At 45.1% G+C, this 742,640-nt stretch carries 698 protein-coding genes, 4 tRNA genes, 1 other RNA gene, 6 pseudogenes, 2 riboswitches and 1 other annotated feature (1 of these 712 only partly in view); of the genes and pseudogenes, 553 read left to right on the forward strand and 156 right to left on the reverse strand.

The genetic code is table 11. From position 1 onward, the window contains the following. The 8 genes from BVG16_RS00565 to BVG16_RS00600 form a co-directional block, all read left to right on the forward strand. Positions 1-2,029: the 3' portion of a DNA polymerase III subunit alpha gene (locus BVG16_RS00565; protein ID WP_078496589.1), read on the forward strand. It extends 1,586 nt beyond the left edge of the window; the window shows 2,029 of its 3,615 coding nt (coding positions 1,587-3,615); its start codon lies beyond the left edge, outside the window; it ends in the stop codon at positions 2,027-2,029. A 106-nt stretch (positions 2,030-2,135) separates the two neighbouring features. After that, entirely contained in the window at positions 2,136-2,639 is a 504-nt protein-coding gene (locus BVG16_RS00570; RefSeq protein WP_078496591.1) for a phosphatidylglycerophosphatase A family protein, read from the forward strand. 87 nt (positions 2,640-2,726) lie between these two features. Continuing rightward, positions 2,727-2,915, forward strand: a complete 189-nt coding sequence (locus tag BVG16_RS00575; RefSeq protein WP_078496593.1) for a glutamate decarboxylase — start codon at positions 2,727-2,729, stop codon at positions 2,913-2,915. A gap of 57 nt (positions 2,916-2,972) precedes the next feature. Then, positions 2,973-3,878, forward strand: a complete 906-nt coding sequence (accD, locus tag BVG16_RS00580) for an acetyl-CoA carboxylase, carboxyltransferase subunit beta (RefSeq protein ID WP_078496594.1) — start codon at positions 2,973-2,975, stop codon at positions 3,876-3,878. Beyond that, the gene (locus BVG16_RS00585) at positions 3,868-4,833 is read left to right on the forward strand and encodes an acetyl-CoA carboxylase carboxyltransferase subunit alpha (protein ID WP_078496596.1); all 966 of its coding nucleotides are present in this window, start codon (positions 3,868-3,870) and stop codon (positions 4,831-4,833) included. The genes accD and BVG16_RS00585 overlap by 11 nt, the downstream gene beginning before the upstream one ends. Before the next feature lie 121 nt (positions 4,834-4,954). Then, complete coding sequence (pyk, locus tag BVG16_RS00590) at positions 4,955-6,379, forward strand: pyruvate kinase (RefSeq protein ID WP_078496598.1); 1,425 nt, start codon at positions 4,955-4,957, stop codon at positions 6,377-6,379. Positions 6,380-6,466: 87 nt separating this feature from the next. Continuing rightward, the gene (locus BVG16_RS00595; RefSeq protein ID WP_144027251.1) at positions 6,467-6,961 is read left to right on the forward strand and encodes an acyl-CoA thioesterase; all 495 of its coding nucleotides are present in this window, start codon (positions 6,467-6,469) and stop codon (positions 6,959-6,961) included. Next, positions 6,951-7,346 carry an FxsA family protein gene (locus BVG16_RS00600; protein WP_078496602.1) on the forward strand — a complete coding sequence of 132 codons (396 nt, stop codon included), beginning with the start codon at positions 6,951-6,953 and terminating at the stop codon, positions 7,344-7,346. The genes BVG16_RS00595 and BVG16_RS00600 overlap by 11 nt, the downstream gene beginning before the upstream one ends. Here the strand turns inward: BVG16_RS00600 and ytvI are convergent. After that, positions 7,343-8,464 (reverse strand): sporulation integral membrane protein YtvI, encoded by a 1,122-nt coding sequence (gene ytvI / locus BVG16_RS00605; protein WP_144027252.1) that lies wholly within the window; start codon positions 8,462-8,464, stop codon positions 7,343-7,345. The genes BVG16_RS00600 and ytvI overlap by 4 nt on opposite strands. A gap of 200 nt (positions 8,465-8,664) precedes the next feature. Between ytvI and ppk1 the strand changes: the two genes are divergently transcribed. The 10 genes from ppk1 (at position 8,665) to BVG16_RS00655 (ending at position 19,807) form a co-directional block, all read left to right on the forward strand. Continuing rightward, positions 8,665-10,749, forward strand: coding sequence for a polyphosphate kinase 1 (ppk1, locus tag BVG16_RS00610; RefSeq protein WP_078496604.1), 2,085 nt, complete (start codon positions 8,665-8,667; stop codon positions 10,747-10,749). 362 nt (positions 10,750-11,111) lie between these two features. Beyond that, the gene (locus BVG16_RS00615; RefSeq protein WP_078496606.1) at positions 11,112-11,936 is read left to right on the forward strand and encodes an ABC transporter permease; all 825 of its coding nucleotides are present in this window, start codon (positions 11,112-11,114) and stop codon (positions 11,934-11,936) included. Between the two features lie 15 nt (positions 11,937-11,951). Next, on the forward strand, positions 11,952-12,992 hold the full coding sequence (locus tag BVG16_RS00620) for an ABC transporter ATP-binding protein (protein ID WP_078496608.1): 1,041 nt from the start codon (positions 11,952-11,954) through the stop codon (positions 12,990-12,992). Between the two features lie 27 nt (positions 12,993-13,019). Next, positions 13,020-14,204 (forward strand): extracellular solute-binding protein, encoded by a 1,185-nt coding sequence (locus tag BVG16_RS00625; protein ID WP_078496610.1) that lies wholly within the window; start codon positions 13,020-13,022, stop codon positions 14,202-14,204. A 53-nt stretch (positions 14,205-14,257) separates the two neighbouring features. Then, positions 14,258-15,094, forward strand: coding sequence for an ABC transporter permease (locus tag BVG16_RS00630; protein WP_078497238.1), 837 nt, complete (start codon positions 14,258-14,260; stop codon positions 15,092-15,094). Positions 15,095-15,122: 28 nt separating this feature from the next. Continuing rightward, a complete protein-coding gene (locus BVG16_RS00635) occupies positions 15,123-15,605 on the forward strand; it encodes a hypothetical protein (RefSeq protein ID WP_078496612.1) in 483 nt (160 codons plus the stop codon). Continuing rightward, positions 15,586-16,587 (forward strand): CehA/McbA family metallohydrolase, encoded by a 1,002-nt coding sequence (locus BVG16_RS00640; protein WP_078496613.1) that lies wholly within the window; start codon positions 15,586-15,588, stop codon positions 16,585-16,587. The genes BVG16_RS00635 and BVG16_RS00640 overlap by 20 nt, the downstream gene beginning before the upstream one ends. Before the next feature lie 51 nt (positions 16,588-16,638). Continuing rightward, the gene (locus BVG16_RS00645) at positions 16,639-17,358 is read left to right on the forward strand and encodes a glycerophosphodiester phosphodiesterase (RefSeq protein ID WP_078496614.1); all 720 of its coding nucleotides are present in this window, start codon (positions 16,639-16,641) and stop codon (positions 17,356-17,358) included. 29 nt (positions 17,359-17,387) lie between these two features. After that, the gene (locus tag BVG16_RS00650; protein WP_078496615.1) at positions 17,388-18,431 is read left to right on the forward strand and encodes a LacI family DNA-binding transcriptional regulator; all 1,044 of its coding nucleotides are present in this window, start codon (positions 17,388-17,390) and stop codon (positions 18,429-18,431) included. A 14-nt stretch (positions 18,432-18,445) separates the two neighbouring features. Then, positions 18,446-19,807 carry an MATE family efflux transporter gene (locus tag BVG16_RS00655; protein ID WP_078496616.1) on the forward strand — a complete coding sequence of 454 codons (1,362 nt, stop codon included), beginning with the start codon at positions 18,446-18,448 and terminating at the stop codon, positions 19,805-19,807. 96 nt (positions 19,808-19,903) lie between these two features. On the opposite strand, the gene BVG16_RS00660 is transcribed toward BVG16_RS00655, so the two are convergent. Next, entirely contained in the window at positions 19,904-21,424 is a 1,521-nt protein-coding gene (locus BVG16_RS00660) for a Ppx/GppA phosphatase family protein (RefSeq protein WP_078496617.1), read from the reverse strand. Between the two features lie 273 nt (positions 21,425-21,697). On the opposite strand from BVG16_RS00660, the gene citZ reads away from it, so the two are divergent. From citZ to BVG16_RS00680, 4 genes are all read left to right on the forward strand, one after another. After that, on the forward strand, positions 21,698-22,810 hold the full coding sequence (gene citZ / locus BVG16_RS00665) for a citrate synthase (RefSeq protein WP_078496618.1): 1,113 nt from the start codon (positions 21,698-21,700) through the stop codon (positions 22,808-22,810). Between the two features lie 70 nt (positions 22,811-22,880). Continuing rightward, complete coding sequence (icd, locus tag BVG16_RS00670; protein WP_078496619.1) at positions 22,881-24,173, forward strand: NADP-dependent isocitrate dehydrogenase; 1,293 nt, start codon at positions 22,881-22,883, stop codon at positions 24,171-24,173. Between the two features lie 26 nt (positions 24,174-24,199). Further along, entirely contained in the window at positions 24,200-25,141 is a 942-nt protein-coding gene (mdh, locus tag BVG16_RS00675; RefSeq protein ID WP_078496620.1) for a malate dehydrogenase, read from the forward strand. Between the two features lie 216 nt (positions 25,142-25,357). Next, complete coding sequence (locus BVG16_RS00680) at positions 25,358-26,230, forward strand: SDR family oxidoreductase (RefSeq protein ID WP_078496621.1); 873 nt, start codon at positions 25,358-25,360, stop codon at positions 26,228-26,230. A gap of 705 nt (positions 26,231-26,935) precedes the next feature. Here the strand turns inward: BVG16_RS00680 and yfbR are convergent. Next, positions 26,936-27,529: a 5'-deoxynucleotidase gene (yfbR, locus tag BVG16_RS00685; RefSeq protein WP_078496622.1), complete on the reverse strand. Its 594-nt coding sequence runs from the start codon at positions 27,527-27,529 to the stop codon at positions 26,936-26,938. Positions 27,530-27,686: 157 nt separating this feature from the next. Here yfbR and BVG16_RS00690 point away from each other — a divergent pair, with 157 nt between their 5' ends. The 3 genes from BVG16_RS00690 (at position 27,687) to BVG16_RS00700 (ending at position 32,382) form a co-directional block, all read left to right on the forward strand. Then, a complete protein-coding gene (locus BVG16_RS00690) occupies positions 27,687-29,243 on the forward strand; it encodes a fumarate hydratase (RefSeq protein WP_078497239.1) in 1,557 nt (518 codons plus the stop codon). A 459-nt stretch (positions 29,244-29,702) separates the two neighbouring features. Continuing rightward, positions 29,703-31,511, forward strand: coding sequence for a two-component system histidine kinase PnpS (pnpS, locus tag BVG16_RS00695; protein ID WP_078496623.1), 1,809 nt, complete (start codon positions 29,703-29,705; stop codon positions 31,509-31,511). A 145-nt stretch (positions 31,512-31,656) separates the two neighbouring features. Then, positions 31,657-32,382: a response regulator transcription factor gene (locus BVG16_RS00700; protein WP_078496624.1), complete on the forward strand. Its 726-nt coding sequence runs from the start codon at positions 31,657-31,659 to the stop codon at positions 32,380-32,382. Positions 32,383-32,431: 49 nt separating this feature from the next. Here the strand turns inward: BVG16_RS00700 and cydS are convergent, their stop codons facing one another. From cydS to BVG16_RS33630, 4 genes are read right to left on the reverse strand one after another with little or no spacing between them, the layout of a single operon-like run. Continuing rightward, a complete protein-coding gene (gene cydS, locus BVG16_RS33950) occupies positions 32,432-32,533 on the reverse strand; it encodes a cytochrome bd oxidase small subunit CydS (RefSeq protein WP_408635271.1) in 102 nt (33 codons plus the stop codon). Between the two features lie 22 nt (positions 32,534-32,555). Continuing rightward, complete coding sequence (locus BVG16_RS00705) at positions 32,556-33,578, reverse strand: cytochrome d ubiquinol oxidase subunit II (protein WP_078496625.1); 1,023 nt, start codon at positions 33,576-33,578, stop codon at positions 32,556-32,558. 3 nt (positions 33,579-33,581) lie between these two features. Further along, a complete protein-coding gene (locus tag BVG16_RS00710; protein ID WP_078496626.1) occupies positions 33,582-34,931 on the reverse strand; it encodes a cytochrome ubiquinol oxidase subunit I in 1,350 nt (449 codons plus the stop codon). A gap of 13 nt (positions 34,932-34,944) precedes the next feature. Further along, entirely contained in the window at positions 34,945-35,070 is a 126-nt protein-coding gene (locus BVG16_RS33630) for a hypothetical protein (protein ID WP_269845568.1), read from the reverse strand. 140 nt (positions 35,071-35,210) lie between these two features. Between BVG16_RS33630 and BVG16_RS33635 the strand changes: the two genes are divergently transcribed. From BVG16_RS33635 to BVG16_RS00760, 10 genes are all read left to right on the forward strand, one after another. After that, the gene (locus tag BVG16_RS33635; protein ID WP_078496627.1) at positions 35,211-36,401 is read left to right on the forward strand and encodes a methyl-accepting chemotaxis protein; all 1,191 of its coding nucleotides are present in this window, start codon (positions 35,211-35,213) and stop codon (positions 36,399-36,401) included. 115 nt (positions 36,402-36,516) lie between these two features. Continuing rightward, the gene (locus tag BVG16_RS00720; protein ID WP_078496628.1) at positions 36,517-37,482 is read left to right on the forward strand and encodes a PstS family phosphate ABC transporter substrate-binding protein; all 966 of its coding nucleotides are present in this window, start codon (positions 36,517-36,519) and stop codon (positions 37,480-37,482) included. 40 nt (positions 37,483-37,522) lie between these two features. Beyond that, the gene (gene pstC, locus BVG16_RS00725) at positions 37,523-38,452 is read left to right on the forward strand and encodes a phosphate ABC transporter permease subunit PstC (RefSeq protein WP_078496629.1); all 930 of its coding nucleotides are present in this window, start codon (positions 37,523-37,525) and stop codon (positions 38,450-38,452) included. Positions 38,453-38,455: 3 nt separating this feature from the next. Beyond that, the gene (pstA, locus tag BVG16_RS00730; RefSeq protein WP_078496630.1) at positions 38,456-39,331 is read left to right on the forward strand and encodes a phosphate ABC transporter permease PstA; all 876 of its coding nucleotides are present in this window, start codon (positions 38,456-38,458) and stop codon (positions 39,329-39,331) included. 34 nt (positions 39,332-39,365) lie between these two features. Continuing rightward, complete coding sequence (gene pstB / locus BVG16_RS00735) at positions 39,366-40,121, forward strand: phosphate ABC transporter ATP-binding protein PstB (RefSeq protein WP_078496631.1); 756 nt, start codon at positions 39,366-39,368, stop codon at positions 40,119-40,121. Positions 40,122-40,153: 32 nt separating this feature from the next. Continuing rightward, positions 40,154-40,807, forward strand: coding sequence for a phosphate signaling complex protein PhoU (gene phoU / locus BVG16_RS00740; protein WP_078496632.1), 654 nt, complete (start codon positions 40,154-40,156; stop codon positions 40,805-40,807). A 1,187-nt stretch (positions 40,808-41,994) separates the two neighbouring features. Then, positions 41,995-42,651 (forward strand): hypothetical protein, encoded by a 657-nt coding sequence (locus BVG16_RS00745; protein WP_144027253.1) that lies wholly within the window; start codon positions 41,995-41,997, stop codon positions 42,649-42,651. Positions 42,652-43,267: 616 nt separating this feature from the next. Beyond that, the gene (locus BVG16_RS00750; protein WP_078496634.1) at positions 43,268-44,665 is read left to right on the forward strand and encodes an ABC transporter substrate-binding protein; all 1,398 of its coding nucleotides are present in this window, start codon (positions 43,268-43,270) and stop codon (positions 44,663-44,665) included. Positions 44,666-44,759: 94 nt separating this feature from the next. Continuing rightward, positions 44,760-45,650 (forward strand): carbohydrate ABC transporter permease, encoded by an 891-nt coding sequence (locus BVG16_RS00755; RefSeq protein ID WP_078496635.1) that lies wholly within the window; start codon positions 44,760-44,762, stop codon positions 45,648-45,650. An 18-nt stretch (positions 45,651-45,668) separates the two neighbouring features. Beyond that, complete coding sequence (locus BVG16_RS00760; RefSeq protein ID WP_078496636.1) at positions 45,669-46,502, forward strand: carbohydrate ABC transporter permease; 834 nt, start codon at positions 45,669-45,671, stop codon at positions 46,500-46,502. Positions 46,503-46,576: 74 nt separating this feature from the next. Here the strand turns inward: BVG16_RS00760 and BVG16_RS00765 are convergent, their stop codons facing one another. Further along, positions 46,577-47,728, reverse strand: coding sequence for an ROK family protein (locus tag BVG16_RS00765; RefSeq protein WP_078496637.1), 1,152 nt, complete (start codon positions 47,726-47,728; stop codon positions 46,577-46,579). Positions 47,729-47,942: 214 nt separating this feature from the next. Here BVG16_RS00765 and xylA point away from each other — a divergent pair, with 214 nt between their 5' ends. The 17 genes from xylA (at position 47,943) to BVG16_RS00850 (ending at position 68,418) form a co-directional block, all read left to right on the forward strand. Further along, the gene (xylA, locus tag BVG16_RS00770) at positions 47,943-49,256 is read left to right on the forward strand and encodes a xylose isomerase (RefSeq protein WP_078496638.1); all 1,314 of its coding nucleotides are present in this window, start codon (positions 47,943-47,945) and stop codon (positions 49,254-49,256) included. A 24-nt stretch (positions 49,257-49,280) separates the two neighbouring features. After that, entirely contained in the window at positions 49,281-50,774 is a 1,494-nt protein-coding gene (xylB, locus tag BVG16_RS00775) for a xylulokinase (protein ID WP_078496639.1), read from the forward strand. A 231-nt stretch (positions 50,775-51,005) separates the two neighbouring features. Continuing rightward, positions 51,006-51,980 (forward strand): sugar-binding transcriptional regulator, encoded by a 975-nt coding sequence (locus BVG16_RS00780; protein WP_078496640.1) that lies wholly within the window; start codon positions 51,006-51,008, stop codon positions 51,978-51,980. A gap of 48 nt (positions 51,981-52,028) precedes the next feature. After that, positions 52,029-52,955, forward strand: coding sequence for a sugar ABC transporter substrate-binding protein (locus BVG16_RS00785; RefSeq protein ID WP_078496641.1), 927 nt, complete (start codon positions 52,029-52,031; stop codon positions 52,953-52,955). Between the two features lie 145 nt (positions 52,956-53,100). Further along, positions 53,101-54,597 carry a sugar ABC transporter ATP-binding protein gene (locus BVG16_RS00790; protein ID WP_078496642.1) on the forward strand — a complete coding sequence of 499 codons (1,497 nt, stop codon included), beginning with the start codon at positions 53,101-53,103 and terminating at the stop codon, positions 54,595-54,597. Positions 54,598-54,608: 11 nt separating this feature from the next. Next, the gene (locus BVG16_RS00795) at positions 54,609-55,586 is read left to right on the forward strand and encodes an ABC transporter permease (protein WP_233146854.1); all 978 of its coding nucleotides are present in this window, start codon (positions 54,609-54,611) and stop codon (positions 55,584-55,586) included. Further along, entirely contained in the window at positions 55,583-56,410 is an 828-nt protein-coding gene (gene trpA, locus BVG16_RS00800) for a tryptophan synthase subunit alpha (RefSeq protein WP_078496644.1), read from the forward strand. The genes BVG16_RS00795 and trpA (BVG16_RS00800) overlap by 4 nt, the downstream gene beginning before the upstream one ends. A gap of 2 nt (positions 56,411-56,412) precedes the next feature. Then, entirely contained in the window at positions 56,413-57,921 is a 1,509-nt protein-coding gene (locus BVG16_RS00805; protein WP_078496645.1) for a xylulokinase, read from the forward strand. Positions 57,922-58,247: 326 nt separating this feature from the next. Further along, positions 58,248-59,684 (forward strand): stalk domain-containing protein, encoded by a 1,437-nt coding sequence (locus BVG16_RS00810; RefSeq protein WP_078496646.1) that lies wholly within the window; start codon positions 58,248-58,250, stop codon positions 59,682-59,684. A gap of 44 nt (positions 59,685-59,728) precedes the next feature. Continuing rightward, entirely contained in the window at positions 59,729-60,586 is an 858-nt protein-coding gene (locus BVG16_RS00815) for a phosphate ABC transporter substrate-binding protein (RefSeq protein WP_078496647.1), read from the forward strand. A 73-nt stretch (positions 60,587-60,659) separates the two neighbouring features. Beyond that, entirely contained in the window at positions 60,660-61,610 is a 951-nt protein-coding gene (pstC, locus tag BVG16_RS00820) for a phosphate ABC transporter permease subunit PstC (RefSeq protein ID WP_078496648.1), read from the forward strand. Continuing rightward, complete coding sequence (gene pstA / locus BVG16_RS00825; RefSeq protein WP_078496649.1) at positions 61,607-62,488, forward strand: phosphate ABC transporter permease PstA; 882 nt, start codon at positions 61,607-61,609, stop codon at positions 62,486-62,488. The genes pstC (BVG16_RS00820) and pstA (BVG16_RS00825) overlap by 4 nt, the downstream gene beginning before the upstream one ends. Before the next feature lie 389 nt (positions 62,489-62,877). Continuing rightward, on the forward strand, positions 62,878-65,541 hold the full coding sequence (gene polA / locus BVG16_RS00830) for a DNA polymerase I (protein ID WP_078496650.1): 2,664 nt from the start codon (positions 62,878-62,880) through the stop codon (positions 65,539-65,541). A 57-nt stretch (positions 65,542-65,598) separates the two neighbouring features. After that, a complete protein-coding gene (gene mutM / locus BVG16_RS00835) occupies positions 65,599-66,438 on the forward strand; it encodes a DNA-formamidopyrimidine glycosylase (RefSeq protein WP_078496651.1) in 840 nt (279 codons plus the stop codon). A 98-nt stretch (positions 66,439-66,536) separates the two neighbouring features. Beyond that, positions 66,537-67,235, forward strand: coding sequence for a sporulation membrane protein YtaF (gene ytaF, locus BVG16_RS00840; protein ID WP_198957394.1), 699 nt, complete (start codon positions 66,537-66,539; stop codon positions 67,233-67,235). Between the two features lie 20 nt (positions 67,236-67,255). Continuing rightward, complete coding sequence (gene coaE / locus BVG16_RS00845; RefSeq protein WP_078496652.1) at positions 67,256-67,858, forward strand: dephospho-CoA kinase; 603 nt, start codon at positions 67,256-67,258, stop codon at positions 67,856-67,858. After that, on the forward strand, positions 67,855-68,418 hold the full coding sequence (locus BVG16_RS00850; RefSeq protein ID WP_078496653.1) for a lytic transglycosylase domain-containing protein: 564 nt from the start codon (positions 67,855-67,857) through the stop codon (positions 68,416-68,418). Before coaE ends, BVG16_RS00850 begins: the two co-directional genes overlap by 4 nt. Before the next feature lie 74 nt (positions 68,419-68,492). Here the strand turns inward: BVG16_RS00850 and BVG16_RS00855 are convergent, their stop codons facing one another. Further along, positions 68,493-68,708: an alpha/beta-type small acid-soluble spore protein gene (locus BVG16_RS00855; RefSeq protein WP_078496654.1), complete on the reverse strand. Its 216-nt coding sequence runs from the start codon at positions 68,706-68,708 to the stop codon at positions 68,493-68,495. Between the two features lie 121 nt (positions 68,709-68,829). Here BVG16_RS00855 and nrdR point away from each other — a divergent pair, with 121 nt between their 5' ends. Together nrdR and BVG16_RS00865 are read left to right on the forward strand one after the other, a co-directional pair. Continuing rightward, complete coding sequence (gene nrdR, locus BVG16_RS00860) at positions 68,830-69,300, forward strand: transcriptional regulator NrdR (RefSeq protein WP_078496655.1); 471 nt, start codon at positions 68,830-68,832, stop codon at positions 69,298-69,300. Positions 69,301-69,402: 102 nt separating this feature from the next. After that, positions 69,403-69,478, forward strand: a tRNA-Ala gene (locus BVG16_RS00865). 863 nt (positions 69,479-70,341) lie between these two features. Here the strand turns inward: BVG16_RS00865 and BVG16_RS00870 are convergent. Next, positions 70,342-70,989 carry a transcriptional regulator gene (locus BVG16_RS00870; protein WP_078496656.1) on the reverse strand — a complete coding sequence of 216 codons (648 nt, stop codon included), beginning with the start codon at positions 70,987-70,989 and terminating at the stop codon, positions 70,342-70,344. 668 nt (positions 70,990-71,657) lie between these two features. On the opposite strand from BVG16_RS00870, the gene BVG16_RS00875 reads away from it, so the two are divergent. Both BVG16_RS00875 and BVG16_RS00880 read left to right on the forward strand, forming a co-directional pair. Next, positions 71,658-72,131 carry a MerR family transcriptional regulator gene (locus BVG16_RS00875; protein WP_078496657.1) on the forward strand — a complete coding sequence of 158 codons (474 nt, stop codon included), beginning with the start codon at positions 71,658-71,660 and terminating at the stop codon, positions 72,129-72,131. Continuing rightward, on the forward strand, positions 72,115-72,546 hold the full coding sequence (locus BVG16_RS00880; protein ID WP_198957395.1) for a hypothetical protein: 432 nt from the start codon (positions 72,115-72,117) through the stop codon (positions 72,544-72,546). Before BVG16_RS00875 ends, BVG16_RS00880 begins: the two co-directional genes overlap by 17 nt. Before the next feature lie 559 nt (positions 72,547-73,105). Here the strand turns inward: BVG16_RS00880 and BVG16_RS00885 are convergent. Beyond that, positions 73,106-73,660 carry a TetR/AcrR family transcriptional regulator gene (locus tag BVG16_RS00885; RefSeq protein ID WP_078496658.1) on the reverse strand — a complete coding sequence of 185 codons (555 nt, stop codon included), beginning with the start codon at positions 73,658-73,660 and terminating at the stop codon, positions 73,106-73,108. A 167-nt stretch (positions 73,661-73,827) separates the two neighbouring features. Between BVG16_RS00885 and BVG16_RS00890 the strand changes: the two genes are divergently transcribed. Then, the gene (locus BVG16_RS00890) at positions 73,828-75,273 is read left to right on the forward strand and encodes a DHA2 family efflux MFS transporter permease subunit (protein WP_078496659.1); all 1,446 of its coding nucleotides are present in this window, start codon (positions 73,828-73,830) and stop codon (positions 75,271-75,273) included. A gap of 361 nt (positions 75,274-75,634) precedes the next feature. After that, positions 75,635-75,707: transfer RNA gene (locus BVG16_RS00895), tRNA-Lys, on the forward strand. A gap of 370 nt (positions 75,708-76,077) precedes the next feature. On the opposite strand, the gene BVG16_RS00900 is transcribed toward BVG16_RS00895, so the two are convergent. Continuing rightward, positions 76,078-76,725, reverse strand: a complete 648-nt coding sequence (locus BVG16_RS00900; RefSeq protein WP_078496660.1) for a transcriptional regulator — start codon at positions 76,723-76,725, stop codon at positions 76,078-76,080. 354 nt (positions 76,726-77,079) lie between these two features. Here BVG16_RS00900 and BVG16_RS00905 point away from each other — a divergent pair, with 354 nt between their 5' ends. From BVG16_RS00905 to BVG16_RS00935, 7 genes are all read left to right on the forward strand, one after another. Continuing rightward, positions 77,080-78,483, forward strand: a complete 1,404-nt coding sequence (locus tag BVG16_RS00905; protein WP_078496661.1) for an FAD-dependent oxidoreductase — start codon at positions 77,080-77,082, stop codon at positions 78,481-78,483. 133 nt (positions 78,484-78,616) lie between these two features. Further along, entirely contained in the window at positions 78,617-80,227 is a 1,611-nt protein-coding gene (locus BVG16_RS00910) for a response regulator (protein ID WP_078496662.1), read from the forward strand. Positions 80,228-80,248: 21 nt separating this feature from the next. Beyond that, on the forward strand, positions 80,249-82,054 hold the full coding sequence (locus BVG16_RS00915) for a cache domain-containing sensor histidine kinase (RefSeq protein ID WP_078496663.1): 1,806 nt from the start codon (positions 80,249-80,251) through the stop codon (positions 82,052-82,054). Positions 82,055-82,264: 210 nt separating this feature from the next. After that, positions 82,265-83,188, forward strand: coding sequence for an ABC transporter permease (locus tag BVG16_RS00920; RefSeq protein WP_078497242.1), 924 nt, complete (start codon positions 82,265-82,267; stop codon positions 83,186-83,188). 43 nt (positions 83,189-83,231) lie between these two features. Further along, complete coding sequence (locus BVG16_RS00925; RefSeq protein WP_078496664.1) at positions 83,232-84,107, forward strand: carbohydrate ABC transporter permease; 876 nt, start codon at positions 83,232-83,234, stop codon at positions 84,105-84,107. 93 nt (positions 84,108-84,200) lie between these two features. Beyond that, positions 84,201-85,760 carry an extracellular solute-binding protein gene (locus tag BVG16_RS00930; protein ID WP_078496665.1) on the forward strand — a complete coding sequence of 520 codons (1,560 nt, stop codon included), beginning with the start codon at positions 84,201-84,203 and terminating at the stop codon, positions 85,758-85,760. 103 nt (positions 85,761-85,863) lie between these two features. Then, positions 85,864-91,038 carry an OmpL47-type beta-barrel domain-containing protein gene (locus BVG16_RS00935; protein ID WP_078496666.1) on the forward strand — a complete coding sequence of 1,725 codons (5,175 nt, stop codon included), beginning with the start codon at positions 85,864-85,866 and terminating at the stop codon, positions 91,036-91,038. A gap of 44 nt (positions 91,039-91,082) precedes the next feature. On the opposite strand, the gene BVG16_RS00940 is transcribed toward BVG16_RS00935, so the two are convergent. Then, positions 91,083-92,126, reverse strand: coding sequence for a LacI family DNA-binding transcriptional regulator (locus BVG16_RS00940; protein ID WP_078496667.1), 1,044 nt, complete (start codon positions 92,124-92,126; stop codon positions 91,083-91,085). Positions 92,127-92,264: 138 nt separating this feature from the next. On the opposite strand from BVG16_RS00940, the gene BVG16_RS00945 reads away from it, so the two are divergent. From BVG16_RS00945 to BVG16_RS33035, 9 genes are all read left to right on the forward strand, one after another. Continuing rightward, positions 92,265-92,891 (forward strand): SGNH/GDSL hydrolase family protein, encoded by a 627-nt coding sequence (locus tag BVG16_RS00945; RefSeq protein WP_078496668.1) that lies wholly within the window; start codon positions 92,265-92,267, stop codon positions 92,889-92,891. A 209-nt stretch (positions 92,892-93,100) separates the two neighbouring features. After that, positions 93,101-93,781: a GntR family transcriptional regulator gene (locus BVG16_RS00950; RefSeq protein ID WP_078496669.1), complete on the forward strand. Its 681-nt coding sequence runs from the start codon at positions 93,101-93,103 to the stop codon at positions 93,779-93,781. Between the two features lie 49 nt (positions 93,782-93,830). Beyond that, positions 93,831-94,799: an ABC transporter permease gene (locus tag BVG16_RS00955; protein ID WP_198957396.1), complete on the forward strand. Its 969-nt coding sequence runs from the start codon at positions 93,831-93,833 to the stop codon at positions 94,797-94,799. A 28-nt stretch (positions 94,800-94,827) separates the two neighbouring features. Then, positions 94,828-95,706 (forward strand): carbohydrate ABC transporter permease, encoded by an 879-nt coding sequence (locus BVG16_RS00960; protein WP_078496670.1) that lies wholly within the window; start codon positions 94,828-94,830, stop codon positions 95,704-95,706. A 55-nt stretch (positions 95,707-95,761) separates the two neighbouring features. Next, positions 95,762-97,291: an extracellular solute-binding protein gene (locus BVG16_RS00965; protein WP_078496671.1), complete on the forward strand. Its 1,530-nt coding sequence runs from the start codon at positions 95,762-95,764 to the stop codon at positions 97,289-97,291. A gap of 36 nt (positions 97,292-97,327) precedes the next feature. Further along, positions 97,328-98,488, forward strand: a complete 1,161-nt coding sequence (gene dgoD, locus BVG16_RS00970; protein WP_078496672.1) for a galactonate dehydratase — start codon at positions 97,328-97,330, stop codon at positions 98,486-98,488. A 31-nt stretch (positions 98,489-98,519) separates the two neighbouring features. Beyond that, complete coding sequence (locus tag BVG16_RS00975; RefSeq protein WP_078496673.1) at positions 98,520-99,272, forward strand: SDR family NAD(P)-dependent oxidoreductase; 753 nt, start codon at positions 98,520-98,522, stop codon at positions 99,270-99,272. A gap of 19 nt (positions 99,273-99,291) precedes the next feature. Continuing rightward, a complete protein-coding gene (locus BVG16_RS00980) occupies positions 99,292-101,253 on the forward strand; it encodes a DUF6259 domain-containing protein (RefSeq protein WP_078496674.1) in 1,962 nt (653 codons plus the stop codon). 134 nt (positions 101,254-101,387) lie between these two features. Further along, positions 101,388-105,587 carry an Ig-like domain-containing protein gene (locus tag BVG16_RS33035; RefSeq protein WP_078496675.1) on the forward strand — a complete coding sequence of 1,400 codons (4,200 nt, stop codon included), beginning with the start codon at positions 101,388-101,390 and terminating at the stop codon, positions 105,585-105,587. 106 nt (positions 105,588-105,693) lie between these two features. Here BVG16_RS33035 and BVG16_RS00990 read toward each other — a convergent pair whose 3' ends face one another. After that, on the reverse strand, positions 105,694-106,584 hold the full coding sequence (locus BVG16_RS00990; RefSeq protein ID WP_078496676.1) for an AraC family transcriptional regulator: 891 nt from the start codon (positions 106,582-106,584) through the stop codon (positions 105,694-105,696). 117 nt (positions 106,585-106,701) lie between these two features. On the opposite strand from BVG16_RS00990, the gene BVG16_RS00995 reads away from it, so the two are divergent. The 8 genes from BVG16_RS00995 to BVG16_RS01030 all read left to right on the forward strand — a co-directional run bounded on the left by BVG16_RS00995 (position 106,702) and on the right by BVG16_RS01030 (position 116,895). Next, positions 106,702-108,591, forward strand: a complete 1,890-nt coding sequence (locus BVG16_RS00995) for an ADP-ribosylglycohydrolase family protein (protein ID WP_158081588.1) — start codon at positions 106,702-106,704, stop codon at positions 108,589-108,591. A 3-nt stretch (positions 108,592-108,594) separates the two neighbouring features. Then, positions 108,595-109,425, forward strand: coding sequence for an amidohydrolase family protein (locus BVG16_RS01000; RefSeq protein ID WP_078496678.1), 831 nt, complete (start codon positions 108,595-108,597; stop codon positions 109,423-109,425). Positions 109,426-109,664: 239 nt separating this feature from the next. After that, positions 109,665-111,317 (forward strand): helix-turn-helix domain-containing protein, encoded by a 1,653-nt coding sequence (locus BVG16_RS01005; protein WP_078496679.1) that lies wholly within the window; start codon positions 109,665-109,667, stop codon positions 111,315-111,317. A gap of 138 nt (positions 111,318-111,455) precedes the next feature. Continuing rightward, positions 111,456-112,424 carry an iron-hydroxamate ABC transporter substrate-binding protein gene (locus tag BVG16_RS01010; protein WP_078496680.1) on the forward strand — a complete coding sequence of 323 codons (969 nt, stop codon included), beginning with the start codon at positions 111,456-111,458 and terminating at the stop codon, positions 112,422-112,424. Between the two features lie 12 nt (positions 112,425-112,436). Beyond that, positions 112,437-113,444, forward strand: coding sequence for a FecCD family ABC transporter permease (locus tag BVG16_RS01015; protein ID WP_078496681.1), 1,008 nt, complete (start codon positions 112,437-112,439; stop codon positions 113,442-113,444). Next, complete coding sequence (locus BVG16_RS01020; protein WP_078496682.1) at positions 113,441-114,451, forward strand: FecCD family ABC transporter permease; 1,011 nt, start codon at positions 113,441-113,443, stop codon at positions 114,449-114,451. Before BVG16_RS01015 ends, BVG16_RS01020 begins: the two co-directional genes overlap by 4 nt. A gap of 1,087 nt (positions 114,452-115,538) precedes the next feature. Then, positions 115,539-116,681, forward strand: coding sequence for a beta-ketoacyl-ACP synthase III (locus BVG16_RS01025; protein ID WP_078496683.1), 1,143 nt, complete (start codon positions 115,539-115,541; stop codon positions 116,679-116,681). Between the two features lie 16 nt (positions 116,682-116,697). Continuing rightward, the gene (locus BVG16_RS01030) at positions 116,698-116,895 is read left to right on the forward strand and encodes a hypothetical protein (RefSeq protein WP_078496684.1); all 198 of its coding nucleotides are present in this window, start codon (positions 116,698-116,700) and stop codon (positions 116,893-116,895) included. A 442-nt stretch (positions 116,896-117,337) separates the two neighbouring features. Here BVG16_RS01030 and BVG16_RS01035 read toward each other — a convergent pair whose 3' ends face one another. Beyond that, positions 117,338-118,570 carry an aminopeptidase gene (locus tag BVG16_RS01035; RefSeq protein ID WP_078496685.1) on the reverse strand — a complete coding sequence of 411 codons (1,233 nt, stop codon included), beginning with the start codon at positions 118,568-118,570 and terminating at the stop codon, positions 117,338-117,340. 151 nt (positions 118,571-118,721) lie between these two features. Here BVG16_RS01035 and BVG16_RS01040 point away from each other — a divergent pair, with 151 nt between their 5' ends. From BVG16_RS01040 to BVG16_RS01060, 5 genes are all read left to right on the forward strand, one after another. Further along, positions 118,722-119,744, forward strand: coding sequence for an ATP-binding cassette domain-containing protein (locus tag BVG16_RS01040; RefSeq protein WP_078496686.1), 1,023 nt, complete (start codon positions 118,722-118,724; stop codon positions 119,742-119,744). After that, entirely contained in the window at positions 119,741-120,556 is an 816-nt protein-coding gene (locus tag BVG16_RS01045) for an ABC transporter permease (RefSeq protein ID WP_078496687.1), read from the forward strand. The genes BVG16_RS01040 and BVG16_RS01045 overlap by 4 nt, the downstream gene beginning before the upstream one ends. A 79-nt stretch (positions 120,557-120,635) precedes the next feature. Continuing rightward, a complete protein-coding gene (locus tag BVG16_RS01050) occupies positions 120,636-120,887 on the forward strand; it encodes a DUF6597 domain-containing transcriptional factor (protein ID WP_332888752.1) in 252 nt (83 codons plus the stop codon). A gap of 3 nt (positions 120,888-120,890) precedes the next feature. Continuing rightward, positions 120,891-121,352, forward strand: a complete 462-nt coding sequence (locus BVG16_RS01055; RefSeq protein WP_144027254.1) for a helix-turn-helix transcriptional regulator — start codon at positions 120,891-120,893, stop codon at positions 121,350-121,352. A gap of 92 nt (positions 121,353-121,444) precedes the next feature. Next, the gene (locus BVG16_RS01060) at positions 121,445-121,867 is read left to right on the forward strand and encodes a VOC family protein (RefSeq protein WP_078497244.1); all 423 of its coding nucleotides are present in this window, start codon (positions 121,445-121,447) and stop codon (positions 121,865-121,867) included. Positions 121,868-121,911: 44 nt separating this feature from the next. On the opposite strand, the gene BVG16_RS01065 is transcribed toward BVG16_RS01060, so the two are convergent. Further along, positions 121,912-122,796 (reverse strand): LysR family transcriptional regulator, encoded by an 885-nt coding sequence (locus tag BVG16_RS01065; RefSeq protein ID WP_078496690.1) that lies wholly within the window; start codon positions 122,794-122,796, stop codon positions 121,912-121,914. A gap of 111 nt (positions 122,797-122,907) precedes the next feature. Here BVG16_RS01065 and BVG16_RS01070 point away from each other — a divergent pair. After that, a pseudogene (locus tag BVG16_RS01070) lies at positions 122,908-123,288 on the forward strand (tautomerase family protein); the annotation flags it as partial. Further along, a complete protein-coding gene (locus tag BVG16_RS33040) occupies positions 123,283-123,648 on the forward strand; it encodes a carboxymuconolactone decarboxylase family protein (protein WP_198957413.1) in 366 nt (121 codons plus the stop codon). The pseudogene BVG16_RS01070 and the gene BVG16_RS33040, both read left to right, overlap by 6 nt. A 56-nt stretch (positions 123,649-123,704) precedes the next feature. Here BVG16_RS33040 and BVG16_RS01075 read toward each other — a convergent pair whose 3' ends face one another. Further along, on the reverse strand, positions 123,705-124,232 hold the full coding sequence (locus BVG16_RS01075) for an HPP family protein (protein ID WP_078496691.1): 528 nt from the start codon (positions 124,230-124,232) through the stop codon (positions 123,705-123,707). 230 nt (positions 124,233-124,462) lie between these two features. On the opposite strand from BVG16_RS01075, the gene BVG16_RS01080 reads away from it, so the two are divergent. Continuing rightward, positions 124,463-125,440 (forward strand): GntR family transcriptional regulator, encoded by a 978-nt coding sequence (locus BVG16_RS01080; protein ID WP_158081589.1) that lies wholly within the window; start codon positions 124,463-124,465, stop codon positions 125,438-125,440. Positions 125,441-125,509: 69 nt separating this feature from the next. On the opposite strand, the gene BVG16_RS01085 is transcribed toward BVG16_RS01080, so the two are convergent. The 6 genes from BVG16_RS01085 to BVG16_RS01110 form a co-directional block, all read right to left on the reverse strand. After that, the gene (locus tag BVG16_RS01085) at positions 125,510-127,105 is read right to left on the reverse strand and encodes a response regulator transcription factor (protein ID WP_078496693.1); all 1,596 of its coding nucleotides are present in this window, start codon (positions 127,103-127,105) and stop codon (positions 125,510-125,512) included. Then, complete coding sequence (locus BVG16_RS01090) at positions 127,095-128,882, reverse strand: sensor histidine kinase (protein ID WP_158081590.1); 1,788 nt, start codon at positions 128,880-128,882, stop codon at positions 127,095-127,097. Before BVG16_RS01090 ends, BVG16_RS01085 begins: the two co-directional genes overlap by 11 nt. Positions 128,883-128,972: 90 nt before the next feature. Beyond that, positions 128,973-130,328: an ABC transporter substrate-binding protein gene (locus BVG16_RS01095; RefSeq protein ID WP_158081591.1), complete on the reverse strand. Its 1,356-nt coding sequence runs from the start codon at positions 130,326-130,328 to the stop codon at positions 128,973-128,975. Positions 130,329-130,433: 105 nt separating this feature from the next. Beyond that, positions 130,434-131,267 (reverse strand): carbohydrate ABC transporter permease, encoded by an 834-nt coding sequence (locus BVG16_RS01100; protein WP_078496696.1) that lies wholly within the window; start codon positions 131,265-131,267, stop codon positions 130,434-130,436. A gap of 15 nt (positions 131,268-131,282) precedes the next feature. Further along, positions 131,283-132,206 carry a carbohydrate ABC transporter permease gene (locus tag BVG16_RS01105; protein ID WP_078496697.1) on the reverse strand — a complete coding sequence of 308 codons (924 nt, stop codon included), beginning with the start codon at positions 132,204-132,206 and terminating at the stop codon, positions 131,283-131,285. A 10-nt stretch (positions 132,207-132,216) separates the two neighbouring features. Next, positions 132,217-133,989 carry a glycoside hydrolase family 2 protein gene (locus BVG16_RS01110; RefSeq protein ID WP_078496698.1) on the reverse strand — a complete coding sequence of 591 codons (1,773 nt, stop codon included), beginning with the start codon at positions 133,987-133,989 and terminating at the stop codon, positions 132,217-132,219. 229 nt (positions 133,990-134,218) lie between these two features. On the opposite strand from BVG16_RS01110, the gene BVG16_RS01115 reads away from it, so the two are divergent. Beyond that, complete coding sequence (locus BVG16_RS01115) at positions 134,219-135,118, forward strand: LysR substrate-binding domain-containing protein (RefSeq protein ID WP_078496699.1); 900 nt, start codon at positions 134,219-134,221, stop codon at positions 135,116-135,118. A gap of 8 nt (positions 135,119-135,126) precedes the next feature. Here the strand turns inward: BVG16_RS01115 and BVG16_RS01120 are convergent, their stop codons facing one another. Further along, positions 135,127-136,116: an aldo/keto reductase family protein gene (locus BVG16_RS01120; RefSeq protein ID WP_078496700.1), complete on the reverse strand. Its 990-nt coding sequence runs from the start codon at positions 136,114-136,116 to the stop codon at positions 135,127-135,129. Between the two features lie 201 nt (positions 136,117-136,317). Here BVG16_RS01120 and BVG16_RS01125 point away from each other — a divergent pair, with 201 nt between their 5' ends. The 3 genes from BVG16_RS01125 to BVG16_RS01135 all read left to right on the forward strand — a co-directional run bounded on the left by BVG16_RS01125 (position 136,318) and on the right by BVG16_RS01135 (position 138,983). Continuing rightward, positions 136,318-136,743, forward strand: a complete 426-nt coding sequence (locus tag BVG16_RS01125; RefSeq protein ID WP_078496701.1) for a MarR family winged helix-turn-helix transcriptional regulator — start codon at positions 136,318-136,320, stop codon at positions 136,741-136,743. 149 nt (positions 136,744-136,892) lie between these two features. Then, positions 136,893-138,269 carry an MFS transporter gene (locus tag BVG16_RS01130; protein WP_078496702.1) on the forward strand — a complete coding sequence of 459 codons (1,377 nt, stop codon included), beginning with the start codon at positions 136,893-136,895 and terminating at the stop codon, positions 138,267-138,269. A gap of 87 nt (positions 138,270-138,356) precedes the next feature. Next, complete coding sequence (locus tag BVG16_RS01135) at positions 138,357-138,983, forward strand: hypothetical protein (RefSeq protein WP_078496703.1); 627 nt, start codon at positions 138,357-138,359, stop codon at positions 138,981-138,983. Positions 138,984-139,158: 175 nt separating this feature from the next. Here the strand turns inward: BVG16_RS01135 and BVG16_RS01140 are convergent, their stop codons facing one another. Then, complete coding sequence (locus BVG16_RS01140; protein ID WP_078496704.1) at positions 139,159-140,055, reverse strand: LysR family transcriptional regulator; 897 nt, start codon at positions 140,053-140,055, stop codon at positions 139,159-139,161. Positions 140,056-140,183: 128 nt separating this feature from the next. On the opposite strand from BVG16_RS01140, the gene BVG16_RS01145 reads away from it, so the two are divergent. Continuing rightward, positions 140,184-140,855: an O-methyltransferase gene (locus tag BVG16_RS01145; RefSeq protein WP_078496705.1), complete on the forward strand. Its 672-nt coding sequence runs from the start codon at positions 140,184-140,186 to the stop codon at positions 140,853-140,855. A 48-nt stretch (positions 140,856-140,903) separates the two neighbouring features. On the opposite strand, the gene BVG16_RS01150 is transcribed toward BVG16_RS01145, so the two are convergent. Beyond that, positions 140,904-141,473, reverse strand: a complete 570-nt coding sequence (locus tag BVG16_RS01150) for a TetR/AcrR family transcriptional regulator (protein ID WP_078496706.1) — start codon at positions 141,471-141,473, stop codon at positions 140,904-140,906. 192 nt (positions 141,474-141,665) lie between these two features. On the opposite strand from BVG16_RS01150, the gene lpdA (BVG16_RS01155) reads away from it, so the two are divergent. The 13 genes from lpdA (BVG16_RS01155) to BVG16_RS01215 all read left to right on the forward strand — a co-directional run bounded on the left by lpdA (BVG16_RS01155) (position 141,666) and on the right by BVG16_RS01215 (position 154,256). Beyond that, positions 141,666-143,078, forward strand: a complete 1,413-nt coding sequence (gene lpdA, locus BVG16_RS01155; protein WP_078496707.1) for a dihydrolipoyl dehydrogenase — start codon at positions 141,666-141,668, stop codon at positions 143,076-143,078. Beyond that, entirely contained in the window at positions 143,075-143,707 is a 633-nt protein-coding gene (locus BVG16_RS01160; RefSeq protein ID WP_078496708.1) for an HlyD family efflux transporter periplasmic adaptor subunit, read from the forward strand. Before lpdA (BVG16_RS01155) ends, BVG16_RS01160 begins: the two co-directional genes overlap by 4 nt. Further along, the gene (locus BVG16_RS01165; RefSeq protein WP_078496709.1) at positions 143,691-144,863 is read left to right on the forward strand and encodes an ABC transporter permease; all 1,173 of its coding nucleotides are present in this window, start codon (positions 143,691-143,693) and stop codon (positions 144,861-144,863) included. The genes BVG16_RS01160 and BVG16_RS01165 overlap by 17 nt, the downstream gene beginning before the upstream one ends. 148 nt (positions 144,864-145,011) lie before the next feature. Beyond that, positions 145,012-145,284, forward strand: coding sequence for a hypothetical protein (locus BVG16_RS01170; protein ID WP_078496710.1), 273 nt, complete (start codon positions 145,012-145,014; stop codon positions 145,282-145,284). A 236-nt stretch (positions 145,285-145,520) separates the two neighbouring features. Beyond that, the gene (locus tag BVG16_RS01175; RefSeq protein ID WP_078496711.1) at positions 145,521-146,252 is read left to right on the forward strand and encodes a restriction endonuclease; all 732 of its coding nucleotides are present in this window, start codon (positions 145,521-145,523) and stop codon (positions 146,250-146,252) included. A 71-nt stretch (positions 146,253-146,323) separates the two neighbouring features. Beyond that, complete coding sequence (mraY, locus tag BVG16_RS01180; RefSeq protein WP_078496712.1) at positions 146,324-147,277, forward strand: phospho-N-acetylmuramoyl-pentapeptide-transferase; 954 nt, start codon at positions 146,324-146,326, stop codon at positions 147,275-147,277. Between the two features lie 549 nt (positions 147,278-147,826). Further along, positions 147,827-148,501, forward strand: coding sequence for a Crp/Fnr family transcriptional regulator (locus tag BVG16_RS01185; protein ID WP_078496713.1), 675 nt, complete (start codon positions 147,827-147,829; stop codon positions 148,499-148,501). A 73-nt stretch (positions 148,502-148,574) separates the two neighbouring features. Then, positions 148,575-149,426: a DNA alkylation repair protein gene (locus BVG16_RS01190; protein ID WP_233146855.1), complete on the forward strand. Its 852-nt coding sequence runs from the start codon at positions 148,575-148,577 to the stop codon at positions 149,424-149,426. Between the two features lie 29 nt (positions 149,427-149,455). Further along, complete coding sequence (locus BVG16_RS01195) at positions 149,456-150,781, forward strand: sensor histidine kinase (RefSeq protein ID WP_078496714.1); 1,326 nt, start codon at positions 149,456-149,458, stop codon at positions 150,779-150,781. After that, positions 150,778-151,542, forward strand: a complete 765-nt coding sequence (locus BVG16_RS01200) for a response regulator transcription factor (RefSeq protein WP_078496715.1) — start codon at positions 150,778-150,780, stop codon at positions 151,540-151,542. Before BVG16_RS01195 ends, BVG16_RS01200 begins: the two co-directional genes overlap by 4 nt. A gap of 208 nt (positions 151,543-151,750) precedes the next feature. Continuing rightward, positions 151,751-152,674 (forward strand): ABC transporter ATP-binding protein, encoded by a 924-nt coding sequence (locus tag BVG16_RS01205; RefSeq protein WP_078497246.1) that lies wholly within the window; start codon positions 151,751-151,753, stop codon positions 152,672-152,674. Beyond that, positions 152,667-153,371, forward strand: coding sequence for an ABC transporter permease (locus tag BVG16_RS01210; RefSeq protein WP_078496716.1), 705 nt, complete (start codon positions 152,667-152,669; stop codon positions 153,369-153,371). Before BVG16_RS01205 ends, BVG16_RS01210 begins: the two co-directional genes overlap by 8 nt. 12 nt (positions 153,372-153,383) lie before the next feature. Beyond that, entirely contained in the window at positions 153,384-154,256 is an 873-nt protein-coding gene (locus BVG16_RS01215; RefSeq protein WP_078496717.1) for a DUF4097 family beta strand repeat-containing protein, read from the forward strand. A 79-nt stretch (positions 154,257-154,335) separates the two neighbouring features. Here the strand turns inward: BVG16_RS01215 and guaD are convergent, their stop codons facing one another. Further along, positions 154,336-155,706 carry a guanine deaminase gene (gene guaD, locus BVG16_RS01220; protein WP_078496718.1) on the reverse strand — a complete coding sequence of 457 codons (1,371 nt, stop codon included), beginning with the start codon at positions 155,704-155,706 and terminating at the stop codon, positions 154,336-154,338. Positions 155,707-155,862: 156 nt separating this feature from the next. Here guaD and BVG16_RS01225 point away from each other — a divergent pair, with 156 nt between their 5' ends. Together BVG16_RS01225 and BVG16_RS01230 are read left to right on the forward strand one after the other, a co-directional pair. Further along, complete coding sequence (locus BVG16_RS01225) at positions 155,863-156,960, forward strand: glycosyltransferase family 2 protein (protein ID WP_078496719.1); 1,098 nt, start codon at positions 155,863-155,865, stop codon at positions 156,958-156,960. Continuing rightward, positions 156,957-157,565, forward strand: coding sequence for a glycerol-3-phosphate acyltransferase (locus BVG16_RS01230; RefSeq protein WP_332888755.1), 609 nt, complete (start codon positions 156,957-156,959; stop codon positions 157,563-157,565). The genes BVG16_RS01225 and BVG16_RS01230 overlap by 4 nt, the downstream gene beginning before the upstream one ends. Here the strand turns inward: BVG16_RS01230 and BVG16_RS01235 are convergent. Then, a complete protein-coding gene (locus tag BVG16_RS01235) occupies positions 157,562-157,828 on the reverse strand; it encodes a hypothetical protein (protein WP_078496720.1) in 267 nt (88 codons plus the stop codon). The two genes, BVG16_RS01230 and BVG16_RS01235, sit on opposite strands and share 4 nt — an antisense overlap. Before the next feature lie 41 nt (positions 157,829-157,869). Here BVG16_RS01235 and BVG16_RS01240 point away from each other — a divergent pair, with 41 nt between their 5' ends. From BVG16_RS01240 to BVG16_RS01270, 7 genes are all read left to right on the forward strand, one after another. Next, positions 157,870-158,814 carry an SDR family NAD(P)-dependent oxidoreductase gene (locus BVG16_RS01240; protein ID WP_078496721.1) on the forward strand — a complete coding sequence of 315 codons (945 nt, stop codon included), beginning with the start codon at positions 157,870-157,872 and terminating at the stop codon, positions 158,812-158,814. A gap of 118 nt (positions 158,815-158,932) precedes the next feature. Next, a complete protein-coding gene (locus BVG16_RS01245; RefSeq protein WP_078496722.1) occupies positions 158,933-160,903 on the forward strand; it encodes an ABC transporter substrate-binding protein in 1,971 nt (656 codons plus the stop codon). A gap of 117 nt (positions 160,904-161,020) precedes the next feature. After that, a complete protein-coding gene (locus tag BVG16_RS01250) occupies positions 161,021-162,985 on the forward strand; it encodes an AraC family transcriptional regulator (RefSeq protein ID WP_078496723.1) in 1,965 nt (654 codons plus the stop codon). A 1-nt stretch (position 162,986) separates the two neighbouring features. Continuing rightward, positions 162,987-164,024, forward strand: coding sequence for a FecCD family ABC transporter permease (locus BVG16_RS01255; RefSeq protein WP_078496724.1), 1,038 nt, complete (start codon positions 162,987-162,989; stop codon positions 164,022-164,024). Continuing rightward, positions 164,021-165,076, forward strand: coding sequence for a FecCD family ABC transporter permease (locus BVG16_RS01260; RefSeq protein WP_078496725.1), 1,056 nt, complete (start codon positions 164,021-164,023; stop codon positions 165,074-165,076). The genes BVG16_RS01255 and BVG16_RS01260 overlap by 4 nt, the downstream gene beginning before the upstream one ends. Before the next feature lie 21 nt (positions 165,077-165,097). After that, entirely contained in the window at positions 165,098-166,804 is a 1,707-nt protein-coding gene (locus BVG16_RS01265) for an ABC transporter ATP-binding protein (protein WP_078496726.1), read from the forward strand. 38 nt (positions 166,805-166,842) lie between these two features. Continuing rightward, positions 166,843-167,883, forward strand: coding sequence for an NAD(P)/FAD-dependent oxidoreductase (locus BVG16_RS01270; RefSeq protein WP_078496727.1), 1,041 nt, complete (start codon positions 166,843-166,845; stop codon positions 167,881-167,883). A 674-nt stretch (positions 167,884-168,557) separates the two neighbouring features. Here the strand turns inward: BVG16_RS01270 and BVG16_RS01275 are convergent. Both BVG16_RS01275 and BVG16_RS01280 read right to left on the reverse strand, forming a co-directional pair. After that, positions 168,558-169,361, reverse strand: a complete 804-nt coding sequence (locus tag BVG16_RS01275) for an SDR family NAD(P)-dependent oxidoreductase (protein ID WP_332888756.1) — start codon at positions 169,359-169,361, stop codon at positions 168,558-168,560. A gap of 48 nt (positions 169,362-169,409) precedes the next feature. Further along, entirely contained in the window at positions 169,410-170,204 is a 795-nt protein-coding gene (locus BVG16_RS01280) for a helix-turn-helix domain-containing protein (protein ID WP_078496729.1), read from the reverse strand. Positions 170,205-170,469: 265 nt separating this feature from the next. Between BVG16_RS01280 and BVG16_RS01285 the strand changes: the two genes are divergently transcribed. From BVG16_RS01285 to BVG16_RS01295, 3 genes are all read left to right on the forward strand, one after another. Then, positions 170,470-171,606, forward strand: coding sequence for a response regulator (locus BVG16_RS01285; RefSeq protein ID WP_078496730.1), 1,137 nt, complete (start codon positions 170,470-170,472; stop codon positions 171,604-171,606). 33 nt (positions 171,607-171,639) lie between these two features. Next, positions 171,640-172,299, forward strand: a complete 660-nt coding sequence (locus BVG16_RS01290; protein ID WP_078496731.1) for a class D sortase — start codon at positions 171,640-171,642, stop codon at positions 172,297-172,299. 141 nt (positions 172,300-172,440) lie between these two features. Beyond that, positions 172,441-176,763, forward strand: a complete 4,323-nt coding sequence (locus tag BVG16_RS01295) for a collagen binding domain-containing protein (RefSeq protein ID WP_144027256.1) — start codon at positions 172,441-172,443, stop codon at positions 176,761-176,763. A gap of 58 nt (positions 176,764-176,821) precedes the next feature. Here the strand turns inward: BVG16_RS01295 and BVG16_RS01300 are convergent, their stop codons facing one another. Continuing rightward, positions 176,822-177,439 (reverse strand): LysE/ArgO family amino acid transporter, encoded by a 618-nt coding sequence (locus BVG16_RS01300; protein WP_078496733.1) that lies wholly within the window; start codon positions 177,437-177,439, stop codon positions 176,822-176,824. A 130-nt stretch (positions 177,440-177,569) separates the two neighbouring features. Here BVG16_RS01300 and pdxR point away from each other — a divergent pair, with 130 nt between their 5' ends. The 3 genes from pdxR to BVG16_RS01315 all read left to right on the forward strand — a co-directional run bounded on the left by pdxR (position 177,570) and on the right by BVG16_RS01315 (position 182,013). Continuing rightward, positions 177,570-179,018, forward strand: coding sequence for a MocR-like pyridoxine biosynthesis transcription factor PdxR (gene pdxR / locus BVG16_RS01305; protein ID WP_078496734.1), 1,449 nt, complete (start codon positions 177,570-177,572; stop codon positions 179,016-179,018). A 376-nt stretch (positions 179,019-179,394) separates the two neighbouring features. Continuing rightward, a complete protein-coding gene (locus BVG16_RS01310) occupies positions 179,395-180,648 on the forward strand; it encodes a DUF445 domain-containing protein (protein ID WP_158081592.1) in 1,254 nt (417 codons plus the stop codon). After that, positions 180,649-182,013, forward strand: coding sequence for a DUF445 domain-containing protein (locus tag BVG16_RS01315; RefSeq protein ID WP_078496736.1), 1,365 nt, complete (start codon positions 180,649-180,651; stop codon positions 182,011-182,013). A 49-nt stretch (positions 182,014-182,062) separates the two neighbouring features. On the opposite strand, the gene shc is transcribed toward BVG16_RS01315, so the two are convergent. The 4 genes from shc to BVG16_RS01335 all read right to left on the reverse strand — a co-directional run bounded on the left by shc (position 182,063) and on the right by BVG16_RS01335 (position 190,382). Further along, positions 182,063-183,961: a squalene--hopene cyclase gene (gene shc, locus BVG16_RS01320; RefSeq protein ID WP_078496737.1), complete on the reverse strand. Its 1,899-nt coding sequence runs from the start codon at positions 183,959-183,961 to the stop codon at positions 182,063-182,065. 192 nt (positions 183,962-184,153) lie between these two features. Continuing rightward, complete coding sequence (locus BVG16_RS01325; protein ID WP_078496738.1) at positions 184,154-186,421, reverse strand: beta-glucosidase family protein; 2,268 nt, start codon at positions 186,419-186,421, stop codon at positions 184,154-184,156. A gap of 47 nt (positions 186,422-186,468) precedes the next feature. Further along, positions 186,469-187,689 carry a PTS sugar transporter subunit IIC gene (locus BVG16_RS01330; RefSeq protein WP_078496739.1) on the reverse strand — a complete coding sequence of 407 codons (1,221 nt, stop codon included), beginning with the start codon at positions 187,687-187,689 and terminating at the stop codon, positions 186,469-186,471. Positions 187,690-187,883: 194 nt separating this feature from the next. After that, positions 187,884-190,382, reverse strand: a complete 2,499-nt coding sequence (locus tag BVG16_RS01335) for a GH39 family glycosyl hydrolase (RefSeq protein ID WP_078496740.1) — start codon at positions 190,380-190,382, stop codon at positions 187,884-187,886. A 155-nt stretch (positions 190,383-190,537) separates the two neighbouring features. Here BVG16_RS01335 and BVG16_RS01340 point away from each other — a divergent pair, with 155 nt between their 5' ends. Further along, positions 190,538-192,376, forward strand: coding sequence for a UbiD family decarboxylase (locus BVG16_RS01340; protein WP_078496741.1), 1,839 nt, complete (start codon positions 190,538-190,540; stop codon positions 192,374-192,376). A gap of 59 nt (positions 192,377-192,435) precedes the next feature. Here BVG16_RS01340 and BVG16_RS01345 read toward each other — a convergent pair whose 3' ends face one another. Beyond that, positions 192,436-192,975 carry an NADPH-dependent FMN reductase gene (locus tag BVG16_RS01345; protein ID WP_078496742.1) on the reverse strand — a complete coding sequence of 180 codons (540 nt, stop codon included), beginning with the start codon at positions 192,973-192,975 and terminating at the stop codon, positions 192,436-192,438. A 338-nt stretch (positions 192,976-193,313) separates the two neighbouring features. After that, positions 193,314-194,240, reverse strand: a complete 927-nt coding sequence (locus BVG16_RS01350; RefSeq protein ID WP_078496743.1) for an aldo/keto reductase — start codon at positions 194,238-194,240, stop codon at positions 193,314-193,316. Positions 194,241-194,347: 107 nt separating this feature from the next. Here BVG16_RS01350 and BVG16_RS01355 point away from each other — a divergent pair, with 107 nt between their 5' ends. Then, a complete protein-coding gene (locus BVG16_RS01355) occupies positions 194,348-194,731 on the forward strand; it encodes a MerR family transcriptional regulator (protein ID WP_078496744.1) in 384 nt (127 codons plus the stop codon). A gap of 167 nt (positions 194,732-194,898) precedes the next feature. Here BVG16_RS01355 and BVG16_RS01360 read toward each other — a convergent pair whose 3' ends face one another. Beyond that, the gene (locus BVG16_RS01360) at positions 194,899-195,081 is read right to left on the reverse strand and encodes a hypothetical protein (RefSeq protein WP_078496745.1); all 183 of its coding nucleotides are present in this window, start codon (positions 195,079-195,081) and stop codon (positions 194,899-194,901) included. A gap of 157 nt (positions 195,082-195,238) precedes the next feature. Between BVG16_RS01360 and BVG16_RS01365 the strand changes: the two genes are divergently transcribed. The 3 genes from BVG16_RS01365 to BVG16_RS01380 all read left to right on the forward strand — a co-directional run bounded on the left by BVG16_RS01365 (position 195,239) and on the right by BVG16_RS01380 (position 199,357). After that, positions 195,239-195,670, forward strand: coding sequence for a DUF6526 family protein (locus BVG16_RS01365; protein WP_078496746.1), 432 nt, complete (start codon positions 195,239-195,241; stop codon positions 195,668-195,670). 689 nt (positions 195,671-196,359) lie between these two features. Further along, complete coding sequence (locus BVG16_RS01375; RefSeq protein ID WP_158081593.1) at positions 196,360-198,333, forward strand: stalk domain-containing protein; 1,974 nt, start codon at positions 196,360-196,362, stop codon at positions 198,331-198,333. Positions 198,334-198,556: 223 nt separating this feature from the next. Further along, entirely contained in the window at positions 198,557-199,357 is an 801-nt protein-coding gene (locus BVG16_RS01380) for a TetR/AcrR family transcriptional regulator (RefSeq protein ID WP_144027257.1), read from the forward strand. A gap of 98 nt (positions 199,358-199,455) precedes the next feature. Here the strand turns inward: BVG16_RS01380 and BVG16_RS01385 are convergent, their stop codons facing one another. Both BVG16_RS01385 and BVG16_RS01390 read right to left on the reverse strand, forming a co-directional pair. Next, positions 199,456-200,244, reverse strand: a complete 789-nt coding sequence (locus tag BVG16_RS01385) for an ABC transporter permease (protein ID WP_144027258.1) — start codon at positions 200,242-200,244, stop codon at positions 199,456-199,458. Beyond that, entirely contained in the window at positions 200,241-201,137 is an 897-nt protein-coding gene (locus BVG16_RS01390; protein WP_078496750.1) for an ATP-binding cassette domain-containing protein, read from the reverse strand. Before BVG16_RS01390 ends, BVG16_RS01385 begins: the two co-directional genes overlap by 4 nt. A 205-nt stretch (positions 201,138-201,342) precedes the next feature. Between BVG16_RS01390 and BVG16_RS01395 the strand changes: the two genes are divergently transcribed. The 7 genes and pseudogenes from BVG16_RS01395 to BVG16_RS01430 all read left to right on the forward strand — a co-directional run bounded on the left by BVG16_RS01395 (position 201,343) and on the right by BVG16_RS01430 (position 207,096). Beyond that, on the forward strand, positions 201,343-202,203 hold the full coding sequence (locus BVG16_RS01395; RefSeq protein WP_078496751.1) for a tetratricopeptide repeat protein: 861 nt from the start codon (positions 201,343-201,345) through the stop codon (positions 202,201-202,203). A 19-nt stretch (positions 202,204-202,222) separates the two neighbouring features. Continuing rightward, positions 202,223-202,636, forward strand: coding sequence for a VOC family protein (locus BVG16_RS01400; protein WP_078496752.1), 414 nt, complete (start codon positions 202,223-202,225; stop codon positions 202,634-202,636). Positions 202,637-203,030: 394 nt separating this feature from the next. After that, positions 203,031-203,106 (forward strand) — tRNA-Lys (locus BVG16_RS01405). A 163-nt stretch (positions 203,107-203,269) separates the two neighbouring features. Next, positions 203,270-203,527 (forward strand): DinB family protein, encoded by a 258-nt coding sequence (locus BVG16_RS01410; RefSeq protein ID WP_158081594.1) that lies wholly within the window; start codon positions 203,270-203,272, stop codon positions 203,525-203,527. Positions 203,528-203,917: 390 nt separating this feature from the next. Next, a complete protein-coding gene (locus tag BVG16_RS01415) occupies positions 203,918-204,844 on the forward strand; it encodes an NAD(P)/FAD-dependent oxidoreductase (RefSeq protein ID WP_078496754.1) in 927 nt (308 codons plus the stop codon). Then, a pseudogene (locus BVG16_RS01420) lies at positions 204,825-205,225 on the forward strand (VOC family protein). Before BVG16_RS01415 ends, BVG16_RS01420 begins: the two are co-directional and overlap by 20 nt. Positions 205,226-206,175: 950 nt before the next feature. Next, positions 206,176-207,096, forward strand: a complete 921-nt coding sequence (locus tag BVG16_RS01430; protein ID WP_078496756.1) for a LysR family transcriptional regulator — start codon at positions 206,176-206,178, stop codon at positions 207,094-207,096. Positions 207,097-207,148: 52 nt separating this feature from the next. On the opposite strand, the gene BVG16_RS01435 is transcribed toward BVG16_RS01430, so the two are convergent. From BVG16_RS01435 to BVG16_RS01445, 3 genes are all read right to left on the reverse strand, one after another. After that, the gene (locus BVG16_RS01435) at positions 207,149-207,718 is read right to left on the reverse strand and encodes a superoxide dismutase family protein (protein ID WP_078496757.1); all 570 of its coding nucleotides are present in this window, start codon (positions 207,716-207,718) and stop codon (positions 207,149-207,151) included. A 379-nt stretch (positions 207,719-208,097) separates the two neighbouring features. Continuing rightward, positions 208,098-208,967 (reverse strand): carbohydrate ABC transporter permease, encoded by an 870-nt coding sequence (locus BVG16_RS01440; protein WP_078496758.1) that lies wholly within the window; start codon positions 208,965-208,967, stop codon positions 208,098-208,100. 20 nt (positions 208,968-208,987) lie between these two features. Further along, on the reverse strand, positions 208,988-209,938 hold the full coding sequence (locus tag BVG16_RS01445) for an ABC transporter permease (protein WP_078496759.1): 951 nt from the start codon (positions 209,936-209,938) through the stop codon (positions 208,988-208,990). Between the two features lie 144 nt (positions 209,939-210,082). Here BVG16_RS01445 and BVG16_RS01450 point away from each other — a divergent pair, with 144 nt between their 5' ends. The 4 genes from BVG16_RS01450 (at position 210,083) to BVG16_RS01465 (ending at position 216,125) form a co-directional block, all read left to right on the forward strand. Next, complete coding sequence (locus tag BVG16_RS01450; RefSeq protein WP_233146856.1) at positions 210,083-211,897, forward strand: sensor histidine kinase; 1,815 nt, start codon at positions 210,083-210,085, stop codon at positions 211,895-211,897. 1 nt (position 211,898) lies between these two features. Continuing rightward, on the forward strand, positions 211,899-213,527 hold the full coding sequence (locus BVG16_RS01455) for a response regulator transcription factor (RefSeq protein ID WP_078496761.1): 1,629 nt from the start codon (positions 211,899-211,901) through the stop codon (positions 213,525-213,527). Positions 213,528-213,612: 85 nt separating this feature from the next. Next, positions 213,613-215,292: a type 2 periplasmic-binding domain-containing protein gene (locus BVG16_RS01460; RefSeq protein WP_078496762.1), complete on the forward strand. Its 1,680-nt coding sequence runs from the start codon at positions 213,613-213,615 to the stop codon at positions 215,290-215,292. Between the two features lie 248 nt (positions 215,293-215,540). Then, positions 215,541-216,125 carry a 50S ribosomal protein L25 gene (locus BVG16_RS01465; RefSeq protein WP_078496763.1) on the forward strand — a complete coding sequence of 195 codons (585 nt, stop codon included), beginning with the start codon at positions 215,541-215,543 and terminating at the stop codon, positions 216,123-216,125. A gap of 118 nt (positions 216,126-216,243) precedes the next feature. Here the strand turns inward: BVG16_RS01465 and BVG16_RS01470 are convergent, their stop codons facing one another. The 5 genes from BVG16_RS01470 to BVG16_RS01485 all read right to left on the reverse strand — a co-directional run bounded on the left by BVG16_RS01470 (position 216,244) and on the right by BVG16_RS01485 (position 221,391). After that, positions 216,244-217,245, reverse strand: coding sequence for a LacI family DNA-binding transcriptional regulator (locus BVG16_RS01470; protein WP_078496764.1), 1,002 nt, complete (start codon positions 217,243-217,245; stop codon positions 216,244-216,246). 118 nt (positions 217,246-217,363) lie between these two features. Next, positions 217,364-219,124: an L-fucose isomerase gene (locus tag BVG16_RS01475; RefSeq protein ID WP_078496765.1), complete on the reverse strand. Its 1,761-nt coding sequence runs from the start codon at positions 219,122-219,124 to the stop codon at positions 217,364-217,366. A gap of 6 nt (positions 219,125-219,130) precedes the next feature. Beyond that, entirely contained in the window at positions 219,131-219,760 is a 630-nt protein-coding gene (locus tag BVG16_RS33045; RefSeq protein WP_198957397.1) for an FGGY-family carbohydrate kinase, read from the reverse strand. Positions 219,761-219,778: 18 nt separating this feature from the next. Beyond that, positions 219,779-220,609, reverse strand: coding sequence for a rhamnulokinase (locus BVG16_RS33050; protein ID WP_198957398.1), 831 nt, complete (start codon positions 220,607-220,609; stop codon positions 219,779-219,781). A 95-nt stretch (positions 220,610-220,704) separates the two neighbouring features. Next, positions 220,705-221,391 (reverse strand): class II aldolase/adducin family protein, encoded by a 687-nt coding sequence (locus tag BVG16_RS01485; protein ID WP_233146857.1) that lies wholly within the window; start codon positions 221,389-221,391, stop codon positions 220,705-220,707. Between the two features lie 172 nt (positions 221,392-221,563). Here BVG16_RS01485 and BVG16_RS01490 point away from each other — a divergent pair, with 172 nt between their 5' ends. After that, a complete protein-coding gene (locus tag BVG16_RS01490) occupies positions 221,564-222,319 on the forward strand; it encodes a DeoR/GlpR family DNA-binding transcription regulator (protein WP_078496767.1) in 756 nt (251 codons plus the stop codon). A 106-nt stretch (positions 222,320-222,425) separates the two neighbouring features. Here the strand turns inward: BVG16_RS01490 and nhaC are convergent, their stop codons facing one another. After that, positions 222,426-223,802 carry a Na+/H+ antiporter NhaC gene (gene nhaC / locus BVG16_RS01495; RefSeq protein WP_078496768.1) on the reverse strand — a complete coding sequence of 459 codons (1,377 nt, stop codon included), beginning with the start codon at positions 223,800-223,802 and terminating at the stop codon, positions 222,426-222,428. A 328-nt stretch (positions 223,803-224,130) separates the two neighbouring features. On the opposite strand from nhaC, the gene BVG16_RS01500 reads away from it, so the two are divergent. Then, entirely contained in the window at positions 224,131-224,580 is a 450-nt protein-coding gene (locus BVG16_RS01500) for a hypothetical protein (RefSeq protein WP_078496769.1), read from the forward strand. A 131-nt stretch (positions 224,581-224,711) separates the two neighbouring features. Here the strand turns inward: BVG16_RS01500 and BVG16_RS01505 are convergent, their stop codons facing one another. The 3 genes from BVG16_RS01505 to BVG16_RS01515 all read right to left on the reverse strand — a co-directional run bounded on the left by BVG16_RS01505 (position 224,712) and on the right by BVG16_RS01515 (position 228,593). Further along, a complete protein-coding gene (locus BVG16_RS01505; protein WP_078496770.1) occupies positions 224,712-226,547 on the reverse strand; it encodes an adenine deaminase in 1,836 nt (611 codons plus the stop codon). A 200-nt stretch (positions 226,548-226,747) separates the two neighbouring features. Beyond that, the gene (locus tag BVG16_RS01510; protein WP_078496771.1) at positions 226,748-227,701 is read right to left on the reverse strand and encodes a metallophosphoesterase family protein; all 954 of its coding nucleotides are present in this window, start codon (positions 227,699-227,701) and stop codon (positions 226,748-226,750) included. Positions 227,702-227,747: 46 nt separating this feature from the next. Then, on the reverse strand, positions 227,748-228,593 hold the full coding sequence (locus tag BVG16_RS01515) for an alkaline phosphatase family protein (protein ID WP_078496772.1): 846 nt from the start codon (positions 228,591-228,593) through the stop codon (positions 227,748-227,750). A gap of 308 nt (positions 228,594-228,901) precedes the next feature. On the opposite strand from BVG16_RS01515, the gene BVG16_RS01520 reads away from it, so the two are divergent. The 6 genes from BVG16_RS01520 (at position 228,902) to BVG16_RS01545 (ending at position 236,773) form a co-directional block, all read left to right on the forward strand. Then, positions 228,902-230,689: a cache domain-containing sensor histidine kinase gene (locus BVG16_RS01520; protein ID WP_078496773.1), complete on the forward strand. Its 1,788-nt coding sequence runs from the start codon at positions 228,902-228,904 to the stop codon at positions 230,687-230,689. After that, entirely contained in the window at positions 230,667-232,184 is a 1,518-nt protein-coding gene (locus BVG16_RS01525; RefSeq protein WP_078496774.1) for a response regulator transcription factor, read from the forward strand. Before BVG16_RS01520 ends, BVG16_RS01525 begins: the two co-directional genes overlap by 23 nt. Before the next feature lie 103 nt (positions 232,185-232,287). Continuing rightward, complete coding sequence (locus BVG16_RS01530) at positions 232,288-233,649, forward strand: ABC transporter substrate-binding protein (protein ID WP_078496775.1); 1,362 nt, start codon at positions 232,288-232,290, stop codon at positions 233,647-233,649. 52 nt (positions 233,650-233,701) lie between these two features. Continuing rightward, the gene (locus BVG16_RS01535) at positions 233,702-234,616 is read left to right on the forward strand and encodes a carbohydrate ABC transporter permease (protein ID WP_144027259.1); all 915 of its coding nucleotides are present in this window, start codon (positions 233,702-233,704) and stop codon (positions 234,614-234,616) included. Next, entirely contained in the window at positions 234,613-235,428 is an 816-nt protein-coding gene (locus BVG16_RS01540) for a carbohydrate ABC transporter permease (RefSeq protein WP_078496777.1), read from the forward strand. The genes BVG16_RS01535 and BVG16_RS01540 overlap by 4 nt, the downstream gene beginning before the upstream one ends. A 253-nt stretch (positions 235,429-235,681) precedes the next feature. Next, entirely contained in the window at positions 235,682-236,773 is a 1,092-nt protein-coding gene (locus BVG16_RS01545; RefSeq protein ID WP_078496778.1) for an LLM class flavin-dependent oxidoreductase, read from the forward strand. Between the two features lie 67 nt (positions 236,774-236,840). On the opposite strand, the gene BVG16_RS01550 is transcribed toward BVG16_RS01545, so the two are convergent. The 5 genes from BVG16_RS01550 to BVG16_RS01570 form a co-directional block, all read right to left on the reverse strand. Then, the gene (locus tag BVG16_RS01550; protein WP_078496779.1) at positions 236,841-237,716 is read right to left on the reverse strand and encodes a carbohydrate ABC transporter permease; all 876 of its coding nucleotides are present in this window, start codon (positions 237,714-237,716) and stop codon (positions 236,841-236,843) included. Positions 237,717-237,766: 50 nt separating this feature from the next. After that, the gene (locus BVG16_RS01555) at positions 237,767-238,648 is read right to left on the reverse strand and encodes a carbohydrate ABC transporter permease (RefSeq protein WP_078496780.1); all 882 of its coding nucleotides are present in this window, start codon (positions 238,646-238,648) and stop codon (positions 237,767-237,769) included. A 23-nt stretch (positions 238,649-238,671) separates the two neighbouring features. Beyond that, positions 238,672-240,024, reverse strand: a complete 1,353-nt coding sequence (locus tag BVG16_RS01560; protein WP_078496781.1) for an extracellular solute-binding protein — start codon at positions 240,022-240,024, stop codon at positions 238,672-238,674. A gap of 97 nt (positions 240,025-240,121) precedes the next feature. Continuing rightward, positions 240,122-241,654: a response regulator gene (locus tag BVG16_RS01565; protein WP_078496782.1), complete on the reverse strand. Its 1,533-nt coding sequence runs from the start codon at positions 241,652-241,654 to the stop codon at positions 240,122-240,124. Beyond that, positions 241,651-243,411, reverse strand: a complete 1,761-nt coding sequence (locus BVG16_RS01570; protein WP_078496783.1) for a cache domain-containing sensor histidine kinase — start codon at positions 243,409-243,411, stop codon at positions 241,651-241,653. The genes BVG16_RS01565 and BVG16_RS01570 overlap by 4 nt, the downstream gene beginning before the upstream one ends. Before the next feature lie 272 nt (positions 243,412-243,683). Here BVG16_RS01570 and BVG16_RS01575 point away from each other — a divergent pair, with 272 nt between their 5' ends. Beyond that, positions 243,684-243,977 (forward strand): hypothetical protein, encoded by a 294-nt coding sequence (locus BVG16_RS01575; protein WP_078496784.1) that lies wholly within the window; start codon positions 243,684-243,686, stop codon positions 243,975-243,977. Positions 243,978-244,119: 142 nt separating this feature from the next. Here BVG16_RS01575 and BVG16_RS01580 read toward each other — a convergent pair whose 3' ends face one another. Both BVG16_RS01580 and BVG16_RS01585 read right to left on the reverse strand, forming a co-directional pair. Beyond that, entirely contained in the window at positions 244,120-244,947 is an 828-nt protein-coding gene (locus BVG16_RS01580; RefSeq protein ID WP_078496785.1) for a WYL domain-containing protein, read from the reverse strand. After that, positions 244,922-246,244, reverse strand: coding sequence for a helix-turn-helix transcriptional regulator (locus BVG16_RS01585; RefSeq protein ID WP_078496786.1), 1,323 nt, complete (start codon positions 246,242-246,244; stop codon positions 244,922-244,924). Before BVG16_RS01585 ends, BVG16_RS01580 begins: the two co-directional genes overlap by 26 nt. A 644-nt stretch (positions 246,245-246,888) precedes the next feature. On the opposite strand from BVG16_RS01585, the pseudogene BVG16_RS01590 reads away from it, so the two are divergent. Then, positions 246,889-248,018 (forward strand): annotated as a pseudogene (locus BVG16_RS01590) (slipin family protein). Between the two features lie 145 nt (positions 248,019-248,163). Here BVG16_RS01590 and BVG16_RS01595 read toward each other — a convergent pair. After that, positions 248,164-248,673 (reverse strand): GNAT family N-acetyltransferase, encoded by a 510-nt coding sequence (locus BVG16_RS01595; protein ID WP_078496787.1) that lies wholly within the window; start codon positions 248,671-248,673, stop codon positions 248,164-248,166. A 199-nt stretch (positions 248,674-248,872) separates the two neighbouring features. Here BVG16_RS01595 and BVG16_RS01600 point away from each other — a divergent pair, with 199 nt between their 5' ends. Together BVG16_RS01600 and BVG16_RS33640 are read left to right on the forward strand one after the other, a co-directional pair. Further along, positions 248,873-250,276 (forward strand): protoporphyrinogen oxidase, encoded by a 1,404-nt coding sequence (locus BVG16_RS01600; protein ID WP_078497249.1) that lies wholly within the window; start codon positions 248,873-248,875, stop codon positions 250,274-250,276. Positions 250,277-250,538: 262 nt separating this feature from the next. Further along, complete coding sequence (locus BVG16_RS33640; RefSeq protein ID WP_269845569.1) at positions 250,539-250,670, forward strand: hypothetical protein; 132 nt, start codon at positions 250,539-250,541, stop codon at positions 250,668-250,670. 68 nt (positions 250,671-250,738) lie between these two features. Here the strand turns inward: BVG16_RS33640 and BVG16_RS01605 are convergent, their stop codons facing one another. Beyond that, positions 250,739-251,452 (reverse strand): succinylglutamate desuccinylase/aspartoacylase family protein, encoded by a 714-nt coding sequence (locus tag BVG16_RS01605; RefSeq protein ID WP_078496788.1) that lies wholly within the window; start codon positions 251,450-251,452, stop codon positions 250,739-250,741. Between the two features lie 228 nt (positions 251,453-251,680). Between BVG16_RS01605 and BVG16_RS01610 the strand changes: the two genes are divergently transcribed. From BVG16_RS01610 to ssuE, 3 genes are all read left to right on the forward strand, one after another. Next, positions 251,681-252,769 carry a glycosyltransferase family 4 protein gene (locus BVG16_RS01610; RefSeq protein WP_078497250.1) on the forward strand — a complete coding sequence of 363 codons (1,089 nt, stop codon included), beginning with the start codon at positions 251,681-251,683 and terminating at the stop codon, positions 252,767-252,769. Between the two features lie 16 nt (positions 252,770-252,785). Further along, on the forward strand, positions 252,786-253,517 hold the full coding sequence (locus BVG16_RS01615; RefSeq protein ID WP_078496789.1) for a YheC/YheD family protein: 732 nt from the start codon (positions 252,786-252,788) through the stop codon (positions 253,515-253,517). 251 nt (positions 253,518-253,768) lie between these two features. Further along, positions 253,769-254,326 (forward strand): NADPH-dependent FMN reductase, encoded by a 558-nt coding sequence (gene ssuE / locus BVG16_RS01620; protein WP_078496790.1) that lies wholly within the window; start codon positions 253,769-253,771, stop codon positions 254,324-254,326. A 273-nt stretch (positions 254,327-254,599) separates the two neighbouring features. On the opposite strand, the gene BVG16_RS01630 is transcribed toward ssuE, so the two are convergent. After that, a complete protein-coding gene (locus BVG16_RS01630) occupies positions 254,600-255,376 on the reverse strand; it encodes a Cof-type HAD-IIB family hydrolase (protein WP_078496792.1) in 777 nt (258 codons plus the stop codon). A 201-nt stretch (positions 255,377-255,577) separates the two neighbouring features. Between BVG16_RS01630 and BVG16_RS01635 the strand changes: the two genes are divergently transcribed. The 8 genes from BVG16_RS01635 (at position 255,578) to BVG16_RS01660 (ending at position 264,173) form a co-directional block, all read left to right on the forward strand. Continuing rightward, the gene (locus BVG16_RS01635) at positions 255,578-257,239 is read left to right on the forward strand and encodes a sensor histidine kinase (protein WP_198957399.1); all 1,662 of its coding nucleotides are present in this window, start codon (positions 255,578-255,580) and stop codon (positions 257,237-257,239) included. Next, the gene (locus BVG16_RS01640) at positions 257,236-257,982 is read left to right on the forward strand and encodes a LytR/AlgR family response regulator transcription factor (protein ID WP_078496793.1); all 747 of its coding nucleotides are present in this window, start codon (positions 257,236-257,238) and stop codon (positions 257,980-257,982) included. Before BVG16_RS01635 ends, BVG16_RS01640 begins: the two co-directional genes overlap by 4 nt. Before the next feature lie 162 nt (positions 257,983-258,144). Further along, positions 258,145-259,401 carry an L-lactate MFS transporter gene (locus tag BVG16_RS01645; RefSeq protein ID WP_078496794.1) on the forward strand — a complete coding sequence of 419 codons (1,257 nt, stop codon included), beginning with the start codon at positions 258,145-258,147 and terminating at the stop codon, positions 259,399-259,401. A gap of 738 nt (positions 259,402-260,139) precedes the next feature. Next, the gene (locus tag BVG16_RS01650) at positions 260,140-261,492 is read left to right on the forward strand and encodes a hypothetical protein (protein WP_078496795.1); all 1,353 of its coding nucleotides are present in this window, start codon (positions 260,140-260,142) and stop codon (positions 261,490-261,492) included. Between the two features lie 192 nt (positions 261,493-261,684). Next, entirely contained in the window at positions 261,685-261,828 is a 144-nt protein-coding gene (locus tag BVG16_RS32680; RefSeq protein WP_233146858.1) for a hypothetical protein, read from the forward strand. Positions 261,829-262,156: 328 nt separating this feature from the next. Further along, on the forward strand, positions 262,157-262,306 hold the full coding sequence (locus tag BVG16_RS32685; protein ID WP_158081597.1) for a hypothetical protein: 150 nt from the start codon (positions 262,157-262,159) through the stop codon (positions 262,304-262,306). Between the two features lie 18 nt (positions 262,307-262,324). Beyond that, a complete protein-coding gene (locus BVG16_RS01655; protein WP_233146859.1) occupies positions 262,325-262,660 on the forward strand; it encodes a hypothetical protein in 336 nt (111 codons plus the stop codon). A 97-nt stretch (positions 262,661-262,757) separates the two neighbouring features. Then, positions 262,758-264,173 (forward strand): ATP-binding protein, encoded by a 1,416-nt coding sequence (locus tag BVG16_RS01660; protein ID WP_233146860.1) that lies wholly within the window; start codon positions 262,758-262,760, stop codon positions 264,171-264,173. Here BVG16_RS01660 and BVG16_RS01665 read toward each other — a convergent pair. After that, entirely contained in the window at positions 264,163-264,444 is a 282-nt protein-coding gene (locus tag BVG16_RS01665) for a hypothetical protein (protein WP_078496797.1), read from the reverse strand. The two genes, BVG16_RS01660 and BVG16_RS01665, sit on opposite strands and share 11 nt — an antisense overlap. Positions 264,445-264,659: 215 nt before the next feature. On the opposite strand from BVG16_RS01665, the gene BVG16_RS01670 reads away from it, so the two are divergent. Next, positions 264,660-265,136, forward strand: coding sequence for a helix-turn-helix domain-containing protein (locus tag BVG16_RS01670; protein ID WP_144027260.1), 477 nt, complete (start codon positions 264,660-264,662; stop codon positions 265,134-265,136). A 25-nt stretch (positions 265,137-265,161) separates the two neighbouring features. Continuing rightward, complete coding sequence (locus tag BVG16_RS01675) at positions 265,162-265,554, forward strand: MarR family transcriptional regulator (RefSeq protein WP_078496799.1); 393 nt, start codon at positions 265,162-265,164, stop codon at positions 265,552-265,554. A gap of 80 nt (positions 265,555-265,634) precedes the next feature. On the opposite strand, the gene BVG16_RS33955 is transcribed toward BVG16_RS01675, so the two are convergent. Together BVG16_RS33955 and BVG16_RS01685 are read right to left on the reverse strand one after the other, a co-directional pair. Continuing rightward, entirely contained in the window at positions 265,635-265,850 is a 216-nt protein-coding gene (locus tag BVG16_RS33955; RefSeq protein WP_408635287.1) for a S41 family peptidase, read from the reverse strand. Between the two features lie 272 nt (positions 265,851-266,122). Further along, positions 266,123-266,731 carry an acetate uptake transporter gene (locus BVG16_RS01685; RefSeq protein WP_078496801.1) on the reverse strand — a complete coding sequence of 203 codons (609 nt, stop codon included), beginning with the start codon at positions 266,729-266,731 and terminating at the stop codon, positions 266,123-266,125. A 203-nt stretch (positions 266,732-266,934) separates the two neighbouring features. On the opposite strand from BVG16_RS01685, the gene BVG16_RS01690 reads away from it, so the two are divergent. The 8 genes from BVG16_RS01690 (at position 266,935) to BVG16_RS01725 (ending at position 273,731) form a co-directional block, all read left to right on the forward strand. Then, a complete protein-coding gene (locus tag BVG16_RS01690) occupies positions 266,935-267,798 on the forward strand; it encodes an AraC family transcriptional regulator (protein ID WP_233146861.1) in 864 nt (287 codons plus the stop codon). Positions 267,799-268,020: 222 nt separating this feature from the next. Further along, positions 268,021-268,992 (forward strand): N-acetylglucosamine kinase, encoded by a 972-nt coding sequence (locus BVG16_RS01695; RefSeq protein WP_078496802.1) that lies wholly within the window; start codon positions 268,021-268,023, stop codon positions 268,990-268,992. A 46-nt stretch (positions 268,993-269,038) separates the two neighbouring features. Beyond that, positions 269,039-270,346 (forward strand): 6-phospho-beta-glucosidase, encoded by a 1,308-nt coding sequence (locus BVG16_RS01700; RefSeq protein ID WP_078496803.1) that lies wholly within the window; start codon positions 269,039-269,041, stop codon positions 270,344-270,346. 169 nt (positions 270,347-270,515) lie between these two features. Then, entirely contained in the window at positions 270,516-271,346 is an 831-nt protein-coding gene (locus tag BVG16_RS01705; RefSeq protein ID WP_233146876.1) for an endonuclease/exonuclease/phosphatase family protein, read from the forward strand. Positions 271,347-271,547: 201 nt separating this feature from the next. Further along, positions 271,548-271,916, forward strand: coding sequence for a phage holin family protein (locus BVG16_RS01710; protein WP_198957415.1), 369 nt, complete (start codon positions 271,548-271,550; stop codon positions 271,914-271,916). 128 nt (positions 271,917-272,044) lie between these two features. Then, positions 272,045-272,332, forward strand: a complete 288-nt coding sequence (locus tag BVG16_RS01715; protein ID WP_078496806.1) for a Dabb family protein — start codon at positions 272,045-272,047, stop codon at positions 272,330-272,332. A gap of 165 nt (positions 272,333-272,497) precedes the next feature. Continuing rightward, complete coding sequence (locus tag BVG16_RS01720) at positions 272,498-272,923, forward strand: DUF86 domain-containing protein (protein WP_078496807.1); 426 nt, start codon at positions 272,498-272,500, stop codon at positions 272,921-272,923. Between the two features lie 160 nt (positions 272,924-273,083). Next, complete coding sequence (locus BVG16_RS01725; RefSeq protein WP_078496808.1) at positions 273,084-273,731, forward strand: helix-turn-helix transcriptional regulator; 648 nt, start codon at positions 273,084-273,086, stop codon at positions 273,729-273,731. 38 nt (positions 273,732-273,769) lie between these two features. Here the strand turns inward: BVG16_RS01725 and BVG16_RS01730 are convergent, their stop codons facing one another. Further along, positions 273,770-275,080, reverse strand: coding sequence for an esterase-like activity of phytase family protein (locus BVG16_RS01730; RefSeq protein ID WP_078496809.1), 1,311 nt, complete (start codon positions 275,078-275,080; stop codon positions 273,770-273,772). Positions 275,081-275,241: 161 nt separating this feature from the next. Here BVG16_RS01730 and BVG16_RS01735 point away from each other — a divergent pair, with 161 nt between their 5' ends. From BVG16_RS01735 to BVG16_RS01745, 3 genes are all read left to right on the forward strand, one after another. Further along, on the forward strand, positions 275,242-275,502 hold the full coding sequence (locus BVG16_RS01735) for a YqkE family protein (RefSeq protein ID WP_078496810.1): 261 nt from the start codon (positions 275,242-275,244) through the stop codon (positions 275,500-275,502). Positions 275,503-275,684: 182 nt separating this feature from the next. Further along, positions 275,685-276,149, forward strand: a complete 465-nt coding sequence (locus BVG16_RS01740; protein WP_158081599.1) for a DUF948 domain-containing protein — start codon at positions 275,685-275,687, stop codon at positions 276,147-276,149. Positions 276,150-276,178: 29 nt separating this feature from the next. Beyond that, entirely contained in the window at positions 276,179-276,511 is a 333-nt protein-coding gene (locus tag BVG16_RS01745) for a YtxH domain-containing protein (RefSeq protein WP_144027262.1), read from the forward strand. 71 nt (positions 276,512-276,582) lie between these two features. On the opposite strand, the gene BVG16_RS01750 is transcribed toward BVG16_RS01745, so the two are convergent. From BVG16_RS01750 to BVG16_RS01765, 4 genes are all read right to left on the reverse strand, one after another. Continuing rightward, positions 276,583-276,876, reverse strand: a complete 294-nt coding sequence (locus BVG16_RS01750; protein ID WP_078496812.1) for a hypothetical protein — start codon at positions 276,874-276,876, stop codon at positions 276,583-276,585. A gap of 50 nt (positions 276,877-276,926) precedes the next feature. Beyond that, positions 276,927-279,236 (reverse strand): thiamine pyrophosphate-dependent enzyme, encoded by a 2,310-nt coding sequence (locus BVG16_RS01755; RefSeq protein ID WP_078496813.1) that lies wholly within the window; start codon positions 279,234-279,236, stop codon positions 276,927-276,929. A 32-nt stretch (positions 279,237-279,268) separates the two neighbouring features. Next, positions 279,269-280,270, reverse strand: a complete 1,002-nt coding sequence (locus BVG16_RS01760) for a 2-oxoacid:acceptor oxidoreductase family protein (protein ID WP_078496814.1) — start codon at positions 280,268-280,270, stop codon at positions 279,269-279,271. Between the two features lie 219 nt (positions 280,271-280,489). Further along, complete coding sequence (locus BVG16_RS01765; RefSeq protein WP_144027263.1) at positions 280,490-281,599, reverse strand: phosphodiester glycosidase family protein; 1,110 nt, start codon at positions 281,597-281,599, stop codon at positions 280,490-280,492. A gap of 724 nt (positions 281,600-282,323) precedes the next feature. Here BVG16_RS01765 and racE point away from each other — a divergent pair. From racE to BVG16_RS01800, 7 genes are all read left to right on the forward strand, one after another. Beyond that, positions 282,324-283,133, forward strand: coding sequence for a glutamate racemase (gene racE / locus BVG16_RS01770; RefSeq protein WP_078497256.1), 810 nt, complete (start codon positions 282,324-282,326; stop codon positions 283,131-283,133). Positions 283,134-283,300: 167 nt separating this feature from the next. Further along, positions 283,301-284,503 (forward strand): M14 family metallopeptidase, encoded by a 1,203-nt coding sequence (locus BVG16_RS01775; protein WP_078496815.1) that lies wholly within the window; start codon positions 283,301-283,303, stop codon positions 284,501-284,503. Positions 284,504-284,649: 146 nt separating this feature from the next. Further along, positions 284,650-284,952 carry a HesB/IscA family protein gene (locus BVG16_RS01780; RefSeq protein WP_078496816.1) on the forward strand — a complete coding sequence of 101 codons (303 nt, stop codon included), beginning with the start codon at positions 284,650-284,652 and terminating at the stop codon, positions 284,950-284,952. 15 nt (positions 284,953-284,967) lie between these two features. After that, positions 284,968-285,189: a DUF1450 domain-containing protein gene (locus tag BVG16_RS01785; RefSeq protein ID WP_078496817.1), complete on the forward strand. Its 222-nt coding sequence runs from the start codon at positions 284,968-284,970 to the stop codon at positions 285,187-285,189. Positions 285,190-285,259: 70 nt separating this feature from the next. Beyond that, positions 285,260-285,529 carry a hypothetical protein gene (locus BVG16_RS01790; protein WP_078496818.1) on the forward strand — a complete coding sequence of 90 codons (270 nt, stop codon included), beginning with the start codon at positions 285,260-285,262 and terminating at the stop codon, positions 285,527-285,529. Positions 285,530-285,650: 121 nt separating this feature from the next. Then, positions 285,651-286,502 carry an aldo/keto reductase gene (locus tag BVG16_RS01795; RefSeq protein ID WP_078496819.1) on the forward strand — a complete coding sequence of 284 codons (852 nt, stop codon included), beginning with the start codon at positions 285,651-285,653 and terminating at the stop codon, positions 286,500-286,502. 24 nt (positions 286,503-286,526) lie between these two features. After that, entirely contained in the window at positions 286,527-287,210 is a 684-nt protein-coding gene (locus tag BVG16_RS01800; protein WP_078496820.1) for a metal-dependent hydrolase, read from the forward strand. 6 nt (positions 287,211-287,216) lie between these two features. On the opposite strand, the gene BVG16_RS01805 is transcribed toward BVG16_RS01800, so the two are convergent. The 3 genes from BVG16_RS01805 to BVG16_RS01815 form a co-directional block, all read right to left on the reverse strand. Further along, complete coding sequence (locus BVG16_RS01805) at positions 287,217-287,690, reverse strand: hypothetical protein (RefSeq protein ID WP_144027264.1); 474 nt, start codon at positions 287,688-287,690, stop codon at positions 287,217-287,219. Positions 287,691-287,863: 173 nt separating this feature from the next. Beyond that, the gene (locus BVG16_RS01810) at positions 287,864-289,837 is read right to left on the reverse strand and encodes an LTA synthase family protein (RefSeq protein ID WP_078496822.1); all 1,974 of its coding nucleotides are present in this window, start codon (positions 289,835-289,837) and stop codon (positions 287,864-287,866) included. A gap of 187 nt (positions 289,838-290,024) precedes the next feature. Then, on the reverse strand, positions 290,025-291,173 hold the full coding sequence (locus tag BVG16_RS01815) for a THUMP domain-containing class I SAM-dependent RNA methyltransferase (protein WP_078496823.1): 1,149 nt from the start codon (positions 291,171-291,173) through the stop codon (positions 290,025-290,027). Positions 291,174-291,271: 98 nt separating this feature from the next. Here BVG16_RS01815 and BVG16_RS01820 point away from each other — a divergent pair, with 98 nt between their 5' ends. Both BVG16_RS01820 and map read left to right on the forward strand, forming a co-directional pair. Continuing rightward, positions 291,272-291,910, forward strand: a complete 639-nt coding sequence (locus BVG16_RS01820; protein ID WP_078496824.1) for an O-methyltransferase — start codon at positions 291,272-291,274, stop codon at positions 291,908-291,910. 72 nt (positions 291,911-291,982) lie between these two features. Beyond that, entirely contained in the window at positions 291,983-292,729 is a 747-nt protein-coding gene (map, locus tag BVG16_RS01825) for a type I methionyl aminopeptidase (RefSeq protein ID WP_078496825.1), read from the forward strand. 89 nt (positions 292,730-292,818) lie between these two features. On the opposite strand, the gene BVG16_RS01830 is transcribed toward map, so the two are convergent. Continuing rightward, positions 292,819-294,039 carry an MFS transporter gene (locus tag BVG16_RS01830; protein ID WP_078496826.1) on the reverse strand — a complete coding sequence of 407 codons (1,221 nt, stop codon included), beginning with the start codon at positions 294,037-294,039 and terminating at the stop codon, positions 292,819-292,821. A 178-nt stretch (positions 294,040-294,217) separates the two neighbouring features. Here BVG16_RS01830 and hemE point away from each other — a divergent pair, with 178 nt between their 5' ends. The 7 genes from hemE to BVG16_RS01865 all read left to right on the forward strand — a co-directional run bounded on the left by hemE (position 294,218) and on the right by BVG16_RS01865 (position 301,498). Then, positions 294,218-295,273 carry a uroporphyrinogen decarboxylase gene (gene hemE, locus BVG16_RS01835; RefSeq protein WP_078496827.1) on the forward strand — a complete coding sequence of 352 codons (1,056 nt, stop codon included), beginning with the start codon at positions 294,218-294,220 and terminating at the stop codon, positions 295,271-295,273. 18 nt (positions 295,274-295,291) lie between these two features. Further along, the gene (hemH, locus tag BVG16_RS01840) at positions 295,292-296,239 is read left to right on the forward strand and encodes a ferrochelatase (protein ID WP_078496828.1); all 948 of its coding nucleotides are present in this window, start codon (positions 295,292-295,294) and stop codon (positions 296,237-296,239) included. Between the two features lie 6 nt (positions 296,240-296,245). Then, on the forward strand, positions 296,246-297,706 hold the full coding sequence (hemG, locus tag BVG16_RS01845; RefSeq protein ID WP_078496829.1) for a protoporphyrinogen oxidase: 1,461 nt from the start codon (positions 296,246-296,248) through the stop codon (positions 297,704-297,706). A gap of 123 nt (positions 297,707-297,829) precedes the next feature. Further along, positions 297,830-299,233, forward strand: coding sequence for a CapA family protein (locus BVG16_RS01850; RefSeq protein WP_078496830.1), 1,404 nt, complete (start codon positions 297,830-297,832; stop codon positions 299,231-299,233). 29 nt (positions 299,234-299,262) lie between these two features. Next, complete coding sequence (locus tag BVG16_RS01855; protein ID WP_078496831.1) at positions 299,263-300,009, forward strand: glycerophosphodiester phosphodiesterase; 747 nt, start codon at positions 299,263-299,265, stop codon at positions 300,007-300,009. Positions 300,010-300,013: 4 nt separating this feature from the next. Beyond that, positions 300,014-300,637, forward strand: coding sequence for a fumarylacetoacetate hydrolase family protein (locus BVG16_RS01860; RefSeq protein WP_078496832.1), 624 nt, complete (start codon positions 300,014-300,016; stop codon positions 300,635-300,637). Positions 300,638-300,691: 54 nt separating this feature from the next. Then, positions 300,692-301,498 carry a DUF92 domain-containing protein gene (locus tag BVG16_RS01865; protein ID WP_078496833.1) on the forward strand — a complete coding sequence of 269 codons (807 nt, stop codon included), beginning with the start codon at positions 300,692-300,694 and terminating at the stop codon, positions 301,496-301,498. A 50-nt stretch (positions 301,499-301,548) separates the two neighbouring features. On the opposite strand, the gene coaA is transcribed toward BVG16_RS01865, so the two are convergent. After that, positions 301,549-302,469 (reverse strand): type I pantothenate kinase, encoded by a 921-nt coding sequence (gene coaA / locus BVG16_RS01870; protein ID WP_078496834.1) that lies wholly within the window; start codon positions 302,467-302,469, stop codon positions 301,549-301,551. A gap of 228 nt (positions 302,470-302,697) precedes the next feature. Then, a riboswitch (purine riboswitch) is annotated at positions 302,698-302,797 on the forward strand. A 63-nt stretch (positions 302,798-302,860) separates the two neighbouring features. Here coaA and BVG16_RS01875 point away from each other — a divergent pair. The 4 genes from BVG16_RS01875 to BVG16_RS01890 all read left to right on the forward strand — a co-directional run bounded on the left by BVG16_RS01875 (position 302,861) and on the right by BVG16_RS01890 (position 307,583). After that, positions 302,861-304,288: an NAD(P)/FAD-dependent oxidoreductase gene (locus BVG16_RS01875; protein WP_078496835.1), complete on the forward strand. Its 1,428-nt coding sequence runs from the start codon at positions 302,861-302,863 to the stop codon at positions 304,286-304,288. A 256-nt stretch (positions 304,289-304,544) separates the two neighbouring features. Further along, positions 304,545-304,883, forward strand: coding sequence for a DUF1516 family protein (locus BVG16_RS01880; protein WP_078496836.1), 339 nt, complete (start codon positions 304,545-304,547; stop codon positions 304,881-304,883). A 12-nt stretch (positions 304,884-304,895) separates the two neighbouring features. Then, a complete protein-coding gene (locus tag BVG16_RS01885; RefSeq protein ID WP_078496837.1) occupies positions 304,896-305,507 on the forward strand; it encodes a KinB-signaling pathway activation protein in 612 nt (203 codons plus the stop codon). A 132-nt stretch (positions 305,508-305,639) separates the two neighbouring features. Next, entirely contained in the window at positions 305,640-307,583 is a 1,944-nt protein-coding gene (locus BVG16_RS01890; protein WP_078496838.1) for an ABC-F family ATP-binding cassette domain-containing protein, read from the forward strand. A 29-nt stretch (positions 307,584-307,612) separates the two neighbouring features. Here the strand turns inward: BVG16_RS01890 and BVG16_RS01895 are convergent, their stop codons facing one another. The 6 genes from BVG16_RS01895 to BVG16_RS01920 all read right to left on the reverse strand — a co-directional run bounded on the left by BVG16_RS01895 (position 307,613) and on the right by BVG16_RS01920 (position 312,309). Next, complete coding sequence (locus tag BVG16_RS01895; protein WP_233146862.1) at positions 307,613-308,392, reverse strand: hypothetical protein; 780 nt, start codon at positions 308,390-308,392, stop codon at positions 307,613-307,615. 36 nt (positions 308,393-308,428) lie between these two features. Further along, positions 308,429-309,472, reverse strand: a complete 1,044-nt coding sequence (locus BVG16_RS01900) for a M42 family metallopeptidase (RefSeq protein ID WP_078496840.1) — start codon at positions 309,470-309,472, stop codon at positions 308,429-308,431. Positions 309,473-309,475: 3 nt separating this feature from the next. Beyond that, a complete protein-coding gene (locus tag BVG16_RS01905; RefSeq protein ID WP_078496841.1) occupies positions 309,476-309,802 on the reverse strand; it encodes a LapA family protein in 327 nt (108 codons plus the stop codon). Between the two features lie 84 nt (positions 309,803-309,886). After that, a complete protein-coding gene (pepF, locus tag BVG16_RS01910) occupies positions 309,887-311,683 on the reverse strand; it encodes an oligoendopeptidase F (RefSeq protein ID WP_078496842.1) in 1,797 nt (598 codons plus the stop codon). A gap of 181 nt (positions 311,684-311,864) precedes the next feature. Then, positions 311,865-312,047, reverse strand: coding sequence for a hypothetical protein (locus BVG16_RS01915; protein ID WP_078496843.1), 183 nt, complete (start codon positions 312,045-312,047; stop codon positions 311,865-311,867). Between the two features lie 28 nt (positions 312,048-312,075). Beyond that, entirely contained in the window at positions 312,076-312,309 is a 234-nt protein-coding gene (locus BVG16_RS01920) for a hypothetical protein (protein ID WP_078496844.1), read from the reverse strand. A gap of 197 nt (positions 312,310-312,506) precedes the next feature. Here BVG16_RS01920 and BVG16_RS01925 point away from each other — a divergent pair, with 197 nt between their 5' ends. Both BVG16_RS01925 and BVG16_RS01930 read left to right on the forward strand, forming a co-directional pair. Continuing rightward, positions 312,507-313,211: a class I SAM-dependent methyltransferase gene (locus tag BVG16_RS01925; protein WP_078496845.1), complete on the forward strand. Its 705-nt coding sequence runs from the start codon at positions 312,507-312,509 to the stop codon at positions 313,209-313,211. 69 nt (positions 313,212-313,280) lie between these two features. Further along, positions 313,281-313,478 (forward strand): cold shock domain-containing protein, encoded by a 198-nt coding sequence (locus BVG16_RS01930; protein WP_018755821.1) that lies wholly within the window; start codon positions 313,281-313,283, stop codon positions 313,476-313,478. Positions 313,479-313,634: 156 nt separating this feature from the next. Here BVG16_RS01930 and BVG16_RS01935 read toward each other — a convergent pair whose 3' ends face one another. Then, a complete protein-coding gene (locus tag BVG16_RS01935) occupies positions 313,635-314,282 on the reverse strand; it encodes a nitroreductase family protein (protein ID WP_078496846.1) in 648 nt (215 codons plus the stop codon). Between the two features lie 83 nt (positions 314,283-314,365). After that, positions 314,366-315,532 (reverse strand): MFS transporter, encoded by a 1,167-nt coding sequence (locus BVG16_RS01940; protein ID WP_078496847.1) that lies wholly within the window; start codon positions 315,530-315,532, stop codon positions 314,366-314,368. A gap of 179 nt (positions 315,533-315,711) precedes the next feature. Here BVG16_RS01940 and BVG16_RS01945 point away from each other — a divergent pair, with 179 nt between their 5' ends. From BVG16_RS01945 to BVG16_RS01960, 4 genes are all read left to right on the forward strand, one after another. After that, positions 315,712-316,023, forward strand: coding sequence for a hypothetical protein (locus BVG16_RS01945; RefSeq protein ID WP_078496848.1), 312 nt, complete (start codon positions 315,712-315,714; stop codon positions 316,021-316,023). A gap of 151 nt (positions 316,024-316,174) precedes the next feature. Next, positions 316,175-317,203, forward strand: coding sequence for a tetraprenyl-beta-curcumene synthase family protein (locus BVG16_RS01950; protein ID WP_078497257.1), 1,029 nt, complete (start codon positions 316,175-316,177; stop codon positions 317,201-317,203). Between the two features lie 57 nt (positions 317,204-317,260). Continuing rightward, a complete protein-coding gene (gene pfkA / locus BVG16_RS01955; protein WP_078496849.1) occupies positions 317,261-318,229 on the forward strand; it encodes a 6-phosphofructokinase in 969 nt (322 codons plus the stop codon). Between the two features lie 55 nt (positions 318,230-318,284). Beyond that, positions 318,285-318,497, forward strand: coding sequence for a DUF3906 family protein (locus BVG16_RS01960; protein WP_078496850.1), 213 nt, complete (start codon positions 318,285-318,287; stop codon positions 318,495-318,497). A gap of 70 nt (positions 318,498-318,567) precedes the next feature. On the opposite strand, the gene BVG16_RS01965 is transcribed toward BVG16_RS01960, so the two are convergent. The 3 genes from BVG16_RS01965 to BVG16_RS01975 form a co-directional block, all read right to left on the reverse strand. Continuing rightward, positions 318,568-319,743, reverse strand: a complete 1,176-nt coding sequence (locus BVG16_RS01965; RefSeq protein WP_078496851.1) for a putative glycoside hydrolase — start codon at positions 319,741-319,743, stop codon at positions 318,568-318,570. 131 nt (positions 319,744-319,874) lie between these two features. Then, the gene (locus BVG16_RS01970) at positions 319,875-320,063 is read right to left on the reverse strand and encodes a hypothetical protein (protein ID WP_078497258.1); all 189 of its coding nucleotides are present in this window, start codon (positions 320,061-320,063) and stop codon (positions 319,875-319,877) included. 161 nt (positions 320,064-320,224) lie between these two features. After that, positions 320,225-321,022 carry a YitT family protein gene (locus BVG16_RS01975; RefSeq protein WP_078497259.1) on the reverse strand — a complete coding sequence of 266 codons (798 nt, stop codon included), beginning with the start codon at positions 321,020-321,022 and terminating at the stop codon, positions 320,225-320,227. A gap of 283 nt (positions 321,023-321,305) precedes the next feature. On the opposite strand from BVG16_RS01975, the gene BVG16_RS01980 reads away from it, so the two are divergent. The 4 genes from BVG16_RS01980 (at position 321,306) to BVG16_RS01995 (ending at position 324,588) form a co-directional block, all read left to right on the forward strand. Continuing rightward, entirely contained in the window at positions 321,306-322,937 is a 1,632-nt protein-coding gene (locus BVG16_RS01980) for a DEAD/DEAH box helicase (protein WP_078496852.1), read from the forward strand. Positions 322,938-323,183: 246 nt separating this feature from the next. Continuing rightward, the gene (locus BVG16_RS01985; protein WP_078496853.1) at positions 323,184-323,954 is read left to right on the forward strand and encodes a YesL family protein; all 771 of its coding nucleotides are present in this window, start codon (positions 323,184-323,186) and stop codon (positions 323,952-323,954) included. A 34-nt stretch (positions 323,955-323,988) separates the two neighbouring features. Continuing rightward, positions 323,989-324,173, forward strand: a non-coding RNA gene (ssrS, locus tag BVG16_RS01990) — 6S RNA. A 22-nt stretch (positions 324,174-324,195) separates the two neighbouring features. Further along, positions 324,196-324,588: a DUF1499 domain-containing protein gene (locus BVG16_RS01995; protein WP_078496854.1), complete on the forward strand. Its 393-nt coding sequence runs from the start codon at positions 324,196-324,198 to the stop codon at positions 324,586-324,588. Between the two features lie 96 nt (positions 324,589-324,684). Here BVG16_RS01995 and tpx read toward each other — a convergent pair whose 3' ends face one another. Next, positions 324,685-325,197 (reverse strand): thiol peroxidase, encoded by a 513-nt coding sequence (tpx, locus tag BVG16_RS02000; protein WP_078496855.1) that lies wholly within the window; start codon positions 325,195-325,197, stop codon positions 324,685-324,687. A 109-nt stretch (positions 325,198-325,306) separates the two neighbouring features. Between tpx and BVG16_RS02005 the strand changes: the two genes are divergently transcribed. Together BVG16_RS02005 and BVG16_RS02010 are read left to right on the forward strand one after the other, a co-directional pair. Continuing rightward, the gene (locus BVG16_RS02005) at positions 325,307-325,906 is read left to right on the forward strand and encodes a rhomboid family intramembrane serine protease (RefSeq protein WP_078496856.1); all 600 of its coding nucleotides are present in this window, start codon (positions 325,307-325,309) and stop codon (positions 325,904-325,906) included. Positions 325,907-325,989: 83 nt separating this feature from the next. Beyond that, positions 325,990-326,895, forward strand: a complete 906-nt coding sequence (locus BVG16_RS02010; protein WP_078496857.1) for a LysR family transcriptional regulator — start codon at positions 325,990-325,992, stop codon at positions 326,893-326,895. 84 nt (positions 326,896-326,979) lie between these two features. On the opposite strand, the gene BVG16_RS02015 is transcribed toward BVG16_RS02010, so the two are convergent. Then, complete coding sequence (locus BVG16_RS02015) at positions 326,980-327,663, reverse strand: zinc metallopeptidase (RefSeq protein WP_078496858.1); 684 nt, start codon at positions 327,661-327,663, stop codon at positions 326,980-326,982. Between the two features lie 15 nt (positions 327,664-327,678). Continuing rightward, entirely contained in the window at positions 327,679-328,104 is a 426-nt protein-coding gene (locus tag BVG16_RS02020; RefSeq protein ID WP_078497260.1) for a MerR family transcriptional regulator, read from the reverse strand. A 368-nt stretch (positions 328,105-328,472) separates the two neighbouring features. Here BVG16_RS02020 and BVG16_RS02025 point away from each other — a divergent pair, with 368 nt between their 5' ends. The 4 genes and pseudogenes from BVG16_RS02025 to BVG16_RS02040 all read left to right on the forward strand — a co-directional run bounded on the left by BVG16_RS02025 (position 328,473) and on the right by BVG16_RS02040 (position 331,519). Continuing rightward, on the forward strand, positions 328,473-329,711 hold the full coding sequence (locus BVG16_RS02025; protein WP_078496859.1) for a DUF294 nucleotidyltransferase-like domain-containing protein: 1,239 nt from the start codon (positions 328,473-328,475) through the stop codon (positions 329,709-329,711). Next, positions 329,708-330,451: an exonuclease domain-containing protein gene (locus tag BVG16_RS02030; protein ID WP_078496860.1), complete on the forward strand. Its 744-nt coding sequence runs from the start codon at positions 329,708-329,710 to the stop codon at positions 330,449-330,451. The genes BVG16_RS02025 and BVG16_RS02030 overlap by 4 nt, the downstream gene beginning before the upstream one ends. Before the next feature lie 74 nt (positions 330,452-330,525). Then, positions 330,526-331,148, forward strand: a pseudogene (locus BVG16_RS02035) (cation:proton antiporter); the annotation flags it as partial. Between the two features lie 29 nt (positions 331,149-331,177). Beyond that, positions 331,178-331,519, forward strand: a complete 342-nt coding sequence (locus tag BVG16_RS02040) for a hypothetical protein (protein WP_078496861.1) — start codon at positions 331,178-331,180, stop codon at positions 331,517-331,519. A gap of 7 nt (positions 331,520-331,526) precedes the next feature. Here the strand turns inward: BVG16_RS02040 and BVG16_RS02045 are convergent, their stop codons facing one another. Further along, positions 331,527-332,831: an MFS transporter gene (locus BVG16_RS02045; protein WP_078496862.1), complete on the reverse strand. Its 1,305-nt coding sequence runs from the start codon at positions 332,829-332,831 to the stop codon at positions 331,527-331,529. 159 nt (positions 332,832-332,990) lie between these two features. Here BVG16_RS02045 and BVG16_RS02050 point away from each other — a divergent pair, with 159 nt between their 5' ends. Next, positions 332,991-333,542, forward strand: a complete 552-nt coding sequence (locus tag BVG16_RS02050; RefSeq protein WP_078496863.1) for a TlpA family protein disulfide reductase — start codon at positions 332,991-332,993, stop codon at positions 333,540-333,542. A gap of 80 nt (positions 333,543-333,622) precedes the next feature. Here BVG16_RS02050 and cimA read toward each other — a convergent pair whose 3' ends face one another. Next, the gene (gene cimA, locus BVG16_RS02055; protein ID WP_078496864.1) at positions 333,623-335,239 is read right to left on the reverse strand and encodes a citramalate synthase; all 1,617 of its coding nucleotides are present in this window, start codon (positions 335,237-335,239) and stop codon (positions 333,623-333,625) included. 199 nt (positions 335,240-335,438) lie between these two features. Here cimA and BVG16_RS02060 point away from each other — a divergent pair, with 199 nt between their 5' ends. The 3 genes from BVG16_RS02060 to BVG16_RS02070 all read left to right on the forward strand — a co-directional run bounded on the left by BVG16_RS02060 (position 335,439) and on the right by BVG16_RS02070 (position 338,629). Next, on the forward strand, positions 335,439-336,734 hold the full coding sequence (locus BVG16_RS02060) for a DNA polymerase IV (RefSeq protein WP_078496865.1): 1,296 nt from the start codon (positions 335,439-335,441) through the stop codon (positions 336,732-336,734). Between the two features lie 110 nt (positions 336,735-336,844). Then, positions 336,845-337,078: a ferredoxin gene (locus BVG16_RS02065; RefSeq protein WP_078496866.1), complete on the forward strand. Its 234-nt coding sequence runs from the start codon at positions 336,845-336,847 to the stop codon at positions 337,076-337,078. Positions 337,079-337,222: 144 nt separating this feature from the next. After that, positions 337,223-338,629, forward strand: coding sequence for a L,D-transpeptidase (locus BVG16_RS02070; protein WP_078496867.1), 1,407 nt, complete (start codon positions 337,223-337,225; stop codon positions 338,627-338,629). Positions 338,630-338,644: 15 nt separating this feature from the next. Here BVG16_RS02070 and BVG16_RS33055 read toward each other — a convergent pair whose 3' ends face one another. Next, positions 338,645-338,782, reverse strand: a complete 138-nt coding sequence (locus tag BVG16_RS33055) for a hypothetical protein (RefSeq protein WP_198957401.1) — start codon at positions 338,780-338,782, stop codon at positions 338,645-338,647. 178 nt (positions 338,783-338,960) lie between these two features. Here BVG16_RS33055 and BVG16_RS02075 point away from each other — a divergent pair, with 178 nt between their 5' ends. The 4 genes from BVG16_RS02075 to BVG16_RS02090 are packed head-to-tail and all read left to right on the forward strand — an operon-like array spanning position 338,961 to position 341,971. After that, on the forward strand, positions 338,961-340,058 hold the full coding sequence (locus tag BVG16_RS02075) for a quinone-dependent dihydroorotate dehydrogenase (RefSeq protein ID WP_198957402.1): 1,098 nt from the start codon (positions 338,961-338,963) through the stop codon (positions 340,056-340,058). Positions 340,059-340,090: 32 nt separating this feature from the next. Continuing rightward, a complete protein-coding gene (locus BVG16_RS02080; protein ID WP_078496869.1) occupies positions 340,091-340,909 on the forward strand; it encodes a GTP pyrophosphokinase in 819 nt (272 codons plus the stop codon). Beyond that, a complete protein-coding gene (locus tag BVG16_RS02085; RefSeq protein ID WP_078496870.1) occupies positions 340,899-341,300 on the forward strand; it encodes a DUF309 domain-containing protein in 402 nt (133 codons plus the stop codon). The genes BVG16_RS02080 and BVG16_RS02085 overlap by 11 nt, the downstream gene beginning before the upstream one ends. A 2-nt stretch (positions 341,301-341,302) precedes the next feature. After that, entirely contained in the window at positions 341,303-341,971 is a 669-nt protein-coding gene (locus BVG16_RS02090) for an alpha/beta fold hydrolase (RefSeq protein WP_078496871.1), read from the forward strand. An 84-nt stretch (positions 341,972-342,055) separates the two neighbouring features. Here the strand turns inward: BVG16_RS02090 and BVG16_RS02095 are convergent, their stop codons facing one another. From BVG16_RS02095 to BVG16_RS02115, 5 genes are all read right to left on the reverse strand, one after another. Beyond that, positions 342,056-343,021 carry an ABC transporter ATP-binding protein gene (locus tag BVG16_RS02095; RefSeq protein ID WP_078496872.1) on the reverse strand — a complete coding sequence of 322 codons (966 nt, stop codon included), beginning with the start codon at positions 343,019-343,021 and terminating at the stop codon, positions 342,056-342,058. Continuing rightward, entirely contained in the window at positions 343,018-344,007 is a 990-nt protein-coding gene (locus BVG16_RS02100; RefSeq protein ID WP_078496873.1) for an ABC transporter ATP-binding protein, read from the reverse strand. The genes BVG16_RS02095 and BVG16_RS02100 overlap by 4 nt, the downstream gene beginning before the upstream one ends. 109 nt (positions 344,008-344,116) lie before the next feature. Beyond that, positions 344,117-345,043, reverse strand: coding sequence for an oligopeptide ABC transporter permease (opp4C, locus tag BVG16_RS02105; RefSeq protein ID WP_078496874.1), 927 nt, complete (start codon positions 345,041-345,043; stop codon positions 344,117-344,119). Positions 345,044-345,055: 12 nt separating this feature from the next. Further along, positions 345,056-346,018: an ABC transporter permease gene (locus tag BVG16_RS02110; protein WP_078496875.1), complete on the reverse strand. Its 963-nt coding sequence runs from the start codon at positions 346,016-346,018 to the stop codon at positions 345,056-345,058. A gap of 66 nt (positions 346,019-346,084) precedes the next feature. Further along, positions 346,085-347,863, reverse strand: a complete 1,779-nt coding sequence (locus BVG16_RS02115; protein ID WP_408635277.1) for an ABC transporter substrate-binding protein — start codon at positions 347,861-347,863, stop codon at positions 346,085-346,087. A gap of 1,037 nt (positions 347,864-348,900) precedes the next feature. Here BVG16_RS02115 and BVG16_RS02120 point away from each other — a divergent pair. The 3 genes from BVG16_RS02120 to BVG16_RS02130 are packed head-to-tail and all read left to right on the forward strand — an operon-like array spanning position 348,901 to position 351,983. Then, entirely contained in the window at positions 348,901-350,400 is a 1,500-nt protein-coding gene (locus tag BVG16_RS02120; RefSeq protein ID WP_078496876.1) for an RsmF rRNA methyltransferase first C-terminal domain-containing protein, read from the forward strand. 4 nt (positions 350,401-350,404) lie between these two features. Further along, entirely contained in the window at positions 350,405-351,145 is a 741-nt protein-coding gene (locus tag BVG16_RS02125) for a pseudouridine synthase (protein ID WP_078496877.1), read from the forward strand. A gap of 37 nt (positions 351,146-351,182) precedes the next feature. Further along, positions 351,183-351,983: a Cof-type HAD-IIB family hydrolase gene (locus BVG16_RS02130; RefSeq protein ID WP_078496878.1), complete on the forward strand. Its 801-nt coding sequence runs from the start codon at positions 351,183-351,185 to the stop codon at positions 351,981-351,983. A 98-nt stretch (positions 351,984-352,081) separates the two neighbouring features. Here the strand turns inward: BVG16_RS02130 and BVG16_RS02135 are convergent, their stop codons facing one another. Next, entirely contained in the window at positions 352,082-352,171 is a 90-nt protein-coding gene (locus tag BVG16_RS02135; RefSeq protein ID WP_078496879.1) for a YjcZ family sporulation protein, read from the reverse strand. A 225-nt stretch (positions 352,172-352,396) separates the two neighbouring features. On the opposite strand from BVG16_RS02135, the gene BVG16_RS02140 reads away from it, so the two are divergent. Then, on the forward strand, positions 352,397-353,458 hold the full coding sequence (locus BVG16_RS02140; protein WP_144027265.1) for a hypothetical protein: 1,062 nt from the start codon (positions 352,397-352,399) through the stop codon (positions 353,456-353,458). An 896-nt stretch (positions 353,459-354,354) separates the two neighbouring features. Here the strand turns inward: BVG16_RS02140 and BVG16_RS02145 are convergent. Together BVG16_RS02145 and BVG16_RS02150 are read right to left on the reverse strand one after the other, a co-directional pair. Then, positions 354,355-355,761, reverse strand: a complete 1,407-nt coding sequence (locus BVG16_RS02145; protein WP_233146863.1) for an RsmB/NOP family class I SAM-dependent RNA methyltransferase — start codon at positions 355,759-355,761, stop codon at positions 354,355-354,357. Positions 355,762-355,976: 215 nt separating this feature from the next. Continuing rightward, entirely contained in the window at positions 355,977-357,182 is a 1,206-nt protein-coding gene (locus BVG16_RS02150) for a GGDEF domain-containing protein (RefSeq protein WP_078496882.1), read from the reverse strand. 73 nt (positions 357,183-357,255) lie between these two features. Between BVG16_RS02150 and BVG16_RS02155 the strand changes: the two genes are divergently transcribed. From BVG16_RS02155 to BVG16_RS02165, 3 genes are read left to right on the forward strand one after another with little or no spacing between them, the layout of a single operon-like run. Continuing rightward, positions 357,256-358,392, forward strand: a complete 1,137-nt coding sequence (locus BVG16_RS02155; RefSeq protein WP_078496883.1) for a glycosyltransferase family 4 protein — start codon at positions 357,256-357,258, stop codon at positions 358,390-358,392. Positions 358,393-358,446: 54 nt separating this feature from the next. Then, complete coding sequence (locus BVG16_RS02160; RefSeq protein ID WP_078496884.1) at positions 358,447-359,799, forward strand: metallophosphoesterase family protein; 1,353 nt, start codon at positions 358,447-358,449, stop codon at positions 359,797-359,799. Further along, positions 359,796-363,089, forward strand: a complete 3,294-nt coding sequence (locus BVG16_RS02165; RefSeq protein WP_078496885.1) for an AAA family ATPase — start codon at positions 359,796-359,798, stop codon at positions 363,087-363,089. Before BVG16_RS02160 ends, BVG16_RS02165 begins: the two co-directional genes overlap by 4 nt. 28 nt (positions 363,090-363,117) lie before the next feature. On the opposite strand, the gene BVG16_RS02170 is transcribed toward BVG16_RS02165, so the two are convergent. Next, positions 363,118-364,164, reverse strand: coding sequence for a YkvI family membrane protein (locus tag BVG16_RS02170; protein ID WP_078496886.1), 1,047 nt, complete (start codon positions 364,162-364,164; stop codon positions 363,118-363,120). Between the two features lie 137 nt (positions 364,165-364,301). Here BVG16_RS02170 and BVG16_RS02175 point away from each other — a divergent pair, with 137 nt between their 5' ends. Continuing rightward, a complete protein-coding gene (locus BVG16_RS02175) occupies positions 364,302-364,901 on the forward strand; it encodes a DedA family protein (RefSeq protein WP_078496887.1) in 600 nt (199 codons plus the stop codon). Between the two features lie 9 nt (positions 364,902-364,910). On the opposite strand, the gene BVG16_RS02180 is transcribed toward BVG16_RS02175, so the two are convergent. Continuing rightward, positions 364,911-365,612: a hypothetical protein gene (locus tag BVG16_RS02180; RefSeq protein WP_078496888.1), complete on the reverse strand. Its 702-nt coding sequence runs from the start codon at positions 365,610-365,612 to the stop codon at positions 364,911-364,913. A gap of 154 nt (positions 365,613-365,766) precedes the next feature. Here BVG16_RS02180 and BVG16_RS02185 point away from each other — a divergent pair, with 154 nt between their 5' ends. From BVG16_RS02185 to BVG16_RS02220, 8 genes are all read left to right on the forward strand, one after another. After that, positions 365,767-366,339 (forward strand): xanthine phosphoribosyltransferase, encoded by a 573-nt coding sequence (locus tag BVG16_RS02185; protein ID WP_078496889.1) that lies wholly within the window; start codon positions 365,767-365,769, stop codon positions 366,337-366,339. Positions 366,340-366,446: 107 nt separating this feature from the next. Continuing rightward, positions 366,447-366,776, forward strand: a complete 330-nt coding sequence (locus BVG16_RS02190) for a hypothetical protein (RefSeq protein WP_078496890.1) — start codon at positions 366,447-366,449, stop codon at positions 366,774-366,776. Between the two features lie 63 nt (positions 366,777-366,839). Then, positions 366,840-367,061: a hypothetical protein gene (locus BVG16_RS02195; protein ID WP_078496891.1), complete on the forward strand. Its 222-nt coding sequence runs from the start codon at positions 366,840-366,842 to the stop codon at positions 367,059-367,061. Between the two features lie 98 nt (positions 367,062-367,159). Then, positions 367,160-367,465, forward strand: coding sequence for a TFIIB-type zinc ribbon-containing protein (locus BVG16_RS02200; protein WP_078496892.1), 306 nt, complete (start codon positions 367,160-367,162; stop codon positions 367,463-367,465). A gap of 212 nt (positions 367,466-367,677) precedes the next feature. Further along, positions 367,678-367,953 (forward strand): ACT domain-containing protein, encoded by a 276-nt coding sequence (locus BVG16_RS02205; protein WP_233146864.1) that lies wholly within the window; start codon positions 367,678-367,680, stop codon positions 367,951-367,953. A gap of 24 nt (positions 367,954-367,977) precedes the next feature. Further along, on the forward strand, positions 367,978-369,333 hold the full coding sequence (locus tag BVG16_RS02210; RefSeq protein WP_233146878.1) for a PFL family protein: 1,356 nt from the start codon (positions 367,978-367,980) through the stop codon (positions 369,331-369,333). A 153-nt stretch (positions 369,334-369,486) separates the two neighbouring features. Further along, positions 369,487-370,023 (forward strand): cupin domain-containing protein, encoded by a 537-nt coding sequence (locus tag BVG16_RS02215; RefSeq protein ID WP_078496894.1) that lies wholly within the window; start codon positions 369,487-369,489, stop codon positions 370,021-370,023. A 342-nt stretch (positions 370,024-370,365) separates the two neighbouring features. Further along, positions 370,366-370,449 (forward strand) — tRNA-Leu (locus BVG16_RS02220). A gap of 57 nt (positions 370,450-370,506) precedes the next feature. Here the strand turns inward: BVG16_RS02220 and BVG16_RS02225 are convergent. Continuing rightward, positions 370,507-370,674: a hypothetical protein gene (locus BVG16_RS02225; RefSeq protein WP_198957403.1), complete on the reverse strand. Its 168-nt coding sequence runs from the start codon at positions 370,672-370,674 to the stop codon at positions 370,507-370,509. A 105-nt stretch (positions 370,675-370,779) separates the two neighbouring features. Between BVG16_RS02225 and BVG16_RS02230 the strand changes: the two genes are divergently transcribed. From BVG16_RS02230 to BVG16_RS02250, 5 genes are all read left to right on the forward strand, one after another. Continuing rightward, positions 370,780-371,601 carry an AraC family transcriptional regulator gene (locus BVG16_RS02230; protein ID WP_332888761.1) on the forward strand — a complete coding sequence of 274 codons (822 nt, stop codon included), beginning with the start codon at positions 370,780-370,782 and terminating at the stop codon, positions 371,599-371,601. Positions 371,602-371,839: 238 nt separating this feature from the next. Continuing rightward, positions 371,840-373,144: an NtaA/DmoA family FMN-dependent monooxygenase gene (locus tag BVG16_RS02235; RefSeq protein WP_144027267.1), complete on the forward strand. Its 1,305-nt coding sequence runs from the start codon at positions 371,840-371,842 to the stop codon at positions 373,142-373,144. Between the two features lie 59 nt (positions 373,145-373,203). Beyond that, positions 373,204-374,250: an NAD(P)/FAD-dependent oxidoreductase gene (locus tag BVG16_RS02240; RefSeq protein WP_078496896.1), complete on the forward strand. Its 1,047-nt coding sequence runs from the start codon at positions 373,204-373,206 to the stop codon at positions 374,248-374,250. A gap of 26 nt (positions 374,251-374,276) precedes the next feature. Continuing rightward, positions 374,277-375,296, forward strand: a complete 1,020-nt coding sequence (locus BVG16_RS02245) for an ABC transporter substrate-binding protein (RefSeq protein WP_078496897.1) — start codon at positions 374,277-374,279, stop codon at positions 375,294-375,296. Between the two features lie 421 nt (positions 375,297-375,717). After that, positions 375,718-377,148 (forward strand): DHA2 family efflux MFS transporter permease subunit, encoded by a 1,431-nt coding sequence (locus BVG16_RS02250; RefSeq protein ID WP_078496898.1) that lies wholly within the window; start codon positions 375,718-375,720, stop codon positions 377,146-377,148. A gap of 24 nt (positions 377,149-377,172) precedes the next feature. On the opposite strand, the gene BVG16_RS02255 is transcribed toward BVG16_RS02250, so the two are convergent. Together BVG16_RS02255 and BVG16_RS02260 are read right to left on the reverse strand one after the other, a co-directional pair. Next, positions 377,173-377,964 carry a response regulator transcription factor gene (locus tag BVG16_RS02255; protein ID WP_078496899.1) on the reverse strand — a complete coding sequence of 264 codons (792 nt, stop codon included), beginning with the start codon at positions 377,962-377,964 and terminating at the stop codon, positions 377,173-377,175. After that, positions 377,949-379,553 (reverse strand): sensor histidine kinase, encoded by a 1,605-nt coding sequence (locus BVG16_RS02260; protein ID WP_078496900.1) that lies wholly within the window; start codon positions 379,551-379,553, stop codon positions 377,949-377,951. Before BVG16_RS02260 ends, BVG16_RS02255 begins: the two co-directional genes overlap by 16 nt. A gap of 177 nt (positions 379,554-379,730) precedes the next feature. Here BVG16_RS02260 and BVG16_RS02265 point away from each other — a divergent pair, with 177 nt between their 5' ends. Both BVG16_RS02265 and BVG16_RS02270 read left to right on the forward strand, forming a co-directional pair. Next, positions 379,731-381,512 (forward strand): flavocytochrome c, encoded by a 1,782-nt coding sequence (locus BVG16_RS02265; protein WP_078496901.1) that lies wholly within the window; start codon positions 379,731-379,733, stop codon positions 381,510-381,512. 113 nt (positions 381,513-381,625) lie between these two features. Further along, on the forward strand, positions 381,626-382,459 hold the full coding sequence (locus BVG16_RS02270; protein WP_078496902.1) for a divergent polysaccharide deacetylase family protein: 834 nt from the start codon (positions 381,626-381,628) through the stop codon (positions 382,457-382,459). On the opposite strand, the gene BVG16_RS02275 is transcribed toward BVG16_RS02270, so the two are convergent. After that, on the reverse strand, positions 382,441-383,148 hold the full coding sequence (locus tag BVG16_RS02275; protein ID WP_078496903.1) for an N-acetylmuramoyl-L-alanine amidase family protein: 708 nt from the start codon (positions 383,146-383,148) through the stop codon (positions 382,441-382,443). The genes BVG16_RS02270 and BVG16_RS02275 overlap by 19 nt on opposite strands. 130 nt (positions 383,149-383,278) lie before the next feature. Between BVG16_RS02275 and BVG16_RS02280 the strand changes: the two genes are divergently transcribed. Then, entirely contained in the window at positions 383,279-383,503 is a 225-nt protein-coding gene (locus BVG16_RS02280; protein ID WP_078496904.1) for a YqzE family protein, read from the forward strand. Positions 383,504-383,602: 99 nt separating this feature from the next. Further along, positions 383,603-384,142, forward strand: a complete 540-nt coding sequence (locus tag BVG16_RS02285) for a DUF402 domain-containing protein (RefSeq protein ID WP_233146880.1) — start codon at positions 383,603-383,605, stop codon at positions 384,140-384,142. Between the two features lie 90 nt (positions 384,143-384,232). Here BVG16_RS02285 and BVG16_RS02290 read toward each other — a convergent pair whose 3' ends face one another. From BVG16_RS02290 to BVG16_RS02300, 3 genes are all read right to left on the reverse strand, one after another. Beyond that, complete coding sequence (locus BVG16_RS02290) at positions 384,233-385,195, reverse strand: hypothetical protein (RefSeq protein WP_078496906.1); 963 nt, start codon at positions 385,193-385,195, stop codon at positions 384,233-384,235. 136 nt (positions 385,196-385,331) lie between these two features. Beyond that, positions 385,332-386,213, reverse strand: a complete 882-nt coding sequence (locus BVG16_RS02295; RefSeq protein WP_078496907.1) for a YqhG family protein — start codon at positions 386,211-386,213, stop codon at positions 385,332-385,334. Further along, a complete protein-coding gene (locus tag BVG16_RS02300; protein WP_078496908.1) occupies positions 386,213-387,961 on the reverse strand; it encodes a DEAD/DEAH box helicase in 1,749 nt (582 codons plus the stop codon). The genes BVG16_RS02295 and BVG16_RS02300 overlap by 1 nt, the downstream gene beginning before the upstream one ends. 357 nt (positions 387,962-388,318) lie before the next feature. Here BVG16_RS02300 and BVG16_RS02305 point away from each other — a divergent pair, with 357 nt between their 5' ends. The 10 genes and pseudogenes from BVG16_RS02305 to BVG16_RS02345 all read left to right on the forward strand — a co-directional run bounded on the left by BVG16_RS02305 (position 388,319) and on the right by BVG16_RS02345 (position 408,682). After that, on the forward strand, positions 388,319-390,925 hold the full coding sequence (locus BVG16_RS02305) for an adenosylcobalamin-dependent ribonucleoside-diphosphate reductase (protein ID WP_078497264.1): 2,607 nt from the start codon (positions 388,319-388,321) through the stop codon (positions 390,923-390,925). A 307-nt stretch (positions 390,926-391,232) separates the two neighbouring features. Next, on the forward strand, positions 391,233-391,706 hold the full coding sequence (locus BVG16_RS02310; RefSeq protein ID WP_078496909.1) for a hypothetical protein: 474 nt from the start codon (positions 391,233-391,235) through the stop codon (positions 391,704-391,706). Between the two features lie 75 nt (positions 391,707-391,781). Next, positions 391,782-391,943, forward strand: a pseudogene (locus BVG16_RS34170) (TSCPD domain-containing protein); the annotation flags it as partial. Positions 391,944-392,261: 318 nt separating this feature from the next. After that, positions 392,262-393,041, forward strand: a complete 780-nt coding sequence (locus tag BVG16_RS02315) for an amino acid ABC transporter substrate-binding protein (protein ID WP_078496910.1) — start codon at positions 392,262-392,264, stop codon at positions 393,039-393,041. Positions 393,042-393,114: 73 nt separating this feature from the next. Continuing rightward, positions 393,115-393,780 carry an amino acid ABC transporter permease gene (locus BVG16_RS02320; protein ID WP_078496911.1) on the forward strand — a complete coding sequence of 222 codons (666 nt, stop codon included), beginning with the start codon at positions 393,115-393,117 and terminating at the stop codon, positions 393,778-393,780. Then, a complete protein-coding gene (locus BVG16_RS02325; protein WP_408635278.1) occupies positions 393,780-394,529 on the forward strand; it encodes an amino acid ABC transporter ATP-binding protein in 750 nt (249 codons plus the stop codon). Before BVG16_RS02320 ends, BVG16_RS02325 begins: the two co-directional genes overlap by 1 nt. A gap of 432 nt (positions 394,530-394,961) precedes the next feature. Further along, entirely contained in the window at positions 394,962-395,702 is a 741-nt protein-coding gene (locus tag BVG16_RS02330) for a LytR/AlgR family response regulator transcription factor (protein WP_078496913.1), read from the forward strand. 8 nt (positions 395,703-395,710) lie between these two features. Further along, positions 395,711-397,033 (forward strand): sensor histidine kinase, encoded by a 1,323-nt coding sequence (locus tag BVG16_RS02335; RefSeq protein WP_078496914.1) that lies wholly within the window; start codon positions 395,711-395,713, stop codon positions 397,031-397,033. Between the two features lie 202 nt (positions 397,034-397,235). After that, entirely contained in the window at positions 397,236-399,101 is a 1,866-nt protein-coding gene (locus BVG16_RS02340) for an EAL domain-containing protein (RefSeq protein WP_078496915.1), read from the forward strand. 110 nt (positions 399,102-399,211) lie between these two features. Then, complete coding sequence (locus BVG16_RS02345; RefSeq protein WP_078496916.1) at positions 399,212-408,682, forward strand: S-layer homology domain-containing protein; 9,471 nt, start codon at positions 399,212-399,214, stop codon at positions 408,680-408,682. Positions 408,683-408,794: 112 nt separating this feature from the next. Here the strand turns inward: BVG16_RS02345 and modB are convergent, their stop codons facing one another. Both modB and modA read right to left on the reverse strand, forming a co-directional pair. Beyond that, a complete protein-coding gene (modB, locus tag BVG16_RS02350) occupies positions 408,795-409,469 on the reverse strand; it encodes a molybdate ABC transporter permease subunit (RefSeq protein WP_078496917.1) in 675 nt (224 codons plus the stop codon). Further along, the gene (gene modA / locus BVG16_RS02355; protein ID WP_078496918.1) at positions 409,466-410,275 is read right to left on the reverse strand and encodes a molybdate ABC transporter substrate-binding protein; all 810 of its coding nucleotides are present in this window, start codon (positions 410,273-410,275) and stop codon (positions 409,466-409,468) included. Before modA ends, modB begins: the two co-directional genes overlap by 4 nt. A gap of 169 nt (positions 410,276-410,444) precedes the next feature. Here modA and BVG16_RS02360 point away from each other — a divergent pair, with 169 nt between their 5' ends. From BVG16_RS02360 to BVG16_RS02370, 3 genes are all read left to right on the forward strand, one after another. After that, positions 410,445-411,377 (forward strand): helix-turn-helix transcriptional regulator, encoded by a 933-nt coding sequence (locus BVG16_RS02360; RefSeq protein WP_078496919.1) that lies wholly within the window; start codon positions 410,445-410,447, stop codon positions 411,375-411,377. A 23-nt stretch (positions 411,378-411,400) separates the two neighbouring features. Next, positions 411,401-412,168, forward strand: coding sequence for an HAD-IIB family hydrolase (locus tag BVG16_RS02365; protein ID WP_078496920.1), 768 nt, complete (start codon positions 411,401-411,403; stop codon positions 412,166-412,168). Positions 412,169-412,323: 155 nt separating this feature from the next. Next, positions 412,324-412,620, forward strand: a complete 297-nt coding sequence (locus tag BVG16_RS02370; protein WP_078496921.1) for a DUF2277 domain-containing protein — start codon at positions 412,324-412,326, stop codon at positions 412,618-412,620. A 15-nt stretch (positions 412,621-412,635) separates the two neighbouring features. Here the strand turns inward: BVG16_RS02370 and BVG16_RS02375 are convergent, their stop codons facing one another. Then, entirely contained in the window at positions 412,636-413,505 is an 870-nt protein-coding gene (locus BVG16_RS02375; RefSeq protein WP_144027268.1) for a hypothetical protein, read from the reverse strand. 209 nt (positions 413,506-413,714) lie between these two features. Here BVG16_RS02375 and BVG16_RS02380 point away from each other — a divergent pair, with 209 nt between their 5' ends. From BVG16_RS02380 to BVG16_RS02435, 13 genes are all read left to right on the forward strand, one after another. Then, positions 413,715-414,968, forward strand: a complete 1,254-nt coding sequence (locus BVG16_RS02380) for an alpha-L-fucosidase (protein ID WP_078496923.1) — start codon at positions 413,715-413,717, stop codon at positions 414,966-414,968. 3 nt (positions 414,969-414,971) lie between these two features. Continuing rightward, on the forward strand, positions 414,972-415,631 hold the full coding sequence (locus BVG16_RS02385) for a metallophosphoesterase (RefSeq protein ID WP_332888758.1): 660 nt from the start codon (positions 414,972-414,974) through the stop codon (positions 415,629-415,631). Then, positions 415,628-415,873, forward strand: coding sequence for a metallophosphoesterase family protein (locus tag BVG16_RS33820; protein ID WP_332888759.1), 246 nt, complete (start codon positions 415,628-415,630; stop codon positions 415,871-415,873). The genes BVG16_RS02385 and BVG16_RS33820 overlap by 4 nt, the downstream gene beginning before the upstream one ends. Before the next feature lie 172 nt (positions 415,874-416,045). Further along, the gene (locus BVG16_RS02390) at positions 416,046-416,885 is read left to right on the forward strand and encodes a helix-turn-helix transcriptional regulator (RefSeq protein ID WP_158081602.1); all 840 of its coding nucleotides are present in this window, start codon (positions 416,046-416,048) and stop codon (positions 416,883-416,885) included. A 135-nt stretch (positions 416,886-417,020) separates the two neighbouring features. Continuing rightward, positions 417,021-417,749 (forward strand): ThuA domain-containing protein, encoded by a 729-nt coding sequence (locus tag BVG16_RS02395; protein WP_078496925.1) that lies wholly within the window; start codon positions 417,021-417,023, stop codon positions 417,747-417,749. A 12-nt stretch (positions 417,750-417,761) separates the two neighbouring features. Then, entirely contained in the window at positions 417,762-418,865 is a 1,104-nt protein-coding gene (locus BVG16_RS02400; RefSeq protein ID WP_078496926.1) for a Gfo/Idh/MocA family protein, read from the forward strand. A gap of 190 nt (positions 418,866-419,055) precedes the next feature. After that, the gene (locus BVG16_RS02405; protein ID WP_078496927.1) at positions 419,056-420,036 is read left to right on the forward strand and encodes an ABC transporter permease; all 981 of its coding nucleotides are present in this window, start codon (positions 419,056-419,058) and stop codon (positions 420,034-420,036) included. Between the two features lie 14 nt (positions 420,037-420,050). Further along, the gene (locus BVG16_RS02410; RefSeq protein ID WP_078496928.1) at positions 420,051-420,950 is read left to right on the forward strand and encodes a carbohydrate ABC transporter permease; all 900 of its coding nucleotides are present in this window, start codon (positions 420,051-420,053) and stop codon (positions 420,948-420,950) included. Between the two features lie 105 nt (positions 420,951-421,055). Further along, positions 421,056-422,582 carry an ABC transporter substrate-binding protein gene (locus BVG16_RS02415; protein ID WP_078496929.1) on the forward strand — a complete coding sequence of 509 codons (1,527 nt, stop codon included), beginning with the start codon at positions 421,056-421,058 and terminating at the stop codon, positions 422,580-422,582. 139 nt (positions 422,583-422,721) lie between these two features. Continuing rightward, entirely contained in the window at positions 422,722-424,464 is a 1,743-nt protein-coding gene (locus BVG16_RS02420) for a sensor histidine kinase (protein ID WP_078496930.1), read from the forward strand. Positions 424,465-424,484: 20 nt separating this feature from the next. Continuing rightward, positions 424,485-426,074 (forward strand): response regulator, encoded by a 1,590-nt coding sequence (locus BVG16_RS02425; protein WP_078496931.1) that lies wholly within the window; start codon positions 424,485-424,487, stop codon positions 426,072-426,074. 236 nt (positions 426,075-426,310) lie between these two features. Beyond that, a complete protein-coding gene (locus tag BVG16_RS02430; protein ID WP_078496932.1) occupies positions 426,311-426,511 on the forward strand; it encodes a cold-shock protein in 201 nt (66 codons plus the stop codon). Between the two features lie 73 nt (positions 426,512-426,584). Further along, complete coding sequence (locus BVG16_RS02435) at positions 426,585-426,824, forward strand: cold-shock protein (RefSeq protein ID WP_078496933.1); 240 nt, start codon at positions 426,585-426,587, stop codon at positions 426,822-426,824. Positions 426,825-426,933: 109 nt separating this feature from the next. Here BVG16_RS02435 and BVG16_RS02440 read toward each other — a convergent pair whose 3' ends face one another. Next, the gene (locus tag BVG16_RS02440; RefSeq protein ID WP_078496934.1) at positions 426,934-429,123 is read right to left on the reverse strand and encodes an alpha-galactosidase; all 2,190 of its coding nucleotides are present in this window, start codon (positions 429,121-429,123) and stop codon (positions 426,934-426,936) included. Positions 429,124-429,152: 29 nt separating this feature from the next. Next, positions 429,153-430,178, reverse strand: coding sequence for a LacI family DNA-binding transcriptional regulator (locus tag BVG16_RS02445; RefSeq protein WP_078496935.1), 1,026 nt, complete (start codon positions 430,176-430,178; stop codon positions 429,153-429,155). 265 nt (positions 430,179-430,443) lie between these two features. Between BVG16_RS02445 and BVG16_RS02450 the strand changes: the two genes are divergently transcribed. The 11 genes from BVG16_RS02450 to BVG16_RS02500 all read left to right on the forward strand — a co-directional run bounded on the left by BVG16_RS02450 (position 430,444) and on the right by BVG16_RS02500 (position 441,886). Then, positions 430,444-430,788, forward strand: coding sequence for a DUF4234 domain-containing protein (locus tag BVG16_RS02450; protein WP_078496936.1), 345 nt, complete (start codon positions 430,444-430,446; stop codon positions 430,786-430,788). A 2-nt stretch (positions 430,789-430,790) separates the two neighbouring features. Continuing rightward, on the forward strand, positions 430,791-431,213 hold the full coding sequence (locus tag BVG16_RS02455) for a DUF2752 domain-containing protein (protein WP_078496937.1): 423 nt from the start codon (positions 430,791-430,793) through the stop codon (positions 431,211-431,213). A 564-nt stretch (positions 431,214-431,777) separates the two neighbouring features. Beyond that, a complete protein-coding gene (gene gnd / locus BVG16_RS02460) occupies positions 431,778-432,680 on the forward strand; it encodes a phosphogluconate dehydrogenase (NAD(+)-dependent, decarboxylating) (RefSeq protein ID WP_078496938.1) in 903 nt (300 codons plus the stop codon). 103 nt (positions 432,681-432,783) lie between these two features. Beyond that, a complete protein-coding gene (locus tag BVG16_RS02465; protein ID WP_078497265.1) occupies positions 432,784-433,455 on the forward strand; it encodes a GntR family transcriptional regulator in 672 nt (223 codons plus the stop codon). An 89-nt stretch (positions 433,456-433,544) separates the two neighbouring features. Continuing rightward, on the forward strand, positions 433,545-434,906 hold the full coding sequence (locus tag BVG16_RS02470) for a GntP family permease (RefSeq protein WP_078496939.1): 1,362 nt from the start codon (positions 433,545-433,547) through the stop codon (positions 434,904-434,906). 49 nt (positions 434,907-434,955) lie between these two features. Further along, positions 434,956-436,503, forward strand: a complete 1,548-nt coding sequence (gene gntK / locus BVG16_RS02475; RefSeq protein WP_078496940.1) for a gluconokinase — start codon at positions 434,956-434,958, stop codon at positions 436,501-436,503. 112 nt (positions 436,504-436,615) lie between these two features. Beyond that, entirely contained in the window at positions 436,616-437,959 is a 1,344-nt protein-coding gene (locus tag BVG16_RS02480) for an MFS transporter (RefSeq protein ID WP_078496941.1), read from the forward strand. A 179-nt stretch (positions 437,960-438,138) separates the two neighbouring features. Further along, positions 438,139-439,320, forward strand: coding sequence for a cation:proton antiporter (locus tag BVG16_RS02485; protein WP_078496942.1), 1,182 nt, complete (start codon positions 438,139-438,141; stop codon positions 439,318-439,320). Positions 439,321-439,426: 106 nt separating this feature from the next. Further along, a complete protein-coding gene (locus BVG16_RS02490) occupies positions 439,427-440,125 on the forward strand; it encodes an ABC transporter ATP-binding protein (RefSeq protein ID WP_078496943.1) in 699 nt (232 codons plus the stop codon). Between the two features lie 13 nt (positions 440,126-440,138). Beyond that, positions 440,139-441,365 (forward strand): ABC transporter permease, encoded by a 1,227-nt coding sequence (locus BVG16_RS02495; protein ID WP_078496944.1) that lies wholly within the window; start codon positions 440,139-440,141, stop codon positions 441,363-441,365. Positions 441,366-441,481: 116 nt separating this feature from the next. Then, a complete protein-coding gene (locus BVG16_RS02500) occupies positions 441,482-441,886 on the forward strand; it encodes a DUF2871 domain-containing protein (RefSeq protein WP_078496945.1) in 405 nt (134 codons plus the stop codon). Here the strand turns inward: BVG16_RS02500 and BVG16_RS02505 are convergent. Continuing rightward, positions 441,876-443,111 (reverse strand): helix-turn-helix domain-containing protein, encoded by a 1,236-nt coding sequence (locus BVG16_RS02505; RefSeq protein ID WP_233146881.1) that lies wholly within the window; start codon positions 443,109-443,111, stop codon positions 441,876-441,878. The two genes, BVG16_RS02500 and BVG16_RS02505, sit on opposite strands and share 11 nt — an antisense overlap. Positions 443,112-443,238: 127 nt before the next feature. Here BVG16_RS02505 and BVG16_RS02510 point away from each other — a divergent pair, with 127 nt between their 5' ends. Together BVG16_RS02510 and BVG16_RS02515 are read left to right on the forward strand one after the other, a co-directional pair. Then, positions 443,239-445,500 (forward strand): glycoside hydrolase family 3 C-terminal domain-containing protein, encoded by a 2,262-nt coding sequence (locus BVG16_RS02510; RefSeq protein ID WP_078496947.1) that lies wholly within the window; start codon positions 443,239-443,241, stop codon positions 445,498-445,500. Between the two features lie 80 nt (positions 445,501-445,580). Beyond that, positions 445,581-446,177: a nitroreductase family protein gene (locus BVG16_RS02515; RefSeq protein WP_078496948.1), complete on the forward strand. Its 597-nt coding sequence runs from the start codon at positions 445,581-445,583 to the stop codon at positions 446,175-446,177. Positions 446,178-446,310: 133 nt separating this feature from the next. Here BVG16_RS02515 and BVG16_RS02520 read toward each other — a convergent pair whose 3' ends face one another. After that, on the reverse strand, positions 446,311-446,877 hold the full coding sequence (locus tag BVG16_RS02520) for a VanZ family protein (protein ID WP_198957404.1): 567 nt from the start codon (positions 446,875-446,877) through the stop codon (positions 446,311-446,313). Positions 446,878-446,952: 75 nt separating this feature from the next. On the opposite strand from BVG16_RS02520, the gene BVG16_RS32690 reads away from it, so the two are divergent. The 8 genes and pseudogenes from BVG16_RS32690 (at position 446,953) to BVG16_RS02555 (ending at position 453,039) form a co-directional block, all read left to right on the forward strand. Next, positions 446,953-447,099, forward strand: coding sequence for a hypothetical protein (locus BVG16_RS32690; RefSeq protein WP_158081604.1), 147 nt, complete (start codon positions 446,953-446,955; stop codon positions 447,097-447,099). Beyond that, positions 447,051-447,440: pseudogene (locus BVG16_RS02525) on the forward strand (transposase); the annotation flags it as partial. The gene BVG16_RS32690 and the pseudogene BVG16_RS02525, both read left to right, overlap by 49 nt. A gap of 312 nt (positions 447,441-447,752) precedes the next feature. Continuing rightward, entirely contained in the window at positions 447,753-448,268 is a 516-nt protein-coding gene (locus BVG16_RS02530) for a cohesin domain-containing protein (protein ID WP_078496949.1), read from the forward strand. Positions 448,269-448,385: 117 nt separating this feature from the next. Next, positions 448,386-450,293 (forward strand): DUF5050 domain-containing protein, encoded by a 1,908-nt coding sequence (locus BVG16_RS02535; protein ID WP_158081605.1) that lies wholly within the window; start codon positions 448,386-448,388, stop codon positions 450,291-450,293. Positions 450,294-450,326: 33 nt separating this feature from the next. Then, the gene (locus tag BVG16_RS02540) at positions 450,327-451,055 is read left to right on the forward strand and encodes an SDR family NAD(P)-dependent oxidoreductase (protein ID WP_078496951.1); all 729 of its coding nucleotides are present in this window, start codon (positions 450,327-450,329) and stop codon (positions 451,053-451,055) included. Positions 451,056-451,211: 156 nt separating this feature from the next. Next, positions 451,212-451,817, forward strand: coding sequence for a TetR/AcrR family transcriptional regulator (locus tag BVG16_RS02545; RefSeq protein ID WP_078496952.1), 606 nt, complete (start codon positions 451,212-451,214; stop codon positions 451,815-451,817). Between the two features lie 97 nt (positions 451,818-451,914). Then, positions 451,915-452,376, forward strand: coding sequence for a GNAT family N-acetyltransferase (locus BVG16_RS02550; protein WP_078496953.1), 462 nt, complete (start codon positions 451,915-451,917; stop codon positions 452,374-452,376). A gap of 3 nt (positions 452,377-452,379) precedes the next feature. After that, positions 452,380-453,039, forward strand: coding sequence for an HAD family hydrolase (locus BVG16_RS02555; RefSeq protein ID WP_078496954.1), 660 nt, complete (start codon positions 452,380-452,382; stop codon positions 453,037-453,039). A gap of 2 nt (positions 453,040-453,041) precedes the next feature. Here the strand turns inward: BVG16_RS02555 and BVG16_RS02560 are convergent, their stop codons facing one another. Next, positions 453,042-454,229 (reverse strand): ROK family transcriptional regulator, encoded by a 1,188-nt coding sequence (locus tag BVG16_RS02560; protein ID WP_078496955.1) that lies wholly within the window; start codon positions 454,227-454,229, stop codon positions 453,042-453,044. Between the two features lie 273 nt (positions 454,230-454,502). Here BVG16_RS02560 and BVG16_RS02565 point away from each other — a divergent pair, with 273 nt between their 5' ends. From BVG16_RS02565 to BVG16_RS02575, 3 genes are all read left to right on the forward strand, one after another. Further along, entirely contained in the window at positions 454,503-455,141 is a 639-nt protein-coding gene (locus BVG16_RS02565) for a chromate transporter (RefSeq protein ID WP_078496956.1), read from the forward strand. A 14-nt stretch (positions 455,142-455,155) separates the two neighbouring features. After that, on the forward strand, positions 455,156-455,689 hold the full coding sequence (locus BVG16_RS02570) for a chromate transporter (protein ID WP_078496957.1): 534 nt from the start codon (positions 455,156-455,158) through the stop codon (positions 455,687-455,689). A 625-nt stretch (positions 455,690-456,314) separates the two neighbouring features. After that, positions 456,315-457,106 (forward strand): DUF2935 domain-containing protein, encoded by a 792-nt coding sequence (locus tag BVG16_RS02575; protein WP_078496958.1) that lies wholly within the window; start codon positions 456,315-456,317, stop codon positions 457,104-457,106. Between the two features lie 163 nt (positions 457,107-457,269). Here the strand turns inward: BVG16_RS02575 and BVG16_RS02580 are convergent, their stop codons facing one another. Continuing rightward, positions 457,270-462,354, reverse strand: a complete 5,085-nt coding sequence (locus BVG16_RS02580) for a choice-of-anchor I family protein (protein WP_233146865.1) — start codon at positions 462,352-462,354, stop codon at positions 457,270-457,272. A 241-nt stretch (positions 462,355-462,595) separates the two neighbouring features. On the opposite strand from BVG16_RS02580, the gene BVG16_RS02585 reads away from it, so the two are divergent. The 4 genes from BVG16_RS02585 to BVG16_RS02600 all read left to right on the forward strand — a co-directional run bounded on the left by BVG16_RS02585 (position 462,596) and on the right by BVG16_RS02600 (position 466,120). Further along, positions 462,596-463,429: a sugar phosphate isomerase/epimerase family protein gene (locus tag BVG16_RS02585; protein ID WP_078496959.1), complete on the forward strand. Its 834-nt coding sequence runs from the start codon at positions 462,596-462,598 to the stop codon at positions 463,427-463,429. Positions 463,430-463,558: 129 nt separating this feature from the next. Further along, the gene (locus tag BVG16_RS02590; RefSeq protein ID WP_144027269.1) at positions 463,559-464,662 is read left to right on the forward strand and encodes a GIY-YIG nuclease family protein; all 1,104 of its coding nucleotides are present in this window, start codon (positions 463,559-463,561) and stop codon (positions 464,660-464,662) included. Positions 464,663-464,782: 120 nt separating this feature from the next. Continuing rightward, a complete protein-coding gene (locus tag BVG16_RS02595; protein ID WP_078496960.1) occupies positions 464,783-465,367 on the forward strand; it encodes a YdeI/OmpD-associated family protein in 585 nt (194 codons plus the stop codon). Between the two features lie 33 nt (positions 465,368-465,400). Next, positions 465,401-466,120, forward strand: a complete 720-nt coding sequence (locus BVG16_RS02600) for an AAA family ATPase (RefSeq protein ID WP_078496961.1) — start codon at positions 465,401-465,403, stop codon at positions 466,118-466,120. On the opposite strand, the gene BVG16_RS02605 is transcribed toward BVG16_RS02600, so the two are convergent. Beyond that, complete coding sequence (locus BVG16_RS02605) at positions 466,112-467,134, reverse strand: CobW family GTP-binding protein (protein WP_078496962.1); 1,023 nt, start codon at positions 467,132-467,134, stop codon at positions 466,112-466,114. The two genes, BVG16_RS02600 and BVG16_RS02605, sit on opposite strands and share 9 nt — an antisense overlap. Before the next feature lie 201 nt (positions 467,135-467,335). Between BVG16_RS02605 and BVG16_RS02610 the strand changes: the two genes are divergently transcribed. The 10 genes from BVG16_RS02610 to BVG16_RS02655 all read left to right on the forward strand — a co-directional run bounded on the left by BVG16_RS02610 (position 467,336) and on the right by BVG16_RS02655 (position 475,242). After that, positions 467,336-468,256: a permease gene (locus tag BVG16_RS02610; protein ID WP_233146866.1), complete on the forward strand. Its 921-nt coding sequence runs from the start codon at positions 467,336-467,338 to the stop codon at positions 468,254-468,256. 58 nt (positions 468,257-468,314) lie between these two features. Further along, on the forward strand, positions 468,315-468,629 hold the full coding sequence (locus BVG16_RS02615) for a DUF1980 domain-containing protein (protein WP_078496963.1): 315 nt from the start codon (positions 468,315-468,317) through the stop codon (positions 468,627-468,629). A 120-nt stretch (positions 468,630-468,749) separates the two neighbouring features. Then, positions 468,750-469,955 carry a GTP-binding protein gene (locus BVG16_RS02620; RefSeq protein WP_078496964.1) on the forward strand — a complete coding sequence of 402 codons (1,206 nt, stop codon included), beginning with the start codon at positions 468,750-468,752 and terminating at the stop codon, positions 469,953-469,955. 115 nt (positions 469,956-470,070) lie between these two features. Further along, entirely contained in the window at positions 470,071-470,802 is a 732-nt protein-coding gene (locus BVG16_RS33250; protein ID WP_078496965.1) for a metal ABC transporter ATP-binding protein, read from the forward strand. Further along, positions 470,724-471,578: a metal ABC transporter permease gene (locus BVG16_RS02630; RefSeq protein WP_078496966.1), complete on the forward strand. Its 855-nt coding sequence runs from the start codon at positions 470,724-470,726 to the stop codon at positions 471,576-471,578. The genes BVG16_RS33250 and BVG16_RS02630 overlap by 79 nt, the downstream gene beginning before the upstream one ends. 25 nt (positions 471,579-471,603) lie before the next feature. Further along, positions 471,604-472,644 carry a metal ABC transporter substrate-binding protein gene (locus BVG16_RS02635; RefSeq protein WP_078496967.1) on the forward strand — a complete coding sequence of 347 codons (1,041 nt, stop codon included), beginning with the start codon at positions 471,604-471,606 and terminating at the stop codon, positions 472,642-472,644. Positions 472,645-472,831: 187 nt separating this feature from the next. Beyond that, the gene (locus tag BVG16_RS02640) at positions 472,832-473,419 is read left to right on the forward strand and encodes a GNAT family N-acetyltransferase (RefSeq protein ID WP_078496968.1); all 588 of its coding nucleotides are present in this window, start codon (positions 472,832-472,834) and stop codon (positions 473,417-473,419) included. Then, complete coding sequence (locus tag BVG16_RS02645) at positions 473,416-473,901, forward strand: 8-oxo-dGTP diphosphatase (RefSeq protein ID WP_078496969.1); 486 nt, start codon at positions 473,416-473,418, stop codon at positions 473,899-473,901. The genes BVG16_RS02640 and BVG16_RS02645 overlap by 4 nt, the downstream gene beginning before the upstream one ends. 23 nt (positions 473,902-473,924) lie before the next feature. Continuing rightward, positions 473,925-474,737, forward strand: a complete 813-nt coding sequence (locus tag BVG16_RS02650) for a GNAT family N-acetyltransferase (RefSeq protein WP_078496970.1) — start codon at positions 473,925-473,927, stop codon at positions 474,735-474,737. A 25-nt stretch (positions 474,738-474,762) separates the two neighbouring features. Beyond that, complete coding sequence (locus BVG16_RS02655; RefSeq protein WP_233146867.1) at positions 474,763-475,242, forward strand: GNAT family N-acetyltransferase; 480 nt, start codon at positions 474,763-474,765, stop codon at positions 475,240-475,242. Positions 475,243-475,244: 2 nt separating this feature from the next. On the opposite strand, the gene BVG16_RS02660 is transcribed toward BVG16_RS02655, so the two are convergent. Beyond that, a complete protein-coding gene (locus BVG16_RS02660; protein ID WP_078496971.1) occupies positions 475,245-475,559 on the reverse strand; it encodes a VOC family protein in 315 nt (104 codons plus the stop codon). Positions 475,560-475,684: 125 nt separating this feature from the next. Between BVG16_RS02660 and fosB the strand changes: the two genes are divergently transcribed. The 5 genes from fosB to BVG16_RS02685 all read left to right on the forward strand — a co-directional run bounded on the left by fosB (position 475,685) and on the right by BVG16_RS02685 (position 478,840). Further along, the gene (fosB, locus tag BVG16_RS02665; protein ID WP_078496972.1) at positions 475,685-476,125 is read left to right on the forward strand and encodes a metallothiol transferase FosB; all 441 of its coding nucleotides are present in this window, start codon (positions 475,685-475,687) and stop codon (positions 476,123-476,125) included. A gap of 114 nt (positions 476,126-476,239) precedes the next feature. Beyond that, entirely contained in the window at positions 476,240-476,818 is a 579-nt protein-coding gene (locus BVG16_RS02670; RefSeq protein WP_078496973.1) for a histidine phosphatase family protein, read from the forward strand. A gap of 12 nt (positions 476,819-476,830) precedes the next feature. Beyond that, the gene (locus tag BVG16_RS02675) at positions 476,831-477,610 is read left to right on the forward strand and encodes a 5'-nucleotidase (protein ID WP_078496974.1); all 780 of its coding nucleotides are present in this window, start codon (positions 476,831-476,833) and stop codon (positions 477,608-477,610) included. A 230-nt stretch (positions 477,611-477,840) separates the two neighbouring features. Continuing rightward, positions 477,841-478,305 carry a GNAT family N-acetyltransferase gene (locus tag BVG16_RS02680; protein WP_078496975.1) on the forward strand — a complete coding sequence of 155 codons (465 nt, stop codon included), beginning with the start codon at positions 477,841-477,843 and terminating at the stop codon, positions 478,303-478,305. Between the two features lie 97 nt (positions 478,306-478,402). After that, entirely contained in the window at positions 478,403-478,840 is a 438-nt protein-coding gene (locus BVG16_RS02685) for an HIT family protein (protein WP_078496976.1), read from the forward strand. 49 nt (positions 478,841-478,889) lie between these two features. Here BVG16_RS02685 and BVG16_RS02690 read toward each other — a convergent pair whose 3' ends face one another. The 5 genes from BVG16_RS02690 to BVG16_RS02710 form a co-directional block, all read right to left on the reverse strand. Beyond that, the gene (locus tag BVG16_RS02690) at positions 478,890-479,186 is read right to left on the reverse strand and encodes a hypothetical protein (RefSeq protein ID WP_078496977.1); all 297 of its coding nucleotides are present in this window, start codon (positions 479,184-479,186) and stop codon (positions 478,890-478,892) included. 147 nt (positions 479,187-479,333) lie between these two features. Further along, the gene (locus BVG16_RS02695; protein ID WP_078496978.1) at positions 479,334-480,581 is read right to left on the reverse strand and encodes a purple acid phosphatase family protein; all 1,248 of its coding nucleotides are present in this window, start codon (positions 480,579-480,581) and stop codon (positions 479,334-479,336) included. 72 nt (positions 480,582-480,653) lie between these two features. Next, positions 480,654-482,399, reverse strand: a complete 1,746-nt coding sequence (locus BVG16_RS02700; RefSeq protein ID WP_078496979.1) for a CotH kinase family protein — start codon at positions 482,397-482,399, stop codon at positions 480,654-480,656. Positions 482,400-482,418: 19 nt separating this feature from the next. Beyond that, positions 482,419-483,120, reverse strand: a complete 702-nt coding sequence (locus BVG16_RS02705; protein ID WP_078496980.1) for a DUF4956 domain-containing protein — start codon at positions 483,118-483,120, stop codon at positions 482,419-482,421. A gap of 3 nt (positions 483,121-483,123) precedes the next feature. Continuing rightward, on the reverse strand, positions 483,124-483,837 hold the full coding sequence (locus BVG16_RS02710) for a polyphosphate polymerase domain-containing protein (RefSeq protein WP_078496981.1): 714 nt from the start codon (positions 483,835-483,837) through the stop codon (positions 483,124-483,126). A gap of 242 nt (positions 483,838-484,079) precedes the next feature. On the opposite strand from BVG16_RS02710, the gene BVG16_RS02715 reads away from it, so the two are divergent. The 6 genes from BVG16_RS02715 to BVG16_RS02740 all read left to right on the forward strand — a co-directional run bounded on the left by BVG16_RS02715 (position 484,080) and on the right by BVG16_RS02740 (position 488,822). Continuing rightward, a complete protein-coding gene (locus BVG16_RS02715) occupies positions 484,080-484,958 on the forward strand; it encodes a radical SAM/SPASM domain-containing protein (RefSeq protein WP_078496982.1) in 879 nt (292 codons plus the stop codon). A gap of 21 nt (positions 484,959-484,979) precedes the next feature. Further along, positions 484,980-485,687: a DNA alkylation repair protein gene (locus tag BVG16_RS02720; protein WP_078496983.1), complete on the forward strand. Its 708-nt coding sequence runs from the start codon at positions 484,980-484,982 to the stop codon at positions 485,685-485,687. A 202-nt stretch (positions 485,688-485,889) separates the two neighbouring features. Beyond that, positions 485,890-486,453, forward strand: coding sequence for a class I SAM-dependent methyltransferase (locus BVG16_RS02725; RefSeq protein WP_078497271.1), 564 nt, complete (start codon positions 485,890-485,892; stop codon positions 486,451-486,453). Beyond that, a complete protein-coding gene (locus tag BVG16_RS02730) occupies positions 486,453-487,046 on the forward strand; it encodes a DedA family protein (RefSeq protein WP_078496984.1) in 594 nt (197 codons plus the stop codon). Before BVG16_RS02725 ends, BVG16_RS02730 begins: the two co-directional genes overlap by 1 nt. Further along, positions 487,043-487,729: a response regulator transcription factor gene (locus BVG16_RS02735; protein WP_078496985.1), complete on the forward strand. Its 687-nt coding sequence runs from the start codon at positions 487,043-487,045 to the stop codon at positions 487,727-487,729. The genes BVG16_RS02730 and BVG16_RS02735 overlap by 4 nt, the downstream gene beginning before the upstream one ends. After that, on the forward strand, positions 487,719-488,822 hold the full coding sequence (locus BVG16_RS02740) for a sensor histidine kinase (RefSeq protein ID WP_078496986.1): 1,104 nt from the start codon (positions 487,719-487,721) through the stop codon (positions 488,820-488,822). Before BVG16_RS02735 ends, BVG16_RS02740 begins: the two co-directional genes overlap by 11 nt. Here the strand turns inward: BVG16_RS02740 and BVG16_RS02745 are convergent. Beyond that, positions 488,767-489,630, reverse strand: a complete 864-nt coding sequence (locus tag BVG16_RS02745) for a helix-turn-helix transcriptional regulator (protein ID WP_078496987.1) — start codon at positions 489,628-489,630, stop codon at positions 488,767-488,769. The two genes, BVG16_RS02740 and BVG16_RS02745, sit on opposite strands and share 56 nt — an antisense overlap. A 162-nt stretch (positions 489,631-489,792) precedes the next feature. Between BVG16_RS02745 and fabF the strand changes: the two genes are divergently transcribed. Further along, positions 489,793-491,031 (forward strand): beta-ketoacyl-ACP synthase II, encoded by a 1,239-nt coding sequence (gene fabF / locus BVG16_RS02750; protein WP_078496988.1) that lies wholly within the window; start codon positions 489,793-489,795, stop codon positions 491,029-491,031. Positions 491,032-491,116: 85 nt separating this feature from the next. Then, on the forward strand, positions 491,117-492,079 hold the full coding sequence (locus BVG16_RS02755) for an acetylxylan esterase (RefSeq protein ID WP_078496989.1): 963 nt from the start codon (positions 491,117-491,119) through the stop codon (positions 492,077-492,079). 731 nt (positions 492,080-492,810) lie between these two features. Here the strand turns inward: BVG16_RS02755 and BVG16_RS02760 are convergent. The 3 genes from BVG16_RS02760 to BVG16_RS02770 all read right to left on the reverse strand — a co-directional run bounded on the left by BVG16_RS02760 (position 492,811) and on the right by BVG16_RS02770 (position 495,638). Then, complete coding sequence (locus BVG16_RS02760) at positions 492,811-493,605, reverse strand: ABC transporter ATP-binding protein (protein WP_078496990.1); 795 nt, start codon at positions 493,603-493,605, stop codon at positions 492,811-492,813. Continuing rightward, positions 493,589-494,518 (reverse strand): ABC transporter permease, encoded by a 930-nt coding sequence (locus BVG16_RS02765; protein ID WP_078496991.1) that lies wholly within the window; start codon positions 494,516-494,518, stop codon positions 493,589-493,591. The genes BVG16_RS02760 and BVG16_RS02765 overlap by 17 nt, the downstream gene beginning before the upstream one ends. Positions 494,519-494,588: 70 nt before the next feature. Beyond that, positions 494,589-495,638, reverse strand: a complete 1,050-nt coding sequence (locus tag BVG16_RS02770; RefSeq protein WP_078496992.1) for an ABC transporter substrate-binding protein — start codon at positions 495,636-495,638, stop codon at positions 494,589-494,591. A gap of 259 nt (positions 495,639-495,897) precedes the next feature. Between BVG16_RS02770 and BVG16_RS02775 the strand changes: the two genes are divergently transcribed. The 8 genes from BVG16_RS02775 to BVG16_RS02810 all read left to right on the forward strand — a co-directional run bounded on the left by BVG16_RS02775 (position 495,898) and on the right by BVG16_RS02810 (position 504,187). Further along, the gene (locus BVG16_RS02775; RefSeq protein WP_078496993.1) at positions 495,898-497,592 is read left to right on the forward strand and encodes a M3 family oligoendopeptidase; all 1,695 of its coding nucleotides are present in this window, start codon (positions 495,898-495,900) and stop codon (positions 497,590-497,592) included. A gap of 389 nt (positions 497,593-497,981) precedes the next feature. Then, positions 497,982-498,806, forward strand: coding sequence for a hydroxyethylthiazole kinase (thiM, locus tag BVG16_RS02780; protein WP_078496994.1), 825 nt, complete (start codon positions 497,982-497,984; stop codon positions 498,804-498,806). A 14-nt stretch (positions 498,807-498,820) separates the two neighbouring features. Next, on the forward strand, positions 498,821-499,627 hold the full coding sequence (gene thiD / locus BVG16_RS02785) for a bifunctional hydroxymethylpyrimidine kinase/phosphomethylpyrimidine kinase (protein WP_078496995.1): 807 nt from the start codon (positions 498,821-498,823) through the stop codon (positions 499,625-499,627). Further along, positions 499,624-500,304, forward strand: a complete 681-nt coding sequence (gene thiE, locus BVG16_RS02790) for a thiamine phosphate synthase (RefSeq protein WP_078496996.1) — start codon at positions 499,624-499,626, stop codon at positions 500,302-500,304. Before thiD ends, thiE begins: the two co-directional genes overlap by 4 nt. Beyond that, positions 500,305-501,651: a solute carrier family 23 protein gene (locus BVG16_RS02795; RefSeq protein ID WP_233146869.1), complete on the forward strand. Its 1,347-nt coding sequence runs from the start codon at positions 500,305-500,307 to the stop codon at positions 501,649-501,651. 21 nt (positions 501,652-501,672) lie between these two features. Beyond that, positions 501,673-502,188: a DUF2179 domain-containing protein gene (locus tag BVG16_RS02800; RefSeq protein WP_078496997.1), complete on the forward strand. Its 516-nt coding sequence runs from the start codon at positions 501,673-501,675 to the stop codon at positions 502,186-502,188. 185 nt (positions 502,189-502,373) lie between these two features. Further along, positions 502,374-503,801, forward strand: a complete 1,428-nt coding sequence (gene aspA, locus BVG16_RS02805; protein ID WP_078496998.1) for an aspartate ammonia-lyase — start codon at positions 502,374-502,376, stop codon at positions 503,799-503,801. A gap of 116 nt (positions 503,802-503,917) precedes the next feature. Further along, on the forward strand, positions 503,918-504,187 hold the full coding sequence (locus BVG16_RS02810) for a hypothetical protein (protein ID WP_233146870.1): 270 nt from the start codon (positions 503,918-503,920) through the stop codon (positions 504,185-504,187). Positions 504,188-504,241: 54 nt separating this feature from the next. Here BVG16_RS02810 and BVG16_RS02815 read toward each other — a convergent pair whose 3' ends face one another. Further along, complete coding sequence (locus BVG16_RS02815; RefSeq protein WP_144027270.1) at positions 504,242-505,123, reverse strand: AraC family transcriptional regulator; 882 nt, start codon at positions 505,121-505,123, stop codon at positions 504,242-504,244. A gap of 179 nt (positions 505,124-505,302) precedes the next feature. On the opposite strand from BVG16_RS02815, the gene cdr reads away from it, so the two are divergent. The 3 genes from cdr to melA all read left to right on the forward strand — a co-directional run bounded on the left by cdr (position 505,303) and on the right by melA (position 509,580). Beyond that, entirely contained in the window at positions 505,303-507,834 is a 2,532-nt protein-coding gene (cdr, locus tag BVG16_RS02820) for a CoA-disulfide reductase (RefSeq protein WP_078496999.1), read from the forward strand. Positions 507,835-507,886: 52 nt separating this feature from the next. Then, entirely contained in the window at positions 507,887-508,147 is a 261-nt protein-coding gene (locus BVG16_RS02825; RefSeq protein ID WP_078497000.1) for a metal-sensitive transcriptional regulator, read from the forward strand. 134 nt (positions 508,148-508,281) lie between these two features. Continuing rightward, positions 508,282-509,580, forward strand: a complete 1,299-nt coding sequence (gene melA, locus BVG16_RS02830) for an alpha-glucosidase/alpha-galactosidase (RefSeq protein ID WP_078497001.1) — start codon at positions 508,282-508,284, stop codon at positions 509,578-509,580. Here melA and BVG16_RS02835 read toward each other — a convergent pair. Then, positions 509,567-510,514 carry an L-lactate dehydrogenase gene (locus tag BVG16_RS02835; RefSeq protein WP_078497002.1) on the reverse strand — a complete coding sequence of 316 codons (948 nt, stop codon included), beginning with the start codon at positions 510,512-510,514 and terminating at the stop codon, positions 509,567-509,569. The genes melA and BVG16_RS02835 overlap by 14 nt on opposite strands. A gap of 165 nt (positions 510,515-510,679) precedes the next feature. Here BVG16_RS02835 and BVG16_RS02840 point away from each other — a divergent pair, with 165 nt between their 5' ends. Then, entirely contained in the window at positions 510,680-510,961 is a 282-nt protein-coding gene (locus BVG16_RS02840) for a HesB/YadR/YfhF family protein (RefSeq protein WP_078497003.1), read from the forward strand. Positions 510,962-511,023: 62 nt separating this feature from the next. Here BVG16_RS02840 and msrA read toward each other — a convergent pair whose 3' ends face one another. Continuing rightward, positions 511,024-511,998: a peptide-methionine (S)-S-oxide reductase MsrA gene (msrA, locus tag BVG16_RS02845; protein WP_078497004.1), complete on the reverse strand. Its 975-nt coding sequence runs from the start codon at positions 511,996-511,998 to the stop codon at positions 511,024-511,026. 206 nt (positions 511,999-512,204) lie between these two features. Between msrA and BVG16_RS02850 the strand changes: the two genes are divergently transcribed. The 9 genes from BVG16_RS02850 (at position 512,205) to BVG16_RS02890 (ending at position 523,488) form a co-directional block, all read left to right on the forward strand. Continuing rightward, positions 512,205-513,422: a peptidylprolyl isomerase gene (locus BVG16_RS02850; protein ID WP_078497275.1), complete on the forward strand. Its 1,218-nt coding sequence runs from the start codon at positions 512,205-512,207 to the stop codon at positions 513,420-513,422. Positions 513,423-513,583: 161 nt separating this feature from the next. After that, positions 513,584-515,653, forward strand: a complete 2,070-nt coding sequence (locus BVG16_RS02855; protein WP_078497005.1) for a bifunctional aldolase/short-chain dehydrogenase — start codon at positions 513,584-513,586, stop codon at positions 515,651-515,653. Between the two features lie 28 nt (positions 515,654-515,681). Next, positions 515,682-516,899 (forward strand): L-rhamnose isomerase, encoded by a 1,218-nt coding sequence (rhaI, locus tag BVG16_RS02860; protein ID WP_078497276.1) that lies wholly within the window; start codon positions 515,682-515,684, stop codon positions 516,897-516,899. After that, positions 516,899-518,365: a rhamnulokinase gene (locus tag BVG16_RS02865; RefSeq protein ID WP_078497006.1), complete on the forward strand. Its 1,467-nt coding sequence runs from the start codon at positions 516,899-516,901 to the stop codon at positions 518,363-518,365. The genes rhaI and BVG16_RS02865 overlap by 1 nt, the downstream gene beginning before the upstream one ends. A 155-nt stretch (positions 518,366-518,520) precedes the next feature. Next, positions 518,521-519,981, forward strand: a complete 1,461-nt coding sequence (locus BVG16_RS02870; RefSeq protein ID WP_078497277.1) for a circularly permuted type 2 ATP-grasp protein — start codon at positions 518,521-518,523, stop codon at positions 519,979-519,981. A 14-nt stretch (positions 519,982-519,995) separates the two neighbouring features. After that, complete coding sequence (locus BVG16_RS02875) at positions 519,996-520,994, forward strand: alpha-E domain-containing protein (protein WP_078497278.1); 999 nt, start codon at positions 519,996-519,998, stop codon at positions 520,992-520,994. Continuing rightward, positions 520,991-521,878, forward strand: coding sequence for a transglutaminase family protein (locus BVG16_RS02880; protein ID WP_078497007.1), 888 nt, complete (start codon positions 520,991-520,993; stop codon positions 521,876-521,878). Before BVG16_RS02875 ends, BVG16_RS02880 begins: the two co-directional genes overlap by 4 nt. Positions 521,879-522,193: 315 nt before the next feature. Further along, complete coding sequence (locus BVG16_RS02885) at positions 522,194-522,985, forward strand: lipid II flippase Amj family protein (protein WP_078497008.1); 792 nt, start codon at positions 522,194-522,196, stop codon at positions 522,983-522,985. 41 nt (positions 522,986-523,026) lie between these two features. Next, complete coding sequence (locus tag BVG16_RS02890; RefSeq protein WP_078497009.1) at positions 523,027-523,488, forward strand: GNAT family N-acetyltransferase; 462 nt, start codon at positions 523,027-523,029, stop codon at positions 523,486-523,488. An 11-nt stretch (positions 523,489-523,499) separates the two neighbouring features. Here BVG16_RS02890 and BVG16_RS02895 read toward each other — a convergent pair whose 3' ends face one another. After that, entirely contained in the window at positions 523,500-524,243 is a 744-nt protein-coding gene (locus BVG16_RS02895) for an MOSC domain-containing protein (RefSeq protein ID WP_158081606.1), read from the reverse strand. Between the two features lie 111 nt (positions 524,244-524,354). Between BVG16_RS02895 and BVG16_RS02900 the strand changes: the two genes are divergently transcribed. From BVG16_RS02900 to BVG16_RS02910, 3 genes are all read left to right on the forward strand, one after another. Continuing rightward, the gene (locus BVG16_RS02900) at positions 524,355-524,780 is read left to right on the forward strand and encodes a GNAT family N-acetyltransferase (protein WP_078497011.1); all 426 of its coding nucleotides are present in this window, start codon (positions 524,355-524,357) and stop codon (positions 524,778-524,780) included. A gap of 18 nt (positions 524,781-524,798) precedes the next feature. After that, a complete protein-coding gene (locus BVG16_RS02905) occupies positions 524,799-525,323 on the forward strand; it encodes a YfiT family bacillithiol transferase (RefSeq protein ID WP_078497012.1) in 525 nt (174 codons plus the stop codon). Positions 525,324-525,669: 346 nt separating this feature from the next. Beyond that, complete coding sequence (locus BVG16_RS02910; protein ID WP_078497013.1) at positions 525,670-526,602, forward strand: phosphotransferase family protein; 933 nt, start codon at positions 525,670-525,672, stop codon at positions 526,600-526,602. Here the strand turns inward: BVG16_RS02910 and BVG16_RS02915 are convergent. After that, positions 526,599-527,093: a flavin reductase family protein gene (locus BVG16_RS02915; RefSeq protein WP_078497014.1), complete on the reverse strand. Its 495-nt coding sequence runs from the start codon at positions 527,091-527,093 to the stop codon at positions 526,599-526,601. The two genes, BVG16_RS02910 and BVG16_RS02915, sit on opposite strands and share 4 nt — an antisense overlap. 172 nt (positions 527,094-527,265) lie before the next feature. Here BVG16_RS02915 and BVG16_RS32695 point away from each other — a divergent pair, with 172 nt between their 5' ends. The 14 genes from BVG16_RS32695 to BVG16_RS02990 all read left to right on the forward strand — a co-directional run bounded on the left by BVG16_RS32695 (position 527,266) and on the right by BVG16_RS02990 (position 539,481). Continuing rightward, positions 527,266-528,357 (forward strand): nucleotidyltransferase family protein, encoded by a 1,092-nt coding sequence (locus BVG16_RS32695; protein ID WP_158081607.1) that lies wholly within the window; start codon positions 527,266-527,268, stop codon positions 528,355-528,357. 27 nt (positions 528,358-528,384) lie between these two features. Next, positions 528,385-529,068 carry an HAD family hydrolase gene (locus BVG16_RS02925; protein WP_078497015.1) on the forward strand — a complete coding sequence of 228 codons (684 nt, stop codon included), beginning with the start codon at positions 528,385-528,387 and terminating at the stop codon, positions 529,066-529,068. A gap of 19 nt (positions 529,069-529,087) precedes the next feature. Further along, on the forward strand, positions 529,088-529,894 hold the full coding sequence (locus BVG16_RS02930) for a GNAT family N-acetyltransferase (protein ID WP_078497016.1): 807 nt from the start codon (positions 529,088-529,090) through the stop codon (positions 529,892-529,894). A gap of 18 nt (positions 529,895-529,912) precedes the next feature. Beyond that, on the forward strand, positions 529,913-530,488 hold the full coding sequence (locus BVG16_RS02935) for a GNAT family N-acetyltransferase (RefSeq protein WP_332888760.1): 576 nt from the start codon (positions 529,913-529,915) through the stop codon (positions 530,486-530,488). Beyond that, a complete protein-coding gene (locus BVG16_RS02940) occupies positions 530,482-531,309 on the forward strand; it encodes an inositol monophosphatase family protein (RefSeq protein ID WP_078497017.1) in 828 nt (275 codons plus the stop codon). Before BVG16_RS02935 ends, BVG16_RS02940 begins: the two co-directional genes overlap by 7 nt. Continuing rightward, positions 531,293-532,030, forward strand: coding sequence for a GNAT family N-acetyltransferase (locus BVG16_RS02945; RefSeq protein WP_158081608.1), 738 nt, complete (start codon positions 531,293-531,295; stop codon positions 532,028-532,030). The genes BVG16_RS02940 and BVG16_RS02945 overlap by 17 nt, the downstream gene beginning before the upstream one ends. A gap of 77 nt (positions 532,031-532,107) precedes the next feature. Next, positions 532,108-532,671 (forward strand): FAD-dependent oxidoreductase, encoded by a 564-nt coding sequence (locus tag BVG16_RS02950; RefSeq protein ID WP_078497019.1) that lies wholly within the window; start codon positions 532,108-532,110, stop codon positions 532,669-532,671. Positions 532,672-532,845: 174 nt separating this feature from the next. Next, positions 532,846-533,172, forward strand: coding sequence for an antibiotic biosynthesis monooxygenase (locus BVG16_RS02955; RefSeq protein ID WP_078497020.1), 327 nt, complete (start codon positions 532,846-532,848; stop codon positions 533,170-533,172). A gap of 89 nt (positions 533,173-533,261) precedes the next feature. After that, positions 533,262-534,104 (forward strand): DegV family protein, encoded by an 843-nt coding sequence (locus tag BVG16_RS02960; protein WP_078497021.1) that lies wholly within the window; start codon positions 533,262-533,264, stop codon positions 534,102-534,104. 174 nt (positions 534,105-534,278) lie between these two features. After that, positions 534,279-536,297 (forward strand): copper-translocating P-type ATPase, encoded by a 2,019-nt coding sequence (locus BVG16_RS02970; RefSeq protein ID WP_078497023.1) that lies wholly within the window; start codon positions 534,279-534,281, stop codon positions 536,295-536,297. A gap of 110 nt (positions 536,298-536,407) precedes the next feature. Next, a complete protein-coding gene (locus tag BVG16_RS02975) occupies positions 536,408-536,839 on the forward strand; it encodes a hypothetical protein (protein ID WP_078497024.1) in 432 nt (143 codons plus the stop codon). Positions 536,840-536,986: 147 nt separating this feature from the next. After that, complete coding sequence (locus BVG16_RS02980) at positions 536,987-537,370, forward strand: hypothetical protein (protein ID WP_078497025.1); 384 nt, start codon at positions 536,987-536,989, stop codon at positions 537,368-537,370. A 102-nt stretch (positions 537,371-537,472) separates the two neighbouring features. Then, a complete protein-coding gene (locus BVG16_RS02985; RefSeq protein WP_078497026.1) occupies positions 537,473-538,171 on the forward strand; it encodes a response regulator transcription factor in 699 nt (232 codons plus the stop codon). Continuing rightward, positions 538,171-539,481, forward strand: coding sequence for a sensor histidine kinase (locus BVG16_RS02990; protein WP_078497027.1), 1,311 nt, complete (start codon positions 538,171-538,173; stop codon positions 539,479-539,481). The genes BVG16_RS02985 and BVG16_RS02990 overlap by 1 nt, the downstream gene beginning before the upstream one ends. A 69-nt stretch (positions 539,482-539,550) precedes the next feature. On the opposite strand, the gene BVG16_RS02995 is transcribed toward BVG16_RS02990, so the two are convergent. Then, positions 539,551-540,270 carry a Crp/Fnr family transcriptional regulator gene (locus BVG16_RS02995; protein WP_078497028.1) on the reverse strand — a complete coding sequence of 240 codons (720 nt, stop codon included), beginning with the start codon at positions 540,268-540,270 and terminating at the stop codon, positions 539,551-539,553. Positions 540,271-540,591: 321 nt separating this feature from the next. Here BVG16_RS02995 and adhE point away from each other — a divergent pair, with 321 nt between their 5' ends. The 26 genes from adhE (at position 540,592) to BVG16_RS03125 (ending at position 573,465) form a co-directional block, all read left to right on the forward strand. Further along, positions 540,592-543,207, forward strand: a complete 2,616-nt coding sequence (gene adhE / locus BVG16_RS03000; RefSeq protein WP_078497029.1) for a bifunctional acetaldehyde-CoA/alcohol dehydrogenase — start codon at positions 540,592-540,594, stop codon at positions 543,205-543,207. Positions 543,208-543,382: 175 nt separating this feature from the next. Beyond that, the gene (gene pflB / locus BVG16_RS03005) at positions 543,383-545,650 is read left to right on the forward strand and encodes a formate C-acetyltransferase (protein WP_078497030.1); all 2,268 of its coding nucleotides are present in this window, start codon (positions 543,383-543,385) and stop codon (positions 545,648-545,650) included. Between the two features lie 60 nt (positions 545,651-545,710). Then, positions 545,711-546,448 carry a pyruvate formate-lyase-activating protein gene (pflA, locus tag BVG16_RS03010; protein WP_078497031.1) on the forward strand — a complete coding sequence of 246 codons (738 nt, stop codon included), beginning with the start codon at positions 545,711-545,713 and terminating at the stop codon, positions 546,446-546,448. Positions 546,449-546,643: 195 nt separating this feature from the next. Beyond that, entirely contained in the window at positions 546,644-547,399 is a 756-nt protein-coding gene (locus BVG16_RS03015) for a LytR/AlgR family response regulator transcription factor (RefSeq protein ID WP_078497032.1), read from the forward strand. A 344-nt stretch (positions 547,400-547,743) separates the two neighbouring features. Further along, the gene (locus BVG16_RS03020) at positions 547,744-548,274 is read left to right on the forward strand and encodes a MauE/DoxX family redox-associated membrane protein (RefSeq protein WP_078497033.1); all 531 of its coding nucleotides are present in this window, start codon (positions 547,744-547,746) and stop codon (positions 548,272-548,274) included. A 40-nt stretch (positions 548,275-548,314) separates the two neighbouring features. Next, complete coding sequence (locus tag BVG16_RS03025; RefSeq protein ID WP_078497034.1) at positions 548,315-548,935, forward strand: hypothetical protein; 621 nt, start codon at positions 548,315-548,317, stop codon at positions 548,933-548,935. A gap of 250 nt (positions 548,936-549,185) precedes the next feature. Next, entirely contained in the window at positions 549,186-551,021 is a 1,836-nt protein-coding gene (locus BVG16_RS03030; RefSeq protein WP_078497035.1) for an ABC transporter ATP-binding protein, read from the forward strand. A gap of 183 nt (positions 551,022-551,204) precedes the next feature. Beyond that, a complete protein-coding gene (locus tag BVG16_RS03035) occupies positions 551,205-552,572 on the forward strand; it encodes an extracellular solute-binding protein (RefSeq protein ID WP_078497036.1) in 1,368 nt (455 codons plus the stop codon). A 73-nt stretch (positions 552,573-552,645) separates the two neighbouring features. Beyond that, complete coding sequence (locus tag BVG16_RS03040) at positions 552,646-553,530, forward strand: carbohydrate ABC transporter permease (protein WP_078497037.1); 885 nt, start codon at positions 552,646-552,648, stop codon at positions 553,528-553,530. After that, positions 553,530-554,360 carry a carbohydrate ABC transporter permease gene (locus BVG16_RS03045; RefSeq protein WP_198957405.1) on the forward strand — a complete coding sequence of 277 codons (831 nt, stop codon included), beginning with the start codon at positions 553,530-553,532 and terminating at the stop codon, positions 554,358-554,360. Before BVG16_RS03040 ends, BVG16_RS03045 begins: the two co-directional genes overlap by 1 nt. Before the next feature lie 25 nt (positions 554,361-554,385). Beyond that, positions 554,386-556,212: a cache domain-containing sensor histidine kinase gene (locus BVG16_RS03050; protein WP_078497038.1), complete on the forward strand. Its 1,827-nt coding sequence runs from the start codon at positions 554,386-554,388 to the stop codon at positions 556,210-556,212. After that, positions 556,184-557,785: a response regulator transcription factor gene (locus BVG16_RS03055; RefSeq protein ID WP_078497039.1), complete on the forward strand. Its 1,602-nt coding sequence runs from the start codon at positions 556,184-556,186 to the stop codon at positions 557,783-557,785. Before BVG16_RS03050 ends, BVG16_RS03055 begins: the two co-directional genes overlap by 29 nt. After that, positions 557,782-559,404: a glycoside hydrolase family 3 protein gene (locus BVG16_RS03060; protein ID WP_078497040.1), complete on the forward strand. Its 1,623-nt coding sequence runs from the start codon at positions 557,782-557,784 to the stop codon at positions 559,402-559,404. The genes BVG16_RS03055 and BVG16_RS03060 overlap by 4 nt, the downstream gene beginning before the upstream one ends. 163 nt (positions 559,405-559,567) lie before the next feature. Further along, positions 559,568-561,802 carry a copper amine oxidase N-terminal domain-containing protein gene (locus tag BVG16_RS03065; protein ID WP_158081609.1) on the forward strand — a complete coding sequence of 745 codons (2,235 nt, stop codon included), beginning with the start codon at positions 559,568-559,570 and terminating at the stop codon, positions 561,800-561,802. A 158-nt stretch (positions 561,803-561,960) separates the two neighbouring features. After that, the gene (locus BVG16_RS03070; protein WP_078497042.1) at positions 561,961-562,938 is read left to right on the forward strand and encodes an ABC transporter substrate-binding protein; all 978 of its coding nucleotides are present in this window, start codon (positions 561,961-561,963) and stop codon (positions 562,936-562,938) included. Positions 562,939-563,061: 123 nt separating this feature from the next. After that, a complete protein-coding gene (locus BVG16_RS03075; RefSeq protein WP_078497043.1) occupies positions 563,062-563,529 on the forward strand; it encodes a Fur family transcriptional regulator in 468 nt (155 codons plus the stop codon). Between the two features lie 5 nt (positions 563,530-563,534). Continuing rightward, entirely contained in the window at positions 563,535-563,762 is a 228-nt protein-coding gene (gene yidD, locus BVG16_RS03080; protein WP_078497281.1) for a membrane protein insertion efficiency factor YidD, read from the forward strand. Positions 563,763-563,812: 50 nt separating this feature from the next. Continuing rightward, on the forward strand, positions 563,813-564,052 hold the full coding sequence (locus tag BVG16_RS03085) for a hypothetical protein (protein WP_144027273.1): 240 nt from the start codon (positions 563,813-563,815) through the stop codon (positions 564,050-564,052). A 66-nt stretch (positions 564,053-564,118) separates the two neighbouring features. Continuing rightward, a complete protein-coding gene (gene metG, locus BVG16_RS03090) occupies positions 564,119-566,095 on the forward strand; it encodes a methionine--tRNA ligase (RefSeq protein WP_078497045.1) in 1,977 nt (658 codons plus the stop codon). 234 nt (positions 566,096-566,329) lie between these two features. Continuing rightward, positions 566,330-567,298, forward strand: coding sequence for a metal ABC transporter solute-binding protein, Zn/Mn family (locus BVG16_RS03095; protein ID WP_078497046.1), 969 nt, complete (start codon positions 566,330-566,332; stop codon positions 567,296-567,298). 29 nt (positions 567,299-567,327) lie between these two features. Then, positions 567,328-568,107, forward strand: a complete 780-nt coding sequence (locus tag BVG16_RS03100; RefSeq protein ID WP_078497047.1) for a metal ABC transporter ATP-binding protein — start codon at positions 567,328-567,330, stop codon at positions 568,105-568,107. A gap of 20 nt (positions 568,108-568,127) precedes the next feature. Beyond that, entirely contained in the window at positions 568,128-568,937 is an 810-nt protein-coding gene (locus BVG16_RS03105; protein ID WP_078497282.1) for a metal ABC transporter permease, read from the forward strand. 16 nt (positions 568,938-568,953) lie between these two features. Beyond that, positions 568,954-569,658, forward strand: coding sequence for a cytochrome c biogenesis CcdA family protein (locus BVG16_RS03110; protein WP_078497048.1), 705 nt, complete (start codon positions 568,954-568,956; stop codon positions 569,656-569,658). Between the two features lie 98 nt (positions 569,659-569,756). After that, positions 569,757-570,185 (forward strand): transcriptional regulator MntR, encoded by a 429-nt coding sequence (mntR, locus tag BVG16_RS03115; protein WP_078497049.1) that lies wholly within the window; start codon positions 569,757-569,759, stop codon positions 570,183-570,185. Positions 570,186-570,856: 671 nt separating this feature from the next. Beyond that, on the forward strand, positions 570,857-572,413 hold the full coding sequence (locus BVG16_RS03120) for a family 10 glycosylhydrolase (RefSeq protein ID WP_078497050.1): 1,557 nt from the start codon (positions 570,857-570,859) through the stop codon (positions 572,411-572,413). Positions 572,414-572,487: 74 nt separating this feature from the next. Further along, positions 572,488-573,465, forward strand: a complete 978-nt coding sequence (locus BVG16_RS03125) for a patatin-like phospholipase family protein (RefSeq protein WP_078497051.1) — start codon at positions 572,488-572,490, stop codon at positions 573,463-573,465. Positions 573,466-573,572: 107 nt separating this feature from the next. Here the strand turns inward: BVG16_RS03125 and BVG16_RS03130 are convergent, their stop codons facing one another. Then, positions 573,573-573,881 (reverse strand): hypothetical protein, encoded by a 309-nt coding sequence (locus BVG16_RS03130; protein WP_078497052.1) that lies wholly within the window; start codon positions 573,879-573,881, stop codon positions 573,573-573,575. A gap of 27 nt (positions 573,882-573,908) precedes the next feature. Beyond that, positions 573,909-574,799, reverse strand: coding sequence for a DUF1385 domain-containing protein (locus BVG16_RS03135; protein WP_144027287.1), 891 nt, complete (start codon positions 574,797-574,799; stop codon positions 573,909-573,911). A 225-nt stretch (positions 574,800-575,024) separates the two neighbouring features. On the opposite strand from BVG16_RS03135, the gene BVG16_RS03140 reads away from it, so the two are divergent. From BVG16_RS03140 to efp, 4 genes are all read left to right on the forward strand, one after another. Continuing rightward, a complete protein-coding gene (locus tag BVG16_RS03140) occupies positions 575,025-575,564 on the forward strand; it encodes a YqhR family membrane protein (RefSeq protein WP_078497054.1) in 540 nt (179 codons plus the stop codon). Positions 575,565-575,651: 87 nt separating this feature from the next. Further along, entirely contained in the window at positions 575,652-576,089 is a 438-nt protein-coding gene (gene aroQ, locus BVG16_RS03145; RefSeq protein WP_078497055.1) for a type II 3-dehydroquinate dehydratase, read from the forward strand. 47 nt (positions 576,090-576,136) lie between these two features. Further along, a complete protein-coding gene (locus BVG16_RS03150) occupies positions 576,137-577,213 on the forward strand; it encodes a M24 family metallopeptidase (RefSeq protein ID WP_078497056.1) in 1,077 nt (358 codons plus the stop codon). Positions 577,214-577,255: 42 nt separating this feature from the next. Continuing rightward, the gene (efp, locus tag BVG16_RS03155; protein ID WP_078497057.1) at positions 577,256-577,813 is read left to right on the forward strand and encodes an elongation factor P; all 558 of its coding nucleotides are present in this window, start codon (positions 577,256-577,258) and stop codon (positions 577,811-577,813) included. 90 nt (positions 577,814-577,903) lie between these two features. Here efp and BVG16_RS03160 read toward each other — a convergent pair whose 3' ends face one another. Beyond that, positions 577,904-578,134, reverse strand: a complete 231-nt coding sequence (locus BVG16_RS03160) for a 3-dehydroquinate dehydratase (protein ID WP_078497058.1) — start codon at positions 578,132-578,134, stop codon at positions 577,904-577,906. Positions 578,135-578,337: 203 nt separating this feature from the next. On the opposite strand from BVG16_RS03160, the gene BVG16_RS03165 reads away from it, so the two are divergent. Continuing rightward, complete coding sequence (locus tag BVG16_RS03165) at positions 578,338-579,591, forward strand: aspartate kinase (protein ID WP_078497283.1); 1,254 nt, start codon at positions 578,338-578,340, stop codon at positions 579,589-579,591. Between the two features lie 3 nt (positions 579,592-579,594). Here BVG16_RS03165 and BVG16_RS03170 read toward each other — a convergent pair whose 3' ends face one another. The 3 genes from BVG16_RS03170 to comA all read right to left on the reverse strand — a co-directional run bounded on the left by BVG16_RS03170 (position 579,595) and on the right by comA (position 581,753). Beyond that, positions 579,595-580,059 carry a DUF441 domain-containing protein gene (locus BVG16_RS03170; RefSeq protein WP_078497059.1) on the reverse strand — a complete coding sequence of 155 codons (465 nt, stop codon included), beginning with the start codon at positions 580,057-580,059 and terminating at the stop codon, positions 579,595-579,597. 75 nt (positions 580,060-580,134) lie between these two features. Beyond that, positions 580,135-580,884, reverse strand: a complete 750-nt coding sequence (locus BVG16_RS03175) for a 2-phosphosulfolactate phosphatase (protein ID WP_078497060.1) — start codon at positions 580,882-580,884, stop codon at positions 580,135-580,137. A gap of 50 nt (positions 580,885-580,934) precedes the next feature. Beyond that, the gene (gene comA, locus BVG16_RS03180; protein WP_078497061.1) at positions 580,935-581,753 is read right to left on the reverse strand and encodes a phosphosulfolactate synthase; all 819 of its coding nucleotides are present in this window, start codon (positions 581,751-581,753) and stop codon (positions 580,935-580,937) included. A gap of 146 nt (positions 581,754-581,899) precedes the next feature. Between comA and BVG16_RS03185 the strand changes: the two genes are divergently transcribed. From BVG16_RS03185 to BVG16_RS03340, 32 genes are all read left to right on the forward strand, one after another. Next, positions 581,900-582,166 carry a YqhV family protein gene (locus BVG16_RS03185; RefSeq protein ID WP_078497062.1) on the forward strand — a complete coding sequence of 89 codons (267 nt, stop codon included), beginning with the start codon at positions 581,900-581,902 and terminating at the stop codon, positions 582,164-582,166. A gap of 75 nt (positions 582,167-582,241) precedes the next feature. Next, entirely contained in the window at positions 582,242-583,243 is a 1,002-nt protein-coding gene (gene spoIIIAA, locus BVG16_RS03190; RefSeq protein ID WP_078497063.1) for a stage III sporulation protein AA, read from the forward strand. Next, the gene (gene spoIIIAB / locus BVG16_RS03195; RefSeq protein WP_078497064.1) at positions 583,236-583,754 is read left to right on the forward strand and encodes a stage III sporulation protein SpoIIIAB; all 519 of its coding nucleotides are present in this window, start codon (positions 583,236-583,238) and stop codon (positions 583,752-583,754) included. Before spoIIIAA ends, spoIIIAB begins: the two co-directional genes overlap by 8 nt. A gap of 54 nt (positions 583,755-583,808) precedes the next feature. Then, positions 583,809-584,012 carry a stage III sporulation protein AC gene (gene spoIIIAC, locus BVG16_RS03200; RefSeq protein ID WP_078497065.1) on the forward strand — a complete coding sequence of 68 codons (204 nt, stop codon included), beginning with the start codon at positions 583,809-583,811 and terminating at the stop codon, positions 584,010-584,012. A gap of 10 nt (positions 584,013-584,022) precedes the next feature. After that, complete coding sequence (gene spoIIIAD / locus BVG16_RS03205; RefSeq protein WP_078497066.1) at positions 584,023-584,412, forward strand: stage III sporulation protein AD; 390 nt, start codon at positions 584,023-584,025, stop codon at positions 584,410-584,412. A gap of 18 nt (positions 584,413-584,430) precedes the next feature. Further along, positions 584,431-585,624 (forward strand): stage III sporulation protein AE, encoded by a 1,194-nt coding sequence (gene spoIIIAE / locus BVG16_RS03210; RefSeq protein ID WP_078497067.1) that lies wholly within the window; start codon positions 584,431-584,433, stop codon positions 585,622-585,624. 34 nt (positions 585,625-585,658) lie between these two features. Further along, entirely contained in the window at positions 585,659-586,423 is a 765-nt protein-coding gene (gene spoIIIAF / locus BVG16_RS03215; protein WP_078497068.1) for a stage III sporulation protein AF, read from the forward strand. A gap of 39 nt (positions 586,424-586,462) precedes the next feature. After that, positions 586,463-587,107, forward strand: a complete 645-nt coding sequence (gene spoIIIAG / locus BVG16_RS03220) for a stage III sporulation protein AG (protein WP_078497069.1) — start codon at positions 586,463-586,465, stop codon at positions 587,105-587,107. Between the two features lie 49 nt (positions 587,108-587,156). Next, positions 587,157-587,948, forward strand: coding sequence for a SpoIIIAH-like family protein (locus tag BVG16_RS03225; protein WP_078497070.1), 792 nt, complete (start codon positions 587,157-587,159; stop codon positions 587,946-587,948). A 149-nt stretch (positions 587,949-588,097) separates the two neighbouring features. Next, the gene (gene accB, locus BVG16_RS03230; RefSeq protein WP_078497071.1) at positions 588,098-588,589 is read left to right on the forward strand and encodes an acetyl-CoA carboxylase biotin carboxyl carrier protein; all 492 of its coding nucleotides are present in this window, start codon (positions 588,098-588,100) and stop codon (positions 588,587-588,589) included. A gap of 16 nt (positions 588,590-588,605) precedes the next feature. Further along, positions 588,606-589,949 (forward strand): acetyl-CoA carboxylase biotin carboxylase subunit, encoded by a 1,344-nt coding sequence (gene accC, locus BVG16_RS03235; protein ID WP_078497072.1) that lies wholly within the window; start codon positions 588,606-588,608, stop codon positions 589,947-589,949. A gap of 141 nt (positions 589,950-590,090) precedes the next feature. Next, on the forward strand, positions 590,091-590,498 hold the full coding sequence (locus BVG16_RS03240; protein WP_078497073.1) for an Asp23/Gls24 family envelope stress response protein: 408 nt from the start codon (positions 590,091-590,093) through the stop codon (positions 590,496-590,498). A gap of 107 nt (positions 590,499-590,605) precedes the next feature. Further along, positions 590,606-591,145 carry an alkaline shock response membrane anchor protein AmaP gene (gene amaP, locus BVG16_RS03245; protein WP_078497074.1) on the forward strand — a complete coding sequence of 180 codons (540 nt, stop codon included), beginning with the start codon at positions 590,606-590,608 and terminating at the stop codon, positions 591,143-591,145. Between the two features lie 13 nt (positions 591,146-591,158). Beyond that, complete coding sequence (locus BVG16_RS03250) at positions 591,159-591,389, forward strand: DUF2273 domain-containing protein (RefSeq protein ID WP_078497075.1); 231 nt, start codon at positions 591,159-591,161, stop codon at positions 591,387-591,389. 149 nt (positions 591,390-591,538) lie between these two features. Beyond that, a complete protein-coding gene (nusB, locus tag BVG16_RS03255) occupies positions 591,539-591,985 on the forward strand; it encodes a transcription antitermination factor NusB (protein ID WP_078497076.1) in 447 nt (148 codons plus the stop codon). Between the two features lie 98 nt (positions 591,986-592,083). Continuing rightward, a complete protein-coding gene (gene folD, locus BVG16_RS03260; protein WP_078497077.1) occupies positions 592,084-592,941 on the forward strand; it encodes a bifunctional methylenetetrahydrofolate dehydrogenase/methenyltetrahydrofolate cyclohydrolase FolD in 858 nt (285 codons plus the stop codon). A 13-nt stretch (positions 592,942-592,954) separates the two neighbouring features. Beyond that, positions 592,955-594,313, forward strand: a complete 1,359-nt coding sequence (gene xseA, locus BVG16_RS03265; RefSeq protein ID WP_078497078.1) for an exodeoxyribonuclease VII large subunit — start codon at positions 592,955-592,957, stop codon at positions 594,311-594,313. Next, complete coding sequence (gene xseB, locus BVG16_RS03270; RefSeq protein ID WP_078497079.1) at positions 594,306-594,575, forward strand: exodeoxyribonuclease VII small subunit; 270 nt, start codon at positions 594,306-594,308, stop codon at positions 594,573-594,575. The genes xseA and xseB overlap by 8 nt, the downstream gene beginning before the upstream one ends. Then, a complete protein-coding gene (locus tag BVG16_RS03275; protein WP_078497080.1) occupies positions 594,550-595,479 on the forward strand; it encodes a polyprenyl synthetase family protein in 930 nt (309 codons plus the stop codon). The genes xseB and BVG16_RS03275 overlap by 26 nt, the downstream gene beginning before the upstream one ends. A gap of 350 nt (positions 595,480-595,829) precedes the next feature. Continuing rightward, entirely contained in the window at positions 595,830-597,740 is a 1,911-nt protein-coding gene (gene dxs / locus BVG16_RS03280; protein ID WP_078497081.1) for a 1-deoxy-D-xylulose-5-phosphate synthase, read from the forward strand. Between the two features lie 14 nt (positions 597,741-597,754). Beyond that, positions 597,755-598,603: a TlyA family RNA methyltransferase gene (locus BVG16_RS03285; RefSeq protein ID WP_078497082.1), complete on the forward strand. Its 849-nt coding sequence runs from the start codon at positions 597,755-597,757 to the stop codon at positions 598,601-598,603. 66 nt (positions 598,604-598,669) lie between these two features. Then, positions 598,670-599,125, forward strand: coding sequence for a hypothetical protein (locus BVG16_RS03290; RefSeq protein ID WP_144027274.1), 456 nt, complete (start codon positions 598,670-598,672; stop codon positions 599,123-599,125). 8 nt (positions 599,126-599,133) lie between these two features. Further along, positions 599,134-599,583 (forward strand): transcriptional regulator AhrC/ArgR, encoded by a 450-nt coding sequence (gene ahrC / locus BVG16_RS03295; protein WP_078497084.1) that lies wholly within the window; start codon positions 599,134-599,136, stop codon positions 599,581-599,583. A gap of 24 nt (positions 599,584-599,607) precedes the next feature. Continuing rightward, complete coding sequence (recN, locus tag BVG16_RS03300; RefSeq protein ID WP_078497085.1) at positions 599,608-601,329, forward strand: DNA repair protein RecN; 1,722 nt, start codon at positions 599,608-599,610, stop codon at positions 601,327-601,329. 105 nt (positions 601,330-601,434) lie between these two features. Next, positions 601,435-602,763: a SpoIVB peptidase gene (spoIVB, locus tag BVG16_RS03305; RefSeq protein WP_078497086.1), complete on the forward strand. Its 1,329-nt coding sequence runs from the start codon at positions 601,435-601,437 to the stop codon at positions 602,761-602,763. Positions 602,764-602,965: 202 nt separating this feature from the next. Continuing rightward, a complete protein-coding gene (spo0A, locus tag BVG16_RS03310; protein WP_078497087.1) occupies positions 602,966-603,781 on the forward strand; it encodes a sporulation transcription factor Spo0A in 816 nt (271 codons plus the stop codon). A 212-nt stretch (positions 603,782-603,993) separates the two neighbouring features. Further along, the gene (locus BVG16_RS03315; RefSeq protein ID WP_158081610.1) at positions 603,994-604,446 is read left to right on the forward strand and encodes a YgiT-type zinc finger protein; all 453 of its coding nucleotides are present in this window, start codon (positions 603,994-603,996) and stop codon (positions 604,444-604,446) included. Positions 604,447-604,664: 218 nt separating this feature from the next. Continuing rightward, entirely contained in the window at positions 604,665-605,408 is a 744-nt protein-coding gene (locus tag BVG16_RS03320; protein WP_078497284.1) for a GTP cyclohydrolase II, read from the forward strand. Between the two features lie 338 nt (positions 605,409-605,746). Continuing rightward, positions 605,747-606,868 (forward strand): C40 family peptidase, encoded by a 1,122-nt coding sequence (locus tag BVG16_RS03325; protein ID WP_078497089.1) that lies wholly within the window; start codon positions 605,747-605,749, stop codon positions 606,866-606,868. Between the two features lie 128 nt (positions 606,869-606,996). Then, the gene (locus BVG16_RS03330) at positions 606,997-607,305 is read left to right on the forward strand and encodes a DivIVA domain-containing protein (RefSeq protein ID WP_078497090.1); all 309 of its coding nucleotides are present in this window, start codon (positions 606,997-606,999) and stop codon (positions 607,303-607,305) included. 254 nt (positions 607,306-607,559) lie between these two features. After that, positions 607,560-608,618, forward strand: coding sequence for a C40 family peptidase (locus BVG16_RS03335; protein WP_233146871.1), 1,059 nt, complete (start codon positions 607,560-607,562; stop codon positions 608,616-608,618). Positions 608,619-608,690: 72 nt separating this feature from the next. After that, positions 608,691-609,071 carry a hypothetical protein gene (locus tag BVG16_RS03340; protein WP_078497092.1) on the forward strand — a complete coding sequence of 127 codons (381 nt, stop codon included), beginning with the start codon at positions 608,691-608,693 and terminating at the stop codon, positions 609,069-609,071. Between the two features lie 46 nt (positions 609,072-609,117). Here BVG16_RS03340 and BVG16_RS03345 read toward each other — a convergent pair whose 3' ends face one another. After that, on the reverse strand, positions 609,118-609,945 hold the full coding sequence (locus BVG16_RS03345) for an alkaline phosphatase family protein (RefSeq protein ID WP_078497093.1): 828 nt from the start codon (positions 609,943-609,945) through the stop codon (positions 609,118-609,120). A gap of 25 nt (positions 609,946-609,970) precedes the next feature. Next, the gene (locus BVG16_RS03350; protein ID WP_078497094.1) at positions 609,971-610,846 is read right to left on the reverse strand and encodes an SMR family transporter; all 876 of its coding nucleotides are present in this window, start codon (positions 610,844-610,846) and stop codon (positions 609,971-609,973) included. A 223-nt stretch (positions 610,847-611,069) separates the two neighbouring features. Here BVG16_RS03350 and BVG16_RS03355 point away from each other — a divergent pair, with 223 nt between their 5' ends. Next, on the forward strand, positions 611,070-611,882 hold the full coding sequence (locus tag BVG16_RS03355; protein ID WP_158081611.1) for a DeoR/GlpR family DNA-binding transcription regulator: 813 nt from the start codon (positions 611,070-611,072) through the stop codon (positions 611,880-611,882). 88 nt (positions 611,883-611,970) lie between these two features. Here the strand turns inward: BVG16_RS03355 and BVG16_RS03360 are convergent, their stop codons facing one another. After that, positions 611,971-612,252 carry a DUF2627 domain-containing protein gene (locus tag BVG16_RS03360; protein WP_078497096.1) on the reverse strand — a complete coding sequence of 94 codons (282 nt, stop codon included), beginning with the start codon at positions 612,250-612,252 and terminating at the stop codon, positions 611,971-611,973. Positions 612,253-612,422: 170 nt separating this feature from the next. Between BVG16_RS03360 and lpdA (BVG16_RS03365) the strand changes: the two genes are divergently transcribed. The 5 genes from lpdA (BVG16_RS03365) to lipB all read left to right on the forward strand — a co-directional run bounded on the left by lpdA (BVG16_RS03365) (position 612,423) and on the right by lipB (position 618,089). Beyond that, a complete protein-coding gene (lpdA, locus tag BVG16_RS03365; RefSeq protein ID WP_078497097.1) occupies positions 612,423-613,844 on the forward strand; it encodes a dihydrolipoyl dehydrogenase in 1,422 nt (473 codons plus the stop codon). A gap of 117 nt (positions 613,845-613,961) precedes the next feature. Continuing rightward, positions 613,962-614,990 carry a thiamine pyrophosphate-dependent dehydrogenase E1 component subunit alpha gene (locus BVG16_RS03370; protein WP_078497098.1) on the forward strand — a complete coding sequence of 343 codons (1,029 nt, stop codon included), beginning with the start codon at positions 613,962-613,964 and terminating at the stop codon, positions 614,988-614,990. Further along, positions 614,990-615,973 carry an alpha-ketoacid dehydrogenase subunit beta gene (locus tag BVG16_RS03375; protein WP_078497099.1) on the forward strand — a complete coding sequence of 328 codons (984 nt, stop codon included), beginning with the start codon at positions 614,990-614,992 and terminating at the stop codon, positions 615,971-615,973. The genes BVG16_RS03370 and BVG16_RS03375 overlap by 1 nt, the downstream gene beginning before the upstream one ends. A gap of 45 nt (positions 615,974-616,018) precedes the next feature. Continuing rightward, positions 616,019-617,374, forward strand: coding sequence for a dihydrolipoamide acetyltransferase family protein (locus tag BVG16_RS03380; RefSeq protein WP_078497100.1), 1,356 nt, complete (start codon positions 616,019-616,021; stop codon positions 617,372-617,374). 28 nt (positions 617,375-617,402) lie between these two features. Then, complete coding sequence (lipB, locus tag BVG16_RS03385) at positions 617,403-618,089, forward strand: lipoyl(octanoyl) transferase LipB (protein WP_078497101.1); 687 nt, start codon at positions 617,403-617,405, stop codon at positions 618,087-618,089. Here the strand turns inward: lipB and prli42 are convergent. Beyond that, positions 618,081-618,182, reverse strand: a complete 102-nt coding sequence (gene prli42, locus BVG16_RS32335) for a stressosome-associated protein Prli42 (RefSeq protein ID WP_408635281.1) — start codon at positions 618,180-618,182, stop codon at positions 618,081-618,083. The two genes, lipB and prli42, sit on opposite strands and share 9 nt — an antisense overlap. A 72-nt stretch (positions 618,183-618,254) precedes the next feature. Here prli42 and BVG16_RS03390 point away from each other — a divergent pair, with 72 nt between their 5' ends. Continuing rightward, on the forward strand, positions 618,255-619,379 hold the full coding sequence (locus BVG16_RS03390) for a tripeptidase T (RefSeq protein ID WP_078497102.1): 1,125 nt from the start codon (positions 618,255-618,257) through the stop codon (positions 619,377-619,379). 74 nt (positions 619,380-619,453) lie between these two features. Here BVG16_RS03390 and mciZ read toward each other — a convergent pair whose 3' ends face one another. Beyond that, the gene (gene mciZ, locus BVG16_RS03395; protein WP_078497103.1) at positions 619,454-619,615 is read right to left on the reverse strand and encodes a Z-ring formation inhibitor MciZ; all 162 of its coding nucleotides are present in this window, start codon (positions 619,613-619,615) and stop codon (positions 619,454-619,456) included. A 101-nt stretch (positions 619,616-619,716) separates the two neighbouring features. On the opposite strand from mciZ, the gene BVG16_RS03400 reads away from it, so the two are divergent. The 4 genes from BVG16_RS03400 to fur all read left to right on the forward strand — a co-directional run bounded on the left by BVG16_RS03400 (position 619,717) and on the right by fur (position 622,767). Then, a complete protein-coding gene (locus tag BVG16_RS03400; protein ID WP_408635282.1) occupies positions 619,717-620,277 on the forward strand; it encodes an NUDIX hydrolase in 561 nt (186 codons plus the stop codon). After that, positions 620,274-621,485, forward strand: coding sequence for an endonuclease Q family protein (locus BVG16_RS03405; protein ID WP_078497105.1), 1,212 nt, complete (start codon positions 620,274-620,276; stop codon positions 621,483-621,485). Before BVG16_RS03400 ends, BVG16_RS03405 begins: the two co-directional genes overlap by 4 nt. 85 nt (positions 621,486-621,570) lie before the next feature. Then, complete coding sequence (spoIIM, locus tag BVG16_RS03410) at positions 621,571-622,212, forward strand: stage II sporulation protein M (protein WP_078497285.1); 642 nt, start codon at positions 621,571-621,573, stop codon at positions 622,210-622,212. 90 nt (positions 622,213-622,302) lie between these two features. Beyond that, positions 622,303-622,767: a ferric iron uptake transcriptional regulator gene (gene fur, locus BVG16_RS03415; protein ID WP_078497106.1), complete on the forward strand. Its 465-nt coding sequence runs from the start codon at positions 622,303-622,305 to the stop codon at positions 622,765-622,767. Between the two features lie 70 nt (positions 622,768-622,837). On the opposite strand, the gene BVG16_RS03420 is transcribed toward fur, so the two are convergent. Next, positions 622,838-623,992 (reverse strand): S8 family peptidase, encoded by a 1,155-nt coding sequence (locus tag BVG16_RS03420; protein ID WP_078497107.1) that lies wholly within the window; start codon positions 623,990-623,992, stop codon positions 622,838-622,840. A 132-nt stretch (positions 623,993-624,124) separates the two neighbouring features. Here BVG16_RS03420 and ald point away from each other — a divergent pair, with 132 nt between their 5' ends. From ald to BVG16_RS03445, 5 genes are all read left to right on the forward strand, one after another. Beyond that, complete coding sequence (gene ald, locus BVG16_RS03425; RefSeq protein ID WP_078497108.1) at positions 624,125-625,231, forward strand: alanine dehydrogenase; 1,107 nt, start codon at positions 624,125-624,127, stop codon at positions 625,229-625,231. Positions 625,232-625,333: 102 nt separating this feature from the next. Then, complete coding sequence (locus BVG16_RS03430; protein WP_078497109.1) at positions 625,334-625,570, forward strand: DUF4227 family protein; 237 nt, start codon at positions 625,334-625,336, stop codon at positions 625,568-625,570. Between the two features lie 77 nt (positions 625,571-625,647). Continuing rightward, entirely contained in the window at positions 625,648-626,550 is a 903-nt protein-coding gene (gene xerD / locus BVG16_RS03435; RefSeq protein WP_078497110.1) for a site-specific tyrosine recombinase XerD, read from the forward strand. Between the two features lie 18 nt (positions 626,551-626,568). Then, positions 626,569-627,765, forward strand: a complete 1,197-nt coding sequence (gene deoB / locus BVG16_RS03440; protein ID WP_078497111.1) for a phosphopentomutase — start codon at positions 626,569-626,571, stop codon at positions 627,763-627,765. A gap of 42 nt (positions 627,766-627,807) precedes the next feature. Beyond that, positions 627,808-628,635, forward strand: coding sequence for a purine-nucleoside phosphorylase (locus BVG16_RS03445; RefSeq protein WP_078497112.1), 828 nt, complete (start codon positions 627,808-627,810; stop codon positions 628,633-628,635). 124 nt (positions 628,636-628,759) lie between these two features. Here the strand turns inward: BVG16_RS03445 and BVG16_RS32700 are convergent, their stop codons facing one another. Then, positions 628,760-628,933, reverse strand: coding sequence for a hypothetical protein (locus BVG16_RS32700; protein WP_158081612.1), 174 nt, complete (start codon positions 628,931-628,933; stop codon positions 628,760-628,762). Positions 628,934-629,070: 137 nt separating this feature from the next. Here BVG16_RS32700 and BVG16_RS03450 point away from each other — a divergent pair, with 137 nt between their 5' ends. The 7 genes from BVG16_RS03450 to sigF all read left to right on the forward strand — a co-directional run bounded on the left by BVG16_RS03450 (position 629,071) and on the right by sigF (position 635,958). Then, positions 629,071-630,402: a pyrimidine-nucleoside phosphorylase gene (locus tag BVG16_RS03450; RefSeq protein WP_078497113.1), complete on the forward strand. Its 1,332-nt coding sequence runs from the start codon at positions 629,071-629,073 to the stop codon at positions 630,400-630,402. Positions 630,403-630,514: 112 nt separating this feature from the next. Then, positions 630,515-632,104 carry an MDR family MFS transporter gene (locus BVG16_RS03455; protein ID WP_078497114.1) on the forward strand — a complete coding sequence of 530 codons (1,590 nt, stop codon included), beginning with the start codon at positions 630,515-630,517 and terminating at the stop codon, positions 632,102-632,104. Continuing rightward, complete coding sequence (locus BVG16_RS03460) at positions 632,046-632,618, forward strand: PadR family transcriptional regulator (protein ID WP_078497115.1); 573 nt, start codon at positions 632,046-632,048, stop codon at positions 632,616-632,618. The genes BVG16_RS03455 and BVG16_RS03460 overlap by 59 nt, the downstream gene beginning before the upstream one ends. Positions 632,619-633,066: 448 nt before the next feature. Further along, positions 633,067-634,263 (forward strand): D-alanyl-D-alanine carboxypeptidase family protein, encoded by a 1,197-nt coding sequence (locus BVG16_RS03465; RefSeq protein ID WP_078497116.1) that lies wholly within the window; start codon positions 633,067-633,069, stop codon positions 634,261-634,263. A gap of 101 nt (positions 634,264-634,364) precedes the next feature. After that, positions 634,365-634,718: an anti-sigma F factor antagonist gene (gene spoIIAA / locus BVG16_RS03470; RefSeq protein ID WP_078497117.1), complete on the forward strand. Its 354-nt coding sequence runs from the start codon at positions 634,365-634,367 to the stop codon at positions 634,716-634,718. Then, positions 634,718-635,191, forward strand: a complete 474-nt coding sequence (spoIIAB, locus tag BVG16_RS03475) for an anti-sigma F factor (protein ID WP_078497118.1) — start codon at positions 634,718-634,720, stop codon at positions 635,189-635,191. The genes spoIIAA and spoIIAB overlap by 1 nt, the downstream gene beginning before the upstream one ends. 11 nt (positions 635,192-635,202) lie before the next feature. Then, positions 635,203-635,958 carry an RNA polymerase sporulation sigma factor SigF gene (sigF, locus tag BVG16_RS03480; RefSeq protein ID WP_078497119.1) on the forward strand — a complete coding sequence of 252 codons (756 nt, stop codon included), beginning with the start codon at positions 635,203-635,205 and terminating at the stop codon, positions 635,956-635,958. 66 nt (positions 635,959-636,024) lie between these two features. Here the strand turns inward: sigF and BVG16_RS03485 are convergent, their stop codons facing one another. Further along, a complete protein-coding gene (locus BVG16_RS03485; protein WP_078497120.1) occupies positions 636,025-638,229 on the reverse strand; it encodes a heavy metal translocating P-type ATPase in 2,205 nt (734 codons plus the stop codon). Between the two features lie 24 nt (positions 638,230-638,253). After that, a complete protein-coding gene (locus BVG16_RS03490; RefSeq protein WP_078497121.1) occupies positions 638,254-638,601 on the reverse strand; it encodes an ArsR/SmtB family transcription factor in 348 nt (115 codons plus the stop codon). Positions 638,602-638,759: 158 nt separating this feature from the next. Between BVG16_RS03490 and BVG16_RS03495 the strand changes: the two genes are divergently transcribed. The 24 genes from BVG16_RS03495 (at position 638,760) to BVG16_RS03610 (ending at position 661,250) form a co-directional block, all read left to right on the forward strand. After that, complete coding sequence (locus BVG16_RS03495; protein WP_078497122.1) at positions 638,760-639,398, forward strand: stage V sporulation protein AA; 639 nt, start codon at positions 638,760-638,762, stop codon at positions 639,396-639,398. Next, positions 639,358-639,822, forward strand: a complete 465-nt coding sequence (locus tag BVG16_RS03500) for a stage V sporulation protein AB (RefSeq protein WP_078497123.1) — start codon at positions 639,358-639,360, stop codon at positions 639,820-639,822. The genes BVG16_RS03495 and BVG16_RS03500 overlap by 41 nt, the downstream gene beginning before the upstream one ends. Before the next feature lie 129 nt (positions 639,823-639,951). Beyond that, complete coding sequence (locus BVG16_RS03505) at positions 639,952-641,595, forward strand: spore germination protein (RefSeq protein WP_078497286.1); 1,644 nt, start codon at positions 639,952-639,954, stop codon at positions 641,593-641,595. Positions 641,596-641,723: 128 nt separating this feature from the next. Further along, on the forward strand, positions 641,724-643,055 hold the full coding sequence (gene lysA / locus BVG16_RS03510; protein WP_078497124.1) for a diaminopimelate decarboxylase: 1,332 nt from the start codon (positions 641,724-641,726) through the stop codon (positions 643,053-643,055). 173 nt (positions 643,056-643,228) lie between these two features. Then, positions 643,229-643,660 carry a peptidylprolyl isomerase gene (locus tag BVG16_RS03515; protein ID WP_078497125.1) on the forward strand — a complete coding sequence of 144 codons (432 nt, stop codon included), beginning with the start codon at positions 643,229-643,231 and terminating at the stop codon, positions 643,658-643,660. Positions 643,661-643,842: 182 nt separating this feature from the next. After that, positions 643,843-644,000: riboswitch (FMN riboswitch) on the forward strand. Positions 644,001-644,211: 211 nt separating this feature from the next. Next, positions 644,212-645,312 (forward strand): bifunctional diaminohydroxyphosphoribosylaminopyrimidine deaminase/5-amino-6-(5-phosphoribosylamino)uracil reductase RibD, encoded by a 1,101-nt coding sequence (ribD, locus tag BVG16_RS03520; protein WP_078497126.1) that lies wholly within the window; start codon positions 644,212-644,214, stop codon positions 645,310-645,312. A 43-nt stretch (positions 645,313-645,355) separates the two neighbouring features. After that, complete coding sequence (locus BVG16_RS03525; protein WP_078497127.1) at positions 645,356-646,024, forward strand: riboflavin synthase; 669 nt, start codon at positions 645,356-645,358, stop codon at positions 646,022-646,024. Between the two features lie 34 nt (positions 646,025-646,058). Next, entirely contained in the window at positions 646,059-647,276 is a 1,218-nt protein-coding gene (locus tag BVG16_RS03530) for a bifunctional 3,4-dihydroxy-2-butanone-4-phosphate synthase/GTP cyclohydrolase II (protein ID WP_078497128.1), read from the forward strand. Between the two features lie 58 nt (positions 647,277-647,334). Next, positions 647,335-647,802, forward strand: coding sequence for a 6,7-dimethyl-8-ribityllumazine synthase (gene ribH, locus BVG16_RS03535; RefSeq protein WP_078497129.1), 468 nt, complete (start codon positions 647,335-647,337; stop codon positions 647,800-647,802). Between the two features lie 41 nt (positions 647,803-647,843). Further along, complete coding sequence (locus BVG16_RS03540) at positions 647,844-648,641, forward strand: segregation and condensation protein A (protein WP_078497130.1); 798 nt, start codon at positions 647,844-647,846, stop codon at positions 648,639-648,641. Then, positions 648,610-649,215, forward strand: coding sequence for an SMC-Scp complex subunit ScpB (scpB, locus tag BVG16_RS03545; protein WP_078497131.1), 606 nt, complete (start codon positions 648,610-648,612; stop codon positions 649,213-649,215). Before BVG16_RS03540 ends, scpB begins: the two co-directional genes overlap by 32 nt. Positions 649,216-649,356: 141 nt before the next feature. After that, positions 649,357-650,274: a helix-turn-helix transcriptional regulator gene (locus BVG16_RS03550; RefSeq protein ID WP_078497132.1), complete on the forward strand. Its 918-nt coding sequence runs from the start codon at positions 649,357-649,359 to the stop codon at positions 650,272-650,274. 129 nt (positions 650,275-650,403) lie between these two features. Next, on the forward strand, positions 650,404-651,081 hold the full coding sequence (locus tag BVG16_RS03555; protein ID WP_233146882.1) for a DUF2953 domain-containing protein: 678 nt from the start codon (positions 650,404-650,406) through the stop codon (positions 651,079-651,081). After that, positions 651,054-651,560 carry a GerW family sporulation protein gene (gene ytfJ, locus BVG16_RS03560; protein ID WP_078497134.1) on the forward strand — a complete coding sequence of 169 codons (507 nt, stop codon included), beginning with the start codon at positions 651,054-651,056 and terminating at the stop codon, positions 651,558-651,560. The genes BVG16_RS03555 and ytfJ overlap by 28 nt, the downstream gene beginning before the upstream one ends. A 259-nt stretch (positions 651,561-651,819) precedes the next feature. Beyond that, entirely contained in the window at positions 651,820-652,959 is a 1,140-nt protein-coding gene (locus BVG16_RS03565) for a D-alanyl-D-alanine carboxypeptidase family protein (RefSeq protein WP_233146883.1), read from the forward strand. A 19-nt stretch (positions 652,960-652,978) separates the two neighbouring features. Next, positions 652,979-653,620: a nucleoside recognition domain-containing protein gene (locus BVG16_RS03570; RefSeq protein ID WP_078497136.1), complete on the forward strand. Its 642-nt coding sequence runs from the start codon at positions 652,979-652,981 to the stop codon at positions 653,618-653,620. A 19-nt stretch (positions 653,621-653,639) separates the two neighbouring features. Further along, positions 653,640-654,173 carry a spore maturation protein gene (locus BVG16_RS03575; protein ID WP_078497137.1) on the forward strand — a complete coding sequence of 178 codons (534 nt, stop codon included), beginning with the start codon at positions 653,640-653,642 and terminating at the stop codon, positions 654,171-654,173. Positions 654,174-654,254: 81 nt separating this feature from the next. After that, the gene (locus tag BVG16_RS03580) at positions 654,255-654,605 is read left to right on the forward strand and encodes a peptidoglycan recognition protein family protein (protein ID WP_078497138.1); all 351 of its coding nucleotides are present in this window, start codon (positions 654,255-654,257) and stop codon (positions 654,603-654,605) included. Between the two features lie 20 nt (positions 654,606-654,625). Beyond that, positions 654,626-655,375, forward strand: coding sequence for a pseudouridine synthase (locus BVG16_RS03585; RefSeq protein ID WP_078497139.1), 750 nt, complete (start codon positions 654,626-654,628; stop codon positions 655,373-655,375). Positions 655,376-655,500: 125 nt separating this feature from the next. Beyond that, positions 655,501-656,019, forward strand: coding sequence for a thiol-disulfide oxidoreductase ResA (gene resA / locus BVG16_RS03590; RefSeq protein WP_078497140.1), 519 nt, complete (start codon positions 655,501-655,503; stop codon positions 656,017-656,019). 77 nt (positions 656,020-656,096) lie between these two features. Next, complete coding sequence (gene resB, locus BVG16_RS03595) at positions 656,097-657,773, forward strand: cytochrome c biogenesis protein ResB (protein WP_078497141.1); 1,677 nt, start codon at positions 656,097-656,099, stop codon at positions 657,771-657,773. Then, a complete protein-coding gene (gene ccsA, locus BVG16_RS03600) occupies positions 657,770-659,029 on the forward strand; it encodes a cytochrome c biogenesis protein CcsA (protein WP_078497142.1) in 1,260 nt (419 codons plus the stop codon). The genes resB and ccsA overlap by 4 nt, the downstream gene beginning before the upstream one ends. Before the next feature lie 72 nt (positions 659,030-659,101). After that, entirely contained in the window at positions 659,102-659,818 is a 717-nt protein-coding gene (locus BVG16_RS03605) for a response regulator transcription factor (protein ID WP_078497143.1), read from the forward strand. Between the two features lies 1 nt (position 659,819). Further along, positions 659,820-661,250, forward strand: coding sequence for a HAMP domain-containing sensor histidine kinase (locus BVG16_RS03610; protein ID WP_198957407.1), 1,431 nt, complete (start codon positions 659,820-659,822; stop codon positions 661,248-661,250). A gap of 146 nt (positions 661,251-661,396) precedes the next feature. Here the strand turns inward: BVG16_RS03610 and serA are convergent, their stop codons facing one another. Both serA and BVG16_RS03620 read right to left on the reverse strand, forming a co-directional pair. Continuing rightward, complete coding sequence (serA, locus tag BVG16_RS03615) at positions 661,397-662,986, reverse strand: phosphoglycerate dehydrogenase (RefSeq protein WP_078497144.1); 1,590 nt, start codon at positions 662,984-662,986, stop codon at positions 661,397-661,399. A 66-nt stretch (positions 662,987-663,052) separates the two neighbouring features. Further along, positions 663,053-663,281: a binding site (T-box leader), on the reverse strand. Between the two features lie 187 nt (positions 663,282-663,468). After that, positions 663,469-664,383 (reverse strand): hypothetical protein, encoded by a 915-nt coding sequence (locus BVG16_RS03620; RefSeq protein WP_078497145.1) that lies wholly within the window; start codon positions 664,381-664,383, stop codon positions 663,469-663,471. 68 nt (positions 664,384-664,451) lie between these two features. Between BVG16_RS03620 and BVG16_RS03625 the strand changes: the two genes are divergently transcribed. Then, positions 664,452-665,042, forward strand: coding sequence for a type II CAAX endopeptidase family protein (locus tag BVG16_RS03625; protein WP_078497146.1), 591 nt, complete (start codon positions 664,452-664,454; stop codon positions 665,040-665,042). A 276-nt stretch (positions 665,043-665,318) separates the two neighbouring features. After that, positions 665,319-666,170: a metallophosphoesterase gene (locus BVG16_RS03635; RefSeq protein WP_078497148.1), complete on the forward strand. Its 852-nt coding sequence runs from the start codon at positions 665,319-665,321 to the stop codon at positions 666,168-666,170. Positions 666,171-666,194: 24 nt separating this feature from the next. Here the strand turns inward: BVG16_RS03635 and BVG16_RS03640 are convergent, their stop codons facing one another. Then, entirely contained in the window at positions 666,195-667,064 is an 870-nt protein-coding gene (locus tag BVG16_RS03640; protein ID WP_078497149.1) for a polysaccharide deacetylase family protein, read from the reverse strand. A gap of 94 nt (positions 667,065-667,158) precedes the next feature. Here BVG16_RS03640 and BVG16_RS03645 point away from each other — a divergent pair, with 94 nt between their 5' ends. The 60 genes from BVG16_RS03645 (at position 667,159) to BVG16_RS03935 (ending at position 718,621) form a co-directional block, all read left to right on the forward strand. Next, a complete protein-coding gene (locus BVG16_RS03645; RefSeq protein ID WP_078497150.1) occupies positions 667,159-667,608 on the forward strand; it encodes a hypothetical protein in 450 nt (149 codons plus the stop codon). A gap of 185 nt (positions 667,609-667,793) precedes the next feature. After that, positions 667,794-668,813, forward strand: coding sequence for a FecCD family ABC transporter permease (locus tag BVG16_RS03650; RefSeq protein ID WP_078497288.1), 1,020 nt, complete (start codon positions 667,794-667,796; stop codon positions 668,811-668,813). After that, positions 668,813-669,835: a FecCD family ABC transporter permease gene (locus BVG16_RS03655; RefSeq protein ID WP_078497151.1), complete on the forward strand. Its 1,023-nt coding sequence runs from the start codon at positions 668,813-668,815 to the stop codon at positions 669,833-669,835. Before BVG16_RS03650 ends, BVG16_RS03655 begins: the two co-directional genes overlap by 1 nt. A gap of 205 nt (positions 669,836-670,040) precedes the next feature. Continuing rightward, positions 670,041-670,655, forward strand: a complete 615-nt coding sequence (locus BVG16_RS03660) for a genetic competence negative regulator (protein ID WP_078497152.1) — start codon at positions 670,041-670,043, stop codon at positions 670,653-670,655. A 65-nt stretch (positions 670,656-670,720) separates the two neighbouring features. Continuing rightward, entirely contained in the window at positions 670,721-671,413 is a 693-nt protein-coding gene (gene prsW, locus BVG16_RS03665; RefSeq protein ID WP_078497153.1) for a glutamic-type intramembrane protease PrsW, read from the forward strand. A 44-nt stretch (positions 671,414-671,457) separates the two neighbouring features. Next, on the forward strand, positions 671,458-671,607 hold the full coding sequence (locus BVG16_RS33060; RefSeq protein ID WP_198957408.1) for a hypothetical protein: 150 nt from the start codon (positions 671,458-671,460) through the stop codon (positions 671,605-671,607). Positions 671,608-671,690: 83 nt separating this feature from the next. Then, a complete protein-coding gene (gene ypeB / locus BVG16_RS03670) occupies positions 671,691-673,052 on the forward strand; it encodes a germination protein YpeB (protein ID WP_078497154.1) in 1,362 nt (453 codons plus the stop codon). A gap of 165 nt (positions 673,053-673,217) precedes the next feature. Beyond that, entirely contained in the window at positions 673,218-673,871 is a 654-nt protein-coding gene (locus tag BVG16_RS03675; RefSeq protein ID WP_078497155.1) for a flagellar brake protein, read from the forward strand. A 395-nt stretch (positions 673,872-674,266) separates the two neighbouring features. After that, the gene (cmk, locus tag BVG16_RS03685; RefSeq protein ID WP_408635285.1) at positions 674,267-674,968 is read left to right on the forward strand and encodes a (d)CMP kinase; all 702 of its coding nucleotides are present in this window, start codon (positions 674,267-674,269) and stop codon (positions 674,966-674,968) included. Positions 674,969-674,971: 3 nt separating this feature from the next. Next, positions 674,972-675,544: a lysophospholipid acyltransferase family protein gene (locus BVG16_RS03690; protein ID WP_078497158.1), complete on the forward strand. Its 573-nt coding sequence runs from the start codon at positions 674,972-674,974 to the stop codon at positions 675,542-675,544. Positions 675,545-675,652: 108 nt separating this feature from the next. After that, positions 675,653-676,885, forward strand: a complete 1,233-nt coding sequence (gene rpsA, locus BVG16_RS03695; RefSeq protein ID WP_078497159.1) for a 30S ribosomal protein S1 — start codon at positions 675,653-675,655, stop codon at positions 676,883-676,885. 29 nt (positions 676,886-676,914) lie between these two features. Continuing rightward, positions 676,915-677,961, forward strand: a complete 1,047-nt coding sequence (gene fni / locus BVG16_RS03700; protein WP_078497160.1) for a type 2 isopentenyl-diphosphate Delta-isomerase — start codon at positions 676,915-676,917, stop codon at positions 677,959-677,961. 42 nt (positions 677,962-678,003) lie between these two features. Beyond that, entirely contained in the window at positions 678,004-678,642 is a 639-nt protein-coding gene (locus BVG16_RS03705; RefSeq protein WP_078497161.1) for a YphA family membrane protein, read from the forward strand. Positions 678,643-678,680: 38 nt separating this feature from the next. Then, positions 678,681-680,003, forward strand: coding sequence for a ribosome biogenesis GTPase Der (gene der / locus BVG16_RS03710; RefSeq protein ID WP_078497162.1), 1,323 nt, complete (start codon positions 678,681-678,683; stop codon positions 680,001-680,003). 26 nt (positions 680,004-680,029) lie between these two features. Next, positions 680,030-680,644: a glycerol-3-phosphate 1-O-acyltransferase PlsY gene (gene plsY / locus BVG16_RS03715; protein WP_078497163.1), complete on the forward strand. Its 615-nt coding sequence runs from the start codon at positions 680,030-680,032 to the stop codon at positions 680,642-680,644. Next, the gene (locus BVG16_RS03720) at positions 680,637-681,680 is read left to right on the forward strand and encodes an NAD(P)H-dependent glycerol-3-phosphate dehydrogenase (protein ID WP_078497164.1); all 1,044 of its coding nucleotides are present in this window, start codon (positions 680,637-680,639) and stop codon (positions 681,678-681,680) included. Before plsY ends, BVG16_RS03720 begins: the two co-directional genes overlap by 8 nt. Positions 681,681-681,759: 79 nt before the next feature. Continuing rightward, positions 681,760-682,038, forward strand: a complete 279-nt coding sequence (locus BVG16_RS03725) for a stage VI sporulation protein F (RefSeq protein ID WP_078497165.1) — start codon at positions 681,760-681,762, stop codon at positions 682,036-682,038. A gap of 134 nt (positions 682,039-682,172) precedes the next feature. Beyond that, positions 682,173-682,475 carry a 2Fe-2S iron-sulfur cluster-binding protein gene (locus BVG16_RS03730; protein ID WP_078497166.1) on the forward strand — a complete coding sequence of 101 codons (303 nt, stop codon included), beginning with the start codon at positions 682,173-682,175 and terminating at the stop codon, positions 682,473-682,475. 21 nt (positions 682,476-682,496) lie between these two features. Then, positions 682,497-682,844 (forward strand): 2Fe-2S iron-sulfur cluster-binding protein, encoded by a 348-nt coding sequence (locus tag BVG16_RS03735; protein ID WP_078497167.1) that lies wholly within the window; start codon positions 682,497-682,499, stop codon positions 682,842-682,844. Positions 682,845-682,849: 5 nt separating this feature from the next. Continuing rightward, entirely contained in the window at positions 682,850-683,611 is a 762-nt protein-coding gene (locus tag BVG16_RS03740; RefSeq protein ID WP_233146884.1) for a hypothetical protein, read from the forward strand. Positions 683,612-683,634: 23 nt separating this feature from the next. After that, positions 683,635-684,381 (forward strand): DsbA family protein, encoded by a 747-nt coding sequence (locus BVG16_RS03745; RefSeq protein WP_158081613.1) that lies wholly within the window; start codon positions 683,635-683,637, stop codon positions 684,379-684,381. Between the two features lie 12 nt (positions 684,382-684,393). Beyond that, positions 684,394-684,831 (forward strand): disulfide oxidoreductase, encoded by a 438-nt coding sequence (locus tag BVG16_RS03750; RefSeq protein WP_078497170.1) that lies wholly within the window; start codon positions 684,394-684,396, stop codon positions 684,829-684,831. 381 nt (positions 684,832-685,212) lie between these two features. Beyond that, positions 685,213-686,691, forward strand: coding sequence for a stage IV sporulation protein A (gene spoIVA / locus BVG16_RS03755; protein ID WP_078497171.1), 1,479 nt, complete (start codon positions 685,213-685,215; stop codon positions 686,689-686,691). 202 nt (positions 686,692-686,893) lie between these two features. Then, positions 686,894-688,000 (forward strand): sugar ABC transporter substrate-binding protein, encoded by a 1,107-nt coding sequence (locus tag BVG16_RS03760; protein ID WP_078497172.1) that lies wholly within the window; start codon positions 686,894-686,896, stop codon positions 687,998-688,000. A gap of 16 nt (positions 688,001-688,016) precedes the next feature. Further along, on the forward strand, positions 688,017-689,534 hold the full coding sequence (locus BVG16_RS03765) for a sugar ABC transporter ATP-binding protein (RefSeq protein ID WP_078497173.1): 1,518 nt from the start codon (positions 688,017-688,019) through the stop codon (positions 689,532-689,534). Continuing rightward, positions 689,531-690,526 (forward strand): ABC transporter permease, encoded by a 996-nt coding sequence (locus BVG16_RS03770; protein ID WP_078497174.1) that lies wholly within the window; start codon positions 689,531-689,533, stop codon positions 690,524-690,526. Before BVG16_RS03765 ends, BVG16_RS03770 begins: the two co-directional genes overlap by 4 nt. Positions 690,527-690,740: 214 nt before the next feature. Next, a complete protein-coding gene (locus tag BVG16_RS03775) occupies positions 690,741-691,013 on the forward strand; it encodes an HU family DNA-binding protein (RefSeq protein WP_078497175.1) in 273 nt (90 codons plus the stop codon). Between the two features lie 116 nt (positions 691,014-691,129). Further along, complete coding sequence (mtrB, locus tag BVG16_RS03780) at positions 691,130-691,363, forward strand: trp RNA-binding attenuation protein MtrB (RefSeq protein WP_408635286.1); 234 nt, start codon at positions 691,130-691,132, stop codon at positions 691,361-691,363. Between the two features lie 93 nt (positions 691,364-691,456). After that, on the forward strand, positions 691,457-691,996 hold the full coding sequence (locus BVG16_RS03785; RefSeq protein WP_144027276.1) for a hypothetical protein: 540 nt from the start codon (positions 691,457-691,459) through the stop codon (positions 691,994-691,996). Between the two features lie 122 nt (positions 691,997-692,118). Then, on the forward strand, positions 692,119-692,985 hold the full coding sequence (locus BVG16_RS03790; RefSeq protein WP_158081614.1) for a heptaprenyl diphosphate synthase component 1: 867 nt from the start codon (positions 692,119-692,121) through the stop codon (positions 692,983-692,985). A 9-nt stretch (positions 692,986-692,994) separates the two neighbouring features. Then, complete coding sequence (locus BVG16_RS03795) at positions 692,995-693,714, forward strand: demethylmenaquinone methyltransferase (protein ID WP_078497178.1); 720 nt, start codon at positions 692,995-692,997, stop codon at positions 693,712-693,714. A 1-nt stretch (position 693,715) separates the two neighbouring features. Continuing rightward, positions 693,716-694,585 (forward strand): UbiA-like polyprenyltransferase, encoded by an 870-nt coding sequence (locus BVG16_RS03800; RefSeq protein ID WP_078497179.1) that lies wholly within the window; start codon positions 693,716-693,718, stop codon positions 694,583-694,585. Position 694,586: 1 nt separating this feature from the next. Further along, positions 694,587-695,237 carry a UbiX family flavin prenyltransferase gene (locus BVG16_RS03805; RefSeq protein ID WP_078497180.1) on the forward strand — a complete coding sequence of 217 codons (651 nt, stop codon included), beginning with the start codon at positions 694,587-694,589 and terminating at the stop codon, positions 695,235-695,237. Then, positions 695,194-696,060, forward strand: a complete 867-nt coding sequence (locus BVG16_RS03810; protein ID WP_078497181.1) for a menaquinone biosynthesis protein — start codon at positions 695,194-695,196, stop codon at positions 696,058-696,060. Before BVG16_RS03805 ends, BVG16_RS03810 begins: the two co-directional genes overlap by 44 nt. Further along, entirely contained in the window at positions 696,057-697,031 is a 975-nt protein-coding gene (locus tag BVG16_RS03815) for a polyprenyl synthetase family protein (RefSeq protein ID WP_078497182.1), read from the forward strand. The genes BVG16_RS03810 and BVG16_RS03815 overlap by 4 nt, the downstream gene beginning before the upstream one ends. A 57-nt stretch (positions 697,032-697,088) precedes the next feature. Next, a complete protein-coding gene (gene ndk, locus BVG16_RS03820) occupies positions 697,089-697,532 on the forward strand; it encodes a nucleoside-diphosphate kinase (RefSeq protein ID WP_078497183.1) in 444 nt (147 codons plus the stop codon). Between the two features lie 28 nt (positions 697,533-697,560). After that, a complete protein-coding gene (locus tag BVG16_RS03825; protein ID WP_144027291.1) occupies positions 697,561-698,340 on the forward strand; it encodes a CheR family methyltransferase in 780 nt (259 codons plus the stop codon). Between the two features lie 72 nt (positions 698,341-698,412). Continuing rightward, entirely contained in the window at positions 698,413-698,577 is a 165-nt protein-coding gene (locus tag BVG16_RS33065; protein ID WP_198957409.1) for a hypothetical protein, read from the forward strand. A gap of 180 nt (positions 698,578-698,757) precedes the next feature. Next, positions 698,758-699,927 carry a chorismate synthase gene (gene aroC, locus BVG16_RS03830; RefSeq protein ID WP_078497185.1) on the forward strand — a complete coding sequence of 390 codons (1,170 nt, stop codon included), beginning with the start codon at positions 698,758-698,760 and terminating at the stop codon, positions 699,925-699,927. A 1-nt stretch (position 699,928) separates the two neighbouring features. Continuing rightward, positions 699,929-701,023, forward strand: coding sequence for a 3-dehydroquinate synthase (aroB, locus tag BVG16_RS03835; RefSeq protein WP_078497186.1), 1,095 nt, complete (start codon positions 699,929-699,931; stop codon positions 701,021-701,023). Then, the gene (aroH, locus tag BVG16_RS03840) at positions 701,024-701,389 is read left to right on the forward strand and encodes a chorismate mutase (protein WP_078497187.1); all 366 of its coding nucleotides are present in this window, start codon (positions 701,024-701,026) and stop codon (positions 701,387-701,389) included. It abuts the gene before it with no gap. Positions 701,390-701,862: 473 nt separating this feature from the next. Next, a complete protein-coding gene (gene trpE / locus BVG16_RS03845) occupies positions 701,863-703,410 on the forward strand; it encodes an anthranilate synthase component I (RefSeq protein ID WP_078497188.1) in 1,548 nt (515 codons plus the stop codon). A 32-nt stretch (positions 703,411-703,442) separates the two neighbouring features. Continuing rightward, entirely contained in the window at positions 703,443-704,486 is a 1,044-nt protein-coding gene (gene trpD, locus BVG16_RS03850; RefSeq protein WP_078497189.1) for an anthranilate phosphoribosyltransferase, read from the forward strand. Further along, a complete protein-coding gene (gene trpC / locus BVG16_RS03855) occupies positions 704,476-705,285 on the forward strand; it encodes an indole-3-glycerol phosphate synthase TrpC (protein ID WP_078497190.1) in 810 nt (269 codons plus the stop codon). The genes trpD and trpC overlap by 11 nt, the downstream gene beginning before the upstream one ends. Then, on the forward strand, positions 705,282-705,968 hold the full coding sequence (locus BVG16_RS03860; protein WP_078497191.1) for a phosphoribosylanthranilate isomerase: 687 nt from the start codon (positions 705,282-705,284) through the stop codon (positions 705,966-705,968). The genes trpC and BVG16_RS03860 overlap by 4 nt, the downstream gene beginning before the upstream one ends. After that, positions 705,965-707,176 (forward strand): tryptophan synthase subunit beta, encoded by a 1,212-nt coding sequence (gene trpB / locus BVG16_RS03865; protein ID WP_078497192.1) that lies wholly within the window; start codon positions 705,965-705,967, stop codon positions 707,174-707,176. Before BVG16_RS03860 ends, trpB begins: the two co-directional genes overlap by 4 nt. After that, positions 707,157-707,969 carry a tryptophan synthase subunit alpha gene (gene trpA / locus BVG16_RS03870; RefSeq protein WP_078497193.1) on the forward strand — a complete coding sequence of 271 codons (813 nt, stop codon included), beginning with the start codon at positions 707,157-707,159 and terminating at the stop codon, positions 707,967-707,969. Before trpB ends, trpA (BVG16_RS03870) begins: the two co-directional genes overlap by 20 nt. A 23-nt stretch (positions 707,970-707,992) precedes the next feature. Further along, positions 707,993-709,096 carry a histidinol-phosphate transaminase gene (hisC, locus tag BVG16_RS03875; RefSeq protein ID WP_078497194.1) on the forward strand — a complete coding sequence of 368 codons (1,104 nt, stop codon included), beginning with the start codon at positions 707,993-707,995 and terminating at the stop codon, positions 709,094-709,096. Between the two features lies 1 nt (position 709,097). After that, positions 709,098-710,192, forward strand: a complete 1,095-nt coding sequence (locus tag BVG16_RS03880; RefSeq protein WP_198957410.1) for a prephenate dehydrogenase — start codon at positions 709,098-709,100, stop codon at positions 710,190-710,192. Between the two features lie 448 nt (positions 710,193-710,640). After that, positions 710,641-711,234 (forward strand): RNA polymerase sigma factor, encoded by a 594-nt coding sequence (locus BVG16_RS03885; RefSeq protein WP_078497195.1) that lies wholly within the window; start codon positions 710,641-710,643, stop codon positions 711,232-711,234. Continuing rightward, complete coding sequence (locus tag BVG16_RS03890) at positions 711,231-711,821, forward strand: anti-sigma factor family protein (RefSeq protein ID WP_078497196.1); 591 nt, start codon at positions 711,231-711,233, stop codon at positions 711,819-711,821. Before BVG16_RS03885 ends, BVG16_RS03890 begins: the two co-directional genes overlap by 4 nt. 13 nt (positions 711,822-711,834) lie before the next feature. Beyond that, positions 711,835-712,422, forward strand: a complete 588-nt coding sequence (locus BVG16_RS03895) for a histidine phosphatase family protein (RefSeq protein WP_078497197.1) — start codon at positions 711,835-711,837, stop codon at positions 712,420-712,422. 130 nt (positions 712,423-712,552) lie between these two features. Continuing rightward, entirely contained in the window at positions 712,553-713,674 is a 1,122-nt protein-coding gene (locus BVG16_RS03900) for a hypothetical protein (RefSeq protein ID WP_078497198.1), read from the forward strand. A gap of 279 nt (positions 713,675-713,953) precedes the next feature. Then, positions 713,954-714,133 (forward strand): IDEAL domain-containing protein, encoded by a 180-nt coding sequence (locus tag BVG16_RS03905; protein ID WP_078497199.1) that lies wholly within the window; start codon positions 713,954-713,956, stop codon positions 714,131-714,133. Between the two features lie 117 nt (positions 714,134-714,250). Beyond that, the gene (locus BVG16_RS03910) at positions 714,251-714,676 is read left to right on the forward strand and encodes a DUF2487 family protein (protein ID WP_078497200.1); all 426 of its coding nucleotides are present in this window, start codon (positions 714,251-714,253) and stop codon (positions 714,674-714,676) included. Between the two features lie 179 nt (positions 714,677-714,855). Beyond that, on the forward strand, positions 714,856-715,389 hold the full coding sequence (locus BVG16_RS03915) for a ubiquinol-cytochrome c reductase iron-sulfur subunit (RefSeq protein WP_078497201.1): 534 nt from the start codon (positions 714,856-714,858) through the stop codon (positions 715,387-715,389). Positions 715,390-715,405: 16 nt separating this feature from the next. Next, positions 715,406-716,077, forward strand: a complete 672-nt coding sequence (qcrB, locus tag BVG16_RS03920) for a menaquinol-cytochrome c reductase cytochrome b subunit (RefSeq protein ID WP_078497202.1) — start codon at positions 715,406-715,408, stop codon at positions 716,075-716,077. Between the two features lie 16 nt (positions 716,078-716,093). Continuing rightward, positions 716,094-716,984 carry a menaquinol-cytochrome c reductase cytochrome b/c subunit gene (locus tag BVG16_RS03925; protein WP_078497203.1) on the forward strand — a complete coding sequence of 297 codons (891 nt, stop codon included), beginning with the start codon at positions 716,094-716,096 and terminating at the stop codon, positions 716,982-716,984. A gap of 65 nt (positions 716,985-717,049) precedes the next feature. Then, a complete protein-coding gene (locus BVG16_RS03930; RefSeq protein ID WP_144027277.1) occupies positions 717,050-717,688 on the forward strand; it encodes a DUF1405 domain-containing protein in 639 nt (212 codons plus the stop codon). Positions 717,689-717,736: 48 nt separating this feature from the next. After that, positions 717,737-718,621, forward strand: coding sequence for a sporulation protein YpjB (locus BVG16_RS03935; RefSeq protein ID WP_158081615.1), 885 nt, complete (start codon positions 717,737-717,739; stop codon positions 718,619-718,621). 58 nt (positions 718,622-718,679) lie between these two features. Here the strand turns inward: BVG16_RS03935 and BVG16_RS03940 are convergent, their stop codons facing one another. Then, on the reverse strand, positions 718,680-719,549 hold the full coding sequence (locus BVG16_RS03940) for a YitT family protein (RefSeq protein ID WP_078497205.1): 870 nt from the start codon (positions 719,547-719,549) through the stop codon (positions 718,680-718,682). 156 nt (positions 719,550-719,705) lie between these two features. Between BVG16_RS03940 and BVG16_RS03945 the strand changes: the two genes are divergently transcribed. The 22 genes from BVG16_RS03945 (at position 719,706) to BVG16_RS04050 (ending at position 741,156) form a co-directional block, all read left to right on the forward strand. Continuing rightward, entirely contained in the window at positions 719,706-720,053 is a 348-nt protein-coding gene (locus BVG16_RS03945) for a nucleotide pyrophosphohydrolase (RefSeq protein ID WP_078497206.1), read from the forward strand. A 71-nt stretch (positions 720,054-720,124) separates the two neighbouring features. Further along, positions 720,125-720,640, forward strand: coding sequence for a tetratricopeptide repeat protein (locus BVG16_RS03950; RefSeq protein ID WP_078497207.1), 516 nt, complete (start codon positions 720,125-720,127; stop codon positions 720,638-720,640). 13 nt (positions 720,641-720,653) lie between these two features. Continuing rightward, positions 720,654-721,457 carry a 4-hydroxy-tetrahydrodipicolinate reductase gene (gene dapB, locus BVG16_RS03955; RefSeq protein ID WP_078497208.1) on the forward strand — a complete coding sequence of 268 codons (804 nt, stop codon included), beginning with the start codon at positions 720,654-720,656 and terminating at the stop codon, positions 721,455-721,457. A gap of 43 nt (positions 721,458-721,500) precedes the next feature. Next, positions 721,501-721,923: a methylglyoxal synthase gene (locus BVG16_RS03960; RefSeq protein ID WP_078497209.1), complete on the forward strand. Its 423-nt coding sequence runs from the start codon at positions 721,501-721,503 to the stop codon at positions 721,921-721,923. Continuing rightward, positions 721,920-722,618, forward strand: coding sequence for a bacillithiol biosynthesis deacetylase BshB1 (gene bshB1, locus BVG16_RS03965; RefSeq protein WP_078497210.1), 699 nt, complete (start codon positions 721,920-721,922; stop codon positions 722,616-722,618). The genes BVG16_RS03960 and bshB1 overlap by 4 nt, the downstream gene beginning before the upstream one ends. A gap of 61 nt (positions 722,619-722,679) precedes the next feature. Beyond that, on the forward strand, positions 722,680-723,849 hold the full coding sequence (bshA, locus tag BVG16_RS03970) for an N-acetyl-alpha-D-glucosaminyl L-malate synthase BshA (protein WP_078497211.1): 1,170 nt from the start codon (positions 722,680-722,682) through the stop codon (positions 723,847-723,849). Then, positions 723,849-725,174: a CCA tRNA nucleotidyltransferase gene (locus BVG16_RS03975; protein ID WP_078497212.1), complete on the forward strand. Its 1,326-nt coding sequence runs from the start codon at positions 723,849-723,851 to the stop codon at positions 725,172-725,174. The genes bshA and BVG16_RS03975 overlap by 1 nt, the downstream gene beginning before the upstream one ends. After that, positions 725,167-726,138 (forward strand): biotin--[acetyl-CoA-carboxylase] ligase, encoded by a 972-nt coding sequence (locus BVG16_RS03980; protein ID WP_078497213.1) that lies wholly within the window; start codon positions 725,167-725,169, stop codon positions 726,136-726,138. The genes BVG16_RS03975 and BVG16_RS03980 overlap by 8 nt, the downstream gene beginning before the upstream one ends. 272 nt (positions 726,139-726,410) lie before the next feature. Further along, positions 726,411-727,301 (forward strand): 3-methyl-2-oxobutanoate hydroxymethyltransferase, encoded by an 891-nt coding sequence (gene panB, locus BVG16_RS03985; RefSeq protein WP_078497292.1) that lies wholly within the window; start codon positions 726,411-726,413, stop codon positions 727,299-727,301. Next, positions 727,298-728,176: a pantoate--beta-alanine ligase gene (gene panC / locus BVG16_RS03990; protein WP_078497214.1), complete on the forward strand. Its 879-nt coding sequence runs from the start codon at positions 727,298-727,300 to the stop codon at positions 728,174-728,176. The genes panB and panC overlap by 4 nt, the downstream gene beginning before the upstream one ends. A gap of 15 nt (positions 728,177-728,191) precedes the next feature. After that, positions 728,192-728,575, forward strand: coding sequence for an aspartate 1-decarboxylase (panD, locus tag BVG16_RS03995; protein WP_078497215.1), 384 nt, complete (start codon positions 728,192-728,194; stop codon positions 728,573-728,575). Positions 728,576-728,668: 93 nt separating this feature from the next. Further along, positions 728,669-729,298, forward strand: a complete 630-nt coding sequence (locus BVG16_RS04000; protein ID WP_078497216.1) for a tetratricopeptide repeat protein — start codon at positions 728,669-728,671, stop codon at positions 729,296-729,298. A gap of 71 nt (positions 729,299-729,369) precedes the next feature. Beyond that, positions 729,370-732,264 carry an ATP-dependent DNA helicase DinG gene (dinG, locus tag BVG16_RS04005; protein WP_078497217.1) on the forward strand — a complete coding sequence of 965 codons (2,895 nt, stop codon included), beginning with the start codon at positions 729,370-729,372 and terminating at the stop codon, positions 732,262-732,264. Next, complete coding sequence (locus tag BVG16_RS04010; RefSeq protein ID WP_078497218.1) at positions 732,242-732,907, forward strand: redox-sensing transcriptional repressor Rex; 666 nt, start codon at positions 732,242-732,244, stop codon at positions 732,905-732,907. Before dinG ends, BVG16_RS04010 begins: the two co-directional genes overlap by 23 nt. Continuing rightward, complete coding sequence (locus BVG16_RS04015; protein ID WP_078497219.1) at positions 732,882-734,195, forward strand: amidohydrolase; 1,314 nt, start codon at positions 732,882-732,884, stop codon at positions 734,193-734,195. Before BVG16_RS04010 ends, BVG16_RS04015 begins: the two co-directional genes overlap by 26 nt. Before the next feature lie 17 nt (positions 734,196-734,212). Next, positions 734,213-734,707 (forward strand): cell wall elongation regulator TseB-like domain-containing protein, encoded by a 495-nt coding sequence (locus tag BVG16_RS04020; protein ID WP_078497220.1) that lies wholly within the window; start codon positions 734,213-734,215, stop codon positions 734,705-734,707. 141 nt (positions 734,708-734,848) lie between these two features. Continuing rightward, complete coding sequence (locus tag BVG16_RS04025) at positions 734,849-735,394, forward strand: Asp23/Gls24 family envelope stress response protein (RefSeq protein WP_078497221.1); 546 nt, start codon at positions 734,849-734,851, stop codon at positions 735,392-735,394. Continuing rightward, complete coding sequence (locus BVG16_RS04030; RefSeq protein ID WP_078497293.1) at positions 735,387-736,892, forward strand: AAA family ATPase; 1,506 nt, start codon at positions 735,387-735,389, stop codon at positions 736,890-736,892. Before BVG16_RS04025 ends, BVG16_RS04030 begins: the two co-directional genes overlap by 8 nt. Positions 736,893-736,996: 104 nt before the next feature. Next, positions 736,997-737,869, forward strand: coding sequence for a 3-hydroxyacyl-CoA dehydrogenase family protein (locus BVG16_RS04035; protein ID WP_078497222.1), 873 nt, complete (start codon positions 736,997-736,999; stop codon positions 737,867-737,869). Continuing rightward, on the forward strand, positions 737,866-739,074 hold the full coding sequence (locus BVG16_RS04040; RefSeq protein WP_078497223.1) for an acetate/propionate family kinase: 1,209 nt from the start codon (positions 737,866-737,868) through the stop codon (positions 739,072-739,074). Before BVG16_RS04035 ends, BVG16_RS04040 begins: the two co-directional genes overlap by 4 nt. Before the next feature lie 33 nt (positions 739,075-739,107). Continuing rightward, positions 739,108-740,403, forward strand: a complete 1,296-nt coding sequence (asnS, locus tag BVG16_RS04045) for an asparagine--tRNA ligase (protein WP_078497224.1) — start codon at positions 739,108-739,110, stop codon at positions 740,401-740,403. Positions 740,404-740,445: 42 nt separating this feature from the next. Beyond that, positions 740,446-741,156: a DnaD domain-containing protein gene (locus BVG16_RS04050; protein WP_078497225.1), complete on the forward strand. Its 711-nt coding sequence runs from the start codon at positions 740,446-740,448 to the stop codon at positions 741,154-741,156. Positions 741,157-741,370: 214 nt separating this feature from the next. Here the strand turns inward: BVG16_RS04050 and BVG16_RS04055 are convergent, their stop codons facing one another. After that, on the reverse strand, positions 741,371-742,309 hold the full coding sequence (locus BVG16_RS04055; RefSeq protein ID WP_144027278.1) for an IS3 family transposase: 939 nt from the start codon (positions 742,307-742,309) through the stop codon (positions 741,371-741,373). Next, positions 742,246-742,563 (reverse strand): transposase, encoded by a 318-nt coding sequence (locus BVG16_RS04060; protein WP_078497227.1) that lies wholly within the window; start codon positions 742,561-742,563, stop codon positions 742,246-742,248. The genes BVG16_RS04055 and BVG16_RS04060 overlap by 64 nt, the downstream gene beginning before the upstream one ends. Positions 742,564-742,640 lie beyond the last annotated feature (77 nt).

The raw sequence follows: 742,640 nt of genomic DNA on the forward strand, positions 1-742,640 counted from the left end.
TTATGTCCCATTGCAGGAAGGCTCGGAATCCACAGCACTGACGCAGTATTCGATGGAGAATTTAGAAGCGATCGGCCTGCTCAAAATGGACTTTCTCGGCTTGCGCACGCTATCGATTATTGAACGTACGTTAGCCTGGGTGGAGGAACAGCACGGCTTATCGATCGATTTCCATCAGATCTCTGATGACGATCCATTAACGTATGAGATGCTGAGCCATGGCAATACAACCGGGGTATTTCAGCTCGAGTCTTCAGGGGTGCGACGTGTTTTGAAGGATCTTAAACCTTCAGTATTCGAGGATATTGTCTCGGTTGTGGCTTTATATCGTCCCGGTCCGATGGATTTTATTCCGAAGTACATTCAAGTGAAGCATGGCGAGATTGAAGCCGAATATCCGCATCCAACCTTGATTCCGATCCTGGAAGATACGTACGGCATTATCGTCTATCAAGAGCAAATTATGCAGATCGCATCGCAAATGGCTGGCTTTTCGCTTGGTGAAGCAGACCTGTTGCGACGCGCAGTTTCGAAGAAGAAGCGGGAAGTGCTCGACGAAGAGCGCGAACATTTCGTGAACGGCAGCGTTGGCCAAGGGTTCTCGCCAGAGGAAGCCAACCATGTGTATGATATGATCGTTCGGTTCGCGGATTACGGTTTTCCGCGCGCGCATGCTGCAGCTTACGGAGTGTTAGCTTTTCAGACGGCCTATTTGAAGGCGCACTATCCGGTTCAATTTATGTCTTCCATGTTAGCCTCCGTCATGGGCAATCATCGCAAAGTGGCGGAATATGTTGATGCCAGCCGCCGGATGGGCATTGAGGTGCTGCCGCCGGATGTGAATGAGAGCGGTGTATTATTCACGCCGGTTGTCAAAGATGATGGTATGCGCGCCATTCGTTTCGGGCTTGCTGCGATGAAAAATGTCGGTACGCAAGCGATCGAGAGCATTATGAAGGTGCGGGAGGAACGTCCTTACGACAGCCTGCTGGACTTCTGCCGGCGTGTAGACCTTCGGGTATGCAATAAGCGAGTTCTGGAGTCCTTGATCCAAGGAGGGGCCTTAGATTCGCTCCCAGGCCATCGTGCACAGTTGATTGCGATGTTGGATGAGACGGTAGAAGCAGCTGTAAAGTGGCGTAAAGAACGCGAGGATTTGCAGATTCAATTGTTCGGATTTGTCGAAGTCAACAATTGGTCGATTGAATATCCAGATATTCGACCTTATACCACAACACAGCAACTGGAATTTGAGCGAGAACTATTAGGATTATATATTTCGGGGCATCCGTTGGATGATCAGGAAGAATTGCTCTCTTCCCTGGAGCTGGACCGGTTCGTCGATTTGACGGAAGCGCCGGATGAGAGTGAAGTGACGGTGGCGGGCATGGTCGTCTCCGTCAAACCTATCTCGACGAAGAAAGGGCAAATGATGGGCTTCATGGAGCTGGAGGATCGAGTAGACCGTACCGAGGTCGTGCTGTTTCCGAAGACATGGGAACGTTATAACGCATTTGTCGAGAAGGGCGCGCTGCTCGTGGTACGCGCGAAGCTGCAGCAGCAAGACGAAGACTTCAAGCTGCTCGCAGACGACATCGCGCCGCTGGAAGCCGGCGCGGTCCAAGCCCTGCTGCGGCGGCGCAAGCCGCAGCCGCAGCCACGGCGCGAGCCTCCTGCCCGTACGGCAGGAGGCAGCACCACGCCACGCGCGGGCGCCTCGGCAGGCGCTGCGCAGGCGCCTAGCGCAGCACCGCCGCCTCGACCGGCGGCGGGCGGCGCTGCAGTGCGGAACACGCGTGCCGGGCAGCGCGTGTACATCAAGATCAGCGCCGATCGCGAGACGGCGCTGGTGCTGGAGCAGCTCAAATCGCTGCTCCAAGAGCATGGCGGACCGATGCAGACGGTCCTCTTCTACGAGCGCGAGCAGAAAGCGATCGCGCTGAGCGAAGGCTTCAACATCAAGCCTTCGCCGGTGTTGTTCCGACAAGTTGAAGCGCTGCTCGGGCCTGAGACCATGAAGGTTAAATAATGCTTGCAGTATCTAATGTTTAAAAAATAAATTTTTTCTCATCTACGAACATTTCCACCTCGCTCCGCATACATTTAGGTACATTCAAAGGACAGGTGGAGATCTTATGTCATATGAAATCGTCGTAGAAATGCTGGATCGTCGCGGGGTCACCATTCATTCCATTGCAGAAATTGTGTATAAGCTGCAAATCCCCTATAATGCCAGCCTAACCCTCGAACTTTGCGAGGAAAGCGTGATGGCCGTGTTGCGGAAAAGGGAAGTCCAATATACATTATATACGGGCATAGCTTTGGATGAGTTAGCGGAACAAAAGAAGCTTCCACAGCCGCTGCAGGCGATTATGGAAGCGGACGAGTCGCTATATGGCGTAGACGAAACGTTAGCTTTAGGAATTACGAATGTATACGGAATGATCGGGTTGACAAGCTTCGGTTATTTGGACAAAGAAAAGATAGGCATCATTCATCAATTGAACCAAAAAGGGAAGCATATCCACGTTTTTCTGGATGATCTTGTGGCTGGGCTTGCAGCGGCGGCATCTGCTCGAATTGCGCATGCAGACCCTAAAGCGATCTTATATCCCTTACATCCGCCGGCCTCCAAATAAATCGTTTCCTTGATGTTAAATTGGGAGTTATGTTATCATTATTGCATTAATTGGGCCAATTTGTGTGGTTGAGGAGGACAAAAGCGAATGTGGACGGTTATTTATATTGCTCCTACAGAGAAAATTGCTGACAGACTTAAGTCTAAACTGTCCGAAGAAGGTTTTTTGGTGCAGGTTCGCCCTATTAATCTATCGAAGCAACAGTTTGAAATTTTAGTGCCTTCCGGAGAGCTGGAAGAGGTACAAGAAGTACTTAATTCGATTTTACATCCGTAATATATCGTAATTTGAAGCAGAACTTGAGAAAAAATTAAGCTCTTGTGAGGTGTGGTTGTGTTAAAAGACTTATTCGGTAAAAAAAGAAAATACGCTACCATTCCTTCCGAACGTGCGGCGCGTACCGGTTCTGTCGAAGAAGGGGAGCGCCCAAAACGGGAAATTCCGGAAGGGCTCATGAATAAGTGCTCGAAATGCGGCACGATTCATTTTAGCAAGGAACTTGAGAAAAATTTGATGGTGTGCTCTGGCTGCGGATACCATATGCGTTTGAACGCAATGGACCGCATTCATCTAACAGTGGATGAAGGCCGTTTCTTTGAATATGATGCCAATATGATTTCAGAGGATCCATTAGCCTTCGCAGGTTATACGTCCAAGCTGGAACAACAGAAGTCCAACTCTGGTCTTCTGGATGCTGTAATTACGGGTGAGGGAACGATCGGAGGTTATCCGGTCGTCCTTGCCGTTATGAGCTTTGATTTCTTCAGCGGCAGTATGGGCAGCGTGGTGGGCGAGAAGGTCACGCGTGCCATTGAGACTGCGATGCAGAAGAAATATCCGCTGATTATTTTTTCAACATCAGGCGGAGCTCGGATGCAAGAAGGAATCCTGAGTTTGATGCAAATGGCGAAGACGAGTGCAGCGCTTGCCAAGTTTAACGAAGCAGGTGGTTTTTACATTTCTGTTAACACGGATCCAACGTTTGGCGGCGTTTCGGCGAGTTTTGCGATGCTTGGCGACGTTATTTTGGCCGAGCCAGGCGCGAGTACAGGGTTCGCGGGTCGTATCGTTATTGAACAGACGATTCGTCAGAAGCTGCCGGATAATTTCCAGACGTCCGAATTTAACTTGAAGCATGGTCAATTGGACTTGGTTGTCCATCGTAAGGACATGCGGGCAACGTTAACGAAGCTGCTAGATTTTCATACGGTGAAGGAGGATGTTTCTCATGGCGAATGAATTGCCTTTTGAAACGGCTCTCGTCGAAATGCGCAAAAAAATTGATGAGCTGAAGCAATTTGGCTCGGAAAAAGGCATCGATTTTACCGATGAAATTGCGCGCCTCGAAGAGCGCTATACCAGATTGGAAGAAGAAGTCTACACGAGTATTTCTCCTTCACAAAAAATGCATCTTGCTCGTCATCAACAACGCCCGACATCGCTTGATTTCATTCAAGCGATTTTTACCGACTTCATGGAGCTCCACGGCGATCGGTTATACGGAGATGACATGGCGATTGTTGGGGGTCTTGCCAAATTGAACGGTGTCCCAGTCACGGTAGTTGGACATCAGCGCGGTAAAGATATGAAAGATAATATCGCGCGCTTTTTCGGTAGTCCTCATCCTGAAGGATTCCGTAAAGCGCTTCGGCTTATGCAGCAAGCGGACAAGTTCAAGCGCCCTATTATTACATTCATCGATACGAAAGGTGCTTATCCCGGAAATACAGCGGAAGAACGCGGACAATCGGAAGCGATCGCACGTAATTTACGGGATATGATGCTGTTTAACGTACCGATCATTTGTGTGGTTATCGGGGAAGGCGGAAGTGGCGGTGCGTTAGGATTAGGCGTGGGCAATCGCGTCTTGATGCTAGAAAATGCGATCTACTCCGTGATTTCACCGAATGGTGCAGCATCGATTCTTTGGAAAGATGCAAGCAAGGCCGATCAGGCCGCAGAAGCTATGAAAATTACAGCAGATGATTTGCTAGGCATGGAGATCATTGAAGAGATTATTCCCGAGCCGCGCGGAGGAGCACACAAGGATTTAACAATGCAAGCGGACTTGATCAAAGCAGCCTTACAAAAGCACTTGGAAGAGTTAAAAGAGTTAAGTCCCGAGCAATTGCGCGAGGATCGTTATCATAAATTCCGGAAAATTGGTAAGTTTACATTTGAAGAGAATTTATGATATCTTTCGCGCTAGATGGAGAGACTGAAATTGTTCGTATGACAATTCTCATGTACAAAACTTCAATTTTGTTGTAAATTTATTTGTTGTGAAGAGAAGTTCTAAAATGGAGGAAACCATAATGCGCAAAACAAAAATTGTATGTACGATCGGCCCTTCCAGCGAATCATTGGAAAATACAAAGAAATTGATTCAAGCTGGAATGAATGTAGCACGCTTAAATTTTTCCCACGGTGACTTTGATGAGCATGGTAACCGTATCAAGACGATTCGCCAAGCATGTCAAGAATTGAACAAAACAGTTGCAATTCTGCTTGATACGAAAGGTCCTGAAATCCGTACAGGTAAATTGGCTGTTGAGCCGATTGAATTGGTACAGGATGAATTCATCACATTAACTACGGAAGAAATTCTTGGAGATAAAGATCGTATTTCAGTTACATATGATCAATTGCCTCAAGACGTTGAAGTCGGTTCTACGATTTTGATCGATGACGGCCTTATTGGTCTAACGGTAGTTGAAGTTCAAGGAACTGAAATTAAATGTAAGATTGTTAACGGCGGTACGATCAAGAGCAAGAAAGGCGTTAACGTACCAGGCGTGAAAATTTCTTTGCCGGGAATTACTGAAAAAGATGCGAATGATATCCGTTTCGGTATCGAACAAGGCGTCGATTTCATCGCGGCATCTTTTGTGCGTAAAGCTAGCGACGTTTTAGAAATCCGTCAATTGTTAGATCAACACAATGCAGGACACATTCAAATTATCTCCAAAATCGAGAACCAACAAGGTGTCGACAATTTGGATGAAATTTTAGAAGTATCCGACGGCTTAATGGTTGCTCGTGGTGACTTGGGCGTAGAAATTCCTGCTGAGGAAGTTCCATTAGCACAAAAATTAATGATCGAAAAATGTAACCGTTTGGGTAAACCGGTTATCACGGCGACTCAAATGTTAGATTCCATGCAACGCAACCCGCGCCCAACTCGCGCTGAAGCAAGTGACGTGGCGAACGCCATTTTCGATGGCACGGATGCAATCATGTTATCCGGCGAAACAGCTGCTGGTAAATACCCAGTAGAATCCGTATTAACAATGGCTCGTATTGCTGAACGTGCAGAATCTGCACTTCAACATCGTGAATTGTTCTTCAAACAACGTTTGGCACAAAAAGCTTCCGTAACTGAAGCTATTAGCCAAGCTGTTGCAAGCTCTGCGCTTGATTTGGATGCAAAAGCGATCATCAGCTCGACACAAACTGGTTATACAGCACGTATGGTATCTAAATACCGTCCGAAAGCTCCAATCATCGCTGTAACACCGGACGAGCAAGTGATGCGCCGCCTCGCTTTAACTTGGGGTGTTATCCCGGTTAAAGGTGAAGTTGCTACTTCTACAGACGAAATGTTCGATAGCGCAATTCAAGGCGGATTCAACTCCGGTCTTGTGGCAGAAGATGATTTGATCGTGCTTACAGCAGGCGTTCCAGCTGGACGTTCTGGTTCCACGAACTTGATCAAAGTTTTGTATGCGAAAAAGCGTTAATATACAATATAGATAGAGAACTACGAAGAGCAATGGGTTCATCCATTGCTCTTTTCTCATACCTAGACCTAACGGAGGTGATTGCAATTGCGATATAGTCGCTGGTTTTATACGCATATTCGGGTAAGATATCAGGAGACGGATCAAATGGGCGTGGTCTACCATGCCAATTATTTGAATTGGTTCGAAATTGGGCGTACGGAGTTAATTCGTGAGTTAGGCATCGATTATCGTGAGATTGAGCAGCATGGATTGTTATTGCCTGTAACAGAAATAAATACGCAATTTCATACACCGGCGCGTTATGATGATAGGGTGACGATTTGTACGCGGATTGCTGATTTTAGCGCATTGAAATTACATTTTGAATCCCAGGTTCGTCTGTTGACAGAAGAGGAGCGCTTGGCTCTCCACACCACAAATGATAAGATAGAGCCAACAGGTAAATTGCTGGTATCAGGCGCTACGCATCACGTATGGGTGAACCGTGATTTTCGGCCCGTCCGCATGGCAAGGGAGACGCCAGAGCTATTCGCCTTATTAGAGAAGGCTACAGAAAGGACGGACAGCGATGTTACTTAGAAATATGATGTTTATTTTTTTCGGCATCATCGTGGTTGAGGTGTTCGGCATTACACTCGTCAGCAGCTGGATCGGCGGCTGGAATACACTCTTGCTGATTGTCATTACGTCTTTGCTCGGGATTGCCGTTGCTCGCTTTGAAGGGATGAAAGTTCTTGAGGATGCGAAGCAGCAGATGAGAGAAGGCAAAGTACCGGGCCGAACGTTTATCGACGGGATCTGTATATTAATTGGCGGTTGGTTATTGATCATTCCGGGCTTTATTACGGATATTATTGGTTTTACACTAGCGTTCCCGTTAACACGGCCTTTGTATCGCTCGCTGATCCTGATGTGGATCATGAAGAAAATGAAGGACGGACGTTTTACCATTTATCGGCGTTAAGTATGCCGTCCCCCTCGAAAGATATAATTCCAAACATCTCGAAGTACATTGGCACGTTGTATGGCTGAGGCCAATACAAGGGTTGCTGGTCCGATAATCATCCCGAGAATGCCGAAGAGCTGCAATCCAACGAACATCGCGATTAACGTAGGAAGCGGTTGAAGTCCCACGCTGGTCGCGAGTACCTTCGGTTCGATAATCTGGCGGGCAATCAGAATGATGCCGTACAGAATGCTAAGTCCAATCCCTTGGGCTTGATCCCCACTCATGAACGAATAGGCGATCCATGGAACCATCGCGATCCCTACCCCCATATAAGGCAATAAATCTAATATTCCAATGAGTAAGCCGATCGTAATGGCATATTCCACATCTAAGATTAATAGACCAATAATCACCAGGACAGCCGTTAACGAGATTACGATGAATTGTGCACGTAAATAGCCAAATAATGCTTTTTGCAGGTCGACCCAAATAAGGGAGATCGGCTGCTGAACATGTACAGGCAGCCATTGCTTGACCCATTGAATTAATTCAACCCAATCTTTACTAATGAAGAAGACAGCGAGCAGAACGACGATGAGGATTGTAGCGATGTTCGGTAGGGACGAGAGAATGATAAGCACGCTGTTTAATAGCATACTAATGAAATTTGAGAGCGCATCTGTAATGGTCTGAGCCGTATGATTCATGTTGTTATTAATCGTGTCTTGTACATTGCGGTTATTCTGATAGAGTGAACTGATTTGGGTCACAAATCGATTCAAATTCTCATTTCCAAGAAGGTTCATCAGCATATTTTTCAGGTCATGAATACTGCCTTCCAAGGTTTGGGATAGGTTGAAGATTTCAATAATGATGCGCGTAATTACAGCGGATACGACTGTTAACATGGCACCTACGAACACGAAGATGGATAGGGTCACGGCCAGCCAACGGGGCATACGGGCTCCATGCTGCAAGAGATTGACAATGGGATTTAAGAAATAAGCAATGAGCCATGCCAGGATAAACGGATAAATCAGAGGTGTTATCCAGTAGAGCGCGTAGATGATGATCAAACATATGAGGAGTACCCAGCAGCCGCGTAGTATTTTTTTGATCATAAGTGGATCCAAGGGAGATCACTCCTTTAACTTACGTTCCGATTTGGACACGTCTACTGATACCTATGCTTGTTCATCTGAAATCACGACTGGTTTTTTCTGTTTACATTGCGTTTACAAATTATGATAACTGTCCAAACATTCGTGCTGGATAATGGTACCAAGAGTGAACAAGGGGATGGCCTCTTGGTACAGAAAGGATTCGGACACGGATGATATCTGCAAAATATGTGAACCGCGATCTGAGCTGGTTGGAATTTAATCGCCGTGTGTTAGAAGAGGCGCAAGATCCTGAGACACCGCTGCTGGAACGGGTGAAGTTTCTATCGATCGTATCGAGTAACTTGGACGAATTCATGAGCGTACGTGTTGCAGGGATATTGGATCAGATTCGACTGGGATATAACAAGAAGGATTTTACAGGGTATACCCCTTCGGGTTTACTGAAAAGATTAATGAAGCGAACGAGCAAAGCGGTGACGGATCAATATCGGACATACCGCGAGTTAATCCGGAGTTTGAGTAAAGAAGGCATAGTATTTACGTCGTTTGACGAATTGAATAGTACGCAGCAGAAGGCTATGCAGGTTTATTTTGATGAAATTGTTTTTCCGGTGTTAACGCCGATGGCCGTCGATCAGAGCCGTCCATTCCCGCTTGTGCATACGAATGAGCTGTATCTAGCTGTCGTACTGCAACGGAGATTAGAGGGGGCGGAAGGATGGCAGGAACCTGATCAAGAGCCATTCTTTGCCGTCGTACAGGTCCCTTCGATCCTTCCGAGGTATATTCAAGTTCCGAACCGGATGAACAGCAAGAAACAGGAATTTATACGGTTAGAAGATTTGATTAAAGTACATATCGATATGCTCTTTAGCGGATATATCCCTGTTGCGGTGCATGGGTTCCGAACAACTCGAAATGCGGATTTGACGCTGAATGAAGAAGGCGCGGAAGATTTGCTGGAAGAGATCGAGAAAGAGCTAAGACGACGGCGTTGGGGCGTTCCTGTCCGACTTGAAATTGAATCGGGGATGCATCCCTATGCACTTCAGCTGCTTCAGGAAGAATTCGAAATCATGGAGCATGTCTTCACGATTGACGGTCCTATTGACTTAAGCTTCTTGATGAAGTTCGCGGTGTCGCTGCAGAATGTGGATCATCTGCGATTCCCTAAGCTGGATCCAGTGTATCCGGAAGAGCTAGCAGATGCAGATGATTTGTTCAGTGTGCTGCGCACGAAGGATGTACTTATGTATCATCCCTACGAATCTTTTGATGCAGTGAATGATTTCATATGCCAAGCTGCTGACGACCCTGATGTGTTAGCGATCAAAATGACGTTATACCGCGTCTCAGGCAACTCTGTTCTTGTTCAAGCGCTGGCGAGAGCTGCGGAATCCGGGAAGCAAGTGACCGTCGTCGTGGAACTGAAGGCAAGGTTCGACGAAGAGCGGAATATCGCATGGGCACGTCAGCTTGAGAAAGCAGGCTGTCACGTCGTATATGGACTCGTGGGCTTAAAGACACATGCGAAGATAACGCTTGTTGTAAGGCGCGAACAGTCGATGCTGCGTCGGTATGTCCACGTGGGGACAGGCAATTACAACGAAAATACAGCCAAGCTTTATACAGATGCAGGTCTGTTCACATCGAATCCAGTGATCGGCGAAGACGCGTCGATTCTGTTCAATGAGGTGACGGGGTATTCCGCACCGCATGATTGGCAGGCGTTCGGCGTTGCGCCAACCGAATTGAAGGACAAGCTGATTTCAAAGATTGAACGTGAAATGAAATGGGCTGCAGAAGGGAAAGAAGCGCATATTATCGCGCAAGTTAATTCATTGTCCAATCAAGAAATGATCGATCAGCTCTATGCTGCTTCACAGATTGGCGTTCGGATTGATCTTATCGTGCGAGGTGTGTGTTGCTTGAGACCTGGCGTGCCTGGCTTGAGTGAGAACATTCGCGTGATTAGCATCGTAGATCGTTTCTTGGAGCATTCACGGATTATATACTTTAAGAACGGCGGAGAGGAAGAAGTGTATTTATCGAGTGCAGATTGGATGACAAGGAATTTGACACGTCGGATCGAGCTGATGTGTCCCGTGTTCGATAAGGCGCTCTGTAAATCATTGATTCAAATGCTTCATTTGAAGTTAAGAGACAATGCAAAGGCAAGGGAATTGCAATTGAATGGAACATACATGCGCGTGAGACAGGAAAACCAACCTTGCCGCAGTCAGTTCGAAGCGATGCATATCGAAGCATGGAAGGCTGTGCCTGTCCGAGTATGATCGGAGTCTCTCCATACCCCGATAGACTTACAGCGAGCAGGAATTAAAACAGTTTGTTATATTGTGAGGATTTGGTACCAAAGGAGTCGGCTTCTGAAGCGGCTCCTTTTTGCTGTGCATTTACAAAATCGATAAAAAAAAGCGAACTGCAATTAACAAAACAACCAAATAGATTTTACATTCGCCATTTAAGCTAGAAGAGTACTAGCAAAGCAAGGAGGCGAGAATGACAGATAACATCTTTGGATTGCAAAATTGGTATCGATACCAATTTTTAACTCCTTGTACAATTCGCTGAAGAAGAAAATGATGGTTTGTAAGAATTGGTATCGATACCAATATGAATGTGGAGGTGAATACGGGTGAGTTGGTATTTTAAAAGTTTAGGAAAAAGAAAAATCATCGAGTTTATCATTTTTGCGTTATTTATCTTCTTTTTTCTGGGGCCGTTGATAAATTTAGCGTTGCTAGCTTTTTCAGGAAAATGGCAGTTCCCAGCGGCGCTGCCGCAGAGCTGGTCTTTTACCTGGTGGAAATTTGTACTTTCCCAGCCTGAGATTTTGAAGTCGATTGGATTGTCATTTCTGATCGCCATTGTCGTAACGGTGCTCTCCATTGTGGTCTGTGTCCCAGCGGCATATGCCTTTGCACGTATTCGATTTCCGCTCAGCAAGTGGTTCTTATTCTCGTTCTTGTTGACGAACGCTTTTCCAAAAATGGGCTTATACGTAGCGATTGCAGTGCTTTTCTTCAAGGTGGGTCTGATGAATACGTTCATGGGTGTTGTTCTGATTCATGTGGTTAACACGCTGATGTATATGACATGGATTCCCGCAGCTTCCTTCAAGAATGTGCACAAAGCGCAGGAAGAAGCGGCGAGGGATGCAGGAGCGGGGCCGTTCCGCGTGTTCTGGAACGTGACGCTGCCGATGTCTCTGCCGGGCATCATTGTCGCTTCGATCTTTACGTTCCTTTCTTCGCTGGATGAAGCGCAGGGAACCTTCATGGTCGGAATGCCTGACTTCAAGACGATGCCGCTTATCATGTACGGCGCTGTTCAAGATTATCCGGCAACGGCCGGGGCAGTCTTCTCGATTTTGTTGACACTGCCGACCATTATTTTATTGTTCGTATCCCGCCGATTCGTTAGCGCGGATGTAATGTCCAGCGGCTTCACCATGAAATAGCAAGGAGGCAGAGGAATGACTGCACAAGTACAATTATCAATCCAGAAATTAACGAAACGTTATAAGACGGGCGAAGGTGTCACCGGGATATCACTTGATATCAAGCAAGGGGAACTCGTTACACTATTAGGTCCTTCCGGCTGCGGCAAAACAACCGTGCTTCGCTCGGTCGGCGGTTTTCTGGAACCCGATTCAGGAGATATTCAAATTGCCGGCAAAAGTGTGCTCCATCTCCCCCCGGAGAAACGCCCGACCGCGATGGTGTTCCAAAGCTATAATCTATGGCCTCATATGACAGTATACGAGAATCTAGCCTTCGGCCTGAAAATTCGCAAAATGCGGAAAGAGCAAATTCGTGATGCGGTTGAACGGGCACTTCAGCTCGTTCGCTTACCCGGCGCGGAACAGAAGCGGCCTACAGAGCTGTCAGGCGGACAACAGCAGCGTGTCGCGGTTGCGCGTGCTCTGTTATTGGAGCCGGCAGTCCTACTGCTGGACGAGCCCTTCTCGGCGCTGGATGCCAAGCTGCGCAACGAATTGCGAGAGGAACTACGGGAAATTCAATTGTCCACGAAGTTGACGATGATGTTCGTTACGCATGATCAGGAAGAAGCATTGTCGCTATCCGATCGTATCATCGTCATGAACCGCGGCAATATTGAGCAGTCCGATTCACCGCAGCAAATCTATGATACGCCGAAGAGCTTGTTCGTCGCGAATTTTATCGGGCGCATGAATATGCTGGACGGAATCGCGGAGAATGGCAGCATCCAGATTCAGAATTGGGAGCTGCATGCATCGCCGGATATTAGCGGAAAAGTCGTCGTTGCCGTTCGTCCGGAAGATGTCAGATGGAAAGACGCATCGAACCCAGGGCTTGCAGCTACGGTGAAGCAAGTGATGGTGCTTGGGCATTATGCGGAAATAACATTGCTCACGGAAGCAGGCATTATCCGTATGTTTCTGCCGCGTGAGGAAGCTCTTGTGCTATCCAGCGGACAATCCGTGTCGCTTACTTTTGCCAAACATGCTGTCTATCCCCAGTCATCCGTTTAACAAACATACTATTAGGAGGGTTCACCCATGCGTATTATTAGCGGATTTAAACAAAAAGGAAAATTGCTTCTTCTCACATCACTTGCAGCTTTTACGCTTCTAGCAGGATGCTCGTCGAATGCGGGAAATGGAGATGGCTCGGCTTCCTCAAAGGATGCATCTGCAACGGGTAACGGTTCGACGGAAATCGCCTTCTACTTTAGTGGATCGCAGAATGTTCAGGAGTTGTGGGGACATCTAAAAGAAATGTACGAGAAGAAACAGGACAAAGTGAAGGTCAAGCTTGTATATATTCCATCTGGACAAGGGGAGCAAGCGACGATGAATCGTATCGTAGCTGCGAAACGAGCAGGTAAAGATACAGTTGATGTTGATCTTTACGAAGCGAACGGCGGACCCGATTTGATTGCTGACAAAAAGGATAGTGTATTCGAAGCACTAAATGAGCAGCAGATTCCGAATCTTAGCTTGATGAATCCTGCGAATATGGAGGATGTGGGCCACAAAGCGGTTCCTTACCGTTCATCATCGGTCCTTCTCGCATATAACAGTGCCAAAGTATCTGCGCCACCGAAAACATTGGATGAATTGTATGACTGGATTCATCAGCATCCGGGCCGCTTCGCTTACAATGATCCTTCGACAGGAGGTTCTGGCTCATCGTTCGTGATGACAACATTGTACAAATCGCTCCCTGAAGAAGCTATTCATAGTCAGGATGAGAGTATTGTACAGCAATGGGATCCAGGTTTCGCGAAGTTGAAGGAATTGTCCAAAGACATGTATCAGCAAGGGGTTTATCCGAAAAAAAATCAAGGTACACTGGATTTACTCGCGAACGGCGAAGTCGATATGATTCCGGCTTGGTCTGACATGGCGCTAGAACAATTGAACAAAAAATTACTGCCAGATACAACAAAGCTTGCTCAAATCGAGCCTGCATTCACTGGCGGCCCTGGACTTCTAGCGGTGCCAACGATGTCCCAGCATAAAGAAGCTGCATACGACTTTATCAATTTCGTGCTAAGTCCTGAAGCGCAGGCAGAAGTCGTCAATCAAATTTATGGTTTCCCTGGTATTGAATGGACGCATATGCCTGAAGAATTGAAGAAAAAGTTCGATAATGTATCCGTTGACTATCGTTCCTTCAATATCGGAGAATTGGGGGCTATTGCCAATAAGCGTTGGCAAAGCGAAGTAGCAAGCCAATGAACGGGCAAAGTGTAACACCATCGCTTCCTACCGGGAAATCGCTGAAACCTTCCATGTTCAGTCGCGGAGCAAGACGCTCCGCGCTTGGACTGGTCATGGTACTGCCTTCTTTCTTCCTATTGCTTTTTATGATTGTTGTCCCGATCTTTACATCGATACAAGAAAGTCTGAAAGGGAACGATGGAAACTTCACGTGGGATAACTATAAATATTTGTTCACCGATCCGGCGATGTCTAGCAGTATCAAGTATACGATCCACCTGACGGTGGTCTCGTCGATCATGGTTCTGGTCATTGCCTATCTGCTTGCCGTATTTTTGCGCTTCAGCACAGGCCGGCTGGCGAAGTGGATTGAGCGTCTATATTATATTCCAATGTTCATTCCGTCGGTCATTGCCACATACGGCATGATTAACATGTACGGCAATCACGGATGGCTCGCCCGGATCATGCTTTTATTTACGAATGAGCCATTTATGCGAATCATATATGATTACAAAGGGCTGTTGCTAGCGAATTTATGGTTCAATATTCCGTTCGCTACGATGCTGTTAAGCTCCGCACTATCTAGCATCCCCAATTCGGCCATTGAAGGTGCGAAGGATGTGGGCGCGGGGAAAATTCAAATTTTCATTCGGATTATTCTTCCATTATCGTTCAAATCCATGCTCGTTGCGGCAACGTTTGTCGTGATGGGGGTGATCGGAAGCTTTACGGCTCCGTTCCTGATTGGACCGAATGCGCCGCAAGTACTTGGCGTAGCCATGCAGCAGCAATTTTCAGTCTATTTTGAGACGGGCATCGCTAGCGCTTGCGCGGTATTCATGTTCGCGATCTGTTCCTTAGTCGGTTACTTCTATATCCGCAGCATGATGAAGGAAGAAAGATAGAAGCCAGAAGAAAGGCGGAATTGAAAGTATGAAAGATCTGTTAATCGTGGAAGGAACCTTAACGCCGCTTAGCTCCAAAACGCATATCACTTATCAATTCAACATTCCGGGACCTGCGGAAAGTCTTCGAATTGATTTTAGCTACAGTCCGAAAGTATTGGACGATAAAGAGCAGGCACGCGTGCTGATTGAAGAAGCGTTAGACAAGTATGTTGATCCCTCTTTACAAGCCGTATATAAGGAGCAATGGGAAAAATTCGCTCCGTTGAAAAACCTGCTAACGCTGTCCATCGACGATCCCGAAGGGTTTCGAGGGTCGGCACACCGCCACCCAAACCATCAGCACCACGTCCTATCGCCTCACGAGAGTTCGCCGGGATTTTTTGCTGGACCGATTCACGAAGGTGTGTGGCGGGTAACGATTAGCGTTCACTGTGTTGTAACATCGGAGTGCCGCTACCAACTGCATATCCGGGAAGGAGAGATAGATCATGAAGTGGCTTCCATTTGAATTACACACCCATACCCCTCATAGTGACGGCATCCATACCTTGCTGGAGATGTGTAGGAAGGCTGCGGAGCTTGGGTTTCGGGGCATCGCACTGACCGATCATAATACGACTTCGGGGATGGCGGATGCGGCACAGGTAACAGAAGAGACAGGCGTTGCGATTATTCCGGGGCTTGAATGGACGACCTTCTACGGACATATGCTGACGCTCGGCGTCCCGTATTGCGAGTGGCGGGATCTCGGGCCGAAGGACATTCATAAAGGAATTGATCGCGTGCACCGTCAGGGGGGCGTGGTGGGCATCGCTCACCCATTCAGCTTGGGAAGTCCCATCTGTACAGGCTGCCACTGGGAATATGAAATTCAGGACTGGAACCAGGTTGACTATATGGAAGTGTGGCATGAAACCTTGCCCCCGATGCGGAACCATAACGCACCTGCATTCGAGCAATGGACGAATCTATTGAATCAGGGCTATCGCATCGCGGGAACGGCCGGCCGGGACTGGCATCATTCGAATGACGAGAGCGATCCGCCCGCATACACGTATTTAGGAATCGTGGGTGATACGGACGCTTTGACTAAAGAACAAGCGGTGGATGCGATCCGAACTGGCCGAATATGCATAAGTATGGGTCCGCTTGTGACGATTGAACTGCAGGCTGACGGACAAAGCTACCACACAGGTGATGTGATTCGTCGATCCGATTGCGCGAACGTCGAGACCGTTGAATTGACGGTTCGTATTGATCATCCATCGATAGCAAGCCGCCGCCAAATGGTGCAGGAAGAGGGTCTGACGGTCATCGTTGAATCCAATTTGGGCGAATGTTGCCGCAGCGCCTTAGCCGATGGTGCGACCGTGTTCCAACATTCGATTCGTCCAGAAAAGCTGCTGTGGCTCCGAGTACGCCTGTATGGCATGCTTAGCGGCGTTTTGTCGACGATTGCATTTACGAATCCGATTTATTTTGAAGATTAAATTGGGAAGGCGAAATCTTAGAGAAAGCAAACTTAGGGAGGAGTGGACAACATGCATTTACCTCAAATTATTGCGCATACCGGTTGTGAAGGGAAACCTGACAATACATTGGGATCCAGCCTAGCTGGGCGGGATGCTGGCGCGGAAGTGCTGGAAGTTGACGTGAGATCGACGAAGGATGGAATTTGTGTACTGTACCATGACGATGATTCTTTCATTTCTGAGCTTACTTATGAAGAACTGCTGGCAAAGAACCCCATGAATCTCCCAGCTGGCTGCGTGCTTGAACGACTTGAGACGGTCCTTCTGGCGTTTAAGGGACAGACGGTTTCCTTTAATTTAGACCTTAAAGAGGAAGCCGCAACATTTCCGACCATTGAACTGGTGAACAGACTGGATATGTGGGACCAAGTTTATTTTACTGGCGCTACAAATACAATGGCACAAACACCGTATCGTGGTAGAGTCATATGGAATACACCGGAAAATTTACGCGAAATGAGCACGGACAGCTATGAAATCATGGCGCAGAATATGTGCGAGATGGCCGCACGTGAGGGATATGCAGGAATCAACATGGATTATCCGTCATGCCGGGAATATATGGTGCATTGTGCGCATGCCCAAGGGCTCCGAGTTTGGATCTATACCGTGCAAGACATCGGGTTGTTCCAGACCTATGCAGAGATGAAGGTGGACGCTGTCTCGACGCTCCATGTATCTGCAATGGCGACCCTTCGGGCGCAGCTGAATGTCCTTTCATCTTCCTGAATTTTGATTAGAAGTGAGGATTGCCAGGTATGGGTGTGAAAATTAAGGATGTAGCACGTGTGGCAGGCGTGTCCGTCACGAGCGTATCCCGCGTCTTGAACAAAGGCGAGCATGTTAGCGAGAAGCTGGAGAAGAAGGTTCTCCGAGCGATTGAGGAACTCAACTATTCGCCCAGTCTAATCGCCAAGAGCCTGAAGCGGAATAAGACGAATTTGATCGGGGTGATCATCCCGGATATTACGTCTCATTTTCAGGCAACGATTCTTAGCAGTATTGAGGAGACGGCCGGGAAAAAGGGCTATAACCTGCTCGTATCCAACATTGTGGAAGATACCGAAAAAGTTGTAAAGTATCTGAATGTGTTCCAAGACATGCGTGTTGATGGCATCGTTCTGATGCATGCGAAGATGAATGACGATATCCGGCACTTTCTGACGAAAACGCAAATTCCGCTCGTGGTCCATGCCGACCTGGGCATGAATCTGCCAACGGTCATCATTGACGATTACAAGGCCGGTTACGATGCAACATCTTACCTCATTCAGGAAGGTCATCAGCGCATTGCGATGATCGCGGGAGACATGCGGGACTTAAGCGCGGGCAGAAAGCGGTATGAAGGCTACCTAGCTGCATGCAAGGATCATGGTTTGACAGTGGATGAATCTATTATCCGTTTTGGCGATTATAAGCTGGCAACCGGTTACAAACTTATGAACGAGCTCCTTACAGAAGCCGGCGGCTCCTTTACCTCTGTATTCGCGGCGAGCGACGATATGGCGGTTGGCGCTATGAACTGTATTCAGGATCACCAATTGCATATTCCGGGCGATATTTCCGTCATGGGCTTCGACGGCAGCCAGATCGCTGATGTCGTCAGGCCAAGACTTACGACAATCAAGCAGCCTGTGGACCAAATCGGGCAAATGACGATCGATCTGCTCCTGAACCTCATTGAACAGAGTGCTGCTCCGTCAAGCTTACAACCGATGAGGAAGGTTATTCTGGCACATGAGCTGATTGCGAAGGGAAGCTGCCGCAACATATCAGGAAAGATTGGCCCTTTAATTCAGTAGAGAAGGCGTGCGAAATGAACAAACAACAAGATAAACCTTTGACATTATTCGGATTGACTTGGCCCATCTTTCTGGAACAGTTTTTGCAGACGATCATCTTGAACATTGACACGCTGATGCTTAGTAAGTATTCAGATCGAGCTGTAGCCGCCGTAGGTGTGTCCAGCCAGATCTTAACCGTGGCGTATCTGATGTTCGGATTCGTTACGGTAGGGCTCAGCGTATTTATATCTCAACTGCTGGGCGCAGGCAAAGAACAGGAGGCTTCCAAGGTGGGCTCCATTTCTATGGGCTTAAATTTAATCTTTGGCGTCGCAGTAAGCTTAATTTTGGTAGTTTTCGCTAAACCGCTGCTGGTGATGATGAAGCTGCCGCCGGAATTGATGGAGGAAGGCTACACATTTTTATTCACGATGGGATGGTTCTCTTTTATCGTCGCCATCATGAATACGGCGAACGCGATTTTGCGGATGCACGGTTTTGTGAGACAGATGCTTTTATTATCCTTTGCTGTCATCGTATTGAATGTGATTGGGAATTATCTCTTCATTTACGGGCCTTTGGGCATTCCAGTGCTTGGCGTGAAGGGGGTTGCACTGGCGACGGGCATGAGCCGGATCATCGGGTTAGCGATAGTGTTGTATATGCTTATGAAGTACATGCGTCACCCGCTATCTTATAAGCAAATGTTCCGTTTCCCTATCGACTACGTCAAAGAGATCATGAAGATCGGCATTCCGTCAGCAGGCGAGAATATCTCTTATATGGCATCACAAGTTTTTATTACGTATTTTGTTGCGATTCTGGGTACTGCTGCACTGACGACCAAAATATATACTCAGAACATCACAACCTTCGTATTCTTGTTCTCGGTGTCGATCGGACAAGCTACGTCGATGATCATCGGGCGATTGATTGGAGCAGCCAAATATGATGATGCTTATCGGCAATGTTATCGGAGTTTAAAAATCGGTCTGCTGATTACCTTCGGCATTGGATGCTTGCTGAATGTGTTCTCTAGGCCGCTGATTAGCTTATTCACCAGTGATGAGGAAGTTATCCATCTGGGGCAGATGCTGATGCTGCTCTCGCTTGTACTCGAGGCCGCAAGGGCATGCAATGTGATCGTCATTGCCGCACTTAACGCTGCAGGGGAAGTGAAATATCCTGTTTTTATGGGGCTTATTTCCATGTGGGGTGTCAGCATTCCGCTTGCCTATCTGTTTGGTATCGTATTTCATTTAGGCATACCCGGCATATGGATCGCTTTTATTGTGGATGAATGGCTGCGCGGTGCGCTCATGCTGCTGCGGTGGCGCACGCGCAAATGGCAGCAAATCCGGTTTAACCTGATTAGCAGGGCAAAAGAAATGTAACAGAAACAGGGTACTCTCGCGACTTTTGATCGTTTCTGAGAATACCCTGTTTTTTGGTGTGTAGGAAAGCAGAACAAGACATGGTGTCGTTCTAAGCTAGCTAGTTAGCACAGGGGTTAGATCCCACGCTTTATGAAACTCTTTTGCTGCACCTTGCACTTCCATCTCTTCAAAGGTGATTCCGCGATGCTGCAAGGCTTGAATTCGTAAACTGTTTTTCTTAACCTGAACATCTATTTCTTCAATGGATTGGGTTTCACTTTTGTCGAGTGCAATGGCAAGCTGCAGCAATGACCCAAGTTTGTATATTCGCGAATAGTCATGCTCATCAAGTATTTCTTTGTACTCGACAGCCATTTGACGGGCACGACTTTTGGTCGTATATGAGGCGATGATGGCGCTTAGTACAAGCTCACGATGGGTTATGCCGTATAACCGCGCATGCATGATCATATAGAAGGTGTGTTGGTTATATCCATAATAATCAATGTTCGTACCGATCCGGTAGAGTAATGATGCAATATGCAAATAACGAGCGTCCTCTTCAGGCAGACCTTTATATTCACGGAGCCCTGCAAATAACAATCCGCCTAATCGATCCACTTGGCGAGTATGTTCTTGCGGTAAGGATGACAAATGCAGAGCAATGAGATTATGTAAACTGTATTCCAGTACATCAGGAACGAGTGGAGCGTCAGGTTGAATCATTTCATAGAACAAGCCGTCACGAATTCCAGAAGCGCTCATGATATAGTGACTGCAACCGCAGTGCTGGAATAAGGTTTGAAGAATAACAATCCCGGGGCAGATAATATCCGCACGATCCTTGGATAAGCCTGGAACATTTTTACGCTTGGATAAGGGAAGCGCACGCAACTTCTGCAGCATTTGGGATACACTTTCGTCTTCCATTTGGTAATGATGGATCCGGTTCAAAGGATACTTCGTACGAAGCTGTTCGATCTTGGCAATCGTGCGCACGGCTCCGCCTAACCCGATCATGGGTAAGCCTGGAGCTTCAGCTAACCAAGGTTCTTCTAGCATGGCTTGTCTCACCATATCTTGAATTCTTCGCATATCTGAGTCAGATAGCGGATCGCTTTGTCCATAGGTTTTGGAAGTGTTTACGCAACCGAAAGGGAACGAGATGCTCTTAACGATTTTCCGGTGACGAAACAAAGATATTTCCGAACTTCCACCCCCAATATCGATCAGAAATCCATCTGTCACATTCAAACTATTGGCCATTCCGATGAAGCCGTAGTATGCTTCCTGTTCCCCGGACAATACGTCGATTTGTAATCCCGTCATGCTATTTAAATAGGAAATGATCTCATCCCGATTGGATGCGTTTCGAATGGCTGCCGTAGCGGCTATTCGAATTGTGTCTACATAGTGAATGTCACAAATACGCTTGAAATGATTTAATTTATCAACCATGGGTTGAAGTTGAAGGATATCGATTCGATGATCTGAGTCGACGAGTTCGCTTAACCTTGCCGTATATTTACTTTCATCAATGACTTGGAAGGCCCCGTTCTCTGAACGGCCGTAGACCACGAGCCGAATGGAATTGGATCCGATGTCGATGATGCCTATACGTTGTGTATTATGCATGCGGATGCCCCTTTTCTACTATGATTTCTGCTATTGTATCATCATTTCAAGATCCTATGAAAGCTGTTACAAAAAACCTTGATGGGTGTGATAAAGCAATTCTATCCCTTATTTCTAGGTTTCATGTTCACATAACAGTCGAAGTCTTATATTATTAGTATAGCAAGAAGTATTGACAAATAGAGGGAATCGGATTTTTTTTACAGTTTACTTCGCTAAACTTATCATTTTCTATCGTTATATTCGCGGCAAACATGCAAAGGAGAGAGGTTTATGACAGCGACAAAAGGCTTAGAAGGAATTGTTGCAACAACTTCATCGATCAGTTCGATAATTGACGGTGTGCTTACGTATCGTGGCTATAACATTGATGATCTTGCAATAAATGCAACTTTTGAAGAAGTAATCTATTTACTTTGGTTCGGAAGACTTCCGTTGCAATCAGAGTTGGATCAATTGTTGAGTGAGCTGAGTGCTGCTTCTACAATTCCTCCTCAAGTGATTGAGCAAATTAGATTATACCCTAAAGACACCAATACGATGGCTGCATTGCGATCAGCTGTCTCTGCACTTGCTTTGTATGACGAAACAGCGAATGATATGACTCCCGAAGCAAACACACAGAAAGCGATTAAATTGCAGGCGCAATTACCTACGATTGTAGCCGCATTATCCCGTATTCGCTCTGGCTTAGAGCCCATTGCTCCCAAGTCCGGCGTTACTATTGCACATAACTTCTTATACATGTTGAACGGTGAAGAACCAAGCGACTTGGCTGTGCAAGCCTTGAATCAAGCGCTTGTATTACATGCGGATCATGAGTTGAACGCTTCCACGTTCGCAGCTCGTGTAACCGTAGCCACGTTATCCGATATTTACTCGGGCGTGACCTCTGCGATCGGTGCATTGAAGGGGCCTCTTCATGGCGGAGCGAACGAAGCGGTTATGGTCATGTTGGAGGAAATCGGATCCTTTGATCAAGTGGAAGATTTCATTCAGACAAAGTTAGATAACAGAGAGAAGATCATGGGCTTTGGCCATCGTGTATATAAGAACGGGGATCCTCGCGCCAAACATTTGCAGAAGATGTCGCAAGATTTGAGTCAATTGCAAGGGAACTCTGAATTATATGAAATGTCCGTTCGAATCGAAGAGATGGTTACCGGCCAAAAAGGCTTGAAGCCTAATGTAGATTTCTATTCCGCTTCTGTATATACGATTCTTGGCATTCCAAGAGAGTTATTTACCCTCATCTTTGCGATTAGCCGTGTATCCGGATGGACAGCGCATATCTTGGAGCAATATGAGAACAATCGTATCATTCGTCCACGCGCAGAATATACAGGCCTTACCAATCAAAAATATGTTCCGATTCAAAATCGTTAAACTTTCAGGTATGATCATAGAAGAAGTAGTTTCATAGATTTCGCAAGTAGATGAAGGAGGACTTTATTTTATGCAACTCGAGAAATTCGCATTACCAACCGAAGGTGACAAAATTACAATTGATAACGGGAAATTACAAGTACCTAATCAGCCCATCATTCCATTTATTGAAGGCGATGGCACAGGTCGCGACATTTGGAAAGCTTCCAAGCGCGTACTGGATGCAGCGGTTGCCAAAGCGTACAATGGCGAGAAACAAATCGCGTGGTACGAAGTATTCGCAGGAGAGAAAGCGTTTAATGCGTATGGCGAATGGTTGCCTAACGATACATTAACAGCGATCCGTGAATATATTGTAGCTATCAAAGGACCTTTGACTACGCCGATCGGCGGCGGTATTCGTTCTTTGAACGTTGCGCTTCGTCAAGAGCTGGATTTGTATGTATGTTTGCGCCCGGTTCGTTATTTCGATGGCGTACCTTCACCTGTCAAACGTCCTGAGCTTGTGGATATGGTTATTTTCCGCGAGAACACAGAAGACATCTATGCAGGTATTGAATATGCTTCTGGATCTGAAGAAGTGAAGAAAGTACTAGAATTCTTGCAACAAGAGATGGGCGTGAACAAAATTCGCTTCCCTGAGACTTCCGGTATCGGTATCAAACCTGTATCTGAAGATGGTTCGAAACGTCTCGTTCGCGCTGCTGTTGAATATGCTATAGAACATGAACGTAAGAGTGTAACGCTTGTTCATAAAGGGAACATCATGAAATACACCGAAGGCGCATTCAAGAACTGGGGATACGAAGTGGCTGAGCAAGAGTTCGGCGATAAAGTATTCACATGGGATCAATACGACCGTATCAAAGCGGCTGAAGGCTTAGACGCTGCGAACAAAGCTCAAGCTGATGCGCTTGCAGCAGGTGCGATTCTAGTCAAAGACGCGATTGCAGATATCGCATTGCAACAAGTATTGACTCGTCCAACGGATTTCGATGTGATTGCGACATTGAACTTGAATGGCGACTATTTGTCCGATGCCCTTGCAGCGCAAGTAGGCGGAATCGGTATCGCTCCAGGAGCGAACATCAACTATGTAACAGGACACGCAATTTTTGAAGCAACACATGGTACAGCACCGAAATATGCGGATCTTGACGTTGTAAATCCGGGTTCCGTTATTCTTTCCGGCGTGATGTTGCTTGAGCACTTAGGCTGGCAAGAAGCTGCGGATTTAATCTATAAAGGGATGGCTACTTCCATTAACAACAAAACCGTTACTTACGACTTTGCACGTCTAATGGAAGGCGCTACAGAAGTGAAATGTTCTGCATTTGCAGACGAAATTATTAAAAACATGTAGTTCACATGAAGGAGGCAATCGTAATCATGGCGATTCAACGTAAAAAAATTACTGTTGTAGGTGCTGGGTTTACAGGTGCAACCACTGCCCTTATGTTAGCTCAAAAAGAACTTGGAGATGTCGTATTGCTCGATATTCCCCAACTTGAGAACCCAACGAAGGGGAAAGCGCTAGATATGCTTGAAGCGAGTCCTGTTCAAGGTTTTGATAGCAGCATTATCGGTACATCCAATTATGAAGATACTGCGGATTCCGATATCGTGATCATTACTGCGGGTATTGCGCGTAAACCTGGTATGAGCCGTGATGATTTGGTGAGTACGAATGCTGGAATCGTGAGATCGGTCTGCGAAAATATTAAAAAATATTGCCCAGAATCGATTGTCATTATCCTTAGCAACCCTGTTGATGCGATGACATACGCGGCCTATGAAGCGCTTGGCTTCCCTAAAAACCGCGTGATCGGTCAATCCGGCGTCTTGGATACAGCTCGTTACTGTACATTTATTGCCCAAGAATTGAATGTTTCCGTGGAAGATGTTCGCGGGTTCGTGCTTGGCGGTCATGGGGATGATATGGTTCCTTTGGTTCGTTACTCCAATGTTGGCGGGATTCCAATTGAGAAATTAATTTCTGCTGAGCGGATCGAAGCCATCGTACAACGCACACGTGTTGGCGGCGGCGAAATCGTAAACTTGTTGGGTAACGGCAGTGCATACTATGCGCCAGCAGCATCTCTTGTCCAGATGGCTGAAGCGATTATCAAAGATAAGAAACGTATTATTCCAGTTATTGCCTTGCTTGAAGGCGAATATGGCTATAATAACTTATTCTTAGGTGTTCCAACGATTCTTGGCGGCAATGGCATCGAGAAAATATTCGAACTCGAGCTGACGCCAGAAGAAAAGGCAGCACTAGATAAATCAGCTGAATCCGTGCGGAACGTCATTCAAGTTGTCTCCGTCTAATGAACTCATAACGATAGGTATGAAACCTGAGCGGCCATAGGTATTGGCCCTCAGGTTTTTTTATTGCAGATTTTATAAAAAGTACCTCCAACCTAAGTAAGCAAGCCTTCCTCGACTTTTTCGTCCGGATGAGCTTTGCTATTCCCGCAGACTGATAGATTGAGCCTCGTAAGGGTATCCTACCTATGCATAATACATTGAATAGGAGGCTCATACATGCCACAAAGTCAATCCAAGCAACAACCCATTCAACCCCCGCAGCATCAGAACCAGCAGCCCGGAATAGAATCTCAAATGAATCCTCGTCCTCTATTTGAGGGGAAGAATTATAAACCGGCAGGGAAGCTGACAGGGAAAGTCGCAATCATCTCAGGGGGAGATAGCGGGATCGGAAGAGCCGTATCAGTTGCCTTTGCGAAGGAAGGCGCAGATGTTGCCATTCTGTATCTTAACGAAGATGCCGATGCGGCGGAGACGAGAACATGTATTGAACAGCTAGGACGCAAATGTCTGATCATTCCTGGCGATATCGGGGACGAGAACTTCTCAAAAGACGCAGTGAAGCAAGTTGTAGCTGCGTGGGGGAAAATTGATATTGTCGTGAACAATGCTGCCGAGCAGCATCCGCAGAAATCCTTGGCTGATATTACGGCAGAACAGCTGCAGCGTACGTTCAAGACGAACATATTCGGGGCATTTTATTTAACGAAGATGGCGCTTCCGTATTTAACGCAAGGGAGTGTGATCATTAACACCGCCTCGATCACGGCTTATAAAGGGAGTCAAGATTTACTGGATTATTCGGCAACAAAAGGAGCCATGGTAGCCTTCACACGATCTCTAGCAGGCTCCTTAGTGGGACAAGGGATTCGTGTCAACGGTGTTGCACCGGGTCCGATCTGGACGCCATTAATTCCCGCAAGCTTCGACGAACAGCAGGTAAGCACCTTCGGATCGGATACACCTATGGGACGTCCGGGGCAACCCGAAGAATTAGCTGCAAGCTATGTTTTTCTTGCGAGCCAAGATTCGACGTATATGACAGGACAGATGATCCATGTGAATGGCGGCGAAATCGTGAATGGATAATCGGAGTCCCGGAATGTCCTAGGCCAATTTGTATCGATTTGATGTCGGCTAACGAATGTAAATAGCAGCAGCTCAATAGGCAGGAATGGACAAGAACCGTAGAACGCGTGCTCAGGGCATACGCTGCGGTTCTTTTATTAAACCTATATCTAACCTTTATCGTTCTTCTTCGAATGGCTTCGATAGTGGTTTTTCTCACCACATCAGAAAGTATGAAATTTGGAGAGGTGGCCGACATCAATTCAGAGTGCAGGAAACGGGATGAGGAATGAACGGACACAGGAGCCCTTATTATGCAAAAAGCGTTCAAAATGCAGGTTGATCGGACACAGGAGCCCTTATTCTACTATAAATAGGGTATATACTCATTATTGGTATAGAATAAGGGCATCTGTGTCCGCAAAATCGGCTAATCTGTGAGTATAGCAAAGAATAAGGTCTCTCGTGTCCGCCTTTGCTCCCGGATTTCTACGACAGTTGGTTTGAAACACCAACACACCTCTCCTATCGACCAACGTATAGGTTTACACAATAAAGAACCGTCGGGTGATCTTCACTGACGGTTTTTCTCATGGTAAAAAGCACTCAAATTGCAGTGTGAGCGGACACAGGAGCGCTTATCATGCTAAACATAAGTTATATACTCAGGATTAGTATAGAATAAGGGCATCCGTGTCCGCAAAAGCGGATAATCTTCATTTTTCACTATTCCGTCTCCGATAACTCATCGAGTGTTTTCTCGAAACTCGGCGCAAGATACTGTAGAAAATATTCGACTTCGGGCATATCAAATGCTTGTAATTTTGCAATCGTCTGTTTCTTCGCTTCTGCAAACTCCCGGTTCCCTGCCGTTAATTCCGTTACGCATTTCAGATAGGCATCTAATAGATCCGCTGCTTTCACATATTTGTGTAATTCGGGATGTTCTGATGATTTACTATCCAGCAAGGGAGAATAGGCAGCGAGTAAGCTTGGCGGCACCATACTTACCAAACGTTCGGAAGCTATACTTTCAATTTCACGGAAGTTAGCTAAGATTCGTGGATTGTGATGTTTTACGGGCGTCGGGATATCTCCTGTGAACACTTCTGTCGCGTCGTGAAATAAAGCTAACGTGATCGCATGGTTCGTATCAACATGTCTTCCAAATTCGATATTCCCGATCGTACAGAGCATGTGGGTGAGTAGAGCGACATGAAAGGAGTGCTCAGCGACATTTTCAGGCATCACATTTCGCATGAGACTCCAACGTTCAATATACCGAAGCCTATACATATAGGCTGAAAAATGCTTCTCCATTTTCTTCGAATCCTCCATCCCATTGACTTGAATCCATGATACCACAGACGCAGCGCAACTTCTTAAAAATGGGTTATTTTTAATTTCTACTATGTTATTATAGAGTGGATGGGTAAAATAGGAACTTCGTGAATCAGGAGAGGGGCTAATGGCTAACATGCAGCATTTTGAAGAGAGTGTGTACCAGTTAATTGTTGAAACTTCGACGAATTTGCCAGCTGATGTGCGCCGTGCGGTGAAGGCAGCGCGTGAGGCGGAAGATCAAGCAACTCGTGCAGGAATCGCTTTATCGACGATTGCTCAGAATATCGAGATGGCCGAATGTAATGTATCGCCGATTTGCCAAGATACGGGCATGCCGACATTTATCGTGCATACCCCCGTTGGAGCGAACCAAATCGTTATGAAACAGCAAATTAAAAGTGCGATTCAACGTGCTACGAAAAATGGTAAGCTGCGCCCCAATTCCGTGGATTCCTTAACGGGGGCCAACTCCGGAGATAATATTGGACCGGGTGTGCCTGTGATTCATTTTGAACAATGGGAGAAAGATATCATCGATATTCGTCTTATTCTCAAAGGCGGCGGTTGTGAGAATAAGAATATTCAATATAGCTTGCCTGCGGAGATCGAAGGATTAGGCAAAGCAGGTCGGGATCTCGACGGGATCCGCAAGTGTATTATGCATGCGGTATACCAAGCGCAAGGCCAAGGCTGCAGCGCGGGATTCATTGGCGTAGGAATTGGCGGAGATCGCACAACGGGGTACGAGCTGGCTAAACATCAATTATTCCGCAAGGTGAATGATGTGAACCCGAATGAAGATTTAGCGAAGTTAGAAGCGTATATTGTGGAGAATGCGAATAAGCTAGGCATCGGAACGATGGGCTTTGGAGGACAGGTTACCCTGCTGGGGTGTAAAGTCGGAGCCATGGATCGTCTTCCAGCGAGTTTCTTCGTATCCGTTGCGTACAACTGCTGGGCATACCGTCGTCAAGGTGTGTTAATACAAGCAGATACAGGCGAGATTCAAGAATGGATATATGAGCAAGGTACGGATGAGGCCATGCAAGATTCTTCAACAGGAGCCGTGGAAGCTGCAGCAGGCGAAGCAGAGCAAGCGAATAGCGAACGTCGTGAAGTTATTCTGACCACACCGATTACGGAAGAACAAATTCGTTCACTCCGTGTAGGCGATGTCGTTGTCATTAACGGTGAAATGCATACCGGTCGCGATGCGCTGCACAAATATTTAATGGATCATGATGCTCCTGTCGATTTGAATGGTGCTGTCATCTACCACTGCGGACCCGTGATGTTAAAGGATGAAGAAGGCTGGCATGTCAAGGCGGCAGGTCCTACGACGAGTATTCGCGAGGAGCCTTACCAAAGCGATATCATTAAAAAATTCGGTATTCGTGCGGTCATTGGTAAAGGCGGCATGGGACCGAAGACGTTAGCAGGATTGAAAGAACATGGTGCGGTCTACTTGAATGCCATCGGCGGTGCTGCTCAATATTATGCAGCGTGCTTGAACAAAGTGAATGGCGTCGATTTCATGGAGTTCGGCATTCCAGAAGCGATGTGGCATTTGCAGGTGGAGGGCTTTGCGGCGATCGTGACGATGGATTCCCATGGCAACAGCTTACATGCAGATGTCGAACAGGATTCACTGACAAAGTTATCCCAGTTCAAGGATCCGGTGTTCAAATAATATGCCATCGTTCGGTATTCAATTGAATCATATCACCTAAGAAGTATATGTCTCTGATTATCCCCGGCTCTTTGCTGCTGGGGTTTCTTTTTGCGCCATGGCTTTCAAGTGGTGTAGGTACTATTCCGTACTCTTCGGATTTTCAACGTTCGTGATGGGCATGGGATGTGGATTGGAACATTAAAAGTGGGTATTTCCTGCGTCAAAGGTTACTTTTATCGCCGTGGTCATGCTCAATGCCTCCGCGATTGCACCTTACGTGAAAGAATTTTGTCCATGGATATGTTGAAGTTAATCCCGATGGTTATTCTATTCGTAGCGATGTGTTATCTATTCTCATTCAGCAGCCGATGGTCACTTGTTTTCATGCTGTTTACAAAAAATTAACATGGGCGCGGGTAGTCAAAGAAGACGAGTCTAGGTACGATAAGATGTAGACTCTAACAAAGGATGAGATCCATGAAGAAATTTAAAGTACGCCTTACGATTATTTTTATCGTACTCATCGGATTATCGATGACCATTTCCGGGTTATATATGGCTCAAATGTTCCAAAAGACGCATATTACAGCCTTGGAAGAAAATATGACCCGGGAAATAAATATTATCAATGATACATTATCTTGGGATCAAGTTGGCACACGAGAAGAAGATGAAATGCAGTTTCTTTCGAATGAAGCGTCCCTCCTGAGTAAATCGTCGGGTGCTCGCGTTACATTTATTCGTCAAGACGGAAAAGTATTGGGCGATTCGGACCACACGCCGAACACGATGGACAATCATTTGAATCGTCTGGAAATTGTGAAGGCGAAAGAAAAGGGTCTAGGAAGTGAAATCCGCTACAGTAATACCTTGCATGAAAATATGCTCTATGTTGCCGTGCCGATCTCCAATACGCCGCATTTTGAAGGGTATATTCGGTTAGCCATGAGCATTTCCAAGGTGGAGCATAGTATCCGTTCACTGTGGTTTGTGTTGACCATGGGGTTATTGGTGCTGTTCGTCATCGCAGGGATCATTAGCTATCGTATTGCTCATAATTTAACGCGTCCATTGGAAAAAATAACGAGAGTTGCGAATCAAATTTCTCATATGAATTATCGGTCTCGCGTAGATATTAAAAATAAAGATGAAATCGGACAATTGGGTATTGCAATAAATACGATGGCAGATAGCCTGCAAGTTCAAATGAATCAAATTCATGAGAATGAAAACCGGTTAAAAAATGTGTTGGAGCATATGATAAATGGGATTATTATGGTAGATCCTTCTGGCCGTATTGTTCTCGTGAATAAAATGGCAGAGAATATTCTTGGCATTGAGACCAAGCATTTGCTCAGTCGTCAGTTTTCCGACGTAAAACAACAATATGAAATGATTAAGCTCATCAAGGAAGGCTTGGATAAGAAAGAATTACTGCGGGATGAGGTCACCATCTATTTCCCAGAGGAACGATTGTTAGAAGTGAATGTTGTGCCGATGTTCTGGGAAGAGGAAGAAGAGGATTTCGGCGGTATTCTGGTACTGATGCAGGATCTATCTGCGATTCGTCGCCTGGAACGAATGCGCAGCGAATTTGTTGCGAACGTGTCGCATGAGCTGAAGACGCCGATCGCCGCGGTGAAGGGATTTGCTGAGACCCTGTTAAGCGGTGCGGTGAGTGATCCCAATACGGCCAATTCGTTCCTCCAAATTATTTATGATGAGAGTGAGCGCCTCAACCGTCTGATTGGGGACATTCTGGAATTGTCCAAAATCGAGTCCAAGCGGGTTCCACTTCAATTCTCGCCGGTTGAGCTTCATAGCTTTGTGGGATCTACGGTGGACGTACTTCGAACAGAGGCTGGGAAGAAGCAGATCGATCTGCAAGTGTCTGTCCCAGAGCAGTTATATGCGGAAGCGGATGAAGATCGGCTTCGTCAGATTATCCTGAACCTCGTCTCGAACGGAATCAACTATACGCCAGATGGCGGACTTGTAAAAGTCATCTTGGAGCCCATGGACATGACGGATGACGGTGATTACGAGAAAATTCGCCTGATCATATCGGATACCGGGATTGGAATACCCAAAGCGGATTTACCGCGGATTTTTGAACGGTTCTATCGCGTCGATAAAGCAAGATCAAGAAGTTCAGGCGGCACTGGGTTGGGATTATCCATTGTAAAGCATCTGGTTGATTCCCATGAGGGAACGATTCGCGTGGAGAGTGAAATTGGCGTGGGTACGCGGTTTATCATTGAAATTCCTGTGGTTCATGAGCAATAACATATAGATTTGAGGTGTAATATGGAAATGGTTAAATTTTTTCACGCCTATTTACAAAATATTTACACCAAGTTTACAATCTAGTGGTATGATTAGTTTGTTATTTGAGATCGGACTGTGCTTTTAAGGGAGGTTATGCATATACATGTCGCAAAAAATATTAATTATAGAGGACGAGCCCACATTAGCTCGATTGTTGTCATATAACTTGTCGCAAGATAGCTATGAAGTGACGGTTGTTGATCATGGCACGGAGGGACTACAGGCTGCCTTACAGAAAATTTTTGACCTGATTATTTTGGATATCATGCTTCCTGGAATGAACGGATTTGAAATTCTAACGAAAATTCGCCAAGCAGGGATACGTACACCCATTGTAATTCTTACAGCGCGTAATGCGGAGGAAGAAGTCGTTCAAGGCTTGAAGCATGGTGCCGATGATTATATTACAAAACCATTTGGTGTCGCTGAACTTCTAGCTCGGGTATCTGCCGTGCTTCGGCGCACGTCTAGCGATGATGCTTCATTGACGCAATCCAACACCAAGGAAAATGTCATAACGGCAGGCGAGCTGCTTATTTATCCGGAGAAATATGAAGTGGTACTGCATGGGGAAGTGATTCCGCTTCGACCGAAGGAATTTGAAGTACTTCTCTATCTTGTACAGCGTCCGGGCATGGTCATTACAAGGGACGATCTTATGAATGTCGTCTGGGGCTTTGATTATATCGGCGGTCAGCGTACGGTAGATGTGCATGTCAGCTCACTTCGCAAGAAGTTGGAGATGAACCAGCAATCCGTCCAGATTGACTCGATCCGAGGTGTAGGCTACAAACTCGTTCTTAATAAAAAACTGAGTGTTCAACGTTAATTCTGAATATAAAAACAAGCCCAACGCCTGTGCGTTGGGCTTGTTTGTTTTAGGTGTGATCTTCTTTGGCAATCGTTCCCCACCAGAACAAGACAAAGATCGCACAAAAGAGAATCAAAAAAGGCGCACAGAAGAGAAGGAAAATCTCCATGGCTCAAATACCTCCGAATACGTCATTTTTTGCTGTACTTTCCGCGAACATATTGTGCATCGAATAGAAATAAACGCAAGAGAAGATAGAGGGAAGGTACCAATACGACGAGTCCCAAGAGAAAGACGATGATCAGCGCAAGCGCCATCGCGTGATTGGTGAAGTGATCGTGCACCGTCAAATAGGGGACGAGAAGATAAGGCAGATGCGACTTCCCATAGCCAAAGAAAGCAAAGAAATACTGCAACATCACGAAGAGGAACGAAAATCGCAGTTTACCCGGCTTCCATACGAGATATACGGCAATGGCATAACAAATGAACGAAGCAATGAAGAACCAGGCATTGTCCACCATCTTATTGAAATGCTCCAAGTTATGCTGCCGAATGGCGAAGAATACCCATAAGCTGCTTAGGATGGTCGGAATTGCCCAGAAGAGCGCATAACGCCGCAATATATGCAGGGCACCTTCATCCTGAGCTTTGCCTGCATAATACGATAAGAACATCGCGGATATGTACAACACGCTGACAATGGCGAGGACAACGACAGACCAAGAATATCCGCTGGTAAATAGCTTATGATAGTCCAGCGACACGACGCCGTTGGTCTCTGTGATGTACCCGCCTTCTGACAGCGTAAGTACGGTGGATAGCGAAGCGGGGATTAACAGTCCGCTTACACCATACAAGAACATGTAGAATTTGTTGTTGCGATTCCCGTATTGGCTGAAGACATAGTAGACGCCGCGTACCGCTAACAGAATGATCGCAATACTTCCCGGGACGAGAAGCGACGTACCGTAGTAATAGGCGGTTTCTGGGAAGAATCCGATAATCCCCACGAAGAAGAAGACGAGAAAAACATTGGTCACTTCCCACACGGGGGTAAGATACCGTTCAATGATCGGATGTATTTTATGCCGCTTGCCCGTCAATACGCTAAAGAAGCTGTAGAATCCGGCTCCAAAATCCACGGAAGCAACGATTAAGTACCCGTATAAAAAAATCCACAGCACCGTAATCCCTAAAATTTCATAGCTCATATCTTACACCCCCTTTAGGCTTTTTAATTCTTCTTCCGCTGGATTGTTCTTGAACATTCTGCGCAGAATGAGCGCGCTGCTGAGTCCAAGTACGAAGTATAAGGCGACAAAGAGCCACAGCATGATGTCGACTTGACCTGACTTGGTTGCTCCTTCAGCCGTTTTCATAAAACCAACAAGAATCCAGGGCTGCCGACCAACCTCGGTATATATCCAGCCTGCTTCGATGGAGAGGACCGAGAGCGGTGCACCAACAATGATCAAGGATAGTAAATATTTATTGAGCGGTTTTACATCCCCGCTAGCTCGTTTGCGTTTACGGACCGCGATAACGAACCATACACCAATCACGAAGAGCAGCATCCCGATGGATACCATGAGATCGAACATATAGTGAATCCACAGCGGCGGCTGAAGTTCTTTGGGTGTCTCATTGAGCCCAATGACTTCGGAATTCGGCAGGCCGTGAGCCAGAATACTGAGCGCAAACGGAATACGCAGGGCATAACGGATGTTGTGTTCACGATCGATCACACCGCCTACAATTAACGGCGCTTGACGTTCTGTCTCAAAGTGCCATTCCCCAGCAGCAAGCTTTTCCGGCTGATATGCAGCCAGATATTTTCCCGATAAGTCACCGATTAATATGGTTGCAAGCGAGAAGATAAGCCCTGCGACCATCGTGACTTTGAGCGCTTTTTTGTAATACACATGGTTACGTCCCTTCAACAAGGCCATAGCTGACATTGCGCCAAGAATGAAGGCAGCTGTGACATATGCGGTTACGAGCACATGGGCGACTTTCGTCGGCATGGATGCGGTAAACATCGCGACGAGCGGTTGAATATCTGTCAGCTTACCATTTTCAGCAATGTTGAATCCTCTTGGGGTATTCATGAAGGCATTCACACATGTAATGAAAAACGCGGAACCCGATGAACCGATAACCACGGGAATGAGCAGCAGGAAGTGCTGCATCGGATTTTTGAATCGATTCCAGGTGTACAAGTAAATACCTAAGAAGATCGCCTCGATAAAAAAAGCGAAGGTCTCCATGAATAGCGGCAACGCGATCGATTGCCCTGCCACTTGCATGAAGCTTGGCCACAATAAGCTCAATTGAAGCCCGATGGCTGTACCTGTAACAACCCCTACAGCAACCGTGATCGTATACCCCCGGGCCCATCGACGGGCCATTAACAAATAGTGAGGATCCTTACGCTTAATTCCCATCCACTCTGCGAGTGCAATAAACATAGGGATACCTACGCCAATTGTGGCAAAAATAATGTGGAATGCGAGTGTAATCGCTGTAAGCATACGACTATAAATGACCGGATCATAATGATTCATCACAAAACCTCCTTTACATCAACCATTTCATCACCATGCGAGCTAAGGCAAGCAGCATAATCGCAGCCACAACTATACAGAGTTTTATGAGCCGTTGTTCTTGTTTTTGGATCGAACTTGTCGATTTTTGTTGCGTCATAGTACACCTCTTACAAAATTAGGAATTTCATACGGTCGTAATATGCCCAAAGTTTACATTTTTAGTACATAACACAGACATTCATTTAATAGTGGGGTGCTATACTTCGAGTCAAACGCGAAAGAATGTGAGGAATCCTTATGTCTACCATTACATTAGTCCCTCAAGAAGCTGAAGCAACGACGGGGCCACATCGTTCCGAATCCAGCGTTGTCAGCCTGCCTAGTCCAAGTCCACTCGTACAGTCAGGTCATGTATCCATACGAAAATTCATCGTCGTACCTACCGTGCTGACACCAACACATACATGTAGAGAAGTTGTGCAAATGATTAGCCGCGGCATGGAAGGCGAGTGCCTTGTTGTCTGTGATGATACGACAAAGCAGCCGCTCGGGCTGCTGATGAAAGACCGTTTTTATCGATTTCTCGGCAAAAAATACGGCGCTGATTTGTATTATGAGAAGTCAATTATGAAACTGATGGACACAAAACCGTTGATTGTCGATATTCATCTGTCACCACAAGAAATGATCGACCGTGCACTGAATCGAGATGAGTTGAACATATACGATTGCGTGATCGTGACTGAACAAGGACGATTTATAGGCATTCTTACTGTAGGCGTTTTGTTAAAAATATCGCGTATCCTTCAACAGCAAGCAGCTCAGACCCAGTTGAAAACGGCGCGGGGAATGGAGGGGATGATCGATCAAATCCATATATCGGTACAGCAAGTGGCGGAAGCCTCGAATCACGGAATGATGCAGTCCGAACATATGGTGGATCTTACATTACAAGGTAAAAATGAGTTGGACCAAGTGTCCATTCTCTTTCAGAACATTGCCGAGCAGGCAACCAAACAAGAAAAGCATATTGTAGAGCTTCAGCAGAAGACAAGCTCTGTATCGGATATCACGCAATTTATTCGGGATATGGCGGAGCAGAGTAATTTACTGGCGGTCAATGCGACGATTGAAGCGGCAAGAGCCGGTGAGCATGGGAAAGGGTTCGCTGTCGTAGCAACGGAGATTCGCAAGCTAGCCGATGAGACGAAGCGTTCTGCCCAAGCGATTACGGAGATGATTGCCGAGATTGATACGGCGGTGAAAAGAACGGTACGTTATGTGCAAAGCGGACGCGCCGAGACAGGAAATAGCGCCGTGCTGGTCACAGAGGCGAAGGAACGATTCCAAGAGCTGTTCTATGCGGCGGGGGATCATCGGAAGCAAGTCTACGAAATTCATAATCATGCGAAGGTTGCCGATCATAAGACCAATGAAGTAACACAGTCGATTTCCCACATCGTGGAGCAGTTAAATAAACCCATCTGATTTACAAAAAATCAAAATTTACATTCCGTTAACAAATTCAATCAACAAGCTTAACATTCAAACCTTATGATTCAACTATAAACATTAACAACACAACCAGAGGAGATGTTATTACATGCTTACAAATAAAAAAAGAAATTTGATGATGATGCTCGTTTTGATATTAGCCGTTGCTTTAACTGCTTGCGGTGGAAAAAAAGATACATCAACTGGTGAAACATCCACAGGAACAGGTACTGAATTATCAGGGACGATCGAGATTGATGGATCAAGTACAGTATTCCCATTAACAGAAGCAGCAGCTGAAGAATTTGGCAAAGAAAATTCTAAAGTACGCGTATCTGTCGGCACAGCAGGAACAGGCGGCGGATTCAAACGTTTTGTCAAAGGTGAGCTTGCAATGGCGAACGCTTCTCGCGAAATCAAAGACAGTGAAGCAGAGGCAGCAAAGGCAGCAGGCATTGACTATACCGTGTTAGAGGTTGCTTATGATGGATTGTCCGTTGTTGTGAATAAAGACAACACTTGGGTAGACAAATTAACACTGGATGAGTTGAAGAAAATTTACGGTCCAGGTTCCACAGCGAAGACTTGGGCAGACGTTCGTGCAGGATGGCCAGCTGAAGAAATCAAAATCTACTCTCCAGGTTCTGAACATGGAACATTCGATTACTTTACAGAAGCTATTAACGGAAAAGCACAAGAAAGCCGCAATGACAAGCAAATCACATTCGCAGCAGATACGAATTCCATCGTATCCGGTGTAGAAGGCGATAAGAACGCGATCGGTTACTTCGGATTCTCTTTCTATGAAGAGAACAAAGATAAAATGAAAATTGTCCCAATCGATAACGGTACAAGTGTTGTAACACCATCGGCAGAAACGATCAAAGATAAATCTTATGCACCATTATCTCGTGCGCTATATGTCTATGCGAGCAATAAAGATTTGGCACGTCCTGAAGTGAAGGCATTTACTGAGTTTTACTTGAAAAATGTAGGCAGCTTCGCATCAGAAGTAGGGTTCATTGCACTTCCGCAAGAAATGTACGATGAGCAAATTGCTAAATTGAATAAATAAGTTATACCAGACCCAATTGTAAAGAAATGAGGCAGACACCATGAAGCAGGCGGAGGTACGCCAAGAAAAGACAAGCATCTCCTTCAAAAACAAAAAATCATACATCTTAGATCGCGTGATGCCCATCCTTTTGTTCCTATGTGCTGCGGTCTCGATCGTTACGACGATCGGGATCGTGTACACGTTGATGTCAGAGACGATCGGATTCTTCCGTAAAATACCGGTCTTTGATTTCCTATTCGGAACAAAATGGAGCCCGCTTATTGCACCGAAATCGTTCGGGATCCTTCCGCTCCTGAGCGGTACGATGTTAATAACGGTGATTGCTTGTGTATTTGCCATTCCAGTAGGTCTGGCGTGTGCAATTTACTTAAGTGAATATGCGCCAACGAAAGTTCGTAAGATTGTGAAGCCGATTTTGGAAGTGCTGGCAGGCGTACCTACAATTGTTTATGGTTACTTTGCACTTACGTTTGTAACACCGATGATTCGTATGATTTTCCCGTCAACTGGTGTGTTTAATGCACTCAGCGCAGGACTCGTCGTAGGGATTATGATTATTCCGATGGTATCTTCACTGAGTGAAGATGCGATGCAGGCTGTACCGAAGAGCCTTCGTAACGGGGCTTTCGCACTTGGCGCGACAAGATTTGAAGTCGCCTTGAAAGTGGTTGTACCTGCAGCATTCTCAGGTATCGTATCCTCCTCTGTACTGGCTTTCTCCAGAGCGATTGGAGAGACGATGATCGTCGCGGTAGCCGCGGGTGCTACACCGAAGTTATCCTTTAATCCGCTGGAAAGCATCCAGACGATGACGGGGTATATTGTACAAGTGAGTCTTGGGGATACACCGCACGGCTCCATTGAGTACGGAACGATTTATGCCGTAGGGATGACATTGTTCGTCATTACCTTATTGTTGAATATATTAGCCCTTTATGTCGCAAGACGATTCAGGGAGGAGTATTAGCATATGAGTATTTTACAAGATGCCAACCGACAACAGATTAGTAAACGCCGTAAAATAGATTTCATTCTGCACATCCTCTTTATCGCTGCGACAGCTATCGGGATTGTAGCCCTTATGGCCTTATTGGTGAACATTATGGTCGATGGTCTATCACGGTTATCACCCGAATTGTTTACGAATTACCCATCACGGATTGCTTCCAAAGCAGGTCTGAAATCCGCGATTGTGGGATCGATTTACATGGTACTGATCATGGCGCCGATCTCGTTCATTCTCGGTGTGGGCGCTGCCATTTATTTGGAAGAATACGCGAACAAAAATAAATTCACGCGGTTAATTCAATTGAACATCAGCACGTTAGCGGGTGTTCCATCGATTGTATACGGAATTTTGGGATTAACTTTGTTCGTACGCGGATTGGGATTAGGACGCAGTTTATTATCCGGTTCGTTGATTATGACGCTCTTGATTCTTCCGATCATTATCGTATCTTCGCAAGAAGCCTTACGTGCGGTCCCGAGACAACGTCGTGATGCCTCATTCGCACTTGGTGCGACGCGTTGGCAGACGGTTGCTGGATCCGTGCTTCCATCGGCAATGCCGGGGGTCCTTACCGGGGTTATTCTAGCGTTATCCCGTGCCATCGGAGAGACGGCTCCACTCGTTATGGTTGGTGCGTTAACCTTTGTTGCGTTCTTGCCAAGTGGGATTATGGATTCCTTTACGGTCATGCCGATTCAGATTTTCAACTGGATTTCAAGACCGCAGGAAGCCTTCCATGAGCTTGCGGCAGCAGGTATCATCCTCTTGCTAGCTTTGCTATTAATCATGAACTTTGCAGCGATTTTACTTCGCAATAAATACCAGAAAAATCTTTAATTATTTCCGAGGCATTGAAGGAGAGTAGAAACGTATGAATACGTTGATCGACATTAAAAACTTAAACTTGTACTACGGTACGTATCACGCACTGAAAGATGTATCCCTCACGATTCCGGAAAAAGCAGTTACGGCCTTTATCGGACCTTCAGGTTGCGGGAAATCAACACTGCTTCGCACCTTGAACCGGATGAACGACATGATTGCAGGTACGAAGATTGACGGTCGCGTGGAGATTACAGGCACAGACATTTACAGCAATGAAGTCGATGTCGAGACACTGCGTAAAAAAGTCGGAATGGTATTCCAGCAACCGAATCCTTTTCCAAAATCGATCTACGATAATATTGCGTACGGCCCGAGATTGCACGGAATTCGCAACAAACAGAAGCTGGATGAGATCGTGGAGCAAAGCTTGCGCCAAGCGGTGTTGTGGGAAGAGGTCAAAGATTTCCTGAAGCGTTCGGCATTCAGTTTGTCCGGCGGACAACAACAACGTCTATGCATTGCGCGTGCTTTGGCGGTTAACCCGGATATTCTCTTGATGGATGAAGCAACATCCGCATTGGACCCGATTTCAACCTTGAAAATTGAGGAGCTTGTTCAAGAGCTGAAAGATCGTTATACGATCGTGATGGTAACGCACAACATGCATCAAGCTGCACGTGTATCTGACCAGACGGTGTTCTTCTTGAACGGAGAAGTGGTAGAGTTCTCCGAAACGGAACAGTTATTCTCGAATCCAACCGATCAACGGACAGAAGATTATATCACAGGACGTTTTGGATAAAAATAAATCAAAAGATTTGTGGAGGAGAGACAATGCCAAGAAAAGAGTTTGACGCTGGACTAGGTGAACTTACCAAGCTGCTTGAAGGCATGGGCAATGCGACTGAGCAGATGTTGAAGGAGTCCATTGACGCCTTATTGCAGATTGACGTGAATAAAGCGCGCGAATTGATTCAAAGAGACGCTGAAATCAACAATATGGAAGAGCGGATTCTGGATGTGGGCTCCAAGTTGATTTTGACGCAGCAACCTGTAGCCAAGGATTTGCGCCGTATTCTGGTAGCCTTTAAAATCTCGAGCGACCTCGAGCGTATGGCTGACCTCGCTGTTGATGTCGCGAAAGTCGTCCTTCGTCTGGAAGGGCAGAAATTAGTGAAGCCGTTAATTGATATTCCTCGGATGGGCGAGACGGTTCAGCAAATGATCTTTGAATCCATTCGTTCCTATTTGGAAGAGAATGTGGATCTGGCTTATAAAATGTCCAAAGACGATGACATCGTGGACCAATTGTACAGTCAGATTGTCCGTGAATTGTTCACGCTGATGGTAGAAGATCCGAAGACGGTATCGCAAGCGATGCTGCTCACGTTCGTGGGACGTTACATTGAACGGATTGCCGATCATGCGACGAATATCGGAGAGAGCGTTGTGTTCCTCGTAACGGGGAAACGGCCGGAGCTCAATTAAGATGGAATCCCCTTGCCGCTTGTTGGTGAGGGGGTTTTTGCATGCACAGGGTAGGTGAAAATCTGATGTACTATTGCCGGTGGGGGGTATCCGATTCCGTCGCTGTTGAAATCAGGATCTTTGAATGGATGGTAGAGGTATGTTCCTGATTTCAAAGGCGATCGCTCCGCTCTCCATCGGACACCCCCCATCCTACTAGGGGATCAGATTTTCACAAGTGGATGAAAGTAACCCCCCTTGCCAAAGAGCGGCAAGGGGAAATGCGGGAAGGAAAGGAAAATCTGATGTAGTATTGTTGATGGGGAGTAGCCGACTCCGTCGCTGTTGAAATCAGGATCTTTGAATGGATGGTAGAGGTATGTTCCTGATTTCAAAGGCGATCGCTCCGCTCTCCATCGGACACCCCCCATCCTACTAGGGGATCAGATTTTCACAAGTGGATGAAAGTAAATCCCCTTGCCAAAGAGCGGCAAGGGGAATAGCGGGAAGGAAAGGAAAATCTGATCTAGTATTGTTGGTGGAGAGTACCCGATTCCGTCGCTGTTGAAATCAGGAACTTTGAATGGATGGTAGAGGTATGTTCCTGATTTCAAAGGCGATCGCTCCGCTCTCCATCGGGCACCCCCCATCCTTGCTATGTTGGATAAATCCAATAACTTTAACGGATTTGCCTACGTTTAAGCGTCTATATTGGATATTTCCAATAGAAAAGGATGAAAAATCCCAATAATGCTCAATTCTTGGCTCTTATCCTGGATAAACCCAACATAGATGAGTAACAATGCTCATCCGGACGTCCTATAATGCATAAATCCAACATAGCATCAAGGGGAGAAAAAACTGTTTGGTCGAATGATCGAGGGCACTGTACAACATATATTTTTAAGTACTATGATGTTTCCAATTAAAGAGGCGACTATTCGTTCGATTTTGAATGAAAAGTTGGCTCACTTTGTATCTATTCTGACTTAGATTCCTTCATCAAGGTCATTATTCGTTTGAGATTGACAGCGAATACTGCCATGGTATCTTGCTTTTGCATGCTTCCTTAGGTGGGCTCATCAAAACAACGAAGTACAAGATAGAAACCCCTTGCCAAAGAGCACAAGGGGATATCTATATAATCGTCATTCAATCTTCTGGTTATTATTGGTATAATAGGTTTGTTCATGGCAGGATTCAGCATCATGATACATTTTCCAGGTTGGGAGGGGATCCTGTTGAGGCGGGGTGCGATTTGTCTTTGTATGACGTTGGTAGCATTGCTATTGGTCGCTAGAAATCATCTGGGTCACACCATAGGTGATTGGCTATTTCGTTCCATAGGGCTGTCACCTTGGTCCAGAGGGGAGCAAGGGTTGCATTATCCCAATATCATCGGCATTATACTGCTGATCATAGGTATTACAGGAGCTGTGATCTATATTCGACCTTACTACCCAAAGATTCGTAGTCGGATGATTCTAGGTTCAATCGCGTTTTTGTTTCTTGCCCCCGTAGCTAGCGAGAAAGTCATGTTTTTGATCAAGCATGATGCTGCAAACGAATCCTCTTTCATCTATCAACAATTAGAGGGCAGAGATTGCCACATCGATCAGAATGAGGAAAACGTTAGCCGTGCAGAGTGCAAATTCACCTATTATAATTACGGGAAGGCAAGCGAGATTACGCTGAAACCTGTATTCGTATTGAATAAATTAGGTCTTGAGTTTGAACCGACGACATTGCATGTATCCCCGCACAGTAAGGGTAATGCTTCTGTTCTCTTCTATGAACCTAAATGGACGGAATCCGATCTTCAAACCTATGAAGAAATGAAGTTGGAGGTCCTAAAAGTGAAATAAATAAAGCTAGTAAAAAGCAGATGAAGGAGTGATAGCTCTTTTCTCATCTGTTTTTTTAGCATTCTAGAATGTATAACTTTTCGAGAGATTGCTGAAATCAAATTAGGGTGCAGGGAACGGATCGAGAAATGAACGGACACAGGAGACCTTAATGATGCCAAAAGCACTCAAAATGCAGGGTGAACGGACACAGCAGCTCTTATTATGCTAAACATAAGCTATATACCCATGATTCGAATGGAATAAGGGCATCTGTGTCCGCAACAACGGCTAATCTATGAGCATAGCAAACAATAAGGTCTCTCATGTCCGTTACACACAAAGAGCTTCTATAATTTGTCAAGATTTCGTATCTACGACAGCTGAAGCGCAAAACACCAACCCATCTCTCCTATCCACCAACGTATAGGTTCACACATTAAAGGACCGTCAGGTGATCCCCTGACGGTTTTTCTTATGCGTTGGCTATCAATTCACCCAAGTGAATTATATTTTATAAGAGAATATACGAATAAATAGATTGTGTTAAAAATATGTATATAGTAGATCTCCAATGTAAACGCTTGCGTAGGGGTAAGCCGAATGGAGCCGCAGTCCTATATGAGGAGGGTTAAAAATGACGAGCCGTACAAGAAAATTGTTATCGCTCTCAACCGCAGTATTATGTGCTTTTATGTTGTTTGGTTGTTCGAGCACGAAGGAAAATGCCGGGGAATCAGGCAACCAAGGTGACGGCGGTTCCAAGGCAAAGAAGACGATCACGATCACGTATCGGGATGACGGAACGGGGTCGAACGGGACGCTGTTCAAATGGATTACGGATGTAGCATCGCGATATCCGAATAAAGATGTAGAGGTGAAACCTACGCCGATTCAAGCTTCGGAAGGCGATTATTTTGCCAAAATTGCCTTAGCGCTCAAATCGAAGGATACCGCGCCGGACATCGTGACGGAAGATACCTTTATTCTGAATGCGGATGCCAGCGCAGGATACCTGGAGCCTTTGGACGACAAAGTGAAGGCTTGGGAAGATTGGAGTAACGGTTCTTTTATCGAAGCCATGAAAAAAGGGGTTACGGCAAGCGACGGCAAGATATATGGCGTACCTTACAATACGGACTCTCGTGGACTCTGGTACAACAAACAGATCTTTAAGCAGGTAGGTCTGCCTGAAGAATGGCAACCGAAGAATTGGGATGAGGTCTTAAGCGCAGCAAGAACCATTAAAGAAAAAGCAGGCAGCGACGTCGTTCCGATCTGGATGAACATGGGCAAAGCGACAGGTGAAGCGACATCCATGCAGACCTATGAAATGCTGTTATACGGAACGGGCGAACGCCTGTATGATGATGCAAGCGGCAAATGGATTACGAAAAGCCAAGGCATCACGGATGCGCTTAGCTTTATCGAAACGATTAATAAAGAGAAGCTTGGTCCGCCATTATCCAAAGTCTTGAACGGTCAAGCGGGCAATAACTCCACACGCGAATATCTGCCAAAAGGGAAGCTTGGAATTTCACTCGATGGTTCCTGGATTACAGGCAACTATTTGGAAGGCGGAGCGGCACCATGGCCAGAGTATAAGGATGTATTAGGCTTCGCGCCGATGCCGACGAACAAAGGGCAAGCGCCTGGGTCGATCACACTTGCTGGTGGATGGGCTTTATCGATTCCAAGCAATGCACAGCATAAAGATGAAGCATGGGATTTCATCAAGTTCGCGCTGAATAAAGAGAATACCCAGAAGCTTGTAGTCTCCTCAGGCAATATCACGGTCCGTGCGGATGTCGCGAAGGATCCAGGCTATAGCGGGATGCCATTCTACCAAATTGCGACCGATTATTTGAAAAATGCTGAATTTAGACCTGCACAGGATAAGTATCCTGAGGTATCCACACAAATTCAAACGATGGTGGAATCGGTCGCAACCGGCATGTCTCCTGCAGACGCGATGAACAAATATGCGACAGATGTCACTCGAATCGTAGGTCAGGATCATATTCTAGAGAAGTAAGGGTTCTTCGCTTGCTCAGGTCTATCCTGTCATAAGGGACACCTGAGCAAGCATTTTTTCTCCAGAGGTTCTGCATGGGAAAGGAGATTGATGCATGAGCAGTCTAGCCGTTGCACCCGCTCATAAGAAGCGAAGTACATACACGTGGCTTTTTTATTTATTGCCGTCGATTGCGATTATGCTTGTGTTCTTTATTTACCCGATCCTGTTAACCTTCTTCTATTCCTTTACGAATTTAGCGTTAACGGGGGAAGCAGCGAAAGCGTTGAAGTTCATAGGAATCGATAACTATGTTCGCATGTTCCAAGATCCAACGGTTCGAATCAGTATCTGGAACACGTTAGTCTTCCTCATCGGTTCGGCGGTCATTGGACAGCAGGTGCTCGGGTTTCTGATCGCGCTCCTCATGAAGCATAAGAACAAAATGTTCCGACGGGTCGTTGGCACCATTGTCTTAGCAGGTTGGGTTACACCGGAAATCGTGTGCGCATTATGTTTGTACAGTTTCTTTGGGGATGAAGGAACCTTAAATGCGATCATTTCGTTCTTCGGGATTCCGGAAGTTACGTGGTTATTCACAGTACCCATGTTGACCGTCATTATCGCAAATATATGGCATGGAACTGCGTTCTCGATGCTCGTATTCCAAGCTGCACTAGATGACGTACCGACAGAAATCGAAGAGGCAGCCGTAGTCGATGGCGCATCGAAGTGGCAGATCCTCTTTCGGATTACGATTCCATACATTAGAGAAACGATCACCACAAATATGATGCTTGTGACCTTGCAGACCTTAGGCGTATTCGGTTTAATCTATGCGATGACAGGCGGCGGACCGGGGACATCCACGACAACGATGCCGATTTTTATGTACAACCAAGCTTTTGTCAACTACCAGCTAGGGTATGGTACCGCTATTTCATTGTTATTGCTGTTGATTGGAATCGTGCTCAGTCTGTTCTACATTCGATCGATGAAAGAGTAAAGAATAAGGAGCGTTCGTATGAATCAGAAGCAACGCAAAATCTTATTTCGAATCTTACCGTATACGATTCTAACCTTTATCGGTATTTGTTTTTTGCTGCCGTTATTATGGGTGATGGTCGCTTCCGTAGATCCGAATGCGATGCAGTCGCTTAAGCTGCCGAAGCAAATCACGGGGTTAAACTACGTTGATGTTATCACGGATACAGCCAATCAACGGGCATTTGTGATCGGTTTACTCATGTCGCTCGGCCAAGCTGTATTGGTCGTTATTTTAGCAATTCTAGCAGCTTATCCGTTATCACGTTATCAATTAAAGTATAAGAAGCCTTTTATGCTGACGATTCTATTCATGACTTCGTTGCCGATTACAGCGGTGATGGTTCCGGTCTACCAATTATTCCTGACGTTAAAACTGTACGACAACATTTTTGGCGTTGTACTGTTCTATGTCGCGTCTTCGATGCCTTATGGCATCTGGATGCTCAAAAATTTCATGGATTCCGTCCCAGGCGACTTGGAAGAAGCAGCATGGGTTGACGGGGCTTCCGTATTCGTAGGCATTCGAAAAGTCGTCGCACCGTTGATGATTCCCGGGATTTGTACGGTTGCGATATTTACCTTCTCTGGAAGCTGGGGGAACTTTTTTGTTCCCTATATTCTGTTGCAGAACCCGGAAAAATTCCCGGCATCGCTCAAGCTGTATCAGTTCTTCGGACAATACGGGATGGTGGATTACGGCAGGTTAGCCGCCTTTTCAGTCATGTATGCATGCCCCTCCATCGTCTTGTACATTCTGTCGCAGAAATTCATGTCGAAAGGGTTTGGATTGCAAGGCGGAACGAAGGGGTAAGGGGTTGAAAAGAAAAAAGCAGTGGAAGGGAGAAGTAGAATCCCTTTTCACTGCTTTTTCTAAAAGATGTGGAATTACATCGTTTCTGCGAGAGATGCGCGATCCTTGGAGAAAAATCCAGATATCGCATAATAAGCTGCCCCGAGCAAGGTAGAGCGGGTCTCCAGCTGTGCGAATCGTATCGAGGAATGCTTCCGATGATAGGATAAGGAACGCGTAGCAACGGTCTGTTGAATCGCGCTCGTAATCCAGCGTTCCGCACGCATCATCTGGTTCCCGATAATGATAAGCTCGGGATTAAAGGTATTGATAATCGTGCTAATGCCGATCCCTAAATATTCGCCCATTTCGTAAAATCCGCGAATGCCGTCGGCTTCACCGGACGCGGACATTTGAACCAGCGTGTCGAAGTCGTATTGCGGATGGGAACTGGTGGATGCATAGAGCTCCCAGCAGCCTTTGTTGCCGCAGCGGCATTTGCGACCGTTCGCTTCGATCGTCATATGTCCCATTTCGCCGGATAATCCGGCAGCGCCGCGGAAGAGTTCCCGTCCGAAAATAATGCCGGTACCGATCCCTTCGCTGACGGAAATATAGACGATATTCGCCGCATCGCGACCTGCACCGTACTGCTGCTCGCCTACCGCACCTGCATTCGCTTCGTTATCTATGGTGACCGGAAGCTGGAAATGCTCGGAGATGAGTGCATTCAGATCCATGTTCTCCCATTGAAGATTTGGCGCGAACAAGATACGGCCTGTCTCATCTACGATTCCAGGCACCCCAATACCAATGCCAACGATGCCGTATCGGGAAGGGGGTGTAAGGTCAATCATGGATTGGATCGCAGCGAATAGCTCTTGCGTGACATATTCGATCTCTGTTCTCGCGAGCTTGCGAGACGCTTCTTCGACCATTTCACCGTTCAGGTTGGTAAGGATCGTGCGAATTTTGGCAACGCCCAGCTCAACGCCGATCGCATACCCTGCCGTTTCATGGAAGAGGAGCATGACGGGTTTGCGCCCGCCGCTCGACTTGCCTGTGCCAATTTCCAGTACAAATTCATTGTTTATTAATTCTGCGACAAGACTGGATACAGTTCCTTTATTTAATCCGGTCATTTTGGAAACGGCAGCACGCGAGATGGGAGATTGGTCCCGAATCGTATCGAGAACAATCGACTTATTGATTTTTTTAACGAGAAATTGATCGCCTGTCGTCTTCATAGAACCTCCAGTTAGTTTAACCAACGAATAATTAATATCGATGTAATATAGAATAAATGAGGTTGGAATAGAAAGCAACGCCATAGTTCATCCAGCTTGAAAAGCGGCTTGAAAGGTTTTCAATGATTTACTTAGTTTAATCAATAGACAAACTAAGTTTCGATATGTATACTAAAGCCATGAGAACGACAAATTTATTTGCGGAGGTCATGACATGGCATATTTTGAAGGCATTCATAACATTGCATTTGAAGGTAGAAGCTCTAAAAACCCACTTGCATTTAAACACTATAATCCTAAAGAAGTGGTTGCAGGCAAAACGATGGAAGAGCATTTACGGTTTGCAGTAGCTTACTGGCATACGCTAACAGCTGATGGTACAGACCAGTTCGGTAAAGGCACGATGGTTCGTAATTGGGACCGATACTCCGGCATGGATCTTGCTAAAGCACGCGCGGAAGCATCCTTCGAGTTCATTACGAAATTAGGCGTGCCATTCTTCGCATTCCATGACCGCGATATTGCGCCTGAAGGCGAAACATTGCAAGAGACGAACAAAAACTTGGATATCATCGTGGATATGATGAAGCAATTCATGAAAGATTCCGGCGTGAAATTGCTATGGAATACACAAAATATGTTTACGAACCCACGCTTCGTACACGGCGCAGGTACAACTTCGAATGCGGAGGTCTATGCCTATGCTGCGGCCCAAGTGAAGAAAAGCCTTGAAATCGGGAAAGAGCTTGGCGCAGAAAACTATGTGTTCTGGGGCGGACGTGAAGGTTACGAAACATTGTTGAATACAGATATGAAATTAGAGTTGGATAACTTGGCGCGTTTGTACTGGATGTCCATTGATTATGCCAAAGAGATCAGCTTTAACGCACAATTCTTGATCGAACCCAAACCAAAAGAGCCTACCAAACACCAATACGATTTCGATGCCGCAACAACCATGAACTTCTTAAGAACGTACGGCTTGCAGGATCACTTCAAATTGAACTTGGAAGCGAACCATGCAACGCTAGCGGGTCACACTTTCGAGCATGAAATCCGTGTTGCTAGTATTAACGGCATGTTAGGATCCCTGGATGCGAACCAAGGCGACATGCTTCTGGGCTGGGATACCGATGAATTCCCGCAAGATTTGACGTCCACCACATTAACGATGTATGAAGTCTTGAAAAACGGTGGCATTGGCCGTGGCGGCGTGAACTTTGACGCGAAAGTACGCCGTGCTTCCTTCGATCACGAAGACTTGTTCTTCGCTCATATTGCAGGGATGGATGCATATGCGAAAGGCTTGAAAGTAGCTGCGAAATTGATCGAAGATCGTGTGCTTGAGGATGTTGTAGCAAACCGTTACCGTTCATTCAACGATGGCATCGGTGCCGATATTGTTGCCGACAAAACCACATTGAAATCGCTTGAAGAATACGCATTCCAAAACAACCCGATTCGTAATGAATCCGGTCGTCAAGAGCAAATTAAAGCTGCCGTGAACGAATACTTGTTGTCCGAGTAGGCTTTACCTTGGGGAGAGATGACCATGAAATATGTGATCGGGATTGACTTAGGCACAAGCTCTGTCAAGACAATGCTTGTAGATAAGCTTGGTAACGTCGTGCACGAGGCGAGTGAGAACTACCCATTATTCCATGAAAAATCAGGCTGGTGCGAACAGCGTCCAGAGGATTGGGTAACTGGCACCGTAACATCGCTTCAGAAGCTGCTATCCGGTTCGAAAGTGTCAGCGGAGGATATCGAAGGGATATCCTTCTCCGGCCAAATGCACGGACTTGTCCTTTTGGATGCAAATCATAAAGTGTTGCGCAATGCGATTCTATGGAATGATACGCGTACGACAGCGCAATGCCGCTCTATTGAGGAAGCATTGGGAACGAAGCTGCTCGGGATTGCCAAGAACGCAGCCTTGGAAGGCTTTACGCTTCCTAAGCTGTTATGGGTGAAAGAATTTGAACCTGAAGTTTATGCGAAGGCGGAAGTATTCCTCCTGCCCAAAGACTATTTGCGTTACCGGATGACAGGGCATATTGCGCAAGAGTATTCGGATGCCGCGGGTACGTTATTGCTGGATATGATCGGCAAGCAATGGAGCACCGAGATCTGCCAGGCCGTCGGCATCGAGGAACGCATTTGTCCTCCCATCGTGGAATCGCATGCCTGTGTAGGGAATGTCACGGCAGAATTCGCGGCACAATCGGGATTAACCGTGAATACCAAAGTTTTCGCTGGCGGTGCAGATAATGCATGCGGAGCGATTGGTTCCGGAATTCTATCCGAAGGTCGTACGTTATGTTCTGTAGGCACTTCCGGTGTGATCCTTGCCTATGAGGAGAACAAGGAACTCGACGTCGCGGGGAAGGTACACTTCTTTAACCATGCGAAGCAAGACGCATTTTATGCGATGGGCGTAACCCTAGCTGCAGGGTATTCCTTGCAATGGTTCCATGATACTTTCTGTAAAGAATTATCGTTCCCTGATATGCTAGGCGGGTTGGAAGCTGCCGGTGTAGGCGCGAAAGGCTTATTGTTCACACCCTATTTGGTAGGCGAGCGCACGCCGCATCCGGATGCGGACATTCGTGGCGCATTTATCGGCATGGATGGATCGCACACACGTGATCATTTTGCTCGCGCCGTGGTCGAAGGGATTACGTTCTCACTTCGGGAGTCGTTAGAAATTCTTCGTGCAGCAGGCAAGACCATTCCATCGATCATTTCGATCGGCGGCGGTGCGAAGAACGAAACTTGGCTGCAAATTCAAGCCGACGTCTTCCAAGTTGAGGTTGTCCGGCTAGAGAGCGAGCAAGGTCCAGGCATGGGCGCAGCGATGCTTGCGGCTTATGGCTGCGGCTGGTTTCAGTCTCTTGAAGCTTGTGCCGATGTATTCTTAAAACCAGCGCAAACCTATCAACCGATTTCAGCGAATGTGGAGAAATACAACGAGCTCTATCGTTTGTACCAGCAAGTTTATCATCAGACGAAGGAACTATCCCAAGCTTTGGGGAGCTTCCGATAACACCTGTTAGTTCTATAGCCTCAGCCTTAGATCATCTAAGGCTGAGGTTTTTGTCGTTTCAGGGTGAAAAGCTGTGAAAAACTATGAAAATCGTCCCGATTCTTGTTGTATTTTGACTAATGAAACCCAATATATACCTTGTCAAAAATATGAAACCCATTTAAAATGAGGAAGGGAATAGAACAATATTTCCATTTTGAACAATTGTGCTAGGAAGGGGATTTTAGAGGCATGACTGATATCGCAGAAGAAAGAACGAGATTACTCGTCAAAGTAAGCCATTTGTACTATATCGATGGTTTGAACCAACAAGAAATTGCGGAGAGACTCGGAATTTCCAGACCGCAGATCAGTCGTATGCTGAGCGCTGCCAAGGCGCAGGGAATCGTTCAGATTTCGATTCGGAATCCTTACTCTGAAGAACAAATCTATGAAAGGGTGATCGCTGAAACCTTCGGAATCCATGATGTGATGATCATTCAGATGCCAGAAGAAGAACAGCATTTGGTCGATTTGAAGCTTGCGAGAGCAGGAGCCGCCCTTTTAGAATCCGTACTGAAAGATTACGACACCGTAGGGGTTATGGCAGGGAGAACTGTTTCAGAGTTGAGTAAGGAGCTGAATTACTTCAGTCGCAAACAGATGCAAATCGTTCCGCTGATTGGAGGCTGGGGCGCCGATGGAGCGACATGGCATGCGAATTCCAATGCACGTATGATTGGCGAGAAGCTTAAAGCCAAGTATATGCAATTGAATGCGCCGGCTATTGTAGCAACAGAAGAAGTGCGCGATACGATTGTGAACGAACCGGAGATTTCCAAAGTCGTAGACATGTGGGATCAGGTGAACGTGGCTATCGTCGGAATTAGCCAAATCACAGATGATGCATCGATTGTGAAGTTTGGATATTTCGGATCGAAGGAAATGGATGAAATTCGTTCCTTGGGCGCGGTAGGCGGTGTTTGTACTTCTTTTCTGGACGAGCAAGGCCAGGTGATTTCATATCCATCCGAGCCAAGATTGATCGGCATGTCCGCAGAGCATTTGCGTCGCATTCCGAATGTGATTGCAACCGCAAGCGGTCTGGACAAAGTACCGGCAATTTGTTCGGTTCTCCGCGGGAAATGGGTGAATGTGTTAGTAACCGATATGGTTACGGCGAAAGCGGTGCTCGAGTGGCATCAATCGCATCCTGTAACATCATAGTGAGATAGACAAAAGTCTTAACAACAGAACCTACTAGGGGGAAGAATAATGAAAAAAGCACTTTCCGTATTACTATCCATCGTATTCATTGTTAGTTTGGCAGCATGTTCCGGCGGCTCTTCAAGTAAAGACGGCGCGAAGAACATTTCCATTCTTACACCGTTCTTATCTTCCGTAACAACGAATGAAATGGTTGAAGCGTTGAAGAAGCAAGCAGAGGATCATGGTTGGAAAGCGAATGTGATTGATACCAAAGGGGATGTCGGACAATTAGCAAGCCGCATGGAAGATGTCATCGCTAGCAAAACCGACGCGATTGTCATTGTAAGTACAGACCCGAACCAATTGAAAGCACAAATCCAATCTGCAAAAGATAAAGGCATCCCGGTTCTGGGTTGTGACTCCGGTTATATCGATGGCATGACAATGAACGCAACAAGCGACAATACGGAAATGTCCAAGATGGTAACAACGCACTTATTCGATTCGCTTGGTAAAAAAGGTAACTTGGTCGTATTGACATACCGTGCGCATCCAGGTGTATTGAAACGTACATTGTTACTTGATGAGATGCTGCAACAAAATCCTGATGTGAAGAAAGTAACGGAAATGCAAGTCGAAGTACCAGGACCCATCGAAAGTGCACGTAAAGAAATGGAAAGCTTGCTTCTTGCGAACAAAGCAGAAGGCTCCATCACAGCAGTATGGACAGGATGGGATGAGCCAGCAATTGGCGCAGCTCAAGCGATTGAAGCTTCAGGTCGCAAAGATATTGTCGTTATCGGTATTGACGGTAACAGCCAAGCGGTTGATATGATCAAAAAAGGATCTCCATTGGTTGCAACGGTAAAACAAAACTTCCCTGGTATGGCTGAAATCGTAGCACAACAATTGGAGAACGTATTCCAAGGCAAAGAAGTAGAAGGCACAGAGTTGTATGCACCAGCTAGCTTAATTACAAAAGATAACGCGTAATACAGGCAACTAATCATACGGTGGTATGAACGTCAAGTGAGCGGCTGGTTTCCAGCCGCTCTCATTCTAAAAAACGAAGAAAACATAAGTTGCAAGGATACTTTGGAAGCAGAACAAGTTCCTGTTCGATGTGGAGGATGATCAGATGTCTTTGTTGGAAGTGAAGCAGCTAGATAAAAGGTTCGGTCTGCATCATGCGTTATCCCAAATATCATTGTCGATCGAAGCGGGCAAAGTGCTTGGCTTGGTCGGTGAAAACGGAGCAGGCAAATCAACATTTATTAAAATCATTACCGGCGTGTACGCGCCAGATGGCGGAAGCATCTATTGGAATGGACAGCTTGAGACGATCACCTCACCACGAGACGCGCATCGGTTGGGCATTCATGTGCTGCATCAAGACCGTCACTTAATTCCGGCCTTCTCCGGCTACGAGAATTTATATCTGGGGACAGATATACCACAGGTTAAATTCGGTCTTCGTATTCGTTGGCATGAGATGAAACGACGTGCGGAAGCTTTAAAGAAAGAATTAGGCATGGAGCTAGATCTGGATAAGACCGCGGAAGAAATGTCTCCACCAGAGCGTACCTTGCTGGAATTAATGCGTGTGATGATGCAGGATTGCAAGCTATTAATCCTGGACGAGCCCACGGCTTCTTTAACCGATCAAGAGACCGAAATTCTATTCCGTCTGATTCAGCAATTAACTGCGCAAGGCACAGCGATTTTATATGTGTCCCACCGGATGGAAGAGATCTTCAAGTTGTCAGATCATATTGCCGTCTTCCGGAATGGGAAGAATGCAGGGACATTGCAGCGGGAAGAGGCGAACTTGAACAAAGTCATTTCCATGATGACAGATACGGATTATCAAGCCGCTGCTACCCATGAACGGCAGGATGCGAGCATGAATCCCGTCTTATTGTCGGTGAACCAGCTGTCTACTGTCGACGGCCGTGTGAAGCCTTCCAGCTTGCAAGTCCACGCGGGTGAAGTGGTAGGGATATTCGGATTAGCCGGCGCGGGCCGCACGGAATTGCTTGAAGCTATCTATGGAACGCGCTCGATCCAGGAGGGTGAGGTTGTCATCTCAGGCAAGTCGCATCGTCGGATGTCACCGCAAAAGGCGCTGGAAGCCGGGATGGTATTTATTCCGGAGGATCGTAGATCCGAAGGGTTAGTGATGGGGATGACGATTCGTGAGAATATGACACTCCCTCGATTACAGCATTTCTCGTCAGGTCTCTATGTGAAGCAACGGAAAGAGAAACATGCCGTGAGACAATGGATGGAGAATATGAATGTAAAAGCTGTGGGCTCGGAGCAGACGGTAAGCGAGTTAAGCGGAGGAAATCAGCAGAAAGTCGTGTTCGCCAAAGCCTTGATGCATGAGCCGATTCTCTTCTTATGTGATGAAGCGACCCAAGCTGTCGACGTGATGACACGTGAAGAGATTCACCGTCTGTTACGAGAGCAAGCGAATCAAAATCGTGGTGTTCTGTATGTGACATCAGATATTCACGAAATATTAGATGTATGTGATCGAATTTATGTGTTGCGTGAAGGGTCAATCGTGTCGGAAATTGCCGGCGGCGAAGCTACTTCCGAACAACTCTTGCAAATTTGCTACAATCGATGAAAGGAAGAAACATGATGGAGACCACTAAAATAACAAAAACGTCCTCTTCTGTGCAATGGAGCAAATTGTTTCGGTCCTACGGCACCGTCATTGCTGGCATACTTATTATCATAATGTTTAGCGTTCTGAATCCAGGATCCTTTGCTACGCTGGATAATGCGATTAATATTAGCCGCCAAATTTCCTTCTTGGTTATTATTGGGATCGGGGCAACGATCGTCATGTCCGTCAGTGAATTTGATTTGTCCATTGGCGCGATGGCCAGTCTGGGCGGCGTTATCGCAGCTAAAATTATCGCAAGCGGCGGGCCGTTATGGATCGCATTTGTCGTACCTGTTCTTGTCGCATTGATCATTGGATTTATTAATGGTTGGATTGTTACGCAGTTCCGCGTATTATCCTTCATTACGACATTAGCCATGAGTACGGTACTTGGAGGATTTACATTCTGGTTAACAGGCGGGGCAACGATCTTTGAGAATATTCCCGACAGCTTCCGTTATATTGGTCAGAAAAGCTTAGGCAGTATTCCGATGTTATCGATCGTGATGCTGCTGGTTACAATCTTGTTCTGGTATGTGATGACCCAGACGGCTTTTGGCAGACGCCTATATGCCATTGGCGGGAACGAATCCGCATCGAGAATTGCGGGATTACGCGTGAAATGGAACAAAAATGCGGCTTTTGCGCTTGGCGCGGCGCTTGCTGCCTTAACCGGTGTATTAATGGCATCTCGTTTGGGATCGGCACACCCGACCGCGGGTAATGGACTATTCCTTCAAGCTTACGCTGCAGCATATCTCGGCATGACCTCCTTTAAAGAGGGCGTACCGAATATTTGGGGGACGTTCGTTGGTGCAGCTATTATCGGGGTACTTGCGAATGGGTTAACGATTATGGAAGTGCCGACATTTATGCAGGATGTTATTACTGGGGTGATCGTGATCGCAGCGGTGATCATGCAGCGCTTAGGGCGGAATGCGCAATGACAACATTCTTTTACAGCAAGAGGAATTTACAGTCGTGGCAGCGTATTGGTGAAGAGAAAGAAGCTTTATTGATTGGATATTTTGTTGCAGGAGACCCCGATATGGAGAAATCCATTGAAATTGCGCGAGACTCGGTAACGGCTGGGATTGATATTCTAGAGATCGGTATTCCGAGCGAAAATCCGTTCTTGGATGGCGCAGTGATTCAGCGTGGACATGCTAGGGTACAGCATTTAAGTGATGAAGCTCATGATCATGGGTGGTTGCTGACTTATATGCGACGCCTTCGGCAGGAAGTCGATCGACCGATCTGGGCGATGGGATATAAGAAGGAGCTTCTGGAAGAAGGGATTGCTTACCAGCTTGCGGAAGAGGGATTGATCGACGGCTTAGTGATGCCGGATACGAACATCGAAGAACAAAAGAAGGTACAAGCGAAGGTTGCTCCATTCGGCGTTGATATTGTCGGATTTGTCAACAATGCGATCTCGGATGAAGATATGGAGACGGTATGTCAGAGCTTAAATATTCTCTATGCACAGCTCTATACGGGGGCGACGGGAAATCCACTGGCAAGCTCCAGCAATAACTTGGCTGATTTGTATGACAAAGCCAGAACCTTTACCGATTCGGCGATGATTGTGGCAGGATTCGGGCTTCGTTCGCCGGAACGCGTGAAGTACGTCATAGATAGCGGATTTGAGGGAGCTGTCGTAGGTTCTGTGCTTGTAGCGCGCTGCGAGAACGGTGAACAGGATTATTTGTACCGATTAATCGCTGACATGAAGCAGAATACGGCCATCGAAGAGCTGGGGAGGGAATAACCGTGGGCTATATCGCTGCGTTTGATATCGGAACCACGAATGCGAAGGGCGTGCTCGTTCGTCATGACGGTACGATGTCGCACGAACAGAATGTCCCCTTACATACACTGCATCGCGAGGGAACAGTGGAACAAGATCCCGAGCAATGGCTAGATGCGATTCGGACCATTGCGGATGCGTGGTGGACAGCAGGTGTTCCTTCGGACGAAGTGGAGCTGTTGTCGTTCAGTGGACAGATGCAGGATTGTATTCCGATTCGTGCAAATGGACAGCCTGTTCGCCCAGCCATTCTCTACTCGGATGGACGAGGTTTCGCGCAAGCGGAGCGGGTGAAGCAGGAATTGGGTTCGGAGCATATCTTTGAAGTTACAGGAAATGCGATGGACGGCACATTGACCTTTCCCAAGATCTTGTGGATGAAGCAGCATGAGCCAGAACTTGAAGCGCAAACCTCATGGTTTCTGATTAGCTCCAAAGACTATATTGTATTCCATTTGACAGGTGTAGCAGTGTCAGATCCGACTTCGGCAGCAACCGCTGGCATGATGAATCTACGTACACGACAGTGGGAGACAAGCTGGCTCGATCGATATGGGGTGGAAGTAACGAAACTTCCACCGCTGCTAGCAACAGACGAGATCGCGGGGACAGTTCACGCGGAAGCAGCAAGAATAACTGGATTTGCAGTCAGAACACCTGTGTTGTGCGGTATTGGGGATGCTGGGGCAACAACGATCGGTGCGGGTGTAACGGGCGATGGCGAAATGTACGGCTATTTAGGTACAACAGGCTGGGTCGGCATGACCGCATCGGAGAAGCTGCCAGCAGAGAATCATGTCTTTCATCTTGCGCATCCGGCTTCAGAATTGATCATCGCTGTAGCGCCATTATTGAATGCTGGCAATGCTCATCAATGGGCGGTTAAGACCTTTGGTGACATGGGGCTGAAAGATGGGGCTCCGACGAATGAGACATATCAAGCGTTCGAAGAAGCGTTGTCCAACGAGGATCGATCACAGAACCAGGTGTTATTTCTTCCGTATTTGAATGGCGAACGAACGCCTGTACAAGATCAAGCGGCGACAGGCTGTTTCATTGGATTACAGCAGACGACGACCAAGGCGATGATGGGCTGTGCGGTATTGGAAGGCGTGGCCTTTGCGATGAAGCAAGTTCAACAGCTCTTGGTTAAGCCTAGCGGAGATGACAAGCCATTGATATTCATTGGCGGCGGGAGCAAGAGTGCCGTCTGGTGTCAGATGCTTGCCGATATCTTTGGGGTAGAGGTTCGCGTTCCGGAAGAGTCCCAGTTTCTCCCGGCCCTAGGTGCCGCAGCGGCAGGATTTATTCGTTTAGGGTGGGTGCAGAGTTATTCTGAATTTGCTGATCGATATATCTTATCGTTCTCATCGAAGAAATATCTTCCGAATTCATCCCTCTACATGCACTATCAAAAGAAATATGAACGCTATGTAAACATCTATCCCTCGGTTAAATATTTGTTTACATGATCTTTAGATCGAAGAACCAGATTTCTCGCCAAAGCGGCATGAAATCTGGTTTTTTTTGTTTATCGAAAACCTTGTTAGGTCTTATGTCGTGTTTCCATAGGGAGCTGGATTCAAGCGGCTTTATAACGTAAATCCGTTGTAAGGTCTTTTTAACTATGCATTTTCATGATTTTTCATATTCCTTCACAATTCCTTTATTGAATATTAATATTCGGCAAACATTTCCATGGAAATGACTTAACAATCCTATGTGAAAATCAATATAGAAACAAAAACAACGCAAGTGACTGATTCGCACTATAAATTCTAAAGATTGGGTGAAAACAATGAAACAAAAAATGTTGAGCATGGTCGTAGCATCCGCACTCGTAACGGCGGCAGTAGCAACAGCAACAGCAAGTGCAGCACCGGTTGAGAAACAACCAACGAAGGTATCCGCAATTACCGATGTTCGTAATGTTCTAGCAAATCCGATCGTCAATGCAACGCTTGTCGTAGATGGCACCAGCAGCACGGTGAAATCGATCAAAGACGGCAGCAACGTACTATACGCGGCGGCAGACCTTGCAAATGCATTAGGTGCAAGCTACATAAACAATGGAAATGCAGTAACGTTGTTGAATGAATTCCATGCAGTTGAGCTAACGGCTGGTAGCGTTGCTTACAAGTTGAATGGCCAGGATGCAGACTTCACGGTCGCTCCGAAAGAACTGAATGGCTCGGTGTTCGTGGAACTCTCCGAAGTGGTTGACGCATTGGGCGGTCAAATCGAAGGCAGTAATCAAATTCATACCATCAAAGTACTTTCCGGCGTTTTCTCCGCACCTCGTTTCGTGAACAATACAACGGTCATCGTGAATAAAGATGATGCAGAAACAACCGAAGTATATAAACTACGCACAGCAAATAACAAGAATGAAGTGTTCTCAATTGTGGATGAAGCATCGACATTAGTCGTATCGCCAGACGGCAAATACGGCGTATACACGAATGAAAATGCGCAATTGATCTTGGTGAACACCGCAACAGGTACTTCCCAATTATGGAGCAGCGACAGTTCTGTAAAAACAGATATTACGTGGACGGCAGACAGTCAAAAAATCTATTTTGCACAAGGTGACAAGCAAGAGAAAATCGGTACAGCGACAGTAGATAGCACGGCAGTGAAAACAGTTCTTGCTGATAAAGTAGAGAACAAAGCAGATGTTCACGTGTCTGCAGACGGCAAAAAATTGCTGTATACGGTGAATGTAACGGGTGTAGCGAATAGTGACAAAGACAGCACAGAAGCATCGTTAACGATTGACTATTCCAAAGCAGGTTCGCAGCTATTTTCTCTCGATTTAACGAAAAAAGATGCAAAGGCTGTTCAGTTAACCAAAGCGTTGGATAACAAATTGTACGGCAGCGTATTGAATGATGGTCGCGTGGTTTACATCAGCGCAGACTCCGAAGGCAAAGTAGAGAACGATGTATTGAAAGTGATCTCCGCGGACGCGAAGAACATGACAGATTTAGTCGCAGATGCGAACGTGATCTGGGATGGGGTTACCGTAAATGATGAGTTGATCGTTGCAACCCAAAATGCAGCAGGTACGAAAGTATTTGCCTTAGCGAATGACGGATCGAAAAAAGAACTTTACAGCACAACCCAAGACGTAACGGAAATCGCTATTTCCGGTGACGGTACTCAAATCGCACTGATCGCAGATGGCAAGGTCGTCGTGGTAAGTGGCGGGGAAGCCGTAACTTTAACGAAGTAATCCCTAATAAATAGCTTTCTAAAAACGAGAGGAGCATTTCAATCATGAAATTATTCAGAAGATTTTCCATTCTTACATTAGCAACGATGTTCGTATTAACCTCTGCTGTTGCAGGTTCCGCATCTGCGGCTAGCAGCTTGAAAGGTAAAATTACCATTAACGGTTCGACAGCACTTCTACCATTAACACTTCAAGCAGCCAAAGAATTCCAAAAATTGAACCCGAAGGTTTCCTTCGCAGCTTCCGGTAAAGGTTCCGTAACTGGCCCTCAAGCGGTAAGCAAAGGGATTGCTGATATCGGCGCTTGTGACTGGGATGCAAGCACAGACGTACCTGGATTCAAAGCATTCGATGGGCAAGTTGCGAACAAAGTGGCAGTCATTCCTTTTGCAACAGTTGTTAACAACAATGTGAAAGTGGATAGCTTAACAACGGAGCAATTGAAAGGCATCTACTCTGGTAAAATTACGAACTGGAAAGATGTTGGTGGTGACGATGCGGACATCGTAGTCATCACACGTGCATTCGGTTCCGGTACACGCGTTAACTATCAAGCCAAAGCACTTGGCGGCGGCGATATCGTGAAGAAAAGCAAGAACTACAAAGAAGTAGCTTCCAGCGGAGACATGAAAACAGCTGTATCTACAACGCCAAATGCGATTGGTTACATCGACTTGGTCTATGTAAACAGCGATTTGAAAGCATTGAAATTCAATGGTGTAGCTGCAACAACAGATAACGTGATCAACGGTAAATATAAAATTTGGTCTTATGGTTACTACATGACAAAAGGCCAACCAACTGGCGCTACAAAAGCATTCATTGAGTATGTTCAAAGCTCGAAATTCCAAACTACAACGGTGAAGAAAATGAAGTTCATCCCGTTGTCTGCAATGAAATAAGAAACGAATAGATCACAACCAAGTGACCAGCCTCGAGCGATAGAGGGGCTGGTTCCTTTATGGGAGGAACCAAATGAGTACGCCAGTTCATGAACTGACCAAGCAACAATCCATTCTTGTGAATTCGACAACCACATCAAAGTTTAACCGTATGGCACGCGTTCGGTTGACCAACCGACTGTTCAAAGGATACTTCTTATTCAGTATTCTGGCGCTGTGCTTCGTGTTAGCCTTAGTCATCATCTTTATTGGTAAGACGGGATTTCTTACCTTTAATACCCTATCGTTCTCAGAGTTCTTCTTGTCGATGAACTGGGCACCGGAAGAGGATCATTTCGGGGCAGGATTATTCATCATCAATACGATGATTTTAACCGGTCTAACCCTTCTGATCTCTGTCCCGATCTCGATTGCAATAGCTGTCTTTAATGCAGAGATTGCGCCGAATTGGTTCAAAAGCTTTATTCGTCCGGTGCTTGATCTGCTCGTCGGGATTCCATCGATTGTGTATGGTTATTTGGGCATGACAGTACTCATTCCTTTCATCCGTGATTTGACAGGTGAGAGCTTAGGCGACGGGATGTTAGCGGCAGCCCTCGTATTATCCCTTATGATTTTACCGACGATTAGCCGGATTAGTGATGATGCGATAACAGCTGTTCCGAAGAAATACCGTGAAGCAGCCTATGCATTAGGTTCCACGCGTTTACAGGTGATCTTCAAAATCGTAATACCGGCAGCAAGCCGCGGCATTGTCACGGCTATTATTCTGGGGATGACACGTGCGATCGGGGAGACGATGGCGGTGGTCATGGTTATCGGGAATACGGCGCAGCTTGCAACGACACTCTTCACGCCTTCATCTGTTCTCACGAGCAATATCGTGATGCAGATTTCAAACGTTGAATTTGATTCAACTTGGAACTATGCATTACATATGATGGCGTTCTTGCTTCTAGCCATTTCCGTATTATTAATTTTGATTATCCGTTTCCTTCGGGCGAAAGGAGTGAAAGAGGCATGAGTAGTTTTTCAGCTACAAAACGGAATACGCGTGCACGCTTCTTCGATCGGACAGCGACTGCGTTATTCTGGGGAATCGGTATACTCATTCTTTTGGTTATCTTCTGGCTGCTCTATACGATCATGCATAAAGGCTTACCGAATATCACCCCGCAATTCCTTGTGAAGCTTCCAGAGGAAATCGATGCTGGCGGCGGTATCGGACCGATGTTGTTCAATTCCTTCTACGTTCTCTTCCTGTCATTAATCTTCTCCGTACCGATCGGGATCGGTGCAGGGATCTATATGGCAGAATATGCACCGGCGAACAAATTTACAGAAATTTTGCGAATTTGCGTGGAAGCTCTGTCTTCTGTACCGTCGATCGTATTCGGGATGTTGGGACTTGCCATTTTTGCAGAGTATTTTGGAATCGGATTAACGATTCTGGGCGGTTCGATCAGCTTAGCATTCTTGAACTTACCGATGCTGACACGGGTTACGGAAGAAGCGATTCACGCGGTCCCAGCAGATTTGCGCAATGCATCTTATGCGCTTGGCACGACCAAGTTCCAATGTATTCGTACGGTGGTGCTTCCGGTCGCGTTGAATGCCATCGTAACAGGTGTCTGTCTCGTGGCAGGTCGTGCTTTCGGGGAATCGGCCGTCATTATTCTGACAGCAGGCTTAAGCACGTCGGGCGAAATGTGGGATTTCAGTCTGTTCGCACCGGGTGAGACGTTAGCCGTGCATTTGTGGTATGTCCAATCCGAAGCGATCGTGGAGGATGCGCGTCAGATTGCAGATAAAGCTGCAGCGGTACTCGTGTTCGTCGTTCTCTTCATTAATATGGTGTTCCGGATTCCACTCTGGTTCAACAATCGTAAACTAAAGCGATGAAAATCGCGCGCAGCCTGCGCACTTGTAAGCTTCTCCATTGAACGGTGTTTTTCACCGGTTGGGGAAGCTTTTTCTGCATTTTTATGTCCACGTTTCCTATGGTATGATAGAGGGAAGAAATAAGCGTATTTCATTCTTTAAAAGGGTTAAATGGACTTCTTTTGAGAAATTTGGTGAATGTAGCGGAGTAGCTGAAATCGTTCTATAGAAGCGTCAGCGTTCGCCTTTGTACTCGGATTTCAACCCTTTCTGGGGTTATCAAATCAAGAAATCGGAGTACAAGAGCGATCGGAAGAATGATTCAGATGTGCAGCGACCGTTCATCATATTCCCATATGGATGATTTAACTTGTTTAACCCAATGAAATCACTTAATTAGAGGTGTATTTATGGAAAAATTGATCGTGATTGATGGAAATAGTATCGCGAACCGTGCGTTCTATGCGATGCCGCCATTAACCAATTCTAGCGGTTTACATACGAACGCTGTGTTTGGCTTTACAACGATGCTGCTTAAACTTATTGAAGAAGAGAAACCAACGCATTTGCTTGTAGCATTTGATGCAGGGAAGGTGACGTTCCGTCATGCTGAATACGAGCAATACAAAGGCGGACGTGCGAAGACACCATCCGAATTATCCGAGCAATTTCCGTTACTGCGTGAATTATTGACAGCGTGCGGGATTTCCCACTTCGAATTGAACGGCTATGAGGCGGATGATATTATCGGTACCTTGACGCGCATAGCGGATGAACAGAAGAAACAGGTCATGGTCGTGTCGGGAGACAAAGATATGCTGCAGCTTGCATCCGATCAAGTCACGATTGCGTTGACTCGCAAAGGGGTTACCGAGATCGAAGCTTATGATCCTGCGCAAATCCAGGAGAAGTATGGACTCTCTCCAGAGCAGATTATTGATCTCAAAGGGTTGATGGGAGATACGTCCGATAATATCCCTGGGGTTCCTGGTGTCGGGGAAAAGACAGCTCTGAAGCTCTTGCATCAGTACGGTACGGTTGAAAATGTACTGGCGAGCGTCGGCGAGCTGAAAGGTAAAATGAAAGAAAATATGGAGACCCATGCAGATTCCGCACGCATGAGTAAAGAATTGGCGACGATTTTCCGTGAAGTGCCATTGGAGCAAAGCTGGGATGACTTGAAATTCGAAGGCATTTCGACCGGACAAGCGTTACCTTTTTTCCGGAAGATGGAGTTCAAGTCCTTAATCGATCGCGTGGCTGCGATGGATCCTTCCGGTGGAGCGGGCAGTGAGGTCGATATGGAGCCAGCCGCGCCTTTGAATCTCGTCGTTGTAGAAGCCGGAAATGTATCTGAGTTGGACGCGAAGCTGTCGGAGGTAGAAGTGTTCCACGTCGAGGTCGTAGGAGAGAATCCACATCAATCTGACGTGATCGGCGTGGTGTTCCGTACATTTGACACGAGTTACTATGTACCGTTCGAGCTCTTGAAGTCCGAGGAAGCAGCAGCGCTTCGCAGCTGGATTGCGGATGGCGAAGTGCCCAAACGCGGTTATGATCTGCATAAGATTGATCTCGCTTTGCATTGGAAAGGCGTTGCTTTTGAAGGGGCCGCCTTCGATGTCTCCTTATCAGCGTATTTGTTGGATCCTACGGATTCGAACATGAGCCTAGACGGGCTAGCTGCTAAGTATGGCTTGTCGAGCGTGAAAAGCGATGATGAGGTATACGGTAAAGGTGCCAAGTTCAAAGTGCCGGCATTGAGTATGCTAAGTGAACATGTGGGCCGCAAGGCGATGGCGATTCAAGAAATTATGAAGAAGCAGCAGGCTGAGCTGGAAGACGTGGAAATGCATCAGTTGTATTATGAGCTGGAGCTTCCGTTGTCCAAAGTATTGGCCGATATGGAGAAGCAAGGGATCGCCGTGAATGTGGGTGATTTGCGAGATCTGGGTAAAGAGTTCGAAGCGATTATCAATACGTTGGTGACGAATATCTATCAACTTGCAGGGACGGAATTCAATATCAATTCTCCGAAGCAATTGGGTGAAATCCTGTTCGATAAATTAGGATTGCCTGTCATGAAGAAGACGAAGACGGGATATTCGACAGATGCCGAGGTATTGGAAAAGTTGGAGCCGTATCATGATATCGTGAAGCAAATCCTCCATTATCGTTCCATTGCGAAGCTGCAATCCACATATGTCGAAGGATTATTGAAGGAAGTTCGCCAAGAGACAGGGAAGGTTCATACCTACTATCGTCAGACGATTGCAGCGACGGGCCGATTAAGCAGTCAGTTCCCGAACCTGCAGAATATTCCGATCCGGTTGGAAGAAGGACGTAAAATCCGTAAAGTGTTCGTGCCATCAGAACCAGGATGGTCCATTCTTGCGGCAGACTACTCCCAAATCGAGTTGCGTGTATTAGCGCATATTTCACAGGATGAAAAGTTGATTGAAGCGTTCGTCCATAACATGGACATTCATACGAAGACAGCTATGGACGTGTTCGGTGTGCCGGCCGAAGCGGTGGATGCGAATATGCGCCGCCAAGCGAAGGCGGTCAACTTCGGAATTGTCTATGGGATCAGTGATTACGGATTATCCCAGAACTTGAACATTACACGGAAAGATGCGGCGAAGTTCATCGAGCAATATTTTGCCGTATTCCAGGGCGTGCGCAAGTATATGGATGACATTGTCAAGGAAGCGCGCAAGAACGGTTATGTAACGACATTGCTGGAGCGTCGCCGTTATTTACCGGAAATTAATGCTTCGAATTTCAATCTCCGTTCGTTCGCAGAGCGGACCGCGATGAATACGCCGATTCAAGGGACGGCTGCAGATATTATTAAGCTCGCGATGGTAAAGATGGAGGAACGTCTGCAAACCGAGCAATTGAAGAGCCGTATGCTTCTCCAGGTACACGATGAATTGGTCTTTGAAGTACCGGAAGATGAGTTAGAGATCATGAAGGAGCTCGTTCCTGAAGTCATGGCTGCCGCTTTGAAGCTGGATGTACCGCTGCAAGCTGATGTGAGCTATGGCGCGAATTGGTACGAAGCAAAATAAACCATAACAACATGTAACCTCTCCTTTTCTGTATAATTGAAGATGAGGTGAATGCATATGCCGGAATTACCGGAAGTCGAAACAGTCAAAAGAACATTAAATCAATTGATCGTCGGCAAGACGATTGAACGGGTAACCGTCTCTTTGCCGCGCATTATACAACGCCCTGATGATGCATTGCAGTTCGAGCATGTCTTAGCAGGGCATACCTTTCAACGTGTAGAACGTCGAGGGAAATTTCTACGCATGATCTTGGACGGGCTTGTGCTTGTCTCGCATTTGCGGATGGAAGGACGTTATGGGGTATTCCGTCAGGATGAGCCTGTTGAGAAGCACACCCATGTCATTTTCCATTTTACAGATCAGACAGAGCTTCGTTACAAGGATGTCCGCCAATTTGGCACGATGCATTTGTTCCAACCGGGTGAGGATCTGCAGCTGCCGCCATTAAATAAGTTGGGGATAGAACCTTTGGATGAGCAGTTTACGTTAGATCGTTTTAAGTCTGTGATTGCGAAGCGCTCCACGGCCATCAAACCGACTTTGCTAAATCAAGCATATGTGGTCGGCATCGGGAATATTTATGTGGATGAGTCCTTATTCCGTGCGGGTGTTCATCCGGAGACGAAGGCGAACACGTTAAGTGATCAGCAATTGGAAGACATCTACCACGCGGTCATTGCGACGCTAAGCGAAGCGGTTGATGCTGGAGGTTCCTCGATTAAATCTTATGTGAATGGACAAGGTGAGATGGGGATGTTCCAACAGCAGCTTCAAATTTATGGACGTAAGGACGAACCTTGCGTACAATGTGGAGCTATGATCATGAAAAGCGTGGTTGGAGGCCGTGGGACACACTATTGTCCGCGCTGCCAGCAAGAACCTCTTATGAAATAGGCACTTATCTCTTCTCCCGCCCATATGATGTGGAAGACAATGCGGCAATGAGCTACAAAGATCGTTGTTGACGGAAGCCACGAGCGGGAGGGAACAAGATGCTGTTGCATACCTTTTCATTGGTCTTGTTAGCATTTGCGCTGAGTTTGGATGGATTTGGCGTGGGGGTAACGTATGGATTGCGGAAGATCCGAATCCCTTTGTTATCGATCTTTATTATTTCCGCATGCTCAGGAATTATTATTTATCTTTCCATGCAAATCGGCGTATGGATCGCTCAGTATGTGTCGCCGGATTATAGTAAGTGGATTGGGGCCATCATTCTGATTGGCATCGGGAGCTGGGCACTGATTCAACTGTTCATGTCCAAGTCATCCCGTGAGGATAACGATCATTCAAGAACAGATCATATCCCTGCAGCAACCATAGAAGCAGATGCCCAAGCAGGTGTGAAGAAAACCGTTTTTTTATTCGAGATTAAGGCATTTGGTCTTGTCATTCAAATACTTAAAACCCCATCGGTCGCTGACGTGGATCGTTCGGGTTCGATTTCCGCCTCGGAAGCCGCATTATTAGGTGTTGCGCTTTCGCTGGATGCGTTTGGAGCAGGTCTTGGCGCAGCGTTATTAGGATTTTCGCCGCTGTGGACGTGTATATCGATAGCCATTGCTAGTGGAACCTTTCTCTATCTAGGAACACGTGTAGGATTTATGTTCGCAGGAATGCGTTGGATACGCAAGTTGTCCATTATTCCAGGCATCATGTTGATCATTATGGGCATATTAAGATTTTTCTAAAAGCGGTATGAGGTGACGTTATGAATATTGGGTTAACCGGAGGGATTGCGACGGGCAAGAGCACAGTCTCGTCGCTCCTGGTTGCGCGGGGTGCCTTACTTATAGATGCAGATCAGATCGCCAGGGAGATTATGCTCCCTGGTCATCCTATTTTGAGCCAAGTTGCTGAGCACTTTGGACAAGCCATTCTACAAGAGGATGGTTCATTGAACCGGAAAGCGTTAGGAAATATCATCTTCACGAATCCTGAGGAACGAAAAGTACTCGAGAGCATTACCCATCCTGCCATTCGAAGAATCATTCGAGAACGAATGGTGGATTATGAGGCACAATATCCGAATAAACTCGTCGTCGCAGATATTCCGTTGTTGTATGAATCGGGATCTGCTTATGAAGATTTTTTCGATGAGATTATGGTGGTCTATATACCTCGTGAACTGCAATTGGAGCGGTTAATGAAGCGGGACGGGATTAACGAAGAGCAAGCGGAGAATCGACTGAGAGCACAGCAAGATATTGAGTGGAAAAAAGAACGAGCCGACATTGTTATCGATAACCGATTCGGACCCGAGGAGACCGAACAGCAAATCGAACAATTCTGGCGCAGAAAGGGGCTCGGATGAACTTACTGCGTAAGAAGAGAGTGCTGCTTGTCATATTTATTGCATTTGTAACCGTGTTATTCTTTAGATCCGCATGGATGGGCACCTGGCTTTATCCTATCCCTTATAAAGATGTTATTGAGAAGCATGCGAAGAACTATGAAGTCGATCCCTTGTTAGTAGCAGCCATTATACGCGTTGAGAGCAATTATAAGCCAAGCCAGGAGTCGAGAAAAGGGGCGCTGGGGATGATGCAGGTGATGCCGAATACGGCAAGCTGGATTATCGAGCAGGCGAAGTTCGATGCGGTGACGTTGGAGGATTTGAAGCATGAACCCGAACCCAATATCCAAATCGGGACGTGGTACATTGCTTCGTTATTGACGAGATTCGATCAGAATAAGTATGCTGCCTTAGCCGCGTATAATGCAGGACCAACGGTTGTCGCGAAGTGGCTGCAGAATGAAACTTGGGATGGAAGCATAGAACAAGTGAAAAAGATTCCGTACGGTGAGACGAAAAACTATGTACAGCGTGTCGTTTATTATTATAATAAGTATAATGACATATATGGTCATTGATTTTGGGGCATAACAGAGAGAAGCGATGGACAAGCTGAGTACAGCTCATCCAACGCTTCCCTTGTACTTCTTTATTAGTATCTACCAGCAAGTTGTTGCTCAGCGATAGTTACTAGGCGTCTGGTGATATTACCACCAATCGAACCTGTGTCACGTGTAACCATGTTACCGTAGTAACCGTCTTGAGGGATAGCAATCCCTAACTCTTGAGCTACTTCATATTTAAGTTGATCAAGAGCAGCAGTTGCTTGAGGGACTACAAGATTGTTGCTAGAACGATTTTGGCTCATCTGCTTGTTTCACCTCCTTGCGGTTGGTAAATGTATTATGTGCTGAATTCGGATAGTTATTACACATATGTATTGGTATTTTTTATGGAAAGTTTAGTTAGTGAGATGGAGGAACTTATTTATGAAATGTCCGCATTGCGATTACTCGGGCACCAAGGTACTCGATTCGCGCCCTGCGAACGAGAATAGATCGATACGTCGACGTCGGGAATGTGAACGATGCAGCCGTCGATTCACAACATTCGAGATGATCGAAGAGACACCGTTGATCGTTATCAAAAAAGAAGGCAATCGCGAGGAGTTCAGCCGCGATAAAATTCTGCGCGGTCTTATCCGTGCGTGCGAGAAAAGACCCGTGCCGATGGAGCGTCTTGAGATGATCGTCTCTGAGGTCGAGAAAGCACTGCGTAATACAGCGAACCCTGAGGTGGAGAGCCGTGCGATTGGCGAGCTTGTCATGGAGCAGCTCTATCCGGTAGATGAAGTTGCTTATGTACGTTTTGCATCCGTATATCGTCAGTTCAAGGACATTAATATGTTCATGAAAGAGCTGAACAACTTGTTGTCGAAGCATACGGTGGATGAACATTGAAGGGACCGCATGATCCCAAGGTAATATAGCGTAGTATACACAGATTGTGTGGACATCCTATTGACAGTTTTTTCTGCCTTGTGATATGATTTCTATGCAATCGGGGCCATAGCTCAGCTGGGAGAGCGCTTCGCTGGCAGCGAAGAGGTCAGGGGTTCGAACCCCCTTGGCTCCACCATATAATAATAATCAACGTAGCCATTCGGCTGCGTTTTTTTATTGTGAGATGGAACCCCAAGGGGGTGAGAACCAGGGGTTCAGTCCGCGCGCAGGAAGCGAAGCGTACGAGCACGGCGTCTCATTCTACCGCTAAGGTTAGCCTCGTCGAATTCACTACGTCAGCAAGTTAAATCAGGAATGGGACATCCCATTGAAAGGGATAGCGAGTTGTACGAGAGGTACCCCCTTGGCTCCACCAAATAAGTCATTTAACGCAACCTAATAAGGGTTGCGTTTTTTATTTGGTGGAACACCAAGGGGGTGAGAACCAGGTTCGCCCGCGCGGACGAAATGGATGAAAAAGCATCGAAGAAAAGACATCGAAGATCTCGGGGTCCCCGCAAAGTATTCGGAATAAGCTTCAGAGCAATTCGTCACTTTGTGGGGTAAGAAAACGGCGTCTCATTCTACCGCTAAGGTTAGCCTCGTCGAATTCACTACGTCAGCAAGTTAAATCAGGAATGGGACATCCCATTGAAAGGGATAGCGAGTTGTACGAGCGGTACCCCCTTGGCTCCACCATAAACCACGTCACTGAAGTGGTTTATGGTGGAAAGCCTCAATACGTAGGGGTTCTATTGTTCATGGCACATTATTGTGTGGATGCGTGAGGACTGACGTTCCGCTATTTCTCCAGTATTACCGTTTTGACTGTGTACGCGGACAGGAGATACGCTATTATCTTATCAAACGTATGAATATAAGGTTTAATGAGCAAATAACGGAACCTCAGTCCGCGAACATCACAATTGTTAGCTGATTCTTACAAATAACGGATTCTCAGTCCGCCAGGTTTTCCGTGGCTTCTGCCCCGTGCCTAGGTTACAATCGAAGTTTATAAGTTCGAGCTCGCTGTTGACCGCTTTCGACTTCCATTATTTGCGGATTAACCAGTTCATGTAATATGCGTCTTGCCTGCCGATCGCTGACCCTAAGATGATTAGCGAGTTCTAAAGGTGTTATTGGACGTAACAGTCGGCGCGCAAACCTAACAGTTTCGGCTTCTAACCAAGATAAGGAGGAAGGTACGTCGGAGGCGACGAACTTCCCGATAAAAGAGAGGACCAACTGTTGACACTTTTTTGGCTCATCAACAATAGAAGGGTAGGCAATCGGAAGGAATGTCCACCCATCTAGTGATAACAAGCAGTGGCGTAAGCATAAATCTTTAAATCGTCTTACATCAAGATCTCTGGCATGAGGTCCATATCCCTGAATCTCAATTCCCCCTTTTGCACCAGCAGGCATGTAAGCTAAATCAAGATAACGATAGCCATTACTGAAGTCGTGAACCTCCCACTCAGGATGCAGATGATTCATATTTCCGACTACAGGAAACCATATCGATCGAAGAAATTCTACAGTTCCATGACCAAGTCCTTTTGTAAGTAGCTCTCGTCTTCTAGGGTTTTTCTCCATATCTAAGTTCTCCTGTAACCAATTCTCGTAGTGCTGATCAAATCGTGCCATTGTGCTTATTCTCCCTTCCGTCAAAAATAAAATCTTGGGAATGGTCTTAATCTCAATAAGAAAACAAAAGCCACCTCTATACAATTCTTCCTGATTACGGTATCAGGATAGTCATTGTATGGAAGCGGCGTGTTCTTCACGACCTTTACCTTTGCTATTATATCGCATGTTCTTCAGATCAACTATGAGTTGTTGCATACAAGTAGATGAGGTGTATTTTATCACTTGTAATAGGAACAGGGGTTACTTGTTGAATGCAAATATGCACGATTCGGGCTAAATGGGACAACCCATTGAAAGATGAAGCGAGTTCGACGAGCGGAATCCCCTTGGCTCCACCAAATAAAACAACGCAGCCTAACAAAGGTTGCGTTGTTTTATTTGGTGGAACCCCAAGGGGCTGTTCACATCGTCCGCACGTTGGCACAGGATGGTTAGGGTCTTTTCCGCTCAAGGCTGCAATTTAATTCGATAACAACGACGATCTTCTTGCATACGAATTCGTTTCGAAAACTTTTTTGCGCACCAATTTATTAATGATCGCTCTGCAGGTCGCCTTAAATAGCCAGGAGAATTCGCAACACGATTCAGAGATTGCTTCAATACGCATCGAGAAAAAATAAAAAATGTCTTGACATTGGAGTCAACTCCAATGTTATTCTGAATTCATGGAAAAACTTTATTCTATACAAGAGGTTTCGCGGATACTTGGGATAACGAAGGATACGCTTCGGTATTATGACCGGATTGGGATCGTCTCGCCATCCCGGAAAGACAATCGGTACCGCAGGTATTCGAAGGACGACCTCATAGACTTGATGAATATTCAGATCATGCAGTATGCGGACTTTTCTCTTGACGAAATCAGAGGGACGCTTAGTATCCGCAAGATGGAAAATATCGACCCCGTTTACTACGAAGAGGTTTCTGCGTTTCTCGATGCCAAAAACGCAGAAACGCGCAAGAAGATTGCCCATCTGGAAAAGGTCAGCCAGCTGCTCAACATAGCAGCCGAAACGTTAAGGAACTTTAATATCGAAAGCGACCAACGGTTGACAAAGATCGTCCGCGAAATTTACAAGGATATCCGAGGGGACGAACCAGAAAATTTCAAGGAAGGTTGTGATGACCATCAAGGTTAGGAATTATTATTATTTGATTGCAGGAGTTCTTGCGGTGCTGTTTGCCTTCACTCACGCATGGAACGGGCAATCCGCTGTGCTGCCGACACTCGACATTAGTCTGATTTCTATGGATACACAGACGGTTTTCACGTATGTCTGGCACATTATCACAGCGGAAAATCTGGTCTTCGGCATCGCATTCATTTTCATGTCATTCCAAAGTGAGCGATCGAAGATCCGGTTTGCCGCATGGATGATCGCGGCGATCCTGATCGTCCGGCTGATGGTCATTCTTGGCGTAACGGCAGTGGTTGACGTTTCGGGGCTTATGAATACGTTTATTGATTCTATTGCAATCGTAATCTATGTCGCAATTATCATACTGGGCACAAGAATGAAGGAAAAACAGTCCGTTGGTCAGCAGCTACAGTAACAGAGATGTTCGAGTTGTCTTCTAGCTCTGCAGACTCGCTCAAAGCAAGTAAGCAATCTCTGATCTCTGGTCATTCTAGATCAAACATGGTTATGATCAAAGTCGCACATTCAAAGTCGTGTTGTTATCGAGTATTTGGGCAGTGAAACTAACCAATCTGGGAGAGCGCTTCGCTGGCAGCGAAGAGGTCAGGGGTTCGAGCCCCCTTGGCTCCACCAAATAAGTCATTTAACGCAACCTAATAAGGGTTGCGTTTTTTATTTGGTGGAACACCAAGGGGGTGAGAACCAGGTTCGCCCGCGCGGACGAAATGGATGAAAAAGCATCGAAGAAAAGACATCGATGTTCTCGGGGTCCCCGCAAAGTAATCGAAATAAGCTCCAAAGCAATCGTCATTTTGTGGGATAAGAAAATGGCGTCTGAATCTACCGCTAAGAGCATCGAGGGATAGGCTTCGTCAGCAAGTTAAATCAGGAATGGGACATCCCATTGAAAGGAAAAGCGAGTTAGACGAGCGGTAACCCCCATGGATCCACCATTATAAAGATGACTGTATATCTTACATCGGTCTTTTTTTGTACATTGAGGTAATTTGCCCTGCAATATATTCAGAACTAAATTGGATACCGTCCTTAATCCACCACATAATAATCCCCAGTAGTGATGCTGCCATAATATCAGTAGAAACAGTATTCTTCGTTGATTCAATGCTTCTCGCGTTTCTTCGCATTGCTACCGTATTTTTTAATAATTTAAACAAGTTATCTTTGAATCCTTTATGCTCAAAGAATATGACGAAAAACTTCCGGTACTCATAAATATAATCTAGAAATGTAATCAATTGCTCCTGCTCATTGCTGCTCTGCGTTTTTAATAACGGGTCAATTTTTATCGACAGGTCGTCAAACATTTCGTGTGAAATTTGGCGTAACAGGTCGTTAATATCCTGATAATGTAAATAAAACGTTGCGCGATTTAGTTCTGCACGATTCGCAATTTTTTGAACGGTTAACTGAGATATATCCGGATTTTCAGCTAATAAGGAATAAACGGCATTCTTAAGCATCTTTTTTGAGCGAATTGCACGTGGATCTTCTTTTTTATGTGTAGACATTTGACCCCTCTATTATCGATTATTTTTTACTTCATCAACTCATAAACCAATTTTGTCGATTAGTTGACATTTTTAGAGAAATTGTAAATAGGCATTTTTATTAAAGGCTGTTATGATTTATTTTATTGACTATATGTCGATAAAGCAATGAAAAGAGGTCATAATATATGCCGCAAGAGAATAAGGAAGTAAATAAAGGAATACTATTAACCATATTAATTGTTGGCTGTTTCTTATCGACATTAAATCAAACATTATTAAATGTCGCTTTAAGTAATTTAATGAATGTGTTTGATGTCTCAACAACAACTGTACAATGGATTTCAACAGGTTTTATGCTTGTTAACGGGGTACTGATTCCGATTACAGCGTTTTTAATGAAACGTTTTACAACGCGTCAATTATTCATTAGCGCCATGCTGTTTTTATTAATCGGGTCCATTATTTGTGCATCGGCACCCGTATTTAGTATGTTACTAGTCGGACGTATGATTCAGGCGGCTGGTGCTGGGATTATTATGCCGCTGATGATGAGTGTCATTTTGGTCGTTTTCCCAGTAGAAAAACGAGGCAGTGCCATGGGGTTAATTGGATTAGCGATGATTTTCGCCCCTGCAATTGGCCCGACACTTGCTGGATTTGTTATAGAATACCACTCATGGCGTTGGTTATTTATCGGTATATCAATCCTTGTCGTTTTCGTCATTATATTGGCGATGAAATATTTAATGAATGTATCAAAAACATCGAAGGCAAAGCTGGATGTGCTAAGTGTTATTTTATCAACCGTTGGATTTGGCCTTATTTTATACGGCTTCAGTACCGCTGGTAGCAAAGGCTGGGGATCTACAGTCGTTGTGCTTTCATTAGCGATAGGTATAATCGTTACAGCTCTATTTTGTATTCGACAAATTAGATCAGCGGACCCCCTATTAAATTTATCTGTTTTTAAAAATAAAGTATTTACGCTTACCTCTCTTATTAATGTACTAGTAACGATGATGATGTACGCGGATATGATTTTATTGCCAATCTATTTGCAGAATGGTCGCGGTTTTACGGCATTTGATGCCGGACTTTTATTATTACCAGGTGCGCTTGTGAATGCCTTTATGTCACCAGTTACAGGTAAATTATATGACCGCTTTGGTGCGAAACCGGTATTTATTATTGGATTGGTGTTTATTATTCCATCGATGTGGGCTGTAACGGATTTAACGGAATCGACAACATATATGTTTTTAATGATTCGAATCATTTTCCTTCGGATTGGTCTGAGCTTCATAACCATGCCACTGAATACGGCGGGACTTAACGCCTTGCCAAAACATCTTGGTACACACGGTTCAGCGGTTAATAATACAGTTCGCCAAATTGCTGGTGCGATCGGTACGGCTATCGTGATTACGGTTTATACAGCGCAGGTAACTAGCCATGCAGGAACAATTGCGCAAGCAAATCCATCTGCCAATGCGGACAAAATTAAATCGCTTGCTTCAATTTTAGGTTCAAGTGATGCCTATTACTTCATGACATTTTTAGCAATTATCGCACTTGTTATGACTTTATTTATGCCAAAGAAAAAGAAGAAAATGATTGAAGAAACATCCTAAGTCGTTGTCAGTAATGAACAGCCTCTATTAACCGTTCAGCAAGCGAGTTCTCAGCAACCTATTCGATCCTATAGGTATGAAGAGGAAATTCGAGGCAATCTAGCATGAATAGGGCGACCTTGGAACAGGCTCAAACTCAAGGACACGACTGAAACCAGTCGTGTCTTTGTTTATGCGGATTGTATCTTTCTTGAACTTCATAGGGAAAAAGCAGTACGAATCTTTCTTGTAAAAATTCATCAACGTAATGCTCTTGCAACATTTAATGGTAGTGAAACAGGTAATGGCGGGAGAGCGCTTCGCTGGCAGCGATGAGGTCAGGGGTTCTCCCCCCCTTGGCTCCACCATAATTTCACATCATGGATTGTTAGCTCAGTTGGTAGAGCATCTGACTCTTAATCAGGCGGTCCAAGGTTCGAGTCCCTGACAATCCATACATTTAAGAAAACGGCAGAAATGCCGTTTTTTTGGTGTTTATTGAGTTTAATGTTCGAGTGAGTGGGGCGGGAGTCGGCTGGAGGGAATGAACTTTGGATATCCCACTGAGGCTCCCTCTAGATACAGTACTTTTCATGGCTTAAACCATAGTACTCTTGACGTTGCGGACCGTATTGCAGTTATTTTCGTATGTTAGCTCATTTATCTCGGTTTGCGGACCGTATAGCCCTTATTGTCCTCAATCGAAACCAATAGGAGGAATTTTGGGTAAATAGCTGCATTTGAGTCCGCAAGCCTCGCGAAACACTATGCTTTTCTACAAATAAGGGCTCCTCGGTCCGTTGCATCTTGGTTAATTCATATTTTTTATCTTTTGAGTTGGTAAGTTCGGTTGCGCTGTTGGCCACTAACAATATCCAGTAGCTGCAGTTCCACCAACTCGTGCAAAATGCGTCTGGCATGGCGATTGGTTACTTTTAGATGATTTGTGAGTTCGACAGGGGTAAAGGGACGCAGAAGACGTCTTGCGTAACGCAGAGTTTCAGCTTCCAGCCAAGTTAACGTAGAAGTAACATCGGTCGTGATGAATTTTCCAATAAAAGCGAGCACTAGCTGTTGGCATTGCTTCGGTTCTTCCACGATCGAAGGATAAGCAATCGGAAGAAAGGTCCAACTATCGAGCGCCAGCAAACAATGGCGTCTGCATAAATCCTTGAACCGCCTGACATCAAGATCTCTGGCGTGTGGCCCATAGCCCTGGATTTCAATTCCGCCCTTGGCATCCCCCGGCATATAAGCCAAATCCAAATAGCGGTAGCCATTGTTGAAATCACGCACCTCCCATTCAGGAAACAGGTGATCCAAATTTCCAACTGCCGGGAACCATATCGTGCGCAGGAACTCGACAGTTCCGTGTCCCAGGCCCTTACTAAGTAGTTCCTTTCTTCTATGATTGCTCTCATTGTTTATATGGTCTAATAACCATTCCTCATACTGCTGGTTAAAGCGTGACATTGCGTTCCCCTCCTTAAGTCATAAACCCAAGCACAATTTATCCCACAAAAAAACCGCTCCCATCAATTCCCCCGGAATCATGATTCAGGATGGGCATTGTATGAAAGCGGCGTGTTCTTCACAACCTACGGCTTTTATTATATCGCGAACAATGTAATGAAACAATTTTTTCATTACTAAAGTGTAAATATCAAGTGTAATCTTATCCGACACCTGTAAAAGAAAATCTGGTGAACAAACAGGAATGCCATCTGCTAACGATAAAAGGCGGATTTTAGATGAAACTAAAGTTAAACTAGTTCCTCTGCTATGACGGATTATAATGGGAATAACACAGAGGAGGTAGATTTAATCATGGTTAACCAAGTGCAAGCCAGTATTCAACTTTCATCTAAGCTTCCTGTTTCCTATACACCAGATGTGGTTGTGGTGGGAGGTGGAGCATCGGGTGTTGCAGCAGCTATGGCTGCCGCCCGTAACGGAGCTGAAACCTTATTGATCGAGCAACGAGGGTATTTAGGCGGAATGGGAACAGCAGCGCTGGTACCCGCGTTCTGTCCTTATACGGATGGTGAGAAACCTATCATACGGGGGATCGGCCTGGAGCTGTTGGAGAAGATGAAGCTTGCTGCCGGTGAAGCCTTCTACAGCCGTAATAAGGATAGATTAGATTGGGTAGCTATTGATGTTGAGATCCTAAAGTGTGTATATGACCAGGAAGTATTGGACAGCGGCGCTAAAATTTTATTTCACACCTTTGCCGATCAGGTTCTGTTGGAGGGAGATCGCATCAGCGGTCTTGTGATCAGTAATAAATCCGGACGATCGGTCGTTCAAGCTAAGCTGTATATCGATGCCACGGGGGATGCGGATCTCGCAGCGCTTGCCGGCGTGTCATTCCAGACCGGGGGAGAGCATGGTGAATTGCAGCCAGGCACGATGTGTTATGTAGTCACAGGAGCGAACAAAGCTCGCTTTGATCAATTTCTAATCGATTCGGGACAAAATATAGCCTTGGAGAATACCGTCATAGAGGCACAGCGAAATGGGGATCTTCCACAAGGACGTAAGCGTATTTCAGGCATTGCTTGGATTACGGATACGGTTGCTGGCTTTAACTTTGGACATATATTTGGAATTGATGGCACAAAAGCGGAGGATTTAACCCGAGCAGCCATCGAAGGACGGCAATTAATTCAAGTGCAAATCCAATTTTTGCGTAAATATGTGCCGGGGTTTGAGGATATCCATCTCGTCCATTCCGGTGATCAAATTGGTATTCGTGAAACACGGCGGATCGCAGGTGACTATACACTGGTCGTGGAGGATTACATGTCGATGCGATCGTTTGAGGATGATATCGCGCGCAACGCCTACTTCATTGATATTCATCTCGCAAATGCCAGCAGCACAATGACGATCAAGTATTTGCCAAAAGGAAAATCACATGGTGTCCCTTATCGCTGTATGCTGCCGCAAGGTAAATCCAATCTGATTGTAGCTGGACGCTCCGTCTCATCCGATCGTCCGGTGCAGGGCTCGCTTCGTGTCATGCCGAATTGCTTTGCGATGGGGCAAGCCGCAGGTACGGCAGCGGCCATGGCGAGTGTGGATGGAGGAGGATTCCGCGAAATATCCGTATCCGGGCTTCAGCGTAAGCTGATCGAGCAAGGCGCTTGGCTTGGGGAGCGGCCGGGTTATGCAGAGCATGATCAAACTGCTGTTTCCAGTCATATTGAATTTGAAGAGGAATGTTAGGCTGCCGCTAATAATAATAAAGGTCGACCTCCTGTTAGGCTAGGCAGGGGAGTCGATCCTTTTGTTTTTCTATAGGTTGATACTGTATTTCCAGTTATACTAAATGAGCAAGGGATAGGAGGTCAATGGTCTTATGTATCGATTAGTTATTGTAGACGATGAAGCTGCCGTTCGCTTTGGACTAAGCACCTATTTTGACTGGAGTCGGTATGGTATTGAGGTTGTAGGTGAGGCTGATGATGGGGATGTGGCCTTAGAGGTCATCGAGCGGGTCAGGCCGAATATTGTGCTTACGGATGTTCGTATGCCCCATATGGATGGAATTCGTTTATCCATGGAAATTAAGGAGAGGCTTCCGACCACCCAAATTGTATTTGTCAGTGGTCATGATGATGTTGATTATCTTAAGTCTGCGTTGAAGGTCAATGCGGTTGATTATATATTCAAGCCAGTGAATATGCAGGAGCTGACCACAGTTATTGAGCGCGTAGTGGCTGTGTTGCAAGATGCGGAGCAAGAACGCACATATATTGTAGATATGCAGGTTAAGCTTACGCAGAGCATGCCTTTACTGCGCGAGAAGTTCCTCATGTCCTTGATTCGCGATGGGGTAACACATCCGGAGCGTATTAAGTATAAGCTTGATTTCCTTGGACTTGATCTGCCGATGGCAGCTGATTACTGGACCATCCTAGTGAACATCGATGATAGCGCAGTCGTCGTCTTAACTCGCTCCGAGCGGGATCAGCAGTTGCTTTCCTATTCTGTTCTGAATATTATACAGGAATTAATCAATCGGAATATGCATGGATACATGTTTGAGAATAGAAATGGTGAGTTCGTAGGTATTCTGAGAATGGGAAAAGGGGATAACCAAGAGGAGCAATTGTTCCGTTTAGCAGAGGAGATTCGCGATAATCTCCAGCGATGGCTAAAGATAAGTGTTACGATCGGCGTTGGCGAGCGCATCTCATCCCTGACTTCATTGCCTCAATCGTATACGCAGGCACGTGAAGCTGCTGAACAGAGATGGTTTTTAGGCAAAAATCATATCCTATCGATCGATAATTTACAGCAGGATAAGAACACTTTCTATCGATTCGATCTTGCTCAGGGAGAACGTATCTTGTCTATGGTGAAAGCAGCGGATAAGGATAAGCTGCTATCAGAGCTAGATAAGGTTTTTGAACCGTTGGCACGCAGCCGCAAGGAAGGACTTGTTACCTGTCGCCATGTCAGCTTGCAATTGATTTTACTAACAAGCCGTCTTATGCTGGAATTAAATATGCTGACACCGGAAATAGCAGACAAGGAGACGCTTCTCTGGGAGCAGGTTTTTAAGCAAGAAACGATGCTTGATTTAAGAGCTATTGTAGAAGCTCATATGCTAGAGGTGTGTGAACGTGTTGGTGAGAAGCGAAATGGAAAGCCCAAAAATGTGATAGAGAGAATCCATCTCTTGATCGACCAACGTTATGCGGAAAATTTACAGGTAGGCGATATCGCCAAGGAGGTCTTTTTATCTCCAACCTACTTATGTCTCTTATTTAAACAGGAAACGGGAGAAACGATTAATGAATACATCACAAGGGCCAGGATCGAGAAGGCGAAGGAGCTGCTAAGAGATCCACGTAATAAGTTCTACGAGGTCTGCTATAGGGTAGGTTACTCTGATCCTAGCTATTTCAGCAAGCTATTTAAGAAGATTACAGGTCTCACACCGAGTGCCTTTCGTGATCAATAGATGTGAAGGCGGTGAAGCAGGGTGAAGAGCCTTCTGAAGAGAAGTTGGGACTACGGCTTGCTGATCTTGAAGGGAGTTATGGCGGTTAAGTCATGGCTGTTGGCCTATATTGTCTTCATTCTGATTCCTGCATCGATTCTGATGTATGCATATACGCAGAAATCATCGCAGATTCTGGAAGAAGAGGTAACCTATTCGATGTTGCAAACGCTTAAACAAGCCAGTATTAATCTGGATTATCAGTTTGACTCTGTACGAGATACATCCAATATTATTTTCATGAACCCCAAGTTGCATCAATATTTAAGCAGCACGGCAACCGTTGGTCAGCAGCTGGATTCGCTCAAGGAGCTGCGATATTTGGTTGACAATGCCCAGACGAATCCAAATGTATTCCGAGTGCGATTGTTTGTGAATGGCAATCGATTGTATGCTGGTGAAAAAATCAATTTTTTTACGTTGGATACCTTGAAGGATAGACCTTGGTTTCGACAAGTTAGGGAAGCAGGAGGTACTATACTGTGGACAGGCGCCTATTTAGAATCTTATATAGACACTGAATCCACCTATGTGTTCTCGGGTGCCAGAATTCTGAGGGACCCTGACGATTACGAACAGATTTCAGGGTATTTATTGATTGATGTAGCTGAGAAAACGATTGAGCATATTTTGTCCAAAATGAAGCTGACCCAGGAAGGCCATATTTATTTGGCAGCTCCCGATGGTACGATTAAATCTAGTAACGAAAGGGAATCGCTGGGGACCACCATGAAATCAGCTGAAGTGTTGGAGGCATTAGGGCAAAGGGACGAAGGAATTGTTCCCCTGATGAAGGATAAGAACCCTCGATATGTAATTTACACGAACGTTCTTTCAACAGGCTGGCGGCTAGTGGCAGAGGTACCTAAAACGGAGATAACCTCTCGTGTGATTGCGTTGAATCAGTTTTCAGGCGTAGCGACTTTATTTGGTGTAACCATTCTATTTTTGCTGCTTGTATTCATATTGCTCGCTGTGATTGTACGTGGGATGAACCGCAGGATACAGACGGTCATCATGACGATTAAGCGGGAAGGCATTGACAGCTTGGACGATCGGATCGGAACCTCCGATGCACTGCTCGAGAATAGTGTGGATCATTTGATACATAGAGTTCATGATTTGATGGAGGAGACCTATCGATCCAAGGTACAGGAGCGGGAAGCTCAGCTGCGTGCTTTGCAGGCACAGATCAATCCACACTTCTTATACAATACGCTGGATACCATTAATTGGATTGCGATTGGACGTAATGCTCATGATATTAGCCAGATGATTGATGGCTTGGCCAAATATTTCCGGCTTAGCTTGAATAAAGGCAGAGACTTAGTAAGCATAAGTGATGAGCTAAATTTGGCCAAGGTTTACTTGGAAATTCAGCAAACACGATTTCCTAAGAGTTTCACCTTTTATTTTGAAATAGAAGAAGACCTGGATCATTATGAAATGCCCAAGCTGACGCTGCAACCCCTAGTCGAAAACGCACTTCTGCATGGGATACGTAAATCAAAGGGGAAATCTGGAATAATCCAAATTCGGGCTTGCCGGGATGGTGAAGATCTGGTTCTATCCGTTACGGACAACGGGATTGGCATGGAGCAAGAGCTTGCAGACAGTTTGTTGACCGAGCCACAGCTGGACCTGCGTTCTGACGGGGAGGGCAGCTCTTATGGCTTATATAATGTAAATGAGAGAATTAAATTGTTTGCAGGAGAAGCTTATGGTTTGAGTATTCGTTCAAAGCTTGGTGAGGGTACGACAGTTTCGGTTCGTTTTAAAATAGCATAGCATGGCGAAAAGGAGGCTGTCCCAGCAGTAGATTTTCTACTTGTGGGGCTGCCTTTTTATATTGTGTAAATACCTTAAGATACTACCCGAAACCAAAGCATTACCATCTACAAATAGATCGTGCCACTCTTTATAATACGAATATAAGAACACGGAGGTGAGCCGAACTTGAGTATGATACGGGCAGAGCTTGAACAGCAAACAGCTCACATGAAGAGGAAATCAATACATAAGAGCCGCTGGAAGCTATTTCGAAATAATTACGATCTGTATTTATTATTGATTCCTGGCTTGATATTTTTGCTTCTATTCAAATATGCACCGATGTATGGGATCATCATTGCTTTTCAGGATTTCAACATTTTTGATGGGTTTATCGGAAGCAAGTGGGTTGGACTGGGTCAATTCGCGAAGCTTATTCATTCGGACGAGTTCTATCAGGTATTCAACAATACGCTGTTAATCAGTTTTTACAAAATAATTTTGCTCTTCCCCGTACCGATCATCATCGCTCTTTTCTTGAATGAGGTGCGCAGGGCTGTATTTAAGAAGACGATCCAGACGATTATATTTCTTCCGCATTTCTTGTCATGGGTCATTATTTCCGGGTTATTCATGAATATCCTTTCTCCGTCCGGTGGGTTGGTGAATCATGTCATCGAATGGCTGGGAGGGACGCCGATCTCCTTTTTCCTCGATAATCACTTTTTTCGAAGTGTTGTTGTTTTTACGGCAGGCTGGAAGGAATCCGGGTGGAATGCCATCATCTTTATTGCAGCGATTGCGGGAATTGAACAAGAGCAATATGAGGCAGCCTCCATCGATGGCGCAGGACGGATCAGACAGATGATTAACATTACACTTCCAGGTATACTGCCAACGATCATTCTAATCTTTATTTTGCGTCTAGGCTACTTACTCGAAGCTGGGACTGAACAAATATTAACGATGTATAATTCGGTCGTGTATTCATCAGGCGATGTGATTGGTACCTTCGTATACCGCCAGGGACTAGGTCAGCAGGATTATAGCTTTAGCACGGCAGTAGGCTTATTCAACTCGGTTGTTGGTTTGATCTTGATCGTATCTGGTAATGAGCTTAGTAAAAAATTAATTAAACGAAGTATATGGTAGGTAAAGCTTATGGACTACGAAAAACTTTAAGGAGGTATACATATTGCATAAAAAAACGATAAGAGACCGATCCTTGGATCTATTAATCTACCTATTTCTCCTTCTTGTGGGAGTAATAACCCTGCTGCCTATAGCCAATGTGCTGTCCAAAGCGGTGAGTGATGAATCGGCTGTCATTTCCGGCAAGGTGGGGATTTTACCGGTAGGCTTTCAATTGCAAACGATGAAATACGTTATATCCTCCAGTCAATTTATTACTTCCATAGGTATTTCTATGCTGGTTATGATTGTAGGAACCGTGCTTGCGATTGCATTAACAGCCTTGACGGCCTATCCCTTATCGAAAAGAAATTTGCCGGGCATTTCCTTTATTATGCTGCTGTTTATATTCACTATGCTCTTTAATGGCGGGATTATTCCTAACTATCTGTTGATGAAGGAGCTTCATCTGATCAATAGTCTATGGTCCTTAATTCTTCCAGCTTTAATTAGCGTATTCAATATGCTAGTCATTAAAAGTTACTATGAATCACTTCCGGAATCATTAGAAGAGTCTGCCAAGATAGATGGAGCCAGCAACTTTACGATCTTGTTCCGTATCGTTATTCCTTTGAGTGGTCCCGTTCTGGCAACTATCGCTCTTTTTTATGCCGTATATTACTGGAACGATTATTTTAATCCGATGCTTTACATTAACGATGCAGGCTTAAAGCCACTGCAGTTGTACCTGCGCGACATTGTTATGGATGCAGATAGCTCCTCCGCTATGAATAAGAGCGCCGACGATATGATGAATGTCTCTCCGGAGGGTGTTCGCTCTGCGACGGTTATCGCTTCGATCATACCGATGCTTCTCGTCTATCCTTATTTGCAAAAGCACTTTGTCAAAGGCGTGCTGATTGGCTCTGTTAAAGGTTGATGATCCGAATTGCCTTACTTTATTGCATTAATGCCCCCGATGTGCATCGTGGGATTAATGATATAGTACACAAATGAATAGGGAGGTCTACCCATGGCAATGAACTATAAAAAATGGATGATGGCAACACTCGTAGGAGGATTATCTGTAACATCTCTGGTCGCTTGTTCCTCTACCGGAACACCAGGAGCTAGCAGCATAACCCCAGCTAGTAAGCCATCAGCAGAGGTCTCAAAAGCAACGACAGAACCCAAGTCTGACTTGAAAACACTCCAAATCTGGCAGAAGGATGATTATAATACGTATCCGGTAGCCAAATATTTGGAGCAGAAGACGGGTTATAAGGTTCAGTATGATATGCTGCCGCAAGACAAGCCCGAGGACAAGTTAAATATATTGATTGCTTCCGGTGAGCCTTATGATGCGATTACAATATATGGAAGTACTGATTTCAAAGCGCTATACTCCGACTATGCCAAAAAAGGTGCCTTAATTGAATTGGGACCGTTGATCGACAAATTTGGACCCAACATTAAAGCAGTCATAGATCCGGAAGCTTTGGAAGCTGCCAAGGTGGATGGAAAGCTGTATGCGATCCCCACCAAAAGCATCTCGAATGTAAACACAAGCTTATACATTCGCCAAGACTGGCTTGAAAAGGTAAATATGAAGTCGCCTACTACATTAGATGAGCTTACAGCGGTTCTGAAAGCTTTCAAAGAGAAGGATCCTGGCGGTAATGGAGACAAAAATATACCTTTAACCGTAAAAGGTGAGGCTCCCTTCATTGATAATATTGCTGGCGCATTTGGAATTCCAAATTTCTGGAATAATGTAAACGGCAAGATGACACCCCGTATTTTAGACCCTGCGTATCCGGAGTATGTGAATTATGTTGCCGACCTTTTCAAACAAGGACTGTTGGATAAAGAGTATGCAGCCAACAAAGATGCTACGGCTAAAGAAAAATTTACAAGTGGAAAAGCAGGCATGATCCTGTTGAACTGGTCTGACGTTCCCACGATTGCCGATGCTTTAACGAAAAATATTCCCACGGCGAAAGCGAGCTATATTTCGGCATTGAAAGGTGAGGATGGAAAAGCGGGACTTGCTGCATTCAGGGGCTTTGACCGACTTACTTTTATTCCTAAAGCTTCCAAGCATCCGGAAGATGCGATGAAGTGGATAAATGCTAAGCTTGAAAAAGAAACGTTTATTAACATGACCATTGGTGAAGAAAATAAGCACTATACATTGAAGGATGGCACTTATACGCCTATTCAACCTATCTTTTCCGAGGAGCGCAATGCGGCCAATAATTTCTTAACGGGCTCCGACGACACGAACTATCCGATCTACTGGCAGGCACGTGTTCGCAAGGATATGCGTTTGTTCGAAGCATGGGAATTTATGAACAAAAAAGAGCCAGCCAATACGAAAGTAGAAGATCCATTAGGTTTTGCTCCGTATCTGCCTGAATTCTCGAAAAGCTTTCAGCAATTGAACACGATGGTGGGGGATTATACGATGAAGCTGGTTTTCGGTGCTGAGCAATTGAGCGGTCTAGATGCTTTCATCGCCAAATTCAAATCCTCAGGTGGAGAAGCAAGTTATAAAGAAGTGAATGATTGGTACACTGCGGCTAAGAAGTAGCAGAGTAACACGATACAACAAAAGCTAAGAGTGGAAGAAGACACAACAGCGTGTCTTCTTCCACTCTCAACTTTACTTAAGTAAATGGAAAGGGGAATATAATATGGTAAAAAATAAATGTATTAAACAAATTGTAAGCGCATTCATATCTCTAACTCTACTGTCGGCAATGTTCATAGATCAACGAAATCCCGTTCATGCCGCGGACTATACGGCCACAATAAATATCGATACGAATGTTGAATCGAGCTTAAGTGAAAACTTCGGGGGATATAATGGGGATTTTCAAACTTATGGCATCTTATACACGGATCAGACGGCCATCGATTTGGCAAATGGATTGAATGGTCGTGTGTTCCGTTTTCCCTCCGGGACGGATAGTGACTATTTTGACATGAGGAGAGGGGATGACGATGACGAGTGGGTATCCCAATTTTTCGGAAAAATGCCCACATTCCATGCGGCCGTTAACGACGGGCAAATCTTGAGAGCCAAGCCTGACAAACATCAACTTCAGGGTTGGAAATATTTTCTCGACCACGTGCAGGGAGAAACCATGATTATTATCAATGGATTCACCGATACGCCAGAAACGGCAATGGCGATTGCGAAATATTGCAAGGATAATCAGATTAAGGTTAGCGCCTACGAGCTGAGCAACGAAGCTTTTTTATTCAGTAAATTTTTTCCGACGGCAACGGATTATGCGGATAAAATGAAACCGTATTATGATGCAATCAAATCCGTAGATTCGAAAGCACAGGTAAACGTCATGTTTTCTCAAGGTGAAAAACCCGAATGGGATAAAGAACTGGCTGCTTATCCAAACAAATATTGGGATGGCGTATCCTATCATTTTTATCGGGGCGGTGATCGGTATTCAACGTTCGACCAAGCGCGCAAAGACCTGAATTCCGCCTTGGCCGAGCGTACCAATTCGTATATTGATTCCTATTACCTTGCGAAAGGTAGACCTGATATGCCTGTAACGATAAGCGAGTTTAATACAACTCCTTCAACGATGACCAATTTGTCCACATCTGGGATGATAAAAACGCTTTATAATGGCATATTCGCCGCTGAATATACGACCAGATTGTCCAGCCATCCCAATGTGAAACATGTGCTTCTGCATGCAATGATGCAGTTTGGCACACAGCCCACCAATAGCTATGCTGTCGCGATGCGAGATGCATATGAAAAAAAGACGACATTAGATACAACGGGTTACGATTTTGGTATTTATAAAAGCGGTGCTGCTTTAGGGTTGCAAATCACCTATGAAGCGATCAACAACAGCTCCCACTTATGGAAAACAACCACTTTGGGAGGGGCAGAGGTTAACAAGTATTCGGGCAGCAACATGCCTGCTTTATATTCGCAGGCATATAAGGGGAAAAATAATAAAAACTATGTCATGATCACAAACAAATCGGACAGTGCTCATACCGCAACAATCAACATGAACGGAGCTCCCGTAGCATCCAATATGACGAAAACATATATCTCATCAACAGACCCTGAAATAAAAAATACAGTGGCTGACCCCAATGCTATCGCCATTCAAACGGAAGATACACGCAATCCGGTAACGATTCCGCCATACAGCGTGATGAGAGTAGAATGGGATGCTTCCGGAGGACAACTGCCGCAGCCTACTCGTATTGTTCAATCTATTGTTGGTAATAGTCAGGTTGAGCTAACTTGGCTTGATTCACTGCTTGCAACTGGATATCTCGTGAAGTACGGGACGACAGCTGGCGTTTATACAAATACGATAGATGCAGGCCAGTCAAAGAACTATACCGTGACGGGCTTATCCAACGGAACAACCTATTACTTTGCGGTAAGTGCTAAGAATAATACAGGCTCAAGCGTTAATTCGAATGAAGTCGTTGCCAAGCTTGTAAAGCCAAGCGCTCCATTGCTGGAAAGTCCGAAAGCAAAGGAAGGTTCCGTCGTACTTCATTGGAATAGTTCACCCAATGCTTCTGGATATTATGTGAAGGTTGGAACAGGATCCGGCAACTATACAACGGTTATAGATGTTGGCAATTCTATAGGCTACGAAGTGACCGGATTAACTAATGATACGGCTTATTATCTTACGGTATCCGCGTATAACGGTATGGGAGAAGGCTTAAACTCCAGCGAATATAGCGCGGTTCCGAAGGTGAATTTACCCTATTCCCCTCACACAGTTCAAGCAATAGCAACTGGAACGGGAGTTGATTTAACCTGGAGCCCCTCGTATTCAGAGAAATTTTATGAAAACTTTGAACTTGGAGACGGTTTATGGACGGTATTAAACGGTGAATGGGGGACTGTTCATAGTACGGAAGGCGGTCTTGGCAGTACCAACGTGTACCGAAGCAGCAATTCTGCCGGTTATGGTATGAGCGTTGCCGGAGACAGCACTTGGAAAGACTATGTTGTTGAAGCTGGAATCGTAGCGCTCGATTCTGTTACGGGAAACTATGGCGTGGCCGCAAGATATGTGGACACGAATAATTACTATTATGCGTATTACGATTCTCAGGAGAAAAATTATAAAATTGTTAAGCGATTTCAAGGGACAGAGGCGGTTTTGGCTTCATCCGAGCCCATAGCGGATCCCTATTTTATTCTTGGAGCAAATACGAATAATAAATTCAGATTTGAGGTATCGGGCGATAGGTTGACCCTGTATAGGGACGCAAATGTAATAGCTTCAGTGACAGATGGAAGTCATCCCCTTCTTTCCGGGAAAATAGGTCTTTACACGAACAACCAGCAGGCGGATTTCGACCGTGTGTCTGTGAGATTGGATAATGCGAGCGGTTATGCCATCAAAAGAAGTACGAGTCTAAATGGCGTTTATACGACTGTAGTGAGCGGAGTAACAGGAAGTACCTACAAAGATACCAGCGCAAATCCGGCACTCCATAATTATTATGCAATTACAGCGTTAAATGACAGTGGAGAGAGCACATATACTTCTCCGCTATCGATTGCTTATCCAATGGAACCGTTAATCAATATCGCGCCAAGCGCTATATTATCCGTTGATTCCACCAATGGTTCGTTCAGTGCGAATAAGGCGGTAGATGGAATAAAGAATGACAACGGCAGCAGATGGCTTTCTTTAAGCGGAGAGCCGCATTATTTTCAGATGGAATGGCCAACGGACAAATGGATCAGCAGTATTCAAGTTTGGAGCGGACTCATCGGAGGATATGGGTTCCAAATCAAAGATTATTCGATTCAGTACTGGGACGGAGAAGAGTGGAGGACAGCGGCTGCTGTTACCGATAATAAAAATGATGTGAATGTTCGTTCCTACAACATACTAGAATTGGATCATCCGATTATTACCAAAAAATTAAGAATGAACATAACGAAAGCCTCTGGCGCAGCCGGTTATACGGATGCCAGATTGTTAGAAATCGAAGTATTCGGTACGGATCGATATAAAAATATAGCGCCAAGCGCTGTGTTAGCTGTTGATTCGACGAATGGTTCATACAGTGCAAATAAGGCAGTAGATGGAATTAAAAATGACAATAGCAGCAGATGGCTTTCTTTAAGCGGCGAACCGCATTACTTTCAGATGGATTGGCCGGAGGAAAAGTTAATTAAAGGCATCAACGTCTGGAGTGGGCTGATCGGGGGCAACGGATATCAAATCAAAGACTATACCATACAATATTGGGATGGGGCCAATTGGACAACCGCAGCGACTGTAACCGATAACACCTACGATGCCAACATGGGTTTGTACAATTCTCTGAAGTGGAGCACTCCCATTCCCACCAAGAAAATAAAAATGAACATAACGAAAGCCTCTGGCGCAGCGGGCTATACGGACGCAAGATTGTTGGAAATTGAAGTGATTGGAGCAGATTTACCCGCTACGACGGCGAATTTATCGCCTTCACAGCCGGATGGACCCAATGGGCGGTACATGAATCCGGTTACCGTTACATTGTCCGCCCCGCATACATTATGGGGGGTTACACAGTCCGTATATAGTCTGGATAGTGGGAATACGTGGCTGGCATACACTGGGCCGATCACGTTTGAGCAGGATGGCGTCTACCCTATCCGTTATAGATCGGTGGATCATGAAGGCAATTCAGGGAGCATTCAGACGGTTTCATTCATCATCGAAAGGAATTCTGACACGGTGGCACCTGTAACGACGGCGGCATTGTCTGCTGCTCCGAATGGCGAGGGCTGGTTTAAAGAAGATGTGACGGTTACCTTGACGGCTGTAGATGAATCAGCGGGTGCGGTGGGGACCGAATACAGTATCAATGGCGGGACTACAACTGCTTACGTGGCACCATTTGTCATTCAAAACGAAGGAACGAATACGATTGGATATTTCTCTACAGATGCCGCAGGGAATGTGGAAGCGGCGAAATCTTTGCAGGTAAAATTAGATAAAACAGCGCCGGAGGCTATATTAACACAGTCCGGGCATGCAGTTACGGATGTGACATATGCGGATACGCTGAGATTTGATTTGATCAGTACAGATGCACTCTCGGGTGTGGCAACTCAGACGTTGACTTTGGATGGCGCTGTAATTAACAGCGGTCAAACCATTGCTGCAGGTAGTCTAGCATTAGGTGCACATACAGTGCAATACAGTGTAGTGGATGCAGCGGGCAATTTGGTGCAGTCGACACAAACATTCAACGTGAATGCGGGGGTTGGGGCACCTGGTAAACCAGTTTTGTCAGATAATAACGGTCAAGCAACTGGATTAAAAGATGGTAACTATACAGTCACGATGAACATGTGGTGGGGGAATAACGGCTCGGTGTTCAAGTTGTACGAAAATGGCGTACTTATTCGTACGAATACTTTGACAGATGCGTCCCCGGCAGCACAAATGGCTAAAGTAGATGTGAAAGGCAAAGCGAACGGTACCTACACCTATACAAGTGAACTTATTAATTCTTTCGGAACGACAACCAGCAACCCACTTGTGGTCATTATTACGGACGCTTCCCCAGGTAAACCGGTACTATCTCAAGATAATTGGGATGGAGATGGAAACTACAAGATAACGATGAACATGTGGTGGGGCACCAACGCTTCCGAATATCGCCTATACGAAAATGGCATTCTGATCGAAACGAAGAGCTTGAATGCAGCTTCTCCAAGTGCTCAAAGCGCCGTGACGACGATTGCTGGCAGAGCGATTGGTGTGTATGAGTACCGTTGTGAATGGGTCAATGCGGGTGGCGTTACCTCGAGTGATATGATTACAGTAAAAGTAACGAAATAAGAGGCAACCTATCCCCGCAATGACAATTGACTATCGAAAAGGAATCATTTTAGCTGATGAGCAGCCGTAGTGCTCCCAATGAATAATTCGCCTTGAATACGGATGTGCTCATAGGGAAGGGCAGGATTAGCGATACGCCATAACATCCGATCAGCTGCCCGGTATCCGGCTTCTCGGATTGACAGTAGAGGTCGGGTAAATAACGGCAGCTGCTCCGGTTGTTCATTCAGGATCCCTATCAAGGAAATATCTTGAGGAATGTTAAGTTGGAGCTCGGTACATAGCTGGTATACGGTGGCAACCTCTTCATTGACTCCGCAGATGATAGCTGTGGGGGCATAGTGAATCAGCTTATTACGCAGCTCATCAAGCCACTCGGGATGCGTATTCCGCTGGCTAATCGAATGGACATCCGGATCAACCTCGATATGGAATTCATTCATAGCATGAAGGAAAGCCTGCCAGCGTAAAATAAAGCCTCGTTGGTAATGCGTATCACCCACATACATAATGCGGTGATGACCGATAGATCGCAGGTAGGCAACAGCTTGATAGGTGGCTTCATAGATGTCCCAAATCACACTGTCTACTTTGGTCCCGAGAGGCGGAAAGCTTAACAGAATCTTCGGAATCGATAGACGAAAAAGTGCAGGCTCCCATGCCTTGGGGACGATGCTCGGGGCGATGAATAAGCCATCGGCAAATTCTAATCCGTGCTCTTCCAACCAGTCAGACATCTCGGTTTCCCGAATAGAAGTAGGGAGCATACAGGTTTCAATTTGATGGCCGAAGGAGGCGAATCGTTCATATAAGCCCTCAAATAATAGACGGTTGTAACTAACGGATTGTTCGGTTTGTACAAGTAAGAACCGCTTGCGTTCAATTGGATAGGAGATGATGCGTTCCGCCCTTAGGCTGCGAATCTGGTCTTTCGTGAAGTAACCTAGCTTTTCCGCAGTTTCGACAATAAGCTGCCGGGTCGTCTCAGACATGCCCGGTTTTCCTTTTAAAGCTTTATTGACCGTTTGTACGGTTAGTCCTAGCTCCTTGGCAATAGTCTTTAGTGTAACCGGCTTACGAATGGGCATGGAAGTGTACCTCTATTTTTCTGGATTCATACACCTATCGTATCATGTACTCATTATTGATTAAACTAAAATTAAACTTTATCATCGATTGCTACACTTTATAATGGGAGAGACGGATGATTAGGGGGAAGAAGAAACATGGAGCTTATAAATGATGAACGACGATGGTATGGAAAAAGCTGGTGTACACTGGGTGATAGTATTACAGCAGCTAATGGCTATCAACCTTTGGTAGGTGCGGCATTAGGCTTCTCCGTTATTACGAATGCAGGACAAAGCGGATGCCCGCTTACTGCAGGCGGTGACCGGGATTATGGCGCAACCGTGCATATAGGACGCAAGATGGAGCTCGGTTATGATTGTGTTACGATCTTCGCGGGTACCAATGATTTTCGTCTGGACAAACCGATAGGACGGAAGGAAGATCGAGATATTCATACGTTCTATGGGGCATATATCGAATTAGTGGAGGATATTCTTACGAAAAATCCCGCATGCCGTCTGAGCTTATGGACGCCTCTACAGCGTGATAAGGACGGCTTTGACATACACTCCGTCAACCAAGCTGGCCATCGGCTGATTGATTATGTCGAGGTCATTCAGGCCATAGGCCTTGAATATGCTCTGCCTGTGCTGAACTTATATGCTGAGAGTGGGTTCAACCGCTTCACACTTTCCGTTCTCACTTCAGATCGTTTGCATCCTAATGAGCAGGGCTATGCGCGTATTGCTTCGATGGCAAGCAGCTTTTTGGCGCGACTCTAGCACCTTGGTTTCCCTTGTCACTCAACCACTTGAAAATCACTAAAATCTCGGAACCTACGCCGCGTTGGCTGGGTTCCTTTTTTTGTGGCAAGCGTAGCCCTGTTAAAAATTATTTGATATTTGATCAAATATCAAATAAAGCGTTTACAAGGGTATCCAGATATGATATTGTATCAAATATCAAATAAAAAGATCATAGAGGAGATAACATGATGAATGTAACACCGGAATCAGCCTTAAATGAAACGACCTACTCTCGGGTTCGGGATAAATTGCGCCAAGATATTTTATCAGGTGAATTTAAACCTGGCGTACGCTTGCGGATCGTCGATTTGTCCAATCGTTACGGCGTCAGTCAGATGCCGATTCGGGAAGCTCTCCAGCAGCTTCAAGGAGAAGGGCTCGTTAGCCTGCTGCCTCATAAAGGAGCAAGCGTACGGGAAGTGAATGAGAAGTTTGTATCTGACATGTACGATATCCGTATGGCGATTGAAACGATGTTAGTTCGCAATGGCGTACCTTACATGAAGGATAGCGATTACAACAGACTTGTCACCATCGAAGAGCAATATGAGAAGGCGGCTGAGGAAGGGGATATGTTGTTATGTTTGAAGCTTAATGAGAGCTTTCACAAAATCATCAATAATCTGGCGCAAAATGAAGAGGCGATTCGCATTATTGACCGACATTGGGGACTGATTGACAGCATGCGCCAAATTTTTGGCTCGAACCGAGGAAACGATATTGTGAACGATCATCGGATGCTGCTGGAGGCTTTGAAAAGTCGAGATGCAGAAGCTGCTACAAGCATTACCAGAGATCATGTCATCAAAGCCAAAGAGGATTTGATTGCCAGAATCAAAGAAACGGGAAAATCATCTAAAGCCTAGATGTTTTTCGCTCTAATAATAAAGCGCTTACAAGAGAAGGGGGATGGGCGTGTTGTACGATCAAACGGTGACAAACCTCAAAGAGCCTGGAAAGTCACTGCAACGGAGAAGAAAGTGGTCCCAAATCCGAAAAGACAAGCTATTATATTTCATGGCTGTGCCAGGGGTTTTGTTCTTTCTTGTGTTCCATTACATACCGATGTACGGCATTTTGCTCGCATTTAAAAAATACAACATCTATCAAGGCTTTTTCGCCAGCGAATGGATTGGGCTGGATAATTTCAGAACGCTGTTTGGCATGTATGGATTCGACAGAGCTTTGAAAAACACCATTATCATTTCTATATACCAACTGGTGTTTGCGTTTCCAGTCCCGATTATTTTGTCTATTTTGCTGAATGAAATGCGGCATAAATTGTATAAGAAATTCGTACAAACGTCGATTTACTTGCCTCATTTTGTGTCATGGATTATTATTTCAGGCATTTTGTTTGCTATCTTTTCTCCATCCACCGGAGTCATAAAAGAAATCGCTGGTTTTTTCGGGCATGAAGGTGTGACCTTCAACCTGCTGAGCAGCAAGGAATATTTTCGTGGCCTGCTTGTTGTATCTAATATTTGGAAGGAAGCAGGCTTCGGTACGGTCCTTTATCTCGCTACCATTGCTACGATTGATCAGCAGATGTACGAGGCGGCTAAAGTGGATGGCGCGAAGAAATGGCAGCAAATTTGGCATGTTACGCTGCCGGGTTTGCGGACGACGATTGTCATATTACTCATATTTCGTGTAGGGAGCATGCTCAATACCGGCCTGGATCAAGTGTTTGCCCTCTACAACCCCCAGGTTTATGAGGTTAGTGAAATTTTGGATACGTATATCTACAAACTGGCTTTTCAGGAAGCAAAATATGATTTGGCTACGGCATCGGGTTTGTTTAAATCGGTCATTAGTCTAGTTCTTGTTTTATTTACAAATTTTATTGCGAAAAAAATTGATTCGGAAAGCGGGTTACTGTAACTGGTTTCGTACAGAGGAGGAACGTCTAGTGAAAGAATCGTTTGGGGAACGTGTAGGGCAATTCGTTTTGAATGTCGGTATGCTCCTGTTATCTATCGTTACCTTGTATCCCTTTTGGCATGTGCTGATGTATTCGCTGAGTGATCCGAAGCTGGCAATGGGTGGAGGGCTATTTTTTTGGCCGAAGGGTTTTTCTCTAACTTCCTATGAACTGCTGCTTCAAAGTAAAGGGATTTTTATTGCTTATGGAAACTCCATTTTCCGCTTAGTTGTAGGAACCGCGATCAATATTGTGTTCACCGCCATCTTGGCTTATCCCCTATCCATTCGAAGATTTAGGGGAAGAAACGCCATTACGCTCATGATTTTTTTCACGATGTTGTTCAGCGGTGGTATGATCCCGACTTACCTGATTGTCAAAGAACTCGGTATGATCGATTCCATTTGGTCGCTCATTATTCCAACCGCTATTAGTGCATGGAACCTGATTATCCTGAAAAATTACTTTCAGAGCATACCTGCCGAGCTCGAAGAATCGGCAAACATTGATGGAGCCGCTCCGTTGCGCATTTTATTTTCGATCATCCTGCCCGTATCGGGTCCTGTTATCGCCGCAATCGCTTTATTTTACGGAGTAGCCCATTGGAACTCGTATTTTGATGCTATTCTTTACATCAACTCTGATGCGAAACAAGTACTTCAAGTGTTTTTACGAACGATGCTGCAGAGCAGCTCGTTACAGCAGGTTCAAGGGACGGATAACTTTGCAGCCACAATCGGATTGGTCACCGAAGAATCGGTCAAAATGGCTACTGTTGTTGCTTCCGTGATTCCGATGCTGATCGTGTATCCACTTTTACAAAAATATTATGTCAAAGGCGTCATGGTGGGATCCATCAAAGGTTAGATTTTGAAGAGCGCTAGTAAGCTCTCGAAATAGATATTACTTAGGGGGGACATATATGGTGAAGTTGAAGAAGGCAGTCATTTTAAGTTTAATTGCATTGATGACGATGAGTACGGTAGCTTGCTCTTCTGGAGGGACCACAGGGGGTAAAGAAGGCGAAAAAACAGGTGAAAGCAGCAATTCTGGAGCACCGGTAACGGTACGAATTTTGATCGACAAGACGACTAACTTTCCTGAAGATAACACGGTAGTCCAGGAAATCCGCAAAAGAACGGGTGTTAATGTCCAGTTTTTGGCTGTGGATTCTCCAGACTTGGAAACGAAATTAAATACGATGATCGCGTCAAATGATGTGCCCGATGCATTCCTGAACCCGAATAAAGCGAAAATCAAAGATCTGGTTAGTAATCAAGTGATTATTCCTATGGATGATTTATTGAAGACAAATGGGAAAAACGTTACGGACAACAAGGGTTCCATATTAAAAGGCGCTGCTCAAGTGGATGGTAAAGTGTACGGCATTCCGCGTGGTTGGGGCTTTGGAAGCGCTCTGGCCGTTCGTAAAGACTGGTTGGACAAATTGAAGCTGCCCGTTCCGAAGACGATCGATGAATACTATACGGTGTTAAAAGCATTTGCCAATAATGATCCTGACGGCAACGGTCAAAAGGATACGATTGGATTGGGGGCTTACTTCGGAGGAGGAAGTGGATACCAGACGTTTCACCATATCTTTGCGGCTTACGGCGTTCCGCTCGGAAGGGGCAAAATGATTGACGGGAAAGTGATTCCATGGATATTGCAGCCCGGATTTATGGATGGTATCAAATTCCTGAACAAATTGTATAAAGAAGGCTTGTTGGATCCCGAGTTTGCTACGATTTCCAATTTGAAGGAATTTGAGAAGCTGTGGAACGGCAAGATGGGGGCATTCGATTTCACCCCGAACGGGACAACGCAAAACTGGCTGACTCGTTATGTTGAAGATCCAAAGCCAGAATTTGAGTATACCGTTATTAAAGGACCAAACAATCAAGGTGGAGCCCTGCGTTTATACCTCGAGGATTCCGGCCCGTGGATGCACATCAGCAAATCTTCCAAACATCCTGCAGAGGTCATGAAGGTATTGGATTTCTTGATTAGTGAAGAAGGTGATAAATTGACCTGGGCAGGTATTGAGGGCAAGCATTACAAGATGGAGAACGGCAATTTAACGTGGATCAAACCCTATGACGATGCAACCAGCTTGCGTAATGAGGGAGGATACGCCTACAACGGCGTGATGAATCGAGTGAATGGTTTTTCGGTTCAATTACTGAACGACAAAACAAAAGCCGGATTGAAGCTTGCTGCTGATAACGCGATCGACGATGCCTACCTTTACGATATTCCTGCCATTGATTTAGAGCAAAAGAAAGTGATGGATGACATTATTAATGAAGCCTTCATTACTTTGATTATATCGAATGGCGATCTCGATAAAGAATACGAGTCGTATAAGACAAAATATTTGGACGCTGGCGGTCAGAAGTGGATCGAACAAGCTACGGAAATTTATAAAAAGGAACATCCAGAGAAGAAATAGCGTGGATTATAATACAAGTTTCATAGGGGTGTGCAGATGAAAATAACTGGTGTGAATACGTTTGTTGTCGATTGTTACCGTACGAACTTTGTATTCGTCAAAATTTACACAGATGAAGGGATTTCAGGGGTTGGAGAAGCAACGCTGGAGTATAAAGAGAACGCTGTAACTGGGGCAATAGAAGATTTAAAACGTTACCTCATTGGTAAAAGCCCGCTTGATATCGAAGCGCATTATCACAATATATATCGTGATGCCTACTGGCGGGGCGGGCCCGTTCTGATGTCTGCGCTTAGTGCAGTGGAAATGGCGTTGTGGGATATTAACGGCAAATCACTAGGTGTTCCTGTTCACAGGTTGCTTGGGGGAAAAGTTAATGAAAAGGTGAAGGTTTATGCCAATGGGTGGTTTGCCGGCGCCACCTGCGTAGAGGATTTTGGTATAAAAGCCAAGGAAGCGAAGAAGCGCGGATTCAAGGGATTGAAGTGGGATCCGTTCGGCAAAGCGTATATGACCCTCTCGAACGAGGAATTGGATAAGGCCCTAGAATGTATTGGCGTTGTGAGAGATGCCGTCGGTTATGACATGGATCTATTCATTGAGGGGCATGGTCGGTTTAATGTACCTACAGCGATCAAGATCGCGCAGGAGATTCAGGCTTTCAAGCCGGTGTGGTTCGAAGAACCGGTTCCGCCAGATAGTTTGGACGCCATGCTGGATGTAAGGCGGAAATCTCCGGTCGCCATCGCAGGCGGGGAAAGATTATTTACTCGACAAGCGTTCAGCGAAGTGTTCAAAAGAAAGGCACTGGACTATGTTCAGCCGGATATCAGCCATGCCGGAGGCATTATGGAATGCCGCAAAATCGCTGCAATGGCAGAGGCGAACTATATTCCATTCGCCCCTCATAACCCGAGCGGTCCAGTAGCCAACGCTGCTACCTTGCAATTGGCCGCATGTACGCCTAACTTTTTTTATCTGGAAATTATGGCAAGCGATGTGCCTTGGCGGAAAGAGATTACGAATGAACAGCTGCATTTCGAGGATGGATATATGACGATCCCGGATAAACCGGGGTTAGGCATAGAACTGCATGAAGACGCAGCAATTCAGCATCCTTATGTTCCGCATGATTTGCGGCATTATAACGGGCAACTCATTCAAATCAGACCGCCGGCTGCCGAGTTCTATTTTTAAGCCATATCCGAAACCGAGGTGAAGAATCGTTATGTTTGATTTATCTGGAAAAGTGGTCCTGGTTACGGGGTCATCGCAAGGTCTCGGACGCGGGATGATCTTAGGCATGGCTGAGGCCGGAGCTAATGTAATTATTAATGCACTAGATGTGACGGACAGCACACTTCATCTTGTTGAGCAGGTCAAGGCGATAGGGCGAGAGGCCATTGCGATTCAAGCTGACGTCAGCCAAGAAGAGGATGTCCAAAGATTGTTTCATAAGGCGGTAGAGAAGTATGGCCGCCTTGATATCATGGTCAACAATGCTGGTACTTCCAGAGCGGAAACGATCGACGAAACGTCGCTGCAAAGTTGGAATGAAATTATGAACAACAATTTGACGAGCACGTTCTTATGCTCGAAGTATGCCATGGACATCATGATGCCGCAAAAAAGCGGAAGAATTATTTCCATAAGTTCGGTCGTTGGACATCAGGGTGCATTGTATGGTCATGTTCATTACGCTGCTAGTAAAAGCGGACAGATCGGCTTCACGAAAACACTCGCCCGAACGGCCGCTCCTTATGGCATTACCGTAAATGCGATCGCACCGGGCATTATCGAAACTGAATTATTGCTTCAAACGCATGGGGATGAGAAGCTGAACAAGTTAACCGAATCCGTACCTCTAGGCTTAGGGAAGCTTGAAGATGTTGCGGCTGCGGCGGTATTCCTGGCCAGCGATGAAGCCAGGTACATTACCGGAGTTACGCTGGATGTGAACGGCGGTCTTTATTTAAGATAAAGAAAGGACAGATCGGGAAATGACTCTTTCAATTAAGGCAGGACAATTACAGTTTGCTGTAGATCCGCAGGGACGGTTCGTACGTTGGTCGGCGGAGGGACTTCTATTACAAGAGAGTGCAGGAGCGGATTTCTGGAGAATTCAACTGGACGACGGCGAGTTTCGCGACATGTCCGTTCGATCAAGCCTTCAGAGCGGGATCGTAACCGAAATTGAGGGTGGATTGGCTATCCAATATAATCAGCTCGAAGCAGAGGACGGTAATACCTATCCAGTCTTGTTTCGCGTTCAGATTCTCGTAGTTGGAGAACAATTGCACTTCTCATACAAGGTAACCAATCAAAGCGAGGTACGAGTCAATGAGGTCAAACTTCCATTCGTAGATGTATCCGTTGTTGCGGATGAACAGCGCTTTCGCGATGTTCTGTACCGCAGTGAGGGGCATGGACACCGACTTGCAGATCCTTGGACAGCAATTGACAAGGCTCACAGTGAATACATGTCCAGCGATAACCATGAGATTTGGCTCGACATGACCTATCCGAGTTTCGGCAGCATGGCTTGGTTCGGTGTGCAGAGCGGTTCGCATTTCCTCTATGTAGGTCGGCATGATGATAACTTCACTACTTGTGTGTTGGCCGCAGGGATAGGTCCGCGTAACAGCGATCCGCGTCTCGTTCTAGCCGTTTCTCAGTTCCCCTTGGTGCAAGGCGGAGAAGAAGTTTCATCTCCCACATCTGTCGTAGCGTTCGTTCCCGGGGATTGGCGGCAGGGCTCGGCCATTTACAGACAATGGGCGGATGGTTGGTTCAGTGAACCGCAGAAACCTGACTGGGTACAAGAGCTTCGAGGATGGCAGCGAATCATCATGAAGCATCAGTTCGGTAAAATCTATTTCCGTTATGAAGATTTACCACGAGTCTATGAGGAAGGCAAGGCGGTCGGGGTGGAAATGATTCTGCTCTTCGGTTGGTGGAAGGGCGGCTTCGATAACGGTTATCCCGTATATGAGCCGGATCCTGCCCTTGGCGGAGAAGAAGGGCTAAAAGCAGCGATTGCGGAAGTGCAGCGTCGGGGGGGACGTGTTGCTCTTTACACAAATGGCGTACTGATCGATGTAAACTCAGACTATTACAAGGAAACCGGACACCGGATTTGCCGCAAAAATATTGATGGTATGGAGTACAGGGAGCATTATAAATTCAACAATGACGGCATGCTGCTGCGAAATTTTGGCTACAAAAGCTTTGTGTCTGCCTGTCAGGCTACTGATGAATGGAATAAGCAGCTTATCCAGATCGGTCAACAAAAATTGAGCTACAATCCGGACTCCATTTTCTACGATCAGATCGCTGGACATTTTCCTCATCTCTGTTTCGATGCCACACATGATCATGGAAACCGTGGGGATAACGAGACGATTTGGCGTCGGCGCAATTTGCAGCAATTGCGTGAATTATGCAAGGAGGACAAAGCTTTCGGCTCTGAATTCGTTGTCGATTGTTATGCGCCGCTTCTGGATTTCCATCATAGCTGCGGGTATGCCAGCTTCAAGGACGATGACTCGTTCCCCGAACTTTATCGGCAGACGTTCCCAGAGACGATTATGTCCAATCGGTTCATTCATGATGAGAGAAGTGATTTTAGGCGACAGCTTAACTTCGCATTTGTGTACGGGTATCGTTTTGACATCGCGATTTTCCGCAGCCGGGCAACCGTGACTGCGGCTGAGGCCTATGCAAGCTATGTTAAGGAATTGATCGCTATACGCGACCGTTACGCCGAATTTTTCTATCACGGCACCTTTTCACTGGATACTGATATGGAACTGCCTGAGGGAATGATCAAAACAGAATACGTTCATCATGCGAGAAGACTTTTCGTATTCTGGAATGATTCTGCAGTGGAGAAACAGATTTCTTTCCAAAACCGAATAATTCGTTTGGAAGCCAATGAATTTCGATGTGAAATTGTGGAATAAGTAGTGTGGTAAAAGGGGCAGCAAGGTTGCTATGTGTTCAAGTCGGCACGGATCAATCTTGTTGTTTTCGCTTAGTTATAAATCGAAGCGCTTACAATACATGCTTGTTAATCATAAGGGAGGCTGTTTACAGTATGTATAAAAAAATAGTATCGGGTGTGGTTTTTTGTGTGTTTTTAGCTGCGCTGCTATTCCCAGGGTCGGCAAGTCTGGCTGTTGGCGCTGGAGATACCGGCGTACTACAATTTCAAGACGATTTTAGCGAGGGCATGTCGTTATGGAAGGGGGTAAAAGGATCATGGGTTGTTGATAACGGGGCTCTTCGGGTTACCTCGTCCAGTACGAACGAAATAGAGCCGAAGGGATCGAATTCCGTTTGGCAGGATCAAATTGTCGATTTTCGCATCCAAATCGTGGGAGCGCCAGGAGGCGGTTTTACAAGAGTCTTTACCAGGTTTGTGAGCAACACCAGCAATTTGGGATTGCTGATCAGACCTTCGGGATTAAGCTATACCATAAATGGAGCTGCAGAGTCGTACCTTTCCAGTTATACATTTACCGTGGGTACGAACTATGACGTAAAGATGATCCTTTCAGGAAGTACGGCAACCATCTATGCCAAAACGGAAGCGGCATCCGATTACACGAGCGTAGGGACGATTTCAGGCTTGCCCGTACAGAACGGAAAGCTGAAATTCCAAACATCCAATGACAAGGTGCTGTTGGATAATGTCAAAGTATCTAATATGCAATCTTCCGCTTTTATGGTAAATGGACGCGTATTGTCTTCATTAAATCTGGGAAGTCCATCTGCTTTGCAGCTAATCAATACAACCGGAAAAACCGTTGTCTGGACTTCTAGTGACACGACGAGGGCAACCGTAGATGGAAATGGTGTGGTAACTGCTGTAAGCAGGGGCCTGGTAACGATTACGGCTGCTACGGCTGATAATCTGGAACAAGCCAGATTTGATATCTATGTGAAGGACCCGGTCGATCCCGCAGGGATATTGCAGTTCCAGGACGATTTCAGCAATGGCATGAGTTTGTGGAATGCCGTATCCGGAGCATGGGGAATCGATCATTCGCAGCTTATTTCCCCGGCCGCCTCATCCTCTTTGCTTGAGCCTAAAGGGACCGATACCAAGTGGAGGAATATGACGGTATCAATGAGGTTTAACCGACTCGCCACCAGCTCTAACGATAACTTTATTTCGATCAAATTAAGGTACGTCAACGAAGCCGATTATACACGTTTGCTGATCAGAGGTACCGGATTAAGTTATATCCAAGCAGGTGGACCGGAGCAGTCTTTTTATGCAACGACATTCAACATGGGGACGGATTATGATATCAAATTGGTTGCGCTGGATGATTTGGTGCAAGTGTATGTAAAAAAAGCAGCCGATCCTGATTACATTATTGCGGGTGCGATTTCCAATGCTTCCTACAACTTCGGCAAAGTACAACTGACAACTTACAATGTAAAGGCTTCTTTAGATGACATTCAAATATGGAACCATGAAAGCTCACCGTTTATTTTGGGTGAAAAATTAAGTGCTTTCGACACGGGCTTGGACGAATCGCTGCAATTGAAGAATATAACCGGGAAAAGTGTGGTGTGGGGTTCAAGCGACAACCAGGTGGCGACAGTAGATCAGACGGGAGCTGTTACAGCGCTCGCGCGAGGACAGGCGGTCATTACCGCAGCAACCTATGACGGACTCTATCAGGATAAGGGTGAAATCGTGGTCAAGGATCCGATTAATCCTACCGGAGTATTGCAGTTCCAGGACGATTTCAGCCATGGCATGAGTGCGTGGAAAGCTGTATACGGGACGTGGACGGTTGATCATTCCCGGCTTTCTTCGACCTCAACGGCGTCCTCCTTGATCGAATTGAAAGGGACGGAAACAACGTGGAGGAACCAAACGATTTCTATGAGGTTTAACCGAGGCGAAGACCTGGCAGGCAACTTTATTTCTGTGAAGTTCAGGTATGTCAGTGAAGCCGACTATACACGTTTGCTGATCAGAAGCACCGGATTAAGTTACATCAAAGCAGGAGGCACAGAGCAGTCGATGTATGCAACGACATTTAACACGGGGGAGGATTACGATATTAAATTGGTTGCGCTGGATAATTGGGTTCAGGTTTATGTGAAAAGCGTAACCGATCCTGACTATACGTATGCGGGTGCCATTTCCAATGTTTCCTATGTATTCGGCAAGGTGCAGCTGACGACGTATAATGTAAAGACTACGGTAGATGACATACAAATATGGAACCATGAAAGCTCGCCCTTTGTCTTGAACGCCAAACTTACTGCAATCGCAAGTGGATCTAGCGAACCGCTGCAACTGACCCATACGACAGGGGAAAATGTGGTGTGGACTTCAAGCAATACGCAGGTGGCGACCGTAGACCAGACGGGAGTGGTTACAGCCATTGCGAAAGGTCAGACAGTCGTTACCGCTGCAACGTATGACGCTTCCTTTCAGGATAAGAGCGATATCGTCGTATATGTCCGGCCTACAGGAATTGCCCTCAACAAATCGGTTGCATCGCTCTACGTTGGTGAAGCTGAGGAACTTACAGCTTCGGTTAGTCCGGAGGATGCCGATAATCCGTTTACCATATGGACTTCCAGTGATCCTTCTGTAGTAAGCTTGGTTGGAGGCTCCAGTACATCCAGAGCCATTAAAGCCCTGTCTGCAGGGACAGCGGTAATCACCGTTACTACCGTAGACGGCGGATTCTCGGATTCGACCCAAGTTGTTGTGAATCCTGTGCCGGAACCAACCGTATCCATGGCTGAATTCGCGATTGATCCGACTCCGAATGCCCTGCCGCCCCATTTCTTAGGAGCACATAACGAACAATTGGTGAAGGTTGGAAGGGTAACGGACTTTCAATTGGCAAGCTTTGATAACCTGGGCATGGATCTCAAGCTTCAAAATGTTCGTGGACCCGATGGAACGGGTGCAAATTATTACTTGTACAACGAAGGCACGGTCATGAATTCAAAGGATCCGCGTTATCAGCAATTCTATGGGAATCGAACCGTTGGGGCGGTAGAGAGTGTGAATCTGCAGCCCGGGTACCCGGGATTATATCTGGCGGATTCCTATCATCTCTCCAATACATTAGAGGTTCCTTATATCTATGTTTTGAATGTAAGCTCTCAGTCCGTGGACGAAATCGTGGCACAAGTTCAGCAGATGAAGCAGCAAACCACACAACCCATCTATGTGGAACTGGGGAACGAGCTTTATTCCATCTTGAATGATGCAAGCTTCCCGTCAGTCACTGAATATATCGCCAAATGCAAATTAATCTATCAGGGAATTAAAGGCATAGATCCAACCATTAAGATCGGGATTGTGGCTGTCGCAAAAGATTTGGAAGACCGAATAGCGGCTGATCCCAATAATCAGCCAGACCCTAATGTGGATTGGGGAGCTACGCAGGGAGGACGCGTTGCCCTATGGAATCAGACTCTCATGACAGACAGCAGTTTCTATGACGCCATCATCGTCCATGTGTATTCGCCCATTCCCAATTTATTTGATGTAACGAACAGCAAAATGATGAAATACTTGTATACGTATAATCAAAGTGCATTGGAAGGTCTAGTCTTTCAGAAAAACCAATTCTCTGGCAAGGAAATATGGGTGACCGAATGGTCTTCTCTTCCAACCGTCATTTTTGGCGAGAAAGACCCTAACGAAAAGGCACGCAAGCAATTTATGAAAACTCCGGCATTTGCGATGCACAATATGGAACGCATGCTGCAAATGATCGAGTCGGGTGCAGTGACGATTTCGGACGTACATGCGATGGTAGATCCCCAAGGGTTTGGAATCGTGCAGCAAACCGCGGGTGGAGATCTCGCTGCATTACCGAATTATTATGTATTTAAAGCTTTGGGAGATTTGCTCAACTCCAATAGCAGCTATTACAAGCTCAATCTTGTACACGGTAATGTTCAAAATGAAAAGCTGCGGTTCATAGCAACGGATGTCTATTATAACGTTGCGGATGTTGGTGCATGGGGGTTCGGTGATGCGGGCGGCATTAAGAAGGTCATTTTTGCCAATCGGACGATGAACCCTGCCAACGTTTCCATACCCGGATGGGATCTTAAAACAAAATGGGTATATGGGGGCTCCAATCCTTTACCCGAGTTCCTGACGAACCCGAATGCGAGTTGGTTAGACGCGCCGCAAGCGAATCCATTACCGGAGACGCCATCTCCCATGTTCACCGGAGAGATTCAATTGAAGCCTTACTCCATGACGATTGTGGATGTCATTGCACCTGTCAATCCATAACTGTCGTTCAAGATTAGAAGCAAGTGGCTGTCCTCAAGTAGATTTATCTACTTCTAGGACAGCCATTTTTTTCGGTAGATGGAATCGCTGCGTTCATGCGCTACTTCTACCCCAGCGGTTCTTTATTCCGATAATGCTGAGGTGCGACGCCTTCGATCTTTTTAAACATCCGGCTGAAGTAAAAAGGATCTGGATATCCGACTTCATTGGCAATCTCCTGAACACTTTTATCCGTACTGCGCAGCAGATGTTTGGCACGTTGGGTTTTAAGCTGGTGGATGTAGTTGTGGATGTTCGTTCCAGCATATTTTTTAAACACCTGACAAAGATATTCGTATTTTCGATCCAGCAACCGCTCTAGCGTTTCTTTGGAAATGTCCGAATCGTAAAAATTGTTCAAATGATTGACTAGTTTGCGGAATGTGAGGTATGAAGCGGGGAAAGCCGTGTCCAAATCGCTTTGCTTCAAAAAATCACTCGCCATAAGCCGGAGTATTTCGCCAAGCAATAAGGTGGCATGAAAACGAAAATAGCCCTTGGGTTGTTTCATTGTCTCCACCAGATCTTCAAACAAGCCGAGCAGCTTATAACGCTGTAAGGAATGAAACTGACGCGGGACGACAAGCAAATCCTCATGAAGGATATCCGTGGTTCTTAGCTCCGTCCGTTCGGCATGGACAATATTAAGCTCGGATGCCCGATCCAGCACGAATTCATTGAGGCAGGGATCACAGGAAAATTGCACCCAAAAAAATTGACCCTGTTTTTCATGGGCATTCCATCCGGAATGTGTCTCCCAAGGCATCATAAGCAGCGACTCCCCAGCTTGCAAGGTCATACGCGCTTCGCCAGTCTGCAAATGTACCGTTCCGTCGGCAATGACGATTAGTTCGTAATGTGGATTGTGATGCTGGCCGAAGAAATGGAGGTTATTTGCATCGAAAAGATCCGCCCATTTGACGTCTAGCGTAGATAATCGAGAAAGAGAGTAGTACATGGCATGACATCCCCCGATATTTATTCTTATGAAAACAAAACTATGTACATGGCACTACAAAAGAACCGCTCCTATACTAAAATCATCACTATTATATCAAACAACGGAGGTTCTCACATGAATACAAGTATTTTAAACGAACAAGATTACTATCGGATCGTTTACGGGGGATGGCTGGGGAAAAATATCGGGGGAACGCTTGGAGCGCCTGTCGAAGGCGAGAAAAAACTGCTTGAATTGAGCTTTTATCCAGAGCTGCCAGACGGTCCGCTAGAGAACGATGACTTGGACCTGCAATTGGTGTGGCTGCACGCCTTGGAGCAGTATGGTCCGGGATTGACCGCCCGCGAGCTTGGGCAAGAATGGTTGGAGCATATCTTTTTCCCGTTTGATGAATACGGTTATGCCCTGACGAATCTGCGAAGAGGTCTACTCGCGCCGGTTGTAGGTTGGTTCAACAATCCTTTCAACAACTGTATGGGCTCACCTATTCGTTCCGAAATTTGGGCAATGGCGGCACCCGGGGCGCCGGAAACTGCGGCTCACTATGCGTATCAGGATGCGATTGTAGACCATGCCGGCGGGGAAGGGGTATATGGTGAAATGTTTTTTGCCGCTTTGGAAAGCGCTATTTTCTTTGAGAAAGACCGGGATCGGTTGATTGAGATTGGAATGAGCTATATTCCTGAGGATTGCCGTACCGCCAAAGCGCTGAAAGATCTGCTCCGTTGGCATCAGGAAGGGAAGAGCTGGACCGAATCGCGCTTGCTTATTCTAGAGCACCATGGCAGCGACAACTTCACAGATGCTCCGCAAAATATTGCATTTACGATCCTTGGATGGTTGTATGGTGAAGATTTTGAAGATGCGATATTGAAAGCCGTCAATTGCGGTTACGATACGGATTGTACCGCAGCAACGCTGGGTGCGATCCTGGGAATGCTGCTTGGACCGGAAGGCTTGCCTGCCAAATGGGTGAAGCCGGTTGGTGACCGAGTCGTTGTCAGTCCTCCAATCAAAGGATTCCCAGCGCCTAAGAACTTGGATGAGCTGACCCGCCGCACGATCCGCATAGGCAAACAGATTCTCGCCGCTTGGGATACCGGGATTATCGTGCATCCTGACTTTCCGACATCTTGGAACCGATTGGAGGCTGCGGGAGAAACGGATAAAAGGATAAGGGAGCTTTGGGAGAGAAAGGTGACGTCCAATCTTTACTTGCTGCCGCAGGGAACGAAAAGCTGTCCTGACGCCGAGTTATTCATCGACTTCGGAACGGATGGCCCAGCCATCGGAGTGGGTCAAAGGAAGGTACTGCAGTTTACGCTGACAAACCGTTCACTTACTCCAATCTATGGCAACATTGCTTTGGAGCTGCCTTCAGGATGGGAGGGGCCGACACCGCTTGAGATTAGCCTGCAGCCAGACGAATCCTTCCAGTGGGACACGGAAATCTTGGCTGGGGCGGCAGCAGCCGCAAGCCATGAGCTTGCTTTTCGCTGGACGCGAAGTCATGACCACGCGGTATGGGCTGTTCAGAAAGTGACTTTCGCATTAGTCAGCTCATCCAGATGGATCGTCTGGGGTCCAGATGGCGGAGCGGAAAAAGAGATATATGTCCCAGGGAATCGAGTGGAGTGGGAGAAGGCTCTTGGGTTAAACTCTGCTCAATTGCCAGCAGACGGAGTTTACCGGGCGCAAACGACGCTCACTAACCCGATCGAACGGAAGCTTCGACTGATTGCAGCTGCGAATAGTCCTGTAACGTTGAAGTTGAACGGACAGATCGTGATTGAGTGCAATGAAACGTTGGAATTCATGCCGGCGTATCATCGTGCGCCTCAAGAACAATGGGTGGAGTTAACGTTAGAAGCCGGAAGCCATCAGGTAGAAGTAGAAGCTATCAGAAATGGCTGTCCTCCGGAGGTGTACATCTTGCCGGTAGCGCTTCAGGACACAACATCACCTGGTTCTTACTATTACTATACGGATATTCTGCTGGGGTAAAACATGAGAATCGATGCGCATCAGCATTATTGGAAAACAGAGCGTGGAGACTACGGTTGGCTGACGCCGGAACAGGGTATTTTATATGCGGACTATTTGCCGGAGCAGCTGCATGAGACACTGGAAGTTTATCGCTTTGAACGAACGATTGTAGTGCAAGCTGCTCCCACGCTGGAGGAAACGGAATTCATGCTTTCATTATATGAAAAGTATGACAGTATTGCCGGGGTAGTCGGCTGGCTGGATCTGGCTTCGCCGGAATTTGGAGAGCAATACGCCAAATTCCGCAAACATAAAGGCTTTGTCGGGTTTCGGCCGATGCTGCAGGATTTACCTGACCCATGGATCCTTCAGACTCAGGTCATGACAAATTTGGAGTTGGCAGTCCGAGATGAATGTCCGATTGATTTACAGCTTCGGCCTCGTCATCTCCCTTATATGCTGGAGGCGCTGCGGGTTTTTCCAACCCTCAGGGGAGTGATCGACCACGCGGCCAAGCCTTTTATCGCAGAGAAATCCATGGACCCTTGGAAGATGCAAATGACCGAAATGGCTGCCTACCCTAATGTGATGTGCAAGCTGTCCGGTCTGGTCACGGAAGCGAACCAACAAGCATGGAGCTGGGAGGACTTCGTCCCCTATGTGCATCATGTCGTAGAAGTGTTTGGTTCAGATCGGATCATGTTCGGGAGCGATTGGCCTGTTTGTTTAGCGACTTGCAGTTACAAAGAGGTTTATGACACTTTGCTTAGGGCTCTCCCTTCTAACTTGTCCCAGTACGATGATGATGCCTTCTTTGGGGGCAATGCCAAGCGATTTTATGATTTGCATTAATTGCAGACCGGTAACCGAGGGTGCCATGATGATGAGATGGATAGCCGCGGAAACATCCAGAAAACAGGGAATCCAGCCAAGTTGGCTGGGTTCCTTTTTTTGTGCAGGGCAATTTTGTAATGCAGTTCCTCATTCAGTTTCCCAAACCTTCGTATAGATGATATTATCCATATGGTTGTACAATATAAGCAGAACGTTGTTCTATAGTTTTTATTTCTATTCAAATGGAGGCTTTCGTTGTGAAAGATATTGTTTCGGAATGGGCGGAGTCCCATTTTCCATTATATACGGCAGACAGCATTCTATCGATTTACAGCAGCTCGAATTTCCCGATGTATAAAATAAATGAGAGTTTACCTGTGCTGATTGCGATTGTCAGAGGCAAGGGCAATCTTAAAGCGGATGAAGAGATGTACGAGCTTCTGGAAGGGAGCGTTATCTTTATCCCGGCAAATACCGAGGTCGTTTTAAATGCGGATTCCCTACATCCACTTCATGTATATAAGCTGGTCATTGATGCCCGCGAGCAGGGGAAGTCTTTGCCAACAGGTGCAATGATGCGAAAAAGCGACATAAATACTAACTCCGTTATTCAATTCTTTTCTAATGAACCTTCGCTTGTATCAAATATGGAGGAGCTTTATATCCATCGATTACCAGGTAATGAATTCCGTCATGTGCAAAATCAAATCATATTTCACCAAATCATTCTCCAATTGCTTGAGCGGCAAGAGGACAAGTACGCTGCTGGCGAACAACCCTCTATGGAACGCAGTATTGCTTACTTGGAGTTACATTATAGCGATAAGATAACGCGTGAGCGATTAGCCGAGATTGCCGGTGTAAGTCCATCTCACTATTCGATTCTCTTTAAGCAGATGACCGGTTTCTCACCCAGCGAATACTTGTCGAGGCTTCGCGTTCACCGGGCTAAGGAACTATTGATTAGCGGATCGGCCACACTCAGGGAGATAGCGCAGCAGGTCGGTTACAAGGATGAGTTTTATCTTAGCCGTCGGTTTAAGCAGCAGACGGGAGCAGCGCCTTCCGGCTACAATCGGGAATCCTTTCAGCGTGTAGCCGTATTCCTTACGCCTTACGCGAGTCATCTGCTTTTGCTTGGCCTGGAGCCAGCTGTCATTATCTCGGATAGCAGCGAATATTTGCATACATCGGGTTTGCAGCTGCCGCAAAAGATGTTGTTTATCAACGCGAACTCTTCCGCAGAACAGATAAAATCGGTACTGCTCGAAAATAAGATTGAGTTGATTATTGCAGCTAACCAGCATTTGTACCAATATGGTCTGAGTGTAGAACAGTTGCGGTCCGTCGCGCCTCTTGCAGAAATTTCATGGATGGAAGTTGGTTGGAAAGAGCATTTTCGTCTTATCGCTCAGCTTATACAAAGAAAGGATCGGGCAGAGCAATGGTTGGCTGATTTTGAGATTGAGGAACAGGAAGCCCGTACATGGGTACAACAGAGTGAAGCCGCCAAGGAAGTAATCACGATTCTGGTTATTAAACCGGAGAGTCTGTTCGTTTATGGAGCGCGAAATGTCGGCTGTGTTATCTATCAATCGTTGGGACTTCAAGCACCACCAAGGATACAGGAGGAGATTGTGAAGCTTGGGGATCAATTTCATTCCGTGCCGATTGAGTTATCGGAACTCGCAGACTATGCAGGGGATCGAATATTGGTAATTGTTTTTCCCGACGTGAAAGGTTCAACCGTGCATTCAGATACCGTATTCAATTCGGTATATTGGAACAGTCTATCAGCAGTACAGCGGAATGATGTACATTTGCTTGATCTGGATGAGTGGATTCCTTACAATCCGGTTTCTATTCGCTTGCAGCTGCAACGCGCTGTATCTTTATTTTCAGGCAACTAATAGTCCAAGTCAATTATCAAACATAAAGGCATGGCTCGGAGCAATGCATATCCATATAATAGTTTTCATGGTATTGAAAATGATTATTATTTTCAATTAGAAAACAATGTGTTAAAACAAAAGGGAGAGAGTCATCTGATGAAAAAGATATTAATTCCGTTCGTTCTGCTCATCGTTGTTATGCTTAGCGCTTGTGGAGGCAATAAGACGGATCAAGTAAAGAGTCCATCTACGGAGTCTTCTAATGCCCAAGCGTCAAGTGAGGCATCAACGCCCGCCGCCAAGGATTCGGACACTTTTACGTATCAATCCGAAAATGGACCCGTGGAGGTACCGACCCATCCACAGCGTGTCGTTGTAATTACTCGTTTCTTGACAGGCAATGTTATGGCGCTTGGTGTGCCGCTTGTCGGCGTCGATGAAATGTCCAAAACTAACCCGAATTTTGCAGAAAAGCTTGCCGGTGTTGAGGCGGTTACGGATGAGAGTCTGGAGAAGATCATCGAACTGAACCCAGACCTTATTATCGGGCTATCGGATATCAAAAACATCGATAAACTAAAGCAAATCGCACCAACGGTTACGTATACGTATGGAAAAGTAGATTTCTTAACGCAGCAGCTTGAAATTGGCAAGCTTTTGAATAAAGAGCAGGAAGCTCAGGATTGGGTCAAAGATTTTGATGCTCGAAGCAAAAAAACAGGGGAAGAAATCAAGGCGAAAATAGGTGCGGATACGACGGTTTCGGTCATTGAGACGTTCAATAAACAGCTATATGTTTACGGATATAAATTTGGCCGCGGAACTGAAATACTCTATGATCAGTTCGGGTTAGGAATGCCTGAGAAAGTGAAGGAAGCGACGAAGCAAGACAGTTTCTTCGCCGTGTCGACAGAAGTATTGAAGGATTATAGCGGCGACTATATTATTTTCAGCAAAGATGCAGATGAAAACAATTCGTTCCAAGAAACAGAGACCTATAAAAATATTCCTGCTGTCAAGAATCAACATGTTTTCGAGGTGGATGCGAAGGCTTTCTATTTTAACGATCCATTAAGCATGGAATACCAATTAGAATTTTTCACTCAACATTTTCTCGGCAAATAAGGAAAGTAACCCATGAAGAGAAAAAAACATGCAGTCCCGATTTCAATAAAGCTTCTTGTCTGCTTACTCTTGCTCATTCTCAGCTTTGTCCTCTCCATACGATTGGGGGCAGCGGATACGACGTTTCGTGATCTGTGGTTTGTGCTAACTTCAGATTTGAGGGACGATAATATTATTATGCTGCACGAAATTAGGCTTCCTCGTGAGCTGGCTGCGATTCTGATAGGTGCCGCGTTCGCCGTATCCGGGGCTATTATGCAGGGAGTCACCCGGAATCCGCTGGCTGATCCCGGCTTGTTGGGTTTAACTTCCGGTGCCAACATGGCGCTAGCACTGGCTTACGTATTGATTCCAGGAATTAGCTATTACGGGATCATGGTGGCTTGTTTCCTCGGTGCCGCTCTTGGAGCGGGTCTAGTCATCGCCCTTGGCTCGACGCGAAGGGGAAACCTTTCTCCTATTCGAATTATTCTTGCCGGAGCGGCTGTTTCCGCTTTTTTGTTTGGCATTTCGGATGGCATCAGCATCGTTTTTAAGTTATCCAAGGATGTAACGATGTGGACCGCAGGAGGCTTGATTGGAACAACATGGGTGCAGATTCAGACCATAGCGCCGGTCATCCTTCTTGGCATTGCTATGGCCCTTATGTTATCCAATCAAGTGAGTATTCTTAGCTTGAGCGAAGAAGTGGCCATTGGACTCGGACAAAAGCTATTTATTATGAAAGCCGTCCTGTTCGTTCTTGTCATTGTACTTACAGGAGCATCGGTCGCGCTCGTCGGCAATATGGCATTCTTAGGTCTAATGATTCCGCATATCGTCCGTAAATTCGTAGGCCAGGATTATCGTCATATCCTACCCATCTCGGCGTTGATCGGAGCAACGTTCATGTTACTGGCTGATACGCTGGGACGTACCATTAACGCACCTTATGAGACACCGGTGGTAGCCATTGTAGCCATGGTGGGCTTGCCTTTCTTCCTGTTTGTTGTGCGTAGAGGAGGCAAAAATTTCTCATGAATCTGTCTGCTCTTATTCGTAAACAACGCCTAATCCTGCTTGTCAGTTTAGGTCTGATCGCTTTAACGGCGATCGTTAGTATGGGTATAGGGTATTCCTCATTATCGTTTGACAGACTGATTCCAGTCTTGTTCGGCCAGGGTACCTTCAAAGAAGATTTCGTTTTGTTTTCTGTTCGACTCCCGCGTATTGTCATTACACTGCTGTCAGGTATGGCGCTTGCGCTCGCGGGTTCCATTTTGCAGAGCGTCACTCGTAACGATTTGGCTGACCCAGGGATCATCGGTATTAATTCAGGAGCGGGCGTGGCGATTACCGTTTTCTTCCTTTATGCTCCGATTGAGGTTGGATCGCTCGTTTACGTTTTGCCGCTTGTCGCCTTTATTGGCGCTTTGGTGACGGCTGGACTAATTTATATTTTCTCGTACAGTCGGTCACGAGGGCTTGATCCCGTTCGGCTCGTACTGGTAGGGGTCGGCTTCTCCATGGCACTGTCTGGGCTTATGATCGTGATCATTTCCTCGGCAGAACGCTCAAAGGTCGATTTTATTTCCAAATGGATTGCCGGAAGCATATGGGGGGCGGATTGGCCGTTAATTTGGGCTTTGATTCCTTGGTTGCTCTTTCTAATCCCGTTTACCTTATTCAAATCGAATCGACTCAATATTCTTGCTTTAAGCGAAGAATCGGCGGTTGGCGTCGGTCTGAAGCTTGAAAGGGAGCGCATGGTGTTGATTTTGACTGCGGTCGCCGCATCTGCGTCTGCGGTATCTGTCACAGGAGGAATCGCATTTATCGGATTGATGGCTCCGCATATCGCTAAGACGCTAGTGGGACCGCGTAATCAGCTGTTCATTCCTGTAGCGGTTCTGCTCGGCGGATGGCTGCTGTTAATCGCAGACACCATTGGCCGTAATCTTGTCGATCCTGACGGTATCCCCGCAGGTATCATGGTGTCTTTGATCGGCGGGCCTTATTTTGCATATTTACTGCTTAAAAAGAAATAGCTGTGGCTTCATATCGCTAGAAGATTGTGTGTCACCTGGGGCGAGTCTATACCCGTCATATCTTCTTTAATAGTTACAGTAATCGTAATATGACCAACGCATGTCTCCATAAACGAAGCTGAGCCACGTCACCACGTCCAAAGGACGTGGTTTTTGTTCGATGGAATCCCTGACATTCCATACATTTATGAAAACGGCAGAAATGCCGTTTTTTTGTTGTTCATTGAGTTCCATGAGCGGGTGAGAGGGGTGGGAGACGGCCGGAGGGAATGAATTTTGGATATCCCACTGAAGCTCCCTGAGCTACAGTACTTTTCATGGCTTAAACCATAATACTCTTGACGTTGCGGACCGTATTGCAGTTATTTTCGCTTGTTAGCTCATTTATCTCGGTTTGCGGACCGTATAGCCCTTATTGTCCTCAATCGAAACCAATAGGAGGAATTTTGGGTAAATAGCTGCATTTGAGTCCGCAAGCCTCGCGAAACACTATGCTTTTCTACAAATAAGGGCTCCTCGGTCCGTTGCATCTTGGTTAATTCATATTTTTTATCTTTTGAGTTGGTAAGTTCGGTTGCGCTGTTGGCCACTAACAATATCCAGTAGCTGCAGTTCCACCAATTCGTGCAAAATGCGTCTAGCATGGCGAAAGGTTACTTTAAGATGATTCGTGAGTTCGACAGGGATAAAGGGAGGCGGCTTAATGTGAAGTTGATGTGAAAGCTCAACAATGGATTCTAATTGAAGAGTATTAAGTAAAATTGAGATAAAGAAGACGCTTGATTTGGGTTATCCAGGCGTCTTTTTGTCTGTCATTTTATTAGCTAATGAGAACAGATTATTGAATTTGTCCGTAGATCTGAGGGCATGTACATATTCATAGTCGTTGTGCTGCTGCCGTGATTAAGTCCACCCTTGTAGTGATTCACATGAAAGCTACGAAATTGCTCCTCCTTAGAATCCCACGGATACCGAGGGTGTCAGCTTGCTCCTTCAGGGGAGGAAGTATCTATACTAATCCAATACTTTACATTTAGTATAAAATCTATAATAATTAACAATTATACTATAATTTGTGAGGTGCTCTATGAATTCAGTCTACATTACAAGTATTGGTAAATTCCTCCCCGGCTCTCCGGTTAGTAATGATGAAATTGAGGATTATCTCGGCAAAATTGGCGGCAAGTCTTCCAAAACCAAGCGAATCATTCTTGAGAAAAATCAAATTCAGTATCGCTATTATGCGATGGATAAAGAACAAAAGAGTCTATACACGAACGCAGAGATGGCGGCCCTCGCTATTCGCGACGCATTAGAACGAAATGAGAATGTAGCAGCTCATGATATTGGGTTCCTTGCGACAGGCACGACGAGAGCTGACCTACTTCTACCTGGCTTTGCCAGTATGGTACATGCAGAGGCCGATCTACCTGTTATGGAAATTGCATCGCACTCTGGATTATGTGCTAGTGGCATGCAAGCACTTAAGAGTGCTTATTTACATATAAAATCTGGTGAACATGATGCAGCGATCTCTTGTGCCAGTGAGTTTCTGAGCCGTGAATTTAAACATACAAAATTTGAAGCGCAGGGTGTTTGTAGCAACAGTCGAGTACCATTCGACACCGATTTCTTACGATTTATGCTTTCAGATGGAGCTGGTGCTGCGATATTGCAGAAAACGCCTTCCGCTAAGGGTCTATCGCTGCGTATTGAATGGATTGATAACAAGTCGTATGCGAATCAATACGATGTCTGTATGTATTCAGGAATGAGCAAGGAAGATGGAATTCATTCCTGGCTTGATTATGCATCCATTCATGAAGCGGCGGATCATGGAGCCCTGAATCTTAAGCAAGATGTAAGGCTTGTTAATGAAATAACAAAGGTAGGATCTAATCGATTTTTGGAACTTGTGGAGGAAGGCAGGATTGACCCTAAGGCGGTTGATTGGTTGGTCTGTCATTATTCATCGCATTTTTTCAAGGAAGAAATATTACGGTTATTGGAACTTGGTGGCGTGACGATCCCGGAAGAGAAATGGTTCACGAATTTATACACGAAGGGGAATACGGCTTCGGCTTCGATTTATATTATGCTGGAGGAACTGCTGAATTCAGGCCATCTCTCTCTGGGTGAGCAAGTGTTGTGTATCGTTCCTGAAAGCGGCAGATTTCAAACCTCTATTATGCTGTTGACCGTCGTAGGATCTTCATCTGAAGTGCATTAAAAAATTGCATTAGTCGATGGTGAACGGCTTCGGGATCACCGAAGATTACCGCAGGCTGGATTATCTGAGCGTCTATATCCGCACGCCCAAGCTGGACCGGTATACGCTCATACTGTCCCGCGCCCGCGATTCTTTCACGGTAAATCGGGATTACGGTCTGGATGAAACCCTGAGCAGCAAGGCGGCGGAAAAGCTGTATCTGCTGTCCGATTGAAGGAATCTAAGTAAGAATAAATACAGAGAGAGACTGAACTTTTTTCTCCCCTTGATGCTATGTTGGATTCATGTAGGATAGGACGTACGTATGAGCTTTCTTACTCATCTATATTGGATTTATGTAGGATAGGAGCCATGAATTGAGTGTTACTGGCGTTCTTCATCCGTTTCTGTTGGAAATATCCAATATAGACACTTAAATATAGGCAAATCCGTTAAAGTTATTGGATTTATACAACATAGCAATCTTCATCATGATCTGCATCATCGTTATTGTTACCACAATAGAAGAATGAACCGAGGGTAGAGGTTTTTCTCAAAACACAAATTTTTCAGCGCCCTCGAATTCGTTAGAAGTCATCTTTTTTGGCTTCACTAACATCTTTAAGAAGCGGCAGAGATGCCGTTTTTATTTTTGCATTTTAATAGCATCCAGCAGATCAGAACGCCCAATTCCCTGCGCGAAAAACAGGTTCGATGGAGCCGTCCGGCAGGATGCCATCAATGTCCATGTCAGCGGAGCCGATCATGAAATCGACGTGAGCAAGGCTATCATTCAGGCCACGCTCGCCCAGTTCGTCCGGACTCATCTCTTTGCCGCCTTCGAGGCAGAATGGGTAGGATTGGCCGATGGCTAGATGACTCGCAGCATTTTCGTCGAACAAGGTTTTGTAGAAAATGAGGTTCGTATCCGAGATTGGAGATCGGTGCGGTACAAGCGCGACTTCGCCAAGGAAATGAGAGCCTTCATCGGTATCGATCAATCCTTGCAGCGTGTCATAGCCTTTCTCGGCCGTAAAGTCCACAATCTTGCCGTCCTTGAATGTCAGGCTGAAGTTATCAATCAGATTGCCGGTATAGCTTAACGGCTTAGTGCTAGAGACGATACCGTTGACACCCGTTTTGAGAGGTGCGGTATACACTTCTTCCACGGGCAAGTTGGAGATGAATGGAGTTCCTTTGTCATTAACGCTTGTTACGTTGATCCATAGATGGCCTTGAAGCAATTCCACTGTGAGATCGGTACCCGGAGCACGGAAATGAAGCGCCTTATATTGGCGTGTGTTTAATCGCGTCGTATAGGTATCAAGTGCATCGGCGTGATCCTTCCATGCTTGGACCGGGTCTTCCATGTTGATCCGTGTGGCCGCGAAGATGGCTTCCCACAGGGCTTCGATCCGACGATCCGACTCAAGCGAAGGAAAAACCTTGTCTGCCCAAGCTTGAGAAGGTACGGCGACAATGGACCAACTGATCTTATCGGACATGCCATAGCTTCGGAAGGTGGTCAGAGCCTGTTGTTTTGCCTTCTTCGCATCTTGGATTCGCTGAGGAGCGATTCCGTTCAGCAAATCCGGGTCATTCGCATCAATATACAGGAAGGCCGCGTTATTCTCGGCCATCTCTTCCCAGCCTTTAGCTTTCCATAACGGATATTCACGAAATGCTTCATCCGGCGCCAACTCGTATTGGAGACGCGTAATTTGATCATCGCTCCAGTCTACGAGGACATGCTTAGCCCCAACTTGATAGGCTCGTTTGACGATTTTCCTGACAAAGTCCGCCGCCGTGATCGGCGCGGTCACCACAAGCGTCTGCCCGGGTTGAACGTTAACGCCAATCTCAACTGCGAGCGAGGCATATTTGTCCAATTTTTCCTCGAATTTGTTCATGTCGATCCTCCCTGGTCTAAAGTATACAGATATTCATATTCTAAGATTGTTGTTCTTTTCCTTTATTTTCTGACGCATAATTTTCGTTTACATTCAGTTTAAAAAGAGGTGTTAACATCACTTTATAATTAGTTGTACTGGAGGAATTGCAATGGATCATACAAAAATAGAGCCCAACAATGGCGATTGGGCCGTCGAAGCACACGGACTCGTCAAAACGTTTGGCGACAATCGTGCAGTGGATGGGGTGAATTTGAAAGTACGCGCCGGTACGATCTATGGCGTGCTTGGACCGAATGGGGCAGGCAAGACTACCACAATCAGAATGTTGGCGACCTTACTTCGACCTGATGCGGGTTCGGCACGAATCTTCGGGCATGATGTGTTGAAGGAGTCGCAAATTGTCCGTCAATTGATCGGGGTAACCGGCCAGTACGCATCGGTCGATGAGTCGCTCAGCGCTACCGAGAACCTCATCATCTTCTCCCGGCTGCTTGGGCTAGGGCGTGCAGAGGCAAGGTATAAGGCAAAGGAATTGCTTGAGGAATTTGGTTTGTCGGAAGCCGCAAGACGGCCGTTGAAAAATTTCTCCGGCGGTATGCGGCGCCGGCTGGATCTGGCGGCGAGTCTCATTGCACAGCCACCGCTCATCTTTCTGGATGAACCGACTACGGGGTTGGACCCGCGCACGCGTTCACAGATGTGGGATACGATCCGTCGTCTGGTTAACACGGGGTCAACCGTACTGCTAACCACGCAATACCTTGAAGAAGCAGATCAACTGGCGGATCGAATCGCGGTTATCGATCATGGCCGAGTCGTCGCCGAGGGCACAGCGGATGAACTGAAAGCGTCAGTGGGTACCTCGTCATTGCAACTGAAAGTCCAAAATTCACAGGACATGGAGAGTGCCCGTCAAACCGTTGAACAGGTGCTCAAGGTGCAGTCTAATGTGTCATCGGAAGCCGGAATGATTACTGCGCCGATGGCGAATGCCGATCTGGTTACCGACCTGCTTATTGCCCTCCGTGCGAAAGGGATTCACTTGGCCGAGGTGAGCGTGCAGAAACCGAGCCTCGACGAGGTGTTTCTAAGCATTACTGGCCCTAAGGTGAAGGAGGACGCGTCAACGCCGTCCTATGAATCGAACAAAGCGGAGGAGGTAAGCGTATGAGCAGTACTTCAATAAAGCATGGTGCGGATCGCCAATTGAAAAACTACACGAGCTTTGGCCAGTCGGTTCGCCACTCGTTGACAATGGCTTATCGAGGTCTGCTGAAGATTCGGCGTACACCAGAGCAATTATTCGACGTTACATTCCAGCCCATCATTTTTACCTTGATGTTTACCTACATCTTTGGTGGGGCCATCTCCGGTGACGTCGTGAGCTATTTGCCCGTCATCATTCCTGGAATCCTCGTGCAGACCGTGATTACGACCTCTATTGTTACTGGTGTCCAACTGCGTGAGGACATGGATAAAGGCGTGTTTGACCGATTCAAGTCACTGCCTATCGCGCGGATTGCACCATTGGCAGGAGCCCTGTTGGCAGATACCGTTCGGTACACCATTGCGACAGTGCTTACTTTTACCATGGGATATATTATGGGTTATCGGCCTGAAGGTGGTCTGGCGAACGTAGCCATCGCTGCGGTGCTTGTTATACTCTGCTCCTGGGCAGTCAGTTGGATCTTTGCCTTCTTCGGCGTGATTGCGCGTACCGCTTCAAGCGTGCAGGGGATATCGATGATTGTGCTGTTTCCGCTCACATTTCTATCGAACGCGTTCGTGCCGGTCAATACGATGCCAGGCTGGCTCCAGTGGTTTGTTAACATCAATCCGATCTCGCATCTCGTTAGTGCCGTTCGAGATCTTGCCAACGCTGGAACCGTAGGTATGGATCTCATGATCTCCCTCATTGGTGCTGCTGTTATTGTGGCGATCTTTGCACCGATTACGGTTCGTGCTTATATGCGTCGGACATAAATGCAGCAAAAAGCAGCCGCAAGGCTGTTTTTTTACATGTCAAATGCTGCGGCGTCAACAATTGTTCTCATAGGGCCGATTGGAGCCTTATATCGCTTGTTATTGGACCGTGGAGTTCAAGTTGTTGGATCATGGCAAGCTGCATCGTGTCATACCGGATGGATGCGTTGATATTATTTTTGATCTACGATCCACATCCTTTTCCCAAGGCGCCTTTGTAACGGGACTCATGACTTCATTTGAGACCATGAGCTTAACGCGAAATTACTCTTTATTCGGCATTCGCTTCTTCGCGGATCAAGTCCGCCAATTTATTGAAAATCCGGTCTAAGAGTTGAACGGAAATCGTGTGCTGCTCGAAGACCTATGGGGAAACGAAGCGAAATGGATCGTGGAGGAAGTTCAATCTGCACATGATGTAACGCAAATGATTGAAGTAGTTGAGCATCGATTATTACAACTATTGCATCGCAGCGAGATTTATTCCGATCAACGATTACAATGGAGCATGCAGTACATCATGGCAAGCCAAGGTCTGCTGTCCGTCCGCGATCTAGCGGGTCAACTTAGTTACAATGAAAGAAATGTACGGAGAATCTTTCAGAAGGAACAGGGGGTTAGTCCGAAAGAGCTGCTAAGCATCATTCAATTTCAGAATCTGCTGCAGGGACTGTATAAAGGGAACTTAACCCGTTTCACGGATATGGATGTCCAATATGGATACTACGATCAATCGCATTTTATTCACCATTTCAAACGCTTTTACGGGTTGGCTCCGAATCAAGTGTTTAAATAAACATGTCCGTTTTTTACAATACCTAAAGAATAGAATAGGCGAAAATGAAAGCGAGCATGAAATTAAATCGTTCGTGGAGGTGAAATGAAATGATGAAACCACGCATTACTGTACTCACCTTGGGTGTAGATGATCTGGAAAGATCATTAACTTTCTATCGGGATGGATTGGGGTTTCCGACACAAGGGATAATCGGGAGAGAGTTCGAACATGGAGCGGTTGCATTCTTCGACTTGCAGGCGGGGTTGAAGCTTGCGATCTGGAATCGCCAGGATCTGGCGCATGAGACGAAAGTTCCACTAACGCCGGCCAGCTCGACTGAAATGACGATTGGTCATAATGTTAGCAGCAAAGAAGAAGTGGATCGGGTCATGGGACTCGCTCAACAGGCAGGTGCGATCATCACGGACCCTGCACATGTTGCCTTCTGGGGAGGATACTCGGGCCATTTCCAAGATCCAGATGGTCACTTATGGGAAATTGTTTGGAATCCGGCATGGGAGATCGAGGAATAGATTCCATGCGCAAATGACGGAAGCCACCTTTGGGTGGCTTTTTTCTATGATGGATAGAAAGCCTGAATTTCGTCCTTGATGATCTCCATGAGGAGTGTTTGCGAAGTCGAGATAAACGCATGATTACGCAGTTGTAGAAGACCGACGGGTATCGTATGGTCTGTCCATTCGACGGTTAATTTGGTCAGGCCTGGCGGTAAAGGTGTTGAATCCAGAACAGCCCCAACCATGGGCAGCTGCTGGACGAAATTCGGGATGGCCGAAATCTGACTCACCGTATGCATGAGCGGCGTTGTCGAGTAGCGAGATAACTGGCTGCTTAATCGTCTATGATATAGGCAAGTGCGACCTCCAACGATCAATGGATATACCATCAAATCTGGAAAAGCTATACCGGAATGGAACGCTAAAGGATGATCTTCATGGACGATAAAAGTGATTTGTTCGTGAAATAGGGGCTCAAAATAAAAAGCAGCAGATTCCATAGGTTCTCCGCAGATGGCAAAATGGAGTTGATCCTGAAGCAAGGCGTTCGATAGCGTGTCCGTATTCGCAATGACCATTTGGCAGGAGACCAGCGGCTTATGCTCCTGGAAGCGGCGTAATGAATTCGGCAGTACCTGGCTTGCTAGTAATTCTATGGCTCCGATCGCTATCGTACCAATCTCTTCTTTCTGCAGCGCTTTGGCTTGCTCTGTCACGTAATTCCAATGTTGAATGAGCTTATCGATTTCCGCAGCGAACAATCGTCCCGAATCCGTCAGCTCCGCCTCCCAACCCCGCTTGAAAAGCTGAATTCCTAATTCCTTCTCCAAGCGTTGAATTTGATTCGTTATGGTAGATTGCGCATAATTCAATTTCTGAGCGGCTTTTGAAAAAGTTCCTTCTTGGATGATGGTCTGGAATGACGTGAGTTCCTTTAAGTCCATGATGATGCACCTCTATCGAGAATATTGAATTTATTTATCATTTAATTCAATTATATAGATAAAGGCATTCGGAGTACAATGAGGACATTCCAACAAGAGGAGTGGTGAATCATGCCGTTTGTTCGCGTGAGTTATTTAGAAAATCAATACGAATCGGGTCAATTAAAACTTATTAGCTGCGAGATTATGAATGCTCTTATTGCGCATTTCCGTGTGCCCGAAGAGGATTATTTTCAAGTTTTCCATGCCCATCATGGCAATGAGTTTTATTATAGCCCGAATTACTTGGGTGTAGAGCGCAGCGATGGGTTACTCTATATTCAAATCACACTTAAATCGGGAAGAAGTACAACGCAGAAAACAAGCTTCTATCATAACTTAGCGACACGATTGTCGGATACGGTCCATATCAGAACAGAAGATGTATTTGTCATACTGGTGGATACGGAATTGGAGGACTGGACATTCGGCAATGGCATTGCACAAATGATCCAACCTATTGAAACAGACCCCGCAGAGCCAAAAGCTGAAACGAAGCATCGTACAATTCATTCCAAAGCCAGGGAGGTGTTCGGAGATATTGCGCCTGCCTTTGTTCGTTACTCTGAAGAGGTGCTATTTGAGGATGTATGGAGACGATCGCAGCTATCGCTTCGCGAACGCAGTCTCATTACCATCGCCGCTTTGGTTGCCGAAGGGCACACAGAACAGCTCCCTTATCATCTCAAGCTCGCACAAGAAAATGGGCTCACGCAAGAGGAAATTATTGAAGCGATGACCCATCTCGCTTTTTACGCCGGGTGGCCGCGTGCCGCTTCAGCCATGCAAGTCGTGAAGAATCTCGGGAGCTAAGCTAACGCAGCCAATCGGCTGCGTTTTTTATTATGAGGTGGAACTCCAAGGGGGTACTATACCCAAAATTTCGGATACTGACGCTGCTCGTCAAGGTTATTCACCACAAGTGCGATCACAACAATGACCAAAGAGCCTATAAGAACGGGATTGATCAAAAACGTCCATGGACTGCCCGCCATAATAACGACGATTGGATTGGCCCCTGCAGGCGGGTGGGTAGTTCGTGTTATGTGCATGAAAGCAATGGCCAGTCCTACGCCGAGCGCTATCACCCAAAACGCGTTGCCAAATAAATGAAAGAGCAGCAAACCAACCGCAGCAGATATCATATGCCCTCCGATAATATTTCGAGGTTGAGATAGAGGAGCGTCCCACACGCCGAAGGCTAAGACACAGCTAGCTCCAAATGGGGCCATAAGCCATACGGCTGATGTCAGGTCAGTCAAAAAAGCCAACATACCGATGGCTATGAATCCACCAATGAATCCTAATAGCGCCGTTTTGGAGGAAACTTTCAATGGGCTTTTACCGGATCCCGACATTTTTGAAAAAAATCGATGCCATACATATTTCGTCTCCATAAGAAATCACTTCCTTTGCGAATTAAATAACTAAATTACTAGTTAACTGGTTATTTGTTGATTATATTACGGCAGAGATAAAGGAATGTCAATTTTTATTTTCATAATGGCCTTTCTTGCGTTGCTGCGGATAATACAGTACATTAGTAAATATCCAGTTAAATAGTATTTTAGTAATATAACAACCATAAAATAAGACCGTTTTTCTATGAAATGGAGAAATGATGCGAATGAATAAAGAGTTATTGTTAAAGGTGGATTCGGCATTAAATTTCAGTGTAAATACACAAATAAAAGAACAATTAAAATGGCTAATTGGTCTCGGTGAGATTGTACCAGGCGACATGCTTCCGTCAGCAAATCAAATGGCTGATATTTTAGGATTAAACCGAAATACGGTCAATTTGGTCTATACCCAATTGCGCGATGAAGGATTTTTTGCAATGCAAAAAGGGCGGGGAACGCAAGTCCTGGATAGTTCCAAAGTTGAGGTGTTGAAGAAGGGTCGCCAACCGATGCATCAACTCGTAACGAGGACGATAGAGGAGGCCGCTGCACAAGGCATTCCCCTGGTTGATTTCTTTATATCCGGTTTGGCTTATACTTTACTGCAGCAATCGGATGCAGCCGTACATCTGCAGATTCTTTTTATTGAATGTAAAGGGCATGATCATCTCTTTTATCGCCAAGAAATTGAGCGCGTTACAAAAGCTGAAGTTAAAACCATCTTCTTGGAGGACCTTGCAATAACGGATAGCACGATGATTGAAGCGCTTGAATCTTCAAATGTGATCATTACGACATTAAATCATTCCGCAGAGGTGAAGAAATTATTTTCCCGTTATGAGAAGAAAATGTATGTAATTGGAGCAACGACTGAAATGTCCTTACTTCTAGGTATTGCTAGGATCAAGCCTGAAAGCCATGTGGGTTTCGTATGTCTCGGGAAAGAAGGCGGACAATGGATGGCTAACAGCATTCGCGACGCAGGCATTACGCAGATCCATTCGCATGCCTTGGGAATAGATGATCGGGAGAAATTGCTTGGAGGTATCAAAAAGTTAGACAAAGTCTACGCGTCTCCTGCTGTATTTAAGGAGTTAAAAACGATCGATCCCGATAAAGTGGAATTATATCCTATGGCTTTAGAAAAGAGCAGTGAAAATCTATTGATAGATTTATCTGATGATTTCATGAAACAGATATAACAAATAAAACAAGCAAAACAAGCAATCTAGAATGAATTTCATTATTCTAGATTGCTCGTTTTTACACCATTATACGAATTTACTAGGAACGACACCAAAATGCTGTTTAAAAAGCTTAACAAAATAACTTTTATTATCATATCCGAGCAATTGAGATATCGAATCAATTGTTTTTTCTGAATGGTTTAGCAGTTCCTTGGCTTTCTCCATTTTCATTCTTGTAACATACTCAATGAAATTTTCATTGGTTTCTTTCTTGTACAAGCGGCTAAAATAGCTCGGATTTAAATGTAAATGATTAGCGACCTCATCCAGCGTTATTTTTTGATCCAAGTTGAGTAATACATATTTTTGGGCATTAATAATTTCGATTTTTTTACTTTGTTTAGAAATGTCCTCCATGGTACGAACTGCTTCTTCTATAAAGTGGATGAGCCATTTTTGCAGTTCGCCGATATTACTGATTTGAATCAGCTGTCGTTGTATTTTCTCATTGGCATATTGTTGATTGATTTTCAATTTGAGCATGATATCGAGTACAAGTTTATTAACAAATTGCTTTACTTTATTTGGAGCATACTTTTTATCGATAATAAATTGAATAAAGGGATTCAAGGCATCCTCGACATCGATATTTCCCTCTAGAATCACTCGGTTGATCTGCTCCGAAAATTCTACATAATGATTCAGTAGATCTTCTTTATGAAAATGATAATCCTCTAAATTTTTCATTTTTATGATTTGAGGTTCTGAATAGTAGAACATTTTCTCTGTGTCTTGCAGCAGAAGATGCAGCTGTTGTTTGATCCCCGGATAATCATTCTCTAAATCTCCGACGAGGATCGAGACAGGGAGCTTAAGCAGCTTCATTAACTTATATTGTATTTCCTTGCATCGATTAGAAATATATTCACGAGGATTTATTTTTAAAGTATTCTCGCAATTATATAAAAGGAAGAATTGATAAGACGTGTAACTAAAAAATAATAAATCTGGAATCTCTAGCAATAGCTCTTCCACAGCGTTTTCAATAATAAATTTCAAGGTATGCTCGTCTTCATATCGAATGAATGCATCACTCGTTCGATGGATGCAAGCAACAGCAGGAATAAAGAAGGGGTGGTGTCGAGACAAGCCGAATTTCCCCAATTGTTCCTTCCAAAGATAGCTCTTTGAAACAGGTGCGGATAGAACATCATTTATCCATTTTTCTTTTAAAATGGATTTATTCTGATGTGCTTGAATGTTCAGCTTCTGAAATTCATCTAGATGTTGTTTTTCTTCATCCATCTTTATTTTTAATTTTGAGAGAAGATCTATAATATCAGGTATATCCAGAGATTCTTTCAGAATATAGTCTTGTACACCGATTTGAACCGCTTGTTTCGCATAGCTAAATTCGTCATGACAGGATAAAATAACGAATCTTGGTTGATGTTGATTGATTTTTTTAATGGATTTAATTAATTCGATCCCGTTCATTCCAGGCATACCGATGTCGGTCACAATGAGATCAGGGAGTTCCTTGTGACAGTGCTCTAAAGCCTCTTCAGCATTTGTACTTCGATGGGGCATTGTATAACCAAATGTATTCCAAGGAATCATTGTACATAAAAAATTTAATACGGCTACATCGTCATCCACTACCAATACTTTATACATCATCCTTCATCTCCTCATACTTTGATAATGGGAAAGACAAAGTTATTTTTAGTCCCATATCTTTAGAGCTTATCAAATGAATCGTAAATTCATCTCCATAAATCATGGAAAGACGTTCATTTACATTTTTTAAACCGATTCCATTCATGGAGGTTGAAGCGTTTTCACCTCGCATACTCGTTTCGGATAACATGTGAGTAAGGGAGGCTAGTTTCTCCTGTTCTATGCCAACACCATTGTCTTGAACTGAAATATACAGCAAATGATCTTTTTTCCATGAAGATATGGTTATCTTGCCTTGTTTTTGCATAAGTCCATGGATATATGCATTCTCAATTAATGGTTGAAGCGTAAGTCTGGGAATGGACGCCAAAAGGGTGTCAGATGCAAGATTGGTTATCAATTGAACATCCTCTTCGTGCCTGAATTTCATTAATTTCACATATTGCTGGGCGATATCGATCTCTTCGTGCAACGTTAAAAATTCGTTATTTCGATTTATTGTCATTCTTAATAAGGTTGATAAAGAACCAATGACACCACCAATTTCTTTCTCTCCTTTCATGATGACTTGAAGTCGAATCGAGTTTAACGTATTAAATAAAAAATGCGGGTTAACCTGAGCCTGTAACAATTCTAGCTCCGCTTTTCTTTTACGGGCCTGTTCCATTTGAATTTCATGAATCATTTCTTCGATTCGATCTAACATACGATCAAAGGAAAGACCCAAATAGCCAATCTCATCATTCCCTGTTACTTTAGAACGGATATTTAAATTTCCCATTTCTACGGATTTAGCTGTTTTTGCTAACTTTATGATAGGTCTGATATAGTAACGCAATATAAAGTACATTACGATAGAAAACAGAATAAGAGAGAGTATTTGAAAAATAACAATTTCGTTAAAAAACTTCCCGTAGCTCCCTGTTACGACTTGATAAGGTGTCAAACTTAGCATACTTAACCCAGCAAAGCTTAACGGTTTATTAACGGAGATATATTCTTTATCATTCCAGACTACTCGGTTCTCATGATCTGATGAATTTGAGAACGGAACGGTTGTACCAATTAAACGTTCGTCTGTCTGAGATTGGATCGTTCCTTTATGATCAAGCAGCATCATCGTTTGATCTGATGCGTATTTATCGAAAATTTCATGGAATTCTGCTTCAGGTTTACTTAACACGATGATAGCGTTTGGTGCATTGGCATAGAGTTTAAAACTATGAGCAATGGTAATCAGATGAGGATAACGATCGGCATCTGCCGGAACATTGTTGTCTAAAACTCCGATCCAACTTGTCATATTGGTGGGTTGCTTTGACATAGATAAGAGCCAAGGCTCTTGATACATATAAGATAAATCGTTTGGATAGACGGAATAATTGGAAAAGTAAAGCCCATTTGGCAGAAATATGGTCACATAGCATTTCCCACTGAAATACATTAATTCATTTAATTTTTCTGTAACAAGCTTATTGGCGAAAAAATCAGTTTTATTTTCTTTACTCTTGTAGCTATTCCAAGCTAATCGTAGGTTGGATATCATTTCACTATCATATTGAATCGAGTTAAACGCATGAATCATATTATTGATGATATTGGATACATAAAGCTCAGCAACTTCTAAGGATTGCTCAGACTTCGTAGATGCATTATTCATTAACATGTTATTTGTATAAATACCCGTTAATCCCATGCTAATCGCAGAGGGGATCAAGAGACATAACAAGGCGGTAGCGATCAATTTTTTCCTCCAACTCATGGATGCTCTGCTCATCACATTCTCCTGTATGTTCATTAATATGAGATTATTGGAAAAGAGGATGACCTAATGGCATCCTCTTGGTAACTGTTATTATGTTACGAATTATTGGTTAGCATCTATGATTTTTTGCAAATTCTCTTTAATATTTTTCATCGTCGTGTCGATATCCGAGTTGCCTAGTATATATTTCTCAGCCTCAGCAATATATGCTTTCTCTAAATCGGCGCTATAAGAAACGGCAGTCGGGGGATTCGGAAGCTTGGAAACAGAAAGTGTGTTCATTAAAGAACTTTTGTCGATCATTTCAGGAGACATGGTCGATGAAATGATTGCGTCGACTTCTTGATTCAAGTCGGCGTTTTTCCATGCAGAAAGCTGTTTCGTCAATGACATTCCTTCAGTGGATAGGAAACGAAGGAATTCATAGGATTCTTGCTTATGTTTCGAACGAGAAGAGATAACTAGTGAATCTGCTAAGCCAAATGAATAATTTTCATCAGATGCGTTATTTTTAGGCCAAGGAGCAAACGCAGAATGGAACGTCGCCGGTATCTTGTCTGTTCCACCTGCTTCAGAAATCATCCAAGGTCCTGTTGGAATCATACTTGCTTTACCTTGGAAATAAGCATCGCGATATGGAATTTTTTGCGATACAACATCTTGGTACGGTGTTGCGGAATGATCGGCATATTCCATATTATAGCGTAGTTCCAGCGATTCTTTCATTAAAGGATTGTCATTATTCAGTTTAGTACCATCATCCGTCATAATACCTTGATTTTCAGGAGAACTATATAGACGGAGTAGGAAATAATCTTTCCACGTATGGAAGAAGGTACCGTAACGTTTGTTAGGACCTTCACCCTTCGTTAGTTTCTTCGAATAATCACGGAACTCATCCCATGTCCAACTTGTTGGAACACTCAACCCAGCTTCATCGAGTTGATCTTTATTCATGAGAATGAACCATGGTCCAAATTTACCGGGAAGTGAATACCGCTTGTTTTCATATTTCATTTGTTCCGCTTTATATACATCCTCATATTGAACTCCCTCAGCTTTTAAATAATCATCCAAGGGTTCAAGCATATCATTAGAAGCTCTTTGACTGAAGTTAGGTGTTGAATTAAGGGAGAAGACGTCAAAATCTTCATCTGAAGCATACATAATATCAATTTTTTTCAAAGTTTCGTTCGAGTCATTTTCTACTATGGGAATATATTTGACCTTGATATTCGGAAATTTTTTCTCAAATGCATCGATGGCTGGTTGATAAACCGCTGGTTTTTCCCAATTGAGAAACTTAATCGTAACGGGACTCTGATCTGTACTGTTTGTGCCTTTGTCGGAAGATGTGGATGACTGTCCTTGATTACTACCACTACTTCCGGAACAACCTGCAAGTAGGCTTGCTAGCATAATGATGGTTGTCATTATGCATAACACTTTCTTCTTCATCTTTGTTAACCTCCCTGGAATAAAAGCGTTTTCATTACACATAAACACAATAATACAATAGCATCGTACAACAAAGTTTCGATTTTTACCTTTTTCAAAATTTCTTTACCCTTTAACCCCGCCCATTGCAATTCCTTCCATGACTTGCTTTTGACCAAGGATAAAGATAAGGAGTAGAGGGATAATGGCTGAAACCGTACCTGCCATGATTAAGGAATAATAAGCTCCACTCTCACTGGAAAATTTTTGAATACCGATTTGAATCGTAGAAAGATGATCACTTCTTAAGAAAATAAGTGGGTTTTGATAGTCGTTCCATGTCCAGATAAAACGCAAAATGGCATAGGTAGCGATCGCTGGACGAACGAGGGGAACTGCGACTTTTGTAAATAAGATACGCTGTCCAGCACCATCCATTCTTGCAGCATCGAGAAATTCATTATGCAGACCCATAAAGAACTGTCTCAACATAAAGGTACCTAAAGCACTAAACGAGCCAACAAGAATAAGTCCAAGATGACTATCAAACAAGTGTAACCATCTAAAAATGATAAATTGAGGTACGATGATGGATGAGCTTGGGATCATAAAGGTCATGAGCACAAGAATAAATAGCACATTTTTACCTATAAATTCTAATTTAGCAAATGCATAAGCGGCCATACAGGATACCGTAACGGAAATGATCGTTGTCAGTACGCTGATTTTAATAGAGTTCCAATAATATAATCCAAAAGGATGCTCACCAAACCAGACTTCGGTATAGTTCTGAACGGCTTGCCAATTCTTAGGTATCCATTCAATTGGGTATTTGAACACATCGACCTCCGGTTTAAAGGAAGCGGATAACATCCATATAAACGGTAAAAGGAAAGCTATTCCGAGAATAAGCATAAGGATGGTTATGGTGACTTTCCATAACTTACTTTTATTTTCCATAATGTTCCTCCATAATCAATAATTAACCCATTTTTTCTGACCATACAGTTGAAAAACGGTAATGAGAAGGACGCATCCGAACAATGCCCAAGCCATCGATGAAGCGTAACCGGTTTTTAAGTTTTCAAATGCTGTCGTGTATAAATAATAGGTGACAACAGAGGTCGAGTAAGATGGACCTCCCTCAGTTAAAACTTTAATGATATCAAAAGATTTAAAAGAACTAATGAGACCCGTTACAAGTAAGAAGAACGTTGTGGGTGATACAAGAGGCAATGTGATTCTTCTGAATCTTGTCCAGGGACCTGCGCCGTCCATATCAGCAGATTCATAGAGATCCTTAGGAATCGATTGCAAAGCTGCCATATAGACGATGAGACAGAAACCGATACCTACCCAAGTCATAATAATCATGACGGAAGGAAGTGCATAATGGATGTCTGCCAACCATTTTGGTGGATTGTCCATTCCGATGGATCTTAAAAATTGATTGATCGGTCCATGAGAAGGTTGGAACAATAATTGAAATACGATTGAAACCGCAACGATACTAGAGATATAGGGCATAAAGAAGACGACTTTAAAGAAATTTTTGAAATATACGCTTTTATTAATGATGACTGCCAATACCAACGAAAGGATTAATTGAACCGGAACAACCAGTAATAGGATGAGGTTATTTTTGAAAGAGGTGATAAAAACCGGATCATCAACTAACTGTGTATAGTTACGGAATCCTACAAATTTCATTTTGTCGAGTCCTGCGATAAAACTCCATTCTGTAAAACTAAATATTAAAGATAAGATGGCAGGAATAATGGTGAGGATCGTCAATCCAATTAGCATAGGACCGACAAACACATATCCCGCAAGATTCTCTCTTTTTTCTTTTAACATCAAACGATGCGCGTTTTTCTCTTTATTTTTTTTGAACCGCATGCTCATCACCTCATCTATTCTTATAAAATTGTTGCATGACATAAAACGCAGGTTTTTTATAAGATTTATCCTCAGACAGAAGACCTTTGGTATTATAATAATTTTGCGTTACCGGATGAAGTCTGCGAGGACAACGGAAGTCGTATAAGATCCATGAGCTTAGTCCTTTAACATATGAGATTTGTCCGAGCACTTGTATTTGCTTTTTGTAAATATGTGATTGACAATCTTCTGTTCCTTTATCATCTACACAGCCCCGATGACCTGCCTTGGCATCCGCTCCGAATTCGGTAATGATTACAGGCTTCGCAGGTTTACTATTCTCGAACAGCTTGATTAGATTATTGAAATCCGTTTGATACCAACCGTAATATTGATTCGCACCGATGATATCTAAATGTTCAGCTAATCGATCTTTAATCACATGGTTTGCGTGATCCAACAAGCATGCTGCGGAGACAAGTTTTGTCTCGTCTAAAGCTTTTGCCCGTTTGGCAAGCGAACTCATAAATTGCAATCGTTCTTCTGTATCTGCATTTTCATTCCCTACGGACCATACAATAACGCTTGCTCGATTATAGTCTCTGATAATAAGCTCCGAGAGTTGATTTTCTGCATCTCGATAAGTATCGGGGTTATGGAATTCAATCGCCCAATATACCGGAATTTCCTCCCATAGCAGAATCCCCATTTCATCTGCAATCCGTGCAGCTTGTTCGGTATGCGGATAATGAGCAAGACGCATATAATTGCAGTTCATTTCCTTAGCAAGCTTGAAATTCTCGATAATTTCAGCATCTGTTATCGCTTTTCCATGGAGGACGCTTTCTTCATGAGCTGCGATCCCTTTCAAATAGATGGGCTTGCCGTTGAGGATAATGTCATGACCTTGCACACGGATTTCCCGGAAACCGATTCGTTCTTGAATGGTATCCTCCATATACGTTACGGTAATGTCATATAGCTTTGGATTTTCTGGAGACCATAGCTCCGGTTTCGCTTTTATCGTACATTGACCTTTACCATGACGTATTTGAATGGTTTCATGAATGTTGAGTTCGTTAATATCTATGTTTGCCTGACCGTCAAGAGCTGCACCATCGATTTCGACGGAGATTTGAATATTTGAGAATGTTCCATCGGGCTTGAGAGATAGTTGGCAATTTTTAATGAAAGTCCCTGGCAAGCGAATGAATTCAACATCACGATAGATACCTCCGTAGTTAAACCAATCTGTGTTCTTGCACGGGACGTTGCTCGCTTTGCGTGTGTTGTTTGCCACGACGAGAATACGGTTCATAGCTTTCAATTCGTTGGTGACTTCGATATAAAATGGCGTTGATCCGCCTTTATGGCAGCCAAGAAATTGTTTGTTGAGAAAGACTTTCGCATCGTAATTTACAGCACCAAATTTGAGGAAAACACGTTCTTCTCCGTGATTCTCATACTGGAAGGTGCGTGTAAATATCATGCTTCCTTCATAATAAAAATATTGTTCACGTTGCACATTCCAACAGGAAGGGATCGTCATTCGCTCCCATTCATCGAAGCTAAAGTCCATAGGATTATGCAAACCATCATTGTCCACGTAATTTTCCTCGTACCATTTGGCACGAAGGCAAGTATCATACTGATCGACACCAAAATTCCAAAAACCATTCAGCGATTCTTTATTGCGACCATGATCAGTGATCATTGATTCATGTGTAATAGGTTTGGTTAAAAATAGATCTTCGTATGCCTCATTGTGAAGTTGATCAACATAATTTTTTGCGTGATCCATTGCAATCACTCCTCTTTCTCTGATGTATATAATTTGATTGATCTTCTTCTATTTAATCGTGTTTCGCAAATCTTAATAAGAAAAATTATTGACTTATATTGAAAAAAATTGACCATCTATTTTACTAGAGGTAAGCGATAGGATTTGCCGCGATTTCCCTTTTATTCTGCTTTGGAAATCCCTATACTTATCAGATGAAAGTATCATTAGAGCGAAGGAAGTAAAAAGGATGGATATACGCAAATTACATTACTTTATCGCGGTAGCGGAAGCACTTCATTTCAGCCGTGCTGCGGAAAAATTGAATATGACACAGCCACCCCTAAGTCAGCAAATTCAAGATTTGGAAGCAGAACTTGGCGTGAAACTGTTGGAACGCAATAAGAGGCAAGTTCGTCTTACACCTGCGGGGAACGTTTTCCTGGAGGAAGCAAAAATGATATTAGCTCAATTGGATCGATCCATTAAAACGACGCAACTGGCCAGCCAAGGAATCATCGGACATTTAATCGTTGGATTTGTAGATTCAGCTGCGGGAGATATCATGGTAGATATTTTGAAAGTATTTCGGGAACGGTTCCCGCACATACAGCTAACATTATGCGAGATGACTTCCGCCCAGCAATGGCAGGCATTACATGACGGAACGATTCATGTCGGGTTTGTGCGTTTCATCGAATCGGCCAAGCATATCGACTATCGTACCTTTACCAACGAATCGCTTGTTGCCGTATTGCCCGAACAGCATCCGTTAGCCAGATTATCTTCAATTTCTGTCCGCTCTTTGGAACTCGAATCGTTCATTTTGTTTCCGCGTCATCTCGGCGTTTCATTTCATGATCTTATTCTTGGTTTTTGCGCACAACATGGCGTTTACCCGAAGATTGTACAGGAAGCCATTCAGATGTATACCATTGTCAACTTGGTAGCAGCCAATTTGGGCGTTTCCATCGTACCTTCTTCAGTTGCCGTTTTTCAGCGGAGTGGCGTCGTATTTCGGCCCTTTGAGGAAAGTGTGCCGCCGGTTCCCCTGTATACTGCTTGGAGAACCGACGTGAATAAAGCAGTCTTATCAGCATTTCTAAAGACCGTGGAAGAAGTGAGTTCAATAGCCATTGGTAACAGATAATACGGGAGTTAACCGGTTTTAGCTGGATCGCGTTCAATTAGCCCATCTAATGTCGTATCAATTTGACGCATCACCTCAGGGTCAAGACGAACCCCTGCAGCTTTGACGTTTTCTTGTACTTGCTCTGGTTTGGATGCCCCAATGATGGCGGCTGACACCTGTGGATTTTGCAGCACCCATGCGATTGCAAGCTGAGGTAATGTTAACCCGGCTTCACTCGCGATAGAGGAGAGCTTAGATACGGCCTGCAATACTTCGGATCGCAGCCATTGACCAGCTAATCGTTCGAAAAATGGAGCTCCCGCTGAAGTCGAAGCACGTGACCCTTGCGGCAACGGTTTGTCCGGCGCATACTTCCCGGATAGAATTCCTTGTGCAAGAGGCGACCAGACCACTTGTCCGATTCCTTCTCGTTCACATGCGTGAACGACTTCCGTTTCGATGACACGCCATAACATCGAATATTGCGGCTGACTCGCCACCAGGGGAACCTTCAGCTCTCGCGCTAATGCAGCACCTTTGGTAATCTGGTCTGCCGTCCATTCACTGATCCCGACATATAGAACTTTTCCTTGCCGAACTAGATCCGAAAAGGCCAGAAAAGTTTCTTCGAGGGATACGGTCGAATCAAAACGGTGGGCGTAATAGACATCGACGTAATCCGTCTGTAATCTGCTTAGTGAAGCGTGGCAGGCTTCCATGATATGTTTTCGGGAAAGACCTCTGTCGTTGTGTCCTGTTCCTGTCGGATGGTATACCTTGGTGCATAATTCCAAGCTCTCCCGACGCAATCCTCGCAAGGCTTGACCTAACACGGTCTCTGCCCTCGTTTCCGAGTACGCATCCGCCGTATCAAATGTCGTAATCCCGGCATCCAGTGCTGCATGAACACAGGCATAGGCCGTCTCATTGTCCACTTGAGCGCCGTGGGTAATCCAGTTTCCGTAAGCGATCTGACTTATTGCTAAACCGCTGGTTCCTAGTTTTTGATAGATCATGTTTATTCCTCCTTTAGATAACAATTCGATCGTAGCAAACCTCTATTCATAGGTGAAATATTCTTTTCTGTACGTTTTGATTCGAAAAACATATAACTGGATCGGGGGTCTTCACCTCGGAACTGGGATTGACTCTGGCTAGTCCCGAAATTATAATGGTCATAGCAACTATAATCATGTCATATAATAAGGAGACTCCCTTTGGAATTAGAAAAGTATATAGGTGTTGTCGTACACCGGGCAGATTTGAAGCTTAACAATTTTTATCAGAAAGTGGTAAACCCTTTTGATATTACAGTAGATCAATGGGAGATATTAGTCATTCTTTGGGAAAAAGAAGGTATCACCCAAAAAGACCTTGCGGAAAGACTGTATAAAGATCAGACGAACATTGCTCGGATGTTGTTCAAGCTTGAAAAAAAGGGCTTTGTTCATCGTGTAACCCATGAGACGGACCGCAGATCGTTGCGTGTTTACTTAACGGCAAAAGGCAGGGACATTAAAGAGGAGATCCTTGCTCCGTCGATTGAGGCCTATAAGAAAACGATCGAAGGATTATCCGAGCATGAAGTTGAAACATTTAGAAGAATACTAGCAGTGATGTATAACAACGTGAAGGACCTGTAGAAATTCAGGTCCCAACGTTTTAAAATATATTACGGTCTTATAGATGCTATGGCAACTATAATCAAGACCATTATTTATCGTGTCTGAATTTATATTATATACTTGTCAAGACAACTACCGCTTTGGCAAGTAAATGGAGAGGTGCGAGCATGGAAAAGAGTGAAAGCAAAACAGGAATTTTTGACGTCCGTTATAGAGCTTTGACAATCGGCATCATTTTGGCTGTTAGTACCGTAGCGTTCGAGGGTTTAGCTATAACAACGATTGCTCCCAATCTGGCACAGCATCTAGACGGTATTCACTTATATGGCTGGATATTTAGCGCCTTTCTGTTGTCGCAAATATTAGGCACGATGGTCGTCGGCCAGCAAATCGGCAAAATAGGCGTGTATCGTTCATTTTCCTGGTCTATTGTTATTTTTGTGGTAGGTATTGTGATAGCGGCTACCTCCATGAATATGTCGATGATCATCGGGGGAAGAGTGTTCCAAGGTTTTGGCGCTGGGGCGATTGTAACATGTGTATACTACAGTATTACATTAAGCTATCCCGATGCACTTAGAACGAAAATTTTGGCTGCTTTCTCTAGCGCTTATATTTTGCCTGCTTTGATCGGGCCTTATATTGCTGGGTTGCTGGCGGAATATGTATCGTGGAGATTCGTGTTCTGGCTTGTATTGCCATTGATCGGATTGGCCGTATTCCTGACGCTTCCTTCATTTCGCAAGCTGCAAGCGGATAACATGCCGGTTAGAAAAAGTAGTCGTAAAGAAGGCTACGCTATAATGCTAACGATAGGCACGGGGCTGCTGCTGTCCGGATTGGGGTATATATCCGATTGGAAAGGTATTGTACTTTCATGTTTAGGGTTGATCATCATGGTCTGGCCTCTGCAAAAGCTGCTCCCCGAAGGCACGTTCATCGTCAAGAAAGGGCTTCCGGCAACGATCGTATCAAGGGGGTTGTATGTTGCGTGCTACGTTGCTACCGAAAGCTACGTTGTATTGGCATTAACGAAAGTGAGAGGATTGTCAGCAGACCTTGCCGGGTTGATTGTCGCTGCGGGTGCCTTAAGCTGGTCCACGGCAGCTTGGCTGCAATCTAAACTGGACGAGAGGGATCGCGGTCGTGGTAGAAAAAGACGGATTATAATCGGTATCGGGTTCATGATCGTGGGGGTTTCGCTGGTCATTACGGCTGTAAGGTTTGAGAGCGGCGGAGTAGTATTTGCCGTGATTTCACAAATATTTACGGGCTTCGGCATTGGCTTGGCAAACCCGACCACTGGAGCCATTGCGCTGAAACATGCTAAGCCAGGCGAGGAAGGCGAAATTTCCGCCTATCTTCAATTTGTTGACGCTTTTTGTCCGGGATTAAGCATCGGAATAGGCGGAGCATTGATTGCTGTAAGCGAACATTTTAACGGAGGTATCTTTACGGGGATAATGTTGGCCTTATGTACTCAGTTGCTTTTCGTCCTTTTGAGCTTTATCGTGTCTTTCCGTATTGCAGAGAGGAGCGATTAGAAAGGATATTGTTGGTGGTAGAGTTTCGTTGCGGCGGACTAGACGCTCCAAGTCATCGAATGATATGATGAACAATGGGTGAAGAAAATGACAAATGAAACTATGAACAATGAAACATCGAACAGCAGCAATGAAGAAACCGTTTCAGAAGAGAAATGGACTGAACTGATTCAAGCTGTACATCATAATGGTCTCGTTGCTTTGGAAAGATACTACAATGATGTCCAAGGACAGGTGTTGAACCACGAAGTTTACGGCCCTATTTTTATTTATCAAGTGAAAGATGATTCGGATAGCGGATATGTATGCGGATTTTTCCTTCGCGAATTGATCGAGAAGTTCCAATCGGCCAATAAACCGGAGGAATGGATGGCATCCTTTTTCGTGGAGTTGATGAAGAACAAGGGTGGTAAATTGCTGCCGAAATCTCCAGAGAACGAAGAAGAAGCCAAGGCACTCATTGATCAAGTGCTCATCCCGCAGTGTATTGCGACGGTTCAAGAAGAGTTTCCTGAGCAAGTTCATGCAGGTTTGGATTGGAATGAAGAGCATGGTCCCGTGTTTGAGGCGGGATTTCCAGTGATCAGCGAAGGGAATAACACCTGCGCATTTCCTGTCCACTTTTTGCTGATGCAGTTACTGTTGAATCGGGATCCTGCCGATTTGATTCTTCAAGGGTTATACAAAATTCAGGAAGAACATGGTCTTACGTAATAAGGAGATCACAAGAAGCCTTGTCCCACAAGGCTTTTTTTCTTGCTATCGATTAAGATTCCTCGAAGTACCCCTCAAGTAACGATTCGAACATTTCTCGGCTTTTCTAGAATCCATCCATCATTTTGTTATCCATTGTTCCTTACTCTAGTGATCTCATTTCTGACCGCACGGTCTATTTCGTATATGGATTCTGCCGAATCATCTGAATCAGGTTTTTTGCAGCAGCTGACAGCTCTTCGTCTTTACGTGTACAGATGGCAATCGTATTTTGAAGATGGATGCCGTCAACATACACTCGGCATAACTCACCGCGCTCGACATAATCGCGTACAACTAACGAAGACACGAAGTTTGCTCCATAACCTGCAATAACCGCTGTGATCGCCTCGTGCAATCCATTGAATTGCAATGTGATTCTGGGCGCTGGCGTGCTGTATGTTCGACATAACGCGAGTAATCTTTCACGTGTCGAACTCCCTTTTTCTCGCATGACAAAAGGTTCCCTCATCATTTCGAGCAGCGAAACATGCTGGTTTGCACATCGGTGATTCGGCGCAACGACAAACCATAGCTCATCTTGAAACAACTCCTCGGTCTGAATCGTATCCGGATATTCTTCCGGTAAACCTCCATAAATCGCTAAATCGACATCCACATTCAAAAGCTGCTTCAGCGCATCATTTGAATTGGTTGTGGTAATTGTCATTTCGACTTGTTCATATTGCTGCTTAAACTTTGCAATCCACGTGGGTATCAGAAAATGTGCAGGCAAATACGTCGCGGCTAATCGAATATGTCCGTTAGTGCCATTCTGGTAGTCCTGCGAAAATTGTTCGATTTGCTGTTCAACGGCAAAAAGTCTCTTTGCGAGCAGAGCCATTTTTTTACCGGCTTCCGTCAGAGCAATCCCTCTTCCTTGAGGTTTAAGCAGGGAGATGGATAGTTCTTTTTCGAATTTTTTAACCTGCGCCGTAATAGATGGTTGACTTATATTTAATATTTCTGAAGTCCGCGTTACACTTCCTGTTGAGGCGATCACATGAAACAATCGTAATGCATGCAGATTCATACCCAAGTCTCCTATCGCTAAAATTATATAATTATTATATAAGTATCGCTAAAACATATATTATATTTATCATTTTAATTCATTTACAATAAAACCTGAAGTTAATAATAACGAGGAGCGTGATCGCCATGCGTCAATCGAATACGTGGGAGATAGTCGATCAGTATATTACGGAGTGTCTCATTCCCTATGATTCTGTTCTTGAAGAGGTATTGCTTGCGAATAAACAAGCAGGACTGCCTCCAATTGATGTAGCACCGAACCAAGGGAAATTATTGAACATTTGGGTTCAAATGAAGCAGGCCAAACGTGTTCTGGAAATCGGTACGTTAGGGGGATACAGCACGATTTGGATGGCTAGAGCGCTGCCTGCGGATGGACATTTGGTGACGCTAGAATTGGAGCCGCGGCATGCTGAGGTGGCGCAAGCGAATTTCGTCCATGCGGGGGTGGATCATCGCATTGAGCTTCGCGTGGGAAATGCGCTGGATCAATTGGCGAAGCTAGAACAAGAGAATACCGAACCATTCGATTTGATCTTCATCGATGCGGATAAACCGAACAATCCGCATTACCTCAAATGGGCATTGCAGTTCTCCCGCCCTGGCACGGTTATTATTGGCGATAATGTCGTACGCGCCGGCGAGGTGGTTGACGTGCACAGTACCGATCCCCGCATTCATGGCGTCAGAGCCTTTTACGATATGCTGGCGGCGGAGCCGAGCATCGACGCGACAGCGATTCAGACGGTCGGCAGCAAAGGGTATGATGGATTCGCCATCGGGATCGTGCGGGGATAAATACGAGCAAGTGAAAAAAGCAGCCGTGATGAGGCTGCTTTTTTTCGTTTATGAAGTCTTAATCAGCTCTTTGGCATGCTGCTTCCCTGCCGTGAGGAGGTTGTCGCTTAGCGTGGAATCACTAACAGATCGTGCCAGCAATAGCGTTCCAACCATGGAGCTGAGCAAGGCACTGGCTGTAGATTTATCGACTTCCGCCAGATCGGCGAGAAAATCAATCATACGCTCTACCTCTTGGGTGAAGATGTTCCGAACCTCCTCCGAGGATCGGGATATTTCACTGGAAAGGGCAGGGAGAATGCAGCCCATCTCTGTTCTGTCACGGTGCTGCTGGCTGAGATAATAATGGATGACCGCGTTGATTTTGGGTTCTTGCTTCTCCTGGTTAGCGGCTTCTTGCAGAAGTGCAATCGTATCGCTTATAGCATACTGGCAGGCTTCGGCGACCAGCTGTTCTTTGTTGTCAAAATGTGAATAGAACCCACCATGGGTTAGACCTGCTCCTTTCATAATGACAGGAACGCTGATGTCGCGAATCCCATTCATACGGAAAGCTTGGGCAGCACTTTCAATGATCCTGCCTCGAACTTTTATCTTATGGCCTTCAGGATAAGGCATCACAATCACTCCGTTACTCATAATACGTCTTTAAAATATTATAGTTATCATAATTAAGCGTGTCAATTTCCCTCGTGCAACCGTTATGTTCCAGGCAAGTGAATGGTCTGAGCTATTGACGGTTTTAAAATATGATGATTATAATATATTACGGTCATCATATTTTAAAAGTGATTTTAGGAGGTACTAGGTATGAATCATCTGGAAACAGTAGATACACTGGTTATTGGATCAGGTCCGGGAGGTTATGTGGCAGCGCTGCGATCCGCTCAGCTTGGAATGAAGACGGCAATCGTTGAACGTGGTCAGCTTGGTGGTGTCTGCACCCATGTGGGCTGCATTCCATCCAAAGCATTGATTGCAGAAGCACATCGTTATCAATTGCTTCGTCAGTGGAATAAGGGGGTCACCTCGGGTTCCTTCGAGGAGGCTCAGGCTTTCAAGCAATTGGTCGTGAACAAGCAAGCTGGCGGCGTTCATTATCTGCTAAAAGCGGCTGGGGTAACGATTCTGGAAGGCGAAGCAGGCTTGGTTGATGAGCATACAGCGAAGATAGAACAACAAGGGACAGAACAAATGATTTCGTTCAAAAATGCAATCCTGGCAACGGGTTCTCGTCCAATTGAACTGCAGGCATTTCCGTTTGGTGGACGTATCTTATCCTCGACAGAAGCGCTGTCGCTGTCAGAGATCCCAACGAGCTTGTTAATTATCGGTGGTGGATATATCGGCGTTGAGCTGGGGCAAATGTATGCCAAATTCGGCACGAAGGTGACGATCCTGGAGGGAGGAGGACAAGTGCTGCCGGGGTTTGAGGCGGAGCTTGCGGCTCCTGTTATTCGGCAGTTGAACGCGGATGGCGTCACCATCATCACAGGAGCCACAGCGGTCAAAGCGGAACAGGATGAAGATACGCTTATACTCCACTATTTGAAAAATCAAGAACAACAATTTGTACGAGCGGAGTATGCATTAGTGACTGTCGGAAGAAAACCGAATACAGATGGAAGCTTAGGTCTGGAGCGGATCGGCTTGCAAGTAACGAGCAGGGGGCTGATCGAAACAGACGAACAGTGCCGCACGAGTATCTCTCATATTTACGCGATTGGAGATATTACGTCGGGTCCGGCGCTTGCCCATAAAGCTTCCTATGAAGCGAAGGTTGCAGCCGAAGCCATTGCAGGTCAACCTTCTGTCGTGGATTACAAAGCGATCCCGCTTGTCGTTTTTTCTGAGCCGGAATTGGCTAGCGTTGGCCTCAGTGAGACAGAAGCCAAGGCAAAAGCCATTCCAGTTGTCATTGGCAAATCCGCATTCGGGATTAACGGCAGAGCATTGGCGCTGCAGTCAGCGGAAGGTTTTGTCAAAATCATCGCGGATCAGGCATCAGGCATCGTAGTAGGTGCGCAGATTGTAGGCGTCGAGGCATCCTCCCTTATATCCGAGCTTGCCTTAGCGATCGAGATGGGAGCGACCGTAGAGGATTTGGCGATGACCATCCATCCCCATCCTACATTGGGAGAAGTGATCATGGAGGCTGCTGAGAACGCCGTTCGGAAAATGATGCTTGGAAACGCTCGGAGAGAGGGAGAGTTAGCACAATGAAATTCAAAATGGGTGTGTATATTGGCATGTCGGTGATTCTTATTGCAGGAGGATCGCTTCTGATTGCGAAAGGGAAAGATGCAGTCAGCCAAGCTGAGAGCCGTAAACAAGGTATCCTCGAGGCAGAACAGAAGACCATCATGTATGACAAAAGCCCCGGGACGGTCGTTCTGGTCAACAAAGGAATTGGCGATGCTGTTCAAAAGGGAGAGGTTCTAATCAAGGTGAAACCCGCTGAAGGAGCCGAAGCGGATGTGCTTGCGCCGGACACGGGACAGATTAGCAAAATCGTTGTAAAGCCGGGGGATCAGATTGCGCAAGGGGTGCCGGTTGCGATTGTGCAAAAGTCAGCCTATTACACGGACCTCTATATCCAAGAAGGTGAAATTCAGAAACTTGCGGTCCATCAAAGCGTTAAAGTTCATTTTCCGTATCTGGATCGTCCTGACCAAGTCAATGGTGTTGTCGCTTCGGTTGCAGCCGCTCCGCAATTTGCCAGCCTCCGTATGTCACGGGAGAGAGGGCAAGCCGATTTAAGCATGTTCCTTGTCCGAATATCTGTAGATGCAAGTTCAGATCTGCTTCCGGGTATGACAGCGGAGGTGAACCTTGATGAACTCGCTGATTGAGGAGTGGAAATACGTAAAGGCCAGCAAATTTCTTAAGGGTATCTTTATCGGTCCGCTTGTTGCGGTATTGTTTTTCGGTTTGATGTTCTCACATAACCAAATCAACAAATCGCCGGTGGTTGTGATTGACGAGGACCACAGCGCTTATTCCCGGGAACTGATTTCGGAACTGAATGCGTCCCAATATATGCATGTCGTGAATGTATTCGCGAGCCGCATGGATCCCGAGGCCTTGCTGGCCAACGAGCAAGCTGTAGCGGTCATCATGCTTCCGAACCAATTGGAGCTGCGTCGGCTGCAGGGTTTATCCTCGAACATTGGGATTTTAATGGATAACACGATGCCCTCAGGACTAACCGGGATCCGAACCGCAATTCAAGAGATCATCACCACGGAAAATATAACGCTTTCCATGACCCGTCTGGCTCAGAGCGGAATGGATGCTGAAACATCGAAAGGGCTGGTATCTCCGTTATCCCTTCAACAGCGCATGCTGTTTAATCCGACCACGAGCTATGTTGGCTTCATGGTGCTAGGATTTGTTAACATCGTCGTGTTAATGATAACCACGACTGCGGCGGGATCGATTGCACCGCGTCTAAGACAGGAGGGGAAGCTGTTAGCAAAGGGCGCATCGCCTGCACAGTTCTGGATTCGCAGTGTACCTTATGCTGTTCTGAGCGCGATCTCGCTACTTCTATGTTATGGTTTGCTCAAGCAAGTGGGAAATATGCGGTTTGAAGCGGAGCCTTATCTTTTTGTGATTCCATTGCTCATTTATACATTTGCCTTGTCCCTCATGGGGATGCTGATTGGTTATTCTGCCAAAGATTCATCGAAGGTAAGTCTGCGAACCAGCTTTGTATTGTACCCGTCATTTCTCGCCACGGGAATTCAGTTGACTCCGCTTGCGTTTCCGTTATTTTTTCAAATCATGGCATGGCCGCTGCCGATGAACTGGCTGAACCGACTTCTAAGAGGAATGGCATTTCGGAGTGGAGGTCTGACAGCCTACGGTCGGGAGATGGGGGCACTTCTAATTATCATTGGCGTTGTGTCTTTGATCATCGGATTACTGATGGTACGAGAAGCGCGTAAAGCGAATTTTTCCCAGGAGAAGCTAGTAAATTCGGACGTCTTATCGGTCAGTAATTAAGTATAAGCAGTTCAACGCAACCTGAAAAGGTTGCGTTTTTTCTTGGAGCATTGGGCGGCGAAGTTCAGATCCTTTTGGCAATGCTTATAATATAGCCGTCGTCAGTGACGCGCGCGAGTTTGCCGTACAATTTTTGTGCGAGCTAACCATGCATTGGAACGGTGCAATCGTGGTTGAACGAACCGTGCGTAGATTGGCTTCCGAAGCGGCAGCGCATTTCAAGAAAACGGCAGCTGCACTGGTCGAAATGCGTGAGATGTTCCCTTTTCCACAAGGTGGACAGCCAGACGAACCAACGGCAGCCAATCGTGCGGTTGAACTGCTGCGTGCTGCGAGGGAAGCTGAGGAGCAAGGGATTCAAGTATTGGAGGGTCTCCTTGATTTTATGAAGGCCTATTGGTCTGAGCAGTGGGTGAACTGATTTCTTGGTGATATGGCGATATGCGAGGAGCAAGTCGAACGGTATTTGATGCTGTTCATCCTTCGTATCAACGAATGGTTGGTACAGGAGGTATGAATTAAGTCCTGACTTGTGACCCTTTTCTTAGAAGGGGTCTTTTTTTTAGGCTTAGGGGATATTTCGCTTTATTTACATGATTACGCAGGAAAATAAATCCAATTGTCGAAATTTAATACAAATGGTTAGGGGGTTATCTTTTGGCGAGAAGAAAAAGTAAAGCAAAGCAACAGGAAGAATTCATTCAAAGTTTATTAGGCCTCATTGTACTAGGATCCATTTTTGGTACGTTTTATTTTACAGACTCTTTGACAGCATCTGTGATCGTATGCCTCTTGTCGGTCAGTGTGTATATTGGGGTTATGATCCGTATAGGGGTGAAGAAGGCAGAGCGTTTGAAACGATCTGGCATTGCTGACATCGATAACATGGACGGCGTGCAATTTGAGAAATATCTTGGATATTTATTTCAAGCACACGGATATAAAACGGAAGTGACGAAAACGATAGGAGATTATGGCGCGGATCTGATCCTTCAAAAGGAAGGCAAAAAGATTGTTGTTCAGGCCAAGCGATACAGTAAGAACGTAGGCATCAAAGCGGTGCAAGAAGCACAAGCGTCCATCGCTTATTACGCAGCATCTGAAGCATGGGTCATATCGAACAGTGATTATACTGCAGCTGCATATGATTTAGCGAAATCGAATAAAGTCCGTCTCATACACCGTGAGGAGCTTATTGAAATGATATTGGCGCTAAATCCAGGAACGGCACCCGTGGCAAGCGAAGTCATTGAAGATCATCCGACACGAGAGATTCCTTGTCCGAGGTGTGGCGCTAATCTAGTCCTTCGTAGCGGGTCTCGAGGTCAATTCTACGGATGTAGAAGTTTTCCCAAATGTCGCCATACGCAGCAAGTCGAGTTCACCTAAAACATCGGAATATTTGTCCACCTACGGGAAGTATAATGAACGGAACGATATTGTTAAGGGAGAATCAATCCATGGAGACTTCATTACTTCGCGCATTAGGTATTTCGTTTCTACTGGTTACGATGCTAACGCCAATTTTAATATGGGGATTACGTAGCTTGAAGTTAACGCAGCCGATCAGGATAGAATTGCCCCCAGACCATCAAGCCAAACGCGGTACTCCACTGATGGCGGGTATAATCCTGCTTATCGGGGTAATCACTTCAACATACTTCCATCCAAAGCCACTCGTACTCTTCCTTGGAGCAGCGTTTGTGTTATTTAGCTTCGTAGGTTTCATGGACGATTTTAAAAAGGCTGCTTTTCAAGATCCCTCTGGCATATCTGGTAAAACGAAGCTGATCTTTCAATTTGTTTTTACAGGCGCATTATTATTCGTATTGCTATACCAATTCAACTTAAGTTCAGATATTACCCTGTTGAAAGGCGTTACGTTCCACCTTCCAATCATCGTATATCTAATCATCATGATGTTATTTATTGTAGGATCAGCCAACGCTATTAATTTTACAGATGGACTGGACGGCCTCCTGATTAACGTGGCAATACCGACGTTCTTTTTCTTCTTTGTGATTTCGGAACGAATAGAAGTAAAGACATTTTCATTAGTGATGATTGGATGCTTATTAGGGTTATTTATCTACAATATCTATCCGGCAAAAGCTTTTATGGGCGATACGGGTTCCTTAGCCCTTGGGGGTTCTCTCACCTTCTTGGCTGTCATTGAAAAGGTTGAGATCTTGATCCCGATTCTATTTTCCGTCTATATAGCAGAGCAATTATCTGTCATCCTACAAGTCTGGTTTTATAAGAAAACCAAAATAAGAATCTTTCGAATGGCTCCGATTCATTATCACTTTAGTCTCAAATATGGCTGGAGCGAGAATAAAATCGTGATGATTTTCGGATTTATCTCTTGGTTATCCGTATTCATTTCTTGGGTGATTTGGAAGTACCTATTATAACGCGATAACATTATGGTGAATGAGCTTTTCACGCGTATCTGGCTGCAACGAGTAAGACCACTGAGGCATCAAGCTTCCGTGGTTCTTTTTTACCACAATAAAATATATAACTTTTCGAGAGATTGCCGAAATCAAATTAGGGTGCAGGGAACGGAGCGAAATGAACGGACACAGGAGACCTTATTTATGCCAAAAGCACTCAAAATGCAGGGTGAACGGACACAGCAGCTCTTATCATGCCAAACCTAAGCTATATACTCATGATTCGAATGGAATAAGGGCATCTAGGTCCGCAATAACGGCTAATCTATGAGCATAGCAAACAATAAGGTCTCTCATGTCCGTTATGCACAAAGAGCTTATTTAATTTGTCAAAATTTCGTATCTACGACAGCTGAAACTGAAACACCAATCCATCCCTCCTATCCATAAACGTATAGGTTCACAGAATAAAGGACCGTCGAGTGACCCCCTGACGGTTTTTTCATGTTTTTCTCAAATTTCTGTCATGTATAATGAATAATATGGCACGGCTAACAAGGGGGAGACATGGATAACATTCAATACTTATCTCAATTTAATCTATTAAAGTCGTTATCTATAGAAGATTTAATCGAAATGGATCAATTAACTTCCATCACCATCATGCCGAAAAATACATATATTCAAACGCCTGATTCCTTTAAGGAAGGTCTTTACTTTGTGAAACAAGGGAAGGTGCGTTTGTTTAAGCTGAATGCAGAAGGGAAACAATTCACATCGGACATCCTTTGTGAAGGAAATGTGTTTGGTGAGATGAATATGATTTCACTCGGCACACGGGATCATTATATTGAAACGATCGAAGATAGCCATATTTGCTTGATGAACAAGGATAGATTTGAAAGTTTTATTATGCAGCGGCCTCGATTTATGATGAATTTAATGAAAGTATTGAGTGATCGCATTAACGGGATGAGTCATTTAACGCAAAATCTGGCGCTTGGAAATCTACATGAAAAAATTTTATATGTGTTAAGGAAGCTGTCTGATCAATTTGGATATACAAGTGATGAGGACTATTACCGATTGAATTACGCGCTTTCACATCAAGAAATCGCCAATCTAGTCGGGGCAACCCGAGAAGCAGTGACTGTCGCCTTGCAAGAGCTCGTGAAAGAGAAAGTCATTCAAACGGGATTTAAAACGGTCTATCTTCATCGAGATCAACTTGCAAAGTTGTAATCCACCCTACATCTTTTCTTGATGGGAAAGAAGTACCCTATATATAAAACATATGAAAATGAGGAAGAGATCCATGAATGATAAACAGGAGCTTTCGGTTTCTGACGCGATTCTGTCGAGAAAAGGTGCTAGGAAAGTAGCGGATATTCCGAGTGAAGTCATGAGTCTGCTGCAAAAAGGACAACTTCAGACGGTGAATTTGACCGAATGGCTGGCAGTTGACCATATAACTCTGCTGCAGCATATTCTCGTGGAATTTGGATTGCACCAAGAGGTGAATCCCATGATACAGCGGCTTCATCTTACGAATGAAACGAAGATTATGAAAATCATTCCTGCGATCGCGCGCGAGTGGCTTGGCTTGTTCGATCGAATGTCTCCACAGGAAAGCACCCAGATCTTCGATTCTTTGGCTGTCCACCATTCAGATAGCGTTCGCTGTTGGGCGGCTTATGTGATTGGGCTGGATGAACGATTAAGCATTGAAGCGAAATTGACAGGTATTCGTCCGTTCGCTGCAGATGCTCATTTTGGCGTGCGCGAGATTTCATGGATGGCGTTGAGGGAATCGATCTCGAAGGAATTGGAGAAATCGATAGCGCTTATGACCGATTGGGTGCATGATCAAGATACGAATATTCGGAGGTTTGCGATTGAATCGACGCGTCCACAAGGGGTTTGGGCTAAACATATACACGAGTTAAAAGCAAATCCAGGCATGGCGCTTTCGCTGCTCGAAGTCGTGAAGTCCGACCCGGCCAAATATGTTCAGGACTCTGTAGGGAATTGGTTAAATGATGCGAGTAAGACGAATCCGGAATGGGTTATTCAGACTTGTGATCAGTGGCTGAAGGCTTCGGCTACCAAGGAGACGCAACGAATCGTGACGAAGGCCCAACGAAGCTTGGTGAATAAACCGAAATAAGAAGTGACAGGATTCTGGTGGTGTAAAGTATGTTTTATCTCATTATGGCGATTCAAATATGCAGTTTCTTTTTTATTTTTCAATCTATTTCACGCTATCGATTTACCATCAAAGAAATAACGATGTGGTTAGTGTCATTTTTATCGATTGGCTGGGTTTCCACCTATTTTATCGGGGTATGGGGGGCCGTCACGCTTTTGGGTTGTTTTATGGGCATATCCTATTACAAAAATCATATGACGTTGACCGCTTTAGGTGTGTTTTACGGCGCCTACGCTTTGGTCATGAATTCTTTTTTAGGGTATATTGCAGCAGATCCAATTGCCTGGCTTGTACACTTCATCTTTAGACAATCATCTGCGAATCTTGAATATCTTCCGTATCTTTTTACGGCGATGGCACCGCCTATTATGAATGAAATCGGGCTTCGCGTTGTGCGTCACTATGTGCCGCAGCTTAACAAGGATCTCCTACAGGAATCCAGCAAAGTCATTCTTTTTCCAGTGATTGTGCTATTCATAATCATTATCGCTTCGGTCTATCCGATTCTATCTATTGGCAATCAAACGGGGGAATATAGTTCCTACCATCGCACAATAATTTTAGGCATGTGGCTGCTATTCATTATAGCTTTGGTATATATGCAGTTTCAGTACAATCATATTCGAAAAAGGGAAATAGAAAAGGTCAAACGCGAACAATTCGAGCAATTAAAGGATTACGCAGCACAGCTCGAAAAAATCTATGATGAATTTAGAGGTTTTCGTCATGACTATGCGAATATTCTATTGACGCTGGAGGATGGGATTTATAGGGAAGATTGGGATCAGGTCAAACACGTCTATGAAAATACAGTTAAGCCGACGGGGCAAATGATGCGGAAAAATGAATACAGCTTTGTGAAACTGCGGAACCTTCATGTCCCCGAGGTTAAAAGTATTTTGGCAGCTAAAATCATGATGGCGCAACAAATGAAAATCGATGTTACGTTAGAAATCGAAGAACCGATTCATACGATTCAGATGGATTTGATTTCGTTTACCCGGGTTCTGTCCATTTTATTAGATAATGCGATTGAAGCCGCGGTGAAGACGGAGGAACGCAAGCTTTGGATCGTGTTATTGGAAGATGCTATAGTTCAACGAATTATAGTAGAAAACAGTAATGGAGAGAAAGTCAATTTACGGAGGCTGGAGGAACGCGGATACTCTTCTAAAGGCAAGGGACGTGGCCTAGGTTTATATAATGTACAGCAAATCTTAAAAGATAATAAATATGCTTCACTAGAAACAGAGGCCCACGCGCATCTATTCTCTCAAACGCTAATCTTAAGAAAGACTGGAGAACGGGAATGAATATTTTTATATTAGAGGATAACCTTATCCAGCAGCAACGTTTAGAACGAATCATTAAAGCATTGACGTTAAAGCATCAGATTCGGTACCGAAATCTAATTTCGACCGCCAAACCTGATTATTTAATATCACAAGTGGAACAAGCAGCCAATCATCAATTGTATTTTCTAGACTTAGAGATCAAAAACGAGAAGCATACGGGGCTCGCTGTCGCGAAGGAGATCCGAAAAAAAGATCCCTATGGCACGATTGTTTTTGTCACCACACATTCCGAGTTAGCCCCCAAAACCTTTGCCTATCGGGTGGCTGCGCTAGATTTTATTGAAAAGGATTTACCAGAAGAAGAATTTATTCAAAAAGTTGAAGCATGTCTGTTGATTGCTGATGAGCGCCGAACCATTCCGGTAAGTCTCGACCTTTTTTCTTTTGAGAATAAATACACCAGCTTTCAAATTCCTTTTTCAGATATTCTGTATTTCGAGACCATTGATATCGCACATAAAATAAGATTAATTACGACATCTAAAGTACTTGATTTTTATGCCGAATTGCATGAAATTGCGGAATCTGATGAACGCCTCTTCCGTTGCCATCGGGCCTTTGTTGTGAATTTAGCCAATATTAGATCCATCGATAAAAAGAACAAGCTTGTCTTGTTCGACCATGATGAAAGCTGTTCCGTGTCAAGAAGATTGCAAAAGGAAACGATTGAAAGAATGGAAGCATTCAGACGAAAAGAGTTTTCGAATGATGGTTCCTGAGCATTTAGGGTATCCATGTTACATATGAAGTGCTAGTCGCTATGTCTTCCATAGCTGCTGGTGCTTCTTTTTTTTGGCTCAAAAAAGTACCGTTTATGAAGGTTAAAGGACAGTTGGCGATATAGCTATCTGGAATCTAGCACAAAAGCTTTATGCTAGGAATGCAGCAAGAACAAGACCAGATAAGGAGCGAACAATCATGGAACCCATGGAAACAATGATCCACATCCATCAATTATCCAAAGCCTATAAAGGCACGGAAATCGTGTCAAATGTCACCATGCATATTGAAAAAGGGGAGATTTACGGGTTCTTAGGACCGAATGGTGCTGGGAAGACCACCATCATGAAGATGATTCTGAATTTGGTGAAACCCACATCAGGCGAGATTCGGATCAGCAATCAACTCGTGACGCCATCGTCTTATCAATATTTAGCTCAGATCGGCAGCATTATTGAATACCCCGTTTTTTATGACCGTCTGACTGCCGTTCAAAACTTAAAGCTTCATTGCAAATACGTTGGGTATCCAGAGGAACATCGAATTCAAGAAGTCTTAGAAACCGTTGGCTTAAACGACGTGGAACATAAAAAAGTGCATGAATTTTCGTTAGGTATGAAGCAACGATTGGGGATTGCCAGAGCCATGATGACCAAGCCGTCCTTGTTGATTTTGGATGAACCGATTAATGGGTTAGACCCGGTGGGCATTAAAGATATTCGGATGCTGCTGCTGAAGCTGAAAAATGAGTACGGCATGACGATTTTAGTCTCCAGCCACATTGTTTCGGAGATTGAATCGATTGCGGATACGATCGGCATTATCCATCATGGAACTTTATTGAAGGAAGTGAAGATGGCTGACATCCGAAAAGAAAACGTGGAATACCTAGAAATAAATGTGGCGGATTCGAAGCAAGCTTCACGGCTGCTGGAAGAAAAATTACACATTCACGACTATCAGGTGATGGACCTAGAGACGATTAGGGTCTACCAACAAGATGTAACGCAATCCGTCATTAATAAAGAGCTGGTTCTGAATGACATCGTCGTCAATCGTATGGACACGCAACAAAGTAATTTAGAAGAGTACTTCCTAAATCTGATTCACGGAGGCAGACAACATGTCTAAACTTATAACCATTGAATGGCAGAAAAACAATCTAGCAGGATATGGGATCCGGGCCGTGATTTGCATGTTTATTATTTTCGGTATGGTGGGGGGCATGGCGCTTATGTCCAACGCTCAGAATGAACCCATGTTTTTGGACTTTGCTGCCTTCATGTCACTAGCTAATATCTTTGTTCGCATCACCTTTGTCGTATTTTCAGGCATCCTGATTTCGAGATTAGTTATTGAAGAATACCGGAGTAAAACCATGCAATTGCTATTTACGTATCCCTTACAGCGCAAAAAAGTGATTCAAGCCAAGCTAATGATCGTCGTTATTTTTTGTTTCATCTGGGTCCTGATGTCTACCTTAATCATTGAAGGATTGACCATCGCTTTGAATCCGACCGTTCATTTTTTTGAAACACCGGTAACGATGGGAGCATTGTTGGATACCATGCCTTCCGTCATACTCGCTTCAGCGATGACCGCCGGTTTAAGTCTAATTCCTTTATCTTTTGGCATGCGTAAAAAGTCTACGGCCACAACCATTACGAGTTCAGTGATCATCGGAACATTGCTAAATGCGATGGTGTCGGATGGAAGCGGCAGTTCTGTATCGATGTTTCAATGGATCGGCGTACCCATCATGTTCTGTGTGTTTGGTGTAGCCGTCGCTTATCTATCGTATCGTAAAATTGACAGAATAGATGTATAAGAGAGGTATATCATGAAATTAAATAAGTGGATAGGGCTGTGTATCGCCGTTGTTTTGGTAGGCGTACTTTTTATGACTACGCAAGTAGGGTCTCAAAAGATAGAAATCACGGAAGACATCCCATCGGAAGAAGTTCAGAGCATTGACATCAAGAATGATTCGTGGGATCTGGTCGTGAAGGAATCCAATGACAATCAAGTTCATGTAGACATCCAAGGGAAGCAGAAGAATAAGAAGAAAGCTCCTGTTCGTGTGATGCATCAAGATAAACAGTTAATCATTCAGCAAGATCAACAAATGGGCGGGGCCTTCTCGGCGTTTACATTTGAGAAAGAAGGAACCATTACAGTAAGCATTCCCCCCAATACCATAGAACAAGTTAAATTGGTGAATCAGGAAGGGGATCTCCATATTCAAGCGTTAGCCACCCGAAAGATAGTCGTTGAAAATGAAGCGGGTAATGTCAAATTTAATGAAGTAAAAGCTGATGTAGGGGTATTTAATTTCATTGCAGGAGACTTCACCGTAAACAATAGCTCCATAGATAAACTTAGCGTTGTGGCGAAGGGAACGAATCTCTATTTAAAAAATATGACGAGTTCCTTACTGAATGTGTATTCGAAAACAGGCGAAATCGTTCTAACGGGAGTAGATGGGCAAAGTGAAATGAACATGGAGACCGAAACAGGCGATATTCAAGTAGCATATCAAGCTGCGCCATCCAATTTGAAAGTGGCCGTGGAAAATGCGAAAGGAGAAATAGCCGTTAACTTGGCGAATCTCGCAACGACGACGAATACGGACGAAGAAGTTAATGGAACGATTGGCGCTGGAGCATATTTATTGCATGTCAAAAGTTATTCAGGGAGCATTGGAATCAAGTAACGACTAAAAAAGACCCTTGAGATCGTGATCTCAAGAGGTCTTTTGCCATGTAAAAGAATATCCAAATTTGATGTGTATACTATGACATTCTGGAATGAACTTTTTTGCCTTGTACCCAAACTTCGCGGATGTTTTCTGGTCGCGCCAGATACATGATCTTCTGGAAGACATCATGTAAATCCTCATCTGCTTGATAGATAGGCAGTTTGGCAGAGGTTATTGTCGTATCGATGATTTGTGCATCCCATGCGTAGTCTGCTTCCAAGCGGCCGATCGGCAAGCTAAGGCTTTCGCCGCCTCCGGCTGTAGCCAAATAGAACGCCTCGTTAATGGTGATGCGCGAATTCGGAACACCGCGCTCTTCCGCAGGAAGCGTCGTATTCACGCCGTCTTCCAGCATTCTGGAGGAGATGACGGCTTGTCTAGCATTATCGAACAGACTCGGTGAGAAACCGCCAGAGATGTCGGAGCCTAACCCAATCTCAACCTCTTTGGCATGCAAATGCGCAATAGGAATCACGCTGTTGGCGAAATAGGCATTCGAGATAGGACAATGGCAAACCGCCGTGCCTGTCTTAACGAATAAATCGGCATCGTCGTCATTGATGAAATTGCAATGCGCCATGACGGACTTTTCACGCAGCAGACCAAAATCATGCAGCGCAAACGCATCATTTTTGTTGAAGCGATCTTGAACATAGCCATGCGCCCAATCACTTTCACTGCAGTGCGACTGCACATAGGTATCATACTTTGCAGCTAATGCGCCTAGACCCTGTAATCCTTCATCGGTACAGCTTGGAATGAAGCGCGGTGTGACGACGGGGTAGACCCCCTGCTTTGTTGATTTTGCTAATTCCTTGACCGCAATAATAAATTCCTCGGTGTCCGCTAATGCCGTTTGCGTATCCCTGTCACGATAATATTCGGGGTTATTCTCAGGATGATCCATCACCACTTTCCCTACTAAACCACGTTGTCCTTGTTCAGCACAGATCTCAGCTAGCAAGATACTTGCTTCTTTATGAACCGTGGCAAAATAAAGGGCTGTCGTGGTTCCGTTCGCGAGTAGGGTGCTAACGACATCTTGGTAGACTTCTTGGGCAAACTTCATATCCGAGAATTTCGACTCTAGCGGGAATGTATATGTGTTCAACCAATCATAGAGCGGGATATCTAAAGCCGTTCCGGATTGTGCCCATTGCGGCGCATGCACATGCAAATCGACAAAACCAGGCAAGAAATACTGGCCTTCCGTTAAACGGTGGAAGTTATCTTGGTCTTGATAAGCCTCTAACAACGTTGGATAGTCAGCGTCTTCCGGAGCAACGATTTGTTCGATCATCCCGTTCGTATTAATGAAGAACAGATAATCCTTTAAAATTTGTATTTCTTTGGGTGACTTGGCTGAAAAAGCCGTTCCTTGGAAAATTTGCGAATATTTTTTCATCAATTACACCTTAATGTTCGTATTTTTGTAGAATGATATTGATATTATAGGGGATTTAAAATATTTAGTCTATTATCAAAATTTAAAACATGCGGCCGAATATAATACATGTCACGCCCTCATATATATAGAACCAGAAAGGGCGGGGATCAGGAGATGTGGATTTTAATTCTAATGTTAGCGGGCTGTCTCTCTGGATTTGTTCTGTTCCGAAAAAATACATTGCCTCTCTATCATGAGCTCGATCCGGGTCAACAGAAACTGTCCGTAATCATTCCCGCTAGAAATGAAGAATGTAATTTGCCCTATCTGCTCGATTCCCTCATGTCGCAAACCATGCCGCCTTTCGAAATTATTGTGGTGGATGATTTCTCGAGTGACAGGACGAGAGAAATTGCAGAGCGCTACGCGGGTGTTAAGGTAATTGCGGGCAGTCCTCTCCCACAGGGATGGACAGGGAAGAGCTGGGCGGTATGGAGTGGCTATTTACAGGCTACCGGCGATCTCTTTGCCTTTTTGGATGCGGATATCAGACTGGCGCCCCATGCGTTGGCATCCTTGATCAAAGCACGGGAACGATCAAAGGGAGTTATTTCGGTGGTTCCTTTTCATCATACGGAAAAGTTGTATGAGAAACTTGCCCTGGTCATGAACATGCTGGGCATATTTACGTTTATGTCGGTTTTTGAAAAAGGAAACCCGAAGAAAGGACTATACGGCTCTTGCATATTGGCTTTGCGGGAAGATTATGAAAAAATCAAGGGTCATGAAAGCGTCAAATCTGAGGTGCTGGATGACTTGTTAATCGGATCGAAATTCGTAGAAGCGGGTATTCCCGTCACTAATTTTATTGGATATGGCATGGTTTCGTTCCGTATGTACCCGCAAGGCCTCCGCAGTGAAATCGAAGGCTTTAGCAAAGGGGCGATCTTAAGCACCTCAACACTCAGTCCGTGGACGATTGTCCCTATTGCCATTTGGGTACTTGGACTCCTTGTGTCGGATGCCGCCTTTATTTTGGCGAATACTTCATGGGCTCTGCCTTTGTTCATTGGTTATGTCATGTATATGGTTCAATTATTTTATTTTATGAAATATGTAGGTGTTTTTGGAATCCTGATGCCCGTGATGCATGTGTTTGCCTCCTTATTTTTCTTGGTTATTATGCTGTATTCGTTGTATCAGGTCGTTGTTCTGGGGCAGGTGCGATGGAAGGGAAGGTATGTCCAAGTGGGGGGCAGGCGAAACCGATGATGATGGTGTTGTTGATTGCATGCGCTTTTTTATCGGGCTCCCTCATGTTCTCGTATTGGTTGGGTCTAGCAGGCAAAAAAAATCTAAAGGCCGTTGGCGACGGAAATCCAGGGGCTTTGAACCTGTGGAAGGCTCATGGGTATAAATTCGGCATTGCCGGTGTTTTGCTGGACTTTGCGAAAGGTTATCTACCGCTCATATGGATGCTCGGAAGTGAGTATGTTCAAGGCTATTTCATCGTTCTGCTTGCACTAGCTCCCATTGCGGGGCATGCTTTTTCGCCGTTTCTTAAAGGCAGAGGTGGAAAAGCGATTGCGGTTACCTTTGGCGTGTGGAGTGCGTTGACGGGGTTTGAGGTTTCATTGGTATATGCCGTGATTTTGGCGTTCATGGCGGTCGTGAGTTACTGGATATACAAAAACAAGCCGAAATCCGCCGAGGCAGATGGCTTGCAGGTTGTAAGCGGTATGCTGCTTCTTTCGGTCTATTTGTATCTAAGAATGTTCTCTGCTGTGATCCTGCTGGTGTGGCTTGGAAACTTCGCAATCCTCGTCTATACCCATCGAATTGAATTGGCCTCGTTGTTGAAGAAGAACATCAACTAACAAGATTTTAAATAACTGATGGACCGCTGCACATCGCAGGCCCATATGCGGTCAGGATAGTTCTGTATCCAGTCTATGGGGTTAATCCCGCAAACATAGGTCCAAGCTGTATCCAAGTATAAGCCGACGGAGCGGTCTGAATATTCGATTACGGTTGATCCGCCAATGGAGGACAAGGTATGGGCAATCGGCATGAAGGTCTCTTCGATGTTCAGCAGCTTATACCATTCTCGCCAGCCAAATAGATTAGAAGAGATTTTCATACGGATCCCATACTTTTATAATATGACTTGGGAGGGGCAATATGGTGGATAAAATCGTGATGATTACGGGAGCAAATTCAGGGATCGGGAAAGCAGCAGCACTAAAATTCGCGATGGAAGGCTATCGTGTGATCATGGCTTGCCGTAACATGCGCATCAGTAAAGCCGTGCAGCAAGAAGTGGCGGAGGCTTCAGACAATGCGAGCGTAGATCTGATGGAACTGGATGTGTCTTCTTTTCAGTCTATCCGAAGTTTTTGTGCGGAGTTCAAGCAGAAGTACCCGCGACTCGATATCTTGATACATAATGCCGCTTATTTAAATCATGGCGAAAAAGAATATCGATTAAGCCCCGAACAGATCGAGTTGTCATTTGCGACGAATGTATTTGGACCTTTATTTATGACGAATTTATTAGCAGACCATCTTGAAAAATCGCAAGACGCTAGAATTCTTCACGCTTGTACGACAAATATCAAAAACTTCTTCGATCCGAAACGGAAAATTGACTTCGATAATTTGCGCGGCGAATTCCGGAACTCGCGACGTTATAGCGCATATAAGATGTACGGTGACTCGAAGATGGCGTTATTGATCTTAACCTTTAGATTGGCGGAGGAATTAAAAGGCCGGGGGATTAAGGTTAATGCGCTTCAGATCAATCGTGTCAAACTATCGAAAGCAACGATCGACAAGCTAAGTCCTTTTTGGAGAGTGCTCGCATGGGCTCAAAATTTGACCAATCCGTTACCCTCTGGCATGGCAGATAACTATTATTATATTTGCACTTCAGAGGAATTCCGCCATGTTACAGGTCGACTTATCAACCATAACAGGGAGATTATCCAGCCATCTACCAGCGAAAAAGGCATTGAGCAATTGAAGAACATCTTCGGTTCGGGAAGTTACCCTCAATATGCGAACGATCACCAACATGCTGAAACCTTATGGGATTTAGGCATTGAGTTAGCGAAATACGCGCCTTAATCGGCGTGTTTTTTTATATCCAAAAATTCAATTAAGAATGATATTCATTATCAATTATAGTATATTGGAATATAATCAGTACTACGAAATGATGCAGAATAGGAGGCTTAGCGGTTGAATGAATCTGAACGATCATCTATATATGTGGAACCATGCGTTTATTCAGGTGATGGATATCCGGCACGTTACGATGAAACATGGGGAGGAGTTACAAGCATATCTGTTGCCAGCCAGTGCATTCCTCTATACCGTACGCGGAAATGCGAAGGTTTGTCTTAACCATAAACTTTATGAAGTCAAACGGTTCCATCTTTTTCATGGCGGAAAAGGGATGTGGCTTCATATTGAGGCCGTGGAGGAGCTGGCATATTACTTGATTTTATACAAAGCGACACTAAGTTTGCCTTACCGCCAAGATAAGGTACGTTTATTGGAGGAAGAAAACCCATTTCAATCCCAATATGCGTTCCGCCCCCACTATCCATTAACTTTGTTCGATAAGGTTGAACGGCTCGACTTAGAGTGGAAGGAAGCATCCGCGTGGGGGAAAATGCAGGTTCGATCCATATTCTATCAATTTGTTTGCGAACTGCTCTGGCAATTGGAACAGCAAGGCATACGGCCGATCAAAGCGGATCTTGCCGCTATGGCTACAGATTATATACACGAGCATTTCAGAGAGCCTCTTACGCTCGATTCGATTGCAGAAGTGCTAGAATGCAGTGCAGGACATCTATCCAGATTATTCAAGAGCAAAATGAATAAGAGCCCAATCTATTATCTGGGGGAGATACGAGTAGATCGGACGGCCCAGCTTCTTGCGACGACAGACGCCACCCTGCAGGAAATTGCTGAAAGGGTAGGATTCTCGGATGCCCATTCCTTAAGCCGAACGTTTAAAAAATACAAAGGAATATCTCCGGCTCGGTTTAGAAGAGTGCAAGCCCATCTGCAAGAGGATCAAGAATTGCCCCATTCCATGCGGGAAATTGCCGTTTTTAAAAGTAATTCGAACCGATATACTGATATTGAAAATCATTATCAATACAGAGTAAGGGGAGAATTATTCATGTTTAACAAAAATAAGGTAGCGATCATGACGGTGTTCATGTGCTTGTCGCTCATGCTCAGCGCTTGCTCGAGTCTCGCTCAGACGAATACGAGCGTAAATAACCAAGCTTCTGACCAGCAAACAACCGAAGGCCAACAGACGGCAGCGGAAGTGAAAACGAGAACGGTGTCTACGCCTCGAGGAGACGTGGAAGTACCGCTTGAGCCGAAACGCGTGGCTGCTGATCAATATATGGGCTATTTACTCAAACTAGGTATTATCCCCGTCGGCGTCAGGACCCTTATGCTGAATGAAAGCTGGATTAAGCAATCAGGCATACCGGAGGAGACATTGAAGGGCATTGCGGATTTAGGCGACAATTTCCCGATGAACTTGGAAAAGCTGGTTGATTTGGAGCCCGATTTAATTATTGGATCGGTTGCTGAACATATTGAGCAATATGAGAAAATTGGTACGACCGTCTTATTGCCTTATTGGGTAGAAAAGTCGACAGCGGGACCGCTAGACAAATTTAGAAGCATCAGCGAGATATTCGGGAAGCAGGAAGAAGCTGAGAAGTGGATTGCAGCGTATCAACAGAAAGTAGAGAAAGCTCGCGACCAAATCAAGGGCGTTATCAAAGAAGGTGAAACAGTTTCCGTGGTGCAAATCGCAGAGAAATCAGTTTATGTCTTAGCAGCAAAAGGCGGAAACTATGGATCCACGACAATCTATGAAATGCTGCAGCTTCCGCCAACCCAAAGTGCATTAGACATGAAAGAAGGATTCGCTTCCATCTCCATGGAGTCTTTGCCTGACTATCTTGGGGACCACGTATTTGTGTACAACTCATCACCAGAAGCAACGGATGGATTCTTAAAAAGCGCATTATGGAAGGCCACCACAGCGGCGAAAAAAGATCAGGTCTACATCTACGGCAATATGTTTAATGATGAATTCGTGATGGAGGACCCCTACTCTTTAGAGCTTCAGCTTAGCACGATCGTTGATCTTTTATTGTCGAAGCAAAAGAAATAATAATTAAAGGTTTCCGTTGAGCCTGCATATTTTAATTGAAATGATCTTCCTCCTTTGATTGAGAATGATTATCATTTATAATGGGTGATAAGTCGCGTAATTAGGAGAGAGATTACTATGAAGTTGGACGATCATATCGCCATATGGAATCACAGCGCTGTGAAAATATTCGATATTAGACATACCGTCCTGCATGCGGGGGAATGGCTACATGATTATCGTTTTCCCGCCAGCGGATTTATTTACGGGGTACGTGGATCGGCGAATCTTCTGTTGGGCGGCAACGTTTATCAGACGAGACGATATTATCTTTTGCACGGGGCAAAGGGAATGAGATTGGAAATCGAGGCGAAGGATGAATTCGAGTTCTATATTCTATTCTATCGAGCGAAGCTCGCCTTCTCTGGCTGGATTGAGATGAGGCATATGCTGGAACGCAGAAGTCCATTTGAGATGCAGTACGGATTCGAGCCTAGTGAACCTTTGGTAATGCAGGGTTTGATGTCATCGATGGAACAGATACTTATGCAATCCGGCAGCCGCGGCAGTGTGCAAATTAAGGGATTGTTCTATCAATTTATCCACGAAGTATTGCGAGATTTAGAGTTGGATAAGTCCGAGATTGACAATCTGGATCTCGTGACGAGGGCGATCCGTTACCTTCATGAGCATTATCAAGAGGGGATCTCGCTGGATTCACTTTCGAATCAGTTGAACTATAGTCCTCGGTATCTGTCCATGAGATTCAAGGAACAGACTGGAATGAGCCCGATCGATTATTTAATCCGGTTCCGCGTAGAACATGCCAAAAAGCTGTTGCGGGAGACGGGTGCAAGTTTAAGAGATATCGCGGCACATGTTGGCTACGCAGATGAGTATTATTTCAATCGACTGTTCAAAAAGCAGACAGGTTACACCCCAGGGCGTTATCAGGCTATGGAACGAGAAAAGGGCATATCGGAAGATCGTCCAGTTATGATTTCCGGATTGTCCATTGGAGTCCCAAGCGCTAGACGCTATAGTATTGATTATGATAATCATTATCAATATATTACTGGGGGATTCATGGATATGAAAAGAAATAAAAAATCTGCATTCATGCTGGGCATGTTGCTCAGTTTTACATTGTTGCTTGGTGCTTGCTCAGGAGCGGGGGTAAATGCCGGGACGAACGCAACTTCTTCCACAAATGATTCAAAAGTAACGTCAACGGCAGCAACAGATTCCGAACAAGGAAGCGAAGCGAAGACTCGAACGGTATCTACAGTGAAAGGGGATGTGGTCGTTCCGGCAGAACCGAAGCGCGTCGTCGTGCTGTATCTTCTAGGTGATGCGGTCGCCCTTGGTGTGAAGCCGATCGGGATATCCGAAGTATATGATGGTGCGGCTTTCGCCGAGGAATTGAAAGGCGTTAAAGGCTTGGGCCATTGGTTCGAGGCGAATCCGGAAGACGTCATGGCACTTGATCCGGACCTGATTATCGTTGCCTCTGAGGATAACTACAAGAATATGAAAGATATTGCACCAACGGTGCTTATTCCCTTCGATCAAATGACGACGGAGGAACAACTTCATAAGCTCGGCGAGGTCTTTGGTAAGGAAAAAGAGGCTCAGACGATACTGAATAACTTCAATGACAAGGTAGAGACGAGCAAGGAGAAGCTTCGGTCAGCCGGGTTATTGGATAAGACAGTCACGATCATCGAAGGCGACAAGAAAGAAATGAACGTCATCGAAAGCGAGCAATATGGGCGCGGCTCCCAAGTTATCTACGAGTATTTGGGCATGAAGGCTCCGGAGGTCGTTCAGAGAAAGATCGACACGTCAAAAGCAGCAGGGTCTGAAGTGGTATCCATGGAAGTGCTGCCTCAGTATGTCGGGGATTTCCTCTTACGTTCCTCCTATGAAGGAATGGAGGATCTGTCAGGGAATAAGGTTTGGGCCAGCATTCCCGCAGTCAAGGCAGGGAACATGATCGAGATTGAATTTGGATTGTTTTACTACAGTGATATTTACTCTCTGAACACCCAATTGGACGTCATCACAGACAAGTTGCTGGCGACCGTAAAGGACAATTCATGAGATGGCTATCCTGAAAATTAAGCGTTCTGCCCCGATGATACGGGGTAGAACCTTCTTCGTCCTATTCCTTCTAGTCGGATTACTATTGCTCCTGTTAGCAGGAGCCGCCTCCATTTCCTTCGGTGCGGCGCGGATGGATATATCCACGGCCTGGTCCGCAATATTCGCTTTCAATCCGGAAGTGCCTGAACATCAAATTATTCAAACGCTTCGATTCCCTCGAACAATTGCTGACATTGTCGTAGGTATAAGCCTATCGGTAGCAGGGGCGATCATGCAAGGGACAACGAGAAATCCGTTGGCCGATTCGGGTTTGATGGGAGTAAACTCGGGCGCTGCTTTTACGATGGTGCTTGTTCTTGCATTTATGCCTGGAATTGGCTACACGGAATCATTGCTCATGTGTTTCTTGGGAGCAGGGCTTGGAGCGGGCATGACCTATCTGGTTGCATCCCTGAACAAGCGAGGCATGACGCCACAGCGGCTTGTACTCGCGGGGATGTCGATCTCGATGCTTTTTGGTGCGCTGGGCACCTTTTTCTCCATACAATATAATCTCGGACAAGCTCTTTATTATTGGACGTCGGGAAGTGTGGCCGGGGCATCCTGGAGTGAGCTTGCATTCGTTGCTCCTTGGTTCGTGGGCGGGTTGGGGCTTGCGATTGCGTTGTCTCCATCCATTGCCATATTAAACCTGGGAGATGAAATCGCCAAGGGCTTCGGGCAGCGTACCGTACGCGTCAAATTATTGTCTACGATCGCTGTCTTACTGCTATCCGGACTATCGGCTGCATTGGTCGGCCCCGTGGGGTTCGTCGGGTTGATCGTTCCTCACATCATGCGGTTTATGATAGGTGTGGATTACCGGTATATTATCCCGGCATCCGCCGTATACGGGGGCGTATTCATGTTGGCCGCGGATCTGATCGGACGTCTTGTGAATCGTCCGAATGAGATGGCGCTTGGCATTGTGTTCGCCATCTTAGGCGTTCCCTTGTTCCTGATCATTTCAAATCGGATGAGGAGGGGACTTGAATGAATGTGACACAACGGCACTCGGAACCAATCAAACCCTCTACTCTTTACGATCAGCAGATCCAGCGTAGACGTCTACTGATCGTTATCGCTTTGTTCGTTGTCCTTATTGCAGGTGCCATATGCAGCATGAATTTGGGCCGAATGTCACTTGGTCCGTTGGATGTGATCCGAACGTTGTTTGGGTATGGAACGGACAAGAACCATCTGGTTGTATTTGATTTCCGATTACCGCGTATTGTCCTCGCGATGCTGGTTGGCATGGGGATGGCAGCATCAGGGACGGTGCTGCAGGGGATCTTGCGCAATGATCTTGCAGATCCGGGAATGCTTGGTATTAGTGCGGGGTCTGGTCTTGCCGTTATGCTCTTTGTTTCCATTTTCGGGCTTGCTGGTTTATCTTCGGCTATTTTGCTGCCATTGCTTGCCTTTGGAGGGGGGATGGTATCTGCGTTATTGATATATGTCTTGTCCTATCGAAGGGGGAGTGCCCCGTCCCCTACCCGGCTGATTTTGACGGGGGTTGCGATCAACGTAGGACTAGGCGCTTTGACGTTATTCTTGACGTTGAAGCTGGATAATGATCAGTTTGTATTTGCTCAAAAATGGCAGGCTGGCTACTTATGGGGAGATGAGTGGATTTATATTGCTATTCTTGCTCCTTGGGTTCTACTCTTATGCGCTTATGTATGGTATCGATCGTCCGTATTGAATACGTTGGGTCTAGGGTTTACGGTTGCGACAGGAGTCGGTGTTAACGTAAGCAAGTCATTCCTGGGCTTAGCATTGGCTGCGGTTGCGTTAGCCTCAGGCAGCGTTGCGCTAGGTGGTTCGATCTTCTTCATTGGGTTGATTAGTCCGCATGTGGCCCGCAAACTGGTGGGTCCGAATCATAAGCTTCTTTTACCGGCATCGGGAATTATCGGAGGGATCATCCTCTTGGCTGCGGATACGATTGTACGGACGATTCAATTCGGTGCCGATCAGCCTGCAGGAATTTTTGTAACGATGTTAAGCGTTCCTTATTTTATATATTTGTTGATGAAGTCTACTTAATGGATGGAAGGAGTACACGACATGCTTCGTCGCTTTTTTGACTATTACCGTCCTTACAAAGGGCTATTTATTCTAGACTTCACATGTGCGATACTTGCTGCGCTCTTGGAGCTGGTTTTCCCGCTTGCGCTGAACCGTGTCGTGGATGATCTGCTGCCGAGCGGGAATTGGAAATGGATTTTATATGCCTGTCTTGGCTTGCTCGGCATCTATGTGATCAGCGCCTTCCTTCACTATGTCGTGACCTATTGGGGACATAAGCTGGGAATTAACATCGAGTCGGATATGCGGAAGAAGCTCTTTGATCGAATTCAGAAGTTAAGCTTTGGCTTTTTCGACAATAACAAAACAGGTCATTTAGTGTCTCGGATGACGAACGATCTGATGGATATTGGCGAAATCGCCCATCATGGCCCAGAGGATTTGTTCATCGCTGTCATGACGCTGACCGGGGCATTTGGCATTATGCTCAGTATTAACTGGGAGCTGGCGGTGCTGACCTTCATCATCGTACCGATCATCATTTATTTGTCCTTATATTTCAGCCGTAAAATGTCCCGAGCTTTCGATCGGTTGTTCGCGAACATTGCGGAGTACAACGCACGGGTAGAAAACAATGTCAGCGGCATTCGTGTTGTTCAAGCATTCTCGAACGAGAAGCATGAGATGGAACGCTTCGCCGTACAGAACGAACGTTTTCGAATGGACAAGCTGGTGACCTACCGGATCATGGCATGGAATTCATCCCTGAGCTTTATCCTCATGAAGCTGGTATCGCTATTCGTGCTTGTCATCGGCACATGGTTCGTGATAACGAAGCGAATGACTTATGGGGAGTTCATTGCATTCGTGATGCTCTCGAGCGTCTTTCTTCAGCCGATTCAACAAATTAATTCGGTCATTGAGACCTTTCCGAAGGGGATGGCCGGGTTCAAAAGATATCTGGAGCTGCTCGAAACGGAGCCGGATATTGCCGATGCCTCGGATGCAGTTGCTATCCACCATGTAAAAGGGGACATCGCGTTTAATGGTGTAAGCTTTGGTTATGAGGATCGTCCGAATGTGCTCAAGGAGGTTCATCTATCGATTGAAGCGGGAGAGACGGTAGCGTTGGTCGGTCCGTCAGGCGCGGGGAAGACAACCCTGTGCAGTCTGTTACCCCGTTTCTATGAAGTGACAGGTGGAGCAATTACGATCGACGGCGTGGATATTCGCCACATGACCTTAGAGTCTCTCCGTTCGCATATAGGCATTGTGCAGCAGGATGTATTCCTGTTCGACGGAACGATTCGTGACAATATTACTTACGGCAAGTTGGGTGCTTCAGAGGAACAGATCCTAGAAGCGGCCCGGCGCGCGCAGCTTGAGGAGCTTATCGCATCCCAGCCGAATGGGCTGGATACGATCATTGGGGAACGGGGCGTAAAGCTGTCCGGAGGGCAAAAGCAACGCTTGTCCATCGCCAGGATGTTTCTTAAGAATCCTTCCATCCTCATTCTGGATGAAGCGACTTCAGCACTGGATACAGAGACTGAAGCTGCGATCCAGTTGGCTCTATCGGAGCTGTCGACTGGACGGACGACACTAATAATCGCGCATCGACTAGAGACCATTAAGAATGCTGACCGCATTATTGTCATTGCCGATCAAGGGATCGCGGAGCAAGGCAAACATGAAGAGCTGCTTCGTATTGGCGGTGTTTACAGCCGTCTGCATCGCGTATCGTAAGGATTTTCATCATAAGCACGTTTAAGGGAGGAAATGAAATGAGCGAGACTATGGATATGTATGACGTAACCATCATCGGTGGCGGACCTGCGGGGATGTACACCGCCTTTTATAGCGGGATGCGTGATTTGAAGACGAAATTAATAGAGGCTAGTGATCAATTGGGCGGAAGAATGCTCTATTATCCAGAGAAAATGGTCTGGGATGTCAGAGGCGTAACGCCGATTCGATGTGAAATGCTTATCCGCCAATTGGAACAACAAGCAAGAACATTTGATCCGACGATTGTGTTCGGACAGGAAATCGCCGGTATGGAGCGGTTATCGGATGGGACCTTCTTGTTAACGGCTGTAACAGGAGAACAGCATTATACACGAACGATCATTTTGGCAGTAGGTTACGGAATTTACAAGCCGGTGAAGCTCGACATTGAAGGAGCGGACCGTTATGAAGTGAGCAATTTGCATTACACGGTGCAGGAATTAAGTATTTTCCGCGGTAAACATGTGCTTATATCTGGCGGCGGAGATTCGGCAGTAGATTGGGCTAACGAGCTTGAGCCAATAGCAGCCAGTGTAACGGTGGTCCATCGTCGCGAGGAGTTCGGCGGACTTGAGAAAAATATTGCACGCATGAAGCAATCATCGGTAACGATCGCTACACCTTTTATCGTCAAAGCGCTGCACAGCAGCAATGGGTCGGAAATCGAGAAGGTCGAGATCATGCATTCGGAGACCGGTGAAACCAAGCTGGTTGAGGTGGACGCTGTCATCGTTAACCATGGCATTGGGAGAGACTTCGGTCAGCTTCATGAATGGGGAATTAACATCGGGGACTGGGAAATCGAGGTTGGCGCGAAGATGGAGACGAATGTTCCTGGTATCTATGCGGCCGGAGATTTCGTCACCTACGATAGCAAAGTGAAATTAATTGCCGGCGCATTCATTGATGGCGTGTTAGCCTTAAATAGCGCGAAGTTGTACCTTGATCCTACAGCACCGAAAGTAGCGTATGTATCCTCACATAACGAGCGGTTCAAAGCGAAAAATAAGGCGCTTGGCGTCATAGACGAGGAATAGTGCTCAGCCAGTGCATTTCTCCGTGCTCTACCTTCTAAAAATGTGCTATCCGAGGCTTTTTTTGCTGAAAGCGAACGAAAATATGTGTGAATAAAATGACTCAAACCACGTCAATTAGACGTGGTCAGAGTGTCGATAAAGTCCAGAGGGCTTTTCGGCACTTTATTTTTTTTGGTGATCTTGTTTCGTAGATGAAAAATCAATATAAAATGATCTATAACAATGATGAAGATAAATGAAGTTTGCTATGTTGTTTAAAATCCAGTACAGGTGGGGAAAAAGTGTTTGTGGTGGTGCTATATTGGATAAATCCACTAACTTCGCCGTCTTCAGTGCGATTTCGCACTCTATACTGGATAAATCCAATAGAATGTGCTGAAAATGCCTCTAAAATGCTGATTTGCCCCCTCTATATTGGAAACGTCCAGTATAGGCGCGCGTTTTCGTGCTGGTGGTGTAGCTAAGTTGGATAAATCCATGATAGGTCTAAACATCGATTGACTGACGGTCAGTCAAATGGATGTTTATAAATCTCCTGCCCATGAATAACAATGGTTTCTTATCACCTTGGTTTACCAACAAAAATAGTAAACGTCATCTATCAGTCGAGTGGGAAGTGAAAAGGGCATCCATGCAGGATGCCCTTTCGTCGTCTTTTTTGCGATTAGGAGTAACTAATCCAAAATAAAGCCGGAAGTCAAGTTGGCCACCGTTCCCGTCATTGCACCGGCTTGTTCCGAAGCCATAAAAACGGCTGTGTTCGAGACGTCGGCAAGCGTCGGCAGCCGGTTCAGCGGAGTACCACTCGCTGCGCCTGCCAGCATTTCCTCAAGTGAAATACCTGCAAGCTCGGCGTTACGATGGAACATGTCCCGACTGTGGGAATCTAACGCCGCCGCCTCGGGGATCATATGGGACCTGAGACAGATCACGCGGATACCGTTCTTTCCGAGCTCGCCTGCCAAATGCCGCGACATCGCTTCAATCCCCGCGCAGGCGACACAGTGTCCCATGAATCCAGGTCCCGTCATTCGCGACACTGGGGTCGAGAGCGTAAGTATAACGCCCGATCCTTTCTTCACCATATGTCGGGACACAGCCTTCGCCGTGATGTAATTCGTCCGTATGTAGCTGGCAACCGGGTACTCGAAGTCTTTTAAGGTTAGCTCAGCGAAAGGTATTCCTTGTACATGGAAAAATCCGACAGCGTTCAATACGATGTCGATGCCGCCTGCCTTCGATGCCACGGCATCGACATGCTTTTCGACTGACTTCTCATCAAGCGCATCGACTTGAGCGGTCTCGACCGATCTCCCTGTAGCGGAGATATCCCCGGCGACCGCGTCAAGCTTGGCGAGTGTGCGACCTGCTAGGAAGATGTTGGCTCCTTCTCTGGCGAAAGCGCGGGCAACAGCACCGCCGATCGCACCTCCTCCTCCATAAATTACAGCATTTTTATTTTCAAGTAACATAATCATAAACCCTCCTTTTATTTGATGGTAGCATGTAACCGATAAGATGGTTTCTTATCGATTGCTATTTTGGATAGCCCGAAGAAGAAAATTATTCATTAATAACGGAAGGGAAATCAGGATCGGAGGATCGTCCAAACGGGGTACGCGGAGCATTATTTCTTGATGAGGGACGAAAGAAGCGGGTCCAACGATTATTGGACTTTTCGATCGGCTGCGTAAGGTGGTGCTCGGAAGGAGAACATCTCTGGCCTGCATCCCCCAGGAGATCGAAGTCGCCATCAAATAATAGGTTCCTGGTTTGACGCCTGTAAAACAAAAATCACCTAACGAAGTTAGCAATGTTCCATATAAAGGAAGTCCTTCTGGGATTGGTTTGGTAAACAAGCCAATCAGGATGACACCCTCAAAAGGAACTTCGGAGTGGACGGTCCCTTGGATTCTGTCATGCGGACTCGAGCCGAGAAGTAACGGGTATCGTTGGGTAAGCTTTTGCAATGAGCGTAAATGAATGTCCGCTTTTAGGGCTGAATTGCGAAAGACGAGTGGCGTCACGCCTACTCTTTCGGTAAACCGGGTGGTGAAGGTTCCAAGACTTTGTTGTCCGATCTCCAGCGCAATATCACGAATACTCCAATTGGTGCTCAACAATAATTCTTTTGCCTTTTGTAAACGGAGAGACGAAACATAATATAGAGGAGGGAGGCCGACTCTATCTTTAAAGATTCGTGTGAAATGATACGTGCTGTAAGCAACATGGCCGGCTAGTCGGGAAAGCGGGAGCGGTTCATCGATGTGTTCCTGAATGTATGCGAGTATCTCGTCTATTTCTGTTAAGCGACCTGTCATCGTAACCCTTCCTCCCGATGGATAGATTTGATTCAAATATAGTTTTTTCTTACAAAAATGTCCATATTTTTCTATGTCTAATGTTATGTTTGAGTTCCTCAGAACCTTCAAATCACCCATATTCAGTTATTATTCAGCGCCTTATGCTTTAATAGTAGGGCTCTTAGTCATCTTCATTGGTTAAGCAAGACATTCACATTCGGGCTTTCAATTGATGCAATGAAATGATACAGTGGTAAGCGACATTGATTGAGGTGGAACATTCATGAAGACATTGATTGTTGATGATGAACTACTTGCATTGCGAAGAATGGAAAAATTGCTACAGGATCAATCCGAATTTGAATGGAATATCGATGTGGCGGGGGCTTATTCAAATCCGACGGAAGCTATCGAAATGGCTCATCGTGAACCGTTACAGCTTGCTTTTTTAGATATTGAAATGCCAGAAATGAATGGGTTTGAGCTAGCTGAACAATTATTAGCGATCCAACCGCATCTACATATTGTTTTTGTTACAGCGTATAAAGATCACGCGATCAAAGCATTTGAGTTGAATGCGCTCGACTATTTATTAAAGCCGGTACATACCCAACGTTTGACACGGACGCTGCAACGAATCACGAATACCACATACGAAACCCTCGTGAACCAAGTCAGTAGGGGCCCCATGATGCTCTGTTGTTTTCAAAGCCTACATTATATGGATACCCATAAAATAGTCCAGTCTTTTACTTGGAAAACATTGAAAGCACCCGAGTTGTTTGCTTATCTGATCCTTCATCGAGATCGCACCATCAGCAAACAAATATTGATTGATCTGTTATGGCCTGAATATGATACAACACGTGCGATGACACAGCTGCATACGGCAATCTACCAAATACGAAAAGTGTTGAAGATGGTAGAGTTGGATTTAATCATTAAATATGAGAATGAGGGCTACCGTCTCGTATGGGGCCATATGATGCTTGATGTCGAAGAATGGGAAAATAAAGTTCGTCATGCGCAAGCTGTGACCCCTCAGAATCTGGACAAGCATGTAGAGATTATGGGGTTGTATACGGGAGATTTGTTGGAGGAGCATCGCTATTTATGGGCGGAGCCTCGTCGGGAACAAATCCAGATGATCTGGTTGAATCATGCCAAAGAAATGGCTGCTTGTTATATATCGATCGGAAAATATTCAGATGCCATTATACTATATCAAAAAATTTGCTATAAGTTCCCGGACATGGAAGAAGGATATTGGGGTCTCATGAAAATTCATTCCCTGCTAAATCATCGCAATGAGGTCAAGAAACAGTATCAACTGGTTACCAATAAATTCAAAGAGGAATTTGATCTGACATTGAGCAAAGAACTAACGGATTGGTATAACAAGTGGAGCAAAGAAGGATAAGAACTATCGCGCAACGTGAAGGATGATCCCAGGATGAAATATAAAATGATGTCCGTGCTTCTCATTGTCATTGGAATCATCGTGTTCAGTTACCCCAAGCTTTCCGAATGGGTGGATGATTGGCAGCAGCAGCGATTGCTTACAGCGTGGCACAATAGTCTGCGAAATATCGATGCTGGTGACGATGTTCCAGGAGCGAATGAAACGAATGGACGGGATGAGCTTCCGAATGAACAAACGATTCTGGATCGTGCAACGATGCAAGCATCTACGGAATCTAAGCTTGCTAACCAACAACAGAATATAGAGGGTATCTTGATCATCGATAAGATTGATTTGAAGCTGCCGATTTTGTACGGGGCAACCAACAAAAATATGAAAACTTCTGTGGCCCAAATCGAAAAGACAGGAAAGCCTGGAGAGGTTGGAAACCTAGCCATTGCAGGTCATCGAAACCGAACCTATGGTCGAAATTTTAACCGGCTGGACGAAATGGAAAAGGGCGATACCATCGAGGTTGAGACGGAGAATCAGCAGTTTCAATATGTGGTAACAGAAAAATTCACCGTGAAGCCGGATGAAGTATGGGTGCTTGAACCCCAAGGCCATGGCCAGGAAATAACGCTTGTAACCTGTGAACCGATGGTGAACCCTACACATCGATTAATTATTAAAGGGAAAATTCTTGAGTAGAAGCCGAAGTGTCTCTCACAAGGGATACGATAGCTTCTTTTTCTTTTTCATATTCAGAAAATATTCAATGTCGTCTGTTAAATTGATCATGTCGCTTGTCTTAAAAACATGAATGGTGAATAAAAGAAGAGGTGAACCTTGTTGAAAACGAAAGAAATGAAGAAAGTGATGTCATTATTTTTTGTCATCGCATTATTATTGAATTTAATCACGCCGATGACATTTGCTGCCGAGAGTTCTAATGAGGGGATTGGAGCGGATACTTCAGGGAAAAGTGTGACGGAAGCCGTCTATGATATTCCAGAGAATATCATCACAAATGTAAGAATGACCGTCGGGGAAGAGGGGCACGAACAAGATATTTCGGAGATCAGACCGGATACGGGAGAGCGTGTTAGGATTTATTTTGATTGGCAGCTTCCTGCAAACCATGGGTACAAAGCGAACTCCAGCTTTACCTTTGATCTGCCGGATAAATTTACGCTCAGCCAACAATTAACAGGGGATTTGTCGGGTGGAGTAGGATCATACACCGTTAGTCCCGAAGGCAAAGTGACGTTGTTATTTAATGAAAATATTGAAAATGACCAGGAATTAGACGGTTATTTTTTTGTGTGGAGAAAATTTGATTCATCGAAGTTGGATGAGGGAACGGAGCAAAAAATCCTGTTTCCATTCAAAGATGAAGTTAGAGATGTAACGGTGCATTTTAAGAATAACGGTACGAAAATGGACAAGTCCGGTATAGCGGATAAAGGATTTAATCCAAGTAAGATCGACTGGATCGTCGACATCAATAAAGATGAGAATCTCATTCAGAAGCCTCGCTTTGAAGATATCATCCCTGAGGGTCTCGTGTTGGATCAAAGTTCCATTAAGGTTGAAGAATTGCAGGTCCATTTGAATGGGACGGTCAGTGTAACGAATAACGTGTATCATAATTATACGCATGAGATAACCACGGTGGGCAGTACGAAGCAGCAAAAGCTCTCGCTAAAGTTTGACAACAGCATAGACCGCGCTTATCGCGTGAGCTATTCAACTCAAATAACCAAGACCGATAATGCTACATATACCAATCATGCCGCTCTGTATGACGGGTACGACGATCAAGGCCAAAAGCTTATATCGGAAAGTTCCGGGAAGGTTTCTGTTCAGTTCAGCCAGCCGTTAACGAAAAAGGCAGGGAAATATGATCCTGTGGCGCAAACGGTGGAGTGGGAGATCGAATACAATTATAATGAACAGTTGATCAAGAAGGATGACGCTTGGCTTGTTGATACGTATGATCAGCCTGCACAGGAACTTGAAGCCAATTCCTTTGAGGTTTACAAGGTCAGCATAGATCAGAATGGCCAAGCGGTAAAGGACTCGAAACCTCTTCAGAAAAATGTGGATTACACATTGGATGAACAAAAAGCGAATTTCACTTTCAAATTAAGTTTTAAATATGATATTCATGAAGGTTATTTGATTCGTTACAAAACGAAATTGAACGATCGTGTAACCACGAACGGAACAGCCGATAATTCTGTTGTCATGCATGACGGAACGGAAAGCCATGCTTCCCAGGTTACTAGTGAATATATTCTATCGAAATTCGGAAAAATTACGAGCTATAAAAATAAAGAAATCCAATGGACCATTCATCTAAATGATGACTTGAAGACGATGAACCATGTGGTTCTAAAGGATACATTTGCGAATCAAGGCTTAGAATTTGATGAAAATAGCCTCAAAATTGACGGTCTTGAACCAGATCAGAAATATACAGTGACTTCAGATCAGGATTATACACAAGGATTTTTAATAACCTTTGAAAAACCTGTAAAAAAGAAATATACAATCACATATACGACAACCTTTGATCCCGTATTTTTTGATACGAATAAGCTCGGGAAATATAAAAATAACGTACATTTGACTTGGGATGATGAATCGAATATCTCTCATATCATAGACAAGCCAGCGGAAGTAATACCAAATTCCAACACGCAAAATAACGGTGAAAAAACAGGTGTGTATAACGCTAAAGATAAGACGATCGCCTGGACGATTGACGTGAACTACAATCGACATCATATCGAGAATGCCGTCTTAACGGATAAACTGACGGGGCCTCAAACCTTTGTGGAAGATTCTCTGGTTATCAACAAAACTTCGATTGATGACCAAGGCAATATCGTCGTTGGGGAGCAAGTGGATCAAAAACAATATGTTGTTGAACTCACCAAATCAAAGGAGAATACAATCGAAGGATTTAAGATCTCGTTCCATCATCCATTAGATGACTCTTATCGAATCACCTATAAAACAAGCTTGAAATCATTGCCTGTTGAAGCCGAATACTCCAATCATGCAACGCTGTATGGTGACGGTGAATCGGGAACCAAAATCTTTGAACAATCGAAAACCGTTAAGCCTTCATATGGCGGCGAGTACATTGATAAGCAAGGGCATCAAGGTACAGACCCTAACGATATGGACAATGCGCATTGGAGCATATATATCAATCGCAGTCAGTCCTATATCGCTGAAAATGCAGTATTAGAAGATACCATGTCAACCAACCAAATCCCGATGAAAGATACGTTTACATTGTATTCGTTGAAAGTGGATGAAAATGGTAACTTGAGTAAAAAAGGAGAAGCTGATCCGAATGACTATACATTAGCATTTCATGATGGAGCAGCTGAAGGCACACCAACATTTACGATTACGTTTCATAAAGCGTTCGAAAATGCGTATTTATTAGAATATCAGACCTATCTGAATGCCGTGCATCAGGAAAAAGTAACGAATAGCGTTTCGTTTGCCGGGAAAACTGCTGGCGAATTGGGTGGTTCTTCCAACCAAGAATTCGAAGCTAATTTTTCAGGTGCCGGCGGTGGAGCCATCAATGCGGTGAAAGGGAATATCTCGATTGTGAAAGATGATTTCTCAGATCCGAATATCAAGCTGGCAGGTGCAGTATTCGAACTTTATAATGCGGCTGGAGATAAGCTCCTTGCGACTTCAAAACCAACGGGTAAAGATGGAAAAGTAACATTCGAGGGGTTCAAGTCAGGCGAATACAAGATAAAGGAAATCATCGCTCCAACGGGGTATGTTGCTGATAAGCAGTTGATCTCCATTAAGTTTGATGCGAAGAATACAACGCAAACGTTTGTGATAAAAAACAAAAAAATTAAGCAAGCGTTCATTCTGACGAAAGTTGCAAAAGAAGATCCAACGCTAACCTTAGAAGGTGCGATCTTCAAATTGGAGAAAAAAGAAGCAGATGGCTATCATACCGTTCATGGCATGGAAGCCGTGACATCCGATGCAAAGGGCCAAGTAATATTAGCTAATCTGGATGCGGGTGACTATCAGCTTACAGAGATCAAGGCACCGAAAGGATATAAATTGGATTCGACACCGATTCCATTTACGATTGATCAGAACCAAACGATTATCAAAGAACACACTATGGTGAACAGCGTCGTGGATAATGGCTCTATTGAATTGACGAAGGTCGATGGATACGATGATAAGCCACTTCAAGGCGTAGAGTTCGAGCTTCAAGATGCCTATGGCCATCCTGTGAAGTCCAATCTCTTCACCGATCAAGACGGTAAAATTACCGTCAATGATCTTCCGGCAGGACGTTATCAATTCGTAGAGATTACACCTTTAGCTGATTATTATCCGCTTGCGAATCCTGAAGCCTTTGAAATTACGAGTGAGGATCAGGTGAAAGTGAGTATCGAAAACAACAAAATTCCTGGGTCTGTGAAGCTAACCAAAGTAGCAGCGGGCAACTCGGATCTAAAATTGAAAGATGCGGAATTTAAGCTGCTGGATGCAGACAAGAAACCGATGCTGGATAAGGACGGCAAGGAATTGAGTCTGTTCGTAACGGATGGCAATGGTGAATTGAAAGTTTCGAATTTAAGACCAGGGACGTATTATTTGGAAGAAACGAAAGCACCAATTGGTTATTACATGAAGGACCGTTACACAGAAATCCATATCGTCACAGGTCAAGAAACCGAGGTCGTTGTAGCGAACTATCGTTACACAAGCGGTGGAGGTAACGGAGGTACCGTGGATCCGACCCCTCCTGTGACTCCAGATCCGACGAAACCTGTTGATCCAGCGAAACCTGTAGATCCTACAAAACCGGTAGATCCTTCCGAGCCAGGTAACCCCGATCACCCATCTGGAGGCAACGAAGGCAAGCCTGGTGATGGTTCGAACACAGGGTCAACTGACAATGGGGGAACCAACAAACAACCGCCTGCAACCAAAGAAGAGGAACACGGTCATCAAGTACCAGGTAACAAGGGCAATGGCCAAACAAATGGCCAAGTACTTCCGAAGACTGGCGAGGACAGCCATCTTCCTATGCAACTTGCGGGACTGAGTATTATGCTTCTCGGTATTGCCTTACTTGCGTTCAGGAAGAAACTTGTGAAGTCGTAATACTAGAAATACAGAAAGAGCCTGCTGATTCATTCAGCGGGCTCTTTTTTCATGGAAGCTATGAATAGATTAGGCTATATCCCAAATAAACCGCGGTTCCCCACATGATAATCGCTGAGATGGTATTCACCATCGATAGCAGCCTGCCGGATGTATCCAGTCGTCCTACCGTTCTCCCGGCAATACCCAAGCCAAAGAACCACAGCCAGGATACCGCGATACAGACCGCCGCGAATGCAACCTTTTCCAGTCCGGTATATTTCAAAGAACTTGTACCTACGACGCCAACCGTATCCAGTATCGCATGCGGATTTAATAACGATACCGACATGGCAAAGGCAATTTGCTTCTTTGGCGAAAAGGAATGAGCTGCGGTCTGCTTTTGTTCGCCGGGTTTGCTGTTCCAAGTAACCCAACCCATGTAGGCCAGGAAACAGATGCCGAGCGAGAAAAGCAATATTCGGATCCAATCATATTCAAGAACAATGACGGAGACCCCCAGAATCGCTAAAGAAATCAGTAGCGTATCGCATAATGCCGCGGTGATGATTGAGGGTAATGCCCGGACGAAACGGGGGTGTACGGCGCCTTGATTAAACACGAATAAATTTTGCACGCCGAGCGGAAGGATCAGTCCTAGTGCCAAGATAAAGCCATGAAGTATTGCTGCGATCATATCTTGCCTCCTGCGTTGTTTTTCACTATTCTATGGGAAGATGTCGCTAGGGTCTCCATCCAATGCAGTGTCCGTTTACTCAACCAATTTGGTATAATGGGACCAACAATTCATGGAAAGATGGTTATACATGTCAGAAGAATGGGAATTAAACAAGTCATCGTCGGTACCGCTGCACCAGCAGATTTACGATTATATGAAGCGCAGAATCATGAACGGGGAATGGCCGGTTGGAACGAGAATTCCCGCACAACGAGAGCTTGCTGCCAAATTTCAGGTTAACCGCAGCACGGTTGTCTATGCGCTTGGCGAGCTGTCTGCTGATGGACTCATTGATTCGAAGGTGGGACAAGGTACGGTCGTGGCCAACAATACATGGAGCTTGCTGGCAGCGGCTTCACCTCCCGACTGGAATCGTTACGTGAAATCTGGTTCCTATCAACCGAACATCCAGATGATCCAGCAAATCAATCAAGCAGAAATGAATTCGAACATGGTTCGTTTAGGAACGGGAGAGTTGTCTCCGGCATTGCTCCCAACCGATAAAATGAAAGAGATGTTCCACGGCAGCCTCGAAAATAAATTCACTTTAGGTTACTCGGAACCAAAAGGCAGCCTTTACTTAAGAGAACGGATAAGTCGTTATTTACATACAAAAGGGATTCAGGCTTCTCCCTCATCGATATTGATCGTCTCTGGCGGCCTACAAGGTCTTCAGCTCATCTCATTAGGTTTATTGCACTCGGGATCCATGATTTTCGTGGAGAATCCCACCTACTTAAATTCCATTCACGTGTTTCAGTCCGCTGGTATGGAGTTATTCGGCATTCCTATGGACCATGAGGGGTTGCGGACGGAGTCGATTGGAAGATTGAAACGACAGCATCACGCGGCGTTGCTCTACACGATTCCGTCTTTTCACAATCCTACCGGGGGCTTGATGTCATCGCAGCGGCGAGCAGAGCTGCTCACGGTATGCACGCAAGAACGGTTGCCCGTCATCGAGGATGATGTTTACGGGGATCTATGGTTCGACACACCGCCTCCGAGTCCGCTGAAAGCTCAGGACCGTCAAGGACTTGTTCTCTACATGGGAAGCATGTCCAAGACGTTAGGACCGGGACTGCGCATCGGATGGATCGTAGGGCCTGAACCGGTGATTGATCGACTTTCAGATATCAAGATGCAGACCGATTATGGGTCCAGCTCCTTATCGCAGCACGCTGTTGCGGAATGGTTATCCAGCGGATTGTATGAAGAGCATCTTGCACGTATTCGAACGGAATTGAAGTACCGAAGAGATTATACAATAGCGATCCTGGTGCAGCATTATCATGAGTTCGCTGAGTGGAATATGCCGCAAGGCGGGTTCTACATTTGGCTCCACATACTCCGACCGATCTCAATGCGCAAGCTGTTCGAACGAGCGCTTAAAGAAGGCATTCTCCTGAACCCTGGAAATATCTATGACCGTCATGATCAGCAGCATCTGCGCCTGTCTTACGCATACGCCTCTCTGGATCAATTGGAGAATGGGCTGATCAGGCTCGCTGAGCTTATTCGTCAGAACTTGCAATAAGAAGAGGAGCTTGGCACTTGATGATATGGCTTATTCAGGTCAAGGGAGCGGATGTCAAATCAAGCAAGCATTATGCAGCAATGGATGAGTAAATCGCACGCATAGGATCCCCCCAATATTAAGAAGAAGCGACCGCGTCTCGGTTTTCCGCCGGAGAGCGGTCGTTTTGCATGTTCTTCAAATTGTATCGGTTGCTAAAAGCATGTTAATATTATTGTTTTACAGACAAGACATGAATTAAACTGCACTTGCTGCAGGAGGGAACAAAACTTCAGCGGTAAGTAGATATTGCTCAAGTAAGTTATAATATAGAAAATGAATAAGCTGCAGACCGCTAGATTTAGGTTTCTGTATGAGGGAGCAAGGTGTTATAACAATGCGTATACATAAAATTGTGAATATGAGTATAATCGGTTCCGCCTTTGGAATCCTTGTAACTTTTCCATTTCAAGATACCTGGTGGGGTGGGTTATTGTTCACTGCTTGCAGTGCGGCTACGATCGGCGGGTTGGCGGACACGTTTGCCGTGAAGGCGCTATTCGGTGATCCCCTGGGGTTTAGATGGCCTAGATTTATGGGCACGAGAATTATTCAAAGGAAGAGAGAAGAGCTTATTGGCGAGCTGGTGAATATGGTTCAGAATGAGCTGCTGACGATCTCTAGCATTGAAGCGAAGCTAAATGAATATAACATCGCTGACGTAATCATGACCTATGTGAAACAACACGGCGGAAGAGAAGCCATCCATGACCTTGTGCAGGGGCTGCTTGAGCATATCGTTAATCATATGGATCGTGAAGATCTAGCAAGAAACATTCAAGCTTTTGTGTTCAATCATGCGGATCATGTACAAGTCTCGGATCTTGTAGCGGATCTTGGGGACTGGGCGATTCGTCATCAGTATGATGAAAAAGTCATTCAATTCATCCTGGACGAGATCATGAAAATGGTTCATACAAGAGAGTTCCGTTCCGTCGTGGAGAAGCTCGTTCAATCGGTGCTTCTGTCGTACGAGGGAGATAAAGTACACAGGAAAAAGTTTAATGCGCTGCTTAAATTAGACGCTTCTAAAATAGAACACTTATTAATCTCCTACATAGAACGGCTAGCTGCTTCTGACCATCCTCTTCGTAAACAGCTGAAGGCATTCATTGAGCAAGGAGTACAGAGAATCAGAGTGGACGAGCAGCTCCGGCATCGGATCGAGGCAGGTAAAATGACATTCATCCGATCGATTGAACCCTATGTTCATTTCGATGTCTTGATGAACGAATATTTTGCAACACATCAACAGACAGCGGTAGCCGATGAGACGGGGAATGTCGTGCTTTTCCCGTGGTTATCTAAAAAGATAGATGATGAGATTTCTAAATTGGAGCATAGCGATGATAGGCTGAATCAACTCGATGCGGCTATCAAAACAGGCTTGATCCAGTGGATCGAACAAAAACAATCCTATATTGGTCGCGTCGTAGAGGAAAAATTAAACGCATATTCCGAGGAGGATCTGATTGATTTACTGCAGGAAAAGGCGGATCATGATCTTCAATATATCCGGTTGAACGGGACGCTGATCGGTGCAATTGTTGGCGGGTTGCTCTACATCACGACATTTTGGATAGGAAGGTAGATGGCAGCCATGAAGCAAATGAAAAGAAAAGCGAACCTAAGTCTACTCTTTGTCGTCCTCTTGTTTATGGGCTCGGTGACAGCTATTTTGATGTTCCCTGAGGCATGGTGGCCGCGCTTTTTATTGTATACCGCGGAAGCGGGATTAGTTGGCGCGCTTGCCGATTTGTTCGCGGTTACTGCGTTATTCCGACATCCGCTAGGTTGGAAATGGATACCGCATACGGCGATTATTCCGAACAACCGTGACAAACTTGTAAATGGTGTCGTAGACATGGTTGAGCAACAACTGTTAAGCAAAGACATGTTAAAGCAAAAAGTTAGAGAGGTCCGCTTGGTGGACAGGGCCATTTCATGGGTTGAGGATAAATCGGATGAGCGTATGATATTTGAACAGGGCAGGGATGTTTTATCCAAAATCCTTGCTGACGTTGATTTGACGAAGATGTCCGGTAAATTGGATATTCAAATACGTGAGACCCTATTGAAGATGAACGTATCTCCTTATGCAGGGAAAGGGTTAAAGTGGGTACTGGATGAAGGCAGTCTTCAAGCGTGGATCAGTCGAATTGTCGAATATGCCGTCGCGCATACGCCTGAAATTGAAACCAAACGATGGATCCGAGACATGCTGGAGGACAGCATATACAGGGAAACCCATCGTGGTAACAAAATGAGCAACTTGATTAAAAAGACGGGGCTTTGGATTGCGGAAGCAACGGATTCCTTCAATATCGACGATGCGGTAGAAGCGCTGTATGGTCGTCTGCAAGATTTCTTGTTGGAGCTTCGTAATCCGCATCATGAGCTTCGCCTGCTGATTGAAGAGATGTTGTACGAGCTAGCTGAAAATTTAGAACATCGCACAGATGTATATGCAACGATTAATGATTGGAAAGTCAGGGCCCTGGAGCGGATTTCATTCCTGCCGTCCGTTCAGGCGCTGCTCGAGTCCTTAAGACAGCTGTTGACCGATGATAATCGACTGGAATCTTTCGTCCAAGGGCAGCCCTTGGTTCAACGTCAAGAGATGAAATTATGGATGGGGCAATTCATACAAAAATATTGGGATCAGTTCAAAGCGGATCATCATCTGTTGGATTGGCTAGAACAGCATTTACAAACATTTGTTCAAAAAGTCATTGAAACAGAGCATGCACTGATTGGGCACATTGTACGCGAGACGTTAGAGGATTACACAGATGCAAAATTGGCAGCGTTCATCGAAAGCAAAGTTGGCGAAGATTTACAGCGAATCCGTATTAACGGGGCTTTCATTGGCGGAATGATTGGAGCGGGCATCTATGGATTCCTCCACGGTATTTATCAGCCTTTGCTAGATAGTGCATCACGTTTTTTGGGGTAGGATGAACGCTGTGTAAACCTTCCAAGATATCCACGAATACACCACGTTCCTAGAGGGCGTGATCCCCATATTTCTTTCGATAATGACTTAACGCAACGAGCGGCCAGATGTACCGGTAACTATGGTAATGAATATAGAACATCCCCGGAAGACCAGCACCTGTCGGATATGAAGTCATCCAATTATCTTCGTGCAATAAAGCGATAAGCCTACGGATTCCTTGATCTATTTCATCTGTTGGCTGAGAATGAACGGCGATGAGGGCATCGAGGGCCCACGCGGTTTGAGAGGGAGTGCTTGCTCCCAATGGTATATAACGTCGAAGCCGATCGCTTCTGCAGGATTCTCCCCATCCTCCATCAGCGTTTTGAATGCTGGCCAGCCACTGGGCTCCTTTTTGGATGGATGTATGATGGGGAGAGACGCCAGTGGCCGTTAATCCGGTTAACGCAGCCCATGTGCCGTAGATGTAACAAACCCCCCATCTTCCATACCAGGAGCCGTCTTGCTCCTGATGATTCATCAGCCACTCGGTTCCGCGTTGGATGAAGTCATGCCGAACGTGAAGTCCGGCGAAGTTGCCAAGATACTCCAGGGCACGCCCTGTCAGGTCCGCTTCCGAGGGATCAATCGCCGCGGATTTGGCGCCATCTATGGCGAGCCATGTAAGGATTTCTTTGTTCGTGTTTTTTTCGAAAGCTGGCCATCCGCCGTCTTTATTTTGCATAGATATTACCCAAAGAAGTCCGCGATTCCACGAATCCAGGTAGGAAGCATTCGTCGTGGAAAAGTTTTTCATCGCCCTTAGAGCCGCCGTTGTGTCATCCACATCCGGATTGATGGTATTGGTCTCCGAGAATCCCCAACCTCCAGGCAAGGTATGAGGATTATGAATGCTCCAATCCCCCGATTTATGTTGCTGTCTTTCAGATAGATAGGCAGCGGCCCGCTGAATCGTCTTATGGTTCTCGGCTATTCCGGATTCCTGCATGGCGTAAGCAATCAATGCCGTGTCCCACACGGTCGAGGGGGAGTTCTGAATCGTTGTTGTCCGATCCGTGCGCCATTGCATCGCGATGAGGCCTTGAACCGCATGTGTGATGAGGGGATCCTGTCGATCATATCCGAGGGCAAGCAGGGCGAATATCATCAATATCGTACTGCTCGCATAGCTGTAAAGGGTTCCATCGGATTCAATCCGCGCTTGCATGAATTGTTCGGCTTTTGTGATGGCGGCATCATGGAGATAACGAGGTGTGCCCATCAGTTGATTCAATCCGTTTTGCATATAGATGAGCATATCCTGAAATTCACGAGAAGGGGGCTCACCGGTGTCCGTACGATCCAATTGAAGATCTGTGAGCACAGGCGTATGCTCGGTCTGGATCGAGAACTTTCGATCCGCCATGATCAGCAGCGGGACAAGATGGACTCGAGAATACCCCGAGAAATCAAACAAGTTAATGGGGAACGAAGTGGGGAGAAGGAGAATCTCAAGTGGAATAGATGAGATCGAAGCGGGCCATTTTGCTTGTCCTGTAGCTGCCAAGATGACCCTCGTCAAGATACTCGTCGCTTTGCCGAGTCCCCCCTTGGATTGGATATAGCTTTTTGCTCGTAGCATGTGGGCATCCGACGTGTGACTGTATCCGGAATAGAGCAGTGCATAATAGGCATCAATCGAAGTAGATAGATGTCCTTCCTGTTCATCGTAAAATAATTTCCAATGGCCTTCAGGTTGCTGTTCAGCAAGGATTCGGTCATGTAATTGATGTATAAGTGCTTCGTTCGCAACGTTTAGTGTTCGAAGAAGGATGATCACGAAGGCATCGACGGATGTGCCGTTCTCAAAACAAAAATGCCATGAGCCGTCATGCTTCTGCTGTTGAATAAGCGTTGTGGTCAGTTGATGGATTTCCGGACCTATTTCACTTAAAACATTGTGCATTCCATGGGTACCTCCGAAGTCATTTTCTCTAATGTATGATGGTCTGCCTAGAGAAGTGAGAATCAAGCGATACCGTGAAGGATAAATACTTATTTCAAGTGAGTGGGTTCGATGCTTAGGGGGATGTGGCAGCTTAACTAGAAATAAGGCTCCAATCCCTGAATATCCAAGGACTGGAGCCTGTTGTATGCTCTATGATTCCTGTTCAAACTTCGCAATTAATTGTGCGATCACATCGTCTGGCGACTTGTCCGTTAGCCAGCTTTGGCCGAACATTTGAATGATCTTGATGGCAGGGAAGTCCCCCCAGAAGCCAACGAAACCATCGTCGAGTACAACTTGATCGGTAACATGTTGGTTCATCTCCGCGAAGCAGCTCTCTAAGATGGCTTTTGCTTTGGCGTCGCTAAGCCAGTCCGTTAATAGACTAAATTTGTGAAGTGTTATTTCTCCATGCTCAAACGTGCAGAATAGCTTCTCTTGCAATCGGATATCGCGTGAAGAACTGCCGATGATGATTTTGAAGTCGCCGCTTTCTGCAACCCAACGATTCCATTTCGTATTGTAATAGGCGAAATCGCGTTCTTCTAGGACGAAGCGAACTTCTTTCTTTTCACCGGGTTGAAGCGCCACTTTTGCAAATGCTTTTAGCTCTTTTTCCGGGCGAACCCATTTGCATTCTTCATCATGAACGTACAATTGAACGACTTCTTTCCCGAAGCGATCCCCCGTATTTTCAACCATACAAGAGACGTGCACTTGATTGCCTTGTTGTGCAACTTTTAAATCGGAATAGGCAAAGGATGTGTACGATAAGCCATGTCCAAATGCAAATTGCGGTATGAGCTCCTTACTGTCATAATAACGATACCCGACGAACAGTCCTTCACGGTAGAATAGCTTGCCATTCTCGCCACGGATCCGCTTATGCGATGGGTTATCGGACAGCTTGGCAGGGAACGTCTCCGATAGTTTGCCGGATGGATTAACACGACCAAACAAAATATCAACAATCGCTTGTCCACTTCCTTGTCCCGACAGCCATGCATGAATAATTCCTGATACCTGATGTGCCCAAGTGCTCATTGCTAATGCTGTACCGCTGCTTGTCACGACGATACAGTTCGGCTGGACCGCTGCCACAGCTTCAATCAGCTTCACCTGATGTAACGGCAGCTCAATGTCCTTGAGATCATGCATTTCGGACTCTGCATAGTCGGGTTGCCCGACGAAGAGCACCGCCATATCGGATTTCGCGGCTATAGCCACACTCTCTAGGATCAGCGCTTCATCGACACGATCATCTGAAGGATAACCGTCCGCATAAGATAATTTAATCTCATCATTTGTGATGTGTTGCAGGTGTTCCCAAGGTGTATCGATGCGCGTTGGCGTGACCTCCGCACTACCAGCACCTTGAATTCTCGGTTTTTTCGCGAATGTACCAATCACAGCCATCGAATCTATCTTTGTCTTATCGATCGGAAGCATGTGATGGTCATTTTTGAGGAGCACCATACTCTCGGAAGCTGCTTTTCTAGCCAGTTCGTGATAATCGATTTTTTGGATATTTTCGAAGTTCCGCGTCTCCACCGTCTTGCGAACTAATTCTAGAATACGCGTCACGGATTGATCCAACACGGCTTCATCCAAGCGATTCTCCTGCACGGCCTTCACAATCGCCTTCGTATTATATTCCGCAGGTCCTGGCATCTCGATATCGAGTCCGGCCTTTAGCCCGCGAATGCGATCATTTACCGCAGTCCAGTCGGACAACATGACACCTTCGTAACCCCACTCTTCTCGCAAAATATCATGCAGCAGGTGTTCATTCTCACTCGCATAGGATCCGTTCACGAGATTGTAGGAGCACATCATCGTCCATGGGTTCGCTTTTTTGACAATCCGTTCGAAAGCGCTCAGGTAAATCTCGCGTAATGTGCGCTCATCTACTTCAGAGCTTGTCACCATCTTCTCGTATTCTTGATTGTTACAAGCAAAATGCTTTACCGAAGCCCCGACACCTTGGTTCTGCAAGCCGTTCACGAAGGCCGCTCCTAGTTCGCCGGTCAGCACCGGATCCTCCGAATAATATTCGAAATTCCGTCCGCCGAGCGGTGTACGCTTCATATTGACGCCAGGACCGAGAAGTAGGCGAACGCCCATTTCCTGCCCCTCGACCCCAAGCGCTACCCCAATTTCATGCAGCAGATCCACATCCCAGGATGAACCGATGGCTGAACCCGTCGGGTAGCAGGTTGCCGGAATATTTTGCCCGGAAATTCCGATTTCCTCATCACTATTCGTCTTACGAATTCCATTCGTGCCGTCATACATATGAATGGAAGGAATGCCGTGGTGCTCATAACCTTTGGTCATCCACATATTCAAGCCCGCGCATAGCGCTGCTTTTTCCTCTAGTGTCATAGCTTTTAATATCGCTTCTGTTGTTTGTTTCATGATCTCGTCCTCCTATCGCGTATAACCAATTACATTATGGTTTATTGCTACTCTTTTTTGAGCTCTTGCATATCGTAGGCTCTAAAGAATGGAAGCCATACGATGAAAATAATCAATAAAACAACAGCGAGTAGAATTAATCCTTTTACTCCCGTTAATATGAAAGTCGACAAACCAATTGGCGTGTACCATAGCTGGAATACTTTGCTTGGAATATCCACCCACCCTGCATCGAGAACCAAGTAGACGATGATGGGGGATATTAGCCCATTGATCCACATCGGAACCATCAAAAGCGGATTGAAGGCAACTGGTGCCCCATAGATGACGGGTTCATTAATGTTGAATAATGAAGGGACAATCGTCGCACGGCCGATGGATTTAAGCTTCTTGGATTTGGCGAACAAGAACCATATCACGAGCGGTAACGTTGCACCCAGCCCCCCGACGCCGACCCAACCAGAGAAGAAGGTCTCAAATGTATTGATGTTCACGGGGTCCAAGCCTTGCGCTACAAGAGCAGCATTTTCCTCAATCGCTGGAATCCAAATCGAGTAGAAGATCGGCGTCATAACCCACGGGCTTACACCGAAGGAATAGAGCACAACACCGATGAAATTAAACAAGACAAATCCTGTGAGCGTCTGACTAATCGTATTTAACGGTTTAAATATATTTACGATCATTTCAAAAATATCGAATTGCAATTGAAAGGTTAGAATCCATCCTGCAGTGAGAATGAACGCAATCGGTACAAGGTAATCGAACCAATCGACGATAAATTCAGGCAGTGTCGTATCTTTTTTAAAGAAAGAAAATTTCTTGAACACATTGAGCACGACCGATACGGTAACACCAACGAGTAAAGCGGTAATCATCCCCGAGGGACCAAATCGATCCAGCATAAATTGTATCGTTCCATCTTCATGAAATGTTGGTTTTAACAACATGAGGTATAAGGAAAGACCTGTCGCACCTGCAATCAGTTTAATCTTGTCCCGATTTTTCTTCTGCATCACCATATACGGTGTCAGGAAGGCGATAAACATGCCCAACAGTCCGAAGCTGAAGGTCGTGATAGGGGATAAGTCCGGCATCGAAGGGATAAAATCCTTCAGAATAGAGACGAGTGTCACTAACGATCCGATGAAAATCATCGGCAGAGTTACCATGATCGCTTCTTGTATCGAGTCCACCCACACATTTTTGGTGAAAGCTTCAAGACGTGGCGCGAACTTCTCCGTCATCCACTTCATTAATCGATCCATTTCATTCATTCCTCCATTATTAAGGATTGGCTTTCATTGTGTACATGTACAGTATAATTTCAAATGAATACGCTTTCTTGTTCTTCCTTGTCGAAGTGAGGGGCGTTTTTTGCCGTTTCTATGCCTTCATATTAGCCTTGATTCAAAAGTAAGATTCCATACAGCAAAAAACACCTCTTGGAGATCAGAGGTGTTCAATATTGCTTCGTTAGTGTGATGAGCTGCAGGCCATGCGGCGGAACGATAAAGGTTTGCTCGAACGATTGGAGTTCTTCCAACCATGATATCCTCATTTCTGGTGTGCTTCGCTGCTGTAAATAGTCGAGTTCCTCTTCTGTTGGATTTGTAGGCGCACCCATCGCAATCCACTCGTCAAATACAGAGCCTTGCGTTCGATCCAGTCGATAGCTCATCATTTTGTAGCTGCCTTGCAGGCCATCGATCTTCACATGATAGGCTTTATTCCCTTTTTCTTCAAAAACGGAATAGCGGCTTGTCTCCGTTAATCCAGACCAGTCGCCGCTTGCAAATAACGGATCCACATGCGTGTAGTGGTACATTAAGATTTGAAGGCTTCCATCTGCTTGCTTCGTGACGACATATCCATCCCCTTGATCGATGATGTGGTCTCCAAGCTTCTTCAGGAACTCGAATGCATAATAACTTGGTTTCTTCAGGCCGTTCCGATTCATGAGACCGAATCCGCCGTAGAAGATGGATGCGGGGAGCTGGCTTTCCTCGAAAACATCTGTAAAAGACCAAAAGGCCATGGATGTCATCGTACCTAGGGTTTGCATCGCATGATAGACAACAAAAGAAGCCATGAACATCGTATCGTGGATAAAGTTCCGATCATAGAGCGAAAAATTCCACTCTGTCATATGAATTTCGAGTTCTTGCAGGTGATGTGCCGCGAGTTTCGCTTGTAACCGGTTTACACTATCCAAGTAGAAGGATGGGGGCATGATGCGGGTAAGCATTCCGGCTTCATCTTTCTGATTCGGATATTCGGAATAGACATGGAACGAAAAGAAATCCATCGGAACTTGTTCATTTAAGCAATAGGACATGAAGTCATCTGCCCAGCTATCATTCCAGAGTGATCCATAGCCGAGGGCGGGACCGCCTACTTTGAGTACTGACGAAATGGATTTAATGGTGCGAACCGTCGAAGCATAAAAAGCAAAATACTCTTCTTTCGAACCGGCCCAGCATACACCGGATAGATCGGGCTCATTCCATACCTCGAAGTACCATTGCTTGACTTCCTCTAAGCCGTACCGATTCAAGCAATGGCGAACGAATTCATGAACTAAGGCATTCCATTTACGCAAATCCGCAGGAGGTGAAATATTTCCCTTCCACCAGAAAATAGTTTCGTTGGAACGTCTCAGCTTTGTGGGCATGAAGCTTAATTCCACAAAAGGTCGGATCCCCGTTTTTAATAAGAAATCGTACAGTTTGTCGACATATGACCAATTATAGATCGGCTCGCCTGTTTCTGTTTCGTCATAGATCATCATTTCGTCATTAAATATGCCGTGAAAACGAATATGTGAAAAGGAGAGTGATCTTTGGAGTTCGATGAACTGCTGCTGCCAATCCGCACGGAGACCTTCAATCGCGCGGCCGGCGGATGTTAGCCGGTTCCAATGACGTTCATAACGGCTTCCGGCTTGATTGGAATGTACGTAAATATCGACTTGATCGTAGACCACGTTGTTCGTGTGAAAGGCAGTCGAGCCGATTTCTTGCCATTCCAAGTAATGATAGAGCGACTCCATCGCCTGGATGGTATCCATCTCGTAATAATCACCGCTTGACGACTCATCGTTGGTCAAAGGCTTTCTTGAAGGATCTGTCGCGACCCTTTTCGCCGCAAATTCCTCTCGGTACTGGCCCGGTGTACTTTCAAACTTCTCTTTAAAATATTTATTAAATAACTTCACGTTCGCAAATCCACAATCCAGCGAAATCTGGGTGATGCTCTGTTCCGTTTCGATGAGTTGAATGAGAGCTTTATCGAGCCGTACGGAAGTTAAATATTTTTGAAAGGGAATGCCGATTTTGTCACTAAAAAAATGAGAGAAATAATGCATGCTAAGATGCTCCTGATCGGCGATGCTCTGCAGTGTAATTTTCTGACTGAAATGCCGGTCAATATATTGAAGCACCCGATTAAGTCTCTGATAATCGTAATCCTTCACATCTTTATGGTGTGAGTCTTTCATGATCACGGTAAAATGGCGTAATAGGTGTCCTGTTAATAATTGCAAGATACCTGACGAATAATTGTAATACCCGGGTGCTTTTTTACTCGACTCCCAAGTCATCTGTGCAAGAAAGAACCGAATACGATCGTAGTGCTCGTGATTATCGGCCGTCTGATGCAAGGAATTACATGAAATCAGGGTTTGATCATCGATCAATTCAGGGCTGAATTGCAATGTCAACAGAACATTATCCTGACTTGTTCGCTCGATTTGATGGACAGACATCCGATTGATGACGATTAAATCGTCCTGATGTAAAACATACTGCTGTTGGTCCACATGTATCGAAACAGAGCCTTGCAGCACATATAATACTTCGAATTCCTTATGCCAATGAAATGGAATATGTCTGACACTATTCACGAATAGACGAATGGGCAGATCTTCCTGGTGCTTGATGAACTCATAGAAGTAACTCATGATCCGATCATTCCCCCTTAAGTTTCTAGTATGTGTCGAATAGGTCTCCGAAAAACTTGTTACGGAAGATTTACAGTTGGCATTTGACCTGCGTTCCTACCTCATTGATAATATAGGGTACATGTTTATTATTTTCAAGAGATTGGAGTCATCCCATGAAATATCGCAATTTGGAAGAATGTATTGTCGATTTAGAAAAGCATGGACATTTGGTTCGTATTCATGAAGAAGTGGATCCGCATCTTGAAATGGCTGCCATACATATGAAAGTCTATGCGGCGGGCGGACCGGCGTTATTATTTGAAAAGGTAAAAGGTTCGAAGTATCGGGCAGTATCGAACCTGTTCGGCACCATTGAACGGAGTAAATTTATTTTTCGCGATACGTGGGATTCGACGCAGAACGTCATTGCACTGCGCAACAATCCTGCGAAAGCGCTCAAAAATCCATTTAAATACATCGGGACCGGATTAGCGGCAAGAAGAGTTCTGCCGATAAAGTCCGTCAGCGGTCAACCTTCTGGATTTGAAGAGATCCAAATTTCAGACCTTCCGCTGATCAAGCATTGGCAAGGCGATGGGGGAGCTTTCGTTACCCTGCCGCAAGTGTATTCAGAGGATCCGGAGAAACCAGGCATTATGAATTCCAATCTAGGCATGTACCGTGTTCAGTTAAGCGGCAACGACTATGAATTGAACAAAGAAGTTGGTATTCATTATCAGATCCATCGCGGTATCGGGATCCACCAAGCGAAAGCGAATAAGCTAGGCAAGCCGTTAAAGGTGAGTATTTTTATTGGAGGTCCCCCGGCGCATACGTTATCCGCCGTTATGCCTTTGCCTGAGGGCATGAGCGAATTGATCTTTGCGGGACTGCTCACAGGGCGCCATTTTCGCTACAGCTATGTTGATGGCTACTGTATCAGCAATGATGCGGACTTTGTGATTACGGGCGAAATCTATCCGGAAGAGACGAAGCCGGAAGGACCTTTTGGCGATCATTTAGGTTATTATAGCTTGATTCATGAGTTTCCTATGATGCGGGTGCATAAAGTGTATGCTCGTAAAAATGCAATCTACCCGTTTACCGTCGTTGGGCGACCGCCTCAAGAGGACACGGCTTTTGGTGAATTGATTCATGAATTGACAGGTGGAGCGATTCAACAAGAAATTCGCGGGGTTAAAGAGGTTCACGCCGTTGATGCGGCAGGTGTACATCCTTTGCTGTTTGCTATCGGGAGCGAGCGGTATACGCCATATCAAAAAGTGAAGCAGCCTGCGGAAATACTGACGCAAGCCAATCATATTCTTGGAACAGGTCAGCTCAGCTTAGCCAAGTTTTTATTTATTACGGCAGAAGAGAACAGACCTGTCAGCACGCATCATATCGAGGATTTCCTCACTTATATATTGGAGCGGATCGATCTCCATCGGGATATTCATTTTCAAACGAACACGACGATCGATACATTGGATTATTCTGGGACAGGATTAAACACGGGGAGCAAGGTGATTTTCTCGGCGGTTGGCGATCAGCGAAGAGAGCTCTGCACAGAGGTTCCAGCATTGCTCAAAGGAATAACAGGGTTCGAAAAGGTTCAGATGATTATGCCGGGAATCGTTGTCATGCAAGCACCTGAATTTGTTAGCTACGGGGATGCCCAGAGGGAAATCGACGGATTGTGCGACGCGATTCGTGAACGTGGTTCATTCGCATCTTGTCCGATGATCATCTTAAGTGATGACAGTGAATTCCTCAGTGCAGCGATTGATAACTTCCTGTGGGTGACATTCACTCGCAGCAATCCATCTCATGATATCTACGGTGTGAACAGCTACTATGAACATAAGCATTGGGCTTGCGATAATGTCATTATTGATGCCCGTGCGAAACCGCATCAAGCGCCGCCGTTAATACCAGATCCAACCGTTGCGAACAATATTGAGCGATTTTTCGTTAAAGGCGCGAGTTTAGGTAGAATTCAAACATCTTAATGGGCTGAAAATAAAAAAAGAACCTCATCTCTTGGTAAACGAGATGAGGTTCTTTGCGATTAACGCAATGTTTTTAAAGCACCGCTCCAAGCAATGACTTGATCTAACATGCCATTCACATTGGTCAGGTGAAGATCAGCTGGTTTGAAAACCGACCCGTTCTCGAAATCCGTGAATAGGGATAACGCAGGATGCACACGAACGTCTGCGACAGACAATTCGCCCAAGATTCCACGCAAATGTTCAGCTGCACGAGCGCCACCTACAGAACCGTAGCTTACAATACCTGCTGCTTTGTTATTCCAAGCTTCGCGGGCATAATCGAGTGCATTTTTTAATGCGCCAGTAATACTGTGGTTGTATTCTTGAACGATGAACACAAAACCGTCCAACGTAGCAAGCTTCGTATTCCAAGCGGTTGCTTGTTCTGTAGCATCTTCTTCGCCGAGAAGCGGAAGCTTAAAGTCCGCGATATCAATAATTTCATAGTTCGCATCCCCGCGTTGATCTGCAATGCTTTTTACCCATTCTCCGACTTGTGGACTTAAACGGCCTTGACGCGTACTTCCCAAAATAATACCGATATTCAGTTTTGCCATTGTTTTTTCCTCCTCGATTGGGGTTCTACCAAATAATTTATCTAAAAATCCCATGTTCTACACCACCAATTTCAAATTAACCATCTCACAATTGCGAATTCGCTCAACTTCATCTTCGATGCGTTCATTTGAAGTTGTTGATCATGGGATGATAATATCATATTAAATAAATAAAAACAAGATACTTACAATAAGTTTGTTTATTAAAATATAATTAATTTTAGAGGGATATATGATTTCATCAATATATAAAAAGCTGCCGAGCAAAGCCCGACAGCCGAAATGCTTGTATTCTGTTATGCCTGACTACTGTGTCGAGCTAGAACCGCTGAATCGGTCTATGGTATGATGTTGCCAGCAGCTTCGTAGATTTGATACCACTCTTGGCGGGTCAAAGGAATCTCGGATCCTTGGCACGCGTCTTTCAAGCGCTGAACGTTCGTTGTGCCTAGCACGACTTGAATGTTGGCAGGATGTCTCGTAATCCAGGCCACGGCGATAGCGGTGTTCGTAACGCCATATTGAAGAGCAAGGTTGTCAATGACGCTGTTCAATTTCGGATAATGCTCGAGATCACCTAGGAATGGACCGTTAAAGAACCCTTTTTGGAACGGAGACCAAGCTTGGATCGTGATATCATTCAGGCGGCAATAATCCAGAATGCTGCTATCACGGTTGACGGATTGATCTAATTTCATATTAAGCGCGATCGCGGAATCGATCATCGGCGTATGTGCAATGCTGAATTGAAGCTGATTGACCACAAGCTTATGCGGAATGTATTTTTGCAGCAGCTCTGTTTGCATCGGATTATGGTTGGATACGCCGAAATAACGCACTTTACCACTCTTATGAAGCTCTTCGAACGCTTCGGCGACCTCAGCAGGCTCCATCAGTGTATCTGGGCGATGCAGCAAAAGAATATCGAGATATTCCGTATTTAACCGTTTGAGAATTCCGTCTGTGGATTCAATAATATGCGCTTTGGAGAAGTCAAAAAAGCCTTTTCTGATACCGCATTTGCTCTGCAGGACCATTTGTTCACGCAGGTTCGCGTTCATTTGGATCGCTTCGGCAAAATAGGACTCGCATTCGCCGTAAGAAGGTCCGTAAATATCAGCGTGGTCGAAGAAATTGATTTTTTCTTCCATGGCTGTACGAATCAATTTTTCAGCCTCGGGCAATGGAAGCTGCTTCAACCGCATATTTCCCATAATCAAATTAGAAACCTTCAAATCTGTGTTGGCGATATTGATATTTTTCATATTAGTTAGTAACTCCCTTCATTATCTTTACAATTAGAAGATAACCGATAGAGTTCACTCTATGTCAACACTTCATTCGAAAATAAATGGTAGGAGAGTAATGCGTGATGAACTATACGATTTCGCAAGTGGCACAAAAGACAAATTTGTCGATCTATACCATTCGATATTATGATAAAGAAGGATTGCTTCCATTCATTACGCGTGAGAACGGAACGAGAGTATTTCATGAGCAGGATATCGATTGGATCGATTTGATCTGCTGTTTGAAGAATACGGGCATGCCGATCAAAGAGATTCGCACCTTTATTGAATACTGCACAGATCATGATGCTGTCGTTGAGAAGGGACTCGAAATTCTTCTCAAGCATAAACAGCATGTGGAGCAGCAAATGATAGACACACAAAGAAATCTTGCAACGATTGAATATAAAATCAAGCATTTGCCGGAAATGTATAAGAAAAAGTTCTCAGTGGGGGAGCATTCCTGATCCTTTTTCTCTCATATCAAATAGATAGCAGATTAGAGCCTTGCGGCATGAAAAACGCAAGAAACCAAAAGCCTCGGAGAAATCCGAGGCTTTATTCTGCACCCTTGGCCTACTGCCGTGATGGAATCAGCAGGGAGGGCTCGATTCATTTATCCGTTGCAAATGGATTATTCATTCTCGGATACGATAATATCATCCAATTCCGTATCATGTTGATTAGCTGCCGCCAACACTTCTTGATCCAGCTCGCTTGCGCCTTGAATCTCTGCTGCGGCTTGTGCTTGATTGTTCAACTGTTTTTCCGTCTGTCCTATGCCGTGTGCGCCTTGGTGTCCTCTGCTAGTGGGCATGTCAGTACCTCCTGCCTTGGATTTGAAATATCAGCGTTAGTATGGCTGAAAGCCTGAAAAATAATGCAACTAATATATACAAAAAAAGGAATGTACACCTTCTTATTGAATAGAATTGAAGAGGTCCGAAGTAGTCCAAACGTATAGGAGGTAGAAAATGAGTCAAATCAAGCCGCAAAGTTATGATCGTCATAAAAAGTTTGCCCCCTTGTACCATTTTATGTTGACTCCACTCACACTAATTCTTTTTATTGCGTCTATTGTGTATCTGATCAGAGAGGACTTCAGCTATTCTTCTTTATTGATTTTTGGTTTGTCATGTTGTGTGGTCATCTTGGTGGTACTTGTTCGGCTATTTGCAACCCAACTACAAGATCGTTTGATTCGACAAGAGGAGAACTTTCGGCATGTTCAGCTGACGGGCAAGCCGCTAGATTCGAGACTTAGCTTGCAGCAGATTATCGCACTTCGTTTCGCGGAAGATGAATCTTTTCTACGATTATGTGAAGAGGCTGCCAAGACGGGGATGGAGCCGCAGAAGATCAAGCAAGCAATACCGCATTGGAGAGCGGACAACCATCGCGTGTAAGGAACAGGCAGATCTTCTTGGAGCGTTATGGAAATAGATGACTTACTAAATGGCGGAGGCAATCTCAATGGAGATTGTCAGAGTGTCGATAAAGTCCAGAGGACTTTTCGGCACTTTATTTTTTTGGGTGATCTCGTTTCGTAGAAGAAAAATCAATGTAAAACGATCTATAACAATGATGAAGATGAATGTAGTTTGCTATGTTGTTTTAAATCCAGTACAGGTGGGGAAAAGTGTTTGTGGTGGTGCTATATTGGATAAATCCACTAACTTCGCCGTTTTCAGTACGATTTCGCACTCTATACTGGATAAATCCAATAGAATGTGCTGAAAATGCCTCTAAAATGCTGATTTCCCCCCTCTATAATGGAAACGTCCAGTATAGGTGCGCGTTTTAGTGCTGGTAGTGAAGCTATGTTGGATAAATCCATTTTAGGTACGCGAATTCCCATTATAGATGAATAACAAGACTCATCTGTTATGAAAACAATCGAGGAAAACTTGCTTGTTTAGGGTGAAGGCACTTTTTTACGTGCCCTCCAAAAAAACGGGGGTTTCTCGACAGCCTGGCAATCTCAATGGAGATTGCCTTCTTTTTTATATGGGAATGTCAGGAAGGGGAATGTTGTTTTTTGTCGAAATAATAAGAATTCATGAAAGAATACGGGGAAGAGAAAGGAGTCTTACAATTGAAAAAGGTATTCCGCACGGTCCTCTCAATCTGTTTGTTTTTTGGCTTCGGCGTGCATAGTTGGGCAGCTGATATTGCTCATGCTACTGCTGCTGCTGCTTCGGATGATAAATCCCAAATTAGGGATATGATCGGAGAGAGCACGTTATTAATGAACGATGGTTCAATGTGGACGTTGATGAATGATGAACAGTTCGTACACATCGTCGGTAAAATTACTCAAATTACCGGTACTGATCATAAAGGCTTGGGTGTAACCCAGGATGGTAAGTTACTCTCATGGGGTGTTGGCGAGGTTCCTCATTTGGTAGAAGGTCAAGTTGGTGTGACTCAAGCAGCCGGTGCTCATTGGCTGAAGGAAGATGGAACAGTCTGGACAAACAACGGTAAAGTAAAGAATCTTAGCGATATTAGATTGATTGGCAATGGTGACAAGGATTTAGCTGCTTTGTCTGATAAAGGGGAATTGTTCTATGAAGATCGTTATAATGCAGATTCCTTCAAAAAGCTAGGCACCATTACGGGCGCAGCTTCAGTCACAGCCATGGCAGTTAATGATGGCCGTGTTGCCTTACTGTACGACAGTGGCAAAGTTATCGTGTATGAAACCTCCAACTTGGATAGAAACAGTCAAATCATTCCGGTAACGATCGTGGAAGACGCCGTACATATCGCATATATGTCAGAGAGAATAACGAATAAATTATTAGTTACTCGTAAGGACGGTACTGTGTGGACCACGGGGACTGAGCGAGATCGTTGGAAGTTAACGAATCAAGTATCAGAGTTAAGTCAAATTGTTAAAACCGCCGTTCCTACAAGTTCCAATCATTTTTTTGCGAAGCGTAGCGATGGTAATTGGTTGTTGGTCGAAGATGGGGAGGTGACTCCTATTGACGGCCCACGTATGAATGACATCAAAGTGTCGATTTCTGATCTGAAACCATTTGTAGGCGATAATTTGAATATCGATATTTTAGAAATATATACGAATGATGCTGTCATGAGAGCGGAACCCGGTAAAGCGGACATTGTGGTACAAAAACCGCATTTACTTCAACTTCAACCAGATCAAACCCTGAAAGTTCTCGGGGTAGGCGAGACACAAGTCACGGTGACGTTAAATGGATTGTCCAAGACCGTAACGGTTTCTTCCAGCTTACGTAATAATCTTAAAAATTCTAAATTAGTGGATGGTGTCGTATTTCTCCCCGCGAAGTCTGTGTTTCAAGCATTGGGAGGCGTCGTGACTTCATCTGCCGGAGGATTAGACGTGAAGGTCGGGGATACAACGTTGTTATTTCAAGCGAAAGATCTGAAGGCAACACGAAATGGCAAGAGCATTCAATTAAAAGCTGCTCCTTGGATAGATAAAGGGGAACTGTTCATTCCAGCTTCGTTGTTAACAGATGCATTAGGCGCTAAAGTCACATGGAATGGAAAGTGGAAGCAAGCAGAAATCTCACTAGGTGATGCTCGCATGACAATCGTCTCATCCGAGACGGCTGCACTGGTGAAAAAAGCCGCGCAAGGTAGTCTTGCTAAATACATTGGTAAAACCTACTGGGTGAATCATTTATTAGTAACAGATCGTTTCACGAAGGTTACGATAACGGATATTGTGCCGGACGATACAGGCTTTTTCGTTATCGTATTTAAATCGAATACAGGTCAAACGTTGAAGAGTTTTTCCATGCCTTCTTCTCAAGTACCCGAAGTACTAGCTGACGAATCGAACTTCTATCATGAGGATCCTTACAAAAAATATTCATGGTCATCGGCCGTTTGGAAACAGCTTAAAGATGAGCAAGTTACTGTAGGGATGACGAAGGAACAAGTCCGAGTATCATGGGGTGCTCCATCCAGCAAAACTACCGCAACGTCAAACGGCAAAGTGATAGAAGTGTGGATGTATTCCAATTACAAGAGCGTTTCATTTGTTAACGATAAAGTCTCATTAATTATTCAGTAATGTTAAGATCCCTTGTCAGCATTTGATAAGGGATCTTTTCTCATTAAAGATGTTATTAGTTGATGATGAAGTGTGCAAGTCATAGCATGTCATTGATCTTGTCATTCGTTTCAGCCGCTCTCCTATGATATACTGTGTATAGAATAAACACTTATTTAAAGGCCGATTATTTCATAACAAGGAACATGTAATGTGTGTTGACGATTGGAGGAACGATGGAATCATGAACGATCATCCCGAGGATCTTGATGTGTTTAAGGACTTACCGAATGGGGCCAAAATCAGTTGGGGGTTGAACAAACAACCGACAAGAGGGCCGAAAGGAGAACTGAGTATTTCTAAAATCGTGGAGGCAGCCATCGAAATCGCTGACAAGGATGGGCTCGCAGCGGTCTCCATGAACCGGCTTGCCGGATCTCTGGGATTTACGACGATGTCCCTGTATCGATATATATCCAGCAAGGATGACTTACTGTTCCTGATGCAAGACGCAGTCTGTGAAATCCCCATTCCACCGGATGGAGAGGCGGAGACGGATTGGCGTGAAGAGATGCGAGCTTATGTCAGGGCTTGCGTCCAGGTTTTTCGGGAACATCCATGGTTTGGCGATATTCCGATCACGAGTGTTCCGATCGCACCCAATAACCTTCAAGTCATCGACTGGGCGCTTCGATCCATGCGTCATTTCCCACTGAATCATTTTGAAAAAATGTCGTTCATCCTCCTGTTAAGTAGTTATTCCCGTTCTGTCGGCATACTGCATCGGGATATGGATCGGTCTATTCTGGCAGGAAACAGTCCGGAGACGTTCAGCGGGATGAACTACGGCGCGGCGCTAAAACAGTTGGTTCAGCCGGATCGTTATCCAGACCTTTATCCGATCATCGAATCTGGCGCATATACGGAGGAGAATGAACAAGAAAATACGGTTGGCAATGATTTCGATTTTGGCTTGGAGCGGATTCTCGATGGTATTGCGCATTACCTTGCTGTCAAGACGTCTGGACCGCTAGACCCGAAGTGAAATAATGAAGATCATACACAACAAAGAAAGAACAGGAGAACGATAATTATCGATCTCCTGTTCTTTCTTTGTAGCAGGTTGATACGAGCATTGATCGGTTAGCGGCGTCCCGCTTTTCTGCGAAACGCAATGACACTCCATAGAATGGATGCGAGGAGAATAGCCAGACACCAGCCGATCGCTAGCCACACGTTCGTAGGCGTTGAAGTACCGTTAAGCAGGCCGCGAATGGCTTCGATGACAGGTGTAATGGGTTGGTTGTTCGCCACCCCGCGCAACCAAGAGGGCATGGTTTCAATGGGCACAAAAGCACTCGATAGGTAGGGGAGAAACAGTAAGATAAATCCGTACCCTGAGGCCGATGACGGACTACCGGTAACTAATCCGATTGCAGCGAATAACCAAGTGAAGGCAAAAATGAACAGGACGATGATCCCTAGTGCCCCTAACCATGCCAATAGATTTGCGGATGGACGAAAACCAACAAGTAACGCAACAGCAATGACCACGCCGGTTGCGAACAAATTACGAGCAAGGCTTGCAACGACATGACCGGTAACGACGCTTAAGCAGCGGATAGGCATCGTTCGGAAACGATCTATAATCCCGTTGGTCATGTCTTCAGCAACAACAACGGCCGTACTGGAAGACCCAAAACCAGCGCACAACAAAATGATTCCCGGGACAACGTAATTCACATAGTTTCCGCTAGGATCGATGGCCCCGCCAAAAACATACGTAAATAGCAGCATGAGCATGACAGGCAGCATGATCGCCATGATTAAAGCTTCAACATTTCTTAGACTGAGCCGAATCCCCCGTCCAATGAAGACGGCATTCGTAACCCAAACGGAAGCAGGTTTGGTCGAAGTAAGGGGCGTCATCATGATGAAATCCCCTCCAATTCTTTGATTGTCGTGGTGGTTAAAGCCAGGAATACGTCATCCATACTTGGTTTGCGAATGCTCACGCGCGTGTCCTTAGGGACCGTGTGGGATAATTCATGAAGCGTCTGGCCCATATCGTGAACCGTGCCGCTAGTTGGTATAGTACGAATGACTTCGTCCTTCAAGTTACGGAGTTCAATGACTTCCTCGCCGACGCGTGATTTTAACTCTTCTGGCGTTCCCGTGGCAACGACGCGGCCGTCGGTAATCACGGCTACTGTATCTGCAAGCTGATCTGCTTCTTCCAAGTATTGTGTCGTGAGAAAAATGGTGATCCCCTGGTTTCTCAGCTGCAGGATAATATCCCATAAGGCGCGTCGGCTAATCGTATCGAGCCCCGTCGTCGGTTCATCCAAGAACAAGATCGATCGGCTCGTGACCAGGCTAATGGCAAGATCCAGTCGCCGACGCATGCCACCTGAATAAGTCTTAACCCGCTTGCGTCCTGATGCAGTGAGGTCAAAATGATGCAGCAATTGGCTGCTTCGAACGCGAGATTCCGCGGTCGTAAGCCCTGAGAGCCTGCAAATCATGCGCAGATTTTCCTCTCCCGTTAACATTTCGTCGACGGCGGCGAATTGTCCCGTAAGGCTAATGGCATGCTTCACCAGGTTTTTCTCAGTACGAATATCGTAACCTGATACATGCACAGAGCCTTCATCTGGAGCCACCAAGGTGGATAGGATGTGGATTAGCGTCGTTTTTCCCGCGCCATTTGGACCGAGTAACGCATAAATCGTACCTTGAGGTACTTTTAGATCGATGCCGTTCAGAACAATCTGGTTGCCGAATTTTTTGCGTAGACCTTTCACTTCAATGGCATATTGACCCATGGTAGGTCTCCCTTCTATTGGTTAACTAAATTGTGTATTGTATAATCAGTATATGATATACACAATTAAATGTGCAAGTGTTATTTTCCAGCATTTGATGAATCGAACCCATTGAATCGGCTTGCAGGGCATCTTTAATATTTACAGCACGATCAAGCCCACGTATGATAAAAAAGGAAATATATTCTAGGGTGGAGCGTGAGGTATGAGGGATTTTGATCAATTATGGGATTATCATCATCCGAACGAAACGGAACAGCGGTTCAATCGCCTATTAGCAGAGGTTGAGCATGTTCAAGATCCGTGCTACATCGCCGAGCTGTTGACGCAAATTGCACGTACGCAAGGATTGCAGATGAAATTTTCGGAAGCTCACGACACATTAAATCGGGTGGAAACTTTATTGACAGAGGACATGCCTGCGGCAAAGATCAGATATTTCCTGGAACGTGGTCGCGTGTACAATTCTTCATCACAGCAAGCTGCGGCGATACCGTATTTTCTACAAGCTTGGGAGCTGGGTGTTCAGACCGGTGAGGAGGATTATGCCGTGGACGCGGCCCATATGTTAGGCATTGCAGAGGCGACTCCGGAACAGCGGATGGCGTGGAATCTAAAGGCTCTTGCACTTGCAGAACGAAGTCTGAAGGCTAATCGATGGCTTGGATCTTTGTATAACAATATTGGCTGGGCACAGGTTGATGCGGGGAATTTGGACGAGGCTCTGAATTTGTTTGAGCGCGCATTCGAATTTCGGAAGTCCCAAGGAAAGCCTGAACCTATATTCATCGCGAAGTGGAGTATTGCCAAAGTGCTGCGGCTCATGCATCGGACACAGGAGTCGCTTGAGATCCAAATGGATCTTCTTCGTGAATCCGAACAAATTGCGAACCCCGACGGGTATGTAAATGAAGAAATTGGTGAATGCCTATTACTATTACATAGAAACATGGAAGCTCAGCCGTATTTCTCCCGTGCTTACGAACTATTATCGCTAGATTCATGGCTTATCAAAAACGAACCAGATCGTATGGTGCGTTTGAAGGAATTGGCTGGGCTATCCTAAAGGTGAAGGAGAATAGACGATGACCAAAGAACTATGGATTAATCTTCCTGTAGAAGATCTTACAAGATCAAAAGAATTTTTCGCGAAACTGGGTTTTACGTTCCATCCTAGACATCTGAACAGTGAAGATGCTGCCGGTCTAGTGATCGGAGACAAAAACTTCATGGTGATGCTGTTTCCAGCGTCTACGTTCAAGAAGTTTACGGGGAATGAAATAGCAGATACTAAAAACGGTACAGAAGTGTTGCTGTCCATAGATGCAGAGAGCAAGGAAGAAGTGGATGAAATGATACAGAAGGCAAGCGAGGCAGGAGGCACTATTTTTTCCAAACCCCAGGGTCAAGGCTGGATGTATGGTGCTGGATTTACGGATTTGGATGGTCATCGGTGGAATGTGCTGTATATGGATTCGAGCAAGATGCCTGAAGTATAGGGCAGAACAAGAGATCTATATACAACTACATTCGATCATGCCAATGAAATTTTATAAAAAAAGTGATTTGCATGAACATAGATTCTCCGTCTGGCATCGCGTTGCCAGATCTTTCGAGAGGCGCATTACTTTCTTCCAAAGTAACCAAAGTAACCAAAGTTACCAAAGCACAAGAGTTGCTTTTGCTGTGATCATCCCTCTAAGACAAGGGATAGAGGATCATGATAGAGAAATATTGCGTAATGTTAACTGAGGAACCTGTGTACTTCGGATAGTCCTGTGTAATCGTAGGATGAGCCCTTTTTTGGTAGGATAATCGACTTGATCTTGTTGTGTATGAAGCGTATAGTTAGAACATAAACAATTTGATTGCACTTGACGCATGATACAGTTCGGGTTCTTAGCTCAGTCGGTAGAGCAGTTGACTCTTAATCATCAGGTCGAGGGTTCGAACCCCTCAGAACCCACCATATATCCTACAAATGAAACGGCAGAGATGCCGTTTTTTTAATTGTATATGCAAGCTAAAGGAGTGGTACCTGTGGGGACGAACATCGTCGCTAACTTGGAAGCCTTGTTACAATCTGTCCCTCAACGATTTCGAGCATTCAAGCTCAGTCTCAGACTGAATCCTTGCGCATAACTCCGTATAATCAAGATATCTGGGTTGAAACGCAGCAATACGTCGTTGCTCCCCCGGAAGATGTGATTGGACTATGGATTAGCTTGAATCAATCGATCGTTCGCGTGGTTTCGAACCTGCCAGCAGCCAGTCTGTCACGTGATTGCCAGCTTCCTGACGGGACTAGGGTTACTCTTGAATGGTTGATTCAGGACTACGTTGAACATATGGAACATCACTTGGAGCAGATTTTTGCAGATGTAGCGTAAAGGATGGTGCCTGCACCATCCTTTTTTTATTCTATCGTGGAAAAAAGATGGGGGCGTATCCGTGCATCTTCATTTTCTTGCCGCGTCAGCATTGTGACGGCATCATTTAGCTTCTCCTGCAGGGAGATCACATCTGCAATAAACCACCTTCGAAGGATCGACCCGATACCCTTGATGACGCCGAACGGCATCTAAGTTCTGCCAGGCAACGTGTTGGAACGACACGAGCGGATCAAGATGGGAGGAGACGAATACGGTGGGGCGATCAGTGGACAACTGGGGGTTGTTTTCGTGCTTTTGTGTGGGATACGCATAAGTGAGGAGAGACAAGGCATATTACTAGATAGCATTGCGTCCTGAAATTTCCAAAATCAAGGAGATCCAGCCATCATGATGGATATGAATACGTTAGTAGATGTGATAATTGTCGGCGGAGGACCCGCGGGTCTTAGTGCTGCACTTCTGTTAGGCCGCTCTTGCCGTCGTGTCGTAGTCATCGACGAGGGGAAAGCAAGGAATCGTCTAACCTACGAATCGCATGGGTATTTAACAAGAGACGGGATTAAACCCTCCGAGTTCCGTCAAATTGCGATATCGCAAATGAAGCCGTATTCCAACGTACGTATCGAACAAGATCTTGTTGAGCACGTACAGCAGGATCAGGGGATTTTTCATACGTTAACCCAGAAGGGGCGATTGTTCAGGTCTAGAAAAATAATTTTTGCGACAGGCATGCAAGATCATCTTCCGCTTATTCCGGGATTAAAGGAGGTCTATGGCATTTCTGTATTCCCATGCCCCTATTGCGATGGTTGGGAACGCAGGAATGAACCTTTAGCCATATTTGGACAGGGTGAAAAATTCTTTCACTACGTCAAGACGCTGTATAGTTGGAGCAAAGATTTGGTGGTGCTTACGAATGGAGCTTCCGCCGTCACGGAGCAGGAAAGAGAAGAGTTGGAAGCTCGGCGGATCGGACTCATCGAAACCGAGATTCGTGACCTGCAGTCTCATGAAGGGATGCTCCATCGGATTGTGTTCCAGGATGGTCAGTCTCTTCATCGCAAAGGTGGGTTTCTACTCAATACAGGGGCTAGGCAGGCTTCGCGTATCCCCGGAACATTAGGCATTCCCCTGCACGACTCAGGCGGCTACGTAACAACGAGTGATTACGGTCATACCACCATCGAAGGCGTCTATATTATTGGTGATGCGAAAAACGCTTTTACGGGATTAATTGGTGCCGCGCGCGATGGGTATTACATCGGAGAATTGATTAATAAAGATCTGATTGAAGATGACTGGGAGCAGATATAAACCTAGGAACCAATCGATCGATTTTTTTACGAAGATAGGCTTTGAATTCATTGCCCAATTCACCGATGAGGATGCAACATGTATGGTCATTAGTGACAGCATTTTTGTAATGTTGCTCGTGGAAGGCTATTTTAGAACGTTTACCAATAAAGAGATTTCTGATACATCGAAGAGTACTGAATTCATTTTGGCGCTTTCCCCCGACAGCAGAGAACAGGTGGATGAGATCGTAAATCGGGCTTTTGCGGCTGGCGGCCAGGCGTCCAGATGTCCAACGGTCCGGTAGATCACGGCTTTATGTACGGATGGAGCTTTCAGGATATCGATGGTCATCTATGGGAAGTCATGTACATGGATGAAAGTGCAGTGAATCCAGTGTAAGAGATCACGGGAACGCTTGAGTAATCAAGCGTTTTTTTAGCATAATCGAATAGTGAATTTTATCGTCAGGTCCGGAAACGGCGAGACGAAAAAAAGGCAATCATGGCAAACAGCCCACCTTATGCTGCGTATGGTTTATGCAGTGATGAGAGACAAAACCGAATACAAAGAAATAGACGTGCATAGTGGTACGTCTCAAGAAAAACAACTCAAGTATTACTTAAAGCAAATACAGGCAATGGATTTTGGGTTTTGATATTTAGATTAGCAACCAAGAAGTCGGCGAATTTTAAAAAAAAGAATTAGCTGGACCAAGGGAGGGTAGAGTGCAGGGAACCGAGCGAGAAATGAACGGACACAGGAGACCTTAATGAGGCCAAAAGCACTCAAAATGCAGGGTGAACGGACACAGATGCACTTATCATGCTAAACATAAGCTATATACTCATGATTCGAATGGAATAAGGGCATCTGTGTCCGCAACAACGGCTAATCTATAAGCATAGTAAACAATAAGGTCTCTCGTGTCCGTTATACAAAGAGCTTGTATAATTTGCCAAGATTTCGTATCTAAGACAGCTGGAACTGAAACATCAACCCATCGCTCCTATCCACCAACGTATAGGTTCACACAATAAAGGACCGTCGGGCGATCCCCATCTTTCTAGCACCAGTATAGTCAAATTAAGTTGCTTTTATTTTCGTAAAAACTACCTTGCTTTCGAAGTGAGTTTTGCAAACAAAACTTGTAGGTCGCTCATTTTCGGATGGACCGAGGCTAGAGGCCGTTTCATTTCCAGCGAACGCTATATGTATTTTTCGGAAGAAATGAACTAGCACCATCTGCTTGCTCTTCCTGTTATACTTGTGAATAGGATGAATTTTTCGCTAACTGGAGGGGCAAGGAGCATGGATACTCCGGTGAATATATAGAGAAGGGATCAAACCTAGTGACTCTGCAACAATTGAAATATGTCATTGAGATTGCGAATCGCGGCTCGATGAACGAAGCGGCCAAACGGTTGTTTATTTCGCAACCGAGTCTCTCGAACGCGATCCGGGATTTGGAGGAAGAACTTCGGATCACGATTTTTGAACGCACGAATAAAGGAATCACACTGACGACAGAAGGGGCAGAGTTTCTAGGCTACGCCCGTCAGGTCGTCGAACAGGCTGAATTGCTTGAGAATCGGTACTTGGATGCCCCGCCATCACCGCAGCATTTCGCTGTCTCGACGCAGCATTATGCATTTGCAGTGAACGCCTTTGTGCAGCTCGTTCGCGAGTATGGTCAGGATGAATATGAGTTCGCGTTGCACGAAACGAAGACTTACGAAATTATCGAGGATGTTAAAAGTTTGCGAAGCGAAATCGGGATTTTATACCTGAACGAATTCAATTCCAAAGTGATCAATAAGTTATTAAAAGCTGCTAACTTGCAGTTCCACAGCTTATTTACCGCCAAACCGCATATCTTCATCAGTATTCATAACCCGCTGGCTAAGCAATCGATCGTGACGATTGACCAGCTGCATCACTATCCTTACCTCTCCTTTGAGCAAGGTGAATATAATTCATTTCACTTTTCCGAGGAAATTCTAAGCACCTTGTCGCATCCTAAAAGCATTCGTGTAAATGATCGGGCAACGCTCTTTAATCTGTTGATCGGACTGAATGGATATACGATATCCACCGGGGTGCTTAGCGCGGATTTGAACGGCAATGAAATTATCCCTGTTCCGCTGGATTGTGATGAAACCATCAATGTTGGATGGATCAATCAGAAGAATGCGACCCTCTCCAAGCTTGCTTCGGCGTATATTGAAGCCCTTCAGCAGGCGACGGCGAATAAGGAATTGGATTTAGGGTAACAAACATCAACACAAAAACTGGCATAACGAGTTTCGTTATGCCAGTTTTTGTTCATTTAATGACGGCGCAGCCAATTCGGTTACCGGAGTTCCCGGACGGATTTGTGTGCATATCATCTGGATCTTCGTGGATCACGAGCGCCGTTCCTCCTTCTTTTAGGAGGGAGTTGGACACACCTTTTTGCAAGGTCACCGTTGTAAGGACGAATTGTGCTTCCGCTTTTCCATTGGGTCCAGCAACAAGGTTCGAGAGATCACCAGCGTGCTCCCCATTGACGTTGTCGTATCCATGCTCTTTGCCCGACGGATTGAAATGTGCCCCTGCAGTTTTGAAATCGGGTGCTTCACATAACCCGGTTTCATGGACATGGATGCCATGCAATCCTGGTTTGAGCCCCGTAGCGACCACATCGATCTGGACACCTTTGGCAAGCTGCGTGAACTTGGCTGTGCCCATTTTGGTTCCTTTACCGTTGATAATATCACTAGTAATCGGTTGATGAGTAGTTAAGGAAGATTCATTTGCTGCGGATACGGATACGGGGAGAGCTTTATCTTCACACCCCAACACGATCATGAACAACAACGGTACGACAAATAGAGAAATACTTCGTAAATTCATGGTTACCCTCCAATTCATAAGCCCTATTGGCTTATACTTATTTATTCCCAATATTCCACGATGCAATCATTTCTTCTCTAGTATTTGTGAATAAGATGAACCAACTCTCGTATAGGCCATGACACCTTGTATTTGCACGCGAATGAGACTCGAGGAAGATGCTGCATCATACCCGTGTCTGCGCATTAGTTCAACAGCGAGCTTTTCCTCGAAAAAATCGAGGAAGTCTCGCATATTTAGGTTGAATGTACTTTAAATGTACTTTATCGGGCCCCTCGATTTTTGTCTGGATGCTTTTCTCATCGAAAGAAGCTTCAGCATATGTCGAGACCACGGTAAATAAAAAGCCCTTCGTGCTTAGCACGAAGGGCTTTGAGTTCTATTCTTTTACTGCGCCGATGACAATTCCTTTGACGAAGAAACGCTGAAGGAATGGATAGACGAGTAGAATCGGTAAGGCACCGATAAAGATCTGCGAAGCACGGAGGGTTCGTTCCGATTTAGCAACAAAAGACGGATCGAACTTCGTCATATCGTGTTGCACGATAATGGTCTGCATAAAGCTGGCAAGCGGCAGTCTCTCTGCGTCTTTGATATAGATCAGACCGTCGAAATAGGCATTCCAGTGACCTACCATGATAAAGAGAGAGACCGTAGCGATCGCAGGTAATGAAATCGGTAGAAAAATTTTGACAAAGGTTCGTAAATATCCGGCACCATCGATAAAGGCTGCTTCTTCGAGCTCTTTCGGAACAGCGCGGAAGAAGTTCAACAGCAGGATGATGTTATACACCCCAACCAACCCCGGAAGAATGAGCGCCAAGAGCGTATTCATGAGTCCGAGCTTCAGGATCAGGATATAACCTGGAATGAGTCCGCCGCTGAATAACATCGTGATGACAAAATACCAAAGGTAGATGTTGCGCGCACGAAATACGCGAGCTTCTTTAGATAGCGCATAGGCAGCAACCGTATTGACGATCATGGCGAGTGCCGTTCCCAGTACGGTTCGTTCGACAGAGACCCATAGGGAGGAAAGAAAATTGGTATTGTCAAACGTCTTCGCGTAGGCTTCTAATGTAAACCCGATAGGCCAGAAGGTCACAAGCCCTGCGTTGGCAGGAGCGGAGGAGCTTAAGGATACCATCAATAGATGCACCATCGGCAGCAGGCAAAGGATCGAGATGACACTTAACAGGACATAGTTGAAAATCGAAAAAATTCGATAGGGTATTGTTTTGTGATACATGTGAAGTCATCCTTTCCTTTCTAGAAAATCCGATATCCGGCGAATCGATAGGCGAGACGATAGGATATGACGATTAAGATTAAGCTGATCGCTGATTTGAATAAGCCAACAGCTGTTGCGAAGCTGAATTGTCCCGTCAATAGCCCTTCACGATAGACGAAGGTGTCGATAATATCGCCTTGCTGATAAATGAGCGGGTTATATAAGTTGAAGATCTGGTCAAAATTCGCGTTCAACACATTACCTAGCGCCAAAGTTGCGACGACGATCGCCATAGGGACGAGCGCAGGGATTGTGATGTGTGTCGTCTGCTTCCATCGAGATGCACCGTCCACTTCAGCGGCTTCATACAAAGAAGGATTAATACCGGCCAGAGCCGCCAAAAAGATGATCGTATTAAATCCGAATTCTTTCCAGACATCACTGACGATGATCGTAATCCGGAACCAAGTCCCGTCGCCCAAGAAGAAAATGGGTTTGATGCCGAACAAATTTGTGAGGAGCTGGTTAATGATCCCGGTCTGGGCGAGCATATCAATCAGAATCCCTGCAAGCGTGACCCAGGATAGAAAATGCGGCAAGTAGACTAGCGTTTGAATGGAACGCTTGAAGCCCATGTTGCGAACCTCATTCAACAGTAAGGCAAATATGAATGGGATGATTAAGTTCATGACGATCTTGGTACACGCGAAGAAGAGGGTATTCAAAGTGATTTTTATGAAATATTCATTCTCAGCCATGTAGCGAAAATGCTTCAGCCCGACCCAAGGAGATCCCGTGATTCCAAGTCCAGCCTTATAATCTTGAAAGGCCATGACGATACCCGTCATGGGAACATAAGAAAAAATAAATACCAGAATTGCCGCCGGCAGCACCATCAAATGAAGCATCCAAGGGGATCGTTTGCTTTTTTTTCGGTTGGGTTGCTGGCTGGTAGGGAGGGTTACTTGTTGTCCCGTATTTGCGTCCATAAATCTCACCCGTTTCATAAAATTGAATTGTGGAATATAATTATCTCTGCTATATATAGTAGCAAGCAGGACTACTGCGGGACTATATGACATTGTTAGGATGGATAGGGTTTTGTTAGGAAACATCCGTTGGGGGAATAAAAGATGGAGATAAGTAGAGGAATCGAGTTCATCAGAAGGAGGGTGAAATCCAAGTCGAGCCTGTTCACGAAGATGAATGGATTGATTATCATTCTGTTCATTCCGATCATCTTGATGTATTCCTATTCGAATGACGTGGCATTCAATGCGGTTAGCAAAGAGCTCCAGAAGTCGAATACGAGGCAGCTCGCTTTTTTATCCAGCCAGATTGATTCGCGGATAAATCAGATGATGGATTTTACGTTCACGTTCTCAAAAGACCCGAATGTCCAGAAATTTAACGGATTGCACATTTGGGAAGATCGCTATGACCGAATGCAGACCCGATACAATGTGCAGGAGAAGATGGTGCTGCAGTCCGGAGTCAATAACATATGGCCAGTTAGGTATACCGTGTTCTCGCAGCAGAACAAAGAACAGATCTCGAATTTCAATAACTTGAATGCATACAATGAGGCGTATTTGACGAAAAATGTGAGCGCACAATGGGAATACCGCTATGGGCAATCGACGAATTCCGATGTGAAGAAAGCTTTCTACTGGGTCTACACGGACTCTTTCGGTCAACAAGGGAAGCTGCGCGGGAGCAACCTGGTGATTGAAGCCAGCTTCAGTCAGGAGAACATTCAGAATATGCTGGATACGTATAAAGGCGGGGGGCAAGGAGAGCCGTTCTTTTACCATAAGGGTGAGGCGCCTATTCTCAATCGCAGCGCGTCAACCAAGTTAACGAACGAAATAATTCATTATTTGGACAAGGAGATACTGGATGATTCAACAGAACAGGTTGTTCGATTGGCGGGTAAAGAGTATTTAGTGAGTTCCATCAAGTCACCGCTTCTGGATTGGCATTTGGTTGATGTTGTACCGTTGGGGCAGGTACTTGGACCGATATCATATAGCCGTAATTTGTTCTACTTCACGATGGTCTTGCTGTTTGTCGTCGGGTTATCAGCCTCCATATTGCTCTATCGGAACGTTCAGCGTCCAATCAAGAAGTTGATTCAAGGATTGCAGCGTGTGAAGCGAGGCGATTTCTCAGCACGGATTAACTCTAACGAGAACAACGAGTTTTCGTTCCTATTCCGTCGATTTAATGACATGTCCATCCAAATTCAGGATTTAATCGAAAACGTTTACAATGAGAAGCTGCGAGCACGCGAAGCTACATTGAAACAGCTGCAGGCGCAGATTAATCCGCACTTTCTTTATAATTGTCTCGGATATATCATTAACATGGCCCAGATGAAAGAGCAGGAAGCCGTTGTATCGATGGCTTATAATCTCAGCGCCTATTATCGTTATACAACGAGGATGGAGCGGGAAATCGCAACGCTTCGGGAAGAACTTCAACTGCTTATTAATTATCTTGATATTCAGAAGCTGCGTAACGGCAGAATCGATTACCATATTGATATTCCCGAAGACATGATGAATCATCAAGTCCCTCGATTGTTATTGCAGCCTATTGTAGAGAATGCCGTCATTCACGGGGTTGGGAAGTCCTATACATCGGGGGAAATACGAATCAGCGGAAAGATGTATAATGACTATTGTCAGATATTCGTAGATGACGATGGTCCTGGCTTGAGTCCGGAAGGGCAAGAAGCATTGAACCGGAAAATGAAGGATCCGCTGCAGGAAGAAATGGGCTGCGGTCTGTGGAATACCAACCAGCGTGTCATTCACCAGTTCGGCGAGAACTCCTATATATGCTTCAAGAAATCCCCGCTAGGCGGATTTAGGACCGAAATATTATGGCAGATACCGCGGGGAGAGCAAGGCGCACAAGATTTCAAGACGCAAGGAGAGACATAACATGCAAATGATCATCGTTGATGACGAAGCCCATTGGGTCGACAATTTATCCATGCACAAGCCTTGGGATACACTCGGTATTGAGCAAGTGCATCGAGCATACTCAGCTCATGAGGCCCTTCAAATCATAGAGACCCAACCGATCGATATCGTGATCTCAGATATTATTATGCCTGAAATGACTGGAATTGAGCTGATCGAGCGCATACGAGTTTATGACAAAAAAATTAAATGTATCTTTTTATCGGGTCATTCTGATTTTGAATTTACGAAAAAGGCAGTTCAGCATCAAGCCGTTGATTATCTGCTCAAACCGCCAACTGACGATGAGTTATTCGGTGCTGTGAAGGCTGCGATCGAACAACTGAATCAGGAATGGGAGCAGATCAGCTCGATGGATCGCACACAGCAAACCTTACGGGAGAACCTTCCGCTTTTGCGCGGACAGCTGCTGCTTGACGCATTACGAGGACAGCGATTGTCGGCAGACGAATGGAACCGGCGACTAGAGAATTACAGTTTGCCGTTTCATGAAGGAGACGGTGCGATGATGCTGATTCGGCTTGAAGAGGAATTTGGGCAGTTTAAGAATAATGGTCAACAGCTGCTTGAGTACGCCATTTTGAATATGGCGGAGGAGATTTTCGGTGAATATATGGAGGTCTGGGGCGTGAAGGAGGAGCACGGCTATCTTGTATTGCTGATGCAATACAAGGGCGTCGCGCCGGCAAAAGGGAAAGATACGATCCTTGAAAAGCTAGCTTTAAAACTGCAGTATAAGGTCAAACAATTTTTGAAGGGCTCCCTCTCCATTGTGATGACGGAATGGTTTGCGTTTCCGGAGAAGCTAGCGGATAAGTACCGGCAGGCTTCAGCGTACTTTCGGCAAATTGTGGGGGATGAGCGGGATTTTGTCATGCGGGTCGACGATCTGGAGCAACGGGTTTCTAACGGGCCATTAGATGCACTTTATATGCCGCCATCACTGATGAATCTGTTGGAGGCAGGGCGATGGGAAGCAGCAGAGGAGAAGTTAATTTCGGTATGCGCTGAACTAGATGATCGATGGTCTGATTCGTGGGAGCATTGTATGGAGGCAGGGTTTTCGATTACTTCGTCATTTACCTATCTTGCGCACCGGAATGGGAACACCTTGGAGAAAATTCTTGGTGATGACATGGACATGCTGCAGAGCGGAGAGGCCTTTACCTCAATTAGTAAGCTGCGGAAATGGTCTTTGGGGGTCTTAGAAAAGCTCAAGGAAGACACATCCAATGACATTAAAGACATACGTTCCTCGTATGTGACCAAGCTTCAAGATTATGTGGAAAAAAATCTGCATAACGATGTGTCCTTGCGTGCGCTTGCAGATCACGTGAATCTGCATCCTACGCACTTGTCCAAAATTTATAAAATCGAAACCGGTGAAGGCATCAGTGATTATGTATTCCGTCTACGAATGGAACGGGCGAGCCACAAACTCATGACAACCGACAAAAAGGTGTATGAAATCAGCATGGAGATCGGATATTTGGACCCAGCCTATTTTATTAAAGTGTTCAAACGCCAATTCGGAGTCACACCGCAAGAATATCGAGATCGCAGTGATTCGCATAATAGAGTCCTATGAAAACTAAAATTGTCCTATAGATGTCTTCCCTCATCCATTGGTAAAGTTACACATGTAAGGAACATACACAGTAGGGGGAAAGCAAATGGGTAAATTCAGAAAATCATTGCTACTGGTTCTCGTCTCCGCTCTTCTGGTGATTTCGGCTTGCAGCAGCAAGACGAATGAAACTACGAATACAGCAGAGCCGCAAAAGAATACGGAAGGTAAGTCAGCAGCAGATACCGCATTCGAAAAAGGAAAATATGACCCGCCGATTGAAATCAGCTCGGTACTTATGCCGAGAGAGTATAAGAAAGGGGACACGAAGGAGAACAATGTCCACGACCGTTGGATGCTCGAGACGTTCGGGATCAAGCATAAAGATACGTGGTATCCTGCAGGTGAAAGCCAATACCGTCAGAAGCTTCAACTTGCCATCTCTTCAGGCGAGAAACTTCCTGACTTCGTATACGTGCCAACTGACCCTGTCTTGACGAATCAACTTATTGATTCAGGACAATTTATTCCGATTGATGAGTTGTTCGAGAAGTACGCGAACAAGACTTGGAAAGATCATACGACACAACATCCGGAATTATGGTATCCATTCACGCGTGACGGCAAGAAATACAATTTACCGATTCTTGAATATACGGACAATGATGATACGCTTCTCTGGCTTCGGGAAGATTGGATGGAGAAGCTGAATTTGCAAGCGCCTAAGACGATTGCTGACCTTGAGAACATTATGGATAAGTTCAAGAATCAGAATCCGGACGGATTAGCGCCGAATAAAGTCTATCCACTAGCGATTTCGTTAAAGAGTAATACAAATACATGGATGGGCTCATTGGATTGGTTATTTGGAGCATACGGTACCATTGAGGAACAATGGAATAAAGATGCAAATGGCAACCTGGAATACGGCTCCGTTAATCCAGGTGCAAAGCAAGCACTCGCGAAATTGAATGAGTGGATGGACAAAGGTTATATTCATGCGGATGCTGCCTTATGGGATGAAGGTAAATCGGCTGAGATTTGGACGAGAGGGGAAGCAGGCGTTCTGCCAGGGGCGAACTGGGTTCCAGACTGGCCAGCTCCGGATTTGTTGAAGAACGTCAAAGGTGCGAAATACAAAGCTTATCCTGTACCTGCTGGTCCTGACGGCAAGATGGGAACGAAATGGCAGAATTCCGGCGTGAATAGCAGTATTATGATTAATAAAGATGCGAAACATCCGGAAGCGATTTTCGTGTACTATAACTACCTGTTAGACAACGTGGCGAACCCAACTGCTGGCAGTCCATATGAATATGGCTTCGCCAAAGGATATGATTGGGATGTGATCGACGGTCAACCTACGAATGATAAAGAAAAGATCAAGGATTTCTTTGATAATTTTCCTTATTTGAGCGGGCGGGCTCGAATCCCTGAGCTTTATATGAAAACGTTAGTGAAGCTTGCTGACGGCAATAAACCGGAAACACCTTACGAAAAACAAATGGCAACATTCCGCAAGCCAGAGAACTGGTATGCAGCGAAAATTGTAATGTCTCAATTGGACATCCGTAAGCAAAACTACTTCACCGGAGCGGCAACGCCGACGATGATCACGAAATGGACTCTTCTGCACCAGTCCGAATTGGAAACGTTCAATAAAATCATTTACGGCAAATTGCCGGTTGATGCGTATGACCAATTCGTTACAAGCTGGAAAGCGAACGGCGGCGACCAGATCACGAAAGAAGTTAATGACTGGTTCAAGTCTGTAACAGCCCAATAAGATTGATCGAGATGAAAAGATAGAAATGTGCAATAGATTTCGATGTGTGCTATAGTAGTAACCAGAAGGCATTTCGCTCGGATTGAGCGAAGTGCCTTCGTGTATATATGTGGCATTTTACATTTAATGGACATGTCATACGATAAGGTGGTGATGCTATGTTTCCCGTTTTGACCCTCTATCGAGGGAGTATGCTGGCACGTTATTAGCGTATCGTATATGAAATCAAACGATGGGAGATTTGTTCAATGAATATGTCAATTCAAGCTAAAAATAGGTCACAAGTAAACCGTTCTGGTCTTCGTCAATTACGAGCAGAAGGCCGAATTCCATGCATTGTATATGGGAAGCATATCGATGCTAGAATGATTCATATCTCGAATCGTGAGCTTCAACAATGGCTTAAACAAGGTGATTCCGGTGTCTTAGAGTTGGATATGCCTGATCAAGGGAAGATTCCGGTTCTTCTCGAAGATGTTCAGCGAGATCCCGTGACGCAGAATGTACTGCATGCCGATTTTCAACATGTAAAAATGGATGAGCTCGTACGGACAAAAATTTCGGTAGAGTTCAGCGGCAAGGCGGCAGGCGTAAAGGTGGGTGGCGTTATGCAAATCCAAGGATCTCAAATCGAAGTTGAGGGGCTGCCTGGACACTTGCCTGCGTTCATCACAGCGGATGTCAGCCATTTAGGCATTGGGGATACGCTCTTGGTGGAACACTTGAATTTGCCTAAGGAGATCCATGTCATTTCATCGTCCGAAGAGCTGCTCGTGTCGATTGTAGCTCCTAGATTGGAACAACTGGATGAGAATGCAGAAGCATTGGTTTAATTCTTTTGAATAAGTGACGATTGATTATATAGATAGATGATAGAACCTGAAAATATTACACAAGCGACTCTATCCTATTTCAGATGGGAGAGGGTCGCTTTTTAGTTTGATAAGGAATTTATCGTACTGCGCACGATTGGCGCACCACGAGCTTAGGGGGCAGCACAATGGTCCGCGATTGCTGTGCATTGGCTTGCAAGCGGTCATGGAGCATCTGCACACTTAATGTTCCGAATTCATAGGCTTGTTGTGCCGCCACAGTCATGAACGGATCGAGGAGATACGTCGGCTCCAAGTCGTTGAAGCATACGACGGATAGGTCTGTCGGTACGTCGAATCCTCTCTTACGCAAGGCTCGAATCGCAGTAGCTGCAATGCGATAATTAGCTGCAAGGATAGCGGTCGGACGTGGATCGAGCTGAAGTAAATGTTCAACCGTCTGCTCACATGCCCTGTCGAGGTCTTTCATATCCATACGGATTGGGGCGAGCTGTTCTATTCCATGCAGCAGAAGTGTCTCAGTGTATCCCCGTTCTAACAAACGTGAGGTCGAACGATCTACTGTACTGTTAAGCAATGCGATATGTTGATGACCTTGTTGAATAAGATAATTTATCAGCAGACGTGATCCTTCAGCGGGGTCTCCAAGCACAGCGTCAGCGTCCATCCCGGGCACGTCATGGTCTACAACCACGACGGGAATGTTGTGAATCTTCAGCAATTCAAGATGCCGAATCGACGAGTCTCCTGCGGGTACCATAATAACACCGTCCACCCGCGCGGATAAGATGCTTCGGATTGCGCTTCGCTCCTTCTCATCGGATTCGTCCGTATTGGAGATCATGACTCGGTACCCCAGTCGGGATGCGGTATCTTCTGCGCCTCGAGCGAGCAGCGCTCCGAAGGGAGTTGTTATATCAGGGACGAAGATGGACAACATTTTCGTTTCTTGCAGCGTCAGACACCGGGCATGGGCATTCGGGACATAATGCATTTCCTCCATAATGGCTTTGACACGCTTTCGCGTTGCATCGCTTATCCGTCCCGTATTATTGATCACGCGAGAGACTGTCATGGCGGAGCAGTTGGCTTTCTTAGCAATGTCATGAATCGTAACCATACAAGAACCTCTTTCTGTTGGGGTTTCCATCAATTGCTATATTGGCATGAGATAGAAGTAAAAGGAGAGATTCCACCCTAGGAACCTCTCCTTTGTCTATCTGCATCGAAAGAACGTGTTATTTGTACAGCGGTCCATATGTTTCACAAGCTTTATAATCGGCGCCTTCCAGATCTTTGGTTCCGAAAGCTCCCCACGCATGAGGACGATAAAGATCTTCGTCCCCTACATTGTGAAGTGATACCGGAATACGCAGCATACTTGCAAGCGTAATGAGCTCTTTCCCAATATGTCCATAGGCGAAAGCCCCGTGGTTCGCACCCCATCTTGCCATGATCGAATATACATCTTTGAAGGAATCCTCACCTGTAAGACGAGGAACAAACCAAGTTGTTGGCCATGTTTTATCCGTCCGATCATCCAACGCCTTGTGTACATCATCCGGTAAGGTGACCGTATGGCCTTCTGCGATTTGCAAGACAGGACCGATGCCGTGAATAAGGTTCAATCTTGCCAAGGTAACCGGCATTTCGGCCTGCGTTCTGAAGTGGGAGGAGAAGCCGCCGCCTCGGAAATATCCTAAGTTCGCATGACACCAGTCTGTAGCTTCGGTCATAGCTGCAATATCCTCATCCGTCACATCCCACCATTTCTTAATCAAGGGGTTGCCGTTGTGATCTTTGGAAAGACCTGTACCATCCAGAGCTGCAGCGCCGGAGTTGATCAGATGAATAAACCCATGTTCTGCGATACCTGTCGGTTTCATACCGGTAATGCGTTCAACGGATTCAGGGCTCCAATACGTACGAACATCGGCAAACACGCTGGTGGATCCGGTCAATAGTTTGAGGAAAAGCATGGTGATGCCGTTTAATCCATCATTTTCAGTGGCCAGAACGACAGGCTCGCGCTTGCCATTCCAGTCGAAGCTGGAATTGAGAATGGCTTCGGAGAAGTCGCCGTTCGGAAGCCAATCCGTCCACATCCGTTGTCCTTGGAAGCCGCCTGCAATAGCATTTCTTCCTAAGGCTTCTTCATGCCAGCCAATATCGTTCAGCTTGTCATTGCCCATGAGAATATCGCGAATGACAAGGGTCATTTTGACGACAAAGGCCCATTGCTCCGCTTTTTGTTCATCTGTATGTGGTTTTTCGTTGACATCAATGCCTTCTATGCAATGCTGCTTCGTCCAAGCATGTGCTTTTTCATATTCCTCGCGATCGAAGATGTTCAAGTGGATGCGACGCAGAACCTCGGTCATATCGACCCATTCCGCTCGGATACCCAAATATTTTTGCAAGAAATCCGCATCGATATTGGAGCCTGCAATCCCCATGGACACAGAACCGATGCCAACATAAGCTTTGTTGCGCATGAGTCCTACAGCAATCGCACATTTGGCAAAACGAAGGATTTTCGCTTGAACGTCTGCGGGAATTTCCGTATCCGTCAGATCCTGTACATCGTGCCCATAGATGGAGAACGCGGGGAGACCCCGTTGTGCATGACCAGACATGACGGCGGCAAGATATACGGCACCGGGGCGCTCGGTTCCATTAAAACCCCAGACTGCTTTGGTGGTTAGCGGATCAAGGTCCATCGTCTCGCTACCGTAACACCAGCAAGGCGTCACCGTAAGTGTACCGGTTACATTCTGAGTAGCGAAGAAGTCTGCACACTTCGCCGACTCTGCGCCGCCGCCAATGGTTGAAGGGGCAATAACACACTTTACGGGAGATCCGTCCGGGTAGGTTAGGTGGGATTCGATAAGTGCTTTGGCTGCACGTGCCATCCCCATCGTCTGTTCTTCTAAGCCTTCGCGGATACCTCCCCAGCGTCCGTCAATGGTGGGGCGAATACCTAGCTTTGGATAATTCATTCTACGTCACTCCTCGTCAATATATTGTTTAAAGACTTGAAAGGCTGCATTCCAACTGTCTGTTTCTTGAGGTGCATAATGGATCGGTTCCTGAGATTTGGCGATGACATCCCTTGCGTGCCGGATATCTTGGATCCCCTTGGCTGCAATGAGCTGTGATGCGATGTTTCCTAAGATGGTCGCTTCGATCGGACCCGCAATCACGTTGCAATGGCAGGAATTTGCGGTCATTTGACATAACAACTGGCTCTGAATTCCGCCGCCGACCATATGAATGGTATCGTATATTTGCTCGGTGCAGTCTTGAATTTGTTCAAAGGCATACCGGTATTTCAACGCAAGACTTTCGTTAATACACCGTACGATTTCACCGACAGTCTGAGGGACAGGTTGATGCGTTCGCCGGCAGTATTCTTGAATACGCTGCGGCAGATTGCCTTGCGGCGTAAATTCGGGTGCATCGGGATCAATGAAACATTGGAACGGTGCAGCTTCCCGTGCCAAGGCTTCAAGTTCTGAGAAGCTGTACTGCATGCCTTCACGCTGCCATTGCCTGCGGCTTTCTTGGATGATCCACAGCCCGACAATATTTTTCATAAAGGTGGCCGTACCCATGTAACCGCCTTCATTTGTCATGTTATATCGTGCTGATTTTTAGTTCATGAGCGGTTGTTCGAGTTCGGTACCGATTAAGGACCATGTGCCGCAGCTGATGAACACAAAATCTTTGTCTTTCGTCGGTACAGCCATGACTGCGCTCTGCGTATCATGGGATGCGACGGATATGACAGGTACCGGAGGGATACCCAGTTCGGAAGCTATGGAATCTGATAGGGTCCCTATGATCGTATTCGGCTGCACGATGTCCGTAAAGAGCCGATCCGGAATCTCTAAAGCTTCGATTACAGGCTGCGACCAGATCCGCTCATGAGCATCCATGAGTTGTGTCGTCGATGCGATGGTATACTCCGTTTGCATCTCCCCTGTAAGCAAATAATTGAATAAGTCGGGCATGAGCAGCAGCTTGTGAGCACGTTCCAGTAGATGCGGTCTTTGTTCGACAAGAGATCGAAGCTGATAAGCTGTATTAATCTCCATGAACTGGTTGCCTGTAATCGCATAAAATTGATCATTTGAGATCCAGTCCGAGCAGCGCTGCAGAAGTCCGTTCGTCCGTTGATCCCGATAATGGATCGGGTTCTCCAATAAGCAGCCGTGTTCATCAATCAACCCGAAGTCGACGCCCCATGTATCGATGCCTATGCTATCAAACCCGCCTTGATGGTGAGCGAGCAGCATGCCTTGCTTGATTTCATGAAAAAGTCTTAGCACATCCCAATAAAGGGTACCGTTGATACGAACGGGATCGTTGGAAAAACGATGAACTTCTTCAAGCGTTATCCGTTCACCGTCAAAGGTGCCAAGGATGGCTCGTCCGCTTGATGCTCCAAAATCAAAAGCTAACACACGGTTTGTTCGTTTCATCACGTCACCTGCCTTGTCCTTAATATATCAGCGTGTGCTATCCTATCGGTGTGATAAATAACATGGTGCTCACGATGGTGCATGCTGCAAAGGAGTTACGCGTTGTTGTATTTTTTATATCCAGGGTGTCTGCCCGTTACTTTATAGTTCTCGCGCATGGAAATCAGGCGATCAATATTTTCTCTAGGCAGCTCTTTGGCGCCGCCTAACAGATGCGCGTTGAGATTGATCTTAGCCGTGAGTTCTAGAGTTTCCATGCGATAGTAGGCCGTAAGAAGATCGGAGCCGATGGTAAGAGCACCGTGATTCGCGAGCAATAAGGCATCATGTTCTTTCAAATAAGGCGTGATGGCATCCGGAACTTCATAGGTCGATGGTGTGCCATAAGAAGTTACGGGAACGGAACCGAGTGCAATGATAGACTCTACCATCGTGTATTCGTCCATATGCACATGGGCGACCGCAAATCCGGTGGCTACAGGGGGATGCGCATGTACAACGGCGTTGACATCTTCCCGTTCCTCATAACAACGCAGATGCATTTTGATTTCAGAGGATGGGCGGTAAGGGGGAAGACCTTCGATCACTTCACCCTTTGCATTTATTTTCACAATCTTCTCCGGCGTAATAAAGCTCTTGCTTATTCCCGTAGGGGTAGCGAAGAACGTATCGTCGTCTAGCTTCACGGAAACGTTCCCGTCATTGGCTGCGACCCAACCCAATTGCCACATTTTCTGACATACATCACAGATCTGTTCTTTTATCTGTTGTTCATTCATCATGTTTGGCTCCTTTTATTATTGATTAAATTTGATTGATTTATTGCTTTCCTTGAGTGAATCATAGCTCTGCATAACTATACTGTCTACAACTGGCGGGAATGTTGATATAATGAACAAGAAACAATAATGAATTAGTCAGTATTAATCATATTTGATCAACCGGAGGGATAGGATGTTATCCTTTGAACGGCAACAACAGATTCTGGATATTTTAAAAGAACATAAATGTGTCCATGTTGACTTCTTGTGCAAGAAACTGTTTGCTAGCGGAGCGACGATACGACGGGATCTATCGGAAATGCATGAGAAGGGACTCATTACGCGGGTAAGAGGAGGAGCAGCGCTGATTGAAGGAACCAATCAAGATGCGCCATTGCTCGTGCGATCCAACGAGAACAGAGCGAAGAAGGAGTACATTGCACAGCTTGCGTTACGATATGTCCATGATTCGGCGACGATCTTCATGGATTCGAGTTCAACCGTTACGTTTCTTGCCGATAAACTGGAAGGTTTCCGGGACTTGAGTATCGTAACCAATGGCATTGCAACGATGAATTCATTAAATGAATATACAACGGCAAAAGTATTCTCAAGCGGCGGTCTGATCCGTAACAATTCATCATTCGTTGGACAAATTGCGATGGATAGCATTTACAATTTTCGAGCAGATATGTTCTTCTTTTCTTGCTGCGGACTTTCGATAGAGGGAGGTTGTACGGAAGCGGACGAGGACAACGCAGCGATCAAAAAACAAATGTGGAAAAATGCAAAAAAACGGATTCTTCTCTGCGACAGTACAAAAGTGAACCACGATTTTTTCTGTAAAGTATGTGATATTCAAGATATGGATGTGATATTGATGGATCAGCCTCAAGATCAATCATCCATCGAAGATCTTATCGGAACGGGAATCATTGTGAATAAATGAGCAACTCTAATTGGGCGAACATGTCCATCATGCTCATTGAGGGAAAATAGCCTTGCACCCTAAAAATTTAGGAGACAAGGCCATTGGATACAGCTATTTTCTGAAATCACCGATCTATACCCAGCGAATTCCGCTGTAATTTTGGTATCAGGGCATAAGCAAACGTGAATAGGGGGCATAACCACAGGAAGGTTGCATAAGGTACATATTCGATAACAGGTACCCCCAATGTAACTGCGAAAAATGCGCCGCTGACGCCCCATGGAATCAGGGGGTTGACGAGCGTGCCGCAGTCCTCTAGCGTACGGGACAGTGTCTTTGCCGGTATCCCTCGGCGTGTATACTCATCTTTGAACATTTGACCAGGCAAAAGGATCGAGAGATATTGCTCGCCGGTCATGCCATTCACAGCGATAGATGATGCTCCTGTCATGAGTACAATGCTGCTTTTACGTTTTAGGGGTTGAATGACTTTGCGGAAGAAGGCTTCGATGACCCCGCAATGCTGCAGCAATCCTCCTAATGATAAAGCGATGAGGATCAGAGATACGGACCACATCATGGATTGCAAGCCTCCGCGGTTGACGATGGAAGCGACCGTTTCGTTCGCGATCGAGCTTTTGTAACCACTCTGCATGACACTGAACCAGACATCGACCGCCGTCTGCTGTTGAATCACAGCTGTGACTACAAGGCCCGTGACAATGCCAACGATGAGCGTTGGGAGAATCGGAAGCCGCTTAATAGAGCAAGCAATTACAGCGAGCGGCGATATCAATGTAAGCCAGTGAATATGGAATCCGTCATGCAATGCAAGCTTGATTTGCTCTATCGATGACAGATCGACGATATCGGGCTTTGGCGCAAGCAGGAAAAATACCGTTGTCACGGCAAGCGCGGGAACCGTTGTATATAACATGTTGCGAATATGCGTGAATATGGAAACGCCTGTCACCGCAGGAGCAAAATTCGTCGTATCGGATAATGGAGACATTTTATCGCCAAAACAAGCACCGGAGATGATTGCTCCAGCAGCCAAAGTTGGCGAAACCCCCGTCATGACAGCGACTCCCATAAAGGCGACGCCGACCGTGCTGACAGTCGTGAACGAACTTCCTGTGAACATGGAGACGATGATCGTGATATATAACGCGCTGACAGCAAAATAATGCGGTTTAATGTAATCCATTCCATAATACAAAATGGTTGGGACCGTGCCGCTCATCATCCATACGGCTATCAGAATACCGATGAGCGAAAGGATAAGAATCGGCATAATGGCTGTTTGAATGCCTTGGATTATGGCGGATTCTAGCTTCGCCCAAGAAAATCCAAATAAGCGTAATAAGGTAGCTACGCCAATGGTTGTAACGAGAAGCGGAATATGCGGTTCTGCTTTTAAGAGAAAGATGGAAATAAATAGAGTTGCTAGGATAAAGGCGATCAGTATCATGCTTTTTGAGAAATTAAGCTGTCTGTTCATGGTGATGGTGCTCCTTAATTCAATTCTTTTTTACTTTGATGCGTTTATTCTTTTATGCATTGAAGTATAGAGGTAATATTAACTTTAAGTATAAATAGAGTCAATGTTATGAACAGACAAAGCAGGATTTTCCAGCATTTAACGATGTAAGTGTGAAGAAGTCTTAGTCTGCGCATATCAATGGAACTAGCAGGAGATTCACTCTCTGCTAGTTTTTTTATCATTTGATTTTTTTGGATGGTTGAGTAACGGGAGGGGGAGGTTTGAAATGCAACTTTAAGTTTGTCCAAACCGTTTAAGGTGATAACAAATATTGTTGGGGGCATTTATGCGAAATAAAATATTTGGTATATACTTGCTATTGTTTATGCTAATTTTCTCAGCATGTACTAATGTCGAAACTCATCAGGCGCAGAAGGGACTAACGGTTTCAACAAACCAATCTGATCAAATTGATACACATGCCCAAATTCTGGAGGTATATACGGATTTAACGAAGGAATCGGGATGGTGGATTGTTCCAAAAGGCGTTAGTAAGATGACTATTCATGTGAGAGCTAAAAATACAGACACAGTCCTATTTTGGTTAGTCCCGTCAGGAACAGAAACTTGGAGTGAAAGAAAACTCATTGGTTATGACAAAAATGGAAGTGACGACTGGTCTTTAAAATGGGAGTTCGGTAATCGGACACTACACGACCATATTTATGTTCAGGCGTTGGGAAGTGATGGTTTAACAATGGATAACAAGACTATCAATGTAACGTCAGTAGAATAATAACGTTGGTATACTAACGTAGTACCAATAATTCTATTGTTGCAGTTGAATAACAGCGGGGGGGAGCTGCCTAATTACATAAGAACAGCGGAGGCAGGCGCCTCCGCTGTGCGTTCAATCTTATTTATCGATTAAGCTTCATCAACGAATAAAGAAACTTTCTCGAAACCTGCTTCAGATACGCGGATTAATCCTGTATCGGAAATATGCAAGGTAGGAATAACGACCAATGCGATGAGCGAAAGCGTCATGAACGCATAATTCATCGTACATCCAGCTTGGATGAGTGCATGGCTAATCGCTGTCGATTGCTCCACTACGGTCTCGTAAGGTTCGGTGGACATAAGTCCAGCAAGACGGAGTGGCAGCGTCACGAGCTCGCGATCCTGCGCAGCTACAGCAATCCCGCCTTGCATGCCAATGACAGCATTCGCAGCCTGGGCCATCAACGTATCATCGTTACCGATAACGAGTACGTTATGGCTATCATGCGCAACTGTCATCGCGATGGCTGCAGGTTGATTGAAGCCAACGTTGCCAACGATCCCGATCGCCGAGCCGCCGGTTCTTCCGTGGCGTTCGAAGATCGCCATTTTGCATAAAGTGCTCTCAGGCGTGATCTTAAGCTTGCCGTCCTGCACAGGGACATCGACGAATACTTCGTACGTCTCGACGTGATTCTCGCGAACTTCGGCAACACGCGTCTTGATCGTACCCGATGTCTTCGGCGTCTTAATAATAAAGTCTTCTGCAGTCAATTCTCTGGTTAACTTCACAGAGTTTACAGCGTAATCCGGATAATCAAACGGAGCGAGTTGGATCGTCATCTTGCCATGCTCAGCAACCACTTCGCCACGAGCAATGGTCATCACAACGTTCACGTCCGCAAGATTGCCATCCAAGAGAATGATATCTGCAATGGTACCTGGCGTTACGGACCCTACATCTCGGGCTACGCCAAAACGTTCTGCTGTATTTAAGGTCGCCATTTGGAAGGCAGTAACCGGTTTAACCCCTTGTTGAATCGCGTGTCTTACAATAAAGTTCATATGACCTTCTTCGCTCAATGAATCACAGATGCGGTCATCAGAGACAAGCATCATCCGGCGCGAATCAAGCCCCATTTCGGTATGCGCTTTAATCGTTGCTTCAACATCATGCCATGCGGAGCCGCGGCGCATTTTGGCATAGATCCCCAGTCTGACACGTTCTGCAACGTCTTCTTTCTTGGTGCTCTCATGGCATCCGGATACGCCGGCAGCGGCATAAGCGGAAAGTCTGGCATCGTTCGAAGGCCAAGTATAGTGACCATCGACGACTTTCCCTGCACGCAAGGTTGCCTGAATCTCGCCAATCATTTTCGGATCGCCATAGACGACGCCCGGGAAGTTCATGACTTCGCCGAGTGCGATCATATCAGGTCCCCAGCTGAGGGCTTCTGCCACTTCCTCAGGACCAAATTCCGCCCCGGAAGTTTCGAATTCTGGATTCGTAGCCGGAACGCAGGACGCGACTTGCATATATGCGGCCATCGGGGTTTGACGAGCTTCATCAAGCATAATGCGAAGCCCTGGCAGACCCAGTACATTCGAAATTTCATGAGGATCGAAGAAACCGCCTGTCGTCCCGAGAGGGAGCACGGCATTGGCGAATTGGGTGACGGATAGTAAGCTGCTCTCAATATGGCAATGCCCGTCCAACAAGCCAGGAGCAATGTATTTTCCTTCGGCATCAATAACTCGGGTTGTTTCATCAATCATGCCTTCGACATAGGGACCAACATAGGCGATACGCGTTCCAACGACGGCAACGGAGATGTTAGACAGAATTTCGCCAGAGACGACATTCACTAACGTACCGTTTTGGATGAATAGCGTTGCTTTTTTTTCGCCTCTAGCGAAAGAGACCAGGTCAGGAATACAATCTGCCAGATGTGGTCTTGCAAATAGAGAAGATACTTGTGTCATTCGATATTCCACCTCTTTTGTAATATGTATAGTTTCATATTACACGTATGAGCGGCAAGAAACCAGTTCCAGCCGTGAAGTCGTGCTATTTCTGAAGCTGACGAAGGAGGGAATATTAGAATCGACACAATTTGAAAAAGGGAGAAGAACGAGACCGTTCTCCTCCCTCTCCGCAAGGATAGATTCACCGATGTATTGAGCTATTCGACCGGTTGTCGGCCTTCAGGCTGGTGCGCAGGTTGGTCTTTCACAATGGAGCCGTCCTCAAGATGCAGCCAAGTATCGAATTCCCGCTGTCCTTCCTTGAGTTGGATCACTCTTGCGCCGGTCATAAAAGGACGTTTCAAGTAAGCATTGCGTGTCGTACGGCCATAACAGAGACGAATGCCGTGCATCGTTCCAAAGTAATCGTTGCCATGATCATGACCGACAAAAGTCCCCATGACATCGCCCATTTCAACCATTGCGGCCAGAAATCCCGTATTGATCCAAGGGGCGCAGCAGATGTCCTGCTTGTGTCCATAACATATTGTGAAATCCCAAATATCGTTATACTCCGGAAGCGGGATATGGAAGAAGGCCAGGGACGGCAGGGGCTCGCCGCCGTTCTCGGAGGTTAAGCGATAGGATTGCTCCGTATACCATTGAATTTGACTTCTGCGTATCCAATCATAGAAGCCGACCCGGGAATATTCCAGCGGCGAGTAGCTGCCGGAATCCAGGAAATAGAGTGAAGCAGCGTTGGCGTGATCTTTTCCTTGAATCGTAAGTACAAAATTGCCTACGCCTTCCACGTTCGGAGGGTCTGGTTTGGCATAGCAGAAGCGATGCGTTAATTGGAGCGCGTGCAGCTGTTCCCGTGACATATTCGGTGCTTCAGCATCATGATTCCCGAATACGGCTGCCCAGGGAATGCCCATCTGTTCAGGCGCCGATACGGCATGCCGGAATGATTCCGCGATGTCTTCGCAGCCGCCGCTTGCAATGACATCTCCCGTATAAACGACAAGATCAGGTTGTTCAGTTGCTAGGATGCGCTGCATCATAGCCATCATCCTCTGTTCATCTTCGCTCTCTGGATTGTTGCATTCCACATCCGTGAACTGCACGATTTTGAACGTGTCATCGTCTCGGAAACGTAATTGTTTTCTCATCAGGAAATCACCTCATGTTCATGGGTTGCAGTGTTCATCGGTTTAATTACCCTTTCTTTAGGGAGGTTGGAAGAAGCGGTTCCGGGATTTCCGCATCCCAAGACGGCGGTGCAACAAGGCCCAACGCATAGGCTGCGATCGCCGCCGTATCTTTTATCGATATCGCCGCGATTTCGGTTCCAGCGTCAATGCCGGGTCCCACACAACCCCAGAATACATTTTTGTCCATCGGGTGATCGCTGCCATGACTATGGCTGTCCGCCCCACCACCGCCATGATCCGTTAACAGAATGACAAGACTGTCCTCAAGGAGGCCTAGCCGCTCAATCGTCCCTAATATTTCGCCCAGCTGACGGTCACAGGCGGTGATGGCTTGCAGATATTCTGGAGAATTCGGACCGTATCCGTACGAATGTCCAGCTCCATCGGGCTGATCCAACTGCATGAATAAGAGCTTCACATCGGGGTGGTTCTCAATATATTGACAGATGGATGAGACAAGCAGCTGACCCGAGAGTGATTCTTTATGAATGTTCAAGCCTTTTTCCACGATGCCTTTATTAATAGGGGACCATTCGGTAAATGAAGCCAACTTTGCTGCCGGCCATGCTTCTCTAGCCAAGCGGAAGATCGACGGGTATGGAGAGTCAGGTGCGAATGTTTCGGTATTCGCCATGTCATTCGTTAATTGATGTTTGTGAGGAAGGACGCCATGCAGCACGGAGCCCCAGCATTCAGCGCTTATGGTCGGCGATTCTGCTTGAGCATTCAAGGTGAAGGCACCCTGTTGAAGAAAACTGTCGATCACCGGTGTGTCTGTGTGTTGAATGAAATTGCCTGCGCCATCGAGCCCAAGGATAAACACGCGTTGAACGGAATTGAACTGAATCATATGAACCCTCCTATGTAGGATGAATGATGAGTTTCCTATAATGATGATATTTCGCTAATAGCATAATGAGTACGATATGGACTGTCAATATGTGGGGCGGCAGATGGCAGAATGAGTCACCATCGTGTTAGTACGAAGTCATTTTTGTAGTAGTGAGGGAATCGGTCCTCTTCATATTCATATCGTTTCCGCTATGAACATAAGTCCGTGTCATGCTGCCGTAAGCAACCGTCATGGGCTTTTTTCAATATCGTGGGTAGACTTGGACGAATGAAACAGCAGCATACGAATATGGTAGGTAATAGGCAATGCGTATATGGTACAGAGAGGGCGTCACTTTTATGGTTCTTACGATGCGTTCGAAATTAATCATTCTGTATATGCTGACGGTGGCGGTGCCCATTGTGAGTATTGTATATATCCTGCCGCACTACTATGATGGCTTGTTCACGCGGCAGACGATGTTGTTGTCGAAAGGTTCTCTTGCATCTTTGACTTCGAATATCGAGATGTATCTCGATGATCTCGAGCGGTTAACGATAACCCCTTATCTGAACGATGATGTCATGATTGGACTGAAGTTGAAGGCGAGTCCCCATTATCCAGAAGCAAGCGATTATTCCAAGTATATGGCAGAGAGAGCCATTCGTTATATGCTGCCGATGCAGCTTCGGAATACAAGACAGAACATATTAGGTACGATCATCTTGCCGATGGATGGTTCAGTCTATCAAATCAATGCGATGGACAGGTCTCCGCTCGTCCCGGATTTCCCTTATAGTCAGCAAGACTGGTATGCCAAAGCCTTCGAAAAGGATGGCAGCGTAGCTTATATTAGCAGTCACCCACAGAACTACTTGGATATGGATGCTTCGAAACAGGTCTTCTCGGTTGCGAGACTCTTGAAAGATCCTGATTCCGGACGGCCGCTGGGTGTGATTATGACGGATGTAGCGAATGTTGTCCTGGCGAATATTATTCGGGAGAATTCATTTAATACGACGACGATCGTAGCGATGTTCGATGAGGATCATAAGCTGCTCTATACCAACCACCCGTTAAAGCCTGAACTTATAAGTCAATTTTTTGCCGGCAAAACAACCGTGTCCGGGGATGGCGATTCTTATCGTGCCGTGATGAAGACCATGCCCAAATCAGGCTGGAGCATGGTTGTTCTTTTCTCGGACCAAGAATTTCAATCGCAATTGAAATGGATCTACCGGATGGGCGCGTTATTTGCCGCAGGCGGGATCCTTGTTACCATGTTTCTGAATATTTCATTAACGAATTGGATCGTGAAACCCTTCCGAAAAATGGTTCATGTGATGAAGAAGGTGCAGCGCGGGGACTTGGATCAAAGATTAACAATCCATGGCAAGGATGAAATTGCACAGCTCGGGATGACGCTCAATACGATGATATCTCAGCTCCAAGAGCTGATAGACCGTGAGTTCCGCGCGGTGTTAGGCCAGAGAAATGCGGAGTATCGGGCGCTGCAATCGCAAATTCAACCTCATTTTTTATACAATACGCTGAATGGATTCGTAGGATTAAACCGTTCGGGACAACATCGTCTGTTGGAAAAATGTATTCTATCACTCAGCAGCATGCTGCGGTACACCTTGGAACATGGCGATATGACAACCTTGCGGGAGGAAATGAATTTTTTAGAGCAATATTGCGAGCTTCAGCGCTTGCGTTTTCAGGATCGCTTAACGGTAGACATCGGTTATGATTCCGATATGGGGGAAATCCGACTGCCTAAGCTGCTTCTTCAACCTTTAGTTGAGAATGCGATCATTCATGGGATTGAGCCTCAGTCCGGAGCCGGGAAAGTAGAAATCATGGCACGACGTGTGAGAAGCGAGTCCTTAGAAGCCGATAGGATCTTAATCCGAATTCTAGATAATGGCGTTGGGTTTAAGTCCGACGATGCACTTCAAGGGGTAGGATTACATAATGTGCGTGAGCGACTCGCGCTTTTCTCCAAAGAAGCACAGCTTCACATGCATAGCGCAATAGGCGTAGGATCTGAAATTGAGATCAGAATTCCGATAAAGGACGTGAGTTCAAGTGAATATTGTGATCGCGGATGATGAACCTTGGGTACGGACAAGCCTTGTCAGTATGATCTATGAGATGGAAGCATCCTGGGAGATCGTAGGGGAAGCATCGCATGGCCGTGAATTGGTGGATGCCATTGCACAATGGAAGCCAGAGGTTGCTGTTGTTGACATTCGGATGCCCGAGATGGATGGTCTGGAAGCTATTCGGGTATGTAGAGAGCTCTCGCCGCATACGCGGTGGATCATCGTATCGGGGTTCTCCGATTTCCAGTATGCACAACAGGCAGTAAAGCTAGGGGTGACCGAATATTTACTGAAGCCGATTCATCCGGAAGAACTTGAGAAGGCGATTAATACGATAGCCCTTCATCATGAAGAATATGCCCTGCTGCTCAATCGCCAATTCGAGAACGAGCTGTTTTCTTTAACCCATGGGTTGACTGCGCTTGAGACAGAGTCCATCTATAGCCCCTTGCGGCAAGGTGCATTTCTCGCGGCGATCTACTATTTTGACGGGGTCGCACGGAATGATGAGTTGGAGAACATGCATGGGGAATTTACCAGCAGAGTACGCAAATTGTTCCCATCTTATTTAGGCCACGGTGTGAATTTATCGGTATATACATGGACAGGGGCAGAATGTATCGCAGTTGGTGTCTATGATCCAACACGACGAGAAGCGGTAAAATCGGTCTCATCCTTTTTGAAGCATACGGAAGAGGTTGCAGCGTTCTTTCGACAGGATAACTTGGCGATGACGTGCGTGAGGTCTGAGGTGTGCCTGAATTATAAAGCGTATGTACAGCATTTTCAGCAGATCCAGACCATAGCTTGTACGCGTGTGGTATTTGGCGTGAATCGTGCCTGGCCATTTCGGGATATGAACTTACGAGCACAAGAGGAAAAGGAACTCCGCTTAAGCAAGATGATCCTACGGCTCGCACAGGATTATAAGAATAAGCTGTATCTGAGCTATCAGAATACATTGGCCGAGCTGGAAGCGCATGTGACCGCGATGAACACGACACCATTTTCGGATCGTCTCCGAAGGGAGATAGAAGATTTTGTTCGTATCGTATTCGGATTCACCTTGCAGGGTCCTGTTGGAGAAGGGTGGATTCGGCAATGGAAGGATCAAGGAGAATCGCTGCTTCGATCTGGTCGTGAACCGGTGTCACAAGATCTGATTAATCAAGTGTTGTCATATATTGACCTGCATTACAAGAGTAATATCGGTTTAAGCCAAATGGCTAGTGAAATGAATGTCACGACAAGTTATCTAAGTACGTTATTTCATAAAAAAACAGGAACAACCTTTATCAAGTATCTGACACGGCTGCGCATTCTCCAAGCCAAAGAGCTATTGTGCCACACGAATATGCAAATTCAGCAGGTCGCAGAACATGTCGGCTATTATAGCGCTCGGCATTTTACCAAATTATTTGTAGATATGGTCGGCGTCTATCCTTCTGAATTCAAGAAAAGAATCTGCCAACCTGATCAGGATCCTTCACGTGAAAAATGAGCGCTTCCACCTAAAATTCAGTACATATGTAAGCGCAATCATTCGTGTTAGCATGAAGATATCACCTGTTAGAGCGAGGTGAAATGAAGAGGGGGATCGAAGCATGAGAAAATCAGCAACAATGCTGTTGATTGCAATGCTCACCATCATGTTCGTTATGGCAGGTTGTTCGCAGCGTGAAAGCTCAAGTAATACGACAACGCCGAAAGCTAGCGAATCTAAACCTACAGACACAAAAACCGATACGAAGGAGACTACGGACACCACGAAACCTGCGACAAATGACGCGAATACCGGAGGGGAACTGAAAAAAGTTACGGTCTATAGCACAACGAACGATAAGCCCGTGCAGGATGTTTACAAGGAAATTGCGGAACAATTTATGTTGGCGAATCCGAATATTCAAGTCGATCTTCAATTTCCAGGATCAGAGTATGAGAACATCTTGAAGGTTAAGATGGCAGCGAATGATCTGCCAGATATATGGGATACCCACGGTTGGGCAGTCATCCGATACGGCAAATATTTGGCCGACTTAAGAGACGAATCTTGGACGGGGCAACTGACAGATACCATCAAAAATGTCGTCACAGATAAAGAAGGGAAGGTTCATGCCCTCGTCCTTAGTGAGGCGAAGGATGGACTGACGTACAATGCAGACTTGCTTGCCAAATACAACATTGAGCCGCCAAGTACATTTGATGAGTTGATGGCCGCAGCGGATAAATTGAAAAAAGAAAGCAACGGCGAGATTACACCGTTCTACTTCTCCGGGATAGATGACTGGATGATCGGACAGTTTTTTGATTATTTTGCGACATCCTTATTAATTAGTCCACAGCAGAATGAAGCGCAGAACCTCCTTGATAACAAGATGGATTGGAGCAAGTGGGACGTATTGCCGCAGAAGTTCCTCGAGATCTATAAGAAAGGTTATATGAATAAAGACGTGCTCACGGCCAAATACAGTGATTTGTCTTCACTGTTCGCTCAAGGGAAGATTGCGTTCTCCTTGCTGGGTCCTTCGTTCGCCGATGAAGTACACAAGATCAAACCGGATTTGAAAATTGGGTTTATGCCCGTCCCATCCATGGTTGCAGGGGATACGCCTAACTTCTCGGGCGGCGAACGACTGACGATGGGTGCTTGGAAAGATAGCAAGAATCTGCCTGAAGCGAAGAAGGTTATTGAATACTTTGCGAAGCCGGAGAATATGACGAAGTTCGCGAATGTCACGAAGCTTCCTCCTGGATTAAAAGGGGTCACGGCGAACCACGAATTTACGGAGTACTATGACAAATATGCTTCGATCCGAGTATTCCCATACTTTGACCGCGTCTATTTGCCGAACGGCATGTGGGATGTTATGTGTAAGACAGGTACGGCACTGCTTGCCAACCAAGTTACGCCACAGCAATTCTCAGCCAAGATGAAGCAAGAAGTCGAGCGATTGCTGAACAAGTAATGCAGCGGGGAGGCTATTGGTCTCCCCTTTTTCCAGATTGGAGGAGAGGTACTTGTCCCATGTGAAAAAGACATTCCAGCCGCGTTCATCCCGCAGTTTAAGTTCATCAGCTTGGATCAATGTGCTGTATGTTCCCGCACTATTGTTGTTTGTTGTGTTTATTTTCTATCCTTTCTATAAAGGAATTCAAGTTTCATTCACCAACTGGGATGGATACTCACAGGAATCGAAATGGCTTGGACTTGATAATTATCGGCGATTATTCACGGATCCCGATATATCGAACGTGATTAAAAACACGTTCATTTATGGACTCGGGAGTGCGTTATTGCAGAATATCATTGGCCTAGCATATGCCTTATTCCTCAACCAGCATATAAAAATGAAAGGGCTCACGAGAACCATTATCTATATGCCGGCCATCATAAGTCCTCTGATTATGGGATATATCTGGTACTTCTTCTTTCAATATAATGGAGGTGCCATTAATGATATCGTACTGTTATTCGCGAAGGATCCTGTGAATCTATTGGGGAGTCCAGGCGTCAATGTCTGGATTATTACGTTCGTCAATACGTATCAATATTTGGGGATTGCGATGGTTATCTTTCTCGCCGGCTTGCAGGTAATTCCAAAAGATTACTATGAAGCAGCCAAAATCGATGGCGCCCACGCATTCAGCCGGTTTCAACATATTACATGGCCATTGCTTGCGCCTGCCGTCACCATCAGTATTGTGCTTAATGTGATTGGCGGGTTGAAACTGTTCGACGTCATTACAGCGATGACCAATAGCGGCCCTGGGTATGCATCGGCTTCGCTTTCTACGTTAATGTATCAGCTGTATTTTGGCAGACAAGATGCAGGGTATGCGGCTGCGGTCGGGAACTTGATGTTTGTCATTATTTCCGTGATCAGTCTGGCCGTGCTGTTCTATCTTCGCAGAAGGGAGGTTGAACCTTCATGAAGAACCGGTTGGGGTGGAAGGAAGGGGCAGCCGTCGTCTTCTGCCTGATTCATATTATCCCCTTTTATATTTTATTTACTTCTTCATTTAAGGCAATTGACGACTTCTCCTCCAAGTGGATGGCACCCGGTTATTTCTATCTGGATAACTTCGTGAATGCATGGAAAGAGGCTCAACTCGGCCGCGCGCTAATGAATAATGTCTTGATCACGGTATGTGCAGGGATATTGATTGTCTTGCTCGGTTCGATTGCTTCCTATCCGCTTTCACGGCGCAAGACCGCGTTGAATAGAACGGTATATTCCATCTTCGTCTCCGCCCTCATCGTACCGCCTTTAACGATCTTAGTCCCTTTGTATAAATTTATGGTTGAAATTGGAGGGATGAATCAGTATTGGGGAATCATTTTGCTGCATGTCACGTTTAGTTTGCCGATGACTATTTTTCTATATACGGGGTTCATTAGCTCGATTCCGCAGGAGCTTGATGAGGCTGCCATGATGGATGGAGCGGGACGTTTTGTGCTGTTCTATAAAATACTGCTGCCGTTATTGAAGCCAGCTACCGCTACGGTGATCATTCTGACATGTGTGAATATATGGAACGATTACCAGTTCTCCGTATTCTTCCTGCAGAAGCCTGAAATCCGAACGATTACCGTTGCGTTGTCCGGATTTTTTAGCCAGTACAATAACAATATTGGTTGGGTGGCGGCAGGTTCCTTCATGGCTGCGATCCCGATTACGCTGGTGTATTTATTCTTACAACGGTACTTTATTCAAGGGTTATCCGCAGGTGCTGTCAAAGGGTAAGTATCATCGTGCACGAATGAAGGACCGTTCCATCTCTTCTTGTTGAGGGAGATGGGCGGTTCTGTTTGTTACTTTGGAAAGGTTAGAAACTTGACAAAAACAATTTACTAATATATACTAACTTACATAAAGTAACTGAAAAATAAGCAAGATGTGGCAGTATTTTTGTGACCAAGCATACAGGAAATGCTCCGTATTGTGAGCATACTTTATAGTGTGGAGTTTGAGGCTTGGATGAAGGGAGCATCTTAGGATGGACAGACGAACGAACCGTAACACATTTGAGTTTGGATTGTATACTTTAGGGGATTTGCCAGCAGATTTACACACGGGGAAGATGATTAGTCCGCATCAACGCCTGAAAGAGATTGTCGAGGCGGCGAAAATAGCCGATGAGGCCGGCATCGATGTGTTCGGCGTGGGAGAACATCATCGATTGGATTTTGCCGTATCTTCTCCACCCGTTGTACTGGCTGCAATCGCTCAGGCAACGAAGCGAATTCGATTAACAAGTGCGACAACGGTCTTGAGTACAGCGGATCCTGTCCGTGTGTTTGAGGATTTTGCTACTTTAGATTTGCTCTCGGATGGACGGGCTGAAATTATATCGGGGCGCGGTGCTTTCTTGGAATCATTTCCGCTCTTTGGGTATGAATTAGAGCACTATCATGCTTTATTTTTAGAGAATATGAAGTTGTTGCAAGAATTGAATGCGAATGAACGGGTAACTTGGAACGGGGACTTCCGTTCGGCGTTGAACAATGCGGAAATTGCTCCTCGCCCGATGCAATCCAAGCTTCCATTATGGGTTGGCGTAGGAGGGACGACAGCGAGTGCTGCATTAGCAGGATCGCTGGGCACAAACATGGCTATTGCGATTCTTGGCGGAGACCCTGCCCGATTCCAGCCGTTGGTCAATGCCTATAAGCAAGCAGGCATGGAAGCTGGGTACCAAGCGAAGGACTTAAGCGTCGGAATTACGAGCCATGGTTACATTGCTCCAACTTCACAGCAAGCGTTAGAGGAATTCTATCCGTACTATGCGAACTATGCCTCTGAATTTAACGGGAATAAGGCCGAGTCCAATAAATTATCGAAGGATCAATTCAAGATCATGACGGGGCCGAAGACAGGACTAGCCGTTGGCAGTCCGGAGCAAATTGCAGAGAAAATTCTGGCGCAGCATGCGATGTTCGGCCATTCACGGTATATGCTGCAATTAGACATTGGCGGCGTTCCTCTGTCTAAGATTGCCAAGGCGATTGAATTGTTAGCGACAGAAGTAGCGCCGATGGTGCGCCGTGAATTAAGTAAACGCACGGATCAAGCGATTGTGAAATCATAACATACGATCATGATAAACAGCCTAACAACCCGCCACCCCAACAGGGGTGAGCGGGTTGTTTATTTCGTTAACCTTTGACAGATCCGGCTAACATGCCTTTCATAATTTGCTCTTGGAAGACGAGATAAATGATGATGGTCGGGATAACCGACATGGCTAAGGCAGCGAGCGTTAGACTATAGTCTGTCCCGTAGCCATCGGCAAATACCGAAAGGCTAAGCGGCAACGTCTTTAAAGATGGTTTACTGATGAAGACGAGCGGGAAGGCGAAGTCATTCCAGAACCGCAGGAACGCAAGCACGGCAATTGTCGATAAAGCAGGTAAAGATAACGGCATGATGATGCGAAGGAACATCGTCCAATATCCTGAGCCGTCGATATGTGCAGCGTCTTCAAGTTCTTTGGGAAATGAAGTCATATACGCGCTGAGGATGAAGATCCCGATCGGTAATTCGAATGCCACATAAGGCAAGATAAGAGCGGCATAGGTATCCAGGATCGACATTTCTTTCATCATAATGAATAGCGGTACGAGCGTACTGTGCACCGGGATGAGCATACCGATCAGGAAGAGCCCCATGATAAGCGGCTTATACCTGAACGTAAACCGGGATAGAACGAACGCTGCCAGGGCACTAATGAATAAAGTAAGTACAAGTGAAATCGATGTGACGATCAAGGAATTGAGAAAAGCAACATCCATGTTCGCCACCGTCCATGCCCGCGAGAAATTCGTGAATTGCCATGAGCTGGGCAAGCTGAACGGATTCGAGAAAAATTGCTCATTGGTCTTAAAAGCACTAATAAATAACCACAGCAGCGGATAGAGTGTCAGCAATGCATACAGGGTAAGACCTGTTGTGATGATGCCGCTGATCCATTTCCGCCACCCAAAGCTGCCTCGCTGAGCGGAGGAAGCCGGTGACATAGCTAGTTGACGCATTAGGTTCCCTCCTTCATAGAGCGACGTCCAAGCCGTCTGTTCCTGTCCGCTCAGAGTGCATTTTTGTTCCGATTCATGAGCAATTGGCTTCCTAGAATCAGGAGCAGGCTGAGGATGACAATGGATGTGGATACCGCACTCCCGTAGCCATATCGGAAAATATTAAATGTATTGTTGTACATGTAGGTGGCGAGAAGCTCTGTTGAATTCGCGGGACCGCCGCGAGTCATAATAAAGATCAAATCAAATGCTTTCAAGCTGCCGGAGATACATAAGATGACAGCGACTTTTATCGTCCCCCAGATGATCGGGAGCGTAATTCGCATAAGCTTCCGAAAGCCTTCTGCTCCATCCATTTTCGCTGCATCATTCACCTCGCCGGGGATATTCTGCAGAGCCGCAATAAACAAGATGAGATAAGGACCAATGTTGCTCCAAATGATCGGAGGACCGATGGAGAACATGGCAACCTTCGGATCTGACAGCCAACCCGCCTTCCATGAAGATAACCCGACGGAATCGAGCAGGAAGTTCAGAATACCAATCTGCGGATGATAGATATACCCCCAGATAAGTCCGATGACAACCGAGGATAACACCATCGGCATGAAGATGGAGGCACGCAGAAATTTCTGAATCCAGGAGTTGCGCGTAAGCAGGATGGCAAGAACTAATGCAATCGGCACTTGACCGAAGATCGAATAAGCTACGATATACAAATTGTTCTTAAATGAGTTCCAGAAGATCGGATCTCGTAGGACTTCCACATAATTGCCCAAGCCAATATACTTGGGTTCCCCAATACCTTTCCAGCTGAAGAACCCGTAATAAGATGACCATATGACCGGGACGACAACGAAGATGAGATAGAGGAGTAACGCAGGGAGCAAGCCTATGAGGATGAATGCTCTTGCGCGAGCTGCTGTTGTCATATCCACCGTTCCTTTTCGTTAGACTATTCTTTTAGGCCTTGTTCTTGCGCATCTTGAATTTTCTTCGCAATTTCCTCTGGCTTCGCACCTAAGAGAAGCTCTTGCAATCCGTTGTTCACGGTTTCCGTAGCTGCGGATGTCAGCTTCGAATCATATACAGGCGTACGCTTCACGCTGTTCACAAGGCTATAGAGATCTGCGAATAACGGTTCAACTTTGCTTTTATCTAAATCTACTTTAAAGCTCACGAGCTGGTTAGCCTCTAGGGTTGTTTTTTGAGCTTCAGGTCCTGCTAAAGCAAGGATAAGCTGATTGGCGATGTCTTTCTTTGCACCTTCAACTTTACTGCTAAGCGCCGGTCCTACGCCGGTCGCTCCCGATACCGAGTTCGGATCCCCTTTGCCATTTGGGATGGAAGGCAATACCGCTACTCCTGTTGCTGCTAATACATCCTTTGGTGCCGTAGCTACGAGATTCGTAACGGCCCATCCGCCTTCGATGATCATGGCTGCTTTGCCTTGCGCATACAATTGTTCCATTTGCGTGGTGTCGATCGCATTGAAGCCTTCCTGGAATGCGCCTGTCGTACCTAATTGCTGCAAGTAGGTTAAGGCTTGAACAAATTCAGGGTCCGTAAATTTCGCTCCATCCTGGGCGACGGCCTTGTCGAACCATTCGGTACCGGTGACTCGGTCTGCTAACGAGCTAAGAATACTGGATTGCGCTAACCAAGGTGCTTTGTTCCCAAGTGCGATCGGAATGATATTTTTTTCTTTTAGCACCTTCACGGCATTTAAGAGTTCGTCCCATGTTTTCGGAACGGTTAGCCCATTTTCGGTCAGGATGGTTTTGTTATAGTAAAGAATGGATGTCGGCGATAAACCCATCGGTGCGCTGTAAGTCTTGCCGTCAAAGGTGAAATCATCGAAGGAGTTCGGCAAGTACCCATCCTTCCACGCGGGATTGCTATCAAGCAGATCATTCAAGGGTTGAACGAGCCCGGCGGATGAGAATTCCTTGGCGATCGTTCCCGGATGCATAATGAACACGTCAGGCAATTCATTCGCAGCTGCGACGGTTTTCAGGCGCTGACGATAGCCGTCAGGCGGAATCGCTTGAATATCGAGCTGTACATTGGCGTGATCTTTCTGGAACTGATCGATAATGCCCCGCATGGCTTTGGCGCGAAGGTCTTCACCCGTAAAGTTATGCCAGAGCGATAGCTTGACTTTCTCTTTAGGTTGTTCCTCGTTCTTCGTTTCTGTCGTTGCAGGTGAGGATTCTTCCTTCGCAGGCGTACTGCTGCTGCCGCATCCCGCCAACGCCACGCTAAACATCATCAATAGCAATAGAGCATGAACGAATCTCTTTTTCATGATTGCAACCCCTCCTGATATATGTGATCTACTTCAGTATAGAATCTGCTCTGCGTGCTCAACAGGGGACATCATTCAGGAGCAGGGTAGATAGAATTCAGTTTCTTTCGCGATATTCCGAAGGCGTTCTCCCCGTATGTTTCTTGAATAACTGACTAAAATACTTCATGTCTTCATAGCCGACGGCCTTGGCAACTTGACTGATCTTTGTCTCCGACTCCGCTAGAATTTCCATCGCGCGGTTCATGCGCTCACGTGTAATAAATTCAATGTAGTTCAATCCTGTCTCCCGTTTGAACACTTCACTGAAATGATTCGGATTCAAATGCACCTGTCTCGCCACTTGCTGCAACGTGATACTCGTGTGCAGATGCTCCCGAATATAGACCATCGCGCGTCCAATGTAGGAATTCCCTCGATGTTCCACGCTAGATTCCCGGTATGTATCCATGATGGAGCAGCATGTTCGGTATAAGGCTTCTTCAGGATGATCATTGAGTTGGATGGTTTCCTGCGGGTTGCCGTCTAAAGGGTTGTCCTCCTTGCACGCTACCGGATTTACACGTTCTAACCATCGATACCCCGAGATAAGCACGGATTGGAGATACGCGAGCAAGGAAGCAGGTGTCGCTTGGTCATCTTGGATTTGCTCGGCAATACGATCACGGATCCATACATGCAGTTCCGCACGGTTCCCTTTCACCAGAATGGAGGATAGGGCCGCCTCTTCTTCACGAGAGCATACGGACCTTCCTCCCTTGCGATGTTGAATATGTTCATAGGAGAGTGTTTCTTGCCCCCCAGAGATATATCGATATGCCAGCGTATGTTCAGCTTCGCGGTAAGAATCTTTCCATCCGGTATACGAAGATACATAGGCGCCTAAGGCCGCAAAGATGGAGCATTTTAATAAGGCTTCGATCCTCGTGATGATACGGGCAATGTCGCTGGATGGATCCATAGGGCGATGATCGAAGCGTAAAAGAATAAGGAGCGAATCGGGACGCAGAATCGTCTCGCAGCTGAATGATTCGCACATCATATTTTCAATGGCAAATAAGAGAAGCGCAGACTCGTCCCAACCCGAGGCGGTAATCAGCATGACTTGATAGGCGAACGGAGGCGGGACGAGATCGAAATGCTCTTGTGCGGACAACCGCATGTCTTCGCTGACGACGCCTTCTGTGATCAACTGCTCGAGCAGCTGCGTCCGGTAAGCCTGATGGTGGCGTGATTCCCGTTTCTCTTCCGCCCATCGATCTTGAATCCGCTGCTGGGCTTTGACCATCGTCTTGATAATCTCTTCCGGTCGGCTGGTTTTGAGCAGATAATCGCTTACGCCTTCACGCAAGGCTTGTTGTGCATAGGAGAATTCGTCGTATCCCGACAAGATGACCACTTCAATATCGGGGTAATGCGTGCGAAGATGAGCTGCCAACTCCAGTCCGTTCATGCCCGCCATTCGAATGTCCGTAAGGACCAACTGCGGTTGTTCTATCGGCAATCGTTCCAGCGCTTCCTCTGCGGATGCCGCAGGGGGCAGAACTTGAATGCCTAAGCCGTGCCAGTCGATAACTTGACTGATTCCCGTACGGATAATGACTTCATCGTCAACAATAAGTAACTTCAAATTAAATCCTCCTTGTAAGGAATGCTGAATGAGACTTGTGTCCCATGACCAGCAATACTCTCGATGGTTAATCCTGTATCTTGTCCGTAATGAAGCTGCAGGCGTTGATGTACATTCCGAAGACCGTAACTTCCTTGGGGTCCTGCATGTTGGTCCATTGGGGCCTCCAGCTGCTGGCGAATCAACTGCAATTGCTCGGTCGTAAGTCCTTTTCCAGAATCTTCGACGGAGAAATGCATCCACCCCTCATTCAACGGCTGTGCACGAACGGAGATATATCCGTTATCCTGCTGTTGCATGATGCCATGAATGATGGCGTTTTCAATAAGCGGTTGAAGAAGAAGCTTCAACATCCATTTGGACTCGATCGCTGCATCGATGATAAATTCAATTTCAAATTGATTTGGATAGCGAATGTTCTGAATGCTGGCATAATGCCGTGCATGTTCCATCTCTTGCTTGACGTGGCAATATTCATGGCCCCGGTTCAGGCTAAATCGCAGAAAGTCGCTTAAGGAGCCTACCATTTCAGCGATCTTCGAATCTCGGTTCATGAGCGCCATCCAATGGATGGAAGCCAGCGTATTGTATAGAAAATGCGGATTGATTTGCGCTTGGAGCGCTTGCATATCAGCTTCTTTCTTCAGCGCTTCATTGCGCTGGACTTGATTCATTAACCGTTGAATCCGCTCGCCTAGCTTGTTATAGCTATGAATGAGCAGACCGACCTCATCGGACGAGGTCACGCGAATCGCGACGACATCATCATCCGGCTGAAAGTCTTTCAACGAATGAGCTAACGATTGCAGCGGCTTGGTCACGCGTTGGACGAAAAAGAGCACAAATGCCGCGATAATCAGCATGGCAAGTCCGACAGCTAGAGCTGTTATGGATAGTACATACCGGTTCTGGGCTTGATATTGCTCGAAAGGGATGACGGCCATAAGCGTCCAATTCACGTTCGGAACCTTATAGTAGACGATCGTTTTTTTGGCTGCACCCGATCCGTAATTCATGAAGCCACGCGGATCATCCATGGCGCTCAGGTTAGGAAATAGCTTCGTAACGGGCTGTGTAAGGTAATCGCGTTGGCCCCCGGAGATGATCTTGCCTTCTTGATCCAGGAGCAGGACATAGCCGTCCCCATCAATACCGGGCTTTAAAATAAAGTCCGCAATGGCGGATTCATGGATGCTAATGGATAGGACTCCTTTGGACCGATAGGTCGTCATGCTGCCAATCGGACGAAGGAGTGAGATCACTTTTTCTTCTCCTGTGGTTGTTACGTTCTCATACAACGAGGTCCACCATTTGGTACCGGGTTGCGTGTTCACGGGATGGGTCGGTGTTAAGGACAAGCCGTTCTGAAAGATCGTGGTGTTGGATAAGGAATGATTGCGATTGTTCGGATAGATGGAGATATCTGAAATATACTTTTTGGAAAATACGAGATTGGATAAGAAGCCCATGATCTTAATCTGCAGCGAGCCGTTCTGATTCGGCTTGGCCAGATACTGCTGAATATCTTCTTGTCCGATCAGGAAGATGGACATATTCTCGACATCTTGAATAATAAACTCCAGATTCGTGTCAATCTGACGAAGAATGCTCATGCTGGATTGTTTGGCTTTCTCTTCCGCTTCGAGGGCTGCGATCGTGTAGAGCACATATCCGAGCGATAACAGCGGTACGAGAATCGAACCGAGCAGAATCACCGACAGTTTACGTTTCAAAGACTTGCCTAACCAACGTTGCATCGTGATGGGACACTCCTTTTGAGGGTGAAGTATGTACGTTGCTAGAATTATACAGTACCTTATGTGGGTTGGGGAGGGAGATATTTGGCTAGTGCGGAAGTGATCGCGAGATTCAAAGATCTCTGCCGTAGAATGTTAACTAATGCATAAATAAGTCATGCGAGGAGGAAAAAAAGTCTTTCAGGGGCAAATTAATGGACGTAATAAGCAACAATTATTATGGTATACTCGTCTAAATTAATGAATGTAAGTTAAAATTTAGGAGGTATGATATGAAGAAGAAAACGATGATTATATCAACTTTAGCGATGGTGATGGTTTTATGTGGGACTATATATTTCATTCAATCCCCTGTTAAATTAAATACAAATATGGCTAAAGGAACTGAAACTAAACTAGACGAATCACAGCTTATCTCAAAAGAAGAATATACAGAAATGAGTAAAATTATTATCGATTACAATAAAGGTTTGATTCCCGAGTCTGAACTTGCAAAGGCCGAAAAATTACTTAAAAAGCATCCGGAACTAAAATCTAAAAATCCCGTTCCTTATAAGCAGAAATAAAAAATCAAGAGACTGGGTGCTGATTGTTGCTTGCCTATGACGATGGTTATTATCGCGCGGCTGCAGCTCATGTTCTTAGAAGACGTCCTAGGGGGAGTATAGGGGGAAAGAGAATAAGCTGACCGTTATCAAAAGAAAAGGATCAGCTTGTTGGATTGGCTTCGGAGGTTGTCGTTTCATCATATCGGGCTAAGGCCCGCGTCGCAGATTCGTACATCCGCTGCTTAAAGTGCTCGCTCTCGATCACCTTGACGCGCATCCCAAGAAACCGAAGCTTCGATAGTATATATTCGCTTTCATCCTGTAGGAAAGTTAGCTGGATCGTATAGCTATCCTGAGCTTCATCATAGTTGATGTCTTTTTCGAAACAGGAAAAGGCGTATAAGATACGAGAAAGCTCGCGGTTATATCTTCGAAGCACGAGAATCGTTGCCTGACGTTGATTGGCGGCGTGACGGCTTTCGATCTCCGATTGAATATGCTCTATTTGCGTCGGAGTTATCGACGATTCAGCGACATCCACGATCTGCTGAAGCCGTGTATGCATCAAGGTCCGTCGTCGTAGGTTGTACCACAAGAGGTACCATTCTCGCTTTACCATCGAATATTCCAGCTTATAGGCATACCCTGCTTCCTCATGATAGATCCGACCATCCTTGATCTTGTAAGTTAATTGAACCCCAGTTTGCCGAAGGATTAGCCGCCGCAGGGTTCGGAGATGCGGATGATAAACATGCTTATCCTTGCTTCCCGCTTTTTCCAACAGTGCCGTGGAGACGTCGAATGTTGCGTCTTGGCGAAGCAGCGTCTGAAGTTTGTCTAAAGTCACAGGCGAGAAAGCTTCATGCGCGGAAGGATGCTGCAGCATGGTTTTGAGCCATGTCCGCTCTTGCGATGTGATCATGAAGGCGCCTTGTTCCTCTATTCGTGATAAAAGTTGGTAGTTAAATATTTTCTCGAACAGCTGCATAGTAATCTCGAATCTCCTTCCATTCTGCCATCATTTCTTCCCGCAGAGAACGCGGTTCGAGCACTTCGCAGCTAGAACCGAAGCTTCGAATCCAAGGTTTGATTTCCAACGTGCCATTCACGGTGATCTCGAAGATGAAGGATTCATTCGTCGTGTTCGAAACCATACCCCATTGTCCTTGCAGAAGTACTCGCTCATGAATGAAATTCGGTATCGGGGGTTCGGGCGTGAAGAATCGAATCCTTATGTTGACGGGATGCCCTGTATCGACGAGCCAGCTATGTTGTATTTTGTGCTCCAGTTCGCTTCTCTTCGCTTGAAATAGCGCTTCTTCAACGGGTTCATCTTCCACTAATTGTGTGATTCCTTCCATACGAAACTTTCGGATTCCATACCTAGAGCTGTACCCGATCAGATAATATCTCCCATACTGATGATCATAAATGATCGCAAGCGGGAGTGTCTGCTCCTGCTTTCCTTCAAGATCCCGTTCATAGAGCGGATTCGTGTTCTGTGACGTATAGGTTTGGGGACTTTTCGGCGAAAAATACGTAAATCTCACCTTCCGACGGGCATGGATAGCTTGCAGCAATGTGAACAGATGCGCTTCGTCCAGAATACGGGAAGGATAGTGGTATTTATAGAGAAAAGGCTCCGTAAACGCCGGGATCGCTTCATGACGTTGGATGAATTTCAGTAATCCTTCGCGGAGCAAGTACCCTTGTACGGAGGGGATCTGTGTATTCGCCATGATATCGACGAAATCATATAAATCGATGAGTTCATCCGATGTTAGTTGTTGCACAAGATCGTTATCGATTCGGTACCGATAGGGACGAGGTCCTGATTCTTTGCGAATGACACCGACCTGCTCCAAATACTTCACGTCTGCCCGAATCGTCTTCTCATCCGGAAGCGCAGCATCAGAAGGGAGCGTGTTACCGCAGATCTCTAAGAGCTCCATCGCGGTATAGGCACGTTCGTTCATGGCCGCGACCAGTGTGGAGATGCGCTGACTCTCTGATTCTTTGAGTGATTTCGCTCGGAAAAGAAACAAGAGGATGGGGCTTGTCGTATCGTAATATCGATATCGGAGTGTCTCCGTGAATTCCTTCTCGGTTATCGAACGTTCTGGATGAATCGTTCCTACAATATCTTTGAGACGGCGAAGGGTCTTATCAATCGAATGTACAGATAATCCTAACCGATCGGCAAGCTGCTGACGATTGTATGCGCCGCTCGTAAGCATGAACAAGCGTAATAATTGGATTTCTTTATCGAAGCTTTCTTTGGCCATGCTCGCGTCCTCCTTGTTCGATCGCACTTCTTTCATTGTATCAGGCCGTAGAAGGGGATAAAATGGAAACTTTTTTAGCGTCGTAATACTTTCGCCATGTTCGTGATGGATGAAATGAGCGATGATAGGGCAAGAACAGCACGATGATGCACGTCATTGGACGTTATCATAGATCGATTCATGGATGGGTGACTGTACCTGGGCTTGGACTTCAAAGGTTCGGCAGTGCGCGCATATCCTATATGCATGTATGCTGTACAGCTCTTTCCCGGCATGTATCCACCAACAGGGGTTCGATTCCCCACATCGATAGGGCCGATGAACTGGTAGTGTACTCGACTTTCAATCGAGAATTACAAATTATTCGACTGAAGCAGAGAGATGCTCAGTGGCTAAGGCAGCACACTGCGCTGAAGCTCAGTAATCCGCAGATACCGACTAGGGCAAGTCTCTATTGGCGCTGAATCATCCGGTGAATTCGAAATGGATTGCCGTTGAATCTTTGGGTAATTCATCTGGATGAACGGTTAGCGAAGAGAATTTCTCTTTTCTTAAGCGAGATTCCGCGGATGCCGCAGGAGGATCTCTCAAGCAAGGTCAACCATGGAACAGCAGTGATGAGGCTGCTGAAGGAGGCAACAATCATGTTTACATTCAAAAAAACGACGATACATACCGATGAGCGCGGTCTGCTATTCCGCACGGAAGCTTTGCCAAATTGTTAACGCCAGGAACCTATCGGTTTTCACCTTTTTCAGATGATACGGTTATAGTTATGAATGTGATGAAACCATTTGTGGTGGAAGGTAAGGAGTTGCATATCTTCATGCAAAATGACCTGCTGTTACAAGAACTGGAGATAATCGAAGTGCAGGATTATGAATACGTGCTTCATTACGTGGACGGCAAGTTCGCCGGTCTGCTCAAATCAGGCCGATATGCATTTTGGAACGTATTCCAACAGCACACGACGATACGCATCGACCTTCGGCATCCTGAATTATCGCTAGACGTAGAGAGAGCGATCTTGCCGAAAATCGCTGCTTATATTCAATCTTTTGAAGTGATGAGCCACGAGTCGGGCGTGCTCTTCTACAACAATGAGATGTTGCGTGAACTTAAGCCAGGCAAGTACTACTTCTGGAAGAGTCCCGTTTCGGTTGCCGTAAAAACCGTCGACCTGCGTCAACAGCAGCTGGATATGACAGGTCAAGAAATGATGACAGAAGACAAAGTCACGTTACGGTTAAATTTCGTCTGTCAGTATCGCATTCTTAATCCTTTAAAGGCGCTGGAAATCAAGTCCTTCGAGGAGCAGATGTATGTGCAGTTGCAGCTTCTTCTGCGAGAATATGTCGGGACGATGAAGCTGGATGACTTGCTTCGCATGAAGCAGGAAATCGGGATGTTCGTATTGACTCGTTTAAATGAGAAGCTTATCGAGGAAGGCGTACAATTTCTATCCGCAGGGGTGAAGGATATCATTCTGCCAGGGGAAATCAAGGATATTCTGAATACCGTGCTGCTTGCTGAGAAAAGGGCACAAGCCAACCTCATCACACGTCGGGAAGAGACGGCTTCGACCCGCAGCCTGTTGAATACCGCGAAGCTGATGGATGAGAACCAGACGCTGTACCGATTGAAGGAGCTTGAATTCTTGGAGAAAATTTGCGAGAAAATCGGCACCATATCCTTGACCGGGGGAGGGAATTTGCTGGAGAAGCTGAATTCCTTAGTAGGAGATAAAACGACTGGCAAAGGAGATGCGCGATGAATCGACTTATGAATCGAATCCAAAGATCGTCTTCAGGATATATCCGCTCGCATGGTTGAATTACGAGGTCACAGGAGCTAGATAAATAGATAATAGAACCCCCAATTCACCTCAGGTGCAACGGGGGTTCTTGATGTTTTGAACGTTACATGGATTCGGTCATGGACTGCGGCTTGATTCTCGTTATATCGGCTTCTTCTTGTAGATTTAACACAGGCAGCCGATAGATACTGCGATGCTTACCCGGTCCGTAATAATCCGTCTCGTCATGGCTCCATTGAAAGCCAAAGGCTTGAAGAGCCTTGATTGATGCGCTATTCGTGTCATTGACGGTAACCCAAATATTTTGTAGATGGGGGAACGAGCGAAGAGCAGACAATCTGGCTTCAATCAGTCGTTTGCCAATGCCTTGTCCTTGAAAGTCAGGAGCCACGTTGCTGAATAACATCCACCCTGATCGCTGTGTCATATCGATCCCTGCGCAACTAAACCCGACAAGCCGGCCCTCATGGGTTGCTTTGAAGATTAGGTTGGGAAACAATTCGAAGTATTTTTTTAATTCATGTTTGTTCATCCGGTCTGGCAGCGTTAAATCGGCTAACGTAATCATGTCCGAATAATCTTCTCGCTGTACAAGTTCAATTTGGATATTCATGGTGAACAGCCTCCCTGGGGTGGAATGGTATCGATGGATACGTCCAGCATAACAGAGGCTTGTTAAGCGAGTTCACAACTTATATAAAGTTTTTGTATAATGATGCCGGAATGAGATCAAACGAATGGCATTCAATAATGGATTGCGTTATGATGAATGGTATTGTAAAGAAGATATAAAATATCGAGGTGGATCTACGTTGAAAACAGTCGTCGTTGTAGGTGGAGGAATTACAGGCTTATCCACGGTGTACTATTTACAAAAACAGGCCAAAGCACATCAATTAGATATCAAGCTTGTTCTGCTTGAGGAGAACGAAATGCTTGGCGGCAAAATTAACACGGTCCATCATGGTGATTTCTATATGGAGGTCGGTGCGGATTCCATTGTTGCGCGTAAGCCCAATGTCGCCCCTCTGATGGAAGAATTGAACATACAAGATCAAGTCGTGTATAACGCGACAGGAACTTCTTTTATCTATACGGAAGGCCAATTGAAGAAGATCCCCGAGGACGCTGTATTCGGTATTCCGCTTAGCATTGAGTCGCTTGCAACGAGTGAACTGATCTCTGCGGAAGGGAAGGTTGAGGCGCTGAAAGACTTGTATACGCCGAACGATTCCTTTACCAAACATGATTCGATCGGATTGTTCCTGGAAGCTTGCTTCGGACGAGAAATGGTAGAGAAGCAGATTGCTCCCGTCTTATCGGGTGTATATTCAGGCAAACTGAACGAATTAACGATCGCGTCGACGCTGCCTTATTTACTGGAGTATAAGAAAGAATACGGAAGTATTATTAAAGGGTTATCCGCGAATCGGCAGAAATTTAAAGGTGCCAGCGATAAAAAGTTCCTTTCGTTTACCCAAGGAATGAATGTATTGATCGAAGCCATGGAAAATCAATTGTCAGACGTGGACATCCAAAAAGGGGTACAGGTCCAGCAGATTGTGAAGGATCAAGAACAATATAGGATCTCGATGTCTAATCAGTCGGACATCTTGGCGGATTTTGTGGTGATGACTACGCCGAATGCCGTAACACATGCGTTACTTCAAGCCAAGGAACTGGATGATGAGTTCAATCAACTACAGAACAGTTCGATGATTAGTGTATACCTTGGTTTTGACGTGCAAGACAGTGTATTGCCTCAGGACGGGACGGGCTTTATTGTAGCTGATAGTCGTGATTTGCGTTGTAATGCATGTACGTGGACAAGCCGGAAGTGGGAGCATACCTCCGCGCGTCATCAACTGCTCGTCAGATTATTTTATAAAAGTTCAAATCCTGCCTTCGCTGCATTACACCAGATGACGGAAGAAGAAGTTATGAACGAAGCATTAAAAGATATCGAGTTGAGCTTGGGTATCACGGATCAACCTGTCTCCTATGAGGTTACGAAATGGATGAATTCCATGCCATATTATCACATCAAACACCATCAAATCGTTGAAGCGCTGGAACAGAAGTTAGCTGCCCTGTACCCTCGTGTGCTGTTGGCTGGATGTTCGTATTATGGCGTCGGTATACCGGATTGCATCGCGAACGGGGAACGAACAGCTGAAACTATTGTGGAACAGATCGAAGCGGGCATGCGGGTCTAGCCGATAAAACGTGAATTAAAAATAAATGGGAAGAGTCGCTAGTATCGAGAGACTCTTCTTTTTTTTAACTACAAGAATAAGAATCTGATAATGCTCAACGTCGAAGGTTTTCCAAATGGAGGGTCTTTTTCATAAATCAATGGACGGTTACAATCCGGTTCGAATCCTCTATGATGGTACCATATCAAGTGGAAACCTGAGGTCGTCATAATTATCATCTTATGTCTGGTTTAGGGACACACATGGTAAAGGAGGGGACGAAATGGACGTACCTGCTGGGGTATGGATCGTGGGCGGCATTATTATCATTATTTTGTCTTGGATAACATTCTGGGTGACGAATAAAGCTTACTCGAAGAAATGGGAAAATGATGAACAGGATTTTATCAAATAAGTAAAACTCCATATAAATGTTTAACCACCTCGACAAATGGTTAATGAAAAACAAGAAGACGCTCTAGTCTATACTAGGGCGTCTTTTCGTGCATGAACCTCATGCAGCTTGATGCCGATATGGTCTAAGAAATGACGGACAATTTTGGTCTGGTACGCTTTTCGTAAGGAGAGGGGGAGCTCCCAAGAGGTTTCGACGGTGACGGCTTTCGCTTTGAATAACGTGACAGCCGCAAATCTGGCCGATCCAGGTAAATGCCGAAGACGTAAGTTGAATTTTCGCTTTTTGGAGGAGATATCGCGATTCAATTTATGGATGATTTTTCGGGAAAGGGTTGCCGATGCACTCCAGTGATTAGTTATTAACGACTGGCCAAGGTATTTTCGACTCACATTGGAGAACCCATTAGCTTCGTGTAGATCTAATACCCAGGATGGACGATAGCGATTAGCAACTCGAATAATAGCAGCGGATAGCGGATGTCTTGCTGATTGTCCTTTTGCTTTGGGAAAAGTACGATTGAGATCCGGTAGGCCTCGAATACGCAGGCCATATGCGCTTTGATTCACAATCGGAATAATGACCAGTGTACCAGTATCGAAGCGAAGCTGCCCTCGCTGCAAGCGATGAATCAGACTTGTCGCAGCGGCGATGCTTCCGACTTCATTCCCGTGAATCCCTGCCGTGATCATCACGACGGGACCGTGTTGTTCGCCGCGAGCCACATAGTACGCTGTCTTGAATTTCGTTTTTCTGGCCAATGTAAGTTTCTCGATTCGCAAGTTCCATCACCTCGAAGTTAATATACTAAAAATCTGTACGAATGGTTCGTATCCCCTTCCTCAGATCATGGTGATGATGGAATACGAGATCAATGAGGTGTGTTAAATATATGGGGTATATGCGCGTATTTTGGGTGGTGTATGGAAGACAGGGGCCTATCAACATCCGAAAGCGGGGTGAATAGTGTATAGTGTCGTGTCATTTTAGGGCATAGGTGGATGATTGAAGTGAAATTGTTGATTATTGCTCCAGAACAAAATCCAGTTCCCCCTCCTGTCGGCGGGTCTGTTGAGAATTGTATTTTTCAAATATCGAAGCAAATATCGAATCGGCATCAAGTGACGATCGTCAGCTTGCAGCGGAAAGGGCTCCCAAAGAAGACGAAGATGGGTCATGTCACCATCCTGCGGGTACGAGGGGGTTCGAAAAAAACGTACTTGTCCCATGTGATGAAAAAAGTTAAAGGAGGGCATTTCGATCTTATTCAGATCGATAATCGACCGAGTTTTGTTCGAGTCGTACGTCGAGCATTTCCCACAACACCGATTTCTGTATTTCTGCACTCCGTCACGTTCGTGACATCTCCAATGACAACGAGACGACAAGCTGCAATCGATTTACGTGAAGCGGATCTGATCATTGGTAATAGCGGCTCCCTAAAGAGAACTTTGCAGCACATGTTCCCTCAACATAAGAAAAAGATAAAATACGTGCATCTTGGGGTTGATTTGACGCAATTTCATCCCGGTAAGCAAATCTCTCAGGGTCGATTCCGGGTTCTATTCGCCGGAAGATTGATCCCGAGAAAAGGGATTCCCGTCCTCATGAAAGCGATCCATATCGCCCGTAAAACTGCACCGGCTGTTCATCTCACAGTAGCGGGAGGAACACATCATGCTGCGTATAAAAAACATCTGAAGAAATTGGCATCCTCATTGCGTCTACCTGTCACATTCATAGGCAATGTCTCTCGAAGCCGAATGCCTGCATTCTATCGGTCTGGAAATTGCTTCGTGTGTCCCTCGCAAAAGCTGGAAGCCTTTGGTCTCGTGAATGTTGAAGCCATGGCCTCAGGATTGCCTGTCATCGCATCCCATAATGGAGGCATCCCTGAGATTGTGAAGCATGAATCCAATGGTCTCCTCGTCAAGTCTTATCGTCATCCGGAGGCGTTCGCCAAACATATTGTGTATCTTGCAAAACATCCTGAAGTGGTGAGACGACTCGGAAAGCAGGCCAGAAAAGATGTAGAAACCCATTTCAGTTGGAAAAAAACAGCGAAGAATCTCATGCAGATCTATCAGTCAGCTATTTAACGTGGAGGGATGAGCGGTGGGTCGATATGTGGTGAGCAAATGGAAGAAAACAAAAGCGCTCGAGGAATATGAAAGCTTGAAGCAGGTCATTCCAGATACCGTCCGGATGACGAAAACCAGCTTACAGAATCACCTGAAAGAATATGAAATGGTCTATATTAAGCCTGATTCCGGAACGTTTGGCAATGGTGTCATGCGTGTCAAAAAAACGAAAAACGGCTACCGTTATCAGCTGGGTGTAAAAATCCGTGATTTCGCATCCTATTCACCCATGTATAAGTCGATTCTAAGACATACCAAAGGAAAGCGGTACTTGGTGCAACAGGGTATTCATCTACTCAAACATCATGGCAGATCCTTTGATCTTCGGGTTATGGTCCAGCGCTCACCGAAGAAATCATGGGAAACGACGGGGATTATCGGGCGTGTAGCGGCTCCGCGTAAAATCGTGACCAATTATCATAGCGGTGGAACGCTCGTCGTAGCGGAGAAGCTGCTTGGCCAACATACAAAAAATTTAAAAACGCAGCTCCAATCCTTAGATAAGCTTGGGGTTAAGGTTGGCGAGGCGATGGGTAAAAAATTCCCCGGCGTATGCGCGTTAGGTTTGGATGTGGCTATGGATGAAAGCCTGACACCGTGGATTCTCGAAGTGAACACGAGTCCAGATCCTTTCATTTTCCGCAAACTGCCGGATCCATCGATTTTCAGAAAAATCCGCCGATATTCGAGGTTATGTAAGAAGTAATGTTCACCCCCGGCCGCATAGAACCAATCTACGGATCGAATATCTCGCCAGTTCAAGCAGTCACGAAACAGCCTGTTTCCTGTTACATGGAGGGCTGTTTTTTATTGTCTGTTATTACTGTGAAAATGGCTGTGTATGGGACGGATTGAACTGGAAATGATTCGCACATAAAAGGAATCCTGTGTTAAGCTAAGACGTAAGCGATTATTTCGTTGGTTCAGATCTTGATCTCGTAAAGGAGCGTTATTCTCATGGCAAAAGTCGTTATTATCTCGGGAAGTCCGACACCGACTTCTCGTCTGAATGCATTAATGGAGCGGAGTCAGTCGTATTTGCAGCAGCAGGGCTTCGAAGTAAATACCATCACGGTAGCCTCGCTGCCTGCGGAGGATTTAATCAAAGCCAATTGGAATAGTGAAGAAATTCAAGCGGCGATCAAGCTTGTGGATGAAGCAGAGGGAGTTATCTTGGCAAGCCCAGTTTACAAAGCAGCTTATACCGGCGTATTGAAAGTATTCCTGGACTTGTTACCCCAGAAGGGACTCGAAGGGAAGCTGGTACTGCCATTGTTCGTGGGCGGATCCATGGCGCATTTATTATCGATAGATTATGCGTTGAAGCCGATCGTGTCTGCATTAAGTGGGAAGCATATTTTGAGCGGCGTGTATGCCGTGGATGCGTGGATTCAGCGTTTAGAAGAAGGCGGGTATTCGATGTCTGAGGAGTTAGAAGAGCGACTGGCTCGAACGTTGAAGGAATTCGAAACCGTATTGGCGTGGAGAAAGACTCTGCCGAAAGAACTGGTCTAATTATTATTACATACCATTACATTTCCATAAAGAGGCGCCTCCTTGGATGCGTCTTTTTTGTGTTGAATAAGCTTTCTTGGAAAGCGGAGTGGTAAAAGATTGTCTGACGACGAGTTTTGGCTTTTTCCCCCGACATCTATGTTTTGGATCAAATAAGAGGGGGAAAAAACAAGATGTTTGAGTAAAAGGAGGACAACTTTTTCCGGGAAGCGAGACAAGAGCTTATTCAGCCGCATAGAAAAAGACGCATCCACCGATGCGCCTTTATTCTCCTTACCCGATCAGCTGAGCATATTTCAGTCCATTCACAATCCCGCCTTCATCAACATGCGTCGTAATGTAGTTCGCATAGGGCTTCAAGTCCTCGTGGGAGTTGCCCATCGCGATCCCTAATCCGACAACCTCAAGCATTTCCTTGTCGTTCAAGCCATCCCCGAAAGCTATAGCTTCCTCTGGCTTAATATTTAAGAGTTGAAGCATCGCGTTAATGCCTTCCGCTTTGGAAGCATCGCTTGGCAGCACATCCATCGCTGTCTGATGCCAGCGAATATAGCGAAGTCCAGGAACTGCGTCCAGATAGAAATGCTCATGATCTGCTTCATTATGCAGGAATACTTGATAGATATCTTCATTACGCCAGAATTCGGGGTCCAAGCCGGGTAAATCGACTTTCAACGAGTTAACGGCATCTAACATAAACGTATCGTCCACGTTATTCGTGAAGAACGATGTATCGCCTTCAAATACGAGCGTATGGTTATATTGAGCTGCGTGTTGTACGAGACCTTCGACTTGTTCGCGCGGAATCGGACGCTTATATATCGGTTTGCCTTGATAGACCACATACCCGCCGTTTAAGCTGACATAGGAATCAATCCCGAGCTGCTCTGCCAGCGGTTTGAAGAAATAGGGTGCGCGACCTGTTGCGATAACGGCTTCGATACCGCGGCTTTTCAATTCAGCGATCGCTTCTATTGTATCTTGCGGAATTTGTTTCTCTTCATTCACTAACGTCCCATCAATATCAAAAAATGCTATTTTATACGTCATGTGTCGGATCTCCCATCCATGTGTTTATCTCTATTCTATATATATGGATGTAATATACCACCCGTTCGACTTTTCTTGCAAGTTTCATAGATTTCCATACGAAGTGTATGTGGAACATTTGTATGGATTTGGAACATGAAAATAGAGCAAACTTTGGTAAAATAGATAAACGACATCTTGTGATAACGGGAGGGAGTTCCCATGAACGAAAATTTCACGATGCTGCTCCAGCTCTTTGAGCGGGCAGCATTATTGCTAATTATTTTATTTTTCTTAACTCGTATTTCAAGCTTTAAGCAGATTCTGCAAAAAGAATCGCAGACACCGAAGGAGTTCGCCGTCGTTACGATCCTGTTCTGTACCTTTGCGCTATTCGGTACCTACGCAGGCATCGATGTGGAAGGCTCGCTCGTCAACGTACGGATCATCGTGATTATGGCGGGAGGTATCTTATTCGGACCCTGGGTCGGTCTTGTCGTCGGGGTGGTGTCCGGAATCCATCGTTTTTTGATCGATATCGGCGGGGTAACCTCGATTCCATGTCTCATCACGAGCATTATTGCAGGGCTGGTATCCGGCTATATTCATCTTCGAACGCCAAAAGCGAAACGTTGGTTTGTCGGGATTCTTGCCGGAATGGCCTGCGAGGCATTAACGATGCTGTTGATTATATTCATGGCGCAGCCTGCAACACTGGGAATCGATATTGTATCCAAAATTGCCACACCGATGATTCTAGGGCAATTAAATGTGGGATTGATCATTTTGTTAATTCAGAATGTGGAAAGTGAGCGGGAAGGAATCGCTGCTCAGCAAGCGAAGTTAGCTTTGGACATTGCGAATAAGACATTACCCTATTTTCGCTCCATCAATACCGAATCATTACACAAGATCTGTTCCATTATTAAAGAGGATATTCAAGCCGATGCGGTGGCGATTACGGATGCGTCGAATGTGCTCGCTTACGTCGGTTTTGGGGAAGACCGCTATCAATTCCGGCATGAGATCATAAGTGATATGACCAAAGAGACGATACGAAGCGGGGAGTTCATGATCAGCAACCATGCGTTGGACGATGCGCTGCCCGGCATTCAATCCTTATTAATTATTCCGCTGAAAGAGCGCGAAGAAGTCACCGGGACCTTGAAGATTTATTATCGGAAAGCGCATAAAATTACCTATCCGCTTCAGACTATGGCCGTCGGTTTATCCCAGATCATCTCGACATTAATGGAAGTTTCCCGTGTAGAAGAGATTAAGGAGATGGCGAATAAAGCCGAGCTCAAAGCCCTGCAGAGAACGATTCAGCCTCACTTTTTGTTCAATGCGTTGAACGCGATTGGCTCCTCAATTCGGACAAGACCGGATCAAGCGAGGGAGCTGATCGTCAATTTATCGGGATATTTACGTTATAATTTGGAGCTTACGGACGAATTGATTGATATCCATAAGGAGCTCGAGCAGGTTCGGAATTACGTGGAAATTGAGAAAGCACGCTTTGGAAATCGATTAAACGTTGTTTATGATGTAGATGAAGTCACCGTGAAGATTCCCAGTCTCATCATTCAGCCGTTAGTGGAGAATGCGATTGTCCACGGGATATTGAAGGAGAAAGGACCCGGAACGGTCACCATCTATGTCAAAGATTCAGAGGATCACATTCGGATTGGCGTGCAGGATACAGGCGTGGGTATCCGTGAAGATATGATTGAACAGGTGTTGGAGGAGCGTGTTCCACCGAATCATATTGGTCTTTTTAATGTGCATAAACGCGTGAAGCTCATTTTCGGGCATGGTGTTACGATGGAGCGACTAGATCAAGGAACTAATATCTTTTTTGACATACAGAAGGAGATACGATGAGAGCGATAATTGTTGAAGATGAAGTATTAGCCCGTGAAGAGCTGGAGTATCTAATTACAGAACATAGCCGTATTGAAATCGTGGAACAATTCGAGGATGGCCTTGATGTGCTTAGATTTCTGCAAGACAAGGAAGTCGATGCGATCTTTCTGGATATCAATATTCCATCCCTGGACGGGATGCTGCTAGCTGCAAATATCAGTAAGTTCGCGCGAAAACCGTATGTTATTTTTACAACGGCGTATAAGGAACATGCTGCCCAAGCTTTTGAACTGGAAGCATTCGATTATATCTTGAAGCCCTATGACGAGAACCGGATTGCAACGATGTTACGGAAGCTAGAGACCGCCTTTGAACGGGATCAGCAGCAAGTAGGAGGTCCAACTCCTGTGGACAGCAGGCAAAGATCTGAGGGAAAACGCATTAATCTGCTGAAAAATGACAAGTATATCGTGACGGATAGCGATGACATCTACTATGCGGAAGCACAAGAGAAGGTGACGAACGTATTCACGAAGAGCGGTACCTATATGATGCCGATGAGTATTTCGGACTTTCATGCCATGCTGCCTCAAGATCAATTCTATCGTTGTCATCGTTCCTATACCGTCAATTTGTCCCAAATCCATGAAATCGTTCCGTGGTTCAACAATACCTACCTGCTGCGTCTACGTGATATGGATGCCGAAGTGCCTGTCAGTCGAAGTAAAGTCAAAGAATTTAGGCAGTTGATGCATATATAAATGCAGTTCATTCCGTAATCCCGTCATTTCATGTCGCTTTTGGCTCAAGAAAGCGTTTTATCTTGTAAGATAAGAGTGTGGAAGCAAGACGTAAGAGGCTTTCACTTCCCTACAGATAACGCATACAACTTGATCCTAGCAGAATGAAAGAGGGGATTTATCATGAGAACACATCAAGCAACTGGGCCGCATGTAAATCGGTGGATGATCGTACTTGGAACAATTATTGTACAAATGGGATTAGGCACGATTTATACGTGGAGTTTGTTTAATCAGCCGTTAGCTGACAAATTTGGATGGGAGCTTAGCTCCGTATCGATTACGTTCTCCATCACCAGTTTTGCACTGGCTTTTGCGACACTGTTCGCCGGTAAAATTCAGGATCGTATCGGAATTCGCCGTTTGACGATGATCGCAGGTGCTGTTCTCGGTGCAGGACTAATCGCTAGCTCGCAGGCTTCATCGTTGTGGATGTTATATTTACTTGCTGGTGTGGTTGTTGGTTTTGCGGATGGTACAGCATATATCACATCGCTATCGAATTTAATTAAATGGTTTCCTGAACGCAAAGGGCTAATCTCGGGGATCTCGGTGGGAGCTTTTGGGACAGGCAGCTTGGTTTTTAAATATATCAATGCGAATTTCATTAATACCATGGGGGTCTCCCAAGCTTTTCTGGTCTGGGGATTGATCGTGATGGTGATGGTGATTGCCGGCTCATTCTTAATCAAAGAGGCTGTAGTTGCAGAAACACCTGCGAACGCAAATACCAAATCGCACAGTCAACGGAACTATACGGTCAAAGAAATGCTGCGTACAAAAGAAGCGTATATGCTCTTCATTATTCTGTTCACAGCTTGTATGAGCGGGTTGTATCTGATCGGTATCGTTAAAGACATCGGTGTACAGCTTGCTGGTCTTGATATCAGCACAGCAGCGAATGCTGTAGCTATGGTGGCGATTTTCAATACGGCCGGCCGGATCATTCTCGGTGCATTGTCCGATAAAGTAGGACGAATGAAAGTTGTAGCTGGCGCGCTTTTCGCAACGGCAGTGTCAGTCATGACTTTAAGCTTCGTACCGTTGAACCTGGGCATCTTCTTCACATGTGTTGCGGTGATCGCATTCTGTTTTGGCGGTAACATCACGGTCTTCCCAGCGATTGTAGCCGACTATTTCGGCTTGAAGAATCAAAGCAAGAACTACGGAATCATATATCAAGGATTCGGCTTAGGTGCCTTGGCCGGTTCGTTCCTTAGTGCTTTGTTCGGTGGTTTCCACATTACCTTTACAGTCATCGCGGTCTTGTGTGTGATCTCTTTCTTGATCGCGATCTTTATCTCAGTACCTGGCCAACGTAATAAGTCGAACAAGAACCAAGAAGAAGTTGTGCTAAAACCGCATTACAATGTGGGGTAATGGCAATGGGACCTCCTATCGACTGATAGGGGCACTGAAAAATTTATGTTTTTAATTTCTATGATAGTTCTAATTTAAGAGGCGACTATTTGTTCGATTTTGAACGAATAGTCGTCTCTCTCTGTATCTATTCTTATTTAGATTCCTACATCAAGGTCATAAATCGGTGTCGAGCATACGAATTGGAGGCACTCCATTATGGGCTATATTGGATATATGCAGGATAGGACGTCCGAATGAGCTTTGCTACTCATCTATATTGGATTTATGTAGGATAGGAGCCATGAATTGACTGTTACTGGCGTTTTTCATCCTTGTATGTTGGAAATATACACTATAGACGCTTAAATATAGGCAAATCCGTTAAAGTTATTGGATTTATCCAACATAGCAATCTTCATCTTTAACTGCATCATCGTTATTGTTCCCACAATAGAATTTATAAGAGTATCGATGTATCGAAACTAAAAATTCTATTTGGCGATAAAAAACTACCTCTAAACGCGGTCGCTCATCTGTGAACGAACCTCGACAGAGTTTTTTCTCATAACACAAATTTTTCAGTCCCTATAGATCGGATAGGTTTTTTTGTGATTTTGACAAAAAAACAACAAGTTCTTGCAACCTTTGTCGCAACCTCTGCGTTTAGGGTTATGAAGTTCGATAAATTGGAACAAGATGGCTCCAATTCGTCTATCTTCGAAGTAGATGATCTTACATACACAGGAGGAAAATGACATGAGCAAATTCTACAAAGTACTCGCAACAGCAACTATTCTGGCGATGGCGGCCATGCCTATGGCAGCAAGTGCCCACCAAGCATCCCTCACATCCGTGAATAAATCCTGGGAAGCTAAAGATCATAAAAATGATAAGCACGACAACAAAAATGATAAGCACGACAACAAAAATGATAAGCACGACAACAATGATAAACAAGGAAACAATGATAAGCACGACAATAATAAATGTGACGATAACAAAAAAGAAGAACAATCTATGCTAGCTACGTTGGGTCAAATCACGAACTTTACGAATGATAAATCAGGTAAATTCATCACCGTCACAGGTCGAGGTGTTACGGCACAAGGACAGGATGAGATTATTCTGTCGATTACAAAGGACACGAAGATCGTAAATTCGAAGGGGAAAAAAGTGAATTTAAACGATGTTGTCAATAGCCATCAAGTCGTGAAGGCTGTCTATAGTGCAAAGTTGACGAAGAGCATGCCTGCACGGGGCACCGCATCCAAAATCATCGTTCAAGATCAAGAACAACAATTCACAGCGATCCAAGGAAAAGTAACCGAAGTTAAGAATGGCAAACTGTTGGTTACAGGCAAAAATATCTATACATCCGCACAAGAAACAATGGTGTTAAATCTTACGGGCAAAACACAAATCGTGAATCATGAAGGTAAAAAAATCAGCCTATCGGATGTTCAAGTAGGCATGGAGGTCAAAGCGTTCTACGGACCGCAAGTAGCCATGAGCTTGCCAGCCCAATCAAATGCGAGCTATATCATTGTGGATACGAAGGAACCAGTGAAAGAGGTACTGGGAACGGAAGGCGTCATTACAAGAACGAATGGCTCTCAGTTGACAGTTGCGGGTAAAGGATTGGGCACCTATGGTCAACAGCAAGTGATCTTGAATATCACGGACGATACTCGAATTGAAGATCTTAATGGGGTTAAGCTAAGCAAAGATGCATTGAAGGAGAATGTGCTTGTTGAAGCATCTTATGGTCCTATGATGACATTTAGCATCCCTCCAATGACGAATGCCACGAAAATCGTCGTGAAAGATACCTTAGTGAAGGTCGAAGGTACGATTAAGAAAATGGATAACGACAAGAAGTCCATGATTTATGTTGACGTAGCTTCAGATAATGCCGTAGAAAATGATATCATTCTGAATATTACGGATCAGACCAAGATTGTATCGCAATTGGGGGAGAAAGAACAGCTTGCAGCAGGAACCAAAGTGGTTGCGTACCATTCCCTGCTTATGACAAGATCCTTGCCGCCGATCTCGAATGCGGAAGTGATTCTTACCGGTTCTGATGCACTAGGACTAACATTGAAATAAAATGAACTCGCAGCCCTTCCAAATTATTGGAGGGGCTGTTGCTTTTTATGAAATGGATCTCTTTTTTAACATTATAAAATTTATAAATTTCTGGAGTAGGAGCAGGGTTTCTTCGCCGGTTTTGTTTTTGGTAAAGTAAGCTTATGGAGACAAACGTGGTGAAACGAATTTTCTATGATGAGCATGCTTAACGTGGTTCGAAGCTTTGATATGATGGACGATGGAGACATGGAAGTTACGCCGCAGTTTGCCTGTGAGGCCTGTGGAGTAGAGATGTATCCGGAAAATATTACAAGGGTGTACATGGATATGCATACCGCATCAGCGATCGGTTAAGAAAAAAAGAAGTAGAAGGCAGTAAAAAGTAGAACAGAAGAGGGAATGGGTATGGGATGGAAAAGCGAAAGCGTCCGCCTTTGAAATCGTGTTATTACCGCATAAATAAATTCAAACAACACGATTTTAACAGCGGTTGGAACCCCATATCCATCCCTCCCCCATGCGGGAAACGTATGGGTTTAGCAAGGACCTGGCCATCGGCTAGGTTTTTCTCATTAAATCGAGCGAAATCTAACGCTTTATAGGAACATCCTGTTCTGGGCACAATAACCTTAATTCGAAAACCCACGATGCTGGAGGGTTAGATGATTGAGGAGGCTATGTGATGAAAGACGAAGAGAAAGACATGATGAGCAAGTCGTATTACACTAGCGTGAAGAAAAACCCGATATTTCGTAATCGAATTATCATTCCGTATCTCGTGTTAATTGCAGTATTTCTTGCGGCCTGTATTTATTACGGAATGAAGTCCTAATATGATGTGGAGGATGGGATGATGGCTAAAAGCACGTATTACGTATCCGTTCAATCCGGTTCAATACTGAAAGATCAAGGTGCAGCAGCGTATGAATTTGAAATTATGGCAGACCAACGGGAAGCGGATGATTTACAGCATTTGTTAGAGATGAAAATGAACGCGGATGATCGCACGTATTATCGTGCGCATATTCCGGGCATCCCGTATCACATTGATCCCGAGAATGATCTGTATGACCATTACTTGCAACAAATTTATCAACTCATCTACGAGCTAGGTACGGAGGAAACGAAGCAAGCCATGGCTCAGATGCATGTTCTAGAAAATCTTGAAGGAATTGGGGATTTGTGATGGAAATATGGTTGAAGGAATTTGGGAACGAATGGTACTATGGGTGTAGCCAATTTCGTACAATCTCATCAATCTAGATTCATGAGAGGGGATTTATGTGTTTCTCCAAGCCAATCAATCCGTGGACTTTACCTTTGAACATGCGATTCTAGGTATGGCGTATGTATCGCTGGAAGGTCAGTATTTGAAGATTAATCAAGCATTATGTGAACTATTCGGTTATCGGATGGACGACGAGTTATTGATGATGGCGATACCTGAGATTTCAGTCCAAGAGATGATCAACCGTGGTGAATGGGAAGCTCGGATAGAGCGACAAATCGTTCATAAGTCAGGCGCACCCGTATGGGTGTCGATACATATTCGTGTGTTGCGAAATGATCATGGAGACCCTTCCGTCGTGCTCGTGCAATTTCATGATCTCACGCCGCATCACCAATTGACGGAGCAACTTCAGAAGTCGCAGCTTAGACATCAAGAAAATGAAGGCTATTTTATCGATTTCATGGAAGACTTACAGCTCGCCGTCTTAGTCACGCGTAGTGGCATATGTCAATATGCGAATACCGCAGCACTTCGGCTGGTCGAAATTCCAACGTTAGAGGAAGCTATTGGACGATCTACGTCAGATATCGTACATGTATCGAATCATGGTGAGTTGGAAGCCAGAGGGCGGAGATATCGTCAGAATCAGAAGATCGGAACCACGCGTTACCGTATTCATAGCTTAACAGGGCAATTGAAGGATGTTGAGGGGTTTTCGATTCCGTTTATTTTCAGAGGAGAGCGCGTCGTCCTTGGGGTATTCGAAGATGTTTCACTGCGTAAGCGTGAAGAAGATCGGCTGATACATTCGGAGAAACTCGCGGTTGTGGGCCAACTGGCGGCAGGCATTGCACATGAGATTCGCAACCCGTTAACCTCGATTAATGGATTTATGAAGCTGATTCAATCGGGCAAATCGGAAAAGCAGGAATATTACGATATTATGGAATCCGAATTGAAGCGTATCGAATTTATCGTGAATGAACTATTAATCCTTGCGCGTCCGAATATGAGGAATAGTCAGAATGTCGACATTCGAACCATCTTAGAACACGTGATTTCACTAATGAATGTTCAAGCAACATTAAAGAATATCCAAATGGATGTGCAGTCGATGCCGGATTTGATCTGGATTTATGGTGAAATCAATCAATTGAAGCAAGTGTTCATCAATCTGTTCAAGAATGCGATGGATGCGATGCAGCATGGCGGTACGATTGCGATCACGGCACACATCCACCACCAACAAATCCATATTTCCGTCAAAGATGAAGGAATCGGGATTTCGAAAGATAGGTTGAATTCCATCGGACAGCCTTTCTATACGACCAAAGAATCGGGCACAGGCCTGGGTTTGATGATTTGTTATAATATTATTGAAAATCACGGGGGCAGCATTACAGTTCAAAGTGAGCCTTTTCAGGGTACGACCTTTACGGTAAGTCTTCCATTGCTGATTACTTCTTGAACCCGAGCAACATCCGATAGGGAATATAGAGTCCCAGATACGCGCCGGGAAACAACAGCCACGGATTTAATAATATATCATGCACATTCGTCGTGAATGTTGTTCCGTGTGAGTTCGTGTTGTATACTGCAACCGCAAGGACCACACCCACACTATAGAAACTTAAGAAAGCAAGTGCATGGAATACTTTTCTTAAAGGTTTGACATAATTGGCCGCTAGAAACATGACAAATGGCAGAACGATGAAAGAACAAATGATCCATTGCTTCATGATGAACACCTCCTGCTCTTACCATCACCGTTTGACACCTATGCTATACCTGCTTTTCATAAAACTTGATCCCCATCCTGTGAGAATAACCGATAATTTCAAGTTGTATGTTGCACTTAATTATAAGATACTGAAATAGGTGAAAAAAATGGCTGTTTTAGGTTGTCATTTCTATTTTTTTTCAACAAGTTTATGCAGAGTAAGGAATGATAAGCATGGCAAATGAAGCAATGTCGATGAGACGGCTTAGGCAATGGAGAAGAGAGCAAGGGCTATGCGCCCAATGCGGCAACCATCAGAGTGAAAAGTATTTGTGTGTGCGATGCGAAGAACGAAGAATGATGAATCGATGGACGATTGAGCAACAGCGGGAAGAGCGCGGTGAGTGTACAAAATGCGGCAAACCTTTAAACGGGAATGTGAGTTGTCCCGATTGTTACAGCAAGTATCCCCTCCGAAAATTAAAAACTTGGCGTGTCATGAATAAGCGTCTATATGAGTCGTTAGATCAGGCCAAAATTTCAATTCCGGAATTAGCCGACGCCCTTGGGTTTCAGGCACGTACCGTCGAACGCTGGATATTTGAAGGAAGTACGCCGAATCGAGCGAATGCACAAAAGGTGGCCCAATTCTTTGAAAAGCCTGCGAATTATTTTTTCAAAGAGTATGCCGACCATGGGAATGAAAATTAAACTATAGAAACCGAGATGAGAATTGATGTGGGATGGACAAGCATCGGTGATGAATTGGAACGATTTGCTCCAACAGTATCGAACGTTAATCTATATTTTACTAGAGAAAAGAAATGAAGCGGGAATTAGTCACGTCACGGTTACGGAACTAAGCAAAGTGCTGCGGTTATCCCATGCGGATATTTCCTCACAGATGCAGAAATGTATCGACCTTGGTTTGATCGAAGTGGCGGATCCTAGCGGATTTCACGTTATCCATGCGGATTTGACGAATTCGCCCATTGGGCATATGTCACAGCTGCTAAAAGTCATTCAGCAACTGCCGGATTCGTCATTCGAGCAGCAAGCAGAACAACTTGGGTTTACGTTGAAAGAGCTGGAAGCTGTATATGGCTATTTTATTTACTTACTCTTATAATCAACTAGTTCATCTATGTGTGCAACAAGCGAGGGGCTATCTCCAAAACCATAAAATGGCGGTGGGAAGGCCCCTGTTTTTTATTCATCGTCGCAGAAACCATCCTCTGTAAGACCCATCATTAGCTGTATGCGGACTAAAAAACCACTGTTTGGTAGTGCAGCTAACGCCCCTTCCCAGCCAATCCCATTACCGCCTGTCTTTTCACCTACCAAGGTGGCCCAACCTGTCTGTTTTGCAAAATTTGCCCACATCTCATTAGAGGAATAGACATTCTTATCCAGTAATAAATAAATTTACCTTGGTAATAAATGGAGTCTTTGGGCTCAATCTTCTTTGCAACTTTACTAAATTTCTTAATTTCGGTAAAAGCTTCTGGAGATCGAATACATGAGGCGCGGATCTGAAGCTCTAAGCAGGTTTTGAGCCACCAAGCCGGCAATTTGGACAGCCCCTTGCTCTTGTTCAAAAAACAGAGAAATTGCACGTTAAGCAGCGAGAAGAGGCGCTTGATGAGCAAAAACCCCCTGCGGACTTTCCGTAGAGGGTTTGGGTTGGTGCATTGTTATTATTTTTTGAAAATTTGAAATGGCTTCCCAACAGGCAGGAATGTACGCCCGAAGTGAACATTCAATACGGAAGCAGCTGATCCATAGAAGGAGAAAATGGCAATCATGAATTCAGCGATTGCTGCTACTTTATGCATAACATGCGCTGCAATGTCGAACGCATCAAATGTGAGCCCTAAGAAAAGAAAATCAATACAGACGAAGATGATGAATAAGACTTTATGCGTTTCCATCGCACCGATGGTCATATATAAAGAGAAAATAAGGTATCCAAGAAATGCAAACCCAAGCTGTTTGCCGTCCGCTTGCGATGCGATGATCTCGCCAAAGGCCCCCATTTTGAACAGCCATGCAAGCGCGACGGAGAACCAGAAGAAGGCGAAACCGCCAAACGCTGTTGCCCCAAAGGTGTTATTCTTTTTCGCATCATGAATGCAAGCGAAGAGTTGAGCAAATGCTCCCAGGAAAATAGCCCAAGGAATGATCAGGGATAACCCGTCTGTCCATCCGAGCTTTTGTGAAGAGGCGACGAGCGTGACCATGGCGAGTCCGAATAATCCAAGACCGCTAGGATCAGCTGTAGTCATTTTGACTTGTTGTGTTTGCATGAGAAATCAAGTTGCTCCTTTTGAAATATTGTCATGCCCTATCAGATCTATGGAAAAAGGCATACTTATCTATTTTACATAAATCTATCACGCTGTATAGTATTTTTGTCACAAAATCAGATTGTAGAATATGGAAATGGCCTGCTCGGAATTATGATATACTGGATAAGAATCTAACGAAGAATTTGTGTGAAGAAAGCGGGATGGCTATGCTAAAACATCATCAGTCGATCAAGAGCGACACGATACATCTTCCACCTTCTTTTCCGATCCGGATCACCGAAACCTCTGGCGTGTCACCCTCCTTTCAGCGGCTGCATCTTCATGTCGAGATGGAAATTAACCTGATCGTAAAAGGTACTGGATATTATATAATTAACGGGAACAAGTACCCTTTTCGGCAAGGTGACATTATTCTAATCAACTCGAATGAGCTGCATCGTGCGTTTGAAACGGAAGATTTGATCATGATGGTTATCATGTTCGATCCAGGCTGGCTAGCTGTAGAGCAGCGGTATGACGCAGAATTGCTAGCTCCTTTCCGTAAGGTGGGGGAGCGATTCTCGAATTTGTTAGATGCCAACCATGAAGCAATCACAACATTACAGAACATTCTGAACGACATGAAGCGGGAGTTCGATCAAGCATCTGATTCCTATGTCTCGGTCATCCGAGCGCAGCTCATCCGGTTTCTAGCTTATATTAACCGATATTTCAAGCTTCCAGGGGCTCCGAGACATCAGGCGAAATTACAAGGAATCGAGACCATACGTGAAGTGGTTCAGCATATGGAGGAGCATGTGACAGAGGCTTGGACATTGCAGAACTTGGCGAATTTAGCTCATTTAAGCCCATCTCGGTTCAGTTATTTGTTCAGTCAGATCGTGGGAACATCACCGATGGATTATCTGATTCAACTCCGATTGTCGCATGCCGTTCATCTTCTAGAGACCACAGAAATGAAAATTATAGAAGTTAGTACCATTTGCGGGTTTCGTAATTTATCGAATTTCAATCGATTATTCCGCCTGTATATTGGCAAATCTCCCTCGGAGCTGCGGAAGTAGCTCTGTGGGATCACCAGGATTGAACCTACCTCTTAAGATAGAATCTCTTTTCATATACAACCCTACATAAAACAGTAAGATTATATCAGTTCATAATAGGTTAGTAGTAGCTGTGACCCCCGAAATCATGTAGATTTACAGTATAAGCAGTAAGTTACACCTTGTTCCCGTTGGATAGCAAAATAAGATAGTACACGAAGTCATGAGCTAAGGAGGGTTTCGATGAAAAGATTTCTTGGCGTAGATGCAGGAGGCACCAAAGTCCACGCCCTCATCGTCGATGAGACCGGGAAGGTGCTTGGACAAGGAATTGTACTCGGCAACGGTAATCATCAATGCGGTAAAGAAGCGGCAGAGCGTAACATTCGAACAGCCTGTGAACAAGCGTTAGCAGATGCATCGCTAACCAAAGATGAGATAGAATTCGCATGCTTCGGACTGGCAGGAGCTGATCGTCAACCAGACTATGAGATCTTGAATCCGATGATTTCTGCCCTAAAGTTTAAGCGCTTTAAGATTGTGTGTGATACGATGATCGCCATGCGTGCGGGTACGAAGCAATCCTCTGGCGTCGTCATCATCAGCGGTACCGGCTGGAACAGTGCAGCACGAAATTCCAAGAATGAAGAACAGGATTACGGTGGTTTCGGCTACTTGTTCGGCGATGCTCACGGTTCCGGTACGGACCTGAACACCCATGCTTTCCGATCCGTTGTCCGTGCTTTCGATGGTCGTGGACCGAGTACTTTGTTAACAAAGATGGTATTGGATATGACAGGATACGAAGCCGTTGAACCGTTATACGAGGACGTATTATACGGGCGTTACCAGCTGCCTAAGGATCTGGGGAAATTGATCTTTGAAGCTGCGACAGAAGGAGATGCCGTTGCGGTTCAAATTCTCGAGCAAGAAGGTACAGAATTCGGAAACGCTGCGAATGCGTTAATTCGTCGCTTGCATATGGAGCAGGATACGTTTGATGTCGTGCTTGGCGGCAGTGTGTTCTCAAAGAGTAAAAGCTTGCATATGATTGAGGCGATTGAGCGTGAAGTTCGCAAGGTAGCGCCTTATGCTAGCTTTGTACGTGTGGAGATGGATCCGGTCGTCGGTGCTGTTATGAGTGCGATGGACTTCGCTGACCATCTTATTGATGACGTAACCTATAACAATCTACATGAAATTAAATTCCTATAAATAGTATTCGTTATTGCTACACACTTGAGATGAGGAGGAAATGTTCATGAGTAATCAACAAGGATTGAAAGTAGCTGTCATTGGCGGAGGTTCTTCCTATACGCCGGAGATTGTGGAAGGTTTTATTCAGAAGTACAATGAAATGCCGATCCGTGAATTATGGCTCGTCGATATTGAAGAAGGTAAACATAAATTGGAAATCGTCGGTGAATTGGCGAAACGGATGGTCAAGAAGGCCGGTATTCCTACGGAAGTTCATTTAACGTTGAACCGTCGTGAAGCGATCAAGGATGCCGACTTCGTTACGACTCAAATTCGTGTGGGTCTGCTGGAAGCCCGTAAACGTGATGAGCATATCCCGATTAAATATGGTGTGATTGGTCAAGAAACAACAGGCCCAGGGGGCATGTTGAAAGCTCTTCGTACAGTACCTGTCATTCTTGACATTTGTCGTGATATCGAAGAATTGGCACCGAACGCCTGGATGCTTAATTTCACGAACCCAGCGGGGATTGTGACGGAAGCTGTAGCGAAGCATACGACAGTGAAATCCATCGGGTTATGTAATTCTCCCATTAACTTTCAGAAGTTCTTGGCGAAGCAATACGGCGTGAGTCAGAGCGAAGCATTGCCAGAGTTCGTCGGGATCAACCACTTGCACTGGGTTACCGCGGCTTATGTGAATGGGGAAGACAAGTTGAATGAACTCATTGACGGCGGAAAAGAATATACCGCTTCGAACGTCACAGCGATGGGCTGGGATTATGATTTCTTAAGCTCCCTAGGTGCAGTACCCACGTATTACTTGAAATATTTCTACATGATGACAGAAATGTTCGAAGATATCAAAGCTTCGTATGAGAAAAACGGAACACGTGCAGAAGTCGTGAGCCGGGTGGAAGCTGAATTGTTCGAGCTCTATAAAGATGAGAACTTGCAAGAAAAGCCGAAGCAATTGGAGCAGCGCGGCGGTGCTTTTTACTCTGAAGCGGCTGTAAACTTAATGTATTCCTTGCACAATAACAAGCAAGACATTCAGACCGTAAACGTCTCGAACGGCAATATCTATGATTTCTTACCAGCGGATGCAAGTATTGAGGTCAACTGTGTAATTACGTCCCACGGTCCGATTCCGCTTCCTCCGCAGCGTGTGCCAAGTCATGTGAAAGGCTTACTGAAAGCTGTGAAAACGTATGAAGAACTTACGATTGAAGCAGCGATCACGGGCGATCGCGGGATTGCATTGCAAGCACTGGCGCATCATCCGCTTGTACCTTCGGTAACGGTAGCCAAAGACATGTTAAATGAGATGTTAGAAGCGAATCGCAAATACTTGCCGAATTTCTTTAAATAATCGAATGGCTTGCCATGAAGAACTCCGTTGAACCGGGGTTCTTTTTTTGTAATATATGGTGCATAGGAATGGTGTGGTCGTCGAGAGATAAGGTATACTAAATAACAGGAATCCATCGTTTGGATCACAGATTATGTTGAGCATATGGGAGGCTTTGTCATTGCGTCGAATGATTTCATATCGTTGCATGCTAATCATGTTTATGTTATTTATACCAACGCAGGTCGTTGTCGCGAAGAAAGGGGAAATCAACGTGGGACCGATCATTCAACAGGAGCGTTCTCATGCTACGATACGTGTACTTACTTACAATATTCATCATGGCGAAGGAATGGATGGCAAAGTGGATTTGTCGCGTATTGCCTCCGTCATGAAGAGACTAAAACCGGATATTATTGCCTTACAAGAGGTAGATCGCTACGTGCCTCGAAGCGGTAACGTGGATCAAGCCGCTGAACTTGCGGAATTGATGGGCATGCATGTGGCTTTTGGCAAAGCGATTTCTTTGGCTGGTGGGGAGTACGGAGTGGCTACGCTGTCTCGTTATCCAATCCTTTCATCGAAAACCACATTATTGCCGATGGCACGGGGCGGAGAGCAGAGAGTGTTATTAACATCACAAATTGCGCCAGCACGGGATATACCGCCGATAACCTTTACGGGTACCCATTTGGAGGTGGATCCGAAAAGTATCCAGGCTGCCCAAGTGGACGTCATTATGGAGCTATACGGAACGAGCGACCCTTACATTTTGGCGGGAGATCTGAATGCAACGCCTAATTCGAATACGATCAAGACGTTACGATCGAAGTGGGTCGATGCGACGGCAGAGATTACGGATTGGACGAATGAAGAGGACGGGAAGATCGATTATGTCATGTATGGCGCCAGAGAATCATGGCACCTTGCTTCGACTCGTATATTGAAGGAAGATGTAGCTTCGGATCATAGACCGGTACTGGCGGTGCTGGAATGGCGAGGAAACGGTTCAGAGAAATGAAAGAGTAATGATCGATTCAATTCATAAGATAGGCATATATCGTAACGCTTAAGAACTCCGAACCTGCGGGGTTCTTTTTGCGCTATTTGTACATATCATCGCGTAGATTCGTCGTTTCCAACCGCATACCTTGTACATATTGTATGATATAAACCACCGCAAAGGAGATCAATACTCGTGAACCAAACCTTTTTCAATACGATGAGTGGTGTTATTGGTGCAATCATAACTTTTGCATTTGGGGAGTGGAGCCAATCGCTTACTTTTTTCCTGTTCGCCATAACGGTTGATTATATTACGGGTATTGCTGCTTCGCTGAAAGAAGGACAAGGCTTGAACAGTCATATCGGCTTTTGGGGGATCGCTCGAAAGGCGTTTATGCTGTTGATTATTATGCTGGGTCATCAGATGGATCTTTTGTTTCAGACCAATATGATCATGGCCGGAGCTGTATACTTTTATTTAGCGAATGAACTCATATCCATCACTGAAAATTATGGCCGTATCGGACTTCCGCTGCCACAGAAAATTAAGGATATCATACAGATTCTCAAGCAAAAAGAAAAATGAATCTCATTTATGCCAACGGCGGTCTTGCTTCATGGGGGAAGGTCGTTTTTTTTCGTGTTTACGGAAAAAGAATATAGTATAATAAGGTGGATTCCAAAACTTAACATGGGTTAAAGGAGCGTAATTTCATGATTCGTCATATTGTACTCTTTAAATTAAAAGACCGTTCAGCGGAAAGCGTTGCGCGTACAGCAGATGTGTTAAAAGCCATGGAAGGTCAAATCTCGGTATTGAAAAGCATTGAAGTCGGCGTGGATGTCATTCACTCAGATCGTTCTTACGATATTGCATTAGTTACAACCTTTGAATCTCTAGATGCACTTAACGAATACCAAGTCCATCCTGTACATCAAAAAGTCATCGAACATATGTCGCAAGTTCGCGATAGCTCGGTGAGCCTTGATTACGAAGTATAAGAAAGTAGGGGACATGGCATGAGCGATTTAAAAGATGTAATGGAAGCCTTCGCCGTTGTGCTAGAAATCCTAGGCGCATTCGTTGTGCTGTTTTTCTGGCTCAAATGGAAAGCGAAACGCAAAAAGCAATCTCAATAACGGATACGAGGATAGGAGGCACTTGCGGTGTACTATGTGAATCGTGAACAACTTGAACTGCGGCTGCAGTGTATTCCGTCGATCGCTCAGGTGATGCGTGAAATTCAAGCCAGCTGGGATCATAAGATGGTTCAGGGGCTCGCCCAAGAACGCGCATTGCATTTGGCTATAGAGACGGTGACAGACGTTGGAAGTTATTTGATTGATGGATTTATCATGAGGGATGCCAGCAGCTATGAGGATATTATTGAGATCAATGCGCAAGAACAGGTATTTCCAAAGGAGCTTACTCCTGTATTGCTAGATCTCGTTCGCCTACGCAGACCGCTTGTTCAAGAATATTTTCAATGGACAAGCCGTGAGCTTCATCCGATGTTGGCCATTCTACCGGACGTTCTCGAGCAATTTGACGTATCGGTTCGACAATATTTAGTACAAGAATTAGGTGCATAATCCTTCAATCGAGGGCTGCACCATCTCGGGGCTATTTTTGAAACATACATGTTTACTAATTTACTTATGTTCAGAAATGCGATACAATGTCGATACCAAGCTGATTCATTGCAGATTGTACGTAGTCAAGCTTGATTGAATACGCTCGAGGTGGTACGAAATGTTAAGAGCAGAACAAGATACATCGACGAGACGCGTTGTTCTTACCTTACTCAAGACGAGAGGCGCTTTACTTGTGAGTGAGATGGCCAAATCGTTGCAGATTACGGAAATGGCCGTTAGGCGGCATTTAAATACATTAGAACGGGACGGATTGATTCGAAGTACGCTAGTCCGACAAGCTGTAGGTCGCCCAAGTTTAATCTATGAACTTACGGAACAAGCTGACAATCATTTTCCGAAGAATTATCAGAACCTGATGCTGGATTTACTTCATGAACTGGATGAAATCGATGCGCAAGCAGCAACAGGCACCCTATCCACCGTGGATACGTTATTCGAAGGGCGTAAGCAGAAAATGCTGATGAAATACGCTCCCCGGATGAAAGGGAAGAACTTGGCTGAACGTGTTGCAGAGCTCGCAGAGATTCAGAATTCGAATGGTTATATGGCAAAAGTCGAGGAAGATGCTTCAGGTCATTATGTGATGCATGAACACAATTGTCCTATTACGGAAGTTGCTCATGCCTATCAACAAGCATGTCATTGTGAGCTGGCGTTATTCCAAGAATTGCTAGGCACGGATGTTGAACGAACAGAATGTCTGGCCAAGGGCGGGCAACGTTGCACATATCGCATTAAATCATAATATTTAGGAGGGGGCCTGTACGGCCCCCTTTTTTGTGCTTATTTTAAGGTAGTAGGAAGATCGAAGGTCCAGAGCTGCGTGCCATTCTCCGCCGAAGTGCTTCCTACCCCAAAGTCATTATCGTTAATCATGACGAGCGTTCGGCCATGGAGCAATGTAATTCCCTCGATTTTCTCGTAAGGGTATTTGAAACTCACCGCATCCAATACAGAACGTTTCGTCGGTATAGAGATGCCTTGTTGCGCGAACTCGGTCATATCCATTTGTTCCAGCGTTTTCTCGAATTTATCCGGCGTATCATAACTTCCTAAAATATTGGTAGCCGCGGAAAGATCCGTCGCGTAAATTTGTTTAATTTGAGCTTTAGTCCCTGCGTTTTTATCCCGCTCATCGATCAATAACATGTGGTCATTGATGGCGAACAGATCTGAGATCACAATATCGGATTGCTTCAAATCTTTGAATTGCGAGGCATTCTCCGTAACATATACAAATTCAGCAACGGGTTTTAACGTCGCCATATCGATTTTCAAGATGCGCAAATTTCTAGAATTGTCGACGGATTTATCGGGATTACGAAGCGGGCTTTGCATCGCCGCGAACATCCATTTTCCATCCGGTGTGATACTAATCGCTTCCATGCCGCGATTCTGGCGACGGTTCAAATAAGAGGCCGGAAGCACTTCTTTCAGTGGAACCGCCGGGGAATTTAACATTGCGCTCATCCCCTGCGGAACTAGACGTTGGAGGATGGTCCCATCCTTCTTCACTTGTACAATACTTGGACCGTATTCTTCAGATAGCCAGAACGTTCCATCCTTCGGATTGTAGGCTAGTCCTTCAAGATCCAAGCCATAGGGATCATAGGAAATAACTTTAGTCGCTGTCGCATCATAAGGGACTTCATCATGTTTGATGACATTCGGTAGACCCGTGATTTTGGAGGTTCCTGTGACAGGATCTTTGCCTTTGACTTGTAAAGGGATCGACGATAGCACTGAAATTTTACCTTTTTCTATTTTGATTTTATAGATGGAAGGCGTATATTTCGGTAACGGGAACGTACGTCTTGTTTCGCCGTCGATTTCAACCTCGCCGTTCGGTCCACGGTCACCGCTTGTGTAGAATACATTGTCAGGATCGCCAGGCAGATGCACAAGTGAGGATCCAAATCCCATCTTGACGCCTTTGGCTAAATCAGGGGCTTGAAGTACATACTTCCCGGTGAGCTTGGGTTGAGACGTAACGGAGGTGCTTTCAGCGTGGGCTTGTGGACTTGCTATCATCACCGTCCCCGTTCCAATAGATGCTACAGCTAACATAGATAAGAGGAAATTCTTCGCGTTCATGAATGTTATTGCTCCTTTCGAGAACCGTTACCTTATTATGGCAATGGCTTGTTCGCGCGAGATTAACAGATTGTAATTGGGGTGTAAATATTTTTTTGTCACAAACCCTGCTATAATAGAAGGGAGATCATGATCATACGAGTTGGGTAGAGGTGACGAATATGGCGAAGAAAAATAAACAAACAAAACCGGCACCCGTGGCCGTCAAAGATACGCCGGCAACGTTGAAGGATTTATTAAATCCGGACGTGTTGGAGAAGTTAAAAGCACAAGCTGATGCCTTGAAGCAGGATGAAGTGAACCGTAAATTGGAACAACGAAAAGCAGAGGAAGACGCACGGAAGGCTGAACAGAAGCGTCGAGATAATGATTTTGAATACTTGTTGGAGAACACGAAGATGGATTGGAAGAAGTTCAAGTAATTTAACGTTTCCATGTCGTGAGCAAAACCGGAAGAGCGCTGGCTTCTTCCGGTTTTTTGATGTCTCTAAAATTTTTTTGTGAAATTTAGTCTGTCCGCTGTGTCAAGACGAGCCCAGTCTTCTTATACTGTCATTAGAAAATGGGCATTCGTCTAGAGCAGATCAAACGAGGTGAGAGCAAAATGATCGAATGGAGTGTTGTTGCCATCGCTGTTACTTTTGCAATACTGGTTATCGTGGCGATTGTCGTATTGCTTACGGTGAATACAACCGTGAAACAAGCAAGAATATCGCTGCTTCAGCTGCAGAAGGAAACCGACGCATTGCGCAAGGAATTGACTGCATTTCTTCAAGATTTCAAGAAAACGGCCAATATCCTAGAACGTCAACTGTCAGCCATAGAGCCATTCTGCAGTTCCATTCGTGAAGCCGGAGAGACCGTACAATATGTAACTTCCTCCATCACTTCCGTAACGAATGCGTTAACGGAGTCAGCCGTTACTCACGTAAATCGAGCTCATGCGAATAATACAGACCGCATAGGAGATGTGTTCGATTTGGTGGATATCGGATTAGGGTTATGGGAGAAATGGCAGATCGTTCGCCATCCTGTTGATCCGCGTTCTACGAAACCCAACGAGAGTTAAGAAGGATAATGAATGAAGGAGCGATGAACATGTCGGACAAAAGAAAAAGCTTTTTAATAGGTGCCTTGGTAGGTGCTGCGGTAGGTTCGGTGACAGCATTATTGTTAGCGCCAAAATCGGGTCGTGAATTGCGTCAAGATATTAAGGAAGGTGCTCAACAAGTTGGAGAGAAAACCCAAACTGCCATCAAGCAAGTGGGCGAAACAACATCCAATTTAGTTGATGCGGCAAAAGGTAAAGTGAATGATTTACGCGCTTGGCGTCAATCGAGACGTCATCAAGACGATGATGCGATAGCCCAAGTTTCGGCGACAGAAGACTGCCAAGTATTTGAAGAAGAGTTCGAGGAAGTCGCCAAATAATCTGTCTCCTAAAGAGACTTCACATAAAAAAGCGCAGCGATCATCTGGTGATCTGCTGCGCTTTCTCCATGTTATGATGAATCCCGTGTAGCATAAGGACGGCCGCTCGCATCGAGGAAGATTAGATAATGCGAGTCATTTTTGGCTTTGACATTACACAATTTGAGGATATGTTCCTCCAACTCAATGAGCTTCCAAGGGTTGTCCATGTCGATATGTTGCGCGATGAGGAAGGAGGGAAGCTCGGCGTTTGCCGTATCTTCATCCTCCCAAGACTTCACACCGTAATAAGGAAGATCATAACCATTGATTAATGAGCAGCTAAAGATTTGATTCGACTCCGCATGTTGTAAGACAAACGGCACGGGTACGACCTCCTTCACAGCATGACTCTACGTGATCTAATTCGATTCTTTTACAGGTAAGGATTCTCGTGTTTGGCTTTAATCATATTCCAGCGTCGTTCTACTTCCTGTTCGAAGGATTGAAGCGCATCGACATGTTCGGGTTTGGTCATATGTTTGGTTTTACCCATCGTTTTGAGCCAATCCACGAGCGGAACTTTTTTGTTCTTCTCTTCCGGGTTGTAGGTAATTGACGTGATCCCACGCTCTACTTCATAGAGAGGGAAGAAGCAAGAATCTACGGCTGCATTCACGATATCCGTACCCATCTCATCCTCGGACAACCAGTTTAACGGACAAGCAATAAGAATTTTGCCATAGACAAGTCCTTCGTTCTGCGCGTAATACTGGGCTTTCGCCGCTTTCTTCACCAAGTCTTGCGGGAACGCTTCAGAGCCTGTGAACACATAGGGAATATGTGTCGCGGCCATGATTTGAGCTGTGTCTTTATGATGGAATACCTTACCTGCACGGACCGAACCTACATTAGAAGTCGATGTCCGATGGCCGATTGGTGTGGAGTATGAGAGCTGAGCTCCAGTATTCATGTATCCTTCATTATCGTACTCGAGAATAATCATCTTATGATTGCGAAGCGCTGCACCGATGGCTGGCCCCATACCAATATCCATACCGCCGTCACCTGTGATCATGACGAATGTGAAATCGTCCGGTAAATTCAAATGATCCAGTTCGCCTCTGCGCTTCCGTTCCCAGAACATTTCTACGACACCGGATAGGGTTGCTGCGCCATTCTGGAATAAATTATGAATGTACGTCGCCTTGTGCGAGGAGTACGGATAGCCCGTTGTAACAACCATGGCACAACCGGTGTGGAATAAGGCCACGATGTCGCCTTCAATCCCCTTGAAGAATAACTCTAGGCCTGAGAAAATACCGCATCCTGGACATGCGCCATGGCCTGGAGCAATGCGCTTCGGCTTCTTCGTTAGAGAGCGAAGCGGAGGAATGCGCACGCTTAATTTGCCTGTTTCTTCGTCTTTTTTTACAGTAATGAGGCCTGTCTTTAAATCTTCGAAATTCATAGGCTTGAGCACGCGTTTAGGCGCTTTGGCAGCATCGCCTGGCGTATGCCCGTAATAGTCGAAAGGAACGTCGACTTTCCCTTTGTTCATTGCGTCAATTGCGAATTGGAAGAGATTATGACCGTCTTCCGCGTAGAAGTCCTTGCCGCCGAGGCCATAAATCCGGCTGATGACTAACGTATCCCGGTTGCCGTGCGTGAAGAGCGCAGCCTTGACCTCATTTACCATATTGCCGCCATGACCGCCATAAGAATCGGCTCGGTCACCTACCGTAACCGCCTTGACGTTCTTTAAGGCTTCAGCAATCGCTTGCTGCGGGAATGGACGAATCATATTCGGGGCAATGGATCCGGCTTTGATGCCTTGACTGCGAAGCTGGTCGACGACATCTTTGATCAATTCGGATGCAGAGTTCATTAAGAACACGGCCACTTCGGCATCTTCCATCCGGTATAGATCCAGAATCGGGTAATCTCGGCCTGTTAAGTCGGCATATTCCTTACGGATTCGATCATATACATGCTCCGCGTTATACATAGCAACAGATTGCTGGTAGCAGTTGTTGATGTAATCCGGTTCATTCATATAAGGACCAACTGTAATCGGATTGTTGCGATCCAGCGTATGTGGATAACCTGCGGGCGGTTGAGCGCCGACGAAATCATGAACATCTTCACGCTTCGCGAAGGTTTGCACTTTACGTTTTTGATGGGATGTAAAATATCCATCGGATGCCACGAGCACGGGCAAGCGGACTTCGCTATCTTCAGCGAGCTTCAATGCCATAATATTCATATCATAGACAGCTTGTGGATCACGGCACATTAGAATAGGCCATCCCGTATTTAAGGCATAATAGAGATCAGAATGATCCCCATGGATGTCGAGAGGACCCGACACTGAGCGGCAGACGAGGTTCATGACCATCGGGAAGCGAGTACCTGATTGTACGGGCATTTGCTCGATCATGTAGAGATAACCGTTCGCACTGGTTGCGTTAAATACGCGCCCTCCCGCTGTGGAAGCACCATAACATACCCCAGCCGAGCCATGCTCTCCGTCCGCAGGGATAAGTACGATATCATGCTGCCCGTTGGACTTCATTAAATCGAGGAACTGAGCCACTTCTGTCGAAGGGGAGATTGGGAAGTAACCCATGATGTGATAATTGATCTGGTGTGCAGCATATGCCGCCATTTCATTCCCGGATTCATAGACGACACGCTGTTCTATTTTGGCTTGCCCTATTTGTTCTTTTTTGATATCAATCGCCAATGTCGATTCCACCTTTCAGCTTTGTAATAGATTTACGCAAGTTCAAAACGATGGGGTGTACGGTGCTCATCTGCATAACCGTCTTCTTCTCTGGCACTGCTCAAAGCATCTGTAGGGCATGCTCTCACACATTTGAGGCAGCCTTTACAGTATTGATAGTCAATCCCTTGCAAGAACATTTGCGGGCGGCCTTTCTTATCCGGCTGCTCTTCCCATACAAAACAAAAATCAGGACATACATTATCGCACGCGGCGCAATGGATGCATTTATCGTCTGCGAAGTGCGGCATCATTCCAGCACGCGAAATACTTAAGTCTTTCAGAATACTGTTACCTGGGTTGGTAATGACACCGCCCATAGGTTGGGTTGCATAGCCCAGCACAGGGGTATCTTGGCGCACGAAAGTGGGCATCTGTTGCCCCTCAGGCAACCCGAAGGTTTGGAAAGTCACTTCGTTATATCCACGCTCAAACGTCTTGAGTGCAGGTGCAACCGCTTGGGGATATTTCTTCTCCAAGGACTTGCGAATGACGCTTTTCATGGATTCGGGATCCAAGAAGTCACAGAGGCGGAACAAAGCGCCGAGCATGGCCATATTCGTACGGTTTTTCTCTTCCAGTGAAATCCCTGTTGCGTCGACGACCGCCATGGTACCGCCAAGTAATTTCATTTTCTCTTTTAATTCTTCTGGTGTTTTATTCGAATTTACAAGTACTAGACTGTCCTCGTAGATGCCACTGATAACGTTTACGGTTTTAGATAAGGATTCATGGAAAATACCAACGACATGCGGTCGTTCCACGGGGGAGTTATCTCGAATATTTGTTTCATTGTCGCAGAACCGGATGTGGGCTTTAACTGGTGAGCCTTTCTTTTCTGATCCATAGGATGAGAAGCTTACGCCGTTGAGACCGACGCCTGTAACTCCGGCTTCCGCCAGCATTTTCCCAGCCAAGTTCGCGCCGAGACCGCCAATGGATTCTAGCCTGATTTCAAAAAATCCTAGATCATTTAATTTGGGTAAAGTAACCATCCTATTACTCCCTTCAAGAATAAGATTTTCATTTCTAATTTTACCAGTTATTTTCAGGTGAGCAACATGTTTTCATGTTAAACCGACTGGTATTTACACAAAATGCCCTCCAATCGATGTACGTTTGGAGGGCACCGTTAATCTAGTATATTAATGATTCCTGCGGATGTTGTCTGTAAATTATCACATTGACAATTTAATCTTTTATTGCATCGTGTTTTACCGTTTAGATGGGTCGATCTTGTTAGGATCAAGTCCTTTCCAAATGTTCGGAATTTGAACGGCCTCCGGATCGTTAAATACAAGGAAAGCGGTTGGTAAATATCGCTCACCACTTTTACTAGCCGGGGAATTCACGATCTGATGATCCTTGACGAGCACCGTCGAGGAACCGCCATCCAAATTCGCGGCGATCACAGCGCCGTTCTCTAGCATAATGTTCTGACAGTCATAGAGGTTGGCTCCGATACTATGGGTCTGGCGTCCATCAATGACAAGGAACAGGATGGCGCCATCTGCGCGTTGACCCATCACGGTACGAGGAGCAATTCCCCAACCGTCTGCCGCATTTTTTACCAGCCCTTTTCCATTCACGATAATTCGCGGTTGGAACGTTACGGCTTCTCTTACACCCATTTCTTTAAGCTGGGGAATGGTATAGTTCCCCGCGACCATCTTACCCGTCTTATCAAGCCCAACAATTTGCGTTTTTTTCTTGTTGTTGATGCCGCCGTCATAATAGATTTCACCATTCGCGATGACGAGACCTATCGGTTGGAACCCGTTACCTTGCCAATTCGGGTCAGCGAAACCGCCTGCGTTAACGCCGGCAATCGCCCCAGTCCGTTCGACCATGCTGGAGACTCGCTCACCGCGTCCGACATGATTCGGAACGCCGATCCGTATTTTTGAAGGATCATTAACAATCATCAGATAACCACTGAAGCCTGCACCGCTTACCGGTTTGATCTCCACGAGATCTTTCGCTTTCTCCGATGGTGCTGTGATTTGGTGGTTATCCTTCTCATCGCCGTAAGAATTGAACTTCTGGTTATATTCAGCGATACGCTGCTTGAGCGCTTCTTCTCCGATAATATATTTGGCCCATACGCGATGCTGCGTCGTAATTAGTGTATCGGCAAGGAGCATGCGGACATTCGTTCCAGACGGTGTTAGATAGAGCCATCCTCCACCTGCTAACAAGACGATGAATAGGAGAATGATAATATTTTTAATGGCTCGGCCAAAGGTTTTGCGTTTACGCGTTGGTTGCCGACGTGCTCTACGGCTGGCAAGCTGCGCTTGAGACATCGATGTTGATTCTCTCATGGTGCGTGAGCCCCTTTCTTGTGCATAAAATAATAGAACTTTAACAATAGACGTTGCAGCAGATGAAAAGTTTCACGCGAATTTCAAATTTGAACGGTTTAAATTTTACCAACCTGATTCGCAGGATACAGAAATGGCGATCTTCTCCCAGAACGAGAACGATATATTTGGAATGGGCGCAAAGGAAATGCCGCGATGCAGGAATTGGAGGGTCATGGGGTCCTTCTTCGTGTCCATTGCGTTCAGAATTTTTCGGAAACGATGGGTTTATCGTGCTGCAATCAAATGTTCAAGCGTTAGAGACTGAAGGAATAGAGCCGAATCGATCAAGAACACATCGTCATAGTCAGCATGACGTGCATAAGATAATATCTCATCAGTAAATCTCGCAATTTTCCATATTAACGAGTTAGTCCAGTGATGGGTATACATCTTTATCATAATCCATCGGTTCCGTGGATTCAACTAAACGTACGTTTCGCCCAATTCTGTTCTTTTCTTCAAGATAGGCGAACCGGTGGAGCAATTCACTAGACCAAGGATTGAAACAAGCTAAATCCGCGGGGTTATATCGTAATGGGAAATGTTAGGGATTGGCACCGCGATCTTGAACCCCTCCGAAAATTCAGTTAAGATTTATTAGTTCTTAAAGTGGTACGTTTTGGCCGCTAGATTCATATTCTATTAGTAGAACTGACATTCTACAAGAAGGAAGCGTGTGTTCGTGCAGCAAGCAATCGCTATACTAGATTCAGGTGTGGGAGGATTAACGGTAGTTAAAGAAGTTATGAGGCAGCTTCCACGGGAGAAAATTATATATTTCGGAGACACTGCCCGCGCACCTTATGGACCGCGTTCGTCGGAAGAAGTTACGTTGTTTACCCAGCAAATCGTGGAATATTTAATTCAATTTCAACCTAAAATGATCGTTATTGCTTGTAATACGGCAACGGCAGTTGCGCTTGAGGACATTCGTGCGATGGTTAACGTGCCTGTTGTCGGTGTCATTCATCCTGGAGCCAGAGCCGCGATTAATGCTACAGAAACCGGGTTTATCGGCGTTATTGGTACCGAAGGTACGATACGGAGCGGTGCGTATCCGCAAGCGCTGAGAGAAATATCACCTCATATTGAAGTGATTAGTGAGGCATGCCCTCAATTTGTGCCTTTAGTCGAAAAAGGGATGTTCCGCGATGAAATTACGCGGGATACGGTTCGCGAGACGCTAAGGCATTTGCGCTCGAAACCGATTGATTGCTTGATTCTTGGGTGTACACATTATCCGTTCTTAATGGATCCGATATCGGAAGTTATGGGACCGCGAGTGAAGCTGATCAGCTCGGCGGATGAGACCGCCCGGGAGATTAGCACCATTCTTCATCAATACGGGCAACTCGCCAAAGCTGACGAAGAACCTGTACATCATTTTTTTTGCAGCGGAGAACCGCGGATTTTCCAACAGATTGCACAGGATTGGCTGAAAGAACATTTAGCATCTGCGCCAGTTGTTTGGCAAGTGCCGAGTTTCCTGTAATTATAGGATCGTACAACATACAAGAAATGAAACAACCAGAGACAGGCTCCCCTAACGGAGATGGTTCTGGTTTTTCTATATAGGGGCTGCTGAAGGACATAATAAGCATAAATCTATCATATACATAGAGTTAGGTTATCTATAGAGATATGCTAGGAGGATGGGCAATGGCTTTTCCGTATGTAGTCCAGCAGGGCGATACATGGCTGCGTATTGCAGCTCGATATGGCATTCATGCGTCATCGCTTCACATGGCAAATCCACAGATTCAAGAGGCACCTTATTTAATTGCTGGACAAGTGATTTATATTCCGTATCGTCCGGATCACGTGTATATGATTCAAGAAGGAGATACATTCTATGAAATTGCCAGACGATTCAACGTTCCGATCCAAATTCTGTTGAATGCGAATCCGTCCGTGGATCCCCGCAGTCTCAAAATCGCACAGAGCCTTGTCATTCCGCTGACGACAAGCGGTGAAATTGTGCGAACGGATGCAGAGTATGGGCCTGTTCAATTAATGGAGGACGCCGAAAGGCTATGTGAACGGTATCCATTCATTCGACAATACATTATTGGTTACAGCGTCATGGGCAAACCTATTATTGCGCTGCGCATCGGTACAGGTGAGCGTGAAATTCACTTTAATGGTGCTGTGCACGCCAATGAGTGGATTACCTCCCCGATTCTCATGAAATATATGGAGCAATACGCGAAGGCATATCGTTCTGGAACTTCATGGAATGGGATGGATCCACAGGATTGTTATAATTGCAATTCGCTCTGGGTTGTGCCCATGGTGAATCCTGACGGGGTAGAGCTTGCCCAAGAAGGAATTTCCCCAAGGCATCCGTATTACCGATTGTTATTGCAATGGAATGGTGGTTCCTTTCAATTTGCTCGTTGGAAGGCGAACATTCGGGGCGTAGACTTGAATGATCAATTTCCAGCCCATTGGGAGGAAGAGCGAGAACGTCGGGGGAAGAAGGGACCAGGGCCACGAGATTACTCGTCGGAAGCCCCGCTGACAGAACCCGAGGCGGCAACTTTGGCGGAATTTACCCGCGCGCACAATTTTGATATGGTCGTTTCCTTGCATTCCCAAGGGGAAGAGATCTACTGGAATTATCGGGATTATGAACCCTCTGTTTCCGAAGAAATCGCACGTCGATTCGCACAAGCGAGTGGTTACCGTTCAGTGAAACTCTCTGGCAGTGACGCAGGGTATAAGGATTGGTTCATTCAAGAATTTCGGAAACCGGGGTTCACGATTGAAGTAGGTCAAGGCCGGAATCCATTACCGCTGCAGGATTTTCGTGAGATATATCAAGACGTTGCAGGTCTATTAACGGAAGCATTACGGAGTTAGAGTTAGATGCAATTAGATCGGAGCCAAAAGCCGCTGGGAGTCACTGCCTGCGGCTTTTCTATATGTAACATCGCTAGGTGTTGATTTACCCGAATTGATTCTTTACAATAAAGGGATAACATTTCAACGATATAGGAGTGAAGGCAATGAACTGCAAAATTACACGCAATGCTGCGAAAAAAATAAAAGAAGAACTGCAAAAAGAAAATAAACCGGAGCTTATGCTGCGCGTATTTGTTACGCATTCTCATGGGTCGCATGCTCACTATGGCATGGATTTGGACAAGCCCAAAGAAACAGATACGGTTGTAGAAACCGACAAAGAAATCTCGGTCATTTTGCAATCAGACGAACCGATGTTAGATGGCGTAAAGATCGATTATTTATATTTTCCTGAAGAAGGGTTTATCATAACCAATCCATCTAAAGGCAATCACGGGGATCACTAGAAAGAGGAATGAATAATGGCGAACGACATTCGCATTTGTGATAAATGCAAGCACACAAAGCTCAAGACCTTTTTACCGAAAGTTCAAAATTTAGATCCAAACGCGGAGATCAAAGTGGGCTGCAAGTCTTATTGCGGTCCTTGCGGAAAACGGGTATTTATTTTTATTAATGGTCGATATATAACCGCGCCTACCGAAGAAGAAGCACTAGAAAAGGCAAGTAAATATGTGAAGTAATGAAAGGTGCGGATAGTTCCGCATCTTTTCGTTTATCCTAAGGTCGATATGTCATCAAGGAGGACTGAGGATGTCACGTAAAGATTCTTCAATGAACGAGCAAACCCCGCTGACGCAAGCCCAGAATTCGATCGATAAGCTTCGCCATGCGGTTTCCCAAGCGCTAAGTCATCCGACGGATCAGTCGGTTGAACAGGCGCATACGGCGTTAGAGCGTGCGCAAAATGCCGTAGATACAGCCGTTCTTAATGAAACAGGTGCCAATCAACAACCTGTGGAGTTCGCTCAAGAGCTGCTTGGTGAAGAGATGTCGCGTCTGAACAAATTATCTGCTGATTAATGATGTTGTAGGTCACGAACCACTTGATCGCAAGGGTCTCCCTTGATCAGGTGGTTTATTTTTGTGCGCGTATCATTTGTGCTATGATGAAGGTATCGCTTACTGACATTGTAAGTTGAACATGAAATCAAGGGAGGATCTAAGTGTGAAGCACATTGCGGATCGAGTGAAGCTCAATAATGGCGTGGAAATGCCATGGCTAGGACTAGGTGTATGGAAGGCAGAAGACGGACAAGAAGTTGCGTCAGCTGTGAAGAGTGCCATCGAATTAGGCTATCGCAGCATTGATACGGCAGCTGTATACAAGAATGAAGCTGGCGTTGGGCAAGGGATTGCAGAGAGCGGAATTGCAAGAGAAGAACTATTCGTAACGACGAAGGTATGGAACAGCGATCAAGGCTACGAATCTACATTGCAAGCTTTTGAAGAAAGCCGTAATAAGCTAGGCTTGGATTACATTGATTTATATTTGATACATTGGCCTGTAAAAGGTAAATACATAGATACGTGGCGAGCTCTTGAGAAGCTGTACAGTGATGGACGTGTTCGTGCTATCGGGGTAAGCAACTTCCACATCCATCATTTGAACGATATTCTTGAATCCGGAAGTGTTGTTCCTGTTGTAAACCAAGTGGAGTATCATCCATTGCTGGCTCAACGTGAACTGCTTGCATTCTGTAAGAGTCATCAGATCGTCATGGAAGCATGGAGCCCATTGATGCAAGGTAAATTATTTGAGGATCCAACATTGAATGATATCGCTGCGAAATATGGCAAATCGGTCTCCCAGGTGATTCTGCGTTGGGATCTTCAGCATGGTGTCATTACCATTCCGAAGTCGGTTAATCGGGAGCGCATAGCACAAAATGGAGATATCTTTGATTTTGAGCTTTCTGTCGAGGATATGCAGCGTATTGACGCGATGAACAAGGATCAACGTGTTGGTCCAGATCCAGATCATATTAACTTCTAGGTAGCAGGAGGGATCGTTCAAATTATGGAACTCCAGTTTATAGGTCATTCTTGCTTCATCGTATCTTCAGATCATTACAAAGTTATTATTGATCCTTTCATCCATGGCAACCCGCTTGCCAACGTGGATGTTTGTGATATTCAAGTGGACGCTGTGTTGCTAACGCACGGACATTCGGATCATACCGCGGATGCCTTAGAAATCGCTTTACAGAACGATTGTCCGATCATTGCGAATTTCGAAATTTGTCAATATTTTGGAAGTCAGGGTGCTAAGGTATTTGCGATGAACACGGGTGGGAGTCACACTTTCCCGTTTGGTACTGTAAAATTCACGCAAGCTATGCATAGTTCTAGTCTGGAAACCGATAACGGTGTAATTTATGGAGGTTTGGCTGGGGGGATCTTACTCACGATGAACGGTAAAACGTTCTATCATGCAGGAGATACTGCGCTTTTCAGTGACCTGAAGCTTATTGGTGAGCATCGCATTGATGTGGCAGCTGTCCCGATCGGGGATGTATTTACGATGGGGCCACAGGAAGCACTCCTTGCAGCTGAGTGGATTGGGGCCAAAGCCGTCATCCCCGTTCATTACGATACCTTTCCAGCTATCGAGCAAGATGCCAAGGCATGGGTGATGGAAGCGACGAATGAAGGGCTTCACGGCATTTTCCTTCGGCCTTCAGCAAGTTATGTGGTTGAATAACATCGATTACAAATGATGTAATTGGCCCGGATCTACCGATATTTTCTTCGGTGGGTTCGGGCTTTTTGGTTCTTCGGCGCCAGAGAGCATCGACATGTAGTAGGTTAACTGGTCGGTAAACCGTGATTTGAGTTTCTCATATTGGTCATCCGTAATTTTGCTTGCATCACGTAATGACTCCAACCGATCAACGAATTTAGCCACTTGCGAATCAATGACTTGCTGTAAATTGATATGATGATTGTGAGCAAGCTCGTTGATGCTCTGCCCTTGTTGAAGAGCAGCAGCTATATCATCAGCGTCAATGCCGAGCAGCGCGGATAGCGCAGAAAGATCCAGATTAATGCCGCCATCAATCTCATGAATACGATTTGCTGAAGGCTGCTCGGAATATGTGTTCGTAGCATAGGTTGTCATAGGTATTGCAATCGCACAGAATAATACGAATGTAACGATCCATTTGGTTCTGCGAGTCATCATGTCAGCCCCCTCGTTGAGATAAAGATGTTATGGGTAATCGTATAACAAGAACCTTAAAGGAACATAAAATGCAGTTAAAAAGCAAATAAAGAATCGACATATCAAAATCCCCTTGCAAGAATGGATGCTGGAGTAAGGAGTCCAGACCAATCTAACAAGGGGATTTGGTGTCGTTATGGGGTTTCTCTAAATTTGCGAATTAAATCGTAGGTGATGGTTTTGTCAGATATTTCAAGCTGCTTCTTTGCTTGATCCGCTTTGGCCTGACACAAAGAGACATTCTGTTTCTCTCCGGTTGCGGCATCATAGCATGTTCCATTCTTGAACAACCCATCAGCTGAAGGAATATAATAGACTTTGCCGTCAGTGAACGCACCGCTGCGCAGCACAACGAGCTTCTCATCCTCCGTAAATAAATTGTTCCCCATCATATAACTCGTATCCGTTGGTATGCCGAGCAGATACAACAGGGAAGGCGTCATGTCCAGTTGTCCGCCAACGCGATCTATTGTTGCTGCATGTTTGCCATCCGGTAGATGAATCAGCATAGGAACTTGATTCATGATTTGTTCGAATTTCAAATCGTTTATGGGGGTTCCCAGGAACTGCTCCATCACGGCTTTATCTCGAATCGAATTATCATGATCGCCATAGAACGCAAGGATCGTATTGTCCCATAGACCATCCGCTATCATCTGCTCAATCATGGTTCCAAGCGATGCATCCACGTAATGGACGGATTCCAGATAATCTCCGAAAATCGTCCCCTTGAATTCACCCACATCAAGCTTCTGATAGCTTGCAGGGAGTTGATAAGGATGGTGGCTGGACAGCGTGATCAAAAACGAATAGAACGGCTGTGCCGTCTTCTCCATATATGCTAACGATTGACGGAAGAAAGACGTATCTCCGAGCGACCAGCCGAGAGGCTCGTCTATGGTGAAATCTTTCTTGCTGTAGAACTTATCATAGCCCATATGATTATACATGATATAGCGATTCCAGAAGCTAGCGTCATAGGCGTGGTAGACACCTGTCGCATAACCGTTATCCTTTAAGATCTGTGGCAGCATATCATACGTATGATTGGGATAGCGGATAAATACAGAACCGGTAGGCAAGGGGTGCAGCGAAGAATGGGATGAGAAATCGGCATCCGATGTACGTCCCTGACCGGTCTGATGATAAAAGTTGCTGAAATACATGCTTTCTTGGATCAGCTTGTTCAGATTCGGCGTAATTTCCACACCGTTAATCTTCTGATGTATCATGAAATTCTGAAAGGCTTCCGCCTGGATGACGATGATGTTTTTCCCTTTATAGGCACCGAACAGATCATTTTTGGTATCCGTTTGTTGATGCTTCGCATCGAACCATTGTTTCACTTCAGCTTCTTCTTCCGCAGAAAGCATGTTGTTGGAGAACCAGTTCTCTTGTGCGTATCGGTTGATATCATACCCGTGAAACCCAATTAGTCCTGTCACATTATAGAGCGAGACATTCCACCAGTTCCCGGCGAAAATGCCTTTTGCCCACGTATTTGTTGCTTGCTTAATAGGCATGAACGTGAGAACACAGCCCAACGTGAATATCATCGCACTGAGCAGAATGCGAAGGATGGCTTTCCTCCAACGAACACCATGCTGCCGCTCCAGCGGGCGAAGGCGTTGCTTCTGTCGACCTACGCGTATCCATACGAGTATCGTAATCGGCATCAGGAGAAGAAGATCCACGAAGAAGAGGATGTCCTTCCAGGTGATTAAGGATGCGATGCTGTCTCCCAAGGAGCTAACTTGTCCGGCTTGAAGAAGAACAGGGATCGAAATGAAATCCTGGAAATAGCGATAATAGACTAAATCGGCGTAGAAGACCGTACTTAGCAATAGATTGAGAAGGAATAAGCTGACCCATCGGCCACGTTTGGGCAAAAGCCACACCCAGAATGAACAGAGCATAATCGAACCTATGCCAATGACATAATCCCATTTGTCCATATGTACAAGCGGGACGGCTATAAATCGATCAAATAAATATAATTTATATACAATTAAGACGATAAACAGCATACATTCGGCATAGGGAAGACGTGATATCAGATGAAGGGGAATCCTTTTGACTCGAGGAGCCGTAGGAAAAGGTGTATTCATAACATGAGACAGCTCCTTTCATACAAGTTTATGAATAAAATGTAAACCCAATTGCACCTTTATCATTATAAACGTAAACAGGGGCATTTCAACCGTTGTAAACATCTGGATTTCATCATTTTATTGAAAAAAAACCGCCTTCACGTGCTTTAAGAACAAGCACATGAAGGCGGTATAGGATGTATCTTTATTCAGAACGCGGTTTACGCGGCGGAAGCTGTCCAAGATATTGATAATACTGGCATTCGATTCGACCATTGAACAGCTTGCGACGTTTGTCTGCTGGACGTCCGAAATAATGTTCGAACTGTTTGTTCGGACAAATCGCAAAGAAGGACCAATTCGGTAATTTGCGAGACACAAAGCCGAGCTGTCGCATGACTTTCTCGGCATCATCACGTTCGCCGAGCCGCTCCCCGTAAGGAGGGTTGGTAATAATGCAGCCATAATCACCTTGCGGATCTATTTTGGCAACTGGCAAGGTACGGAATTCGATTTCTTTGCCTAATCCAGCCGCTTTCGCTGATCCGTAAGCAATATCAATGGCTTCACGATCGTTATCCGAGCCCATGATCTGGAGTGGGACATCATCGCGCAATAAATCGAAGGCTTCCTCTCTAGCTTCCTGCCAGAGATCCTCCGAAATGACAGGCCAACCCTCGGAGTTGAACGTGCGGCGTAACCCTGGTGCAATGTTCCAACCGATCATTGCGGCTTCGATTGGAATGGTCCCCGAACCGCAGAATGGATCGTAGAGCGGGCGTTCAACATTCCAACGGCTTAAGAGCACCAGTGCGGCAGCCATCGTCTCTTTGAGCGGCGCTTCTGTCGCAACTTTGCGATATCCGCGTTTGTGCAGGCCTGGTCCCGTTGTATCTAAGGTAAGAAGCGCGATATCATTTAGCAAGATCACTTCAATGACATAACGAGGTCCGTCTTCATGAAACCATTCGGTACCGTATTCCATTTTCATTTTCTCAACGACGGCCTTCTTCACGATGCCCTGGCAAGCTGGTACGCTGCTTAATTGCGATTTATGGGAACGTCCCTCAACCGGGAACTCACCGTCTTCCGGAATCCATTCTGGCCAATCTAATGCTTTTGTTCCTTCGAATAATTCATCAAAGGTTGTCGCTTTGAATTCACCCATCTTGATCAGCACGCGATCGCTTGTCCGAAGCCAAAGATTGGTGCGGCATATATCGATAAGGTCGCCCTGGAAGAGGACACGTCCGTTCTCCACCTTTACATCATCATAGCCTAAATCTTTTAATTCCCTTGCAACGACCGCTTCAAGACCCATCGGTGCCGTTGCGATTAACTGGTACTGACGCATTGTTCATTCACACCCTATAGCATTTTCTGATACAATTCAGTATAGGCTAAAATAACCATCGTTACAAACGAGAAATCGGGTTGGGATACATAGGAGGTATGGAATTGATTCAATCAGATGAACAATATATGGATGCACTTTATCGCGAAGATCCGATGCTTGAGCAAGTGATGGCAGGAATACGAGAAGCGGGGATGCCTGAAATTTCAATTGCGCCGGGATATGGAAGGCTGCTGACGATCCTCGTTAAGACCAGCCGGGCGAAGCGGATTCTAGAAATAGGGGCATTAGGCGGATACAGCGGCATATGCTTAGCGCGTGGACTTGATTCGGATGGAGAGCTGGTTTCCCTCGAGCTGAAGGAAGAATTTGCAGCCATAGCGGAACGCCATGTTCAAGTTGCAGGTTACGGCGAACAAGTTACGTATCGTATTGGGGATGCCATGGATAGCTTGAAGCAGTTGGAAGAAGAAGGGCAGAAATTTGATTTCTTCTTTATAGATGCGGATAAAGGTAATTATCTCAATTACTTAGAATATGCCATCACCTTATCGAATCCAGGAGCATTAATCGTAGGAGACAATACCTTGCTGCGAGGCAGAACGACAGACCCGAGTAAGAACGGCCCTTCTGTTCAGGCGGTGCGCTTATTTAATGAGAAAATTGCACAAGATCCAAGGCTTATGAGCACGATGCTTCCGGCATATGACGGTCTGGCGATCGCTATGGTTAAGTAAGCGTGGGCTGCAGGTTCATTTGCTAAACGAACGCTTTTTCAATACACTATATAGAGACAGGAGGCGCGTGAGATGATTACAATTAAGACAAAAGAACAAATTGCGAAGATGCAGGCGGCAGGAGAAATCTTGGCAGCATGTCATCGCGAGATCGCCAAAATGATTCGCCCAGGCATTACATCGCAAGAAATTGATCAATTTGCAGAAAAATTTATCCGAGACCATGGGGCTACGCCTGAGCAGAAGGGATATAACGGTTATCCTTATGCGACATGTGCTTCGGTGAATGATGTGATCTGTCATGGATTTCCTAAACCCGAGCCGTTGAAAGACGGAGATATCGTGACCATAGATATGGTTGTTAATTTGGACGGATGGCTGGCGGATTCCGCATGGTCTTATGGCGTGGGAACGGTTTCGGAGGAAGCGGACAAGCTTATGCGTGTAACCAAAGAATCCCTCTATAAAGGCATTGAGCAATCCGTGATTGGCAATCGCTTAGGGGATATTGCCAACGCCATTCAGACTCATGCAGAAGCAGCGAATTTAGCAGTTGTTCGTGAATTTATCGGGCACGGCATAGGTCAGATCATGCATGAAGAGCCACAAGTTCTTCACTATGGACCAGCCGGTCGCGGTACGCGGTTAAAAGAAGGTATGGTGTTCACGATCGAGCCAATGTTGAACATCGGAGACTGGAGAAGCAAGCTGGATTCGGATGGTTGGACAGCGCGCACGAGAGACGGCAGCTTATCTGCTCAGTACGAGCATACGATTGCGATTACCGCAGATGGCCCTATTATCTTAACCAAACAATAATATCTTGAAATCGAAAGGCTATCCTGAACGTCAATCTTGTTGACTGACGAGGGATAGCCTTTTTGTTCATGGATATACTTCGATTTGGTTCATGTTGTCGATGAAGTCTTCGAACCTCGCGATTTGCGATAAAGCGTGGTCCACACCCATAACACATTAAAGAGGAGCAGGATGCCCGAGACGATAAAGATCCCTTGGATGCCGATATTGCCGGATAGTGCACCAGCCACAATGGGTCCTAGCATATTCCCTAGCGCGAGCGTACTGCTATTGAAGCTGTATGCCCGACTCTCCATCCCGTCCGGTGTGAACTTCCGGATCAGCGAGTTGACGGAAGGCAAAAGTCCGCCCATGAACATGCCGAGTAAAAAGCGGAAGACGATCAATTGCCATACGGTGCTGACAAATGCTTGCGGAATCAGCATAACAGCTGCCCCTAATAAGCAGACGAGCAGGATGCCGTTGGAGCCGATCCGGTCGCTAAGCTTCCCAAGCAGCGGTGAGGCAACCATATTCGAGATCCCCGTAATGGAGCTGACAAACCCTGCCCAGAAGGCGAGATTGACGGTCGAACCGTGTAGTTCCTGAACATATAAAGGCATAAGCGGCATGGGCCCCATCATCGCAAATTGCAGTAAGAAGGTAACTGTGAATAGCGCCATGAGGGGTTTGAATTTGCTTAATTGGATAAAACCAGCGATGACGGAAATATCCGGTTTCTTATTCGCTTCTTCCCGATTAAAGTTTTCTTTAATCAAGAATGTTGCGAAGAGCGAGGCGAGAAAGAGCAGTGCCCCGGTTATGTAAAAGATGGGACGATACCCGACACTGTCGGCAAGAAGTCCGCCAATAAAGGGACCTAGGATGGTTCCTGCTACTTGTCCCGATTGCAGTGTCCCCATAGCGAATCCTATGCTCTTCTTCGGTGTCGCCGAAGCTGCTAGCGATATGGCTGCGGGATTGAACCCTGAAATCGTACCGTTCAGCAAGCGAAGAAGCAAGAGCTGGAGCGGGGTTTGAGCAAAGCCCATGAGGACCATCACGATGGCCATCCCGAAGCCGGATCTGAGAAGCATCATTTTCCGTCCGTATTTGTCGGCGAATTTACCCCAAATCGGTTGGAAGATAAATGAGGTTAAGAAGTTGGCTGCAAAAATAAGTCCAGCCCATACACCAATCTTGTGTGTATCTGTGAGTCCTAAATCTTGTTTGAGATATAACGACAAAAAGGGAATAATCATAGTCATGCCGGCGTTCACGAAGAATTGCCCGATCCATAGCACAACGATGTTTATTTTCCACTGCTGCATTGCACCTGACACTCCTTTCATGCTGTACATGTAAATTATAGCACACGGGGTATTTCGAATTCGGGTATGTAACTTTTGTCATTGAATTGTCATTGAAAGGGAACACCACAGGTTGAGACCCCTTATGAAAAAGGGCATAATAAAAGTATTGAATTTTCGATAGAATGGAGCATCATGGATGATAAAGAATGATCGGTTTTTACGGGCAAGTCGCAAGCAAGAGGTAGATCAATTGCCCGTGTGGTACATGCGTCAAGCAGGACGTTATGATCCGGAGTACCGTAAAATTAAAGAAAACTATAGCCTGCTCGAAATCTGCAAACAGCCTGAGTTGGCTGCAGAAGTCACATTGATGCCTGTTCGGAAGTTGGGCGTAGATGCTGCCATTCTATATTCGGACATTATGAATCCCGTCGCTTCTATTGGTATTGATTTTGATATTGTAGCCAATGTCGGTCCTGTCATACATAACCCGATTCGTTCATCGGAAGATGTAGCGAAATTGCGTCCCATCGATGTCGAAGGGGACTTGTCGCATGTCTTGGAGACGATTCGCATTCTTGATCGTGAGCTTGAAGTGCCGCTGATTACCTTTGCCGGTGCACCGTTTACGATTGCTAGCTATTTAATTGAAGGCCGTCCTTCTAGGAACTATCGTCTAACCAAACAAATGATGTACAGCGCTCCGGACGTATGGTTCGCGTTAATGGACAAGCTGGGCGATATGGTGATAACCTATTTAAAGGCTCATGTCGCGAACGGAGCGAAAGCGTTTCAAGTGTTTGACAGCTGGGTCGGGGCACTGGCTCCGCAAGATTTCAAGAAATATGTGCTGCCGACGATTCAACGTATTTTTGCTGAATTACAATCAGTAGATGTTCCTAAAATCTATTTCCCAGGCGTAAGCTCGGGTGAATTGTTACCTACTTTGCAGCATTTGCAAGCCGATGTGATCGGTCTGGATTGGCGCGTCTCCATTACAGAAGGAAGACGTCGTATTGGCGATAAATTTGCGGTTCAAGGAAACTTGGATCCATTCCTGCTGACGGCCCCATTGCCTTTACTTGAAGAGCGTGCAAGACAATTGATTGATGAGGGGATTGAACAACCCGGCTATATCTTTAACTTGGGCCATGGATTATTCCCAGAGGCATCCCTGGATACTTTGAAGCATTTAACGGACTATATTCATATGTACTCGCGGGATGCAATTCAAGCGAGAAGAACGCGGTAGAAAAGAGGAATATTGAACATGTCGAAGTCAAAAATCGGCGTATTGGTGATGTCTTATGGTACGCCTGAAAGTTTAGATCAAGTGGAAGCTTATTATACACATATTCGGCGGGGACACCCGCCAACAGCGGAACAGCTTGAGGAGTTGACGTCCCGCTATGAACAAATCGTAGGGGGATTCTTCCCGCTGCGCGAGAATACGAACCGTCAAGTAGCAGCGCTGGAAGAGACATTAAACCGTCAATATGGCCATGACGAACTTGAGTTTGTCTGTTATCAAGGGTTGAAGCATGCCCACCCTTTAATTGAAGAAGGCGTTGAGCAGATGGCGAAGGATGGAATATCACAAGCGATTGGCGTCGTACTTGCCCCACATTATTCAGTGATGAGCGTCGGCGGTTACATACAACGGGCGCAAGCGAAGGCAGATGAGCTTGACTTGTCGATGTCTTTTGTGAAGGATTATCACGTACATCCGAAGTTGATTGAAGCCCTTGTGAACCGAGTTCAGGACGCATTGTCGAAATTTGGACCGATTGAAACGGTACGAGACCAAGTCCGTGTCCTTTTCAGTGCGCATAGTTTGCCAGCTCGAATATTAGAATTAAACGATCCCTATCCAGACCAATTGCTCGAAACATCCCGTGCAATCGCTGACCGTGTAGGCTTAAGCCAGTGGCAATTTTCATGGCAGAGCGCAGGACAGACATCGGTTCCTTGGTTAGGTCCGGATATTTTGGATACATTACGTACAGTAGTGGCTGAAGAACAAGTGAAGCAGGTGCTTGTCGCACCCGTTGGCTTTGTATCCGATCATTTGGAAGTACTCTATGATTTGGATATTGAAGCGCAAGCGTTAGCACGTGAGTTAGATATACATTTGGAACGTACAGCATCGCTGAATACCGATCCGCTCTATATCGATACCCTTGCGGATGTGGTAAATCAACAACTTGAAAGGAAGTGACCACCCATGGTGGACACAGCGTCTCGTCACGTTGTTGTCATTGGTGGAGGCATAAGCGGACTTAGTTCCGCTTTTTATTTGCATAAATTTAGTGTTGAGCAAGGGATGGACCTGACGATTTCGGTTATTGAACGAGATCAACATTTTGGCGGACAATTCATGACATTACATAAAGACGGCTTTGTTATCGAGAAAGGTCCTGACTCTTTCCATGCCCCAAATGAATCGATGATGGAGCTTATTTCGGATTTGGATCTAGAAGACGAGCTAGTCGCCGCAAGTTCAGACCTCGATCGCACGTATATTTTGCATCGTGGGGAACTTCAAAAGTTACCCCAAGGAATCTCGCTCGGGATCCCGACACATATCAAGCCGTTATTCAAGACAAATCTGTTATCTTTTCCGGGGAAATTGCGAGCTGGCATGGATCTCTTCATCCCCAAGCGGATGGATGATTATGATGAATCTGTTGGGTCATTTCTAGAACGCAGACTCGGTCAAGAGGTGTTGGAAAATATTGCGGAACCGCTGCTTACGGGCATCTATGCCGGTGATACGTACAAGCTTAGTCTTCAGGCAACCTTCCCGCAATTCGGTGAGATCGAGAAGACGCATGGCAGCCTAATCCGTGGGATGAAATCAATAGCAGGGACAAGAGGTCCTTTGGATTTATCCGGTCCGTCAGATGACGTTCAGACTAGCAAAAGGCTAACCTTTCGCCAAGGCATGCAATCGATAGCTCATTCGTTAGTGCATTACCTGCATCCCCAAGTGAATTTGATACAAAATACTTGTGTAACTGCCATTGAACGTGTCGAAAAGTCACTAGAGGATGCAGAAGCACGCAATACGTATCAAATCGTGTTAGATAGCGGTAAAGTGTTGTCAGCAGCAGCGGTGATCTTGACGACTCCGACGTACGTTGCTTCTCCATGGTTAGAACCTTATGTTAGTACACGGATGTTGGATCATGTGCATTATATTTCGGTGGCGAACATCGTGATGGGGTTCGATGCGGCTGACATCCCTCAACCGCTGGAAGGCTCAGGATTTCTGGTCCCACGGAAAGAGAAACGAAATATTACGGCCTGTACGTGGACATCTAACAAGTGGCCTCATACGACACCGGAGGGGAAAGTTATGCTTCGCCTCTATGTCGGACGTGAGGGTGACGAGCACAATGTGGATTTGCCAGATGAACAGATGATAGAATTGGTTCGTAAAGATTTAAGGGAAGTATTAGGAATTGAGGCTGCGCCCGTATTGACGGAAATTACAAGATTAAAGGATTCCATGCCTCAATATCCTGTGGGTCACTTGAATGCGCTTGAGCGCTTAAGGGAAGAGATGGCTGTGGAGCTGCCGGGAATTGAAGTTGCAGGTTCGGGGTATGAGGGGGTTGAGGTCCCTGATTGTGTTCGCCAAGGGCGGAATGCTGCTGCGAAGATCATTCAATTTATACAGTAACGTTATACGTTAGCTTATTCCTCACTTGTTGTGCGAAAGAGTACTATTTCATTCCACATTATTGATATAATGAGAAAAGGTACATGGTACTTACCCTAAAAAATACCATTGTGAGGAGCAAGTATGTATATAACGCGAAGCGATGCCCATCGGGCCAAAAAAACAAGAAAAAAACGAAAAATACGCATGTTGCTGACTGTCAATCTAATTATGCTTGCCATCATTATTGGGCTTGGTGGACTCTATCTGGCTAATCAACGGAGCGAGAGTCCGCAAGAAGCCAATGCGGTTCAAGATACGAATGCGGGTACAGTTGCCAAGCCAGATGATTCACCCGAAGGGGATGGAGCGGATCAGACAGGTACGGAAGAGACCGTGGAGCCAGAAGATGCTGCTACCAATCATCCTGCGGAGGATACGGAGACAGGCACAACGTCCCCTGCGACGAATGAAGGAGCTGGGGCAAATAAGGAGCAGCCTTCATCGGATAAGAACGGGGACGGACAAGATCATCCCGCCGTCACTAAGAAACCGGTAACGGATAACAAGATCCAAGCGGTATTGCCCGAAGGAGACGGACTTTTATTTTCATTTGTCGGAGATATTCAAATGTCAGGTAAAGTGGATGAAATCATGCGGAAGAATGGTTATGATTTTCCTTTTCAGTATGCGAAGTCGCTTTTCCAGAAGGATGATTTGACGGTAGCCAATTTAGAGACACCGATTACCGTAGGTGGACTGGCCGAGACGGACAAACAATTCGTCTTTAAATCGTCACCTGACTCTGCCGCTGCGCTGCATAACGCAGGCATTGATGTCGTTACATTAGCCAATAACCATGTGTTAGATCAAGGGGTTAGCGGCTTAAAGGATACGATCCAACACTTGGATAGCGCGAATGTTCAACACGTGGGAGCAGGGAATAATGACGACGAAGCTTATACGATAAAATATGTGGAGCGCAAAGGAAAGCGTGTTGCCATCCTTGGGTTTTCCCGGGTTGTGCCAAAGGCAAGTTGGAAGGCGGGTCCGAAGAATGCTGGGGTAGCGGAAACCTATAATTCGACCAAGGCTGTGGCTCAAATTAAAGAAGCTCGCAAACAAGCCGATATTGTCATCGTTATGGTGCACTGGGGCATTGAAAAGGCAGAGACGCCGAATCAGATCCAGAAGCAGCTTGCACATGAATATGTGGATGCCGGTGCTGATTTGGTGATTGGCAGTCATCCTCACGTTCTGCAAGGGATGGAACAATATAAAGGAAAGTGGATTGCATATAGTCTAGGCAACTTTATCTTTACACGATCAACGAACCCGATGACATGGGAGACTGCGGTGCTTCAGGTTACCTATAATTCCGACGGTAGTTACGCATTGAAATTGATTCCTTATCATGCGAATCTCGGGCAAGCTGTCCCGATGGATGAAGCGAACGGCTCGAAGCTCCTGCAGCGAGTTTCAGGCTTATCGCAAAGCATGGGCGCAGGAATTCGCAATGACGGGCTTGTCGGTACGATAACTCGATGATTCGATGATTCGATAGGAGGGGATCACGCATGGGATGGAATGAAAATTATTGTGTTGCTCATCGCGGCTGGTCAGCCAAAGCGCCTGAGAATACGCTCGCTGCGATACGACTCGCAATGTCAGAACCCTATGTGCAATGGCTTGAAGTCGATGTTCAATTATCGAAGGACGGCGTACCCGTCATTATTCATGATTTTTCGTTGGAGCGTACAACCAATGGACGTGGACTCGTACGGGAGAAAACCTTCGCGGAGCTGAGAGAATTGGATGCGGGCTCTTGGTTCTCCAAGACATATGCCGGAGAGTCGATTCCTACGTTGGAAGAAGTATTGAATGCAACAGTAGGGCGCCTTCGGCTGAATATCGAGCTCAAAACCGTGGGAGACATGTATCCAGGCCTTGAAGAAAAGGTGATCGATCATGTGTACCGTTATACATTGCAGCATGATGTGTGCTTGACTTCCTTTGAGCCAAAGGTGGTTCAGCGGCTGAAGAAGTTAGCGCCTCAGCTTCGCGTAGGTCTGATCTATGAATCGCCAAGTGAAGATTATGTCGGCATTTGCCGGGCATTAGGGGCAGATTTCTTATCTCTTGATTATAAGTGGTTCAATCAACGGAATACGGCAGAATTGTATCATCACGGCATCGGTATGATGGCGTGGACATGTAATCATACGAAAGATATTATACATACGGCATCACTGCATCCAGATTTAATGATCTGTACCAATTATCCAGACCGATGGCGAGAAGCATTAGGAGAGGGGAAATCGTAATCATATGAACTCGAAAATTAGAAACGTATATTGTGTCGGGCGGAATTATCGTCTGCATGCAGCCGAAATGGGCAATGAAGTGCCGAAGGAGCCTATGATTTTCTTGAAGCCGACACATGCCGTTGTGGCGATGAATGGCGGCGGGATCGCCTTGCCGCACGATCAAGGCGAGGTACACTACGAAGCAGAACTCGTGATTCGCGTAGGTCGCGATTATACGCCAGGCATACATGTCGATGAATTAATTGATGTGATGTCGTTGGGATTGGATTTTACCTTGCGGGATGTACAGTCGGTGTGCAAACAAAAAGGACAACCCTGGACTCCAGCGAAGGGCTTCAAAAATTCAGCTCCGATGACGCCTTATGTAGCCTTTCCCGGCGCAGCCGCTTTGGCGGAACAGGATTTCTCGCTGCGAAAGAACGATGTGGAGGTCCAGCGGGGGAATGTAACAGAGATGATCTTTGATCTCCAGACGATTGTTGATTATATTGCTGAGCACTACGGTCTTGGCGAAGGCGACCTCATTTTCACGGGTACGCCGGCAGGTGTGGGCCGTGTGGAACAAGGCGACAGATTCGAGCTTGTGCTTGCTGAGCAGCGCCTCGATTATTGCGTGATTGACTAGAAAAAGAGTAGAAGAGCCTACTAACGTCTTCAATGAAGGAGAGTGGAGAGCATCATGGATTGGCTCATCGGGCTAGGTTGCAGTTCGGTGGTAGCGTATCTCGCTTATCGGAAGCAGTCGTTGTCACAATCCGGCATGTGGGCAGCCATTGTAATGGGGACGATTTTTTATGCTGCAGGGAGCCTTGTGTGGTACGGGACACTCCTTGCTTTTTTTGTATCCTCAACGGTGTTGTCCAAAGTGAAGAAGAAGGCGAAAGCCAAATATGAAGAAGCCTATGAGAAAACAGGGCGTCGGGATGCAGGACAGGTGATGGCCAATGGCGGCATTGGTATGGTGCTCTGTCTCCTGTATGCGATATGGCCGAATCCCATGCTATTCTGGGCATTTATGGGTGTCATGGCGACGGTCACCTCAGATACGTGGGCAACAGAGATTGGCAGCTTAAGCCGCAAGCAGCCACGTTCTGTCTTAACATGGAAGTCTATCCCTGCAGGAACTTCAGGTGGTGTCTCTGTGCTAGGAACGACTGCAGCTGTTGCAGGGGGACTGTTCATTGGCAGCGGAATCGTTGTTTTTGAATGGTTGAGCGGTACCGCTCTTGGGAGTGATGTCTTCGTATATCCTCTCGTCGGATTGATTGCGGGAACGGTAGGTGCCTTTACGGATTCGATCCTCGGAGCCACATGTCAAGTGATGTACCGATGCCCCCATTGCGGCAAAATTGTCGAACGGAAAGACCACTGCGGATTCCAGACCAAGCAAATTCGCGGTTTGCGCTGGATGAATAATGATGCCGTGAATTTCATCAGTTCCTGTGCAGGAGGGCTTGCTGCCATCCTTGTCGCGTTAGTGCTATAACGATGAGGGAAAATTTAAACCGCCTAAATGCTAGGCGGTTTTGTTGTTTTTTATTTGCGCAGATGAATGGACTGCACTTTATGCTGCGGCCCCTTCGCTAAGATCAATTTCGCACGCGCTTTGGTCGGTAGAATGTTATCAGTCAAATTGATCTGATTAATATCTTTCCAGATATTCTTAGCAAACGTAACCGCTTCGTCTTCTGTTAAATCAATATATCGATGGAAGTATGAGTCCGCATTCTGGAATGCTGTTCCCCGCAAAATAAGGAATCTCTCCAAATACCATTGCTCCAAATCGGTTTCAGTGGCGTCTACAAAAATCGAATAATCAAAAAAATCACTTACAAATACCGATGCCGCTCGGCTAACCTGTAATACATTAATTCCTTCAACGATAAGGATATCGGGCGTGCGAACTGTTTGTACCTCGTCTTGCACAATGTCATAGACCAGATGGGAATAGATCGGAGCCGTTACCTCAGGTACGCCTGCTTTGACATCGGATAAGAATTGAATGAGTTTTCGAATATCATAACTCTGCGGAAATCCCTTCTGATGCATCATGCCGCGATCCTGGAGAACCTGGTTCGGATATAAGAACCCATCTGTTGTTACAATATCTACAGTAGGATGATTATCGTATTCAGACAATAAAGTTTGAAGAAGTCTTGCCGTTGTGCTCTTCCCAGCTGCAACACTCCCGGCGATCCCGATAATATAGGGAACTTTCGCGGTCGGCTTCTTCAGAAATGCCCCTTCGCATTTTCGAAGCTGCTGTGCTGCCGTGACTTGGATATTCATGAATTCCGCGAGAGGAAGATAAACATCCGATAGCTCATCCATGGTGATTTGATCGTTGACTCCTTTTAATTGTTCAAATTGCTCGGGCGTGATCGATAGGATTCGTTGGTCGAATAATTGAGCCCAATCTTTACGTTCGATTGTAATATGAGAACTTCCATTGTACATAGATTAACCTCTTTATCGGTAGATTTTCTGTATACGTAATATCATAACAGACGAAGATGCATTTGAATATTCTGTGAAAATTCTGATAATTATCATTCGGAAAATAGCTTATATATCAAGGGTTACGGGGTTTTGTAATTTATTTTATTGGCAAAATCCGAACATTAATGAGATTTGACCATTGACACATTCGTTAACATTCGATAACATAGCAATGTCAGCGAGAATAAATATAAGATGAATGAGATTCGTATATCCTCGACAATATGGGTTGAGGGTTTCTACAAGGAGCCGTAAATTCCTGTCTACGAATGGGGCATTGCTATACCCCATTTGCGGACAGTTTTTTTGTTGTTATACAACCAAGACGAAGGTACATTAGGAGGATGAAATGAGTAATCAATATGATGTAATTGTTGTCGGTGCAGGACCTGCTGGGATTTTTACATGTTATGAACTTACGTTAAAAGCACCACAGCTTCGCGTGCTGTTGATCGATAAAGGCCATGATATTTACCGCCGCCGTTGTCCCATTCTGGAGGAGAAGATTCAATTGTGCCCACCGGCTGCAGGGAAAAAGGATTTTGCAGGATGCTTGCCAGCTTGTTCGATTACAAGTGGATTCGGCGGGGCTGGCGCTTATAGCGATGGGAAATTTAATGTGACGACAGAGTTCGGCGGTTGGATGACGGATTACCTCAGTCCTTCTAAAGTATTGGATTTAATCAAATATGTGGATCATATCAATTTGGAGCATGGTGCTACAGAGAGCATTACGGACCCAACGACGGACGTCATTCGTCAAATCGAGCAGCGTGGATACGCGGCAGGGCTTAAATTGCTCCGCGCACAAGTGAGACATCTCGGGACAGAACAGAACCTTGAGATTTTGAAAGCCATTTTCGAATATTTAAAAGATCGTGTCGACATGCAGTTCAAGACAGAAGTAGATGATATCCTGACGGATAAAGAGACTCAACAGGTTCGTGGTGTCGTCTTGAAGAACGGTACAGAGTATAAAGCGGATTCCGTGGTTATTGTCCCAGGCCGGGACGGATCTGCTTGGTTAACGGAAATATTGAAGAAGCGCAAGCTGAAGATGTTCAATAACCAAGTGGATGTCGGTGTTCGCGTGGAAACTTCAGACGTTGTGATGCGAGAAATCAATGAACATCTCTATGAAGGGAAATTTATTTACAATACATCGGTAGGTACACGCGTGAGAACATTCTGCTCGAATCCGTCAGGTCACGTGGTGGTTGAGAACCATAGTGGTGTCATGGCAGCGAATGGCCACTCTTATAAGGATCCGGCGCTCGGATCCATGAATACGAACTTCGCGCTTCTCGTATCGCATCGATTTACAGAACCGTTCGATAAACCGAACGAGTATGCGCGTGAAATCTGTAAACGAGCCAATGACCTTTCGAACGGTGGGGTTATCGTCCAGAAGTATGGCGATATTCTTCGCGGTAGACGTTCCACAGAGAATCGGATCCGTGAAGGCTTCCTGGAGCCAACCTTAAAAGAAGCGGTTCCAGGCGATTTAGGCTTGGTGCTGCCGTACAATACGATGAAGAGCTTAGTGGAGATGGTGCAAGCCTTGGATCACATCACACCGGGTCTAGCTTCCGAACACACGCTGTTCTACGGGGTTGAGGCGAAATTCTACTCTGCGCGTCCGAAACTGTCGGAGTCCTTCGAGACGGAGATTCCAGGTCTGTACTGCGGCGGAGATGGAGCAGGGATTACACGCGGCTTGGCACAAGCAGGTGCAGCGGGCGTCTGGATTGCAAGAAATATTATTGGGCAAGCATAAGCCGAAAGCGATATAAAAGAGGGGGCGTTCATTTTTAAGAAATGGACGCCTTTTTTGTTGCCAAGCCACCGCGTCTATGACATATATCTCAGTTTGGAGGGGATGGTTTCCGAAAATCGCCGTTCCTTTGTGAACAAAATCGCTCATTTTCACATTATGAATTGCTTTTCATCAGAATCGAACGTACAATTTAGTTGATGTGGCAAACTATACATAATTTTTCATTTCAACTGAATATGAAACGGGAGGATTTGTTATGAACTTTAACATGTTGTATCAATCCCATGCGGGGTCATGGGCAATTCTTATTCTTCTATTTGTAGCAAGCGTGATTTTTAAACGTCAGAAAGTAACACCAATGATCACACGTCTTTTCTACTTAATTATGCTCGGATCTGGGATTGGGATGCTCATCGAGTGGAATTTCCCGCTCATGTACGTGATCAAAGGGATCTTAGCCGTCTTCATGATCGGTATGATGGAAATGATCATGGGCCGCGTGCGTCGGAACCAGCCAACAGGCATGTTCTGGATTATCTTCGTTATTTTGTTGGCGCTCATCGTATGTATGGGATACGGCGTCATCAAGTTCTAAGGAGATACGCAAATGCTGAAGAGAATGTTCTATTTGTGCTGGACGACGACCTTAATCGGTGTTGTGACGGGCATTGCCACGTGGGCTGTACTACGGTTCTTGGACCCAGGGTTTATATTTATTGATGACAAGTTTAGCAAATACGAATTATCTTCCCTTCTCTTAGGCATTTTCTCCATTGCGTTCACAAGTATTATCGGGTTTATTGCGTTTTTGTTCGGACGCTTCTATATTCTTGGGATCTTGCGCAATCGAGTCAACGTATGGACGGGAGTTCAGATTTTCTTTATCGCTTTAACGCTATTTGATTTATTTTTTGTTCGGTTCAAGAAGTTCGCAGGAGAGGGCGATCGAGCGCTTGGATATCTGGGCCTTCCGCTCTTGATCCTGGTCGTGGGCATTGCGATTACCTTATGGAAAGTGAAGCTCACGAATCGACATGCGATCGTGCCGACGTTGTTCTTTATGATTGTGATTACGGTGTTAGAGTTACTGCCTTCCCTGTCGGTCAATAGGATGGAGTACATTCTGTACATGCTGATTCCGCTTGTGGTGTGCAACGCATGGCAAATTCTAACCCTACATAAGCTCGTTGGGCCGCAGAACCGCGCGGTACAAGGATAACTGTTCCAGTTTAGTCTCGATCAGGTGGATAACACTTGATCGAGGCTTTTTGTATAGAAGCGAGTTTTCTCAAGTGATTGAATCTATGGTAAAATACGAAGGTAAAGAATACGAGCGAAGTAGGGACGAGGCATGAATTTACTAACGATTGAAAATATATCGAAAAGCTACGGGGAAAAGATTTTGTTCAAGGACGTGTCCTTTGGTATTTCCGAGGGAGAGAAAATTGGGATTATTGGTGTGAATGGAACGGGGAAATCAACCTTTCTACGAGTCATTGCTGGGATGGAACCGCCGGATGAGGGGCAGGTTTCGATGGGAAATCGAGTGCGGATTCAATACTTAGCTCAGAACCCGCCTTATGATGCCAATGCAACGGTATTAGAACAGGTATTCCGCGGCGAATCTCCAGAAATGCAGACCGTTCGCGCTTATACGGAGACGATGCAGTGGATGGAAATGAACCCTTCCGACGAGAAGCTGCAAGCCAAGTTGATTCATTGGAGCCATGAGATGGATCGTCTGAATGTGTGGCAGCTGGAGAGTGAAGCCAAGACCGTCTTGTCCAAACTAGGCATTACACAATTTGAAGCGAAAGTAGGCACTTTGTCTGGAGGGCAGCGGAAACGGGTGGCGATGGCTGCTGCACTGATTCAACCTTCTGACTTATTAATTCTGGATGAGCCGACGAACCATATTGATAATGCCTCCGTGATCTGGCTGGAGCAATATCTTCAGAAGCGCAGAGGCGCATTGTTGATGATTACGCATGATCGCTATTTCTTGGATCGCGTCGCAAATCGCATGCTGGAATTGGATCATGGAAGAATGTTCAGCTATGAAGCGAATTATTCGCGTTTCTTGGAACTGAAGGCCGATCGTGAAGAACGGGAGCACGCTTCCGAACAGAAGCGTCAAAATTTGCTGCGGAATGAGCTGGCGTGGATTCGCCGAGGTGCCAAGGCTCGGACAACCAAGCAGAAGGCAAGAATCGATCGCTTCGATAAACTGCAAGAGCAGGATGGACCTTACCGGAATGACAATGTCGATGTATCGGTTGCTTCAACGCGATTAGGGAAAAAAATTCTAGAAATCGAACATTTGTCGAAGCAAATAGAAGGTAAGCAGCTGATTCAGGATTTCGATTACATTGCCGTACGTGATGATCGTGTTGGAATTATTGGCCCGAACGGCAGCGGGAAATCTACGTTATTGAATATGATTGCCGGTCGGATTGAACCGGATGGCGGAAGTATTGAGATGGGGCCTACTGTGAAGTTAGGTTACTTCTCCCAAGAACATAAAGATATGGATGAAAATTTACGCGTGATTGAACTCATCAAAGAAGTAGCTGAGGTTGTGCATACGGCTGACGGCAGCGCGATTACCGCGACACAGATGCTAGAGCGGTTCTTGTTCACGCCTACGATGCAGTGGACACCGATTGCCAAGCTGTCCGGCGGTGAGAAACGCAGATTGTATTTATTAAGCGTGTTGATGAGCGCGCCGAACGTATTGCTGCTCGATGAGCCGACGAATGATCTGGATATTCAGACATTGTCTGTATTAGAGGACTATTTAGACGAGTTCGCTGGCGTTGTCTTTGTCGTCTCGCATGATCGCTTCTTCTTGGATCGAACCGTTGATAAGATCATTGCCTTCGAAGGCGAAGGTGAAATTCGCCATCATGTCGGTAATTTTTCAGAATATGAAGAATACATGATGAAGTATGGATCGAAGACCGGAAATGGAGCAAACGCATCAACGCAAGCATCATCGACCACATCAGGAGATGGGCTCGAATCGGGTGAGCCTCGACGTGAGAAGCAAGAGCGATTGAAGTTCAGTTATAAAGAACAGAAGGAATTCGATGAAATTGATAGCGTCATTGAGCAGACAGAACAGAAGATTGCGTTGGTAGCGAAGCAGATGGAAGAAGCATTCAGTGACTCCGCAAGATTACAAGAACTGCTCGTCGAACAAGCGGATCTAGAAGCGAAGTTAGAGCATTTGATGGAACGTTGGACCTATCTGAATGAATTAGCCGATAAAATAGCGCAGAGCAAGTCATCATGACTTGCTCTTTTGCATGTTAAGAGGTGAGATTATTTCAATGCAATCATCTGAACGACTTTGCGATGGTCTCCTGGAAGAGAAATTCTCTTCGTATATAATTGGGAAGAGCCATCCCCATCTAAGAAGATGCCTTCTTTAAAGTGATCCGTTGCGATCTGCTCTTGAATGGCAGCGCGGAACTGACTGGCCGTGCACAAGGTGGGGGAGACGATCATGAAGATGCGATTCATATCGTCATAGACAAGTCCGGATCGCATTCGATTTTCATCTTTTGCAGGAAGGGCTTGGTAATAGGCAAGCAGTCCCCAAATGTTGTCATCCGCTAAATTCATGCTGATGCCGCCTTGCGCCCAGTAATTATCGCGATCAAAGATATCCAGTTCATCAACCGATTTGACCGACTGAACTGAAAATTCCTTTTGTGTGCCATCCCATACGAGTGTACCACGATTATATTTGGCATTGAACCATCCTGAGCCATATTTGCGAGGTGTGCCCATGACGGGGACATGATTCTGAACTGCGATCGATAATGCATCTTGATTGTAGAAGAAACCGCCGTTTATCCCGGTTTTTTTGGTATCTACAACATTCTCATTAATGGCAAGAAGCTGTATCTGATCCGGTGTGGATTCGAGAATATGTAATTGCACACCATTCGTCGCAATGGCTTCGCGGTAGTTGTATTTGGCTTTGGAGTGTAAGGCGAAATAGACATTGATCGTTACAAGAATAGCAAGCGCAAGCACAAGAACTCGAATCTTCATCTGCGTATTCCATGTAGGTCGTCGAATGAGAAATTTCATCATTACCCCCGCTAATTCCGAATTGGAATACTAGATCATTTAGTCTTTCATAGTAACATAAGCAGCCAGTAATCTCGCCGTATTCATGACAGCTTGAATGTGTGTGCGTTCCATACCATGAGAGGCATGGACACCTGGACCGATCAACGCTGCCTTGATATTGTTGCCACCCCGGAGCGCTGCGGATGCATCAGAGCCATAATACGGATAAATATCTACGACATGCTGTAGGTTATCCCGTTCTGCAAGTTCGATGAATTTGCTCACCATGCCGTAATCATAAGGGCCAGAGGAATCCTTCGCACAGATGGATACGTCAAGCTCTGTACAAGCAAGATCATCTCCCATGGCACCCATATCTACAGCAATCAGCTCATCGATTTCCGGTGGAATATAAGAGCCGCCATGTCCAATTTCTTCGTAATTGGTAATGATTAGCTTCAAATTATGTACAGGTGTCCAGCGATCGCGATGGATGGATTCCAGAATTCCGAACAAGGCTGCGACGCTGGCTTTATCATCCAGATGACGAGATTTGATATATCCGTTATCAAGAACAACCGCACGAGGATCAAAGGAAATAAAGTCACCAGTACGAATGCCTAACTTCTGGACATCTTCTTTGGAACGAACATTCTCATCAATTCGAATCTCCATATTGGCTTCATCCCGCTTGAAGTCACGTGCATCGGAATACACATGTACCGAGGGATGCGTGGTGAGAATCGTTCCGCTATACAGGCGGCCATCGCGTGTATGTATGGTACAGTATTCATTTTCAATCGCATTCATCATGTAACCGCCGACAGGGGTGATTCGTAAGGTTCCAGAGGCATGAATAGAACGAACCATGGCACCGAGCGTGTCCACATGAGCGGTTAAGCCTATCGTGCGAGATGGATCATTCCCGGGTACGGAGATGATGCCGCAGCCCTTGTGCGTAAGTTCGAAATGAAATCCAAGCGCATCGGCTTCTGCTTCAATACGCTTCATAATCTGATGCGTGTATCCGGTCGGGCTCGGGATATTCAAGATTTCTTCAAGAAAGTCCAGTACGTAATCTTGGTCAAAAGGTATCTTCATGATTTATATCTCCTTATGTTGGGTAGAGTCTTGCTGAGCTTGTTCGGTGGTATTGGCTTCAGGGAATACATACCCCGTTGCGTCCTGAACTTGCTTCAATTGCGCTTGAGCAAGCTTTAGTTTGCGTTGTAAGCGGTATTGAAGGTAAATGCCATAAGAACCTACAATCAGGCCCCCAAGCAGCGTAGAACCTAAAATAAGCAGGATAAGAGGGACGTTCACGACTCCGAATATTAAATTGACTTCGACTGCATTGACGTTAATGACAGCAAAAATGGCTGTAATTAATGCGAATACGAGTCCCAAAATTAACGACCATTGTATTTTCATCATATTCCTCCAATGTATTTATCACATGTTGATTCTCATACACAGTATAAAATCCCTTGCCATGTTACGGCAAGGGATTTATTGTCATTTGCTTGTCAGTTGTTCCATATCTTCGATTAATTTCTTGAAGACATCCATCGCTTCTCTTATTGGCTGCGGAGAGGACATATCAACTCCAGCTTTTTTCAAGATGTTAATGGAGTAATCGCTGCCCCCGCTCTTTAGGAAGCCAAGGTAGCGATCCACGGCAGGTGCTCCTTCTTCAAGGATTTGCTTCGAGAAGCTCGTCGCTGCCGAGAAGCCGGTTGCATATTTGTAGACATAGAAGCTGGTATAGAAGTGAGGAATACGTGCCCATTCCATCTCAATTTCTTTATCGATGACCATATCTTTTCCATAATATTGAACGTTCAGATCATAATAAATTTTGGATAACTCTTGTGGCGTAAGAGCGTCACCTTGCTCAGCGCGTTCATGAATGATTTTCTCGAATTCAGCGAACATGGTCTGACGGAATACGGTCGTCCGGAACTGATCTGCATAATACGTTAACAGATACATTTTCATCTTCGGATCGTTTTCGGCTTTCTTCAGCATGTAATTCATGAGTAAAGCTTCATTCAGCGTGGAAGCCACTTCCGCCAAGAAGATCGTATATTGCGCATCACGATATTCCAAGTTCGTATCTGAGTAAAAGGAGTGAAGTGCGTGCCCCATTTCGTGCGCTAAGGTGAACATGCTATTCAAGTTTTCTTTATGGTTCAACAAGACGTAAGGGTGTGTTCCATAAGCGCCCCAGCTGTAAGCACCGCTGCGTTTTCCTTCATTCTCATGGACATCAATCCAGCCGTCATCGAATCCATTCTTCAAGTTGTTGAGATAGTCATCACCCAAAGGATGCAAGCTTTCTAAGACCATTTTTTTGGCTTCATCGTACGTGATGTCCATTTTGAACTCATCTACGAGCGGCGCGAAAAGATCATACATATGCAGCTCATCCACTTTTAACAGCTTCTTGCGCAAGTTCATGTATCGATGCATTAAAGGCAAATGCTCATGAATGGTATCGATGAGATTCGAATAGACTTCTTTCGGGATGTTATCGCCATACAGGGACATTTCTAATACAGAAGGATATTTGCGTGCGCGCGCATAAAAGATATTTTTCGTAACGTTAGCGCTTAACGTGGCAGCAATCGTATTCTTCTGTTTCCCATAGGTCTCATAGACTGCTTTAAAAGCATTTCGGCGAACCTCAGCATTATCGCTCTCAAGGAAGGTGATATAACTGCCATGTGTCAGCTCGCGTTCTACGCCTTTCTCGTCTTTAACTTTCGGGAACTTCATATCAGCGTTGTTAATCATACCGTAGATCGTATTCGGAGCTTGTGAAATGTTGCCTACTTGGGCGAGAAGAGCTTCTTCCGCCTTAGATAGCACATGCGCCTTTTCTCGTTTCATTTCCGTCAACGTGAACTTATATTTGCTAAGCTCAGGGTCGTTAATGAATTGATCCAATTGCGCATCCGAAAGTGATAATATTTCCGGGGTAATAAATGACAATGTTTCGTTCACATCGACGCTTAATTTTTTGGATTTCTCGGATAAAGCTTGATATGTAGGTTCAGCAGTATCTTCATGATGGCGCATATTCGCGTATACATAAAGGCGTTCGGTATGTAGAGAAATCTCATCTTCTAAGGAAAAACATGCTTTCACGGAAGCAGCATCCGTTAACTTCCCATGGTAGGCCGAGACTTTGCCTAATTGATCTTTTACAGTCTGGTATTCTTGATCCCATGCTTGCTGCGAAGCGAATAAATCTTCTAACTTCCATTGTTGATCTTTGGGTACATCTTGACGTTTCACGACATCACTCATTGGAATCCTCCTCGGTTTAAAAGAGTTGACTTGCGCGGCCGGATGACTGACCGCAACTGGAATAACGGCTTGCTGTAAAAGACATGTAATAAATAAAAGACAAATTCGTCGTTTCACAAGATCCCTCCTGCGGCGCAAAATTTGTCAATAGTATGACCCGGTTGTCAGTGGATTATCAGTTTTAGGTGGTGCCAAGATGAAATGAACTGTACACGATCAGGAAAAAAGCAAAAGCAACCAATAGAATGGTTATAATGGCCATAGCACGTCGCATGGATGAAGGGATCGAGTCTTTCTTCATAATGAGGATCGCACCGAGCGAAAAGGCTAAAACAATAAAAATAAGAATCGTTGTTGTATCCATGATATCACCTCGTCTAAGCTGCTGCTGACTAGACTTGTTTGAAAGCTGTCATTAGCTCATGCCATTCTTCCAAGTTATCTGTGTATTCCGATTTCGGAAAGCGATTATTTACCCAGTTCATCAGCGCGGGTCTGCTTAAGAAGGTGTGACATTCTTCTCCCCATTGATCGGAAATTTCACGAAGGACGATATATTTGCCTTGAACTTCGACGGTAATCATATTCCATTTGTCTTTTTTGTATATTACATGTTTTTTTATCATAAAAAAGCTCCGTTCTTTAGATGGGTTCTTGTTACTTGTTTTGTGTAAAATGATAACGTACAGCGCGTTATAAAGCAAATGTAAAGTCACAAAAACGTCTTGTAAAGCATGCGCGTACGTGATAATTTTAATAAAGGAATATTATCCCAAACGATTGAGCTGAGATGAGTCGAGTAGAGTTGAGGAGAGTGGAGTTCATGAGTCAATTAGAAGCCTACGAGCAATTGGGCATAGCGATGACATGTCGTTCGTACGAAGAGTATCTACGAATGTTCGCGCTAACAGAGGATGATTTATCGAAAGGGTCAACGCTGGATGTTGCTGGAGGAGGATCGTCCTTTACGGCAGAAGCAGATGCGAGAGGGTACACGGCCATCGCGGCGGATCCCTTGTTCTCCAAGGACACCGATTTCTTAACGCAACATGTTTACGATGAGATTGAGTTGTCTACGGGCAAGATCACGAAGCTTCAAGAAAACTATGACTGGTCGTTCTATGGATCGCCAGATCTGCATAGAGTGAGAAGACTTCGTTCGGCAGAACAATTTATTCAGCATTATAAGACATCTCCTGCCTCCTATGTCGGAGCGCAATTACCTGAGCTGCCATTTGCGAATGATACGTTTCATCACGTGTTATGCAGTCATTTTTTATTTTTATACGCAGATCAATTCGATCATGCATTTCATCTTCATGCCGTCCGCGAGCTGATTCGTGTATGCAAGGTCGGGGGGCGTGTGTTGATATATCCCTTAAAATCATTACGTTGGGTTCCTTATCCGACGCTGGATGAATTGCTCCAGCATATCACAGAGGAGGGTCATCGAGTAAGCTTCCGGCTTAGTCAATTGCCCTTTATTCCTGGCTCGTTCGAGATGCTGTGTATCGAAAAGATGGATTGAACAATTTTATGAATTCGTATATAATGTAAATAATCGCCAATGATGGTGACATATTAGGAGGTTGTTCATTTGAAAGGAACAGTAAAATGGTTTAATGCAGAAAAAGGCTACGGTTTTATTCAAGTTGAAGGCGGCGACGATGTATTCGTTCACTTCTCCGCAATTCAAGGCGAAGGCTTCAAAACTTTAGAAGAAGGCCAATCGGTTGAGTTCGAAATTACGCAAGGCAACCGCGGACCTCAAGCTGCTAGCGTCACGAAATTATAATTTCATTGTAATTATACATGGTGCCATGCACATTAATGATGCAGATTTCAGTCTAGACTGAAATCTGCTTTTTTTGTGTGGAAACCCCATATAAAAACCCCTGTAAACGCAATAATGAAATGCGCTGCAGGGGCTTCTTGAAGTAAGTAAATCTTATTATTCAATAATTTTTAGAATTTCGCTAACGTCTTTGCGAGGTAATTGCTTCGGTTGATCTGCCGGGTGACCCAGGGCGATGACCATATTGATTTGACGATCTGCCGGAATCTCAAGCAGTGACTTGAGTTGATGTTCAGCCAATAGAACTGGACCGGTCATCGGACAAGTTGCAAGTCCCTTTGCATGTGCTGCGAGCATCAGGTTCTGCGTCGCTAGGCAGCTGCTTTTAATGCCTTCTTCGGCCCATACCGCGTCAGGAGCCAATTGAATGGGATCGAAGATCTTTTCGCGAAATTTCGAGTTATACGGTGTAGCAAGGCAGACGATAAGTGCGGGAGCATTCGAGAAAGCCGTTGCATAAGGGCCGAATGATTTCACCAGTAGGCGTGCTTCCCGAGATAATCCTTTCTCTTCGGATTGAGCAGCGAATTGATGCAATTGATCCCACGTGATTTGCTCGATCTGTTGAATGAGATCTTTATTCGTGATGACGATAAACTCCCATGTTTGCGAATTGGTATCGCTTGGTGCATAACGCGCGCAATCAATTAAATCTTCGATATCTGAGATCGTAACGGCTTGATCGGTGTAATTGCGGACGCTTCGACGCCCGTGAATAATCGCTTTTAGTTGTTCGAAATCCATGAGTTCCCCGCCTTTATTACTTGGTCCTAAATCCTTTACTCATTATAGCTTTACTATTGGAAAATGCAAGATATTTTGCTGGATCATGCGTTCTTGGAGACGAGATGCCGCGTCATAAATCCAATCGATCCGATGAAGGCAAGCGCCATCGCCATCATGTAGAAAACCTCTTTGTTGATGTCGAGCAGGCTGCCGCCCAGCGTACCGCTGATAAGTCCCGCGATGCTTGACCAGACGATGGTAAAGAGGGCAAGTCCTGTGGCCCGATATTCTTCCGGGATAATTTGCGTAACATAACGTATCGCTGTAAAGTAGTAAATCCCGAATGAAACACTGTGCATGGCTTGAATCGCGATAACCCACGTTGGATCAGTGACAAGGCTCATGAGCAAAAAACGAATGCCGTACATAAAGCTGGCAATCGCCAGTAATGGCAATTCTTTGAGATTCGATCCATAGCGGCTTAATAAGAAAAACACTGGCATTTCGCTAATGGATGAAGCTGCGAGCGCCCAGCCCACCGTATTTTCGTTGGCACCCATTTGACGAAGAACCGGGGAGAGAAAAGCATCATTGAATCGATGAGCAACCGCCACGAACAACACAAAGATAAAAAACCAAATGACTTCCCGTTTCTTGAGCACTTCGAGCAGCCCGCCGAATTCCATTTTTTTCACAGAACCTGATTTATCGGTTAAGAATAGCGCGATGATCATGGCCATTCCAGTCAGGATAAGACACACCCATAACGTAATGTGCGCACCGTTCTGCTTCAGGATAAATCCGATGACAAGCGAAGAGACCGCGAAGCCAAGGGATCCGAAGATGCGGACGGTCATGAAGTTCTTGCCACGCTCCTGCATCGTCATAATCGCTAATGTATCGGCGAGAGGGTTTAAGGGAAAATAAAAGAAATTAAATAGAATCATCATGACGCAGATTACCGCAAAGGACGTTGTCTGTGTTAATAGCAGGGTCATAATCAACTGACCGATGAGAAGGATAAGCAGTACTTTCTTAATGGTTCGATACTTATCACTGATGATCCCCCATAATAAATTGGAAAAGATCGATACCAGGGGTCCGATCGAATAAATGAAACCGATTTGTACATTTGAAAATCCAATTACGCTAAAATAGAGTGGAAAGAATCCCGCAACCAGAGAGATAATGGTATACAAGGAGAACACATACATACGGAGTATGTTATAGTCCTGCACACGGATTGCAGTTTTTTTGCTGAATAGCATGTGAGAAGGCTCCAATCTGTGAAAAATGATGATATGATATCGAGTTAGACCTAAGTATAGCACTTCTTGGCGGGTTCGAGACATCGAACTTCCATTGTGCAGAATATTATAGTTTTCTCGTGATGGCAATGGTACATTATCGAAAAAATATCAAGGACTTGGATGGAGTGTGGAGAATCATGACAAACTTTGAACTAGATGAGCGGTTAGGTATACATGTTCCGGCATTGCAACAAGAGTGGGATCAATTCAGCACGCAAGAACGGGAACGTATTCTGTATAAATGGGAAGAAATCCGAGGAACGATACCGAATCGAATCTTTGACTTGGAACAAATGATTAATTACAAGCAAGATCAATTATTCGACGAGGATGACTTTGAGAAAAGCTGCCAGTTAAACGCCGAAATTGCAGAACTCGCCAGCCAAATCAATGATCTGCATATATGGTATCGCGTGAATCAGGATGTTCGAAGTAAGGTGCATAGCTAGTCGAGTACGGAAGGTATTCGTTTGTGCATTAAGTAGTATCGTAATATAATAAGAAGATGGTTTACTTGAAAAAAAAGCAATCTGGAGGCACCTCGCATTGAATTTGATACAGCATCGTCCAATATCGGCACCACTTAATCCAATAAAGCTTATGTATCGTGTCTACAATTACATCCTACCTGGCGTAAGTGATGCTCTTGGACATTGGAAGCGGCAAGCCGAATCCATCACCGATGAAGAATTGCGCAAGCAAGCCTTGGCTAGCATTGCAACCAAGCAATTTCATTGTCAGGGAGGCGCGGTATATGCTGCGATTGATTTGTCACAGCGGGATGTGCTTATTCCGCTGATTGTTGCGTTTCAGACGATTAGTGATTACTTGGATAATTTGTGTGATCGAAGTACCTCCATGGATCCTGTCGATTTTCGCCAACTTCATCAATCCATGCTGGATGCGATTGATCCCGAAGCACCGCTTCGGAATTATTACCAGTATCACCCAGAGCATGAAGACGACGGGTATTTGCATGAATTAGTTTCTACTTGCCAATCTTGCATTAAGCAGTTACCATCATATTTGATTGTAATGCCTTTTGTTGAAGAGTTGGTTGGATTATATGTTGATTTACAGGTCTATAAGCATATACGACATGAGCTTCGTGAACCGGAATTAACGGCATGGTGGGAAGAGAATCGGAATAAATCACCTCACCTGTATTGGAATGAATTCGCGGCGGCGACAGGCTCGACATTAGGGATGTTCATGCTGTTCGCAGCAGCATCTAAGCCGAACTTGGATCGCAGCGAAGCGATAAGTATTCGTGAAGCCTACTTTCCGCATGTGTGTGGTCTGCATATCTTGTTGGATTATTTAATTGACCAAGAGGAAGACCGGCAAGGCGGAGATTTGAACTTCTGCAACTATTATGAGGAGCAGGAGATGTTATGTCAGCGCATTCTAATGGTCGTTGAAGGGGCGCGCAAGGATGTTCGCACGCTGCCGCACGCGAAGTTTCACAGTATGGTGATTGAAGGGCTAATCGCATTATACCTTTCGGATCCGAAGGTGGCTGATCAACAACAGGTGAAATCCGTTTCCAAACGACTGATGCGGAAAAGTCCGATGACAAGGTTATTTTTCTGGGCCAACAGTCTCTGGATACGTAAACATAAATCATAGATAAAAAGAAAAAGAAAAAGAAACGAATTTTGGATTTTGTTGAGGAGGACAAGGATTATGTCAGCAGTTAAAAAAATCGCCGTACTTACAAGTGGTGGAGATTCTCAAGGGATGAACGCGGCTGTTCGTGCTGTCGTTCGCAGTGGTTTATATTATGGTCTGGAAGTATTCGGTGTTCAACGCGGTTATCAAGGCTTATTGAACAATGATATTCGTCCGATGGATCTTCGTAGTGTTGGGGATATCATTCAACGCGGAGGTACGGTCCTGCAATCCGCGCGTTGTAAGGAGTTCGTTACACCAGAAGGCCAACAAAAAGGTGCAGATATTCTTCGTGAGAACGGGATTGACGGCCTTGTTGTTATTGGGGGAGACGGTTCCTACCAAGGCGCGAACAAATTGAGCAAATTGGGCATCAAAACCATGTGTCTGCCTGGAACCATCGATAACGATATTTCCTTTACAGATTTCACGATTGGATTCGATACAGCCGTGAGTATTGTAGTGGATGCTGTAAATAAATTAAGAGATACCATGAGCTCCCATGAGCGTTCTTCGATCGTTGAGGTAATGGGACGTCATTGCGGTGATATCGCCTTGTATGCGGGCCTTGCAAGCGGAGCGGAGACGATTCTTGTTCCAGAAGTACCTTTTACAATTGATGAAGTGGCTAACCGTATGAGACAGAATTTCGAACATGGCAAACGCCATAGCATCGTTATTGTCGCTGAAGGTGTAGGCCGTGGTGATGATATTGCAAAAGGTATCAGCGAACGCGTAGATGTAGATGCCCGTGTTACTGTCCTAGGACATATTCAACGCGGTGGGTGCCCTACACATAATGACCGTGTACTTGGAAGCCGTCTCGGCGATTTTGCCGTTCGTAAGCTGATCGAAGGCGAGTCAGGCAAAGCTTGCGGCATCATTAAAAATGAACTTGTGTTAACCGACATTGATACGGTTGTAAATACCAAAAAAGGCTTTAATAAAGAATTGTACGATCTTGCATCACGCTTGTCCCAATAAGATGATTATTGTACAATCAGGGGAATAGAAACGTAAACGCAGGGGAGAGACGCGGATGTTCTTATACAAGATTGAAATTGAATTGCAGGACCAGCTCTTGTATCTTATTGTCGCAGCTGAGTCTGAGGAAAAAGCGTTCTCTTACGTCGATTCCCATATGGATCGTCACTTTCTCAAATCCCCGGATAAGCAAGAAGTCAGCATTGTTGAGAAGAAAAGGTTAGATCAAGGCGCAGGTTACGTGATTGAAACACATGCCCTCGGATAATGGAACGAGTGAAAAGCAAAAGCCCCGGATCGGATATCGATTCGGGGCTTTTTATCATTTGTACATTGAACTATGTATTGTAATTGACATTTTCTGTATAGCGATTTCCGGCATTCCATAGCAAAAATTCGTCGATACCGGTATCCTTAAGGGCGCGAATTTGTTCTTCCACTTCATGCTTGCCATATTTGGTATAGTGACCTTTGCCAAGCCAGCTTGCGGTGAAGTCTTGGATCCAAGGACGAATGATCGGTTTCTTCTCCGCGATGGGATCAAGTTTCTTGTGCGTGTCAACCATGGAGCCTTTGATGGTCTGATAAGGCGTATTATCGGGGTTATTTGACCCGAACCAACCCGTCGTATAATGACTCGGGTAGACCATGGGACTGATGACATCGACGTTCTCTGAGATTTTCACGAAATCTTGTCCGATGCCCTCGGCGGCTGGAACGGAAGCGGCATACCCAAAAATATCAACAGATACGCGAACGCCAAGCGGTGCGAGCTGTTGTTTGGCGTATTGTACGAAATCCGTTACAATCTGTACACGTGACTTGTCATTCGTCGTGTATTTCAGCGATTTGGCTTTATTTTCGAAGCCTTCCGGGAAGCGCACATAATCGAACTGAATTTCTTTGAATCCCAGCTTCGCGGCTTCTTTTGCGATCTCAACGTTATAATCCCATACTTCTTTCATATACGGATTTACGAAGCTGTCCTTTTTGCCATTCGCCCAGACCGATCCGTCAGCCCGTAGATAGGAGAGATCCGGGCGGTTTTTGGCGAGTACCGTATCCTTAAATACGACAATTCTCGCGATGGGATAGACCTTGTGCTGTTGAAGCGTGTCCATGAATTGATGGATATTTTTGATAAAAGGTTTCGGTGTCCCTAACTTTTTTAATAAATCGTTATCGGTCTTATAGGTGATATAACCCGAATCATCCTTGATATCGACGACCATCGCATTTAGCTCTGTCGTATCTAGTAAATTTAACAACGATTGCAGACGTTCACCGCCAGCGCTGTATGCCGTCGTGTATATTCCCTTCACTTTAGGTGCATTTTGTTGCGGATGAAGCAGCGCTATAAAAGGATTGGTGCCTTGCCCGTCTTGAGACGATTCTAAAGCAATCGCTTGAATAGCAGCTTTCATGAATGGTGTGAGACTGGGGTCCTGCTGCGGTTGATGATGTCCGTTCATTGAGCTGAATGCCATGAGTAATAGGGACCAAATGATGTTCATTACTGAAATCTCTCCTTCTATAGCTCTATTAACTAGATTATAGCGAAAAAGAGAGAAACGATATAGAAGGAATTTGCAAAATATTGGTGAAAAATGAAACCCCAACAGGTTTAGGCCCATTGGGGTTTCTTTCAATGAATATAACCGTTTTTCTGATTATCACAGATGCTGTAATGAATAATCTCCATCGCATCCCCAGGACTCAAGATTTGCATTCCGTCTCGCAGAACAATGCTGCGCTCTAACTCAGTTTTACGTAGGAACGGAATGAGATCAGGGTACCATTTTAACACAATCTCGGACAGTTTTACCGTTTCCATTTCCACAGCGATCACCCTTTCGTCGAAATCATACAATACGATTCGGAAAAGCTGTACATCGTGAAACAAAGGGTAAAAATTCTGAAAACTATGCCAAATGATTCATTTCATTTACATTGATTTGATTATAACACATTATTTCACAGAAATGTAGCGACACATTAAGCTTTACGCTTGCGAAATGAGCCCATTACGCCGACCGTCTCCACGATATTAACGAAAGCTTTTTTATCAACGGACTTGATAATATTTTGAAGCTCCGCCAACTCATAACGTGTGGTAACCGTCATTAGCATATCTTTTTCCACCTCAGAATATGCGCCTCTTGTTTTGATGATGGTAACGCCCCGAGGGAGACATAGTAATTTTTCCAGCATTTTCTCGGTCTCATTGGTAATAATGAAAGCCGTTACTTTAATGTGGCTAATATGGATGACATCCATTACCTTCCCCGTAATAAATACGGATAACATCGAGTACAAAGCTAAATCCCAGTTGTCTTTCATGTACCCTAAGGCAACAATGATGAAGCCGTTCAGGCCTACAATCATCGTGCCGAGCTGGATATCACGATATCTGGAAACGATGGAAGCCACGATATCGAAGCCACCGGAAGAACCGCCAAAGCGTAAAGAAATCCCGGCACCGATCCCGATTAGACAACCGCCGAAGACCGCACCCAGAATGGGCGTGTCATTAAATTGAAAGACTGGAAACACTTGCATCAACCATGTAACGGCCAAAACGGACACAATACTATTGAATATAAATCGTTTCCCAAGGATGAACCACCCTGCAACCAAGATTGGCGCATTATAGATTAAATACAGCATACCGATATTCCAATCGGTAAAATATCCCGTAATCATGGCCAGACCGCTGACGCCTGTACTCAAGATCTGATGGGGGATAAGGAAGAAATTAGAACCAGCCGCAATAAATACCGCTCCGATAATCATCGCAACGATTTCCCATGCTCTTTTCAAAACTAAATCACCTCATATGTAGTATTCGTTAGATCGTGGCTGGTATTCTTCACTTATTTTGTGATATAATAAATTAGATGTTCTTGAGTAGGGATTATTTTCCAACTGTGATGGTGATTGCAGTTGGATTTGTGCATTATATATGCAATATAATAAGAACCTTGGGATCGCATTTAAAATGTTTTTCGCTACTTAAGGATACAGTTTAGGATGGGGAAAGTCCACCATCGACATAAAAGAAGGAGTTTGAATAATATTGATGAACTTTACAGATTTTGGCTTGGACGTAAAATTGCTCCAGGCAATCACGGAACTTGGGTTTGAAGAATCCACACCGATTCAATCCAAATCCATTCCTTTCGCCATGGAAGGTAAAGATTTAATTGGACAGGCACAGACGGGAACAGGGAAGACAGCGGCTTTTGGTATTCCGTTGATTAACAAGATCCCAACTTCGGAAGAACGCATTGTAGCGCTCATCATGACACCAACACGTGAGTTAGCCATCCAAGTATCAGAAGAAATTGCAAAGCTTGCACGTTTCAAAGGTACTCGTTCCCTACCGATTTATGGAGGACAAGATATTGTTCGCCAAATCCGCGCTTTAAAGAAAAAGCCTCAGATCATTATTGGTACACCTGGTCGTTTGTTAGATCACATTAATCGTAAAACCATTAAATTGGATGATGTGCAAACCGTAATTTTGGATGAAGCAGATGAAATGCTGGATATGGGCTTCATGGAAGACATTCAATCCATTCTCAAATTAGTTCCAGATGAGCGTCAAACGATGTTGTTCTCCGCAACTATGCCGCCGAACATTCAGAAGCTTGCACAGCAATTCTTGAGAAACCCTGAGCATGTTTCGGTTATTCCTAAACAAGTTAGTGCTCCGTTAATCGATCAAGCGTACATTGAAGTTCACGAGCGCCAGAAATTTGAAGCAATAAGCCGCTTGTTGGATATGGAGTCGCCTGAACTTGCTATCGTATTCGGACGTACGAAACGTCGGGTTGATGAACTGTCTGAAGCTTTGCAAAAACGCGGTTATTCTGCTGACGGCCTACATGGTGACTTATCACAGAACCAACGTGATACGGTTATGCGTAAATTCCGTGACGGAAGCATTGATGTTCTCGTAGCAACAGACGTTGCAGCTCGCGGACTTGATGTGAGCGGTGTAACTCATGTCGTAAACTTTGACCTTCCACAAGATCCTGAGAGCTATGTTCACCGTATTGGTCGTACAGGTCGTGCAGGTAAAGAAGGTACAGCTTGGTCTTTCGTAACGCCTCGTGAAATCGATCATTTGCATTTCATTGAGAAAGTAACAAGACACAAGATTGCACGTAAGCCGTTACCGAGTCTTGCTGAGGCAATTGAAGGCAAACAACGTCTTACAGCTGAGCGTCTTCTTGATATCGTTCAAAATGAAGAGTATAACGAATTCAAAGCGATTTCGATTCAATTACTCGAACAATATGATTCCGTACAATTGCTATCTGCGGCTATGAAATTGCTCACAGGTGAGAAAAAAGATTCTGTGATCGAATTGACACCGGAAGAGCCAATCCGTGCAAAACGCCGCAAACCGGACATTCGTACGAGTGGACGTCGTCCTTCCGGCAGCTACGGCTATAACCGTCAAGGTAGTGGCGGCAGCAGAGAAGGCGGTTCATCTTATCGCGGAAATCGTGAAGGAAGCCGTGAAGGTAGTCGTGATGGCAACCGCGGTGGATACTCCAAAGGCGGCTACGGCAGCAGAGAAGGCGGTTATTCACGTGGAGAGGGCGGATACCGTGGTAATAACAGCGGAGATCGTAAACCTCGTACAGGCAGCAATGAGAGCCGCAGACCGACAAAACGTCCAGAGAGCAGTGACGTTTAGAATATGTCCAAAAGACGAAGCCTATGCTTCGTCTTTTTTTTGTTGTACGACATTAACCGTGTAGTCTCACGGGATTTAGATGAATGCACAACTAAATTGGGGATTACCGTATATCCTATGGCGATAGGTTCAAGCCATTTAGACTTTTACCTAGGTGATCAAAAATAGGCGGTAGCAAATGGTGGGCCATTTGTATTATAGTTATACTATACAAGCTTTGACGATGTTGCTGAGGAGGTAATTTGGTTGGAATTTAAAGGTGTTATGGGTGGGTTGTACCGTATATCCGAATGGATTATGCGTTTATCGGCCATCAATCTGTTGTGGGTGCTGTGTTCATCCCCGTTTTTGTTTTTTGCATTTACGAAATTGTTGGTTGTACAGCAGAACTTAATGAATGAGTCTCTTACCATGAACTGGGCTATGGGGATTGTCGCTCCATTTACGTTGTTTCCAGCGACGGCTGCAATGTTTACGGTTGCAAGAAAGTGGGTTACAGGAGAGACAGATGTGAAATTGTTCTCCACTTTCTTTAAAGGGTACAAGCAGAACTATGTTCAAAGCATGATCGGCGGTATTTTCTACACATTACTTGCTGTCATTATGTATGTGGATTTGAAAGTATACATGACACAATTAAAAGGATTCCAGTTCGTTGGTATCGTCATGGTTGCCTTGCTGGTTATCCTATTAGTGTCGATGTTTAACTTCTTCTCCATGGTCGTACACTATCATATGAAAACGTTCCAATTACTTAAAAATGCTGTGCTCTTGACCGTGATTCGTCCCATTCGTTCCGTAACTACGGTACTTGGAGCGGGAATTCTCGGCTACTTCAGCTTGAAATATCCTTTCTTGCTGGTCTTCTTTACAGGCAGTGTCATTGCAGCATTTGCATTCTACAACTTTCACTTAATTTATTTGAAAATGCAGACGCAATTGGAGAAAGAAGCACTTGAAAAAGCAGAAAAAGAAGAGCTTGAAGCAGCAGAGAATGATGACAAAGCATCCGTTTAGTTTACATTTTTCTAGCGAAGGTCTATAATAAGTGTACATCCTGCGATGTTCGTTTCGATTCCTCGTTGTTTTGAACCAATGATGGTTTCTAGGGAGTTCAATATCGAGATGCGGCTGACATGCCCTCACCACGAGGGACCTCAAAAGCAACTCTGCGGACACCCACCTGCGAGAGTAGGTTCAGAAACATAAGAATCGGACGGCATCGGCGGGTTTTTGTACATATAAGGGAGGAAATACGTTGTCACTCAAAAGAGCTTTAATCGGCATCTTGCGCAGTTATGAAGCAACTGGAGATCGCGCTAAAGACCCTAAACTAAAATCGCATTATTATAACTTATCTAAAGACCGCGCATGGGAAGAAGTTGTATCCACGCTAAAGAAAATTCCTGGATATAAAGTTCTTCACGAAGTGCATTCCGTTGGGGAAATTACCCTGGAGAAAAGAACGATGACAGGAAGAACGATGGATATTACCGTATCGGTCATATCTGTTGGTCCAATGAAGTCGGCAGTTGATATCTTCTCGGCATCGCGTGGAGGTATGGGGGATCTTGGATCGAACTACCGTGTGATTATGGATTTGTATGCTATCTTAGATAAGAAGCTTTCAACTTATAAAACCGTGAGCTAATTGTTTCGGATTATCCGAATATTATATAGGAACAAGAAAAAAGCGAGGAAGGGGAAACCTTCGCTCGCTTTTTACGTAATGTGTAGTATGTTCGAATTACAGAAGTGCTTGAACAGCAGCAATAGCTCCCTCATAGTTCGGGTGCTCTGTCATTTCTTCAAGGACTTGTACGTATGTAATCGTATCATTTGCATCGAGAACGAACACAGCACGCATGTCAAGACGGAATTCTTTGATTAGAACGCCGTAAGCTTCGCCGAAGCTATTCGATTTGTAATCGGACAATGTGATTACTTTATCGATGCCGGCAGCTCCGCACCAACGAGCTTGTGCAAATGGAAGATCAGCACTCACAGTTAGGATTACAACATTCTCACCAAGCTTGCTTGCTTCTTCGTTGAAGCGGCGAGTTTGAGCGTCACATACGCCTGTATCGAGGGAAGGGACTACGCTAATTAATTTGATTTTGCCTGCGTAATCGTTAAGGGATACTTCTTCAAGCAAGTTTTTGTTCAATGTAAAGTCAGGAGCTTTGTCACCTGCTTTAAGTTCTGGACCGATAAGTGTGATCGGGTTTCCTTTGAATGCTACAGTACGTTCTTGTGCCATGATTGTTGCCTCCTTTAATTTCTTGTAACTTCCATAAATTATTATAGACTGTTTGATTCCGAGTTGTCTAATTGATTTACATATTTTTTTCTAGTAAAGGGTGTTGTGTGTGATTTTTATTCGGTATGAGAGCTTTCGAAAGTATCTTAAGTTTTACCCAGTCACTTCGTTGCTGCTGTTAGCAAATATCGTCATGTTCATCATTATGAGTTTTGATGGGGGTTCGACGAACGGAGCAACGTTAGTGAAATACGGGGCGATGTATAATGACTACCAATTTGCTACAGAATATTGGCGATATTTCACGGCGATGTTCCTCCATATCGGGTTTGAACACTTGCTGTTCAATTGTTTTGCCCTCTTTGTCTTCGCACCGCCATTAGAACGTTTGTTAGGTTCTTGGCAATACGGGATCTTCTATCTCGTGAGCGGCCTGTTCGGCAATGTAATTAGTGAACTGATGGCAAGTGAGACACATTTGTCTGCAGGGGCCTCAGGAGCCATCTACGGGATTTATGGTGCGTATCTATTCATTGTATTGCTGCAGCGCTCACTGCTGGATCCTCCATCGCGTCAGACGATCTATATGCTTCTGGTGATGGGACTTGTATACTCGTTCGTTGTGACAGGGATTAACATATGGGCGCATCTTGGCGGGTTATTGGCTGGATTTGTATTGTATGGGTTTATCCGTAAATTAAGGTTGTGACATTTCTCTCAAAGTTTTCATTGAAAGCACAATGACGGCATGGTACATTAGCTGTATTGACGTCAAGAACGGAGTGTCCATCAGTGGAATTAAGGCAGTTGTATTATTTTGTGAAAGTAGCAAAAAAGGAGCATGTCACGCAAGCGGCTGAAGAGCTGCATGTTGCACAGTCGGCAGTAAGCCGGCAGATTCATCAGCTGGAGGAAGAACTCGGTGTCAAATTATTTCTGCAAAAAGGCCGTAATCTTCAACTAACTCCGGTAGGACAATTGTTATATAAGCGTGTTGAAGCGGTTTTGAAAGACTTGGAACGAACCGTACAAGAGATTCATGAATTCCATGATCCCGAATGCGGCGAAATTCGATTAGGCTTTCCGCACAGCTTGGGGATTCATTTAATGCCTGAAGTGGTATCGGGTTTCCGTAAGAAACATCCGAATGTCAAATTTCGGTTGAAGCAAGGGAATTATGCTTCGATCGTCAAGGATGTCGTGTCTGGAGAGACGGATCTTGCGTTTATTTCTCCGTTTCCGGAGGGACATGAGCAAGTGACAGGAGATATCCTGCTAACGGAAGAATTATCTGCGATCCTTCCTCCCAATCATCCGCTTGCGGGCGAGGAATCGATCAAGCTTGAACAGCTAAAGAATGAAATGTTCGTTCTGTTCAGTAACGGATATTCCTTACGACCTATTGTATTGGATGCTTGTGAGAAGGCTGGATTTGAACCGAAAATCAGCTTTGAAAGTGAAGAGACGGATACCATTCGCGGGCTTGTTGCTGCAGGGATGGGGGTTAGCTTGCTTCCTGACATGGCCCTGTTTCAGACCAAACAACTTCAACCTGCACGTGTGCGCATTCGCGATCCGAAGGTTCTGCGGCAGATTGGATTGATACGTCGAGCCGATCATAAGTTATCGCCTGTTGCGACAGTCTTCTATAACTTTCTCATACAGTACTTCGATACGTATAACCATAAACAATCATAATTAATGTATACATGAATGCCAAAACACCCAACGAGTTCATAAGGACTGTTGGGTGTTTTTTTGGTTTGTCATGCATTCACGTGATTAATCGCGATTGCTCGTGAAAATTAAAATGTAACGCAATAGCTCCATGATGGATAGTAAAGCAGCAGCAACATAAGTGAGAGCAGCGGCATTCAATACTTTTGCAACACCACGTTCTTCGTCATTTGTAATAAAACCTTCAGATACCATAATATCTCTTGCGCGATTACTTGCGTTAAATTCGACTGGCAGTGTAACGACTTGGAACGCAACCGCAGCAGAGAAGAAGATGATCCCTAATCCGATTAAGTTGAGTGCACCAAAGATGAAACCAGCAATCAATAAGAATGGTGCGACGCCGGAAGCGAAGTTCACGAACGGGAACATCCGATGGCGAAGCATGAGCATGGAGTAGGATTGTTGATGCTGAATGGCATGACCTACTTCGTGGCATGCAACGGAAACGGCGGAAATTGAATTTTCGTAGTATACCGGTTCAGACAATCGAACAACACGATGAATCGGATCGTAATGATCGGTTAATGCTCCGCGAACAGGCTCGATGGGAACATCGTGTAATCCGTTCGCATCCAACATTCTTCTTGCTGCTTCATAACCTGTCATTCTACTTTGCGTAGGAACTTCTGAAAAACGACTAAATGTACCCTTAACCCGAAATTGCGCCCATATCGTAAGAGCAAAGGCTAGCAAGATCGGAATGTACATAAAAGTTGATAAAGACATATGAATAGCCTCCTTTTACATGAATGAATTTTTGCCCAAGAGTAGAAGCAATGCTTCGATGACAGCTGCACTTTGGGGTGTTAAGTTTTTGAACAAGTTTTTGGCTTGGCGAGGCTTCAGTTGTTCTATAACCGGGCTCAATTCTTTCACTTCACGTTCAAGCTGCTCCATATGCATTTGCAATGCAGTCAGTCGTTGGGAGACTTCCTCTTCGTGGGTGACTTTACTCCACTCGGTTAAATACTGCTTGATCTCTTCCAAGGTATACTTCTCTTGCTTCATCTGATTAATACGTTCTAAACGTATTAAGGTTTCATCGCTGTATAGACGATAGTTGCTGCTGGAACGCTGTTCAGGTTCAATCAATCCAAGCGTGGTGTAATAGTCGATCGTTCGTTGGCTAACATTCGCTGCTTTGGCTAATTCGCTGATGCGATACATTTTCACTGTTCCCAATGTTCAACACCTCGCTTTACTTTCTTATGTGTAGTTCTATGATACTAGAATTTAAACTATACAGTCAAACGTGATGGTTTTGTGAATCATGCGGCCAAGCATAAAGTGAATATAAATAACATCATATGTAATGCATAAGTCGGATATTCACATTTATTAACAACAATCTATTGTAATTTGGGAATATCGTCGTATATAATGCAAATATGATGAAGGGAAATGTTATATAACCTAACACATTTAAGAGGTGAGCCGCAATGAAAAAGAAATTATTGTGCTTCATGTGGATTGGGTTAGCTGTTTAAATCGGAATCGATGATCCTGCATATGCTTTCTCTGTTCACGGTGTCGTAATGGTGTTGTCCTTTATTGTATTGCTGGCGATTAAGAAAATGACTGGATTACGCGTGACGGAAGAGGAAGAAGTTGGTTATAGCTCCGAAAATGCAAGTCTGATGAACATAGCAACGGCGGAGGTGGGCGTATTGAATTTACTCTCGAGCGCCATGGTCGATTTAAATGCGGCAACGAATGTTTATGAACTACGTTTGCATCGAGATGCATGGCAGTCTTTATGGCAGCGTGAGTTGCAGCGGATCGATGTATTGGATTGGAATCAACAATTAAATCAATGGCATGATGCATTAATCGCCGAGACCATTCGGATGAGTGAACGCCAATTAGAGCAGGAAGGGTGGGGGACTCCCCCCTCCCGATATGCATTTGTCTTATTCGGCAGCGGGGGCAGAGGAGAACAAGCCATGTGGAGCGATCAAGATCATGGGTTGATTATGGAGGATTCCACCGACCCCAAGGCAACGGAGTATTTCATGCGTCTGACGAATCTAATTGTAGACCAATTAATTGTGCTCGGATTCCCTCGCTGCAAGGGGGAAGTATTATCAAATAACCCCTTGTGGTGTAAGACGCTGCAAGGCTGGGAAGAACAATTAACTACATGGATGAATGATCTGAGCTGGGAGAATGTTCGTTATCTGCTTATAATGGCGGACATGCGTCGGATATACGGGGATGAAGGGCTTGTCCTTGCTTGTCGTTATATGTATACAAGACTTCTAGAACAATCTCCATGTATTGGGGAAGCCATGTTACGCAATACATTATTTTATAAAGCCTCGGTGAATCACTTCGGTCAGATCATCCGGGAACGATTCGGAGAATTTGCAGGTGGCGTCAATTTGAAATATGGTGCATATATTCCGCTCGTGAATGGGATACGGTATCTCGCGCTAACCTCCCAATCGAATCCTACCGACTCAGGGGTACATGTACCGCTACAAGTGTTCGAACAGACTTCAACCTGGCAAAGGATACAATCCCTGCAACATTCAAACCAGAAGTTTAAAGAACTGATTGACCGTTGTGAAGCGACATTCAAATCTGTCTTGCTACGTCGAGCTGGGATTCCCTTCGTCATGGAAGAGGGACAATATGTTAGTCATGGATACATCGAAGAGTACGATTTGACACGTGAGGTTGCCAGAGCCTTGAAGCAAGAATTGCAAGTTGTACATCAGCTGCAACGTCACTTGAACAAACAAATTCGTATACAATTGAGGAATGAACGATGAAAGATAGAGGATCAACCGAGGGCAGTTGGTGGGGTGCACTAAAACGGGGGCAGATTTCATCCGCCTTTTCTTCGATCATCGGGGTGCCAAATGCGAAGGCGGAGCAGATTGCATTTATGCGTTCGACACTCAAAGAGCAACGCAAACCGAATGTGCTGTATACGCCTTTTCAAGAACTTGAAGTTGTCGTCTTTGATTTAGAAACAACGGGCTTCCTTCCGAATCACGGGGATGAGATTATCTCGATAGGTGCGGTGAAGGTGAGAGGCGATCAGGTCTTAGAGACGGAGACCTTCTATACATTAGTCCAAGCGAATCAGACCGTTTCTCCAGAGATCGAGCAGCTGACCGGCATTACGAATGATATGTTGTTGGATGGTGTTCCATTATCTACGGCTTTGCAGCAATTCATGAAATTTGTCGGGTCTGATGTTTTAGTTGCTCATGCGAGCGGACACGATAAAGCTTTTTTGATATCAGCCTTCTGGAAAATATGGCGAGCGCGTTGGTCCCATCGGTTAGTGGATACGATGATGGTTGCTAAATGGCTGGAAGCGGAATCGAGGAACTATACCTTAGACGAATTGTTACGAATGAATGATGTCCCCATAACGACAAGGCATCATGCCTTGGAGGATGCGAAAATGACAGCTGAATTGTGGGCGATATATATCCGTAGGATGCGCGAGCGCCAAGTCACGACACTTGGTGATTTATATGCGTATCTAAGTTCATCATAATGGACGCCTCTTTCATTGGAAACCATAATAGAAATTATAAACATAAACCCTTGCTTGGATTCATTGTTGTAGGACGCAAGGCGCTCCCATTACTGAACAAAATTTTCAATATCCGGTCGAATGAGTTATTTTTACTATCGATCTTTGCGACGCTGTTCATCGTAGCTGGATTCTCGGAAACGATCCATGTTGCCGAAGCGATTGGTGCCTTATTGATTGGATTGGTGCTTGCCGAAACCGAGCATATGAAACGTATCGAGCATCTGGTGCTTCCGTTTCGCGATTTCTTCGGTGCCTTGTTCTTCTTCAGCTTCGGGTTAACTATTGATCCGTTGACTTTGGGTGGCGAAGCGGTATGGGGTTAGCGATTGGTTCCGTAATAATTACGTTGATCGGCAACTATGTTGCTGGAATGCTTGCGGGACGGAGTGCAGGATTATCGCCAAAGGCTTCATCCAACATCGGATTAACGATCGTATCGCGGGGTGAATTTTCAATCATTATCGCGAATTTAGGAAAAGCAGGCGGTCTGCTTGCGATTTTACAGCCGTTCTCCGCGTTGTATGTATTGATCTTAGCGATATTAGGACCACTACTAACCAAAGAATCAAAGCATGTATATAATTTATTGAACAAAATCTTTAAGCTTGATCGGAATTATAAGAAGAGTAAGTTGAAAAATCAGTCTGAAACGTAACGTATTATGAGCGAAAAGGGGAAAGGGACATGACGAACATAAGCAAAAAAATGATGAGCATCGGAATGACCATCATCTTATTGCTGTCCGTATTTATTCCTGTAGCCCACGTTGAAAATGCGAGCGCGCCGATTGGTTCCAACAGTCTTCTTTTGCAAGGCGAGCAAAAAGACGGTTTTACGACGGTGCAACGTATCCCAAAAATCAAGCAATTGTTCGTTCCTCAGATTATACCAAGTATGGTCGAGTGGATGCGCGATGTGCGGCAAGGTGATTTTTATCTCAGTGTAGTCATTATTTTGACGTTCTTTGTCGTGTTATTAAAAATGAAACTTCTGAGGCCTCTAAAATACACCTCGAATTATTTATGACCCTGTTTTATTTGACGGTTTTATCCGGTTTGATCAGAAAGAACGAAAGTGCTAATCCCGCTAACGAGAGTGCTGATACGGTAATGAATATGGTTTGGTGCGAAATATCCATCATCCAGCCGAACAGCGGTGGTCCAATAGCAACACCGATAAAACGCAAGCTGTTATACAAAGAAGTTATCATCCCACGTTCCCCTTTATCCACGGCACCTGTGATCATGGTGTTCAGACATGGAAGCAATAACCCCGTTCCAATGCTGCTTAGCGTCAATAAACCAATGAATACATAGATGTTCTGATTGAAAAAGATAGCGCAGGCTAGTGCGACTGTCATGAGTATTAACCCCACGTTTGTGAACCAACGGATCAATACCCCAGATTTCTTAATAATACTCCCTGAAATATAGGATGTAGTGACCATGCCTAAGAGCGGAATGGCTAACACAAGACCTTTGATGACACCGTCAATGTTATAAGGTGCTTTTTCCAAAATATTAGATAAGTAGAACAGAATACCGAAAAGAATGAATAACGCTAACGACCCCACGAAGAACGATGAAATTAACCAACGCCCTTTTTTCTTGAAGATCGTTCCGATCGTGTGAATATATTGCTTCAGCGGCAAGGGATCATTTTGTTTCTTTGGTTCTTTGATGAACCAAATCACCATTACTAAAGCAACGGCACAAAACACGGGAAATGCAAAGAACGCTGCATACCACACAAGGAGTGCCAACAAAGATCCTAATATAGGGCTTACCACTTTTCCTGAACCATTCGAGGCCTCAATCAACCCGAGTGCTTTACTCTCGGTGGCATCCTTGAACAAATCACCGACGAGTGCCATGGCAATAGGTGCTGTTCCAGCCGCTCCAATGCCTTGTAGAGCCCTTGCCGTAATGAGAATAGGATAAGATCCCCATGCTGCAGCAAAGCCTCCTAAGATCCCCGCACCCCCGTATAAGATCAGAGCAGGAACGAGAACCATCTTACGGGTATAACGATCTGCTAAATAACCTGTTACCGGAATGACAATCGCGGATGCAATGGAGAAAATAGAAATGACCAAGCTGCTCTGAAATTTTGAAATATGAAGTTGTTGTTGGAGTTGGGGTAAGATGGGAACGAGCATGGAATTCCCTAGCACCATGACTAACGGCACGCTAGCCAAGGCAATAAAAATCATCATTTGTCCTTTTCCTGCAGCGGTTTCATTGGATGATTTTTTTTGCACAGTTTGGTCGTCGACAGATTCAATATCACTTTCGAACGTAATGGAAAGAAGTTTTTTTGATTTTGTTTTGGTGGACATCCTTCAAAGACCTCTCTTCATGTCATGTAGCGTTACTGTACCCGTTCTGTCCTAGAGACATGCAAAAAAAGATTGGAAAGGTTTGATATATTGCGGAAAAACAGGGTACAATAGAGGAAGAAGCAACCAATTACATAAAAGATAAGAAGGTTATCACCAATGAGACGAAATCTATGGTTATTGGTCATCATTGTCGTATTGGGCGCGATTGCGATCAATCAGAATTTGGGCAAGAAGGAGAGTACTGTCAGTGCAAATGCACAGTCTTTACCTACGGAAGTTGCCCCAATGTTGAACAAATTAGCACCTGCGTTCGAATTGCCGGGCTTAGATGGTAAGTTGTATAAGGTTGGCGGCCAGCGCGACAAGGTGACGATGTTGAATTTCTGGGCTTCCTGGTGTGAACCCTGTCAGATGGAAGCTCCGGATCTGAAACATCTCTCAGAGAAATATAAAGATCAGATGGACATGTACTCCATTAACGTAACGTCGACCGATACGAAAGAGAAGGCAATGGCTTTCGTGGAACAATATCAGCTTACGAATCCGATTCTGTTGGATTTGAAGGGGGATCAGTTTAAGCTCTATAAGGGAATTGCTTATCCGACCAATATTCTAATCGATCGTAATGGAGTCATTCGAGACATTACACTTGGTATTGTGCCAGCGAAGAAAATGGAAGAAAAGATACAGAATATCCTATCGGATTAACATAAAAACCCTCAAGCATTGTCGGCGTACATTGAAGTACAATCGAATGCTTGAGGGTTTTGTGTGTGTCAAAGCAATGATTAGTGGTTTACAAGACCAAGCCGTTGTGTATCGGAAGGGATGTTGTTTGCCACTTTCTTCTGACCGATTAGAGCATACCGGAAGCTATCGATAAGGGCTTCCCAACTGGCTTCAATGACGTTACCCGAGACACCGACAGTGTTCCAATGGTTGTTGAAATCCGTGGACTCAATGAGTACCCGAACCTTCGCTGCCGTAGCATCTTGGTCATCCATTACGCGAACTTTATAATCGGATAGATGCATTTCTTTCAGCGATGGGAAGTGCTGGATCAGTGCTTTCCGCAATGCATTATCCAATGCGTTGACAGGACCGTTGCCTTCCGCAGCTGTATACACGCTCTCATCATCGATTCGGATCTTGACGATGGCTTCAGAAACAACCGGACGGTCGACGCTTTTCTCAACGATCATCTTGAAAGATTCTAACGTAAATAATTCTTTTAATTCTCCGTTGGCCTCACGAAGCAACAACTCTAATGAAGCATCGGCACCTTCGAAGGAATATCCTTGATGTTCAAGGTCTTTGATCCGATTCATGACTTCTTTAGTTAAGGGGTTGTTCGAATCCAAGCTTAATCCAAGATCTTGCGCACGGGATAAGATATTGCTCTGACCTGCCAATTCAGATACGAGGACGCGTTGTTTGTTGCCGACTAACTCAGGAGCAATATGCTCGTAAGTACGTGAATCGCGCAAGATAGCTGAGACGTGGATACCGCCTTTGTGGGCAAAAGCGGCATTTCCTACATATGCTTGGTTCACAGGCATATGTACATTGGCGATTTCACTCACATAACGAGCCACATTCGTAAGCTGCGCTAATTGTTCTTGTTCGATACAATGGTATCCCATTTTTAATTGTAAGGTCGGAATAATGGAGCATAGATTGGCATTCCCGCAACGTTCGCCGTAGCCGTTAATGGTCCCTTGTACTTGTCTTGCCCCTGCTTGAATGGCTGCTAATGTATTAGCGACGGCAAGTTCGCAGTCATTGTGCGTATGGATGCTCAGCTTCGCGTTCAATTCGCGATGTACGGAGGATACGATATCATACACTTCAGTAGGCAGCGTTCCGCCATTGGTATCACACATGGTAATCCAATCGGCCCCTGCTTCCTCTGCACGCTTCAAGACGGCGAGCGCATACTCGGGATTGTTTTTATAACCGTCAAAAAAATGTTCCGCATCAAAAATGACTTCCAAATGATTGCGTTTCAGGAACGCAATCGAATCATAAATCATAGCCATATTCTCTTCAAGGGATGTTTGAAGGGCTGTGTGTACATGGAAATCCCATGATTTACCAACCAAAGTTGCCGCTTTCACACCTGATTCAACAATGCGATTCAAATTCGCATCCTGCTCGACGATCGAATCTTTACGGCGCGTACTGCCAAAAGCGGTAAGTTTTGCACGTAAATTCAAGCTCATTGCTCTTTTGAAAAATTCAATATCTTTGCCGTTGCTGCCCGGATTACCGCCTTCAATATAGTGAACACCGAAAGTGTCGAGTTTCTTAGCGATTTTTAATTTGTCATCAGCAGATAGGCTGATGCCTTCACCTTGCGTTCCATCTCGTAGTGTCGTATCAAAGAGTGAAATAGCCGTAGACATGAGAGGGCCTCCTTTTTTGGAAAGTATGATTTCATTCATCTAGAAGTATAATTTACTTATTATATCACACGAGTTGGTAGAAAGTAGATAGGAATTTCATTTTTTTCTAAGCCTTCAGCTTGACCCTCTAAGGTCGGGAAAGGTATGCTGGATACAGGATGAATGGACTTGAAAAAAGACTGGAAATGCGGTGAGATTCATGGTATCAGAACGGGAGCATTATTACCCCCAGCATGGCCGAGTGATTCTCCATGTGGATATGAATGCTTTTTATTGCTCTGTACATGAGGCAGAAGAGCCGCATCTCTATGCGAATAAGCCGACCGCGGTTGCTGGCAGTATCGAGCTGCGTAAAGGAATTATCGTTACTTGTTCATATGCGGCTCGAAGACTTGGTATTCGTACAGGGATGCAAGTTCGCCAAGCCTTAAAATTATGCCCAACACTGATCATAATACAACCTGATTTCCATTTATATCGGAGATATTCGAACCGATTTATGGCACTTGCCAATACGTATACGCCCCTGGTTGAGGCAACATCGATTGATGAATGTTATATGGATATTACAGGCTCGAAGCAATTCGGAACTCCCCTTGAAATTGCGGAACAAATACAGCAAAAGATCCGGGAACAGTTGTCACTGCCATGCTCTGTGGGGATAGGACCTAATAAGCTGCTCGCCAAGATGGCATCGGATATGAAGAAACCAAACGGAATTACGGTCTTGCGCCGGAGAGATATGCCGAATATTTTGTGGGATCAGCCATGCAACAGTTTGTTCGGTATTGGGGAGAAAACAGCGCAGAAGCTGAAAAAATTGCATATCTATACCATCGGTCAACTCGCTCAAGCGGATGAACATAAACTGATACAATCCTTTGGGATTGTAGGCACATGGCTGAAGCAAGCGGCGAATGGAATCGATACCTCCCCTGTGAATCCAGATGCTGAGCAGAGCAAGTCGATTGGCCATACCACGACGCTTCCCCATGATGTTACGAATCGAAGTGACGCACATCGGGTATTCTTAAACTTGACAGATCAAGTCGCGCGTCGGATGCGGCGGCAGAAGCTGCTCGCGAAGACCATCCAGATTACGATTCGTACGCCGGACATGAAGACCATCACGCGATCGACCACACGGATGACACCCACCGAAAGTGCTGATGAAATCTATCGGGATGCTTGTGCGCTCTATGATCGTCATTGGCCGAGTGATCAACCCGTGCGGCTCTTGGGTGTTGCTCTACAGAATCTCGTGCCGCGCGCCGAAGCTGCCATTCAATTGGATTTGTTCGACTATGAGAAACAGCCGAAGAAAGAGCAACTTAATGTTGCTATGGATCGGTTGCGTGATAAGTTCGGCGAGAATGCCGTTTTGACGGCAGGAATGCTGAGTAATGACCCTTCCGCATTGATCCGAAATCATAGAATTAGAGGGACTTCTCTACAAATGGATTTCCGAAAGACCGATCAGGAAGATATTGAATGAGATTTCTCATAGAAAAAACTGACAAACCGTTTGAATTTACCTTACTTTTGTATTATATTGATGAGTGAGGGTATTAGAAGATTGGACCTATAACAGGAGGGAAATTAGCCGTGGCAAAATTCACTTGGGTTGAAAAAGATACTTGCATCGCTTGTGGCGCATGTGGTGCAACTGCACCAGATATTTACGATTATGATGATGAAGGTTTGGCAGAAGTTATCTACGAGGGAGATAACAACATGGGCGTAACTGAAATTCCAGAAGATTTGTTCGACGATCTTCAAGATGCTGCAGATGGTTGCCCAACAGACTCCATCAAAATCGCGGATACACCGTTTAACTAATTCGTTATTCGTTATCATAGCATCTCACATATGTGATCATAGAACCCTGGTCAATTATGACCGGGGTTTTTTGTTGTCTTTCGATGGTAAAAGGAATAGGCTGAAAAACCGATATATCACCTATCAGCAGAAGGGAGAGTCGGAATGAAAGATATTCTATTTCTTAAAAGATACGTAGAGTCCCATCCTGACAACCGTATGGCTTGGTATTTATTAGGCAAGGAATACGAGGCGACAGAACAGATCGGCAAAGCGAATTATTGCTTCAATCAGGCAGGTGATGTCTATGAAGCATTCGAACATACACAAATTCCAGCGAAATGGATGCTAGAGGCGGTAGAACGGGAGAGAGCATTAATCCAACGACAACGGGAGAAGACGATCAGGAGACGTTGGATCGGTCTAGCATTCCTATTTCTCCTATTGAGCGGGATATCTGGGGCGCCAGAACTGCCGTTGCCTACGCTCAAGCTGCCACAAGCTGGTGAATTCGATGCAACGGCTGAGAGATTACCCGTTATTTATGTTGCAGGCGTTGGGAAGAAAGCACACATGGCTTGGGAGAATGCAATCTCTGCCCATTTAGCGTCACCGCAATCTAATCAACATGCGATCGTCGTGAAGCTGAAGGAAGAACGAAATTGGTTGTTGTGGCAGCATGTACCGAAGATCGCTGGATCGATAAATACACAGATGGATCAGGATCAAGAACCAGGAAATAAGGGATTCACGGTACAAACCTTTGATGGTGCGGCATGTCGTTGTGAGCCCTCGATTCCGACAGCGACGAAGAACACGGTTGCGGATTGGACGGACCAAATGGAAGAAATGCAAGCCTTACGATCGGCAATGTCAGGTTACGAGAAGCTGCATGGCAAACTCCCAGCTGCATTGTCGGACTTAACGGGCTCTTATCCCAATAACGTGATTGCGGGGATCACGCCGAATATGAAGGCATGGTATCCGGCAGTAAAGGAGCTCCTACAGTCAGATAACAAAGCGGAGTCTCTAGATCAAAATATGGATCCGGGTTTCTATCGACAGCAGATCATCGGCGATGTGAAGTCGGCACGAGGTGTGGCTTCAACAGAAGATATGCTTACAGAGCCGTTTAAAATTGTCATCGATAAAAAGAATCATCGACTTGCTGTTGTGTCAGGTCATATCCTATGGCGGAATTATGAAGTAGGTTTGGGCGGCGAGAAGACACCCGAAGGTACATTTACGATCAGTGAAAAGGTGAAGAATCCGAACGGAAAATCAAATGGTGAATTTGGTAGTCGAGGGATGACTTTATCCGATACGTTGTACGCGATCCATGGGACGAATGAACCTTCAAGTATGGGCAAGGACGAATCTCATGGTTGTATCCGAATGAGGCAGCAGGATGTGGAGGAATTATTCGATCTTGTACCTATGGGCACACCGGTGGTTATTAAAAAGGGAGTTTTGCCGGATACGATCGTTCAAGCGGAGCAACCGTTTCAAGTTAGGCCGCTACGCGATCAGAATCAGACAAACCCCCATAAAGTGTATCAATGGTTGAATTAAATAGAAGAGAATCGATTATTTCGTTAAGAGGATCAGAACAACAACCAATACAACAAGCACAACGAATATGGCACTCGTCCAAATGATTCCCTTTTTATTGACGGTTTCTTGTGATTTATGTGTCATTGTCGGCGGTTTTCTTTTTGTAGACATTCTGATTCAACCTCTCTTTATATGAATAGGATATCAATATACTCCTATTGTAATCGTTTTCGAAATGAATATCTAGCGTTTCGTGGATTTGAAGGCGAACAGACTTTCCTTTTTATGCGGAAAAGGCTAAAATATTCGTAGGTCAATTGAAGGACGAATGCAGAACGGAGTGAACAACTTGCTTTATCGAAATATAGTGAAACCATACATGTTTTCTTTAGACCCTGAGAAGGCGCACCATCTGACGATAGGTGGTCTTGAGACGGGAGCTAAAGTTCCAGGGGCGCTAGCGATAATGCGCGGCATGTACGGTGTGCAGGAAACCAAAGATTTGGCGGTCGATTTGTTCGGCCTGCATTTTCCGAATCCGATCGGACTGGCCGCAGGCTTGGATAAGAACGGGGCAGCGATTGAAGGGTTCTCCTCGATCGGCTTTGGATTTATGGAAGTAGGAACGGTAACACCGAAAGGGCAGCCGGGCAACGAACAACCGCGGTTGTTCCGTCTACCTGAGGATGAGGCGCTCATCAATCGAATGGGCTTTAATAATGAAGGTGCGCAAGCGATGAAGGCACGGTTCGCGAAGCTTAAGTCCAGAAGAATTCCCGTTGCTGTGAACATCGGGAAGAATAAAGTAACACCAAACGAGCAAGCGCCAGAAGATTATAAGACATTAATCCGTGAGTTGTATCCGGAAGCGGACTTCTTTGTGGTGAATATCAGTTCACCGAATACGCCTGATTTACGCAATCTGCAGCACGGCAATGAACTCAAGGATCTACTGCAAGAAGTCGTCGAGGAGCGGGATCGTCAAGCGAAGCAAGCCGGCGGTCAACCGAAAGCTGTGCTCGTGAAGATTGCGCCTGACGTCAAAGATGCAGAGCTCGAATATATGATCGCTACGATCGCTGGAAGCCGTGTCTCCGGCATTATTGCTACGAATACGACGATTACTAGAGATACCCTCACGCATCCGAATAAGAAGGAAACGGGAGGCTTAAGCGGCATGCCGCTGCGGGATCGCTCGACCGAAATCATCCGTCAGATCTACAAACAGACGGAAGGAAAGCTGCCGATTATTGGTTCAGGCGGCATATTTACGAGCCAAGACGCGTACGATAAAATTCGCGCAGGTGCGAGCCTCGTGGAAATTTATACGGCACTCATTTATAAGGGACCTGGTATTAATCGCGAATTACATCAAGGTTTAAGGGAATTGTTAAGTCGAGACGGATATTCCCATATTTCCGAAGCAGTGGGTGCTGACCATCGTTAACCTAACAGATATAAAGGACAGGAGGCGTTCTGATGGACGGAAGAGATTGGGGAAAGTTTTTGCTGCCATATGAACAAGCTGTGGAAGAATTAAAAGTAAAATTCAAAACAATGCGTGCGGAGTTGAAGAAACGGGAAGAGTATGCACCTATAGAGTTTGTGACCGGTCGTGTAAAGAAAATTTCCAGCATTCTCGAGAAAGCCAAGCGACTGAATGTGGCGATGGAGGACATCGATACGGGGATTGAAGATATCGCCGGTATTCGGATTATGTGTCAATTTGTCGATGATATTCGCCGCGTAGCGGAGTACATTCGTGAACGTAAAGATTTATCCGTCTTGTTCGAGAAGGACTATATTACGAATTATAAGGAAAGCGGATATCGCAGCTTCCATATGATTATTGAATATCCCGTTCAGACGGCTCTTGGACAAAAAATAGTACTAGCGGAAATTCAAATTCGGACGCTCGCCATGAACTTCTGGGCAACGATTGAACATTCGCTAAATTATAAATATCGTGAAAGTCTTCCAGATGAAATGCGCGTTCGATTGAAGAAAGCAGCTGAGGCAGCTTTTGTGCTGGACAATGAGATGTCAAGTATTCGACAAGAGATTCTCGATGCGCAGATCAGTTTCGAGGAGAACTCGAACGTGACGACCAAAATATTAACGTACATTTCAGAACTGTACTTCCATCATCAGATTCGCGAAGCGATTGAATTTCAGAAGCAATTTAACGAATTATGGCTGAACGAGGACGAAGAAGGAATCAAGAAGCTTTATAAGGACGTAGAAGCAAAGTTCGTGAAGGTTAAGAAAAAGACCGCGGACAGTTCAGATGATATATGATCGATTATATGTACAATTCCTTGTACATTTTAATTGGAGACGAGATTATTACGAGTGTCATGAGGTGATGGAGGAGCTTTGGCTTGAAGAAGGCCGAAATCCTCTATTCCAAGGCTTACTCCAAATTGCTGTGGGCTTGTATCATATGGAGAATGGAAATCGATCGGGTTCTCGTAAATTGCTCACAGCAGGCATCTCGAAGCTCCGTCCCTATCCGGATCAAGTGCTAGGCATAGAGCTGCAGCAGTTGATCATCGAGGCGGAGCAGTATGTTAGACAGTTGGAGTGCTGGGATCAGGCTCCATTCGCATTTTATCATTTAACAATACAAATTATAGACCCAGAGTTACTTAAGGATATGACAGAAGTGGCTAGCAAGATGGAGGAGTAACGGTGAGAACGAAGATATGGATGTTTCCGGGATTAAATATGAAGGCGGAGACGTTTGAGCATGTACAACAATATTTTATGAAACAGCAGTTAAGTACCGAGATGGCTGCTGTATTTTCTTCGTCTGGAAAAGCGGATATCCCTTATGAATTGGAAGGATCGGAAGAGGAAGAGTGGATTTGTATCGGTCATGGTGAAGGCGGGCTTGAAGCCATCCATATGGCTTTACAATACCCAACGAAGGTCAAAGCCATCGTGACGATCTCGTTGAATTTACAACCCTATTCGGTGATCCAGCATTCGATGTTGAAAATTCTAGCGCGCAAGGATGTGAAAATCGGCGGCGGTTTATTGCCGTTCGAACGCAGTTCTAAGGAAGAACTTATGCCTTATTTTAATACATTATCCTTGAAGCCGTCGAAGATGCTCGAATTGGATGCATTTCGTAAAGAGATTAGCATGAAGGTACGCGAGGTTAATCAACCTTGGTTATTCCTGTATGGGGATAAGGAGCTGCCTGTCATTGCCAAAACGCTGCAGCAGATTAAACGTCAAGTCCCTCTCATTCAATCTAATCAGATGCCTCATTGTGGTCACTATTTGCCGTTAGAAGATCCGAAAGGATTGGAGAAACAAATTCGTACCTTTTTGAACCAAGTGTTGGTCTCATAATAGTATGAAGTTGAAAATGCGACAAATAAGAAAAAGCTTTCCATCCGATCATCGGTAGGAAAGCTTTTTTTTGTTGTATCTGATCTATGCGAAATGACAAGCCACAAAATGCTGATTGCCTACATCTCGATACGCAGGCGCTTCTTGCTTACAACGCTCAGAAGCGATAGGGCAGCGTGTATGAAATTTACAGCCGGATGGTGGATTCGCTGGACTCGGAATGTCTCCTTGGAGAACAACTCGATCGCGTTTGATCGTGGGGTCAGGAATCGGTATAGCTGACATGAGTGCTTTTGTGTACGGGTGAAGCGGGTTGCTGAACAGTTCTTTTTTACTGGCCATCTCTACCATCGAACCGAGGTACATCACGCCGACACGGTTGCATAGATGTTCAACCACGCTAAGGTCATGCGAAATAAATAAATAAGTCAATTGTTTTTCTCGTTGCAAGTCACTTAGCAGGTTAATGATTTGCGCTTGAATGGAGACGTCGAGTGCGGATACAGGCTCATCCGCCACAATAAATTCCGGATTCATAATTAAGGCACGTGCAATTCCAATGCGTTGACGCTGACCGCCAGAGAATTCGTGCGGGAAGCGATCGTAATGGTAACTGGCTAGACCGCATATTTGCATCGTCTCGATGACTCGATCTTTCAGATGCTTGCGGTCGCAAAGATTATGATCGAGTAAGGCTTCGCCAATGGCTTCACCCACTTTAATCCGGGGGTTTAGAGAACTAAATGGATCCTGAAATACGATTTGCATTTTAGGACGCAGTTCACGCATTTTCTCCTTAGGCAATGCATGAATATCCCGTCCGTTAAATAGAACTTTGCCATCGGTCTTATCGTTCAACCGCAGCAGCGTTCTCCCGATGGTACTCTTGCCGCATCCCGACTCTCCTACAAGTCCGAAGGATTCACCTCGGTTGATCTGGAACGATATGCCATCGACAGCTTTGACGTTACCTATCGTACGTTGAAAGACACCGCCCGTAATCGGAAAGTATTTCTTTAGGTTCTCAACTTGAACTAAGGCTTCACTCATTGACGTTTCGCCTCCTCTTCATACAACCAGCAGGCTGTTTTATGTTTGGCATTTCCGTGTGTTCGGAGTGGAGGCTGCTTTTGTTTGCAGATGTCCATGCAGAACTGGCATCGATCGTGGAAATGACAATTATCTTCCAATTCGATCGGGTTAGGAACCTGTCCAGGGATGGAGTACAGCCGCTCCTGCTCCTGGTTGATAATAGGTTTGGCTTTTAGCAAGCCTTGGGTATACGGATGTTGTGGATCTTTGAATAGCTCCAGCACCGGAGCTTCTTCAATGATTTTACCTGCATACATGACAACGACGAAGTCGGCCATCTCGGCGACAACACCGAGATCATGGGTTATAAGCATGATGGAGGTGTTAATTTTTTGCTTGATATCACGCATTAAATCCAATATTTGAGCTTGGATGGTGACGTCCAAGGCTGTGGTTGGCTCATCGGCTATTAATAGCTTCGGGTTACAGCTCAGTGCAATGGCAATCATGATCCGCTGGCGCATGCCTCCGCTGAGCTCGTGAGGGTAGGCGTGGAAGATCTCCTCCGCCCTAGGTATGCCTACGAGATTAATGAGCTCAATGGCCTTTTTGCGAGCTTCTTTGCGGTTGAGCAGTAAATGGAGGATCAGCGGTTCTGTAATTTGTTCGCCAATGGTCAGTACCGGGTTGAGGGATGACATGGGTTCCTGGAAGATGATCGAGATGTCATTTCCCCGAATCTGGCTCATTTCTTTTTTGTTTAATTTAAGGATGTCTTTCCCTCCGAACCATATCTCACCGCCGACAATATTACCTGTAGGCGCCTCAATTAACCGCATAAGCGACATTGCCGTTACACTCTTTCCACAGCCGGATTCACCGACGACACAGAGTGTCTCCCCTTCGCGTATCGTAAAGCTGACATCATCGACAGCTTTTACCGTACCGGCGGTTGTACGAAAATGCGTCTTTAAGTTACGGAACTCTACTAAATCTTTTGCCATATCGCATCTCCTATCTTGAAGATATCGGTTTCCGGAGCGGTCTCCGACGTTGTTCAAGGCAGCTTCGCTGCTTATTCTCATCATATCTGCTTTTGAAGTTTATCGATTATTATCTATTCTTCATTTTTGGGTCTAATGCGTCTCGAAGACCGTCGCCAATCAGGTTAATGGCTGTTACGGTAATCAGAATACAAAGGCCTGGTGGAATCCACAACCAAGGTCTTTTGCGAAAATCGATCATGTTATTGGCCGCAGAAATCATATTGCCCCATGAAGGTATAGGGGGCACCACGCCGATACCGAGATAACTAAGTGCTGATTCATAGAGGATGGCACCTGCTACGCCGAGCGTCGCCGAGACGATAATGATCGGTATTACATTCGGCATCAGATGACGGAATATTTTGCGTCGATCACGGAGTCCCAGCGCATCTGTCGCTTGCATGAACTCCATTTCACGAAGGGTAAGGATTTGGCCTCGGACAAGCCGGGCTAATCCGGTCCATCCTAAGACACCGATAATCAACATTAAGAAATAAATCCGGTCACTGGCATCGACTTTCAGATCGGACAGGATGGCTCCTAGAATAATAAGGATCGGTAGGCCAGGCAAAGACATGAAAATATCGGCCGTACGCATAATGAATGTATCTACGCCTTTGCGATAGTATCCAGCTAATGCACCGAGTGTGGCACCAATGACAACGGATATCCCTGTAGCAATCAGACCGACGGTAAGCGATATCCGTCCTGCCAGCATCATCCGCAGCAGAATGTCGCGTCCAAGCTTATCGGTGCCGAGCCAGTGAGCTGCATTGGGCGCTAGATTCTTCACTTCTAAATCATAGTCATTTAATACATATGGTGAGAATAAGGGGCCAATAAAACAAATTAAAAACATGAAGATCAAAATAATAAGTCCCATCAAAGCAAGGCGGTTCCGGGTAAAACGGCGTAAGGCCGCTCTCCAAGGAGAATCCGGTTGCTTCACAGAAACTTTCGTATTTTTTTCTAAGGATGCTACTTCTACGGACAACAGAATCTCCTCCTACTTTAAGCGAATTCTTGGATCTGCAACGCCATACAGCACATCGGAGAGCAGATTCCCGAGCAGTGTCAGCACAGCTAAAAATATCGTGAAGCCTAACATAAATGGATAATCACGTACGCTGATCGATTCCAGATAGACTTGCCCGACGCCCGGCCAAATAAATACCTTCTCGAGAATGATCGCGCCGCTGAACAAAGCGGGAAGTTCAAATCCAAGCAGGGTAATGGCGGGAAGGAGCGCATTGCGCAGTGCATGCTTGAAAATAACCGTACGTTCTTTCAAACCCTTCGCACGAGCGGTCCGAATATAATCCTGACGAATAACTTCCAGCATGCCCGTACGGAAATAACGGGTAAGGCTGCCCGTACTAAGCATCGTTAACACAACGGTTGGCAGGAACATATGGTAAGCGACGTCTTTGATGTGTTCCCATCCTACGGCACCAAGTCCAGCAGTTGTCATCCCTCCAACCGGGAAGATGCCCATATTTATACTGAATATTAAGATAAAAAGTAGTCCAATGAAGAAGGACGGGAGGGACATACACAGAAAGATAAATAACGTGACTAACTTATCGAATAGGGAGTATTGAAATTTAGCTGAGAAGACACCTGCGAATACAGCAATGAGCCAACTTAAGAGCAAGCTGAAGAAAGCAATGACAAATGAATTCCAGACGTAGTTGTTCACAACCTTCGTAACCGGTTGTTTATGCTGTAAGGAATCACCCATATTACCCGTGATCATATTACCGATCCATGTGAAATAACGCTGCACGACAGGTTTATCGAGACCGTATATCTCTCGCAACTGTTCTGCCTTTTCTAATGTCATCGTCGGTGAGTTCTTCGCCGTGATGAAGTCCCCTGGGACCAGAGCGGAAATGGCAAATACTATGATGGAGATACCGATCATCGTCGGGATCAGTTGCAGCAGTCTACGGATTATGTACTGCTTCATATTATTCCTCCTGGATAATAGTGGATATGCCCAGCTCGATTGAGCTGAGCATATGTTGTCATGCTGTTATTCTGTAATTTGTACTTGAGTCAAGCTGTACGTGAAGTTTTTGTATGGTGTAATATCAAATCCCGTAATTCTCGAGTTGATTGCCCACATATCTCTTCTTTGGTATAAGAAGATAACTGGGAGATCCTTGTTTAGTTCTTGATATACTTGTTTGTAAGCTTCCTTGCGACCTTCAATATCAAGTGTTTTCTTACCTTTAAGCATGAGTTCATCCACTTTTTTGTTAGAATAAGCGAGGTTGTTTTGTGCTCCCTTGGTGATGTAGACCGTACTGTCTGGATCAGGTGTTAATCCCCAGGCAGCGAAGAAACTTTCGAATTTACCCGTTTTTCTCTTCTCACTGATCGCGTTAAAATCAAGTGTTTCGGCGGAAATATCGATTCCCAATTCTTTGTAGTTCTTTGTCATGATAGGCAATAAGGATTCAACAACCGGATTATCTGCTGTTGCAGAGAAGTTGATTTTAAATTTTGTTCCATCTTTCTCGCGGATGCCGTCCGCCCCTACTTTCCAACCAGCTTCATCGAGAAGTTGTTTCGCTTTTTCTATATCAAACTCATAGGGTTCAATACCTTCATTCGTGTAGGCCCATGCTTGCTTGGATTCTGGAATATTAATAACATCAGCGAACTTACCATATACGCCTGCTACGATATCTTTACGGTTCAAACCGATTGTCAGGGCTTGACGGACTTTAACATCTTGGAATTTTTTGTCTTTGTGGTTAAATGCGATATAACCGTATCCATTGGTCGGGAAGATATTGACATCAAGGAAGCCCATGCCTTTCAATTCCTCAACGCTATCTTCATTAACGGATACCATATCTACATCGACTTCACCCGTTTGCAACATCGCGAGACGAGTTTCGTCGGCTGTTGTTTTGTAAATTAAGTTTTTAATTTTGGGCGCGCCATTGAAGTAATTCGGGTTCGCTTCCATCACAACTTCTTGTCCTGGGGTGAACTTCTTCACGATATATTTTCCGCTGCCAATAGGTTTATCACTCAGTGCTTTAACTGAATCCAGGTTGCCGAATTTAAAATTCTTACCGTAGTAGGATTCAGGCAGCAACTCAATGGTGCCCAAGTCGACTTTCGTTTGTGCATTTACTTCAGTGACTGTGACTTCAACGGTATTATCGTCGATAATCTTCACGCCGGAAATATCCTTCGCTTTACCGTCATGGTATTCTTGGCCGCCTTTAATTTTGTCAGCAAGAATATCAGATTCACCGTCATATTGAGGATCATGAAGAACTTTTAAGGCGAACAAGTAGTCTTTTACCGTTACCGGTGTTCCATCACTGTATTTCACACCTGGTTTCAAGTGATATGTATATTTGAGGCCGTCTTCAGATACATCGATCTTTTCAGCTAAGCTCTCAGCATATGTACCATCGCCTTGAACTGCCAAGAAGCTGTCGAATACCGTCTCAACGACATATTTATCATAAGCCGTGGACCAGAACAATGGACTGAATGTTCCTTTTGGTGCAGTCATACCTATAATTAGTGTATCTTTGCGATTTTTGGCTAGTGCTGGGTTAAGGGATTTGTCAGAAGCTGGGAAGAGTCCGTCATTCTTCGTATCATCTGCAGGAGCAGGAGTAGGAGCAGGAGCTGGATCTGCAGGTTTGTCCTTATTGGTATCCGTAGTTGTCGCTGGCGGGTTTTCCTTCACGGGTTCAGCTGCCTTGTCACCACCGGAACACGCCGCTAGGATCGTCATCATAAACAAAAGAATCACCATCATACCTGATAACTTTTTACTCAAATCAATTCCCCCTTAAAATAGATGTAATTCATTGCAATTCAGTGTGACATTTGAAACATTACTCGAATTTGTCTGGAAAATCCTTCATGTACCACCTGCCTTTATGAGATTTTATATTTTACTAGATACTCGAAGTTCTGAACCGCATTCTCCATATCGAGATGATCGTTAGATATGCTGAACGATGAGATCTAAAATAAAGCCATAATTCTGAACTTACTTTAGGAGAGGTTGATCGTCTTACGATATATACTATGCCGCACTAAAGCTTTACTACACAGCAGACCGTTGGTCAATTACGTTTAAAAAAATAATCTACGAAAGGAGTAGGAATCAACTCATGTAGATGAATTAATGTAATAATATATAACATATTTAAAAAATACAACTTAAAATTTGGGTTAATTATACAAAAGTAAATAAAATATAAGTATTTTATGTAAAATTAACTACCATAGATGACGGGATATCATGAAAAATGGATATAAAAATCCAATTAACGTTACTTAATTTAACATTCATTTTGATTCGTTATTATTGGCTATTCATCTGATGTAGTCATGAAGGAGGATGCTAAATAAAAACATAGGGTTTGAAAGATTCATGAAGTGTAAAACTAAAAATGAAGTGAATTCATGGTGAGGGGTTTCAAGGCAATCTGATGTTGACGATGATGTGTGGGATGTAACCAAGAAAATCGGCTTATGACAGGGTCTCCTAGATTATATGCGTATTACCAATGTCAGCGTTTACAAATTCTTGTTGTATGATTTGGATCATTAATGCGGTGGATAACCTAGTTTATGTCTCTCGAGGATGTAATAGTATTGGAAAAATTTCCATCAATACCATTAAATATGAAGGTTTTACTTAGATATTAACGTTAGTTTATAATAATTCGATTGAAATCGTCAATAGGAAAGCTTAAAGAGAAATTTTGCGTTTCAACTCTGAAGCTAAAATGATATCCTAAGATGTAGAATCTCTTTCTTTTGCAAGGGATTTTCTTATTTTTAATACAGTAAGGATGATTAACAATGGGTTATGCTCTGCCGCAAGATTTTGTCGCAAAAATGGAACGATTATTGGGTGAAGAGTACGAAAGGTTCATGCAATCGTATGATGCAGCTCGTTTTTACGGGATTCGTGTGAACACGTTAAAAATAGCTGTGGAATCATTTGAACATATTTCTCCCTTCTCGTTACGTAAGATTCCATGGGCGCAAGAAGGATTCTATGTCCATGAGGAAGCACGCCCGGGAAAACATCCCTATTACCATGCAGGGCTTTATTATATTCAAGAACCAAGCGCCATGGCGCCTGTGGAATTGCTTGATATTCAACAAGATGATCGCGTGCTGGATTTGTGTGCGGCGCCTGGTGGGAAATCCACACAGATTGCGGCCAAGTTAGCAGGGACAGGCTTGTTGGTGACCAATGATAATCATCCTGACCGGACGAAAGCCCTTGCTAAAAATATTGAGTTATATGGTGTGCGTAATGCGGTGGTCTTAAATGCGGTACCCGAAGAGATTGCACGAACGTTTGCGAACTATTTTGACAAAATATTAATTGATGCGCCTTGTTCTGGAGAAGGAATGTTCCGAAAAGATGAGGATATGGCCAAGCAGTGGGCGAAGCATTCTGTAGAGAAATGCGTTCTTATGCAGCGGGACATTCTGCGTACGGCAGCCCGTTTACTGGCACCTGGGGGGCGCATTGTTTATTCGACCTGCACGTTCTCACCGGAAGAGAACGAGGCGATGATCGCAGAGTTTCTGGAACAGGATTCGAGATTTCACATTGTTCCGATTGGTGAAGATCATGGATTTGCGAAAGGTCAGGGCGAATGGATTCGGACGCTTACGGATGAAGCGGGTAAATCTTTTGAAGAAACGACGATCCAAGCTGTCAACGGGACAGGCAGATTGTGGCCTCATCGTCTAGAAGGAGAAGGACATTTCCTAGCGGTCCTACAGCATGATGGAACTCTAGCTAGCCGCGATGAATCACTAGAGGATACGTCTGGACGGAAGAAGAAAGAAGTTCGCGGCAGTAAAGCTTCTGCACAGGACCAGAAAACAAAGCTTACTTCAGATGAACAGGAGCTCGTACAGCAATTTATGCAAGATCATTTGATAACGGCATTGTCCGGTGAAGCGGTTCGTTATGGACAACATGTCTATATGTCACCCGTTGAGCGTGAACGTCTAGATGGGTTGAAGGTTGTAAGGCCTGGTTTTTTCATCGGGACCTTGAAGAAGAATCGATTCGAACCTGCACATCCGTTAGCGACAGCCTTGCGTCCCGAAGAGGTGACAAGGTGGATCCATTTATCTTCATCAGACGATGAAATTATCCGTTATTTACGTGGTGAGACATTGACCTTGCCAGAAGATCGAGTTCAACGAGGGAATGAATCCGTTCCCGCTAAAGGCTATGCATTAATATGTGTGGACGGTTACTCGGTTGGTTGGGGGAAATGGCTCGACGGTATGCTTAAAAATGAATATCCAGCAGGATGGAGGTGGACATAATCCAATGAAGAAGACGATGCGTCTAGATAAAGTGCTTAGCCATATGGGACTGGGCACGCGAAGTGAAATCAAGAAGTGGGCCAAGCAAGGAATCATTACTGTGAACGACCATGTGGTCAAAGATAGCGGATTACAAGTTCATCCGGAGGAAGATCGGATTATGCTTGGCGAAGAACGGGTACAATACCGGGAATTTATCTACATTATGATGAATAAGCCGGCAGGCGTCATCTCAGCGACAGAGGATCGTAATGATCGCACGGTGATTGATTTGCTTGAGGAAGAGGATCGTGTCTTTGAACCCTTCCCTGTAGGGCGGTTGGATAAGGATACGGTGGGACTTTTGCTGCTGACCAATGATGGAAAGTTATCGCATGAGTTGTTATCTCCGCGGAAGCATGTTCCCAAAACGTATTTTGCCCGTGTACTGGGTGATGTAACAGCTTCGGATGTGACGGCATTTGAAGCAGGGGTTACGCTGGATGACGGTTATCAGACCAAACCCGCTCATTTAGAAATCCTGGAGCAGGACCGCAGTGGTGAAGATGTTATTTCAAGCATTCAACTGACGATCATGGAAGGGAAATTCCATCAGGTGAAGCGCATGTTCGAGGCCGTAGGGAAAAAGGTCATGCATCTGCAACGGATTTCGATGGGAACTTTAACGTTAGACGACTCCCTTCAAGAAGGGCATTATCGAGAGCTTACCGATGAAGAGCTAGCCGGGTTGAAGCAAGATAAATAGATAAAAAAAGGAATACGGGATAGATAGGAGTGTTGTTATGAATCGCTTTCAAATGATTGCGTTAGATGTGGATGGTACGCTGCTTACCGATGATCATACGCTGCTGCCTCAAACCAAGAAAACCATTCAAACGGTAGCAAAGCAGGGGGCTGAAATTGTATTGTGTACAGGCAGAAGTCCAAGCAGCACGATTCCTTTAATGGAATTGTTGGAGCTTGAAGGGACTGTCATTACGCATAATGGAAGTGTAACGGTCGATACCCAAAGCCGTGAAGTCATTCACCAATTCGTGATCAATCCAGCTCAGTTGGCTCCTTATAAAGAATACTGCCGAGATCATGGCTATCATTTTGACCTGAATACGGCTTTTCATTTATATGTAGAGGATGCTGGCATCCTTACAGAAGAAGTGCTCGAGATGTACGGGAAATTCTATATTGAACCGCTCGTTCTTCCGAAAGAGGGCGAGATTCTGAATGAAATCGTAAAAATGACCGTTGCCGGTACGAAGGAAGAAATGGATGTCCTGGAAGCGGCATGGGGAACCTGGACGCACGAACTAACGATCATACGCAGCGGGGATTATTTCATAGATATTATGAACCCGGAAGCATCCAAAGGGAACGCTCTAAAAACCTTGGCCTATCGTCGCGGCATCGATGTTAGCCGTGTGATGGCGCTTGGCAACTACTATAACGATATTACGATGCTGCAATTTGCTGGAATTGGGATTGCCATGGAGAATTCACCCATAGAAGTAAAAGCGGCTGCGGATGACGTTGCGCCTAGCAATAACGAGGGCGGCGTTCATTTCGCACTTGAGAAATATTGTCTGTAATTTGCAGGAATGCCTCTGGCGCCTGTCAGGAAAGAACCGCACTCCATGAGGAGCGCGGTTTTTTATTTGCTTGTTCTGGTTATTGTTCATCAGTCCACTTAGATAAAAGCACAAGAAACAATAACTAACAAAATAAATAGAACGAGAATGGATGCAGTGGATGTACCGAAGCCTTCAAAACCGCCCATTTATGAATTCCTCCTTTGTGCTTGCGATTCACCGAAGGATGATTCGGGGGTGGGTTGATATCACCTCTTCGGATAATTCTATAGTATGTAGCCGCTTTTTATAAGATTGGACGTATAACCATGGACAATGCAATTGGGCGATCGCATACATTGTTAACGTTTGGGAATGCTAGGTGAATATGGTTACTAATCTCAGCGAAAAGGGAGTTAAAGAGGATGGATCTTATGCTTCGACCTGATCTTAAAACAGCTGGTGGCGAAGTTCACGATATTGTATTGAATCATCGATATGTTGGAACGCTCTCACTCGTCTATCGCGAAGGTGAGCGTGTAAGCGGTTCTGTTCAATTGGAGCAAGACTCCTTGTCACTTGAAGATAAGCCGGATGTCATAGCATTTGTAACACAGTACATTCAAGGGCTTACAGGGGCTTTATCTGCATCCAAATGCGATGTATTTGTCTCGTATAGCTCGTTCGATACGATTGTATCTACGAGTGAAGAAATTGAAGAGCAAGTAGATGTACATGAGTGGTTCCCAGAGGATGTGGAAGAGGAAGATACATGGGATGGACTCAGTGATGATGAAGATGAAGAAGATGATGATGAACTTGTGAACCTGAATGAGATCGAACCGGACGATTCCTTACGGCTTGACTTAATTAGCGCAGGTCGATATGTGTCTGTATACGATGTGTATGATGTAGAGGAAGAGCTCGTTGCTGTATCGATCATGAAACAATATGGGGCAGATGTGACAGGTGAGGTTCGCTGGGATCGGCTGCCTGCAGAAGAAGAGTTAGATCGACTTACCGCATTGCTTGTAGGAGATTTAGATAATCTGTTGATGGATACGATTACGATTGAGATGAAATTGGGCGATCTCACCTTGGAAACGATTGAATTAACGCATGAAGATGTATTGTCAGAACCGAAAGATGTGGAGTTGTTCGTAGATCCTTCCCTCACGGGGAGCACGCAAGGGACCTATCAAGGGGGATATTACATGGAAGCGGTTCGTGACGATGTAGATGTTCTCAGCTATGCGGTATACCATGAGCGTACGGGAGCGGTGCCGGTTGGTGTTGCAACCGTGGATATCAGTAATTCTGAACTTACGGGTTTTATCGATTTAGAAATTCCAGGTTCGACGCAGGATCGTGCAGAAATGGCGACGCTCCTCATGCGGGAGTTGGATAAGGTGCTCGATTATGACAGTTTGAATTTAACCATGATGTTCCGCAATGAAATGATTGATGAGATCCAATTTGAGAACGAACTCCAATAAGGTAAAGGAGAGCCCTGTCGATGCAATGAGAGTTGTGCATCGACAGGGCTTTATTTGCGTTTGTTGGAGAAGAGTGGGATGGTGTGATGTGGGTTAGGTGGTAGGTGGTAAGTGGTAAGTAATAAGTGCTAAGAGCTAAGTGCAAAGTGTAAAGAGTAAAGAGCAAAGAGCAAAGAGCAAAGTGCTAAGAGCTAAGTGCTAAGTGCAAAGTGCAAAGTGCAAAGAGTAAAGAGCAAAGAGCAAAGAGCAAAGTGCTAAGAGCTAAGTGCTAAGTGCAAAGAGCAAAGAGCAAAGAGCAAAGAGCTAAGAGCTAAGTGCTAAGTGCAAAGTGCAAAGAGCAAAGAGCAAAGAGCTAAGGGCTAAGAGCTAAGTGCAAAGTGCAAAGTGATAAGAGCTAAGAGCTAAGAGCTAAGTACTAGGTGCTAAGGGTTATCGGATGAATCACAAGGTATATTGGATTATTGCACTAACTTTAGCGTCTAGGCACGTTATTCGTATTCTATATTGGAGAAATCCAATACGTGAATAGGGCCGAAATGAATTTTTCGGCCCCTTTATACTGCATGAAAATCCAATATTTATTGTGTGAATAGGGTCAAAATGAGTTTTTAGCCCCTCTATACTGCATGAATCCAATATAGAGGGTGATAGAAGCTGTATTTCTTACTCTATACTGGAGAAATCCAATATATATTGCGTGAATAAGGCCGAAGTGTACTTTGAGGCCCCTCTATACTGCATGAAATCCAATATAGAAGGTGAAAGAAGCTGTATTTCGTGCACTATATTGGATTTATCCAATTTACGTGGCGTGGATAGGGCTGGAATGTGCTTATAGCCCCTCTACACAACATGAACTCCAATTTAGAATGGATGTGTTTGCTATCTAATACTGATCAAGGCTGCCGCAAGCCTTTAGGATAGTGGTTCTTGAGTTGTCCGCCGCTTGTCTTGCCCCAGCCTAGCGGCAGACCATCGACGGTGACGAGCGCCCAGCCCTTGTCATCTGGGGAGACGCGGAGAGTCTCCCCGCGAAGATACGCGGCGATCTCCGGCGCTTCGGGCGCGAAGTCATAGACGAGCCGCGCCCATTCGGGTTTGACGGCGAGCGCAAGCGCATGCGCGGGCTCGATGCGGTTCTTGCGGATCGTGCCGAGGTGCAGCCCGGCACGGGGGATTCGCAGGCCGCTGAGCTGTGCGGCCGTCAGGGAGCTGCCGCCCGCTTGCGGCAGCTCGTACAGCGATTCTCCGAAGAGAAGCGCTTCGCCCTTGCCCGGCGTGAAGCCGGGCAGTTCCTCGCGTGCCCACGCGAGGAACAAGTCCATGCCCGCCGCTACGCTGGCGGCGGGCTGGCCCTTGCCGCGCTGCGCGCGCTCCGCCTTGCGGCGGTCGCGTGGGCGCGGCGCTTCGCCCGCGGCTAGCGCCGCGCGGGCGTCCACCCCATCGCCGTGCGCTTTGCGCAGCACGGCGACAAAATGGCCCTCACCGCGGTGCTCGTGAGGCCAAATCCGCTCCGTTCGCAGCAGCGCGAACTCCGGAAAAGCCGCGAGCAGCCGGTCAATCGTCTGCTCATTCTCCAACGTGTTGAAAGTACACGTGGAGTAAGCGAGCGTGCCGCCCGGCTTCAACATCGTGACGGCCTGCTCCAGGATGTCCCATTGCCGTGTGGCGCACATGATGACGTGATCCTCCGACCATTCGCTAACCGCATCGGGATCCTTGCGGAACATGCCTTCGCCGGAACACGGGGCATCGAGCATGATCCGGTCGAAGTAGACGGGGAAGCGCGCCGCAAGCTCATCCGGCGTTGCGTTCGTCACGAGCGCATTGGTGACGCCCATGCGTTCTATATTTTCGGCTAGAATTTTCGCACGCTGCGGGTGGATTTCGTTCGCGATAAGCAAGCCTTGACCCTGCATTTTGCCAGCAATATGTGTCGATTTCCCGCCAGGCGCACCTGCTAAGTCCAAGATGACTTCACCGGGCTTCGGGTCGAGCAACTCAACGGCTGACATCGCAGAGGGCTCTTGGATATAGTACATACCGGCTGTGTGATAGGGATGTTTCCCTGGACGCTGATCTTCGTTATAGTAGAAGCCCGTCTCGCACCAAGGCACAGGCTCTAACTGAAATCGTGTCTTTAACTCCGCCGTAAGCAAAGAATCTACAGTTGATTTCAAAGGATTGATTCGCAATCCTTGCGTCCGAGGTTCTTCATAGGAACGCAAGAAACGCTCCGCGTTGTCAGCGAGGAGCGTGTTTATTTGTTGAATGTAGGCTTGAGGTAAATAAGGTGTTCTCACGGGTAAATACTCCTTTTTCGAGGTTGTTCTTGTATCAAAATAAGATCGCGAAGCCATTCAGAATGTGAACGCGACTTTCATGATGTTGAAAAGCCCATTTTCTGAACTTGAGAATTCGCATCGATCGTTAGGCACTTAATTTTATCATTCATCGATTACTTCGCATAATTTTTAAATATCATCGACCGTTAGGGCTCAATTTCATTCATCATCGATTACTTCGCAACATTCTTTTTTCGACCTACACGGCTTGTGCTGGCTTCAATGATTTGTAATTCGGTGTATCCAGTTACTTTATTTTTACCTGTCGTCTTCGAGTGATACATGGCCTGATCCGCTTGCTTAATTAAGTCTTCTGTTGTAACGCCTTTACGCAAGGTACTGTATCCAACGCTGATCGTTACGATCGATTCAGAAGCAACGCGTTTGCGGATCGTCTCGGCGACCTCTTCGACCTTCGCATTGCGGTCCACCACAAGGGCTACGAGCTCTTCACCACCATAACGACCGGTAATGCCGATGCCCTCCAGCTCTTCTGTCATCAGGTTTGCTACTTGCTTCAGCACGCCGTCTGCACGATGATGGCCTTCGGTGTCATTCAGCTTCTTGAAGTTGTCGATATCGCAAAAAATAACGCTAACCTTGAGACTTTCCTTGATATAATGGGAAGCAACTTTGTAGAAGTAGCGTCGGTTATACAAGCTCGTAAGCCCATCGGTAATCGAGGAGCGATACACGGATTGTAATAATTCAACAATTCGGTCGAACAGGATAAAATAGAGCAGCGTATAATAGAAAACAGGCAGAAGGTTCTCCGCCATAGTTAAGGAGATCGCGGGTTGTTGTACGAATTCAGTACCGAACAGATTGAGCATGACCATCGCACCGTACAACACCAGACTGCTGTAATATTTTAATCGCTGCCGGATTCGACGACCCAAGGTACATGCGAAGAGTACGCATAATGCCAGCGTGTAGGCTTGAAGAGGCCATACGCCGTGGAAAGTCTGTCCGGGCTCACCGCTTAAGAATAACGGATTGCTGAGCAGCTGGATGGAAGGCAAGAGCAGGATGCCCATCAACATGAAGCAAAAATAAATGATCGTGCCGCGAGAGCTTCGATTATACAGCTGGTAGATTGCTAAGTTAAAAATCATAAAGGTTAAGGTTCGAATAAACTCTAGAAAATAGCGGATAACCGGGGCTTTCTCCAGTCCATTTATACTGAAATGGATGTTTAATCCTTGATATGTCATAATGAGAATGAAGCCTAGAATGAGGTATAAGTAGGCTCGTTTACCTTGTTCTCGGTACATCCGAATCGACAGTAGGATCATAATGAACATAATGTATAAGATGCAAGTTGACGAGAAGGCTTGTCCAATCGGCCCCGTGAAAAAATTCGTCAGAAGTGTTGGCATTCGTTAACGCTCCATTGTATGGTTTATTTTCAAAAACTAAGAGTTACTATATCATATTTGGGAGGGCATTGGTATGAAACTGTTACAAGCGTTGTTCTTTCCACCGGAGCAACCTGGTGGCGTATCTTCTATGATTCCTTTTTTTCAGGAACGGTTTCAGAAACCGAATTGGGAGATGGAAATATTCTCGCTCCCCAGACGAATTCGGAACAAAGGCCAAGAACAAATCGAGTTTGCGACGTTCGATTGGCATCTATATGAAGAGAATGCGACGGTTCAAAAATACATTCAGACGATTCGTGACTACCTCTGGTGGTCTAAAATGCGCTTAAATCAAACGTACGATGTGATTCACGCTCATCATCCTATTGCAGGTTGGGTGCTTAAGCAATTGTTCCCGAACACGCCAGTCGTGATGACGATCCACTCGAGTTATGAACGAGAATTGATTCTGAATGGCAAAATCGAAGAAGGCGGCGTAGAACATCGTTTTCTGACTTCGCTTTACCGTGAATTGGAACATCATGTGGATCAGATCCTCACCGTATCGAACTCATTCAAACAATTTTTATCTACATATATGGATCACCCTGAACGTATTATCGTCATTCCGAACGGATATGATGAGCGAAGATTCAAACCGATATCGCATGAAAACGAAGTGCCTCAACTGATCACCGTCTGTCGACTCGTCCCTGCCAAAGGCTTGGATATCCTTCTAAAAGCATGCGCGGAGCTGAAGGCACGTAATTTGACGTATGTGCTCCATATTATCGGTGATGGGCCGATTCGCCCTGAGCTTGAGGAATTGGCAGAGAAGCTGGGCATTTATGATGAGACGATATTCTACGGGTATATGCTGCACCCGGAACAGTTCATGCCGTTCTCCGATATCTTCGTTCTACCGTCCCGCGCGGAAGCGTTCGGTTCGGTATTCGCCGAAGCTGCATTGTGCTGGCTTGCTCTGGTGGGTACGGATGTCGGAGGTATCGCCGAACAAATTGACGACGGTGTGAATGGTCTATTGGTACCGCCGGATGATCCGATGGCCCTTGCTGACGCTTTGGAGAAAGTGATGAGCGATCCAACCTATCGTTATCAATTATCGCGTGCGGGTTGGGAGAAAGCCAAGAAATCATATTCGTTGTCACGTGTTGTAAATCAACTGAAGAAAATATATTTGCAATATAAGCGTAAACCGAGTGTATAGTGGCGGGCTTGGACTAAATTGAAGTAAAGAATAACGGCGTTAGGAGGAAATGGATTGGCAAGCTTTCGGTTTTTACATGCGGCAGATCTCCACTTGGACAGTCCATTTCGAGGAATGGCACAAGTTCCGGAGTCTTATCGCGAACGCTTAAGGGAATCTACTTTTACCGCGTTCTCGAATCTCATCGACTTAGCGATACGAGAACATGTAGATTTTATCGTGCTTAGCGGTGATATTTATGATGCATCGGACCGATCTCTACGTGCGCAGCTTCGTCTTCAACGCGGGCTTTCACGACTTGCTGGACATCACATTCCCGTGTATATCATCCATGGTAATCATGATCCTGAGGATGGCGTTCAAGCCCAATTGGATTGGCCGGCTAACGTGCATTTCTTTGGATCAAAGGAAGTCACGGCGAAGACGGTATTTAGGGGCGGTCGATCTCAAGTGGATACGGATGCAGCAGCAGAAGGAAGTGTTGAACCTTTGGCCGTTGTCTGCGGGATTTCCTATGCCAGCATGGCGCTGAACGATAACGTCGCCAAATCGTATCAAAGATTGCCCCATAGCGAGCTGTACCATATTGGACTTTTGCATGGAAATGTAGACGGCGATCCTAACCATGATAACTATGCACCTTGTGCGAAGCGAGAGTTAATCGAGTCAGGGATTGATTATTGGGCGCTTGGCCATATTCATATGCGCGAAATTTTGCATGAGCAAGAGCCTTGGATTGTATATCCCGGGAATATTCAGGGCCGCAGTGTCAAAGAACATGGCGCAAAGGGATGTTATATCGTAGATGTTGCAGCGGACAAGCAAGCGGAACTTACCTTCTGTCCACTGGATGATGTACGGTGGCATGTAGTGAATCTATCTATTGAAGGTGTGAATACCGAGCAGGAACTCAAGAATCGATTGGATCTTGCGATGGAGCGTTTACGTGAAACCTCAGAAGATCGAATGAAGATTGTACGTTTTATGATGACAGGACGAGGTCCATTGCATCGGAAGCTGGAACAGCCTGGCTTTGTACAGGAACTGCTTCAAGCGTTGCGTGAGGAAGAAGAACATCGGGCAGAGGCATCGGAATCGTATTTAATATGGGTGGAGTCGCTTCAAGTACAGACAGGCCTTGCGTTGGATATGGAAACTTTGAAGGAACAAGATAGTTTTCTGGGGGAATTATTCCGTCTATCCATACAGGCAGAACAAGATGTCGATCTATTTACGGAATTAATGAATGAATCCCTCATTTCAGTGCAAGGAACTGCGAGGCTTCGGCAATTAACCGAAGACATGGTGAATAGCGAAGGACAAACCTGGCTTGAGCGAGCTCGAGAATTGGCTGCCGTACTACTGGAGGATGCCTCAGAGGGCCAAGCAGGGGGCGATGCGTCGTGATTATTCGTGAAATGTATTTGAATGGATTTGGTACGAAGCATCAAGTTCAGCTGAAGATGGAAGCACCGGTCACGGTGATTTACGGCAATAATGAGGCAGGAAAGAGTACGATCCTCGGTTTTATTCGTGCAATGCTTTACGGAATTCCCACAAGAACCTATATGGCGGATCGGTACGAGCCTGTCAATGGCGGTCTTCACGGCGGACAACTCAAGATCATAGACCATCTTGGACAGGAGTGGATGATCGAAAGATATGACCGTTCATCGGTGGGTCCGCAGCAGGGGGATGGGAAACTGCAAAGCCTGTCCATTCGGCAGACGGATGTACAGGGAAATGTACGCTTTTACACGCAAAGCGAATTGGAACGTGAGCTGCTTGGCGGCTTATCTTCGGATTTATTTCGCCGTCTATTCGCCGTGTCTTTATCTGAGCTTCAAGAAATACGCACGTTGCAGTCGGATGAAATCAGCGGGTTTTTATTTCATGCCGGTATGGGCGGCGGTCGCGATATGATTCTAGCGGAGCGTAAGCTTACGCAAGAGATGGATAAATTATTTCGACCCAAAGGCCGAAACCAGCAAATGAATCAAACCGTGCAAGCGATTGACCAATTGGAAAAAGAAATTCGTAAGAGTAAATCGTATTTGCAGGCGTTCAACGATCGTGTCCGTACGTTAGAGGAACTAGAGAATAACCTTCAAGACATGGAGCGGGACCTTCAAGCGATGCGAGAAGAAGAAGCGTTGATGCTCAAAGCACAGGGTATGCGTGAGATATGGGTCCGGTGGCAAATGGCAGAACGAGAATTAGCAGAACTCCCCGAGTTTATGACTTTCGCAGAAGAAGCCGTACAACGTATGTCGGTTATCCAACAGCATCAAGATCAACTCGAAATTCAGCTCCAACAAACGATGCAGACGAAAGATCGTTTGCAGGTTGAGATGACTGGGTTGGAGTACGATGAGGAAGCTTTGATGCAAATCACGACCGTGAATCGGCTCGTTCAGATGGTGGATCAAGTGGAATCCAAACGCTTAGAGCTTCGAGAGGTTCAGACCGAACGCGAGTCTGCTGAACGCGAATTGGTCCGCATCCTTCGTCTGATTGATCCACGATGGACGCCGGAGCAGCTTCACGATTTCTCAGCTTCCATTCTATTTCGTGAACGGGTTCGTCAGGAGAAGGAACGTATTGCTGCCGCGGATCGCCATATTGAAAGCATTCACCTCGAGGAACTGCAGCTTGGCCGACAGCTCGAGGTGGCTGTTGCGGATATCTACGCATGGGAACAGAAATGCACCCAGCTTCGTGAAGCGGGAGCGAAGAAATTTGCGATAATGCGTCCGACGTCCAAGGAAGAGGGACAAAGGCTGTGGATGCAATTGCAGCAAGAGGTAGAGAAGTGGCGACGAATGCAAATGGCTTCTGTTGGTGAGGGGGATCACCAAGCCGTAGAACAAATCGGCAGAGAACAGGCGCAAGCACAGATGCGGGCCCTTCGCACGAAGCTCTTGATGATTACAGGAAGTCTTACCCTGCTGGCTCCCGCCATTCTGCTGGCATTTCGGAAATTCGAAGGGGGAATCGGTGTATTCGTCGTCTTACTCTTTGTGGACTTGATGATATTCATGGGGTTAGGTTCAAATGTGATGACGAAAAGCGTACAAGCATCGCCCACACGCGAACGAAGCAAGCGCAGAGCTTACCGCTCTTTCGCAGATCAACCGAAGGCCGAATCGGAAGAGTCAGACACGATCGTGAACATATCCCGGCTTATTCGTGAACTTGTAGTTCATCCCCAGACCTCTGCGGGTGTTGCAGTGGAGGATTCAAGCTGGAATGATGAAGCTATCCCTTCTCGTCGAAACAGGCTCAAATCGGAATTTAAGGAACTAGAATTTGACCTGGACGAGCAGATGACATATTTGCGTGGAATCGTAGATGCTTGGCTTGAGTGGCTGCGTGATCAAGAGCATCAGCAGGAAAGGCTGCAAGAATATCGCGAGATGGAGCAAAAGCTAAGAAAGCAGCTGATCGATGCGGAACAAGAAATGGATCAGCTTTCGATGGAAGCAACGAACCAAATGCGGGAATGGGAAGGATGGCTCCGAAGTATATCGCTGCCAGAGTCATTGTCCCCTGACGCGGTACTAGACGTGTTCCAAAGGACAGAACAAGGAATATTGCTGCTCCAACAGATCGATAAATTCCGTATGAAGGAAAAAGGACTGTCAGAACAAATCGAGGAATTCCATCTTGCATGTGCTTCCTTGCTTTTATCCAAATATGATCGGCATGATGACCTTGTGTATGCGCTTCGGGCTTATCAAGAGAAGCTCAACCGCTACAAGGAAAATCAATGGGTACATCACCAAAAGCTGGAGCAATGGAAACAGCTTGAGCAGGAAGAAGAAGAGTTGACCGTCCGCAGGGAACAGGTTCAACGAAAGTGGTCGCAACTCCTGATTGAAACGCATGCCAAAGATGAGGAAGAACTTCGACGGAATGCACGTATCATGGAACGACGTGGTCAGCTGGAAGAGATTCTCCGGGAATATCAGCTTCAGCCGACAGAATATCGCCTAACTTCGATGCAAGATATGGTGCATCTCTTAGAAGCTTACGATCGCGAAGCGTTAGATGGCAAGCTGCAACACATGAGAGAAGAGGCCCAAGCTTATGAAGAGAGATATCGGGAGAAGCAGGAGTTCAGGGGGCGCTTGTTGAATGAAGTGGATTCCATCCGACAACAAAGCGAACATACAGATGCGCTCCAGCGCTTAGAAGAACAAAAGGCAGAGCTTCGTTCGTTAACCGATCGATATGCAGTTTATGCCATATGCTCCTCCTTGCTCAAACGTACGCGTCGCATCTACGAAGAAGAGAAACAACCGCAGGTGTTGAAACTAGCAACACAATATTTTACGAGTATGACCGAAGGTCGATATCGGAAAATCATCGCACCGTTAGGCGAACGAAAAATGTTAGTCGAGACGAAGGAAGGCCGCTTACTAGACAGCGCCCTGCTCAGCCGCGGTACGGCTGAACAGCTCTATTTGGCGATGCGATTCGCCCTTGCGGATACATTTGCAAGCCATTCAAATATGCCTTTATTGCTGGATGATCTGTTCGTTAACTTCGATGCCGAACGATTGCGTCAATCGCTTCGCGTACTTCAGCCGCTAACGAAGCAGCACCAGGTGATTATGATGACGTGCCATGCGCATGTTGTTGAGGCCGTGAAGCAGCAGTTCCCTGAAGCTGACGTGATCCGTTTAGCGGATTAGAACGCATTTGTTTTAACGTATTCAAGGATCAAAGGCTTACTTTGCTTTTGTGTTTTTTCATGGCAATCATGACAAGCCAGACAAGACTGAACAGACCGAACAACGGATATAATACCGACAATAGTGAGCTGAATCCAAATTGGCTGATCGTATAGGAGATAATCATAAGGATGAGGGTAATCCCGGTGATGGAGAGCGGGATTCGCTGCTTCAACTGCAATGTCACACCGTACACATCAGCCACAAACGTCGTGAAGATTTCTGAGAAGATCAAGATCAAATATACCATTTGGGCGAAGAGTCCGAGCTGGTACGCGATATTACCCATGGGAATTTCGAATTGTGTAATGCCGGGCATATACGCAGATAAGGCAAAATGTCCCGATAACAGCATAAATCCGATGCCGATCCCGCCAATCCACCCGCCTATGCGAATCACGGATTTGGATGGCATGTGTGCACCCAAAGGGACAAGGACAGCTTGGGCCATAGCCAGGTTAAAAGCGGTATATAGAAATGGCGCGGCCCATGTTGCTGTCCAGCTCTTATCGACGACCAAGGTAATCCAACGGCTTGCTGTTGGGGACTCTATCGTGTTAAGCACAATGAGTGTTGTAAAAAGCAGCATAAATGGAACGACAATCGAATTCAACGTAAGAATAGCGCTCATCCCTTTGCGGAGCAATAGGAAGGAAAAGAATAAGGTTACAAGCAAGCCTGTCTGATAGTGGATATTGAAATGCTCGACGAACAAAGAACCGGCACCTGCCAACATAATACTATTCACACAAATCAGAACGATCATCGAGAAGAAGCTAATGATCTTCCCTGCTTGCGCACCGAATAATTCTTTATTCAGATCCTCATAGGATGTAGCTTTAATTTCGTGGGCAAGTAGCATAATTTTTGTGCCAAGCCATACAAATAGCACTGTCGCAATAAGTATCGTCAGAGGTGCAAACCTACCATACTGTGTGAAAAATTGCAGAATTTCTTGACCCGTTGCAAACCCAGCACCAACGATCGTTCCAATATAAGTAAAAGCGATTTGCATAACTTTAATCATGTTTCTCAATGGCTTCCGCCCCCAATGATGCAGTTTGTCCTTCTTTATAGCGTATGTTGGACTTTTGTTGGACATGACTCTTATTGGTATGGAACTATGATGTGAGCTTCTATGGCGAGGGAAACGGAAAACAAAGGGGGGGTACCATGCACGAAGCTTTAAACTTTATCAGCAACTACGGATATTTGGCATTATTTTTATTGCTAGCATGCGGTATCGTTGGGATTCCTGTTCCTGATGAGACATTGATGTTAACGGTTGGCGGGTTGTCGGCTCACGGTCATCATTTTACGTACATGAATGTCTTAATCGTTAGTTTTTTGGGGAGTATGACAGGCATGATGATCAGCTATCTGGTAGGTCGTCATGTGGGAAGCGGATTACTGCAGCGGTATGGGAAGTGGATTCATTTGACACCGGATCGCTTAGCGAAGACCGAATTATGGTTCCATAAATACGGAGGTTTAAGTATTATTTTCGGCTACTTCATTCCAGGCATTCGCCATGTGACCTGTTATTTAGCAGGGGTGACGCGTGTTAGGTTCGTGAAATATTTGGGGTTTGCTAGTATCGGGGCTTTAGTCTGGTGTTTTGTATTTGTTACCATTGGGCGTTTTGTCGGTTCGAATTGGACGGTTATTCATGGATTTGTCAAACGGAATATTGCGCACAGCATCACGATTGTCGCATTAATTGTGGTTATCATTGTGATTATACTTATGAGTAGACGCAAAAAAGCCGTATAGATCTTGGATCTACACAGCCTTTGTACTAAATAATTTGATGGATTGAACGAGGCGGGTCATCGGATCGATATCGATCTTGAGTAATCCGTCCTTCGCTTCATAGCTAATTACATATTCCGTTTCGCTGTTCGGCTTCCCTAAGGCTTTGATAATGTGATCGGCGTGATTATTAACGCGTATACCTCGTAGACCAGTAGCTATACCTTTATCGGATACTTCGATAAATTCAACACCGTGGGACGGATGAAACCCAACCGTAAAGCCTTGGTATTCATAGACTTGAAGTGGTGAGTCCTCGTTGTCCATCGTGTATTGGTCAGTTGGTTTGCCGAGCTTCTTAACGACGGAATCTTTAGTATCAAAGAGTGCGATATTACACAGTTTTGGGTGTTCCGGGTCAAAAGCAGGCTCATCCACTTTTTTACCTTGCGATTTCGGGGTATTGCTCTTATCCTTTGATGGTGCATTGCCAGCCTCTTTAGAGGAGGATATTTCTAACTTATTTTTGCCTGATTGCGGGAGGACATCCTTCGTATCCGTGGATTTTGTAGGTAAATCCGTACTTCCTTGTTGGGAGTTAGCATCCGAGCCGGCATTCGCCGCTGCCACTTGGGTGGGTGCTGAAGCTTCATTGGATTTGCTGCCGCAACCGGACAAAACAACGGTGAATAGAACGAGAGCGATACAGGCCTTGCGATATGTAAAATTCATTTGGATCAAGCTCCTCAATGAAAATGTAATTGCGCTTACTATAATTAGACGAGAATAGAACCGAAAAGTTCCACTTTTTCAATTTTTTTTGCTTGAATCATGTTCATTCATATGTTAACTTTACTACCATAAGTCACATTCGGAGGTGTAGCGTATGGAATCGTTGAAACAACGTATTTTAGAAGAAGGCGTCGTCATATCGGATCAAGTGTTGAAGCTCGATGCTTTGTTAAATCATCAAGTAGATCCGAAGCTTACGCTGGAGATGGGTAAGGAATTAGCTGCACGTTTTCGGGAAAGCGGTGTGACAAGAGTCATCACGGTTGAATCTTCAGGCATTCCAGTTGCTTTTGCTGTCGCAGCGGAATTAGGTGTGCCGCTGGTTTTTGCACGCCGGAAGAAGACACTCGTTGGTGATACGGAGACTTTCAGTGAACGTGTTCCATCTTTTACGAAGGGGATCGTGACGGACATCATGGTATCTCGCCAATTTTTGAAGTCTGATGATCATATTCTGTTCATTGATGATATTATTGCGAACGGGGATGCAGCACGAGGTCTCATTAAAATTATTGAACGTTCCGGTGCGACGCTGGCAGGTATGGGAGTTGTGGTCGAGAAATGCTTTCAACAAGGCGCAGCAACGATACGAGAACAAGGCGTACGCCTAGAAGCATTAGTGAAAATTAAGTCACTTGAGAATCAACAGATTCAATTTGAAGTTTAGTTTCGATACGCCAAAACTTTTACAAATTCTATTGTGGTCAAAAGAGTCCCTTTCATCCACACTGATTTTGACTTATAATAAGGGATAAGCGAAGGGAGGAGCCAACTATGGGGAACGAACATGTTTCTGAGCAATTCTTTTTGGATAAGCTAAATGATGCGAAGGTTCATTTTGAGCGTGCCTTAGATTGTAAGCATACCGACTTTGACGATCTTTATCCCTATATGATTGAACACCCTCAATTTTTCTGGTACAAACGTTATGTTGCATGGTCTGAGTTGTTAACGATCGTAAAGTTGTGCGATGAGCTTGGATATGCGTGGGCAGGACAATTTACGATGCATCAAGTGAATTATGTGCGTAATCGGGTAATGTCGTCGAAGGTATTAGATTACTGGTATGAGACTAATGATTCGAAGAAACACGTTGAACAATAAACATGGCCGAGGGACTGAACAACAATTGTTCGGTCTCTTTTTTGAAGAAGGAGATGCCTTAGCATGGAAGTCCTGACAGAAGAGCAGTTGAATCAATATCGTATAGACGGTACAAAGGTGCGTGTCGTACGTGATGCCTTGGAAATAAACGATGTCATCGGAATTGTCGTGGCATGGGATGTGTCGCATGTCATGATCCGGCGCCCGAATAAGCGAATCGTGAAGTTAAGTCGCGAATACTCGATTCGTCCATTTACCGTCGAACGTGAAAATCCATTCGAATAATGTGAATTTGGACGCCTTCATTGAAACCTCTTGTCCTGCAGGACGTATTGTTAGATGAACCTGGTCTGAAGACCTGTGACGTACAAGGGAGGATTTGAATGAATTGTCCAGTATGTAATGACATGCGTATGCGTGAGATTCAAAAAGACGGAATTTTGATTGATGTATGTCCTCAGTGCAAGGGTGTGTGGCTCGATCGTGGCGAATTAGAGAAGCTTATGAGTGGTGTGCGTGAAATCCGCCAGGATTTTAATCAATGGAACGATCAGCGTGAGACGAAGTCACGAGACGATTATTACCCACAGCAATCACAGGATTCGTCGCATCACCACAACACACCTCATTACAACAAACACAAGAAGAAAAAATCGGTGTTGGATGTATTCGGAGATTTATTCGACTAACCGAAAATAGAACATATACGATAGATTGATGAATAGAACACCTCGGATCCTGTAGTTCTCGAAATTTTTCGATGAATGAAAGGGTCTGGGGTGTTTTTGTTTATACTAACAGGTGTTGGAGTGTGATAATTGATATCGCATTTAATTTGGTTATGCCCAATTATTATAAAAAAAACAACCGATAGGAACGAAGTCAAAGGATGGAAGGAAATATGAAGATGAGAGCAGTGATTACCGTAACGGGGAAAGACACGGTCGGCATTCTTGCACGTGTGAGTACCCTCTGTGCCAATTACCAAGCCAATGTTATTGAAGTCAGTCAAACCGTCTTACAGGATATGTTCGCGATGATTATGATGGTGGACATCAATCGAATTACTTGCAATTTTTCAGAGCTTGCCGACGTGATGAGACAGGAAGGTCAGAAGCATGGACTTGTCATTCATGTCATGCATGAGGATTTGTTCAATTCGATGCATCGTATCTAATAGCAAAGGAATGTAACTCCGATGATAAACAATCAAGAAATACTGGAAACCATACAAATGATTCAAGATCAGCATTTGGATATTCGTACGATCACGATGGGGATTTCCTTATTGGATTGTACAGATAGCGATATCGGGAAGAGCTGCGAGAAAGTCTATGCCAAGATATGCCGACTTGCACGTGATCTAGTGAAGACCGGTGAGGATATCGAAAAAGAATATGGGATTCCCATTATCAATAAACGAATTTCGGTAACACCTATCTCGATTCTGGTTGCTGCAAGCGGGGGCGATCCTGTCTTATATGCAAAAACATTGGACAAGGCAGCGAAGACCGTAGGCGTCAACTTCATTGGCGGATACTCCGCACTTGTGCAAAAGGGTTTTGCGGCAGGGGACCGTGAACTTATCGATTCGATTCCACGAGCGCTGCAAGTGACCGAGCATGTATGCTCCTCTGTAAACATTGGTTCTACCAAAGCAGGAATTAACATGGATGCGGTAGCACTTATGGGAGATATTGTGCGTGAAGCAGCGGAATTAACCGTCGATCAACATTGCTTCGGACCTGCTAAATTAGTAGTCTTCTGCAATGCAGTCGACGACAATCCATTTATGGCAGGGGCGTTTCACGGTGTAGGAGAAGGGGATTGCGTCCTTCATGTCGGCGTGTCTGGCCCGGGGGTTGTACGGGCTGCCGTTGCGAACGCGCCGGATGATATGGATCTGACGCAAGTGGCAGATATCATTAAGAAGACCGCATTCAAGATTACGCGAATGGGGCAGCTCGTAGGAACGGAAGCGAGTGCACGTTTGGGCGTTCCGTTCGGAATCGTGGATTTATCGCTTGCACCTACGCCTGCCATCGGAGATTCGGTGGCACATATCCTAGAAGAAATTGGGTTGGAAGCTTGTGGTGGCTATGGAACGACAGCCGCGCTTGCGATGCTCAATGACGCCGTCAAAAAAGGGGGCGTCATGGCTTCTTCGCGTGTAGGAGGACTATCTGGAGCGTTCATTCCCGTATCGGAAGATGCAGGGATGATTGCCGCTGTTCGTTCTGGTGCACTTGGCTTAGAGAAACTCGAGGCGATGACGGCGGTTTGTTCCGTAGGTCTCGATATGATCGTTATTCCAGGGGATACACCAAGTGAGGTGATTGCGGCAATCATTGCGGATGAAGCCGCGATTGGCATGGTGAATTCCAAGACGACAGCCGTACGCGTCATTCCTGCGATCGGGATGAAAGAGGGCGATGAACTAGAGTTCGGCGGCTTATTCGGAACCGGACCCGTGATGCGAGTGAATACCCATTCACCGATGAAATTTATCAAACGTGGCGGGCAGATCCCTGCACCGATCCAAAGCTTGAAAAACTAAGAATTGTTGACGAATATATTCGTATGTATAAACACCTCGCTGTTGCGTTAAAAACGTAAACGGAGGTGTTTTTGTTATGAAGACGGCAAACCTTTAGATAGGCAAGTGCATAGAATGAAAATAAACAATGCAATCCTGAGAGGAGAATGAATATTGTACCGTAATTCATGTTGTTATCCATATCAATGGCATCATCCTATGCGTGACTATTGGAATAACATCAATTGGAGTCATAATTGGAATTGTCACTATTACAATGGGAACAACACCAACGGGTATCCTTATAGATTAACAGATTATGGACAAAGACCATTTGTAGTGAATATTGACCAAGCTACGAAGCAAAATAATACTTACCGCACCGCTATATGGACAGGGAAACACCTTCAAGTGACCCTAATGAGTATTAACGTTGGAGATGACATTGGTTTAGAAGTTCATCCCACAACGGATCAATTCATACGTATTGAAGAAGGTCAGGGACTTGTTCAGATGGGTGAAAGGAAAGATAATTTGAATTTTCATGAAATGGCCTATGATGGCTATGCAATTATGGTACCTGCTGGGACATGGCACAATGTTACCAATACGGGGAATACCCCTCTTAAAGTATACGCTATCTATGCGCCGCCTGAGCATCCATACGGTACGGTTCATGTAACAAAAGCTGATGCCATGACCGCTGAATAAGGCCACCATTATGAATGGATCGAGTAAAAGAGGGATGAAATTGATTACTTACGGGAATTCTCCGTTATAGCCGCGGCATGTTTGCATTAACGTATAGTTTCAGTGTTTTGAAGATCAAATTGCTGGATATGGCTTTTAGCGTTTTCGTATGTAAACGAATTGACGAGGTAATCCAATCGTGATAATATTATTCTTACGTAACGCGAGGTACGCACGGATTTATTTAGCAGCTATACGTTTAGCGAACCGTATAGCCATACGGGGACTTACGCATGCTCAAAGAAAAGTCTTGCGAACACTTACGATTATTGCGCAGAGGAAGATGGCACAAACCCTTGATACGCGGTCATGGCGGAATTGGCAGACGCGCACGGTTCAGGTCCGTGTGGGCTTACCCCCGTGGAGGTTCGAGTCCTCTTGACCGCATTACCTCGTCAAAAACAGGCTTCTGATTTGCCCATTCAGGCGGATTGGAAGCCTTTTTTATATGTTCAACAATTTTAGGCTGCTTACGCCATTGGCCAGCAGCAGGCTTGCGCAGCTATGCCGGAGTTCGTGAAATCGAATCCGCCGCATTTCGTGCTTCTCTAGCACAATCGGAAAGTGAAGCGTAATATATACCTGCTTGATCCGTTGGCCCAGCTTGTCCAAGTAGATGTAATCCTTGTAGTCGGAGTCAAAATAAAGTTAGGTGAGATTAATAGATTCAGCCAAACGGATAATACCTAATGGGAAGTAGGTGCAAATTTGATAGATGTGGAGAGATTAGCAGAAATATTCGCTAATGATTCCTATGGTATAGACAGTGTTTACCGTTTAGTCATTCAGCCAAAAAGTATACTTCGTGAATTCAGAACCGCCAAACATGGCTTTCTATTTATCATCCGAGGAGCCGTCAGGATAAGCGTGAATGGCACGATCTACGAGTTGCAGCCAGGATCAGTATTTCATGCAGCTCCAGACATGCAAATGGAAGCGAGGGTTACAAGTGAATCAGAGTTGGAGTATTACTCCGTTTTCTATAGATTGGACAAGAGCTGTGCAGAAAACAGCGATCATGAATGCAATGCTCATTTCAGGCTTGAACCTGAAGCCATTCCAAGAATCATAGAACTGCTGACTACGCTTCATCTGAATGCACATACACCTGGAGGGATGGGAAAGCTTCGTGTGAAGGAATTATTTTTGAGTATCATGTATCAAGTGCTGGTTGGTCACAAGAACCGAGAGCGCAGATCCTCACCGAATATAGACGTGATCGAGGAAGCTATTGCATATATTAAAGGAAATTACATGAACTTGTTAACACTTGAAGAGTTGGCAGGATTACATGCCATGACTTCCAAAAGCTTCTCATACTTTTTTTATAAATATACAGGCTCTCGTCCAATCGACTTTGTTATCCAACATCGGATGGAAAGAGCATGTGAACTGCTTAAAACAGGAAATTTTCCTATCAGCGATATTGCTGTTAGTGTCGGATACGGTAATCCACTATATTTCAGCAGAGCATTTAAAAAGAGATTCGGTGTGTCTCCCTCAGCATACGCCAATCAACTAAATAATCATAACAATTGAGAGCAGATTCGTGCATTACATTGAAGAACAAAACGCGGATAGATTTGATAATAGTGTATGTTGAATTTGTTAATTGTGTATTTGCATTTAGAGGAGTCCTTGCTACACTACTGAATGAGAATGATTATCGTTATTATTAGGTTTGATAATGAACAATATTCGTTCTCATAAATGTGCATCTGATTCGTGATTTCTGAGCGGATGACCATTTTACATACGGAAAGGGTGGTAGCTGCAAGTGAATGCAAATAGGCAATTATGCATCGGATTTTCTTTATCGGCAACCTGGATGAAAGGACACAGCTGGAGGCATCCGGATAGCGGCGTGGAGAAGATGGAGTCGATTGATTATTATATTGAATTGGCCAAACTGGCGGAGAAGGCAAAGCTCGATTTTCTGTTCAGGGCAGATTATCTTTATATTAGTCCGCAAATGCTAGGTGATTCTGCTAATTTTGGCAGTCCTGACCCTACGGTCATGTTTGCGGCGATTGCTCGTGAGACGGATCGGATCGGACTGGTAACGACGGTCTCCACGACCTTCAATCCTCCATATGTTGTAGCTAGGCAGCTTCAGTCTTTGCACTGGCTTAGCCGTGGGCGTGCCGGTTGGAACATTGTAACTTCAATTGAAGGAGCGGGAAATTTCGGTGATTCGCCTATGCCTTCTCCGCAAGTGAGGTATGAGAAAGCAAGGGAATTTACGGATGTAGTGCGCGAGCTTTGGGCAAGTTTCCCGCGTGAAGCGATCCTAATTGATCGTGAGTCAGGTCAATTTTCTGATCCGGATCAAGTTTCCTCCATCAATCATTCAGGTGAGTTCTTTAGTGTCAAGGGACCGCTCACGCTACCCGCCCATAAATCGGGAACCATTCCTTTATTTCAAGCAGGCGCATCGGATATTGGACGAGATTTCGCTTCTTCAGTAGCGGATGCCATTTTTGCGGCGATGCCTGATCTTGAGACGGGGGTGGAGTTACGGAGCGACCTGAGGAGAAGAGCGGAGGAACATGGACGTCATCCGAACTCGATCAAGGTTTTGCCGGGACTCTATTTTTTCTTGGCGGATACCCGTGATGAAGCACAGGCATTATTCGAGGCTGCGAACGCGCACTTCAGTACCGATCGTAGACATGCAGCGCTTAAATCTGTGTTGGGCCTTGATTTAAGCAATTTTGAATTGAATGATCGCGTGACTGGAGATTTGCTTCCCGACCCGAATCAACCCGTCCGCAGCCGAACGCATGCCGAACTGCTTCGGAGATATATTGTAAACTATCAGCCTACAGTAAGAGAGGTTTTGGCAAGACCGGAGGTCTTAGGTTCTGCGCACTGGGTTTCGGTTGGAACAGTTGAGGACGTGCTAAACGATATTATGGAACGGTTCGAAGCAGGCGCGATCGACGGTTTTATCGCTCTTCCGGGCGGGTCAGAACAATCGATGGAATTATTTTTTGAAAAGCTGATGCCGCAGCTGGTAGAACAGGGCTTGTTCAGAGGCGAATATACAGGCTCGACCTTGAAGGAGCATTTAGGCATTTAACATCTGGCATGTAGAAAATCTAATCAGCTATATCCTATATAAAGTGAGGAGATTGTACGATGCATGATAAGGAATTGTTTGATGTCACGATTGTAGGCGGCGGACCAGCAGGGTTGTTCGCCGCATTCTATAGCGGTTTACGTGAAATGAAAACGAAAATCATAGAATTTCAGCCTTTTCTGGGCGGTAAAGTGCATGTCTATCCGGAGAAAATGATCTGGGATGTGGGAGGATTAACACCTGTTCCCGGCTCGCAATTGATCGAACAAATGGTTACTCAAGGATTGACGTTCCAGCCAGAAGTTGTACATGGGGAAAAGGTTGTATCCATATCCAAAGCTGAAGAAGACTGTTTCGTTTTGCATACCGCCTCCGGCCAGACACATCGCTCAAAGACGGTGATCTTGGCTATTGGCGGAGGAATTCTAAAACCGATTAAACTGGATATCGAAGGCGCAGAGCGATTCGAAGTTACTAATTTGCATTACACCGTAAAATCGCTTTCACGTTTTAAAGAGAAAACGGTTTTGATCTCGGGTGGCGGAAATTCAGCCGTTGACTGGGCCAATGAATTGGAGCCGATAGCCGAGCGCGTGTATTTAACATATCGGAAAGATACATTAAAGGGCCATGAGGCTGAAATATCGCGTCTTGGAAACAGTTCTGTTGCGTGTATGCTAAACACATCGATTGAAAAGCTGATCGCATCGACGGATCATAAAACAATTGAAACCGTTGCGCTGAAAAGAAACGAGGATGGGACGACATTTGAGCTGGCGGTAGATGAGGTGATTATTAATCACGGTTATGAACGCGACAAAGATTTGCTGACTAACAGCGAGGTTAAAATCGAGCTGAAGGATTATTGGATTGCAGGCTCATCCATGAGCGAGACATCAGTGCCGGGCATTTATGCAGCGGGGGATGTTCTACACCATGAAGGAAAGCTGCATCTGATTGCGGGAGCATTCCAGGATGCAGCGAATGCTGTGAATAAAGCCAAGCAATATATTTCTCCTGATGCCAATGCGTACGGGATGGTGTCCTCGCACAATGACTTGTTCGTGCAAAGAAATCGTGAGCTGTTGAAGCATTTGTATACCTAAAATGAGACTGTGTTGGAGGAAGTGACATGAATAGAAGAATTTGGCTGGTTGTCCCGCTTGTAATACTGATCGGAGCGCTGGTCGGATGTTCCGGTGCGCCTGCGGGGAACAAGCCTTCGACAAACGCTGCCAATGTGCATGAAAATGGGCAGCCAAGCGGGGCAAGTGCGCTTGAAGCGGGCATGCCCGAGAAGGGCGCATGGCCAAGAACGATAACGGACGCTGCTGGCAACAAAGTAGTGCTTAAAGAGCGGGCGGAGCGTATAGCAGTTCTCCATCCCTTGTATTTGGATTATTTTTTCGCGTTGGACACGCCTCCGATCGCCTCTGGTAACGCAGTGAATGCGATGAAGGAATTCGCTACTTTGCAGCCTTATGCTGGAACGGCCGAGATAGTAGATTTGGGCAGCGGAAGGGACTTGACTATGGAAGCGATTATTGCTGCAAATCCTGATGTGATCGTAACCTTCAAAGGCCATATTGATGCGAATTATGATGCGTTAAGCAAGATTGCTCCTGTTATCCAAATCGACTACAGTGATACTTGGGAAAATGCAACGATGATTTGCGCCCAGATTATCGGCAAAGAGGAATTGGCGGAGCAGCTTATCAAGGATACCAAAGAAGTGATTGAGAAAACAAAAGAGCAGTTGGGTGATCTGAAAAATAATAGCCTCGCCTTACTGAGGGTTGACGGCAAAGCCAATTTTACGGCTCAAGGGACTAAAAACACGATATACTATAATGAAGCAATGGGATTTGGTTTGAAAGAGCCGGATGGATATCCTGAAGACACGGCAATGCTTTCTCTGGAAGCTTTGTCGGAGATGAATCCGGATTACATTATTATTCAGCATGATCTTAAGGTTGCAAAGGCAGCAGTCAAAGAAAAAGAAGCTTTAGCTGTGTGGAACTCATTGAAGGCCGTGAAAAACAATCATGTTCTATTTTTCGATAATTCCCTCAATACAGGAAGCGTCATGGCTATCCGCCTGGCTGCAGATAATTTTATGGAATTGGAGAGAAAAGTTATAGATAATAAATAAAAAACGGAGCAATGAAAGCCTCCAAGTAGAGACTGCTGCAAAAGTGGTCATTTCCAAAAAAGCAAAGCTTTTAGGGGTACAAATATGTCTCTCTAAACGCGAAACGAGCCCTAGAAGCGATTCTAGAGGCTCGTTTTTATTTGACTGTCATGTTGATCTGAAAAAATTGAACTTTTGCAGCAGTCTCCAAGTAGACACTCAAAATTCTGCCTGGATTAGATAATTATGCATATAGCATTCGTGATTGGTGTATTTGCATTTGTTTCAGTCCTTGTTACACTTTATATTGATAATGAGAATCATTATTAACGACCAGTATGGCGATAACGATTGGCGGACAGTTACTAGAAATGTTTACTTCGGTAACGGGCGAGTCGTAAAGACAAGCTTATGAAAAAATAAAATTTGAGGTGTATTATTTATGTCATCAACAGCAGAAACACAGCAAACAAAAGTGCTTAAAACGACTCCAATATTAATTTCTTTCTTAATTGCTGGTTTCATTGGATTGTTCAGTGAAACGGCTTTAAACATGGCTCTCGGGGATTTAATACAAGTATTTTCTATTAGTTCTTCCACGGTTCAATGGCTGACAACAGGTTATTTATTAACCTTGGGGATATTAGTTCCTGTCTCGGGTCTCTTACTTCAATGGTTTAGTACACGTCAAATATTTATTGTGTCATTGATTTTTTCAATTATTGGGACACTAGTCGCAGCTCTTGCACCAAGCTTCGAAGTATTAATGTTTTCTCGAGTGATTCAGGCTATAGGTACGGGATTATTGCTGCCCCTGATGTTTAATTCGATCTTATTGATTTTTCCCATCAATAAGAGAGGTGCAACAATGGGACTAATAGGGTTAGTCATTATGTTTGCACCCGCAGTTGGACCCTCAATCTCAGGATTAATTCTTGAAAAACTGACTTGGCATTGGATTTTCTGGGTTTGTATACCGTTTCTTATTCTTGCGTTGGTATCGGGTATATTGTATATGCAGAATGTTTCGACCATAACTAAGCCCAAAATTGATATATTATCGATAATCCTATCTTCGATTGGTTTTGGCGGAATCGTCTATGGCTTTAGCAGCGCAGGTGAGAATGGCTGGGGAAGCACGATTGTGATTACGATGATCATTATAGGCCTTGCTGCACTTACCTTGTTTTCTTTGCGACAATTAAAAATGGATGAACCGATGCTTGATTTACGTGTATTAAAATATCCAATGTTTACTCTAGGTTTATTGGCCGTATTTATTTGCTTCACGGTAATCATGTCCACGATGATTTTGTTGCCATTATATTTGCAAACAGGGCTAGCATTAACTGCATTTTCCGCGGGGATTGTTTTGTTGCCAGGTGGTGTGTTGAATGGATTAATGTCCCCGATCACAGGTCGTATCTTTGACAAATTCGGTCCAAGAGGACTTGTTATACCTGGATTTGCGATCATGCTTATCATGTTATGGATCATGTCAAATGTCACCATAGAAACGCCGGTTAGTATGGTGATTGTGATGCACTCCATTCTATTTATAGGTGTATCGATGGTTTTGATGCCTGCTCAGACAAATGGACTAAATCAATTACCAAAAAATCTTTACCCAGATGGTACTGCCTTAATGAATACATTACAGCAAATGTCGGGAGCAATTGGCACTGCAGTTGCGATTACGATTATGTCCGCTTCTCAGAAAAGATATATGAGCAATATAACGGATCAATCTGACCCTTCTTCAATTGGAGCTTCATTAACAGCGGGAGTACAGGACTCCTTTATATTCACTCTAATTATAGCTATGGTTGGTTTAATGATTTCCTTCTTCATCAAATCTTCTCGCGTTAAATAGGGCTTCACTTGACTGTTGGTATCTCTACTGCCCATGCATATTCGTTCTGATGCTATTTTTATAATCTACCGGACACACGCCTACCCGGTTTTTAAACAGGCGGCTGAAATAATATTGATTCGTATAGCCTACTTTGATCGCCAAATCGCCAATTTTGATATTTTGCATGGAGTCGTCCAATATTTCCTTCGCTTTCGAGATGCGAAGCTCTGTCAAATACTCCAGAAAAGATACCCCAACCTCTTTTTTCATGCGTTTGCTCAAATAATTCGAATTAATATGAAATAACTCCGCTACATGAGGTACGGCCAGTTCCGGATCATTGTAATGATAGTGGATATATTCTGTTATTTTCATCATAATTGGCGAGAGATCACAGGAATTCGGAAGCGATTCCTGTGTCATCTCTTTCTTGAGCTTCGTATCTTCGTCCGGATGAAGACTGCACAAGTGATCGTGTAACTTAACAAGCATTCGATTTAGATCACTCTTGGGTACCGGCTTCAGTAAGTAATCAAAAGCATGCAATTGCAGGGCTCTTTGCGCATATTTAAAATCATCGTACCCACTAATGATCACCACGACCATTTCAGGATAACGACTCGTTACAAGTTGGATCAGATCGAGACCATTCAAACCTGGCATGTTAATATCCGCCAGAATGACGTCTGGTGTTGATTGCTCAATAAGAGTTAGCGCTTCAGCAGCGTTCCTTGCTTCTCCGGATGGCTCAAAAGGCAGCCGACTCTCTTGGATATATTTCAGCAACCCATTACGGATGATTTTCTCATCATCCATGATTAGGACCTGCCACATGACTTGTCACCTCCAAGTGGTATATTTATCGTCATACAGGTTAACCCTTGTCCACTACTGATCTGCAAACCGTAAAGTTCACCATAAGCAAGTTTGATACGATGGCTGACACTATATAGACCGAAACCGATCTCTTCGTTTCTGTCTTTTTTTCCGTTCCGCAATGCCTCCTGAAGTGATGTCAGCCTGGATTCAGGAATGTCTACTCCGTTATTCTGGACGGTAACAATCAGCTGATCCCCTCGTTCATAGGCACGAATGGATATTTTGCTTTTCTGGTTTGTCAGTGGCTTGATTCCGTGATAGATCGCATTTTCAACGAGTGGTTGAAGAATGAAACGAATGATTTGCTGTTGTTCCAAATGCTCATCATAGCTTAGTTCGTATTCCAGAATATCATCATATCGAACACATTGGATATTTAAGTAGCTTTCGACATGTTGAAATTCTTGGTCCAGTGTTACAAATTGACTGCCGCTGCCGAGCCCAAGCCGGAAATACGTACTTAAGGATTCTACAATGTCCACCACATTATTTGCGTCATGACTTGCAGCCATCCATTGAATCGTATCCAGTGTATTGTACAGAAAATGGGGCTTAATCTGTTCGTGAATCATCTGCAGCTCTATTTCCTTCTTCTCTTGCTGCGATTGATACAGCTTAATGAGCATTTGATTGAAACTGCGCCCTAACTCTCCAATCTCATCGCGTCGCTTGTCGTTGGAACGCACGCTCCAGTCACCGTCTTCCACTTGTCTCATCAATTGACGCAGCGTCTGAATCGGTTTTGCTATGGAGGAACCCAGTAATAGGACGAGAATCAAAAAGAAGATACCTACTACACTCCCCATGATAAGGGCCGACCACTGGGTTTTCGTCATACCTTGGGTAAGCTGGGATTTCGGCACTTGAAAGATGAGTTTCCAGCCCGGAACACCGGCGATCGAAGCCGTAAAGGTGGACATGGTAGCTCTGGATTCTTCTGGTTCTAGGGATCCCGAATTGACGATAAGCCACCCTCTGCCATCATAAACCGTAATGTCTTGAGCGATTTCCTTCATTTTACCGATGGGAACGGCGGCTGCGATGTAAGCTGCATCTTCATTCACTAGTGGTTCAATACGATATAGAATGACGACAATCTCCGCTTTGTTGGCTCTGGAAACAATAACGTTACTTACAACGCAGGGAGCATTTGACGAAATCAGTTCTTTATAATAGTCTCGCGTTAAAATAGAGAAGGCTTTGCTATCGGACGTCCATGAGTTTCCTTTAAGATCGACGATCCGAATGGACTCGTAGTCAAGCGCGCGTCGTTGCTCTAGTTTGCGACTTTCGATTAACAGTTCATCTCGCGTCCAGTGGTGATCTGCCGCAAGTGTGGCAAGCATTTCGACTTCTCCAATCCGCTGCTGAAACCAATAGGATATTTGTTCACTGCGGGCATTGACGATTTGCTGTGTCAGTGATTCGTTGAGTGGGACGATCGTTCGTTCCATCTCTGAGGATATGGCGCCTAACAACGCAAGGAATAGTAAGAGAAAGCATCCCCCGGCATATAATGTGATTTTTCGTTGTATTGAGTTCATGTCTTTATTACATCATGTTGTATTCCATCTTTAAATGAGAAGTATCACTTGTCCAAAATGTATAAATAAAATCCGAAATGTGCAAATACTTTTGGAGATGCATAGCCTATAATACACATTGTACATTTTTTCACAATGTCAATAATACGAGTACAAACCGTATTCAGGGGAGGAATTATGAGAAGACACACAGGAAGAATATTGTCCATTTTTATGGTGCTGGCGCTTGTATTCACGATGACCGCTTGCGGCTCGAAAGAAAACGCAAAGGAAGCATCGAATGGTACGACGACGGCCATTGGGGTAGGTAGTGGTAAGCATGGTGACATTAAAGTTGAGGTAACCTTTACGGATGCGAAAATTATGGATGTGAAGGTTCTGGAGCAAAAGGAAAATGAAGTTCTATCGGAGCCTGTATATACCCACTTGAAGGAAAATGTCATCCAGGCAAATAGTGCAGATGTAGATGTTATTAGCGGATCTAGTGTGACGAGTAAAGGGTATTTAGATGCCATTCAAGATGCGATTGCTAAATCGGGAATTGCGTTGATGGCAGGCAGTGCAGCAGCAGATGTAAAACAGACCGAAGATTCGGAGCAAACAAACGACGTTGTCGTGATCGGCGGAGGCGGTGCCGGATTTAGTGCAGCGCTTGAAGCAGCAGAGGCTGGAAAAAGCGTAGTTATTTTGGAAAAAATGCCGACCGTTGGCGGTAACACATTGATCTCTGGTGGGGAGATGAATGCTCCTAACAACTGGGTTCAGCAAGCACTTGGCATTACCGATGATAGCGCAGAATTATATTATCAGGATACGATGAAGGGCGGCGACAATCTAGGCCAACCGGAAATCGTGAAGATTCTATCCGAGAATGCCCTTGCTTCAGCCGAATGGTTGCGTGACGAGGTAAAAGTGGAGTTCTTATCCGATCACCTCTTCCAGTTCGGGGGACATTCCCGTAAGCGTGCTTTGATTCCTGTCGGCCATACAGGAGCGGAATTGATTAAGAAGCTTAAGACCAAGGCCGAAGTACTTGGAGTTACGATCAAGACGAACATGAAAGCTGAGAAACTACTAACGGATGATAGCGGTAAAGTAGTTGGCGTTGAAGCGAGTACAAATGGTCAAAAGGTGACCTTCCATGCGAATAAAGGCGTTATCATAGCGACTGGTGGATTTGGCTCTAATATTGAGATGCGTAAGAAATATAATCCTGCGTTGGATGAGAGCTATATGTCTACGGACACGCCAGGGACGACGGGTGACGGAATTATTATGGCTCAAGCCATTAACGCAGACATTACGAATATGGAGAATATTCAAACCTATCCGATCTGTGACCCTGTTACAGGTGTGATCTCACTTGTGGCCGATTCGCGGTTTGATGGTGCGATCCTGATTAACCAAGGGGGAACACGTTTTGTAGAGGAATTGGAACGCCGCGATGTCATATCTAAGGCTATTCTCGCCCAAGAAGGCCGTTACGCTTACCAATTCTGGAATCAGGAAATCGCCGATATCGGCAAGACGATCGAAGTGCACCAAGATGAGTATGATCAATTAGTTAAAGAGGGAATGCTCTATAAAGCTGATACGATTGAAGATGCGGCTAATTTCTTCAAGGTAGATGTTAAGACATTGAAAGAGACTATAAGCAAAGTCAATGCGTATGCGAAAACTGGCAAGGATCTTGATTACAACCATCGTGGCGGTTTGGTATCGCTGGAAAAAGGTCCGTATTATATTCAAAAAGCGGTTCCGTCGGTCCATCATACCATGGGTGGATTGGTCATTGATACGAAAGCACATGTTCTATCGACAGAAGGCAAAGTTATTCCAGGACTGTACGCCGCTGGAGAAGTAACAGGCGTTGTTCATGGTACGAACCGTCTAGGCGGAAATGCCATTTCGGATATTATTACCTTCGGCCGGATTGCTGGTCAAGAGGTCGCAAAGTAAACGACGAGGAACATACGCTAACAGCCAAGTGTTGGAGAATCCCCTTTTGTTGCATACTTTACACCGATCCATCAAAAAATGAGGGTAAGACCAAACTTGATGGAGGGATTACCATGGTACGAAAGCGTAAAGGTTGGGGATCGAGTGCAAGACGACGCTTGTTAATGGTTCTTTTCCTGCTTGCCCTAGGTATGCAAGGGATATCTAAACCTATAATGGCTGGGCCCGCCTCGTCTGAACAACCTCAACTCGAATTGCCGCTTCAGCAGAAGAAGGTCGCGCTTGTCATTGATGATTTCGGCAACAACATGAAAGGAACGGAGAAGATGTTAAGTTTGCCGATCACGTTCACGGTCGCGGTGATGCCTTTCTTGCAGACAACGAAGCAGGATGCAGAAATGGCCCATAAGCTTGGTCATGATGTCATTGTCCATATGCCTATGGAGCCAAAGAATGGAAATCCGAGTTGGCTCGGACCAGGTGCGATCACAACACGCATGTCAGACGAAGAAATTCGGACGCGTGTCGAAGCGGCGATTAACGAGGTTCCGCATGCTATCGGTATGAATAATCATATGGGCTCGAAGGTAACCGGCGATGAACGCGTCATGCGCGTTGTGCTTCAAGTATGCAAGGAACGTGGGTTGTTTTTTCTGGATAGTCATACGAATTATCGGACGGTTGCGCCCAAAGTTGCCCGAGAACTCGGTGTTCCGATTGCTGAGAATCAAATGTTCCTTGATGATGAATATACGGTGAAGCATATTTCCGGACAAGTTCGAAAAATTCAACAGTACATGCAAACCCACGAGCAATGCATCGTTATAGGACATGTTGGCGTAGGAGGACCGAAGACGGCATCCGTTCTTTCTGAAACGATACCTCAATTGAAAGCGTCCATGACCTTCGTCCGCGTAGCTGAGCTCGCTCATAAGACGGATAAATAATTTTGTAAAGCACCCGCAATGGATCTGGCAATTTCGGTCTGTTTGTCGGGGTCACATAGCATTTGACGGTCTTCTGCATTACTGATGAAGCCGGTTTCCACAATGACAGCCGGTTGATTGACGCGGCGGAGCAAATAAAATGGTTTTCCACTCTGGATCTCCCGAGATGTTCCATATAATTTGTTTAAAGAATTCTGGATCAACGCAGCAAGCAGAATACTGCGGCCTTCTTCCTTATAGAGGACGACAGGGCCGCGGCGAGCTCTGTTCTTATTCCAATTGACATGAAGACTCACGAGCAGCTCGGTAGGGATTTCTTCGGTAAGTTGTCTGCGCTGAGCTAGATCTTTACGGTGTCTAGATTTGTTGTTTAACCAGTGATTCTCCTCGCTGAGTGCATAATCACCGTTCCGATTTAGAACGGATGGAATACCAAGTTTCTGAAGTATCAGATACAATCGGGTACCGATTTCCAAATTAATGTTCTTCTCCAATAAATCTTGATGACTGGTACCTCCATCTATGCCGCCATGTCCCACATCAATGACAATGACGGGATGGGCAAATATATTCTTACTCGCATCTGGTGGTGATTCATTGGGCTCAGCAGCGATGACCTGTAGAGGACAACTAAGAGCGAGTATAATGGCAAGAATGAACAGCATGAATGGCTTCATTGTTAATCTCATAATATGGGAATCCTCCTTGAAAAAGCTTCCTAAATAGGGTGCTCAAATTGTGAAAAATGATGCGTGACGTTTAATTTTTGAGCATTTGGAGCAATCTATAGGTAAGGAAAACGACAAGGAGGTTCATGCGATGGCTAAAGCACCGAAAGGCGACGAGTTGGTGAAATACATTACAGAACGTGTCGTGGTTTACATGGAGACGCCAAAAGAGGTCCGTAAACAGAATAAACAATCGAAAGAACCTTGGGTATTACGTTGGTTCGGATATGCCCCATACAGTATTCTGCAATGGTTCCAAATGAACTTCAAATCCGAAGCCGTTCAAAAAGAAGCTCCGCCTTCCTCGAAAGTGTGAAGGCAGGCGCTTTTTTTTTTATGGATGCATGCTACAATAATAAACGAAGCGTTACATACATCTATGCAGAAACAATGGGGGAAGAGAACGTTGCTACGAATGAAACGAAAAATTGCTGATTTGTCGGATTGGACACATCAATTAGAGAAAACTTACCGTCAAATGTCGGTCAATGAACCGAATTATCATGGAACCGTCACAATGGTGACATTCGATCGCGTGACAGAACCGATTTGGTATCATGTGGGGTCACAAGATCCGTATTGCATTATGGATAATGGTTATGTGTGGATGCAATATTTTCCGAACGGGGTAGGATATGCGGTGACAACCGTCATCAATCGGGAGGGTGAACTGGTACATCACTACATCGATATTCATAGCGGAACTTTATTTACGCCACAGCAGGTCCCTTATTTTTATGACTTGTTTCTCGATTTGGTTGTTCTTCCGAGTGGCGAGCGTGTGATCTTGGATGAGGATGAGTTACGGCAAGCGCTTCAAGAACAAGTGGTTACGAAAGGTCAATTTAATCTTGCGTATCAAATATTAGAAGAGCTGCTGCATGAACTGGCAAAAGGAACTTTATGGCTTGATCGATGGAAGCAAGATGTGCGTCAATTTCAAGCTTTAACATAGGATCGTATCGTAAAAAGAAAATGGCGTCTGCTCGACCATCAGAAGGGTCGGACAGGCGCCATCGGTATGAATAAGGGCGATTTGCGGCGATTATTTGAAGAAATAACCGAAGGGCTGAAGACTTTGGAACGGGATCCATCGTGTTCCTTGCTCTTCCATCATGAGATACGTGTGTTCTCCCCACTGTTGGTATCCTGAAATGGACATCGGTACCATATAAGAATCCTTGAACCAGTTGGAGACATACGTGATTTTTGCTTTTTGATCTATTTGCTCCGTTATTTGGGAGGCTTGTTGAATCGGTAGCGGGTCATGTGTCAGCCAATTTATCCGTTCAAAAGGATCAAAGGGTTGAATCGTCTGGATCGATGGCGCAGCCGTTGTTGTCAAAGGCTTGAATTGTAGAGGTGCTCGAGCCATAACTTGCTCCTGTGCTTTCCATTTAGCATCCGTAATGAGCAGCACTTCCCCTGTCTTCGCATTGATATAGGAAGCGGGCTTGCCTGTGGACTCGACACGCCAGACCGCAAGCATGGGGTGAAGATAATACCGCTCAAATTTGATATGGGACTGTTGGAATAGTTGTTCAGGTTTGATTTTCGAAGAGATGAGTTCATGCTGTACCAGGGAAGGATACAGCGTATTTATACTGAATAATGGGCTTGGACCGACTCCATATTCGGTTAAGATGGGTTCTTGATTTTCCGACGCGCTAATAATCATATATCCGATTTCTTTGTCTTGCTTCGACAGAAGCACGAGCCATCCGTGTGTACCAGGTCCGAGCGGGTAAATGGAATAGGAAGCATCCTGCCATGCCGTAAATGGCGCGTTCTTGGATAAATCTTTCTTCCATTTATCAATATGGCTTACAAGTGCTTCATGATCAATGCCCTGCGGTGGCTCTGCTTGTACTTGTGTTGTATAGACGGATTGAGACACGGAGACGGTGGCGTGAACCTTAGTAGGGACACTTACATTGTCCAATCCCAGGAGGATCAAAGTGCCTGTAAGCGTTGAGATTATCGTTCGAAAGAAACGAGACCGTTGCATCGTTACATCACCTTCTTGCGTTTTATTGGTATGTTCTCATTGTAGGGGACAAGCCTCGAGAAGGTTGTTACAACCTGTCGCTGAGGGGTCGTGCTCGTCCGTTCTATTTTTGCAGTACTTTAGCGAGAATCGTCTGTTATTGCATATCGTGTGCTCGAATATGAAAGATTCCGCAGTTTATGACAGATACACGGATACGTGGGTCATATTGCCACGTCAATTCTTGCGTCCGATTGGCATATTGGTCTTCGACGGTTTTCTTCTGCTCCTCGTCATCCGTCTTTAACAAAACCTCATAATAGCTGTCAATGCGTGCGATTTCATCCTTCAAGCGGTCGCGGGCTTCGACAGCCCAAGTATCATCATACGATTTCAGCTTTTTCTCCACGTATTGTTCCAACATATTTTTTGCACGGGACAATGTCATGCTGCCCCGCGTCACATGGACGTTGGCCGGCAGTCTTGGCGTCATTTTCCGCGTTAACATATCGTCGCAGAACTGTTCTGCAATTTCGCCTGTAATCATCGAGATGCCAAGAGAATGCAGCTCTTCACGTTTCATATCGCATGCGAACTCGATCTTGATATTCAATCCAAGCCATGGTTCATACGGGGTAGACGCAGGAATTGATTTCTGCTCCGATGTCGGTTGCTCGAAGAGATGCACATAAGAACCGCCTGTCTTCGCAGCTTGGAAGAATTGGTCTAAGCGGCGGCTGCCATAGGGAACATCTTCTTTCAACAATCGGAACGCGTTCATACCGGGTCCTGGCGGTGGATCGGGCGGAAGGTCTGACATTTTGTTGCGATCAAATATAAAGCAAAACTTCATCGTCTCCGGCTCGACACCCGTACGGTCCACATATCCCCAATAGTACGGTCGATTCGTAAGCTCGCGATCCGCTTGTGGGGAGAGCTTCACGATGACATGCCCTGGTGATTTCTCAATAATGTGACAGTTGGTCGTATCAAGATAACGAAGAACATATTGTTGGACTTGCTTCGCGGACATGACCATTAATTCGCTTCCACCTCCGGTTCTTTCTCTACATAAGGTTCGCTTGCGACGGTATTTGCAATTTCTTTGAAAGATTTGCCAAGCGAATCGACATTCGCCCGAATTTCGTCCTCCGAGTTGGCCTCCAACATCATTTTATATAAGCGTTTCTCCAGCGAATCCTGTTTTTCCATCCGTTCGAGGATGACATCGAGTTGACCAATAACCAATTCAAACATATTGATTTTTTCATGGAGCAGGTTTAGAATATGTTCTTCAATGGTTCCTGACGTAGATAAATTGTAGATTTTGACGTCATTCGTCTGACCTAGACGGTGCACCCGGCCAATCCGTTGTTCCACGCGCATCGGGTTCCACGGCAGGTCAAAATTGATCATATGGTGACAGAATTGCAGGTTAATGCCTTCACCGCCAGCTTCCGTTGCGATCATTATTTGAGCACGGCTGCGGAATAAGTCCATCATCCAATCTTTCTTGCCGCGATTCATGCCGCCGCTATAGGGGACAGCGATAATATCTTTGCTGCGGAAGAAGTTGAGTAAGTAATCTTGGGTCTGGCGATATTCGGTGAAGATAATGACCTTATCGTTCATTTCTTCGATTAATTCCAAGGCTTTCTCAGCTTTGGTGTTCGCCTTGATTCGCTTGATTTTCTCTACAAGTTCCCAAATTTTCGCGTGGATCGGAGAATCTGGCGGTGTCTTTTTCGACAGATTAATCAACGTTAAAAACACGGCGTCCCGACTGCTGCATACTTCGCGCTGCAGGGTCACGAGGGAGAGCATACTGCTGATATCGCCGTTTAATTCGTTGTAACGTTCCTTCACGAAGGTTGTAACCCCGTTATAGAGATCCAATTCCTCATCGGATAGGGTTAACGGCACATTCTTAACGAATCGCTTCGTAAAACCTATATTGCCATCACTGCGGCGATTGCGAATCATAACTTTAGAAAGTTCTTTTTGAAGCTGACCTTCATTCTTCGGTAGACGCTTGCCGACAATGAAGTTGGCTGCAAAATCACCAACACCGCCAAGTTGTCCCGGCTTCAATAACGTAATGAGATTGTAAAGCTCGCTTAAGTCATTTTGTACAGGGGTTGCGGTGAGCAGCAGACAATACTTTTTGCGTAACTGGGTAATAAATTGGTAGTTCGTTGTTTTTTTATTTTTCAACTTATGGGCTTCATCGATGATTAACATGTCGTATTCATTCGATAATAACAAGTCTTTGTGCGGATCGCGCTTCGCGGTATCCATCGATGCGACAACGACATCGTAATGCCAGGTATATTCTTTTTTTTGTGCCACGGCGGGAATGCCGAATTTTTGATTCAGCTCGCGCACCCATTGCAATACAAGAGATGCAGGAACAAGAATGAGTACTTTGCGGGCGAGGCCGCGAACCAGATATTCTTTTAGGATCAATCCGGCTTCGATGGTTTTGCCTAAACCTACCTCGTCGGCTAAGATGGCACGTCCGCGCATTTCATGAAGCACTTTGGTGGCCGTATCGATTTGATGCGGAAGCGGTTCTAAATTGGATAAATGTTTCAAGCATTGCAGCTCGTCAAAGCTGGATACGATTCTGGATTGCTCTGCTTCATAGGCGAGACCGAATAAAGTGAAGTCATCCCAAGGACCGTTCTTGTTCAGCCGTTGTTCCAGCTCGGAGAACCACGTTCGATCGAATTGAATGTCGACGGGAGCATGTTTCTGTCGTGATGGATTACCAGGGTTTATGGGCATGATGGGTTAGGCTCCTCCTTGATGGTCTTCGTTGCATGCAAATCAATGCATTGTATTTAGTTAGTATGGACGAAAATAGGCGGGTTCATAACTGAATGTTTATATTCAAGAACTCTAGGTTTCACAGATTTCAAGTGTTAAAATAGAGAGATTGATAGAGGAAATCGTAGATTGATTGAACCTAATCGGGGTTCTTGAGCTAAATTCCACATCAATCCATTAGAATGTACAATATGTAGTATAGTATAATGATTATCGCACACAATATATTGTGGAATTTACATACAATAACAAAGCAAGATGTGCGCGGAATCACAGGCAATATCGATGTTATTATGTTATGGGAGGTTGTTTTTGTTGAAAACGATGCAGAAGCAGCGGTTGGAAGGATTAAGCGAGAAAATATTTTTGGATCGTTATGCGTGGAAGAACGCAGACACCAATGAGACGAAAGTCGGGGATATGGTGTTGGTTCTCACGAAGGATGATCCGAAATTTCCAGCTAAAGAAGTCGGGGAAGTTATTGAGCGTGACGGTCGTCACGTAAAAGTAAGGACTCGCAGCGGAGAAATGGTTGAATCGACCGTCGAGAAATTGACGCTGACTGTCGAGAAGACGCCGGAAGAGATGTGGGATCGACTCGCAGCGGCAATGGCATCGGTGGAGAAAACGCCTGAACTGCAACAACAATGGACAGACAACTTCAGATATATATTAGATGATTGGAAGTTAGTTCCTGGCGGACGGATCGCTGCAGGAGCGGGTGCAAGTGAGGAGTTAACCCTATTTAACTGTTATGTTATTCCATCACCAAAAGATAGTCGCGGCGGCATTATGTCGACGTTATCTGAAATGACTGAGATTATGGCTCGCGGCGGCGGTGTAGGCATCAACTTATCCTCTCTGCGTCCTCGTCGTGCGATTGTAAAAGGCGTGAATGGTTCTTCCAGCGGTGCCGTTTCATGGGGTGGATTATTCAGCTATACAACAGGCTTAATTGAACAAGGCGGCAGCCGTCGCGGAGCATTAATGCTGATGATTAATGATTGGCATCCAGATTTGATGGATTTCATTACGGTGAAGCAGACCATGGGTCAAGTGACGAATGCGAATCTCTCAGTTTGTGTCAGTAATGGCTTCATGGAAGCTGTGAAAAAAGATTTAGAGTGGGATCTTGTCTTCCCGGATACAACGGATCCTGAGTACAACGAACTGTGGGATGGCGATCTAGACAAGTGGAAGAAGCTTGGCAAGAACGTTCTACACTATCGTACGGTTAGAGCACGTGACGTATGGCATACGATTATGGAATCGGCGTGGAAATCGGCTGAACCCGGCGTCGTATTCATGGAATACTACAATCAAATGTCGAATAGCTGGTATTTTAACCCGATTATTTGTACAAACCCATGTGGTGAGCAAGGTTTGCCGGGTTGGGGCGTATGTAACTTATCTGCGATGAACTTATCGAAGTTCTATGATGAAGAGAATCATGATGTGGATTGGGAAGAACTAGGGAAGGTTACACGTTATTCCGTACGTTTCTTAGATAACGTTATTGACAAAACGCCTTATCACTTCGAAGAAAATAAAGAAAATCAGCAAAAAGAGCGCCGTGTGGGCTTAGGTACCATGGGTCTTGCTGAGCTGATGATTAAATTGCAAATTCGCTACGGAAGTCCGGAATCTCTGGAGTTCTTAGATAAACTATATGGTTTTATTGCAAAAGAATCTTATCTTGCATCGGCAGAGATTGCTGGCGAGAAGGGCTCCTTCAAAGCGTTCGATCTAGAACCGTTCATGCAGAGCGGATTTATGAAAAATATTACAAGTGTCTACCCTGAAGTGGGTGCGGCGATTGCTGAACATGGTATGCGTAACGTTACCGTGATTACACAAGCTCCAACAGGAAGCACGGGGACGATGGTTGGGACATCTACAGGAATCGAGCCCTACTTTGCTTTTAAATTCTTCCGTCAAAGCCGTCTTGGTTATGATGAGCAGTTCGTTCCGATCGCACAAGATTGGATCAATGCGCATCCAGGCGAAGAATTGCCGGATTACTTCGTGACTGCCATGGATCTCTTAGCAGAAGATCATATCCGCTCGCAAGCGGCGATTCAACGTTGGGTGGATAGTTCGATTTCCAAAACGGCGAATTGTCCGTCCGACTTTACCGTTGAAGATACCAAACGTCTGTATGAATTGGCGTTCGATCTTGGCTGTAAAGGGGTTACGATCTATCGTGACGGCAGCCGCGACGTGCAGGTCTTGAATACCGAGAAGAAGGAAGATAAGCAAGAATCTGCCGTAGCAACTGAAGCAGCTGTAACGAAAGATGAGAAAGGTTCTATCGACACTTTGGACAAATCCCTAGCCGTAAAGGTCGATGATGACACCAAAAAAGTGTTCGACAAGCAATATAAGAGCCGTCCGCAAGTATTACGCGGGGCAACGTACAAGATTAACACACCATTCGGCATGGCTTACATTACGATCAATGATAATGAAGGAATTCCAAGCGAAATCTTCTTAAACGTAGGTAAAGCAGGGTCTGACGTATTCGCGATGGCGGAAGCGTTGGGTCGCGTATGTTCCTTGTTCCTGCGTTATGGTGACCATGGTCAGAAAGAAGCATTGCTCATCAAGCACTTGAAAGGCATTGGAGGTTCTGGTGCGATCGGCTTCGGTGCGAATCGTGTAGAATCCATTGCAGATGCGGTGGCGAAAGCCCTTGAAGCACACATTGAGAGCAATGAGCACGCGGCTGCTTACGAGCATATCGCCCCAATCGCCGCGACGATTGCGGTGGAAGAATCAGAAGCAGATACGCATGCAGGGCACAGCCATCATGAAGATGCCTATGCTTCGCGCGATCTATGTACATCATGCGGGTCCGCATCGCTGATTAACATTGAGGGATGTAAGACATGCTCGAATTGTGGGTATAGCCGTTGCGGGTAATTAGGGATAAAGAGTAATTTTATGAACTTATATGAAAGTGTGTTGACTATGTTATGTCAACACACTTTTTGTTTTTCTTCATAACAGAATAGTGATCATATCAAAAATTCAATTCTAGTGATACAAAACACAATAAAATGTGAAGTCAGTTCATGAAATAACATGTATTTCTCATACCATTTTAATAATTAAAGGGTATGTTTTAGTTATCTTAACAAAGGGAGGAATTACAATTCATATACGTGAAAACAAAATAACGAAACAGACATTGATTCCCGAAAAAGAACGAATATGGGTGATTGGTGCAATGGCTGTATCTGTGCTACTTGTGCTATGGGGACTCTGGAACATGTTGAATCTTCCGTCTGCAACTCTGCACAGCCGTCGATTCGAAGAAACGTTTAAGAGCTATGGTTCGATTGCAAGATTAGCCTTATTTTTTGTACTAGCTAATTATGTGCTATTATTCATCGTCAAACAGCGTGTATGGAATCGTATGGGTAACATAAAAAAGTGGATCGTTTTATTGCTGCGATTCGTTCGGAAATGGCATACACCTATTGCAATACTCGCCATTGCTTTTATTCTACTTCATGTGGTAGCAGTCTTTATGTATGGGTTTAAATTTGATTTCACCAGTATAAGTGGGTTACTTGCGCTGTTAGTCTTGCTGCCGGTGCCGGTTTCGGGCTTGTTTCGATATAAGAGGCTAGATCGAAAGTGGCATTTGCGATCGGGACTGATTTTCGCCGTTTTATTTTTGATGCACGCTTTTCTATAATAATGCATGCAAGCTGACTTGTTCAGTTAGCTTGCATTTTTTTTCGACTTCCACAAGAATTGTGATTCACAGTAAATCACGATCAATGAGAATGAAGGAATTCCAAGCGAAATCTTCTTAAACGTAGGTAAGGCAGGGTCTGACGAATTCGCGATGGCGGAAGCGTTGGGTCGCGTATGTTCCTTACTCCTGCGTTATGGTGACCATGGTCAGAAAGAAGCATTGCTCATCAAGCACTGAAAGAGCTTTAAACTCCAATTCCCAATTTTGCTTCATTTAATCCCCTTATCACGAAATCGAACAACGATTGTCATTGTACATCGACTATCGACTATTACCCATGCAAATCAAATCCTACTAATTGAAAAGTATTTATGACAAATGCCGCCTTTATTGTGGTAAAATATTCCGTTGACTTTTAGTTCCAATTTATATAAAATTTCTTTATTCATTTATCACTCTAATGTATTATCGTAGTAAAGCGTTTCTTACGATAACAAATCGATTCGATTGTTAGGCATCATAAATATTTTATTAAAGGTGGGTCTCGTAAATATGAAACGATTTTCAACTCTTATTTTGACAATGACAGCTATTTTTTTACTCATTACAGCATGCTCCAGCCCCCAATCAGAAAAAGGTAATAGCAAAGCTTTAGTGGTAGGAATTGACGATAAATTTGCACCCATGGGATTCAGAGATAACAACAATGAAATTGTAGGATTCGATATTGACTATGCAAAAGCTGCCGCTGAAAAAATGGGATCAACGATCGAATTTCAACCTATTGATTGGACAACAAAAGAATCTGAGCTTAGAAGTGGGAGGATCGATCTCATTTGGAATGGCTATACCATAACAGAAGATCGTAAAAAGAAGGTTCTCTTCACAAAACCATACTTAAAAAATGCACAAGTTATTGTCACGTTAGCTAATTCCAACATCACGAAACTAAACGATTTAGAAGGAAAAGTTGTTGGTCTTCAATCTCTTTCTTCTGCTTCAGACGCATTGAATGCTGATCCAATTCAATCTAAAGTTAAAAAAGTTGTAGAGTTTTCTGATAATGTTCTAGCTTTAAGCGATCTAAAATCTGGTCGTTTGGATGCAGTAGTTATTGATGAAGTTGTGATTAACTATTATATGTCTAAAGAAAAAGAGACCTTCAAGATATTAGGAGAAACATTAGCTCCTGAAGAATACGGAGTAGGTGTGAAAAAAGGCAATGAACAATTACTAGAAAAACTTCAGCAAGCTCTTCATGAGATGAACGTGGATGGGACAGCCGCTAAAATCTCGCAAAAATGGTTCGGAGAAGATAAGGTTTTAAAATAACTCAAATAAACAATTGAAGGCAAAACAGGAGTTCTTCACGGAACCCTGTTTTGTAATTTGGAGGAATATTTTCATGTCCTATGAATATATCAGCACAATCCTAAAACCTATGCTGGAAGGCGCACAGGCTACCATACTCCTGTTCTTGATAGCCATTATTGTATCGATCCCACTTGGTTTTCTATTAACACTAGCTGTGCGAAGCAGTTTCAAACTGCTTTCTAGGCTTGCCAGTGGCTATATTTACGTGATGAGAGGAACTCCACTGCTGCTGCAGCTTCTCGTTATATGCTTTGGATTGCCGATGCTGCCTGTAGTTGGAGACTATTTAGTGCTGGATCGTTTTGTCGCTGCTTGTTTAGGTTTTATTTTGAACTATACGGCATATTTTGCAGAAATCTACCGCGGAGGCCTGTTGGCAATTGATAAAGGTCAATATGAAGCTGCACAAGTTCTGGGCCTGAATAAAACGCAAACGACAATACGTATCATACTGCCGCAAATGTTTAGAATAGCACTACCTTCTGTTGCTAATGAATCGATAACCTTGGTGAAAGATACCGCGTTACTCTACGCTGTCGCTGTCCCGGAATTATTGCATTTTGCCCAAACTGCAGTGAATCGGGACTTTACGATTGTCCCCTATTTTATCGCGGGGATCATTTATTTGGTCATGACGCTCGTATTAACCATATTTTTCAAATGGCTTGAAAAAAGATTTAAATATGATAGGGAGTGATGTGTGTGAGTATCCTTGAAATAACAAAACTTCAAAAGTCATATGGTGAAATAGAGGTTCTCAAACAGATTACTTTTGATGTGAATAAAAACGATGTCATTGCAGTAATCGGTCCTTCAGGTTCAGGAAAAAGCACGATGCTGCGCAGTATAGTCAATCTAGAAAAAATAGATGGCGGCAGTATTCGTGTATGTGGCGATCATCTAGTAAAGGATGGAATTTATGCGAAACCTCAAGAGATAAAACAAATTACTTCCAAAATGGGGATGGTTTTTCAACATTTTAATCTTTTTCCGCATCTCACCGTAAAAGAGAATTTGGAACTTGCGCCAAAAATGTTAAAGATCGAACATGCTAAGGTCATCCAACAACGAAGTGCTGATCTCTTAGAGAAAGTTGGTCTGTCCGATCGAGCGGCTGCTTATCCGTCAAAATTATCAGGCGGTCAAAAACAAAGGGTAGCAATAGCGAGGGCACTTATGATGAACCCCGATATTATGTTATTTGATGAACCAACCTCTGCTTTAGATCCAGAATTGACGGGTGAAGTGCTTAAGGTAATGAAGCAGTTAGCGGAAGAGCATATGACAATGATTGTCGTGACACATGAGATGGGGTTCGCAAAGGAAGTAGCAAATCAGGTGATCTTCATGGACAACGGAAGGATCATTGAATCGGGTCACCCAACAGAATTGTTTATAAATCCTAAATTGGATCGAACCAAAGCATTCATAGAGCGCAGTTTTTAAATAATGGTGAACTAATTTGAAGAGCCGGAACCCTTGTTGGTTCAGGCTTTTTTCGTCTTAAGAGTAAAAAACCATAGCAGAAGGATGATCTATTCATGTGAAGGATATCTTCGCGCGCCAAGTCGGGGTAATGCTTGTTCTCAACTATCGCAATAATAGGTCGAATATTATTTGGAACAAAAAAGCGATCATTTGTGATGTGTGCCCCTGTTTCATGAACGAATCTGATAGTCTGATCAAAATTTATGCACTATATTTTTTTTGTTATTTCAATAGGTAAAAGGAAGGGGTTTGAAGCTAAATTTTAAGAATATCATTTTATATGCTGTGGAGCGGTGACAAATAACACTGATCAGTCGAAATTTTTAATAGATAATACGAGAGTTAATCTTGGAAATCAACAGTTATCAGTAGGAAATGGTGGGACAGGTCTTGGTTACTATTTTTTTATGCGATGACAATCAACAAATGTTAGATAACTATAGCGGTTTGATTACCAAATTTGCAAGTATAAACCAAATATTAATTACACTGTCTACTTTTGAAAGCGGGGAATCTCTGGTATTTCACTTGGCCGATTCTCCAAATCAGGCGGATATTATTTATCTGGATATTTTAATGGGACCACTGAATGGTATGGTAACAGCCAAGAAGCTGAGAGAGCTTGGCTGCAATTCGGAGATCATATTTCTCACAACAATTGAGGACTACGTTTTCGAGGCATTCGAAATTTCGCCGGTTCAATATCTGATCAAAGATTCTACTTCGGATGAGAGGTTTGAACAGATTTTAATGCGGGCCATTTCGTTGGCAGAGACGAAAAAGACGGAGATGTTCGTATGCGAATCTGGAAGCACTTGCAAAGTCATACCCATGAAAGATATTTCCTATCTTGAAATCTGGAAGCGGGTGGTCATGGTGCACTATAGAACAACAGAAACCTTTGAATATTATGGAACGATGGAACAGGTGGTACAGCAGCTGCGAGAAAAGGACTTTATCCGGGTACACCGTTCGTATATGGTGAATCTACAATATATTGTGAAATTCCAACCGCAAAGCCTACTTTTAAAGACGGGGGAGATGATTCCTATCGGTGTGACTTATTTGAAACTGGTGAAACAGGCATTTTCAGACTATATATCTCGGTCCAATATTTATTTGTCTAGATAGGGGGATACGTGCAGATATTGTTTGTTGTTCTATTGCTTACTTACAACGTAACTTCCCTCCTATATTATAAAAGACATTTTCCAACTAAACATGAGCACTGGCTCTACTACGTCGTTGCCGTTACATTCAATCTAACCTCCTACTTCGCAATGGATTATGTGAATCTTCCTCAAACCGGTGTATTGGTTACTATGGTCTTATTTATGGTAGAACTCAAGCTGCTTTTCCGTATAGATAGCCTGCAGTTGATGTATGGTGGCAGTTTATATATTTTTGTTCTTTATTGCTTTAGGGAAATTGTGGTTTCGGTTTTTGCTTTAATTTTAGGGAAAAGCATTATTATAGTACTTCAACAGGGTGTATATAATTACACAATTGATTCCATCGCAGTATTAGCTACCATGATTTTTGACCATCTTGTAAAAAAAAGTATCGCACCCGACGTGAAAATGAAACAATTGTTTCGCAATCGAAGGCAGTTGAAATTTGTTGTAATTCTTCAGTTCGCGCTTCTCTCCTACCTCATGACGATTAAAGATGGTCGTCATATTGATTCGAACGTCCTATGGTTTACACTATTACATATAAAATCCTGTCTCTTGAGTCTCGCTATGCTGGTAATTGTGTGGAACCAAACGATCTGGGTCTCATTTCTTCTGGAATATGAACGGCACACCCAGCAATTGCAGGAGCAGCTTGAACGGCAAATGCGACATTACAGAGCTTATCAAAAATACACGGAAAACTTTCGAAACTTTAAACATGATTATAATAACATGATGATATCTGTCAAGGCTCTGCTAAAAAATAAAGAGATTGATATAGCGGCAGGATTGATGGATGACATTCACGATACCATGCAAAAGAGTGTTCTGGTTCATAAAAATTATTCCGATAATGTGATACTGGATGCTATTTTGCAGGATGTGGCCAATACCTGTGAGGAATATAACATTCAGTTTTCGGCGATGGCACATATTCCAACACACACTGCGCTGTCCGAGCTAGATATCGTCCGTGTTTTTTCTAATGTGCTAAGTAATGCTATTGAAGCCTGCCGTAAGGTGCCGGATATTTCAGAACGGTTTATTGAAATCACAAGCAGCGCAAATGAAAGCTGGAGTTGTGTTGAGATATCAAATTCATTTACTGGTGAAATAAAGCTTGAAGATGACGGACTCGTTACCACCAAACAAAATAAGGAAAATCACGGTTTTGGTCTGAAAATCCTGAAGGAAATCATTGAGGATCTTGGAGGAGTGATGCTCATAGAGGCAGACCAAGTAGACAAAAAATTCACCATAAAGATTCATATCCCTAGGCATCCGTGATGGGGCTGTTAAGAGATGACTTCTGACATTCGTCAGGAGTCATTTTTTTTTATACGTTCATTCGGAACAAAAAAACAATGATTAACTACGAAGCGGAATGCGGAGTGTGGTTGAAATGCTACCATGAGCTAGTTGAGTTGGTGGCACGATATATATTCTTTACATCGCGTTTTTACGTTTACATGAAAGCAGGCACAATAAAATGATAGAAAAATTGGATAATCATGTGTCCAAGATCGAGAACCAGCAAATGATTGTGGCGATTCGAAAAGGTCTATTGCGAATATTGCCTTTGATTTTGATAGGCTATGTTATTCTTGCGGTCATCGATCTCCCAATCTTGGAATTTCAGAACATCCTGCTGCAAATTTTTGGAGAAGGATGGCGTGCGATTGCCATCTCGATTCATAAAGCAACAATTCAAACGATGGAGATCGCTACATTGATTACGGTTAGCTTCGCAATTGTAAATGAAAAGGAACTTGTAAGATCTGGCAGGGTAAGTCCAATCAGTGTAGTTATTACGACGCTTGTCTCTTTCAATGCCTTTACAAAGGATAAAAGTATGGTAATGGATATGAAATTTACAGGCTCAACAGGTATGTTAGGTGCTCTGGTTATAGCGGTTGTTGCATCCAATCTATTTTGTTTTATTTACAGCTGTCGTGACCGTATTCGGCCTGCAAATCCTTTTATCTATAAAGAGGACGCACTTATCAGATCATCTATTCGTGTTGTCGTACCCTCACTGCTAACCATATCTATGATCAGTGTGGCGAGGATGCTGCTTGATTTAACAGGACTGGCCGACAGTCAGACGATACTCTTGCAGAAGCTGACGCTCGCAGAAGACGGGATCTTAACCAAGGGTTTTTTTGATACCTTCGTATTTTTGGGCGGTGCGGGGGCAACCTTGGGTCTAGTGATTGCCTTGTTGGTTAGTCCCTACTACTTCGTCCCGTTCCTGTTTACGCCAATCATTCTCAGTGCGACAGCTTTTGTGTCCATCAGGATCGGATGGGTGCCAATGGTTACACAGCCAGCAGCGTGGACCACCCCCATTTTTCTTTCCGGTTATATGGGTACAGGCTCTGTCGCCGGAGCCGTGATGCAAGGCGTAAATCTACTGCTATCCACACTAATCTATACTCCTTTCATCCGCTTACAGATAAAGCACCAACAACGACAGCGCGTTGCGGTATTTAAGAATCTGGTAAAGGAAATTCAATATATCCAAGAAGCAACCCCAATAACCATCCTCCATCGCCAGGATGCAACAGGTTCTCTTGCCCGAATATTAGCTGTTGAGCTGGAATACGGACTTAAGAACAATAAACAAACGGTGCATTTGGAATACCAGCCCAAAGTAAACAGCAAATGTGAAGTGAGTGGAGCGGAGGCCCTTTTGCGCTGGAATCACCCCGTTTACGGCGATGTGTCGCCTCTGGTCATCGTATGTATTTGTGATGAGGCAGGCCTTACGAACCAATTGGGAACTTGGATTATGAAACAGGCATTTCGAGATTTACGGCGATGGCATGAACAAGGGCACAGCAGTCTGTCCCTGTCCGTCAATTTGAGCCCCCGACAACTTCAGGAGGATGATCATCTGGTTCAAACCATACAGTCCTGCATTGACCGGGCAGGTGTTGACCCCAAGTATATGGAGTTGGAGCTTACAGAAAATGCTGCGCTTGAGCCGAGCGACTCCACTCGACGCAAGTTTGAACAGATCAAGGCCACGGGGATAAATGTAGCTATTGACGATTTTGGAATGGGACATAGCTCTTTATTATATCTATGCGATTTCTATGTAAACATCGTGAAGGTAGATATTTCCTTAGTTCGTACAATCGTCAGCGATAAGCAGCGTCAGCAGATTGTAAAATCCATCATCTCGCTGTGTAGACAGTTGAATGTCAAGGTTGTGGCAGAGGGGGTAGAAACAAAACAACAGGTGGACATTCTGCAGGAACTAGGCTGCGGGCATTATCAAGGCTTTTATTTCAGTAAGTCGTTGCCTTTTAAGAAATTCTTAGAATTTGTCAATGAACATGGGGAATCGTGAAGGGAGGATGAATGGGAGGAATGTCCATATACAAATCATGTAAGAGACTAGGGTTGAAGTAATAGCAGTTAGTTGAAGTGAGACTAGTGTATTCAAAAGGGGGAATTACAATGCGAATATTTAGGCATCGAATGAGAAAACTATTAGGTTGCACGCTGACCTTTTTTCTTCTCTTCACGTCGATTTCAAACTTATTTGATAAGGAAGTTTACGCAACATCTGTGAAATTAGCTGGGGCTATAGACATTGAAATGAGTAAGTTCCAGAGTTTTGTTCTGTTGAAGGATCAAAGAACATTGCTTTCAGCAGGGAATAACAACTTTAGATCACTTGGTCGTCCATCATTAGGTGCTGTAGCGTCTCCAATGGGTGTAACTGACACCTCTATGATTGAGGGGAAGATCATACAAATCTCAGCCTCAGAAACAAATACAGGGATTCTGGATGACAAAGGGAACTTTTATCTTGTTGGGGCCGGCGGCAGTGGACAATTTGGTACTGGTAGTGGATCTACAGCTACAAGAACCAGATTTACGCTCGTGGCTTCCAATGTCAAGCAGATATCTGTTGGGTACAATTATGTCACTTATGTGGATCATGCGGACGTGTTGTGGGCAATGGGCTATAATGCAGCAGGCAACCTGGGCGACAACACAACGGCGAACAAATATGTGCCTACTCAGATTATGACGGATGTCAAAGAGGTTATCGCCAATAAATCATATGAGAGATACACCACGTTCGTCATTACAAATGACGGTACTGCGTATGCTACGGGCAGTAATGACTATGGCTTGTTTGGAAACGGGAATTATACCAGCCAAAAAAAATATGTGAAGATAGGTTTGAATAAACCCGTTCAACAAATCATGCAAGGTGATGTGTTCGTTACCATCCTAACGAAGGATGGCGAGTTATATGATGGCGGGTACAATCGTTGGGGTGTATTTGGAAACAACAAAGCCGACGGCTACTATAGTACAAGCTATACATTAAATACATTTGCCTTTCCATCACCTGTAGCAAAGATACTACATTCCACAACTTCAGGGTTTGTTCAACTTAAGAACGGTTCTGTTTGGGGGGCAGGAACGAATGATGCTGGTGATTTAGGGTTTCAGATGAACCCTGGATCGGGGACTCAATTAAGATTCGTTAACATTACCAATCCTGTTGATGGTAATCGTACAGTAGTCAACAAGAGTGGCTCAGAAATTCATAATCCTGTTGACTTTGCAGGGAGTTGGAACGGTAATATGATTCTCACGCAACGTGGTGATGTCATGATTACGGGGGGGTCCTATTATTCAGAGTTAGGCACGAATGATGGTAAAGTCCGGTGGCAATTTACAACGATTGATATTGAGCGCTTTATCTTTGGTCCGATTGTGACTTTTTATGATAATAACAATAACGTAACAGAACATGACCCAACACATATTATCGTAGAACCGTCTCAGTTCGATATATCAGCAGGTGCGCCAGAAGTTACTGCATTTTACGAACTATACGAAGCAGGTGCACCAAACGTCCTCCTTAAAAAGGACAATAAAAGTGTTAAAGACGGTGTGTGGTCGATCGATGTTGGAAGCTTAGGACTTAAGCCGAATTCCTATCCCAAGTCCTATATCTTCAAGGCCTATCGCCAATCTGCGCCCTTTGGTTCTCCGCCGAAGACTTTAAAAAGCGAGACGTTCGAGTATTCGTTTACTTTGACACGGCCTCCTGCAGAACTAACATTAAGCGCAGCAATGGATAAGCCAAGTTTCGATCCTGTTGATATCACAGCGAAGGCAGATAATTTCCAAAAGACGGGTGAAGCTCCAGCTGGGAAAATATCCAGTATGAAATGGTTCCGAGTTCCGACTAATAGTACTGTCGAATACAATGAAGATTCCTTCGACTCTGGATATGGAGCGGTAACTTCAATCCATAAAGGGGAAGATGCCAATCCTAACTCTGCAGTTGCAACTTATGACTATCATATCCCAGCAGATAAAAATGCTAGATACTGGATCAAAGTAGAGTTCGCTGGTACGGTCGGAAATACATTCTCAGTTGTTAAATCCATAACGGTGAAAAATGGATATCAACAGTCCGATCTCAAAGTTGCGGGAATCGAAAATGGAAACCCATCGAATGTCCTTTATCCAGCTGGAACGTATTCGGGCAAGTACGGTGTTGCTTATGAGCTTGACGGCAAAACCATTCTAAGTTCAACTGCAGACGGTGTTACGACAGTATTGAATCAACCGGCTGGAACGTTCGCAAATTTCGTCGTTCAACCCCCAAAAGACGGGTTATCTCCCTATTGGACGAATCCAGCTCCTGCTAGCCAAAGTGTTAGCATAAAGGATATTGCTCTTGGAACCGTTACATTTAATTATGAGAAAGATCCTTCCTGGTGGGCTGACATTAGCTACCGCGCTGAGAATCATGAAGGAAAAGAAATGATCTCAGCAGACGGATTTATCGCACCGAAGACGGTGAATGTGAAAAAGGATGTTGAGTTTATAAAGAGTTATGGTGATATACCATCTGTATCTGGTTATGATCTGATCGGTTATAAGATAGATGGTGGCTCGACGATTGCTCTTACATCAGGTCAAGACATTGCCTTAACCCCAACAACTAATGTTGATATTACGTTCGTATACCGAACCCAAATATCAGGTCTTAACGGTAAGGTGTACGTTGCTGGTTCAAATCCAAAAAGTTATTTAGGTGGAATCGAGCTTACACTTACTGACGGTACGAATCTGTATACAGAAGTGAGTAGAGCAGATGGTTCCTACACATTTAGTACAATTCCCGTTGGGACTTACACAATGACGATTTCAAATGTCCCTGGTTTTGAAAATTATTCAAATTCACTTACGGTCACAGGAGTGACCCAATTCGATGTTCCGCTTCAGCCTAAATCCAATACGGGGGTAGCTGATGTGTTGGTTAGAGACAAGGTAACAGGATCTCCGTTACCAGGTGCTAAAGTAACGATTTATGGAAATATCTATACCACGAATGCGGAAGGAAAAGTACTTGCGGTTGAGCTTCCTGCACCTGGTTCACATGTGGTCATGGCTACTGCACCTTATTACAATCCAGGATCAGGAGTTGCGGAGTTTACTTCTTCCGCCGGTGACTATTCTTTAATAATCATTGAGCTTGAACAGGGGAATAAAGGTGCAATATACGGGGTGGTAATGGATAAAGACACTACAAATCCTGTTGAAGCAGCAATAGTCAAAACATTAAGCGGACAGAATGCTGCATCAGATTCATTTGGCCATTATGTGCTTTTGAATGTTGATCCGGGCCTGCACAATGTAGTTGCATCCCATAGTCAGTACAACACAGAGTTCGACAAAGTGACGGCTAAGACCAATACAAGTGTTGAGAAAAATTTCGAGCTGAGCAAAAATGCAGCATTTGGCGGATCAGCATCTAAATATGTTGTGACAGGTACGGTTACAGACTTCAAAACGCAAATGCCGTTATCTAAAGCCGTAGTGAAGGCAGCGAAGGGCACGGAAGTCACTGTTGATATGAACGGACATTATGCCATTGGTTATTTTGACGCTAATTCAGAAGTTGTGATTTCGGCGTCTGAAGCAGACCACGCGACAGCTTCTAGGCGAATAGAGGCTATAACATCTGATTCTGTCGAAGATTTTACGCTTAGCTCTAAAGTTTCGATTACTGTAAAAGGGATTTATAACAAAGGCTTGGCGGATGAGAAGGTATTGTACGCTTACACGTATCAACTCGATTATAGTGATCAAGATACAAATGTAACCTCATTCCATGTTCCAAAATACAGAATCAAAGGATCGAATCCGAACGATGGAACCTTCCCAGATTTCGAGACTAAAATCTTTAAGCCGAATATGGATAAAGAAATCATATTTGATTATGTTTCCAACATGGCTAAAGTAACCATTAATGCTTACTTAGAGGATGGCAAAACTCCACTACCAAGTGATATATTTGTTCCATTTACCGTAGAGTCTGAAGCGGGCTATCCATTTTCTTATACCGCACCATCTATCCTTGGCTATGTTAACTCTGGTAATCGTGGAATTGTTCCTGAGGTTATGGCAGACGGTACAAGTATGATGGATTTCTACTTTAAAGAAGCAGCTCCAGGAAGATTACAGATTAAGGCACTTGATGCGGATACGAACGAGATCTTGGGTTACAAAAATGTAGATATTCGCGTAGGGGAACAGTTTATATCGACAGATGATAACGCACCTACAAGTAGCGATATTTCGAATTTATCGTTCTATACATTAAAAGAAAACTCGGGAAATCCTACAAGTGTTACGTATGATGGTGTCTCAGCACCTGCTGATGTTACGTATCAGTACACGCGAAACACAAGAGCGGTTGTGGTCGAAGCGTGGGATGCAGGGACCAATACAAAAATCAGCTCCGAACCATCACAGCAGTATGGAATTGGACTCATGCATCATATTGCAGCACCACCAACAACCGTTGGTTACACATTGGTAGGGGAGTCCTCTCGGGCTATTATTCTACCGGATGGAACGGGAGATTATGTAATCAAGTTCTGGTACAACAAATCAGCAACAGGTGTAGTTACCGTAAAAGGCGTATGGAATAACGGAGGAACGGAAGAAGTAATTCATTCGCAGGATATTACAGCTACTGTTGGATCTACAGTAACAGCAGATGCGCCAAGCATTTCCGGTTGGTTGCTGAAGACAGGTGAAACGGCTACGAAATCTGTTATCGTTCCTGATTCTCAAGCTGGCGAAATCAAGTTTGTATATGAAAAAGATCTTGTTCAAGTCACGATTGAATTACTTGATAACAAAGGGAACCCACTGACTGCCCCTGCAGGTTATTCAACCGTAGTTGACGTACAAAAGGGAATCGTTCAGACGATTTCTGCGGCAACCATTGACGGATACGTTCTCGTTAGTCCATCAACCGTAAGTCAAACCTTTACAGCGGATTCAACCGTTACATTTAGATACAAAGCAACTGAAGATTTTGTAAATGATAACTCGGTAAAAATCCTTGTAAAGGGTGTAGATGCACAGACGGATAAGCTACTATACAGCTACACGAAGGCAGAACCAAAAAGCAATAAAGTGATTACTATAGAGGCTTTTGATGTGCCAGGATATGAGTTGGATGCATTAACACCTTCTCCTGCGACGGTTCCTGCAGATGGGACGGTAACTGAGCAGGTCTTTAAGTACAACAATCAAGCAACAAAAGTTGCAATAAAGGCGGTGCTTCCTGATGGTGTTACTCCAGTTCCAGGATACACACTGATTGAAGTGAATGCTGTGAAAGGACAGCCATTCAGCTATAATGCACCATACATTCCGGGGTATAACTTGATTAGTAATATTACGGATAGGATTGCGAACGTAAGTGACACAGACAAAACACTGACGTTTAAGTATGAGCAGGCAAATGGTAATGTCGTTATTGTCTTAAAAGAAAATGATACAAACGGACGGGTAATCAAAACACTGAGTGATACGATGATTGTTGGTGAAAGCAAGACGGTGGATGTTCCTGATTTGACAAGTGAATTCTATACAGCAAAGAGTACTGCACAGAATGTCATATATTCTGGTACTGCACTTGCGATTGAGTTCTTCTATAGTAAAGATAAGCGTAACGTTGATGTTGTCACTTATGATGTGACGGGTACAGAAAAACGGCTTAATACAACTCCACAACTACCGCAGCGTATTGGGGAAGTCGTAAACTTCAGTGCACCGAATGAGCAAGGGTATACGTTAACTAGTACAAGCCCGAGATTGGTGCTCATTGAAAGTGGAGCGGGCAATCAAGAAGTTCGCTTCAATTACAAATCAATGGCATCAGGTGATGTTGAAGTCAAGGCCATTGATAAATTGAATGGGACAATCATTCATTCCTATTCCGTATCTAGTACGGTTGGGAATCGGATTACCGTTCAAGCTCCTGAACTCATGGGTTGGAAACTAGAAGGTTCTCCAACGACTGAGATTGTTGTAGCAGACAAGGCGAGTGTGGAGTTTAGCTATATTAAAGATGTCGTTAAGGTTTCACTTGATCTGAAAGATGAGAAAGGCAATGTGCTTGCCCCACCAGCCGGAGTAGTGAGTAGTTATGAAGTAGCAAGAGGTGCTGATTATACAGCCTATGCTCCGTACATCCCAGGCTACGTGATTAGCAGCAACCAAACGGTATCCTTACTTAACCTGCAAAAAGATGAAGTAGCAAGCTTTACGTACAAACCGCTGGAAGAAATCATCGATCAATTCATGGTCAATATCGAAGTTAAGGGTGTGGATGCGAAGACCGGTCAACGGCTTTACAGCTACGTTGTAACCAAAGCGAAAAACAGTGGGAAAGCCACACTGAATGCCTTTGATGTATCGGGCTACAGCCTAGATGCAACAACAAGCAGCCCTGTTGATGTAACAACAGACGGCTCGGTAACCGAGCATGCGTTCAAGTACAACAGCTTAGCAATGACCGTAACCGTAAAAGCACAATTAGCAGATGGTACAGCAGTTCCAGGCTTCACGGACATTGTGGTGCCGGCAGTGAAAGGGCAAGCGTTTAGCTACAATGCACCGTATATTCCAGGCTACAACTTGAAGAGTGTGATTACGCAATCTATTGCAAGTGTAGCGGAAAATAACAACGAGCTGACTTTCACGTATGAGCAAGCAGATGGCAATATCGTAATTCTCTTGAAAGAAAATGACACCAACGGTCACGTAATTAAATCTCTAAGCGACAAGCTGAATGTCAATGAAACGAAGACAATTGCGGTACCAGATCTGACGAGCGAATCTTATACGGCATGGAGTACCGCACAAGACGTGACATATGACGGCAAGGCCTTAACAATCGAGTACTTCTACAAGAAGGATACTAGAGATGTTGATGTCGTTACGTATGATGTAACAACGGGCAGCACAGGAATACGGAATACGTATCCTCAAGGACCACAACGTATTGGGGAAGTCGTAAGCTTAGCAGCACCCAATGAAGTGAACCTTAGATTAGTAAGTGATACACCCAAATTGGTATTGATCACGAGTGGAATTCCAAATCAAGAAGTGCGCTTCGATTACAAGTCTATTGCACAGGACGAAGTCGTCGTGAATGCGATCGATGAAGCAAATAAAACGATCCTGCATACGTACAGCGTAAAAGGTACCGTAGGAAACAAAGTAAGCGTGAAAGCACCAGCGATGCTTGGATGGGCACTAAAAGAAGGCGAAGCTTCCACGAAAACACAAATCGTACCAGGCACGATTGAATTCTTGTATGTAAAGAATACCGTTCAGGTAGCGCTCGAACTGAAGGATGAGAAAGGGAATGCGCTTACTCCACCAGCTGGTATAGTGAGCAGCTATGAAGTGGCGAAGGATAGCGACTTTAAAGTGTATGCACCCCATATTCCAGGCTACGTGATCAGCAGCAGTCAAGTCGTATCGTTCACTAACTTGCAAAAAAATGAAATAGCAAGCTTTACGTATAAGGAAGTCATTGGGACTGGCTTAACGGTTATTCTGAGAGATGCTTCTAATGGTAATGCTGAGCTTGGCCGGGAGCAAGTGACTGACCTAACCGTAGGGAATACGTATACGTATACTGCGCCGGATTTAATGGGTATGGGCTATAACTTTGACCATGCTATGCCGGCAGTAACTGCAAATGAACGTGATATCACAATCACTGTACATCCTTCTGACAATACGATTGAAGCCTTCTATACCAAAATGAAAGCAGATGTAACGGTCATACATTATGACTATACGAATGGCATCGAGTTAGATCGCCTGACGGTGAAAAACTCAGTCGTAGGCAGTGTGTATACTGCTAGTTATTATGATCCTGCCAACTGGATTTTCCATAGTGGAAATAACAGCATCGTAGTAGATAAGGATGCTAGCCAAAATGTAATTAAACTGTACTACACCAAGGTTACGGATCATCCAAGCGATTCCGTCTTGATCCAGCATATCTCACGCGAGCGTGTAGGTGGAGAGATGAAGGTGCTTGCTGTCGAAACGAAGACCGGACAGATAACACCATATAGCTATGACACGATGGTAGAGAGCAAAGTTCCTGAACTGGAGAGTATGGGATATGTTATAGAAGTCTCAAGTATTGGCGTGCACAATATCCCGCTTGGCGGCAGTGTAACACTATATTATACGCCTGAGCGCACGAGTGCAGAGGTTTTATACTGGGATAAAACCAACAATACGTTGCTCGATTCCGTTACGGAGAGTGTATATGTAGGACAGACGTACATCCCGCAAATGAAGTATTACCCACAATTTACGTTTGCCGGCATGGAACCTGAAGGCGGCATTACCATCATGAAAGGCACCAATATCGTCCAGGTAAATTATACTCAGAATGAAATGGTTAGCCTGATGATCGAATACGTGACCCGTGACGGGAAACTCTTACAGACAGAAACGGTAGCCGGCAAGAGGGTAGGGGATGTCATTACCTATACTGCACCTCAAGCATTCAACATGGAGGGCAGAAAGTATGAACTTGCTGCAGGACAGCCTAACTCACTCACGATTACCCTTGCAACAGAAGGGAATAAACTAAGCTTTGTGTATGATGACAAGGGGAAAGATACGACGGTCATTACGGAACCTGGAGGCGGCAGTAGTAGCGGTGGCGGAGGAGGCAACAGCAGTATTACTACCTCAACGCTAACCATCGAGGGTATGGATGAATCGGGAAAGGTTATTTATAGCCAGACTGTGACTGCAGTCGTAGGTCAGAACGAGACTGCCGAAGCACCGATCATTGCCGGTTATACGCTGAATGACATGGCGACCAAGCGTATTCTAATCCAGACGGGTCCGAATAAGATAACTTTCCTCTATAAGAAGATGGATAAGGATGAGGATAAGGATAAGGACAACGGATTGGGTATACCTACATTAGAAAAAATAAAGCATTTGGTTTATATGCAAGGCTATCCTGACGGTTCCTTTGGTCCAGGTAAGCATATTACTCGTGCAGAAGCCGCTGCAATTTTTTATCGGCTGATTGTAGATGTGAATAAAGAGAAGCCTTTGGCTACCACATTTAGTGACATAAAATCTAGCGATTGGTATGGACAAGCTGTAGCTTATCTAACAGAGCATGGTGTTATTCAAGGTTATTACGATGGAACGTTTGGTCCTGGTAGAACCATTACAAGAGCTGAATTTGCAGCGATGGCTTCCCGGTTTGAACATCTTAGCAACAATGCCATCCATGCCTTTTCGGATGTTCCCACTGATCATTGGGCGTCTGAGTATATTACCAGCGTCTATACGAAAGGTTGGATACAAGGTTTCATCGATGGTACGTTCAAGCCTAATGATTCAATGACGCGCGCTGAGGTTGTGACGATGATCAATCGGATGTTAGATCGCAAAATTGAAAAAAACAACATCCCAACTTACGCGAAAAGATACAATGATGTCAATGAAGAGCATTGGGCATACCATGATATTGTCGAAGCGTCGACGTACCATGAGTATACCCGCCAAGATGATGGATATGAAATTTGGAAATAAGTTATCTTATAGACAACGTTCCAGTATTGTAGCGAACGAATAAGAACAATAACAAACCAGGCTAAGCGTATTTAGCCTGGTTTTTCTTCGTTCTTCTATAGTAGATGCAGAATTAGAGATTCGTAATCTTTCGATTGGCAACCATGAGCATCAGGAAGGAAATCAAAATGATGCAGATGGACCATAACCATGCTAATACGTTATTGCCAGAATCCACAGCCAGGTAAATGGCTGTCGGCAGGGTTTGTGTCTTGCCAGGGATATTCCCGGCGAGCATTAGCGTTGCTCCAAATTCCCCTAATCCTCTTGCGAACCCAAGAATAAAACCCGAGATCAGTGATGGAAACGCTAACGGCAGGGTGATCCAACGAAAAACTTGCCACTCGTTGGCTCCGTAGGATCGACCGGCATCCTCTATGGCACGATCGATCGATTGAAAACCCACTTTGACCGTTTGATAGATCAGCGGGAAAGATACGATCACGGACGCGATGACGGCGGCGTACCATGTGAACACCAGCGGTTGTCCGAATAACCATTCGATGGATCTGCCAACCCAACTTTTTCGCCCAAAGATAACCAATAGAATAAAGCCTACAACCGTAGGGGGAAGCACTAAAGGCAGCATAAATAACGTTTCAAGCAGGGTTTTACCCCGAAAAGAAGCTCGCGACATGAATCGCGCAATGAGTACTGCCACGATAAATACCAAGATACTCGCGATGAGAGAGACCTTGAGTGACAGGAGAATGGGGTCGAAAAATTCCTTCATGGGTACCGAAATCATTGGTTCGGTATGCTGAACCCGTACTTGATGAAAATATCTTGTGCGGCCTTACTTTGCAGATATTTATAAAATTCGTCAGCTTCTTGAGGATGTTTGGTAGCTTTAACGATCCCTACAGGATATTCAATGGCTTTGTGGCTATCAGGCTCAAGGGTGAGCGCTACCGTCACTTTCTGTGATGTTAAAGCGTCTGTTTTGTAGACGAATCCAACCTCTGTGTTGCCTGACTCGACATAATGCAAAACTTGTTTGACATCTTTAGCAAATACCGTTTTCGCTTGGATGGTGTCCCATAGTTGGTAAAAAGTAAGTGATTCTTTGGTATAATTCCCTACCGGTACACTCTCTGGTTCCCCGACCGCGATTTTCTTCACATTCGATGAAGTGATATCTTTGATGTTCTGAATGGCAAGGTTGGAATCCTTCGGAACGACCATGACGAGTTCATTGGTCAGCAGATTGACCTGTTGATCTTGTTCGATAAGCTGCTTATCGACAAGTGCTGTCATCTGTTTCTTACCGGCAGACAAGAATAAGTCAGCTGGAGCGCCTTGTTCGATTTGTTTCTGTAATGTCCCTGATGCTGCTAGGTTAAACGTGAGTTCGATGTTGTTGTGTTCCTGTTGATAGGCCGTTTTGATTTCATTTAAGCTGTCCGTTAGACTTGCTGCGGCTGAAATCAGCAATTCAACTTTTTGCGCGGAGGGCTTGTTCTCCGTACCGTTGGTAGAAGAAGCCTGTTCTTTGGATGCGCATCCAGTGAGTGCTACCATAACCAGCAATATGCTAAGCATTTTTTTTAGCATGGGTCTATTTCTCCTTTAGGATTAGATTCTGTTTGCTATTTTACCACACGAACGGATATGATTAAATATATTTAGTCATAACTAGTTATAAATAGTTATATTTATTTATGATTGTTCTGAAACATTATATAATGATCTAGCAGCATATTTCAAAGGCAGGTGAGGACATATGGCCAACGACATATCGTATACAACCGAAGAAATTGCAAAGATTCTGAAAATATCAAAACTTACCGTCTACGACTTGATTAAGAAAGGCGAATTGCCTGCTTATCGTGTCGGGAGACAGATGCGGGTAGATGCAGAGGATCTTGAACAATACAAACATAGAGCCAAAGGGAATCCGATACGTACGTACGCTAAACCAGATGAAAAGGTACAGGCTTCCTCGGGTAAAAAGACGATCGTCATCACCGGTCAAGATGTAAGTCTTGATATATTAACAAAGCATATTGAGAAGCATACCCAGGCTTACCGTCCGCTAAGATCTCATGTTGGAAGCTTGGATAGTCTTATATCCATGTATCAGGGACAAGCGGATCTCGTGAGTACGCATTTACTAGACGGAGATACGGGAGTGTACAATGTTCCGTATATTCAGAAGCTACTCGTTGGATTTCCGTATATCGTCATCAATTTAGTGAGTCGGGCTGCGGGATTCTATGTGCAGAAAGGAAACCCGAAGCAAATTCATCATTGGCGGGATTTGACTAGAGCCGGTGTAAAAATGGTTAATCGAGAGAAGGGGTCCGGCGCACGTGTGTTATTGGACGAACAGCTTCGTATTCTAGGGATATCATCGAAAGAAATCGATGGCTATACGCATGAAGAGTCTAACCACTTGGGGGTAGCAGGGAAAGTGGCGACAGGGCAAGCTGACGTGGGTGTAGGGATCGAAAAGGCGGCATATTTGGTAGGTGTCGATTTCATTCCTTTTATACAGGAGCGGTATGATCTTGTCATGATCAAATCTCCTCAGAATATGGCGTGGATCGAGCTTGTCCGAAGCATTCTTGGTTCAGAAGACTTCAAGAACGAATTGAGATCCATACAAGGCTATGATTTATCCCTTACTGGGAAAGTGATGATCGAAGTTGAATAACCATAGAAGAGGAGTATATCTCAATGCATTTTGTGTTTGATTTAGATGGAACGATTTGTTTTCAGGGGAAACCGCTGTCGAGTAAAATCATTGACGCGTTACAAGAAGTAACCCATCAAGGGCATGAAGTGGTCTTCGCGTCGGCAAGGCCGATTCGAGATATGCTGCCTGTCATCCATCCCGATTTACATGGGTATGCCATGATTGGAGGCAACGGATCTCTGATTTCCAAACAAGGGGAAATCGTGTATTCACAAGGATTTTCACCTCAAGAAATGAATGACATCATGTCGCTCATAGGAAAGTACAATGCCACCTATTTAATTGACAGCGAATGGGATTATGCCTACACAGGTCCCCAGGATCATCCGATATTGAACAATGTAGATCCAGATCAATTGGCGAAACGCGTACATGTCGAAGAGCTAACCTCTATCGTTAAAATCTTAATTCTGACTTCGGATAGCTTCGAAGAGTTATCTGCGAGACTAACTGAACTGGATGTTTTCGTGAACCGTCATCGCCATGAACATGTGCTGGATATCAGTCCGAAGGGGATACATAAATGGAGCGCGCTTCAAACTTTGGGCGTTCAGGAAAGAAGTTATATCGCATTCGGTAATGACGCGAACGATATTACGATGTTTGAACATGCTAAACACGCCGTCATGATCGGGTATTACGAACCGTTATCCTCATCGGCGACCGAAGCTATCGAACTTGTAGATGATTACGAACAGAAGATCGTCGATAAAATCCAAGAATTATCTCGCGTTGCAATTACACGATAGTGTGATCAACAAAAACCAGTCCTACACGGTATTCGTGTGGTGGACTGGTTTTTCTATGATTTACAAATGTTTCGTTTGAAATTACAGGAATTTTGGTAGTATGAATAATAGCTGCTTTAATGCCGCCAATACGTGTACTAAGGGAGAGAACTGTGATGTGCAGAAATATTAAGACCTTATTTAACTTCGATCCACCTGCAACTGAAGACGAGATTCAGGCAGCAGCGCTTCAATTTGTCAGAAAACTCTCAGGCTTCAATACACCTTCGAAGGCGAATGAAGATGCGTTCGAACGAGCCATCAGGGAAGTCACCGCTGTAGCCACGAATTTGTTAGACTCTCTTGTAACGAATGCAGAACCTCGCAACCGGGAGGTAGAAATGGAGCGAGCTCGCGTTCGGAACGAGAAAAGATTTGGAACTGGAACCGTTGAGGATGGAGCAGATGGGTAAGTAGGAATCACCTGCCTATAATTCACGAACCTGGGTGCCCTGATAGACATTCATTCGATTATACGAACTGGTGAATTGACCTGTGACAACTTGATTTGGAGCTTTTGGCATCTCGATATCCGTGATTTCTATGGACGAGTTATAACCAGGTTGGAATGTTACGGTACCAAGCTGGACTTCGTCATAACCATAGCTAAAACCGTATTTGCTTTTCAAAACAACCTTTGCGGTCACCGGCTGTTGACTATGATTATAGAGGGAAATTCTACAGTGTCCAAACCAGTTGTCTCCTTTCGGTTCGAAGCTGCATTGTGATGTAGTCTTATCGGTCTGTAGGGCATACATGCCTGATGCGAAATACTGTTGGTACACGGATACAACTTTATTCGGTAGCGAAGTGACGATGAGAAAGGCGATAAACCCGATCAAGAGCCGGCGTCGATGTAACGAGCGGGCAAGCATCTGGATGAAGATAATAAGACAGATAATTAATGGAAGCCCGGTAAGAATAAGCGTACCATTCCCTAGAGGGAGTACCGTCTTGATGTGAAGACCATTCAATATCCATTCAAACCACGTATAATCATGCGGGAAACGTATCGTTAGCAAGCTGAGCACAACGAGTCCGACAATGGCCCAGGTGAACTTTTTCTTGTCTCGAACGAGGTTCGTGTGTGAAGAGAGTTGTCTCGAATTGTCTATAGGCTTCACGCGCCACGCATAGAGAAGTCCCCAGAAGATGCTTGCGACGCTCCAGAATAGCAGCTGGTAGTGCAGATTTTGCACATCGCTCATAAGCACGATGATTACGATTATGATAAGGAAAAAGGTACCTCCGCTTTTCAAAGCGCGCCATAGATAAGATTGCAGCTTTGTATGTTCCACGCTGAATCGCATCCAATATAACCCATAATAGGTATTCTATTACCTATTCGACAGCAATCCATCAGATTCCTATTCTTCCTCATGTTTTCTATTGCAGGGGTTCACCCAAAAAGATAATTTGTTAAAACCTCGAATCAAGAAGAGGATTTTGCGAAGCAATCGTGAATATAAAAGACAAAACTCAATCCAAAAAAGAAGAGGTGCTTGCCATGATAACCAATTCGATTGTAAAACCAACCCCGAGACAGCTCGATTATCAAGACTGGGAATTCGGCCTATTCGTGCATTTCGGCCTGAGAACGTTTTATGAAGGGTATGTTGATTTTGACCCGAGGGGTATGTCTCCAACGATGTTTAACCCTGAACAATTAGATTGCGAGCAATGGATACGCACGGCGAAAGAAGCCGGAATGAATTATGCGGTATTAACGGCGAAACATCATGATGGATTCTCAAATTGGCCGTCGCAATATAGCACGTTCTCCGTTGCGCAATCCCCGTGGAAAGAAGGCAAAGGGGATGTGGTCCGGGAATTTGTAGAGGCTTGCCGGAAGTATGATGTGAAGCCGGGATTATATTATTCTCCATTTGATGGATCGGCTGATTTCTATAACCAGGATGAACAAGCTTACGATGATTACTTCGTGAACCAAATTACAGAGCTGCTAGGCAATTACGGTGACATTGATATTCTGTGGTTTGACGGCTGCGGCTCGGAAGACCATGAATATGATTGGAAGCGCATTATCGGGGAGATTCGCCGTCTTCAACCGAATATCTTAATTTTTAATATGGGTGATCCTAATTTCAGATGGGTCGGGAATGAGGATGGAATTGCTCCAGTTCCTTGTTGGAATGTGGTGGATGCGCTTGAATTCTCGATAATGACCGAAGAAAAGGAGTCCTTATCCGAGAAGCTCTGGCTCCCTGCGGAATGCGACGTTCAAATGCGATCGAACTGGTTCTATAGCGATAGTGATGATCATACGATCAAAAGCTTGGATCAATTGATGGGCCTATACTATTATTCCGTTGGACGCGGCACGAATTTGCTGTTGAATATCGGACCGGACCGCCAAGGCTTGCTTCCTGCATTGGACGTCAAGCAATTGAGTGATATGGGGGCAGAAATCCGCAGAAGATTCGATAATCCGATCGCTACGATCAGCGGAGCTTCCAATCCATCGATGGAATGGGTGTATGAACCAGCTCAACCTCATTTAGTGGATCATATCGTAATTCAAGAGGATTTATCCGAGGGGGAACACATCCGTCAGTTCCAAATCAACATCATGACTGAAAAATCACATCGTACCGTTCCCGTATATGTTGGTCAAAATATCGGTCATAAGGCGATTATCCGGATTCCGCCGGTGAAGGCTCGCAGCATTGCGTTAGCGGTAACGCAAACGGATGGACAGCCTTCCATTCAAGAAATGTCATTCTATTACGTTGGAGAGTAAAGGGTGGGACGACCACTACAGTTTCATGCCAACGGCACATTTCGTATTGTCCAATTCTCAGATACAGAATACATGGATGATGTTCCCGAGCTCAATGCGCGTACTACGAAGATGATGCGAGACGTCATCCTTGCGGAGCGGCCTGACCTGGTTGTGTTTGCCGGGGATGTGATTGGAAGTTTACGATGCAAGGATCCTGAAAAGTCGTTCCGACAAGCGGTATCGACCGCGGAAGAGTTTCACGTGCCGTGGGTTGCTATTTTCGGTAACCATGACTCGGAAGCGGGAATCACCCGAGAACAGTTAATGGATATTCAATTAAGTCATACCTACTGCGTAGCAGAGCCTTCGGCACCGGATGTCAGCGGCGTAGGGAATTACGTCTTGAAGGTCTTAGGCAACGATGAGAGAACGGCTGCTGCATTATATTTTTTGGATAGTGGAAGTTATTCATTGCTTCCTCAGGTACCCGGCTATGATTGGATTCATCGAGATCAGATTGAATGGTATGCGGCACAATCCAAGATATCCACTGCCCAGAATGGGGGCAGCCGATTCCATCTCTCGCTTTCTTCCATATTCCGTTACCGGAGTATCAAGAGGCATGGAATGCGGGCGAATGTAAAGGGGAGAAAAGGGAAGAGGTTACATGTCCTCGCGTGAATAGCGGTTTGTTTGCCGCCATGGTTGAGCAAGGGGATGTCATTGGAACTTTTGCTGGGCATGACCATGGGAATGATTACTCCGGAGATCTCCACGGAATTCAGCTCTGTTATGGACGCTCTTCCAGCTATATTCTTTGGGATACGGATATTCCCATTGGAGCCAGGGTCATTGCATTGCAGCAAGGAGCAAGAACCTTTGAGACTTGGTTGCGTTTAGATGACGGTTCGATTGTACGTTAATGAATACATGGTTAAGTGAATTACAAGATTGTAGCAACCTTGGTCCTGTTCGTATAAGGGCCAAGGTTTTTTAGGCTGTACACTTGATTCTTGATTCATGAAGGAGGATAGTAGTAGCAGCGGAGTTCTTGATATATTAGAAAATTGACATCCATCGAGGGGGTTAATGATCGTGGCTTTTGTTGAACATCGGCGTTATCCATCGGAATTTCAATTCGCTGCGCATTACATTGTTAGCGACTTTACGTTTTTGGCGCATTGGCACACGGAAGTGGAACTTCTGTATGTTCTAGAAGGTCATTTGACGATAGGTATCAACCAAGTGACATATGAGTTGCATGCAGGAGACATCGCCGTGATCGGGAGCGGTGACATCCATTATTATAGCGGCAGTTCTGAGAAGGCTCGAGCCATCATGGTCATCTTTCATCCGAAAATGATCGGGTATGAGCGGGGATGGAAAATTCACAATCAATTTATTTCCCCGGTAATGACGGCGAGTAGTTTTCAAGCAGATGAGCAAGAATCTATCAAACAAGCGTTTCTGCATGCGATAGAGGAATTTGAGCATCGAGGTTCCGGCTGGGAAATGTTCGCGGTCAGCGAGGTAAATAAAATATGCGCGATGTTAACCCGTATCTCAGATCAAAAGGGATCGTTACAGGAGGCATGGAACAAGCTCGCCTTACGCAATACGGAGATCATGCAGAATGCCTTGCATTATATCGAAGAAAAATACAATGAAGATATCAATCTGGAAGATACTGCGAAAATATTAAACGTGAGTCCGTTCTACTTCTCGCGCTTGTTCAATAAAACCGTCGGCATGAACTTTCGCAGCTACATTAACCATCTTCGAATGAATAGAGCCTATTCTATGATCGTAAATACCGATCAATCGCTAAGCACGATCGCGATGGAATGTGGATTTCAAAGTATTCGTTCGTTCAATCGGGTATTTAAGTCTGTGAAAGGGATCTCGCCTTCCTCTTTTCGTCAACACAATAGCTAGTAATATAGAGCATTCGACTCCATGCAATTGAGCAAGTTTTGTCTATATAACAAGCAATATTTGACGAGTTTTATGATCGTGCGTTGCTATAATAAAAGTATAGGAAAGACCACTGCATGAAGGGAGTGCGAAGCGATGTTACCAAAAAAAGCATTGATCGTATGGGGCGGCTGGCTCGGCCATGAGCCGCAAGAGGTTGCCGAAATATTTCGCAAGTTATTGACAGAAGAAGGATTTGATGTGGAAGTATCAAATACGTTGGAAGCTTTCGCGGACGGAGATCAACTCAAAGGGTTGGACCTGATCGTTCCTGTCTGGACGATGGGTGAAATTTCACAAGCACTTGTAGATAACGTATCTGCTGCGGTTCAGAGCGGCGTAGGTATCGCTGGGTGTCATGGCGGCATGTGCGACTCGTTCCGCAATAACGTCGATTGGCAGTTTATGACGGGCGGCCAATGGGTGGCGCATCCAGGAAATGACGGCGTTGAATATACGGTTCATATTAAGAACTGTTCGAGCCCACTGGTAGAAGGGATACAAGACTTCCAAGTCTCATCAGAACAATATTATATGCATGTTGATCCAGCCGTTGAAGTGTTAGCAACGACGCGATTCCCTCAGGCTGCTGGACCTCATTCCCTGAATAGGGCAGTAGATATGCCTGTCGTATGGACGAAGCGTTGGGGCGTTGGACGTGTGTTCTATAATTCGTTAGGGCATCACGCAGATATAGTAGACCAAGCCGAAGTGAAGGAAATCATGCGCCGAGGATTCCTCTGGGCCTCTGAAGGTAAGGAAGCGGCGCAGTCATCTTCATCTGATTTGGCAACCCAAAATAACGACATAGCCAATCGTGTCTAGGAGGGGAAGAGTATGAATATAACACATGTAGGAATCATTGGTTGTGGGAAGATTAGCGGCGTATACTTCGAAAACTGTAAGTTGTATCCGACGCTGGACATCGTAGCTTGCGCAGATCTTGACTTGGAGCGTGCCCGAGCGGCCGCTGACCATTACGGCATTGCCAAGGCATGCTCCGTGGAGGAGTTGTTGGCTGATCCGAGTATCGATATTGTCATTAACTTGACGATTCCGGCCGCTCATGCTGAGGTTTGCTTGAAAGCGCTTCAAGCGGGCAAACATGTATATGTTGAGAAACCTCTTGCAGTTACCCGTGAGGAAGGGCAGCACATTCTGGCTGTGGCGAACAGCAAAAGCCTGATGGTGGGAAGTGCGCCGGATACCTTCTTAGGCGGGGGAATTCAGACCTCCGTCAAGCTGATTGAAGATGGATGGATTGGCACGCCGGTAGCGGCAACAGCATTCATGATGGGACGAGGCCATGAGCATTGGCATCCCGATCCTGAATTCTATTATGCCAAGGGCGGCGGACCGATGTTCGACATGGGACCGTACTATTTGACGGCGCTCGTTGCCATGTTAGGACCTATTCGCCAAGTCAGTGGAATGACGAAGGTGACATTTCCGGAGCGGACGATCACGAGTGAGAAGAAATATGGGCAGACGATCCATGTCGAGACACCGACACATGTTGCGGGCCTTCTGGATTTCCACAACGGTGCCATAGGGACGATCATTACGTCGTTCGATGTGTTTGGCGGATCGCAATTGCCGCATATTGAAGTGTACGGTAGTCAAGGTACGCTGCGGGTTCCTGACCCGAACGGGTTCGGGGGACCGGTGCTGCTGAAGCGACATGATTCGAATGATTGGATGGAGATTCCGCTCAGTCATGGCTATGCGAATAATAGCAGAGGCATCGGTGTCCTTGATATGGCTTATGCGATACAACATGGCAGGATGAACCGAGCCAATGGGGAATTAGCTTACCATGTCCTAGAAGCGATGCATGGTTTCCACGATTCCTCCGATCAAGGCAAGCATTATGTGATGCAGAGTACGTGTGAGCGGCCGCAAGCGATGCCCGTAGGAATGATAACCGGGCAGTTGGATTAAGTTCATAACAGGAAGAAAAAACGTTGCGACATTTTGATGTCACAGCGTTTTTTTGCGTTTTATTCGAACGAGGCAGCGAGAGAACAAGTCACGATCGTCATAATAAGAAGTCATCATATTAGTAGTCGCTATATTGGCGTCCATATTAAAATTGACTTACAAACGATGCTGCACAAGAGAGGGTGAGGTCATGCAAGATACAGGAACAGCACTGCGGAAGCAAGAACATATTCGCTCAGCAACACAGAAGAAACAGAGTAACTTGGTGAGGAGCTTAAAGAAGTATAAATGGTTGCTACTGATGACATTACCAGGGGTTATCTATTTATTCATTAATAACTATATCCCCATGTATGGAGTCATTCTCGCATTTAAAAACTTGAATTATGCCAAAGGACTCTGGGGAAGCGACTGGGTGGGGTTTGATAACTTTAAGTTTTTGTTCAATTCGCCTGATGCGTATCTCATAACAAGGAACACCTTCTTGTACAATATTACGTTCATTATTTTGAATTTGATTATGGCGGTCGGTGTCGCCCTGCTTATTAATGAAATTAAGGATAAGGTCATCTCTCGATTCTATCAAAGCACGTTCTTACTGCCGCATATTATCTCGATGGTTGTCGTCGCCTACTTGGTGTATAGCTTCCTGAACGTGGAGAGCGGCATGGTGAACCGGCTGTTGATGAAATGGTTACATATCGATGCCATTTCATGGTATAGCGAAGCCGATTACTGGCCCTACATTCTCGTCATCGTGAACGCTTGGAAGAACGTAGGGTACTTATCCATCATTTATTTCGCTTCCATTATCGGGATCGACAAAGAGTACTATGAAGCTGCGACGATCGATGGCGCAAGTAAATGGAAACAGATGACCCGAATTACGATTCCTTTAATTGCTCCGGTGATTACGACGATGACGTTATTAGCGGTAAGTGGGATTCTGAGATCCGATTTCGGATTATTCTATCAAGTACCGATGAATACAGGTGCACTGATCCCAACAACCAATACCATCGATACATTTGTCTATCGTGCCATGATTCAATCTGGTGATATCGGGATGTCTTCCGCTGCAGGGATCTATCAATCTGTTGTCTGCTTTGTCTTAATCTTAGTCGCAAACGCTGCAGTTCGGAAAATTAACAAACGAGATGCTCTATTCTAGGGGGGATACGTACGATGGGAACTTTTAACTTGAAAAAAAACTGGGGTCCTGCCTTGATTCATCTATTCTTCTGGGGCTTCACAATCGTATCCTTGGTACCGTTCATCTTAGTATTTATGGTCTCCATCTCGAATGAGGATTCGATTCTGCAGAACGGATATTCCTTATTTCCAAGCCAAATTAGCTTCGCTGCTTACCAATTTCTATTTAATGATTTCTCGGAAATCGCGAAAGCATATAGCGTTACGATTATATCTACAGTCATCGGAACGATCGTTAGTCTGTTGATCACGGCATTATTTGCTTACCCGCTATCTAGAGCTGATTTGCCATTTCGGCGGACACTGTCCTTCTATATCTTCTTTACGATGTTGTTCGGCGGCGGGATGGTTCCATGGTATATGACATATGTGAACATGTTCGATATGAAAAATACGATTTTCGCGATGATCATTCCGAACTTGTTATTAAGTGCTTTTAACGTGTTGTTGATGCGCAGCTTCTTCGCAACATCGATACCTGAATCCGTGGTAGAATCGGCAACGATTGACGGTGCAAGTGAATTGAAGATATTTTACAAAATTGTGGTACCTCTCTCCTTGCCTATCATGGCAACCATCGGTCTATTCAACATGCTAGCGTATTGGAACGATTGGTATAATTGCATGCTGTTCATCGATAAACCGGAACTCTATAACATCCAGTATCTGATGACGAAGACCTTAACCAATATTCAATATTTGCTTATGAAATCGAACAGTTCTGCACAGGTAGGGGAACTACTTGCGAAGATGCCGAGGGAAACGGTGCGAATGGCCTTAGCCATTATCGGTATTGCACCTTTATTATTCGCGTACCCTTTCTTTCAAAAATATTATATCAGCGGGATTACAAGCGGAGCAGTCAAAGGTTAACCCCCAATGCATGCATAGGTATCTGGAAAGGAGAGGGTGCGATTTTTCTGGCTCTAGGAAGTTGAAACTATTGTATAGTGATAATTGAGAGGAGATAAGGTATCTATGAAAAAATCATTCCAGATGGTCTTGATGATGGTGCTGTGCAGCATGATTGTTCTTGCGGGATGCGGCAGCAAGGGTGCGACAAATGAGGGCGATGCGAACAAGGATGCGGCTCCAACAACGACAACAGGGTCCGGGTCAGACAATTCATTAGCACCTTATAAAATTACACTTGTGTATCCAGCTACAGCTCCGAAGGATCTCCAACTCGTCCAGGATGAAATGAGCAAATATTTGACGGAGAAGATCAATGCGACGATTGAATTGAAACCGATCGATTGGGCTTCATGGGATGATAAGACGAACCTGATGAAAATCTCGAATGAGCCGTTTGACCTTATGTTCACAGCAAGCTGGTTTTCGTATCCGAAAGATGTGGCGAAGGGACAGTATTTGGAGCTGGACGATCTGATGAATCAATATGGGAAAGAGATTCCCGGGGTTCTAGGCGATGATTTTATTAAAGGTTCCAGAATTGGCGGCAAACTGTATGCTTTACCGACTAAGAAAGAGTTTGGTCAAGGCTTCGGTTTCTTATTCGACAAGAAGCTCGTTGATAAATACAAGATTGACACGAATGGAATGAAATCCTTAGACGATCTCGAAGCAATTTTCACCATGATTAAAGCTAGCGAGCCAAGCATCACGCCGATTGTATCCAGTAAATTCACGAATATTTGGCAAGCATCCAATTACGATGGGATTGTAGCGAATCTCTCCATTCCTCGCGGTGCCAAAGAAATTAAAGCCATTGATACCTTGGAAGATCCTAAATACATCGATTTCTATAAACGGATGAATAAGTGGAATCAAAATGGATGGTTTGATAAAGATGTGCTTACATCGGATGCAGACCAAGCCATGAACATGATCAAAGCGGGCAAAGCGTTCGCTGTCGCGCAATCCTTAAAACCAGGTAAAGATAAAGAAATGAGTCTTAGTTCTGGGGTAGAGGTCGTGCAAGTCGAGACAGCTGTACCGTTTACGACAACGGGTGATGCTCAAGGTGCGATGCTCGGGATTTCGCGTACCTCCAAAGATCCTGCGCGTGCGATGATGTTCCTCAATCTGTTATATACGGATGCGAAATTACTGAACATGCTGGATTGGGGGATTGAAGGGAAGCATTACGTTAAGAAATCTGATAACGTGATTGATTTCCCAGAAGGCGTGAACGCGGATACTCAAAGTTATCCAAATCCAGGCGGTTGGATGTTCGGTAACCAATTCAACTCCTACCTATGGTCTAATGAAGACCCGAAGAAATGGGAGCTGTTCAAGGCATTTAATGATAGTGCGGAACGCTCGATTGCTCTAGGATTTGCCTTCAATCAAGAGCCGGTCAAAGCGGAATTGGCGTCCATTGCGAACGTAGAGAAAGAATTCGACGCTACTTTAAGATCTGGAGCTGTAGATGCAGAGAAAATTATTGCCAAATGGAAAGAAAAACGCAATGCCGCGGGTTATGAGAAAGTGAAGGCTGAAGTTGATAAACAGCTTGCGGAGTGGGCGAAGACGCAACAATAAATCATTCAAATGTAGGAATCTTTGACGAAGGGACTTTGATCCAATAAGTTCGTTGTCAGAGATTCCTTTTATACCATGATGTAACTATAATCATAGTAAGCTTTGAAAGATACAACGATCCGTAGGGCAGAGGTGACTTATGAATATCAAAAGTTCTCTTCGATTTAAACTAATTATTGGATTTATCACCATCGCCGTGCCGTTGGTGATTTTGCTATTATATAACAACTATTACGCATCCAATACGATTAGAGAACAAGTCGCGAACTCTAACAAGAACTCCGTTATCCTCTATTCCAATCAGATCCAGGCCGCACTGAATAAGGAAACGAATTTTCTCTATAATATAGCTTTTGAAGATCCGAATATGGCATCGCTGTCGCTCTTGCAGAATGATCCTTTTGAATATTATCTGGCGAAAGCAAGACTTCTGAATACGTTTACGAGATACCATCGATTTGATAATAGCGTTGACCTTCAGTTTGTCTATTCGGTTAAGAAACAAGATTTATTTAACACGCCGATCAAAACGACATCCTATGAGGAATTGCAATCGATTCAATCTTCGATTCTAGGGCTATTAAAAGACATCTATCCTGAAAGCGATTACTTCCGAGAGTGGAAAGCGATCCAATATGATGATAAATATGCGCTCATCCGATTGGTCAATACGGGGGACGGTTTCTACCTTGGGGCATGGGTTCAATTGAAAAACTTAATGATTCCGTTCGATTTGATCCACCTAGGAGAAGAGGGATTCGCCTCATTTGTAAGCCGTGAAGGAGCCTTAATTACGAATACGAAGGGCATCAAGTCCTTTCAATTAGTACCATCTCTCTGGTCACAGTCGGAAGAACCTTATCAAGTGGTTACGAACCAAGATGTGAAATATATTGCCGTGACGAATCCAATTCAAGGTACAGACATTACATTAAGCGCGTTTATTCCGGAAAAAATGATGCTTCAGAAGTTAGATCACTTCCGGGAGTTTATTTTTCTCATTCCGATTCTTGCGGCCATCGTCCTTATTTTTTATTTAGTCTATTTGAATGACATCATTGTGAGGCCGATGAACCATTTGATCCGCGGCATGCGCAAGATCAAACACGGGGACTGGGAAATCCGGTTGAATAATTCAAGATCCAGAGAGTTTTCAATTATTAACGAATCGTTTAATAGCATGGCTTCGGAAATTCACGCGCTCAAAGTGAATGTATATGAGGAGCAGATCAAAGCGCATAAGGCAGAGCTCAAACATCTGCAATTGCAAATCAATCCGCATTTTCTGTTGAACTCCATTAACATTGTCTATAATCTAGCGGAAATCAAAAATTACCACGTGATTCAGCTCATGTGTCTGAACTTGGTGAAGTATTTCCGATTCACAACGAAAACCAATCAAATGGTCGTTACGATTGCCGAAGAAATGGAGCACATGGAGAGTTACATTAAAATACAACAGCTTAGATTTCCAGATCGAGTGACCTATGGCTATGAAATTGCGAAAGAGCTGGAGACGGCGGCGATACCGCCATTATTGATCCAACCCTTTATCGAGAATGCCATCAAGCATGGATTTGATTTTTTGGATGAGCCCTTTCATATTAATATTCGAATCATGCCGATCCCGCAGACGGATCTATGTGAAATTGTGATATCGGATAATGGAAGCGGGTTTCCCGAAGACGTATTGCTGGATATCCAGCGGGGAACTTACCTGGAAATAAATAAAGGGGATCATCTCGGGATTTCGAATGTGCATTATCGCTTAAAACATATTTTTGGGGAGACATCGGATTTACAGTTTGATAATCAAGTGGATTCAGGCGCGATTGTACGGATCGTGCTTCCTATAAGAACCGTAGAGCACTTCAATGGATAGTCATATATGGGAGGTAGACGATGTATAAAGCACTTATTGTGGATGATGAAATCTATGCGGTATTGGGGATCAAGAGTGGTGTGAACTGGGAGGCGCTGCAAGTTTCGGAGGTTTATGAAGCATATAATATGCGGGATGCCATTAAAGTGTTTGAACGTACGAATATCGATATTATGATTTGTGATATTGAAATGCCGAAAGGGAACGGCATCGAATTATTGGAGTGGGTCAACGAGAAATCACCGGATACCGAGACCATTTTCCTCACGGCGCATTCGAATTTCGACTTTATGAAACGGGCTATTCAATTGGATGGATTCGATTATTTATTGAAGCCGATTGAATTCGATGTGCTGCAATCCACGATTTCAAAAGCGCTTCAATCCATTCAACATGAACTGGAATTGAATCGTCTTCGTGAACAATACCAGCCTTCCTATGCGTTATGGTCCCGGAAAAAGACGTTGATTGCGGATAAGTTCTGGAATGATCTATTTACCCAGCGTATCGTGTGTACGCCCGCGAATGCAGCGAACTTGCTGGAAGATCATGAACTGCCGCTACATGAACAATCGAAGATCCTTCCAATTATGATCAGTGTAGAAACATGGACGCGAGAATTTAGTGTGCGGGATGAAGAAATGATGGAATACGCGATACGTAAAGCAGCGTCTGAGATGCTATTGTCTGATCAGAAGGGGGAGGTCATTCAGACGAAGCAAGGCGTCAATGTCGTCGTTGCGTATATGGAGGAAGACCGGTTGGTTAACGAACAAGAGCTTGTTCGACGATGTGAGGCCTATATCCAATCCTGCAAGCAGTATTTCTATTGTGAAATTTCCTGTTATATTGGGGAGGTCACGACGTTGTATGAAGCACAGCATATCTATAACAAACTTCTTGAGATGGAGTATAATAACATGCACAAATCCAATCAGGTCTATTCTCTGCAACAGTTTCATATGAAGCCTATCACGCTCAAATTCACGGAATTCTCGGCTTGGACGATCCTTATTGAACAAGGAAAGCTGGAAGAGATGGAGAAAGAGATTAAGCGCTGCATGACCGCACTTCGTTCCGATTCGCGATTATCAGCAGGTATCGTTAGAGCCTTTTATCAAGATTTTCAACAGATGATTCATTATATTCTGCATAAAAACGGACTGACGTCACATGAATTATTTCTGCATACGGATGGGGTGTCACAGGAGGTAATTCCACGTTCTATTGAAGAATTGCAAGCAATAGCTCTTCATAAAGTTTCTGTTATCTGTCATTATCTGCATCGCAATGAGTCGATTATTCAGCGGGTGCAATGCTTCATCGCCGATCATTTGTATGATCCGATTACGAGAGAACAGTTAGCCAGCTATGTCCATCTCAATCCAGCTTACTTGTCTAGACTATTCAAACGAGAAGTAGGTGATTCGATAACCGATTATATTCTGCATGAGCGGATGAAGCTTGCCAATGAGCTCATTCGTAATACGAAACTGCCGATATCAGATATCGCGAAATCTCTGGGGTATACGAATTTCTCATACTTCTCCAAAATGTACAAAAAGGTTTATCAAGCGACCCCTCAACATGTACGACGGCAATATGCATAATGTTCGATACGAAAGGCCCTGATTAGGGTCTTTCCGTTTGTTCAGGCCGATTTGAGTAAATAATTTATTTCATGGTTGCTAATCGTTTGGTTGTGTGATAAGATGTGTTTATAACAAATTTAACCCTTAAAATTCACATATTGAAAAGGATGTCATTTCTGTTATGGTGCCTTTTTCAATGTGTGATTTTTTTTGGAAAAAAGCATGTTAATAATATTACTTGGAGGTAATGAACAATGGAAACAGGAACAGTGAAATGGTTTAACGCAGAGAAAGGATTTGGCTTTATCGAGGTGGAAGGCGGAAATGACGTATTCGTACATTTCTCAGCAATCCAAGGCGACGGATTCAAATCTCTTGACGAAGGTCAACGTGTAGAATTCAATGTTGTACAAGGTAACCGTGGTCCTCAAGCAGAAAACGTTGTAAAACTATAATTCACACAACACAAACTGCCCTTAACAAGCGTTAAGGGCAGTTTTTTTTTAGACCAAAGAGGAGGGGTTAGCTATATATTATCGGAGAAAATCGTTAGAAGAGATTCCGCAGGAAGACACCACGATTTGGTCGTGTCAGAAGGAAGATTGTAATGGATGGATTCGGGATAACTTCGCGTTTGAGAATGAACCGGAATGTCACATCTGTCATTCCCCTATGATTCGCAGTACCAAAATGCTGCCGCTCATAACGAACTCGAATAAGGATATGAAGTCCCTTCGTAAAGGTACCCAGATTTCAAAGATCGATTAATAAAAACACGAGGAAATCGTAGATGATATGTTATAGAAAAAAGAAGCGCGTACCGTTCCTTTATCAGGATACGAGACGGGCTTCTTTTGGTTATCGGGCGATTATAAATTTATACCGCGGATAGCTTAAATACTTTGCTCGTGAAATCCCCACGAACCGAGGAGACGTCAAGACCCACATGCATTAATCGATCCCCGCCGAAAACTTCGCCCGACGCATCAACACGGTAATTTTTATCGGCATCCAGTCCACGCAGCGCGAGTCTCCGTAATGGACCATTAGGTTCAGCTAAGACATTGAAGTAGAAGACAAGGGCTTCACTATGGTCTTCGCTTACGAACATCCAGGCCGTCTCATTGCCTTCGAATGGGCTTTTGATTCGATATAAATCTCCTTGCTGCACCAATCCGCGGATTTCTTTGTAGAATGAAATCTGCTGTTTAGCAATTTCATTCTCTTCTTCTGTGAAGCGGGTCAAATCCAGCTCGTAACCGAAATTGCCTGACATCGCTACATCCCCGCGCATCGTTAATGAAGTCATACGTTCGACTTGATGATTCGGTACAGCCGAAATATGCGCGCCCATGGTGGATACCGGATAGACCATGCTGGTTCCGTATTGGATTTTCAGACGTTCGATGGCATCCGTATCATCGCTCGTCCAGGTCTGCGGCATGTAATAGAGCATCCCTGGATCGAAGCGTCCGCCGCCGCCGGAACAGCTCTCGAATAAGATGTTCGGGAAGTCACTTGTTAATCGCTCCAACAATTCATAGAGTCCTAGCATATAACGATGTACGGTTTCGGTCTGCTGCACAGCGGGTCTGTCGGCTGAACCAATCTCCGTCATATTCCGATTCATGTCCCATTTGATGTATGAGATCGGAACGGTGGAGAAAATGGTACTTAACCGTTTATACAAATATTCGCGGACATCGGTTCTGGACATATCCAGAATAAGCTGGTTGCGTCCTTCCGTGCGGCGACGGTTAGGAACATGAAGACACCAATCCGGATGCTCACGATATAGCTCGCTTTCAGGTGAGACCATTTCAGGTTCGAACCATAGTCCGAATTGCACACCGGTCTCATTTACGCGTTGGGCAAGATTATGAAGGCCCTCAGGAAGCTTCTTGCGATCTTCGAACCAGTCGCCTAATGACGTTGTATCGTCATCGCGTTTGCCGAACCAACCGTCATCAAGTACGAACAACTCGATGCCTAGTTGGGAAGCGGATTTTGCGATCGCTTCTATTTTATCGGCATTAAAGTTGAAGTACGTCGCTTCCCAGTTATTGACCAGGATCGGACGTTCCACATCCCGATGGACGCCTCTGCACAATCGTGTCCGATACAAGCGGTGGAACGTTCTTGACATGCCGCCGAGCCCTTCATCCGAATAGACAAGCACGGCCTCAGGCGTCTGGAAGCTGGCCCCTGGCTCCAAATTCCAGCCGAAGTCGAACGGGTTGATACCGATGTTCACGCGTGTCGTAGCAAATTGGTCAACCTCAGCCGAAGCGACAAAGCTGCCGCTATAGACAAGGTTGAAGGCGTAAACGTCGCCTTGATGCTCATTCGTCTCCGGACGTACCAGCGCAAGGAATGGATTCTGCTGATGCGAACTGGAACCGCGACGGCTCTCGATTCTTGTCGCGCCCGGACCGAGAGGTCTGCGCTGCACATGGCGTTCCCTTGCCCATGCGCCGGACAAATAAATCGCTTCGTACGAAGCATCCGAAAGATCGATAGATGCGCTCAATGCGCGCCATACTTGAATTGACTCGCTGCTTGGATTATAGAACTTAGCTGATCGCGTAATGGCGTTATGGTCCCTAAATACCGTATAACTTAGCGTGACGGTCATCCCTGAATGGGAATCGATAAGGTCTAATTCCAAGGTTTGTGCTTCATCTTGTGACTCGGTATAAACGGCAGGCAAGCCATCTAGCGAAGGTTTGCCTTCAACGATGCGATGGCTGAGATAGGATAACTCGGAGATGCGGCTGCCGTCACGAAGCTGAACTTGATAGGCAGGATCCCGGAAATCACTCGTTCCGTATTGCGGGAATTCCTGCGGCAAGGTGTCTAAGGATAGTCGTTTGTCTTCCGGAAAAGGCGTGGGACTGAACGAAGCGCGTTCCGTTGGCGTGATGATGCCGTCCAAATTCGAATCCGCGCGTAACTTTTTACCCCAGTAGACATGAGATGGAAAACCTTTTACGATTTGAATGACGTAACTGGTGTCTTTCGATTGTAAATGGAATAATTGCTTGGCCTCATCATAATAAATAGTCATGATAACAGACTCCTCTCTTCATGCAGGTCCTAAGGGGTACCTGTACTCTCGCGTACAATCAACTTCGTGTTAATCGTTACGTGGGCTGGCGCCTCACGGCCCTCCATGCACTCCAATAATAACTGCACCGCTGTTTTTCCCATTTGCTCAGGATAGACTTTTACGGTTGTAAGTGCGGGCTGGACATAAGCGGAGAAGTCAAGATCGTCGAAGCCGATCAATGACATGTCCTCCGGAACTTGAATCCCGTGTTCTTGCAATGCGCGGAGCGCCCCAATTGCGATCGGATCACTTGCGGCAAAACATGCCGTAGGCCGATCTGGTTTACTTAATAGCTCATTCATCATTTGGTAACCGCTTGCAGCATTCCATTCACCTAAGTGGACGAATTGAGGATCGAAGATGCCTTCGGCTTGCATGAGACGTTCAAATAGGGTGTGTCTGGCTTCGGGAACAATTTCTACTTGATGCTGAACCCCAATGCGTACTAACTTTTTCTGACCGCCGATGAACCCAATCGACCGATGACCAAGTTCGAACAAGTGTTGGAGGACATCTTCCATGGCTTGCTCGAAATGAATCGTAACTGAATCATATTCCCGATGGCTTGGGATATGGTCTACCAGGACAATGGCTTTCTTATCGGGATACAGTCGTTCAATATCTTGCGGATCGATGGAGCCAATGACGATAAGACCGTCTACGGACTGCAGCGTTAGAACGTCTGGACTGGCGAATCGGAATACTTTGCGAATGCCAATCCCTAAATCTTCGCAGCGAATTTCGATACCTCTGCGGATGGCTGTGAAGTAAGGGTCTTCACGTTCATCCTCCGGCGAGCACCAGAGAAGAAGGGCGATCTCTTTACGAGCCCGCTCGGTTTCTTGCTTGAGTCGCTTGAGACGATGAGGTTTGTAGTCGAGTTCTTCCGCAATGGCGAATATTCGAGCTCGTGTATCCTCGCTAACCGATAGACCCGAATCATTGTTGAGGACTCGCGATACGGTGGCAGAAGATACACCGGCTTGCATAGCAATATCTTTAATGGTTGCCAACCTGAACACCTCGTGTTTAGTAAATTTATTAACTAAATTTCAATTACACTATAGCATAGCGTGCTACGGAAAGACAAGGCATAAAAAAGGTAACCTGTGATGATGATTCATATATCCTCGTAGCCGGAGCAGAATGCTCGTTTTCGTCGGCTACCATCGATTTAATGAAGCGCAAACACAGCCGAAAACGTGAAATGTATCCCACCATTTCAGATGACCCTATGATATAATCGTATAGATTTCATCAAGGAAAGGATTGGGAATTATGGTGCATAACAGAAGTATTGGACTAGCTATTGTTTTATCGTTCATTACTTGCGGATTTTACGGTATTTATTGGATGTACAAGATTTTTGAAGAAACGAGAATTCTGAGTGGGGACCGTGAGGGAAGTGCTGGACTGGATTTAGTTCTTACGATTATAACCTGCGGGCTCTATGGATTCTATGCGGTATACCGGGCGAGCAAACGGTTATACGAGGCAGAATTGGCGCAAGGAAATCCCTATGCAAGCGATGAGTCGGTTCTTATATTGATTGTGTATATCTTTGTTTCGGTCATTTCGCTAGCCATTATTCAATCGAAGATTAATAAAATGGTAGGGTATTAAGGATGATCCTTGGGAAGCCGATCGAGAAATCACGGTATTTTCCGATACTCGTATTCGTTGTCGTCGGGCTGTTAAGCCTCTTGGCGAATGAATTCCTACATGAGAGTATTTGCTTATTCATGCGGGTCTTTGGGGTGCCGAGTCCAGCCTGCGGAATGACAAGAGCTTATATGAGTCTCATGCAGGGAGATATTCGAGGGGCTTTTCAGTTCCATCCGTTGTTCTGGATGCCTCCGTTGATTTGCCTCCTTGCGTGGTTTCGACGATTAAGCGACCGTGTCGTTTACATCTGTTTGTTTCTATTGCTAAGCGTATGGGTCATTCGGTTCGTCACGATGTTCCCGCATCAGATTGAGCCTATGGTATATAATCCGCATGCAGTCGTTCCGACCATCCTTAGAGAAATTGTGAGGTTTTTGAATTAGCCTACAGCCTTGCTGTAGGTTTTTTTAACATTCTAGAATTTATTAACTTTTCGAGAGATTGCCGAAATCAAATTAGGGTGCAGGGAACAGAGCGAGAAATGAACGGACACAGGAGACCTTAATTATGCCAAAAGCACTCAAAATACAGGGTGAAAGGACACAGTAGCTCTTATCATGCTAAACATAAGCTATATACTCATGATTCGAAAGGAATAAGGGTATCTGAGTCCGAAAAATGGCAAATCTATGAGCATAGCAAACAATAAGGTCTCTCGTGTCCGTTATGCACAAAGAGCTTATTTAATTTGTCAAAATTTCGTATCTACGACAGCTGAAACGCAAAACACCAACCCACCTTCCTATCCACCGACGTGTTCTTTTCGATGATCGTTATGTTTGCGAGTTAACAGTAAGAAGAAGCTACTCATTCCTAATAAGTTTTAGAAACAGTAGCTTTTGTTTTGTAAGTTACCAAAATTATAGGTTTACAGATGGGAAAGAAAGCGCTATGATATATAGCATAACTTGTATACAAGTATACATGTGGACAGAAGGGGTGATCCAATGAAGTTAGGCATGATTGGCCTAGGTAAAATGGGATTCAATCTGGTACAAAATTTGCTTCATCATCAACATCAGGTCGTAGTGTATGATGTGAATCCAGAGCCAGGACAGAAATTATCCGAGCTCGGTGCCGTACCCGCGACGGCTATAGAAGAATTAGTATCTCAGCTAGCAAGCCCGCGTGTTGTGTGGGTGATGGTGCCAGCAGGCAAGATTGTGGATCAAGTGTTGGATACCTTAATTCCGCTGCTATCGCAAGGAGATATCGTAATTGACGGAGGGAACTCTCATTATAAAGAGTCCATAGCACGAGCAGCAAAGCTGAAGCAGCATGGCATTCATTTCTTCGATGTGGGAACCTCGGGAGGAACCGAAGGGGCAGCGCAAGGTGGTTGCTTCATGATTGGCGGCGATCGGAATGTATTTCCTGCCATTGAGCCTTTATTTCAGGGTATGGCTGTGGATCAAGGCTATCTATATGCAGGCGAAATCGGCAGTGGTCATTTTCTCAAAATGGTTCATAACGGGATCGAATACGGTATGATGCAAGCGATTGCAGAAGGCTTTGAAGTGTTATCCAAGAGCCAATATGATTACAATTATGAAGATGTTGCACGCGTATGGTCGAACGGATCGGTCATTCGAGGCTGGTTAATGGAATTAACGCAGAATGCCTTCTCGAAAGATCCGAAGTTAGACAGTATCCGCGGTGTCATGCAGAGTTCAGGCGAAGGCAAATGGACGGTAGAGACAGCGCTTGACTTGCAAGCGAGTACGCCGATCATCGCAATGTCCTTGTTGATGAGATATCGTTCATTAGAGACGGACACGTTCAACGGGAAGGTTGTTGCGGCGCTGCGTAATGAGTTTGGCGGACATGCCGTCGTGCAGAATAACGAATAAGTACAAAACTCCAATGGAATCGTAGGGCCATACTATGCTAAAATCGTTAATATTGATGAAAAATAGGGCCAGAATACGATTTACATAGGAGAGTTGAATGATGATGCGTTATCCTTCTGCATGGTTGCAGGGCATTTCTTTAGGAGAATCCATTGCCTGTGAGCTGCGATTACAGATTATTAATGGAACCATTAAACCGGGCGAGGTCATATCCGAGAACCGAGTGGCTGCTGATTTTGGCACCAGTCGATCCCCGGTAAGGGATGCCTTGAAAACGTTGTCAAGCGAAGGTCTCATTCGGCTGGAGCGCATGGGCGCCGTGGTTATTGGGCTTAGCTTGCAGGATGTTGAAGAGTTGTACGATGTACGTTATATTCTCGAGAGCTTTGCGCAGCAACGGCTCGCTACAGGAAATCATGACGCATTATTTGCGAACTTGAAGCAAATTATAGATAAGATGGAATTGGCGGTTAAATATCAGGATATTGTGGAATTTTCCTATTTGGACTTTAGTTTTCATGAAGCCATGGTGACGGAAGCTCAGCATACAAGAATTTTGCATTTGTGGAAGAGCATTCGTAATATCGTATTGACCGTGATGTTGATTACGACGGAAGAAGTATTCACCGAAGGTGAAGCAAAGCTTCGTATGGTCATCGATAAACATCGAGGGGTTCTGGCTGCATTAGAATCGAAGGATGTTGCAATGATTCAGAAGGTTGTTCAGGACTATTTTGCAGATTCGCATCAAACGCTTCACATCAGTATCCCGTAAGGTATGAGGAAAAAACTTCTCATATCGTGATACTTTAACTTGTCGACAAGTATACAATATTAACTCCACGAGATAAGGAGACATTCATCATGAATAGTATTTTTGGTCTTAGTCATAACATGACATTGATCATTTGGGCATTGCTCGCGATTGTTTTTCTAGTCGTGCTTATTGCGAAATACAAATGGAATCCATTTGTTACGCTGTTACTTTCTTCTCTAATGTTGGGGTTCTTGGCAGGAATGAAGCCTGAAGAAATCATTAAATCTATCACCGGTGGTCTGGGAGGTACCTTAGGCACCATTGCGATCGTGATCGGGCTTGGGACCATGCTGGGTAAAATGATGGCCGAATCCGGCGGCGCTGAGCGTATCGCGACCACACTCGTCGATAAATTTGGCGAGAAACGCGTGCATTGGGCGATGATGGTCGTTGGCTTTATTGTCGGAATTCCCGTATTCTTTGAAGTAGGAATTATTCTTCTTATTCCTATCGTGTTTATCGTGGCGCGTAAAACAAAAATGTCTTTATTACAAATCGGTATTCCGATTCTTGCCGGACTATCGACCGTGCATGGACTTGTTCCGCCGCATCCGGCACCGATGATTGCGATTGAAGCGTATCATGCGGATCTAGGCAAGACGATTCTGTACTCATTAATCATTGGTTTGCCTACGGCGATTATTGCAGGCCCGTTATTCGGTAAATTCATCGGGAAACGTGTTCTTGTAGAGCCGCCAGCGCAGTTAGCGGAACAATTCGCGACGAGCGAAGGACGGAAGCTTCCGGGCTTCGGTATTACTTTATTTACGATTTTATTGCCGGTTATTCTGATGTTAATCGGATCCGTTGCCAGCATTGTAGATCCAGCAGGAACGAGCTTCCTGACACAGTTCAGTGAATTTATTGGCCATGAGATTATTGCTTTGTTAATTGCCGTTGTATTCTCATTTTTCTCACTTGGGTTTGCAAGAGGTTTTTCGAAAGAGGAAGTATCGAAGTTTGCCAGTGAATGTCTAGCGCCTGTCGCAACGATTATCTTAATCATTGGGGGCGGCGGTGCATTTAAGCAAGTTCTAATTAATAGCGGCGTAGGCGGTGCGATTGCCGAGATTGCTACGCAGGCGAATGTGAACATCATCTTCTTCGCTTGGTTTGTTGCTGCACTGATCCGTGTGGCGACTGGTTCAGCCACGGTAGCGATGACTACGGCAGCCGGCATTGTAGCACCTGTCATTGCGCTAACACCCGGAGCAAATGTTGAACTTGTTGTTCTCGCGACTGGTGCAGGATCTTTGATTCTGTCGCATGTGAATGATGCTGGCTTCTGGATGGTGAAGGAATTCTTCAATATGACGGTTCCACAGACGTTAAAATCTTGGACAGTCATGGAGACAATCCTATCCGTGGTTGGATTAATATTCATTCTACTGCTGAGTACGGTCGTATAAATTCAGTTCATGTTATCCTGCAATACAATGATGAAAAGAGGTTTATCCAATGAATCAACTGAACTATATGATTGGTGTTGATATTGGAACAACGAGTACCAAAGCTGTTCTATTCGAAAAAAATGGGAAGGTCGTTACCAAGGCAGACCAGGGTTACCCTTTATATACACCAAATTCCGCGGTGGCGGAGCAAGATCCGGAAGAAATATTTCAAGCGGTGATGTACACCTTGAAGCAGGTGATGCTGCAAAGTAACGCTAAACCCGAACAAGTGCTGTTCGTATCCTTCAGTTCAGCGATGCATAGCGTAATTGCCGTGGATGCGGATGGCAAACCACTTACGAAATGCATCACATGGGGAGATAATCGCAGTGCGGCTTGGGCTGAACGTCTCAAACATGAATTCAATGGTCATGAGATTTATCTGCGGACAGGAACACCGATTCATCCGATGTCCCCGCTGCCGAAGCTCATGTGGTTGCGGCACGATCACGAAGATATTTTCCAGAAGACGAGCAAGTTCATTTCCATTAAGGAATATATTTTCGCAAAATTATTCAATGCGTACGTCATTGACCATTCCATTGCGTCTGCAACGGGGATGATGAATTTGAAACAATTGGATTGGGATGAAGAGGCCTTAGAACTTGCCGGGGTTAGAAGAGACCAGCTATCGACATTGGTGCCTACGACGCATGCGATGCGCGGAATGAACGCTGTCTTCGCGGATGAGCTGGGACTTGACGTCTCGACGCCATTTATCGTTGGCGCAAGCGATGGCGTTCTATCCAATCTCGGTGTGAATGCCATTCAACCAGGCGTGGTTGCAGCAACGATTGGTACGAGCGGCGCAATTCGAACCGTTGTCGATCGTCCAATGACAGATCCCAAAGGACGAATTTTCTGTTATGCATTAACCGAAAAGCATTGGGTCATCGGCGGTGCTGTGAATAACGGTGGGATGCTATTTCGTTGGGCAAGAGATGAATTCGCGGCCTCGGAAGTAGAGACGGCCAAACGTCTGGGGATCGATTCATACGACTTATTAACCCAAATTGTATCCAAGGTTAATCCTGGGGCAGACGGATTGCTATTCCATCCTTATTTGACGGGTGAGCGTGCACCGTTGTGGAATTCCAATGCACGCGGCTCCTTCTTCGGCTTAACGATGCATCATAAGAAAGAACATATGATTCGCGCCGTATTAGAAGGCGTCATATTTAACCTGTATACGGTTCTGCTCGCCATGGAAGAGCAAATTGGGCGCCCGACGAAGATTCAAGCTACAGGCGGGTTTTCCCGCTCGCCATTATGGCGTCAGATGATGGCGGATATTTTTGATCAGGAAGTTGTCGTGCCAGAGAGCTATGAGAGTTCTTGCTTGGGAGCGGTTGTGTTGGGGCTCGTAGCCATTGGTGAAGCAGAATCCTTCGATATTGTATCTCAGATGGTTGGCGCAACACATGAACACAAACCAATTGCCGCGAACGCAGCGATCTATCACCAGCTCCTGCCGATTTATATTCAAATTGCACGGAAGTTTAGTGAAGAATACGAAGCAATATCAAGATTTCAGCAACAACATATACAAGCGTAAGGGTGAACCGCTCCTCGATTTATTGGGGGGCGGTTTTATTGTTTGGTCAATTCCAAACATCTGCGTATAATAAAATAGGCATTGGATTCATAGGAATAGGAAGGTATACCATATGAACGATAAAATCGTTATGCCGGTCTGGACGTTCGGCCTATTCATCGTGGTGATGAATACGACCATGTTTAACGTATCCATTCCAGGTATCATTCATGATCTCCACATCTCAGCGGATTTGGGTTCATGGATCATTTCAAGCTACTCCATTGGTTATGCCCTATCGACGATCATTTACAGCAGACTATCCGACAGCGTACCGATTCGAAGACTTGTCGCCGTTGGCCTATCCATCTTAGGGTTATCTTCCATGTTCGGCTTGTTCGTAACTTCCTTCCACACCTTATTGGCAGCGCGAATTCTACAATCTGCGGGGGCGGGTACCATGGCGGGTCTTGGGCTTGTGCTTGCGAGTCGATATATACCGTATGAGCGACGCGGAAGTGCCATTGCATTAATTTCAGCCGGGAGTGCCATGGCTTTCGGTCTTGGACCTATTGTCGGGGGGATCATTAGTGAATATTTTGGATGGAACGGACTGTTTGCTGTAACGTGTCTCGTTCTGATCCTACTGCCCATCCTTATTCGATTACTGCCGAAGGAGGAGCCGAAACCATTTACCTTTGATGTGGCGGGAGCGGTGTTGACGGTGTTAAATGCGGTCACCTTATTGACGGCTGTAACCCAACGGTCTCTGCTCTGGTTCTTGGCAAGCGTGCTGACCTTTGCCGTCCATGGATGGCATTTGCAGAAGTCTAAGGAAACTTTTATTAACGTTGAACTCCTAAAGAACCCATCCTATTTGAAGTTATCTGCTGTAGGGTTTTGCATCCTCGTACTCAATTTAGGAAATTTGTTCTTAATGCCGCTGGCGCTCTCGCATCTATTCGAGAAATCACCGCTTGTGATCGGGATGATGATTGCACCCGGGGCGATTCTATCCGCATTTCTGACGCGATTCGTTGGCCAATGGATTGACCGATACGGCAATCATCGATTTTTATTGATTGGGCATGGCATGCTTGCAGCCGTTATGGCCGTGTTCGCATTGGATCTGGTCAGTTCACCGGTAATTATCATGATCGGTTATATTTGCTTTGCGCCTGCCTATTCAGCAAGTATCTCAGCACTCAATAACGAAACATCACGAATCTTGCCTAAAAAACGGATTGGCTCCGGCATGGGACTCATGCAGCTCATCCAATTCTTTGGCGGTTCCATCTCTGTTGCATTATGCGGTCTTTTACTAGCGGTACAGACGAAAGTGTCCATAGGGACAGCGTATCAACATGTGTACCTCATTCTGTTCTTCATTAGTCTATGCTCCCTTGGTGTATTGTTCTGGTATCGTCGTTCGACAACCCGAGGAAATCTCCAGGGAAGCGTCGAGTCTGCCTCTTAGCAGAGCAAACGGATGAGGAATTCGATGGTAAAGTATTGCTTCGATCTTCAAAATCTATTATAATAAAAACTAATAATTAAATAATACGTGTAATTGTTTTTTCGGAGGAGCCTGCCAACAAGGGCTCCTCTTTGTCTTTTTTCAGAGAGAGAAATCATCAAGGAAGTGGGGGGAATCATATGGAAAGTGTACTATATCTTGTTTTAATCCTATTGTTTACGAAGGTGGCAGGAGATCTGTCGGTACGAATTGGGCAGCCGGCTGTATTAGGTAAACTTATAGTAGGGATTGTGTTAGGTCCTGCGATATTAGGGTGGATCAGCGGGGATAGCAGTTTTATCCATGAAATCGCGGAGATTGGCGTGCTGCTGCTCATGTTCATAGCAGGTCTCGAGACAGACCTCGATCAATTGAAGAAGAACTGGAAATCTGCATTTGCCGTTGCCGTGGGGGGCATTATTCTCCCATTAATTGGGGGATATAGCGCTGCGCTTGCTTTTGGGTTTGAACAAAGTTATGCCTTATTCTTTGGGGTTCTGTTCTGTGCGACTTCAGTCAGTATATCGGTTCAAGTACTGAAAGAGATGGACCAGCTGAATTCAAGAGAAGGCACGACGATCCTCGGAGCTGCCGTTGTAGATGATGTTCTTGTTGTCATCTTGTTAGCCTTTATTATGAGTATTTTAGGTCAAGGTTCGGATGTGTCGATGGGACTTCTCATTGGGAAGAAGATCATGTTCTTCGTCATTATTATTGCAGCCTGCTTGTGGTTGGTGCCGCTCGTTATGAAGTGGTTCGCACGTCTAAAAGTAACAGAGTCTGTCATCAGTGCAGGTCTCATTATTTGTTTCTCGTTCGCTTATTTTGCAGAGTGGTTGCAGATGGCAGGCATCATTGGCGCTTTTGCAGCAGGAATTGCCGTATCGCAGACACCGTTCAAACATCAGGTTGAAGAAAAAATCGAGCCGATTGCCTATTCGATTTTCGTACCGGTATTTTTCGTAAGTATAGGGTTGAATGTATCGTTCGAAGGGATTGGCAGTCAGATTTGGTTGCTTATCGTGATCACGCTCATGGCGATTGTGACGAAATTGTTGGGCGGTTGGTTAGGAGCGAGATTAACAGGTTTCAACAACAAATCTGCGTTAGCCATAGGTTCAGGGATGATATCGCGGGGAGAAGTAGCACTCATCATTGCGGCTACAGGATTACAATCGGGGTTATTGCAGCAAGAGTATTTCACATCTGTCATCATCATGGTTATCATTACGACCTTAGTTACGCCGCCGATGCTGAAGATATTCTTCAGCTCACCAAGCGCTGCCCAAGACAGCAAAACAGAAAATGTCGTGGATATGTAAAATGACAAAGCCTACAGGAAACAATTCTGTGGGCTTTTATCTTGATGGCTGGATCTTGATGTGTTGATCAAGAAAAAGTACACTAAATGAACAGAGGAGGGATACCGTGACTGTATTAGACGTTCATATTGAGGAAGCAGGGTATGAAGCAAGCCATCCCCAAATCCATGATATTCAATTTCAAGTGAAAGCCGGAGAATTAGTCGGTCTGATCGGACCGAATGGAGCCGGAAAAAGCACAACATTGAAGGGGATCATGGGGCTGCTCAAATTTTGCAAAGGCGATATTCGATTTATGGGAGAGCAGAAGACGTACGCTTATATACCGGAGAAACCCATCATGTATGATGCCATGACCTTATGGGAGCATCTAGAGATCGCAGCTGCGGCGTATCAGTTAACTACAGAAGTATTTCATACACGAGCAACGGAATTATTACAACGTTTCCGCATGGAAGAAGTGAAGCATCAGCTGCCATCCAGCTTCTCCAAAGGGATGCAGCAAAAGATGATGCTCATTATCGGATTCTTAACCAAACCGGATGTCTATATTGTGGACGAGCCGTTCGTGGGCTTGGATCCCAGGGCAACGAAGGATTTTTTAATGATGCTGCACGCTGAGCGGGAGCGAGGTGCGGGCGTCCTCATGTCAACGCATGTATTGGATACCGCGGAACGCATTTGCAGTTCTTTTGTTCTCGTGAATGAGGGAAGCATTGTAGCCCAAGGAACTTTATCGGAAATTCAAGCACGAAGCGGGATAAGCGACGCGACGCTCTTGGATTGTTTTGATGCGTTGACGTGAGGTGGAGCAAAAAATGGATATGAATGCTTGGAAGTTAGGATGGAGACGACTCGAAGACCAGTGGCGATATCAATATCGGGCTTTGCGCAGCGCGGTGGATTGGACCGTGATGTTATACATCATTCTTCCGGGTCTATTCTTCGGAATTCGCGGGTATTACTCTTTGTGGGCTGAAGGATTGCCGGGTTGGATCTTGCGGATTCCTTTCACGGTTCTTGTGGTGGCATGCTATCTGTGTGTTCGAATGGGAAGTATCCGTGTATTGGTGGAAGAAGGCGATGCGCTTTTTCTCAGGCAGAAGAAAGAATGGGTATACAAATTGACGCTCATGGGTTGTACATACAGTATAATTCTTCAAGTACTTAGACAAACCGTATTATGGGTTATTTTACTGCCGATATTGATTCGTGTATTTGGATGGGGTTATGAGCAATGGGTTATGGTCTTATTCTTCAATATCATGGCCTCCGTCCTCTGGTCGTTCGTCCAGAATAAGATAAACATTTCATTTTCGGGATGGCGACATGTTCTGATGGGTACACTTTTTACCGTCATTGGAGGGATGGGATATACCGTTCTTATGGTGACATATGCTGAACAGGAGCGAATCCTGATTTATGTGAGTATGCTGCTTCTTCTCTTGAACGGCTTGTTTTGCTGGCGGAGGATAAAGAATATCCATTCGTTCGAAGGGGATGTTCGGGAAGAAGGGAAACTCCGTATGAAATGGACGGCCTTCTTGCTTCGTGATACGCTCGATCGCCAACCATGGTTCCGTACGCGCCGGCCATTATTATTCCGCAGTTCGAATCATCTATTCCGCAAGCGGGATACGCCCCAGGTTCTTGCCGAGTCGAGTGTGAAGTCATTGTTCCGCATGCCGGTGCACATAAAATTGATGGTACAATTCTGGGTTGTGGGGACGGTCGCAGTCCTATTAACGCCGGGAATGTTGAAAACATTCGTGTGTGTCGGATTAATTGCGCTGCTGATGTATTGGATGAACGGGGTATGGAAGCAATTTATCGCAGCCGATTATTTGAAGCTGTTTCAGTGGGAAGAGAAGGTTGTACTGTCTGCAAAACCAATGGCGATATATGGGATGATGCTTCCATTAATGTTATGGTTCGGGATGGTTAGCGGCGGGCTGCTATTCGGGTGGATCGGCGGTATCGTTGCACTTCCGCTATGCGCTGCAGCCGGTTGGGTTGCGGTGAAGCGTTTGATTGTCTATCTGTAATTTTGTGTTGTATCTAAAGCAGCTAACAACGCATCTGTAACCCATTGTTCATGTTGCGTTCATATTCCTCCAGTAAGCTAAAGACATACAGAAACTTGCTGGAGGAGTGGTTGTTGATGAAATTAAAATCACTGCAGTGGACATCCATGATTTATGCCATATTAGGATTAGTGGCAGGTGTGTTCTATCGTGAATATACGAAATGGAATGACTTTGACGGGCAGACGTTGTTAAAAGGGCTGCATACACATATTCTTGTGCTCGGATTTATGTTCTTCTTACTTGTCTTGATATTGGGTAAATTGTTCGAAGTCCACAAGGCGAAGTCATTTAAGGGATGGTTCTGGGTCTACAACATCGGGTTCCTGCTTACTCTCGCAACGATGGTTGCACGTGGTATCGGACAAGTCAAAGGACTAGAACTTCCTGGATTAAGTCATGCTGCTGGTATGGGGCATACCATTTTAGGCGCTGGACTGATCTGGCTGCTGATTTTGCTCGGCAAACGCATTAAGGAATAAGTTGTCGCTGCTTCCGGTATTGCTTCGGCGTCATCCCGGTGTATTTTTTGAACACTTTAGTGAAATAACTCTGATCGTGAAATGTAAGACGCGAACAGATTTCGGATAAGGGGAAGTCGGAGAGGGTAAGCAGCTCTTTGGCTTCCTCTATTCGTTGTCGTTGAATGTATTCGCTCACCGAGATACCTACTTCTTTCTTGAACCGTTGTGAGAGGTAGTTCGCATGTAAATTTGTGATTTCAGCCAAGGTGGTTAGGGAGATTTCCTCATATAAATGGTTAAAAATATAGTTTTGGCAACGGGATATGGCTGCAGATACGTTAGGCAGCTGACGTGCATGCACACGCTCCGTAAAGTCAACAAGTGCAAGAACAAGAGCTTTTTCAACGTCATTCTTTTCTTTTAGCTCCTCGATTTGCTGAATATGTAAGTCGCTTAAGGAGTAAGCTGCTTCCCAGAACAATCCGCCTTCTATTGCAGCCCTCGTCGCAAGTGTAATTGCTGTAATCGCTAAATTTTTGTAGCTGCGAAGATGGCTGCGCTTGGAGAGCGTTCCCATCTTTTCGTCCGATAGCAAGGGAAATAATCGTAACAATTCCTCTTTTTTACCTTGCTTGATCAGTTGAAACAGCATGGCTTCATGCGTAGGATCTTGATGGAAATGACGAAGCTCCCGACGCTCAGCGATCGTCTTACGGAGATCATCGCCGCTCTGGATTGTAGAATCTTTCGGATGGGCAGCTATAATGACGTCATGAAATTCGAGGGTCTTCCCATAAACTAGAAAATGCAGCAATAATGCGGCATGAATAAATTGTTTATTACTCATCTGAGGTACTTGGCGGTAATAGGCTGCCCATTGCTCCTGTTCACGACGGGGAACTTGAAAATCATGAAATAGATTCTGCATCGTCTCTTCTGACAATAAGCTAGGGATTGTAGGACCCAATACAATCATCCCTGGATTTTTCCCGGGATCTTGGACCTGCATGACCACGTAATATTCCAAAAAGTTCGTAGAACAGAGAACGGGCTTACTGCCGGGATCGGTATCATGAATGAAGTAATCGAATACTGCAGAGATATCACGGAATCGTGGATGCAGTTGAAAAGAGGAAGGGAGAAACATAGACTCTGTCGCTGTCGAATTCCGATAGCCAACAGGGATGCGGAACGTTTCATACAGCATGCTGCTCAGGTAACGTATGCCCTTTGTTGTATACATCGAGGTCAATGAATCACACCACCTTACAAAAATACCAAATGTATTATGAGAATACCATAATCGGTTTGTTGATTCCAGTAACATGTTAGTAAGCATTAGGTTGATAACATTGAAGGAGTGATATGAGATGCGTAAGGATATCCAATCTATCATCGATCAAATGACGTTAGAAGAAAAAGCAGGGTTATGTTCCGGTTCTGACTTTTGGCATACGAAAGGTATCGAGCGTCTCGGTATACCATCTCTCATGGTTACTGACGGACCACACGGGTTAAGGAAGCAGCAAGATGGAGCCGATCATCTTGGATTGCACGATAGTGTCCCAGCGACTTGTTTTCCTTCGGCTGCAGGCATGGCAACATCATGGAACCGAGCATTAATACAAGAAGTTGGCGCAGCTCTTGGCGCAGAAAGCCAGGCTGAGCAGGTCAGTGTCCTGCTAGGGCCGGGCGCAAATATTAAACGTTCACCCCTCTGCGGCAGAAATTTTGAATATTTCTCAGAGGACCCGTATTTATCGTCAGAGTTGGCAACGCAGCATATTCAGGGCGTTCAAAGTCAGGGTGTCGGAACATCGTTGAAACATTTTGCAGCGAATAATCAGGAGCATCGGAGGATGTCTGTCAATGCCGTGATAGATGAGCGGTCTCTCCGCGAAATTTATTTGGCAAGCTTTGAAGGCGCTGTCAAGCATGCTCAACCCTGGAGCGTGATGTGTTCCTATAATCAAGTGAATGGGGAATATGCGTCCGAAAATTCGTTTTTGCTGACCGAAGTGCTGCGGAATGAGTGGGGATTTCAAGGATTTGTTGTATCTGACTGGGGAGCGGTGAATCAACGGGTTCAGGCGTTACAAGCTGGTCTGGAGTTGGAAATGCCTTCAAGCGCAGGGATCGGGGATGCTCAGATCGTTGAAGCGGTGAAGAAAGGCGAGCTTTCGGAAGAAACGTTAAACGTTGCTGTGGAGCGATTGCTTACCTTTATATTCAAAGCGGTCGAACATCAGAAAGACAATGCCGCATATGATCAGGAAGTGCATCACCAATTAGCGCGGCGTATGGCTCAGGAGAGTATGGTGCTACTCAAGAATACGGATCACATCTTACCGCTCCAGAAGAAGGGGAAGATTGCCGTGATCGGTGAGTTCGCTGAAAGCCCGCGTTATCAAGGCGGCGGAAGTTCACATGTAAATCCTACAAAGCTAGACCAGATATTGAACGAATTGAAAGCAGCGGCGCCAGAAGCTCAATTGCAATACACACAAGGTTATGCGTTGGCGACCGACGAGGTTGATGACATGCTTATCACACAGGCCAAAGAGGCGGCGGTGAATGCAGATGTTGCAATTTTGTTCGTTGGGCTGCCGGATCGGTATGAGTCTGAGGGGTATGACCGTACGCATATGTCGCTGCCAGCCAATCATCTGGCCGTCATCGAAGAGGTTGCAAAAGTACAGTCCCGTGTCGTTGTGGTGCTTAGTAACGGTTCGCCGGTCGAAATGCCTTGGTTAGATCAGGTTCAAGCCGTGCTTGAAGGATACTTAGGCGGTCAGGCATTCGGAAGTGCGGTTGCAGATATCCTATTCGGAGATGTGAATCCTAGCGGGAAGCTGGCGGAGACCTTTCCAGTCCAGTTAAGCGATAATCCGTCCTATCTGAATTTCCCAGGTGAGGGAGATACGGTGGAGTATAAGGAAGGTATTTTTGTCGGGTATCGATATTATGACAAGAAACAGCTTAAGCCGTTATTCCCATTTGGTTACGGGGTGAGTTATACGGAATTTGAATACAGCAACCTGCAAGTAGACAAAACAAGCCTGACGGATCAAGATACACTCCAAGTACGTGTAGATGTGCGAAATTGCGGAGAACGTACGGGAAAAGAAATTGTGCAATTGTACGTTTGCGATGTTGAGAGCCGTGTCATTCGGCCGGATAAAGAGTTAAAAGGCTTTCAGAAGATCGAGCTGGAGCCTGGTGAACAGAAGACCGTTGCCTTTACATTGGATCGGCGCGCTTTCGCATATTACAATGTGGAACTCGGGGATTGGCATGTGGAGAGCGGAGCTTTTGAGATCCTCGTCGGGAAATCCTCACAAGATCTGCTCTTAACAACGAGGGTCGAAGTGGAATCAGCAGTCCGTCTGCATACGGTCATTCATCGGAACACTACAATTGGAGATTTAATGGATCATCCGGCAACAGCCGAGAGAACAAAGGAAATGTTAAGTCACTTTGGCATGGGAGAAGCGCTGAAGGATAACCCTGAGATGATGCTGGCGATGATGAGATATATGCCATTACGTGCTTTGATTGGTTTCGGGCAAGGAAAATATACTGAAGAGATGCTTGCCATGAACATTCAGCAGTTTAATTCGCTTCTTGCGTAAGAGGGAGTTAAAAACGGGAAAGTTGGGAACTCTGATCTTGAACGTTAAATTAGTGAAAAGATCAAGAGGAGTGGACAGGTGTGACAGATTTCGTTACGGCAATTCAGGGAAGACGAACTTATTATGGAATTAGTAAAGACTCCGTCATCGGCGACGATCGGATTCAAGAAGTCGTAGGCGAGGCGCTTAAATACACGCCATCTTCCTTCAACTCCCAAAGTGCCCGTGTTGTGGTGTTATTGCAGGAACAACATAACAAGCTATGGGATCTGACCAAAGAAACCTTACGCAAAATCGTACCTGCGGATAGCTTCGGCCCAACAGAAGAGAAAATGGAATCCTTCAAGAGCGGGTATGGAACCGTATTGTTCTTCGAGGATCAATCGGTAATTCAAGGCTTGCAGGAGAAATTTGCCTCGTACAAAGATAATTTCCCAATCTGGTCCCAACAATCATCAGGGATGTTGCAATATGTTGTGTGGACATCGCTCGAGAAGGAAGGATTAGGGGCGTCATTACAGCATTACAACCCCTTAATTGATGAACAGGTGAGTAAAGAATGGAACGTACCCGCAAGCTGGAAGCTGATTGCCCAAATGCCTTTCGGCAAACCGACAGCTCAACCTGGGGAGAAGCAATACCCGCCTGTAGATCAGCACATGAAGGTATATAAGTAGGGAAGCTTTCACAAGAAAATCGTATGCAGGATCAAGTCATGTACCCATGGCTTGGTCCTTTTTTGTGTAGGCGTTTCGACAAAAGTACCTCCAACCTATATAGGGAATCATCTTGCATACGCAATAAAGATATTCAGAGGCGCAATCTCACCATAAATAATAAATATAATAAAACAGGTAATCCTATTGCTGATAGTATTGTAATTGCAGTACGTACTTTTTTCACATCTCGTAATATAAACAATAAAAACTTATACCCTAAAATACCAACTAATCCACCCAAACCATTCAAAATTATGTCATCAATGTCTGATGCTCCAATGCCTAAAAGCCCCTGAATGATTTCAATAAATAAACTCACCATGAATATAAATAGCAGATTGGTTATTACTCTTTTATCGTTTTTGAATAATGACAAATATGTGCCAAGAGGAATAAAGATAACTATATTGCCAACCACATTAGCAAAAGCGAAATTTTTTATAGTGGCAGAGTTGTTAAATATATATTCCTTTATACTATAAAAAGGAATGAGATTGATTGACCTATCAAATGTCCTTTGGCTATTTAACAAATCAAAAAGTGAAACTCTTGATAAGAACAATAATTTAAATAAAAAAAGTATGTAACAAATGAAAACTCCATATAAAAAGACTTTTTCAATTCTCTCTTTTTTATTCATAATACTTCCATTTTTCATTTCTTCCCGCCTATTCTTCATCAACTCGGTAAAATCGTTTGTACCCCTACAAACCAACCGAAAGGTGACGACACTATGAAAAAGTCTATCACGATTCCATCTATCCTTCAATCCGTATTAACGCCTGAAGAAGTCGCGCTCGTTGTCCAAACGATTGGTTATAAGGATAGGGCTCGCTACGCCGCCAAGTCGCCCCAAATTCATCTGTCCTCCGGGATCTGACCTGTCAACTGGGCACGCCACAGTGTTGTTCGGTGAAGCGTCACCGTGTAGTCATCTTTCGTGATTTTGAAGGTAGAGAAATTCGCGTTGTTACCGATTTGATGGGTGTTACGGCTGAACAAATCGCGCTGATGTACAAAGCACGTTGGCAAATAGAGGTATTCTTTCGCTGGATCAAGCAACACTTGAACATCCCGACGCTATTTGGCACAACGGAAAATGCCGTCTATGGCCAATTGTATACGGCGCTGATTGTCTTTGTGCTGCTCAAATGGCTGTTTTATGGTGCAAAGCACGCTTTTCCCCGTCATGCAGAGCTTTCTTTTATTCACTTTACTCGCTTGCTGCTTGTCGATGATGGGTCTACTGGAATTACATATTTTGGCTATTCAACAGGCCTGAGATATAACATAAGCTTTCAGTGTCCTCGGGGAGTAAGGCAATGTCGCACGCAGCTCCCAGCGCGCGGTGAGGCGTTGCATGACGGAGGCGGTTCACCACGATTTTCGACAAATATTGCGCGGGAAATGATTCGATTTGTATAGGATTTTGTAGAATTATCATTGATCATGGAGGAATGAAGCGGTATACTGAAATAGTAATATTTGTAAGAATGGAACGAAGCAAAAAAACGACTCAGGGGGAGCATGATCATGTTACTATTCAGAAGCAGACGAACGAAGTTAATTACGTTATGTTTCATTTTTGTAGTCCTGTTGTTGTTAGCCATTCAACCGATGGTCGTCGCTTCAGCGGGTGGGGTAGAGGCAAAATTGAAGGGACCTGGTGCAGCTAAGGTGGGACAAGCTTTTGAAACACGATATGAGGTATCCCATGCATCCGAAGTCTATGCTCAAGATGTGACCTTTACCTATGACGCGGATCATTTAGAATTTATATCAGCAAGCACGACCGCTGACGGGGTCCAGATTATTCAACAATCCAAGAAGGATGGCAGCATTCGGTTCATTATGGCGAGCTTGAATGCGGAAGATGCCGCACGATCAGGCGATAAGTTGGTATTGACTTGGAAAGCCAAGTCAGCGAACAAGCAATCCAACACCGTCATTACAGTGAAGGAAGCGACGATTGCGAATAGTGACGGGGAAGAAACGAGAGTCGAAGGCGTTACATACAAGGTGAAGATAAAGGATAAAGAAAAAGAATAAAAGGATCAAATCATGGGTATGATTTGGTCCTTTTATTCTTTATAGGAAGATAATAGAAACTTATGACCATGTGTCGCGTTAATATGTATGTGTTTGGAGAGAGGGAGAGATGCAATAATGGTGAATAAGTTAAGTTGGATGTTAATAGCGTTGTTATTATTCGTTCCATCGATCGCAACTGCATCAGATGCTTCCAACGTGCATAATGCTATGCCGGCGCTCGAATTCAGTGGTTATGAGACTTCTAAAGTATTGGATGATCAACACCGTCTTTTGATTAATAACGGCTCGGGGAAGATACGGAGTTTGGATCTTGAAACGCTTCAACCCTCATGGGAGAAGAAGTTCGATTCCGTCTACGATGTTCGGATATTGCACAATCCATCCAAGCTTATCGTCCTTGCCAAAGATCAGGGTAAATTGATGAAGTTCACGCTAAGTGTAGAGGGTAACATATTGTCGCAACAAGAAATAGCGAATCCGAGTGTCCGAACATGGATGAAACAGACCGAATCTCTGCAAATCAGCTGGTCGCCCTCCACCCCCGTTTCAAAAGAAAGGTTGGCAATTTATTCGTCCGGTTCGGTATTTATTTATGAATATCCTTGGAAGACACCGCCGTTGAAAATCGATGTGAACGTAGCGCCTAATTCATCTTATGAAGATGTCTTAACGCAGGAGATTCAACTGGAATGGCCTTATCTCGTTGTCAAGCATCAGGGAGGAGCTTTGATGCAAGTACAGGATTTCTATACCGTCTACCATGCAGTCACGAAGAAGAAAGTCGATATCCTGATGGATCGGAACACATCAAGCGATTTTACGATGGAACAAGGAGCATTGGTGGTGAATAGCTCGAGTATCACACCAGGCCCCGGCGGAACATTATCTGCCCCCGGTAATTTGATCTATGGAAGGTATGATCTTGCAACAGGAAAATCGATTTACGAAAAAAGAGCGGTTTTTCATAACAATGAAACCTACTGGAGCACGAAATATGATCATCAACAACTTCTACTCTTGGATTCAGATACGAACACATTGACGCAATTCGATCAGCAAGGACGTGTTCTCTCAAGCGTGAACATCGAGAAGGCATGGTCTTATTCGGGAATTCTTTGGTTTTATCAGCAGAATTTTATTTTGACCAAACGGTCTGACGATGGAATCACACTGGAACGTATTCCTGTGAATACCGATATCATCGTTACAGAAGGGAAACATCAACGAGGAAACTCAATTGGTAATATCAATAATGGAGGTTATTATGCATCCGATAGCGATTGGGTGTATTTCACGGATTTTTCATCCAATGGGAACATGTTTAAGAAGAAGCTTGGCAGTTCGGAGAGAACGAAGGTAAATGATGATGAACATGTGCAAGGTATTAATGTTTTGCAAGGTAAGCTCATCTATACGAGTAATGATCGATTAACTAGTGCGAACGTGGATGGGACGGATCAACGAGTACTAGATACGAATGCATTTCATGTGTCGGTTGTTGGGGACTGGATCTATTATACGAGAGGAACGATTCAGGGTGGTCAAATCTATCGGATGAAAATGAACGGAAGTGCTAAGCAAATGATTGCGGATCATTCCGTTTCCACTTTAGCGGTTACAGCGAATGCCATTTACTATACTATAGATTTTAGCAAACTCATGCGTATGGACCTTGACGGGAGTAACAAGAAGAAGCTGCTCACAGGGATGATAAGTGACGTGAATGTGCAGGATACGCAGCTATATTTTAACTACAACAAGCAGTTGTATGCGATGAATCTTGATGGTACGCAATTAACAAAAATCAGTGAGCATGACGCGCGAGATATCAATATCGTCGGCGATTGGATCTATTACAGCAATCATTCGGATTATAGCAAGAAGCTGTATCGAATGGATGTGAATGGACAACACGAACAAGTGTTGAACACCGACAAAACCTTTTACATTCATGTCATCGATAAAACATTGTATTATTATGCTCCAGTGTTCAAGAGGTATAACGAATATATCTTGTCATAGAAATCGCATCGATTATATTGAAGGAGGCCAAACATGAGCAGGCGTCATTTTATCATTACGGGTACATCGCGAGGAATTGGGGAGCAATTGGCGAAGCTGCTGTTGGAAGCTGGATACGGGGTGCACGGCATTGCCCGCGGACATTCGGAGGCACTTATAGAATATCCTCATTATCGTCATATAAATTTGGATTTAAGCCAGGTAGGGGATATCGAGCCGGCGTTAATCGGGATTTTCGAACAGGTCGATATGTCAGGTTTGGATATGTTGTGTCTCATTAATAATGCGGCGATGCTGGAACCGTTAAAGTCGATCGAGCTGTGCCTTCCCGATGAGATTCAGCAGCATATACAAGTCAGTTTGGTTGCGCCGATGGTATTGACCTCCTGTTTTATTCGTCATACGGAAGGTATTCACACGTGTAGGAAAATTATCAATATATCCTCCGGTTCTGGAAAATATCCTGCTCCAGATATGAGCGTATACAGCGCCGGCAAGGCAGGGGTAGATATGTTCACGCAATGTGTGGGTATTGAACAAGGCAACCGTCTTCGTCCCATTGAGATTATTGCGGTTGATCCGGGGATGGCGGATACGGAAATGCAACGGATCGCGCGGAGCAAGCCAGGATTTGAAATGTCCCAATTCTTCCAAGAAGCGTATGATAACGGTCAGTTACAGAGTACGGAGATGTTAGGTCAACATATTCTGAATATAATTGAGCGGAACTATGAGTCAGGTAAGTTGGTGCAGGTAAGATAGGAGAGGGAATTGCTGAGGACATCAACACCGCTCTAGACGCTGGTGTGGGTGTCTTTTCTTTGTGCGTAGGATTGATTTTGCTGTGTGTTTTGATATAATCTTACCAATCGGTAAGTAAAACGTTCGAACAATATCATAGCAATTGAGGTGCAGTCGATGTCGAGTTCACAATCCACACAACAACAAATCGTCGAAGCAGCTTTTCAGCTGATCGCGCAGCACGGGATCGATAAGACCAGTCTATCGATGATCGCCGCAGAAGTCGGCATCTCGAAGCCAGCGATCTATTATCATTTTGCATCCAAAGAAATTCTAATTGACTACTTATTCAATGAGACGTTCAAAGACTATAACTTTAGCTCGTATTTCACGCTTGAGGATTTCACGGCAGAAAATTTCGAAGATTTGCTCGTGGAACGAGGAATGCAAATGCTCCCCCATGAAGATAAGGATTATTACGTTTTACGCGTGTTGAATGAATTTCTACAGCATGTGAATCGAAAAGAAAAATACTATGCGCAAATTCTTCACATGCAAGAAGACTTCTTGCAGGGATTCTCAGATCTGCTGCACAGAGGTGCAAATCTAGGTGTCATCGCTCGAGAGAATACAACGGCAAAGGCCCATATGCTCGTGATGGTGATAGACAACATGAGTAACTTTATGCTCATGGGATTCAAGCTGGGGTACCGTGAAATTTGGACAGAAGCGGTGAAAGGTGTCATGCGGCACAGCGATAATCATGGAAGTGCAGTCGGATGAACACCAACCCGATCTTCACATGATTCATCAACGCTCGTTGGCTTCTCGGCTGCGTGATTTTATGAAAATAAACGTAAGAAAGTGAGGAACAGCTAGGATGATCCAAGTTATCTCTTTGCAAGATCGGATGGACCGGATTGAAGAAATCGTTCAGTTTTTTTGGGATCAATGGGGTACAGCAACGAACTTCAAGTTTTATCAGGATTGCATGCAACACGCTTGTATGACGGAGAGCAGCCTGCCTCGATTTTATGTGGCGATGTTAGACGGGAAATTCATTGGCTCATATGCCTTGCTCCGAAGCGAATTGAATAGTCGGCAGGATCTAGAACCCTGGTTCGGCTGTTTATACATATCTCCTGAATTTCGGGGTCAAGGTCTCGGAGAATTGCTGCAAAACCACGCTTTTGAACAAGCGCAACTGGCTGGGTATGATCATATGTATTTATGCACAGATCTTGAAGGTTACTATGAACAGAATCGATGGGAATATCTTGGTGAGGGGTACATGTTTAACGGAGAGGCGACGAGAATCTATCAGAAATCGAAAGGAATGTAGCGAATGCTAAGAGCCATCATTTTTGATCTGGACGGGACATTGTTAGACCGAGATACGTCTTTGCTAGACTTTATTTACAAGCAGTATGAACGAGTCACTGCCTTTCATCATGTGGATGTTCAAGATTATGCAGAGAGATTCATCGCACTAGATCAGAGAGGCTACGTATGGAAAGATAAGGTCTACCAGACGCTCATCGAAGAATTCAAGGCGAATATAACCTGGGAAGAACTGCTGCAAGATTATACGGAAAAGTTCCAATATCATTGCAAAGGGTTTCCGCATCTGGTGGAAATGCTAGACTTCCTGCGGGCTCAGGGAATGAAGCTTGCGATCATTACGAACGGATATGAGGAATTTCAAGCGAATAATATCCGAGCGTTGGGCATCGAAGATTACTTTGATGTGATCATGATTTCAGAACGGGAGGGGCTGCGTAAGCCAGACCCGGAAATCTTTCGAAGAACGCTAGAACTACTTGGTGTTACTGCTGAGGATTCTATATATGTGGGAGATCATCCGATCAATGATGTTGTCGCGAGTCGAAAGGTTGGCATGCAAGCCATATGGAAAAAAGACCTGTATTACGAGCAACCCTCGGAAGCGAATTGGGTTATCGATCATTTGCTGGAAATCCGAAAAATTGTGAGTGAAGTGCATTAATTTCACTCACAATCCCACGCTTTACGCACCATCACGGCTGCGCCTGTTGCTACGGCGTCTTCTTTTAGGATCCCCATCGAAAATGTTGGCTGATAATCCGGCGCGTAATAGATATTTTTCCGGGTTACTTGAATGACCGTATCGTAGACCGAATGATCAGCATTCATGAAGGGTCCCCCAACAATAACGCGCTCCGGATGAAGTACGTTAATGAGATTGGCCAGACCAATCCCTAAGTATGCCCCTGTCTGATGGAACAAATCGGTAACCAACCGATCACCGTCAGCTAGTGCAGAAAGAATGATATCGAAATGAATGTCCTCCGGCGCATAAGGGTGAAGCGACGTATCTCGGCCGAGCTTCACTTGTGTGCGGACTTGCTTCTCAAGTGCAGGAATGGAGGCATACGCTTCTAACGCCCCGTAGTTGCTGCCTTCTTGCAATCGCGTTCCGTCCGTTTGAATAATCATTTGACCGAAGGAACCCTCCAGATCAAATGCCCCTCTGACAATTTGCCCATCTGACATCATAGCTGATCTTAGGCCTACTCCCGCATGAACATAGAGCATATGCTTAATCTGCTCTCCGCGCAGAGCCCAATGCTCCCCGATCAGAGCCGTGTTCGCGCCATTCTCTAAGAAGGATGGAATTCCTGTTTGTGCCGTAAGTTGTTCACATATCGCGACGTCTTTCCACCCATCCGCTGGAAAATGCAGCGGATTTAATATGACGCCATCGGTCTGATCCAACGGTCCGACGGCACCAATCCCTACGCCGATGACTTGGCTCGGTGCGATATGATGCTGTTGAAGGATAGATTCGATTTGATTGGCTGCATGGTGGATAAGTACATCCGGCGTCATGGTCGCATCCATTTTCCAACGGACATGTGCGATTTGATTTAGCTGAAGATCATAGACAAAGATGGAGGAGCCAATCCGTGAAATCTCAAAGCCTATAATATAGCGATGGATCGGGTTTACGCGATATAGAATGGGTTTACGTCCGCCCGTAGAGCTCCCGAACCCCGAAGCTTCCAGTATCCCCTCGGTCGTCATTTCATCTAATAACCGGGTAAGGCTGCTGCTTGTGACATCGAAGACTTGCAGGAGCTCTCCCTTGGATACGGTGTCCCGGGACGCAATAAAATCAAATATGAGTTTTTTCGTAGTCGGAACAGCATAGCTCATGATTTCACCTCAATTATCCAAGTATTCAGGTAGGATATATTAGTATCATTATAATCTCATCAGGAGATAATTACCAGTCCATCCTGGCGTGCCTATAAACTTATTTCCAATTCGGGTAATACAACTGGGAATGGAAGGTATAAATGAATTGAATTAACCTTATAAATATTGCTTACTAGACTCTTTCACTAAACTTAATGTCAAATTGGAATAAAGATAGTATACTATAGAAAAGGACGAAGATACGACATCCTATGAGGGAGGTACGGGAAAATGAATGCTTCCAAGGCTTCGAAATTCAAATTATGGCTGCAAATATTCGGAACGTTCTGCCAGATCGGCCCATCCACGTTCGGGGGCGGTTACGCGATGATTCCCGGGATCGAGCGGGAAGTCGTAACCAAGCGCAAATGGCTGCAAGCGTCTGAAATGAGCGACCTCGTATCGATCGCAGGGTCAGCTCCAGGCGGTGTTGGTGTGAATCTAGCGGCTTTCATAGGCTATCGCATCGCAGGGGTACCTGGAGTCATGATGGCTGTCGCAGGTATTACACTGCCCACATTTTTGATCGTATTTGCCCTAAGCTTAGGTTATACATTCTTTAAGGATAACGCGAAGATTGAAGCTGCATTAAAAGGAATACAAGGCGGCATTATTGCGCTGATTATGATTGCGGCATACCGGATGGCGAAATCTGCTATTTTCGATAAGACAACCATTACGGTATCCATCGGGGCCCTATTTTTATTGTTAGTCACACCGATCCATCCTTTATATTTGATTATATTCGGCTTCCTGATTGGGATCATAGCCGTACAGATCAAAAAAGCACTGGGTTATACCATACACACGGAGCAAGTGAGCAAACATCAGGATGATCCAACACCGATCTATCCGGAGTACTATATTTAAATGGAGGGATCGGCATGTTGTGGCAACTTTTTCTTGTGTTCATGAAAATCGGTGTCATCTCCTTCGGAGGCGGTTATGCCGTAATTCCGATGATTGAACATGAAGTAAGCAGCCATGGATGGATGAGCGGAGCACAGTTCCAAGAGGTCGTATCTTTAGCAGGCATGGCCCCGGGGCCTATAGCAACAAATAGCGCAACCCTCATCGGCTATCGAACGGCAGGTTTATGGGGAGCCATCTTGTCGACCATCGGTATGATCTTGCCTTCCTTGATTATCATCATTATTATTGCGGCGTGCTTTCAAAGGCTTCATCAACAAAGCTGGGTTAAATCATCGTTCTACGGACTGCGCCCGATCGTCACGGGACTTATCGCGTATGCAGCGATTCATTTCGGCTTCCTATCCAGCTCTGATGCGGCTTTATCATGGTCGACGCTTGCGACGGGACTGATTTGTGCAGGCTGTCTGTATGGGATTATCCGTTTTAAAATGCATCCGTGGATGGTGATCGTCGCTTCCGGTATCGCAGGTATTATCTTATTTTAACCAGTTACTTCATACGAAAGACATATCATGAGACTGTTCTTCGATGCCCCAAAGGATCGAATCAGGGCACTGAAAACTAATGTTTATTAACCATAAAGATATAGATGTAGGTGATGAAGATGAAGATTGCTATGTTGTATAAATCCAATAACTTTAACGGATTTGCCTATATTTAAGCGTCTATAGTGTATATTTCCAACATACAAGGATGAAAAACGCCAATCATCCTCAATTCATGGCTCCTATCCTGTATTCATCCAACATAGATGAGTGACAAAGCTCATCGGGACGTCCTATCCTGTATTCATCCAATATAGATGAATAACAAAGCTCATCCGGATGAAAAAATCGAGGAATCCTCACTTACCACAATAGAGATTATAAAAGTTTCGACGTATCGAAACTTAAAAATCATTTTGGCGATAAAACCTACATCTAAACGCGGTCGCTCATGTTCGAAAGGCCGAGGATAGAGGTTTTCTCATTAACGTTGAAGTTGCTTTTTCAGACTCTCGGATCGAACGGGTAGTCTTTTTTTGTATATACGGATTGTTCTGGAGAATACATCCATGTCATGGCGACATAGAATGGGGTGTTGGAAGCACATGCCGAGGAGGGCTATGATATGGATGATGCCTTATTTGAACATCGATTTTGGCTGCAAATTTTAGGGGATCACTCGAGGTTTATTTATAATTCCTTATCCCCCAATGAACTTCAGGATATTGTGACGGCAGACGACTTTATCCAGTTGTTTGATCAATTATTAGATCAAGCTCGACAGCTAGGACCCACTTCTTCATTGCAGGAGTTGAACCAGCGCGCATATGAAGCGAGTAAAAGGCTTCGCGCCTTCAAGCTCGATTTGTTAAACCGCGCGTTGCTTGGGAAGGTTTCAGTTGGGTTATCGCCTACATTTTTTAACCACATGGTGAATGAGTTGGAGGAGTACATACTGATTCTTGAAGCACTTCTGGAAGGCAAGCCAGTACCTACCTTTCATGCGTTGCATCATGATATGTTATGGTTGAACGATGCGGCAGGACATGCGTCATCGATTGCCTCGTCCCTGGACGAAGTAGAAAAGCGATTCATCCAGCAAAGTCGGGAGTTTGAGCAGCATTTTGACGCCTTTTACCTGAAAGCCGTTCAATTCATAGGTTATCTACGGACATTGCAGACGACTTATCCTTCGCTGAAGAGATTTCATCAGGATGTGAACATGGAGATGGTGGTATTCATGGGATTCCTTACGGAACTTGAGGAATTAGGTCTTAGCGCAGAACTCTTAAGCCGCTTGAATCCGCTCATCCCAGACCATATGTATCGTGAAGAATGCTACTACCTGCTGAAGCTATCTCAATCCGGAGATGTACCGGCGCCGAACTGTGACCCTGCAAAACCGAGAGTATCATAAATTCGTGATGTATGGACTTGAATCGAGGACCTAAAGTATTTAGTATCGGTGGATATGAAGCATGAAAAGATTACAAATAACCCCTTTAGTTCAGGAGGACACAGATATCGGCAGATGCACCGAGACACCGTTCCTCTCTCTAAAGGGGTTATTATTCATCTGATTAATCTATGAATTTCAGTTCTTTCAGCATCCGAGACATGACGAGAACTGCTTGTGCACGAGTAACAGCTTCGTTGGGTACAAGCTCACCGTTCTGGTTTCCTTGCACAATATGAAGCTCAACAAGCTGACTCATTGCATCCACGGCCCAAGTTGGAACAGCGGACGCATCCTTGAAGGACTGAAGGCTTGCCTTTGCTGTCGCATCTTGAGAAGCTGCTTGAATCGCCTGCGCAGTCATAACCGCTATCTCTGCTCTTGTCACGCTCGCTTCCGGTCTAAATTGAGTTTCCTTCGCTGCATCAAGCATGCCTAAACGTTCCGCTGCGGCGATCTCGCCTGCGAAAGTATGCCGAGCGCTCACATCAACATATTTGGTAGCTTCGTTGGACGGTGCAAGTCCCAGTGCTCGCACGAGCAAAGCCGTATATTCTCCTCTTGTAATGGCTTCATTGGGCGCGAAATTAGTCGCGCTTTTTCCTTTCACAAGCCATTTCGATGCAAGAGACTCAACCTCTGCCTTCGCCCAATGTCCTTTAAGATCAGCGAAGGAGGCTGTGTATTGAATCATTGCAAATACACCGTTGCCCGTATGCTTCAGCATCCATGCGGGCTTGCCATTCAAGGTCGTACGCACAGCCGGAACGAAGATGAATTTCCCGGTCGCTTCATCTACTTTGACCGCAGTTACTGCGCTGGAGGAGGCTTCAGACGGCAATGGGAGAATTCGGCTGACATATCGGCGGTCAAAGTCCTTAATCTCTTGTATGTTCTTATCTTGAGCGATACTTAAGGTAAAGGCTGTCGCAACGCCGCCTACAAGCTTAGCTCCCCATGCATCGGTCTCCGATTTAAGTTTGTCCAATACCTGTTGCTGCGCTTTTTTTATAGATAGGACGATCTTGGCCTTCTCTAGTCCGCCATCCTGCTTCAGCTTCGCTAGAGGTAGAGCATCAATAGGAAGTCGGTAGCTCGCCAAATTGGTTTCAACAACGAGCAACGCATCTTTATTCTTGTCAGCTGCTAATCCGAGAATCGCCGCAGGCAGAATCACCTCGACATGACCCTCAAGCTGTGCAGCCTGAATAATTACTTCCTGCTGCTTAGCGCTTAGCGCATTAATCGCCTTCTTCAATACTTCATCCTTCATTGTAACCTGATGGATGACTTCTCCCGCTTCATTCTTCAGGGAGGCTAGCTGCAGCTGATCAATCGTAATGATATGTGCTAGGGCAGACGAAGTACCGTTGGAACCGGTTGGTGTCGTACCAGAGCTGCTACCTGGCCCGCCACCTGATCCACTACCGGAGCCGGAGCCATTGTCGCCGCCCGTTTGGCCCTTGGCTTGCTCCTTAATCCGACCGTCTACCATTGGAGATACGGTGCCGCCGAGACGAGCAACATGCTGGATAAAAATTTCATAATCAGGATATCCCAGATCCTCGTTATAATGTCCTTGTTCAATGGCTTCCGCGAAGGAACGGTAGCCGTCCCCGCCTTTTGCAACAAAGCTGTTCGTCGCCATGCGATAGGTTGCTTCAAGGTCTAGAGGGACATAGCTGCTTCCCTTTTTGATTTGAATATCGTATACACGCTCACCCGCTGGCTGATTTGGGTCCCATTTGAAGGTCATGCCTGCCACTTGAGGGAACTTGCCTGGCAGATCGGCAAGCTTCGCCCCGCTAATTCCGTTCTCCAAGCCTTCCTTCAGCTGCTTACCCGTTACATCCAGCACAAACAAGGTATTGCCGAATGGCATAACGGTACGAAGCTCGCCCATCGTAATCTCACCCTGATCAATGGAAGCACGAATGCCGCCTCCGTTCATCAACGCGATATCCGCTTGCTTCAACTCTTTTGCTTTCGCAAGCATGCCTTCTGCAATCAGGTTCCCGAGATTGGTCTCCTTCGAGCGAACATTTTTCCGTTCGCCATCCAGCACGATGGAGGAGACACCCACGACTTCATTCATCATTTCCTGAAGCTCTTGTTTGTAAGGATCAAGCAATGCCTTCGCTTGAGGATCCTCCTCAACCTTCGCATCGACTGGCACCAGGCGGCCGTTTACTTGCTCCGTAAGAACAACTCCGTTGGAGTCAAAGGCAAGGTCAACACGGCCTAAGAATTTTCCCCATTCATTCGCTTGAACGATTACCGTTGGGGTGTTGTGCTCACGATCCACTACGATTTCCGGGGCATTCAGCGTTGTATGCGTATGCCCTCCAACGATCAAATCAATGCCTTCAACGGCCTGAGCCAGCTCCTTATCCCTTGCGTAGCCGATGTGTGTCACGCCGATAATAATTTTTAAGCCTTCGTTCTCCATGGCTTTTACCGTCTCCTTCGCAGAAGCAACGGCATTATGGAAGGTTACATCCTTGCCCGGACTAGAGGTTTCCGCCGTATCCTCGGTCGTTAAGCCGAATACGCCAACCTTCTGGCCATTCACATCTAGTGTTACATAAGGATAAATTCCAGCCTGCTCGGTCGACTTCGGATCTTGGGTACGGATCGTCGTCGCATCTTTCATTAGCGGAAAAAGATGTCGATCCTTGCTCACATCCACATTGGAGCTGATAAGTGGGAAGTGGGCTTTGCTTACGAAGTCTGCGAGTACTTTTGTTCCTTGATCGAACTCGTGGTTGCCGAAGGTCATCGCGTCATAGCCCATCATATTCATAAAGGCAAGATCAGCGAGCCCCAGCCATTTTGTAAAATAAAGATCGCCTGAGAATACATCGCCTGCATCTAGCAGCAGCTGATTGCCGCCTTCGCTGCGCACCTGATTCACAAGGGATACACGGCGTGCAACGTCACCAAGATGCGCATGGGTGTCATTGGTATGCATCACCGTTAGCTTCCACGGCTTCTCGCCAGCGCCATCATCTGTCACGGTGACCTTTACCTGCGCTAAGCCATAACCGTCTTCACTCGTTGCTGTAATGATGGCTTCGCCTGCTGTACGTGGAGTAATCCAGCCTGCTTGATCAACACCTGCGACCTGCTCGTTTGAGGAACTCCACTTTACGCTTGTGCCCGAGCCAACAGCAGGTTCAACCACGGCTTGGACGTGTACATTCTCTGCCCCTGCCTCTAGCTCAAGACTGGAATGATCCAGTGTTACTTTCGATACTTTCATTTCCAACACCGATACGGTACCACTAACCTCATTCGCGACAAGCAGAAGCGGTCTGCCTGTTGGACTATCGGCTGCAGAGATAAACTCAAGTCCCTCTGGACCTGAATCCGACGAGATACCTGCCTGGAAATTTCTTGTGTTCGTATAATTCATGAACTGAGGCTGCATAGGGTTCGTCACGTCATAGGTCATGACACCGCCAATACGCTCAAGACCAACGAATGCAAGTGTCTTTTCCCCAACTTTTCCAACCGCAACATATTCGGGTTCAGGTCCTTTTTTCGCGCTGCGGCTATCCAGCTCGACCTTATCGTTGCTAGAGTTGAAATAATCAGGAAGGCGCTCTGCCGTTATTTCCTCAAAATCACTGCCGCTGTCATAAACAAGAGACATCTGATCCGCATTCCAGATGGAAAAAGAACGTGCTCCGTACATATAGAGCCCATCGGGTCCCATATCGCTTGCCACTTCGACCTTATCGTACTTCGTCCCTTTGTCGGCAAGAAACTTTGCTGCTTCGGAATCAGGATTCAGCTTGCCCTTCATATCCTTGATCTTGCTCTCATTCGTGCGTCCAGGCCAGGCTGTTGCATCTCCTTCGTTCGCACTTAATAGGTAGGTTTGTCCGTTTACCTCGTAGGTCGCAATGCCATCAGGCATGTACATCCCGTAGAAAGGAACTTGCTCCAAATGAATGCTGTTATCCTTTAGGAGATCAAGCTCGTTGCCCGGCTTGCTAAAGTCTTTATAGCCAAGTCCATGTACGCCTATTACTGACTTCGAAGGAATATCAATAACAGCAATGGCATTGTTCTCTTGCATAGCAACATATGCCGTCTTCTCATCCTTGGATAAGGAGATGAATTCAGGCTCTAGATCATATACGGCATCTGCTTTGCTGCCTGGCGCTGTAATCTGGCCTGCTGCATCCGACTTTCCACGAAGATGCACGAGATCATCGATAAGTTCAGGCTGATTGAACTTCAGGTGGGTCACTTCGTTGGTCAGCGTGTCGACGATCGTTACGCTGCCTTCTGGATCAGGTGCATCTGGGGTGCGTGGCTCTCCTTCATCTGCGGTCATCATGTATCGTCCGTCAGAGGTGAATTTGATCATATCGGGCTGAATGCCTGCTTCATACGTGTGAAGTAGATTACCCTCATAATCCAACACGACAATTTTCCCTGCCTTCGTAGGGTCTGCTTCCTGTACAGCAGCTGCGATACGATTTGTGGCTGTGTTGATATCTACACTCGTCAAATCGCCATACGTAAAGTCGCTTCCATTGACCAATGCTTCAACTTGAATCTGCTTGTCCCTCTGAAGCTCGCCGGACGTATGCAGCGTAACGATATCAAGACTTGCCGGCTTCGTTGCTCCATTGACCAAATAGAACTTTCCATTGTCTTTATTGTATTTGACAATCTCCGCTACGCCGCCATCTTTGTTCGAGGCTCCCACGGTATAATGTGCAATCATTTCGACTTCAAGCTTATCTTCCCGCTTAGCCGCAGGGGCTTTATCCACTTTCAGTTTTACATGAGCGTTCGCCGTATGCATTGGATCGGCTGCATCACGCACGATGAGCTCGACAGGATAAGGAACGTCAGCACCTTCTAACGGAATACCTGCAATTTCGCCTGTAGCGCTGTTCATCTCAAGTCCTATTGGCAAGCCCACAGCAGAATAGGTATATGGAGCTTGTCCGCCATAGACCTCCATCGTCACCGAATAATCGGAGCCTGCTGTAGCGTTCGGAAGCGTCAACGTAGAGATTCCGAACTCCTCTGCAGCTAATGTCTTCTCTTGAATCGTTTGTTCAACGCTTATCCCTGGAGCAAGGCGCTCTCCTTCTGATGCAAATGCCATTCCGCTTGAGAAAAGGGAACCTAATGTCAATTCCATCGCCATCAGTAGTGCAAGTAATTGTTTACCTCTTTGATTCAAGTCGATTCCTCCTACGTTTCATGTTCTAATAAAGAGTGTAAGATGGAAATGTTTTCATAGGCTCAAAATGAATCGTTCCTTTTGTAAAATACATAAAGATTTTGTAAAAGGGTGGAACCTGCAAAACCGAGAGTGATGTATGGACTTGAATCGAGGACCTAAAGTATTTAGTATTAGTCCTAAGGCCGATACATTTCTATGAAATGCAATATCAATCTATCGAATTATGGGAGTGGTCAGGATGTTGAAAGGGCTTACGCGGGCAGGTCTTGGAGAAGTCGGTACGGATGAAAGATTTATTCAACAAGCGGCAGCATATGGTTTTGATGCGGTAGATATCGATGCTTTTTCATTCATTGAACGTCATGGATTGGAAGAAGCGAAGGCGATTTTAGCGAAAAATAATGTTGTAATCGGGTCCATTGGGTTGTCTGTGGAATGGAGAGGTACGGAAGAAGTATTCCAGAACGGATTGCAGAAGCTGGCGCAAGAAGCCGCTGCAGCCGCTGCCTTGGGATGCACGAGCTGTTGTACATATATTCTTCCTTCTACGGATTACAAAGCTGCGCATTTCATGGCATTAGCGACAAGACGGCTTCGCCGATGCGCACAGATTTTAGGAGCCTATGGGGTTCGCCTTGGACTGGAGTTTGTAGGTCCGCACCATTTGCGTACGGCATGGGCAAATCCGTTTATTTGGACTCTACAAGAGACCTTGGATTGGATTGATGCGATCGGTGAGCCGAATGTGGGGCTCTTATTCGATGCGTACCATTGGTATACGAACGGACTGAGCGTCGCGGATATTGAAGCTTTGGACGCGCATAAAATCGTCCATGTCCATATCAATGATGCGCCGGATGTACCGGTAGAAGAAGCCATGGATGGCGAACGATTATTTCCGGGCGAGGGTGTTATTGATTTAGCGGGCTTCTTGCGCGGATTGCAACGTATTGGATACCAAGGAGTTGTCTCGCAAGAAATTCTGGCACCTGCCTCTACGGCGTCTTCAGAACAATTGCTCCAACGTTCAAAAGCAGGATTTGATGCGGTTTTCGCCGCAGCGGATCTATAAAGCAAAATGAGAGCTTTGTTGCAAGCGATGATCGTGCTTGCGGCGAAGCTTTTTTTAGATTGTGGCGATAGACATGCTATAATGGGCCTGAGCCATAAGGCTAATAACAGATGATAGGGGGCGCTAGATATGCTTCTCATGGATCAAGTACACAACTTGCCCTCGACGCCAGGCGTTTATCTGATGAAAGATTCCCTAGGTTCTATCATTTATGTCGGCAAATCCAAACATCTGCGGGAGAGAGTGCAGTCTTATTTTTATAACTCCAAATCGCATTCCCAGAAAGTCAAAAAGCTTGCAAGCCATATCAGAAGCCTGGATCACATCGTCACAGATACAGAGTTTGAGGCGTTCATGCTGGAATGCAAGCTAATCCAGGAACTAAAGCCGATGTACAATAAGAAGATGAAAAACCCGCATGCCTATACTTATATCAAAATAAAAAGAAATGAAGGGCTGCACCGTATCGCAACAACCCATACGACGAGTGATGGGGACGACTGCTATTATTTCGGGCCCTATACCGCAAGCAAGTTTACGTTGGACAAGGCCATTCAAGGGATTCAAGAGTGCTTTCGAATCGCCTGTAATCAGTCAAATACAACGAAGGGGGCTTGTCTGAACTATTCGTTAGGCTTGTGCTTAGGGATGTGTTTGGGTGGGGATGCCGTTCAGCAATACAATGACATCATCGCTCGATTCATCGCTCTGCTTGATGGGACGAATCGAAGTCTATTCGAAGAATTGGAGCAAAAAATGCTAGCGGCTGCAGAGCAATATGATTTTGAAACGGCTGCGAAATATAGGGACTATATCGAGACAGTTAACATCCTTATCAATAAAAAGAAAGTGTCAGAGTTCAGCAAAACAAATGAAAATCTTGTAATCCTTGAAAATTTAAACGAAGATACCGTAAAGCTCTTTCTCGTTAATAGAAATTCCATTATTTACCACGAAAAACACAATGTTGATTCAGCAGGGATGGGCAGGTTGCAATCAAAGGTAAAAAGCTTGATTCTCGAATATTTCAAGCCAGAGAAAGCCCGATTATCGAACGAAGTTAACCGCGATGAAATTGATCATGCGCAAATTATATATAGTTACGTGCAGGGCAGCGCATGCAGTTATATTCATATTCTTGAGGAATGGCTCGAGCTAGAGAACCAAGCCGAGTTAGGTGAAGCACTCAACGCCTTCTTGTGCCGTCCAGAGCAGAATCTGCAGGTAACCTGAGCGTCATTTTCGTTATGTTAGGAGATTCGCTAGAATGTTTAATCACAGTGTTTGTGGAAATAATCCGTCATATTGCATGATAAACCAGTAATCGAAAATCATAAGAATCGAGGGCATGGTATGGTGAAAAAATCTGTGACTTATCCGGTATTGCATGTGTCAGATCAGTCGGCATGGGAGGAATGGTTAGAAGGCAATCATAAGGTTTCTACCGGTGTTCGCTTACAAATAGCGAAGAAGAATGCAGGTGGTTCCTCACCCAGCTATGAAGAGGCGTTAGAAGTCGCGTTATGTTACGGTTGGATTGACAGCCAGAAGGAGGCATGCGACGAAGTCTACTGGATTCAACGCTTCAGTCCGCGCGGACCGAAGAGTATCTGGTCGCAGGTGAATCGTGATAAAGCAGAGCGTTTACTGTCCGAAGGGAAAATGCAGGCTGCCGGCTTAGAAGCCGTTGAAGCGGCGAAACAAGATGGACGATGGGAAGCAGCCTATGCTCCACAGAGTAAAGCGACGATTCCTGAGGACTTACAAGCGGAGTTGAACCAAAATCCCAAAGCCAAAGCCTTCTTCGAAACATTGAATGGTACGAATCGGTATGCAATCCTATTTCGACTTCAGAGCGCCAAGAAACCGGAGACCCGGCATAAGCGTCTGCAACAGTTCGTGAGCATGTTGGAGCGGGGCGAGAAGATCTATCCGTAACGAGTTAACAGCAGGAAGAGAGGAGGTTACGCAATGTTTCTACGTGAAATGATGAAGCTTCATGATCGAATTACGACACCGAATCAATACCCATTTAATATTCCGTCGATCGTACATTTGGATCGGCTAGCTTTCACACGTAACGTGACGTTTTTCGTCGGCGAGAATGGCTCAGGGAAATCTACCTTATTGGAAGCCATCGCTTATCAATGCGGATTTAATACGGCAGGAGGCAGCCAGAACAATACGTATGAATTAGCGGATTCGGGAGCGCTGCTCGGGGACTATATTCGTTTATCGTGGATGCCCAAAATCAGGCAAGGATTCTTCTTGCGAGCGGAGTCTTTCTATCAATTTGCGGCCCATATCGATGAATTGGCGAAGGAAGATAGGCGAGCGTACGCGTCTTATGGCGGAAAATCACTACTTGCGCAGTCGCATGGCGAATCCTTCTTCTCGTTATTCCAGCATCGATTCGGTCAACGCGGTATTTATTTGTTGGATGAGCCGGAAGCCGCGTTGTCACCAGCGAAGCAGCTCGCTTTCTTAAGCATGATCCATGAACTTCAGAAGAGCGCACAGCTGATTATTGCAACGCATTCCCCCATTCTGTTAGGGTATCCGAATGCAGAGATCTATAGCTTTGACGCCAATCCTATCCAACACATCCGATTTGAAGACACGGATCACTATCAAGTGACCCGCAGATTCCTCGAGAATCGGAAGCAATATCTTAGAGAATTGCTAGACTAAGGATGAAGGATACAGCTTGTTCCACGCCTGTTGGATGTCTTCGGTGGGAAGATCAATACCAATGAAAACCAGGTAGGGATCTTTTACTGAGCTGGATGGTTCCCAATATACCCGTTTGCCTGCAAGCTGCATCAGATAGGTTTGTTGATGGGAGGGGATCGTGATATACCCTTTGGCCCGCAGCAGTGATTTGTTCCACTGTCCGAGAAAACGCTCTACGGCTTCCTTTGTAAGTGAAGGATGGGGAGGGCATGCCAGACATAAAGTCGACAACCGGGTGTGCGAAGGTTGGGCGGTTGAAGGTACCCGCTTGGCTTCACTACGTTCCATCACGGCTTGTTTGCCAATATGAATAGTGCGTATCCCAGGTGTTGCCATCGTATTCGAGGATTTTCTCTGTTCGTAAATTTCTTGAAGAAATGGGTTCACGTCCATCCGGCTGTGCGCAGTTGGAAGAATGCGTGCCTTTTCGTTATGCTTGCGTATCATGTTCTCGACCTTCAGAATTTGATGCTGAGGGGCAAGATCGGTCTTATTTAACACAATCAAATCAGCCACTTCCATTTGCCGCCGCAACGTATACACGAGTTGTCGATCTGTTGCAAAGATGCTGTTGTAATCCAACGCATGTTCGGCATCTATCACCGTAATAATCTGCTGTAGTTCAAAGCTTCGAACTAATCCCGGTTCTGTCAAAGCATCGGTAATTTCCTCCGGATTCGCCACCCCAGTTAGTTCAATGAACACGATGCTCGGCTTTTGCTGAAGCAGCGTTTGCAGACTGCCTGCTAGCTCGTTTTTTTTGCTGCAGCACACACAGCCATCCAGAAGTTTCTGAATGCTGCCTGGGTGAAATCCTTCCAGAATATGTCCGTCCACATCTTGACGTCCCAACTCATTTATGAGGACCCCTGGCTGCATACCCAGCCGTTTAGTCTCTTGCAATAGCCGGAGGAGCAAGGTTGTTTTGCCACTGCCTAGAAACCCACTCAAGATCATCACTGGAATTTTCATGTCATAAATTCTCCAATTCAATATTATATTAAAGCTAGATGCAGTCATAGGATGGAAGATTCATATCATACCTATGGTGCGAATCAGGCTTTATTTATGACTATGCTAAATTCGTAATAATTACGATTAAAAAATGGGATTGAACGATGTTATCCTGTTTTGAATCTGGAATGACGTAGATAAAGAGGAGGGAGATCCACGTTGCTCGTTCCTGATTTCACGGTTTTGCAAGATTTTAAGACGATGTTATTCAGCATCCTGCTGGACGCTATTCCTTTTATTCTACTAGGAGTCATCATGTCTTCGCTCATGCAGATGTTTATCTCGGAGGCCTGGATTCGGAAAATGACACCGAAGAATCCATTGCTGGGCATACTGTTCGCCTTCTTACTGAGCTTGCTTTTTCCTGTCTGTGAGTGCGGTATGATCCCGGTGGTACGTCGATTGATTGCTAAGGGAATGCCGCTATATATCGGTGTCGTGTTTATACTTGTAGGCCCCATCGTGAATCCGGTTGTTTTTGCAGCAACGTATACGGCATTTCGTTCTCAGCCTGAAATGGTCTATTCTCGAATGGGACTGGCACTATTCGTCGGCCTATGCATCGGATTATATGTCTATTATTTTGTGAGAAAGAATCCGATGAAAAATAGCGCTGCGACCTTATATGCAACGACAAGTCCGGAAGTATCTCATACACATGTTCAAGGGAACAAATGGTTGTCTGTCATGGAGCATGCGGGTAGTGAATTCTTTGATATGGGGAAGTATTTGATATTCGGTGCCGTCGTTACAGCTTCCATTCAAGCATTAGTTCCAAGAGATGAATTGCTTGCGATTGGACAAGGCGGAGCAAGTTCACATGTCTTTATGATGGGACTCGCATTCGTGCTTTCTCTATGCTCTACCTCAGATACTTTTGTGGCTTCGTCGTTTGCAGGCACGTTCTCAGCAGGATCGTTACTGACGTTCATGGTGTTCGGACCTATGCTCGATTTCAAAAGCACCTTGATGCTCTTATCGGTTTTCCGTTGGCGATTCGTGCTCATACTGGCATTGCTCATCATCCTGATTGTATTTGTGGGTGCCAATGTCATAGAACGGCATGTGTGGGGGATGTAGGCTGCTGTGGAAGAGGGATTTCTTCTGATTTTGTAAGAAAGATGAGGTGTGTGTTCTCATGCAAGAATCCAAAAGGCTTGCACTCCACTATGTCGTTCGTGGGCTGATCTTATCAGGCTACTCGTTAGCCATTATTTTCGCCGTGCAGACGAATTCACTTTCTCTGTTGACCGAGCCGAACATGAGCGTCTATGTAAAAATATCAGCGATCGGGCTATTGATGATGGGAATGTATCAAGGTTGTATGGCTTTCCAGTCTGTGACAGGGGTTCGGGAAGCTTGCGATTGCGAGCATATACCATCGAATTCTTGGGTTAAAAATGTGCTGATTTACACGCTCTTTTTACTCCCATTGGTGATGGTTTTCGTCTAAGAGGCTTCGTGAAACCTGTCATAAAAAAAGTTTGTGCTTGACAAATTTGTTAAGCATCTTTTATATTATGTAGAGTTAAATCGTAATGATTACTATTAAGAAAAAGCGAGGAGCAAATGTATGGCAAATAAGAAAATACCCGTTACAGTGCTTAGCGGTTATTTGGGTTCCGGGAAGACTACAGTGTTAAATCATGTGCTTAACAATCGAGATGGGCTGCGGGTTGCCGTGATTGTGAATGACATGAGTGAGGTGAATATCGATGCGGATTTGGTCCGTTCAGGGACGAATCTCTCACGAACGGAAGAATCTCTTGTGGAAATGTCGAACGGCTGCATATGCTGCACGTTGCGTGAAGATTTGCTGCGCGAAGTGGCTCGTTTAGCAAAGGATCAAGCATTTGATTATATTCTTATCGAATCGAGCGGGATTAGTGAACCTGTACCTGTGGCACAGACGTTCAGTTATGCGGATCCAGACTCTGGAATCGATTTGACGACTTTAGCTGAACTTGACTGCATGGTTACCGTGGTGGACGCACATCGTTTCTGGAATGATTTTGGTTCGGGGGAGACGTTACTGGATCGGAATCAAGCCGTTGGAGAAGAGGATCATCGGGACGTCGTGGATCTACTCATTGATCAGATTGAAACCTGTGATGTATTGCTGCTAAACAAGTGTGATCTTGTTGACGAAGTGCATTTGAATGAGCTTGAAGGCGTACTGCGTAAGCTACAGCCACATGCGAGATTGATACGCACCGTTCAAGGGAAGATCGATCCTAAGATGATCCTGAATACCGGGTTGTTTGATTTTGAGCAGGCGAGTGTGTCAGCAGGTTGGATTCAAGAATTGCAGAAAGAGAGTCATACCCCGGAGACGGATGAATACGGCATCAGCTCATTTGTTTACCGACGTAGAAGACCTTTTCATCCGCAGCGGCTAGCAGATTTTATGACGGAATGGCCTGAAGAAGTTGTACGTGCGAAAGGCATTGCCTGGATCGCTGCGAAAGGCGATTTTGCTGCGACTCTGAGCCAGGCGAGTGCATCCATTCAATTTGGTCCTGCGGGATATTGGTTAGCTTCGATGCCGAAGGAGGAGCAGGAGGCAGTTCTTCGTACGGAACCCGACATGAGGAAGAAATGGGATGAGACGTGGGGCGACCGCATCAATGAACTGGTTTTTATCGGGATTAGTATGAATGCGGCGGATATCGAAGCACAGTTGGATACCTGTCTTGTTGATGATACGGAGCTGAAGCAGGATTGGTCGCAATTTGAGAATCCGCTGCCTTGGCCGATTGAGAGTATCGTTAAAGCATAATGATATTTTTTTTGACATAAGATCGTAATAATTACGATTAATACCTCTCGATTAAAGAAAATTACAATTCACCGGGAATCGAGATCAATCAGGGAATGGAGAGAAGGTATGGGTTATGTTGTTATCCTCGATGCGGAACGTTGTATATGGGTATAGTGACGTGCCGGTTGTAGAGCAGTTATCGCTAGACATGTTCCAAGGAGAGTTCTTAGGGATTACGGGCCCGAATGGCGCTGCAAAAACGACGGTTCTCAAGCTCATGCTGGGGTTATTGAAGCCATGGAGCGGGACGGTAACTTTGAATGATTCTGCGCTTCAAGGGGGTAAGCTCGAAATCGGTTATGTTCCGCAGACGGTAGCATCGTTCAATAGCGGATTTCCAAGTAAAGTCATAGAACTCGTTCGATCGGGTTGTTATGCTCGACTCGGTCTATTTCGTAAATGGAATGCGGAACAAGAGGCCATCGTCGAACAGAGTCTGAAGCAGGTTGGCATGTGGGATTACCGTCGTCGTAAAATTGGCGAACTATCCGGAGGGCAGAAGCAGCGTGTGTGTATCGCTAGAGCGCTCGCACAGCGCCCAAATGTCCTGATTCTGGATGAGCCGACGACAGGAATGGATCAGCAGAGCCGGCGAGGATTTTACCAATTAATGCGTCATTACGTAAGTTCGCATGGCATGACTGTCGTGATGGTAACGCATGGGTTGGATGAAGCGAGTGAGTTTTTGGACCGGGTTATTCAATTAGAGCGAAAGGAAAGCGAGGTGTGGCAATGTTTGACTACGAGTTCATGCAGCGTGCGTTTTGGGCAGGAGGCTTTATTGGCATCATCGCACCCGTCTTAGGCGTGTATCTGATGTTACGCCGTCAAGCCTTGATGGCGGATACGTTGTCACATGTATCGTTAGCCGGCGTTGCGCTGGGTTCAATGCTTCACTGGAATCCAATGATCATAGGTTTCGTCTTCGCGGTGCTCGGAGGTCTTCTCATCGAACAATTGCGCCGGTCTTATCGAACCTACAGTGAAGTCCCCGTCGCGATTATTATGACGTCAGGGCTAGCCCTTGCGATCGTATTGATGAGCTTGCAATCGAATATGAATAAAAGCTTTAGCTCTTATTTATTCGGGTCCATCGTCGCGGTAAGTTCTGTTCAATTATGGAGTATCGCCGCGGTTGCGATCATCGGGGTTTTATATTTTATCGTATGGAGACGCCCGTTATACCACCTAACCTTTGATGAAGAGACGGCACAAATCAGCGGTGTTCGAGTTCGGGCATTAACCTTTTCGTTTTCGGTCGTGACGGGGATGACGGTAGCCGTTGCTATGCCGATTGTCGGCGTGCTGCTAGTGTCCTCCTTGATGGTGCTTCCTGCGGCGCTAGCCTTAAGAATATCCAGCGGATTTCTATCTGCCGTTCTGATCGCTGTAGGTTTCGGATGGTTGGGCATTTTCGGCGGATTAACGTCTTCTTATTATTTGAACGCACCGCCTGGGGGGACCATTGCGCTGTTACTGCTGGTATTCCTGGTCGTAGGGATCGGATTTCAGAAAATTAAAGCTCGTATGACAAAGCGTAAAAGCCATATGCGTCAAGAATTACTTCAACAACACATGTAAAAGGGGAAAAGGAGCGTTTGGATTGATGAAGGGGAAATTAAGATTTATGTCGGTTGTTATTTTTAGTCTGGGTCTCGTATTGACAGGATGCAGTGCCAAGTCGGATAGCCAGCCTACACCGTCGGTTGTGGAAGCGACGGATTCACATGACAAAATAAAGGTACAGGTCAGTTTTTATCCGATGTATGAGTTTACGAAGCAAGTCGCAGGTGATCTAGCAGACGTAGAATCATTGATTCCGGCGGGAATCGAACCACATGACTGGGAACCAACGCCGCAAGATATGAAGAAGCTGGAGGAAGCCGATGTCTTCGTCTATAATGGCGCTGGGCTTGAAGGATGGACGGATCAAGTTCTTGCAAGCTTAAGCAATAAACAGCTTGTTCAGGTGGAGGCCAGTCATGGGCTGGACATCATGGAATCAACGTCTGAGGAAGAGGGGCATGATCATGAGCACGCTCATGATGGAGAAGCTGCAGCTCACGATCATAAGGACGAGGGTACAGCTGAAGTAGGACACGATCACGCACATGATCATGGAGGATTGGATCCTCATGTATGGTTGTCTCCTGTATTGGCGATTCAAGAAGTACGTAACATTGAGCAAGGTCTGGCGCAAGCAGCTCCTGGACACAAAGACGGATTCAAGAAAAACGCTGACGCTTATGTAGCCCAATTAGAGCAGCTAGACCAAGATTTCAAAGATGGGCTTGCGAACGTGAAACGCAAAGAATTTATTACGCAGCATGCTGCGTTCGGTTATTTAGCGAAGCAATATGGGCTGACACAGATCCCTATCGCAGGATTGTCTCCAGATCAAGAACCAAGCGCTTCGCAGATGGCTGACATTGTGGCATTCGCAAAGGCACATGATGCGAAGACGATCTTCTTCGAGACGTTGGTCTCCTCGAAAGTTGCAGATACCATTGCCAAAGAAATCGGTGCGAAGACGGCCGTCTTGAACCCAATTGAAGGCTTAACAGATGAGGATCTAGCGAATAACTTGGATTATCTGGGAATCATGCGTCAGAATCTGGAAGCATTGAAGGCAGCTTTATCAGCGTAAATTTGATTGGATCTATAGGAGCTTGATTAGAACGGATACATGCCGTTTCGATCAAGCTCTTTTTATATAGATAAAAGAATGAATCTAGGAGCACATACAAAATTCTGGTAAACTAGGGATAGTTGAAAATACGGCAAATTTTTTGTCTTGGAAAATTTAGACGGTAATATGGAATAGAGGTGCTTGGATGAAGCTTTGGGAGCAAGATGAGTTGTCCTTAAGAACCCTAACCGTGGAGGATGCATCCATCTTACTGAAATGGTTAAGCGATCCAACGGTATTGGCTTATTATGAAGGGAGAGATAACCCGCATGATGAAGCGTTGATTCAACAGCATTTTTACGAAGATCGGGACGGTATCCATGCTTGTATCCTCGAACATCAAGGGAATGCCATCGGTTATGTGCAATATTATGAAGTCGAGGGCGAGGAACGGGAAGAATACGGTCTCGAACAAACCCAAGGCAAAGTCATCGGCATGGATCAGTTTATTGGTGAGCCAGCATACTGGAACCAAGGCATTGGGACGAAATTGATCCAGTCTATGATTCACTTTATTTCAGCAACGGAACATGCGGATACCCTTGTCATGGACCCGCAGGCATGGAATACGAGGGCACTTCACGTATACGAAAAGTGCGGGTTTGTAAAGCATCGGTTCCTTCCTAAGCACGAATGGCATGAAGGAGAGTACCGCGATTGTTGGGTGATCATCTATCCCGTGCGGCAACAATCCGGGCATGAATTGAAAGATAAAGGAGTACATCTATCATGACGACAGCTACGAAGACCATCGAGGTTGCCTTATACACCATGTGTATCGTCCGGGATGGAGATCGGGTATTGCTCATCAACCGTCCAAGTAAACGCGGTTTTCCGGGCTATATCGGACCTGGAGGAAAAGTAGATTTTCCTGAAAGTTTATCGGAGGGTGCAGCCCGAGAGGTATATGAAGAAACGGGACTTATCGTCAAGGACCTGATCTATAAAGGTTTGGACGAGTTTGTAGATCCAGACAAGAATTTCAGGTATATGGTGTTCAACTACGTTGCGACATCCTTTGAAGGCGAACTGCTTGAACATCCTCCGGAAGGCGAATTGCTATGGGTGCCGATCCAGGAAGCGTTAGATTTACCAATGCAACCTTGGTTCAAGCGCAGGTTCCCGTTATTTTTTGAAGAGGGGACGTTTGAAATTTTCGAGGAATGGGATCAGGAACATCAAGTAACACATAAGGAATATGTTCGGAAATTGTAATTCAATTGATCTTGAGGTGAAATATGTCTACGATAATACCGTCTATCGAGCTGATGGAGCGTATTGAGCAATCCGAGATTGATTATATGGCTGACCGAATGGGTGCCATCTCTGAACGGCCGAATAACCCTGAAGGTGTGGAAGTCGTACAAATCGGACAAGCAACCTGTTTTTATAGTAAAACGATGCCTTGGCCGGCGTTCAATACCGTAAAGGGGATTCGAAATGAAGATGCAGATACAATAGATGCTATTCTTTCGTTCTACCAGCGTCGAGATCGGAAGCCTCAGTTTGAAATTGTTCCTTCGTTAGCAGAACAGCCTATACTGCAGCATTTGGCTAAGCGAGGTTTCTATGCATCTGGCACGCATGCGTCGTTATATATCCAACCAACGATGGAAGTGAAAAATAAAGCGGAAGATGTAATCATCCATGAAATACAGGAAGATGAGTTCGAAATTTATGCAAACATTCATTGCCGCGGGACTGGATTGTCCTTAGATGGGATTCCTTACGTCGCCGCGAATAATAAAGTTCTTTATTATCGACCAAATTGGAAGTTCTTCATGGCTTATGTTCGTGAGGTACCGGCTGCAGTGGGCGTGATGCATATGAAGAATAAAGTTACTTCGTTAACCTTCGCAGCGACATTACCCGAGTTCCGGAGGATGGGATTGCAGCAAGCTTTGCTATACAAGAGGATAGAAGGAGCGGCACGTGAGGGATGCGACCTCGTTGTCGGACAATGCAGCTTCTTATCGCAGAGTCACCGGAATATGGAGCGGGCCGGCATGCGATTGGGTTATGTCCGAACCACGTGGACGAGTATAGAATAAGGAATATTTCTAGGAGGTGTGCAGGATGACCCTACATTATCGTCCTTTTACCATGCAGGACCAGGATTCTGTCCAGCGCTTGATGAGCGATTATCCGCTGCAGTTCCCATCTTTTGTGATCGACCGGTATCCGCCTCGCTGGTCAGATTATGTATCCGCGAAGACAAGTGAGTCAGAATATTGGGTTGCTGAAGATGCGGAGCTCGGCGTCGTGGGTCACACGGGGTTCATATATAATGATGAACTGGGAATCTACGAAATTGTAGGGGTGGTGACTTCAACAGATAGAGTAAGAAGGGGCATAGGCAAAGGCTTATTGCAAATCGTTTGCTCCCGTATACAGGAACGTGGGCAGGACCAAACCATTCTATTCACGTTGGGGCATCTTGGGAATAGAGGGACAATTCAATTCTACTCCAGTCTTGGATTTACGCAGACGAATGAAGAGCAAGACTATTTCGCGAAGGGTTTTCATAGAGTAACGTTCGAGAAAACATTGCGCTAGTCTTATTCGAAATCTTCCCATGTAAAATCGACAGATAAAGGCCAACGCTCCTGAATACCAAGAGAATTTAGCCATGTTACGGATTGCTTTATCTTGTCATAGGTGGTTCGGAACGCAAAATGCCGCAAGGCAGGATGGTAGGGTGTTTCCATCTCCTTGCCTTCCCATAGGCCAATCCAGCTCTCCCCCTCAACGATCCAAAAGTACACGGAGTCTTCGTCCTGCCAAGCGAGCTTGAGACCGAGTCGGTTATAGAATGCAATGGACACGGCTAGATTTCGGACAGGCAAATGAGCTTCATATAAACCTTCGATCATTTGGACACACCTCATTTATCTAATTTGTAACAGTTATTAAGCGAGATTTCCTCGATTTTTTCATCTGGATGAGCCTTGTTATTCATCTATAAGCGAGTATGGCAATACATGCGATGGAGGTTAATATGCGATTAGAGGGATTGAATCATATATGTTTTTCGGTTTCAGATCTAGATAAATCGATCGCGTTTTATCAAGATATTTTCGAAGCGAAGCTGCTCGTTAAAGGAAGGAAACTTGCGTATTTTGACTTGAACGGTCTTTGGATTGCATTAAATGAAGAAGACATAGATCGCACGCACGCAAATCTTACCTATACGCATATGGCTTTTACCCTTCATGAAGATGATTTCGATCCGATGCTGGACCGATTACAGCGGTACGCTGTGCAAGTATTACCTGGTCGCGTACGAGATGAAAGGGATCGGAAATCGATCTATTTCCTCGATCCAGACGGTCATCGCTTAGAATTCCATTCAGGAACCTTGCAAGATCGGCTGGATTTTTACAAAGCAGAGAAAGACCATATGATCTTCTACGAGGACATGATCCCTAAGAAATTATAAAACGAACATGCTGGTCTTTTTTCGGTAGTGAGCAGCAATTTCCATACCAAAGATGAATGGGTATAATAAGGGGATAGATGTACAAGTTACGACTGGATCGAGAGGGGAATCGGCATGACGAGATTAGGAATTATACGGCACGGCAGTACAGCTTGGAACAAAGAAGGCAGAGCACAAGGGAGTACGGATATCCCGCTGGATGAGGAAGGCTTGCTTCAAGCGGCACGATTAGGTGAGCGGATGCAGTCAGAACCTTGGGATATCATCATAACGAGCCCACTCGGAAGAGCAAGGCAAACCGCTGAACATATCGCTGCAAAAATAGGTTCGATCCCTTTACTTTTTGAGGATCAACTTCGCGAAGCAGGAGGCGGTCTGATTGAAGGGACGACAGTAGCCGAACGGATTGAGCGATGGGGCGAGGGTTGGCGAACACAAGATCTTGGCATGGAAAGCTCGGAGCAGGTGACGGCGAGAGGAACATCTTTTGTGGAGAATATCCTTCGTGAACATCCAGGTAAGAATATCCTCATCGTAAGTCATGGTTCGTTTATTCGGCATCTTCTTAAAGCCCTGCTTCCAACCTCCTATGCGCATGAATCGATTAAAAATACTTCGGTAACGAGTTTGCTGTACTCTGACCGCGCTTGGACTTGTGAGCTGTACAATTGTACGAAGCATTTGGATGAATGAGAGGACGCACGTATGCCCTACGAAATTGAAAATAAATTTGTCATCGCTGTAGCTTCAAGCGCTTTATTTGATTTGACAGAGTCGGATCAAGAGTTCCAACAACATGGAGAAGATGCCTATCGGGAATATCAACGCAAGCATGAACAGGTGGTACTAAACACCGGTGTGGCTTATCCACTTATCAAGCGATTATTAAGTATCGATGCCGAGGAGCAGCCAGTTGAGGTCGTTCTGTTATCTCGTAATGATCCGGATACGGGACTTCGCGTGTTCAAATCCATTGAGCATTACGGGTTGCCGATTAGCCGCGCAGCGTTCGTAACGGGGAATAATCCTTTCGAATATATCGAGGCTTTCAATGCCTCCTTATTTCTCTCAGGGAATCCGGAAGATGTGAAGGAAGCGGTGCAAAGAGGGCTGCCGGCCGGTTGTATATATCCAACGGATTTCATCGATGATGATGAGGATGATGAGTTACGCGTAGCCTTTGACTTTGATGGAATTATTGCCGATGATTCAGCCGAATCGGTGTATCAAAAAGGGGCGATCGGCTTGTTTCATGACCATGAGCGAACGAACGCGTTAGAACCGTTGCCTGCGGGTCCATTGCTCCGCTTCTTTCAGGAGATATCGAAGCTTCAACGCCGCGAAATTGCTAAAAATAATGCCAATCCCGCATATAAGCCGAAAATCCGAGTTGCGATTGTGACGGCAAGGAACGCACCGGCACATGAGCGTGTCATCACGACGCTGCGCGAATCGTTCCTTCCGTCCATGTCCCCTTCGGCGTAACGAATCGAGGGAAGAAGTAAAGTGTGTTACTGGCGAGGCTGGGCATGAACTTAAAGAGTTTTTCTTTAGGGACATGTCTTTTTTTTGTGGAGAAAAAATCAGGCAGGGAGTCCAGATTGGGATCAAGTGTAATCCTACGATTATAATCTACAATCTTGTAGGCATGATTTCCAGATTGTAGTATTATGACCGTAGAACGGATTTAAAAAGGCTAAAGGAGAAGTATTGAAATGGAATTACAGATTGTACCTTATGACATCAAGCATCATCAAATCCCTTATGAATTATTAATGCTCGCGGACCCGTCCCGAAAAGTGATTGACTCCTATTTTCAACGAGGGTATTGTTTCTTAGCTTATCTGGGGGATTCGTGCGTCGGTGAATTCGTCTTATTGAAGACGCGCCCTGAGACCATCGAAATTGTGAACATTGCCGTTGATGAGGCATACCAAGGGCAAGGGATCGGGAAGAAACTCGTGTACCAGGCTATTGAGGAAGCTAAGAACCTAGACGCTGCCACCATTGAGATTGGAACCGGGAATTCTAGCATGATGCAGCTTCGCCTATATCAAGCCTGCGGTTTCCGTATCACAGGTGTGGATATTGATTTTTTTGTCAAACACTATGATGAGGATATTATCGAGGATGGTATTCCATGTCGTGATATGATTAGGCTTTCGTTGGATACTCGCTGACCGAGGCATAAGTGGTTTAGAGGATGAAGCTGCTTGGCTATGGTGTATGGATCATTTAGTTCGTGCGATTCATGGGTAAATGAGGAGGGGTTTTCGGATGTTAAAGGAAGATTGTCTTGGCTGCCGGTTAGCCAACCATCTTACAGAGACGTACGTCATCTACGAAAATGATCTGCTCACGTGTATTCTGGATATCGCCCCGATTCATGAAGGTCATATCCTGATCCTACCTAAACATCATGTTCAGGATCTCGACGAACTGGATCAGGCAACTGCCCTAGCGATCATGATCGCGTCGGCTGAGCTGTCGCGTGCCTTGAAAGCCTGCTACCAACCGGACGGCATTACGATCATGCAAAACGGAGGTTCATTTAATGATTTAGGTCATTACCATATGCATGTATTCCCTCGTTTTGATGCAGATGGATTTGGCTGGGTGGAGCCGGTGCATGAGATCGACCTGCATGATCGTCTGGATGCTACACATATGGATCTTAAGGAAGCATTGCAACGTATCCGTGTCGTACAAAAGTAAGCTACATGCAAAGGGCCGCAGATCATTTAGATCTGTGGCCCTTCGTTTTTTATATCGATTCCACAGGTTCTGCGGTCACCGTCAGCGTTCGATAAGTCTTTCCGAGCGAGGCTTTAATGGATGGCTGTTGACCAAGCTCCTGCTCGATTCTATATTCTCTAATGGCCTGACGTATTTTATAATCATCAATGGCTTTAATTCCGCCGAAAAGGAGTAGGATATAGCTGATGGCTGTCAAAAGAGAGAACAGCAGCCGGAGCTTGTTTTTCGAAAATACGGCATATAACAATGCGCCCAAGCTTGCGCAAAATACAGCAAGTGCGATGAAAAATATAAGGGTCCACATGAGTTGATCGCTCCAGATTCTATAAGATAGTGGCTAGGCTAAGATTACCATTGCTATTATATAGGGAGCTGTTCAGAAGTTCAATCCACAGGATCGGATGCGAAAGGCCATAGATCCTTGCGATCGATGGCCTTCACATAACGTTCACTATTCTTCATCGTGCTGGATAACGAACGAATCTAATCGATTTCCTTCCACGTCATAGGCTTGAAAAGTTAGCGTTCGATGATCTATCGTAATGCCTGCGAACATTTGCGATTCATTCTGAAAATGCACCTTGTGGTAGAATTGCTCTTTTTTCTGCTTATTGAATTTGGGACCTGATGCATTGGTTACGACGTAGACTGTACCTTCATGATGCTGTACGGGGCGATCCTCTTCCATCACGATTTTCCCGTTACGCAGGGGATAGGACCGCATATACTCGTGATTATGACCTTGCAGAACAAGATCGACTTGGAATTCATCGAACACCTTTACCCAATCCTTCAGATTTTTTGTGATATTTCCACCGTAGGCGGGCCGATGCATGGCAACAATTTTCCAAGGTTTATCCGTAGCTGCAAGATCCGCACGCAGCCACTCGGTCTGACCGTCAATATTCGATTCCGTATTCAGGACAGTGATATGCGCGTTACCATAATCGAACGAATAGTTCGTACCAGGCGTGGAATCCTCCGCTCCGTTGTCCGGAACGATAAAGTGTGAAGTGAATCGCTCCGCATCTTCATTGATTTCTTCATGGTTGCCCGTGACGGGTTGAAGCGGGATTTGTTGCAGCCACGTGCGGGATTTCTGAAAGAAATAGTCCCATCCTTGTTCGTTGTCCGGATCTTCGGTTAAGTCTCCTCCATGCACAATGAAGCGTGCTTCAGGGAATTGCTGGAATGCACGATTTAACGTTTTTCCCCATAGATCGAAATCCTGTTCGGTCGTTCCTTGCGAATCCGTGATATGAATGAATGTAAAGGCTTCTGTGTCGTCGGCTTCCGTTAGAAATTGCGCAGGATCACTCCACTCGTTAGATTTACCGCTTCCTACGCGGTAGGAGTATTCCGTCCCAGGTGCAAGACCCGTTACAGTAACTTTATGAACGCCTTGCCATGTTCCTTTTGATGTCTCTATCGTGGTCGTTGAACCTTGAACCGTCATGACCTGATCCTGATTCCAATTTGCGGGATCTTTTCCTTGAATCAACTGAAGGACTGTATCTGCGTTCGGATTCACGGTATACCAAGTAAACGCTCGGCTTGTTCGAGCATCGCCATGGATGGTCGTGACGATCGATTTCGGCTGATGCTTGGCATCTGCTTTGATCCATTCGACCAAGAAGATGACGGCTAATATCATTAGAATTAGAACGATAATGCCAATGGTGCCCTTATGTTGGTGCATTTCATCCCCTCGCTTGAAAAGGCTTGATTTACGAGAACAATCCCGGAGGATGGTTCATACAGGTCAATATCCTTAGAGTCTTCTGCGATTATAGAATACCACGAATGCACAAGACAAGAGGAGAATGACAATGGCGACACCTGTTGCAATTGCTTCTGTTGCACTTCCTTGCTGCTGCGTACCTTGGCCTTGCGGTCCGCCTGGGCCGCCGCCGCCCATACCGTTTGGACCGCCATTAGGCGGTTGGCCGCCGCCACCTCCAAAGCCGTCAGGAGGTTCCATCCCGCCTTGCTGAGCTTGGCCATTGTTTTGCGGATTAGCATCTCCGTCTTGCTGAGCTTGGCCATTGTTTTGCGGAATAGCGTTCGCGTCTTGCTGTGTTTGGCCGTTGTTTTGCGGATTAGCATTCGCATCTTGCTGAGCTTGCCCGTTAACCCCAACCTCATTACTGTTCGGAGCCATAGCAGGCATATCGCCGCCCATTTCACCGCGACCGCCTCGGCCACCTCCACCTCCGCCGAAGCCGCTGCTTCCGCTGCCAGACCCGTCTCCTGAGGAGGCTTTAGTCCCATCAAGCTGTTTAGCGATATTTTCGGTCTGCGTTGTATTGAATGAGACGACTTGGGTTACCCCCTTCTCATATTCATCGTAGGTGTAGAAGGCGGAGGGATCGGCTTTGACATAGGTTGAGATCATGTCTGAAATTTGCTGAATCCGCGTTGCGAATTGTTCCTTGGATAAATACCCTTCGAGCATATTTTGGACGATGTGATGGTACTTTTCCTTATAGGCTGTATTTTGCAGCAGTTTTGCAACCAGCGGCCGATCGGCGAGGGTACCTGATGTAGGTTCATCGATCAAGATGCCGGATCCGCCAAATCCTCCGAACGACATATTGTAGTCCCAAGGCAGCACGGAGAATATCCCTTTATTTTCATATAAATAATAGTTGTGTTTTTTCTCGGACAAATAGCTGTCCATGTTGCCTGCGACGGCATTCAAGGCGATGTATTTCAGCGCCTCATCCACGTCAAGTACGCGTTCATAATCGGAGCCGTTATTTAATACATCCAGCATCGTGAGAAGCACATCGTTATTCGAGGACGCTGACTTCAAATCAAGCCCCGTGTAAGATTTCAAATTTCCGAGCCAATTTAATTCACTGCCGGTACCGCCGTTTGCTTTATACAACGCGCCGTATGCGTTCCCGAAATTGCGTTCGAGATAAGCGTCCCCAATCTGTTCCACAGCCAGATAGAATCCCCAGAGTTTATCGTTCACATACACATTGACATACGAGAACTTTGGTGTAGGTAAACCCATGGCCTCGGCCAGCTCATAGGACAGGAATTCACGCATATACGATGCGTCGCTGTAGTTGTTATTTAGGTTAATTTTACTGATTCCATTGAGGGTTTGATTCACATACTCATCAAAGGATAGCTTGAAGCTGTATCGATCGGAGTCCGAATTGACAACGCTGGATAAACTGAGGTTTCCTTTGGTTCGTATGCCCACGTTCTTCAATATTTGTCCGTTATAATCTACGGTTGCTTCTTTGAATTCTTCTTGGCTGGCATGATCCAGCATGTCCTGAAAATCATCAGGATCGACGGTGATTTTGACATCAATCACTTTATCCTTCGGAAATACCTTTTCATCCAATGGCTGTTCATTTTTCGCTGCGATGGAACCATCCTCGGTTACCTCCGTCGATGAAACAGGAGAGGAGGTGCTATTCCAAGCACATCCAGTTAACCCGAGCGTCAGAAGAATCGCACAGATACATAACAGAATGGATATCTTTCTAGTTTTCATGTTGAACACCACCTGCTCCTTAGGATACGTAATCTCCGCTGTAGCTGATCAGTACGGCATTCTTCACGCCTGGCGTTTGCGAGAGTTGATTGACGAATGTTCCTTCTTGATCCCGTAAGCGGACTTCGAGGGTAAGTTCAATATTGTCAGGGGTAACGGTTTTCTGTTTGACATTGTATCGTTTAACGGATGTATTCATGTGCTGATGGATTTCTTTTTCCGTCCCGTCTCCGTCGATATTGACGACCAATAAGTACGGCGTTTCCGCGGACCCCCCTTTAACGAAGAAGAAGAGAATCAAGCCCACTATGACGGAAGAGACGATGGCTAGCATATAGAAGCCTGCACCTGTTACAATCCCCGCTGCTGCCGCCCAGAATAGAAAGATCAGATCTGTCGGGTCTTTGATCGGCGTTCTAAACCGAACAATGGACAATGCGCCGACCATACCCAAGGATAATACTAAATTGGAGTTAATCGCGATAATCACGGTGGCGGTAATCATGGTCATGCCGATAAGTGAAGTATTAAAGCTCTTGGAGTATAAGACCCCACTGAATATGCGCTTATATAGGGTGTAAATGAAGAATCCGATAAGGAAGGCAATCCCTAAGGTAATGAGAATTTTGGAAATGCTGATGTCCGAAGTGAAATTTGACATGACGGATTTCTTGATCACATCCGAGAACGTGGTTGAGGTATTCGATGTTGTTGTGTCCATAGTTTAATAATCCTCCCAAGTGTTATATTTCAGAAATTTGCGGCACATCACATATTTGGAGGCCGACTGACGGTTCAGACCTTCGAGTTGTAGAGCGGTTTGGATATAGGCCGGAAGGTATTCGTCAAATTTGACTTCGAGAATCATCAGGTTCTCATCGATCGCTCGAACAGGTTTCAGGTTTCTATCGAACACATCAATGGCATGCAGACCTGTACGCAATTCTTTATCAAAGGTAATGCGAACATTACCGTTCTCGCAGACGTAAGGCTCTCGGACATAGTCAACGATGACTTTGGGCCGAAGCAGATTGTGGTTCATTTCATGATAGATTTCCATCATAAGTGCGTGGTCAGGATGGTGTAATACTTCGTAATTCCCGGCAATAATGGAATCATACATGTCTCTTGTCAACGGGAATTTGACTTTGGCGATATAATCTCTGAATTTAATCTTTTTTTCGAAATGAATGATGCTGTCTTCCTTGTTATAAATCCGAATCCGATATTTGGACCGATCCCGAATCCCGCCCAATTTCTCATGCAGCGCTTTATTATTCAGATCATCAAAATACAAACTCCGGATATGGTATTCCCCCGTCGGCCCGACATGTTTGTCTTGCTTCATGAGGTGTTTCAATCGTTGTCGCAGAATCATATATTGGTGCGGATGAACAAAAAACTTCAATTCATTTCGGTATTGCAGCGTCGTATTCACTTTCTCACCTCTTTTCTGTCATGTAACGTTTAGTTACAAGGGCAATTATAAGGAGAGGGTATGAACAAACTATGAACTCAACCTAAGAAATATTTAATATTTGTAAAGGATCAAGAAACTTGCTGAAAATAAGGAGGGAGATGAGAAAATTTAAATATTGAAATGTTAAATTCATTTATGTCATGATTAAGGGATGAAACGTTGGACATTAGAGACACGTGGGTAGAAACGGAGACAATGATGTGAAAAAGTTCAAAAAGTTCTATATCGAAATAACGAGCGTATGCAATCTCGCATGTACTTTCTGTCCTCAAACGGGGCGTAAGGCGAATTTCATCAAGGTGGATGCGTTCACGAATATACTGGATCAAATTCAAGGCCATGCGGAATATATTTATTTTCATGTCAAAGGGGAGCCGCTCTTGCATCCCAAAATCGATCAGCTGCTAGATATCAGTCATGAGAAAGGGTTCAAAGTGAATATCACTTCGAATGGGACCTTATTGCACAAAAATAAGGAAAAGCTTCTTACGAAGCCTGCGCTACGGCAGATGAATTTCTCGCTGCACAGCTTTGACGGACATGAGGGTTCCGAGAACAAAGAGGGATATGTGGGGATGGTTCTCGCTTTTGTGAAAGAAGCATTAGAGAAGACGAACATTATATTTTCACTCCGACTATGGAACTTGAATGAAGATAACGCGACGAATGTGGAGCGCAGCCGTAATCGTGAAATTCTGGAGATGATTGAGCAAGAATTTAATCTGGATTATAAAATCGAGGAGCAATTCGAACGCGGCAGCGGGGTGAAGATCGCCGATCGTGTCTATATCAACATGGATCATGAATTTCAATGGCCAAGCCTGCATGCAGACGAAATTGAAGGGCCAGGGTTCTGTCACGGTCTTCGTAATCAAGCGGGGATTCTTGTGGATGGTACCGTCATTCCTTGTTGCCTAGATGGTGAGGGTGTTATTAATCTAGGGAATGTGAACCAGACAAGTTTCTCCGAAATTATTGAGAGTGAACGTGCGAATAATTTAGTGGACGGGTTCTCAAGACGTGAAGTGGTGGAGGAACTGTGCAGGAAATGCGGCTACCGTCAACGTTTTAGTATATAAAACAAGAAAGCAGGTGAACGTATGACATTAGAAGAAGTCATGCAGCAGCTGGAAGCGATGGGAACGGAGCAAACGAAGAGCACGTATATACGCCATGGGGCGCAAGAGCCTTTTTTCGGCGTGAAAATTGGGGATATGAAGAAGCTCGTTAAATTTGTGAAAAAAGACCAAGAACTCGCGTTGGCGTTATATGATACGGGAAATTATGATGCAATGTACTTAGCAGGATTAACGGTGGACCCGAAATTAATGACGAAGGACAAGCTGCAAGCCTGGGTACAGCAAGCCAACTGGCATGCGCTCGCGGAATATACCGTGGCCAATGTGGCGGCGGAGACACCGTTTGTCTTGGAATTAGCACGAGAATGGATTCAATCGCCAGATGAACTGGTTGCGACTTGCGGGTGGAGCACATTCGCGAGTTATGCGATGATTACACCCGACGAGCTGCTTGATCTCGAAGAGCTGCGCCAGCTGCTGGGACATATCGAGAATGTCATTCACACCGAGCGGAATCGTGTCAGATATACGATGAATAGCTTCGTAATCGCTGTGGGTACTACGGTTAAAGAACTGCATGTTGAAGCGATGCAAGTGGCAGAGAAGATCGGCAAAGTAAGTGTCGAGATGGGCAAGACGGCATGCAAGGTGCCATTGGCATCCGAGTATATGAAGAAAGTTGAAGCTAAGGGCAATTTAGGTATCAAGCGTAAGACATGTATTTGTTAATGTATTAGACGTAAAATATTGGACCTGTAGCGGTCGCCTTTCGGACAATCCGGAGGGCGGCCGTTTTTTCTTCAGAAATTCTTTAGTTTTTCTCCCTCATGGCCTTCAGAAATTCGAGATAACATAAGACTTACAGCAGACCGAATGCTTCTTCAAAGTCTGGTCTGGATAAGACTTTATGTGGGAGTGGATCAACATGAATATGGTTGAAGATAAATGGTTATTTTTGCAGAAATTTATGGGGAATCCGAAGGAAGTTGGCAGTATCACACCGAGTTCGAAATTTTTAGCCAAGCGGATGTTAAAGGCGGTGAACTGGAATGACGTACGAGCGATTGGTGAGCTTGGTGCGGGTACAGGAGCGATAACACAATATCTTGCTGAGAGGGTGGGTCCCCGAACGAATGTGTCTCTTTTTGAAAAAGATGGCCTCATGCGTAGTCGATTACAAACGAATTATCCGACGTTTCAATGTTATCCAGATGCGACGAAATTAGTCGATGCTGTTCAGATGCAAGGGATATCCTATTTCGATTGTATTCTCAGCGGGCTGCCCTTCTTCAATTTCTCTCCGGAACTGCGTGAAGAGCTTATGAATCAAATATTTCAAGCCTTGAAGCCTGGCGGACAATTCATTGCATTCCAATATTCGTTACAAATGAAAAGAGAGTTAACTCGATATTCCGAGATCGAATCGATCCAGATCGTACCGTTGAATTTGCCTCCTGCTTTCGTATATGTCTGTCGCAAAAGTGGGGTTATATAATGGACCAAATTCTGCACTGGATTGGGGATTATGGTTATGCTGCATTATTCTTCGCGCTGTGGCTCGGCATTGTCGGGATGCCGATTCCCGATGAAGTCATTGTGATGACCGGTGGCGCTGTGAGTCATAGTGGTCTTTTGCATGCGATGCCTGCATTTTTCATTACGTATTTAGGCGTAATTACAGGACTATCCATAGGGTACATCGTGGGACGCAGGATCGGATCACCCATTTTAGATCGACTTCGACAGAAGAAGGAACTGCGGCGTTATATCGATCAAGCAGAGCGTCTGATTAGCAAATATGGCACGGCTGCACTGATGATGAGCTATTTCATTCCTGGTGTGCGTCATATCGTTCCCTATCTTGTGGGTGTGAATCGCATGCCCTATCGCAAGTATGTTGTCTATTCTTCTACCGCGGGCCTCTTATGGACGGGAATTTTTTTCAGTATCGGCCAGTTCGCGAGTCATTACATTCAAAACGTAAGTCATATGATACAACAGTATGGTCTGTACCTAGCATGGTTGATATTCGTCCTATCTCTTGCTATCGTTATACTCAAAATTACTAAGCGAGGTGGCACGGAATGACGGCAGTATTGGTGGTTGATGACGATCCTGAGATTCGGGACGTGATTCATGTATATTTAAGGAATGAAGGCTACAGCGTATTTGAAGCTGCGGACGGCCTTCAAGCACTTGACATATTACAGCAGCAAACTGTGAACCTTGTCATTCTAGATGTAATGATGCCCCAATTGGATGGTATTCGTACCTGTATGAAAATACGAGAAACATGGAAGATTCCGATCATCATGCTCTCTGCCAAAGAAGAGGATATTGATAAAATCAATGGCCTTACAACGGGTGCAGACGATTATATGACGAAGCCGTTCAATCCGCTTGAATTACTTGCACGAGTCAAGGCGCAGCTTCGCCGCCAAAGCTTTACCGAAGCGCCCAATCAGAATGATGATGTCATTCGTGTACAAGATCTGGTTATAGATCGCGCGCAGCACCAGGTCAAGGTGAAAGATCAAGAAGTTAGCTTGACACCGATTGAATTTGCTATTCTAGAGCTGCTCGCAAGTCACCGGGGTCAAGTCTTTCATGTCGATCGTATCTATGAGAAGGTGTGGAAGGAAGCCTCGGGCTTCTCTGATAATACGGTGATGGTGCACATCCGTAATCTGCGCGAGAAAATCGAGGTGAACCCTCGCCGTCCGCAATATATCAAAACGGTGTGGGGGGTTGGCTATAAAATTGATAAGTAGAATTATTCATTTATTGAATATCAAAAAGAGTATCCGCGGCGCACTTCTGTTGCGCTATGTATTAAGCTTGGTCGCAACTTCAATCATCCTCATCTTATGGGATAATATTAAGGATCAATTTGCCTTTACTTTTGCCTATATTGCCTATCTGGATCTTGTATGGTTTGTTGTTTTGTTCATTTTTCTCTTCTTCTTATTTTCGCGTTCGATCGTGCAATATGTGATGCGCTTGGCTGATGGTCTTCATGTCATTTCCCAAGGGGATTTAACCTACCGAGTACCCGTAAAACGAAAAGATGAGTTAGGTAAAGTGGCTGAGAGTATTAATGTCATGGCAGAATCGCTTCAGATTCAACAAGAGAATGAGCGACAGCAAGAAAGGGCGAAAATGGAACTGATTACAGGGATATCGCATGATTTACGAACGCCGTTAACAAGTATTATTGGTTACTTGGATTTGCTCTCGAACAAATCCTATCAAGATGAAGCCGAGCAAGAGCGATTTATTCAGAACACGTACAAAAAAGCCATTCAATTACAACATTTGATCGATGATTTATTCGAATATACGCGTCTGACTTCCAGTGAAGTCGTGCTCCAATATGTGCAATTGGATGTGCGGGAGCTTCTAGAGCAAATGCTTGTGGAATTCGAACCTATTGCACAAGAACATCATGTTGAATTGACATGGGAATTAGGTTCTGATCCTGCATTCACAAGCATGGATAGTGAAAAAATCATCCGAGCGATCGATAATCTACTTATCAATGCGCTCAAATTCTCCATCAAACCAGGTGTTATTCATGTATCTTTTGCACAGTATCATTCCGATGTAATCATTAGGATTGAGAATGATGGAAAACCCATCACAAGGGATCAAGAACAGCATATCTTTGAACGATTCTATAAAGTGGACGATGCAAGAAGCTCGTCTTCCATACAGACCGGTTCAGGTCTCGGGCTGTCGATTACCAAAAATATTGTTGAGCTGCATGGGGGAACAATTTCATTCCAGCATCAAGCAGGTCACTTCACATTTACGATTCGGCTTCCAAAGACGGATGCTTCGGATTCATCAACTTCTGTAATTTAAGCGCTGTTGTTGATTCGGGTGCAGGGGTATAGATGCTGCATCGTAAATCGCTGCTTCCCTGCACTTGTAGAGAGGTAAGATGGAACAGCATCTTGCCTGCTTTGGCATGCCTGAATTCGATGATCACATCAGGCGCAGAGCTCACTTGACTCTGATTCCATAAGGGATTGAATTCCGGATGGTTACCCCTCATATCTTGCAGAAATGCTTCATACCAAGGATCATCGACATATTGCCCATAATACGTGCGAAAGATAGACAGGAATCCCTGAACAAACTCAGACCAATTGCCTGCGAGGCTCTTGAATTCTTTGCGAGTAAACAACAATTGAATCATATTTCGTTCCTCGACTGGAATCCGTTTGAAATCTAAAAAGACATGGGACGCCGCGGCATTCCAACCTACAATCTGGCATCTTCGATCAGAAATAATGGTCGGACAGTGCTTAAGCTCCTGCAAAATATGCTGTAAAGAGGGGCTGATCTGAGGCAGCTCTTCTTGGAATGCATGAATATTCGAACCTGTGTCGAGTGCAAGCGAGTAAAGGTATTTCCGTTCATCCGCAGTGAGTTGCAAGGCAGCGGCAATACAATCCAAGACAGAGGCAGACACCTTAATATCTCGTCCTTGCTCAAGCCATGTATACCATGTGGTGCTTACACCCGCGAGTTGTGCAACTTCTTCTCTTCGTAAACCTGGGGTTCGCCGACGTATCCCAAGAGGCAATCCAACGGATTCGGGTTGGACTTTGGCACGTTGTTTGGTTAGAAATTCGGATAGCACTTGTAACCGTGTATGGTGATTCATAGGAAAGTCACACCTTTCGCCTGAAATAATATTTATAGTACCTGGTACTTATTATACTAGGATAAACAACAACTTGTAATATGATAATTGCTGTGTGAAAATAACCCTGTGAAAAGAATGATATTGACACAACCAACGCAACAATTAAGGGAGGCTATTCACATGGAAAGAGTCGTCATTACAGGCATGGGCGTCATTTCACCCCTAGGCAACGATGTCACTACATTATGGCAAGCTATGCAAGAAGGAAAATCAGGAATTTCTCCTATAGATACATTTGATACATCAAGACATAAGACCAAGATCGCGGGCCTTGTCCGTGATTTTGATGCCGAAGCTTACTTCGGGCGCAAAGAAGCACGCCGGATGGATCGCTTCTGCCATTTCGCGGTTGCAGCAGCCGATCAAGCGGTGCAAGATGCAAATCTGGACATGGCAGAGCTGGATCACGAACGATTTGGCGTGTATGTGGGTTCAGGGATTGGAGGAATTCACACTCTTGTACAACAGGATGCAATTCTGCAAGATCGAGGGCCAGAGCGGGTTAGTCCTACATTGGTGCCCATGATTATTTCCAATATGGCAGCAGCGCAGATTAGTATTAAATATGAAGCCCTAGGTCCAAGCTTGTCGCCTGTTACGGCATGCTCCATCGGGAATACGGCGATTGGCGAAGCTTTTCGGGCAATTAAGTATGGTGCCGCCGATGTTATTATTGCAGGTGGAGCGGAGGCAGCGATATCGGAATTATCATTAGCAAGCTTCGGCAATGCAACAGCGGTATCAACGCGTAACGATGAACCTGAGCAAGCGAGCCGTCCCTTTGATGAAGGACGAGACGGATTCGTGATGGCTGAAGGTGCAGGCATTGTAATTCTGGAATCCTTATCCCATGCGTTGCGCAGAAATGCAACTATCCATGCCGAAGTCATTGGGTATGGAGCAAGCTCAGATGCCTACCATATGGTAGCGACGCATCCCGAAGGGCGAGGTGCGCTGCAAGCGATGCGAGTAGCGATTCAGGATGCGATGATCACACCGGATCAAGTGGATGTCATCAGTGCGCACGCAACAAGCACAGAGATCGGGGATCGCTCGGAGACGGCAGCGATTAAGCAATTATTCGGCGAAGCAGCGTATGATATTCCGGTTACAGCGAACAAGTCGATGCTGGGCCATATGCTTGGGGCAGCAGGCGGCGTGGAAGCTATCGCTCTGATTAAGACTTTGCAGGATGGCGTGATCCCGCCAACGATCAATTTAACGCATCCGGATTCGCTCTGTGACCTCGATTATGTTCCACAGGTAGCAAGGCGCAAAGAGGTTCGGATCGGGCTCTCCAATTCGTTCGGATTTGGGGGACATAACGCGGTTATTGTGCTGAAGAAATACGAGGCATAAGGCTCAAAATTGGAATTGACAAGCTTGTACGGACAACTTATCATTTGGTTGTTAAGATGAATAAGGGTTCGGAAGGATGATGGTTATGCCTCTAGTCGATATGCCGCTTGATCAATTGATACAGTATGAAGGAAAGAATCCGCGACCAGCTGATTTTGATGCGTATTGGGAACGGGCACTCACTGAACTAGATGAGACACCTCCGGAGGTAGAACTCCTGCCAAGTTCATTTCAGACACCGGCGGCGGAATGTTTTGATTTGTATTTTACCGGGGTGCGCGGAGCGCGGATTCATGCTAAATATCTGCGTCCTCGCAGCAAGGAGGGGAAACATCCCGTCGTGTTGCAGTTCCATGGATACTCCTCGAATGCCGGGGATTGGAAAGATAAATTGGCTTATGTGTCGTTAGGCTACTCCATCCTAGCGATGGATGTTCGTGGACAAGGAGGATATTCAGAAGATACTGGTGGCGTCAAAGGCACAACGTTGAATGGTCACATCATTCGCGGGCTCGATGACCATGAAGATCATCTTTTCTTCCGACATGTTTACTTAGATACCGCACAGTTGGCACGTATCGCCTTGATGTTGCCTGAAGCGGATCCCGAGCAAATATTTGCTTGTGGGGGTTCGCAAGGTGGGGCACTGACGATCGCGTGTGCAGCGTTAGAACCGCGAGTTAAGAAGTTAGCGCCGGTCTATCCATTCCTATGCGATTATCAACGCGTATGGGAAATGGACTTGGCGAAGGATGCATATGCCGAGCTCCGTACGTATTTCCGTTACTTCGATCCGCAACACCAACGCGAAGCGGAGATTTTCACCAAATTGGGGTATATCGATCTTCAATTTCTGGCAGAGCGAATTCAAGGGGAAGTATTGATGGGGGTTGGGCTGGCAGATACCATCTGTCCGCCGTCTACACAATTCGCTGCATATAACAAAATGACGGCGAAGAAGCGTTATGAGATCTATCCTGATTATGGGCATGAGTATCTCCCTGGATTTGACGATAAAGCGATGCAATTTTTCCTCGGGCAATATTAATTTCATTCTACTACTTACATACACCCCTCCTGCGTGCCGTTTGGTGCAAAGGAGGGGTGTTGCATTTGGGACTTACTGAATAAAAAAGAGCATGAGGTATGTTCAATGAAGAGCGTTAGCGCTTGCCTTTGAAATCGGGATAAATCAATAATATCGAATCCAATCAAATATCCTGATTTCAACAGCAACGGAATTGGACATACCTCTTTGCGGAAATAGATTCAGTCAGAACGATCCTTCACCCCTCCCCTCCTGCGTTCCACTTGGTGCGAAGGAGGGGTATTCCTGTTGGGCTTAAGGATGGCTTAGGAGAGAGGGGAAAGTAATTCACGGAAAAGTTTACGTTCGGCCTTTGGCAGCCCATTTCAACCACCCTGTTCAATCAAGGAAATGGGCGGACAAGAGTCGATTGGAGTGAATTACTTCGTCTCTTACATGATGCCAATCCTGAGCTTCCTACGACGCCATCCCCTCCTGCGTACCGCTTGGTGCAAAGGAGGGGGTGTTGCATTTGGGACTTACTGAATAAAAAGGAGCATGAGGTATGTTCAATGAAGAGCGTTAGCGCTTGCCTTTGAAATCGGGATAAATCAATAATATCGAATCCAATTCAAATATCCTGATTTCAACAGCAACGGAATTGGACATACCGCTTTGCGGTAACAGATTCAGTCAGAACCATCCTGCAGCGAAAAACCTCCTTCGCACCTTAAGGCACGAAGGAGGTTCCCTTATCCCAATACAACCCTATCATCAGATAACGCATTCCCGCTAATCTGCTCGAATTCGCCGAGCAATTGTGAGACCGTCAGCGTTTTCTTCCGTTCTTCATTGATATCCAGAATGATGCGGCCTTTATCCATCATAATCAAGCGATTCCCAAGGCGGATCGCTTGATCCATATTGTGTGTAACCATCAAGGTGGTGAGCTTCATGTCTTTAACAATGTTCTCTGTCAATGTTGTGATGAGTTCAGCACGCGATGGGTCAAGAGCGGCGGTATGTTCGTCGAGCAAAAGAATTTGAGGCTCGGTGAAAGTCGCCATTAACAAGCTTAAAGCTTGCCGTTCTCCGCCGGAGAGAAGTCCGACCTTTGCGTGGAGACGATTTTCAAGTCCGATGCCAAGACGTTGCAGCTGCTCATAGAAGAAGGCACGTTTCCGCTTCGTTACCCCAAAGGATAAACCGCGCTGCTTCCCACGAGCATAGGCAATCGCAAGATTCTCTTCAATTGTCATGCGCGGCGCAGTACCTGCCATCGGGTCTTGGAAGACACGTCCGATCCAACGACTTCGGCGATATTCAGGTAAGCTCTGGACGGCAGTTCCGCTAATGTGAACTTCGCCATGGTCTGGGGCCATTACCCCTGAAATAATATTCATAAGCGTAGATTTCCCGGCTCCGTTACTGCCGATGACGGTGACGAAATCGCCCGGATTCAGGTGCAAGTTAATATTCATAAGCGCAATCTTCTCATCCGGCGTACCGGGATTGAACATTTTAGAAACTTTAGAAATGTGAAGCATTGCGTTCGCCTCCTTTCGGTTGCTCGAAGGTCATGGATGCTAATTCAGCGGAACGTTTCTTGGCCACTTTATTCTGTTTCAGACGCCGCTGCACGGAAGGCAAGAATAGAGCGACAATAACGATGACCGCGGTAATCAATTTCAAGTCGGATGCATCCAACCATTCGACCCGCAAGGCGAATGCGACAATAATACGGTATACGATGGAGCCGAGCACCGCTGCGAGAATAGCGCGCAGCACGGATCTAGCACCGAAGATGGCTTCGCCGATAATCACGGAAGCAAGACCGATGACGATCATCCCGATCCCCATTGACATATCTGCGAAACCGGTTTGTTGCGTAATCAAGGAGCCGGATAAGGCAACCAACCCGTTAGCTAAGCTGACGCCAAGAATCGTTGTGTTATCGGTATGGGCACCGAAGCTTCGAATCATGCGAGCATTATCCCCGGTGGCACGAACGGCCAAGCCCAGATCCGTGTGCAAGAAACATACCAGCAACCCCCCGATCACAATGACGACGAAAGGCATTAAATATAGAGGCGAAATCGCCGTAAATAACGTGTCAGTTCCGAGTAAAGACATGTTGGGTTTCCCCATAATGCGCATATTGATCGAATAGAGCGCGATCATCATCAGAATCCCGGATAGGAGACCATTGATTTTACCTTTGGTGTGAAGAAGACCCGTACAGGCACCTGCTGCAAGTCCACCGATAAACGCACATAACGATGCGAGTACGGGGGAATATCCTTGAGAAACCATGACGGCTGCAATCGCACCTCCGGTTGTAAAGCTCCCGTCCACCGTCAAATCAGGGAAATCCAAAATTCGGAACGTGATGTAAACGCCAATTGCCATTAAAGCATATAGAAGCCCAGATTCTACCGCTCCCAATAATGCACTTGCCATGGTATACAACCTCCTAGAAATTAGAAAAAAGGAGTGAACGCTCCAGAAGTTCACTCCTCATATCCGTTCTTTATTGAATCATATTTTTCGCTTGATCTTGAACAGCTTTCTTCATATCATCAGTGACGGTAATGCCTTGGGCTTCAGCAGATTTCAAATTCAAGATGAGGTCTAACTTATCTTGCATCATGACTTTCATTTCACCCGGTTTCTTGCCGTTCTTCAAAATTTCGACAGCCATTTGTCCAGCTTGGTAGCCATGGTCGAAATATTTGAAGCCTACCGTTGCAAAAGCACCTTTCTCAACGGTGTCACGATCGCTCGAGAAGAAAGGGATTTTCTTGTCGTTGGCCACTTTAATAATGCTATCTACACCGCTAACAACCATATTGTCGAGCGTGATATAGAAGGCATCTGCGCGACCGACTAAGGATTCTGCCGCTTGTTTTACTTCGGATGTATTCGTGACAGCGGCTTTTACTAATTTAATGTTTTTCTTCGCGAATTCTTCTTCAGCCTTTTTACCCATAACGACCGCATTCGGTTCGCCTTCATTGATGACAAGACCTACCGTCTTGATGTTTGGGAAGTTCGTGGAGATGAAATCCACTAATTTGGTCGTTGCTTCTGGATTCGTATCCGATGCACCTGTAATGTTGCCGCCCGGTTGATCCAAGTTCGCGACAATTTTAGCATCGATCGGATCGGTTACGGCTGCGAAGACAATCGGAGTTTCTTTGACCTGCCCTGCGACTGCCTGTGCGGATGGCGTTGCGATGGCGAATACGAGATCGTTTTTCTGTCCGGCTATCTTCTGTGCAATAGACATGTTATTGGTCTGATCGCCTTGGGCATTGTTGTAGTCAAGCTTTAAGTTCTTGCCTTCTTCGATGCCGGCATCTTTCAGTGCTGCGATGAAACCTTCGCGTGTTGCGTCAAGCGACGGATGCTCAACGATTTGCGTGATCGCGACCGTGTAAGATTTCTGATCTGTGGATGCTTCCGACGTTGTTGTCGTGGAGGCACCTTCGCTTGTGCTAGAGCCCGTGGTTTTCTGTCCACAAGCGGCAAGAGCGATAAGAATGGTGGTTAACAATAAAAGAACGCCAAACTTTTTCATGGATAATTCCCCTTTTCTCATGTGTCTCTTTAACGCTTTCACTTAATAAAGTGTTAAGGCAAAAAAATTAGTAATTATTACATTGGTTAATTTTGATTATTCATAGTTTAATAGGCGTTTACAAATCCGTCAATTCTTTATTTTTCGGGATGCGAAGGGAATCCTTCTATATTTTATTTTTAAAAATATAATTTAGAGTTGGAGTTATTTTTCGGTTATAATAGAACATATTTCCTCTAATTAGAAAGGATGTTGAGAAATGAAGTTTAGCGATTACCGTTATGAACGTCCAGATGTCAATCGAATTCAAGAACAATTCTCACAGCTTATTTCTGAATTTAATGCAGCAGAGCAAGTAGAGCAGCAACATGAATTGATATCCGCCGTCAATAAACTTCGCAGTGATGTAAGCACACAGTTCGAACTTGTGATGATTCGGCATTCGATTGATACCAATGATGAATTTTATAAAGCAGAACAAGATTTCATAGATGAAGTGATCCCCGTTCTTACAGAATACATAACCGATTATTATCGCGTACTGGTTCAATCGAAGTTTCGTACCGAGCTTGAAGCGAAATGGGGCAGCCAATTATTCCAACTGGCTGAATTGTCCTTAAAGACCTTCAAACCGGAAATCATTGAAGATTTGCAGCTTGAAAATAAACTATCTTCCGAATATTCGAAGCTGATCGCCTCTGCCAAAATCCAGTTTGATGGTGAGGAACGTACGCTGCCGCAGTTGGTTCCTTATTTGCAATCCACGGATCGCGAGACGCGTCGGCAAGCAGGTGAAGCCAAATATCAATTTTTCCAGGAAAATGAAGAAGCGCTAGACCGTATTTTTGATCAAATGGTAAAAGTAAGAACCACGATTGCGAAGAAGTTAGGATATAACAATTATGTCGAGTTAGGTTACAATCGCATGAACCGTACGGATTATAATGCCGAGATGGTAGCGAATTTCCGCAAGCAAGTATTGGATCAGATCGTACCTGTCGCGTCGAAGCTCAAAGAACGTCAGTGTGAGCGCATTGGCGTGGAGCAGCTGCACTATTATGATGATAAGTTCAGCTTCAAGACAGGGAATGCAACGCCGAAGGGGGATCCGGAGTGGATCGTACAGAACGGCGCTAAAATGTATAAAGAGTTGTCGCCGGAAACGGATCAATTTTTCCAATTCATGATGCAAAATGAACTTTTGGATTTGGTAGCCAAAAAAGGTAAGCAAACCGGAGGGTACTGCACGTATATTTCCGGATACCAAGCACCGTTTATTTTCTCAAATTTCAATGGGACGTCGAATGACATCGATGTGTTGACGCACGAAGCGGGACATGCGTTCCAAGTGTTCGAGAGCAGAAAATACGAGACGCCGGAATATCATTTCCCAACGAATGAAGCTGCTGAAATCCACTCCATGAGCATGGAATTCTTTACGTGGCCGTGGATGGAATATTTCTTCCAAGAGGATACGGATAAATATCGCTTCAATCATTTAGCGGGTGGATTGCTCTTTATTCCATACGGCGTATCCGTAGATGAATTCCAGCATTTCGTCTATGAACACCCTGAAGCTACGCCTGTGGAGCGGAAGCAAGCATGGAGGGAGATTGAACGTAAATATCTACCTCACTTAAAATACGAGGACAACGATTATTTGGAGCGCGGCGGCTTCTGGCATCAACAGGGCCATATCTTCAGATCGCCGTTCTATTATATCGACTACACGTTAGCTCAAATGTGCGCATTCCAGTTCTGGAAGAAGATGCATGAGGATCGCAATCAAGCGTGGGCGGATTACCTTCACTTATGTCAGCTTGGCGGCAGCCTATCCTTCACGGCGTTAGTGAAAGAAGCGAAGCTTATTTCTCCGTTCGAGGATGGCTGTGTCGCATCTGTCATCGGTGAGATCGATAGCTGGTTGAGTCAAGTGGACGATAAGGCATTGTAAGCCGATCTTCACGAAATTCATCTTTACTTTCCCCATGTATGGGTTTATATTAAATTACAAATCGCATATGCAGATCGGGAGCCTGTGGAAGCAAGCTGAGAGTACGACTAAGCCGTCGTAGACCGTTTGAACCTGTTGGATAATGCCAGCGTAGGAAGTGACAAAGTGTAACGTAGAGACACTGTGCTTTCGCATAGTGTCTTTTTTTTCATTTAATCGCGGTCGCTCAAATTCGAAAGGCCTCGATAGAGGTTTTCACATGTGAAGAAAGTGCTGTTGAAGAAGCTTCATGGAAATACAAGCTTTTTTTACACGCTGTCTTCATCCTGCTAAAACGCTTGCCCCCTCTCATTCCCGATCTCTCATGCACAGAAAGGTTGGGACCCTCCATGCAAATGCAATCCTTTACAGACATTCTACAACGTGTACGTCATGAAAACCCGCTCATTCACAACATTACCAATATTGTCGTTGCTAACTTCACTGCGAACGGGCTGTTAGCGCTAGGGGCATCGCCGGTCATGGCGGATGGGAAGGAAGAAGTTGCCGATATGGCGGCCATCGCGAAGGCGCTCGTCCTCAATATCGGTACGTTACATGAAAGAACCCTGGAGTCGATGATTATCGCAGGCAAAGCAGCCAATGCAAGCGGTGTTCCTGTCGTTCTTGACCCCGTGGGAGCCGGAGCAACAGCTTATCGGACGAATACGGTCCGTCAAATTCTTGATGAAGTTCGTGTATCCTTGATTCGAGGCAATGCGGCGGAGATTGCCAATGTCGTCGGTATTCCCTGGGAAATTAAAGGCGTCGATGCAGGCGAAGGCTACGTAAATACACGAGAGCTTGCAGAGCAAGCGGCGCAGCAGCTCCAGACCGTTGTCGTGATTACGGGACAAGAGGACGTCGTAACAGACTGCCAAACTACGTATCTCATTCGGAATGGGCATCCGATTCTTACGAAAATTACAGGCACGGGGTGTTTACTTACCTCGGTGATTGCTGCTTTTGCCGGGGTTGAGCGTGATATCCCATTGGCTGCAGCGGCAGCTTTAGTCTATTACGGCGTTGCAGCCGATATCGCAGCCGAACGATCGGCAGATCGCGGCCCCGGAAGTTTCCAGCTGGAGTTCCTAAACCAACTCGCGCAAGTCAACGGGGCTCACATTCAAGCACGCGGATGTGTTCAGATGTTGTCTGCACCGTCATTGCGTTAAGGAGGGGTCAAGCGATGTTACTAGGAAGAGCATTAACCATTGCAGGTTCGGATAGCGGCGGCGGAGCTGGCATTCAAGCCGATCTCAAAACCTTTCAAGAATTGCATGCTTACGGGATGTCGGCGATTACCGCGGTGACGGCTCAGAATACCCTTGGCGTCCAAGGGGTGTATCCGATGTCGGTAGAAGCCGTGGTACAACAGATTGATGCCGTGGGTCAAGATATTGGTGTGGATGCGTTAAAGACAGGGATGCTGTTCAGCGCTGAAATAATTGAAGCGGTAGCCGATAGAATCCAACATTATGGGTGGCGTAACGTCGTGGTAGATCCTGTAATGATAGCGAAGGGAGGAGCTGCACTCCTTCAGACCGCGGCGATCCAGGCATTGAAAGAATATCTCATTCCGCTTGCATGGGTGATCACACCGAATATTCCTGAGGCGGAAGCATTGACAGGAATCAAGATTGGTTCGATGGATCAACGCAAAGAAGCTTGCAAACGGCTGATCGATCTTGGTGCACATCATGTCATCGTCAAAGGCGGTCATGAGGAAGGCAGCACCAAGGTTGTTGATTTGCTTTACGATGGCGAGGCCTTTACAGAAGTGGAGACCCTTCGGATTGAGACACGTCATACGCATGGCACGGGGTGTACATTCGCTGCGGCGATTACCGCTGAACTTGCCAAAGGCAAAGATTTAAGCGACGCCCTATCGGTTGCAAAAGAATTTATTCAAGCCGCGATCTCACATCCCCTAGGCATCGGCGCGGGACATGGCCCGACGAATCATTGGGCATATCGGGGGTTGATTCCTTCATGAGTAGATCCATAGAAGACTTGCGTGCGTGTCTCAAGCTTTACTTGGTTATGGGCAGCACGAACTGTCAGGGGGATCCGTTGATCGTGCTCGACGAAGCTATTCAAGGCGGAATTACGCTATTTCAGTTTCGGGAAAAGGGTGAGGGAGCTCTTGTCGGTGATGCGAAGGAACAGCTTGCGCGACAGCTCCAAGCCAGATGCCAAGCACATGGCGTGCCTTTTATCGTGAACGATGATGTAGAGCTCGCGATACGAATGGAGGCAGACGGAGTACATATCGGACAGGACGATGAGCCTGCGGATCAAGTGCGTCAGCGACTGGGGGCTCATCGGATCGTGGGTGTTTCAGCGCATTCTATGGCGGAAGTGGAGCGAGCGATATCGGATGGAGCCGATTATGTAGGGATCGGGCCGATCTATCCTACGGCGACGAAGAAAGACGCGAAGGCTGTCCAGGGGACGCGCTTGATTCAAGAATTGCGGGAACAAGGCCTGACGATTCCACTCGTAGGCATTGGCGGAATTACCGCAGAGAATGCTTCGGATGTGATTCTCGCAGGGGCAGATGGCATAGCCGTTGTCTCCGCAATTAGCATGTCAACCCAGGTAAAACAAAGCACAGAGCGGCTGATATTCGAACTGGGACGATACCGTGGTGCTATGAAGGAGGATACGTAAGTGGAACACCAGATGGACCAAGAAGAACAATCCCTCACCGTCGGTATCGAAGAGAAGCTGCCGATGGGTAAAAATATACTGTACGGATTACAACATGTCTTTGTATCAAATGTATGGCTGGACCCGATATTCGTCGCGGCGATGGTTGGTTTGCCGGTCGCGCTCGCTTCGAATATGGTGAATGCGATATTCATTGCGGCTGGACTCGTCACATTAACGCAAGCGACACGACTGGTTAAGCTTCCCATCATTCAGGGGCCTTCTGCATCGTTCGATGCATTAATGATCTCCACAGGGAAGGCTGGAGGATTTGCGGCAGCAGGCGGGAGTATTCTTCTAAGCGCCATGCTTGTATTTATCTTATCCATTACCGGCATCATTGGGAAACTGAAAGTCCTTTTTACGCCCGTGGTGTCGGGAACGGTAATTTTTGTTGTAGGTGTAGCATTAGCCGGCTTCACGCTTTCGGAGTTTTTGGGCGGGACACCGGATATGCCGAGCTTTGCTTCGCCGGAGACGTTAGGGATGGCGATTCCAACGGCGTTGACGGTTATTCTGTGCTCGATTTTTGGGCGTAAAACGTGGAAATCGTTCTCCTTTTTGATCGCGCTGATCATAGGGGATGCCATTGCCTTGGGGCTTGGACAAATCAGTTTTGCAGCGGTGGGAGAGAAGAACTGGTTCGGGCTTCCACAGTTATTCCCATTTGGGATGCTGGAGTTCCATTTCGCCACGTTTATTACGTTTTTTGTTGCATATCTCGCGGCGATTATTGAGGCCATGGGCGTCTATAACGCAGCATCCGATATGACCGGCGTACGATTAGACGAGAAGCGCTTACGCTATGGCTTCGCAGGGGAAAGTGTAGGTTCCATGATTTCGTCTGTGCTGGGCGGTTTTCCAACGACGGCCTATGGCCAGAATGTCGGGCTCCTTCGTTTAACAGGCGTAGCCTCCCGTTATCCCGTCATCATCGCCGGCCTATTGTTTTTAGTATTAGGCTTCGTGCCCAAAGCGGGGGCCCTATTGGCTGTAACCCCAAGCCCCGTCGTAGGAGGGATTTTCTTGCCTGCGGCGGCTTCGTTAATTTTTACAGGGATCTCGATTCTTGCACGAATGGAGAAGACCGAGATCAACTATATGATTACAGGCATCTCCATCTTGCTCGCGATCGGTTTGCCTTCCTATGCAGCAGCATTTACCGGCGTATTCGGTACATTTGCTTCGAGTAGTGTATTGATCGGCGCACTAACTTCGATCCTGCTGCATCTCGTGTTTATTAATATTCCACAGCTGTTGCGTCAGACGAACAGGGATAAAAGACAAGTAAAAGGGGATTCTTTCTAAAAAAGAGAAAGGATTCTATCCATGCTCAAAATTTTAGGTTTAATTCTTATCATACAGATTGTATACGTATCTGCTTTTACGTTACGCATGATTCTCACCTTGAAAGGCCAGAAATATGTTGCAGCGCTCATTAGTACGATGGAAATCACGGTGTATGTATTTGGTCTCAATCTCGTACTCAAATATTTGAATCATTTTGCGAGCATTGCGGTGTATGCCATTGGATATGGGCTTGGCATACTTGTCGGTTCCTGGATTGAGGAAAAGCTTGCGCTTGGTTACATTACGCTGAAAGTGATCTCGAATGAAGTGGATATGAATATCGCGACGCAGCTGCGACAGAACGGCTTTGGTGTGACGACCTGGATCGGAAATGGGCGCGATGGCGACCGACTCGTCATGGAGATTTTGGCGAAACGCAAAAATCAAAAAGATCTGTATCAGACGATCTTAGAGCTGGATCCCAAGGCATTCGTCATTTCGTTGGAACCCAAACAGTTTCATGGCGGGTTCTGGACCCGCGCGATCAAACGATAAGCTGTTAATATGAACGTCCACTTCCTGCTTTTACGCGGGAATGGGCGTTTTTGTTATCCTTCGAAATCTCGTGATGGTAGCTATGAAAAAACTATGATATAATTCATAATGTAAGCGTTTACCAAGTAACTTACAGAATTAAGAACCGTTCTAGCTGCATATAGTCACTTAAGGGGGAATGAACGATGGTTCAAGCTCAATTACGTCTTGAGAAAGATTTTCTAGGTACAAAGGAAGTGCCCGTGGATGCCTATTATGGCATTCAAACAGCGCGCGCCAAGGATAATTTTCCGATTACGGGATATCGGATTCATGATGAATTAATTCAAGCCATCGTGACAGTGAAAAAGGCGGCAGCACTTACGAATATGGAAATTAAACGGTTACCTGCACACATTGGAGATCGCATCGTTCAGGCGGCAAATGAAATCCTGGAAGGGAAGCTGCACGAACAATTCATTGTGGATCCGATCCAAGGCGGTGCAGGAACGTCTATTAATATGAATGCCAATGAAGTGATCGCCAATCGTGCGTTGGAACTGATGGGCAAAGAGAAAGGCGACTACCTTGCCATCAGTCCCAATACACACGTCAACATGGCACAATCGACAAATGATGCATTTCCGACGGCCATTCATATTGCAACACTATCTTTACTCGAGAAGGTGCTCGTTACTTTAGAAGAGTTAAAAGCGGCTTTCCTGCGAAAGGCTGTAGAATTTGACCATGTGATCAAAATGGGGCGCACACATCTTCAGGATGGGGTACCGATTCGTCTTGGGCAAGAGTTCGGCGCCTATGCGAAAGTTTTGCAGCGCGATATTCAGCGTATTCGTCATACCCAAGATCATTTGTATGAAGTCAACATGGGCGCAACGGCCGTCGGGACGGGCTTAAACGCAGATCCGCGGTATATTACGAGAGTCGTAGAGATCTTAGCAGAGTTAAGCGGCTTCCCGTTGGTCAACGCGGATAATCTTATTGATGCGACCCAAAATACAGATGCCTATACGGAAGTATCGGCCGCATTGAAAGTCTGTATGATTAATATGTCCAAAGTTGCGAACGATCTTCGCCTTATGGCTTCCGGACCCCGCGCGGGATTGGCAGAGATCAAGCTTCCAGCACGCCAGCCTGGTTCTTCGATCATGCCTGGGAAAGTGAATCCGGTGATGTGCGAAGTGGTCAATCAAGTGGCGTTCCAGGTCATTGGGAATGACCATACGATCTGTCTGGCATCCGAGGCTGGGCAACTGGAGTTAAATGTGATGGAGCCCGTCCTTGTCTTTAACCTGCTGCAATCCTTAAGCATGATGAATCAAGTGTTCCACGTGTTCCGGGAAGATTGTGTGGAAGGCATTGAGGCCAATGCTGAGCAGTGTAAAGACTATGTCGATCGCAGTGTCGGCTTGATTACAGCGTTAAATCCGCATCTAGGCTATGAGGCGGCTGCACGCATTGCGCGTCAAGCCATCGAGACAGGGAAGTCTGTGCGGGAATTAATTTTGCTGCACAATTTATTAACGGAAGAAGAACTCGACCTCATCCTGGATCCTTATGAGATGACACATCCCGGTATTGCCGGCGCATCTTTACTCGAAGCAAACGACTAATAATAAAGTCTTGAAATGGGTTTCCATGGAGTGTGATTTAATTTACTTCGAGTCGTTCGTAGATGATGTAAGATAACCCCAGAACTTCAATCATTTTGCGATAGGCGGGGGGAAAATTGATCGACGATGAAAACTGCAAAGGTTGCGGAGATTCGAAGCCGGTGACGGAAGAAGCAATCCAACGGATGATTGATCGTATTGAGGGATCACCGTTATTTTTACGAGTGAATGACGCCACCTACGAGCAACGACTGGAAGCCTGTCGAGCTTGCCCGGGTTATGTAGGCAAAGAATGCACGATGTGCGGTTGCATCATGGAGATTATGGCCAAACTGCAGAATACGAGATGCCTTCATCCCGATGGATCACAATGGGAAACCGCTTAGGTTATTGCATACGAGGGAGCGTCCTGATGTCTTCAAGACATGGGGCGCTCCTTTTCAATGTGGGGGCGGGAAGTTTTCCTTTGGTATCTTGCCAAGAAGGATGGCACGGTGTTCGGAAGGCGCATGGCCAGACCATTTTTTGTATTGCTTCGAGAAATAGAGCGGATCTTTATAGCCGACAGAAGTCGCAATTTGATCAATGGAGAGCCGGCTTGTCATTAACATGGCAGCGCGTTCCATCCTAATTTTGTTCAAGTACTGCATGGGCGATATACCGGTGAGCTGCTTAAACATTTTCGATAAATAGATTCGGCTGTACCCTAAGGATTGCGACATGCGCTCGATCGACACTTGTTCGGCATATTGGTAGGTTAACCAGCGTATGGCTTGATCTACCTGGCGTTCAATATCTGATTTGTCGTCTAGGATGGGGGCGGGGTTGCGCGCGGCATTACATCTTCCGTAAACAGCAAATAATAAATGCATATATCCTATACTTTCCATCGCGCACATGGGCTCCCCCCGATGCAGTGTTGCATATAATCGGCGGTATAAAGGTTTAATGCGTCTTTCTGCGGCCGCTTGTACGATAGGTTTTTCGGGTGATATATTTAGTTGATGCAATATCGCTTCCGCTTCGTTTCCTTGAAATGCAAGCCAACAATAATGCCAAGGTTCATGTTCGTCGGCTTCGTATTGATACATTTCCTTTGGGAAAATAAAAAAGCTGTCTCCCGCTTGTAAGGCGTAAGTTCGTCCACGGAGCTGAAAGGTACCCCGACCTGCGATGACGTAGTGCACGAGAAAATAATCGATAAACGTGGGGCCCATTCGATGACTTCGTTCGGTCTGAGATTCTCCGGAAAACAGGATTTCTAGTTCTCCTGAGACAGGATAAGGATTCACAGCCATTCGCACAAATTCTTCGATCGGCAATCCAAACACCTCGCTTGTTGATGAAAACTTTCTATCAGCCTATCACAGGTGACTAGACTTGTGAACGATAATCATGTATTATATACCCTGTGGGGTATAGATGGAGTGAGTTAAGGAAATTTTTTTGTTCACATAAATACCCTGTAGGGTATAAATCAACATGAGAGGGGCAACATGTAATGAGTAGAAAAATTGTTATTGTAGGCGGTGTAGCGGGGGGCGCAAGTGCTGCGGCAAGATTGCGTCGTCTTAGTGAACAGGATGAAATTATTATGTTGGAGCGTGGGGAGCATATATCTTTTGCGAACTGCGGACTGCCGTATTATATAGGAGAAGTTATTACGGATCGGAGCAAATTGCTGGTCCAGACGGTTGAAGGGATGTCCAAAAAATTTAATTTGGATGTTCGAAATTGGAGTGAAGCGACAGCGATCCATCGCGACAAGAAAACCGTGGAAGTCCGAAATATCCAGAGCGGCAAGGTCTATGAAGAATCTTATGATATTCTTATTCTCTCACCGGGGGCGAAGCCTATACGTCCGAATATTCCTGGCATCGATGAGGCGGTAGATTCCTTATTCACTTTACGGAATATTCCGGATACGGATCGAATCAAGTCCTTTGTGGATAAGACGAATCCGAAGCATGCGGTTGTTGTCGGAGGCGGATTTATCGGGGTAGAGATGGCCGAGAACTTGCGTGAGCGCGGGCTAGAAGTGACGCTGGTCGAGATGCAGAACCAAGTGATGGCACCCTTAGATATCGAAATGGCAGCACTTGTTCAGACCCATATGAAGTCCAAAGGGGTTGAACTCGTTTTAGAAGATGGTGTTCAATCTTTTGCGGAAGAAGGAAAAGTGATCCGGTTAACGAGCGGTCGGACGATTCGTACGGATATGATTATTCTGGCTATCGGCGTAATACCTGAGAGTAAGATGGCTCAAGACGCAGGACTTGAATGCGGGGTGCGCGGCGCTATCCGAGTCAATGCTGCCATGCAGACCAATGATCCGAGTATTTATGCGATTGGGGATGCAGTAGAGGTGAAGGATTACATTCACGGCCATCCGACACATGTGCCTCTTGCATGGGGAGCCAATCGTCAAGGGCGTCTGGTGGCGGACCATATTCACGGTAAAGACGTAGCCTATCAAGGCGCGTTAGGAACAGCGATTGCCAAAGTGTTTGATCTTACGGTTGCTGTAACGGGCAGCAATGAGAAAACATTGAAGCGACTCGGGGTTGATTATGAAGCAATCCATGTTCACCCTAGCTCCCATGCAGGGTATTATCCGGGGGCATCCCCTATTTCCTTGAAGCTTACCTTTGATCGGAAAAGTGGTAAGATCTATGGTGCGCAAGCCGTCGGGGCAGATGGGGCCGATAAACGAATGGACGTCATTGCGACGGCGATTAAGGGCGGGCTGACGGTCATGGATTTACCTGATTTAGAACTTAGCTATGCTCCTCCATTTTCGTCTGCGAAAGATCCCGTGAATATGGCTGGGTATGTGGCATCGAATATTGTGGAAGGACTCGTCGACATCGTGCAGTGGCATGAGATTGATGAGCTTGTGGCGCAAGGCGGACTTCTTATCGATGTACGGGAGCCAATTGAACGGGAAGCCGGCATTATTCCTGGCTCCATCAATATACCGCTTGGCGATATTCGAGAACGCTTGAATGAAATTCCAAAGGGCAAGATCGTGTATGTTTCCTGTCAAGTTGGATTACGGGGTTATCTTGCAGCTCGAATCTTAACGGAGCATGGATATCAGGTGAAGAATGTGGACGGTGGATACAAAACCTATAACAGCATGCACCAAGAACCACATCCAACTCATCCTGGGGGTCCCAATGGCAGCGACAGAAAGGCAGTGGTCATTGAGGAAGAAGAGGAACACGATCAAGAAACAACAATCCGGATGCCCGTAACACCTCCGATTCAAGCGGAACAGAGAATCACGAAGGCACAAATTACGGTGGATGCTTGCGGTCTCCAATGTCCAGGCCCGATCATGCAAGTCTATCAAACAGTTAAAGATGCGAACGTCGGCGATGTGATCGAGGTCAAAGCCACGGATCCGGGTTTTGCCAGTGATATTGCGAAGTGGTGCGAGAAGACAGGAAATACGCTGCTCCAATCGAAGTTTGAGAACAAGGTATGCCATGTGTTGATCCAAAAGGGAAGTCCTGTACAAGCTCCGAACACAACGACTTCCACAACGGTGGATAAAAATGGGGCTACGATGGTCGTATTCAGCGGCGATTTGGATAAGACCATTGCCTCGTTCATTATCGCATCCGGCGCAGCAGCTATGGGGAAGCAAGTGACGATGTTTTTCACATTCTGGGGATTGAATGTATTGCGTAAATCAGGCCCTACACCTTCCAACGTCGAGAAGGATTTCATGGAGAAAATGTTCGGGATGATGATGCCGAAGGGACCCCAAGCACTTCCGCTCTCGAAAATGAATATGGCAGGCATGGGATCCAAAATGATTCAATATGCCATGGAACGTAAAAACGTGGACTCCTTGGAGACATTAATGAAGAATGCCGTTGCTGCGGGTGTCAAATTAATCGCCTGTACGATGAGTATGGATATTATGGGAATTAAAGCAGAAGAATTGATCGATGGCGTCGAGTTCGGCGGTGTAGCCACATATCTTGGGGACGCTGAAGATTCGGGCTTGAATTTATTCATTTAAGAGACGGATTCGCCGACATATGGTAGAGATGCAATAAGAAAGGAGTGGTCGTATGGAATACAATGATCAAATGCGGAATCGATTGAAACGAATCGAAGGTCAAATCCGAGGAGTTCTCCATATGATGGAGCAGAATAAAGACTGCCGTGAGGTCATTACGCAATTATCCGCTGTTCGGACAGCTGTAGACCGCACCATGGGACTCATCGTAGGTACGAACTTGGCTGAATGTGTGAAGGAAGAGCTGCAGAATGGCAACAGTCCGGATGAAGTGATTCAAGAAGCTGTTCAATTGCTCGTGAAAAGCCGGTAACTAAAATATTGCATTTCTCCATATTCATGTTGTTTCCTTCCATAGTGTAACGTTAGGCGCTAAAGTATATTAAATACTAGGACTAACGTTAGTTGAATTCATTAAATCATCGAACACTATGGAGGCGAAATAACATGTCTAAGATTACATTTCTCGGTGCAGGGAGCACAGTTTTTGCTAAAAATGTCCTAGGGGACAGTATGCTGACTCCTGCATTGCAGGGTTTTGAAATCGCTTTATTCGATATTGACTTAGAACGCTTAAAAGATTCCGAAAATATGTTGAATAACCTCAAGCAGACCCTTGGAAGCTCTTGTCATATTAAGGCTTATACGGACCGTAAGGAAGCATTGCGCGGCGCGAAATATGTGGCGAATGCGATCCAAGTCGGCGGTTATGATCCATGTACCATTACGGATTTTGAAATTCCGAAGAAATACGGTCTGCGTCAGACCATTGCGGATACAGTCGGCATTGGGGGAATATTCCGAAATCTTCGTACCATTCCCGTGATGTTGGATTTTGCTCAAGATATGCAAGAAGTATGTCCAGATGCACTCTTCTTAAATTATACGAATCCGATGGCTGTGTTGACGAATGTGATGAATACCTATGGAGGTATTAAGACGGTAGGGTTATGTCACAGCGTCCAAGTGTGTGTTCCGCATCTATTTAATCATTTAGAGATCGATACGCAAGGCGTACAATACAAGATTGCAGGAATCAACCATATGGCATGGCTTCTGGAAGTGACGAAAGACGGAGAAGATTTATATCCGGAGATTAAACGTCGTGCGGCATTGAAGCAGTTAGAGAAACATCATGACATGGTTCGTTATGAAATGATGCTGAAATTCGGATACTACATTACAGAATCATCGGAACATAACGCAGAATATCATCCATACTTCATTAAGCGCAATTATCCGGAGTTTATTGAGAAATTTAATATTCCGCTGGATGAGTATCCGCGTCGTTGCATTGATCAGATCGAAGGTTGGCGCAAAATTCGGGAAGAAATCGTCAACAATGCGCATCTTACCCATACCAGAACGCATGAGTATGCTTCGTATATTATGGAAGCCATTGAGACAGATGTTCCTTTCCGGATCGGCGGAAACGTGATGAATACGGGCTTAATTACGAATTTACCGCGTGAAGCCGTTGTCGAAGTGCCATGTCTTGTAGATCGTAACGGGGTAACGCCGACATACGTAGGGGACTTGCCGCCGCAATGTGCTGCCTTGAACCGTACGAATATTAATACACAATTGTTGACCATTGAAGCAGCTATAACGGGTCGTAAAGAACATATCTATCATGCAGCCATGCTTGATCCGCATACCTCTGCCGAGTTGTCCATGGACGATATTATCGCCATGTGCGACGATTTGATCGAAGCCCATGGCGACTGGTTGCCTAAATACCGTTAATGGATTGAAGGGCTTTCTTCAGAACCTCTGCAGAATGATGCAGCTTCTTGTATTCATCTTCAGATAATTGCAATTCCACGACTTCTCGGACACCGCTGCGGTTCACGACCGCCGGAACGCCGAGGTAGACGTCTTCCAGGCCGTATTGTCCGGTTAGCAAGGTGGATACGGAGAGAACTGCGTTCTCATTCCATAGAATCGCTTTGGTTAACCGGGCAAGGCCCATAGCAATGCCGTAGTATGTAGCGCCTTTGCGATCAATGATTTGATATGCGGCATCACGAACATTGACGAAGATTTCATCCAGTTTCTCCTGGGATGGGAATCCTTCTTTTCGCTGATAATCACTGAGCAGTCTGCCGCCGATATTCGTGTTACTCCAAATCGGTAACTCCGTATCGCCGTGTTCACCCATAACGTATGCGTGCACGCTGCGCGGATCAATATTGAATTCTTGGCCGACAAGGAATCGAAGACGAGCGGTATCCAGGATGGTACCTGATCCGAAGACGCGATTTGCAGGCAGGCCTGAATACTTTTGCGTGACATAAGTAAGGACATCCACAGGATTGGTCGCCACGAGGAAGATGCCCTCGAACCCGCTCTTCATGACATCATCAACGATGTCTTTAAAGATGTGGGCATTTTTATTAATCAAATCCATTCGTGTCTCACCAGGTGCTTGATTCGCTCCAGCTGTAATCACAACGAGATCCGCTGTCTTACAATCTTCGTAATCGCCTGCCCAAATCTTCATATACGGTGCAAATGGAATCCCGTGATTCAGATCCATGGCATCGCCTTCCGCTTTATGTTTATTTTTATCAATGATGACAAGTTCTGTAGAAATCCCTTGATTTAATAGGGCAAAAGCATAACTTGCTCCCACAAATCCAGATCCGATTAAAGCAACACGGGTAACGCGTTCGCTCATCCTGATCACTCCATTTCTTTAAAATTATGAATATACATCTTTTAAGTGTACCCTGTGGCAATTCATTTGTATGCAAAAACAATGGCAATTTTATGAAAATATAGGGTTTAACCGCTTACATTCCGAATATATAACGATAAGGCTAATTGTTGAGGAGGAATTCGGATGAAGCTTCATGTCACGTCGGATGCAGTCATATGCTTCCAGAAAGAATGGGGTTTTACGCAAGGGGATGTCGTTCGTATATTCGTGCGCTATAGCGGGATGAGCGAGGAGGGTCCTTATTCGTTAGGCATTCAACACGATCGTCCCATGTATATCGGGTTGTCTACAATCCAAGATAACATGACGTTCTATATGGAAGAGAACGATGTGTGGTTCTTGGACGGTCGGGATTTAACGATTGACAGCAATGGGGAGGATATCTTATTTCTGCTGCCAAAATGAAAAAACGTCGATCGCCTTCGCATGCAGATGTGAAGGGATCGACGTTTGGATGAGCGTTAGCGTTATGCGTTAGAACTAAATAAGCTGAGGTAGATTCCGTATCCTTCTTCCTCTAATTTCTCAACCGGAATAAAACGCAATGCTGCGGAATTAATGCAGTATCGTAATCCGCCATCTTCGACAGGACCATCATTAAACACATGTCCGAGATGGGAGTCCGCGTCTTTGCTGCGAACTTCGGTGCGGATCATGAAGTGGCTCATATCCACTTTCTCGACGACTTGATGCGATCGAATCGGTCTGGTGAAGCTCGGCCAGCCGCATCCGGAATCGAATTTGTCCAGCGAACTGAACAAAGGCTCACCCGAGACGATATCGACATAGATGCCGTCGCCTTTGTGATCCCAGAATTCGTTGCGGAACGCAGGTTCCGTACCACTGTTCTGCGTCACTTCATACTGAATCGGGGTGAGCTTGGATCGCAGATCTTCTGTATCGATAGCTTTATCCCAATGCTTCGTGATGAAGGCATCGCGACCTGAACCTGTCCGATAACGTTTATAGTGGGAAGGATTGGTCTTATAATAACCCTGATGGTAATCTTCCGCTTCATAGAACGCCGCGGCGGGAAGAATCTCTGTCGCGATGGGCTTGTCGAAGCGCCCGCTTGCGGCTAATGCTTGCTTAGAGGCTTCAGCTTCTTGGCGCTGCGCTTCCGAATGGTAGAAGATCGCCGTCTTATAAGACGAACCCCGATCATAGAATTGACCGCCGACATCGGTTGGATCAATCTGTTGCCAGAATAGCTCTAACAATTTGGAGTAAGGGAAGATCTCAGGATCGAATGTAATTTGGACGGCTTCATAATGCCCCGTTGTTTCGGAGCAAACCTCTTTGTAGGTCGGATTGATCGTGTGCCCTCCGGTATAACCGGATATGACTTTATGAATACCAGGCATTTCATCAAACGGTGAAACCATACACCAGAAGCATCCGCCTGCAAAAGTTGCTAATTCATAGCTTTTAGGTGAGGACATGTTTGCTCACTCCATTTCTTCAAAGATTTCTATAACATTTATCATAATAGAATCTGCTGTTGTACACAAATGCATTCAGAACCTTAAAATTGGATTAAGGGAGATGTAAGGTTTTTTTATCTAAGATTAAGGTTTTTAATGGGTTGTTCTGGTATAGTTTGAAGAAAGATAAGTTATCCAATCATGAATTGAAAGGGAGTTTTTACGTGACTGAGAAAGAGAAACGGAACCTTGCAGACGAGGAAATCACATCATCTGCATCGTCCGAAGAGTCTGTAAACGCAGATTCTAATGAAGAGGTTGTAACGACTGAACAAGTGAAGGACAGCGATGAGGCTCTTGTAGAGACAGAGAATAAGGAAGAAGAGCAAGAAACTCCGGATGTCGTTGAAGTGGACAAGCCGGAGGATGAATCCATCGAGTCGGCTCAACATGAGGTGGCAGCTACAGTTGCAGCAGCAGCTGGAGCAAGCACGGTACTTGATGCAGCTCCGAAGAAAAATTCAGCACCGATCTGGATGGTTGTATCTGCTGTATTGTTGATTGCACTTATTTTCGTAGCCGTGAAGAATCCGTTGAGCAAAGATAAAGCAGCTGTAGCTACGGTAAATGGCGTAAACATTTCGCAAGATACGCTTTATAACGCGATGTTGGAAGCAGGCGGCAAATCGACATTAAACGGGCTGATCATGTACGAAGTCGTAGGCCAAGAAGCGAAAGCGAACAATATTACCGTAACGGATGCCGATATTGATAAAGAAATTGATACCATGAAGAAGGGCTATGGCAGCGAAGATGCATTTAATCAAATGATGGCGCAATACAATTTGACATTGGATGCATTGCGCAAGGAAATGGTTCCTCAAGTGCAATTGACGAAGTTGTTAACGCCGAAAGTGTCCGTAACGGATCAAGAAGTTAAAGATTACTATGAGCAAAATAAAGCATCGATGTCAACGCCGGAGCAAGTGCGTGCGTCTCACATTCTCGTGAAGACCAAAGCAGAGGCAGAAGCGATTATCAAGGAGTTGAAGGGCGGCGCGGATTTCGCAGCGCTTGCGAAAGAAAAATCAACGGATACGGGCTCGAAGGAAAATGGCGGAGACTTGAACTTCTTCTCGAAGGGTCAGATGGTACCGTCATTTGAAGAGGCTGCTTTCAAATTAAAAGTCGGCGAATTGAGCGATCCGATTCAATCTGACTATGGATATCACATTATCAAAGTTACCGATCATAAAGATGCGGTAAACCCTACGTTTGAAGAGAAAAAAGATGAGATTAAAGATACGTTGATGCATCAGAAGATTTCTGAAATGTCTTCCTCTTATATTACCGAGCTTCAAGGTAAAGCAAAAATTACAAATACGCTGGACAAACCTGCGGCAGAACAAAAAGATACTACAGCAACGGATACAACGAAATAAACCCAAGTTAGACAAGAAGGTCTGTATAATCGCAAGATTATCAGGCCTTTTATTTTTGTTATTAATCTTTGTTTGTTTTTGAAAATATATGTATTCAAATGAAAACAGATATGTTAATATCGAAATAAAGACAAACAAACAAAAATGGCGGAGGTATTCTCATGGTACAAAGTTTGTGGAATAGGGTTGAAGCAGACCAAGTGCAAGCCGGCCTTGGTGAGCTTGTGTATCGTTCGAATTTGATCGGAACAGACCGACGCGTCTGCAATTGGGGTGGGGGAAATACGTCGAGCAAGACCAAGATGACAGATTTCCGTGGACGTGAAGTGGAAGTCATGTACGTGAAAGGCAGTGGTTCGGATTTAGCTACCATGCAGGCGGGCAACTTCACAGGATTGCGTATGGAGGATATTCGCCCATTGTATGAACGAGATGAAATGACGGACGAGGACATGGTGGCTTATCTAGCGAATTGTATGATAGATGCGAAGCATCCACGGGCATCGATCGAGACTCTATTGCATGCTTTCTTGCCGTTCAAACATGTTGACCATACGCATCCAGATGCGATTATTAGCCTATGCTGCGCAGATAACGGGAAACAAATCGCGGAAGAGATTTTCGGAAACCGTTTTGTGTGGGTGCCTTACGTTCGTCCAGGGTTTGCATTATCCAAAATGATTGCAGAAGGCGTGCGCTCGAATCCAACCGCGGAGCTCGTATTAATGGAGAAGCACGGACTTGTGACTTGGGGAGAAACTTCGGAAGCCTGTTATGCGAAGACCATCGAGATCATTACCGAAGCAGAGAATTATATCGAGTCCCGTGTGCGTGAGGATCAATTATTTGGCGGCGTTAAGCACCAAGCTCTAGCTCCAGACGTTCGTAGAAGCATTGCCGCTCAAGTCATGCCAGTGATCCGCGGTGTCGTGAGCGATGTGAAGAAGATGATTCTGTCATTCGATGACCAAGCGGATGTATTGCAGTTTGTCGGAGGGCAAGACGCTCCCGTATTGTCTCAAGTGGGTGCAGCATGCCCCGATCATCTCGTCCATACGAAGGTCGTCCCCTTATTTGTTCCTTGGACACCAAATGCCGATGATATTGAAGGGTTAAAGACGATCCTGATCGAGAGCATAGCAGCGTATAAAGCACAATATCAGGCTTATTTCGAACGTCATCATCATGAAGGCGATGTTATGTTCGAGTCTGCTCCGCGCGTGATATTGATTCCCGGTGTAGGGATGATCAATTCAGGCAAGAGCTGGGCGATGTCTCGAATCAGCGGTGCGCTCTACCATCGTGCGATTGCGGTGATGCGAGGAGCAACAGCGCTAGGTCGTTTCGTATCCCTTCACGAGCATGAATCGTACCATGTGGAGTATTGGCCATTGGAATTGTATAAATTGTCTCTTGCGCCGCCGGAAGCAGAGTTTTCGCGTAAAGTGGCTTTGATTACAGGGGGTGCCGGTGGAATTGGCAGCGAGACAGCGAGGCGTCTTGTATCGGAAGGCGCGCATGTGGTTTTGGCGGATCTAAATCTAGAAGGTGCTGAGAAGGTCGCTGCCGAAATAAATAGCAAGTTTGGCGAGCACCGGGCCATAGCGGTGAAAATGGACGTAACAAGCGAGGAGCAGGTGCAATCCGCATATGCTGCGACGGCATTAGCATACGGTGGTGTGGATATTATCGTGAATAATGCGGGGCTTGCCACCTCCAGTCCATTTGATGAGACTTCATTGCGAGAGTGGAATTTGAATATGAATGTATTAGGTACGGGATATTTCTTGGTCGCACGTGAAGCATTTAAATTAATGAAGCAGCAAGCTATGGGGGGCAGCATGGTGTTCATCGGCTCCAAGAACTCGGTATATGCTGGGAAAAATGCCACGGCATATAGTGCCGCTAAAGCCCTAGAAGCGCATTTGGCACGTTGTATTGCTGCAGAAGGCGGTGAGTTCGGGATTCGTGTGAATACGATCTTGCCGGATGCCATCCTGCAAGGATCAGCGATTTGGAATGGAAGCTGGCGTAATGAGCGTGCAGCGGCCTATGGGATCGAACCGGATCAGTTGGAAGAATATTATCGGAAACGTACGACATTGCTCGTGAATATCTATCCGAAAGATATCGCAGAAGGCATTGCCTTCTTCGCCTCATCGAAGTCAGAGAAAACAACTGGCTGCATGTTAACGATTGACGGCGGTGTGCCCGCCGCATTTACACGATAAAATCATACGAACGGGAGAGATGATGAACGTGACAGATCGCGCATATGCATTATTTGAAGAACAACAGCAGGTTAGAGGCATAGATTTGAATGAGGTACGATCGAAGCTGAAGGCATTGCGTATTGAAACACCTTCCTGGGGTTACGGAGATTCAGGAACGCGATTCAAAGTATTTCCTAAAACAGGCGTGCCGAGAAATCCGTTCGAGAAAGTGGAAGATGCGGCTGTTGTTCATCGTTTGACAGGGTTAAGTCCAACGGTTGCGATCCATATTCCTTGGGATAAAGTCGAGGATTATGGCAAGCTGAAGCGTCATGCCGAAAGTCTTGGCTTGGGGATCGGGGCGGTGAATCCGAATTTGTTCCAAGAAGAGGACTACATGCTTGGGAGTGTTACCAATACAGAAGCGGCTATTCGGCGAAAAGCGACGGATCATTTGTTGGAATGTGTGGACGTGATGAAGGAAACAGGTTCACGAGACATCAGTCTTTGGTTCGCGGACGGAACGAACTATCCAGGGCAAGGTGATATTCGCAAACGTAAAGCATGGATGCTCGAATCTCTGCGTGAGTTGTATCAAGCGCTTCAGCCTGATATGCGAATGCTGATTGAATATAAATCGTTCGAGCCCGCCTTCTATCACACGGATCTGGCTGATTGGGGCATGGCGTATAACTACGCATTGAAGCTTGGACCGCAAGCGGAAGTGTTAGTGGATACAGGTCATCATGCCCAAGGGACGAACATTGAACATATCGTTGCTTACTTAATTGACGAACAGCGTCTCGGTGGGTTCCATTTCAACAGCCGGAAATATGCCGATGATGATTTGGTTGTCGGCACGGTAAATCCGTACGAACTCTTTTTAATTTTTTATCAAATCGTATTGGCTTCTCGGGATACGAATGAAGGTATTCGTCAGCATGTGGATAACATCGCCTACATGATTGATCAATCTCATAATATCGAGCAAAAAATCCCTGCCATGATTCGCTCCGTGTTGAATGTGCAGACCCAATACGCAAAGGCATTGCTCATCCAGCATGCTGAAATTGAAGAAGCCCAACGGAATGGGGATGTGCTAGGTGCTGAAGATGCGGTCCGTCGTGCTTTTGAAATCGATGTAACCCCCTTGTTGCACTCGATTCGAGAGGAACAAGGATTGCCGCTCGATCCGATGCGTGCTTACCGAGAGAGCGGTTATGGTACGCAAATTTTAACGAGAGGCAAGGGCGGTGCGAGCTAGTGAGTATTCTTGCATTTGATCTTGGCGCAAGCAGCGGTCGGGCGATGCTCGGCCGGCTAACGGATACGAAGATGGAAGTGGAGGAGCTGCATCGGTTCGGGAATGATCCTGTGCAGGTAGGCGACCGCTTACACTGGGATATTCTTCGATTGTATTACGAGATCAAACAAGGGTTGCTAAAGGCGAAACATCAAGGCGAAACGCTTCAGAGTATCGGTATTGATTCTTGGGCCGTCGATTTCGGATTACTCAATTCGCAAGGCGAGCTGCTCGGTAATCCGTATCATTACCGCGATTCGCATACAAAGGGGAAGATGGAAGAGGTTTTTGCGGATATTCCAGCTGCTGAGATTTTTGCACGAACCGGGATTCAATTTCTACCGTTTAATACGATTTATCAGTTGTATGCGCTTCAGCATGCGAAGTCCCCGCTATTGCGCGAGGCGGATCGGTTCCTGATGATTCCGGATCTCCTGCGTTACTTCCTAACCGGGGAAATGCATCATGAGTTCTCGAATGCAACAACAACGCAATTATATAACCCGAAGCAGCAAGATTGGGATCGTGAGCTCATCCAGAAGCTTCGTTTCCCTGTATCCTGGTTCGGTTCGATTGTGTATCCTGGGACGCAAGTGGGACAGATACGTGCATCGTTACGTGATGAGTTGGCCATCCCAGCGATTCCTGTGATGGCTGTTGCGGAACATGATACGGGTTCTGCCGTAGCAGCGGTTCCTGCAATGAATAAGTCCTTTGCCTATTTAAGCTGTGGAACTTGGTCACTGATGGGGACCGAGTTGGATGAGCCCGTGATCAATGAGCATGCATTACGATTGAATTTCACGAATGAAGGCGGTATTCATGGATCGTACCGTTTGTTGAAGAACATAATGGGGCTGTGGATTCTGCAAGAAAGTCGACGCGCTTGGGAAAGGAACGGGCGGCGTTATGAATTCGCTGAGCTTGTGCATATGGCCATTCAAGCGCCAGCCTTTACCGCCTTTATTGATCCCGATGACCCGATGTTTCTTCATCCGGGAGATATGCCTGCACAAATTCGTGCGTATTGTCTGCAAACCGGCCAACAAGCACCAGAAAGTCTAGGTGCTACGGTGCGCTGTATTCTAGAAAGTCTTGCGATGAAATACCGATATACCTTTCATCTTACGGAGCAATTGGCACAGAAGTCTTTCGAGGGTCTGCACATGGTAGGGGGCGGCATTCATAATAAGCTGCTCTGTCAGTGGACATCGAACGCGATTGGGAAACCGGTTTGGGCTGGACCTGCTGAGGGAAGCGCTATCGGGAATCTTGCCGTCCAATGGATCGCAAGCGGTGAACTGTCCGATATTTGGGAAGCTCGAAACGTGATACGGGACTCTTTCCAGGTGGATACTTACGAACCTAGGCATGCCGATGAATGGGATCAAGCTTATGAGCACTTCTTGCAGATTACTAGACTATAATGCATGGATGGGATATGTGGACATGATGAACGGCTGCCGACCTTGAAGAAGGATGGCAGCCGTTGTTCGATTCACAGGAATTCGGTCTGCTATGGGAGCGGAATGAATATATTGAGGTAAAATATCGATCATGCATCATGGAGGAGGCGATTGCGATGTCGAGGGCGAATCCAAGCGGGTCATTCTACTACGATTCACAATCTTATTATGATGAAATGTTCACGCACGACTTCTCCGTTCGCCCACATTATAACTCCGTCTACAGCTTATTCGCCCACATGCCAGCTTCCAAATTAGCCGCACGTCAACAAGCGCTCCACCAGCGAATGATAGAAGAGGGAATCACGTTTACGCTGTATAGTCCGAACCAGCAGGAACCTCTCGAAAGGACGATTCCCTTCGATTATATTCCGCGTGTCATTCCGAAGGTGGAATGGGACCTCATTGACCGCGGTGTCCGTCAAAGGATTCAGGCTCTCAATGCATTCGTGCATGATATATACCATGGTCAGCGCATGGTTCGGGATGGCCTAATTCCGAGGAAAATGATTTTATCCAATATGTATTTTCGTCCCGAGATGGTAGGTCTTGAGATCCCTGCTAACGTCTACATCACGGCATCCGGCATCGATTTGATACGCGATGAGAATGGGCAATATTACGTATTAGAAGACAACTTACGAACTCCCTCCGGCTTCTCCTACTTATTCAAAGGCCGCACATTAATGAGCGAATTATTCCATGATATCTATTTATCGAGTTCCGTTCAGAGCATTGAACGCAGCATAAATTGTTTTCTTAGTTCTTTACGAGCGTTAGCTCCAAATGGAAAGAAAGATCCGCTAATCGTCTTGCTAACGCCGGGGTCGTATAACGCTGCTTATTATGAGCACACATTTCTGGCTCAGCAAATGGGGATCCATTTGGTTGAAGGTCGTGATTTGGTCTATCAGGACCATAAAATATATGTGCGAGATCTGCGTGGGCTTCGCCAAGTGGATGTCATTTACCGACGAATCGACGATCCGTATTTGGATCCGCTCGCCTTCCATCCGGACTCTTTATTAGGCGTGCCGGGGCTGATGAATGCTTACCGCGCGGGCAACGTGGCGATCGCGAATGCGCCAGGTACCGGAGTCGCCGACGATAAGGCAGTGTATGCCTACGTACCGGATATGATTCGATATTATTTGGGCGAAGAGCCGGTATTGCATAACGTCCCGACGTATATTTTAGCGAGGAAAGATGAAAGAGAATATGCGCTTGCGCATCTGAATGAGCTTGTTGTCAAAGAAACTTCATTATCCGGCGGATATGGAATGCTCATTGGGCCTAGCGCGACCTCTGAAGAGATTCGAGCTTTTTCGACAGCCATTCAACGTGACCCCAGTCGGTATATCGCTCAGACCACCATGAAGTTATCCAGAGCACCTGTCATGATCAACGGAGTCATGTCACCAAGGCACATCGATTTACGGGTATTTGCGTTGATGGGAGCAGAGACGCATGTCATTCCAGGCGGACTAACGCGGGTAGCGATGAAGGAAGGTTCGCTTGTCGTGAATTCCTCGCAAGGGGGAGGCGTCAAGGATACATGGGTGCTTAACGATGAATGATGGGAGGAATCGTCATGTTGAATCGAAATGCAGAAGCATTGTTTTGGATGGGGCGATATATGGAGCGGGCAGAGAACCATGCGAGACTGATTGATGTACATTATCATCTGCAAGCAGAACATGAATTGGGGTTGGAACGCAGCCCTGATCACCTGGAACGTATCGATTCCTCGACGAAATGGATGCGTATTGTCGAGGCGCTGGGCTCCCGATCGAATTATGAGGAACAGTACGGGGCATTTACTGAAATAGATGTGCTGCTATACATGACCTTGGATTGGGGGAACGAGAATTCGATTGTTTCTTGCGTCAGCCATGCCCGAGGTAATTTACGAACACTGCGCGAAAAAGTTCCTAGCGAACTATGGGATTCGTTGAATGGCTTCTACTTATGGCTGCGTGAATGTCAACCGGATGATTTGCTTCGGGAATCGCCGCACACGTTCTTTGGCCGCATTAAAGATTGGGCAGCATTGTTCTTAGGTCTGTGCCAATCGGTCATGCCGCGTGAGAATGAATGGCATTTCATTGAATGCGGTCGGTATCTGGAACGTGCAGAGAACACGCTGCGAATCCTGAAATCCACCATAAGTGCGGCATGCAGCGAAGGATGGAGTCATGCGGCATCGTATCCTTATTTGCAAGCTGTATTGAAATCCGTCAGCGGACATCAAGCATTTCGTCGGTATTACGCGGACGGGATTGCGATTGAAGCTATATTTGAATTTGTTATTCTAAATGCCGTGTTTCCAAGATCCGTACAATTTTCACTTCATTCGCTGGACGAACATTTGCGGCTGATAGAATTACAAGATAAAACCTTGCGAACGCAGCACGATCGGATGATTCGACAGGTTGGAAAGGTAAAGGCAGATCTAGCCTGTCTGGAGCAGGATGATTTCATGTTGCTAGATTCCAACGCGGTATTAGTGAATCATCTGTTCGATGCGACACAGCAATTAGGCGTTGCTTTTGCCAAAACCTTTTTTCGATTGGGGGAAGCGAGTGCGTGAAGCTGCAAATCTCCCATGTGACGCAATACGATTATGCCGAACCCGTGACGGACAGTGTCAATGAAATTCGATTATCCCCCAGTACGAACGAACGACAATCATGCTACCACCTGGCTATTTCCATCGAACCGAATGCTCCGCTTTTTACGTATGAAGATTTTTTCGGGAATCGAGTTCACGCCTTCTCCGTGAATGAACCGCATCAAAAATTGTTGATTCGGACGCAAATGACGGTCGTGACTGAGGAGGCGCCTAAGCCGGAGGTATTAGCGACAAGACTGTGCCGTATGCCTGCTGAAGAAGCGTGGTCTTGGCTGCGATCAGATGAAGCAGAGAATCGCTTTATCGAATTCTTGCTACCGACGACGTATACCGAGATGACTCCGGAAGTCCTTTCCTTCGCCGAAAGTGTATGTCCCCCTCGCGTGATGATTGATGTCTATGAATGGTTAAAAGCATGCTCTTCCAAGATTCGTGCTGATTTTATGTATGACCCGGAAGCTACCACGGTCCAGACGAAAGCCAGCGACATGATTCTTCAGAAAAGGGGCGTATGCCAAGATTTTGCACACTTGATGATTGCGGCCTGCCGATCGTACAGCATTCCTGCCCGCTACGTCAGCGGTTATCATTTCGTGGGTGATTTACAAGGTGGAAGCACCGACTTCGTGCAAGCCTCGCATGCTTGGGTAGAAGCTTATGTTCCTGTACTCGGATGGTGCAGCTTCGATCCGACGAATGTAGCTCCCGTTGGCGAACGTTACGTGAAGCTTGGGCATGGGCGAGATTATCAGGATATTGTTCCCGTCAAAGGGGTCTATCAGGGGGAAGGCGATCAACAGCTTCAGGTCGTCGTCGATGTACGAAAAATCCAAGAGACCTAATTACGTGGAAGCACATGCGGGGAGTTGCGCAGTGCGAAGCTATTATCCGCGTATGGTCGGTCCTTGCATGTACGGTACCGCAACCCGCTCCACCTCGAATCACCAGAAGGCATGCTGTTGTCTGTAGATGGGAGAATTAAGACGGAAATCGAAGGCGTATACACCTTCATACCTGCAAAATAACACAAAAAACAATACAATCATTTAGGAGATTCATCCTAACTCTACCATGGCAAACAATGGTATACTAAAACCCACCACGAGTTATCATCGATGGTGGGTTTTATCATTATATGATGTTGCAGGTGATCTAATTTGTTACAACAATTGTTACTCGTATCGGTATTAACGATGCTCATTCACACCTCAGAGACATTGTCGTATGCCATCCGCTTTGCAGGCGTCCGTACAGGGAAGCTAGCCGTTTCCATGACGCTCTCCGGGATGATTGTGCTGGTATCGAGAACTTCGAACATGGTACAAGGCGTTATGGTCGGGAAGATGATCGATTACGCCAAAATCCATGCCGAATTCCCGTTAGAAAGATATTTCCGCGTCATTATCGGATCCGCTTCGATCGGCACGGTATTAGCGATGCTATTATTTCCTTCCGTCGTGTTCCTGGCAGGCCGGATGATTTCCCATCTGGAGGTAACCGGTTCTGTTCCGAAGCTGCTCTTCAGTGTATCGTTCTCTAAGTTGAAGCATGCAAAATCGCATTTGCGCAAGCCTACCTTCCGGATGCTGAAATCACTCCGTATCTATGATGTCCCGAAGCGATTGCTCATCCTGAATTGTGTCGTGACCTCCATTTATACGGTAGGCGTGCTCGCGGCGCTGTACGCTTCGTTTACAGCCGTATCGGGAACCGCTGCTTCCCAATCCTCGGGACTGATTAACGGGATTGCAACGATCATCATGACGGTACTCATCGATCCTCAAATCGCGCTGCTCACCGATCGTGCGTTACGAAACGATCAAGATCAAAGACTTTTAGGCAAGGTTTATGGATTAATGATGATGTCGCGATGTGCAGGAACGCTGCTTGGTCAGCTTATTTTCTTGCCGGCGGCAGCATGGGTTGAATGGTTAACCCACGTGTTATAAAGGATCAAGGATCTTGAATACATATAGGATGGTGTCACAGTATGGAGAAGCAAACGGTGTTGAAAAAAGCGGAGCTCGAGCAAGTGGAGCAAGTTGCGAAATTGTTTGATCAGTATCGCGTATTTTATGGACAGGCTTCCGATCTGGCGGGAGCACGTCAATTCATTCTAGAACGGCTTGAGAACAAGGAATCGGTGATCTTCATCGCGTTCGACGGTTCAGAAGAGCAGAGCGCGGTCGGATTCGTACAGCTCTACCCTTCGTTTTCGTCGGTGTCTATGAAAAGAGTATGGATATTAAATGATCTGTTCGTTGTATCTGAAGCCCGTGGGCAGGGCACAGGCCGTCAGCTTATGAGTGCAGCTCGAGATTTCGCAAAATCCAATGGAGCGAAAGGGTTAAGCTTAACGACAGCCCATGATAATCTGACAGCACAAAGTCTGTATGAATCCTTGGGATATATCCGGGACGAACATTTTCTTACCTATGAATTGTATTTCTAGAAATTCGATATTCACTTGTCTTGTACATATACAGGATCCTGCTGCTGGATGATTCCGGTATGTTGGACGGATGCATATACACCAAAGAATGCTTTTCGTTCTTGGTGTAATTTTTTTAATAAGCTTGGATCGCGTTTATAGGTATCTGGATCTAGGGTAATGATTGAACAGCGTTCACAGGGCTCGTCAACCTGCAATGTAACAGCATCCGCTCCTTCACCAATCCGTATGTGCTTCCCGATCCAATCCGCTTCGACAAACGGGGTATCGTTCTCCAAAGCGACAACCAGGTTCGGTCGAAATCTCCGGGGGTCGAGCGGCTTGCCCCATAAGCGCTCCATGGCTCGGATCGAAGCATCCGTGACAATTAAGATGCTGCTCGCGTCAACTGCTAAGACGTCCGAGCTAGTCGGAAGATGCTGCTCCATGTGTGCAACCTGTTGAAAGGTTTGACGGAAATGCTGCAAGAATTCCTCATCCCAAGTGAAGGTATGGCCGGTCTCATCCATGATGGTTACTTGCGGGAAAGCATCAGGTGTCCCCTCCCCTTGAAAGGAAGCTTTATAGCTTAGCATCCGCGGGTAATTTCGTGCCGTAATAAATCGATCCCAGCCCGTTTTCGTAGAATTGATAAAGGCATGGCTGCGATCCCCGTACATGCCATAGGATTCGATATGCGCAAGTTCGAGCTGCTCCCCACCTAAGGATTTAACAGGATGTCGGTACAAGGCTTGAATATTTCCTAATTGATTCATAAGTTCCTCCACATACATGCAATATAGGTACTATTTTATCAAATAGAAGGATCGTTTATAATAGGGAATGTGTTCACGAACATACCTATTTGAAATCGGAGTGATAAAAGCATGCTAGAGACATTAAAGGATCGACTGCACGAAGAGGATATTCAGGAGTTAATCGGTTATTCTGTATTTCCTGATCCTGATCGTTTGACCCAAGTGATAGATAATTACAAGAAGGATGATCAGCTTCATATATATGGTGAGGTTACGGAAGGTGAAACAATCGGATTCGTTGGGTTTACGATGAATGACAATGGCGAATTAACGTTGCAGCATATTGCCGTTCGACCTGAGGATCGTGAGCATGGGTATGGCCGTGGGATGATGCTGGAACTTATCGGTTTAATGAATCCTGCTTCAATCCAAGCAGAAACCGATGAGGAAGCCGTAGATTTCTATCGAAATATTGGATTTACTGCCTATAGTCTGGGTGAGAAATATCCGGGGGTAGAAAGATTCCGGTGTGAATATATCGTAGACGAAGAATAATCAAGTGGGGGAGATGCCATGGATACGTTGAAGTACCCGATTGGACCATTCCAATACGAAGGCGAGATTACTGCGGAACAACTTGGAGGGTGGATTCAAGACTTGGAACAATTGCCCGTGCTGTTGCGCGAAGCGGTATCGGGGCTAACGGAAGATCAATTGAATACCCCTTACCGACCGGGCGGGTGGACGATCCGCCAAGTTGTCCATCATATCGCAGATAGCCATATGAATAGCTTTATTCGCTTTAAGCTTGCCCTAACGGAAGAAGTCCCGACGATCAAGCCCTACGAAGAAGCACGGTGGGCGGAACTTCAAGATTCCACAAGCACTCCTATCGATGTATCTTTAATGCTGATTGAAGCGCTGCATCATCGTTTTGTGGCTTTATTACGTTCTTTATCTGCTGAACAATGGGAACGCAAGTTTATCCATCCGGATTCAGGCGAAGTGAAGCTTGCGAGATGTGCAGGCATTTATTCGTGGCATGGCAAGCATCACACCGCCCATATCACTAGCTTAAGGGAGCGTAAGGGCTGGTAAAGGCTACGATTTCCGGCCGACCAATTGTTGATCTTGAGCAAGTGAAGACTGAGAACCCAGCAGACAAATGGACACCAATACGACAAGAGTTACGCGGACTTGGGAAGCTAATTTTCTCATCGTTCTAACCTCCTGTTAAAGCTTTGGATGAACCATACGTGCTTCAAGATTCCTATTGCCAATCAACGAACGAGCGATATATCGAAGAGCGTAGCTGAGGGGGGAATTATGAGCGTAATGTAAATTTCCCCCTCTATATTGACTGTAGCAGATATGGCTTTTCTTATACAACAGTTGGTTACAGAAAACATGACCCTACGATGATTATGAAGAAGGAGGAATACGCATGATAACAGATCGTTCCATCTTATCGGAACGTACGTTGTTGCAGTGGGTAGAGCGGTTCTACGAAGACGGAGCGCGCGTGCAGAAGGTAACCCCTTTGCTAGGCGGTATATCTGCTGCCGTGTATTTGATCTCGATTTCCATGGAGGGGCAAGCCGATCGCGAGGTTGTATTACGTCAATTTACGAACAAAGACTGGCTCAAGGATGAACCCGATCTTGTTCTTCATGAAGCGGCAAGCCTTGCGATTGCAGCGCAAGCAAACATTCAAACTCCTGGGCTGATTGGAGAGGATCCAACGGGTGAGCACAGTGGAATCCCTTCCGTTCTCATGACGAAGCTGGACGGCCGGGTAGATCTTCAACCACAGGATATGAAGAAGTGGCTCTCTAACATCGTGGATGCGATGGTTCGGATTCATCAGGTTCAGATATCTGGGGAGTGGTCATGGGAATATCGTGCCTATCGGGATATGGATCACATTCAAGTTCCGGCATGGACACGGCAGCCTCACCTATGGGAAGAAGCGAAATCGCGATTAAGTCGTTTTCGCCCACAAGTACATCCGGTGTTTATTCATCGTGATTTCCATCCAACGAACTTCTTGTGGGTCGGCGAAGATTTAAGCGGGGTTGTGGATTGGGTGAATGCATGTCGAGGGCCAGCAGGTATTGATCTCGGGCATTGTCGCGTGAATTTGGCCCAACTCTATGGCGTCGAGACGGCTGACCTGCTGCTGCAGTTCTATAAGAGTCATCCCGACCGAGCGACGGAATATGATCCTTATTGGGATTTGATTACCTTCATGGATTTCCATATGGACAAACCAACGGTATATGGAGGATGGGAAGCTCTTGGCATTCAGCATCTGACGGATGACTTGATGCTTGACCGATGCGAGATCTATTTACATTCCATTCTGGCACGCTTCTAGAGTCGATAGGTTGAACAAATCTCACCTATGATGTAGATATAGGGATCGCCTTCGATCTCATGCTCTTGTTGCAAGGATGAATCCCAGAGTGGCGTTGTCATCGGTTGCGTGACAAGCACTTTACATTCGAAGTGCACGCCATGGCATGGAATAATCGGTGTGGCGATAGAACGTGCATCTTGAAGGGGAAGCTGGCAGGCTTCGATTTTGTTGACTTCTCTTCCTGAATGTTTTCCGCAGTAATAAACTTTTGAAGCCATGTCTTTATCCTCTGGTATCGAAATAGTAAATTCGCCAGATTTGCGCAAGAGCTCATAGGTATACCGATATTGCCGAATCATCGCGGTAAATACCGGTTTGCCTAGCAAAAATCCTATACTCCCCCATGCAATGGCCATGGTATTGACCTGTTGGTTTCCTTGCGTTGTCATGAATGCCCCTGTAGTTACCATCTGTTCTATCGCAACCTTCGTGTGTGTTGTATACTCCATGGTAAGACCTCCTGTACGTGAATTGATTTTATATTGTTATTGTAACGTGCTGGCTCCTTATATTTTGTGATCCGATTCACAGGACAATCAGAACGGTAAAATAACAGAAAATAACATACGCCATGGACTCTGGATTATAATGAATGAACTCTAGTATACGGAAGTGATATTCATGAAATGGGAGAAGCAATTGACGCTTTGGATGGAGAAAGACGCGGACATCATGGAAGCGCTCCGAGTTCTCCAGCAACTCAACTTACGTGAAGGCGCCATCGCCGCTGGTTTTGTTCGAAATTATGTATGGGATCAGCTTCACGGGTATCCAACACGAACCCCCCTCAATGATGTGGATGTGATTTATTATGATCCTGAGACGCGAACCGAGGAACAAGATCAATCCTATGAACGGGAGCTTATGAAGCGGATGCCGCAATACCAGTGGCAAGTCAGGAACCAAGCACGAATGCATCTTCGGAACCAACATACGCCTTATCGGTCCATATCGGATGCAATGATGCGCTGGCCGGAGACGGCAACGGCGGTTGCTGTAAGGTTGAATGCACAGCATCGTTTGGAGGTCATTGCTCCATTTGGTTTGGATGATTTATTTGGGTTGATCGTCCGTCGAGGTCCGCAGTTTGAGGACGTGGATTATTTTATACAGCGTATCGAACAGAAGAACTGGCGGTATCTGTGGCCTAAGTTGGATCTCATCACAAGCGCGAGTGAAGCACATTCGCAATCGGAACGCACAATACATATCCGTCTTTTGAAGGGCAGTGACGTTGAGGCTTTTGCAGAACTTCGCTTAGAAGGTCTGAGACTGTATCCAGAATACTTTGGGGAGAGCTTAGAAGAAGCGCATAAGTCCCCTATGGAGAAGATGCGGGCCAAATTGACGAGTACGTCGGACCGTTTTGTGCTCGGTGCATGGAGTGAAAAGAATGAACTCGTCGGGATGATTGGCTTCTATCGGGAATCGGGTGCGAAGTTTCGCCATAAAGGGGTGTTATGGGGGATGTACGTGACGCCTTCACATCAGGGACTCGGCATCGGTAAAGCACTGCTCCAAGCCGCGATTGCGCAAGTGAATAAGATTCAAGGTGTGGAAAAGGTGCAATTATCCGTCGTAACCTCTAACCTCCCTGCGAAGCGCTTATACCAACAATACGGATTTGAAGGATATGGGCTTGAAAAGAACGCGTTTAAGTGGAATGATCAATATTGGGATGAAGAATTAATGTTTCTGCAAATCTCGTCATAGATAAAAGAGGAATTAGGAGGGATCTACATGATCAAAGCAGTAGTATTTGATTTCGACGGGTTAACGCTGGATACCGAGTCTTCTTGGTATGAATCGCTCAAACAAGTTTATACAAAATACGGCGTTGAGTTTCCTGAGGAGAGTTTCTTTCAAACGGTTGGAACATTCGATGGAGATTTTAAACCTTATCAATTCTTATCGAACGCTTTGCAGGGAACACCGGACAGCGAATCATTGAAAGAAGAAGTGCATGCGATCTTTCATGACATCATGAGTCAAAAGCAATTACGAGAAGGCATACTGGATTATTTGGAATCTGCGAAGAAGCTGGGACTGAAGATTGGCTTGGCTTCAAGCTCTACAAAAAGCTGGGTGGAGTCCTATCTACGTGCATACGGAATTTATGAATATTACGACTGTATCCATACATCGGACGACGTGTCGCGAGTCAAACCGGATCCTGAGCTGTACTTGCTGGCCCTACGCAGCTTAGGGGTTGAAGGCCATGAGGCGGTTGCGTTTGAAGATTCATTGCATGGCCTTCATGCTGCTAAAGCTGCAGGACTCTACGGTGTTGTTGTCCCGAATGCGGTCACGCATCATCTGCCGTTCACAACGCACGACTGGAAGCTTGCATCCATGGCGGATATGTCTCTAGCCGAATTAATCCAGCAAATAGAGGCAGCCTCCGCGTCTATACATCAAGAATAACGAAAGGATTGAAACGAAGATGAGGATTCGCGCAACGCTTGCAAGTGATTTGGCACAGATTGCAAAGCTGCAGCCAGAGCATTGGTCAGACATTATGCCATTTTTTCATTATTATTTGGAAGAGCCTAGCTGCCACCCCTTCGTTGTAGAACATGAAGATCGTATCGTTGCAGTAGGGAATGTATTGATTTCGGAACCCGTAGCTTGGATTGGGCATATTATTGTATCGACAAATGACAGAGGGCAAGGCATTGGGAAGCAGTTCATGAGCTTTTTAATGAAATTCAGTCAAGATCAATCCGTGAAGTCGATTGCGCTTCTGGCTTCCCAAGAAGGCAGACCTTTGTATGAGAAGCTGGGCTTTCAAGCCATTACGCCTTACGTAACCTATTCTCGTGAAGCCATGCCTACCGAGCCAGACATGAATGCGATTGTTCCCGCGAGTACAGTGGATGTAGATCAAATTTATCAAATCGATGCGGATGCCACGGGCGAAGATAGACACCGCATATTGCAATCGCATGTGCGTCATATGCAAGTTTATAAAGACAGACAAGGGGCGATTCAAGGTTTCTATGCACCTACGTTCAACGATGGACCTGTCATCGCAAGGACCGAAGAAGCGGGAACGCAGCTTCTGTGCTTGAAGCATCAAGAAGCAGGCAGAAGAACCGTCGTTCCGATGGATAACCAAGCTGCGCATCGGTTCATGCAGGAGAAAGGATATGAGGTTACTGGCTACGCACTTACGCGGATGGTATGGGGAGAGTCCATAAATTGGCAGCCAACTTGCATTTACGGACAAATCCACGGCTCATTCGGATAAGAACGAGGAGAGGTGTTCATGATGCTCAGAGTGGCAGATATTTTCGGGAGATTTCCTCAGCTGGAAACAGAACAGCTTATATTACGGAAGATGCGGAAAGACGATGCACGAGACTTATATGAATATGCTTCAGATCCGGATGTTTCACGTCATACGTTATGGAATGCCCACCGGTCGTTATTGGATTCGCAGCGTTTCTTAGAAGCGGTGATTGAACAATATAAATCCAAGGAAGTGACCAATTGGGGGATTGAACACAAAGCGGATCGCAAATTTATTGGAACTTGCGGTTTTGTGTACTGGAACCCGGATCATCGTCGTGCAGAGATCGGTTATGCCTTATCGAAATCCTATTGGAATCAAGGGATCATGAGTGAAGCTGCGCATGCCGTGATGCAATTCGGATTCAAGAAGATGCTGCTTAACCGATTGGAAGCACGCTGTAATGTGGAGAATATCGGTTCGGAGCGTGTGATGCAAAAGATCGGGATGACCTACGAAGGAACCATACGTGAGCAGCTGCTAATTCGCGGCAAATTTGAGGATGTGAAGTTGTACTCTATTCTACGAAGCGAGGTGTCACTAGAATGCTAGATGTGGAGAAATTAACGACAGCACGGCTGATCGCTTCAGAAGCTGCACGTGACGCAGGGAGAATTGCGAAGGATCGATTCGGATCATCCTTGATCGTGAACGAAAAGGGCGAGGACGGGGATCTGGTAACCGAAGTGGACCATCTTGCAGAACAGGTCATTCTAGAGCGCATTCAATCGCAGTTTCCGGATGATCAAATCCGGAGTGAAGAGACGGGATGGATCGGTGTCGAAGGGGAATGGTTATGGCTTGTGGATCCTTTGGACGGTACGAACAATTATGCTATTGGACTAGCCGTATTCGGCGTATCTATCACATTATTATTTCGAGAGCAACCGGTACTTGGCGTGATTTATGACTCCATTCAAGACCAGCTGTATGTTGCGGAGCAAGGGAAAGGCGCCACTTGCAACGGTCGTCCGATTCAGGTAAATGCCAAGCAGGATACGCTTCGTAAAATGACGGTCGGATGGATTCAAGGACATCAGGTTCAAAAAGATCCCTTAGCAAAACATCTCAAACAACATATGGATGAATCTTTCAAAAGGGTGCTTCGCTTGTGGGCACCGACATTACTCTGGGCTATGCTCGCGCGAGGAGATTTAGATGGCATTATCCTGTATAACTCGGAAGGAGATGATCTCTATTCGGGGATCGTGCTCGTTCAGGAGGCTGGAGGCGTTGTCATGAATTTCGATGGGACGCCATTCGAAGGCATGACTCGTGAACCTTACATTATTGCGTGTCATCCGGATGTCAAAGTAACGTTCTTGCAATATGTTCGAGAGACGTTGGAGTCTTATCATGATCAGGCTGATTGAGGAACGGTCATTCAACGCTTGGCCGGCGCTGCAAACGATCATTTATGACGGCTGGATGCTGCATTTTGCACGGGGGTATTCCAAGCGTGCCAATTCGATCAAACCGCTATACGCTTCGTCGATAGATATCCATGAGAAAATTGCGCGATGCGAGCAACTCTATGAATCACAGCAGCTAGATGTCATTTTCAAAGTCATTCCAGAACTTCATGGGCCTGAACTCGATCACATCTTAGCGTCTCGCGGGTACCGATTTGCCGATGAAGTGAGCATGCAGATCGCAGATCTTCGTACTCTGCTAGATGCGTCCGGACCAAGATCGGTCAATCATACTGATAAGGCGAACGACGAATGGATTTCAGCCTATTGCCGATTAAGTCACCAGATTAGCGAGCGTGCAAGGGAGACCATGACTGCAATGCTTAGCAGCATTGTCCCGAAGACATGCTTTGCTTCGATAGAGGTAGATGGACAACCTCTTGCTTGCGGATTTGGGGTTTGCGAAGGAAATACGGTCGGGCTATTTGATATCGTGACGGATACGGACCGCCGAAGACAAGGATATGGGGAGGCTTTGGTCCGTTATCTCATGCAATGGGGCAAAACTCAGGGAGCAGCATATGCTTATTTGCAAGTGGTAGCATCCAATGTGCCTGCTGTATCGCTCTATCATAAATTAGGCTTCCGAGAAAGTCATCGACATTGGTATCGCATTCGATAGTTAAAAAGTGGAAACCTTGGACTATAATCGTTATACTTAGAAGATGCAATGAAATTCCGACTAAGGGAGAGATGGGTATGTATGATGTAATTATTATTGGCGGCGGTACGGCTGGCGGAAGTGCGGCCATTTTTGCAGCGAAGGCAGGTAAAAAAACGCTTGTTCTCGATAGTAACCAGAGTATGACCAAACGTGCATGGATGTTGAATCATTACGGCATCAAAGAAATTGCAGGACCAGATCTTATCCATATCGGACTAGAGCAAGCTGCGAGTTTTGGCGCAGAGATCAAGGAAGCAAAAGTATCGAACATTACGACGATGGATAACGGGCTTCGCGTACATACCGAAGAAGGTGAGTATGAAGCACATCATGTTGTTCTTGCGACAGGAGCATCTACAGAATTGGCCGGTAATATCGGTCTTGAGCTCAAAGAAGGCAGAGAGCCACGCATCAAAACGGTCATTGCCGTGGATTCCGATGGTCGGACAAGTCAAGCGAACATTTGGGCAGCGGGTACGGTTGCAGGTACAAGCGTGCATACGATCATCACGTCTGGCGATGGTGCAAAAGTTGCGATTAATTTAATTAGTGAGATGAATGGCGAGCGTTACGTTGACCATGATGTGTTAAAAGCGTAATCGACCGTGAAAACCATGAATAATTAAGATATCAAGACCGTAAGCTCTTCGGAGATTACGGTCTTTTTTTATACACGGACGAACTCGATTTGTTTTATTTGACAATGATAATCATTATCAAATATGATGTAGAGAAGAGATAAATAAAATATATACATACAGGAGGTATTCGATTTGTTTATTCAATTGCGTACGATTGTTGTAGAACAAGGAAACAGTGATCAGGTTGTTGCGAATTTCAGCAAAGAAAGCCCCGTGGAACAGATGGAAGGATTCCTAGATAAGACGGTCATGGTAGATAAGAGAGGGAAAGAGGACGAAGAAGTCGTTGTTATGATTCGCTGGAGATCGAAAGAAGATTGGAAGAATTGGGAGAAGAGTGACGTTCATATTCAGGGTCATCGTGAGAAGCGAGGTCAACAACCTCCTGCATATGTGATCCGTTCGAGTGTCAAAATGTATGAAGTTGAGCAAGTGAAGCAAGGAAAGGTAAATTCATAGCATTGAACTTCCCACGCGTTGTCAGTATAATGAAACATAATTCATATGACCTCATATGATAACTAGATGACGGGAGAATCACATATCTAATGACCATAAAAATCATCACAGACGGCAGTTCGGATCTTACACAGGAGCTGGCGCAACAACATCAATTATCGATTGTGCCGCTACGTGTTCAATTTGGCCATGAGCAATTCAATTCTACTATGGATACGGATTTATTCTATGCCAAAATGAGAGAGTCCGAAGAACTGCCGAAAACATCAAGTCCTTCACCGATTGAGTTCTTGGAGCAATATAAACGAGCTGCTCCGGAGCAACCGATACTTGTACTTGCATTATCCTCGGTATTAAGCAGTACCTATCAACATGCGGTGATGGCCATTGAGATGTTTCGTGAAGAGGGATATCAGAATCCGGTTGAAGTATTAGATGTGAAGACGACATCCGTCGGGCTAGGGTTAATCGCGATTCGGGCATCAGAATGGAAGGACCACATGCCTTTTGCTGATCTTGTTACGCGTATGCACCAACTTATTGAGACGACGCAAACTTTATTTACATTAGATACATTAGAAAATGTTATTAAGGGTGGACGCTTGAGCCGACTTAAGGGAAAAGTTGCTTCCGTATTGAACATCAAATTGCTTATGCATGCAAGCGAAGAAGGCGCCGTTGAAGTGCTCGAAAAGCTGCGCGGAACGCAAAAAGCGATGAAGCATTTGATGGATAAAGTCGGTGATGCTTGGAGCCATTCGGATAAAAAATGGATTGCATGCGCGCATTCGAATTGTGAAGAACGGGCGAAGACCTTTATGAAAGAACTGCTTCATAAATATCCATTTGATAAAGTCATTATTATGAATATGGGACCGGTTATTGGCACCTATGCTGGAGAAGGCGGCATTCTCGTATCCTATTCATCCTAAAAGAATCGAACATGCAGGGAAACCTGCATGTTTTTTTGTTTTCTGTCCAAGTCGGCGTAAACATGTTGCATAGGGGTGGGGGGGTTGATATGATAAAAGGAAAGCGTATGTTCAGGACGGTTTTTAGAAATGAATGTATAGAGCAATTGCAGGATGGAATGAGGTTGTTAATGGATGAAGAAGAAAGAAAATGATACTAATTTAAATATTTCTCAACAAAAGAAGCGACTCCTGATCGCGGCTATTCTTTCATTTCCGTTGCTATGGGTGATGATTAGTCATTTCGCATGGGCAGGCAACATGTATATCCCTGCATTTTTATTGAACCCTTGGGTCCAGTTTGTATTGGCAACACCTGTACAATTCTGGATTGGACGCACCTTTTATATCGGGGCTTACAAGGCATTGCGCAAGGGAATTGCGAATATGGATGTCCTTGTCGTATTAGGGACCACTGCAGCCTATGTATTCAGCCTCAGCGCTACATTGAAATGGATGCATCAGTATCACCATATGCCGGGGATTTATTTTGAGACAAGTGCACTATTAATTACGTTGGTCTTATTAGGCAAGCTGTTGGAATCTCTGGCCAAAGGGAAGACTTCAGCACCGATTCGAGCATTGATGAAGCTTGCGCCTACCCATGCTACGATCCTAAAAGAAGGAGTGCAGCAACAAGTCACTGTCTGCGATATCCAGGTTGGCGATCACCTCATTGTGGAACCTGGCGAACAAATCCCTGTGGATGGAAGCATAATCGAAGGTGAATCGACGGTCGATGAGTCCATGTTGACGGGAGAAAGCATGCCGATCGACAAAAAGACAGGAGATCTTGTGCGAGGAGCCTCACGAAATTTGAGTCATCGTATGGTGATGCGTGCAGAACGTATCGGTAAAGATACGATTTTAGCGAAGATGATTAAAGTCGTAGAAGATGCACAGAATTCGAAGACAGCTATTCAACGCGTAGCAGATTCTATATCGAGTGTCTATGTCCCCATCGTGGTGGTGCTTGCAATTCTGACCTTTGGTTTATGGTATATGGTCTTTCAAGCGGGTGATCTTGCGGCTGCTCTTGAAGCGGGTATATCGGTTCTGGTGATTGCTTGTCCATGCGCTTTGGGACTGGCAACGCCGAGCTCCATCATGGCGGGGTCTGGCCGGGCGGCTGAAATGGGTGTCCTATTTAAAAGTGCTGAGTTTCTAGAATCCACGCATGAAGTGGATATGCTTGTGCTGGATATTACAGGAACGATTACGGAAGGGAAGCCAGAGCTAACGGATATTTATGTTGAGCCGATCGGAGATGCGGTGACCAAGGAATTAACAGAAGCTAAGATTCTGCAATTCATCGTGTTCGCAGAGCAGCAGAGCGAAAATCCCTTTGCCAGAGCAATTATCCAAGGGCTTCAACAGAATAATGTAGAACTGCCTTCAGAGTATATGCAAATCGATCAGTTTGAATACTTGCCCGGGTTCGGAATCCGAGCCATGGTGAACGGACATACCGTGGTCATCGGAGCGCGGCGTTTATTCAATCGTGAACATATTTCATATCTAACGGCTGAAGCGAGATTAGCGGCGTTGGAGTCCGAAGGGAAATCAACGATACTCATTGCGATTGACGGTAAGTTCTGCGGCATTCTTGCGGTGAAAGATTCCATTAAGAGCACGTCTGCACAAGCTATCGCCCGCTTGAAACAAATGGGCATTGAAGTGATATTGATGACGAACGATCATCGTCGTACGGCACATGCGATCGCGGCAGAAGTAGGTATTGTGCATGTACTACCTGAGGTTCTGTCGTCTGAGAAGGCGGAAGAAGTGAGGGCGCTCCAAACCGAAGGACACCAAGTGGCCATGGTAGGGGAAGGACTTCATGATCGGTTGGCGCTCGCTATCGCGGATATTGGGATTACGATTGGGAGTGGTTCCGATGTGGCAATGGAGGCAGGGGATGTCTCCATTATGCGCGGAGATCTCAATTCGATTGCCGATGCGATCTTAGTCAGCCATAAGACGATGAATAATATTAAACAGAATTTATTCTGGGCGGTTGTCTATAATATTATCGGGATTCCGATCGCTGCTTTTGGCTTATTGGCGCCTTGGGTGGCGGGTGCGGCGATGGCATTAAGCACCATTTCTGTCGTATTAAATGCTTTAGCGCTGCAAAAAGTCAGAATAAAGTAACACGAATGTTGAACAAATGATCATTTTGTAATCGCTTTGACACACTTTTTTTTACGAACTGTATCATAATAGGATAGTTAGATTCATTAAGAAAGTGAGTGTCAACAATAATGTTAAATAAATTACTCTTACGACTAAGTGCCATGTTGTTGATTTTGCTCATTTCTGCGTGTTCTACAACAGCCCATTCGGATCAAGCACTTCAAGTGCAGAAAATGAGTGTGATTGAAGAAGTACCGATGATTACAATTGATATTAACGGTGGAAAACAAGTGCCGAACATTACGAACTCAATACACAGTCAATTTACCGAAGGGAACACGCTCCAACAACTATTGGAAGGCAGTGGTCTCATTAAGCTGTCCAATGATAAGAAGAATATTGTCTCGGTCAACGATGTTGCATTAGACAGTTCACACTTGGATTGGGGCATTCTGCTGAATGGCAAAGAGCTAACTGGGGATCAGAGGATGCAGACGGTCATTCAAAAGGATGATATCCTCGAACTTTTTATTAAAGAAGCAAGCAAATTAACGAAATAGACGCTGCATGGCGAGAAGACATGGTCTTTTCGCTTTTTTTATGCCGTATCATAACAATTCATATACTTTTCACATGATTTTACGATAATCCTCTCATATTTGGGCTGTAAGATAAGGTCATACCCAATCGAGAGGAGAATGAAACAAATGAAAAGATTAAAAAAGACACTTATTACATTAATTACGGCGGCGCTCATGGTGGTCAGCGCAGGTACAGCTGCATTCGCTGCGGATGCCAAAACCGATCCGGTTAAAAAAGCAGAAACAAAAGTCGTGGCAAAAGCGAATACTTCTGCGAACAAGACGGTAATAACGAAACAGGTGCCACAAAAAAAGGCAGCGCCAAAGAACTTAACAAAAGTTGCTAAAGTAACGCCAAAGAAAACGAAAAAAACCGCTAAAGTTACGGCAAAGCATAAAATACACAAAAAACATAAGGTTCATCATATCGCGAAGAAAAAGAAAGTAGCCAAAAAAGTAACGGCAGCAAAGCCAGCAGCAAAGAGCACAAAAACAACAGCTAAGAAATAGCAATCATATAATGGATATGTGGGCGGGAAGACTGTGGGTCTTCTCGTCTTTCATGCTTTCTGGTAATGTAGTTACTAGCCAAAACTAAGGGAGGTATCCGTAATGGCACATATTTTTGTAGTAGATGATGATCCACATATTTTACAATTGATATCAGAATACTTACGCAAAGATGGCTTTACGGTGACATCCTTGCCTGATGGACATGATCTGATTGAACGCATCCAAGCAGAATCCCCAGCATGCCTCATTCTAGATATTATGATGCCTGGCGTAAATGGACTTGCACTTCTTACCTCTATTCGTGCGTTCTCTGAAATGCCTATTATTATGATATCGGCGCGTGGGGAAGAAATGGACCGAATCATTGGCTTGGAACTTGGTTGTAATGATTTTCTTCGGAAGCCATTTCACCCAAGAGAGCTTGTAGGGCGCGTGAAAGGCATGCTTCGTCTCGTTCAAATGTATCGCCCTGGTGCAGTGGATACGAATGCCGCTGAACGAATCACCGTAGGAAATATGACCTTGAGTGAGGAATTTCGAAGGGTTGAGGTTGCAGGGACAGAGGTCATGTTGACTTCACGGGAGTATGAACTTCTGCTGTTTTTGGCAATGCATATCGAGAGGCCCTTCAGTCGTGAACAATTGATTCAGCAAGTATGGAAATATGATTTCATGGGTGAAGTTCGTGTGGTTGATGATTTGGTTAAACGCCTACGCAAGAAGCTGTCTGAAGCTGGAGCGCATTTCTCGATCGATACCCTATGGGGATTCGGTTATAAATCTACGGTGAAAAGCTGATGCGTACCATTCGCAGTCGTATTTTTTTCGCGCTCATTGTGGTTATGATCTTCTCCGTTTCTAGTATGATGTATATGGTGAACCATTTGATTGATGGGATGTTAATGGACCAGACGCATAATCAGCTGCGGATTCAGATGGCGAAAGCGATTAATATTATTGAGAGTGGAGATCAGCAAGACTTAAGCTCCGAGGATCTGGAGCTTCGGTTTCGGGATCGCTTGTATTACGCGGATTTCTTCATTCTGAACAAACAAGACAAAATCATTGCCGCAGGCGATGATGAAATGGTGGGTCGCACGGCTCATTTATCCATGAATCATACAGATCGCTTTTTTGAACTGAACCAAGGGAAAATGATGTTCACTCATCAGAACTTGAAAAATGGACTCCGAATTATCGTCTATACACCCATGGATATTCTGAATCAGATATCCAATCGTATCTTACGCGTCTCTTTAGGTTCCGTATCCATCACGTTCGGCGTTATTTTTATTGTTGGATTTTGGTTGGTATGGAATACGACCCGACCTTTGAAGAAGTTGAAGGAAGCTGTAAACCGCTTCGAGCTTTCTAACAAAGGGCCGCATATGCCTCAAGGGGATAACACGGAAATAGGACAGCTCGTCGATACATTTTCCTCCATGTCTGAACGCATCCAGCGGCATCATCAGCATCAAATCGAATTTTTACAGAACGTTTCGCATGAACTGCGTACCCCATTAATGTCGATTCAAGGATATGCATTAGGGATAAAGGATCAAGTCGTATCCGTAGATCAAGGGCTTGAAGTCGTAGCGCATGAATCCAAACGTCTCATTCAGATGGTAGATCGGCTGCTCCAATTAACCCGCCTCGAAACCATAGACGAAGAGTGGCATTATACCTCTGTGGATCTGAAGGATATGTTGGAGCACGCGGTTCAACTGCTAGGCCCAACGGCTGCGGAGCGGCAGATATCGATACAAATTCTGGCTTCGGCAATGGAAAAAAACGTTCCGGCTGATCAAATGTTCCAGATCATTATGAATTTCGTCCAGAATGCCATACGTTATGCGGAAAATCAGGTGAACGTCTGCTTAGAAAAGACAGGGAACGGTTTCTTAATCCATGTAGATGATGATGGCCCAGGGGTACCGATAGATGAACGAGAGAATGTGTTTGAACGATATTATATAGGAAATTCTGGTGTATCAGGAATCGGTCTAGCGATTTGCAAACAAATATCGGATAAGCTTCACGCAACGATAAGCTGCACCGGTTCACCGCTTGGCGGGGCTAGATTTAGCTTTAAATTTCCCGAGACATAAATAAAAACGCCTTTCGTTGCGAAAAGGCGTTTTTTTTATCCAGCTTATGGGGTATGAAATGAATAAGTACTAAATGCGGCAAACGGAGGCAGGACACATCTCGCAGTGACAAATTTCTTGCAGTTGCGAAATGTCTTTGATGACAATCAGACCGCCTTCATACTCAATGGCATCCTTTTTGCGCAAGTCGCTCAACATCCGGTTCACACTTTCGCGTGTTGCGCCGATCATGTTGGATAAATCGGTATGTGTTACTTTTTTATTAATCAGAATTTTATCGCCTTGGGGTTGACCGTACGAATTGCTAAGACGGATTAGCGTCGAGCATAATGCGCCGGGTTTACCATAAAGCATTAAATCACGGAATTTCGTCTGGGTTAGACGGTGATGCTGGCCCATCCATTTCATGAACTCAATGGAGAAATCGCAATGCTGACATAGAAGAAGCTCAAGGTCTTTTTGCTCAACCACGCCGATTTCGGTTTCTTCCATAACTTCAGCAGTGAAGCTGTGACGTCCCGTATTGAAGGGATCCACGTTACCCACCAAGTCACCGGCTTGATACATATACATAATGAGTTCTTTACCTTCATCAGTCGATTTTGTGATTTTGACACGACCGCTTTTGATGTAGAACAACTTATCTGTTAAATCACCCTCCCAGAACAAATGAGATCCTTCTGGAAATATTCTCTCCTTCATTACGACAGTTAGCCGCTTAAAACTTTGCTCGGAAAAGCAGCTTGTATTTCCTAATCGTTCTTCAACGGTTGGAGATAGAAATGTCATAATCAATTCCCTCCCTTTGAATATTCTCTTTTTTAGATGTTAAATTCTAGGATGTGCATTTCTTCACATACTTAGTTTAACACGTTTCACGAAACATAGTAGAGGTAATTTTGATGTAAATTTGAATATTCAGTAAACATTGTGTAAAAAATCACTGACGTACGAAGAGAAAGACCCTAGAAACAAAAGAATGTGAATAGTTTCACAATATGTTCACACTTTGTGAATAATTTCACGTATACATTTGGGGAAGAATACGATATGATGAATGTGTAAGAAGAACTCATAAATCTTTAGTTTAGAAAATGGAGGCTGGAGAGAATGGCAGTGAAAACAACAGAGACCAAAACAGAGAAAACTCAACCAACTGTACAAGAACACATTAACACCCTTGTTTCTAACGCAAAAGTGGCATTAAACGAATTTATGGGCTTTAACCAGGAACAAATTGACAGTATCGTTCAAGCAATGGCTTTAGCTGGGTTAGACCAACATATGCCGCTTGCCAAAATGGCGGTAGAAGAAACGGGTCGCGGTGTGTATGAAGACAAAATCACAAAGAACATCTTTGCGACAGAGTACATTTATCACAGTATCAAGTACGATAAAACGGTTGGCGTGATTGAAGACAACAGCTATGACAACTTCCAAAAGATTGCGGAACCTGTAGGGATTGTGATGGGGATTACCCCAGTAACGAACCCAACGTCGACAACGATGTTTAAAGCTCTCATTTCCATTAAAACTCGAAACCCCATTATTTTTGGATTCCATCCATCGGCTCAAAAATGCAGCGTTGAATCCGCAAGAATTCTGCGTGACGCAGCTGTAGCGCATGGCGCACCTGCGAACTGTATCCAATGGATTGAATATCCATCCATGGAAGCGACAGATGCCTTGATGCATCACCCTGATGTTGCACTCATCTTGGCAACAGGTGGATCCGGCATGGTCAAAGCAGCTTACAGCTGTGGTAAACCAGCACTTGGCGTAGGACCGGGTAACGTGCCGGCATTCATTGAGAAAACAGCGAATATCCAACAAGCAGTAACGGATCTGATTCTTTCCAAAACATTTGATAATGGGATGATCTGTGCTTCGGAACAAGCTGTCATTATTGAAGAGCCGATTTTTGATAAAACGAAAAAATTAATGCAAGACAACGGATGTTACTTCCTTTCCAAAGAAGAGGTAGCCAAACTGTCCGGAAGTGCTATGAAACCTGAGACATGTGCAGTAAATCCAGCGATCGTAGGTCAACCTGCAACAAAAATCGCTGAGATGGCAGGCATCAAGGTTCCAGCAGATACCAAGATTCTAATTGCTCAATTGGATGGCGTAGGTACAGACTATCCATTATCAGCAGAGAAGCTCAGTCCTGTTCTGGCTTGCTACAAAGTTAAAGATGCACAAGCAGGTATCGATCGTGCAGCGGAAGTTGTGTCATTTGGTGGAATGGGTCACTCTTCAGCTATTCATTCCAACGACCAAGATGTGATCGCACGTTTCGCGGATCGTCTGCAAACAGGACGTATTATTGTAAATTCGCCATCGACACATGGTGCGATCGGTGACATCTATAACACCAACTTGCCATCATTGACCCTTGGTTGCGGTTCGTACGGACGTAACTCAACATCCTCGAACGTAACAGCCGTAAACTTAATTAATACGAAAAGGGTGGCGCATCGTACCGTGAATATGCAATGGTTTAAAGTACCTAACAAAATCTACTTTGAAAAAGGCAGCACGCAATATCTTGCAAAAATGCCTGACATTACACGCGTATTGATCGTAACCGACCCTGTCATGGTGAAATTGGGTTATGTCGAAAAAGTCGAGCATTACTTGCGTCAACGTCAAACACCCGTTGCGATCGAAGTGTTCTCTGATGTAGAACCAGATCCATCGACAGCGACCGTTGAACGTGGTACAGCTTTAATGAATTCTTTCCAACCAGACTGTATCATCGCGCTAGGCGGAGGATCTCCAATGGATGCTGCCAAAGGCATGTGGGTGTTCTATGAGTACCCGGATACAGACTTCAACGATATGAAACAAAAATTTATGGATATCCGCAAACGGATTTATAAATACCCACGTCTTGGACAAAAAGCTAAATTCGTAGCGATTCCAACGACTTCGGGTACAGGTTCTGAAGTGACTTCGTTTGCCGTAATCACGGATAAAGAAAAAGGAAACACGAAATATCCGTTGGCTGATTATGAATTGACGCCAGACGTAGCGATTATCGATCCGGAATTTGTATACTCCTTGCCAAAAACTGCAGTTGCAGATACAGGGATGGACGTATTGACTCATGCGATTGAGGCCTATGTCTCCGTTATGGCGAGTGACTTTACAGATGGTCTTGCCATCAAAGCGATTCAGCTTGTGCATCAATACTTGTTGAAATCCGCGAATGAAGCAGATCCATATGCTCGTGAGAAAATGCATAATGCATCGACGCTTGCAGGTATGGCTTTCGCGAATGCTTTCCTAGGGATTAACCACAGCTTAGCGCATAAATGGGGAGCACAATACCACACAGCGCATGGTCGTACGAATGCGATTCTTATGCCGCACGTTATTCGATACAACTCGAAAAAACCAACGAAATTTGCTTCGTTCCCGAAATATAGCCATTTCGTTGCGGATGAGCGTTATGCAGAGATTGCACGTATTATCGGATTGCCAGCGAAAACGACAGAAGAGGGGATTAACAGCCTCATTAACTGGATTCGTGATATGAACAAACAGTTGGGTATTCCGGAATCGTTCCAAGCAATTGGCTTTGATGCGAAGGATTTCGAATCCCGCGTGGATTATTTGGCAGACCGTGCATTTGAAGACCAATGTACGACAGCAAATCCGAAATTACCACTGGTGACAGAGCTTGCTGATGTATACCGCAACGCCTTCTACGGTAAATTTTAATAAAATGTAGCCATTTGGTGACGAATCGGTACAGTGACGTAAAGGTGTGATAATTATCACACCTTTATTGTGACTAAAGATATACAATACAAAGTGTACAGAGATAGTGAAAAAAGTTACAAAGTTTTACTAACTGCATTTTATAAGCAGAAAAAGAGATAACGGAGGGATTTCGATGTCGGTGATCGAAAGAGAAGTTATGGACAAACAACAACAAGATGGATGGCGTGGATTCAAAGACGGTAAATGGAAGAAAGAAGTGAACGTGAACAATTTTATCGGCTTAAACATTAGTCCTTATATTGGTGACGAGTCTTTCTTGGCAGGTCCAACGGAGAATACAACAGCCCTTTGGAAAATCGTTTCCGAACTAACAAAAAAAGAAATTGCTAACGGCGGCGTGTTGGACGTGGATGTGAATCATCCTTCAACAATTATTTCACATGGCCCAGGTTACTTAGATAAAGATAAAGAGCAAATCGTGGGTGTTCAGACGGATGAACCGTTCAAACGTTCGATCCAACCATTCGGCGGGATCAAGATGATGATCGATGCCACCAAAGCCTATGGTTTTGAATTGCCACAAGAAATCATTCACATGTTTACGGAAATTCGCAAAACGCATAACCAAGGCGTATTTGATGCTTATACATCCGAGATGAGAGCAGCACGTAAAGCCGGTATCATTACTGGGTTGCCAGATGCTTACGGTCGTGGTCGGATTATCGGTGACTACCGTCGCGTATCACTTTACGGCGTTGACTTCTTGATCAAAGAAAAACAAAGAGATTTGAAAAACCTTGAAGTGGATTCCATGGATGCGGACACGATTCGTGATCGTGAAGAAATCTCCGAGCAAATTCGTGCTTTAGGCGAATTGAAAAAAATGGGTGAAATGCACGGGTTTGATATTTCTAAACCAGCAACAACGGCGAAAGAAGCATTCCAATGGTTGTATTTCGGATACTTGGCTGCCATCAAAGAACAAAATGGTGCGGCAATGTCCTTAGGCCGTACATCTTCATTCCTTGATATTTATGTTCAACGTGACCTTGAAGAAGGCGTGTTAACAGAAGAGACAGCACAAGAATTAGTTGACCATTTCGTAATGAAATTACGTATCGTTAAATTCTTGCGTACACCAGATTATAACGAATTGTTCAGTGGTGACCCAACTTGGGTAACAGAATCCATTGGTGGTATGTCCGTGAACGGCGATACACGTGTAACACGTAATAGCTTCCGTTTCTTGCATACTCTTTATAACCTTGGACCTGCTCCAGAACCGAACTTAACGGTATTATGGTCTACAAAATTGCCAGAAGGCTTCAAGAAATATTGTGCGAAAGCATCCATTGAAACAAGCTCGATCCAATATGAAAATGACGATTTGATGCGTCCTTACTTCGGCGATGATTATGGTATTGCATGTTGCGTATCCGCAATGCGAATCGGTAAACAAATGCAATTCTTCGGTGCTCGTGCGAACTTAGCAAAAGCATTGTTATATGCCATTAACGGTGGCGTGGATGAGAAATCAGGCGCTCAAGTATCACCAGAGTTCCCGAAAATAACTTCCGATGTGCTTGATTATAATGAAGTTATGAAACGTTACAAAAATGTGATGGAATGGCTGGCAAAATTGTATGTAAATACATTAAACATCATTCACTTCATGCATGATAAATACTCCTACGAGCGCATTGAAATGGCATTGCATGACAAAGAGATCCTACGTACGATGGCTTGTGGGATTGCAGGTCTATCCGTTGTAGCTGACTCCTTGAGTGCGATCAAATATGCGAAAGTTCGTCCAATTCGTAATGAGCAAGGTATCGCGATTGACTTTGAAGTTGAAGGCGAATTCCCGAACTATGGTAACAATGATGATCGGGTTGACTCGATTGCTACAGAATTGGTTGAGACATTCATGGGTATGATTCGCAAACATCATACGTACCGTAATTCCTTGCCAACACAATCTGTTCTTACCATTACTTCGAACGTTGTATACGGTAAGAAAACAGGTACGACTCCAGATGGTCGTAAAGCTGGCGAACCATTTGCACCAGGTGCAAACCCAATGCATGGACGTGATAAAAAAGGTGCTTTGGCTTCCCTAAGTTCAGTAGCTAAACTTCCATATGAACACAGCTTAGACGGTATTTCGAACACATTCTCGATCGTACCAAAAGCACTTGGTAAAGACGAAGATCAACGCAAAACGAATTTGACATCCATGATGGATGGATACTTCGGCAGCGGCGCGCATCACTTGAACGTCAACGTCTTTGCTCGCGAGCAATTATTGGATGCAATGGATCACCCAGAGAATTACCCGCAATTAACAATTCGTGTATCTGGATATGCCGTTAACTTCATCAAATTGACGAAGGAACAACAAATGGATGTAATTAACCGTACCTTCCATGGTTCCATGTAACCATCAGCAGCAGAGGATATTCTAGACAGCGCAGTATATGCAGAGAGGTGCGTGAATCAGGTGGATGGACGTATTCATTCGCTAGAAACTTTCGGAACCGTAGATGGCCCTGGTATTCGTTTCGTGTTATTCATGCAAGGCTGTGCAATGCAGTGCCAATATTGCCATAATCCTGATACATGGGATACAACGAAAGGCAAGCATGTAACGATTGAGGAAGTTCTCAAGGAAATAGAACCGTATTTGACATATTATAAAACCTCTGGAGGCGGCTTGACCGTCTCTGGAGGAGAACCAACGCTGCAGGCGCCGTTCGTAGCGGAATTGTTCCGTCAAGTGAAGGAACGGTGGAATTTGCATACGACATTGGATTCCAATGGATTTAATGATCCCGAGTCCGAAAGGATGCAAGAGTTAATGGAAGTGACGGATTTGGTGCTATTAGATATCAAGCATATCGACCCGGAGAAGCATCTGAAATTAACTGCACAATCCGTTGAACACACGCTCAAATCAGCGCGTTGGCTATCCGATCACGGCAAGAAATGTTGGATCCGCCATGTGTACGTTCCAGGGATTCATGATGACGAGAATGATTTATTGAATTTAGGTCGATTTATCGGGACATTGAAGACGGTAGAGAAATTCGAAATTTTACCGTATCATCAAATGGGGATCTACAAATGGAAAGAACTCGGACGGGAGTACCCGCTTGAAGGTGTTCCATCCCCGACAGATGATGAAGTTAATCGAGCATATCGCTTGATTGAACAAGGAAGACAATCTGTGCTTGCTTAATAGTAATGTCGATAAAGACTGCTTGTACTTATCTCATAAGTACAAGCAGTCTTTTTTTGTTGTATTTTTCGCAATAAAAGAGAAAATATTTAAAAATTGACTAATTATGTATTTTAGATATATTTTTGTAAGAAGCAATAAGGTGATGAATCACTCTTATTATGCTAATTATTTTCACGGGGAGGTATTTATTTGATGTCCAATTCTTATTCTTGTGTTATCGCTGAAGAAAATGCTCTTTTTTGTCAGAAATTAATTAAAATCGCTGCACAGTTGGATTTGTTTGTAATGGATACTCCTAGCTCAGGAAAAGGCCTTATTGAAAGCGTTTTTAAACATAAACCGGATTTAATTATTACCGATGTCCTTTTGAAAAAAGTGGATGGGTTGTCTGCATGTAAGCATTTGAAAGAACAGGGTATCTCCATTCCCATCATTATTGTGTCCAATTCCATGGATCCTGCCCATTATTCCGGTGGTTTTGAATTAGAAAGTATTGATTATATCAATCTTCCATTATCAATGGATCGTTTTGAACGTGCTATTGGCAAAGCAAAGAAGAGGATCGAGAATCAGAAAATCCTTCAAACGGTAGCCCAGAAACATAAGAAAATGATTAGGATCAAACATAAATATAGAGATATGAATATCGATGAGGATGAAATTGTTTTTATTGAAAAACTCGAAAAAAGAAAGTATAAAATATTTCTAAATGAAGGAATTGAAATTGAAACTTCAACCAATCTCGAACAAATTCAAGTGCAATGCTCTGAATGGGTGATTTCACCTCATCGTAGTTTTCTTGTTAATTTAAAACGAATCAAGTCGGTTATTCCCGATCCATATATTAAAGGGAACTATCAAATTATTTATCCCACCTTTAACAAAATAATTCCTTTAACTCGAAGGCATTTCCCTCTGTATTTAAAACTTATTTCTAGTATTTTTTAACCTTCATTAGCAACATTCTGATCTCATCCATTTCCGTTTAGGGCAAATACTACACCTATTCAACCTTTTTAGCGCCTGTTCATCCTTTTCTATTCGAAAAAATCTAAAAACTATTATTATAGTGATAGTAGTCAACAACAAAGTTGATACTGAAATAAATCGGATGGAGATGAAGTTATTGCGAATGGACAATTTTCAAAGCTTTTTCGAAGCTAGTGAATGTAATGAATCGTTAGATCGAATCGTCTATTTTTGCAGTACAAATACTTTACAAAGTAATGACGAGGAATCATTCAAGCTACCGATGCAAGTGCGTTGGTAATTTGAAACTGAGGTGAAGTGATTTGATTGTATCTCTACTAATAAAGCAGTTGATAGGTTTGGTGTTTATAAGTACGGCATATTCGAAATTGCGCGGTATGGATGTATTTGAAAACGCTATATTAGGATTCATAGGCCATCACATGAAACGAATGATCAATGTTATAGCTAGATGTATCGTTGGATTGGAAATAATATGTGGTGCTCAATTAATTCTTTCAGCATCTTATGGTGCAGAAATCATTGCCATCTTTTTGTTCATTCTATTTTCGGCGGTTATTTTGTTTCATCTACGCAGAAAAACACTTACAACATGTTCTTGTGGGGGCTTTTTAGGGAATGAGATGATTCATATCAGGATTCCAATTCGAAATGGAGTAATGATTTTAGGATTAGTATGGGTGATGATTACACCGCAAACACCATTCCTCCTTCAATCCATAGGAGAAAAATCATATTGGATGACATACATTCCTCTACTGTTTCTTGCTTTATCAATATTAGTTACTTACTACTTTTACGTGAAGGTAAATTCCATTTTGCGTCATGAGTAACATATTGTTTTCTTAAGTTGTGAAATGAGGTGTTTCGATCATGGAATTGATTGTATGGGTAAACTTATTGGTTTCGTGTTTATTGTTATTTTCCTTTGCCTACTTTGCAATTCGTATGGCAAAATGGCAACTGGGTTTTCAAGGCAAGGTGGAAACAGTTATAGCATTGGGGACTGTTACTACCCCGGAAGAAAATCAACGTAAACTTGCTTTTTTCGGACCCCAACAAGGTGATGTTCTGCCTGAGTTCGAAGTTCTTGAAATGAATTCAGAAAAAACAAGATCTATCCAAATGAGTGAAGGGAAAGAAACATTAATATTTATCACACTTGTTGGTTGCAAGGCTTGTGAGGATACACTAGCGAAGTTGGAGTCTTATAACTTTAAGGATTTCCCTTTCGATATTATTGTATTAACGTATATCCACCCAGCAGTCTTACATCCTGAAGAAAAGTTTTTGCATCATAAAAATTTGGTAAACGCGTTAGAATTGCAGCACAAATATATCATTATGGAACCTGGAATTAAAATGCTTGAGATCTCGGGTTTCCCTGCCTTAATTAAAGTAGATACTCATGGCGTGGTTAACGGTACCTATCTAGCTGAAGCCGAATTCATCGATGCGCATTTAGAAGTACTTCCGCTTAAAAAGGTATCTTAATGTCATTCATGAAAGGAGGTGAGTCATATGGCGACTTGTTTTACAAATAGTAGCTGCTCTAGTTCTTATCACGGTTATTATATAGTTGATCCTCAAACAGGAAAGACTACACTTGTATGTTGCTAATTAAAGGTCAACTAGATCCATGGATAAAATAACGGGGCAAAAGACTCAAATAATAATTATTTGAGTCTTTTACTTTTTAGCGAAACAATGTGAATTACAAACGTAAACCGTATGAGGTGTAGGGATGGAAAATAAAACGAAAATCATGTATTGGATTACGATGATTAGGATATTAAAACCAAAGTTTTCAATTAAACTGTATCTATTCGTAATACTTCAGTGCATTCTTATCTTTGTTCCTAACCTGCAATTAATTCTTACACAAAAGATTGGCGATATCTTGCCTCAGTCAATTGCAGGAGGTGATTACGAAGACATGATCATCTTGCTTGCTATTCAAGCTGGTGCAATGCTTGGGTTGCAGCTTCTTCATGCAACAATCAAAGTTATCGATATTCAACTTAAAAGTCAGTATAAATGTTATCTAGAAGAAAAATTGCATACCAAGCTTTCTAAAGTGAAAATTCCGTTACTGGAGCGTGCGGAAACCCACAATCAAATTTCAACATTATATCGGGTTATTCAAGAATTGGGTTTTCCATTACTGAAAAACTTAATCAATTTTATTCAAACGATTCTTACCTTATTGGTCATGCTATATATTATGCGAAACATTCATTGGGGAGTAATTGCGATAATCGTTGTGGTGAGCTTTGTAAATGTGCTTGCTGTTCAGAAATATATCAAAAAGCAAATGGACATTTACAGGGAAATAAGTGAGCCAGAGCGTAAGGCCAAGTATTTTTCGGGGCTATTTGTAGATAAAGAGATTGTTAATGAAATTAGGATGTTTCGAATCGCAAAGCTTATTTTATCGAAATGGAAGTTATTATTAATAGACATTGAGAATAAACAGATGAATTTAGCGAAGAGGCAAGAATATCTGTATGCGGGTATACAGATAATTACGCATATACTTCAATTTTTTATGTTTCTTATTCTTATATTTTTTACACACTTCACGATTGGCACGTATATGCTCGTATCACAGGGGATTCTTCAGTTGCAAACAACAGCGCGTGATCTAGTAGATTCGATCAAAAATATTCAGGAAATTACGGGCTATCTACCATCCTATTTTTGTGTTATGCAGTTGGAAGAGGAAGATGGAGAGCAGTCGGATTCAAACCAACATTTTCATAACTTAAATAAGGAGATCCGTTTGGTGGATGTATCCTATAAATATGAGAATGCTAATACGTATGCTTTACATAAGGTCAATCTGTCTATTAAGTCACAAGAAAAGGTTGCTATCGTTGGACATAATGGATCTGGAAAAACAACATTAGTGAAATGTATTCTTGGGCTATATGATAATTATATTGGAGAAATTTACTATGATGATATATCTTTGAGACGGTATTCAAGAGATTCGATAAGACAACATATTTCAGTATTGTTGCAGGAATTCGGGAAATATCCGATGACATTAGAAGAAAATATCGCACTAGATTTCAGAAATGACGCACTGGATATTCCAAAAGATGATGTGGTTGATAAGAAGTTATTTGATGCACTGCATGTAAGTGATTCTGATGATTTCATTCGTAAATTACAAACAGGAATCAAAACTTCTCTAAATCCGATCTATGAAAATGGGGTAGACTTGTCGGGGGGACAGTGGCAAAAAATTGGCCTTGCACGTGCGTACTATAAAAATGCAGATATCGTTTTTTTGGATGAACCTACATCAGCTATAGATCCACTATCCGAACATCGGTTATTTACTGGAATGCTGCAACATTTAAGTGACAAAACTGCAGTGATTTTAACTCATAGACTCGGAATTTGTAGGTGGGTGGATAAAATAATCGTTATGGAGAATGGCAGTGTCATAGAAATGGGAACGCATCAGCAATTAATGCAGCAGGGAGGCCGTTACTGTGAAATGTACCAGAAGCAAACGACTTGGTATGGAGAAACAGAAAATATCTTGAAGAAAGAACTCGTAAAACAGTAATTATTGCGATGAAATAAAATAATATGATTTTTTGCCGGGTTTTATTACTACAGTTATTACAATCATTTTTGGAGGTTAGAGAATTTTATCCCCTATTGGTGAATTGTCATCCTTACGTTTGTAGGCACTCCGAACTATAATAAGAATGTAAGAAAAATAAGAGCTTATTGGAGGGTCTTAAGCATGAAGAAGAGTTTTATGATGTTACTCACTCTAGTATTCGTAGCTTCTATTGCACTAGCCGGTTGCGGATCGAAAGCAGAAACAAAAACAACAGATGAGAAAACTCCAACAACTGACGCAACTCAAACACCTACAGAGCCAGAAAAAAAATCAGAACCTTTCTCAATCACACTTCGTCACATTCAAGTTGGTGAACCGCAAAAGAACCGGTTAGCGATTTTGCAAGACGTGGTTAAGAAAACAGAAGCTGATGTACCAGGTTTGAAAATCGAGCTTGACGGTGTAGAAGATAACACGAACCGTAACACGAAATTGCCAGCCGAGATGGCAGCGGGTAATGTACCTCAAATTTTCGACTTATTCGGCGGTACGAAAGATGCTCAAAAATATGCACAAGCAGGTAAATTGTTAGACCTAACTCCAATCATCGAAGAACTTGGCATTAAAGATCAATTCATGGATCTTTCCGCGTTCAGTGTAGATGGTAAAGTGTATGGTTTGCCGATTGGTTCCAGTGCTGAAGGAATGTACTACAATACAGAAATCTTCACGAAATATAACTTGACAGCACCAAAAACTTGGGATGAGTTCGAAAATATTCTAGCAACATTGAAATCGAACGGTGTTACTCCGCTTGCTGGCTTTGCTAAAGATGGTTGGGCAGCTGCGATGTTGCCAAACTCCTTATGGGCAAGATATGCTGGACCTGAATTCATCGCTGGTCTAAAAGATAACACTAGTGACTGGACTAGTCCAGAGATTACTGCTGCAATGACAAAATTAGATGAGTGGAACAAAAAGGAATACTTCGTTAAAGGTCAATTGGGAATTGACTATGCAGGACGTATTGGTCAAATCTCGACAGGCAAAGCTGCATTGATGTTTGACGGATCTTGGTCCTCCTCCTCATTCGCTGACCCTAAACAAGCAGGGGATGTTGTTGGTAAAATTGGCTTCTTCTTCTTGCCTCCAGCTCCTGGCGGTAAAGGTGACCAAACAGCTGTTAATGGTAACTCTTCTGCCAACGGATATGGTTTCAGAGCAGACTTGAACGAAAATGAACTTAAAGCAGCTAAAGCATTTATCAAGAACATGTATACGCTTGAAAACCAAGAAAAAGGCTTGTTGACTGATAATACATTGCCTTCGATGAAATTACCGAAAGAAAGCACTGATAAAGTAACTGACCAAATCGTTCGTCAAGTAACAGAAGGTATGAGTGCTGCTGGCGCATTATTCCCAGTGTTTGATGCTTTTGTAACTTCTGAAGTGAACACAGCCATTGAACAAAACGTTCAAAAATTGTTTAGTGGAAAAATCACGCCTGCAGAGTTTGGACAAAACGTAGCAAAAGCTGCTGGCAAATAAGATTGATTAGATTCCGTTGGAGGTATCGCCCGCCCTGGTGGGCGATACCTTTTTCACTAGAGGAGGGACTACCATGAATAAGGCATTAAGAAACCCAGCGATATATATATTGTTTATTGTGCCGTCACTCATACTGTACTTTTTATTCTTTATTTACCCGTTAATCACTTCTGTCTACTATGGCTTTACGGATTGGGATGGTTTGAATAATCCGCAGTTTGTCGGATTTGATAATTTCGTTAAGTTATTCGAGGATGCTGATTTCTTGCATTCGATTCTAAATAACATTTATTTTATTTGCTTCTCTGTAGGGATTCAAGTTCCATTAATTATACTTTTTGCATTGCTTATAGGATCTGTTAAGAGATTCCAACGTCTATATAAAACGACGGTATTCTTACCATCGATCTTATCGACTTCTGTAATCGGGATTTTATGGGGATTTATTTACGATCCAGATATGGGTTTGCTCAATCGTTTTTTAGGGTTGTTTGGCGTTGATACGATTTATTGGTTGTCTGATGAAAAAACCGCATTTCTTTCAATATTAATCACAAATGCATGGCAATGGATGGGATTCTATATTGTGCTTGTCTTGGCAGCAATTCTAGCCATTCCAAAAGAGTTGACAGAAGCAGCAGCAATCGACGGTGCAACTGGATTTCAACAAGCAACAAAAATTACAGTACCGCTAATAATGCCGATTATTTCCGTAGTTATTATGCTTTCCATCGCAGGTGCGATGCGGGTAGTTGATATCGTTATCGTCATGACTAAAGGTGGTCCGGCAGGGTCGACGGATGTAATGGCTTCTTATATGGTGTCGAGAGCATTCAGTTATGGTCAGTATGGTTATGGTACGACAATTGCCTTAATCATCTTCGTATTCTCGTTAGTTCTTACAGCCCTCTATCAGATTGCATTTAACAGAAAAGCAAGTGAAGGGGTTGAATACTAATGATGAAATCAATCAAGAAAATATCTCCTCATTTTGTATTACTTCTTTATGTGGCTGTTATTCTATATCCATTTGTTTTCGTTATTCTGTCTTCATTTAAAACGAATAACCAAGAGATACAAAGCAATCCTTGGGGACTTCCTAACGTATTTACCTTTTCAAACTATTCTGAAGTTTGGGTGAAAGGTAAAATCAGTGTTTATTTCTTTAATAGTTTGTACTTGTCTTTAGCAGCGGCAGTTTGTGGTGTAATCTTAGCAGCCATGATGTCCTTTGCGATTACTCGTATGAAATTCACGAAATCTAGTAAATGGTTGTATCAATTCATTCTTGTTGGTATGTTGATTCCAGGGAATGCATTGTTTATCGCACAATATATTCTCGTTGCTGACATGGGTATTCTTGGTACGCACTGGGCTTTGTTCTTACCATATACTGCAGGTGCAATACCTTTGAGTGTTCTCTTGGTTTCTGCATTTATGAAAGCCATTCCTAGTGAAATTGAAGAAGCGGCGGTTATTGATGGATTGAGTGCTGGTGGAATGTTTGTTAGAATAATATTACCACTCACGGTACCAGCGTTAGTCACTGTATTTATTGTTAACTTCTTGGGTAACTGGAATGAGTTCCTATTATCTAACTTCTTCTTAAGTAAAGACTCGCTAAAAACGCTCCCGACAGGGATGGCTGGATTTAGAGATGCCTTCCAAACAAACTATGCATTGGTATGTACAGGGATTATTTATAGTGTGGTACCTGTATTTATCTTGTACGCTGTATTGCAAGAAAAAATTATCGCTGGCCTAACAGCGGGTAGCGTCAAAGGATAAGACATAAAGGAGCGATAAAATTGGTATGAATTTAAGATTCAAACTATTCACAGCATTTTTATCGCTCATTATTATTCCTTTGGTGGTTATTGGTACATCGGCATACTTTTTTATCTCAGATATGATCGAAAAAAAATATTCGCAACAATCTGAAATTACGTTAAAAGCGATTAGTCAGAGTGCGAATATTCTTTTTATGGAAATGGATAAAGTGACTGATAGCACCATCGCGAGTAAAGCCATTCAAGACGTGTTACTGAATGGTTCGGCATACGCAGAAAATGATCCGATTAAAATGAATAAATTGCAAACAGAATTCAGGGATATGCTCGTATTGCATCCATCCGTGAGTTTTGCGTATATGTATACATTTAGAGACTCGGGCATTACGAAAATATATTCCCGCGGAAACTCAAATGAAATGGATTTTGAAGCATTTAAACATTATTCCCTTTATCGAACGGTGATTCAAAGAGACGGTATACCCAAATGGGTAGGTCCTTATGAGCATCCGGAGTTGACAGGGGATGAGTCTGTTTTTACCCAAATTCGTGTTGTCAAAGATATCTCTACACTTGCGAATCAAGGTGTCTTGTTCGTTCAAATTAAAAGCTCGGGTCTTGAGTCGTTGTTCAGAACGTTTCGGGTAGATCAGGATGCTCATGATATTCGATTTTTTATTGTGAATGATGAGGGATTGGTTTATTTTGATAGTTCAAATCAATTGCAAAAAGATAATATCAAGAATTATCTTAAGAAAAATGTAAAGCTAGGTAAAAGCTTTCAAAGTAATCGTATGATGTTCGATGGAAAAGAAAGCGTAGTTTCAAGCTCTGGACTTGGAAGAGAGAATTGGCATATCGTTTCTGTTACTTCATGGGATTCCTTATCTAGGGAAGTGAATCTATATATCAAATGGTTAGCAATTTTAATTTCATTATCTTTACTCGCCGCATTACTATTTAATTTGATATTCATGAATCGGATTACCCGTTCTATTACACACATTGTACGATTAATGCGTCGTGTGGAGGAAGGGGATATGTGGGTTCGTATGGATGAGAGAGGTAAAGATGAAATCAATATGCTATCCAGAGGGTTCAATCAACTGATCGATCGAATTAATGAACTGTTTGAACGTGTGAAGCTAGAACAGCAGCATAAGAATAAAGCAGAGATGCGTCTGTTACAAGCGCAAATAAAACCGCATTTTCTATTTAATACGCTCGAATCTATTAATGTATTAGCCATTCAAAATGAAGGCCGTAAAGTGAGTCAAATGGTCTATCGGCTTGCTAGTATTTTGCGGATAAGCATTCAAGATAAAGAAGAAATCAGTATTTCTCAAGAGATAGAACATCTGCGCAGTTATCTAGAAATTCAAAAATTCCGATTTACGGAGCTTTTTGATTTTGAAATCAATATTCCAGACGAAGTTATGCGATGTACGATTCTAAAATTGACGTTGCAACCACTTGTGGAAAACTCAATCCAACATGGCTTTGATGGGATTCAATTTCAAGGTATCATTGAGGTTACAGGCTCTATCGATGGCAATGACGTTGTTATCATGGTACGTGATAATGGTATTGGAATGTCCAATAAACAGTTAAACAAGTTTCAGTATATGGTTACAGATGATACTGGATCGTTTCGTGTAGAAGATCCCGTGCAAGATGAGCGTCGTGGTTTGGGTGTCCGCAGCGTAGCAGACAGAATTCGTATCCAATACGGATATCGATATGGTTTATATATTTGCTCCGAGGAACAACACGGGACAGTCATTCAAGTTAGGATACCAAAATATGGGCCAGGTGATGTAAATGAAGCTAAAAGCGATGCTCGTCGATGATGAGATACATATACTGAATAATTTGAAGAGCGTGTTGCCTTGGGAAGAGTTAAATATTGAAGTTGTGGCTCTGGCGAGAAATGGGGCTGAGGCTTTAGAAGTCGTAAAAACAGAACAACCTGACATCATTTTTTGCGATATCAGAATGCCTGTTATGGATGGTCTAACGTTCTTGCGTGAACTTCGGAATATTGATTCGGAATGCGAAGTGTTGATGTTAACGGGGTATGAAGAGTTCGAGTATGCAAGAGTTGCTCTGCAAAAAGGTGTACGAGATTACATTCTTAAACCTATTAACTATGAGGAATTGGAAGATATTCTGCGTCGAGTCGCAGGGATTATTCGCACCCATAAAATGGAGAAACAAATGGCAGAGCGAAGATGGGGGAAAATGATAGACCTTGCTTATGAGAAAATGATGTTTGATGTACTCATGGGCTACTCGAATGGGGATGCGAATTACTTTATCTCGGAAGAGGACCAACGTGTTGAGGACTTAGAGTACGTCGTCATGATTGTGGACTTGGACCATTACTCGGAGAAATCAGTGACTTGGAATGACAACGAGCGTAAGCTCTGGAATTTCGCGGTGAGCAATGTACTGCAGGATGCATTAAAAGAGTACCATCTGAAATACGCTGCCTTACAGACACGTGAAGGTGAATGGTGTCTAATCATTCAATTTTACCATGATAGCTTTAATGTTTTGGAAGAGGAAATCCGCGAATGGGCAGGTTGTTTGCAGAACGCTGTGAAGGACAATATCAAAATGGGCGTTAGTGTCGGATTCGATCGTGGTCCTGTATTCATGACAGGTCTGTCGGCAGCCTACAAAAATATTCAACGTTTTCTGTTGGTGAATGCCGAGATGGAGCAAGTGATTTCAGTGCACGATGTCATATCTGACGCTGTGGAGCCAACGGGATCGCAATGGAAAATGATTGAAGATATTGTCTCTGGATTACGGCATGGAGATCGTGCCAAAATGGATAAAACATTACATACACTCAAGACAAGCTTTATCTCTTCCAGCGATCCGTCTTTGAAGCAGGCTGAGAAATTCCTGTATTACTTAGCTATCCACTTGCTGCGTGAAATGCGTGAGATGGATGTATTATCAACAACAGAGGAAGAAGAAGTTTGGACAAAGTTCAAGTATAATGTGAGTGTCAAAGATTTGCTTGTTGCTATTACGGATTTAGTGAATCGCGCACTCGATGTAACGACGAGCAAGAAATCCAGCGAACTGCTGATGATCTCAGCGAAAGATTACATTCAACGAAATCTGGGATCGGATATTGGGATCGATGAAATAGCAGATCACTTGGGAATCAGTTGCAGTTATTTCAGTTTATTGTTCAAAAATTATTTCGGGGAAACCTTCGTTGAATATTTGACGAAGCAGCGCATGGAGCTTGCGAAATCGTTGTTAGTGATTAGTGATAAGAGCATTACGCAAATCGGATCGCTGGTCGGGTATATGGAACGTCGATATTTCACGAAAGTGTTCCAGAAGTATACCGGCATGACCCCATCAGACTATCGGGAGAGAAAGGTGGAGGAACAGGAATGACAGAATTACAGTTAACACTTGAAGAAAAGATTGGACAGATGTTGATTTGTGGGTTTGACGGACTTACACCGAACGATCATATTCAACAGCTGATTGAAAAACATCATATTGGCGGGGTCATTTACTTTAGCCGAAACTATGCGAATGTGAAGCAAATTGCTGATTTATCGTATGAGCTTCAACAGATGAATGCCGCATCCTCGCAAGTTCCATTGTTTGTTAGCATTGACCAAGAAGGCGGAATGGTGGCGCGAATTGATAATGACGAGGTTACGCTCGTGCCGGGGAACATGTCCATTGGCGCTTCGCGAGATGACGAACTTGCGTATGAAGCCGCAGTTATCTGTGCGAAGGAATTACGCCAAATGGGGATTAACGTGAACTTCGCTCCAAGTTTAGATATTAACAACAATCCGAAGAATCCTGTGATCGGCGTTCGGTCTTATGGTGAGAATGCAGATTTAGTCAGTGAGCTAGGGATCGCGACGATCGAAGGTTATCAGAGCTCAGACCTTGCAGCAACCGCAAAACATTTCCCGGGACATGGCGATACAGCTGTGGATTCTCATTACGGACTAGCTTCGGTTCCTCATAATCAAGCACGTCTGATGAAGCTCGAATTAGCACCGTTTATTCGTGCGATTCAAGCTGGTGTAGATATGATTATGACAGCTCACGTGATGTTCCCAGCCTTCGAACCTGAGCAGATTCCAGCCACATTATCCCGTCGTGTATTGCATGACCTACTTCGCGTTCAGCTAGCGTATGAAGGCATTATCATAACGGACTGTCTGGAAATGCATGCGATTTCAAAAGAATTTGGTGTAGCCGAAGGGGCGGTTAAGGCTGTAGAAGGCGGAGCAGATATCGTTCTTGTCAGTCATACCCTTCAGGAGCAGGTTGCAGCCATTGAAGCACTGATTGGCGCTGTAAGATCTGGCCGTATCCAGGAAGAGCAGATTGATGTTTCTGTGAAACGCATTTTAGCGCTCAAACACAAACGTCATGTGGGAGAATACGAGCAGCTTACCGGTTCGGTTGCCGAACAATTCGGAACAGCGGAGCGAAAGGATCTCATCCGTCAACTGACAGAGAAGAGTATTACGCTCGTAAAAGACGAACAGCAATTACCGTTAAACCTATCGGAGCCAACGCTCGTGATCTGGCCGGAAGTACGGCACCATACACAAGTCGATGAGCCGATTGTACAAGCTTATACGTTAGGGCCTGCCTTAGCTGAATTAGGTGCGAATGTAAAGGAATTCCGTATTGCTACACATCCTACTGAAGAAGATATTCAATCTGCGATCCAGCTGGCTGCACAATATAAGCAGGTTGTCGTCGTTACTTACAACGCTGTATCCGAATTACACGAAGGTCAAGTGGAAATTGTTCGTCAAATTGCGGCAAGAAACGACGTCGCTCTCGTGGTGGCATCCACGAGAAATCCATACGATTTGAACCAGTTCAGTGAAGTGAAAACGTATCTTTGCTGTTATGAGAACCGTCCCATGACGATGTCAGCATTAGCGAAAGTACTGACAGGACAACTAAAAGCGCAAGGCAAGCTTCCCGTGACACTCTCACCGGAATATTCGTTTGGAATGGCAGCACAATAGGCAATAATATCATATACAGACCGATATCCAAAAAGCGGATGTCGGTTTTTTAACATTATTTTAACATTGTAAGAAACTTTCTTGGATTTACAACGTCTATATACTTGAAACTTATTTGCCGAACTATATCTACGTACATGAAGACATGAAGAAGGAGCACGTTATGAAAGTATTTAAAACAGCACTTTTATCCACATTCATTATCGCTCAACTATGCATCGGATTACCGGTATCTGCAGAAGCAGCACCATCGGGCGATAAATCGCAGCAAACAACGTACAACGAAACAACAACTCAGACCGACGGAACGACAACGGGAACACCGGATCCAGGAACAGATGCGAATAAGCAGAACCCAACAGATCCATCAATCGATCCTACGAAACCAACAGATCCAACGACGATCGATCCTACGAATCCAACAGGGAATGGAACAACGGATGGTCAGGAACCTAACGGCAAAGTCGATCCGACAACGCCTACAGATCCTAACACTTCAGGACCTGATATCCCAGCAGGATCAGCACAAGACATTCTTGTTGTCATGATGAACAGTGACAAGATGTATCACAATGATCAAGAGATCAAAGCCTTACAGCCTTTAACCGTAAAAAATGGGATTTCATACATCGCTCTCCGTTCGATTGCCGAGCAAGCCGGCTTCGAAGTGAAATATGATTCCACGACCAAAGAAACGATTCTAAAGAGCGGGCAGCAAGAAGTTCGCTTCAAAACGAACAGTGCAGCCTACCGTATCGACGGAAAGTCGTACACGGCGAAAGGTGCAGCATACCAGCAAAACAATGTATTTATGGTGCCATTGACGGCCATTACTTCTGCACTCAAAATTCCTTATACCGTCGACAATACAGCCAAAAAAATTACGATGAACTTAACGGCTCAACCAACAGCTGAGTTTACCGTATCACCCACCAAAGATATTTTTGCAGAACAAACGACCGTAACCTATCAAGATAAGTCTGCTGACCCGCGTGGCTTGGCTATCGTGCAACATCGCTGGGAAGGCAACAATGATATCTTCATGGAACCAGGACAACATACGATAACGCACTGGGTTATGAACGCAAACGGTGTATGGAGTGAACCTTACTCGGTAACGATTACTGTCCGACCAAAGAATTTACCGCCAGTAGCGTTCTTCGAAACCGACAAAGATACTTACAAAATGGGTGAACTCGTCACGTTCTCTGATCAGAGTACAGATGATGAAGATGCAATTACGAAGCGTGAATGGACGAACAAATCCATTGGTTACTTTGAACCAGGGGAAAAGACCATAACATTACGCGTGACAGACCGTTGGGGTCAAGTCGGCGAATTTACAAAAAAGATTACGATTACGAATGAAACGCTATATGCTCATGATGAGTTCTTCAGAATGTACACGCCTGTGGGTGACAAATATACGTTGACGAACAATGACATTCTGAATATGCCCAAAACGCCGTTCGTATCTACGGACATGACACAGACATTACTTCGCAGTAACAGTCCAGAAAGTCTGACAAGTGAAGGGGTTCTATTCCGTGATACGCAACAAGGCGAAGCAAGATTCTTGATACATCACAAGAACATTTCATCTCAGAATCTGAAAGTGTATGCGATCGTAACGAATCCGAATCCCGAACCTACGACAGTTACCATTCGCGACGTTGGGTTTGCCGGACCGAACGAGTTCGAAGCATTAACAGGGAAGTTGTCTGTTGAGCGGTACTTCAAATCGCTGAATGCCGGATCTTTAAATCATACAATTACATTACAACCGGGTGAGAGCAAAGTGATTTTCGACGAACTTAGCGCTCAGAGCATGAAACCTACGCACGTTGTAAGCTTGATGGGTGATGTATATTCGGATCTACCTGTAAATTATCAGGTGGCGGCGATCAATCCTAGCAAAGATATTCTAAAATCCTTACCCAACTTGCCATTATTGCCGCGGGACAACGTTCATATTCGCGGAACTTATGAAAATGCCGATCGATTGATTGAGGTGAAGCAAGTCGTTGGCGAGAAGCCTTCCCGTCTTGTGTTCGCAGACAATAACGATGATCTGTATCTGAACGGAGTCGACAACTCCAATGGCATGCCAAGCATCAATATGGGGAATTACGGCGTGATGTACACCATTCGCCTGAATCATGTCGCTCCAAACACATTGATTGCATTCAATGGTCGCGGTGGTATCTACAAAGGGATTTTCGTGGTCAATGGTCAAATGACAGAAGCACCGAACAATGGCTCCTTGGAGAATGCCAATGATTCGAGCGTCATCTACCGTACGGGTGCTACAGAAGAAAATGTAACGATTCTTTTCACACCTGTATCAGGTAGTAACTTGCCAGTGAACTTGCTGTTCTACCCGTTAGAGAAAAAATAAGAGTATAAGAAAAATGCGAAACCGTATGGATCATCTCTCGATGGCCCATACGGTTTTTTGTTGTTTTTTGCTTGACAAGCGTAAAAGATCGCAGTAGGATTTTAGTTATGAGAATGATTATCAAAATCAGTTGAAATAAAAAGGAGAAAAAATTGCAAATGAAGGTATGGCAGAAAGGCTTTTTTCTAGTATTGATTGTATCCTTATTCCTGACAGCATGTTCGGGTGGAAAGTCCACAAGTTCGGACGCGAGCGCAGCAGCAGACGACAAAGCGAACACGGCGGAAGCGACTGAAATCGTGGTGAAGCATGCGATGGGAGAAACCAAAATCAACCCAGAACCCAAACGCGTTGTTGTGCTAACGAACGAAGGAACAGAAGCGTTGCTTGAACTCGGCATCAAACCCGTAGGTGCTGTGAAATCGTGGACAGGTGATCCTTGGTATCCGCATATTAAAGACGATATGGAAGGCGTGACAAATGTAGGAGATGAGAAACAGCCGAACATCGAGCTGATCGCATCGCTTAAACCGGACCTGATTCTTGGGACGAAAATGCGTCATGAGAAAATATATGCGCAATTGTCTGCGATTGCACCGACAGTTATGTCGGAGACCCTTCGCGGTGAATGGAAAGATAACTTCAAATTATGGGCGGAAGCTGTCAATAAAAAAGCGGAAGGCGACACGATCTTAGCGAAATATGAATCACGGATCGCTGCATTTAAAGAAAAAGCCGGCGATCAACTCAAAACGCAGGTATCCGTTGTGCGCTTTATGCCAGGCATCGTACGGATTTACTATAACGATACGTTCTTAGGCATTATCCTGAAGGAAATTGGCTTTGCGCGTCCGGAGAAACAGGATTTAGCGAAATTCGCTGATGATATCGGGAAAGAGCGGATTCCGGAAATGGAAGGCGATATTCTCTTCTACTTCACGTATGAGACAGGGAATGGTGAAGCATCAGCTCTTGAGAAAGAATGGACGAACGATAGTCTGTGGAAGAACTTGAATGTTGTGAAAAATAAAAAAGCGTTCCTTGTGGATGATGTAATATGGAATACGGCGGGCGGTGTGCGTGCAGCAAACATGTTGTTAACGCAGCTTGGTACGTATTTTAATGTAGAAGTATAGTGACATGAAGCTCTCCTGTGAAGGGGAGCTTTTCTTCTATCGAGCGCAGATTTCACTTGATTGACGGGTGTAGAAATTTGTTGCATTATTAAGAGATAGAACGGATAGATGGAGGTAAGGGCATTGTTGAAGACAGAAGAGATCGTTCAGATCATGTCCAAACAAGGTCTGCGAATTACCGATCAACGGAGAACGTTAGCGAAGTTGTTCGCAGAATCAGCAGGTTATTTGTCACCGAAAGATGTTTATGAATATATGTGTCAGCATTATTCCGGCTTAAGCTTTGATACCGTATATCGCAATTTACGTGTCATGCAGGAGCTGGGTGCTTTAGAGCAAATCATGTTCGAAGAGGGCGTGAAATTCAAGGCACGTTGTTCGGAGGATCATCATCACCATCATTTGATTTGTCTGACGTGTGAGAAGACGTATCCGATTACCTTCTGTCCGATGAAGCTGACGGATGTTCCAGATCAATTTCAAGTGGTGAAGCATAAATTCGAAGTTTTTGGTTATTGCAAAGACTGTCTTGCCACCGAAGCTGAAGGGTTGAGTGTACCCTCTTCAACAGCTGTCGAGATATCGAAGTGAAGCCGATGAAAATGGTGGTCAAAGCGCCGATTCATTTTTATCGCAAAGTAATCTCGCCTTTGAAGCCGCCGACATGTCGGTTTTATCCAACATGCTCTGCCTACGCCTTAGAAGCGATTGAAGTTCATGGGGCGGCGAAGGGATCTTGGTTAGCGATCAGACGGATCGGTCGATGTCATCCTTTTCATCCAGGTGGGTATGATCCAGTTCCGCCGCGCAAATCGACGACGTGATTCGTTGCCTTGACATTCGCTGTCGATGTCGCTATATTCAAGGTATATATGTGATCCAACGAAGAGATGAGTACACAGAGGTGCCTAGTCCAGAGAACCGGGGAAAGCTGCGAACCGGGATAGGAGACATTGTGGAAGATGGTCTTGGAGGATTTGCTCTCGAGCAGCATGTAGGGTTGACCTCTTGCTGTAAGGTTGCAGCGTGCCCAGCGTTAATGGACAGTCCAACAAAGGACTGGTTGAGCCTTTCTTTTGCGAAGAAGAAAGGAAATTTGGGTGGTACCACGTGAGCATACTCTCGTCCCATAGCGGGGCGGGAGTTTTTTGTATTTTTATATTAGAAGGAGATGTCATGTATGAGTAACTCAACGAACACATTCTACATTACGACGCCGATTTATTACCCGAGCGATAAACTGCACATTGGTCATGCTTATACGACGGTAGCAGGAGATGCCATGGCACGCTATAAGCGTCTACGCGGCTTTGACGTCCGTTATTTAACAGGTACAGACGAGCATGGACAAAAGATTGAGCAGAAGGCACAAGAAGCAGGGAAGACACCTCAGCAATTCGTAGATGATATTGTAGCGGGAATCAAAGAACTCTGGAAGAAGCTTGACATTTCGAATGATGATTTCATTCGTACGACCGAAGAACGTCATAAAAAGGTGGTTGAGGTCATTTTTGACCGCTTGCTTCAGCAAGGTGACATTTATAAGGGCGAGTATGAAGGCTGGTACTGTACACCGTGCGAATCCTTCTTCTTGGAGCGTCAATTAGTTAATGGGAATTGTCCGGATTGCGGACGTCCTGTACAGCTTGTCAAAGAAGAAAGTTACTTCTTCCGCATGAGCAAATACGCGGATCGACTTCTCGCTTATTATGAAGAGAACCCAGACTTTATTCAACCCGAATCTCGTAAGAACGAGATGATTAACAATTTTATTAAGCCGGGACTAGAGGATCTTGCCGTATCTCGTACATCTTTTGATTGGGGTGTGAAAGTAAAAGGCGATCCGAAACATGTGGTTTACGTATGGATTGACGCACTGTCGAACTATATTACTGCTTTGGGCTACGGTACGGACGATGAAGCTTTGTTCAATCGTTACTGGCCGGCTGATGTTCATTTGGTAGGGAAAGAAATTGTACGTTTCCATACCATCTATTGGCCGATCATGTTGATGGCATTAGAGTTACCGCTGCCGAAGAAAGTATTTGCTCATGGTTGGCTGCTCATGAAAGACGGGAAAATGTCGAAATCAAAAGGGAATGTCGTGGATCCCGTGACCTTAATTGACCGGTATGGTCTGGATTCCCTTCGTTACTACTTGCTTCGTGAAGTGCCATTCGGATCAGACGGATCGTTCACGCCTGAAGGCTTCGTGGAACGGATTAATTCAGATCTTGCGAATGATTTAGGGAATTTGTTGAACCGTACGGTTGCGATGGTAGATAAGTACTTTGATGGTGAAGTTCCGCAGTATACGGGGGATGTCACGGCATTTGACGGAGTCTTAAAGGAAACAGCTTTACAAACGGTCCAAAAGGCTGAGGAAGCGATGGATAACATGGAATTCTCCGTAGCCTTGACGGCAATTGGCGCCTTCATCAGCCGGACGAACAAGTATATTGATGAAACCCAACCATGGGCACTTGCAAAAGATGAGGCGAATCGTCCGGAGCTTGCGTCCGTTATGGTTCATCTCGTCGAAGCTTTGCGGATCAGCTCTGTGCTGCTGCAGCCGTTCTTAACGCAAGCCCCTCTCAAAATCTGGGCACAACTAGGCCTTGCAGTTGGAGAATTGACGACTTGGGATAGCACCCATACGTTTGGACTTATCCCAGCAGGTACGAAGCTTGTGAAGGGGGATCCTATCTTCCCGCGTCTGGATGCAGCGGTTGAGGTAGAATACATTGCATCTGCCATGAAAGGCAATGCAGCACCTGCAGCAGAAGAAGTGAAACCAGCACTTAAGGTAGAAGAAGAGGCACCCGCTGAGGCAGCCGAGATTGCCATTGACGATTTCATGAAGGTTGAACTGCGTGTTGCCCAAGTCTTGGCGGCAGAACCCGTCAAAAAGGCAGATAAGCTGTTAAAACTACAGTTGGATCTTGGTTATGAACAACGTCAAGTCGTTTCGGGCATCGCGAAGTTTTATACCCCAGAACAATTGGTGGGTCGGAAAGTCATTTGTGTGACAAACTTGAAGCCAGTGAAACTGCGTGGCGAATTGTCCCAAGGGATGATCTTGGCGGCTTCTAAAGGGGAAGAACTAACGTTAGCGACCGTTCCGGATTCCATGCCGAATGGTGCAATCGTGAAGTAATTCATTATTATCATAGCTTGGAGTAAGGTCTATCAAAGTCGTATCTTCAACGATACACTTGGTAGACCTTTTATTTCCTCGTCCGTGCGTCTGCCTATGATGTAAACTGTGTTTTCTCTGATACACTAGAGAGAGTACAGTTTTTTGGTATTGACAGGGACGAATAAACTACTTATAATCCTAACAGTAATGTTTACGATTAAGTGTAAGGACAGGGTTGGGGAGGAACAAGCAATGAAAAGAGTTAGAATTGTACTATTTTGTACATTAATCATGGTATTAACATTGGCACTGGCTGCCTGTGATCAGAATAATACGGTGAAGTTAGATGAGAATAAAATGAATGTGGTGACAACGATATTCCCAATCTATGATTTCGCCCAGCAAATCGGCGGGGAACACGCGAACGTCATGAATATCATTCCTACTGGGGTAGAACCTCATGATTGGACACCGAAGAGTCAAGAGATGAATGTAACGTCGAAATCGCAGCTCTTACTGTATAATGGCGCTGGATTAGAAGGTTGGATTCCTAATTTTTTGCAGGGGCTAGGTGCGGGTTCAAGTCTCAAAACGGTTGAAGTGAGCCAAGGAATTGAACGGATTCATGCCGATGGCACGGATGGGCATGACCATGGAGAGAAGACGAGTGACCATAAAGATGACCATGCAGGAGATATTTATATCGATCCACATACCTGGGTGAGCCCCAAATCAGCACTCATCATGGCGGAGAATATTAAGAACAGCTTCATCGAAGTTGACCCGGGGAATAAGAGTGACTACGAAGCGAACTACGTGAAACTTGAGCAGAAGTTGAAAGATTTGGATCAGAAATTTACGACAGAACTCTCAGCAACGAAGAAAAAGGAAATTGTCGTCTCACACCAAGCTTTCGGTTATTTATGCCGTGATTATGGGTTAACCCAAAAAGCGATGATGGGATTGTCTCCTGAAGCAGAACCTCGCAGCCAAGATATTCTGGCCTTGACGAAGTATGTGAAGGAACATGAGATCAAATATATATTTTTCGAGGAGCTTGTGTCAGATACCGTAGCTAAGATGTTAGCCAGCGAGGCGAACGTCGACACAATGGTGCTGAATCCGATTGAAGGATTGACGAAAGAACAGGCTGCATCTGGTGAAAATTATGTTACATTAATGGAACGCAATTTGCAAAATTTAGTGAAGGCTTTACAATAGAGGAAGAACAAATAAAGGGGAATGCGAAAATGGCGATTGAATCATCTATGAATGCGCTATGTCATCAACATGTCATCCAGCTCGACCATGTTTCTTTTGACTACCAAGATCAATCCGTAATTCGCGATTTGAACTTTGCTGTGAAGCAGCGTGATTTTGTCGGACTGATTGGTTCCAATGGTGCTGGCAAAACAACGTTAATGCGCATGATCGTCGGTTTGTTAAAGCCGAAGACCGGGTCGATCGAATTATTCGGAGAACCGATAAGTCAATTTAAAGATTGGCAGCGAATAGGTTATGTGCCGCAGAAAAATTCATTTAATCCCTTGTTCCCAGCAACGGTACGGGAAGTTGTTCAGTCGGGTGTCTTCGGAAAACGAAACATCGCGCGGAAGATTCCGAAAGCAGATGTACAGAAGTGTACAGATGCAATGGAAGTGATGCGGATATCGGATCTTGCAACGAAACGCATTGGACAATTATCCGGGGGACAGCAGCAAAGGGTGTTTCTTGCTCGGGCATTAATTAATAATCCCGATTTGCTCATCTTGGACGAACCTACCGTAGGCATTGATATTGAGACCCAACATGATTTTTTTCAGCTGGTTCAACATATGCACCAACATCATCGCATGACGTTCCTTATGGTGTCGCATGACATGGAAATGATTGAAGCATATCTGGGAAAAGAGCCTGTTCAGCAGAGCGGCAAATTAAAGTTCTATGTGAAGCACTCGCATGAGATCGAAAATTGTGTGGATACGAACTTAGCACATAGCTTATCGACGCGAGAGGCCGAGTTACACTAAAGGGGACGTTAGGATTGAATATGGTACTAGAGTTACTGGCGAGTGGATTCTTCTTAAAAGCACTCATCGGAGGTGTTCTCATTGCGGTCGTTGCACCGTTGATGGGAACTTTTCTCGTGTTAAGACGTTTATCCATGATTGGAGATACCTTGGCGCATGTTACGATTGCCGGTGTCGCATTGGGTTTTCTGATACAAGTGTATCCGTTGTTGGTTGGATTGATATTTGCCTTGCTGGCATCGTTTGCGATCGAGAAGCTGCGTAAAGCGTACAAGACCTACGCAGAGCTGTCCATTGCGATTATGATGTCTGGCGGGGTGGCGTTGGCTTCCCTGTTTTTCACCTTAGGGATGAGTTTTAATCTGAATGTATCAAGTTATCTATTCGGCAGCATTTATACGTTAACCAATGCAGACATTTATGTCGTCGCGGGTGTGGCGGTTATCATTCTTATTGCGGTGGCCGTTTTCTGGAAGGAATTATTCTTGCTCACCTTTGATGAGGATGCTGCGGAAGTCACTGGCTTACCGGTTAAAATGTTAAATGCGATGGTGACGGTGCTTACGGCCCTGATCATCAGCGTGTCGATCAAAATCGTAGGTGCCTTACTGATATCGGCATTGCTAACGATTCCGGTTGCATGCAGTATGCTCATTGCGAGAGGGTTCAAACAATCTATTATTTTCTCTGTTATTATCGCAGAAATTGCCGCGATTGCGGGACTCCTGATTGCCGGGGTGTGGAGCTTGGCGCCAGGAGCAATGATCGTACTGATGTTAATTGCCATGCTAATCGTGACGATGATCGTCAAACGAGGTCTCAAAGTTTAGGGGGAACGATATCGAGATGAACGTATGGATTGCATTCTGGGCAGGGCTGGCTTCTTTTATTTCGCCCTGCTGCTTACCGCTTTATCCTTCATACATATCTTTTATTACAGGCATGTCTGTGAATCGCTTAAAGACCGAACAGAATACGCGTGAAGTTCGGATGCGTACGATGTCGCATACGTTTTTCTTCGTATTAGGGTTCTCTATCGTGTTCTATGCGCTAAGCTACGGTGCGAGTCTTATCGGAGATGCATTTATTAATTATAAAGATCTCATTCGTCAAATTTGTGCCATTCTTATTCTTGTCATGGGCTTGTTTCTGGTCGGTATCTTTCAACCGCAATTCTTAATGAAAGAGCGTAAAATGCAATTGAAATTTAAGCCGGCAGGCTATATCGGCTCTTTCCTATTCGGTATTGGCTTCTCCGCTGGCTGGTCGCCGTGTGTAGGTCCAATTCTAACGGCGATTATTGGTCTTGCTGCGACGGAGCCGAATACATGGCTGTCGCTGATTACGGCTTATACGATTGGCTTTGCGGTTCCATTCTTCATATTTGCATTTTTTATCGGCTCGACACGTTGGATATTGAAGTATTCGAATCTTCTGATGAAAATTGGCGGCGTGGTCATGATCATTATGGCCATCTTATTATTCACGGATCGCATGAGTCAAATTACGATCTGGCTGCAATCCATCACACCGGAGTGGTTGAAATTTTAAATGTATAAAAACTTGGGCATACATGGACTTGCATTTGAGTATCCAATCCATGTATCATATCTAAGTACGATTTATTAAGCTGGAAAAGAGGGGAACCAATGCCTACACCGAGCATGGAGGACTATTTGGAGCGAATTTACAAACTGATTGATGAAAAAGGCTATGCACGGGTATCTGACATTGCGGAAGGTCTTGAAGTCCATCCCTCCTCTGTAACGAAGATGATTCAGAAGCTGGATAAAGATAACTATCTTATATATGAGAAATATCGCGGTCTTATCCTAACCAATAAAGGGAAGAAGATGGGTAAGCGATTAGTGGATCGTCATCAATTATTAGAGGAATTTCTAACCACCATTGGGGTTCAACATGAGAACATTTATACCGATGTTGAAGGCATTGAACATCATCTCAGTTGGGATTCCATTACTTGTATTGAAACGCTATTGGAGTTTTTCAAGCGTGATCCGGAACGATTGCGTCAATATCAATCACTTCAAAGCGAGTTAACCGAAAGTGACACCTAAAAAAACCTGAAGATGAAGATTGCTATGTTGTATAAATTCAATAACTTTAATGGATTTGCCTATATTTAAGCGTCTATATTGTATATTTCCAACAAAAACGGAGGAAAAACGCCAATAATGCTCAATTCATGGCTCTTATCCTGCATAAATCCAATATAGATGAGTAACAAAGCTCATTCGGACGTCTTATCCTGCATAAATCCAACATAGCATCAATGGGAGAAAAAATTCGGTCAGAAAGACCGAAGGTACTGAAAAATTTATGTTTTTCATTTCTATGATGGTTTTTTAAGAGGCGACTATTTGTTCGATTTTGAACGAATAGTCGTCTCTCTTTGTATCAATTCTTACTTAGAGTTCTTTATCAAGGTCATCATTCGTTCGTTTGAGATGGACAGCGAGTATTACCATGCACCTTGCATTTGCAGGCTCGCTTATTTAGGTTGAAGGTACTTTTTGAAGAGCCCCTTCTGCGGAAACAGGGGGTTTTCATGTCTATATACAGCTCTATGCAACTATTTAACGAATAAACTCGTTTTATATCATAGTGAGGATGCCTCTATTCATAGGATTCGTATTTACTACCTCTAAGCGCGGTCGCTCATCTTCGAATGGACTTCGCTAGAGGTATTTATCATAATAATAGAATGACATTTATATGGGAGGTAGAAATGAAGTTTAGTAGATTAATGCTTGTTGTCATGGTTTTCTTTTGTATTGCACCATCCTTTTCTGCATTCGCAGCAGGGAAGGAGAAAGAGATCCAACTCTTTCTCAATGATCGGCGCATCGTTACAGATGTTCCGCCCTATTTGACACCCGGAACGAATATCACCATGGTTCCTTTGCGTGTGATCAGTGAATCGCTAGGAGCTAATGTGGATTGGAAGAATAGAGTTGTCACAATCTATCAGAATAATAATGTGCTGGTATTACAAGAGAACAGTAAGACGGTAACGGTCAACGGGGCACAAGTTCAACTCGATGAACCAGCTTCAATGAGAAATTCGCGTGTGCTGGTACCACTTCGTTTTGTAGCTGAGAATTTGGGCGTAACCGTCGATTGGAATGGTACGGCACGGACCATCTCACTGACCTCAGAACAAGATACATATCCGAAGGAAGAAAATGAATTACGTGGGGCTTGGGTATCCACCGTATATAACCTAGATTGGCCTTCGAAATCGGGTCTTTCTAAGGAGCAGCAACAGGCAGAGTTCACGAAGCTGTTAGATGATTTGAAAACAACGGGCATGAATGCCGTATTCGTACAGGTTCGTGCGGCTTCCGATGCGTTCTATCCTTCGAAGTTAGTTCCATGGTCCAAATATTTAACAGGTACGCAGGGACAAGATCCCGGTTATGATCCGCTAGCCTTTATGATTCAAGAAGCTCATGCTCGCGGGATGGAATTTCATGCGTGGTTCAATCCATTCCGAGTCAGCGTTGATGATAAATTGCAGAATTTATCGTCAGATAATCCAGCCATCCAGCATCCGGATTGGGTCGTCAAGCATCAAGGGAAGCTGATGTTCGACCCAGGTATTCCTGAGGTACGCGCACATATTATTAGCGCTATTATGGAAGTTGTGAATCAGTACGATATCGATGGCGTTCACTTGGATGACTATTTCTATCCTTACGGGCAGAACGTCGAGCCGTTCGCGGATGATCAGACCTATGCAACGTATAACCAAGGGAATTTCAATAACAAAGGCGACTGGCGCCGCGACAATGTGAATCAATTTGTAAGGGAATTAGGTGTACAAATTCATCAAGCGAAAAGTCATGTGGAATATGGAATCAGTCCATTTGGTGTTTGGCGGAACGTGAAGCTGGATCCTACAGGATCAGCGACAACGGCAGGGGTAAATAGTTATGATGATTTGTATGCCGATGCAAGAGCGTGGATCCAGAATGGTTGGATCGACTACATTGCTCCTCAAGTCTATTGGAATGTGAACACCAAAGCGGCTCCATACGATAAAGTCGTAGATTGGTGGGTCCATGAAACAAGAGGGACCTCCGTCAAGCTTTACATCGGACAAGCAGCATATAAGTTAGGTACCACAGAAGCAGGTTGGGGAACGGCCGATACGATTATCAATCAACTAGACTATAATCAACAATCTGGGCAAGTTACAGGCAGTATCTTCTTCAGAGCACAGACCCTGCAGAAGAATGTACTTGGCATTGCTGATCGCTTACAAGCTTATTATTCCCGATAACATAAAGATATGTGCATGCCGCATAAGCTTGTAGTGAAGTGCATAGTGTTGTCTTCACAAAAGGGGATGAGCGGATGCTTGTCAATGCGGTATTTGAAGGTGGTGGCGTCAAAGGAATTTCGCTTGCAGGGGCAATCAAAGCAGCAGAGGAATTTGGGGTAACCTTTCATCGTGTTGCAGGCACATCCTCAGGTTCCATTGTTGCAGCACTGCTCGCTGCAGGGTATTCGGCAGATGAGATGAAGGAAATTATTATTCAGACACCGTTTTCTTCTTTCCTCAAGCGAGCGCCTATTTTTAACATTAAGTTCATTGGTCCTGCAGTGCGGGTATTGCTGAAAAAGGGACTTTATTCAGGGGAAGTATTGGAATATTGGATTCATTCGATATTGCGGGCGAAGAATATTCGGACGTTTGGCGATCTAGGTCCTCGTAAATTACAAATCATCGCATCGGATATCTCGAATGGGCGATTGTTGGTTCTGCCTGACGATATTGCGAATTACGGGATCGATCCCCCTAAATTCGAAATTGCAAAAGCTGTCCGGATGAGTACGAGCATCCCTTATTTTTTTGATCCGGTTATGATACGAAATTCATCAACGAATCAGATAGGACGAAAGAAGAGTTTTACCAATCAGTTCTCATATATTGTGGACGGCGGGCTCCTTAGCAATTTTCCGCTCTGGCTGTTCGAGAATGAACGGAATCCGCGAACGCAGCAGATGATCCCGACAGTAGGCTTTCAAATGGTTGGTAAACATGAGAATCAGCCTCATCCCATTCAGGGACTTTTCACGATGTTCGAAGCGATGTTCGAGACCATGATGTCTGCCCATGATGAGCGATACATCGAGCAGTACAATCGGTATCGGACGATCAAAATCCCAACGTTAGGGATTCGGAATACGCAATTCGATATTTCAACAGAGCAGAGCTTGCAGCTCTTTGATTCCGGTTATCTTGCAGGCAGGAAGTTCTTCGAACAATGGTCTTATCAACAATATGAATCTCAATATAAGAAATATCAGATACAGCTACCTGTAAAATAAAGCAATGAAAAAGCTCCTGATCTTCATAAAGATCAGGAGCTTTTTGTCATCTCATCGCGGTCACTATCTTCGAAAGGCCACGATAGAGGTTTCTCATGGATCACCTATTAGTGAAACCGAGGGATGTTATCGTCACTGTCATCTTTTCCTTTGGAGCCTTCGATGACACGGAAAGGAACGTTCTTCCGTTTCGGTTTCTGCGACTTCGACGAGTACCGTGCTTCCGTTCGTGGCGATACCTTCACGCGAGGTGTACGTCGATAACGACCTGGCGGAAATTTCAAGAGTAGGAATACAATACCGAACACGACAATGGGAATGAAAAGGTTGTAATTTCCACCAATAATGGCGTCGAGGATACCCAGACACGCTAACCCAATAATGACATAAAAGGAAATTCGATGCCGGTTTACCATGAAACATCATCCTCTCGTGAATAAAAATTACCCTTTAGAAATCTGTTGATCAAGTTCTCTCATCCGATTAAAAGAAGCGATAGATACTTCCACTTGCTCGTCATTCGGCTCTTTAGTCGTCAATAGCTGCAGCCATAAACCCGGATATCCTAGATACTTCAAGACGGGTGTATCGCGAAGCATATTGGTAAAGCGAAGGGCTTCATAGGATACGCCTAGTACGACCGGAAGCAGGAGCAGACGTTGAATGACACGCTCCCACAAGTTATCCCAAGGGAAGAAGGAGTAAATAATCACACCAATAATGACGGATAGAATAATGAAGCTGCTGCCGCAACGATAATGAAGCGTGTTAAAGCGTTGTACATTTGGGACGGTTAAATCCAAGCCTGCTTCATGGGCGCTAATGACTTTATGCTCTGCGCCGTGGTACTGGAATAACCTTTTGACCGGCGGTGCCAGAGAGATAGCCCACAAGTACACCAACAAGAGGATGATTTTGATAACGCCCTCAATGAGGTTGTGTAATATCTTATTATCGAAAGCTTTTCCAAAGAGCAAGTTTTCTATAAAAACCGGCACTAAAGTTAATACAACTTTTCCAAATACGAATGCAATGATACCCGCAACGGCCACACCGACAATCATGGCCAGGTTAAATCCTGATTTTTCTTTCTCTTTCATTTTGGCCAGTTCTTCCGGATCATCGATCTCATCTTCAGCATAGGCCTCTGCAGAGAAATTCAGGTGTTGTGAACCCTTGGCGCTGGAATCGACGATACCAACGATCCCTCGAATAAATGGAATCCGTTTGAGAGCCGTTACCCAAGGTTTATCGTTTTTGGGAACTTCATAGAACTTAATTTCGTTATTTTTGCGCCGGACCGCTGTCACATTGACATGTTTACCGCCAAACATGACGCCTTCAAGCACGGCTTGTCCACCATATACGGCAGCTTTGTTATTATTCGACAACGAGGTCACCTTCCCTAATATAGTTATTCGCGCAATACGTGATAACTGTCACATATCAATACATGAGTACCTTCTTATTGTAACGAATTTAATAGCGAAATTCCACCTGTTTACGATTCCAGCAATTGCACATACTAGCGAAATAAACAAGTAGTCGAAAGGATGTCGATGAATTTGATTCAACATGAGCAGCAGAAGAGCTCCACATTAACCAACCCTGTCTTATATTCCTTACAAATCGGATTTTTTGCGGGTCTGATTTGGGGCGGTTTTCGCTGGTTTTTTTTCGTGTTTCAGTTTACAACGGTCTTGCCAGGATACTTGGCGGAGCCTTTTTATAAACATTCCTTTTTATTATCGAATTATGGGCATCTCGTAGGTTGGGGATATTTCACTCTGTTCTCCATCCTTGCTACCATGCTGTACACGTTTGTTTTGCGTAAGCTGAAGGGGGCGTGGCCAGGTCTGATCTATGGAGTGGCTTGGTGGTCGATCCTTTACGGGGCGGTAGGGCCGATGCTTGGCATGATGAAACCGCTGAATAAGATGAGCTGGTCAACGGTGACGACGGAATTCTGTGTTTTTCTACTCTGGGGCCTATTCATAGGCTATTCGGTAGCTGTAGAATATACCGATGAAAGAGGAAGAGAACCAGGTGATGTTGAGAAGAATCAGAACCTGCAACCGGGTAACGTTACGAATTCATAATGGACAGCTTCTCAAGGAGACTTATTATGTGGTAAAATATCGAGTGGTATAATTCCATATTGTACTTCGAATGGGGAGATGAAGCGAATGCGAAAAATACTTGTACTAAATGGCCCTAATTTGAATATGCTTGGCATTCGTGAGCCCGGCGTATATGGTACAGATACGTTAGCAAGTATTGAAGCCATGTTGCATTCGAAAGCAGAGGAACTTGGCCTATCGGTTGATTGCTATCAATCGAATCACGAAGGTGCGCTAATTGATCGCATTCATGCAGCCTACAATACATACGATGGCATACTCATTAATCCTGGTGCATTAACACATTACAGTTATGCACTTCGTGACGCGCTTAGTACCGTATCTATCCCGACTGTGGAGGTACATATGTCGAATATTCATAAACGTGAAGAGTTTCGTCATGTCTCTGTAACGGCCCCTGTCGTGATTGGGCAAATTGCTGGCTTCGGTGCTATCAGCTACGAATTAGGCTTGCTTGCTCTCAATCGTCATTTACCTGCATAACATCAGGCGGTGGCCAACAAATTGGGAATGAAAAGAGGATGAGACTAGTGGATAACAAACGCGTAGTACAACTTCGACAATCGATGAAAGCAGCAGATTTAGAAGCGATTTTTATCACGAATGGGGTAAATCGCCGATATTTAACTGGATTTACAGGAAGTTCAGGTTATGTTGTGATCACGTTCGACAAAGCCTATTTCTTAACAGACTTCCGTTATGTAGAACAAGCCAATGCTCAAGTGAAGGGTTATGACATTATTGAGCATAAATCCAATGTGATGGAAATCGTTCGTCAAGTACTAACCGAACAACAAGTCACACGTCTTGGTTTTGAGCAGAATCACGTCACGTTTGGAACTTACACGAACTATGCGGAGCAGCTGCAAGGGATTGAACTTGTGCCTACAGCAGGATTAGTGGAAGATCTGCGCAATATTAAAGATGAAGAAGAACTTGCTATTATGCAAGAAGCGTTCGATCTAGCAGATCTAACCTTCACACATATTTTACCGATGATTAAACATGGTGTGACAGAAGAAGCCCTTGCGTTAGAGATGGAAATCTTCATGCGTAAGAATGGAGCCACTTCTTCTTCGTTTGATACCATCGTAGCTTCTGGTGAGCGTTCTGCATTACCGCATGGCGTTGCGAGTTCACGTGTACTTCAGGGCAACGAATTAATTACATTCGATTTTGGCGCTTACTTGAAAGGATACTGTTCCGATTTAACTCGTACAGTGGCATTAGGTAACCCATCTGCCAAACACCGCGAGATTTATGATGTCGTATTAGAGGCGCAATTACATGCTTTAGAGCACATTCGCCCTGGTATGACGGGAGCAGAAGCAGACGCCTTGACGAGAGATATCATTACACGTTATGGTTATGGTGATAATTTCGGCCATAGCACGGGACATGGTCTCGGGATGGAAGTGCATGAATCGATCCGTGTAGCTAAAGGAAGCGATATGATTTTAAAACCCGGCATGGTTGTAACCGTGGAACCCGGCATATATTTGCCAGGCATCGGCGGTGTCCGTATCGAAGATGACATTGTCATTACAGATACCGGGATTAAAATATTAACCCATTCGACGAAGGACTACCTTGTATTGGACATGTAAAGAATGGTGAAGCAGGAAACGATATTTAGGAGGAATTTATAAGTGATTTCAGTAAACGATTTTAAAACAGGTTTAACTGTAGAAGTAGAAGGAGATATCTTTACAGTTATTGATTTCCAACACGTTAAACCAGGTAAAGGTGCGGCATTTGTTCGTTCCAAATTGAAAAACCTTCGAAATGGGAATACGGTTGAACGTACATTCCGTGCTGGTGAAACGATTGGCAAAGCACAAATCGACAATCGTGAAGTACAATACTTATATAGCAGCGGTTCAGAGTATACATTTATGGATAACGAGACATATGATCAGTTCACATTGACGAAGGAACAATTGGAATGGGAAGTAAATTTCTTGCTCGAGAATATGAATGTTAAAATTAGCAGCTACAAAGGTGAAATCCTAGGTATTAACATGCCTACAACGGTTGAGCTTAAAGTTGTTGAGACAGAACCAGGCGTCAAAGGAAACACGGCACAAGGTGCAACGAAAAATGCAAAACTTGAGACAGGTTTGAACGTTCAAGTTCCATTATTCATTAACGAAGGCGACGTATTGATCGTGGATACGCGCGAAGGTAAATACAGCTCACGTGCGTAGCATTTAGACAGAACAAAACCCCTTCCGACAGTAGATGTTGGAAGGGGTTTTGTTCGTGAATATGCTCTATATGTAGGGGATATAGAGTCCTTAGAATAAGGATAACGCTAACGTATCCGATTCCCGCTTGGAGTGAAGAATGGCTTCACATCCGATAATTTCAATACTGATCAAGGTATCCAGGCATTTTTTAATGGCTTTTTTACCATTTTTCATTTTGCTATCTAATGCTGTCATCAAAGCTGTTAATGTCTTTTTATTCATCGATGTGTAGAATACGGGAATTGTTTTATTCTGAAAGTTGATAAGTTGTTTTGTCATAGGAGACACCTCCGAAATGATAAAGTTATTGAACTTATGAGGCTATTGTACACGGTGAACATTAAAATTATCTTAAAATTCTGTTAAAAGTATGTGAGGATTTGCGCAAAGTGCTATTATTTCTTGTTTTTTTCCACAAGACGGCAGGATTATGTTATAATATTCAAAATTATGAACACCTGTTGGTTGGGAGTGAGACAACATTGGCTTTATACGTCATGAAATTTGGGGGCAGTTCTGTCGGAGATACAGAACGAATGAAGCGCGTTGCTAAGCGCATTGTAGAGAAGAAGGAAGCTGGGCACCGTTGCGTGGTTGTTGTTTCGGCAATGGGTGATACGACGGATGATTTAATTGACCAATCGAAATTACTGAATTCGAATCCGCCGGCACGTGAGATGGACATGTTGTTGACAACGGGTGAGCAAATCTCTGTTGCCTTATTGTCCATGGCTATTCATCAACAAGGACATGATGCTATTTCTTTCACAGGATGGCAAGCTGGCTTCCGTACGGAAGCGGTACACAGTAAAGCGCGTATTACGGATATTCAACCAGAGCGGATCGATGCGGCGCTGAACGATGGGAAGATCGTCGTTGTTGCGGGTTTCCAAGGCATGTCCGAAGACGGAGAAATTACGACATTTGGTCGTGGGGGATCGGATACGACGGCTGTAGCGCTTGCTGCAGCGATAAATGCAGATGTCTGTGAGATCTATACGGATGTGGACGGCATTTATTCAACAGATCCACGGATCGTCAAATGTGCACGTAAACTCGATGAAATATCTTATGATGAAATGCTTGAATTAGCGAATCTCGGTGCGGCGGTATTACATCCACGTGCTGTCGAATATGCGAAACATCATAAAGTACGTTTAGTTGTGCGGTCTAGTTTTAATCATAATGAAGGTACGGTTGTCAAGGAGGAAACAGTCATGGAGCAAGGCGTAGTTGTTAGCGGAATCGCATTTGATAAGAATGTAGCCAGAATTAGTATTCTTGGCGTACCTGATTTGCCAGGCGTCTTGGCAAAAGTGTTCACAGCTTTGGCAGATGCTGGCGTAAACGTGGATATTATCGTTCAGAGCGGTGTTCAGAACGGAAAAGCGGATTTCTCATTCACGGTTACATTAACGGATACTGAACTTGCTGTACAAGTGATTAATAACATCCGCGGCGAAGTTCCTTATGATAACGTTACCTCAGAGACTAACTTAGTAAAGGTTTCCATTGTAGGTGCAGGGATGGTAAGTAATCCGGGTGTGGCTGCCAAAATGTTCGAAGTGATCTCACAGCAAGGCGTGAGCATCAAAATGGTGAGCACGTCCGAGATTAAAACATCTTGTGTTGTAGATAGTGAGAAACTTCATGATATTATCCGTGAATTACACACGGCTTATGGTCTGGATACTGCAGCCCAAGTCGTTGTAGGCGGACCTCAAGATCGTCGTTAAGTTTCACATGAATCGACCGAGAATGAGCTGAATGATCTTCATGAGGACAGCGGTTAAGCCGGCTGCCATGAGCGGACCGACAGGAATCCCTCGAAAGAATATAATGCCAATAATGGAACCAATGACAAGACCCACAATAATTTGTGGGTCTATTTTTAATACTTCCAGACCTTTCGCGTTCATCATGGTCGCAATGGCTCCACCTGCGATTGCTAGAATGCCAGGCCAAGAGGTGATCGTTTCCCAAACTTCTTTGGTCGATATGCGTCCGGAAATGAACGGTACAAGGACGGCCATGGTAAGAAAAAGCAGCCCGAGCTCTAATCCCCGTCGTTCGATCGTCGGTAGGAAGCGATCCAGATGGATCAGCTTCACGATTAGAAGTACACAAGCTGCCGTCGTTATAATAGAAGATCGGCTGATTAAGCCTATGATAATAAGAATGACCATAATAATTTCGCCGTTCATTGGTAAGCTCCTGTCCCAAGTAGATTCATAGTAAGTTTATGAACAGAAGCTTGTTTTAGAACCTTAATTCCGTTGTTAGGATCTTATCAGAAGCGTTGGTGTTACCGGAAACAACTTCATGGATTGTTGATCGTTCACAAAGGGAACGACAGGAACGGTGTTCATCCCGGCACAATATTCGACATCTTCCGCGAAGCCGATCTTAGACAATTTTCGTCCGCCTGCACAATTCATCAAGGTGTGAACCAGATTGTCCTTATGCTGGAGATATGCGCTGTGCATGGCGAGCCCGAAGTCATTAACTTGCAAAGGGGGTGCCAGATCATTTTGCTGGATGAGTTCCTCCACGAACAACCCTGCACATAACCCATCCTCCAACGCAAATACATCCTGGGCTCCGGCGCATAGCAGTACGATATCTTTACGAAGTGAAAGTGCGATACCTGCACAGACAGATGCGTTAATGAAAGCACCTGCAAGGATATGGGTCGCTTTGGTCGATTTCTGAATGGCTCGAGTCCCGTTGGTCGTCGTTAGTACGACCTTTTTATCTCGTATAACCTCATCCATATATTCGTAGGGAGAATTGCCTGCATGAAATCCTGCGATTTTCTTGCAGAACCGCTCACCGCCTAACCAGTCTCCTGGCAATTGACAAGTCCGAGCCTGTTGAACAGTTTCTACCGGAAGAACCTCTTTACATCCATGCGACAGTGCCGTAATGATCGTACTTGTTGCGCGTAGAACATCAATGACAATCGCTGTTTTGTGTATAAAATCATCTGATCTCGCCTCGTTAACACTGGCGATCACATCTACGTGCATTTTCTCCACTCCTAAATTCACATATTTAAACAAACATCATACGAAGCAGGTTAGATCATATAATCACAGGTTTGGTGCAATAATTCGAATGTATCGGATCGTAGTCCACGACGTAATGCTTCTAAGGACATCACTTCTTGTGGTGGAATATTTCCTAAATTCACTTTGGTGCCAATGGCTTGAATTAAAAATAATTGCTGGGATTTTAATGGCGCTTCCCATAGAATCCAGTCCATATTCGGTATATGCAGCAACATACGTTCAAATTCCTCTTCTTTGCAGCCTCCACTGTCATTATAGATCCCAACCCCCATGCCGGATTCTCGCCCTTCCATGGTAATAAGCTCTGCACCCCGATGACGATCTTCATAAATGGTGTGGATCAGTTCGGAATAATCTATGGATGAACCTGTGAGCTTCTTGCCGAATTCTGTAAACACATGCAATCCATGATCGAGGGCTCGATCAATTAATTCATTCCGGAGTTGTCTACTTAAGGCAATCGTGCCATCCGATACTTCAACGCCTGTAAACCCTGCCGCGGCAACGGTGTCGAAGAAGGAGGGTACGACCCCTTGTTGAACAGCGACTTCAAGAAATGTCCCTCCGGGAATGAGACAAATATGATGGGCACGCGCAAGCTCCGCCTTTTTTCTTAATATTTCTGAAGAATAGAGGGCAGATGTACCGAAGCCAAGCTTAAGAACATCGATATAGGCTCCGGCCGTCTGCATTAAATCTTCAAAAGCATGTAGTCCAAGTCCCTTATCGATGACCATGGTTCTTCCTGTGATTCTAGGTTTGGCCTCCCGTACATTGGATGGGTCGGCAAGTCGTGCATGCCAACACGGACTTGTTATTACTTGCATAATCAACTCTCCTTCATGTTGTCGGAATAATAATCATGCTAGCAATATATGCACGCTGCAATAGACAGGTGCCTATACAGGAAATAGACCTAAATCGAGACAAGCTTGCATAGATTGAAATGAATAGTTTAGAAGGAGTGTGGATAATGTTTGATAAAATCGTGCTCAGTATGGCAACCCTTCGACTCATTTCTGGATCTCTTGAAATTATTGCAGCGCTGCTTATGCTCCGATTCAATCAAGTGGAAAAAGCTTTAATCGTGAACAGTTCCTTGGCCTTAGTGGGTCCGATCGTATTGCTCACGACAACAACCATTGGATTCATTGGTGTAGCAGAGAAATTGTCTTGGGGGAAAATTGGATGGGTTGTGCTTGGGATTAGCTGTTTGATGTTTGGCATATTGAAAAAATAACGCTGATTCAGGCATAAATACTTCGTACAAGCATACATATGTGGTAAACGCTAGGACAGCTTGGGGGTTCATGCGATGAAAACAACAACATGGCTATCTATTTTTCCAAGCACCATTCAAGAGTTGCTAGGCAAGCTGCATCCTACCGTCTTGGCACGCATTGAAGAAATTCGCGTGCGTCAGGAACGGCCCCTCGAAGTCAATTATCAAGGTCAATTCCATTACGTAAATTATCGCGGGGAGTTGACGGACATGCCGGGGGAAGGATACTTGCCTACGCGTGAAGATGGGAATCGATTGCTAGATTTTATTACAAATCATTCTTTGTACACGATGGAAGAGGAGTTGCGTAAAGGCTATATCACCATTCATGGAGGTCATCGCATTGGGCTCACTGGACGGGCTGTATTGACGAAGGGGCATGTGGATCATATTCGCGATATTACGAGTTTTAATATTCGTATTGCACGTGAACTTAAAGGAGTGGGCGAGCCCATTCTTCCCCAACTGCTAGATTTTCGTCAACATAGCGTGCAGCATACGTTGATTCTCTCTCCGCCTCAGCATGGGAAGACAACATTAATTCGAGACCTGGCTCGCTTAATCAGCGGTGGACAATGGATGCATGCTGAAGCGAAGTGGAAGGGCCTGAAAGTAGGGATCGTGGATGAACGCTCTGAGATTGCAGGTTGTCTGAAGGGGGTACCCAGTTTTGATGTGGGGCCCCGGACGGATGTACTTGATGGGTGCCCGAAGGCGGAGGGGATGATGATGATGATTCGTTCCATGTCACCGGATGTGATGCTCGTGGATGAAATTGGCAGGCCAGAGGATGCCGATGCCATTCGCGAAGCACTCCATGCAGGGATTCGTGTCATCGCGACAGCACATGGCAGTGAACTAGAGGATGTCTTACGTCGGCCAGTATTGAACAAGTTGATCTCCGATGAGTTGTTTCAAACCTATGTCGTTCTTCACCGATCGTCCAAAGGAACGGTTAATCGATTATACGATGCGAAGCGGAGGCTGCTTCATCCACTTGCTGCAGGTGTGAAGGGCGGCAGTTATCATGCTTAAACTCATTGGCGCAATTCTCGTCTTGGTCTCCGGAACACTGTTCGGGTTCTACCAAGCAGCACAGTTTGCGAACAGGCCAAAGCAAATTCGCCAGTTCATTTTAGCCATGCAGCGACTCGAGACCGAAATTTTATATGGATTCACACCGCTTGCAGATGCCCTTCTCAAAATTGGACAACAGCTCTCGGATCCACTTCGAACGATATTTAACGAAGCAGCACACCGATTAACGGATCGTACGAATGTGACTGCACAAGAAAGCTGGCAGCAATCGGTTGAAGAGCATTGGAAGCATACCGCGATGAAACAGAATGAGAAACAGATCATTCATCAATTTGGTTTCACGCTTGGGACGAGTGATAGAAACGACCAAATCAAACATATTCGTCTAGCTGTCAATCAGCTTCAGCATGAAGAGGCTGCCGCTCGCGACGACCAATCGCGATACGAGAAAATGTGCAAGAGCCTTGGTCTGTTAGCTGGTGCATTAATCGTTATCTTGATCTACTAACAATCTATTTCAACCTTTCTAAGAGGGGAGTAGATTTAGAGAGGTGCCAAAGGGATGAGCATAGATGTAGGCGCAATATTTCAAATCGCAGGAATTGGCATCATTATTGCCATGATTCATACGGTATTGAAACAGATGGGAAAAGAGGATATGGCGCATTGGGTGACAGTTATCGGATTTGTTGTCGTCCTGTTCATGGTCGTTCGTCTCCTAAATGATTTGTTTCAAGAGATTAAAACGATCTTTCTCTTTCAGTAGGTGATTGGATATGGAAATCATTCAAATGGTCGGACTCGGATTAATTGCTACAGTTCTCGTCCTTATTGTGAAAGAGCAGAAACCGATGTTCGCCTTTCTGATCACTACGTTCACGGGGATCGCCATCTTTTTGTTCCTTATCGGTAAGATCGAGGCCGTAATCAGAGTTCTTGAGGATTTAGCCGTTCGCTCAGGCATAGAAATGGTATATCTCAAGACGATTCTTAAAATTATTGGAATTGCCTATATTGCAGAATTCGGCGCACAGATTGTTCGTGATGCTGGACAAGACAGTATCGCTTCCAAGATCGAGCTTGCTGGAAAAGTACTGATCATGGTGCTCGCAATTCCGATCATTAGCATCATTATTGAAACGGTGATACATCTGTTACCTGCTTAATGAAATGGAGATGAAGCCATGATACGACCCTGGGAAGATCACAGAAATATGAAAATGGTTGTCGTCTTCATGATCTGCTTCTTCATTGCTTGGACAGGTCAACTATTTGCTGCATCACCAGCGGATACCGTCATACAAACCCAGGCCAAGGATTTACCAACGGGTGAGATTGAGCGTTATTGGGACGATTTGATGAACCAATATGGCGGATTTTTCCCAGATCAACACACACCGAAATTTATGGACATGCTGCTTCCTGATGGCAAAGGTTTTAGCGTGAAGACCGTTTTCCAGGGCATTCTTAAGTTTCTCTTGCATGAAGTGCTGTATAACGGAAAACTGCTGGTTACGATCGTCATTTTGACGGTATTCAGTATGATTCTTGAAACCTTACAGACCGCCTTTGAACGAAACGCAGTTAGTAAAGTCGCTTATTCGATCTCCTACATGATCATTATCATCATTGCGATTAACAGCTTCAATGTAGCCATTGGATATGCGAAGGAAGCCATTGAGAGCATGATCCATTTCATGATGGCCATGATTCCGCTGCTATTCACCTTGCTGGCTTCGATGGGAAATGTAGTTACGGTGTCTGTGATGCACCCGCTAATCATTTTCATGATCAATACCGTAGGAACGCTAATCTACGCCGTCATTTTTCCATTATTATTCTTCTCTGCCGTACTTCACATCGTCAGCACCCTGTCAGATAAGTACAAAGTAACGCATCTGGCGAATTTGCTTCGGAATATTAGCATCGGACTACTTGGAGTCTTACTCACGGTGTTCTTAGGAGTTATTTCTGTACAAGGCTTTACAGGTGCTGCAGCAGACGGTGTAACGATCCGAACAGCCAAATATATTACAGGGAACTTCGTTCCCGTCGTGGGCAAGATGTTCTCTGATGCTGCGGATACTGTTATCTCTGCTTCCTTGCTGGTGAAGAATGCGATCGGATTAGTCGGTGTCATCATTATTTTGTTCCTCTGTGCATTCCCGGCATTAAAAATACTCACACTCGCACTGATCTACAATATTTCCGGCGCTGTCATGCAGCCGCTAGGAGATAGTCCAATTGTAACCTGCCTCCAGACCATTGGGAAAAGTATGATCTATGTGTTTGCGGCTCTAGCTGCTGTAGGGCTTATGTTCTTCATGGCCATTACGATTATGCTGACGGCAGCGAATGTGACGGTGATGATGCGATGAATCGGATGAGGAACCCTTTGGGGGGTGATGACCCATGATGGAGTGGCTAGGCGGTTGGTTGAAGCAAATTATATTCATCATCTTATTGGCTACATTTATTGATTTGATCTTGCCTAATCGTTCCATGCAGCGTTATGTGAAGCTCGTCATTAGCTTGTTAATTCTGATTACGATAATGACACCGGTTGTATCCATTTTTCAGAACAGCTTTGCCGAACGGTTGGCGAACAGTTATGAACAACTGGATGGTCTCAAAAGTCCAGCAAATACGGCGACAGGCTTGGATCATATTGTCCGCGAGGGCGATCGGTTAAAACGAAAGCAGGAGGAAAAAGTCATACAAACGGTGCAAACGGAAATAGCTTCGCAAATTAAGACCCAATTGGAACAACAGACCGGTACGAAGGTCTCGCAAGTTCAAGTTAAGATCGAGAATATGGAGACAGACGGTAACCTAGACCTTTCGAAGACAGGACAGAGTCAAGTCGAGGCTTTGAAACCAACGATAAAATCCATCATCGTCCATCTTCAGCCGGAGACCCCTTCAACAGAACAACAGCGGGATCACGACAACCCGATTGCGGTAATCAAGCCCGTAGAAGGCGTCCAAGTCGACGTCAAGATCGAACCAATTGGTTCAGGGCAAGCTGTCGAAGCAGACGCAGAACCACAGAACGATCAGATTTCAGCAACAGATCAAGCTATGGGGGATCAAGTCGTCGCTTGGATTAAGACAACCTGGGGTGTGGCGCCAAGCAAAGTAGATGTGTATCTGGGAGACGCCACGCAAATCCATTAAACGAATTCGTATAAATCATTTGTATCGGAGGTGAATTTCATGGCCAAATGGCTGCAATCACTTGAGAAATGGATTGGCGGAGGACCTGGCGGTTCGAAACGCGTACAGTCGTTCCGATGGTTACTCATTCTAGGGTTAGTCGGTATCGGGCTGCTGCTATTTAATGCATTCACCCACATGAATGTCAAACAAGTAGATACCGTGAATGAAGGTCGCGAACCACCAATTAACCAACAAGATACAGCCGTAACAGCGACCCACGATTCATCTTCGTCTTTTGATACGATTGAATCCACGATGGAGGCAAGCATGAAAGGGATACTTGAGAAAATCGTGGGTGTCGGCGAAGTGGATGCAGTTGTCACGATTGAATCGACAGAAGAAGTTGTTGTACAACGCGAAGTGAAAGACAATCAGCAGGTTACGGATGAATCGGATCCGAATGGAGCAAGACGGCATGTTACGCAATACTCCAGAGATGGTCAGATTGTCACCTATGAAGTCTCCGGGAATCAAACGCCGATGATCGTCAAGAAAATTAAACCGAAAATTCGAGGGGTTGTCATTGTCGCGAAGGGTGCGGAGAACCGCACAGTCAAGAGCTTAATCGTAGATGCGATTGAGAAGGGGTTCAGCGTTCCCTCGTATAAAATTTCAGTAGCTCCACGCAAACAAGCGAAGTAAAAGAATTCATGATTCTAATAAAATTATAAACCTGTAGGAGGAACATGAAATGAATACAAAAAGACAAACAATTTGGTTGGTAAGTATGTTAAGCATTATGGTGGTATTATCTGCGTATTACTTATTCACAGAGCCTGCTGCAACACCGAATAAGGTGGCTCAAAACCAAACGCAACAAGGGAATAAAACGAAAACAAATGCAACGGAAGCAAGCACAGCGGGGAACCCAGGCGGCTTAACTGAAGTGAAAGTAAATGAAGTGAAAGACCCGAATTTGGATGCACAGAATGTGGATAAGACCACAGACAAAGGAACTGTCGTAGCGCCAGACATTACGACGGAACAAGGAGAAGGCAAGACTACAGACAAAACAACGGTGACAGAGAAAACAACGACGGATAAAGCAGCTAAAGATAAAAAAACGGAACCAACGGCAGCAGCAACAGACCAACAAATCATTGATGAATTGAGCAAGCAAGGCGCGACATCCAAAGAAACCATTGCAACATACCAACAAGAACGTAATCAAGCCTATACAACGCAAATTGACAAGCTGCAGGGCATCGTGCTCGATATGAGCAAGACACCTGAAGAGGCGGGTAAAGCGCAACAAGAATTAACGGCGCTGGACGAGAAAGAACAAAAAATTACGAACTTGGAAGATGAGCTGCGCAAACAATTTGGTGATGCCGTGATCAAACAGCAAGACAAAGATAAATATCAAGTTGTCGTTGCAAGCGACCAATTAGAAGTGAGTGAAGCTGTAAGTATCGTCGACCTTATCGTGAAAGAACTGAAAGTGTCTCAAGATAAAGTAAGTGTAAAGCGGATCGCACCCTAAAAGAGAATCGAATTCAGAAATGAAGAAGAGTCCAGGAAAACTGGGCTCTTTCCATTTTAAAGGTTTATGATATAATACTAACGGTATATATGTGTACATCCATACCTGCATTTCCCAAATGGTTAACAAAGCTGAAGGAGTGAATATACATGTTTAAGTTGAGCGAGATTAAAGAATTGATCAAATTGCTTGATCAAACATCCGTTCAGGAGCTAGAGATTGAAAACGAAGGTACGCGTCTATTTATTCGAAAACCAGGTAAAACCGAAGTTGTCAATGTTCATGCTGCACCGCTTCAGCCAACGTATCAACCGCAAGCTGTTCCAGCACCAAATGTAGTTCCTGCTGCTGCTCAAGTGTCAACAGAAGCAGTTCCAGCCCAACAAGAAATCAATAACAATCTACATAAAATTGTATCTCCGATGGTAGGAACTTTCTATCGTTCGTCTAATCCGGATGCGAATCCGTTTGTCAGCACTGGCGATAAGGTCAAAGAGAAAACGGTTGTATGTATTATTGAAGCGATGAAATTAATGAATGAATTGGAAGCTGAAGTTAAAGGTGAGATCGTAGAAATCTTGGTTGAGAACGGCCAATTGGTTGAATTCGGTCAACCTCTTTTCTTAGTTAAAGCAGAGTAAAAGGAGGTTGTACAGCGTGAAATTTCAGAAAATATTAATTGCGAATCGCGGCGAGATTGCAGTACGTATTATCCGTGCATGCCGTGAAATGGGGATCTCGACGGTTGCCGTATATTCAGAAGCCGATCGAGAATCTTTGCATGTACGTCTTGCAGATGAAGCTTATTGTATTGGACCTACGTTGTCGAAGGACAGTTATTTGAACTTAGCCAATATTATGAGTGTTGCTACATTAACAGAATGCGATGCAATACACCCAGGATACGGTTTCTTAGCCGAGAATGCGGACTTTGCAGAAATTTGTGATTCGTGCAACATTACGTTTATTGGTCCTTCCCCAGATGCCATCAACAAGATGGGGGATAAAGCCGTTGCAAAACAGACGATGAAAGAAGCAAGCGTTCCTGTCATTCCAGGTTCTGAGGGACTTATCGAGGATATGGAAGAAGCACTTATGGTAGCTCGTGATATTGGTTATCCTGTAATTATCAAAGCGACAGCAGGCGGAGGCGGCAAAGGGATTCGTCTTGCTGAGAATGAAGAATCACTAGTACAGCAAATTACGACGGCGCAGCAAGAAGCTCAGAAAGCTTTTGGCAACGCAGGCGTTTACCTAGAGAAATTCTTAACAGGCATGAAGCATGTTGAGATTCAGATTATTGCCGATAAACATGGGAATGTTGTTCACCTTGGTGAACGTGACTGCTCAGTTCAACGCCGCAGACAAAAACTCATTGAGGAAGCACCTTGCCCAGTACTAACACCAGAAGTCCGTACGCGTATGGGTGAAGCTGCAGTACGTGCAGCGCAAGCCGTTGAATATTCAGGTGCAGGAACACTTGAATTCTTGCTTGCACCGAATGGCGAGTTCTATTTCATGGAAATGAACACGCGGATTCAGGTAGAACACCCTGTAACCGAAATGATCACAGGTGTGGATTTGATCAAAGAAATGATCTGCGTAGCAGAGGGTAGTCCATTATCCTTCAAACAAGAAGAAATTGAAATCAAGGGCTGGTCGATCGAATGCCGCGTGAATGCGGAAGATCCGGATCGTAATTTCATGCCATCACCAGGAACCATTCAATTCTATCTGCCTCCAGGCGGATTAGGTGTTCGCGTTGATAGCGGAGCGTATCCAGGGTATACCATTTCACCGCATTATGATTCCATGATTGCGAAATTAATCGTTCATGCGAATACGCGTGAAGAAGCCATAGCAAGAATGAAACGTGCTCTCGCAGAATTTGTGATTGATGGGATTCATACGACGATACCATTCCATTTACGTCTGTTAGAGCATCCGAAGTTTATTGCAGGGGATTTTGATATTAAATTCCTCGAAGAATACGAGGTTTAAGAAGTCCCGAACTACGCATTCGCAAGCGGAATTGGATAAGCCGAGGTTTGTCATAATTCCTACGAAATGATATAGTATGTATAATAAGATGCGGGTGACTTCTTAGTATGCATCGCAAACTTATTGGAGGTGCTGACATTCATGAACATGATACCTATGGATTATGAAAAGACAGATTTAGGGGAAATTCAAATAGCTCCAGAAGTTATCGAAGTCATCGCAAGTCTCGCAACGATTGAAGTGAACGGTGTTGCAGGAATGAGCGGTGATTTTGCTGGTGGTATTGCTGAATTGCTTGGACGTAAGAACTTATCTAAAGGTGTAAAAGTGGAAGTGGGCCAACGTGAAGCAGCAGTTGATGTCAACATTATTGTTGAATATGGATTCCGTATTCCGGAAATCTCTGCTGAAATTCAACGTAGTGTGAAACATTCTATCGAAATGATGGCTGGGTTGAACGTTGTAGAAGTGAATGTACATATTCATGGCGTTCATTTCAAAACGGCGGAAAAGCCTGAAGAAGAAGATCCACAACAAAGGGTAAGGTAATTCGACACCTGTACAGGTGAATTGTCGAGGAACCTTTTACAAATGGAGAACCCCCGATCCAATAGGGTCAGGGGTTTGCTCTAATTTTAAGGAGGCAAGCATTTGTCATGATCAAAATATTGGACAGGCTCCTTTTATTCTTCTACAGTATCGTCATCGCTGTGGTTGCGATTTGTACCGTGCTCTATGCAACGAATGTTCTGGACCGTTCCTTATTGATTGGGACGGAGCAATGGTTGGATAATGCAGTGATCGCTGGAGCAATTGTGATTATTCTCATCAGCTTGCGGTTTTTTTATATATCAATTCGAAGAGATCGGGCATCGAATCATTCCATTGACTTACGTAATGAACTTGGCGAAATACATATTTCCATGGAGACGATTGAGAATTTGGCATTGAAGGCGGCCTCCAGAGTTCGCGGCGTGAAAGATTTAAAAGTGAAAATTCGTGTGACTGAAGCGGGCTTGGAACTTGTCGTGCGTACATTCGTGGACGGAGAGACATCGATTCCTGGATTGACGGAAGAAGTACAACGTCAAGTTCGGGATCATGTCACAGAAGTGACGGGAATTCCGGTGGCGGGCGTATCTGTATTTATCGCCAATATCGTTCAGACGCAGTCTTTTAAATCAAGAGTAGAATAGAGGTGATTTTCCAATGTTGAAATCGATTTGGGAAAGTCACGGGGGACGTATTCTCGGTGCTGGAGCCGGCATAGGTTTGGGTATCATTTATTTTATCGTCGGCTTTTGGGATATGTTGTTTTTTGCATTATTGGTTTTTATAGGTTTCACGCTTGGCAAACAACGAGATTTGAATCTTGGCAGTATATTTCCATGGGCACGAATTTGGGAATGGCTGACTAGCCGATGGAGCATGTTTAAATGAACCCTGTGGGCGACTCCTAATATAGAGACTCCGTTGATCTTTGGAATCGGATTAGGGGCAGTTCGCAGGTTTTTTTGATTAATATCCGTACCATACTAAGTATAGGGGCGGATTGTCAGGCAATGATTAAATTTTTGGAGGAACATTGAATGAAGCGGCGCTTAGCTAGAGAAATAACAGTACAGAGCTTGTATCAAATGGAAATGAACGGTGTAGAGGCAGAGGAAGCCGTTGCGATGGTATTGACGGAAGTGAAGGAAGACAACGAGACCGAAATCGAAATTCGTAATTTCACAGAGATGAATACGTATGTTCTAAGTCTTGTGCAAGGGACTTGGGCGAACAAAGAACGTATCGACCAGTTATTATCGGAGTATTTGAAAGGATGGCAGGTTGAACGTTTATCACGGGTTGACCGTCAGATTCTTAGATTAGCTTGCTTCGAGATGGTATTCAGTGATGATGTGCCGCCAAAGGTTGTCGTGAATGAAGCGATTGATGTAGCGAAGCATTTTGGTACGGATGAATCAGGGAAGTTCGTAAATGGTGTTCTTGGAAAAATGATTCGTGAACTGGAACAAATAAAAGCCAATTAATTGGCTTTTTTCTTTACGGGGCCCCCCGCAAAGTACCTGAATCAGCTTCGAAGCCAATTCCCCACTTTGTGGGGTATTTTAACAAGGGAGAGATGACCATGACAGCTGCTAAAATTGATGGAAAAGCCGTATCTGCTTCGATTCGCGGTCAAATTCTGGATGAAGTGTTAGAACTTAAGAAACAAGGTATACAACCCGGTCTAGCCGTCGTTCTCGTGGGTGAAGATCCAGGTTCTAAAGTGTATGTTGGCAGCAAGGAAAAGGCTTGTATTGAACTCGGATATTATTCCGAAGTGCATCGTCTGCCGGATACAACCTCCGAAGAGGAGCTTCTCGCGCTCATTGATAAATTGAACCATCAATCCAATGTGCATGGGATTCTCGTTCAACTCCCGTTACCTAAGCATATTCATGAAAAATCTGTGATCGATGCTATTGCTGTGGAGAAAGACGTGGATGGGTTTCATCCTATCAATGTCGGCAATCTCATGATTGGCGACGAGAGTCTGCTCCCTTGTACACCGGCAGGTGTCATTGAGTTGATCAAACGTGCAGGCGTTGAAATATCAGGCAAACATGCCGTGGTGATTGGTCGTAGCAATATTGTTGGTAAACCTGTCTCCATGTTGTTGCAACGCGAGAATGCCACAGTTACGATGTGTCACTCGAAGACCAGCAATATGCGTGAGCTCACGCAGCAAGCAGATATTCTCGTGGTAGCAATTGGACGAGCTAATTTTGTAGATCATACCTTTGTAAAACCAGGGGCTATCGTTATTGATGTAGGCATGAATCGTCTTGACAATGGCAAGCTTGCGGGTGATGTGGATTATCAAGATGTGCTAGAAGTAGCAGGTGCTGTTACGCCAGTGCCAGGTGGAGTAGGTCCGATGACAATAACCATGCTGATGCAGAATACCATTCTTGCGGCGAAACGAGCGCATGGCGTGAAATAAGGGTGATAATGTAATGGGTGAGCAACGCGTATTATCGATCAAGGATTTAAATCGTTACATTCGAATGAAGCTGGAATCCGATCAATTGATGCAGGATGTATGGGTTCGGGGAGAGATTTCGAACTTTACGCATCATTCCAGCGGACATATGTATTTTACACTTAAAGATGCCGATAGTCGGGTTAAATCGATTATGTTCGCCTCGCACAATCAACGTCTGGCCTTTCGACCAAAGGAAGGCACACGCGTTATTGCAAGAGGGAATGTGTCTGTATACGAACGTGACGGGCAATATCAATTCTATGCCACGCATATGCAGCCCGATGGAATTGGGAGTTTATATCTTGCTTATGAGCAATTAAAGAAAAAGCTCGAAGAGGAAGGATTGTTCGCTGCGGAGCGCAAACAGTCCTTACCGAAGTTCCCTCGAGCGATAGGTGTGATCACCTCCCCTACGGGGGCTGCGGTGCGAGATATCATGATTACATTACAGCGTCGATACCCAACCGTCCCTATTATGATCTATCCCGTGCTTGTACAAGGGACGCAAGCCGGAGCCTCTATCGTCAAAGCGATTGATGTGATGAACCGCCATCGTGAAGTTGATGTGCTAATCGTGGGACGAGGCGGCGGATCATTAGAGGAACTGTGGGCATTCAATGAAGAGATCGTAGCGCGAGCCATTTATGCCTCGAAGATTCCGATTATCTCGGCCGTAGGTCATGAGACGGATTTCACCATTGCCGATTTTGTGGCAGATTTGCGGGCTGCTACCCCTACGGCGGCTGCAGAACTAGCCGTTCCTCATCATTTAGAATTGAAACAGCATATTCGACGTTTAGAGCAGCGGCTAGAGCAAGCCTTAGCCATGCGGGTTCGCCAAGAACGCGATCGCCTCGGACGTCTCCAGCGATCGCCTTTTTTTGTGCATCCACGCAAATATCTACTGCAGCACGCCGAACGTCTAGACCGCTTGTCAGAACAATTGCAATACCGTATGAACGGGCTGATTGGCAGAGCAGAGGATCGCTTCACCAAATTGCAGCACCGGATCATGCGGCGTAACCCGAATGAACAAGTTATTTTTGCTCGGAAAAGGGTAGATTCGGAGACGAAACAACTATTGCAAGCGATGCAAGGTTTAGTCAAGGAACAAAAGTTAAAACTAATAACAGGAATGAAGCAATTGGATGCGCTCAGTCCATTGAAGGTCATGTCCCGTGGATATAGTCTGGTCTATGACGAGCAAGATCAACGTTTAATTAAATCGTTATCGGATGTACAACCTGGCGATATGGTTCATGTCAAAGTGAGCGATGGCCAATTGGAATGTCAGGTGTGGTCCATGAAGGGAGAGGACGTACATGGCTAAGAAGGAAACGAAAGAAAATCCGGTTAGCTTTGAAGAAGCAATTCTAAAATTAGAACAAATCGTCGGCGAGTTGGAGAGCGGGGATGTCCCGTTAGAAACGGCGATTGAGTTGTTCCAAGAAGGAATGCTTATGTCACAGCTTTGCAGTCAGAAGCTTGAGCAGGTAGAACAGAAGATTGAAGCTTTAGTTGAAGAGAACGGAGAACTGCGCAAGAAACCTTTTGTAGGAATTACAGATGATTCGGGGGATACCGTTGAATAAGACAGAAATATTCGCAGCCTATTTAGAGAAGACCCGAGTACAGATCGAATCCGAATTGAAGAAATCCCTGCCTACGGAATGGGACATGCCAGAATCGCTGAGAGAATCCATGATGTATTCTCTTCTTGCCGGAGGCAAACGTATTCGCCCGATTTTAGTACTCGCAGCAGCAGAGGCCGTCGGAGGGATAGCTTACATCCAAGCTGCAATGCCCGTCGCTTGTGCGATTGAAATGATACATACGTATTCATTGATTCATGATGACCTGCCACCGATGGATAATGACGATTATCGGCGTGGGAAGCTTACGAATCATAAAGTATATGGGGAAGCGATGGCCATTTTGGCAGGGGATGCATTATTGACGCATGCCTTCCAGCAGGTCGTGCAATCGTCTCGCCAGTATCATGTGCCTGCTGAGCAAGTTCTTGCGATCATGGATGATTTGTCTACCTTGGCGGGCGCTAAGGGCATGGTTGGAGGACAAGCCGCAGATATGATTGGTGAGCAGGGGATTACATCCTTAGAGCAGTTGCAGTACATCCACTTACATAAAACAGGGGACCTTATTGTATTCTCCCTGAAAGCTGGAGGGCGCGTGGCTGGCGCCACCGAACAGCAGCTGGCTGCGTTAGAAACATTCGGTCGGCAAATCGGCCTTGCGTTCCAAATTCAAGACGATGTGTTAGATGTCATCGGAGATGAACAGAAGCTGGGTAAGAAGACGAACAGCGATGTGGTCATGAATAAAGTGACCTATCCTTACTTTATCGGCGTTGAAGCTTCACAGCAAGAGATTGAGCGTCTAACGCAGGAAGCGAAGGAAGCAATTAACAGTGTTGACCTGAAGAATCCAGAGCAATTAATCGGGATCGCTGATTATTTAATGAAACGCGACCATTAATTGCTGCGTATAAAATAAAGATTTATGTTATAATAAGTCGTACAAAGCGTGGTGCAGTATTCTAGTCAGTGTTTTCGTTGAAGCACTCCATGAAATGGAGTAGTTTTACCACAATAGAAATGATATAAGTTTTGACGTATCAAAACTAGAAATTCTATTTGGCGATAAAAACTTCCTCTAAACGCGGTCGCTCATCTTCGAATGGATCGAGGGCAGAGGTTTTTATCATATCTATCGTTACGTATCGGTTAGCCTGCGGTTGTCGGCGATATGACGGGGAAGTTCTTTTACTTCCTGGAACGCAGATTTCGTATCCGGATATTTCACGAAGAAAAAAAGCAAACCGAACTATGGAAAGCGAGGAAAATTACGTGCTACTCGAACAGATTAATCAACCTGAAGACCTCAAGAAATATGCGGTCGAGGAGTTGGCTCAATTGGCGGGGGAAATCCGTCAATTTTTAATCGAGAAGCTATCCGCCACCGGCGGACATCTTGCGCCTAACTTGGGAGTCGTCGAGCTAACGCTTATCTTGCATTACTTATTTGATAGTCCGAAGGATAAGATTATTTTTGATGTTGGACATCAAGCATATGTACACAAAATTTTAACAGGACGCAAAGATCGATTCGATACGTTGCGCAAATATAAAGGTTTATGCGGTTTTATCAAACGCTCCGAAAGCGAGCATGACGTATGGGAAGCTGGACACAGCAGTACTTCACTGTCTGCAGCGATGGGGATGGCAACCGCTCGGGATTTAAAAGGGGAAGACAATCGTGTGATTGCCGTGATTGGGGATGCGGCATTAACAGGCGGGATGGCCTTTGAGGCACTGAACCATATTGGTCACGAGAAGAAAAACCTGATTGTCGTTCTGAATGATAATGAAATGTCCATTGCTCCGAATGTGGGGGCGATGCACAATTATTTAGGTAAGATTCGTAATGATAAAACGTATAAAAACGCCAAAAAAGAGCTGGAAAGCTTCTTGAAGAAAATTCCTTCCATTGGCGGGAAACTTGCTTCGGCTGCTGAACGATTGAAGGACAGCTTGAAGTATTTGGTCGTATCGGGTGTGTTGTTTGAAGAATTAGGGTTTACATACCTTGGACCTGTCGATGGACATGACTTGGTAACGCTGAACAATACGTTCAAGCAAGCGAGTCAAATGAAAGGTCCTGTACTTGTTCATGTCATCACAACCAAAGGAAAAGGCTATACGCCTGCCGAAGTAGACTCTCACAAATGGCACGGGATTACACCGTATAAGATGGAATCAGGCCAGGTGGTTAAGGCCGTCGGAAATCCGATGTACACCGAAGTATTTGGTAGTACATTAATCGAGCTTGCAGAACAAGATCAACGGATTGTAGCCGTGACCCCTGCGATGCCAGGCGGATCAGGTTTGATGCCTTTTGCAGCGAGGTTCCCAGATCGAATGATCGATGTAGGGATCGCCGAGCAGCATGCGGCGACATTGTGTGCAGCTTTAGCAATGGAAGGATTAAAACCTGTATATGCGGTCTACTCGACATTCTTACAGCGTGCATATGATCAAGTTGTTCATGATATATGCCGTCAGGATGCGAATGTGGTCTTCGCGATCGATCGTGCCGGATTTGTAGGAGCAGACGGAGAAACGCATCAAGGCGTGTATGATATTTCCTTTATGCGTCACATCCCGAATATGGTGATGATGATGCCGAAAGACGAAAATGAGCTGCGCCATATGATGAAGACGGCATTTGATTATAATGACGGACCGATTGCCATCCGATATCCGCGCGTGAACGGTGTAGGCGTTGCTTATGATAAAGAGTTACAATCGATTCCAATCGGAACATGGGAAGTCGTAAGAGAAGGCGAATCGTACGCGATTGCGGCAATTGGCCCGATGATTCAAGTTGCGCTCGATGCAGCGGAACACTTGAAACGTGAGGGCATCAACGTACGTGTCATTAACGCACGGTTCATTAAGCCATTAGACGCGGAAATGCTCAATCAGCTGGCCAGAGAACGTACGAACATGATCGTACTGGAAGAAACAGCTGTACTTGGAGGGTTAGGCAGCTCGATTCTTGAATACTACGCCCAACATGATATTTATGATATGCGTGTGAAACTGATGGGAGTTCCAGATTACTTTGTTGAGCACGGCAGCGTGAAGGAACAGCGTCAGGAAGTAGGATTAACGGCCGAGGAAGTTGCCCTTGAGATTAAGAAAATGAAACCGCGTATTCAGACGCGAGCGAAATAGAAGAGGTATACTGCATGTCAGAACTGAAGGAACGGATTGACGTTCTGCTCGTTGAGCAAGGTTTTTTTGAAAGTCGCGAGAAAGCGAAGGCGGCCATTATGGCAGGCATCGTGTTTAACAAGGATGGGGAACGTCTGGAAAAGGCGGGCACCAAAATTCTTCGTACGACGGAGCTTCACGTGAAGGGGCAATTGCATCCTTATGTGGGCCGAGGTGGTCTGAAATTAGAAAAAGCCATACGTAAGTATGAGATCGATATGAACGATCGTGTGATGCTTGATATTGGAGCCTCGACGGGTGGATTCACAGATTGTGCTTTACAGCATGGAGCGAGCTATGTATATGCCATAGATGTTGGGTATAACCAACTCGATTGGTCGCTTCGCAATGATTCGCGGGTAGATGTGATGGAACGAACGAATTTCCGGTATACAACACCGGAAGATTTGAAGGGGCCCACGCCTAATATGGCTTCGATCGATGTGTCATTTATCTCGTTGAAGATCATCCTACCTCCGTTATTGAGCTTATTGGAGCGCCCTGCACAGATTGTAGCCTTGATCAAGCCGCAATTTGAAGCAGGGCGTGATAAAGTTGGCAAATCGGGTGTTGTTCGTGATCCGAAGGTACATGAAGAAGTGTTGAAGAACATTCTCACATATGCTGACGGATTAGGGTTCCATTTAAAAGGCTTAACGTTCTCACCGATTACAGGTGGGGAAGGAAATATCGAATTCTTAGCGCTTTGGACGTTAGATCAAGACGCAGAACATAGCGATGCAGAAGGCATTGACATGTCTCTCATCGAATCCATCGTTCAAGAAGCTAGTCATACATTTACTGGAAACTCATCCAAAGGGTGAGTTTCTTTTGCATGAAAAAAGGAGAAAGTGCATGCTGCCTCGAATATGTTTCTCGAGGTGATTCGAATGGGACACAGTGATGAAGTTGTCATGATTGGAATCGTGGTAATCGCTGTATTATGGGCTTATTTTGGACTTCGCAAATGGCTGCATTCCCCGTTAAAAACGAACTTCTCAAGCGTGCCCATCAATAAGGATATTAAAGATTCCGTGGCGGTTCAGCTTATGGAACGCGATGGGTATGATGTTGTTGGAGGCAAGGTTCGAATTCCATTCTATTTTCTTGTGAATAATATTCAATTAGATAGCCGATTATTTGTTGATTATGTAGCTAGACGAAGCGGATCTTACTTCCTCGTCAAGGTCGCACGCGACCGGACGCCCATGGATTGGACGGCGAGCAGTGTTCGGAATAAGCTGTTACCGTATTTTCTGCTGTATAGTGATATTGACGGCATCCTGTATGTAGATGAGAAAGAACAAGAAATTCATCAAATTCATTTTCAACTTGAAGAAGAGTGAGGGGTTTTATGAAAGGTCAACGACATATTAAAATACGTGAAATCATTACTAACAAGGAAATTGAGACACAGGACGAGCTGGTGGAAGCATTGCGTTCGTCAGGGTATCATGTAACACAGGCCACAGTTTCTCGTGATATGAAAGAGTTGCATCTTATTAAAGTCCCGATGGATGACGGCCGTTACAAGTATTCACTGCCAACGGATCAACGATTCAATCCTGTTCAGAAATTGAAGCGTACGCTTATGGACAATTTCGTTCATATTGATTCTACGAACAACCTGATCGTCATGAAGTGTCTGCCCGGCACCGCGAATTCAATCGCGGTATTGATGGATTCCATCGAGTGGAGCGAAATCATGGGAACGATCTGCGGCGACGACACCATGCTGATTATTTGCCGTACAAAAGAAGATAGTGATAAAATTGTGTCACAAATTATGTCATTTATTTCATAACGGATCTGATGGGGGTGTAACCGGATGTTAGCGGCCTTATCCATACGAAATTTAGCGGTCATCGAAGCTGTGACTGTTTCTTTCCATGAAGGGTTTCATGTTCTGACAGGGGAGACGGGTGCGGGGAAATCGATTATTATCGATGCGCTTAGTCTGATTATTGGAGGCAGAGCTTCTGCAGATATTATACGCTATGGTTGCGATAAAGCAGAGGTAGAAGCTTTATTTGAATTATCGGCCGACCATCCGGTTTGGGATGTGCTTGTGGGGCTTGGCATTCAAGCTTCTTCGGATGAACACTTGGTCATTCGCAGAGAACTAACCCTTCAAGGGAAAAGTATGAGCCGAATTAATGGACAGCTCGTTAATTTGACCATGCTCAGAGAGATCGGAGAACATCTTGTCAATATTCATGGACAGCACGAACATCAATCGTTGTTAAAGGTGGATAAGCATCTTTCTCTTTTGGATACATTCGGTGAGTCTATAATTGCTTCTGTAAAATCGGCGTACCAAGAAGTCTATAAGCGGTATACAACCCTGCGCAGAGAGCTTCAGGAGCTTGAGGACACAAGTCAAAAGGCATATCAAATGTTAGACTTGTATCGGTTCCAAATCGAAGAAATTTCAAGTGCTGAGCTGAAACTGGGTGAAGATGAATGGTTAGCGGAAGAAAAGAGAAAACTAGCCAATGCAGAGCGATTGATGGATGCGGTATCCGATGCTTACCAGCAAGTATACGGAAATAAAGGGCTAGATGCGATTAGTCGAGTTCTCTCGAAGCTTGAAGATATCGTCCCATTTGACGCCGCACGCATATCTCCAATTGTCGAGCAGCTTCAATCTGCTTATTACCAGATGGAGGACGCGGCATTCCAGCTTCGTGACTATCGTGAAGTCATTGAGTTTAATCCGGTACGTCTGGAGGAAGTGGAACAGCGTTTAGATATGATCTCATCCTTCCGTCGTAAATACGGGGAGAATGTTGAAGAGATCTTGAAATATTTGGAGCATATTCGCAAAGAGGCCGAAATGATCGAGAATAAAGATGAAATGATTCAAAAACTACAAGCTCAGGTGGACAAAGAATTCATTGAGCTGGTGAAGTTAGCGGAAGAGTTAAGCAAATTACGGAAGCAATGTGCAGAGCAATTGGCCGTACAAATGGAAACGGAATTGAAGAGCCTGCAGATGGAAAGAACTCGCCTTGAGGTCAAGATTGAACGTATGGAGGCATCGGACGGATTTGATGTAGATGGGGTACCTGTACGTTTTACCAAACATGGATTTGATACGGCTGAATTTCTAATCTCTCCAAATCCAGGGGAACCTTTACGCTCATTACATAAAATTGCTTCAGGCGGAGAATTATCACGCTTAATGTTAGCCTTGAAATCGATCTTTGCTTCAATTGATCGTGTACCTGTCTTGGTATTCGATGAGGTAGATACCGGCGTCAGCGGCCGCGCTGCGCAGTCCATTGCGGAGAAAATGTCTTCGCTATCCAGACAATGTCAAGTGTTCTCCATCACGCATTTACCGCAAGTTGCTTGTATGGCGGATCACCATTATTTGATACAGAAGAATGTGATTGACCAACGGACGATGACCATGGTGGAGGAACTGAATGAAGAGGGACGAATCATGGAGTTGGCCCGTATGCTCGGTGGCGTAGAAGTCACGGAAAAAACCATGCATCATGCGCAAGAAATGCTAATACTGGCGGATACAAGGAAAGCTGTCTAGGAATCATTTTCAGTAATAAAACGCTCTAGCCAAGGTTATCTTAAAGGTACGCAATTGGCGACAACCTTTCTCGTCAAGCGAAAGAAGGAAAGGGAGCGTGACACCTTGAACTCCAAGCAAAGCAAAAGATTATTTGGTCTTTTACTTGTCTTCTTCGTTTGTATGCTTTGTACAACGGCACCTTTTCAGTATTTCTCGACGTTTCCGAGTGAACTCAGGCTCTTCTCCGGACAACAGAAGGAATTGCGACTTGCGATGCCTATGATGGCACAGGCGGTAGTGGATCATCCTGATGTTATTCAAGTCAACGGTACATCACAGCAATCATTAAACGTATCTTTAAGAGATCCGATACGACTGAAGACACAGCAAAGCGGGCAGGCTGAATTGAAGTTACGCCTATTTGGTAAAATTCCGCTCAAGACCGTCAAAGTCAATGTCGTGCCAGACCTGAAGATTATTCCTGGCGGACAAACCATCGGTGTAAAGGTCAAATCAGCTGGTATTCTTGTTGTAGGGCATCACTTAGTTGCAGTCGGTCAAGAACGGAAAGTATCGCCAGGTGAGGATGCTAACATTCAATTAGGGGATTTAATTACTCGAATTAATGGGGAGTATGTAAACGACGTGACGAAAGTGGCACCGATTGTTACGGCAGCAGGTGAAGCCAAGCGTCCGATCGAGCTAACCATCAAGCGGAATGAAACCGAATTACACACGAAGTTAACGCCAGCTTATGATGTTGACGAAAAAACATGGCGTCTTGGCTTGTATATTCGTGACTCTGCCGCAGGGGTGGGTACATTAACTTTCTATGCGCCGGATCAAGGTGTCTTTGGAGCTCTTGGACATGTGATTACGGATATGGATACCCAGACCCCGATCGTTGTGGGCAACGGTGAGATCGTACAATCCAATGTCACGTCTATTTCGAAAAGTCAGAATGGTGAGCCTGGCGAGAAGAAGGCTTACTTCTTGAAAGAAAGTAAAATTCTTGGTAATGTTGAACGTAATACACATTTCGGGATCTTTGGTAAAATGCGTGAGAATCCTGAGCATAGTTTGTTTAAAGAAGGGATTCCTGTAGCGTTTGCTGAAGATGTCAAATTAGGCCCTGCCCAGATTCTTACCGTGATCGACGGGCAGCAGGTGGAACGTTTTAATATTGAGATCGCTCATGTTGCACATCAATCTGCTCCTGCAACGAAAGGCATGGTAATTCGAATCACGGATCCACGTCTTTTAGAGAAGACAGGTGGAATTGTTCAGGGAATGAGCGGAAGTCCCATCATACAGAATGGTAAGCTGATTGGAGCCGTAACCCACGTGTTCGTCAACGATCCGAAATCAGGTTATGGATGCTTTATTGAATGGATGTTGCAGGATGCTGGCGTAATGCTACGATCAACCAACACAAATCTTAAGGCGAGCTAGTGGCCTTAAGATTTTTTTGTCGAACGACAACGAACGTTGTTATGAATTGTAGCAAAATAATTATTATAAAATATTTTATGAAAAAAATAAAGAAATTAATTATTCGACAGAAGGAATTTTATGGTACATGTCGAAATTCTATTGTCAGACAGGGTGAAAAAGAAAATTCAAACTCATGAGAGATTAAGGGAGGACTCACATCGTGCAAAAGATCGAAGTGTTATTGGCTGACGATAATCGTGAATTCACAAATTTGTTAGCAGAGTATTTTTCGGAGCAGGGGGATATGAATGTCTCAGGAATCGCCTACAATGGCGAAGAAGTGATCCGCATCATCGAAGAATCCCGACAAGTTCCGGATGTTATCATATTAGATATCATTATGCCTCATCTGGATGGTCTGGGTGTACTTGAAAAGCTCCGCGAAATGAATTTGAGTCCGCAACCGAAGGTCATTATGCTCACCGCATTTGGACAAGAGAATATTACGCAGCGTGCCGTTCAGCTTGGTGCATCGTATTACATCTTAAAGCCGTTTGATTTGGAAGTGTTAGCAAATCGTGTGCGTCAGCTTATCGGAGCGACGAACCTTACATCCACGAGCTTACCTCTGTCATCTTCATCGAAACAATCAAGCAACGTGGTACCGATTGCCAAAGGCGGCAAGAACTTAGATGCGAATATTACATCCATCATTCATGAAATCGGCGTACCTGCACATATTAAAGGATATCAGTATTTACGCGAAGCCATAACAATGGTCTACAATAACATTGAAATCCTGGGTGCCATCACGAAAACGTTGTACCCTGCGATCGCTGAGAAGTTCAAGACAACGCCTTCTCGTGTTGAACGCGCGATCCGTCATGCGATCGAAGTGGCATGGACACGCGGCAACATCGACAGCATTTCGTACTTGTTCGGCTACACGATCAATATCTCGAAGTCGAAGCCTACCAACAGCGAGTTCATCGCGATGGTGGCCGATAAGCTGAGAATTGAGCATAAGGTGAGCTAGAGCGAAGCTGCTGACCTTCGATCGAACGTTATTTTGTGCAACGACTACAATTTCATAGTGAACACGCTCGCGCTTGCTATTCCGTTAGGTCGGAAGGCAAGCGTTTTTACTTTAATTGAAAATACGGATTTTGCCGTTTAATGTGGTTTTGTACTATAATGCAATCAATATGATGTAATGGTAAGAACTACGGAATGCAAGGAGAGAGAACCATGGATTACAAGAATTTGACGCATCAAGATGAGGATACAAACGTCTCCATGAAGCAGACAATTATCGCGATTGATCAACGTATCGCATCCCTCGAAGATAAAATGAATGTTGTTCTGGAGTTATGCTTGAAACAGAACGGACTTGCCAAAGAGGTAAAGTCAGCCCTAGATGAGATCAAGGAAGAAGTTAAATCCGCAAAACTGATGTCTATGTTAGGTCGTGAGAGCACAGGAGGGCTTCAAGCCAATACGGGAGTCGCAGCTCAAGAAACGCCTACGATTCCAACAAAGTGCCCGGAATGCGGCGCGGAACATCAAATGCAGGAGGTTAAGGAAACGGTTCGCGGTGAAGATGGATCGATCTTACATACGGATGTTCCTGCATTTGAATGCCAAATTTGCGGTGAGATTATGTTCACGGCAGATTCATACAGATATATGGAAAGATCGTAAGTATAGTGGAAACGTCTCATTGATTCTTTCAAGAATTTATCCTATACTGATTAAGCTTACTTCAAATTTTAAATATCGCCCAGTAATTCTTATGGATTATTGGGCTTTTTTAAATATAATTCCAATCTTATTACTTGGTATTATGAGCTTGACTTTTGTAATTAATAAATGTATAGTTAGTTACATAAAGTAAGTTTTATTAAAGGAGAAATTTAATGATGCTGAACAATGATATGATCTCAGTTTTAACTGATCGCATACAAACCGTTACTCATTCAAATAAAAATCTTATCCTGGTGGGCCCTATACAGCTGCCGGTAAATTTAGATGGTGAAACCGTCCCATTCCAATGGTACAGCTGGTTGGCGGCGGATCTATTTCCTGAAGGTGCTACGACGGAGGAGATTATTCAACAATTGCCATCCTTACATTTGGCGGAGAGCCAACAATCTAGCGTACTCGTCTATGGCGATTTCGAAAATGCCAACGAAGCGTTAATCCGCATGCACAGCATTTGTCATACGGGTGATATCTTCGGAAGCAAGCGTTGTGATTGCGGCTTCCAACTTCGTCAATCCATGCGCATGATTCAAGCACATGGCTCAGGTGCCTTGTTCTACTTGGCTAACCATGAAGGGCGTGGAATTGGTCTATTTAGTAAAGCGATGGCCTATATCTTGCAAGAAAATGGGTATGATACTGTTGATGCGAACCTGGAGCTCGGCTTTGCCGATGATACACGCTCGTACGCGGAGGCAATTGCGGTACTGCAAGCTTTGCGTACAAAACCCGTGTCATTGATCACGAATAATCCTAAGAAGCTTAAAGCCCTCAAAGCATCAGGCATGAATGTAGATAAACGTATTCCATTATGGGGAGATATCTCATCCTATAACGAAAAATATTTGCAGACCAAAAAAACACGATCAGGGCATTTGGAGAAAAATGAAGCTTTGATCTAAGAACAATAGCTCGTGATCGATAAAGCATCTACATGCGAAAGGCATGTGATGCTTTTTTTATATATAACCATATTTTTCTATCGGTTACCAAAATTAAGGTAAATAAACGACAATGGTCCTAATGGAAAAGTTACAAAACAGTAACTTTTAAGAAGATAGTCCGATAGATTGGTCTGGTATAGGCTGATATAGTAGGTACTGTAATTGGTAACTGATGATTCAATATTCTAGTAAAAGTTAAAAGAACTAATTCATGTTATTTCATGCTGTTATCTCACGACATCATACTTAGGCGGTAATTATTCATGTGCCGCAGACATCTTAGGAGGTTACATACGATGAAAAAAGTATTATTAGGATTACTACTAAGCACCATGGTATTTCAGACCGTTGCCGTGACATCGGCAAGCGCATCCCAAGCCCCTGTTAGCGGTGCGACGAAGTCGCAGTCACATCTACAGTCGGATCCGGTTGGCGCTGCCGACACCATGAATGTGGATGAGAGCGATCCGGATATGCCAGAGCTTGAGCCTGTTACGGATATAACCGCCTTTATGAGCCGAGCAGGGGTAGAACGAGCTGCAGCTGGTGCTCAAAATGCAACAACAAAAAGTACGGTAAATTTACGCAAAGGGCCGTCAACGTCCTCGAGTATACTTCGAAATCTTCCCAAAGGCGAGAAGCTTGTGATCTTAGGTAAAGCAGACTCGAATTGGTATCATGTTCAAGATAGCCAAGGTAACTTGGGGTATCTGAGTACGGCAAGCAAGTATACAAGCATTACAGGAGCTGCGAAGTCGGGTCTTATTGTATCGCGAGTGAATTTAAGAACAGAGCCTTCGACCTCTTCATCGGTAATTAAAAAGCTAGATGCAGGTCACGAGGTTGCTATTCTTAAGACCGTGAATGCAAATTGGCTCCAAGTATGGGATGGGCAAGGAAAAGTAGGATACATAAGTTCAAGCAGTCAATATATAAAAATCGGCGGTAGTGGATCAACAACGCCGCCATCATCCAATGCTCAGATCGAAAAAGTAATAAGTACAGGTATGAAATATCTAGGCACGCCTTATGAATTTGGTTCGAACCGCAATTCAACAAAAACGTTTGATTGTTCTGCTTTTGTCAGACAAGCCTATAAAGAGGCGCTTGGTATTGTATTAGGAACGGATTCCCGGAAACAAGGGGAATGGATTAAGAGTAATTCAACGGTGAAGAAGAGTATTAGTTCATTAAAACGTGGGGACTTAATGTTCTTTATGTCTTATAAAGGAACTAGCGCTTCCAGTTATAGCGGCATTAACAAGGATAAAGAGCGGATCACGCATGTAGGGATTTATTTAGGAGACGGCAAGATTTTGCATACATACTCGAAGGCGTCCGGCGGCGTGCGGGTGGATACCGTAAAAGGAAAGCATTGGGAGTATCGCTTCTTATATGGCGGAAGCGTGCTGAAATAAGCAAAAAATGAAAAAACCGAAAGAAAGATGCGTAGCAAAACGTATCTTTCTTTCGGTTTTTTTGTAATAATGGAAGAAAGATAGTAGGATGATGATATCGAGTTAATGAACTAGGGGGTTATCCAATCATGAAGAAAGACAAAGGTAAATCTAATCATTTGAATTCGGTAGGGCTCTCTCTCTCTGCCTTAGAGATTCATGAGAAAGAGTTCGGTTATTCAATACGGGGTTACAATATAGAGGAAGTAGATTTATACCTGGATCAAATCATAAAGGATTATGAGGCATTCCACAGCGTCATTCAAGAAATGCAGAAGTACATAAAAGATTTGCAAGACGAGATATCGGACATGCCTAAAACTTCACAAGAACCGGATAGCTTATTGGATCGTATTCGTGACTTAGAAGTCTATTGCTTCGGCCGAATGAAAGGTTAAATAGAAGACGTCCACTACGATCGTTGTAGATGGGCGTCTTGCTGATTCTTCCATAAATTAGTGAAACGAACGACGATAGTCCTAATTTGTTGGTTACAAAAAAGTAACTTTCGAGAAAAAAGTCCGATAGAGGTGCAACAGATAGACTGGTATAGTAAGGATATAAATGGTAACTGAAAATGCTTCAATCAGCTCATGACACATCAACAAGCTACTGCTATTGCAGCGGCGGACATCTCAGGAGGCTACATCACATGAAAAAAGTATTACTGGGCGTCGTCTTCAGTGCGATGCTATTACAAACCTTGCCATTGGCATCGGTAAGCGCAGCACCGGTAACAACGATAGCGGCAGGCGCGAAGTTAGCAACAACGAAAAATGCAGTGAACCTGCGTGTTGGCGCGTCGACATCCACGGATACCATCCGAAGTTTAGCTGTGGGTGAGACCGTTATGATCTTGGGACAGGCCAGTGTTAGTTGGTATAACGTGCAAGACAGCCAAGGAAATATGGGATACGTCAGCACGGATTCAAAGTACTTGCAAATTACCGGAACTGCGAGATCTGGTCAGACTCTAACTCGGGTGAATCTAAGAACCGCACCGTCAACGGACTCCACAGTTATTAAAACAATAGAGGCTGGACGTCAGTTCGCCGTCATAAATAAAGTCAATGAAAATTGGATTCAGGTCTGGGATGGAGAAGGAAAAGTCGGTTATATGAGTTCAAATACGCAATACGTTGCGTTAGGGACAACCGAAACAGGAACCGAAACTGGAAGCGGAACAGGAGCCGGAAACGCAACAGGGACAGGAACCGGAAACGCAACAGGGACAGGAACCGTGAAACCGCCAGTGACATCGTCGTCCACGAAAGTTCAGATCGAAGAAGTAATTGCGACGGGGATGAAGTACTTAGGAACGCCTTACGAATATGGTTCAGATCGGAATGCGACAACAACCTTTGATTGCTCAGCTTTTGTAAGACAAGCTTACCGTGAGGCGCTTGGCGTTGTGCTGGAGTCGGATTCCCGCAATCAAGGCGCGTGGGTAATGAACCATTCGACAGTAGTGACGGACATCGACGCATTAAAACGGGGCGATTTGATGTTCTTCGTGTCTAATCCAGGATCGAACGCCTCAACCAATGAGGGAGTCAATGGAAATACAGAACAAATTACCCACGTCGGGATCTACTTAGGAGATTATAAAATATTGCATACATATTCCAAGGCATCAGGCGGTGTTCGCATCGATTCTGTGCGTGATAATCATTGGGCCGATCGGTTTTTATTCGGAGGAAGCGTATTATAATAGAAGGGCGAACCGTCGAGTGAAGCTTCGAATATAATACAAGAAGTCACTTCGAGTAGAGGCGGGGGAGCTATGGCAGCGGATCGACGTAAAGAATCCAAAAAAAAAAACCAGCCACGGAAAGACCCGAATCCCCGTACACATAAGTTACATCGGTATCCCGAATTGTCTGTACAACAATGGGCGATTATTATTGCATTATTCTCGAATGCTTTATTCGTGGATTCTGTTATTATCAACCGCAATAAAACAGTACAGGTGATCTTAGGTGGGGATTTTAGCAAGATGGGTATGGTCTCACCGGAAGCGTTAACGGATGAATCCTTGGCAATATTTGAAGCAGTAGAAGCAGCCGATGCGGCGAACCTCTCGCAGCAACATCACCATCATCCGCCTACACGCTCTAATCCTGGTGGGAAGAAATCAGGGGCTAAAACGAAATCAAAACATTAACATAAGAATATAAAGAAGCTCGCAGCGTTCTGCGAGCTTTTTGTGATTAACGGTTAAATATTCCGTTTGGCACTTTCCCTGTCCATCGCGGACAAGGATCGATGCCGAGGGCGTAGGTTACCACGTGAGCCGTGTCTTTCAGCGAGACCGCGTCCGTTATGGTTGTTCCAGATAATACAGCTGGACCATGGCAACCCCAGAATACGGTCATATCTGACGGATGATTGCTGCCATGATCCCGTGGATGATCCCCGCCACCACCATGATCCGAGGTGATAATGATGAGGCTGTCTTCCAGCAACCCGGCTTCTTTTATAGCATCCAATACTACTCCAACATACCCGTCAATTTCCGTGATTTTAGCTAAGTATTCTGGTACATGTTCTCCGTACCCAAATTCATGTCCGGTATAATCCGGATCTCCAAAATGGATATACATCAGTGTAAGGTCGGGGTTGTTTCGAATATAGTCAGCGGATGCTTGAGCCAATTCGGGATCACGTACGGATAGATCGACAAAATTACATGATTGTTCGATGATACCGTAGTTGATCGGCGACCATTCGGAAAATGCGGCAATTTTAGCGTCGGGCCATTGTTGACGGACAAGCTTCATAAAGGAAGGATAGTCATTGTCTTCAGGGTATCTCGTATCCGAAGCAACTGAATTATTCAATTGATGCTGATCCGGATCTACACCATGGAACATGGACCCCCAACACTGCGCGCTGATTGAGGGGAAAGCGGTCTGTGCTTGATACGTCATCGCACCTTGTTGCAACAGCTCGTGAATATGGGGTGTCGGTGTATCTTTAATGAAATTCCCAGCCCCGTCTAATCCAATGACAAATACACGCTTACAAATTTGCTCCATGTTCGTTCATCCTCTTTTCTAGTTTTTAGTTAGATAAAGCGACAGAGATAATGCCCAGCGTAATCACGGCGGACAATGCAATTCTTCGCACCCCTTGCTGTTCTTTCAATAATAGAACTCCGAGTAAAGTACCGAATACCGTTCCGACTTCACGAATAGGAGCGATAGAGGACAGGGGCGACAAGGTCATGGCGAACAAGAACAAGAGGTAGGAGCCCGGAGAACAAATGGAGCCGACGAGGATCGTCTTCCAGTTCGCTTGCCATTCGGCCCGGATTTGGCGGGACCTTAACACCGTGAAAGATGAAAATACGACATAGCTTAAATTCGACAGCTCTAAGGTTGAGAGCGGTGAAAGATGCATAATAATTTGTTTATCCATCAGCGTATAGCCCGCGATACAGCAACCAACCACGAGTGCGAATAGCAATGCCGTTGGCTTTCCACCACCGCTTTGAATTCGAGAGCTGCCTTTGCTGAGGAAGCTGGATAATAGGCCGCTGATTGCAAATAGGCCTCCGACAATTAACAAAAGACCGATCCAGCCCATCGCAGGCAGTGATTCACCGAATAAAAACACGCTTAAGAGCGTAACGAGCATGACGCCTGTACCGCGCATTAAAGGATAGATTTGCGATAGATCCCCATAGGAATAAGACTTTGAGAGAAAAATGAAGTAAGCTCCCTGGAAACATACCGATGTAGCAATAAAACCTAAAGCTTCCATACTCAATGGTTTCGTGATAAGTTCATGAATAAAATAAGGCAGAAGGAGCAAGGCGCCTGTGATGTGGATGGACCACAAAAAAACAGATTTGTTCAGACTTTTCTTCGTGAACAAATTCCACACGGCGTGCATTATGCCTGAGCATAATACAAGTAAAACAGCAGTTGATAGCATGGTATCATCCTCATTTCTTTAGGTCAAAAGTACACAAAAGCATGTTTCATGGAGTGTGTGTTTGTGTGTGTTATTTTGTTTTGTTGTGTGTTTCGATGTGATTATAGACCGCTTTTGGCAGGGTGTCAATACTTCGGATTGGACATTTTAAAATGGTTCGTATATGTTTAGTTTTATGAGGTTATTGGACGAGATCGAGATTGAAGTAAGGGAGGAACATAACTTGTCGATTAAGGGAGAGGAGCGTAAACAGAGCATACTTCAACTTTTGCATGAAAATGGACGTGTGGAATCCGCATCTTTAGTCAAATATTTTAACGTTTCATTCGAAACCATCCGTAGGGACTTAGAAGAGCTGGAGGGAATCGGGAAGCTGAAACGAATGTATGGCGGCGCGATGCGGATCTCGGAAGAGGAAGTAGAGCTGCCTCATCTGGTGCGAGAGACGACACATGTTGAAGAGAAAGCACGTATTGGTGAGAGAGCAGCGCAGCTGGTGCAGCCGGGTGACGTTATTTTTATTGATGAAGGCACGACGCCAGTTCGCATGATCCCTTATTTGCTGGATTTAAAATCATTAACGATCGTAACGAGTTCATTTCCAACGGTCTCGCTGTTAATGGATTATTCAAATCAACAACGTTTCCTCGGCAAAATTATTTTTCTTGGCGGTGAAGTCAGTTCTCAGCATGCCAGAGTGGTTGGTTCGCTTTCGGAACAATGGATGGAGCAGCTATATGTCGATAAGGCGTTCGTATCCATTGACGGATTCGATCTTAAGCTTGGAATTACGAGCTTTGGTGCGGATAAGGCGACATTAACGCGCAAAGTGATCCAGCATGCAAAAGTAACGATTGTGATGGCAGATGCTTCTAAAATTAATGTTCAAGCACATTATCGGATAGCGGAGCTGGATAAGATTCACTATATGGTGTGCGACAAATTCCCCCCTGCAGAATGGGTGTCAGAACTAGAAGCCCCTGGTGTGATATGGTTGTGTTCGGATAACGGACGTACAAGAGAGGATATTTCATGACAACAGCAGGGTACAAACGTATGATCAAGATACAAAAAACGCTTCCCGACAGCTAAGGCCGCCGAAAGCGTTTTTTTTGCGTATCATTCTACTGCGGTCTTACACGTTTCTTCTTGAACCGAGGGGCAACGTAATTGCGTTTACGGTCACGGTAGAACGTCCATCCACCAATGAACACGATCCCCGCAGCAAACAGCACAAAGCCAATGGAAAAGCCCAGCCAACCAAAATCAGGAGCGAGATTCGTATCCCCGTGAGCAGAGAAGTAATTAAAAAGCGCATCTTTCATTAACACAAAGCCATAGGTCGCTGCAAGCCCAGGAATCACAAGAAGCAAGATGGCGATGAAGCGAGCTAAAATGATTTTCATATGTATTCCTCACCTTATTTTGGTAGTGTTGTTACGTCTATCATACCGTTTCCTTATTTTGTTGTCTATCGAAAGGCTTGGTTGGTAATCGACTGAAAAAAAGGTACAATAGAACCATCGGTTTTTACCTGTGAAAAATCATAGTTTACATATCGGGAGGAGCTTAAACCATGGCGTTAACGTATGATGTAGCTGTGTTAGGCGGAGGGATTGGCGGTTATACCGCTGCGATTCGTGCAGCACAATTAGGCAAGAAAGTTGCAATTATCGAGCAAGATATGCTGGGGGGAACCTGTCTGCATCGCGGATGTATTCCGAGCAAGACTTTCTTGCGCAGTGCAGAGGTATTTGCAACTTTTAAAGAGAGTGAGCAATTCGGTATTCAAGCCGAAAATATTTCGGTGCAATTTGATAAGATCCAGCAGCGAAAAGTCGGGATCGTGAATCAACTGCATCGCGGCGTGATTTATTTGATGCAGAAGAATAAAATCGATGTCATTCAAGGCAAAGGACGCGTCATCGGCCCGTCTATTTTTTCGCCAAAAAGTGGAGCCGTTGCGGTTGAACTACAAGATGGCGAGATGGAGACCGTGGTTCCTACGCAATTGATCATTGCGACCGGTTCCCGTCCGCGTACATTGCCTGGGATCGAAATCGACGGTCAATATGCGATGACAAGCGATGAGGCGTTGAACATGACAGAACTCCCTAAATCCATGATTATCGTCGGCGGCGGTGTGATTGGCGCGGAGTGGGCGTCGCTATTAAGCGACTTTGGGGTCGAAGTAACGATCATTGAGATGGCAGCGCATTTGCTTCCTACAGAAGAGCAAGAATTGGGTGCCGAACTGCAGCGGTTGCTGAAGAAACGCGGCGTTCGCGTATTGACTCAAGCTTCGCTAAATCCGGATAGCTATCGTGTCGAGCATGGTCAAGTACATATGGAAGTTACGAATAAAGGCAAAACAGAGACGATTCAAGCGGATAAGCTGTTGATTTCCATCGGCAGAGAAGCGAATGTCAACGGCATTGGGCTTGAAAATACAGATATTAAAGTGGAGCGCGGTGTCATTGTGGTGAATGAATCCATGCAGACGACAGAACCGCATATTTTTGCTGTGGGTGATGTCATAGGCGGGTTACAGCTAGCCCATGCCGCTGGACATGAAGGAATTATTGCAGCAGAACGAATTGCTGGATTAGACATTGAGCCTATGCAGGCGCATTTAGTACCACGTTGTATTTATACCCGGCCAGAGGTCGCGAGTGTAGGCTTCACAGAGAAACAAGCGCTCGAGCAAGGACGAAATATTAAGACGGCTAAAGTTTCTTTTAAAGCGATTGGCAAAGCTCTCGTGTACGGTGATAATAATGGCTTCGTGAAGGTTATTGCAGATCAAGATACAAATGACATCCTTGGTGTGCATATGATTGGTCCGCATGTGACGGATCAAATCTCGGAGGCTGTCCTCGCGCAAATCCTGGATGCTACGCCTTGGGAAGTGGGACAAGCGATCCACCCGCATCCAACATTGTCCGAAATTATGGGCGAGGCGATGCTCGCAATTGACGGGAAAGCTATTGGTATCTAGACAAGCATGGAACAAAGATCATTTTCTTTTTTCCTGAAAAGGGATTATAATATGTTTAACTCCTAGTCTTAGTACCAGGTTATAAAACCAATAGGGAATATAAAGGATGGTGTTTACGTGAAATCAGAAACTTCCGTACAACAGCAATCAAAACATGAACAGCTTGGATTAACTCATCACCAAGTCATTGATATGTACAGATATATGCGTATGGCTCGTTTGTACGATGAGCGAAGTCTCATTCTGCAGCGTGCAGGAAAAATTAATTTCCATGTATCCGGAATCGGACAAGAAACGGCGCAAGTTGCTGCAGCATTCGCGCTGGATCGCGAGAAGGATTTTTTCCTTCCGTATTACCGGGATTACGGGTTCGTATTAGCAGCTGGCATGACCTTGAAAGATTTGATGTTATCGGTATTTGCCAAAGCAGAGGATCCAAATAGCGGCGGGCGCCAAATGCCTGGACATTTCGGTTCCAAACGATTGCGTATTGTCACAGGCTCCAGCCCTGTAACAACACAGGTTCCGCATGCGGTAGGGTTTGCGTTGGCCGCGAAAATGCAAAAGAAAGATTTCGTCTCGTTCGTGACCTTCGGAGAAGGCTCCAGCAACCAGGGAGACTTCCATGAGGGATGTAACTTCGCAGGTGTTCATAAATTACCCGTAATCCTCATGTGCGAGAATAACCAATATGCGATTTCGGTACCGGTTCATAAGCAGCTGGGCGGAAAAGTGGCAGACCGTGCGCTGGGCTACGGCTTCCCTGGCATTCAAGTCGACGGAAATGACGCTCTAGAAGTGTACCGAGTCGTGAAAGAAGCTCGTGAGCGTGCGATTCGCGGTGAAGGTCCAACGCTAATTGAAGCGATGATGTACCGTTTATCGCCGCATTCCACATCCGATAACGATATGGCTTATCGTACCAAAGAAGAAGTCGAAGAGAACCGTAAGAAAGACGGGGTACTGAAGTTCAAGAATTATCTAATTGAACATGGGATTTGGACAGAAGAGCAAGAAGCAGAGCTCGTTGCCGAGCTGACCAAAGAAATGAAAGAAGCAACGGAATACGGCGACAACGCACCGTTCCCTAAACCCGAGGATACGCTGCTTCATGTGTATGCCGGAGATGGAGAGGTGAAAGCATAATGCCAGTTATGGAATATATTGATGCGATTCGTCTTGCGATGAAAGAGGAAATGGAACGTGATGAGACGGTATTCGTGCTCGGCGAAGACGTAGGAACCAAAGGTGGTGTCTTCACGACGACAAAAGGACTGATGGAACAATTCGGTGAGATGCGCGCGATGGATACGCCATTGTCGGAGTCCGCCATTGCGGGCGTTGCTATCGGTGCTGCGATGTATGGGATGAAGCCCATTGCAGAGATGCAGTATTCGGATTTTATGTTCCCAGCAACGAACCAGATCATCAGTGAAGCCGCGAAAATTCGTTATCGTTCGAATAATGACTGGACGTGTCCTGTTGTTATCCGGGCACCGATCGGCGGCGGGATCTTTGGTGGATTGTACCATTCCCAATGTCCAGAATCCGTATTCTTCGGTACCCCTGGATTGAAGATTATCGCTCCGTATTCGGCGTATGATGCGAAAGGATTGCTCAAAGCAGCCGTTCGCGACCCGGATCCCGTCATTTTCTTTGAGAATAAAAAATGCTACAAATTGATTACCGAAGATGTGCCTTTGGATGATTATATCGTCCCGATCGGAGTAGCAAATGTGCTTCGCGAAGGTACGGATATCACGGTTATTTCATATAGCTTACCCTTACATTTTGCCATGCAAGCTGCAGAAGAACTTGCTAAAGAGAACATCAGTGCACATATTCTTGATTTGCGCACCATTCAACCCCTGGATCGGGATGCGATTCTTGAAGCAGCGAAGAAGACAGGAAAAGTTCTCATCATTCATGAGGATAATAAAACAGGCGGTGTAGGCGCTGAGGTCTCTGCGATTATTGCAGAGGAAATGTTGTTTGATCTGGATGCACCGATTATGCGCCTCTGCGGACCTGATGTACCAGCGATGCCGATCAGCCCGCCTATGGAGAGGTTCTTCATGCTGAATAAAGACAAGGTGAAAGAAGCAATGCGTAACTTGGCTCTATACTAGAATGCATGAAAGAGCCCCATCCGAAAAAGTTCAGGAGATGAGAGAATGTCTAACCATACAACAAAAGTGGAAATCACCATGCCGCAATTCGCCGAATCGCTCGTTTCGGCGACAATCGGCAAGTGGTTGAAGAAGCCCGGGGATCGCGTAGAACAATATGAACCTATTTGTGAAGTGTTGACAGATAAGGTAAATGCGGAGCTTCCTTCTACAGTTGAAGGTGTATTGAAGGAAATTATTGTTGAAGAAGGACAAACGGTTGACGTTGGCGTGGTCATCGCTTATGTGGAGGTCGCGTCATCCGAAGCAGCTTCGAACACAAGCGTGGGGGGACATCCGGCGGAAGCGGAAGCCTCAACAGGGAATGCCCCTGAATTAACCGGTGATCAGAGCATGCGGCACCGCTACTCGCCTGCCGTACAGCAGTTGGCTGGAGAGCATGGTGTAGATTTGAATCAAGTCGTAGGGACAGGCTTGGGCGGACGTATCACGCGTAAAGATGTGCAGCAGTATATCGAGAATGGGCAGCCGAAGGCAGCGGTTGCGGCCGTGGCTGCTTCCGTACCAAGCACTGCGGCGTCTGCAGCATCAACCGCGCCTGTAAATGCGGGGAACGCAACGTCTGTACGTCATTCCGGATTGCATTTATCTGCGACACCGAAGATTCCGCAGATTGAAGTGGAGAAACAGCAGTCCGTTTCGAATAATGAATACTTTATCGATGTAACCCCGCTTCGGAACACGATTGCCAGAAATATGCGTCAGAGCGTAACGGAAATTCCGCATGCTTGGACGATGATCGAAGTGGATGTGACGAATCTAGTGCTGCTTCGCAACAAACATAAAGACGAGTTTATGCGTCGTGAAGGCATTAACCTCACCTACCTCGCATTCCTATTGAAAGCCGTTGTCAATGCCATCAAGGATTATCCGATTATTAACTCCGTCTGGGCTGTAGATAAGATTATCGTGAAGAAGGATATCAACATTTCACTTGCGGTAGGGACAGAAGATTCTGTGATTACACCAGTGATCAAGAAGGCAGATACGCTTAATATTGCGGGCCTTGCACGTGAAGCAGACCGTCTGGCGAAGCTGACGCGTTCAGGTCAATTGAAGCTTGATGATCTTCAAAGCGGAACCTTCACCATCAACAATACAGGCTCCTTCGGGTCCATCCTATCGTATCCGATTATTAACTATCCGCAAGCTGCCATTCTGACGTTTGAATCCATTGTGAAGCGTCCCGTCGTCATTAATGACATGATTGCCGTTCGTTCAATGACCAATTTGTGCCTATCACTGGATCATCGTATTTTGGATGGTGTCATTTGCGGCCGTTTCTTACAGCGTGTCAAAGAGCATATGGAAAGTTATGATATTGATACCAAACTATACTAAGGTACTTCAGAAAGCGTGAGACTAGACAATGAGTAATGTACTAGATGTGAGTTATCATCCGTCCATGGAGTATGGGCAAGCTTGGGACCTGCAGAAATCATGGGTGAAGCAAATAGATCAAGAGGAGAAGGGTTCATCTCTGATCCTCTTGCAGCATCCGCCGACCTATACGATCGGATCACAGCGTCATCCAGAGCATCTGTTATGGAGCGAAGAGCAGCTTAAAGAGAAAGGCATCTCCGTATTTGAAATTGACCGCGGGGGAGACATTACGTATCACGGACCGGGTCAACTTGTGGGATACCCTTTAATCGTGCTGGATGGCGAGAAGCTGGACCTTCATGGATACTTGCGTCAGTTGGAGCAGGTTATTATTAATTATTTGGCAAAATACAATATTGAGGGCAGTCGTAAATCGGAGTTTACGGGTGTATGGGTGGGCGATGTGAAAATAGCCGCGATCGGCGTTAAGTTCAATAAACGCAGACACCGCCGCGGCTTTATCACGAGTCATGGATTTGCATTTAACATTAAATCCGGTATTCAGTACGAAGGCTTCACAGGAATTGTTCCCTGCGGCATTCAAGAGTACGGCGTGACATCGCTGGAAGATATCACCGGATTAAACTTCACTGTGGAGCAAGTCGCATCTGAAATTGTGCCTTTCTTCACGAGTGAATTCGGATTTGAGCCTGTCCAACTTGATTTAGTATAGGAAAGGCTCAATAACCATTAATAAGGTGGAACCGACCATGGCAGCCAGCATGAGATAAATGATAATGCGGAACCATTTTTTTTGCTTTTTCATAGGCATATGTTCTCCTTTATTCGAGTATCATAACGTCTATTCTAACGTAAGATGACATTGGAGGGAAGTCGAATGGTACAACAAGAGCGTTTGATCCAACAATTTCTAGAATTAGTTCAAGTGGATAGCGAGACAAAATTCGAACAAGAGATTTCTCAAGTATTGAAGAGCAAATTTAGTGAACTTGGATTATCGTATTTTGAGGATGATGCCGCTGAGAAGACAGGTCATGGCGCGGGAAATCTTATCGTGACTTTACCAGCTACAGCAGGCAAGGAGCATCTGCCGACGATTTTCTTCACATCCCATATGGATACCGTAACCCCAGGGAAAGGAATCAAACCTTCGATTGGTGAGGATGGGTACATACGGAGTGATGGGACAACGATTCTTGGCGCAGATGACAAGGCAGGGCTAGCGGCCATGTTAGAGGCCATCAAGGTATTGCAGGAGAACGAAATTCCGCATGGGAAAATTCAATTTGTCATTACGGTAGGGGAAGAATCCGGTTTATATGGTGCACGTGCGATGGATCCGCAACATATGGAAGCGAAGTTCGGGTATGCGCTTGATTCTAATGGAGCGATTGGCGGGATTGCGGTTGCAGCGCCAACGCAAGCGAAGATCTTCATGAAAATTTATGGAAAATCAGCCCATGCAGGTGTAAATCCTGAGGATGGGATCAGTGCGATCCAAGTCGCAAGCAAAGCGATTTCCCGCATGAAGCTAGGCCGAATTGACCATGAGACCACCGCGAATATCGGTAGATTCGCTGGAGGCGGCGCGACCAACATTGTCTGCGATTTTGTGCAAATTGATGCGGAAGCGCGGAGTATCGTACAGGACAAAGTGGATGCGCAAGTTGCATCCATGAAAGAGGCGCTAGAATCGGCAGCTTCTGATTTCGGTGCTCGCGCTGAATTTGAATGCATTCTTCTCTATCCGGCTTATAAGTATACGGAGCAAGACGAAGTGGTTCAATTAGCGATGCATGCGATCAAGAATATCGGGAAACAGCCGACAACGTTCCATACAGGCGGCGGCAGTGATGCGAATATCTTTAATGGGATGGGAATTCCGACCGTCAACTTATCGGTTGGTTATGAAGACATTCATACGACCAAAGAACGGATTAAAGTAGAAGATATCGTGGACTTAACGACGCTCGTGATTGAGATCGTAAAATTAGTGGATTAATATTTCTATCGTTAGAGCCCCTTTAGCTGAGGTATGCATAGCTAAAGGGGCTCTTTTCGGTATCCCCGCTTTTCTCATTTGGTACGATAACTGGATGCGCTGCTTATTCTTGAATCGATAAGTGTCTTGAGAGTTGCCTTTGGGTCGTTGTTTTGGTGAAGCTGGCGCAAATGGTGGCGGATCTCCCAAGCTTTGCCAACCATATGCATTTGTTGGGGCTGGATATAGGTTTTCATTCGGATGTCCTCCTCAGCTTTCGTGGATGAAGTTTGGTATAATTAAGTCATATGATCGAGATGGACAAGTTAGTACACGTTCCGAAGGAGTGTTGAATAGAGTGGCAGATCAATCCAATAAGTTCGAAGAGATAACGATAAGCACGGAGCCTATTTTTCAAGGGAAAGTAATTTCCTTGCAGGTGGATACCGTCCGTCTTCCCGATGGGAATACAGCGACCAGAGAGATCGTGAAGCATCCGGGAGCCGTAGGTGTGCTGGCACTGCATCCCAAAGGGATGCTCGTCGTGGAGCAATATCGGAAGGCATTAGGGAAATCTCAAGTCGAGATTCCTGCAGGCAAACTAGAACGGGGTGAAGACCCGATGGAAGCAGCGAAGCGGGAATTAGAGGAAGAGACAGGGTACAAATGCGGGACAATCCGTCATTTAAGCTCTTTCTATACGTCGCCAGGATTTGCTGACGAAATCATTCATCTCTACGTTGCGGAAGATCTACAGCAAGGTGAAGTACAGCTGGATGAGGATGAATTCCTGGATGCGGAGATTATTACGTTGGAGCAGGCAGAGCAATATATGGCAGAAGGACGAATTAGTGACGCCAAGACCATTACAGCGGTGTATGCGTGGAAGCTATATGCCTTAACAGGGAGGCTGGGATGAGCACGAATCTCTCAAGTCAAGAGCCTGTACTGAACCCTTGTTATGCAGATCTCCATATTCATATCGGAAGAACCGAACAAGGCAATCATGTGAAAATTAGCGGCAGCAAAGATTTAACGTTCGCCAATATTGCCCATGAAGCTGCAGTACGCAAAGGAATTGAGCTTGTTGGCATCATAGATTGCCACGCCCCTTCCGTACAGACGGATATTATCCGTTGTTTAGATCGAGGAGAAATGCATGAGGTTGCAGGCGGAGGCATACAGTACCGTGGCACCACGATCCTCTTAGGCAGTGAAATCGAAGTACGTGACGAAGGCCGAGGAGCAGCGCATGTATTAGCCTACTTTCCAACGTTATGTGTGATGCAAGACTTTACGATCTGGATGTCCAAGTATATGAAAAATGTGGAATTAAGCTCCCAACGAATCTATGTGACAGCCAAAGAATTGCAGCGTGAAGTCGTGGATCGTGGCGGCATTTTCATTCCAGCGCATATTTTTACACCCCATAAAAGTGTCTACGGCAGTAGTTCAACGCGGATGGAGCATATCTTGGATTTAGATCTTATTGCGGGTGTGGAACTGGGTCTAAGTGCGGATTCCGAAATGGCTGGTCTTATTTCCGAGCTAGATCGTTATTCGTTCTTGACCAATTCCGATGCGCATTCCTTAGGGAAGATTGGCCGTGAATACAATATTCTGCAGCTCGAGGCACCGAATTTCGATGAATTTAAAAAAGCGCTAGGCAGGGAAGCCGGCCGTCATGTTGCAGCGAACTATGGTCTGAATCCGCGATTAGGTAAATATCATCGTACGTTCTGCATGCAATGTGACTCCATTATTGACGAATCCCAAGCGACAGAAGTGCGTTGTCCTTATTGCGGTGCGACCAAGGTTGTGCGCGGCGTCATGGATCGTATTGCTGCAATAGCGGATCGAGAGGATCCTGTTATTCCGGCCTACAGACCGCCGTATTATTATCAAGTACCCTTAGAGTTTCTCCCTGGTTTTGGTCCACGCAAAAGGGAAGTTTTGTTAGAACGGTTTGGAACCGAGATGTATATTCTGCATCATGCGCGCGTCGATGAGCTGGCAGAGGTGGTTGGCCAAGCGTTAGCGGAGCAAATTATCCTTGCTCGCTCTGGTCATCTTGGCATTGTTGCAGGTGGAGGCGGTGTGTACGGTAAGATTACTCGAATGGAATGACATGAAATAAGCATACTCTAGCATTCTCTCTCATAATCTATTAGTAGTTAGTTGTTGCAGGAGACAAGGGAGGGAATCTAGAGTGGTGCAGCTCATACGCCAGACGTTTCGAGATCAGATGAACTTATATGTTTTTGTTGCCGTATTGTTTATTGTTGGGGTTGTATTCGGCGCTTTGATGGTTAATGCACTTTCATTAGAGCAGCAGCAAGAATTAAGCAGCTATGTGGGGAATTTTATTCATACGATGGATAGCAAGACAACTTCAGCCCATGTACAGACCTTTTGGCAGAGTGCATTTGATTATCTGAAGTGGGTTGCTCTGATATGGATCTTAGGCTTGTCCGTGGTCGGACTGCCATTTATTCTTGTATTGGATTTTATTAAAGGCGTATTGATCGGATTCACGGTTGGATTGCTCGCAGGACAGTTCTCTTGGAAAGGCTTATTGTTCGCCTTGGCTTCCATTGCTCCGCAGAACATGATCGCCATCCCCGTGTTATTCATCGTGAGTGTCGCAGCCATCTCGTTTTCGCTGTACATGATCCGCAGCCGCGTTATGATGAAGAGGAACTTCACGATGAAGCAGCCGTTCCTGACTTATATGACGTTAACGACAACCATGGCGGTGGTATTGTTGGGCATTGCGGCATTCGAGACCTGGGTATCCCCGACACTGATGCAGTGGGTTGCTCCCATGCTTCCAGAAGTTGCTTTGAAGCACTGAATCTAGCAAATGAATTGACTTTATTCGCTGAATCCCCCTATAATGAAAGCAATGAAAAGGCATGCGGTAAGGTGTAAAGGGGGGCTATTGATGGAAGAGCGGATCGATAAAATAAAGCAGCAGCTACAATCGCAAGGCTACAAGCTAACCCCGCAGCGCGAAGCGACGGTTCGGGTTTTGTTAGAGAATGAGGACGACCATCTGAGTGCGGAAGATGTATTTATGCTTGTTAAAGATAAAGCGCCTGAAATCGGATTGGCCACCGTATATCGAACCCTTGAGTTGCTTAGTGAACTGCATGTTGTTGAAAAATTAAATTTTGGCGATGGCGTTGCTCGGTACGATTTGCGTACGGATAGCAACAAACATCACCATCATCATTTAATTTGTGTGCAATGTGGAGCGATGGATGAAATTCGTGAGGATTGGCTTGGACCACTCGAAGAACGTTTGGAGAAAGAATTCAATTTCACGGTTATAGATCATCGGCTTGATTTCCAAGGGATTTGTTATCGGTGCAAAGCGAAGGAAAAGAATAAAGGGACGGAATCCTAACATGAAAGCTCTTATACCTATAAATGAGGTATAAGAGCTTTTTTTGTTCGCGCTTTAACCAGAGAATGTGTTAAAGTTTTCCTTTTTTCCTGCGCGTCGATAATTTAAAGGCAGCACGGTTTACTTGAAGCAAGCCGTGACCCTGCGCGGTTTTCGGGATTCCTTTGAGCTTCACAGCTGTTGAAGTAAGCAAATGGCGAACAAGTCTTGGCGTCAGGTTAGGCTGCAGATGCAAGAGGAGCGCCGTGCTTCCTGCGGCATGCGGGGAGGAGAAGGAGGTGCCGGATTCAATCGCAGTTCCTTTACCGACTCGCAGCGAGCGAATATTTTCACCTGGTGCCGTAATATCTATGCCTTTGCCGCGGCTGCTGAAATTTGAAATTTGGTTCCGAATATTCGAGGAGGCAACGGCGATCACCTCTGGATATTTAGCAGGCTCATCGATCCCGCCGGACATGCTTCCGTTGTTGCCGGCAGATGCCACGATTACAATTCCTTTGCGATAGGCTTTACGGATCGATTGCTGAAGCGCAGAACTATGTTGATTTAAGCCGAGACTCATATTAATGACATGCATACGATGTTGTATACACCATTCAATGCCTTCAATGATGTCGGATACGAACCCGTTCCCGAACACATCCAATGCCTTCACCGCATACAGCTTGGCAAGAGGAGCAGCACCCGCAATCGTCCCTGAATTTCCTCGCGCGGCTGCAACACCCGCCACAAACGTCCCGTGACCGTTGTTATCCCGGAAAGATCTCTGGCGATTGATGGTATTGATGCCTCCAAAAACCTTGACATCGTGATTGGGACCAATACCCGTATCGATGATTCCGATTCGAACCCCTTCACCTAAGGATATGGGCCATACTTTTGGGGCGCGGATCCGGCGAATCCCCCATGGAATGTTCAGTTTCGGCGACGATGCATAAACGCTTCTTTTGGGAGAACCTCCATGAGCCTTCACAGCGATATCCGTTTCGACTCGGTGAATGCTTGGATGTTTTGATATTTCATGAACATGCTTTTCACTCTTGATGTGAATACACACCATACGTGCGGATTTAACTTGTTTGAGAGGGGTGATGTTTTTGTTTTTCAAAAATCGCACACACTGATGATAGCTCTTATTGTCTTTAAAAATGATAATTTTCCGCTGGCTTCGCTTCGTGGATTTTGAATCGATGGCCGCGGTGAGCGTTGAGAGCCATTTTCCCATGCTAATGATCTCCACCTTTTTCAACGAATGACTAGACTAGTGACTAGTTCTATCGTATGTGGACGAATGATGCGGGGTGCATCTCTTCTCGAACAAGAAATAGGTTACATACACCTTAAAGGAGGTCTATCTATGATTATTGGAGTACCTAAAGAAATTAAAAATAATGAATTGCGTGTTGCCCTCGTCCCAGGCGGAGCTGCGTTATTAAAAAGCTATGGTCATCAAGTTCTCGTGGAACGTGGAGCAGGTATGGGAAGCGGGTTTACCGATAAAGAATACGAAACCGCAGGTGCGGTACTCCTGTCTGCCGAAGAGGTTTGGAAGCAGTCCAGTATGATCATGAAAGTCAAGGAACCGTTGCCTGAAGAATACGGACTGTTCAAGGAAAATCAGATCTTATTCACTTATTTGCACCTTGCTGCTGCCGGCGGGTTGACCGATGCATTATTGGAGAAGAATGTCACAGGCATTGCTTATGAGACAATTCAATTGCCTAACGGAAGTCTTCCGCTGCTCACCCCGATGAGCGAAGTCGCAGGACGAATGTCTGTTCAAGTGGGAGCCCATTTTTTAGAAGCTTACTTTGGCGGACGCGGCGTGCTTCTAGGAGGTGTTCCTGGTGTGCCTGTCGGTGAAGTTGTCATTCTAGGCGGTGGAATCGTCGGAACCAATGCGGCTAAAATGGCGATTGGACTTGGCGCGAACGTGACGATTATTGAACGAAGTGCTGACCGGATGCGATATTTGGATGATTTATTTGGTGGACGTTTACGCACCTTAATGTCGAATCCGCATAATATTGGCGAAGCCGTCAAACAAGCTGACTTACTGATTGGTTCGGTCTTGATTCCTGGTGCACGCGCGCCGCGTCTTGTGACAGATGCCATGGTTCAGACGATGAAGAAGGGCGCAGTCATTGTCGATGTAGCGGTAGATCAAGGGGGCTCCATTGAGACCATAGATCGCGTTACGACACATGATCAACCGGTATATGAGAAATATGGCATCGTACACTATGCGGTTGCGAATATGCCTGGTGCGGTTCCCCGTACTTCGACGTTTGCGCTGACGAACGTGACATTGCCTTATGCGCTAGAGTTGGCAAATAAAGGCGTTGCCTCTGCGATACATGATAATACGGCCTTGCTGCTCGGTGTGAACACATATGGAGGCCAAGTTACGCACAGGGCTGTCGCAGAAGCGGTTAACAAGCCTTTTGCACCTTTAAATATGTAATACGCAGCTGTTCTATCCGCATTCGACCTATTGAATCATCATAAATTTCAGGGACGAGTCATAATCTCTAGGTAAAGACTCTCTGATAAAGCAGGTGGCAGGATGATTGTGTCGGTACGCAAGTGGATGGAACGGCTGCGCTTTTTAATATTGTTCTTGGCACTAACCTATTTTCTGGTGCAAATCTTAGGGTTATTCTCGGATTGGATCACCCCTGTTGATCGTTACCGCGAGCCTCACGGCAAGGCGGTCAAAGTCTTCCATCAAAATACGATCATCGATATGGAGAATGACTCGTTCACGGATCAGTTAAAGTTGTTCTTCTGGTATGGCGAGTGATTCGGAGAACCGAGGCAGGAAAATGGCACCCGCTTGTTGAATCATTGTAGAGATGAATGATAAGGGAGCTTGATTGAATGAACAAACATCTGCGAGCCTTTATACATTTTCTCTCTGAGGAAAAAGGATTGTCACGCAACACGCTGGAATCTTATGAACGGGATATAACGCAGTTCATCACGTTCATGGATGACAATCGGCAAATTCATGAAGTGCAAGCCATAAAGAAGACTGATATTGCTCAATATATATACCATGTGAAGCAGTTAGGGCGTGCGCCTTCAACATTATCCAGAAGCATTGTATCCATACGTTCTTTTTTTCACTATCTTGTTCGGCAGCAATCCATTACACAAGATCCTTCCATGGATATGGAAGCGCCTAAGTTGGAGAAAAAAGCTCCGTATGTATTATCTGTTGCGGAAATTGAGAGACTGTTAAATGCTCCTTCAACGGCGTCACAACAGGGCACTCGGGATAAAGCAATGCTTGAGGTGCTGTATGCTACAGGGATTCGCGTATCGGAACTCATCTCCTTGGATGTGGATCACATTCATTTGGATCTTGGTTTTATACGGTGTATCGGCGGCAATGGGAAGGAACGGATTATTCCGCTCGGACGAATTGCAGCCACCTGTTTAGCAGAATATATGAAGGATGCACGGGTGAAATTGCTTAAAGATCGCGTTGAAGAGACGGCGCTATTCGTCAATCAATTATCAACGAGATTAACCCGGCAGGGCTTCTGGAAAATTATTAAAAAATATGCGCGAGAAGCCGAAATAGAGCATGAAATCACCCCCCATACCTTGCGACATTCGTTCGCTGCCCATCTGATCGAGAATGGGGCTGATCTGCGTTCCGTTCAGGAAATGCTTGGACATGCGGATATTTCAACAACACAGATTTATACTTTGGCCATGAAACGAAGCATGAAAGACGTCTACGAGCGAGCTCATCCGCGAGCACGTATGACGTGATGGAGACGACAGAAAGGAATGAGACGATTGGCTACTCCCAAAACATTCAAACGCATTTGCGTCATCGTATTGGATAGCGTTGGCATCGGTGAATTGCCGGATGCTGCGGAATTTGGAGATACGGGCTCCCATACGCTCGGCCATATTATTGAACGCAAGCAGGATATCGAGCTTCCACATCTAGCGGAGCTTGGACTAGGCAACATTGCGCCGTTAGGCAAGGTTAAACCCGTGGATCACCCGAAAGCTTATTACGGTAAAATGGCTGAGGTATCCGTCGGGAAAGATACGATGACAGGGCATTGGGAATTGATGGGGCTGAAAATTAATACCCCGTTCAATACATATCCTGACGGTTTTCCGCCGGAATTAATCTCGGCTTTTGAAGAAGAGACAGGCCGCAAGGTACTAGCCAATAAGCCAGCCTCAGGGACCGAAATCTTAGTGGAGTTCGGCGAAGAACAAATGAAGACAGGGGCTTGGATTGTATATACCTCGGGGGATAGCGTGCTTCAAATCGCTGCGCATGAGGATGTCATCCCGTTAGACGAGTTATACCGAGCTTGTGAGATCGCACGCCGATTAACGATGGATCCGAGATTCTCCGTTGGCCGTGTCATCGCGCGGCCTTATGTAGGCCAGCCAGGTGCATTTAAACGCACGCCAAATCGGCATGACTATGCGGTTAAGCCGCCGGAACCAACCGTTCTGATTGCCTTGAAGGAGGCTGGCTACGAGGTTCGATCTGTCGGTAAAATCAACGATATCTTTACAGGAGAAGGCATTACCTCATCGAAATCGACGAAAAGTAATGACGATGGGGTTGAGAAGACCATGGAAGATCTGGATCAATCCTTTGAAGGTTTGATCTTTACGAATTTGGTTGATTTCGATTCCCTGTACGGTCATCGCCGGGATCCGGAAGGCTATGGACGCGCCTTAGAAGCATTTGATCGACAGCTGCCGGAGATCATGCGGCGCATCGGTGATGAGGATTTGCTCGTCATTACAGCGGATCACGGTAACGATCCGATCCATGCAGGTACCGACCATACGCGCGAATATGTCCCTGTTCTGATGTATAGTCCTTCGTTGAAGCATCCGGATACGATTGGTGTTCGCGCGACCTATGCGGATCTGGCAGCAACCATTGCCGATAATTTCGAGGTTACGGCACCGTATCACGGAACCAGCTTCTTATCGCAATTGAAATAAGAATGGGAAGTGGATTCGAGTAATCATGAGGAGAGAGAGCGAATGTCGAAGGTATTAACGCATGACATGATTCAAGAGGCAGCGAAGTATATTGAATCCCAAATTACGACAAAGCCGGACATCGGATTAATTCTGGGATCAGGCCTGGGTATCCTGGCGGAATTGATTCAGAATGGCGTGACGATCCCTTATGGGGATATTCCTCACTTCCCTGTGTCGACCGTGGAGGGACATGCTGGAGAGCTTCTCATTGGGGAAATTGAGGGGCGTACGGTCGTGATGATGAAGGGACGCTTCCACATGTATGAAGGATACGGAGCGCAAGTGACTGCATTTCCTGTGCGTGTCATGAAGGCGCTTGGGGTTACGACCTTGCTTGTAACGAATGCGGCAGGCGGTGTGAATACCGCCTATCAACCGGGGGATTTAATGCTGATTCAAGATCATTTGAATTTGACAGGCAGCAACCCGCTGACAGGCCCGAACGATTCGAAGTTAGGTGCACGCTTCCCGGACATGTCGGATGCTTATACACGCCGTCTTCGCACGATAGCCCAAGAAACGGCGGCCGCTCATCAAATCCCTTTGCAAGAAGGCGTGTATGCTGGATTGCTGGGACCGAATTATGAGACTCCTGCAGAGATCCGGATGCTTCGTGTTCTCGGTGCAGATGCCGTGGGGATGTCTACCGTGTCCGAGGTCATTGTAGCTCGTCATGCGGGTCTTCAAGTGCTTGGTATCTCGTGTATCAGCAACATGGCGGCAGGAATTCTAGATCAGCCCCTGTCCCATGAGGAAGTCATGGAGACGACGGAACGTGTCAAAGATAAATTTTTACGGCTCGTGCTGGCACTCATCCCGCAGATCTAATGCGCATTGGGATGGGCACAAAAAAAGAACCGACAGCTTACCAAGTAAGTCCAGCCGGTTCTTTTGCCATGATTATGTGAGTGACAAAGTCTTGATATGTTGTTGTTGTTGTTGTTGTGCCGGTTTAGCTTATGCCTGTTTTTTGTAGGGCATGATCCCAGCTTGGATAATAGTAGAGTGCATTCTGCATCAGCTCGGGATGTGATTTTTTGACACTTTTCTTGTTCAATGACTCACCACTTGCGTGCAATTGTCTAATTTGGTTGATGACATCGTCCGCATTCATTTGAACTTCCATGGAAATCACTCCTTTTTAAAAATTATTATTTAGTATTGACCAGTTTTGGGGCAATCTAATCGATAAAAGCCAGAATAAACCATTTGTTCACAAATTCGCCATAATTCATAATTTTATCATGCCAGGGAGGCTATGTGATGAGAGCAATCGATATCATTCAGAAAAAAAGAGATGGACACGAATTAACGACAGAGGAAATCGCATTTATCGTACGCGGTTATAGTGACGGGAAGGTTCCAGATTATCAAATGTCAGCCTGGGCTATGGCTGTCTACTTTCAAGGAATGAATGCCCGTGAGACGGCGGATTTAACGCTAGAGATGGCGAAATCCGGGGATACGATAGATCTTAGCCCTGTTGCTGGAATCAAAGTAGACAAGCATTCCACAGGCGGCGTGGGCGATAAGACAACGATCGCGCTTGCACCGCTTGTTGCGGCGGCAGGCGTTCCCGTGGCCAAGATGTCTGGTCGGGGATTAGGTCATACCGGGGGCACGATTGATAAGCTGGAAGCGATAACAGGATTCTCGGTTGAATTAACGAGAGAGCAATTTTTTGCCCAAGTGAATCAAATCGGTGCAGCCGTTATTAGTCAGAGCGGTAACATCACGCCGGCGGATAAGAAGCTCTACGGATTGCGTGATGTGACGGCTACAGTTGAGAGCATTCCATTAATTGCGAGCTCTGTGATGAGCAAGAAGATTGCAGCTGGTGCAGATGCCATCGTGTTGGATGTAAAGACAGGCAGCGGGGCATTTATGAAAACATTGGAGGATTCGATCGCGCTCGCGCAGGCTATGGTAGATATCGGTACCGAGGTTGGACGTAATACAATTGCCATCATCAGTGATATGGATCAACCTTTAGGCCTCGGGATCGGGAATGCTCTTGAAGTGAAGGAAGCGATCGAAACGTTGCGTGGGGAAGGACCTCAAGATCTTGAAGAACTCACGTTAATTTTAGGATCTCACATGGTGGTATTGGGGGGCAAAGCAAAAGATGAAGTTGAAGCGCGCCAAATTCTAGAGCAATTGATTCGTGACGGCTCAGCGCTGACGAAGCTCAAAGAAATGGTCAAAGCGCAGAACGGGGATGCCTCGCAGATTGATCACCCTGAGAAATTACCGACAGCCTCTAAGGTCGTAGAAGTTACGGCAACGCAAGAGGGTTATGTTACGGCGATCCAAGCGGAGGAAATCGGTATCGCGGCCATGACGATTGGCGCGGGTCGTGAAACAAAAGAATCGGTCATCGATTTATCCGTAGGTATCGTATTGCGCAAAAAAATCGGGGAGCAGGTCAAAGTGGGAGAACCTATCGCGGATCTCCACGTTAATGGTGATGATGCTGGTAAGGTGTCTACGGCTATGGATCGCGTACGAGAAGCTTATCAAATCGCTTCGCAACCTGCCGAACCGAAACCGCTTGTATATGCGATTGTGACCAAAAATGGCGTACAACGCTTCTAAACGTGTCTTCCAGTTCCTTTCCAATGAAAAACAAAACACTTGTTAAATACTCAAATTTGAGTATACTGAGGTATGGTACAAGTATATTATTGGAAAAGTGAGGAACAAAACCATGTCGGTTCAGCCAAAAAAAGGGAATCAAGCCCTGATTGTTACGGGTCTGATGCTTGCTTTATTGCTTGCTGCATTAGACCAGACGATTGTATCGACGGCCATGCCAACGATTGTGAAGGAGTTAGGCGGTCTAGATAAGTTCGTGTGGGTATTCTCTGCCTATATGATTGCAAGTGTTGCCGGTATGCCGATTTTTGGTAAATTATCGGATATGTTCGGACGGAAAATCTTTTTCTTGTTCGGACTCGTCGTATTTATGGGCGGTTCAGCCCTATGTGGAATGGCACAGGATATGACGCAATTGATCATATACCGTGCGATTCAAGGGATTGGCGGCGGGGCGCTAATGCCCATTATTTTCACGATTGTATTTGATATCTTTCCCGCAGAAAAACGCGGAAAAATGCAAGGATTATTCGGAGCCGTATTCGGTTTGTCCGGGGTTGTCGGTCCGCTAGTCGGGTCTTTCTTTACCGATTATGTAAATTGGACATGGATTTTCTATATCAATTTGCCGCTCGGTATTGTAGCATTTTTTATTATCCTGCTCGCTTATCATGAGACGAAGGACCACCGCAAGCAGCAAATCAATTGGTTGGGTACCGTGTTGATGATTACGACGATTCTTTGCTTGATGTTCGGACTCGAACTTGGCGGCAAAGAAGGGTATGCTTGGGGATCTTGGAAAATCATCGGATTGTTCACAGCCTTTGTAGTTCTGTTAGCGTTGTTCTTGTGGCAGCAGAAAGTAGCCAAAGATCCGATCATTCCTCTGGATCTGTTCAAGAACAAATTATTCAGATCTTGTATGGCGATTGGATTCTTCTATGGTGCGTTAATGATTGCAGGAGCCACGTATATTCCATTATTTATTCAAGGCGTATTCGAAGGTTCGGCGACGAATGCCGGTCTTGTGCTGATGCCTCTGATGTTAGGGAACGTCTTTAGCAGTATTATGGGGGGACGTTTTGTTGGTAAAGTCTCGTTCAGAGCAATTTTAAGTGTCTCGGTGGTATTGGTTATTATCTCGACCATTTTACTGAGTACGATCTCGATTGATACGAGTAAAACATTAATTACAATCTATATGGTTGTCATGGGACTTGGAATTGGTGCTTCGTTCTCTGTGATTCCCATTGCCGCATTAACCGGCATTCCATTCCATCAACGGGGATCTGTGAACTCCCTGAATACGTTCTTCCGTACGATCGGTGCTGCTATCGGCGTAACGATTTATGGAACGTTACAATCTCGACATTTGCAAGATTTGATTCAGAATAAAATCGATCCTGCTTTTGCCTCCCAATTAGGAGATGGTCGAGGATTACTGCAGCCGGAAGTTCGTCAGGTTATACCTAAAGACGCGCTTCATCAATTACTTTCTTCCCTTGCGGATTCCATTGCATATGTATTCCAGTGGTCCATTGTCATTGCGATCCTGGCAGCGATATTCATTTGGCTGATGGGGAATTCTCGGTTAGAGATTCCTGGTAAAGCAAAGAGCGGCAGCAGTAAAGAAGGTGACGACCATGTCGATGAAGCTGGCCATTCTCGGCCTTCTGATGGAGTCGAACAGCCATCCGTATGAGTTGAAGCAACGCATGAAAGAAACTTCGATGCAGTTCTATATGAAGGTTCAAGAGGGGTCGCTGTATTACGCGATTGACCAACTGCGCAATGATGGCTGCATCGAAGTCGTTGAGATCTTAAAAGACAGAAATCGTCCCGATAAGACGATCTACCGAATCACGGAGAGCGGTAAAGCCTTGCTGAAAGATCTGATTCTCAAGGAAATGAGCAAACCTTCCACGATTGTAAAACCGATCTGCGGCGTGCTTACATTCGGCAGTTATACGGGACAGGATGCTTTTATTGAGAAGCTTCAGCGTCACATCGCGCTTACGGAAGCTCGAATGCATGTGATGAAACAGATGTATAACGATGCGCTTGCCACCGAAACGCTCTCTGAATTATATATTTTCCGGAGTTATTATGATCATTCGATGCTTGAGTTACATTGGCTTCGACAAGTGAAACAAGAAGCCGTAGATGGACGTCTGCATGAGCGGGGCAATCCTAACCAGTGGCTTCCCATTCCATAAACTTCGCGTAACTGAAAAAGATCCGTACGATGCAAGCAGCCCTTGCGCGTATCGGATCTTTTTTTTGTTCATATAGCGTATTTTGGTTCCTAATGTTTAAAATTACATGGTCAAACTAAAACAACGAAAGCCCTACCTCTCTTCCATCCTTGCGGCTCCGAAGACCGCGCCAGTGTGATTTAGATCCATTTTACAGTCATGAAATTCATTTCAGAAAAGATGATACGAAACATAGTGGGTTGTAATACGTTTAGTATTTCGAACTTTCCAGAGGAACTTACGTGAGGAAATATGAAATTGCGGTGATTTAAATACTATAACACTAAAATGGACCAAAAGCAATGGAATATTTTCCATAATTATAGCCAACACTGTTGAGAAGCAGCACGACTCACATGCAAGTCTGTCCGTTTTGTGCTGGTCGATCACTTTAGGAGGGGAATGCAATTTGAGAAAAGGATTATTGACTTGGGTATGTATCCTTCTTGTAAGCAGTATTGCTGTACCATGGACAGCCTATGCTGAGCCGAAAGCACCTGCAACGGAGCCGTCTTCAGCGGTAGGAGACTTGGCAGCAAATGCGAAATCGGCTGTTTTAATGGACGCGGATACAGGGACGGTTATTTTTGAGAAGAAGAGCCATGATCGGTTGCCACCGGCGAGTATAACGAAGATTATGACGATGGTACTTGTCATGGAAGCCATTGATCAAGGAAAGCTGAAGCTGACGGATCCTGTACAGACGAGTGAATATGCAGCTTCAATGGGTGGATCGCAGATATTTCTTGAGCAGGGTGAAGTGATGACCGTAGACGAAATGCTGAAAGGCATTGCTATGGCATCAGGAAATGACGCGTCGGTGGCGGTAGCAGAGAAAATTGCCGGAACGGAAGAATCGTTCGTACAAATGATGAACAACAAAGCAAAAGAGTTGGGCATGAAAGATACACATTTCAGTAACTGTAACGGGCTGCCTGTAGCGGATCATTATACGTCTGCACATGACATCGCGCTGATGTCGCAAGAGCTTCTGAAGTATAACGGCATCACCAAATATACGGGATCTTATCAAGATTATTTGCGCAAAGATTCAACGAAGCCATTCTGGCTTGTCAATACGAATAAGCTCGTTCGTTTCTATTCCGGAGCTGACGGGTTAAAAACCGGTTATACCTCGGAAGCGAAATATTGCTTATCCGGCACGGCCAAACGCGATTCGCTTCGGATGATCGCTGTCGTGATGGGAGAACCGAACACGAAGACACGAAATCAAGAAGTGACACAGATGTTCGATTATGCATTTTCCCAATATATGAACCATCCGATATTCAAGTCAGGTGATCCGATTGGTACGGTAAAGGTTGAGAAGGGAACGGTTGCCGAGCTGCCTATCGTTGCGAAGCAGCAGTATAGCGTGTTATTGCGTAAAGGCAATTCGACTTCAGAACAGATACGTCATGAACTTGTAGTTCCGAAGAACATCAAGGCGCCAATTCAAGCCGGGGATAACATTGGGAAGCTCGTTGTCTATCAAGGGGACCAAGTATTGAAAGAGTTCAATCTGGAAGCTTCTGAGACAATTCATCAAGCCGGATGGTGGACATTATTCAAGCGTACATGCTCAAAGTTGTTTTTTGTAGATTAATAGCGTGTTTCTTCTAGTTTTGTCGGTAGGCAGGAATTGGTTTTCTCGATGTAGAAATCAACGGAGAAACCAATGTGCAAACCGGGAGGAGAATAAGCTTAATGAATTTACAAGTGGAGCTTGAGCATCACCGTCGCGTGCTGATTGTGCGTCTTCGCGGAGAATTGGATCATCATACGGCAGAGGCTGTTCGCACCAAGATGGATGAAGCTATTCAACGTGGTAGAGCAGAACATTTAGTACTTAGTTTGGAAGATTTGACGTTTATGGATAGCTCCGGTCTCGGTGTCATCCTTGGACGATATAAAGTCATTAAAAGTCTAGGCGGTAAAATGGTTGTGTGTCATGTGAACCCATCGGTTCATCGTCTGTTTGAATTATCTGGGCTGTTCAAAATATTGGCGATCTACGAGAACGAGCGAACAGCGCTTTCAGAATTGGAGGTCGTATCCTAATGAGTGAGAAATTAGAGCAGATCAGCGATCATGACGGGAATTTCATGACATTACAATTTGCAAGTCGTTCGGAGAACGAAGCATTTGCCCGTGTCGCCGTGGCAGCGTTCGTGACGCAGTTAGATCCAACGATGGATGAGCTAACGGATTTGAAAACCGTTGTATCTGAAGCGGTAACCAATTGTATTATTCACGGTTATGATAACGATCCGAACGGCGTGGTTACCATCACGGCTCGTATTGAAGAGGAGATTGTCACAATTACCATTGAAGATAAAGGAAACGGGATTGAAGATTTGGAGTTAGCGAAGCAGCCATTGTATACGTCGAAGCCTGAGCTGGAACGTTCAGGAATGGGCTTTACGATTATGGAAAATTTCATGGACGAGTTTGAAGTCGTTAGCAACCTAGGGTCAGGCACGCATATCCGTATGAAGAAGCGGATTGAATCTAAGAAAGCTCTTTATAATTAGGGGTTGGACCTATGGATGTCGATTTGAAGAAAACTTCGCAAAGCTATCTTGATGATACGGAAGTCAAACGTCTGATTGCGCTTAGCCAAAGCGGTGACACGATTGCGCGAGATACGCTGGTAAATTGTAATATTCGACTTGTCTGGTCCGTCGTGCAGCGATTCATGAATCGAGGATACGAGACAGAAGATTTGTTTCAAATCGGTTGTATCGGGTTGTTAAAATCGGTAGATAAGTTCGATTTATCGTACGATGTTAAATTTTCGACGTATGCGGTTCCTATGATTATTGGGGAAATTCAGCGGTTTTTACGTGATGATGGTACGTTGAAGGTAAGTCGTTCCTTGAAAGAACTCGCGAACAAAGTGAGGAAGATGAAGGACGAGCTGTCGAAGACGTTGAATCGGCTGCCAACGGTCAAGGAAGTGGCAGAAGCGCTGGGGATTGCCCCTGAGGATGTTGTCTTTGCACAGGAAGCGAACAAGCCGCCTACCTCGATTCATGAGACCGTATTCGAGAATGACGGAGACCCGATTACACTGATGGACCAAATTGCGGACGAGTCGCAAGAGAAATGGTTCGATAAGTTAGCGCTGAACGATGCGATCGGAGGGTTATCGGAGCGTGAGCGGCTTATTGTATACCTGCGATATTACCGAGATCAAACCCAGTCCGAAGTGGCAAGTCGTCTTGGGATATCTCAAGTTCAGGTATCTAGGTTGGAGAAAAAAATATTAGCGTTGATCAAAGAGCAGATTGCTCAGTAGCGATGCTAAAAAAAGCTGTCTTGACACATGGATAACCATGTTGCAAGACAGCTTTTTTGTGTTGCTTTACTTTTTTCTTCCGCCAATTAAGACCGTTAAGCTTAACAAGGTAACAAGAATGGTAGCGCCCATATCGGATAGAATGGCGAACCATAACGTAAGCCAGCCAGGAATCGTTAGCAATAATGCTGCAATTTTGAGCCCAAGTGCAAAGATGATATTCGTTCGGATCGTACGATTTACTTGACGAGCGATCCGAATGGATTCAGGTAATTTGCCGAGATGATCCTGCATGAGCACAATATCAGCCGTTTCAATCGCACTATCGGTACCTTTACCCATTGCAATCCCAAGATGTGCAGAGGCAAGAGCTGGCGCATCGTTAATCCCGTCACCGATCATGGCGATATGTCCTTGCTGAGCTAAGAATTTCACCTTATCGACTTTATCCTCTGGCATTAAACCAGCGTAGACTTCATCGACACCTACCGCTTGCGCCACTTTTGTAGCCGTCCGTTCATGGTCACCCGTTAACATGATGGCTCGGCGAATGCCGATTTGATGCAGATCGGATATGACTTCACGACTCTCCGGCCGAATTTCATCTGCAATGCCGAACATGCCTAAAATTTGGGACTCGTCTGCGATAAGCACGAGTGTTAAACCTTCATGCTTGAGATTATCGATATCCTGCTGAACTTGAGCAGGAATTTGCATGTAGGACATGCTTTTTTCGTTCCCCAGCTTATATTTTGTACCGTTCACATGCGCGATGATACCTTGACCGGCAATCGTCTGTATGGAATCGGGTTCTATAATCGTTACTTGTTCGGGTTCAAGATAATTCATGATGGCCTTGGCTAACGGGTGGGATGAAGATTTCTCCATCGCCGCAGCCGCTTGATAGAATCGTACTTGATCATAGACGACGGCTTTCTCAACATGGGGCTCGCCTTTCGTAAGCGTTCCGGTTTTGTCGAAAGCGAGCATACTGATTTTACCGAGCTGCTCCAAATGGACGCCGCCTTTGATTAAGATTCCGTTGCGGGCGTTGCGGGTGATACCAGCAACGATAGCAATCGGAGACGAGAGAATCAAGGCACATGGACATCCGACAATTAAGACAGCTAGGCCTTGATAGAACCATTCAGACCAGCTTGCACCAGACAGTAGAGGCGGCACGAGCATCACAAGGATAGCAATCAAGATAATGGCCGGCGTATAATACGTCGAGAATCGATTGATGAACAATTCCGTTGGCGTTTTCGTTTCTTGAGCTTCTTCGACGAGATGTAGAATGCGAGCAAGAGAGGAGTCCTCGTACGCTTTTTCAATACGTACTTTTAAGACACCTTCATTATTAATGCTGCCGCCAAAGACATGATCTCCTTGGGTCTTATCTACAGGTAACGATTCACCTGTAATCGCTGCTTCATTCACCGAGCTATGCCCGTCAACGATCGTCCCGTCTGAAGGGATCTTCTCTCCTGACCGTACGAGTACAACATCGTTAGCCTGTAATTCATGTATAGCAATGATGGATTCCACGCCATTCTGAATGCGTGTGGCTTGCTTCGGTGCGACTTGAAGCAATGATTCCATGGAACGCCGCGCTTTTTCCATCCCGAATCCTTCCAACCATTCATTCACACCGAACAGGATCGCTACAAGCGTTGCTTCTTTCCATTCACCGATCGCAACGGCACCAACCAGTGCAATCGTCATGAGGGTATCAATATTGAACTTTAACTTCAGTAAGTTACGTGCGCCTTGCATGAATGTACTATAGCCGCTTAATACGATGGCAATGATGAACAGTGAAATGGTAAGTATATTGCCAAGGTTGTTCCCCCAGAGGACTCCGATTCCGAATAACACGGCGGATGTGATTAAGATCAATGGGAGACGGCTGCCTCCTTCATGCGCGTGATCATGACCGTGATCATGCGCATGGTCATGTGAATGATGATCTTGAGACTTGGCAGCCGCATGGTCATGTGAATGGGTAGAACTGTGCTCGTGATGTTGGTCTCGGTCATGATGATGTGCATGTTCGCTAGGCTGCGGTGTAGATATTCGTTCTAATCTGGCTCCATCTCGACGCAGTATCCGTTCTACTTGCTCAATCGATACGTCAGGACTTATGGTTAACTTCGCGCTATTATAGCTTAAGGTTGCATGTTCTCCGTGTTCAAGCTTCCGAATCTCTTCTTCCATCTCACGCGTGCAATTCGCGCAACTCAGACCCCTTATTCGATATTGCTGTTCCATAACCCACACCTCTTTTCCATAAAGTTAATCGTGACAAGCATGATGGATGGCTTGTGCCAGTAAGTCCACCACGTGCTGATCATCCTGTGAATAGTAGAGAGTTGTTCCTGCACGCCGAAACTTTACAAGCCGTAAATTTTTAAGAAACCGTAATTGATGAGACACCGTGGATTGCATGAGAGAGAGTTCTTCTGCAATCTCATTAACAGCGCATTCGCGTTGAGACAATAAATGTAAAATCCGAATGCGTGTTGTATCGGAAAGTGCCTTGAAGGTTTGAGAGACCATGAATAACGTTTCATCGTCCAAATCCACGCATCGAGTTGACTTCTCATTCGGATTTTCATCGATCGGATTTTTGGGTTCATTCATGAGGTACACCGCCTTTAATGAATATATGAGTATCTATGCATATACTATAATACATTTTTAGGAACCATGCAACAGAACAGTTGACTAGATTTCAACATCTTTTCCCATACTAAGCGTACAAATGGAACGGAATCCGAAAAAAGGAGGGAGACTTTTGGATGGAAATTCGACAAACCCCCACGTTATATTTACGTCTTCGAAGACGTGTGCAACTACATAAAGGTAAACCCATTACATTGGGACATATCGCCGAACTCCTCATCGATCCGGTGTGGAAAGAACGACTTTCTAAGCTTGTGCTGTATGAGCCCAAGGCGAAGGACGGCAACATCATATTGATTGATATGTTGCGCGTTGTAGGTGCTATCCAGCGATTGGAGCCGAATATGAACATCCAACATTTTGGAGAGCCGCATGTGCTTGTCCATATTGTCTCCAATCCGAAGAAACCAAGTATCGTGTTATTTATTCTGGTATGGCTGCTGTTATTTTTCGGTTCTGGTCTTGCGATCATGAATTTCCATGCGGATGTAAGTATGTTGGAAGTTCAGCAGCGGATTGTGGAATTAATATCTGGCGAGCCTGATGAACATCCCTATTTGTTCCAGATTGCTTATTCAATTGGCATAGGGTTTGGTATGGTGGTGTTTTTTAATCATATTTTCAAGAAGAAATTTAATGAGGAACCTACACCGCTGGAACTCGAAATATTCCTCTATCAGGAGAACTTGAACCATTTTGTCGTATCGGAAGAATATGACCGGTTATTGCAGAAGAAAGGTGAGGCACGTGATTAATGCTTTCGTCGTATGTTGTAGCCTGTTCATCGGGCTTGCGGGAGGGATAGCTGTCGGCGGTGGGTTGGTTGCCTTGTTCATTGTATTAGACATTATTCCAAGATTGGCACAATTAACGGGTTCCTATGATAAAGTCCATTGGATCGAAGGTGCCATGGTGTGTGGCGCGTTATATTGGACCATTGCGGATTTCTGGAACTGGAAGTTGTGGAGCATGTGGTTTACGCCTGTTTTGTCCACGGGAATCGGTCTGTTCCATGGGATATTTACGGGTCTTCTAGCCGCAGCTTTGACAGAGGTGTTGAATGTTCTACCCATTTTGGCCAAAAGGTTGCGGATTGTACAATATATGTTCGGTTTGTTAATGGCGATGATTCTCGGAAAAGTAACGGGGTCGCTATTTGATTGGCTTATTTATCATTAGAACACTACATAATCAGACAAAAGGAGTGAGATCATGCAGACGAATAATAATACACCGGGTGAACGAGAAACCCCTAATGAAGCATTAAATCTTCTTGATAAAGATGCCGTCGAACAATACAAGCAAAATATGCAGAATCAAGGGAACCCAGATCAACATCGGGAAGACACTCAAGGTCAAGGCGGGCAATCGCAGGGCGGCCAACAATTTGAGCATGAAATACAGAGTCCTTCTGCAGAGATTGATCTTAAGAAGATACAGGAAGAAGTCTCCAACACCGTGGAGGAGGCCGTCATTTATTGGCAGAAAAATGATAACATTCATAAGAAACTAGAAGAAATCAAGAAAACATTAGTTGAAGTCGCTGGCTTAGAGCGGAGCTTCGATGTCATATTTCGAGAAATGACGTTTGGCAGCCGGCGGACGGGTCTTTTCTATTTGAACGGCTTTGCCAAGGATGAGGTCATGACGCTGATTCTCGAGCGCTTAACCTTTTTGGTGCCAGATCAGCTGAATACAAATGCCGTAAAGGCATTTTTTGAATGCTATATTCCGCACATTCAAGTCGAGAAAGTGAATAAGATGAGTCAGGTGATTAATAAAGTCCTTGCCGGAAGCAGCGCATTCTTTATGGAGCATGAATCAACAGCTATCGTGATGGATGTGAAGAATTTCCCAGGTAGGGGACCAGAAGAGCCCTCATTGGAACGGGTCGTACGGGGAGCTCGCGATGGATTTACCGAGACCTTGTTAACCAATGTAACACTTGTGCGTCGACGGCTGCGGGATCCCGGGTTGAAATATGAATTAATCCAGGTAGGGCGGAGAACTCGCACAGATGTGGCGATTGCATATATCGATGATATCACGAATTCACGTGATGTGGAGGCAGTGCGCAAGAAGATCAAAGCACTCGATATCGATGGTCTGCCGCTCGCGGACAAACAATTAGAGGAAGCAATTATCAATAAAGGCTGGAATCCATATCCGCTAGTTCGTTACTCCGAGCGACCAGATAGTGTAGCAGCTCATTTGCTGGACGGAAATATCGTCATTTTTGTAGATACTTCACCATCGGTGATGATCTTGCCGACGACATTTTTTGATTTGTGTCAGCATGCGGAGGAAAATCGTGAGACGGCTTTCGTGGGCACCTATTTGCGACTTGTAAGGTTTATCGGGATCTTCGCTTCGTTGTTCGTACTTCCGATGTGGCTCTTGCTTGCTACGCATCCAGAGTTCAAGCCCCAAGCTTTATATTTCATCGGCGCTCAGAAAGCAAGTAAATTGCCGCTATTAGTTCAATTTATCATCGCAGAACTTGGGGTCGATTTGATGAGAATGGCTGCAATCCATACGCCGACGCCACTTGCAACTGCGATTGGCTTAATGGCTGCCATCTTGCTTGGTGATGTTGCTGTAAAGGCTGGATTGTTCGTAAATGAGGTGATCCTTTATATGGCTGTGGCTGCAATCGGATTGTTCGCTACGCCTAGTTACGAGTTGTCTCTGGCAAATCGGATTGTACGGCTGTTCTTACTCATCCTTGTTGCGATTTTCGGAGGACCTGGCTTGATCGTGGGGTCGACTTTGATCATTGTTATGTTGGTGCTTCATCGTTCGTACAATTCACCCTACCTCTGGCCGTTCATACCATTTAATGCAAAGGCGATGTTGAATATTATTATCCGCCGACCGGTGCTTAAAATGAAAGAACGCCCTAGTTTCAACCAAACTGTCGATAGTTCCAAGATGAGAAAGGATGAATCCTAATCTTCAAAAATACAAATGATCTGCAATTTAGTCCATTCTTCTTCTACAGATTATTTGCTATACTGATTAAAATTTAGTTCATGAATTTTCCAATCAGACATAGAGACGAATAGAAGAGGAGAAATGATATGTATTTGCATGGCACGAGTAAAATTAATTCCAAAGGACATTTAGAAATTGGCGGAAACGATGTGACCGATTTAAAAGCCAAATTCGGTACCCCGCTATACATTGTAGATGAAGATCTCGTTCGTTTGCGTTGCCGTGAGTATGTTGCAGCATTCCGCGAATCTGGATTGACTTTCCAAGTTGCATACGCATCCAAAGCGTTCTGTACGATGGCGATGTGCCGCTTGGCTGATGAAGAAGGTTTGTCCTTAGACGTCGTCTCTGACGGTGAATTATATACGGCTTTACAAGCAGGTTTCCCGGCTCACCGGATTCATTTCCACGGAAATAATAAAACTGTAGAAGAAATCGAAATGGCCATTGATGCGAAAATTGGATGTTTTGTCGTCGATAACTTTATCGAGCTTCACCTGTTGAATGCGATCGCTGCTGAAAAGGGACAGCGTGTCAATGTATTACTGCGTGTAACTCCAGGTGTTGAAGCACATACGCATGAATACATTTCAACAGGTCAAACCGATTCGAAATTTGGCTTTGATATTGGAAACGGTTCGGCATTTGAAGCGGTTCGTGTTGCTTCAGATTTGGCGAGTTTAGAGTTGTTAGGCGTTCATTCTCACATTGGTTCCCAAATTTTTGAAGTGGAAGGGTTCCAAATGGCGGTAGAGCGTGTGGCTCAATTCGCAATCCGCGTACGAAATGAATTGAATGTAGCGTTTAAAGTGGTGAATCTCGGCGGCGGTTTTGGTATTCGTTATGTAGAGGGCGATACACCGCTTCTCGTGTCCCAATACGTTAAAGCGATTACGGATGCTGTAAAAACTCACTTTGCCGGACTTGGCGATATCCTTCCTGAAATTTGGGTCGAACCGGGCCGCAGTATTGTTGGCGATGCAGGTACAACGTTGTATACGGTTGGCACAAGCAAAGATATCCCAGGTGTGCGGAAATATGTTGCCGTGGATGGCGGTATGACGGATAACCCGCGTCCAGCGTTGTACGACTCGAAATACGAAGCGATGCTTGCGAATCGTGCGAACGAAGAGAACATCGAGACGGTATCTATTGCAGGTAAATGTTGCGAGAGCGGCGATATGCTGATTTGGGATCTTGAATTGCCCAAAGTCATCAGTGGTGACCTGTTAGCTGTTGCTTGCACAGGTGCGTATAACTATGCGATGGCAAGCAACTATAATCGGATTCGCCGTCCATCTGTTGTCTTCGTGAAAGACGGCCAAGCGGATGTGGTCGTTCAACGCGAATCCTTCGATAATATTGTAGGGAATGACGTGATTCCTGAGCGGATGAAAAAAGTAGCAGTTACCCAATAAACGGTTATATTTACTAAAAGGCGGCTGCTTCTGATGAGATCAGAGGCAGCCGCCTTTTCAGGTGACCCAAGACGCCTTTTGCAATGAAATCCAATTGCACTTTGCTTCTCCAGCTTATTCATAGTAAACTAAGGTGTAGATTTTTACATAACAATTAAGGAGTGTTCTATACAATGGCTAAACAAGCAACCATCAAAATGGCGAATGGCAGTGAAGTTGTAATTGAATTATTCGAGAAGGATGCACCGAATACAGTAGCAAACTTTGAGAAATTAGCAAACGAAGGTTTCTATAACGGACTTACATTTCACCGTGTAATTCCTGGCTTCGTAGCACAAGGCGGTTGCCCAAAAGGCAGCGGTACAGGCGGTCCTGGCTACACAATCAATTGTGAAATCAATCCGAACAAACATGAGCGCGGTGCGCTTGCTATGGCACATGCAGGCCGTAACACAGGCGGAAGCCAGTTCTATATTGTATACCAACCACAACCGCATTTGGATGGTCAACATACGGTTTTCGGTAAAGTTACTAGCGGCATGGAGCATGTAGATACTTTCAAAGGTCAAGACCGTATGGAAAGTGTTGTTGTAACAGAAGTATAATTCGTTATCCAGATGAACCCCATCAACCCTTGTGTTGACGGGGTTTTTTGCATCATCATCCCGTCATACTATAAATCCATAGCGGGATGCTATGATTTAAGTTCTTGATTTTCGAATTCGCAAGTGATAAGCTTTTGAATAATGTTGTTGAGTATAACAGCATGAACCTAATTGAAAATGTGTTGTTCCTTCGGGGTCGGGTGAAATTCCCAACCGACGGTGATACGAATGTGATCATTCGTTAAGTCCGTGACCCGGATCACGCTCAATTGTGACGTGAGAAGGTGGACTCGGTGTAAATCCGAGACCGACAGTAAAGTCTGGATGGGAGAAGGGAACGCAATATATATCAGCATTTCAGCTTGTTCTTGAAGTACGTGCTTTTTTTCACTTTGGAAAAAAGTCTCGAATTCTTTCAATCTATTGAAAGAACTTCTTGAGTGAAGTTGTATTTGATGGCATTTGCGTTTGTCTTTAATTCCCCCTTGGAGCATGCTCTAAGGGGTTTTTTGTCATCCTAAGATGATGGGTATACGAAAGGCGGCGAAGAAATGGAAGTCATGAATGATGCGTTCTACATGCGGCTAGCGCTCCAAATGGCGGAGCGGGCGTTAGGACAGACGGGGATCAATCCGGTCGTTGGCTGTGTTGTCGTCAAAGACGGTCGAATCGTGGGACTGGGAACCCACTTGCAACGAGGAACGGGACATGCGGAAGTGCATGCCTTAAATATGGCAGGAGCAGAAGCAGCAGGAAGTACGGCTTATGTTACGTTGGAGCCTTGCAGTCACTATGGTAAGACGCCTCCGTGCAGTGAGAGGCTGGTTCGAGAAGGCGTGGCCCGTGTTGTAGTCGCTTGTACGGATCCGAACCCGCAAGTGGCAGGGAAAGGAATCGCGTTGCTTCGTTCTCATGGCATTGAAGTGGAGGTTGGCGTCTTGGAAGCCGAAGCGCTGAAGCTCAATGAAAAGTTCTTCAAGTTTATTATGACGAAGCAGCCGTTCGTTACGCTAAAGACCGCAAGTACCTTGGATGGGAAAGTGGCCTCCAAAACGGGGGATAGCAAATGGATATCGAACGAAGCGGCAAGAGAGATTGTTCATACGCTTCGACATCAACATCAAGGTATCATGGTGGGAATAGGTACCGTGCTTGCAGATGATCCAAGTTTAACGACACGACTTCCAGTTCCTGGGCTTCACCCTACAAGGATCGTGGTAGACTCTCAATTACGGATTCCATTGGATGCGAAGCTGCTGGTAGATGGCGCAGCGCCGACGGTTATAGTTACAACTGACCTTGCTGATGCCGAGAAAGCAAAAGCGATTGAAGCGTTAGGTGCAAAGGTACTTCGATGCGGTTCATCCGAACGCGTAGATTTAGACCTTGCCATGACCCAATTAGGTGAGTTAGAAATAGGCTCGATTTTGTTGGAAGGCGGCGGTGTCTTGAACGGATCGATGCTGGAAGCGGGATTCGTGGATAAGGTGGTTCTCTTCTTCGCACCAAAGATTATCGGAGGTTTGGCGTCTCCCGGAAATATCGTATTCGAAGGTTTTGAACGCATGAGCGACGCGATTACGTTGGATGAAATAACTGTTGAGCAGCTCGGGGATAATGTCTGTATCACCGGTTATCCGAAGCGAGGATAATTCCCTCCTTACATAATGACAGAAAGGAGTGTGAGCGTGCACGATGTTTACAGGACTTATCGAAGAGATCGGTACGATGCGGCGTATTTACCGTAAAGGAGAAGCGATGATTCTTCATATCGATGCTTCCACGATTATGAATGACGTTCAATTGGGTGACAGTATCGCCGTGAATGGGGTATGTCTAACGGTGGTTGCCTTTGATAAGACATCGTTCTCTGTGGATGTGATGCCGCAGACCTTTCGACATACGAATTTGAAGCTGCTGCAATCAGGCAGCAAAGTCAATCTAGAGCGGGCGATGAGGGCCAACGGCCGATTTGGTGGTCATATTGTTCAAGGACATGTGGACGGAACAGGGACGATACTTGGGCGATCGGAAGATGCAAACGCCGTCGTATTTGAAATTCGTCCGGATCAAGAATCCGTGTTCAAATACATGATTTCGCAAGGCTCCGTGACGCTGGATGGGATTAGTCTCACCCTCATTCAGGTAGATCAGGAAGCAGGAACGTTCGCTGTATCCATCATCCCGCATACGCTGGCTCAGACCGTTCTGCAGCAGAAAGAATCAGGAGCCACGATTAATATTGAATGCGATGTACTCGGCAAGTATGTCGATCATTTGTTACATTTCCGTTCCCAGGATCACAGCGGCAAACAGGCTAGTCGAATGACTGCACAGTTCCTAGCGGACAATGGCTTTATCTAATAGAGAAAGAAATACAGAAGGTGAGGGAGAAAGCATGACTGAACATCATACGCCATTTGATTCGATTGAAGCAGCGCTTGAAGACCTGAAGCAAGGTAAAGTCATTATCGTTGTGGATGATGAAGATCGGGAGAATGAAGGAGATTTTATCGCGCTAGCGGATAAAACCACACCGGAAGTCATTAATTTCATGATTACCGAGGGACGAGGACTTGTCTGCGTGCCGATTTCAGAAGAACGTGCGGAGGCGCTTGAACTAGCTCCCATGGTATCCCATAACACGGACAATCATGGCACAGCATTCACCATCTCCGTGGACCATGAAGAAACAACCACAGGGATTTCAGCTTTTGAGCGTTCTCGTACCGTGCAGGCTTTGATTGATCCGCAAGCGAAGCCAGCATCATTTCGTAAGCCAGGCCACATGTTCCCTTTGATTGCGAAGAAAGGCGGCGTATTGCGTCGCGCGGGACACACCGAAGCAGCAGTTGACCTTGCTCGCTTATGTGAGTCCTATCCCGCAGGTGTCATTTGTGAAGTGATCAAAGAAGACGGGACGATGGCGCGGCTGCCGGATCTTATCGAAATTGCCAAGAAACATCAGTTGAAGTTGATCACAATTCAAGATCTGATCCATTATCGGAATGAAAAAGATAAGCTGGTAAAACGAGAAGTGGAAGTGAAAATGCCGACTGATTTTGGCGTATTCCGTGCCGTTGCTTATACGAATGCCGTAGATAATAAGGAGCATGTTGCGCTTGTCAAAGGTGAAATAGATCCTTCGAAGCCCGTATTGGTGCGTGTACATTCGGAGTGCCTGACAGGTGATGTGTTCCATTCGCATCGATGTGACTGCGGACCTCAATTTGCGGCAGCGATGCGCCAGATTGAGAAGGAAGGTCAAGGGGTCTTGTTGTATATGCGCCAAGAAGGCCGTGGTATTGGGCTGATGAACAAACTGCGTGCGTACAAATTGCAAGAGCAAGGCTTCGATACCGTGGAAGCGAATCTAAAGCTGGGTTTCCCTGCGGATTTGCGCGAATACGGCATTGGTGCTCAAATCCTGAAGGATTTAGGGATCAAGCAAATTCGTCTGATGACGAATAACCCGCGTAAAATCAAAGGTCTGGAAGGTTATGGGCTTGAAGTTGTAGAACGTGTTCCGATTCAAATGGAAGAAAATGAGGATAACAGCAAGTATCTTCATACGAAACAAGAGAAGTTAGGCCATATGTTGGAATTTGAAATTTAATTTGAAATTTAATTTGAAATCTAAATCTAAAGCTGGACAAAGAAAGGGTTGTTGAATCATGGCAAATATTTTTGAAGGACATTTAGTCTCGCAAGGGTTAAAATACGGTATCGTTGTAGGACGTTTCAATGAATTTATTACTTCTCGTTTATTAAGCGGAGCATTAGATGCGCTGAAAAGACATGGGGCAGAAGACAATGAAGTTGATGTTGCCTGGACGCCTGGAGCTTTTGAACTTCCGCTGATCGCACAGAAAATGGCCGAAAGTGGAAAATATGACGCAGTCATTACATTAGGTACGGTGATTCGCGGATCAACCCCTCATTTTGATTATGTGTGCAGTGAAGTAGCGAAAGGTGTAGCGGCAATTAACTTAAAAACCGGCGTTCCTACGATCTTTGGCGTCTTGACGACGGATAGCATTGAACAAGCGGTAGAACGTGCAGGTACGAAGGCGGGTAACAAAGGTTGGGAAGCCGCGGTTACGGCAATTGAAATGGCAAACTTGACGAAACAGTTCAAATAATGCTTATCTATATGTAAGAAGATAAGCGGGAGGAAGCCATCTTGACGACGGTAACGTATAAGCTGGAGGCGTTCGAAGGACCACTTGATTTGCTGCTTCATCTGATTGACAAAGCAGAAATTGATATCCAGAACGTCTCAATCAGTGAAATTACGGATCAATACATGGAATATTTACATTCAATGCAGGAGCTGGAGCTTGACATTACAAGTGAATTTCTTGTTATGGCTGCCACGCTCCTTTCCATGAAGAGCAAGCTGCTGCTTCCGAAACCACCGGTCATTGAATTGGATGAGGATTTCTATTATGATCCTGAGGACGAGCTGGATCCGCGAGCGGAATTGATTCTGAAACTGATGGAATATCGGAAGTACAAAGGAATTGCGGAACATTTGCGCGAGATGGAACAGGAACGGAGCTTGATTTTCTCGAAAGAACCGGAGGATTTAACTCCGTTTATGCCGACGGTGCTCGAGAATCCAGTGAAGGGACTCCATACATCTGACTTGATTCGGGCATTCCAAAAAGCATTAAGGAAAGTGACGAGACGCAATACCGTAGCGAGAATTCATCGAGACGAGATTTCGGTGAAAGATCGCATACGTGATGTTGTGTCTTCGCTGCGTCAATTGGGTAAGGGCGGACAATTACTATTCTCGAAGCTGCTGGAAGCAGAAATGGACCGGCATGAGGTTGTTGTAACTTTTCTTGCCATCCTTGAGCTGATGAAGATGAAGCAAATTCGATGCTACCAAGATCACTTATTTGATGATATTGTGATTCAATGGAAAGGAGATGAGCGGATCGATGGACTTCAAGAAGCTGAAATCAATTATTGAAGGCTTATTGTTTGTGGCTGGGGAAGAGGGATTATCAGCCAAACAAATTGCCGAGGTTGTCGAGCAGCCGCTTGAGCTGGTGTTAGATGTTATTCATGATTTGAAAGGCGATCTAGCCAGGGCAAAGCGCGGGATACAAATTCGAATCTTTGCAGGATCATTCCAATTGACGACCGTTCCGGAGCATGCGCCTTATTTTGAGAAGCTCGCCTATTCTCCTTCTCGCTCCAACCTGTCGCAGGCAGCGTTAGAGACATTGTCGATCATCGCATATCGTCAGCCTATTACACGGGTAGATATCGAAGAAATACGCGGCGTAAAATCAGATCGGGCATTGCAGACGCTTGTGGCTAAAGATTTAATCGAAGAAGTAGGACGAGCAGAAGCTATTGGTCGCCCGATTTTATACGGTACAACGAAATCATTCTTAGATTATTTTGGGTTAGATAGCTTAAAGAGCTTACCGGACTCCTCTGCTTTCGAGAACGATGAAGGGTTAGAAGAAGAGACGCAGCTGCTGTTCGAGAAGCTTGATGGTCATCAAATGACTTTTGATGAGTTAAAAGAAAATTAACGGCTTGTATGGAGGATTTACGATGAAGCACCAAGACGAATGCATCTTGGTGCTTTTTCGTGCATGCGGCAAGGATACTTCGCAATACAGGTCAAGAACGAATGGCGAAATCATTGTATTCTCTTCTTAGGAGGTGGAATCATGGAACGATGGGATGTTATTCATGCCGTGCAGCGGATGCAGGACTATATTGACGAACATATAACGGAAGTCATTACGCTGGCTCAACTTGCAAAGGCAGCAGGGTATTCGCCGTGGCATAGTGCCAGAATTTTTAAAGAGTTGCTTCATAGAACGCCCTTTGATTATATTAGGGCTCTACGCTTGAGTAAGGCGGCATTGGTATTACGGGATGAACATTCGAAAGTCGTAGATGTCGCACTTGATTTTGTATTTGATTCGCATGAGGGATTTACAAGAGCATTCACCAAGCAGTTCGGGCTATCACCTCGAAAATATAGTCAAGAGGTACCCCCTATTCGACTTTTCATTCCTTATCGCGTTCATGATTCTTACCTTACATTTCCTAAAGGAGAGAAACCGATGGCTGAAAAACAAACCTTAACAAAAACCGTATTTGTACAAGTAATGGAACGTCCGCAGCGCAAAGTTATGCTGAAAAGAGGCGTGATAGCAGAGGAGTATTTTACTTTTTGTGAGGAAGTCGGTTGCGAGGTATGGGGCGTATTAACGAGTGTGAAGGAAGCATTATACGAACCGATTGGGATGTGGTTACCACAGCATTTGATCCCTGCAGGTACCTCGAAATATGTACAAGGGGTAGAGCTTTCGATGGATTTTGATCGCCCTATTCCAGACGGCTATGATCTGATTGAGCTTCCTCCTTGCAAAATGATGGTTTTTCAAGGGGAACCTTTCCAGGATGAACAATTCAGGGAGGCGATTGGTGAACTTTGGGAGACGATGGATCATTATCAACCTGAACTATACGGCTTTGAGTGGGCGGATGAAGAGGCACCTCGATTCCAGCTTTCTCCCATGGGATACAGGGGATACATTGAAGGAAGACCTGTTAGACAGATTAATCCAACGAACTAACCTTCAAAATATAAATTGCAGCGCCTCATCCTGTTTCATCAGGGTGGGGCTATTTTTTTCATGAAAAACGATACAATCAGCCATACTAGATGGAAGGAAATATAAGTTCAGGAGGCTTCTGAAGTGTGGATGTGGATTTGGATCGGAATAATCAGTTGTATCATCATCTTCGGCGTGGTTATCGCCCGCTCCTATATAGATATCAAGATTTTGTGTAACAAGGTACAAGAGGATGACTATATCTCTATCAAAGCTAAAATGTTGTTCGGACTCGTCAAATTTAATTATCAAATTCGGCAAATCTCCTTCAAAGGATTCGAGCAAGGTTTTTTGGTCAAAAGAGAGCAAAAAGATAACTTCCTTGCCGGACACAAGACACGAGATAAATTCGAATTTGATTTCCATTATTTACAAAAAATGTATGACCGGGTGAATTTGCTGGTAAAGTATACGCCTGATTTGATCCGCTGGACAAAAAAAATACTTCGTCACGTGCATTGTTCCATACTCACTTGGGAAACGCATATTGGCATGGAAGATGCTGCAGATACAGCTGTTGCATCGGGAGCCATGTGGGCTATTAAAGGAACGGCAACAGGCTGGTTGTCTCATCTGATCCGGCTGCAGCATCAACCTGAGATTCAAGTACATACACATTTTCATGGTCCGCAATTTACCACAGAATTTCGTTGTATAGCAAAAATTCGGTTCGGACACGCTATGGTAGCAGGCGTTATTCTTCTTGTACGCGTAGTTAAAGTGAAGGGAGGACTGAAGTTGTGGCAGAGCATCCTATTCAAGGCTTAATGCAGACTTCGATGGAAAATATCAAGAAGATGGTGGAAGTAAACACCATTGTTGGAGATCCCATTCAAACCCCGGATGGCAGCGTAATCCTTCCCATAAGTAAAGTGGGATTCGGGTTTGCGGCAGGAGGTAGTGAATTCCAGGTCGATGACAACGGAAAGTCACATGGGGCAAAAAATAACGTCGGGGAACCGAACGGACATAATGCCCAAGTAGCCATGCCATTTGGTGGCGGTAGCGGCGGCGGGGTGTCCATCACGCCGATCGCATTTCTCGTCGTTGGAACGCATGGCGTGCGTATTGTCTCCTTAGATAATCAGACCCATCTGGTTGAACGGGTTATCGATTCAGTACCGCAATTCTTGGACAAATTCCAGACGATGATGCAGAGTAAACAGAATAACTCGACGAGTGCAGATCTAACTACACCGCCAGCAAGTGCGGGCTTTATGCCCCCTACAACTGCTCCAAGTCCGTGAAATAGAATTTTTAGTTTCGATACGCCGAAACATTAATAAATTCTATTGTGGAAAATTAAACCGTTGTGCGAAGGTGATCGCACAGCGGTTTTCTTTATCCATTCGTATGGAATACGGAGGATACGGTTCTTTGGAATGGGACATACTCTCATGAGGATAAGCATATATATGCTAGAAGACAAAAAAGCTAGAGACGCGGAGGACGAAGATGAGAAAGGCTTTGAACTGGAAGAAATTAACGATGATGTTGATCGTGCTAATGTTAAGCATTCCATACGGACAAACTCTAGCAGAACCGGCAAAAAGTGTTCGTACGAATGCGGCCGCAGCTGCGCTGATCGACGTGACGTCCGGGAGAATACTGTACAGCGCACATGGGGACGAACAGATGCGTATCGCAAGCTTAACGAAAATTATGACCGCCATCGTTGCGATTGAGCATGGCAGGTTGTCGGATAAGGTAACCGTGAGTAAACGCGCTTTTGCCAAAGAGGGTTCCTCCATATACTTAAAGCTAGGAGAAGAAATGTCATTGGAGGACATGTTATACGGGCTCATGCTTCGTTCGGGGAACGATGCAGCGACGGCGATTGCCGAACATATTGGCGGTTCAGAGGAAGGATTCGTGCTCATGATGAATCAGAAGGCTGAAATGCTCGGTCTCCACGATTCTCATTTTATGAATCCGCATGGACTCGATGCCGAAGGACATTACTCTTCAGCCAATGATCTAGCAAAACTGACGGCATATGCGTTAAAAAACCCCATTTTCCGAGATATTGTCAAGACCAAAGTGAAAAAAGCACCCAACCCGAATGAGAAATGGGACTATAGCTGGTTGAACAAAAATAAGATGCTGCAAATGTATGATGGCGCGGATGGCGTTAAGACAGGGTATACCAAAAAAGCGCTGCGTTGTCTCGTAAGTTCCGCAACCCGTAATGGTCAGCAAATTGTCGCAGTTACTTTAAATGACGGCAGCGATTGGGTGGATCATCAGCATCTTTTGGATTACGGGTTCCAGAATTACCCCTTAAAAGATGTGATGCACAAAGGACAAGTCATCGAAAATTATCCCTTTCAATTAGGCAAAAATTTCTCATATCCTTTTGCAGAGGGTGAAGAAGAACAACTTCGCACCAAAGTGGTAATTACCACGCAGAATTCACGGGAATATAAGCTTGGTGAACGCGGAAAATTGTATGTGATGTTAGGGGAGCGGCAATTAGGCGTTATACCGTTGTATGAGAAAGAGAGCAGCTTGTTGCAGACGAGAGACCGCAACGTGTTTGCGAATGAGCAGCCGACAACCGCTCAGGTGCAATATAAAGGCAAAATCACGAGCTTTGAAGAAGCTTTGATTTCTGTGTTCCGCGCGATATTCACGGCTAATAATTAGGATTGGGGGGAGATCCGTCGTGGTTAATATTATTTGGTTATTTTTCCTTGTCGCAGGATTTGTTGTGGCGATGATAACCGGGCGAATTGATGAAGTAACCAAAGCTGTATTTACAGGAGCAGAGACGGGTGTCACGGTCTGCTTCGGTCTGATCAGTGTCATGGTATTCTGGCTCGGAATAATGCGAATCGCGGAAGATGCGGGATTACTTGATAAAATCGCGAAGCTCCTGAGTCCGATCGTGCGGTTCTTATTCCCGGATGTTCCGAAGAACCATCCTGCCTTAGGGTATATCATGTCGAATATGAGTGCTAATATTTTGGGCCTTGGGAATGCCGCGACACCGATGGGGATCAAGGCCATGCAAGAGCTTCAGAAGCTGAATCCTGACAAGGAAACGGCTTCCCCGGCGATGTGCACATTGCTTGCATTGAATACGTCAAGTATCACCATTATTCCAACCACATTAATTGCCATTCGCATGAACTATGGGTCCGCCAACCCGGCTGAGATTGTAGGCACAACACTTATAGCAACGATTATTGCGACTGCTGGAGCTATTCTTATCGATCGATGGTACCGTAACCGCTATGCTCGACTTCATCCGATTCCGCCAATACCGCCTTCGACGTCCAACCGGTCTGCCCCTAAAGCGCTGTGACATGAAAGGGTGATCTGTGGTGTATTCGTTTATTACGCTCTTATCTTCATGGGCGATTCCCGCTATTATCGTATTTATTCCTTTATATGCTTATTTTCGTAAAGTGCCTGTCTATGAATCCTTTGTAGATGGAGCGAAGGACGGCTTCGATACGGTCATTCGGATCATCCCCTCCCTTGTAGGGATGATGGTGGCGATTAGTGTGTTTCGGGCTTCTGGAGCGATGGATTTGATGGTTGGATGGGTGCGGCCCTTTTTTGACGCCATCGGTGTACCCAGTGAAGTGCTGCCGCTTGGATTGCTGCGTCCCATCACGGGAGCGGGATCTCTTGCTTTTGCAACGGACTTGATTAAGCAATATGGTCCTGATTCCTTAATTGGCCGGATGGCATCAACGATTCAAGGAAGTACGGATACGACGATTTATGTGCTTACGGTCTACTTCGGCGCGATTGGGATTCGTAAAGGCCGATATGCGCTCAAAGTTGGTCTATTATCCGATTTAATCGGTTTCGCTGCTGCGATCTTCGTCTGCTACCTCGTATTCGCCTAAGTCATGGGCACCAAACCATACATATAACCATATCATGTAGCAGTTCATAAATCGTTCGACGCGAGAAATGAGGTGGACTGCATGCAGATGCAAGGTTTTGTTATCCATCATTCCATTTGCCCCACGATTAATGGCAAAGGGTATGATTTTTTTGTTTGTCTGGATGGTACCATTATTCCAGCCGTTGAGACGATGCAGGAACCCTATATTCATATTTGTCTGGAAGGGAACTTCCATTCCTATTCCACAAAGATCAAAAAATGGCCCTCCATGCATCAAGAACAAATTTTTATTGCTCAAAAGCTGATGTTCGCATTGGCTGCGTTGTATCGTTTTAATCCAGATCAAGTGTTTTCGCACACCGATTTATGTCCAGGAGCAACTTTCCCGTGGAATGAACTTGTGATTTCCGAGAAGGATGGGTATCATTAGTTTGAGGTGACTGATAAAGCATGGAGAGATTACAGAAAATATTAGCGGCTGCCGGTGTGGCTTCCCGTCGTAAGTGCGAGGAACTCATTCAAGAAGGCAAAGTAACAGTGAACGGAGAAACCGTAACAACACTGGGTGCCAAAGCAGACCCCGCGCAAGATATCATTGCGGTGAATGGCCGCGCCATTAAATCCGAGAGTAAAGTGTATTTAATGATGAACAAGCCGAAAGGAGTTATTACGAGCGCTACCGATCCCAAGGGTCGTAAAGTTGTTACAGATTATGTAGCAGAAATCAAAGAGCGCGTATATCCGGTCGGACGACTTGATTATGATACAGAAGGCTTACTGTTGTTAACAAATGACGGAGAGTTTGCGAATTTACTCACGCATCCGAAGCACCATGTACCAAAAACCTACCTGGCAACCGTGAAGGGTGTTCCGCATGGTGATAAATTGGACTTATTGAAACAAGGTATCATGCTGGAAGACGGGATGACCGCACCGGCTGAACTGGAATATCAGGATATCGACATGGAAAACAATGAATCCACGATTCGAATTACGATCTATGAAGGCCGTAATCGTCAAGTTCGTCGGATGTTCGATGCCATTTCCCACCCTGTGCAACGGTTAAAACGTACTAAATTCGGAGATTTATCGTTAATGAATTTGAAACGTGGAAGAACACGGATGCTTACGGCACAGGAAGTAAATGAACTCAAACAATATGCGATGTCGAAAAAGAATATGGAACGCAACCAAAAGTAATGATCACGTACACATAATTTTCAAAATTCCCCAGATATCGATGACACAATATTCGTTATAATGTTCATAGGATATCAACTATTTACATCACTTTATGTGATGTACATCATTGAAGGGGACGTCAGATGAAGAAGAATAGACGATTGGTACAGATCATTATTTTACTTGGCGTGTTCATTCTGGGTGGTTATGCTATCGGGTCAGCCGTGTTCAAATCGAGCGACAAACCTGAAATCGGTAGTAAGCCGCCCACTTTTTCTTTGGTAGGCATGGATGGAACCGTACATAATTTAGAGGATTACAAAGGAAAAGGTCTAGTCATTAACTTCTGGGGATCTTGGTGTGAGCCCTGTGTGAAAGAAATGCCAATGCTAGAGAATGAATGGCGTGTTCTGAAAGATAAAAATGTGGAGATTATCGGCGTAAATGTTGGTGAGGACGCATTAACTGTGAAAAATTTTGTTGGACAATTCGGAGTTGATTTTCCCGTTTTGCTGGACAAAGAGAAATTAGCGACGAAGAAATACGCGATCGGCCCGATGCCGACAACGTATTTTATTAACGCGGATGGCAAAATCACAGATATATACGTCGGTATGCTAGACAAGGATACGTTCGATAAGCAATTGGAACAGTTAAATTAACTGTTTCTTTTGCATGTGTTTGAAAGGCTTTACAAAACATCATCATCTAGTATTCATCAATTTAGGAGGTCTCCACAGTGTTTCAAAATACGAAATGTGAGTGCGGACACCAGAATCACATCGGAACGGTGTTATGCGAATCTTGCGGGAAACCGCTGCAGGATTCATCGGACTCGACCGAGCCTCTGGAAATGCGATACGACGGGGTTGCGCGTAAATCGCAGAAGGTAAATCCGTCGATCATTGATCGCGTATGGAACTTTTTTTCCTCAGTTAAAGTTGCGGTCTATCTCATTATGATTACGTTGCTTGGGGCAACGCTCGGAACGGTGTTCCCGCAAGAGAGTACATTCATTAATGGCGATCCAGCCACCTATTACAAAGCAACGTATGGAACCATCGGAAATATCTATTATAAGCTAGGACTCTCCCATACATATACGTCGTGGTGGTTCGTGACGTTGCTGGTAATGATTGGGACATCGCTTGTTATTTGCAGCTTGGATCGTGTATTGCCGCTCTATCGAGCGTTGAAGAAGCAGCAGATCCGGAAGCATTTGAATTTTTTAACACGGCAAAAGGTGAAATACCAAGAAGAAATGAAGCTGGATGTTACGCCTGAAGCGTGGGTGCAAGCCGCCGTAAAACCGCTGAAACGCAAGCACTACCGTGTACATACAGAGGGTTCTGCGCTCATGGCAGAGAAATATCGTTTTAGTCGGTGGGGGCCTTATATTAATCATATCGGACTGATTATTTTCTTGTTAGCGGTGCTTGCTAGAAGCATTCCAGGTTGGTATATGGACCAGTATATTGCGTTCCCTGAGGGCGATATCAAACATATTCCGGATACGAATTACTACTTGAAGAACGACAAATTCACAGTGGAGTATTACAAGGACAATGAGTTGTCGAAGGAAATGCAGGGTCAGAATCGATTGGTTGCCAAAAGATACGAGACTCAAGCTGTGCTCTATGAATGTGTTGACCAGTGCAGCGATCCTTCCAAGGAGCCCGTCTTAAAAGAAGTGGATCGACATCATATCGAAGTCAATGAGCCATTGAATTACAAAGGATTCATGGCGTACCAGACGGACTATGATCCTACCTTAAGATTGCGCTCTGTGAATCCAGAATTCCGAAATAAGGAAACAGGCGAGGTATATGGAAAGTTCATGCTTGAAATGCGGAATTCCAAGCTATCGTATGATGTTGGACCTTACCATTTAGAGCTTAAAGAGAAATATTTGGACTTTGGTCTGAATTCCGATGGGCAACCGGTCACGAAATCGCAGGAACCGAATGCACCTGCGTTCTTATTCCTTGTGACAGGACCGGATTTACCTAATGAAGGCTTCTTATATTTCTACTTCCCGAATCAAATTGACAAGCAACGCTTTAACCAACAAGCGCTAAATGAAAAATTAAGCGGAGACTGGGCCAATAAATTTGACATCAGAGTAAATGGTATGCAGGGTGTAGGGCTTAGTAATACATCCTACTTAACGATTCGAGTAGATAGTGCCATGCCTTTTATTTGGATTGGAGCAACTATTTCGATGATTGGGCTGATTATGGGCTTCTATTGGAATCATCGGAGAATATGGCTTCGGTTTGATGGGAACCGATTGACACTAGGCGCACATACGAATAAAAACTGGTACGGGATGCGTAGTGATGTGGCAGGGATTCTGAAGCAGCTGCATGTTTCAGTGGATCCCAAATCACTAGATAATGGGGGAGACAAATCATGAATTTATTGGATTTCAGCAGCAATGCCTTTTTAGCGGCCTTTTTCTTGTATTGCTTTGCCTTTTTATTCTACATTATCGCAATATCGGGGAAGATGTGGTCCAAGGCAGACCCTGCTAGACATTTAAAGCGTTGGAGGGTCATCGCGTTCGCAACATCAACGATCGGAACACTTTCACAAATTGTATATTTCTTCACGAGATGGATTGGCGGCGGCCACATCCCTACCAGTAATATGTACGAGTTTATGTCGTTCTTGGCGATGATGATCATGGTGGCGTTTACCGTCGTCTACTTGATCTACAAAACACCGGTTCTTGGCGTGTTCGCCGTACCTGTGGCCATACTGATCATGGCGTACGCATCGGTGTTCCCGCAAGAAGTACAGCCTCTTGTGCCAGCGCTTGATAGTTATTGGTTGAAAATTCATGTGACGACAGCCGCAACAGGTGAAGCGTTCTTCGCTGTAGGGTTTGCAGCAGGGGTGATGTACTTGCTGCGTACGATTGATTTTAAATCCAAAGAGAAATCTGCTGTTCGCGCACAACGTTGGGTGGAAGTTACCCTGTTGTCTGTCTTAATTATTGTAGGTTTCATTGCTTCTGTATTTACATTCAGAGCTATGGGATATGAATCAGATTTCAAACAAACCATCGTAACAGTTGACAGCCAGCAGCAGGAACATAGTAAAATAGAAGAAGTAAAATATACCTTACCGCCATTGGTCGCTCCTCATCAGAGTGAGACCGTGAAGTTTCAATCCTTCTTAGGAATGGACAAACCATTATTCGAAGCGCCAAGTTGGTTAAATGGTGCAAATGCGGGCCGAAAATTAAATACGGTGATCTGGTCAGTTATCTCTGGACTCCTACTTTATGGTATAATTCGGTTAATTGTACGCAAACCGCTTGGAGCAGCAATTCACCCGGTCATGGAAGGGATTGATCCCGAGGATCTGGATGAAATTAGTTATCGCGCGATTGCAATCGGGTTTCCTATCTTCACGTTAGGCGCGTTGATATTTGCCATGATCTGGGCGCATATCGCGTGGTCGCGATTCTGGGGTTGGGATCCCAAAGAAGTGTGGGCTCTCATAACATGGTTATACTATAGCGCATACTTGCATTTACGTTTATCCCGTGGCTGGACAGGAACGAAATCGTCCTGGCTCGCGGTAATTGGCTTCTTAGTGGTTATGTTTACGCTTGTCGGAGTGAACCTTGTCATAGCTGGTTTACATTCATACGCAGGAGTTTGATGATGCGTAATTCGAATATTACTCCACGGCGAATAGAAAGAGATATACATAAATTGTTGGAGGGGTAACCGAATGACGGACCAATTGAATCGTATTTTGGTAGTTGATGATGAAGAACGGATTCGCAGGCTGTTGAAAATGTATTTAGAAAAAGAAGGCTATACGATCGAAGAAGCGGAAGACGGGGAGACAGCATTGCAAAAATCCCTGGAGACGGACTTTGACCTGATATTGCTGGATGTAATGCTACCGGGGATTGATGGCGTCGAAGTATGTACGCGTCTTCGTCAATCGAAGGCGACGCCAGTCATCATGCTGACTGCTAAAGGAGAGGAGATTAACCGTGTGCAAGGCTTTGAGGTAGGAGCGGATGATTATGTCGTGAAGCCTTTTAGCCCGCGTGAGGTGATCTATCGTGTGAAAGCTATTCTTCGCCGTTCATCTGCGACTGCTTTCTTATCGAAAGAATCCAATTCAAGCAATAATATTGTTTTCCCGCACTTGTTAATTGAACATGATGCACATCGTGTAACAGCGGGTGGGCAAGAAGTCGGCTTAACACCCAAAGAATACGAACTACTTCATTATTTAGCCGTATCGCCGGATAAGGTATTTTCCCGTGAAGAATTGTTGAAGGATGTATGGAATTATGAATTCTTCGGCGATTTGCGTACCGTAGATACCCATGTCAAACGCTTGCGTGAGAAATTAAACAAAGTCTCGCCGGAATCCGCCATGATGATCACGACGGTATGGGGTGTAGGCTACAAACTCGAGGTGCCTAAATAACGTGGTGTTATGGAAAAGCGTCGTTGGTAAGCTATGGATGACCATTATTGGTCTGGTTGCGCTGATTATCAGTATTCTTGGCTTATTCTTACTTAATTATATTGATGTCTATCACTTCAGGAATTCTTATGATATTAAGCGGTTGTTCATCTATACGGGGATCGTCGGGTTTTCATTGACGACGATCTTTGCGCTGTTCTTGTTTTACAAAATCACGCAGCCCCTTCGCCTATTGAAGAAAGCAGCAGATACCATCCGTAAAGGGGATTATAATGCACGTGTGCAGAATATTCGTTCTTCGGATGAAATCGGGGAGTTAGCGCAGACCTTTAACCATATGGCGCAAGAAATGCAAGAGACGATCCAAGAAGTCAATCATGAGAAGGAGCATTTGTCTAGCATATTGCGCAGTATGACAGATGCGGTCATCACTTTTGATGCGGACGGCAAAGTACTTTCAGCGAACCCGCCGGGAGAAGGGGTTCTGAACGATTGGAACGATATTTCCTGGCTCGAGAGCCGAGAAGAGGCAAATCCATCCTTCCAAGTACCAGAACCGCTCTACGCACTGTTTCAGACCGTGCTGGAGAGTCGAAGCGACTTATCAACCAAGGTCCATGTTCAACAAGGGGTATATTCGGTGGTTATGGCGCCGTTATACTCATCAGATACGGTTCGTGGTGCGGTCGCAGTTCTACGTAATGTGACAGAAGAAGTGAAGCTGGAGAAGCTTCGCAAAGACTTTGTCGCGAATGTCTCCCACGAGATTCGCACGCCATTATCCATGCTGCAGGGTTACAGCGAAGCTTTACTGGATGACATTGTATCGTCGCCCGAAGAACGCCGTGAGCTCGTACAAGTTATCCATGATGAATCCCTGCGAATGGGGAGGCTCGTGAAAGATTTATTGGATCTCGCGCGTATGGAGGCGGGGCATATGGGAATGAAACAGGATCACATCCAATTAGAGCAATTACTTCAACGCGTGTATCGGAAGTTCTCCGTCTTGGCCAAAGAACGGGATCTACAGCTAACGATGGATATTCCAGAGGAGCCCATGGATCTCAAAGATGCGGATGAAGATCGGTTGGAACAGGTGTTAACTAATTTGCTGGACAATGCGTTCCGACACACGGGGCCTGGCTTAGAAGTACGATTGTCAGCGGAGCATGTCCAGACGGAGAAGGGGAAGTTTCTTGTTTTGAAGGTTGCGGATAAGGGACAAGGGATTCCAAGCGAAGATATACCCTTCATCTTCGAACGGTTCTATAAAGCCGATAAAGCTCGTAAAAGAGAAACAAATGGTGGAACAGGTCTAGGTTTGGCGATCGTGAAAAACATTGTGGAAGCGCACCATGCGACAATTTCTGTTCACAGTATGTTAGGTCAAGGAACGACGTTCACGCTAACGTTTCCTGTCGAAATGAACTGAGTAACGTCTAACACTCTCATCCTGAGAGTGTTTTTTTTGTGTATTTTGCAGAAGGAACGAGATAAATCTTGTTGTACGTGGAACAAAATAAAACCCTCCATTGCCACAGTGCGGCGCATGGAGGGTTTTTGTCATCGCGTGAAAGGTTAGATTAAGTCGATTTCGCGTGCTTTTACAATGCCGTTGACTTTCAGCATTTGTTGGAACACATCATGCGGTACGACACGATCTACGGATAGTACCATGATCGCATCGGCACCAGCTGCTGAACGGCTAACTTGCATGGTAGCAATATTCACATCGTTATTGCCAAGCAACGATCCCACATTACCGATCATACCCGGTTTGTCTGTATGCGCGATGAGCAAGATATTGCCTTCTGGTGCGACATCGACGGTAAAACGATCGATTTGTACGATACGCTCGCCATATCCATTCAACAATGTACCGGCAACCGTACGTTGTTCGTTTTTCGTCTTTAATGTCACTTGGAGTAAATTTGTAAAACCTTTTGTTGCAGCAGATTTCTCAATCGTAATATTGACATCGCGAGATTTCGCGAGATGCATCGAGTTAATAATGTTCACGTCAGATCCCAAATGGTGGGACAGCACGCCTTTGATAATATAACGTGTTAAAGGCTGTGTATCAAAATCAGACAATTCGCCTGAATATTTAACGGTAATTTCTTGAACGGGTTCTTCAACCATTTGCGAGACGAAAACGCCAAGTTGCTCACCAAGCTTGAAGTAAGGCTGCAGCTTGTTCAATACGTTAGCAGGTACATGCGGCATGTTCACGGCATTCTTGAACGGCTCATTACGCAAAATCAATAGAACTTGTTCAGAAACGTCGACAGCGACGTTTTCTTGAGCTTCAATGGTCGAAGCGCCCAAATGCGGTGTAACCACAATTTTCGGATGATTCAAGAACGGATGGTCTGCACGTGGCGGTTCTTCTTCAAATACGTCGAATGCGGCACCAGCTACAATCCCTTGATCAATGGCCTCTACAAGCGCTAATTCATCGACCAGGCCTCCGCGAGCACAGTTCACGATGCGCATGCCTTTTTTCATGACTTCGAATTGCGGTCTCGAAATCATATGGCGTGTTTCAGGTGTTAATGGCGTGTGCAAGGTCATGAAGTCAGCTGTACGAATGATTTCGTCAACGGATGCAAGTTTTACTTGCAATTTCTCTGCGCGCTCTTCCGTGAGGAATGGATCGTAAGCGAGAATGTCCATCCCGAAAGCTTTGGCACGTTTGGCAACTTCACTACCGATACGACCCATGCCAAGCACGCCTAAAGTTTTGTTGCGCAGTTCGACACCTAGGAACGATTTACGATCCCAAACGCCTTGGACCGTCTTCATATGCGCTTGCGGAATGTGGCGGGATAAAGCCATCATCATAGCAAAAGCATGCTCACATGTCGTAATCGTGTTGCCATCCGGTGCATTGATGACAATGACACCACGTTTCGTTGCCGCTTCTAAATCGATGTTGTCGACGCCGACACCAGCGCGACCTACGACTTTGAGGTTGGTTGCAGCTTCCAAGATACGAGCGGTTACGCGAGTTTGACTACGTACTAGGAGTGCATCATAGTCAGCGATAATCGCCACCAATTCATCTTCACTAAGTCCTGTTTTCTTTTCAACCGTAATGTCGGCAGCATCAACCAATTGCTGGATCCCCATGTCACTAATCGGGTCTGATACTAATACTTTGTACATTTTTTGTTATCCTCCCTTAATGTGGTCTAAAAAATAAAAACTCCCAATCCGCATACTACCTCCGTAGTAAGGGACGAGAGTTTAATTCGTGGTGCCACCCTAATTCGTTGCTGCATGACAAGCAACCTCAATCGGTCTAAAGACCAAGAACGATAACGGATTCGGCCGATCGCACCTACTAGAAATTCAGTGCAATAACTCAGGACTGCTGAACCAGCTTGTCTTCACCGTCGATTTCCACCAACCATCGACTCTCTGTAGGTTTCACAAGTGTTCGTTCCATCAATGTATTTCACAACAATTTATTTCCAATAATGTATCATCATGAACTGGAAAATGTCAATAGATGTTCATGATGATACATATCTTGTTCACACAATTTTCAAAAATGGTAAATTGTGTTGGTCTACCGAATGGGCCTTTAGGCTAACTTGAATAATGGGTTGAATTTCGATATGATTGCAGGTATTAGCTATGTGCGATTACTCATAGAAAAAAGGCAATTGTGGCAGTGTTTCTTTGCTATACATCCGGTTTTTGTTTCGAATAAATTCATTGGTCTTGATGGCATCTGTACTATGTAATAACGCAACTAACTGGCTGATGCTTTTCATATTAAGTTGACTGGCTTGACCGTTGTTTATCATTTGATCCACTTTGGCAACGGTGTCTTGCGGATAATACGGCTGATACATCCGTTTTTCGTATAAGATCGACGTAATGATTGCATTTTTGACGGCAAGCGGGAATGTTTTCCACTCGGTGATCGTCAGGTTCGGTTGATAATTGACTTGCTTCGGAATATTCGGCTGTACGCTATTGCTCCAATTGAGAACCGCATCATACAGTTGATCCTGCGCAAGTAACGTGAGTTTCACGGCATTTTGGATATACTCGTCTTTGTTCAGTTGTTCCGGTATAAGCGTACTCGGCAAGGTATTCGCCTTGCTTATAAAATTGGAGGTACCAGTACTGAATAGCTTAAGCCCCTTGAGATAATTTGTCTGCGCTTCTTGTAAGAGTGGTGACGAGCCGGGAACCGATACCGAGTTCGCCTGATCGTATTGCTGCTGCGCTAGCTTGCTCAATGATTTGACGATTGCAGCATTATCGTTGGTGGCATCTCCGGAGCTCAGTTTGTCCATACTTGCGAACCATGCTATTTGAAAATCGCGATACGGAAGAAGAACAGTGTGATAAAATGACACTAGATCTTGTTGGGGGTACGTACCGACACGATTTTCTTGCCTCGCAGCTACTAACTTAGCCTCGCTCTTTGATTCGGCTCGATCTGTTCCGACCTTATAGCCGTAGAAGAAGGCGCCCACTGCACAGATCAGCATGAAGATAAATCCTAGGCTAAAAAATAAATAGATTTTAAAAGGTCGTTTTTCCATGTGCTCAAATGCTCCTTCATTACTTTAAGTTTAATTAGAATACTATACTTAGAACAGGCAGGACAACGATGAAAAAAATCAATTTTAAACGATTCAAACTCCGACAAGTATCTGCAGCCGAGCTGAACGATCGTCTATTACTCATCAATTTGTATATCACCCAAGGTCTTACTCTTATTATCGGTTTGTTATGGGTTATTTTTCAGAGACGAAATCCATTAACCTTATTTCAATGGCCAGAAGGGTTTGAATTTATCTATTGGGCGGTTGGGCTATCTGTTCTTGTTCTATCTGCTGATTTATTAATGGGGCGATTTGTCCCAGAAGAGGCCATGGATGACGGCGGAATTAACGATATGTTGTTTCGAAAAAGACCGATCTGGCATATTGTTGTTATTTCGGCGATCGTCGCTATTTGTGAGGAATTGTTGTTCCGGGGAGCCATACAATATGCCTTCGGACCTTACTGGACGAGTATTTTGTTCGCGGTGATTCATGTCCGTTATTTGCGGCATTGGGTACCTACGGGAATCGTCTTTGCAATCAGCTATGGGCTAGGTTTTATTTACATCCAGACAGGGACCTTATGGGCGCCAATTATCACGCATTTTATTGTCGATTTAGTCTTGGGTCTCATCATACGTTTTCGGAGGGATTAAGAGTTTCATGAGTAAGCAGTTAAGTCGCATCGAAACATACGGACGAAAAAGGACGCGAGGTACGAAGCATCAAGAAGAACATCAGGAACATGAGGAACTCGAAACCTCAAAGAATCTCGAAAAACTTCCTTCGCGCACGCAACTGCATCCTTCTCGTGGTATATTAACACGAATTTTTTATAATACATTAATGGTGCTTTTCATATTACTGCTCTTAGGTTTGTTATATTGGGGCCGGCATTATACTTCATAAAGGGAAATTAGGGGGAAGAACGCATGCTATGGGGTATCATTGCGGTTATCATGGGTTGTGTCATTTTCATGTTCGTTCGAATGTACTGGGAAGCGAAGAACACGATGATTCAAGTGGAACATCTCTACCATGAGCGTCTTCCCGAGAGCTGGGATCATACTTCGATATTATTCATTAGCGATATTCATCGTCGAACGATTTCGGAGAATTGGATCAAGGAGCTAACTTTCACGCATACAGATATTGAATTGGTGCTTGTTGGCGGAGATTATACAGAACGCGGCGTTCCATTAGAACGTGTACGACACAATATGAAGTTGTTGCGAAGTGTTGCTCCCGTCTACGCGGTTCATGGGAACCATGATTACAATGCGGATTACAGGGAAGTGGATATCGTGCTCCGGGAGTGCGGTGTCCATCTACTGGATAATGAAGCGGTATGGTTAGAAAAAGAGGATGCAGGCGTTTGGCTGGCTGGCGTAGATGACGTACTCACAGAACGTGCCAAGCTTCGCGTCGCACTCTCCGAACCCAACCTGCAGCCGGCTTTTACCATGCTTCTCGTGCATGACCCAAGCATCGTGCAGCAATTGCATGATGAGCGCATTCATCTCATGTTTGCGGGACATACGCACGGAGGACAATTCCGGTTACCGTGGATTGGGCCGTTGGTCTCAAGTGGAATTTACCGGCGGTATTCTTACGGGACTTATGAACTGGACCGGACGGCAATGGATGCAAGCGAAGGGGGAACAAAAATTTTTATCAGCCGCGGCATGGGAACCTCCCATATCCCTCTGCGTTTATTTTGCCCAGCAGAAGTTCACATTATCAAACTTCATTCGAAGAAAAAGCAATCCAGCGCTCCTGCATAAGGGAGAGTCGGATTGCTTTTTTTCTCACTTTAAGCTCTTGTCAAAATCTATGGCGCGTGGATCAACGAAGCTATAGCCTTTCTCCTCCAGTTTGGTTAACAACTCATCGAGTGCCTCAACCGTCCATGGAAGTTCGTGCATAAGGATATTGCTGCCAGGATGAAGCTGCTCTAGAACGTTTTTGATAACGGCATCCGGTTTGTTCTTATTCTTAGAATCCCAATCTAAGGACCCATTGGACCAAGTCATGAAGAGCATACCTTGTTCTTTGACCACCTTCCTTACGGTATCATTGCCAATGCCAAATGGGGGGCGGAAAAACTTGGGCGATTCTCCAATAGTCTTCTTGACGATCGCTTGAACATCTTCGATTTGCTGCTTAATTTTAGAGTCCGATTCCTTCTTTAAATTGATATGGTCCCAACTATGGTTTCCGATGATTTGATCGCGTTCATGAATCAGTTGAAGCAATTCGGGATGGCTTTTAACGCGGTAACCGTTTACAAAGAAAATAGCTTTTGCATGGTGTTTGTCCAAGGTATCGATTAATCCATTGATCATCTTCGCTTCTTTGGGTCCATCGTCAAAAGTTAACAACACCACTTTTTTTTCGGTTGTATCGTCATTGGGAACAATATTGTAGACCTTGTTCATATGATAAGTCTTTTCAATGGTTTCGGCTGTTGAAGATTCCATGGGTTCGACTTGCGTCGTATTTGTCGTCCGATCTTGTTCAGGATGAGATGAATCCGCGATTTGTTCAGGTACGGATGGAGTTACGTTAGAAGTTGTTGTTGTAGGGGATGGAGATGATTCCGCTTGTTTCTGACCACAGGCAGTCATGCTAACCACCAGCGTCAGGGTAATCAGCAAGGTAATGATTGAATTTTTCATATGTATTCGCTCCATTTCCTTATTTTAAAGCGCATGAGTTTTGGTGTGAGGGTCACACTATGTATGATTTTATCATATAAAGGAGGTTTTCGTCGTGAAGATGACAGGATTTTTACTTGGCGGTATGCTTGGTGCTGCAGCTGCTGTGTATTTCAGTAACAACAAGCAGGCCATGTTAGCTAAAGCGGGTGAAATGGGCCAATCCATGAATGGGTGGATGGGTAAGGCAAAAGACAAAGTCATCGAAGTGACCTTGAGTCCAGCTTTAAAAGATGATGCCCAAGCAACCAGCTCAACAAGCACCAGCAGTACCGCAAATTCCACGCAAAGCGCTGGAGCAGGTACAGTATCATCCGCACCAACGGCTACATCGAATGCGTTCATGAATAACCCTGCATTTGCTGCAGAATTTGGTTCTGATCAGGCCTCCAGTTCCGCAGGTGCAAGCTCCACTGGAACGCAGTTAAAGGATCTCATTAATAAATCCGCTTCCGTAAAGCGCGAGGTTGATGCGATTCTCAAAGAAAACAACACTTCCTTATAATATGATTAAAATTAGAATCATTATCCACAATGAACAGTCATTGTGTGATGTGATTCTTTTTTTATTGAGATCTTTATTTACTTTTTCATTGACACATTTTATCGATAATGATAATCTTTCTCAATGTAATATATGGAATATAGAATGACGTTCATGAGTAGGAGGAACTTGAGTTGAATAAGGAAATGGTGACCGATGATCACAGAGCAAAACGTCCCGTTGCGGGCGTGCTCATCATTGTAGGTGGTTTAATACTATTAGCCCTTGGATTTATTTTGTCCATCGCTGTAGGGGCTGTCGATATTCGTTTCAGTACGGTAATTGAAGCGATCTTTCAATTTCATCCTGATGTAACACAGCATCAGATTATTCGGGAATTGCGCTTGCCGCGTTCTACGGCTGCTGTATTGGTTGGTGCGGCCCTTGCGGTATCAGGGGCGATCATGCAAGGAATGACACGAAATCCGCTTGCTGATCCCGGAATCTTAGGGATAAATGCGGGTGCTGGATTCATGCTGGCAATTTGCTTTGCCTTTTTCCCAGGACTTTCCTTTAACTATATTATTCTGTTCTCCTTCGCAGGCGCTGCCATCAGTACGGTTCTTGTCTATACATTGGGTTCCGCAGGGAAAGGCGGTATGAGTCCTGTTCGCTTAGCGATTGTGGGCGCAGCAATATCAGCGCTGCTCATCGCTTTGAGTGATGGCATCGCGCTGTATTTCCAAATTGCCCAAGATCTTGCTTTTTGGTCTGCAGGAGGAATCGCAGGGACGAAATGGTCGCAAGTACATATTTTATTGCCTTGGATCATTGCTGGCCTGATTGGGGCTATGATGTTATCGAGATATATAACCGTATTAAGTCTTGGCGAAGATGTTGCGAGAGGATTAGGCCAACGTACGGGGACGATTAAATTGCTGGGTTCGATACTCGTTCTTATTCTTGCAGGCGCATCCGTATCTGTCGTCGGGGCTGTAGGTTTCGTAGGTCTAATTATACCTCATATAGTCAGATCTCTTGTTGGCGTGGATTACCGCTGGATTATTCCTTGCTCGGCAATCCTTGGCGGTTTGTTAATGGTCTTAGCAGACATTGGAGGCCGAATGATTAATCCTCCTTATGAGACACCGATCGGAGCGCTTATTGCGTTGATCGGCGTTCCATTTTTCTTATACTTGGCACGAAAAGGAGGTAAAGGATTATAATGGCACAACATCTTCGCGGGCAACGCAAAAAATTACGTTTTACAAGTATCGTTGTCATTCTTTCTGTCCTTGTGGTACTTATGTTTATTGTAAGCATGAACACCGGCTTTATCCGGTTGGCTCCTTTAGATGTCATAAAAACTTTATTCGGTGGAGGTACGTCGAAACAACATCTAATCTTGTTTGATTTCCGTCTACCGCGCATCGTGATTGCCATTCTCGTGGGAGCGGGTCTTGCAACGGCAGGTGCCATTCTACAAGGCGTCTCGAAGAATGGGTTAGCGGATCCGGGTATACTCGGGATTAACGCAGGCGCTGGTCTAGCCGTTATTCTATTTATTTCATATTATCCGTCCAAGGAGACGGCTCCTGTATTTATGATTCCTGTACTTGCCTTGCTAGGTGCTGGGTTGACCGCATTTATCATCTACATTTTAGCGTACAAGAAGAACGAAGGGATATCGCCGATTCGTCTGATTTTAGTAGGTATCGCGGTGGCGGCGGGCGTATATGCCCTCACGCTCGTGCTTACCATCCGCTTAAGTCCCGAGAACTTTCAATTCGTCGCTACTTGGTTAGCGGGCAATATATGGGGAACGAACTGGAAATTCGTGTTGGCGTTGCTGCCTTGGATTATGGTACTAATTCCGTTCAGCATGTATAAATCCAAAGTACTCAATGTGATGAACTTAGGGGATCATGTTGCAACAGGACTTGGCGCTTCATTGAAGAAAGAACAATTTTGGTTAATTCTTACGGCGGTTGGATTAGCGGGTTCCTGTGTGGCTGTCGGTGGAGGCATCGGGTTTCTGGGGTTAATTGGTCCACATTTGGCTCGGAGACTTGTCGGTCCGCAACATCAATACATGCTGCCGGTATCCGCACTGCTAGGTTCTCTTTTGCTCGTTACGGCAGATGCCATAGCGAGAACAATTCTTCAACCTACTGAAATCCCAGTTGGAATCGTCGTCGCCGTCATCGGCGCTCCTTATTTTTTATTTTTATTAGTCAAAACGAAGTAAATAGTGTATTATTGTTTGACTTAAAATGTATATTTTATATAGTGCAAACGAGGAAATTTAGTGTTACCATGTAAACTGAGGGCAAATGTCAGCACATATTATATGTAATTTCATACCCTGTTATAACCGACGGTTTCAAGGTATAATGGGATTCATAAACACTTTATATGATCTGAATTACATGATGATTAAGGAGGATCCTGTCATGAAAATAGAGCGCCTTAGTACCAATAAGATACGGATTTTCCTTACGTTCGATGACCTATCTGAGCGCGGAATCCAGAAAGAAGATATGTGGCGAGAAATACCTAAAGTACATGAATTATTCAGCGAAATGATGGATCAAGCCTATACGGAGTTGGGATTTGATCCGACGGGCCCGCTCGCAGTTGAAGTATTTGCTCTGCCTGCTCAAGGGATGGTCGTTATCGTAACGCGTGGTAAATATGATGTTCCATCGATAGGTGTTAATTTGGAAGATGAGTTGGATGAAGAAGTCTACGAAATGGAAGTTACTTTAGAACAAAGCGATACAATTATGTACGCTTTTTCGGATTTTGAACATTTAATTGAACTGGCACATCTAATCGCACCGCTTGTAGATGAGGATGGCAAACTTTATTACTACAAAGACCGCTATATCCTGCATCTCGAATCCAAAGATTTAGAACAAGGGACGTTTAATTCTCTTATTGCTTTGCTTGCCGAATATGGGGAAGCAACTTCTGTGACACTTGCTGTTCTTGACGAGTACGCTAAAGTCGTGATGCCGGAGCATGCGATTAGTACGATTGTTACACATTTTGCGCCTCAAAATTAAAGCGTTGAACACGGATGTCTAAGAAGTCCATTTGGCTCGGTAAAACATGTTAGGAGGAATATTCGGTGCCTTTGTTATCGGTTCTCACGGCAGCAATTGCGCCGGGTATCGCATTGCTTGTTTACTTTTATTTGAAAGATCGATATGATAGTGAGCCCGTCTCCATGGTTGTCAAAATATTTTTACTCGGTTTTCTCATTGTATTGCCCATTATGATCATTCAACATGGGATACAACTGTGGCTCGGCGACAATCCTTATTTATTTTCGTTCGGTATTTCTGCGGGCGTGGAGGAAGCCGTTAAATGGTTCGTGATCTATCATATTGTCTATAATCATACAGAATTTGATGAGCCTTACGACGGCATCTTATATGCGGTAGCTGTATCCCTTGGATTTGCTACCGTCGAGAATGTTCTTTATGCGTGGTATAGCCATGCTACCTTCGGATCTCTATTGATTCGTGCTTTGCTGCCTGTTTCTGGACATGCCTTATTCGGTGTCATGATGGGGTACTATTTCGGAAAAGCAAAGTTCTCGGAAGGAAACCGGAAGTCGCGTTATCTGATTTATTCGCTCGTGATTCCTTTGTTCTGGCACGGTATTTATGACTTTATCATGTTAACTGTCAAGACCTATTGGATTTGGTATATCGTACCGATCATGGTTTATTTATGGTACCGTGGCATGATGAATGTACAGAGCGCGAACGCACGTTCACCTTTCCGTCTATTAAAACGTGAAGAAATCAAAGATTAAATCATAACTTTCCCGGCTATACTTCTTAATGAGGTGGTGGTCGGATGAGAGTGAAAGTGAAAATCCGTTGCAAACAATGCGGAGAAAAGTTTGTGTTACGAGGAAAGAAAGAACGCGGTCGCGTAGAGACAGGTTTCAAGCAGTGTCTTTGCAATAATACGCATGAATTTGAGGTTGAAGAAGACCGTTATTAGGGCGATGTTTCGGGAAATGCATAAAGCTTCCTTTTTTGAATCAAACTAACTTCAGTTTGTAAGAGAAAGGAGCCGTTTGTACGATGTATAAGCGTATTAGTGCAGTGTTATTTCCGATCGTCGCCCTATTTTTAGTTGGGACAGTCATTTGGGGATATCAAGAGCACAAGACCAAGAATTCCATTTTGTTAAAGGCAGAAAATCAGTACCAAAGAGCATTTCACGATTTGTCCTATCATGTGGAGAAGTTACATACAGAGTTAGGGAACACATTAGCCGTTAACTCTGCATCACAGGGGATGCATCGGAAGAGTCTTGTGAACGTATGGCGATTAACGAGTGAAGCACAGAGTGAGATCAACCAGCTGCCGTTAACTCTGTTGCCCGTTAGCAAGACGGAAGATTTCTTAACCCATATCTCGAATTTCTCCTACAAGACAGCGGTTCGAGATTTGACGAAACAGCCTCTCTCGCCGGATGAGATGAAAACGTTGAAAACATTGTATGAGAATTCAAAAGGAATTTCGTCCGATCTTCAGAAAGTACAAGAGGCATCGCTGTCCAACCAGTTAAAGTGGACAGATGTGGAGCAAGCCATGGCTTCTGAAGGTCAAGGCAACGACAATACCATTGTGGATGGGTTTAGAAATGTGGATAAAAAGGTCGGTGCTTACCCCGAAATCAACTGGGGACCTGCTGTAGCAAGTGTGTACAGTAAACGATCTGTGAAGATGCTGAGTGGTAATAATGCCACACCTGAAGAAATTAAGAAAAAAGCCACTGAATTTTTTGGCGATCACAAAATCGTCGATGTGAAGGTCGTTGAGAACGGAGCGAAAACTGAATATGCTTCCTACTCAGCCATCGGAAAGCGCAAAAGCTCGAATTCCACGGTCCATTTGGATTATACGAAGCGCGGCGGTCATTTGATACGCTTTATGGATACGCGTAATATCGGAAAAAAAGCTATTTCCCAGGAAAAGGCGCTAGCAGAAGCAAAAAAATTCTTGGAGATGCACAAATATCCTTCCATGGAGCCTGTCAGCTATGACGAGTATGACAATATTGGCAGCTTTATCTTCGTTCGCAAAGAGAACGGCATTCTCATTTATCCGGAACGTCTGATTGTTCGGATTGCACTGGATAATGGGGAAGTAACAGGGATTGAGGCCAGTGACTTCGAATATAAAAAGCACAAAACGATCAAAACGGATACGAAGCCGAAATTGACCGAAGCGCAAGCCAAAAAAATGTTGAATCCCGGCCTGAAGGAAAAATATCATCGCTTAGCCATTATCGAAAACGATCTTGGTGAACCGACTTTATGTTACGAGTTCGTTGGTGATATGAACGGTACGTCGTATCGTATTTATGTAAATGCATCGACGGGCATGGAAGAGAACATTGAAGAGCTAAAAGGGACAAAACAGAAAAGTCCAGCATGATATGTGAAGTTTGGAATGGGAAGCCTTTCGACAAAATGGTCGAAGGGCTTTTTGCTTTGTTCAAAACGCTAAGGTAATCTATCACTTGGTATGATATAATACTGCTAGATTTCGAACATTTGGCGAAATTTTCATATTGAAAATTGAATACGGTAGGTGATTTGATTGTTACCTAAAGTGAGTGACCTTGTGTACTTGCAAGTTGCTTCTTCAGATGAGTATGAGGCAAATCGGGAATATAAATCTCGAATTGCAGAGATGGATGATAACAATTTGTATATTGAAATACCCTTAGACGAGAAGACAGGTCGCTACAAGCCGCTACATTTCGGAGATGAGCTGTCTGTTTATTTTGTTGCTGAAGGCGGCATCAAAAACTATTTTAATTCTTATGTGTGCGGTTTTCGAGATGAAGTGGTTCGGATGGTCGCTATTAAAATGCCTGCAGAAGAATCGATTACGAAAATTCAACGCCGAAATTATCTTCGTGTTGCAGCCGAATTAGAAATGGCTGTGAAATTAATGGATCAGGTTCGCTTTATTGCACTAACCGAAGATGTAAGCGGTGGTGGGTTGTCATTCCGTTGTGACGGCAAATGGCACTTAAAGCCGGGTCAGGAAATTTCTTGTTGGTTATTGCTGCATTATCGTAACGGGTCGGTGGAACATTCCCATTTCCATGCTGAAGCGGTTCGGGTGAAAGCCTTGGAGAATGGCAAGCAACAAGTAATGATGAAGTTTAGTAAAATTAGCGATACCGAGCAGCAGAAGATCATTCGGTATTGTTTTGAAAGACAATTCGAAATACGCAAGCATTAGCCGAATATTTCAACTCAAGATGGGTATACTAGCCACCAATTCATATTGGGGGCGAGCTTTATGCGTAACGACAAAGATTCGAGAACGGAATCCTACATTCACATGTTTCTCATTTTTTCGAATCGAATAGAGAGATATATGAAGTTCATTCTGTATGTCTGTTGCTGTCTCTTAATTGTGAGTCAAATTGCACTGCGAATCCCTTGGATTCGGGGGATAATCTCTCATGTGGATAAGCTCGAAGGTGTGCCGATATCAACAGAAATGAAATCAAAAAAATAGGTTTTCTAGTCGATTATTTTTGCATCCGCCCTTTATGTGTGGTATAATTTTCACGTCGCAGGCAACGCCTGCTTTTTTCTTGAGGAATGCTTGCTTTGAGGAGGAACACCCTGTTGGATAATCATCAACGAGGCAGATTAGACAAAATCAATATTGCAATTGACGGACCTGCAGGGGCGGGGAAAAGTACGGTAGCTCGTAAGGTAGCCAAAGAATTGACATACGTATATGTTGATACGGGCGCTATGTATCGTGCTGTGACGTGGTTTATGTTGGGCCACGATATTTCGTCAGATGAAACAGATCGAGTTATTCACGCGATGCGTGAGTTACATATTGAATTGATTCCTGGTGAAGAATGTCAACAGGTCATTGTTAATGGAGAAGATGTGACTGATTATATTCGTGCAAATCACATCAGCAAGAACGTGTCCAGCTATGCAAAAATTGGTCCGCTTCGTACGAAACTTGTCGAGATGCAGCGCAACATAGCAAGCAGTAAGGGTGTTGTGATGGATGGGCGGGATATCGGTACGCATGTGTTGCCGCAGGCGGAACTGAAAATTTTTCTTACTGCGAGTGTGGAAGAAAGAGCAATCCGTAGATATCAAGAAATTAAGGATAACCAACAAGTTACCTTAGAACAGCTGATGCATGATATTGCTGAACGGGACCGTCAAGATGAACAGCGTGAAATTTCTCCGCTTGTCTGCGCAGAAGATGCGATTCGTTTGGACACAACCTCCATGAACATTGAAGAAGTTGTGAATCAAATTATTTCCTACTGCAGAACCATAACGGATGGAGCGAAGTAAACTATGTTGTATTCTTTTTGTCGAGCCCTCTTACGAGGTATATATGGATTATTGTTTAGACTTGAGGCAAAAGGGATAGAGAATGTTCCAGATGAAGGCGGCGTGTTGTTGTGCTCCAATCACGTGAGTTTGTTCGATCCTCCTACCGTGGGAATCAAGCTCGAACGTAAGGTACACTTCATGGCAAAGATGGAATTATTCAAAATTCCGGGTTTTGGGTGGTTGATCCGCGAACTAGGTGCCTTTCCTGTGAAAAGAAGTGGTGTCAGTAAAGAATCTATCAAAAATTCACTCAAGATTTTACGGGATGGAAAAGTAATGGGGATTTTCCCAGAGGGCTCGCGCAATTCGGACGGGGCTGGGAAGAAAGGTGCAGCTAGTTTTGCACTTCGCAGCGGAGCAGCTGTTGTACCTGTTGCAATTATTGGGAATTATAAATTGTTTCGTAAAATGAAAGTAGTATACGGGAAGCCAATCGATATTGCACCATTCCAGGAAGAACCGACGACTGCCGTTGATTTATTGACGGACGAGATTATGTCGAAGATCCAAGAACTGAAGCAGCAATCTCAGTAAACGAATGCATGAAATTTCAATTTGGAAAGATACTACAATTTAGTGGTTTTGAACTCTGCCGTATGGTGGGTTTAAATAAATGGGGTTTTGAATTGAGGAGGTATTACAATGTCGGAAGAAACAAATGTTGAATCTGTGGAAAACCAAGCAACACTTGACAACATCGTATCCATCAAAAAAGGAGATACTGTCAAAGGAACGATTGTTAAAATTGAGGATAACCAAGCCATTGTTAGCTTTGGATATAAATATGATGGTATTATCCCGATCCGTGAGTTATCTTCATTACAAGTAGAAAATGCTGCGGATGCGGTACAAATTGGCCAAGAAGTGGAGTGTAGAGTCGTGACTATTGATGATCAAAATGAAAAAATGGTACTTTCCAAGCGTCAAATCGACAATGAAAATGCTTGGGAGCAATTGCAAGCGAAATTAGACAGCGGTGAAGTTTTTGAAGTCGCTGTTGCAGATGTAGTAAAAGGTGGTCTAGTTGTTGATGTAGGAACGCGCGGTTTCATTCCTGCTTCGATGGTAGAGCGTCATTTCGTTGAAGATTTCAGCGATTACAAAGGTAAAACATTGCGCGTGAAAGTAAAAGAATTGGATCGCGAGAACAACAAAGTGATCTTGTCTCAAAAAGACGTTCTGGATCAAGAATTCGAAGCGAACAAATCTGCTATCATTGCAAATCTTCAAGAAGGTCAAGAGATCGATGGTACAGTACAACGTTTGACACAATTCGGTGCATTCGTTGATATCGGTGGCGTAGACGGTCTTGTTCACGTATCTGAATTAGCTTGGTCTCATGTTGAGAAACCAGCTGACGTGGTTCAAGAAGGTCAAAGCGTTCGCGTAAAAGTATTGAAAGTGGATCCAGCTAACGGCAAAATCAGCTTGAGTATTAAAGCTGCTCAACCAGGTCCTTGGGATACAGCTGCAGGTCAATTCAACATTGGCGATATCGTTACAGGTACAGTGAAACGTCTTGTAAACTTCGGCGCATTCGTTGAAATCGCTGCTGGGGTTGAAGGACTTGTGCATATTTCTCAAATCGCACACCGTCATATCGGTACTCCTCATGAAGTATTGAAAGAAGGACAAAGCGTTCAAGTGAAAATCTTGGATCTTAACGTTGCTGAGAAACGTGTAAGCTTGAGCATCAAAGAAACAGAAGAAGCTCCAGCAGAAGCACCTAAATCAGAAAAAGCTCCAAGATCTTCTTCCAGAGCGCCACGCGAAGAAATCAAATTGAACAACCCGAACGTATCGCTTAGCAACGAAGGCATGAGCTTCTCCCTAGCAGAGAAATTCGGCGACAAACTAAGCAAATTCAAAAACTAGACATCAGTTTATACGGGAGGAATGGAGAGATGCGTGTTTCGCGCAAGGTGGAGCATCTGCAGCATGCGCTGCAAATTGGCCAAAGCGGAGAACACGGACTTTCGGATATCCGTTTTGTGCACCAGTGTTTACCTGAGCAATCTCTCTCTTCCGTGTCACTCGAAACGTACATCGGCGAGCTCAATTTGAGTTCGCCGATTGTTATTAATGCGATGACTGGAGGAGCGGCTGAGACGGAAGAAATCAATCGCGAGCTCGCGATTGCCGCAAGAGAGACGGGGATTGCGATGGCAGTCGGTTCGCAAATGTCCGCATTACGGCATCCGGAAGTACGTTCAAGCTATACCATTGTTCGAGAAATGAACCCCACAGGAATTGTCTTCGGTAATCTTGGCAGTGAAGCAACAGTAGACCAAGCACAACAAGCTGTGGAAATGCTGCAAGCGAATGCACTGCAAATTCATCTGAACCCCATGCAAGAATTAATTATGCCAGAAGGCGATCGTGATTTTCGCGGTGTATTGGATCGTATCGCACGCATTGTACACGCTGTATCTGTCCCTGTTATTGTCAAAGAAGTTGGATTTGGGATTACGGGAGAAGCGGCTCGACGCCTGCGTGAAATTGGTGTGAGTATCGTTGATGTAGGCGGCTTCGGCGGAACGAATTTTGCAGCCATTGAGAATGAGAGACGGGAAGAGTCGCTCGCTTGGCTCAATGATTGGGGAATCCCGACAAGTTGTTCTCTATTAGACGTACAAAAGAGTTGCGCCCCTGCACATATTATGGCTTCAGGCGGTATTCGCAATGCTTTGGATATTTGTAAAGCGCTTGCTATTGGTGCTGGAGCTGCAGGATTAGCAGGTATATTCTTGAAAACGTTGAAAACACAAGGTACATCAGCGGTCATTCAACAAATCAATACCCTGCATGCACATATCAAGTTGATCATGACCGGCGTTGGTGCAGCTACAATTGAAGAATTATGGCGCGTCCCATTCATTATTGGCGGTGAAACTGCTCACTGGTGTTATGCCCGCGGCATTGACATTACCGAATTTGCTCAGAGAAAGTAAGATTAAAAACCATCCGATTGACAGATAATAGGAGCAGTTGAGGTGATCCTATTGAATGCGGGTACAATCGCGATATTAGTGTATTTGATTGTCCTTATATTAATTGTTAGCGGTTGGAAAGAAGTTTTTATGAAATCTCTGTCTTATCGAGCATGTTTATTATTTATGTTAGGCTGGCTAATATGTGTATTTATGAACCTGCAGATCACGCCTAACATTCGATTGAATGCAGGCATCGTGGTATTGCTCAGCAGTGCGCTTCTATGTTTTTTTCAGATTCAGGTGTGGTATCGCAAATTATATGTACTGACGGTTACTGTATTAATTGGTACGGTGTATGCCTTATTCGGGCATTTCGTGAGGATGGACCCTATATTTATATGGGTTTCGCCCGTGTGGGATCCCGTCATTGTAGCTACCTTGTGCGTGTTGCTTGCCGTTCAATCCATAGAAGAGCAAATGGTTGTGATCACGATAGCTTTTCTACTTGGGGACGGATTGTTACAATGGATATCAGGAGGTCATCATGTTATTTCACTCGGCACGGCTGGGTGGTATGACCAATGGTGGTTAGCGATCGTTGTTGCTCGTTTAAGCGCATGGTGCTGGGAGTCGGCGATGATTGTGGGGAAGCAAACGGCAGGTTTTGTATATAGACGAGTAAAGAGTTGGAAGAAGTAATGACAGAATGTGAGTCAAGGTATAGGAGGAAATAGATTATGTCTAGACCAGTTGTGGCCATTGTTGGACGTCCTAACGTCGGCAAGTCAACGATCTTTAACCGGATTATCGGGGATCGTCTGGCCATTGTTGAAGACAAGCCAGGGATCACGCGTGATCGGATCTACGGGACGGCAGAATGGAATGGGATTCCCTTTAGTGTTATCGATACGGGCGGAATTGAAATTGATGGCGAAGATGCTATCTTAAAGTCCATCCGTATGCAAGCGGAGCTTGCGATTGAAGAAGCTGACGTGATCGTCTTCATGTGTGAAGCGAAGAGCGGTCTTACGAACGCAGATGAAGAAGTAGCTCAAATTCTCTTCCGCTCCGGCAAGCCAGTCGTTGTTGCGGTTAATAAAGTCGATAATTTAAGCCGCATGGATGAGATTTATGAATTTTACAGCTTAGGTTTCGGCGATCCGATTGCAATGTCGGGTTCCCACGGTACAGGTGTAGGTGATCTGTTGGATGCTGTTACGGTATTGCTGCCTGAAAAGGAAGAAGAACATTACGACGAAGACGTGATCAAAGTAGCGTTGATCGGTAGACCGAATGTTGGGAAATCGTCGCTTGTCAATGCGATTCTTGGCGAAGAACGTGTTATTGTTAGTGATATTGCGGGAACAACGCGAGATGCGATTGATACGCCGTTTGAACGCGATGGACAGAAGTATGTATTGATTGATACAGCCGGGATGCGTAAGCGCGGTAAAGTTTATGAAACCACTGAGAAATACAGTGTGATGCGTGCGATCAAAGCGATTGAACGGGCCGATGTCGTTCTCGTTGTCGTAAATGGCGAGGAAGGGATTATCGAGCAGGATAAGCATATCGCAGGATATGCGCATGATGCGGGTAAAGCCTCTTTATTCGTGGTGAATAAATGGGATGTCGTCGAGAAAGACGACAAAACGATGCAACAATTTACGCAGAAGATTCGTGACCATTTCTTGTTCATGACATACAGTCCGATTGTATACTTATCTGCAAAAACGAAGCAGCGTCTGCAGAAGCTATTGCCAGTCGTTCAACATGTCTCTGAACAGCATGCACTTCGGATTCAGACACATATCCTGAATGACATCGTATCCGATGCGGTTGCGATTAATCCGCCACCAACGGATAAAGGGCGTAGAATGCGGATTAACTATGCTACACAAGTGGCTGTAAAGCCGCCTACGATGGTTATTTTCGTAAATGATCCGGAGTTAATGCATTTCTCCTATGAGCGTTATTTAGAGAATAAGATTCGAGCCGCATTTAACTTTGAAGGAACGCCGATTCGTATCTTTACACGCCGCAAAACGGATAAAGATTAGGGGAACAAAGGAAGGAGAACCGAACCGTGGTTCTAGCGATTATCTCAATAATTCTAAGTTATTTAATCGGTGCCATTAGCTTTAGCTTTATTATTGCGAAATGGTTAAAAGGTATCGATATACGGCAACATGGCAGTGGAAATGCAGGGGCAACGAATACGCTTCGGGTTCTGGGAAAAGGACCAGGGATTTGTGTTCTGCTGCTGGATATGGGTAAAGGGATTCTAGCCGTATGGGTAGGGAAATGGATGGGCGACATCTCCGTGTGGATCCCTGTGATCTGTGGTATCGCAGCGATTGTAGGGCATAACTGGCCTGTGTATTTCCATTTCAAAGGCGGCAAAGGAATTGCGACGACCATCGGTGTCATGGCTACATTGGCATTTTTGCCGTCGTTATTTGCAGGTATTATAGCTATCATTGTGATTGCGTTAACAAGATACGTATCACTAGGTTCATTAATTCTATCGGCTGCTCTGCCGATTCTCATCCTCATTATGAACCGACCGTATGAAATATTATGGGCGAGCTTGCTCTTGTGCGTTTTCGCATTTGTGAGACATCGCACGAACATTGTGAAGATTGTACAAGGAAAAGAGAACAAGCTCGGCGCGAAGAAAGGGGAAAGACGCGTTGTCTAAAAAGGTAGCTGTTCTCGTCGCTGGAAGCTGGGGGACTGCATTAGCGAGTGTTCTTGCAGATAACGAACATGAAGTGATGTTATGGTCTCGTAATGCACAGCAGGTGGCACAAATGAATGAAGATCATCGGAATGAGAAGTATTTGCCAGGTGTGGACTTGTCGCCAAGAATTCATGCAACGACTTCGATGGAGGATGCCGTTAGAGGGGCGTGTGCCATTCTTATCGTGGCTCCGTCCAGCGCGATGCGTGAAGTAACGAGAGAATTGAAGTTATATCGTGATCCAGCGTCTCTCGTGATTCATGCAACAAAAGGCTTTGAGACCGAATCTCTAAAACGGATGTCGATCGTGATCGCGGAAGAATTGGATTGTGACGCTTCTCAAATCGTTGCCCTTTCAGGACCGAGTCATGCCGAAGAAGTGGTTCGTCGTTGTCCGACGACTGTAGTTGTTGCATCGGCTGATTTGGCGGCAGCAGAAGAAGCACAAGATTTATTCATTAATTCTTTTTTCCGCGTCTACACAAATCCCGATGTTCTTGGCGTGGAGTTATCCGGAGCTCTTAAGAATATTATCGCATTAGGCGCCGGTCTTTCCGACGGTTTAGGTTATGGTGATAATGCCAAAGCGGCACTGCTTACGAGAGGGTTAGCTGAGATTGCTCGTCTGGGCCTAGAAATGGGTGCGAACCCCATGACCTTTGCCGGACTAGCAGGAGTCGGCGATTTAGTCGTAACATGTACAAGTCAGCATAGTCGGAATTGGCGTGCAGGATCTATGATCGGTAAGGGACAAACGGTGGAGACGGTTCTACAAGAAATGGGTATGGTTGTTGAAGGGATACGGACGACCAAAGCAGCTTATGCCCTTGCTCGAGAATATAATGTCGTCATGCCGATTACAGATCAACTATACCAAGTACTCTTCGAGAATAAAGCAGGCAAGCAGGCCGTTGAAGCGTTAATGGGGCGTGTTCGTACGCATGAAATCGAGGAAATTGCGCAGACGCAGAAAGAAGATTGGCTTAGAAACTAAGTTAGATCCTCGATCAGCCTACACCAAGGACCTCAAGCCCTCATATGATGTGTAGAAGTCACGTCAGAGGAGGGTAATCATGGCTAACGATAACGTATCGAAAAATGTTCTAAAGACGGTGAACCAGAAGACCGGGAAACATATATCTGAAAATCAGATTAAAAAGCTTGCAAGCAATGTGAAGCCTACTACGATGCAAAGCGAATCTCAACTGCGGGATCTCATTAAGCAAGTTTCGAGCATGTCTAAAATCCCGGTATCTGAATCCACCGTCAATGACATTATTAAAGCCGTTAAGGGTAGCGGCGCTAGCATGAGCAATATAGAATCCATCATGAAGATGCTAACGAAAAAATAGCAGTTTGAAGGTTCAAAGAACAAAAGCGGACTCTACTTCCCAAGAGTCATCTTTTGTTCTTTTTTTTGGAGTGATATAATGTTAGTTAGTCTATAGGATAGAAGAATATGACAGCAGAGAAGAGGGGGGCTATTATGGGACAAAGTATACAGTTAAAGGGCAGAACGATAGCCAAAGAAGTTGAGATCGAATTAGGGAAATCGATTCTCGATATGGCCGTCAAACACGGTGTGGATTGGGGATTCTCTTGTACACGGGGAACCTGTGCGCGATGCCGCTGCTTCATTGAGTCAGGAGCAGAATTTCTGGAAGCACCAACAGATGCGGAATATAATCGTTTAGATGAGGAAGAAATCGAAGCTGGTTACCGCTTAGGTTGTCAAGCGATCGTAAAGGTAGAAGGATCTGTCGTAGCTATCAACAAAACATATTTCTAGATAACAAGAAAGAGGACAAGTATGGATTTGTATGAAGTGAAATTTGAACCGGATCAACGAAAAATACAAGTCCGAGCGGGCACAACACTTCTCGATGCAGCACGTCGTGCCAAGGTACCTATACGAACACGGTGTGACGGTAAAGCATCCTGTCTGATGTGTAAAGTTGAAATGGGGCAGCCAACAGGTCTTATGCCTCCTAATAAGCAAGAAGTATTAAAGTTAGGGTCGCTGGTTCATAGCGGAATCAGACTAGCCTGTCAAGCACGGGTGAATGGCAATACGACTGTGATCGTACCGGAAGATCCACTCAAAGCGGCGATTCGCAAACAATTAGCCCGCAAGGAACAGGAGGATGACTTGTTTTGACAGTTATGGCAAGGCGTAGAATGAGGTTGCAGCATAAATCGACTCGCGTAGGAGCAGCAGCAGCTATACTAATGCTGCTCGCATCTCTAACAACAGGGTGCATGTATCCAAAGGAATTGCGGGGAGAGAATCAACTCTCTTATCGTGAGACAACATTGCTTGTGCAGAATGCTGTTGAATCCTACCAGAAGGATAACGGTATATTACCTATTATCACAAGTCCACAATCAACGCCGATGTATGAGAAATACCGGATTAACTTTGAACCGCTGATCGATGGCAAGTATCTCAGTGCGATTCCATCCACTGCTTATGAGAAGGGTGGAACAGGTTATTTTATGATCATTCATGAAGAGACGAAACCCGCGGTTAAAGTTATGGATTTGACGACCTTTCAACAAGTCAATGATGTACAGAAGCTTGTCGATACGTATAAGAGCGCGCATGCAGGAGAATTACCGGCAGGGGAGCAAGCCTATCCCGATTTTTATGATATTAATGGCGATTTGTTGAACAGCAAGGTACCTACCTTGAAAAGTGTCTATTCTGGGGAAGAAATTCCGTTTATGATGGACAAACAAGGCAAGGTATTTGTCGATTACGCAACTGACATCATGGTAGCTATTCAGAAATCTGGCAAAGAACCGCAAGGTCAGAATATAGATTTACGTGATCTGCTCGTGGAAGCTTCCTATTATGTTCCCGTCAAATCAACTACATATCATTGGGTGAACCAACAACCTGTACCGATCAATACTGCATCTTAAATTTTTTGAAGAGGAGAATGAACGTGGGAGAAAGTAAGCATAAGAAGAATAGTGGAAGCTATGCATCGCAGAAATCCAAGTCGAAGCCGAATAATAAATTTTTCGGTATCTTTATCGCTGTTGTCGTTGTGGTATTGATTGGAGCTCTGGTTGTATTGAACAACCTTCAACCTTCGAAGGCAGATACGCCGCCAGCGGCAGGAAAGGTCTATGATATTTCTACCGAAGGCCAACCTACAATTGGGAAACCAGATGCGAAAGTAGAAGTGGTGGAGTTTGGTGATTTTAAATGTCCGACTTGTCGCCAATTTGAGACAGATACGTTCCCGAAACTCAAAGAACAATATATTGACACCGGAAAAGTAAAATTAACCTTCATTAATTTCTCGTTCATGAGCCAGACGATGGGATTAAAGGATAATGACTCTCGCCGCGCAGCGATGTTCGGTGAAGCGGTATACAAACAAAATCCAGAAGCATTCTGGACTTACTATCAAGAGCTCTACAAAAACCAAGGGGATGAACGTGAAGCTTGGGCAACAGAAGAGTTCTTAAGCAATATTGTGAAGCAAATCCCAGGCATCGATGTAGAAAAAGTGAAAAAAGATGTTCAGGATGATGTGAACAAATCCGAGTTAGATAAAGACCATAGCATTGTGAACCGCCTTGGTATTTCGTCGACTCCGTCTTTGTTTGTGAATGGTCAGCTATCTCCAGGTTATACGCTAGATGCCCTAACTCCACTCATTGAGGCAGAATTAGCCAAATAACGGAGGGATTCGATGAAACAGTGGATGCATAAATATGGATTGTATGCGGCTTGGCTCGTATCCATCATTGCAACAGCAGGCAGCCTCTATTTAAGTGAAGTGCTTATGTATGAACCGTGCAAACTCTGTTGGTTCCAACGCATCTTGATGTATCCGCTCGTAATTATTCTAGGGATTGCAGCCTATGAACAAAATACTCGGATTACGAAATATGCCCTTCCGCTCAGCATCATCGGAGGTTCTATATCAATTTGGCATATATTAGAACAGAAACTTCCTGGATTTGCCAAGCTTGCACCCTGCAAAGTAGGTATTCCTTGCAATTTTGACTATTTAAATTGGTTCGGTTTCATTACGATTCCCATGCTGGCATTAACCGCATTTATCCTAATTACAGTGATTCTATTCTGGATCCGCAGCGCAGAAAATGAAGAAGAATCCGAAAGCTGAGCAGTAAGCATAAGGCCTTTCCAACATTTTTATGTTGGGAGGGCTTTTTTTTGTCATGTTATAGATATATTGCGAATAAACTAGCAAATGTGTACATATATCATATTTGGAAGGCTTGATGGACAGTAGCACCTAGCAGAGAGAAATGACGCGAATCTATTTTTTTGCAAATAAAACGTCATATTTTTTCCACTCGCTCATAAGATGTTACTAGTCCAAATGCATGTACGAGTTTACGTCGCTTCGCGCGCATATCTAGAAAAGGTCATCCTAGCGGCGGCACACACTGGCGACAACGGCAACAGCTCATACGTTGCAGTGAATAGTGAACAAGTTTTCTGGTAGATTCGTCTGTCAGAAAAATTTTAGGAGGGGATATCAGTGGAAAAAGTGGACATTTTTAAGGACATTGCTGAGCGTACCGGCGGGGATATTTACCTCGGGGTCGTCGGTGCGGTCCGCACAGGTAAATCAACCTTTATCAAAAGGTTTATGGAGACGGTTGTTTTGCCTAACATTACGAATGAAGCTGACCGCGCTAGAGCGATTGATGAATTGCCGCAGAGTGCTGCAGGTAAGACCATTATGACGACAGAACCTAAATTTGTACCGAATAATGCAGTGCAAATCCGAGTGGCTGAAGGCTTGGATGTAAACGTGCGCGTCGTAGATTGCGTCGGCTATGCTGTATCAGGTGCAAAGGGGTACGAAGACGAGAACGGGCCGCGGATGATCTCCACGCCATGGTTCGAAGATCCGATTCCGTTCCAAGAAGCGGCTGAGATCGGGACTCGCAAAGTTATTCAAGAGCATTCAACCCTTGGTGTTGTTGTAACGACAGATGGCACGATCGCAGAAATTCCCCGTAGTTCTTACGTCGAGTCGGAAGAACGCGTCATTGCAGAATTGAAGGAAGTGGGCAAACCTTTTGTCCTCATTATCAATTCCACACGACCTCGCAGTGAAGAAGCGCTTCAACTACGTAATGAACTTGCGGCTAAATATGATATTCCGGTGATGACGCTCAGCGTGGCTACCATGGGCGAAGATGATGTGATGGGCGTATTGCGCGAGGTGCTTTACGAGTTCCCTGTGCATGAAGTCAACGTCAATCTTCCAAGCTGGGTCATGGTGTTAAATGATAACCACTGGTTGCGCAGTAACTATGAGAATTCCGTAAGAGACACGGTGAAGGACATTCGTCGTTTACGCGATGTGGATCGCATCGTCGCTCAATTTACGGATTATGATTTCATTGATCGTGCAGGACTCAGCGGTATGAATATGGGTCAAGGGGTTGCCGAGATTGACCTGTATGCACCGGATGAATTGTACGATCAGATCTTAATGGAAGTTGTTGGCGTAGAAATTCGAGGTAAAGATCACTTGCTGCAACTGATGCAGGAATTTAGTCATGCGAAGCGGGAATATGATCGGTTCTCAGAAGCCCTGGAGATGGTCAAGACAACGGGTTATGGTATTGCTGCTCCAACCCTTGCCGAGATGCAGTTGGATGAACCTGAGCTCATTCGTCAAGGCTCAAGATTCGGTGTACGCCTCAAAGCAACGGCGCCTTCTATCCATATGATCCGTGTTGATGTCGAGTCCGAATTCGCGCCGATTATTGGAACGGAGAAGCAGAGTGAGGAGCTTGTGAGGTACCTCATGCAGGACTTCGAGAACGATCCGATCAAGGTCTGGGATTCAGATATGTTCGGTCGCTCGCTGCACTCCATTGTGCGTGAAGGCATTCAAGGCAAAATTGCAATGATGCCGGATAACGCGCGCTATAAACTGCAAGAAACGTTAGGCCGTATCATTAACGAAGGATCAGGTGGATTAATTGCCATCATCCTCTAACAACCAAATCATTCCATAATATCCAAAAGAGGTGCTTTCACGAGCGCCTCTTTATTTTTTGTGACAAAATTCATAGTTTTTTTCATAAAACCAATTTACACAATCGGAATTAACGGTTATAGTATCAATAATGAATCTTTGGGAAAATATTACCTCAGGTTTCAGCAAAGGAAAAGATAGATTTTTAGTAGGGGGATTTAAGATGAAAAGAAAAGCAAGCTCATTCCAGAAAAAAGCAACCTTGATTTCGATGATCTTATTGTTGTTCGTGATCAGTGCGTGTGGAGCTAAGGCGTCCAGCGATACGCAAAGCACAGACCAAGGTGCGGCATCCACATCTACTGACACAGGTAAGGATTTACCTTTGAAAGGTAAGAAAATCGCACTTATTATGCATTTCAATATCGGAACCTTCTCAGCGCAATACATTGAAGGCGTGAAAGAAGAAGTGAAAAGATTCGGCGGAGAAGTAAGCGTCTTCGCTTCCGATAATGATTTAACGAAGATGGCTTCCAACCTCAATGTGGCGATCACGCAGCAGTTCGACGGGATCTTAACGGATCATGGCACAGCAGAAGCGTTGCAAGCAGGCGTACAAAAGGCCGTAGATAGTAAGATTCCAGTGGTATCGTTCGATGCAGCCTTGAAAATACCAGGTGTAACGGTCCTCGAGCAAGGTGACCAGAAGATGGCGGATATGACGCTAGAGCAATTGGGTAAAGACATTGGCGGCAAAGGTAACATCGTTAAAGTGTGGGTTGCTGGATTTGCGCCGATGGAACGCAGACAATTGGCTTACCAAGAATTTATGGCCAAAAACCCGGGTATCAAAGAAATTGCAACATTCGGTGCAGCATCTGCCAATACGGCATTAGATACGCAAGCCCAAATGGAAGCGATCTTGAAGCAATATCCGAATAAAGGCGATATCTCGGCGGTATGGACGGCATGGGATGAATTTGCCAAAGGTGCAGCACGTGCGATTCAGCAGGCTGGACGCGATGAAATCAAAGTGTACGGGATTGACATGAGTGATGAGGATTTACAAATGATTCAGGATAAAGCGAATCCATGGGTGGCTTCTGCTGCCGTGGATCCGAAAGATATCGGACGCGTACAAGTTCGCTACTTATATCAAAAATTACACGGTGATACCACCGAAGATACCGTTGTCCTGGAACCGGTATTTGTACATCGGGATGCATTGCCTGCTGAACAAGTATCTACCACAGAACTATCCAAATATATTGAAGGATGGGGCAGCAGCACGCAAGGTTTACTAGATTGGATGAAAGATTACGAGAAATAAGTGAGGTTCGAATGCGATGACTGCAAACCAAGAGGAACTACGTCTTGAACACATCACGAAGTCGTTTGCGGGCGTTCCGGCACTGAAAAGCGTGGATTTTACCGTGCATCGCGGTGAGATCCACGCCTTATTAGGCGCAAATGGAGCGGGCAAGAGTACGCTGATGAAAATACTATCAGGCGCGTATACGCTAGACGCGGGAACGATAACGATCGGACCGCGAGAGGTCAAGCTGCACTCCCCGTCGGACGCCAAAAAGAATGGCATTCACTGTGTATATCAAGAAGTTGATACCGCGCTTGTCCCGCAGATTACCGTTGCCGAGAATATTCTACTAGACCGACTTTCCACGAGGGAAGGCGGTTTATGGCATTCTTGGGGACAAATCTATCGGGAAGCGGAAGAAGCGATTGCGAAACTAGGAGCATCAATTGACGTGCGTAAAAAGGTGGAGGGATTATCTCTTTCCGAGAAACAGCTTGTCTTGATTGCCCGTACGCTAGTTGAGAAAGCCAAATTTATTATTTTTGACGAGCCTACAGCTCCGTTAAGCCATGAAGAGACCACGAATTTATTCCGCGTTATGAAACAAATGAAAGCAGAAGGCATTGGGTGCATTTTTATATCACACCGCTTGCCAGAGGTCTTCGAACATTGTGATCGCGTGACCGTCATGCGAGATGGTCAACAGGTGTATACGGAGTCCTGCGAAGCGTCATCCATGGACGAAGTCATCCGGCACATGCTTGGGAAGACGTTCGAGGAAGAATTTCCAAAGCGGAACGTGCCGATCGGTGAGGTGATCTTACAGACGGACCAGTTAACTTCAGGAACGCGCGTCAAACAGGTGGACATGCAGGTACGAAGCGGTGAGATTGTCAGTGTCGTAGGTCTGGTGGGTGCCGGTAAATCGGAGCTTTCGAATGTCCTATTTGGTGCATTACGTCGTGATCAAGGACATATCTTCATGCACGGCAGGAAGTTGAGCGTGAAGAACCCGTCGGATGCCATTGAAGCTGGTATTGTTCTTGTACCCGAAGAGCGCCGTAAACACGGGATTATGGTTGAAGATTCAGTGCAGCAAAATTTGAGTCTGCCTTTGTTGCGACAACTGAGTCGTATCGGCTTTGTTCGCGGACGTCGAGAACAAGAGCACGCGCAACGGCTGGTTGACCGTCTGGGCGTAAAGACTTCGTCGTTGAAGCAACAGGTGAAATTTTTGAGCGGAGGGAACCAGCAGAAGGTAGCGATCGGGAAATGGGTGGAGACCAAAGCGGATGTGTTTTTGTTCGATGAGCCCACGAAAGGCGTCGACATCGGAGCAAAAAGCGATATTTTCCGACTCATCGGTGATCTTGCACATCAAGGAAAAGGCATTCTCTATTTCACCTGCGAATTTGCAGAGGCGATCGGCATTGCAGATCGGATCCTCGTGATGTGTGAGGGCCGCGTCGTCAAAGAATTTAGCCGCGATGAGGCAACGCAGGAGAAGTTATTGTATTACGCAAGCGCAGGTCAGGAGGACGAATCATGAAGAACAAATTGCTCCATATCTTATTTCGCTATGGATCCATTATTGTGATCTTAGGTGTTATACTATTTTTCTCGCTTACATTACCGCATTTTTTTAGCTATGCGAATCTAACAGACATTCTTCGTTCCATTTCTATCGTGACGTTTGTTGCGATAGGCGTGACGCTTTCGCTTATCGTCGATGGGTTCGATCTTTCCGTAGGATCCACGGTCTCGATCGCGACCGTCGTCTCCGCGTCCATGATGGTATGGTATGAACAACCCATATATATTGTCATTGGTGTACCGCTTCTGATTGGTGCGGCGATTGGTTGTATTAATGCCTTCTTTATTGTGAAGGTACGAATTCCCGATTTACTTGCGACGCTTGCCATTATGTATATCGTGTCAGGATTGCATAAGACGTATACATCAGGTTATTCCATCTATAACAACATGCAATTTCAAGATGGGACGAAAGCGCCAGGGAAATTTAGTGAATCGTTCCTATGGTTAGGTCAGGGAGAATGGTTGGGCATTCCAGTTCCTGTCATTTTGTTGATTATTGCCGTAGCTGTTGTTCATGTGTTTTTGACGTATACTCGATTTGGCCGACAAATGTATGTGACAGGCGGGAACGAAGAAGCAGCCCGCTTGTCGGGGATCAAGGTGAAAAAGGTTCGTACATTGGCTTATGTGGCATCGGGCGTATTTGCGGCTTTTGGCGGCGTTTTATTTGCTGCACGAATTGGATCTGGTCAAATTGATGCGGGTGCGCCCCTCTTAATGGAGGCCGTAGCTGCCGTGTTTGTCGGATTCTCGATTATGGGTGCGGGCAAGCCGAACGTCATTGGCACATTTTTTGGCGCCGTATTGATTGGGGTCCTTGTCAATGGACTAACGATGATGAATGTGCAATATTTCATGCATGACATTATCAAAGGGATTGTACTCGTACTGGCGCTCTCCGTGACCTTTTACTATCTATACCGTACGCGTTCAGGCAAAAATTAAGAAATATGCCGATTTTTTGGATGAAAATGCCGCAAAACCCTTGAGAGCACTTGAAATTCACTCCCCAGTGTATTACTATAAGTTTGTTCCTGCCTGCACGAAGGTGCTGGGCCGTTTTGGGAAAGGCAAATTTCCACGTGAATGTATAATTTTCAGCGAAACGGTAAGAAAGTATGATAACGGAGCATAATCCTTCTGGGGAGGTGAAAAGAGCATGAACAAATCAGAATTGGTTGCACAAGTTGCTGAAGCGACAGAACTTTCGAAGAAAGATGTCACGAAGGCAGTTGACGCGGTATTTGACGCCATTTCCGCAGCGCTTCAAAACGGTGATAAAGTTCAATTGGTTGGCTTCGGTAACTTCGAAGTACGCGAACGTTCCGCTCGTAAGGGTCGCAATCCGCAAACGGGTCAAGAAATCGAAATTCCAGCTAGCAAGATCCCAGCTTTCAAACCGGGTAAAGCACTTAAAGACGGAATTAAATAAACGATTGTACATATTTTAGTGTTTTAGAATTAGACCGTGACCGTTGTTCACGGCTTTTTCTTTTCCTAAAGGGATGAAAAGCCGTGAACAACGCTTAAGAAGGAGGGGAAACGTAGGTGGAAGAGAATTTGAACAACAGCAGTGCGGAGTATTTTATCGTGAAAGCCAAAGCGCAGGGCGTGCAAGTCATCGGCTTAACTCGCGGGCAAGATACGCGTTTCCATCATACTGAAAAGTTAGATAAAGGCGAAGTGCTTATTGCTCAATTTACAGAACACACTTCTGCCGTGAAAATCCGTGGAAGCGCCACTGTCCTGACGAAATACGGTACAGTCGAAACCGACGGATAGAAATTGCAGGCATAGCCTGCTTTTTTTGATTGTACAATGCTAGTGTAGGGTATTCTCTGGACGAGATCGTCCATGGAAAAGGAGCGCGATGAGATGCGTTTGGTTAAACCGTTCACACTAGCTTGTATAGGTTCCATGGTGATCGCTATGATGCTCACGATATTTTCGCAAGGAGTTATAAAATCCAGGGGCGTGCCAGAAAGCTTGCCCGTAATTTCAGAGTTGTCTCCATTGACAATAAATGAGAATAACCTGGTTGATGCATTATCGGAGCTGCCTTTGACCCTGCGTTACAGCAAGGTGTCATGGAATGCTTCTACGTTAGCGATTGACGTGCATGTCAAGAAAATGCAGCATACCTCTGAATCCATTTACGAGAATATGGCGAAGCTCATCTTATTCAGTTTTGCGCAGACGACCAATGTGAATCAGTTATTTCTTCGATTTGTTGAAGAGGATGAAGCCGTAGGGCGTGGCAAGAGCTTACTGTTAGCTCTCGATGTGCGAAGGGATGAACTTCGTGAAGAAGAATTGCAAATCCTGCGATCGCTTCAAGGTGAGCCGGATTCCGTGCTCAAGGAGCGTTTGCATTTACGGTATACAACCTTATGGCGTAACGAATTCAAGTCATGAAAAAACTTTATTGTAAAAAAAGCGAATGAGATGCAGTGCGTGGGTAAATAACTTATGCTATAATAATTTAGATTGCTTAGTTTACAGAATTTTGTACTCGCAGTATGTTCGGAGGCTTCTTAATGAAACGTTATCGCGTACCTGAATTAGCTCAAAAGTATATGAAGCATGACATGATCAGCAACAACATGGAGATGCCCGTTTTTCCGGACACTCGCATTCGTTTGTTGTCTGTTTTTTTGGATAAAAATCCAGTTGCCAAACGGCATAGCGAACTTTATTCGCTTGCAACTTCCTTGGTGCAAATGGCGCTTGATACGCACGATCTGATCGATCCATCGGATGAGATTAAGCCGGAGCGTGAGATGCGTACGCGTCAAGTGAACGTGTTAGCGGGTGATTTTTTTAGCAGTCGGTTCTACCAACTGCTCGCTCAAGCCGGTGAAGTGGATATGATTCGGCAGTTAAGCGATGCTGTTGCTGAAGTGAATCGTCTGAAAATGAATTTGTACATGCGTATGAAACAGTGCTTGTTGACGACGGAGGAATACACGTCTACCTTAGTACAATTGAAGACGCAGTTATTTACAGCGTTTAATCAACTCGTTGATGACGTGAACAAGAAGTTCTGGCCAGAGCTGCTTCAAGCATTTACACTATGTGAAATCGTTCGCGAAGAGCTGTCAAAGGAGAATGATTTACATACCTTTGAAGGTTCGTGGGCGTATTGGCATATTTTGCAGGAGGGGGTTGAAGAAGATCAGACCCTGCTGCGTGAGAACAAAGTAGAGGACCGTCACGTAAAGACGTTATGGGCCAAATACAATATACAGAATCTACTGTTAGATAAGCTTCGGCACACGGTAACTGACATTCAAAGCATACTGCGCGAGCCTGCTCCAGAAAAATTTCTGCGGGAACTGATGAACATTGGCGAGCCGTTCTTTCGAATGACACGTGAGACTCTGACGGTCGTGAAGGAAGGTTGAGCGTAACATATGGATACGAATTCACCGAAATCTAAGGAACAGTTCGTTCATTCGGTCTTTGAGAGTATTGCTCCGAAATATGACATTATGAATGATGTCCTTAGTTTTCGTCGTCATAAAGCATGGCGTAAATTTACGATGAAGAAAATGAACATTCAACCCAGCAACACGGCCATTGATTTATGCTGCGGAACATGTGACTGGACGATTAGTATTGCAGAAGCAAGTCAGACGGGGAATATCGTAGGGCTTGATTTCAGTCAAAACATGTTGGATGTAGGCAAAGTCAAAGTGGATCGCGCGAACCTGGACCGACAGATCGAATTAATCCAAGGCAATGCGATGGACCTGCCCTTTGAGGACAATCGGTTTGATTATGCCACAATCGGCTTCGGATTACGAAATGTCCCTGATTTGAAGCGGACGCTTGCGGAAATGCAGCGCGTTGTGAAACCAGGCGGCATGGTTGTATGTCTTGAACTATCTAAGCCGACATGGCAGCCTTTCAAAGGCATTTATTATTTTTATTTCCAGAAGATTCTGCCGATGTTAGGCAAAATTCTCGTCAAACGTTATGAACAATATAAATGGTTACCCGAATCACTTGCTGCTTTCCCGGGCCGATATGAACTCGCTGATATCTATCGGGAAATAGGTTTGAAAGATGTACAAGCATATCCGCTAACCGGCGGAATTGCTGCGCTTCATATCGGGATTAAGGAGCGTTAAGATGCTTAAGAAGATCGGTATATTTTTAGAAATGATTAAATTTGAACATACGTTGTTCGCATTACCTTTTGCTTTTATTGGTACGATTCTAGGGTCTATTGTGGAAAAAGGGACGTTACCTACGTGGGGACAAATATGGTGGATCCTTGTTGCCATGGTTGGTGCACGAAGTGCGGCGATGGGCTTGAACCGTCTCATCGATGCAGCTATTGATAAGCGGAACCCTCGCACGGAAGGTAGAGCCATTCCCGCAGGCTTGCTCAAAATTAGTGAAGTTATCATCTTTATTATTATCTCATTCGGATTACTGTTCTGGGCTGCTGCATCCTTAGAGCCACTAGCGATGAAGCTGTTACCTATTGCAGTATTTTTTATGGTGTTGTATTCCTATACCAAACGTTTTACATGGTTGTGCCATGTGGTATTGGGTCTTACGATTGCGCTTGCTCCGCTAGGCGGATGGGCAGCCGTGACGAATCAGGTGGATTGGACGGCTATCGTCTTTTACTTAACGGTCGCTTTCTGGACAGCGGGGTTTGATGTCATTTATGCCTGTCAAGATTATGACTTTGATAAAGAGCAGAAGCTGCATTCCATCCCTGTTCGGTTTGGTATTGCCAAAGCATTATGGATCGCTAGAGGATTTCATGTATTAACTGCGGTTGGATTTATTTCTTTATTTGTCATGACGGATTTAAGCTGGTGGTATTTCGCCGGGATGATTATTTCCTACGCCATTCTGTATTATGAGCACCGTTTGGTGAAACCTCATGACTTGAGCAAAGTCAATACAGCCTTCTTCCCCATGAATGGGATACTAAGCGTCGTTGTCTTTGTATTTACGTTCTTGGATTTGGTGGTGTTCCGTTAAGATGAATGGCGGAACACAACGTAAACGTTGGGTTGTAGGTATCACGGGAGCCAGCGGTTCGATATATGGCGTGCGCTTAATTGAAGCATTGCTATCCTCGGATCTGGATGTACATATCCTGATCACTGATGCAGGCTGGCGGGTCATCAAGGAAGAGTTGGGCTGGGAAGTAACAAGACGAGGAGATGTGCTGGAGCAGAAGTTTGGACGCTATGAAGGTACATTTCAATACCATCCCATTCAAGATATTGGCGCAAGTATTGCGAGCGGTTCGTTCCGAGCAGCAGGCATGTTCATCATGCCTTGTTCCATGGGGACGTTATCGACGATTGCCCATGGTGCCTCTGATAATCTAATGGGTAGAGCGGCAGATGTGATGTTAAAAGAGGGGCGTCCGTTAATCATCGTGCCTCGTGAAACACCACTCCATGCGATTCATTTAGAAAATATGTTAAAATTAGCACGTTTGGGCGTGCGGATCGTGCCGGCTATGCCGGCCTTTTATCACGGACCTCAGACGTTGGATGATGTCGTGAATTTTTTGGTAGGCAAAGTGTTGGATCAAGTTGATATTGAACATGAATTGTACACCAGATGGGGGGATTCGGATGATCAGCAATCTAGGGAATCCGATTCGCATCGGAGAAATTAATTACACGAATGTATGGCCTGTGTTTTATCATTTTAACCCGGAACAATTGAAAATTGATGTGGAGACAACCTTACAGGTGCCGGCGCAGCTCAATCGAGCAATGCTTGAAGGCGAAATTGACCTTGGTCCAATTTCTTCTTTTGCCTACGGTGCGTCTTATGACAAGTATAATTTGTTTCCGAATTTGTCTGTCAGTGCATTTGGACCGGTCAAATCCATTCTTCTGTTCTTGAAAAAGCCGCTAGAAGAAGTTCTTCATGGTAAAATCGCGCTTACAAATACGTCGGCGACATCGGTAAACTTGCTCAAGATTATCATAGAGAAGTTTTATGGTGGGAAGCCAACGTATATCGTGATGGATCCCTCTCTACCTGAGATGATGGAACAGGCAGATGCGGCGTTATTGATCGGGGACCATGCCATTCGCGCCGATTGGTCGAATCGGGCGTATGAGGTGATGGATTTAGGTGAACGATGGAATTATTTTACGGGGGAATGGATGACTTTCGCGGTATGGGCCGTATCTCGTGTATCCACGGAACAGCATCCCTTTGAGATTCGTAAAATCGTAGATGCGTTCCACGATAGCAAACAACGTACGTTGATGGATCGTGAACCCATTGTTCGAAAAGCATGCATTGAAATTGGGGGCACACCAACCTATTGGCGTGAATATTTCAGCGGATTATGCCATGATTTTGGACAAGCGCAGCAAAATGGGTTAGAATTATACTTCCAGTATTGCAAAGAGCTTGGACTAATAGAAAATAAGGTTGAAATCTGCATTTGGTCAGATAATACGGTCGCACAGGTGAAAGAATGAAACTATTGGAACTGTATGCAACAATGAAAAAGGATGTACAATTCATCGAGAACCAGCTGGAGAAAAGTATTCGCTGCGATCATGAGTTGTTGAGTGAGACCTCATTACATTTATTTAAAGCAGGAGGAAAGAGACTTCGTCCTGTTTTTGTTCTGTTATCCGGAAAGTTCGGTACCTATGACTTAGAGAAGCTGCAGCATATTGCCGTGCCGCTCGAAATGATTCATATGGCTACATTGGTCCATGATGATGTCATTGACGATGCGAACACACGACGTGGACAGCTTACGGTCAAGTCCAAATGGGATAACAAAATTGCGATGTACACCGGGGATTATCTCTACGCGAAGGCGTTATCGATTGTAACCCAATTACATAATCCAGTTATTCATCAAGTGTTATCTAAAGCGATTGTGCAGATGTGCATTGGTGAATTGGAACAATTACGAGATTTCTTCAATACGGATCAAACGGTTCGTAACTATTTGTTGCGCATACGTCGTAAAACAGCACTTCTGATTGCCATTAGTTGTCAATTAGGAGCGATCGCGGTTGGTGCACCGGATAAAGTAAGTGCTGCCTTATACCGTTATGGATATAATGTTGGTATGGCTTTCCAAGTGAGGGACGACCTGTTAGACTTATGTGGGACGGAGAAACAAATCGGGAAACCTCCTGGAAGTGATATGCGTCAAGGCAATATCACGCTGCCAGTCTTACTGGCGCTTCAAGATGAACAAATTCGTGGACCATTATTGGCTGAGATTGCAGAAATTCAGCAACAAGAAGGGAAACACGACGCCTCAAAAGCCATTCAAATGATTCGCGGAAGCAAAGGACTTGAACAAGCGGAAGAAATGGCGGATCGCTATATTGCCAAAGCATTACATGCGCTTGAATCCTTGCCGAATGTCAAAGCGAAGAAGAATTTGACGGACATTGCCCATTTCGTTGCGAAACGCTCCTACTAATCCTAGGAAGCGATTGCATATATAGTTTTTCTTTTGACTAATATGAGGGGTGAAATTGTGGAACGAACTTTTGTAATGGTTAAACCAGACGGTGTACAGCGTGGAGTGATTGGGGAAATCGTAAGTCGGTTTGAGAAGAAAGGTTTTCAACTTGTTGCATCAAAATTGATGGTGATTCCACGTGAGAAAGCGGAATTTCATTATGCTGAGCATGCCTCCAAACCTTTTTTTGGTGAGCTCGTTGACTTCATTACGTCAGGCCCTGTGTTCGCGATGATATGGGAAGCGGATCAAGTTGTTCCGTTATCACGTACATTGATCGGCAAGACAAACACGCTGGAAGCATTGCCAGGAACCATTCGTGGGGATTTTGCAGTACATACCAATTTTAATTTGATTCACGGTTCGGATTCACCTGAAAGCGCTGAGCGTGAGATTAACAATTTCTTTGAACCTCATGAATTAGTCACGTACGACAAAGCGATCAAACCTTGGATCTAGTCCGAAAGGTGATGTTCTGATGGAGAGCATGGAGAGAGATGAAGACTATATTGCATTTATTCGTAAGATAAAAGAGAAATCAGGTATAGATCTTGCGCAATATAAAGAGGCACAGATGAAGCGTCGTCTAACGACGCTTCGCCTCAAACATGGCTATACGACGTTTGTTTCTTTTTACGAAGCCATGATGAAAGACAAGCATTTATTTTATGAATTTTTAGATCGCATGACGATCAATGTATCTGAATTCTGGAGAAACCCGAACCGTTGGGATGTTCTTCGTCAGACGATTTTACCAGAGTTGGCTCGCAATAATCCAAGGTTGAAGTTATGGAGCGCAGCTTGCTCGACTGGAGAAGAGCCGTATTCACTGGCCATGATCCTGGCTGAAGCTGGAATGCTGCGCCAGACGCAAATTCATGCGTCAGACTTAGACGACGGTGCCCTGCAGCGTGCCAAGGATGGGATCTATATTGAAAGGTCCTTGAAGGAAGTACCTCCGAATTATGTAGAGCGGTATTTCACACGGCATGGCGACTTCTATCACATTAAACCTGAGCTTACACAATCGATTCAATTTAAAAAACAAAATCTTCTCGAAGATTCTTTCGAGTCTCAATATGATCTAATTATTTGCCGAAACGTCATGATTTATTTTACAGAAGAAGCGAAATCCATACTGTACCATAAATTCTCACGAGCCTTACGACCTGGCGGGATCTTGTTCGTCGGAAGCACGGAGCAGATTTTTAGTCCTGGACAATACGGGCTGGAATCTGCGGAAACGTTCTTTTATCGAAAAAAATAAAGACTGCGATGTATATTGTGAAAATTTTCTTCCAATACTATGGACAAGTGCCAAATTTGGAGGTCAAGCAGAATGGACAAACGAAAGGTCATTGCCGCATATCGTCGTGGATTTATTAACATTCAAGAATGTGCGCAAATTTTAGGGATCGAATCTGTGCAAATCAAAGGGATGATCAACGATCCACAGTTTGCAGATATTCCGATCGGATTCAAGAAGCATTCTGCCAACGGATAGAAGCATGTCATGGAACTAGAAATCGGATGTAGGACACCTCCGCTTAAGACGTAAGCTTGCGTCTTCGGGGGTGTTTTTGTTGTTGTTGGTTGTCAAAGTAATCCTGCTATACTATAATGAGCAAAGATATCAGCGGATTTTAGCCAATTGCAGTTTTACAGTTTAAAGGGGGAAAGCAACGTGAGCTTACGTTATTTAACAGCTGGTGAAACCCACGGACCACAGCTTACAGCAATCATTGAAGGATTGCCTAGTAATTTAAAATTGGATTTTGATGAATTGAATTTCCAGTTGCATCGTCGTCAAAAAGGTTATGGCCGTGGACGCCGGATGCAAATCGAAAAAGATACAGCAAACATTGTCGGCGGTGTTCGACATGGCAAAACAACAGGGGCTCCTGTTGCGCTTGTTGTGGAGAATAATGACTGGAAGCATTGGACATCCGTCATGAACATTGAGCCGATCGAAGGCAGCGATGAAGAGAAACGCCGCGTACACCGTCCGCGCCCTGGGCATGCAGACTTGAACGGCGGTCTGAAATATAATCTCAAAGATCTACGGAATGTTCTTGAGCGTTCAAGTGCGCGGGAGACGGCAGCTCGGGTAGCTGTTGGTGCCGTGGCAAGACAATTGCTTGCCGAGTTCGGCATCAAAGTCGGTGGACAAGTGATTCGGATCGGTGAGATTGAAGCGCCAGCGAATGATTTGCCTCTTGATGAATTAATTCGTCTAACCGAAGAATCTTCCGTACGTGTCGTTGACAAAGAGACAGAACAGAAAATGGAAGCCTACATTGATCAAATTAAAGCAGAAGGCGATTCCATCGGCGGTGTTGTGGAATGTGTCATCGAAGGTGTACCTATCGGCTTGGGCAGCCATGTTCAATATGATCGCAAGTTAGATGGCCGCATTGCGCAAGCCGTGATGTCCATCAATGCATTTAAAGGATGCGAAATCGGGATCGGCTTTGAAGCAGGTACAATTCGCGGCTCCCAAGTGCATGATGAAATTATGTATAGTGAAGAGCGCGGATACTATCGTGCGTCCAACCGTCTAGGTGGTTTTGAAGGCGGCATGACGAATGGGATGCCGATTGTTGTTCGCGGTGTGATGAAACCTATTCCTACATTATACAAACCGCTTGCTAGCGTGGATATTGATACCAAAGAACCGTTTTCAGCACAAGTAGAGCGTTCCGACAGCTGTGCTGTTCCTGCAGCAAGTGTCGTGATGGAGCATGTCGTTGCTTGGGAAGTAGCCAAAGCCTTTTTAGAAAAGTTCGGTGGCGATTCCATTGAAGAAATCCGAATGAATGTGAATAATTACTTATCCCAATTGGAGAGTTATTAATATGAGAGAGCTAACCGTTGATTTAGGTGATCGTTCTTATCCGATTTACTTTGGTGAAGGATTAATCCAACAAGCAGGACAATTATTTACGAAGCATGGGATCACGAGCAAGAGTCCATTATTGATCGTGACGGACGAACATGTTGCTCCGCACTATTTGTCCAACTTGGAATCAGCATTCGCAGCGAGCGGCTACCGTACGGCGAGTTATATCGTACCCGCAGGGGAGAAGTCGAAATCTTTATCCCAACTTGAAGAAATTGTGACCGTTGCGCTAGAAGCTGGTTTGGACCGGTCATCTACGGTGATCGCTCTCGGTGGCGGTGTTGTGGGTGATTTAGCTGGATTTGTCGCAGCATCCTATATGCGTGGTGTGAAGTTTGTTCAAATCCCTACAACCATTCTCGCGCATGATAGCAGCGTGGGCGGCAAAGTTGGTGTCAATCATGTGCTGGCGAAAAACATCATCGGTGCTTTTCATCAGCCTGAAATGGTATTGTATGATTTAAATACATTGCGTTCGTTGCCTTATCGTGAGATTGTCGCCGGACTGTCGGAGATGATCAAACATGGTTTGATCTGGGACGCCGAATTTATAGCTTGGCTGGATGAACATACGCAGCATTTGCTCACGTTGGAGCCCGAGGCATTAAGTTATGGCTTGTATCAAGGTTGCAACGTGAAATCCATCGTAGTATCTCGTGATGAACGGGAAAATGATCTGCGCGCGATTCTGAACTTAGGTCATACCATAGGACATGCGCTAGAAGCTGTGTCTGGATATAATGAATTGCTACATGGAGAAGCCATCTCGATCGGGATGGTCGGATCTGCGAAACTTGCTGTACATTTGGGTTATGATGCATCCATATATCACGAGACGAAACGCATTCTCTCGAAATTTGGGCTTCCAACACAAATCCCAACGCATTTGAACGTAGATCAAATCATGAATGCGATGATGCATGATAAGAAGTTTAAGGAAGGTTCGATGGTATTTGTCGTACCGATTGCGATTGGTCAAGTGGAGATCTTGAAAGATGTCTCTGCGCAATTGGTTCGGCAGGTCGTCATGGAATTGAAGGAGGACGTCTAGATGATGGTGCGTGGCATTCGTGGCGCGACAACAGTAACAGCGAATGAAGAAAAAGAGATCTTATCGGAAACGATCGTTTTATTGAACGAAATTGTACGAGTCAATGATGTTGATCCAGAACAAATTTGTTCGGTATTCGTGACGATGACACCAGATTTAGACGCCACGTTTCCAGCCCGAGCCATTCGTGAGATGGCGGGTTGGGAGCTTGTGCCTCTCATGTGTTCCATTGAGATTCCGGTCAAAGGCGGTTTAGAACGTTGCATTCGCCTGATGGTACAAGTGAACACAGAGAAACGGCAGAACGAAATCCATCATGTTTATTTGAATGAGGCCAAACGTCTTCGCCCTGATCTAGCCAGGTAAAAATGAGAAAAACCTCTACCCTCGGTCCATTCGAAGAAGAGCGACCGAGGGTAGAGGTCAGTTTTTATGTCAGGTTTTTGCATATTGACGACTTCTCGTTGTTCCTGTATATTGTTCATTAATGATAGTTTAGTGCGTTAGTCGCAGAGCCAGAGTTGAGATGAGTTTAGAACAGTTGAGTTGAGTAGAGTCCAGTTGAGTGTTTTTTGAGATGAGTAGGGAATAACGATAGTTGTGAACTGTTTTCCGCGTAATAAATCGATATTGCTTTCGGGGCTTATTTTGCTTTCGTTCAGCATAAGAATCATTCACTTGGAATGATTCATGGTTGGTTTATTCATAGCGTTCACGGTTATATTCCTTGTACTCCTGGGCAATCCATTTCAATATCTAACCAACCTCTACCTTTGGTAGAGGTTTTTTGTTGTTTTACGCTGCTGCGGGATAGCCCATGAATAGAAGGAGTGATCGAGATGACCAATACAAGTTTAGAGCAAGTCATTCAATACGCGCGGGAGTATAATCTTATTCCAGTTGTTCGTACCATCATGGCGGATACAGAGACCCCGATTCGGATATTTCAACACTTTTACCAAGAACCAAGAGCATTTCTGCTCGAAAGCGTTGAAGGTGGCGTGAAATGGGCGCGGTATTCTTTTATTGGGAACGATCCTTTTCTTATGATTCGTGGCAAAAACGGCGTCATCGAAATCGAACGGCAAGGACGGACGGAGCGGGTAGAGGAGAAGCCCATTGAAGCGTTAAAGGCTTACCTCAGATCATTCCGGTCACCTTCCATGGAGAATGCACCTCCTTTTATGGGGGGCGCGATTGGCTACTTCGGTTATGATCTCCTGCAGTATTATGAAAATTTACCAGCACATCAGATCGATGATTTAAATATGAATGATATTCAATTTATGTTCTGTGATCAGGTGATTGTCTTTGATCATATGAAGCAGCAAATTCAAGTGATCGCGAATATTCACATTCCAGAGATTGCGACAGAGGAAGATATCAAGACAGCGTACCGGAAGACGATTTGTAAAATTGATGCGACAATCGATAAGCTCAGACAACCGATACCCTACGCAATGATGAGCAGTAATCCGATACCTGCGGATGTAGACCTTGGTAATGTGCAATCCAACGTGAGCAAGGAGCAGTACATTGCGAATGTCGGTCAGGCCAAAGAACTTATTCGAGCCGGAGATATCTTCCAAGTTGTTCTATCCCAACGATTCAATATTGAGACACAAGTTTCGCCGCTTCAAGTATACCGTGTGCTTCGGACGATGAATCCCTCTCCTTATATGTATTATTTGAAAATGGATGATGAGGTGATTGTCGGTGCATCGCCGGAGGCTTTGGTGAAAGTAAATGAAGGGCGCGTAGAAACGAAGCCGATCGCGGGTACGAGACCCCGGGGCGCAACACCGGAAGAAGATGCTCTACTTGAGAAAGAGTTGTTAGCGGACGAGAAAGAACGTGCAGAGCATCTCATGTTGGTGGATCTGGGACGCAATGACTTAGGGCGGGTATCGGAGTTCGGAACGGTTCGTTGTGATTCTTATATGGAAATAGAGAAATACTCACATGTGATGCATATCGTCTCGAATGTATCGGGACAGCTTCGCAAGGATCGAGATTTCTTCGATGCGATGCTATCATGCATGCCCGCGGGTACATTATCCGGCGCACCAAAGCTGCGTGCGATGCAGATCATTGCGGATATGGAACGAGAAGCCCGGGGACCTTATGGTGGGGCAATCGGATATTTAGGCTTTAGTGGCAATATGGATACTTGCATAACCATACGAACCATCGTATTCAAGGGCGGAAAAGCCTATGTGCAGGCTGGGGCGGGAATTGTGTGGGATTCCATTCCAGAGAATGAGTACCAAGAAACGGTGAATAAAGCCATGGGCTGCTTGAAAGCCATACGGATGGCAGAAGCCATTTTTCCAGATCGTACGAAGGAAGTCGCGTATACGAATTTAGATTATTTCGTTAAATCTTAAGAAGAGCTTAGTGAAGTTGAGGAGGAGAAGAGATGAGCAGAGAGGTTAGCGTAATTTCCACGGCAATAAGCAAGTTAATTGCAGGGGCTGATTTGACCCGAGAAGAAGCACAAGATGTAATGAGTGAGATTATGGAAGGCCGTGCGACCTCCGCACAGATCGGCAGCATTCTGACAGCGATGCGCATCAAGGGAGAGACCATTGACGAAATTACCGGTTTCGCACAAGTGATGCGCTTGAAATCCAATCGGGTCTTGACAGAGCAGCGGAAATTACTGGATACTTGCGGAACAGGCGGTTCAGGCATTCATAAGTTTAATATTTCAACCATTTCCGCGATCATCGCATCTGCGAATGAAGTACGTGTCGCTAAACACGGGAATCGCTCTGCATCAAGCAAAGCGGGGAGTGCGGACGTGTTGGAAGCGCTTGGTGTGAATATTAATTTAACGAGTGATGCAGCAGCCAAATGTTTGGACGATATCGGGATTTGCTTCATGTTCGCGCAGCTATATCACCCTTCGATGAAATATGCAGCGGAACCACGTCGCGAGCTTGGCGTAAGAACCATCTTTAATATGTTAGGTCCGCTTACCAATCCTGCTGGCGCAGATCGTCAGTTATTAGGCATTTATGACCGTTCGAAAACAGAGACGATTGGCGCCGTGTTAGAGCAGCTTGGATTGAAACGTGCCATGGTTGTCTCAAGCTATGACGGATTGGATGAGATCAGTATATCCGCACCGACGACGATTACGGAATTACGGCAGGGTCAACTCCGTACCTATGACATTACACCGGAAGACTTAGGCCTGAGCAGTTATGCTCTCGATCATGTCTTAGGTGGCGATGCAGAGATGAACGCGATGATCATTCGCAATATTCTTCAGGGAGATCGCGGCGCGTATCGGGATATTGTCTTAGCGAATGCAGGAGCCTGTATCTATGTGTCTGGCCGAGCGGATACGATTCAAGAAGGTGTCAAAATAGCCTCGGACATGATTGATTCGGGAAAGGCACTTACGAAGTTAGATCAACTTATTAAGACGACAGGAGAATACGCATATGTTTCTTGATCGCATTGTAGCTACCAAAAAAATAGAAGTTGAGCAGCTCGCATCCACATTTCATTTGTCCGAAGCTGAGCGTATCATCGCGAATATGCCTGCTTGTCTAGGCTTTGAACGAGCCCTTTCCACCAGTCGACAACGGGATATGGGATTAATTGCAGAAGTGAAAAAAGCTTCGCCGTCCAAAGGACTCATCCGACCGGACTTCCATCCCGTAGACTTGGCGAAGGGGTATGTCGCTGCGGGAACCGATTGCATATCGGTGTTAACGGATCAAAATTATTTTCAGGGAAATAATGCGTACCTGACAGCGATTCGGGAAGCCGTGAATGTGCCGTTATTACGTAAAGATTTTACGATTGATGAACGTCAAATTTATGAAGCCCGGCTCATTGGCGCAGATGCCATCCTTCTGATCGCAGCGATCTTAACGAAAAACCAGTTGGGCAGTTACTTAGAAATTGCAAAATCCATTGGACTCGATGTTCTTGTGGAAGTGCATGACAGGCAGGAACTTGAGACTGTATTGGAATTAGGGACAGCTACGTTGATCGGAGTCAATAATCGGAATCTGCACACGTTCGAGACAAATCTGAAGACTTCTGAGGAATTAATCGAACTTATGCCTGCGGGGGTTACGAAGGTCAGTGAGAGCGGTATTGCTGGCGTGGAAGATATGACGTATTTGAAGTCGATCGGTGCGGATGCGATGCTGATTGGGGAGTATTTTATGCGGCAAGCCTCCGTCGAACAAGCCATTGAAGATCTGCTCGGATCGGTAGGAATTGGGGGGCCGCGTCTATGAGCGCCGAACCCTGCACATCTGTGCCTACTGTGAAAATATGTGGACTTCAATCCGTTGAAGTGCTAAAATCTATGATAAACTTACCTGTGGATCAAGTAGGATTTGTATTCGCGACAAGCAAGCGGCAGGTCCGTGCCGATCAAGTAGCAGAAATGATTTCTTTTATTCGTGCTCAAGATACGTTTCGACCGGTAACCGTGGGTGTTTTCGTGAATCCGCAATTGGATGAATTAATAGATCTGCTGAAGATCGCACCTCTGGATGTCGTACAGTTACATGGACAGGAGAGCGCAGAATTCTGCCAAGCTGTCAAAACACAATGCGCCGTTCAAATTTATAAATGTCATTCTTTACGTGAGAGCAGCAACCCTGATTCGGTCTCCGATTCCTGGGATGCCTATCGCGATGTCATCGATGCGTTGATATTAGACAGCTATGATCCCGTATATATTGGGGGTTCGGGGAAGACCTTCCCATGGGAGCGAATTGCCCCCTATCAAAAATGGGCGAAGGAAGCGGGAATTCCATTAATCATTGCCGGAGGTTTACATCCTGGGAATGTACATGAACTGTTAGATCGTATCCATCCGGATGGCGTGGACGTATCTAGCGGCGTAGAAACAGATGGCGTGAAGGACATCGTGAAAATAACAGCTTTTGTAGAAAGGGTGAAACAACAATGAATCAAGTTCCAGATCAGAATGGACGTTTCGGCGATTTCGGAGGACGTTTCGTACCAGAAACGTTAATGAATGCATTGTTAGAATTAGAAGAAGCTTATTATAAATATACGCAAGACCCGGAGTTCATTGCTGAGCTCAACTACTTACTGAAACAATATTCAGGCCGTGAAACGCCGCTTTATTATGCTGAACGATTGTCCAGCCATTTAGGCGGTGCCAAAGTCTATCTGAAGCGTGAGGACCTTAACCATACCGGTGCTCATAAAATTAATAACACGATTGCACAAGCTTTGCTCGCAAAACGTATGGGCAAGAAAAAAGTTATTGCCGAGACGGGTGCTGGCCAACATGGTGTGGCAACGGCAACGGTAGCTGCTTTATTGGGGCTAGAATGCAAAGTATTTATGGGTGAGGAAGATACGAAACGGCAACAATTGAATGTATTCCGCATGAAGCTGTTAGGATCTGAAGTGATTCCGGTAACGTCCGGTTCCCGAACATTGAAGGATGCAGGGAACGAAGCATTACGGTACTGGGTAAGCAACGTTCAGGATACCTTCTATATTCTAGGGTCCGTTGTTGGACCGCATCCTTATCCGATGATGGTAAGAGATTTCCAACGGATCATTGGCGATGAAGCAAGAGCACAGATTCTTGAGGCCGAAGGCCGTCTTCCGGATGCTGTCGTTGCGGCGATTGGCGGCGGAAGTAACGCGATGGGAATCTTTTATCCATTTGTCCAGGATGAAGGCGTTCGTCTCGTCGGTTGTGAGGCTGCCGGGAAAGGCGTTGATACAGCTTTCCATGCAGCAACGATGACGAAGGGAACCAAAGGCGTATTCCAAGGTTCCATGAGTTATTTGTTGCAAGACGAATACGGACAAGTTATTGAAGCCCATTCGATTTCGGCAGGTCTCGATTATCCAGGGGTAGGACCGGAGCATTCTTACTTAAAAGACACAGGTCGAGCAGAATATGTACCGATTACAGACATGGAAGCGTTGGAAGCACTCCAGTTGCTGTGTCGCACAGAGGGGATTATCCCTGCTTTAGAATCGGCGCATGCGATTGCTCAAGTCGTCAAACTTGCTCCAACCATGGATCAAGATCAAATCATCGTCGTCTCCTTGTCAGGTCGCGGAGATAAGGATGTTGAATCGATCATGAAATATTTAGGAGGTGACGCCCATGTCAGCGAATCGAATTGATCAAACATTTCAGAAGCTAAAAGCTGCTGGAGAAACCGCGTTGATTCCCTTCTTAACCGTTGGAGATCCGGATATTACAACGTCTATTGAAATTATAAAAGAGATTGAAGCAGCAGGAGCCCATATTGTTGAACTGGGTGTGCCTTATTCGGACCCGCTTGCGGATGGACCCGTGATTCAACGTGCATCATCACGTGCGTTGGTCCACAAAATAACGATTCTTGATTGTATTCAAGTCGCAAAGGAAGCAAGAGAGCAAGGCGTGCAGTTGCCCTTTATTCTTTTTACTTATTATAATCCTATCTTACAGTTGGGAGTGGAGCGTTTCTTCCAATTGCTAGCGGACAATGATATTAGCGGCATGATTATTCCCGATTTACCGGTAGAAGAGGATGCGCATGTACGAGAGCTCGCGGTGAAAGCTAATATTCATCTCATCCCACTTGTTGCGCCTACTTCGCAGGATCGCATCGAACGAATTGTACGTAACGCGGGTGGGTTCATTTATTGCGTGTCCTCACTAGGAGTGACAGGTGTTCGTTCTTCTTTCCATGAAGGAATTGAGCAATTTATTAACCAAGTGAAGCAAGCGACTTCATTGCCAGTTGCGGTTGGCTTCGGCATATCGACGAATGAACAATTCCGCATGTTCTCGAAGTTGTGCGATGGCGTCGTCGTAGGCAGCGCGATTGTCCGCAAGATTGAAGAGGAGTTAAGCAATCTGCAGTCACCAACGACACGTCAAGCAGCTCTCTTGCAAATTCAAGATTTTGTGCGACAATTAAAAGCATAACTTTTTTTGAGAGGATGATTTCGATGCAGCCTAAATCCAGTATTGTGAATTTACCTGTATATCAGCCAGGAAAGCCGATTGAAGATGTGAAACGGGAGTTAGGTTTGACCGAAGTGATCAAACTGGCGTCCAATGAAAATCCCTTCGGAAGTTCGGAGAAAGCGAAACAAGCGATCTTGAACGAACTTCAGAATATGAGTATCTATCCTGACGGTGCTTCCGTTGAGTTAGCTAACGCAATTGCGAAGCATCATCATGTGAATGCGAATCAGATTGTGTTTGGTGCAGGTTCAGATGAAATTATTCTTATGATTACACGTGCATTTATTGTTGCTGGTGATGAGACGATCATGGCAGATCAGACTTTCCCGCAATATAAGCATAATACGGATATTGAAGGCGCTGTTTGTGTTCAAGTCCCATTAGTTGACGGCAAACATGATTTGCCTGGCATGCTTGCACGGATTACGGAGAAGACCAAAGTGATTTGGGTATGTAATCCGAACAATCCAACAGGAACGATCGTATCGAAGGACGAGCTCGTTGCGTTCCTGGATCAGGTTCCGAAGCATGTTCTAGTGGTCCTCGATGAAGCTTATTGCGAGTATGTGAAAGATCCGTCTTTCCCGGATGGATTAACGTTGCTGCCGCACTATAACAATTTAATTACCTTGCGTACCTTCTCCAAAATTTACGGACTTGCATCATTACGTATCGGTTATGGAATTGGGGATCCTGCCGTCATTAAATTGATTAATCAAGTCCGTGAACCTTTCAATACGTCCCGTATGGCACAAGCAGCGGCTTTAGCTGCAATCGATGATCAAGAATTTATCGACAAATGCCGTGAAGCGAATGCTGCCGGTATTCAATACCTTGAACGCGAATTCACGCGACTTGGATTGACCTCCTTTCCAGCACACGGGAACTTCGTTATGTTCGATACGAAGCGTGATGCTGCAGCTGTCTTTAATGAATTGATGCGTAAAGGCGTGATTACCCGCGCTGGACATAAGCTTTATCCAACATACATTCGTGTAACGGTCGGAAGCCAAGCAGAGAACACGAAGTTTATTCAAGCCTTGGAAGCAGTATTGAAAGAAGTAGCGGCAGAAGTGGTGAGATAACATGTCTATCAAAATAACGATCTTCGGCGTCGGACTCATCGGAGGATCCCTGGCTCTATGCTTTAAAGGCAAGCCAGGGATTACCGTCGTTGGGCATTCGATTTTTCCGGAAGAAGTGCAAAAATATATCGATCGTCACGTCGTGGATATCGCCACGACCTCGATGGAAGAAGCAGCGAGCGATGCGGATTTCATCTTTCTTTGCGTACCCGTAGGGAAGTTAGCGTCATATCTTCAACAATTGAGTCAGATGACGCTAAAAGAAGGTTGTATTATTACGGATGTAGGGAGTACAAAAGCCTCTATAGCGGCTTGTGCTAAGCAGACTGATTTACAGAACGTAACCTTTATTGGCGGACATCCGATGGCGGGTTCCGAACGTTCTGGAGTCGAGGCTGCTTCTTCGATTTTATTCGAAAATGCCTATTATGTCCTAACCCCTGAAGAGAACGTATCCGAGGAAGCTTATACGCGATTAGCAGACTTGCTGCAGCATACCCGTGCGCAGATTGTACGAGTAGATCCGAAGCAGCATGATGACATTGTCGGAGCGATCAGCCATTTGCCGCATTTGATCGCGGTCGCACTCGTGAATCAAGTACGTCAATATAACGAGAATAATACCTTGTATCAGAGCTTGGCTGCGGGAGGTTTCCGTGACATCACACGAATCGCGAATAGCGATCCCTATATTTGGCGCGATATATTGTTGAATAATAAGGATGTGCTGTTGAAATTGCTGCAGGATTGGAACGGCCAAGTGGAGTCATTCATTGATATTCTGAAGCGTGAAGATGGCGAAGGAATCGTGCAGGAGTTCTCGCAAGCGGGAGCATTTCGCAGTCAGCTGCCTGAACGTCGCAAAGGGATGATTACATCGTTATATGATGTTTATATCAATGTACCCGATACGCCAGGGATTATTGGACGGATAGCGACGGAGCTTGGAAATCATGAGCTAAATTTAAGCAACCTTCAAATTATCGAGAGCCGCGAGGACGTTCCAGGCGTACTCCGTTTATCTTTCCGTAATGAAAAAGATTGGGATCGCGCACAGCAGCTTTTGCCGACATTAGGCTTCACTGCATATGTTTAAAAAACGAAAGTAAATATTAGGAAAAAAATAGTGTTGACAGAATGAAAACGTATACATATAATAAAAGTACAGTATGGTTTCTCTCCACTCCTATCCAATAATTGCACAATGTGCAACCGCCTACAAATGTAGGCGGTCTTTTTTTTTGTTTCGGAACCACTTCCTTTACATAATCGCGAATATAGGGTATTCTGATGACTTGCTTCTCGATAGACTCCTATATTTATTGTAATTTCCTTAAAAAATCTTTATTTTTGGCCCAATCAAAGTGTGATACAATGAAATTTAGGTATGTTCCACTAATTTTTGGATGAATTTTCATTGAATTAATAATTATTGTAACTTTTTTAAAATAAGTGCCGATGGCACCGCAACTTTTTACACTCAGTTCGGTATAAATATGTAACGAACTGGGATGTTCTTGGAAAGGCAAGGAGGGTCGTATTTAATGACCGATTCCCAGATCATTCGTGAAATCAAAGAAGGCAACGTCGAGTTGTATGCTGAATTAATGCGACGTTACCAACGTAAAATAATCGCTTTTATTTTTCATATGCTAAAAAGTGCGCAATTGGAGCTGCTGGCGGAGGATTTATGTTCCGAGACGTTTTACAAAGCGTTTCGCAGTCTGAATTCTTTTCGTGAAGTAGATGCTTCTTTTTCAACTTGGTTGTATACAATTGCTCGAAATACGGTATTAAGTGAATTGCGTAAGCAGAAAGCTAGCAGTGTATCCTTGGACGAGAGCGGTTTGATGCCGATTGCTTCTACGGACATTGCACCAGAGCAGGAAGTGTTGCGCAGTGAGAAAGTTAACTTAGTTCGTGAAGCAATTAACAATTTACCAGAGAAGCAAAGGTCCGCCCTTATCCTACGAGAATACGATCAAATGGATTATCAAGAGATCGCTAATATTCTTGGACAAACGGTTAGCTCCGTGAAGTCATTATTGTTCCGCGCGCGGGCAAGTGTGAAGAATCAATTGGAGCCTTATTTTGCAGAGCCGATGTACGAGGAATATGAAGGGATGAACTCCAGATGAAATGCGAAGAAGTCCAAGAGTTGTTAGGTGAATATTGGGATTTACCTGAGGATGATGCTGCTCGTCTCCATGTAGATAGACATCTAGAACATTGCGAGGATTGCACACAGCAATTTAAAATATGGGAAGAAAGCCAGGCCCTGATTCATGAATTGACAGATACGAACGAGCCATTTTTAGTATCTGACATGGATCTCAGCAAGAACGTGATGGATCGGATCTATGCTGAATCGGCATGGCTTATGCCAGTCACAAGTCGTACATATGCGTTCTCTATGAAGTTAAGACGGAATGTGACGGCATTTGTAGCTAGCTTTATGGCTATATTTTTAGTAAGCTTTTTATACTTAATGATTGCAGGCGGTCCATCAGATGCGGATCGGCTTCATCAAATGAATGAGCTTATTCCAGGGGATATGAGTATTTCAACCAATTTAAATTTAGGACAAATTCCAGTCGCCAGTATCGGTGATCCGCCGATCTTGGAAGTCGTACCTACATACCCGCATTATTGGATTGCCCTTTCATTACTTGGCATCACTTTTTCATTACTGCTCTTGAATTGGTTGGCAAGAGTACGAAGATAAAAGGGAGGATATCGTGCTAATAGGACTTATACGACATGGTCAGACCGAATGGAATCGCATGGGGAAAATTCAAGGACAGACAGATATACCGCTGAACGAAGCGGGCAGAAGTCAAGCGAAGCTGTTAGCAGATCGTCTTGTTGATGATTCATTCAAATGGGATTATGCCATTTCCAGCGGACTGCAGCGAGCAGAAGAAACGGCTCAGATCATTGCCAATGCCTTACATATTCCATTGTTATCGCCGGATCCAAGATTGATTGAACGTTCTTACGGCCAAGTTGAAGGCACAACGCAAGAGGAACGGCTCGAACGTTGGGGAGAACATTGGAAAGAGCGGGATTTAGGGCAGGAGACAAATGATATAGTGCGTAAGCGTGCCATGTCGTTCCTAGAGGATATGAGTGATAAATATCCAAATTCTAACCTATTGGTGATCAGTCATGGAAGTTTTCTCGCACAATTATATTTGGCTTTGTACCAAGAACGATATCAGGAGGGCATCGCGAATCTCTCTTTTACAGTATTGGAAAAGAAGGATTTGCAGTGGAGTCCAATTCTTTATAACTGCACACGTCATTTAGAAGGTACCAACGTCTAACTCTTCCAGAGTTGGACGTTTTTTTTGTTTTACAGAGAATAAAATTTGATAAAAATCCCATAATGGTATTAAAACCACGTTGTTACACACGGATACGTAATACAGGTTGCGACCGACCGGAGGATGACGAATGAATTTTGCAGACATGCTTAGTTTTGCTGATATTCATCAATTAACGAGAATTGCAAACCACTATCAATGCGAATGCAATGAGAATTCGAAGAATGAACTTATTCAGTCCATTCTGTCCACCGTAAGCCGCAAAGACATCTTTGAACAACATATTCAAGGGCTTAGCATTGAAGATTTGCGGTTTTTGAACTCCATTTTATTCGATCATCGCAATTCATTCAGTCTGGAAGAGCTTGTTGCTTATGTACAGCAGACGAAATTCGGATTATCCGAGCCGATTCTCTCCTCGAATCCTCGCGATACCATCGCGAAGTTCAAGCACCTCGGGTGGTTATTTAACGGATTCTCTCAACAGACGCGATATCTGTTTCAAGTCCCGCTGGATTTGAAAGACCGCTTTCGCTCGGTACTGGAACATAAATTCCGGACAGAGCTGGAATATACGACAGAACCGGTAGCTTACCGCGATGAACAGATGTTGATCTTAGACGATTTGAACCTTCTGTTAAAGTATGTGCATCATCATGAAATTGCTCTCAATATCGAAGGTGTCATGTATCGGAGGAACCAACAGCAAGTGTTGGAGAGCTTGTCTGTAGCAGAGTCGATGGTGAGTAAAGGGGGATGGCGCTTTGGGTATGGAAGAAGATTCAAGGATTATCCCAACAGATTCTCTTTTCTCTATGACTATGCCTATTACCATGGCTTCCTTGAGGAGAGAGATGAACGATTGGTACTGACCGCTGTAGGTCAAGGCATGGTCGAGCAGGGAAAGCAGGAGCCATTAACACAAGTGTACCGTTTTTGGCTTCGACTCTATAAGAGTGCTATTCCTAACTTGCTATCGCTCGTGCACTGGATCGAAACTTGCTCCAGGCAATGGGTGACCGTCGAATCCTTGAAACAACAGATCGGTCCGTTCATTAAGCCATTCTACTATGATCAGGCAGATAATATGCTTGAAGAACGTATTCTCAAGATGATGATGCATCTGGGTCTTCTCCGCATCGGTGAAGATGAAGAAAATCGCAAAGTTGTACAGATGACCACCATGGGCAAAGCCGTCGTACAGGGAGTTTATGTCTCTCACGAAGACAAAATTGAGTTGCCAAAGCCATAACAGTCCCGCGTATTAGACTAGGCATCAGTACATTCATTGGAATCAGGGCGATTGTACTAACGGTCGTGAAAGCGTTGAATATGCTTTAGTAAAGGCGTCCGGTCGTGCCGATTATGAACAGAATTTCTAGCCTATACTCTTTCTAAGAAATTCACCAGCCAAGGTCGTCCAACCCATGCAGGATGTAATTTACGACATAAGAAGCGTCGAACAATGGAAAGATGCGGTGAAAAGAAAGGATTATAGGATCTCTTGGACGTTAGTTTGGAGGTGTATCCTATGGATAAAATGAAAGTTACTTACGAAGCAATGTTAAGTCTCACAGCAGAGATGGTATTAGATGATGCACTACGCAAATATCGAACAGAACAAATTTATCAGGAAATTGACAAAGCATTAGCCACGGGGGACCGAATCTCCTTCCGCTTACTAACGGATGAGCTTAAATCGATGAATTGAAGAGTCGCGAGGGCGGCTCTTTATTTTTCTTTATCTAAAGATTTTATAATTTGTGGGGTTATTTCGATCTTGTCGATGGTAAAATTATCATTATAATGGATTCAGAGGAGTGATACGATGAAATTTAGTGATATTACAGCGGAACAGTGGGACGAGCTTCAACCCTATCTAGATACTTGCCTATTGCCAATGACTGGATTAAGTGGAGGGGAATCGCCGCATGACACCACACTGGCACTAGAACAATTGCGCGATTGGATGGATGAGGTGGAAAATCCATTTCGGGGACGGATCGTGACATATCCTGCGAATCATTACGTAGATTTGGATGAATTGGAGAAAATCAACGACCTTTGTCATAAGATGAAGCTTGGCGGTTTTAAGTATGTAATTATCATTTCTGCAAAAGTGCCATTTAACGAACAAGCCTTTGAACACGCGGATTTAGTGCTGTCACCAGCGACCGTGAAGCCCACCGAGGCGGAATCTCTCCGCATGATTATTACGACTCAAATTCACAATCTTTGGCAAAAAAAAAGCTAGACCAATTGTGACAAATTCTCAACATTTTCCTGTTGCTTTTAGGGAACTTCCTAGAAATGTATTGGTAAATTCTTGACGCTATACAGGTCCTAAGATATTATAATTATGTCCTAGTTAATGTGTGATTTTATTCATTGTGAAGCGAAAAAGTATGGTTGGCAAAGGGGGTTGAACACAGAATGAGTAACCATAATGAACATGAGAAACAGGGTAACGAACGGAAAGAAATGTCACGTCGTCAGTTTCTAGCGTATACGTTAGGGGGGACTACGGCATTTATGGCAGGCGGTGTAACGCTTCCTATGATTCGATTTGCCGTGAATCCACTCTTGGAAAAGAAAGACAAAGGCGCGCTCATTAAAGTTGTCGAAGAAAGCAAGATTACGAATGAGCCGCAAGAATTTTCTTTCCAGAAGCATCAAGTCGATGGTTGGTATGAAAGCGAAGCAAAGTTATCCGCTTACATTTCCAAAGGTGAAGACGGTAAGATTTTCGCTTTATCCCCGATTTGTCAACATTTAGGTTGTACAATTGGATGGAACAGCGATAAGAACTACCCTAATGAATACCATTGTCCTTGTCATGGGGCTCACTACACCAAAGATGGTAAAAACCTCGCGGTTGCACCTCGTCCTCTGAAAGAGTATGAGATGGAGATTAAAAATGGTTTTATCTATTTGGGCGATTTAATGGATAACACAAGAGTGAAATAAGGAGGCGTAGAATCAGATGGCCAAAGGTATCTACAACTGGATTGACGAACGTCTAGATATCACGCCAATGTGGAGAGACGTCGCCGATCACGAAGTTCCAGAACATGTTAACCCGGCGCACCATTTCTCCGCGTTTGTTTATTGCTTTGGCGGATTGACGTTTTTCATTACAGTAATTCAAATTTTATCCGGGATGTTCTTAACGATGTATTATGTACCGGATATTATTAATGCTTATGCGAGCGTTGAGTTCTTGCAGACGAAAGTCGCATTTGGTCAAATCGTTCGCGGGATGCACCACTGGGGTGCGAGTCTCGTTATCGTTATGCTGTTCTTACATACTCTTCGCGTATTCTTTACAGGATCGTATAAAGCACCGCGCGAAATGAACTGGGTTGTTGGCGTATTGATTTTATTCGTTATGCTCGGCCTTGGTTTTACAGGTTACTTACTACCATGGGACAACAAAGCGTATTTTGCAACGAAAGTTGGTCTTCAAATCGCTGACTCTGTTCCAGTGATCGGTCCGTATGTCAAAGAATTCTTGCAAGGGGGAACCATCGTCGGAGCCCAAACGTTATCTAGATTTTTTGCTTTGCACGTATTCTTCTTGCCGGCTGTTCTACTTGCACTCTTAGGCGGACACTTCTTTATGATTCGTAAACAAGGAATCTCGGGACCACTATAAGAGAGGAGGAAGTACAATGGCACATGGTCATAACTCGAAAGAAAAAGTTGTCTATGTTGGAGATTCACGCATTCGTCAAAGATCAGAACGTGCAACTCCTCCAGACTATACGGCATATCCGGGTAAATCCGAAGCCTTCATTCCTAACTTCTTGTTGAAGGAATGGATGGTAGGATGCGTCATGCTGGTCGGTTTCCTCGTCTTGACGATCTCCGAGCCGGCTCCATTAGGTTATCCAGCAGATCCAACGAATGCCGCATTTATTCCGGTACCTGACTGGTACTTCTTGTTCTTGTATCAATTGTTGAAAATGCCTTATGCTTCAGGCGACTATGTCGTACTGGGTATTGTTGGGCTTCCAGGCGTGTTATTTGGCGCATTGCTGCTTGCTCCATTCTTAGATACAGGGAAAGAAAGACGTTTCTATAGAAGACCGATTGCATCGGCAATGATGTTCATCTCTTTGATTGGCGTTGTATACTTAACAGTTACTTCTTGGGCAGGTTATCAAGAAGAATTGAAGTTAACGGGGACAACACCAGAGCATATCGTTCGTGAAGAAGAAGCGAGAGACCGAGCTTTGGCAGGTCTTCCCAAGGAAAGTAAAGTGAAGAAAGAAGCTGAAATTGCTCTTGTTGCACCGGATGATCCGGCAATGGAATCCATGAAAGTAGCTACCTGCTTAGGTTGTCATGGTACGGATTTGAAGGGACAGAGCGGTCCTTCGCTGCGCGGTATTGGTGATACGCTTTCAGAAGAACAAATCATGGATGTCATCAAGAACGGTAAGCAAGGGGCAAAAGGCAATATGCCTCCAATGTATGATTCAGCGAAAACACAAGGTTTGTCCGATGAACAGATCAACGGTATCGCAGCTTGGCTTGCAAAACAAAAAAAGGCTGAGTAAACTTATAAGTTAGACAGAACCTGATCGTATAGGCGGTCAGGTTTTTCTCATTTAAGGGAGGAGAATTGGTGAAATCTTTTTTGTGGTATGCGAAGCTAATCTTAATGAATCGCTCCATCTTATGGTTGCTGTTCATCAGCAATCTGTTAGGAACCCTCTACGGCTATTACTGGTATCAGGATCAATTGATCGAGACATTCAACACCCATCCGTTATGGCAAATCATCTTTGTTCCAGATAGCCCAACTGCTTCGCTCTTCTTTACGATTGCTATCTTGTTTTTGCTCTTCCCGCCTCGTTCTAAGGCTTGGCAGGTGATACGGAAAGTTATAGAGGGACTTGCTGTTGTTACATCGGTCAAATACGGCATTTGGGCGATCACGATGATTGTAGCAGGGGCAGCACTAGGCGATGACCTTGTCTGGCAGCATTACATGCTTATGACCTCACATTTAGCGATGGCGGTTGAAGCCTTGATCTACGTCCCGTTTTTTACTTGTGGTCTTGGAGCTCTTCTGATTGCGTTAGGTTGGACATGGCTAAATGATACCGTCGATTATACATATGGAATTTTCCCTTACTTATCAAATCGATTAACTGCGCATCTTGCGACTGTTCGTAATTTTACATTTACATTAACCTTCGTGAGCTTTGTGATGGGATGGATCACCATGCGCATGTCGCATCAGACGCGCAATCGTTAGTTCTAATGCCGGACAACCTTTCATAGTGTAAGTATGGGAGGGATGTCCGTGTTTCCAAGGTTTCTACTATTTACAATTATATTTGGTTTGTTAGTCGGGTGTCAGTCGGTCAGCTCATCATCCGATAAGCATATAGAGCAGCCTGCCATGTCACAGGTCGAGTCTCAAGCGGAAGCGAATACCCAAGTTCTCGAAAAGTTTCATCAAACAGCAGAAACGGTCTATCAAGGGGCTATCGAGGGCGACTTGATAAAAGTTAGATCGAATGTGACACAGCTCGAGTCGCAGTTGAAGCAGATTCCACTTGGTGATCTCACTTCTGTCGAAGGCATTCGCGCGTTGACGAATAGCATCGTGGAGACGAAAAGGGTTGTAAATGCCGTCAAGGTTGATCCGCAACGTTGGCTCTTCACAACAGCCAAAATGAGACTAGCTGTTGACGCACTGATCCATGCGAAGCAACCGATGTGGGTGCAATATTATAAAGTATTCTTGGAGGATATCGAACAACTGGAACGTGCAGCAAAGGCGGGACAGGGAGCGGACGTACAGCAAAGTTTTCGTGGGTTTCAAGAGCATTATGAATTGATACGCCCTTCAGCCATTATTCAGCGCGATCCAAGCACCGTTGAGGCCGTAGATTCATATGTATCCTACTTACAGACCCATGTGGCGGCACAACCGTTCCAATCGGATCAAGTGGTGGAAGCCATCGCGATGGCAAAGCCGATCCTGCAGCAGCTGTTCCAGAAGACCTCAGATACGCCTACCTTCGTTCCGATCGGTTCCGGTGATGATATATGGGTGTGGACGATTGGAATCGGCGCCGTGGTGATCTCCGTCTTAACCTATGTCGGATGGCGTAAGTATCAATATGAGAAGCAAATGGCATTACGGAAAAAGTTTCTCAAAGACCAGGATCCGAAAGCATAACATAACGAAAAGAGCAGCCGATGGGCTGCTCTTTTTGGTATGGAGTGTCTATATAGCGCTAAGATTCCTTAAAACCTTCGCCGTGGACATCATGCACATCATTAATAATAATGAATGCACGGGGATCGACGGATCGGATAATGCCCTGCAGACGCCGCATTTCTTGTCGGGATATCACACAGTAAGCCATGTGTTTGGCTTGCTTCGAATAGGCGCCGATCACAGGGATCAAGGTGACGCCTCGCTCCATTTCCTTCGTAATAATATCGGCAATTTCAGGTGCGTGATCACTAATAATCGTGAACGCTTTGGCCGCGTAGGCCCCTTCTTGTATAAAGTCAATTAATTTAGATGCGATGAAGACGGTAACAAATGTATACAGAATTTTTTCCTTTGGGATGAAGAACAAGGCTGATCCTATGATCACGACATCCAGCATTAGGATGATTTGTCCCATACTCCAACCGCGATTACGGTTTAATATGCGAGCGATGATATCTACGCCTCCAGTCGTGCCTCCAAACCGAAAGACGATGCCTAAGCCAGCGCCTAACGTAACCCCTGCATATAAAGCCGCGAGGATGATGTCATGCTCGGCATTGAATGGAACAATGATGCCTGCCGAGATGAGTCGTTCCAGGAGCCACAGAAAGAAGGAAAGTGAAAGTGTGCCTACGATGGTATAACCCATCGGACGCCCTCCCAAAATTTTTAACCCTACAAGAAATAACGGGATATTGAGAAGGAGCGTGGAGAGGGAAGGTTGTATTTCGAATACATAATTTAACAGAAGAGCAATCCCTGTCAGTCCACCTTCCATTAACTTATTCGGTATGACAAAATACAAAAGTCCAAAGGCGTAAATAGCTGTACCGAGCAGGATGGGGATGGTTTGTTTGAAGGGAGAAATGAAGTTATGTAGTTTCATAAATACCTCGCTCACATGTGGAATTACAATTAGTATACCTTCTTTGTACGCTTTAAAAAATGATTTGTTTTCATTAGGGGTTTGAAGTAACATATTTATAACTACAATGAATTTACAATTTACTACATAAGAACAAGCAGATCGGAGTCGAGAAGGATGAAGGAAGAGAAGTCGTTAGCTGATATTCAGCGAGAAGTTGACCAATATATCTGTCAATTTAAAGAGGGCTACTTTAGTCCGCTTGCCTTATTGGCTCGAATGTCTGAAGAAGTGGGCGAGCTGGCGCGCGAAGTTAACCATGAATTTGGGGAGAAGAAGAAGAAGGCGACCGAAGCGGATAATTCGATTGAGCTCGAATTAGGAGATATTTTATTTATTACGGTTTGCTTTGCAAATTCATTGGGTATAGATCTAACAAAGGCACATGATCAAGTCATGCATAAATTTAATACGCGTGATGCCGATCGATGGACCAAAATTGACGCAACGGATAAAGAATCTTAGCCGTCGATACACCGAAAGCTTCTTCCTTACATATGCTTAAACAAGCGTAAGCAAGAAAGGAGCGGACGTGTGTGACAGCCGAAGAATGTATTAATAAAGCCTACCATTCGATTCTCCATAGCGATTTTGAACAGGCCATCTATTGGTTCGAACAGGCGATTGCCTTAGAAGGTGACAACCCGAATCATCACTATAAGCTCTCCATCACGTACGCGAGGAGTAACCGTGTCGCGCTGGCCATCGAGCAAGCCGAATTGGCGATTCATTACGCTCCATCGAATGAAGGCTATAAGATACACTTGAATTGTCTCTTAGCGAAGAAGAAGACCATGGATGCGAAGAAAATGATGTACCAATCCCTACAGGAGACACATCATGCTATAATGCTATTGAAAGAAGCCATTGCACTCGATTCATTAGCAATACAATCCTATGTCGTCTTAGCCATGGCGTATGCAGAACTCCAGGATTACCATCAAGCGATTCAGTATGTAAAAGAAGCTCAAAAACTGGATCCTTATGATATAGTAATAGAAGATTTATTAAATCAATATAAGCAAAGTTTAGCGAAATTGTTGAAATCATAGAAGGGGTGTCATCATGTCTCAAATCATTAAAGTTGCTGTTACCGGAGCGGGCGGCCGCATGGGCAAAGAAGTCGTGAAAATGGTGTTGGAGGATGATACGCTACAACTAGTTGCAGCGATTGATCCAAGTAAGAGTGGGCAAGATGCAGGTACGCTTGCAGGGGCAGCCCCTTGTGGCGTTAGCGTTACCGGCGATCTGGAATTAACACTCGTAGAGAGCAAGCCAGACGTGTTGGTGGACTTCACTACCCCTCATTCGGTGGTAGCGAACACGCAATTGGCGATCAAACATAAGGTTCGTCCTGTCATCGGAACAACAGGCTTTACACCTGAGCAGATCACGGAGTTGGACGAGCTTTGCAAAAAACAAGAAATCGGCGGGTTAATTGCGCCAAACTTCTCCATTGGAGGTATTCTCATGATGAAGTTTGCAGCTCAAGCATCCAAATATTTTCCAGACCTCGAAATTATCGAATATCATGGAGATCAGAAGTTGGATGCTCCTTCAGGTACAGCGGTGAAAACAGCTGAAATGATTTCTGAAGTGCGTGAAGAAAAGCGCCAAGGGAATCCGAACGAGCATGAGACCATTGAAGGCTCACGCGGTGGATACTATAACGGCTTCCGCATACATAGCGTTCGCCTTCCAGGTGTGTTCGCGCAGCAGGAAGTTATATTTGGGGGATTTGGACAGACACTTAAAATTCGCCATGATTCTTATGAACGTGCCGGTTATATGCCTGGCGTAAACTTAGCTGTGAAGAAAGTGATGGAATATACAGGACTTATTTATGGTTTTGAACATTTTATTGATTGATCCGGGCGCAGACTGGAAATAGATAAAGTTGGAGAGATGACCTATGTTAAATATTGCATTTATTGCACATGATCGTAAAAAAGAAGAAATAGTTAACTTTGTAATCGCCTATGAACACGTATTTCATGGGCATAAGCTGTATTCCACGGGGACGACGGGTCTTCGGATTATGGAGCAAACCCAACTAGATATCCACCGGTTTATGTCAGGTCCGCTTGGTGGAGACCAACAAATCGGTGCACTCGTGGCCAAGAATGAGATGGATTTGATTATTTTCTTGCGTGATCCGTTAATGGCACAGCCGCATGAGCCGGATATCATTGCATTGCTTCGTCTTTGTGATGTACAAGGCATTCCGGTTGCGACGAATATCGCAACAGCCGAGATTCTCGTGAAGGCGCTGGATCGTGGAGATTTTATGTGGCGTGAGCTCGTTCATAAATATAAACCAGGTGTAGAAGAATGAGTAATGGGTTAGATATTCTGGTGTTTGGTGCACATCCGGATGATGCAGAAATTGGCATGGGCGGTACCATCGCGAAGCAAGTGAATGCAGGTCAGCGCGTAGGCATTTGTGATCTCACGTATGCTGAAATGTCTTCCAATGGAAACGTCGAGTCGCGCAAACAAGAAGCAGAGGCAGCAAGTCAGGTATTACGCTTGGCTGAACGCAGCAATCTAGGCTTACCAGACCGCGGATTGCGCTCAGAAGAAGCACAGATTAACGCGATCGTGGCGGAAATCCGCCGTTTGCGTCCTCGTATCGTATTTGCGCCTTATTGGGAGGATCGCCACCCAGACCATGTGCAATGTGGACGGATGGTTGAAGATGCGGTTTTTAATGCAAAGCTGCGTCGGTACATGCCTGAAATATCTCCATGGACCGTAGATCAATTTTATTTTTACTTCATCAATGACCTAGGACCAGCAACGATGATGGTGGATGTAACTGAAGTTTATGAGCAAAAGATGGACTCGCTCCGTGCCTACCGTACGCAGTTTGAGACGCCAAAAGCCGGTAATGATTTTGTGGCAACACCTCTGAATCAGGGGTATTTGGAACGCGTGGAAGCAAGAGATCGGATGCTGGGACAGAAACGCCTTGTCGGCTATGCCGAAGGCTTTGTGAGCAAGCCTCCATATTTGGTTAATCTTTTTTAGAACAGACGTGAATATAATTTTGTAGCTGATGACAGATGAAGTCATGAGGAGGACCAAGAGTATGGGAGAATCATTAAAAATTGGCATTACATGTTACCCTTCTCTAGGCGGTTCGGGTGTTGTGGCGACAGAATTAGGTAAACTTTTAGCAGAAAAAGGACATCAAGTTCATTTTATCACACACAGTATCCCGTTTCGTTTGGGTGATTTTCAGAAGAATATTTTCTACCATGAGGTAGAAGTCAATGATTATTATGTTTTTCGCTATCCGCCGTATGACCTATCCCTTGCTTCCAAGATGGCACAGGTAGCTCAGATGCAGCAGCTGGACATTCTTCATGTTCATTATGCCGTGCCGCATGCTGTGTGTGCTTATTTAGCGAAGCAAATGATTGGAGACCATCCGTTAAAAGTGGTAACCACACTGCATGGAACGGATATTACGGTGCTTGCTCAAGACGAATCTTTGAAGGATCTTATTCGCCTGGCCATTAACAAGAGTGATGCGGTCACGGCTGTTTCGAAGGATTTGATTCGTGAAACACATGAGTTGTTAGATATTACGAAAGATATTGATTTAACGTATAATTTCGTGGATAAAAGGGTGTATTACCCGCGGGAAACGAAAACATTACGCCAAGAATTCGCATTGCCGAATGAGAAGATTTTGATGCACATCTCTAATTTCCGTCCGGTGAAGCGGGTAGGAGACGTTGTCGATATCTTTGCTAAGGTGCAATCGAAGGTGCCTGCCAGACTATTACTCGTCGGGGAAGGACCGGATCTGCCGAAGATTCAATCCAAAATTCGTGAGATGGGCATTGAAGATCGTGTTGTATTCCTTGGGAAGCAGAACGATGTTGCGCAAGTGATTTCCATGGCGGATCTCTTGCTTTTACCTTCCGAGAAGGAAAGTTTCGGGCTTGTGGCCTTGGAAGCGATGGCATGTGGAGTACCGACAATTGGCTCGCTCGCAGGCGGTATTCCAGAACTGGTCACGCATGGCGAAACAGGATTCCTAGCGGAGATTGGACATACAACGGAAATGGCTGATGCTGCATTGAAGCTGCTAACCGATCCGCAATTAATGGAACGCTTCAAGCAGAATTGTCTGGATCGCGCACACCATGTCTTCTGTAATGATCTGATTACCGCAGAATATGAGAAGATTTATTACCGCGTACTGGGTCGTCCGATTCCGGAGGTTTTATCAAAGGTGGTCTGTACGTAATGTGGGATCAAATTCAAGCAGATGCCAACCTGATTAGCGGAGCACGCGCTGTGTTGACCAGGTTGCATGATGCTGGGTTTCAAGCTTATCTCGTCGGTGGCTGTGTGCGAGACGCGTTATTAAGCAAACCGATACATGACGTAGACATTGCAACCTCTGCTTTGCCAGCAGAGGTTACTTCTATTTTTGAACGTACGATTCCTACAGGCATGCAGCATGGCACCGTTACGGTGATGGTCGACCAATATCCCTTTGAAGTTACAACGTTCCGCCAAGAATCGGGTTATGAACATTTTCGAAGACCAAAGGAAGTCTCGTTCATTCATGACCTCGAGGGGGATTTGTTACGAAGGGATTTTACGTTTAATGCCATGGCAATGGATATCGATGGTCATCTCATAGACCCGTATGACGGCCAAAACGACCTGGACAAGGGAATCGTCCGTTGTGTAGGGGATGCGGATGCCCGTTTTCAAGAAGATGCCCTGCGGATGATCCGGTGTGTACGATTTGCAGCTTGCTATGATTTCCAAGTGGATCCAAGTACATGGGCAGCACTTCGGATACATCGAACGAAACTTCAGTATATCGCGATGGAGCGTGTTCGTGCGGAGATGGATAAAATGATCGATTTGTCGCTCTACAGCGCGATCCGCGGTATGTCATTGATGCAGGAGAGTCGATTACTGGAGTTTACGAAAGTTATGATTCATGATCAGTGGAATTTAGAAGATCATACACTGTATCAAGTGGTTGAGCAGGAGCAGGATAGGCTGGAACATTGGGACAAACATGCAGATGTGGCTGTTCGTTGGGGTCTCCTATTTTACCGGTCACATACGAATCCTGAACAAGCCCAGTCGATTATGCAAAAACTCACATTTCCAAATCGCAAGAACACCGAGATTGTCGAGTTGCTGCAGCTGCATGCCTATCTCCATTCGATCGTAATTGGCAATAAAGAGGAAGATGTAAAGCCGTCTTGGGTTCGTGGCGTGCTAACGTTCGGTAAAGATGCAGCATTAAGATGGCTTCATATGATGGAGGGAGATGAGCTATTTCAATCGCCTCATCAGCAGCAGGCTTCGCCGATCTTTACGCAGCTTCGCAAGCACGGCGAAAGATGGCTCTCCGAATTACACGTCTTGAAAATATCGGACTTAGACATCAAGGGACATGATATTCTGAAGCATCAAAAGAAAAAAGCAGGACCATGGTTAGGTGAACTGCTGCAGCATCTACTTTATCAAGTAGCGATGGGGCAGGTGGACAATGACCGCCATGAATTACTAGAGGAAGCGAGTCAGGTGATTAATAATGAGTGAACCGCTATTACAATTATTATTAGCGAATTCGGATACCTATATTTCGGGGGAAGAAATAAGCCGCCAATTGCATATCAGTCGTACCGCGGTCTGGAAACAAATTAATAAACTCCGCAGCAAAGGGTATGAATTCGATGCGATTCCGCGCGTCGGCTATCGATTGAAGCAAAAACCCGAACGCTTGGAGCTGACGGCCTTATTAAGCGGTCTGAGGTCTACGGTCATGGGAAAGCAGATTAAAATATTGGATTCTACGCCTTCTACGCAAATTGTTGCGCAAGAGCTCGCGGAGCAGGGAGCACCTGAGGGAACATTGGTAATTGCAGAAGAGCAGACATCAGGCCGTGGACGTATGGGACGCCCCTTTTACTCGCCATCAGGCAAGGGGATATGGATGAGCTTGGTGTTAAAGCCGCAGACTTCATTGCAATTTACACCTCAGTTAACGCTGTTAGCAGCAGTTGCGCTCTGTCGTTCCCTTCAGCGGGTCGTTCCGATTTCGATCGGAATTAAATGGCCGAATGATTTGTTAGTAGGAACACGCAAAATCTGCGGTATTCTGTTAGAGTCGAGTACAGAAGACGAACGGGTTCGGTATGCCATCGCAGGGATCGGAATAAGCGCGAATTTGGATGTCGAAGATTATCCCGAATACTTAAAGGACATTGCGACTTCATTAAAAATCGAATCTGGCGCAAAGGTAGATCGTACTGCCATCATTACCGAGTTTTTAGCGGAATTCGAAACTTTGTATCAGCTCTATCATGAACAGGGTTTTGCACCTATACGGATTCTCTGGGAAGCTCTCTCGATTTCATTACATCGCCCAATTACAATACATACACTGCAGGGAAAAGTAACAGGAATTGCCGAAGAGTTGGATGATTCCGGTGCGTTATGGATCACGGATGAATTTGGCGAAAAACGTAAAATTTTTTCGGGTGACGTGGAAATCAATAGATGAAATTGCTAACACGATTTGTTATACTTGTCTGTGAAGGGGCAGTATCGATCAACCATCGAACTGCACTCTGATGTACAAGTAAGCCGCATTACAGCATTTTCAATTGAATCTTGAACGACTTTGTGGAAAGTGGATTCTGCTCTGAGCCGAAGGGACCGAGACAGAAGGATGATCGCAAGTGATTCTTTTTTGTACGGTGACCTTTTTAGTGGAAATGCTAAAAGGTTTTTTTGTTTTGCGCACAATACAAAAAAGAAAGGTAGATGACGAACATGACGAACTCAAAAACGAAGCACAAATTGACAATTCCGAAGTTCAAGCAAATTAAGAAAGAAAACAACAAAATTACGATGGTTACGGCTTATGACTACCCATCCGCAATTTTGGCGGAGGAAGCTGGCGTAGATATGATTCTTGTTGGCGATTCGCTAGGAAATGTCGTCTTGGGTTATGATTCCACATTGCCTGTAACGATCGATGATATGGTATACCATACACGTTCCGTCATTCGTGGAGCGCAGCATACATTCGTGGTCGCGGATATGCCGTTTATGACGTATCACGGTAGTATTGACCAGACATTACGCCATGTTGCTCGGTTGATGCAAGAAGGCCAAGCTCATGCTGTGAAAATGGAAGGTGGGACTGAAATATGTCTTGCTGTGGATGCTTGCGTGAAGGCGGGTGTGCCCGTATTAGGACATATTGGATTAACACCGCAATCTGTTCATCAACTTGGCGGTTATCGCATTCAAGGGAAGGAAACAGAAGATGCGAAGCGTCTGCTTGAGGATGCCAAAGCATTGGAGCGGGCTGGAGCGTTCGCTGTCGTATTGGAACTCGTAACCGAAGAGGTTGCGGCGTATATCTCGGAGCAAATCAGTATCCCGACGATTGGGATCGGGGCTGGACGTGGGGTAGACGGTCAAGTTCTTGTGTTCCACGATGTCGTGAAATATGCATCGCCCTACCGTGACAAAAAATTCGTTAAAACCTATGCCGACATTGGAGCACAAATCCGGGAAGGCATTTCACAATATGTGCAAGAAGTTAAAGGCGGCGTGTTCCCAGGTCCTGAACATGTATTTACAGCGGAGGATACGGTTGTAGAGAGCTTGTACGGGGCAGGAAAGGCCGAGCGAAAGGCGGAACAGGTAAAATGATCGTAGTAGAGAAAATCGCTGCATTACGTCAGCAACTCACCGTATTACGGGATGAGCGTTCACATGAAAATCAACCAGCAGCGGTTGGTTTGGTTCCAACGATGGGATACTTGCATGAAGGCCATGCGAGTCTGATGCGTAAAGCGAAGGAACAAAGCGATATTGTCGTCTTGAGTATTTTCGTAAACCCGATTCAATTCGGGCCGAATGAAGATTTAGATAAATACCCACGTGATGCAGAACGGGATCTTGCCCTCGCAGAGAAACTGGGTGTTGATGTCGTGTTCTTGCCTTCCGTCAGTGAAATGTATCCGCAGCCGACGAAGACGAAAGTGAAAGTCGAAGAGGTAACCACCCGCCTTTGCGGTGCATCCCGTCCAGGACATTTTGATGGGGTAACGACGGTTGTGACGAAATTATTCAATATCATTCAGCCGCAAAAGGCGTTTTTTGGGATGAAGGATGCGCAGCAGGTGGCTGTGATCCAACAAATGGTGCTGGACCTGAATATGCCGGTCGACATTGTTCCATGTCCGATTGTTCGGGAGGAAGACGGGCTCGCGATGAGTTCTCGCAATGTGTATTTATCGGCGGAAAACCGTCAAGCCGCATTAGTCCTTTCGCAATCCTTATTCGCTGTTGATGAATGGGTTCAATCCGGTGAAATGAAGACGGTAGGTCAACTGAGAGATCGGATTGTAGAGCAAATTGCCGGAGTTCCAACTGCAGAAATCGACTATGTAGATATCCTAACCTTTCCAGGATTGACTGAAATGGCTTCTGATGAACAATTACGGAACTGGAAAGGGAAGGCGATTATTGCACTAGCTGTAAAATTTGGCGCGACGCGTCTGATTGACAATCGAATTCTTTAAGGAGTGGCGCTGACCATGATGAGAAATATGATGAAATCCAAGCTGCACCGTGCGACAGTTACGGAAGCAAATTTGAATTATGTAGGTAGTATTACGATTGATCGGGATTTAATGGAAGCTGCGGACATGTGGGAGAATGAGCGCGTTCAAATCGTGAACAATAATAATGGCGCACGGCTTGAAACTTATGTGATCCCAGGTCCGAGAGGGTCCGGCGTGATCTGTCTTAACGGTGCTGCAGCACGCCTTGTACAACCCGGAGACCAAGTCATTATTATTTCATATGCGATGATGACGAATGAAGAAGCACGCAATTATAAACCTCAAGTTGTTATTCTCGGGACGAATAATCAAATTATTGAACATCATACAGAGGAAATACACGCCACCATTCTTTAAACATTGGATGTCAGTATGAAAACCCCCGCCTTTACGAAAAATGAACATGTATCTGAATTAGAGATATGACTTTCGTTGAGGTGGGGTGCATTCATGTTTCAACATTTATTTGCGACAATGAACGAAATGTTGGATGAGATTCTTGTGCATTATCCGCAAGCACATGGCTCGACTAAGGAAGATCTGAATCAGAAACTTACTTTATTAAAGTCCATGAGCGATGGGATTGTGGAAGAATGGCTACGATTTGAGGAAAAGATGGGCGTTCTCCGTGAGGGACATCCGAATCATGCCCCGGAAGCGCAGGCAGTCCTTCCTGAGAGCCGTACAGAAGCTTTCCAACGCGGGCAAGGGTACTACAAATTAGGGATGTTCGACTTGGCCGCTCAAGCCTTCGAGCAGGTGGTGAAGCAGTATCCGGATTCGATCGTAGGTCGCATTTATTTAGCCATGGCTTATCTGCAGTTGAATGAATTTAATGATGCATACCGACATTTTCAATTTATTATTCCGCTGACCGAAAGCAATAAACTCAAAGCCATTTCTTACAATGCGCTAGGCTGTATCCAAGCCCAGAACCAGAATTTGGAGAAGGCACAAGAATATTTTAATATCGCACACAAAGCAGATCCTTCTTTTCAAGAGCCGCTTGCCAATCTGAAAATTTGCGAGAGCAACGACGGAACCTTTCAATATGGCAGTGAATTATCCTCCTTTATGTAACCAACCGATTTCCAAAATTCCGATCATCTGGTAAACTTAAAAGATCATTGGAACGAAGGGACCTTATCACGATGAAATTTGCAGTACTTGATTTCGAAACGACAGGAAACCAGCCCACCGATGAAATTATTCAGGTTGGGCTTGTTATCATAGAGCATGACTTAACAATTGATCGTGTCTTCACATCACTTGTGAAACCAAGCACGAGCATTCCGCCATTTATCACCCAATTAACAGGGATTTCGGATGAGGATGTAGCCGACGCACCGTCGCTGGACGATATGATGATGGAGATGGTACCGCTACTCAATGATGTTGTTCTTGTTGCGCATCATGTTACATTCGACTTTAACTTTTTACAGCATGCATTGGACCAAACGGGATATTTGCCGTTTACGGGTCGTATTCTGGATACGATTGATTTCCTACGCATTTGCTTCCCTTCGTTAACGACCTATCAGCTTGGAGCTGTCTCCTCTTGGTTTGATATTGAGCATGATCGACCACATCAAGCAGATAGTGATGCCATCGCTACAGCACACGTCTTATTGCGCTGCCTGGAGAAGCTGGATAATTTGCCTTTACTGGCGATTCAGCGATTGGCAGATCTCTTCGCGCAGGATGACAGCGATATGAATTGGTTTTTTGGTGAACTACAAGCCAGCCGAGAGATGCAGCCGATGATTGAAAATGACGCACAGCGAGCATTTCGCCAATTTTCATTACGAATCGAGGATTGGACGGAGATCCAGCCGCCGCGGGAAGAAGAAAGCAGTAATCCGTTGGCAGGGCAGACTTTCGAGCAGTTCTGCACCGATTCCATCAATCGACTGAAAGAATTCCTGCCTCAATTCGAACAGAGGGAAGCGCAGAATATGATGTTTCATGAAGTGAATGCTGCGCTTGATAACGACCACCATCTTCTGTTGGAAGCGGGTACAGGAACGGGGAAATCCCTAGGGTATTTAATTCCATCCATTTACTATAGCGTTAAGAACAATAATAAAGTTGTCGTCAGTACACATACCATTAATCTTCAGGAGCAATTACGGCAGCGGGATGTCCCATTACTCAAGACCATTTTGCCGGTTGATTTTAGCGTGTCGGTATTAAAAGGCCGCAGCCATTATTTGTGCTTACGGAAATTTGAACATAAAATAAATACAAAGGATTTCGTCACCCCAAAAGAAGATGTGATGACCGCGGCTCAAATGATTGTTTGGCTAGCGGAAACCGAACATGGGGATGATGAAGAATTACATTTTGCAAATAAAGGAGCAGATTTCTGGGATACGGTCGCAAGCGATACGGATTCTTGTTTGAATCGTGCGTGCCCATGGTTCCGCAAATGCTTCTACCACCGTGCTCGTCATGAAGCTAATATTGCGGATGTTATTATTACGAACCACTCCTTATTATTCACAGATGTAAAAGTCGACCATCGCTTTTTACCTGCCTATGACCATTTAGTGGTGGATGAAGCCCATCATTTAGAAGAGGTAGCGGGGAAGCATCTGGGGCTGCATGTGAAATATTTCAGCTTGGTACACACGTTAACGCGTCTCATGAAGGATAGTAAATCCGGACAATTGCCTGCTTTGCGTAATAAGCTGCATGTGATTCCTGAGGAAAAAGCGCAGATGGCCTGTGAGATCGTCGAGGAATCATATTCGCAGTTGGTGGACGTCAAGGAGATGTGGGACAAGCTAACCGAACTGTTATTCGGGATGATGCCGCAGCGCAGCAATGACGGAAATCAAGCAGAACAAGGACAATTTGTATATCGGCTGCAGTCCGACAAAATGCCTGAAGATTGGGATACGGCTGCCACGCTAGAGGATCAGATGAATGCACTCCTGAATGAGATCATTCGGAAGTCTGAGCGTTTATTAACGGATCTCCGCGATGTGCAGGAAGAATACGGAATTCAAGCTTCGGTAACCGATTTAACGGGAACGATTAAGGATTTGGCGAGAGAACGGGATGACGTGCACTATTTCATGAAAATGAAAGAACCGAATGTCGTCTTCTGGATGGAGGCAAGCAGCCATTTTCGCAGTAAATCGCTTCAGCTCTTCGCCGTACCGGCGGATGTGAGTCCGCAATTAAAGGAATATTTCTTCGATGCGAAGAAAAGTATTGTATTAACGTCAGCCACGCTGTCGGTTGATAAATCGTTTCAATATATGATTGAACAATTAGGGTTACAGGAATCGATGGATCAAGGACAACTTCAGACGGCTCTGCTTCCATCACCGTTCCAATACCGCAAACAAGCGCTTGTTGTCATACCGCGTGATTTCCCGATGTTAAAAGGATCAAACGCGGATGCGAACTTCATACAGAAGCTCGTTCATTCATTGGCAGATGCTGCCATTGCAACCAAGGGCAGAATGTTGGTACTATTCACATCATACCGGATGATGAAGCAAGTGTACGATCCATTGAAGGAAATCTTAAGTTCGCATCACATTGCGGTGTTGGGTCAAGGAATTGACAGCGGCAATCGTAGTAAATTGACGAGACGATTCCAAGATCAGTCTGCATCTGTTTTATTAGGAACAAGCAGCTTCTGGGAGGGTGTCGATATTCCCGGTGAGGCGCTAACCTGTTTGGCTATTGTAAGATTGCCATTCCAACCGCCGAATCATCCATTGATCGAAGCGAAGTCCGAGTTATTACAGAAACAGAAGAAGAATCCATTTATGAAGCTATCTGTACCCCAAGCCGTTATTCGCTTTAAGCAAGGCTTTGGACGTCTTGTACGAACGGCTCAAGATCGCGGGATCGTCATTATTTATGACACGAGGGTGATTGAGTCGTATTACGGAAAGTATTTCTTATATTCGCTGCCGGGGCCGAAGATGGAGCATATGCCGCTCGATCAAATCGTACCTCGGATGCAAGAATGGCTGTCGCACGAAGAAGAGAGGGGAGTCATCTATGAAAACAATGAAGATATCTGAAGCAGTAGTTCGTCGCCTTCCCATTTATTTGCGCTACTTAACAGAGCTGCAGCAACGTGAAGTGTTGACGGTCTCATCGCAAGACCTCGGATTGAAGCTGGATTTAAATCCAGCTCAAATCCGTAAAGATTTAGCGTATTTCGGGGAGTTCGGACGGAAAGGAATTGGCTATGATGTGGCCTATCTGATCCAGAAAATTCGTCAGATTCTTAAATTGAATCATCAAATTAGTGTGGCTCTGGTCGGTGCCGGTAATTTAGGGCAAGCATTAAGCAACTACAATACATATCTGAAGGATAACATGAAAATTGTAGCTGTTTTCGATGCCCACACCCCCAAAATTGGCAAGAAAATTAATAACCTCACGGTGCAGCCGATGGAGGAGTTAGAACAAACCGTTCGAGATCATAACGTTCGAATCGGAATCATTACCGTGCCTGCGTTTGAAGCGCAGAATGTTGCGAATGCTTTTGTGAATGCAGGTGTGGAAGCTATTCTGAACTTTGCTCCTGTCATCTTGAAGGTGCCGAACCATGTTCGGGTGCATGCAGCGGATTTCACGACAGATTTATTAAGCCTCGCGTATTACTTGGATAATGGGAAGGAAGATGAAGAAGATGGGGAAGAACCAATGGATCATTAAGAATGGCTATTTTGCCGTCATGAATCCAGAAAAACCAGTGATTTATGGTGTGATGGTCATTGAAGACCAGCGCATTCAATATGTCGGTGAACAACTGCCAAGTGATTTGGTACTGCAGGAGGATATGGAGACTTTTGATGGACAAGGTCTATTGTTCTTGCCTGGTCTTATTAATACGCATGGGCATGCTGCGATGTCTCTATTGCGGGGGCATGGTGATGATTTGGCGCTGCAAGTCTGGCTGCAGGAAAAAATGTGGCCGATGGAAGCGAAATTCACTTCAAATGATGTCTACTGGGGAACGGCTCTTTCCGTGATCGAGATGCTAAAAGGCGGAACAACGACATTCTTGGATATGTATGATCATATGGACCAAGTAGCCAAAGTAACCGATGAATCAGGTATTCGTGCTGTTCTTATGCGTGGGGCCATTGGCTTATGTCCGGAGGATGTTCAACGCGCGAAGCTAGCAGAGGCGGTACAATTCGCCAAAGACTGGCACGGTAAAGCAGATGGACGTATCACAACGATGATGTCTCCGCATGCACCGTACACCTGTCCACCAGCATTCATTGAGAAGTTCGTTCAAGCTGCGCATGATTTGGATCTGCCAATGCATACGCATATGTCTGAAACGGCAGCTGAAGTACAACAAAATGTGAATGATTACGGTTTACGCCCTGTTGCACATTTAGAAAAGTTAGGGATGTTCGAACGCCCAACGCTGCTTGCACATGCCGTGCATTTGACGGATGAAGAAATTGAGACGCTAGCACGTTATCAAGTAAGTGTATCCCATAATCCGGGCAGTAATTTGAAGCTAGCAAGCGGTGTGGCCCGCGTTCCTGATTTATTGAAAGCAGGCGTAACGGTTTCTTTAGGTACAGATGGCGCCGCTAGTAACAATAACTTGGATATGTTCGAGGAAATGCGGCTTGCAGCATTGATTCATAAAGGCGTATCGGGAGATCCTACAGCGGTTCCTGCGCTGGAAGCTTTACGTTTAGGAACGGAGTATGGTGCGAAATCGATCGGGCTGCAGCATACAACAGGTGTCTTACAAGCAGGGATGAAAGCAGATTTTGTAGCGATTAATATCGAACAACCTCATTTTAAACCGCGTACAGATCTTATTTCACATGTCATTTACTCTGGCGCGGCACAAGATGTTGAACATGTGTGGGTGGATGGCAAACAGCTTGTGAAGCATCGCCAATGCCTAACGTTGGATGAAGAGAAAATTATGCGTGAAGCACAATCGTGTTTTGACGGGCTGTTAGCACGGTAAGAGGAGTTTTGTACGGCATGCAGAGAAAATGGATTGTTATCATGATATCGATCTTTATACTGATCATGCTCGGGTTGCATTTATTCTACAGAAATATTCAGAGCAATGAATGGACACAAGAAGGCATGGCTTCCAAAGCTGCCATCGAAACCAATGCTCTTAAAAAGGTAACCAGTGTACAGAAGTCGGTATGGGAAGATGTCTATTATATTGTCAATGGTGTGAACGATCAGGATCAGAATATGGTCGTATGGGTTAACCAAAAAGGAACGTCCATCCATGCGGAACAAGCGAATGCGGGCATGAGCAAGGAAGCCATCCAGAACAAGCTGCTAAGTAAAGCACCGAATGCGGAGATCATCTCGGCTGTACCTACGATTTGGGAGCAGCAGTACGCATGGCAGGTGTTCTATAAAGACAAAAGTGAAGATGGGAATATGCGATATTACTATGATTTTTATCGATTCCGAGACGGAGAATATCTCACCACCTATACATTACCCAATCGATAAAGATCTATAAAGACCTCGCCAGGTGGCGAGGTCTTTTCCTGATTATCCAGTGATTTTCCTGACCTTCCACACATTACATACCGCATTCGTATATATCATGTGATATACTCGTTGATATACTGATAGAGGAGGGACATTACATTGAAAATTCGAATGAAGCCCTTAGCCGTAACACTTGTCGTATCGATGGCCGTCCTATTCGGCGGATGGTTTTTATATCAGAACGTTGCCATTCAAAGTCCGGTAGAACAGATTGCAAAAGATGTTTCTCACGTATCGCAAGCCAAAGCGAATATTACGAGTGATAAAATACAACTTTCCATACAGGTGCAGCCCGATGCGAATATCCGTCAAGTCGTGGAGCGCATTCAGCAAGAGAGCAAATCAGCTTTAAGCAACAAGAAGCTGGAAATTGTCGTGACGAATCCATCTTCTCAAGCCTTAGATGATTGGTGGTCCAAAGCATTGTTCCCGGTCGCACAAGCGATGGAGAATAAACAATATACAGAAATTCCAAAAGCACTAGAACAAGCGAGTGCTTCGATGAATCAAGATCAATTCAAAGCAAATGCGGAAATGGATGAGCATAATGTGTACATTTCCTTAACTGATGGAACGGCAAGCAAGTACATCATATTGCCACGTCAAGGTCAATCGGTGGGGGTGTGGCCGAATGAGAATGCCTAAATGGTGGAAAGAAGCGGTTATTGGATTCGGGATCGCTTTGTTTATCTTTCTAGGGATCATCGGTGTTAACATCTTGCCGTATATCGGTGTTGCCTTATTGCTTGGGATTGTACTGTTTGCGGCTACAAGCCGCGGAGGAAGCTTAACGGTTGGTGGAGGGCAGCAGCGCAAGACAGAACGCCCCAAACCAACATATATGACGTTTGAACAAATCGGTGGACAAGATCGGGCGAAGCAGGAACTGACGGAAGCCTTAGATTTTCTCATCAAGCATGAAGAAATTAAAAAATTCGGGATACGCCCCTTGAAGGGGATTCTGCTTACTGGACCTCCGGGAACTGGGAAAACCCTCATGGCGAAAGCAGCAGCCCATTATACGAACTCTGTATACGTTGCAGCCTCAGGCAGTGAGTTCGTGGAGATGTATGTGGGTGTGGGCGCAGGACGTATTCGCGACCTATTCAAGCAAGCGAGAAGCCAAGCCGTAAAAGAGAAGAAAGAAAATGCGATTATTTTTATTGATGAGATTGATGTCATCGGCGGGAAGCGGGAAGGCGGCCAACAAAAAGAGTACGATCAGACGCTGAACCAGCTGCTTACGGAGATGGACGGCATCTATTCCAACACGGTACCGCGGATTCTGATCATTGCAGCCACGAACCGCAAAGAGATGTTAGACAGTGCGCTGCTGCGTCCTGGCCGGTTCGACCGTCATATTCGGGTAGATTTACCCGATAAGAAAGGTCGTCTGCACATTCTCAATATTCACGCGGCAAATAAGCCGATGGACGAAGAAGTGAATCTTGATAAGATCGCAGATCAATCGTTTGGATTCTCAGGCGCACAGCTCGAGAGTGTGATGAATGAAGCAGCGATCTATGCGATGCGCGAAGCGAAGGGAAGCATCGAGCAGCAGCATCTCACGTCAGCCATTGACAAAGTGATGCTGGGTGAAAAGACAGACCGTGAAGCGACGAGCGAGGAACGCAGACGGGTAGCTATCCATGAATTAGGTCATGCCATTATGGCTGAGGTTGTTCGACCTGGGAGCGTTGCTCAAGTGACGGTGAGTCCGCGGGGGCAAGCACTCGGTTATGTGCGACATCATCCCCTAAAGGATCAATATTTGCATACCAAAGAATTTTTGGAAAGTCAGATCATGATTGCGCTTGGCGGAGCTGCTGCAGAAGAGATTTTTTACGGCGGTCGCAGCACAGGATCATCCAATGATTTTGAGCAGTCGCTGCAAATTGTCGAGACAATGATGAATGCGGGGTTAACCGAATTAGGAATTACGAACGTGCAAATCGTAACCCAAGAACAGCGGATGAAAGAAAATGACCGCATTTTGAACGAATTGTTCCAGCAAACGAGATCTGCGTTGGAATCCCATAAAATGGTGTTTGATCGGACTTTAGATTTCCTTATTTCGGAAGAAGTAGTATCTGGAGACCAATTTAGAAGAATATTTTGTGACAATAAACAATTACCAGCGTAAAATGTGCGCTGGTTTTTTGTCTAATTTTTTTCGACATGTTAAAATAGATGGCGGAGTTATGAGAGATGATATATATATAGATGTCGGAAAGGATGGGTTAAACCATGCAATTTAAAAAAATTGGCGTCATCGGCGGGGGAACCATGGGTCAAGGAATCGCTGAGATGTTAGCGGTTAGAGGTCTTGATGTTTTACTCGTGGAACAAACGTCTGAGAAACTAGACCATGCATACAGCATGATTGAATTAAGTTTGGATAAGCAATTGGAGAAGTGGGGCATTACGTTATCGGAGAAGAAATTGATTCTTTCCCGCATTCACAAAGTGACACATTTCGCGGAGCTAGGTGCTTGTGATATGGTCATCGAAACGATCTCCGAGGATATTGAAGCGAAGAAGCTAGTATTCGCTGAGCTGGATGCCGTGTGTCCAAGTCACATTATTCTAGCAAGCAATACATCAACGCTTAGCTTGACAGAATTAGCGAGCTCCACGAAATACCCGGCTCGCGTGATTGGCATGCACTTCATCTATCCGGTTTCGAAGGTGAACTTGGTTGAAATTATCCGCGGACTCAAAACATCCGAAGATACATTCCAACAAACGAAGCATTTCGTCGAAGAGGTAATAACGAAAAAAGGAATCATGGTATACGAATCTCCGGGCTTTGTCACAACGCGGATTATTTGCACGTTGATTAATGAGGCACTGCATGTATTGCAAGAAGGTGTTGCAACGGCGGATGATATTGATGATGCAATGCGAATTGGCTATGCTTTCCAACATGGACCGCTTGAGATGGCGGACCGTTTCGGTTTGGATTCGGTATTAGCGGCGATGGAGCGTATGTTCCGTGAGTTCGGAGACCTGAAATACCGCCCATCGGTACAATTGAAGAAGATGGTTCGTGCCGGGCATTTAGGCGTGAAATCAGGCGAGGGATTTTTCAAGTACGATAAGGATGGGGATCGAGTATGAAAATTTTAGTTATTAATGCAGGTAGTTCTTCGTTGAAATATCAGTTGTATGATATGACTGATGAGTCTGTTCTGGCTAAAGGCCTTGTGGAGCGAATCGGGATGGATTCTTCGATCGTAACGCATGAGCCGACGGATGGTCAAGAAGTGAGTGAAGTGAGCGAAATTCTTGAGCATACTACGGCCATTCGCAAAGTCTTGGAAATGCTTGTCCATCCGCAACATGGTGTAATTAAATCCACCGATGAAATTCAAGCTGTAGGGCATCGTGTCGTTCATGGCGGCGAATCATTCAGCAAGTCTTCGGTTGTTACGCCAGAAGCGAAATCAGAGATCCGCCGTTTGTTCGACTTGGCGCCTCTGCACAATCCTGCGCATATGTCCGGGATCGTAGCGGTAGAGAAAAATATGCCTAACGTTCCGCAGACGGTTGTATTCGATACAGCTTTCCATCAGACGATGCCAGAAAAAGCGTATTTGTATGCTATTCCGCGCGTATTGTATAAGAAGCATAAAGTTCGTCGCTATGGCTTCCACGGAACATCTCACAATTACGTAAGTGCGAAAGCTGCTGAATACTTGAATCGTGACATTAAAGACATGAAAATCATTACATGCCACATTGGTAATGGCGGTAGTGTGACAGCGATTCTTAACGGTGAATCCGTCGATACTTCGATGGGGATGACACCGCTTGAGGGCTTGATGATGGGTACACGCAGCGGGGACTTGGATCCAGCGATTGTTCCTTTTGTCATGAATAAAGAAGATTTAACTGTGAATGAAGTAAACTCGATGTTGAACAAACATAGTGGATTACAAGCAATCTCTGGCGTGAGCAGCGATATGCGTGAAATTATCGATGGCATGCTAGCAGGAGAACCCAATTCGACATTAGCTTTTGACATGTACGAATATCGCATTCGTAAATATATCGGGGCTTACGCTGCAGCTATGAACGGTGTAGATACACTTATTTTCACAGCAGGTGTAGGGGAGAATGCGGTTGTATTACGCGAGCGCGTCCTTGAACAATTAACATTCTTGGGCATCGAACTCGATAAAGAAGCGAACAAAGTACGTTCGAAGCAACCACGTCTGATCTCAACTCCAAATTCGAAAGTACAAGTGCTTGTCGTACCGACGAATGAAGAATTAATTATCGCTCGCGACACGTACCGTTTGGTAACAGAAGCGGCGAAGTAATCTATTATATGCTTGTTAAAGGGGAGAATAAGGATGACTGCACAAACTGTCATTCGTCAAGTGAGTCAGCACGTCGGACAGCCTGTTAAAATCGGTTGCTGGGTACACAACAAACGCTCTAGTGGTAAAATTCAATTCCTACAATTGCGTGATGGAACAGGATATATTCAAGGCGTCGTCGTACGCAGTGATGTACCGGAAGAGGTATGGGATGCAGCGAAAAGTCTGACGCAAGAGAGCTCCCTATACGTTACGGGTGAGATCCGTGAAGAACCGCGGAGTCAATCCGGTTATGAAATGACTGTAACGGGGATTGAAATCATCCATCTTACGGAAAATTATCCGATTACGCCGAAAGAACACGGGATTGATTTCCTCATGGATCATCGTCATCTATGGCTTCGTGCACCGAAACAACGCGCTATTTTGGTCATTCGTGCACAAATCATTAGTGCGATTCAGAATTACTTCGATGAAAATGGTTTTACGTTGGTGGACCCACCGATCCTTACGCCTTCGTCTTGCGAAGGAACAACGAACCTATTCCATACGAAATATTTCGATGAAGATGCATACTTAACGCAAAGCGGTCAGCTTTATATGGAAGCTGCAGCCATGGCTTTAGGCAAAGTATATTCGTTCGGCCCGACGTTCCGTGCTGAGAAATCCAAGACTCGTCGTCATTTAATCGAGTTCTGGATGATCGAGCCGGAGATGGCTTTTGTCGACCATGAAGAAAGTTTACGTGTCCAAGAATCCTTCATTGCTTATGTTGTGCAATCGGTCTTGGATAACTGCCGTAAAGAGCTTGAAACGATCGGCCGCGATATCACGAAATTAGAGAAGATCGTTGGACCGTTCCCGCGTATTACGTATGATGATGCGATCAAATTCTTGAACGAGCAAGGTTATGATATTCCATGGGGTGAAGATTTCGGAGCACCGCATGAAACGGCGATTGCTGAGAAATATGAGACACCTGTATTTATCACGCACTATCCAACGAAGATCAAAGCGTTCTACATGAAGCCTGATCCAACGAATCCAGATGTAGTTCTCTGTGCGGACATGATCGCACCTGAAGGCTATGGTGAGATTATTGGCGGATCTCAGCGGATTGATGATCCAGCTTTATTGGAGGAGCGTTTTACAGAACATGAACTGTCAACAGAAGCGTACCAATGGTATTTAGACTTGCGTAAATATGGTACAGTACCTCACTCTGGGTTTGGACTTGGATTAGAGCGTACGGTAGCATGGATTTGCGGTCTGGACCATGTTCGCGAGACCATTCCGTTCCCTCGTATGCTGTATCGTTTGTATCCATAATATCTTATCAATGCTATGATAAGGGTATGGAGGTGAACGGAAGTGAGCAGTGAAGCATGGAGAGCATTTGCCAAAGGAATTACGCTCGGCATCGAAGAAGGAAGTGTCAATATCTCGTATACGCTTCTTCGCTATTATCGAAGATTGAAGCTAAGCGATACCGAGATGATGCTGCTCCTCCAACTCACCGGATTTCGGCAGATGGAGCAGAACGCTTTTCCAACCATTGAAGAGCTGCAAGAACGGATGGGGACTTCACCTGAACATGTCATTAAGATGCTCCAAAAGCTGATGCACGAGAAATTTCTAACGATTGATGAGGAAATTGATCCGCAGACTGGCATTCAGTATGAACGTTATAATCTGATCGGCGTGTATGAGAAGCTTGGAGCCTGCATGATGGAAGATGTGAAAAAGGAACGATTACTCGAGCAGCGGCATGGGAAAGCTACAACGAGCGCGATGAACTCGAACGTAGAAGAAGAGACGGAGCAGAATCTTTTCAGTATCTTTGAACGTGAATTTGGGCGCCCCCTATCACCGATGGAATGTGAGACGATTTCCGGGTGGTTGGATCAGGATCAATACCCTGAAGAGCTCATTTTACTTGCGTTAAAAGAAGCTGTATTTGCTGGCAAAGTCCACTTCCGATACATCGACCGGATCCTGTTGGAATGGATGCGTAATCGTGTCCGTACCGCAGAAGACGCGCGAGCTTATGCTCAGAAATTCCGTGGCGGAAGAAATAACTAAATGATCGGCAGCCTAATTCATTCCCGGCAAGGGGATGGGTTAGGCTTTTTTTAATATTCTAGAATGTATAACTTTTCGAGAGATTGCCGAAATCAAATTAGGGTACCACGGAACGAGAAATTAACGGACTCAGGAGACCTTAATGATGTCAAAAGCACTCAAAATGCAGGGTGAATGGACACAGTGCTCTTCTGTCAATAAAGTGGACACAAAATTAAGCTGAATTTCGCTCATAATAGAGCTGCTCGAAGCGAACCGGCGACATGTATCCCAGCGTGCTATTGGAGCGTTTCCGGTTATAAAAGAATTCTAAGTATCGATATAGTTTCTCTTGCGCTTCTTGCTTGGTTTTAAACTTTGGTTTGCAGTAGATCAACTCGCGCTTCAAAATGCTGTGAAACGCCTCAATACAAGCGTTATCGTAGCAGTTTCCTTTCCGACTCATACTGGGTTTCATATCGTACTTTTTAAGTTGTTCACGGTAATCTTTTGACGCATACTGCGAACCGCGATCAGAGTGGTGGATTAGTCCCTTTCCCGGTCTTTTCGCTGTATGGGCTTGCTTCAGCGCATCCAAAACCAAATCTGTTGTCATATAGTCGCCCAATTTCCATCCTACGATCTGTTTCGTGTACAGATCCAAGATACTGGCTAGATACAGCTTTCCTTGGCGACAAGGAATGTAAGTGATGTCCGCCACCCATTTTTCATTCGGCTTAGTTGCTGAAAAATCTTGTTGCAGCTCATTGGGTGCGATAGGTAGTTCGTGTTTGGAATCTGTCGTGCTTATTCTGAATTTACGTGACATACAGGAACGAAGCCCTTCTTCGCGCATAATGAGGCCAACCGTTCGTTCCGATACGGTCCAGCCTTCCTTCTTAAGATCCCGATGAATTCTTGGGCTTCCATAGCGTTCTTCGGAGTCATGGAAGTGCCAAATAATACGCTTTTTGAGCTTCTCCTTTCGTTGGAGCTGCTCAGAAGGCGCTGCCGTACGCCATTTGTAATAACCACTCCTGGATACGCGTAGTACGCTGCACATCTTCTCCACGCGAAACTCGGAGAGATGATCTTCAATAAATTGAAATCTTAGTTCTTTTCTTTGCTGAAGATGTGCAGCGCCTTTTTTAGAATGGCTAACTCTTCTTTTAATTCATTAATTTCACGCTCTTTACGGCGGTTCTCCTCCTCATTGTTCTTTAGCACTTGCTCGAGTTGTTTAATCTTCTCCGGATGATTGACCGCTTCCTGATCGAATTGCCGATATTGCGCGATCCATTGGTGTACGGTGCTTTTCGGAATGCTAAGTTCATCACATATTTCGGATAGAGACTTCGTTTGCTCTTGAATGTATTTCACTGTTTGCATTTTAAATTCTTCGTTATACCTTTGCCGTTGTTCCCCCACAATTGGACACCTCTTCTTTCGTTAAGTTTATTATCTTTTGTTCCTTAACGTCGTGTCCACTTTTTATTCTAGTTGCA

The sequence above is a fragment of the Paenibacillus selenitireducens genome, assembly GCF_002021565.1.
Lineage (GTDB): Bacteria > Bacillota > Bacilli > Paenibacillales > Paenibacillaceae > Paenibacillus_K > Paenibacillus_K selenitireducens.

Coding starts and splice junctions, on each gene's coding strand:
- BVG16_RS00570 (WP_078496591.1), top strand. CDS start 2,136: ATGTCATATGAAATCGTCGTAGAAATGCTGGATCGTCGCGGGGTCACC.
- BVG16_RS00575 (WP_078496593.1), top strand. CDS start 2,727: ATGTGGACGGTTATTTATATTGCTCCTACAGAGAAAATTGCTGACAGA.
- BVG16_RS00585 (WP_078496596.1), top strand. CDS start 3,868: ATGGCGAATGAATTGCCTTTTGAAACGGCTCTCGTCGAAATGCGCAAA.
- pyk (WP_078496598.1), top strand. CDS start 4,955: ATGCGCAAAACAAAAATTGTATGTACGATCGGCCCTTCCAGCGAATCA.
- BVG16_RS00600 (WP_078496602.1), top strand. CDS start 6,951: ATGTTACTTAGAAATATGATGTTTATTTTTTTCGGCATCATCGTGGTT.
- ppk1 (WP_078496604.1), top strand. CDS start 8,665: ATGATATCTGCAAAATATGTGAACCGCGATCTGAGCTGGTTGGAATTT.
- BVG16_RS00620 (WP_078496608.1), top strand. CDS start 11,952: ATGACTGCACAAGTACAATTATCAATCCAGAAATTAACGAAACGTTAT.
- BVG16_RS00625 (WP_078496610.1), top strand. CDS start 13,020: ATGCGTATTATTAGCGGATTTAAACAAAAAGGAAAATTGCTTCTTCTC.
- BVG16_RS00630 (WP_078497238.1), top strand. CDS start 14,258: ATGTTCAGTCGCGGAGCAAGACGCTCCGCGCTTGGACTGGTCATGGTA.
- BVG16_RS00635 (WP_078496612.1), top strand. CDS start 15,123: ATGAAAGATCTGTTAATCGTGGAAGGAACCTTAACGCCGCTTAGCTCC.
- BVG16_RS00640 (WP_078496613.1), top strand. CDS start 15,586: ATGAAGTGGCTTCCATTTGAATTACACACCCATACCCCTCATAGTGAC.
- BVG16_RS00645 (WP_078496614.1), top strand. CDS start 16,639: ATGCATTTACCTCAAATTATTGCGCATACCGGTTGTGAAGGGAAACCT.
- BVG16_RS00650 (WP_078496615.1), top strand. CDS start 17,388: ATGGGTGTGAAAATTAAGGATGTAGCACGTGTGGCAGGCGTGTCCGTC.
- BVG16_RS00655 (WP_078496616.1), top strand. CDS start 18,446: ATGAACAAACAACAAGATAAACCTTTGACATTATTCGGATTGACTTGG.
- BVG16_RS00660 (WP_078496617.1), bottom strand. CDS start 21,424: ATGCATAATACACAACGTATAGGCATCATCGACATCGGATCCAATTCC.
- citZ (WP_078496618.1), top strand. CDS start 21,698: ATGACAGCGACAAAAGGCTTAGAAGGAATTGTTGCAACAACTTCATCG.
- icd (WP_078496619.1), top strand. CDS start 22,881: ATGCAACTCGAGAAATTCGCATTACCAACCGAAGGTGACAAAATTACA.
- mdh (WP_078496620.1), top strand. CDS start 24,200: ATGGCGATTCAACGTAAAAAAATTACTGTTGTAGGTGCTGGGTTTACA.
- BVG16_RS00680 (WP_078496621.1), top strand. CDS start 25,358: ATGCCACAAAGTCAATCCAAGCAACAACCCATTCAACCCCCGCAGCAT.
- yfbR (WP_078496622.1), bottom strand. CDS start 27,529: ATGGAGAAGCATTTTTCAGCCTATATGTATAGGCTTCGGTATATTGAA.
- BVG16_RS00690 (WP_078497239.1), top strand. CDS start 27,687: ATGCAGCATTTTGAAGAGAGTGTGTACCAGTTAATTGTTGAAACTTCG.
- pnpS (WP_078496623.1), top strand. CDS start 29,703: ATGAAGAAATTTAAAGTACGCCTTACGATTATTTTTATCGTACTCATC.
- BVG16_RS00700 (WP_078496624.1), top strand. CDS start 31,657: ATGTCGCAAAAAATATTAATTATAGAGGACGAGCCCACATTAGCTCGA.
- cydS (WP_408635271.1), bottom strand. CDS start 32,533: ATGGAGATTTTCCTTCTCTTCTGTGCGCCTTTTTTGATTCTCTTTTGT.
- BVG16_RS00705 (WP_078496625.1), bottom strand. CDS start 33,578: ATGAGCTATGAAATTTTAGGGATTACGGTGCTGTGGATTTTTTTATAC.
- BVG16_RS00710 (WP_078496626.1), bottom strand. CDS start 34,931: ATGAATCATTATGATCCGGTCATTTATAGTCGTATGCTTACAGCGATT.
- BVG16_RS33630 (WP_269845568.1), bottom strand. CDS start 35,070: ATGACGCAACAAAAATCGACAAGTTCGATCCAAAAACAAGAACAACGG.
- BVG16_RS33635 (WP_078496627.1), top strand. CDS start 35,211: ATGTCTACCATTACATTAGTCCCTCAAGAAGCTGAAGCAACGACGGGG.
- BVG16_RS00720 (WP_078496628.1), top strand. CDS start 36,517: ATGCTTACAAATAAAAAAAGAAATTTGATGATGATGCTCGTTTTGATA.
- pstC (WP_078496629.1), top strand. CDS start 37,523: ATGAAGCAGGCGGAGGTACGCCAAGAAAAGACAAGCATCTCCTTCAAA.
- pstA (WP_078496630.1), top strand. CDS start 38,456: ATGAGTATTTTACAAGATGCCAACCGACAACAGATTAGTAAACGCCGT.
- pstB (WP_078496631.1), top strand. CDS start 39,366: ATGAATACGTTGATCGACATTAAAAACTTAAACTTGTACTACGGTACG.
- phoU (WP_078496632.1), top strand. CDS start 40,154: ATGCCAAGAAAAGAGTTTGACGCTGGACTAGGTGAACTTACCAAGCTG.
- BVG16_RS00745 (WP_144027253.1), top strand. CDS start 41,995: ATGATACATTTTCCAGGTTGGGAGGGGATCCTGTTGAGGCGGGGTGCG.
- BVG16_RS00750 (WP_078496634.1), top strand. CDS start 43,268: ATGACGAGCCGTACAAGAAAATTGTTATCGCTCTCAACCGCAGTATTA.
- BVG16_RS00755 (WP_078496635.1), top strand. CDS start 44,760: ATGAGCAGTCTAGCCGTTGCACCCGCTCATAAGAAGCGAAGTACATAC.
- BVG16_RS00760 (WP_078496636.1), top strand. CDS start 45,669: ATGAATCAGAAGCAACGCAAAATCTTATTTCGAATCTTACCGTATACG.
- BVG16_RS00765 (WP_078496637.1), bottom strand. CDS start 47,728: ATGAAGACGACAGGCGATCAATTTCTCGTTAAAAAAATCAATAAGTCG.
- xylA (WP_078496638.1), top strand. CDS start 47,943: ATGGCATATTTTGAAGGCATTCATAACATTGCATTTGAAGGTAGAAGC.
- xylB (WP_078496639.1), top strand. CDS start 49,281: ATGAAATATGTGATCGGGATTGACTTAGGCACAAGCTCTGTCAAGACA.
- BVG16_RS00780 (WP_078496640.1), top strand. CDS start 51,006: ATGACTGATATCGCAGAAGAAAGAACGAGATTACTCGTCAAAGTAAGC.
- BVG16_RS00785 (WP_078496641.1), top strand. CDS start 52,029: ATGAAAAAAGCACTTTCCGTATTACTATCCATCGTATTCATTGTTAGT.
- BVG16_RS00790 (WP_078496642.1), top strand. CDS start 53,101: ATGTCTTTGTTGGAAGTGAAGCAGCTAGATAAAAGGTTCGGTCTGCAT.
- BVG16_RS00795 (WP_233146854.1), top strand. CDS start 54,609: ATGATGGAGACCACTAAAATAACAAAAACGTCCTCTTCTGTGCAATGG.
- trpA (WP_078496644.1), top strand. CDS start 55,583: ATGACAACATTCTTTTACAGCAAGAGGAATTTACAGTCGTGGCAGCGT.
- BVG16_RS00810 (WP_078496646.1), top strand. CDS start 58,248: ATGAAACAAAAAATGTTGAGCATGGTCGTAGCATCCGCACTCGTAACG.
- BVG16_RS00815 (WP_078496647.1), top strand. CDS start 59,729: ATGAAATTATTCAGAAGATTTTCCATTCTTACATTAGCAACGATGTTC.
- pstC (WP_078496648.1), top strand. CDS start 60,660: ATGAGTACGCCAGTTCATGAACTGACCAAGCAACAATCCATTCTTGTG.
- pstA (WP_078496649.1), top strand. CDS start 61,607: ATGAGTAGTTTTTCAGCTACAAAACGGAATACGCGTGCACGCTTCTTC.
- polA (WP_078496650.1), top strand. CDS start 62,878: ATGGAAAAATTGATCGTGATTGATGGAAATAGTATCGCGAACCGTGCG.
- mutM (WP_078496651.1), top strand. CDS start 65,599: ATGCCGGAATTACCGGAAGTCGAAACAGTCAAAAGAACATTAAATCAA.
- ytaF (WP_198957394.1), top strand. CDS start 66,537: ATGCTGTTGCATACCTTTTCATTGGTCTTGTTAGCATTTGCGCTGAGT.
- coaE (WP_078496652.1), top strand. CDS start 67,256: ATGAATATTGGGTTAACCGGAGGGATTGCGACGGGCAAGAGCACAGTC.
- BVG16_RS00850 (WP_078496653.1), top strand. CDS start 67,855: ATGAACTTACTGCGTAAGAAGAGAGTGCTGCTTGTCATATTTATTGCA.
- BVG16_RS00855 (WP_078496654.1), bottom strand. CDS start 68,708: ATGAGCCAAAATCGTTCTAGCAACAATCTTGTAGTCCCTCAAGCAACT.
- nrdR (WP_078496655.1), top strand. CDS start 68,830: ATGAAATGTCCGCATTGCGATTACTCGGGCACCAAGGTACTCGATTCG.
- BVG16_RS00870 (WP_078496656.1), bottom strand. CDS start 70,989: ATGGCACGATTTGATCAGCACTACGAGAATTGGTTACAGGAGAACTTA.
- BVG16_RS00875 (WP_078496657.1), top strand. CDS start 71,658: ATGGAAAAACTTTATTCTATACAAGAGGTTTCGCGGATACTTGGGATA.
- BVG16_RS00880 (WP_198957395.1), top strand. CDS start 72,115: ATGACCATCAAGGTTAGGAATTATTATTATTTGATTGCAGGAGTTCTT.
- BVG16_RS00885 (WP_078496658.1), bottom strand. CDS start 73,660: ATGTCTACACATAAAAAAGAAGATCCACGTGCAATTCGCTCAAAAAAG.
- BVG16_RS00890 (WP_078496659.1), top strand. CDS start 73,828: ATGCCGCAAGAGAATAAGGAAGTAAATAAAGGAATACTATTAACCATA.
- BVG16_RS00900 (WP_078496660.1), bottom strand. CDS start 76,725: ATGTCACGCTTTAACCAGCAGTATGAGGAATGGTTATTAGACCATATA.
- BVG16_RS00905 (WP_078496661.1), top strand. CDS start 77,080: ATGGTTAACCAAGTGCAAGCCAGTATTCAACTTTCATCTAAGCTTCCT.
- BVG16_RS00910 (WP_078496662.1), top strand. CDS start 78,617: ATGTATCGATTAGTTATTGTAGACGATGAAGCTGCCGTTCGCTTTGGA.
- BVG16_RS00920 (WP_078497242.1), top strand. CDS start 82,265: ATGAAGAGGAAATCAATACATAAGAGCCGCTGGAAGCTATTTCGAAAT.
- BVG16_RS00930 (WP_078496665.1), top strand. CDS start 84,201: ATGGCAATGAACTATAAAAAATGGATGATGGCAACACTCGTAGGAGGA.
- BVG16_RS00935 (WP_078496666.1), top strand. CDS start 85,864: ATGGTAAAAAATAAATGTATTAAACAAATTGTAAGCGCATTCATATCT.
- BVG16_RS00940 (WP_078496667.1), bottom strand. CDS start 92,126: ATGCCCATTCGTAAGCCGGTTACACTAAAGACTATTGCCAAGGAGCTA.
- BVG16_RS00945 (WP_078496668.1), top strand. CDS start 92,265: ATGGAGCTTATAAATGATGAACGACGATGGTATGGAAAAAGCTGGTGT.
- BVG16_RS00950 (WP_078496669.1), top strand. CDS start 93,101: ATGATGAATGTAACACCGGAATCAGCCTTAAATGAAACGACCTACTCT.
- BVG16_RS00965 (WP_078496671.1), top strand. CDS start 95,762: ATGGTGAAGTTGAAGAAGGCAGTCATTTTAAGTTTAATTGCATTGATG.
- dgoD (WP_078496672.1), top strand. CDS start 97,328: ATGAAAATAACTGGTGTGAATACGTTTGTTGTCGATTGTTACCGTACG.
- BVG16_RS00975 (WP_078496673.1), top strand. CDS start 98,520: ATGTTTGATTTATCTGGAAAAGTGGTCCTGGTTACGGGGTCATCGCAA.
- BVG16_RS00980 (WP_078496674.1), top strand. CDS start 99,292: ATGACTCTTTCAATTAAGGCAGGACAATTACAGTTTGCTGTAGATCCG.
- BVG16_RS33035 (WP_078496675.1), top strand. CDS start 101,388: ATGTATAAAAAAATAGTATCGGGTGTGGTTTTTTGTGTGTTTTTAGCT.
- BVG16_RS00990 (WP_078496676.1), bottom strand. CDS start 106,584: ATGTACTACTCTCTTTCTCGATTATCTACGCTAGACGTCAAATGGGCG.
- BVG16_RS00995 (WP_158081588.1), top strand. CDS start 106,702: ATGAATACAAGTATTTTAAACGAACAAGATTACTATCGGATCGTTTAC.
- BVG16_RS01000 (WP_078496678.1), top strand. CDS start 108,595: ATGAGAATCGATGCGCATCAGCATTATTGGAAAACAGAGCGTGGAGAC.
- BVG16_RS01010 (WP_078496680.1), top strand. CDS start 111,456: ATGAAAAAGATATTAATTCCGTTCGTTCTGCTCATCGTTGTTATGCTT.
- BVG16_RS01015 (WP_078496681.1), top strand. CDS start 112,437: ATGAAGAGAAAAAAACATGCAGTCCCGATTTCAATAAAGCTTCTTGTC.
- BVG16_RS01020 (WP_078496682.1), top strand. CDS start 113,441: ATGAATCTGTCTGCTCTTATTCGTAAACAACGCCTAATCCTGCTTGTC.
- BVG16_RS01025 (WP_078496683.1), top strand. CDS start 115,539: ATGAATTCAGTCTACATTACAAGTATTGGTAAATTCCTCCCCGGCTCT.
- BVG16_RS01030 (WP_078496684.1), top strand. CDS start 116,698: ATGGTGAACGGCTTCGGGATCACCGAAGATTACCGCAGGCTGGATTAT.
- BVG16_RS01035 (WP_078496685.1), bottom strand. CDS start 118,570: ATGAACAAATTCGAGGAAAAATTGGACAAATATGCCTCGCTCGCAGTT.
- BVG16_RS01040 (WP_078496686.1), top strand. CDS start 118,722: ATGGATCATACAAAAATAGAGCCCAACAATGGCGATTGGGCCGTCGAA.
- BVG16_RS01045 (WP_078496687.1), top strand. CDS start 119,741: ATGAGCAGTACTTCAATAAAGCATGGTGCGGATCGCCAATTGAAAAAC.
- BVG16_RS01060 (WP_078497244.1), top strand. CDS start 121,445: ATGAAACCACGCATTACTGTACTCACCTTGGGTGTAGATGATCTGGAA.
- BVG16_RS01065 (WP_078496690.1), bottom strand. CDS start 122,796: ATGGACTTAAAGGAACTCACGTCATTCCAGACCATCATCCAAGAAGGA.
- BVG16_RS33040 (WP_198957413.1), top strand. CDS start 123,283: ATGATCCAACCTATTGAAACAGACCCCGCAGAGCCAAAAGCTGAAACG.
- BVG16_RS01075 (WP_078496691.1), bottom strand. CDS start 124,232: ATGGAGACGAAATATGTATGGCATCGATTTTTTTCAAAAATGTCGGGA.
- BVG16_RS01080 (WP_158081589.1), top strand. CDS start 124,463: ATGAATAAAGAGTTATTGTTAAAGGTGGATTCGGCATTAAATTTCAGT.
- BVG16_RS01085 (WP_078496693.1), bottom strand. CDS start 127,105: ATGATGTATAAAGTATTGGTAGTGGATGACGATGTAGCCGTATTAAAT.
- BVG16_RS01090 (WP_158081590.1), bottom strand. CDS start 128,882: ATGAGCAGAGCATCCATGAGTTGGAGGAAAAAATTGATCGCTACCGCC.
- BVG16_RS01095 (WP_158081591.1), bottom strand. CDS start 130,328: ATGAAGAAGAAAGTGTTATGCATAATGACAACCATCATTATGCTAGCA.
- BVG16_RS01100 (WP_078496696.1), bottom strand. CDS start 131,267: ATGGAAAATAAAAGTAAGTTATGGAAAGTCACCATAACCATCCTTATG.
- BVG16_RS01105 (WP_078496697.1), bottom strand. CDS start 132,206: ATGCGGTTCAAAAAAAATAAAGAGAAAAACGCGCATCGTTTGATGTTA.
- BVG16_RS01110 (WP_078496698.1), bottom strand. CDS start 133,989: ATGGATCACGCAAAAAATTATGTTGATCAACTTCACAATGAGGCATAC.
- BVG16_RS01115 (WP_078496699.1), top strand. CDS start 134,219: ATGGATATACGCAAATTACATTACTTTATCGCGGTAGCGGAAGCACTT.
- BVG16_RS01120 (WP_078496700.1), bottom strand. CDS start 136,116: ATGATCTATCAAAAACTAGGAACCAGCGGTTTAGCAATAAGTCAGATC.
- BVG16_RS01130 (WP_078496702.1), top strand. CDS start 136,893: ATGGAAAAGAGTGAAAGCAAAACAGGAATTTTTGACGTCCGTTATAGA.
- BVG16_RS01135 (WP_078496703.1), top strand. CDS start 138,357: ATGACAAATGAAACTATGAACAATGAAACATCGAACAGCAGCAATGAA.
- BVG16_RS01140 (WP_078496704.1), bottom strand. CDS start 140,055: ATGAATCTGCATGCATTACGATTGTTTCATGTGATCGCCTCAACAGGA.
- BVG16_RS01145 (WP_078496705.1), top strand. CDS start 140,184: ATGCGTCAATCGAATACGTGGGAGATAGTCGATCAGTATATTACGGAG.
- BVG16_RS01150 (WP_078496706.1), bottom strand. CDS start 141,473: ATGCCTTATCCTGAAGGCCATAAGATAAAAGTTCGAGGCAGGATCATT.
- lpdA (WP_078496707.1), top strand. CDS start 141,666: ATGAATCATCTGGAAACAGTAGATACACTGGTTATTGGATCAGGTCCG.
- BVG16_RS01160 (WP_078496708.1), top strand. CDS start 143,075: ATGAAATTCAAAATGGGTGTGTATATTGGCATGTCGGTGATTCTTATT.
- BVG16_RS01165 (WP_078496709.1), top strand. CDS start 143,691: ATGAACTCGCTGATTGAGGAGTGGAAATACGTAAAGGCCAGCAAATTT.
- BVG16_RS01170 (WP_078496710.1), top strand. CDS start 145,012: ATGCATTGGAACGGTGCAATCGTGGTTGAACGAACCGTGCGTAGATTG.
- mraY (WP_078496712.1), top strand. CDS start 146,324: ATGGAGACTTCATTACTTCGCGCATTAGGTATTTCGTTTCTACTGGTT.
- BVG16_RS01185 (WP_078496713.1), top strand. CDS start 147,827: ATGGATAACATTCAATACTTATCTCAATTTAATCTATTAAAGTCGTTA.
- BVG16_RS01190 (WP_233146855.1), top strand. CDS start 148,575: ATGAATGATAAACAGGAGCTTTCGGTTTCTGACGCGATTCTGTCGAGA.
- BVG16_RS01195 (WP_078496714.1), top strand. CDS start 149,456: ATGTTTTATCTCATTATGGCGATTCAAATATGCAGTTTCTTTTTTATT.
- BVG16_RS01200 (WP_078496715.1), top strand. CDS start 150,778: ATGAATATTTTTATATTAGAGGATAACCTTATCCAGCAGCAACGTTTA.
- BVG16_RS01205 (WP_078497246.1), top strand. CDS start 151,751: ATGGAAACAATGATCCACATCCATCAATTATCCAAAGCCTATAAAGGC.
- BVG16_RS01210 (WP_078496716.1), top strand. CDS start 152,667: ATGTCTAAACTTATAACCATTGAATGGCAGAAAAACAATCTAGCAGGA.
- BVG16_RS01215 (WP_078496717.1), top strand. CDS start 153,384: ATGAAATTAAATAAGTGGATAGGGCTGTGTATCGCCGTTGTTTTGGTA.
- guaD (WP_078496718.1), bottom strand. CDS start 155,706: ATGAAAAAATATTCGCAAATTTTCCAAGGAACGGCTTTTTCAGCCAAG.
- BVG16_RS01225 (WP_078496719.1), top strand. CDS start 155,863: ATGTGGATTTTAATTCTAATGTTAGCGGGCTGTCTCTCTGGATTTGTT.
- BVG16_RS01230 (WP_332888755.1), top strand. CDS start 156,957: ATGATGATGGTGTTGTTGATTGCATGCGCTTTTTTATCGGGCTCCCTC.
- BVG16_RS01235 (WP_078496720.1), bottom strand. CDS start 157,828: ATGAAAATCTCTTCTAATCTATTTGGCTGGCGAGAATGGTATAAGCTG.
- BVG16_RS01240 (WP_078496721.1), top strand. CDS start 157,870: ATGGTGGATAAAATCGTGATGATTACGGGAGCAAATTCAGGGATCGGG.
- BVG16_RS01245 (WP_078496722.1), top strand. CDS start 158,933: ATGAATCTGAACGATCATCTATATATGTGGAACCATGCGTTTATTCAG.
- BVG16_RS01250 (WP_078496723.1), top strand. CDS start 161,021: ATGAAGTTGGACGATCATATCGCCATATGGAATCACAGCGCTGTGAAA.
- BVG16_RS01255 (WP_078496724.1), top strand. CDS start 162,987: ATGGCTATCCTGAAAATTAAGCGTTCTGCCCCGATGATACGGGGTAGA.
- BVG16_RS01260 (WP_078496725.1), top strand. CDS start 164,021: ATGAATGTGACACAACGGCACTCGGAACCAATCAAACCCTCTACTCTT.
- BVG16_RS01265 (WP_078496726.1), top strand. CDS start 165,098: ATGCTTCGTCGCTTTTTTGACTATTACCGTCCTTACAAAGGGCTATTT.
- BVG16_RS01270 (WP_078496727.1), top strand. CDS start 166,843: ATGAGCGAGACTATGGATATGTATGACGTAACCATCATCGGTGGCGGA.
- BVG16_RS01275 (WP_332888756.1), bottom strand. CDS start 169,361: ATGATTATGTTACTTGAAAATAAAAATGCTGTAATTTATGGAGGAGGA.
- BVG16_RS01280 (WP_078496729.1), bottom strand. CDS start 170,204: ATGACAGGTCGCTTAACAGAAATAGACGAGATACTCGCATACATTCAG.
- BVG16_RS01285 (WP_078496730.1), top strand. CDS start 170,470: ATGAAGACATTGATTGTTGATGATGAACTACTTGCATTGCGAAGAATG.
- BVG16_RS01290 (WP_078496731.1), top strand. CDS start 171,640: ATGAAATATAAAATGATGTCCGTGCTTCTCATTGTCATTGGAATCATC.
- BVG16_RS01300 (WP_078496733.1), bottom strand. CDS start 177,439: ATGATCGCAGCAATACTTCATGGCTTTATCTTGGCACTAGGACTGATC.
- pdxR (WP_078496734.1), top strand. CDS start 177,570: ATGTCAGAAGAATGGGAATTAAACAAGTCATCGTCGGTACCGCTGCAC.
- BVG16_RS01310 (WP_158081592.1), top strand. CDS start 179,395: ATGCGTATACATAAAATTGTGAATATGAGTATAATCGGTTCCGCCTTT.
- BVG16_RS01315 (WP_078496736.1), top strand. CDS start 180,649: ATGGCAGCCATGAAGCAAATGAAAAGAAAAGCGAACCTAAGTCTACTC.
- shc (WP_078496737.1), bottom strand. CDS start 183,961: ATGCACAATGTTTTAAGTGAAATAGGTCCGGAAATCCATCAACTGACC.
- BVG16_RS01325 (WP_078496738.1), bottom strand. CDS start 186,421: ATGAAACAAACAACAGAAGCGATATTAAAAGCTATGACACTAGAGGAA.
- BVG16_RS01330 (WP_078496739.1), bottom strand. CDS start 187,689: ATGGATCGATTAATGAAGTGGATGACGGAGAAGTTCGCGCCACGTCTT.
- BVG16_RS01335 (WP_078496740.1), bottom strand. CDS start 190,382: ATGAGTTACTTCTATGAGTTCATCAAGCACCAGGAAGATCTGCCCATT.
- BVG16_RS01340 (WP_078496741.1), top strand. CDS start 190,538: ATGAAATATCGCAATTTGGAAGAATGTATTGTCGATTTAGAAAAGCAT.
- BVG16_RS01345 (WP_078496742.1), bottom strand. CDS start 192,975: ATGGCAAAACTGAATATCGGTATTATTTTGGGAAGTACGCGTCAAGGC.
- BVG16_RS01350 (WP_078496743.1), bottom strand. CDS start 194,240: ATGAAAAATATCAATATCGCCAACACAGATTTGAAGGTTTCTAATTTG.
- BVG16_RS01355 (WP_078496744.1), top strand. CDS start 194,348: ATGAACTATACGATTTCGCAAGTGGCACAAAAGACAAATTTGTCGATC.
- BVG16_RS01360 (WP_078496745.1), bottom strand. CDS start 195,081: ATGCCCACTAGCAGAGGACACCAAGGCGCACACGGCATAGGACAGACG.
- BVG16_RS01365 (WP_078496746.1), top strand. CDS start 195,239: ATGAGTCAAATCAAGCCGCAAAGTTATGATCGTCATAAAAAGTTTGCC.
- BVG16_RS01380 (WP_144027257.1), top strand. CDS start 198,557: ATGAACGATCATCCCGAGGATCTTGATGTGTTTAAGGACTTACCGAAT.
- BVG16_RS01385 (WP_144027258.1), bottom strand. CDS start 200,244: ATGATGACGCCCCTTACTTCGACCAAACCTGCTTCCGTTTGGGTTACG.
- BVG16_RS01390 (WP_078496750.1), bottom strand. CDS start 201,137: ATGGGTCAATATGCCATTGAAGTGAAAGGTCTACGCAAAAAATTCGGC.
- BVG16_RS01395 (WP_078496751.1), top strand. CDS start 201,343: ATGAGGGATTTTGATCAATTATGGGATTATCATCATCCGAACGAAACG.
- BVG16_RS01400 (WP_078496752.1), top strand. CDS start 202,223: ATGACCAAAGAACTATGGATTAATCTTCCTGTAGAAGATCTTACAAGA.
- BVG16_RS01415 (WP_078496754.1), top strand. CDS start 203,918: ATGATGGATATGAATACGTTAGTAGATGTGATAATTGTCGGCGGAGGA.
- BVG16_RS01435 (WP_078496757.1), bottom strand. CDS start 207,718: ATGAATTTACGAAGTATTTCTCTATTTGTCGTACCGTTGTTGTTCATG.
- BVG16_RS01440 (WP_078496758.1), bottom strand. CDS start 208,967: ATGTATCACAAAACAATACCCTATCGAATTTTTTCGATTTTCAACTAT.
- BVG16_RS01445 (WP_078496759.1), bottom strand. CDS start 209,938: ATGGACGCAAATACGGGACAACAAGTAACCCTCCCTACCAGCCAGCAA.
- BVG16_RS01450 (WP_233146856.1), top strand. CDS start 210,083: ATGGAGATAAGTAGAGGAATCGAGTTCATCAGAAGGAGGGTGAAATCC.
- BVG16_RS01455 (WP_078496761.1), top strand. CDS start 211,899: ATGCAAATGATCATCGTTGATGACGAAGCCCATTGGGTCGACAATTTA.
- BVG16_RS01460 (WP_078496762.1), top strand. CDS start 213,613: ATGGGTAAATTCAGAAAATCATTGCTACTGGTTCTCGTCTCCGCTCTT.
- BVG16_RS01465 (WP_078496763.1), top strand. CDS start 215,541: ATGAATATGTCAATTCAAGCTAAAAATAGGTCACAAGTAAACCGTTCT.
- BVG16_RS01470 (WP_078496764.1), bottom strand. CDS start 217,245: ATGGTTACGATTCATGACATTGCTAAGAAAGCCAACTGCTCCGCCATG.
- BVG16_RS01475 (WP_078496765.1), bottom strand. CDS start 219,124: ATGAATTATCCAAAGCTAGGTATTCGCCCCACCATTGACGGACGCTGG.
- BVG16_RS33045 (WP_198957397.1), bottom strand. CDS start 219,760: ATGACAAATGAAGGCGGTTACATGGGTACGGCCACCTTTATGAAAAAT.
- BVG16_RS33050 (WP_198957398.1), bottom strand. CDS start 220,609: ATGAAACGAACAAACCGTGTGTTAGCTTTTGATTTTGGAGCATCAAGC.
- BVG16_RS01485 (WP_233146857.1), bottom strand. CDS start 221,391: ATGATGAATGAACAACAGATAAAAGAACAGATCTGTGATGTATGTCAG.
- BVG16_RS01490 (WP_078496767.1), top strand. CDS start 221,564: ATGTTATCCTTTGAACGGCAACAACAGATTCTGGATATTTTAAAAGAA.
- nhaC (WP_078496768.1), bottom strand. CDS start 223,802: ATGAACAGACAGCTTAATTTCTCAAAAAGCATGATACTGATCGCCTTT.
- BVG16_RS01500 (WP_078496769.1), top strand. CDS start 224,131: ATGCGAAATAAAATATTTGGTATATACTTGCTATTGTTTATGCTAATT.
- BVG16_RS01505 (WP_078496770.1), bottom strand. CDS start 226,547: ATGACACAAGTATCTTCTCTATTTGCAAGACCACATCTGGCAGATTGT.
- BVG16_RS01510 (WP_078496771.1), bottom strand. CDS start 227,701: ATGAGAAAACAATTACGTTTCCGAGACGATGACACGTTCAAAATCGTG.
- BVG16_RS01515 (WP_078496772.1), bottom strand. CDS start 228,593: ATGATTCAGTTCAATTCCGTTCAACGCGTGTTTATCCTTGGGCTCGAT.
- BVG16_RS01520 (WP_078496773.1), top strand. CDS start 228,902: ATGCGTATATGGTACAGAGAGGGCGTCACTTTTATGGTTCTTACGATG.
- BVG16_RS01530 (WP_078496775.1), top strand. CDS start 232,288: ATGAGAAAATCAGCAACAATGCTGTTGATTGCAATGCTCACCATCATG.
- BVG16_RS01540 (WP_078496777.1), top strand. CDS start 234,613: ATGAAGAACCGGTTGGGGTGGAAGGAAGGGGCAGCCGTCGTCTTCTGC.
- BVG16_RS01545 (WP_078496778.1), top strand. CDS start 235,682: ATGGACAGACGAACGAACCGTAACACATTTGAGTTTGGATTGTATACT.
- BVG16_RS01550 (WP_078496779.1), bottom strand. CDS start 237,716: ATGCGTCAACTAGCTATGTCACCGGCTTCCTCCGCTCAGCGAGGCAGC.
- BVG16_RS01555 (WP_078496780.1), bottom strand. CDS start 238,648: ATGACAACAGCAGCTCGCGCAAGAGCATTCATCCTCATAGGCTTGCTC.
- BVG16_RS01560 (WP_078496781.1), bottom strand. CDS start 240,024: ATGAAAAAGAGATTCGTTCATGCTCTATTGCTATTGATGATGTTTAGC.
- BVG16_RS01570 (WP_078496783.1), bottom strand. CDS start 243,411: ATGCAACGTTGGTTAGGCAAGTCTTTGAAACGTAAACTGTCGGTGATT.
- BVG16_RS01575 (WP_078496784.1), top strand. CDS start 243,684: ATGAAGAAGAAAACGATGATTATATCAACTTTAGCGATGGTGATGGTT.
- BVG16_RS01580 (WP_078496785.1), bottom strand. CDS start 244,947: ATGCAGCTGTTCGAGAAAATATTTAACTACCAACTTTTATCACGAATA.
- BVG16_RS01585 (WP_078496786.1), bottom strand. CDS start 246,244: ATGGCCAAAGAAAGCTTCGATAAAGAAATCCAATTATTACGCTTGTTC.
- BVG16_RS01595 (WP_078496787.1), bottom strand. CDS start 248,673: ATGAATATCCAAATTGAACTTGTACAGCGAGAAGATTATTCGGACATG.
- BVG16_RS33640 (WP_269845569.1), top strand. CDS start 250,539: ATGGACGTACCTGCTGGGGTATGGATCGTGGGCGGCATTATTATCATT.
- ssuE (WP_078496790.1), top strand. CDS start 253,769: ATGGCAAAAGTCGTTATTATCTCGGGAAGTCCGACACCGACTTCTCGT.
- BVG16_RS01630 (WP_078496792.1), bottom strand. CDS start 255,376: ATGACGTATAAAATAGCATTTTTTGATATTGATGGGACGTTAGTGAAT.
- BVG16_RS01635 (WP_198957399.1), top strand. CDS start 255,578: ATGAACGAAAATTTCACGATGCTGCTCCAGCTCTTTGAGCGGGCAGCA.
- BVG16_RS01640 (WP_078496793.1), top strand. CDS start 257,236: ATGAGAGCGATAATTGTTGAAGATGAAGTATTAGCCCGTGAAGAGCTG.
- BVG16_RS01645 (WP_078496794.1), top strand. CDS start 258,145: ATGAGAACACATCAAGCAACTGGGCCGCATGTAAATCGGTGGATGATC.
- BVG16_RS01650 (WP_078496795.1), top strand. CDS start 260,140: ATGAGCAAATTCTACAAAGTACTCGCAACAGCAACTATTCTGGCGATG.
- BVG16_RS32685 (WP_158081597.1), top strand. CDS start 262,157: ATGAAAGACGAAGAGAAAGACATGATGAGCAAGTCGTATTACACTAGC.
- BVG16_RS01655 (WP_233146859.1), top strand. CDS start 262,325: ATGATGGCTAAAAGCACGTATTACGTATCCGTTCAATCCGGTTCAATA.
- BVG16_RS01665 (WP_078496797.1), bottom strand. CDS start 264,444: ATGAAGCAATGGATCATTTGTTCTTTCATCGTTCTGCCATTTGTCATG.
- BVG16_RS01670 (WP_144027260.1), top strand. CDS start 264,660: ATGGCAAATGAAGCAATGTCGATGAGACGGCTTAGGCAATGGAGAAGA.
- BVG16_RS01675 (WP_078496799.1), top strand. CDS start 265,162: ATGTGGGATGGACAAGCATCGGTGATGAATTGGAACGATTTGCTCCAA.
- BVG16_RS01685 (WP_078496801.1), bottom strand. CDS start 266,731: ATGCAAACACAACAAGTCAAAATGACTACAGCTGATCCTAGCGGTCTT.
- BVG16_RS01690 (WP_233146861.1), top strand. CDS start 266,935: ATGGCTATGCTAAAACATCATCAGTCGATCAAGAGCGACACGATACAT.
- BVG16_RS01695 (WP_078496802.1), top strand. CDS start 268,021: ATGAAAAGATTTCTTGGCGTAGATGCAGGAGGCACCAAAGTCCACGCC.
- BVG16_RS01700 (WP_078496803.1), top strand. CDS start 269,039: ATGAGTAATCAACAAGGATTGAAAGTAGCTGTCATTGGCGGAGGTTCT.
- BVG16_RS01705 (WP_233146876.1), top strand. CDS start 270,516: ATGATTTCATATCGTTGCATGCTAATCATGTTTATGTTATTTATACCA.
- BVG16_RS01710 (WP_198957415.1), top strand. CDS start 271,548: ATGAGTGGTGTTATTGGTGCAATCATAACTTTTGCATTTGGGGAGTGG.
- BVG16_RS01715 (WP_078496806.1), top strand. CDS start 272,045: ATGATTCGTCATATTGTACTCTTTAAATTAAAAGACCGTTCAGCGGAA.
- BVG16_RS01725 (WP_078496808.1), top strand. CDS start 273,084: ATGTTAAGAGCAGAACAAGATACATCGACGAGACGCGTTGTTCTTACC.
- BVG16_RS01730 (WP_078496809.1), bottom strand. CDS start 275,080: ATGAACGCGAAGAATTTCCTCTTATCTATGTTAGCTGTAGCATCTATT.
- BVG16_RS01735 (WP_078496810.1), top strand. CDS start 275,242: ATGGCGAAGAAAAATAAACAAACAAAACCGGCACCCGTGGCCGTCAAA.
- BVG16_RS01740 (WP_158081599.1), top strand. CDS start 275,685: ATGATCGAATGGAGTGTTGTTGCCATCGCTGTTACTTTTGCAATACTG.
- BVG16_RS01745 (WP_144027262.1), top strand. CDS start 276,179: ATGTCGGACAAAAGAAAAAGCTTTTTAATAGGTGCCTTGGTAGGTGCT.
- BVG16_RS01760 (WP_078496814.1), bottom strand. CDS start 280,270: ATGGTTACTTTACCCAAATTAAATGATCTAGGATTTTTTGAAATCAGG.
- BVG16_RS01765 (WP_144027263.1), bottom strand. CDS start 281,599: ATGAGAGAATCAACATCGATGTCTCAAGCGCAGCTTGCCAGCCGTAGA.
- BVG16_RS01775 (WP_078496815.1), top strand. CDS start 283,301: ATGGCTTTTCCGTATGTAGTCCAGCAGGGCGATACATGGCTGCGTATT.
- BVG16_RS01780 (WP_078496816.1), top strand. CDS start 284,650: ATGAACTGCAAAATTACACGCAATGCTGCGAAAAAAATAAAAGAAGAA.
- BVG16_RS01785 (WP_078496817.1), top strand. CDS start 284,968: ATGGCGAACGACATTCGCATTTGTGATAAATGCAAGCACACAAAGCTC.
- BVG16_RS01790 (WP_078496818.1), top strand. CDS start 285,260: ATGTCACGTAAAGATTCTTCAATGAACGAGCAAACCCCGCTGACGCAA.
- BVG16_RS01795 (WP_078496819.1), top strand. CDS start 285,651: ATGAAATCAAGGGAGGATCTAAGTGTGAAGCACATTGCGGATCGAGTG.
- BVG16_RS01800 (WP_078496820.1), top strand. CDS start 286,527: ATGGAACTCCAGTTTATAGGTCATTCTTGCTTCATCGTATCTTCAGAT.
- BVG16_RS01805 (WP_144027264.1), bottom strand. CDS start 287,690: ATGATGACTCGCAGAACCAAATGGATCGTTACATTCGTATTATTCTGT.
- BVG16_RS01810 (WP_078496822.1), bottom strand. CDS start 289,837: ATGAATACACCTTTTCCTACGGCTCCTCGAGTCAAAAGGATTCCCCTT.
- BVG16_RS01815 (WP_078496823.1), bottom strand. CDS start 291,173: ATGCGTCAGTACCAGTTAATCGCAACGGCACCGATGGGTCTTGAAGCG.
- BVG16_RS01820 (WP_078496824.1), top strand. CDS start 291,272: ATGGAATTGATTCAATCAGATGAACAATATATGGATGCACTTTATCGC.
- map (WP_078496825.1), top strand. CDS start 291,983: ATGATTACAATTAAGACAAAAGAACAAATTGCGAAGATGCAGGCGGCA.
- BVG16_RS01830 (WP_078496826.1), bottom strand. CDS start 294,039: ATGCAGCAGTGGAAAATAAACATCGTTGTGCTATGGATCGGGCAATTC.
- hemE (WP_078496827.1), top strand. CDS start 294,218: ATGATAAAGAATGATCGGTTTTTACGGGCAAGTCGCAAGCAAGAGGTA.
- hemH (WP_078496828.1), top strand. CDS start 295,292: ATGTCGAAGTCAAAAATCGGCGTATTGGTGATGTCTTATGGTACGCCT.
- hemG (WP_078496829.1), top strand. CDS start 296,246: ATGGTGGACACAGCGTCTCGTCACGTTGTTGTCATTGGTGGAGGCATA.
- BVG16_RS01850 (WP_078496830.1), top strand. CDS start 297,830: ATGTATATAACGCGAAGCGATGCCCATCGGGCCAAAAAAACAAGAAAA.
- BVG16_RS01855 (WP_078496831.1), top strand. CDS start 299,263: ATGGGATGGAATGAAAATTATTGTGTTGCTCATCGCGGCTGGTCAGCC.
- BVG16_RS01860 (WP_078496832.1), top strand. CDS start 300,014: ATGAACTCGAAAATTAGAAACGTATATTGTGTCGGGCGGAATTATCGT.
- BVG16_RS01865 (WP_078496833.1), top strand. CDS start 300,692: ATGGATTGGCTCATCGGGCTAGGTTGCAGTTCGGTGGTAGCGTATCTC.
- coaA (WP_078496834.1), bottom strand. CDS start 302,469: ATGTACAATGGAAGTTCTCATATTACAATCGAACGTAAAGATTGGGCT.
- BVG16_RS01875 (WP_078496835.1), top strand. CDS start 302,861: ATGAGTAATCAATATGATGTAATTGTTGTCGGTGCAGGACCTGCTGGG.
- BVG16_RS01880 (WP_078496836.1), top strand. CDS start 304,545: ATGAACTTTAACATGTTGTATCAATCCCATGCGGGGTCATGGGCAATT.
- BVG16_RS01885 (WP_078496837.1), top strand. CDS start 304,896: ATGCTGAAGAGAATGTTCTATTTGTGCTGGACGACGACCTTAATCGGT.
- BVG16_RS01890 (WP_078496838.1), top strand. CDS start 305,640: ATGAATTTACTAACGATTGAAAATATATCGAAAAGCTACGGGGAAAAG.
- BVG16_RS01895 (WP_233146862.1), bottom strand. CDS start 308,392: ATGATGAAATTTCTCATTCGACGACCTACATGGAATACGCAGATGAAG.
- BVG16_RS01900 (WP_078496840.1), bottom strand. CDS start 309,472: ATGAAGATACCTTTTGACCAAGATTACGTACTGGACTTTCTTGAAGAA.
- BVG16_RS01905 (WP_078496841.1), bottom strand. CDS start 309,802: ATGAAAATACAATGGTCGTTAATTTTGGGACTCGTATTCGCATTAATT.
- pepF (WP_078496842.1), bottom strand. CDS start 311,683: ATGAGTGATGTCGTGAAACGTCAAGATGTACCCAAAGATCAACAATGG.
- BVG16_RS01915 (WP_078496843.1), bottom strand. CDS start 312,047: ATGGATACAACAACGATTCTTATTTTTATTGTTTTAGCCTTTTCGCTC.
- BVG16_RS01920 (WP_078496844.1), bottom strand. CDS start 312,309: ATGATAAAAAAACATGTAATATACAAAAAAGACAAATGGAATATGATT.
- BVG16_RS01925 (WP_078496845.1), top strand. CDS start 312,507: ATGAGTCAATTAGAAGCCTACGAGCAATTGGGCATAGCGATGACATGT.
- BVG16_RS01935 (WP_078496846.1), bottom strand. CDS start 314,282: ATGGATTTCGAACAACTAAAAGCGATTATTCACGGGCGTCGAAGCGTC.
- BVG16_RS01940 (WP_078496847.1), bottom strand. CDS start 315,532: ATGCTATTCAGCAAAAAAACTGCAATCCGTGTGCAGGACTATAACATA.
- BVG16_RS01945 (WP_078496848.1), top strand. CDS start 315,712: ATGACAAACTTTGAACTAGATGAGCGGTTAGGTATACATGTTCCGGCA.
- BVG16_RS01950 (WP_078497257.1), top strand. CDS start 316,175: ATGTATCGTGTCTACAATTACATCCTACCTGGCGTAAGTGATGCTCTT.
- pfkA (WP_078496849.1), top strand. CDS start 317,261: ATGTCAGCAGTTAAAAAAATCGCCGTACTTACAAGTGGTGGAGATTCT.
- BVG16_RS01960 (WP_078496850.1), top strand. CDS start 318,285: ATGTTCTTATACAAGATTGAAATTGAATTGCAGGACCAGCTCTTGTAT.
- BVG16_RS01965 (WP_078496851.1), bottom strand. CDS start 319,743: ATGAACATCATTTGGTCCCTATTACTCATGGCATTCAGCTCAATGAAC.
- BVG16_RS01970 (WP_078497258.1), bottom strand. CDS start 320,063: ATGGAAACGGTAAAACTGTCCGAGATTGTGTTAAAATGGTACCCTGAT.
- BVG16_RS01975 (WP_078497259.1), bottom strand. CDS start 321,022: ATGATTATCGGAGCGGTATTTATTGCGGCTGGTTCTAATTTCTTCCTT.
- tpx (WP_078496855.1), bottom strand. CDS start 325,197: ATGGCACAAGAACGTACTGTAGCATTCAAAGGAAACCCGATCACACTT.
- BVG16_RS02015 (WP_078496858.1), bottom strand. CDS start 327,663: ATGTCTTTATCAACTTTTATGTACATTCCGATCTTGCTAGCCTTTGCT.
- BVG16_RS02020 (WP_078497260.1), bottom strand. CDS start 328,104: ATGTATCGCATCAGCGAATTAGCCAAAGCAGCGAATGTTAGCCAACGA.
- BVG16_RS02025 (WP_078496859.1), top strand. CDS start 328,473: ATGGTGTTGTCCTTTATTGTATTGCTGGCGATTAAGAAAATGACTGGA.
- BVG16_RS02030 (WP_078496860.1), top strand. CDS start 329,708: ATGAAAGATAGAGGATCAACCGAGGGCAGTTGGTGGGGTGCACTAAAA.
- BVG16_RS02040 (WP_078496861.1), top strand. CDS start 331,178: ATGACGAACATAAGCAAAAAAATGATGAGCATCGGAATGACCATCATC.
- BVG16_RS02045 (WP_078496862.1), bottom strand. CDS start 332,831: ATGTCCACCAAAACAAAATCAAAAAAACTTCTTTCCATTACGTTCGAA.
- BVG16_RS02050 (WP_078496863.1), top strand. CDS start 332,991: ATGAGACGAAATCTATGGTTATTGGTCATCATTGTCGTATTGGGCGCG.
- cimA (WP_078496864.1), bottom strand. CDS start 335,239: ATGTCTACGGCTATTTCACTCTTTGATACGACACTACGAGATGGAACG.
- BVG16_RS02060 (WP_078496865.1), top strand. CDS start 335,439: ATGGTATCAGAACGGGAGCATTATTACCCCCAGCATGGCCGAGTGATT.
- BVG16_RS02070 (WP_078496867.1), top strand. CDS start 337,223: ATGAAAGATATTCTATTTCTTAAAAGATACGTAGAGTCCCATCCTGAC.
- BVG16_RS33055 (WP_198957401.1), bottom strand. CDS start 338,782: ATGTCTACAAAAAGAAAACCGCCGACAATGACACATAAATCACAAGAA.
- BVG16_RS02080 (WP_078496869.1), top strand. CDS start 340,091: ATGGACGGAAGAGATTGGGGAAAGTTTTTGCTGCCATATGAACAAGCT.
- BVG16_RS02085 (WP_078496870.1), top strand. CDS start 340,899: ATGATATATGATCGATTATATGTACAATTCCTTGTACATTTTAATTGG.
- BVG16_RS02095 (WP_078496872.1), bottom strand. CDS start 343,021: ATGAGTGAAGCCTTAGTTCAAGTTGAGAACCTAAAGAAATACTTTCCG.
- BVG16_RS02100 (WP_078496873.1), bottom strand. CDS start 344,007: ATGGCAAAAGATTTAGTAGAGTTCCGTAACTTAAAGACGCATTTTCGT.
- BVG16_RS02110 (WP_078496875.1), bottom strand. CDS start 346,018: ATGAAGCAGTACATAATCCGTAGACTGCTGCAACTGATCCCGACGATG.
- BVG16_RS02120 (WP_078496876.1), top strand. CDS start 348,901: ATGGGTTATGCTCTGCCGCAAGATTTTGTCGCAAAAATGGAACGATTA.
- BVG16_RS02125 (WP_078496877.1), top strand. CDS start 350,405: ATGAAGAAGACGATGCGTCTAGATAAAGTGCTTAGCCATATGGGACTG.
- BVG16_RS02130 (WP_078496878.1), top strand. CDS start 351,183: ATGAATCGCTTTCAAATGATTGCGTTAGATGTGGATGGTACGCTGCTT.
- BVG16_RS02135 (WP_078496879.1), bottom strand. CDS start 352,171: ATGGGCGGTTTTGAAGGCTTCGGTACATCCACTGCATCCATTCTCGTT.
- BVG16_RS02140 (WP_144027265.1), top strand. CDS start 352,397: ATGCTTCGACCTGATCTTAAAACAGCTGGTGGCGAAGTTCACGATATT.
- BVG16_RS02150 (WP_078496882.1), bottom strand. CDS start 357,182: ATGCCAACACTTCTGACGAATTTTTTCACGGGGCCGATTGGACAAGCC.
- BVG16_RS02155 (WP_078496883.1), top strand. CDS start 357,256: ATGAAACTGTTACAAGCGTTGTTCTTTCCACCGGAGCAACCTGGTGGC.
- BVG16_RS02175 (WP_078496887.1), top strand. CDS start 364,302: ATGCACGAAGCTTTAAACTTTATCAGCAACTACGGATATTTGGCATTA.
- BVG16_RS02180 (WP_078496888.1), bottom strand. CDS start 365,612: ATGAATTTTACATATCGCAAGGCCTGTATCGCTCTCGTTCTATTCACC.
- BVG16_RS02185 (WP_078496889.1), top strand. CDS start 365,767: ATGGAATCGTTGAAACAACGTATTTTAGAAGAAGGCGTCGTCATATCG.
- BVG16_RS02190 (WP_078496890.1), top strand. CDS start 366,447: ATGGGGAACGAACATGTTTCTGAGCAATTCTTTTTGGATAAGCTAAAT.
- BVG16_RS02195 (WP_078496891.1), top strand. CDS start 366,840: ATGGAAGTCCTGACAGAAGAGCAGTTGAATCAATATCGTATAGACGGT.
- BVG16_RS02200 (WP_078496892.1), top strand. CDS start 367,160: ATGAATTGTCCAGTATGTAATGACATGCGTATGCGTGAGATTCAAAAA.
- BVG16_RS02205 (WP_233146864.1), top strand. CDS start 367,678: ATGAAGATGAGAGCAGTGATTACCGTAACGGGGAAAGACACGGTCGGC.
- BVG16_RS02240 (WP_078496896.1), top strand. CDS start 373,204: ATGCATGATAAGGAATTGTTTGATGTCACGATTGTAGGCGGCGGACCA.
- BVG16_RS02245 (WP_078496897.1), top strand. CDS start 374,277: ATGAATAGAAGAATTTGGCTGGTTGTCCCGCTTGTAATACTGATCGGA.
- BVG16_RS02250 (WP_078496898.1), top strand. CDS start 375,718: ATGTCATCAACAGCAGAAACACAGCAAACAAAAGTGCTTAAAACGACT.
- BVG16_RS02255 (WP_078496899.1), bottom strand. CDS start 377,964: ATGTGGCAGGTCCTAATCATGGATGATGAGAAAATCATCCGTAATGGG.
- BVG16_RS02260 (WP_078496900.1), bottom strand. CDS start 379,553: ATGAACTCAATACAACGAAAAATCACATTATATGCCGGGGGATGCTTT.
- BVG16_RS02265 (WP_078496901.1), top strand. CDS start 379,731: ATGAGAAGACACACAGGAAGAATATTGTCCATTTTTATGGTGCTGGCG.
- BVG16_RS02270 (WP_078496902.1), top strand. CDS start 381,626: ATGGTACGAAAGCGTAAAGGTTGGGGATCGAGTGCAAGACGACGCTTG.
- BVG16_RS02275 (WP_078496903.1), bottom strand. CDS start 383,148: ATGAGATTAACAATGAAGCCATTCATGCTGTTCATTCTTGCCATTATA.
- BVG16_RS02280 (WP_078496904.1), top strand. CDS start 383,279: ATGGCTAAAGCACCGAAAGGCGACGAGTTGGTGAAATACATTACAGAA.
- BVG16_RS02285 (WP_233146880.1), top strand. CDS start 383,603: ATGAAACGAAAAATTGCTGATTTGTCGGATTGGACACATCAATTAGAG.
- BVG16_RS02290 (WP_078496906.1), bottom strand. CDS start 385,195: ATGCAACGGTCTCGTTTCTTTCGAACGATAATCTCAACGCTTACAGGC.
- BVG16_RS02295 (WP_078496907.1), bottom strand. CDS start 386,213: ATGGTCATGTCCGCGAAGCAAGTCCAACAATATGTTCTTCGTTATCTT.
- BVG16_RS02300 (WP_078496908.1), bottom strand. CDS start 387,961: ATGCCCATAAACCCTGGTAATCCATCACGACAGAAACATGCTCCCGTC.
- BVG16_RS02310 (WP_078496909.1), top strand. CDS start 391,233: ATGGCTGTATCTGTGCTACTTGTGCTATGGGGACTCTGGAACATGTTG.
- BVG16_RS02315 (WP_078496910.1), top strand. CDS start 392,262: ATGAAACGATTTTCAACTCTTATTTTGACAATGACAGCTATTTTTTTA.
- BVG16_RS02320 (WP_078496911.1), top strand. CDS start 393,115: ATGTCCTATGAATATATCAGCACAATCCTAAAACCTATGCTGGAAGGC.
- BVG16_RS02325 (WP_408635278.1), top strand. CDS start 393,780: ATGTGTGTGAGTATCCTTGAAATAACAAAACTTCAAAAGTCATATGGT.
- BVG16_RS02340 (WP_078496915.1), top strand. CDS start 397,236: ATGATAGAAAAATTGGATAATCATGTGTCCAAGATCGAGAACCAGCAA.
- BVG16_RS02345 (WP_078496916.1), top strand. CDS start 399,212: ATGCGAATATTTAGGCATCGAATGAGAAAACTATTAGGTTGCACGCTG.
- modB (WP_078496917.1), bottom strand. CDS start 409,469: ATGATTTCGGTACCCATGAAGGAATTTTTCGACCCCATTCTCCTGTCA.
- modA (WP_078496918.1), bottom strand. CDS start 410,275: ATGCTAAAAAAAATGCTTAGCATATTGCTGGTTATGGTAGCACTCACT.
- BVG16_RS02360 (WP_078496919.1), top strand. CDS start 410,445: ATGGCCAACGACATATCGTATACAACCGAAGAAATTGCAAAGATTCTG.
- BVG16_RS02365 (WP_078496920.1), top strand. CDS start 411,401: ATGCATTTTGTGTTTGATTTAGATGGAACGATTTGTTTTCAGGGGAAA.
- BVG16_RS02370 (WP_078496921.1), top strand. CDS start 412,324: ATGTGCAGAAATATTAAGACCTTATTTAACTTCGATCCACCTGCAACT.
- BVG16_RS02380 (WP_078496923.1), top strand. CDS start 413,715: ATGATAACCAATTCGATTGTAAAACCAACCCCGAGACAGCTCGATTAT.
- BVG16_RS02395 (WP_078496925.1), top strand. CDS start 417,021: ATGTTACCAAAAAAAGCATTGATCGTATGGGGCGGCTGGCTCGGCCAT.
- BVG16_RS02400 (WP_078496926.1), top strand. CDS start 417,762: ATGAATATAACACATGTAGGAATCATTGGTTGTGGGAAGATTAGCGGC.
- BVG16_RS02405 (WP_078496927.1), top strand. CDS start 419,056: ATGCAAGATACAGGAACAGCACTGCGGAAGCAAGAACATATTCGCTCA.
- BVG16_RS02410 (WP_078496928.1), top strand. CDS start 420,051: ATGGGAACTTTTAACTTGAAAAAAAACTGGGGTCCTGCCTTGATTCAT.
- BVG16_RS02415 (WP_078496929.1), top strand. CDS start 421,056: ATGAAAAAATCATTCCAGATGGTCTTGATGATGGTGCTGTGCAGCATG.
- BVG16_RS02420 (WP_078496930.1), top strand. CDS start 422,722: ATGAATATCAAAAGTTCTCTTCGATTTAAACTAATTATTGGATTTATC.
- BVG16_RS02425 (WP_078496931.1), top strand. CDS start 424,485: ATGTATAAAGCACTTATTGTGGATGATGAAATCTATGCGGTATTGGGG.
- BVG16_RS02430 (WP_078496932.1), top strand. CDS start 426,311: ATGGAAACAGGAACAGTGAAATGGTTTAACGCAGAGAAAGGATTTGGC.
- BVG16_RS02440 (WP_078496934.1), bottom strand. CDS start 429,123: ATGACTATTTATTATGATGAGGCCAAGCAATTATTCCATTTACAATCG.
- BVG16_RS02450 (WP_078496936.1), top strand. CDS start 430,444: ATGGTGCATAACAGAAGTATTGGACTAGCTATTGTTTTATCGTTCATT.
- BVG16_RS02455 (WP_078496937.1), top strand. CDS start 430,791: ATGATCCTTGGGAAGCCGATCGAGAAATCACGGTATTTTCCGATACTC.
- gnd (WP_078496938.1), top strand. CDS start 431,778: ATGAAGTTAGGCATGATTGGCCTAGGTAAAATGGGATTCAATCTGGTA.
- BVG16_RS02465 (WP_078497265.1), top strand. CDS start 432,784: ATGCGTTATCCTTCTGCATGGTTGCAGGGCATTTCTTTAGGAGAATCC.
- BVG16_RS02470 (WP_078496939.1), top strand. CDS start 433,545: ATGAATAGTATTTTTGGTCTTAGTCATAACATGACATTGATCATTTGG.
- gntK (WP_078496940.1), top strand. CDS start 434,956: ATGAATCAACTGAACTATATGATTGGTGTTGATATTGGAACAACGAGT.
- BVG16_RS02480 (WP_078496941.1), top strand. CDS start 436,616: ATGAACGATAAAATCGTTATGCCGGTCTGGACGTTCGGCCTATTCATC.
- BVG16_RS02485 (WP_078496942.1), top strand. CDS start 438,139: ATGGAAAGTGTACTATATCTTGTTTTAATCCTATTGTTTACGAAGGTG.
- BVG16_RS02495 (WP_078496944.1), top strand. CDS start 440,139: ATGGATATGAATGCTTGGAAGTTAGGATGGAGACGACTCGAAGACCAG.
- BVG16_RS02500 (WP_078496945.1), top strand. CDS start 441,482: ATGAAATTAAAATCACTGCAGTGGACATCCATGATTTATGCCATATTA.
- BVG16_RS02505 (WP_233146881.1), bottom strand. CDS start 443,111: ATGTATACAACAAAGGGCATACGTTACCTGAGCAGCATGCTGTATGAA.
- BVG16_RS02510 (WP_078496947.1), top strand. CDS start 443,239: ATGCGTAAGGATATCCAATCTATCATCGATCAAATGACGTTAGAAGAA.
- BVG16_RS02520 (WP_198957404.1), bottom strand. CDS start 446,877: ATGAAAAATGGAAGTATTATGAATAAAAAAGAGAGAATTGAAAAAGTC.
- BVG16_RS32690 (WP_158081604.1), top strand. CDS start 446,953: ATGAAAAAGTCTATCACGATTCCATCTATCCTTCAATCCGTATTAACG.
- BVG16_RS02530 (WP_078496949.1), top strand. CDS start 447,753: ATGTTACTATTCAGAAGCAGACGAACGAAGTTAATTACGTTATGTTTC.
- BVG16_RS02535 (WP_158081605.1), top strand. CDS start 448,386: ATGGTGAATAAGTTAAGTTGGATGTTAATAGCGTTGTTATTATTCGTT.
- BVG16_RS02540 (WP_078496951.1), top strand. CDS start 450,327: ATGAGCAGGCGTCATTTTATCATTACGGGTACATCGCGAGGAATTGGG.
- BVG16_RS02545 (WP_078496952.1), top strand. CDS start 451,212: ATGTCGAGTTCACAATCCACACAACAACAAATCGTCGAAGCAGCTTTT.
- BVG16_RS02550 (WP_078496953.1), top strand. CDS start 451,915: ATGATCCAAGTTATCTCTTTGCAAGATCGGATGGACCGGATTGAAGAA.
- BVG16_RS02555 (WP_078496954.1), top strand. CDS start 452,380: ATGCTAAGAGCCATCATTTTTGATCTGGACGGGACATTGTTAGACCGA.
- BVG16_RS02560 (WP_078496955.1), bottom strand. CDS start 454,229: ATGAGCTATGCTGTTCCGACTACGAAAAAACTCATATTTGATTTTATT.
- BVG16_RS02565 (WP_078496956.1), top strand. CDS start 454,503: ATGAATGCTTCCAAGGCTTCGAAATTCAAATTATGGCTGCAAATATTC.
- BVG16_RS02570 (WP_078496957.1), top strand. CDS start 455,156: ATGTTGTGGCAACTTTTTCTTGTGTTCATGAAAATCGGTGTCATCTCC.
- BVG16_RS02575 (WP_078496958.1), top strand. CDS start 456,315: ATGGATGATGCCTTATTTGAACATCGATTTTGGCTGCAAATTTTAGGG.
- BVG16_RS02585 (WP_078496959.1), top strand. CDS start 462,596: ATGTTGAAAGGGCTTACGCGGGCAGGTCTTGGAGAAGTCGGTACGGAT.
- BVG16_RS02590 (WP_144027269.1), top strand. CDS start 463,559: ATGCTTCTCATGGATCAAGTACACAACTTGCCCTCGACGCCAGGCGTT.
- BVG16_RS02595 (WP_078496960.1), top strand. CDS start 464,783: ATGGTGAAAAAATCTGTGACTTATCCGGTATTGCATGTGTCAGATCAG.
- BVG16_RS02600 (WP_078496961.1), top strand. CDS start 465,401: ATGTTTCTACGTGAAATGATGAAGCTTCATGATCGAATTACGACACCG.
- BVG16_RS02605 (WP_078496962.1), bottom strand. CDS start 467,134: ATGAAAATTCCAGTGATGATCTTGAGTGGGTTTCTAGGCAGTGGCAAA.
- BVG16_RS02615 (WP_078496963.1), top strand. CDS start 468,315: ATGCAAGAATCCAAAAGGCTTGCACTCCACTATGTCGTTCGTGGGCTG.
- BVG16_RS02620 (WP_078496964.1), top strand. CDS start 468,750: ATGGCAAATAAGAAAATACCCGTTACAGTGCTTAGCGGTTATTTGGGT.
- BVG16_RS33250 (WP_078496965.1), top strand. CDS start 470,071: ATGTTGTTATCCTCGATGCGGAACGTTGTATATGGGTATAGTGACGTG.
- BVG16_RS02635 (WP_078496967.1), top strand. CDS start 471,604: ATGAAGGGGAAATTAAGATTTATGTCGGTTGTTATTTTTAGTCTGGGT.
- BVG16_RS02640 (WP_078496968.1), top strand. CDS start 472,832: ATGAAGCTTTGGGAGCAAGATGAGTTGTCCTTAAGAACCCTAACCGTG.
- BVG16_RS02645 (WP_078496969.1), top strand. CDS start 473,416: ATGACGACAGCTACGAAGACCATCGAGGTTGCCTTATACACCATGTGT.
- BVG16_RS02650 (WP_078496970.1), top strand. CDS start 473,925: ATGTCTACGATAATACCGTCTATCGAGCTGATGGAGCGTATTGAGCAA.
- BVG16_RS02655 (WP_233146867.1), top strand. CDS start 474,763: ATGACCCTACATTATCGTCCTTTTACCATGCAGGACCAGGATTCTGTC.
- BVG16_RS02660 (WP_078496971.1), bottom strand. CDS start 475,559: ATGATCGAAGGTTTATATGAAGCTCATTTGCCTGTCCGAAATCTAGCC.
- fosB (WP_078496972.1), top strand. CDS start 475,685: ATGCGATTAGAGGGATTGAATCATATATGTTTTTCGGTTTCAGATCTA.
- BVG16_RS02670 (WP_078496973.1), top strand. CDS start 476,240: ATGACGAGATTAGGAATTATACGGCACGGCAGTACAGCTTGGAACAAA.
- BVG16_RS02675 (WP_078496974.1), top strand. CDS start 476,831: ATGCCCTACGAAATTGAAAATAAATTTGTCATCGCTGTAGCTTCAAGC.
- BVG16_RS02680 (WP_078496975.1), top strand. CDS start 477,841: ATGGAATTACAGATTGTACCTTATGACATCAAGCATCATCAAATCCCT.
- BVG16_RS02685 (WP_078496976.1), top strand. CDS start 478,403: ATGTTAAAGGAAGATTGTCTTGGCTGCCGGTTAGCCAACCATCTTACA.
- BVG16_RS02690 (WP_078496977.1), bottom strand. CDS start 479,186: ATGTGGACCCTTATATTTTTCATCGCACTTGCTGTATTTTGCGCAAGC.
- BVG16_RS02695 (WP_078496978.1), bottom strand. CDS start 480,581: ATGCACCAACATAAGGGCACCATTGGCATTATCGTTCTAATTCTAATG.
- BVG16_RS02700 (WP_078496979.1), bottom strand. CDS start 482,399: ATGAAAACTAGAAAGATATCCATTCTGTTATGTATCTGTGCGATTCTT.
- BVG16_RS02705 (WP_078496980.1), bottom strand. CDS start 483,120: ATGGACACAACAACATCGAATACCTCAACCACGTTCTCGGATGTGATC.
- BVG16_RS02720 (WP_078496983.1), top strand. CDS start 484,980: ATGACATTAGAAGAAGTCATGCAGCAGCTGGAAGCGATGGGAACGGAG.
- BVG16_RS02725 (WP_078497271.1), top strand. CDS start 485,890: ATGGTTGAAGATAAATGGTTATTTTTGCAGAAATTTATGGGGAATCCG.
- BVG16_RS02730 (WP_078496984.1), top strand. CDS start 486,453: ATGGACCAAATTCTGCACTGGATTGGGGATTATGGTTATGCTGCATTA.
- BVG16_RS02735 (WP_078496985.1), top strand. CDS start 487,043: ATGACGGCAGTATTGGTGGTTGATGACGATCCTGAGATTCGGGACGTG.
- BVG16_RS02745 (WP_078496987.1), bottom strand. CDS start 489,630: ATGAATCACCATACACGGTTACAAGTGCTATCCGAATTTCTAACCAAA.
- fabF (WP_078496988.1), top strand. CDS start 489,793: ATGGAAAGAGTCGTCATTACAGGCATGGGCGTCATTTCACCCCTAGGC.
- BVG16_RS02755 (WP_078496989.1), top strand. CDS start 491,117: ATGCCTCTAGTCGATATGCCGCTTGATCAATTGATACAGTATGAAGGA.
- BVG16_RS02760 (WP_078496990.1), bottom strand. CDS start 493,605: ATGCTTCACATTTCTAAAGTTTCTAAAATGTTCAATCCCGGTACGCCG.
- BVG16_RS02765 (WP_078496991.1), bottom strand. CDS start 494,518: ATGGCAAGTGCATTATTGGGAGCGGTAGAATCTGGGCTTCTATATGCT.
- BVG16_RS02770 (WP_078496992.1), bottom strand. CDS start 495,638: ATGAAAAAGTTTGGCGTTCTTTTATTGTTAACCACCATTCTTATCGCT.
- BVG16_RS02775 (WP_078496993.1), top strand. CDS start 495,898: ATGAAGTTTAGCGATTACCGTTATGAACGTCCAGATGTCAATCGAATT.
- thiM (WP_078496994.1), top strand. CDS start 497,982: ATGCAAATGCAATCCTTTACAGACATTCTACAACGTGTACGTCATGAA.
- thiD (WP_078496995.1), top strand. CDS start 498,821: ATGTTACTAGGAAGAGCATTAACCATTGCAGGTTCGGATAGCGGCGGC.
- thiE (WP_078496996.1), top strand. CDS start 499,624: ATGAGTAGATCCATAGAAGACTTGCGTGCGTGTCTCAAGCTTTACTTG.
- BVG16_RS02800 (WP_078496997.1), top strand. CDS start 501,673: ATGCTCAAAATTTTAGGTTTAATTCTTATCATACAGATTGTATACGTA.
- aspA (WP_078496998.1), top strand. CDS start 502,374: ATGGTTCAAGCTCAATTACGTCTTGAGAAAGATTTTCTAGGTACAAAG.
- cdr (WP_078496999.1), top strand. CDS start 505,303: ATGAGTAGAAAAATTGTTATTGTAGGCGGTGTAGCGGGGGGCGCAAGT.
- BVG16_RS02825 (WP_078497000.1), top strand. CDS start 507,887: ATGGAATACAATGATCAAATGCGGAATCGATTGAAACGAATCGAAGGT.
- melA (WP_078497001.1), top strand. CDS start 508,282: ATGTCTAAGATTACATTTCTCGGTGCAGGGAGCACAGTTTTTGCTAAA.
- BVG16_RS02835 (WP_078497002.1), bottom strand. CDS start 510,514: ATGAGCGAACGCGTTACCCGTGTTGCTTTAATCGGATCTGGATTTGTG.
- BVG16_RS02840 (WP_078497003.1), top strand. CDS start 510,680: ATGAAGCTTCATGTCACGTCGGATGCAGTCATATGCTTCCAGAAAGAA.
- msrA (WP_078497004.1), bottom strand. CDS start 511,998: ATGTCCTCACCTAAAAGCTATGAATTAGCAACTTTTGCAGGCGGATGC.
- BVG16_RS02855 (WP_078497005.1), top strand. CDS start 513,584: ATGGTACAAAGTTTGTGGAATAGGGTTGAAGCAGACCAAGTGCAAGCC.
- BVG16_RS02870 (WP_078497277.1), top strand. CDS start 518,521: ATGTCGAGGGCGAATCCAAGCGGGTCATTCTACTACGATTCACAATCT.
- BVG16_RS02875 (WP_078497278.1), top strand. CDS start 519,996: ATGTTGAATCGAAATGCAGAAGCATTGTTTTGGATGGGGCGATATATG.
- BVG16_RS02890 (WP_078497009.1), top strand. CDS start 523,027: ATGGAGAAGCAAACGGTGTTGAAAAAAGCGGAGCTCGAGCAAGTGGAG.
- BVG16_RS02895 (WP_158081606.1), bottom strand. CDS start 524,243: ATGAATCAATTAGGAAATATTCAAGCCTTGTACCGACATCCTGTTAAA.
- BVG16_RS02900 (WP_078497011.1), top strand. CDS start 524,355: ATGCTAGAGACATTAAAGGATCGACTGCACGAAGAGGATATTCAGGAG.
- BVG16_RS02905 (WP_078497012.1), top strand. CDS start 524,799: ATGGATACGTTGAAGTACCCGATTGGACCATTCCAATACGAAGGCGAG.
- BVG16_RS02910 (WP_078497013.1), top strand. CDS start 525,670: ATGATAACAGATCGTTCCATCTTATCGGAACGTACGTTGTTGCAGTGG.
- BVG16_RS02915 (WP_078497014.1), bottom strand. CDS start 527,093: ATGGAGTATACAACACACACGAAGGTTGCGATAGAACAGATGGTAACT.
- BVG16_RS32695 (WP_158081607.1), top strand. CDS start 527,266: ATGAAATGGGAGAAGCAATTGACGCTTTGGATGGAGAAAGACGCGGAC.
- BVG16_RS02925 (WP_078497015.1), top strand. CDS start 528,385: ATGATCAAAGCAGTAGTATTTGATTTCGACGGGTTAACGCTGGATACC.
- BVG16_RS02930 (WP_078497016.1), top strand. CDS start 529,088: ATGAGGATTCGCGCAACGCTTGCAAGTGATTTGGCACAGATTGCAAAG.
- BVG16_RS02935 (WP_332888760.1), top strand. CDS start 529,913: ATGATGCTCAGAGTGGCAGATATTTTCGGGAGATTTCCTCAGCTGGAA.
- BVG16_RS02940 (WP_078497017.1), top strand. CDS start 530,482: ATGCTAGATGTGGAGAAATTAACGACAGCACGGCTGATCGCTTCAGAA.
- BVG16_RS02945 (WP_158081608.1), top strand. CDS start 531,293: ATGATCAGGCTGATTGAGGAACGGTCATTCAACGCTTGGCCGGCGCTG.
- BVG16_RS02950 (WP_078497019.1), top strand. CDS start 532,108: ATGTATGATGTAATTATTATTGGCGGCGGTACGGCTGGCGGAAGTGCG.
- BVG16_RS02960 (WP_078497021.1), top strand. CDS start 533,262: ATGACCATAAAAATCATCACAGACGGCAGTTCGGATCTTACACAGGAG.
- BVG16_RS02970 (WP_078497023.1), top strand. CDS start 534,279: ATGAAGAAGAAAGAAAATGATACTAATTTAAATATTTCTCAACAAAAG.
- BVG16_RS02975 (WP_078497024.1), top strand. CDS start 536,408: ATGTTAAATAAATTACTCTTACGACTAAGTGCCATGTTGTTGATTTTG.
- BVG16_RS02980 (WP_078497025.1), top strand. CDS start 536,987: ATGAAAAGATTAAAAAAGACACTTATTACATTAATTACGGCGGCGCTC.
- BVG16_RS02985 (WP_078497026.1), top strand. CDS start 537,473: ATGGCACATATTTTTGTAGTAGATGATGATCCACATATTTTACAATTG.
- BVG16_RS02990 (WP_078497027.1), top strand. CDS start 538,171: ATGCGTACCATTCGCAGTCGTATTTTTTTCGCGCTCATTGTGGTTATG.
- BVG16_RS02995 (WP_078497028.1), bottom strand. CDS start 540,270: ATGACATTTCTATCTCCAACCGTTGAAGAACGATTAGGAAATACAAGC.
- adhE (WP_078497029.1), top strand. CDS start 540,592: ATGGCAGTGAAAACAACAGAGACCAAAACAGAGAAAACTCAACCAACT.
- pflB (WP_078497030.1), top strand. CDS start 543,383: ATGTCGGTGATCGAAAGAGAAGTTATGGACAAACAACAACAAGATGGA.
- BVG16_RS03015 (WP_078497032.1), top strand. CDS start 546,644: ATGTCCAATTCTTATTCTTGTGTTATCGCTGAAGAAAATGCTCTTTTT.
- BVG16_RS03025 (WP_078497034.1), top strand. CDS start 548,315: ATGGAATTGATTGTATGGGTAAACTTATTGGTTTCGTGTTTATTGTTA.
- BVG16_RS03030 (WP_078497035.1), top strand. CDS start 549,186: ATGGAAAATAAAACGAAAATCATGTATTGGATTACGATGATTAGGATA.
- BVG16_RS03035 (WP_078497036.1), top strand. CDS start 551,205: ATGAAGAAGAGTTTTATGATGTTACTCACTCTAGTATTCGTAGCTTCT.
- BVG16_RS03040 (WP_078497037.1), top strand. CDS start 552,646: ATGAATAAGGCATTAAGAAACCCAGCGATATATATATTGTTTATTGTG.
- BVG16_RS03045 (WP_198957405.1), top strand. CDS start 553,530: ATGATGAAATCAATCAAGAAAATATCTCCTCATTTTGTATTACTTCTT.
- BVG16_RS03050 (WP_078497038.1), top strand. CDS start 554,386: ATGAATTTAAGATTCAAACTATTCACAGCATTTTTATCGCTCATTATT.
- BVG16_RS03055 (WP_078497039.1), top strand. CDS start 556,184: ATGAAGCTAAAAGCGATGCTCGTCGATGATGAGATACATATACTGAAT.
- BVG16_RS03060 (WP_078497040.1), top strand. CDS start 557,782: ATGACAGAATTACAGTTAACACTTGAAGAAAAGATTGGACAGATGTTG.
- BVG16_RS03065 (WP_158081609.1), top strand. CDS start 559,568: ATGAAAGTATTTAAAACAGCACTTTTATCCACATTCATTATCGCTCAA.
- BVG16_RS03070 (WP_078497042.1), top strand. CDS start 561,961: ATGAAGGTATGGCAGAAAGGCTTTTTTCTAGTATTGATTGTATCCTTA.
- yidD (WP_078497281.1), top strand. CDS start 563,535: ATGAAAATGGTGGTCAAAGCGCCGATTCATTTTTATCGCAAAGTAATC.
- metG (WP_078497045.1), top strand. CDS start 564,119: ATGAGTAACTCAACGAACACATTCTACATTACGACGCCGATTTATTAC.
- BVG16_RS03095 (WP_078497046.1), top strand. CDS start 566,330: ATGAAAAGAGTTAGAATTGTACTATTTTGTACATTAATCATGGTATTA.
- BVG16_RS03100 (WP_078497047.1), top strand. CDS start 567,328: ATGGCGATTGAATCATCTATGAATGCGCTATGTCATCAACATGTCATC.
- BVG16_RS03105 (WP_078497282.1), top strand. CDS start 568,128: ATGGTACTAGAGTTACTGGCGAGTGGATTCTTCTTAAAAGCACTCATC.
- BVG16_RS03110 (WP_078497048.1), top strand. CDS start 568,954: ATGAACGTATGGATTGCATTCTGGGCAGGGCTGGCTTCTTTTATTTCG.
- mntR (WP_078497049.1), top strand. CDS start 569,757: ATGCCTACACCGAGCATGGAGGACTATTTGGAGCGAATTTACAAACTG.
- BVG16_RS03120 (WP_078497050.1), top strand. CDS start 570,857: ATGAAGTTTAGTAGATTAATGCTTGTTGTCATGGTTTTCTTTTGTATT.
- BVG16_RS03125 (WP_078497051.1), top strand. CDS start 572,488: ATGCTTGTCAATGCGGTATTTGAAGGTGGTGGCGTCAAAGGAATTTCG.
- BVG16_RS03130 (WP_078497052.1), bottom strand. CDS start 573,881: ATGGTAAACCGGCATCGAATTTCCTTTTATGTCATTATTGGGTTAGCG.
- BVG16_RS03135 (WP_144027287.1), bottom strand. CDS start 574,799: ATGTTTGGCGGTAAACATGTCAATGTGACAGCGGTCCGGCGCAAAAAT.
- BVG16_RS03140 (WP_078497054.1), top strand. CDS start 575,025: ATGAATTTGATTCAACATGAGCAGCAGAAGAGCTCCACATTAACCAAC.
- aroQ (WP_078497055.1), top strand. CDS start 575,652: ATGCGAAAAATACTTGTACTAAATGGCCCTAATTTGAATATGCTTGGC.
- BVG16_RS03160 (WP_078497058.1), bottom strand. CDS start 578,134: ATGACAAAACAACTTATCAACTTTCAGAATAAAACAATTCCCGTATTC.
- BVG16_RS03170 (WP_078497059.1), bottom strand. CDS start 580,059: ATGAACGGCGAAATTATTATGGTCATTCTTATTATCATAGGCTTAATC.
- BVG16_RS03175 (WP_078497060.1), bottom strand. CDS start 580,884: ATGCACGTAGATGTGATCGCCAGTGTTAACGAGGCGAGATCAGATGAT.
- comA (WP_078497061.1), bottom strand. CDS start 581,753: ATGCAAGTAATAACAAGTCCGTGTTGGCATGCACGACTTGCCGACCCA.
- BVG16_RS03185 (WP_078497062.1), top strand. CDS start 581,900: ATGTTTGATAAAATCGTGCTCAGTATGGCAACCCTTCGACTCATTTCT.
- spoIIIAA (WP_078497063.1), top strand. CDS start 582,242: ATGAAAACAACAACATGGCTATCTATTTTTCCAAGCACCATTCAAGAG.
- spoIIIAB (WP_078497064.1), top strand. CDS start 583,236: ATGCTTAAACTCATTGGCGCAATTCTCGTCTTGGTCTCCGGAACACTG.
- spoIIIAC (WP_078497065.1), top strand. CDS start 583,809: ATGAGCATAGATGTAGGCGCAATATTTCAAATCGCAGGAATTGGCATC.
- spoIIIAD (WP_078497066.1), top strand. CDS start 584,023: ATGGAAATCATTCAAATGGTCGGACTCGGATTAATTGCTACAGTTCTC.
- spoIIIAE (WP_078497067.1), top strand. CDS start 584,431: ATGATACGACCCTGGGAAGATCACAGAAATATGAAAATGGTTGTCGTC.
- spoIIIAF (WP_078497068.1), top strand. CDS start 585,659: ATGATGGAGTGGCTAGGCGGTTGGTTGAAGCAAATTATATTCATCATC.
- spoIIIAG (WP_078497069.1), top strand. CDS start 586,463: ATGGCCAAATGGCTGCAATCACTTGAGAAATGGATTGGCGGAGGACCT.
- BVG16_RS03225 (WP_078497070.1), top strand. CDS start 587,157: ATGAATACAAAAAGACAAACAATTTGGTTGGTAAGTATGTTAAGCATT.
- accB (WP_078497071.1), top strand. CDS start 588,098: ATGTTTAAGTTGAGCGAGATTAAAGAATTGATCAAATTGCTTGATCAA.
- BVG16_RS03240 (WP_078497073.1), top strand. CDS start 590,091: ATGAACATGATACCTATGGATTATGAAAAGACAGATTTAGGGGAAATT.
- amaP (WP_078497074.1), top strand. CDS start 590,606: ATGATCAAAATATTGGACAGGCTCCTTTTATTCTTCTACAGTATCGTC.
- BVG16_RS03250 (WP_078497075.1), top strand. CDS start 591,159: ATGTTGAAATCGATTTGGGAAAGTCACGGGGGACGTATTCTCGGTGCT.
- nusB (WP_078497076.1), top strand. CDS start 591,539: ATGAAGCGGCGCTTAGCTAGAGAAATAACAGTACAGAGCTTGTATCAA.
- folD (WP_078497077.1), top strand. CDS start 592,084: ATGACAGCTGCTAAAATTGATGGAAAAGCCGTATCTGCTTCGATTCGC.
- xseA (WP_078497078.1), top strand. CDS start 592,955: ATGGGTGAGCAACGCGTATTATCGATCAAGGATTTAAATCGTTACATT.
- xseB (WP_078497079.1), top strand. CDS start 594,306: ATGGCTAAGAAGGAAACGAAAGAAAATCCGGTTAGCTTTGAAGAAGCA.
- BVG16_RS03275 (WP_078497080.1), top strand. CDS start 594,550: ATGATTCGGGGGATACCGTTGAATAAGACAGAAATATTCGCAGCCTAT.
- dxs (WP_078497081.1), top strand. CDS start 595,830: ATGGAAAGCGAGGAAAATTACGTGCTACTCGAACAGATTAATCAACCT.
- BVG16_RS03285 (WP_078497082.1), top strand. CDS start 597,755: ATGTCAGAACTGAAGGAACGGATTGACGTTCTGCTCGTTGAGCAAGGT.
- BVG16_RS03290 (WP_144027274.1), top strand. CDS start 598,670: ATGGGACACAGTGATGAAGTTGTCATGATTGGAATCGTGGTAATCGCT.
- ahrC (WP_078497084.1), top strand. CDS start 599,134: ATGAAAGGTCAACGACATATTAAAATACGTGAAATCATTACTAACAAG.
- recN (WP_078497085.1), top strand. CDS start 599,608: ATGTTAGCGGCCTTATCCATACGAAATTTAGCGGTCATCGAAGCTGTG.
- BVG16_RS03315 (WP_158081610.1), top strand. CDS start 603,994: ATGGATTACAAGAATTTGACGCATCAAGATGAGGATACAAACGTCTCC.
- BVG16_RS03320 (WP_078497284.1), top strand. CDS start 604,665: ATGCTGAACAATGATATGATCTCAGTTTTAACTGATCGCATACAAACC.
- BVG16_RS03325 (WP_078497089.1), top strand. CDS start 605,747: ATGAAAAAAGTATTATTAGGATTACTACTAAGCACCATGGTATTTCAG.
- BVG16_RS03330 (WP_078497090.1), top strand. CDS start 606,997: ATGAAGAAAGACAAAGGTAAATCTAATCATTTGAATTCGGTAGGGCTC.
- BVG16_RS03335 (WP_233146871.1), top strand. CDS start 607,560: ATGAAAAAAGTATTACTGGGCGTCGTCTTCAGTGCGATGCTATTACAA.
- BVG16_RS03340 (WP_078497092.1), top strand. CDS start 608,691: ATGGCAGCGGATCGACGTAAAGAATCCAAAAAAAAAAACCAGCCACGG.
- BVG16_RS03345 (WP_078497093.1), bottom strand. CDS start 609,945: ATGGAGCAAATTTGTAAGCGTGTATTTGTCATTGGATTAGACGGGGCT.
- BVG16_RS03350 (WP_078497094.1), bottom strand. CDS start 610,846: ATGCTATCAACTGCTGTTTTACTTGTATTATGCTCAGGCATAATGCAC.
- BVG16_RS03360 (WP_078497096.1), bottom strand. CDS start 612,252: ATGAAAATCATTTTAGCTCGCTTCATCGCCATCTTGCTTCTTGTGATT.
- lpdA (WP_078497097.1), top strand. CDS start 612,423: ATGGCGTTAACGTATGATGTAGCTGTGTTAGGCGGAGGGATTGGCGGT.
- BVG16_RS03375 (WP_078497099.1), top strand. CDS start 614,990: ATGCCAGTTATGGAATATATTGATGCGATTCGTCTTGCGATGAAAGAG.
- BVG16_RS03380 (WP_078497100.1), top strand. CDS start 616,019: ATGTCTAACCATACAACAAAAGTGGAAATCACCATGCCGCAATTCGCC.
- lipB (WP_078497101.1), top strand. CDS start 617,403: ATGAGTAATGTACTAGATGTGAGTTATCATCCGTCCATGGAGTATGGG.
- prli42 (WP_408635281.1), bottom strand. CDS start 618,182: ATGAAAAAGCAAAAAAAATGGTTCCGCATTATCATTTATCTCATGCTG.
- BVG16_RS03390 (WP_078497102.1), top strand. CDS start 618,255: ATGGTACAACAAGAGCGTTTGATCCAACAATTTCTAGAATTAGTTCAA.
- mciZ (WP_078497103.1), bottom strand. CDS start 619,615: ATGAAAACCTATATCCAGCCCCAACAAATGCATATGGTTGGCAAAGCT.
- BVG16_RS03405 (WP_078497105.1), top strand. CDS start 620,274: ATGAGCACGAATCTCTCAAGTCAAGAGCCTGTACTGAACCCTTGTTAT.
- fur (WP_078497106.1), top strand. CDS start 622,303: ATGGAAGAGCGGATCGATAAAATAAAGCAGCAGCTACAATCGCAAGGC.
- BVG16_RS03420 (WP_078497107.1), bottom strand. CDS start 623,992: ATGGGAAAATGGCTCTCAACGCTCACCGCGGCCATCGATTCAAAATCC.
- ald (WP_078497108.1), top strand. CDS start 624,125: ATGATTATTGGAGTACCTAAAGAAATTAAAAATAATGAATTGCGTGTT.
- BVG16_RS03430 (WP_078497109.1), top strand. CDS start 625,334: ATGATTGTGTCGGTACGCAAGTGGATGGAACGGCTGCGCTTTTTAATA.
- xerD (WP_078497110.1), top strand. CDS start 625,648: ATGAACAAACATCTGCGAGCCTTTATACATTTTCTCTCTGAGGAAAAA.
- deoB (WP_078497111.1), top strand. CDS start 626,569: ATGAGACGATTGGCTACTCCCAAAACATTCAAACGCATTTGCGTCATC.
- BVG16_RS03445 (WP_078497112.1), top strand. CDS start 627,808: ATGTCGAAGGTATTAACGCATGACATGATTCAAGAGGCAGCGAAGTAT.
- BVG16_RS32700 (WP_158081612.1), bottom strand. CDS start 628,933: ATGGAAGTTCAAATGAATGCGGACGATGTCATCAACCAAATTAGACAA.
- BVG16_RS03450 (WP_078497113.1), top strand. CDS start 629,071: ATGAGAGCAATCGATATCATTCAGAAAAAAAGAGATGGACACGAATTA.
- BVG16_RS03455 (WP_078497114.1), top strand. CDS start 630,515: ATGTCGGTTCAGCCAAAAAAAGGGAATCAAGCCCTGATTGTTACGGGT.
- BVG16_RS03460 (WP_078497115.1), top strand. CDS start 632,046: ATGTCGATGAAGCTGGCCATTCTCGGCCTTCTGATGGAGTCGAACAGC.
- spoIIAA (WP_078497117.1), top strand. CDS start 634,365: ATGAATTTACAAGTGGAGCTTGAGCATCACCGTCGCGTGCTGATTGTG.
- spoIIAB (WP_078497118.1), top strand. CDS start 634,718: ATGAGTGAGAAATTAGAGCAGATCAGCGATCATGACGGGAATTTCATG.
- sigF (WP_078497119.1), top strand. CDS start 635,203: ATGGATGTCGATTTGAAGAAAACTTCGCAAAGCTATCTTGATGATACG.
- BVG16_RS03485 (WP_078497120.1), bottom strand. CDS start 638,229: ATGGAACAGCAATATCGAATAAGGGGTCTGAGTTGCGCGAATTGCACG.
- BVG16_RS03490 (WP_078497121.1), bottom strand. CDS start 638,601: ATGAATGAACCCAAAAATCCGATCGATGAAAATCCGAATGAGAAGTCA.
- BVG16_RS03495 (WP_078497122.1), top strand. CDS start 638,760: ATGGAAATTCGACAAACCCCCACGTTATATTTACGTCTTCGAAGACGT.
- BVG16_RS03500 (WP_078497123.1), top strand. CDS start 639,358: ATGACCGGTTATTGCAGAAGAAAGGTGAGGCACGTGATTAATGCTTTC.
- BVG16_RS03505 (WP_078497286.1), top strand. CDS start 639,952: ATGCAGAATCAAGGGAACCCAGATCAACATCGGGAAGACACTCAAGGT.
- lysA (WP_078497124.1), top strand. CDS start 641,724: ATGTATTTGCATGGCACGAGTAAAATTAATTCCAAAGGACATTTAGAA.
- BVG16_RS03515 (WP_078497125.1), top strand. CDS start 643,229: ATGGCTAAACAAGCAACCATCAAAATGGCGAATGGCAGTGAAGTTGTA.
- ribD (WP_078497126.1), top strand. CDS start 644,212: ATGGAAGTCATGAATGATGCGTTCTACATGCGGCTAGCGCTCCAAATG.
- BVG16_RS03525 (WP_078497127.1), top strand. CDS start 645,356: ATGTTTACAGGACTTATCGAAGAGATCGGTACGATGCGGCGTATTTAC.
- BVG16_RS03530 (WP_078497128.1), top strand. CDS start 646,059: ATGACTGAACATCATACGCCATTTGATTCGATTGAAGCAGCGCTTGAA.
- ribH (WP_078497129.1), top strand. CDS start 647,335: ATGGCAAATATTTTTGAAGGACATTTAGTCTCGCAAGGGTTAAAATAC.
- scpB (WP_078497131.1), top strand. CDS start 648,610: ATGGACTTCAAGAAGCTGAAATCAATTATTGAAGGCTTATTGTTTGTG.
- BVG16_RS03550 (WP_078497132.1), top strand. CDS start 649,357: ATGGAACGATGGGATGTTATTCATGCCGTGCAGCGGATGCAGGACTAT.
- BVG16_RS03555 (WP_233146882.1), top strand. CDS start 650,404: ATGTGGATTTGGATCGGAATAATCAGTTGTATCATCATCTTCGGCGTG.
- BVG16_RS03565 (WP_233146883.1), top strand. CDS start 651,820: ATGTTAAGCATTCCATACGGACAAACTCTAGCAGAACCGGCAAAAAGT.
- BVG16_RS03580 (WP_078497138.1), top strand. CDS start 654,255: ATGCAGATGCAAGGTTTTGTTATCCATCATTCCATTTGCCCCACGATT.
- BVG16_RS03585 (WP_078497139.1), top strand. CDS start 654,626: ATGGAGAGATTACAGAAAATATTAGCGGCTGCCGGTGTGGCTTCCCGT.
- resA (WP_078497140.1), top strand. CDS start 655,501: ATGAAGAAGAATAGACGATTGGTACAGATCATTATTTTACTTGGCGTG.
- ccsA (WP_078497142.1), top strand. CDS start 657,770: ATGAATTTATTGGATTTCAGCAGCAATGCCTTTTTAGCGGCCTTTTTC.
- BVG16_RS03605 (WP_078497143.1), top strand. CDS start 659,102: ATGACGGACCAATTGAATCGTATTTTGGTAGTTGATGATGAAGAACGG.
- serA (WP_078497144.1), bottom strand. CDS start 662,986: ATGTACAAAGTATTAGTATCAGACCCGATTAGTGACATGGGGATCCAG.
- BVG16_RS03620 (WP_078497145.1), bottom strand. CDS start 664,383: ATGGAAAAACGACCTTTTAAAATCTATTTATTTTTTAGCCTAGGATTT.
- BVG16_RS03625 (WP_078497146.1), top strand. CDS start 664,452: ATGAAAAAAATCAATTTTAAACGATTCAAACTCCGACAAGTATCTGCA.
- BVG16_RS03635 (WP_078497148.1), top strand. CDS start 665,319: ATGCTATGGGGTATCATTGCGGTTATCATGGGTTGTGTCATTTTCATG.
- BVG16_RS03640 (WP_078497149.1), bottom strand. CDS start 667,064: ATGAAAAATTCAATCATTACCTTGCTGATTACCCTGACGCTGGTGGTT.
- BVG16_RS03650 (WP_078497288.1), top strand. CDS start 667,794: ATGGTGACCGATGATCACAGAGCAAAACGTCCCGTTGCGGGCGTGCTC.
- BVG16_RS03655 (WP_078497151.1), top strand. CDS start 668,813: ATGGCACAACATCTTCGCGGGCAACGCAAAAAATTACGTTTTACAAGT.
- BVG16_RS03660 (WP_078497152.1), top strand. CDS start 670,041: ATGAAAATAGAGCGCCTTAGTACCAATAAGATACGGATTTTCCTTACG.
- BVG16_RS33060 (WP_198957408.1), top strand. CDS start 671,458: ATGAGAGTGAAAGTGAAAATCCGTTGCAAACAATGCGGAGAAAAGTTT.
- ypeB (WP_078497154.1), top strand. CDS start 671,691: ATGTATAAGCGTATTAGTGCAGTGTTATTTCCGATCGTCGCCCTATTT.
- BVG16_RS03690 (WP_078497158.1), top strand. CDS start 674,972: ATGTTGTATTCTTTTTGTCGAGCCCTCTTACGAGGTATATATGGATTA.
- rpsA (WP_078497159.1), top strand. CDS start 675,653: ATGTCGGAAGAAACAAATGTTGAATCTGTGGAAAACCAAGCAACACTT.
- fni (WP_078497160.1), top strand. CDS start 676,915: ATGCGTGTTTCGCGCAAGGTGGAGCATCTGCAGCATGCGCTGCAAATT.
- der (WP_078497162.1), top strand. CDS start 678,681: ATGTCTAGACCAGTTGTGGCCATTGTTGGACGTCCTAACGTCGGCAAG.
- BVG16_RS03725 (WP_078497165.1), top strand. CDS start 681,760: ATGGCTAACGATAACGTATCGAAAAATGTTCTAAAGACGGTGAACCAG.
- BVG16_RS03730 (WP_078497166.1), top strand. CDS start 682,173: ATGGGACAAAGTATACAGTTAAAGGGCAGAACGATAGCCAAAGAAGTT.
- BVG16_RS03735 (WP_078497167.1), top strand. CDS start 682,497: ATGGATTTGTATGAAGTGAAATTTGAACCGGATCAACGAAAAATACAA.
- BVG16_RS03740 (WP_233146884.1), top strand. CDS start 682,850: ATGGCAAGGCGTAGAATGAGGTTGCAGCATAAATCGACTCGCGTAGGA.
- BVG16_RS03750 (WP_078497170.1), top strand. CDS start 684,394: ATGAAACAGTGGATGCATAAATATGGATTGTATGCGGCTTGGCTCGTA.
- BVG16_RS03760 (WP_078497172.1), top strand. CDS start 686,894: ATGAAAAGAAAAGCAAGCTCATTCCAGAAAAAAGCAACCTTGATTTCG.
- BVG16_RS03765 (WP_078497173.1), top strand. CDS start 688,017: ATGACTGCAAACCAAGAGGAACTACGTCTTGAACACATCACGAAGTCG.
- BVG16_RS03770 (WP_078497174.1), top strand. CDS start 689,531: ATGAAGAACAAATTGCTCCATATCTTATTTCGCTATGGATCCATTATT.
- BVG16_RS03775 (WP_078497175.1), top strand. CDS start 690,741: ATGAACAAATCAGAATTGGTTGCACAAGTTGCTGAAGCGACAGAACTT.
- BVG16_RS03785 (WP_144027276.1), top strand. CDS start 691,457: ATGCGTTTGGTTAAACCGTTCACACTAGCTTGTATAGGTTCCATGGTG.
- BVG16_RS03790 (WP_158081614.1), top strand. CDS start 692,119: ATGAAACGTTATCGCGTACCTGAATTAGCTCAAAAGTATATGAAGCAT.
- BVG16_RS03795 (WP_078497178.1), top strand. CDS start 692,995: ATGGATACGAATTCACCGAAATCTAAGGAACAGTTCGTTCATTCGGTC.
- BVG16_RS03800 (WP_078497179.1), top strand. CDS start 693,716: ATGCTTAAGAAGATCGGTATATTTTTAGAAATGATTAAATTTGAACAT.
- BVG16_RS03805 (WP_078497180.1), top strand. CDS start 694,587: ATGAATGGCGGAACACAACGTAAACGTTGGGTTGTAGGTATCACGGGA.
- BVG16_RS03810 (WP_078497181.1), top strand. CDS start 695,194: ATGATCAGCAATCTAGGGAATCCGATTCGCATCGGAGAAATTAATTAC.
- BVG16_RS03815 (WP_078497182.1), top strand. CDS start 696,057: ATGAAACTATTGGAACTGTATGCAACAATGAAAAAGGATGTACAATTC.
- BVG16_RS03825 (WP_144027291.1), top strand. CDS start 697,561: ATGGAGAGAGATGAAGACTATATTGCATTTATTCGTAAGATAAAAGAG.
- BVG16_RS33065 (WP_198957409.1), top strand. CDS start 698,413: ATGGACAAACGAAAGGTCATTGCCGCATATCGTCGTGGATTTATTAAC.
- aroB (WP_078497186.1), top strand. CDS start 699,929: ATGAGAGAGCTAACCGTTGATTTAGGTGATCGTTCTTATCCGATTTAC.
- aroH (WP_078497187.1), top strand. CDS start 701,024: ATGATGGTGCGTGGCATTCGTGGCGCGACAACAGTAACAGCGAATGAA.
- trpE (WP_078497188.1), top strand. CDS start 701,863: ATGACCAATACAAGTTTAGAGCAAGTCATTCAATACGCGCGGGAGTAT.
- trpD (WP_078497189.1), top strand. CDS start 703,443: ATGAGCAGAGAGGTTAGCGTAATTTCCACGGCAATAAGCAAGTTAATT.
- trpC (WP_078497190.1), top strand. CDS start 704,476: ATGTTTCTTGATCGCATTGTAGCTACCAAAAAAATAGAAGTTGAGCAG.
- BVG16_RS03860 (WP_078497191.1), top strand. CDS start 705,282: ATGAGCGCCGAACCCTGCACATCTGTGCCTACTGTGAAAATATGTGGA.
- trpB (WP_078497192.1), top strand. CDS start 705,965: ATGAATCAAGTTCCAGATCAGAATGGACGTTTCGGCGATTTCGGAGGA.
- trpA (WP_078497193.1), top strand. CDS start 707,157: ATGTCAGCGAATCGAATTGATCAAACATTTCAGAAGCTAAAAGCTGCT.
- hisC (WP_078497194.1), top strand. CDS start 707,993: ATGCAGCCTAAATCCAGTATTGTGAATTTACCTGTATATCAGCCAGGA.
- BVG16_RS03880 (WP_198957410.1), top strand. CDS start 709,098: ATGTCTATCAAAATAACGATCTTCGGCGTCGGACTCATCGGAGGATCC.
- BVG16_RS03885 (WP_078497195.1), top strand. CDS start 710,641: ATGACCGATTCCCAGATCATTCGTGAAATCAAAGAAGGCAACGTCGAG.
- BVG16_RS03890 (WP_078497196.1), top strand. CDS start 711,231: ATGAAATGCGAAGAAGTCCAAGAGTTGTTAGGTGAATATTGGGATTTA.
- BVG16_RS03900 (WP_078497198.1), top strand. CDS start 712,553: ATGAATTTTGCAGACATGCTTAGTTTTGCTGATATTCATCAATTAACG.
- BVG16_RS03905 (WP_078497199.1), top strand. CDS start 713,954: ATGGATAAAATGAAAGTTACTTACGAAGCAATGTTAAGTCTCACAGCA.
- BVG16_RS03910 (WP_078497200.1), top strand. CDS start 714,251: ATGAAATTTAGTGATATTACAGCGGAACAGTGGGACGAGCTTCAACCC.
- BVG16_RS03915 (WP_078497201.1), top strand. CDS start 714,856: ATGAGTAACCATAATGAACATGAGAAACAGGGTAACGAACGGAAAGAA.
- qcrB (WP_078497202.1), top strand. CDS start 715,406: ATGGCCAAAGGTATCTACAACTGGATTGACGAACGTCTAGATATCACG.
- BVG16_RS03925 (WP_078497203.1), top strand. CDS start 716,094: ATGGCACATGGTCATAACTCGAAAGAAAAAGTTGTCTATGTTGGAGAT.
- BVG16_RS03940 (WP_078497205.1), bottom strand. CDS start 719,549: ATGAAACTACATAACTTCATTTCTCCCTTCAAACAAACCATCCCCATC.
- BVG16_RS03945 (WP_078497206.1), top strand. CDS start 719,706: ATGAAGGAAGAGAAGTCGTTAGCTGATATTCAGCGAGAAGTTGACCAA.
- dapB (WP_078497208.1), top strand. CDS start 720,654: ATGTCTCAAATCATTAAAGTTGCTGTTACCGGAGCGGGCGGCCGCATG.
- BVG16_RS03960 (WP_078497209.1), top strand. CDS start 721,501: ATGTTAAATATTGCATTTATTGCACATGATCGTAAAAAAGAAGAAATA.
- bshB1 (WP_078497210.1), top strand. CDS start 721,920: ATGAGTAATGGGTTAGATATTCTGGTGTTTGGTGCACATCCGGATGAT.
- bshA (WP_078497211.1), top strand. CDS start 722,680: ATGGGAGAATCATTAAAAATTGGCATTACATGTTACCCTTCTCTAGGC.
- BVG16_RS03975 (WP_078497212.1), top strand. CDS start 723,849: ATGTGGGATCAAATTCAAGCAGATGCCAACCTGATTAGCGGAGCACGC.
- BVG16_RS03980 (WP_078497213.1), top strand. CDS start 725,167: ATGAGTGAACCGCTATTACAATTATTATTAGCGAATTCGGATACCTAT.
- panB (WP_078497292.1), top strand. CDS start 726,411: ATGACGAACTCAAAAACGAAGCACAAATTGACAATTCCGAAGTTCAAG.
- panC (WP_078497214.1), top strand. CDS start 727,298: ATGATCGTAGTAGAGAAAATCGCTGCATTACGTCAGCAACTCACCGTA.
- panD (WP_078497215.1), top strand. CDS start 728,192: ATGATGAGAAATATGATGAAATCCAAGCTGCACCGTGCGACAGTTACG.
- BVG16_RS04000 (WP_078497216.1), top strand. CDS start 728,669: ATGTTTCAACATTTATTTGCGACAATGAACGAAATGTTGGATGAGATT.
- dinG (WP_078497217.1), top strand. CDS start 729,370: ATGAAATTTGCAGTACTTGATTTCGAAACGACAGGAAACCAGCCCACC.
- BVG16_RS04010 (WP_078497218.1), top strand. CDS start 732,242: ATGAAAACAATGAAGATATCTGAAGCAGTAGTTCGTCGCCTTCCCATT.
- BVG16_RS04015 (WP_078497219.1), top strand. CDS start 732,882: ATGGGGAAGAACCAATGGATCATTAAGAATGGCTATTTTGCCGTCATG.
- BVG16_RS04020 (WP_078497220.1), top strand. CDS start 734,213: ATGCAGAGAAAATGGATTGTTATCATGATATCGATCTTTATACTGATC.
- BVG16_RS04030 (WP_078497293.1), top strand. CDS start 735,387: ATGCCTAAATGGTGGAAAGAAGCGGTTATTGGATTCGGGATCGCTTTG.
- BVG16_RS04035 (WP_078497222.1), top strand. CDS start 736,997: ATGCAATTTAAAAAAATTGGCGTCATCGGCGGGGGAACCATGGGTCAA.
- BVG16_RS04040 (WP_078497223.1), top strand. CDS start 737,866: ATGAAAATTTTAGTTATTAATGCAGGTAGTTCTTCGTTGAAATATCAG.
- asnS (WP_078497224.1), top strand. CDS start 739,108: ATGACTGCACAAACTGTCATTCGTCAAGTGAGTCAGCACGTCGGACAG.